The 720,185-nt window shown below is 55.8% G+C and carries 672 protein-coding genes, 10 tRNA genes, 1 other RNA gene, 4 pseudogenes and 2 riboswitches; of the genes and pseudogenes, 376 read left to right on the top strand and 311 right to left on the bottom strand.

The features are described from left to right. The 3 genes from QEP11_RS03425 to QEP11_RS03415 form a co-directional block, all read left to right on the top strand. Positions 1-2,629, top strand: a 2,629-nt coding sequence (locus QEP11_RS03425) for a type I secretion C-terminal target domain-containing protein (protein ID WP_284335176.1), incomplete at its 5' end; no start/stop codon positions are given. Between the two features lie 107 nt (positions 2,630-2,736). Next, a complete protein-coding gene (locus QEP11_RS03420; RefSeq protein WP_284335175.1) occupies positions 2,737-3,432 on the top strand; it encodes a transglutaminase-like cysteine peptidase in 696 nt (231 codons plus the stop codon). Between the two features lie 8 nt (positions 3,433-3,440). Beyond that, positions 3,441-5,390, top strand: a complete 1,950-nt coding sequence (locus QEP11_RS03415) for a LapD/MoxY N-terminal periplasmic domain-containing protein (protein ID WP_284335174.1) — start codon at positions 3,441-3,443, stop codon at positions 5,388-5,390. Positions 5,391-5,542: 152 nt separating this feature from the next. On the opposite strand, the gene QEP11_RS03410 is transcribed toward QEP11_RS03415, so the two are convergent. From QEP11_RS03410 to QEP11_RS03365, 10 genes are all read right to left on the bottom strand, one after another. After that, complete coding sequence (locus QEP11_RS03410) at positions 5,543-6,538, bottom strand: Bug family tripartite tricarboxylate transporter substrate binding protein (protein WP_284335173.1); 996 nt, start codon at positions 6,536-6,538, stop codon at positions 5,543-5,545. A gap of 152 nt (positions 6,539-6,690) precedes the next feature. Further along, complete coding sequence (gene catC, locus QEP11_RS03405) at positions 6,691-6,975, bottom strand: muconolactone Delta-isomerase (protein WP_284335172.1); 285 nt, start codon at positions 6,973-6,975, stop codon at positions 6,691-6,693. A gap of 49 nt (positions 6,976-7,024) precedes the next feature. Then, entirely contained in the window at positions 7,025-8,365 is a 1,341-nt protein-coding gene (locus QEP11_RS03400) for a short-chain fatty acid transporter (protein WP_284335171.1), read from the bottom strand. A gap of 90 nt (positions 8,366-8,455) precedes the next feature. Then, positions 8,456-9,193, bottom strand: coding sequence for an SDR family oxidoreductase (locus tag QEP11_RS03395; RefSeq protein WP_284335169.1), 738 nt, complete (start codon positions 9,191-9,193; stop codon positions 8,456-8,458). Positions 9,194-9,214: 21 nt separating this feature from the next. Then, complete coding sequence (locus QEP11_RS03390) at positions 9,215-9,511, bottom strand: YciI family protein (protein WP_284335168.1); 297 nt, start codon at positions 9,509-9,511, stop codon at positions 9,215-9,217. A 10-nt stretch (positions 9,512-9,521) separates the two neighbouring features. Then, positions 9,522-10,583: a cyclase family protein gene (locus tag QEP11_RS03385; RefSeq protein ID WP_284335167.1), complete on the bottom strand. Its 1,062-nt coding sequence runs from the start codon at positions 10,581-10,583 to the stop codon at positions 9,522-9,524. 63 nt (positions 10,584-10,646) lie between these two features. Beyond that, on the bottom strand, positions 10,647-11,444 hold the full coding sequence (pcaD, locus tag QEP11_RS03380) for a 3-oxoadipate enol-lactonase (protein ID WP_284335166.1): 798 nt from the start codon (positions 11,442-11,444) through the stop codon (positions 10,647-10,649). Between the two features lie 20 nt (positions 11,445-11,464). After that, the gene (gene pcaF, locus QEP11_RS03375; protein ID WP_284335165.1) at positions 11,465-12,676 is read right to left on the bottom strand and encodes a 3-oxoadipyl-CoA thiolase; all 1,212 of its coding nucleotides are present in this window, start codon (positions 12,674-12,676) and stop codon (positions 11,465-11,467) included. 90 nt (positions 12,677-12,766) lie between these two features. Then, positions 12,767-13,423 carry a 3-oxoacid CoA-transferase subunit B gene (locus QEP11_RS03370; RefSeq protein WP_284335164.1) on the bottom strand — a complete coding sequence of 219 codons (657 nt, stop codon included), beginning with the start codon at positions 13,421-13,423 and terminating at the stop codon, positions 12,767-12,769. Positions 13,424-13,450: 27 nt separating this feature from the next. After that, entirely contained in the window at positions 13,451-14,152 is a 702-nt protein-coding gene (locus QEP11_RS03365) for a 3-oxoacid CoA-transferase subunit A (protein WP_284335163.1), read from the bottom strand. A gap of 91 nt (positions 14,153-14,243) precedes the next feature. Here QEP11_RS03365 and QEP11_RS03360 point away from each other — a divergent pair, with 91 nt between their 5' ends. The 4 genes from QEP11_RS03360 to QEP11_RS03345 all read left to right on the top strand — a co-directional run bounded on the left by QEP11_RS03360 (position 14,244) and on the right by QEP11_RS03345 (position 22,340). Beyond that, positions 14,244-15,101 carry an IclR family transcriptional regulator gene (locus tag QEP11_RS03360; RefSeq protein WP_284335162.1) on the top strand — a complete coding sequence of 286 codons (858 nt, stop codon included), beginning with the start codon at positions 14,244-14,246 and terminating at the stop codon, positions 15,099-15,101. Between the two features lie 30 nt (positions 15,102-15,131). Next, the gene (locus tag QEP11_RS03355) at positions 15,132-15,836 is read left to right on the top strand and encodes a transposase (RefSeq protein WP_284335161.1); all 705 of its coding nucleotides are present in this window, start codon (positions 15,132-15,134) and stop codon (positions 15,834-15,836) included. 215 nt (positions 15,837-16,051) lie between these two features. Continuing rightward, positions 16,052-20,785 (top strand): glutamate synthase-related protein, encoded by a 4,734-nt coding sequence (locus QEP11_RS03350; protein ID WP_284335160.1) that lies wholly within the window; start codon positions 16,052-16,054, stop codon positions 20,783-20,785. A 79-nt stretch (positions 20,786-20,864) separates the two neighbouring features. Continuing rightward, positions 20,865-22,340: a glutamate synthase subunit beta gene (locus QEP11_RS03345; protein ID WP_284335158.1), complete on the top strand. Its 1,476-nt coding sequence runs from the start codon at positions 20,865-20,867 to the stop codon at positions 22,338-22,340. 240 nt (positions 22,341-22,580) lie between these two features. Here QEP11_RS03345 and QEP11_RS03340 read toward each other — a convergent pair whose 3' ends face one another. Further along, entirely contained in the window at positions 22,581-23,030 is a 450-nt protein-coding gene (locus tag QEP11_RS03340; RefSeq protein ID WP_284335157.1) for a DUF3293 domain-containing protein, read from the bottom strand. A 157-nt stretch (positions 23,031-23,187) separates the two neighbouring features. Between QEP11_RS03340 and QEP11_RS03335 the strand changes: the two genes are divergently transcribed. The 32 genes from QEP11_RS03335 to tatC all read left to right on the top strand — a co-directional run bounded on the left by QEP11_RS03335 (position 23,188) and on the right by tatC (position 46,694). Continuing rightward, positions 23,188-23,991: an amino acid ABC transporter substrate-binding protein gene (locus QEP11_RS03335; protein WP_284335155.1), complete on the top strand. Its 804-nt coding sequence runs from the start codon at positions 23,188-23,190 to the stop codon at positions 23,989-23,991. Between the two features lie 142 nt (positions 23,992-24,133). Continuing rightward, positions 24,134-24,787 carry an amino acid ABC transporter permease gene (locus QEP11_RS03330; RefSeq protein WP_284335154.1) on the top strand — a complete coding sequence of 218 codons (654 nt, stop codon included), beginning with the start codon at positions 24,134-24,136 and terminating at the stop codon, positions 24,785-24,787. Beyond that, positions 24,768-25,544: an amino acid ABC transporter ATP-binding protein gene (locus tag QEP11_RS03325; protein ID WP_284335153.1), complete on the top strand. Its 777-nt coding sequence runs from the start codon at positions 24,768-24,770 to the stop codon at positions 25,542-25,544. The genes QEP11_RS03330 and QEP11_RS03325 overlap by 20 nt, the downstream gene beginning before the upstream one ends. A gap of 215 nt (positions 25,545-25,759) precedes the next feature. Then, positions 25,760-26,566 (top strand): ABC transporter ATP-binding protein, encoded by an 807-nt coding sequence (locus QEP11_RS03320; protein WP_284335152.1) that lies wholly within the window; start codon positions 25,760-25,762, stop codon positions 26,564-26,566. Next, the gene (gene mlaE / locus QEP11_RS03315; RefSeq protein ID WP_284335151.1) at positions 26,563-27,339 is read left to right on the top strand and encodes a lipid asymmetry maintenance ABC transporter permease subunit MlaE; all 777 of its coding nucleotides are present in this window, start codon (positions 26,563-26,565) and stop codon (positions 27,337-27,339) included. The genes QEP11_RS03320 and mlaE overlap by 4 nt, the downstream gene beginning before the upstream one ends. A gap of 26 nt (positions 27,340-27,365) precedes the next feature. After that, positions 27,366-27,845, top strand: coding sequence for an outer membrane lipid asymmetry maintenance protein MlaD (gene mlaD, locus QEP11_RS03310; RefSeq protein WP_284335150.1), 480 nt, complete (start codon positions 27,366-27,368; stop codon positions 27,843-27,845). A gap of 30 nt (positions 27,846-27,875) precedes the next feature. Beyond that, the gene (locus QEP11_RS03305) at positions 27,876-28,625 is read left to right on the top strand and encodes an MlaA family lipoprotein (protein ID WP_284335149.1); all 750 of its coding nucleotides are present in this window, start codon (positions 27,876-27,878) and stop codon (positions 28,623-28,625) included. 44 nt (positions 28,626-28,669) lie between these two features. Then, complete coding sequence (locus tag QEP11_RS03300) at positions 28,670-29,314, top strand: MlaC/ttg2D family ABC transporter substrate-binding protein (protein ID WP_284335148.1); 645 nt, start codon at positions 28,670-28,672, stop codon at positions 29,312-29,314. 9 nt (positions 29,315-29,323) lie between these two features. After that, complete coding sequence (locus QEP11_RS03295) at positions 29,324-29,626, top strand: STAS domain-containing protein (protein ID WP_284335147.1); 303 nt, start codon at positions 29,324-29,326, stop codon at positions 29,624-29,626. Positions 29,627-29,685: 59 nt separating this feature from the next. Continuing rightward, positions 29,686-30,591, top strand: coding sequence for an ABC transporter ATP-binding protein (locus QEP11_RS03290; protein ID WP_284335146.1), 906 nt, complete (start codon positions 29,686-29,688; stop codon positions 30,589-30,591). A gap of 11 nt (positions 30,592-30,602) precedes the next feature. Then, positions 30,603-31,358 carry an ABC transporter permease gene (locus tag QEP11_RS03285; protein WP_284335209.1) on the top strand — a complete coding sequence of 252 codons (756 nt, stop codon included), beginning with the start codon at positions 30,603-30,605 and terminating at the stop codon, positions 31,356-31,358. A gap of 67 nt (positions 31,359-31,425) precedes the next feature. Continuing rightward, the gene (locus QEP11_RS03280; protein ID WP_284335145.1) at positions 31,426-31,668 is read left to right on the top strand and encodes a BolA family protein; all 243 of its coding nucleotides are present in this window, start codon (positions 31,426-31,428) and stop codon (positions 31,666-31,668) included. An 86-nt stretch (positions 31,669-31,754) separates the two neighbouring features. After that, positions 31,755-33,023: a UDP-N-acetylglucosamine 1-carboxyvinyltransferase gene (gene murA, locus QEP11_RS03275; protein WP_284335144.1), complete on the top strand. Its 1,269-nt coding sequence runs from the start codon at positions 31,755-31,757 to the stop codon at positions 33,021-33,023. Further along, positions 33,020-33,670 carry an ATP phosphoribosyltransferase gene (gene hisG / locus QEP11_RS03270; protein ID WP_284335143.1) on the top strand — a complete coding sequence of 217 codons (651 nt, stop codon included), beginning with the start codon at positions 33,020-33,022 and terminating at the stop codon, positions 33,668-33,670. The genes murA and hisG overlap by 4 nt, the downstream gene beginning before the upstream one ends. Before the next feature lie 32 nt (positions 33,671-33,702). Next, on the top strand, positions 33,703-35,019 hold the full coding sequence (gene hisD, locus QEP11_RS03265) for a histidinol dehydrogenase (protein WP_284335142.1): 1,317 nt from the start codon (positions 33,703-33,705) through the stop codon (positions 35,017-35,019). Between the two features lie 165 nt (positions 35,020-35,184). Further along, positions 35,185-36,072: a hypothetical protein gene (locus QEP11_RS03260; protein ID WP_284335140.1), complete on the top strand. Its 888-nt coding sequence runs from the start codon at positions 35,185-35,187 to the stop codon at positions 36,070-36,072. Between the two features lie 143 nt (positions 36,073-36,215). Further along, positions 36,216-36,485 (top strand): hypothetical protein, encoded by a 270-nt coding sequence (locus tag QEP11_RS03255; protein WP_284335139.1) that lies wholly within the window; start codon positions 36,216-36,218, stop codon positions 36,483-36,485. Beyond that, positions 36,482-36,937, top strand: coding sequence for a PIN domain-containing protein (locus QEP11_RS03250; RefSeq protein WP_284335138.1), 456 nt, complete (start codon positions 36,482-36,484; stop codon positions 36,935-36,937). Before QEP11_RS03255 ends, QEP11_RS03250 begins: the two co-directional genes overlap by 4 nt. A 42-nt stretch (positions 36,938-36,979) precedes the next feature. Further along, on the top strand, positions 36,980-38,101 hold the full coding sequence (gene hisC / locus QEP11_RS03245; RefSeq protein ID WP_284335137.1) for a histidinol-phosphate transaminase: 1,122 nt from the start codon (positions 36,980-36,982) through the stop codon (positions 38,099-38,101). Further along, positions 38,098-38,733: an imidazoleglycerol-phosphate dehydratase HisB gene (gene hisB / locus QEP11_RS03240; RefSeq protein ID WP_284335136.1), complete on the top strand. Its 636-nt coding sequence runs from the start codon at positions 38,098-38,100 to the stop codon at positions 38,731-38,733. The genes hisC and hisB overlap by 4 nt, the downstream gene beginning before the upstream one ends. A gap of 81 nt (positions 38,734-38,814) precedes the next feature. Then, positions 38,815-39,483, top strand: a complete 669-nt coding sequence (gene hisH / locus QEP11_RS03235; RefSeq protein ID WP_284335135.1) for an imidazole glycerol phosphate synthase subunit HisH — start codon at positions 38,815-38,817, stop codon at positions 39,481-39,483. Between the two features lie 69 nt (positions 39,484-39,552). Then, the gene (gene hisA, locus QEP11_RS03230) at positions 39,553-40,326 is read left to right on the top strand and encodes a 1-(5-phosphoribosyl)-5-[(5-phosphoribosylamino)methylideneamino]imidazole-4-carboxamide isomerase (protein ID WP_284335134.1); all 774 of its coding nucleotides are present in this window, start codon (positions 39,553-39,555) and stop codon (positions 40,324-40,326) included. After that, on the top strand, positions 40,326-41,183 hold the full coding sequence (locus tag QEP11_RS03225; protein ID WP_284335133.1) for a D-hexose-6-phosphate mutarotase: 858 nt from the start codon (positions 40,326-40,328) through the stop codon (positions 41,181-41,183). Before hisA ends, QEP11_RS03225 begins: the two co-directional genes overlap by 1 nt. 49 nt (positions 41,184-41,232) lie before the next feature. Beyond that, on the top strand, positions 41,233-42,033 hold the full coding sequence (hisF, locus tag QEP11_RS03220; protein WP_284335132.1) for an imidazole glycerol phosphate synthase subunit HisF: 801 nt from the start codon (positions 41,233-41,235) through the stop codon (positions 42,031-42,033). A 227-nt stretch (positions 42,034-42,260) separates the two neighbouring features. Beyond that, complete coding sequence (hisI, locus tag QEP11_RS03215) at positions 42,261-42,650, top strand: phosphoribosyl-AMP cyclohydrolase (protein ID WP_284335131.1); 390 nt, start codon at positions 42,261-42,263, stop codon at positions 42,648-42,650. 5 nt (positions 42,651-42,655) lie between these two features. Beyond that, complete coding sequence (locus tag QEP11_RS03210; RefSeq protein ID WP_284335130.1) at positions 42,656-43,051, top strand: phosphoribosyl-ATP diphosphatase; 396 nt, start codon at positions 42,656-42,658, stop codon at positions 43,049-43,051. Next, a complete protein-coding gene (locus QEP11_RS03205) occupies positions 43,048-43,440 on the top strand; it encodes a DUF4870 family protein (RefSeq protein WP_284335129.1) in 393 nt (130 codons plus the stop codon). Before QEP11_RS03210 ends, QEP11_RS03205 begins: the two co-directional genes overlap by 4 nt. A gap of 21 nt (positions 43,441-43,461) precedes the next feature. Beyond that, positions 43,462-44,502, top strand: a complete 1,041-nt coding sequence (locus QEP11_RS03200) for a patatin-like phospholipase family protein (RefSeq protein WP_284335128.1) — start codon at positions 43,462-43,464, stop codon at positions 44,500-44,502. Positions 44,503-44,555: 53 nt separating this feature from the next. Continuing rightward, a complete protein-coding gene (locus tag QEP11_RS03195; protein ID WP_284335126.1) occupies positions 44,556-44,933 on the top strand; it encodes a histidine triad nucleotide-binding protein in 378 nt (125 codons plus the stop codon). A gap of 104 nt (positions 44,934-45,037) precedes the next feature. Further along, positions 45,038-45,271 (top strand): Sec-independent protein translocase subunit TatA, encoded by a 234-nt coding sequence (gene tatA / locus QEP11_RS03190; RefSeq protein WP_284335125.1) that lies wholly within the window; start codon positions 45,038-45,040, stop codon positions 45,269-45,271. A 40-nt stretch (positions 45,272-45,311) separates the two neighbouring features. Further along, positions 45,312-45,806 (top strand): Sec-independent protein translocase protein TatB, encoded by a 495-nt coding sequence (tatB, locus tag QEP11_RS03185; RefSeq protein ID WP_284335124.1) that lies wholly within the window; start codon positions 45,312-45,314, stop codon positions 45,804-45,806. 93 nt (positions 45,807-45,899) lie between these two features. After that, positions 45,900-46,694, top strand: coding sequence for a twin-arginine translocase subunit TatC (gene tatC / locus QEP11_RS03180; protein ID WP_284335123.1), 795 nt, complete (start codon positions 45,900-45,902; stop codon positions 46,692-46,694). Between the two features lie 200 nt (positions 46,695-46,894). Here the strand turns inward: tatC and QEP11_RS03175 are convergent, their stop codons facing one another. Further along, on the bottom strand, positions 46,895-48,043 hold the full coding sequence (locus QEP11_RS03175) for a trypsin-like peptidase domain-containing protein (RefSeq protein WP_284335122.1): 1,149 nt from the start codon (positions 48,041-48,043) through the stop codon (positions 46,895-46,897). A gap of 373 nt (positions 48,044-48,416) precedes the next feature. Here QEP11_RS03175 and QEP11_RS03170 point away from each other — a divergent pair, with 373 nt between their 5' ends. From QEP11_RS03170 to pdxA, 3 genes are all read left to right on the top strand, one after another. Beyond that, positions 48,417-49,745 carry an MFS transporter gene (locus tag QEP11_RS03170; protein ID WP_284335121.1) on the top strand — a complete coding sequence of 443 codons (1,329 nt, stop codon included), beginning with the start codon at positions 48,417-48,419 and terminating at the stop codon, positions 49,743-49,745. Between the two features lie 98 nt (positions 49,746-49,843). Further along, positions 49,844-50,593, top strand: coding sequence for a Nif3-like dinuclear metal center hexameric protein (locus QEP11_RS03165; RefSeq protein WP_284335120.1), 750 nt, complete (start codon positions 49,844-49,846; stop codon positions 50,591-50,593). A 46-nt stretch (positions 50,594-50,639) separates the two neighbouring features. Continuing rightward, on the top strand, positions 50,640-51,683 hold the full coding sequence (pdxA, locus tag QEP11_RS03160; RefSeq protein ID WP_284335119.1) for a 4-hydroxythreonine-4-phosphate dehydrogenase PdxA: 1,044 nt from the start codon (positions 50,640-50,642) through the stop codon (positions 51,681-51,683). Positions 51,684-51,765: 82 nt separating this feature from the next. On the opposite strand, the gene mscL is transcribed toward pdxA, so the two are convergent. Beyond that, a complete protein-coding gene (mscL, locus tag QEP11_RS03155) occupies positions 51,766-52,194 on the bottom strand; it encodes a large conductance mechanosensitive channel protein MscL (protein ID WP_284335118.1) in 429 nt (142 codons plus the stop codon). A 149-nt stretch (positions 52,195-52,343) separates the two neighbouring features. Between mscL and petA the strand changes: the two genes are divergently transcribed. The 7 genes from petA to QEP11_RS03120 all read left to right on the top strand — a co-directional run bounded on the left by petA (position 52,344) and on the right by QEP11_RS03120 (position 56,720). After that, positions 52,344-52,940, top strand: coding sequence for a ubiquinol-cytochrome c reductase iron-sulfur subunit (gene petA / locus QEP11_RS03150; protein WP_284335117.1), 597 nt, complete (start codon positions 52,344-52,346; stop codon positions 52,938-52,940). A gap of 15 nt (positions 52,941-52,955) precedes the next feature. After that, positions 52,956-54,371 (top strand): cytochrome b, encoded by a 1,416-nt coding sequence (locus QEP11_RS03145; RefSeq protein WP_284335116.1) that lies wholly within the window; start codon positions 52,956-52,958, stop codon positions 54,369-54,371. 17 nt (positions 54,372-54,388) lie between these two features. After that, the gene (locus QEP11_RS03140) at positions 54,389-55,147 is read left to right on the top strand and encodes a cytochrome c1 (RefSeq protein WP_284335115.1); all 759 of its coding nucleotides are present in this window, start codon (positions 54,389-54,391) and stop codon (positions 55,145-55,147) included. A 108-nt stretch (positions 55,148-55,255) separates the two neighbouring features. Continuing rightward, a complete protein-coding gene (locus QEP11_RS03135) occupies positions 55,256-55,867 on the top strand; it encodes a glutathione S-transferase N-terminal domain-containing protein (protein WP_054067369.1) in 612 nt (203 codons plus the stop codon). Positions 55,868-55,916: 49 nt separating this feature from the next. Continuing rightward, a complete protein-coding gene (locus tag QEP11_RS03130) occupies positions 55,917-56,456 on the top strand; it encodes a ClpXP protease specificity-enhancing factor (RefSeq protein WP_284335114.1) in 540 nt (179 codons plus the stop codon). 48 nt (positions 56,457-56,504) lie between these two features. Continuing rightward, positions 56,505-56,580, top strand: a tRNA-Thr gene (locus tag QEP11_RS03125). 64 nt (positions 56,581-56,644) lie between these two features. Beyond that, a tRNA-Thr gene (locus QEP11_RS03120) sits at positions 56,645-56,720 on the top strand. Between the two features lie 49 nt (positions 56,721-56,769). On the opposite strand, the gene QEP11_RS03115 is transcribed toward QEP11_RS03120, so the two are convergent. After that, positions 56,770-57,096: a hypothetical protein gene (locus tag QEP11_RS03115; protein ID WP_284335113.1), complete on the bottom strand. Its 327-nt coding sequence runs from the start codon at positions 57,094-57,096 to the stop codon at positions 56,770-56,772. A gap of 230 nt (positions 57,097-57,326) precedes the next feature. Here QEP11_RS03115 and secA point away from each other — a divergent pair, with 230 nt between their 5' ends. The 4 genes from secA to QEP11_RS03095 all read left to right on the top strand — a co-directional run bounded on the left by secA (position 57,327) and on the right by QEP11_RS03095 (position 63,022). Beyond that, the gene (secA, locus tag QEP11_RS03110; RefSeq protein WP_284335112.1) at positions 57,327-60,050 is read left to right on the top strand and encodes a preprotein translocase subunit SecA; all 2,724 of its coding nucleotides are present in this window, start codon (positions 57,327-57,329) and stop codon (positions 60,048-60,050) included. A gap of 116 nt (positions 60,051-60,166) precedes the next feature. Further along, complete coding sequence (argJ, locus tag QEP11_RS03105; protein ID WP_284335111.1) at positions 60,167-61,396, top strand: bifunctional glutamate N-acetyltransferase/amino-acid acetyltransferase ArgJ; 1,230 nt, start codon at positions 60,167-60,169, stop codon at positions 61,394-61,396. A gap of 217 nt (positions 61,397-61,613) precedes the next feature. Beyond that, on the top strand, positions 61,614-62,546 hold the full coding sequence (locus QEP11_RS03100; protein WP_284335208.1) for an ATP-binding protein: 933 nt from the start codon (positions 61,614-61,616) through the stop codon (positions 62,544-62,546). A 17-nt stretch (positions 62,547-62,563) separates the two neighbouring features. Then, positions 62,564-63,022, top strand: coding sequence for a (deoxy)nucleoside triphosphate pyrophosphohydrolase (locus QEP11_RS03095; protein WP_413788665.1), 459 nt, complete (start codon positions 62,564-62,566; stop codon positions 63,020-63,022). Between the two features lie 92 nt (positions 63,023-63,114). Here QEP11_RS03095 and QEP11_RS03090 read toward each other — a convergent pair whose 3' ends face one another. The 7 genes from QEP11_RS03090 to QEP11_RS03060 all read right to left on the bottom strand — a co-directional run bounded on the left by QEP11_RS03090 (position 63,115) and on the right by QEP11_RS03060 (position 69,814). Further along, the gene (locus tag QEP11_RS03090) at positions 63,115-63,324 is read right to left on the bottom strand and encodes a DNA gyrase inhibitor YacG (RefSeq protein ID WP_284335109.1); all 210 of its coding nucleotides are present in this window, start codon (positions 63,322-63,324) and stop codon (positions 63,115-63,117) included. A 26-nt stretch (positions 63,325-63,350) separates the two neighbouring features. Next, entirely contained in the window at positions 63,351-64,106 is a 756-nt protein-coding gene (gene zapD, locus QEP11_RS03085) for a cell division protein ZapD (RefSeq protein ID WP_284335108.1), read from the bottom strand. Positions 64,107-64,200: 94 nt separating this feature from the next. Further along, the gene (gene coaE / locus QEP11_RS03080; protein ID WP_284335107.1) at positions 64,201-64,809 is read right to left on the bottom strand and encodes a dephospho-CoA kinase; all 609 of its coding nucleotides are present in this window, start codon (positions 64,807-64,809) and stop codon (positions 64,201-64,203) included. A 2-nt stretch (positions 64,810-64,811) separates the two neighbouring features. After that, on the bottom strand, positions 64,812-65,681 hold the full coding sequence (locus QEP11_RS03075; protein ID WP_284335106.1) for a prepilin peptidase: 870 nt from the start codon (positions 65,679-65,681) through the stop codon (positions 64,812-64,814). After that, positions 65,681-66,904: a type II secretion system F family protein gene (locus QEP11_RS03070; protein ID WP_284335105.1), complete on the bottom strand. Its 1,224-nt coding sequence runs from the start codon at positions 66,902-66,904 to the stop codon at positions 65,681-65,683. Before QEP11_RS03070 ends, QEP11_RS03075 begins: the two co-directional genes overlap by 1 nt. An 81-nt stretch (positions 66,905-66,985) precedes the next feature. Beyond that, on the bottom strand, positions 66,986-68,728 hold the full coding sequence (gene pilB / locus QEP11_RS03065) for a type IV-A pilus assembly ATPase PilB (RefSeq protein WP_284335104.1): 1,743 nt from the start codon (positions 68,726-68,728) through the stop codon (positions 66,986-66,988). Positions 68,729-68,884: 156 nt separating this feature from the next. Then, on the bottom strand, positions 68,885-69,814 hold the full coding sequence (locus QEP11_RS03060; protein WP_284335206.1) for a polyprenyl synthetase family protein: 930 nt from the start codon (positions 69,812-69,814) through the stop codon (positions 68,885-68,887). 209 nt (positions 69,815-70,023) lie between these two features. On the opposite strand from QEP11_RS03060, the gene rplU reads away from it, so the two are divergent. The 4 genes from rplU to proB all read left to right on the top strand — a co-directional run bounded on the left by rplU (position 70,024) and on the right by proB (position 73,071). Then, entirely contained in the window at positions 70,024-70,335 is a 312-nt protein-coding gene (rplU, locus tag QEP11_RS03055; protein WP_284335103.1) for a 50S ribosomal protein L21, read from the top strand. An 18-nt stretch (positions 70,336-70,353) separates the two neighbouring features. Next, positions 70,354-70,614, top strand: a complete 261-nt coding sequence (gene rpmA / locus QEP11_RS03050) for a 50S ribosomal protein L27 (RefSeq protein WP_284335102.1) — start codon at positions 70,354-70,356, stop codon at positions 70,612-70,614. A gap of 164 nt (positions 70,615-70,778) precedes the next feature. Then, positions 70,779-71,852, top strand: a complete 1,074-nt coding sequence (cgtA, locus tag QEP11_RS03045) for an Obg family GTPase CgtA (RefSeq protein ID WP_284335101.1) — start codon at positions 70,779-70,781, stop codon at positions 71,850-71,852. A gap of 82 nt (positions 71,853-71,934) precedes the next feature. Further along, complete coding sequence (gene proB / locus QEP11_RS03040; RefSeq protein ID WP_284335100.1) at positions 71,935-73,071, top strand: glutamate 5-kinase; 1,137 nt, start codon at positions 71,935-71,937, stop codon at positions 73,069-73,071. 77 nt (positions 73,072-73,148) lie between these two features. On the opposite strand, the gene QEP11_RS03035 is transcribed toward proB, so the two are convergent. Continuing rightward, complete coding sequence (locus tag QEP11_RS03035; RefSeq protein WP_284335099.1) at positions 73,149-73,811, bottom strand: RNA pyrophosphohydrolase; 663 nt, start codon at positions 73,809-73,811, stop codon at positions 73,149-73,151. A gap of 92 nt (positions 73,812-73,903) precedes the next feature. On the opposite strand from QEP11_RS03035, the gene QEP11_RS03030 reads away from it, so the two are divergent. Both QEP11_RS03030 and QEP11_RS03025 read left to right on the top strand, forming a co-directional pair. After that, positions 73,904-75,649 (top strand): proline--tRNA ligase, encoded by a 1,746-nt coding sequence (locus QEP11_RS03030; RefSeq protein WP_284335098.1) that lies wholly within the window; start codon positions 73,904-73,906, stop codon positions 75,647-75,649. A gap of 110 nt (positions 75,650-75,759) precedes the next feature. Next, the gene (locus QEP11_RS03025; protein ID WP_413788664.1) at positions 75,760-76,404 is read left to right on the top strand and encodes a lytic transglycosylase domain-containing protein; all 645 of its coding nucleotides are present in this window, start codon (positions 75,760-75,762) and stop codon (positions 76,402-76,404) included. Positions 76,405-76,496: 92 nt separating this feature from the next. Here the strand turns inward: QEP11_RS03025 and QEP11_RS03020 are convergent, their stop codons facing one another. The 6 genes from QEP11_RS03020 to hemA form a co-directional block, all read right to left on the bottom strand. Next, positions 76,497-78,089 (bottom strand): WD40/YVTN/BNR-like repeat-containing protein, encoded by a 1,593-nt coding sequence (locus tag QEP11_RS03020; protein WP_284335097.1) that lies wholly within the window; start codon positions 78,087-78,089, stop codon positions 76,497-76,499. Between the two features lie 209 nt (positions 78,090-78,298). Then, a complete protein-coding gene (paeA, locus tag QEP11_RS03015) occupies positions 78,299-79,741 on the bottom strand; it encodes a polyamine export protein PaeA (protein ID WP_284335096.1) in 1,443 nt (480 codons plus the stop codon). A 202-nt stretch (positions 79,742-79,943) separates the two neighbouring features. Further along, the gene (gene grxD / locus QEP11_RS03010) at positions 79,944-80,267 is read right to left on the bottom strand and encodes a Grx4 family monothiol glutaredoxin (RefSeq protein WP_284335095.1); all 324 of its coding nucleotides are present in this window, start codon (positions 80,265-80,267) and stop codon (positions 79,944-79,946) included. A gap of 52 nt (positions 80,268-80,319) precedes the next feature. Beyond that, a complete protein-coding gene (gene prmC / locus QEP11_RS03005; protein ID WP_284335094.1) occupies positions 80,320-81,177 on the bottom strand; it encodes a peptide chain release factor N(5)-glutamine methyltransferase in 858 nt (285 codons plus the stop codon). A 37-nt stretch (positions 81,178-81,214) separates the two neighbouring features. Further along, positions 81,215-82,297, bottom strand: a complete 1,083-nt coding sequence (gene prfA, locus QEP11_RS03000) for a peptide chain release factor 1 (RefSeq protein WP_284335093.1) — start codon at positions 82,295-82,297, stop codon at positions 81,215-81,217. Between the two features lie 102 nt (positions 82,298-82,399). Then, positions 82,400-83,692 (bottom strand): glutamyl-tRNA reductase, encoded by a 1,293-nt coding sequence (gene hemA / locus QEP11_RS02995; RefSeq protein ID WP_284335092.1) that lies wholly within the window; start codon positions 83,690-83,692, stop codon positions 82,400-82,402. Positions 83,693-83,763: 71 nt separating this feature from the next. On the opposite strand from hemA, the gene QEP11_RS02990 reads away from it, so the two are divergent. Further along, positions 83,764-84,042 carry a hypothetical protein gene (locus tag QEP11_RS02990; RefSeq protein WP_284335091.1) on the top strand — a complete coding sequence of 93 codons (279 nt, stop codon included), beginning with the start codon at positions 83,764-83,766 and terminating at the stop codon, positions 84,040-84,042. Positions 84,043-84,052: 10 nt separating this feature from the next. Here the strand turns inward: QEP11_RS02990 and QEP11_RS02985 are convergent, their stop codons facing one another. After that, on the bottom strand, positions 84,053-84,961 hold the full coding sequence (locus tag QEP11_RS02985) for a LysR substrate-binding domain-containing protein (RefSeq protein ID WP_284335090.1): 909 nt from the start codon (positions 84,959-84,961) through the stop codon (positions 84,053-84,055). Between the two features lie 118 nt (positions 84,962-85,079). On the opposite strand from QEP11_RS02985, the gene QEP11_RS02980 reads away from it, so the two are divergent. Together QEP11_RS02980 and QEP11_RS02975 are read left to right on the top strand one after the other, a co-directional pair. After that, positions 85,080-86,063 carry a tripartite tricarboxylate transporter substrate binding protein BugE gene (locus QEP11_RS02980; RefSeq protein ID WP_284335089.1) on the top strand — a complete coding sequence of 328 codons (984 nt, stop codon included), beginning with the start codon at positions 85,080-85,082 and terminating at the stop codon, positions 86,061-86,063. Next, complete coding sequence (locus tag QEP11_RS02975; protein ID WP_284335088.1) at positions 86,063-86,965, top strand: N-formylglutamate amidohydrolase; 903 nt, start codon at positions 86,063-86,065, stop codon at positions 86,963-86,965. Before QEP11_RS02980 ends, QEP11_RS02975 begins: the two co-directional genes overlap by 1 nt. A 297-nt stretch (positions 86,966-87,262) precedes the next feature. On the opposite strand, the gene ugpQ is transcribed toward QEP11_RS02975, so the two are convergent. The 5 genes from ugpQ to ugpB all read right to left on the bottom strand — a co-directional run bounded on the left by ugpQ (position 87,263) and on the right by ugpB (position 92,498). Continuing rightward, a complete protein-coding gene (gene ugpQ, locus QEP11_RS02970; RefSeq protein WP_284335087.1) occupies positions 87,263-88,039 on the bottom strand; it encodes a glycerophosphodiester phosphodiesterase in 777 nt (258 codons plus the stop codon). A 111-nt stretch (positions 88,040-88,150) separates the two neighbouring features. Next, a complete protein-coding gene (locus QEP11_RS02965) occupies positions 88,151-89,158 on the bottom strand; it encodes a sn-glycerol-3-phosphate import ATP-binding protein UgpC (protein ID WP_284335086.1) in 1,008 nt (335 codons plus the stop codon). A 65-nt stretch (positions 89,159-89,223) separates the two neighbouring features. Then, positions 89,224-90,072 (bottom strand): sn-glycerol-3-phosphate ABC transporter permease UgpE, encoded by an 849-nt coding sequence (gene ugpE / locus QEP11_RS02960; RefSeq protein WP_284335085.1) that lies wholly within the window; start codon positions 90,070-90,072, stop codon positions 89,224-89,226. Between the two features lie 2 nt (positions 90,073-90,074). Beyond that, positions 90,075-90,956: a sn-glycerol-3-phosphate ABC transporter permease UgpA gene (gene ugpA / locus QEP11_RS02955; RefSeq protein ID WP_284335084.1), complete on the bottom strand. Its 882-nt coding sequence runs from the start codon at positions 90,954-90,956 to the stop codon at positions 90,075-90,077. 222 nt (positions 90,957-91,178) lie between these two features. After that, entirely contained in the window at positions 91,179-92,498 is a 1,320-nt protein-coding gene (gene ugpB, locus QEP11_RS02950; protein WP_284335083.1) for a sn-glycerol-3-phosphate ABC transporter substrate-binding protein UgpB, read from the bottom strand. A gap of 407 nt (positions 92,499-92,905) precedes the next feature. Between ugpB and QEP11_RS02945 the strand changes: the two genes are divergently transcribed. From QEP11_RS02945 to QEP11_RS02860, 18 genes are all read left to right on the top strand, one after another. Next, on the top strand, positions 92,906-96,805 hold the full coding sequence (locus QEP11_RS02945; RefSeq protein ID WP_284335082.1) for an FAD/FMN-binding oxidoreductase: 3,900 nt from the start codon (positions 92,906-92,908) through the stop codon (positions 96,803-96,805). Then, the gene (locus QEP11_RS02940; RefSeq protein ID WP_284335081.1) at positions 96,805-97,239 is read left to right on the top strand and encodes an HIT family protein; all 435 of its coding nucleotides are present in this window, start codon (positions 96,805-96,807) and stop codon (positions 97,237-97,239) included. The genes QEP11_RS02945 and QEP11_RS02940 overlap by 1 nt, the downstream gene beginning before the upstream one ends. A gap of 103 nt (positions 97,240-97,342) precedes the next feature. Beyond that, on the top strand, positions 97,343-97,822 hold the full coding sequence (locus tag QEP11_RS02935) for a gamma-butyrobetaine hydroxylase family protein (RefSeq protein WP_284335080.1): 480 nt from the start codon (positions 97,343-97,345) through the stop codon (positions 97,820-97,822). Positions 97,823-98,096: 274 nt separating this feature from the next. Next, entirely contained in the window at positions 98,097-98,828 is a 732-nt protein-coding gene (gene ubiE, locus QEP11_RS02930) for a bifunctional demethylmenaquinone methyltransferase/2-methoxy-6-polyprenyl-1,4-benzoquinol methylase UbiE (protein WP_284335079.1), read from the top strand. Positions 98,829-98,915: 87 nt separating this feature from the next. Further along, entirely contained in the window at positions 98,916-99,902 is a 987-nt protein-coding gene (locus tag QEP11_RS02925; protein ID WP_284335078.1) for a Tim44 domain-containing protein, read from the top strand. Between the two features lie 33 nt (positions 99,903-99,935). Next, the gene (locus QEP11_RS02920) at positions 99,936-100,478 is read left to right on the top strand and encodes an SCP2 sterol-binding domain-containing protein (protein WP_284335077.1); all 543 of its coding nucleotides are present in this window, start codon (positions 99,936-99,938) and stop codon (positions 100,476-100,478) included. Then, positions 100,475-102,040: a ubiquinone biosynthesis regulatory protein kinase UbiB gene (gene ubiB, locus QEP11_RS02915; protein ID WP_284335076.1), complete on the top strand. Its 1,566-nt coding sequence runs from the start codon at positions 100,475-100,477 to the stop codon at positions 102,038-102,040. Before QEP11_RS02920 ends, ubiB begins: the two co-directional genes overlap by 4 nt. Before the next feature lie 22 nt (positions 102,041-102,062). Then, positions 102,063-102,191: a hypothetical protein gene (locus QEP11_RS02910; protein ID WP_284335075.1), complete on the top strand. Its 129-nt coding sequence runs from the start codon at positions 102,063-102,065 to the stop codon at positions 102,189-102,191. A 108-nt stretch (positions 102,192-102,299) separates the two neighbouring features. Then, positions 102,300-103,757 carry a high affinity choline transporter 1 gene (locus QEP11_RS02905; protein WP_284335074.1) on the top strand — a complete coding sequence of 486 codons (1,458 nt, stop codon included), beginning with the start codon at positions 102,300-102,302 and terminating at the stop codon, positions 103,755-103,757. A gap of 161 nt (positions 103,758-103,918) precedes the next feature. After that, a complete protein-coding gene (locus QEP11_RS02900; protein WP_284335073.1) occupies positions 103,919-104,200 on the top strand; it encodes an FmdB family zinc ribbon protein in 282 nt (93 codons plus the stop codon). Between the two features lie 8 nt (positions 104,201-104,208). Continuing rightward, positions 104,209-104,832, top strand: coding sequence for a DUF502 domain-containing protein (locus QEP11_RS02895; protein WP_284335204.1), 624 nt, complete (start codon positions 104,209-104,211; stop codon positions 104,830-104,832). Positions 104,833-104,876: 44 nt separating this feature from the next. Continuing rightward, entirely contained in the window at positions 104,877-106,679 is a 1,803-nt protein-coding gene (gene aspS / locus QEP11_RS02890) for an aspartate--tRNA ligase (protein ID WP_284335072.1), read from the top strand. Between the two features lie 133 nt (positions 106,680-106,812). Continuing rightward, positions 106,813-107,286: a dihydroneopterin triphosphate diphosphatase gene (nudB, locus tag QEP11_RS02885; RefSeq protein ID WP_284335071.1), complete on the top strand. Its 474-nt coding sequence runs from the start codon at positions 106,813-106,815 to the stop codon at positions 107,284-107,286. Beyond that, positions 107,283-108,086 (top strand): endonuclease/exonuclease/phosphatase family protein, encoded by an 804-nt coding sequence (locus tag QEP11_RS02880; protein ID WP_284335070.1) that lies wholly within the window; start codon positions 107,283-107,285, stop codon positions 108,084-108,086. Before nudB ends, QEP11_RS02880 begins: the two co-directional genes overlap by 4 nt. 59 nt (positions 108,087-108,145) lie before the next feature. Continuing rightward, positions 108,146-108,886 carry a GTP cyclohydrolase I gene (folE, locus tag QEP11_RS02875; RefSeq protein ID WP_284335069.1) on the top strand — a complete coding sequence of 247 codons (741 nt, stop codon included), beginning with the start codon at positions 108,146-108,148 and terminating at the stop codon, positions 108,884-108,886. 61 nt (positions 108,887-108,947) lie between these two features. Then, complete coding sequence (locus QEP11_RS02870; protein ID WP_284335068.1) at positions 108,948-109,829, top strand: EamA family transporter; 882 nt, start codon at positions 108,948-108,950, stop codon at positions 109,827-109,829. 9 nt (positions 109,830-109,838) lie between these two features. Further along, on the top strand, positions 109,839-110,063 hold the full coding sequence (locus QEP11_RS02865) for a hypothetical protein (RefSeq protein WP_284335067.1): 225 nt from the start codon (positions 109,839-109,841) through the stop codon (positions 110,061-110,063). 125 nt (positions 110,064-110,188) lie between these two features. Then, positions 110,189-110,848, top strand: coding sequence for a LysE family translocator (locus tag QEP11_RS02860; protein WP_413788663.1), 660 nt, complete (start codon positions 110,189-110,191; stop codon positions 110,846-110,848). 95 nt (positions 110,849-110,943) lie between these two features. Here QEP11_RS02860 and QEP11_RS02855 read toward each other — a convergent pair whose 3' ends face one another. From QEP11_RS02855 to QEP11_RS02835, 5 genes are all read right to left on the bottom strand, one after another. Then, a complete protein-coding gene (locus QEP11_RS02855; RefSeq protein WP_284335066.1) occupies positions 110,944-112,446 on the bottom strand; it encodes an ABC transporter substrate-binding protein in 1,503 nt (500 codons plus the stop codon). Between the two features lie 78 nt (positions 112,447-112,524). Beyond that, complete coding sequence (locus tag QEP11_RS02850; protein ID WP_284335065.1) at positions 112,525-113,388, bottom strand: ATP-binding cassette domain-containing protein; 864 nt, start codon at positions 113,386-113,388, stop codon at positions 112,525-112,527. Continuing rightward, the gene (locus QEP11_RS02845; protein WP_284335064.1) at positions 113,385-114,428 is read right to left on the bottom strand and encodes an ABC transporter ATP-binding protein; all 1,044 of its coding nucleotides are present in this window, start codon (positions 114,426-114,428) and stop codon (positions 113,385-113,387) included. The genes QEP11_RS02850 and QEP11_RS02845 overlap by 4 nt, the downstream gene beginning before the upstream one ends. Positions 114,429-114,446: 18 nt before the next feature. Further along, complete coding sequence (locus QEP11_RS02840; RefSeq protein WP_284335063.1) at positions 114,447-115,292, bottom strand: ABC transporter permease; 846 nt, start codon at positions 115,290-115,292, stop codon at positions 114,447-114,449. Then, positions 115,289-116,251, bottom strand: a complete 963-nt coding sequence (locus QEP11_RS02835) for an ABC transporter permease (RefSeq protein ID WP_284335062.1) — start codon at positions 116,249-116,251, stop codon at positions 115,289-115,291. The genes QEP11_RS02840 and QEP11_RS02835 overlap by 4 nt, the downstream gene beginning before the upstream one ends. 192 nt (positions 116,252-116,443) lie before the next feature. On the opposite strand from QEP11_RS02835, the gene QEP11_RS02830 reads away from it, so the two are divergent. Further along, the gene (locus QEP11_RS02830) at positions 116,444-116,704 is read left to right on the top strand and encodes a YfhL family 4Fe-4S dicluster ferredoxin (protein WP_284335061.1); all 261 of its coding nucleotides are present in this window, start codon (positions 116,444-116,446) and stop codon (positions 116,702-116,704) included. A 59-nt stretch (positions 116,705-116,763) separates the two neighbouring features. Here the strand turns inward: QEP11_RS02830 and pth are convergent, their stop codons facing one another. From pth to QEP11_RS02795, 7 genes are all read right to left on the bottom strand, one after another. After that, entirely contained in the window at positions 116,764-117,414 is a 651-nt protein-coding gene (gene pth / locus QEP11_RS02825) for an aminoacyl-tRNA hydrolase (RefSeq protein ID WP_284335060.1), read from the bottom strand. 121 nt (positions 117,415-117,535) lie between these two features. Then, positions 117,536-118,153 (bottom strand): 50S ribosomal protein L25/general stress protein Ctc, encoded by a 618-nt coding sequence (locus QEP11_RS02820; protein ID WP_284335058.1) that lies wholly within the window; start codon positions 118,151-118,153, stop codon positions 117,536-117,538. Positions 118,154-118,283: 130 nt separating this feature from the next. After that, positions 118,284-119,243: a ribose-phosphate pyrophosphokinase gene (locus tag QEP11_RS02815; RefSeq protein ID WP_284335057.1), complete on the bottom strand. Its 960-nt coding sequence runs from the start codon at positions 119,241-119,243 to the stop codon at positions 118,284-118,286. Positions 119,244-119,284: 41 nt separating this feature from the next. Continuing rightward, positions 119,285-119,361 (bottom strand) — tRNA-Gln (locus QEP11_RS02810). Positions 119,362-119,403: 42 nt separating this feature from the next. Continuing rightward, positions 119,404-120,264 carry a 4-(cytidine 5'-diphospho)-2-C-methyl-D-erythritol kinase gene (gene ispE, locus QEP11_RS02805; protein ID WP_284335056.1) on the bottom strand — a complete coding sequence of 287 codons (861 nt, stop codon included), beginning with the start codon at positions 120,262-120,264 and terminating at the stop codon, positions 119,404-119,406. 41 nt (positions 120,265-120,305) lie between these two features. Next, entirely contained in the window at positions 120,306-120,824 is a 519-nt protein-coding gene (locus QEP11_RS02800; RefSeq protein ID WP_284335055.1) for a lipoprotein insertase outer membrane protein LolB, read from the bottom strand. A 3-nt stretch (positions 120,825-120,827) separates the two neighbouring features. After that, entirely contained in the window at positions 120,828-122,594 is a 1,767-nt protein-coding gene (locus tag QEP11_RS02795) for a tetratricopeptide repeat protein (RefSeq protein WP_284335054.1), read from the bottom strand. Positions 122,595-122,642: 48 nt separating this feature from the next. Here QEP11_RS02795 and mutM point away from each other — a divergent pair, with 48 nt between their 5' ends. The 3 genes from mutM to mutY all read left to right on the top strand — a co-directional run bounded on the left by mutM (position 122,643) and on the right by mutY (position 126,641). Further along, positions 122,643-123,461: a bifunctional DNA-formamidopyrimidine glycosylase/DNA-(apurinic or apyrimidinic site) lyase gene (gene mutM, locus QEP11_RS02790; RefSeq protein WP_284335053.1), complete on the top strand. Its 819-nt coding sequence runs from the start codon at positions 122,643-122,645 to the stop codon at positions 123,459-123,461. 96 nt (positions 123,462-123,557) lie between these two features. Then, positions 123,558-125,519: a dynamin family protein gene (locus tag QEP11_RS02785; RefSeq protein ID WP_284335052.1), complete on the top strand. Its 1,962-nt coding sequence runs from the start codon at positions 123,558-123,560 to the stop codon at positions 125,517-125,519. Positions 125,520-125,561: 42 nt separating this feature from the next. Continuing rightward, positions 125,562-126,641 carry an A/G-specific adenine glycosylase gene (mutY, locus tag QEP11_RS02780; protein ID WP_284335051.1) on the top strand — a complete coding sequence of 360 codons (1,080 nt, stop codon included), beginning with the start codon at positions 125,562-125,564 and terminating at the stop codon, positions 126,639-126,641. 58 nt (positions 126,642-126,699) lie between these two features. Here mutY and rapZ read toward each other — a convergent pair whose 3' ends face one another. The 3 genes from rapZ to QEP11_RS02765 are packed head-to-tail and all read right to left on the bottom strand — an operon-like array spanning position 126,700 to position 130,177. Beyond that, positions 126,700-127,599 (bottom strand): RNase adapter RapZ, encoded by a 900-nt coding sequence (gene rapZ, locus QEP11_RS02775; RefSeq protein WP_284335050.1) that lies wholly within the window; start codon positions 127,597-127,599, stop codon positions 126,700-126,702. A gap of 17 nt (positions 127,600-127,616) precedes the next feature. After that, positions 127,617-129,272, bottom strand: a complete 1,656-nt coding sequence (gene recN, locus QEP11_RS02770) for a DNA repair protein RecN (RefSeq protein WP_284335049.1) — start codon at positions 129,270-129,272, stop codon at positions 127,617-127,619. Between the two features lie 2 nt (positions 129,273-129,274). Then, a complete protein-coding gene (locus QEP11_RS02765; protein ID WP_284335048.1) occupies positions 129,275-130,177 on the bottom strand; it encodes an NAD kinase in 903 nt (300 codons plus the stop codon). Positions 130,178-130,206: 29 nt separating this feature from the next. Between QEP11_RS02765 and hrcA the strand changes: the two genes are divergently transcribed. The 3 genes from hrcA to QEP11_RS02750 all read left to right on the top strand — a co-directional run bounded on the left by hrcA (position 130,207) and on the right by QEP11_RS02750 (position 131,900). Then, complete coding sequence (hrcA, locus tag QEP11_RS02760; RefSeq protein WP_284335047.1) at positions 130,207-131,214, top strand: heat-inducible transcriptional repressor HrcA; 1,008 nt, start codon at positions 130,207-130,209, stop codon at positions 131,212-131,214. A 51-nt stretch (positions 131,215-131,265) separates the two neighbouring features. Beyond that, positions 131,266-131,342 (top strand) — tRNA-Ile (locus QEP11_RS02755). Between the two features lie 192 nt (positions 131,343-131,534). After that, positions 131,535-131,900, top strand: a complete 366-nt coding sequence (locus tag QEP11_RS02750) for a hypothetical protein (protein ID WP_284335046.1) — start codon at positions 131,535-131,537, stop codon at positions 131,898-131,900. Here the strand turns inward: QEP11_RS02750 and QEP11_RS02745 are convergent. After that, positions 131,895-132,902, bottom strand: coding sequence for a phage integrase (locus QEP11_RS02745; protein WP_284335045.1), 1,008 nt, complete (start codon positions 132,900-132,902; stop codon positions 131,895-131,897). The two genes, QEP11_RS02750 and QEP11_RS02745, sit on opposite strands and share 6 nt — an antisense overlap. Further along, a complete protein-coding gene (locus QEP11_RS02740) occupies positions 132,892-133,632 on the bottom strand; it encodes a hypothetical protein (protein WP_284335044.1) in 741 nt (246 codons plus the stop codon). Before QEP11_RS02740 ends, QEP11_RS02745 begins: the two co-directional genes overlap by 11 nt. A 449-nt stretch (positions 133,633-134,081) precedes the next feature. Here QEP11_RS02740 and QEP11_RS02735 point away from each other — a divergent pair, with 449 nt between their 5' ends. The 16 genes from QEP11_RS02735 (at position 134,082) to QEP11_RS02660 (ending at position 149,797) form a co-directional block, all read left to right on the top strand. After that, positions 134,082-134,567 (top strand): hypothetical protein, encoded by a 486-nt coding sequence (locus tag QEP11_RS02735; RefSeq protein WP_284335043.1) that lies wholly within the window; start codon positions 134,082-134,084, stop codon positions 134,565-134,567. Further along, positions 134,564-134,890 (top strand): hypothetical protein, encoded by a 327-nt coding sequence (locus QEP11_RS02730; protein WP_284335042.1) that lies wholly within the window; start codon positions 134,564-134,566, stop codon positions 134,888-134,890. The genes QEP11_RS02735 and QEP11_RS02730 overlap by 4 nt, the downstream gene beginning before the upstream one ends. Next, positions 134,880-136,067 (top strand): phage/plasmid replication protein, II/X family, encoded by a 1,188-nt coding sequence (locus QEP11_RS02725; RefSeq protein WP_284335041.1) that lies wholly within the window; start codon positions 134,880-134,882, stop codon positions 136,065-136,067. The genes QEP11_RS02730 and QEP11_RS02725 overlap by 11 nt, the downstream gene beginning before the upstream one ends. 13 nt (positions 136,068-136,080) lie before the next feature. Next, positions 136,081-136,407 (top strand): single-stranded DNA-binding protein, encoded by a 327-nt coding sequence (locus QEP11_RS02720; protein ID WP_284335040.1) that lies wholly within the window; start codon positions 136,081-136,083, stop codon positions 136,405-136,407. A gap of 17 nt (positions 136,408-136,424) precedes the next feature. Then, on the top strand, positions 136,425-136,679 hold the full coding sequence (locus QEP11_RS02715; RefSeq protein WP_284335039.1) for a hypothetical protein: 255 nt from the start codon (positions 136,425-136,427) through the stop codon (positions 136,677-136,679). 53 nt (positions 136,680-136,732) lie between these two features. Beyond that, the gene (locus QEP11_RS02710; RefSeq protein WP_284335038.1) at positions 136,733-136,969 is read left to right on the top strand and encodes a hypothetical protein; all 237 of its coding nucleotides are present in this window, start codon (positions 136,733-136,735) and stop codon (positions 136,967-136,969) included. A gap of 150 nt (positions 136,970-137,119) precedes the next feature. Next, positions 137,120-138,481 (top strand): hypothetical protein, encoded by a 1,362-nt coding sequence (locus tag QEP11_RS02705; RefSeq protein ID WP_284335037.1) that lies wholly within the window; start codon positions 137,120-137,122, stop codon positions 138,479-138,481. A gap of 11 nt (positions 138,482-138,492) precedes the next feature. Next, positions 138,493-138,780 (top strand): DUF2523 family protein, encoded by a 288-nt coding sequence (locus QEP11_RS02700; protein ID WP_284335036.1) that lies wholly within the window; start codon positions 138,493-138,495, stop codon positions 138,778-138,780. Between the two features lie 3 nt (positions 138,781-138,783). After that, positions 138,784-139,845 carry a zonular occludens toxin domain-containing protein gene (locus tag QEP11_RS02695; RefSeq protein ID WP_284335034.1) on the top strand — a complete coding sequence of 354 codons (1,062 nt, stop codon included), beginning with the start codon at positions 138,784-138,786 and terminating at the stop codon, positions 139,843-139,845. Beyond that, the gene (locus tag QEP11_RS02690) at positions 139,842-141,134 is read left to right on the top strand and encodes a type II secretion system protein GspD (RefSeq protein ID WP_284335033.1); all 1,293 of its coding nucleotides are present in this window, start codon (positions 139,842-139,844) and stop codon (positions 141,132-141,134) included. The genes QEP11_RS02695 and QEP11_RS02690 overlap by 4 nt, the downstream gene beginning before the upstream one ends. A 714-nt stretch (positions 141,135-141,848) precedes the next feature. Continuing rightward, positions 141,849-142,529: a histidine phosphatase family protein gene (locus QEP11_RS02685; protein ID WP_284335032.1), complete on the top strand. Its 681-nt coding sequence runs from the start codon at positions 141,849-141,851 to the stop codon at positions 142,527-142,529. 62 nt (positions 142,530-142,591) lie between these two features. Next, positions 142,592-143,245, top strand: a complete 654-nt coding sequence (locus QEP11_RS02680) for a DUF1780 domain-containing protein (RefSeq protein ID WP_284335031.1) — start codon at positions 142,592-142,594, stop codon at positions 143,243-143,245. Between the two features lie 345 nt (positions 143,246-143,590). Further along, positions 143,591-146,449 carry a hypothetical protein gene (locus QEP11_RS02675; protein WP_284335030.1) on the top strand — a complete coding sequence of 953 codons (2,859 nt, stop codon included), beginning with the start codon at positions 143,591-143,593 and terminating at the stop codon, positions 146,447-146,449. 19 nt (positions 146,450-146,468) lie between these two features. Continuing rightward, positions 146,469-146,903, top strand: a complete 435-nt coding sequence (locus QEP11_RS02670) for a hypothetical protein (protein WP_284335029.1) — start codon at positions 146,469-146,471, stop codon at positions 146,901-146,903. After that, complete coding sequence (locus tag QEP11_RS02665; protein WP_284335028.1) at positions 146,900-148,087, top strand: phosphorylase family protein; 1,188 nt, start codon at positions 146,900-146,902, stop codon at positions 148,085-148,087. The genes QEP11_RS02670 and QEP11_RS02665 overlap by 4 nt, the downstream gene beginning before the upstream one ends. A 981-nt stretch (positions 148,088-149,068) precedes the next feature. Next, positions 149,069-149,797, top strand: a complete 729-nt coding sequence (locus tag QEP11_RS02660) for a hypothetical protein (protein ID WP_284335027.1) — start codon at positions 149,069-149,071, stop codon at positions 149,795-149,797. 173 nt (positions 149,798-149,970) lie between these two features. On the opposite strand, the gene miaB is transcribed toward QEP11_RS02660, so the two are convergent. The 6 genes from miaB to modA form a co-directional block, all read right to left on the bottom strand. Next, positions 149,971-151,299, bottom strand: a complete 1,329-nt coding sequence (miaB, locus tag QEP11_RS02655) for a tRNA (N6-isopentenyl adenosine(37)-C2)-methylthiotransferase MiaB (protein WP_284335026.1) — start codon at positions 151,297-151,299, stop codon at positions 149,971-149,973. Between the two features lie 123 nt (positions 151,300-151,422). Beyond that, on the bottom strand, positions 151,423-151,821 hold the full coding sequence (locus tag QEP11_RS02650; RefSeq protein ID WP_284335025.1) for a hypothetical protein: 399 nt from the start codon (positions 151,819-151,821) through the stop codon (positions 151,423-151,425). Positions 151,822-151,901: 80 nt separating this feature from the next. Next, a complete protein-coding gene (gene fdhD, locus QEP11_RS02645) occupies positions 151,902-152,780 on the bottom strand; it encodes a formate dehydrogenase accessory sulfurtransferase FdhD (protein WP_284335024.1) in 879 nt (292 codons plus the stop codon). Between the two features lie 116 nt (positions 152,781-152,896). After that, positions 152,897-153,967, bottom strand: a complete 1,071-nt coding sequence (gene modC / locus QEP11_RS02640) for a molybdenum ABC transporter ATP-binding protein (protein WP_284335023.1) — start codon at positions 153,965-153,967, stop codon at positions 152,897-152,899. Beyond that, positions 153,964-154,638: a molybdate ABC transporter permease subunit gene (gene modB, locus QEP11_RS02635; protein ID WP_284335202.1), complete on the bottom strand. Its 675-nt coding sequence runs from the start codon at positions 154,636-154,638 to the stop codon at positions 153,964-153,966. The genes modC and modB overlap by 4 nt, the downstream gene beginning before the upstream one ends. A 103-nt stretch (positions 154,639-154,741) precedes the next feature. After that, positions 154,742-155,497 carry a molybdate ABC transporter substrate-binding protein gene (gene modA / locus QEP11_RS02630; RefSeq protein ID WP_284335022.1) on the bottom strand — a complete coding sequence of 252 codons (756 nt, stop codon included), beginning with the start codon at positions 155,495-155,497 and terminating at the stop codon, positions 154,742-154,744. Positions 155,498-155,577: 80 nt separating this feature from the next. On the opposite strand from modA, the gene QEP11_RS02625 reads away from it, so the two are divergent. Further along, positions 155,578-156,375: a TOBE domain-containing protein gene (locus QEP11_RS02625; RefSeq protein WP_284335021.1), complete on the top strand. Its 798-nt coding sequence runs from the start codon at positions 155,578-155,580 to the stop codon at positions 156,373-156,375. Positions 156,376-156,568: 193 nt separating this feature from the next. After that, entirely contained in the window at positions 156,569-157,093 is a 525-nt protein-coding gene (locus QEP11_RS02620) for a hypothetical protein (RefSeq protein WP_284335020.1), read from the top strand. 55 nt (positions 157,094-157,148) lie between these two features. Here the strand turns inward: QEP11_RS02620 and QEP11_RS02615 are convergent, their stop codons facing one another. After that, the gene (locus QEP11_RS02615) at positions 157,149-158,183 is read right to left on the bottom strand and encodes a DNA/RNA non-specific endonuclease (protein ID WP_284335019.1); all 1,035 of its coding nucleotides are present in this window, start codon (positions 158,181-158,183) and stop codon (positions 157,149-157,151) included. A 189-nt stretch (positions 158,184-158,372) separates the two neighbouring features. Here QEP11_RS02615 and QEP11_RS02610 point away from each other — a divergent pair. Further along, positions 158,373-158,449, top strand: a tRNA-Arg gene (locus QEP11_RS02610). 99 nt (positions 158,450-158,548) lie between these two features. Here the strand turns inward: QEP11_RS02610 and QEP11_RS02605 are convergent. The 7 genes from QEP11_RS02605 to QEP11_RS02575 all read right to left on the bottom strand — a co-directional run bounded on the left by QEP11_RS02605 (position 158,549) and on the right by QEP11_RS02575 (position 167,103). After that, the gene (locus tag QEP11_RS02605; RefSeq protein ID WP_284335018.1) at positions 158,549-160,846 is read right to left on the bottom strand and encodes a CHASE2 domain-containing protein; all 2,298 of its coding nucleotides are present in this window, start codon (positions 160,844-160,846) and stop codon (positions 158,549-158,551) included. A 120-nt stretch (positions 160,847-160,966) separates the two neighbouring features. Further along, positions 160,967-162,667, bottom strand: coding sequence for a FecR family protein (locus QEP11_RS02600; RefSeq protein ID WP_284335017.1), 1,701 nt, complete (start codon positions 162,665-162,667; stop codon positions 160,967-160,969). Positions 162,668-162,715: 48 nt separating this feature from the next. After that, positions 162,716-163,402, bottom strand: a complete 687-nt coding sequence (locus tag QEP11_RS02595) for a response regulator transcription factor (protein WP_284335016.1) — start codon at positions 163,400-163,402, stop codon at positions 162,716-162,718. 53 nt (positions 163,403-163,455) lie between these two features. After that, positions 163,456-164,763: a tryptophan--tRNA ligase gene (locus QEP11_RS02590; RefSeq protein ID WP_284335015.1), complete on the bottom strand. Its 1,308-nt coding sequence runs from the start codon at positions 164,761-164,763 to the stop codon at positions 163,456-163,458. A gap of 65 nt (positions 164,764-164,828) precedes the next feature. Then, positions 164,829-165,491 carry a site-2 protease family protein gene (locus QEP11_RS02585; RefSeq protein WP_284335014.1) on the bottom strand — a complete coding sequence of 221 codons (663 nt, stop codon included), beginning with the start codon at positions 165,489-165,491 and terminating at the stop codon, positions 164,829-164,831. 51 nt (positions 165,492-165,542) lie between these two features. Beyond that, positions 165,543-166,178 (bottom strand): L-threonylcarbamoyladenylate synthase, encoded by a 636-nt coding sequence (locus QEP11_RS02580; RefSeq protein WP_284335013.1) that lies wholly within the window; start codon positions 166,176-166,178, stop codon positions 165,543-165,545. A 55-nt stretch (positions 166,179-166,233) separates the two neighbouring features. After that, positions 166,234-167,103 (bottom strand): PHP domain-containing protein, encoded by an 870-nt coding sequence (locus tag QEP11_RS02575; RefSeq protein ID WP_284335012.1) that lies wholly within the window; start codon positions 167,101-167,103, stop codon positions 166,234-166,236. A gap of 216 nt (positions 167,104-167,319) precedes the next feature. Here QEP11_RS02575 and QEP11_RS02570 point away from each other — a divergent pair, with 216 nt between their 5' ends. Beyond that, entirely contained in the window at positions 167,320-169,056 is a 1,737-nt protein-coding gene (locus tag QEP11_RS02570; protein ID WP_284335011.1) for a methyl-accepting chemotaxis protein, read from the top strand. Between the two features lie 163 nt (positions 169,057-169,219). Here the strand turns inward: QEP11_RS02570 and recJ are convergent, their stop codons facing one another. Both recJ and QEP11_RS02560 read right to left on the bottom strand, forming a co-directional pair. Further along, a complete protein-coding gene (gene recJ / locus QEP11_RS02565; RefSeq protein WP_284335010.1) occupies positions 169,220-170,935 on the bottom strand; it encodes a single-stranded-DNA-specific exonuclease RecJ in 1,716 nt (571 codons plus the stop codon). After that, the gene (locus QEP11_RS02560; protein WP_284335009.1) at positions 170,932-171,936 is read right to left on the bottom strand and encodes a phosphoglycerate mutase; all 1,005 of its coding nucleotides are present in this window, start codon (positions 171,934-171,936) and stop codon (positions 170,932-170,934) included. Before QEP11_RS02560 ends, recJ begins: the two co-directional genes overlap by 4 nt. An 87-nt stretch (positions 171,937-172,023) precedes the next feature. On the opposite strand from QEP11_RS02560, the gene QEP11_RS02555 reads away from it, so the two are divergent. The 6 genes from QEP11_RS02555 to QEP11_RS02530 all read left to right on the top strand — a co-directional run bounded on the left by QEP11_RS02555 (position 172,024) and on the right by QEP11_RS02530 (position 178,137). After that, positions 172,024-173,277, top strand: a complete 1,254-nt coding sequence (locus QEP11_RS02555) for a lipoprotein-releasing ABC transporter permease subunit (protein WP_284335008.1) — start codon at positions 172,024-172,026, stop codon at positions 173,275-173,277. After that, the gene (gene lolD, locus QEP11_RS02550; protein WP_284335007.1) at positions 173,270-173,950 is read left to right on the top strand and encodes a lipoprotein-releasing ABC transporter ATP-binding protein LolD; all 681 of its coding nucleotides are present in this window, start codon (positions 173,270-173,272) and stop codon (positions 173,948-173,950) included. The genes QEP11_RS02555 and lolD overlap by 8 nt, the downstream gene beginning before the upstream one ends. A gap of 72 nt (positions 173,951-174,022) precedes the next feature. Further along, positions 174,023-174,850 carry a TatD family hydrolase gene (locus tag QEP11_RS02545; protein ID WP_284335006.1) on the top strand — a complete coding sequence of 276 codons (828 nt, stop codon included), beginning with the start codon at positions 174,023-174,025 and terminating at the stop codon, positions 174,848-174,850. A 98-nt stretch (positions 174,851-174,948) separates the two neighbouring features. Further along, on the top strand, positions 174,949-175,470 hold the full coding sequence (locus QEP11_RS02540; protein WP_284335005.1) for a DNA-deoxyinosine glycosylase: 522 nt from the start codon (positions 174,949-174,951) through the stop codon (positions 175,468-175,470). 64 nt (positions 175,471-175,534) lie between these two features. Continuing rightward, entirely contained in the window at positions 175,535-176,281 is a 747-nt protein-coding gene (locus tag QEP11_RS02535) for a class I SAM-dependent methyltransferase (RefSeq protein WP_284335201.1), read from the top strand. 47 nt (positions 176,282-176,328) lie between these two features. Then, positions 176,329-178,137, top strand: a complete 1,809-nt coding sequence (locus QEP11_RS02530; protein WP_284335004.1) for a type IV pilus assembly ATPase TfpB — start codon at positions 176,329-176,331, stop codon at positions 178,135-178,137. Here QEP11_RS02530 and QEP11_RS02525 read toward each other — a convergent pair. Continuing rightward, complete coding sequence (locus QEP11_RS02525) at positions 178,109-178,387, bottom strand: hypothetical protein (protein ID WP_284335003.1); 279 nt, start codon at positions 178,385-178,387, stop codon at positions 178,109-178,111. The two genes, QEP11_RS02530 and QEP11_RS02525, sit on opposite strands and share 29 nt — an antisense overlap. A gap of 64 nt (positions 178,388-178,451) precedes the next feature. Here QEP11_RS02525 and QEP11_RS02520 point away from each other — a divergent pair, with 64 nt between their 5' ends. The 5 genes from QEP11_RS02520 (at position 178,452) to QEP11_RS02500 (ending at position 183,933) form a co-directional block, all read left to right on the top strand. Then, positions 178,452-178,940 (top strand): tripartite tricarboxylate transporter TctB family protein, encoded by a 489-nt coding sequence (locus tag QEP11_RS02520; protein ID WP_284335002.1) that lies wholly within the window; start codon positions 178,452-178,454, stop codon positions 178,938-178,940. A gap of 22 nt (positions 178,941-178,962) precedes the next feature. After that, entirely contained in the window at positions 178,963-180,474 is a 1,512-nt protein-coding gene (locus tag QEP11_RS02515) for a tripartite tricarboxylate transporter permease (protein ID WP_284335001.1), read from the top strand. 351 nt (positions 180,475-180,825) lie between these two features. Further along, complete coding sequence (locus QEP11_RS02510) at positions 180,826-182,139, top strand: DUF3422 family protein (protein WP_284334999.1); 1,314 nt, start codon at positions 180,826-180,828, stop codon at positions 182,137-182,139. A 43-nt stretch (positions 182,140-182,182) separates the two neighbouring features. Then, positions 182,183-183,121, top strand: a complete 939-nt coding sequence (locus QEP11_RS02505) for a DMT family transporter (RefSeq protein ID WP_284334998.1) — start codon at positions 182,183-182,185, stop codon at positions 183,119-183,121. Positions 183,122-183,135: 14 nt separating this feature from the next. Beyond that, the gene (locus QEP11_RS02500; protein ID WP_284334996.1) at positions 183,136-183,933 is read left to right on the top strand and encodes an SDR family oxidoreductase; all 798 of its coding nucleotides are present in this window, start codon (positions 183,136-183,138) and stop codon (positions 183,931-183,933) included. A gap of 59 nt (positions 183,934-183,992) precedes the next feature. On the opposite strand, the gene QEP11_RS02495 is transcribed toward QEP11_RS02500, so the two are convergent. Further along, positions 183,993-184,904 carry a DMT family transporter gene (locus tag QEP11_RS02495; protein ID WP_284334995.1) on the bottom strand — a complete coding sequence of 304 codons (912 nt, stop codon included), beginning with the start codon at positions 184,902-184,904 and terminating at the stop codon, positions 183,993-183,995. A gap of 99 nt (positions 184,905-185,003) precedes the next feature. On the opposite strand from QEP11_RS02495, the gene QEP11_RS02490 reads away from it, so the two are divergent. Both QEP11_RS02490 and QEP11_RS02485 read left to right on the top strand, forming a co-directional pair. Further along, positions 185,004-185,996 (top strand): quinone oxidoreductase family protein, encoded by a 993-nt coding sequence (locus tag QEP11_RS02490; RefSeq protein ID WP_284334994.1) that lies wholly within the window; start codon positions 185,004-185,006, stop codon positions 185,994-185,996. A gap of 18 nt (positions 185,997-186,014) precedes the next feature. After that, entirely contained in the window at positions 186,015-186,818 is an 804-nt protein-coding gene (locus QEP11_RS02485) for an NUDIX hydrolase (protein ID WP_284334993.1), read from the top strand. Positions 186,819-186,886: 68 nt separating this feature from the next. On the opposite strand, the gene QEP11_RS02480 is transcribed toward QEP11_RS02485, so the two are convergent. From QEP11_RS02480 to QEP11_RS02465, 4 genes are all read right to left on the bottom strand, one after another. After that, a complete protein-coding gene (locus QEP11_RS02480) occupies positions 186,887-188,539 on the bottom strand; it encodes a Na/Pi cotransporter family protein (RefSeq protein WP_284334992.1) in 1,653 nt (550 codons plus the stop codon). Positions 188,540-188,840: 301 nt separating this feature from the next. Further along, complete coding sequence (gene lspA / locus QEP11_RS02475; protein ID WP_284334991.1) at positions 188,841-189,362, bottom strand: signal peptidase II; 522 nt, start codon at positions 189,360-189,362, stop codon at positions 188,841-188,843. A gap of 138 nt (positions 189,363-189,500) precedes the next feature. Then, on the bottom strand, positions 189,501-192,356 hold the full coding sequence (gene ileS, locus QEP11_RS02470) for an isoleucine--tRNA ligase (RefSeq protein ID WP_284334990.1): 2,856 nt from the start codon (positions 192,354-192,356) through the stop codon (positions 189,501-189,503). A 102-nt stretch (positions 192,357-192,458) separates the two neighbouring features. Further along, positions 192,459-193,493: a bifunctional riboflavin kinase/FAD synthetase gene (locus tag QEP11_RS02465; protein WP_284334989.1), complete on the bottom strand. Its 1,035-nt coding sequence runs from the start codon at positions 193,491-193,493 to the stop codon at positions 192,459-192,461. 158 nt (positions 193,494-193,651) lie between these two features. On the opposite strand from QEP11_RS02465, the gene QEP11_RS02460 reads away from it, so the two are divergent. Both QEP11_RS02460 and QEP11_RS02455 read left to right on the top strand, forming a co-directional pair. Further along, positions 193,652-194,251 (top strand): HNH endonuclease, encoded by a 600-nt coding sequence (locus tag QEP11_RS02460; protein ID WP_284334988.1) that lies wholly within the window; start codon positions 193,652-193,654, stop codon positions 194,249-194,251. Positions 194,252-194,306: 55 nt separating this feature from the next. Further along, positions 194,307-195,254, top strand: coding sequence for a bestrophin family protein (locus tag QEP11_RS02455; protein ID WP_284334987.1), 948 nt, complete (start codon positions 194,307-194,309; stop codon positions 195,252-195,254). A 78-nt stretch (positions 195,255-195,332) separates the two neighbouring features. On the opposite strand, the gene QEP11_RS02450 is transcribed toward QEP11_RS02455, so the two are convergent. The 3 genes from QEP11_RS02450 to QEP11_RS02440 all read right to left on the bottom strand — a co-directional run bounded on the left by QEP11_RS02450 (position 195,333) and on the right by QEP11_RS02440 (position 198,560). Next, positions 195,333-196,451, bottom strand: a complete 1,119-nt coding sequence (locus tag QEP11_RS02450) for an acyl-CoA dehydrogenase family protein (RefSeq protein ID WP_284334986.1) — start codon at positions 196,449-196,451, stop codon at positions 195,333-195,335. Between the two features lie 131 nt (positions 196,452-196,582). After that, positions 196,583-197,764: an acyl-CoA dehydrogenase family protein gene (locus tag QEP11_RS02445; RefSeq protein WP_284334985.1), complete on the bottom strand. Its 1,182-nt coding sequence runs from the start codon at positions 197,762-197,764 to the stop codon at positions 196,583-196,585. Positions 197,765-197,900: 136 nt separating this feature from the next. Beyond that, entirely contained in the window at positions 197,901-198,560 is a 660-nt protein-coding gene (locus QEP11_RS02440) for a YceH family protein (RefSeq protein WP_284334984.1), read from the bottom strand. A gap of 21 nt (positions 198,561-198,581) precedes the next feature. Between QEP11_RS02440 and purN the strand changes: the two genes are divergently transcribed. Then, positions 198,582-199,166 (top strand): phosphoribosylglycinamide formyltransferase, encoded by a 585-nt coding sequence (purN, locus tag QEP11_RS02435; RefSeq protein ID WP_284335199.1) that lies wholly within the window; start codon positions 198,582-198,584, stop codon positions 199,164-199,166. A gap of 43 nt (positions 199,167-199,209) precedes the next feature. Here the strand turns inward: purN and QEP11_RS02430 are convergent, their stop codons facing one another. Beyond that, positions 199,210-199,863 (bottom strand): FMN-binding negative transcriptional regulator, encoded by a 654-nt coding sequence (locus QEP11_RS02430; RefSeq protein WP_284334983.1) that lies wholly within the window; start codon positions 199,861-199,863, stop codon positions 199,210-199,212. Between the two features lie 96 nt (positions 199,864-199,959). After that, positions 199,960-200,205 (bottom strand): DUF1653 domain-containing protein, encoded by a 246-nt coding sequence (locus QEP11_RS02425; RefSeq protein ID WP_284334981.1) that lies wholly within the window; start codon positions 200,203-200,205, stop codon positions 199,960-199,962. Between the two features lie 151 nt (positions 200,206-200,356). Between QEP11_RS02425 and QEP11_RS02420 the strand changes: the two genes are divergently transcribed. Then, positions 200,357-201,628 (top strand): RsmB/NOP family class I SAM-dependent RNA methyltransferase, encoded by a 1,272-nt coding sequence (locus QEP11_RS02420; RefSeq protein WP_284334980.1) that lies wholly within the window; start codon positions 200,357-200,359, stop codon positions 201,626-201,628. A gap of 249 nt (positions 201,629-201,877) precedes the next feature. Beyond that, positions 201,878-202,372, top strand: coding sequence for a hypothetical protein (locus QEP11_RS02415; protein ID WP_284334979.1), 495 nt, complete (start codon positions 201,878-201,880; stop codon positions 202,370-202,372). Between the two features lie 141 nt (positions 202,373-202,513). Here QEP11_RS02415 and QEP11_RS02410 read toward each other — a convergent pair whose 3' ends face one another. Continuing rightward, positions 202,514-202,981 (bottom strand): helix-turn-helix domain-containing protein, encoded by a 468-nt coding sequence (locus tag QEP11_RS02410; protein ID WP_284334978.1) that lies wholly within the window; start codon positions 202,979-202,981, stop codon positions 202,514-202,516. 182 nt (positions 202,982-203,163) lie between these two features. On the opposite strand from QEP11_RS02410, the gene QEP11_RS02405 reads away from it, so the two are divergent. Continuing rightward, complete coding sequence (locus QEP11_RS02405; protein ID WP_284334977.1) at positions 203,164-203,940, top strand: SOS response-associated peptidase; 777 nt, start codon at positions 203,164-203,166, stop codon at positions 203,938-203,940. 106 nt (positions 203,941-204,046) lie between these two features. Here QEP11_RS02405 and QEP11_RS02400 read toward each other — a convergent pair whose 3' ends face one another. From QEP11_RS02400 to trxB, 6 genes are all read right to left on the bottom strand, one after another. Then, entirely contained in the window at positions 204,047-204,610 is a 564-nt protein-coding gene (locus tag QEP11_RS02400) for a hypothetical protein (protein ID WP_284334976.1), read from the bottom strand. 162 nt (positions 204,611-204,772) lie between these two features. After that, on the bottom strand, positions 204,773-205,297 hold the full coding sequence (locus QEP11_RS02395; protein ID WP_284334975.1) for a 6,7-dimethyl-8-ribityllumazine synthase: 525 nt from the start codon (positions 205,295-205,297) through the stop codon (positions 204,773-204,775). A 113-nt stretch (positions 205,298-205,410) separates the two neighbouring features. Beyond that, positions 205,411-205,562: riboswitch (FMN riboswitch) on the bottom strand. A 139-nt stretch (positions 205,563-205,701) separates the two neighbouring features. Continuing rightward, on the bottom strand, positions 205,702-206,217 hold the full coding sequence (locus QEP11_RS02390; RefSeq protein WP_284334974.1) for a class IV adenylate cyclase: 516 nt from the start codon (positions 206,215-206,217) through the stop codon (positions 205,702-205,704). A 280-nt stretch (positions 206,218-206,497) separates the two neighbouring features. Then, the gene (rpmG, locus tag QEP11_RS02385; protein WP_027014627.1) at positions 206,498-206,668 is read right to left on the bottom strand and encodes a 50S ribosomal protein L33; all 171 of its coding nucleotides are present in this window, start codon (positions 206,666-206,668) and stop codon (positions 206,498-206,500) included. Positions 206,669-206,688: 20 nt separating this feature from the next. Then, entirely contained in the window at positions 206,689-206,922 is a 234-nt protein-coding gene (gene rpmB, locus QEP11_RS02380) for a 50S ribosomal protein L28 (protein WP_003058229.1), read from the bottom strand. Between the two features lie 228 nt (positions 206,923-207,150). Continuing rightward, the gene (trxB, locus tag QEP11_RS02375; protein WP_284334970.1) at positions 207,151-208,098 is read right to left on the bottom strand and encodes a thioredoxin-disulfide reductase; all 948 of its coding nucleotides are present in this window, start codon (positions 208,096-208,098) and stop codon (positions 207,151-207,153) included. 395 nt (positions 208,099-208,493) lie between these two features. Here trxB and QEP11_RS02370 point away from each other — a divergent pair, with 395 nt between their 5' ends. Together QEP11_RS02370 and lolA are read left to right on the top strand one after the other, a co-directional pair. After that, complete coding sequence (locus QEP11_RS02370; RefSeq protein WP_284334969.1) at positions 208,494-210,815, top strand: DNA translocase FtsK; 2,322 nt, start codon at positions 208,494-208,496, stop codon at positions 210,813-210,815. Positions 210,816-210,854: 39 nt separating this feature from the next. Next, positions 210,855-211,490: an outer membrane lipoprotein periplasmic chaperone LolA gene (gene lolA / locus QEP11_RS02365; protein WP_284334968.1), complete on the top strand. Its 636-nt coding sequence runs from the start codon at positions 210,855-210,857 to the stop codon at positions 211,488-211,490. 70 nt (positions 211,491-211,560) lie between these two features. On the opposite strand, the gene brnQ is transcribed toward lolA, so the two are convergent. Further along, positions 211,561-212,874: a branched-chain amino acid transport system II carrier protein gene (gene brnQ / locus QEP11_RS02360; protein ID WP_284334967.1), complete on the bottom strand. Its 1,314-nt coding sequence runs from the start codon at positions 212,872-212,874 to the stop codon at positions 211,561-211,563. 344 nt (positions 212,875-213,218) lie between these two features. On the opposite strand from brnQ, the gene QEP11_RS02355 reads away from it, so the two are divergent. From QEP11_RS02355 to QEP11_RS02345, 3 genes are all read left to right on the top strand, one after another. Next, positions 213,219-214,544 carry a replication-associated recombination protein A gene (locus tag QEP11_RS02355; protein WP_284334966.1) on the top strand — a complete coding sequence of 442 codons (1,326 nt, stop codon included), beginning with the start codon at positions 213,219-213,221 and terminating at the stop codon, positions 214,542-214,544. A gap of 395 nt (positions 214,545-214,939) precedes the next feature. Then, entirely contained in the window at positions 214,940-215,587 is a 648-nt protein-coding gene (locus tag QEP11_RS02350) for a DUF47 domain-containing protein (protein ID WP_284334965.1), read from the top strand. A gap of 25 nt (positions 215,588-215,612) precedes the next feature. Then, positions 215,613-216,623 carry an inorganic phosphate transporter gene (locus QEP11_RS02345; protein WP_284334964.1) on the top strand — a complete coding sequence of 337 codons (1,011 nt, stop codon included), beginning with the start codon at positions 215,613-215,615 and terminating at the stop codon, positions 216,621-216,623. Positions 216,624-216,733: 110 nt separating this feature from the next. On the opposite strand, the gene QEP11_RS02340 is transcribed toward QEP11_RS02345, so the two are convergent. Then, positions 216,734-217,180: a TM2 domain-containing protein gene (locus tag QEP11_RS02340; protein ID WP_284334963.1), complete on the bottom strand. Its 447-nt coding sequence runs from the start codon at positions 217,178-217,180 to the stop codon at positions 216,734-216,736. A gap of 7 nt (positions 217,181-217,187) precedes the next feature. Then, complete coding sequence (locus QEP11_RS02335) at positions 217,188-217,712, bottom strand: GNAT family N-acetyltransferase (protein ID WP_284334962.1); 525 nt, start codon at positions 217,710-217,712, stop codon at positions 217,188-217,190. Between the two features lie 125 nt (positions 217,713-217,837). Here QEP11_RS02335 and rpsP point away from each other — a divergent pair, with 125 nt between their 5' ends. From rpsP to QEP11_RS02305, 6 genes are all read left to right on the top strand, one after another. Continuing rightward, positions 217,838-218,092, top strand: a complete 255-nt coding sequence (gene rpsP / locus QEP11_RS02330; RefSeq protein ID WP_284334961.1) for a 30S ribosomal protein S16 — start codon at positions 217,838-217,840, stop codon at positions 218,090-218,092. Positions 218,093-218,174: 82 nt separating this feature from the next. Beyond that, positions 218,175-218,744 carry a ribosome maturation factor RimM gene (gene rimM / locus QEP11_RS02325; RefSeq protein ID WP_284334960.1) on the top strand — a complete coding sequence of 190 codons (570 nt, stop codon included), beginning with the start codon at positions 218,175-218,177 and terminating at the stop codon, positions 218,742-218,744. 26 nt (positions 218,745-218,770) lie between these two features. Further along, positions 218,771-219,541 carry a tRNA (guanosine(37)-N1)-methyltransferase TrmD gene (gene trmD, locus QEP11_RS02320; RefSeq protein ID WP_284334959.1) on the top strand — a complete coding sequence of 257 codons (771 nt, stop codon included), beginning with the start codon at positions 218,771-218,773 and terminating at the stop codon, positions 219,539-219,541. Positions 219,542-219,653: 112 nt separating this feature from the next. Beyond that, the gene (gene rplS / locus QEP11_RS02315) at positions 219,654-220,043 is read left to right on the top strand and encodes a 50S ribosomal protein L19 (protein WP_284334957.1); all 390 of its coding nucleotides are present in this window, start codon (positions 219,654-219,656) and stop codon (positions 220,041-220,043) included. Between the two features lie 76 nt (positions 220,044-220,119). Then, on the top strand, positions 220,120-220,833 hold the full coding sequence (locus QEP11_RS02310; RefSeq protein ID WP_284334956.1) for a CoA pyrophosphatase: 714 nt from the start codon (positions 220,120-220,122) through the stop codon (positions 220,831-220,833). Between the two features lie 55 nt (positions 220,834-220,888). After that, positions 220,889-221,875: a CobD/CbiB family protein gene (locus tag QEP11_RS02305; protein ID WP_284334955.1), complete on the top strand. Its 987-nt coding sequence runs from the start codon at positions 220,889-220,891 to the stop codon at positions 221,873-221,875. 103 nt (positions 221,876-221,978) lie between these two features. Here the strand turns inward: QEP11_RS02305 and rsgA are convergent, their stop codons facing one another. Further along, positions 221,979-222,962 (bottom strand): ribosome small subunit-dependent GTPase A, encoded by a 984-nt coding sequence (gene rsgA, locus QEP11_RS02300; protein ID WP_284334954.1) that lies wholly within the window; start codon positions 222,960-222,962, stop codon positions 221,979-221,981. Then, positions 222,959-224,278, bottom strand: a complete 1,320-nt coding sequence (locus tag QEP11_RS02295) for a M48 family metallopeptidase (protein WP_284334953.1) — start codon at positions 224,276-224,278, stop codon at positions 222,959-222,961. The genes rsgA and QEP11_RS02295 overlap by 4 nt, the downstream gene beginning before the upstream one ends. Positions 224,279-224,307: 29 nt before the next feature. On the opposite strand from QEP11_RS02295, the gene orn reads away from it, so the two are divergent. Both orn and QEP11_RS02285 read left to right on the top strand, forming a co-directional pair. Beyond that, positions 224,308-224,922, top strand: coding sequence for an oligoribonuclease (gene orn, locus QEP11_RS02290; protein WP_284334952.1), 615 nt, complete (start codon positions 224,308-224,310; stop codon positions 224,920-224,922). Positions 224,923-225,194: 272 nt separating this feature from the next. Next, a complete protein-coding gene (locus QEP11_RS02285) occupies positions 225,195-227,189 on the top strand; it encodes a DEAD/DEAH box helicase (RefSeq protein ID WP_284334951.1) in 1,995 nt (664 codons plus the stop codon). A 188-nt stretch (positions 227,190-227,377) separates the two neighbouring features. Here the strand turns inward: QEP11_RS02285 and QEP11_RS02280 are convergent. From QEP11_RS02280 to QEP11_RS02250, 7 genes are all read right to left on the bottom strand, one after another. Continuing rightward, positions 227,378-227,453: transfer RNA gene (locus tag QEP11_RS02280), tRNA-Lys, on the bottom strand. Positions 227,454-227,494: 41 nt separating this feature from the next. Then, positions 227,495-227,570, bottom strand: a tRNA-Lys gene (locus QEP11_RS02275). A 54-nt stretch (positions 227,571-227,624) separates the two neighbouring features. Beyond that, positions 227,625-227,700 (bottom strand) — tRNA-Lys (locus QEP11_RS02270). 117 nt (positions 227,701-227,817) lie between these two features. Next, on the bottom strand, positions 227,818-228,747 hold the full coding sequence (locus QEP11_RS02265) for an NAD(P)-dependent oxidoreductase (protein ID WP_284335198.1): 930 nt from the start codon (positions 228,745-228,747) through the stop codon (positions 227,818-227,820). A gap of 179 nt (positions 228,748-228,926) precedes the next feature. Then, positions 228,927-229,358, bottom strand: coding sequence for a hypothetical protein (locus QEP11_RS02260; RefSeq protein WP_284334950.1), 432 nt, complete (start codon positions 229,356-229,358; stop codon positions 228,927-228,929). Positions 229,359-229,469: 111 nt separating this feature from the next. Further along, positions 229,470-230,021 carry a VUT family protein gene (locus tag QEP11_RS02255; RefSeq protein WP_284334949.1) on the bottom strand — a complete coding sequence of 184 codons (552 nt, stop codon included), beginning with the start codon at positions 230,019-230,021 and terminating at the stop codon, positions 229,470-229,472. 20 nt (positions 230,022-230,041) lie between these two features. After that, complete coding sequence (locus tag QEP11_RS02250) at positions 230,042-231,826, bottom strand: NAD(P)/FAD-dependent oxidoreductase (RefSeq protein WP_284334948.1); 1,785 nt, start codon at positions 231,824-231,826, stop codon at positions 230,042-230,044. Between the two features lie 103 nt (positions 231,827-231,929). Here QEP11_RS02250 and QEP11_RS02245 point away from each other — a divergent pair, with 103 nt between their 5' ends. After that, on the top strand, positions 231,930-233,012 hold the full coding sequence (locus QEP11_RS02245; protein WP_284334947.1) for a J domain-containing protein: 1,083 nt from the start codon (positions 231,930-231,932) through the stop codon (positions 233,010-233,012). Here QEP11_RS02245 and QEP11_RS02240 read toward each other — a convergent pair. Together QEP11_RS02240 and sbcD are read right to left on the bottom strand one after the other, a co-directional pair. Beyond that, positions 233,009-236,458 carry an AAA family ATPase gene (locus QEP11_RS02240; protein WP_284334946.1) on the bottom strand — a complete coding sequence of 1,150 codons (3,450 nt, stop codon included), beginning with the start codon at positions 236,456-236,458 and terminating at the stop codon, positions 233,009-233,011. The two genes, QEP11_RS02245 and QEP11_RS02240, sit on opposite strands and share 4 nt — an antisense overlap. Next, positions 236,455-237,690 (bottom strand): exonuclease subunit SbcD, encoded by a 1,236-nt coding sequence (sbcD, locus tag QEP11_RS02235; protein ID WP_284334945.1) that lies wholly within the window; start codon positions 237,688-237,690, stop codon positions 236,455-236,457. Before sbcD ends, QEP11_RS02240 begins: the two co-directional genes overlap by 4 nt. A 326-nt stretch (positions 237,691-238,016) precedes the next feature. Here sbcD and QEP11_RS02230 point away from each other — a divergent pair, with 326 nt between their 5' ends. Further along, positions 238,017-238,979, top strand: a complete 963-nt coding sequence (locus QEP11_RS02230; RefSeq protein ID WP_284334944.1) for a tripartite tricarboxylate transporter substrate binding protein — start codon at positions 238,017-238,019, stop codon at positions 238,977-238,979. Positions 238,980-238,986: 7 nt separating this feature from the next. Here the strand turns inward: QEP11_RS02230 and QEP11_RS02225 are convergent, their stop codons facing one another. Together QEP11_RS02225 and QEP11_RS02220 are read right to left on the bottom strand one after the other, a co-directional pair. Continuing rightward, on the bottom strand, positions 238,987-239,280 hold the full coding sequence (locus tag QEP11_RS02225; protein WP_284334943.1) for a hypothetical protein: 294 nt from the start codon (positions 239,278-239,280) through the stop codon (positions 238,987-238,989). A 194-nt stretch (positions 239,281-239,474) separates the two neighbouring features. Further along, the gene (locus QEP11_RS02220) at positions 239,475-241,319 is read right to left on the bottom strand and encodes an ABC transporter ATP-binding protein (protein WP_284334942.1); all 1,845 of its coding nucleotides are present in this window, start codon (positions 241,317-241,319) and stop codon (positions 239,475-239,477) included. Positions 241,320-241,700: 381 nt separating this feature from the next. Here QEP11_RS02220 and QEP11_RS02215 point away from each other — a divergent pair, with 381 nt between their 5' ends. Next, positions 241,701-242,225 carry a DUF3617 domain-containing protein gene (locus QEP11_RS02215; protein WP_284334941.1) on the top strand — a complete coding sequence of 175 codons (525 nt, stop codon included), beginning with the start codon at positions 241,701-241,703 and terminating at the stop codon, positions 242,223-242,225. A gap of 176 nt (positions 242,226-242,401) precedes the next feature. Here the strand turns inward: QEP11_RS02215 and cysK are convergent, their stop codons facing one another. Beyond that, complete coding sequence (gene cysK / locus QEP11_RS02210; protein ID WP_284334940.1) at positions 242,402-243,322, bottom strand: cysteine synthase A; 921 nt, start codon at positions 243,320-243,322, stop codon at positions 242,402-242,404. A gap of 258 nt (positions 243,323-243,580) precedes the next feature. Between cysK and QEP11_RS02205 the strand changes: the two genes are divergently transcribed. Together QEP11_RS02205 and rnpB are read left to right on the top strand one after the other, a co-directional pair. Next, positions 243,581-243,751: a hypothetical protein gene (locus QEP11_RS02205; RefSeq protein WP_284334939.1), complete on the top strand. Its 171-nt coding sequence runs from the start codon at positions 243,581-243,583 to the stop codon at positions 243,749-243,751. 34 nt (positions 243,752-243,785) lie between these two features. After that, positions 243,786-244,125: RNase P RNA component class A (rnpB, locus tag QEP11_RS02200), an RNA gene on the top strand. Positions 244,126-244,187: 62 nt separating this feature from the next. On the opposite strand, the gene QEP11_RS02195 is transcribed toward rnpB, so the two are convergent. After that, the gene (locus QEP11_RS02195) at positions 244,188-245,198 is read right to left on the bottom strand and encodes a Bug family tripartite tricarboxylate transporter substrate binding protein (protein WP_284334938.1); all 1,011 of its coding nucleotides are present in this window, start codon (positions 245,196-245,198) and stop codon (positions 244,188-244,190) included. 156 nt (positions 245,199-245,354) lie between these two features. Between QEP11_RS02195 and QEP11_RS02190 the strand changes: the two genes are divergently transcribed. Both QEP11_RS02190 and QEP11_RS02185 read left to right on the top strand, forming a co-directional pair. Continuing rightward, positions 245,355-247,028, top strand: a complete 1,674-nt coding sequence (locus QEP11_RS02190; RefSeq protein ID WP_284334937.1) for an MBL fold metallo-hydrolase — start codon at positions 245,355-245,357, stop codon at positions 247,026-247,028. Beyond that, positions 247,021-247,773 (top strand): RNA pseudouridine synthase, encoded by a 753-nt coding sequence (locus tag QEP11_RS02185; RefSeq protein WP_284334936.1) that lies wholly within the window; start codon positions 247,021-247,023, stop codon positions 247,771-247,773. Before QEP11_RS02190 ends, QEP11_RS02185 begins: the two co-directional genes overlap by 8 nt. Positions 247,774-247,846: 73 nt before the next feature. Here QEP11_RS02185 and QEP11_RS02180 read toward each other — a convergent pair whose 3' ends face one another. Then, the gene (locus QEP11_RS02180) at positions 247,847-248,236 is read right to left on the bottom strand and encodes a DoxX family protein (protein WP_284334935.1); all 390 of its coding nucleotides are present in this window, start codon (positions 248,234-248,236) and stop codon (positions 247,847-247,849) included. 255 nt (positions 248,237-248,491) lie between these two features. Here QEP11_RS02180 and QEP11_RS02175 point away from each other — a divergent pair, with 255 nt between their 5' ends. Further along, the gene (locus QEP11_RS02175; RefSeq protein ID WP_284334934.1) at positions 248,492-249,082 is read left to right on the top strand and encodes a BPSL1445 family SYLF domain-containing lipoprotein; all 591 of its coding nucleotides are present in this window, start codon (positions 248,492-248,494) and stop codon (positions 249,080-249,082) included. Between the two features lie 97 nt (positions 249,083-249,179). Here QEP11_RS02175 and QEP11_RS02170 read toward each other — a convergent pair whose 3' ends face one another. After that, positions 249,180-250,709, bottom strand: coding sequence for an FAD/NAD(P)-binding protein (locus QEP11_RS02170; protein ID WP_284334933.1), 1,530 nt, complete (start codon positions 250,707-250,709; stop codon positions 249,180-249,182). A gap of 33 nt (positions 250,710-250,742) precedes the next feature. Here QEP11_RS02170 and QEP11_RS02165 point away from each other — a divergent pair, with 33 nt between their 5' ends. From QEP11_RS02165 to QEP11_RS02035, 27 genes are all read left to right on the top strand, one after another. Then, positions 250,743-251,375, top strand: coding sequence for a 2-hydroxychromene-2-carboxylate isomerase (locus tag QEP11_RS02165; protein WP_284334931.1), 633 nt, complete (start codon positions 250,743-250,745; stop codon positions 251,373-251,375). A 29-nt stretch (positions 251,376-251,404) separates the two neighbouring features. After that, positions 251,405-252,283 (top strand): diaminopimelate epimerase, encoded by an 879-nt coding sequence (dapF, locus tag QEP11_RS02160; RefSeq protein ID WP_284334929.1) that lies wholly within the window; start codon positions 251,405-251,407, stop codon positions 252,281-252,283. Next, on the top strand, positions 252,280-252,984 hold the full coding sequence (locus QEP11_RS02155; RefSeq protein WP_284334928.1) for a DUF484 family protein: 705 nt from the start codon (positions 252,280-252,282) through the stop codon (positions 252,982-252,984). The genes dapF and QEP11_RS02155 overlap by 4 nt, the downstream gene beginning before the upstream one ends. Positions 252,985-252,991: 7 nt before the next feature. Further along, positions 252,992-253,933, top strand: coding sequence for a tyrosine recombinase XerC (locus QEP11_RS02150; protein ID WP_284334926.1), 942 nt, complete (start codon positions 252,992-252,994; stop codon positions 253,931-253,933). Between the two features lie 471 nt (positions 253,934-254,404). Beyond that, on the top strand, positions 254,405-255,505 hold the full coding sequence (locus QEP11_RS02145) for a CobW family GTP-binding protein (RefSeq protein ID WP_284334925.1): 1,101 nt from the start codon (positions 254,405-254,407) through the stop codon (positions 255,503-255,505). Between the two features lie 186 nt (positions 255,506-255,691). After that, the gene (gene dksA / locus QEP11_RS02140) at positions 255,692-256,402 is read left to right on the top strand and encodes an RNA polymerase-binding protein DksA (protein WP_349816738.1); all 711 of its coding nucleotides are present in this window, start codon (positions 255,692-255,694) and stop codon (positions 256,400-256,402) included. A 36-nt stretch (positions 256,403-256,438) separates the two neighbouring features. After that, positions 256,439-258,118, top strand: coding sequence for an STAS domain-containing protein (locus QEP11_RS02135; protein WP_284334924.1), 1,680 nt, complete (start codon positions 256,439-256,441; stop codon positions 258,116-258,118). Positions 258,119-258,181: 63 nt separating this feature from the next. Next, positions 258,182-258,727 (top strand): ATP-dependent protease subunit HslV, encoded by a 546-nt coding sequence (hslV, locus tag QEP11_RS02130; protein WP_284334923.1) that lies wholly within the window; start codon positions 258,182-258,184, stop codon positions 258,725-258,727. A 75-nt stretch (positions 258,728-258,802) separates the two neighbouring features. Then, positions 258,803-260,119 (top strand): ATP-dependent protease ATPase subunit HslU, encoded by a 1,317-nt coding sequence (hslU, locus tag QEP11_RS02125; protein WP_284334922.1) that lies wholly within the window; start codon positions 258,803-258,805, stop codon positions 260,117-260,119. 321 nt (positions 260,120-260,440) lie between these two features. Further along, positions 260,441-260,869 (top strand): division/cell wall cluster transcriptional repressor MraZ, encoded by a 429-nt coding sequence (gene mraZ, locus QEP11_RS02120; protein ID WP_284334921.1) that lies wholly within the window; start codon positions 260,441-260,443, stop codon positions 260,867-260,869. 12 nt (positions 260,870-260,881) lie between these two features. Next, a complete protein-coding gene (gene rsmH, locus QEP11_RS02115) occupies positions 260,882-261,811 on the top strand; it encodes a 16S rRNA (cytosine(1402)-N(4))-methyltransferase RsmH (RefSeq protein WP_284334920.1) in 930 nt (309 codons plus the stop codon). Positions 261,812-261,851: 40 nt separating this feature from the next. Beyond that, positions 261,852-262,133 carry a cell division protein FtsL gene (ftsL, locus tag QEP11_RS02110; RefSeq protein WP_284334919.1) on the top strand — a complete coding sequence of 94 codons (282 nt, stop codon included), beginning with the start codon at positions 261,852-261,854 and terminating at the stop codon, positions 262,131-262,133. Continuing rightward, positions 262,130-263,872, top strand: a complete 1,743-nt coding sequence (locus QEP11_RS02105; RefSeq protein ID WP_284334918.1) for a peptidoglycan D,D-transpeptidase FtsI family protein — start codon at positions 262,130-262,132, stop codon at positions 263,870-263,872. The genes ftsL and QEP11_RS02105 overlap by 4 nt, the downstream gene beginning before the upstream one ends. A 17-nt stretch (positions 263,873-263,889) precedes the next feature. Further along, positions 263,890-265,368, top strand: coding sequence for a UDP-N-acetylmuramoyl-L-alanyl-D-glutamate--2,6-diaminopimelate ligase (locus QEP11_RS02100; RefSeq protein WP_284335195.1), 1,479 nt, complete (start codon positions 263,890-263,892; stop codon positions 265,366-265,368). Further along, entirely contained in the window at positions 265,368-266,765 is a 1,398-nt protein-coding gene (locus tag QEP11_RS02095; RefSeq protein ID WP_284334917.1) for a UDP-N-acetylmuramoyl-tripeptide--D-alanyl-D-alanine ligase, read from the top strand. The genes QEP11_RS02100 and QEP11_RS02095 overlap by 1 nt, the downstream gene beginning before the upstream one ends. Continuing rightward, positions 266,756-267,934, top strand: coding sequence for a phospho-N-acetylmuramoyl-pentapeptide-transferase (gene mraY / locus QEP11_RS02090; protein WP_284334916.1), 1,179 nt, complete (start codon positions 266,756-266,758; stop codon positions 267,932-267,934). Before QEP11_RS02095 ends, mraY begins: the two co-directional genes overlap by 10 nt. Positions 267,935-267,938: 4 nt before the next feature. After that, on the top strand, positions 267,939-269,861 hold the full coding sequence (murD, locus tag QEP11_RS02085; RefSeq protein WP_284334915.1) for a UDP-N-acetylmuramoyl-L-alanine--D-glutamate ligase: 1,923 nt from the start codon (positions 267,939-267,941) through the stop codon (positions 269,859-269,861). Then, on the top strand, positions 269,858-271,123 hold the full coding sequence (gene ftsW / locus QEP11_RS02080) for a putative lipid II flippase FtsW (protein ID WP_284334914.1): 1,266 nt from the start codon (positions 269,858-269,860) through the stop codon (positions 271,121-271,123). Before murD ends, ftsW begins: the two co-directional genes overlap by 4 nt. Further along, complete coding sequence (murG, locus tag QEP11_RS02075) at positions 271,123-272,187, top strand: undecaprenyldiphospho-muramoylpentapeptide beta-N-acetylglucosaminyltransferase (protein ID WP_284334913.1); 1,065 nt, start codon at positions 271,123-271,125, stop codon at positions 272,185-272,187. The genes ftsW and murG overlap by 1 nt, the downstream gene beginning before the upstream one ends. Then, positions 272,184-273,617 (top strand): UDP-N-acetylmuramate--L-alanine ligase, encoded by a 1,434-nt coding sequence (gene murC, locus QEP11_RS02070; RefSeq protein WP_284334912.1) that lies wholly within the window; start codon positions 272,184-272,186, stop codon positions 273,615-273,617. Before murG ends, murC begins: the two co-directional genes overlap by 4 nt. Beyond that, positions 273,614-274,594 carry a D-alanine--D-alanine ligase gene (locus QEP11_RS02065; RefSeq protein WP_284334911.1) on the top strand — a complete coding sequence of 327 codons (981 nt, stop codon included), beginning with the start codon at positions 273,614-273,616 and terminating at the stop codon, positions 274,592-274,594. The genes murC and QEP11_RS02065 overlap by 4 nt, the downstream gene beginning before the upstream one ends. Beyond that, on the top strand, positions 274,594-275,448 hold the full coding sequence (locus QEP11_RS02060) for a cell division protein FtsQ/DivIB (RefSeq protein ID WP_284334909.1): 855 nt from the start codon (positions 274,594-274,596) through the stop codon (positions 275,446-275,448). Before QEP11_RS02065 ends, QEP11_RS02060 begins: the two co-directional genes overlap by 1 nt. 1 nt (position 275,449) lies before the next feature. Then, positions 275,450-276,679, top strand: coding sequence for a cell division protein FtsA (gene ftsA / locus QEP11_RS02055; protein ID WP_284334908.1), 1,230 nt, complete (start codon positions 275,450-275,452; stop codon positions 276,677-276,679). 121 nt (positions 276,680-276,800) lie between these two features. Further along, complete coding sequence (ftsZ, locus tag QEP11_RS02050) at positions 276,801-278,039, top strand: cell division protein FtsZ (RefSeq protein WP_284334907.1); 1,239 nt, start codon at positions 276,801-276,803, stop codon at positions 278,037-278,039. Between the two features lie 189 nt (positions 278,040-278,228). After that, on the top strand, positions 278,229-279,152 hold the full coding sequence (lpxC, locus tag QEP11_RS02045) for a UDP-3-O-acyl-N-acetylglucosamine deacetylase (protein WP_284334906.1): 924 nt from the start codon (positions 278,229-278,231) through the stop codon (positions 279,150-279,152). A gap of 32 nt (positions 279,153-279,184) precedes the next feature. Next, a complete protein-coding gene (locus QEP11_RS02040) occupies positions 279,185-279,367 on the top strand; it encodes a hypothetical protein (protein WP_284334905.1) in 183 nt (60 codons plus the stop codon). Between the two features lie 186 nt (positions 279,368-279,553). Further along, positions 279,554-280,003, top strand: coding sequence for an RcnB family protein (locus QEP11_RS02035; protein ID WP_284334904.1), 450 nt, complete (start codon positions 279,554-279,556; stop codon positions 280,001-280,003). A 133-nt stretch (positions 280,004-280,136) separates the two neighbouring features. Here QEP11_RS02035 and ruvC read toward each other — a convergent pair whose 3' ends face one another. From ruvC to QEP11_RS02005, 6 genes are all read right to left on the bottom strand, one after another. Continuing rightward, a complete protein-coding gene (gene ruvC / locus QEP11_RS02030; protein WP_284334903.1) occupies positions 280,137-280,694 on the bottom strand; it encodes a crossover junction endodeoxyribonuclease RuvC in 558 nt (185 codons plus the stop codon). Between the two features lie 92 nt (positions 280,695-280,786). Beyond that, the gene (gene mtgA, locus QEP11_RS02025; protein WP_284334902.1) at positions 280,787-281,506 is read right to left on the bottom strand and encodes a monofunctional biosynthetic peptidoglycan transglycosylase; all 720 of its coding nucleotides are present in this window, start codon (positions 281,504-281,506) and stop codon (positions 280,787-280,789) included. Further along, positions 281,503-282,360: a shikimate dehydrogenase gene (gene aroE / locus QEP11_RS02020; RefSeq protein ID WP_284334901.1), complete on the bottom strand. Its 858-nt coding sequence runs from the start codon at positions 282,358-282,360 to the stop codon at positions 281,503-281,505. The genes mtgA and aroE overlap by 4 nt, the downstream gene beginning before the upstream one ends. 48 nt (positions 282,361-282,408) lie before the next feature. Further along, entirely contained in the window at positions 282,409-283,269 is an 861-nt protein-coding gene (locus tag QEP11_RS02015; protein ID WP_284334900.1) for an energy transducer TonB, read from the bottom strand. After that, a complete protein-coding gene (locus QEP11_RS02010; RefSeq protein WP_284334899.1) occupies positions 283,266-285,341 on the bottom strand; it encodes an RNB domain-containing ribonuclease in 2,076 nt (691 codons plus the stop codon). Before QEP11_RS02010 ends, QEP11_RS02015 begins: the two co-directional genes overlap by 4 nt. Before the next feature lie 180 nt (positions 285,342-285,521). After that, on the bottom strand, positions 285,522-286,106 hold the full coding sequence (locus QEP11_RS02005) for a YqiA/YcfP family alpha/beta fold hydrolase (RefSeq protein WP_284334898.1): 585 nt from the start codon (positions 286,104-286,106) through the stop codon (positions 285,522-285,524). An 83-nt stretch (positions 286,107-286,189) separates the two neighbouring features. On the opposite strand from QEP11_RS02005, the gene rodA reads away from it, so the two are divergent. The 3 genes from rodA (at position 286,190) to tldD (ending at position 289,348) form a co-directional block, all read left to right on the top strand. Then, positions 286,190-287,362: a rod shape-determining protein RodA gene (gene rodA / locus QEP11_RS02000; RefSeq protein WP_284334897.1), complete on the top strand. Its 1,173-nt coding sequence runs from the start codon at positions 286,190-286,192 to the stop codon at positions 287,360-287,362. Positions 287,363-287,487: 125 nt separating this feature from the next. Further along, complete coding sequence (locus QEP11_RS01995) at positions 287,488-287,832, top strand: YegP family protein (protein ID WP_284334896.1); 345 nt, start codon at positions 287,488-287,490, stop codon at positions 287,830-287,832. A 55-nt stretch (positions 287,833-287,887) separates the two neighbouring features. Next, the gene (gene tldD, locus QEP11_RS01990) at positions 287,888-289,348 is read left to right on the top strand and encodes a metalloprotease TldD (RefSeq protein ID WP_284334895.1); all 1,461 of its coding nucleotides are present in this window, start codon (positions 287,888-287,890) and stop codon (positions 289,346-289,348) included. Here tldD and QEP11_RS01985 read toward each other — a convergent pair. Continuing rightward, positions 289,345-289,578 carry a hypothetical protein gene (locus QEP11_RS01985; protein WP_284334894.1) on the bottom strand — a complete coding sequence of 78 codons (234 nt, stop codon included), beginning with the start codon at positions 289,576-289,578 and terminating at the stop codon, positions 289,345-289,347. The two genes, tldD and QEP11_RS01985, sit on opposite strands and share 4 nt — an antisense overlap. 87 nt (positions 289,579-289,665) lie before the next feature. Between QEP11_RS01985 and QEP11_RS01980 the strand changes: the two genes are divergently transcribed. Then, on the top strand, positions 289,666-290,820 hold the full coding sequence (locus tag QEP11_RS01980; protein WP_284334893.1) for a 3-deoxy-7-phosphoheptulonate synthase: 1,155 nt from the start codon (positions 289,666-289,668) through the stop codon (positions 290,818-290,820). A 214-nt stretch (positions 290,821-291,034) separates the two neighbouring features. Beyond that, positions 291,035-291,346, top strand: coding sequence for a hypothetical protein (locus QEP11_RS01975; protein ID WP_284334892.1), 312 nt, complete (start codon positions 291,035-291,037; stop codon positions 291,344-291,346). Positions 291,347-291,427: 81 nt separating this feature from the next. On the opposite strand, the gene mpl is transcribed toward QEP11_RS01975, so the two are convergent. After that, complete coding sequence (gene mpl, locus QEP11_RS01970) at positions 291,428-292,831, bottom strand: UDP-N-acetylmuramate:L-alanyl-gamma-D-glutamyl-meso-diaminopimelate ligase (RefSeq protein WP_284334891.1); 1,404 nt, start codon at positions 292,829-292,831, stop codon at positions 291,428-291,430. A 249-nt stretch (positions 292,832-293,080) separates the two neighbouring features. Here mpl and QEP11_RS01965 point away from each other — a divergent pair, with 249 nt between their 5' ends. The 8 genes from QEP11_RS01965 (at position 293,081) to QEP11_RS01930 (ending at position 299,932) form a co-directional block, all read left to right on the top strand. Then, on the top strand, positions 293,081-293,686 hold the full coding sequence (locus tag QEP11_RS01965; protein ID WP_284334890.1) for a hypothetical protein: 606 nt from the start codon (positions 293,081-293,083) through the stop codon (positions 293,684-293,686). Continuing rightward, the gene (locus QEP11_RS01960) at positions 293,683-294,237 is read left to right on the top strand and encodes a TlpA family protein disulfide reductase (RefSeq protein WP_284334889.1); all 555 of its coding nucleotides are present in this window, start codon (positions 293,683-293,685) and stop codon (positions 294,235-294,237) included. The genes QEP11_RS01965 and QEP11_RS01960 overlap by 4 nt, the downstream gene beginning before the upstream one ends. A gap of 135 nt (positions 294,238-294,372) precedes the next feature. Continuing rightward, a complete protein-coding gene (accB, locus tag QEP11_RS01955; RefSeq protein WP_284334888.1) occupies positions 294,373-294,840 on the top strand; it encodes an acetyl-CoA carboxylase biotin carboxyl carrier protein in 468 nt (155 codons plus the stop codon). A gap of 84 nt (positions 294,841-294,924) precedes the next feature. Continuing rightward, positions 294,925-296,283: an acetyl-CoA carboxylase biotin carboxylase subunit gene (gene accC, locus QEP11_RS01950; RefSeq protein WP_284334887.1), complete on the top strand. Its 1,359-nt coding sequence runs from the start codon at positions 294,925-294,927 to the stop codon at positions 296,281-296,283. 84 nt (positions 296,284-296,367) lie between these two features. After that, complete coding sequence (gene prmA / locus QEP11_RS01945) at positions 296,368-297,255, top strand: 50S ribosomal protein L11 methyltransferase (RefSeq protein WP_284334885.1); 888 nt, start codon at positions 296,368-296,370, stop codon at positions 297,253-297,255. 81 nt (positions 297,256-297,336) lie between these two features. Further along, positions 297,337-298,530, top strand: coding sequence for a zinc-ribbon and DUF3426 domain-containing protein (locus QEP11_RS01940; RefSeq protein ID WP_284334884.1), 1,194 nt, complete (start codon positions 297,337-297,339; stop codon positions 298,528-298,530). A 28-nt stretch (positions 298,531-298,558) separates the two neighbouring features. After that, complete coding sequence (locus QEP11_RS01935) at positions 298,559-299,467, top strand: carbohydrate kinase family protein (RefSeq protein WP_284334883.1); 909 nt, start codon at positions 298,559-298,561, stop codon at positions 299,465-299,467. 69 nt (positions 299,468-299,536) lie between these two features. Further along, entirely contained in the window at positions 299,537-299,932 is a 396-nt protein-coding gene (locus QEP11_RS01930) for a hypothetical protein (RefSeq protein WP_284334882.1), read from the top strand. A 49-nt stretch (positions 299,933-299,981) separates the two neighbouring features. Here QEP11_RS01930 and queF read toward each other — a convergent pair whose 3' ends face one another. After that, complete coding sequence (gene queF, locus QEP11_RS01925) at positions 299,982-300,830, bottom strand: NADPH-dependent 7-cyano-7-deazaguanine reductase QueF (RefSeq protein ID WP_284334881.1); 849 nt, start codon at positions 300,828-300,830, stop codon at positions 299,982-299,984. Positions 300,831-302,045: 1,215 nt separating this feature from the next. Here queF and QEP11_RS01920 point away from each other — a divergent pair. Further along, positions 302,046-302,645, top strand: coding sequence for a LysE family translocator (locus tag QEP11_RS01920; RefSeq protein WP_284334880.1), 600 nt, complete (start codon positions 302,046-302,048; stop codon positions 302,643-302,645). A gap of 105 nt (positions 302,646-302,750) precedes the next feature. On the opposite strand, the gene QEP11_RS01915 is transcribed toward QEP11_RS01920, so the two are convergent. The 3 genes from QEP11_RS01915 to QEP11_RS01905 form a co-directional block, all read right to left on the bottom strand. Beyond that, positions 302,751-303,608 (bottom strand): 2OG-Fe(II) oxygenase, encoded by an 858-nt coding sequence (locus QEP11_RS01915; protein WP_284334879.1) that lies wholly within the window; start codon positions 303,606-303,608, stop codon positions 302,751-302,753. 41 nt (positions 303,609-303,649) lie between these two features. Then, entirely contained in the window at positions 303,650-304,426 is a 777-nt protein-coding gene (yaaA, locus tag QEP11_RS01910; protein ID WP_284334878.1) for a peroxide stress protein YaaA, read from the bottom strand. 74 nt (positions 304,427-304,500) lie between these two features. Then, entirely contained in the window at positions 304,501-307,440 is a 2,940-nt protein-coding gene (locus QEP11_RS01905) for an Rne/Rng family ribonuclease (RefSeq protein ID WP_284334877.1), read from the bottom strand. A 599-nt stretch (positions 307,441-308,039) separates the two neighbouring features. Here QEP11_RS01905 and QEP11_RS01900 point away from each other — a divergent pair. The 3 genes from QEP11_RS01900 (at position 308,040) to QEP11_RS01890 (ending at position 310,851) form a co-directional block, all read left to right on the top strand. Then, positions 308,040-309,044 carry an RluA family pseudouridine synthase gene (locus QEP11_RS01900; protein ID WP_284334876.1) on the top strand — a complete coding sequence of 335 codons (1,005 nt, stop codon included), beginning with the start codon at positions 308,040-308,042 and terminating at the stop codon, positions 309,042-309,044. Positions 309,045-309,071: 27 nt separating this feature from the next. Next, positions 309,072-309,731, top strand: a complete 660-nt coding sequence (locus QEP11_RS01895) for an HAD family hydrolase (protein ID WP_284334875.1) — start codon at positions 309,072-309,074, stop codon at positions 309,729-309,731. A 79-nt stretch (positions 309,732-309,810) separates the two neighbouring features. Further along, the gene (locus QEP11_RS01890) at positions 309,811-310,851 is read left to right on the top strand and encodes a S49 family peptidase (protein ID WP_284334874.1); all 1,041 of its coding nucleotides are present in this window, start codon (positions 309,811-309,813) and stop codon (positions 310,849-310,851) included. Between the two features lie 108 nt (positions 310,852-310,959). On the opposite strand, the gene QEP11_RS01885 is transcribed toward QEP11_RS01890, so the two are convergent. Both QEP11_RS01885 and QEP11_RS01880 read right to left on the bottom strand, forming a co-directional pair. Further along, entirely contained in the window at positions 310,960-311,745 is a 786-nt protein-coding gene (locus tag QEP11_RS01885; protein WP_284334873.1) for an SAM-dependent methyltransferase, read from the bottom strand. Next, positions 311,742-312,341, bottom strand: coding sequence for a Maf family nucleotide pyrophosphatase (locus tag QEP11_RS01880; RefSeq protein ID WP_284334872.1), 600 nt, complete (start codon positions 312,339-312,341; stop codon positions 311,742-311,744). The genes QEP11_RS01885 and QEP11_RS01880 overlap by 4 nt, the downstream gene beginning before the upstream one ends. A gap of 25 nt (positions 312,342-312,366) precedes the next feature. Between QEP11_RS01880 and QEP11_RS01875 the strand changes: the two genes are divergently transcribed. From QEP11_RS01875 to QEP11_RS01745, 27 genes are all read left to right on the top strand, one after another. Further along, positions 312,367-312,918 (top strand): YceD family protein, encoded by a 552-nt coding sequence (locus QEP11_RS01875; RefSeq protein ID WP_284334871.1) that lies wholly within the window; start codon positions 312,367-312,369, stop codon positions 312,916-312,918. Between the two features lie 252 nt (positions 312,919-313,170). Then, on the top strand, positions 313,171-313,353 hold the full coding sequence (gene rpmF / locus QEP11_RS01870) for a 50S ribosomal protein L32 (RefSeq protein WP_284334870.1): 183 nt from the start codon (positions 313,171-313,173) through the stop codon (positions 313,351-313,353). Between the two features lie 106 nt (positions 313,354-313,459). Continuing rightward, positions 313,460-314,512, top strand: coding sequence for a phosphate acyltransferase PlsX (plsX, locus tag QEP11_RS01865; RefSeq protein ID WP_284334869.1), 1,053 nt, complete (start codon positions 313,460-313,462; stop codon positions 314,510-314,512). 6 nt (positions 314,513-314,518) lie between these two features. Next, positions 314,519-315,496 carry a beta-ketoacyl-ACP synthase III gene (locus QEP11_RS01860; RefSeq protein WP_284334868.1) on the top strand — a complete coding sequence of 326 codons (978 nt, stop codon included), beginning with the start codon at positions 314,519-314,521 and terminating at the stop codon, positions 315,494-315,496. Between the two features lie 74 nt (positions 315,497-315,570). Then, the gene (gene fabD, locus QEP11_RS01855) at positions 315,571-316,515 is read left to right on the top strand and encodes an ACP S-malonyltransferase (protein WP_284334867.1); all 945 of its coding nucleotides are present in this window, start codon (positions 315,571-315,573) and stop codon (positions 316,513-316,515) included. Further along, positions 316,512-317,249, top strand: a complete 738-nt coding sequence (gene fabG / locus QEP11_RS01850; RefSeq protein WP_284334866.1) for a 3-oxoacyl-ACP reductase FabG — start codon at positions 316,512-316,514, stop codon at positions 317,247-317,249. Before fabD ends, fabG begins: the two co-directional genes overlap by 4 nt. 105 nt (positions 317,250-317,354) lie before the next feature. Continuing rightward, entirely contained in the window at positions 317,355-317,594 is a 240-nt protein-coding gene (acpP, locus tag QEP11_RS01845; RefSeq protein ID WP_019575021.1) for an acyl carrier protein, read from the top strand. Positions 317,595-317,636: 42 nt separating this feature from the next. After that, positions 317,637-318,881, top strand: coding sequence for a beta-ketoacyl-ACP synthase II (fabF, locus tag QEP11_RS01840; RefSeq protein WP_284334865.1), 1,245 nt, complete (start codon positions 317,637-317,639; stop codon positions 318,879-318,881). Between the two features lie 97 nt (positions 318,882-318,978). Next, the gene (locus QEP11_RS01835; RefSeq protein ID WP_284334864.1) at positions 318,979-319,455 is read left to right on the top strand and encodes a phosphatase PAP2 family protein; all 477 of its coding nucleotides are present in this window, start codon (positions 318,979-318,981) and stop codon (positions 319,453-319,455) included. Between the two features lie 45 nt (positions 319,456-319,500). After that, complete coding sequence (rpoE, locus tag QEP11_RS01830) at positions 319,501-320,130, top strand: RNA polymerase sigma factor RpoE (protein WP_284334863.1); 630 nt, start codon at positions 319,501-319,503, stop codon at positions 320,128-320,130. A gap of 28 nt (positions 320,131-320,158) precedes the next feature. Next, positions 320,159-320,785: a sigma-E factor negative regulatory protein gene (locus tag QEP11_RS01825; RefSeq protein ID WP_284334862.1), complete on the top strand. Its 627-nt coding sequence runs from the start codon at positions 320,159-320,161 to the stop codon at positions 320,783-320,785. A gap of 241 nt (positions 320,786-321,026) precedes the next feature. Then, positions 321,027-322,538, top strand: coding sequence for a DegQ family serine endoprotease (locus QEP11_RS01820; RefSeq protein WP_284334861.1), 1,512 nt, complete (start codon positions 321,027-321,029; stop codon positions 322,536-322,538). Between the two features lie 415 nt (positions 322,539-322,953). Next, positions 322,954-324,762: a translation elongation factor 4 gene (lepA, locus tag QEP11_RS01815; RefSeq protein WP_284334860.1), complete on the top strand. Its 1,809-nt coding sequence runs from the start codon at positions 322,954-322,956 to the stop codon at positions 324,760-324,762. Between the two features lie 14 nt (positions 324,763-324,776). Next, complete coding sequence (gene lepB / locus QEP11_RS01810) at positions 324,777-325,751, top strand: signal peptidase I (protein ID WP_284334859.1); 975 nt, start codon at positions 324,777-324,779, stop codon at positions 325,749-325,751. A gap of 65 nt (positions 325,752-325,816) precedes the next feature. Then, a complete protein-coding gene (locus tag QEP11_RS01805) occupies positions 325,817-326,173 on the top strand; it encodes a DUF4845 domain-containing protein (protein ID WP_284334858.1) in 357 nt (118 codons plus the stop codon). Then, a complete protein-coding gene (gene rnc / locus QEP11_RS01800; RefSeq protein ID WP_284334857.1) occupies positions 326,174-326,857 on the top strand; it encodes a ribonuclease III in 684 nt (227 codons plus the stop codon). Further along, the gene (era, locus tag QEP11_RS01795; protein WP_284334856.1) at positions 326,854-327,996 is read left to right on the top strand and encodes a GTPase Era; all 1,143 of its coding nucleotides are present in this window, start codon (positions 326,854-326,856) and stop codon (positions 327,994-327,996) included. Before rnc ends, era begins: the two co-directional genes overlap by 4 nt. A 158-nt stretch (positions 327,997-328,154) precedes the next feature. Next, on the top strand, positions 328,155-328,919 hold the full coding sequence (gene recO / locus QEP11_RS01790; protein ID WP_284334855.1) for a DNA repair protein RecO: 765 nt from the start codon (positions 328,155-328,157) through the stop codon (positions 328,917-328,919). Beyond that, positions 328,916-329,698, top strand: a complete 783-nt coding sequence (locus QEP11_RS01785) for a pyridoxine 5'-phosphate synthase (RefSeq protein ID WP_284334854.1) — start codon at positions 328,916-328,918, stop codon at positions 329,696-329,698. The genes recO and QEP11_RS01785 overlap by 4 nt, the downstream gene beginning before the upstream one ends. 64 nt (positions 329,699-329,762) lie before the next feature. Continuing rightward, on the top strand, positions 329,763-330,161 hold the full coding sequence (acpS, locus tag QEP11_RS01780; protein WP_284334853.1) for a holo-ACP synthase: 399 nt from the start codon (positions 329,763-329,765) through the stop codon (positions 330,159-330,161). A gap of 142 nt (positions 330,162-330,303) precedes the next feature. Further along, positions 330,304-331,398: a beta-N-acetylhexosaminidase gene (gene nagZ, locus QEP11_RS01775; protein WP_284334852.1), complete on the top strand. Its 1,095-nt coding sequence runs from the start codon at positions 330,304-330,306 to the stop codon at positions 331,396-331,398. 533 nt (positions 331,399-331,931) lie between these two features. Then, the gene (locus tag QEP11_RS01770) at positions 331,932-332,630 is read left to right on the top strand and encodes a gluconate 2-dehydrogenase subunit 3 family protein (RefSeq protein ID WP_284334851.1); all 699 of its coding nucleotides are present in this window, start codon (positions 331,932-331,934) and stop codon (positions 332,628-332,630) included. Positions 332,631-332,632: 2 nt separating this feature from the next. Further along, positions 332,633-334,402, top strand: a complete 1,770-nt coding sequence (locus tag QEP11_RS01765; protein WP_284334849.1) for a GMC family oxidoreductase — start codon at positions 332,633-332,635, stop codon at positions 334,400-334,402. Positions 334,403-334,415: 13 nt separating this feature from the next. Next, the gene (locus tag QEP11_RS01760) at positions 334,416-335,777 is read left to right on the top strand and encodes a cytochrome c (protein ID WP_284334848.1); all 1,362 of its coding nucleotides are present in this window, start codon (positions 334,416-334,418) and stop codon (positions 335,775-335,777) included. 359 nt (positions 335,778-336,136) lie between these two features. Next, entirely contained in the window at positions 336,137-337,198 is a 1,062-nt protein-coding gene (locus QEP11_RS01755) for a 6-phosphofructokinase (protein WP_284334847.1), read from the top strand. A 194-nt stretch (positions 337,199-337,392) separates the two neighbouring features. Then, positions 337,393-339,153 (top strand): methyl-accepting chemotaxis protein, encoded by a 1,761-nt coding sequence (locus QEP11_RS01750; protein ID WP_284334846.1) that lies wholly within the window; start codon positions 337,393-337,395, stop codon positions 339,151-339,153. A 241-nt stretch (positions 339,154-339,394) separates the two neighbouring features. Continuing rightward, positions 339,395-339,871: a hypothetical protein gene (locus QEP11_RS01745; RefSeq protein ID WP_284334845.1), complete on the top strand. Its 477-nt coding sequence runs from the start codon at positions 339,395-339,397 to the stop codon at positions 339,869-339,871. A 37-nt stretch (positions 339,872-339,908) separates the two neighbouring features. On the opposite strand, the gene QEP11_RS01740 is transcribed toward QEP11_RS01745, so the two are convergent. Continuing rightward, a complete protein-coding gene (locus tag QEP11_RS01740) occupies positions 339,909-340,154 on the bottom strand; it encodes a hypothetical protein (protein WP_284334844.1) in 246 nt (81 codons plus the stop codon). A 209-nt stretch (positions 340,155-340,363) separates the two neighbouring features. On the opposite strand from QEP11_RS01740, the gene QEP11_RS01735 reads away from it, so the two are divergent. From QEP11_RS01735 to purT, 4 genes are all read left to right on the top strand, one after another. Continuing rightward, complete coding sequence (locus tag QEP11_RS01735) at positions 340,364-341,065, top strand: TenA family protein (protein WP_284334843.1); 702 nt, start codon at positions 340,364-340,366, stop codon at positions 341,063-341,065. After that, positions 341,058-341,420, top strand: coding sequence for a hypothetical protein (locus QEP11_RS01730; protein ID WP_284334842.1), 363 nt, complete (start codon positions 341,058-341,060; stop codon positions 341,418-341,420). The genes QEP11_RS01735 and QEP11_RS01730 overlap by 8 nt, the downstream gene beginning before the upstream one ends. Positions 341,421-341,629: 209 nt before the next feature. Next, positions 341,630-342,754 carry a hypothetical protein gene (locus tag QEP11_RS01725; RefSeq protein ID WP_284334841.1) on the top strand — a complete coding sequence of 375 codons (1,125 nt, stop codon included), beginning with the start codon at positions 341,630-341,632 and terminating at the stop codon, positions 342,752-342,754. A gap of 159 nt (positions 342,755-342,913) precedes the next feature. Beyond that, on the top strand, positions 342,914-344,131 hold the full coding sequence (gene purT / locus QEP11_RS01720) for a formate-dependent phosphoribosylglycinamide formyltransferase (protein ID WP_284334840.1): 1,218 nt from the start codon (positions 342,914-342,916) through the stop codon (positions 344,129-344,131). A gap of 93 nt (positions 344,132-344,224) precedes the next feature. Here purT and QEP11_RS01715 read toward each other — a convergent pair whose 3' ends face one another. The 3 genes from QEP11_RS01715 to QEP11_RS01705 form a co-directional block, all read right to left on the bottom strand. Then, positions 344,225-344,860 carry a mechanosensitive ion channel family protein gene (locus QEP11_RS01715; protein ID WP_284335194.1) on the bottom strand — a complete coding sequence of 212 codons (636 nt, stop codon included), beginning with the start codon at positions 344,858-344,860 and terminating at the stop codon, positions 344,225-344,227. 185 nt (positions 344,861-345,045) lie between these two features. Beyond that, positions 345,046-346,593, bottom strand: a complete 1,548-nt coding sequence (gene lysS / locus QEP11_RS01710) for a lysine--tRNA ligase (RefSeq protein ID WP_284334839.1) — start codon at positions 346,591-346,593, stop codon at positions 345,046-345,048. 208 nt (positions 346,594-346,801) lie between these two features. Beyond that, a complete protein-coding gene (locus QEP11_RS01705; protein WP_284334838.1) occupies positions 346,802-347,440 on the bottom strand; it encodes an LON peptidase substrate-binding domain-containing protein in 639 nt (212 codons plus the stop codon). A gap of 125 nt (positions 347,441-347,565) precedes the next feature. Between QEP11_RS01705 and QEP11_RS01700 the strand changes: the two genes are divergently transcribed. Further along, positions 347,566-348,144 carry a YggT family protein gene (locus tag QEP11_RS01700; RefSeq protein WP_284334837.1) on the top strand — a complete coding sequence of 193 codons (579 nt, stop codon included), beginning with the start codon at positions 347,566-347,568 and terminating at the stop codon, positions 348,142-348,144. Positions 348,145-348,224: 80 nt separating this feature from the next. Here the strand turns inward: QEP11_RS01700 and accD are convergent, their stop codons facing one another. The 18 genes from accD to grpE form a co-directional block, all read right to left on the bottom strand. Further along, positions 348,225-349,106, bottom strand: a complete 882-nt coding sequence (gene accD, locus QEP11_RS01695) for an acetyl-CoA carboxylase, carboxyltransferase subunit beta (RefSeq protein WP_284334836.1) — start codon at positions 349,104-349,106, stop codon at positions 348,225-348,227. Between the two features lie 59 nt (positions 349,107-349,165). Beyond that, entirely contained in the window at positions 349,166-349,987 is an 822-nt protein-coding gene (gene trpA / locus QEP11_RS01690; protein WP_284334835.1) for a tryptophan synthase subunit alpha, read from the bottom strand. Next, a complete protein-coding gene (trpB, locus tag QEP11_RS01685) occupies positions 349,984-351,252 on the bottom strand; it encodes a tryptophan synthase subunit beta (protein WP_284334834.1) in 1,269 nt (422 codons plus the stop codon). Before trpB ends, trpA begins: the two co-directional genes overlap by 4 nt. A gap of 5 nt (positions 351,253-351,257) precedes the next feature. Then, positions 351,258-351,977 carry a phosphoribosylanthranilate isomerase gene (locus tag QEP11_RS01680; RefSeq protein ID WP_284334833.1) on the bottom strand — a complete coding sequence of 240 codons (720 nt, stop codon included), beginning with the start codon at positions 351,975-351,977 and terminating at the stop codon, positions 351,258-351,260. 24 nt (positions 351,978-352,001) lie between these two features. Continuing rightward, positions 352,002-352,817 (bottom strand): tRNA pseudouridine(38-40) synthase TruA, encoded by an 816-nt coding sequence (gene truA / locus QEP11_RS01675; RefSeq protein ID WP_284334832.1) that lies wholly within the window; start codon positions 352,815-352,817, stop codon positions 352,002-352,004. Between the two features lie 49 nt (positions 352,818-352,866). Continuing rightward, positions 352,867-355,530, bottom strand: a complete 2,664-nt coding sequence (locus QEP11_RS01670; RefSeq protein ID WP_284334831.1) for a FimV/HubP family polar landmark protein — start codon at positions 355,528-355,530, stop codon at positions 352,867-352,869. 394 nt (positions 355,531-355,924) lie between these two features. Continuing rightward, positions 355,925-357,037: an aspartate-semialdehyde dehydrogenase gene (gene asd / locus QEP11_RS01665; RefSeq protein ID WP_284334830.1), complete on the bottom strand. Its 1,113-nt coding sequence runs from the start codon at positions 357,035-357,037 to the stop codon at positions 355,925-355,927. 392 nt (positions 357,038-357,429) lie between these two features. Then, a complete protein-coding gene (gene leuB, locus QEP11_RS01660; protein WP_284334829.1) occupies positions 357,430-358,506 on the bottom strand; it encodes a 3-isopropylmalate dehydrogenase in 1,077 nt (358 codons plus the stop codon). A 116-nt stretch (positions 358,507-358,622) separates the two neighbouring features. Continuing rightward, positions 358,623-359,279 carry a 3-isopropylmalate dehydratase small subunit gene (gene leuD, locus QEP11_RS01655; RefSeq protein ID WP_284334827.1) on the bottom strand — a complete coding sequence of 219 codons (657 nt, stop codon included), beginning with the start codon at positions 359,277-359,279 and terminating at the stop codon, positions 358,623-358,625. 27 nt (positions 359,280-359,306) lie between these two features. Then, positions 359,307-359,432, bottom strand: coding sequence for an entericidin A/B family lipoprotein (locus QEP11_RS01650; RefSeq protein WP_284334826.1), 126 nt, complete (start codon positions 359,430-359,432; stop codon positions 359,307-359,309). A 99-nt stretch (positions 359,433-359,531) separates the two neighbouring features. Beyond that, positions 359,532-359,882 carry a hypothetical protein gene (locus tag QEP11_RS01645; protein ID WP_284334825.1) on the bottom strand — a complete coding sequence of 117 codons (351 nt, stop codon included), beginning with the start codon at positions 359,880-359,882 and terminating at the stop codon, positions 359,532-359,534. Positions 359,883-359,902: 20 nt separating this feature from the next. Further along, positions 359,903-361,324 (bottom strand): 3-isopropylmalate dehydratase large subunit, encoded by a 1,422-nt coding sequence (leuC, locus tag QEP11_RS01640; protein ID WP_284334824.1) that lies wholly within the window; start codon positions 361,322-361,324, stop codon positions 359,903-359,905. A gap of 42 nt (positions 361,325-361,366) precedes the next feature. Next, entirely contained in the window at positions 361,367-362,308 is a 942-nt protein-coding gene (locus tag QEP11_RS01635; protein WP_284334823.1) for a LysR family transcriptional regulator, read from the bottom strand. A gap of 307 nt (positions 362,309-362,615) precedes the next feature. Next, on the bottom strand, positions 362,616-364,685 hold the full coding sequence (locus tag QEP11_RS01630) for a TonB-dependent receptor family protein (protein ID WP_413788668.1): 2,070 nt from the start codon (positions 364,683-364,685) through the stop codon (positions 362,616-362,618). Between the two features lie 234 nt (positions 364,686-364,919). Continuing rightward, a complete protein-coding gene (locus tag QEP11_RS01625; protein ID WP_284334821.1) occupies positions 364,920-367,334 on the bottom strand; it encodes a membrane-bound PQQ-dependent dehydrogenase, glucose/quinate/shikimate family in 2,415 nt (804 codons plus the stop codon). A gap of 319 nt (positions 367,335-367,653) precedes the next feature. Next, positions 367,654-368,793 (bottom strand): molecular chaperone DnaJ, encoded by a 1,140-nt coding sequence (gene dnaJ, locus QEP11_RS01620; protein WP_284334819.1) that lies wholly within the window; start codon positions 368,791-368,793, stop codon positions 367,654-367,656. A 97-nt stretch (positions 368,794-368,890) separates the two neighbouring features. Further along, positions 368,891-370,831 carry a molecular chaperone DnaK gene (gene dnaK, locus QEP11_RS01615; protein ID WP_284334818.1) on the bottom strand — a complete coding sequence of 647 codons (1,941 nt, stop codon included), beginning with the start codon at positions 370,829-370,831 and terminating at the stop codon, positions 368,891-368,893. Between the two features lie 109 nt (positions 370,832-370,940). Beyond that, positions 370,941-371,495, bottom strand: a complete 555-nt coding sequence (gene grpE, locus QEP11_RS01610; RefSeq protein WP_284334816.1) for a nucleotide exchange factor GrpE — start codon at positions 371,493-371,495, stop codon at positions 370,941-370,943. 194 nt (positions 371,496-371,689) lie between these two features. Here grpE and rpsF point away from each other — a divergent pair, with 194 nt between their 5' ends. The 5 genes from rpsF (at position 371,690) to dnaB (ending at position 374,802) form a co-directional block, all read left to right on the top strand. Beyond that, positions 371,690-372,052 (top strand): 30S ribosomal protein S6, encoded by a 363-nt coding sequence (rpsF, locus tag QEP11_RS01605; protein ID WP_284334815.1) that lies wholly within the window; start codon positions 371,690-371,692, stop codon positions 372,050-372,052. A 16-nt stretch (positions 372,053-372,068) separates the two neighbouring features. After that, entirely contained in the window at positions 372,069-372,359 is a 291-nt protein-coding gene (priB, locus tag QEP11_RS01600; protein ID WP_284334814.1) for a primosomal replication protein N, read from the top strand. Positions 372,360-372,377: 18 nt separating this feature from the next. Further along, complete coding sequence (gene rpsR / locus QEP11_RS01595) at positions 372,378-372,659, top strand: 30S ribosomal protein S18 (RefSeq protein WP_042411225.1); 282 nt, start codon at positions 372,378-372,380, stop codon at positions 372,657-372,659. 12 nt (positions 372,660-372,671) lie between these two features. Then, entirely contained in the window at positions 372,672-373,127 is a 456-nt protein-coding gene (gene rplI, locus QEP11_RS01590) for a 50S ribosomal protein L9 (protein WP_284334812.1), read from the top strand. Between the two features lie 250 nt (positions 373,128-373,377). Next, a complete protein-coding gene (gene dnaB, locus QEP11_RS01585) occupies positions 373,378-374,802 on the top strand; it encodes a replicative DNA helicase (protein WP_284334811.1) in 1,425 nt (474 codons plus the stop codon). Between the two features lie 177 nt (positions 374,803-374,979). On the opposite strand, the gene QEP11_RS01580 is transcribed toward dnaB, so the two are convergent. The 4 genes from QEP11_RS01580 to QEP11_RS01565 form a co-directional block, all read right to left on the bottom strand. Then, positions 374,980-375,387 (bottom strand): hypothetical protein, encoded by a 408-nt coding sequence (locus QEP11_RS01580; protein ID WP_284334810.1) that lies wholly within the window; start codon positions 375,385-375,387, stop codon positions 374,980-374,982. Continuing rightward, positions 375,388-377,199 carry a PhoH family protein gene (locus QEP11_RS01575; protein ID WP_284334809.1) on the bottom strand — a complete coding sequence of 604 codons (1,812 nt, stop codon included), beginning with the start codon at positions 377,197-377,199 and terminating at the stop codon, positions 375,388-375,390. Positions 377,200-377,372: 173 nt separating this feature from the next. Beyond that, positions 377,373-377,861, bottom strand: coding sequence for a peroxiredoxin (locus QEP11_RS01570; protein WP_284334808.1), 489 nt, complete (start codon positions 377,859-377,861; stop codon positions 377,373-377,375). 137 nt (positions 377,862-377,998) lie between these two features. After that, positions 377,999-378,367 (bottom strand): Mth938-like domain-containing protein, encoded by a 369-nt coding sequence (locus QEP11_RS01565; protein ID WP_284334807.1) that lies wholly within the window; start codon positions 378,365-378,367, stop codon positions 377,999-378,001. 176 nt (positions 378,368-378,543) lie between these two features. Here QEP11_RS01565 and QEP11_RS01560 point away from each other — a divergent pair, with 176 nt between their 5' ends. From QEP11_RS01560 to QEP11_RS01530, 7 genes are all read left to right on the top strand, one after another. Then, positions 378,544-379,830, top strand: a complete 1,287-nt coding sequence (locus QEP11_RS01560) for a pyridoxal phosphate-dependent aminotransferase (RefSeq protein ID WP_284334806.1) — start codon at positions 378,544-378,546, stop codon at positions 379,828-379,830. Positions 379,831-379,904: 74 nt separating this feature from the next. Beyond that, a complete protein-coding gene (locus tag QEP11_RS01555) occupies positions 379,905-381,239 on the top strand; it encodes a homoserine dehydrogenase (protein WP_284334805.1) in 1,335 nt (444 codons plus the stop codon). After that, positions 381,239-382,663: a threonine synthase gene (gene thrC / locus QEP11_RS01550; protein WP_284334804.1), complete on the top strand. Its 1,425-nt coding sequence runs from the start codon at positions 381,239-381,241 to the stop codon at positions 382,661-382,663. The genes QEP11_RS01555 and thrC overlap by 1 nt, the downstream gene beginning before the upstream one ends. A gap of 57 nt (positions 382,664-382,720) precedes the next feature. Continuing rightward, positions 382,721-383,296, top strand: coding sequence for a molybdopterin-guanine dinucleotide biosynthesis protein B (mobB, locus tag QEP11_RS01545; RefSeq protein ID WP_284335193.1), 576 nt, complete (start codon positions 382,721-382,723; stop codon positions 383,294-383,296). Continuing rightward, complete coding sequence (locus QEP11_RS01540) at positions 383,296-384,534, top strand: molybdopterin molybdotransferase MoeA (protein WP_284334802.1); 1,239 nt, start codon at positions 383,296-383,298, stop codon at positions 384,532-384,534. The genes mobB and QEP11_RS01540 overlap by 1 nt, the downstream gene beginning before the upstream one ends. A gap of 19 nt (positions 384,535-384,553) precedes the next feature. Then, positions 384,554-384,805, top strand: coding sequence for a molybdopterin converting factor subunit 1 (gene moaD, locus QEP11_RS01535; RefSeq protein WP_284334801.1), 252 nt, complete (start codon positions 384,554-384,556; stop codon positions 384,803-384,805). Positions 384,806-384,814: 9 nt separating this feature from the next. Next, on the top strand, positions 384,815-385,147 hold the full coding sequence (locus QEP11_RS01530; RefSeq protein ID WP_284334800.1) for a recombinase family protein: 333 nt from the start codon (positions 384,815-384,817) through the stop codon (positions 385,145-385,147). A 63-nt stretch (positions 385,148-385,210) separates the two neighbouring features. On the opposite strand, the gene QEP11_RS01525 is transcribed toward QEP11_RS01530, so the two are convergent. Next, a complete protein-coding gene (locus QEP11_RS01525; RefSeq protein WP_284334799.1) occupies positions 385,211-386,203 on the bottom strand; it encodes a Bug family tripartite tricarboxylate transporter substrate binding protein in 993 nt (330 codons plus the stop codon). A 30-nt stretch (positions 386,204-386,233) separates the two neighbouring features. Beyond that, positions 386,234-387,448 (bottom strand): CaiB/BaiF CoA transferase family protein, encoded by a 1,215-nt coding sequence (locus tag QEP11_RS01520; protein WP_284334798.1) that lies wholly within the window; start codon positions 387,446-387,448, stop codon positions 386,234-386,236. 119 nt (positions 387,449-387,567) lie between these two features. On the opposite strand from QEP11_RS01520, the gene QEP11_RS01515 reads away from it, so the two are divergent. Continuing rightward, positions 387,568-388,485 carry a LysR family transcriptional regulator gene (locus tag QEP11_RS01515; RefSeq protein ID WP_284334797.1) on the top strand — a complete coding sequence of 306 codons (918 nt, stop codon included), beginning with the start codon at positions 387,568-387,570 and terminating at the stop codon, positions 388,483-388,485. Here QEP11_RS01515 and QEP11_RS01510 read toward each other — a convergent pair. Together QEP11_RS01510 and QEP11_RS01505 are read right to left on the bottom strand one after the other, a co-directional pair. Then, a complete protein-coding gene (locus QEP11_RS01510) occupies positions 388,472-388,792 on the bottom strand; it encodes a hypothetical protein (protein WP_284334796.1) in 321 nt (106 codons plus the stop codon). The genes QEP11_RS01515 and QEP11_RS01510 overlap by 14 nt on opposite strands. Before the next feature lie 12 nt (positions 388,793-388,804). Continuing rightward, a complete protein-coding gene (locus tag QEP11_RS01505; RefSeq protein WP_284334795.1) occupies positions 388,805-389,059 on the bottom strand; it encodes a hypothetical protein in 255 nt (84 codons plus the stop codon). Between the two features lie 113 nt (positions 389,060-389,172). Here QEP11_RS01505 and moaE point away from each other — a divergent pair, with 113 nt between their 5' ends. Then, complete coding sequence (moaE, locus tag QEP11_RS01500; RefSeq protein WP_284335192.1) at positions 389,173-389,634, top strand: molybdopterin synthase catalytic subunit MoaE; 462 nt, start codon at positions 389,173-389,175, stop codon at positions 389,632-389,634. Positions 389,635-389,810: 176 nt separating this feature from the next. Here moaE and QEP11_RS01495 read toward each other — a convergent pair whose 3' ends face one another. The 3 genes from QEP11_RS01495 to QEP11_RS01485 form a co-directional block, all read right to left on the bottom strand. Then, entirely contained in the window at positions 389,811-390,383 is a 573-nt protein-coding gene (locus QEP11_RS01495) for a YceI family protein (protein WP_284334794.1), read from the bottom strand. Positions 390,384-390,513: 130 nt separating this feature from the next. After that, positions 390,514-391,086 carry a YceI family protein gene (locus QEP11_RS01490; RefSeq protein WP_284334793.1) on the bottom strand — a complete coding sequence of 191 codons (573 nt, stop codon included), beginning with the start codon at positions 391,084-391,086 and terminating at the stop codon, positions 390,514-390,516. 34 nt (positions 391,087-391,120) lie between these two features. After that, the gene (locus QEP11_RS01485) at positions 391,121-391,681 is read right to left on the bottom strand and encodes a cytochrome b (RefSeq protein ID WP_284334792.1); all 561 of its coding nucleotides are present in this window, start codon (positions 391,679-391,681) and stop codon (positions 391,121-391,123) included. Positions 391,682-391,920: 239 nt separating this feature from the next. Here QEP11_RS01485 and clpB point away from each other — a divergent pair, with 239 nt between their 5' ends. The 6 genes from clpB (at position 391,921) to QEP11_RS01455 (ending at position 399,620) form a co-directional block, all read left to right on the top strand. Then, positions 391,921-394,530, top strand: coding sequence for an ATP-dependent chaperone ClpB (gene clpB / locus QEP11_RS01480; protein ID WP_284334791.1), 2,610 nt, complete (start codon positions 391,921-391,923; stop codon positions 394,528-394,530). Further along, positions 394,520-394,963 carry a hypothetical protein gene (locus tag QEP11_RS01475; RefSeq protein WP_284334790.1) on the top strand — a complete coding sequence of 148 codons (444 nt, stop codon included), beginning with the start codon at positions 394,520-394,522 and terminating at the stop codon, positions 394,961-394,963. The genes clpB and QEP11_RS01475 overlap by 11 nt, the downstream gene beginning before the upstream one ends. 69 nt (positions 394,964-395,032) lie before the next feature. Further along, positions 395,033-396,472, top strand: coding sequence for a coniferyl aldehyde dehydrogenase (locus QEP11_RS01470; protein WP_284334789.1), 1,440 nt, complete (start codon positions 395,033-395,035; stop codon positions 396,470-396,472). Positions 396,473-396,680: 208 nt separating this feature from the next. Next, positions 396,681-397,202 carry a GNAT family N-acetyltransferase gene (locus tag QEP11_RS01465; RefSeq protein ID WP_284334788.1) on the top strand — a complete coding sequence of 174 codons (522 nt, stop codon included), beginning with the start codon at positions 396,681-396,683 and terminating at the stop codon, positions 397,200-397,202. A 65-nt stretch (positions 397,203-397,267) separates the two neighbouring features. Beyond that, on the top strand, positions 397,268-398,449 hold the full coding sequence (locus tag QEP11_RS01460) for a methyltransferase (protein WP_284334787.1): 1,182 nt from the start codon (positions 397,268-397,270) through the stop codon (positions 398,447-398,449). 106 nt (positions 398,450-398,555) lie between these two features. Continuing rightward, a complete protein-coding gene (locus QEP11_RS01455; protein WP_284334786.1) occupies positions 398,556-399,620 on the top strand; it encodes a tRNA dihydrouridine synthase in 1,065 nt (354 codons plus the stop codon). Between the two features lie 60 nt (positions 399,621-399,680). On the opposite strand, the gene QEP11_RS01450 is transcribed toward QEP11_RS01455, so the two are convergent. The 10 genes and pseudogenes from QEP11_RS01450 to QEP11_RS01410 form a co-directional block, all read right to left on the bottom strand. Beyond that, entirely contained in the window at positions 399,681-401,468 is a 1,788-nt protein-coding gene (locus QEP11_RS01450) for a phospholipase D family protein (RefSeq protein WP_284334785.1), read from the bottom strand. A gap of 71 nt (positions 401,469-401,539) precedes the next feature. Next, complete coding sequence (ribD, locus tag QEP11_RS01445) at positions 401,540-402,664, bottom strand: bifunctional diaminohydroxyphosphoribosylaminopyrimidine deaminase/5-amino-6-(5-phosphoribosylamino)uracil reductase RibD (protein WP_284334784.1); 1,125 nt, start codon at positions 402,662-402,664, stop codon at positions 401,540-401,542. A gap of 30 nt (positions 402,665-402,694) precedes the next feature. Beyond that, positions 402,695-403,126, bottom strand: coding sequence for a type IV pilin protein (locus tag QEP11_RS01440; protein WP_284334783.1), 432 nt, complete (start codon positions 403,124-403,126; stop codon positions 402,695-402,697). Positions 403,127-403,140: 14 nt separating this feature from the next. Further along, positions 403,141-406,740: a pilus assembly protein gene (locus QEP11_RS01435; protein ID WP_284334782.1), complete on the bottom strand. Its 3,600-nt coding sequence runs from the start codon at positions 406,738-406,740 to the stop codon at positions 403,141-403,143. A gap of 55 nt (positions 406,741-406,795) precedes the next feature. After that, entirely contained in the window at positions 406,796-407,554 is a 759-nt protein-coding gene (locus tag QEP11_RS01430) for a pilus assembly PilX family protein (protein WP_284334781.1), read from the bottom strand. A gap of 20 nt (positions 407,555-407,574) precedes the next feature. Then, entirely contained in the window at positions 407,575-408,468 is an 894-nt protein-coding gene (locus QEP11_RS01425) for a PilW family protein (protein WP_284334780.1), read from the bottom strand. 30 nt (positions 408,469-408,498) lie between these two features. Further along, positions 408,499-409,152: a type IV pilus modification protein PilV gene (pilV, locus tag QEP11_RS01420; RefSeq protein WP_284334779.1), complete on the bottom strand. Its 654-nt coding sequence runs from the start codon at positions 409,150-409,152 to the stop codon at positions 408,499-408,501. Next, positions 409,149-409,550, bottom strand: a complete 402-nt coding sequence (locus QEP11_RS01415) for a GspH/FimT family protein (protein WP_284334778.1) — start codon at positions 409,548-409,550, stop codon at positions 409,149-409,151. The genes pilV and QEP11_RS01415 overlap by 4 nt, the downstream gene beginning before the upstream one ends. 60 nt (positions 409,551-409,610) lie before the next feature. Continuing rightward, positions 409,611-409,700, bottom strand: a pseudogene (locus tag QEP11_RS18980) (prepilin-type N-terminal cleavage/methylation domain-containing protein); the annotation flags it as partial. A gap of 77 nt (positions 409,701-409,777) precedes the next feature. Next, positions 409,778-410,356, bottom strand: coding sequence for a GspH/FimT family pseudopilin (locus tag QEP11_RS01410; protein WP_284334777.1), 579 nt, complete (start codon positions 410,354-410,356; stop codon positions 409,778-409,780). Positions 410,357-410,682: 326 nt separating this feature from the next. Between QEP11_RS01410 and rpsO the strand changes: the two genes are divergently transcribed. The 27 genes from rpsO (at position 410,683) to QEP11_RS01275 (ending at position 436,782) form a co-directional block, all read left to right on the top strand. Beyond that, a complete protein-coding gene (gene rpsO, locus QEP11_RS01405; protein WP_284334776.1) occupies positions 410,683-410,949 on the top strand; it encodes a 30S ribosomal protein S15 in 267 nt (88 codons plus the stop codon). A gap of 218 nt (positions 410,950-411,167) precedes the next feature. Continuing rightward, positions 411,168-413,402 carry a polyribonucleotide nucleotidyltransferase gene (gene pnp / locus QEP11_RS01400; RefSeq protein ID WP_284334775.1) on the top strand — a complete coding sequence of 745 codons (2,235 nt, stop codon included), beginning with the start codon at positions 411,168-411,170 and terminating at the stop codon, positions 413,400-413,402. A gap of 181 nt (positions 413,403-413,583) precedes the next feature. Further along, positions 413,584-414,330, top strand: coding sequence for a triose-phosphate isomerase (gene tpiA / locus QEP11_RS01395; protein WP_284334774.1), 747 nt, complete (start codon positions 413,584-413,586; stop codon positions 414,328-414,330). Positions 414,331-414,362: 32 nt separating this feature from the next. Further along, positions 414,363-414,722, top strand: coding sequence for a preprotein translocase subunit SecG (gene secG / locus QEP11_RS01390; protein WP_284334773.1), 360 nt, complete (start codon positions 414,363-414,365; stop codon positions 414,720-414,722). 129 nt (positions 414,723-414,851) lie between these two features. Further along, positions 414,852-414,936 (top strand) — tRNA-Leu (locus QEP11_RS01385). Positions 414,937-415,008: 72 nt separating this feature from the next. Further along, positions 415,009-415,368, top strand: coding sequence for an NADH-quinone oxidoreductase subunit A (locus QEP11_RS01380; RefSeq protein ID WP_284334772.1), 360 nt, complete (start codon positions 415,009-415,011; stop codon positions 415,366-415,368). A 30-nt stretch (positions 415,369-415,398) separates the two neighbouring features. Further along, a complete protein-coding gene (locus tag QEP11_RS01375) occupies positions 415,399-415,878 on the top strand; it encodes a NuoB/complex I 20 kDa subunit family protein (protein WP_042418791.1) in 480 nt (159 codons plus the stop codon). Between the two features lie 12 nt (positions 415,879-415,890). Beyond that, entirely contained in the window at positions 415,891-416,499 is a 609-nt protein-coding gene (locus QEP11_RS01370) for an NADH-quinone oxidoreductase subunit C (protein ID WP_284334771.1), read from the top strand. A gap of 30 nt (positions 416,500-416,529) precedes the next feature. Then, on the top strand, positions 416,530-417,783 hold the full coding sequence (locus QEP11_RS01365) for an NADH-quinone oxidoreductase subunit D (RefSeq protein ID WP_284334770.1): 1,254 nt from the start codon (positions 416,530-416,532) through the stop codon (positions 417,781-417,783). After that, the gene (gene nuoE, locus QEP11_RS01360) at positions 417,780-418,271 is read left to right on the top strand and encodes an NADH-quinone oxidoreductase subunit NuoE (RefSeq protein ID WP_284334769.1); all 492 of its coding nucleotides are present in this window, start codon (positions 417,780-417,782) and stop codon (positions 418,269-418,271) included. The genes QEP11_RS01365 and nuoE overlap by 4 nt, the downstream gene beginning before the upstream one ends. Continuing rightward, positions 418,268-419,641, top strand: a complete 1,374-nt coding sequence (gene nuoF, locus QEP11_RS01355) for an NADH-quinone oxidoreductase subunit NuoF (RefSeq protein WP_284334767.1) — start codon at positions 418,268-418,270, stop codon at positions 419,639-419,641. Before nuoE ends, nuoF begins: the two co-directional genes overlap by 4 nt. 20 nt (positions 419,642-419,661) lie before the next feature. Beyond that, positions 419,662-421,782, top strand: a complete 2,121-nt coding sequence (gene nuoG, locus QEP11_RS01350) for an NADH-quinone oxidoreductase subunit NuoG (RefSeq protein WP_284334766.1) — start codon at positions 419,662-419,664, stop codon at positions 421,780-421,782. Further along, complete coding sequence (nuoH, locus tag QEP11_RS01345; protein ID WP_284334764.1) at positions 421,779-422,855, top strand: NADH-quinone oxidoreductase subunit NuoH; 1,077 nt, start codon at positions 421,779-421,781, stop codon at positions 422,853-422,855. The genes nuoG and nuoH overlap by 4 nt, the downstream gene beginning before the upstream one ends. An 11-nt stretch (positions 422,856-422,866) precedes the next feature. Beyond that, positions 422,867-423,376: an NADH-quinone oxidoreductase subunit NuoI gene (nuoI, locus tag QEP11_RS01340; RefSeq protein WP_284334763.1), complete on the top strand. Its 510-nt coding sequence runs from the start codon at positions 422,867-422,869 to the stop codon at positions 423,374-423,376. 30 nt (positions 423,377-423,406) lie between these two features. Next, positions 423,407-424,081: an NADH-quinone oxidoreductase subunit J gene (locus QEP11_RS01335; RefSeq protein WP_284334762.1), complete on the top strand. Its 675-nt coding sequence runs from the start codon at positions 423,407-423,409 to the stop codon at positions 424,079-424,081. Further along, positions 424,078-424,386: an NADH-quinone oxidoreductase subunit NuoK gene (nuoK, locus tag QEP11_RS01330; protein WP_042418761.1), complete on the top strand. Its 309-nt coding sequence runs from the start codon at positions 424,078-424,080 to the stop codon at positions 424,384-424,386. Before QEP11_RS01335 ends, nuoK begins: the two co-directional genes overlap by 4 nt. Before the next feature lie 28 nt (positions 424,387-424,414). Further along, positions 424,415-426,451 (top strand): NADH-quinone oxidoreductase subunit L, encoded by a 2,037-nt coding sequence (nuoL, locus tag QEP11_RS01325; protein ID WP_284334761.1) that lies wholly within the window; start codon positions 424,415-424,417, stop codon positions 426,449-426,451. Positions 426,452-426,460: 9 nt separating this feature from the next. Further along, positions 426,461-427,936: an NADH-quinone oxidoreductase subunit M gene (locus tag QEP11_RS01320; protein WP_284334760.1), complete on the top strand. Its 1,476-nt coding sequence runs from the start codon at positions 426,461-426,463 to the stop codon at positions 427,934-427,936. Between the two features lie 23 nt (positions 427,937-427,959). Beyond that, positions 427,960-429,453 (top strand): NADH-quinone oxidoreductase subunit NuoN, encoded by a 1,494-nt coding sequence (gene nuoN / locus QEP11_RS01315; protein WP_284334759.1) that lies wholly within the window; start codon positions 427,960-427,962, stop codon positions 429,451-429,453. A gap of 15 nt (positions 429,454-429,468) precedes the next feature. Then, the gene (locus tag QEP11_RS01310; protein ID WP_284334758.1) at positions 429,469-429,780 is read left to right on the top strand and encodes a DUF2818 family protein; all 312 of its coding nucleotides are present in this window, start codon (positions 429,469-429,471) and stop codon (positions 429,778-429,780) included. A gap of 70 nt (positions 429,781-429,850) precedes the next feature. Continuing rightward, on the top strand, positions 429,851-430,318 hold the full coding sequence (locus QEP11_RS01305) for a DUF1178 family protein (protein WP_284334756.1): 468 nt from the start codon (positions 429,851-429,853) through the stop codon (positions 430,316-430,318). A gap of 413 nt (positions 430,319-430,731) precedes the next feature. Then, the gene (locus tag QEP11_RS01300) at positions 430,732-431,502 is read left to right on the top strand and encodes an ABC transporter ATP-binding protein (protein WP_284335191.1); all 771 of its coding nucleotides are present in this window, start codon (positions 430,732-430,734) and stop codon (positions 431,500-431,502) included. 1 nt (position 431,503) lies between these two features. Further along, positions 431,504-432,214 (top strand): ABC transporter ATP-binding protein, encoded by a 711-nt coding sequence (locus QEP11_RS01295; RefSeq protein WP_284334755.1) that lies wholly within the window; start codon positions 431,504-431,506, stop codon positions 432,212-432,214. A gap of 45 nt (positions 432,215-432,259) precedes the next feature. After that, positions 432,260-433,459: an ABC transporter substrate-binding protein gene (locus QEP11_RS01290; RefSeq protein ID WP_284334754.1), complete on the top strand. Its 1,200-nt coding sequence runs from the start codon at positions 432,260-432,262 to the stop codon at positions 433,457-433,459. Positions 433,460-433,595: 136 nt separating this feature from the next. After that, complete coding sequence (locus QEP11_RS01285; protein ID WP_413788662.1) at positions 433,596-434,804, top strand: ABC transporter substrate-binding protein; 1,209 nt, start codon at positions 433,596-433,598, stop codon at positions 434,802-434,804. 83 nt (positions 434,805-434,887) lie between these two features. Then, complete coding sequence (locus tag QEP11_RS01280) at positions 434,888-435,772, top strand: branched-chain amino acid ABC transporter permease (protein WP_284334753.1); 885 nt, start codon at positions 434,888-434,890, stop codon at positions 435,770-435,772. Between the two features lie 14 nt (positions 435,773-435,786). Next, on the top strand, positions 435,787-436,782 hold the full coding sequence (locus QEP11_RS01275; protein ID WP_284334752.1) for a branched-chain amino acid ABC transporter permease: 996 nt from the start codon (positions 435,787-435,789) through the stop codon (positions 436,780-436,782). 80 nt (positions 436,783-436,862) lie between these two features. Here the strand turns inward: QEP11_RS01275 and QEP11_RS01270 are convergent, their stop codons facing one another. Together QEP11_RS01270 and QEP11_RS01265 are read right to left on the bottom strand one after the other, a co-directional pair. Next, on the bottom strand, positions 436,863-437,783 hold the full coding sequence (locus tag QEP11_RS01270; protein ID WP_284334751.1) for a transporter substrate-binding domain-containing protein: 921 nt from the start codon (positions 437,781-437,783) through the stop codon (positions 436,863-436,865). A gap of 120 nt (positions 437,784-437,903) precedes the next feature. Then, positions 437,904-438,701, bottom strand: a complete 798-nt coding sequence (locus QEP11_RS01265) for a tRNA-uridine aminocarboxypropyltransferase (protein WP_284334750.1) — start codon at positions 438,699-438,701, stop codon at positions 437,904-437,906. 187 nt (positions 438,702-438,888) lie between these two features. Here QEP11_RS01265 and QEP11_RS01260 point away from each other — a divergent pair, with 187 nt between their 5' ends. Next, positions 438,889-439,977 (top strand): NAD(P)-dependent alcohol dehydrogenase, encoded by a 1,089-nt coding sequence (locus tag QEP11_RS01260; protein WP_284334748.1) that lies wholly within the window; start codon positions 438,889-438,891, stop codon positions 439,975-439,977. Between the two features lie 60 nt (positions 439,978-440,037). Here the strand turns inward: QEP11_RS01260 and QEP11_RS01255 are convergent, their stop codons facing one another. Next, on the bottom strand, positions 440,038-440,649 hold the full coding sequence (locus QEP11_RS01255) for a class I SAM-dependent methyltransferase (protein WP_284334747.1): 612 nt from the start codon (positions 440,647-440,649) through the stop codon (positions 440,038-440,040). Between the two features lie 636 nt (positions 440,650-441,285). Here QEP11_RS01255 and QEP11_RS01250 point away from each other — a divergent pair. Further along, positions 441,286-442,260, top strand: a complete 975-nt coding sequence (locus QEP11_RS01250; RefSeq protein ID WP_284334746.1) for a Bug family tripartite tricarboxylate transporter substrate binding protein — start codon at positions 441,286-441,288, stop codon at positions 442,258-442,260. 796 nt (positions 442,261-443,056) lie between these two features. Here the strand turns inward: QEP11_RS01250 and QEP11_RS01245 are convergent. The 4 genes from QEP11_RS01245 to QEP11_RS01230 all read right to left on the bottom strand — a co-directional run bounded on the left by QEP11_RS01245 (position 443,057) and on the right by QEP11_RS01230 (position 446,577). After that, positions 443,057-443,443 carry a VOC family protein gene (locus QEP11_RS01245; protein ID WP_284334744.1) on the bottom strand — a complete coding sequence of 129 codons (387 nt, stop codon included), beginning with the start codon at positions 443,441-443,443 and terminating at the stop codon, positions 443,057-443,059. A 313-nt stretch (positions 443,444-443,756) separates the two neighbouring features. Continuing rightward, positions 443,757-443,978: a DUF3079 domain-containing protein gene (locus tag QEP11_RS01240; protein ID WP_284334743.1), complete on the bottom strand. Its 222-nt coding sequence runs from the start codon at positions 443,976-443,978 to the stop codon at positions 443,757-443,759. Between the two features lie 341 nt (positions 443,979-444,319). Further along, on the bottom strand, positions 444,320-444,736 hold the full coding sequence (locus QEP11_RS01235) for a VOC family protein (RefSeq protein ID WP_284334742.1): 417 nt from the start codon (positions 444,734-444,736) through the stop codon (positions 444,320-444,322). Between the two features lie 20 nt (positions 444,737-444,756). After that, a complete protein-coding gene (locus QEP11_RS01230; protein WP_284334741.1) occupies positions 444,757-446,577 on the bottom strand; it encodes a 3'-5' exonuclease in 1,821 nt (606 codons plus the stop codon). 392 nt (positions 446,578-446,969) lie between these two features. On the opposite strand from QEP11_RS01230, the gene QEP11_RS01225 reads away from it, so the two are divergent. Further along, positions 446,970-447,626, top strand: a complete 657-nt coding sequence (locus QEP11_RS01225) for a DUF924 family protein (RefSeq protein ID WP_284334740.1) — start codon at positions 446,970-446,972, stop codon at positions 447,624-447,626. A gap of 128 nt (positions 447,627-447,754) precedes the next feature. Here the strand turns inward: QEP11_RS01225 and QEP11_RS01220 are convergent, their stop codons facing one another. Continuing rightward, on the bottom strand, positions 447,755-448,021 hold the full coding sequence (locus QEP11_RS01220; protein WP_284334738.1) for a hypothetical protein: 267 nt from the start codon (positions 448,019-448,021) through the stop codon (positions 447,755-447,757). Positions 448,022-448,514: 493 nt separating this feature from the next. Here QEP11_RS01220 and putP point away from each other — a divergent pair, with 493 nt between their 5' ends. The 3 genes from putP to QEP11_RS01205 all read left to right on the top strand — a co-directional run bounded on the left by putP (position 448,515) and on the right by QEP11_RS01205 (position 453,011). After that, a complete protein-coding gene (putP, locus tag QEP11_RS01215) occupies positions 448,515-450,029 on the top strand; it encodes a sodium/proline symporter PutP (RefSeq protein WP_284334737.1) in 1,515 nt (504 codons plus the stop codon). 148 nt (positions 450,030-450,177) lie between these two features. Beyond that, positions 450,178-450,411, top strand: a riboswitch (cobalamin riboswitch). 70 nt (positions 450,412-450,481) lie between these two features. Continuing rightward, positions 450,482-452,404: a TonB-dependent receptor domain-containing protein gene (locus QEP11_RS01210; RefSeq protein WP_284334736.1), complete on the top strand. Its 1,923-nt coding sequence runs from the start codon at positions 450,482-450,484 to the stop codon at positions 452,402-452,404. A 118-nt stretch (positions 452,405-452,522) separates the two neighbouring features. Then, complete coding sequence (locus QEP11_RS01205; protein WP_284334735.1) at positions 452,523-453,011, top strand: hypothetical protein; 489 nt, start codon at positions 452,523-452,525, stop codon at positions 453,009-453,011. Positions 453,012-453,068: 57 nt separating this feature from the next. Here the strand turns inward: QEP11_RS01205 and QEP11_RS01200 are convergent, their stop codons facing one another. From QEP11_RS01200 to QEP11_RS01185, 4 genes are all read right to left on the bottom strand, one after another. Then, on the bottom strand, positions 453,069-453,215 hold the full coding sequence (locus QEP11_RS01200) for a hypothetical protein (RefSeq protein ID WP_284334734.1): 147 nt from the start codon (positions 453,213-453,215) through the stop codon (positions 453,069-453,071). Positions 453,216-453,351: 136 nt separating this feature from the next. Continuing rightward, positions 453,352-454,347, bottom strand: a complete 996-nt coding sequence (gene miaA / locus QEP11_RS01195; RefSeq protein WP_284334733.1) for a tRNA (adenosine(37)-N6)-dimethylallyltransferase MiaA — start codon at positions 454,345-454,347, stop codon at positions 453,352-453,354. 39 nt (positions 454,348-454,386) lie between these two features. Beyond that, complete coding sequence (locus tag QEP11_RS01190; protein ID WP_284334732.1) at positions 454,387-455,577, bottom strand: multidrug effflux MFS transporter; 1,191 nt, start codon at positions 455,575-455,577, stop codon at positions 454,387-454,389. Between the two features lie 158 nt (positions 455,578-455,735). Then, positions 455,736-456,596: an alpha/beta hydrolase gene (locus QEP11_RS01185; protein WP_284334731.1), complete on the bottom strand. Its 861-nt coding sequence runs from the start codon at positions 456,594-456,596 to the stop codon at positions 455,736-455,738. An 85-nt stretch (positions 456,597-456,681) separates the two neighbouring features. Here QEP11_RS01185 and QEP11_RS01180 point away from each other — a divergent pair, with 85 nt between their 5' ends. Next, positions 456,682-457,557, top strand: coding sequence for a methylglyoxal synthase (locus QEP11_RS01180; RefSeq protein ID WP_284334730.1), 876 nt, complete (start codon positions 456,682-456,684; stop codon positions 457,555-457,557). Between the two features lie 83 nt (positions 457,558-457,640). On the opposite strand, the gene QEP11_RS01175 is transcribed toward QEP11_RS01180, so the two are convergent. The 6 genes from QEP11_RS01175 to QEP11_RS01150 form a co-directional block, all read right to left on the bottom strand. Next, positions 457,641-459,242, bottom strand: coding sequence for an alkaline phosphatase D family protein (locus QEP11_RS01175; protein WP_284334729.1), 1,602 nt, complete (start codon positions 459,240-459,242; stop codon positions 457,641-457,643). 157 nt (positions 459,243-459,399) lie between these two features. Further along, positions 459,400-460,380: a porin gene (locus tag QEP11_RS01170; protein WP_284334728.1), complete on the bottom strand. Its 981-nt coding sequence runs from the start codon at positions 460,378-460,380 to the stop codon at positions 459,400-459,402. 233 nt (positions 460,381-460,613) lie between these two features. After that, a complete protein-coding gene (gene gdhA, locus QEP11_RS01165) occupies positions 460,614-461,960 on the bottom strand; it encodes an NADP-specific glutamate dehydrogenase (RefSeq protein ID WP_284334727.1) in 1,347 nt (448 codons plus the stop codon). 419 nt (positions 461,961-462,379) lie between these two features. Next, positions 462,380-463,186 (bottom strand): MurR/RpiR family transcriptional regulator, encoded by an 807-nt coding sequence (locus QEP11_RS01160; protein ID WP_284334726.1) that lies wholly within the window; start codon positions 463,184-463,186, stop codon positions 462,380-462,382. A 30-nt stretch (positions 463,187-463,216) separates the two neighbouring features. Further along, complete coding sequence (gene mutL / locus QEP11_RS01155; RefSeq protein ID WP_413788661.1) at positions 463,217-465,226, bottom strand: DNA mismatch repair endonuclease MutL; 2,010 nt, start codon at positions 465,224-465,226, stop codon at positions 463,217-463,219. Between the two features lie 48 nt (positions 465,227-465,274). Continuing rightward, on the bottom strand, positions 465,275-465,535 hold the full coding sequence (locus QEP11_RS01150; protein ID WP_284334724.1) for a glycine zipper domain-containing protein: 261 nt from the start codon (positions 465,533-465,535) through the stop codon (positions 465,275-465,277). Between the two features lie 268 nt (positions 465,536-465,803). Here QEP11_RS01150 and QEP11_RS01145 point away from each other — a divergent pair, with 268 nt between their 5' ends. Further along, positions 465,804-466,457, top strand: a complete 654-nt coding sequence (locus tag QEP11_RS01145; RefSeq protein WP_284334723.1) for a DedA family protein — start codon at positions 465,804-465,806, stop codon at positions 466,455-466,457. A 64-nt stretch (positions 466,458-466,521) separates the two neighbouring features. Here the strand turns inward: QEP11_RS01145 and QEP11_RS01140 are convergent, their stop codons facing one another. From QEP11_RS01140 to tsaE, 7 genes are all read right to left on the bottom strand, one after another. Further along, positions 466,522-466,692, bottom strand: a complete 171-nt coding sequence (locus QEP11_RS01140) for a glycine zipper domain-containing protein (protein ID WP_413788667.1) — start codon at positions 466,690-466,692, stop codon at positions 466,522-466,524. A 173-nt stretch (positions 466,693-466,865) separates the two neighbouring features. Further along, on the bottom strand, positions 466,866-467,381 hold the full coding sequence (gene pgaD, locus QEP11_RS01135; RefSeq protein ID WP_284334721.1) for a poly-beta-1,6-N-acetyl-D-glucosamine biosynthesis protein PgaD: 516 nt from the start codon (positions 467,379-467,381) through the stop codon (positions 466,866-466,868). Then, positions 467,378-468,727, bottom strand: coding sequence for a poly-beta-1,6-N-acetyl-D-glucosamine synthase (gene pgaC, locus QEP11_RS01130; RefSeq protein ID WP_284334720.1), 1,350 nt, complete (start codon positions 468,725-468,727; stop codon positions 467,378-467,380). Before pgaC ends, pgaD begins: the two co-directional genes overlap by 4 nt. Continuing rightward, positions 468,724-470,754, bottom strand: coding sequence for a poly-beta-1,6-N-acetyl-D-glucosamine N-deacetylase PgaB (gene pgaB, locus QEP11_RS01125; RefSeq protein ID WP_284334719.1), 2,031 nt, complete (start codon positions 470,752-470,754; stop codon positions 468,724-468,726). Before pgaB ends, pgaC begins: the two co-directional genes overlap by 4 nt. 8 nt (positions 470,755-470,762) lie before the next feature. After that, complete coding sequence (gene pgaA / locus QEP11_RS01120; RefSeq protein WP_284334718.1) at positions 470,763-473,063, bottom strand: poly-beta-1,6 N-acetyl-D-glucosamine export porin PgaA; 2,301 nt, start codon at positions 473,061-473,063, stop codon at positions 470,763-470,765. A gap of 357 nt (positions 473,064-473,420) precedes the next feature. Next, the gene (locus QEP11_RS01115; protein ID WP_284334717.1) at positions 473,421-474,896 is read right to left on the bottom strand and encodes an N-acetylmuramoyl-L-alanine amidase; all 1,476 of its coding nucleotides are present in this window, start codon (positions 474,894-474,896) and stop codon (positions 473,421-473,423) included. Further along, positions 474,893-475,405 carry a tRNA (adenosine(37)-N6)-threonylcarbamoyltransferase complex ATPase subunit type 1 TsaE gene (gene tsaE, locus QEP11_RS01110; protein ID WP_284334716.1) on the bottom strand — a complete coding sequence of 171 codons (513 nt, stop codon included), beginning with the start codon at positions 475,403-475,405 and terminating at the stop codon, positions 474,893-474,895. Before tsaE ends, QEP11_RS01115 begins: the two co-directional genes overlap by 4 nt. A gap of 12 nt (positions 475,406-475,417) precedes the next feature. Between tsaE and queG the strand changes: the two genes are divergently transcribed. Beyond that, entirely contained in the window at positions 475,418-476,491 is a 1,074-nt protein-coding gene (queG, locus tag QEP11_RS01105) for a tRNA epoxyqueuosine(34) reductase QueG (RefSeq protein WP_284334715.1), read from the top strand. Between the two features lie 104 nt (positions 476,492-476,595). Here queG and QEP11_RS01100 read toward each other — a convergent pair whose 3' ends face one another. Then, positions 476,596-477,504, bottom strand: coding sequence for an AEC family transporter (locus QEP11_RS01100; RefSeq protein WP_284334713.1), 909 nt, complete (start codon positions 477,502-477,504; stop codon positions 476,596-476,598). Between the two features lie 210 nt (positions 477,505-477,714). Between QEP11_RS01100 and QEP11_RS01095 the strand changes: the two genes are divergently transcribed. From QEP11_RS01095 to QEP11_RS01085, 3 genes are all read left to right on the top strand, one after another. Further along, on the top strand, positions 477,715-478,677 hold the full coding sequence (locus QEP11_RS01095; RefSeq protein WP_284334711.1) for a tripartite tricarboxylate transporter substrate binding protein BugE: 963 nt from the start codon (positions 477,715-477,717) through the stop codon (positions 478,675-478,677). A gap of 71 nt (positions 478,678-478,748) precedes the next feature. Continuing rightward, on the top strand, positions 478,749-479,663 hold the full coding sequence (xerD, locus tag QEP11_RS01090; RefSeq protein WP_284334710.1) for a site-specific tyrosine recombinase XerD: 915 nt from the start codon (positions 478,749-478,751) through the stop codon (positions 479,661-479,663). Between the two features lie 77 nt (positions 479,664-479,740). Further along, positions 479,741-480,721 (top strand): Bug family tripartite tricarboxylate transporter substrate binding protein, encoded by a 981-nt coding sequence (locus tag QEP11_RS01085; RefSeq protein WP_284334709.1) that lies wholly within the window; start codon positions 479,741-479,743, stop codon positions 480,719-480,721. Between the two features lie 328 nt (positions 480,722-481,049). On the opposite strand, the gene QEP11_RS01080 is transcribed toward QEP11_RS01085, so the two are convergent. Continuing rightward, complete coding sequence (locus tag QEP11_RS01080; RefSeq protein WP_284334708.1) at positions 481,050-482,327, bottom strand: EAL and HDOD domain-containing protein; 1,278 nt, start codon at positions 482,325-482,327, stop codon at positions 481,050-481,052. A gap of 47 nt (positions 482,328-482,374) precedes the next feature. After that, the gene (locus QEP11_RS01075; protein ID WP_284334707.1) at positions 482,375-483,175 is read right to left on the bottom strand and encodes a ferritin-like domain-containing protein; all 801 of its coding nucleotides are present in this window, start codon (positions 483,173-483,175) and stop codon (positions 482,375-482,377) included. Between the two features lie 45 nt (positions 483,176-483,220). Here QEP11_RS01075 and QEP11_RS01070 point away from each other — a divergent pair, with 45 nt between their 5' ends. Both QEP11_RS01070 and hslO read left to right on the top strand, forming a co-directional pair. Next, positions 483,221-483,745: a gamma carbonic anhydrase family protein gene (locus tag QEP11_RS01070; protein ID WP_284335188.1), complete on the top strand. Its 525-nt coding sequence runs from the start codon at positions 483,221-483,223 to the stop codon at positions 483,743-483,745. 40 nt (positions 483,746-483,785) lie between these two features. Next, the gene (gene hslO, locus QEP11_RS01065; RefSeq protein ID WP_284334706.1) at positions 483,786-484,778 is read left to right on the top strand and encodes an Hsp33 family molecular chaperone HslO; all 993 of its coding nucleotides are present in this window, start codon (positions 483,786-483,788) and stop codon (positions 484,776-484,778) included. A 67-nt stretch (positions 484,779-484,845) separates the two neighbouring features. Here hslO and QEP11_RS01060 read toward each other — a convergent pair whose 3' ends face one another. The 5 genes from QEP11_RS01060 to QEP11_RS01040 form a co-directional block, all read right to left on the bottom strand. Next, the gene (locus QEP11_RS01060) at positions 484,846-485,271 is read right to left on the bottom strand and encodes a hypothetical protein (RefSeq protein WP_284334705.1); all 426 of its coding nucleotides are present in this window, start codon (positions 485,269-485,271) and stop codon (positions 484,846-484,848) included. 54 nt (positions 485,272-485,325) lie between these two features. After that, positions 485,326-485,601 carry an FtsB family cell division protein gene (locus QEP11_RS01055; protein WP_284334704.1) on the bottom strand — a complete coding sequence of 92 codons (276 nt, stop codon included), beginning with the start codon at positions 485,599-485,601 and terminating at the stop codon, positions 485,326-485,328. Between the two features lie 64 nt (positions 485,602-485,665). After that, positions 485,666-486,952 (bottom strand): phosphopyruvate hydratase, encoded by a 1,287-nt coding sequence (gene eno / locus QEP11_RS01050; protein ID WP_284334703.1) that lies wholly within the window; start codon positions 486,950-486,952, stop codon positions 485,666-485,668. A 178-nt stretch (positions 486,953-487,130) separates the two neighbouring features. Then, on the bottom strand, positions 487,131-487,988 hold the full coding sequence (gene kdsA / locus QEP11_RS01045; protein WP_284334702.1) for a 3-deoxy-8-phosphooctulonate synthase: 858 nt from the start codon (positions 487,986-487,988) through the stop codon (positions 487,131-487,133). A 152-nt stretch (positions 487,989-488,140) separates the two neighbouring features. Next, positions 488,141-489,802 carry a CTP synthase gene (locus tag QEP11_RS01040; RefSeq protein WP_284334701.1) on the bottom strand — a complete coding sequence of 554 codons (1,662 nt, stop codon included), beginning with the start codon at positions 489,800-489,802 and terminating at the stop codon, positions 488,141-488,143. Positions 489,803-489,910: 108 nt separating this feature from the next. On the opposite strand from QEP11_RS01040, the gene coaBC reads away from it, so the two are divergent. From coaBC to QEP11_RS01020, 4 genes are read left to right on the top strand one after another with little or no spacing between them, the layout of a single operon-like run. Next, complete coding sequence (coaBC, locus tag QEP11_RS01035; RefSeq protein WP_284334700.1) at positions 489,911-491,140, top strand: bifunctional phosphopantothenoylcysteine decarboxylase/phosphopantothenate--cysteine ligase CoaBC; 1,230 nt, start codon at positions 489,911-489,913, stop codon at positions 491,138-491,140. Positions 491,141-491,176: 36 nt separating this feature from the next. Further along, a complete protein-coding gene (locus QEP11_RS01030; protein WP_284334699.1) occupies positions 491,177-491,728 on the top strand; it encodes a hypothetical protein in 552 nt (183 codons plus the stop codon). 31 nt (positions 491,729-491,759) lie between these two features. Further along, the gene (gene dut, locus QEP11_RS01025) at positions 491,760-492,209 is read left to right on the top strand and encodes a dUTP diphosphatase (RefSeq protein ID WP_284334698.1); all 450 of its coding nucleotides are present in this window, start codon (positions 491,760-491,762) and stop codon (positions 492,207-492,209) included. A gap of 60 nt (positions 492,210-492,269) precedes the next feature. Then, the gene (locus QEP11_RS01020; protein ID WP_349816733.1) at positions 492,270-493,094 is read left to right on the top strand and encodes a hypothetical protein; all 825 of its coding nucleotides are present in this window, start codon (positions 492,270-492,272) and stop codon (positions 493,092-493,094) included. 4 nt (positions 493,095-493,098) lie between these two features. Here the strand turns inward: QEP11_RS01020 and QEP11_RS01015 are convergent, their stop codons facing one another. From QEP11_RS01015 to QEP11_RS01005, 3 genes are read right to left on the bottom strand one after another with little or no spacing between them, the layout of a single operon-like run. Next, positions 493,099-494,520 (bottom strand): sensor histidine kinase, encoded by a 1,422-nt coding sequence (locus QEP11_RS01015; RefSeq protein ID WP_284334696.1) that lies wholly within the window; start codon positions 494,518-494,520, stop codon positions 493,099-493,101. After that, a complete protein-coding gene (locus QEP11_RS01010) occupies positions 494,517-495,188 on the bottom strand; it encodes a response regulator transcription factor (protein WP_284334695.1) in 672 nt (223 codons plus the stop codon). The genes QEP11_RS01015 and QEP11_RS01010 overlap by 4 nt, the downstream gene beginning before the upstream one ends. Next, positions 495,188-495,460 carry a PepSY domain-containing protein gene (locus QEP11_RS01005; RefSeq protein ID WP_284334694.1) on the bottom strand — a complete coding sequence of 91 codons (273 nt, stop codon included), beginning with the start codon at positions 495,458-495,460 and terminating at the stop codon, positions 495,188-495,190. Before QEP11_RS01005 ends, QEP11_RS01010 begins: the two co-directional genes overlap by 1 nt. Before the next feature lie 260 nt (positions 495,461-495,720). On the opposite strand from QEP11_RS01005, the gene QEP11_RS01000 reads away from it, so the two are divergent. Both QEP11_RS01000 and QEP11_RS00995 read left to right on the top strand, forming a co-directional pair. Next, positions 495,721-496,068, top strand: coding sequence for a PepSY domain-containing protein (locus QEP11_RS01000; RefSeq protein WP_284334693.1), 348 nt, complete (start codon positions 495,721-495,723; stop codon positions 496,066-496,068). A gap of 65 nt (positions 496,069-496,133) precedes the next feature. Next, positions 496,134-497,504 (top strand): ferredoxin reductase family protein, encoded by a 1,371-nt coding sequence (locus QEP11_RS00995; RefSeq protein WP_284334692.1) that lies wholly within the window; start codon positions 496,134-496,136, stop codon positions 497,502-497,504. A 39-nt stretch (positions 497,505-497,543) separates the two neighbouring features. Here the strand turns inward: QEP11_RS00995 and QEP11_RS00990 are convergent, their stop codons facing one another. The 5 genes from QEP11_RS00990 to QEP11_RS00970 all read right to left on the bottom strand — a co-directional run bounded on the left by QEP11_RS00990 (position 497,544) and on the right by QEP11_RS00970 (position 502,271). After that, positions 497,544-498,071: an FKBP-type peptidyl-prolyl cis-trans isomerase gene (locus QEP11_RS00990; RefSeq protein WP_284334691.1), complete on the bottom strand. Its 528-nt coding sequence runs from the start codon at positions 498,069-498,071 to the stop codon at positions 497,544-497,546. A gap of 242 nt (positions 498,072-498,313) precedes the next feature. After that, positions 498,314-499,864, bottom strand: a complete 1,551-nt coding sequence (locus QEP11_RS00985; protein ID WP_284334689.1) for an FAD-binding oxidoreductase — start codon at positions 499,862-499,864, stop codon at positions 498,314-498,316. Between the two features lie 17 nt (positions 499,865-499,881). Next, positions 499,882-500,385, bottom strand: coding sequence for a twin-arginine translocation signal domain-containing protein (locus QEP11_RS00980; RefSeq protein ID WP_284334688.1), 504 nt, complete (start codon positions 500,383-500,385; stop codon positions 499,882-499,884). Between the two features lie 13 nt (positions 500,386-500,398). Beyond that, complete coding sequence (locus QEP11_RS00975; protein ID WP_284334687.1) at positions 500,399-500,722, bottom strand: c-type cytochrome; 324 nt, start codon at positions 500,720-500,722, stop codon at positions 500,399-500,401. Positions 500,723-500,819: 97 nt separating this feature from the next. After that, a complete protein-coding gene (locus QEP11_RS00970) occupies positions 500,820-502,271 on the bottom strand; it encodes an aldehyde dehydrogenase (RefSeq protein WP_284334686.1) in 1,452 nt (483 codons plus the stop codon). A 305-nt stretch (positions 502,272-502,576) separates the two neighbouring features. Here QEP11_RS00970 and QEP11_RS00965 point away from each other — a divergent pair, with 305 nt between their 5' ends. From QEP11_RS00965 to QEP11_RS00955, 3 genes are all read left to right on the top strand, one after another. After that, complete coding sequence (locus tag QEP11_RS00965; protein WP_284334685.1) at positions 502,577-503,533, top strand: helix-turn-helix domain-containing protein; 957 nt, start codon at positions 502,577-502,579, stop codon at positions 503,531-503,533. Positions 503,534-503,667: 134 nt separating this feature from the next. Further along, positions 503,668-504,795, top strand: a complete 1,128-nt coding sequence (locus tag QEP11_RS00960) for a cupin domain-containing protein (RefSeq protein WP_284334684.1) — start codon at positions 503,668-503,670, stop codon at positions 504,793-504,795. A gap of 178 nt (positions 504,796-504,973) precedes the next feature. Then, a complete protein-coding gene (locus QEP11_RS00955) occupies positions 504,974-505,327 on the top strand; it encodes a hypothetical protein (protein ID WP_284334683.1) in 354 nt (117 codons plus the stop codon). A gap of 233 nt (positions 505,328-505,560) precedes the next feature. Here the strand turns inward: QEP11_RS00955 and bamC are convergent, their stop codons facing one another. The 7 genes from bamC to QEP11_RS00920 form a co-directional block, all read right to left on the bottom strand. Then, entirely contained in the window at positions 505,561-506,670 is a 1,110-nt protein-coding gene (bamC, locus tag QEP11_RS00950) for an outer membrane protein assembly factor BamC (protein ID WP_284335187.1), read from the bottom strand. Between the two features lie 50 nt (positions 506,671-506,720). Next, complete coding sequence (dapA, locus tag QEP11_RS00945) at positions 506,721-507,617, bottom strand: 4-hydroxy-tetrahydrodipicolinate synthase (RefSeq protein WP_284334682.1); 897 nt, start codon at positions 507,615-507,617, stop codon at positions 506,721-506,723. Between the two features lie 262 nt (positions 507,618-507,879). After that, positions 507,880-510,027, bottom strand: a complete 2,148-nt coding sequence (locus tag QEP11_RS00940) for a DUF6630 family protein (RefSeq protein WP_284334681.1) — start codon at positions 510,025-510,027, stop codon at positions 507,880-507,882. A 192-nt stretch (positions 510,028-510,219) separates the two neighbouring features. Continuing rightward, positions 510,220-510,789, bottom strand: coding sequence for a class I SAM-dependent methyltransferase (locus tag QEP11_RS00935; RefSeq protein WP_284334680.1), 570 nt, complete (start codon positions 510,787-510,789; stop codon positions 510,220-510,222). 74 nt (positions 510,790-510,863) lie between these two features. Then, positions 510,864-511,676: an SDR family oxidoreductase gene (locus QEP11_RS00930; protein ID WP_284334679.1), complete on the bottom strand. Its 813-nt coding sequence runs from the start codon at positions 511,674-511,676 to the stop codon at positions 510,864-510,866. 41 nt (positions 511,677-511,717) lie between these two features. After that, positions 511,718-511,873 carry a hypothetical protein gene (locus tag QEP11_RS00925; RefSeq protein WP_284334678.1) on the bottom strand — a complete coding sequence of 52 codons (156 nt, stop codon included), beginning with the start codon at positions 511,871-511,873 and terminating at the stop codon, positions 511,718-511,720. Positions 511,874-511,885: 12 nt separating this feature from the next. Further along, positions 511,886-513,124 carry an MFS transporter gene (locus tag QEP11_RS00920; RefSeq protein WP_284334677.1) on the bottom strand — a complete coding sequence of 413 codons (1,239 nt, stop codon included), beginning with the start codon at positions 513,122-513,124 and terminating at the stop codon, positions 511,886-511,888. A 176-nt stretch (positions 513,125-513,300) separates the two neighbouring features. Between QEP11_RS00920 and QEP11_RS00915 the strand changes: the two genes are divergently transcribed. The 4 genes from QEP11_RS00915 to QEP11_RS00900 all read left to right on the top strand — a co-directional run bounded on the left by QEP11_RS00915 (position 513,301) and on the right by QEP11_RS00900 (position 519,680). After that, positions 513,301-515,280, top strand: a complete 1,980-nt coding sequence (locus QEP11_RS00915; protein ID WP_284334676.1) for a DNA topoisomerase IV subunit B — start codon at positions 513,301-513,303, stop codon at positions 515,278-515,280. A 137-nt stretch (positions 515,281-515,417) separates the two neighbouring features. Next, positions 515,418-516,284, top strand: coding sequence for a lytic transglycosylase domain-containing protein (locus tag QEP11_RS00910; protein WP_284334675.1), 867 nt, complete (start codon positions 515,418-515,420; stop codon positions 516,282-516,284). Between the two features lie 83 nt (positions 516,285-516,367). Continuing rightward, entirely contained in the window at positions 516,368-518,719 is a 2,352-nt protein-coding gene (parC, locus tag QEP11_RS00905) for a DNA topoisomerase IV subunit A (RefSeq protein WP_284334674.1), read from the top strand. A gap of 487 nt (positions 518,720-519,206) precedes the next feature. Then, positions 519,207-519,680, top strand: a complete 474-nt coding sequence (locus tag QEP11_RS00900; RefSeq protein WP_284334673.1) for a Fur family transcriptional regulator — start codon at positions 519,207-519,209, stop codon at positions 519,678-519,680. On the opposite strand, the gene QEP11_RS00895 is transcribed toward QEP11_RS00900, so the two are convergent. Beyond that, positions 519,654-521,963, bottom strand: coding sequence for a TonB-dependent hemoglobin/transferrin/lactoferrin family receptor (locus QEP11_RS00895; RefSeq protein ID WP_284334672.1), 2,310 nt, complete (start codon positions 521,961-521,963; stop codon positions 519,654-519,656). The two genes, QEP11_RS00900 and QEP11_RS00895, sit on opposite strands and share 27 nt — an antisense overlap. Positions 521,964-522,104: 141 nt before the next feature. On the opposite strand from QEP11_RS00895, the gene QEP11_RS00890 reads away from it, so the two are divergent. The 5 genes from QEP11_RS00890 to QEP11_RS00870 all read left to right on the top strand — a co-directional run bounded on the left by QEP11_RS00890 (position 522,105) and on the right by QEP11_RS00870 (position 529,250). Next, positions 522,105-526,820, top strand: coding sequence for a cobaltochelatase subunit CobN (locus tag QEP11_RS00890; protein WP_284334671.1), 4,716 nt, complete (start codon positions 522,105-522,107; stop codon positions 526,818-526,820). Next, a complete protein-coding gene (locus QEP11_RS00885; protein WP_284334670.1) occupies positions 526,817-527,482 on the top strand; it encodes a hypothetical protein in 666 nt (221 codons plus the stop codon). Before QEP11_RS00890 ends, QEP11_RS00885 begins: the two co-directional genes overlap by 4 nt. A 25-nt stretch (positions 527,483-527,507) precedes the next feature. Continuing rightward, positions 527,508-528,125, top strand: a complete 618-nt coding sequence (locus tag QEP11_RS00880; protein ID WP_284334669.1) for a MotA/TolQ/ExbB proton channel family protein — start codon at positions 527,508-527,510, stop codon at positions 528,123-528,125. After that, positions 528,122-528,505: a DUF2149 domain-containing protein gene (locus tag QEP11_RS00875; RefSeq protein WP_284334668.1), complete on the top strand. Its 384-nt coding sequence runs from the start codon at positions 528,122-528,124 to the stop codon at positions 528,503-528,505. The genes QEP11_RS00880 and QEP11_RS00875 overlap by 4 nt, the downstream gene beginning before the upstream one ends. A 364-nt stretch (positions 528,506-528,869) precedes the next feature. Next, complete coding sequence (locus QEP11_RS00870; protein ID WP_284334666.1) at positions 528,870-529,250, top strand: RidA family protein; 381 nt, start codon at positions 528,870-528,872, stop codon at positions 529,248-529,250. Positions 529,251-529,383: 133 nt separating this feature from the next. Here the strand turns inward: QEP11_RS00870 and lhpI are convergent, their stop codons facing one another. The 4 genes from lhpI to QEP11_RS00850 form a co-directional block, all read right to left on the bottom strand. Continuing rightward, positions 529,384-530,343: a bifunctional Delta(1)-pyrroline-2-carboxylate/Delta(1)-piperideine-2-carboxylate reductase gene (lhpI, locus tag QEP11_RS00865; protein WP_284334665.1), complete on the bottom strand. Its 960-nt coding sequence runs from the start codon at positions 530,341-530,343 to the stop codon at positions 529,384-529,386. Positions 530,344-530,525: 182 nt separating this feature from the next. Beyond that, complete coding sequence (locus QEP11_RS00860; protein WP_284334664.1) at positions 530,526-531,452, bottom strand: dioxygenase family protein; 927 nt, start codon at positions 531,450-531,452, stop codon at positions 530,526-530,528. A gap of 196 nt (positions 531,453-531,648) precedes the next feature. Continuing rightward, a complete protein-coding gene (locus QEP11_RS00855; RefSeq protein WP_284334663.1) occupies positions 531,649-532,401 on the bottom strand; it encodes an SDR family NAD(P)-dependent oxidoreductase in 753 nt (250 codons plus the stop codon). 529 nt (positions 532,402-532,930) lie between these two features. Then, positions 532,931-533,110 carry a hypothetical protein gene (locus QEP11_RS00850; RefSeq protein WP_284334662.1) on the bottom strand — a complete coding sequence of 60 codons (180 nt, stop codon included), beginning with the start codon at positions 533,108-533,110 and terminating at the stop codon, positions 532,931-532,933. Positions 533,111-533,287: 177 nt separating this feature from the next. Here QEP11_RS00850 and QEP11_RS00845 point away from each other — a divergent pair, with 177 nt between their 5' ends. Beyond that, positions 533,288-533,968 carry a P-loop NTPase family protein gene (locus QEP11_RS00845; RefSeq protein WP_284334660.1) on the top strand — a complete coding sequence of 227 codons (681 nt, stop codon included), beginning with the start codon at positions 533,288-533,290 and terminating at the stop codon, positions 533,966-533,968. Positions 533,969-534,000: 32 nt separating this feature from the next. On the opposite strand, the gene trhA is transcribed toward QEP11_RS00845, so the two are convergent. The 8 genes from trhA to QEP11_RS00805 form a co-directional block, all read right to left on the bottom strand. Continuing rightward, positions 534,001-534,633 (bottom strand): PAQR family membrane homeostasis protein TrhA, encoded by a 633-nt coding sequence (gene trhA / locus QEP11_RS00840; protein ID WP_284334659.1) that lies wholly within the window; start codon positions 534,631-534,633, stop codon positions 534,001-534,003. A 117-nt stretch (positions 534,634-534,750) separates the two neighbouring features. After that, entirely contained in the window at positions 534,751-535,464 is a 714-nt protein-coding gene (locus QEP11_RS00835) for a hypothetical protein (RefSeq protein WP_284334658.1), read from the bottom strand. A gap of 126 nt (positions 535,465-535,590) precedes the next feature. Next, positions 535,591-535,944 (bottom strand): hypothetical protein, encoded by a 354-nt coding sequence (locus QEP11_RS00830; protein ID WP_284334657.1) that lies wholly within the window; start codon positions 535,942-535,944, stop codon positions 535,591-535,593. Between the two features lie 137 nt (positions 535,945-536,081). Further along, on the bottom strand, positions 536,082-536,453 hold the full coding sequence (locus QEP11_RS00825) for a nuclear transport factor 2 family protein (protein WP_284334656.1): 372 nt from the start codon (positions 536,451-536,453) through the stop codon (positions 536,082-536,084). Between the two features lie 176 nt (positions 536,454-536,629). After that, positions 536,630-537,085, bottom strand: coding sequence for an azurin (gene azu / locus QEP11_RS00820; protein ID WP_284334655.1), 456 nt, complete (start codon positions 537,083-537,085; stop codon positions 536,630-536,632). A gap of 344 nt (positions 537,086-537,429) precedes the next feature. Further along, on the bottom strand, positions 537,430-538,044 hold the full coding sequence (locus QEP11_RS00815; RefSeq protein ID WP_284334653.1) for a plasmid pRiA4b ORF-3 family protein: 615 nt from the start codon (positions 538,042-538,044) through the stop codon (positions 537,430-537,432). A gap of 220 nt (positions 538,045-538,264) precedes the next feature. Beyond that, entirely contained in the window at positions 538,265-539,236 is a 972-nt protein-coding gene (locus QEP11_RS00810; protein ID WP_284334652.1) for a Bug family tripartite tricarboxylate transporter substrate binding protein, read from the bottom strand. 224 nt (positions 539,237-539,460) lie between these two features. Then, positions 539,461-540,498, bottom strand: a complete 1,038-nt coding sequence (locus tag QEP11_RS00805) for a CDP-6-deoxy-delta-3,4-glucoseen reductase (protein WP_284334651.1) — start codon at positions 540,496-540,498, stop codon at positions 539,461-539,463. A 111-nt stretch (positions 540,499-540,609) separates the two neighbouring features. Between QEP11_RS00805 and QEP11_RS00800 the strand changes: the two genes are divergently transcribed. Next, entirely contained in the window at positions 540,610-541,548 is a 939-nt protein-coding gene (locus QEP11_RS00800) for an SDR family oxidoreductase (protein ID WP_413788660.1), read from the top strand. A 21-nt stretch (positions 541,549-541,569) separates the two neighbouring features. Here the strand turns inward: QEP11_RS00800 and QEP11_RS00795 are convergent, their stop codons facing one another. Further along, positions 541,570-542,139, bottom strand: a complete 570-nt coding sequence (locus QEP11_RS00795) for a DUF4124 domain-containing protein (RefSeq protein WP_284334649.1) — start codon at positions 542,137-542,139, stop codon at positions 541,570-541,572. Between the two features lie 161 nt (positions 542,140-542,300). Here QEP11_RS00795 and ppk2 point away from each other — a divergent pair, with 161 nt between their 5' ends. Next, positions 542,301-543,449: a polyphosphate kinase 2 gene (gene ppk2, locus QEP11_RS00790; RefSeq protein WP_284334648.1), complete on the top strand. Its 1,149-nt coding sequence runs from the start codon at positions 542,301-542,303 to the stop codon at positions 543,447-543,449. A 106-nt stretch (positions 543,450-543,555) separates the two neighbouring features. Here the strand turns inward: ppk2 and QEP11_RS00785 are convergent, their stop codons facing one another. Then, positions 543,556-544,467, bottom strand: a complete 912-nt coding sequence (locus QEP11_RS00785) for a LysR family transcriptional regulator (RefSeq protein ID WP_284335186.1) — start codon at positions 544,465-544,467, stop codon at positions 543,556-543,558. A 110-nt stretch (positions 544,468-544,577) separates the two neighbouring features. On the opposite strand from QEP11_RS00785, the gene QEP11_RS00780 reads away from it, so the two are divergent. The 8 genes from QEP11_RS00780 (at position 544,578) to QEP11_RS00745 (ending at position 553,928) form a co-directional block, all read left to right on the top strand. After that, positions 544,578-545,240 carry an NAD(P)-dependent oxidoreductase gene (locus QEP11_RS00780; protein WP_284334647.1) on the top strand — a complete coding sequence of 221 codons (663 nt, stop codon included), beginning with the start codon at positions 544,578-544,580 and terminating at the stop codon, positions 545,238-545,240. A 174-nt stretch (positions 545,241-545,414) separates the two neighbouring features. Beyond that, positions 545,415-546,287, top strand: coding sequence for an MBL fold metallo-hydrolase (locus QEP11_RS00775; RefSeq protein WP_349816732.1), 873 nt, complete (start codon positions 545,415-545,417; stop codon positions 546,285-546,287). Between the two features lie 119 nt (positions 546,288-546,406). Then, positions 546,407-547,594, top strand: a complete 1,188-nt coding sequence (locus QEP11_RS00770) for a sugar transporter (protein WP_284334645.1) — start codon at positions 546,407-546,409, stop codon at positions 547,592-547,594. Between the two features lie 170 nt (positions 547,595-547,764). After that, positions 547,765-549,954, top strand: coding sequence for a TonB-dependent hemoglobin/transferrin/lactoferrin family receptor (locus QEP11_RS00765; RefSeq protein ID WP_284334644.1), 2,190 nt, complete (start codon positions 547,765-547,767; stop codon positions 549,952-549,954). Between the two features lie 97 nt (positions 549,955-550,051). After that, on the top strand, positions 550,052-551,134 hold the full coding sequence (locus tag QEP11_RS00760) for a hemin-degrading factor (protein ID WP_284334643.1): 1,083 nt from the start codon (positions 550,052-550,054) through the stop codon (positions 551,132-551,134). Between the two features lie 36 nt (positions 551,135-551,170). Beyond that, entirely contained in the window at positions 551,171-552,022 is an 852-nt protein-coding gene (locus QEP11_RS00755) for a heme/hemin ABC transporter substrate-binding protein (RefSeq protein WP_284334642.1), read from the top strand. Then, on the top strand, positions 552,019-553,080 hold the full coding sequence (locus QEP11_RS00750) for a FecCD family ABC transporter permease (protein ID WP_284334641.1): 1,062 nt from the start codon (positions 552,019-552,021) through the stop codon (positions 553,078-553,080). Before QEP11_RS00755 ends, QEP11_RS00750 begins: the two co-directional genes overlap by 4 nt. Then, positions 553,077-553,928, top strand: coding sequence for a heme ABC transporter ATP-binding protein (locus QEP11_RS00745; protein WP_284334640.1), 852 nt, complete (start codon positions 553,077-553,079; stop codon positions 553,926-553,928). The genes QEP11_RS00750 and QEP11_RS00745 overlap by 4 nt, the downstream gene beginning before the upstream one ends. A gap of 33 nt (positions 553,929-553,961) precedes the next feature. Here QEP11_RS00745 and QEP11_RS00740 read toward each other — a convergent pair whose 3' ends face one another. From QEP11_RS00740 to ppsR, 3 genes are all read right to left on the bottom strand, one after another. Continuing rightward, the gene (locus QEP11_RS00740; RefSeq protein WP_284334639.1) at positions 553,962-555,350 is read right to left on the bottom strand and encodes a DUF3999 domain-containing protein; all 1,389 of its coding nucleotides are present in this window, start codon (positions 555,348-555,350) and stop codon (positions 553,962-553,964) included. Next, the gene (locus QEP11_RS00735) at positions 555,347-559,051 is read right to left on the bottom strand and encodes a DUF2339 domain-containing protein (RefSeq protein ID WP_284334638.1); all 3,705 of its coding nucleotides are present in this window, start codon (positions 559,049-559,051) and stop codon (positions 555,347-555,349) included. The genes QEP11_RS00740 and QEP11_RS00735 overlap by 4 nt, the downstream gene beginning before the upstream one ends. A 179-nt stretch (positions 559,052-559,230) precedes the next feature. Further along, entirely contained in the window at positions 559,231-560,061 is an 831-nt protein-coding gene (ppsR, locus tag QEP11_RS00730; protein ID WP_284334637.1) for a posphoenolpyruvate synthetase regulatory kinase/phosphorylase PpsR, read from the bottom strand. A 224-nt stretch (positions 560,062-560,285) separates the two neighbouring features. On the opposite strand from ppsR, the gene ppsA reads away from it, so the two are divergent. From ppsA to QEP11_RS00715, 3 genes are read left to right on the top strand one after another with little or no spacing between them, the layout of a single operon-like run. Continuing rightward, positions 560,286-562,676, top strand: coding sequence for a phosphoenolpyruvate synthase (gene ppsA, locus QEP11_RS00725; protein ID WP_284334636.1), 2,391 nt, complete (start codon positions 560,286-560,288; stop codon positions 562,674-562,676). Between the two features lie 18 nt (positions 562,677-562,694). Next, positions 562,695-562,985, top strand: coding sequence for a DUF4212 domain-containing protein (locus QEP11_RS00720; RefSeq protein ID WP_413788659.1), 291 nt, complete (start codon positions 562,695-562,697; stop codon positions 562,983-562,985). Between the two features lie 27 nt (positions 562,986-563,012). After that, on the top strand, positions 563,013-565,103 hold the full coding sequence (locus QEP11_RS00715) for a VC_2705 family sodium/solute symporter (protein WP_284334635.1): 2,091 nt from the start codon (positions 563,013-563,015) through the stop codon (positions 565,101-565,103). Between the two features lie 79 nt (positions 565,104-565,182). On the opposite strand, the gene QEP11_RS00710 is transcribed toward QEP11_RS00715, so the two are convergent. The 3 genes and pseudogenes from QEP11_RS00710 to QEP11_RS00700 all read right to left on the bottom strand — a co-directional run bounded on the left by QEP11_RS00710 (position 565,183) and on the right by QEP11_RS00700 (position 566,280). Next, entirely contained in the window at positions 565,183-565,536 is a 354-nt protein-coding gene (locus tag QEP11_RS00710; RefSeq protein WP_284335184.1) for an FKBP-type peptidyl-prolyl cis-trans isomerase, read from the bottom strand. Continuing rightward, a pseudogene (locus QEP11_RS00705) lies at positions 565,528-565,875 on the bottom strand (FKBP-type peptidyl-prolyl cis-trans isomerase); the annotation flags it as partial. The gene QEP11_RS00710 and the pseudogene QEP11_RS00705, both read right to left, overlap by 9 nt. A gap of 99 nt (positions 565,876-565,974) precedes the next feature. Beyond that, positions 565,975-566,280: a winged helix-turn-helix transcriptional regulator gene (locus QEP11_RS00700; RefSeq protein WP_284334634.1), complete on the bottom strand. Its 306-nt coding sequence runs from the start codon at positions 566,278-566,280 to the stop codon at positions 565,975-565,977. A gap of 329 nt (positions 566,281-566,609) precedes the next feature. On the opposite strand from QEP11_RS00700, the gene QEP11_RS00695 reads away from it, so the two are divergent. Continuing rightward, complete coding sequence (locus QEP11_RS00695; protein WP_284334633.1) at positions 566,610-567,851, top strand: CaiB/BaiF CoA transferase family protein; 1,242 nt, start codon at positions 566,610-566,612, stop codon at positions 567,849-567,851. A gap of 141 nt (positions 567,852-567,992) precedes the next feature. Here QEP11_RS00695 and rpoD read toward each other — a convergent pair whose 3' ends face one another. From rpoD to QEP11_RS00660, 7 genes are all read right to left on the bottom strand, one after another. Next, the gene (rpoD, locus tag QEP11_RS00690) at positions 567,993-570,446 is read right to left on the bottom strand and encodes an RNA polymerase sigma factor RpoD (RefSeq protein ID WP_284334632.1); all 2,454 of its coding nucleotides are present in this window, start codon (positions 570,444-570,446) and stop codon (positions 567,993-567,995) included. A 443-nt stretch (positions 570,447-570,889) separates the two neighbouring features. Beyond that, positions 570,890-572,884 (bottom strand): DNA primase, encoded by a 1,995-nt coding sequence (dnaG, locus tag QEP11_RS00685; RefSeq protein WP_284334631.1) that lies wholly within the window; start codon positions 572,882-572,884, stop codon positions 570,890-570,892. 122 nt (positions 572,885-573,006) lie between these two features. Beyond that, positions 573,007-573,552, bottom strand: a complete 546-nt coding sequence (gene flhC, locus QEP11_RS00680) for a flagellar transcriptional regulator FlhC (protein WP_284334630.1) — start codon at positions 573,550-573,552, stop codon at positions 573,007-573,009. Between the two features lie 36 nt (positions 573,553-573,588). Next, complete coding sequence (gene flhD, locus QEP11_RS00675) at positions 573,589-573,915, bottom strand: flagellar transcriptional regulator FlhD (RefSeq protein ID WP_284334629.1); 327 nt, start codon at positions 573,913-573,915, stop codon at positions 573,589-573,591. Between the two features lie 412 nt (positions 573,916-574,327). Further along, on the bottom strand, positions 574,328-575,230 hold the full coding sequence (locus QEP11_RS00670; RefSeq protein WP_284334628.1) for a sulfurtransferase: 903 nt from the start codon (positions 575,228-575,230) through the stop codon (positions 574,328-574,330). Positions 575,231-575,268: 38 nt separating this feature from the next. Beyond that, a complete protein-coding gene (locus QEP11_RS00665) occupies positions 575,269-576,183 on the bottom strand; it encodes a DMT family transporter (protein WP_284334627.1) in 915 nt (304 codons plus the stop codon). Positions 576,184-576,285: 102 nt separating this feature from the next. Then, entirely contained in the window at positions 576,286-577,425 is a 1,140-nt protein-coding gene (locus QEP11_RS00660; RefSeq protein ID WP_284334626.1) for an aromatic ring-hydroxylating oxygenase subunit alpha, read from the bottom strand. 317 nt (positions 577,426-577,742) lie between these two features. Between QEP11_RS00660 and xseB the strand changes: the two genes are divergently transcribed. The 5 genes from xseB (at position 577,743) to QEP11_RS00635 (ending at position 583,435) form a co-directional block, all read left to right on the top strand. Then, positions 577,743-577,991 carry an exodeoxyribonuclease VII small subunit gene (xseB, locus tag QEP11_RS00655; protein WP_284334625.1) on the top strand — a complete coding sequence of 83 codons (249 nt, stop codon included), beginning with the start codon at positions 577,743-577,745 and terminating at the stop codon, positions 577,989-577,991. Between the two features lie 82 nt (positions 577,992-578,073). Further along, positions 578,074-578,937, top strand: coding sequence for a polyprenyl synthetase family protein (locus QEP11_RS00650; protein WP_284335182.1), 864 nt, complete (start codon positions 578,074-578,076; stop codon positions 578,935-578,937). 97 nt (positions 578,938-579,034) lie between these two features. Continuing rightward, entirely contained in the window at positions 579,035-580,939 is a 1,905-nt protein-coding gene (gene dxs, locus QEP11_RS00645) for a 1-deoxy-D-xylulose-5-phosphate synthase (RefSeq protein ID WP_284334624.1), read from the top strand. A 173-nt stretch (positions 580,940-581,112) separates the two neighbouring features. Then, complete coding sequence (locus QEP11_RS00640) at positions 581,113-582,195, top strand: TRAP transporter substrate-binding protein (RefSeq protein WP_284334623.1); 1,083 nt, start codon at positions 581,113-581,115, stop codon at positions 582,193-582,195. 160 nt (positions 582,196-582,355) lie between these two features. Further along, complete coding sequence (locus QEP11_RS00635) at positions 582,356-583,435, top strand: TRAP transporter substrate-binding protein (RefSeq protein ID WP_284334622.1); 1,080 nt, start codon at positions 582,356-582,358, stop codon at positions 583,433-583,435. Positions 583,436-583,557: 122 nt separating this feature from the next. Here QEP11_RS00635 and QEP11_RS00630 read toward each other — a convergent pair whose 3' ends face one another. The 3 genes from QEP11_RS00630 to yjgA all read right to left on the bottom strand — a co-directional run bounded on the left by QEP11_RS00630 (position 583,558) and on the right by yjgA (position 586,124). Then, a complete protein-coding gene (locus QEP11_RS00630; protein WP_284334621.1) occupies positions 583,558-584,757 on the bottom strand; it encodes a multidrug effflux MFS transporter in 1,200 nt (399 codons plus the stop codon). An 87-nt stretch (positions 584,758-584,844) separates the two neighbouring features. Then, on the bottom strand, positions 584,845-585,438 hold the full coding sequence (gene mog, locus QEP11_RS00625) for a molybdopterin adenylyltransferase (protein ID WP_284334620.1): 594 nt from the start codon (positions 585,436-585,438) through the stop codon (positions 584,845-584,847). Further along, a complete protein-coding gene (yjgA, locus tag QEP11_RS00620) occupies positions 585,435-586,124 on the bottom strand; it encodes a ribosome biogenesis factor YjgA (RefSeq protein ID WP_284334619.1) in 690 nt (229 codons plus the stop codon). Before yjgA ends, mog begins: the two co-directional genes overlap by 4 nt. A 66-nt stretch (positions 586,125-586,190) precedes the next feature. On the opposite strand from yjgA, the gene pmbA reads away from it, so the two are divergent. Both pmbA and QEP11_RS00610 read left to right on the top strand, forming a co-directional pair. Then, the gene (gene pmbA, locus QEP11_RS00615; RefSeq protein ID WP_284334618.1) at positions 586,191-587,600 is read left to right on the top strand and encodes a metalloprotease PmbA; all 1,410 of its coding nucleotides are present in this window, start codon (positions 586,191-586,193) and stop codon (positions 587,598-587,600) included. Between the two features lie 114 nt (positions 587,601-587,714). After that, entirely contained in the window at positions 587,715-588,629 is a 915-nt protein-coding gene (locus tag QEP11_RS00610; RefSeq protein ID WP_284334617.1) for an EamA family transporter, read from the top strand. A 127-nt stretch (positions 588,630-588,756) separates the two neighbouring features. Here the strand turns inward: QEP11_RS00610 and QEP11_RS00605 are convergent, their stop codons facing one another. Beyond that, a complete protein-coding gene (locus QEP11_RS00605; protein ID WP_284334616.1) occupies positions 588,757-589,515 on the bottom strand; it encodes an IclR family transcriptional regulator in 759 nt (252 codons plus the stop codon). 99 nt (positions 589,516-589,614) lie between these two features. On the opposite strand from QEP11_RS00605, the gene QEP11_RS00600 reads away from it, so the two are divergent. The 5 genes from QEP11_RS00600 (at position 589,615) to QEP11_RS00580 (ending at position 595,700) form a co-directional block, all read left to right on the top strand. Next, the gene (locus QEP11_RS00600) at positions 589,615-590,373 is read left to right on the top strand and encodes an SDR family NAD(P)-dependent oxidoreductase (protein WP_284334615.1); all 759 of its coding nucleotides are present in this window, start codon (positions 589,615-589,617) and stop codon (positions 590,371-590,373) included. 168 nt (positions 590,374-590,541) lie between these two features. Continuing rightward, a complete protein-coding gene (locus tag QEP11_RS00595) occupies positions 590,542-591,906 on the top strand; it encodes a flavin-containing monooxygenase (RefSeq protein WP_284334614.1) in 1,365 nt (454 codons plus the stop codon). A 15-nt stretch (positions 591,907-591,921) separates the two neighbouring features. Then, positions 591,922-592,851 (top strand): bile acid:sodium symporter family protein, encoded by a 930-nt coding sequence (locus QEP11_RS00590; RefSeq protein WP_284334613.1) that lies wholly within the window; start codon positions 591,922-591,924, stop codon positions 592,849-592,851. After that, positions 592,848-593,858 (top strand): SDR family oxidoreductase, encoded by a 1,011-nt coding sequence (locus tag QEP11_RS00585; protein ID WP_284334612.1) that lies wholly within the window; start codon positions 592,848-592,850, stop codon positions 593,856-593,858. The genes QEP11_RS00590 and QEP11_RS00585 overlap by 4 nt, the downstream gene beginning before the upstream one ends. Before the next feature lie 402 nt (positions 593,859-594,260). Further along, complete coding sequence (locus tag QEP11_RS00580) at positions 594,261-595,700, top strand: ferredoxin reductase family protein (RefSeq protein ID WP_461782046.1); 1,440 nt, start codon at positions 594,261-594,263, stop codon at positions 595,698-595,700. Positions 595,701-595,850: 150 nt separating this feature from the next. Here the strand turns inward: QEP11_RS00580 and QEP11_RS00575 are convergent, their stop codons facing one another. Next, positions 595,851-596,936 carry a tartrate dehydrogenase gene (locus QEP11_RS00575; protein ID WP_284334611.1) on the bottom strand — a complete coding sequence of 362 codons (1,086 nt, stop codon included), beginning with the start codon at positions 596,934-596,936 and terminating at the stop codon, positions 595,851-595,853. A gap of 149 nt (positions 596,937-597,085) precedes the next feature. Further along, positions 597,086-598,039, bottom strand: a complete 954-nt coding sequence (locus QEP11_RS00570) for an MBL fold metallo-hydrolase (protein ID WP_284334610.1) — start codon at positions 598,037-598,039, stop codon at positions 597,086-597,088. 162 nt (positions 598,040-598,201) lie between these two features. Here QEP11_RS00570 and QEP11_RS00565 point away from each other — a divergent pair, with 162 nt between their 5' ends. Further along, a complete protein-coding gene (locus QEP11_RS00565) occupies positions 598,202-599,218 on the top strand; it encodes a Bug family tripartite tricarboxylate transporter substrate binding protein (protein ID WP_284334609.1) in 1,017 nt (338 codons plus the stop codon). 101 nt (positions 599,219-599,319) lie between these two features. Further along, positions 599,320-600,258 (top strand): LysR family transcriptional regulator, encoded by a 939-nt coding sequence (locus tag QEP11_RS00560; protein WP_413788666.1) that lies wholly within the window; start codon positions 599,320-599,322, stop codon positions 600,256-600,258. 52 nt (positions 600,259-600,310) lie between these two features. Here QEP11_RS00560 and QEP11_RS00555 read toward each other — a convergent pair whose 3' ends face one another. From QEP11_RS00555 to QEP11_RS00545, 3 genes are all read right to left on the bottom strand, one after another. Further along, positions 600,311-600,757: a GatB/YqeY domain-containing protein gene (locus QEP11_RS00555; RefSeq protein WP_284334607.1), complete on the bottom strand. Its 447-nt coding sequence runs from the start codon at positions 600,755-600,757 to the stop codon at positions 600,311-600,313. A 204-nt stretch (positions 600,758-600,961) separates the two neighbouring features. Further along, positions 600,962-601,174 (bottom strand): 30S ribosomal protein S21, encoded by a 213-nt coding sequence (rpsU, locus tag QEP11_RS00550; protein WP_003052999.1) that lies wholly within the window; start codon positions 601,172-601,174, stop codon positions 600,962-600,964. Between the two features lie 202 nt (positions 601,175-601,376). Further along, entirely contained in the window at positions 601,377-602,666 is a 1,290-nt protein-coding gene (locus QEP11_RS00545) for a BaiN/RdsA family NAD(P)/FAD-dependent oxidoreductase (RefSeq protein ID WP_284334606.1), read from the bottom strand. Between the two features lie 155 nt (positions 602,667-602,821). Here QEP11_RS00545 and QEP11_RS00540 point away from each other — a divergent pair, with 155 nt between their 5' ends. Continuing rightward, positions 602,822-603,313 carry an acyl-CoA thioesterase gene (locus tag QEP11_RS00540; protein WP_284334605.1) on the top strand — a complete coding sequence of 164 codons (492 nt, stop codon included), beginning with the start codon at positions 602,822-602,824 and terminating at the stop codon, positions 603,311-603,313. A gap of 4 nt (positions 603,314-603,317) precedes the next feature. Here QEP11_RS00540 and QEP11_RS00535 read toward each other — a convergent pair whose 3' ends face one another. Continuing rightward, the gene (locus tag QEP11_RS00535) at positions 603,318-605,096 is read right to left on the bottom strand and encodes a methyl-accepting chemotaxis protein (protein ID WP_284334604.1); all 1,779 of its coding nucleotides are present in this window, start codon (positions 605,094-605,096) and stop codon (positions 603,318-603,320) included. A gap of 236 nt (positions 605,097-605,332) precedes the next feature. On the opposite strand from QEP11_RS00535, the gene QEP11_RS00530 reads away from it, so the two are divergent. Further along, positions 605,333-607,294, top strand: coding sequence for a PhoX family protein (locus tag QEP11_RS00530; RefSeq protein ID WP_284334603.1), 1,962 nt, complete (start codon positions 605,333-605,335; stop codon positions 607,292-607,294). Positions 607,295-607,452: 158 nt separating this feature from the next. On the opposite strand, the gene cobA is transcribed toward QEP11_RS00530, so the two are convergent. Both cobA and ybiB read right to left on the bottom strand, forming a co-directional pair. After that, a complete protein-coding gene (gene cobA, locus QEP11_RS00525; RefSeq protein ID WP_284334602.1) occupies positions 607,453-608,253 on the bottom strand; it encodes a uroporphyrinogen-III C-methyltransferase in 801 nt (266 codons plus the stop codon). Beyond that, positions 608,250-609,197, bottom strand: coding sequence for a DNA-binding protein YbiB (ybiB, locus tag QEP11_RS00520; protein ID WP_284334601.1), 948 nt, complete (start codon positions 609,195-609,197; stop codon positions 608,250-608,252). The genes cobA and ybiB overlap by 4 nt, the downstream gene beginning before the upstream one ends. 198 nt (positions 609,198-609,395) lie before the next feature. Here ybiB and QEP11_RS00515 point away from each other — a divergent pair, with 198 nt between their 5' ends. The 6 genes from QEP11_RS00515 to QEP11_RS00490 all read left to right on the top strand — a co-directional run bounded on the left by QEP11_RS00515 (position 609,396) and on the right by QEP11_RS00490 (position 616,258). Continuing rightward, entirely contained in the window at positions 609,396-610,043 is a 648-nt protein-coding gene (locus QEP11_RS00515; RefSeq protein ID WP_284334600.1) for a DUF937 domain-containing protein, read from the top strand. A 116-nt stretch (positions 610,044-610,159) separates the two neighbouring features. Continuing rightward, positions 610,160-611,209 carry a tRNA (adenosine(37)-N6)-threonylcarbamoyltransferase complex transferase subunit TsaD gene (gene tsaD / locus QEP11_RS00510; RefSeq protein WP_284334599.1) on the top strand — a complete coding sequence of 350 codons (1,050 nt, stop codon included), beginning with the start codon at positions 610,160-610,162 and terminating at the stop codon, positions 611,207-611,209. 186 nt (positions 611,210-611,395) lie between these two features. Then, complete coding sequence (locus tag QEP11_RS00505) at positions 611,396-612,865, top strand: efflux transporter outer membrane subunit (RefSeq protein WP_284334598.1); 1,470 nt, start codon at positions 611,396-611,398, stop codon at positions 612,863-612,865. Positions 612,866-612,891: 26 nt separating this feature from the next. Next, positions 612,892-614,286 (top strand): efflux RND transporter periplasmic adaptor subunit, encoded by a 1,395-nt coding sequence (locus QEP11_RS00500; RefSeq protein ID WP_284334597.1) that lies wholly within the window; start codon positions 612,892-612,894, stop codon positions 614,284-614,286. Further along, positions 614,283-615,053, top strand: coding sequence for an ABC transporter ATP-binding protein (locus tag QEP11_RS00495; protein WP_284334596.1), 771 nt, complete (start codon positions 614,283-614,285; stop codon positions 615,051-615,053). The genes QEP11_RS00500 and QEP11_RS00495 overlap by 4 nt, the downstream gene beginning before the upstream one ends. Then, entirely contained in the window at positions 615,053-616,258 is a 1,206-nt protein-coding gene (locus QEP11_RS00490; RefSeq protein ID WP_284334595.1) for an ABC transporter permease, read from the top strand. Before QEP11_RS00495 ends, QEP11_RS00490 begins: the two co-directional genes overlap by 1 nt. A 72-nt stretch (positions 616,259-616,330) precedes the next feature. Here the strand turns inward: QEP11_RS00490 and nhaA are convergent, their stop codons facing one another. From nhaA to QEP11_RS00465, 5 genes are all read right to left on the bottom strand, one after another. Then, positions 616,331-617,713 carry a Na+/H+ antiporter NhaA gene (gene nhaA, locus QEP11_RS00485; RefSeq protein WP_284334594.1) on the bottom strand — a complete coding sequence of 461 codons (1,383 nt, stop codon included), beginning with the start codon at positions 617,711-617,713 and terminating at the stop codon, positions 616,331-616,333. 345 nt (positions 617,714-618,058) lie between these two features. Further along, entirely contained in the window at positions 618,059-619,810 is a 1,752-nt protein-coding gene (locus QEP11_RS00480; protein WP_284334593.1) for a TRAP transporter large permease, read from the bottom strand. Positions 619,811-619,830: 20 nt separating this feature from the next. Further along, positions 619,831-620,442 (bottom strand): TRAP transporter small permease subunit, encoded by a 612-nt coding sequence (locus QEP11_RS00475; RefSeq protein ID WP_284334592.1) that lies wholly within the window; start codon positions 620,440-620,442, stop codon positions 619,831-619,833. A 191-nt stretch (positions 620,443-620,633) separates the two neighbouring features. Then, positions 620,634-621,716 (bottom strand): substrate-binding domain-containing protein, encoded by a 1,083-nt coding sequence (locus QEP11_RS00470; protein WP_284334591.1) that lies wholly within the window; start codon positions 621,714-621,716, stop codon positions 620,634-620,636. A 258-nt stretch (positions 621,717-621,974) separates the two neighbouring features. Continuing rightward, positions 621,975-622,478, bottom strand: a complete 504-nt coding sequence (locus QEP11_RS00465; protein WP_284334590.1) for a low molecular weight protein-tyrosine-phosphatase — start codon at positions 622,476-622,478, stop codon at positions 621,975-621,977. A 117-nt stretch (positions 622,479-622,595) separates the two neighbouring features. Here QEP11_RS00465 and QEP11_RS00460 point away from each other — a divergent pair. Then, positions 622,596-622,669 (top strand) — tRNA-Gly (locus QEP11_RS00460). A gap of 260 nt (positions 622,670-622,929) precedes the next feature. Here the strand turns inward: QEP11_RS00460 and QEP11_RS00455 are convergent. From QEP11_RS00455 to QEP11_RS00440, 5 genes and pseudogenes are all read right to left on the bottom strand, one after another. Continuing rightward, complete coding sequence (locus QEP11_RS00455) at positions 622,930-623,241, bottom strand: hypothetical protein (protein WP_284334589.1); 312 nt, start codon at positions 623,239-623,241, stop codon at positions 622,930-622,932. A 210-nt stretch (positions 623,242-623,451) separates the two neighbouring features. Beyond that, positions 623,452-623,559, bottom strand: a pseudogene (locus QEP11_RS18975) (helix-turn-helix domain-containing protein); the annotation flags it as partial. A gap of 351 nt (positions 623,560-623,910) precedes the next feature. Beyond that, positions 623,911-624,858, bottom strand: a complete 948-nt coding sequence (locus tag QEP11_RS00450; RefSeq protein WP_284334588.1) for a polysaccharide deacetylase family protein — start codon at positions 624,856-624,858, stop codon at positions 623,911-623,913. Positions 624,859-624,860: 2 nt separating this feature from the next. Then, positions 624,861-625,859 carry a Bug family tripartite tricarboxylate transporter substrate binding protein gene (locus tag QEP11_RS00445; protein ID WP_284334587.1) on the bottom strand — a complete coding sequence of 333 codons (999 nt, stop codon included), beginning with the start codon at positions 625,857-625,859 and terminating at the stop codon, positions 624,861-624,863. 87 nt (positions 625,860-625,946) lie between these two features. Continuing rightward, positions 625,947-627,329 (bottom strand): amidohydrolase family protein, encoded by a 1,383-nt coding sequence (locus tag QEP11_RS00440; protein ID WP_284334586.1) that lies wholly within the window; start codon positions 627,327-627,329, stop codon positions 625,947-625,949. A 106-nt stretch (positions 627,330-627,435) separates the two neighbouring features. On the opposite strand from QEP11_RS00440, the gene QEP11_RS00435 reads away from it, so the two are divergent. Both QEP11_RS00435 and QEP11_RS00430 read left to right on the top strand, forming a co-directional pair. Beyond that, complete coding sequence (locus tag QEP11_RS00435; protein ID WP_284334585.1) at positions 627,436-628,155, top strand: GntR family transcriptional regulator; 720 nt, start codon at positions 627,436-627,438, stop codon at positions 628,153-628,155. Then, positions 628,152-628,904 carry an aspartate/glutamate racemase family protein gene (locus QEP11_RS00430; protein WP_284334584.1) on the top strand — a complete coding sequence of 251 codons (753 nt, stop codon included), beginning with the start codon at positions 628,152-628,154 and terminating at the stop codon, positions 628,902-628,904. Before QEP11_RS00435 ends, QEP11_RS00430 begins: the two co-directional genes overlap by 4 nt. A 35-nt stretch (positions 628,905-628,939) precedes the next feature. On the opposite strand, the gene QEP11_RS00425 is transcribed toward QEP11_RS00430, so the two are convergent. Beyond that, a complete protein-coding gene (locus QEP11_RS00425; protein ID WP_284334583.1) occupies positions 628,940-630,373 on the bottom strand; it encodes an amidase in 1,434 nt (477 codons plus the stop codon). Between the two features lie 227 nt (positions 630,374-630,600). Here QEP11_RS00425 and QEP11_RS00420 point away from each other — a divergent pair, with 227 nt between their 5' ends. The 7 genes from QEP11_RS00420 to QEP11_RS00390 are packed head-to-tail and all read left to right on the top strand — an operon-like array spanning position 630,601 to position 637,636. Then, a complete protein-coding gene (locus tag QEP11_RS00420) occupies positions 630,601-631,692 on the top strand; it encodes an ABC transporter ATP-binding protein (protein ID WP_284334581.1) in 1,092 nt (363 codons plus the stop codon). A gap of 46 nt (positions 631,693-631,738) precedes the next feature. Next, positions 631,739-632,776 carry an ABC transporter substrate-binding protein gene (locus tag QEP11_RS00415; RefSeq protein ID WP_284334580.1) on the top strand — a complete coding sequence of 346 codons (1,038 nt, stop codon included), beginning with the start codon at positions 631,739-631,741 and terminating at the stop codon, positions 632,774-632,776. Between the two features lie 34 nt (positions 632,777-632,810). Continuing rightward, a complete protein-coding gene (locus QEP11_RS00410) occupies positions 632,811-633,683 on the top strand; it encodes an ABC transporter permease (RefSeq protein WP_284334579.1) in 873 nt (290 codons plus the stop codon). Positions 633,684-633,694: 11 nt separating this feature from the next. Next, on the top strand, positions 633,695-634,510 hold the full coding sequence (locus QEP11_RS00405; RefSeq protein ID WP_284334578.1) for an ABC transporter permease: 816 nt from the start codon (positions 633,695-633,697) through the stop codon (positions 634,508-634,510). A 26-nt stretch (positions 634,511-634,536) separates the two neighbouring features. Beyond that, positions 634,537-636,042, top strand: coding sequence for a dihydropyrimidinase (hydA, locus tag QEP11_RS00400; protein ID WP_284334577.1), 1,506 nt, complete (start codon positions 634,537-634,539; stop codon positions 636,040-636,042). Positions 636,043-636,067: 25 nt separating this feature from the next. Next, positions 636,068-636,808: an aspartate/glutamate racemase family protein gene (locus QEP11_RS00395; protein ID WP_284334576.1), complete on the top strand. Its 741-nt coding sequence runs from the start codon at positions 636,068-636,070 to the stop codon at positions 636,806-636,808. 33 nt (positions 636,809-636,841) lie between these two features. After that, positions 636,842-637,636 (top strand): maleate cis-trans isomerase family protein, encoded by a 795-nt coding sequence (locus QEP11_RS00390; RefSeq protein ID WP_284334575.1) that lies wholly within the window; start codon positions 636,842-636,844, stop codon positions 637,634-637,636. Between the two features lie 86 nt (positions 637,637-637,722). Here the strand turns inward: QEP11_RS00390 and QEP11_RS00385 are convergent, their stop codons facing one another. From QEP11_RS00385 to QEP11_RS00375, 3 genes are read right to left on the bottom strand one after another with little or no spacing between them, the layout of a single operon-like run. Continuing rightward, positions 637,723-638,490, bottom strand: a complete 768-nt coding sequence (locus QEP11_RS00385; protein ID WP_284334574.1) for an ABC transporter ATP-binding protein — start codon at positions 638,488-638,490, stop codon at positions 637,723-637,725. Positions 638,491-638,494: 4 nt separating this feature from the next. After that, entirely contained in the window at positions 638,495-639,337 is an 843-nt protein-coding gene (locus QEP11_RS00380; protein WP_284334573.1) for an ABC transporter permease, read from the bottom strand. Between the two features lie 15 nt (positions 639,338-639,352). After that, the gene (locus QEP11_RS00375) at positions 639,353-640,366 is read right to left on the bottom strand and encodes an ABC transporter substrate-binding protein (protein WP_284334572.1); all 1,014 of its coding nucleotides are present in this window, start codon (positions 640,364-640,366) and stop codon (positions 639,353-639,355) included. A gap of 264 nt (positions 640,367-640,630) precedes the next feature. Here QEP11_RS00375 and QEP11_RS00370 point away from each other — a divergent pair, with 264 nt between their 5' ends. Then, complete coding sequence (locus QEP11_RS00370) at positions 640,631-641,425, top strand: fumarylacetoacetate hydrolase family protein (protein WP_284334571.1); 795 nt, start codon at positions 640,631-640,633, stop codon at positions 641,423-641,425. A 56-nt stretch (positions 641,426-641,481) separates the two neighbouring features. Next, positions 641,482-642,183: a GntR family transcriptional regulator gene (locus QEP11_RS00365; RefSeq protein ID WP_284334570.1), complete on the top strand. Its 702-nt coding sequence runs from the start codon at positions 641,482-641,484 to the stop codon at positions 642,181-642,183. 96 nt (positions 642,184-642,279) lie between these two features. Here QEP11_RS00365 and QEP11_RS00360 read toward each other — a convergent pair whose 3' ends face one another. From QEP11_RS00360 to QEP11_RS00330, 7 genes are all read right to left on the bottom strand, one after another. Further along, complete coding sequence (locus QEP11_RS00360; protein ID WP_284334569.1) at positions 642,280-642,663, bottom strand: hypothetical protein; 384 nt, start codon at positions 642,661-642,663, stop codon at positions 642,280-642,282. A gap of 98 nt (positions 642,664-642,761) precedes the next feature. Beyond that, positions 642,762-643,592, bottom strand: a complete 831-nt coding sequence (locus QEP11_RS00355; RefSeq protein ID WP_284334568.1) for an alpha/beta fold hydrolase — start codon at positions 643,590-643,592, stop codon at positions 642,762-642,764. Positions 643,593-643,624: 32 nt separating this feature from the next. Continuing rightward, entirely contained in the window at positions 643,625-644,446 is an 822-nt protein-coding gene (locus QEP11_RS00350; RefSeq protein ID WP_284334567.1) for a proteasome-type protease, read from the bottom strand. Between the two features lie 73 nt (positions 644,447-644,519). After that, positions 644,520-647,114, bottom strand: a complete 2,595-nt coding sequence (gene mutS / locus QEP11_RS00345; RefSeq protein WP_284335180.1) for a DNA mismatch repair protein MutS — start codon at positions 647,112-647,114, stop codon at positions 644,520-644,522. Between the two features lie 250 nt (positions 647,115-647,364). Further along, positions 647,365-647,679: a chaperone modulator CbpM gene (locus QEP11_RS00340; RefSeq protein WP_284334565.1), complete on the bottom strand. Its 315-nt coding sequence runs from the start codon at positions 647,677-647,679 to the stop codon at positions 647,365-647,367. Beyond that, positions 647,676-648,632: a DnaJ C-terminal domain-containing protein gene (locus QEP11_RS00335; protein WP_284335179.1), complete on the bottom strand. Its 957-nt coding sequence runs from the start codon at positions 648,630-648,632 to the stop codon at positions 647,676-647,678. Before QEP11_RS00335 ends, QEP11_RS00340 begins: the two co-directional genes overlap by 4 nt. Before the next feature lie 138 nt (positions 648,633-648,770). Next, positions 648,771-649,661 carry an inositol monophosphatase family protein gene (locus tag QEP11_RS00330; protein ID WP_284334564.1) on the bottom strand — a complete coding sequence of 297 codons (891 nt, stop codon included), beginning with the start codon at positions 649,659-649,661 and terminating at the stop codon, positions 648,771-648,773. Positions 649,662-649,863: 202 nt separating this feature from the next. Between QEP11_RS00330 and QEP11_RS00325 the strand changes: the two genes are divergently transcribed. The 3 genes from QEP11_RS00325 to QEP11_RS00315 all read left to right on the top strand — a co-directional run bounded on the left by QEP11_RS00325 (position 649,864) and on the right by QEP11_RS00315 (position 652,405). After that, the gene (locus QEP11_RS00325; protein ID WP_284334563.1) at positions 649,864-650,658 is read left to right on the top strand and encodes an RNA methyltransferase; all 795 of its coding nucleotides are present in this window, start codon (positions 649,864-649,866) and stop codon (positions 650,656-650,658) included. A 38-nt stretch (positions 650,659-650,696) separates the two neighbouring features. Then, positions 650,697-651,578: a serine O-acetyltransferase gene (cysE, locus tag QEP11_RS00320; RefSeq protein ID WP_284334562.1), complete on the top strand. Its 882-nt coding sequence runs from the start codon at positions 650,697-650,699 to the stop codon at positions 651,576-651,578. Between the two features lie 167 nt (positions 651,579-651,745). Further along, positions 651,746-652,405, top strand: a complete 660-nt coding sequence (locus QEP11_RS00315) for a nitroreductase (RefSeq protein WP_284334561.1) — start codon at positions 651,746-651,748, stop codon at positions 652,403-652,405. A gap of 61 nt (positions 652,406-652,466) precedes the next feature. Here QEP11_RS00315 and QEP11_RS00310 read toward each other — a convergent pair whose 3' ends face one another. The 9 genes from QEP11_RS00310 to QEP11_RS00270 form a co-directional block, all read right to left on the bottom strand. After that, complete coding sequence (locus tag QEP11_RS00310; RefSeq protein ID WP_284334560.1) at positions 652,467-652,802, bottom strand: SMR family transporter; 336 nt, start codon at positions 652,800-652,802, stop codon at positions 652,467-652,469. A gap of 15 nt (positions 652,803-652,817) precedes the next feature. Continuing rightward, positions 652,818-653,624 (bottom strand): type I methionyl aminopeptidase, encoded by an 807-nt coding sequence (gene map / locus QEP11_RS00305; RefSeq protein ID WP_284334559.1) that lies wholly within the window; start codon positions 653,622-653,624, stop codon positions 652,818-652,820. A 393-nt stretch (positions 653,625-654,017) separates the two neighbouring features. Continuing rightward, complete coding sequence (locus QEP11_RS00300) at positions 654,018-655,328, bottom strand: citrate synthase (protein ID WP_284334558.1); 1,311 nt, start codon at positions 655,326-655,328, stop codon at positions 654,018-654,020. Positions 655,329-655,394: 66 nt separating this feature from the next. Then, positions 655,395-655,670, bottom strand: a complete 276-nt coding sequence (locus tag QEP11_RS00295; protein ID WP_284334557.1) for an FAD assembly factor SdhE — start codon at positions 655,668-655,670, stop codon at positions 655,395-655,397. A gap of 3 nt (positions 655,671-655,673) precedes the next feature. Then, the gene (locus tag QEP11_RS00290; RefSeq protein ID WP_284334556.1) at positions 655,674-656,378 is read right to left on the bottom strand and encodes a succinate dehydrogenase iron-sulfur subunit; all 705 of its coding nucleotides are present in this window, start codon (positions 656,376-656,378) and stop codon (positions 655,674-655,676) included. A gap of 30 nt (positions 656,379-656,408) precedes the next feature. Further along, a complete protein-coding gene (sdhA, locus tag QEP11_RS00285) occupies positions 656,409-658,214 on the bottom strand; it encodes a succinate dehydrogenase flavoprotein subunit (RefSeq protein WP_284334555.1) in 1,806 nt (601 codons plus the stop codon). A 36-nt stretch (positions 658,215-658,250) separates the two neighbouring features. Next, positions 658,251-658,616 (bottom strand): succinate dehydrogenase, hydrophobic membrane anchor protein, encoded by a 366-nt coding sequence (sdhD, locus tag QEP11_RS00280; RefSeq protein WP_284334554.1) that lies wholly within the window; start codon positions 658,614-658,616, stop codon positions 658,251-658,253. Positions 658,617-658,634: 18 nt separating this feature from the next. Continuing rightward, positions 658,635-659,069 carry a succinate dehydrogenase, cytochrome b556 subunit gene (sdhC, locus tag QEP11_RS00275; protein WP_284334553.1) on the bottom strand — a complete coding sequence of 145 codons (435 nt, stop codon included), beginning with the start codon at positions 659,067-659,069 and terminating at the stop codon, positions 658,635-658,637. Positions 659,070-659,203: 134 nt separating this feature from the next. Then, a complete protein-coding gene (locus QEP11_RS00270; RefSeq protein WP_284334551.1) occupies positions 659,204-659,998 on the bottom strand; it encodes a GntR family transcriptional regulator in 795 nt (264 codons plus the stop codon). A 224-nt stretch (positions 659,999-660,222) separates the two neighbouring features. Here QEP11_RS00270 and QEP11_RS00265 point away from each other — a divergent pair, with 224 nt between their 5' ends. The 4 genes from QEP11_RS00265 to acnB all read left to right on the top strand — a co-directional run bounded on the left by QEP11_RS00265 (position 660,223) and on the right by acnB (position 665,682). Beyond that, positions 660,223-661,209, top strand: coding sequence for a malate dehydrogenase (locus tag QEP11_RS00265; RefSeq protein ID WP_284334550.1), 987 nt, complete (start codon positions 660,223-660,225; stop codon positions 661,207-661,209). 196 nt (positions 661,210-661,405) lie between these two features. Then, entirely contained in the window at positions 661,406-662,404 is a 999-nt protein-coding gene (locus tag QEP11_RS00260) for an HpcH/HpaI aldolase/citrate lyase family protein (protein ID WP_284334548.1), read from the top strand. A gap of 49 nt (positions 662,405-662,453) precedes the next feature. Next, positions 662,454-663,026 carry a hypothetical protein gene (locus tag QEP11_RS00255; RefSeq protein ID WP_284334547.1) on the top strand — a complete coding sequence of 191 codons (573 nt, stop codon included), beginning with the start codon at positions 662,454-662,456 and terminating at the stop codon, positions 663,024-663,026. Between the two features lie 64 nt (positions 663,027-663,090). Beyond that, positions 663,091-665,682 (top strand): bifunctional aconitate hydratase 2/2-methylisocitrate dehydratase, encoded by a 2,592-nt coding sequence (acnB, locus tag QEP11_RS00250; RefSeq protein ID WP_284334546.1) that lies wholly within the window; start codon positions 663,091-663,093, stop codon positions 665,680-665,682. A gap of 62 nt (positions 665,683-665,744) precedes the next feature. Here acnB and QEP11_RS00245 read toward each other — a convergent pair whose 3' ends face one another. Then, positions 665,745-666,659, bottom strand: a complete 915-nt coding sequence (locus QEP11_RS00245; protein WP_284334545.1) for a LysR family transcriptional regulator — start codon at positions 666,657-666,659, stop codon at positions 665,745-665,747. A 147-nt stretch (positions 666,660-666,806) separates the two neighbouring features. Here QEP11_RS00245 and QEP11_RS00240 point away from each other — a divergent pair, with 147 nt between their 5' ends. The 4 genes from QEP11_RS00240 to QEP11_RS00225 all read left to right on the top strand — a co-directional run bounded on the left by QEP11_RS00240 (position 666,807) and on the right by QEP11_RS00225 (position 671,941). Next, the gene (locus tag QEP11_RS00240; protein ID WP_284335178.1) at positions 666,807-668,504 is read left to right on the top strand and encodes an acyl-CoA dehydrogenase family protein; all 1,698 of its coding nucleotides are present in this window, start codon (positions 666,807-666,809) and stop codon (positions 668,502-668,504) included. A 144-nt stretch (positions 668,505-668,648) separates the two neighbouring features. Next, the gene (locus tag QEP11_RS00235) at positions 668,649-669,629 is read left to right on the top strand and encodes a tripartite tricarboxylate transporter substrate binding protein (protein ID WP_284334543.1); all 981 of its coding nucleotides are present in this window, start codon (positions 668,649-668,651) and stop codon (positions 669,627-669,629) included. A 127-nt stretch (positions 669,630-669,756) separates the two neighbouring features. Then, entirely contained in the window at positions 669,757-670,752 is a 996-nt protein-coding gene (locus QEP11_RS00230; RefSeq protein WP_284334542.1) for a Bug family tripartite tricarboxylate transporter substrate binding protein, read from the top strand. Between the two features lie 22 nt (positions 670,753-670,774). Then, positions 670,775-671,941: a CaiB/BaiF CoA transferase family protein gene (locus tag QEP11_RS00225; RefSeq protein ID WP_284334541.1), complete on the top strand. Its 1,167-nt coding sequence runs from the start codon at positions 670,775-670,777 to the stop codon at positions 671,939-671,941. A gap of 108 nt (positions 671,942-672,049) precedes the next feature. On the opposite strand, the gene QEP11_RS00220 is transcribed toward QEP11_RS00225, so the two are convergent. From QEP11_RS00220 to QEP11_RS00165, 12 genes are all read right to left on the bottom strand, one after another. Further along, positions 672,050-673,156 (bottom strand): NADH:flavin oxidoreductase/NADH oxidase, encoded by a 1,107-nt coding sequence (locus QEP11_RS00220; RefSeq protein WP_284334540.1) that lies wholly within the window; start codon positions 673,154-673,156, stop codon positions 672,050-672,052. 111 nt (positions 673,157-673,267) lie between these two features. Continuing rightward, positions 673,268-674,140 carry a ParB N-terminal domain-containing protein gene (locus tag QEP11_RS00215; protein WP_284334539.1) on the bottom strand — a complete coding sequence of 291 codons (873 nt, stop codon included), beginning with the start codon at positions 674,138-674,140 and terminating at the stop codon, positions 673,268-673,270. 173 nt (positions 674,141-674,313) lie between these two features. Next, positions 674,314-675,690, bottom strand: a complete 1,377-nt coding sequence (trhP, locus tag QEP11_RS00210) for a prephenate-dependent tRNA uridine(34) hydroxylase TrhP (RefSeq protein ID WP_413788657.1) — start codon at positions 675,688-675,690, stop codon at positions 674,314-674,316. 183 nt (positions 675,691-675,873) lie between these two features. Next, positions 675,874-677,016 carry a cell envelope integrity protein TolA gene (gene tolA, locus QEP11_RS00205; RefSeq protein WP_284334537.1) on the bottom strand — a complete coding sequence of 381 codons (1,143 nt, stop codon included), beginning with the start codon at positions 677,014-677,016 and terminating at the stop codon, positions 675,874-675,876. A 39-nt stretch (positions 677,017-677,055) separates the two neighbouring features. Continuing rightward, on the bottom strand, positions 677,056-677,484 hold the full coding sequence (locus QEP11_RS00200; protein WP_284334536.1) for an ExbD/TolR family protein: 429 nt from the start codon (positions 677,482-677,484) through the stop codon (positions 677,056-677,058). Between the two features lie 14 nt (positions 677,485-677,498). Then, the gene (gene tolQ / locus QEP11_RS00195) at positions 677,499-678,209 is read right to left on the bottom strand and encodes a protein TolQ (protein ID WP_284334535.1); all 711 of its coding nucleotides are present in this window, start codon (positions 678,207-678,209) and stop codon (positions 677,499-677,501) included. Further along, on the bottom strand, positions 678,206-678,619 hold the full coding sequence (ybgC, locus tag QEP11_RS00190) for a tol-pal system-associated acyl-CoA thioesterase (protein WP_284334534.1): 414 nt from the start codon (positions 678,617-678,619) through the stop codon (positions 678,206-678,208). Before ybgC ends, tolQ begins: the two co-directional genes overlap by 4 nt. Positions 678,620-678,630: 11 nt before the next feature. Next, entirely contained in the window at positions 678,631-679,815 is a 1,185-nt protein-coding gene (locus QEP11_RS00185; protein WP_284334533.1) for a pyridoxal phosphate-dependent aminotransferase, read from the bottom strand. A gap of 93 nt (positions 679,816-679,908) precedes the next feature. Beyond that, a complete protein-coding gene (nusB, locus tag QEP11_RS00180) occupies positions 679,909-680,451 on the bottom strand; it encodes a transcription antitermination factor NusB (RefSeq protein ID WP_284334532.1) in 543 nt (180 codons plus the stop codon). A gap of 2 nt (positions 680,452-680,453) precedes the next feature. Beyond that, a complete protein-coding gene (gene ribH, locus QEP11_RS00175) occupies positions 680,454-680,918 on the bottom strand; it encodes a 6,7-dimethyl-8-ribityllumazine synthase (protein WP_284334531.1) in 465 nt (154 codons plus the stop codon). 5 nt (positions 680,919-680,923) lie between these two features. Next, positions 680,924-682,045, bottom strand: a complete 1,122-nt coding sequence (ribBA, locus tag QEP11_RS00170; protein ID WP_284334530.1) for a bifunctional 3,4-dihydroxy-2-butanone-4-phosphate synthase/GTP cyclohydrolase II — start codon at positions 682,043-682,045, stop codon at positions 680,924-680,926. A gap of 215 nt (positions 682,046-682,260) precedes the next feature. After that, positions 682,261-682,557, bottom strand: a complete 297-nt coding sequence (locus tag QEP11_RS00165) for a 2Fe-2S iron-sulfur cluster-binding protein (protein ID WP_284334529.1) — start codon at positions 682,555-682,557, stop codon at positions 682,261-682,263. Between the two features lie 611 nt (positions 682,558-683,168). Between QEP11_RS00165 and QEP11_RS00160 the strand changes: the two genes are divergently transcribed. The 3 genes from QEP11_RS00160 (at position 683,169) to QEP11_RS00150 (ending at position 687,629) form a co-directional block, all read left to right on the top strand. After that, entirely contained in the window at positions 683,169-684,104 is a 936-nt protein-coding gene (locus tag QEP11_RS00160; RefSeq protein ID WP_284334528.1) for an SDR family oxidoreductase, read from the top strand. A 162-nt stretch (positions 684,105-684,266) separates the two neighbouring features. Beyond that, complete coding sequence (gene gshA / locus QEP11_RS00155; protein WP_284334527.1) at positions 684,267-685,796, top strand: glutamate--cysteine ligase; 1,530 nt, start codon at positions 684,267-684,269, stop codon at positions 685,794-685,796. A 219-nt stretch (positions 685,797-686,015) separates the two neighbouring features. After that, on the top strand, positions 686,016-687,629 hold the full coding sequence (locus tag QEP11_RS00150) for a methyl-accepting chemotaxis protein (protein WP_284334525.1): 1,614 nt from the start codon (positions 686,016-686,018) through the stop codon (positions 687,627-687,629). 16 nt (positions 687,630-687,645) lie between these two features. Here QEP11_RS00150 and QEP11_RS00145 read toward each other — a convergent pair whose 3' ends face one another. Next, on the bottom strand, positions 687,646-687,888 hold the full coding sequence (locus QEP11_RS00145) for a hypothetical protein (protein ID WP_284334524.1): 243 nt from the start codon (positions 687,886-687,888) through the stop codon (positions 687,646-687,648). A gap of 81 nt (positions 687,889-687,969) precedes the next feature. Here QEP11_RS00145 and ylqF point away from each other — a divergent pair, with 81 nt between their 5' ends. Further along, positions 687,970-688,914: a ribosome biogenesis GTPase YlqF gene (ylqF, locus tag QEP11_RS00140; protein WP_284334523.1), complete on the top strand. Its 945-nt coding sequence runs from the start codon at positions 687,970-687,972 to the stop codon at positions 688,912-688,914. A 72-nt stretch (positions 688,915-688,986) separates the two neighbouring features. After that, positions 688,987-690,957 carry a putative bifunctional diguanylate cyclase/phosphodiesterase gene (locus QEP11_RS00135; RefSeq protein ID WP_284334522.1) on the top strand — a complete coding sequence of 657 codons (1,971 nt, stop codon included), beginning with the start codon at positions 688,987-688,989 and terminating at the stop codon, positions 690,955-690,957. On the opposite strand, the gene QEP11_RS00130 is transcribed toward QEP11_RS00135, so the two are convergent. The 3 genes from QEP11_RS00130 to QEP11_RS00120 all read right to left on the bottom strand — a co-directional run bounded on the left by QEP11_RS00130 (position 690,944) and on the right by QEP11_RS00120 (position 693,948). Beyond that, positions 690,944-691,942 carry a Bug family tripartite tricarboxylate transporter substrate binding protein gene (locus QEP11_RS00130; RefSeq protein WP_284334521.1) on the bottom strand — a complete coding sequence of 333 codons (999 nt, stop codon included), beginning with the start codon at positions 691,940-691,942 and terminating at the stop codon, positions 690,944-690,946. The two genes, QEP11_RS00135 and QEP11_RS00130, sit on opposite strands and share 14 nt — an antisense overlap. Positions 691,943-692,002: 60 nt before the next feature. Continuing rightward, positions 692,003-693,193, bottom strand: coding sequence for a M20 aminoacylase family protein (locus tag QEP11_RS00125; protein ID WP_284334520.1), 1,191 nt, complete (start codon positions 693,191-693,193; stop codon positions 692,003-692,005). A 230-nt stretch (positions 693,194-693,423) separates the two neighbouring features. Beyond that, positions 693,424-693,948, bottom strand: coding sequence for an MgtC/SapB family protein (locus QEP11_RS00120; protein WP_284334519.1), 525 nt, complete (start codon positions 693,946-693,948; stop codon positions 693,424-693,426). A gap of 141 nt (positions 693,949-694,089) precedes the next feature. Between QEP11_RS00120 and QEP11_RS00115 the strand changes: the two genes are divergently transcribed. Continuing rightward, the gene (locus QEP11_RS00115; RefSeq protein ID WP_284334518.1) at positions 694,090-695,088 is read left to right on the top strand and encodes a DHH family phosphoesterase; all 999 of its coding nucleotides are present in this window, start codon (positions 694,090-694,092) and stop codon (positions 695,086-695,088) included. A 112-nt stretch (positions 695,089-695,200) separates the two neighbouring features. On the opposite strand, the gene QEP11_RS00110 is transcribed toward QEP11_RS00115, so the two are convergent. Further along, positions 695,201-696,013, bottom strand: a complete 813-nt coding sequence (locus QEP11_RS00110) for a pseudouridine synthase (RefSeq protein WP_284334516.1) — start codon at positions 696,011-696,013, stop codon at positions 695,201-695,203. Positions 696,014-696,417: 404 nt separating this feature from the next. Between QEP11_RS00110 and rarD the strand changes: the two genes are divergently transcribed. Together rarD and QEP11_RS00100 are read left to right on the top strand one after the other, a co-directional pair. Continuing rightward, positions 696,418-697,332 carry an EamA family transporter RarD gene (gene rarD / locus QEP11_RS00105; protein WP_284334515.1) on the top strand — a complete coding sequence of 305 codons (915 nt, stop codon included), beginning with the start codon at positions 696,418-696,420 and terminating at the stop codon, positions 697,330-697,332. Between the two features lie 64 nt (positions 697,333-697,396). Beyond that, the gene (locus tag QEP11_RS00100) at positions 697,397-698,395 is read left to right on the top strand and encodes a diaminopimelate dehydrogenase (RefSeq protein ID WP_284334514.1); all 999 of its coding nucleotides are present in this window, start codon (positions 697,397-697,399) and stop codon (positions 698,393-698,395) included. A gap of 109 nt (positions 698,396-698,504) precedes the next feature. Here the strand turns inward: QEP11_RS00100 and QEP11_RS00095 are convergent, their stop codons facing one another. From QEP11_RS00095 to QEP11_RS00070, 6 genes are all read right to left on the bottom strand, one after another. Then, on the bottom strand, positions 698,505-698,942 hold the full coding sequence (locus QEP11_RS00095; RefSeq protein ID WP_284334513.1) for a hypothetical protein: 438 nt from the start codon (positions 698,940-698,942) through the stop codon (positions 698,505-698,507). A 90-nt stretch (positions 698,943-699,032) separates the two neighbouring features. After that, entirely contained in the window at positions 699,033-700,283 is a 1,251-nt protein-coding gene (locus QEP11_RS00090; RefSeq protein ID WP_284334512.1) for an MFS transporter, read from the bottom strand. 63 nt (positions 700,284-700,346) lie between these two features. After that, positions 700,347-701,123 (bottom strand): exodeoxyribonuclease III, encoded by a 777-nt coding sequence (gene xth, locus QEP11_RS00085; RefSeq protein ID WP_284334511.1) that lies wholly within the window; start codon positions 701,121-701,123, stop codon positions 700,347-700,349. 558 nt (positions 701,124-701,681) lie between these two features. Then, positions 701,682-702,752 (bottom strand): metallophosphoesterase, encoded by a 1,071-nt coding sequence (locus tag QEP11_RS00080; RefSeq protein ID WP_284334510.1) that lies wholly within the window; start codon positions 702,750-702,752, stop codon positions 701,682-701,684. Positions 702,753-702,876: 124 nt separating this feature from the next. Then, positions 702,877-703,374, bottom strand: a complete 498-nt coding sequence (locus QEP11_RS00075; protein WP_284334509.1) for a dihydrofolate reductase — start codon at positions 703,372-703,374, stop codon at positions 702,877-702,879. A 269-nt stretch (positions 703,375-703,643) separates the two neighbouring features. Beyond that, a complete protein-coding gene (locus tag QEP11_RS00070; protein ID WP_284334508.1) occupies positions 703,644-704,309 on the bottom strand; it encodes a hypothetical protein in 666 nt (221 codons plus the stop codon). A 177-nt stretch (positions 704,310-704,486) separates the two neighbouring features. Here QEP11_RS00070 and QEP11_RS00065 point away from each other — a divergent pair, with 177 nt between their 5' ends. The 6 genes from QEP11_RS00065 to QEP11_RS00040 all read left to right on the top strand — a co-directional run bounded on the left by QEP11_RS00065 (position 704,487) and on the right by QEP11_RS00040 (position 713,155). Further along, positions 704,487-705,329 (top strand): M15 family metallopeptidase, encoded by an 843-nt coding sequence (locus tag QEP11_RS00065; protein ID WP_284334507.1) that lies wholly within the window; start codon positions 704,487-704,489, stop codon positions 705,327-705,329. Positions 705,330-705,691: 362 nt separating this feature from the next. Beyond that, positions 705,692-705,961: a PAAR domain-containing protein gene (locus tag QEP11_RS00060; protein ID WP_284334506.1), complete on the top strand. Its 270-nt coding sequence runs from the start codon at positions 705,692-705,694 to the stop codon at positions 705,959-705,961. A gap of 54 nt (positions 705,962-706,015) precedes the next feature. Next, entirely contained in the window at positions 706,016-707,494 is a 1,479-nt protein-coding gene (locus QEP11_RS00055; protein WP_284334505.1) for a hypothetical protein, read from the top strand. A 53-nt stretch (positions 707,495-707,547) separates the two neighbouring features. Beyond that, entirely contained in the window at positions 707,548-711,327 is a 3,780-nt protein-coding gene (gene tssM / locus QEP11_RS00050; protein WP_284334504.1) for a type VI secretion system membrane subunit TssM, read from the top strand. Continuing rightward, complete coding sequence (tagF, locus tag QEP11_RS00045; protein ID WP_284334503.1) at positions 711,324-712,337, top strand: type VI secretion system-associated protein TagF; 1,014 nt, start codon at positions 711,324-711,326, stop codon at positions 712,335-712,337. Before tssM ends, tagF begins: the two co-directional genes overlap by 4 nt. Further along, entirely contained in the window at positions 712,334-713,155 is an 822-nt protein-coding gene (locus QEP11_RS00040) for an OmpA family protein (protein WP_284334502.1), read from the top strand. The genes tagF and QEP11_RS00040 overlap by 4 nt, the downstream gene beginning before the upstream one ends. 77 nt (positions 713,156-713,232) lie before the next feature. Here QEP11_RS00040 and tssA read toward each other — a convergent pair whose 3' ends face one another. From tssA to QEP11_RS00005, 7 genes and pseudogenes are all read right to left on the bottom strand, one after another. Continuing rightward, entirely contained in the window at positions 713,233-714,321 is a 1,089-nt protein-coding gene (tssA, locus tag QEP11_RS00035) for a type VI secretion system protein TssA (protein WP_284334501.1), read from the bottom strand. A gap of 289 nt (positions 714,322-714,610) precedes the next feature. Next, positions 714,611-715,447: a hypothetical protein gene (locus QEP11_RS00030; protein ID WP_284334500.1), complete on the bottom strand. Its 837-nt coding sequence runs from the start codon at positions 715,445-715,447 to the stop codon at positions 714,611-714,613. Between the two features lie 170 nt (positions 715,448-715,617). Further along, a complete protein-coding gene (locus tag QEP11_RS00025) occupies positions 715,618-716,913 on the bottom strand; it encodes a type VI immunity family protein (protein ID WP_284334499.1) in 1,296 nt (431 codons plus the stop codon). An 11-nt stretch (positions 716,914-716,924) separates the two neighbouring features. Then, entirely contained in the window at positions 716,925-717,209 is a 285-nt protein-coding gene (locus QEP11_RS00020; RefSeq protein WP_284334498.1) for a hypothetical protein, read from the bottom strand. A 164-nt stretch (positions 717,210-717,373) separates the two neighbouring features. Beyond that, positions 717,374-718,321, bottom strand: a complete 948-nt coding sequence (locus QEP11_RS00015) for a hypothetical protein (protein WP_284334497.1) — start codon at positions 718,319-718,321, stop codon at positions 717,374-717,376. A 7-nt stretch (positions 718,322-718,328) separates the two neighbouring features. Next, positions 718,329-719,792: a hypothetical protein gene (locus QEP11_RS00010; RefSeq protein ID WP_284334496.1), complete on the bottom strand. Its 1,464-nt coding sequence runs from the start codon at positions 719,790-719,792 to the stop codon at positions 718,329-718,331. 5 nt (positions 719,793-719,797) lie between these two features. Continuing rightward, a pseudogene (locus tag QEP11_RS00005) lies at positions 719,798-720,185 on the bottom strand (hypothetical protein); the annotation flags it as partial.

Genomic DNA, 720,185 nt, shown 5'->3' with positions numbered 1-720,185 from the left:
AGAAGGCAAGGCGGCGGTGTTTGACATGGCGCTGAGCAAGGCCGTGGACAAGGACACCACCATGACGTTCAAGCTCGGTGGCCAAGTTGATGCCGCAAATGATTTGGGCGCTGTGAGTGTCAGCATCAATGGCAGTCCTGCAACTTTGTCTGGCCCAGATGCCAACGGTAACTACAGCTTCACGGTGCCCGCAGGCACCACGGGTGGTATCCAGGTGCATGTGCCGACCAAGGTGGACTTCATCTATGAGGGCTCGGAGACAATCACGCTGTCTGCAACCTTGTCTGGCTCCACAGCGAATGGCGAGAGCTTGCCTGCAGGGATCAGTGACAGTGGTGATGGTGTGGTGAAAGACACCAACAAGCTGCCAGTGCTGGAGAGTGACTCTGCGACGGGGCTGGAGGATCAGGCGACACCGATTGCCGGCAATGTGCTGACGAATGACACGGAGGCAGATAGCAACCAAGCCTTGACAGTGAAGACTTTTACGGTAGGTGGCAATACGTACAACGCGGGTCAGTCAGCAACGCTGCCGAGTGGTGTATTGACGATTGCTGCAGATGGAGCCTTCAGATTTGTTCCTAGCGCGAACTGGAATGGTACTGTTCCAACCGTCACCTATGAAGCCACGGATGGTATTGCGACGGAGTCTTCCACTCTGGTGATCGATGTAAAGCCAGTCAACGATGCTCCAACCTCGGCAGATGCTTCTGCCAACGTCACAACGGGCAAGGTCTATACGTTCAAGGCCACAGATTTTGCCTATCAGGACCCTGTGGAAGGTGATGCGCAAAAGAGCGTGATCATTTCCAAACTGCCAACCAACGGGACGCTGACATTAGATGGCAACAGCGTAACCGCGGGAGCTTCTATCAGCGTGGCCGATATTGCAGCAGGCAAACTGAAGTTCACACCCTCCACCAACGGTCAGGAGGGAACGTTCAACTTCAAGGTGCAAGACGTAGGCGGTACTGCTGACGGTGGAGTGGATACGTCCGCAGAGTACAAATTCGTCATGAAGACCAACAATATGATTTCCGGCGACAACAAGGGGTCGACCCTGACCGGGGGATCTGGCAATGATGTGATCTTGGGCGATACAGGCGGGACTGTTACGAACGTACAGCCAGGGAAGAACTACAACATTGCACTGGTAGTTGATGTTTCAGGCAGCATGAAGGATCCTTCAGGGACGCCAGGCTTGAATCGCTTCCAATTGGCTGTGCAAGCGCTGGAAAGTTTTGTCAATGGCATCAAAAACCATGATGGCGTGGTCAATGTGCAATTGATAGCGTTCAGTGACACAGTCAAAAAGACTTATGAAGTAAAGGGCTTGAATGCGTCAAAAGCACAGCTTTTGATTGACGCGATCAAGTCCATGCCGGCGCCAAATGAGGGCACAAATTATGAAGCCGCTTTCAATCGTGCTGTTTCTTGGTTCAATGGCTTGCAAACCCAGCCCAACGCCTCCAGCTTTGAAAACTTGACATATTTTCTGACTGATGGAAATCCGACTTACTACCTCAATAACCAGAATAATGTGGCCGGTACTGGATCATCGACCACATACGAAACAATGCGTGACTCAGTGTCCTCTTTTGCACCTCTGAGCAAGATCAGCAAGGTGAATGCGATTGGTATGGGATCATCCGTTTCGGAAGCTTACTTGAGGTTCTTTGATAATTCGGATACCACGGGCCAAGGGTCAGCGGCTTTCTCTGGGCAGTGGCCGTGGAGTCCTACACAGTACGTCACAGGCTCTGTTGGAGAGCCCCAAATTGTGAATACTGCTGAAGAACTGGCAGCAGCCTTACAAGGGGGAAGCTCCATCACCGATCCATTGCCGGTGGGCAATGACATCATAGACGGCGGTGATGGCAATGACATCTTGTTTGGCGACACGATCAATACAGATGGAACGGTCTTGCCATGGAATGAAATTGCTGGTGGCAGGCCTGCCAACTTGCCAAATGGTTCAGGTTTGCTGGCCTTGCAATACTTCCTGGCTGCCAAGCATGGTCATGCTGCAACCAATGCAGAGCTGTATGACTATATCCAGGCGAACCATGAGAGATTCAATGTCGCGAATGATCCCCGTGGGGGTAATGAAACCTTGCTAGGTGGCAAGGGGGATGACATCCTCTATGGTCAAGGTGGCAATGACATTCTGGATGGTGGTGAAGGTGCAGACATCCTGTACGGCGGCACCGGCAATGACACCTTGATTGGCGGCAAGGGATTTGATACCTTGGTGGGAGGAGCCGGGGACGACATTTTCTTGTGGAAAGCCGGGGATGCAGGCACCGTTGCAGCCCCTGCGAAGGACGTCGTCAAAGACTTCGGCATGGCAACTGGTTCTGCCAACGGAAAAGATGTCTTGGATTTGAGCGATCTTTTGCAAGGGGAGACTGGAGCAGATCTCACCAAGTTCCTGCATTTCAGCACCGAAACCAGTGGATCGCAGACCCATACTGTGATCAAGGTTTCAACCACTGGCGTCCTGGGTGCCGGGGGGAGCAACTTTGACCAGCAAATTACCCTGGAGAACGTCAACTTGGTAACTGGCAATGACCAGAATCAGCTGATCAATGACTTGATTCAGCAAGGCAAATTGCGAGTGGATCAATAAAGAGTCGTCGTTTGTGATGGTAAAAGGGCGCTTGCAGCTGCAAGCGCTCTTTGTTCTCGCAAGGCCGTTGGTCAGCTATCACATCTCCGTCATCTACTTTGGGAACCATGCACCGATTGCAGCTCCAGCCAAGGCATCAAAAGCTCAGTCGCCGTGCGTTGCTGTCCGGCGCGGCGACGATGATTTGTGCAGCGCTGGCACCGGTGTCCATAGCCTGGAATGCGCAGAGCCTGCAATCGAGCATGCAGCAGCGCTTTGGTCAGCCAGGGCTAAAGCGTTTGCAGGCATGGATGCAAATTCTGCAACTTCAGCAGGGGCGCGAAATTGGTCAGCAGCTTGCAGCCATCAATGATTTTTGGAATATCCATGTCTTAGCTGGCGTTGATCAGCAAATCTGGAATGAGGCGGATTACTGGGCCACACCCATTGAGAGCCTGGGCAAAGGCACTGGCGACTGCGAAGACTTTGTCATTGGCAAATATTTTTCACTGATTCGACTAGGGGTACCCGCACAGCAAATGCGCTTGATCTACGTTCGTGCGAGGGTTGGAGGGATAGGGAGCCAGCGCAGTGTGGCGCACATGGTGCTGGGCTTTTATGCCAGTCCCCAAGTAGATCCTCTGGTGTTGGATAACCTGGTGGGCAGCATACAAGTTGCGAGCCAACGTACCGATCTCACACCTGTATTTAGTTTTGATGCCGAAGCGGTGTACGTTGGCGGAGCGCGGTCCGCGTCATCAGATCGCATCAACCGTTGGAAAAATCTGCTGGTGCGTATGCGCCAAGAAGGGTTCGATGTATGAAGAAACCCATGTCCTTGCTGCGACAACTTTTGCTGAGTCTCTCCATTGCGCTATTGGGCATATTGGCTGGGACTTTGCTCTTCAGCCTGGATGGCGCACGTAGTTATCTGGGGGATCAGCTACATAGCCAAAGTGAAAATGCGGTGACAGCTTTGGCTCTTTCCTTGTCACAGCCGGCCAATCAGGATCCGGTGACACAGGAGCTGTTGATGTCTGCATTGTTTGATACCGGACAGTTCGATGCAGTGCGAATGGTTGCACCGGACGGAGAGACCTTGTTTGAACGCCAGCAATTGGAGGACTTGCGCCAAGAGCGTGCGCCTCGGTGGTTTCAGTGGTTGATGCCTTTGCCCAGCGCACAAGCGGAGCGCGCTGTGAGTAATGGATGGAAGCAGCTGGGCTTTGTGTCTGTGACGGTAGATAACCAGGTGGCGCAAGAAGCCTTGTGGATCAGCAGCGTCAAAATGACCGCCTTGATTGTGGCTGCAGGTTTTGCTTGGGCCATTTTTGTAGGCTATCTGTTGCGCTGGTTCCGGCGTGTCCTGGCAGATGAGGTGGCTGGGCAGGTCATGCGCATTGGTATGGAGCAAGAAGAAAGGCATGTTCAGTCGGCACAGCTGCAAGAGTTGCAAGCGGTGACAAGCGCTATTCAAACCACCCATGAGCGTGTGCAGCACACCGAAAAGCTGCAGCAAGAACGCATTGAGAGTCTGGAGCTGGAAACGAATTGTGATCCGGTCACGCAGTTGCCCAACCGCAAGTATTTTGTGAATGAGCTCAAGAAGCGTTTGCAGGGCGGCTCCGAGACACATGGATATGTGCTGCTGGTGCGACAGCGTGATTTGCAAGGGCTCAACAGCATGTACAAACGCCAGGATGTGGATGACTGGCTGAAAGGTATTGCACAGCAAGTACGCAATGTGTTGATGCACAAGAATTTGGAGCATGCATTGCTGGCTCGCATCAACGGTAGTGACTTTGCGGTACTTTTACCGGGGATGCCCAGTATGTCTGCCATGAAAGTTGTGCAGCAGCTGCGTCAGATGTTGCAGCCCTTGCGCTTGCGTCTGGAGGCTGACCAATGGTCGCGTTGGGCATTCGCACTGACAGCGTATGCAGATGGTGACCAGATCAGCAACGTCCTGGTGCGTCTGGATCAGGCTTTGATGCGTGCGGAGAGTGCAGGGCATGGAGAGGTGGAATATACGGAGCTCGCAGCTACCAGTGTTGTAACGCATCACGCAGGCGAAGGGCAATGGCAAGATGTGTTGCACAGCGCATTGCGGCATCCACAGCAACTGAGCTTGACGGTGCAGTCACAAACTTACACTTCGCAGGTGGATACGCAGAAGTGGCAAGAGGCAGCTTTGCAGTTGCATGAAGCCGACGGCAATGTGCTCGAAGCTGCTTTGTTTCTGCCTGCAGTAGTTCGGTTGGGCCTGTCTGCAGAATTTGATTTGAAGGCGGTGCAACTGGCCATACGGTGGCTGGCATTGAATCCACATAACACGATGGTGCTGCGGATTTCTCTGCCCTCGTTGGAGCAGTCGAATTTTGCAGAGCACATGGGCACACAGCTACTGGAAGAAGGCTGGCGGGATGTACTTCCGAAGTTGATTTTTGAGATTGACGCGTTTGCTTTGGAAGCTACGCCAAGCAAGGCGGTGGCTTTTTGCAATGCAATGGTTAAAGCTGGTGCAAAAGTGGGATTACGTCGTTTGGACCAGTCACCGATGGCATTGCCTCAGTTGCCGCAAATACAACCGAGCTATGTGAAGCTTGGTGCTCAGTTTGCCGACCAGGCCATGCAGAACATGGGGACAAGGAGCCTGCTGGAGGCCATGCTGGAAACTGCACAGGCACAAGGTGCTGCTATTTACATCACGGACCTGGTGTCGGGAAATACTGCAGATTGGTTACGTGCCAAAGGGGCGAGCCTTCCAGTTGCGGGCAACTAGAACCGTGGTGTTAGTGGCACGCCAAGCGCGCCGGTCTCATGAGGCGCCGGGCTTTCAATGATCGGAAATAAAAAAAACGCCGAGTGCGCAATGCAACCCGGCGTGTCAAAGGAGGAGACAACGGCAGCGGAGATCAGCTGCCTGTCGGACGCTTAAACCTCTGCGCCAGACTCTTTCACGACCTTGCCCCACTTGGTGGCTTCGGTCTTGATGAAGGCATCAAACTGGGCGGGAGTGTCGATGGTCACTTCGCCACCCTGGTCTGCAATCTTTTTGATGACGGCAGGGTCTTTGAGCACCTTGCTCAGCGATGCATGCAATTTGTCCATCACAGGTTGCGGAGTACCTGCGACAGCCCACAAACCAAACCATGAAGTGGCTTCATATCCAGGAACACCTGCTTCTGCCACGGTAGGTACATCGGGCAACTCGGGCGAGCGTTTGGCGGTCGTGACGGCGATGGGGCGCAGCTTGCCGGAACGCACGTGCTGAATGGCCGAGGGCATGTTGTCAAACATGATCGCAATCTGGTTGCCCAGCAAATCGGTCACGGCGGGGGCACTGCCCTTGTAGGGGACGTGCACCATATCGACCTTAGCCATGGTCTTGAACAATTCGCCGGAAAGATGGATGGAGCTGCCGCTGCCCGAGGAGCCAAAGTTCACAACACCAGGGTTGGCCTTGGCATAACTGATCAGTTCCTGGACCGTCTTGTAGGGTTGGCTGGGGTGAGCCACCAGCAAGTTGGGAACATTGGCCACGCGGCTCAAGGGGGCAAAGTCCTTGATGGGGTCGAAAGGCATCTTCTTGTAAAGCGCTGCATTGATGGCATGCGTTCCTACGGTGCCCATGAAGAGGGTGTAGCCATCGGCAGCTGCACGTGCAGCTGCCTGACCACCAATGTTGCCGCCAGCACCTGGGCGGTTGTCGATGATGACGCTTTGGCCGAGGTCGTTGCCCAGTGCCTGGCCGACAATGCGCGCCAGGATGTCGGTGGTACCGCCAGCAGAGAAGGGAACAATGATGTTGATGGGTTTGTTGGGGTAGTTCTGTGCAGCAGCGGGAGCAATACCGGCGACAGACAGTGCGGCAACAGCGAGTGCCTTCAGACCATGACGGCGCGTAAAAATGAGGGAGGAATCAAACACCAAAGTCTCCTTGAACAGGTATCAAAACAAGCATCCCTTGCACCACATCAGTTGGCTCAGTGAGTGGGCTTGGGTGAAAGGTGGCTGCGCATGCGTGGCACAGCCATCCGGTTTAAAAAGTGTGGAAGCAGCGTGCTCCACGGACAAACGCGTTATTCCTGAACGATGGCAGATGGGTGGTTGGCCAGAGGCTTCACCTTGATCTGCATGTATGGGAACAGGGGAAGATTGCTCAGCATGGTGTGCAGCTCGTCATTGCTGGCTGCATCAAAAATGCTGACGTTGGCGTACTCGCCCACCACGCGCCACAGGTGGCGCCACTTGCCTTCACGCTGCAGTTTTTGCGAGTATTCCTTTTCTTCCTGCTTGATCTTTGCGACGACAGCAGGGTCCAAGGAGTGGGGAATCTGAACCAGCATTTCGACCATATACAACATGGAAGGAGTTCCTTATCGTGAGAGTGTGGGAAGAGAACCTGGCGATGGCTTACAGCAAAGGCCAAATGAGCATGGTGGAGGCGTAAATCACGCCAACCAGCATCATGGAAACTACGGTGTATCCCATGATGTCTTTGAGCTTGAGCTTGGACAGGGCCAGCGCTGGCAGGATCCAGAAGGGCTGCACCAGATCGTTCCAGCCATTGCCTAGCATCACCGACATGGCAGTCTGTGCCTGGGAAGCCCCCAGGGTTGTGGCTGCATCAATCATGAAAGGCCCCTGCAGTACCCAGTGACCGCCGCCGGAAGGTGCAAAGAAGTTGATGAAGAAAGAGCTCACCAGACCCCACAGCGGCAAGGTGTCTACCGTGGAGATGTTGACGAACACTTCTGCAATTGACTCCACCAGCCCTGATCCGTGCATGATGGCCATGATGCCGGCATAGAACGGGAACTGAAGAATGATGCCGCCGATGGTCTTGACGCCTTCATTGACCTTCTCCACGTATTGCATCGGGGTCTTGAGCAGCAAGATGCCCAGAAACAAGATGAAGAAATTGATCATGTTCAGGTCGAGGTTGCCACCTTTGAAAAAGTGCAGACCCACATAAGCCATACCGCACAAGCCAATGAGCAAGCTCAGCAGGCGGCTGTTGTTGAGGCGGTAAGCCAGAGTCTTTTCGTCGCCCAGCAACTCGCTGGACGCAGAGCCTGACTTGTTTTCCTGTGCGATGACCGAGGGGTCCAGCTCAACCACTTTTTCGCCTTGTTTGGGGTGCATGGCTGCGTTGAGCAATGGCAGTGCAATCAGAACCACCAAACTGGTGATCAGGATAGGTGCAGAGAAGATGGTTTCCGTCAGCGGAATCAATCCCATGGTGCTTTCAAAGGTGTGCCCTTTGGTGGAAATCAGCACAGGAATGGTCGCGGAGAAGCCCAGGCTATACATCGTGAAACCGGTATAAGCCGACGCAATGATGAGTGGGTAGTGCACGCCCTTTACGCGCAAGGCCAGTTTGCGCGCCATGATGCCGCCAATCACCAAGCCAAAACCCCAGTTCAGGTAGCTACCCACGCAGCCCACGATGGTGGCGACGATGATGGCTTGGCGAGGTGTGTCTACATAGCTGGCAATTTTGTCCAGGAACCGGTTCACCACGGGAGCCGCAGCCAAGACATAACCCATGACCAAAATCACGGCCATCTGGGTGGTGAAGGCCAGCAAACTCCAGAAACCCTTGCCCCAGTCTGCAACTACCAAATCAATCGGACGACTTTCTACCGCAAAGGCCAGCGCCATGGTCAGCAAGGTGAGCAAGATGGCGAAGACGAATGGGTCGGGCAGATACTTGCGCATCAGCTCCGTGAAGAAGGCTGTGATTTTGGACATTGGTATCTCCCTTGTCTGTTAATTGCTATGTGTGTGTAGAGGGGGAAGCGATTGGCTGCAGAAACGTGAAGCCTGCTAGGAGCGTCCTATTCAGACGCTGGCGACACCGACAGTCATGCCACCGCAGACATACAGAATCTGGCCGGTCACGAAGCCGCTGCGCTCGTCGAGCATGTAAGAGACAGCGTGTGCGACATCTTCTGGTGTGCCTACGCGTTTGACAGGCACGGACTGGATGATCTTCTGGGTACGTGGTGCGTCCGGGGGGTTGGCCTTGTCGAACAAGGCGGTGCGGATCGGGCCTGGACCAATGGCGTTGGCCGTGATGCCGTATTGGCCAAGCTCCAGAGCCCAAACACGGGTCATGCCGATCAGCCCCGCCTTGCTGGCGGCGTAGGCGGTGCGCAGATCCTTGCCCAGCGCAGCGCGCGAAGACATGTTGACTATGCGGCCAAAGCCTTCGGCCTTCATGCCTGGCAGCAGAGCCTGCATGCATTGCAAAGCACAGCGCAAATTCAATGAAATGGCCAGGTCGAACTCAGCCAGGGTTTGCGATTCGGCATCGTTGGGAACCACAACCCCCACGTTGTTGATGAGCCGCGTAATGGGACCGCCTTGCAGAGCCTGCTCCAGCGCGCGGGCTGTATCTTGGACATTGCTGAGGTCTGCTTGAATCGCGCCAGGAATGTGGCTGACTTCGCGGTCAATGATGATGGGCTCATAGCCATCTTCGCGGCAGCGCTGTGCTGCTGCGGCACCAATACCGGCACCGCCACCAGTGATCAGGACACGAGGACGGCCATTGTTGGAAGCATGAATAGAAGACATATGCAAGCAGAGGAGGTTGGGTTACAGACAGCACTTGCCAGCCAGATAGGCTTTGCGCCAGCGCGTGATAGAGACGTGGGCAAAAAGCTCAGCCTGAAAGAATGGATCCGCTTCGATAAAGGCCTGTGCGGCCTCTCGGGTGTCGAGATCCAGCAAATACAAGCCTCCGCCCAGGTCTTCCTGTTCGTCATTCAATTTGGCGCCACAAGCCAGTAGCAGATGCTTGTGGGCCTCCAGGAATTGCAGGTGAGCCGGACGGTGCTGCTGGCGTACAGCCTGGTGGTCAGGCTTGTCAAAGGTCTCGACGATGTATGGCATGGCGGCTCCCTTAGACCGTTGCAACAGGCGTGACAGGAGAAGCCACCGCGCCTGGCAAAAACAGCGGTGGGGCCGTCAACAAGAAGTGGTGGCGCTGATGATCGCGCAGCCACTGTGCCAAGGGTGTCAATTGCCAAAGCTCGCCCAGATGCACGCCCAGCTTGAACAGGCAGTGCTCATGCAATGGAAGCGCGGAGCAGCATGCGGGGCCGGGCTTTGCGGGGTGCGCTTCGACGGCATAGTTGTCCGCAGCAATGGCCGCAATATTGCTGTCAGTGATCCACTGCTGCAGCCTTGCGTCTCTGCCGTCCAAAACGGCGCAGATGTTGTTGAGCACGGCGGGATCTGGCTGCTTGTTCATCTCCAGCACACGCTGCGCAAACCCTGTGTGCAGGCAGACAATGTCTCCAGCCGCAATCTCAACCTTGTCGCGTTCAATCACGCGCATAAGTTCGTCATAGCCCACCAAGGTACGGCTGTCGCCAAAGTGCGCGCGCAAATCAAGCATCACGCCGCGGCCTTGCACGCCATTGCGCGCCATGCCTTCAATGCCCAGGGCCTTGGCGCAACTGGTGCTGGAGGTGTCATCCAACTGTGCAGGAATTCCAGTACCACTCACATCGGAGGGGCCCACGACATCAATGCCTGCAGCAAATCCGTTGTAGTACAACGCTTCGGGGATACCGTCCCCGTTGGCATCGAACAGTGCACCCACATGTGCAAGTCCATCCCACTGCGTAGAGTACTGCAGCGACAAAATGGCCATGTCATCGGAGAGCACGTCGGTGCGGCCTGGCTCCAGCTCCTGGAGCAAACAGTTGAAATTGACCAGCCCTTTGCGCTGTAAGGGACGCAGCACAGGCGGTTTGCGGTTGGGGTTGAGCGCGCTGCCGCCGGGATAGTCCAATGGAAGGCTCAGGGAAAAACGCAGTCCTTCACGCACCTCGGCAACACCCTGGCGAACCTTTTCTGCAGTCAGCAGGTTGAGACGGCCCAACTGGTCGTTCTCACCAAAGTCACCCCAGGTTGACCCTTCGGGGCGCTGTTTCCAACGCGGGTTTTGGGTTGTCATACGTTCTCCAGTCTTCCAATGAACACCGCTGGTTTCAGTCGGTGTGGTTGCCAGATTTGCCGCTCAGCCTCGATGGATGAAGCTTGTGAGTGCTTGAGCGAAAGTCTCGGGAGCTTCCAGGTTTGAGAGGTGGGATGCTGGTAGCTGGACCAAGCGGGCGTGGGGGATGGCGCTTTGCATGGCTTGCGCATCCGCGACCGTCGTGACCGGGTCGAACTCACCCGCAATGAGCAAGGTCGGTGTTGCAATCGTGTGCAGCTTGCTGCGCAGATCTTCTTGGGCCAATGCTTCACAGCAGCTGGCATAACCTTCAGGGCTGATGCCTGCGACCCAGCTCTGGGCTGTTTTCACCAGCTCAGGATGGGTGTGACAAAAGGTCTCGGTGAACCAGCGGCTGGGTGCGCTGCTGGCCAGCGTTTGCATGCCTGCCACGCCCTGGCTGCGCACCATGGTTGCCCGCTCCTGCCACGCCGACGCGGTGCCGATCTTTGCGGCACTGTTGGCTACCGTAATGCTGTGCAGGCGTGCAGCTGCATTTACGCCCAGCCAAAGCCCGGTCAGTCCGCCCATTGAAATGCCGCAGAAGTGCGCCTTTTCAATGTGCAGTGCATCCAGAATGGACAGCACATCCTGGCCCAACAGCGAGAAGCTATAAGGTCCAGGCGTGCAGACACTCTCTCCATGTCCGCGGGTGTCATAGCGCAAGACCCGGAAACTGCCCGACAGTGCTTTGGCCAGACCGTCCCACATTTCAAATGTGGTGCCCAAAGAATTGGACAACACGACAACAGGTGCATCGGCGGGGCCCTGCAGGTCAATGCGGGAAGTGCCCGTGGCGGTAGAGAGAGTGGAGGTGCTCATGGTGGAGTGTCTGCAGTCGTTCAAACTTTTTCCAGAATCACGGCAATGCCCTGGCCCACGCCAATGCACATGGTGCACAGCGCATACCGGCCACCCAGCGTGTGCAACTGGTTCACTGCAGTCGTGGCCAGACGTGCGCCCGAGGCGCCCAGCGGGTGTCCCAGCGCAATTGCGCCGCCCCATTGGTTCACGCGGGCATCGTCATCCGCAATACCCAGGTCGCGCAGCACCGCCAGACCTTGGGCGGCAAAGGCTTCATTGAGCTCAATCACGTCCATGTCGGCCAGCGTCAAACCCGTCTGGGCCAGCACCTTGCGCACCGCAGGCGCGGGGCCAAAACCCATGATGCGTGGCGCAACGCCTGCCGTAGCCATGCCCACCACGCGGGCACGGGGTGTCAGGCCGTATTGCTGGGCGGCTTCTTCGTTGGCCAGCAGCAGCGCGCAAGCTCCATCGTTCACGCCCGAGGCGTTGCCGGCAGACACGGTGCCGTCGGGACGCACCACACCCTTGAGTTTGGCCAGCGCTTCCAGTGTGGTGGCGCGTGGATGCTCGTCTTGGCTGAAGATCAGCGGGTCGCCCTTCTTCTGGGCAATGGATACAGGAACGATTTCCCTGGCCAGATAGCCAGCCGCAATCGCAGCTGCGGCCTTTTGCTGCGAAGCCAGCGCCATGCGGTCTTGTGCTTCGCGCTCGATCCTGAAGTCGTCGGCCACGTTCTCGGCCGTCTCGGGCATGGAATCCACGCCATACTGCGCCTTCATCAGCTTGTTCACAAAGCGCCAGCCGATGGTGGTGTCGTACACGGCGTTGTTACGGCTGAAGGCTGTTTCGGCCTTGGGCATGACAAAGGGTGCGCGGCTCATGGACTCCACCCCGCCGGCAATCATCAGGCGTGCTTCGCCGGACTTGATGGCGCGGGCGGCTGAACCCACCGCATCCAGGCCCGAGCCGCACAGGCGGTTGATGGTGGCACCGGGTACATCAATGGGCAGGCCCGCCAGCAGGGCCGACATGCGGGCCACGTTGCGGTTGTCTTCGCCTGCCTGGTTGGCGCAGCCGTAGAGCACATCGTCCACGGCTTTCCAGTCCACATTGGGATTGCGCTGCATCAGTGCCTTGATGGGCAAGGCACCCAGGTCGTCGGTGCGCACGCTGGACAGCGTGCCGCCGTAGCGGCCAAAGGGAGTGCGGATGGCGTCGCAGATGAATGCTTGAGGGGCTGTGCTCATGGTATGTCTCCGGCTCACGGGTGGCGTTGTGCCAAGTTGTTGAAAGTAGGAACAGCCAGCACTTGGAGGACAAGGCTGGCGTCGGGGGTCTCAGGCGTTTTGTGCAGCAGCGATGGGCAGGCCGACGATGCTTTCCAGTTCTGCGTGGCTCATGCCATCCACGATGTCGATCAGGCGCAGACCTTCAGGGGTGCACTCCAGCGTGCACAGATCGGTATAGATGCGTTTGACGCAAGCCAGCCCGGTCAATGGATAGGTGCAGGCTTTGACCACCTTGCATTCGCCGGTCTTGGTGAGCAAGTCCATCATCACCCAGGTGCTCTTGGCACCCACGGCCAGATCCATCGCGCCACCGACAGCGGGGATGGCTCCCGCTTCACCAGTGCTCCAGTTGGCGAGGTCTCCGGTGGCGGAAACCTGGAAAGCTCCCAGCACACAAATGTCCAGATGGCCGCCGCGCATCATGGCAAAGCTGTCTGCATGGTGAAAATAGCTGCCGCCGGGCAGCAAGGTGACGGGCTGCTTGCCCGCATTGGTCAGATCGTAGTCTTCCAATCCTTCGGCTGGTGCTGGGCCCATGCCCAGAATGCCGTTCTCTGACTGCAGCACGATTTCGCGGTCCGCAGGGATGTGGTTGGCCACCTTGGTGGGCATGCCAATGCCGAGGTTCACATAGGAACCATCCGGAATGTCCAGGGCAATGCGCTTTGCCAGTTCGTCTTTGCTGCGTTTTTGATAGTTGCTCACGCTGTTACTCCTGCTCTAGATATGCTGTTAGGCAGATTTCTTAAAGCCGCCAGCTTGCGTGGCAACACGTTCAATAGGAACCACCTTGCTCACGAAGATGCCAGGGGTGACGATGGCTTCAGGGTCCAGAGCACCGAGCTCGACCACTTCGTGCACGGTGGCTACGGTGAACTTGGCAGCGGTTGCCATCACTGGCCCAAAGTTTCGCGCTGACATGCGGTAAGTGAGGTTGCCCCAGCGGTCACCTTTTTCGGCCTTGATCAGAGCCACATCGCCGTAGATGGGGTACTCCAGCACATAGTGCTTGCCGTTGATTTCGCGGGTTTCCTTGCCTTCAGCCAGCTGTGTGCCGTAAGCCGTTGGGCAGAAGAAGGCTCCAATACCAGCGCCGGCGGCGCGCATGCGCTCGGCCAGATTGCCTTGGGGGACGAGTTCCAGTTCGATCTTGCCGCTGCGGTACAAGTCATCGAATACCCAGCTGTCGACCTGGCGTGGGAAGCTGCAAATGATCTTGCGCACCTGGCCGCTCTTGAGCAGTGCAGCCAGACCTGTGTCGCCGTTGCCAGCATTGTTGTTGACGACGGTCAGATTGCGGGCACCGTGAGCGATCAGACCGTTGATCAGTTCAATAGGATTGCCCGATGTGCCAAAGCCACCGATCAATACGGTGGCACCATCTTGAATTCCGGACAGCGCTTCGGCGATGCTGTCAGTAACTTTGTTGATCATGAGTTGTTTCCCGGCAGAGCTGATCACACAGAGCAGAAAGTGCCCTGCTAAAATGTTCGATATAAGAACATTTGTTCGCTGAGAGAATTATATGAACGAGAAATTAAAAAAAGCAGCTGTAGAAACCACACTAGGGAAAACCCTGACTTCAAAAAGAGGTGAGCAGTTATCGGCTGAGAACAAGCCTGGAGATAGCTATGTGCAGTCATTTGCACGTGGTTTGGAAGTGATTCGATCGTTCAGCGCTGAGGCGCCATCTCAGACACTCAGCGAAGTCGCCAGCAAAACGGGGCTGACACGTGCGGGGGCACGGCGCATTCTGCTCACGCTGCAAACCTTGGGTTATGTCGAAAGTGATGGCAAATACTTCGAGCTGACGCCGCGCATCCTGGATCTGGGGTTTGCTTATCTCAGTTCACAGCCGCTGTGGAATCTTGCAACCCCATTGATGGAAACTCTTGCAGAAACGGTGCAGGAGTCCTGCTCGGCAGGTGTGCTGGATGGCCTGGATGTTGTATATGTAGCGCGTGTGCACACCCACAAAATCATGAGCACAAACTTGGGAGTCGGATCTCGTCTGCCAGCGTTCTGGACGTCTCTGGGGCGGGTGTTGTTGTCAGGTCTGCCATCTGACAAGCTGCAGGATTTGATGGCCAAGCGCTCTCGTGAAGCTTTCACACGCTACACCTTGGTGGAAGATGAAGATTTGCTAAATGCCCTCGATCAAGTGCGGCGACAAGGCTGGGCACTGATCAACCAGGAACTGGAAGAGGGGTTGATATCGGTGGCGGCGCCTCTGTTCAATGCGCAAGGGCAGGTGGTGGCAGCTATCAATGTATCTGGTCAAGCCAACCGTACGAATGCGCAAGAGATGCAGGCACGCATACTGCCTTCGTTACTGCGCACTGCGCAGGAGGTATCGCAACTGCTGCGAACGTCACGCCGATAATTGTCAACAGCGCATTTCTACAAATCCATCATGGCCCGATTGTCTCGTTTAACCTTGCCTGGTCAGCCGCACTACGTGGTGCAACGGGGCAACAATCTGCAAGCCATCTTTATGGATGACCAAGACTATGCCTGCATGAAAGACTTGCTGCGTGAGATGGGACGACGTTTTGGGGTGGATATCCATGCCTTTATCTTGTTGCCCAACCAGCTGCATTTGCTGGTGACTCCCGAAGAGGCACAAAGCTTGCCGAAGTTCATGCAGTCGGTAGGACGTAGTTATGTGCGCAACTTCAACAACAGGCATGGTCGCACTGGCACCTTGTGGGAAGGGCGTTATCGCACTACGGTGTTGGAGCCTCAGGCCTGGATGTTGCCTGCCATGGTGGTGCTGGAGAGCCAGTGCGTCGCCCACGGGCTTGTAGGGCGGGCTGTGGAATATGGCTGGAGCAGCGCGCGCCATAGTGCAGGTGCGCAATCGGACGGCATGCTGCGGTTGCATCCAGCATATTGGAGTTTGGGGGACACACCGTTTGCGCGCGAGGCTGCTTACGCTCTTTTGCTGGATCGGGGGACGACAGAAGAAGTGCAGGAGGTGGTTCTTGAGGCTGCGCTGAAGGGGTGGGTGCTGGGTAGCGAGAGTTTTGTTCAAAGCTTGCAGCAGCATACTGAACGCCGTTTGACCCGCCAAAAAGCAGGCAGACCTGCATCACGTGGGTGCATTAATTCCGAATAAGTCTCGTGGTTTAAGGCACTGATTTGGTGCTGCATTCCTGGATGTTCTTCGATGGGTGTTGTTTTTGTTGATATTTTTAATATGTCCCTAATTATCAATCTGTCTTTTTTTGGTGCTATTAAATTAGTATCTGACCCTAATTAAATTTTCTTGCATAAGTTGATGCTTGGTCGTAATCTCGCCTTCCCTGCGATTGAAACAAGAGGAAGAGCCCCATGACTACGGCTGCAGAAATTGCACACCTCCAAGAAAACGGCTTGTACGCCAAAAGCAATGAACACGACGCCTGTGGTTTGGGCTTTGTTGCCCATATCAAGGGCGTGAAGCGCCATGACATTGTTCTGGGTGCACTGAAGATCCTCGAGAACATTGACCACCGCGGCGCGGTGGGGGCTGATCCGTTGATGGGTGACGGTGCGGGCATCCTGATTCAGATACCAGACCAGCTCTACCGCGAAGAGATGAGCAAGCAGGGCGTGGAGCTGCCGCCAGCTGGTGAATACGGTGTGGGCATGGTGTTCCTGCCCAAGGAGCATGCTTCTCGTCTGGCGTGTGAGCAAGAGATGGAGCGTGCCATCAAGGCAGAAGGTCAGGTGCTGCTGGGCTGGCGCGATGTGCCAGTGAACCGAGACATGCCCATGTCGCCTACCGTGCGTGAAAAGGAGCCTATCCTGCGCCAGGTGTTCATTGGGCGTGGCAACGACGTGATCGTGCAGGACGCGCTGGAGCGCAAGCTGTATGTGATCCGCAAGACTGCCAGTGCGGCGATCCAGTCTCTGGGTCTGAAGCACAGCAAGGAATATTACGTGCCCAGCATGAGCAGCCGTACCGTGGTGTACAAAGGCTTGCTGCTGGCAGATCAGGTGGGTGTCTACTATCTGGATCTGGCGGATGAGCGCTGCGTTTCGGCCATCGGCCTGGTGCACCAGCGCTTCTCGACCAATACCTTTCCAGAATGGCCGCTGGCCCACCCCTACCGCTATGTGGCGCACAACGGTGAAATCAACACCGTGCGCGGCAACTACAACTGGATGGTGGCGCGCGAAGGCGTGATGGCCTCGCCCGTGTTGGCTGATGATCTGCAAAAGCTCTATCCCATCAGCTTTGCAGGTCAGTCTGACACTGCCACGTTCGACAACTGTCTGGAACTGCTGACCATGGCAGGCTACCCCATCAGCCAGGCGGTGATGATGATGATCCCTGAGCCCTGGGAGCAGCACGAAGGCATGGATGAGCGCCGTCGCGCGTTCTACGAATACCACGCAGCCATGATGGAGCCATGGGATGGCCCTGCATCCCTGGTGTTCACCGATGGTCGTCAGATTGGTGCCACCCTGGACCGCAATGGCCTGCGCCCTTCGCGCTATGTGGTCACCGAAGATGATCTGGTGATTCTGGCTTCGGAAGCTGGCGTGCTGCCCGTGCCGGACAGCAAGATCGTTCGCAAGTGGCGTCTGCAGCCGGGCAAGATGCTGCTGATCGATCTGGAACAAGGCCGCATGATTGAAGACGATGAGCTCAAGGCCAACATCGTCAACACCAAGCCTTACAAACAATGGATTGAAAACCTCCGCATCAAGCTGGACCAGGTCGAAGTGCCAGCCGACTTTGTGGCACCTGCCAAGCCAGAGCTGAGCCTGCTGCAGCGTCAGCAAGCTTTTGGCTTCACGCAGGAAGACATCAAGTTTCTGCTGGCCCCGATGGCCAAGAACGGCGAAGAGGGCGTGGGATCCATGGGCAATGACAGCCCTCTGGCCGTGCTGTCAGGCAAGAACAAGCCGCTGTACAACTACTTCCGCCAGATGTTCGCGCAGGTGACCAACCCGCCGATCGACCCCATCCGCGAAGCCATTGTGATGTCGCTGGTGTCGTTTGTTGGGCCCAAGCCCAACTTGCTGGACATCAACCAGGTCAATCCGCCGATGCGACTGGAGCTGCAGCAGCCCATCCTTGACTTTGAGGGTATGGCCAAGCTGCGCGAGATTGAAAAGCACACCCACGGCAAGTTCAAGAGCGCAACCATCGACATCACCTACCCGCTGAGCTGGGGACGCGAAGGCGTGGAAGCCAAGCTGGCTTCGCTGTGCGCCCATGCGGTGGATGAAATCAAGGGTGGCGCCAACATCCTGATTATCAGCGACCGCAATGTGAGCGCCACACAGGTGGCTATCCCCGCGTTGCTGGCCTTGTCCGCCATCCACCAGCATCTGGTGCGTGAAGGTCTGCGTACCACCACTGGCTTGGTGGTGGAAACCGGTACCGCCCGTGAAATTCATCACTTTGCGGTGCTGGCAGGTTATGGTGCCGAGGCTGTGCATCCTTATCTGGCCATGGAAACATTGGGTGAGTTGCACCAGGAGCTGGGCGCAGACCTGTCTGCCGATAAAGCCATCTACAACTATGTGAAGGCGATTGGCAAGGGTCTGTCCAAGATCATGTCCAAGATGGGCGTGTCCACCTACATGTCGTATTGCGGTGCGCAACTGTTCGAGGCCGTGGGCCTGAACACTGCCACCGTCGACAAGTACTTCACCGGAACGGCCAGCCGTGTCGAAGGTATTGGTGTGTTTGAAATTGCGGAAGAAACCATCCGCAATCACGTAGCGGCATTCAGTGACGATCCGCTGCTGGAAACCATGCTGGAGACCGGTGGTGAATATGCATGGCGCACCCGTGGTGAAGACCACATGTGGACGCCCGATGCCATTGCCAAGCTGCAGCACTCCACGCGTGCCAACAACTTCAGCACCTACAAGGAATACGCGCAGCTGATCAACGACCAGAGCAAGCGTCACATGACACTGCGCGGTTTGTTTGAGTTCAAGTGTGATCCCAGCACAGCGATTGCTGTGGATGAGGTGGAACCTGCTGCTGAAATCGTCAAACGCTTTGCCACTGGTGCGATGTCCTTGGGTTCGATCTCGACGGAAGCGCACGCCACTCTGGCCGTGGCCATGAACCGTATTGGCGGCAAGAGCAACACCGGTGAAGGCGGCGAAGATCCCAAGCGCTATCGCAATGAGCTCAAGGGGATTCCGATCAAGCAGGGTGAAACCCTGGCGTCGGTGATTGGCAAAGCCCAGGTCGAGTCGGACATTGAGCTGCGTGACGGTGACAGTCTGCGCTCCAGGATCAAGCAAGTCGCTTCTGGCCGCTTTGGTGTGACTGCCGAATATCTGGTGTCATCCGATCAGATTCAGATCAAGATGGCACAAGGTGCCAAGCCTGGTGAAGGTGGTCAGTTGCCGGGCGGCAAGGTGTCCGAGTACATCGGTATGCAGCGTTACTCGGTGCCCGGTGTGGGCCTGATTTCGCCACCTCCACACCACGACATCTACTCCATTGAGGATTTGGCGCAACTGATCCACGACCTGAAGAACGTGGCGCCGCACGCCGACATTTCGGTCAAGCTGGTGTCCGAAGTGGGTGTGGGCACGATTGCCGCAGGTGTGGCCAAGTGCAAGAGCGACCACGTGGTGATTGCAGGTCACGACGGTGGTACCGGTGCTTCGCCGCTGTCCTCCATCAAGCACGCCGGTGGCCCTTGGGAAATCGGTCTGGCTGAAACCCAGCAAACCCTGGTGTTGAACCGCCTGCGTGGGCGTATCCGTGTGCAGGCCGACGGTCAGATGAAGACCGGTCGTGACGTGGTGATTGGCGCGCTTCTGGGGGCGGACGAATTTGGCTTCGCCACTGCACCGCTGGTGGTGGAAGGCTGCATCATGATGCGCAAGTGCCACCTGAACACCTGCCCTGTGGGTGTGGCAACGCAAGATCCTGTGCTGCGCAAGAAGTTCACGGGCAAGCCTGAGCACGTGGTGAACTACTTCTTCTTCATCGCGGAAGAGGTGCGCCAGATCATGGCCCAGCTGGGTATTCGTAAGTTCGACGACCTGATTGGTCGCACCGATCTGCTCGACACCCGCAAGGGCATCGAACACTGGAAGGCGCAAGGGCTGGACTTCAGTCGCCTGTTTGCTCAGCCTGCCGTGCCTGCCGATGTGGCCCGCTACCACGTGGACACGCAAGACCATCTGCTGGACAAGGCGCTGGACGTGAAGCTGATTGAGCGTTGCCAGCCCGCCATCCAAAACGGCGAGAAGGTGCGCATCATGGAAGTGGCCAAGAACGTGAACCGCTCCGTTGGCGCCATGCTCTCGGGTGCGGTCACCAAGGTGCACCCTGAAGGCTTGCCCGATGACTCCATCCGCATTCACTTTGAAGGTACGGGCGGCCAGTCGTTTGGTGCCTTCCTGTGCAAGGGCATCACGCTGAACATCACTGGCGAAGCCAATGATTACACCGGCAAGGGCTTGTCAGGTGGCCGTGTGATCGTGCGCCCCAGCCATGAGTTCCGGGGACAGTCGACCGCCAACACCATCGTGGGCAATACCGTGATGTTTGGTGCGACCCGTGGCGAGGCGTTCTTTTCCGGCGTGGCAGGCGAGCGCTTTGCGGTGCGTCTGTCGGGTGCAACGGCCGTGATCGAAGGCGTGGGTGACCATGGTTGCGAATACATGACCGGTGGCACCGTGGTGGTGCTGGGCAAGACCGGCCGCAACTTTGCGGCAGGCATGAGCGGCGGAGTGGCTTATGTGTATGACGAAGACGGCAAGTTTGCCGAGCGTTGCAACACTGCCAGCGTGAAGCTGGAAAAAGTGCTGCCCCATGAAGAGTTCATCGCCAGCGTGTCGCGTGGCATCTGGCACAACGAGCAAAGCGACGACCAGCAACTGCGCAATCTGGTGGAGGCCCATAGCCGCTGGACTGGCTCCAAGCGTGCCCGTGATCTGCTGGACAACTGGGGCGCAGCCCGTGCCAAGTTTGTGAAGGTATTCCCGACCGAGTACCAACGTGCACTCGGAGAAATCTATGAACGCAAGCAAAAGGAAAAGCAAGCAGTGAAAGCGCCAGCAGCTCCTCAAGAAGAAGCAGTAGCCGCGAAGTAATCACAGCCTGAAGTGGTGGGGCGGCACGACTGCCCCCACCGCACTGCTCTGAGCGAACAAGATTGAAGGAATAGACATCATGGGAAAGACCACCGGTTTTCTGGAATACGAGCGCATTGAAGAAGGCTATCTGCCTGTCGCCGAGCGCGTGAAGAACTACAAAGAGTTCGTGATTGCCCTGACCCCCGAGCAAGCCAAGGTTCAGGGTGCGCGCTGCATGGATTGCGGCACGCCTTTTTGCAACAACGGTTGCCCCATCAACAACGTGATCCCGGATTTCAATGATCTGGTGTATCGAGGTGATTGGGCCAACGCCATCAAGGTGCTGCACAGCACCAACAACTTCCCCGAGTTCACGGGACGTATCTGCCCTGCGCCATGCGAAGCCGCGTGCGTGGTGAATATCAACAATGCACCCATCGGCATCAAGTCGATCGAGCACGCCATCATTGATCGCGCCTGGGACGAAGGCTGGGTCAAGCCGCAGTTGCCCAAGCTCAAGACGGGCAAGAAGGTGGCGGTGGTGGGTGCAGGCCCGGCAGGCTTGGCCGCATCGCAACAACTGGTACGAGCCGGCCACGACGTGACCTTGTTTGAAAAGAACGATCAGGTCGGCGGTTTGCTGCGTTACGGTATCCCGGACTTCAAGCTGGACAAGGCCAATATTGATCGCCGCGTGGAGCAACTGGTGGCCGAAGGCCTGAAGATCCGCACCGGTGTGCTGGTGGCTGGCAAGGATGGGCTGGGTAAAGACAGCAAGGTGACAAACTGGGCGAGCGAAACCATCGCGCCTGAGACACTGATGGCCGAGTTTGATGCGGTGCTGCTGACGGGCGGTGCTGAACAGTCGCGTGACTTGCCTGTGCCCGGTCGTGAGCTTAAGGGCGTGCACTTTGCCATGGAGTTCCTGCCCCAGCAAAACAAGGTGACCCGTGACGGCAAGCTCAAAGGCCAGATCCGCGCCGACGGCAAGCACGTGGTGGTGATTGGCGGTGGCGACACGGGCTCGGACTGCGTGGGTACATCCAACCGCCACGGAGCCGTGAAAGTGACCCAGCTGGAGTTGATGCCCATGCCTCCAGAGCAAGAGAACAAACCGCTGGTGTGGCCTTACTGGCCGCTGAAGCTGCGCACCAGCTCCAGCCACCAGGAAGGCTGCGAGCGTGAGTTCGCTATCGGCACCAAGGAGTTCATTGGCGAAAAAGGCCAGTTGACTGCGGTGAAGACCGTGCGTCTGGAGTGGAAGGACGGCAAGATGACCGAAATCCCTGGCTCTGAAGAGATCATCAAGGCCGATCTGGTTTTCCTGGCCATGGGTTTCGTCTCTCCCGTGCAAACCGTGCTGGACGCCTTCGGTGTCGAAAAGGATGCGCGTGGCAATGCCAAGGCCAGCACCGAAGTGGCTGGCGGATACGCTACCAATGTCAGCAAGCTGTTTGCCGCAGGCGACATGCGCCGTGGTCAGAGCCTGGTGGTGTGGGCGATTCGAGAAGGCCGTCAGGCGGCCCGCGCAGTGGATGAGTTCCTGATGGGGGCGACCACTTTGCCGCGCTAAGGGCGAGATGTGGTCTTCGCTAGCCTGGATCTGGCCGGTGAGGACCGCATGCGATGCAGCAGGGGGATATGTTCAAGCGCAAGACGTTGTCAGCTTTAAAGCGTCTTCCGAGCCTGATCGGTCACATGCTTGGCACTCCAAAAGGCTAAATTGCTTGTTGTCTGGCGCTTTCGGGCGCTTTTTTTTATGCGTGCCATTGGCTTGCGTATTGACTCAGCTGGGGGCGTTTGGGGCTGCGTCTTAACGCAGTAAAAGCAGCTTGGGCACCATGTCCGATCCGCAATGCACCACGGCATTCTGATTCCATTGCTGCCCCCAGGCGCGGGCGGTGCTTTCAGTCATGCCCCAGACCAGCACACTGTCTTCTGCAGGCCAGTGGCCTTCGGGATCATGACCGTGTCCGTCCAGCCACGCCCAGCCTGCGCGTTGCAGTGCTTGTCGCAATTGCACCATGCGCCGTGCGTTGAGGCGGTCAGGCAGCAGCTCGCCCAACGGATTGCAGGCCGTGAGATAAGTGGCACATTGCACGGCATGGCGCTGGTAGCAGGGTGCCAGGGCAGGCTGTGTTTCGCCCAGCTGTAAATACCAATCGCAGTTGTCAATGCGGTATTGGGCGGCTTGGTAAGCGCGAAGAAGTGGCTCGGGGAGGGCGGTATCGGCCATGGCTAACGTATCGAAATTGCGCTGCATGTGGTTTGCATGCGTGGTTATGGCCCAGACAGGTAGCAACCAGGGCTTGTCTGAGTGACAATAACGGATTCGGCCATTGCAGCATACAGTTACTAGGGTTTTTACGTACTCTGTGTTTTGCTGGCCAGACCGGTTCTTTCACCTCACCCTTGAAGCCATGAAAAAACGTACCCTTCTTGCATCGTTGGCCATCACTGCCATCCTCGCTGCCTGCGGCAAGTCTGAACCAGCTGCGACCACCGCAGCACCAGCAACCCCTGCACCTGCTGCCGTGACCAAGATCGTGGTGGGTCTGGATGACAACTTCCCACCCATGGGTTTCCGCGATGAGAAGAATGAGCTGGTCGGCTTTGACATCGACATGGCTCGAGAAGCCACCAAGCGCCTGGGCATGGAAGTGGAGTTCAAGCCCATCGACTGGAGCGCCAAAGAAGCCGAATTGAACGGCAAGCGTATCGACGTGCTGTGGAACGGGCTGACTATTCTGGAATCGCGCAAGCAACACATTGCGTTCACAGATCCCTACATGGCCAACCGTCAGATCATCATCGTCAAGGCCGGCTCCGACATCACCAACAAGGCTGGCCTGGCTGGCAAGGTAGTGGGCGTACAGGAAGCTTCTTCTGCAGTCGATGCGATGAAGAAGGAAGAAGAAGTGTTTAGCTCCTTCAAGGAGTTCAAACAGTTTGGTGACAACATCACTGCACTGATGGATCTGGAAACAGGCCGTCTGGACGCCGTGGTGGTGGACGAGGTGGTAGGCCGCTTCCACGTTGCCAAAAAGGCAGATGCTTACACTGTGCTGGAAGACAACTTCGGCACCGAAGACTACGGTGTGGGCTTCCGCAAGGAAGACACCGAGTTGCTGGGCAAGGTCAACCAGGCCTTGAAGGACATGAAGGCTGATGGTGCAGCTGCCGAAATTTCCAAGAAATGGTTCGGTGAAAACATTGTCAAGTAAGCTTCGCGCTTGACCATACACCGGCGTGGCCCGCCTTGGCCACGCCGGTGTTTTTTGTTGGCACAGCTTTGCTGCTGTGTAACGGGGCACTCTCCCTGTGCCTGCGACACCCGTTCAAGTGGTCGCGCTGAAGGCTTGTTTCATGGATTACGTTATTTCCTTATTGGGGCCACTGTCGCAGGGCGCGATAGTGACGCTCAAGCTGTTCGCCATTACGCTGGTGCTCTCCATACCGCTGGGTCTGTTGTTGGCACTCGTGCGTCTGTCCCGATTTGCTGGTCTGCGTGCTTTGGTGGGCGGTTATATCTGGTTGATGCGCGGCACGCCGCTGATGCTGCAGATGCTGTTCATCTACTTTGCTCTGCCGTTTGTCCCGGTCATCGGTATTCGTTTTGATGACTACCCAGCGGCTATCGTGGCGTTTACTCTGAATTACGCCGCTTACTTTGCTGAAATTTTCCGTGCGGGCATCCAGTCTATCGACCGTGGCCAGTACGAGGGTGCCAAGGTGCTGGGGCTGTCTTATGCCCAAACGATGCGCCGGATTGTGATTCCTCAAGTCTGGCCGCGCATTTTGCCGCCGCTGTCCAATGAGACCATCACACTGGTCAAGGACACTTCTTTGATTTACGTGCTGGCCCTCAATGATCTGCTTCGCGCTGCGCGCGGTATTGTCCAGCGCGACTTTACGACCACACCTTTCATTGTGGCCGCTGCTTTCTATCTTGTGATGACCTTGGTGTTGACCTGGGGCTTCCAGTACCTGGAGAAGCGTTATGCCAAGTACGACGCCTGATGTGATGATTTCTGCGCAGGCCATTCACAAGGCCTTTGGCGGAAATGAAGTGCTGCGCGGGGTATCGCTGGATTTGAAGCGTGGAGAAGTGGTCGCTGTGATTGGTCCTTCGGGCTCAGGTAAAAGCACTTTTCTGCGGTGTTTGAATCATCTGGAGACGATTGATCGCGGCACCATCCTGATTGAAGGTGAGGCGCTGGCCCGCTCCGAAGGCGAAGGCAAGGCGCATTACGTGGCGGAGTCTGAAATTCGTCGCATTGGCCGAAAGATGGGCATGGTGTTCCAAAGCTTCAACCTGTTTCCGCATCTGACAGTGCTGGAAAACATCATTGAAGCGCCCATGCTGGTCAAAAAGCTCAAGCGCGAAGAGATCATTCCCAAAGCCGAAGCCCTGCTCAAGAAGGTCGGCTTGCTGGAAAAGCGCGACGCATATCCCAACCGTCTGTCGGGTGGCCAAAAGCAGCGTGTGGCGATTGCCCGCGCCCTGGCCATGGATCCGGACATCATGCTGTTTGATGAGCCGACATCGGCATTGGACCCTGAGCTGACTGGTGAAGTGCTGCGCACCATGCGTGAACTGGCTGAAGATCGCATGACCATGCTGGTGGTGACCCATGAAATGGGTTTTGCCAGGGAAGTGGCCAATCGCGTGATCTTCATGGATGGGGGGTATATCGTCGAGCAGGCGCCAGCGGAAGCTTTTTTTGCCCAGCCCAGGCATGAACGGACCAAGGCATTCTTACAGAATATGTTGTGAAAAAGCTGCAGCTTGGGCTGCAGTCTTTTTATCCGTAATTTCCTTAATGCTTCGCAGTTTCACAGTATCAAGCGGTTTTTCTTGATGGTTTAGCCTTGTCTGTGTACATTTAGAAACATACATTCATGTATGTTTGTCTGTGTCGCAAGCGGACACCTCGGGCGGCTTGTCTGCACAATATCGACCTTCAACCACATTATTGAGATCAGCATCGAATGAGCCATCCAGCACCTTTAGTGGAGTTGCGCAACGTCACCTTTGGCTATGGTGAACGCATCGTCCTGCGCGACCTCTCTGTGCAGGTGCCGCGGGGCAAAGTCACAGCACTGATGGGTGCGTCCGGCGGTGGCAAAACCACGGTGCTGCGTCTGATTGGTGGACAGGAGCGTGCTCAGCAGGGACAGGTGCTGTTTGGTGGCCAAGACGTTGGGCAGATGGATAGCCGACAGCTGTATGCCATGCGTCGTCGCATGGGCATGTTGTTCCAGTTCGGCGCACTGTTTACCGATATGAGCGTGCTGGACAATGTAGCTTTCCCGCTGCGTGAGCACACCCGCCTGCCAGAAGACATGGTGCGCGACATTGTGCTGATGAAATTGCACGCAGTGGGCCTGCGTGGTGCGCGTGACCTCATGCCCAGTCAGATTTCCGGTGGCATGGCGCGCCGTGTGGCGCTGGCGCGTGCGATTGCCCTTGATCCAGAGCTCATCATGTATGACGAGCCATTTGCGGGGCTGGATCCGATTTCCTTGGGAACTGCTGCACGCCTGATTCGAACGCTCAATGATGCGCTGGGTCTGACCAGCATTCTGGTCTCGCACGATCTGGAAGAAACCTTCCATGTCGCTGACCATGTGGTGATTCTTGGCGCTGGCGGGATTGCCGCCCAAGGTACGCCAGATGAGGTGCGTGCCAACCCGGATCCGCTGGTACAGCAATTCATTCATGCGCAGCCACAGGGGCCGGTCCCGTTTCACTATCCAGCCCCGAGTCTGGAACAGGACTTTGGAGGCCAAGCATGAAGGCCATTGCAGCATTGGGTTTATGGACGCGCCAGCAATTGGCCGGGCTGGGCCGGGCCACGGCACTGTTTGTACGCCTTTTTGGATTGTTGCCAGCGACCTTGTCGCGCTTTCGCCTGCTGAGTGATCAGATTCATTTTTTGGGCAACTATTCGTTGGTCATCATTGCAGTGTCCGGCCTGTTTGTGGGATTCGTGCTGGGCTTGCAGGGCTACTACACGTTGCAGCGTTATGGCTCCGCTGAGGCGCTAGGCTTGCTGGTAGCGCTTTCACTGTTGCGTGAATTGGGACCAGTGGTGACGGCCTTGCTGTTTGCGGGGCGGGCTGGAACGGCATTGACAGCGGAAATTGGCCTGATGAAGGCGGGCGAACAACTGTCTGCCATGGAAATGATGGCGGTAGATCCTGTCAAACGTATTCTGGCTCCCCGTTTTTGGGCTGGATTTGTGACCATGCCACTGTTGGCCGCGGTGTTTAGTGCTGTCGGCATCATTGGCGGCTGGCTGGTCGGGGTAGTGATGATTGGTGTCGACAGCGGTGCCTTCTGGGGACAAATGCAGTCAGGTGTGGACTGGTGGTACGACCTGGGCAATGGCGTCATCAAGAGCATCGTCTTTGGTGTTGCCGTGACTTTTGTGGCCCTGTATCAAGGCTTTATGGCCAAACCGACGCCGGAAGGCGTCTCTCGAGCCACAACACGGACGGTCGTGGTTGCGTCCCTGGCTGTATTGGCGCTGGATTTCTTGCTCACGGCTTCGATGTTCAGCATCTGAAGCGTGAAGATTCTTAAGGACTATGTATGCAGGCTTCTAAAAACGACGTATGGGTCGGCCTCTTTGTGCTGGTGGGTGCTTTGGCGCTGGTGTTCTTGGCATTGCAGTCAGCCAACCTGCTGAGCCTGAGCTTCCAGGAAACCTATAAAGTTACAGCGCGCTTTGACAACATCGGCGGCCTGAAGCCCAAGGCTGCAGTAAAGAGCGCGGGCGTGGTAGTAGGACGTGTAGAAGACATCACGTTTGATGACACAACTTTCCAAGCCACCGTACATCTGGCGATGGAAAAGCGCTACGCTTTCCCTAAGGACAGTTCTCTGAAAATTTTGACCAGTGGCTTGCTGGGAGACCAGTATGTGGGGATTGAGGCCGGGGCTGACGATGCCAACCTGGAAGCAGGAGACCGGGTGACCGCCACGCAGTCTGCCGTGGTGCTGGAGAACCTGATTGGGCAATTCATCTATAGCAAGGCCGAAGATGGTGGCAATGCTGAGGCATCGAAGTAACTAGGCAAGAAAGAAGAAGAAAGGTTTGTGATGGATAAGAAGGCATTGGCTTTAGCTATTCGCATGCGTCAGGCAGGTGCAGCCAGTCTGATTGTCGCTGGTGTGGTGTTGTCTGGCTGTGCTTCCACGCAAGCTGCCAACCCTCAGGATCCTTACGAGGGCTATAACCGTTCCATGACCAGGTTCAACGATGCCGTTGACGATGCTGTATTCAAGCCGGTGGCAACCGCTTATCAGACCATCACCCCCACGCCGGTGCGCACCGCAGTGACCAACTTCTTTGGCAACCTGGGGGATTTGTGGTCGCTGGTGAACCATGCTTTGCAGGGCAACGGCGAGCAGGCTTACAACCACGTCGTTCGCTTCACCACCAATACAGTGCTGGGTTTCGGTGGCTTGCTTGATATTGCTACTGAAATGCAAGTGGACCGTAACAAGCAAGACTTTGGGTTGACGCTGGGTAGCTGGGGTATCAAGCCAGGGCCGTATCTGGTGTTGCCATTTTTAGGCCCTTCCACGGTGCGTGATACCGTGGCATTGCCTGTGGATTGGCAGGGATATGTGCTGGCTGACCTGCGGCCTGTCTCGCACCGAAACAGCCTGACAGGCTTGAATCTGATCAACAAACGCGCCAACTTGCTCAATGCCAGCGACACGCTGGATGCAGCCTCTCTGGATCGTTACGCGCTGATGCGGGATTTCTATTTGAAACAACGTGACCGCTCCAGCAGCCAGGACAATGATGACAACGCGGGTCGTGTCGAAAGCTACGACGACTAAACCGCACAACCAGGCGCATTTGCTCCTGGCGAGAAAGGAAAACGATGATGCAACGCCGTACCTTGACAGCCATGCTGGCTGTTACCGCTGCTCTGTGGGCCACCGCAGCTCCAGCCGCTCTGGCACAAAACGGGGTCGAGGCGCCTGACGCCCTGGTCAAGCGCCTGTCGGTTGATATCTTGGAAACCATCAAGGCTGACCCTGAGCTGCGCAGCGGCAATATTGCCCGCATTTCCCAGGTGGTGGACACCACCGTGATGCCCCATGTGAACTTTCGCCGCATGACTTCGGCGGCAGTTGGTCCTCAGTGGCGCCAGGCTTCCCCCGAGCAGCGCGAACGCCTGCAGCAGGAGTTCAAGCTCATGCTTATTCGTACCTATGCGGGTGCTTTGAAGCAAGTGAGCGATCAGCGCGTGGTGGTCAAGCCTTTGCGTGCAGCTGCTGACGACAAGGACGTGCTGGTACGCACCGAAGTGCATGGCAAGGGCGAGCCTGTGCAGCTGGACTTCCGTCTGGAGAACGCCGATGGCAAGGCATGGAAGATTTACAACCTCAATGTGCTGGGCGTTTGGATGGTGGAAACCTACCGTACCCAGTTTGCGCAGGAGCTCAACAAAGGCGGTATTGATGGCCTGATCAATGCGCTGTCCAGCCGAACCATGGCTGCCGATACCAGCTCTGGTAAATAAAGACACGCCATGCAGCAGACGATTGCACTCCCTTCTGTTTTGACGACGCAAGCCGTCGTCACTGCGCGGGCTGACATGATGGTCCGCATGCAAGGCATACCGTCGGGTGCAACAATTGCACTGGATGCATCTGCAGTGCAGTCGTTTGATTCGGCTGGCCTGGCGTTGTTGCTGGCGTGTCGCCGTGCAGCGCAAGCCCGGCAGCAGAGCCTGCATGTGCAAGGCTGGACGCCGAGTCTGCAGTCTTTGGCACAAGTCTATGGTGTGTTGCCTTTGCTGGACCCGGAACAGGCAGCAACGCAGACTGCGTAGGTGCTTCAAAACCGCGGGACAGGCTGGGTGGCCTGGGGGCCTTAGAATGTCACACTCTCATGCCAGCTGTTTCTATCCAATCTGTCTCCAAGACCTACGCAACCTCCAAAGGTGGTTTTCAGGCACTCAACGCAGTGAGCCTGGATATTGCCGAGGGTGAATTCTTTGGCCTGCTCGGCCCCAATGGCGCGGGTAAGACCACGCTCATCAGTATTTTGGCAGGCTTGGCCAAAGCCACCAGCGGCCGTATCACTGTGATGGGCCAGGATGTGCAGGCAGACTTCGCTGCAGCGCGCAAACAGTTGGGCGTGGTGCCGCAAGAGCTGGTGTTTGACCCATTTTTCAATGTGCGCGAGACATTGCGTCTTCAATCCGGATATTTTGGTGTCAAGAACAACGATGCCTGGATTGATGAGCTGTTGGAAAGCCTGGGCCTGTCCGACAAGGCCAACGCCAATATGCGCCAGCTCTCAGGTGGAATGAAGCGACGTGTGTTGGTTGCACAGGCACTGGTGCACAAGCCGCCCATCATTGTCTTGGATGAGCCCACGGCGGGTGTGGATGTGGAGTTGCGTCAAACGCTGTGGCATTTCATCTCCAAGCTCAACAAGCAAGGCCATACGGTATTGCTGACAACACACTATCTGGAAGAAGCGGAAGCCTTGTGCAACCGCATCGCCATGCTCAAGAACGGCAATGTGGTGGCGCTGGATGAGACGTCCAATCTGCTGAAGACTGCGTCATCCAATGTGCTGCAATTCAAAACTGATAGCGTTTTGCCTGCATCGCTGGCGCCAGTGGCGCGCGTGACCGGGCGCGTGGTGCAATTGCCCGCTCAGGGTCCGCACGATATCGAACGCTTCTTGGCCACGCTGCGTGAGGCCCAGGTGGTGATGGAAGACATGGAAATTCGTCGTGCCGATTTGGAAGATGTATTTCTTCAAGTCATGAAGGGGGCTGCCTGATGTTCCCCCAGATGCAAGGCTGGACCTCGCTGTTCTACAAGGAAATTCTGCGTTTTTGGAAGGTGAGTTTCCAGACAGTCGCAGCACCTGTGATGACAGCAGTGCTGTATCTGCTGATATTTGGTCATGTGCTGGAAGATCATGTGCAGGTATTTGATGGCGTGGGCTATACCGCCTTTTTGGTGCCGGGACTTGTGATGATGAGCGTGTTGCAAAACGCATTCGCCAATAGCTCGTCCAGCCTGGTGCAAAGCAAGATCATGGGCAGCGTGGTGTTTATCTTGTTGACACCACTGTCGCACTGGGCTTGGTTTGCGGCCTATGTCGGTTCTTCCATCGTTCGGGGTCTGGCCGTTGGTTTGGGCGTATACATCGTCACCTTGTTCTTCACGCCTGCGGTCGCTGTAGCGCCGTTATGGATAGTGATATTTGCCTTTCTGGGTGCTGCCTTGCTGGGTACGTTGGGACTGATTGCCGGTTTGTGGGCCGATAAATTCGATCAGATGGCAGCCTTTCAGAACTTTCTGATCATGCCCATGACATTTCTTTCGGGTGTGTTTTATTCGATTCAATCGCTGCCACCTTTTTGGCAGCAGGTTAGCCATTTGAATCCGTTTTTCTACATGATTGACGGCTTTCGCTATGGTTTCTTCGGCCAGAGCGATGTCTCTCCCTGGATGAGTCTGGGCATCGTGGGTGTAGCGTGGTTGGCCGTGAGTGCTGTGGCCATCCATTTGCTGCGTATTGGCTACAAAATTCGCCATTGATTGTGCGTGCCTTTGGGTGCGCTGCCACTTCGACTGCAGCGCACGCGCTGCATGCATTGAGAACACTATGACAGCTGATCAACTCCAATCCATCATCCGCGCAGGCTTGAGCTGTGAGCATTTGGCCGTGGAAGGTGATGGACGCCATTGGTACGCCACCATTGTCTCGGCAGAGTTTGAGGGCAAGCGCCTGCTGGCGCGTCAGCGTCTGGTGTATGCAACGCTGGGTGAGCGTATCAAGACCGATGAAGTCCATGCTTTGTCGATGAAGACCTTCACTCCGGCAGAATGGGCAAGCAAGGCTGACTAAGCAGCCCCTTCACACATTTCTGTTTGCGCTGAACCCGGGGGGCTTGGCGTGATTTCATTTCAATTTCGATTCAAGGCTCCAACGCCATGGACAAACTTCTCATTCGCGGTGGCCGTGCTTTGCACGGTGAAGTGCTGATTTCTGGTGCCAAAAACGCTGCATTACCCGAGCTGTGCGCGGCTCTGCTGACGGCACAGCCCGTAACCTTGCATAACGTGCCCCGTCTGCAGGATGTGGCCACCATGCTCAAGCTCATCCGCAACATGGGTGTGGCTGCCGAGCGCGATGACAATGGCACGGTCTCGCTGAATGCGGGCGCGCTGAACAACCCAGAGGCACCGTACGAGCTGGTCAAAACCATGCGTGCTTCCGTGCTGGCGCTGGGGCCTTTGCTGGCACGTTTTGGTCATGCCAAGGTTTCGCTGCCGGGAGGCTGTGCCATTGGCTCGCGTCCTGTGGATCAGCACATCAAGGGCTTGCAAGCCATGGGCGCGGTCATTACCGTGGAAAACGGGTACATGAACGCCAGCTTGCCTGCGGGCTGGAAGCGTTTGAAAGGTGCACGCATTACCACTGACATGGTGACGGTGACGGGCACGGAGAATTTTCTGATGGCAGCGGCGCTTGCAGAAGGCGAGACAGTGCTGGAAAACGCCGCCATGGAGCCCGAAATCACGGATCTGGCTGAAATGCTCATCAAGATGGGGGCCAGGATTGAAGGCCATGGCACCAGCCGTATCACCATTCAAGGCGTGGAGTCACTCCATGGCTGTGAGCATGCCGTGGTGGCTGACCGCATTGAGGCAGGAACCTTTCTGTGCGCTGTGGCCGCCACGGGGGGGAATGCTTTCCTGCGCAATGGTCGTGCCGACCATCTGGGGGCTGTGATCGACAAACTGGTGGAAGCCGGGGCCGAGGTGCAGCAAGAGGAGGGCGGGTTGCGGGTGCGCAGCAATGGTCACTTGAAGGCGCAGAGCTTCCGCACCACTGAATACCCAGGGTTCCCTACCGACATGCAGGCGCAATTCATGGCGCTGAATCTGGTGGCCGAAGGCACCAGCACGGTGACGGAGACCATCTTTGAAAACCGCTTCATGCATGTCAACGAGATGATGCGTCTAGGGGCACAGATCACCACCGAAGGCCGTCTGGCAACCGTGGTGGGTGGCGCTCCATTGTCAGGGGCTACCGTGATGGCGACGGACTTGCGCGCTTCGGCCAGCTTGGTGATTGCCGGTCTGGTGGCCAAGGGTGAGACCCTGGTGGACCGCATTTATCACCTGGATCGGGGCTATGACCGCATGGAAGCCAAGCTGCGCGGCTTGGGCGCTGATATTGAAAGAGTGTCGCAATGAGCATCACCATTGCCCTGTCCAAGGGCCGTATCTATGAGGAAACCGTGCCTTTGCTGGCAGCAGCTGGCATTGAGGTGACGGAAGACATCGAGAAATCACGCAAGCTGATTTTTGAAACCACCAACCCCGACGTGCGTGTGGTGCTGGTGCGCGCCTCGGATGTACCGGTGTATGTGCAGTACGGTGGTGCAGACCTTGGGGTCTCAGGCTCCGACTCCCTGATTGAGCATGGTGGACAGGGACTGTACCAGCCACTGGATTTGCAGATTGCCAAGTGCCGTGTCAGCGTGGCCGTGCGCAATGGTTTTGACTATGCACATGCCGTCAAACAGGGTGCGCGTCTGAAGGTTGCGACCAAGTACACCACGATCGCGCGTGAGTTTTTCGCCAAAAAGGGTGTTCACGTCGACATGATCAAGCTCTACGGCTCGATGGAGCTGGCTCCGCTGACTGGCATGGCAGATGCCATCGTGGATCTTGTTTCCACTGGCAACACCTTGCGTGCCAATGATCTGGTGGAGGTGGAGCCCATCATCGATATCAGTTCGCGTCTGGTGGTCAATCAGGCATCGCTCAAGCTCAAACAAAAGCCGCTGCGCCACATCATTGATGCATTCGCGCAGGCGGTTGCCGCCAAGAACAACTAATTCTCTTCCCCACTGTTGAAGCAGTAAGTACTATGGAAATCGCAGCTAACCCCCTTCGTCTGTCCACCGCGGATGCCAATTTCGAGCATGATTTTGCGCAACGTCTGCATTGGTCAGCCGACACGGATGCAGCGATCGAGCAGCGTGTGGCGGACATTCTGGCAGATGTGCAAGCACGCGGCGATGCGGCCGTGCTGGAGTACACCGCGCGCTTTGATGGTCTGGATGTCTCAAGCATGCAAGCGCTTGAGCTGACGCAGACGGAACTCAAAGCTGCTTTTGACAGCCTGGGCGATGCGCAAAAGCATGCGCTTCAAGCGGCTGCCAAGCGAGTACGTACCTATCACGAAGCCCAGAAAAAGGCCAATGGCGAGAGCTGGAGCTACCGTGACGAAGATGGCACACTGCTGGGGCAAAAAGTCACGCCTCTGGACCGCGTGGGCATTTATGTGCCCGGTGGCAAAGCGGCTTACCCTTCCAGCGTGTTGATGAACGCCATTCCTGCGCATGTGGCGGGTGTGCCTGAAATCATCATGGTTGTGCCGACCCCCAAGGGGGAGAAGAATCCTCTGGTGCTGGCAGCGGCCTATGTGGCTGGTGTGCACCGCGCCTTCACTGTTGGTGGCGCGCAAGCGGTGGCAGCCCTGGCCTATGGCACGGCCACTGTGCCCAAGGTGGACAAGATCACGGGACCCGGCAATGCGTACGTGGCCAGCGCCAAAAAGCGCGTATTTGGCCTGGTGGGTATCGACATGATTGCTGGTCCCTCGGAAATTCTGGTGCTGGCCGATGGCACGACGCCCCCGGACTGGGTGGCCATGGACCTGTTCAGCCAGGCCGAGCACGACGAGCTGGCGCAATCCATCTTGCTGTGCCCTGATGCTGCTTATATTGATGCGGTCCAGGCATCGATTGACCGCCTGCTGCCTGAAATGCCGCGCAAGGAAATCATCGCCAAGAGCCTGAATGGCCGTGGCGCACTGATTCTGACCCGCAACATGGAAGAAGCCTGCGCCATCTCCAACCGCATTGCGCCTGAGCACCTGGAGGTTTCCAGCAACGATCCGCACAAGTGGGAGCCTTTGCTCAAGCATGCCGGAGCCATCTTTCTGGGTGCCTACACCAGTGAATCGCTGGGCGACTATTGCGCAGGCCCTAACCACGTGTTGCCTACCAGCGGTACGGCACGTTTCTCGTCGCCCCTGGGTGTCTATGATTTCCAGAAGCGCTCCAGCCTGATTGAAGTCAGCGAAGCCGGTGCGCAAGTGCTGGGCAAGATTGCCGCAGAGCTGGCGTATGGCGAAGGTCTGCAAGGCCACGCCCGTGCCGCAGAAATGCGTTTGAAGTAAAGCGTGCAGTCGTTCACCCAAGCCGTGCAGTTGCTGTACGGCTTTTTTGTTTCTGGCTTGGGCGGAGGTGCAGCCAATTGGTTTCAAGAAGTTTTATCGCTCGCTGCATTTTGATTTTGCAGAGACACTGGTGTGTTCATTCGAAACATTCCAAGGAGCCAGTCCATGTCCTCTCGCCAAGCACCTTGCTGCCTACGTTGGCTACAGCGCTTCCTCGGCTTGCTGCTTGTGTCCGGTCTGGCTGCTTGCAGTGCGCCTGCCCCCAGTGTTGAACAGGTGGCGCAGCAGCGCACGCTGGAGGAGCGGACACCGCAACTACAAGCCACAGCTTCCTCTGGTCTGAGTGCCCGAGCGGCAGCACCCCACGCGGCATCCACCCTGGGGACGCAGTGGGGTGAAGGGCGAGAGTCCTTCACACAGCTTATCCAGGCTTCACGTGTGACGCCAGATCGGCCCAATGCCGTCGGGCAACTGCGTTACTCCGATGAGCGCAGCATCCTGCAGGCGCTGGGGAAATATGGGCAGCGACAGCTCAATGTGTTGCTGGCCCAGGGTGAAGTGGAGTTACGGGTGGTCAATGGCTATGGTCAGGTTCTGCGCATCTTCAGCACTTCAGGGGCGGGCGATTACTACGTCGCAGGCAGCGAAGGGGATCACTATGAACTGGTCTATACGAACCGCAGTCAGCGCAATTACGAAGTAGTCACCACGGTCGACGGTCTGGATGTGCTGTCGGGGCAACCGGGCAGCATGCGCAACGCCGGGTATCTCTTGCGCCCGGGCGAGCGTTTGGTGATTGACGGCTTTAGAAAAAATGACCGCGAGGTGGCTGCTTTCAGGTTTTCAGGCAAAGCAAGGGCCTATGCGAGCAATACGCCCGCCGGAGATGCGCGCAATATCGGTGTGATCGGCACAGCACTGTTCGAAGTTCGGCTGCTTGCGCGTGATCCAGTTCGTCAACCGCGCGCGACACCTCAGGGCAACTCGCAAGAGCCACAGGCTTTCCCTGCAGACCGCGGCAATTACGCTCCACCCCCGCTGTATGGTCGTTAAGGCCGAGAGGACCGCAGCACAAGCCGGGCACTGCAGAGCTTTTGCTATATGTGGACTGCCCGCAAGTCTCAAAGATATTGGTTGATGGAAGTTTCTTGTTACACGATTTTCGTGTCACACGAAAATCGTGTAGACTCGTGCGCATGAAGAACGTCACCATTACCGTAGAAGACAGCGTGCTGGAGTGGGCACGCATCGAGGCTGCACGTCGAGGCACCAGTGTCTCGCGCATGCTGGGTGACTTCATGGCTGAAATGCAGCGCAGAGAAGATACTTACGAGCGTGCTTATCTGGCGTGGCGCACCGACGAGCGCACCTGGAAAGCGCAAGCTCCATCCTCCAGTGCCCTGCGTCGTGCCAGTGGCAAGCGTTCGAATGCTTTGCAAGATGGGCAAGCCGGGGATGCTGCATGAACACGGTATTTGTAGATACTTCGGTGCTGATTGCAGCTGAAGATACAGGAAATGTCGCCCTTTATGAGGCGGTTCTGAGCTGGCTGGATGTGCTTTGGCACAGTCGCGCAGGGCGCACGGGCAATCAGGCGCTGGTGGAGTTTTACGAGCAGGTCACCACTGCCGAAATACCTCTGCCGCAGGGTGACGCGCGTGCGGCCATCCGCCGTTACCAGACCTGGAATCCATGGAAAACCGATGCTGCAACGCTGGAAACCGCGTGGGCTGTGCAGGCACGCCATGAGCTGCCCTTTGCCGATTGTCTGGCGGTGGCTTGTGCCCAGCACAGCGGCTGCGAGTGGATGCTGACGCTGCACCTGCCCCACGGTGCGCAATATGGCGGTGTCACCATGGTGAATCCGCAGCAGCAGGCACCGCAAAATGAATTGAAAGCGTCTGAGTCACCACGTTGACCTGCGTTGGATTTTGTGAAGAAATTGGAAAGTGTGAACCCCATGTCTGCAGCCTCAATCTCTACCAAGGCCCTGGAACGTATTCGCTCCGATGTGCGCGCCATGCATGCCTACCATGTGCAACCTGCGCAAGGTTTGCTGAAGATGGACACCATGGAGAACCCATTCCGTCTTCCGCTGGAATTGCAAAAGGCTCTGGGTGAGCGATTGGGAGTCCTGGAAATCAACCGCTACCCAGGTGAGCGTCTGGAAGTCCTGAAACAAATGCTCATGGACTACGCCGGTGCGCCTGAGGGCAGTGCGGTGTTGCTGGGCAATGGCTCGGACGAAGTGATTTCCATGCTGGCGCTGGCAACCGCACAGCCGGGTGCGCAAGGCCGCCGGGCTACCATGCTGGCACCCATGCCGGGTTTTGTGATGTATCCGCTGTCAGCGCAGTTGCAAGGCCTGGATTTTGTGGGTGTTCAGCTGACGCAAGACTTTGACCTGGATGTGCCCGCCATGCTTGCGGCGATTGGCGAGAAAAAGCCTGCCATCACCTACATTGCCTATCCCAATAACCCCACGGCCACGCTGTGGGCCGAGGACAAGGTACAGGCAGTGATTGATGCCGTGGGCGCAATCGGTGGTTTGGTGGTGATGGATGAGGCTTACCAGCCATTTGCCAGCCGCAGCTGGATTGACCAGATGCGCGCCTTCCCTGAGCGCAACACCCATGTGCTGCTGATGCGCACTCTCTCCAAGTTTGGTCTGGCTGGCGCGCGTCTGGGTTATCTGATTGGGCCTGCTGCCATCGTCAACGAACTGGATAAAGTGCGTCCTCCTTACAACATCAGTGTGCTCAATTGCGAGACGGCAATTTTTGCGCTGGAGCACGCACCGCTGTACGCAGAGCAAGCTGCGGCCATTCGTGCTGAGCGCAAACCCTTGATGGATGCGTTGGGCGCTCTGGAAGGCATAGACAAAGTCTGGCCTTCCGAGGCGAATATGGTCTTGGTTCGGGTGCGCGATGCAGGTGCAGCGCAAGCCGCCATGAAGCAGCGCGGCGTGTTGGTGAAAAATGTCGCGGCCATGCACTCCTTGCTGGCCAATTGCCTGCGACTGACCGTAGGCACCCGTGAAGAAAATGCCCAAATGCTGGCAGCCCTGAAGGAATCGCTATGAGCAATGCACTCGTCCCCTCCACCGCTACCACTGTCGATTGCACCGCCCGCGTGGCTGAGGTGCAGCGCAATACTGCCGAAACCCGCGTACATGTGCGCGTGGACCTGGACGGTACAGGCAAGGCACGTTTGGCATCTGGCATTGGTTTTCTGGACCATATGCTGGACCAGATTTCCCGACATGGGTTGATTGATCTGAATGTGGACTGCGAAGGTGATCTGCACATTGATGGACACCATACGGTGGAAGACATCGGCATCACTATTGGCCAGGCTTTTGCCAAAGCCGTAGGCGATAAAAAGGGTATTCGTCGCTATGGACATGCCTATGTTCCGCTGGACGAGGCTTTGTCGAGGGTGGTGATCGATTTCTCGGGCCGTCCGGGTTTGCACATGGATTGCAAGTTCACTGCTGGTCGCATTGGTGAACTGGATACCCAGTTGGTGTACGAGTTTTTCCAAGGCTTTGTGAACCATGCCGGCGTCACACTGCACATCGATAATTTGAAGGGTTTCAACGCGCACCACCAGTGCGAAACCATTTTCAAGGCGTTTGCCCGGGCTTTGCGTTTTGCGCTGGAGCGTGATGAACGCATGGCCGGCGTGATTCCTTCTACCAAGGGTAGCCTGTAAAAGAGCGCAATCAGTGCATGCCCGTGAGCGGATGTTGTGTGCTGGTGCATTAAAACTCAGCAATAAATTGCGCGAAGTGTTATGAGTTCCATGAACAACATCGTGGCCGTGGTTGATTACGAGATGGGCAATTTGCGCTCGGTCTCGCAGGCCGTCAAAACCGCTGCTTTGGGCACCGATGTACAAGTCATCGTTACCCAGGATCCTGCCGAAGTGCGTGCGGCCAGCCGGATTGTGTTGCCCGGTCAAGGAGCCATGCGCGATTGCATGGCCGCATTGAAAGCGTCGGGCCTGCAAGAGGCTGTGCTGGAGGCCGCGGCCAGCAAGCCTTTGTTTGGCGTGTGCGTGGGCATGCAAATGCTGCTGGAGCACAGCGAAGAAGGTGATACGCCATCCCTGGGGCTGATTCCGGGCTGCGTCAAACGCTTTGATCTGGCGGGGCGGCTTCAGCCGGATGGCAGCCGCTTCAAGGTGCCGCAAATGGGGTGGAATCAAGTGTTCCCCACTGAGCCTGGCGGCGTGCGTCACCCCATCTGGGAGGGGATTCCTGACGGGGCCTACTTCTACTTTGTACACAGCTTCTATGCGGTTCCAGCTGATGCTGCATATTGCGCCGCAGAGACAGATTACGGTGGAAGGTTTGCATCTGCCGTTGCACGCGATAAGATTTTTGCTACGCAGTTCCATCCCGAGAAAAGTGCGGATCACGGCATTCAGCTGTACCGCAATTTCCTCCACTGGAACCCGTAAGCTCACACTCTCCTCAACCCTGGCCACATTTTCGTTAGGCCAACTCTAAGGCAAAGCCTCTCGCACATCATGCTGCTGATTCCCGCCATCGACCTCAAAGACGGCCAATGCGTCCGACTCAAACAAGGTGACATGGAGCAATCCACCACATTTGGTGATCCCGCCGAAATGGCGCGCAAATGGCTGGACGCTGGTGCTCGCCGCCTGCATCTTGTGGACTTGAATGGCGCGTTTGCGGGCCAGCCCAAGAACTTGTCCGCTATCAAGGCTATCCTGAAGGAAGTCGATGGTGAGATCCCCGTGCAACTCGGTGGTGGCATCCGCGATCTGGACACCATTGAGCGTTATATCGACGCAGGCATGGAATACATCATCATCGGCACCGCCGCAGTGAAGAACCCCGGTTTTCTGCAAGACGCATGCAGTGCGTTTGCGGGCCACATCATCGTGGGCTTGGACGCCAAAGATGGCAAGGTGGCGGTCGATGGCTGGAGCAAGCTGACCGGCCAGGACGTGATTTCCACTGCCAAGCGTTTTGAAGACTGGGGCGTGGATTCCATCATCTACACCGATATTGGCCGCGACGGCATGCTGTCGGGCATCAACATAGAGGCCACTGTGAAGCTGGCGCAGGCGGTGCGCATTCCAATCATCGCTTCTGGCGGTCTGGCCAGCATCAAAGACATCGAGCAACTGTGCGCGGTGGAAGAAGAGGGCGTAGAAGGCGTGATCTGCGGTCGTGCAATTTACACCGGTGATCTGGACTTTGCTGCAGGCCAGAAGCTGGCGGACAAGCTCAGTGGTTACGACGACGAAGACCTAGACCTAGAAGACGACGCGTAATGACCCAACCAAAAGCCACGCGAGAAGTCTGGCGTGGCCTTGCTTGCACGCTGTTCGTCTTACCCAATGGGGATAGCGTGCGGGTCTCTGATTTTGGAGCCCAGGTGCTGTCCTGGTCAGCACGGGGCTGCGAGCGCATGTTTCTCTCCGAGCGCGCAGTGCTGGATGGGACCGCGGCCATTCGTGGCGGTGTGCCAGTCTGCTTTCCGCAGTTCAATGCGCGTGGTCCTCTGCCCAAACACGGTTTGGCGCGGCGAGCCACCTGGCAGTGGATGGACGCGCAAACGGATGCGGATGGCGCTGCCATGTCAGCGCGTTGGTGCTGGGATGCGCAGCAGCCCTTGCATGCAGACTTTCCGCACGGCCTGCGTGCCGAGCTGGAGGTGATGCTCTCGCCAGATACTTTGCGGGTGCAACTGTCTGTGACCAACACCGGCAGCACAGCCTTGGCCTTTACGGGGGCGCTGCACACCTATCTGGCGGTGCAGGGGGCAGATATTGCAGCTTTGCATGGTCTGGACGGGGCTGCCTTCTGGGATGCTGCAAAAAACTTTGCACCCGCGGTACAAGAAGGTGCAGTCGCGCTGGGGCAAGAGCTTGATCGTGTCTATACCCGTGCAGTGCAGCCTTTGCAACTGCGTGATGCTGCAGGCACTTTGCAGATCAGCCAGGACGTGGCCTGGTCAGAAACTGTGGTCTGGAACCCCGGCCCTACGCTTGGCGCCAGTTTGCAGGACATGCAGCCTGCTGACTGGATGCGTATGCTGTGTGTGGAGGCGGCAGCCATCAACCAGCCCATTGCCTTGCATCCAGGCCAGCATTGGCAAGCCGCCCAAACCATGCAGGTACAGGATTAAGCGCCTGCAATCCGCCCCAGATTTTCAACCGTTAGAAAAAGTTTTTTTCATGCTCGCCAAACGCATCATTCCTTGCCTCGACGTGACCGGTGGCCGTGTGGTCAAAGGGGTCAACTTTCTGGAGCTGCGCGATGCCGGAGATCCCGTGGAAATTGCTGCGCGCTACAACGCACAAGGGGCAGATGAACTGACCTTTCTGGACATCACTGCCACCAGTGATGGTCGCGATCTGATCTTGCCCATCATCGAGGCGGTGGCGTCGCAGGTGTTCATTCCACTAACTGTGGGTGGTGGCGTGCGCACTGTGGAAGATGTGCGCCGCCTGCTCAACGCAGGTGCGGACAAGACCAGCTTCAACTCGGCGGCCATCGCCAATCCTTCCACCATCAATGCCTGCTCCGATAAATACGGTGCGCAGTGCATTGTGGTGGCCATTGACGCCAAGCGCCGCACCCCTGAGGATGAGCAGCGCATTGGTCCGAATGGCACGCCCATGGGGCCAGGTTGGGATGTGTACAGCCACGGTGGACGCAAGAATGTAGGACTGGATGTGATTCGCTGGGCCGAAGAAATGGCGCAGCGTGGTGCAGGTGAGATCTTGCTTACCAGCATGGACAAAGATGGCACCAAGAGCGGTTTTGACTTGGCGCTGACTCGTGCGGTCTCGGACGCGGTGGGCGTGCCGGTGATTGCATCGGGTGGCGTTGGCAACCTTGATCACTTGGCTGACGGGGTGCAACAAGGTGGTGCCGATGCGGTGCTGGCCGCCAGCATCTTCCACTACGGTGAATACACCGTGCAGCAGGCGAAAGAGCGCATGCGTGAGCGCGGCATACCCGTGCGTCTTTGAGTTGAGTCGCAAAACAGACTTTGATACTTCTTTGCCTGCGATTGTCGAAACGCAGCGAGGGTCTTCGTTCGGGAGCTTCGTTTTAAGCGCGCCTTTGCAAGGTGGTAGTTTGTCTTTTAACCCATGAAAACGAGTAGCTTGCGCTTGCAAATAAGGTGCTTGCTAGTGTCTTGATATGAAAGATGGCTATTGGCTGGTACCAGTAGCTATTTAAAACAGGAATTCCGATGAGCTGGCTTGATCAAGTGAAATGGGATGCGCAGGGTCTGGTACCCGTGATTGCGCAGGAACACAGCACCGGTGATGTGGTGATGTTTGCGTGGATGAACCGTGAAGCGCTGCAAAAAACGGCTGAACTGGGCCGCGCCGTGTACTTCAGCCGCTCACGCAACAGGCTGTGGTTCAAGGGCGAAGAGTCCGGCCATGTGCAGACTGTGCACGAGATGCGTATTGATTGCGATAACGATGTCATTCTGCTCAAAATTACCCAGCAGGGGCATGAGCCAGGTATTGCCTGTCATACCGGTCGCCACTCTTGTTTTTACAGTGTGTTCAAGGACGGACAGTGGGTCGCCATTGATCCAGTCTTGAAAGATCCCGCATCCATCTATAAATAACAATCATGTCTGAAGAAAATACTGTCTCGGTCGAAGGTGGCTTGGCTCGTCTTGCTTCCGTCATCGAAAGTCGTAAAGCTATCAATGGCGGAGATCCCGAAAAAAGCTATGTGGCCCGTTTGTTGCATAAAGGCCCTGATGCTTTCTTGAAGAAGATTGGAGAGGAAGCCACTGAAGTGGTGATGGCTGCCAAGGATGTGGATGCCGGTGCTGACAAGGGGAAAATCCTTTATGAAGTAGCGGATTTATGGTTTCACTCCATGATTGCACTGTCGCACTATGGGCTCACTCCCGCTGACGTCGTGGCTGAACTGGAGCGCCGTGAAGGTACCAGTGGCCTGGAAGAAAAAGCTTTGCGCAAAGCCAAAGAGCGTGCTGCGCAGGAAGGAAAACCTGAGTGAACGAAGATATTGTTGAAGTCCGCGCAGTAGACAAAGCCACGCTGGATGGGCTGAAGGCCTGGGGCTGGATCAGCTACATCCTTCATCTGGTTGTGGCGGTGACAGCAGTGGTTCCGGGGGCGCAGATCAGCGTCTTGGTGCTAGTAGTGGCCTTGGTGATTGACTTGGTCAAACGCTCCGATGCACAAGGCACCTGGCATGAATCGCACTTTTCATGGCGTCTGCGTAGCGTGATCTGGGCGGGTATCTTGTACGTCGTGACGGCGCCACTGTGGTTATTGTTCCTGCTGCCCGGCTGGATTGCCTGGTGCATCATATCCATCTGGTTCCTGTATCGCATCGTGCGCGGCATGGTGGCGATGAACAAGCAACAACCCTTGCCGGTTTAACCAGTCTTTGGAAGTCCGCCGATGCAAGCGTCCCATGCTCCCTCTGCGCAATGCCTCAATCTGGCGCTTCAAGGAGGCGGTTCTCATGGGGCTTTTACATGGGGCGTTCTGGATGCGTTGTTGGAAGACGGGGGGTTCTGCTTTCCAGGGATCAGTGGCACCAGTGCTGGAGCAATGAACGCTGTGGCGTTGGCACAAGGGTTTGCAGCGGCTGCTTTGGAGCATCCTGATGACCCTGTGGTACGCCAAGCTAAAGCCTGTCATCTGGCTCGCGCTGCACTGAAAAAGCTCTGGGAAGGTGTGGGCACCATGGGAGCCTTCACGCTGGGAGTGCCTGTGGCGAGCAACCCGCTCATGAGCATGATGAGCCAATTTCTCTCGCCCTATCAGACCAATCCGCTGGATATCAATCCGTTGCGCAAGTTGCTTGAGCGTGTGGTCGACTTTGACATGCTGGGGCGGGCTTGGGAGTTGGATGGTATGCCCAGGCTCTTTGTCTGTGCCACGAATGTACGCACGGGCAAGGGAGAGATTTTCACTGGAAAGCGCTTGAGTGCCGATGCTGTCATGGCCAGCGCCTGTCTGCCGCAGCTTTACCAGGCAGTGGAAATTGAAGGTGAGCGCTATTGGGATGGAGGGTTTTCCGGTAACCCAGCGCTATATCCGCTCATTTATCGCACGACTTGCAGCGACATGTTGCTGGTACAGATCAATCCCATTGAGTCGCCGGATCTGCCTGACACCGCAGGCGACATCATGGAGCGCACCAATGAGATCATGTTCAACGCCGGGCTGCTTGGTGAGCTGCGCGCCATTGACTTCGTGCGCCGTTTGCTCGCCGAAGGTCGTCTGGATGCTGCCAAGTACAAAAGTGTGCTGATGCACCGGATTGATGGCGGCGCAGCCTTAAGCCGCTTTGGAGCCGCCAGCAAATCGCGGGTCGATATGGTGTTCCTGTTGCGATTGTTCGAGCTGGGTCGCAAACAGGGGCTGCAATGGGTGCATGATCATCGCCAAGACGTTGGTGTGCGGCAGACCTTGCAGATTGTGGACAATGCTTAGCACAAGCGGCCATGGTGCCGCATTTCACCTGACAACGAGAGAATGAGTTTTTGATGACTGATCACGCACACATTGCGCATGACCCCAATTGCATATTTTGCAAGATCATTTCCGGTCAAATTCCCAGCCGCAAGGTGTTTGAGGACGATGAAGTTTTTGCCTTTCACGATATCAACCCTGCAGCTCCGGTCCACTTTTTGATTGTGCCGAAAAAGCATATTGTCTCAATGGCTCACGTCACACCAACTGACGAGGCATTGCTGGGCAAGATCATGGCCATGGCTCCCAGGCTTGCGCTGGAGCAGGGATGCAACCCGTATCCTGATGGAGGGTTTCGCATCGTGGTGAATACTGGTAGCGAAGGTGGGCAGGAAGTTCATCACCTGCACGCTCACGTGTTGGGTGGACCTCGTCCTTGGAAGCGCGGTTAAAAGTTTGCTGACATACCGGGTGTGCTGCATAAACATAAGGCCATCTCGGGCGCTATGTTGCGGTCTCCCGTCTAAAATGACCTGTATTCGTTAGGAGAAATCTCATGGGAACGTTTTCCGTCTGGCACTGGCTGATTGTGCTGTTGATCGTGGTTTTGGTGTTCGGTACCAAGAAGCTCAAAAACTTGGGCGGCGATCTGGGTAGTGCAGTGAAGGGCTTCAAGGATGGCATGAAGGATGGCACGGCAGATGACGCCGCCACCGAAAAGACTGCTGTTGCGGACCAGACCAAGGCCGACAAGACCACCATTGACGTTGACGCCAAGCAAAAGAGCTGATGGTTGAGCATGGCAGCAAGCACCTGCAAGGGGCGTTGGCATGATTGATATCGGAATCTCGAAACTGGCGCTCATTGGCGCGGTAGCTCTGGTGGTCATCGGGCCAGAGAAGCTGCCACGCGTGGCACGTACCGTAGGTACGCTGATTGGCAAGGCGCAGCGTTATGTGTCTGATGTCAAGGCTGAGGTGAACCGCTCCATGGAGCTCGATGAGCTCAAGAAGATGAAGGAGTCGGTGGAAACTGCAGCGCGTGACGTGGAGAAGTCGGTGCACTCGGCTTCTAGCGACTTTCAAAAAGACTGGCGCGAAGCCACCGATTTTGAGTCGGCTTACAACAGCAGCTCCAGTACCCTGGCCAGTGATTACGACAGCTTTGACAGCTACAGCGCTGTCACGCCTGCCTATAAAAATCCCGGTAAGAACTTCCGCCTCAAGCGGGGGGCTGTGCCACGCTGGTACAAGGCACGTGCAGGGGTGCGCACCCATGTGCAATCGGGCGCTGCGCGTGTCGCTCGGTTTAGACCCAAGCGCTGAGTTGCGATGCCAGTGCCAAGCTTTGTATTAAAGGCTGCGCTGGTGTTTTTCTCTTGATCCGCAGGGCCGCAAGGCCCGGTTCTTTTTTCGACCATGTCCGACAAATCCACCAAAGACGACGAGCTGGCCGGCTCTGAGCAGCCCTTTGTGCAGCATCTCATGGAGCTGCGTGACCGGCTGCTGTATTGCATTTACGGCATTGCTGTGGCGGTGGCTGTGCTGGCCATCTGGCCCGGCCCCAATGGCTTGATCGACTTTATTGCGCAGCCCATCAAGGCGCATATGCCGCCTGACGCCAAGCTGATTGCGGTTGGCGTGTTCTCGCCATTTTTTGTGCCACTCAAGGTGCTGATGATGGTGGGCATCTTGGCGGTGCTGCCATGGATCATGTATCAGCTCTGGGCCTTCGTGGCGCCAGGCCTTTACTCGCATGAAAAGAAGTTTGCTCTGCCATTGATCATTTTTGGCAGCGTGCTGGCTTACATCGGTATTGCCTTTGTGCAGTTCTTTGTGTTGGACAAGATGTTTGGCTTTATCCAGGGCTTTACGCCAGAGAGCGTGGCTGCGACACCTGATATTGCCTCGTATGTAGAAGCTATTTTGTCGTTGTATCTGGCTTTTGGCTTGGCATTTCAGGTGCCGATCGTGGTGATGCTGCTGGTCCGCTTTGGCATTGTGGAGGTGGAAAAGCTTAAAAGCTTCCGTGGTTACTTCGTGGTGCTGGCCTTCATCGTGGCTGCCGTTGTCACGCCTCCAGATGTGATCTCCCAGTTGGCGCTGGCGATTCCCATGTGCTTGCTTTATGAAGTGGGCATCATTGGCGCGGGCTGGTTTGCCAAGGCTTCCAAAAAAACTGAAGATCAGGAAGCTGAGCCTGACCAAGTCTAAGTCTTCATCAACCAGTCTCCCAGGGACATAAAAAAATCCCGCCGATCCACATGTGGTCTGCGGGATTTTTTATGCTCTGCCTGCTTCCAGGATGGCCATGGACAATGCATCAGGAGTTGTTTGGTGTTTGGCCAGGCCATGAAGAAACGGTTGATGGCATGGCCTGGCCAAGCATTAGAGCACGCAAACGTGCCAATGAATTAACGTGGCTGGCGCATGCGCTGGGGCGCAGGACGAGCGGATGGGGTGATGTTGAGGGTCAGATTCTCTGCTCCCCGCTGCACACTGAAGGTTGCGCTGGTTCCGGGCTGCAAGGATGCAACGGCTGTCATCATTTCAGCAACATTGCGGACCTGGCGACTATCAACCTCCACAATCACATCTCCAGGCAACATGCCCGCCTTGGCAGCAGGGCCGGCTTGCAGCACGCCAGTGATGATGACGCCCTGCTTGGCTTGCACGCCAAAGGTTTCAGCCAACTCAGGAGACAGCTCATTGGGTTCCACGCCAATCCAGCCGCGCGTGACCTTGCCGTCTTTGACCAGACCATCCATGACGATCTTGGCGGTGGAGACTGGAATGGCAAAGCCAATGCCCATGCTGCCGCCAGAGCGGGAGTAGATGGCGGTATTGATGCCCAGCAGATTGCCTTCCACATCAATCAACGCACCGCCCGAGTTGCCGGGATTGATGGCTGCATCGGTCTGAATAAAGTTCTCAAAGGTGTTGATGCCCAACTCACTGCGGCCGAGAGCACTCACAATGCCGCTCGTCACTGTCTGGCCAACACCAAAAGGATTGCCAATTGCCAGTACCGTATCGCCCACCAAGGCGTGATCGGAGTTGCCCAGCACGATGACCGGCAGATTGTCCATCTCAATTTTCAGGACCGCCAAATCGGTTTCAGGGTCGGTGCCAATGATGCGGGCAACTGCGACACGGCTGTCTGCCAGTGTGACTTCAATCTGGTCCGCTCCTTCAACCACGTGGTTGTTGGTGAGAATGTAGCCGTCCGGGCTGACAATCACGCCGCTGCCCAGTCCGGTTTGTTGTTGCGGGCCAATATCCCCAAAGAAGAACTGAAACCAAGGGTCGTTGCTGCGTGGGCTGCGAACTTCCTTGCTGGTGTTGATGCTGACCACCGCTGGCATGGCTTTCTGTGCGGCGCCAGACAGGCTCCCTGGGGCAAATTCGGTGCGAGGCTCGGAGGGGGCCTCAAGCAGTGAGATTCCTGCGCGGCTATAGGTGGCTCCACGCTTGATCCAGTTGGGCTGCAATGTGGCCACGATGAAGTAAGCAGCCAGCAACACAGTGACTGCCTGGGAAAACAAAAGCCAGTAACGCTTCATAGCAAAAGAAGTAGAAGAGGGCAGGAAAAGGGAGAGCGTACGCGCAAATGCGCTGTCTTGACAGGTGTCGGGATATGCATTGTGCGCCTGTGATTAAGTCATCGCGTAACGAGATGGGATGCATCTATTTCACGAAACCATATCGTGGATTGCGATGTTTAGCTTAAACCCTATAAGTGTTAACCCTAGAATCAAGGAACGACTGCGCCACACTGTGTTCGCTCTTGTCCAAGCTCACCCGCCAGGAACAAGAAATACAAAAGCCCCATTACCGTGGAAGCCAGAAGAACAGTCCAGTCTTGCCTTTAAGCATCTCTATCCGTTGCCGCGGCTCAAGCGCTGTCTGACCTCTTGTAACTGGAAAGACAACCCAATGAGTAAGCATCCCAATGCACAAGCCCACCAAGTGGCGGGCGGAGCACACCATCGTCCCTTGAATCGGGATGATTACAAAACTCTCAGCCTGTCTGCTTTGGGCGGCACGCTGGAGTTCTACGACTTCGTCGTTTTCGTATTCTTTGCCAATGTGATTGGCACCTTGTTTTTCCCTGCAGACATGCCGGACTGGCTGCGCCAGCTGCAAACCTTGGGGATTTTCGCTGCAGGTTATCTGGCGCGTCCATTGGGCGGCATCATCATCGCCCACTATGGCGACAAAATTGGCCGCAAGAAGATGTTTACGCTGTCCATCTTCCTGATGGCAGTGCCTACTTTGGTCATCGGTCTGCTGCCGACCTATGCCACCATTGGTATTGCCGCCCCAATTTTGTTGTTGCTCATGCGTGTGTTGCAAGGCGCTGCAATCGGTGGAGAAATGCCGGGAGCATGGGTGTTTGTGGCCGAGCACTCGCCAGCAAAGAACTATGGGCTGGCCATTGGTACGCTGACTTCAGGCATCACCGGAGGGATTTTCCTGGGCTCCATTTTTGGCGTGTGGCTCAATAGCAATTACACCCAGGCGGAGATTCATGACTGGGCTTGGCGCATGCCTTTCATCGTTGGTGGTGTGCTGGGTCTGGTGTCGGTCTACCTGCGTCGCTTTCTGCATGAAACTCCCTTGTTCCAAGACCTGCAAAAACGCAAAGCTGCAGACGCGGAGTTGCCCATCAAGACCATCTTGCGTGAACACAAACAGGCTTGCTGGCTGGTTGCGTTGATGACCTGGGTTCTCTCCACAGCTGTGGTGGTGGTGGTTTTGTTCACCCCATCCTATTTGCAGAAGGTTTTCCAGATCGCACCGGCAGAAGCTATGACGGCCAACGCTGTAGCGACGGTGACGCTGACCCTGGGTTGCGTGTTCTGGGGGTGGCTGAATGACAAGATCGGCACGAAGTGGACCATGGTGCTGGGCTGGGGAGGGATGACGGTGACGGCCTATATCTTCTACCTCGGTTTGCCCGGTCAAGAAACTCTGGTCGCTCGCTATGCGCTGGTAGGATTTTTTGTAGGGTCCATTTCGCTGCTGCCCATCGTGGGTGTACGCGCATTCCCGGTTGCCGTTCGTTTTACCGGTCTGTCTTTTGCGTACAACATGGCTTACGCGGTATTCGGCGGTCTGACTCCCATGCTGGTTTCTGTATGGCAGCAAGTGGATGTAATGGCTCCTGCGCATTACGTGGCCGCCATGGGTGTGCTGGGGGCAGCCATCGGCTTCTTCTGGCCCATGGCATCTCGTGGCTGGACACCGAAAATCCAAGGCTGATCATTGTTTGATTGCGCCGACAAAGGGGAGCTGCAGCTTCCCTTTTTTGTGCCTGCATACTTTATGGATGTGACCTGCTTGGCACAATCACAAACTATATGATTCAGCGACAAGATCTTCTCTCTCATTTCGATGGCCTGCTGCAGCCCGAGCGTTTCAAAGACTACGGACCTAATGGTCTGCAAGTAGAGGGTAAGGCCGAAATTCGCCACATTGTCAGCGGTGTCACGGCAAGCCGTGCCTTGATCGAGGCGGCCATTGCTGACAAGGCGGATGCCATTTTTGTGCACCACGGTCTTTTTTGGCGGGGTATGGATGGCCGTATCACCGGCTGGATGAAAGAGCGCATTCGCTTGTTGCTGGCGTATGACATCAATTTGTTTGCCTATCACCTGCCACTGGATGCGCACCAAGAGTTGGGCAACAACGCGCAACTGGGTGCCCGATTGGGGCTGCAATTTGATGCCACTTTCGGTGAGCAAGCACTGGGCATGATAGGGAGCGGTGAGTTTGCGAATGCAGATGCACTTGCAGCCTATGTGCAGCAGGTTTTGGGCCGCAGTGTCACCTGTGTGAGTGGCGCTGAGGATCGATCCATCCGTCGTGTAGCCTGGTGCACGGGAGGCGCTCAGGGGTTCTTTGAAAGCGCCTTGGCCGCAGGGGCGGACGCCTATATCACCGGGGAGATTTCAGAGCCTCAAGCACATTTGGCACGGGAGACAGGGAGCACATTCATTGCGGCAGGTCATCACGCGACGGAGCGTTATGGTGCACCAGCAGTAGTTGAACATGTGGCGCAGCAATTGGGGCTGACGCACCGCTTCATTGAAATCGATAATCCGGCATAAGTTAAGCCTTGTGGGTGCTAGCTGTATCCGCATAAAAGGAATGGGTATGCAACCACAAAAAGCCATTGCAATCACCCAGGGTGACAGTGCAGGCATTGGGCCTGAAATCATTGCCAAGGCGTTCCGCTCAGAAGCTGCTCTGATGCGAGGCTGCTTCGTGGCCGGAGATCTGGCTGTCATGCGCCGTGCAGCGCAGGCTATCTTGAAGGAGGGTAGTGCCCATCTTCCCGTGGCTGTCATCGCGTCGCCCGAAGAGGCTTGGAAAGTGCCACTTCGCTGCATACCGGTGCTGCAATTAGCAGATATGCCTGCCCCATCGCCCTGGGGACGCATCAGCGCAGATGCAGGACGTGGCGCCGCCTTGAGTGTGCAATGGGCTGCACGTGCAGCGTTGCGCGGAGAAATCGCTGCGTTGGTGACTGCGCCGCTGCACAAGGAAGCGTTGCATGCGGCGGGCGTGACCTTTCCTGGTCATACTGAACTGCTGCAGGCGGAGGCGGCGCAGCATGCGGGAGTCGCCCTGTCAGACATGCCGGTGCGCATGATGCTCGCAAACAACCAGCTGCGCACGGTATTGGTGAGCATTCATGTGCCATTGCGCAGGGCCATTGAGTTGGTGACGCAGGAGAATATTCTCCAAACTTTGCGCATTACACATGAAGCCTTGCAGCGCATGCTTGGGCGCTCGCCCTGTATTGGTGTGGCTGGATTGAATCCCCATGCGGGAGAAGGTGGGTTGTTCGGTTGGGAAGAGCAGGAAATCATCGCACCTGCTGTAGCGGCAGCGCAGGCGCAAGGTATTCATGCAAAAGGTCCATTTCCGCCCGACACTATCTTTATGCGCGCAAGAGATGTTGATGATCATGCAGGGGAATTCGACGTGGTGTTGGCGATGTACCACGACCAAGGGTTGATACCGATCAAATATTTGGGTGTTGAGCAAGGGGTGAATGTGACCTTGGGTTTACCGCTGGTACGAACCAGTCCAGATCACGGTACAGCTTTTGATGTCGCGGGGCAGGGTATAGCCGATGCGTCGAGTTTTATTGAAGCGGTGCGGATGGCTCGGCAGCTATCACTGCCGTATTGAACACAAAGGCCGCACCATGTGGTGCGGCCTCAAAAAAAATCTGGCGGCCTGATGCTGCGTCGCTCCTGCAGAGCAGACTGAATCAACGGCGCAATTGATCGCGAATTTCACGCAATAGCAGCACTTCTTCTGGTGTGACTTCTGGCGCAGGAGCTGCAGGGGGAGCTTCGCGCTTCAAACGATTGATTTGCTTGATCATTATGAAAATGATGAAGGCCAGGATGATGAAATTCACTGCGACGGTAATAAAGTTACCATAGGCAAAAACCGGCACCCCGGCTTCCTGGAGGGCAGCCAAAGTACGTGGTGTGCCAGCAGGAATCTCACCCAAAACTACAAACAGGTTCGAGAAATCGAGCTTGCCAAACACCATGCCTACAACCGGCATGATCAGGTCTTTCACGACCGAATCGACGATCTTGCCGAAGGCTCCGCCAATGATGACACCGACCGCCAAGTCGATGACATTGCCCTTGACCGCGAACTCGCGGAATTCCTGCATCATTCCCATAAACCCACTCCAAACTTTCATTGAGATACGGCATATTGCGTGATCTAACGCAAGAAGCGTGTCAGACGCGTGCTTGGATTACTGAATTACGCTCCGCTACAATTTCTCGATTGTCCTTATACCTAGCGATGTTTTTGTCGAGGATCCCCATGAGTGAAACACCTGTCGACTCCAGCAAACGGACGTGGATCATCACGTCTGCGTGTGCTGGCGCGGTAGGCGGCGTGGCTGCCGCTGTCCCTTTTGTCAGCACCTTCCAGCCTTCTGAAAAGGCCAAGGCAGCGGGTGCTGCGGTGGAAGTTGATATCTCTGCCCTTGAACCAGGCCAAAAACTTACCGTCGAGTGGCGCGGCAAGCCTGTTTGGATCATCAAACGCACCAAAGAGCAACTTGATGATCTGTCCAGCTTGGATGGTCAGTTGGCCGATCCAAATTCGGAGCGTAACCCTGCGGAATTCACACCTGAATACGCGCGCAATACGTGGCGTTCCATCAAGCCAGAAGTGTTGGTCTGTGTTGGCATCTGCACGCACTTGGGCTGCTCTCCTTCCGACAAGTTCCAGACAGGCGCTCAGCCTTCCCTGCCGGCCGACTGGAAAGGTGGTTTCTTTTGCCCATGCCACGGCTCCACCTTCGATATGGCTGGCCGTGTCTTCAAAAACAAGCCTGCTCCAGACAATCTGGAGGTCCCACCGCATATGTACCTGACGGAGACGAAACTCCTGATTGGTGAAGATAAGGCTTGAGGGAGTTAAAACGACATGGCCCACGAATTCAAAGACATCGACCCGAACGCACCGACTGGTGCCAAGGTGACGAACTGGTTCGAGAACCGCTTTCCTACGGCATTCTCGGCATACAAGGTTCACATGTCGGAGTACTACGCTCCGAAGAACTTTAACTTCTGGTACATCTTCGGCTCACTGGCGCTATTGGTGCTGGTGATCCAGATCGTGACCGGCATTTTTCTGGTCATGCACTACAAACCTGATGCGGAAAAAGCATTCGCCTCGGTGGAATACATCATGCGTGATGTGCCGTGGGGCTGGCTGATCCGCTATATGCACTCCACAGGCGCATCAGCGTTCTTTGTGGTGGTGTATTTGCACATGTTCCGAGGTCTTCTGTATGGTTCCTACCGCAAACCGCGTGAACTTGTCTGGATCTTCGGTTGTGCAATTTTCCTGGCGCTGATGGCGGAAGCTTTCATGGGCTATTTGCTGCCTTGGGGGCAGATGTCTTACTGGGGCGCGCAGGTGATCGTGAACCTGTTTGCTGCGGTACCTTTCGTTGGGCCTGATCTGGCGCTGCTGATTCGCGGTGACTATGTGGTGGGTGATGCGACGCTGAACCGCTTCTTCAGCTTCCACGTGATCGCTGTGCCTCTGGTGCTGCTAGGCCTGGTGGTCGCGCACTTGCTGGCTTTGCACGATGTGGGCTCCAACAATCCCGATGGTGTGGAAATCAAGGCGCCTAACGCTCCCAAGGATGCAAACGGCAATCCTCTGGACGGAATTCCCTTCCATCCCTACTACACCGTGCACGATATCTTTGGTGTGGCCGTGTTCCTGTTTCTGTTCTCGGCTGTTGTGTTCTTTGCGCCTGAGTTCGGCGGCTACTTCCTGGAATACAACAACTTCATTCCTGCCGATCCGCTGAAGACGCCTTTGCACATTGCGCCTGTGTGGTACTTCACGCCGTTTTACTCCATGCTGCGTGCAATCACCAGTGAGATGATGTACGCGCTGATTGCCTGTGTGGTGTTGGCTGCACTGTTTGGGGTTTTCAAGTCCAAGCTGGCTGGCTTGTTCAAGCTGGTGATTGTGGGTGCTGCAGCTGTTGTTGTGGCGCTGATGATGGCCATTGACGCCAAATTCTGGGGCGTTGTGGTGATGGGCGGTGCGGTGGTGATTTTGTTTGCGCTGCCATGGCTGGATATGAGCCCTGTGAAGTCCATCCGCTACCGCCCAAGCTGGCACAAGTATATGTACGCGGTGTTTGTGGTGAATTTCCTGATCCTGGGTTATCTGGGTGTTCAACCTCCATCGCCGATTGGTGAGCGCGTCTCGCAAGTGGGCACCTTGTTTTACTTTGGCTTCTTCTTGCTGATGCCTTGGTGGAGCCAGTTGGGTACGCCCAAGGCTGTGCCTGATCGTGTGACTTTCAAGCCTCACTGAGCTAGGAGCGAAGAACAATGAAAAAACTGATCCTCACGCTGGTCGCGGCGCTTGGTATTGTTGGAGGTGCCTATGCCGCAGAGGGCGGCTTGGTGCACCTTGACAAGGCGCCGGTGGATACGACCAACCAAGCTTCACTGCAAAATGGCGCCAAACTGTTTGTGAATTACTGTCTGGGCTGCCACTCTGCTGCATTCATGCGCTACAACCGTTTGCAAGACATCGGTTTGAGCGAGCAGGAAATCAAAGACAACCTGCTCTTCACCACTGACAAGGTGGGTGAAACCATGATCTCCGCGATTGACCCCAAGCAGGCGAAAAACTGGTTTGGTGCCAACCCGCCCGACTTGACCGTGATTGCTCGTTCGCGCGCAGGAATGGGTGGTACGGGGGCTGACTATCTGTACACTTTCCTGCGTACGTTCTATCGCGACGATGAAAAGGCCACTGGCTGGAACAACCTGGTGTTCCCTTCTGTAGGCATGCCGCATGCGTTGTGGCAATTGCAAGGTGAACGCCGTGCGATCATCGAGGATGTCGAGGTAAATGGACAAAACACCCAAGTGTTCAAGGGCTGGGAAACCATCTCTCAGGGCACAATGAGCGCACAAGAGTACGATCAGCAAGTTGGAGATTTGGTCAACTTCCTGCAATGGATGGGTGAACCAGCCCAAAATACCCGTATTCGCGTCGGTGTTGGCGTCTTGATCTTCCTGGGCATCTTTATTCTGATTACCTGGAGATTGAACGCTGCATTCTGGAAAGACGTCAAATAAATAGACAGTCTGTTGTCGCTTTGTGTTTCGGCGCAGAGCGGTTCGGCCTTAGTGGAGTGGGCGCTTTTTGGGGCGTCCCACTCTTTTTGATTTTTAGGAGCTTCCGCCATGATGGTGCTTTATTCGGGAACGACTTGCCCATATTCCCACCGCTGCCGCTTTGTGCTGTTCGAAAAGGGAATGGACTTCGAAATTCGTGATGTGGACTTGTACAACAAGCCTGAAGAAATCGCGGCGATGAACCCCTATGGGCAAGTTCCAATCTTGGTCGAGCGTGACTTGATCCTGTACGAGTCGAACATCATCAACGAGTACATTGATGAGCGCTTCCCTCATCCCCAACTGATGCCCGGTGACCCGGTTGACAGGGCTCGCGTGCGCCTGTTCCTGCTGAACTTCGAAAAAGAGCTGTTCGTGCACGTGAACACGCTGGAGCAACGCAACGTTAAGGGCAATGAAAAGGAAGTGGAGAAGGCGCGTCAACACATTCGCGACCGCCTGACACAACTGGCCCCCGTGTTCCTGAAAAACAAGTACATGTTGGGTGAAGGCTTCTCCATGCTGGACGTTGCAATCGCTCCGTTGCTGTGGCGCCTGGATTACTACGGTATCGAGCTGAGCAAGAATGCAGCTCCTTTGCTGAAGTATGCCGAGCGCATCTTCTCGCGCCCAGCCTATATTGAGGCACTGACACCTTCCGAGAAGGTGATGCGTAAGTAATTGCGCCTATGCTGCGCTCTCCTTTTTTGCTGTTTGCCGGAATTTGTACATGAACGAGCCAACCACCACATCCACACGGCCGTACCTGATTCGTGCCCTCCATGAGTGGTGCACCGACAACGGTTTGACTCCCTATTTGGCGGTCAAGGTGGATCGTTCTGTGCAAGTGCCCCGTGAGTTTGTGAAGGATGGAGAGATTGTGCTCAACGTCAGCTATGACGCGACAGGCAATCTCCAGCTGGGCAATGAATACATTGAGTTCAAAGCCCGGTTCGGAGGAAAGCCGCGCGAGATCATGGTGCCGGTGGAGCGTGTCCAGGCAATTTATGCGCGTGAATCGGGCCAGGGTATGTCTTTCCCCGTGATTGATGACCTGCTGTCCGAAGTGCCGGATGATGCCTCTGCGCTCAGTATGGGTGATGTGTCTGATGATGATGCTGCGCATGAGTCAGAGGTCATTGACGCTACGCCCGCTCAGGTGATGCAACTGGTTCCGTCCAGTGGCAAGTCTGCAGAGCCTGGTGATGATGACGAGCCCCGTCCGCCAGTCGGTGGCGCAGGTCGCCCTGCGCTAAAGCGTGTGAAATAAGCGGAATTTCTTTAAGGGCGCGAAATTTGTATTAGAATCGCGGTCTTCGCCGGTTTAGCTCAGTTGGTAGAGCACCCGCCTTGTAAGCGGTAGGTCGTCAGTTCGAATCCGACAACCGGCACCATTTCAGGTGCTTTTTGCGAAGTACCTTGTCCCATCGGCAGCCTTACGGCATTGTGATGTGGACCGCCGGTTTAGCTCAGTTGGTAGAGCACCCGCCTTGTAAGCGGTAGGTCGTCAGTTCGAATCCGACAACCGGCACCATTTCTGATTGAAGATGTAGACCCTACGGGTCTTTTTTTTCGCCTGCAGCTTACACAGGGCTTTGCCAGGGCGTCGCGCTGAGGACTTTGAGCTGAATGCTTTGAACATTCCAACCCTTGGTACGCAGGTGTGCTTCAAGACTGGGTAGCAGGTAGCGTATCTTGGTGGCTGCAGCGTTGTTCTTAATGATCAGGCACCAAACGCTGCCTTCGATAGGGCCCGCTTTGACGCTGTTGCGCAGGCTTGGCGGCAGCAGCGGCTCAATGGCTTTCATGCGCGCATTGGCCTCGCGTGCCTGGCTCACCAATTGAGACAGGGCTGGCGAAGACTGGGCGGCTTGCTCCAGTGTGATGGCGAAATGGCGGCGCGAAGACATGGCGATATGTGGTCGGATAGTTTGCGCATTATCAGTCTGCTGTGTTACTTGTGGGCTTGCAGGGATTCGCAGTTGGTGCCAAAGCGCAAGCGGCAGTTAGAATCAATTTTTGGCTTTCAGTGGCAACAACTCTTGTTTTTGCGCTGAGTGAGCCCATCTGCATGGCAACTCTATTAGGGATTTGGCCGCTTCCAGGGTCCAAGAGGCACTGGTGAGCGGCTTCCGTTCGCATGGTCAATATTCTCACCAAACTTTTCGGCAGCCGTAACGACCGGCTTCTCAAGCAGTACCGCAAGACGGTGGCACGCATCAATGCGATGGAGCCTGAGCTGGAAAAGCTCGATGACCAAACCTTGAAGGCCAAGACGCAGGAATTCAAAGATCGTCTGACCAAAGGAGAATCCCTGGACGACTTACTGCCCGAAGCATTTGCCGTGGTGCGTGAAGCATCCAAGCGTGTCATGAAGATGCGCCATTTCGATGTGCAACTGATGGGGGGTATGGCGTTGCACCAGGGCAAGATCTCCGAAATGCGCACTGGTGAGGGCAAGACCCTGACCTCTACGCTGCCCGTGTACCTCAATGCGCTGACAGGCGACGGTGTGCACGTCGTGACGGTCAATGACTATCTGGCCAGCCGTGATGCAGAAACCATGCGTCCGCTCTACAACTATCTGGGCTTGTCGGTGGGTGTGAACCTGCCTCAAGCAGCCCGCGAAGACAAGCAGCTGGCATATCTGGCGGACATCACCTACGGTACCAACAACGAATACGGGTTTGACTACCTGCGCGACAACATGGTCTATGACAAGGCCGATCGGGTGCAGCGTGGGCTGAACTTTGCCATCGTTGACGAGGTGGACTCCATCCTGATTGATGAGGCGCGCACCCCATTGATCATTTCGGGGCAGGCCGACGACAACACGGCCATGTATCAGGCGATCAACCAGTTGGCCCCTCAACTGGTGCGTCAAGAAGGCGAAGCAGATCCTCGCACTGGTGAAGGTGTTACCAAGCCTGGTGATTTCACAGTGGATGAGAAAAGCCACCAAGTGTTCCTGACCGAAGATGGTCACGAAAAAGCGGAAGGCATCTTGTCGGCAGCAGGCCTGCTGCCTGAGGGAGCGTCGCTCTATGACCCTTCGAACATTGCCCTGGTGCACCATCTTTATGCGGCACTGCGTGCACACCACATTTACCACCGTGACCAGCACTACGTGGTGCAAAACGGGGAGGTGGTGATCGTGGACGAGTTCACGGGACGTTTGATGTCGGGGCGCCGCTGGAGCGATGGCTTGCATCAAGCAGTCGAAGCCAAGGAAGGTGTGGCGATTCAGGCTGAAAACCAGACCATGGCTTCCATCACATTCCAGAACTACTTCCGCCTTTACAACAAGCTGTCAGGCATGACGGGTACGGCGGATACGGAAGCTTTTGAATTCCAGAGTATTTATGGCCTGGAAACCGTGGTGATTCCACCCAACAAGCCCAGCAAGCGAGAGGATCAGCTGGACCGCGTCTACAAGACGACCAACGAAAAGTACAACGCGGCCATTGAAGACATTCGCGAATGCCATGGCCGTGGCCAGCCCGTGTTGGTGGGAACCACCTCGATTGAAAACTCGGAAATCATTGACGAGTTGCTGACCAAGGCTGGTTTGCCGCACCAGGTGCTGAATGCCAAGCAGCACGCCAAGGAGGCGGACATCATCGCCCAGGCAGGCCGCAAGGGCATGATCACCATTGCAACGAATATGGCTGGCCGTGGTACCGACATTGTGCTGGGTGGCAATATCAGCAAGCAAGAGGCGCTGATTAATAGCAACGCAGAACTGGACGAGGCGACCAAGCAAGCTCAGATTGCGGAACTGCGTGCCCAATGGCAAAAGGATCACGATGAGGTGAAGGCGCTTGGAGGCTTGCGCATCATCGCGACCGAGCGCCATGAATCACGCCGTATCGACAACCAGCTGCGTGGCCGCTCTGGCCGCCAGGGGGATCCCGGTTCTTCTCGTTTCTATCTGAGTCTGGATGACCAGTTGATGCGCATTTTTGCCGGCGATCGCGTGCGTGCCATCATGGATCGCCTGAAGATGCCTGAGGGTGAGGCGATTGAAGCGGGTATCGTGACGCGTTCCATCGAGTCCGCACAACGCAAGGTGGAGGCGCGCAACTTCGACATGCGCAAGCAGTTGCTCGAATATGACGACGTGTCTAACGACCAGCGCAAGGTCATCTACCAGCAGCGCAATGAGATTCTGGACACCTCCGACCTGGGAGAGATGATCAACGTGATGCGCGAAGACTGCATTGCGGACATGGTGCGCATGTACGTGCCTGCTGAGTCCATGGAGGAGCAATGGGATCTGCCAGCTCTGGAGAAGGCGCTGGCTGACTGGCAGGTGCATGTGGATCTGCAATCCATGGTCAAGGCATCTGACTCCATCACGGACGAAGAAGTCCTGGAGGCATGCCAGAAGGCAGCGAACGATGTTTATCAAGGCAAGCTGGATTTGGTGGGCTCCGAGCAGTTCATGAACTTCCAGCGCGCTGTGTTGCTCCAAAGCTTTGACACCAACTGGCGTGACCACCTGGCTGCGTTGGACTATCTACGTCAAGGCATCCATTTGCGTGGTTTCGCGCAAAAGCAGCCCAAGCAGGAATACAAACGCGAGGCGTTCGAGTTGTTCCGACAGCTCATCGATCAGGTCAAGAATGAAGTGACACGTGTTTTGCTCACCGTGCGTATCCAGCAGCCTGAGCAGCTGGATCAAGTGGCGCAAAGTATTGAAGATCACGCTGAAAGCGTGCAGGGTGGTATGAAGTATGCGAGTGCTGATGGTGACAAGACGGATCGTTTCGAATTGCCGCCGGGCGTGCGCGTAGGCCGAAATGACCCTTGTCCATGTGGTAGCGGCGAGAAGTTCAAGAACTGCCACGGCAAGCTGAACTGATCTAAGCAAGACACTTTTGCTCAAACGACACGGGCTGTTGCCCGTGTTTTTCTTCGTATTGCGTGCAGAGGCTCCATAATTGCCCTCTCACTGTTTTTTTGGTAGGAAGACCTGCAATGTCTGTGAATTTGCCTGTTCCCGTCGCCGCTGACCTGCATCCAGTTGCCGGTGTGCGTATTGGTGTTACTGAAGCCGGTGTGCGCAAAGCCAATCGCAAAGACCTGAGTGTGTTCTTGCTCGACGAAGGTTCCAGCGTGGCAGGTGTATTCACGCAGAACCGTTACTGCGCAGCTCCAGTGCAGGTCAGCCGTGAGCATTTGGCAGTGGGCAAGGGTATTCGTGCGATGGTGATTAACACCGGCAATGCCAATGCAGGCACCGGTGCAGCAGGTCTAGCGAATGCACGTGCGACCTGCGCGGCTCTGGCCAAGGAGCTGGGCGTTCAGCCTGAGCAGGTTCTGCCATTTTCAACCGGTGTAATTATGGAAGAGTTGCCGGTGGAGCGTATCGTGGCGGGGTTGCCTGCAGCAATTGCCGCAGCCAAGGCGGATAACTGGGAGGTGGCTGCACAGGGCATCATGACCACCGATACCCAGCCCAAGGCCTATAGTCGTCAGGTGCAAGTGGATGGCAAGACGGTCAGCATTACCGGTATCAGCAAGGGCGCGGGCATGATCCGTCCCAATATGGCAACCATGCTGGGCTATCTGGCCACTGACGCGGCTATTGCCCCTGAGCTGCTGCAAGATTTGGTCAAAGAGCTGGCGGATGGCTCGTTCAACCGCGTGACCATTGATGGTGACACCTCGACCAATGACTCATTCGTGTTGATTGCCACGCACCAAGCAGGCAATGCACCAGTCAGTAGCTGGGACAGCTCCGATGCGAAGGCGTTGAAAGCAGCGCTGCAAGAGGTTGCTCGCCTGCTGGCACAAGCTATTGTGCGCGATGGCGAAGGTGCAACCAAGTTCATCACTGTGCAAATCGATGGAGGCAAGACCGAAGAAGAATGTCGCCTTGCTGCTTACGCCATTGCGCATTCGCCGCTGGTCAAGACAGCATTCTTTGCGTCAGACCCTAATTTGGGCCGCATCTTGGCTGCGGTGGGCTATGCAGGCATCACCGATCTGGATCAGACAAAGATTGATCTGTATCTGGACGACGTGCATGTCGTGGTCAATGGAGGCCGCAATCCTTCCTACCAAGAGGCAGATGGTCAGCGCGTGATGAAGCAGCAGGAAATCACCGTGCGTGTAAACCTGGGGCGTGGCAACGCGTCGCAGACAGTGTGGACGTGTGACTTTAGCCATGAGTACGTGACCATCAATGCCGACTATCGCTCCTGATGAAGGCGGCGTTGCACGATGCCCAGATGGGTTGGATGCTGTACAACGCTGGATGTGATCTGAAGGAGCCTGTGGCTCCTTTTGCTTTTAGGACCTGCTAGGTGTGGCAATCGTTTGGTGTGCAAGGATTTCGACGGGAAATGATTTGAATTCCTTGTTCTTGAATCTTAGGCAGCTATCAAAAATTAATGATGGAGACAAAGCAGTGCAAGATGTGATGAACCCTTTGGAGCGTTTGGTAGAGCGGGCAGAGCAGTTGATGCAGCGCATCGAGTCGGTGCTGCCCCAGCCTTTGCAAGCCCCTGCAGATTGGAGTGCAGCCATCGCCTGGCGCTACCGCAAGCGCGCCAATGGTTGCGGAGCGCTGGAGCCGGTGCGCCATGTGGGTGCCATGCAGCTGTCAGATCTGCAAAACATTGACACGCAAAAAGAAAAGATCGCACGCAATACCGAGCAGTTTGTGCAGGGGCGCACTGCCAACAATGTGTTGCTGACTGGAGCCCGGGGCACGGGTAAGTCGTCGTTGATTCGCGCCTGTCTGCATGCTTATGCGCCTCAAGGCCTGCGACTTATTGAGGTCGATAAGGCAGACTTGACAGACCTCCCCGATATAGTGGACGTGGTGGCAGGCCGTGCGGAGAAGTTCATCATCTATTGCGATGACTTGAGTTTTGAAGAAGGCGAGCCTGGTTACAAGGCCATGAAATCAATTCTGGATGGCTCGGTGTCGGCGGCGACGCCCAATGTGCTGGTCTATGCCACCAGCAATCGTCGGCATTTGCTGCCCGAATACATGACGGACAACCTGTCACAGTCCAAGGGAGAGAATGGAGAAATCCATCCCGGCGAGGTGGTCGAAGAGAAAATCTCGTTGTCCGAGCGTTTTGGTCTGTGGGTGAGTTTTTATCCATTCAGCCAAGATGAATACCTGCGCGTGGTGGCGCAATGGTTGCGTTCCATGGGGTTGGGAGAGTCCGCCATCAAAGCGGCGGAACCCGAAGCTTTGGTCTGGGCACTGGAGCGCGGCTCGCGCAGTGGCCGTGTCGCGCAACAGTTCGCGCGCGACTATGCGGGCCGTAGCGTGCGCGATGAGGTGTTGCGCGAGCGTATTGCGGATGTTGATGGCCTGACCGACGGTGCTGAAATTTGAGAAAGCCAGTTTTGACTGTGACTGATTCCACTTCTTCTGAACGCAAACACACCGAAGTTGCCGTGGGCGTGCTGATTCGTGAAAGTGATGGAGCTTTGCTGATCACTAGTCGCCCTGCGGGAAAACCGCGTGCGGGTTGGTGGGAGTTCCCTGGGGGAAAGCTTGAAGCAGACGAAACCGTGGAGCAGGCTCTGCGCCGTGAGTTGCAGGAGGAAATTGGTATCACCATCACCAATTGCCTGCCTTGGAAGGTGACGGAGCATGCGTACAGCCATGCCTTGGTGCGGCTGCACTGGTGCAAGATCACGCAGTGGGAGGGCGACTTTGCCATGCTGGAAGGACAGCAGATGGCATGGCAGCAGTTGCCGCTGCAGGTGCGACCAGTGCTGGAGGGATCTCTGCCCGTGTTGCAGTGGCTGAGCGAAGAGAGAGGGCTTCCTTTTGATGCCAGTGTATATGCAGCACAAGCTGTGTAAAAACGAAGTGTTCATCGTTTAGAAAAAGAAAAAGGGTTTCAGATAACTGCTATCTGAAACCCTTTTTCATGGGTATTGGTGATGGCTGTGAATTAATCGTTTTCAGTGCGTGGATCACCGTATGTATTGTCTTGAGGCGGTTGTGCTGGAACGCGAAACTCTTCCGCCGCCCAGGCGCCCAAATCTATGTCTTTGCAGCGTATGCTGCAAAAGGGGCGCGATGCATTCGATGGCGCAAACAGACTTGGGCCTCCACATGTGGGGCACTTCACGGTGGTTGAGTTCGCAGTGTTGTTGCTCATGCTCACAGTCTGACACAGGCAGGCGCTTAGGCGCACAGTGTGAGTTCGAAAACCGCGTTTTCCGTGGTCGATTGCAGGCTGCCACTTTCGTTGGGTCGTACCAGACGCACAGACACCATCAAGCGATTGGCGCTGATTTCCGGAATCAGTCCAGAATCAGAGTCAATACGTAGGCGCAGCAGCTGGTAAGCCTTGCCTGCTGGGAGGGACTGCATGAATTGACCATTCGTGGCAGCGACCTTTTGTGGCGTGCCTGTTTCGCGAAGCAAGCCTAGCAGCAAGACAAGTGAATCGGACAGGGGCCGCAGGCATTGTGTCCACTGCTGCAAGTCGTCCTGGCGCTCATGAGCGGGCTTGCTTTGCCAGCGGTGATAGGCCGGAAGATCGAAACTGCTTGTTCCGCCAGGAATTCCAATACGGCTGCGGATGGCCATTAGCCAATCTATTTCAGTCAACGGCTGGCCGGTTTTACCAGTTTGGGCATGCAAGGCTGTATAGCAATGATCCAGCTGCGCAATGATGTCATCAAGCATGTCTTGCGCAATTGCAGGGTTGTCACGCAATCCTTCAAAAAGACTTTTGTGTCGATCCAGATCACGCAAAAGGTCCAGCTTCAGGTCGGCGCGGGCTGCCACGTCCATAATCTCGAAGATGGTTGCCAACGCGAAGTGGTGATCCACTGGCGATTCGCGTGTGACGAGTTCAAACAAACGCCGAAACAGTTGTTCCAGTCGCAAATAGGTGCGTAACCGTTCGTTGAAAGGGTACTCGTAAAGAATCACGCTGGCAGTATCCCCATAGGCACAGGCGGAAAAGTGGGAGTTTGCAGCGTCAGCACACCCAGCAGTTCAAGTGTTGCGGACGCATTGGCTACCATCATAGCTGTAACTGCGCTGAAATTGATAGCACTTCTTGACGCAATTGGGTGAAATCTATTGCGTCGTTATAGATTACATAATCGGCTGCAGACCGGCGTTGCTGTCTAGAGGCTTGAGCTGCCATGATTTTTTCTATGGCTGGGCGTTCTAGGCCATTGCGTGCGATGACGCGCTGGATCTGGGTGCTTTCCTCACAATCAACCACAAGCACAGCATCAACTTGTTGACGCCAGCGGGCAGACTCGACCAGCAACGGCACATCAAAAACCAGCAGCGGTGCACCGCAGGCTTCCGCTTGCAGGGCTTGTCGTTCTGTCAAATGGGCGATCAGAGGGTGAATGATGGCTTCCAGGCGCTGCCGTGCGCCGGGATCCTGGAACACCAAATTACGCATGAAAGCTCGGTCCAGTGCTCCGCTTTCATCGATTGCTTCTGAACCAAACGCGGCCTCGATTTGGGGAATGGCGAGACCTCCCGCTGCAGTGAGGCTGCGCGATAAGGCGTCAGCATCAATGATCACGGCACCATTTTCGCCAAGCAACTGCGCAACAGTGCTTTTACCACTGCCAATTCCACCAGTCAGTCCAATACGTTTGGCTCGTTGCATGTCTATCCGCTCAAGGCATTCAAGAAAGGGGGCAAGATGTTTTCTGAGCCAAAGAGCATGGCGGCAAAACCAGCGCCTGCCAAGAAAGGACCGAAAGGAATGTAACCGCCTTCACGCAATTTGCTGTTGAATTTCATCACAATGCCAATGATGGCGCCAATCACAGAAGCCATCAAAATCATAGGGATCAAAGCTTGCCAGCCAAACCATGCACCCAGTGCGGCAAAAAGCTTGAAATCACCGTAGCCCATGCCTTCTTTGCCTGTCAGCATCTTGAAGACCCAGTAAATGCTCCATAACGAGAGGTAAGCAACTGCAGCGCCCCAAAGGCTGCTGCTCAGGGTAATGCCGGTCCAGCCTAAGCTGGTGGCCAGCAAACCAGCCCAAAGAAGAGGTAGTGTGAGGGAATCAGGCAGGTAGGTGGTATCCCAGTCAATCATCGCCAGAGTGAGCAGGGTCGCACTGAATCCACACCATACCCAAGCTGATGCAGACCAGCCCCAGTGATGCACGCACCACGCAAACAGGAGTGAACAAACAATTTCCACCAGCGGGTAACGCACGCTGATGCCTTGTTTGCAAGCTTTACATTTGCCACGCAAAAGCAACCAACTGATGACAGGAATATTTTCATACCATGCAATCGGATGGCTGCAATGGGGGCAGCGTGAGCGAGGGGAGCTCAAGGTGATGGTAGGTGCCGCTGAACTGTGCTCCAGTCCAGCTTTGTGGGCTTGATGTTGAGCACATTCATCATCCCATTGCTGCTCCATCATTTGTGGCAAGCGATGGATGACGACGTTCAAAAAGCTACCTATAAGCAAGCCCAGCAAAGCTGCCAGAGCAATATATCCCACTACAAAAGAATGCATCAAACCACCTGTCCCAGCTTGAAGATGGGCAGGTACATTGCCACTACGATGCCGCCAATAATGCCGCCCAGGAAAACGATGATGATGGGTTCCATCAGGCTGGAGAGCCCCGAAACCATTTCATCGACTTCTTGTTCATAAAAGTCAGCAGCTTTGCTCAGCATGTGATCGATTGAGCCTGATTCTTCGCCAATCGCACACATCTGCAGCACCATGGAAGGGAATACATTGCTGTTGCTCATGGCAATGTTCAAACTGGTGCCGGTTGATACCTCGTTTTGAATGCGGTCCGTGGCTTCTTTGTACACACTGTTGCCGGAAGCGCCACCCACTGAATCCAATGCTTCAACCAAGGGAACGCCTGCAGCGAACATCGTGGAGAGTGTTCGTGTCCAGCGTGCAACGCAGGATTTGTCGATCAGTACGCCGAAGATCGGCATCTTCAAGAGTAAACGGTCCATGACGCGCTGAACCTTGGGACTGCGCTTCCAGGCTTGCATGAAAAAGTAGATGCTGCCGCCAATCACTCCGAAAATCAGCCACCAGTATTCGACAAAGAATTCGCTGATTCCCATTACCAGCAACGTTGGTGCAGGAAGGTCCGCGCCAAAGGAAGTGAAAACTTCCTTGAAAGCTGGAATCACAAAAATCATGATCACAGTCACCACGATAAAGGCTACGATGATCACCGAGATCGGGTACATCAGCGCAGACTTGATTTTACCTTTGATGGCCTCGGTCTTTTCCATGTAAGTAGCCAAACGATCCATCAACGTTTCCAAAATACCAGCGGCTTCACCTGCCTCAATCAGGTTGCAATACAACGCATCGAAATACATGGGGTGTTTGCGAAATGCCATGCTCAAAGCGGTACCGGTCTCCACATCTTGGCGAATATCGTTAAGTAGTTTGGTTACGCTGGCATTGGCGTTGCCGCGTCCCACGATGTCAAAGGACTGCAGCAGAGGCACCCCTGCCTTCATCATGGTGGCCATTTGCCGGGTGAACAGCGCAATGTCTTTGGGTTTGATCCTCTTGCCAGCTCGCATGCTGCGTTTTTTCAGCTTGGTCATGAAGATACCCTGGCGGCGTAGCGAGGCCTGGACTTGTGCTTCGCCAGAGGCTCTCATTTCTCCGTGAATTTCCTTGCCTTGTCGGTCTTTGCCAGTCCACTCAAAGATAAATTCTTTGGCATTGGCTTTGCCCGTTGCTGCGTATGCCATAGCGCTGTTCCCTCTGCGATCAATATTGTTGTGCTAGCAGTTGCTTGCAACTGGTAGTGCTGCTGCGTGAATGTGTCGGCGTTAGAGATTGGTGACGGCTAAAACCTCCTCCAATGAAGTCACACCTGCTTTCACTTTGTCCAGACCGGACTCACGCAATGACTTCACGCCCTCCAGCTTGGCTTGGGCTGCAATATCCAAAGCGCTGCCATCGCGCAAAATGATTTGCTGTATCTCTTCGGAAATGGGCATGACCTGATAGATGCCTACTCGACCTTTGTAGCCGTTATTGCAAGCGCTGCAGCCCACTGCTTTGTAGGGCACCCAAGATCTGTCAAGGTCTTCTTCTGTAAAACCTGCTTCCAGCAAGGTTTCATCAGGCACATCGCTGGGCTGTTTGCACTGCGCGCACAGACGCCGAGCCAGACGCTGGGCAGTAATCAAGATCACGCTGGAGGCAATGTTGAATGGCGCAATTCCCATGTTGCGCATGCGGGTCAGCGTGGTGGGAGCGTCGTTGGTATGCAGTGTTGAAAGCACCAAGTGACCGGTTTGCGCAGCTTTGATGGAAATGTCTGCTGTTTCCAGATCGCGGATTTCCCCGACCATGATGATGTCCGGATCCTGGCGCAGAAAGGATTTGAGCGCGGCAGCAAAGGTCAGCCCTGCTTTCTCGTTGACATTGACCTGATTCACGCCAGGCATATTGATTTCAGACGGATCTTCGGCCGTTGAAATATTGACACCGGGCTTGTTGAGCAAGTTCAAGCAACTGTAGAGAGAGACTGTCTTACCAGAGCCTGTTGGACCAGTTACCAAAATCATGCCGTAGGGACGCTGAATGGCATCCAGCAAACGTTTCTTTTCTTCGGCCTCATAACCCAATGCATCGATACCCATCTTGGCGCTACTTGGGTCCAGAATGCGGATCACGATTTTTTCGCCAAACAGCGTAGGCAGTGTGGAGACACGAAAGTCAATGACGCGGTCCGCTCCTATTTTGAGCTTCATGCGTCCGTCTTGGGGGACCCGCTTTTCGGAAATGTCCAGGCGCGAGATAACCTTGATGCGTGAGGCCAGCTTTTCCTTGATGGCAATGGGCGGTGTTGCAATTTCACGCAACTCACCATCAATGCGAAACCGCACGCGGTAAGTGTGTTCGTAAGGTTCGAAGTGCAAGTCCGATGCCCGCATGTTGAAGGCATCAATAAGCATTTTGTGCAGAAACTTCACTATGGGTGCATCTTCGACTTCTGCTGCACCCAGGTCTTTATCGTCTGTCTCAGGGATATCTTTGATGTCGTCAAACTGGAATTCACTATCACTGCTATAGGAATCCAGTGCTTCGGTCACATTTTTGCTGGCAGCCTCCACTAGGTGTGACAGCTTGTCATACTCCACAATGATCCAGTTCACCCCCATTTGTGCCGTGAACTTGATTTTTTCAGCAGCTTCTTGGTCGGATGGGTCTGCGGTTGCAACGTACAGTCGGTTGTCACGTTTTAGTAATGGCAATACCTTGTGGCTTGCGCACATCTTCGTGTCGAGCAAATCCTTAGGCAAGCGCACCGGATCGACGGCGTCTAAATCCAGCAAAGGGGTACTGAAAATGCGTGATATGCAATGCGCTAGCTCCTTTGCCGAAAGTTGACCCCCTGAGATTAGTTGGGAGACAAAGCTTTGCTTGTTGGCATTGGCCTTGCGTGACACTTCCTCTGCCACCGCTTCAGACAGATGTCCCGCGTTGACCAAGGCGCGGGCTAAACCAGTAAGTGCGGATGGTGAGGTTGAAGTGAGAGAGGTAGATGGTGTTACGGTTGTCATTGCCCAGATTCAAGGGCCCCCGGATTCAAGGGGCATGACCTAGAATCATCACCCATCACCGTGCAGCTGTATAGATGCAAAAAGCCTGCGTCAGCAGGCTTTTTGCATATGTTTTGATGCGCTCGGGATAAAGTGCGCATTTCGTTGCTTACATGACTATGTGCGGCGTAGCAAAAGCTGAGATGCGAGCTGTTCCATGGCTTGTGTGTAAGCGTTCACAGGTAGCTTCTTGAGAGCATCAATAGCGCGAGTGGCTTCATTGTGTGCAGCTTGGCGAGTTGCCTCCAGTGCTCCTGTCGCTTTGACAATGCGCAAAATGTTTTGCAACTGATCCGTCGAACCTTGTTCGATAGCATTGCGCACGGTTTGAGCATCTTCTGTGTTTGCACGTTGCATGGCAATGATCAGTGGCAATGTGCATTTACCTTCGCGCAAATCATCACCCAGATTCTTGCCCATTTCTTGTGCATCGCCATCGTAGTCCAGCACATCATCAATGATCTGAAAAGCGGTGCCCAATGCTTGCCCGAAGGTGGCACAAGCTGTTTCAACCTCCGCGTTGGCACCGGCCAGGATTGCTGCAATCTGTGTGCTGGCTTCAAACAGTTTTGCGGTCTTGGAGCGAATCACATGCAGATAACCGGCTTCATCGAGTGAGGCATCGTGCGTGTTGATCAATTGCTGGACCTCTCCTTCGGCAATGATATTGGTCGCCTCGGACAATACTCGCAGAATGCGCATATTGCCCGCTTCGACCATCATCTGGAACGAGCGCGTATGCAGAAAGTCGCCCACCAAGACACTTGCTGGATTGCCAAAAGATTCGTTTGCAGTCGGACGTCCTCGGCGCATGGTGGACTCGTCGACCACGTCGTCATGCAGCAAGGTTGCGGTGTGGATCAACTCCACCACGGTTGCCAGTGAATATTTGATGGGGTTGCTGTCGCCCAAAGCGTTACTCACCATCAAAAGCAAAGCGGGACGCAGACGCTTGCCGCCCGCTGCAATGATGTAGTGGGAAATCTGGCCGATCAGGGGGACGCTGCTGGTCAATCGCTGGGCGATGACGCGATCCAGAGCCTGCATGTCTTCGGCAATCAGAGCGAGTGGATTGGAGGTGTGAGTTGCTGTTTTCAAGGTAATGCCACCGTGAGAGGGCCTGATTATAGGAAGAGCTGCCGAATGTCCTAGCGGGAATGGGGGTGAGGCTTAGACGTGAAAAGGTGTTTGTGCGTACAATAGTCGGCTTCCGTGGAAATTCGTCTACGGAGACTCAAGAATCGAAAGAGGTTTACATGTACGCGGTCATAAAAACCGGTGGCAAGCAGTATCGCGTTGCCGCTGGCGAAAAAATCAAGGTAGAACAGATTGCTGCGGACGTAGGCCAGGAAATCGTGATCGACCAAGTTTTGGCAGTCGGCAACGGCGCAGAACTGAAGGTTGGCACACCCCTGGTGTCCGGCGCATCTGTGAAGGCAACTGTGGTTGCTCACGGCAAGCACGACAAGGTACGCATCTTCAAGCTGCGTCGTCGTAAGCACTACGCCAAGCACCAAGGCCATCGCCAGCAGTTCACAGAACTGCAAATTGTGGCGATTGCCGCTTAATTCCCAAGGAGCTAAGTCATGGCACAGAAAAAAGGCGGCGGCTCTACGCGCAACGGACGTGATTCCAAGCCAAAAATGCTTGGTGTGAAGGCCTTTGGTGGCGAACTGATCAGCGCAGGCTCGATCATTGTGCGTCAACGTGGTACCAAGTTCCATCCCGGCACCAATGTTGGCATGGGCAAGGATCACACTTTGTTTGCTTTGGTTGATGGCCACGTGTCTTTTGACACCAAGGGTGCTCTGTCCAAGCACACTGTCAGCATCACGCCTGCTGCTTAAAGCAACAAGCGTCATCTGACACAACAAAGCCCCGACGCGTCGGGGCTTTGTTGTTTTCACAAGGGCGTAATGTCCTTGCTCAGCAAAGCTGCCAGGTGCATGGCTTATGCTTTTGGATTGGCACAACGTGTGCTGGTCACTCTAATGAATCACGGGAAAGCCTCATGAAGTTCGTCGATGAAGCCTATATTGAAATTGCCGCGGGCGATGGTGGTAATGGTGCAGCCACGTTCCGACACGAAAAATACAAGGAATTCGGCGGACCTGACGGTGGTGACGGAGGCCGCGGGGGCCACGTCTATGCCGTGGCCGATGTAAATTTGAATACGTTGATTGACTACCGTTATTCCCGCCGCCACGAAGCGCAACGCGGCGAAAACGGCATGGGCAATGACATGTTTGGCGCAGCCGGTAAAGACATTACCTTGCGTCTGCCTGTAGGCACCATCATCAGCGATGAGGCCACGGGTGAAGTGCTTCACGAGCTGCTAACACCAGGTGAAAAAATTGTGCTGGCCCGGGGTGGAGATGGTGGTTTTGGCAATCTGCGTTTCAAAAGCGCGGTGAACCGTGCACCACGCCAAAAAACGCCCGGACGTGCGGGCGAGCGTTTCAGCCTGAAGCTGGAGCTGAAGGTTCTGGCCGATGTGGGGCTGCTGGGCATGCCCAATGCAGGCAAGTCCACATTTATCTCGTCAGTGTCGAATGCACGCCCGAAGATTGCAGATTACCCTTTCACCACATTGCATCCTAATTTGGGCGTGGTGCGTGTGGGGCCTGAACAAAGCTTCGTGATTGCGGATATTCCTGGCTTGATTGAGGGTGCTTCAGACGGGGCAGGTCTGGGGCACCAGTTCTTGCGCCATCTGCAGCGTACACGTTTGCTGCTGCACATTGTGGATCTGGCGCCGTTTGATGAGGGCGTGGACCCTGTTGAGCAAGCCAAGGCCATTGTGCAGGAGTTGAAAAAGTACGACGAAGAGCTCTACAGCAAGCCGCGGTGGCTGGTGCTCAACAAGCTGGACATGATTCCGCAGGAAGAGCGTGCTGCCAGGGTCAAGGATTTTGTGAAGCGTTTGAAGTGGAAGGGGCCGGTATTCGAGATCTCCGCGTTGGCTCGAGAAGGCACGGAGCGTCTGGTGCAAGAGATCTTCAAGCATGTGCATGTCGTACAACAAGCGGAGCAACCATCAGAAGCAGAGTACGATCCACGTTTTGCGGGTGATGCACCCGAATAAAGCGCAGGCTTATTGCTTCTTGATTAATAGCGGCAAGTACTTGTTGTTTGATAAGTGCTTGTCGCCATAAAAACTCACAATCATGTCTTCCCGTGTTTTGCAGGATGCGCGTCGCATCGTAGTCAAGGTCGGCTCCAGTCTGGTGACCAATGAGGGGCGTGGCCTCGATGAAGCAGCCATTGAAGAGTGGTCGCGCCAATTGGCGGCCCTTGTACATGGTGATGATGGTATTCGCCGTGAGGTGATCATGGTCTCCAGCGGTGCGGTGGCGGAAGGCATGAAGCGCCTGGGATGGGCTGCGCGTCCCAAGGAAATTCACGAGTTGCAGGCAGCGGCAGCCGTGGGGCAGATGGGGTTGGTTCAGATGTATGAAACCAAGCTGCGCACTCACAACGTCGGCAGTGCGCAAGTGCTGCTCACTCATGCAGACCTGGCCGATAGAGAGCGTTATCTGAATGCGCGCTCAACCTTGCTGACTTTGTTGCGATTGGGTGTGGTGCCGGTTATCAATGAAAACGATACCGTTGTGAATGATGAAATCAAGTTTGGCGACAACGACACCTTGGGAGCGTTGGTGGCCAATTTGGTAGATGCCGATGCCTATGTGATCCTGACTGATCAAAAGGGCTTGTATACCGCGGACCCCCGCAGCAACCCCGATGCCAAGTTTGTGCACGAGGCGCAGGCTGGTGACTCGGCGCTGGAGGCCATGGCAGGTGGTGCAGGCTCAAGCATTGGTAAAGGGGGCATGTTGACCAAAATTCTGGCCGCCAAACGGGCTGCGGGTTCCGGAACGTCCACAGTCATTGCCTGGGGTCGTGAGCCAGATGTTCTTTTACGTCTGATTCGTGGCGAGGTGATTGGTACATTGCTGGTGGCTCCTACGCACAAAAATCAGGCACGCAAACAATGGATGATGGACCATTTGCAATTGCATGGATCGGTCTTCATTGATGCCGGAGCGGTGCAAAAGTTGCAAGCAGCGGGCAAGAGCTTGCTACCTGTGGGTATGGTCGCAGTAGAAGGCGATTTTTCTCGGGGCGATGTGATTGCAGTGCGCGATGCAGCAGGCAAGGAGATTGCACGGGGTTTGGCCAATTACTCCAGCTCTGAAGCGCGTCTGCTGTGCAAGCACGCTTCGTCGGAAGTGGAGCAATTGCTGGGTTATCGTGGTGAGCCAGAAATGGTGCACCGTGACAATATGGTGGTGCTGCATTGATGCGGGCCGGAGCATGCTGCAACCAGCAGTCATAATAAAAAATCCCGCTGTGCCATGGGGCAAGCGGGATTTTTTATTTAGCGATTGTTGGCTTCATTTTGTGGGTCAGGGTCAAAGCTGGCTCCAGGGGGCAGTTCCATGCCAGGGTTTTGAACCAGACCATGGTTGCGAAGCACTGCCGTAAAGCGAGGCTGTGTAGCAATGGGCTCGGGCTGACCGTCACGTGGTCGCATGCCACTGCGCAGATAACGATTACGCTGTTGCTCACTGCGAGGGACAAAGCGGGCCAGCTCTGTCAGCGCCATCTCGTAAACGCCACGCTTGAACTCCACCACTACATCCAGTGGTACCCAGTAATCATTCCATCGCCAAGCGTCGAACTCAGGGTGGTCTGTGGCGCGAAGGTTCAAATCCCAATCTTGGCCGAGCAGCTGGAGCAAGAACCAGATTTGCTTTTGGCCTTTGTAATGACCTCGCGCATCACGGCGTATGTAACGATCCGGCACCTCGTAGCGCAACCAGTCCCTTGTTCTTGCGACCACGCGAACGTGGTTGGGCTTCAACCCCACTTCTTCATGCAGCTCTCGAAACATGGCTTGTTCAGGACTTTCTCCCCGGTCAATGCCACCTTGCGGAAACTGCCAGCTGTGGGTGCGAATGCGTTTGCCCCAGAACACCTGGTTCTTCTGGTTGAGCAGGATGATGCCGACGTTCGGGCGAAATCCGTCCCGGTCAAGCATAATCGAACCCCAATTCTCTATATTGCGATCATTATGCACGGCAGTCTGTGCCCAGCCAAACTGCCATAGCTTTATCCCGCTCTGTCTCCCTCATGAAAGCCTCCCAATTTCTTATCTCCACCCTGAAAGAAGCTCCGGCTGATGCCGAAGTGGTCAGCCACAAGCTCATGATGCGGGCTGGCATGATCAAAAAGCTGGGTGCCGGCATCTACAACTACATGCCTATGGGCCTGCGTGTGATTCGCAAGGTCGAAGCCATCGTGCGCGAAGAAATGAACCGTGCAGGTGCCATTGAAGTGACCATGCCCGTGGTGCAGCCTGCAGAGCTATGGCAGGAAACAGGCCGTTTTGAAAAAATGGGGCCTGAGTTGCTGCGCATTCAGGATCGTCATGGCCGTGACTTTGTGATTCAACCTACCTCTGAAGAAGTGGTGACTGACATTGCCCGCCAAGAGTTCAAGAGCTACAAGCAGCTGCCCAAGAACCTTTACCAGATTCAGACAAAGTTCCGCGACGAGCGTCGTCCACGCTTTGGTTTGATGCGTGGGCGTGAATTCATCATGAAGGATGCTTACTCCTTCGACAAGGACCGCGATGCTGCTCAAATCAGCTATCAAACCATGCGTGAAGCCTACAAACGCATCTTTGATCGCTTCGGTTTGCAGTACCGTGCAGTACGTGCCGATTCGGGTGCGATTGGTGGTGACCTGAGCGAGGAGTTTCAGGTGATTGCATCCACCGGTGAGGATGCCATCGTCTACTGCCCTCACAGCGATTACGCTGCCAATATTGAAAAAGCGGAAGCCTTGGCACCTACTGCTACACGTCCTGCAGCGAGCAAGGTCATGGAGAAGGTGGCGACACCTGGCAACAGTACCTGCGAGGCCGTGGCAGCGCAACTGGGCCTGCCTTTGAGCCAAACCGTCAAGTCTCTGGTGTTGGCCACCGATGAGACCAATGAGCAAGGCGAAATTGTGAAAACCCAGGTCTGGCTGCTGCTTCTGCGCGGAGACCATGATATGAATGAAATCAAGGTGGGCAAGGTGGAGGGTCTGGCCAACTTCCGGTTTGCTTCCGTGTCTGAAATCGAAGCGCACTTTGGTTGCCAGCCCGGTTACTTGGGTCCCGTCAACGTGAAGAAGCCTGTGAAGCTGGTGGTGGATCGTGAAGTTGCCATCATGGCGGACTGGGTGTGCGGTGCCAACGAAGTGGATTTCCACATCACAGGCGTAAACTTTGGCCGCGATTTGCCTGAGCCTGAAGTGATCGCAGACCTGCGCAATGTGGTGGCCGGCGACAAGTCACCCGACGGCGCTGGTGAACTGGCCATTGAGCGCGGCATTGAAATTGGCCATGTCTTTTATCTGGGCACCAAGTACTCCAAGGCCATGGATGCCACCTTCCTGGGTGACAACGGGAAGCCCCAGCACTTTGAAATGGGTTGCTATGGCATCGGTGTGACGCGTTTGCCAGCGGCTGCTGTGGAGCAGAACCATGATGAGCGCGGCATGATCTGGCCTGATGCGATTGCACCTTTCACGGTGGTGATCTGCCCGATTGGCATGGGGCGAAGCGAAGCTGTGAAGGAAGAGGCATTCAAACTGTATGACGCTTTGCTGGCTCTGGGTGTGGATGTGATCTTGGACGACCGTGACGAACGTCCAGGCGCTATGCTGGCTGACTGGGAGTTGATCGGTGTGCCACACCGCGTGGTTCTGGGTGACCGTGGCCTCAAGGAAGGTGTAGTGGAGTACCAGGCCCGCCGTGATACGGAGGCTACCAAGCTGGCAGTGAGCGATGTGCTGGCACACCTCAAAGCGAAGCTGGGTTTGAACTGATTTGCATCAAGCATTCCAGGTAAAGGCAGCTTTGGCTGCCTTTTTCGCTTGCTGGAGGCATGCTTTGTCAGGAAACTTCGCCTGTAGCAATAAAAAGATACAAGTACGGGATGAGGGAGTTGCACGCATTGATCACACGGCGCGCCTGCTTGGGTATGGGCTTGGCGTGCGCTGCAGTGGGGACTGTACCGGCCTATGCAGGCGCGCAGCTGGAAGAGCCCCTGGCAGATGCGGTGCGCAGTGCCCTGAGTGCCGCAGTGCGCGACTTGGCTCCTCCTGAGCCGTTGTTCGCCTCAACGGATGCGAGGGTGGAATACCTGCGCTGGCTGACCACCATGAGCGACCGTTTGCGCCGCCGCATGTCCGGCTGGGAAGAGCGACGTGACTTTCTCCAGACCGTGTGGTACGAAGCCAAGCGGGCGGGCCTGGATGTCTCGCTGGTACTCGGCCTGATTCAGGTGGAGAGCGGGTTTCGGAAATTCGCAGTGTCGGTTGCAGGGGCTCGTGGCTTCATGCAAATCATGCCGTTCTGGACGCGTGTGATTGGCGATGGTGACCCTGGCAAACTGTTTCACATGCAAACCAATCTGCGTTTTGGCTGCGTCATATTGCGCCATTATCTTGTGCGTGAAAAAGGCGATTTGTTTATGGCGCTAGGGCGATATAACGGCAGTCGCGGCAAAGACAAATACCCCAATCTTGTGCTTGGCGCACAGCGTCAATGGCAGTTCAATCCGGATTCCGTGCGGGTGTAGCGGAGCATCTTGCTGCATCGCAGGGGAGATAGGGTATGCGGCAGGTAGCGGCAATGTAGCGTGCAGGGGCTGCCACTGCAGTTCAAAGTACTTCAGGGAACGAGACGATAGTGCAGCAGTTGCAATGGCTGTGCGTCTTGCAGTTGCTGGGCAACCAGTAGCTGTTGCGCTTGAGCATCCCAGCCCACAATATGGCTGTGCATGGCATTGGGTAGCTGGAAATGCTGCCAGCTGCGGCCCTGATCGCGACTGAAGGCATAGGCTCTGGCGCGCTCTTCATTGCAGCGTGCTTGCAAGGGCATGGTCTCTGGTAGCAGGCAGGCAAACATGTCCAGCAGCGCAGGCGCTTGGCTCTGGCTGATCCAGATATCTGGTGTGGCCCAAAACTTGTTGTGTCCCACTCCACGATGCAGCAAGGGCAGGGGGAGTGCAACCGGTAGCTGCCAGTGCTCAGTTTCTGGGTCAAAGTACTGCACGGATGCCTCTCGCCACAAAGTCATGCTGCCATCAGGGTTGCGCGTGACAGGCCAACGGGTGGTGTTGTCGATGGGTTGGAGCTCTTTCTCAGGCTTCAGACCGAGCACCTTCACCGTGTTGTTTGCAGGGTCTATCTCCAACGAAAAGCGACGGGTCAGAGTGGCCTTCCATTCACCAGTTGGGGTGTTGTTGGCATCAAGCCGGCGTTCCCATCGGCTGGACCAGCCAAGGACGCGGCCCGCAGGCAGGGTTTGAAACAAAAACTCAAACCGTGTTTGTGTGGGCTGTGGAGGTTGTATGTCGGACCAAATGGCTGGAGCAAAAGAGGGTAAACGGTATTGGCTGGCTGACAAGGAAGCAGGAAGGTCTTCGGCGTCATCAACAGCCGCTGCGGCTGAAGGCAAGGGTGTGATGACATGTGGCGTGGCCCAGGTGCTGCCACCGTCTGTGGTGATGAGCAGTGCTTGCTCAAGGCTATGCCAGATAAAGCCTGTCCGTGCGTTCACCCAGCCCTGTTGGTCTATTTCACTGGGCTGTTCGCGCTGGGGGGCGAACTGCCAGCTTGCTCCATCGTCGGTGCTGCTGAAGGCGCCGTCACTCCAGACGTATTTGCCGCGAACATCCACATTCAGCAGAAGTTGGCCGGAGCTGTCCACGGAACGCACGGTCAGGGGTTTTTGTCCAAGACTGGCACGAATGTCAAAGCCGTGCTGTGGTGTGAGCTGGGCTATGAACTGCCGGTCACGAAAGCTCAGCCAATGCAGAGCTTGGGCCTGCTCGTCTGTCAACTCAGTCTTGCTAGGGGGCTGTGCCGCATCAATGGCATTTTGCAGAGCCTCGCGCACCATATGCTCTTGGAGTGTTTGGGCAATGGGCAGGGCTTTTGTCAGCGTTTGCTGAACACTGCGTTCGCGCCATTGCGGCAGTTGTAATTCGAGCAGTTCGCCGGGCGGTAGAGTGTCTTCGGAAGCTTCCAATTTGCGCGACAGGCTGCCAGTTACCAGTGTGGACTGCGCACTGGGCAGCAGGCGCAGACTGGCAGGGTCAAGGACAAAGGCGTCGTCGTCCAGCTGCCACTGCTGTGTGGACGCTGGCAACTGTGTGCCTCCAGGGTGCCGCTGTAGCTGATCGACGGTGATGGTGCTGCTCAACAGCAAAAGGGTGATGACTACCGTCCAGCGGCTGCGTCGAGAAAGTTCAAATGGCATGGTCAATGCAATCCGATGATGGCCACGCATGAAAATACGCGATGAAAAAAAGAGCGCATGGCGCTCTTTCTTGAAGTGTCCAGTATGCAAAGCACCAAACATTATCAGGGCACGCTAACTCCGTGCGGGGCTGGCATATGCAGGAGGTGCTTCCAGATGTACGCGGACACTGACAATCAGCAGGGGGCTTGCGGCCCCTGCGAGAGCGGCTAGTGCGGGCCAGGGGTTTCTCCCTGGGCGCTTGAATTCGCAGGAGTCGCTCTGGGTGCTGGCGTTGTGGCTGGTGGGACAGCCGCCTCGGTTGCCGCCACGGCTGCAACGGCGGACAAGGCGGACGCAGGATGTTGCAGCACCTGCCCCTCACTGTCTTGCATGCGGGTGACCAGCACCTGGTCAATGCGGTAGCTGTCCACGTCCATCACTTCAAAGCGGAATGGTCCCCAGTCCACGGTGTCGGTGCGGCGTGGCACACGGCGGAGCATGACCATGAGGAAGCCTGCCAAGGTCTCGTATTCATCTTCGTTGGGCAGCGCTTCGAGATCCAGAACGCGCATTACATCGTCAATGGGGGTAATGCCGTCAATCAGCCAGGAGTTTTCGTCCCGGCGGATGATCTGCTCTTCATCATCTGGAGAGACCAGGTCCCCCATCACGGTGCTCATCACATCGTTCAATGTCACCACGCCAACTACGAGGCTGTATTCGTTCACGATCACCGCAAAGTCTTCGTGGGCCTGCTGGAACTGGTCCAGCACTTCGGCCAGCGTCAGCTTGTCGGGAACCAGCAGGATTTTGCGGATCAGGCTGTCATCCTGCAAGGAAATGGGTTGGTTGTTGAGAACACGCTGGAACAGGTCTTTGGCATCCACATAGCCCACGATGTGGTCGATATCGCCTTCACACACGGGATAGGTGGAGAAGGGCTCTTCGGCAATGCGTGCGCGGATCACATGGTCTGGGTCGTCACGCAAAAAGTAGGCGATGCGATCACGTTGTGTCATGGACGAAGCCACGGTGCGTGTATCGAGTTCAAAGATGTTGGCAATCGCTTGCTGCTCACGCTCAGCCAGAACCCCGGCACGGGCACCATCTTCGGTCATGGCCAGGATGTCGTCGGAAGTGATCTGCTCGTTGCGCTTGTCGGGCAGGCCAAGCATGCGGATCACGGAGCTCGTGATCTGACTGTAGAACCAGACAATGGGTTTGAATACCGTCATGCAAAACTGCATGGGGCGCAGCACACGCAGCAGCAGTCGCTCGGGCTCCACCATGCTCAGACGACGTGGCAGCAAGTCCGCAAACAAAATGAACAGCGATGTGATGATGAAGAACGAGAGCAAAGAGCCCAGACTCTGGGCAGTGCTCTCGGGCATCCACCAGATCAAAGCTCCAGCCAGCGTGGTACTGAGCGCACCCTCACCCACGATACCACCCAAAATGGCGATCGCATTCTGGCCTACCTGCACCACGGTGAAGTAGTCACCGGGTTGCTCTTGCAACTGGATGGCTTTTTCTGCACGGGGGTCGCCTTCGTCCGCCATCTGGCGCAAGCGCAGACGACGAGAGGCAGCCAAGGAAATCTCGGCCACGGCTACGAAGGCACTGGCAGCGATCAGCAGTGCAATGATGAGCAGGCTTTGGGTGAGTGTCATAAGTCAGTGGGTTGGCTGGTGACGGCCTAGTGCCACCATTGCGCATGCCTCCTTCGCATGCAGGCCTTTGTGCAAACTCTGTGCCGCTGCCCTGCGGCCGAGAACGAAAAACCGCCCATGAGGGCGGTTTTAGATAAAGCAGGGGCCATGCCAGTCAAACTGGTGATTGGTGTAGGCATAGGTCCCAAAAGCTGCATGGCAATCAGGCTTCGCCATTGATGACTTGTTGCAGCTCACCAGATTCGTACATTTCCATCATGATGTCCGAGCCGCCGATGAATTCGCCTTTGATGTACAGCTGAGGAATGGTGGGCCAGTTGCTGTAGTCCTTGATGCCTTGGCGAATTTCCTGGTCTTCCAGCACATTCACAGTGGCGATGGCCTTGGGCTCCACACCACAGGCTTTCAGAATCTGAACGGCACGGCCAGAAAAGCCACACATGGGGAAGCTGGCACTGCCCTTCATGAACAGCAGGATGTCGTTGTTTTTGACCAGTTGGTCGATGCGTTGTTGTACGTCGCTCATGGGGTTCTCCTTGTAGGGGAGCCGGTGTCTTGTCACCTGGCAATGCTGCTGATTATTTCACTGTCTCGCCAATATTGGTGCCATCCGGGATTTGACCGCCGGTGCAGCGTTCAATGCCAGCAAGGTCCTGGCGACTGTGCACACCGACAAAACCGGCTTGGCGCAGGAGTGTCTGCACACTTTGTGCCTGGTCCCAGCCATGTTCCAGCAAGAGCCAGCCTTCTGGTTTGAGGTGATCCGGGGCTTGCGAAATAATGCTGCGAATGTCGTCCAGCCCGTCAGCGCCGCTGGTCAGCGCGTGGCGCGGCTCGTGGTGCAAGGCCTGCATATGCGCATCATCTTCACGGATGTAAGGCGGGTTGCTGGCGATGACATCAAAGCGTCCTTGCACCTTCTCCAGCCATGAAGACTGCACAAAGCTCACTGGCAGTTGCAATCGCTGTGCATTGGCTTGAGCCACATCCAGGGCATCCTGGCTGAAATCGACAGCGGTGACGCTGGCGTCAGGACGCTGGCTTTGCAGAGCCAGGGCGATGGCGCCACTGCCGGTTCCCAAATCGATCAATGCAGGTGAAACGATTTTTTCAACCACATCCAGCACCCACTCTACCAGTGTCTCTGTATCAGGGCGAGGGTCGAGCACGCGCGCATCAACATGCAGCGGCAGTCCGAAAAATTCTTTGCAACCCGTTAGGTAGGCCACCGGCATGCCGTCCAGGCGCTGTGCACACAGGTGTGCAAAAGCTGCTTGTTGTGTGGAGGTCAGCACATCTGAGTCGTGTGTCAGCAGCCAGGCCCGGTCAGCATCGGGCTGTCCCAGCACATGCAACAGCAAGATTTGCGCATCAATGCGCTCCATGTCCTGGTGGTGGGCTTGGAGGAGGGCTTGTTGCAGGGTTTGGCGTGGCATCACAGCGTAAGGGGGTAGGTGTGGACAGAATCCAGGTTCAAGCGTTGACTTCCAGCTCAGCCAACAACTCGGCTTCACGGGCTTGTTTCAGAGCTTCAATCACGTCGCCCAGGTCACCTTCCATAATGTTGAGCAATTTGTACAGCGTCAGGTTGATGCGGTGATCGGTCAGGCGACCTTGGGGGAAGTTGTAGGTGCGAATGCGGTCACTGCGGTCACCCGAGCCAATCAGTCCTTTGCGCAGCGCTGCTTCCTTGGCCTCGCGCTCCTTGCGTTCCTTTTCCTGGATACGTGCCTGCAGCACTTGCAGTGCCTTGGCCTTGTTGCTGTGCTGGCTGCGTCCGTCCTGGCACTCTGCAACAATCCCTGTGGGCAAGTGCACCACACGCACGGCAGAGTCGGTTTTGTTGATGTGCTGGCCACCGGCGCCACTGGCGCGGAAAGTATCGATGCGAAGATCGGCAGGATTGAGCGTGATGGCTGCGGTTTCATCGGGCTCGGGCATCACAGCAACTGTGCAGGCACTGGTGTGAATGCGGCCCTGGGTCTCGGTTGCGGGTACGCGTTGCACACGATGACCACCCGATTCGAATTTCAGCGCGCCATACACATTGTCACCGTCAATGCGCAAAACAATTTCTTTGTAGCCTCCGATTTCGCTTTCATTGGCGCTCATGATTTCCACTTTCCAGCCCACATTGGCTGCGTAGCGGGTGTACATGCGGGCGATGTCAGCGGCAAACAGGGCTGACTCATCGCCACCTGTTCCGGCGCGGATTTCCACATAAGCTGGCCTTGCATCGTCTGGATCCTTGGGGAGCAACAGGCGCTGCAGCTCATCTTCCAGTTTGAGCAGATCAGCCTCGCCACTGGCGATTTCTTCCTGTGCCATCTCTGCCATATCGGGGTCATCAAGCATTTCTCGTGCAGTGGCAATATCTGCCTCCGTCTGCAAATAGCGCTGGTAGCGACCGGCCACGGCGGTTACGTCGGCGTGTTCGCGAGAAATGGAGCGGTATTTTTGCATATCGCCCATGATGTCTTCACGCGAGAGCAAGAAGTCCAGTTCTTCAAGGCGCTGGGCATAGCGCTCCAACTGGGTGCGCAGAAATGGTTTCATGTTTTTTTTGAGAGGAGTGCGCTACGCAGGCGGTAGCGGTGAGCGCTCTGAATCAAGCGCTAAAGACATGGGCGGCAGAGAACGCCGCAGCGCACAAGGGCGCTAACGCTGTCCTGATTTGGCGTGCAAAAAGAGTTTGGAGACGGTTTCCACCGTCTGGGCACGCTCTTGTTCGGTGCCTTTGTGCAGGGCAGCGAGTGCGCCATGCATCATTTTTTGAGTGAGGCCACGCGAGAGCGCTTCCAGCACTGCATCAATGTCTTCGCCTTTGGCAATACGCTTTTTGGCGCGGTTGATTTCTGCTTCACGCCATGCATTGGTCTGGGCGTTGAGTTGCTGGATGAGAGGCACCACACCACCTTGGGCACGTTGATTCATCCATTGCATGAAGTTCATGACACCAGCATCGATGATGACTTCAGCCTCGGCAACGGTAGCCTGACGCTGGGCTTGAGCGGTGCGCACCACGCTGGCCAGATCGTCCACGGTGTACAGATAGGCGTCGCGCAGGTCTTTCACCTCGGGTTCAATATCGCGTGGAACGGCGAGATCCACCATGAACATAGGACGATTTTTGCGCTTTTTCAGCGCGCTTTCAATGGCTCCCAAGCCGATGATGGGCAGGCTGGACGCTGTGCAGCTGATGATGGCGTCGTACTCGTGCAGGTGTTCTGGAATCTCAGCCAAAGGCATCACGCTGGCACCGAAGCGACTTGCCAGCTTTTCACCGCGTTCCATGGTGCGGTTGGCAATCGTGATGTGGGCGGGATTCTTGGCGGCAAAGTGGGTGGTTGCCAGCTCGATCATCTCGCCAGCACCGACAAACAAGATGCGAATCTTGCTCAGGTCTTCAAACAGCTGACCGGCTAAACGTACCGCAGCGGCCGCCATGGAAATCGAGTGCTCGCCAATTTCTGTGGAGGAGCGCACTTCTTTGGCCACGGCAAAACTGCGTTGAAACAGTTGGTTCAGGGTGGAGCCCAGTGCTCCGGCTTCTTCCGCAGCACGTACCGCATTTTTCATCTGGCCCAGGATCTGGGTTTCACCCAGTACCATGGAGTCAAGGCCGGAGGCCACACGGAATGCGTGGCGTGCGACGGAGACATCTTCCAGCAAATACGAGTGTGAGCGCAGTACATCGGCACTGACACCGCCTGACTGCGCCAGCCAGCCCAGCGTGTGATCCAACGCGGGAGCACCAGCCGCACAATAAATTTCAGTGCGGTTGCAGGTGGAGAGAATGGCAGTTTCCACCTCGGGGTGACGCGTAGCGCTGGACAGCGCCGAGCGCAGCCCGTGTAAAGTAGGGGCGATTTGGTCGATCGCAAATGCAAAACGGCCCCGTAGATCCAACGGTGCCGTATTGTGGTTAATGCCAAGAGCCCAGACTGCCATGCGCTCGATTATAAAATTTGTGCAGCTTTTGCGCTGCCCTACAGTTCAAAGACTTGATCTGTGTCATTTTCATGCCCGCTCTTGACTTCTTGATTCATCTTTTCAGCTTTATGGCTCCGGCGATTTTTCTGTCGGTGATACTGGCGGCTGGCGCCCGCCTGGTGTGGCATAAGAAAGCTCATTTGCTTCCTTGGTATCACATGGCCAGCGTGAATGCCTTGCTGGGTATTTTGGTCCTGGCGCTAGGCTTGGTATTGCTGGGACAAGATGGGCGCATGGGCACTTACTCGGTGCTCGTACTTGCCATGGGTAGCTGCCAGTGGCTCATGTCAGGCGGGTGGAAGTCTTAGTCCTTTTGATTCAATACGCTGCTGCGTAGCGTGCCCGATCGGCCTGTGCCTGCTCAAGCAGCCAGGTGCGAAAGTCCTGCAGCGCATGCGATGCAGGGCGCGATGCGGGCTGGCACAAGAAATATCCCCGTTCAATTTGAAAAGGGCGGTGTAGAGGGATGGAAACACGGCCTGCCGCGAGATCATCCTCAATCAGGCAACGCTGAACCACGGCCACTCCCATGCCTGCAATGACTGCTTGTACCAGCATGCCTACCAGCTCGAAATCTGCTGCTGGAGCGGGGTAGGGGCCATCACATCCCATTTTTTCGAACCATCGGGCCCAGTTGTCGGGGTAATTGGTGTGAGCCAGCAAAGGACGACGCAGCAGATCTTGAGGGCGACAAATGCTCAATGCGTCGTGTGGCAGGCAGATGGGAACCAGATCACGTCCCACCAAGTAGTCTGCCAGCAGGGTTTCTGGGAAAGGCATGGCGCCAATGCGGACCCAGGCATCAATGTCGGGAGATGTCAACGGGTCATCTCTGCGGTAAGGGGCAAAAGAGAGCACGGTGCCCGGGTGGCGTGCAGAGAAATCTGGTATCCGTGGAATCAGCCAGTTGCTGAATAGGGTTGGCGGCATGGAAATGCGCAGATGCCGCCCTTCCCGCTTGCGTCGCATGGCCTGGGTGGCTGATTCAATGGTGAACAGCGCGGGCCCCACCGCATCCAGATACTGCCGGCCTGCCGTGGTGAGTACGCTGCGGCGGCCCTGGCGCTCAAACACAGAAAATCCCAGATGTTCTTCCAGGCGCGCAATCGAGCGGCTGATGGCTCCTTGTGTGACCTGCAGGGCATCCGCGGCCTGGGTATAGCTGCCCAGACGCGCGGCCTGCACAAAAGCATGAAGTTCCGAGATGGATGGAGATTGCAGACGCATGATGGAATTATTACCTTTGGTAATGCATTCTTGTTTTTTTGTCGCTTTTCTTGTGTGGCTCTCTCGAAAAGAATGCGTGCACATTTCTCATAAACACCAAAGACCCTGGAGAACCCCCATGTTTCTGCGCCGAACTCTGCTCTCTTCTGTGGCTGCTGCCGCTGCCATGGCTGCTTTGTCTCCTGCTGCCTGGGCTGCAGACAATTACCCCAGTCGCCCGATCAAGCTGGTCGTGCCGTTTGGCGCCGGAGGCTCAACCGACATCGTGGCGCGCTTGCTGGCTGACAAGATGGGGCCCATCCTGGGGCAGGCCGTGGTGATTGAAAACAAGGGTGGTGCTGGTGGCTCGATTGGAGCGGCAGAAATCGCCAAAGCTGCGCCCGATGGTTACACCATCGGTATGGCTACCGTGTCGACCCACGGTGCCAATCCTGCCATCATGAGCAAGCTGCCCTATGACGCCAAGAAAGACTTCGCACCCATCACCAACGTGATGGCAGTGCCCAGCGTGTTTGTGGTGCACCCGAGCGTGCCAGCCAAGACCATGCAGGAGTTCATTGCTCTGGCCAAGAAAGAGCCAGGCAAATATAGCTTTGCTTCACCTGGCACCGGCTCGCTGGGGCATGCCAATATTGAGAACTTCATGAATCTGGCAGGCATCGACTTGCTGCACATCCCTTACAAGGGAGCAGGCCAGGCACTCAATGATGCGCTGGGGGGCCAGGTCAATGCCATGACAGACAACCTGTCCTCCTCGCTGACCAACATCAAGGCAGGCAAGTTGCGTCCTCTCGCGGTGCTGGCGTTCAAGCGTGCGGAAGTGTTGCCAGATGTGCCCACCTACACCGAACTGGGCTTCCCTGAAATGGGGGACGGTGGCTGGTTTGGTCTGGTTGCACCAGCAGGAACTCCGAAAGCCATCATCGACAAGCTGAATGCTGCCGCGCACAAGGCCATGCAAGATCCTGGGTATCTGCAAAAGCAAAAGGACATCGCGGGGGAAGGCATGGCCAACTCTCCAGAAGAGTTCAGCAAGCAAATTGATGCAGCGATTGCCCGCTATACCGCAGTGGCCAAGCGTGCCAACATCAAGATTGATTGATGCAAGCATTGCCTGACTTTTTGAAGCCACGGCCAGATGCGCCCGTACTGGTGCATCCGCCGCAGGGCGAGGTGCTGGCGCTGGTGTGTGATTCACCGCACAGTGGCACGGCCTATCCTGCCGATTTCGGTGTGAGTGTGCCGATGTCATTGCTGCGCCGTGGCGAAGACACGCATGTGCAGACGCTGTGGGAGCAATTTCCCAGCTATGGGGCCACCCTGATTGAGGCGACTTTCCCGCGTACCTACATTGACCCCAATCGAGAGCAAGAGGATATCAATCCGGCCATGCTGGATGGGCAGTGGTCTGAGCCGTTGACGCCCAGCGTGAAAACGCAGCAAGGGCTGGGGCTGATCTGGGAGAAGATCAATCAGGCTGGCCAGTCTACCCCGATGTATGCGCGCAAACTCACGGTGCAAGAAGTGCAGCAGCGCATTGCCAACTACTGGCAACCCTATCATGCAGCGCTGCAGCAGGCCATTCGCTGGAGCGTAGACCGCTTTGGTGGGGTTTGGCACATCAATCTGCACTCCATGCCCAGCGATGTGTATCAGCGACTGGGTACGCCGGACAAGCATCTGGCGGATTTTGTGCTGGGCGATCGTGATGGCACAACCTGTGATCCCGCCTTTATTCATTTGATCGGGGATACGCTGCAAGCCCAAGGCTACAGCGTGGCCTATAACGAGCCCTATAAGGGCGTGGCGCTGATAGGCCGCATTGGTCAACCAGCCTTCCATCGGCATAGCCTGCAGATTGAGATCAATCGTCGTATCTATCTGGATGAAGACACGCGTGAGCCCAGTGCCGGTTTTTCAGAGCTGCAGCAGCACCTGCAAGCGGTGATGCGCGAAGTGGCGCAGTATGTGCGCAGCGAGATGGTGTATCTGCCGCGAGGCTGAACAGGCTTGCGTGTTTGAAATAGCTTGTATTTGAGCCCCACTTTCCAGCAAAGTGATGGAAACGCAGGGCTGGGTGAACGCGTGATCAGCCAGGAGGCAGTCCTGAGTTCATGGGAGCGGATGAATTTGCCTCTGCCAGCGGAAATGCCGCGCTTGGCCGATGCTGTCAAAGCGTCAGGAAGCAAAATGGCCGGACTGAAGTCATTCCGTCATCCACGTAAAAGGCCTTCCTTTATTGGAAGGCCTTTTTTGGTTGAACGCGGTCTTTTAAAAAAAGGACCGCTGTGGGTATCCGCCTTAAAGCGGAGCGCCGGTTTGGGCAGGGCTGAACATGTCGACACGGTCGGTGATGATGCCGTCGGTGCCTAAGTCAATCAGGCGTTGCGCAGCCCATTCGTCATTGACGGTATAACTGCTGCAACGCAGGCCGGCGCCGTGTACCTTGGCAACCAGGGCCTCGTTCCACAGCGCGTGGTTGAGCACCATGGCGCTGCAGTCCAGGTCGGTGGCGATCTGTAAATCGGCATCACCCGTGCCATCGGCGAATTTATCCACCAAGAGACCGCGGGGAATATGGGGCGCAGTGTCTTTTGCGCCTTTCAGGGCATCTGGCTTGAAAGATGTGAACAGCGGCTGGATGATGTCTTTGGGCCAGATTTTGTTCATCAGGTCTCCGCAGGCACGGCCTGTTTCCAGCTCTTGCCCTGGGGTAGGCTTGATTTCCACATTCAGGTGCAGGTGGTTGGCCAGGCACCAGCGAGCCAGAGCTTCCAGTGTGGGTATGGCTTCTCCGGCAAAGGCACGGGAGTGCCAGCTGCCAGCATCCAACTGGGCAATTTCACCCATGGTCAGTGCACCGCCAACACCGCGGCCGTTGGTGGTGCGTTCCAGCGTTGCGTCGTGCAGCAAAAACAGCACACCGTCTTTGCTGAGCTTGGCGTCACATTCGAAAAAACGGTAGCCATGCAAAGCGCCCAGGCGGAAAGCGCTCATGGTGTTTTCTGGTGCCAGCTTGCCGGCACCGCGATGGGCTACCCAACGGGGGTAAGGCCAGGGTTTCAAAGCAGTAGTCATGATTAAAGCCTTGTGCAAAAAAGCAAAAAAGCGCCTCAGTGCAAATCTGAGGCGCTTTGGTTATCCATGTTCTTGAGTCATGAACAAAAGAGGCGACGCTCGCGCTCCTGTTTAAACGCGTTTGCCAGTTTCGGCGTTGAACCAGTGCAAACGATCTTCGCGTGCGGTGATGCGAGCGGATTCACCGGGCTTGGGATAGGGTTTGCCTTCCTCCACGCGCACGGTCACGTCTTCGTCCCCCACCTTGCCGTACAGCAGACGCTCCGCACCCAGCAGTTCGACGGTATGCACCTTGAACTCCACGCCGCCGGTCTCAACCAGGTCAATGTGCTCGGGGCGGATGCCCAGAATCAGGCCAGGCTTGCCGTTGGGGGAGTGCTTGAGCAGGTTCATGGGAGGCGAGCCAATGAAGCTGGCCACAAAGGTCGAGGCAGGAGTGTGGTAGACCTCTTCGGGGGTGCCGAACTGTTCCACATGACCGCCATTCATGACTACCATGCGTTGGGCCAAAGTCATGGCTTCCACTTGGTCGTGCGTCACGAACAAGGAGGTAATCCCCAGTTCGGCGTGCAGTTTCTGGATTTCCAGACGGGTCTGGCCGCGCAGCTTGGCATCCAGGTTCGACAGCGGTTCGTCAAACAGGAAAACCTGAGGCTGGCGCACAATGGCACGTCCCATGGCCACACGCTGGCGCTGGCCGCCGGACAGCTGGCGAGGCTTGCGATCCAGCAGGTGGCTCAGCTCCAAAATCTTGGCAGCCTTGTCCACGCGTCGCTTGATCTCGTCCGCAGGCACCTTGGCGAGCTTCAGCCCGTAGGCCATGTTCTCGTAGTTGCTCATGTGCGGATACAGCGCATAGTTCTGGAACACCATGGCGATGTTGCGCTTGGCGGGCTCTAGGTCGTTGACCTTTTTGTCGCCAATGATCAGATCACCTTCAGTGATTTCTTCCAGGCCGGCGATCATGCGCAGCAAAGTGGACTTGCCACAGCCCGAAGGGCCGACCAGCACGATGAATTCGCCGTCTTTGATTTCGACGTTGATGCCGTGAATAACGGGCACGGCAGCCTTGCCTGTACCGTAGCGCTTGACGATGTTCTTTAAAGAGATGGATGCCATGACAGGTCTTCCAAGTATTCGTTCAATGGGTCAAAAGAAGGTGGATGAGGGCCGTGGTCTGAGAATCACTTCTCGGTATCCACCAAGCCTTTGACAAACCACTTTTGCATCAGCATGACCACCAGAGTGGGTGGCAGCATAGCCAGGATGGCGGTGGCCATCACAATGTTCCAGTCGACAGCGGCTTCGCCGCCTGCCAGCATGCGTTTGATACCGATCACCACAGGGTACATATCTTCCGAAGTCGTCATCAGCAGTGGCCACAGGTATTGGTTCCAGCCATAGATGAACTGAATCACGAACAGCGCTGCAATCGAAGTCTTCGACAGGGGAACCAGAATGTCCTTGAAGAAGCGCATGGCCCCAGCGCCGTCAATGCGGGCTGCTTCCACCAGCTCATCAGGCACGGTGAGGAAAAACTGGCGGAACAGGAACGTTGCGGTGGCCGACGCAATCAAGGGCAGCGACAAACCTGCATAGCTGTTGAGCAAGCCCAGATCCGCCACCACTTTGTAAGTGGGCAGAATGCGCACTTCCACGGGAAGCATCAGGGTCAAGAAGATGGCCCAGAAGCACAGCATCTTGAAGGGGAAGCGGAAGTACACAATGGCGAACGCCGACAGCAGCGAAATAGCAATCTTGCCGACGGTGATGATCATTGCGACGACGAAGCTCACCCACATCATGTGCACGACGTTGGTGTTGGAGCCCAGCTTGCCGGAGCCCAGCAGCGCTTCCTTGTAGTTTTCCCACATGTGGGCGCCGGGCAGCAGCGGCATGGGCGACTGCACGATCTCACCCGCAGTGTGGGTCGAGGCGACCAGCGCGAGATACAGCGGGAAGGCCACGATGGCCACGCCGAAAATCAGAACAGCGTGGGACAGGATATTGAGCCAAGGGTTGCGGTCAACCATGATCAGTACTGCACTTTCTTTTCAACATAGCGGAACTGGATCACGGTCAGCACGACCACGATACACATCAGGATCACGGACTGCGCGGCAGAGCCGCCGAGGTCCAATGCCTTGAAGCCGTCCTGGTAGACCTTGTAAACCAGAATCGAAGTCGATTGGCCGGGGCCGCCCTGGGTTGCTGCATCAATGATGCCGAAGGTGTCAAAGAAGGCGTAGACGATGTTGATCACCAACAAGAAGAAGGTGGTGGGTGACAACAGGGGCAGCTGAATATTCCAGAAGCGGCGCCATGGGCCAGCACCGTCAATCGAAGCGGCTTCAATCAGAGCTTTGGGGATGGACTGCAAGCCTGCGAGGAAGAACAGAAAGTTGTAGGAAATCTGTTTCCACACCGAGGCAATGACGACCAGGGTCATGGCCTGGTTGTCGTTCATCAGGTGATTCCACTCGATGCCGATCTTGCCCAGGTAATAAGTGACCACCCCAATGGATGGCGAGAACATGAAGACCCACAGTACGCCGGCAATGACGGGAGCCACGGCGTAAGGCACGATCAGCAAGGTCTTGTAAACCATGGCAAACCGGATGATGCGGTCCGCAAAAATGGCCAGCACCAGGGAAATGGCGATACCAATACCGGCAACCAGCACCGAGAACATGGCGGTGCGCTGGAACGAGTTCAGGTAGGTAGGGTCATCCAGCAGATTGCGGAAGTTATCCAGCCCGACCCATTCGGTGGACAGGCCGAATGCATCTTCCATTTGGAAGGACTGGAGCACGGCTTGGCCGGCCGGCCAGAAAAAGAAGATGCCGATGATGAGCAACTGAGGCGCGATCAGCGCCCAAGGAAGCCACCCGGAGCGGAAAAGTACGCGTTTTTCCATGATGGGTCACAAAATAAAAAACCGCCGGAGCCTGATAAGCCGCGGAGGAAAGTGAGAGTCATCGAGTGGTGTTCGACTGAAATCGCGTCAAAACGAATCAAGACGAATCACTACGTGTAATCGAATGTGCGCGTATTGTGCCTAGCTGAAAGCCGCTGCGCCAAATACGCAGCGGCTGTACCGTGTAAGTCAGAAGGGTATTAGCCCTTCTGCAGGGGCGGATTACTTGCCGCCAACAGAGCGCTCAAAGCGCGCCAGCAGTTCGTCACCGCGCTTGACGATGCTGTCCAGCGCTTGCTTGCCGGTCTTCTTGCCAGCCCAGACCTGCTCGAGTTCTTCATCCTCGATGGTGCGGATCTGCACATAGTTACCCAGACGGATACCGCGCGAGTTGTCGGTAACCTTGCGGATCATCTGATTCACAGCCACGTCGGTGCCAGGGTTCTTCTTGTAGAAGCCCGAAGATTCGGTCAGCTTGAAGGACTCCATGGTCACAGGCAGGTAGCCGGTGCGCTGGTGCGAAGCGGCTTGCACTTCAGGCTGCGAAAGGAATTCGAAGAACTTGGCCACGCCCTTGTATTCTTCGGACTTCTTGCCTGCCATCACCCACAGCGATGCGCCACCGATCACGGTGTTTTGTGGAGCGCCAGCCACGTCGTCGTAGTAAGGCAGAGGAGCCAGACCGTAGGCGAACTTGGCGTTCTTGGCCACGTCACCGTAGAAACCGGACGAAGTCTGGATCATGGCGCACTCACCAGCTGTAAAAGCAGCCTGGGAAGTGGATGCGCGGCCCTTGTAGACAAACTCACCGGCCTTGGCGGCAGCAGCCAGGTTGTCAATGTGCTTGACGTGCAGGGGGGAGTTCACCTTCAGACGTGCCTTGTGACCGTCCTTGCCCAGACCGTTTTGGTGAGTAGCCATTTCCACGTTATGCCAGGTGGAGAAGGACTCCAGCTGGGTCCAGCCTTGCCAAGCCAGTGTCATGGGGCAGCTGTGGCCCGATTCCTTGAGCTTTTTGGCTGCGGCAAACACTTCAGGCCAGGTCTTGGGGGCCTGATCTGGGTTCAGGCCAGCCTTCTTGAAGGCGTCCTTGTTGTAATAGAAGATGGTGGTCGAGCTGTTGAAGGGGAAGCTCATCATCTGGCCGTTGGGGGCAGTGTAGTAACCGGCCACAGCTGGGATGTACGCTGCAGGGTCGAACTTGGCGCCAGCGTCAGCCATGATCTTGCCCACGGGAACTGTCGCGCCCTTGGACGCCATCATGGTGGCGGTGCCCACTTCAAATACTTGCAGGATGTGAGGAGCGTTGCCTGAGCGGAATGCGGCAATCGCTGCTGTCATGGACTCGTCATACACACCTTTGAAGGTGGGAACGATCTTGTAGTCACTTTGGCTTTCATTGAATTGCTTGGCCAGATCGTTGACCCATTCGTTGTTCACGGCAGTCATGGAGTGCCACCACTGGATTTCAGTGGCAGCATTGGCGGCGCCGATGGTGGTCGCGGCGAGTACCGCAGACAGGGCGATTTGCTTGTATTGCATGGAGAACTCCTCTACGTGTAGAAATTTGTGCCTTCATCCTAAGAATCTGTGTGGCACTTTAATGACAGCCATATGACCTATGCGGTGCAAGAAGATAGCCGCTGTGCACTGTCATGCCAATATGCTAGGCATGCAATGGTCATAAGCGCTGGCAGTGGTGCCATTCTAGAAGCCAGGAAAAAATCAGAAACGTTTTGTTTGCGCGATTTTGGTTCTTTTTTGGTGGATTTCTTTCGCAATTGTGGGTTTTGCGTAGTGGTTTAAAAATCACAAAACGATAGCTGTCTCTTTTGACAATATTGGAGCGAGGTCTCTTTCTGAGGGGTGAGCAGAGTTCATAGGCTGGCATAAAATTGTCTTCCCCATGACTTAAGGTGCGCTACCAGCGCCCAACCCGGTCTATATCCATGAATGCACCGATTGCGCAGGCAGCGTTGGTCCACCACGCCGCCGAACCCGCCCGTCTCCGTGAGATCCCCTACAACTACACCTCGTTTTCTGACAAGGAAATCGTGATCCGTCTGTTGGGCACCTCAGCATGGAGTGTGCTCAACCAGTTGCGTCAAGAGCGCCAGACGGGCAGATCTGCTCGCATGCTCTACGAAGTGTTGGGCGATATGTGGGTGGTGCAGCGCAATCCCTATCTGCAAGACGACCTCCTGCACAACCCAGGTCGCCGCAAGCTGCTGGTTGAAGCTTTGCAGCACCGCATGGGCGAGGTGCAAAAGCGCCGTGTCCCCGAGCAGGATGCACATCGCGACGCCCTGGTCGGCGAGTTGATCGAGGCAGCCAATCGTGCGGTACGCGAGTTCGACAAGATGTTCGAGGCAGCGGCTGGCTTGCGCCAGCGTGTGCGCAAGACACTGGGCAAACTCACGCACAAGGACAACATCAAGTTCGATGGCCTCTCGCGTGTCAGCCATGTCACCGACGCAACCGACTGGCGTGTGGAGTACCCCTTTGTGGTGCTGACTCCAGACACCGAAGAGGAAATGGCCTTGCTGGTCAAGGGCTGTATTGAGCTGGAGCTGACCATCATTCCGCGTGGAGGCGGAACAGGCTACACGGGCGGAGCGATTCCCCTGACCTGGCGCTCGGTGGTGATCAACACCGAGAAGCTGCAGGCCATCACCGAAGTTGAAAAAGTCATGCTGCCTGGAGTGGAGCATCCTGTGCCTACGGTATGGACCGAGGCAGGTGTGGTGACGCAGCGCGTGGCCGAAGCAGCGGAGCGCGCAGGCTTTGTGTTTGCCGTGGACCCGACGTCGATTGAAGCGTCGTGTATCGGCGGCAATATCGCCATGAATGCGGGTGGCAAAAAAGCCGTGCTGTGGGGGACGGCCCTGGACAACCTGGCAAGCTGGCGCATGGTGACACCCGATGCCGAATGGCTGGAGGTGGTGCGTATTGGGCACAACCTGGGCAAGATTCATGATGCCGAAATGGCCAGCTTTGAGCTGCGCTACTTCGCGGCTGACGGTAAAACGCCTTTGCGTACAGAGCGTCTGGACATTCCGGGGCAGAAGTTCCGCAAGGAAGGCCTGGGCAAGGACGTGACCGACAAGTTCCTGTCGGGTCTGCCTGGTGTGCAAAAAGAAGGTACGGATGGCTTGATCACCAGCGCACGCTGGATCGTGCATCGCATGCCCGAGCACACCCGCACCGTGTGCATGGAGTTTTTTGGCAATGCCAAGGATGCCGTGCCTTCGATCGTCGAGATCAAGGACTATATGTTCGAGGAGCAAAAGCGCAGCGGTGTGCTGCTGGCAGGCCTTGAACATCTGGACGACCGTTATCTGAAAGCTGTGGGCTATACCACCAAGTCCAAAAAAGGTAATGGTGGTCTGCCCAAGATGGTGCTGATTGGCGACATCGTTGGTGATGATGCCGATGAGGTCGCTCGTGTGACCAGCGAGGTGGTGCGCATTGCCAACTCGCGCAATGGTGAAGGTTTCGTGGCTATCAGCGCTGAAGCCCGCAAGAAATTCTGGCTGGATCGCAAGCGCACAGCAGCGATTTCCAAGCACACCAACGCCTTCAAGATCAACGAGGACGTGGTGATTCCGCTGCCACGCATGGCGGAGTACACCGACGGCATTGAGCGCATCAATATCGAGCTGTCGCTGCGCAACAAGCTCAAGTTCTGCGATGCCTTGTTGGAGTTCTTTGAAAAGGGCAATTTGCCTTTGGGCAAGCAAGATGGCGCCGCAGAAATTCCTTCGGCAGAACTGCTGGAAGACCGCGTGCATCAGGCAATTGCGTTGGTGCAGGAAGTGCGTGACCAGTGGGCTGGCTGGCTGGCGGATGTGAATGCCTTGTTCCCGCAGTTGCAGGACCATAGCCTGCGTGCCAGCTGGAAGACACAGATCAAGGTGCCTCTGGCACAGATATTCAGTGGTGAGGCTTTCAAGGCCATCTTGGCAGAGGTGACGCAGATCCACCAGCGCGTGCTCAAGGGCCGCGTGTGGGTGGCGCTGCACATGCACGCCGGTGACGGCAATGTGCACACCAACATCCCCGTCAACTCCGATGACTACGAGATGCTGCAAACCGCCCACGAAGCCGTGGCGCGCATCATGCATCTGGCCCGCAGTCTGGACGGTGTGATCTCGGGCGAGCACGGAATCGGCATCACCAAACTCGAATTCCTGAGCGACGAAGAGCTGCAGCCTTTCGCCGAGTACAAGAAGCGTGTGGACCCACAGGGGCGCTTCAACCGTGGCAAGCTCATCCGCGAAAAGAATGGGCTGGTGCCTGCAGAGTCTCCGCGCGAAGCGCTGATGTATGCCGACCTGACAAATGCCTATACGCCATCGTTTGGCCTGATGGGGCATGAGTCGCTGATCATGCAGCAGTCTGACATTGGTGCAATTGCCGACTCGGTCAAGGATTGCCTGCGCTGCGGCAAGTGCAAGCCCGTGTGCAACACACACGTGCCTGGCGCAAACATGCTGTATTCGCCGCGCAACAAGATTTTGGCGACTTCGCTGCTGGTCGAGGCCTTCCTGTACGAAGAGCAAACCCGCCGAGGGGTGTCCATCAAACACTGGCAAGAGTTTGAAGATGTGGCAGACCACTGCACTGTCTGCCATAAGTGCTTCACGCCGTGCCCTGTCAAGATCGACTTTGGTGACGTGACCATGAATATGCGCAACTTGTTGCGCAAGATGGGCAAGAAGAGCTTCAACCCAGGCAACAAGATGGCCATGGCCATGCTCAATGCCACCAATCCTGACACCATCAACTTGCTGCGCAAGGGTATGGTGGGTATTGGTTTCAAGGCGCAGCGTCTGGCTTCAGACTTGCTGCACGCTGTGGCCAAGCCGCAGATGAAGCACCCACCAGCCACTGTGGGCAAGCCGCCTATCAAGGAGCAGGTGATTCACTTTGTGAACAAGAAGCTGCCCGGTGGGCTGCCTACCAAGACAGCGCGCGCGTTGCTGGACATCGAAAACAAGGACTACGTGCCCATCATTCGCAATCCGCAAACCACGCATGCGGATACCGAGGCGGTGTTCTACTTCCCGGGTTGCGGCTCCGAGCGTTTGTATAGCCAGGTGGGGCTGGCCACGCAGGCGATGCTCTGGCACGCCGGTGTGCAAACCGTGCTGCCTCCCGGTTACCTGTGCTGCGGCTATCCACAGCGTGGATCGGGCCAGTACGATGTGGCTGACAAGATGATTACGGACAACCGTGTCTTGTTCCACCGCGTCTCCAACACGCTGAACTATCTGGACATCAAGACTGTGGTGGTGAGCTGTGGCACTTGCTATGACCAGTTGCAAGGCTACAGCTTCGACAAGATCTTCCCGGGTTGCCGCATCATCGACATTCACGAGTTCTTGCTGGAAAAGGGCATCACATTGCCGCAAGGTCAGGGGGGCTATCTATATCACGACCCGTGTCACAGCCCCATGAAGCTGCAAGACCCCATGAAGACCGTCAAGGCATTGGTGGGCGATGGCGTGATCAAGAGCGACCGTTGCTGCGGTGAGTCGGGCACGCTGGGTGTGACACGTCCTGACATCTCCACGCAAATTCGCTTCCGCAAGGAAGGTGAATTGCGCCAGGGTGAAGCCGAACTGCGTGCCAATGGTTCGGTGGGAGAGAAGGACAACATCAAGATTCTCACCAGCTGCCCCAGCTGCTTGCAAGGCCTGAGCCGCTACGGCAACGATTTGCAAAATGGCTTGCTGGAAGCCGACTACATCGTGGTCGAGATGGCCAGGCAGATCCTGGGTGAGAACTGGATGCCTGAGTACGTGAACCGTGCCAATGCCGGTGGCATCGAGCGGGTGCTGCTGTAATGGCCGCCGATTGCGTCTTGTGCCGCGAGGCGGGTGGTTTGCCCGTCTGGCAAGGTGCGCAGTTGCGTGTGATTCGCGCAGAGGAGGCGGGCTTTCCCGCTTTCTACCGCGTGGTCTGGACAGCGCATGTTGCTGAGATGTCGGACTTGTCTGAACAAGAACGCAACACCTGCATGGCTGCAGTGGTGGAGGTGGAGCGCGTGGTGCGGGCTCAACTCCAGCCTTCCAAGATCAATCTGGCGGCGTTGGGCAATATGGTTGCGCACCTGCATTGGCACGTAATTGCACGCTACGACTGGGACAGCCACTTCCCTGCATCCGTCTGGGCAAACCCCTTGCGTGAACGAGATTTGGCGCGCGAAGCACAATTGCAGCAAAAACTCGCAGCCTGTGATGCGGCCATTGCGCAAGCGATGGAACGTTGGGCTTCATAAATGTGAGCGGCTTGCGCAAGGAATACAAGCATTTTGGATAGTTGCAAGGTTGAAATTGACTATCTGAGCGCGCAAGCAGCATTTGTTAGATAGGTCGTATTTCATGGCAGACATGCCTTTCCCACAATCGCTGACCGTGCACGAAGCCTCACGTGTGCTGGAGGTCGGCTATTCCGACGGCAAAACATTCCGCCTGCCTTTTGAGCTGATGCGTGTGTATTCACCATCTGCGGAGGTGCAAGGTCATGGCCCTGGTCAGGAAGTGCTACAGACGGGCAAGCGCAACGTCACCATTGACAACATTGAGCAGGTGGGCAACTACGCCATTAAGCCTTTCTTCAGTGATGGTCATGAAAGCGGTTTGTTCACCTGGAACTATTTGTATGAACTGGGCGACCAACAAGACAAGCTGTGGGCGGAGTATCTGGATCGTTTAAAAGCCGCCGGGGTGGATCGGGATACGCCGATGCCTGAAAAGGCTGGCGGCAGTTGTGGCACTGGAGGTGGTTGTGGCTCCAGCAGCACGGTAGCTCCTGCGACCGGAGGCGGTTGCGGCAGCGGCTCTTGCGGCTGTGGTAGCTAGGCGCAGCAGGAATGAATGGTCATGCTTGGTGTGCAAAACCTTGATTTCACAAGATTTTTCCAGACTGTAACCACCGGGTTGATGCGTCGCAGTCACAGGGGAAATCCTCGGGTTTTCAGCAGTGTGGCATGGTGGTGCTATATTTACAGTAGCTGAAACGCTAGGTTTTAAACCACGTATCGGCGTAGACTTTTGAATGCAGGTGCTGTAAGCCCTGCGAACATGCGGGGTTGTCGCTATCGCAAGCGCAGCAGCCTGCTTACATTTAAAGCTTATGAGCAGCACACACTTTGGATTTCAAACAGTTGACGAGAAAGACAAAGCCAGCAAGGTACGTGGCGTGTTTGACTCGGTGGCCTCCAAGTACGACGTCATGAATGACCTGATGTCGGGCGGTTTGCACCGCGCATGGAAGGCTTACACCGTCATGGTTGCCAACCTCAAAGAAGGCGACAAGGTGCTTGACATCGCTGGCGGTACGGGCGATTTGTCCATGGCTTTCTCCAAAAAGGTGGGTGCCAGCGGCACGGTGGTGCATACCGACATCAACGAAGCCATGTTGCGTGTGGGCCGCGATCGGCTGACAGACAAAGGTATTTTGTTGCCTACGCTGGTGTGCGATGCGGAAAAGCTGCCCTTCCCGGATGGTCACTTCAATCTGGTTAGCGTGGCATTTGGTTTGCGCAATATGACGCACAAGGACGTCGCGCTCAAGGAAATGAATCGCGTACTCAAGCCAGGCGGCAAGCTGCTGGTGCTGGAGTTCTCCAAGGTCGCCAAGCCGCTGGAGAAAGTGTATGACTGGTATTCCTTCAACATCCTGCCCAAGATGGGGTCAATGGTGGCTGGTGACCCTGATAGTTATCGCTATCTGGCAGAGTCGATTCGCATGCACCCTGGTCAGGAAGAACTCAAGTCGCTGATGCAAGCGGCGGGATTTGGTCACGTGGACTATCACAACATGTCAGCGGGTATTGTTGCGCTGCACGTGGGTATCAAGTGCTAAGAGGGAGTGTTTCCCATGCAGATCTTTTGGGCTGGTTTTAGCTAGACAACGGTTACTTTGAACTTTAAAAAAAGCGGAGATTGAACGATGAAAAAGGTGTGGGCAGTGACTTTGGCGACAGCATTGGTCGTCATGCATCCCTTGGCCGAAGCCAAACGTATGGGTGGCGGCGGTTCTTTCGGGAAACAGTCCAGCGGTGTGACTCAACGTCAGGCCACACCTCCTGCAACTCCGCCTGCACGTCCTGCGCAACAGCAAAACGCGCAACAGAACACAGCAGCGGCAAAACCGGCAACTCCTGCTGCAGCACCTGCCAAGAAACCTTGGGGGGCGATGCTGGGTGGTTTGGCTGCTGGCCTGGGGCTGGCATGGCTGGCCAATTCATTGGGCTTGGGCGAAGCCTTCGCCAACATGCTGATGTTCGGTCTGCTGGCTTTGCTGGTCATGGTGGTGATTGGCGCCATCATGCGTGCGCGCGCCAATAAAAAGGCAGTGCCTGCAGCAGTTTCACCGTTCGCTTTTCAGGGTGCTGGAGCGCCTGCCTCTCCCGACGCTGTGGCAACGCCACCACAGTACAAGCCACAGAATGTAGGCAATGATGCGTCCGCTCGCCCCTGGGAGCAAATCCCTGGTGGTCATGGCTCCATCATTGGATCTGGTTTGGGTGCTGCTGCATCTGGCTGGGATGTTCCTGCTGACTTTGATGCCAATGGTTTCCTGGATGCTGCTAAGCGCAACTTCGTAACGTTGCAGGCAGCTTGGGACAAGGGTGACATTGCCACCTTGCGCTCCATGATGACGGATGAAATGCTGGCTGAAATCAAGCATCAGCTTGAAGAGCGTGAGGCACAAAGCGGTGGTGAGCCCAATCAGACCGATGTGGTCATGATTGATGGTCAGTTGCTGGGCATTGAGGATCTGGGAGATTCCTATATGGCTAGTGTGGAATTCTCCGGGCTGATCCGCGAAGAACCCTCTGCAGGCCCCAGCCCCTTCAGGGAAGTGTGGAATATGGCCAAGCCCAAGGACAACTCCAGCGGATGGTTGGTTGCGGGTTTACAAGCTTTGGGTTAAAAATTTTCCCACTTCAGGAATAATCAGGGGACTATGGCAACACAGTCCCCTTTTTCATTCCTGAACGGTTTAGTGGAGCGCGCGGTGGAAGCCGTGCAGCCACCAAGCTGGCTCGTCCACGAAACCCAGCAGCGCACTGTACTGTTTCTCAACCATGTGTTGATGCAGGAGCGCGAAGCCATGGAGCGCCTGATGCGCCAGAAGGGGCGCGTCGCCCGTGTGCAATGGCGCAACTTCAGCATGGCACTGGTTGTCACACCTGCAGGCTTGCTGAATCTAGCGGCTGAAGGTGCGGCACCCGATCTGCAACTTGAGATCACGGACAGCAACCCCCTGGCACTGGCGCAAGCGGCTTTGTCTGGCGGCAAGCCCAATTTGCGTATAGAGGGTGATGTGCAACTGGCTGCCGATATCAACTGGCTGGTCGACAATGTCCAATGGGACGTCGAAGAAGACATGGCCCGCATCATGGGTGATGTGCCAGCGCATACATTGGCCAACATCGGTCGCACTGTGGCTGGCGCTGTGCGTCAATTTGTTGGTGGTCGTTCACCTGCAGGCGGCGCGCAGCAATGAGCCGCTTTTTCCGAGGCTTCACCATCGTCTGGGTGGTGCTGCGCTATGGGCTCGATGAACTGGTGCTCTCCAGTTTCAAGCATCCCACCTTGCATGCGCTGCGGCGCGTGTTGACCATAGGGCGAAAGCTGGATGCCCCGCGCGGTCAACGGTTGCGGGAGGCTTTGGAGCAGCTGGGGCCTATCTTCGTCAAATTTGGTCAAGTGCTTTCCACGCGCAGCGATTTGATGCCGCCTGATGTGGCCGAAGAGCTGGCCAAACTGCAAGACCGCGTTCCGCCGTTTGATAGCCAGATTGCGGTGGATACCATCGAGCGCAATTTCCGCAAGCCACTGGACCAGATCTTCGTGCAGTTTGATCGCACTCCTGTGGCCAGTGCATCGATTGCGCAGGTGCACTTTGCTGTCATCCGTGATCGGGATGGTACTGAACGCGAGGTGGCGGTGAAGGTGCTGCGTCCGGGCATGAAGGCGGTGATCGACAAGGATCTGGCCCTGATGCACATGATGGCAGGCTGGGTTGAAAAGCTTTCACATGACGGCAAGCGACTCAAACCTCGCCAAGTGGTGGCGGAGTTTGACAACTATCTGCACGATGAGCTGGATCTGATCCGCGAAGCTTCCAATGCCGCTCAATTGCGCCGCAATATGGAAGGGCTCGACCTGGTGCTGATTCCAGAAATTTTCTGGGATTACTGCCATGCCGAGGTCATGGTGATGGAGCGCATGAAAGGCGTGCCCATCAGTCAGGTGGAGCGTCTGCGCGATGCCGGCGTGGACATTCCGAAGCTGGCGCGTGATGGTGTGACCTTGTTCTTCACCCAGGTATTTCGCGATGGTTTCTTCCACGCCGACATGCACCCGGGCAACATCATGGTGAGCTTGGAGCCTGAGACTTTTGGGCGCTATATCTCGCTGGACTTTGGCATCGTGGGAACGCTGATCGAGTTCGACAAGGAGTATCTGGCACAGAACTTCCTGGCGTTCTTCCGCCGAGATTACAAGCGTGTGGCGGCCTTGCACGTGGAGAGCGGCTGGGTGCCTGCCACCACGCGTGTGGAGGAGCTGGAGGCCGCCATTCGCGCGGTGTGCGAGCCTTATTTTGATCGCCCGCTGGCCGAGATTTCTCTGGGAATGGTGCTGATGCGCCTGTTCCAGACTTCGCGCCGGTTCCAGGTCGAGATCCAGCCTCAGCTGGTGCTGCTGCAAAAGACGTTGCTCAACATTGAAGGTTTGGGACGCCAGCTGGACCCGAATCTCGATCTGTGGAGCACGGCAAAACCATTCCTTGAGAAGTGGATGCTGGAGCAGATGGGACCACAGCGCTTTTGGCGCGAATTGCAGGCCGAGGCTCCACGCTACGCCAAGCTTATCCCTGAGCTGCCTCGTTTGGTGTATGGCTATCTACAGCAAAAAAATGGAGACGATCAGCAATTGGTACGAGAGTTGCTTCGTGAGCAGCGGCGCACGAACCGGCTGCTGCAAGGCTTGGTTTACGGAGGACTTGGCTTTGTACTAGGCATGTTGGCCATGCAAATCCTTACAAGAATTCGGTTTTTCTAAGCTGGCTGAATAAGTGCCTGCGATGAAAGCAGGTACTTGTTTGCTTTCAAAAGAAGAGCGTCTGGCACTTGCCCTTAAAGGCTTTGAAGGTTGTTTGACCTTGTGGCAAAAAGGGGTGGTGAAAGACGCTCTTTTTATGTTTGTGGCTTGAAGCAGACAGTGCGCAATTTTTCCAAAAAGACAGCGCTGCTAGTGCCCATAATCGCGCCTCAAATTTTTCTCGCAACCCACTTACCTCTTAATCCAGGGAGCAGCAAACATGCTGATTACCTTTATCGCCGCGTACCTGTTGGTGTCGATCGGCATTGGCTTGTACGCAGCGCGGCGCGTGAACAATACGGCCGACTATGCGGTGGCAGGGCGCAACTTGCCTCTGTACATCGTAGTGGCAACCACTTTTGCTACCTGGTTTGGCTCGGAGCTCGTGCTGGGGGTGTCCGCAGTATTTGTGCAAGATGGATTGGGTGGTGTGGTTGAAGACCCCTTTGGAGCCGGTTTTTGTCTGATCCTGGTTGGTTTGTTCTTTGCTTACAAGCTCTACAAAAAAAACCTCATCACCATTGGCGATTACTACCGCCTGCGCTATGGCAAGACCATCGAGCTGCTGTGCTCTGTGATCATCATCTTCAGCTATCTGGGCTGGGTGGCTGCCCAGGTTACCGCTTTGGGGCTGGTGTTCAATCTGTTGACTGGTGGAGCCATGTCGCTGGTGACCGGCATGGTGCTTGGTACGCTCATTGTGCTGGTCTATACCCTGTTTGGAGGTATGTGGTCGGTTGCCATCACCGACTTGGTGCAGATGATCGTGATTTGCCTGGGTCTGGCAGCCATAGCCTGGTTTGCAGGTGATCTGGCGGGCGGTGCGGACAAGGTCATCAATTACGCCGTGGCGGAAGGCAAGATGCAGTTCTTTCCAGTGGATGCAGATGCAACGACCTGGCTGTTCTTTTTTGCAGCAGCAATCACCATGATGCTGGGCTCGATTCCACAGCAGGACGTGTTCCAGCGCGTGATGTCGTCCAAGGATGAGAACGTGGCACGTCTGGGGCCTATCATTGGCGGGGCGCTGTACATCTGCTTTGCCTTTATCCCCATGTTCGTGGTGACGGCAGCGGTGCTGATCATGCCCGAAGCCACACAAGCGCTGATGGACGATGATCCTCAGAAGATTTTGCCAACGCTGGTGATGGAGCACATGCCCGTAGCATTGCAGATTGCTTTCTTTGGTGCGTTGCTGTCTGCCATCATGTCGACTGCTTCAGCCACGATGCTGGCGCCATCCACTTCATTTGTGGAAAACGTGCTGCGCAACATCAAGCCCGGAATGAGCGATGCGCAGACACTGAAAGCCATGCGTGTGACGGTGGTGGTGTTCACCATCTGTGTGCTCGTGTATGCCATCAGCATGCAAGACAGCTCCATCTATGAGATGGTGGCTGGTGCTTACCAAGTGCCGTTGGTGGGTGCATTTGTTCCGCTTGTCTGCGGTTTGTACTGGAAGCGTGCAACCACGCAAGGTGCATTGCTGGCCGTGACACTGGGCTTGGGTGTGTGGCTGGCCTTCATCTTCATGCCGGGTTGGGCGGATGCATTCCCGCAGCAACTGGCTGGCCTGATTGCTGCGTTTGCAGGGATGATCTTTGGATCGCTGGCGCCCCAGTTCATACCGAATCAGCAGGGCCATGTCATGCACTATCAAGGCACCAAAGCCGAGTAATCTGGCGCTAATTGGCTGACCAACTTCAAAAGGGCGCGTTTGCGCCCTTTTTGTTATCAGGTGCAAGCGCAGTTGTTGCGGCAAAAAAAGTATAGCCGCCTATAATTGAAGGTTTTGCGAATTCTCTGAAACCAGCCTTGATGCTGAACTGATCTGAAGCTATGCCGATTTATGCGTACAAGTGTGGCGCCTGTGGCCACGCCAAGGATGTTCTCCAAAAAATGTCTGACGCTCCGCTGAGCGAATGCCCAGCCTGCGGTGCTGCGGCATTTTCCAAGCAGTTGACTGCACCGGGCTTTCAGCTCAAGGGCACCGGCTGGTATGCCACCGATTTCAAGGGTGGCTCTTCAAGCACAGCCGCGTCCGCGGCACCTGCTGCGGCATGTGACAGCGGTGGCAGTGCATGTGCTGCTGCGGGCTGTCCTGCCGCAACCGAGGCATGAAACACCCCATGGCTGCATTGCGTAAATGGTTGTTCACCGGCTTGCTGGTGATCGTGCCCGGTGTAATTACCGTTTGGGTGTTGCACTGGATCATCAGCACCCTGGATCAAACCCTGTATCTTTTGCCCACGGACTGGCAGCCTGATCGCTTGCTGGGCATGCACATCCCGGGTTTTGGCGTGATCCTCACCTTGCTGGTGCTGCTGGTCATCGGTGCTGTAGCTAGCAATTTTGTAGGTCGCAAGTTGGTGTCTTGGGGGGATGCCGTCATCACGCGCATACCGGTGGTACGCTCGATTTATTCCAGCGTCAAGCAGGTGTCGGATACGGTGTTCTCTGATAACGGCAATGCATTTCGCACGGCGGTGCTGGTGCAGTGGCCGCGTGAAGGTGTATGGACAGTGGCATTCATCACCGGCAACCCTGCTGGTGAGGTGGCGAGCTACTTGCGTGATGAATTCGTGAGCGTGTTCGTGCCGACCACGCCCAATCCGACTGGTGGTTATTTTGTGCTGATGCGCAAGAGTGACTGTGTGGAACTTGAAATGAGCGTGGACGCTGCGCTCAAGTACATCGTCTCGATGGGTGTGGTGGTGCCTCCGCCGCTGCCTGTGCCTGACGAAGAACGATAAACAACCCAAACAAGCGCGTCCCCTGAGGCGCAGGAAGATAGACCATGGCCATGCGCTCTGAATATTGCGGTCTTGTGACCGAAGCCCGAATGGGCGAAACCGTTACCCTGTGCGGTTGGGTGAATCGTCGTCGTGACCACGGTGGCGTGATTTTTATTGACCTGCGTGACCGCGAAGGTTATGTGCAGGTGGTGTGCGATCCTGACCGCCCTGAAATGTTCAAGGTGGCAGAAGAGATTCGCAACGAGTACTGTGTGCAGATCAAGGGCGTGGTGCGTGCGCGTCCTGCTGGCACTACCAATGACAAGCTCAAGAGCGGTCAGATCGAAGTGCTGTGCCACGAGCTGAATGTGCTCAATGCCGCCGTGACGCCTCCCTTTCAGGCCGATGACGAGAATCTCTCGGAAAACGTGCGTCTTACCAACCGCGTGATGGACCTGCGTCGCCCTGTGATGCAGCGCAACCTGATGCTGCGCTACAAGACTTCGATCCAGGTGCGTAACTTCCTGGACAAGCTGGGCTTCATCGACATCGAGACGCCCATGCTGGGCAAGTCCACCCCGGAGGGGGCCCGCGATTACCTCGTGCCTTCGCGTGTGCATGATGGCCAGTTCTTCGCGCTGCCCCAGTCGCCCCAGCTGTACAAGCAGATGCTGATGGTGTCGGGCTTTGACCGTTACTACCAGATCACCAAGTGCTTCCGTGACGAAGACCTGCGCGCTGACCGCCAGCCTGAGTTCACTCAGATTGACTGCGAAACCTCGTTCCTGAATGAAGAGGAGATCCGCGCAATCTTCCAGCAGATGATCACGGAAGTGTTCAAGACTCAGCTGAATGTGGATCTGGGTGAGTTCCCGATCATGACCTACCAGGACGCCGCTTTCCGCTTTGGTTCGGACAAGCCAGACCTGCGTGTGAAGCTGGAGTTCACCGAGCTGACCGACGTGATGGCCGACGTGGACTTCAAGGTGTTCTCCACGCCAGCAACCACCAAGGGCGGCCGTGTCGTGGCATTGCGTGTTCCAGGTGGCGCACAGATCTCACGTGGTGAGATTGACAGCTACACCGACTTCGTGAAGATTTACGGTGCCAAGGGCCTGGCATGGATCAAGGTCAACGAAGTGGCCAAGGGGCGTGACGGTTTGCAGTCGCCCATCGTGAAGAATTTGCACGACGCCGCTATCGCCGAAATTCTGAAGCGCACCGGTGCGCAAGACGGTGACCTGATTTTCTTTGGCGCAGACAAGGAAAAGGTTGTCAACGACGCGATTGGCGCATTGCGTTTGAAGATTGGCCACAGCGAATTCGGCAAGAAGAATGGTCTGTTTGAAGACAAGTGGGCACCGCTGTGGGTGGTGGACTTTCCCATGTTCGAGCACGACGAGGAAGAAGACCGCTGGGTGGCTGTACACCATCCCTTCACATCGCCCAAGGATGGCCACGAAGAGTTCATGGCCACAGATCCTTCCAAGTGCATTGCCAAGGCCTATGACATGGTGCTAAACGGCTGGGAACTGGGTGGTGGCTCGGTACGTATCCACCGTGCTGACGTGCAAGCCAAGGTGTTTGAAGCTTTGCACATCACCCCCGAGCAGCAACGTGCCAAGTTCGGCTACCTGCTGGACGCGTTGCAATACGGTGCGCCTCCCCACGGTGGTCTGGCTTTTGGTCTGGATCGCCTGATCACGCTGATGACCGGCTCTGAGTCGATCCGTGACGTGATCGCTTTCCCCAAGACCCAACGTGCCCAGGACCTGCTGACCCAGGCTCCTTCGCCAGTTGATGAAAAGCAATTGCGCGAGTTGCACATTCGCTTGCGTAATCCTGATGCGGTGAAGGCATCGTAAATTACTTGCTCATAAAAGAGTAGCTCTTTGTGCAAGTTGAATAAGCGCTAGAGCCGACAAGAAAAAAGCCTTTGTGGAGACACAAAGGCTTTTTTCATGCGTATGTCATGCTTTTGGTGTGAAGATGGCGTTTATGCCTGCGGCCTCTTACAAAATCGCACAGTCTGTGCTGGTGGTGATCCATACCGTTCAAGGGCAGGTACTGCTCATCAAGCGTATGCATGGTGATGGACAGGGTGGGGACTTCTGGCAATCGGTCACGGGGAGCAAAGATGCAGAAACAGAGTCCTGGGAGCAAGTGGCCGTACGTGAAGTCTGGGAAGAAACGGGGATTGACGCACGTGCGCCAGGTTGCCTGCTGCAGGATTGGGAACTTGAGAACATTTATCCCATCTATCCACAATGGTTGCATCGCTATGCACCGGGTGTATTTATGAACACCGAGCGTGTGTTTGGGCTCAAGGTGCCGTCCTACGTGCATGTCACCTTGAATCCGCGCGAGCACACAGCGTTTGCTTGGCATGCTTGGCGCGAGGCAGCGGATCGTTGTTATGCGCCTTCAAACGCCGAAGCCATTCTCCATTTGCCAGCTTACCTATCTGCATGACGACTGAGCCACTGATCCCACTTGCCGCCACTGAGACCACAGAGTCCGGCATCATCGTGCCCGCAGACACCGGCTTGTTGCGTGTTGCAACCTACAACATCCACAAAGGGGTGCAAGGGCTGGGGCCGACACGGCGGCTGGAAATTCACAATCTGGGGCTGGCGGTCGAACAACTGGATGCAGACATTGTATGTTTGCAAGAAGTGCGCAAAATGAACCGCCGCGAAGAGAATTATTTCGACAACTGGCCCAAGGTTTCACAGGCTGAATTCCTGGCTCCGGATGGCTACGAGGCGGTCTATCACACCAATGCCTATACCAAGGATGGCGAGCACGGTAATGCATTGCTTACGCGCTGGCCTGTGCGTGACATCAAGCATCTGGACGTTTCGGATCACCGTTTCGAGCAGCGTGGCCTGCTGCACGCTGAAGTCATGTTCCAGGGCCGCTCCGTGCACACGGTGGTGGTGCACCTGGGCTTGATTTCAGGTAGCCGAGTACGTCAGATTCATCAACTGCACCAATTCATCGAGCGAGAGGTACCTCCGGGTGCCCCTGTGGTGGTGGCCGGCGACTTCAACGATTGGGGTCATCACATCAAACGCATGCTGGCGGGGTTTGGCATGTATGAGTTTGATGGCGACAGCAGCACTTTCACTTATCCGGCGCGCTTGCCACTGGCGCAACTGGACCATGTCTATGTGCGAGGACTGGAGCCCATGAGCCTGCAGGTGCCGCAGGGGCGTATCTGGTGGCGCATGTCGGACCACTTGCCCTTGATTGCCGAGTTCAAACTCTAAGTCGCACGTGAAACCCTTGGCGCCTGTCCGCGCGTTGATTCGCTGTTACTATCCCGCCCATGTTTCAAGATTTGGTTGCCGCATCCAATAAACAGCCCGTCGGTTCTGATCCGCAAGGTACCCCCGTTTCTGTGAAGATTCGTGAGCGGGTGCAGGCGGCTGGGCGCAGTTTCCATGCCAATGACAACATCGCCGACTTCATCGAACCGGGTGAACTGGAGTTGTTGCTGGATGAGGTGGAATCCAAGATGCAGGGCGTGCTGGACAGCATGGTGATTGACACCGTCAATGACCACAACAGCCAGGCTACGGCTCGCCGCGTGGCCAAGATGTACCTCAAGGAAGTTTTTGCGGGCCGCTATCTCAAGCAGCCTTCGATCACAGAGTTCCCGAATGGCAAGCATCTCAATGAATTGATGATTGTGGGGCCCATCACCGTGCGCAGTGCATGCAGCCACCACCTGTGTCCCGTCATGGGCAAGGTGTGGATTGGTGTGATGCCCAATAAAAATACCAATGTGATTGGTCTGTCCAAGTACGCGCGTCTGGTGGATTGGGTACTGGGACGACCCCAGATTCAGGAAGAGGCGATCATCCAGCTGGCAGACCTGATCATGGAAAAAACCCGTCCGGACGGGCTGGCCGTGGTGATGGAATGTTCACACTTTTGCATGTCATGGCGTGGTGTGCGCGAGAAAGACAGCAAAATGCTCAACTCCGTCATGCGTGGTGCATTCCTCAAAGACCCGACATTGCGTCGAGAGTTCCTGGCCTTGATTCCGGGGCGCAAACTCGATTAATGTGAGCCAATCCAATATTTAAGGGCTGCGCAACGCGCAGCCTTTTTCATTTTTACATCTGATGTCCTGGCAAGCATTTGCACTCATTTTGTTGGCTGGCCTGATTCATGCGGGCTGGAATATTGCGGCCAAGAAGGCAGGGGGGGATTCGCGCTTTGCGTTTTTTTCTTCCATCTTGCTGGTCATTGTCTGGGCTCCCTTGGCTTGGTTTGTAGGACACGATGTGGTGCCTCACTGGGGCTGGGAGTCCTGGACTTTGGTGGCCGTCAGTGGCTTGTTGCACCTGTTTTATTACGTCATCTTGTTGCGGGGTTACCGCAATGCCGATCTGACGGTGGTATATCCGCTGGCGCGTGGCAGCGGACCGCTGATCAGCTCGCTGTTTGCCATCACAGTACTGGGTGAAGAAATATCGCGACTGGGCTTGCTGGGCATTGTGGGGGTGGTACTGGGAGTATTTTTCATTGCTGGCGGCCCCAGCCTTTTTCGTCGACGTCATGATCCTGCCGCTCAGCAGCGCTTGTATCAGGGCCTGTTTTACGGGGTGCTTACGGGTGTCTTCATCGCGGGATATACGGTGGTGGATGGCTATGGCGTCAAAGTCTTGCTGCTATCCCCTATCTTGATTGACTATCTGGGCAGCTGTTTCCGCGTGGTATTGCTCTCGCCTGTGGTTTTGCGCAACGTGGCCGAGGCCAGGGTGTTGTGGCTGCAGCAGTGGCGCTGGGCCTTGCTGGTGGCCGTGGTGAGTCCGATTGCTTATGTGCTGGTATTGTTTGCCATGCAAAGCGCACCGATTTCGCACGTTGCGCCAGCGCGGGAGGTTTCCATGCTGTTTGCTGCATTGATCGGCGGGCACTTGTTGCGTGAGGGAGACCGCTGGGTGCGTATTGGCGGCGCTATCTTGATTGCGTTGGGCGTCACGGCGCTGGGCCTGGGCTAAGCTTTGTGTATGACTACCCGCTTCAAATTGCAGGCCATTGGCCTGGCTGGCATTTACCTGCTGTGTGCCGTGTTGTGGGCCAAGCCCGCTCCTTGGTTCTGGTGGATCAGCAAGCACGATGGTCGGCGCGTATGTGCGCAGTCCATGCCCAGTCAAGGCTGGGAGAAGGCGGGCGGACCTTTTGATAATCCGCGCTGCCAAGTACGAGCCACAGTGGGCACGCCAGGGCGTTGAATTTCTTAAGCTGCTTGCCCCAGGGGCAGAGCAGTGAGCACAAAGTTGTGGCCGTCTCCTGCGCACTTGGCAGCGCAGCACTTGCAAGCGCACAATCAAAAGTTTTTGTGACCACCTGAAAATCTATGACCTTGCCCGCTGCTGATGTGTTGCTGACGTTCTTTGGGATTGTGGTTTTGCTGGCATTGAGTCCAGGTCCAGACAATCTGTTTGTGCTGACGCAGTCGGTCCAACGTGGCTCAGCGGTCGGCATGGCTGTGGTGCGGGGACTTTGCCTGGGGATTGGTGTGCACACCCTGGCGGTGGCTGCCGGTCTGGCTGCTGTATTGGCCGCATCGCCTGTGGCCTTCGATATCATGAAGTGGTGCGGTGCGGCTTACCTGGTGTATCTAGCATGGGGCGCATGGCGGGCGCCCGTTGACGTCGTAGCGCCCCAGGAAGCCAGACCGAAGGAACAATATGCACGGCTGGGGCTGCGCGAGAACATGCAGTTGATGGGGCGTGGAATGCTGATGAACCTGACCAACCCCAAGGTTCTGATTTTTTTTCTGGCTCTGCTTCCGCAATTCGCAGATCCAGCACGCGGCTCGGTATCTCAGCAGATTGTGGTGCTAGGCCTGGTCTGTATGCTGGGTACGTTCCTGGTGTTTGGCGCAGTGGCTTTTTTCAGTGGCGTGTTTGGCAGTGTCCTGCAGCGTTCTGCAAAAGCGCAGCGCTGGCTCAACCGCCTGGCCGCGACGGTGTTTGTGGGCCTTGCATTGCGCTTGGCGATGACGCAAAAATAAGCACGGTTGCAACCCATACAACAAGGGCTCCGGATACACGGAGCCCTTTGACTTTTAGCAAGAACGGTTCTGTACCGTACAGATGAGACAGCGCATCAGCGTTTGTCAGATGACCAGTACATGGTGGACAGGTCATTCACGAAAATGGGCATGTCTTTCCACAAACCGCGCAGGTTCTTGTTGGCAATGGTCACCCACTGAGGTTGATACAAGAATCCGTGGACCGCATCGTTGGCGAGCAGACGCTGGGCTTCGCCCAGCAGGCGAGCGCGGTCGGTGGGCTTGGGGGAGTTCTTGATTTTCTCGAACACATCGCGGAACTCCTGCGAGTCGTAATTCCAGTAGTAATCGCTTTTGGCAAAGTTGCCCAGATCAAACGGCTCAACGTGGCTGATCATGGTCAGGTCATATTGCTTGTTGCCATAAGTGCCAGACAGCCACTGCGCCCACTCCACGTTTTGCAGCTTCAGCTCGATGCCTACTTTGGCCAGCTGCGCAGCAATGATCTCTCCGCCCTGGCGTGCATATGGTGCCGGTGGCAAGGTCATATTGAGTTTGAGCGGCAGCTTGACACCTGCTTCTGCCAGCAAGGCCTTGGCCTTGTCGATGTTGTGCGGATTGATGCCCGTAGTGTCTACATAGCCAAAGGCGCCGGGCACGTAATGGCTACCAATGGGCACGCCATAGCCTTCGGCGGCCCCCTCGATGATGGCGTTGCGGTCAATGGCTGCAGCAATGGCTTTGCGTACGCGCACATCATCAAGTGGTTTTTTGCCATTGTTGATGGCCAGAATGGTCTTGGCGCGCGAGCCACTGACCAGGACCTGAAAGCGAGGATCCTTCTGGAACTGGGGCACGCTCCGTGGCGTGACTCGCGGGAACGCATCGATATCGCCTGCCATCATGGCAGCTACCTGAGCAGCAGCATCTGGAATAAAACGGAAGGTGGCGCGTTTGATGCGGATTTTTCCTGCATCGCGATGCTCAGGCCATGCCAGCAAAGTGATGGATGCCCCTTTTTGCCACATACCCAGACGATAGGGGCCAGTGCCTATGGGCTTGCTGCTGTTGGTGGCAGCACTCTTGGGCTCCACGATGATGGAGGTTCCCTGCCCCAGGACAAACAGGAAATCCGGGTCAATCTCTTCGGTGATCAACTCCACGGTGTATGTATCAACCACGCGAACCTTGAGGTTGGCAAAGTTTCGCTTGTCTTTGTTGGTGCTCTTTTCTCCACCTGCACGCTCGAATGAGAACTTGACGGATTCGGCGTTGAAAGGCTCTCCATTTTGAAACTTGACCCCTTGGCGCAGGCGCAGCGTGTAGGTCTTCAAGTCGTTGGAAACCTCCCAGCTCTCAGCAAGCATGGGGGAGACACTGCCGTCGGGGTTGATCTTGGTGAGCGTCTCGAAGATGTTGTACTGTGTGATTTCTGCAATCGAAGACGCAGCGCTGGCTGTGGGATCCAGCACCGGAGGCTCCAGGGTCAGTGCCAGTGTCAGCGAATCTTTTTTAGCTTGGGCCATGCCATGCAGGGGCATGAGCGTGGCTAAGCCGGCTAAAGCGCCAGACGCAAGCAGGCTGCGGCGAGGGATCATGGTCAAAGGTCTCCGGTGGTCTCGTGGATCAAAAAATGCGTGCAGCACTGTCTCGTGCTGTCGACGGCAGACCGCTTTTTACACCAAGTTGGCGCTGGTCTTCATGCGCAGTTCCCGTTGTGACCTTGCGCGCCCAGGTGCAATCTGCGGAACCGCGTTGAGCAGTGTCTGGGTATAGGGGTGACGGGCATGCGCAAACAACTGTTGGGGTGTGCCGCGCTCAACAATAGCGCCATGCTGCATGACTACCACTTCATCACACAAATGATTGACCACGGCCAGATCATGGCTGATGAGCAAAAAGGTCATGCCAAAGCGCTGTTGCAGCTCCAGCAGCAGATTGATCACCTGTGCCTGGATGGAGACATCCAGAGCGCTTACGGGTTCATCAGCAACGATCAGTTGAGGGCGTGTGATCAGCGCACGGGCAATGGCAATACGCTGTCGCTGGCCTCCGGAGAACTCATGGGGGTATTTGTCCAGGTCAGCGGTATGTAGCCCGACTTGGTCAAGCACCTCGGCCGCTTGTTCACGCTTTTCGGCGCGGCTGTAGCGACTTAGCGCCTCCAGGGGCTCAGCCACGATACGAGCCACCGTCATCCGTGGGTCCAAAGAGCCGTAGGGGTCTTGAAACACCATTTGGTAATTGCGCCGGGCTGCCCGCAAATCGGCTGCAGATAGTGTGTGGATCGGCTGGCCTTCCCAGAGCACCTGGCCCTTTGTGGGCGTGTCCAGACCCATCGCCAGTCGAGCCAGCGTAGATTTGCCAGAGCCAGATTCACCCACAATGCCTACATTGCGACCGCTGTACACGGACAGATCAATGTCTTGCAGGGCTTGTACCTGCTGGGGAGGCCGCCATAGCTGGCGACGTGGAAGCCGGTAGGTTTTTCCCAGACCCTGCACTTCCAGCAGTGCTGGGCGGATGTTCTCTGGAGTCATTGCCAGGCCTCCGTGTTACCGGGGCGCATGGCTTCAGGGCGTAAGCAACGCACCTGGTGCACGCCAAGGCTGCTGTAGCTGACCTCATGGGGTTGAAAGCTGGGAATGCCGACACGTTGTGGCGTTTCTTCATGGCAGCGTGCTTCGGTGAAGCTGCAGCGGCCAGCAAAAGTGCATCCACGAGGCAGGTCGGCCAGGGCAGGCACAGTGCCAGGGATGGTGAACAAACTATGGTGCTTGCCACTGGGCTGGCGCGGTGCATCCAATCGCGGACGTGCTGCCATCAGCCCTCGTGTGTAGGGGTGGGCCATGTGGCGGAAGATGGCGCTAGTGGGGCCACTTTCCACAATTTGTCCTCCATACATGACCAGCATGTCATCTACATTCTGCGAGATCACGCCCAGATCGTGAGAGATCAGGATAAGTGCCATATTGCGCTCTGCTACCAGATCGTTGATCAGATCCAGGATTTGCTGCTGCACGGTGACGTCCAGTGCCGTGGTGGGCTCATCGGCAATCAGCAGATCGGGCTCACAGGCCAGAGCTATGGCGATGGTGATGCGCTGGCGCTGGCCGCCGGAGAACTGGTGGGGGTAATCGTTCATGCGAGCAGGGGCATTGGGGATGCCCACGCGCTCCAACAAGGCGGTGGCTGCTTGCAGTGCAGCTTTCCGGTTCAAACCTTTGTGGCGCAGCAACGGTTCGGCAACCTGGCGGCCAATGGTGTGCAAGGGATTGAGCGCCGTCATCGGCTCTTGAAAGACCATGGCCATACGGTTGCCACGCAGGGCTTGCCATTGCTGTTCACTTTGGCCGAGCAGCTCCTTGTCTTCCCAGCGAATGCTGCCTGTTGCGCTGGCATTGTCAGGTTGCAAGCCCATCAAGGTCTGAACTGTCAGAGATTTACCGCTGCCGGATTCACCAATGATGCCGAGTGAGTGACCACGTTCCAGCTTGAAGGACAAGTGGCGCAGTGCTTGCACACTGCCGCTTGGGCTGCGCAAGAAGAGGTTCAGGCCGGTGACTTCAAGCAAGGGCATGGTGGTGTGTTTCCGGAATCAGCGTTGGCGGCTCAGGCGTGGGTCCATCACATCGCGCAGGCCATCACCCAACAAATTCAGTCCCAGCACAGACAAGGCAATCGCCACGCCAGGGAAGACTGCCAGCAGCGGAGCCTGGAACATCAGGGTCTGGGCATCGCTGAGCATGCGTCCCCAGGATGGCTGGGGTGGCTGGGTTCCCAGGCCCAGATACGACAGTGCAGCCTCGGCCAGAATTGCCAGCGCAAACTGAATGGTGGCCTGCACAGTGAGTACGCCGAGTATGTTGGGCAGCACATGCTGCAGCGTGATGCTGAAGCGGCTTTTCCCGCAGGCCCGGGCGGCCAGCACAAACTCGCGCGACCAGATAACGTTGGCAGAAGCGCGGGTGATACGTGCGAACGTGGGGATGTTGAAGATGCCAATGGCGATGATGGCATTCACCATGCTGGGGCCAAACACCGCAGTCATCATGATGGCTGACAAAATGGCCGGAAAGGCAAAAGTAAAGTCTGACAGGCGCATGATGACTTCTTCCACCCATCCGCGCCGTGCGGCTGCCAGCAGGCCCAGAGCAACGCCGAACAACATGCCAATGCCCACGGCAATCAGCCCAACTGCAATTGAGCTGCGCGCACCGACCATGATTTGCGAGAGCACATCGCGCCCAAAGGCGTCAGTGCCCATCCAGAACTGGATATCGGGTGGCAGCAGCTTGGCATCCATGTTTATTTCGTAGGGACTCCAGGGCGTCCATACGAATGACAGCAGTGCACAGAAAATCAGAGCCAGCGTCAGCACTGTACCAATTACAAAGCTTGGGTGACGCATGCCGCGTTGCAATACATCGCGTGCCTGGCTCATAAGTCGCTGGCTTTCACGCGTGGGTCAATGGCAGCATAGAGCACATCCACTACAAAGTTCACAAAAATTACCATGGTCGCCAGCAGCATCACGCAGTTGCGCACCACGATCAGGTCACGGTTGGCGATGGACTGAAATATCAAACGCCCCAAACCGGGCAGATAGAACACGTTCTCCACCACGATAGTGCCTGCCAGCAGGTTGGCAAATTGCAGCCCCATGACAGTCACCACAGGAATCATTGCATTGCGCAGCACATGACCCCACAGCACGGCGCGCTGGCTCAAGCCCTTGGCGCGAGCAGTGCGCACAAAGTCTTCACGCATCACCTCCAGCACGGCTGAGCGGGTGATACGCGCCAAAATGGCTGCCTGTACCACAGCCAGTGCAATGGCTGGCAGCAACAGTGATTGCAATGCTGGCCAGAAGCCGCCACCCATGTCTGCATTCCAGCCTGGAAAGCCGCCAGCCGAAAACCATTGCAGCTTTACGGAAAACAGCAATATCAGCAGGATGGCAAACCAGAAGTTGGGAATGGCAATGCCTAGTTGTGCCAAGCCCATGATGCCGGCATCACCCAGTTTGTTGTGGCGCGATGCGGCATACACACCTGCCAGCAAAGCCAGCACGGTGGTGATCAGCATGGCCAAGATGGCCAGCGGCAATGTCAGCGCCAAGCGCTCCTGGACCAATTCCCATACCGGAGAGCCGTAGGCATAGCTGTTGCCCAGATCGCCGCTAAAGAAGCCTGCGATCCAATCCAGATAGCGTTGCAAGGCTGGCTGGTTCAGGCCCAGTTGTTCGGCCATGGCGGCCACGGCTTCTGGGTCTGCATCCGGGCCCATGAGGACTTGCGCTGCATTGCCAGGCAGGATTTCCAGCACAGCAAACACCACCACCGATGCACCCAGCAGGGTGGCAATCAGCGTCAGCAGGCGTTTGAGGAGAAAAACACTCATAGAGGCAAAGTAGTCGGGAGGAGCGGCGGGCTCCGAGCATAGCGGTAAATCCCACAGCGCCAAGCATGGAAGTGTGCGCAAAAGAGCAAGACTTTGCTGCAGGGGCACGATAATTGTGACTATGTCCCCTGTGTTGAACACTTATGACCGTGCCATTGCCTGCCGGACGGCCCTGTGCCGAGGAGATGAACGATGGCTTTGATGATCACGGATGAATGCATCAATTGTGATGTATGTGAGCCTGAGTGCCCCAATGATGCGATTTATATGGGGGAGGTGATCTATGAGATTGACCCGCTCAAGTGCACGGAATGTGTGGGGCATTTTGATGAGCCGCAGTGCATGCAGGTCTGCCCGGTGTCATGCATTCCTGTGAACCCAGATTTTGTGGAAAGTCGGGAAACCTTGTTGCAAAAGTTTGAGCGCTTGCAAGCCATGGCCAGCAAAGCTTGAACTGCAGCAGATATGAAAAACAGCTGCTAACGTATTTTTTGAATCGTTAGCAGCTATTTTTATACAGGTTTGGAGTCAGTTGCTGGTGCCGTTGTGCAGGCGTCAGGTGCTGGCTTGCGCGGAGGCTTGGGGCGTGGGGGCTTGTTGGTGTTGATCTCCACCGTGGCTTTTTCCATTTCTCCCGCGACCAACAAAGGCCATGCTTTCAAGCTGCGATCAATCTGCTCCTGAATGGCGTTCCATTGTTCCTGTGGTGGTTTTTTGAGCACCCAGCTTGAGACTTCGCCTTTTTGGCCAGGGTGGCCAATGCCTACTCGCAAACGCCAGTACTCGGGGCTGCCTAACTGAGCATGGATGTCACGCAAGCCATTATGGCCGCCGTGGCTGCCGCCTTTCTTGAGCTTGATTTGGCCTGGCTCGAAATCCAGCTCATCGTGCACCACCAGAACCTCTTCAGGCTTGATCTTGAAGAAGCGTGCCAAGGCTCCCACAGATTTGCCAGACAGATTCATGAAGGTTTGTGGTTGAAGCAGCCATACCGTGTTGCCCTGAACGTTGGCACGGGCGACCATGCCCCAGTAGCTTCGCTCAGGCTGCAGGTGAACTTTGAGTTCTCGGGCCAAGCCGTCAATCCACCAAAAGCCAGCGTTGTGGCGGGTGTCCTCGTATTCCGGGCCGGGGTTGCCCAGGCCCACAAACAGTTTGATCATGTGCGGATTATCCAATTGGTGCCGGTATCAGTGCGGTATCCAGCAAAACAAATGGCCCACGCAAGGTGGGCCATTTGTTTTGCTCACAGCCCCAAAGGGCTGTGGTGGCAAAGCGCAAGAATTACTTCTTGCCCTTCTTCGCAGGAGCTGCAGTAGCCACAGGAGCGGCAACAGCAGTTTCAGGCAGCTTCACAGCAACCAGCGAAGGGTTCTTGTTGGCGCCGCGAGCGATGATCTTCACGCCAGCAGGTGTCTTCACGGACTGCAGACCAGGGATGATCTTGGAAGTCAGCTTGGACAGGTCCACAGCGATGAACTCAGGAGTCTTGGCAGGTGTAGCCAGCACGGACACTTCGGTGATCAGAGGTGTCACGGTACCGTTTTCGGTGGCTACAGCAGGAGACTGCTCGGTGTTTTCGTAGCGCAGAGCAACCTTGGATTCCACCTTGGTGTTCTCGTCCACGCGTTGGAAGTCAACGTGCAGAACCAGGGGCTTGAAGGGGTGGAACTGCACGTCGCGCAGCACAACCTTGGAGGACTTGCCGTCCAGTTCCAGGTCCAGGATCGAAGTGTGGAATTCTTCCTTCTTCAGAGCGTGGAACAGGTTGTTGTGATCGACTTCGATCTTGACAGCGTCTTGGCCGGCGCCAAACACGATGCCGGGGGTCTTGCCAGTAATACGCAGGCGGCGGCTCGCACCCGTACCTTGCAGATTGCGCGATGTTGCGACGATTTGCATAACTAACTCCATGATGAGTGGACCGCGACCAGTCCCACTCGGTTGATATCCAAGGCAGTCGCCTTGGGAGAAACTCCGGAAAACGCAAGCCTCCCGAAGGAGGCGGAGAACGTTTCCCGAAGGAAATTTTTTAGTCTTGGAACAGGCTGCTCACCGAATCACCGGTGGAGATGCGCTGCATGGTTTCTGCGAACAGAGGTGCCACAGACAGTTGGCGAATCTTGCTGCAAGCTTGCGCAGCAGGGCTCAAAGGAATGGTGTTGGTCACAACGACCTCGTCCAGCGCGGAGCCTTCGGAAATACGCTGGATCGCGGGGCCCGAGAAGATGGGGTGTGTGCAATAGGCATACACGTTCTTCGCGCCACGCTGCTTCAGCACTTCAGCGGCTTTGACCAGAGTACCGGCAGTGTCAATCATGTCATCCATGATCACGCAGTTGCGGCCGTCAATGTCACCAATCACGTGCATCACTTCAGACACGTTGGCCTTGGGGCGACGCTTGTCGATGATGGCCAGATCGCAACCCAGTTGCTTGGCCAGAGCACGCGCACGCACCACACCACCCACGTCAGGAGAGACGACGATCAGATCCTCGTACTTCTTCTGATTCAGGTCGCCCAGCAAAACGGGCGAAGCGTAGATGTTGTCAACGGGAATGTCGAAGAAGCCCTGGATCTGGTCAGCGTGCAAGTCCATGGTCAGCACGCGGCTCACACCTGCGGCTTGCAACATGTTTGCAACCACCTTTGCGGTAATGGCCACACGGGTAGAGCGCACGCGGCGATCTTGGCGGGCATAACCGAAATAGGGGATCACTGCGCAGATGCTTTGTGCGGAAGCACGCTTCAAAGCGTCAACCATCACCAACAGCTCCATCAGGTTGTCATTGGTGGGGGCGCAAGTAGGTTGCACCACGAACACATCACGTGTACGTACGTTTTGCTTGATTTCTACGGTGACTTCACCGTCAGAGAAACGACCAACGTCAGCGGCGCCCAAAGAGGCGCCGAGGTGTTTGGCGATTTCTTCGGCCATGCCGCGATTGGCATTGCCCGTAAAAACCACGAATTCAGAATTGTTGGAGTGCATGAGCGTCCCAGTATTGGGTTTGCTTAAACGCAAAAGATATTTGGCAGGGGAGGAAGGACTCGAACCCTCGCATGCCGGAATCAAAATCCGGTGCCTTAACCAACTTGGCGACTCCCCTACACTGGTCGATTGTCATCGATAACAATCAACCTGTAGCTTGTTACTCTGGGATCCAATGAAACAAAGGATGTTTATCCAGATTCTTGCAAAGTTTGATTTGCCAGCTACCAGGGGCTGCTTTTAAATCAATGTCTCTGCGCTCTTGTGCAAACACTGCACTTCCTGAGCCCGTCATTGTAGCATGCATTCCTTGTGATTCCAGCCAGTTTCTGACTTTAGTTACATCGGGGCAGAGTGCTTCAGCGACAGGCTGCAAGTCGTTATGGCCAAAACCATAGTGATCTGCAGCAAAGTCTTCAATTGTAGCACGCTTTGTATTGCGTTGCAGATCGGGAGAGGTGAAGATGTGCTGGGTGTTCAGGCCAGTCTCTGGTTTGATGACCCAGAAACTGCGTTCCGGCAGGGTGGCGGTGCCGCTCAATGGTGTGATTTTTTCACCAATGCCTTCGACCCAGGCGTTTTCGCCATAAATGAAAAAAGGCACATCAGCTCCAAGCCGGATGCCGATTTGAGCGAGTTCGCAACGGCTGAGGTTGAGGTTCCACAGTCTGTTGAGTGCAAGTAATGTGGATGCAGCGTCGGACGATCCTCCCCCCATGCCCGCCTGTGAAGGGATGTGCTTGTCAATGCTGATGCGCACACCTTGCTTGCAGCCTGTTGCATCTTGCAATGCTTTGGCAGCGAGGACACAAAGGTCATTTGCGGGTAGCTGTGGCGCATGGGGGTTAATGTCTTGGCGAGAGACTTCGGCGCTTTGTACTTTTTCAAAGTGCAGCCGGTCTTGCCAGTCAATCAGCATGAAAACAGATTGCAGCAGGTGGTAACCATCTGCACGGCGGCCTGTGATGTGCAGGAACAGATTGAGTTTGGCTGGAGCAGGAACGTCGTAAAGACTGAACATGGACAAAGCGGTACGCAGCGCGACAGCGATGCGGTCTGTATTTATTCGGGTTGCTGAAGTACGACGCGCAAAGTCGCTTGTGGGGGCGGGCTGAGGCGTTGGGCTGTGATGCGGCCTTCTGAGTGGCGGCTGAGGTCCACCTGCCAGCCTTCGGCACTGGCGGCTTGGCCTTTTAGCCAGCTAAAAAGAGCTTGCACAGGCAGTGCTGTGCCCAGGCTCAGGCGCAGCAACTCTTGTAGAGAGTCTGAGGGCGTCAGCTGGTTGCCTTGCTGTAGTAATGCGCTGCCTGGTTGCCATTGCAGTTTGGCAATCTGTGAACCCAGTGGATTAAAGATATCCAGACTGCCTTGCTCAGGACTGCCTTGAAGGTGGAAGGACGCACTGAAAGATTGCTCTTGCGCCAGCGGATCATGCACTTGCAAGCCCATGCGGCCACTCCAGGCCTGCCCTTGGAGAGACTGAAGTGCTGGCGGTGCGCTGCAGCCGGACAAAGCCAGTGCCGCGATCATCACCCAAGCACCGAGGCTGCACCGATGAGGAAAAACAAAACGGGGAATCATGGATTAAGGCTTGACTTGCAAACGTTCCAAAGTGGTGCGCAGTGTTTCATTGTCCGCATCACGGTCTAGAGCCTGGCGCCAAACATTGCGTGCACGCTCTTGGTTGCCCATGCTCCAAAGCACCTCACCAAGGTGAGCGGCAATTTCCACATCGTTGCGTTGTGCGAAGGCCGCTTCCAGCAATTCCAGGGCTTTTTGCTTGTTGCCCATGCGGAATTCGACCCATGCCAGACTGTCGGTAATGAATGGATCGTTGGGCGCATGCCGCAGTGCTGTTTCAATCAGCTCTTTGGCTTCTGCAAGACGGATACCTCGGTCGGCATAAGAGTAGCCCAGTGCATTGAACGCATGGAAGTGGTCGGGGTGTTTGGCAATGACATTGCGCAAAATGCTCTCCATGGTGTCAATCTTGCCGGCACGTTCAGCCAAAAGCGCTGTTTCATAGGCAATGTTTGCATCGTTGGGCAATTGCTCAAACAAGGTGCGCTGGAGCAGATAGGCTTCTTGAGGAGCTCCATTGTCCCGTAGCAAAGCCACTTCTGCCTGACGCTTTTGCACCATCTCCGCGTCGTTGTTGGTTGGGACAGCACGAATCAGGGCGCGACCATGGGCAAGTTTGCCCTGTTTGGCGAGCGCCATGGCTTTGAGGCTTTGTACGTTCAGCTGTTCAGAGGCATTCGGAATTTTCTCCAGCCAGGTCAGTGCTTGCGCGTAGTCTTTTTGATGCAAAGATATGCGGCCACCCTGTAGGTAGGCTTGCGACAGTGCGTGTTTACGTTGCTCTTCATTGGGGAATGCCTGGGCGAGGCTTTCCACGCGCTGTATGGCTTGTTGGGCCTTTTTCCACTGTTTGAGCTGTGCGTGCACACTGGCCTGGGTCATCCATGCATCGGCCATGTCGGGGTGTGCTTTGAGCAATGGCGTCAATTGGCTTTGTGCGTCTTCCCAGCGATCTTGACCTATGAGTACCCGCGCATAAGCCAGTTGGATGGCAGGTGCAGGCTCGTTGTGCATATAGTCTTGCGCCATGGCCTCCGCAGCAGCGTTGCCTGCTTCCATCAGCTCCAGAGCCAATAGGGCAGTGGCACCACTGAGAGGCCCTTGTGCATGGGCGTGGACCAAGGCTTGCATGGCCAGATCTTTTTGGCTGGCTGCCAGACGCATATGACCAATGGTGGCCCAGGCCGCCGGTGCGAGATCCGAGTTTTGCAAATCAGCCTGCAAGGCTTGCTCTACCACGGCTGCCGCTAGCACCCTGTCTGTTGCCCGGCTGTAGATTTGGGCAATCGCCAGGTAAGTAGCTGGTTTGGCTGCTGTGTTGGTCCATGCAATTTCGCGATTCAAAGCTTCTTGCGATTCTGAGACGCGGTTGAGCATCAGCAAAATTTGTAGCAAGTAACGGTTGGCATCACGCGATTGAGGGAAATTGGTTTGCCATTCATTGGCAACCATCAATGCCTGCGGGCCAGAGCGAGCCTGCAGTGCAATTTCTGCTGCGCGCTGATAGAGCTGCTGGGATTGACTCTGCCTGGCGGCCTCCATCAGCAGGGCAATGGCGTTGACTGCATCACCTTGCGATGCGGCCATTTCACCGACCAAAAGATCGTAGAACAGCTCCGCATTCAGTGCTGCGGATTCATCATCCAAGGGCTGCAGGGCCCGATGCGTTGCATCCTGTGGAGGTGGCGCTTCTTGCGCCCAAGCAGGCAGTGTTCCGAAAGCAAATGCGGAAATCAGGGCCAAGCGCCAATTGCGGAGTGTGGAAAGCATCGACCCATAATAATCTAAGCATTTCCTTGTTGTGGATGAAATCATCAGATGCCAGAACTTCCAGAGGTTGAAGTCACCCGTCGAAGCTTTGCTCAGCACATTGAAGGTGCACAGATTTTGCTCATCAGCATGGGGAAACCCTTGCGCTGGCCTCTGGGGTGTGACCCTGAAAAATTGCAGGGCGCCCGGGTGCAGCGGGTACGTCGTCGTGGCAAATACCTGTTGATTGATTTGGATCGCGGCATGCTCATGGTGCATCTGGGTATGTCGGGCAGTTTGCGCTTTGCCAATGATTTGCCAGCCTTGGGTAAGCATGACCATTTTGAGATGCAAACGGATAAAGGCGTGCTCCGCTTGCACGATCCACGCCGCTTTGGCGCGGTGATAGCCACGCAGGGGGAAAGCGATCCCGTCGCTCGCAAGCTGCTCGATAGCTTGGGAATGGAACCTTTGGACGAAGCGCACTTTAGCTGGCCGCGTTTTCGCGCGGGGCTTCAAGCCAGTCGCTCACCCATCAAACCGTTATTGCTCAGTGGGAAGCTGGTGGTCGGTGTTGGAAATATCTATGCATCGGAGGTCTTGTTTGCCAGTCGAATTGCACCGACGGCGGTAGCCAATACGATCAGCACGCTCAAGGCCAAGCGTTTGTATCAAGCAATTCGAGAGATTCTGGCCTTGGCCGTGGAGCGAGGAGGCACCACGCTGCGAGATTTCTCCAGTGCCGATGGAATGCCCGGGCATTTTCAATTGCAAGCAAAGGTGTATGGACGTGACGGGCTGCCTTGCGTGCACTGTGGCAGGCCGATAGAAGTGTTGCGCCAAGGTCAGCGAAGCACTTACTACTGTGCGCATTGTCAAAAAGCCTAGCTTTCTCCACGAGTTACACGCTTTGTTGCTTGGGCGCTAAGGGTATATTGGTGAGATAGATCCAATAACACTGAACACTGCATCTAGGGAGAGATCGTGGGTCCTTCTTTTAGCGAGCAATTTGACCGCTTTGGTCACTGGCGCAAAGGCTTTGCAAGCCAGATGGCAGGCTTTCGAGACTGGCTTGCATCGCAAGACTTGCTGGATGCAGCCGTGCAAGATCACCTGCAGCGTCTGGAGAATCTTTTGCGTGGAGACAAGGTTTGCGTAGCCTTTGTGGCGGAGTTTTCGCGCGGCAAGTCAGAGCTGATCAATGCGGTGTTTTTTGCCCATTATGGCCGCCGTATCATGCCGGCAGCGCCTGGTCGAACCACCATGTGTCCAACGGAGTTGGGGTACGACGCCGCACTTCCTGCATGCCTGCGTCTTTTGTCCTCTGAAACTCGTGCGCAGCCGTACAGCTTGGCCGAGTGGCGAAACCGACCGTCGACCTGGGTGAATGTGCCTTTGGATGTGAATGACCCCGATCAGTTGGCACAGGCTATGGCGCATGTGGCTCAGGTGCGTAAAGTGCCGCAGCAGGAAGCACAGCTCTTGGGCTTTTGGAGCGATGCGCCGGGTGCAGACAACCCTGTTTGTGATGAGCATGGCATGGTGGAAATTCCCAAATGGCGCCACGCATTGATCAATATGGCGCACCCCCTGCTCAAGCAAGGGTTGGTGATTGTCGATACCCCAGGCTTGAATGCCGTAGGTACCGAGCCAGAGTTGACGGTGAACCTGATTGCCCAGGCGCATGCCGTGGTGTTCCTGCTGGCAGCGGATGCCGGGGTCACCAAATCAGATCTGGCCATCTGGAAAGAACATCTGCTGCCATCACACCGCTCGGGGGATGCACACTTGGTGGTGCTCAATAAAATTGACACCTTGTGGGGCAGTCTGGATTCGGGCACGGAAGTGCAAGGCCAGCTCAGTCGCCAACGTGCGCAAAGCGCACAGATTCTGGGGATAGACCCGGCGCGGATTGTTCCCCTGTCGGCGCAAAAAGGCCTGATGGCAAAGATTGAAAGCAATGCTGCACTGTTGAAAAGCAGTGGTTTGCCGTTATTTGAGGACTTGCTGGCCCAAGGTATCTTGGCGCACCGTCAGGGTATTTTGCGCAATGTGGTGGGTGAGGGGGTGGAGCAGTTGCAGTCACAAGTGCTACGTTCCATCCACATTCGCCATCGTGACCTGGACGAGCAGGCACTGGAGCTTCGCAGCTTGCGCGGCAAGAATGCGACGGTGATTGAAAGCATGCGACAGCGCATTCAGCAAGAGCAGCAGACGTTCGAGGCCAGTACCGCCAAAATTTTGGCAATTCGCTCTGTGCACCTGAAGCTGATGAATCAGGCATTTCACCTACTGGGTGCGACCTCTTTGCGCAAGGAACTGGAGCAGCTGGCCAGCGCGCTGGAACACTCGGGCTTGAAGATTGGTGTACGAAAAGTATATGCATCAACCTTTGAGCGCTTGCGGGGACTGGGTGAGCAAGCCAAGCGCACTGCTGCAGAAATCCAAACCATGTTGGGCAGTACGTTCAAGGATCTGAATGCCGAGTTCGGTTTTTCGCTGCAGCCTCCTGGGATCTTGCAACTGCATGACTTTGATCGTGAGTTGGCGCAGATCGAAGAAAGCTATTTGCAATACCTGGGGTTTGGACACTCGTTGAAGTTGGCCAATCCGTTGTTCGGGCAACGAATGGTGAAAGCATTGGGCATGCGCTTGCGCACGGTCTTTGAGTCTGCGGCGAATGACCTTGATTTATGGAGTAAAAGCGCTACTGCGCAGCTGGATGCACAATTGAAGGAACGCAAACGCAGCTTTGCGCGACGCCTTGAGGCTGTCGACCGTATCAACGAAGCTGCCAGTGGTTTGATGGAGCGCATTGCCGAGATTGAATCGGCAGAGCAACAGCTCAACGCACTGGAGCAGCGCTTGGCGCAATGGATGCAGCAGCTGTTGCAGCCTGCGCAAGACCAAACCTTGGTGCAGGAGGCGTCGGCTGAAGAGGTCTAAGGGCTGCGTTTTTTAATGCTCTACTAGATTTTCTTTTGTCCCTTGAGTCTTCCTAATTCATCGATTGCCTGCGATGTTGTTCGCTGGCAGGCCTTGCATGGCCGCAACCATTTGCCTTGGCAACAAACCCGTGATCCCTATCGCGTGTGGCTGTCTGAAATCATGCTGCAGCAAACCCAGGTCAGCACGGTCCTGGGCTACTACGAGCGCTTTCTGCAGCAGTTCCCTGATGTAGCAAGTTTGGCGGCTGCCCCCGAAGACGATGTGATGGCGTTGTGGAGTGGTTTGGGCTACTACAGCCGTGCGCGCAATCTGCACAAATGTGCCAAAGCGGTGATGGAGCTGCATGGTGGCGCTTTTCCGCGCAACGCACAGGTTCTGGCCACCTTGCCAGGCATTGGGCGCTCCACTGCGGCAGCCATTGCCTCTTTTTGCTTTGCCGAGCGTGTTGCGATCCTGGATGCCAATGTCAAACGTGTGCTGTCTCGGGTGTTGGCTTACGGGGAAGATCTCTCCAGTAGCCGTAATGAAAAAGCACTCTGGATGCTGGCTGAGGACTTGCTGCCTGCAGAAGACCTGCCCAATACCATGCCACGTTACACGCAGGGCTTGATGGATTTGGGTGCCACCATCTGTTTGCCGCGTAACCCTTCGTGCTTGGTGTGTCCTTTGCAAACGCAATGTCAGGCAACCAGGCAAGGCAATCCACAAGACTATCCGGTGAAAACTCGAAAAACCAAGCGAAGCTCACAAGCTTGGTGGTTGTTGGTGTTGCGCGATGCCGCTGGCAATGTGTGTTTGCAACGTCGCCCTTCGTCGGGGGGAGACACTGGAATTTGGGCCGGGCTTTTCAGCCCGCCAGTGTTTGCGAGTGCACAAGCACTGGAGAGCAGCTTGGCAGGTTGCAATATCGCACTCAGTCAGCGCAATGACTGGCCTGCACAGTTGCATGTGCTTACCCATCGCGACTTGTTTTTGCACCCGGTCGTGGTGGATGTGGCGGGTATCCAGCCCGCGTTACATCCCGAGGGTTTGCTTGCGGGTTGGGGCTGGCAGGCCGCCGATGCATGGCCACAACTGGGGTTGCCAGCGCCGGTGCGGAAACTGCTTGAGTCTCTGTAAGTAAACAGTTGCTGCTTATGGCGCAGACAATCCGCATGTGAAGATAGCCGGATCTTACCTAGTGAGGCGTAGCGCTGGCCAATGCACGACTATCCATTTCGCGGTGGCGTCGCAGTGTTGACCACTGTGCTTGATAGCGGCTGGCCAGTTGCTCTACCAAGTACACGGAGCGGTGCTGCCCCCCTGTGCAGCCAATGGCTACCGTTACATAGCTGCGGTGGTTGGCATTGAGTACGGGAAGCCAATGGTCTAAAAACTGTGCAATATGGGTTTGCATGGCGGTTACATCCGCTTGCTGGCTGAGAAATGCCTGAACGGGGGCATCCATGCCGCTGAAGGGGCGCAGCTCCAAGTCATAGTACGGATTGGGCAGCATGCGTACATCAAATACATAGTCTGCATCAACAGGGATGCCGTGCTTGAAGCCAAAGGACTGAAACACCAGGGTCATCTGGTTAGTAGGTGCTTTAAGTAGCGCTTTTACATAGCTTTGAAGTTGCGCTCCGCGAATGTTGCTGGTATCGATCACGTGGGCATGTTCACGAATGTCACCCAGCAATTCCCGTTCATGCTCGATGATCTGGACCAGGTCTTGACGGCCACCGGGTGTTTCAGACTGCGACAACGGGTGGCGACGGCGTGTTTCGGAAAAGCGGCGTACCAAAGTTCCAGTTGATGCGTCCAGGAACAACACATGCAAATGCAGACCTGAGGCTTTGAGACGCTGAAGCTTTTCCAGTTCACGTGGCAAATTGGGCAGACTGGCTGCGCTGCGAGCATCAATCGCAATTGCTACGCGGTTGCCGTGATGCAAGTGCTTTAAACGGATAAAGGCTTGCAGCAATTCGGGAGGAAGGTTGTCGACACAGTAATAGCCGGCATCCTCCAGTGCATGTAGCGCCACGGATTTCCCAGACCCGGACATACCTGTGATCAGCACAATTTCCAAATTCGTCATAGCCTCTTTTTGCTCCATCACGTTACAGTGGCTGCCTGTAGCATCTCACGGGCGTGTGCCATGGTTGTGTCAGAAATTTTTTCGCCACCCAGCATCCGCGCAATTTCATGCTCGCGTTGTGCGCTCGTGGTCGGGCTCACCGTACTGCTGGTGCCCGTCTTATCACGCTTTTTGGCCACAACGTAGTGATGGTCAGCGCAGGCAGCAACTTGTGGCAGGTGAGTGACAGCAAGCACTTGCCGATCTTTGCCCAAGGCACGCATCAGCTTGCCCACGGTTTCAGCCACTGCCCCTCCTACGCCGGAATCTACTTCGTCAAAAATCAAGGTGCCGGCATGGCCGAGTTCGCTGGTGGTCACAGCGATAGCCAGCGATAGGCGTGAAAGCTCACCACCCGAAGCGACCTTACCAATGGGCTTGGGCGTGGCTCCCGGATGGCCTGCGACCAGGAACTGAACGCTGTCTATGCCGTTTGGGCTGGGCTCGGACAGCTTGTCCAGCTGAACTTCAAACTTACCGCCTTGCATGCCCAGGCCTTGCATGGCTTCGGTGATGGCGCGAGAAAGCTTTGGCGCCGCTTTGACACGCTGCTGCGAAAGCTCACGCGCAGCTGCATGATAGCTTTCGTGAGCCTGCTGCTCAGCTCTGCGCAAACGACCAATATCCACAACCGCATCAAGCTCGCGCAACTCATCGCGCCACGATTGCAGCAGCGCAGGTAGTTCTTCAGGGGTGCGCTTGTAGCGGCGAGCCAATTGCATCCACAGCGACAATCGCTCGTCCAGCTCAGCCAGCTTTTCAGGGTCAAGCTCCGTGCGGCGCAGATAAATCTGCAGCGAATGCTGGGCATCGCTGATCTGCGCCAGGCTTGAGGCGAGTACATCAGCGATGGCCTGAAACTCCGGCTCCAGGTGTTCTTTGTCTTGCAGCATCTCTTGGGCACGGCCCAATGGGCCGCTGATGCCGCTTTCGTCATCTTCCAGCAGCAGCAATGCGCCCTGTGCTGTTTCCAGCAACGCTTGGGCGTGTGACAGGCGGGTGTGCTGGGTGTTGAGTTCATCCCATTCGTCCATGCCTGGATTGAGCTTTTCCAGCTCGCCAATCTGCCACTGCAGGCGTTCGCGCTCACGCTGCAAAGTGTCTTGTGCAGCAATCGCATGTTCCAGGTCTTTGGCTGCAGCGCGCCACACCGTCCAATGTTGGCGCAGAGTTTGCGTGCTGACGCCTGCATAGGCATCCAGCAGTTCGCGCACCGCGTCAGCCCGGGTCAGACTTTGCCAGGCATGCTGGCCGTGGATGTCAAGCAGCTCATCGCCCAGTCGCCGCAACTGGGTTGCCGTGGCAGGAGCGCCATTGATCCAGGCACGACTGCGCCCTTGCACGTCAATCACACGGCGCAGCAGCAGGCTTTCTTCCAGCGCAAAGCCGCCTTCTTCTAGCCAGTTGTGCAGGTGGTCTGGGCAGTCGAACTCGGCGCTGATATCTGCCTGGCTGGTTCCTTCACGCACCACACCTGCATCTGCTCGGCTGCCCAAAACCAGTTGCAGCGCATCAATCAGAATCGATTTACCTGCACCGGTTTCGCCCGTCAGCACGGTAAACCCGGTGTGCAGGTCCAAATCCAACTGTTGCACGATGACAAAGTTGCGCAGTGCAATTCGCTTGAGTGCCATGTCTAGTAGCCCCCTTCGTTCCAGCCCAATTTTTTACGCAGTGTGGCAAAGTAGTTCCAGCCCACAGGGTGCAGAAAGCGTACACTGAACTCTGAACGGCGCACATAGATACGGTCGCCGTGCAGCAAGGACGCCAGCGACTGCATGTCAAAGTTGGCGCTGATGTCGCGCCCGCTGACTACTTCCATCATGACTTCGGTCTGGTCGGACAACACAATTGGCCGATTGGATAGCGTGTGCGGAGCAATCGGAGCCATGACCCAGGCTGGAATGGAAGGGTGCATCAATGGGCCGCCAACCGATAAGGTGTAGGCGGTGGCCCCTGTTGGGGTAGCCACAATCAAGCCGTCCGCACGTTGATTGGAGACAAAGCGTCCGTCGACTTCCACGCGCAACTCCACCATGCCAGAAGTGCTGCCTCGGTTGACCACCACATCGTTCATGGCCAGAGCTTCGAACACAGTTTCATCGTTGCGCACTACCCGTGCATGCATCAAGGGACGAGACTCTTGCTCATACTCGCCGTGTAGCATGGGCAGCAAAGCCTGCTGATAATTATCAAGAGGGATATCCGTCACAAAGCCAAGGCGACCCTGATTGATACCAATCAGTGGTGTTCCGTACTTGGCCAATTGGCGGGCAATACCAAGCATGGTGCCGTCGCCTCCGACGACAATGCCCAGGTCGCAGTGCTGGCCCAACTCATCTACATCCATGGATGGAAAGAGTTTTTGCAAGCCGGTATGGGCCGCAGTCTCTGCCTCAATCACCACCTCGCATCCTTGTGCACGCAGAAAATCTGCAATGTCTTGAAGGACTTGACGAGATTGCTCGGAAGCAGAGCCGGGTGCAGGGGAGGTCTGGTATTTACCAACCAGCGCTACGTGGCGAAACTTGGACGTCATAAACGAAATTACATCATTAAAATCAAAGCATGCTCGATGAACGTGCCAAGTTATTGTTGAAAGCGCTGGTCGAGCGCTATATCTCAGACGGGCAGCCTGTAGGGTCCCGGACCTTATCGCGCGCCTCTGGGCTGGAATTGTCGCCTGCGACCATACGCAATGTCATGTCAGATCTTGAAGAGTTGGGGTTGATAGCCAGCCCCCACACTTCGGCTGGACGTATCCCGACCGCACGCGGCTATCGGCTGTTTGTAGACACCATGTTGACTGTGCAAAGCAGTGGTCTGGTTGCGCCAGAGTTGCCTGCGGAGCAGCCTCAGAAGGTCATTGCGAATGCGGCACAGCTGCTATCCAATATGTCGCAGTTTGTGGGTGTGGTCATGGCACCACGCAGCAGTTCGGTATTCAAGCACATTGAATTCGTCAAGCTTTCGGAGCGCCGGGTGCTGGTCATCATCGTCTCCCCTCAGGGTGATGTGCAAAACCGCGTCATATTCACCGATGTGGAGTTTTCCGCCTCTCAACTGATCGAGGCTACCAATTTCATCAATGCGCATTACGCCGGATTGGACATTGAGCAGGTGCGCGAACGCATCAAGCAAGAGGTCGAGCAGTTGCGCGGTGAGGTAGCGAATCTGATGCAAGCTGCTGTGAACGTGAGTGCAGAAGCTATGTCTCCACAACCTCAAGAGCAGGTCATCATTTCAGGAGAGCGCAATCTGCTGTCGGTCAGCGACTTCTCCAGTGACATGGGGAACCTGAGGCGAGCGTTTGATCTGTTCGAACAAAAAACCCAGATACTGCGTTTACTGGATTTTTCCAGCAAAGCCGAAGGTGTGCGCATCTATATCGGTGGTGAAAGCCAAGTGGTGCCGTTTGAAGAGCTGTCCGTGGTCAGTGCGCCGTACGAGGTGGATGGACAGGTTGTAGGTACTCTTGGCGTAATTGGCCCAACGCGCATGCACTACGACAAGATGATTCAAATAGTCGACATTACCTCTAAGTTGGTGAGCAATGCGCTGAGTCACCAGCGCTAGCCGTTACAATGCACGAGTTTTGCAGTTCTTTGGAGCTGACAGAACCCGGTTGGGGCGTTAGCTCAGTTGGTTAGAGCAGAGGACTCATAATCCTTTGGTCGTCGGTTCAAGTCCGCCACGCCCTACCAATAAATTCAACGGGTTACGAGAAATCGTAGCCCGTTTTTCTTTTCTGCTGTCAACGAAGTGTCAACGTCAAAGAACTTCAGTTCACGATGACCCCTTGAGCAGGACGTAAGAAGTCTCTCCGGCGGATCTTGCGTTTAATCAAGAAAAAAATTGTTTCTCCAGAAATAATAAGAAATATTAAGGAGATACAAATGAAAATTTTATTAAAAATTACAGCTTTTATTCTTGTTTTAAATTTAAATTATTCCAACGCAGAAAATAAAAGCGTTAATTATTTTCTACATAATGTAGAAGAGGCCATTTCTTTAGTTGCTGCTGGGAAAAAATCTTACGAAGCAGAGGTTGCTAGGTTGTCTGCAATAGATATTAATAAAATGATAGCATTTGTTAATGCTGATACACCTATAAATAATGCTTCAAAAGCAATGAGTAAATTAAATGAAGCATTTGAGTTTCATAAGCCGTTGTCTAAATGCTATTCAAATAAAAATTATTTAAAAATTAGAAATAACGAAATCAATAAAAAATGCTTGGAAGAATTAGGTGTTAAGTTATAGTAATTTAATTTTTGCAAGTGGATTTAGTAATTCAACTTCTTTTAAATGATCTGGAGATAAGTGCGCATACCGCATTGTCATCGTTAAATTTGCATGTCCTAGGCTGCGTTGTAATACCAAAATATTTCCGCCATTCATCATGAAATGAGATGCGAATGTATGACGTAGAACGTGTGTCATTTGACCTTCCTGCAGCTTAATTCCTGATCTATCTAAAGACTCCCTAAATGCAGAATAGCAATATGCAAAGAAACGCAGACCGGTTTCTTTTGGGTCATGGTGTTTTTTCAGCTCATTAGCTAGCTTTTGTGCGATGGGCAGCACTCGTACCTTGCCTGATTTGGTGCCAGAAAATTGAAGCTGGTTGTTCTGAAGGTGGTGAAGCTGTAAGTTCTCAGCCTCACTCCAGCGTGCGCCAGTCGATAAGCATACTTTTGCGACCATGACTGCGTGACGGTTTCGCCCTTCCTTTAAAGCATTTAATAATATAGGAATTTGTTCACTTGTCAGAAATGATAATTCACGTTCTTCAATTTTTAATTGGCGTAGTTCACCAAGAGGATTAGGTTTTTTCCAAATACCTAATCTGCGTAGTTCGTTAAACACAGAGCGTAGGTAGGCATGCTCACGATTGACGCTATTAGGAGCGATACCTTCGGCGAGGCGGGCAGTTCGATAAGCAGCGAATATGTTGACCGTAAATTTGTCTGCGACTGGATTTCCCATGGCAGCACACGCGAGCTTTAGCCGGCCATATGTGTTCGTACCAGCTTTCAGTCCAGAGCCGTGATGTGTGTGCCAAAGATCAATAAGTTCTCGGAGCCTACGTGTGTCCTTTTTTTTCGGTTGCCATTCTTCATTTTGATTGACTTGATTTTTCAGCCAAACTTCCCATGACTTTGCTTCAGCTTGCGTTTTGAAGGTCTTTCGGAAGCGCTTACTGCCTCTTCCTCCCGGCTGGATGTCAACAGTCCAGCCAGAGGTATTTTTGTTAATTGCCATCTGATTGGGACTTGAGTTCTTTTAGCCACTCGGTCACTCGTTTAGATCTTTCCAGATTCTCCTTTTCAGCTTTAAGTATTTGTTCGAGTTCAGTCACGGTAGCGGTGCTTAACGCTTTTGAGCTTTTTAACTTAAACATGCTTTTGGGTAGCCATTTTTCGACTTCTTCCCATGTGTTCATTGGGCTCGGATGCCTGATCTCATGTTCGACCTCTCTGGCCTCGTGGAGTGCACGAACTTCACGACGCAGGTTGAGTAGAGGTTCGATTTTTTCGGGTGGCAGCTCTAACTGATGAGCACTGCGGTGTGTTCCGGTCAAAAGTAGCCGCAACAGTATCCGGGGGTCATCTCCGAAATCTGGGTACTCATTGAGCATGTCGATGCATAGATCACTTAGCTCAATAGCTTTGCGAAAGAAGTCCGCAGGGACGTCACTTCTTTCGTAGTCATACGGAAAGTTGCCCTCCAGTGGAGCAATGTGTCCGTTTTTGGCATCGCTGATACCTGTCACTAGCCAAAAGGCGTACTGGGGCCACAGCCTAGCGGCAGATTCGATCATCTCAGAGGTTGGGCGTTGCTTACCCGCAGCAAAGTCTCTCCAGTGTGAGGCTTTGATGGATGTGAGCTCTTCTAGTTTCTTGTACAGACCCTTATCTCCAACCTGTATCTCAACTAACGCAAGCAAGCGATTTCTGATTGTCCAGACGTTGTCACTTCTCAAAATTGGCATAGCTCCTCCTTGACGATTATTTCTTTTGAAGAAATAATCGCAAAAGTGATGTTCTCAGGAGATTATTTTGCCTCAAGTTCAGGTTCCGAGACAATTTTTGGCACATGAGCCAGCAGTAATTCAGCAGTGTCCCTTGATGACGCGGGAGGCATTCGCGCATGCAATTGGGCTTCCTGTTGGAGTTCTAACTGCTCAAGCGGAGCGTGGTTATTGGCCACAGATCACGGTCGGTAGACGTGTCTTCATCAACGTTGAAGCAGTCCGCATTCGTGCAGCAGAGCGTGCAGAACACTTTGTGCTGAGCGGGGCTTGAGATGCAGGACAAGCCACAGATGCAGAACCAGCCACCCAAGATTGCAAGTGCCTGCCCGCAGCGGAGCGAGGACAGCCGCTTGCAAGCTTCGGGTGCTAATTCAGAAAGACTTGGGCAGCAAGATCAGCGCGAGTCTTTGACTGAACCTGAAGAGTCACCCTTTAGCGATCAGCAGCTTTGCGATTGGTACGAGTCTCAGCCTGAGACGTACCTCAACTATCTACACGAAAACTTTGGTGCGAATACCCCGCGTGAAGCATGGGCAGCGCACATGAATGGCAAGCGCACTTTGCGCTGCGCATGCTGCGATAGCACAAATCTGGAGCAGCTCTGTCATCAGGCACCAGACCCGATTTTCATGTGTTTGAAATGCGGAACGTCGCTGAACGTTGATGGTTCTGTGTGCTTCGCGCACAGCCACTCACATGGCGCAGCTTCTTTGGAGCAATACCAACGCTGGTTGGCAGATCGCACCAACGCGGCTTTTGAGACGTTTGAGAACTTACCTGAAATTACGAGCGAAGACCTCGCATTACAGCGTGAAGGCTGCAGTGTCGAAATCTCCCAATTGGCTGTAGCTGCAGGGATCCTCATGCAGTTCGTGGCAGAGCAGGACGCATGAACACCAGCTTTTCTGCCCAGAGGATCAATGCCGCTCACGACCAAGTCACGGCCATGATGCGCCGCCCAGACCGAGCAAATGATTTGCACCTCTATGAGCTCTCCAACCGAATTCGCTTGGAGGGCCTCCTGCTTTTGTCCACGAGCACGCTAGACCTTGATTTTTTGGCCTTCCTGAGCAAGGAGAAAGCCGCAGGTCGCACGTACTCGTCCGAAGCACTCGCAAAGCAGGTTTTTTCTCAGGCGGGCGTGGTAGCACCGCCTGAGAGTCCTACGGATAGGATTTCGCTAGCTTCGGGAGAAGAGTCAAAAGATGGCTTATGACACCCTCAAGCTGAAAAGCCCATCCATGGATGAATCTTTCGTCCGTGCGATTGAGCAGCAGTGCGTTTTGCGCTCTGGCATCGATTTGGCCACGGGCGCGATGCTGTATGAACTGCACACCGGAGAATTGCTGGGCTCTTGGGATTCGCGTATTAGCGTGCGCCCCATGTATGAGGATTGGGTCACGGACAAGAACGGTCGTCCACGCCTTTCACCCTGCGAGCCTTACATCCTGGTCGAAGGCTCAGTCCACAAGGCCATGATGGGGCACAACGTATATGGAGGACCCAGCGACTTCAAAAAGGCGTGTTCGTTCTTTATCTGCTTGGTTGAAAAGCTGCTGCAGGTTGACCTCCCACCCTCCGGGAGCTGGACAGTACACCGTGCGGACGTAGCCCATGTCTACGCATTGACCAAACCCGCTTGCAAAGAGTTCTTCGACAGCATTCAGCTGCGCAACTTCCCCAGGCGCCAGAAGAAAGCAGCTAAGTACGACATGGCGGTGTACTTTCCGGGCAAGACCACCACAGTCAAGTTCTATCACAAGGGTTCCGAGTTCGGCCTGCATGACAAGGCGCGACTGCGGAACTACTTTCGACAAGCCTACGCACTCATGTACGGCAAAAACGACCTGCGCAATTTTGAGCGCGCAGAAAAAAAGCTTAAGGCACTGCAACGCTTGGCCGACAGCCGCTTACGGGTTGAGGTCGAAGTGCACTCCGACAAATTCCAGTACGACTTTGGGCGTAACCCGCTGGTGAGCGAGGTGAATGATGCCTACCTGGAAGCGATTCATGACAAAGAAGTAGAGCGCCTGCTGCGCGAAGGAAAGCAGTCCATGGAAACAGTACGCACAACCCAGGCAGTTATGACTCGTTTGGAAAACGTTTATGGCAGCACCAGAGGTTTACAGCTGTATGGCTTCTGGTCGGCCATGTGTACCCAAAACGAAAACGTTATGCGAACGAAATTCACGCGTTCGACATTTTTCCGTAATCGTAAACAGCTTGAGGACGCTGGTGTGTCTTGGCGCTCTTCTGACATCCATGTCACTGCGAATGACAGCCTCATTCATGACTTCACGCCGCAACGCGTGGACAGACGTTTCTGCAATGCCCCGGCCAGAAATCGTCCTGAACTCAACTACAGCCGGGACGAATTGCGTTTAGCCGCTTGATGGAGATTTGACTATGAGCAACACCGTGGCTGCAGAGCCTAAAACAGCCCCAAAAAATTCTTTCAATACAGTCGTTGTGCGCGGTCGTATCGAAGAGACACGCCGTCATGGAAGCACAAGCTATACGCGGGTGCTTTGCCCTGCAGCTGATGAGTACAGCCGTCCTCAGACCCTTGAGATTCGTAGTAAGACTCGATTGGGGCAGAAGGGGGACACGATCACACAGGCCTGTTTACTTGGTGGTTTTACGCGCAAGCCATTTCGAGCCGTAGACAAGGACACAGGTGAAACAACGATGGTTGTTCCTGTGGACCACACCCTGGACGCAGTTGAAGACTAAGTTTGGAGAACATCTGAATGCAGGCATACGTTCTTTATTGCGAGGGACCACATGGATATTGGGGGAGTGCTGTAGCTGCTCAATGTCCAGATGCCTACCGCAAAGAGATTGCAATTGACCTGCACATGCTTCAACAAAGCGGCAATTCGCTCCCTCTGCTAGACCCCAATGAAGTGGCCCAAGCGTTTGGCTTGGGATTCGGTGTCGTTGTTCTGTTCTTCCTGGTCGGGCGAGGTGTCGGTGAAGTTTTGCGGCTTATCCGTAACGGGTGAAGCCCACCGTCGAGCGGGCGGTTCCCGCTCAACAACCCAAGAAAGGACTTCGTATGAAGAAGCAATTCAATGCTAAGACCGCCATTACGGTGGCAGCCACAACGGCACTGGCACTTGCCAGCGGCACAGCCGCAGCCCAAAGCACGGGCATTGACCTCACGCCCATCACCGGTGCGTTCAAGGCCGATGACGTAATCACGGCCGTGCTGGCTGTGGCCGGTGTGCTGGCGGCTATCTACGCAACCATGACGGCTGCCAAGATGGCCCTGCGCTGGATTCGTGGTGGATAAGTCACCTAATTGAATTGAGCGATCCGGGCGGGCCTGATCACCCCGCTCGTTTCATTTAAAGGAATGAGGCTGGCCAATGTCATCGCTTTGGTATCTGTTCATTTTTGCTTGGGGCATTGCGTGTGCCTGGGCGTTGATCAAAGGTTTGGAATGAAGCTCTTCAAAGTCTGCTTGATTGCTTTTTTCATTACGCTGGCAGTGATGCCTTTAACGAATGCGCTCGCACAAGCACTTCCAGTCGCACAGCCAGATAACGTAAATAGAGCTGTCTCAGGTGCAGTACAGGAAGCTATGAAGCGAAGAGGCTTTGCTGCTAACGATCCACGTTTTTTGAATACTTTGGCGCGAATGTCTCCCAAACTTTCCTTGCTTGCTGTCGGTGCTGCTACGGTCACTGTAGGTGCTGTAACTGCTCCTGCATGGGCATCATTTGCGTTGGCCGTTGGTATTGGGACAGTGGTGACTTACGCTGTTTCGTTAGGCATTGATTCTTTGGTTGAGTGGTATTTTCGTGATGATGGAAATATTGATCTCTTAACGGATGGTCAAAGTGGGCTTGATACATCAAATGGCGTGCAGGCTGGAATGCCGGCGTGGAAAGGTTATGTATCGACGATTAGCCAAAGTATTTGGGGTGGTGATGGTATAGCGGTAGCAAGCCAAGTAAGCGCGATGGAGAGAAAGAACTTAGGGCTTCCAGAGCGCTTTGAAAGCTGTAAGTTGATTGCAGAAGGAAAAACTTGGTCCTGTGGTGCATGGGGCAAGGCGCACTTGTATGCAGATGGCCCTGAGCATTCCTGTGGGCAGGGAACATATCTTTCAAACGGAAGTTGTTTGGCTTATGAGTTCCCTACTGAAACAAGCATCTCCAACACAACTGATTTGACGGTTGAAGAGGCGATAGCGTTAATTCCTGACTCCGACCTTGATACCCAGCTAAATCCAGTGATCATTGCTGGGCTGGCAAACAAAGCCTGGGAGCAGGCAGCATCTCAGCCGGACTACGATGGGCTGCCATACCCACAGTCCAATCCAATTACCAAAGCCGACGTTGAGCCGTGGCTGCAAGCCCATCCTGAATACGTCCCCACAGTACGTGACTTCGTTGCGCCAAACCCTGTTGACTCCTCAGTTCCACATCCCTGGGGAATACCAGCAAATCCTGCAGCTCCAGGTGTTACACCAGCAAACCCAAATTCAGGAACGACAAATCCTGCACAAGAGAGCTCTCAAGTCAATTTAGGCCCTGATCCAGCGATAGGGGCTCCTAGTTTGGAGAACATCCCCACAGCACAGCAAATTGCCAATCCCATCTTGCAACTAGCTCCCGATCTGCGGTCTTTCCAAGTAAATGGTTATGCAGGGGTTTGTCCAAGACCCACGGTAGAGCTGTACGGCACCCACGTCATGGATGCTCATTGCAAGCTGATCGAGGACAACAAGCAAGTTCTGCAATTAGCAATGGCCTTTGCTTGGGCCGCAATGGCTTTGTTCATTGTGCTGTCGGCGTGAGGGTATGAACCATGTTTGGGATCCTGCTTTCTGCCCTTAACTCCGTTCTAGCCTGGGTTTTCCGTTCGCTGCTGATCAAGTTCGCACTGTTCTTCGCGTTGTACTTCATCACCAGCGAGTTCGTGGGGTTCATCGCTGCTTTGCTACCGAATGCCAGTTTGCTCAATAGCACGTTGTCGGGCATCACGGCAGGTACTTGGTTTTTTCTGGATGCGTTCCAGTTGCCAATGGGCATATCAGCGTTGGTATCGGCGTATGCCACACGCTTCATCATCCGCCGTATGCCTGTAATTGGATAAGCCATGCCCATCAACACCTACACCGGCCTGATGGGGTCGGGCAAATCCTATGAATGCGTATCCTCGGTGATCGTGCCGGCTGTTCGAGCTGGCCGTCGTGTGGTTACCAATGTGGACGGCATCGATAGCGATGCCATTCGGGCCTACTGCCAAGACAAATTCAGCGTGCCGCTGGAGCAATTGGGCAAAGTTGTGCATTGCACCAACGATGATGTGCCCAAAGCCAGTTTTTTGCCGCATGGCAAGGATGTGGAAACCTTTTGCTTGCCCGGAGACATCATCTGTATTGATGAGGCTTGGCGCTTCTGGGGCACGGACTGCAAGCTATTGCCAGAGCACAAGGTTTTTTTTCGTGAACACCGGCACTTCGTGCATCCCGAGACCAAAGTGTGTTGCGACTTAGTGCTGATGGTGCAAGACATTACTGACCTGCATCGCACGCTGCGCGTGGTGGTCGAGGTCACGTTCCGAACCACCAAGATCAAAACCCTGGGTTGGCAAAAAACCTACCGGGTAGAAATGTGGGAAGGCTACAAGCTCACTGCCAAAGGGCGGGTGTCGGTGCAAAACAAACGCTACGACGTTGAGATATTTCCGCTGTACAGCAGCTACTCTGGCGGCACGGGCAAGGAGTTGCAGGTAGACAGCCGTCAGAACGTGCTGCGCAATCCAAAGCTGTGGATCATGGTTCTGGTCGTGATTGCACTGTTTGGATGGAGTCTTCACACGATCCTGGGATTTTTCAATGGCACACGCACTCAGCTAAACAGTAACGGTGAAGTTGACAAGATAGTCTCAGCACCAGTTCAGATCCACTCTAGCAGTGTTGGCCAGTCTATTTCTGCGCAATCTGAGCGTAACCATGTCTCGAATATCTGGCGCTTGGCGGGCACTTTTCAGGCGCAAGGAAAGCATTTTGTGGTGGTCGAGAACCAAGAAAAGCGCATTCGCTTGGAGCATCCCTCGGCCTTCTTGAATGCGGGTGCAGTGATGGTTGGTGAAGTCGATGGTCAGCGGGTCACTCATTGGAGCGGTTCACAACCAAGCGCAAGAGGCAAGCCATGAAGTCGGTTCGTTCTTACGCAGTAGCTGCGTGCCTTGCAATGCACCTTGTCCTGGGCCTGCTACAGCCTGCCTACGCAGCTCCAGTAGCAAGCTTTGACATGCGGGCAGCCAACGTAGCCGAAGTGTTGCAGCTCATCTATGGCGAAGCCTTGAACACGCCTTATGTACTCGACCCGGAAGTGCTTGCCGATGAACGTCTTGTGTCATTCCGCTACAAAAATGGACAAGGAAATCTGCAAGCATTTCTGGGTGGGTTCTTGGAGAGTCTGGGCTACGTTGTAGAACGCAAAGGCGGAGTTGATTTCGTGCGTAAGCGCAAAGTCGAAGAAGCACCGCCGCCAGAAACTCGTTTACATCTTTATCGGCCACATTACCGAGATGTGTCCTACTTGGCCCGTGTGCTGGCCCCATTATTCAAAGGCTCGTTCTCGGTCAATCGCAGTGTTCGGGCAACTGGGCACTCCATGCCAGAAGGTGATGTTCCCAGTGGATCAGCTGCAGCGTTGATTGACCAGGATGCTGATGTGCTGCTGTTTTCAGGTACTGAGCCGGAAATTAGGAAGCTGCAAGAACTGTTACCCCAGGTTGATGTGGCCACGGGTGAGGTGCTGGTGCGTGGTGTGGTCTACGAGGTCAGCAACACCGATAAGTCTGGGTCGGCCTTCGGATTGCTGGCAAACCTGCTGAGTGGCAAGCTCAACCTCGGGATTGGCACTGCGGTGGGCAACATGGGTAACTTCATCCAGCTCAAAAACACGGCCTTGGATGCAATGTATTCCATGCTGGAGACAGATAGCCGCTTCAAGATAGTTTCATCGCCGTCCTTGCGAATCCAGTCGGGTTCGCGTGGCGTGTTCAGTGTGGGACAGGAAGTACCGGTGCTAGGAGCCTTGTCATTTCCGCAAGGCGCTGGCCAAGCTGTGCAGTCGGTTGAGTATCGTAGCTCGGGCGTTATCTTTGACATCCGACCCACGGTGCGTGATACGGTGATTGAGTTGGAGATCAGTCAGCAGATTTCAGACTTCATCAAGACCACTACTGGGGTGGACAACAGTCCAACGCTGACCAAGAGAGAGCTGCAGACGACGGTAGGTCTGCAAGATGGTGATGTGATTGTTTTGGGCGGTCTTGCAGAAAACAAGTCGAGCCGCAGCCGCGATGGGTTGTCTTTCATGCCCAGCTTCTTGCATACAAAAGGATATGAAAAGTCAGGGACAGAGATACTTTTGGTGCTACAGGTGGAGCGCACTGGTTCAGGGCTTTCAAACACTATGAATGGGCATGAATAGGCTGTTCAGCACAATCAGAGTCTCACTCCCCACCGACATTTTGAGAACGTGAGCACCATAGACAAACCTTCACATGCCACGTCCAGAATAAGTTGAACATGGCGTTTGACGCAAAAAATCTCTTAGCGGAAACCTGAAGGTTTGGTTTCCCTGTGCAAAACAAAGCTCAACGCCGATGATGATGATGGGAGAAATAGGCAATGCGAATAGAAGATGTTAGGCCTGAATCTTTTGTTTCTCAGTTGCAGTGTGATCGCTGCGGCGCTGAGGCAGTGCATAACGAGGGCGATGGGTTCAACAATTTCATTCAAATTAGTTTTGATACGAGTTGGGGTTCTGCGATCGGTGATGGGACGCGAGTAGATATAGACCTTTGCCACAACTGCTTGAACGACACTCTTGGTCCATGGTTGAGGCTATCTCCATCTGAATGGAATAAATAGAGCAATTGCGATGAGCGGGGCTAGCTTCTGCTAGTTTGATTTGGTTGCGGCCCCATTTCCCCACTGGAAAAACGGACGAAGGGGGGAATGTGCTTTCTGTGCTTCGCCTGTTTCGCGTCAAGTCCCATGAACACGCACTGATGGCTTTTTTGTTATGTGTTTTGCATACTCAAGACAAAGAACGCTGCAGTACAGGAGCCTTCCTGAAACTGCGTGCCCAACGTTTGTAGCTCGAACTTTTTGACAGCTTGTTCTACCTAGCTCTTTTTCAATGCCTGATATCTATATCGTCCGACACGGACAAAGTGCTGCCAACGCAGGTGAAGTGACACATGATCCGGCTCAGATACCTCTGACTCCAATGGGGCGACAACAAGCAGTTGATCTATCTACCCTGCTGGACATTCGCCCGTCAGCCATCATTACCTCCCATTACGAGCGGGCTAAAGACACAGCTCATCCATTCAGCCAACGCTGGGAGGTGGAGCCTAGCGAGTTGCCGCTGTTGCATGAATTTGTGACGCTCTCGCCGGGTGTTGTGAATGGAACGTCCGTGGACTTTCGTAAGCCTATGGTCGATGCCTATTGGGAAGCCGCCGATCCGGTTGTGCAGCACGGAAGCGATTCAGAGTCGTTTACGCAGTTTTCCGGGCGCGTAAGCGAGTTTCGTGGCCAGCTCGATACCCTGCAGCACGAAACGGTCATCTTTGGTCATGGCATGTGGTTCGCCATGCTCATTTGGCAACTACAAGGCTTTGGTTGGCAAGATAGCTTGTCAATGGATGCCTTTCGACGCTATCAGTTGGCATTGCCTATGCCGAATTGCGGCGTCTATGTGCTTCGTTCGCAAGGCCAAGGTGCGTGGGCAGTCAGTTTTCTAGAGCATATTTATCGCAATCTATTGAAAGACTCTTCTTCAGATGCTCGAGGAAAGTTGATGGCAGGAGGCTAAGCTTTCTCTAAAGGGCATGAAGAGTCCGGAGCAGAGATTTGCGTAGCACATCGTAAACTGCCATGATGGCCCGCACCAAAGTACAAAAGCGTTCGGTACCTACTGAGCCTTTCACACCAGACCCGCCCTGCGAAGAACAGGGCGATGATTTGTTCTCAAGAAAGTTCAAACCTTGGCGCGAATGGCATAACGCAGTCCATTTCTTGACCAACCTGCACATTGGTATGGATGACGCTCAGGTCTTTTGCAGCCCTCAGGACCCGCCAGATGTGATCTACCAGGACGCAGCATTCGAGATCAAGGAAATCATGGACGAAGGACGCCGTAGGCATGATGAGATCAAGCAGGCTCGCCAAAAGTCACTGCAGAAGACCAGATCGCAGAACTTCACACTCAAACCTGTGATTAATTTGTTGCCCGTCGATGCTGGGCGACTTGTCTTGGAGCAATTGGATGCCTTCGTTGAACGCTACCAGGCTGATGTGAAAGCCTGTACGGACATGCTTTTTTACGTCAACAAGCTAGACCATTGGTTTGAAGATGGCCCAATGCCAGAACCTGAGCAATTTGCCAAGTATGGTTGGCGCTCTGTTTCTGCGGTGGTTGCTAGCAACGTGAGCTTGGTTTTCTATGCATCCGCCGACGCGCCAAAATTCCTGCAAGACAACTGCGGCCAAGTTCGGAAGCGGCACGAGCGACTGACCATCGACGCATAGCCTATGACTGCTTTCAGAGGAGCGTGTGAAATGGCGCTTTCGGCCATAAGCAGTCCTTGATTGCTAATGAGTCAGTAACTGCTCGGCTGGCTGCAGCCGACTTTCGTCGGTAGACTGAATGCTATCCACTACTGCAAGCGGTCATTTATCGATTGTTTGCACTAACGGAAATCTTATCTCGGAAGCCTGCACGAGGTGGACTAGCAAACTACGCAAATAATTCCATTTATCAGCCCAAGGAGAATACTAAATGGCAGGTGTTGGATCGTCCATAATCCTATGCAGTAACATTCTGATGCAGATATAAAAAGACAAATCAGAGCTAGAAACAAGTGCAGAAAAAATATGGCTAGATTTAAAGAGCTAAAGAGACTAAACAAAAAGGCCAGAAATAAGCTTCGCGCTATCCTGAACAAGGATCAAATGAATGCATTGGGAAGCCTTGCAACGCTGCGAGGTACGCTCGGAAAGGATCAAGCAGAAGCGCTGGATGCAATCCTCAATGGATTGAAGTATGAGAAGGTGATTCAGGCTCCAAATCCGTTCCCCAAGAATCCGTCTTTTGCCGACACAGTAAGGGCACAGCCCGAAGCCGACCTTGAAGCAGTTTTGCACAACATTGAAGTGGGTGCGTTAGCGCACAAAGCTCGTTTACTTCAAATCGGCCGGTCGCTGCACTTGATCGACCGGGCGTATGGTGATCGCGATATCGACTCCTGTTGCCGGCTCATTGCAGAGGCAATCGAAAGCAATGGTTGGAGCCATGCACTTCTGAGGCGAATCGTACTGATTCGGGAAAACCTTCCTGAAGGGGAAGAGGACGATAGGATTGAGGCATTGATTCAGCAGGCTGACCTCGGCTTAGTGGCTGTGACCTCGCTGGTGCATTCGTATTCCCTAGATCAGAGCTTCTTGACGATCAAGCGTTCGATCCTAAATCTAGCAGACCGTGGTGCAATCAACCGCTTCAGTAGGGCGATTGCTAGGTTGCCAGTTCAGCCGTTTGCCCGTTCAAAAGATGATTTGTCCACATTTCTTGCCGAGGTTGAGAGATGCTCACTGATCGATGCCGTGATCGTAGCAAAGTTCAACGCGCACTTGTTCTCAATCGATAACTATCCGGGCATCGTTGAGGTTGCCGGAGGGCTCGGTTGTCCTGAGCTTTTTGAACGTCTGGTTGCGACATATGACCCCACCGACACCGAGAGCGAATACACTTTTTTCAAGCAGAGTAGTGCATGGCTCGAATACGAGCCAGTGCGACAATATCGAATACTTCTTGATAACTACTTTGATGCGTCGCGCGATAAAATAGATGATGTGCCAGATGCCTTGGCACAAACGTTGACCGCTTGGGTGGGTGAGCCGACGTTGAAGGATTTAGTCGGTAAAACACCTTTCACAAAACATGTCCATGCTGCTCTAGCGTCTTTAGAGCTCACTGGATTTGCGACCCGATCCGCAGTCTTCAATTATTGGCTGCACAAAACTGAAGGCCAGATTGGATTCGACAAAGAAGATCTTCTGACCTTGATGGGACTTACGCGTGATTTGGCTCGTACTGTGCCGATTAATGCTACGCGAACGGCTGCAAAGCTTGCTAGAGATCAGCTGGTTAGGTTAATTTTGCTCTTACTCTTAGCGAAACGTAGCAAGAACGAGTTGGACGGGTTCCTTCTCAAGCGGCTTTTAGAAGAGATCGCCATTAAGGATCACAACGGATCGCTTGTGAAGCTCGTGAGTTCCTACGAGATGTCACACCCTTACGTGGCCGAGTATATCTACGATATTGCAACTGAGGACTTCTTGGCGAAGCTGAACTCTCTTGCCCCCCATCGAGCAGACATTCCCGAGATTCGAGCGTCGCTTCATGAATGGATGGCTGAATTCCGCAAAGACGAGCACTATCAACAGCGCGCTCGTGCAGTTCGAATTGACCACCAACTCAATCGCGTTCGCAATGAAATTGACGACCATCGGATATATGTTGATCCATCTCGATTCTTGTCGTGGCTTGAAGACGAGATGATGATCGAGCTCAACGGAGCCTTGACGTCGACTGGGGCAGGGAAGAAGGGGGTGTCCGTCAACTGCGATGAAACGCTACTGACATACATTATGACGCAGTCTTACAACGCATTCTGCTCAAACGCAGTGTTTGGTATAGCGTCGTACATTGGTCGCCGAATCCGTCACGGTACTTTCCATGGACATCTTTACTCGAGCGTTATCAAACCTCTGGAGCAGAATCCGAAGTTTGATTCTCTGCTCAACACTCCTCAGTTCATGGAGAAATGGAACGCTTGGAAGAGCAGGTATAACCGGGCGGTCGAGGAAATCATCAGCGCACGGTTGCATGTTAACTCCAAGGCAAAGCCACTGGGTCTGCTACAACCTGAAGCATACGGTCCGGGAAAGCAAGAAATCCTCAGTGCTGCGGTTAAAAACATCAGCACGCACTATATAGAGACGAAGTCCGTTGCTGGCATTGATCAGACAATCATCGACTACTGCTGGCGGCTTGCAGAAAGCGATTTGGTTGTTGTAACCCGCTACCTGCGAGCGCAGCAGGGGCCCTTGAAGGATCTCCAATTTTTCGAGTCTGAAGTGTTACCAGCAGCACTACCAGCAGACACTAAATTAGCCGAAGCTTTTCAGAGAGAGTTAGTCCTTTCGATTGATCGGAAGCTCACTGCGATGTTTGGGTGGTTCAAGCGTCCTTCGATAGTTGCGCCCAAGGCATCAGTCTCACTGCTGTTCGATGCCATCGCTGCAGAAGTTCGGGATACTATCCCCGAATTTAAGTTGCAGGCGGATGATGGCGGTAGCGGAAATGATGAGCTCGTTGGAGGCGTGTATCACCTTGTTTACGACTCCTTGGCCGTTGTCGTGACAAATGCTGCAAAGCATGGTGATCGCAGTAAGCCGGCGCACCGAAGTTTCCAGATAGTGACGGGCAAAGACAAACGCTTGATTGTTGAAATCTCGTCCTCGATTCCTCACTTCCAGGATCCGAATACGGTGGCTGCAGTTATTGAACGGCGTAAGAAGGCTGACTTCCTTGATGCCAACCTTTATCAAGGTAAAAGTGGCATATCAAAGCTGAACCTTTTACAGCATACGCGAAACGACTTTTGGCTCGAGCAGTACGAAGTTGTAGGAAACGAGGTCAAAGTGAGGCTTGCCTATGCTCTCGAACATTGAGCTGATTAGATGTCTAATCGTGGAGGACGATCCTTTTAAGATGGAAGGCATCCGTACTCACCTCAAGGATATTTTTGGAGAACGGATCGAGACAAGTGAATGCCAAGCGTTGAACTCTGCCAAGTCGCTGATCGCTTCTAAGCACTTTGATTTAGCAATCGTGGATATGTCTATTCATAGCCACGAGCCCGAAGCTGGTGCGGGTTCGCCGTTTCCTTTGTCTTCGGGGGGGCTAGATGTGTTGTTTCAGATCGTTTTCTCGGGCAATAACACTCCATGCATCATTCTTACGCAGTATCCCGATATTGAAATCGAGGGCGCTCCGGTACCCGTGGAAATGGCCGAGTTGGAGATAAAAGAAAAATTCGATATCGAAGTGGCGGGGTGCGTCCGATATATCGAGAATGACAACAAATGGAAGGTCGAAGTGACCTCCATCCTGGAGAGGCTATGAGGATTCTTGTATTAGAAGATGAGGACGCTAAGTTCTCACAAATTGAGGGTTTTATTGGTCAAATCATTGCTGATGCCGAAATCGTAAGACACAAGAACTGGTTTGATTACGCTCAGGCAATTGCAAAAACAAAGTTTGACTTGATCCTTCTTGATCTTTTGGTTCCTCGCTCACCGAGAGATGATACTGTTGAGGATCACCATGCGTCGCTGGTGTCTACAACACGCGACTATGACAGCAAGTCATTCCGAACGCCCGCGATCGTGCTAACGAGGCACAATCTCGAAGCAGGCGATTTTGTGCACGATTTGAATGCTGTGGATATCAACGTTATCTCTTTCAATGATCACGGCGATTGGAAGGAAGCACTCAAGATAAAGTTATTGGCCGCTCAGCCAGAAAAGAGCTTCGCGTTTGTGATTGTCTGTGCTCTGGATAAGGAGGTTGATGGGTTTAAGAACGAAGTCGACTCGTGGGGGCCAGTCAAGACAATCGCAGGCCTAGTCTGCAGGGAAATTCAGATTGGGGAAGACAAAGGAGTGATCGTGCGAGCACACCGAATGGGTCTCGTGGCGGGAGCTGTCGTCGCTTCGATGGCACTGGAGCGCTTCAAACCGCGGCTTGTATGCATGAGCGGGATCTGCGGTGGCGTCAAAGGCGAGTCCGAGATGTATGACCTGCTGGTGACCCAAAACAGCCATCAGCATGATGCAGGCAAATGGAGCAGCACAGGCTTTAAGTCCGAACACTTTGATATTCAACTTGATGTCGACGTTCACAGCAAGCTAGTCGAAATCTGCTCGGAAGCAGGACTAATCCCCAGGTTGCTGCTGAACTTGGACCACACTGTCAAAGAAGTACCGAAAGGTAAGGATCGAGTCGAAACCAGGGTTCGATCAGATGCCGTGACAAGTAGCGGTAGCGCAGTAATCGCAGAAGAGGGTAAGACGTCAACATTGGCCGTAGGTCAGCGTAAATTAACTGGTTTCGATATGGAGGTGTACTCCGTCTACGAAGCTGCTCGGTTTGCGACCAGTAAGCCGGCATTTTTTGCTGTGAAAACTGTCGTAGATGACGGTGGCCGAAACAAAGGTGATCAGTTTCACAGAATCGGATGCTTGCTTTCAGCGCGATTCATCGTAGAAGCGATTCGCGCTGGGATCATTAACTTTAAGACAGACTAAAGAAATCGAGAGTGTTGGCGGTTGCACGCAGCAACATCTGATAGCAGCGAGAGCTCGGCGCAAGATTGCGAGCAGCGGCAACTCGTTGTAAAGCAGGTATAAAGCGGCCAAGTTTAAATGGCAGCAATGGGTCGGTAGCATCACCACTTGCCCGCACGTGATAGCAGACACTCAGCAGCAACTTGACTACTCTGTCTCTCGCTGACTGCTACTTACCCCAAAGCTGCCGGTGAGGGTTCACAGCCGCACTCCGTTGAGCGACCGGTATTTGACTTAAACCGACACTTCGACTTGCTGACATGCCCGGCAGCAACCGCGGCAAAGCAGTCCTATTTCAGGTGAGTCTGAACGGCTGTAATGGGGGGGCGTGACGGTGCCGCTTTGGAGGGGATGGGGAGGCTTCCCCATGTTCGAGCTTTGTCGTGCGACGTGCCCAACGCTTAGGGCAGAGCATTACCAGCACGCCTGTCAGTGATACTGTCTTGGCGGTTGATTAGTCATTGTCGCTCCTCTGCCGTGGTGATAGAGCAAGAGGTTGCCGCGTCGCTTGTTTCACGAAAGGCAAAGCTCATGTTGCGCGCCCTGAAAGACAAGCCCGCCGCAGGCGCTCTGATTCATATTTTGGGCGTCAACTAACTGTCAACGATACAGTGATGTATTGCGTAGATAGAGCGGTCTTATTGTTTTTAAGTTATTGTTTTTGCAGGATAAAGAGAGGCAATGCGCAGTCATTGCACTGACTCATAATCCTTTGGTCGACAGTTCAAGTCTGTCACGCCCTACCAGTTGGATAAGGAAAGCCTGCTATGCATTGCATAGCAGGCTTTTTGCTTTCTTGGCAATGAGGCGGGCATGTATGTCTATAGATATGCCTTAGAGGCTTGAGCAAAAGCAGGTCTCATTAGTCGCCGTGTCTTCACTTCTCAGCTTTTGGCAGAATCTGCCGCTGGCGTTTTGTGAAGACGATGGGTGCTGTTGAACATGAGGAAGTTATTTTGGGCCGCAGTGTCGGTGATGGTGGGGGGATTGCTTCCAGCTTGTGCAAGCTTGCCTGAGGAGCATCTGTATACGCGGCGTGTAGAGGGTGCGTTCCTGGCTGCAGATAATCATTTGTATCTTCTTTCCCTTGGTAAAACGCTGCGTTTTGACGGTGCCCCTTTTCGGCGTTATCGCGCTTTGGTGGAAAGTCCGCTGAAGCAGGCGGTGGCTTGCAGCCGTATGTATTTGCGCGAAGATATGCGCATCGATGCCGATAAGCTGAAGGTGTACGGCAGCTATGCCATGCTGCTGCATGCCGATCAAGTGAGGCCAGAGCAGGCGGAGCAGTTTGGATTGGTGCTGCTGCAGGTCAGTGCGAAAGATGCTGCCAAAGCTGCGAGTGCGGGACAAGGGCTGAGCGCGAAGCCATTGCGCCAGCGTTATGAATTGGCTGCAGATCCAGCCTGTGACCTGCCAGCTACTGGTGGGCGCTATTACAGCGCACTGTTTGAGAGTGTAGGGCAGTGGGTGCAATTGCCAGATTACGAGAAGCTTTTGGACAAGAGTCGGCTACCGCAGCCCATTCAGGCCCGCGCAGAGTTGGTACGGCCCCCTCGCGCTCCCTCTGGATCTGGTGTTGTGGGTACTGCGTTAGGCGTAGCAGCGCTGCCCATTACGCTGCCTGTCTTTGTGCTTTCCATCCCGTTCCTCGGCTCTGAGCACTGGAAGTAAATTGCAAGCAACCTTGCTTGCATGTTCGTAGCACATGGTTCACCTTTTGCTCTTAATTTGCGCGGCCTAGGTGAATCTGCCGACAGGCCAAGTTGTAGAAAATCCTGTCTGTACGAGCCATAAAAAAGCCCACGGCATGCGCCATGGGCTCCAGAGGAAAAAGGCGATGACGCTTAATCCTTGATGGCAACTTCGCCGCGCAGGGTGTAGGTCATGGCTTCGGTGATTTTGACATCCACCAACTGACCAATCAGACGTTCATTGCCTGGAAAGTTCACCACGCGGTTGCATTCGGTGCGGCCCATGAGTTCACCGTTGTCGCGTTTGCTGAGCCCTTCGACCAGCAGCTTTTGTACTGTGCCGACGCGCTCCAGGCTGATGTCCTTGATGTTCTGGTTGATCACCGCTTGCAGTTCTTGCAAGCGGCGCAACTTGACGTCGTGAGGCGTGTCGTCGTGCAGATTGGCGGCGGGGGTACCGGGGCGGGGGCTGAAGATGAAGCTGAAGGAGTTGTCAAAGCGCACGTCGTGAATCAGCTTCATCATCTTCTGAAAGTCTTCCTCGGTCTCGCCAGGAAAGCCAACGATGAAGTCCGAACTCATGGCCATATCCGGGCGAATGGCGCGCAGCTTGCGAATGGTGCTCTTGTATTCCATGGCTGTATAGCCGCGCTTCATGGCCATCAGAATTTTGTCCGAGCCGTGCTGCACAGGCAGGTGCAGGTGCGACACAAGCTTGGGGATCTTGGCATAGGCCTCGATCAAGCGCGGGGTGAACTCATTGGGGTGGCTGGTGGTGTAGCGGATGCGCTCAATGCCCGGAATCTCGGCCACATATTCCAGCAGCAAGGCAAAGTCGCAGATCTCGGCGGTTTCCCCCATCTTGCCTTGGTAGGCATTCACGTTCTGGCCCAACAGCGTCACTTCCTTGACGCCTTGGTCTGCCAAGCCCGCCACTTCCACCAGCACGTCTTCGAAGGGACGACTGACTTCTTCACCACGGGTGTATGGCACCACACAGTAGCTGCAATACTTGGAGCAACCTTCCATGATAGATACAAAGGCCGAGGCACCTTCGACACGTGCAGGGGGCAGGTGATCGAACTTTTCAATTTCAGGGAAAGAGATGTCCACCTGTGGCTTGGCCTTGGCTGCGCGGGCGTTCAGCAGTTCGGGCAGTCGATGCAGGGTCTGAGGGCCAAACACCACATCCACAAATGGGGCACGTTTGATGATTTCGTCGCCTTCTTGGCTGGCCACGCAGCCACCAACGCCAATCAGCACACCTTTTTCTTTGAGGTGTTTGACGCGGCCCAGGTCCGAGAACACTTTCTCTTGCGCTTTTTCACGCACGGAGCAGGTGTTGAAGAGAATCAGGTCAGCCTCTTCCATGTCCTGCGTGGGTTCGTAGCCTTGGGCTGCGCCCAGCACGTCGGCCATCTTGTCCGAGTCGTACTCGTTCATCTGGCAGCCGAAGGTTTTGATAAATACTTTTTTGCTCATCGTGGATGCAGCGCAGCTGTTGGAGCACGGCTGCGCATTCAAGTTGAACGACCGCAAGCTAAATCGGCGGTCGTGATGGGGGTAAATTTTGCGTTCTGCAACGCAGTTGCGAATGGCTAGTGCTTAGCGCTTTTTGAGGTGACTTGCCATTTCCTCGGGTGTGAGGATCCATGCAGTCAGCAGCCATTTGGTATTGGCTTCGATGACGTAGGCCACACCGAGGTCTTTGTTTTTGACCGTATCGGCAAAAATCAGCTTGTTGTCTGGGCTGAACAGGCGAAATCCGGGAGCGGTGCGGATGGCTTGCTTGTTGATTTGTGCGTGCGGAATTTGATCCACGCGCAAGATGCCTATTTCTGCATTGCTGGGGAAGGTGCGATTTCCAGCTTTGGCCGCAGACGTGCCGACTCGGCCCTCGGGGAGGGTGATGGCGGGCAAGGTTTGCGCCGTTTGCGCGGCAGCGGGAAGGGCGATGCCCAATAAAGGGGCGGCAATCAAAGATGCAAGCAAGCAGCGATTCATGGTGTTCATCCAGGGGCTGACAGACGCTGCATTCTACGAAAGTGTGGGAGGTGTAGCGTGTGGCTCAAGTTACGGCGGTATCAGTCCAGCGTTAAGCCGCTGCCCGCCGCATACAGTGTGGCTTTAGGCGCCCGGCACAGACCCCAAAAGCGCAGGCCGGTGAGTTCTGCCATTTGCACGCCCATGGCTGTAGGCGCAGAAATGGTTGCCAGAGCGCCAATGCCCAGCCTGGCACATTTGCGCACCAGCTCATGGCTGCCTCGGCTGGAGAGCACCACAAAGCCGGGTTGCCCCAGGCGGCTGGTGCGTGCCAGTCGGCCCAGCAGTTTGTCCAGTGCGTTATGCCGACCTACGTCTTCGATCACATCATGCACCTGGCCGTCCAGAGTGGCCCAGCCTGCTGCGTGGATGGCGCCAGCTTGGGCGTTGAGTGTTTGCAGCGCAGGCAGATGCGATATGGCGGTCAGCACTGTTGGAAGGTTGACTTTGGCAACCCAGTCGCGCGCAGGCAAGGCCTGGAAGGACAGATCCAGGGCTGCAAAGCTTTCCACCCCGCAAACGCCGCAGCCGGTGCGTCCGCTCATGCTGCGGCGATGGTCTTTGAGGCGCACAAAGCAGCGCGAGGAAATTTCCAACTGGACTTCCATGCCATCCATGCCGGCAGGCAGGCCCGCGGCACTGGCCGCCACAGAGCGTACTTCCACGCCATAGCAGTCGCTGGCGCTGTCAATAATGCCCTCGCTCAAGGCAAAGCCTATGGCAAAGTCTTCCAAATCCAGCGGCGTGCCCATCATCACAGCATGAGAAATACCATTGAAGACCAGTGCAATCGGCACTTCATTGGCTAGCACACGTCTTTCTTCCATCACCCCGTGTTCGAGGTGGTGAAAGCGCACTGCACGTGTTGTCAGAGCAGGTACGTCAGGGATGTCAATGGAGCAGACGCTGGCTTCAGTCATAACTGCGCATGATAGGCCTGTGGCTTTGGGCATGCTGAAACAAGTTGGATAAAGACGGTGTATGGCCTTGTTGCCAGTGGTGCACTTCAGTTGATGGCAGGTCTTGGGCACCGGGCTTAATCGAGCAGGGCTACACTTTTGATCTGTGCAATCACGGACAGGCCTTGCTGCAGGCCCAGCTCGCGCACAGAGCGGGCCGAAACGCGTGCCAGCAATGTCGTGGCGCCGCTTTGCAGTGTGAGCATGGCGTGGCCAGGGATGTCTTCACATATCGCGGTAATGGTTGAGGGCACGCGGTTCAAGATGCTGCTGCCTGAAGAGGCTTGCAGCGCAATGCTGACATCACGCGCCATGACACGCAGGCGTACCGCATCACCAATCTGGCGATCCGCAGAGCCGGTGATGAACAGCGTGCCGCCGGAAAAAGTGACGGTACTCAGATGGTCTTGCTTGTCAAAGGCGGTGATGTGACCTTGCACCAGGCTGGCAGCTTCGTTCGCAGGTGCCATGGGATGATCGCGCTGGGTCATGATCTGGGCGGTCTCTCCTTGGCCCGCCACACGGCCCGCTTGCAGCAGCACCACATGGTGGGCCAGTCGTGCGACCTCGTCCTGTGCATGGCTGACATAGAGCACCGGAATCTCCAGACTGCGCTGCAGACGCTCCAGATACGGCAGTACCTCGGCTTTGCGCTGAGCGTCTAGGGCCGACAGCGGCTCATCCATCAGCAGCAGTTGTGGGCTGGTGGCCAAGGCGCGCGCAATGGCCACACGTTGGCGCTCTCCACCGGAAAGCGTATGTACGCTGCGCTCCATCAGCTGGCTCAGGCCCAGCAATTCCACCGCCTGCTCCAGAAGCACCTTGCGGCGCTGGACGGGGGTGCGCCTGAGGCCATATTCCACATTGGCACGCACACCCAAATGAGGAAACAGACTGGCTTCCTGAAATACATAACCCAGAGCGCGCTGGTACGTGGGTATCCACTGTTTTCGGGCATCGTCTTGCCAGATCTGACCGTTCACCACCACGCTGCCCAGGGCGCGATCCAGACCGGCGATGGCGCGCAAACAGGTGGTTTTGCCGCAGCCAGAAGGACCAAACAGTGCGGTAATGCCGCGGCCTGAAAGTTGCAGGCCCACATCCAGCGTGAAGTCGGTACGCTGCAGTTTGAGTTGGACCTGCATCATGCGCGTGGCTCCTTGGGTTGCAGCCAGTGCAAGAGCATGAGCACGATAAAACTGAACACCACCATACCGCCTGCCAGCCAGTGTGCGTTGGCGTATTCCATGGCTTCCACATGGTCGTAAATTTGTACCGATACCACGCGCGTGACACCCGGGATGTTGCCGCCAATCATCAGCACGACACCAAACTCTCCCACGGTATGGGCGAAGCTGAGTATTGCAGCCGTGACAAAGCCGGGGCGTGCCATGGGTAGCACGACGCTGAAGAAGGTATCCATCTTGCTGGCCCCCAGGGTGGCAGCGACTTCCAGCGGGCGGCGCCCCAGCCCTTCAAATGCGCGTTGCAGAGGCTGCACGGCAAAAGGAAGTGAATAAATCAGGGAGCCAACAACCAGTCCGGGAAAGGTGAAGGGCAAGCGGCCCAGGCCCAGCCACTGCGTAAATTGACCGATAGGGCCATTTGGCCCCATGGTGACCAGCAAATAAAAGCCGATCACCGTGGGCGGGAGCACCAAGGGTAGGGCAACCACTGCGCCAACCGGTCCCTTCCAGCGGGACGATGTATGTGCCAGCCACCATGCCAAAGGCGTGCACAGCACCAGCAGCAGCACGGTGCTGACCGTGGCCAGCTCTAGCGTGAGGGCAATGGCTGCCCAGTCTTCGGAAGAAAGAATGCCCAAGGTGTTAACGACAGTAAAAAAGCGCTTGTGGCGCGAATAAGACCAGCGCTTCAAATCAGTTGGGTTGAAGTGCTGGGGCGGCTCGAGAGAGAGCTTTTTAGAGCGCGTATCCGTAAGAGGTGATGATGGCGCGTGCCTTCTTGCCCTTCAAGTAGTCCATCAGCGCTTGCGCAGCGACATTGTCCTTGGCACTGTTCAGCATGATGGCGTCCTGGCGGATGGGTTCGTGCATCTGCGAAGGAACCACCCAGGCCGAACCTGATCTGATTTTGCCGTCTTCCATGATTTGCGATAAGGCCACAAAGCCTAGCTGTGCATTGCCGGTGGCAGCAAACTGATAGGTTTGCCCGATATTCTCGCCCTGCACAAATTTGGGCTTGACCTGCTCCAGAAGGCCTAGCTTGGTCAGAGTCTGCTCTGCGGCCAAACCGTAAGGTGCAAGTCTGGGGTTGGCGATAGCGATGTGCCGAAAGTCATTTCTGCGCAACACATCACCTTTTTCATCCACATAGCCGTCTTTCTGGCTCCATAGCACCAGCTTTCCAATCGCGTAGGTGAAGCGGGTTGCTGCAACACCTTGGCCTTCGTTGGCAATCTTGACTGGAGTGGATTCGTCGGCGGCCAGCAGTACGCCAAACGGAGCGCCATTGTTGATCTGCGCGTAGAACTTGCCGGTGGCCCCAAACGACAGCTCGGCTTTGTGGCCGGTGTCTTTGGCGAACTCTGCAGCAATCTTTTGCATGGGGGCAGTGAAGTTGGAAGCAACAGCCACGGAGATCGTCTCTCCGTGGGCGATGCTCGCAAAAAACGCCGATGCCAGCAAGCCGACGCGCAAAACGAGTGATGTAAACATAGTCGCTATTCCTTTTTTGAATAGCGAAAGTATAACCATGACCAATAAACCCGTGTCGTGTTTGGCGGCATCATTGGGGGATGGCCAAATCTCATCATGAATTAGTGGCGTCCTCGCAGGCAGGCGATATTCCTGCTCCAACGGCCTTGCTGCAGGCTTTGGGGCACCCGTTGTCAGACCGGCGCTTGCAGGTCTTGCGTGCTTTGGAAACCTGTGGCTCCATTTCGCAGGCTGCAAGAGAGGTTGGAGTGAGTTACAAAGCCGCGTGGCAAGCCATTGATACCTTGAGCAACCTGGCTGGCGTGCCTGTGGTTGCGAAGTCGGTAGGCGGTGCAGGGGGGGGCGGAGCCAGATTGACGCAAGCTGGGCAAGACCTGCTGCGCGCTGCACAAGCCATGGCCCAAGCGCGGGGTGCCGTGATGCAGCAACTGCAAACAGCAGTGCCTGTGCAACGACTGGGAATTCAAACCAGTATGCGCAACCAATGGCCGTGTGTGGTGCAAAAAGTGGAGCTTGCCGGGCCGCTGGCGTTGGTCCACGTGCAAAGCACACACGGCGATTTGTTTGTGACAGCACGTATCACGGCTGAAAGTGCTCAGCTTCTGGGCTTGCAAGCAGGTATGTCGGTACTTGCAATGTGCAAGGCTACGGCGGTGGAGGTCAGCGATGCTGCAGCAATGCAGGCAACAACCAGCAATACATGGCAGGGAAAGGCCACGCACGTGACCCAAGGCGAAATAGGTGATGAAATTTCCTTGCAGATGGCCCCTGGTGTCCAATGGGTGGGTTTTTCGCCTGCAGGCAGTGGGCTGCGTGCTGGGCGCAATGTCTATGTACATATGCCGGCTTCTGCCGTGGTGTTGGCGTTGGAAAGCTAAGGCTGGTGATATGGATCGGAGGGTACAGGTATTCCGCATGGCCTGTTCAGGTGCGCTAGGTACAAAGACTTGGGCTCTTGCAGGGAGGAATCAGTGCCTTAATGCAGTGGCATTCGGCGGCTTTTTGTCACAATAGGCCCTTTGATGGCGTAGCGAATGTCTGTTTGCCGTAGACAGACTTGAAAGAGCAGCAGTGAGTATTTTTGATCGGTTGATTTCGACATTGACAGGTGGTGAGCAGACAACGGCCCCTGCCAAAACGCCAAGCTCTCGGGCAGAGGGGAAAGGCAAGCGCCAGCGCTTTATGGGGCGTGAGGGCGGGGTGTCGACATCCACGCCCGCTGTAGTTGAAAAGGGGCTGGAAGGCCCTGCCATGATTTGGTTGCATGTACAGCCAGCAACGCAGCGTCTGTTGCTCGTGCCAGATTTGGGTGCAGATGCTGGGCAAGAGCTCACAGCCAGAATGCAGGCAGACTTGCGTCGCGCGGGTATCTGCGAACAAGTGGCCTACCACGCAGGTTATGACCAGTATTGGAAGATGCCGACACAGGACGCAATTTTGCGTACCCCCTCACTGTATGAAATTCCGACACTGCCCCTTAACCGACTGAAAGTGGAAACTCGTTTGGTGAAACAGGGCGAAGCACGTGGCTGCTGGATGCATGTGCGCATCCGTGATGCTCAAGAGCTTGAGGCTGCCGAAGATACAGAGGTTTGAGTGGTATCGATTGGTACTCGAATTAAAAGCGTCTTGTTGAATGCGCTTTCTTCAATTAGCGCAAACTCCCGGTGATGGGCAGCCCGTCCAGCAAAGCCCAGTGTGTGCGTTGTACAAAGCTGGCGTAGTCCATGGGGCGTGTGATTTGTACATCGCTGCGATTGGGCAATATATAAGCCCAGGCACGTTGTCCTGCCTCGTCATACACCAGCTTGAACAGGTGGCTAGGAATCCACACGGCATTACGTCCCAGGGTCTTGGTATTGCCCTCATGCAAGGTGCCAGAGAAAACAAACACATTACCTGCAGCACGTAAGGCGTATTTGCGGGTGTCGGATTCCAGCTTAGACCACAGTTTGCGGTTGTGTGTGGGATCTTGCGGCACCATGTTGCTCAGTGCAAATGACTGGAGCATGGCTTGGGCTGTAGGTTGGTTGGCTGCAGCAGCCAGGTGGCCACGGTCAAAACCACTACCTTGATAGTCAGCCAAGTCTGCGCGCCATTTTTCGGGCACACGAGTGTCGGCATAGAACTGGTCAGTTCGCTCCAAGCCTGCTGCGCTTTGCAGACGTACACGATTGAGCTTTTCCACTACCACCATGGGCGTTTTGGTCAATCCTGAATACAGCACGGCAAATGCATCTGAACACAGTGCCAGGGGAGTCCATTGGGCGCTCACAGCACTCACCTGCAAAGCGCGTTGCTGTGGGAACTGGTCGCTGCACGCTCCAAAAGCGTTGCTCGATGACGGTGTGCTGGACGATGGCGCGACCGGTGTCGGGTGGGGCGCTGGTGTGTGCGAAATCCAGCCGGTTGCTTGCTCGATCAGTGCATCCACTGCATCGCCAGTAAAAGCTGCACTGATGCGGCGAACTGTGTTGCGGAAATCCTCCAGCCACTGTCTGGATGACTCGCTGAGCATCTGCTCAGGCGGCTGCAAAAGTAAGTTGAGCGGGTTGATAGGCTGGCTCAGAATGGCATTGCCAAAAATTGCTCCCCATACAAAGCAAGCCATGCGACTGGTAAGCCTTTGGCGCAATTGGCGCATCCAAGTCACAGGTGGGGAGGTTTTTTTCTTACGCGTAGCCATAGAACGTACTGCCTACCGTTATCTGCTATTGAGCTGATAGCGTGAAGCGAGCGTATTCTAATGGCCTCAACTATTTCTGATGTTAAAAACTGTATAAAAATACAGTCATTCCGATGGGTGCTAAAAAAAATGGAAATTCTTCGTAATGAGCTAAAACGTCGTTCAAACATGCATATAATCATGGCTTCGGCGGCTGTAGCTCAGCTGGATAGAGTACTTGGCTACGAACCAAGGGGTCGTGGGTTCGATTCCTGCCAGCCGCACCAAAACGACAAGCCTCAGAACTTTTCAGTTCTGAGGCTTTTTCGTTTTCACAATCCGAATTGTTTGCTGCGCAACGGCTTTGCTTTTGCTTTTGCTTTTGCTTAAGCGTTGATTTGCGCTTGGGGGATTAGAAGCTTGAAGCTGGCACCTTCACCGACTTGGCTCTGGACCTCTACCCGGCCGCCATGCTGCTGCGCTACCGTATGCACGTAGGCCAGGCCCAGCCCAATGCCTTGGATGCTGCTGGCTACATGCTGCGCCTGACGGGTGAAAGGCGCAAACAGACGCTCTTGCTCCTTGTCACTGATGCCCTCCCCTTCATCGCGTACCGTAATGCACCACTGCTTCCCCTGCAACGTCAGGCTGCAATAGACAGTCCCTTCCACAGGGCCGTATTTGATGGCGTTACTGATCAGATTGACGCAAGCGCGCCGCAGCATGCTGGCATCACCCAGCACCCATGCTTCTTCTTCTTGAGGCATCCAGTCCAGCTCCACAAAACGCTCGCGCGCCGAAGCCCAGGTGTCATCCAGTGCCTGGTCGATAACCGCTCCCAACTCCACAGGCACACGTTGGGCCGAAGTGTTCTGCGCACGCGCCAGATGCACAAAGTCATCGGCCAGCGCCAGTCCATTGCGGGCATACCGCTGGATGCGTTCAATCAACAGCGGGGAGATCGCTTCGCTGCTGTTCGAGCCAAAGTGCTGTTCCATTTCGATCACAGTGAGAATGGCGCCGATGGGGGCTCGAATGTCGTGGGAGATGAAGTGCATGGCCTGATCACGCTGTGCCATGGCCTGGCGCAGGTCACTGATGTCCACCAAGCTCACCAGCCAGCCTGTTTCCCCTGCAACGGTGAATGGCTCGCACAGCATGAGCAGGCTATTTTTATTGATATCAATGCCCTCGCGATGCACGGCTTGCGTGAGCGATGGCGGGTTGCTGCTGTCCCACAAGGGCTGTAGGGTGCCTCGCTCCATGGTGCCTTCCAGCAGATCAGCCAAGGCTTGGTGTTCTTTAAGGTTTCGGCCCAAGCTTTGCGCATAGCGGTGTGCCGCACTGTTGGCCAGCAAAATCTGTCCTTTGCTGTTGCAAGCAAGAGTAGGCGATGGAAGTTGCAGCAAGGTCTCTGTCACAAACTGGTGCAACTGGCGCAACTGCTGCGATGCCTGTTCCACCGCCGCAATGCGGTGTTGCAAGAAATCACCTTTTATGCGTGGTGTTGGGCTGCTGGAGCTCAAACCTTGAATCCGCAAGCCTTGCATTTCCTGGTTCAAAAAGCGTGCGGCTGCGTTCAAGCGCCGCCAGCTCCACAGTGGATAGGCCGATGCCAATGCAAGCAAGGCCGCCGCGGAACTGAAGGTGGTATTCCAAAGCGCGGGAGCCAGCACTTGTATGAGGATGGTGAGTACTGCCAGGCCTATGCAGGTCAGTAGCGCTGCCGAGGGGCCCAGGATGGACAATGCTGCAAGCCCAAGTGCAACAGGTACCAGGTTGTATAAGCGATTTGCCCACGGGCTTGCACCGGATGCATGCTGGTGCTGCAGTGCTCCGCTCAGAATATGACCCACGAGTTCTGTGCTGTGGGTTACTCCCTGGTTTTTGCCGCTCGGGGTAGCCAAGGTATCTCCTAGCCCGGTGGCAGCGGTGCCGATCACCACATGCTTGTTGCGAAAGGAAGATGCAGGAATGCGCCCCTGCAACACATCCAAATAGGAATACATGGCAAAAGGCGGATTGCCTTGAGCAAAGGAAATGTGTGTTAGCCCATGGCGTTCCCATTGGCCGGTGGGAATTGCAGTTTTCCCTGCGTTAGAGCTGCTGCATTCAGGGCGCTGAGCCTGGCTGATGCACAGCATGGACAGCCCAAGGTGCAACCAAGGCTGGGAAGCGATACCTTCAAGGGCATAAAAACTGCGAACACCTCCGTCCTCATCGAGGGGAAGATGTACATGACCCAGTCGGGCTGCCGCTTCTGTAAAGATGGGTAGCGGCAAAGTAATGGTCTGATCACTGAAACCGCGCACAACAGGAAGTACGACACGCCCGCTGCGCGCAATACTTTGTGCAAGCGCGAGATCGTCCTCGGGGTAGTCTAGATCTGCTTCGGATAAGAGAAAGTCCAAACCAATGGATTGCGGATGTCCGGCACTTATCTGTTGAATAACATGGGCGTGCAAGGCTCGCCGCCAGGGCCAGCGACCAATGCTGGCCAGACTGTACTCATCGGCAAGAACCAGCACTACATCAGGAGACGCCTGGTGTTTTTGCAGGCGCAGCGAAACATCTTGCAACCAAAGATTGGCACGCTGCAAATGCTGTGGGCCGGAGAGCCAAAACACCAGAGCCAGCAAGCCCAATGACATCAGCAGCCATTCCAGTGAAAGAGAGCGTTTCATGGAAAGACTGTTTCCACACAAAGCAGTCGAGAGGCTTGCGCATGGGGCTGAGGTTTGGTGTGCAAGCAGTGTGCCTTGCCGCAGGGCTCCAATGCCAGGTGTCGAGGGCTGAACATGGCATCAGCGGTGTTCAACGCCCAGGCCAGTGGATGTGCTTATGGGATTGCCAAATCCGTCTTGCACCAATTCAAGCACCTGCACACTACGCGCAGGTGAAAATGCACTGCTCAAGCCCGAGGGGGCTTGTACCTGAATGCGGATGAACCAGGTGCCCGCTGGTAGTCCAGTTGCGGTCCAGCGGGGCTCTGCCAACATGGTATCGAGTGCGGGCTCAGTGCTGTCAGCACTGGGGAAAGCTTGCAAGCGAAAGCGCTGTCCAGCTTCACCTTGCCAGTGAATGACGGATCGACCCATCAGTGTTTGCACTTGCAAGTCGTCCGGGCTCAGCGCCGAGGGTTTGGGCGCAATGCGAAAAATATGGGCGGCTCCAAATGGTCCTTGGTCTGGCTGGTTATCCGGCATGCGCACACTGGCAGCTCGCCATGCATAGGTACCTGCAGGCAATGTGCTTAAGTCCAGGTGGCATTGTTCCGAACTGCTGTGTTGCAAGAAAGGGTGCGCAAAATCGGAGGGCGCAGCGGGGCTGTCCAAGCGCTCCAGCGCAATCACTTGGTGGCGGTAATTGTGCACACCGGCTACAGGGGTGCATTGCAGTTGCGCTTCGCCTTGAGCAAGCACACCGGAAGGGGCTGGGCTCTGAGGTAGTGGAGGGACAGGGTGAGCTTTCACTCGCAAAGGAACGGTAGCCGGCATGCCACTGATCCCTTGTGTGTCCACTGCGCGGACATGCAAGAAATAATCACCATCTTCAATGGCTGCAAATCGAGCAGTGTTGCCTGCAAACTGACCATTGCGCAGCACTTGCTTGCCCAGTGCATCTTTGCTGACAAAGGCGCGCCAGCCCTGGGCCTCTTTCCAGGCTGGCATTGTCAGGGTGAGCCATTGTGCATCTTCATTCAAAGAGGGTAGTTCTCTTGCTGGGGGGGCAGGGAGCAAATCTGTGATTGCTAGAACCTGGCCGTTCGCATTCACCCTGACACCGGTCTGAGGACTCAGCAGTGCTGCAGGGCGAGAGCCTTCCGTATCAAGCAGCGATTGCAGTGCAACACGGCCTTTGAGTACGGCAGTGGTGGAGCTGCCGTCTTTTGCGAGTTGGACATCAAACTCCGTGCCGCGGACGCTGGTGGCGGCCACAGGGGTCAATACGTCCAGGCGCCGATATGCATCGGGCTTGCCTGGTACTTTCACTTCGATACCACCTTGCTCAACTTCGAGCACAGACTGCAAGCTGCCTGCACGGCCTCGTCGGCGTAGTTGGCTGAGCTGAACTTGCGAGGCCGCTTGAACACGCACAGTGCTGCCATCAGCAAGCTTGACAGCTACAAAGGCATCTGGATCGAGCTTGAGTCGATCACCTTCCTGCAAAGGCATGCCACGTGTAGCAGCGGTTGAAGCACCGCTGCGCTGAATATGAGCGGTGCCTTGCACGTAGTCCACAGATGCAGTGGCAGCACGCATGAGCTGCAAAGGGATTTCCAGCAGGGAACCTGGTTTGAGCCGGTAGGGGCTGCTCACACCGTTGTGACTTTGCAGTGCCGGCCATAGCGAACCGTCTCCCAAGTAACGGCGGGACAATTGCTCCAAGGTGTCGCCCGCAAGAACCTGGTGCGTGATGGTCCTCTCGCTCGTGAGCTTGTTCTGGGCTGAAGCCGAAACAACCGTTACCAATCCCGCCAGCAGAATCAGGCGTTTGTGGGGCAAAAAAGCTGCTGCTGTGTGTGGCATAGGGCGGTTGATGTTCAGGGAAGATTAGCTGCTGTGCTCATCCATGCGATAACCCAAGCCATATACGGCGGCAATCGAATAGGTATTGCCAGGGCGCAGTTGCAGCACTTGGCGCAAACGCGAAACGTGCGTGTCGAGGGAACGTGACAGCACTTCCGAGTTTTGGCCCCAGACGGCTTCGCGCAAGTGATCACGCGACATCAGGCGACCTGCATTCTGAAATAGCAAAATAGCCAATGCGAATTCACGGTAGGTCAGCACGACCTCTTTGCTGCCAAAAGTCACGGTCAACGCAGAGCGCTTGAAGGTGTAAGGTCCGAAGCTCTGCACATCGTCAGTGCATTGCGGGTAAGCTCGACGCAGCAGCGCTTGCATGCGGGCCTTGAGCTCAGGCACGCGCAGGGGCTTGGTCATGAAATCATCGGCCCCACACTGCAGACCTTGCACAATGTCACTTTCCTCGCTGCGGTGTGTGACGAACAAAATAGGCAGAGAAGGCGCTAAATGCTCACGGGCCCAGCGTATAACTTCTGGGCCATTGGTGTCGGGCAGCTCCCAGTCCACAATCAGCATATCGAAAGTTTCACGACGCAAATCTTGTAGACAGCTTTGGCCGTTTTCATGCAGACGGCAGGTGTGGCCAAGTTCAGTGGCCACACGCTCCATCATTTCGAGCTGCAAGCGGTCATCATCCAGAACGGCAATGCGCATTCAGATGGCTCCTTCTCTATCGTTGGGGCTGGTTGCTTATGTATATACGTATCTTAGGCTTTGACTGCCTCTTGCAAGGAATCCAGTGCTTGTGTCACATCAGCTTCAGAGATACCGTCTGCAAATTGCAACACCTCAGCCAATGTGCTCAGTGCTGCAGAGCCTTGTTGTTGGAGCTGAGCAATGCTTTGGCCAGCCAGTTTGGGTTGATCAAATCCTGTGCTTTGCAGCAGCAACCGGCCATCGGCCGCCAAGAATTTGAAATAGAACTTGCCATCAGACTCCCGGTACTGCTTGAAGCTGGGCAAGGCCACCTTGGTGGCCGGCTTGGCCTTCTTGGTGCCACCATCCTGGCTGGCGAGACTGCGTAAACCCACTGCAGCGCGCAGTTTTGCGATGAATGGGCGAGCCAGCGCCCGGGCGCGTTCAGCACCAATTTGCAAGGCCGCTTCAACCTTTTCAGGGTGGGCCATCAAATCTTCATAGCGCTCACGCTTGGGGGCCAGCTCGGCATCAACGCATTCAAACAGCATTTGTTTGGCTTCACTCCATGCAATACCGTTGGCAAAAGCCTGGCGCATGGCTTCGGTCTGAGCTTCTGTGGCAAAGGCTTGGTAGAGCTGGAACAGCGCGGAGCCTTCTGTGTCCTTGGGCTCTCCTGGTGCGCGAGAGTCGGTAACAATGCTCCCAATCAGTTTCTTGAGCTGTTCGCGCGAAGCAAACAGTGGGATGGTGTTGTCGTAGCTTTTGCTCATCTTGCGACCATCCAGGCCTGGCAAGGTGGCAACGCTTTCCTCAATAACCACTTCGGGCAAAGTGAAGTGCTCGCCATACAAGTGGTTGAAGCTGGACGCCATGTCGCGCGCCATTTCAATGTGCTGAATCTGGTCGCGGCCAACAGGGACCTTGTGTGCGTTGAACATCAGAATGTCTGCAGCCATCAGCACCGGGTACATGAACAAGCCTGCAGTAACGCCATCATCCAGGTCTTTGCCTGCCTCTGCGTTTTTGTCTTGAGAGGCCTTGTAGGCGTGGGCACGGTTGAGTACGCCTTTGCCCGTGACACAGGTCAGAAACCAGTTGAGCTCGGGAATCTCGGGCACATCAGACTGGCGGTAGAAAACGACTTTTTCTGGATCGAGGCCGCAAGCGAGCCAACTGGCAGCAATCTCTAAAGTGGAACGGTTTACGCGCGCAGGATCCTGGCATTTGATCAGGGCGTGATAGTCGGCCAAAAAGTAAAAGCTCTCCATGCCAGGTGTCTGGCTGGCAGCAATAGCAGGGCGGATAGCACCCGCGTAATTGCCCAGGTGCGGGGTGCCGGAAGGCGTGATGCCTGTAAGAAAGCGGGTAGTAGTCATATTTCTCAAATCAATTCTGAAATGCAGGAAACAGCTTCGGTGCATGCCTGCAGATATTTTTGTTTTTAGCGCAGCGCACTCAGCAGGGGCTGGATGATGAAATCAATGACGCTGTAACCAATATTCATTAAAGGAAGCAGCCAGATGCTACTCACAATGCCCAAAAGCACCAGCGCCAAGACGATGAAGAATCCGTAAGGTTCGATGCGCGAGAACGTGATGGCAGCACGTGTGGGAAGCAGTCCAGCCACAATGCGGCCACCATCGAGCGGTGGAAGCGGAAACAGGTTGAAGGCCCACATAACGAGGTTCACCAGGATGCCGGCGCGCGCCATTTCCAGAAAGAAGCGCTCACCAGTATCAACGATCATCAAAAGTAACAAGGCGATGGCCCAGGCAATAGCTTGCAAAAAGTTGGAGGCCGGGCCTGCCAAAGCCACCCAGATCATGTCGCGTTTGGGGTGGCGCAGATTGGCAAAATTCACGGGAACAGGCTTGGCGTAACCAAACAAGAAAGCGCCTGAAGTCGAAAAATACAGCAGCAACGGCATCAGGATAGTGCCGATAGGGTCAATGTGCTTGATGGGGTTGAGGGTGATGCGTCCCAGCATGGATGCTGTGTGATCACCAAAGTGGCGGGCCGCATAGCCGTGGGCAGCCTCATGCACCGTGATGGCAAACAACACGGGCAAGGCATAGATCAGGACGGTTTGAATTAATTCGTTCACCGTGCAATTGTCGCAAACATCACTGAGACTGTCCTGAAACCCGCTTTGGGATTACAGACCCACTGCTTGCAAGCTGCCAGCGCCCTCGCGTAGCACCTTGGGTTCGCTGCCATTTGCCATAGGAGTGAGGTCAATCACGGTGGTGGGCTGCAGAGGGCAGGCACCCGCGTCGACCACAGCATCGAGATCGTGCTCAAAACGTTCGCGAATCGCTTGCGGATCGTTCATCGGATCTTCCTCTCCGGGGGCGATCAAGGTAGTGGCCAGCAGCGGTGCACCGAGCAGTTCCAGCAACATTTGCGTGCCTTTGCGGTCTGGAACGCGCAAGCCAATGGTTTTGCGAGAGGGGTGGCTGACGCGGCGTGGAACTTCCTTGGTGGCATCCAGGATAAAAGTGTAGGGACCAGGCGTGCCAAGCTTCATCAGGCGGAACTGTTTGTTGTCGACCACGGCGTAGTTCGCCAGTTCAGACAAATCACGGCATAGCAAGGTGAGATGGTGTTTGTCGTTGACCTGACGAATGCGGCGCAGGCGATCCACGGCATTTTTATCGTCCAGCTGGCAGACCAAGGCGTAGCTGGAGTCAGTGGGAATGGCCAATACGCCGCCTTTTTGCAAGAGGGCAGCTGCCTGTTTCAGCAATCGTGGCTGCGGATTGTCGGGGTGGATCTCAAAGTATTGGGCCATGGAGCTTGTCCTTGTTTATTTTTTATCTGGGCTGCATTGTGCGCGCTTGCTCAGCTTATGCGCTAACGGCTTTTTGAATGCGTGCTTGCAGCAGTTCCCACACGCCCGTGGTGCCTGGTGGGTCAGCGGGCAAGCCTCCGATGTCAATGTGGGACTCTTGTGGGCTGTGAAAGTCACTACCGCGGGAGATGGTCAATCCCATTTCCTTGGCCAAATCTGCGTAATGGGAATACTCATGGGGCTTATGACTACCGGTCACAGCTTCGATAGCTTGTCCTCCATACGACTTGAAGCTGCTGAAAAAAGCGAATTCCTCAGTTGGACTAAATCCGTAACGTGCGGGATGGGCAATCACAGCAACACCCCTGGCGCCGGTAATCCATCGCACAGCATCTTCGAGAGTTGCCCAGCGCTGGGGGGTGTAGCCAGGTTTGCCTTCCACCAGGTAGTTTTTGAAGACTTCATGGGTGTCTTTGCAAATGCCTGCTTCCACCAGATAACGAGCAAAGTGGGTGCGTGAAATCAACGCAGGATTGCCCACAAACTTCAAGGCACCTTCATAAGCATCGGGAATGCCAACGGCGGCCAGCTGGCGCCCCATTTCCTGCGCGCGCGGGCCACGATTGTTGCGCAAGTCCTGCAAGCCCTGTCGCAGTTGCGTGTTGTCGGTATCAAAACCCAGGCCGACGATATGTACGGTGGTATTGGCAAAACTGGCGGAGATTTCAACGCCTGTCAAAAAGTCCAGATTTTGCGCAAAGGCCGCATCCCGAGCTTCTGGCAAGCCTGCAATTTCATCGTGATCGGTCAAGGCCCACAGAGTGACTCCGTTGCGCTTGGAACGCTGCGCCAAGGCTGTGGGAGAGAGTGTGCCGTCAGAGAACGTGGAGTGGCAATGCAGATCAGCGTGAAAAGAAATTGGCATAGAAATCAAAGAAATGATAGTTTTTTCAAAGCGGCTGCATTCGACACAAAGCATCAAAGTGGTGCACTTGATTTTCAACGGTGTTTGAGTTCATGCAAGGCGGTGTAGTCATGCTCCTCACATTTGCTTACACTTGCCAATTCCTCGGAGAATGCGTGAACGATGCGGTAGGCGATCGCTCGTGAGGTAAGTCTATGAAAGGTGGAGGGAGGAGGGATGCAATTGAAAAATGTGTCGGTTACTAAAAAAATTTGGGGGCTGCTTCTCAGCGTACTTTCACTGGTGCTGCTTACTAATTTTTTGATGAGCAACTATGTCAGCCAGCTGGAGGAGACGGAGCGTCTTCAAATGCGGGACTATGAAAACCGCATTCGATTGGCTTTGGAGTGGCGTGGAGTCACAGATTCTGCTGTGGCTCATGTGGTGCTGGGCACCATGTCGTCCGAAGATGAAGTGAACCTTTATGCGCAGAGCAAAATCAAAGAAGGTATTGCTCAGGCTACGGCATTGCAGGAGCAGCTGGAGCGACTGCTTGCAAGTCCAGAGGGACACCAACAGCTGAAAAAAATTGCACAAGCGCGGTCCAAGGTGCTTGAGCTGATAGCCAAAACTCATCAAACCCGAGAGTCGGGGGACTGGTCTCAAGCGCGTGCCATGCTGGATGGACAGGTGTTGCCTGCAGTCACGGTTTACAACCAGGCACAAACTGAGATGGTGAGCTTGCAGGAGCGCCTGCGGGAAAGCCTGCACGCTGAAGGCCAGAAAGCACGCGATACGGCCTTGCTGCTGGGCAGGCTGGTGCTTGCAGCGGTAGTGATGGTCGGTCTGCTGCTGACCATGCTGATGGTGCGGCAGATCACCAATCCTCTGGATAAAGCGGTGAAGCTGGCAGAAAGCATTGCCGCAGGAGACCTGACCGTGGAAATCAGCGATGACCGCCGTGATGAGCTTGGTGCTTTGCTGCGCAGCTTGAATGCCATGACTGCGCGCTTGCGTGCAGTAGTGTCGGAGGTTCGCCATGGAGTGGAATCCGTGTCTTCAGCGGCAAGTCAGATCGCAGGAGGTAACCAGGATCTGTCGGGGCGTACCGAACAAACAGCGGCCAACCTAGAAGAGACTGCGGCCAGCATTGAAGAGCTGACTGCCACTGTGTCACAGGCAGCTGATACTGCACGTCAGGCAAATCAGCTGTCGAATACGGCAGTACAGGCGGCAGAGCGTGGAGGTGCTGTGGTTGAACAGGTGGTCAGCAGCATGCAGCAGATCACGAGCAGTAGCCACAAGATTGCCGACATCATCGGCGTGATTGATGGCATCGCCTTTCAGACCAATATTCTTGCGCTGAATGCGGGCGTCGAAGCTGCGCGGGCAGGTGAGCAAGGCCGGGGATTTGCCGTGGTGGCGGGCGAGGTACGATCATTGGCGCAACGCAGTGCAGAGGCAGCCAAGGAAATCAAGGCATTGATTTCGGACAGCGTCAGCAATGTGGATGCCGGTTCTGCGCAAGTGGCTCAAGCTGGTGAGAGCATGCAAGAGATTGTCTACAGCGTGCGTCGTGTAACGGATTTGATCGGAGAGCTCAGTGCTGCAGCCAGCGAACAACATGATGGTTTTGCCCAAGTCAATCAGGCGGTCAGCAATCTCGATCAGATGACGCAGCAAAACGCGGCTTTGGTGGAGCAGTCCAGCGCAGCGGCTGTGGCCATGAATGAGCAGGCGAAACGGTTGTCGGAGGTGGTGTCGATCTTCAACGTGGGCGGCGTTGGGTCGCCGCTTCCTGCAAGCAAATCTGTGATTGCGCGTAGTGTGAGCAAGTCGCTGCCTGCCAGGTCCCCCAAAATGCAGCTCGCAAAAGAGGCTGGCGTGCCTGCCAGCAAGATGGCTATACCCAAGCTGGCACCTGCGTCTAAGCCTGCGCCAGCGAGCACTGACGACGATTGGGAAAGCTTTTAGCAGCCAAAAGCTCTGATGCTCTGCTCAAAAGGCCTGCATTGCAGGCCTTTTTTAATGATGAATGCAAGTTGAAGAGTATGGCTTATCTGAAGCAGATGTCTCTTTGCTGTTGATAGATCGCAGCGGGGGTGTTTGGTGCAGATGGCAACTTCTCACACTGTGCTCAGGATTTGCCTTCCGCTCCCTCGATCAAGAACTGAACTTTGCGCTCACCTCGAAATTCATTGATGTCCAGACGAAACGCCATGTGCACCCAGTCGGGCAAGGGCTCGGTGCGACCAAACCATATGCCATCCACCACATCGCCACGGTGGCGTACCTGCAGTTTCAAATGCTTTTCTGCCACGAGGCGTTGGGAAAGAATTTCCACGTCCTCGCTGAAAGTGGGGTAGGCAAAGCCTTGGCCCCACACTTCAAGGTTGAGTTGTTCCACCATTGCGGCATGGCGGAAGCTTGGGTCGAGTGGGCCATCCGTTTCCACGCAACGGGTGAGTGTTTTGGCATCCAGCCATTCTTGGGCGACCTGGGCGAAAGCGCGTTCAAATTCGTGAAAGCGCGTTTCATCAATCGTGCAGCCTGCGGCCATGGCGTGTCCACCAAAGCGCAGCAGCACGCCAGGGTGGCGCTTTGCCACCAGATCCAGCGCATCACGCAAGTGAAATCCGGGGATGGAGCGGCCAGAGCCCTTGAGTTCGTGTGCCTTGCCCTCAGCCTGGCTGGCAGCGAAAACAAAGGTAGGCCGGTGCAAGCGGTCTTTGACGCGTGAGGCAACAATGCCCACTACACCTTCATGAAAGTCCGGGTCAAACACGCTGATGGCCGCAGGTGGCGTTGTGCCGTCCTCAAACAGCTCATCGGCCAGAGCAAAGGCCTGCATGCGCATGCCGCTTTCCATTTCCTGGCGTTCTCGGTTGATGCTGTTGAGCGTACGGGCCAGTTCCAGCGCCTGAGCATCGTTGTCGGTGAGCAGGCACTCAATGCCAATCGTCATATCAGCCAGACGGCCTGCGGCATTGATGCGTGGACCCAGGGCAAAGCCAAAGTCAGATGTAGAGGCCTGCTGGTAGGAGCGGCCAGAAGCTTCATACAGGCCCCGAATGCCTGCTTGCATATGGCCTTTGCGAATGCGCTGCAGGCCTTGCGCCACGAGGCGGCGATTGTTGGCATCCAGTTTGACCACATCGGCGACGGTGCCCAACGCTACAAGCGGCAGCAAAGTATCCAGCTTGGGCTGGTTCTGCGCGTTGAACACACCGCGTGCTCGCAGTTCGGCTCGCAGCATCAGCAGCACATAGAACATCACGCCGCAGCCAGCCATGGCTTTGCTCTCGAAGGTACAGCCTGGCTGATTGGGGTTGACCATGGCGTGTGGTGTGGGCAGGACTTCGCCTGGCAAGTGGTGGTCGGTTACCACCACCGTGAGGCCCAGTTTCATAGCTTCAGCCACACCGTCCACACTGCCAATGCCATTGTCTACAGTCAGCAACAGCTCATGACCAGCAGCATGCACGCGGCGAGCAATGGGCGCGGACAGGCCATAACCATCGGTGATGCGATCAGGCACCTCGTAGGTGACATGGTGCGCGCCCAGCATGCGCAGCCCGCGCACTCCGACTGCGCAGGCGGTGGCTCCGTCGCAGTCGTAGTCGGCCACGATGCAAATGCGTTTTTGCGCTGCGATGGCATCGGCCAGCACGCAGGCTGCTTCCTGGATACCTTTAAGACCAGAAGGGGGCAGCAGCTTGCCCAGGCCGGTATCCAGCTCATCACAGGATTGCACGCCGCGTGCCACATACAGGCGGGCCAACAAAGGGGAGATGCCTGATTGCACCAGGTTTTGTACGGTGCTCTCCGGTATCACTCTCTCGATAATCTTCATAGCGCTTGGTGCAATCCAGCAAAGCGCTGGGGGCTGAAATAGTTCTTGATTTTGTCGGCAAAACCGCGACGTTTGGTGGTGAAGCTGCGGACATGGTTTTCACCACAGAAGGTTACTGTGGCTGTACCGCCCAGTTGCACGTGCGCCAGTACCTGACCAATCGGGCCGGCGTCGGCGGCCATCCAGGCCGCTTTCCATGCAGGCCAATCCTGGCGTAAGGCCGCTTGACGCAGGCTGTCCACGATTTTTACGGGGGCCACTTTTTGCAGTGTACGTGCTGCCTGCCAGGCATCGACACTTAGCTGACCTGCGCCATGCAGCCAAAACGCATTGATGGGAGGCTGGCCGCGTTCGCTGCGCTGGGCATTGAATGCATGGTTGTAGAGCAGCATCTGCACTTCGCTGTGCAGACGTTGCAGTTTGCGTGCCGCTGCAACCTGGGGCAACCAGGGGGTCACATCACGCAGCAGTACGCGGTCCAGCGAGGCGGTGTCCAGTCCTTGCAGCGGCTCACCGTGGATGCACCAGCGTCCAGGCGCCACAATTTCCAGCCGCAGACCATCTTCTGCAAACCAGGGCTGAAGCACGTCGTGCAGGGCCTGTGCCTGTTCCATGTCCAGTGGTAGCGTGGCGGGGTCATCCATGCGTACCTGATCAGCACCGGCAGTCCAGTGGCACAGTGTCATCCATGCACAGGCTTGTGCTGGCGCCTCCGTCTGCGCCAAGGCTGCCCAAGCGGGGGCTCGGGGATTCAGCCCCCATAAATGGGCCACAGCACGTTCGTGCGGAGGAATGGGGTCACTCGAGGTTCCTTCATCCACATGGCTGGAGGTGAGCAAAGGAAACAATTGTTCCAGCTGCGGCAATGCCAGGTTCTTGAGCACATGCTGGCAGCTGTCATCCTGCAAAGCCGCATACGGCAAGATGAGGTGCTGGTGGTGGGCTTTGCCATTGGCTACGGCAAATGGCAGAGGTAAAACGGGCAGGGCAGAGGACGGCATAGACCTGTATTGTCCCTAAACCGCTACATCTCGTCAGCCTTGTATGACAAGCCTGCCCTGCTGCCAATGCCACAATGGCGCTTACGTATGAAAATTCCCTACGAACTAGTTTTGGGCTGGCGCTACACGCGCGCTGGCCGCGCCACACGACGCAATGGTTTTATTTCCTTCATCTCCGGGGTCTCCATGCTCTGCATGTCTCTGGGGGTTGCCGCTTTGATCATCGTGATCAGCGTGATGAATGGATTCCAGAAAGAAGTGCGTGATCGCATGCTCAGTGTGGTGTCGCACATTGAGATTTTCGCGCCCAATGGCCAGGCCATGATGGATGTGAACACCACCATGATGCAGGCCAAGCAACACCCTGACGTGGTGGGTGCAGCGCCTTTTGTGGCTGCTCAAGGGCTGATTGCACGCGGCGAAGATATGAAAGGCGCACTGGTGCGCGGCATTGATCCGGCGCGTGAAGGCGAGGTGACCGATCTGGCGGCCACCAATGCCGAAGTGCTCAAGCAACTGGTGCCCGGCAGCTTCAACATTGTGTTGGGCAAGGAACTGGCGCGACAGATGGGGGTGGTTGAAGGTGACACGGTGACGCTGATCGCGCCCAGTGGGCAGGTGACGCCCGCCGGTGTGGTGCCACGCCTCAAGCAGATGACAGTGGCAGGCACTTTTGACTCTGGGCACTACGAGTACGACTCTTCCATGGCCATGCTGCACTACGAAGATGCACAGCGCATCTTCCGCCTAGAAGGTCCCACAGGTATACGCCTGAAGCTCAAAGACCTGCATGAAGCGCCACGTGTGACGCAGGAGCTGACGGGCATGATCACGGAGTTTTTGTATCTGCGTGACTGGACGCAGCAAAACAAGACATGGTTTGCTGCCGTGCAGGTGGAAAAACGCATGATGTTCATCATCTTGACCTTGATCGTGGCGGTGGCTGCGTTCAATCTGGTGTCGATGCTGGTGATGACGGTGACAGACAAGCGTGCTGATATTGCCATTTTGCGCACGCTGGGCGCTTCGCCAGCCTCCATCATGGGCATCTTCATGGTGCAAGGTGCGATGGTCGGGGTGATCGGGACGGTGGCCGGCGTGGCACTAGGCCTCTTGGTGGCGCTGAATATCGATGTCATCGTGCCTGCTATTGAGCAGATGCTGGGGGCCAGTTTCTTGCCCAAAGATATTTATCTGATCAGCAAAATGCCGAGTGAGCCGCAAAGCAGCGATATCGTGCCCATTGCCATCATCTCCTTGGTGATGGCGTTTTTGGCAACCCTTTACCCCAGCTGGCGTGCCAGCCGTGTCAATCCTGCGGAGGCGTTGCGCTATGAGTGATCAAGTAGTTCTGGAAGCGCGCCATCTCTCCAAGCGCTTCGAAGATGGGCACCTGAATGTGCACGTGCTCCAGGACGTGGACTTGAAGGTCCATGCCGGAGAAACGCTGGCCATTGTGGGAGCCTCTGGCTCCGGTAAAAGCACGCTGCTGCATTTGCTGGGTGGCCTGGACGGGCCCACGCAAGGCAGTGTGCACTTGATGGGGGCGCCCATTCACACGCTCAGTCCCAAGAATCAGGGCGTGTTGCGTAACCTGCACCTGGGTTTTATCTACCAGTTTCACCATTTGTTGCCGGAGTTCAGTGCCCAAGACAATGTGGCCATGCCGCTGCGTATCCGTCGAGAAAGCAAGGAGCAGGCGAGTGAACAAGCAGCGCGCATACTGGCCGCAGTGGGCTTGAGCGCACGCATGGCGCACCGCCCGGCGGAGTTGTCCGGGGGCGAGCGACAGCGGGTGGCAATTGCGCGGGCGCTGGTCACACAGCCGGCCTGCGTGCTGGCTGATGAGCCGACCGGAAACCTGGATCGCAGCACCGCAGATGGTGTGTTTGCGTTGATGCTGGAGCTGGCGCGCACACAGGGTACGGCTTTTGTCATGGTCACGCACGACGAAAGCCTGGCCGCCAAATGTGACCGCGTGGTGCGTCTGGTCAAAGGGCGCTTGTCAGAGTAAGCAGGCGATCGTGGACTGGTGTTGGCGCACTGTCAGCCGCGTTGCCAAGCCAGCAAGCTAAGGGGTCTGAACATGACTGTCTGGATTGACACCCACTGCCACCTGGATGCTGCAGAGTTCAGTGCAGATCGCGCGCAAGTGCGAGCCGATGCGCGTGCGGCGGGTGTGGACCATATCGTCATTCCGGCTGTGCAGCGCACACACTGGCGCGAAGTCATTGCGCTGGCACATCGTCACAAAGACAGCTACGCGCTGGGCATCCACCCCTTGTACACACCGCATGCGCAAGAGGCAGATATCACGGCATTGCGGGAGTTGCTGGCCGAGGTCAAGGATGACCCCCATCTGGTGGCGGTGGGGGAGATCGGGCTGGACTTTTTTGTGCCGGGGCTGGATGCAGACAAGCAGATCTGGTTTTACGAGCAGCAAATTCAGGTGGCCCAGGAGTTTCAGCTGCCTGTGATTTTGCATGTGCGCAAAAGCAGTGATCGTTTGCTGAAAACCTTGCGGGCCGCACCGGTGGTAGGCGGTATTGCCCACGCTTTCAACGGCAGCTTGCAGCAGGCCAAAACCTTTATCGACCTGGGTTTCAAACTCGGTTTTGGTGGCGCTGTGACTTACGAGCGTGCGCGAAAACTGCGAGAGATGGCCGCCACGCTGCCGTTGGAAAGCATGGTCATGGAGACTGACGCTCCAGACATTCAGCCACACTGGATTTACACCACTGCGCAGGAGCGTGCAGCAGGGAAGCAGCAGGGGCGAAACAGCCCGGCGCAGCTGCCGCGTATTGCACAGGAAGTAGCGGCGCTGCGAGGCATTAGCGCCGATGCGCTGGCCGACGCGACTGGGCGCAACGCTCGTGCTGCCTTGCGCGGTTTGCCCGCACTGGCGAAGCATTAAGACTGGGTGGGTTGCTGCCTGGCGCAGTGCGTCGAGCTGGACTGATGAAAACTCCACCCAGGGCAAGCGGCATGGATTTGACCGCACAATGCCCAGTCATGACTGAGGCATTTGCAGAAAAGATGATGCGGTTGCAAGGACTGCCTCCGGTGGCCGACGCACGCACACGTTTGGTGATTTTGGGCAGCTTCCCCGGTGTGGCTTCGCTGCAGGCGCAGCAGTATTACGCACATCCGCAAAACAAGCTGTGGCCTATTTTGGCGGCCCTGTGGCCAGAACATGCGCAGCCTGATCGAAGTGATTATGCGGCGCGCTGCGAGTGGTTGCTGGAACGTGGCCTGGGTTTGTGGGATGTCTATGACAGCTGTGAGCGCCAGGGCAGCCTGGATAGTGCGATTCGAACGCCGCAGGTGAATGACTTTCCGTCCTTGCAACGGCGTTGTCCGCAACTGCATGCTGTGGCCCATAACGGCGGGGAAAGCTTCAAGCACGCGGCCAAACTGCAGGGCTTGGGGCTGAAGGTCTACAAACTGCCATCGACCAGCCCGGCCAATGCAGCCATGAGTTTCGAGCGCAAGCTCCAGGCATGGCGAGAAGTAATGCAGGCGGCAGGCCTGTAACGTAAAGAAAGAGGGAGTTGTGGCAGCACGCAAGAAAATTTCAAGCAAGCAACTGGAAGAGGAAATGCCTCAGGTGAGCGTGTCGGACGACGGTGTCTCGCGCTATTTGCACCTGGGTACGCCGTGGGTGCAGGGTTCCATGAAGCTCAAGGCTCCCTTCGAGATTGATCTCGAATATGTGCAGCGCATGATGGCCTGGCTGCTGTTTGTGGAACCAGAAAGCCTGACAAAGCGCAAAGCGGTACAGCTGGGTCTGGGCGCTGCGGCACTGACCAAGTTTCACTACAAAAAACTCAAGATGCACACCACGGCGATTGAGATCAACCCATTGGTGGTCAACATCTGCCGCAGCTGGTTCAAACTACCACCGGATAACGAAATGCTGGAGGTGGTGCTGGGCGACGCTTCCATGGAAATCTTGAAGCCACGCTGGCAGGGTGCGGTGGACGCCTTGCAGGTGGATTTGTATGACCACAATGCTGCAGCCCCGGTGCTTGACAGCGTGGAGTTCTATGCAGACTGCCGAAACATGCTGACGCCTGAAGGTTGCATGACGGTGAATCTGTTTGGTCGTGCTTCCAGCTATCAGCGAAGTCTCGACAAGATCAGCGAGGCCTTTGGTGCTGAGAACGTTTGGGCGTTCAAGCCTACGCGGGAAGGCAATACCATTGTGTTGGCACAGCGTGTGGCGACACCACTTTCCCGGGATGAACTGAAGTTGCGGTCGGAAGCTGTGCAGGCGCGCTGGGATTTGCCAGCAACCAAATGGCTCAAGGTTTTCAAGCGCGTGGCTGATTCGGCGCAGAAGTAGGAGCAGGAGAAGCTCGTAAAGTAGAGGGAGCTTTTTTTCTTGCTGCCATGACTGATTTCATCAAACCCTCCTCCTCTCGATCCCTGCGCGCCGTAGACGGACCCCACAGTGGATGTGCGCTGGAGTGGCGCCTGGTGCTGCAATGGTTGCGTGAAGATGGCGTGATCGATGCCGCCGAGGCGGAACGGGTGTCAGCGCGTTGTGCCACTGCGGAAAGCAGCCAGCACCCATTGCTGCGGCTGGCTAGCGTGGGGGTCGTGCGAGCAAGAGATGGCGCGCCATTGGACATAGAGGCGCTGACAGAGTTTGTGGCTGCCAGCACCGGCATGGATTACCAGCGCATTGATCCGCTCAAGGTGGATGTGGGTCGTGTAGGCGAAGCCATGAGTGCGCCTTATGCGCAGCGACACAAGGTGCTCCCTTTGCAGGTCGGTACCACGGAAATCGTGGTGGCAACTTCGGAGCCATTTGTCGTGCACTGGGTGGCTGAGGTTGAGCGTCAGACCCGCAAATCCGTACGCCGCGTGATGGCTAATCCAGCGGAAATTCTGCGCTGCACCGCAGAGTTCTACGCCTTGGCGAACTCGGTACGTTCTGCACAGAAAAACGGTGGGGCATCTTCGGCGGCCAGTTTCGAACAACTCGTGGAGTTGGGGCGTACCAACAAGCAGCTTGATGCCAATGACACCGGCGTTATACGCGTGGTCGATTGGCTGTGGCAATACGCTTTTGACCAGCGGGCCAGCGATATCCACCTGGAGCCACGCCGTGAGCAAGGCGTGATCCGGTTTCGCATAGACGGCGTATTGCATGCGGTGTATCGCATGCCCATGGGGGTGCTCAATGCCATGATTGCGCGTATCAAGCTGCTGGGGCGCATGGATGTGGTGGAAAAGCGCCGCCCACTGGACGGACGTATCAAGACCCGCAATCCGCGTGGTGAAGAAATTGAAATGCGTCTTTCTACCTTGCCTACGGCGTTTGGCGAGAAGATGGTGATGCGTATCTTTGATCCTGATAACACCATCAAGCAGCTCGATCAGCTAGGTTTCATGGCCCACGATGCCCAGCGCTGGGAAGCTTTGGTGCAACGCCCGCACGGCATCATTTTGGTTACCGGCCCCACAGGCTCGGGCAAGACCACCACGCTGTACTCCACGCTCAAGCGTGTGGCCACTGAAGAAGTCAACGTCAGCACGGTGGAAGACCCCATCGAGATGATTGAGCCGGCATTCAATCAAACCCAGGTGCAACCGCTGCTGGACTTCGGCTTTACCGAGGGCTTGCGGGCATTGATGCGTCAGGACCCGGACATCATCATGGTGGGTGAAATCCGGGATACCGCCACAGCGGAGATGGCAGTGCAAGCGGCGCTGACCGGGCACCTGGTGTTTTCAACCTTGCATACCAATGATGCGCCCAGCGCAGTGAGCCGTTTGATGGAACTGGGCGTGCCTCCATATCTGCTCAACGCAACTTTGTTGGGTATCTTGGCGCAGCGTCTGGTTCGCGTGCTGTGCCCACTGTGCAAACAGCCAGATGAGCAGACAACTGCACAGGCGCTTGCCGAGGTGATGCGTCCTTGGAAGTTCAACGGCAATTACAAACCCTATCAAGCCGTAGGCTGTGAAGCATGCCGTATGACTGGATTCAAGGGGCGTATGGGTTTGTATGAGCTGCTGATCAGCAGCGATGCCTTGCAGCAGCATATCAACGCAAGCCCTTCCATGGATGTATTACGTCGCCAAGCTGTACAGGACGGCATGCGGCCATTGCGTGTTTCCGGCGCTTTGCGTGTGGCTGAAGGGGTGACTACTTTGGCTGAAGTCATGGCTGCCACACCACCACTGCGCTGAATATCGCGTTGTTGGTGTTGTTGGTGTTGTTGGTGTTGGTGGTGTTGGTGGTGTTGGTGGTGTTGGTGGTGTTGGTGGTGTTGGTGGTGTTGGTGGTGTTGGTGGTGTTGGTGGTGTTGGTGGTGCGCCGATATTCAACATCTTGCTGCAGCCAGTGCGCTTGCTTACACAGATGATTGCCTAGGGTTAACACTTGGATATCGGCTGTTTCGGAGGGGACTAGCGGTTTATCCGTAGGTGGTACCCACATAAATTCACCTTAAGTTTGCTTACAGAATTCGAACCGTCGTAAATCCTCTCATGGGAGACGTTTCGTGAAAATCAAGAGTCAAAAAGACTTTTTTGCCGGTTTGATGTATTTGGTGGTCGGTGGCGCTTTTGCCATTGGCGCAACTGAATACAGCATCGGCACAGGTGCTCGCATGGGCCCTGGCTACTTTCCAATGATTTTGGGTGTGCTCCTGGCTTTGATCGGCTCGGTGATTGCTTTCAAAGCCACTCTGAATGGTCCCAGCGATGGTGATCCAGTAGGCAAGTGGGCCTGGCGCCAAGTTTTCTTCATCTTGGCTGCCAACTTTGCTTTCGGCATTTTGCTGGTGGGTGTGCCTGCTTTGGGAATCCCAGGCTTTGGCTTGATCGTTGCAATCTACGCACTGGTGCTGATTGCCAGCTATGCCCGCAAAGAAGCCAACATCAAAGAAACATTGATCCTGGCGACTGTGCTGGCCATTGGTAGCTATGCGGTGTTCGTTTGGGCGCTGAGCTTGCAGTTCCCTGTGTGGCCTTCCTTCATCGTCGGTTAAACGCCTGCAGGAGATCTGAATCGTGGAATTGATTGAACACTTGTCGATGGGTTTTGGCGTTGCCTTTACAGCGCAAAACCTGATTTACTGCTTGATCGGCTGTATCTTGGGTACGCTGATCGGTATCTTGCCGGGTCTGGGTCCTGTCGCGACGATCGCGATGTTGCTGCCCGCCACTTATTCGCTGCCACCTGTGGCTGCGCTGATCATGCTGGCCGGTATCTACTACGGTGCCCAGTACGGCGGCTCCACCACTGCCATTTTGGTGAACTTGCCAGGTGAGTCTTCGTCGGTGGTGACGATGATTGACGGCTACCAGATGGCCCGCAAGGGTCGTGCAGGCCCCGCCTTGGCGGCTGCGGGTATTGGCTCCTTCTTCGCTGGCTGTGTGGGTACCATCATCTTGGCTGCCTTTGCGCCTCCGTTGACCGAAGTGGCCTTTATGTTCGGTCCTGCAGAGTACTTCTCGCTGATGGTTCTGGGCCTGATCGGTGCTGTGGTGCTGGCTTCGGGTTCGTTGCTGAAGGCGATTGGCATGATTGTGCTGGGTCTGCTGTTCGGCATGATCGGCACCGACGTGAACTCTGGTGTGGCACGCTATAGCTTTGACATTCCTGAAATGACCGATGGTATCGACTTCGTCGTGATCGCCATGGGTGTGTTCGGTTATGGTGAAATCATTGCCAATCTGTCCAAGCCTGAAGACGAGCGTGAAATCTTCACTGCCAAGGTCAAGGGTCTGATGCCTACAGGTCAGGATTTGAAGCGCATGTTCCCCGCCATGGTGCGTGGTACGGCGTTGGGTTCTGCGCTGGGTATCTTGCCCGGTGGTGGTGCCATGCTGTCGGCTTTTGCGGCTTACACCATCGAAAAGAAAACCAAGCTGCAGCCTGGTGAAGTGCCCTTTGGTCAAGGCAATATCCGCGGCGTGACAGCGCCTGAGTCGGCCAACAACGCAGGCTCTCAGACATCGTTCATTCCGCTGCTGACACTGGGCATTCCTCCGAACGCTGTGATGGCTCTGATGGTGGGCGCGATGACCATCCACAACATTCAGCCAGGTCCTCAAGTGATGACCAGCAATCCCGAGCTGTTCTGGGGTTTGATCGCCTCGATGTGGATTGGTAATGCCATGCTGATCATTTTGAACCTGCCCATGATTGGGATGTGGATCAAGCTGCTGTCTGTGCCTTATCGCTGGTTGTTCCCTGCCATCGTGCTGTTCTGTGCAGTGGGCGTATATGGCACCAAGAACTCCGAGTTCGACGTGTGGCTGGTTGGTATCTTCGGTTTTGTGGGCTATGTGTTCTACAAGCTGGGTACAGAACCCGCTCCGCTGCTGCTGGGCTTCATTCTGGGCCCAATGATGGAAGAAAACCTGCGTCGTGCACTGCTGCTGTCGCGCGGTGACTGGTCGGTGTTTGTGACACGTCCTATCTCCGCAGTGATGCTGGCCTTGGCTGTGATCCTGTTGATCATCGTGTGCTTGCCTGCAGTGAAGAACAAACGCGAAGAAGCCTTTGTGGAAGAGTAAAAGCCTTCTGGCTAAACTGAATTGAAAGCGCCCTTCGGGGCGCTTTTTTTATGCTTTTCTGAAGGAGGACTACTGAGCGAACCCTTTTAGAGCCTGCGGGAGCGGGGGCTGTATCGGGATTGTCTGCTGTGTTTGGTGTGGTAGTGCGTGCACTTCAACCAGAATGGCTGTACGACGGTAGGCAGCAGGCGTGTGGATTGGCACGAAGGCTGCCTTCCATGGAATGTCTAGTGCGTGCTTTTGACGCTGTTGTGTAGTTTTGCGATACGGGGCTACTTTGTTTGTGCGGTCGCATGACTTGGGGAAAGCCCCACAATACGTGATTGTTTGCCTTTGTCTTGCGCTTTTTCTATGCCAGTCCTGCCTCAGCCTAACCAGCATCCTCTACGCGCCGTATTGCACAACGAGGTGCATGCTCGACCTGCGGAGCCCGTCAACGGACCGGCTGCGATCACGCATGTGGTGATGCTGACCGATCCGGCACAGCGCGAAGCCAGTCGTGCACATCTGGCGGCCTTGATGCACGATCATCACCGCACAGGGCCAGACGAAGATTGCACGCATCTGCGCATGGATTTCGGGGCTTTCCGCCTGCGTTGGGAGTTGCACACAGAGTTTGTCACCTGGACGTTCATGGTGCCTTTGGCTGTTGATGCTCCGCTGGATGTGCGTTCGCCCGTGACCGCCATCGAAGAAGTCCCACAGCAATGGCTGGAAGACTTGCCGGGCCAGTGTCTGAGCAGCGTGCATTTGTGGATTGTCAAAGATGCACAATGCGAAGGGCGTGGCATCAAGCACCTGGTTCAGCAAATGCTCAACGACGAGACTTTGGCTGGTTCGGCCGTGCATGTGGGGCATACCGAAGTTTGTACCGACTTCGCCATCCATGCTGACGGATATTCACGCATGCTGGTCAAGCCTTCTGACAATATCAGTGCGCGCCGGCTGGGTCGTTTGGTGCAGCGTGTGCTGGAGATAGAGACCTACCGAATGGCAGCACTGCTGGGTTTACCCGCTGCACGCAAAGCGGCGGTAGTGCTGGGGACTGCGGAAAAGGAACTGGCTGAGTTGGCGCAGGCCATCCGTGAAGCAGGGCGCGACGATGAGCCTGTGTTGCTGGATCGGCTGACGCGCTTGGCCGGACAGGTGGAGAGCGAATACGCAGCCACGCATTCCCGCTTTTCGGCCAGCAAGGCGTATTTTGAGCTGGTGGATAAACGCATCCATGATTTGCGCGAAGAGCGGCTGTCGGGGTTGCTGACCATGCAGGAGTTCATGGAGCGACGCTTGTCACCTGCACGCAGTACCTGCGAATGGGCAGTGCACCGGCAAAACGCTTTGTCGCAACGGGTCTCACGCGTCAGCAATTTGCTGCGCACCCGTGTCGAGATTGAACAGCAGCAAAGCAATCAGGAGATTCTGGCCACGATGAATGACCGGCAAGGCATGCAGTTGAAGCTGCAGTCCACAGTGGAAGGCTTGTCGGTGGCGGCCATCACCTACTACATCACCGGCTTGATTACTTACCTGACCAAGGGCGCACAGAAAATGGGCTGGCCTTTGTCACCTGAGATCACTGCGGCGATTGCCATCCCCTTGGTGGCATTCAGCGTGTGGTGGTCGCTGCGCCGTTTGCACCATCGTTTGTTTGGTAACAAGCATTGAATGTGCGAATGCTTTGGATATGGGGCCAGGTTGGAATTGAAAAGTGGCAGTAGTTAAGCATTTGTCCGTACGGCAGTCTCAGAAAGGAATTGCGCTGGGGTTGACGCTGGCCGTACTGGGCGCGATTGCATTCAGCGGCAAAGCCATCATTGTGAAGCTGGCTTACCGCTATGGTGTGGATGCGGTCACACTGCTGATGTACCGCATGCTGTTTGCATTACCCGTGTTCTTGTTGATGGCGTGGTGGGCAGGGCGCGGAAAAGCAGCGCTTGCCCGCAAGGATTGGCTGGGCGTCATGGGCCTTGGTTTTTCAGGTTACTACCTAGCCAGTTATCTCGACTTTGCCGGGCTGGCCTATATTTCGGCGGCTCTGGAGCGCCTGATCCTCTACCTCAACCCCACTTTGGTGGTGATCTTTGGGTGGATCGTCTACAAACGTGGCATTACCTGGGGGCAGTTTGTCGGCATGCTGCTGAGCTATTGTGGTGTGCTGCTGGTGTTTGGTCATGAGGCAGGTGCGCAGGGTGCTGGCGCTGTGTGGGGCGCTTTGCTGGTGCTGGCCAGCGCCATCAGCTATGCCATCTACATGGTATACAGCGGAGAAATGGTCAAGCGCCTGGGATCCTTGCGTCTGGTGGGCCTGGCATCCAGTGCAGCGTGCTTTTTTTGTATTGCGCAGTTTCTCATCACGCAGCCTTTGTCGGCCATGCAGGTGGCTCCGCAGGTGTTGTGGCTTTCAGTGCTCAACGCCACGGTATGCACGGTGGCTCCTGTGCTGATGGTCATGATGGCCATTGAGCGTATAGGCGCTGACATGACTGCGCAAACCGGCATGATTGGCCCCCTTTCCACCATTCTGATGGGCGTGTGGTTGCTTGATGAGCAGCTCAATGCTTATATGGTGGCCGGGACCAGTCTGGTGGTGCTGGGTATTTTTGTATTTACGCGCTGGGCGCGAAAGCCTCGCGCGGTGCAACCATAAAGAAGGAGACAAATATGGATTTGGGAATTGCAGGCAAGTGGGCTTTGGTGTGCGGTGCCAGCAAGGGCCTGGGCTTTGGCTGCGCCAAAGCGCTGGTGCAAGAGGGGGTGAACGTGGTGATCAACGCGCGCGGAGAGGTCGCACTGCAAGCAGCTGCCGTGCAGTTGCAGGCGCTTAATCCGCAGGTCAAGGTGTTGGCCGTTGCGAGCGACATCACCAGTTCGCAGGGGCGCGAAGCAGTGTTCAATGTGCCATCTGGCCCAGGTAAAAACTTTGACATTGTGGTCACCAATGCCGGCGGCCCTCCGACTGGAGATTTTCGTGAATGGGATCGTGAGGCCTGGATCAAGGCAGTGGATGGCAATATGCTCACTCCCATTGAACTGATGAAGGCCACGGTGGATGGCATGGCAGCGCGTGGTTTTGGCCGCATTGTCAACATCACGTCCAGCGCGGTGAAAGCTCCGATTGATATCCTGGGTTTGTCCAATGGCGCACGTAGCGGACTCACGGGGTTTGTGGCGGGGCTTGCGCGTTCGAGCATCGCAGCGCAAGGAGTCACCATCAACAACTTGTTGCCAGGCAAGTTCGATACTGACCGATTGGCCGCAACCCACCAGGCTGCGGCTGTCAAGAGTGGAAAAGACGTAGCGGATATCCGCCGCGTTCAAGCGGCCCAGATTCCTGCCAAACGCTTTGGCAATTCCGACGAGTTTGGCGCAATCTGTGCGTTTTTGTGCAGCCAGCAAGCAGGCTATATGACAGGGCAGAATATTTTGCCTGATGGCGGCTTGTTCGGAGGCACCTTCTGAGGTATGCAGCTATAAAAAAGGCAGCTTAAGCTGCCTTTTTCATGAAGGATCAGTGCCGATCAGCGGCGTGAAGATACCACGATACCTCCCACGATCAGTGCAAATGCCAGCGCATGGTAAAGCTGCGGAATCTGGCCCAGGAAAGGGATGGACAGCAGTGCTGTGAACAAGGGAATCAGGTTGCCAAAAAAGCCTGCGGTAGCCGGGCCTGCACGGCGAACGCCTTCTCCCCAGAAGCGGTAGGCAAGAATGGCAGGTCCCATCACGATGAACAGCATGGCTGCAGCCAGTGTCCAACTGGGCCGCAGGATGAAGTCTCCAGCAGCCACTTCACCACCGGCCAGGAGAGCAGACCACGCAATGCCAAACACCATCTGAGCCATGAGAAAAGCCGCCCAGTTACCCCGAATTTCGGACTGACTGGACATGGTTTGTGCACTGCGTGCTAGCAGCCAGCTGTAGAGTGACCAGACAATTGTGGCCAGCAAAATAAACCAGTCACCTGGGACCAACTGCAATCCCAAAAGTTGCTGTGCATTGCCGCGGCTCAGTACAACGGCCACGCCGAGTACTGACAGCACGGCGCCTAAGGCTTGTCGAGGGCTGATGGTATTGCCAAACCAGATACGGCCAATTACCAGCATCCAAATGGGCATGCTGGAGCCCACCAGTGTCACGTTCAGTGGTGACGAGGTTTTAAGGGCCAGATATAGCAGGGCGTTATAGCTGCCGATACCAAGAACGCCGAGTACGGCGTACTGCTTCCAGCATAGCCAAATGGCACTGTTTTTGCGTAGTACATACCCAGCCAGCGGTAGCAGTACTATGAATGCAATGCACCAGCGCACCAGGTTCAAGGTGAAGGGGGAAATGAGGTCGTGTACCAGTCGTCCAACGATGGCATTACCCGCCCAAAGCAGGGGTGCCAATGTCAGCATGGCAACCGTGCTGAATGTCAATGGGGAACTCATCCTCGGAATGGTAGCGCGCATGTGTCATTGTGGTGCGATACGAACATGGCACGATAGAAAGCTTGTCGTCGAATAACGCAACAAAGGAGACATACGAACATGAGTATCCGCACTAGCAAAGCTATTCAAATCACAAGCAATGGTGATGCAGATGTTTTGACTGTGGTGACGCGAGAAGTGGGGCAACCCGCCAGAGGCGAAATCTTGTTGCGCCACCATGCTGTGGGCTTGAACTTTATTGATATTTATCAGCGTTCTGGGCTGTATGCCTTACCGTTGCCCTTGCAGCTAGGTATGGAAGGTGCTGGGGTGGTTGAGGCCGTAGGTGACGGTGTTAGTCATCTCCAAATTGGTGATCGTGTGGCGTATGCATGCAACCCTCCCGGCAGTTATTGTGAGCGTCGGGTCATGCCTGCCACACACGTATGCAAGTTGCCAGACAGCATCGACTTCGATACCGCAGCAGGCATGATGCTCAAAGGCCTGACAGCGCAATACCTGCTCAAGCAATGCGTACCTGCAGAAGGTTTGCACGCGGGCGACCATGTGCTGTTCCATGCGGCTGCAGGTGGTGTGGGACTCATTGCATGCCAGTGGGCCAAAGCACTGGGCTTGAAGTTGATTGCCACGGCAGGCACGGACGAAAAATGCCAATTGGCGTTGGCCAATGGCGCTGCGCATGCTATCAATTACCGCACCGAAGACTTTGCCGCCAAGGTGCAGGAAATCACTGCTGGGCAAGGTGTGAAGGTGGTCTATGACAGCGTGGGTAAAGATACCTGGGAGGGATCGCTCACCTGCTTGCGCCGTTTTGGCTTGATGGTGTCTTTTGGCAACGCTTCAGGACCCGTGCCTCCCATCACACTTGCTGCCTTGGCCTCCAAGGGGCTATATCTGACACGTCCGAGTTTATTTGTCTATGCCCATAGTCGCTCGGCGACACAGGCTATGGCAGATGATTTGTTTGAAGTGGTGTCCAGCGGTAAGGTCGGTATCCATATTACCCAGCGTTTTGCATTGGAAGATGTACGTGCAGCGCACGAAGCTTTGGAAGCACGGCAAACCACGGGGTCGACGATTCTGACCGTGTAAGGCTTTTTAGGAGAGACGATGAATTGGCTGGAAAAACTACGCGATGACGCACAGCGCGCACCCATACAGCCCCGTATGCCACTGCTGTGGAACGGGCAGGTCATTGGCACAGTGGCGCAGGGATTTTTAGAAAGCGTGGACGTAGATTTTCTGCGTGGGCAGCGAATTACCTTTACGCACAAGAAGACGCCTGGGTTGGGTGAAGCCTGGAGCTTTGTGGCTCCTGATGCGACGTTTGGCCTCAATGCCTTGGCGCAGTTGCTGAAGGAAAAAGGGCGCAGCGGCCCTTGGCGTGATGAACAGATTGCAGTCTGTACCCCGCAAGGTCAGCGTGTGGCCACGGTGGAGCGTGGTGCGGTGCGTGTGCTGGGCGTGACCACGCATGCAGTGCACCTGATTGGCCTGTCTCCGGATGGCCGGATATGGGTGCAGCAGCGAAGCAAGAAAAAGCCGAATCATCCCAATAAATGGGACACATTGATGGGAGGGATGGTAGCTGCTACTGACACGCTGGAAAGTGCGCTGGCGCGCGAAACCCAGGAAGAAGCTGGGCTGGACGTACGCCAGCTACAGCAGTTGCAGCATGGTGGGCAGGTCAGCTTTGCCTGTCCAAGCGATGAGGTCAAAGGTGGTGTGGCCTATATGCGTGAGCGTATCGACTGGTTCAGTGCCACGGTGCCAGAAGGGGTGGAGCCCAATAACCGGGATGGTGAGGTGCAGCAGTTCCAGTGCATTGACCAGGTCACATTGCTGCAGTGGTTGGAGCAGGGCCAGTTCACCCCCGAAGCTTCCTTGGTGCTGGCCGATTACCTGGCACTCTAGAGCGTTTGAGGGCATGGAAAAAAAGCCGCTGATTCAGCGGCTTTTTTCATACGTGATGGAGCGCGTACTTAGCGGTGTTCCAGAGGTTCACGCAAACGGCTTGGAGCCAAAGCACCTGCCGACTCCAGGATCGGGTAAGCCACCGAGCACAGCAGAGAGTTGATGCGCTTGAGGTCGCTGATCAGGTCAATGTGCAACGAGCTGGTCTCGATGCTCTGGACGGTGTTGTCAGAGAGGCGATCCAGGTGGGTGGCAGCGTAAGCCAGCTCCAGATCACGAAAGCGTGCCTTCTCCTCCAGCAGCTTTTGTGCATCACGCACATTGCCGTTCAGGAACACACTCATGGCCAGACGCAGATTGGCAACCAAATGCGCGTGCATGCTGTTGATTTCTTCCAGGCCCGCTTCCGAGAACTGACGTCCCTTTTTGATCTTTTTATTCTCCACGTCCTCCAGCACGCGTTCAATCAGGTCGCCTACCTGCTCCATATTGATGGTGAAGCTGATGATGTCGGTCCAGCGGCGACCTTCGGCTTCGTCCAGCTCGGCACGTGAAATCTTGGTCATGTAGTACTTGATGGCCGAGTACAGATCGTCCACTTCATCATCGAGCTTGCGCAAATCTTCGGCCAGACGCTGGTCATCGGTTTGCCAGACGCGTTGCAGGCCGATCAGCATGGACTCCACCACATCAGCCTGATGCAGTGCTTCGCGTGCCGCGCAGGAGATAGCCAGGGAGGGGGTGCTCAGTGCCGATACATCCAGGTGGTGTGGGCGTGTGGTGGAGGGCGAGGCCACTTGTACAGGCAGAATTTTTTCTACCAATGCAGCAATTCTTCCGGTCAGCAAAATACATACGATGGCGACCACTGTGTTGAACGCCAGATGGAAAAGCACCACCAAGGACCCCACATCGCTGGTCAAAGCTCGCATGTGCTCATTCCAGGGATCGATCAATGGAATCATCAACACCACACCAACCATCTTGAACATCAGATTGCCCAGAGGCACTTGGCGTGTCTGTACGTTGGCCTTCAAGGTGGTGAGTACCGCCAGCAAGCCACTGCCCAGGTTGGCTCCGATGACCAGACCCAAGGCCACGTCCACGGGAATGCCTCCTGAGGCAGCCAATGTGGCCACCAGCAACACGGTGGCAAGGCTGGAGTAGGAAATGATGGAAATGATGGCGCCGGTCAGCACCTCCATGGTGATGTCGCTGGTCAAAGCCTCCAGGAGTGTCAGCATGATGGGGCTTTGCGTCAGCACGGTGGTGGACTCGGTGATCAAACGAAGTGCAAGCAGCATCAAGCCCAGACCGATGAAGACACGGCCCACACGGCCAACCGTGGTGTCCTGGCGGGAAATGAAGAGCACCACGCCGACAAAGATAAACAGTGGCGAGAGCCAAGAAAGGTCCAGCGAAAAGACGACCGCCATCACACTCGTGCCCACATCAGCACCCAGCATCACTGCCAGTGCGGCGGTCAGCGAGACCATGCCCTGACCCACGAAGGATGAAACAATCAGTGCTGTTGCTGTGCTGGACTGCACGATGGACGTAACACCAATGCCAGAGAGCACTGCTTTGAGCCGGTTGCTAACCCCATGCGAGATGAATTGACGCAGGTTGGCGCCGAATACGCGTAAAACGCCGGTTCGGACCAGTTGGGTGCCCCAGACCAAAAGGGCGATAGCGGCTAAAAGATTCAGTAAATGCTTCATGGATGCTCGACAAAGGAGCTAAGGAATATACGCTGCACTGCTGTTGCATGGCGTCAGCCACATTCAATAACGTACGACAGGGTGCGTTTAGTAGACAGCAGATGAGCACGGAGATAAAAAAAGCAGGCTTTGTGCCTGCTTTTTCCCTTTGTTTCCGAACGCGGCGAGTGTGCCTGAAGCTGAACATCGAAAAATCGACCGGGTCGCCGAGCTTGGTTGATGCGGCCAGCGCAGCAGCCGTATGCACAAGTTGTGTGCAGAAGCCGCCGGAAATTGCGGTGGCAGAAGCAAAAACAAAGAGTCAGCCGGCTTTTTTGCTGCGTCTGGCGCGCAATATTTCGTCCAGGATCAAGCTGGCTGCGCCCACGCAGATGGCAATGTCGGCAATGTTGAATGCCGGATAGTGCCAGCTGCCCCAGTAAAAATCCAGAAAATCCACCACATAGCCGTGCTGGAGGCGGTCAATCACATTGCCCAGAGCGCCACCCAGAATGCAAGAGATGGCAAAGCAAAAGAACTTCTGCTGCGGATGCTTGCGCAACTGCCACACGATCAGCACCGTAGCCACAATGCCGATGCCGACAAACAGCCAGCGTTGCCAGCCACCGTGGTTAGCCAGAAACGAGAAGGCTGCACCGGTATTGTGTGCGCGCACCAAGTTGAAGAAGTTGGTGACGGGCAGCCAGTCTCCATGCTCGAAGAAGCTCAAAATCCATTGTTTGGAGAGCTGATCGACCACGATCAGCACCAAAGCCCATGCCAGCCATGGCCAATAAGCGGGCTTGCGGGAGGTATCACTGGGATGAGGAACCGAAGAACTCATTGCTTGTGTGGCCGGTTAAGTGGAAAAAAATGAAGGCGTGACCGCCTTGCTTGGAGCCAATTGCCAGCATGGGCCAAAGCTCCAGCCTGGCAATTTCGGCGCTCCTTGAAAGAAGCGCCGAAAGATTGGCTGCGGTGTTTAAGCCTTGCTGCGTACTTCACCATCGCCGTGCAGGTTGCTATCGCAGCGACCACACAGTGTCGGATGCGCAGGATTGATGCCCACATCCTCACGGTAATGCCAGCAGCGCTCGCACTTGGCATGTTCGCTGGCTTTCACGGAAGTTGTCAGCGCATCGCCGGCTACCACCGTTGCCGAAGAGGTGATGAAGACAAACTTCAGGTCGTCCTTCAGGCTTTGCAGCAAGGCCAGGTCTTCAGGTTCGGCGGTGAGGGTGACCTCAGCTTGCAGGGATGAGCCTACTGCACCGGTGCCACGCACCACCTCGATGTCCTTGTTGACCACGTTGCGGATCTCGCACAGGCGCTTCCACTTGGTCAGCAGGGCTGGGCTGCCTTCGGGCAGATCGGAGAAGGTTTCGAGGAAGATGGAATCACTGTCACCAAAAATCTTCCAGGCTTCTTCAGCGGTGAAGGACAGGAATGGTGCCATCCAGCGTAGCAGCGCATGGGTGATCCGGTGCAGCGCAGTCTGTGCCGAGCGGCGAGCCTGGCTCTTGGGGGCGCTGGTGTACAGACGGTCTTTCAATACATCCAGATAGAAACCGCCCAGGTCTTCCGAGCAAAAGAGCTGGATCTTGGCGACCACGGGGTGGAATTCATAGACTTCGTAATGGCCCAGAATGTCCTTTTGCAGCTCGGCCGCACGCGCAAGCGCGTATTGGTCGATCTCCAGCAGCTCGTCATAAGCGACGGCATCGGTGGTTACGTCGAAGTCGCTGGTGTTGGCCAGCAGGAAACGCAGTGTGTTGCGGATACGGCGGTAGCTGTCCACCACGCGGGCCAGGATCTTGTCGTCAATGCCCAGATCGCCGGAGTAATCGGTCGAAGCCACCCACAGACGGATGATTTCAGCGCCCATCTTGTTGGACACGTCTTGAGGCGCCACGGTGTTGCCGACCGACTTGGACATCTTCTTGCCCTGTCCGTCCACGGTAAAACCGTGGGTCAGCAGGCCGCGGTACGGTGCACGGCCAAAGATGGCGCTGGCCAGCAGCAGCGAAGAGTGGAACCAGCCGCGGTGTTGGTCGTGACCTTCCAGATACAGATCAGCTTCAGGACCTTGATCGTGGTGGTGATCAGGATGGGTGCCTCGCAGCACGTGCCAGAAAGTGGAGCCCGAGTCGAACCATACTTCCAGAATGTCGGTGCTCTTGGTGTAGCTCTTGGCTTCCTCAGCCCCCAGGATTTCCTCGGCAGTCACCCGGCTCCAGGCCTCGATGCCGCCTTCTTCGATCATGGCGGCTGCCTGATCGATGATCTCCATGGTGCGAGGGTGCAAAGCACCCGTGTCCACATGCAGGAAGAAAGGAATCGGCACACCCCATGAACGCTGGCGAGAGATACACCAGTCTGGGCGACCGGCAATCATGGCGCGCAGGCGATCCTGACCATTTTCCGGGTAGAAGCTGGTTTGCTCGATGGCTTCCAGTGCAATCTGGCGCAGCGTCTTTTCAGGCTTTTGGGCGGGGTCTGTGAAAACGCCTTCGCCTTCGTCCATGCGGATAAACCACTGTGCGGCAGCGCGATAGATGACAGGCGTCTTGTGGCGCCAGCAATGGGGGTAGCTGTGTTCCATGCTGGTGGTGTCCATCAGGCGGTTCGCCACCTTCAAGGCATCCAGAATCACGGGCACAGCCTTCCAGATATGCTGGCCGCCAAACATGGGCAGATCGGCTGCATACACACCGTTGCCTTGCACAGGGTTCAGGATGTCCTTGTACTCCATGCCATTGCTGACGCAGGAGTTGAAGTCATCCACACCATAAGCTGGTGCAGAGTGCACGATACCGGTACCGTCTTCGGCAGTGGCGTATTCGGCCAGGTAGATGGGCGAAATACGGTCGAAACCCTTGTCCACATGGGCCAGAGGGTGCTTGAAAGGCATGTGGTCAAGCTTCTCGCCCTTGGCAGTGGCCACCACGGTACCTTCGATCTTCCAGCGTGCCAGGCACTTTTCAACCAGTGCAGAAGCCAGAACCAGCAAGCCACGCTCGGTATCGACCAGGCTGTAGTCCAGATCAGGGTTGACGTTCAGTGCCTGGTTGGCAGGGATGGTCCAAGCGGTGGTGGTCCAGATGACCACAAAGGCTTCCTTGTCCAGCCTGGGCAGGCCGAATGCTGCCGCCAGCTTCGCCGGATCGGCGGCGGGGAACATCACGTCGAGTGTCTGGCTCTTCTTGTCGGCGTATTCGATTTCGAACTCTGCCAGCGAGGAAGCGCAGTCAAAGCACCAGTACACAGGTTTCAAGCCACGGTACACAAAACCGCGCTCCATCACCTTCTTCAAGGCGCGCAGCTCGGCGGCCTCGTTGGCGTAGTTCATGGTCTTGTAGGGATGGTCCCAATCACCCAGCACACCCAGGCGCTTGAAGTCCACCATTTGCTGCGCAATTTGCTCGGTGGCAAAGGCGCGGCTCTTGGCCTGCATTTCGTCGCGGGGCAGGTTACGGCCATGCAGCTTTTCGATGGCATTCTCGATGGGCAGGCCGTGGCAGTCCCAGCCCGGTGCGTACAGCGCGTCATAGCCTTCGAGCTGGCGGCTCTTGACGATCATGTCCTTGAGCACTTTGTTCACGGCATGGCCGATGTGGATCTTGCCGTTGGCGTAGGGAGGGCCATCGTGCAAGATGAACTTGGGTGCACCCGCGCGCGCCACGCGCAGCTTTTTGTACACACCTTGCTCATCCCATTCCTTGGCCCAGGCGGGTTCACGCTTGGGCAGATCGCCGCGCATCGGGAAAGGGGTGTCAGGCATGTTCAGCGTCGCACGGTAGGCGGACGCTTCGGGTTTGTTCGATTTCTGTTCAGACATGAGGGAACCTTGAAGGCGTGCCAAGCTGATTGCAGCCTGGCGAATAAAGCAGGGGTGGAGCACCGAGCGCAATGTCGGCGCCCGAGCTGACGAAGGCGAGCGTCAAATTCGGTCGCGCGTGGTTTGGCGACGGGTTTCGGTATACGAAGCGAAGAACGCGCGCGCGTCATCGCAGTCTTTGGCGATACCCTGGGTCAAGGCAGCCAGACTGTCGTATTTCAGCTCGTCATGCAGTTTGTGCAAAAGTTCCACGCGGATGATTTTACCGTAGGCACCTTCGCCACCCAGGTGAGCCGGCCAATCCAGACAATGGGTCTCCAGCAAGACCCGCCCGCCATTGACATCATTGGGGTCCAGTGAGGGACGTACCCCCAGGTTGGCCACACCGCGCAGTGGTGTTGCATCCAAGCCATGCACCAGAACGGCAAAGATGCCACTGGCAGCGGGTTTCCAGTGGTTGAAGCGCAAATTCAGGGTGCGAAAGCCATCCAGGGCACCGGGAGTGGTCTCTGCCAACTGGCGACCCAGTTTGCGGCCATGCACCACGTGACCAGAGATGGTGTAGGGGTGGCCCAGCATCTGGGCAGCCAATTCCATATTGCCTTCTGCCAGGGCCGCACGCACGGTGGTGCTGGAGACACGCTCGCCATGCACCTCGTAGCTGTTCATGCGAGCCACGTCAAAGCCTAGCTTCTGACCAGCAGTGTCCAGCATGGCATAGTCGCCAGCGCGTTTGGCACCGAATTTAAAATCATCGCCCACAAGCACATATTTGGCACCCAGACCTTCGAGCAGCACCTCTTGGATGAATGTTTCTGGCGGTTGACTCGCCAGCTGTTCGTTAAAGGGAAGCACGACCACCTGATCCACGCCGCAGAGCTTGAGTTGCGAGAGCTTGTCGCGCAATGTGCCTACGCGGGCCGGGGCTAATTCGGGCTTTTTGAACTTCTCGGCAAAGTAGTCTCGTGGATGTGGTTCAAACGTCAGCACGCAGGTCGGGATGCTGCGCTGCGCTGCTTCAGCGGACAGTAGAGCCAGCATGGCTTGGTGTCCACGGTGTACGCCATCAAAGTTGCCAATCGTGACAGCGCATTTGGGAGCCAATCCCGGGTGCTTGAATCCGCGAAAAATCTTCATCTCTATTGCTTAAGTTTTTATAGCTTGCAAAACCTGCCCCATGACATCGTGGTGGCAGTTTGTCACCGAAAGCAAGTATATTGCGCTAAGACCACGTGCTTGGCTCGATGCACAGGGCAGGCCGTCGGGCGTCCACCTGTTGTGCAAGGAGGCTGAACGTGAGAGTTTTGAAGCTGTCCGCCCATGGCTTGCCCCAGTCATGGATCACGCTGGAAGAGGCGGTGTTGCACTATGCCGCTGATGATGTGCGCTGGACCATGGGGTCTTCTGTCGCCATCTTTCGCGGCGGACACAATGCAGTGACGGGTTTGCAGTCCTGCATTGAGGTGCACAGCATCATCGGCACCAGGGGCGTACCACGCGTCAATCCCCATGAACTCAAACCCTGTCTGACCAACTCCAAGCTTTTCGCCCGAGATCGCAATATGTGCGCCTATTGCGGAAAAACTTTTGATGTGGACTATCTGACGCGTGAACACATCGTGCCTGTGTGTCAGAGCGGACAAAACACTTGGATGAATCTGGTGACGGCTTGCAAGAGCTGCAACCATCGCAAAGGCCCACGCACACCGGAGCAAGCGCGTATGCCGCTGTTGTATGCGCCTTATGTGCCCAGCATCTGGGAAGACTTCATCTTGCGCAACCGTCGCATCCTGGCAGATCAGATGGAGTTTCTACGCATGCATGTGCCTAAGACTTCTCGGCTGGTGCTGGATAAAGACCATGCTCAAGAGTTTGAATATTTCAGCAATGCCTGAAATCTTGATTTAGAGCATGGTGAAATCTAGGGTTTTCCCCTGGATTTGCGTCACCATGATTGTTCACGACCGCCCCAATGGGCTCACCCTCTTTGTCATGATGAGGGGGTCAATCTTGCAGCGCATCCGCTGGAAGCTTTGCCTGAACATCTTGCTGGCGCTGCTGGTGACGTTGGCCCATGGGTATCTGTTCGACATCAAGATCACGGTTACACCTATTCCATTCACCTTGATTGGCCTGCCGCTGGCCATCTTTTTGGGCTTTCGCAATAACACAGCGTATGACCGTTATTGGGAAGGACGCAAGCTCTGGGGGGATCTCAACATTCGTGCCCGAGTCATGGCACGCCAGTGTCTGAGCCTGATTCATATGGACCAGCCGCTGGATCCACGCAATCGTGCAGGCGATGTGCGGGTGCGCGTGGTGCATCGCACCCTGGCCCATGCGCATGCCTTGCGTGCGCAACTGCGCGGCCATATGGACGACAGGGCCGTGCAGCGTTGGCTGACCCAGGAAGACTGGGACAAGGTGCGTGACCTGCCGCTCAATTACCGTGGTGATGCCATTGTTCAAGCCAATGCCAATGATTTGACGCAAAGCATGCGGGAAGGGCGTATTGATGCCATCAACTACAACAAGATGGACGAAACCCTGACCTTCATGACATTTGCTGCCGCATCGTGCGAGCGCTTGCGCCACACGCCGATGCCGTTTTCGTACACCTTGCTGCTGCACCGTACGGCGCACCTGTATTGCTTTTTGTTGCCGTTTGGTCTGGTGGATGTCACAGGCTTTATGACTCCGTTTGTGGTGGCCATCGTGGCCTATACCTTCTTTGGCCTGGATGCCTTGGGGGATGAACTGGAAGAGCCTTTTGGCACAGACAACAACGATTTGCCGCTGGATGCCATGTGCCGCAGCATGGAAATGAATTTGCTGCATTTGCTTGGCGATCCGGAAATTCCTGCTCCCATGCAGCCCGTGCACAGCAAACTCACTTGATTGCTGCTTTGCGGCCATACAAAAAAAGCCACCTTTGGGTGGCTTTTTTTGTATGGAAAGGTAGGGTTGAAACCGTGTTTAGACTTCGCCAACCCCAGCGGTTTCCTGCATGCGGGCTGAGACTTCACCCAGATGATGCAGCGTGTCACCGTAGGTCATTTCCAGCTGCGTCAACTTCTTGAATTGGTGTGAAACGATGTACTCATCGGTGACGCCAATGCCACCATGCAGTTGCACTGCTTGCTGGCCTACAAAGCGCATGGATTGGCCCAGTTGCACACGTGCACGAGCAATGGCCCGGCGGCGTTGTGTGGCAGGCTGATCCAGCTGCAAGCTGGCGTAATAGCTCATGGAGCGAGCCAGCTCCAGTTGCATCTTCATGTCCGCCAGACGATGGCGCAGGGCCTGGAAGCTGGCAATGGCCACACCAAACTGCTTGCGCTGATTCAGGTAATCAGCCGTGATGCTCAGCACCTGATCCATCACACCCACTGCTTCTGCACAGACGGCTGCGCCGCCGGTGTCAACAGCCAATTCCAGCGCAGCCAGGCCTTCACTGCTGACCAGGGTGGCAGGACTTTGAACCGTTTCTACTTCAGCCGCACGACTGCCGTCCTGAGTGATATAGCCCTGGGTGCTGACGCCTGTCGCTGTGCGCTCCACCAAGAATAGCGCCTGTTGGCCGTTGAGCATGGCCGGAACCAAGAATGCATCGGCTTGGTCGCCGGCAGGGACCAGGCTTTTTCGCGCAGTCAGCACATAACCATCGCCGTTTTGTGTGGCCTGTGCTTCGCACTGATCCAGGCGGTAGCGGGCGCGGCGCTCTTGATGGGCGATTACCACCACTGCTTCACCACTGGCAATGCGCGGCAACCATTCGGCCTGAAGCGCTTCAGGTGCATATTGATTCAGTACTTTGGCTGCAATCAGACTTTGTGCCACCGGCTCCAGCACCATGCCGCGCCCCATCTCCTCCATGACCACCATGGCCTCTACGGCACCCATGTCCATGCCGCCCTGTTCTGCAGGCACGTTGAGCGCTGTCAGTCCCAACTCGGCGAGTGCATTCCAGGTATCGCGGCTGAATCCGCCTGCATTGACGGCTGCACGGCGGTGCTCAAAAGTGTAGGCTTTGTCCACCCAGCGGCGGGCTGCATCACGCAGTTGTTGCTGGTCATCAGAAAAATCGAAATCCATACATTTCTCCTGTTGCTGGGTGTTCGTTGGGCAATGGCACTTTGTGCCTGACAACCCAGCAAAGATTTAAGCGGAGTCTCCTCTCGGAGGGGAGCAGTCAGGGCGCACGTGGCGCGGACTGCCACGAGCTATTAACCGAGCAAGGTCTGCGCCACGATATTGCGTTGCACCTCATTGCTGCCACCGTAGATGGTGGTTTTGCGGAAGTTGAAGTAAGCCCCTGCCAGAGGAGCATTGCCTACGGCTCCGCCGGGGAAGTTGCCTTGCCATCCAGCTTCCATGGCCTCTTCAATGAAGGGCAGGCTGTAGGGGCCTGCGGCCAGCATCATCAGCTCGGTGTAGCGCTGCTGGATCTCGCTGCCCTTGATCTTGAGCAGTCCCGCAATATCCAGCGAATTCTTGCCACTCTTCTCTGCAGACAGCACGCGCAGCACAAGCATCTCCAACGCAATGATGTCCACCTCCAGCAAGGCGATCTGATCGCGGAAGCGGCTGTCTTCCCACACGCCTTCTTGTCTCGCAATGCGTTTGAGGCGTTCCAGTTCGCGTTTAGAGCGGTTCACGTCGGCAATATTGGTGCGCTCGTGTGCCAGCAGGTGTTTGGCATACGTCCAGCCTTTGTTTTCCTCACCGATCAGGTTCTCAACTGGAACCTTCACATTGTCGAAAAATACCTCGTTGACTTCACTCTCTCCATTGAGCAGCTTGATGGGGCGCACAGTCACACCTGGGCTTTTCATGTCCAGCAGCAAGAAGCTGATACCGGTCTGCGGTTTGCCTTCATTGCTGGTGCGTACCAGGTTGAACATCCAGTCGCCGTGCTGGCCCAGGGTGGTCCAGGTTTTTTGACCATTGACGATGTAGTGATCGCCCTGTCGCTCGGCCCGGGTTTTCAGGCTTGCCAAGTCAGAGCCCGATCCAGGCTCCGAGTAGCCCTGGCTCCACCAGACTTCACCACTGGCAATGCCGGGTAGAAAGCGCTTTTGCTGTTCGGGTGTGCCGTAGGCCATGATGACTGGGGCGACCATGACGGGGCCAAAAGGCAAGATGGTGGGAGCTCCTGCCAGTGCCAGTTCTTCCGCAAACAAATGTTTTTGCACGGCCCCCCAGCCCGGGCCGCCAAACTCTTTGGGCCAACCGTAGGCCAGCCAGCCTCTTTTGCCAAGCACCTTGGCCCAGCCCTGGATGTCATCACGGCTGAGGCGCAGGCCATCGCGCACTTTGGTGGCCAGTGCGGGGTCAAGGTTGTCATTGAGCCAAGCGCGTACTTCTGCGCGGAAGGCCTGTTCTTCGGGCGTGTATGCCAGGTCCATGCAAGTGCTCTCCTAGTTAGCTGTCCGGGCAGCAAGCCCGTCATGACTGAGAGATTGCCGCTGTATACCACTGCGTAACAACAGGGGGAACGCGCAGAACTTGTCGCCTAGGTGCCTTGCACGCTAGAGAATTCCGTTAGTCGGAATCTCCAAGCGCCGCGCAAAGCCGCTGTACCTGGGCTTCCAGTGCAGCCAGGCGGGTTTCCAATGCCTCGATACGACCTTCATCGGCGGGGGGGCAGTTTGTGGCGCCGGCGCCACTGGAGGCAGGGAGCACAGGCGTGCCGCACAGCAATTGGGCCCAGCGTGCCTCGCGTGCTCCCGGGGCTTTGGGTAAAAGGCGCACCAAGGCACCACCTTTTTCTTCGCTGCGCTCCTGCAACTCCTCCAGAAAGGCTTCAACCGAGCCTGTGTCCGCAAAACGATGCCAGCGCTCGGCGTTCGTGCGCAGCTCTGCCGCAGTTTGTGGGCCGCGCAGCATCAGCAGTCCGAGCAGAGCGCTGGATTGGCTGGGCACACCGAGCACGCGCTCAAAGTTGTGTTCCCAGCGCATGGCTCGCTGGCCGCTCACCTCAATCACCAAGTGGCGCTCACGCAAGCTGTCCAGCGCAGCCAGAATTTCTGCGTCACTCAGCGTCATGACTGGATCTCGGCTGGTTTTTTGGTTGCAGCCACTTGCCAGGCTATTGAGAGTCATGGGGTAGCTGTCGGGCACCGTGCGTGCTTTCTCCATGAGGGTGGCAAGCACACGTGCTTCAGTCGGAGACAAGGGAAAGTTCTGATGATCGAAGGTCATGGCAGGGATAATTGCGGCGCAATGAAAAACATCGTGATTTTGATCTCGGGCGGCGGATCCAATATGGCTGCCATTGTGAACGCAGCCAAACAGCAGGACTGGGCGCGCCGTTATGGCGCGCGCGTGGCTGCCGTGGTCAGCAACAAGGCTGATGCCAAAGGGCTGATTTTCGCCAAGGAGCAAGGGATTGCCACCGAGGTTCTGGATCACAAGCAGTTTGACAGTCGAGAGGCCTTTGACGCGCAATTGGCACAGGTTATTGATCGGTACGACCCCGCCGTGGTGGTGCTGGCAGGCTTTATGCGCATTTTGACGCCGGGTTTTGTGCAGCACTTCGAAGGCCGTATGGTCAATATTCATCCTTCTTTGCTACCTGCGTTTACCGGTTTGCATACACATCAGCGCGCCATTGACGCGGGCTGCAAGTTTGCTGGGTGTACCGTGCATGGCGTCACAGCCGAGCTTGATGTGGGGCCCATTCTGGAGCAAGCGGTGGTGCCCATCCTGCCCGAAGACACGGCGCAGACGCTGGCTGCGCGCATTCTCACGCAAGAGCACATCATTTATCCGCGTGCGATTGCAGCATTGCTGCAAAAACAGTCCTGAGCATCTTTGGACTGCAGTCTGCGCGCTGTTATGGCCAGCATGACTAGCTTTTGCAGTCTTTCATGGCTGCAGCAAGCGCGGGTTGACCTGTTGCACATAGCTTGTCAGTTGCGGCAGTGCGGTCCGCATCGCTGCGATTCTGACTGAGCTTGAACTTGGCCTCCACGCGCTCCACTGCTACTTCCAGGCCGACAATGTGTTCCAGCCTTTCAAGCAACGCATCGTGTGGCATGTCTTTAGGCCCCCATGGGCCTGCAGGGTCGGGCAGCAGTGCATGGATGTGGTTTTCATGTGTGCGTGTGAGCTTGCCAAGCACTCGCAACAAAAAGCGCGGATCAGTATGCAGGCGCACGCGACCGTGGATATGCACCACACGGTAGTTCCAGGTTGGAACCAGGAGGTGCGTGGCTTTTTTGCTTGGATACCAATTCGGTGAAATATAGGCTTGCTCAGCTCTGAAGATCACCAATACCTGATCACCATCGTGCAGCCGCTGTGCCAGCGGATTGGCCTTGGCGACATGGCCAATCAGGCGTATGCCACCAGCTTCAGGCTCCAGGGTTTCCAGCTCCCAAGGAATATGGTCGGCATCGAGCCCTCCCGTGTGCATGTGCACCAATGCGCCCAAGGGGTGGGCGCGTACCAGATTCAGAGCGTCTTGCGCATCGGCAGGTTCAAAGTGCGTAGGGATGTACATGGCTGAAGATGGCGGTAAGGCTTCAAACAATTCAGGTCATCATGCTGGAGAATGAGCTGGCCGGGGGAGGGGGGGCATCCAGCTAGGTCCCGGCGATCAATCTGGAGCCTGGACTTTGGAAAAGCGCGCTTGCGTGATGCCGTCAACCTCCACCGTTTCATTGAACATCGCAGCAGGGCGTACCCATAAGCCGTGCTCTCCATACAGAGCGCGGTACAGCGTCATGGGCTCCAGTGTTTCGCTGTGCCGCACGGTGTCGATCACCTCATACATCATGCCCTTGTAGTGGCGGTACAAGCCGGGCGGGGTTGTGATCATCGGGGGTAAGTTGTCAGAATCCATGCTGGAAACCCATAAATAGTGAGCGCCAGATGTTAATTGGGCACCTCTTGGATGCAAAGTCCCGGTTGCACGCATCAAGTGCCCTTCACTGTGCGCAGCATCAGCATCCAGTGTTGTGTCGGGAATTGTGGGCAGTGGGACAATAGCGGCTATGCATCCCAAAGCCCTTCTCGACGCTTGCGCTGAACTGGTCAAGCTGACCCTCCAATTCCAGCACCCCGCTGACGCCGTGGTGTCCCGTTATTTTCGCGATCACCGCAATCTTGGCCCCCGTGAGCGGGCGACGTTGGCCGAAACCACCTATACCGTGCTGCGCAAGAAAACCTTGTTTGAAGCACTGGCACGCTCTGGCTCGGGCCCCAAAGAGCGTCGTCTGGCCATTTTGGGCTTTCACGCGCCGCGCAATTTTCTGAAGGCTGCATTGAGCGAGCAGGAAGCCAAGTGGCTTGATGACTGCGACGCCGTCAAGCCAGAAGAGTTGCTGCCGCAGCACCGCCACAATCTGCCGCAATGGATGGCAGATGCTCTGCAAGCGCAGGTGGGCGACCAGTTTGAAGCCTTGGCTGCAAGCATGCTGGAGCCAGCTCCGTTGGATTTGCGCGTGAACGCCTTGAGCGCCAAGCGTGATGCTGTGCAAAAAGAGCTGGCAGCAGAAGGCGTGAAGCTGCAGCCCACACCGTTTTCCCCTTGGGGACTGCGTACGGATGAAAAGCCTGCGCTGACCAAACTGGCTGCCTTCAAGGATGGCCGTATTGAAGTGCAAGATGAAGGCTCGCAACTGCTGGCCTTGCTGCTGGACGCCAAACGCGGCGAAATGGTGGTGGACTTTTGTGCTGGTGCGGGTGGAAAAACGCTGGCCATCGGCGCACAAATGCGTAATACAGGACGTCTGTATGCATTTGACGTGTCGGCCCACCGCCTGGAGGCTCTCAAACCCCGTTTGGCGCGCAGCGGTTTGTCCAACGTGCACCCTGCGGCCTTGGCGCATGAGCGGGATGAGCGCGTCAAGCGTCTGGCGGGCAAGATTGACCGTGTGCTGGTGGATGCGCCTTGCTCGGGCTTGGGGACTTTGCGCCGCAACCCTGATTTGAAGTGGCGTCAGGACGAAAAGGCTGTGGCCGAGTTGAATGAAAAACAACGCTCCATTCTGAGCAGCGCGGCACGCATGGTGAAGTCTGGTGGTCGTCTGGTGTATGCCACTTGCTCGGTTTTGCCTGAAGAAAACGAGCGCATTGCGGAGGCTTTTCAAAAGGCTCACCCTGACTTCGTGCCACTTGATGCTGGAGAAGTGCTGACCCAGTTGAAGGTGGAGAACGCCAATGGACTTTGTGCGGGCGGTGAAACAGGTACGCAATATGTGCGTCTGTGGCCCCATACCCATCAGACCGATGGTTTCTTTGCCGCCGTGTGGCAGCGTAAGTAAAGCGCGTATTTCCCTGTCTATAGCAGCCCTGCAGCGCCATGTTGCAGGGCTTTTTTTTATAGCGTTGATTGCAGCAGCTGTACGCATTTGCTGTATTTGTGAGTGAATGTTCCCATTGGCTTTTCTTGTGTGCAGCGGTAACCATGGAGGTCTCCTACCCCTTCATGGTTATTGCCTGGGCACCATGTTGGGACACCCCAGCCAGTGCCTTGTACTGCAGATGGGTGGAACCAAACCAAGGAGTGCATCATGACCCATCCAAGTGATTCCAGAGACCCAGCTTATGTGCCGCCGCTTGAGGGCGAGCTGGGTGAACACCCTGTAGGCACGAGTGTGGGGGCTGCAGGTGGTGCTCTAACCGGCGCAGCGATTGGTAGTGTGGGCGGCCCTATCGGCGTGGCCGTGGGTGCCGTGGTCGGTGCGGTGGTAGGTGGCTTGGCTGGCAATGGCGCGGCGGAGTTGATCAACCCTACAGAAGAAGATGCGTACTGGCGCGACGCTTATGCGAAAGAGCCATACTACTCCAGCAACTATAGCTATGACGACTACGCCCCAGCCTATCGGGCCGGCTATACCAGCCGCATGGAGGGTAAGGAAAACTGGAACGATGCCCGTAGCGAATGGGAGCGGCGCTGGGATGAAGAGCACGCCAATGGCCGCTTGAAGTGGCAGGACGCCGAACCTGCCGTCAAATCAGCCTGGGAGCGAGCGAACAAGGCCTACGTGACCCAGAATCAAGGGTGACTTGCCGCGCACCGCCGATGCGAAGCGAGGCTACGGTTTCCCTAGGGCTGGGCAGCAGCTTCAATCTAGCCAGCGTTCCCCCGCAAGTTAACTATTCGCGGGGGCGCTGAAATGGGTATGTGCTTTAGTTTGTGCTTGTTTCTAGAGGAGGCGCCCCAGGCGCTTTTCGAGCTGTTTCTTTTCCCACGCTGCATCAAAGAACGGCATCCATTGGAGTGTCGCGGCTGCATGGAATGCGATCCCAATTCCCCAGCCCAAAGCTGGCCAGTAAAACCAGAGAATGTGGGGTGTGACCAAAAGATTGATGGCGGCAAGCAAAGTGATGACGATGAGGTACTTGACCAAGTGCAGGCAAAACCTCTTGAGCTGACGTACTTGGCGTAACGCAATCCGCTCATCTTGGGTGCGGGTAGATGCTGAAGGCATGGCAGTTTCACTCGATAAGATGGAGAAATCGATCTCTAAGACCGAAGCGAGTGACTTCAGGGATTCTGTGCTGGGCATGCTGCCGTTTTCAATACGCTGGATGGTGCGCACACTGAGCCCGCTGAGTTCGGCCAGTTGTTGCTGCGACCAGCCTCGCTGCAGCCTAAGTTTCTGGAGGTGCATAGAGATTCCTTTCGTCACACCGCAGACTGCCATCTGAACGCAAAACTCACCACGACATGCAGGCGACACGGAGGTGACATCTGCATGACTTCAGAGGAGTAACTGATAGCGGCGGCCAATGAACAGGCTGTGTACGAAACCTTGAGTCTTCCCGGGCAAGCACTTCCTCGTACCATCCGCAGATGACTGCACAGTACGAAAACCTTCCCGCACTGGATATGTGGAGGGATTTTTTCAAAGTTACCCCTTCGGAGCATCCTGCTGAGCGCCAGATGCGTGCTCGACGTATGGCCGGTTTTATATGGGCCAAGGCCCAGCCAGACACTGCAACAGCCGATCTTGCTGCACCAGTACCTGCGCCTGCAGTCTTCAGCGAAAGCTCCTCCGGACTGGCATCGGCGGGTAAAAAAGCGATCCAGGCTGAACGGGAGTGGGTTCGTGCTCAGTGGGGCTTTGTGCCAAGCTGGGTGAAGTCAGCCAAAGATGCCAAACTGCGTGCCCCAAAATTATTGGTGGCGCTCAATGAAACCGTGAGCACGGCCCAGGCTTTTCGGGATGCGTGGCTGGCAGGACAACGCTGCATCATTCCCATGCAGGCGTTTTATGTCGACGATTTGCGTACTGGCAAGCCTGTGCCCACACGCATTGCTCGTGTCGATGGACAGCCTATGGGGATCGCTGGTGTTTGGGGCAGCTGGAAAGATCCAGAAACTGGTGCTGAGTTGTTGAGCTATGCCGTTTTGACCGTCAACGCCAACAGCCATGCATTGATGCGCCGTTATGGCCCACAAGGTGCGGATCGGCGCATGCCCGCTGTTTTGGGCGAGGGAACATATGACGCTTGGTTGACCGCTCGACCTGAAAAAGCACGTGAATTCTTGAGAGCCTATCCGGCCAACTGGCTGCTGGCCAACCCTGTGGAAAACAAACAGGGCAAAAAGCCCAAAGGTATTTTTTGACCAAGGGCATGTCTGCAGGCTGCATATTGCTGCAGCAGGAGTGCAGAGCATGTCGGTTGAGCCGTCCCTTTGCAAGGGATGCTGTCAGACCATTTATTAGCTGCACCTAAGGACTTTCTGGTGCTTCGGATGGGGCAGACAGTGGGCGCTTGAGTGGCCAGTCCAGATGGATTTCAGCCAGCATGCGAGGCTCGGCATTTGATGCATCAGGTGTGCGGATCTCCAATGCTTCAATACGAATACCCTGCACATGCTTTGGCAGCGAGAGCGTGTGCGATTGCTGGTAGTTATACCCACGGATCAAGGCTGCTTCTTTGCCAGGAATGCGGCGTACCTGTACCCAGTGCTTCACGGTAAGTTGCGTGCCTTGAATCTCTTGCTCGGTACGAATGCGTTGCAGTCGGTTGATGCTCAATCCGCCGGATGCAATATTGCCCTGCAGCGTGTAGCCCAAGCTGTTGTGGGTGGCGTGTTCAAGCCTAATGGCGGGCTCCAGGCGCTCATTGACAACAACAAATCGGGTGCGGAAATGCCTGGTTTTCGTATCCGGATCAATGAGTTCTACCCTTTGTGGCTTGACCAGAAGGGTGGTCACTACCGGTTCCGTGCTGGATGCGTGCACCTTCAAAACGATGACACCTGCGCAGAGCGTCAATAACAGCTTGTTCATGGCAAGGCTTGAAAGGGAGAGTTGTCACTCCTGCTGAGAAAAGTACTGCGCAGCGTGACGAGTGCACCATCGTAGCGCACCTGACTGGGTATGGGCTTGGTAGATAAAGGAGTAACGATTGGTGCCTGATGAACAGGCACCATGTATCAGGAGAGGCGATTTTTAAGCGCTGGCGGACTCTTCCAAGAGTGCATCAACTGAGGCGTGTGCGGCCAAAGTCTGGGCACAGGCGTTGGCTGCCTCTTCTCCCTTTTTCACAAAGTGGCTGCGGAAAAAGTCGAGCAAATCTTCGGAGGGCTGGAAGTTGTAGGGTGTCAGTGCCACCGAGAACACGGGCACGCCGGTATCGAGTTGCACGCGCATGAGGCCGTCCACGACGGCGGCGGAGACAAACTCGTGGTGGTAAATACCTCCGTTGACGATGACGGCGCAGCCAATCACGGCATCAAATTTGCCTGAGTCAGCGAGTTTTTTCGCCATGAGCGGAATTTCAAAGGCTCCAGGCACTTCTACCTGGTGAATGCGTGCAGGCGCAGCACCAAGGATTTGCAGTTGCCGGGCACAGGCATTGCGTGCGTTGTGCACCACATCGCTGTGCCAGTTGGCACTGATGATGGCGATACGGGCCTGTGCCAACGCTGCCTGGGTTTCAGCTGGTGTGGCGGAAGGGGTCAAGGTCTGATTCATGGTTTGAGTCTTTCTAAGACGTAGAACAAATGAATCAGGGCGCGCGAAGGCAGACGCAGCCAAGAACAGGCGCGCAGACAAGCGCACTGTCCAAAAGCTGGATAGGACTAGCTTCACGTTTCTCTTTCATCCGGACTGTTACCGTCGGCCCAAGAATCTCACTTGGTCTGCTGACCTTGCACAATTGCTTCTGCAAGCGCTCGCGGGCTTGCAACCAAGGTTGCTCACCGCCGGTGGGGAATTTCACCCCGCCCTGAGAACGTATGTCGCTACTTTCAATAAGCGGCGACAAAGTTGATTCTATGCCTAGCCGGAGATCGTTCCAAGTTGCGCATGCAATAAAAAAGCCCTCCAAAGAGGGCGCTTCACATGCAAAAAATGCATGCAAGGAGTGTTGAAAATGTTTACCGCTTTTTGGTGATGAGATCCAAATAGGACTCGTGAAGCAGCGAGTCCAGCGGAACCCCGAGCTTCTCCATGAGCATTTCGGTAATCATTGCACCATTGGATGAGGGCTCGTTATCTGCGAGTTCAGTCTGGATCTCAATGAAGTGGCCAAGGTCCTGAATCCAGTCAACATGCACGCGTGTGCGGTCAACAAAGAACAAAGTGCGCATTTTCTTCACACGCCCAATCTGACCATAAGCATGGCTGAGCAGGGCCCGCAGCGAGTCAGGCTGGGTGGTGGGTGATTTGGAAAAAATGGATTCGTCCGGGCCGCTCTTGGCGCTGCGCTGATAAAAGATCAGCTCTCCGTTGCCGTCACTGAACTGGCGCAGCGTGAGTCGTCCGTTGTTACATTGGAAGTAGGTGTCATCCTGGCTGATGAGCGCGGGGCCGGCTGTGGCGAGCTGGCTGATCCTTCCTCGGAGCATGTCAAGGTCATCAATGCGTGCTTTGATCTCGATGCTTCGTGCCATATGCTCTCCCTCTAGAAAATTATCAATCCATCGTATGCGATCAGCATAAACCGCAACCTTTTAGTGCGTTAAAAGCTTGCTGCATGGGTGTGATGCATCTCGACTGAACTGTTGCAGAACAGCCAGTGCAATCATGATGTGATCAAAGTCCTTGAACTGGATTGCCTTGCTCTGGCTGAAGCGCTTGAAGTGCGTGAAGTGCAGCCCAAGTATTGGCCTGGGAATAAAAAAACCGCCTCCAGCTTGCGCTGTGGCGGTTTTTTTCCGAGAGCCGGCTGAATTACTTCAGCTTGGCTTCCTTGTACTCGACGTGCTTGCGAGCCTTGGGGTCGAACTTGATGATCGACATCTTTTCAGGCATCGTCTTCTTGTTCTTGGTTGTGGTGTAGAAGTGACCTGTGCCAGCAGTCGAAGCCAGCTTGATCTTTTCGCGTCCGCCTTTAGCAGCCATTTTTATGCTCCTTGAGGAAATTAAGCCTGGCCACGAGCACGCATGTCTGCGAGCACGGAGTCGATGCCGTTCTTGTCGATCAGACGCAGGGCAGCGCTGGAAACACGCAGGCGCACCCAGCGGTTTTCGCTCTCAACCCAGAAACGACGGTACTGCAGGTTGGGCAGGAAACGACGCTTGGTCTTGTTGTTTGCGTGGGAAACGTTGTTGCCCACCATGGGCTTCTTGCCCGTAACTTCACATACGCGTGCCATTTGGACACTCCGATATTTGAAACGGTCGCCGACTCCGGAACCTTGCAGGAGCAAAGATGTGTCGACAACCTCACCTCGCCAGATAAAGGGTGGCGGTAACCCAAATTTGTTGCAGCAGGTGCCGTGCAAGCACAGTCCAATTGCAGCAAAGCCAGCGATTATACGGGCTTTCTGAAAAAAGGCGTGAGACGACAGGGTTTTAGCATGCCGTCCCGCGTCGTTTAAAGCTTATTGGTCCAGGAAGCGTTGGGCATCCAGTGCTGCCATGCAGCCTGTGCCAGCGCTGGTGATGGCCTGACGGTACACATCATCTTGCACGTCGCCAGCAGCGAACACGCCAGGGACACTGGTTTGGGTGGCAAAGCCCTTGCGGCCACCCTGGGTGACGATGTAGCCGTTTTCCATCTCCAACTGCCCCTTGAAAATATCGGTGTTGGGTGAATGCCCAATGGCGATGAAGCAGCCTTGCAGGGCGATATCTTCGGTCGAACCGTCTTGGGTGCTCTTGATGCGGATGCCCGTGACGCCAGATGTGTCTCCGAGCACTTCATCCAGAGTGAAGTGAGTTTTGAGTTCAATCTTGCCTTCTCTGACCTTCTCCATCATCTTGTCAACCAGGATGGGTTCAGCTGTGAACTTGTCGCGGCGGTGCACCACAGTCACCTTGGATGCAATGTTGGACAGGTACAACGCTTCTTCGACAGCAGTGTTGCCGCCACCAACCACACATACGGGTTGTTCACGGTAGAAGAAACCATCGCAAGTGGCGCAGCCGGAAACACCGCGGCCCATGAACGCTTCTTCCGAAGGCAGGCCGAGATATTTGGCCGAGGCACCAGTGGCAATGATCAGGCTGTCGCAGGTGTAGGTGCCGCTGTCACCGGTCAAGGTGAAGGGGCGCTGAGAGAGATCCACGCTGTGAATGTGGTCAAACACCAGCTGAGCCTTGAAGCGTTCGGCGTGCTCCATGAAGCGCTGCATCAGCTCAGGGCCCTGCACACCATTGACATCTGCGGGCCAGTTGTCGACTTCGGTGGTGGTCATCAATTGACCGCCTTGGGCCATGCCCGTCACCAACATCGGGTTGAGGTTGGCGCGCGCGGCATAGATGGCAGCGGTATAGCCGGCAGGGCCGGAGCCCAGAATCAAAACTTTGGCGTGTTGGTTGTTGGACATGTTGCTTTTCAAAGAGGGCGCTGTGCACGGATGCAGCGCAGTTGAACACTCGAATTGGCACCATTGCAGGCATGGAAAGCTTGCTGTGGTCAGTCTTGCATTGTAGAAAGCTGGCGGTGTCCTTGGGATGCGTATCCATAAACTGGCTCATAGCCGCAGGCTACTAGGATCTGCGTGCCTCAAGATATGCGGTACACGATGGTTCTGTGGTTCTTGTTGCCGTGCATGGAAACAGAAGAAGCGGTGTGACTGAAAGGCTGGAAACTGCAGGGGGCAACTGGCGTGACGTGTTGCTTGAATGCACCGCCAATATGGGCGTTGTTGCAAGTGCTTGCACTGGCGTTGCAACCGTTTGTGTAGTCTGTCACGCGCCTAAGGTAAGCTTCCGTCTGCGTATGACTTATTCCTCCAATGCACTGAACGCAAATTCTTCCAAATCCGCGCCCCGAAATGGTCTGGCGCGCTTTGGTCATGAGATTTGTTTGATCGCAGGGTCGCTGGGCCTGTTTTTCTGGTTGCTGGCGATGTTGAGCTATTCCATTGTCGATCCGGCGTGGTCCACCTCGGGCAGCGGCGATGGCGGCATGGTGCACAACTGGATGGGGCGCCTGGGTGCCATGGTGTCGGATGCCTGTTACTTCGGCTTCGGCATGTCGGTGTGGTGGCTTTTTTTGATTGCTGCATATACCTTGGCACGTTCCGCTTTGCGCTGGGTACGCGGTTTGAGCATGCCGGATATCTCGGTGGCCGAGCGCCTGAAATGGTGGTTTGGCGTGTTTTTGCTGGTCGGTGTGAGTTGTGCCCTGGAATGGTCGCGTTTGTACCGCTTTGAATCGCTATTGCCCGGCCATGCAGGTGGTGTGGTGGGTTACTCCTTGGGGCTTACGGGGGTGCGCTGGTTGGGCTTTACCGGCTCGGGTCTGATTGGCATTTTGCTGATGGTGGTGGCGCTGTCTCTGGTGTTCCGGTTTTCCTGGGGGCGCTCTGCAGAAAAGCTGGGTGGTTGCATCGAAGCTTTGGTGCGCCTGAATCAGCAAAAGCGTGAAAAGGTCAAGGATCTGGCAGAGGGCCGCAAGGCTGCGCAAGCGCGTGCCAAGGTGCTGGAAGAAGAGCGCATCGAAATAGAGGAGACACACCACGAGCCGGTGCTGATCATTACGCCGACTGCGCCTGCGGCGGCTCCCAGCGAGCGGGTGCTCAAAGAGCGCCAAAAACCGCTGTTTCAAGATACGCAGATGCATGAAGGGGGCTTGCCGCAAGTGGACTTGCTGGATGCGCCGCCGGTCAAGCAAGAAACAGTGTCTGCAGATACGCTGGAGATGACCAGCCGTCTGATAGAGAAAAAGCTCAAGGACTTCGGGGTCGAGGTGCGCGTGGTGCAGGCTACGCCGGGCCCGGTGGTGACGCGCTACGAAATCGAGCCTGCCACTGGGGTGAAGGGTTCGCAGGTCGTGAATCTGGCCAAAGACCTGGCACGTTCGCTGTCACTGGTGTCGATTCGTGTGATCGAGACGATCCCTGGGAAAAACTATATGGCGCTGGAATTGCCCAACGCCAAGCGCCAGTCGATTCGCCTGTCCGAAGTGCTGGGCTCTCAGGTCTACCATGAGGCCAAGAGCCTGCTGACCATGGGACTGGGCAAGGACATTGAAGGCAAGCCGGTGGTTGCTGACTTGGCCAAAATGCCCCACGTGCTGGTGGCGGGTACCACGGGTTCCGGTAAATCTGTGGGTATCAATGCCATGATCTTGTCGCTGCTGTACAAGGCAGAGGCCAAGGATGTGCGCTTGCTGATGATTGACCCCAAGATGCTGGAAATGTCGGTGTATGAAGGTATTCCACATCTGCTTGCGCCTGTGGTGACGGATATGAAGCAGGCTGCCAATGGCCTGAACTGGTGCGTGGCAGAAATGGAGCGCCGCTACAAGCTGATGTCCAAGCTGGGTGTGCGCAATCTGGCTGGCTACAACACAAAGATTGGTGAAGCCAAGGCAAAGGGCGAAATCATTGGTAACCCTTTCAGCCTGACGCCTGAGTCACCGGAGCCGCTGGATCGTCTGCCACACATTGTCATCATCATTGATGAGCTGGCCGATCTGATGATGGTGGTGGGCAAGAAGATTGAAGAGCTGATTGCCCGTCTGGCGCAAAAGGCCCGCGCTGCAGGCATTCACCTGATTTTGGCCACCCAGCGTCCCAGCGTGGATGTGATTACAGGCTTGATCAAGGCAAACATTCCGACACGTATTGCCTTCCAGGTGTCATCCAAGATTGATAGCCGGACCGTTCTAGATCAGATGGGCGCTGAAAGCCTGCTGGGCATGGGTGACATGCTTTATATGGCCAGCGGCACAGGTTTGCCTATTCGCGTGCACGGCGCTTTTGTGTCAGACGATGAAGTACATCGGGTCGTGAGTTATTTGAAGGAACAAGGCGAGCCCGATTACATCGAAGGAGTATTGGAAGCCGCTGTTTCGGAAGACGGCGGCGTCGATGGTGATGGTGGTGAAGGTGGTGAGAAAGACCCCATGTACGACCAAGCCGTGGAGATTGTTTTGAAAGACCGCAAGGCCAGTATCTCGTACGTACAGCGCAAGCTGCGTATTGGTTACAACCGCTCGGCCAATTTGCTGGAGCAAATGGAAAGTGCGGGCTTGGTGAGTTCTCTCACCAGCAGCGGTCAACGTGAAGTTTTGGTGCCTGCGCGTCCTGAATAAATAGTGGCCGCAGGTGCGGCACTAGGAAGGAACTGAAGAATGAAGAAAAGCTTAGGCGTGTTGGCTGTACTGGGTGTCTTGCCCCTGGCATCGTGGGCTGATGGCCTGCAAAGCCTGGAGCACTTTATGCGCACGGCCAAGGCGGGACAGGCGCAATTCACACAGACAGTGACATCGCCTGCAAAAGAAGGGCAGCCTGCGCGCAGCAAAACCAGTAGTGGAAATTTTGAGTTTCACCGCCCAGGGCAGTTCAAGTTCGTCTATACCAAACCGTTTGAGCAAACCATCGTCGCTGATGGCAATACGGTGTGGTTGTATGACGTGGATTTGAATCAGGTCACACAGCGCAAGCAGGCCGATGCCTTGGGGAGTACACCTGCTGCCATTTTGGCCTCTGCCAATGACCTTTCAGGCCTGCAAAAGGATTTCACCTTGAAGGCGGTGCCGGACGAAGACGGGCTGCAATGGGTAGAGGCTACGCCAAAGGCGGCCGAAGGCCAGTTGAAAAATGTGCGCGTGGGCTTTCAGGGGGAAACCTTGGCGGCCATGGACATTCTGGATGGCTTTGGTCAACGCTCGGTGATCCGTTTCAACAATCTGCAAGTTCTGCCATCGCTGCCAGCGGGGCACTTCAAGTTTGAAGTACCTGCGGGCGCGGACATCATGCAGCAGTAAACAGCTTGTATCGGCTATAAAAAAGCCCCGCTGGTTATGCCAGCGGGGCTTTTTTGGGGGGGGGAGATCTTTATGAGGTGCTGGCTCTAGACCGTATGCGATCGAGCATGACTGCAGCCAGCAAGACCAATGCCACAGGAATCAGCCAGCCCAGGCCGATGCTGCTGCCTGGAAGGTTGGTGAGCGCAGAGGGGAGAATGCTCTCAAAACCTGCAGCTTTGATGCCATCGATCAAACCGAAAATCAAGGCCACGGACATGACGGGGATGAACACGCGGCGATGGTTGCGCCACAGTTTGGATAGCAGCCCCAGGGCAATCAGTGCAATGGCTACAGGGTAGATGGTGTAGAGCACCGGGACGGCCACGGCAATCAGTTGCGCAAGACCTTGGTTGGCCACGGCTGCGCTGAAGACAGACATGACAATCACGACGGTGCGGTAGCTCACGCCCAGCAATTGGCTGAAATAGGCTGAGCAGGCGCTTACCAGGCCTACGCCAGTGGTCAGGCATGCCAGCAAAATGACAGCAGCCAGCAGCACGATGCCGCTGGTGCCAAAAGTGCGCTCCACGTAGGAAGTCAGAATCTGCACACCGCTGGCGTCTGCGGCGACGACCGTACCGCTCATGGCACCCAGATAGATCAGTGAAACATAGACCAAGCCCAGGCCGGTGGCTGCAATCAGGCCTGCCAGGATGGTGTAGCGTGTGTGCAGTCTCGAGTCGGTAACGCCAGCGGCCTTGATGGACGCGACAATCACAATGCCAAAGACCAGAGATGCCAGTGCATCCATGGTCTGGTAGCCCTGTACAAAACCCTGAGCCAGAGCAGCGCCCGAGGATGCATAAGCTGCTGCAGGGGTGGTGATGTCTCCGGCGGGGAATAGAGCGGCGGCTCCTCCCAGAATGGCCAGCACCAAAATCAGTGCTGGAGTGATGATCTTGCCGATGTTGTCCATCAATTTTCCAGGAAACAGCGAGAGAATCATCACCAGCAGGAAGTAGCCGATGGTGAAGGCCAGCAAGGCGCCGGGCGTGTTGCCGGTAAATGGAGCCATGCCGACCTCAAATGACACGGTGGCTGTGCGCGGTGTCGCAAAGAACGGGCCAATTGTCAGATAGATGGACAGGCCCATCAACGAGCCTGCCAGTTTGCCAATCGGGCTGGTCAGGGTGTCAAGGCCACCACCAACGCGCGCCAGTGCTACCACGCCTAGCAAGGGGAGCCCTACGCCGGTCAGCAAAAAGCCCAAAGCGGCAGACCACTGGAATTCACCAGCCGCCAAGCCGACGCTCGGTGGAAAAATAATGTTGCCTGCGCCCAGGAACAGCGCAAATGTCATGAAGCCGAGGGCGACGATGTCCCGCGTCTTGAGTATTTTCATGGGAAAGACCGAAATGCCTATTCACCGCTGCAGTGTTCGTGCAAGCGGGAAATTTGTTGTGATTCAAGAAACTTGCGGATCAAGGAGAGTGCTTGCTGGTTGCAAAATGGGGTGTAACCAGTAGGTTGGGAGTGTTGCCGAACGTGGATCGCAGCGCAGGCAGACGAGGCGGGCATCGGTACCATTTAAGCTTGTGGCTTGCTGGTGGAGTGACGCAATCTTCAGAGCTGGTGGTGGTAGCCATCGCGCAAGAAGTGCATAGATCCGCTGAACTACGTATTTTGCCGCATCTGAATTTCTGATATTCGGAAAACTCTCAAACAACCCTGAAAGGTGAAGTCGATTTGTCCAACGTCAAAACAGGTGGCGATACGGCCCTGCATCAGCCGTTGCCAGAACGATTACGCCCGCGCACGCTGGCAGAGGTGGTAGGTCAGCAGCATGTGCTGGGTGAGGGCATGCCATTGCGCTTGGCTTTTGAGTCCGGGCGCCCTCACAGTTGCATTCTTTGGGGGCCTCCGGGTGTGGGCAAGACCACCATTGCCCGTTTGATGGCTGATGCATTTGATGCACAGTTCATCTCCATCAGTGCAGTGCTGGGAGGGGTGAAAGATATCCGTGAGGCGGTGGAAAGGGCGGAGGCAGCGCGCAATGGGTTGATGCCGCAGCGCACAATTGTTTTTGTCGACGAAGTACACCGCTTCAACAAAAGCCAGCAAGATGCCTTTCTGCCACATGTGGAGAGCGGGCTTTTTACCTTCATTGGCGCCACCACGGAGAACCCATCGTTCGAGGTGAACTCTGCATTGCTCAGTCGTGCTGCAGTCTATGTGCTGCAAAGCCTCACACCCGCAGACTTGGCTCAAATAGTGGCCAAAGCGCAGGCGTTACAGGCTGTCCCTGCGATTGACGAAGATGCGCTGGAGCGCCTGATTGCCTATGCCGATGGTGATGCGCGCCGCCTGCTCAATACGCTGGAGACACTGTCCATTACAGCAGAGCAGGCCCAGGTGGAATCCATCACCGATGCCTGGTTGCTGCAAGTGCTGGGCGAGCGCATGCGCCGTTACGACAAAGGCGGCGAACAGTTCTACGACACCATCAGTGCCTTGCACAAATCGGTGCGCGGTTCAGACCCAGACGCTGCCTTGTATTGGCTGGTGCGCATGCTCGATGGTGGCGCAGACCCGCGTTACATGGCAAGGCGTATTGTGCGCATGGCGTGGGAGGACATTGGTTTGGCTGACCCGCGAGCCATGCAAATTGCCAACGATGCCGCAACCACTTATGAGCGTTTGGGCAGTCCGGAAGGTGAGCTGGCATTAGCGCAGGCAGTGCTGTATTTGGCGGTCGCGCCGAAGAGCAACGCGGGTTACAAGGCCTATAACCAGATGAAAGCCCTGGTTAAAACCGAAAGTACCCGCCCGATTCCGATGCATTTGCGCAACGCGCCCACCAAGATGATGAAAGACATGGATTGGGGTAAGGGTTACCGATACGCCCACGACGAAGAAGGTGGCTTTGCAGCCGGAGAGGACTACTTTCCAGAGGGGATGGAGAATCCCCGCTTTTACCAACCGGTTCCCAGAGGAATGGAAATCAAAATTGGTGAAAAACTGGAGCATTTGCGGCAATTGAATGCGGCTTCGCCTCAGCAGCGCAAGCCATGATTGCAGTCGTATGAGCAGTTCTTGTTGTTGCATTGCAACAAAAAGCTTGGGTGTTTGAGTTGGCGATTTTCTCGCTTCATATCGGCACTGAGAAGCGATACATGAGAAGAGTTGGTGCTCACGTCTTGAGAGTCTGTTACAGGGTCTGTCATGAGACTGTCATAAAAATTTAATTAAATCTTCATGGCTTTGTCATGGAAAATCCCGGCAGATGCATGCGGGCTGAGTGTTTGGCTAGCATGCAGCCTATTCATTGTTGATGGCTTGCATGAAAGGCGTCGGCTGCGGGCGACGTCGGTGTGTTTGCCGGATACGCAAAGATTTTTTTGCTGCCTGCACGTTGATTGCGTGTGGGTTGTCCACTTTTATTCGCATTATTCCTTTAAGGAGCGTTCATGCTGTTTGGCAAGCTCTTGCCGCGCGAAGGCAATTTTTTCGTAATGTTTGATCAACATGCCGAGCGCATTGTTGAGGCAGCACGTGCTTTTTCTCAACTGGTGGCGAACTACAACGATCCCCATTTGCGTGAAAAGTACATCAATGATGTGGATAGCGCCGAGCTTGCTGCTGATCGCGTGACCACCGAAGTGAGCAGAACGCTGCACCAGACATTCATCACGCCCATCGATCGTGAACACATCCATAGCCTGATCAACAGCATGGATGATGTGGCGGACCTGATTCAGGACTCGGCGGAGGCCATGGCGCTGTATGACATTCGCACCATGACCGAGGAAATCCACCGTCTGGCGGACTTGAGTCTCAAATGCTGTGAGCGCCTGCGTGACGCCGTCAAGCTGCTCAACCACCTGGCAGACCAGTCTACAGTGGATGCTGCACTCAAGACGTGCGAGGAAATTGACCGTCTGGAATCGGATGCCGACCGTGTGCTGCGTGCTGCAATAAGCAAGCTGTTCCGCGAAGAAGAGGATGTGCGTGAGCTCATCAAGCTCAAAGCCGTGTATGAGTTGATGGAAACCATCACCGACAAGTGCGAATTCGTGGCCAACATCATCGAGGGCATCGTCCTCGAGAACTCCTGATTGAACGGCACAGGGAATCCTGAACATGGAAACCGTACAAGCCGCTCTGTGGGTGGTCATTTTGTTGGTGGCGATGGCGCTGGTGTTCGACTTCATGAATGGTTTTCATGATGCGGCTAACTCCATCGCAACCGTGGTCTCAACCGGTGTGCTCAAGCCCACGCAAGCCGTGGTCTTTGCAGCATTTTTTAACTTTATCGCTATCTTCGTCTTTCACCTGAGTGTGGCTGCGACAGTGGGTAAAGGAATCGTGAATCCGGATATTGTGGACACCCATGTGGTGTTTGGTGCTCTGGCTGGCGCCATCGTCTGGAACCTGATCACTTGGTATTACGGCATTCCCTCTAGCTCCTCACACGCTTTGATTGGCGGCATTGTGGGTGCTGTGATTGCCAAGGCAGGCACAGGATCGCTGATTGCCAGCGGTATCTTCAAGGTGGTAGCGTTTATCTTCATCTCGCCGATGTTGGGCTTCTTGTTCGGATCGCTGTTGATGGTGGCGGTGGCTTGGATTTGTCGCCGCTCCCGCCCCAGCAAGGTAGACAAATGGTTCCGCCGCTTGCAACTGGTGTCTGCGGGTGCGTATTCTTTGGGGCATGGCGGTAACGATGCCCAGAAAACCATCGGTATTGTTTGGCTCTTGCTGCTGGCAACCGGCTATATGAGCAGTGGCGAAACATCGCCGCCCCTGTGGGTGATCGTGAGCTGTTACGCTGCGATTGGCATGGGTACGATGTTTGGTGGCTGGCGTATCGTGAAGACCATGGGTCAGAAAATCACCAAGCTCAAGCCAGTTGGAGGTTTCTGTGCGGAAACCGGTGGTGCCATCACCTTGTTCACTGCCACCATGATGGGTGTGCCTGTCTCGACCACGCACACCATTACAGGCGCGATTGTGGGTGTGGGCTCCACGCAGCGCATGAGCGCGGTACGCTGGGGCGTCGCAGGCAATATCGTCTGGGCCTGGATCCTGACCATTCCTGCCAGCGCGTTTGTGGCTGCAATTGCTTACTGGATAAGCCTGCAGTTGTACTAAGCAGTTTTCCCATGGGGCTGACAGCTTCCACACAAAGGACTTCGATGCGAAAAGGCTTCGAAGTCCTTTTGCTTTTGGGGCTTGTTTGGAGACTGGGTGTAGAGCCGCATCTACTGTGAAATTTTGCGTGCTTCTTCGATCTGGTATTCAAAGTAATGCTGGAAGCTATAGGCCAAGCTGGCCATAAGCACCGCTGCACCAATCATCAAGGCCAGGGCGATAGCGCCAATGGTGAACCAGTTGGTGGCGCCTGGCTGTGCATCTTGCTTGGCCTGGGGATTGAAGCAGCTGTTCCATTGTTCCGGGCTGCGCAGGCCATACACAATCGCCACCAGTGCACACGCAGCAATCGTGAAGCCCAATAGTGGAATCAGCAACCAACTGAGCTGATCATCCTGACCGAACTGCTGCATGCGCTGTATACCGTAAAGGCCAAGCGCAGTAGGAACAGGAAGTAGCCAGCCTAAAGTGTCGCCCAGTCCGTACAGATAGAAGCGATGCAGACCCAACGGCCCTCCGATGAAGGCCAGCCATGCAGCGGTCGTCTTGTTTTTCATGCGCCCATTATTCGGGAGAGCTGCGGTCTCCCGCACCTAGGGACTTCTCCATCATTACGACATCCAGCCAGCGGTCAAATTTCCAGCCGACGCTGCTCAAAGTGCCTGCATGGGAGAAGCCAGCGCCGTGATGCAGGGCAATGGAGCCGGTGTTGGCACTGTCGCCAATCACGGCGATCAGCTTGCGCACACCAACTGCTTCGCACTCATTGCACAAGGCGTGGAGTAAGGCTTTGCCAATGCCTTGTCCTCGGGCGGCATCAGCAATGTAGATGGAGTCTTCAGCGGAAAAGCGAAATGCCGGGCGGGGTTTGAACCAGTTGGCGTAGGCGTAGCCCAGGATCGAGCCGTCAGCACTTTCTGCCACCAGCCAAGGCAGGTTTTTGCTCAAAACGTCTTGGCGCCGGGCTGACATATCCGCCAGTGTGGGTGGTTCGATCTCAAAAGTCCCCGTTCCATGCAGAACGTGATGGCGATAAATAGCGGTAATAGCCGGCAGGTCCAAAGGCTCGCTTGCACGAACAGTAGGCATAGAAATAAGAAACCTATATAATCTACGTTTTCGGCGTGTCGCTGGCCGGGTGGCCATGTCGCGTGTCTCAAACGTCGTGAAAAACTCTTGCAGCAAATTTGCTGCGACCACCCGAAGGATAAATCATGGTCGTTATTCGACTCTCCCGTGGCGGCTCCAAGGCACGTCCATTTTTCAATCTTATCGCTGTTGACAAGCGCGTTCGTCGTGACGGCGAGTGCATCGAACGTCTGGGTTTCTACAACCCTAACGCTCGCGGCGCTGAAGAAGGCCTGCGCGTTGCGCTGGACCGCGTTGCTTACTGGAAGAGCGTTGGTGCTCAAGCTTCCGACACTGCTGAGCGTCTGATCAAGCAAGCTGCTGCTAAGGCTGCTGCTTAATTAGCACTCTCATAGAAAACGGGTTCCGTTGGCTAGTCTGACGGAACCCGTTTTTTCTTTTCTCTGCTTTTTGTAGATTTCCATGAGCCACATGCCTGAACTTGAATCCGCTGCGCTGCCTGAAGATGCCGTGGAGGTAGGACGGATTGCGGATGCTTGGGGGGTGAAGGGATGGTTCAAGGTCATTGCGTACAGCGCCGACCCTGAGGCATTGTTCACTGCCAAGCAATGGTTTTTGCTGCCTGCTGAAAAAGGTGCAAAGAATTTTGTAGGTACGGTGCTGCTGCCAGTCAAGCAAGCTCGCCCTCATTCGGACACCATTGTTGCGACATCTCCCGCTGTGCCAGATCGCAACGCGGCCGAAGCATTGAGGGGGGCACGCATTTTTGTAGCACGTGAACATTTTCCCAAAACGGATGATGGTGAGTACTACTGGGTCGATCTGATGGGCTTGCAAGTACGAAACCGTGAAGGCCTGGATCTGGGAGTAGTCAAAGATTTGCTGGCGACCGGCCCGCAGACAACCTTGGTGCTGGGCTACGAAGAAGATGGCAAGGAGCGTGAGCGCTTGATTCCATTTGTGGATGCTTACATCGACAATGTGGATCTGCAGGCCAAGACCATCATTGCTGACTGGCAAACCGACTACTAAATCTTGCCTTGGCAGGCTGTGCTTCCATGCGTTTTGACATCATTACCCTGTTTCCCGAAATGTTTGCTCCATTCCTTGAGAGTGGAGTAACACGCCGCGCTTATGGTTCGGGGCAGGTCGCGGTGCATTTGTGGAATCCTCGTGAGTATGCTGAGGGAAATTACCGCCGAGTGGATGACCGTCCCTTCGGAGGAGGCCCTGGCATGGTGATGATGGCGGAGCCGTTGCAGCATTGCATGGAGGCCATCTGTGCTGCACGCGCCGAGGTCGGGGTACTTGAGCCGACGCCTGTTGTGCTGTTTTCGCCGATTGGTACCACGCTAAAGCATGAGGTGGTGGCGCAATGGGCAGACAGCCAGGGGGCCATCTTGCTGTGTGGTCGCTACGAAGGTATTGACCAGCGCTTCATTGATAAGCATGTCACACATCAGCTGAGTCTGGGTGACTTTGTTTTGTCGGGGGGAGAACTGGCTGCGATGGTGATGCTGGATGCCATCACGCGTTTGCAGCCTGGTGTGCTCAATGATGAAGGCAGTTTTCAGCAGGACAGCTTCAACCCGGCGCTGGATGGCTTGCTCGACTGCCCGCATTACACACGTCCCGAAGTCTGGGAAGGGCAAGAAGTGCCACCAGCATTGCTATCGGGGCACCACGCGAATATCGAGCGCTGGCGCCGCGACCATCGCTTGCGTATTACCAGCCAGTACCGCCCTGAGCTGCTGGAGCAAGCGCGCGCCAAGGGGCTGCTGGATGCCAAAGACGAAGGGTTTTTGGCAAAAAACGCAGGCAAGCTATAATTACCGGTTCTTCGATCCTATATCCGGCCGCTGCATCGGTTTGAATGCAGCCTACGCCTCAATCCCGAGGCTTGCCAATCCTGGCGCGGACACGATCGATTTGGATGAAATCATGAATCTGATCCAGACTCTTGAGCAAGAAGAAATTGCTCGCCTGAACAAGACCATTCCTTCTTTCGCGCCTGGCGACACCGTGATCGTGTCCGTGAACGTGGTTGAAGGTTCGCGCAAGCGTGTACAGGCCTATGAAGGCGTGGTGATCGCTAAGCGTAACCGTGGTCTGAACAGCGCGTTCACCGTGCGTAAGATCTCTTCCGGCGAAGGCGTGGAGCGTACATTCCAGACTTACTCTCCTTTGATCGCCAAGGTCGAAGTGAAGCGTCGTGGTGACGTGCGTCGTGCCAAGCTGTACTTCCTGCGTGAGCGCAGCGGCAAGTCGGCACGTATCAAGGAAAAGCTGCCACAACGCGTTAACAAGACTGTTGCTGCAGCAGCCGAGTAATACGCGTCTGCCTTTTCAGGCAAAAGCCGCTACAGTTCGCTGTGGCGGCTTTTTTTATGCCGACGGAGATGCTTTCTTGTCTTCCCCTTCAGTCCCTCTGCGGTCCGCTTCATTGACCGCCAGTATTCCCAACTTTGACCCCCGCAAAGTACCCATTGTGGGGACAGATCAGCATTTGCCGGACGTGCCTTTGCAGGGGCAAACACCGCAAGCTTTGCGCGCACGTTTTGCACGACCGCCTGTATGGCAACCGGAGGTGCGCAAGGAAGGACAGTTCGTTGAGCGTATGCCCGTGCAGGCAGCTGTTTTGGTGCCTTTGGTGTTGCGCCAGGAGTTGACGGTTTTGCTGACACAGCGCACGCAGCAGCTGTCCACGCATTCGGGGCAGGTGGCCTTTCCTGGCGGCAAGAAAGATCCTGAAGACAAAGATGTAATCGCCACCGCTTTGCGCGAGGCTGAAGAAGAGGTCGGGCTTGAAGCGGCGCAGGTGGAGGTGTTAGGCAGCTTGCCGGTTTATGAAACTGGCACTGCCTTTAGCGTTACCCCTGTAGTGGCTTTGGTGCAGCCAGATGTAGCGCTCAGACCTAATCCCTATGAAGTGGCCGATGTGTTTGAGGTGCCGCTGCGATTTTTGCTCAATCCAGCCAATCACCAACGCCACCGCTTGCAGTGGCAGGGCTGGGAGCGGGAGTGGTTTTCCATGCCTTATGACGATGCAGGGCGTGAGCGTTATATCTGGGGAGCCACTGCTGGAATGCTGCGTAATTTCTACCATTTCATGGCCGCCTGAACAAACTCCAAGGCTTTGCGGTGGCCTTGCGAATGCTTGCAAGTATCATCAAGGTATGAGTTTCTTTGCCATCTTGCTTGCCTTGTTGTTGGAGCAAGCCCGACCGCTGTCACGAGATAATCTTGTGCATGCTGGTGTGCGGGCCTGGTCCGTGTCTGTGCGTCGCAACTTTGATGCAGGTCGAGAACACCATGGCTGGGTAGCCTGGGGGCTGGCCATCATTCCTCCCATGCTGCTGGTGCTTGGTTTGTACTGGTTGCTGATGCGCTGGGTAGGCTGGCCGGTGGCCATGCTCTGGAATGTGGGTGTGCTGTACGTCACGCTGGGATTTCGCCAGTTCAGTCACCATTTCACACGCATTCGTGATGCGCTTGACAATGGTGATGAGCAGGCCGCTCGCGAAGCTTTGGCCGATTGGCGCCAGGTGGAAACTACGGAAATTCCGCGCAGTGAAGTGGTGCGCCATGTGATCGAGTATTCGGTGCTGAGCGCACACCGTCATGTGTTTGGTGTGCTGTTCTGGTTTGCGTTGCTGGCCGCTTTGGGGCTGGGGCCTGCCGGGGCTGTGCTTTACCGCCTGGCAGAGTATCTTTCGCGCTACTGGTCGCGCACATCCATTGGAGGTGCTGCGCCTGTGAGTGAGCGCTTGCAGCAATCGGCCAAACAAGCATGGGTGGTGATTGACTGGTTGCCAGCCCGCATGACGGCACTGAGTTTTGCCGTTGTGGGCAGCTTTGAAGATGCGATTGATGGCTGGCGTTTCCACACCAAGCATTTCCCGAATGACAACGATGGTGTGATTCTGGCTGCCACGGCAGGCGCCATTGATGTGCGTCTGGGTGGAGAGGGTCTGAAGATGCGTGACAACGTCGAAATTGCGCCGATTTACGACGATGAAGACACTTGGCAAGAACCCGGCGTAACCCCTGGCCGAGAAGCGGAGATTGGTCACTTGCGTTCGGTTGTGGGCTTGGTCTGGCGCAGTGTGGTGGTATGGATGCTGTTGCTGGCGCTGCTGAGTTTGGCGCGTCTTCTGGGTTAATTGCCTGATTGCCTGCTAATTTGTCTCCTGCAAAAAAGCCTGCTGTTTGTTCAGCAGGCTTTTTTGCTGCTTTGATGATGGGTGAACGGCTTGAGCTTCGCTATCAATATTTGTATCCAGCGTTGAGCTCTTCAAACAACTCGGTGTAAATGCGGTAACGGTTGGGATGAATGTAGTGTGGGCTGCCCTCGTTATCGACCTGTGCCATCACCGCGCAGCCAGGCTCGTGCAGATGCGTGCAGTTGTAGAACTTGCACTGGTCAGCCAGGGCGCCAATATCTGGCATGCATTTAGGCAGGTCAGTCGCCGAAATATGGTAGAGGCCAAACTCCTGGAAACCGGGGGAGTCAATGATGGCGGTCATGCGCTCAGCGTCCATCCAGTACCAACTGGTGGTGGTTGTGGTGTGTTTACCTGTGTTCAGGACGCGGGAGATCTCGTTGGTAGCGGCTTGTGCGCCTGGCACCAGCAGATTGATCAACGTGCTTTTGCCCACCCCAGAGGGGCCGAGAACAAAGGTGCGTTTGCCATCAAGCAGAGCCATCAGTGCTTCTTTTTGTTCGGGGTCGTCGCTCGTGAGATTCAGCGGAATGATGGGGTAGTGCTCACTGCCGTCGTCGTTGAGGATGCTGCGGTAAGCCTCCAGACGCTGCCAAGCCATGGCAAATGGCTCTTCCAGGTCGTACTTATTCAGTGCAATGATTGGGGTGATGCCTGCATCTTCGGCGGCAATCAGGGCTCGGGCCAACTGGCTTTCCGAGAACACAGGTTCGGCTGCAATCACGATCAGCACCTGATCCAGATTTGCGGCAAAGGTCTTGGTGCGGATTTCGTCCTGACGGTACAGCAAATTGCTGCGCTCCAAAACTTTTTCAATCGTGCCTTCCTCGCCCTGACCGGGGGGCGGTGCTTGCCAGAGCACGCGGTCACCCACGACCGCCTGGCTTTTCTTGCCGCGAGGGTGGCAGATGCGGCGTTCACCATCGGCGGTCTCGATGATGCAGTGGCGACCATGGCTGCCGACAACCAAACCTTCCGTGGAGGCTTGTTCCGAGACGATGGCGGCTTTGCTATGTCTGCGGCTCATGCAGCGCTTTCTGAGGTTGGGTGGGGCAGTGGCATCCTTGCGAGTCGTTCCACGGCAGGGGGATGTGAATAGTAATAGCGGGCATACACCGGATCAGGGGTAAGGGTGGATGCATTGTCTTCATAAAGCTTGAGCAATGCACTAGCCAAGGCGCCACCATTGGCTTGCTCTAAGGCATAGGCATCAGCCTCGAATTCGTCGCGGCGAGAAAAGTGCGCCATCAGGGGCGCAATCCAGAAGGTAAAAACTGGCATGGCAAGCATGAACAGCAGCAAGGCCAGCGCGTTATCGTGCGCAGGCATGCCAAAAGCCTTAGCGGTGCTCGGGGTCACGCCCAGGCCGGTGTAGAACCATACTTGCTGTGACAGCCAACCCAAAATGGCAAAGCCCAGCAGACTCAGTAGCAACATGCCAATCATGCGCTTGGTGATGTGTTTGTGTTTGAAGTGCCCCAGTTCGTGGGCCAGCACGGCCTCCACTTCATCAGCGCTCAATTGTTTGAGCAGCGTGTCGTAGAAGACTACACGTTTTGAAGCACCAAAACCCGTGAAATAGGCGTTGGCATGGGCAGAGCGGCGACTGCCATCCATCACAAACAGGCCTTTGGCTGCAAATCCGCAGCGCTGCATCAAAGCGGTGACCCGGTTTTTGAGGCTTTCGTCGGCCAGCGGTTCAAACTTGTTGAACAGCGGAGCAATGAAGGTGGGGAATATCCACATCAGCAGCAGCTGAAAACCGGTCCAGATACCCCAGGCCCATAGCCACCACAAACTGCCAGTAGCACCCATGAACCACAGAATGGCCCAGGCAATGGGCAGGCCAATCATGCTGGCAAGCAGGGTGGATTTGAGTAAATCTCCCAGCCAGATGGAGAGTGTGCTTTTGTTAAAGCCAAAGCGTGCTTCGAGAACAAAGGTCTGATAGCGCGAAAAAGGCAGCTCCAGCAGACCAGAGATCAGTGCAAATGTAGCCAGCAGGAGCAGTTGCTGGGACATCCCCGGATCGATCCAGTGCAGCAGCAAGTGGTTGAGCGTGCTGAGGCCGCCCAGCAAGGTCCAGCCCAGCAAAATGACGGTACCCCATGCCATGTGCACCAGCCCAAAGCGCGCCTTGGCCAGGGTATAGTCTGCCGCCTTTTGATGGGCTGCCAGTGAGATATGGCTGGCAAAAGCGGTGGGAACTTGCGAGCGATGCTGTGCGACATGGCGCACCTGGCGTGTGTTGAGCCAAAGTTGCACCAGCAAGTGCAGAGCCAATGCAAGTGCAAAGGCTAGAGTCAGCACCATCGAGGGGGAAAGAACATTTGTTGTCGGCATTGGCGGCGAGTGTAGGCGACAATTTACGGATGTCTCCAGCCTCCTTCTCTGAAACCCCTGTGTTGCCCAAGTCTGATTTCAATCTGGTGTGGCTAGATTGTGAGATGACCGGCTTGAATCCTGAGCGTGAGCGCATTATCGAAATTGCCGTGGTGATCACCAACGCCAATTTGGATATTCGCATCGAAGGCCCAGTGTTCGCCATTCACCAAAGTGATGAATTGTTGAATGGCATGGATGCCTGGAACAAGGGGACGCATGGGCGCAGTGGCTTGATTGACCGTGTGAAAGCATCTCAAGTGGATGAAGCCCAGGCGGAAGCTGCACTGATCGCCTTTTTGGGCAAATACATTCCCAAAGGGAAAGTGCCACTGTGCGGCAACAGCATTGGTCAGGATCGACGCTTCCTTGCGCGTTACATGCCCAAGCTGGAAGCCTATTTCCACTATCGCAATGTGGATGTCAGCACGCTTAAAGAGTTGGCCAAGCGCTGGAAGCCTGAGGTGGTGAGCAGTTTCAAGAAAGCGCAGCGCCATACGGCATTGGCAGATGTGATGGAATCCATTGATGAGTTGCAGCATTACCGGCAACACTTTTTGGTGGAGCCAGCAGCGCAAGTAGCAGAACAAGTCCCTAATATTTGAATAAAAATCACGGGCATGCGATAATAATCGTCTTGCCATGAGAGAGCGGTCCACATTACAGCGACTGCTTGGCAATTTGCGCATCTCCCATCACTCACCGGGCACCGACACCCGCACGCCGGGCTGCTTTTTACAGTAGCCAGCGCTGCCGAATACGACAGCCCACCGTTTCCACCATTGTGGAACGCATTGTTTGACGGTTGATGTTTCCCTAACCGTCATGAAAGCAGCACAGCCGCTGGGCATGGTGCAGCTTTCCGCGTGAGAACTACATGAACTACATTCTGAATGAGCAGGGCCAAGTGGCCGCTGCAGACGTTGCTTTGGACGCAACTTTGGACACCATGCTGGCCGATATGGACGCGGCCGACGCCGTGGTTGAAGAGCCTCAAGGCCCCAATCCTTTTGAAGCACTGGGCTTGGCACCCGAGCTGGTGCGTGCGGTGTCTGACCTGGGTTATACCAACCCCACACCTGTTCAATCCCAAGCCATTCCATTGGCCATGGGTGAAGGTGCCGATGCCGATGGTTACATCGACCTGATGGTTTCCAGCCAGACGGGCTCGGGCAAAACCGCAGCTTTCCTGCTGCCTGTGCTCAATACCCTGATCCAGCAACGTGCTGAAGAAGACGCTGCAGCCAAGGCTGAATATGACCGCCAAGTTGCGGAAGCTGCTGCCCGTGGTGAGCCGGCCCCCAAGCGCAACAAGCGCAAGGACCCTACCAATCCACGCAATTTCAAGGCTGCCGTGCCCGGTGCTTTGGTACTGTGCCCAACACGTGAACTGGCGCAACAAGTGGCGCATGACGCCATTGAGCTGGTCAAGCACTGCCGTGGCCTGCGCGTAGCCAATGTGGTGGGCGGCATGCCTTACCAGGTGCAAATTGCCAAGCTGCAAAATGCCAATCTGGTAGTGGCAACCCCTGGCCGTTTGCTGGACCTGCAGCGCTCGCTTCAAATCAAGCTGGACAAGGTTCAGTTCCTGGTGGTGGATGAGGCTGACCGCATGTTGGATCTGGGTTTTGCCGATGATCTGGCAGAAGTCAATCAAATGACTGCTGAACGCAAGCAGACCATGATGTTCTCAGCCACGTTTGCCCCTCGCGTGCAGCAGTTGGCCATGCGTGTGATGCATGACAATGGCGCCAACGTGAAGAAGGTGACCATCTCCACGGCGCAGGAGAAGCACACCAACATCAAGCAGGTGTTGTTCTGGGCTGACAATGCTCAACACAAGCGCAAGATGCTGGATCACTGGCTGCGTGATGAATCCATCAACCAGGCCATCGTGTTTGCTTCCACCCAGGTGGAGTGCGATGGTCTGGCGACCGACCTGCAAGAAGCTGGTTTCTCCGCCGCTGCGCTGCACGGTGCTTTGAGCCAAGGTTTGCGTAACCGTCGTCTGATGGCGCTGCGCAATGGGCAGATTCAAGTGCTGGTGGCCACCGACGTGGCAGCCCGTGGTATTGACGTGCCCACCATCACGCACGTATTCAACTATGGTCTGCCCATGAAGGCAGAAGACTACACCCACCGTATTGGCCGTACAGGCCGTGCGGGTCGTGAAGGTGTGGCTGTGACTTTTGCGGAGTTCCGTGACCGTCGTCGTGTGTTTGACATCGAAGGCTACACGCGTCAGCAATTCAAGGCTGAAGTGATTCCTGGCCTGGAGCCTCAGCAGCGCTTCCCATCCGCTGGTGAGCGCGATGGTCGCCGCGGTGGCGGTGGTCGAGGTGGCTTCGGTGGTCGTCGCGATGGAGATGGCTATGGCCGCAAGCAAGGTTTTGGTGACCGTGGCGGTTTTGGCGGTGGTCGTCGTGAAGGTGGCTTTGGTGGCGATCGCGAACGCAGCTTTGGCGGTGACCGTGGTGGCTTTGGTGGTGAGCGTCCCCGCTTTGGTGGTGACCGCGATCAGCGTGGTTTTGGCGGTGATCGACCACGTTTTGAAGACCGTGGTGGCGATCGCGGTGGCTTTGGTGGTCAGCGCCGTGAAGGTGGTTTTGGCGATCGCAAGCCTGCATTCGGTGGTGATCGTCCACGTTTTGAAGACCGTGGTGATCGCGGCGGCTTTGGTGGTCAGCGCCGTGAAGGTGGTTTTGGCGATCGCAAGCCTGCGTTTGCGGGTGATCGTCCTCGCTTTGAAGATCGTAGTGGTTTCGGTGGTGCACCTCGTCGTGAAGGCAAGTCATTTGGTGGCCGTGAAGAGCGTGGCGACCGTGGCAGCTTTGGCGGTGAACGCCGCAAGAGTTTCTCGCGCGATCGTTGATTCATGGCATAAGGCTGCTCTCACGGATGCCTTTGCGTTTAAAAAAACCGGCCTTTGGCCGGTTTTTTTATGCCTGCTTAGTCCCTGATCCGGAGTCAGCAGTTGGTGAGCGCTTTTTGCAATGTAGATGACAGTCTGGTTGCTGCAAACAAAAAACCCATCTTGGATGCCAAGATGGGTTTTTTGTTTGGTGGGCCCTGAGTGATTCGAACACTCGACCAACGGATTAAGAGTCCGCTGCTCTACCAGCTGAGCTAAGAGCCCTTCAACTGAAGGAGATGCTGCGCTACGCAGCGTCTGAAATTTGGTGGGCCCTGAGTGATTCGAACACTCGACCAACGGATTAAGAGTCCGCTGCTCTACCAGCTGAGCTAAGAGCCCTTCGGAGTTCAACCGAAGTGCCAATTTGTTTGAAGTTTCAAATTGGCAAAAAAGTGGTGGGCCCTGAGTGATTCGAACACTCGACCAACGGATTAAGAGTCCGCTGCTCTACCAGCTGAGCTAAGAGCCCACTTTGTTATCGCCTTGCAATTAAGCGAAGCCGCAATTATGCACCAATTTTTTTCACTCTACGGGAAAGTACGCGCATTTTCCTGTGTGGCGTGCAAGGATTTTGCTGGATGCACTTTTACTGCATGGCGTTGCGGCTGGCTAGCTCCACGAACAGGCCGCTGTGGTCCAGCTCACCCAGTCCATGTGCCACGCCATCGGCATAGAGCTGTTCAAACAAAGCGGTAATGGGGGCATCAAATCCAATCTCCTGCGCGGTGGCCAAGGCGTTGCGCATGTCCTTGAGCTGCACGGTCATCTTTCCGCGTGCGGCGAAATCGCGTTCAACCATGCGCTGGCCGTGTAGTTGCAGGATGCGGCTGTCTGCAAATCCGCCCGTGATGGCTTCGCGCACCTTGGCAGGATCAGCGCCCCCTTTGGCACAGAGAAGCAAGGCTTCAGCCACTGCGCCAATGCTGATGCCAACTATCATCTGGTTGGCCAGTTTTGCCAGTTGACCCGCTCCGTGTGGCCCCACATGCGTGGCCCGGCCCAGGGCTGCAAAAACTGGCAAAGCGGCTTCGAAGTCTTCCGGCTTTCCGCCAACCATGATGGCCAGGGTACCGGCCTCTGCGCCCACGGTTCCTCCAGAGACGGGCGCATCCAGATGCCGCATCCCGCGCTCGGACAGGCGGGCCGCATGATCACGCGCTTCGCGCGGCTGAATAGAAGCCATATCAATCACCAGGCTGCCCTCACGCATGCCGTGGATGGCACCATCTTGTCCCGCGCCAAACAGCACCTCTCCAACGACTTTGCCATTTTCAAGCATGCTGATGACAAAGTCAGCGCTGCTGCAAGCCTGCCGAGGGGAGTCATGCACCAAGGCTCCTTCTGCGGCCAGGGGCTCGGCTTTGCTGCGTGTCCGGTTCCATGCATGGACTTCATGGCCGGCAGCAAGCAGGCGGCGCGCCATGGGCTGGCCCATGAGGCCGCAGCCCAAGATTGCAATGCGCAAACGCGGGTTGAATGAGGCGGTCAACGGTTGTCTCCAGTTGTTTTCAGACAGTGCTGCACCATAGCGGATGCGCACAGATTGTTGTAGACAGGGATGATGGTGGTTTTTTAGCGCACAGGCTTGCAAATGGCTTGCAAGCTGGGCAATGTCTGCCACTAAATGTTAATCATCGTGGTCTGGATAAGACCCAATCACGGGAGCGCGTTTAGCTGCTCCGCGGGTTTAAAGCATCAACCCTGGCTTGAATGCGTGACCGTGGAGCCTGCAGGTTCGTTGGCAGATGGCGCGTTTTGGGCTTGCACAAGCTGTTCCTGAGCCTGTGCTGCAAATATGCTCAATTGCCCAATCTTTTTGCGCATCCAAGCTTCCAGCCAACGCGAAGCTATGGCATAGCCAATGACCAGCAGCGCACACAGCGGCAGCAAATAGTAGCGCAGCCAGGCGGAGCCTTCCAGCCACCAGGCGGTTGCTGTACATAGTGTCGCCATTGCCAGCGCTATGGCATGGGCTTTGGGAGCCTTGCGCATGGCTTTCTGAAAGGCTGCATGGTCTTGCTGCAGGCGCTGAATTTGCGCATGCAACGCATTCAGATCAGCCTGAACTTGGGCGATGTGTGCGAGATGGCCATCGTCTGTGGAAGAGGTCGGTGCAGGATCATTCATGCGACTGCATTGTCTGGGGTCGGGCCGGGCGAGGCGCTCATTGCACAGGTATCTTTTTGTCACAGAAAGATGGTCATTCACACATCCGCTGATGGCAGCGCTGTCGGGTATTTATTTGGATTGCTGCAAGGCGTTGGTGGTGACGCGCTGGCCAATCAGCAATCGGAAGGGCAGCAGCAGACACACTGCCATGCACAGCTTGACACCGAGGTCGCCCAGAGCCCAGGTCACCCATGGCAGGTCTTCACCTGCAAAGCCAACGCCCCAGAACACACAGGTATCCAGCACGGCAGCGAGCATGGTGGCAATCAGTGGGGCGCGCCACCAGCGGCTTTGGCGCAAGCGGTCAAATACCGAAATGTCCAGCATCTGAGACAGCAAAAAGGCCAGGCCCGAAGCCGCTGCAATGCGAGCCGGAGCCAGCACTGCAGAGGCGGCCACTGCAACTGCAAAGCCTACCCAGGCGACGCGCCGGGCTTGCGCTGGCCCAAAGGCGCGGTTGACCAGTTCGGTGACCAAAAAAGCAAAGGGATAGGTGATGGCTCCCCAGGTCAACCAGTCGTTGATGGCGTATTGCACCAGGATGTTGGATGACAGCACCACGAGGCCCATGGCCAAGACGGCTAGAGTCAGTTGCTGTTGTGTAGGGTGGGGGTAGCGCATCACAGGTCTACAGGCCAGGTTCAGTACGCGCCGGAGTTACGCACGCCAGAGGATGGTACTTCCACACCGAGTACAGCGCAGGCCAGCGCTTCGCCCACTTTGATGCCATCCACACCGGCCGACAAAATGCCCCCGGCGTAGCTGGCACCTTCCCCGGCTGGGTACAGGCCGCGTGTGTTCACACTTTGAAAGTCAGCACCGCGTGCAATCTTCACGGGAGACGAAGTGCGCGTTTCCACGCCGGTCAGCACAGCATCGTGCATGTCGTAGCCCTTGATTTTCTTGCCAAAGGCGGGCAGGGCTTCACGCATGGCCTCAATCGCAAATGCGGGCAGCGCATGGTGCAGATTGCCCCAGGTGATGCCTGGCTTGTAAGAGGGGGGGACGCTGCCAACATCACTTGATGCCTTGCCTGCCACGAAATCACCCACCAGCTGGCCTGGGGCGTTGTAGCTGCGGCCCCCAAGCAGGAAGGCCTTGGATTCAAGCTGACGTTGGAACACCACGCCAGACAGCGGGTGGCACTGGCCTGCAGGCTGGTTTTCCACACCGTAAGTCTTGCCTCCAAATGCCCAGGCAAACGACTTGACGTCTTGGGGGTAGTCGCTGGGCTCAATTGCGCAGACCATGCCGGCATTCGCATTGCGCTCGGCACGCGAGTACTGGCTCATGCCGTTGGTGACTACGCGCTCGGGCTCGCTGGTGGCAGCCACCACAGTGCCGCCAGGGCACATGCAGAAGCTGTAAACAGCACGGCCATTTTTGGCGTGATGCACCAGCTTGTAGTCGGCAGCACCCAGCAGAGGGTGGCCTGCGTGCTTGCCCCAGCGGGCCTTGTCGATCACACTTTGTGGGTGCTCGATGCGGAAACCCACGGAGAAAGGCTTGGCTTCCATGTACACACCACGTTCGTAGAACATGGTGAAGGTGTCGCGTGCACTGTGGCCCAGAGCCATGACGACCTGGTCGGTCTCCAGCATGTAGCTCTCGCCAGTCTTCTGGTTGAGTACATGCAGCGCTGTGACCTTGCGTGAATTTCCCTCGCCTTCGATCGAGATGTCGGTCACGCGCTGCTCAAAGCGAATTTCCCCCCCCAAGCGGCAGATTTCTTCGCGAATGCCTTCCACCAGCTTCACCAGTTTGAACGTGCCGATGTGGGGGTGGGCTGCATACAGAATTTCTGGAGGGGCGCCGTAGGTGACAAACTCCTGCAGTACCTTGCGGCCCAGGTGGCGCGGGTCTTTGATCTGGCTGTAGAGCTTGCCGTCAGAGAAAGTGCCTGCACCGCCTTCGCCAAACTGCACATTCGATTCGGGCGTCAGCTCACGCTTGCGCCACAGGCGCCAGGTGTCTTTGGTGCGCTCGCGCACGGTCTTGCCGCGCTCCAGCACGATGGGCTTGAAGCCCATTTGCGCCAGCACCAGCGCTGCAAACATGCCACAAGGGCCAAAGCCCACCACCACAGGGCGGTGCCTGAGGTCTGCAGGCGCGTGACCAACCGGCTTCCACGTCATGTCTGGCGTGGGGTTCACGTGTGAGTGGTCGGCAAATCGGGCCAGCAGCGCGGCTTCCTGGCTTTCGTCTGCCAAGCGGATGTCAACGATGTAGACAGCCAGTAATTCGGCCTTCTGGCGTGCATCAAAACTGCGTTTGTGCACGACCAGATCAGCAATGGCTGCAGCGGGAATGCCCAGGCGTTCTGCGGCCAGAGTACGCAGCTGTGCTTCAGGGTGGTATTCGGTGTGGTTCTCGGGATGGTATTTCAGGGCCGAGAGCGGGAGTTTGAGTTCTGCGAGGCGAATCATGGGCTTGTAGTGATCAAGCAAAAACAGAAGGCCTTGATCGTAGCGCCAAGTGTTTGGCCTTGTTTGCTGCGCTGGTAGGGCGCTTGCACCACAATCTGCTGCCATGGCTTCCTTTTTTGCGCCCGTACTTTCCACTCAGTTGCTGCACATCCAGCCCAGTTCCGGGCAACAGCCTTTGAGCGAGGCACAGCAAGCTTTCAATCGTTTGCTGACGCAATTGGAGGCAGCGCGCAAACAGTGGCATTCCTGGCAGGAGGCGACGCAGACCGTGCACACGCGTTACGCGCAGCAGGTGCGCCCCTTGTGGATTCAACTGTGGACTGCGCAGGTGGCATTGGCACAGCAACTCGATCAGATGTCCCACCAGCGTCTGAACAAGCTGGATCGACAAACACTTGAGTCTGTGATCGTGCAACTGAGTGAAAGTGGAGCGGAGCAAGCACCTGAAGGGACTGTGCGCACGGTGCTGGCAGAACTGCATGCACGCTATGCACCCGAGATGCAGGCGCAGGATGCACAGGCGCCAGGCACGCACCACACGCTGCCCGACAGTGCCACGGTGGCTGATGTTGTGGACTGGGACGATCCTGAAGCCGTTGCCGCCTATGTTGAAGCGCAGACCCAGGCGGCACAAGCCCAGGCAAGCCAGGCGCGTGCGGCCCACCAAAAGCAGCGCCGAAGCCGGCAGGCACAGCGTAAGGCGCAGGCAGCGGCGCAAGCGGCCAAGCCGTCGGTGCGGGCGGTCTATCGCAAGCTGGCCAGCAGCTTGCACCCTGACCGTGAGCAGGATGCGCAGGAGCACGCACGTAAAACTGCACTGATGCAGCGTGTCAACAAAGCCTACGAAGCTGATGACTTGCTGGCTTTGCTGGAGTTGCAGTGGGAGGTTGAGCAACTGGATGCCAGCCGCCTGGCACAGCTGCAAGATGTCCATCTGCTGCGCTACAACCAAGTGCTGGCCGAGCAGTTGCAGCAACTGCAGCAAGCTGCACGAGACAGCGAGGCGACCTTGGCAGAGATGCTCGGGCTGAACCCTCGACAGCGACATGCCCCACACAAAATGCCCGGTTTGCTGCGGCAGTATGCGCAAGGCCTGCAGCAGCAAGTGACGCTGTTGCAGCAAGCCACCTTGCATCTGTTGCACCAGCCAGAGTCCCTGGTGGACTGGCTGCGTGCGCAGCGTTAAAAACTCAGGGTGGAGTGGCCCACACCGCCTACCTTGTCCACGTGGATCTGCACTGGAATACGTTCTTTCAGGGTTTCCACATGACTGATGATGCCGATCATCTTGCCGCTGGCATTCAGGGTGTCCAGAGCCGCCAGTGCGGTCTCCAGGGTGTCGCCGTCCAGCGTGCCAAATCCCTCGTCCAGGAACAGTGAATCGATCGAGGTTTTATGGCTCACCAGGTCTGACAGCGCCAGCGCCAGCGCGAGGCTGACCAGGAAAGACTCTCCTCCAGACAGCGTGCGGGTGTCGCGACGCACGTCGCCCTGCCAACTGTCCACAATGTCCATTTCCAGCTCACCGCTGGTTTTGCGCTGCAGCATGTAGCGCCCATGCAGGCGTGCCAGATGCTGGTTGGCCAGATGCAGCAGATGGTCCAACGTCAGTCCCTGCGCGAACTTGCGGAACTTGTCGCCTCGGGCTGAACCGATCAGGCCGTCGAGACGTTGCCACATATCGCTGTCCATCTTGGCTTGTTCGATGTGTTGCAGCAATGTTTGATGGGCTTCACGGTGCCGGGCATCATCGTGCAGCCGCGCACGATGTGCGCCCAGTTGCTCGGCGTGTTGTGCGCGCATGGCTTCGATTTGTGCAATGTCTGCTGCCACAGACTCTGCAGGAGCGTCGCTCAAGGTTTGCGTCTGCAGTGATTCCAGCCGCTGGCGGGCATCGGTGAGCACAGTGCTGGCGCGTTGGGCCTGGCTGTGCAAGTCATCGTGCAGCGCTTGCAGACGCGCATGTTCGGCGTCAGTCAGCAAGGCTGCGCTGTAGTGCTGTTCATCGTGGAAGGGGCTGCTGACCAGTGCTTGCTGCCACCTTTGCAGTGCAGCTTGCACGGCCTGCTGCTGCTGTGACAACGCGGTTTGGGCTTGCACCATTTGGCCTTGCAGGCGCGCCAACTGATGGGCGCATGTGTCAATCCGGGTGATGCAGTGGCTCAGGTCGTGACAGCTTGGTGCGCTGGCCGATGCTGCCGTATCGGGTGGCACCGGCAGCGACTGGCTACGCTGCTGCCAATGTTCGGCAGTTTGCAGCGCTTGCGCACATTGGCCTTGCAGCGGTGCGATCTGTTGCTCAATGGTCTGCAAGGACTGCTGTTGCTGCCGCCACTGCTGCCAGTCTTGCTGGCGGCTTTGCAGCCAGGCTGCGCTGTCGGCCTGTGCAGGCAGAACATAGCCCAAGGCTTGCAGACTGTTTAGCAAGCTCTCTTGTAACGCCTGAGCCTGCTGTTGCACAGACTGCATGGCGGTGTGGGTTTGTTGTTCTTGCTCCGCCAACTCTTGCAGCGCTTGCTGACTGCTGGCGTGCGCATGCTCAGCCTGTTGGTGCTTAAGCAAAGCTGCTTGGTAGGTTGCCTGGCTGGCTTGCAGCACTTGCTCGCCGTCTTCGGCATGGTGCAGCATTTGTTGCAACGTCTGCCACTGCAGCTCGAATTGCTGCCGGGCGGCTGCCAATTCGTCGGGTTGCTGCCATGCATTAGGCGCAACAGGGTGTGAGGCAGCTTCCAGCAGGGCATCCCAGCGTAGCTGCCATTGTGCGATCTCCTCAGTCATGGTGGCTGCCTGGTTTTGCAGCGCGCGTTGCTCGGCTTGTGCGGCAGACAGTGCCGCGTTGGTTGCCTCACCCTGGCGCTGCACCGCATCGCGCTCTTGTACGGCGTGCTGCAGGGCATGCTGCGTGCTGGAAAGGTCCAGGGCGGCGTAGGCACTGATGGCTGGATGTTCATGAGAACCGCACAGTGGGCAGGCTTCTCCGGGCTGCAGGGCGTGGCGGTGTGCTTGCAGGCTTTGAATGCGTTGTTCCTGCGTCAGCAAGGTTTGCTTGTCGGAGACCCTTTCCTGGAGTGTTTTGTACTGGGCTCGCAGCTGGGCAAGCTGTGCCTGATACTGGGCAAGCTGGATGTTGCAAGCTTGCAAGGCCTGTGCATTGCGTTGCTGCTGCACTTGCAGCGGTGCACGTCGCATCGCATGTTCCTGCAGCTGCTGCCATTGAAGCAGAGCCTGCTGCGCAGCTTGCCATTGGGAGCGCAACTGCTGCAGGGTGCCTCCATGCGCATCCAGTCGCTGTTGCTGGGCATGTGCGGCTGCTTGTTGCTGTTGCATGGCAGCCTGCACCTGTGTCTGTGCAGCTTGCAGGGCCTGCGACTGTTGCTGCAGCTGTTGCTGTAGCAACTGCGTTTTGCGTTGCAGTTGCAGTACTTGTTGCTCGGTGGCGTGGCGCTGTGCTTGCAAGTACTGGCGTTGCTGAAATTGCTCGCGCCAGCCGCTCAGGGCTTCGCCAAGTTCTGCGTGCTGGGCGTGGGTGTGCAGCCAGTCCTTAAGCAGGGTTTGCTTGTCGATGGCCGCTTGCAGTTGCTCTTGCGCCGCTTCCTGGTTGCGCGCGCTGAGTTGCTGCGCCTGTTGGTACAGTTGCCATTGCAGGCGTTGGTCGTGCTGCAGTGCAGTGTGCAGCTGCTGCAATTGTGTCGTGGATAGCGCCAGTTGTTGCTCAAGCCCTTTCCAGGCTGCATGCAGTGGTGCGATGTCTTGGGCTGGGCCATGGGCTTTCAGGCGCTGCAGCTCTGTACTGGCATCGTGCAATGCTTGTTGCGCAAGCTGTTCTGCGGTCTGTGCCTGGGTGACTTCTTCTGTAGTCCGAGTGACCAGAGTCTGCCAGTGGTGAATGTTTTGAAGCTGGCTTTGCTGCTGCTGCAGAGCGTGCAGCGCATTTTGCAGTTCCTGGGCGCGTGTTTCCAGTTGGGTGCGTGTGTCCGCATCCAGCAACTGCATCCCATCCGCTTGCGCCAGTTGCTTTTCCAAGGCCTGGCGCACTTCTCGGGCACGTTCAAAAACAGCTTGTGAGATCTGGCCATACACCTCGGTGCCCGTCAGTTCCTCCAGTAGCTCGGCGCGGTCGTTGGCACTGGCGTTCAGAAAAGCAGCAAAGCCGCCTTGAGCCAGAAGCATGGATTTGGTGAAACGGCCAAAGTCCAGACCCGTGATGGCTGCGATGCGTTTGATCTTCTCTCCACTGTGCGTGGTGAGAATATCTCCCATCCCTGTGTTGGCATCAATGCGTGCCAACTCCACCTTGGGGGACTGCAAAGCACCGTCGATCTTGTCGCGTGCACGGCGCTGGCTCCAGAAAGCGCGATAGGTGGTGCCTTGCACCTCAAACTCCACCTCGGCCAGGCAGTCGGCGGTGTGGCGCGTCATCAAATCGTTGTTGCAGCCCCCAACGCTGCTCAGGCGGGGTGTCTGGTGGTACAGCGCCAGACAGATGGCATCCAGCAGCGTGGATTTGCCCGCTCCCGTAGGCCCGGTAATGGCAAATAGCCCGCTTTCGGAAAAGGGTGCTTGCCGGAAATCGATTGACCACTCGCCTTTGAGTGCGTTGAGGTTTTTCAGGCGCAGGCTCAGAATCTTCATGCCGCATCTCCAGTGCGAAGATGCGAGAGCACTGCCTGATAGCGGCTTTGCAGTGCGGCTTCGACATCAGGTGCCAATGTTTCTTGCGCCAGCCGGCGCAAAAACACCTCGTGGGGCGTGAGCTCGTCCAGCGCCTCGCCTGCATCGGTGAAAAGTTGCGGCGTGGCGTTGCCACGTTGTCGTTTGACGCGCAGCACCAGCAGCGGCAGGCTTTGCACCATGGCTTCAATGCGGGGCGCCAAGTCCGGCAGGTAATCATCTTCCTGCACAGTCACTTCCAGCCATACAGGGTGTTCTGCAGAGCCACGTTCTGCCACGGCAGCCAGACTGGTGGGCAGACTGGCGAGATTGCCCGCTACCGTAGCCAGTGTCTGGCATACCGGGGTTGGCAGTGCAGTGACGGATTGCAGACCTTGCGCGTTCAGCTCGACCAGCAAAACTTCCTTGGTTTGCCTGGCTTCATCAAATCCCAGGGCAATGGGGGAGCCGCAGTAGCGGATGTGTTCCAGTCCGCCGACTTTTTGCGGCTTGTGGATGTGCCCCAGGGCAATGTAGTCTGCTGGCGGAAAGGCGGAGGTCGGGAAGGCTTCCAGCGTGCCAACATAGATTTCACGTACCGACTCATTGCTGCTGGCGCCGACTGTGGTCAGGTGCCCGGTTGCGATGATTGGGACATGCACTCCATGCTGTGCGTGAAGCGCAGCTTGCTGGATTTGGGCGGCAGCGAATACCTGAGCATATGTCCCCTGGATGGCTGTTTGCAGGCTGCGCTGCTTGTCTTCAGCACTTTGGCCTGCCTGACTGGAGAGCACATCGCGTGGCCGAATAAACGGCAGTGCACAAACAATGCAGCCTGGCACTGTATGGCCGCGCGGATGCAGGGTGAGCACATGCTGGGCAGCTGGGCCAGTGGCTGCAATCACTGTCGTGTTGAGGTGGTGCATCAGCGGCAGGCTTTCGCTGAGCACGCTGACGGAGTCGTGGTTGCCGCCCAGCAGCAGCAAGGCCACATCCAGGCGGTGCAGCTCGGCAATCAGGCGATAGTACAGCGTACGGGCATAACTGGGCGGAGTGCCCGTATCAAAAATGTCCCCGGCAATCAGCACCGCATCCACCGCATGGGCTTGCACCTGCTCCAGCAACCAGTCGATCAAGGCTGCATGCTCTCGCTCGCGGCTGTGGTTCATGAAGTTCTGGCCCAGGTGCCAGTCGGAGGTGTGGAGGATACGCATACGGAAACGGTTGGGGCTGCAGACAAAGCCAAACAGGCATCTTAGTCACTCAAGGCTGCTGTTTCGGAGTGATTGCAAGGACTGCACCGCAATCTGAACGCCAGGATGACCAGCTTGTGAGTGTCACCTGCATGACGCAAAGGCAAGAGTTGCACCACGCGACGCAGACATGGAAAACCAATTCCCTAGCGACGCCATGCGTGGTGCTGCAGTGCACGATGTGGTTTGCCCTAGGTCAAGCGTATTTGAGGGCAGACCCGCACAGCGGTATTGCAAAGGTCTTTTAGATTGGGTGCATGTTCAACGGCATTCATCAGGAGATCAACATGCAACGACGTTTCTGGACTTTGGGGGCTGTGGCTTTGGCAGCCAGCTGGAGCATGGGGACAGCGCATGCGCAGGCCGAGAGTTTTCCCAATAAACCCATCACGCTGATTGTGCCCTACGGCCCCGGTGGAGTGACTGATGTGATTGCACGTGCTTTGGGCATGGGGATGGGCAAGGCACTGGGGCAGACCGTGGTGGTGGAAAACAAGGCCGGGGCGGCTGGCGCCATGGGAGTTGTGGACATGTTGACTGCGAAGCCGGACGGTTATCGCCTGACACTGGCTCCTGTGGGCATTTTCCGCCAGCCCTATATCCAGAAAGTGGCCTATGACCCGGTTCAGGATTTGAGCTACATCGCCTCATTCATGACATATGACTTCATTCTGACCGTACCTGCCAATTCGCCTATTCAAACGGTTCAGGACTATGTGGCCTGGGCCAGACAGCATCCAGGGCAGATGGATTACGGCACGCCCGGGAAGTTCACGGCCAACCATGTGGCCATGGCCTTGCTGGAAAAAAAGACCGGAATCCAACTCAACCACGCCCCGTTCAAAGGAGATGCTGACGCCATCAATGCCTTATCAGGCGGGCACATCAAATCTGCGATTTTTGCCAACAGCATCTTGCCGCAAGTCCAGGCAGGTAAAGTGCGTGCGCTGGCTACAGCGTCGGACCGCCGTCCCGAGGCGTTTGCCAATGTGCCAACGTTCCGCGAAGCTGGTTATGACTTTGATGTGCCTTCCCCATTGGGCATTGCCGGACCCAAGGGATTGCCACAGGATGTGGTACGCAAGCTGGATCAAGCAGTCAAAGCTGCCATGGATGACCCTGCGTTCAAACAGGTGGTTGCCAACTACGGTATTCGCACGGATTACCGTGATCACAAGGCCTATGCTGCATTCGCCAGACAGGCTTTTGCCCAGGAAAAGGAGATTGTCCAGGGTATTGGTCTGGAGTGAGTGCGCTTTACAAAACAAACAGGTTGATGCATTGCAGCGTGGGGTTTAGCTCACAGCGCTGCAATTGCATGACTTCGCCTGCAAAACTCATCTCTGTGCGCAGCAATTGACCGTCAGGACTAACCAGCCAGGCAATATCTTCAGCGCTGATTGCGCGAGCAGGCAGTGGCAGCAGTCCGGCAGGGCCATAAACCAGAATGGATACAGGACCGTCTTCGCCAAAAATATGCAGGTACTCAGGCAGGGTGGAGGAGGTGTTCATGACGGTGCCAATAAAGCGCAGAGTTGTGAGATTGAACACGATATGAAGTCCGACATCACACTGTCCAGCATGAAGATCAAACACAGGCCATGTTCATGGCTGGCTCACGCAGTGCTGTTGCATCCGCATTGAATGCCTGTGCTTCAATGTGCGCATATGTCGGGTGAAGTTGCACCTTGCTAGCGATGGGTGTCGCGTGCAAGCGGGCAAGAAAGACCTGATCAGACTGTGAATTACAGCTGACCTTCGGTTGGTTCGCTCAAAAAACCGCCGCTTTGGTGAGCCCAGAGTTTGGCGTAAATGCCTCCCAGTTGCAGCAATTGCTGATGAGTGCCTTCTTCCACGATCTGTCCCTTGTCCATGATGATGAGGCGATCCATGGCGGCAATTGTGGAAAGACGGTGCGCAATGGCGATGACCGTTTTGCCCTGCATCAGGCTGTCCAGACTTTGCTGGATGGCCGCCTCCACTTCGCTGTCCAGGGCACTGGTGGCTTCGTCGAGCAGCAGGATGGGCGCATCCTTGAGCATGACGCGTGCAATCGCAACGCGCTGACGCTGGCCACCCGAGAGCTTGACACCGCGCTCCCCTACCTGGGCGTCATAGCCGCTGCGGCCATGGCGGTCGGTCAGGGTGTCAATAAATTCAGCGGCTTCAGCGCGTTCCGCGGCAGCGAGCATTTGTGCCTCAGTGGCATCTGGTCGGCCATAGAGAATGTTCTCGCGCATGGAACGGTGCAACAGCGAGGTGTCCTGTGTGACCATGCCAATGGCACTGCGCAAACTGTCTTGCGTGACCTGGGTGATGTCTTGTCCATCAATGGTGATGCGCCCACTTTGCGCTTCATGAAAGCGAAGCAGCAAATTCACCAATGTGGACTTGCCCGCGCCAGAGCGCCCAATCAGGCCAATGCGCTCGCCGGGGCGGATGTGCAAATTCAGCCCATCAATGACCTTTTTGCCACCGTCCTTGTAGCCAAAACTCACGTTCTCAAATGCAATGGCGCCTTGCGTAACGTGCAGCGGCTGTGCATTGGGCGCATCGACAATGGTGCGCGGCTTGGACAGCGTGGTGATGCCATCCTGGATGGTGCCCACATTTTCAAACAAGCCCGTCATTTGCCACATGACCCAGTGCGAGTAGCCAGACACGCGCAGTGCCATGGCAATCACGGCAGCCACCACACCGGCCCCCGCTTGACCATTGCCCCACAACCACAGTGCTGTGCCTGCGCTGCTCAGAATCAGCAAGGTGATGAGCGTGTGGTTGGTCAGTTCAAACAGGCTGACCAGACGCATCTGTGCATAGCCCGTCTTCTTGAAGTCATCCATGGCGCTGCGTGCGTATTCCGCTTCACGGCGGGTATGGGCAAATAGCTTGACGGTGGCGATGTTGGTATAGGCATCGGTCACACGGCCCGTCATGAGGGAACGCGCGTCGGCCTGCTCTTTGCCGATCTGGCCCAGGCGTGGCACAAAGTACCAGCAGGCCAGCATGTAGCACAGCAGCCAGATGCCAAAAGGCAGTAGCAAATACGCATCAAAACTGCCTGCCAGCAGCAAGATGCTGATGAAGTACACCGCCACACCGACCAGCACGTCAACGACAATGAACACCACCTCGCGCACAGCCAGCGCGGTTTGCATGATCTTGGTGGTGATGCGGCCCGCAAATTCATCGGCGTAGAACGACATGCTCTGGCCGAGCATCAGCCGGTGGAACACCCAGCGCATGCGCATTGGAAAATTGATGGCCAGCACCTGGTGCATGACCATGGTGTGCAGGGCCAAAAGTGCAATAGAGCCCAGCAAGATGGCCGCGATGCCCATCAGGCTGCCGCGCTGCACTTCAAAGAACTGCGCTGCAGGGGTTGTTGACATCCAGTTCACCACCCGGCTCATGACGGCGAACAAAAACGCCTCGTACATGGATAGCATGGCGCTCGTGACTGTGAGCAGCACAAGCCAGCCGCGCATGCTGCGTGTACAAGCCCACAGAAAGGCAATAAAACCTGTGGGGGGCAACTGCGGCTCGGCAGTTGGGTAAGGGGGAATGCGCTTTTCAAAAAAACCGAACACAGGGCGGGTCTCCAAGTCTCCGAAGCCACCATCGTAGGTGGATCTTGTCCATGCTGGTCAGCATTGTCGGATGCCCAGCATCCCATGAGGCTTTAGAGCCACTTTCGGCAGGTGTGCACGACTTTTTCGAACCACTGTACGAGTTCGAGTTGCGGTTGTTTGCGCCGGCATCACTGTCCATCCTCAGTAGGACTTTGCGATGAGCACGACGATTGCCTTGGTTGTACATACGTGCAGGGCGTGAACAGATCCTCGATGTGTCGCGTGGCTGGGGGCGGCAAAAACATGTTTTCTGGTGCTGCATCAGTCAAAACACAGCATGGGGGCAATGGATGCTTGCGCAAGACTGTCTGTGTGGAAGGGGGCTTTAAGATCGCCCGGATGATATGGACTGGTATTGGGCGCAATAACGCCTCATCGGAGGCGCAGGATCAAGCGGGCGCGGACCTGGCTTGCAAGCTGCGCAAGCACTTTGTGGCGTGGGGTGTTGCCGTGTGGGCCTGTCTGGGGATGTGGGAGGCTGCGGCACAGCCGCAAGCGCACAGTAGCTTGCGGGTAATGGAGGCCATGGAAGATGGTTTGTGGCGTGAAACCCTGGAGTCCAGTTGGCAGGAGTCGGTCAGGACTGATGTTTGTACCAGCTCCAAGGACATGGATGATTATTTGCTGAGCTTGCAGTTGCAAGACGGTCACTGCAGCAGTGGGTTGGTGAGCAACGAAGCCACCCGGGCTGAACTGCATATGCATTGTGCGCCACTGGGCTCGGTTGAGGCATTGGGGGTACTGGAGGTGACATCGGTATCGCCACAGGCTTACCGTGTCAGTTTGCGCATGCACAATCCAACGAATGACAGCAAAGCACACATGACTCAATATTTTGAGCGTTTGGGATCTTGCGAAAAATAGGCAATGTCATGCCTGCAGCATGCTGCAGGCATACGTTATCTGGGTGGACAGGAGTGAATCCGGTCCATTGATATGGAAACATGGGTGGGTACAGCTCCATCGCAATGGACTGGATGCGCAAGGCATAAAAAAAACCGCCGCGAAGTATGCGGCGGCTGTGTCAGCACTGTCGGGGTTTATGCGTTGGGCAAAAAGCCTTCAACTGACAGATAGCGTTCTCCCGTGTCATAAGCAAAGCCCAAAACTTTGGCGTTGGCAGGCAACTCTGGCAGTTTCTGGGCAATTGCTGCCAGCGTCGCACCGGAAGAAATGCCGACCAGCAGACCTTCCAGAGCGGCCGCGCGGCGGGCATATTCACGCGCAGGCTCTCCTTCCACCTGAATGACGCCATCCAGCAAATTGACATCCAGGTTTTTCGGAATGAAGCCTGCACCAATGCCTTGAATAGGGTGAGGGGCTGGGCTGCCACCAGAAATCACGGGTGAGGCAGCAGGTTCTACGGCAAATACCTTGAGGTTGGGGAATTTGGCTTTGAGGACTTTGGCTACCCCCGAGAGATGGCCGCCAGTGCCGACGCCAGTGATCAAGACGTCCAGACCATCGGGGAAATCAGCAAGGATTTCCTGGGCAGTAGTGGCTTCGTGCACCGCCACATTGGCGGGGTTTTCAAACTGTTGGGGCACCCAGGCTCCCGGCGTTTGGGCAGCCAACTCTTCGGCGCGTGCAATGGCGCCTTTCATGCCTTTTTCCTTCGGCGTCAGGTCAAAGGTGGCCCCATAGGCCAGCATCAGGCGGCGGCGCTCCAGAGACATGCTCTCAGGCATCACCAGGATCAGCTTGTAGCCTTTGACCGCGGCTACCAGCGCCAATCCAACACCGGTGTTGCCGCTGGTGGGTTCAATGATCACGCCACCCGGTTTGAGTGCACCTGACTTTTCAGCTGCCTCCACCATGGACAGCGCAATACGGTCTTTGATGGAGCCTCCTGGGTTGCCGCGCTCCGACTTGATCCACACATTGGCGCCAGCGCCAAATACGCGGTTGATTCGAACCACGGGGGTGTTGCCAATGGTTTGGAGGATGTTGTCGAATTTCATTGCGTCTCCTAGAAAGGGTTAGGGCTGAAGTATTCATTTTGACTGACTCGTTCCTACCCGTGGCGATATGAATATGCCGTGATGCTCTGTTGAATGCAACATGCGATTGCAAAGCTTCAGTCACGACAGCGGCTGCCGGTGCCCGGTTTTTTTGCTGGCATAAGCCGACGGTTTGATTGAGGCAATACCGAGGGATATAGGTATTTGTAAGACCTTGGTCGATACTGGGTGTAACAGCCAGTCAATGAAAGTATTTCAATGAGTCTTCTCCATATCAACATGATTCTTATGACCGTGACCTGTGTTGCATTGCTGGCGGGTTTTTCAATGCGTGAGCACAAAGTCTGGGCACCTGCACTCATGTTTTTGGGTGTGACCGGATTGATGGCATTAATCGTCTACAACATTTACGTACTTTCGAATCACTGAAAGACGCAGTCATATAGGCGATAATGGAAGGCGTGAAGTTCGCCAGACTGTCGCTGGTGCAATCGTGGAAACACGGCACTGGAGGAACGTCCGGACTGCATAGGGCAGCGTAGCAGCTAACGGCTGTCCACCGTGAGGTGAGGATCAGAGCAACAGAGACGTAGTCGGGCAGGCGTACCGCAAGGTAAACCGGCCCGGGTGAAACGGGCAATCTCTACGCGCAGCAATACCAAGTAGGCACACGTTGACGGGGCCCCCGGAGTGTGCGGGTAGGTAGCATCGAGCTGGTGGGGCGACTCCCAGCCCAGAGTAATGACAGTCACGCAGCGGGTCACCGCTGTGCACAGAATCCGGCTTATCGGCGAACTTCACAATTTTGGAATCCCCATAAAAAAACCGCCCGAAAGGCGGTTTTTTTATGACTCTGAATCAGTGATCACTGGATCACGATCTTGGCAGCCTTTACGATTTCTGCCTGGCTCTTGCGGTTGTCGTGCACGGTCTTTTTGAATTGTTCAGGACTTTCCAGTCGCAGGCTATTCCCGGTGCTCTCCAGACGCTGGCGAATTTCGGGTTGTTGCAAGGCTTGCTGCACAGCTGCGTTGAATTTGGCAACGATCGGTGCAGGTGTGCCCTTGGGGGCAAAAATACCAAACCAGATGGCGCTGTCAAAGCCCTTGGTTCCTGGCAAGTCGCTTTCTGCTACGGGGGGGACATCCGGGACTGCGGCAATGCGCTCGGCGGTGCTGGCTGCCAGCAGTTTGAGCTTGCCGGACTTCACATGGGGTAGTACGGTTTGTACTTGGTTCATGATGCAGCAAGCCTCACCACGCAACACGCCGGTGATAGCGTCAGGACCGCCTTTGTAGGGCACATGCACCATGTCCAGGCCCAGGCGCCAGTTCAGCTCTGCAAATGCCATATGGGTGCCGGTGCCATTGCCGGTGGAGGCAAAGTTGTATTTCCCCGGATTGGCTTTGATTTCGTCGACAAATTCTTTGAGGTTGTTGGCCTTGATGATTTCAGGATTGATCGTCAGCACATTGGAGACCGTCACCACGGGCGAGACAGGAGTGAAATCGGCTTCCACATCAAAAGGCAGCTTGGCATAGAGCGCTGCATTGGTGCCGTGCGTGGCTGCAGTGCCAAATACCATGGTGTAGCCATCGGGCCTGGCGCGGGATACGTATTCGCTGGCGATATTGCCTGCAGCGCCGGGCTTGTAGTCGATGATGACCGGTTGGCCCAATATTTTGGAGACGGGCTCCTGGATCAAGCGCGCCACCACATCCACGCCAGAGCCTGCGTTGAAGGTCATGATCATGGTGATGGGCTGAGCAGGCCAATTGGAAGCATCTGTGGCTGCAAAGCTGACAGGCAGGGTGACCAGTGCCAAAGCGGTGGCAGCAGCAGTGCGGAACAGGGCGCGACGGGCAGTAGATGGCATGGAGGAAAAGTCTCTGATATGAATCAATTGATGGCATTGTGCAGTGCTCTTCATTAGTTTTATGTATGTCTATATGCCCGCTTATGCGAATGACGGTATGAGGCATCGTTAAACCGGTGACAAGCACTGCAAGCAACGCGCTTAATAATGCTGACCATGAAGCGCACCGACCAATTGCTCTACCCCCAACGCGTGCCAGCCACGCCTTTGCATGCCTCTACTTTGCTGTTGTTGCGCGACCGCGCCAATGGAGGGTGGGAGGTGCTGATGACAAGGCGCTCTGAGCGCGCCAGTTTCGCGCCCGGCATGTATGTTTTCCCTGGCGGAGGCATTGAGGAGCAAGACGGGCAAGCCCATGGACACAGCATGTGTCGAGCAGACATGTCCTCTGCAACCCTGACTGAGGCCATTGCTGCATTGCGCGAAAGTTGGGAAGAGATGGGGGTGCTGCTGGCCACCTGTGCGGATGGACGTGCTGCGACGCAGGCTGATGTGGATGCCATGGTGCGCACTCTACCGCTATGGCCGCAGCTGGAGAGTAGAGGATTGCAACTTGACGTGCGCGAGGTATGGCAGTTGGCTCACTGGACGGCCGACCGTAATTTGCCCAAACGTTTTGCCGTGCCATTTTTTGTGGCACGCATGCCAGAGGGGCAAACACCCGTGGCGGATGAATCTGAGCAATTCGAGCCTGTATGGGTGAACCCCCAGGAAGCCTTGGAGCGACACCGAGCGGGGAATATGCCGATGATTTTTCCCACTTTGCGAACTCTGGAGCGCTTGGCTGGCTACCCATCTGCCCAAGCGCTGCTGGATGCGATCAAGTTAAAGCCATTGTGGGTCAGCTCTCCGAGGGCAGGTCGCATGCAGGGCAAGGAATTTCGGTGCATGGAAAGTGATGCCGCCTATGGCGAACTGGCCATGGTCTGTCCTGATGGCCAAATCCTGCATGAGCTGTTTTGGCAAAGTGAACGTGCGGTGCCACTGCGCAAAAACATCCTGAGACTGACGGCTGCAAACGCTAATGTCATGACGGGCCCAGGTACCAACAGCTATCTAGTCGGTACGCCTTCTTCTGGCTATATCGCGATCGACCCGGGGCCGGAGGATGCCGTGCATGTTGCGCGCTTGCTGGATGCGGCCGAGGGCAATGTGCATCACATTGTGTGCACACACTCGCATATAGACCATTCACCAGGTGCTTTTTTATTGCAGTCGCTTTGCGTGCAACGCGGTTTGAACAAGCCTTTGATCTATGGTTTGCCATCTGCTCCAACGGCACATCCCCGCAGCAGTTTTTCTCCGGATGTTGTGTTTAGGGATGGAGATCGTTTGTCTGTTTCTGCCTCAGGTGCTGATGATCAACCCACAGTCACGCACACACTGCGCGCAGTACATACGCCGGGCCATGCGGCCAACCATCTGTGCTTGTTGCTGGAAGAAGATGCCTTGATCTTCAGTGGTGATCACATACTCAATGGCAGCACATCCATCATCAATACGCCCGATGGCAACATGCGCGATTACATCGACAGCCTGGATAAATTGGCTGCATTGTGCAGGCAAGATTCCGTGGAGTTCTTGTTACCTGCTCACGGCTATGTTCTGGGTAATGCCCTGGATGTGATTGCCAAGCTCAAAGCCCATAGGCTGGCCCGTGAGGCCAAGGTGCTGGCTGCCATGCGGCAAAAACCGGACGGCAGTACGCGGGATTGGGTGGCGCTGGCCTATACAGATACCCCTCAGGACTTGTGGACGTTGGCCGAAAGAAGCCTGATTGCGCACGTGGAACGCATTCGTGCTTTAGGCTTGCAGCATGTCAATGACTGAACAACCCAAGAACAACGATAGCAGTGTTCGCCTGTCCAAGCGGCTGGCTGAGCAACTGGATTGCTCGCGCACTGAGGCCGAGCTGTATATTGAAAATGGCACCGTGCAGGTCGACGGTGTCGTCGTTGAGCACCCGGGTGCACGCGTGCTTCCGCAACAAGTCATCACCCTGGCGGATGGCGCAAAGGCTGAGCATGTGCCGCCGGTCACCATCTTGTTGCACAAGCCTGCAGGCTGCTCTGTGCAACCTGGCGGCAAGCCCAGTGCGCTGGCTTTGCTCACAGCAGAAAACTGGCAGCAAGGCGATACGCCAGCGCCGATCCGCATGCTGCACAAGCATTTTCAGAATCTGGAGTGCCTGGAGCCCATTCCTGTGCCTGCCAGTGGTTTGACGGTGTTTACGCAAGATCGCCGTGTGGCTCGCAAGCTGACGGAAGATGTGCTGTATCTTGAGCAGGAGTGCATTGCCCATGTCCAAGGTAGCCTGGATGAAGAGGGGCTGGAGCGCTTGCGCAACGGAAGCTCTGTTGCAGGCAAACGCTTGCCCAAAATCAAGGTGAGTTGGCAAAGTGACAATCACTTGCGTTTTGCGCTGAAGGGGATCTTTCCGGAGGAAATTGATGCCATGTGCCGTGGCGTTGGCCTTCAGCTGATTGGGCTCAAGCGCTTGCGCATGGGGCGTATTTCGATGGCAAAACTGGCGGAAGGGCAATGGCGCTATGTCATGCCCTGGGAGCGCTTTTGAGCGTCCGTGGTCCTTCATCGTCAAAAAAGGCGCGAATCTCGCGCCTTTTCTTTTTCACTGGGGGGTGAATCTCCTACCTGTTCTTGCTGTACCCCATGGCAATGACCAGGGCACTGATCAGGAAGAATGCTTGTAATTCCAAAGCCCAGCCACCGGACTGATTCAGCTGCATCCAATGGTTGGTATGAACCAGCAGCAAAGCCACAATCATGTGAATGACCACAATCAAGGCTGCAGGTACCACATAAAGGCCTAGCAGCAGAAATAGCGGAGCTATGACCTCGCCAATGAACACGGCGTAAGCGAGAAAACTGGGTAATCCAGTTTTGGCCACCAAGGCTTCAATGCCGCCGATCCCGTGAGTGATTTTGGCCCAGCCGTGAAACAGCATGAGTACTGCCAAAGTAACGCGCAGCAGCACCATGGCGGCTTGCGGATGGTGAAAGTATTTCCAAAGGCTCATAGAGGTACAGGGTAAAACAAAAAAAGGCTTTTAGCTGAAGTGAATCAATCGAATTGGCATTTGCTGTGTGTGAGGAACGCGCCCGTGCATGCGACGGGGAGGGCTGACGTTGTCTGTAGGTCTGGGGCGGGTTATGACCAAACAGTGTTTCATGTGGTTTTCAAGCCTTCTACGATAGCTGCAGCCACATGGAAAAACATCTGCTGTTGTAGCTGTTGCATGTGTTCTTAACGCTTTATGACGGGGGTATTAAATATGCAAAAGTCTTTCTCTCTGCGTTCTGTCGTTTTGGTGACGGGGATGGCTGCGGCAACCATCGCCATGGTCGGTTGCTCCACCACTGGAACCACTCAAGGCAAAGGCTCGGCTCCGGCCAATCGTGCGGAGTTGGAGTCGCAAGCGACGGCAGCACTGGATCGACTGTACACGGCCATGCCCGGTACCCGTGAACTGGTGGCCAAGTCCAAGGGCGTGCTGATATGCCCCGCCGTGATTGGTGGCAGCTTTGTGATTGGTGCAGAGCATGGCAAGTGCGTGCTGCGCTCAGCAGGAACCTCTCGCGGCTACTACAGCACCACGGCTGCATCAATTGGCTGGCAAGCCGGAGGTCAGTCCAAGGCTGTGATTTATGTGTTCAGCACGCAAGACGCTTACAACAACTTCGTTAACAGCGATGGTTGGTCTGTGGGGGCGGATGCCAAGGTGGCCGTGGGTAAGGCTGGTGCGAATGGCAGTATCGATACGTCTACTGCGACTGCGCCAGTCAGCAGCTATGTGCTCACCAATACGGGTTTGGAAGCAGGCGTCTCTGTAGAGGGTGCAAAGATCACCAAGATTTCCATGTGATCTGCAGCGTCATAAAAAAAGACCAGCTAAGGCTGGTCTTTTTTATGTGTCCCAGGTCGGGCAGGCTGTTGTGTTGAGTCGGGCAACAGCCGCAATGTCAGACGCTTGGTGCCTGATACCAGCGGGTCTCCAGCAGTTCAGGCTCGTCGTGTGCCAGCAGGCGTTGCCAATGCAGATCTGCGTCCTGCACAAACAAGTCTGCGACGATGGCGTGGGCCAGTCGTGTAGCACCGATACCCAAACCCGGTATGTCACTGCCCAAGGCAGCGTGGGTCATGGTGGCTCCCCAGTTGAAGAGGTGAATGCGGCCCATGGCTTCAGCATGTGAGGCGCTGGTGCTTTGCAGTGCAAAGCTGGGCGCCAGATAAGGAAAGCGTGCGGCTTCAGTGTTGCTTGCGGCTTGTTCAGGTGTGACATGCCGGCCCCAGGTGTCAATGTGCGCGCTGTAGTGTTGCAGCTCCGGGCGGTCGAGCAAATCCACGTCGAAACCGGTGCCAAAGATCACTGCATCAAAGCGCTGCACGCTGCCGTCGGCCAGGGTGACTTCTACTGCATCGGCCAGGGGGCTGACGTCCTTCCAGCCACAGCCCATATGCAGGTGAAAGTTGTCATGGGCATCACAGCGCCGTACGGTTTCCCAAGGTGGAGGAACCTGCTCATCAAAAATATACGTGTAAAAACGCCATTTGCGTTGGTCGTCAAGCTGTGAATAACCTCGCAAAAAGCCGGGGAAGGATGCAGCCTTGCTCTTGTTGATCTGAGGCATGACCTTGCGGCGTGCAAATTGCTGCACCGTGACCCCGGCTTCCAGTGCACAGGCAGCATTGTCAAACGCAGAGGCTCCAGCGCCGAGCACGGCCATGGTTTTTCCGCGCCAAGACTCAAAATCGATGTCGTTCATGGTGTGGAAAACGCGGCCTTGTGCCAGCGGGTCTTGCATGGACAGGCTGGGGTAGCTGGGCCAGCGTGGTGCGCCGCTGCCATCACGTCCCAGCGCCAAAATTATTTTTCGTGCACGTACGGTCTCGGTACCTTTGGGGCCGGTGATCTGTGCAATAGCAACACCGTCCTCGTCTGTCAGACTGTCCAGACGGGTGAGGTTTTCGACGGGTATTTGTGCTGCATCTCGGACCCACAGCAGGTAGTCGCGCCAGTCCACACGGCCGATTTTGTGCAGGCTTGCCCAACCGGGTGTGGCGGCGTCGAAACTTGAGATGTCGCCCGTGCCGTGCTGGGCTTCATACCAGGCACGGAAGGTCAGACTGGGCACACCCAGATCGGGTCCTGTGAGTTGTTTCGGGCTGCGCAAAGTCAGCATGCGGGCAAAGGTGGCCCAGGGGCCTTCGCTGCCTCGCGCCGCTGCGTCAATTACGCGAATATTGCGTAAACCCTCGCGTAGCAAGGCAAAAGCAGCAGTTTGGCCGCACATGCCTGCGCCAACGACAAGCACATCCAGCACCTTGTCAGCATTGGGTGCTACCACCCAATTCGCAGTGGGGTAGTTCAGACGTTGCAGGTCGCGCTGCGCCTCAAGCGCCAGTGTCTCAAGAGCCGCATGGTTGCGCGGGCTGGAGATTGTTTGCAGGGGGACCGGTGCCAGCACACGGTCAGTAGATGGGGAATGCATTTCAGTGGTCACAGCCGCGAAGATAATCCATTCATGACCCAACTTGACTGTTTCTATAGCCTTTCTTCACCCTGGGCGTATTTTGCCGGGCCACAGTTGCAAGACATCGTGCGCCGCCATCAGGTGAAGCTGGTTTTCAAACCATATGACTTTCAACTGGTGGTGCCTCAAACTGGAGGCATTCCCTTGAAGACCCGCCCCGAAGCACGCCGCAGCTACCATGCGCTGGAACTGGCGCGCTGGCGTGATTATTTGGGCATGCCACTGAACCTGGAGCCCAGCTACTACCCAAAGGGCGTGCCTGCCGATGCCAACTGGAACAAAAAGCCCGGCTGGATGGTGATTGCGGCTCAACTGCAAGGCCTGGATGCATTTGCTCTGTCACATGCGTTGTTGCGTGCCCTTTGGGCCGAGGAGCGTGATACCTCGGATGCAGACGTGCGCATTGCCATCGCCAATGCTGCAGGTTATGACGGCCAGGCATTGCACGCGCTGGAGATGTCCCCAGAGGTGCAGGCCGCCTACACGCAGTACACCCAGGAGGCAGTGGATCAGGGAATCTTTGGCTCGCCCATTTTTGTGCTCAATGGTGAACGCTTCTGGGGGCAGGATCGTTTGATGTTTGTTGAGCGGGCGCTGGATAAATTGCGCACTGCAAAGCGCTAGGCTTTTCTCACTCCCATTTCTGCACTGTTATGCATATTCGATTTACCAAAATGCAAGGCGCGGGCAACGATTTTGTCGTGCTTGATGAGACGCAGGGGCGCCTGGGGCTGACCCCGGCGCACTATCGCTTCCTGGCCGACCGTCACTTCGGTGTAGGTGCCGACCAGATTCTGTCCGTGCGCCCCTCGCCCGCAGAAGGCGTGGATTTCGAGTATGTGATACACAACGCTGATGGTGGCGAGGTGGAGCAGTGCGGCAATGGGGCGCGCTGCTTTGCGCGCTATGTGCATGACAAGGGTTTGACCCCAAAAACAGAAATTCGGGTACATACCCAAGCGGGGGTGATTGCCCCCAAGATTACTGCGGATGGTCGTGTGACTGTGAACATGGGCGCTCCGGTGCTGGAGCCTGCGCGAGTGCCTTTTGACGTCACGGGCCTGTCTGCACAACGTCAGGCGCATGCCTGCCTGTGGCCTTTGCAGCTGCAAATGGCCGCGTCCGTTGAGCAGGTGCAGGTGGTTGCAGTGTCCATGGGCAATCCTCACGCGGTGCAACTGGTAGACGATGTGCAAACAGCGCCAGTGGCACTGATGGGCCCGCTGATTGAGCAGCATGTGCGTTTCCCGCAACGTGTGAATGCCGGATTCATGCAGCTGCTGTCACGCACGGAAGTGAGGTTGCGCGTGTATGAACGTGGAGCGGGAGAAACCCTGGCGTGTGGCACGGGCGCGTGTGCAGCGGTGGTTGCCGGTATTCTCTTGGGAGAACTTGACCACCGCGTAGACGTGCATACTCGAGGAGGTCTGCTGACCATTGAATGGGCGGGTGGAGAACAAGACGCTGTCATGATGACAGGGCCTGCCACTACCGTGTTTGAAGGTCAGATTCACATTCCTGAAGCATTATGAACAGCATTGAAACATCCGCCATGAATGACGCCAGCATTGCCGAGTACCTGCTGCAAAACCCTGATTTTTTTGAACGTCATGCCGAGATGCTGACCCGTGTGCAACTCAGCAGCGGCCACGGTCATCGTGCGGTGAGCCTGCAGGAACGTCAGGCAGAAATGTTGCGAGACAAAATCAAGGGGCTGGAAGCTCGCATCATGGAGATCGTGCGCAACAGCAGCGAGAACTCTGCGATTGCACAAAAGATTCACCGCTGGAGCTGTGGTCTGGCGGGCGTGCAAGACGCACGTCAATTGCCCCGAGAGATTGCAGAAGGCATCGAAAAAGAATTTGATGTTCCGCAAGTCGCAATCCGCGTCTGGGATGTTGCGGCTCCTTATCTGGGTCAACTGTTCACCATGGGTGTGAGCGACGATGCCAAGTCGTTTGCGACTTCATTGACCATGCCATTTTGCGGTCCGAATCTGGGCTTTGAGCCCACTGCATGGCTGTCCAACCCCAGCGAAGTGCAGTCGATCGCTTTGTTGCCTTTGCGTGAAGGGATCAATGACAGCCAAAGCCCCGCCTTTGGTTTGCTGGTGCTGGGTTCGCCTGACCCCTTGCGCTTTGACGCCACCATGGGAACGGAATTCCTCTCGCGCATCAGCGAGCAAGCCAGTGCTGCGCTAAGCCGATTGCGCATACTGCCCTCGGGCAACTGATAGGGCCATGGCAGAGACGGCCACGCTTGCTGCACCGCTGCAAGCTTATTTGCAGCATGTGGCTGGCGAGCGACGGCTGGCGCCGCGCACAGTGGCTATTTACACCGACGGCTTGCAGCAGTTGCAAGCCATGGCTACGCAAGCTGGGCAGGATGTACTGGCTTTGCAACCACTGCATATCCGGCGATTTGCAGGCGCTTTGCATGCCCAAGGAAGGCATGGGCGCAGCATTGCGCTGTGTCTGTCGTGCTGGCGTGGCTTTTTTAAATGGGCGGCCTGGCAAGGCTGGGTGGAACGCAATCCGGTAGAAGGCATTCGTGCTCCGACGACGTCCAAGCCCTTGCCCAAGGCTCTGGGGGTGGACGAGGCAGTCCAACTAGCCAGCTATACCAGCAAAAACACGGACCCGTGGGAAGAAGCGCGCGATGCCGCCATGACGGAGCTGCTCTATAGCAGCGGTTTGCGGGTGAGCGAACTATCAGGTCTGGATGTGCAGCCAGGTGCAGGTCTTGGTTGGCTGGATTTGCAAGCTGGGCTGGTGCATGTGACCGGAAAAGGCGGAAAACGACGTAGCGTACCTGTGGGTGCACCGGCCAAAGCCGCGTTGCTGCGCTGGCTGGAATTGCGGGCGAGTCGTTTTGCAGCGCATTGGTCGGAACCTGCTTTGTTTGTGGGTGCACGCGGGGGGCGTATTACGCCACAAACCATTTGGTTGCGCTTGCGCCAGCGGAGCCAGCAAGCTGGATTGCCTGCTGCTGTCCACCCACATGTGCTGCGTCACTCTTTTGCCAGCCATGTCTTGCAGTCCAGTGGGGACTTGCGTGCCGTGCAGGAGCTGCTGGGACACGCCAATATCAGTACCACACAAATCTATACGCGTCTGGATTTTCAGCATCTGGCGCAGGCTTACGAGCAAGCTCACCCTCGAGCGCGCAAAAAGCATGATTGATCACGGTGCTGGCCTTGAGGGGCAAAGCAAGATTTAGAAGCCAACGTGCACGTTTCGCTATTCCGAGCGCCGGCAGAGCATATTCTGCTGCGAGAGTGCAGCCCGCAGTAGTGACTTGCTGATTATCTGTCGTTGTCAGCATTGATGACTTTGTTTCCCATGAGTAAGCACAGAGCTTTTCTGTGTTTATGGCTGCAGGGAAAAAAAAGTTGCTGTGATTTGCTATCCAGGGTTCGTATTTTTGTATCTATAGGGATAGTTTATGAATATTGATAGCTTATGGCGTAGTCTCCATATATGCTCCCATGCAAAACCGTTCGAAATCTGTACACCCTGATATCTCCATGTGCTTGTCGGGATGGATACACTTTCGGCCTCTGGCGTACAGGCATTTACAACTGTGCGCCGCTGTTTGACAGATCAGCGAGCTGTTTTTCAGCAGCTCGCGCATAGCGACAAGGTTGTATTCCTATGGCACTCATTCCCGTCAGCATCCTCACCGGTTTTTTGGGCTCGGGCAAGACCACGCTGCTCAAGCGCGTGCTCAGCGAGTCGCACGGCATGAAGATCGCTGTGATTGAAAACGAGTTTGGTGAAGAGAACATCGATACCGACATCCTGAAGACCGAATCCAAAGAGCAAATTTTGCAGATGAGCAACGGCTGCATTTGCTGCACCATTCGTGAAGATCTGCGAGAAGCGCTGCAATTGTTAGCCGCCAAGCGCCGTCAGGGACTCGTGGAGTTCGATCGTATTGTGATTGAAACCACTGGCCTGGCCGACCCTGGCCCTGTGGCGCAGACCTTTTTTATGGATGATGAGATTGCGGAAACTTATCTGATCGATTCCATCCTGACATTGGTAGACGCCAAACATGCCAATCAGCAGCTCGACGACCGCCAGGAGGCGCGTCGCCAGGTGGGGTTTGCCGATCAGATTTTCCTTTCCAAAACCGATCTGGTGACTGAGGACGAGAAAGAGGCGCTGATCCATCGTCTCAAGCACATGAATCCCCGTGCGCCGATCAAGGCTGTGCATTTTGGAGATGTGCCGCTGAGTGAGGTTTTTGATCTGCGCGGCTTCAACTTGAATGCCAAGCTGGACATAGACCCAGATTTCCTCAAGGAAGATGATCACGATCACAGCCATTGTGACCACGACCATGGTCACTGTGAGCATGACCACGATCATGCTCACCATGAACATGATGTGCATTGCGGACATGATCATGCCCATGGAGAACACTGCAACCATCCACACCATCACCATCATGACGATGATGTGAAGAGCTTTGTATATCGTGCAGATAAAGCCTTTGATCCAGCAAAACTGGAAGACTTCCTGGGTGCCATCGTGAATATCTATGGCCCCAAAATGCTGCGTTACAAAGGTGTGCTGCACATGAAGGGCACCAACCGCAAGGTTATTTTCCAGGGCGTACATCAGTTGATGGGCAGTGACCTGGGGCCGGACTGGGCCGAAGACGAAAAACGTCAAAGCAAGATGGTCTTCATTGGTATTGACTTGCCGCAAGATATATTGAGGCAAGGACTGGACCAGTGCTTGGTATAAAGCCGTAAGGTCTTTTCAAAGCTTGTGGTTGAGCACAGCTTAACCAGACAAGTCTGTGCGTTATGTGCAACTTTAAGTGCCAAGCACGATCTGACCGATACAATCGCGCCCCTGATGAGAACCCGGTAGCTTCATGCCTGATGGGTGAACCGACTGGGCCGTGCTAGTACTGTGAGGAGACAGGAAGTGACAGCAGCCGAGACGAGTAAGAAAAAAGCCACCTCCCAAGTGGCTGCCTCCGCTACCGAGCAAAAGGGCAAGTCTGCAGTCAAGAAAGCTGCAGCCAAATCTAACGCTGCTGCCAAATCCAGCGCGGGGGGTAAATCCCGCACGGTCCCCTCCGAATCAACCAAGGCCGCTGCTGCACCCGCATCAGTTATCAAGGCCGTTTCACATATAACTATGCCAACGACTACTTCTGCGCCTACTCCCTTCGTGACCAAACGCGATCCCAAGCTTGCCAATAACTGGAAGACCAAGCCTGTGGAAGAGCTGACCGACGCTGAAATCGTAGCCATGCATGACAGCGATTACATGAACGATGTCCAGATGGCGTATTTCCGTGCCAAGCTGGTCAAGCTCAAGCAAGACATGCATAACAACGCCGGTGAAACCGCAGAAAACCTGCGTGAAGACACCGTGGTGGTTCCTGATCCAGCTGATCGTGCAACGATCGAAGAAGAGCATGCGCTGGAGTTGCGTACACGCGACCGTGAGCGCAAACTGCTCAAGAAGATTGAACAGGCTATTGCCCGAATCGACGCGGGAGACTATGGTTACTGCGATGAAACCGGGGAACCCATCGGTGTTCCTCGCCTGCTGGCTCGCCCCACTGCCACGCTGTCTTTGGAAGCGCAGCAGCGTCGCGAGCTTAAACAGAAAATGTTCGGAGATTGAGGGAGCGCCGTGCCTTGTGCACGGCTGAGAAAACACATGCACTCAGACAGTGGAAAATCAGGTGGTTTTTTCAACAAGGTAATGCATTTGGTGCGTGGCAATGCAGCAGCTGCCAGCGAATCGTCTGCAGACTTTGAGGGTTTGGGTGCAGCAAGTGATGACCTTAAAGAGGTCTGGGTGCGCAAGCGCCGCAATGAGGCTATCCGGCGGCATGAGTTTGCCCAATTGCGTTTGCTGCGCAATCGCAATGAAGTTGGTGGGCAGTCTCCGCTGGATGACGCAGGCAAAGACGACGAGTTGCTGTCGATGCTCGGGCAGGAAACCCGCAGCACGGAAACGCTGCAAAAAATTGATGCCATTGAGGCGCAGATGTCTGGCCAATGGTGGCGAAATCCGGCACAGGCGGCTGTTAAAGGCGACAAGCCTCCCCTGACACGCAAACTCAATGCCCGCCAACTCAGCGATTTACCTGTTTTGGGAGAAGACAGCGTCGTACAGCCAGCTCCTCCACCAATGGCGCCCGCCAATATGTTGTCCGCTGCCTCTGACGTTGTCTGCCCAGTTAAAGTGGCGCCGGAGCCTGTCGAGGTAGAGCCTTCAGCGGAAGCTTCAGAGCCTGCTGAGCTTTGCTTTCTGCCTTCCCCCGATCTGGAGGAAGCGGCCATTCTGTTTGCTCACGGAGATATCGATGGGGCACGTGCGCGCTTGCTGGAGCAATTGCTTCAGGCGCTGAGTACTGAGCCAGTCAACGACACAAAGGCAGCGGTGTTGTGGCATGCCGCGCTGGATTTGTGCAGGGCGCTGGGTGATGAAGAGGCATTTGAGCCCTTGGCAATTGACTATGCAGAGCATTTCGGGCGTTCTGCCCCGCTGTGGTCTTCCATGCCAGAGCGCTTGGGCTTGCCGCCCCTAACGGGTGATGCGCCAGCAGCGGGAAAAAAGCGACAGTTTCAATGGTCTTGCCCCTCAGTGCTGACTGCTGGTGCTGTGGCGGCGTTGCGTGTGTCACAAGAAGAGGCGCCGCAGCCATGGAGCATGTCATGGTTGCGTCTGACCTCGATAGAGGAGGCTGCACTGCAGCCCTTGGCTCAATTGTTTGATGCATGGGCCAGCAGCCAAGGGCAGTTTCTGTGGTCTGACGTGGGTAAGTTGCTCCAACTGCTGGAGCAGCAGACACCTGTCGGAGAGGGCGCACAACCCGAGCAATGGTGGTCATTGCGCATGAGCGTGCTGCGCTTGCTGAACCGCATGGATGAATACGAGCAGGTGGCCCTGGATTACTGCATCACCTATGAGGTATCGCCCCCTTCATGGGGGGAGCCTGACTGTCTGTGTGTAGCGCAGGAGGAAGGGGCGGCAGACGTTTCCATTTTGCAAGAAGCTTCACTGCACTCAGCGCATCCCGCAACCCCAGGCACTGTGGCAGCCCCAACGCCTGTTGCCAAGCAAGGCTTGGCAGGGGTGCTGGAAGGCGATTCTCAGCCATGGCTGGATGCATTGACGGCACAGGCCAAGTCGGGACAAGTGCTCGAAGTCGCTTGTGACAACTTGATTCGTCTGGATTTTGTGGCAGCTGGTGGAATTTTGAACTGGGCGGCAGACATGCAAAGCCAAGGCTATGTGGTGAGATTTACGAATTTGCACCAGCTGGTGGCCGTGTTTTTCTGTGTCATCGGGATCCACGAGCACGCACAGGTACAGGCCACAATCAACTGAGTAGCGTAAAAAATGCAGAATGAACGCTTGTATTTGCACGCGTAGTCCTCATCTGCAGTCGCTATGGAACAGTATCACGGCACCACTATCATCAGCATTCGTCGAGAGACACCCCAGGGCGTACAAGTGGCCATTGGCGGCGACGGACAAGTCACCTTGGGTCATATCGTGGTCAAAGGCTCCGCGCGTAAGGTGCGCAAGCTCTACCACGGCAAGGTACTGGCAGGCTTTGCTGGTGCCACGGCCGATGCATTCACTTTGTTTGAACGTTTTGAAGCCAAGCTTGAAAAGCACCAGGGTCATTTGACGCGCGCAGCCATAGAGCTGACCAAGGAATGGCGTACCGACCGGGTTTTGCGCAAACTGGAGGCCATGCTGGCCGTGGCAGACCACAGCGCGTCGCTGATCATCACAGGCAATGGTGATGTTCTTGAACCTGAGCAAGGCATTGTGGCGATTGGCTCGGGTGGTGCCTATGCGCACTCTGCGGCCAAGGCATTGCTGAACAATACCGACTTGTCAGCCGAGCAGATTGTCAAGAAGTCGCTGGAGATTGCCGGCGAGCTGTGCATTTACACCAATATGAACCACACCATCGAGACCTTGTAAGTCTGGGTGATTCAGTATTCATGACTGCCAGCACTTGTGTTGCGCAAACTGGCAGCTTATCTAATTGAAATAAATATGTCCTCCATGACCCCCCAGGAAATCGTTTCCGAGCTGGACAACCATATCGTCGGTCAGGCTGCTGCCAAGCGAGCGGTGGCAATTGCGCTGCGTAATCGCTGGCGCCGCCAGCAGGTGGCAGAAAGCCTGCGCCAGGAGATTACGCCCAAGAACATTTTGATGATTGGCCCCACAGGCGTGGGCAAGACCGAGATTGCACGTCGGCTTGCGCGACTGGCCGATGCGCCCTTTATCAAGGTCGAAGCTACCAAGTTCACCGAGGTGGGCTATGTGGGCAAGGACGTGGACTCCATCATCCGTGATCTGGCAGAAATTGCAGTCAAACAAGCACGCGAGGCGGAAATGAAGAAACAGCGCATGCGTGCGGAAGATGCTGCTGAAGACCGCATTCTGGATGTGTTGTTACCAACTGCGCGTACAGATGGGCCGGTGGAGGACAGCAGCACGCGCCAGATTTTCCGCAAGAAGCTGCGTGAAGGGCAACTGGACGATAAGGAAATTGAGATCGAAGTGGCAGATGCCAAGCCTCAGCTGGAGATTCTCGGCCCTCAAGGCATGGAAGAGATGGCAGAGCAATTGCGTGGCATGTTCAGTCAAATGGGGCAGGAGCGGCGCAAGACGCGCAAGCTCAAAATCAAGGATGCTTTGAAACAGTTGGTGGATGAAGAAGCTGCCAAACTGGTCAATGAAGAAGAAGCGAAAACCCGTGCGCTGAGCAACCTTGAGCAAAATGGAATTGTCTTTCTGGATGAAATCGACAAGGTTGCAACCCGACAGGAAAGCAGTGGCTCTGATGTGTCGCGTCAAGGGGTACAGCGTGATTTGTTGCCCTTGGTTGAAGGCACCACGGTATCTACCAAGTACGGCATGGTGAAGACCGATCACATCTTGTTCATTGCTTCGGGTGCATTTCACTTGTCCAAACCCAGCGACTTGATCCCTGAGTTGCAAGGGCGCTTCCCGATCCGGGTGGAGCTGGAGTCTTTGTCGGTTCAAGACTTTGAAGCCATCCTCACGCAAACTCATGCTTCGCTGGTCAAGCAGTACCAGGCGCTGCTTGAGACAGAAGGCGTCAAGCTGGTGTTTACGGCAGAAGGCATTACCAGACTCGCGCATACTGCATTCACTGTCAATGAGCGTACGGAGAACATCGGAGCACGCCGCCTGTCGACCGTTATGGAGCGTTTGCTCGATGAGGTCAGCTTTGATGCAGTCAAGCTGTCAGGTCAAACCGTCACCATTGACGCTGCATATGTAGATGCACGCTTGCAGATGCTGAGTCAGGACGAAGATCTGTCAAGATACATCCTGTAACAGCTTGACTCTTTCCTGTTCCCCCTGGGTGATCGTTGATCACCCAGGGGGATTTGTTTTGCTAAAGATCGTAAATGGCATGTAGGACGGGATTGCACCTCCGACGAACGGCTAAGTGCTTGAATTGAAAAGAATTTTTGTCATTCTTTAGGTATTTTTTGCTTTCTAAGTTATTGATTTCATTGCAAATGTTTGTTCTGCCCCTGATGGCTTTCCCTGAATTTGCTGCTACAGTGCAAAAAAGTGCAATTAAGTGGTGAAAGTTGCCTTAATCGCCTAAGTCAGGCGCTCAAGGCCCAAGCAAACGGGGTGTGACAAATCGTGTTTCAAGGGGCTTCTTCGCTGAATCTCGATGGAAAGGGACGGTTATCCATACCGACCAGGCATCGTGACGCCCTGATTTCGCAAGCACAAGGTCAGATAACCATCACCAAGCACCCGCATGGTTGCCTGATGCTCTTTCCACGCTCTGAGTGGTTGCTGTTCCGTGAACGGATTGGTCAATTACCCATGCAGGCGCAATGGTGGAAGCGCATTTTTCTGGGCAATGCCATGGATGTAGACATGGATGGCACGGGTCGCGTGCTGGTCTCTCCGGAATTGCGCCAAGCGGTAGGCCTTGAAAGAGAGGTGATCCTGCTTGGTATGGGAAATCACTTTGAGCTCTGGGACAAAGCCACTTATGAAGCCCATGAGGCGCAAGCCATGCAAGCGCCCATGCCCGATGTATTCCAAGATTTTGCTTTCTGAAAAGGGCGAGCGTTGAACCAGCCCCTCCAACACATCACAGTTTTGCTCAATGAAGCGGTAGACGCTTTGTTGGGGGATGATGCGTCTGCCGTGGACGGCAGCTATGTAGATGGAACCTTTGGTCGTGGAGGCCATTCCCGATTGATTCTCACCAAGCTTAGCCCGCAGGGGCGGTTGATTGCCTTCGATAAAGACCCATTGGCGATTGCAGAAGCCGGGCGTATACAAGACGCCCGTTTTTCTATTCGGCACGAAGGTTTTCGCCATATGAGCGAGTTGCCAGAGGCCAGTGCCGACGGCATCTTGATGGATCTGGGTGTGAGTTCCCCCCAGATTGATCAGGCCGACCGTGGCTTCAGCTTCCGTTTCGATGGTCCTTTGGACATGCGCATGGACACCACGCGTGGTCAGAGCGTGGCAGAGTGGTTGGCAGATGCCGAAGTGCAGCAAATCACGGATGTGATTCGCGACTATGGCGAAGAGCGGTTTGCGTTTCCGATCGCCAAAGCGATTGTGGCGCATCGTGAAGCCCATGGTCCGCTGCAAACAACGACCGAGCTGTCCAATCTGGTTGCGAAGGTGGTGAAGACCCGTGAAGCTGGTCAGAACCCTGCAACACGTACTTTCCAGGCCTTGCGCATTTTCATCAATGCCGAACTGGTGGAGCTGGAGGAGGCGCTGGCGGCCAGCCTGCGGGTGCTCAAGCCTGGTGGACGTCTGGCCGTGATCAGCTTTCACTCCTTGGAAGACCGCATCGTCAAGCAATTCATTGCGGAGCACTCCAAAGAGGTTTATGACCGCCGCACACCCTTTGCTGCACCCAAACCCATGCGCCTGAAGGCCCTGGAGCGTATTAAACCTAGTAAAGCGGAAGTGGAGGCGAACCCTCGATCTCGCAGTGCGGTAATGCGTGTGGCTCAACGTACCGAGGTGCCTGCATGAGATGCCTCGCACGGTTTCACCCGACAGGGAGGTGGTGCCTATGCTGCGCCTGAACTTTTTGTTGCTGGTGGCCGTTATGTTGAGTGGTTTGTATTTGGTGCAAACCCAGTACGACTCACGTCGACTTTTTACCGAATTGCATCGCGCCACCAATGAAGCGCGCAATCTGGAGACTGAGTACCAGCGCTTGCAGGTGGAACTGCGTGCGCAGTCTTCACCATCTCGTATCGAGGCTTTGGCTGTTGCTCAAGGCTTGCAGGGTGTATCGCCTGCTATTACCCACTATGTACGTGACACACAGCCTGCGGGAGGTGTGCAATGAGGCGCGGTCTCAATTACACCTCCAGCCCTTTGCTGGCAAGTAAAACGCCAGCATGGCGCAGCAAGTTTGTCATGGCTTGTGTGGTGTTTGGATTCCTGGGGTTGGCTGCACGCGCTGCATGGGTGCAGGTGATCGACAACGACTTTTTCCTGCGCCAGGGTGAAGTGCGTTTTGCACGTACGCTGGAGTTGTCTGCCAATCGTGGCCGCATTCTGGACCGTAACGGGCTGATCCTGGCATCCAGTGTTCCTGCTGCCAGCATCTGGGCGATTCCAGAAGACGTGGAAAAGAACACGCCTGAAGATCTGGCCAAGTTGCCCCAATTGGCAAAGCTGATGGAGATGCCACTGGATCAGCTCAAGAAAAAGCTCTCGGAAGACAAGAGCTTTGTCTGGGTCAAGCGGCAGCTGGATTGGGAAGTGGGACAGGAAATCAAGGCACTGGGCATCAAGGGCGTCTATCAAAGTCGTGAATACAAGCGCCAGTACCCCGAAGGGGAGGCTGCAGCCCATATCGTCGGCTTTACCAATGTGGAAGACAAGGGCCAGGAAGGCATGGAGCTGGCCTTTGAAAAGGATTTGGCAGGCAAGGTGGGCTCACGTCGCGTCATCAAAGACCGCATGGGGCGTGTGGTGGAAGGAGTGGGCGAGGAGATCCCGCCCATAGATGGACGGGATATTCAACTTTCCATTGACAGCAAGATCCAGTTTTTTGCCTATCAGAAGCTCAAAGAGCAGGTCATTGAACACAAAGCGGTGGGCGGTACTGTTGTGGTGATGGATGCCAAGACTGGCGAGTTGCTGGCGCTGGCCAATTACCCCAGCTTCAATCCTTCCAACCGCAAGCGTTTGACTGGTGAGCAGTTGCGCAACCGGGCGATCACGGACGTGTTCGAGCCAGGCTCAACCATGAAGCCGATCACGGTGGGCGTTGCTCTGGAGAGTGGCAAGTTCAAGCCTTCGACGGTTGTGGATACCACGCCGGGCCGCATCAATGTGACGGGTTCTACCATTTCGGACACGCGCAACTATGGCCTGCTAACGGTCGAAGGAGTGATCCAAAAATCCTCCAACGTGGGTACGACCAAAATTTCCCAGCAACTGACCGCTCAGGAGATGTGGGAAACCTTCTCAGCTGTCGGTTTTGGTCAAAAACCGCAAATTGCCTTTCCTGGTGCTGCCAGCGGACGGCTACGCCCTTATAAGACATGGCGTCCTGTCGAGCAGGCCACGATGTCTTATGGCTATGGCTTGTCGGCCAGCTTGTTGCAGATGGCGCGTTCTTACACGGTGTTCTCCAATGGCGGCAAGGTGATTCCTGCCACCATGCTCAAGCTGGATAAGCCGCCAGTCGGGGTGCCCGTGTTCTCAGAGCGGACCGCTGAGCAGGTACGCAAGATGCTGGCACTGGCGACAGGCCCAGGAGGAACAGGTCAGCGCGCTCAGACCGTTGGCTATTCCGTGGGTGGCAAGTCGGGCACTGCGCGCAAGCAAGTCGGGAAAAACTATGCCGCAGGAAAATACCGCGCTTGGTTTACCGGTATGGCGCCGATTGAGAATCCGCGCGTGATTGTGGCCGTGATGGTTGATGAGCCGAGCAATGGCACCTACTACGGAGGGGCGGTTGCTGCACCTGTCTTCAGCACGGTGGTACAGCAGAGTTTGCGTCTCTTGGGAGTGGCTCCTGACATGGCGGTACAGCCGCAAATTGTCGCCAACCCAGTGGAGGAGTCGCTGTGAATCGCGCACCCGAATTCATGAATGATCTGCAGCAAGCATTCGCTTGGCTGCGTGCCCGTGTCACGGGCCAATTGCGTACCGACAGTCGCTTGGTAGAACCGGGCGATGGTTTTATTGCATGGCCTGGTGGTGTCACCGATGGTCGCAAGCACGTTGCATCTGCCTTGGATCGTGGAGCTGTTGCTTGTTTGGTCGAACACGAAGGCCTGGAGGCCTTTGCTCTGCAAGGTCCTGTTGCCAGTTTCCAGGGATTGAAGGCGGCGACAGCAGATATTGCTGCGCAATGGTGCGGATTTCCATCGCAGCAACTGCAAGTGTTGGCAGTGACCGGAACGAATGGCAAGACTTCAACGGCATGGTGGCTGGCGCATGCATTGGCCCATTACCAGGACGGCCTGCGCAAGGGCTGTGCCATGGTGGGAACGTTGGGTATTGGCGTGCCGCCGCATGTTGTGACAACGGGGCTTACCACGCCTGACCCCGTGTGTCTGCAGTACGCGTTTGCCGACTACGTGCAGCAAGGCATTGCGGCTTGCGCCATTGAAGCTTCATCGATTGGCATTGAAGAGCATCGTTTGGGTGGCACAAGCATCCATACCGCTGTCTTTACCAACTTCACCCAGGATCATCTGGACTACCACGGCAGCATGCAGGCTTACTGGCAGGCCAAGGCCAAACTGTTTGCCTGGCAAGGCTTAAAAGCCGCGGTGATCAACACGGACGATGCATATGGCGCGACGCTGGCTAACGAACTGTTGGCGCGTGGCGAGCTGGATGTGTGGACGGTGGCGGTGGATGCTCCCGCGCGTTTGCTAGCCCGTGATGTGCGGCATGGTGTACGAGGTCTGCGCTTTGAAGTGCAGGAAGGTACACAGATGCTGACCATGGAAACCGGGCTCATCGGTCAGTACAACGTGAGCAACATGCTGGGTGTGTTGGCCACGCTGCGCACACTGGGTATCAGTTTGGCGGATGCCGTGCAGGCATGCGCAGATTTGGAACCCGTGCCTGGTCGCATGCAGCAAATTGCGCAACACAACCAGCCTTTGGTGGTGGTGGACTATGCCCATACCCCCGACGCCCTGGAGCAAGCGCTTCGAGGTCTGCAACCCGTGGCCCAGGCGCGTGGCGGCAAGTTGCATTGTGTGTTTGGCTGTGGTGGCAATCGAGACGCCACCAAGCGCCCATTGATGGGGCAGGCCGCGCAGCGTCAGGCAGACGTGCTTTGGGTGACCAGTGACAACCCTCGTGGCGAACAGCCAGACGCCATCGTGGCGCAAATTGTGGCGGGCATGCAAATGCAAGGCGTGCATGTGCAAGTGGATCGCACCCAGGCCATCAATCAGGCGATTGTGCAAGCCGATGACCGCGATGTGGTGCTGCTGGCAGGCAAGGGACACGAGGACTATCAGGAAATCATGGGTGTGAAGCACCCATTTTTGGACATGGACAAAGCTTTGGCAGCTTTGCGCCAGCGAGAAGGACAGAGCAAGTGATGATGACTTTGCAACAGGCACTGGCGTGGATCAGCATCTTCCAACCGCAAGCTCGGTTGGTGGGTGATGCTGCGACGCCCCTGCAGCGCGTGCACACTGACAGCCGCACGTTGCAAGCAGGCGACCTGTTTGTGGCGCTCAAAGGTGAGCGCATGGATGCGCATGAGTTTTTGCCGCAGGTGAAAGCGCAGGGCTTGGCTGCGGCCGTGATTGCACATGGCGGACTTGACGCTTTGGGGTTGACAGGCATCGAGGTGCCAGATACCACGCAGGCTCTGGGCGCGCTGGCTGCGGGCTGGCGCAGCCAGTTCAATGTGCCGCTGATTGCAGTGACCGGCAGCAATGGCAAGACCACGGTCACGCAGATGATTGCCAGCATTTTGGCAGCGCACGCGGCAGAGGCTGCTTTGGCGACCCAGGGCAACTTCAACAACGCCATCGGTGTGCCACTGACGCTGTTCCGCATGACGGCGGCACACAGTATCGGCGTCGTTGAGCTGGGCATGAACCATCCCGGAGAAATCACGGAGCTGGCACGCATTGCGCAGCCTACCGTGGCACTGGTGAACAACGCGCAGCGTGAGCACCAGGAGTTCATGCACACCGTGCAGGCGGTGGCCGAAGAAAACGCCAGCGTGTTTGCGCACGTGCCTGCGGATGGCTCGGTGGTTTTTCCGTCAGATGACACCTATACCCCCCTGTGGCGAGAGTTGGCTGGTGAGCGCAAGGTGCTGACCTTTGGTGAGGCGCTTGCCGATGTCACCGCCGTATCTGCCACTTGGGCGGAAAGCGCTTGGCAAGTTCGGGTTCAAACCCCGCAAGGCAATTTTGACTGTGCACTGCATATTGCTGGCCGCCACAACGTGCGCAATGCGCTGGCGGCCACTGCCTGCGCATTGGCAGCAGGTGTGCCTGTGATCGCGATTGCGCAGGGTTTGAGTACTTTCCTGCCTGTCAAAGGACGTTCACGCTCCGGTGCGGTGGTCTGCGATGGCCGCCGCATTGACGTGGTGGACGACACCTACAACGCCAATCCTGACTCGGTGCAAGCGGCGATTGCCGTTCTGGCAGAGCTGCCAGCGCCACGCATGCTGGTGCTGGGGGATATGGGTGAGGTTGGTGACCAAGGTCCGGCATTCCATGCCGAAGTGGGCTGCAGTGCCAAGGAAGCAGGGATTGAGACTTTTTTTGCACTGGGCGCATTGATGCAGCACGCAGTGGCTGCTTATGGCCCGGGAGCACAACATTTTGATGATATGGCCGCGCTGATTGCTGCGGTTCAAGGGCGTATGGCCCAGACCGGCAGTGTGCTGGTCAAAGGTTCGAGAAGTATGAAGATGGAACAAGTGGTGCAGGCGCTGGAAAACGCCTGCAGTGAGGGGGCAACATGCTGCTGATCTTGGCTGAATGGCTGCAGAGTTTGTCGCCCGACTTTAGTTTTTTGCGCGTGGTGCAGTACATCACGTTCCGTGCAGTGATGGCTGCAGTCACCGCTTTGGCCATTGGCTTGTACGTTGGTCCCAAGGCCATCCGCATGCTGACAGCATTGAAGATGGGGCAACCTGTGCGTGGCTACGCCATGCAGACCCATTTGGTGAAAAATGGCACGCCCACCATGGGCGGGGTATTGATTCTGTTCGCCATTGCGGTGTCCACACTGTTGTGGTTTGACCTGAGCAACCGCTTTGTCTGGATCGTGCTGCTTGTGACCCTGGGCTTTGGCGCCATTGGCTGGGTGGATGACTGGCGCAAGGTGGTCAACAAAGACCCGGAAGGCATGCGCTCGCGAGAGAAATACTTCTGGCAGTCTGTGATCGGCCTGATCGCTTCTGTGGCGCTGGTCTTCAGCATCTCCGAGAACTCCAACAGCCGGGCTTTCGAGTTGTTCGTGACATGGGTGCAGTCCGGCTTTTCGATGGAGCTTCCTCCGCAAGCGGGCTTGATGGTGCCTTTCTTCAAGGAAATCAGTTATCCGCTGGGCGTGCTGGGGTTTGTGGTTCTGACCTATCTGGTGATAGTCGGCGCGAGCAATGCGGTCAACCTGACCGATGGCCTGGATGGCCTGGCCATCATGCCGGTGATCATGGTGGGAACGGCACTGGGTATTTTTGCTTATGTGACGGGGAATGCCAATTACGCCAAATATCTGCACTTCCCAAGCATTCCGGGTACGGGCGAGTTGATGATCTTCTGCGGCGCCATGGCAGGTGCAGGCTTGGCGTTTCTGTGGTTCAACGCTCATCCGGCACAAATCTTCATGGGCGACGTAGGCGCGCTGGCGCTGGGGGGCGCGTTGGGCACGATTGCTGTGATCGTGCGCCAGGAAATTGTGCTGGCCATCATGGGCGGCATTTTTGTGGCGGAAGCTGTGTCGGTGATGCTGCAGGTAGTGTGGTTCAAGTACACCAAAAAACGCTACGGCGAAGGCCGCCGTCTGCTCAAGATGGCTCCTTTGCACCACCACTTTGAAAAGAGCGGCTGGAAGGAAACGCAAGTGGTGATCCGTTTCTGGATCATCACCATGTTGCTGTGTCTGATCGGTCTGTCCACCCTGAAGCTGAGGTAAGCCTATGCATACTGAAGACTTTCCCAAGGACTTGCACGATCTGAAGCCCACCGCACTATCAGATGCGGTGGCGCCACAGCCTGCGCAGCAAGATGTGGTGCCGTCTGCACCCGCCGAAGTGGCGTTGGACGCGCAGACCAGCGTAGCAGAAGCACCAGCGCAGGATATGCCGGAGCAGGCATCTATTGAAGCCGTCAAGACACAAGTTGCACCTGCATGGACAGCTCCCGTGCCTGATGTGGCCTCGCTCAGTGCTGCAAAAGATGCCGCTGCGTTTGTGGCGCAAATCTTTGCCGACCCAAGCATCTCCGATTCGGCGGATGTGGAGGTCACTGCGGCTCAGCCGTTGGAAGCAGAGCCTGTGGTGAAGCTGCCTCCAGTGCCGCAGCAGTGGCCGTTGGGCCAGGCGCAGCATCTGCAAGGCCAGCGTGTGCTGATCTTGGGACTGGGTGCTTCGGGCATGGCCATGGCACGCTGGTGTACGCGCGCAGGGGCGCATGTAACCGTGGCGGACACGCGTGAAGCACCGCCACAACTGGCGTTGTTGCGCAGCGACTTGCCCGATGCCAATTTTGTAGGTGGGGCACTGAGTAGTGCTCTGGTGGATGGGCAGAACCTGACATCGGTTTACCGTTCTCCCGGTTTGAGTCCGGATTCCATTGCTCCGGTCACTGAAGCTGCACGCGCTATCGGTTTGCCGGTTGGCGGCGAATTGGATTTGTTTGCAGCAGCTTTGCAGGGCTTGAAGACAGCCCATGGCTATCAGCCCAAGGTGCTGGCCATCACCGGTACCAACGGCAAAACCACAGTCACATCGCTGACAGGCAAGTTGCTGGAACAGGCGGGTATCAGTGTCGGGGTGGCCGGCAATATCGGGCCTACATTGCTCGATACGCTGAGCGCACGCATTGATGCACAAGATTTGCCTCAAGCATGGGTGCTGGAGTTGTCCAGCTTTCAGCTCGATGGCGTGCAAGGTTTCGAGCCCACGGCTGCCGTGGTGCTCAACATCACTCAGGATCATCTGGATTGGCATGGCAGCTTGCAGGCCTATGCTGCGGCCAAGGCTCGCATCTTTGGCGATACCGCACTGATGATTCTCAACCGGGATGACCGTGTGGTGATGGACATGCTGCCACCGCCTGTCAAGGTGAAGCTGCAAAAGCCGCAACTGCGTGCACACATCACCTTTGGTGCCGACATGCCTCGCAATCCTGGTGACTTCGGCATTGAAATGGTGTCGGGCATGGCATGGCTGGTACGCGCCATGGACGTGGATACCGCAGGACGTAAATCCCGTGATCCGCAAGAAGACCTGGTCATCCAGCGTTTGCTGCCTGCGGATGCACTGCGCATCCGTGGTCGCCACAACGCCACCAATGCCCTGGCTGCCTTGGCCTTGGCGCAAGCTGCAGGCGCTGCACTGGCACCCATGCTGTATGGCCTGCGTGAATACCGTGGTGAGCCTCACCGCGTGGAGCCCATTGGCATGGTCAACGGCATAGAGTACTTTGACGACAGCAAGGGCACCAATGTAGGGGCGACGGCTGCTGCCCTGACAGGGTTGGGCGCTGATCGTCGCATCGTGTTGATTCTGGGTGGCCTGGGCAAGGGGCAGGACTTTGCGCCGTTGGCAACGCCTGTTTCGCGCTATGTACGTGCCGTGGTGTTGATTGGCCGTGATGCGCCAGTGATCAAACAAGCGCTCCAAGGTGAAGGAGTTCCTCTGCTGGATGCAATGGACATGGAGCAGGCTGTGCAGCTGGCGACTGCGCAGGCCAAGGAAGGTGACGCGGTGCTCATGTCTCCCGCCTGCGCCAGCATGGATATGTACCGTGACTACGCCCACCGCGCGCAAGCGTTTGTGGCCGCAGTTCAGGCCTTGGCTGACGAGGCAGGTCAAGTGCTGGAGGGCTACGCAGGATGAGCAAGCTGACCCATGTGCGCGATCGTTTGCAAGGCTGGTTCGGCGGTGCGGCGGACAAGCCTGTGGACGTGCTGCCTGTGCGCGTGGGCGGCACCGAGTATCGCAAGACCCGTGCGTTGCCGCCTACCGCTCTGGGCCTTGATCAGGCCTTGATCTGGGTGGTGATTGGCTTGATGGCCTGGGGCCTGGTGATGGTGTACTCGGCATCTATTGCCATGCCCGACAACCCTCGTTTCGGCAAGATTGAGCACTATCACTTCTTGCTGCGTCACGCTTTGGCCATGGGCGTAGGCTTTGTTGCTGCGCTGCTGGCATTTCAGGTTTCGATGAAAACCTGGGAGCGGCTGGCCATACCGATGTTCCTGTTTGCACTGTTCCTGCTGGTCATGGTGCTGGTGCCAGGGGTGGGGCTGGTCGTCAATGGTGCGCGGCGCTGGTTGCCTCTGGGGGTCATGAACTTCCAGCCATCTGAGCTGGCCAAATTTGCAGTACTGGTCTATGCGGCGGACTACATGGTGCGTCGCATGGATGTGAAGGAACGCTTCTTCCGCGCCGTATTGCCCATGGCAGCCGCTGTGTTCTTTGTGGGCGTGCTGTTGTTGGCAGAGCCTGACATGGGCGCTTTCATGGTGATCGTGGTGATCTCCATGGGCATCTTGTTCCTGGGCGGTGTCAACGCGCGCATGTTCTTCTTGATGGCCGCCCTGGTGGTGGGGGCGTTCGTGCTGATGATTGCATTGTCACCTTGGCGGCGCGAGCGCATCTTTGCATATCTGGACCCGTTTTCCGTGGATCACGCTCTGGGCAAGGGCTATCAGCTGTCGCACGCGCTGATTGCCATTGGACGCGGAGAAATGTTCGGTGTCGGACTGGGCCGCAGTGTGGAGAAACTGCACTGGCTCCCAGAGGCGCATACCGACTTCCTGCTTTCGGTGATCGGGGAGGAGTTCGGTTTTGTAGGCATCCTCGTCCTGATCATTGCGTTTGTCTGGCTGACACGTCGCATCACTGAAATCGGCCGCGAAGCCATTGCGCTGGATCGCGTGTTTGCTGGTCTGGTGGCGCAGGGTGTGGCCCTGTGGTTTGGTTTCCAGGCCTTTATCAACATGGGGGTGAACCTGGGGGCTTTGCCTACCAAGGGTTTGACGCTGCCGTTGATGAGCTTCGGGGGATCGGCCATTTTGATGAATTTGGTAGCCATTGCGGTTGTTTTGCGCATTGACTATGAGAACAAGCTCCTCAGTCCGAGGATGAGAAAGTAATGAAAGAAAAAGTCGCTTTGATCATGGCTGGCGGTACGGGAGGTCATATCTTCCCGGGCTTGGCCGTGGCCCAGGCATTGCGTGAGCAAGGTTGGCGTGTGCATTGGTTGGGTGCTCCCAACAGCATGGAAGCACGGCTGGTGCCTGCTCAAGGTTTCACGCTGGAGACGATCGATTTCGGTGGCGTTCGCGGCAAAGGCTTGAAAACATTGGCCTTGTTGCCATTGCGCTTGCTCAAGGCTTTCTGGCAGGCCCTGGCGGTTGTGCGGCGTGTACAGCCAGATGTGCTGGTGGGATTTGGGGGATACATCACTTTCCCGGGTGGAATGATGGGGGTGCTTGCAGGCAAGAAGCTGGTGCTGCACGAGCAGAACTCTGTGGCTGGCGCTGCCAACAAGGTATTGGCAGGTGTGGCGGATCGAGTTTTTGAAGCTTTCCCCAATGCCTTGAAGAAGGCCCAGTGGGTCGGCAATCCCTTGCGCGCTGCTTTCCTGAATCAGCCTGAACCTGCCGAACGCTTTGAAGGCAGAACTGGCCCGCTGAAGGTTTTGGTCGTAGGAGGGAGTCTGGGAGCCAAAGCGCTCAATGACATCGTGCCCCAGGCTTTGGCGCTGATCCCGCAAGCGCAGCGTCCTGTGGTGCTACACCAAAGTGGTGCCAAGCAAATTGATGCACTGCGTGCCAATTATCAGGCAGCCGGCGTGGATGCAGAGTTGACGCCTTTTATTGAAGACACGGCGCAAGCGTTCGCACAGGCCGATGTGGTGATTTGCCGCGCCGGAGCCAGCACGGTCACAGAGATCGCAGCGATTGGGGCTGCGGCCATTTATGTGCCTTTCCCACATGCGGTGGATGACCATCAGACTGCGAATGCCCGCTTCCTGGTGGATGCAGGTGGTGGGTGGTTAATGCAACAAGATGCATTGAATGCACAAAAACTAGCTGAAATGCTACAGAATATGCAGCGTTCAACACTCTTGAACGTTGCCCTTAAAGCGAAAACGATGCAGAAAATATACGCAACCCGCGAGGTGGTTGCTGCGTGCGAGGAGCTCGCCGCATGAAACACGCCATTCAAAACATCCACTTTGTGGGACTAGGTGGCTCAGGAATGAGCGGTATTGCAGAGGTTTTACACAACCTCGGCTACAGCGTCTCCGGCTCCGATTTGGCACAAAGCGCCACGTTGCAGCGTCTGCAATCGCTGGGCATTCATACCTTTGTGGGGCACGATGCTGCTCACGTTCAGGCAGCCGATGTGGTGGTGACGTCTACCGCGGTGCAAGCTGATAACCCGGAAGTGGTAGAGGCTCGGGCGCGCAAGATTCCCGTTGTCCCTCGCGCGTTGATGTTGGCTGAGCTGATGCGCTTCAAGCAGGGTATTGCCATTGCCGGAGCACATGGCAAAACCACGACCACGAGTTTGGTCACCAGTGTGCTGGCTGAGGCTGGTCTGGATCCGACATTTGTGATCGGAGGCAAACTCAACAGCGCCGGTGCCAATGCGAAGCTGGGACACGGTGACTACATCGTGGTGGAAGCGGATGAGTCCGATGCCTCGTTCCTGAATCTGTTGCCGGTCATGGCCGTGGTCACGAACATCGACGCCGACCACATGGAAACCTACGGGCACAACTTCGGCAATCTCAAGCAAGCGTTTGTCGATTTTCTGCATCGCATGCCTTTTTATGGCCGAGCCATTGTTTGCGCGGAAAGCCCAGCGGTGCGAGAGATTCTGCCCATGCTGGCGCGTCCCGTGACCACCTATGGCTTTGCCGAAGATGTGCAGGTGCGCGCGGTGGATGTGCGCGCAGAACACGGCCAGATGTGCTTTACGGTGTTGCGTCAGAACGGGCAGTCCTATCCTCCGTTGCAAGTGCGCCTGAGCCTGGCGGGTGAGCACAATGTACTCAACGCGCTGGCTGCAGTTGCTGTGGCGATGGAGCTGGAGATTGCTGATGCAGCGTTGCTGCGTGCTCTGGAAGGCTTTAAGGGAGTGGGACGTCGTTTCCAAAGCTACGGCAACTTGCCATGCACACAAGGTGGCACTTTCACCGTGATTGATGACTATGGTCACCACCCCGTAGAAATGGCCGCCACCTTGGCCGCTGCACGTGGTGCATTCCCAGGCCGTCGTCTGGTGCTGGCGTTTCAGCCGCACCGCTACACGCGGACTCGCGATTGCTTTGAAGACTTCGTGAGAGTCCTGGGTGAAGCCGATGTGGTGCTGCTCAATGAAGTCTATGCAGCCGGAGAGGCTCCGATTGTGGCAGCAGATGGTCGCGCGCTGGCGCGTGCTGTGCGTGTGGCAGGTCGCGTTGAGCCTATTTTTATTGAGAAAATAAGCGATTTGCCCCAAGTGATCGCGGACAATGCGAAGTCAGGTGATGTTGTGCTGTGCATGGGGGCCGGATCGATCGGTGCAGTGCCGGGACAACTGGTTGAAATGCTAGAGAAAAAAGAGCCTCAAACGCAGAAGGAGTCTGCGTTATGAGCAAACGTATGACAAATATTGATGTGCGTGCCCTGGGTAAGGTGGCTGTACTCATGGGCGGGCGCTCGTCCGAGCGTGAGGTTTCTCTCATGTCTGGACAAGGTGTGCTGGATGCGCTGCGTTCTCAAGGCGTAGATGCCCATGCATTTGACCCTGCAGAACAAACGCTGGATGCGCTGAAGACACAGGGATTTGATCGCTGCTTCATCGCGTTGCATGGCCGGTTTGGTGAAGATGGCACCGTTCAAGGTGCCTTGGAGTTGCTGGGTATTCCCTATACCGGCTCTGGTGTGATGGCTTCGAGCATGGCCATGGACAAGACCATGACTAAGCGTATCTGGCGCTTCGAAGGCTTGCCAACGCCTGACTGGCGCTTGGTAGGCAGTGCGCAAGCAACGCGCGAGGCGTTTGCTGCATTGGGTGCCCCCATGATTGTCAAGCCTGCGCGCGATGGCTCCAGCATGGGCTTGAGCAAAGTGATGAATGCCAGTGAATGCGAGGCAGCCTACGCATTGGCCGCCAAGTACGACGATGAAGTGTTGTGCGAGCAGTTCATTGCCGGCGAAGAAACTACGTGTGCTGTGGTGGATGAGGGGGCTGGCCCCGTGGCTTTGCCCGTGATTCGCATTGTTGCCCCAGGCGGCAACTACGACTATCAGAACAAATACTTCACCGATGTCACGCAGTACCACTGCCCCAGCGGGCTGCCCGCCGAGGAAGAAGCGCGTATCCAGCAAATTGTTGTGCAAGCTTTCCGCACGCTGGGCTGCCGGGGCTGGGGCCGTGCTGACGTGATGATTCGCCAAAGCGATCGCAAGCCCTTCCTTCTGGAGATCAACACCTCGCCAGGCATGACCAGCCATTCGCTGGTGCCCATGGGCGCGCGCGTGCATGGCCTGAGCTACGAACAACTGTGCCTGACCATCTTGGCTGCAGCATCGCTGGACAGCGCAACGCATGAGGAGCAAGCAGTCTGATGAGCTACTCCATGTCAGCACCTTTTGACGTCAAACTCATGAACGTGACCGCAACGGCCATGTTTGCGGGCGTGGCTGTCTTGCTGCTGGCCGTGGTCAGTTGGTGGGCTTTGCGCCACCCGGCTTTTTCGATTGCTCGCATTGTGGTGGAAGGTGAGCTGGTGCATAACAACGCTGTCACCTTGCGGGCCAATGTGGCGCCTCACTTGGTAGGGAATTTCTTCACCATCAATCTCAAAGATGCGCGTCAGGCGTTTGAGCAAGTGCCTTGGGTACGTCAGGCCGAAGTGCGTCGCGAGTACCCCAACAGCCTGCGCGTGCTTTTGCATGAGCACGAGGCCCAGGCCTATTGGGGGCCGGAGACAGGCACGGCCATGGTCAACACCATGGGCGAAGTTTTTGAAGCGAATGTTGGCGAGGTGGAGCGTGAAGGCTTGCCTCGCCTTTCTGGCCCGGATGGTTCCGCAGTTGATGTGCTGCGCATGTTCCATGCATTGGCCCCCGCATTCACCAACATAAAGGCTCCCATCGATGCGCTGACGCTGCGCAATGGCGGCACCTGGTGGGTGCAGCTGGAAAACGGGGCCAGCATTGAATTGGGCGGTGGTACTGAACAAGAAGTGCTGCAACGCATTCAACGCTTCTTGCGCACCCTGCCTCAAATTACCCAGCAGTACCAACGCACAGCTGAAATGCTGGAGTACGCCGACTTGCGCTATCCAGACGGCTATGCCTTGCGACTGCGTGGCGTGACCACGGTGTCACGCGAAAAGGCGCTGGAGTTGGCCAAACGCCAAGCCGCGCAGCAAAAACAAGACAGCAAAAAAACACGACCTACTGAGGGCAGGCACTGATATGGCAAGAGAGTACAAAGACGTCGTTGTCGGTTTGGACATTGGCACCGCCAAGGTCATGGCCGTGGTTGCCGAAGTGATGCCAGGCGGCGAGCTCAAGCTTGCCGGTCTGGGCGTGGCACCCAGCAATGGTTTGAAGCGCGGTGTGGTGGTGAACATTGAAGCCACGGTACAGAGCATTCAGCAAGCGCTCAAAGAAGCCGAGCTGATGGCAGACTGCAAGATTCAGCGCGTATATACGGGCATCACCGGCAGCCATATCCGTGGTCTGAACCAAAGCGGCATGGTGGCCATCAAGGACAAGGAGGTCACGCCCACCGATGTGGCGCGTGTGATCGAAACCGCCAAGGCCGTGAGCATTTCTTCCGACCAGCGATTGCTGTTGGTTGAGCCGCAGGAATTTGTCATCGATGGTCAGGACGTGCGCGAGCCTGTGGGCATGAGCGGCATTCGCCTGGAAGCCAAGGTGCACATCGTCACCGGTGCGCAAAGCGCGGCAGAAAACATCATCAAGTGCGTGCGTCGCTGTGGATTGGAAGTGGAGCAACTGTTACTCAATCCTCTGGCTGCCAGTCAGGCAGTGCTGACTGATGACGAGCGTGACCTGGGCGTGGCGCTGGTAGACATCGGCGCTGGAACGACAGATGTAGCCATTTTCACGGGTGGTGCGATCCGCCATACGGCGGTGATCCCGATTGCGGGAGACTTGATCACCAGCGATATCGCCATGGCACTGCGCACACCCACCAAGGACGCCGAAGATATCAAGGTGGAAAGTGGCTATGCCAAGCAGATGCTGGCCGACCCTGACAGCCAGGTTGAAGTTCCCGGCCTGGGTGACCGCGGTCCTCGCATGATCAGCAAGCAAGCGCTGGCAGGTGTGATCGAGCCACGCGTCGAAGAAATTTTCTCTCTGGTGCAACAAGTCATCCGTGAATCCGGCTACGAAGAGGTGTTGTCTTCGGGCATTGTGCTTACCGGCGGAAGCGCCGTGATGCCGGGCATGGTGGAACTGGGTGAGGACATTTTCCTCAAACCCGTGCGCCGAGGTGTACCAAAGTATTCCAGCGCATTGGCCGATATGGTGGCGCAACCTCGCTCCTCTACGGTCATGGGCTTGCTGGAAGAAGCGCGACAAGCAAGATTGCGCGGTTTCAAGGTGGCACAAAAGAGTGGGTCGGTGAAGACCGCTTTTGGTCGATTTAAAGACTTCATTGTGGGAAACTTCTAACTATGTGCTCAAGACGAATGCGCATCACGGGTCCTCCCACCGATTTCCGATACCGACGCCGAAGACCCCGCACCCATACAGATATAGCGAATCCAGTTCAAAAATTTCCAGGAGCACCAACATGACCATCGAAATGATCGAAGCCGAAACATTCAATCAGGGCACACAGATCAAGGTGATCGGTGTCGGCGGCGGCGGCAGCAACGCCGTCGAACACATGATTGCTTGCAATGTGCAAGGCGTTGAATTTGTCAGCGCCAATACCGACGCACAAGCGCTGATCCGCAGCAATGCTCACCGCACGATTCAGTTGGGTCAAAGCGGCCTGGGCGCTGGCAGCAAGCCTGACAAGGGCCGTGAAGCTGCAGAAGCTGCAGTGGATGACATCCGCGCTGCCATTGAAGGCGCACATATGTTGTTCATCACAGCAGGTATGGGCGGCGGTACCGGCACGGGTGCAGCACCTGTGATTGCACGCGTGGCCAAGGAAATGGGCATCCTGACCGTAGGTGTGGTGACCAAGCCTTTCGAATGGGAAGGTGGTCGCCGTATGTCCAACGCCGACGGTGGTCTGACTGAGCTGGAAGCCAATGTGGATTCTCTGATCGTTGTGCTCAACGAGAAGTTGCTGGAAGTCCTTGGTGATGACATCACCCAGGAAGAGGCTTTCGCGCAGGCCAACGACGTGCTCAAGAACGCCGTGGGTGGTATTGCCGAAATCATCAACGAATACGGTCACGTGAACGTCGACTTTGAAGACGTGCGTACTGTGATGGGCGAGCCGGGCAAGGCCATGATGGGCACTGCCCGAGCTTCCGGTCCGGACCGTGCCCGCATCGCTGCAGAACAAGCCGTGGCCTGCCCATTGCTGGAAGGCATTGACCTGTCTGGCGCCAAGGGTGTGCTGGTGCTGGTGACGGCCGCCAAGGGTAGCCTGAAACTGGCGGAATCGCGCTTGGCCATGTCGACCATCAATGCCTACGCTTCGCCGGAAGCGCATGTCATCTATGGTGCGGCCTACGATGACTCCTTGGGTGACGATATTCGCGTTACCGTTGTGGCCACAGGTTTGTCGCGCCCGGTCGCACGTCGCCAGGCTATGTCGGTCGTGCAAGGTGGTCTGCGTACGGGTACTGATGGTGACTTCGCTTATGCTGGTACGACCACGGCTATGGGCGGTCTGAGCGTGGGTGCTACAGGAGCCGGTACCACCATGGGCAGTGCAGGTTACGGTGACGTCAGCGTCCCTAGCGTATGGCGCACCAATCGTACCCAGGCGGCGGCCCGTGTGGATGCACTGTCTTCTGGAGGTATGGATGACCTGGAGATTCCTGCTTTCCTGCGCAAGCAAGCAGACTAAGGCCATGCCTGCTTCCAGCTAGAAACCGAGCCTCAGGGCTCGGTTTTTTTATGTCACGTTTATTTATCTGGGTGCGTGCGAGAGACAGTGGGTCAGCCATGGGGTCAACGGTCATTCATTAATGGGCGTTATAGATATTTCCATGCCCTTAAAAGGGAAGAAAAGTGCCCTGACCGGTAAAATTGCCACATGCTCCAGCAACGTACCATTAAGACCATCACCCGTGCCGTTGGCATGGGTCTGCACAGCGGCCAACGTGTCGAGATGACGCTGCGCCCAGCGCAGCCTGACACCGGCATTGTGTTCCGTCGTGTGGACTTGCCTGAGCCAGTGGATATCCCCATCAATGCCCAGGCTGTGGTGGATACACGCATGGCTTCCACCATTGGTGTGGGCAGTGCCAAGGTGCATACCATTGAGCATCTGATGTCGGCTCTGTGTGGCTTGGGGATTGATAATCTCTACGTTGATATCACTGCGGAAGAAGTGCCGATTTTGGATGGATCGTCTTCGTCCTTCGTGTTTCTGCTGCAAAGCGCAGGCATCGAGCTGCAGAATGCAGCCAAAAAGTTCATCCGCATCAGGCAAACCGTTGAGGTACGTGAAGGTGAAGGCAAGAACCTGAAATGGGCGCGCTTCGACCCTTATCACGGCTATAAGCTGAAGTTCGACATCGATTTCTCACACCCCGCCGTGGACTCCACTGGCCAGTCGTTTGAGTTCGACATGGGTGAAGGCAATTACATGCGTGATATTGCCCGTGCCCGTACCTTTGGTTTTACGCGCGACGTGGAAATGCTGCGCACCAATGGCTTGGCATTGGGCGGTGGTTTGGACAACGCCATCGTTATGGACGACTATAAGGTGCTCAACAGTGATGGCCTGCGTTACGACGATGAGTTCGTGAAGCACAAAATTCTGGATGCAATTGGCGACCTGTATGTGATCGGTCATCCCGTACTGGGTGCATACAGCGCATTTCGCTCTGGTCATGGCATGAACAACCAGTTGATTCGTGCGGTGCTTGCTGACGATGCAAACTGGGAATTTGTCACTTTTGACAACGAGCGCAAGGCGCCAGCCGGTTTCGCACAGACTGCACTGGCTTGGTAGCAGGCCAAGCCAACACCCTGTATAAAGCAGCCATGTTGATTTTTCGCTGGCTGCTTTTTCTTTTGCTGATCGCTTCAGCGCTGTCCTTTGTCTTTTATCTTGGAACAGGGCGGCCTCATTACCGCCGCTGGGGATTGCTAATTTTGAAGTGGGCCGTGATTGCAGGCTTGGCATTCTTTGCAGTACTGGGCTTGTCGCGCTTCATGCTGATTTGACTTGCTGAGGTCAAGGGCAAAGCTGTTCAGTTGCTTGCATCTGTAAAGCGCAGGCAAAGTCTGCATAGCGTTGAGCAAAGTTCGGTAAACCCTTGAAGCATTAGATTTTTTCGTGTGTGTTTAGGGGCATGATCAGGGCATAGCAGCCACTGGAGCTGCACCACTCTTCGTGAGAAAGGACACACCATGCCACTGCAACGCTTTACGACTTCGATAGCCATTGCTGCTGTTCTGGCCTTGGGTGCCACTTCATTGGCGCAAGCACAACCCAATGGGCATGGCGGGCCGCGCCACCATGGGCATGCTCCGCATGCCAAAGGTCCCAAGCACGGGCCACAGCATCCCGGCTGGCAGCATGGGCCGCGTTCAGGCCCCCGTGTGCACCATGGTCATCGTCCGCCGCCGCCTCCGGCAGTGCGTCACTATCGAGGGGCGGGGCCGCAGCACAACTGGGTGCGTGGCTCTTACCTGCCACACCAATATCGCGGGGCACGTTATGTGGTGCATGACTGGCGAGGGCACCGCCTGCATCAACCGCCACGTGGCTACCATTGGGTGCAATATGGTGGCGACTACATGCTGGTGGCGATTGCCTCGGGGGTGATTACACAGCTCATCATCAACGGTATGCGTTGAGCGCGGCGTATAGCGCAACTGTATGGCTGCTGTCGTGCGTCGTTTCATGTAAATGTAACCATGTACCATGTAAACAAAAAAGCGACCGGAATGGCCGTTTTTTGTTGGCAGCACAACAAGTCGATGCAGTGTTTCAGTAAGCACGTCCTGCCTTGAGCATGGCGTGCTGTCTGCGGTTGAGGGTGTTTTCTTGTCCCAGCTTGTGCAGCATGGCTCCAGCGTGTGCGTGCGTGATGGCCAACCCCAGGGCATCCGCCGCATCGGTACCGGGAAGACCCGGCAAACTTAGCATGCGCTTGACCATTTCCTGTATTTGCGACTTGGCAGCACGTCCATGGCCGGTGATGGCTTTTTTCATCTGCAAGGCAGTGTATTCGGCCACGGGTAAATCATTGGTGACCAAGGCTGTGAGCGCAGCGCCACGTGCCTGGCCCAGCAGCAAAGTGGACTGCGGGTTCACATTCACAAAGACAATTTCGATGGCTGCTATTTCAGGCTCGTAGCGTGCTACGACTTCGTTGATGCCTTCATACAGAATCTTCAGACGTGCAGGCAGATTGCCCAGCTCCACCCCTCCCGTGCGAGTGGTGCGAATGGTGCCGCTGGCGATGTAACGCAGCTGCTGACCATCGCGTTCAATCACGCCAAAGCCGGTGGTTTGCAAGCCGGGGTCAATACCAAGAATTCGCATGAAAACAATGTGTGAGCACAGGCGCTGTCAGCGCCGGGTTGTGTACGCAGCCAAGAAATCAGGCTGTGCTACTGGAGCATGATACGCGCCCCTCAAGGCAGCGCAGTGGCTGCCATACGGCGCAAGATGGCATTGCTGCGCGATTGCAGATAGCGAGATTGTGGGTTGAGCTCGTAATATCGTGGACGAGGCAGCATGACAGCAAGGCGGGCTGCCTCTGCAGCGCTCAATTGGGCAGCGCTTTTGCGGAAGTAATGGCGTGCGGCTGCTTCTGCACCAAAAATGCCTTGTCCCCACTCAACATTGTTGAGATAGATCTCCAGAATGCGCTGCTTGCTCAGCAGCAGCTCCAGTGTATGGGCCAGCAAGAACTCCTGGCCTTTACGCAAAAAGCTGCGCTCACCGGAGAGCAAAAGATTTTTTGCCAATTGCTGGGTGATGGTGGAGCCACCATAAATTTTGGCGGGCTTGGCATTGGGTTTGGCCTGAGCTTTTTCCAGTGCTTTCTGGTTGCGCTCCCAGGCACGCTCGATAGCATCCCACTGGACGCCATCGTGTTCCACAAACCCATCGTCTTCTGCTGTGAGAACAGCGCGTTTGAGATGTGCGGAAATCCGGTCGTAGTCCACCCACTGCTGTTTCCAGGGGCGTTGCTGTGCACTTTGGTGCCAGATGCGCCACATCTCAGAGCGCTGCAAGCTGGTGGATTGCGGGTCCCACCAAGCTGCTGCAGCAATGCGCAGGACAAAAAACAGCTGCAAGACCAGAGCCGCACACAATACAAACACCAGCCATTGGCGCAAGACTTTCATGCCTGAGCTTCTTGGGCAAGCAATGTGCGCAGCTCTTGCAACACCTGCTGCGACGCGGGGCGCACACCACGCCATAAAGCGAAAGACTCAGCGGCCTGCTCCACCAACATGCCCAGACCGTCGCGGCCGATGGCCCCGTGTTGGGCTGCCCAGTCGAGGAAAGGCTGTGCTGATACGCCGTACATCATGTCGTAGGCCAAGCTGCTTGGACGCAGTACGGTGGCAGGCACGGGGATACCTGCTCCTTGCAGGCTGGCTGCTGTGCCGTTGATGACGATGTCAAAGCTATCCGTCAAAGCATTCAGAGGGCGTGCTTGCAAGTGCACCTGGTGCTGCTGGGCCAAGGTCGTGTGTTGATCAACCAAGCTCTGTGCTTTGGAGAAGGTGCGGTTGCAGACAGTGATGCTGCGCGGGTTCTGCTCCAGCAGCGGCCCCAGCACACCAGCGGCCGCACCGCCAGCACCAATCAGCAGCACATCGGCTCCTGCAATGGTGACGCCGGCATTGCGCGAAATGTCAGCCACCAGGCCAAGACCATCGGTATTGTCAGCGTGGATGTGACCATCCGCACCAATCACCAAGGTGTTTGCGGCTGCGGCCAAAGCCACGCGAGGGCTTTGGCTGTGGGCAGCCTTGGCAGCGTCAAGCTTGAAAGGAACTGTCACATTGCAGCCCTTGCCACCTGCCGCGATGTAGCGCTCCAAATCTTCGGCAAAACCCTCCAGCGGCACCAGGCGGCGCTCGTATCGCAGCATTTGTTGAGTCAGCTGGGCAAAGCGCGAGTGAATCCAGGGGGAGCGGCTGTGTACGACAGGGTTGCCCATGACGCAGTACGTGTCGATATTTGATGGCATGAGTAGCGATGTTAGGCGTGGGCGCAAAGCAGGGGCAAGCCTGCCGTTTTAACGAACGTTGGTCTCCAGCGTTTGCTCACGGGTGAAATTAAAGCGAGACACCACGGCAATCTGATCGGCCTTGGCGCGCATGGCTGGACCGAAGTGGCCAAACGGACCGGCAGCGCGGGCAATGGCCTGGGCGCGTGTGTCCAGTTGGCGGTTACCGGAGCCTTGCACAATCTCGGTTTCCAGCACGCGTCCATCGTGATTCACCGTGAGTACCATGACCAGCTCGCCATAGAGCTTTTTGCCGTTGTGCTCGGGAAAGTTTTCCGTGCCTTTGTCCTCGACTTTACGGCGCAGTCCATCGTAGTACACGGCATACACCTCTTCGCGGGTGGCGGGGCTGATGTAGCGCTTTTTGGGGCGGGCGTTTTCTTCGTTAATGCGCTTTTCAATTTCAGCCAGCAGCTTGATGAGCTGCTTGCGTTTTTGCTCCTGTTGCTCGCGGTCTTGCTGGGCAGATTGCTGGCGCGGGTCAAATTGCGGCATGGAAGACAGCTGTTTGCGCAACTGCGTCAGCATGACAGCTTGCTGCTCCTGCATGGCATCCAGCCTTTTCTGGCGCTCTTCAAAATCATCGCCAATGGTTGTGAGTGCAGAGTAGGGGAGCGGGCTACTTGCTCGCCCCTGCGCAGCATCGCCGCCCCCTGCCAATGCGGCCTGGGCGATGGCCTGGGCTTTTTCCGGTCGCTCCTGGGTGTGCGCGTTGACCAGTATCACCTCTAGCGGGGTGTCTTGGAAGACGCGGTTGAATTGCTCTGGCGCAACAAAGCGCACAGTGAGCAAAGCAGCGTGAATGGCAATCGACACCCCCAAGGTGAGGGTGAGAGTAGACATTGAGTGGAACGCGGCAGGAAGTTTCACGAATTGGAATTATCAGCGCTGGTGTTGTCAGCTTCATTGACATCCACCGCAATGGCGATGGGACCTGCTTCGGTCTCATCGTCTTCGGCAACGTCATCAAGCGGAGCATCATCGCTGTCATCGTTGGGGTCGTCCAGCCGTTCTGTCACGGTGCCGTGAATATCCAACGTAATTTCGTCAATTTCGCCCAGTTTGACACGTACACGTGCGCCGCGTGGCAGTCCTTGGGCTCCTGCGATGCTGATAACCAATGGCAGAGTGTCTGCGCGAACCAGGATACCGTTGGGGCCGTTGTCCTTGATGACTGCGGCATCCACTTCTGTGATCTGGTTTTGTTCCAGATACTTCAATGTCCAAAAGCGCTCCATGCCTGCTTGGTAGCCGTTGTAGGCACTGTAAGCGCCGTCAAAGCTGCTGATGATGCCAAACAGTTCGGCGTCCTTGGGCTTGAACGGGGCTGCCAGGGCTGCTGTAGCACCATGGCGGGCACATGCAATGATTTGCCACTGATTGACCAGATCAACATAACGGCGCAGTGGAGAGGTAGCCCATGAATAGCTTTTGACACCAATGCCTGCATGTGGCAAAGCCTTGGTGGACATACGTACCTTCACGCCAGGGGCCATGCTGGCCTGGCTGCGGTAGATGCCGGGCACGCCGATGTCCGCCATCCACGAGCCCCAGGTGCTATTGGCAACGATGGCGGCCTCAGCCACGATCAGGTCCAGCGGAGCACCTCGCTTACGCACGGTGATGCTCACGGTTTCATTGCCTTGGGGTTCGTTGCCGTCATTGCCTTCCAGGCGGAAGGTATAGTCAGGGCGGGAGAAGTTCTCTGGTTTGCCACGCACTTCTTCGCGGCCTGCTTTCAGGTGCAGGGCCAGACGGTGCAAGAACATCAATTCCTGGCGGCGCTCGGCAAGATTGGCCGGAGTGCCTTCCACTTCGAGTTGTGGGTCTGCCAGCCATTGTTCAGTGACGATATGGTCCAGCTTGTCATGGCGGAAGTTGACCACAACAGGCACACGCTCAAGCTTGGTGACTTTTTCTTTCACCTCCAAAGTGGTTTCGTCATAGGTCACGTACAGCGAGACAGCCGGGTTGGCGCGGCCTTCGTCCAGTGTATAGATCTGCACAACTTCATCGGGCAGCATGGTGATTTTGTAGCCTGGCATGTAGACCGTGGACAGGCGCGAGCGGCCCAGCTTGTCGAGGTCGGAGCCGGGCTCGATAGCCAGACCAGGTGCAGCAATGTGAATGCCCAGCGTGACAGAGCCTGTCCCCAGGCCTTGTACCGACAGCGCATCATCGATTTCCGTGGTCATCGAATCGTCGATGGAGTAGGCCTGCACATTGGCCAGCGGCAAATCAGACGGAGGCTGTGGCGCTGTGATTTCCGGGAAACGTGTGCCTTTGGGGAAGTTTTCAAACAGAAAACGCTTCCAGTGAAACTGGTAGGCTGAGTCGATCGCTCCTGCAGCCTGGAGCAACTCCAGCGGCGCTTTTTGCGCGCTGCGGCTGGCTTCGACCACTGCCTTGTACTCAGGCGCGTTTTTGTCAGGCTTGAACAGAATTTTGTAGAGCTGCTCGCGTATGGCTTGCGGGGTGACGCCAGAGACCAGTTCTTGTGCCCAGGCTTCAATTTGCGCCTGGATTTGCTTTTTCTTCTCGATGGCAGCCAAGGCCTGCTGAAGGATTTCTGCAGGCGCTTTCTTGAAGCGACCTTTGCCTGCGCGGCGGAAATAGTGTGGAGCGCCGTAAAGCGCAAACAACATGCCCGCCTGCTCGGCCAGAGGGGCATTCTCTGAGAAATAGTCGCGCGCAATGTCTGCAAAACCAAATTCTTCTTCAGGTGCGAACTCCCACGCCAGATCCAGCTCCACGGTGCTGGCAATGGCTTCTGCCTTGGCAATCAGATCGGCAGGCTCAGGCTTGTCGAACTTGAGCAAGATGTTGGCGGCCTTGACTTTGACACGTTTACCCGTGCCAAGCTCAATTTGGGACGAGGCATCGGCCTCAGACAGGATACGGCCGGCCAAAAATTTACCGGCATCTTCAAACAATGCGTGCATAAGGTGAATTGTCCCATGTCACATATTTCCCCCTGAGGCTGCTTGCCTCGCAGTTTGTGCATGGGTAGGGTGTTGGTGATGAGAGACTGCAGTCCGTGCGGGTATGTATGAGGAGCACGCCAGAGAAAAGGGCGTAGCACCGCACATGGCAGTACCGTCGATGCATGAACTGGGGTGCAGTCAGGCTAGGTCGAGAAAATCGAGTATGCGGGAGAGGTGGATCTCAAAGTCGCTGATGGCATGGTCACCGCCTTCGAGGACAAGCTGTTCTGCTTCCGGATAGCGGGCCACCATTTGACGCCAGTCCAGTACTTCATCGCCTTTGGCAAAGATACCGAGCTGTGCGGCTGTGGCAGGCTGGTCTCGCAAGCTCAGATCGCGCAATTGCTGGATGTATTCGGGTTTGAAAAAAAATGCCTCTTCTGGATTGTGCCAATGGGTTTGCTGGCCAATGTGCTGCGCCAAAGTGTGTTCGGGATACACGGCAGGGTTGAGGAGCACGGATTTGCAGTGTTTCTGGTGTGCCACCCAGGTGGCGTAAAAGCCCCCCAGTGATGATCCCACCACGGCCATTTGTTCTGATGGCCAGTCTTGCACCTCAGCCATGACCATGCTCATGGCTTCTTTGGGGGATGGGGGTAGCTGAGGGCAAAACCACTGCACTTTTGGGTGCTGTGTTTGCACATATTGCGCCATGGTGCGTGCCTTGGTCGACTGCGGCGACGAGCGGAAGCCGTGCAAATACAACAGGTGAGTGGTAGTCATGGTGGCGTTGTTTCTCACAAATTATGGGTGCAGTATGCCGACAGAGAATGGTGGATAGAGTGCTCAGCAGATAATTGCAAGCTATGCCCGCCGAATTCGATAAGCCCAATATTCTTCAACGTATCTTGCCGATGTTTCGCGGCTTTGATCCTATTTTGCTGCTCGTCATTGGCTGGTTGGCAGGCATAGGCCTGCTGGCGATGTACTCGGCAGGATATGACCATGGCACACGTTTTGTCGATCATGGACGCAATATGTTGCTGGCAGCAGCTATTTTGTTTGTGGTGGCCCAGATTCCGCCGCAAAAGTTCATGGCGCTTGCATTGCCTTTATATGCTGTAGGGGTGGCACTGCTAGTGGCAGTGCTGCTGTTTGGCATCACCAAAAAAGGAGCACAGCGCTGGGTCAATATCGGGGTGGTGATTCAGCCTTCTGAAATCATGAAAATTGCTGCTCCGTTTGTGCTGGCGTGGTGGTTTCACCGACGTGAAAGTGCGTTGAGGGCGGCTGATTTCGTGATTGCCTTTGTGCTGTTGGCGTTGCCAGTGGCACTGATCATGAAGCAACCGGATCTGGGAACTTCATTGCTGGTGCTGGCGGCTGGCCTGTCGGTGATCTTTTTCGCGGGATTGCCATGGAAGCTGGTTGTACCTCCTGTAGTGCTGGCAGTGGCAGGTATCACGTGGCTGATCTGGAATGAGCCATGGCTTTGTGTCGATGGTCAAAGCTGGTATTTTTTGCATGACTACCAGCGAACACGCGTCTGTACCCTGCTGGACCCCATGCGCGATCCTTTGGGGCGTGGCTTTCACATCATTCAGGGCATGATTGCTATTGGCTCCGGGGGAGTATGGGGTAAAGGCTTTATGGCTGGTACGCAGACGCACCTGGAATTCATACCGGAGCGCACCACCGATTTCATCTTTGCCGCTTATTCTGAGGAATTTGGCCTGCTGGGCAATCTGGCTTTGATCATTGGCTTCTTGTTGCTGGTCTGGCGAGGCTTGGCAATTGCTGCGAAATCGCAAAACCTGTTTGGACGCCTGATGGCATGCGCGGTGGCGATGATTTTCTTTACCTATGCCTTTGTGAACATGGGCATGGTTAGCGGCATTTTGCCTGTGGTGGGCGTGCCATTGCCCTTCATCAGCTATGGCGGTACAGCCATGGTGACGCTGGGGCTGGCTTTGGGGGTGTTGATGTCCGTGGCACGGTCTCAGCGCTTGTCGCTCGCTGAGCCCAAACATACTTTGTAAAAGTTGGTCAGGATCCGGCGGTCGCTGTTTGAGCCTGCAGTCAGTTGGCGTACAAATGAGGCCTAGGTGCTGCCAATTAATCCCGGCAGTGCCACTTGCATCCCAATTCACACGAGGAGTGTCCCATGGCCGCTAAGTTTGCCCTGAAGAAATCCAAGAACGGCAAATTCTTTTTCAATCTACTGGCTACGAATGGTCAAGCGATTTTGGCCAGCGAAATGTACGAAGCCAAGCCCAGCGCGCTCAACGGTATCGAGTCTGTTCGCAAAAACGGTATCGTTGAAGCACGTTTTGAAAAGCTCAATGCCAAGGATGGCTCACCTTACTTCACACTCAAGGCCACCAATGGTCAAGTGATTGGTCAAAGCGAGATGTACACCACAACTGCGGCGCGTGACAACGGTATCGCATCGGTCATGAAGAACGCTGCTGAGGCGGTGCTGGACGATCAAACCACGGCATCGGCATAACTCGCCACAAGCCATCTCATGGCGGGGTCATGGCAGGCTGCCTAAAATGCTTGTCATGATCTCTCGCGAACCCACCATCGAGCGCCTGGCCACAGCCCGGCAACTGCTGCTTGAGCCTTTTGGCTTGGATGAGTCCCACCTGTCGCGTGCGCTGGCGGAAATCCGCGCCAATCAGGTGGATGATGCAGACCTTTACTTTCAATACACCCGCTCAGAGGGCTGGAGCCTGGAAGAGGGCATCGTGAAAACGGGCTCATTCTCTATCGACCAGGGCGTAGGCGTGCGCGCTGTCAGCGGTGAGAAAACGGCTTTTGCATACTCTGACGACATCTCTGAAGCCTCGCTGCTGGATGCTGCCCGGACGGTGCGTGCTATCTCGGGTAGCCATCAGCAACGCAAGGTGCGCCTTCCCAAGACATCAATTGCTCTCTCGCGTACGCTGTATCCTGGCATTGACCCGATTGCAACGCTTGACAGCACGCAGAAGGTGGAACTGTTGGGCAAAGTGGAGCAACTGGCCCGCGCCAAAGATCCTCGCATTGTGCAAGTGATGGCAGGATTGGCCAGTGAATATGACGTGGTCATGGTGGCGCGTGCAGGCGGTACGTTGGCTGCAGATGTGCGCCCCCTGGTTCGTCTTTCTGTCACAGTGATTGCAGAGCAAGGTGATCGTCGTGAGGTGGGATCATCCGGTGGCGGAGGACGCTTTGGGCTGGCGTACTTCAGTGATGAACAAATCACCACCTATGTGAACGAGGCCGTTGAACAGGCGCTGATTAACCTGGATTCGCGCCCTGCTCCCGCAGGTGAAATGACCGTAGTACTGGGCCCCGGCTGGCCGGGTGTCCTGTTGCATGAAGCCGTGGGCCATGGTCTGGAAGGCGATTTCAACCGCAAGGGGTCGAGTGCTTTCAGTGGCCGAATCGGTGAGCGTGTCGCGGCCAAGGGCGTCACGATTCTCGACGATGGCACATTGGCGGATCGCCGTGGGTCACTGAATGTTGATGATGAAGGCTGCCCCACACAGGCCAATGTGCTGATTGAAGACGGTATCTTGAAAGGCTACATCCAGGACTCGCTCAACGCTCGCTTAATGGGCGTGAAACCCACTGGCAATGGCCGTCGCGAAAGCTATGCGAGCCTGCCCATGCCACGCATGACCAATACCTACATGCTGGGTGGCGACAAGGATCCGCAGGAAATTATTGCGTCCATCAAAAAGGGCCTTTATGCCACCAACTTTGGCGGTGGTCAGGTGGACATTACCAGCGGTAAGTTTGTGTTCTCAGCCAGCCAGGCTTTCTGGGTGGAGAACGGCAAGATTCAATATCCCGTCAAGGGAGCCACTTTGGTGGGCAATGGGCCAGAGTGTATGAAGAAGGTCAGCCTGATCGGCAATGACATGCGTCTGGACAGCGGTGTGGGGACCTGTGGCAAGGAGGGTCAAAGCGTGCCAGTGGGTGTTGGACAACCCACCATGCGCATTGATGGACTGACGGTAGGTGGAACTGCTTAATTTGATTTGTTTTGCAGTTTTGTTGCGATAATTTTTAAAAAGGCTGATTTGTTATTGTGAATCAGCCTTTTTTTGTTGGGTAAATGGAATTTTCCTGAATTTGGTGTGCTTGGTATGTTGCGGCGCACTATTTGAGGTGTTAAAGTCATCCGCCATGCAAGTTCACAGCGCTTTCTATTTTTACTTTTGGTTCTCGGTCCATGGCGGATGAGAGGCAAGCGCTCGAACACACGTACACCCTCCCAAGAAAACCGCCGAAGCTGAATAGCTCGGCGGTTTTTTTATACCCACGTTTTATTTAGGTCGAAGAGGCAGACATGACAAATCAGAACTATGGCGACGCTTGGTATCGCAGCTCGGTCAATCACAAAACAGGACATACCGACGACGAACGTATCAAGGACACCACCGTGCTGCCCCCTCCAGAACATCTGATCCGCTTTTTCCCTATCCATGGCACAGCCATTGAATCGTTGGTTGGAGAGACCCGCCAGACCATTCGCAACATCTTGCATGCCCGTGGAGATGACCGTTTGCTGGTGATTGTTGGTCCATGCTCCATTCATGATCCTGCCGCTGCTTTGGACTATGCACGCCGCCTCGCGGATGTGCGCGAGCAATACAAGGACACATTGGAAGTGGTGATGCGCGTGTACTTCGAAAAGCCTCGCACCACAGTCGGCTGGAAGGGTTTGATCAATGACCCCTACCTCGATGGCAGCTACCGCATCGATGAGGGTTTGCGCATTGCGCGCCAGCTGCTCATTGATATCAATCGTCTGGGCGTGCCCGCCGCCAGTGAGTTTCTGGATGTGATCTCGCCCCAATACATTGGTGATTTGATCAGTTGGGGAGCCATCGGCGCTCGCACAACCGAGAGCCAGATTCACCGTGAACTGGCATCCGGTATCTCGGCTCCCATTGGTTTCAAGAATGGCACGGACGGCAATATCCGTATTGCAACCGACGCCATTCAGTCGGCCAGCCATGGGCACCACTTCCTGTCGGTGCATAAAAATGGCCAGGTAGCTATCGTACATACCGCAGGTAATCCAGACTGCCACGTGATTTTGCGCGGGGGCAAGACACCCAACTACGACGCAGCCAGTGTGGAGGCCGCGTGCGCGGATCTGGAAAAAGCAGGTTTGCCAGCGAGCTTGATGGTGGACTGCAGCCATGCCAACAGCCTCAAGCAGCATGAGCGCCAAAAAGATGTGGTGGCTGATATTGCCGCGCAAATGGCGGCTGGCTCCAGGCGCATCTTTGGCGTGATGCTGGAGAGCCACCTGGTATCAGGGGCGCAGAAATTCACTCCTGGCAAGGATGATGTCCGCGGGCTGAGCTATGGCCAAAGCATCACTGATGCCTGCATTGGATGGGGAGATACTTTGGAAGTGATGGAACAGCTGTCAGGCGCAGTGCAAACGCGCCGGGTTTTGATGGAGCAGGCGCAGGCCGAGTTGACCGTTTAAGGCGAAGTGCCGGGAGCGTTTCTTGAATGCTTTCGGCCAGCAAATGTCTTTGGAGTGACTTTTGCAATCAATGCTTGCTGGTGTTGAATAGTTAGCTCTTATTTTTTACCTTTTTTTGTGGCAATTCAGGGACATCACCGCTTAACTTTTAAACAGCCTGTCGCTAAGCTGTGACCATATTTTTTGGCATTGCTCGCTACCCAGAAAGGCTCCCATGATCAGTGAAGTCATTGTGCAATTGAGTGCAGATCAGCAGTTTCGCACCAATGTGGATCGTCTGCCTCCAATGGGAAATGAGGAAGCGCGGCGTTGGCTGGATTCCCAATTCACGGAGTTGGAATGTGAGCCTTTGCGCCCCAGTGGCAAAGTTCTGCTGGCTGACAAAGTGCTGGTGGTTGCACGTGAAGCTGGGGCACGGCGTTTGGGAGATGAAATGTGGTTTCAGACGTATGCGCGTGCAACGCACGCTGTGCTGGGACGACCCGTGATTAAAGTCGATGTGTCTGCCATGACTGTAACTTACTGATCGCGGTCTGCCCACAGACCCATGGCAATAAAAAAACCGGCTGCATGCAGCCGGTTTTTTTATATCTGAGAGCTACTATTTTCAGGCAGTGCCGAACTTGGCCTGCAGCTGTGCAAGCAATTTGCCATGGATGCCGCCAAAGCCTCCGTTGCTCATGCATACGATCTGATCGCCGGGGCGCACATGGGCCATGACTTGCTCAACCAAAGTGTCTACATTGTCTGCCGTAAAGCCCGCTTCGCCCAAGGGCTCCAAGGCCTCTGCAGCGTTCCAGTCCAGGCCAGCGGTATGGCAGAACGCTAGGTCTGCCTCTTTCAGAGACCAGGGTAGCTGGGCTTTCATGGTGCCCAGCTTCATGGTGTTGCTGCGAGGCTCAAACACGGCCAGGATACGCTGAGTCTGATCCAGTCGCAGTCGCAGACCATCGAGAGTGGTGCGAATGGCGGTAGGGTGGTGGGCAAAGTCATCGTAAACGGTGATGCTGGCCACTGTGCCGCGTAGCTCCATGCGGCGCTTGACGTTGTGAAAGCGTCCCAATGCCTCAGCAGCCACGGTAGGACTGACCCCCACATGCTCTGCTGCTGCAATGGCTGCCAGTGCATTGAGCTGGTTGTGCTCACCCGTCAGCGCCCATTCCACACGGCCCACTTTGCGGTCTTGTTGCAACACGTCAAAAGCGTGGTGTTCACCTTGGGCGGTGAAGTCGCTCACTGTCGCGCCAAAGCTGCGTTGTTCGCTCCAGCAACCTTGGTGCAGCACGCGCACCAAAGCTTCTTCCAGTCCATTGAATACCACGCGACCTGATTGCGGCACGGTGCGCACCAAATGGTGAAACTGGCGCTCAATCGCAGCAAGATCCGGGAAGATATCTGCGTGATCGAATTCGAGGTTGTTGAGTACCGCTGTGCGTGGACGGTAATGCACAAACTTGCTGCGCTTGTCGAAAAAGGCCGTGTCATATTCGTCGGCTTCGATCACAAACAGCGGACGCTCCTGTTCGGGCGCTTTTTGTCCCAGGCGTGCAGACACGCCAAAGTCAAGCGGCACACCTCCGACCAGGAAGCCTGGCGTCAACCCGGCACACTCCAGAATCCACGCCAGCATGGAGGTGGTGGTGGTTTTGCCGTGGGTGCCAGCCACAGCCAGTACATGACGGCCTTGCAAGACATGCTCACTGAGCCACTGAGGTCCACTGGTGTAGGGTAGACCCTGGTCCAGAATGGCTTCCATCAGCGGGAACTTTGGGGAACCATCTTCCAGATGCTTGCGGCTGACCACATTGCCCACCACAAACATGTCGGGTTTGAGAGCCAATTGCTCGGCGCCAAAGCCTTCAATCAGCTCGATGCCCAATGCCCGCAATTGGTCGCTCATGGGAGGGTAGACACCTGCGTCACAGCCGGTAACTGTATGGCCCGCCTCGCGCGCCAGTGCGGCCACACCACCCATGAAAGTGCCGCAAATGCCCAAGATATGAATATGCATGGCTGGGCATTCTAAGGTGCCGGATTGGTGGCTGGAATGCCCTTGCACGCAAGCATTTGCAAATACGAGCCAAGCATGTCAGGACACAAAGAAGGCCAACCTCGTGGGCAGGGCTGCTCTTGAAGTGATCGGGCAGTGTTTGTGAAGCTGATATTGAATAGACCTTGGCGGCTTAGGAATTGGTTCGAGGACTGTTGGCTGCAACTTTTCCATAATGGTGGTTTGATAGCTTTTGCAAGAACATCAGGTATGTATTTATCTACCGCAGCCCAAGAGATTGCCCATACCGCTGCCCGCATGGTCGTGGAGGAAGGGCTGGAGTGGGGGGCAGCCAAGCGCCGGGCTGTCAAGCAGCTTGGGCTTGCCGCGCGTACCGCTTTGCCGGACAACGACACGCTGGAAGCGGCGGTGCGCGAATACATAGAGATTTTTTGTGCAGATACGCAGCCCAAAGAGCTTCGTGCATTGCGTGAACTGGCTTTGGTCTGGATGGAGCGTCTGCAGGAGTTTCGTCCCCATTTGTCGGGCGCGGTCTGGCGTGGTACTGCTACACGCATGTCCGATATTTATATTGGGCTGTTTTGCGATGACTCCAAGTCAGCAGAAATTGCCCTGATCAACCACAACGTTCAGTACGATGTGACGGAGGTGACAGGCTTTAATGGTGAAGCAGTGGATGCGCTCAGCATAAGCAGTCTGTGCCAGCCACTGGGTGAAACCGTGGGTGTGCACCTCATGGTGTATGACTATGACGATTTGCGTGGCGCACTCAAGGCCGATGCACAAGGGCGCCCCCAGCGTGGCGATGTGTCTGCATTGCGTCAATTGCTGATGCAGATGGAGGATGAACAATGAATGGGGAGCAGTCATTTTCTGCACAGCGACGCCGCTGTTTGACGGTGGGCGTGGCATTGGCCGCTGTAGCTGCAGGTGCGACGGTCGCTTGGCAGCAGACCAAGGATATGTCTGGCAATGACGAAGCGGTTCGCGCTTTCTGGGATTTGCAATTGCTGCAAGCAGACGGCACGCAGATGACCTTGTCGTCTCTACGTGGCAAGCCGTTATTGGTGAATTTTTGGGCGACCTGGTGCCCGCCTTGCGTGCGTGAATTGCCAATGATTAATGCCTTTTCAAAGGCGCAGGCGATGCGGGGTCAACATTCGATCCAGGTGTTGGGTATTGCAGTGGATCAGGCAGCTTCGGTCAACAAGTGGCTGGCACGTCAGCCTCTGGACTTTCCGGTGGTTCTGGCGGGATCGGGCGGAGTGGGGCTGACGCGAAGTTTGGGTAATATCAATGGTGGTTTGCCGTTCACCATTCTGTTCGACGCTCAAGGAAAAGTGCAACAGCGTAAAATTGGCGAAATTTCCGAAAAAGACCTTGCACAATGGGCATCAGTTGCTTAGCCAAAAGATCCCGAAGCTTGGTTTTGGATCAAAAAACCGCTTTGTCGATAGCGAAAATTATCATGTGAAGCACGCAGAAGGGCGAATTTAGGGTAAATTCGCGCCCTTATTTAGTTTTTAGCCGTTGGAGCTTCCATGGATCTGCGTAAACTCAAGACCCTTATCGACTTGGTGTCTGAATCGAATGTTTCGGAATTGGAAATCACCGAGGCAGAGGGCAAAGTCCGCATCGTCAAGAGCGGTGGTAACGTAGTGCAGCAATTTGTTGCAGCACCCGTACAAGCTGCTCCCGTGCAAGCCGCCGCTGCTCCCGCTGTCGCTGCAGCACCTGCCGCTGAAGCTGCCGCTCCAGCCGTCGCTGCAGTGACTGGCCACCAAGTGAAGTCGCCAATGGTGGGTAGCTTCTATCGTGCTGCCAGCCCTGGAGCCAAGCCTTTCGTTGAAGTGGGTGACACTGTCAAGGAAGGCGATACCTTGTGCATTATCGAAGCCATGAAGATCTTGAATGAGATCGAGGCTGACAAGTCGGGTACTGTGACCCGCATCCTGGCCGACAACGGCCAAGCTGTGGAATACGGCCAACCGCTGTTCGTGATCGAGTGATATCTGCCTGTGCCCGCAGCCTTGCTCGGGCTGGACGGATTGAACGATTCGCCTCACAAGAGGCGGTGAACAACGAGGACTTCCATGTTTAAGAAAATTTTGGTTGCCAACCGGGGCGAAATTGCTCTGCGCATCCAGCGCGCTTGTCGCGAGATGGGCATCAAGGCCGTAATGGTCTACTCCGAGGCTGACCGTGACGCAAAGTACGTCAAATTGGCCGATGAGGCCGTGTGTATCGGCCCAGCTGCTTCTCCTCTGAGCTACCTGAACATGCCTGCCATCATTTCGGCGGCAGAGGTGACGGACGCAGAGGCAATCCACCCTGGTTATGGCTTTCTGTCCGAGAACGCCGATTTTGCCGAGCGTGTGGAGCAAAGCGGTTTCAAGTTCATTGGTCCAACTGCTGAATCCATCCGCATCATGGGTGACAAGGTTTCGGCCAAGCAGGCAATGATCAAGGCCGGTGTGCCATGTGTGCCCGGTTCGGATGGCGAGCTGCCCGATGATCCCGCGCAAATCAAGCGCATTGCCAAGGCCATTGGTTACCCTGTGATCATCAAGGCCGCAGGCGGCGGCGGTGGACGCGGTATGCGTGTGGTGCACACCGAAGCTGCTTTGGTGAATGCTGTGCAGATGACCAAGGCAGAAGCCGGCGCTGCGTTCGGCAATCCTGCGGTGTACATGGAGAAATTTCTCCAGAACCCCCGCCACGTTGAAATTCAGGTGCTGGCAGATACTCACAGGAATGCCGTGTATTTGGGCGAACGTGATTGCTCCATGCAGCGTCGCCACCAGAAGGTCATTGAAGAAGCTCCTGCGCCTGGCATTCCTCGCCGTTTGGTGGAGAAGGTCGGTGAGCGCTGTGTAGCCGCTTGCAAGAAGATCGGTTATCGCGGTGCGGGTACATTCGAGTTCCTCTACGAAAACGGGGAGTTCTACTTCATCGAGATGAATACTCGCGTGCAGGTTGAGCACCCAGTGACCGAAATGATCACCGGTGTGGACATCGTGCGTACGCAGATCATGGTTGCGGCTGGCGAAAAGCTGCCTTTCACTCAGCGTGAAATCAACAACCAGATGCGTGGTCACGCAATCGAGTGCCGTATCAATGCGGAAGATCCGTATAACTTCATGCCTTCGCCTGGCCGTGTGAACATGTGGCACATGCCTGGCGGCCCTGGTGTGCGTGTGGACTCGCACGTGTATAACAACTACTTCGTGCCACCAAACTACGACTCCATGATCGGCAAGCTGATTGTGTTTGGCGATACCCGCGAGCAGGCCTTGGCCCGCATGCGTACCGCCCTGTCGGAAGTGGTTGTTGAAGGTATCAAGACCAATGTGCCTTTGCACCAGGACTTGATGGTGGACGCCAAGTTTGCAGAAGGCGGCACCAATATTCACTATCTGGAGCACTGGCTGGAGCAGCGCCAGAAGCGCTAATTTCCAGTCATTGATGACCAGCCATGCTGGCCCCTGGAAACGGGGGCCAGCATTTCGTTTTTAAAAGCTTGAAGGAGCTGCCTCATGCATGAGCTCAGCCTAATGTGCCCGGAACAGCGGGTGGAAGATGTGAGCGACGCGCTCGATGCACTGGATGCGCTGAGCGTATCGGTCGAGGATATGGACGCGCAAACTGAGTCCGAGCAGCCGTTGTTCGGCGAACCAGGCATGCCTGCGCCCAAGGAAGGCTGGAATCGCAGTCGGATCGTGGCACTGTTTCCCAATGAAGAGGCTGCAGTGCAAGCGCAGGCCTTGCTGCAACTGCAAGACTTTTTCGAGGGTTGTGAGGTGCTGGGCATCCAGGAAGTAGAGCAGCAAGACTGGGTGCGATTGACACAATCACAGTTCCAGCCTGTAGATATCACTCCGGAGTTCTGGATTGTGCCGACCTGGCATGAGCTGCCAGAAGGCGCCAAGATCAGTATCCGTTTGGACCCGGGACTGGCTTTTGGTACCGGCACGCACCCCACAACGCGTATGTGCCTGCGCTGGATTGCCAAGCAGCCTAAAGGTTCGCTGGGACGTACGCTGGACTATGGTTGTGGCTCCGGCATTTTGGCCATTGGTGCAGCCAAGTTTGGTGCTCAAGACATTGATGCCGTGGACATTGATGAAGATGCGGTCACATCGTGCGAACTCAATGCCCAGGCCAATCAAGTGACGCTGAATGCTGGCCTGCCAGACAAGGTCCGGGGTGAATACCAGACCGTGCTGGCCAATATTCTGGCCACCCCGCTGAAGATGCTGGCTCCTTTGCTGGTGAGCCATGTGCAGGCAGGTGGTCATCTTGTGCTGGCAGGTATCCTGGAGCGTCAGGCTGACGAACTCAAGCAAGCTTACGCGCCGTATATCCAGCTGGATGTCTCGGACAGTGAGGATGGCTGGATTTTGATGACTGCACGTAAGGCCTAATTGCTGTTCGGCACGCCAGAGGCGCTCAGGTCACTGACGCTCTGGCGCGTTGCTTGCATCACCTCCTACAATTGACGCTCAATGAGGCTCATTACCTGCTGTCCCGCTTGTGGCACCAAATTTCGTGTGGTTGCCGATCAACTGCGCATCTCCGATGGCTGGGTGCGCTGTGGGCGCTGCCAGGAAATTTTTGATGCAAGCCAGGCGTTGGAAGAGATACCGTCAGAGGCATCTGCTGCTGTAGCTGCAAGAGCAGATGTTCCAACATCTGATCCTGATGTCGATGCTGCTGAGAGTGTCTCTCAATCCGCAGAGACAGCGGAGCTTGCCCATGGTGATAGAGCTTTGCCGGACCCGGAGCCCATCTCTTCGACGGGTTATGAATTGCCTGCGCCACCCGAGGACCCAGAGGAAACATGGCTGGATGCGCCTGTCGATGTGGACGATGAAATCTGGAAGTCAGGTTCAATTGCTCAGCGCATGGAGAGCGTGAGGGAGTCCAATGAACCTGATCCTGAAGAGGCGCTGACGGCAAAAGAACCTGCTGTGGAGTCGCCATTGGGCGCTGCTTCAGCATTGCCTGAGGACGAAGAGTCAGTTTGGGAGGCTGAGGCACAACGGAGTAAAGATCCTGCTCTCGACGAATCTGGGCACCCTGAGGCGGATGCTGCGGAGGATGCGCTTCGCCATGCGGATCTGGTGGTTGATGAGCAAGAAGGTGTAGAGCCGCCCTCAGGTGAGATGGTGCAAGGCATACCTCTTCCCAGCTTTGTCAAACAAGCGCAGCGCAAGGCATGGTGGAGCAAACCTGCAGTGCGCTTTGTGACGGCGGTGGGAGTGATTGTGCTGTTCATGGCTTTGCTGCTGCAAATTGCTTTGCATGAGCGCAACACCCTGGTGGCCTGGAAGCCGCAGTGGCGCGCTTCATTTGAAAGCTTGTGCGCAGTGATGCGCTGCGAGTTGGCTCCGCGTAAACACATCGCTTCGGTACTAGTGACGGGTTCATCATTTACCCATGATGCGCGACCCAATCACTACCGCCTGGATATCAGCATCCACAATCAGTCAGCTCTGTCGGTGGCGACTCCTGCTGTGGAGCTGACCCTGACCGATGGGCAAAACCAGGTTCTGGTGCGCAAGGTGCTTGATTTGACAGAAATTGGCGCGCCTGCGGAGCTTGCTGCACGTAGTGAGTGGAATGGCACCTTGCCAGTGATGACTCAAGGCCTGAATTTGCCGGTATCTGGATACCGGGTAACGGCCTTCTATCCCTGATTTTTATTGTGAGAACGGAAGTTTGACTATGGCAGCCCTGATCTGTGGCTCTTTGGCTTTTGACACCATCATGAGCTTTGAAGGCAAGTTTGCAAGCCAGATATTGCCCGAGCAACTGCACATTCTGAATGTGTCGTTTTTGGTGCCATCGCTGCGCCGCGACTTTGGAGGTTGTGCCGGCAATATTGCCTACAGCTTGAAGCTGCTGGGTGGCGACCCGTTGCCCATGGCAACTGTAGGTGAGGATGGTGCTTCCTACATCGGTCGCATGAAAGCGCAAGGGATTCAGACGCGCTATGTGCAGCAGCTTGATGACAGCTACACCGCGCAAGCCATGATCATGACCGACAAGGACAACAACCAGATCACGGCCTTTCACCCCGGAGCCATGACCGAGGCCCATGTGAATGTGATTGATGGCAGCGAGGGCGCGGCACTGGGCATTGTTTCGCCAGATGGCCGTGATGCCATGCTCCAGCACAGCGCGCAGCTCAAAGCTTGCGGCATTCCCTTTGTGTTCGATCCGGGCCAAGGCCTGCCCATGTTCAATGGGGAGGAACTGCTGGCCTTTGTAGAGCAAGCCACCTGGATCACGGTCAATGACTATGAGGCCAAGATGCTGTGCGACCGCACAGGTCTGGATTTGGCTGCGCTGTCGCACAAGGTCAAGGGTTTGGTGGTCACGCTGGGTGAGCAAGGCTGTGAAGTTTGGGAGCAGGGCAGCAAGACTTTGGTGGCTCCGGTAAAGGCGCAGCAAGTGGTAGACCCCACGGGTTGTGGTGATGCATGGCGTGGCGCTTTGCTGTATGGACTGGAAAAGGGCTGGCCATTGAGCAAGTGCGCGGCTTTGGGTAACCGCGTCGGTGCTATCAAGGTAGCCACCAAGGGGCCACAAAATTATGTGCTGGACTTTGATCCAGCCACATTCGAGGCGTGAGAGCTGAGCGATATTGAATAAGAGGAGCGCTGTGGTGCTCCTTTTTTATATGGATCTACCAATGTACGTATGAGAAAGCAATACCACTTTCGCCCTGGCGCGCACGGGCTTCAGGCATGGGACGTGCACAAGCTGATAGCAGCAACTGCGGAACTGCAGCCCGAGATATTGCCATTGGCAGGGGTACAGGAGCTGGACGAGACGTATTGGTACGAAACGGATGGCTCAATGCCAACATGCCGCTCGCTGGCTGAGCATATGCGCCTGGTTCAGGATGCGGACCTGTCTTATCCCATCATCATTGGCCCAGAAGGTAGAGTCATGGACGGCATGCACCGTGTAGTGAAGGCGCTTTTGGAAGGGCGACAGCAAATCCTCGCATACCGTTTGCGTGTATTGCCAGCTCCGGATTACGTAGGAGTTGCTCCTGATGATTTGCCTTACGAACATGAGGCTTCAGCATAAAAAAGCAGCACCATGGGCGCTGCTTGTGCATGGCTTGTGAAGGTTGCGCTTACTGCCGTGCAGAGCGCACATTGCTGGGTAATGCCATCGGATGGCTGGTGCGCAGTGGGTTGATGTCCAAGCCGCCGCGCCTTGTGTAGCGTGCGTAGACGCTGAGTCTCATCGGTCGGCATTGGCGGCTGATGTCCATGAAAATGCGCTCCACGCATTGTTCGTGGAATTCGTTGTGGTTGCGAAAGCTCACGATATAGCGCAGCAGGCTTTCCTGGTCGATGGCGGCACCGGTGTAGCTGATCTGCACGCTACCCCAGTCGGGCTGGCCTGTGACAAGACAATTGCTTTTGAGCAAGTGGCTGACCAGAGTTTCTGTAACCGGTGGATTTTCGTGATCGGCCTTAAGCAGTTCAGGACGTGGCGTGTAGTCGCTGCATTCAATGTCCAGACGGTCAAGGTTCAGGCCTTCGAGCTCCTGGACTTTCTGGAATTCAAAGCTCTCTTGTGCAATCACGCGCACACTGGCAGAAGATTGGCGCGCAGGCGCACCACGCCACAGGGCTTCGTTAATGTCGTCGCGCAGGATCGCCTGCACAGCTTCCAGATTGTCAAAACGGCTGTTGTTAAAGCTGTTCAGATAGAGCTTGAAGGATTTGCTCTCAATGATGTTCGGCGTCTCACAAGGAATCGTGAAATGCGCCAGCGCCACCTGAGGCTTGCCGCGTTGATTGAGCCACGACAGCTCAAAAGCGGTCCAGAGATCGGCGCCAAAAAAAGGCAAGGCACTGTGAATGCCAATTTCTTCGCGCTTGCTGCTGCGTGGAATGGGGAAGAGCAGGCTTGGATCGTACTGATCGGCATAGGCAGAGCTTTTGCCCAGCTGGGAGAGTTCGGGAGTATTCATAGATTTGGTCACGACAGGAGCTTGCACGGCAGCGCTGATCGCTGATTGTGCAGCGGAACCGATTTGGTGTTGCTGAATAGGCGATTGCAAGTGATCGTCTTGCTTGTTCTGGGCTTGTCCATGCGGGGATGGGCGAGCAGGGGTTGTCCGGCGGCAATCAACGGGCAGTTGATGACTATCTACAGAGCAGTCTCAGAAGCACATTTATCCGTCCAGCATAGCAAAGTACTCATCAGGCGCTCAGCCTTGCCTGTCTGCAGTGGCGCAAGAACACCATGCCTATTCCTTGACCTGACGCCGCTTCTGAGGGTTTCTCCTTGGACCACATCCATCTATGGGCGGTGCAATCCACATTGTGGCAATGCCCCCACCATTATCTTGAAACGAAATAGCCTGCATTGGCAACCTAACCAAGTGCCTTTATGAAGGCGCTGCACAAATACCAACTATTCCATTGCTCTGGCACCTTGGCGCAGCGAGCTTTTAATTGCATTGCAGCCTGCAAAATGGGATGTTCCCAGTCATGTCACTGCGGAGTGTTTTTGCTGCGAGGCTGGGCTTTGTATTGCCCACACAAATGGAGATTTGATCGTGACGTGACTCGCAGAAGATGGTACACGCGCACCTTGCCTATTTGGCGTTGTCTTATCTAGGTGTGCTTAAAGCTTGGCTGTGTTGCAAGTCAATGTACAGCGCTGCTGCCGCGTGAGGAGGTGGAGGATCAGCTCTATTCAAGCGACGTTCAGATACGATGTCTGAGCCCGGCCCTCATGTGCCCGATGTCTGTAGCACATCGTTTCCAACCGGATCTCAATTCGGCTGTGGCTGTACGCAGCGTATTGAAGTTAATCACAGTTTTCGGGAATGAGCTGCAGGCCTGAGAAAAGCCTCGAATTGATTTTGCCAGGATGTGTTTATCAGCTGAGCTGCTGATTGAGTATATCTAGCAGTTGATGTCACAAATCGAGCCAAAGTAGTCCATCGCATATTTTCACCAGCGCCCCAGCCTTAGTTCAAGACCTGCTTCCGATGGCAAAGAGTAGATTGTTGTAGGAATACTTCTTTGACGATGTGTTATGCCAGCATGATGCATAATTTAATATCGATGAATTAATATTTTATTGACAATTAAATGCAGTTGGCGGATTTTATATGCTCGGAACTTATCTGGCCGTAACTGCGTATCGTTGTGCAGGCTCTTGCTGAAGCTATCGCATGTACATCAACGACTGGTCTTTCCTTTTTGTCGTATCGACGATTCTTCTAACTCCTGGTCCAACCAACACACTTCTCGCATCCTCTGGAATCAGTACAGGATTACGCAAGTCCTTGATGCTCTTGCCCTGTGAGTGTCTCGGGTACTTAGCCGCGACAAGCCTATGGGGCGTAGTGTTCAACACTGTTGCAGGAAACTATTCATTTGTTATTAATCTCATCAAGATTGCAAGCGGGCTATACATAGCCAGGCTTGGCCGGAAGCTTTGGCTACATAGTGCTTTTGAACCGCAAGATACATCACAGCCTGCAATTCGTGGCCCGCAGCTATTTTTAGCTACCTTGCTCAATCCGAAAGCAGCCATCTTTGCCATGGCGCTCTTCCCTGCCCAAACTTGGAGTTCTGTCAACAATTACGCTCGTGTCATGGCCAGTTTCCTAGCTTTAGTTGCTGCGATAGGCGTTATCTGGATTGGGTTTGGCTCTGCACTTATGAGTGGGAGAATCCAATGGCTTGACCCCAGGGTATTTCAACGGCTTGCTACTCTGACACTCTTTGGATTCTCTGGATGGCTGATCTTGAGCGGTCTATTCGGCTAGAGATTGATGACTCTTTATGTACGGCTCAAGACGGTCAGAGTTAATAGGTCGGTTCAGCTAGAGTTGGCACAGGCAGCCACCAAGCCTACCGGACTATGCAGACAATCACTGAAACTCACGCTCGCGCAGCCACTTGGTGGCAATCCATTTTTCGCCTGCAATGACGGGGTCTCCTCCGTGCAGGGTCAAGGTGTTCACTTCTGGCTGCGGGTAGGCAAAAAATACGGCATGGCCTTTGCGCGGGTGCACACGCAGCAAGGATTCCGGGAAAAAGGTACATCCTCCTGACGGTAGGTCGTTGAGGTAGATGACGAGCGTTCCAACACGTTGTCCGCCGCGTTGCAGTATGGCTTGGCTACTGGGCTCCTTGGGGTTGAAGTAATCGTGATGCGGCTTGTATTGCGCTCCGGGCTGGTAGCGCAATAGCTGCAAGCCTTCACCATTTTCAATCGGCCAACGCAGCAGGGTGGCAATGCGTGCTTCCAGGCGAGCAACCACGGTGGTTTGCCCACGGCTGAAGAACATGCCACTGCTGGTGCGGTCAGGGTTGATTTCCTCCTGACTGGACAGAGTGGCAACTGTTCTGGAACGCGCCATGTGGGGTTGGGCGTCGGCAATCAGCTGATCGCATTCAGCGTCTGAGAGCAGATTGCCAAACAGCACAATGTCAGGTTTTTGCATGGATAGCAGCACATGGACCTGCCGATCGCCTACATCAATCACATTGGGGGATTTGTCCAAATTCGGTCCAGGCATGCGTTGGGTAGCCGTTGATCGTGGCGCAGGCTGTGTGCAGACAGTGATGGCAGATTGCGCAATATGTGCTGCCCAGCCTGTGTCCAGGAGGCTTTTGTGCAAAACCGTGGGGGCATGGCCTGCGGCCAGCTGGGTCGTCAGCCACAGCATGAGGGCGGGGGTGCTGCCAGGGACTTGGGCAGACAACTGTTCCAAAGACTGTGACAAGGCAATCTCCTCACGCAATGGGGACTGGCTAGGGCAGGACTTTAAGCAGCATTGCGCCTAAAGACCAGGCGGTTGGGATTTGAGACTTCTGGGGCGTAAGCGTAACCTGCCACGTCAAAAGCCATCAACTGTTCTGGCTGAGTCAGCTGGTGCTGAATGGCGTAACGAGCCATCAATCCACGTGCATGCTTGGCGTGGAAGCTGATGATTTTGTACTTGCCGCCTTTGTAGTCTTCAAACACACATTCCACCACGCGTGCCTTGAGGTGTTTGAGATCCACCGACTTGAAGTACTCCTGCGAGGCCAGGTTGATGACCGCAGATGGCTTGTCATTTGCCTGACGTTCGTTGATCAGCTGGGCAATGCGAGAGCCCCAGAACTGGTAGAGGTTGCTGCCTTTCGCATTAGACAGTCGCGTTCCCATTTCCAGGCGGTAAGGTTGCATCCAGTCCAACGGGCGCAGTGCACCATACAGGCCGCTCAACATGAGGATGTGTTCTTGTGCCCAGGCAATTTCTTTGGCGCTGAGCGAGTAGGCGTCCAGACCCTCATACACATCACCATTGAAGGCGAACAGGGCTTGTCGTGAGTTATCGGCAGTGAACTCGGGTTGCCAGGCTGCATAACGCGCAACATTCAACTGAGCCAGCTTGTCGCTGATGGACATCAGTGCACCGACATCTTGTGGTGCCAGTTTGCGCAGAATTTCAATCAATTCGGACGACTGTTCAATGAACGGAGGCAAGGTGTGCGCCAGTCCTTGAGGTAGAGCGCGTTCGTAATCCAAAGATTTGGCGGGGGAGAGCAAAAAAAGCATGGGCTCGATCCGTCAGAAAAATACAGGGCTGAAGATGCAACCGGGGGCTCAAGGCCCCCGGTCATTCTCACGCTTTAAGCGTTGTTGGCTGGCTGCTCAAAGGGCAGCACCATGTCGCGGAGGTCCTTGCGGGTCTCCACCAAAACCAGTGGGCCTTCGTCAATGATGACCACCGGCGGACGCTCGCGCGGGATGTGTACAGGCTTGGGCTCTGCAGCGATGGCGGCTTGGACGGCAGCAATCTTGTCCGCATCGGAGTTCACCCACTCCAGACCAGCATCACGGGCCAGTTGCACCAGATCGGCAAGAGGCAGTGTGTACGACTGGATGCGGGGCATGGAAGACTCCGCGACAACAGGTGCAGCCTCTTGTGCAGGGGCTGCTTCAACAGGAGCGTCAGGCACCGCTGTTGCAGGAGCCACAGGCGCTGGAGATTCTTCGGCAGTAACCACTGGGGGCTCAGGCTGGGCGGGCGCTTGCGCAGCCACGACTTCTTCCGAGGGCGCAGCTGCAGCTTGGCTGAAGTAGCTGCGGCGTGGGGCTTCTTGCGTCACTTCTTCTGCCGCTACAACTGCCTCTACGGAAGTGTTTGCAGTGCCTTCGATAGCGACTGCTGCTTCAGTCGCCACGCTCTCTGCAGCATCCTGAGGCACTGCATTGCGTTCACGACCATTGCGGCGATCACGACCATAACGGTCACGCGAGCGGCGACCATTGCGTGGTGCATCTTCACCAGTCGTAGCAGGCACTGTTTCACCCAGAGCCGTTTCATTGCTTGCATCTTGCGCGACAGGGGTGTTTGCTTCCTCTACCGGTGCCAAGGCCTGTACTTCAGCGCTGCGTGGCTGGCGTTCGCGGCGTTCACCACGCTCACGGCGAGGTTGACGCTGCTCGGTGCGCTCGGCTTCGGACGTGAACGACACAGTCTCTGCTGCAGCCTGGGTCGTGGCTGTCTGCAGGTTGCGCTGTTCCACAGTTTCCGCGTTGCGCGGCTGGCGTTCACGCTGGTTGCGTGGCTCGCGTTGGGTGCGATTGCCTTCGCCATTGCGCTCGTTACGCTCAACGCGTTCGTTGCGCTCACGGCGGTTGCGGTTTTCGCCATTTTCGCGGTTGGCGCGCTCGCTGCCTTCGCTTCGCTCACCATTGCGGCCATTGCGGCTCCGCCCATTGCGCTCGCCATTGCGGCCATTGCGCTCACCACGTTCGCTACGGCCTTCGCGGGAAGTTTCGGGTTTTGCGGGAGCAATAGGCTCTGCGGCAGGCTTGGTGCCAAAGCCGAACAAGCTCTTGAGCCACGCAAAGAAGCCCTGCTCGCGCACTTCGGTGCGTGGTGTTGCTGCCTGCTGCTGGCTGTTGGTGCGACCCTTTGCAGGGCGTTGAGCAGCTTGTGGGCGGGCCTCAGGTGCGGGAGGTGTATCGGGCAGCACACCCTTGATGACAGGGGTTTGCTTGTTGGTCGGCTCTTGCGAGCGGCGTGTGACCTTGGTTACATCTTCCACTTCCTCAGCTAGTTTGTAGCTGGCATCCAGGTTTTCCAAGCGAGGATCGTCGTGCTTGAGGCGTTCCAGCTTGTAGTGTGGAGTTTCCAGCGACTTGTTGGGCACCATGAGCACAGAAACACGCTGCTTGAGCTCGATCTTGGCGATTTCGGTACGCTTTTCGTTGAGCAGGAAGGAGGCAACTTCCACAGGCACCTGGCAGTGCACAGCGGAAGTGTTGTCCTTCATGGACTCTTCCTGGATGATGCGCAAGATCTGCAGTGCCGAAGATTCTGTGTCGCGAATGTGGCCCGAGCCACCGCAGCGTGGGCAGTTGATGTGCGCACCTTCGCTCAACGCGGGTTTGAGGCGCTGGCGACTCATTTCCATCAGGCCAAATTTGCTGATGGTGCCAAACTGCACGCGGGCACGATCTTGGCGCAGGGCATCGCGCAGTCGGTTTTCCACTTCCTTGCGATTGCGCGACTCTTCCATGTCGATGAAGTCGATCACGATCAGTCCACCCAAGTCGCGCAGGCGCATCTGGCGGGCCACTTCGTCGGCAGCTTCAAGGTTGGTGCGGGTGGCTGTCTCCTCGATGTCGCCGCCCTTGATGGCTCGGGCCGAGTTCACATCCACCGATACCAGGGCTTCGGTGTGGTCAATCACGATGGCGCCGCCGGAAGGCAGTTGCACGGTGCGCGAGTAGGCAGATTCGATCTGGTGCTCGATCTGGAAACGGCTGAACAATGGCGCATCGTCACGGTAGCGCTTAACTCGTGCAGCGTGCTCTGGCATCACGTGGGCCATGAACTGCTGGGCCTGTTCAAAAATGTCGTCGGTGTCGATCAGAATGTCACCGATGTCATTGTTGAAGTAGTCACGGATGGCTCGGATTACCAGGCTGGACTCCTGGTAAATCAGGAAAGCACCTTTGCCGGCCTTGGCAGCCCCGTCAATGGCGTTCCACAGTTGCAGCAAATAGTTCAAGTCCCATTGCAGCTCAGGTGCGGTGCGACCAATACCAGCTGTGCGAGCGATGATGGACATTCCCTTGGGATATTCCAACTGGTCCATGGCTTCTTTGAGTTCGGCACGCTCTTCGCCCTCAATGCGGCGCGAGACACCACCGCCACGGGGGTTGTTAGGCATCAGCACCACATAGCGGCCAGCCAGCGAGATAAATGTGGTCAGGGCTGCGCCCTTGTTGCCGCGCTCCTCTTTTTCGACCTGAACAATCAGTTCCTGGCCTTCTTTGATGACATCGTTAATGCGGGCCTGGCTGGGAGAGATGCCATCGGCGAAATATTGCTTGGAGATTTCCTTGAAAGGCAGGAAGCCGTGGCGGTCTTCTCCATAGTCCACAAAGCAAGCCTCCAAAGAAGGCTCCACACGGGTGACCACGGCCTTGTAAATATTGCCCTTGCGTTGTTCGCGACCTTCGATTTCGATCTCGTAGTCCAGCAGCTTTTGACCATCGACAATGGCCAAACGGCGTTCTTCAGACTGCGTCGCGTTAATCAGCATCCGTTTCATGATGCATATCCTTTTCGTTATGCGGCAGCCGGCTGACAGCGACAGCGCTGCCTAGCCGACATGCCTTTGACTCTTGATCAAAGACAGGCTCTATCGGAGCCGTTGATGCCGGATTGCCGCGCTGAAACGAAAAGAAAGGGAATCGACCTGGGTCTGATTGCGTCAGTGCTGGTTTAAGTCAGCAAAGGAGGCAAGGGCAGGGGGCAGGGGGCGAGCGACGCTGTAGTCAGGCGCCGCACCGTGCGGTGATGGCCTGAGACAGCTGTGACAACAGGGTGGGCATTTGACGCAGGCGTACGCAGCAAGGGCTTTTGCCTTTGCGTCATACCTAGCAGCCAAGAAAGAAGTACCCACATGCTCGCTGATTATTCATATACGTGGATGGCATGGAGCAACTGGCTCCAAACACCACCATCCACGTGAAGATTCCGTTCAGTGTTTCAATGCGTCAACCAGACAAATTCCGCCCCGCCAGCACCGACAATTGGGTAGCTTTTACACGGGCACGGCATCTGTGGCATCGACCTGCCTGCGCTGGGGAAATGGCTGGGTGGACTAAAATCCAGACGAATCAACCACTTACACATAAGTTCGCGCAGGTGAAACACATTATAGAGGGCAAACAGCCTCAAGAGCGTACCCAGAACCCCGTATCGGCTGCAGTGCGGCTCATCCAAGTCGATGAAGATGGGGCAGGGCAGCGCGTGGATAACTTTCTTATGCGTCACCTCAAAGGGGTGCCCAAAACCCATGTTTACCGCATTATTCGCAGCGGAGAGGTGCGTATCAATAAAGGGCGTTGCCAGGCAGATTCCCGTGTGCAGGTCGGCGACGTGGTGCGCGTGCCGCCTGTGCGCATTTCGGACAGGGTGCAAGAAAAGGCAGAACGCCCTGCGCCTGCACGTGAATTTCCCATATTGTTTGAGGATGATCATCTGATTGCACTGGACAAGCCGGCAGGCGTGGCTGTGCACGGGGGCTCTGGCGTGAGCTTTGGTGTGATTGAGCAATTGCGTCAGTCACGGCCAGAAGCCAAGTTTTTGGAGTTGGTGCACCGTCTGGATCGAGAGACCTCGGGCATTTTGCTTGTGGCCAAAAAGCGTTCTGCGTTGATCAAGTTGCAGGATCAATTCCGAGACCGCGAAACTGGCAAGACCTATCTGGCGCTGGTCAGTGGCACTTGGCCTGCTAACAAAAAGGTGATCGACACACCGCTGCACAAATACCTGCTGCCTGATGGGGAGCGCCGGGTGCGTGTGACCACCGTGGATGATCCTGACGGGATGAAGTCTCTGACGCTGGTTAAAGTGCGTTCGCAACACGCGCCACGTGCCATGCAGGGGCTGCCAGCCATGAGCTTGCTGGAGGTCACCATCAAAACTGGGCGTACGCACCAGATTCGCGTGCACTTGTCATCTCAAGGGCATGGAATAGTGGGAGATGACAAGTATGGTGACTTTGATTTGAACAAGCGTCTGCCCAAGCAGGGGCTCAAGCGCATGTTTTTGCATGCTTGGCGCTTGCAGTTCAATCATCCAGTCACGCAAGAGCGCATCGAACTGCGTGCCGAGCTGCCGCAAGAGCTGTCTGAATTTGTCGGCTGAATGTCGTAGTCATAGAACATTGCTTTCATGAATGCTCGTAAATTTGATTTGATTGCCTTCGACTGGGATGGCACTTTGTTTGATTCCACGGCTGCGATCACGCGCAGTATTCAGTTGGCGGTGGCTGACGTGGGGGGAACGGTTCCCACAGATGAGCGTGCGTCCTATGTGATTGGCATGGCCTTGCTGCCTGCGTTGGCGCATGCCGCTCCCGATGTGCCCAAGGAAAAATACAACGACCTGGCCAATCGCTATCGCTATCACTATCTCAAGCAGCAGGAAATGGTCACGCTGTTTAACGGAGTCCTGCCCATGCTGGATGGGCTGCGGTCACGAGGGCACTGGCTGGCGGTGGCAACGGGCAAAAGTCGCCGAGGGTTGAACGAGGCACTGCAGCATGCCGATTTGCGCGGAGTGTTTGACAGCTCTCGGACAGCCGATGAGACTGCTGGCAAGCCGCATCCTCTGATGCTGCAAGAGTTGATGGCTGAGTTGGGCGTAGAGCCAGAGCGTCTGCTGATGATTGGTGATACCACCCACGACTTGCAGATGGCGCAAAACGCCGGATGTGCCAGTGTGGGGGTCGCTTATGGTGCGCATGCGGCTAAGGATTTGGCGGCCTGTGCCCCGTTGCATATTGCGCAGGATGTGACTGATTTGTATCAGTGGCTGCGTACCAACGGCTAAGTGCTTTGTCGCAGAGATTGTGCAAGCGCGCTGGCATACTGCGCGCATTGGCTTGATTTTGAGAGAGTAGAGCTTGTCCATGAATCCCCATTCCACGTCTGAAAACGAGGGCGCTGCCTCGTCCGAACCGCTGCCAGGCCAAGACCTGTGGGCTCGCGCTGCCTCGGGCGCGCAGCCCCATGCCAAGCCGGGAGTGGCTGGTTGGGAGCGCGACGTTCTGGAGCGCCTGGTTTTTGCCACTGTGAATGAGCAACGTGCGGCACGCCGCTGGCGCATTTTTTGGCGCTTTCTCTGGGTGATCTTGTTTGTGCTGGGCTTTTGGTGGATGGGGCGCGACACGACCGCAACTTCCATGAGCGGCCCGCACACGGCAGTGGTGAATATCAAGGGGCCAATCGCCAGTGATGCCAATGCCAGTGCTGAGTTTGTGATTGCTGCCATGCGCAGCGCCATGGAAGACCCTGGCTCGCGCGCCTTGGTGTTGCTGATCAACTCGCCCGGAGGCAGCCCGGTGCAGGCTGGCATGATCAATGATGAAATCGTGCGATTGAAAGCGCAGCACAGCAAGCCGATTTATGCTGTTGTTGAGGAAACTTGTGCCTCTGCGGCCTACTATATTGCAGCGGCAGCGGATGAGATTTTTGTCGACAAGGCCAGCATTGTGGGCAGCATTGGTGTGCTCATGGATGGTTTTGGCTTTACCGAGGCGATGGACAAGGTGGGGGTGGAGCGCCGCTTGCTCACAGCCGGCAGCAACAAGGGGATGTTGGATCCCTTTAGTCCACTTGAAGAGAGCCAGCGTGCTCATGCGCAAACCATGCTTGATCAGATTCACACGCAATTTATTGAGGTGGTACGTGCAGGGCGGGGTGATCGTTTGAAAGAAAACGAAGATACCTTCAGCGGCCTGTTTTGGACAGGCCAGCAAGCGGTCGAGCTGGGTTTGGCCGATAAGCTGGGTACTTTGGATTATGTGGCGCGGGACATCGTGAAGGCCGAAGAGCTGATTGATTACACCCGCAGCGAGAATATTGCAGAGCGTTTTGCCAAGCGTTTCGGTGCTGCCATCGGTGGTGGCGCTGTGGATGCGATGCGCGGCATGATGCCAGCGATCCGATAAGCTTTACGTTTTCGCAAAAAAAAGCGCTTTGCGCTGATCGCCACTGCTGGCAAACATTGTTTGATGGAAGGGAGGCGGTCTGGCGTAAAGCGCTTTTTACATGGCAGCTCATTGGCCGATGGCAAACACGACGGGAGTGCGATTGTCAGGTTCGGAGCCCAACTTTTTCCACTCTTTGGCGCTACGGCTTTGGATGTTGGCGGTTTCCAGGGTGAGGCCGCTGGCCATGGCGATGCGTGTGCTGGCTTGCACGGTGGCAAGTAAAGCCTGCCATAGCGCCTGGTTGCGGTAAGGCGTCTCTATAAACAGCTGTGCCTGATTGTGGCGCAGGGCCAATTGCTCGAGCTCTTTGATGCGTTGCACGCGTTGGCCAGCATCCTGCGGTAAATAGCCTACAAAGGCAAAGTTCTGACCATTGAGGCCGCTGGCAGCCAATGTCATGAGTAGTGATGCGGGCCCAACCAGGGGAATGACGGTGATGCCTGCATCGTGGGCTGCACGCACAATAGAACTTCCGGGATCCGCCACCGCGGGCATGCCAGCCTCGCTGACCAGCCCCATGTCGTGGCCTGCCAGCGCTGGTGCGAGCAAGGCCTTGGCATCAAACACGGCGCCGCCTTTGCCGCCATGGTCGCCTTTTTTATGGGCTTCTCGCGGCAGCTCCTGGAGGTTTTGTTGCTGCATGGGTACAGCCAAAGGGAAATGCTCGCTGATACGTTTGAGGTAAGCGCGGGCGCTTTTGGCGTTCTCGCAGACCCAGTGTTGCAAACCAGCTGCAGTGCGTAGTGTCAGTTCGGGTAGTACATCGGTGATGGGTGACTGGGTAGCGCAGCCAAAGTCCAGTGGTGCGGGTACCAGATACAGCTTACCCTTTGGAGAGGTGAGGGGAGTCATGGCAGTTGAATCCCGGCAGCGCGCACCATGCGGCAGGTGCGAATCATGGGCAGGCCAATCAGGGCTGTAGGGTCGTCGCTGTGGATGGCATCCAGCAAGCTGATGCCCAGTCCTTCGCTTTTTGCACTACCTGCGCAGTCATAAGGCTGCTCGGCGCGCAGATAGCGTTCGATTTCATCGTTGCTGAGGTCGCGGAACACGGTTTGGATGACGGCGACGTCACTTTGCTCAAAACCAGATTCCAAGCAGACTACAGCGACTGCGGTGTGAAACATCACGGTTTGGCCGCGCATGGAGCGCAGCATTTCTACGGCACGCTCATGCACAAGGGGTTTGCCCATGGGCTGGCCATTCAAATCCGAAACCTGGTCCGAGCCAATCACAATGGCGTGAGGGTGTAGCTTGGCAACGGCATGGGCTTTGGCTAATGCCAGGCGCAGTGCCAGCGCACCAGGCGCCTCTCCAGCCAAAGGTGTTTCGTCCACGTCGGGAGCTACGCAGGCGAATGGGATATTCAGTCGCTCCACCAATTCGCGGCGGTAGCGGGAGGTAGACCCCAAAATCAAGGGGCGCTGTGGGGTGTGAGATTCAGACATGCTTGGATTCTCTTACACTGCCAGCATGAGCAAGGAATATTCACTGGATCACCTTGATGTGGCTGCATTTGCCAAGGCAAGCGCGGTGCTGGAAGGTCGCGATCCACTATCTGCATTTGAACGTTTGGCCCAGGAAGCACAGGCAATGGTGGAGGGGCTGGAAGTGTCTTGGTATGCAGAAGGCGAACATGTGGCTGAAACTGCTGGCCCCGGTCATTTGTGGTTGCATCTGGAGGCAGATGCGCAGGTGCCCATGATCTGTCAGCGTTGTCTGGGCGTGGCGCATGTGAGCCTGCAGGTGGATCGCTCTTTTCGCTTTGTGAAAGATGAGGCAACAGCCGAAGCCTTGGATGATGAGGCGGAAGAGGATTTGTTGGCTCTGAGCAAGGATTTCAACCTGCGGCAGTTGCTGGAGGACGAGTTGCTGATGGAGCTGCCGTTGGTGCCGATGCACGACGAATGCCCGGAAGTGATGCCTATGGCTTCGAGCGATGAAGACTTTGAGCAGGCAAATACGGATAAAACCAATCCGTTTGCAGTGTTGGCCGGGCTGCGTAAAAATGCAGGTCAAGACTGATATCCACTTTGTGGTCAGCGCTAGCCGCCTTAGGGCGGTTCTTGAATGGTGCATGTAGTGCGAGCTGCTGTGCGCCAACCCTAAAAGATGCGTTTTTCCTTGGGAAATTTATCCATTCCTTCGAACTGTGGGGGTGCTTGACGATGGTCCTGAGGGTTTGAGTTATAATCGGGGGCTTCGCGCGAAACCCCCTCGTGTCTTTAATGGGCTGATCGCGTTTTTCACCAACCCTTTTCAGACTCAGGAGCCATCATGGCTGTTCAGCAAAACAAAAAGTCCCCTTCCAAGCGCGGCATGCACCGTTCGCACAATGCACTGAATGTGCCTGGTATCGCTGTGGAAGCTACCACTGGTGAAGTGCACCTGCGCCACCACATCAGCCCTAACGGCGTGTACCGTGGCCGCCAAGTGCTGAAGAACAAGTCTGAAGCTTAATAAGGCTTCAACTTGTTTAAAGGCCCGAAGCTACTTGTAGCTCGGGCTTTTGTTTTTTAATGCTGCGTATCCTCCACTTGGTCTGCAGCGGACCGGTAAGTCATTCATGATCACACTGGCAGTCGATTGCATGGGGGGCGACCATGGCCCCAGCGTCACGTTTCCTGCGTGCCGCCAATTTCTTTCCACCCATCCAGATGCCCGTTTGTTGCTGGTAGGTCTTCCCGAGGCTTTCACAACATGGCAGGCCCACGAGCGCGCTGAAATCGTGCAGTGCTCGGAAGTGGTAACCATGGATGATCCTGTTGAAGTCGCGTTGCGCCGCAAGAAGGACTCTTCCATGCGCGTGGCCATTCAGCAGGTCAAGGACGGAAAGGCTCATGTGGCGGTCTCAGCAGGTAATACCGGTGCCTTGATGGCGGTCTCGCGCTATTTGCTCAAAACGATGGATGGCATTGATCGTCCTGCAATTGCCACCCAGATGCCCAATGACCAAGGTGGTGCAACCACGGTGTTGGATCTTGGGGCCAATGTGGATTGCCTGCCTGAGCACTTGCTGCAATTTGCAGTGATGGGCTCTGCATTGGTAACCTCTTTGGATGCCAAAAATACTGAGCCATCAGTAGGTTTGCTCAATATTGGTGAAGAAGCCATCAAAGGCAATGAAGTGATCAAGCGCACAGGAGAATTGCTGCGTCAGGCAGCAGACTCCAATGCCATTCATTTCATCGGCAATGTAGAAGGTAATGATATTTTCAAGGGCGGCGTGGACATCGTGGTCTGCGATGGTTTTGTCGGCAATGTTGCTTTGAAAGCTTCAGAAGGCGTGGCTGCAATGATTGTCGGCGGCTTGAAAAAAGAGTTCAAACGCAATATCTTCACCAAACTTGCTGCCATCATGGCGTATCCAGTGCTCAAAGCACTGATGAAACGAATGGACCATCGTCGCTACAACGGCGCTGCCCTGCTGGGTCTGCGTGGTTTGGTTTTCAAGAGCCACGGATCGGCAGACCGGTCTGGTTATGAACATGCGCTCAACCGCGCTTATGATGCAGCCCGAAACAACCTTCTTGACCGTGTGCAGGGGCGGGTCACTCAGGCATCCACTATTTTGGAAGCCGCTGACAGTGATTCAACCAGCGGCACTGCGGCAGCCTGAGACTACATGACACGCTATGCACGCATTACCGGCACGGGCAGCTATCTGCCTGAGCGCCGACTGACTAATCAAGATCTGGCAGCGCAACTGGCAGAGCGCGGCATTGAAACTTCGCATGAATGGATTGTGGAGCGCACTGGCATTGAGGCGCGCCACTTTGCAGATGCCGATACGTCCAGCAGTGACTTGGCGCTGGAAGCCTCGCGTCAAGCGATTGAAGCTGCCGGCCTGACCGCCCAGGACATCGATTTGATCATCGTGGCGACATCGACGCCCGATATGGTGTTTCCCTCTACAGCCTGCATTCTGCAGAACAAGCTCGGTGCCAATGGCTGCCCTGCGTTTGATGTGCAGGCGGTGTGCAGCGGTTTTGTCTATGCATTGACGGTGGCAGACTCCATGATCCGCTCTGGCGCTGCGAGCCGTGCTTTGGTGGTGGGCGCGGAAGTATTTAGCCGCATTCTCGACTTCAACGATCGCACGACCTGCGTGCTGTTTGGTGATGGTGCGGGTGCTGTGGTGCTGGAGGCCTCGGAAGAGCCCGGTATTTTGGCCTCCGATCTGCATGCAGATGGCAAGCATGTCGATATCTTGTGCGTCCCGGGCAACGTTTCTGGTGGTCAGGTCTTGGGTAGTCCTTTGCTGACCATGGATGGGCAAGCGGTGTTCAAGCTGGCTGTGGGCGTGCTGGAGAAAGCAGCCCATGCTGCGTTGGAGAAGGCTGGGAAAACGGAAGCCAATATCGACTGGCTGATTCCCCATCAGGCCAATATCCGCATCATGCAAAGCACAGCCAGAAAGCTGAAACTGTCCATGGATAAGGTCATTGTGACGGTGGACCAGCACGGCAATACCTCGGCTGCCTCCATTCCGTTGGCGCTGGATCATGGCGTACGCAGCGGTCAGATTCAAAAGGGGCAGACCCTCATGCTTGAAGGCGTGGGTGGCGGCTTTACCTGGGGCGCAGTACTGCTGACTTTATAAAGTTGTTGTTGCTGATGCTTTCTTCATAGTTCATAGCATCAGAGAGCTTTTGACTAATAACGAGTGACCGTCATATGAAAAAATTCGCATTCGTCTTTCCAGGGCAGGGTTCCCAGTCTGTTGGGATGTTGGACGCTTGGGGTGATTACCCCGTAGTGAAGCAGACGCTTCAAGAAGCTTCTGATGCTTTGGGGGAAGACATCGGTGCGCTGATCAAGAACGGCCCCAAGGAAGATTTGGCGCTGACCACCAACACTCAGCCCGTCATGCTCGTGGCTGGTGTTGCTGCTTGGCGTGTGTGGCAGGCCGAAGGTGGTGCTGCACCTGAAGCCTTGGCCGGTCATTCCTTGGGCGAATACTCTGCGCTGGTTGCCGCTGGTGTGTTGACTCTGGCGCAAGCCGCTCCCTTGGTGCGTCTGCGTGCAGCAGCCATGCAAGAGGCTGTGCCCGTGGGCGTTGGTGCCATGGCCGCCGTATTGGGTTTGTCCTCTGAAAAGGTCAAGGAAGTTTGTGCTGCAGTGACTGCTCAGATGGGTGGCGCCGAAGTGGTGGAAGCGGTGAACTTTAATGATCCAGGTCAAACAGTGATTGCTGGCTCCAAAGCTGCTGTAGAGGCTGCCAGTGTCGCGGTCAAGGAAGCTGGTGCCAAGCGTGCGTTGCCATTGCCTGTGTCGGCGCCTTTTCATTCCAGCTTGATGAAGCCTGCGGCAGAAAAGCTCAAGCTGGCTTTGGACGCTCTGGAGTTGGGGGTGCCTCAGATTCCTGTCATCAATAACATCGATGTGGCGGTTAAAACCGAGGCTGCTGCTATCCGCGATGCACTGTATCGTCAAGCATTTGGCCCCGTACGCTGGGTGGAATGTGTGCAGGCCATGAAGGCGCGTGGCATCACGCATTTGGTAGAGTGCGGCCCTGGCAAGGTTCTGGCTGGTATGACCAAGCGCATAGATGCGGACTTGGTGGGGGCTCCACTGTATGACCCAGCCACCCTGGCTGAAGTGAAAGAATTGCTCGCATGACCGAACAAAACAAACAAGTAGCGCTGGTGACTGGCGCATCGCGTGGCATTGGTGCTGCTATTGCGCTGGAACTGGCTCAGCGTGGTTACACCGTGATTGGTACCGCTACTACGGACGCAGGTGCTGCACGCATTGGTGAAACTCTGGCTGCCCATGGTGGGCGTGGTGTGAACCTGAATGTGAACGATGCAGCAGGTGTTGACGCATTGCTGGACGACATTCTCAAGACCAACGGCGCATTGCATGTGCTTGTGAACAATGCAGGCATCACCCGCGACACGCTGGCCATGCGCATGAAGGACGATGATTGGTCTGCCGTCATTGACACGAATTTGCAGGCCGTTTTCCGACTCAGTCGTGCGGCTATTCGTCCGATGATGAAGCAGCGCTTTGGCCGCATCATCAGCGTCACCAGCGTTGTGGGCGCCATGGGTAATCCTGGTCAGGCCAACTATGCTGCTGCCAAGGCAGGTGTGGCAGGTATGAGCCGTGCACTGGCACGTGAATTGGGGAGCCGGGGTATTACCGTAAACTGTGTGGCTCCAGGCTTTATTGCTACAGATATGACAGCAGAGCTGCCGGAAGAACAGAAAAAAGCTTTGGCCTCGCAGATCCCTTTGGGGCACCTGGGCAAGCCCGCCGACATTGCCAACGCCGTGGCTTTTCTGGCTTCGGAAGGAGCTGGTTACATTACCGGTCACGAGTTGCATGTCAATGGCGGCATGTACATGTAAATTAAAGAAAGTTATGCCGTTTCCTCGCGACGGCAGGCCGACTGAAGGGAAATTCTCTGAAGCGGCTAGAATCGCGGGTTCATTCACAACCCCCTGAGGGAAACCATGAGCGATATCGAAGCACGTGTCAAAAAAATCATTGCTGAACAACTCGGCGTTGAAGAGTCTCAAGTAACCAACGAAAAGGCCTTCGTGGCTGACCTGGGCGCAGACTCCCTGGACACGGTCGAACTGGTGATGGCCCTGGAAGATGAATTCGGCATCGAAATCCCCGATGAAGATGCTGAAAAGATCACGACGGTGCAAAACGCCATCGACTACGCCAATACCCACCACAAGGCCTAATAGGTCTTTACGCACCGAGCGATAAGAATAAGGTTTGAACGCATGAGCCGTCGTCGCGTTGTCGTGACCGGCCTGGGATGTATTAGCCCCGTGGGTAACACGGTTGCTGATGCCTGGGCCAATCTTTTGGCCGGCCAGTCCGGCATTGACCGCATCACCAAGTTTGATGCCTCGAACTTTTCCTGCCAGATTGCAGGTGAAGTCAAGGGATTCAACGTGGAGGACTATATGAGCGCCAAAGATGCGCGCACTATGGATACCTTCATTCACTATGGCATTGCGGCAGCGGAACAAGCGGTCAAGGACGCAGGCTTGCCTACGGGTGAAGCCTTGTCCGATGACCTTGCTACCCGCATCGGTTGCGTGATCGGGTCTGGTATCGGGGGCTTGCCCCTGATCGAGAACACCCAGATCGAGCTGTCCAACCGCGGTCCACGCCGCATTACTCCATTTTTCGTGCCCGCTTCCATCATCAATATGGTGGCTGGTCACGTTTCCATGCGCCATGGCTTCAAGGGTCCGAACCTCTCGGTTGTGACTGCTTGTACCACCGGTTTGCACTGCATCGGTGAAGCAGGGCGCATGATCGAATACGGTGACGCCGACATCGTCGTCGCCGGGGGCGCTGAGTCAACCGTTTCCCCATTGGGCATCGGAGGTTTTGCAGCCATGCGTGCTTTGTCCACGCGCAACGATGACCCCAAGGCTGCTTCGCGCCCCTGGGACAAAGACCGTGATGGTTTTGTGCTGGGCGAAGGTGCCGGTGTGTTGGTGCTGGAAGAGTACGAGCATGCCAAGGCGCGTGGAGCCAAGATTTATGCAGAGCTGGGTGGTTACGGCATGAGCGCTGACGCTGGTCATATGACCGCACCCAATATGGACGGCCCACGCCGCGCCATGTTGAATGCAATGCGTAATGCGGGCGTGAACCCAGACCAGATCAATTATCTGAATGCACACGGCACTTCCACCCCGCTGGGTGACAAGAACGAAAGCAATGCGATCAAGGCTGCGCTGGGCGATGCTGCATACAAAACAGTCGTGAGCTCGACCAAGTCCATGACCGGGCACTTGCTGGGAGGTGCTGGCGGTATTGAGAGTATTTTCACGATCATGGCAATCCATGACCAGAAAATTCCTCCGACCATCAACCTGTTGAATCAGGATCCTGATTGCGATCTGGACTACTGTGCCAATGTTGCACGTGACGCCAAGATTGATGTGGCCTTGAAAAATAACTTCGGCTTTGGTGGTACCAACGGCTCGCTGATTTTCAAGCGAATCTAAGCCATGCTTGAAGAAGGGCTTGGCTTTTCTTCAGTGCCGCGACTACCCGCTTCCTGTGTCTGCAGAGAGCGGGTTTTGTTTTTTGCGGGTGATGCGTATGCAGCGACGTCATAGCCTGCCTGTGGCCTATCCCTTGCAGCACATACCTAGCTTGCAACGGTTGTGGCGGCTGTTTATGGGCTTCAATGCCGTTGTGCTGATGCTGTGGTGGTGGCAAGGCGCCGGCTTTGGTACGGCGTTGTGGCTGCGTGTGGCTTTGTCAGTGGCGATGTGGCTGCTGTGCGGATTATGGAGTTGGCGGGCGCTGCGCAGCATGCCGCTAGGCTCTTTACGCTGGAATGGGCAGTGCTGGGCATGGGAGAACGGTATGCAGCAATGTGTACTGCATGGCGGCCCAGTGATTGTTCTGGACATGCAGTGGTTGCTGGTGATTACTCTGGAAGATCAGCAACTGCGCCGTCAGCGGTTTGTGCTGCAACGGGATTCGGCACCGCATCAATGGCAGGATATGCGGCGTGCGGTATATTCATCAGTCTATCCAACACAAGTTGGTGCAGTTTCTAAAACTTCTTGAGTGTGAAGCTGTCCTTGGTTGGTGCCACCGCGTTACTTCGCATTCATGACATCTGCCCCTGCGCTACCTTCTTCCTCCGACAGCGATCTGCAATTGGTCGAACGCACCGTCGCCGGTGATCAGCGGGCTTATGAGTTGCTGGTTATCAAATACCAGCGTCGTATTGAGCGGCTCATTGCTCGGATGGTGCGTGACCCGGACTTGGTGCAAGACATTGCGCAAGAGACATTCTTGCGTGCGTACAGGGCATTGCATCAGTTTCGTGGGGAGGCTCAGTTCTATACGTGGCTCTACCGCATTGCGGTGAATACGGCGAAGAAATCCTTGGTCGAAATGCGACGTGATCCTGTGGTGTTTGAGAGTGCGTTACACATTTCCGATGACGAGGATGAAACTTTCCGTCCTCGCAACGAACCAATCAGTGACGAAACACCCGAGACGGTGCTGGCAGCCCAAGAAATTGCCGCAGCCGTGAATGCAGCCATGGAAGCTTTGCCGGAAGATTTGCGCCAAGCAGTCACGCTGCGTGAAATCGAAGGTTTGAGTTACGAAGAGATTGCGTTGGCGATGAATTGTCCGATTGGTACAGTACGTTCTCGCATTTTCCGCGCCCGAGAAGCGATATCGACGCGCGTTAAGCCCCTGCTAGAACGTCAAGGTGGTAAGCGTTGGTGATGGAAACAGGACACGAGTAGGTGACACCATGATGGAACAACAGATGAACAAGGAATTGCTGTCCGCTTTGGTGGATGGTGAGCTGCATGGCCAAGAGCTGGAGCAGGCCTTGGCGTGTGCCGAAAGTGCGGAAGGCTGCGCCAGTTGGGAGCTTTACCATTTGGTGGGTGATGTGCTGCGCTCGCCTGATCTGGCGCATCACAGTCAGCACAATTTGCTCTCGGGTTTGCGTGAACAACTGGCCAAAGAGCCACCTTTGCAACTGCAGTCTTCGCAACTGCAGCAAGTGGCTGCTGGTATGGCGCAGTCGCCAGTTGTGGCATTGCGTGATCCTGCCGCCAATAGTTCTGTATTTCGCTGGAAGGTCGCTGCAAGCTTTGCAACCGTGGCAGCTGTTGCTGCTCTGGGCTGGAATCTGATGGCAACCACACCTGTGGGAGGGCAAGGCGCACAGTTGGCCCGCAACGAAGGTGCAATGGGTGTGCCAGTGTTGGTAGCCACCGAAAATGGTGATGTGTTGCGCGATCCACGCTTGGATGCATTGTTGGCGAACCACCAGCAGTATGCCAGCCGTGCCTCGCTGCAGACTCCCGCAGATTTTTTGCGCAACGCCAGCTTTGAAGAGGCGCGTAGCAGTGCACGAGCGGTGAAGTAGCTTGTTCTCAGTTGATTTCTCCATTCAAAGGCAAACGCTTTTGGGGTAAATGGTTGAAGGGATCAGCGCAGAAATATGCCAAAGAGAAGAAAGAGCGCACAGAATGCGCTCTTTTTTTGTTTGCGTTGTACAGTCATTCGCTCGCAAGTCATACATAAACTGGGGAACCAAATCGCGGTTCGTTTTTCTGAAGATGTAGCTGCGCATGGCGCAGACTGTGATTTTGGAAAGGATGAAAAAAATGCCTTCAATGCAATTCAAACCCCTGCACGCCACAGTGCTGGCAATAGGGGTTGCGGTAGGAGCTGCAGCAACAGTGGGTTGGAGTGATGCCGCACAGCGTTGGCTGCCAGTTGCACATGCCCAAGCGACGGCGGTCCCCACAGCTCCTATGGTGACAGGGTTGCCCGACTTCACGCAGTTGGTGGATGCGGTGGGACCTGCGGTGGTGAACATCAGGACCACCGAGAAAATATCCCGTCAATCCTCACCTATGGCTGGGATGGACGAGGATATGCTGGAGTTCTTCAGGCGCTTTGGCTTGCCTGTTCCAAATATCCCGAGACAAGGCAATCCACAGCAGCCTGATGATGAAGGTGAAGAGCGTCCCAGTGGCGTGGGCTCTGGTTTCATTTTGAGCACTGACGGCTACGTGATGACGAATGCGCATGTGGTGGAAGGTGCTAGCGAAGTCATCGTGACACTGACCGACAAGCGTGAGTTCAAGGCCAAGATCATTGGCTCGGACAAGCGCACCGATGTGGCCGTGGTGAAGATTGATGGAAAGGGCCTGCCAGCTGTAAAGATTGGGGATGTGAACAATCTCAAGGTTGGTGAGTGGGTCATGGCAATCGGCTCTCCGTTTGGACTGGAAAACTCGGTGACGGCAGGTATCGTCTCGGCCAAGCAGCGTGATACGGGGGACTATCTGCCTTTCATCCAGACAGATGTGGCAATCAATCCAGGCAATTCTGGTGGCCCTTTGCTGAATATGCGTGGCGAGGTGGTAGGTATCAACAGCCAGATTTACTCGCGCTCCGGCGGTTTCATGGGCATTTCTTTTGCGATTCCCATTGATGAGGCGGTGCGGGTGAGTGACCAGTTGCGCGCGACTGGCAAGGTCACGCGAGGCCGCATTGGCGTGCAAATTGGTCAGGTGACCAAGGAAGTTGCTGAGTCCATTGGATTGGGAGCCGCGAAGGGTGCGCTGGTTTCTGCGGTGGAACCCGACTCTCCAGCCGCCAAGGCAGGGATTGAGGCAGGCGATATCATCGTGAAATACGATGGCAAAGCCATCGACAAGGTCGCCGATCTGCCACGTCTGGTTGGCAATACCAAACCCGGTACCAAGAGCGCAATCACGGTTTTCCGCCGTGGTCAGAACCGTGATTTGAGCATTGTGGTTGCTGAGGTGGAGCCTGATGAGGTGGTAGCTAAGGCAGATGCCAAATCAGGCTCTTCTGCCACGGCTACAGCCAAACAGCTTGGTTTGGTTGTGGGTGAACTGACTGAAGCGCAGAAGAAGTCCTTGGGGATCAAAGGCGGTGTTCGTGTGCTTTCGGCAACGGATGCTGCTGCGCGTGCGGGCCTGCGAGAGGGGGATGTCGTGCTCGCAGTAGCCAACAACGAAGTCCCTAACGTCAAGGGCTTTGAGTCAGCTTGGTCCAAGGCAGACAAGAGCAAACCAGTGAATTTGCTGGTGCGCAGAGGGGAATGGACGCAGTACGTTCTCATCCGTCCCAATACCAAGTAAAGCTTGAGATTGGTCTTCCTACGCAAGTGTTAATCCTTGTGTAGGAATGACCTACTGCGATGACCGCTCGTTTTGCGGAGGTGCTTGGGTAGAATGCCCGCTTAATGAGCGCAGTCACGGGCTGACACCAGCGGGGGATGTGCTGTGCAAACACAGTACGGTTCGGCGCTGAGTTGGATGACTGTGAACCTACAGTTGATTGTGGATAACTTGTTGTTAAGTGATTTTGTGGCTGCAAACAATGCCCGAGTCATAGCAAATGGATGCTTGGTTTTTGGGCGGTTTTGCCTACAATCGGTCGTCCAAGCAATCGCAGTTGCCAGAGATTGTTGGTTCAGGGCGCGTCACTGTAGGACGCGCCCTTTTTTCTTGCCTCTAACACGCTTTCCCCTTTAATTACAAACGCTTATCGTTGATGAAGCACATTCGAAATTTTTCCATCATTGCGCATATTGACCATGGCAAGTCGACCCTGGCGGACCGACTGATCCAGCGTTGCGGAGGCCTCGCCGAGCGTGAGATGGAGGCGCAGGTGCTGGACTCGATGGATATCGAGAAAGAGCGTGGCATCACCATCAAGGCGCAGACGGCAGCGCTGCAATACAAGGCCAAGGATGGCAATGTCTATAACCTCAATTTGATCGATACCCCTGGTCACGTTGACTTTTCCTATGAAGTCTCACGCTCGTTGTCTGCCTGCGAAGGCGGCCTGCTGGTGGTGGATGCTTCCCAAGGCGTGGAAGCCCAGACAGTGGCTAACTGCTACACCGCGCTGGATTTAGGCGTGGAAGTGTTTGCTGTCTTGAACAAGATGGATTTGCCCCAGGCCGATCCTGACAATGCCAAGGCAGAGATTGAGGATGTGATCGGTATTGATGCCAGCGATGCCATTCCTTGCTCGGCCAAAACCGGCATGGGCATTGATGACATTTTGGAGGCGATTGTGGCCAAGGTGCCGCCACCCAAGGGTAAGCCTGATGCACCGCTGCGCGCCATGATCGTGGACAGCTGGTTTGACCCCTATGTAGGGGTGGTGATGCTGGTGCGTGTGGTGGATGGCGAGCTCAAGAAAAACGAGCGTTTCAAGATGATGGCCACCGGCGCAGCCTACGAAGCTAATCAGGTTGGGGTGTTCACCCCTGCGAACTCGCCTCGTGACTCGCTGAAGGCGGGTGAGGTGGGTTACATCATTGCCGGTATCAAGGAGCTCAAGGCTGCCAAGGTCGGCGACACCATCACTCTGGAAAAGAAGCTGCCTAACAACCTGGGACCTGCTTCGGCACCGTTGCCTGGTTTCAAGGAAGTCAAGCCCCAGGTGTTTGCTGGCCTGTATCCGACCGAAGCATCGGAGTATGACCAGCTGCGGGATGCGCTGGAAAAGCTCCAACTCAACGATGCAGCTTTGCAGTTCGAGCCGGAAGTGTCGCAAGCGCTGGGCTTTGGCTTCCGCTGCGGCTTCCTGGGCCTGCTGCACATGGAAATCGTGCAAGAGCGCTTGGAGCGTGAGTTTGATCAGGACCTGATCACGACTGCGCCAAGCGTGGTGTACAAGGTGGTCAAGGGTGATGGTGAAGTCATTGACGTGGAGAACCCCTCGAAGATGCCCGATATCGGCCGCATAGAGGAGATTCGCGAGCCCATCGTCACGGTGCATCTGTACATGCCGCAAGACTACGTGGGGCCGGTGATGACACTGGCCAACCAAAAGCGCGGCGTGCAGATGAATATGCAGTACCACGGTCGTCAGGTCATGCTGACCTATGAGATGCCACTGGGTGAAATCGTGCTGGACTTCTTTGACAAGCTCAAGTCGGTCTCGCGCGGCTATGCCTCCATGGACTATGAGTTTCTGGAGTACCGTGCCTCTGACGTGGTCAAGGTCGATATCTTGCTCAATGGTGAAAAGGTCGATGCCTTGTCCATCATCGTGCACCGCTCACAAGCTACGTACCGTGGCCGTGCCGTGGTGGCAAAGATGCGCGAAATCATCAGCCGACAGATGTTTGACGTGGCTATTCAGGCTGCCATTGGTGCCAACATCATTGCGCGTGAAACCGTCAAAGCCTTGCGTAAAAACGTGCTGGCCAAATGCTACGGCGGTGATATCACCCGTAAGCGCAAATTGCTGGAAAAGCAAAAGGCGGGCAAGAAGCGCATGAAGCAGATCGGCTCGGTGGAAGTGCCGCAAGAAGCGTTCCTGGCCATCCTGCAAGTCGAAGACTAATAACGAGGGTTACCATGCAAGCCATGCAATGGATCACTGCGGTCATCTTGGCCGCTTTTGTAGGCTACATCGGTGCCTGGTATACCGGCGCCATTGAAGGCAATTTTGCCTTGTTGATGTTTCTGGCAACTTTTGTCACTGGCATCTATTGGCTGGCTGAGCGCTTTTACTTCTGGCCCAAGCGCAAGAAGGAGGCCGCACGCTTGAATGCGGAGGCCGCAGCCCGACGTGAGCAGCTGGAGCGCCAAGGTCTGAGTCACGACATGGTGAACACCAGCGAAGGTGAGACCCGGATCCTCAAGCAGCCCTGGTGGCTGGATTGGACTGCGGGCCTGTTCCCAGTGCTGTTCGTGGTGTTTGTGCTGCGTTCGTTTTTGTTTGAACCCTTCAAGATTCCTTCGGGCTCAATGATTCCAACGTTGATGGTGGGGGACCTGATCCTGGTGAACAAGTTCACCTATGGCGTGCGTCTACCTGTGCTCAATACCAAGGTGACGCAGGGTAATGCGCCGCAGCGCGGCGACGTCATGGTGTTCCGCTACCCACCACAGCCTACGCTGGACTACATCAAGCGCGTGGTGGGTGTGCCTGGCGATACCGTGGCCTATTTGAACAAGCGATTGACAATCAACGGCCAGGAGGTGCCTACCACCGACTTGCCTGATTTCTTCGACACCGATGCCATGCGCTATTTCTCTCAGTTTGAAGAGAAACTGGGCGATAAGCCGCACAAGCTGCTCAACACCCAAGGCATGCCTGCATTTGTGCAGGGGGCCTCTGAATTTCCATTCCGTGAAAACTGCACATACACCGTGGAAGGTGTGACATGCAAGGTACCTGAGGGGCATTACTTTGCGATGGGCGATAACCGTGACAATTCGCTGGATTCGCGCTATTGGGGGTTTGTTCCAGAAGAAAACATTGTCGGAAAGGCCTTTTTCGTTTGGATGAATTTCGGTAATCTCAAACGCATCGGTAGCTTCAACTAAAGGCGTTACGCCTAGATCGAATGGCCGCTTTCAGCGGCCATTTTTCATATGAGGAGAGGGAAATCATGCGTTGCACATCTCGCAGCAGCCAAAGGGGCTTGTCTTTCATTGGATTTGTCGTGATTGCTGTGTTGGCCGTCGCGGTTTTTGCGATTGGCGGACAATCAGTCCCCATCCTCTTGGAGTATCAAGCTGCTGTGAAGGCCGCGCATAAAGCGGCCAATGAAGGCTCCACGGTGTCTGAGGTGCGCACAGCGTTTGACCGGGCTGCGCAAATTGACGACATCAAGACCATTACCGGCAGCGATTTGGATGTCACCAAAGTCAATGAGAAAGTGGTGGTGTCCTTTGAGTATGAGCGTTCCATTCCGCTGGTAGGCCCAGCCTACCTTGTTTATCGTTTTACACATCAGACCAACTAGGTGCCAATCACCCTGCATGATCTGCAGCATACGCTGCAGTACCAATTTCAAAATCCTGCTTTGCTCCAACGTGCGCTGACGCACCGCAGCTTTTCGGCAGACAACAATGAGCGCCTGGAGTTCCTGGGTGACTCTGTGCTCAGCCTGGCTATCTCCAGCCTGCTGTATCAGCGCCTGCGAGATTTGCCCGAAGGTGATCTCTCACGCGTACGCTCCAATCTGGTTAAAGAAGGCACGCTCCATCAAATTGCGCTCAAGCTGCAGTTGCCAGAGTTGCTGCGGCTGGGGGAAGGGGAAGCCAAATCGGGTGGAAAAAACCGTCCCTCCATTCTGGCTGACGCCGTCGAAGCGATTTTGGGTGCTGTATACCTGGATGCTGGCTTTGCGGCTGGCGAAAAATTGGTGCACCATCTGTTTGACGGGGTGGACATCAACCCTCATATGCGTGCGGCAGAAAAAGATCCCAAGACTGCGCTGCAGGAGTGGCTGCAAGGCAAGCGCATGCATTTGCCACAATACAGCGTGGTGGCGATTACGGGCGCAGCCCACAAGCAGACCTTTGAAGTGGCCTGCATGATTACCGAACTCAAGCTGGGCGCAAAAGGTAAGGGCGCATCGCGCCGTGCCGGCGAACAAGCTGCTGCCAGCGCCATGCTGGCTCTTTTGAAAGAGAAACACCCATGACCGATGCTGCGAAGAAAAAAGTAGCTAGCACCGAAGGCGCTGCAAGCGCTAAAGGCCAAAAAAGTAGCAAAGCTGTTGCTTCCTTCCCTGAAGTAACTCCTGCAGGCCAGACAATGGCCGAGCTCGATGCCATGCTGGCTGCCGCCAAACCTGGCGCAACACCTTCGCTGGTCGCGCGTGCAGCAGAAATTGAAGCTCAAAAGGCTGCTGAGGCAGCGGAGCCCGTGCGTGTGTATGCGCCTGAGGAACAGCGTTGTGGTCTGATTGCGATTGTTGGAAAGCCCAATGTGGGCAAGTCCACACTGATGAATGCGCTGGTGGGCCAGAAAGTCTCCATCACTTCACGCAAGTCTCAAACCACTCGCCACCGCATCACCGGCATTCGCACCAAGGAAGAGACGCAGTTCATCTTTGTGGATACCCCAGGGTTCCAGACCAAGCACTCCACAGCGTTGAACAAGTCGCTGAACAAAACAGTGATGGGCGCTATCACCGATGTGGATTTGATCTTGTATGTGGTGGAGGCGGGTAGCTTCACTCTGGCCGATGCCAAGGTGCTGAGCCTGTTCAAACCCGGTATCCCCACGTTGCTGATTGCCAACAAGCTGGACATGGTGGGCCGTCGCCATGAAATTGCGCCTTGGCTCAAGAGCATGCAGGAGCGCCATCCTTTTGCCGAGTTTGTGCCCATGTCGGCCAAGAAGCGTGATGATATTGAGCGTCTTTTTGGTATCTGTGCCAAGTACCTGCCCGAGCAGCCCTGGTTCTACGCAGAAGACGAGTTGACCGACCGCAGTGAAAACTTCATGGCTGCCGAAATCGTGCGCGAAAAGCTGTTCCGATTTACGGGCGATGAACTGCCTTACACCTCGACCGTGGTGATCGACAAGTTTGTGGAAGAGTCCAGCAAGGTACACAAGCGTTTCATGCGTGTGGCAGCGACAATTGTGGTGGAGCGCGATGGTCACAAGGCCATGGTGATTGGCCAAGGTGGTGAGCGGCTCAAGCGCATCTCCATGGAAGCGCGCCAGGAGATGGAAAAACTGTTTGACGCCAAGGTGTTTCTGGAAGTGTGGGTGAAGGTCAAGTCTGGTTGGGCAGATGATGAAGCGCGTGTCAAATCTTTCGGCTACGAATAAAGGTGCCGCCTAGCGTTGCCGATACTTTGTTGCAAGGTCTTGGCGTGGCGCTGCCTGTCTGTGACCTTACGCCGCGTCTCGTAGCCGCTGTGCGACACTTCCAACCTCGTGATTTTTTTGAAAGCTCTCACTGAGGCCTTTTTGTCTTTTTCAAACCTATGGCCGCCAAACGTGTGGGTGAAGAGCCCGCCTTTATCCTGCACCGCTACGACTGGAGTGAATCCAGTCTGATTCTGGAGGTGTTCACGCGCCATCGTGGGCGTGTGGCGCTGGTGGCCAAGGGCGCGAAAAAGCACACTTCCAATTTCAGGCCGGTGCTGCTGGCTTTGCAGCCGCTGAAAGTGAGCTACACGCTTTCGGGCGACGGTAATGCCGACATTCATGTGCTCAAAGGGGCTGAGTGGGCAGGCGGACACATCATGCCCATGGGCAACAATTTGCTCACTGGCATGTATCTCAATGAGTTGTTGATGCGCCTGCTGGCGCGCGATGACCCTTACGCCTATCTGTTCGATGTATATGGGGCCGTGGTGAAGCTGCTGGCTACGCAACAGGAAGAGGTGATTGAGCCCGTGTTGCGTGCTTTTGAGCTGATTTTGCTGCGTGAGCTGGGGCTGTTGCCTAGCCTGGGGGAAGAAACACTGACGTTGCAACCTTTGCAGCCTGAGACTCTCTATGTGCTGGTTGCTGAAATGGGCTTGCGCCCGGCCTTGTCCAGTGATCGTGCGGCGCTGAGCGGCCAGCAATGGAGTCAGCTGCAGCATGCCTTGTCTCAAGGCGAAGGCGCTTATCCAGCCAGCGTGCGTGCCTGTGCTGTCGTTGCATCGGCCTTGAAGCCCCAGTTGAGACATTTGCTGCAATACCATTGCGGCAGCCCAGTGCTGCGCACGCGGCAACTGATGATGGATTTGCAAACGCTATGACTGCTTTAACTTCTTCCTGCTCGGCTCTGCGTACGGCGTTGTCCGTGAACGTCAACAAAGTGGCGCTGCTGCGCAATACGCGTCACCTTGGCATCCCCTCGGTCACGCGTGCGGCGCAGCTGTGCCTGGACGCTGGCGCACAGGGCATCACCATTCATCCTCGACCGGATGAGCGTCATATCCGTTCCACTGATGTGTACGAGCTGGCAGAGTTGATGAAGGCTTGGCCGAACGCCGAGTTCAACATCGAAGGCAATCCCACGCAGAATCTGATGCAGTTCATCCGTGATGTGCGTCCGCACCAGGCCACATTTGTGCCAGACAGCGAAGACCAGTTCACCAGTGACCATGGCTGGAACTTTCCCCAGGACGCTGAGCGCCTGCAGCCATTGATTGCCGAGTGCAAAGCCTTGGGCGTACGCGTGAGCTTGTTCATGGATCCCGTACCTGAGCAGATGGAGGCTGCGAAAGCTGCGGGTGCTGACCGAGTGGAGCTGTATACCGAGCCTTACGCAGCCGCATGGGGCACACCAGAGCAAGCGCTGCAACTGAGCAGCTATGCCAAGGCAGCGCAAGCTGCATTGGATGCAGGCCTGCAAGTGAATGCGGGGCACGATCTGAATCGTGACAATCTGGCTGCTTTTGTGGCGCAGGTGCCAGGTGTTGCAGAGGTTTCTATTGGACACGCCTTGATTGCCGACGCGCTGGAGCTTGGTTATGTAGCGACTGTCCGGGCTTACCAAGTGTGTATCGATCAAGGCATGTTGCAGCGCTCATGAGGCGAGTTGCGGTAGCGATTTCAGGCGTCTGAGCATCAACGTTGACGTACAGAGGGCGATGACCATGATCTACGGCATTGGGACGGATATCTGCGACATCCGACGCATTCGGGAAAGCCTGGACCGGCACGGCGACCGTTTTGCAGAAAAGGTGCTGACCGAGCATGAGCTTCAGGTTTGGCGTGCTCGCAGTGCGCGATGGCCCGATCGTGGAATCAAATATCTGGCAACCCGTTTTTCTGCAAAAGAGGCTTTCAGCAAAGCCGTGGGTTTGGGCATGAGAATGCCTATGACGTGGCGCAACTGCGAGATAGCAAATCTGAGCAGTGGCCAGCCTACCATCTTGTTGCATGGCGCCATGAAGGAATGGTTCGAGGCCAAGAACTTGCGGGTGCATATCACCATGACAGACGAAAGCGAATACGCTGCCAGCTTTTGTGTGGTGGAACGCTCGGACAGCTAAAGTAGCCAAGATAGGCCACAGATACCAAATTCTGTGATTTGTGCGCAACTCATGCGGTTGTGCGTCATGTGCAGACCTCATACTTCAACTTTTGCAGCATTGCGGGAGGTGCTTCGCATCCCGCAAAAAGGAACACTCCATCATGACCGTATCCCATGCGCCTCTCATCATCGACATCGCTGGCAAATCACTGACCGATACGGATCGTGATCGTCTTGCGCACCCAATGGTAGGGGGCATCATTTTGTTCGCACGTAACTGGGAAAGCCGCGATCAATTGGTGCAACTGTGTGCAGACATCAAGGCTGTGAAAGATGATTTGCTGATTTGTGTGGACCACGAAGGCGGGCGTGTTCAGCGCTTCAAAACCGATGGTTTCACGCACATTCCACCCATGCGCGCCTTTGGTGAAATGTGGATGGATGACGGCAAAGGTAAAAAGCGCCGCAAAGGCAGCGGAGCCATGCGAGCCATGAATGCAGCCACCGCTGCGGGTTATGTGCTGGGCTCTGAGCTGCGTGCCTGTGGTGTGGATTTCAGCTTCACGCCCGTGCTGGATCTGGACTATGGCGAAAGTTCGGTGATTGGAGACCGCAGCTTCCACCGTGACCCGCGTGTGGTTGCAACACTTGCCAAGAGCCTGATGCATGGGCTGTTGCAAGCGGGTATAGGTAATTGTGGCAAGCATTTTCCCGGACACGGTCATGTGAAAGCCGATTCGCACGTGGACATGCCTGTGGACAAACGCAAGCTCAAGAAAATCCTGTCCGAAGATGCTGCACCATACCCTTGGCTCTCCAGCGTGCTGACAGCAGTGATGCCTGCGCATGTCATCTATCCGAAGGTAGATGCGCTGCCTGCTGGTTTTTCCAGAGTCTGGCTTCAAGACATTTTGCGTGGCCAACTGCGTTATGACGGAGCAATCTTCAGCGATGACCTGAGCATGGAAGCAGCGCGCCGAGTGGATGGCAAGATCATCAGCTACACCGAAGCGGCATTGCGTGCGTTGCAAGCAGGTTGTGACATGGTGCTGCTGTGCAACCAAAGTCTGGGCTTGGGTGAGCATGTGGATGAACTTCTGGACGGCATGGACGACGCATTGCGCACGGGCCGCTGGGCACCAGATGCGGACAGCGAATCTCGCCGCGTTTCACTGCTGCCAGAGACTGTCCCTCAACCTTGGGATGAGTTGATGCTGCAACCTGCATATCTGCAAGCGCTGAATTTATTGCCATAGCCCAATGCATGGCCCGGGGCTTAGATTTCCGCCAACCTACCTGCGCGGTGGGTTGGCGTTTTTTTTGTTGTAGCCAAGTGCTGGCGCCGTGAATGGCTGGCGGGTGTTTTGGGCTGTCCTCACTGCCTGTTCGCGGTGATCTTGTAATGCACATTGTCTTTGAGGCTTGGTCGATAGCTTTAGATGGGTATCGAGGTGCCTGAGTGAGCAGTTGCGCATCGTGTGATGCCAAATGTGCATGGAGCAAATCGACGCAACTGTCTCTGTCGTACTTGGACAAATGACTGGGGAGGAGTAGAGTTTTCTTAATACCTTCCGCTTGGTGTTAGGGAAATGCTATTCATCAACTCAAGGTATGTGCTCCCTGAAAGGCCACAACTTGTTGGCTGCAGTTGCTGCACGCAACCTGCTTGTGCGGATGCGCAAAGCAACCCAGGCCACAACAGTGTCATCACACATGAGAGGGCTCGACGCATGTGCACATGCGTTCGTCAGGGGAGTGTCTGGATCACTTGACACGATGAAGGAAAAAAATGACAAATTCTTCCCCTCCAAGCCGCAGAGCATTTCTGCTGGCTTCAGGTGCTGGCGTGGCACTAACAGGTGTGGCGATGGCGTTCCATGCCAACGGCAGGGAAACGCCGGTACAGCTGGCGCAGTATCAGCCTGAATACTTCAACCCCGAGGAGTGGGCTTTCGTGATGGCTGCTGTGGCACGCCTCATTCCTTCGGAAGGGGATGGGCCCGGCGCGCTCGAGGCGCATGTTCCGGTGTTCATTGATCGCCAGCTCAAGGGTTACTACGGCAGCGCCGAGATTTGGTATATGGCAGGGCCGCATGCGCCGGAGGCGGCAGCCGATAGAGGCTGGCAAACCCCGCTCAATCCCGCGCAGTTGTACCGCAAAGCCATTCCCGCGTTCAACGCTGCGTGCCAGTCACGTTGGAGCAAGAACTTTGTAGACCTTGCGCCCGAGGAACAAGATACCGCGTTGACCGCTTTGCAAAAAGGTGAAATCAAGCTTGATGCGGAGCTGAGCATATTTTTTACCACCTTGCTGACCAATACCAAGGAGGGCTACTTTGCAGACCCACAGCATGGTGGCAATTTGGGTATGCAGTCTTGGACGTACATCGGTTTCCCTGGCGCACGCGCAAGCTATATGGAATGGGTGGATCAGCACAACAGGAAGTACCCGCTGGGCCCTGTATCCATCAAAGGTGAAAGGGCGTAACCATGGCACGCATAGCAAAGAAAAAAGATGTGGTGATTGTTGGTCTGGGCTGGACAGGCTCGATTGCAGGGATGGAGCTGGCCGCAGAGGGACTGGAGATTGTTGCACTGGAGCGCGGCGGTGATCAGAACACCGTACCTGAGTTCAAGTATCCCAATCAGATTGACGAGCTGACCTATGCAGTGCGCTTGAAGAACATGCAGCACCCGCGCCAGCAGACCGTGACGGTGCGCCGCAACGACAGCGAAATTGCTTTGCCCTATCGCGCAATGGGCTCCTTTTTGCCTGCCAATGGGGTGGGTGGTGCAGGGACGCACTGGAATGGTTTGCTTTGGCGGCCACAACCCGAGGAAATTCAATTGCGCTCGTATGTGAAGGAGCGATGGGGTGAGTCCATCATTCCTGAGGGCATGAACCTCATGGACTACCCGGTGACTTATGACGAACTGGAGCCCTTTTTTACCCGGTTTGACGAGGTCGCTGGCGTCTCTGGCAAGGCCGGCAATATCAAAGGGCAAATCCAAGCTGGTGGCAATCCCTTTGAGGGCTGGCGCTCCAAAGATTACCCCATGCCGCCATTGCCTGTGACGTATGACTCGACCAAGTTTGATGCCGTGGCCAAGTCGATGGGCTATCACACTTTTCCTGCACCGGCGGCTATAGCTTCCACGTCCTACGTGAATCCCTATGGCATGCAGATGGCTCCTTGCAATTTCTGTGGATTCTGTGAGCGCTTTGGCTGTTACCAGTACTCCAAGTCATCCCCCCAGACCGCAGTGCTGGATGCCCTCAGGCGCAAGCCGAACTTTGAATACCGCACCAATGCTGAAGTGCTGCGTGTGGAAAGTTCGCCAGATGGCAAGACTGCCACCGGAGTGACTTATTTCGATGCCATCAAGCAAGAAGAGGTTTTTCAGCCTGCTGATCTGGTGATTTTGTCGTCCTATCAGCTGAACAATGTGCACTTGCTGCTGATCTCGGGCATTGGCGAGCCCTACGATCCCAAGACCAACAAGGGTGTCACGGGCAAAAACTACGCCTACCAGATGAATGGCGGCGTGACCTTGTTCTACAAGGGCGAGAACTTCAACCCCTTCATTGGTCACGGCTCCAACGGTATTTGCATTGACGACTTCGGTATCAACCAGAACGACTTTGGCAAGTTGGGCTTTATTGGTGGTGCGTATTGGCGTGTCGGTACCACGAATGGTCAGCCCATCCGCTCCATGCCTCTGCCCCAGGGCACACCAAGCTGGGGTGCAGGGTGGAAGAAGGCAGTGGGTGAATGGTATGGCCATGCCATGTCGATCGGTACGCATGGCTCGCACATGTCCTATCGCGTCAATCACTTGGACCTAGACCCCACCTACAAAGATCCTCATGGTCGTCCATTGATGCGCATGACCTTCAACTGGCAGGAAAACGACCTGAAGATGACCCAGTACCAGAAACTCAAGGCAGAAGAGGTGGGGGCGGCCATGAAGCCCGATCTGATGCAGTCAGGCTTCAAAAACCAAGGGGCACAGTTTGATGTGCGTCCTTATCAAACCACGCACAACACAGGAGGACACATCATGTCTGCTACGCCGCATGAAGGCGTAGTGAACCGTTACTGTCAGACATGGGACAGACACAACGTGTTTGTCTTTGGAGCGGGCAACTTTGTGCAGAACACCCAGTACAACCCGACCGGCATGGTTGGAGGACTGGCGTACTGGACGCTGCACGCCATCCGCACCATGTATCTGAAAAATCCGCGCCCACTGGCCTGAGGAGCTGTCAACCATGAAGAAAATCCTCCGCATTGTGATTGCGTTGATCGTCCTGGCAGTACTGGTGGTGCTGGCCTTGATTTATGTACCTTTCAGTCCTACGCCAGCGAACGAGGTTTTGCCCGCAGCTTGGAAGGCCGAGCCAGGTCGTGGCGAATATGTCATGCGTGCCGGCGATTGCATGGCCTGCCACACGGCCAAGGGCGGCGAGCCTTTGGCAGGTGGTCATGGCATTGAGAGCCCTCTGGGCACCATCTGGGTGACCAACATCACCCCGGACAAGGAGACGGGAATTGGTGATTGGACACTAGACCAGTTTCGTGCAGCGATGATTGATGGGGTGGGCAGGCATGGCCAGTGGCTGTATCCGGCCATGCCCTATGAGAACTATCGGTTCATGAGCGAAAGCGACATTCGAGCTCTCTATGACTACATCCAGACAGAGGTCAAACCGGTTAAGAACGAAGTGCAGCAGACGCAGCTGATGTTCCCATTCAGCATGCGTGCTGGCATGAGGGTGTGGAACTGGTTTGTGCTGGGCGACAGTGGTTTCAAGGCCATGAAGGGTGATGGGCAGCAAATCCGTGGCCAGTATCTGGTCGAGGGTGCGGGCCACTGCGCGGCCTGTCACAGTCCTCGCACGTTTTACATGGCACAAAATGGCAAGCGTCTGGGCGACGCGTACTTCTTGCTGGGTGGTGCGTTGGATGGCTGGAATGTGCCTGCCTTACGTGGCAAGGACTCCGCGATCAAGGACTGGACCGTGGAGGAGCTTGCTGCCTATCTGGGAACGGGACGCAATATTCATGCCGCGGCCAATGGCGAAATGGCTCTGGCCGTCGAGCATTCGCTACAGTACATGAGTGATGCAGACCTGAACGCCATGGCGATCTTTCTGAAAGGTGTGGACGGCCAGGCTGTCGGGACCGTACCTGGAGCTGTTGCTGCTGCAGGCCCTCGCAGCACGCCCGTTGTACAGGCCAATGAGGCAGGAGTGTCCACAGCGCAACTGCTGACTGCGGCTTCGCCAGAAATGCCATTGGGTGCGCGCTTGTATCTCGACAATTGTGCTGCTTGCCATTTTGTGAGCGGCAAGGGGGCGCCAGAGATATTCCCTGCACTACAGGGCAATGCGATAGTCCTGGGTAAAGACTCCAGTCCATTGGTGTCGGTCATTTTGCAAGGTACTTCCTCGCCGGGCACAGATCGCCGTCCCATGCGGCTGGTGATGCAAGGCTATGCCGATCGCCTGGATGATGAAGAGGTGGCTCAACTGGCTACTTTCGTGCGAAATGGGTGGGGCAACCAAGCGGCGCAAGTGAGCGCAAGCGATGTGGCGAAAGTTCGGCAAAAGGTGGAGGCTGCAGTGTACTGAGCGCCCGCGCAGAGGCACCCTGAGAGTGTCATGTTCAAAAGTGGCCGAGCTTAAGTTCGGCTACTTTTTTGTTCACAGCATCCTTTGGCGATGCAAGTGCCTTTTTAGGTCCTAGCTACGATATGTTTGGCTGTATCTGGCGCATAGCGGTCTCAAGCTTGTTCGGGGCTACTGGTCTCAAGACCTCGCCTGGGGGCAGTTCTTGTCATAGAGAATACGGGGCAACTGCTGGGCCATGCCTGTGACTATGCCGGGTGGATGGAGGAGTCTCAGAAGTTCCATGGCTGTCATGGGATGATCTGACCCTTGGGCGATGAATTGCTGCCCAGTCCGAGCCGATACCAAGAAAGAGAGATTGCATGCGCGTAGGTGTTTTGACAGGTGGTGGCGATTGCCCCGGCTTGAATGCTGTGATCCGTGCGGTGACCAAGTCGTTGATCAGCCATGGGCAGTGCGAAGTCATCGGCATTCAAGATGGTTTCGAGGGGCTGATGGAGCCGGTGCCGCGCGTCAAGCCTTTGGGGTGGGATGAGGTCTCTGGGATTTTGCACATTGGAGGCACTATCTTGGGCACCAGCAACAGTGCCAATCCGCTTGAAAGTGAAGCCACACTGGCCCTGGTGAAGCACAACGTTCAGGCTCTGGGCCTGGATGTGGTGGTGTCAATTGGCGGTGATGGCACGCAGAGCCTGGCCTATGGGCTGGCCCAAGCCGTCGGCATGCAGTGTGTGGGCGTGCCTAAAACGATTGACAATGACATTGCCAATTGTGAACGCAGCTTTGGTTTTGATACGGCTGTTGCCACTGCCACCGAGGCGCTGCGCCGCATTGAAAGCACAGCCAATAGCCATCACCGTGTGATGATTGTGGAGACCATGGGGCGCAATGCTGGTTGGTTGGCGCTGGAGGCTGGAATTGCAGGCGCGGCTGACGTCATCTTGCTGCCAGAGATGGATTACGACCTGCAAACCATTGTGGATGTCTGCAAGGCGCGCGAACAACGTCAGCGCTACACCATCATCTGCATTGGTGAAGGCGCCAAGGAAAGCGGCTATAGCCTGACGGTGAGAGAGACGATTGCGCACAGCCCTGATCCTGTACGCCTGGGCGGTGTGGGACATGTGTTGCGTGAGCGTTTGCAGCCGCATTTGAAAAGCGAGGTGCGTACGACCGTGTTGGGTCATGTGCAGCGCGGTGGTGATCCAACGCCTTTTGACAGGGTGCTGGCCACTCAATTTGGTCACCACGCAGCCCAGTTGGTGCTTTCAGGTAACTTTGGCCGTATGGTGACCTTGCAAAACGGCGCGATCGGCAGTGTGGAGATTTCCACGGTGGCGAATACGCAACGCAAGATCAATGCCAATCATCCGCTGCTGACCATGGCGCATGATATTGGAATATGCCTTGGCCAAGCGCGCTAAGCGGATGTGATTACAAATAGGCAGCCTTAGAGCTGCCTTTTTGATGCATTGTCTCTAGGTGGCACACATGCTTTGATGTAATTGATTGTTAAAATTGTTTGCTAGCTAATGATTCACCCTGTGCGATTGTTGCTATCTGTGAAAGTTTTGAGCCATTGCTGATGCGTGATGGCTTTTTTTGTTTTGGGGCGGTAATGCAATTCAAGAATTTGTCGGTGGCCAAGAAAGTCTGGCTGCTTTTGTTGCTGGTCATTGGCGCCATGCTTGCTGCGAACTTGGCGATGACAAGCTATCTCACCAAAATGGAAGGCAAATTGCGCATTGATGCGCAAGAGATGCAAGAGCGCATTCGCATGGTGGAGCAATTACGCGGCAATGTAGAAACGTCAGCTAGCTATCTCATTGCAGCCAACTTGGCGCAAGACGCTGCATCCATGGAGTTGTTTGAGCAAAAGTTCAAGGCGTCAGCACAAAGCTCGGAAAACCTGCTGAAAGAGGCTGAAAAGCGGCTCCACGCCCCCGAAGCATTGGCGGAGCTGAGTGCAGTTAAACAGGTGAGAGAAAAGTTATTTGGAATTTCTGAGCAAGTTCGCATGGAGCGGCGCAATGATGGTGACGTTGCTGCTTTGGTGAGGTCAGACATGCTTCCGGCGGTGGATGAATACGCTGCACACTTGAAAAAGTTGGTGGAAATAGAGGAAAAGCTGCACCAATCCACCTTGGATATGGGAGATGTTCAGCGCAGCACAGCCATGGGTATTGGCTTTTTGGTGTTGGTCGTTGTGGTGCTGACTGGATTGCTGCTGTCCGCATGGCTGGTCAAGCAATTGACGCAGCCATTGAGCAAGGCGGTTGAACTGGCCAACGAAATCGCGAAGGGTGATCTGACGCGAGATGTGCATGATGACCGCAAGGATGAGCTGGGCCAGTTGCTGCGCAGTCTCAATGCGATGACGCAAAAACTGCGCACTGTAGTGGGCGAGGTGCGCAACGGTGTGGATTCTGTGTCGTCTGCATCCAGCCAGATCGCCTCAGGAAACCAGGATTTGTCGGCACGCACTGAGCAAACGGCGGCCAATCTGGAGGAGACTGCAGCCAGCATTGAAGAGCTGACAGCTACAGTGACGCAATCAGCAGATACGGCGCGCCAGGCCAATCAGCTGGCTGCCACTGCTGCCCAAGCGGCGGAGCGTGGCGGTGAAGTGGTGAACCAGGTGGTGATGAGCATGGACCAGATCAACACTTCAAGCCGCAAGATCAGCGACATCATTGGCGTGATTGATGGCATTGCCTTCCAGACCAATATCCTGGCCTTGAATGCCGCTGTGGAAGCCGCGCGTGCAGGTGAACAAGGTCGAGGTTTTGCTGTGGTGGCTGGTGAAGTGCGTAGCCTGGCAGGTCGCAGCGCAGAGGCCGCCAAAGAAATAAAGGCATTGATCACCGCCAGTGTGAATAACGTTGATCAGGGTGCCGAACAAGTAGCTCAGGCAGGTGAAAGCATGCAGGAGATTGTTGCGAGTGTGCGCCGTGTGACGGACTTGATCGGCGAGATCACGGCCTCAGCCAATGAGCAACGCGATGGCATTGCGCAGGTGAACCAAGCGGTGAGCAATCTGGATCAGATGACCCAGCAAAACGCTGCGTTGGTCGAGGAGTCCAGCGCTGCGGCAACCTCCATGAATGAGCAAGCCAAACGCTTGGCAGAAGTGGTTGCCGTGTTCAATGTTGGCCAGACCCAGGCTGCGTCGGCCGGGCCAATGGTTGCACAGACAGCGCGTTTGGCACCAGCAGCGAGCGAAGTGCGTAAAGTCCCCGTCAAGCCAGTGGCAGTACGCCAGCCCAGTGTCAGTCATGCAAGCGTCAAAAAAGAAAAAGATGCTTCCAAGCTGCTGCGTCCTGCGCCTTTGAATACCAATGCTGCATCGAATGCAGACGATGATTGGGAAACTTTTTAAAACCCTCTACATCACCTCTGATGCGTTGTTGCTTCACCTTGCTGTGACTTTTGTACCGCCTGTGGCTTCGTACCTCGTATTGCTCGCAAACGTTCGGTTGACTGAGGGGGCTAGCAATACGAAGTCTTTGTGACGCAACGATACAAGGAGCCATTGCGGCTCCTTTTTTTATCCGCAAAATAAGAGGATGACGCTTGTTCCAGATGCGTCAGTAGCTATCAAGTTTTTTAAGAGGGCCAGCATGGATCGACACGAAGAGGCGGTGATGCAGTTTTTGACTGCCAACGGAGACACATTTCTTTCACCGCAGTACGACGTGGTTGCAGGCTGGATGCGGCCCAGCTTTGTGGCGCTGCGCCCAGCCAAGAAGCAGGTATGGGTTGCAGAAGTGTCAGCTTCAGGCTACCCGCTGGGATTGGTGGACAAGATCAATCAGCGCATCGAGAAATGGTATGCGCCTTTGCTGGAGCAGTTACAGCGTTTGCAAGTGACAGGAAGTGACTGGAGTATTGGCTTGATGGTGTTTGTGCGCGATGACCAGATCGACTGGTTGAAAGGCCGCATCAAGGATATGGCTGGCGTGCATGTGCTGAGCCTGGAGACTGCCAGCAGCCCCTGGACATGGCATGACAGCGTCTGGACGGAAGAGCTGGAATTTGCAAGCGCCGAAATCCCTCGCAAGACCAGTCCAACAAGGACAGGTGGGCTCACGCACTGACTGTGTTAATGCTTCACTGTTGCCCATGATGCCTGCCCTAGTCATTTGAGCGCAGAGAGTTTCTTTGAATGCCACTGCCCTTGGGTGATTCGTGCACACTTGCCAGGCTCACAGTAAGCTGCCATGCCAGCAAGGCGTTGGGCCGATACAGATAAGTGGCATACCATTCGGCACCACGAATTGGCGCCAGATCACGGTAACGCTGCACCATGGTGATACCGGAATAGCCTGATGGGGCACTTGCCAGTTTGGTAGCAATCGCGTGCGTATGGTGGATCAGCACAGCGCTGGTTACCAGACAGACCCCTGGTGTTTCAAGGGCACATATATAGCTTGTGCACACGAATGAGCAATCAGGGGGTGATCGGGCCGAAGCGCATTGTTTCTCGGCGGTGCAGGGCGCGCACCTGCTTATCGTGTTTGAAATGGCCGCTAGGTGTGCCTAACGCCGCACCTCGAGTTTTTGTATATTGGAATAGGTTTTTATTGGTGATGTCTGAATCTGTTGTGAAAAACCTCGAAGAGCTGCCATCGGAAATCCCCGGCTTTGCGCAAACCTTGCGTCTGTCTTGTGCCGACGACTGGAATGCTTGTGTGCAGCATCGCTTTGTGCATGAAATTTTTGATGGCACTTTGAGCGATGCGGTGTTGCGCCGTTATCTGGTGCAGGACTACCAGTTCATCAACCGTTTTGTGGCCTTGCTGGGGGCAGCCATTGCCAGTGCCGATGTGTTTGAGCCACGGGTGACTTTGTCACAGTTCGCGGCCATGATTACGAGCGACGAGAACACCTATTTCTTGCGGAGTTTTGATGCGCTGGGTGTACCGCAGTCAGAGCGTCTGCAGCCTGTATTGTCTGCGCAGACACAGGCATTCCAGCAGTTGATGCAAGAGGCTGCGCAAAGCCAGCAATACGCCAATTGCATCGCGGTGCTGGCGGTGGCTGAAGGTCTGTATCTGGATTGGGCCGATCAGCCTGCCAAGAAGCATTTACCACTGCCCCAGCGTTTTGAACATGCGGAATGGATCACTCTGCATGCCAACGATTTCTTCCGCGGCTTTGTGGCTTGGCTGCGTGCAGAGCTGGACCGTATTGCCCCCGGTTTAGATGCTGTGCAAAAAGCGCAGGCTACAAGCTACTTCCAACGCGCCGTGCAACTGGAGCGTGCGTTTTTTGACCATATCTATGCATAAGCTCTTTGAAATAGTTGGTGCAGCCATGGCGGTCGCATTGGCTGCACCGGCGGCGGCTGCGCAGTGGCAAATCTGTGACTACAAGGTCAGGGTACAGGATACGCAGCCCAGCAGGCAGGCGCTGTATGTGGATGTGCTGTCAGTGCAATCCAAGGGAGGTGCTGAATGTCGGCAACCCGGTACTTTTTTGGCGTTCAAGCCCGAAACCTGGGACTATCAAAGTGAGTTGCCGCGCAGGCAATGGCCCAAGCCCGGGCAGACTGTAACTGTGCGCCACCGCTATCTGGACGGCATATGCAAAAACATTGGGGCGTGCCGCATACAGCACTACTCACCGCAGTTGCCAAAGCGCTAAAGCCGTGCAACGGTGGCAGCGTGGCACTTGATCGCGTGTACACCGCTTGCATGTTGCGCATGTCGGCGTGGCTTGCACGAGATTTCAGTTGAGCAAAGCAATGCGCAGGACAAAGGGGTGTGATCGCTCAGCCTGAAACTGGCTGAGGTGATGGCTGGGGTGATGTCGCGCAGCCCTGTTTCGTCACACCACACGGAGGAGTTTTTTACATGCATGAACAGCCCCGAATTCGCACTTGGACATGGGCCGATCAGGTCAGCAGTTATCGTTTCTGGGCCTTGCTCGGGGCCTGGCTGTGCGTAGCTTGCAACAGCCATCTGCTGCGCAGCGGAGTTTTGCAGGCTGCACGTGAGCAGATGGGGTTTGTCGGGATCGGACAGCTGATGGGTTTGGCAATGCCGCTGGGTGTGGTGACCGGCGTCATCTGGGGGATGTTGGTGGTGCGCTCTCACGCTGTGCGCGGGCTGATCGTTGTCGCTTTGCTGGCGGGTGTGGCACTGCCTTTCGTGACAGCAGGCGTCAGTGATGTGTCGCTGCCTATCCTGGCCTTGAATTTGGTGGCTGCAGAGTCGCTGAGCTATGGCTTCATGGTGGCAGTGATTGCAATACTGGCAGGCAGTCGCAGCGGTAGCGTGGCATTTGCCGCTGTGCTGGCGCTGGTGTTCCTGCTAAAAGCCGTAGTGGATATGCCAGCTGCCTTGGCGTTGATGCACCTGAACCAGCAATGGCCGAATATTGGTGCGCATATCTGGGGCATCGCTGTCGTCAGCGCGGGGGTGTTGTTGCTTGCTCCGCTGCTGAACCCGGCTGTGCGCCCCCTTTTTTCAGAATCGCCTGCAGCACGCCACCGCCCGTTGCAGCCACGCTACCGGCACCCTTGGGCTGCCGCCGTATGGGGATTGCTGCTGTGGCTAGGGGGGCTGACTGTGTTTGGCTTGCTCTTGTATGCACAGCTGTGGTTCTTTGGCGCTGAAGAGGCAATGCGTCCTGGATGGATACGCGCAGCACTGGTGATTGCCTTGGTCGGGCTTGCTGGGGTGGTGTACTGGAATTACCGCATTCACGGCGAGATTGCGGCCTTGGCACCATCGCCTGAGCTTCTGACTCCGCGCGCTGCGGCCATCTCTTGCTTGTTGCTCCCTTTGGGGGCACTGTTGCTGCCGTTGCAGCTGGCTACCGTGCTAAACCAGACACAGCGGGTACACATTTCTGTCGCATGGCTGGTGTGCTGGAGCTTGCTGATGCCCGCTATTGCCATGGCGCAGATTCAGCGTGCGGTGAACCGTTTGGCGGATGCGGCAAGTGTGCCCTCGGTGCTGCAAGGTGTGCATTGACGGCGATATCTGCGATGTGTCCGGGCCACGGCACCCGTGTGTGATCAAGTCTTGCCTGGCCGGTGGCTGCCAGCCTCTATGATCGGGGCAGCAGGCAGCGCAGACTGCGCTAAGACAAACCAGTGCGGGCAGTGCTCGCGGGATGGACAGGAAGCACCAATGACGACCCTCGGAACCCCTTTGACTCCGCATGCCACCAAAGTCATGCTGCTTGGTAGCGGTGAGCTGGGCAAAGAAGTATTGATTGCGTTGCAGCGCTTGGGCGTTGAAACCATTGCTGTTGACCGCTATGACAATGCACCCGGTCAGCAAGTGGCCCACCATGCACGCACCATCACCATGAGTGATCCCGCTCAGCTCAAGGCTCTGATTGAGGAAATGCAGCCAGACTTGGTGGTGCCAGAAATCGAGGCCATTGCCACCCCCATGCTGCAAGAGCTGGAAGCCGCAGGCGTGGTGACCGTGGTGCCAACGGCGCGCGCCACGCGTTTAACGATGGACCGTGAGGGCATTCGCCGTCTGGCCGCTGAAACCTTGGCGTTGCCTACCAGTCCCTATCGTTTTTGCGATTCACTGGACGAGCTGCAAGCTGCAATTGATGGCAGCGACGGGCTGCCTGCCATTGGCTATCCCTGCGTGGTCAAGCCTGTGATGAGCAGCTCGGGCAAGGGCCAAAGCAAAATTGATGGAGCAGCAGATGTGTCGTCGGCCTGGGATTACGCCATGGCCGGCGGTCGGGTGGCCAAGGGGCGCGTGATTGTTGAAGGCTTTATCGACTTCGACTACGAGATCACACAGTTGACCGTGCGTGCCAAGGGCAAGGAAGGAGAGGTTGAAACCCATTTCTGCGATCCTGTCGGTCACATTCAGCAGGCTGGCGACTATGTGGAAAGTTGGCAGCCTCACCCCATGCATCCAGTTGCGCTGGAAAAATCACGTCAGATCGCCAAAGCGGTGACTGATAACCTGGGCGGTTTAGGTCTGTTTGGCGTGGAACTGTTCGTTAAAGGCGAGCAAGTCTGGTTCAGCGAGGTGTCGCCACGGCCGCACGATACCGGCTTGGTGACTTTGACAACGCAGTGGCAAAGTGAATTTGAGCTGCATGTCCGAGCCATTCTGGGCTTACCTGTGGACGCAAGCTTGCGTAACCCGGGCGCCAGTGCAGTGATCTACGGCGGTCAAGATGCTGAGGGCTTGGTGTTTGACGGTGTGGATGAGGCTTTGGCGGTGGAAGGTGCAGATCTTCGCCTGTTTGGCAAGCCTGAAAGCTTTGTGAAACGTCGTATGGGAGTGGCGCTGGCGCGTGCTGCGGATGTTGAGACGGCGCGTGCCAACGCCAAGCTGGCGGCCAGCAAGGTGCTTGTGCGCAAGCCCTGATGATTGCTTGCCTTTGAGGGCTTCAGGCTAAGGTGGTGCATCTGCCAGGTATAAAAAAACGCTGCGATTCAAGCAGCGTTTTTTTGTTGTGCCTCAAGGGAATGTGGCCGACTTGGGAGCAGGCGCAGGCTCTGACGCTGCTGGAGGTTGGGGAGTGTCATTGCCTGGTTCTGCTGCTTGGTAGAGCTTGTCGGCGGGCACAGGTGTGCCGACGCGCCAGCGGCGCACCAGGCGCTGGAAAATCAATGCGTTGGGGATTTGAATCAAAGTCCCCGGTGCAGGCGCTGTCGCATCTTCCAGCGTCGTGTAGAGCAGGTTGATATCCACCACGCGGCCCAGGGCGCCGGGCTTTTCCGCAGTATCTAGCACTTCAATGTGATCGCCCACCCGGAACGGTCCCACAGTGAAGATCAGGAAGGCGCAGAACAGGTTGGACAGTACGCTCCATGCCGCGAAGAAGGCCACAGCGCCCACGGTGGCAAAGCCTGTGAAGGCCGACCACAACACGCTGGCAGATACTCCCAGACGTTCCAGAATCAGCAACAGAGCACCGGCGCAGATGAGCCAACGCACGACAGTGTTGATGGGCATGAGCAATTCATGCGGGAAATCATAATGAGCGCTGGCCCGCTTGATCACACGCTTGAACAAGCGCAGCAGCAGCCATGCTACAAAAACTATCAGCAAGATTTGTAGCATGGGGATGGCAATATCCAGCCAGTCCTGCATCCATGTAGGCAAACGTGTGCGCAGGCCAGTAATGCGGTCAATTACAGTCACGGTCGATAGATTCAAGTCAGTTTCTTCCTGGCAATACTAACCAAGCTTGCAGCGCAATGGGCTGCTTCAGGTTGTTACAGCAACATCCAAAGCAAAAGGGACCCGCAGGTCCCTTGGCTGATGCTTGCTGGTAATCAAACCTGCTCGCGGCGCAGGGCAGGGAACAGGATCACGTCACGGATGCTGGCGCTGTCGGTCAGCAGCATCAGCAGTCGGTCGATACCAATGCCGCAGCCGCCGGTGGGTGGCATGCCGTATTCCAGCGCACGCACAAAGTCATGGTCGAAATACATGGCTTCATCGTCACCGCCGTCCTTGGCTTCCACCTGCGCGTTAAAGCGAGCAGCCTGGTCTTCTGCGTCGTTCAGCTCCGAGAAGCCGTTGCCAAACTCGCGGCCTGTGATGTACAGCTCAAAGCGCTCGGTCACTTCGGGGCGCTCATCATTGGCACGCGCCAGTGGCGAAATTTCGGTAGGGTGCTCCATGATGAAGGTAGGGTTCCAAAGCTTTTCTTCCACCACTTCTTCGAAGTACAGCACTTGCAGGCTGGCCAGCGAGCGGGTGGACAGCTTGTCCTTTTCCTCGTTCATGCCCAGCTTCTTGAGTGCATTGATCAGCCAGTCGCGGTTGGTCACGTTGTCACCAGCTTCGGTGTACTTGACGATGGCTTCAGGGATGGTCAGGCGCTCGAAAGGCTTGGCCAGATCCACGGGCTTGCCACCGTAGGTGCACTCCAGTGTGCCCACGGCCTTCATTGCGGCGTCGCGAATCAACTGCTCGGTGTAGTTCATCAGGTCCTGGTAGTCCCAGTACGTGGCGTAGAACTCCATCATGGTGAACTCGGGGTTGTGACGCACCGAGACACCTTCGTTGCGGAAGTTGCGGTTGATTTCAAACACGCGCTCAAAGCCTCCAACGATCAGGCGTTTGAGATACAGCTCTGGTGCAATGCGCAGGTACATTTCCTGGTCCAGCGCATTGTGGTGGGTGATGAAGGGCTTGGCATTGGCACCACCGGGGATAGGGTGCAACATGGGTGTTTCGACTTCCAGGAAGCCATGGCTCACCATGAAGTCACGGATACCGGCTACAGCCTTGGAGCGAGCCACGAAACGCTTGCGTGCGTCTTCGTTCATCATCAGGTCCACGTAGCGCTGGCGCACCTTTTGCTCAGCGTCGGCCATGCCGTGGAACTTATCGGGCATGGGACGCAGGCTCTTGGTCAGCAGACGGATCTTGGTGGCCTTGATCGACAGCTCGCCGGTCTTGGTTTTCATCAGCGTGCCTTCGACAGCAATGATGTCGCCCAGATCCCACTTCTTGAAGTCAGCGTAAACGTCTTCACCCACGGCGTCGCGGGTGACATAAGCCTGGATACGTCCGGTGGCGTCTTGCACGGTGGCAAAGCTGGCCTTGCCCATCACGCGCTTGAGCATCATGCGGCCGCCTACGGACACGGTGATGGCTTCAGCTTCCAGCGCTTCGGCCTCCTTCTCGCCGTGCATTTCGACCAAAGGCAGAGCGCGGTCAGCAGGCTTGAAGTCGTTGGGGAACGCGGCAGTGCCTGCGGCCTTGGAGGCTTCGCGCAAGGCTTTCAGTTTTTCGCGGCGCTCAGCGATGAGTTTGTTTTCGTCTTGGGGGGCAGCAACTTCTGCCTCGGGGGTATTTTGATGTTCAGACATTGAATGAGCGCAGCGCAAAAGGCTGGGAAGACTTGCCAAAACCAGCGATTTTAGTTTTTTTAGGCTGTTTCAGCTTGCAGTACACGCAATCACGGATCTTTCCGTGTGAAAGAAACCATGGTCAGCCAAGTTTTGCACTTGGTTTTTTGTTCTAAGTGTATGTATTCAAATTGTTTTTTTGAGTGTTGGCTTTGCTTGATGCGTGCTCTCAGGAAGCGATGTGTTGCTGAGGCACGATGCCAGCACGTTCCAGTACATCAGTCACCAGGTCCAGGCGCAGCAGTGGGCTGCTCATTTCCAGCAATTGCAGTTGCAGTTGCTCACCCATGGGAAACAGTTCACACCAGCGGTTGGCCACCCAGCCCGCATCTGCAAACTGTGCTTCGCTGGCCGTGTCCAGATGGCGCTGCGGAAGTCGTTGCAGCACTTGACGCAAGGCGGTAACGGTGGGTTGAAGATCCGGTGGAATAGGGGTGCTGATGTCCGAGGGCAGCAGTTCAACATCAGCTACCCACAAGCCACCTGTGAGTTTGCGTGCATGTGTGATGCGAAAGCGGTCCTTGCCGCTGCACTGCAGCAGTTCCAGGCCGGTTCGCAAAGGAGTGACCGAATCAATGCTGGCAATGGTGCCTATGGAGTGGAAACTTTCCAGAGGCTCATCGGGCTGTTGCACTTCACGTCCACTGAGCAGGGTGACGACACCAAATGGGGCTCCCTGCTCACGGCAGCAACGTACCATGGTGCGATAACGTTGCTCGAATACTCGTAGAGGCAGAAAGCCACCCGGAAAAAGCACCGTGTGCAGTGGAAAAAGGGGCAAGGAGACCAGGGTCAGCGCAGGAGTCATGATAGATGGCGGCAATACGGTGGCTATGATGGCCTACTGTGCATGCTGCAATACGTAGGCTGATACCGCACTGCTTTGCATGTGCTGCGTTTTAATGGGCGTAGTGATTCAACCTTTTGATCTCGATGATTGTTCAAATTCTTCAATTTTTGCTGGAAGTGGCATGTGGTTTGGTGGCAGGAGCATCCCTGCTGCGTCTTTATATGCAGGTTCAGCGGATTCCGTTTAACAATCCCATTGGCAAGCTGGTGTTCGCGCTGTCCGATTGGCTGGTCATGCCGCTGCGTAAAGTCATTCCCAATCGCAGCCGCTACGATCTCTCCAGCCTGGCGGCTGCGTTGTTGGTCGTTTTTGTGCAGTATGTGCTGATGTGGCTGTTGCGCGGTGCTGTGGGATCGTTCCTGCTGATCCCTTTGGTGGCCGTGTTCGGATTGCTGCGCATGGCGCTCACCGGAATGATGGGTATTTTGATTGTCTATGCCATTTTGACCTGGGTGCAGCCACACTCTCCGTTGGTCAGCATCTTGCATCGCTTGAGCGAGCCCGTGCTACGTCCGCTGCGCAAGGTCATTCCTTTGGTTGGAGGCATTGATTTGTCGGCGCTGGCGGCGATTGTGCTGATTCAAGTCTTGATGATGGTGCTGGCCAATGTGCAATTCGGTTTGCTGGCAGGTGCCACGGGTATTCCGGTGGTGTTACGCTGAACAGTGCGCAGTGATGGCTGATGATTCGCACACAAAAAAGGCTCCTGTCAGGAGCCTTTTTTGCAAGGGCATTCGCAGAGTCAGTCTTGGACGACGGCATCTGCAGGCATGCGTTGCAGCATGGCCAGTGTTGAAGCCACGGTGTCACGCAGTTCACGGCGGTCCACAATCATGTCTACCGCACCTTTGTCCTGCAGGAATTCAGAGCGCTGGAAGCCTTCGGGCAGCTTTACACGTACCGTGGTCTCGATGACGCGGGGGCCTGCGAAGCCGACCAGCGCCTTGGGCTCGGCCATCACAATGTCACCCACAAAGGCAAAACCTGCAGACACACCACCCATGGTCGGGTCGGTCAGCACGGAGATATAAGGCAGGCCCTTCTTGGCCAGGCGCGTCAAAGCGGCATTGGTCTTGGCCATTTGCATCAGGCTGAGCAGACCTTCCTGCATGCGTGCGCCACCGGTGGCTGTAAAGCACAAAAATGGCACTTTTTGTTCGATAGCGGTTTCCACGCCGCGCACAAAGCGTTCGCCCACCACAGAGCCCATGGAGCCGCCCATAAAGTCAAACTCGAAGCAAGCAACCACCAATTCAATACCCTTGACGGTGCCTCCCATGACGATCAAGGCATCGGTTTCGCCTGTGTTTTCAAGGGCCTCTTTCAAGCGCTGTGGATATTTGCGGCTGTCCTGAAACTTCAGGGGGTCGACAGGAATGACTTCCTGGCCGATTTCGTAACGGCCTTCGCCATCCAGGAAATGATTCAGACGCGCGCGTGCGCCAATGCGGTGGTGGTGTCCGCAAGTGGGACATACGTTCTGATTGCTTTCCAGATCCGTCTTGTAGAGCACCGACTCGCAGCTGGGGCACTTGACCCACAGGCCCTCAGGGATCTGCTGTTGGCGATCCTTGGGTTCGGTTTGCTGGATTTTGGCAGGCAGAAGTTTTTCAAGCCAGGACATAAGTTTTCCTCTTCAGGGCGGTCGGGCTGCGGGGCAATACCTTGCAGCCAAGCTCCGCATTATGCGTCCATCGATTTGCGCACACCGCGCAAGAAATCAATAGCCAGTGGAACAATTTTTTCGTGGGGTTGATCTTCCAGCAACTGAATGATCTTGCTGCCGATGATGGCAGCGTCGGCAACCTGGGTCACGGCATGCGCGGTTTGGCCATCACGAATGCCAAAGCCCACGCCTACAGGCAAGGCGATGTGTTGCTTGATGCGCGGCATCATTTGCGCCACGGCATTCACATCCAGAGCGTTGGATCCGGTTACGCCCTTGAGCGAGACATAGTAAACGTAGCCGCTGGCAATCCGCGCCACTTGCTGGATGCGCTCATCGGTGCTGGTGGGGGCCAGCAGGAAAATTTGATCCATGCCCCTGGTGCGTAGCTTGGCTGCAAAAGCCTCGCTTTCCTCTGGTGGGTAGTCCACCACCAAGATGCCGTCCACTCCGGCTTCGGCGGCATCGTTGATGAATGCTTCCTCACCATGAATCTGATCGTAGCGCTCTACAGGGTTGGCGTAACCCATGAGTACCACCGGAGTGGTGTGATTCTTTTGGCGGAACTCGCGCACATAGCCCAGCACCTGCTTGAGGCCGACGCCATTGGCAATGGCGCGGTCACCAGCTTTCTGGATGACGGGGCCATCTGCCATGGGATCGGAGAAAGGCACGCCCAGCTCAATGATGTCCGAGCCTGCTTCCACCATGCCGTGCATGAGTGACGGTGTAATGGCTGCAAACGGAAAGCCTGCTGTCACATAAGGAATCAATGCCTTGCGGCCTTCGGCACTCAGTTTCTCAAAGGTGGCGGCAATACGAGACTGATTCGGGCTCATGCGACAGGCCCTCCCTTCACTGTCAAACCGCGCATGGATGGGCGGTCATAGAAATCTTCACCTGACAAGTCGGCCACGGTGCCGATGTCTTTGTCACCGCGACCAGACAGGCTGACCAGGATGGATTGCTCGGGCTGCATGGTCTTGGCCAGCTTCATGGCATAGGCCACGGCATGGCTGGATTCCAGTGCAGGAATGATGCCTTCAGCACGGCACAGGTAGTGGAAGGCTTGCAGCGCTTCCTTGTCGGTAATGCCAACGTATTGCGCACGCCCGATTTCTTGCAGCCATGCATGCTCTGGACCCACACCTGGGTAGTCCAGACCTGCGCTGATGGAGTGTGTCTCCAGGATCTGGCCGTTGTCATCCTGCATGATGAAGGTGCGGTTGCCGTGCAGCACACCAGAGCTGCCTTTTTGCAGCGATGCCGAGTGTTTGCCTGTGTCAAGGCCTTCACCAGCGGCTTCCACTCCGATCAGTTGGGTGTTTTCGTAGGGGATGTAGGGATAGAAGATACCCATGGCATTGGAGCCTCCACCCACGCAGGCCACAACCGCATCAGGCTGTTCATTGGCCATCTTCAATTCCTTGAAGATTTCAGGCATTTGTGTCAGGCACTCCTCGCCAATCACGCTCTGGAAGTCACGCACCATGGCAGGGTAGGGGGCAGGCCCAGCCACGGTGCCAATGATGTAGAAAGTGTTGTCTACATTGGCGACCCAGTCGCGCATGGCTTCATTGAGCGCATCCTTAAGAGTCTTGGAGCCTGACTCCACCGGAATCACCGTGGCGCCCAGCAGCTTCATGCGATAGACATTGGGGCTTTGGCGCTTGACATCTTCAGCGCCCATGTACACCACGCATTCCAGACCGTAGCGTGCGCAGATGGTGGCAGTAGCCACGCCGTGCTGACCGGCTCCGGTCTCGGCAATGATGCGTGGCTTGCCCATGCGCTTGGCAAGCATGGCTTGACCAATCACATTGTTGATCTTGTGTGCGCCAGTGTGGTTGAGGTCTTCACGCTTCAGATAGATCTGCGCGCCGCCCATTTCCTGGGACATGCGGGCTGCGTGATAGACGGGCGAGGGGCGGCCAACAAAGTGTGCCAGTTCTGACTTGAATTCAGCGATGAACTCAGGGTCATTCTGGTATTTGGAGTAGGCATCGCGCAGTTCCGAGAGCGCGTGCGTGAGTGTCTCGCTGGCAAAACTGCCACCGTAGGGGCCGAAGTGGCCTTGAGCATCGGGATAGGAGTATTCGAACATCAGGATTAGGGGGCAATTTGGGCATCGGCAACGCGTACTGCGTCTACGAAGCGTTGAATCTTTTCAGCATCCTTGATGCCCTTGAGCGGCTTGCCGTCAGGGCTGTTGGCTTCTACGCCGGAGCTGACATCAACTGCCAAAGACTGGCAGCGGGGTCTGACTTGGCGAATGCCATCGGTCACGTTTGCAGGCGTAAGCCCACCAGACAAAACGAGGTGAGCGTTGACGCTTGTTGGAAGGAGTGACCAATTGAATGCTTTGCCTGCACCACCGTAGCCGTCCACATGGGCGTCTAACAAAATGGCCTGGGCCTGAGAGTATTGTTTTGCGTATTTTACGAGGTCAAAGTCCTTGGCGTCTTCGCCGAGGGGAATACGTGCTGCGCGCAGAAAGCGATGGCGCCCGTTTCCGGTCACTTGTGCGCACATTTCCGGTGTTTCATCACCGTGAAATTGCAGCAAAGCATGAGGAATCGCATGCACGGCAGCGGCGATGTGTTGCGCCTGTGCGTTGACAAACAAAAGCACAGGAGTGATGAAAGGCGGCAAACGCCGGGCCAGTTGGGCCGCACGCTCAAGGGTGACAGCCCGTGGACTTGGCGCATAGAGCACAAAACCCAAAGCGTCCACCCCAGCCGCGACCGCGGCATCCACATCGCATTCACGGGTCAGGCCGCAGACTTTGATTCGTGTGCGTGAAATAGAAGCTGTCGACACAGTATTCATAAGCGTTGGAGGCCAAGGCTGGGCCTAAGGTAGCCAGTCAAAGCCGGGCACATGATCGGGCAAACCCCACTTGGTATCGTAGCGTGGTCCCATGAAATACAAACCGTCAGGAGAAAAAGTGGGAGCAGCAACATCGCGAGAGCGTGCTCGTAACACTTGCTGAATCCAGGATGGTGGATGCTTGCCCTGGCCCACGTAGATCAGGCAGCCCATGATATTGCGAATCATATGATGCAAAAATGCATTGCCCTCAAACTCAAAGCGCCAGTAGCAACACTCCATGCCATGCACGCTTGCATCAATGAGCGTGCGACGAGCAATGTCGATGCGGTGCAGGTGCTTGACGGGGGTCAGTGCTTGGCAAGCTGATGCGCGGAACGACGTGAAATCGTGTTCGCCCACCAAATAGGAGGCTGCTTGCCGCATTGCATCGCCATCCAGGGTGTTGAATACCCAGCCCACACGACCATTCTCCACACTGGGGCGCACGGGGGACTGCAGCAGTACATAGGCATAGCGGCGTGACGTGGCGCAGGCGCGGCTGTGAAAGCTGTCAGGCACGGCTCGCGCCCATTGCACTGCAATGTCTGGCGGCAAGAAAGTATTGGTGCCACGCACCCATGAGCTGTCGGGACGGACGATGGGGGTGTCAAAGTGCACGACCTGCATCAGCCCATGCACGCCGGAGTCTGTCCGACCCGCGCACAGAGTGGACACGTCCTGAGTAGCAAAGCGGCCCAGGGCCGCTTCAAGTTTGTCTTGGATGGTGTTGCCATCCTTTTGGCTCTGCCAACCGTTGTACGTTTGGCCGTTGTAGCTCACCCCAAGGGCTAAGCGCATGTGGGCTCCTGCGCAAGCGGCAGCGCCGCTTCAGAAAAAATGCGGTGTATCAATCAATTTCAGACAGCATCTTTTGTGCTCGCTGCTTGAGTGGGCCGCTGGCTTCTGCCAGTACTTCTTCAATCAAGGCGCGGGCACCTTCGCTGTCGCCGATAGCGTTGAATTCCTGTGCCAAGTCCAGCTTGGTAGACAGGGGGTCATTGGGCAGATTGTGCACTGGCTCGGCAGGCGCTGCAGGCTCGGTATCAGCACCCAAGTCCAAATCAAGGGAACCCAGGTCAAAGTCCAGTCCATCTTGGGGCTCGGAGTCGTCTGGCGTCAAGAAAGGGTCGCTGGTCTGCGCAGTTTCTGAAGGCAACGGGCTTTCCAGGTCGATGTCCAGGCCTGAATCCAGTGTGAGATCGGGCTCTGGTGCGGCAGGGGCTGCTGCGGAGGCTTTGACGGAGGCATCAAAGCCCGATAGGTCCAAATCCAGATCATTTAGGTCGTGTGCGCTATGGCCCTCTTCCATTTGCGTGTCCTGCACCAAGGTGGGAGGGGCTTGCAAGGATTGGTCGGCAGTGACGTCCAGCCCACTGTCTAAGGTGCTGCTCAACTCCAGTCCAACATCATCAATGTCTTGCGTTTCGGTACTTGGACGTGAGGAGCTGGTCTGCTTCTCTAGATTGAAGTCGATTTCAGGGGGAGCCTGCACTGCCGCCGCTGCTGCGACAGCAGCGGGAGCTGCTGAGGAGCCCTTCTTGAGATTGGTGGGATCGACTGAAGTTGCGTCAATTGCAGATGCAAAAGCCGAAGAAGGCTTCTTACCTGTGTCGGCCGATTCTGCCGATGCGAAGAAAGGATGGGTGGGGTCCATTTGGCGCCCCATTTCGATCACGCGCAGCCACTCGGGGTCTTGATTGCCGCTGGTCGCTTGCATGCTGCGTGCAATGCTCTCAAGCGCCTTGATGTCATGGCGCTTGACGTAGATTTCCGCCAGCTTGACGTAGATGGACAGTCGATCAGGCTGACTGAGCAGCGCCTCCTTTAGAATTTCCTCTGCCTGTACATCTCTGCCATAAGCCAGATACACATCTGCTTCGGCAACCGGATCAACATCGCCCCCACCGTCAAGCTGGCTGGGCGAGTAAGCCATGGTGGTGGCACCCTCTTCTGAAGCACTCGTGTCTACCTGCTGCCCGCCGCTGCCACCAAAAAAGGAGTCAGGCTGCAACTGGCTATCCCCCATACTGGGATCGTGAGCGACCTGGGCAGCACGGCGACGCTTCCACGCGGTGTAACCCAACAACCCCAGGAGCAGTGCGACAAGACCAGCTCCCGCAGGAACCAGTGGGTTGCTCAGCAAAGACGGTTCAGGTTCAGGGGGGGGGGGAGGAACGACAGCCTTTGGTTTGGGTGCAGGCTTTGCAGGGGCTGGTTCAGCTGCTTTGGATGCACTGTCATCCACTGCTGCACTGGCAGTTTCAGCGGCTGCCGCTGCTGTGGCATTGGGTACTTCAACGGTAGGCGCAGCAGTGCCTGCTGTTTCGTTAGAAGACGCGGTTTGCGTTGCTTCTACGGCTGCCGGAGTTGCAGCAGATGCTGGTGCTGCGTCGGTGGCTGCAGGTGCAGTGGTCACAGAAGCCGTGGGTGTCGTGGAGCTTTGCGCCAGCTCATTGAGCTCTGCCAGATTGCGCTGTAATTCATTGAGGCGGCTGTCTTGGTCCTGAGCCTGTTTTTGTTCTGCGAGCTGGGCTTCAGCGACAGCATTCTGTACAGCGCCTTTGGAAAGTGTCAGCTTGTCAGGAGTCTCTGCGGAAGGACGTGTTTCTGCCACGTTGGCTTGCACCTGGCCGCTGGAGCTGCGGTCAGCAGCTTGCACTTCTGCTTGAGGTGCCTTGGCGGCCAAGCTGCGACGGTAGGCATTGAAGTCACGACTTTGGGCTGCCACGATCTGACGGGCTTCACTGGCGGAGGTCTCAAGCGCCTGGTCACGGCTAGGCATTTGCACGACGGCGCCTGCGCGGATACGGTTGACGTTGCCGTTGATGAATGCCTTGGGATTGCTGCGCAACATGGCTACCAGCATTTGATCCAGCGAAACTCCTGATGGACGGTTGGCATTGGCAATGCGTCCGGCTGTATCGCCTGCACGAACCTGGACATTGCTAGCCACATCACTCGAGTCAGTGTTCGAAGACTCAGGGGGGGGGATTGGCGTGCTGCGCTGGCGTGGGGCACTGGCAGCACGGTTATTAGGAGGAGTGACAGATACAGAGGGCGCCGCTACTTGTGGCGCAGTGGTGATCACTGGGCTTGTGCGTTGTGAAGCAGGAGGATCCAGCAGCATGGTGTAGCTGCGAACCAGGTGCCCTGTGCTCCATTGCGTCTCCAGAACCAAGTCCACAAAAGGCTCTTGAATGGGGGAACTGCTGGTCAGGTGCAGACTGGTAGTCCCATCAGCGTTGCGTTGAAGCTGCACCTGGATAGACCGCGCAGCTGCACTGAAATCCATGCCTTGGGCATGAAACACTTCTGCAGAAGCGATTCGCGCCACCAAGCTGTCAATCTCTGCAGTCGTTGCTTGCGGAATGGTAATTTCGGCGTTCAGCTTTTCGCCCAGAGCAGAACGGACATTGAGTGGGCCCAACGCTAGTGCGGACGCATCGGTGGTTGTCAGTGCAGCAGATACAAAGGCGGCTGCGGCCAAGGCTGAAAGTTTCCAACGATGCATGTTTTGGGTCACGTCCAAATGTTGTGCCGAAGTGAGGACGGCGGTTGTTCTTATCGAAGTACCGCACTCAGGCTCTCCTGCGGATGGTGGTACTGACAAAGACATTAGCAGTATTGCCAGGGGGTGACAAGCAAAGCCAAAGTGCGAAAAAACATGGCCTCCCACGAGAAAGCCTTGTCAGGCTGTGATTATGACAAGCTGTACCGCTTGCGATTGACAAGGATGCGGTCATCCTGCTTCACAGCAAAGAATTGAAGCCTTGTATTGCTTTAAGTCCGGGGACGGTTCGTGTTATGAATGGTTATTGTTGTGTGATGACGACAAGGCAGCAGCGCCCTGAACATGAAAAAAGGAAGCCAGAGCTTCCTTTTTTCATGTTCAGGCAAAGCCTTGTTCACTTGGCCAGCAAGATGCGCAACATGCGGCGCAGGGGCTCCGCAGCGCCCCACAGCAGTTGGTCACCAATGACGAAAGCAGACAGATATTCACCGCCCATGTTCAGCTTGCGCACGCGACCCACAGCGACTTCAAGGCCACCAGTCGTGGCGGCTGGTGTCAGCTCCTTGACGGTTTCAGCGCGGTCGTTAGCCACGAACTTGACCCAAGGATTACCACCCTTGATCAGTGCTTCGATCTCTTCCAAAGGCAAATCCTTCTTCAGCTTCAATGTCAGCGCCAAAGAGTGGCAGCGCATGGCGCCGATGCGTACGCACAGGCCATCGACCGGAATTGTCGCTTCTGTGCCGAGGATCTTGTTGACTTCGGCCTGACCTTTCCATTCTTCCTTGGATTGGCCGTTGGGCAGTTGTACGTCGATCCAGGGAATCAGACCACCAGCCAAAGGGGCCCCGAAGAACTCGGTAGGCACGTCGGTGCGGATGGTTTGTGCCACCTTACGGTCGATATCCAAAATGGCGGATGCTGGTGTGGCCAGTTCATCGGCCACAGCGGCGTGCACCACACCCATGCCTTTGAGCAGTTCGCGCATGTGGTTCGCACCGCCACCCGAAGCTGCTTGGTAGGTCATGGAGGACACCCATTCCACCAGGCCAGCCTTGAACAGGCCTCCCAGGCCCATGAGCAAAATGGAGTTGGTGCAGTTGCCGCCAATCCAGTTCTTGCCTCCGGCAGCCAGCTTCTTCTGAATCAGGTCGTCGTTGACCGGGTCCAGCACGATGACAGCATCGTCTTCCATACGCAGCGAAGATGCTGCGTCAATCCAGTGACCATTCCACCCTGCAGCGCGGATTTTGGGGAAGACTTCCTTGGTGTAGTCGCCGCCCTGACAGGTGATGATGATGTCGCACTTGGACAGTTCGGAGATGTCATTAGCGTCCTTCAGCTCGGTATGCACCGTAGCCATGGCAGGAGCCTTGCCGCCAGCGTTGGAGGTGGAGAAGAACACGGGCTCGATCAGCGCGAAGTCACCTTCGGCCTGCATGCGGTCCATCAAAACGGAACCGACCATGCCACGCCAGCCCACCAAACCTACCAATTGCTTGCTCATTTTGAAACGCCCTTAAAAGAAGTTGCGAAGACAGATGTATTAGCTCAATCTGGCTTTCTGCAGCCGGCTCGTCTGGCCGGTAAAAGGGCGCGCGACGAACCGGGCTGTGTCAGCCTTTAATCGTCGTAATGGTTGCCGCGCACGCAGTCACGCCTGCCAGCAAGGCAGTTGTCATTGAGACGGCGGTGATGGACATGGCAAACATGATTTTGAAATTGTAGCTTAACTAATGCGGCTTTAGAGAAACTAATCTCTGCACACTGCGCGCCGCCGTTCGTTGTAGTGGCATTGTGGCGGCAAAAGCCTGTCACAACACCTGAAATTTGCTTTGCAGGGATTAGCTGCGCGAAAAAGGCCGCGTGCATGGATGAGAAACACGCGGCTTGGGATGCTTACAGGGCAGCCAATGCTGCAACGACCGCATCGCCCATTTCGCGGGTGGAGACTTTGGTCGTACCTTCGCTGTAGATATCAGCGGTGCGCAGTCCATCGGCCAACACTTTTTGCACGGCAGCTTCGATCTTCTGCGCAGCAGCTTCCTGGTTCAACGAGAAGCGCAGCATCATGGCAGCCGACAAGATGGTTGCCAGGGGGTTGGCGATGCCTTTGCCAGCAATGTCCGGAGCAGAACCGTGGCTGGGCTCGTACAGGCCTTGCTTTTTATCGTTCAGCGATGCCGAGGGCAGCATGCCAATGGAGCCAGTCAGCATGGAGGCTTCGTCGGAAAGGATGTCTCCAAACATATTGCCAGTGACGACCACGTCAAAGCGCTTGGGTTCCTTGACCAGTTGCATGGCGGCATTGTCGACATACATGTGATCCAACGTGACGTCGGGGTACTGCTGGGCAACTTCGGAGACTACGTCTTTCCACAGTTGGAAGGTTTCCAGCACATTCGACTTGTCAACGCTGGTCACGCGCTTGTTGCGCTTTTGTGCAGCCTGGAAGGCAACGTGCGCGATGCGCTCGATTTCGGGGCGAGAGTAGCGCATGGTATCGAACGCTTCTTCGCTGCCAGGAAAGTGCCCATCGGGGGCGCTGCGGCGACCGCGTGGCTGACCAAAATAGATGTCCCCTGTCAGCTCTCGGATGATGAGAATGTCCAGGCCAGCGACCAGTTCAGGCTTGAGGCTGGAAGCGTGGGTCAACTCTTTGTAGCAGATTGCCGGACGGAAGTTCGCAAACAGACCCAAAGCCTTGCGCAGGCCCAGAATGGCTTGCTCGGGGCGCAGGGGGCGATCCAGTGTGTCGTACTTCCAGTCACCCACTGCGCCAAACAAGATGGCATCGGCTTCCTGCGCCAGCTTCAGGGTCGCAGGTGGCAGGGGATGGCCCGCTGCTTCATAGCCAGCGCCGCCCACGGGCGCAGTTTCCATCTGCAGATCCAAGTCCAGCGCGTTGAGCACCTTCACGGCTTCTGCAACGATTTCCGGGCCGATGCCATCTCCTGGCAAAACTGCAATTTTCATGTTGTTCCTCGACGTTAGAAAACTGCCGGTGCTGTGTGTTGAGCAGGGACAGAGGGGATCCGCAAGCTCAGCGCACCGCACGGGCAGCGTATTTATTTATAGATGTTGTAGTTGTTTCAAGCCTGTACCAAGCTGCGCGACAGCCAGGGCTTTTGAGCCAGGCGTTCAGCTTCAAAGGCCTTGATCTTGTCAGCGTGACGCATGGTCAGGCCAATGTCGTCAAAGCCGTTAAGCAAGCAGTACTTGCGGAAAGGAATGACATCAAAGGCAATTTCTTCGCCTTGAGGGCGCACGATGACCTGGCGCTCCAGATCAATCGTCAGTTCGTAGCCTGGGAAGGCTTTGACTTCGTTGAACAGCAGGTCAATCGTGGCTTCTGGCAATACGATGGGCAGCAAGCCATTCTTGAAGCTGTTATTGAAGAAAATGTCGGCAAAGCTGGGTGCCAGAATGGCGCGGAAACCATATTGGTCAAGCGCCCAGGGCGCATGTTCACGGCTGGAGCCGCAGCCAAAATTTTTGCGTGTCAGCAAGATGCTGGCACCTTTGTAGCGAGGCTGGTTCAGCACAAAGTCCGGATTGGGCTTGCGCTGCTCTTCTGGCACACCGGGCTCACCAGGCTGGTCCAGATAGCGCCATTCATCGAATGCGTTCACGCCAAAGCCGGTCTTCTTGATCGACTTCAGAAACTGCTTGGGAATGATGGCGTCGGTGTCGACGTTCTCGCGATCCATGGGGGCGACAAGGCCCTTGTGTACGGTGAATTTTTGCATGACGTTCGAAGGTGTTCGGTTGCCAGATTAGCGGGCTGCGCGCTCAATGGCGCTACCGGCTTGCTGCACGTCCTGACCAATGCCCTGGACAGTGTTGCAAGCGCCCAAAGTAAAGGCCAAGCCGATCAAAAGAATCGTGAAGGAAGGCTTCATGGTGTGGCTCGCGAAGTCAGAGTAGAAAACAAGATTATGTGAACTTGCGGATGTTGTCGACGTGAGTGGGGCAGCTGCGCATATCGGTTCATTAAGGGTCTAGCCCATCCAGGCTCTGACGAGATGATTGGGAGTGAGCCAACTTGACAGCTGGACGAGTGAGGGAAACAAGGCCAAGGTCATAAAAAAACCGAGTGCCATAACGGCAATGCATGTTGTTCTGGCTTGGCAGATGGTTCCGAGTTCAAAGACAAGGCTGATGATGCACAACACAGCCAAAGGCACAGAGAAGATGAAAAGGTAGATGAGAATCGGATAAATGTTTCCCGCAGCTAAAAAAGCGATGGTCCCAATAAAAGGAGAGAAAAACGACATCAGAATGCAAAAGAGCTTAGGCATTTGTGGCACGTTGAGCTCGATATCTGCTTGCTCTAATTTGGGGCGTTTCATCTCTCGGCCTTGATGCTTTCTCAGCTAAAGCGTCGGATGTCCACAAAGTGACCGTGAATGGCAGCAGCAGCAGCCATGGCAGGGCTGACTAGGTGGGTGCGGCCACCAGCGCCTTGTCGGCCTTCGAAATTGCGGTTGGAGGTCGATGCGCAGCGCTCACCGGGCTCCAGGCGGTCTGCATTCATGGCCAGGCACATGGAGCAACCGGGTTCGCGCCACTCAAAACCTGCGGCCTTGAAAATCTGGTCCAGGCCTTCGCGCTCAGCCTGTTCTTTCACCAGACCAGAGCCAGGCACCACCATGGCCAGCTTGATGTTCTTGGCCACTTTCTGCCCCAGTTTCTTCACCACAGCTGCAGCTTCGCGCATGTCTTCGATACGGCTGTTGGTGCAGGAGCCAATGAATACCTTGTCGACAAAAATGTCGTTCAAAGGCTTGCCGGGCTCCAGCGCCATATAGGTCAGCGCACGCTCAATCGCGCCGCGCTTGTTCGGGTCCTGTTCCTTGTCTGGATCGGGCACGATGGCGTCAATGCCCAGCACCATTTCAGGAGAAGTACCCCAGGTGACTTGTGGCACGATTTCAGCAGCATTGAGTTCGACCACACGGTCGAATTGCGCATCGTCATCGGAGTGCAGTGTCTTCCAGTACGCCACAGCGGCATCCCATTCGGCGCCGGTTGGGGCCAAAGGCCGACCTTTGACATAGTTGATGGTTTTGTCATCCACAGCCACCAAGCCGGCGCGTGCACCGCCTTCAATGGCCATGTTGCACACAGTCATGCGGCCCTCAATGCTGAGATCACGAATGGCTTCGCCTGCAAACTCGATGGTGTAGCCGGTACCGCCTGCCGTACCAATCTTGCCGATGATGGCCAGCACGATATCTTTGGCAGTCACACCAGGTGCGACCTTGCCGTTCACTTTGACCAGCATGTTCTTGGCCTTTTTGGCCAAGAGAGTCTGGGTAGCCATCACATGCTCGACCTCGGATGTGCCAATGCCATGCGCCAGCGCACCGAATGCTCCGTGGGTGGAGGTGTGGCTGTCACCGCACACCACAGTCATGCCGGGCAGAGTAGCGCCTTGCTCAGGGCCCATCACGTGAACAATGCCCTGGCCTTTATCCATGAAGGGGAAGAAGGCTGCTGCGCCAAACTCGGCAATATTGCTGTTGAGTGTGGTGATCTGTTCCTTGCTGATAGGGTCTTCAATACCGTCATAACCACGCTCCCAGCCATTGGTAGGCGTGTTGTGATCGGCCGTGGCTACCACGGAGCTGATGCGCCACAGCTTGCGACCCGCCATGCGCAGGCCTTCAAAAGCCTGCGGACTGGTCACTTCGTGCACGAGGTGACGGTCAATGTACAGAATGGATGTGCCGTCTTCCTCGGTGTGGATGACGTGCTCATCAAAAATCTTGTCGTAAAGGGTGCGTCCCATAATTTGTTCTCTTCGTGGGTTGGGAAGTTGTCTCTTGAAATTTTAGGCAACAGCCTTGGATGTAGGCACCCAGCCTTTGCCGAGGTGTTCCACCAGCAAACGCGATGTCACAGGCAGCGCATCAAAGTCACGAGCCACCAGACTCAAGGTGCGTTGCGCCCAGCTGTCAGTCAAAGGCACACTCTTCAAATTGCCCACGCCGTGCATGAGCTCAAACGCACGATCGGGGATCAGGCCAACACCCAGTCCGTTGTCAATCATGCGGCACATTGCATCCAGGCTTGTGACCTGAATACGCTGATGCAAGGGATGGCCAGAGCGTGCGGCCGCACCGCGCATGGCCAGGCTGATGGAGCTGCCACCGTGCAGGCCTACGATGTCCCACTCCAGCACTTCCTCAAAAGAAATGGCGTCGCGCTGAGCAAGCTCATGATCTTGAGGTACGACGAGCACCAGGTTATCTGTGCGGTAAGGGCGGGTTTGCAGGCCGTTGGTATTGGCTTGGCCCATGTTGCAGATGCCGATATCAGCCGTGCCTTCCTGCACGGCTTGCAGCACGTCGGCAGAAAGATGTTCCTGCAAGTCAATCTTGATCTGTGGATGCTCCTTGCTGAAGGCGCCCAAGTCCTCTGGCAGGAACTGCACAATCGCCGAGATGGTGGCATGCACGCGGACATGTCCGCGTACACCATCAGCATATTCCGAGAGCTCGCCTTGCATGCGTTCCAGTCCGTACAGCACATTGCGAGCGTGATGTAACAGGCTTTCGCCGGCGGGTGTCAAAGTCACGCCGCGGCTGTGGCGATACAGGAGTGCCGTGTCTACGGCGGCTTCCAGATCTGACAGGCGTTTGCTGACTGCGGAAGCGGCAATGTATTCACGCTCGGCAGCGCGACCAATACTGCCAAGCTCACACACAGCGACAAACAGCTGCAGCGAGGTTAGGTCGATTCGGCGTGCAAAACTGCGTTCGGAATTTTTCATGGCGGGGAACTCTTTTTCAGTCTTCTCGTTTTGAGAAGTTAAAAGTATTTTCTCACCATATTTATGCCTTTGTCATCGCGCAATGCGAAGTCTGGAGGCATGAAAGCACCATTAAAGCCTTCGTGATCTGCGATGGCTTGCTTGGGTTATATGGGTTTATCAACAAGGAAGTCCAAACCTGTCTACTCCAGACAGCAGCAGTGATAGGCATGCGGAGTGTCTGGGCCATCAAAAAACGCCAGTCCTGTTTGAGGAGCTGGCGCTGTGGCTTGCAAGCTGCCTGCGTACGCAGGCAGAGTGGCTTCGTTTAGAAGTTGTAGCGCAGATTCACGCCGGTGCTCCAATTGCGTCCTGGCGCGGATTCATAAAAACGTCCGTTGCCATCATTGACGATGGCCGAACCTATATACTGGCGATCGAACAGGTTGTCAACACGAGCAAAGGCGTTGAGCGTCCAGGCTCCCAGGTCTTTGGTGTAGCCCACACTCGCTGATGCAATCGTGAAGCCGGGGGCTGCGGCAGTGTTGTCATCATTGACAAAGACTTTGCTGGCGTGCTGCGCCGAAAGGCCCATGCGCCATTGCGCTGCGGGGCGAAAGTTCACGCCCACAAATGCGTTGTGTTTGGACAGGCCGGGCAGCATATTGTCTGCAGTATCACCCTCGCGGAATTTGGCGTTCAAGTATGTGTAGGCAGCTTGCACGTCCCATTGGCGCGAGAGCTGGATGTCGGCTTGCAGCTCTGCTCCGAAGCGGTGTGTCTTGCCTGCATTACGGTAGGCGGTGCGGCCACCCAGTGAGGCATCGCTGACGATTTCGTCCTTGGTGCTCGAATAGAACACCGCAGTGCTCCACATGCCTTTGATGTCGCCTGTGAGGCGTTGGCGATAGCCCAACTCGTACTGGGTGCTGACGCTGGGTTGCAGCGCAAGATTCAAGCCGCCGGTGAAGTCCGGGCGGTATGAAAGCTCGGCAAATGTAGGGGTCTCGAAGCCTCGACCTGCACTGGCGTACACCGTATCGTTGGGTGTGAGCTGGTGCGACAGCGCAACCACGGGCAGGGCCTTGCTGTGGGTGACATTGCCGGAGTCATCAGGGTTGCCTGCTCGGATATAGCTGTCATCGGATTCGAATTTGACACGGCTATAGCGCATGCCGGTATCCAGCGTCCAGGTAGGGCTCAGCTTCCACGTGGCCTGGATATAGGGGTCTACATTGCGGATGGTGTTTTTTTCATCGCGCTTCAACTCACCTTTGACTCCGGTGGCGGTAGGTGCATTCACGTCACCGACATAGTTCTTATAGCCTTGGCGGTCTTCCCGCACATAGTCCAGAGCCAGGCCTGCAGTCACTGTCACGGGGATGGGGGCATCTTCAAACTTGCCGGTCCAGCGAGCATCCAGGCCTGCATAGTCACGCGACATGTCGATCACACCGCCTGCATGCTTGGCATTTTCTTGAATAGCGTAGCCTGTAGCAGGATTCTTCAATGGAATCGATTGGTACTGCTCCATGGAGCGATGACCAGCATAAGCTGTCAATGCCATGCTGTGATTGGCGTTCAGGCGACGTTCGTAAGTGGCACCAATTTGTGTCTGCTCCAGCGACTTGCGGGTGTTGAATGTTTCTGCCACGCCGGAGGATTGACGAGGTCTGGCGCGGTACTGTTCCCATGTCAGGCCCTGGGGATCCTGCGCATCCGACTTCATCGTGTTGGCGGTGACAGTCAGGCGCGCGTCATCACCAATGGCGGTGCTGAGCTTGGCGTTGGCCGTATTACGATCGGCAGCACTATGGTCGCGGTAGCCATCGGCCAGGAAACGGCTGGCACTGACCACATAGCTCAGGCCCTGAGCAGTTTGTCCGCCTGCCTTGGCTGCAAAGCGTTTTTGACCATCGCTGCCAAAGTTCACGCCACTTTCTACAAATGGGCGGCCTTCCGGTGCTTCGGTAAACACGCTGAGCACGCCGCCTGCCGAGTTGCCATACAACGCCGAGTAGGGGCCGCGCAGCACTTCAACGCGCTCCATGCTGGCAATGTCGATATGCGAGAGTGAACCCTGGCCATCAGGCATGGTGGCGGGAATACCGTCCACATACAGGCGTACACCACGCACACCAAAGGTGGAGCGAGCGCCATAGCCGCGTATGGACAATTGCAGGTCTTGTGCATAGTTCTGGCGGTTTTTGACTTGCAAGCCTGGCACGCCCGCCAAACCTTCGGAGAGGTTGACCTGCATTTGTTGATCACGCACCTGCTCACCGTCCAGCACAGTTGCGGAGGTGGGCAGCGTCTGCAGGCTGTAGTTGCCTGCGGCTGAGCGTACCTCGATTGCGTCCAAGGTGGGTGGTGTGGTTTGTGCGTGGGCCGTCAGCATCAGGCCACCAAGCAGTGCAGTGACAGCGTGGCTTAGAACGGACGGGGTGAAAGCAGGCATGGTGTGAACTTCCATGAAAACAGCAGAAAAATTCAATGTTGGTTGGCAGAGTGTGTGGCTAGCTCAGCAATCTGTCCCCAAGCCATCGGGCACGCATGTGGTGGGGGTGGTTTTGGGACAGTGCACAGGGCTTGTGAAAAAGGGTGGCCTTTGGCCACCCTTTGTGCGTTTGCTTTACTTCTTCGGCAAAGCGTAGGCGATCACATAGTCCCCCTTTTCCGTAGTCATGCGTGCGCCACCTGCAGAGATCACTACAAACTGGCGCCCCGATTCGGGTGACAGGTAAGACATGGGAGCAGCTTGGGCGCCCACAGGCATGCGGTGTTTCCACACTTCCTGGCCTGTCTTGTTGTCGAAGGCTCGGAAATAGCGGTCCATGGAGCCGGCAAAGAAGGTCAGACCACCGGCCGTGGCAATCGGGCCAGCCAGTGAAGGCATGCCTATGGGCATGGGTACATCCACTGTGACGCCGCCCATCTTTGAGCCAGCAACGGTTCCCAGCGGAACTTGCCAGGCGATTTGCCTGGTGTTCATATCAATCGCGGTCAGGTTGCCCCACGAAGGCTGATGGCAAGGCAAGCCCAGGAAGGAGTTGAAGGCACCACGGATGGACTGGTAAGGTGTGCCCACTTGCAAGTGCGTCGCCCAGCCAGACTTGTGGCCGCCATCTCCGGCCTTCAGCTTCGCCAGCTGGTCAGCTGCGGTGTCCTGGGGTGCCAAGAAGCCAATCTGCGGCATGCGCATGTCGTTGACGATGTACATATTGGTACGTGGGTCAAACGCATGACCACCCCAGTTGAAGCCGCCGTAGTAACCGGGGTAGATCAAAGTGGGTTCGGTGGTCAGCTTGGTGTAGGGGCCGTCGTAACGCAGCTTCTTATACTGAATGCGGCAGTACAGCTGGTCAAACATGGTGGCGCCCCACATGTCTTTTTCCTGCATGTCCATCGGTGCCACCTGGGGCATGCCGACCGACCAAGGCTGAACGTCAGACGTGGCATCGCCTTCCTGGAATTCCTTGGGTGCGGGGAGGTCCTTGACTTCAGCCAACGGCTTGCCGTTGGTACGGTCCAGCAGGAACAACTGGTGGGTCTTGGTGGCTGCCACCAACGCCTTGTTCACACCGCCGTTGCCGTCAGGCAAATCCATCAGTGTGGGAGGCGTGCCGTTGTCGTAGTCCCAGGTGTCCATGTACAGGGTCTGGAACTTCCAGGCTTCTTTGCCGGACTTGCCCTGGATGGCCACGATGGTGGTGGCGTACTCGTTCATCTTGGGCGTACGGTGTGCGCCCCAGAAGTCCGGCGTGGCGTTGCCCAAGGGCAGATAGATCAAGTCCAGTTCAGGGTCATAGGAACCGTTGGACCAGAAATTGGGGGTACCACGGGTGTAGGTCTGGCCTTCAGGGGGCAGCTTGGTGATTTCGGCATTGCCCAAATCCCATGCCCAGTCGAGCGAACCGTCAACCAGGCTATAGGCTCGCACGACACCGGATGGCTGGTCGGTTTGGCGACCATCCCAGACCCATCCACCGATGATCACGCGGTCACCAGCCACCAGGGGTTGTGAAGTGGGCATGTAGTAGAACTGCTGGTACTCGCCCATGCCCACGCTTAGGTCGGTATAGCCCTTGCCAGTGTCGCCAAAGTTTTGGCACACCGCGCCAGTTTGTGCATCCAGCGCCCACAGGCGGCCATCCTTGTCGGTGGTGATGATGCGTGCTTCGCACTGTGCAGGCTTGGCTGCAGTGTTGGTCTTCTTAGCGGTCTGGAACGCAGGCACTTCATAGTAGGCCACGCCACGGCAGCGGCTCCACCACTTGTTTTCGTTGGTCTTGGGGTCAAACACCCACTTTTCTTCGCCGGTTTCGGCGTTCAATGCAATCACCTTGTTCTGGGGGGTGCACAGGTACAAGGAATCGCCCACCTGGATGGGCGTGTTCTGGTCTTCGTTGCCGCCGCCAGTCTGTGCGCCGGTACGATAGGTCCAGGCTACTTCCAGTTCATTGACGTTGTTGGTATTGATCTGGTCAAACGCTGCAAAGCGCTGGTTGCCGGCATCGCCGCCGTAGTATTTCCAGCTGTTGTGTTCGCTTTTGGCATCGGTCACGGCGCCGAGGTCATTGACGATATCCACGCCCTTTCTGGCCGTGTTTTCAATGACATTGTGCGGTGTTGTCAGGGAAGCCGCACCCGCGGCTAACACCACAGCCTGTATGGCCACCGCAGGAAGTGCGATGTTCTTTGCATTAGGGCGCAAAGCGCGCATGGCCAGAGCCGCGATCACGCCCAGAACCAGTACGGGAGCCAAGCGGGGTACCAAGCCCCAGAATGTGGTGCCCACTTCCGCCAGTGACCAAATGGCCGTGCCAATCACGACGACCAAATACAGCAGGCCGCCTTCTGCTTTGGCACGGACCAGCAAGACACCGGAAATGAGAGTGGCAGCACCGGCGAACACGTAGTACCAGGATCCGCCGAGGGACATGAGGCGGATGCCGCCAATCAACAGTACCAGGCCAATCAGGGTGAGTACTGCGCCAAAAATGCGCGGCCACACAGGGCCGCTTGCATTCGGGCTAAGGTTTGACATAGAAAAAAATCCACTTGAGGTAATAAGTGGCGGGATTCTAGGAAGTACAGCGCATATCTGCTGAGCATGTCTTCTATAAGAGCGGCAGGATTTTCTTGCGCGATGAAAATTTGTATTTCTCTCAGCGATCAAGGGTAAACCCTGTGCTTCAAGTGTCTGATGTTGTTTGTTTTTATTGTTTTTCAGTAAAGAATGAAGCATCAGTAATATTTGCAAAACCTTGCTCGTACATTGGTCTTAACTGTCGTGAAGAGCTTTGTCTCGCATAAAAAAACCCTGCCTAAGCAGGGTCGGTATGCAAATATTGCTTTTAAGAAAATTAGCTGAAAAAGCGCTTGAGCTTGTCTGTCCAGCTTTCACCATTGGGGGAATGCTTGGCACCGCCTTTTTTCAGTGACTCTTCCAGTTCACGCAGCAACTTGCGTTGGTATTCGGTGAGTTTCACCGGTGTTTCCACCACGATGTGACAGTACAGGTCGCCGGGATAGCTGGAGCGCACACCCTTGATACCCTTGCCGCGCAGGCGGAACTGTTTTCCGGCCTGTGTACCTTCGGGAATATCGATCGCAGCTTTGCCCTGCAGTGTCGGCACCTCGATCTCGCCCCCCAAAGCTGCAGTGATGAAGCTCACCGGCACCTGGCAGTGCAGGTCATCGCCTTCACGCTCGAAGATGTCGTGTTCCTTGATGCGAATTTCGATGTACAGGTCACCCGGAGGGCCTCCATTCATGCCTGGCTCACCGTTGCCGGTGGAGCGAATGCGCATGCCGTCATCAATGCCTGCTGGAATCTTCACCTCCAGCGTCTTTTGGCGCTTGATCTTGCCTTGTCCGCTGCAGGCTGTGCAGGGCTCAGGAATGATCTTGCCAGTGCCGCGGCAATGCGGGCAGGTTTGCTGCACGCTGAAAAAGCCCTGGCGCATCTGAACCGATCCCTGACCACCGCAGGTAGTACAAGTCTTGGGGCTGGTGCCAGGCTTGGCGCCGCTGCCGTGACAGGTGTCGCATGCCTCCCAGCTGGGAATGCGAATCTGCGCATCCTTGCCCTTGGCGGCTTCCTCCAGCGTGATTTCCATGGAGTAGCTCAGGTCGTTGCCACGGTAGACCTGACGGCCTCCTCGTGCACCACCAGCACGGCCACCGCCGAACATGTCGCCAAAGATATCGCCAAAGGCTTCTGCAAAACCGCCACCGCCAAAGCCTGCGCCGCCGCCCATGCCATTGTTCGGGTCCACACCAGCGTGGCCATATTGGTCATAGGCCGCGCGTTTTTGGCTGTCCGAGAGCATCTCGTAGGCCTCTTTGACCTCCTTGAAACGCTCTTCGGCTTCCTTGGATTTCTCACCCTGATTTCGGTCAGGGTGGTATTTCATTGCCAACTTGCGGTAGGCTTTTTTCAATTCTTCGTCCGAGGCGTTCTTTGTCACGCCGAGGACTTCGTAAAAGTCGCGTTTGGACATTGGTATTTACTGCCGGTAAAAAACAGGAACGCCGCGCAAGTCGCCTTGAGAGGCGGCAGCGCGGCGGCAAGCGGTCAGGAATGCCGCTGCGTCCAAATTACTTCTTCACTTCCTTGACTTCGGCATCCACGATGTCGTCGTCGCTCGCACCAGCGGGCTTGGCCTGCGCTGCGTCTGCTGCAGCCTCGGCACCAGCACCGCCTGCAGCAGCTGCTTGAGATTCGGCATACACCTTCTCGCCCAGCTTTTGGCTGGCAGTCATCAAGGCAGTGGTCTTGGCTTCGATGGCGTCCTTGTCTTCGGTCTTCAAAGCTTCTTCCAACTCCTTCACGGCAGCTTCAATAGCCTCCTTTTCGGCTGCTTCCAGCTTGTCACCGTGCTCACCCAGGCTCTTCTTGATGCTGTGAACAGCGGCTTCGCCCTGGTTCTTGGCCTGCACCAGCTCCAGCTTCTTCTTGTCGTCGGCTGCGTTCAGTTCCGCATCCTTGACCATTTGCTGGATTTCCTCTTCCGACAAACCGGAGTTGGCCTTGATGGTGATCTTGTTTTCCTTGCCAGTACCCTTGTCCTTGGCAGAAACGTTCAAGATGCCGTTGGCGTCAATGTCAAAGGTCACTTCGATCTGAGGCACGCCACGTGGAGCGGCTGGAATGCCTTCCAGATTGAATTCACCCAGTGCCTTGTTGCCCGAAGCCATTTCACGTTCGCCCTGGAACACCTTGATAGTCACGGCAGGCTGGTTGTCGTCTGCAGTGGAGAAGGTCTGTGCGAACTTCGTGGGAATCGTGGTGTTCTTGGTGATCATCTTGGTCATGACGCCGCCCAGGGTTTCGATACCCAGAGACAGAGGTGTCACGTCCAGCAGCAGCACGTCAGAGCGGTCGCCTGCCAGAACCTGGCCTTGCACGGCAGCACCGACGGCCACGGCTTCGTCAGGGTTCACGTCCTTGCGAGGATCCTTGCCGAAGAATTCCTTGACCTTCTCTTGCACCTTGGGCATGCGGCTCATACCACCCACCAGGATCACGTCCTGAATGTCAGATACAGAGATGCCTGCGTCCTTGATGGCAGTGCGGCATGGAGCGATGGTGCGCTCGATCAGGTCTTCCACCAGGCTTTCCAGCTTGGCGCGGGTCAGCTTGATGTTCAGGTGCTTGGGGCCAGTTGCATCAGCGGTGATGTAAGGCAGGTTGACGTCGGTCTGTGCTGAGTTGGACAGCTCGATCTTGGCCTTTTCCGCCGCTTCCTTCAGGCGTTGCAGAGCCAGCACGTCCTTGGACAGATCCACGCCTTGTTCTTTCTTGAACTCGGCAATGATGTAGTCAATGATGCGCTGGTCGAAGTCTTCGCCGCCCAGGAACGTGTCGCCGTTGGTTGACAGCACTTCAAACTGCTTTTCGCCATCCACATCAGCAATTTCGATGATGGACACGTCAAAGGTGCCGCCACCCAGGTCATACACGGCAATCTTGCGGTCGCCCTTGCCCACCTTGTCCAGGCCAAAAGCCAGAGCAGCAGCAGTAGGCTCGTTGATGATGCGCTTGACTTCCAGCCCAGCGATGCGGCCCGCGTCCTTGGTGGCTTGGCGCTGTGCGTCGTTGAAGTATGCAGGCACGGTGATCACGGCTTCAGTCACAGCCTCGCCCAGGAAGTCCTCGGCGGTCTTCTTCATCTTGCGCAGTACCTCGGCAGAGATTTGGGGAGGCGCCAGCTTTTGACCACGCACTTCAACCCAGGCGTCACCGTTGTCAGCCTTGGTGATGGTAAAAGGCATCAGGTCGATGTCCTTTTGCACTTCCTTCTCATCAAACTTGCGGCCGATCAGACGCTTGGCTGCGTAGATGGTGTTCTTGGGGTTGGTGACTGCCTGGCGCTTGGCCGATGCACCAACCAAGATTTCGCCGTCTTCCTGGTAGGCAATGATCGAAGGCGTGGTGCGTGCACCTTCGCTGTTTTCGATCACGCGAGTTGTGTTGCCTTCCATAATGGCAACGCAGCTGTTGGTTGTGCCCAGGTCAATACCGATGATTTTGCCCATTTGAATGCTCCGAATACTGAAATGTTGGTTTGATTGGCTTGTAACTAGGGGTGAACACTAGGTTTTCAAGCCATATCGTTGAATTAATTTGCGCTGTGTGCTTATGCACTTACTTTGGGGCCGCCACGGTGACCAGGGCGGGGCGCAGTACGCGATCTGCAATCAGATAGCCCTTTTGCAGCACGGTCACAATGGTGTTGGCTTCTTGTTCGGCTGGCACCACCGAAATGGCTTGGTGCTGGTGCGGATCAAACTTGCTGCCCGCCTCAGGCGCCACGATCACCACCTTGTTACGCTCCAGAGCATGTTGCAGTTGGCGCAAGGTGGCGTCCGTGCCTTCGCGCAATTGCTCCGAGGTTGCATTCTGGATGGCCAGTGCTGCGTCCAGGCTGTCACACACAGGCAGCAGGCTTTCTGCAAAGCTCTCGATGCCGAATTTTCGGGCTTTGCTGACTTCTTCGTCTGCGCGGCGGCGCATGTTTTCAGCATCAGCCTTGGCACGCAGGTACTGGTCTGCCATTTCGGCGTTTTTCGCCTTCAACTCGTTCACCTCGGCTTGCAGTCGAGAGATTTCGTCGGCCACATTAGCGGCCATCGCAGCTTCGACTTCCTCGGGGGATGCGTCTACAGGGGCTACGTGGGACGTGTTTGTTTGTTCTGACATGTGGATAGCGTCTCTAAAGAGTGAACCTTGCCAGTTCACATGGGGGCGGCTTTCAGTCTTTCAAGAGCTGTGTCGCCAAAGGGTATTTCGAAGCGCCGAGTGTACAAGGCTAGAGGGAGTGTCTATAATCTTGCGTTTTGCCTTGCCCCACCGCTACAGGCGCAGCGGGGGGCTTAACCCAAAAGGGAGTTTTCATGCGTCATTACGAAATCATTTTGTTGATCCATCCGGATCAAAGCGAGCAAGTTCCAGCCATGCTGGAGCGCTACAAGGGCATGATCACCGCTGGCGGTGGTGCTGTGCACCGTGAAGAAGACTGGGGCCGTCGTCAGCTGGCTTACATGATCAACAAGCTCGCCAAGGCTCACTACATCTGCCTGAACATCGAAGCTGACCAGGCTGTGATGGCTGAACTGGAACACGCGTTCAAGTTCAACGATGCTGTGCTGCGTCACCTGACAGTTCAGAAGAAGAAGGCCGATACATCGGCTTCTTCCATGATGAAGACTGTCGAGCGCGAAGAAGCTCGTAAGGCCAACCAAGCTGCTGAAGCCTAATTAGGTTTCGCTTGGAGTGGAAAACTACGTTGTCCTGACCGCCTGTATCGACGAGCTTCAAGCTCTGCGTTACACGCCTGCTGGATTGCCTGCCTTGGATTTGCGCCTGATGCACGAATCCACCCAAGTGGAGGCAGGTGGCTCGCGAAAAGTCTCGACAGTTGTGAAAGCGGTGGCATTTGGTGCGTTGGCTGAGCGACTTGCTCGACAAGCACCGGGAAGCATCTGGAAGTTTCAGGGTTTCTTGGCCACACCGCGAAACAGCAAAACCGTGGTGCTGCACATCCAGGATGTTCAACAAAATTAATTTTCAAGAGGTCCAGTAATGGCCACGTTCAAGAAATTCAACAAAGACAAGCGCCCAAAGCGCAACACCCAGTCGCTGCTGTTCAAGCGCAAGCGTTTCTGCCGCTTCACAGTTGCTGGTGTTGAAGAGATCGATTACAAGGATGTAGACACACTGCGTGACTTCATCGCCGAAAACGGCAAGATCATCCCCGCACGCCTGACCGGCACACGCGCTATTTACCAGCGTCAGCTGAACACTGCCATCAAGCGCGCTCGCTTCCTGGCTCTGCTGCCCTACACTGACCAGCACAAGATCTAAGGAGTCACAACCATGCAAATCATCCTGCTCGAAAAGGTTGTGAACCTGGGTAACCTGGGCGATATCGTCAAGGTGAAAGACGGCTACGCACGTAACTTCCTGATCCCTTCGGGTCAAGCACGCCGCGCTACTGCTGCTGCCAAGGCCGAGTTCGAAGCCAAGCGCGCTGAACTGGAAAAGGCTGCTGCCGAGAAGCTGGCTGCTGCTCAAGCTGAAGGCGAAAAGCTGAACGGCTTCACCGTGAAGCTGTCGCAAAAGGCTGGTGTGGACGGTCGTCTGTTTGGTTCCGTAACCAACTACGACATTGCCGACGCTCTGAAGGCTCAAGGCTTTACTTCCGTGCACAAGGCTCAAGTGCGTATGCCTAATGGTCCTATCAAGACTGTTTCTGCTTCCACCGTGGAAGTGGCACTGCACACCGATGTGGTTGTGGAAGTGAACGTGGAAGTGGCTGGCGAAGCTGCTTAAGCTTTTCCCGTACTTTCTCGGAAGTCTTTCCGACACCACAAAAGCCGCCTTTGGGCGGCTTTTGTGTTTTATGCCAAAAAGCATACTTGTGACGTAGGTTGAATATGCGTTGCAAGTTCTTATTTCAAAAGCATTCTTCGCTTGCAAGATGTGCTTGCCATGCCGTGGTTTCACGTTGTTGCTGTGATTGCTGGTGACGCAATGGCTGCGCAGCGCTACGATCATGAGCTTGTATTTTTTAGGTTGATAGATGTCCTCCGTAATGCCTCCGTTGGAAGATGATGTGTTTGGTGTGCCAATGACTGATGAAGATCAGCAGGTGGCAAAGCTGCGCCTGCCGCAGTACTCCATGGAGTCGGAGTCCAGTGTGCTGGGTGGGTTGTTGATGGACAACAATGCGTGGGATCGCGTTGGGGACTTGCTCACAGACAAGGATTTCTATCGCCACGAGCATCAACTGATTTATGCGGCCATCGGCAAGCTGATCAATGACAGCAAGCCTGCGGACGTAATTACCGTGTTTGAGCACCTGCAGGGCATGGGCAAGGCCGAAGAGGTGGGGGGCATCCTCTATCTGAATCAGCTGGCCCAGTATGTGCCCAGTGCGACGAACATTCGCCGCTATGCGGAAATCGTGCGAGAGAAGGGTATCTTGCGCAAGTTGCTCACGGTGAGCGATGAAATTGCCACCAATGCGCTGAATCCCCAGGGTAAGCCGGTGGAGCGCATTCTGGATGAGGCTGAGCAGAAAATCTTCGCCATTGGTGAAGAGGGATCCCGCATGAAGCAGGGTTTCCAGAGTATGGATTCTCTGGTTGGAGACCTGCTGGACCGCGTGCAGGAAATGGCCGATAACCCCATGGATGTGACCGGTGTGCCTACCGGATTTGCAGATCTGGACCGCATGACATCCGGCTTGCAAGCGGGTGACCTGGTGGTGCTGGCGGCGCGACCATCTATGGGTAAGACCTCGTTTGCGGTGAATATTGCCGAGCACGTCGCACTGAACGAAGGCTTGCCGGTTGCCATCTTCTCCATGGAAATGGGCGCCGCTCAATTGGCGGTGCGTATCGTCGGCTCTATCGGTCGTGTCAATCAGGGGAATTTGCGTACCGGCAAGCTGGAGCATGATGAATGGGCGCGCCTGACCGAGGCAGTGGAAAAGCTCAGCCAGATTTCTCTGCACATTGATGAAACACCAGGTCTGACTCCTTCCGAGCTGCGGGCCAATGCCCGACGGTTGTCGCGCACCTGCGGCAAGCTTGGCCTGATCGTGGTCGACTACTTGCAGCTGATGAGTGGCTCCAGCGGCGGCGGTGGAGATAACCGCGCCACCGAGCTGGGTGAAATCTCCCGTGGCTTGAAGATGTTGGCCAAAGAGTTGCAATGTCCGGTGATTGCCCTGTCGCAGTTGAATCGTTCGGTGGAACAACGCACAGACAAACGTCCCATGATGTCTGACTTGCGTGAATCCGGTGCTATTGAGCAGGACGCGGACATCATCATGTTTATTTACCGTGACGATTACTACAACAAAGACTCCAAGGAGCCCAATGTGGCAGAGGTCATTATTGGCAAACAGCGTAACGGCCCCACAGGAACGGTGAAGCTGTACTTCCAGAAGAACCAGACACGTTTTGAAAACCTTGCCATGGGGGCTGGAGACGACTACTGAAATGGTTGCCCTGGTGTTGCTGAAATAAAAAGGCCTTGTCGCAAAGACAAGGCCTTTTTTGTTGGTCAATTTAGAGAGTTGCTGCAAACGGCTGCATTCATAGACTTTGGGTGGGTGATGTACCCGCCAAGCCTATGAGGGCAGAGCGCAACCCCCAACCCGCAACCAGCGCCTTTTTTACATGCGGATTACCGCAATCAGCAAGCCTATGACTGCTACTCCGAGAATCCCACATGCCCATGCCAAGCGTGTGGCGCCAGTGCGTAGCAATCCCACGGTTTTGACGATCTGGGCTTGTTGCTCCGCCATTTTCTCCAGCACCTGATTGGATGCACGCTGGGCGGATTCCAGGTGCTGAATGCGTGCTTCAAGTATCGCTACTTGTTGCAGCGCAAGCTCGCCGGGATTGCTGGCCAGTGCAGGTTGAGATTGATCGGAGTGCGCAGCAGCCTGTGCAGCTTCTTCAAGCTCTTGTTCAGGGCTTTTTTTCATCAGGCCTTTTGCGGCTTTGAGCACGCTGGGAGCTGCTTGAATGACATCTGCCCAGGGCACCATCTTGAGTGCTGCAACCCAACTGATCGCCATTTACAGCACCTCACTGGCAAAGTCAGCCAGACGCGAACGTTCGCCACGCGCCAGTTGAATGTGACCGCTGTGGGGCCAGCCCTTGAAGCGATCCACGGCAAATGTCAGACCCGAGGAGCCTTCGGTCAGGTACGGGGTGTCAATTTGCGCCAGGTTGCCCATGCAGATGATCTTGGTGCCGGGGCCGGCGCGGGTGATCAAGGTCTTCATCTGCTTGGGCGTCAGGTTTTGTGCTTCATCAATGATGACGTACTTGTTCAGGAAGGTGCGTCCACGCATGAAGTTCATGCTCTTGATCTTGATGCGGCTGCGAATCAGCTCATTGGTCGCTGCGCGGCCCCATTCACCAGGGTTTCCTCCATCTCCCTTGGCTAAAAATTCCAGATTGTCATCCAGTGCGCCCATCCAGGGGCCCATTTTCTCTTCCTCGGTGCCTGGTAAGAAGCCAATGTCTTCGCCTACGCTGACGGTTGCGCGGGTCATGATGATCTCGGTGTAACGGCGGTCGTCCAGAACTTGGCTCAAACCGGCAGCCAGGGCCATCAAAGTCTTGCCGGTGCCTGCTGTTCCGGTCAGTGAGACAAAGTCTACGTTCGGATCCATCAGCAAATTGAGTGCAAAGTTCTGCTCGCGATTGCGTGCATTCACGCCCCAGACATTGTGTTTGGTGCTGCTGTAATCACGCAGCGTCTCAAGCACCACAGTTTTGTCGCGGATCTCTGCAACACGTGCGTGCAAACTGGATTCGCCTGGCGCATCAAAGTACACATACTGGTTGATGAGCATCTGTCCGGACAGCGGGCTGGTGAAGCTGTAGTAGGTCTTGCCGCGATCCTGCCAGCTCTCGACGTTTTTGGCTTTCTTCCAGAAATCTGCAGGAAGTGCCAAGCTGCCTGTGTAGAGCAGATCGCCATCATCCAGGGTCTTGTCGTTGCGGTAATCCTCGGCAGGCAGGCCCAGAGCACGGGCTTTGACGCGCATATTGATGTCTTTGGACACCAGAACCACTTCTTGCTGGCCTTGCTTGGCAGTGCGCAATGCCTGTACCACGCCCAAGATTTGGTTGTCTGCCTTGCCTTGTGGGAGGCTGGAGGGGAGCTTGTAGTCCAGAGGTGCGGTCTGGAAGAACAGGTGGCCTGTGGCTCCTTTGTGACCGCTGGCACCCAGGCGCAGGCCGATAGCCAGGTCTGCATCTTGTTGAGCATCCACAAGGGCGTCCAGTGTGCGGCTAACCTGGCGACCGTTGCGCGCCACTTCGGTCATGCCTTTTTTGTGACCATCCAACTCTTCCAGAACCACCATAGGCAGGAAGATGTCGTGTTCTTCAAAGCGGAAGATACTGGTGGGATCGTGCAGCAACACATTGGTGTCAAGCACGAACAGGCAAGTTTGACCAGTGCGCTTTTTGCTCACCGGGGTGGTCTTGGGTTTGGGTTTGCTGATTTGGGGTGCAATATTTGCTGAGGTTGCTGGCAATTTGGCTTGCGGGCTGGTTGGGGATTTGGCAACTGGCCTGTTCGTCGGGCTGGCAGCGGCAGCGGCCTGCTGTACGGCTGTTCGTTGCTGAGCCAGGCTTTGTGCTGCAGCAGTTGTGGCTGCACTGGCGGTGCTGTCTGCCTTGACTTTCCTGGTGCTGCGTGGGCTCGGGTGCAAATCAGCGGAAGTCTCCGTAACGGAGGGTAGCAAATCATCATCCAACTCAATCACTGCTGGCTTGATTGCGGTGCTGCGCTTGGTGGTGCGAGCTGTGACGCTAAAGGCTTCCTTGGCAACGCGTGCAGCGCGTTTGGCTGGGGCTGGAGGCAGGGGCATAAGTGATTCAGTCCTCGTTTTCAGGGCTGTAAAAAACACAAAGCCGCTGGGCATAGGCCCGAGCGGCTTTGGAGGGAAGTGGCTTGCAATGCTGAGTCGTTACGCGCAAAGGCATGAGGCCCATTATGCATGTCTTGACGCCTGCCAATATGGCAGTGTCATGAATGTGGTGTTTAGGCTGCCTTTTTGGCGGCTGTCTTCAGGGCTTTGACGGCTTTGAGGACTTCGTCCACGTGGCCAGGTACCTTCAAGCCGCGCCATTCTTGCGCCAAAATTCCGTTGGCATCGACCAGGAAAGTCGAGCGCTCAATGCCCTTGACCTTCTTGCCGTACATGATCTTGTTTTTGACCACGCCAAACATGTGGCACATTTTCTCTTCAGTGTCCGCAATCAGCTCGAAAGGCAACTCCAGCTTTTCCTTGAAGTCATCGTGCGATTTCATGTTGTCACGCGAAACGCCAAACACCACTGCACCAGCCTTTTCGAAGTCCTTGAACTTGTCGCGGAACTGCATGGCTTCGGTGGTGCAACCAGGCGTGTTGTCCTTCGGGTAGAAGTACAGAATCAGAATCTGGCCTGTGTGCGAGGTGTTGGTGACCTTCACGCCACCTGTCGCGTTAGCTTCAAATTCCGGAAGGGGTTTATTGACAACGATCGCCATGCGCTTTTTCTCTCGGGAGTAGTCGTTGGAATGCCGAGGGGTGTAGGGTAAGTATTGCTTTTATGGATAAGTACGCCCCCGACCGCAACCTGCGATTTTACCCTGAAACGCTAATTTTGACGAGCCCCCAGCGGATATTACTCCAACAACAGTGCGGCTATCACATTTCGGCCTTCTGCAGCCAAAACGTTGTAAGTACGACAAGCCGCATGGGTGTCCATGGTCTCGATGCCAATACGCTTTTGCATCAGGGCTTGCAGCCATGACGGATGTACGAAGCGTATCTTCGATCCTGAGCCGAAGATGATCAATTCAGCGTTGAGTTCGGCCAGTTCGTTGAAATGCTCGGAGGTGAGGGACTCAAAGTTGCTGCAGTTCCAAGGGCGCAAGAAACCACTGGCGCCCAGCAGGATATTGCCCGAATGCTTTTGCTTGTTCACGGCAATCCAGCCGAAGCCATAGCCAGTGACCATTTGCACATCGGTTTGATCGGCGTGGAGTTGCATGTGGATTCCTTGTTGGATGAAGCGCTGCAATGTGCTGGCTGGCGCCCTCTGCGCGCAAGGTGCATGGGCACCTCGGTTTAAGGGGAGGCAATTGCCCCGAACTGTGTTCAAATTATAGGTTTCACCGGGGCGCGGTCGCGCTTCGGGGCCACTTCGAGCAATCTGGAACCACTGCCATGAAGACCGTCCAAAAATCCGCCAAATTAGCCAACGTCTGTTATGACATCCGCGGGCCGATCATGGACGCGGCGAAACAGATGGAAGAAGATGGTCACAAGATCATCAAGCTCAATATCGGCAACTTGGCCGTATTTGGCTTTGATGCACCGGAAGAAGTGCAGCAGGACATGATTCGCAATCTGCCCAACTCGGCAGGCTATTCCGACAGCAAGGGAATTTTTGCTGCGCGCAAGGCGGTCATGCACGAAACCCAGCACCAGGGCATCAAGGGTGTGACGCTGGATGACATTTATCTGGGCAACGGCGCCTCGGAGCTGATCAATCTGGCAACCAATGCCTTGCTGGACAACGGCGACGAGTTGCTGGTGCCTGCGCCGGATTATCCGCTGTGGACAGCGGCGACCAGTCTGTCGGGTGGCACGCCGGTGCACTACATCTGTGACGAAGACAACGGCTGGATGCCCAATCTGGACGATATCCGTGCCAAGGTCTCGCCCCGCACCAAAGGCATTGTGGTCATCAACCCGAACAATCCCACCGGCGCGCTGTACTCCAATGAGCTGTTGCTGGGCATTATCGAGATCGCGCGTGAACACGGCCTGGTGATTTTTGCAGACGAGGTGTACGACAAGGTGTTGTATGACGATGTCAAGCATGTGCCGATGGCCAGCCTGTCCCAGGACGTGCTGACGTTGACTTTCAATTCCTTGTCCAAGGCTTACCGCTCCTGTGGCTATCGTGCCGGCTGGATGGTGATCTCGGGTGACAAGAAATGCGCAAAAGATTACATCGAGGGCCTGAACATGCTCTCGAACATGCGTTTGTGTGCCAACGTGCCCGGTCAGTGGGCCGTACAGACAGCACTGGGTGGCTACCAGTCCATCAAGGATTTGGTGTGTGAAGGCGGACGTCTGCGCGTGCAGCGTGATCTGGCCTGGGAAATGATCAATGCGATTCCTGGTGTGAGCTGCGTTAAACCGCAGGGTGCTTTGTACATGTTCCCCCGACTGGATCCCGAGGTTTATCCGATCCAGAACGACCAGGAATTTTTCCTGGAAGTGCTGCAAGAGACCAAGGTGATGCTGGTGCAAGGCACGGGCTTTAACTGGCCACATCCAGATCACTTCCGCATTGTGTTCCTGCCGCACGAGGCAGACCTGCGTGAAGCCATCAACCGCTTGGCAGCTTTTCTGGCGAAGTATCGCTTGCGTCATGGCACTGACAAGGTGGTGAGCGCCAAGGCTGCAGGTAAAGGCAAGGCCAAGCTGCAAGTGGCAGCATGATTTTTTTGATAGCTGTCAGCGCAGACCCCGTAAGCGTGGCAGTACTTTAATTGAAGTAAAAGCGTAAGAGACTTATGAAACCGATCCAAGTAGGCCTGTTGGGCATTGGCACCGTTGGCAGCGGCACTTTCAACGTGCTGCAGCGCAATCAAGAAGAGATCCGCCGCCGTGCGGGTCGTGGCATTGAGATTGCCATGGTGGCCGACTTGGACACAACGCGCGCGAAGCAGGTGGTGGGTGATGCCGCCAAGGTGGTGGGTGATGCACGTGAGGTCATTGCCAATCCCGACATCGATGTGGTGGTGGAATTGATTGGTGGCTATGGCATTGCCAAGGCGCTGGTACTGGAAGCCATTGCAGCAGGCAAGCACGTTGTGACGGCTAACAAGGCCTTGCTGGCAGTACATGGCACCGAAATCTTCAAGGCTGCAGCGGAAAAGGGCGTGATTGTGGCCTATGAAGCGGCTGTGGCTGGCGGTATCCCGATCATCAAGGCATTGCGCGAAGGTCTGACGGCTAACTCCATCCAGTGGGTGGCAGGCATTATCAACGGCACCACCAACTTCATCCTGTCCGAAATGCGTGACAAGGGGCTGGACTTTGACGTGGTGCTCAAGGAGGCTCAGCGTCTGGGCTACGCTGAAGCAGATCCCACTTTCGACATTGAAGGTGTGGATGCGGCGCACAAGGCCACCTTGATGAGTGCCATCGCTTTTGGTATCCCTGTGCAGTTTGACAAGGCCTATGTGGAAGGCATCACCAAGCTGGCTGGTGCGGATATCAAGTATGCCGAGCAACTGGGCTACCGTATCAAGCTCCTGGGCATCACCAAGCGCACGGACAAGGGCGTGGAGTTGCGCGTGCACCCCTCGCTGATCCCTGCCAAGCGCTTGATCGCAAATGTTGAAGGAGCGATGAACGCAGTCGTGGTGCATGGCGATGCGGTGGGCACTACGCTGTACTACGGCAAGGGTGCTGGTTCCGAGCCCACTGCTTCGGCCGTGATTGCGGATCTGGTTGATATTGCCCGTTTGCACGGTGCAGATCCTGCGCACAGCGTGCCTGCGCTGGCGTTCCAGGCCCATACCCTGGCCGCAGCGGGCAACGAGCTGCCTGTGCTGCCCATGGCTGAAATCGTCACCAGCTATTACTTGCGCATCCGTGTGGCGGATGAGGCAGGTGTGCTGGCCAAGATCACTTCGCTGCTGGCCAGTGCAGGCATCAGCATCGATGCCGTATTGCAGCGCGAAGCCGATGAAGTCGGTGGTGAAGGTTCGACCCAGACCGACTTGATCATCCTGACGCATGACACCCGCGAAGGTGAAATGGACAAGGCATTGGCCGAGATCCAGGGGCTGCCAACCGTGCTGGCACCGATTACTCGCATCCGCAAAGAAGAGTTGAACTGATGCTGTATCTGTCTACCCGCGGTCACGCTGATCGCAAACGCTTTTGCGACATCCTGCTGGAAGGCCTCGCTCCCGATGGCGGCCTGTACCTTCCTGTTGAATATCCCCAGATCAGTGACAGCAAGCTGTCCGAGCTGCGCAAGGTGCTGGCTGAGCAAGGCTACGCAGCGCTGGCATTTGAGATTCTGTCGTTGTACATCGACGATATTCCTGCCGACGACCTGCGCGTCCTGTGCGCCAAAACGTACACCAAGGACGTTTTTGGCACCGACGCCATCGTGCCCGTACGCACGCTGGAAGGCAATTTGCTGATTGAAGCGCTGTCCAACGGCCCCACGCTGGCCTTCAAGGACATGGCCATGCAATTGCTGGGCAACCTGTTTGAATACGAACTGGCGCGTCGTGGCGAAGAGTTGAATATTCTGGGCGCGACATCAGGAGATACCGGCAGTGCCGCTGAATACGCCATGCGTGGCAAAAAAGGTGTGCGCGTGTTCATGACCAGTCCGCATGGCCGCATGAGCCCCTTCCAGCAGGCGCAAATGTTCAGCCTGCAGGATGAGAACATTCACAACATCGCCATTGAAGGTGTGTTCGACGATTGCCAGGACATTGTCAAGGCTGTGTCTAACGACCACGTGTTCAAGGCCAAGTACAAAATCGGTACTGTCAACTCCATCAACTGGGCGCGTTTGCTGGCTCAGGTGGTGTACTACTTTGCAGGTTATCTGCAAGCGACAACGCGCAACGAAGAAAAGGTGAGCTTCACCGTGCCATCGGGCAACTTCGGCAATATCTGCGCAGGCCATGTCGCGCGCCAGATGGGGTTGCCGATTGCACAGCTGGTGGTAGCGACTAACGAAAACGATGTGCTGGATGAGTTCTTCCGCACAGGCGTGTACCAGGTGCGTGGCTCTGCCAATACCTATGAGACATCGAGCCCCTCGATGGATATCTCCAAGGCCAGCAACTTTGAGCGTTTCATCTTTGATCTGGTGGGCCGCGATGGCGTACGTACCAAAGCGCTTTTTGCAGATGGTGTGGGCAAGCAAGGCAAGTTCGATTTGAGCCAGGATGCCTGTTTCCAGGATGCTGCTGCCAAGTATGGCTTTGTCAGTGGCAAGAGCACGCACGCTGACCGTTTGGCTACCATCAAGGACTGCTACGAGCGTCTGGGCCAAATGATTGACACCCACACCGCCGACGGTGTGAAAGTGGGGCGTGAGCATTTGCGCGCTGAACCCATGATTGTTCTGGAGACTGCACTGCCTATCAAGTTTGCGGCCACTATTGAAGAGGCCTTGGGTCGGCAGCCCGAGCGTCCAGCCAAGTTTGAAGGCATTGAAGATTTGCCCAAGCGCGTGGTAGTGATGGAATCGGATGTCGAGAACGTGAAAGCCTATATCCAGCAGCATTGTGATTAATGCTTAGGCTTGATATTTGAAACAGTCACCGGCGCTTGCATTCCAAGCGCCGGTTGCATTTGGAAGAGAGCAAAACGCATGAAAGCATTGGGCTTTGCGGCATTTTCGGGAATGGGAAAGACGACCTTGGTAGAGCAGTTGATTGCTTCGCTGCGGGCACGGGGGCAGCGAGTCTCTTCGGTCAAGCATGCCCATCATGATGTAGACATTGACATTCCGGGTAAAGACAGCTGGCGCCACCGCCAAGCAGGTGCATCGGAGGTATTGCTGGTGTGTGACAAGCGCTTGGCGCTGGTGCGTGAGTTCGAGTCAGAGCAAGACCTGGATGTGCACGCCATGTTGGCGGAGTTGGATCATTCCGTGGATTGGGTGCTGATTGAAGGCTTTAAGCACGGTGACTTGCCTAAAGTGGAAATCTGGCGTGCCCCCGATGCTGCCAGTGACAAGCCAGCCAAGCCGCTGCGCTTTCCTGATGATCCGTACGTGGTGGCACTGGCTACCGATGATGTTGCGGCACTTCCCGTGCAGCCGCCTGCACACATTGCGGTCTTAAATTTGAACCAGCCTGCGCACATTGCCGACTGGATGCTGGCCAATGCCAGCCGTTTTGCATACAGAGGAGGAAACGCCTGATGGCTGCGATGACAACTTTGGATGATGCACTGGCCCATGTGCTTGCGCAGGCCCAGTTCCTGGGTGTGGAGCACGTTGATCTGTTCAGCGCGGACGGTCGCGTGCTGGTGCAGGACTGCATCTCGGCCTTGCAAGTGCCGCCCCAGGATAATTCTGCAATGGACGGCTATGCGGTGTGCACGGCCGAAGTCACAGCAGCCGGTGTTGCGTTGCCAGTAAGCCAGCGCATTCCTGCTGGTCATGTGGGCACGCAGCTGCAGCCCAGTACAGTGGGGCGCATCTTCACTGGCGCACCTGTGCCACCCGGCGCTGATGCGGTGGTGATGCAGGAAGACACGACGGTGCTGGAGGATGGCCGTGTGCAATTCAACGCAGTTCCTAAGCCAGGGCAGAACATCCGCCGTGCAGGTGAAGACATTGCGCTCAACAGCACGGTGCTGTCCCAAGGCATGCGCCTGACACCTGCTGCCGTGGGTCTGGCTGCAAGCATTGGTCTGGCTGAGCTGCCCGTGGGACGCAAGCCACGTGTGGCGCTGTTCTCTACTGGAGACGAACTGGTGTTGCCCGGTACGGTTGCTCCGCAAGACATGCGCCCTGGCAGCATCTACAACAGCAACCGCTACTTCTTGCGTGCGCTGTTGCAGCGTCTGGGGTGTGAAGTAGTGGATGGAGGCATTCTGCCGGACAACCGAGAGCTAACCGTACAGGCTATTCATAGAGTTGCGCAAGATTGTGACTTGGTACTCTCCAGTGCGGGGGTATCGGTCGGCGAAGAGGATCACGTCAAGCCTGCTGTGGAGCAGCAAGGTGAGCTGAACCTGTGGATGATTTCCATGAAGCCCGGCAAGCCATTTGCCTATGGCAAGGTGTTTCGCAATGGCAAGGATGCATCACAAGGTGTGGCCCACTTTATGGGTCTGCCGGGTAACCCGGTCTCCAGCTTCATCACTTTTTTGTTGCTGGTACGCCCATTCGTGCTGCGATTGCAAGGCCTACAGGATGTAGAGCCTCAAGCGATCCAGGTTACCGCTCAGTTTGAATGGGCTAAGAAGGAAAAACGCCGTGAATTTCTGCGCGCGCGCCATGCTGTACATGGCGGTCTGGAGCTGTTTGGCAATCAGGGTTCAGGTGTGCTGACTTCGACGGTGTGGGGGGATGGCTTGATTGACAACCCACCGCTGACGCAAATCCAGCCAGGTGATACCGTGCGCTTTATCCCGTTTACCGCGCTGATGTAAACGGCCAAGGAGTAACTCTATGAATATCACCGTGCGCTACTTTGCCTCCATCCGTGAGGCCATGGGCACAGGCAGTGAAGAACTGCACACTGACGCAGCCACAGTAGGTATGCTGCGCGAGGAACTGATGGCGCGCAGCGAGGCCGCGGCGGCTGCATTGGCACATGGCAAAGCGGTGCGCATGGCCCTGAATCAAGACATGTGCCAAGGCAACGCTCCCTTGAAAGCAGGCGATGAAGTCGCCTTCTTTCCTCCTGTGACCGGTGGTTGAGCGGAGCGTATGACAGAAGCTAAAACCGATATTGACGCTGCCATCAGCAGCCGGACTCGCAAGGCGCTCAGTGAAGCCAAAGCGCGTGGCGTGCAATTAGGTAAAGCGGGCGCAGACAATATTCGTGCCACGGTGCAAAAGCGGAAAAGCGCAGCCGATGCTTTTGCCAGGCAGCATGAAGCTGTGTTTGCCGAGTTCGTTGCGCAGGGACTCACACACCGAAAAATGGCTGAAGTGCTTAACCAGCGGGGAATTGCTGCAGCCAAGGGTGGCGCTTGGACCCATGGTCAGGTGCAGCGGATTTTGAATCGCTACGCCGACAGTGCGAAGTCAAAGGCGTAAATCCATCCCAAGATGCCCTCTGGTCTAAAGAGGGCATCTTTTCAGCGAGGCTTGCAGCTTCGCCTAGTTCGCACTGATGCCTTTGGTGTTGACGATATGGCTCCAGCGCGCGTAGTCAGCAACCAAGCGTGCATGCATTTGCTTGCCATCCTGGAAGGCAGCGATTGCACCTGCATTGAGCAGTTTTTGTTGTAGCTCTTTGTCGCTGGAGATGATGGACTTGGTTTCTTGCGCGAGGCGATCCACGATAGCTTGAGGTGTGTTCAGTGGTGCAATCAATCCACCCCATGAGTCAAAGTCAAAATTTGGAAAACCTTGCTCAGAGATGGTGGGTACGTTAGGCAGCATGGCTTTGGCTTTGGGGGAACTCAGAGCAAGGGCTTTGAGCTTTCCGGCCTGAATATGGGGCAGTGCAGCCACCACGTCTGCAAACATAATCCCGATCTGGCCACCCAGCAGGTCTGCCACGGCGGGAGAACTGCCACGATATGGGACGTGCATCAGATCAAATTTGCCCAGATCTTTGAGCTGTTCCATGGCCAAATGACCAAAGCTTCCAGTGCCGGAGCTGGTGAAGTCCATGGGCAGTTTGCTGTTTTGAATATGACGAATCAGCTCTGGCAGCGTGTTGATGCCTGGCAGCACCTGTGGGTTGATCACTATAGCCATGGGCAAGTCATACACGGTGGCCACAGGTATGAAGTCTTTGGTGACGTTGTACAAATTGTTTTTGTACATCAACGGTGCCAACAATGAAGGCATGCCAAACATGGAAAGGTTGTAACCGTCTGCAGGGCTCTTGATAAAGCTGGCGGTGGCGATAGATCCAGATGCACCGGGCTTGTTTTCTATGATCACTTGCTGGCCCAAACGCTCTGACAGTTTTTGCCCCACAATGCGGGCCGCCGTATCGGTGGGGCCACCAGCGGGGAAGGCCACCATCAGCTTGATGATCTTGTTAGGCCATGCAGCCTGTGCCTGTGCCAGGCTGCCTATTCCTAAGACTGGGGCGCTGATACCAAATGCCAGCAATTGACGGCGGTTGAGTGTGCTCATGAAAGTCTCCTTCTTGTTCGGTGATATGGCTTAAATCACGCCACCTGCGTGTAATTCATCGAGAGCTTGAGGGCTGAGCTGTAAAAGCTCGCTCAATACGTCCTTGGTGTGTTCGCCCAAGTGAGGCGGTGGGCGACGCACTGGCAAGCGCTGGTCATCCATCGCATATGGCGGAGCCAGTACCGCTTGAGGTCCCGCCTCGCTGTCTTCAAAGTGGTGTAACAAGCCTGCTTGCTGAGTTCGCGGCGATTGCAGGGCATCCAACATACCCAGCACTTCACCGCAGGGAATTTGGGCTTGCGTCAGGCGTTTCAGCAGTTGCGCGCGGGTAAAGCCTTGCAATGTTTCGCGGATTTGTGGCAGCAAAAGATCGCGGTGGGCCGAGCGTGCAGTATTGGTGGCAAAGCGCTCGTCGCTGCTCCATTCGGGGCGCTCAATGACTTCATTGCAAAAGCGCTGGAATTGGCCGTTGTTGCCCACTGTAATGACCAAGGGGCCGTCTGCTGCCTCAAATACGCCATAGGGAACAATGGAAGGGTGCGCATTGCCGAACTTTGGTGGATCGCCTGCCTTGAGCATTGCTTCCATGCCGTAATACGAGCTAATCATGAGCCCGCAGTCATATAGCGCCATCTGTACATGGCGGCCCTGGCCTGTCGTCTGACGCGCAAACAGCGCAGCCAAGATGGCTTGGGCAGAGTACATGCCAGTGAACATGTCCACGGCGGCTACACCAAACTTCAGTGGCCCTTGTCCATATTCACCATTGGTGGCCATCACTCCTGACTCACCTTGCACCACCAGGTCGTAACCTGGGCGCTGTGCTTCAGGCGTAAAGCGTGCATAGCCAGAAATGGAGCAATACACCAGACCTGGATTGGCTGGCTTGAGATCTTCATAGCCCAGGCCGAGCTTTTCTGCACCGCCGACCTTGAAGTTCTGGATGACCACATCGCACTGAGCGGCCAGTTGCTTGGCAATGGCTACGCCTTCGGGGTGCTGCAGATCTAAGGTGACAGAGCGTTTGTTGCGGTTGGCGCTGTTGAAATAAGAGGTGTTTCGGCTGCCTACCCGCACACCCCAGTCACGGGTGTCATCACCGCGTGCGGGGTGTTCCACTTTGATGACATCAGCACCTAAATCAGCCAAGGCCATGGCGCACATCGGGCCTGCAAGAACGCGGGATAAGTCTAGAACACGAACCCCTGCTAAGGGGAGCATTGGAATGGTGGTTTGGTTTGGCATGTTCCGGTTTCTGCTGCACCTTGTTCATCACGGTTGTGCAGTGTTTGCATTGTGTTTTTGTTATTTAGTTTTGACAATTGCAATTAATATTCAACATATATGCAAACTAAAGGTTGACAATGGATGTGAATGCTTTGTCCTTGTTAGTGGATATCGTGGATGCGGGCAATCTCAGCAGAGCAGCAGCCAAACTCGGCATGACACGCGCCAACGTGAGCAAACGCTTAAATCAGTTTGAGCGAAGTCTGGGGGCAGAACTGCTCAAACGGAGTACGCGTCATTTGGAGCCCACCGAGTTAGGGCGGCAGCTCTATGCGCATGGAAAAAATATCCGTCACGAGGTGATGGCTGCGCAGGAGTCGCTAGAAAACCAGGGGTGCGGTTTACGTGGCACAGTGCGCTTTAGCGTACCCAGTGGCTATGGGCAACACGCGATGGCACCGTGGTTCATCGAGTTTATGGAGCTCTACCCAGGTATCACTCTGGATGTGATCTTTGACAACGACATCGAAGACTTGATGCAAGGTGCGGTGAATTTTGCTGTCCGCGTGATGAACGAAGTGCCTAACCATCTGGTGAGTCAGCATTGCGGCGTGGTTGACTATGTGGCCTGTGCTGCACCTCAATGGGTGCAGCAGCATGGAGATGTGCACACTTTGTCAGCGTTGAAGCATCGTCCTTTGATCACCTCTGGTATGACGGCTGAAAAGCTGCGCTTTGCTGCGCAAACAGAGGCTGACAAGCGCCACATCCATGTGCAGCCACGCTTGATGTCTGCCAACTTCTTTTTCTTGCGAGATGCCATCTTGCAGGGAATGGGCGCAGGGCTGGTGCCACAGTACATGGTGGACGCGGAGATAGCCAGTGGTCAGTTGGTGCGTTTGTCTTTGCCTTTGCAAGACTTGGCATTTTTGCGGGCTGACATCTATTTGCTGTTTGTGCCAGCGCGCTACCAAACGCAAGCCCAAATTTTGCTCATGGAGTTCTTGCGCGATAAAGTCTCGCAGGGCTTTAGTTCTCGGCTCACGCAGGACTGATGGGGAGTTGTGGTGTCTTCCATTCAAGCAATTCAGCCAAGCGCTGAATGATCCACCGCGCTTCCTGGCAGCTGACGGCACTACCTTCCGCGGTAACGGCACTGTAAAAGCCCAGCAGCACGCCCTCTTCGGAGGTGTTGCCAGAGTGGTAAACAGTCTGCGCTTGCTCAACCAGGTGGCAGGCCAGGTCCTCGCACAGCTCATAGCGGGAGATCACATCTGCAATTGGTGTCTTTAGAACTCCCGCACGGCTGCGAAATAGTTCGGCAAAGCTTTCTGGTGGCTGAATCTGGCTGGTGTCATCCATCTGCTTTGCCTCTTATTCAGGGTCGAACAGTCGTTCAAAGCGCAGGATGTCGATTTCCAGCTCGCAGGTGACCAACTGACCATTCTTGTCATCGGCCTTGCGGCGTGCGGAAAACAGAGTGGAACGGCCTTCGAAGTCAAAGTCTGGCAGGTGGATGATGGCGTACGGATAGGGCACAAAGCACTGGTGCTCAAAAACCACGCGATGTTCGTTGCGTGGGGAGGGGTAGAGCATGTACTCAGGGGTGTCGATGGTTTGGGTGGCCATACTGGGTGTGTGTCTCAATACAGATACGAGCGGGGCGCAATGCTACCGCGATGATGCCGGCTTTGGTACGCGTGTGGACATGCTTGGCGTTGCGTGCTGCGACAATCATGGATATGAATGCACCTCGTGTTTTGATCCAAAGCGAAGATTTTGATGTTTCCACGGAGCTGGCTGCATTGCGCCATGCGGATGCGCGAGTGGGGGCGGTGTGCAGTTTTGTGGGTACCGTACGCGATCGCAATGAGGGCAGCGATGTTTCAGCCATGGAGTTGGAACATTACCCTGGGATGACTGAAAAAAGCATAGAACTCATTATTGATCGCGCTACGCAGCGCTTTGGTATTTACGCGGCCAAGGTGATTCACCGTGTGGGGCCGCTATTGCCCATGGATCAGATTGTGTTTGTGGGCGTTACCTCTGCGCACCGCGGCATGAGTTTTCAAGCTTGCGAGTTCATCATGGACTATTTGAAGTCTGAAGCACCTTTTTGGAAGAAAGAACAAACCTCTGAAGGTGCGCGTTGGGTGGATGCGCGGGTGAGCGACGAGCAAGCGCTGGCACGCTGGGAAGCATAATTTTTCAATGCGGGCTTTGCCTTGTCTCTGGGCGATTGGCAGCCCCTTGCTTCAGTCTCTTGAACGCACCGCCTGTAGAGGGCGCTTTGTTTTAGGCTTATGTGTCGGCACAATCGAGATAACGGGCCTGCGCAGGCCCGTTATGCATGGTGCAGCACTACGGCCTGACAAGAGAATTACTGTTTGACAGCTTCCATTTGCAACACCAGGCGTACGTCCTTGGCGAAGCCCCAGTCAACACCGTAATTGACACCCCATTGGGTACGGTCAATGGTGGCTTCAAAATCGCCACCGCACACCTCTCGCTTGAGCATCGGGCTGTCATAGCATGTGAACTTGTTGGCCTTGATGGTCATGGGCTTGGTTACACCCAGTAGCGTCAGTTGGCCGGTAACTTCCTTGAGTTTGTCGCCGTCAAATACAAACTTGTCGGATACAAACTTGGCTTCTGGAAATTTTTCAGTGTTGAAAATGTCGGCGCTCTTCAAATGCTTGTCGAACGCGGCGGTGCCGGAGTTCAAGCCGTTCATGTCCAGAATCACTTCCACTTTGCCACTCTTACCGGCCTTGTCAAACTGAACGGTGCCGCTTTTTTTGTCAAAGCGCACGCGGTTGGTGGATGCGCCAAAGTGGTCAATTTCGAAGGTGGCAAAGGTGTGTGTCGGGTCGATGGCGTAAGTGGAAGGTGCGGCGTGGGCAGCGGTAGCCAGCAGACCGGCGGTGGCCAAGGCAAACAGGGTAGAACGCATGGAAATCTCCTTGATAAGTGAAAAGGAAAGGGCGCGGTTTGGAAACATGGTCTGCTGGTTGGTGAACACACCTGCGTTGTTGAACGGCAAAGTATGAACGCTGTCCAGCAGTTAAAGAGTTCGAGCGGCTTTACAGCTTGCCCATGCCGGTGAGCGTCAGCTTGAACTGCACGGTGACCTCATCGGCCACCATGGATGTATCAGCCCAGTCACCGTCACCAATCTTGAAGGTCAAACGCTTGAGCGGCAAGGTGCCTGTAGCCACTGTGTTGGAGCCTGACTGTGTCAGTTGTACGGGGACCGAGACTTTTTCCGTATTGCCTTTGATGGTCAGCGTGCCATCGACTTGGTATTTGCCACCACCGAGTGCTTTGACTGCACTGGAATCGAATGTGGCCTTGGGGAATTTGGCAATGTTGAACCAGTCTGCGCTCAGCAGGTTGCTATCTGTTTCTTTGCTGCCCATGGTGGCGCTACCTGTATCCACTGTGAAATGGATCTTGCTGGTTTCTGGCTTGGCCGTATCAAACTGCACCTGTGCATCAAACTGCTTGAAGTGTCCGTTCATAGGAACACCCAGCTGCTTGGCGGTGAAGTGGATGCTGCTTTGTGCGGGAACCAGTGCCTGTTGAGCCATGGCTGCTGTGGCGAACAGGGCTGCAGTAGCCAGTACGCTGGCACGCAAAGTGGTGGTGAAAGTCATGGTGAAATCCTTGTGACATTCGGGCAAAGAAAAATCAATGGCGGTCAGGCAGCATGCGCAGCAGCAGACCATCGCGGTCTATGAACTGGTGTTTCAGTGCTGCGGCGATGTGCATTGCAATCAATGCCGCCAGGGTGTACGCAGTGATCATGTGCCAAGGCTTGATGGCTTCGGCCAGATCTGGATTGGGGTGTACAAAGTCAGGCAGCTGCCACACGCCAAACCATACGATAGGGAATCCTGCTGCTGAACTGTAGGCCCAGCCGATTAACGGGACAGCAAAAAAGAGCACATACATCAGGTGGTGCACGCCGTGATGTGCCACCTGCTGCCATTGGGGCATGCTAGAAGCCATGCGTTCAGACAGCGCTGGCGGGCGGTGCGTTAGGCGCCAAAGCAAGCGCAGCATGCTCAATGCCAAGAGTGTGACACCTGCCCATTTGTGCCAGTTGTAGTATTTCAGCTTGGTCGGTGAAAACGGCAGTCCCACCATATACCAGCCCAGGACCAGCAAACCCAACAGGCCGATAGCCAGCAGCCAGTGCAATCCGATGGCGGTCAGGGTGTAGCGGTTGCGGGGAGTTGTGGAGGACATAAAGGCAAGGTGAGTGCAGGAAAGTCAGTCAGTCTAGGAGCCATCTTCTGACAGATCATTCAATGCGCTTGAATGCAAGATTCAAAAGATTGCAAGGAACTTGTAGACTGAAATTGCATCGCGAAGCAGAGTTTTTTGCCCTGAAAGTTGCATCTTTCAGTGTGTAAATACTCTTGAAAAAGCCGAAAAAGCCCTTAGTTGGGAAGCAGTTATAGATTTGCTGTTGAAGGAAGCCATTCATGCGCATCGACAAGCTCACCACTAAATTCCAAGAAGCCCTGGCAGACGCCCAATCTCTGGCATTGGGCAATGACCACGCATATATCGACCCGCTGCACGTGCTGGCAGCAATGCTGCGCCAAAACGACGGCCCCAAGGCACTGTTGCAGCGTGCGGGAGCCAATGTGGCAGCCATGGCCACGGCTGCCGAGAATGCCGTCAAACAGCTGCCCCAGGTGACGGGGCAGGATCAGGTGACCATCGGCTCCGATCTGGCCAAGCTGATGCAGGCTACGGAGAAAGAAGCCATCAAGCGTGGCGATCAGTTCATTGCCAGCGAACTTTTTCTGTTGGCACTGGCCGACAGCGAGAGCAAGGCTGCAAAAATTGCCAAGGAAAATGGTCTGACCCGTAAAGCCATGGAATCGGCCATCAACGCTGTGCGTGGTGGACAAACCATGGACAGCGCAGAAGGTGAAAGCCAGCGAGAAGCTCTGAAGAAATACACGCTTGACCTGACCGAGCGCGCTCGTATGGGAAAGCTGGACCCTGTGATTGGCCGGGATGATGAAATTCGACGTGCCATCCAGGTGCTGCAACGCCGCAGCAAGAACAATCCCGTACTTATTGGCGAGCCTGGTGTTGGTAAAACTGCCATCGTGGAAGGCCTGGCACAACGCATCGTGGCAGGTGAAGTGCCAGAGACTCTCAAGGACAAGCGCGTGCTGGTGCTGGATATGGCTGGGCTGCTGGCCGGAGCCAAGTACCGCGGCGAGTTTGAGGAGCGGCTGAAGGCCGTGCTCAATGATGTGGCCAAGGAAGAAGGCCGCATCATTTTGTTCATCGACGAAATCCACACCATGGTGGGCGCAGGTAAGGCCGAAGGAGCCATGGATGCCGGCAATATGCTCAAGCCCGCCTTGGCGCGTGGCGAGCTGCACTGCATTGGTGCAACAACACTCGACGAATACCGCAAGTACATCGAGAAAGACGCTGCGCTGGAGCGCCGCTTCCAGAAGGTGCTGGTGGAAGAGCCTTCGGTGGAGGACACCATTGCCATCTTGCGTGGCTTGCAGGTGCGTTATGAAGCGCACCATGGTGTGGACATTACCGACCCGGCTATCGTGGCTGCTGCAGAACTGAGTCATCGATATATCACGGATCGCTTTTTGCCTGACAAGGCCATTGACCTGATCGACGAAGCTGCGGCCAAGATCAAGATCGAGATCGACTCCAAGCCCGAGTCCATGGACAAGCTCGAGCGTCGCATGATCCAGCTGAAGATCGAGCGAGAGGCCATGAAGAAGGAAAAGGACGAGGCTTCGCAAAAGCGCCTGCAGTTGATTGAAGATGAACTCGGTGAGCTGGAGCGCGAGTACGCGGATCTGGAAGAAATCTGGAAGGCGGAAAAGGCCAGTGCACAGGGCTCGGAGCAAATCCGCAAGGAAGTGGATGCCATCCGCACGCAGATTGAAGACTTGAAGCGCAAAGGTGATTTCAACAAGGTGGCGGAGCTGCAATACGGCAAGCTGCCTGCGCTGGAAAAGCAATTGAAAGAAGCCCAGGCCAGCGAGGCCGATGGCGAAGCACCAAAGCACAAGCTGTTGCGCACCCATGTGGGCGCAGAAGAAATTGCAGAAGTCGTCAGCCGTGCCACAGGTATTCCCGTGGCCAAGATGATGCAGGGTGAAAAAGACAAGTTGCTGCACATGGAAGACAAATTGCACCAGCGTGTGGTGGGGCAGGACGAGGCGATCTCTGCAGTGTCCAACGCCATTCGCCGTTCACGCTCCGGTTTGTCTGATCCGAACAGGCCGTTGGGAAGTTTCCTGTTCCTGGGCCCTACGGGTGTGGGCAAGACCGAGCTGTGCAAGGCGCTCGCAGGCTTCTTGTTCGACGGCGAAGACCATCTGGTTCGTATCGACATGTCCGAATTCATGGAAAAGCACAGTGTGGCCCGTCTGATTGGTGCGCCTCCAGGCTATGTCGGCTATGAAGAGGGGGGCTACCTGACGGAAGCCGTGCGCCGCAAACCCTACTCGGTGCTGCTGCTCGACGAGGTGGAAAAAGCTCATCCGGACGTGTTCAACGTGTTGCTGCAGGTGCTGGATGATGGGCGCCTGACGGATGGCCAGGGGCGCACCGTGGACTTCAAGAACACTGTGATCGTGATGACAAGCAATATTGGCTCTCACCTCATTCAGGCGATGGTGGGCCAAGACAGCGAAGACATCAAAGAAGCGGTGTGGGGGGAACTAAAAACACATTTCCGACCCGAATTCTTGAACCGTATTGATGAGACCGTGGTGTTCCATGCTCTGGGCGCAGCCCATATCGAGTCGATTGCCAAGATTCAGTTGCAATTGTTGCAGCATCGCCTCGAAAAGATGGATTTGGAAATGCACGTAAGCGAGTCTGCCTTGGCAGAGTTGGCTAAAGTAGGGTTTGACCCGGTCTTTGGTGCCCGTCCGCTCAAGCGGGCAATCCAGCAGCGCATTGAGAACCCGCTGTCTCGCGCATTGTTGGAGGGTAAATTCCCTCCAAAGAGTGTGATTGAGGTTTCAGTGGATCCTGTGCAGGCCCCTGGAGTCTTTAACTTTGGTTTGGCAGACGCCTCTGGTGCCAGCTAAGCCCACCAACAGCCAGCGCTTTGTGCGCTGGCTGCGATTGAAAGGCATTGCTTTGAATGATTTTTTGAACTGGGCGGTTCGCTGGACGGTACGCCTTGTCATGTTGGCAGTGGGCGTTGTGTTTTTCCTGAGCCTGCTTTCTGTGGCCTGCGTATTGGCCGCTGTCTGGGGAATTCGTGCAGTGTGGGCCAAGCTTACAGGGCAAGCGGTCACGCCGTGGGCTATGCCGATGCGTGCAGGCAGTAGCTGGACCAGCATGTACCAGCGTGCAGGCGGCTTTGGTGGCATGGCAGGTGGCGCTGCGACAGGTGAATCCCCGCAAGAAAGCGCTGCACCTTTTACCCCTGCTGCGGGTAGCAAGCGCGGCGGCATCTTGTCGAAAGTGGCTGGCGATGTGAGTGACGTGCAACCCCGCGAAGTGCACGAACGCTAAAGCGCATGCAGATCAGCCCGGTTGGGCTAAACGGCGAGACGATAGAAAAACCCCTTGGAGAGACCGCGCATGCACCAACCCTCGCCTCTGCATCAAGCCTTTGAGCTTCAGCATCAGGCCAGCCGTCTGCACGTTGAGGTGCCTGTGCTGGTGCGCAAAGAGCGCTTGCTGCGCATCCAGAAAATCCTGAATGAACACGGCACGACCTTGGCTGCCGCCGTGCAGGCCGATTTTGGCGTGCGCTCGCCCCAGCTCACAGAGATGGCGGATCTCATGGTGCTACGCACCACGCTCACCCACACGCTGCGCAATCTGGGCAAGTGGATGCGCCATCAGCGTGTATGGACGCCGTTGCATTTGCTACCTGGAATAGGGCGGATTGAACGCCAGCCTTTAGGGGTAGTGGGCATTATTTCGCCATGGAACTACCCTCTGCAGCTGGCGCTTGGCCCGGCGATTGCCGCGATTGCCGCAGGAAATCGTGTCATGCTCAAGCCCAGTGAGCTCACGCCGCACACCAGTGCGCAGCTGGCGCATGTAATAGGTCAGTTTTTTGCACCTGATGAGTTTTGCGTGGTGCAGGGTGATGCGCAGGTCGCCAGCCACTTTGCGGGTTTACCTTTTGATCATCTGGTATTCACTGGGTCCACTGCTGTAGGGCGTAAGGTTGCCATGGCTGCTGCGCAGCACCTGACGCCAACCACGCTGGAGTTGGGAGGCAAATCGCCCTGCATCATCAGCAATGACTGCGATATGGAGCAAGCAGCACTGCGTATTGCGCACGGCAAATTGCTCAATGCTGGACAGACTTGTATTGCGCCGGACTATTTGCTGTTGCCCCGAGGCCAAGAGCAGTCTTTTGAGCAGGCTTATCGCAAGGCGGTGTCTCAGTTGTTTCCCACGTTATCCGGTAATCCTGATTACGCAGCCATCATCAACCAAAAGCATTTCAACCGATTGCGCAATCTTGCACAGCAGGCCGAAGCCCAAGGGGCGCATGTTCAGTGGCTGGAGCCTGCAGTGGCATCTGCTGCGACGTCAGCACCAGGCTGGGGAGATGCCGTGCAACGACAGATGACGCCAGCCTTGGTGTGGAATGTGCATTCGGGCATGGACATCATGCGGGAGGAAATTTTTGGACCATTGCTGCCCGTCATCAGCTATGACCGGCTGGATGACGTGATTCATGCCATCAATGCCGGTGAGCGCCCCTTGGCGCTGTACTGGTTTGGCAGTGACGACAAGCTGCGCGACAGCATTTTGCGGCGCACAGTCAGCGGTGGCGTCACCGTCAACGATACTTTGATGCATGTTGCGCATGAGGGCCTGCCTTTTGGGGGTGTTGGCCCAAGTGGCTGGGGGGCGTATCACGGCATCCATGGTTTTTTACGCTTTTCTCATCAAAAGGGTGTCTTTTTGCAAGCAAAATGGAGTCCTGCAACTTGGCTGTACCCTCCTTACGGTGCCAAGTTTGAGCGCATCATGGCGCTGATCAAACGCTGGGGATGAGCGTTTGCCACTCTTAAGCCGCTTGCAACAGGCGGTTTGCTGAAGGCCGTTTTAACGGCCTAGCACATCCTTTTTCGATGGGCAAGAAACCTTTGACAGCCGTACTTGTCCAAATGGCTACATCGAATAGGCATAAGCGAAATTCGCGTTTTCACTGACAATTGCCGACTTTCGTTTTCAACACCTAGTTTTCCGTTTCGGTTTTTCCATGTCCAATTACCAGGTTCGTCCTGCAACCCTTCGTGATGCGAAGGCGATTGCACAAATCCACACTGCTTCTGCTTTGGAAGCCTACCGTGGCATCGTGCCTGACGACCAATTGAAAGCCATGTCTTCCGTTGAGAAGCGTCAAGCTTACTGGCGTGAGGCCATTGAATACTGCGAGCCTCAAGTGCAGGTGGCCATTGACGGCGACAAGATCGTGGGCTTTGTTGGTTTTGACCGTTCCCGTGACGAAAAATCTCGCCAGACAACTGGCGAGGTGTGGGCTATTTACGCAGCCCCTTCGCACTGGAACAAAGGTGTCGGCGTGACGCTGTGGGATGCGGCCCGTGAAGGTCTGCAAGAAGAAGGCTGTACCAATGTGACCGTTTGGGTGCCGCTGCGTAATGAACGCGCTTTGCGCTTCCATGAGCTGGCGGGGTTCAAACGTGAAATGTCAACGGCCAAGACAGCCGTCATTGGTGGTATCAAGATTGAGGAAGTGCGTTTAAAGCGTCCCTTAAACTAACTACTGCCCAACGGCCCGCTTCGGCGGGCCGATTTTTTTCTACTTCGACCTTTCAGGAATTCCACATGCTGCAATGGCAACACAACGGCATTGACCACCAAGCGCAATGGCGCAGCGAAAGCGGCCTGCCTGCGCCACGCCGTGTGGTGGTGGCGGATGACACCATGTCGGCTGATACTGCCTACCTTCTGGCCTGTGAAGGTACGGCCCTGCTTTGGCAGGGAGATTTTCACAATGCACGTTTGTTGCTGGATGCGCTCAAGCGTCGCCTGGACAAACCCGCAGGCAAAAGTACGGCCAAAGCGCGCAAGCAACAACGTGCATTGAGTAACAGGCCTGAGTCCACGCCTGCCGAAGTCTTTCACAAACACCGCATGGCACAGGGGCAGCGTGCTCGCGTGTTGGGCTGCGTGCTGATTGTTTTGCAAGCCGACTATTCGATCAAATTGCGCAGGGCACCTAACTGGGTAAAAGCCTGTACCGAAGCTTGGGGGGCACCCGCGAGTGACGCAGCAGCGCAAGTGCTGACGCTGCGTGAACTGCTGGGTGTAGTAGGTGCGCACGAATGGCGCAAAAAAGGGGTGGATATGCCGCTGCTGGGTAAGAATGCGCGCATTCACCCACACTACGGTGTGTTTTCTCCAGTACGTGGTGAATATGTGGCCATGGTTAACGAAGCACCTTTGGCCCTGGGCATGCGTGAGTTGGCATTCGATATCGGTACTGGCACCGGCGTGCTGGCAGCCTTGCTGGCCAAGCGCGGTGTTCAGCGTGTGATTGCCACAGATATGTCGCCACGCGCTCTGGCCTGTGCGCAAGAGAATATGGAGCGTCTGGGTTTGAGCGAGAAGGTCGAGCTGCAGCAAACCCATCTATTTCCTGAAGGTCGCGCCGCTTTGATTGTTTGCAACCCGCCTTGGGTTCCCGCCCGTGCAGTGACCACACTGGAGCAAGCGGTCTACGATGAAAATAGCACCATGCTGCGCGGCTTCTTGAGCGGCTTGCGCAATCACCTGCTGCCTGATGGTGAGGGCTGGCTGATTTTGTCGGATCTGGCTGAGCACCTGGGTTTGCGTAGCCGCGAAGAGTTGATGCAATGGATCGACGATGCGGGCTTGTATGTGGTCTACCGCATGGATGCTTCGCCGACGCACGGTAAGGTACAAGACAGCACAGATGCGTTGCATGTTGCGCGTGCTGCCGAAGTCACTTCACTGTGGCGCTTGAAACAAAAGGCCGCAGCCTGAATGCCGTGGTGCTGACAGCCTTATAAGTGACAGCTGGCAGCGCCTGAAGTATCTGTTTGACAACTTGTTTCATGCATAACGCATCTTGGTTGTCGCTGGAATTGTCATGAGACTGTTGTTGGCCCCGATGGAGGGCTTGCTCGATTTTGTGTTGCGCGATGTGCTCACCAGTGTGGGGGGCGTGGATCGCTGCGTTTCCGAGTTCATTCGCGTCAGTGGCTCGGTGCTGCCAGACCGTGTGTTTCTGAGCTATATGCCTGAGTTACGCAATGGAAGCAAAACCTTGTCAGGCGTGCCTGTACGTGCGCAACTGCTGGGTTCTGATCCAGGGTGGATGGCCGAGAATGCTGCCAATTTGGCGCGTTTGAATCCGGAAGGCATTGATCTGAACTTTGGCTGCCCGGCCAAAACAGTGAACCGTCATGGTGGCGGGGCATCCATGCTGCAAGATCCGGAATCAATTGCCAGGCTGGTAGCTGCTGTACGGCAGGCTGTCCCCGCACATCTGCCTGTGTCCGCCAAGATGCGTATGGGTTTCAACGACAAAACCCTGATGCGTGAATGTGCGCTGGCCATGGTGGAGAACGGTGCATGTGAGTTGGTGGTGCATGCGCGGACCAAGGTGGAAGGCTACCGGCCGCCTGCATATTGGGAGCTGATTCCAGACATCAAAGCGGTGGTTCAGGTGCCAGTGGTGGCCAACGGAGAGATCTGGACCGTGCAGGATGCCTTGCGCTGCCGCGAACAATCAGGTTGCGACGACTTGATGTTGGGGCGTGGCAGTGTTGCAGACCCTGGTTTGGCTTTGGCGCTGCGACAGGCCATGATGCAAGGTATTCGTCATTGCGACGATGTACCTGCCGACGCCCCCCCTGTGGTGCGGTGGGCAGACCTCTTGCCGCGTCTGCAGCGTTTTTGGTGGCTGGTATGCCGTGACTTGACGCCCAATCAGCGTGCCGGACGCTTGAAGCAATGGCTGAACTTGATGCGACGCTGCTACCCCGAAGCGGAGACCGCTTTTCAGAGTGTTCGCGTGCTGACACAGCAAAGCCTGGTGGCCGATTGGCTGGAGCAGGAATGTGCACGTTTTGACGTTGCGTTCACTTTGCAAAAAGACGAGCTGGCAGCGTATGCACAGCGCATGCCTGATTCAGTGCCAGTACTGGGTTGACGCGCTCGGGTTTGAAGGACGGTGCTCAACGCCGGATTGCCATCAAGTCTTCCGTGAGCTTCAAAGCAAATGGTCAGGAGCCAGAGGGCCGATGATGCGAATCATCATGCGCAGTGGCAGGCTGGCATCAGGTTCACTGGTTTGATCTCCCCAGTCGCTGCCTTCAGGCGCACGCCATACCAGTCCTTCGGGGGTGTCCTCTACCAGCCACGCCGCTTTGTTCAGACTGGCCTCGATGTTTTCGGTAGCCTCTTGCGCCAGCTGTCTTGAGGCAATCAATAGCGCAATTTCAGTGTTTTGCAACTGTGAGCGCAGATCCAGATTCATGGAGCCGACTACGGTGAGCTTGTGATCAAGCACCAGCATCTTGGAATGCAGCATAGCCCGCGAACCACCTTGTGAGCCTGAGATGTGCCCGGCAGTATTACGCAGGGTTCCCGTGTCAGCCTTGCCGTCTTGCAAGCTGCGTAATTCATACAGTTCAATGCCTTGCGCCAGCAAATCCTTGCGGTGGCGTGCGTAGCCTGCATGTGCCAACGGTGCATCGTTGGAGGCCAGGGAATTGGTCAGAATGCGCAGGCGAATCCCGCGCTCGCGGGCGCGTGCAAAAGCTTCTTTCATATCGTCGCCTGGAACAAAGTAGGGCGATACGATGAGTACTTCGGTGCTGGCCTGATCAATCAAAGCCAGCAAGCCGCTAACTACGTTTTCTTGGCCAGAGACCGGATGTATCACTTCACGCAGGGTTTGGCGGTTGGCTGATGGCTTCCTTTTTGCGGCGTTGCTCAAGCCAGAAGAGAGGCTGGGAGCCAGCGTTAGTACTTCAGGTGCAGAGGGCTGCTCTGCTATTGCCTCAGTCATTTCATTGGATGTCGCAACGCTCTGTGTGTCCTCGGGCGGTGCGGGAATTTTTTCTGGTGCGTCGGCCAATACCAAGGCTGGGGCCCAAATCCATTCAACCGCTTGTAAATCCATCGGTTCCAAATGTGCTGTCTTGCTGCCGTTCATGGCAGTCTGAATTTGCTGCGATTCTGTCTGTGTTGCCAGCTTGTTGGCAGTACTGCGCATCTCGAGCAAGGCTTGCTCTGATACGAGTGCGCTGACAGGGTAGGCGCGCGCGTCATTCCAGTAGCGGTCAAAGCTGGAGGAAAGCTGGCGCACCACATGGCCTGCGGCCATGATGTCAAGGTCGATAAAGTTGTCGCTATCAAGTGCGTCAAAGTAGGCATCGCCCAGATTGCGCCCACCCGTTATGCCGATCGTGTTGTCTGCAATAAAAAGCTTGTTGTGCATGCGCTGCTGGGCGCGCTGGAAATCGGTCAACGTCGACAAGGCTCGCATGATGGTTGAGCTGCGTGGCCCAGTCAGAGGGTTGAACATGCGCATCTCAATGCCAGGCACAAAAGCCAGGCACATGACTTGCGCATTTTTGCCTGCACCATGAAAGTCATCCAACAGGACACGTACTCGTACACCACGCTGTGCCGCATGCGCCACGGCTTCAAGCAACCGTGCGGTACTGGGATCGGCGTGGATGGCGTAGTACTGCAGATCCAAAGTCTGCGTTGCCGCTTGCACCAGTGCGAGGCGGCTGGAGAATGCAGAATCAGCGCCACCGAGCAAAGTAAACCCGGAGTTGTAAGCAGTGCCCGCGGCTAGACGCTGGGCTTGCACCATTTGGCCCAAGGCCGTACTTTGCGGAGACGCAAGTGCTGTACTGGCAGTGCGCGGAGGCATGGGTGGCAAGCTGCCGCAAGCGCTCAGGAGCAGGGCAGCAGCACACAGGCATGCGAACAGCCAATGGTGGCGCGCCAAAATGCGATGAGGTTGCTGCGGATGTTGTGACATGGCTTAGAGATATAGCGATGCAATGATGGCCCCCGTGTCAGACGCCAGAGGGTTTGCTTCGCGGCATGCGGCTAAAACTGATCGCGCCCAGCAATGCGGGCCAGCACACGCAGATCATCGCCTATGCGCTGGATATCTTGCCATTGCAAGGGAGTGGCTTGAGACAGTGCATTCAAGGGGCCAAAGTTGGCCATTCCCATGGCGCCCGCACCTAGCAGCTTGGGGGCCAGATACAGAAGCAGCTCATCCACCAAACCCTCACGCAGGAAAGATCCATTGAGTTTGAAGCCTGCCTCCACATGCAGCTCGTTGGTGCCACGCTGGCCTAAATCGCGCAGCATGGCCGCGAGATCGACTTTGCCCTGCGCGTTAGGCAGTACAACGACGGTGGCTCCCAAGGCTTGCAGCGCTGCGGCTTTAGAGGTGCTGGTGCTGCTGGTATAGATGATGCAGCCGTTGACAGCTTGAAGCACATGGGCATCCAGTGGCATGTCCAGCTTGCTATCGACCACCACAATCTTGGGTTGGCGTGGAGTGTCTATCTCACGCACATTCAAGCGCGGGTTATCTTCCAAAATCGTGCCAATACCGGTCAGAATGGCGCACGCACGTGCCCGCCAGGCATGACCGTCTGCACGCGCTGCTGCGCCCGTGATCCACTGGCTCTGGCCATTGTGCAAAGCCGTCACTCCATCCAGCGAAGTTGCGGCCTTCATGCGCACCCATGGTGTGCCGCGCACCATGCGGCTGAAAAAACCAATATTCAACTCGCGCGAAGCCACTCCAGCTGCATCGTCCATTGCAACTTCAACACCTGCGGCGCGCAATTTGGCAAAACCTTGTCCCGCCACCTGCGGGTTCGGATCTGTAATCGCTCCCACAACTTTCGCAATTCCGGCGTCTATCAACGCGTTGCAACAGGGGCCGGTACGGCCAGTGTGGGAACAAGGCTCAAGCGTGACATAAGCTGTCGCCCCACGCGTGTCATGACCGCGAGCCTGTGCATCACGCAGCGCCATGACTTCGGCATGAGGCCCACCAGCCTGCTGGGTGAAACCCTGACCAATGACAACGCCTGTAGAAGACACCAGCACGCAGCCGACGCGTGGATTGGGGTTGGATAGAAAAAGCGCCTGACGGGCAAAGTCAAGCGCTTGTTGCATATGGGGCGATGGAATGTGCGTAGCTTCAGTCATTGCGTCTGAATGGTAACGCACAGCCAATGCCTAGCGGTTCCAGCAATCTGCAGCGCTCATGGTGGACCTTCCTGTGGGTTGATCTTCTACGCCACGTGCCCCTGTATGCGTCAACGTCAGCGTTCCGCAGCGGTCTTCGCTTTGAGGGCCTTCTTTAGGAATAGCTGTCAGTGTGAAAGCTGCATTGGTATTATCGGCCGCAAATCCAATGGTGTAGCGTTTGCTGTTGTCATTGGCCCAAGTCAGCTCTGCAGGCAATACTGTGGGGTACACGCCTGTCGCCGTTGCCGCACGCTCCATCCACAGCTGTGTTTGTAGCAAGCCAGCACGTGCATCTGCGCGGTGCCCACGCATCACATATTCTGTGTAGCTGGGATAGGCGAATGCACTGATGCTTCCAATGATTGCCACCACAATCAGCAGCTCAATCAGCGTAAAACCTTGGCTTTTTCTCATGGTCATAAATGCTGCTTTACTTATTTGAGTTGGCGCCAGCTAGGACGCAGCGACTGTTCGGGCATTCGTGCAAGGGTGAAAGAGGCACCCTTGCCAAAGTCTGTTGAGTCCGTTGCATGGTTGATAATGCGGTGGGCCCCTTTGACGATTGTCATGCGAGAAACACCGTTATCAGCTACCAGATCAAAGGTGCCATCACCATTTCTATCCATGAGTTGTACGGATGGGCGCATGCCATCCATGATGTTGATTAGTGTGAGGTATTGGCGTTCCTCATCCACTGCGGAGGACTCACAGCTTTCTCGTTCATTCAGCTTGTCTGAGCCTTTCGCTGGTACTTGAGAATAAACAGCCAGAATATTGCTGCCGTCATACAAGCTCATGGGTTTGAGCAAACGCTCTCCTGTTTCCGGTAGGTCAAGATACCAGCCACTGTGTTTATTCCAATCTACGGAGAGGGCATCGCCGTCGCTGGTCTTGTCTATTTGCCAGTAATCGTGGTTTTCGCTTGTTCCTTCACCCTCATAATGTTGACCTACTTTTTGCTGAGCCAGCTTAGATTGATTTGATTTTGTATCAAGCCCGTCACCCAAAGGAGTGGGTACAGGAATGTTTTTGCTGCTATCACCGGGGTGTACAGCTAGAAAGCTTTGTTTGGTACTGGTGTCGTAGGTGGTCGTATACCGCGTATTGTCGAGTACAGAGTACAGAGTCTGAATGTCAGTATTGTCGGGGTCTGAAGTGGTGACATTGCGCCCTGTGCCAAAGGCTACCATCATGCCTCCTACGGATAATATTTTTTTGTCGTTCCCAGTGCCTGTAACTTTGGTGCGATCATTGGCGCGAACAGTAGGAGCTGCAGTAATAGATTGCACCAATGTACGCTTTTCAGGAGTGCCAGCAGTGCCACCAAGTGCAGTAAAAAGAGGTTCTCGATCAAACGCCACGCCCCAGTCATCTGGATTTTTTGCTGCAATGACAAATTTCCACATATTGCCATGCAGATCTCCTGCGTAGACGACGTCAGGGCGTCCATCATTGTTGATGTCTACCAAGCGGGGCGCAGACAACCCATTGTCTTGATGATTCTCTTCATTGTTCACTGTGCTGGTGGCAGGCAAACGTAGTAGTTCTTTGCCACCATCCAGATATTGAATCAGTAAAACAGGACGTCCATTTTTGCTGTTGTAGCCATTGCCCATAACTACTGCCCAGCGGTCGTTGTTGAGTCGGGCGATTTGGTTCGCATGTAATGGATTGCTATCGTCGGTAGTGGGGATGGCAAAAATATGGCCTATATCAGCATCATCGTGGTTGGCGCATGTTGTTTCTCCAGCTTTTGGGGGGGTTGCAACGCAGTTGATGGTCTCGTCGCTGTGCATGGTTTTGTCCATCACCACGAGGGATGCCGCGTTGGCGTTAGAGAAGTCTGCAGGGTCGGTAACATTCAACACGAAATAGCCTTTACCGCCTGCCCCAAGTGTTCCAACCAGCATGGTATGCCATTCAGGGGTGTATTGCGCACTGTTCTTATCACCTGTACCGAGGTCTACATCTCCTGTCATGGGGGAACCATCGACAAAGTAGCGATGGTTGTCGTCAAACGATGGCCAGGTCAAGCGTGTCAGGTTGGGTAACACACCTCGAGGGATATAAGCAATTTTTTCGCTACCATCATCTGCCGAAAATCCATGTAGCATGCCATCATTGGCGCCCACATAAATCATGGGTAAGCGGCTTTTGTTGTCGTAGGTGAATTTCGAATAACCCTTGAATGAATAATTGCTAACTGGAGCGCCGGTATACCAAACATTGGAGTTCACGATATCGCCAAGCCGGGTTTGGCGATTGCGGAAAACGCCTTTTTCTGCACTAAGCTCTTGGCTGCGATCTCCGCGGATGTAATTCAGCCGATCTTCGCCTCGGGCATCTAAAGAATTATTTGTTTCACAATCAGACGGTGTTGTGCTATCTGCTTGTATGCTTAAGCATGCTTTTTGTGCAGCGCTCAGGTTTGACCAGAGAAATGGTTTGCCAGGGGCACTGTCATTGTCACTCCAAGTCAATATTGTTCGATCTTCTGGCGATTTCGCGTCCAGAATACTCGCTGCGCTTTTTCCGCCCCACAAAGATGAGGTGTTAACTTCGCGTTTTGATGGGTCGTTTTCATTGGATAATTCGATTTTTGATCCCCATATATCTCCTCGCCATGCCTCTTTGGGGTTGTTGCTGGTAATAAACATGCCGACAGGTTTGTCGTTGATGGACATTCCAGTGGCGGCGGCGGAGCTGCGGTCTGGCTCAGCCTGTGTCTTAATGACCCCAATAATTTCTCTAAATGCTTTTTCTAAATCTTCACCTTTGCTGACTGCGTAAAAACGCCCTCGTCCATTAATTGCTGCATGCCATAGGTCTAGGGCTCTCACGTTTTCACCATCGTTCGTATTTGGCCAAGACAGACTTCCGTTAACTAAGTTTGGAAAGCTTCCATCATAGCCAAAAGGAGTAGTTTCAGTGGGACGGATAATGCTTGATGCACCTGGCCATGTAATGGCCTCTTCACTGAATCCAATGGTATAGGTAACCAAGTGCGGCCAGTTTGCAGGGTTATATTTTGGGTTCCAATACTTATTAATTGGGACTCCTCCAATAACTTCGCTATTGGGGGCTGAACGATATTCGCCAGAAAGTGATATTTGCTTCTTTGAGTCTGTCGAGCTATAGATAGAGGGCTGTAGGTTATTCGACCAGCTATAAAAAGCCCAGTCGGCCAACGTGTTGGCATATTTGTCGTAGAAAACCTTTGTTTGATCGCCGTTGGCGGTGTAATAGGTGCCGTCCGGTAGATAGAAAGATGTACTTTCTCTATTTCCTCCAGAGGCTGTGCTGTTCCAACGCCCGTCTGTCATCATGATGTGATAATTACGTCTACAGCCTAAAAACTCTTTGCTAAGTGCATCATTGCCACCAGGATTAGTTGCCCATGGTCCTCCGTTGACAGGGTTGCTTCCATTTTTTTTGCGCAAGTAATCATCTGCTTGTTGGAACATGGTGTGAGAAGGCGTGCCTCCTTGTGGAAGAAGATAATCAACAAACTCAATGAAATTTGTACGATGGGTATTGTCGAGAACCTTGATGCTATTTTTATTTCCACTGCCTACATTATTGGCACCAGGTGTTCTCCCTAGCCCTGGATTTAACCCTGTACCATACCAATAACTCAGATTGTTGTAATAACTTACAGAATTTCCATTGTTCCACATTGATTGCCAGCCCAAACGAATTTTTCCATCTGGTAGCAGGTCTCTATCATTAAATACTTGCTTCAGGGCATATTTCAGCACGTTCATTCTACGGCTACGGGTGTCCCAGCTTCCGTCAGCATTGGGTACTGTAGTGTTAATTGCATTGGTTGCATTACCAGCATCCAAGCGAAAACCCATGCTGCCAGAGTCATCAATTGAAATAATGACGTTCGGTGCTACATAAGGATCTGTGGTGCCTGGCGGCGATTGCGCCAAATCTAGTGCATGAGCGCCGTGCGGTGCCAGCGCAGCGCCCACAGCAAGTGCCAGCAAGGTTTTGCGACTGCGTGGTTGGTCAACGGTCAGACGGCGCATGGTGAACTCCTGTGTGAACATACAAAAAAGTGGGGGCGTGAAGCCAGCTTTCGCATCAGTCTTTTTGTCGTTGGCGCGCATAGGTTTGCTGCAAGACAACCTGAGTATTGGGCTTGAGTCCCTGCGCTAGCGCAGTGATGCGATAAACCACATATGCGTCAAGACTGATGTCCAAAAGATTGGTGGCACTGTTGCTGATTAGCGCAGAGTTGCCAGCACCTTTGGCATAGGGCAGAACTTCTATCCAGTACCAACCTCCCCGACCAAGGGTGCGTTCAGCAAGAATGGGGTTGCTGGTTGCGCCGGTTTTAGCGCCGGTGTAATCACCATAGCGCGCAGCGGGTGCTTTATCGCTGCCGACTCCTTGCATCTGCGCTAGCGTTATGCCTTTTTTGGGATCTGAGTTGTTCCAGAAATCTTGCTGAGCAGTGAACTTGGCGCATATTGCATCGTGACATTTGACGCCTTCTAAACTGTCAAGTTCAGCCAGTAAGATGCCGATGTCTTGGTCTTCAATAGGGAATTTTTTAATGTTTTCTCCTTTTCGGCATATCTTTGGATCCTTATCGTCACTGATGCATGCCGCACCGCTTGCCTGTTCTCTGCGTATATCAAGTTCTGCATCTTGTATCAGCGCTTGCGCGGCTTCAAAAGCGCGTTGATAGTCGGCATCGTTGCCCACAACCATTTCGTTGAACCACGCTGTTCGCGAAGCCCACAGAGCCAGCAACATGGAGAGCATGACAAAAATAATCACCACAAATAGGGCTACACCGCGTTGGCGGTAAATAAATTGGATGGACTTTTTTTGCATGATGCAGGGGATTAATTTTTTTACAGAAGGCCTTGGCTGCGCAGTTGAAAAACGGAGCGAAATGTTTTGTGTGCACGGTTTTTGCGAGGATCTGCCAAAGCTGTCATATCAATCTGAGTAATAAAGCCGTCCGCGTCCGGGCAGTCTGCATAGCTGCTGCCAGCAGGCATATCAATAACTTCGTTGCCAAACAGCGTTAAACAAACCTCGACTGCAAAAACTTTGTTCCACTGGCCTTTTACGCCAGTCGCCGTCACATATTGGATTTTTGGATTGCCATGAGGAGTTTCTTGCAGCAAATATCGCGTCTGAAAATTTGCAACATTGTTTAAAATGGGTTGGGCATTGCCTTCGCCAGCACACAGTAGAGTATTGTTTCGCAAAACAAAATGACTCTGAACAATATCATCTCCGCCTGCCTGTCCCAGACAATTACGCATCAAAGAGGCGCGATTATTATCTGTTGTTGCTATATGTAGCATTTCTTCGTAGTTTCGGTAGCCGATGCTGAGTTGGAATTCATTGTCTCCTGGGTTATCTAATCCGTTTAAAATGTCTTTTTTGGGATTAAAGCCTTCTGCCGAGGTTTCGAAAGCTACAGGATCGTTGATATCAATAGTCGCTCCCTCGGATTTATCAGGCGCAAGATTTAATCGCATAGAACCTGCTTGCCTTAATTGTTGGGCAAAAATTCTGTATGCATATGAGGACTGTTGCTGAAACTGGCTTGAATCACCTACGGTGGCAGTGACACTGCGCGAACTCATTAGTGCTCCCATGGCAACGGCAACGGTAAGCAGACCTATTGCAATACCAACTAAGAGCTCAATTAATGAAACTCCTTGTTGATGATGCTTGGGTGAGGGTGGTTTTCTGCTAGAAACCCCTGAATGTTCAGGAAATAATAAATGCATACACTGAGCTCTTTAGGTGACGGTGAGAGATCAACTGCCTGGGCAGAAAAACTGAACACTGCTGCCAGAGAAGTATGGGGCGCAACGGGCAACGATGGGGATAAACTGCAAATGGCAGGTTTGATTGGCGGGGCAAGTTTTTTCTTCTCCATCTCCGCTACCCTTACTGGTGTTTAAAGGGTTGAGGTAATCATTCGTTGTAGAGCTTTCGTTTTCTCTCCAACTGACCATGACGCCTAGCTGCCGTCGGTTAGTATCGATAGTCTCATCGTCCGCAAAGAAGATACTGGCGTTGCCACTGGGTAGAGTATTCGCCACTTTGGCCTTCCATTGGCTTATGTCAAATTGAGCGAGTTCAGTGTTGTCACAAGCTTGGGTGTAGCAATCAGCTATCTCTTCCTCATTTTTTTCTTTGCCGTCTTTTGGCGCTGCTTCCCAGGGGGATTTATAGGTGTCGGCATTGCGTAGAGCATTGGGTGTGGTCATTAAACGCTCGCTAAGATCCTCTATAAGTCTTATTGCCTGGGCACGATGAAAGCTGGTCTGTGTGTTGCTGAGGGTGCGCATCTGCGCTCCCAAGATACCCAGAATTCCGAGAGCCATTACCAATATGGCGATTAAGGACTCGAGCAGGGTAATGCCACGCTGTTTGGAATGATGAAACATTGCTTTTTTCATTTTCATTGACAGCTTGTTGCTTGAATGGTTCGCATCCGTCCGCCAGAACTAATGCATAGCGTTTGAGCGTTTTGCGTAGTACTGTCGGAAGGCAAGAGGGAAAAAGTAAAGCCAATGGCGTTGAGGTGGGTCATGCCATATCGGTTGAAGTTGAGGCTACTTCCATTGGCTGAGCGCCGAACATTGACTTTGGCGTCTGGACGAAATTCTTGAAGCAGTGTGTCGTGCTGTGCGTCCCATGAGCCATTGCTGTTTTGGTCTGCATATACAAGCCAGCCACATCCCCACTCTCGGCTGGTCGTTGCGTTTTGGCAGCCATTGATTTCGTTTTCGATTTTTCGAATGCCGACGCGGCCACCTCGTTTGATCGATTCTGAGCGTGCGAGCCTGAAAGATGATTCCATGGCACGTATGGCTTGTGTCACTTGCCAGCGCTCATGAATGACCCGGAAACCGGCAAGCCCAAAGCCAAGCAAGATGGACATGATGGCAAGGCTAATCAGTAGCTCAACCAGTGTCATCCCGCTGGATGAGGATGTGTAGGCACTATGCATGACGAAGTAGGTATTCATCGGAAATCCTTCATCTATAGCAAATGTCTTGGATGGATAGGCGGTTCAGGGATGAGTGGCTAGCAAGCGTTCAGAACACTTGTCTTTCGTATGAGGCCTCCAGCTTGGATGCACAATTTGTTGGTATTTGCACTGGGCTGGTCAGTCGGACTTGCGCTTAGTACAAAAATATTGCCAGCATCAAGAAGAGAGAGGGTGCCCCAGCGGTCAATGAGAATGGCGTCGCTGTTGGCTGAGGCGGAGATGACTAAGTTGTTGTAACTACTGCTGGACTGGCGCAATGTAGCTTGATCGTTGTCAGCAGAGCCATCTTGGTCGACATCGATAGCTAGTGTCCAGCCGCATTGCCATTCGTTATCTGCAGCTTTGCAGGCTCCTCTTTGGGCTATGCGCAATAGAGATAGGCCACCACCTCGTCGAATGCTTTCGGAGCGTGCAAAAGCGAGTACGGATTCCAGTTCGTCGACAGCTTGGTTGGCTTGCCAGCGTTCCATCATTGGAGTGAAACTGGGTGCGGCAATGGCCATCAAAATTGCTAGCACTGCTAGTGTTAGCATGAGTTCAATCAGCGTCAAGCCGCGTTGCAAAGCTGAGCGCACACGCAAACTTTTAGGCAAAAGTATGTAGGAAAGAGCCATGTTCAGACGATAGTGGCTCAAGCTTTGTTGAGGCAGTGTTCGCAGACTGGAGGTTGTGAACAGGCAGACAAACGGTTGGAGAGTAGCAGCTAGATGGCTCGCCTGAGGTTGGCTTTGATGGAATGAGCGTGCTGGACACAGACACTGATCTGTGGCTGATACTTGCAGCTGATCTTGACGGGCAGGAGTGAAAAGCTGGAATCGGCTACAATGATTAGGTTTTGCATGGTGCAAGACGCACGCCGCCGGCCATTCCAGCCCACGGCGCAAGTAACTCAGGTGATCTCGGAGGTTCCTCCAGATTCACCGCTGATAAGGAAAACAAAATGATCGCTGCCGATAAGAAGGCTGAAGTAGTTAAGGCTAACGCTCGCTCCGAAAACGATACTGGTAGCCCAGAAGTGCAAGTTGCACTGCTGACTGCTCGCATCAACGAGTTGACTCCCCACTTCAAGGCGAACGCGAAGGACCACCATGGTCGTCGTGGCCTGCTGCGCATGGTGAGCCGTCGTCGTAAGCTGCTGGACTACCTGAAGGGTAAGGACGCTGACCGTTACACTGCTTTGATCGCCAAGCTGGGCCTGCGTAAGTAAGCACAGTGCAAGATCAAAACGCCTGAGTTAGATTGCCTAGCTCAGGCGTTTTTTACTTTGGAGTTGCTGAAAACAGAGCGAAGCTGTGTCATTCCAAAAGCTTGCTTGCTTGATTTTTGATAGTGGCAAGCAATCTTCTGGAATGGCATCGTGTTCTGTTCTGACTCCAAAACAACGCTGGGTGCATGCGCCCGACAATTTCAATAGGAGTAAAACACATGACCATGTTCAATAAAGTGACCAAGACTTTCCAATGGGGTCAACACACTGTCACCATGGAAACTGGTGAAATCGCTCGCCAGGCTTCTGGTGCTGTGTTGGTGAATATCGATGACACCGTGGTGCTGGCCACTGTGGTGGGTTCCAAGATTGCCAAGGCTGGTCAGGATTTCTTTCCTTTGACCGTTGACTACATTGAGAAGACTTACGCAGCGGGCAAGATTCCAGGCAGCTTCTTCAAGCGCGAAGCCAAACCATCGGAGCTGGAGACGCTGACCTCGCGTCTGATTGACCGCCCTATCCGCCCTCTGTTCCCAGAGGGGTTCTACAACGATGTGCATGTGGTCATTCACACCATTTCGTTGAACCCTGAAGTGGATGCCGATATCGCAGCCATGATTGCGACTTCTGCCGCTTTGGCTGTGTCGGGCATTCCATTCAGCGGCCCCATCGGTGCTGCGCGCGTGGGATACATCAATGGTGAGTACGTGCTCAATCCTGGTCAGACGCAGCGCAAGGACTCGCTGATGGATCTGGTGGTTGCGGGTACGGAAGCAGCTGTGCTGATGGTGGAATCTGAAGCACAGCAACTGCCTGAAGAAGTGATGCTGGGCGCTGTGGTGTTTGGTCACGAACAAGGCAAGATCGCCATTGAGGCCATTCATGACTTGGTGCGCGAAGGTGGTAAGCCTGCGTGGGATTGGACGGCTCCCGCCAAAGACGAGGCGCTGATTGCCAAGGTGGCTGAATTGGGTGAAGCCAAACTGCGTGCAGCGTACCAAGAGCGTAACAAACAAGTGCGTACCTTGGCGTGCCGCACTGCTTATGCTGATGTGAAGGCTGCTTTGTCTGAGCAGGGCGTGGAATTTGACGCTGTGAAGGTCGAAGGCATGCTGTTCGACATCGAGGCGCGCATTGTTCGTTCGCAGATTCTGGCGGGTGAGCCCCGTATTGACGGTCGCGACACACGTACCGTACGTCCCATCGAAATTCGCAACTCCGTGCTGCCTCGCACGCATGGCTCGGCCCTGTTCACCCGTGGTGAAACACAGGCGCTGGTTGTGACTACGCTGGGTACCGAGCGTGATGCGCAAAAGATTGATGCATTGGCTGGTGAGTTTGAAGACACCTTCCTGTTCCACTACAACATGCCTCCCTTTGCGACGGGTGAGGTGGGGCGCATGGGTTCGACCAAGCGCCGCGAAATCGGCCACGGCCGTCTGGCCAAACGTGCACTGGCAGCTTGCCTGCCAAGCAAGGAAGAGTTCCCTTACACGATCCGTGTGGTGTCGGAAATCACCGAGTCCAACGGCTCTTCGTCGATGGCTTCCGTGTGTGGTGGTTGCTTGTCCATGATGGATGCAGGCGTTCCCATGAAGGCGCACGTGGCAGGTATTGCCATGGGTTTGATCAAGGAAGACAACCGCTTTGCCGTGCTGACTGACATCTTGGGTGATGAAGATCACCTGGGTGACATGGACTTCAAGGTGGCGGGTACTACCAACGGTATTACCGCGCTGCAGATGGATATCAAGATCCAGGGCATCACCAAGGAAATCATGCAAGTGGCTCTGGCGCAAGCCAAGGAAGCGCGCATGCACATTCTGGGCAAGATGCAAGAAGCCATGGGTGAGGCCAAGACTGAGGTGTCTTCATTTGCGCCCAAGCTGTTCACCATGAAGATCAACCCCGAAAAGATTCGTGATGTGATTGGCAAGGGTGGCGCAACTATCCGTGCGCTGACCGAAGAGACTGGCACCCAGATCAATATCGAGGAAGACGGCACCATTACCATCGCTGCCACCGACGGCGAAAAGGCGGAAGCTGCCAAGAAACGTATCGAAGAGATTACGGCTGAAGTCGAGATCGGCAAGGTCTACGAAGGCCCTATCGTCAAGATTCTCGAATTCGGTGCCTTGGTAAATCTGCTGCCTGGCAAGGATGGCTTGCTGCACATCAGCCAGATTGCCCATGAGCGCGTGGAAAAAGTGACTGACTACCTGCAGGAAGGTCAAGTGGTCAAGGTCAAGGTGCTGGAGACGGACGACAAGGGTCGCGTGAAGCTGTCCATGAAGGCTTTGCTGGAGCGTCCTGCTGGTATGCCTGAGCGTGCGGAGCGTCCTGCACCTGCGGAGCGCCAGCCTCGTGAGCGTCGTGAACCGCGCGAGCGCCGTGAACCTCGTGCAGAGCAAAACGGTGCTGCGGACGTTGATCAGCAGCAGCAACAGCAGTAACAACCATTGCTTCATGGGTTGGCCGGATATCTTCAGTTGACCCATGAATGGTTGTGGGAGTGCGCTGCGAAAGTTTGCGAGGCAGGGTTTAAGTCATTTTTGGCTTAAATCCTTTTTGCATGACCAGAGCGTGCTTTTTGGATGACGCAGATCAATTCCATCTTGATGATGTACTGACCCCATGAAGAAGAAACTGATTGTTGGTAACTGGAAAATGAATGGCAGCTTGCAAGCCAATGCTGACTTGGTATCTGGTTTGGTGCAGGGTTTGCCAGCCCCGCTTAATTGTGCGGTGGGTGTGGCGGTGCCGGCTGTTTATCTGGCACAAGTTCAGGCTTTGGTCCAAGGCTCCGGTGTGGCCTTGGCTGCGCAAGATGTTTCGCAGCATGAAAAAGGTGCGTACACCGGAGAGGTGTCTGCAGCCATGCTGCAAGACTTTGGCGCGCGCTATGTCTTGGTGGGGCACTCGGAGCGTCGTCAATACCATGGTGAAAGCGATGCAGTGGTTGCTGCCAAGGCGCAAGCTGCACTGTCAAAAGGTTTGACGCCGATTGTCTGTGTCGGTGAAACACTGCAAGAGCGTGAAGCTGGTCAGACTGAGCAAGTTGTCAAGCGGCAGCTGGCTGCGGTCATTCATCAGGTTGGACACTGTGTCAGTGAGCTGGTGGTGGCTTATGAACCGGTATGGGCAATCGGTACCGGTAAAACAGCGAGCCCAGAGCAAGCGCAGGCCGTGCATGCGGTGCTGCGTGCGCAGCTCGCGGCTGCGACAGAGCATGCGCAACGTGTCCCACTGCTCTATGGTGGCAGCATGAATGCTGCAAATGCGGCGCAATTGCTGGCGCAAGCGGATATTGATGGTGGCCTGGTCGGGGGGGCATCCCTCAAGGCCGCAGACTTTTTGCAGATCATTGCAGCGGCCAATTGAGGTAGCTGTACGTGTTTAACTGAGGAGTAGTGATGAGCGCGTTTGCGACATTGATTTTGGCTGTACAGATGTTGTCGGCCTTGGCCATGATTGGATTGATCTTGATTCAGCATGGCAAGGGTGCTGATATGGGTGCGGCTTTTGGTAGTGGCACGTCGGGCAGCTTGTTTGGTGCCAGTGGCAGTGCAAACTTTCTGTCTCGCAGCACTGCAGCGCTGGCGACAGTGTTCTTTGTGGCCACACTGGCTTTGGCATATCTGGGTAATGCACGTCCCGTCAGCACGGGTAGTGTGCTGGAGAGTGTGCCTGCCCCAGCGGTGACGGCTCCAGCAGTGGATAGCACTGTGCCGACAGCGCCTGCACAAGGTGTTGACCAGATTCCTGCTAAATAATTGAATCAAACCATGGAGGAATGCTGTGACGCAGCATTTCTCGGGTTACAATCCAAAAGTTGCTCGGAAAGCCATAGCCCTGTTAGAGGGGGCTCCTCATGCGATCCGAGTGATTTGAGACTTACAAATGCCGTCGTGGTGGAATTGGTAGACACGCTATCTTGAGGGGGTAGTGGCGAAAGCTGTGCGAGTTCGAGTCTCGCCGACGGCACCATCATAAATACAGCCTGCCCATGATCAGGCAGTGGTCGAGGGCAAGGTCAACAAGCGGAAAACGCGACCTCACATGAACCTCGAGCAGTATCTCCCGGTCCTACTTTTCATTTTGGTAGGCATCGCCGTGGGAGTCGTTCCCCTCGTTCTTGGCTATGTGCTGGGCCCGAATCGCCCGGATGATGCCAAGAATTCGCCTTACGAATGCGGCTTTGAAGCCTTTGAAGACGCGCGCATGAAGTTTGATGTGCGCTTCTATCTGATCGCCATTCTGTTCATCCTGTTTGATTTGGAAATCGCATTCCTGCTGCCTTGGGCCGTTGCGCTGCAAGACGTTGGAGCTGCCGGTTTCGTCGCTGTTCTCATCTTCCTGACCGTTCTTGTCGTGGGCTTCGCCTACGAATGGAAAAAGGGCGCCCTGGATTGGGAATAAGTACACGCACTCCTCAAAAAAGGACACACGATGATTGAAGGCGTGATGAAGGAAGGCTTCGTCACCACCAGCTATGACGCGGTGGTGAACTGGGCCAAAACAGGCTCTATCTGGCCGATGACATTTGGTTTGGCTTGTTGTGCCGTCGAGATGATGCATGCAGCAGCAGCGCGCTACGATCTGGCGCGCTTTGGTGCTGAGGTATTTCGTCCCTCGCCACGCCAGTCCGACTTGATGATTGTTGCTGGTACCCTGTGCAACAAGATGGCGCCCGCACTGCGCAAGGTCTATGACCAGATGTCCGAGCCCCGCTGGGTGCTGTCGATGGGCTCTTGTGCCAATGGTGGTGGCTACTACCATTACAGCTACTCGGTGGTGCGCGGTTGTGACCGCATTGTTCCAGTGGATGTGTACGTGCCGGGCTGCCCGCCCACAGCCGAAGCGCTGATTTACGGCATCATTCAGCTGCAGCAAAAAATCCGCCGCACGAACACCATCGCCCGCGTTTAAGGAGCCGAGAGGATGTCCGCATTTGCAATTCAGCCCGAAGCGCTTCGGGATCTGGTGGCTGCTGCATTGGGAGACCAAGCGCGCAGCGTCGCCGTCAAGCTCGGTGAGGTAATCGTTGAGGTTGCTGCACCTAACTATCTGGAAGTTATGCGCAAGCTGCGCGACACCCCAGGTTGCCAGTTTGAACAGTTGATTGATCTGTGTGGCGTGGATTACTCCACGTACCAGGAAGTTGGCCGTGATGGTGCACGTTTTGTTGTGGTCTCGCAGCTGCTGTCGGTGAGTTTGAATCAGCGTGTCCGCGTGCGCGTGTCGTGCCCGGATGATGACTTCCCTGTGGTGGCATCCGTGTGCGAGCTGTGGAGCAGTGCCAATTGGTTCGAACGCGAAGCTTTTGACCTGTTCGGCATTATTTTTGAAGGTCACACAGACTTGCGCCGGATCTTGACCGACTACGGCTTCATTGGTCACCCCTTCCGCAAGGATTTCCCGCTGTCCGGCCACGTTGAAATGACCTATGACACGGAGCAACGCCGTGTGGTCTACCAACCTGTCACGATTGAGCCGCGTGAGATTACGCCTCGCATCATCCGTGAAGAAAACTACGGAGGACTGCACTAACAGGCGCTTGGCGCTTGTTGGTTGAAGAACATGGCTGAAATCAAAAACTATTCCATCAACTTTGGTCCTCAGCACCCGGCAGCGCACGGTGTGCTGCGTTTGGTGTTGGAGCTGGACGGTGAAGTGGTGCAACGTGCCGACCCGCACGTGGGGTTGTTGCACCGTGCCACTGAAAAGCTGGCTGAGCACAAGACCTATATCCAGTCGCTGCCTTATATGGACCGACTGGACTATGTGTCCATGATGTGCAACGAGCACGCTTACTGCTTGGCCATTGAAAAATTGCTGGGCATTGAAGTGCCCAAGCGCGCTCAGTACATCCGCGTGATGTTCAGCGAAATCACCCGTTTGCTGAATCACCTGATGTGGCTGGGCTCCAACGGCATGGACTGCGGAGCCTCTACCGTGCTGATGTGGACCTTCCGTGAGCGTGAAGATCTGTTCGACATGTATGAGGCTGTCTCTGGCGCACGCATGCACGCAGCGTACTTCCGCCCAGGTGGCGTGTACCGTGATCTGCCGGACAGCATGCCCCAGTTCAAGGCCAATAAGGTGCGCAATGCCAAGGGTATTGAAAAACTCAATGCCAACCGTCAAGGCTCGCTGCTGGACTTCATTGAAGACTTCACCAACCGTTTCCCCAAGTGCGTGGACGAGTACGAGCATCTGCTCACCGACAACCGCATCTGGAAGCAGCGTATGGTGGGCATCGGAGTGGTCACGCCTGAGCGTGCATTGAACATGGGCTTTACAGGCCCGATGTTGCGTGGCTCCGGCATCGCTTGGGATCTGCGCAAAAAGCAGCCCTATGAGGTCTACAGCGAACTGGACTTTGATGTGCCTGTTGGCAAGGTTGGCGATTGCTATGACCGTTATCTGGTGCGTGTCGCAGAAATGCGCCAGTCCAACCACCTGATCAAACAATGTATCAAGTGGTTGCGTGCCAACCCAGGTCCGGTGATTACAGAAAATCACAAGGTGGCACCTCCCGCGCGTGAGGACATGAAGTCCAACATGGAGTCGTTGATCCACCACTTCAAGCTGTTTACCGAAGGCTTCCGCGTGCCCGAAGGTGAAACCTATGCGGCGGTGGAGCACCCCAAGGGTGAGTTTGGTATTTACATGGTGAGCGATGGTGCCAACAAGCCATATCGCTTGAAGATTCGTGCACCCGGGTTCGCCCATTTGGCGATGATGGACGAAGTGGTCAGTGGCCACATGCTGTCTGACGTGGTGGCGGTGATCGGCACCATGGATATCGTGTTCGGAGAGATTGACCGATGATTACTGAAGCGACCAAAGCGCGTTTTGCGCGTGAAGTGGCCAAGTACCCCGCTGACCAGAAGCAGTCTGCAGTGATGGCATGTTTGGCCATTGCGCAGCAAGAGCTGGGCTGGGTGAGCCCCGAGAGCGAGGCGGTGATCGCCGAGGTGCTGGACATGCCCCAGATCGCTGTGCATGAAGTCACAACGTTCTACAACATGTACAATCAAAAGCCGGTTGGCAAATACAAGCTGAACGTTTGCACCAACCTGCCTTGCCAGCTGCGTGACGGTTACAAGGCTCTGCACCATTTGGAAGCCAAGCTGGGCATCAAGATGGGTGAGACAACGCCAGACGGTATGTTCACCTTGCAGCAGTCTGAATGTCTGGGTGCGTGCGCCGATTCTCCAGTGATGCTGGTCAATGACCGCTGCATGTGCAGCTTCATGAGCAATGAAAAGCTCGATGAGCTGGTGGATGGCCTGCGCGCGGCGGAGGGCAAGGCATGAGCACCATCTTGAACAACGCTGCGGTCAACGATGTGTTGGCCAAGTTTGTTTCGTCGGGCAATGAAACCTGCTTTCATGATCGCCATATTGAGCCGCAAATTTACGCAGGTCTGAACGGCAGCAACTGGTCCATCAAGGACTATGAAGCGCGTGGCGGCTACCAGGCGCTGAAGAAGTTGCTGGGTAAAGATGGTGGCAACGGCCTTACACAGGACGAAGTCATTGCCAGTCTCAAGGAATCCGGTCTGCGCGGCCGTGGTGGTGCAGGTTTCCCCACTGGCTTGAAGTGGAGCTTCATGCCTCGTCAGTTTCCGGGCCAGAAGTATCTGGTTTGCAACTCCGATGAGGGCGAGCCTGGTACCTGCAAGGACCGTGAAATCCTGATGCACAACCCGCATATCGTGATTGAAGGCATGGCGATTGCCGCTTTCGCGATGGGCATCAGCGTGGGCTACAACTACATCCATGGCGAAATTTTCCAAGCCTACGAGCGCTTTGAAGCAGCCTTGGAAGAAGCCCGTGCTGCAGGCTATCTGGGTGACAACATCTTGGGTAGTGAATTCAGCTTCCAGCTGCATGCTCACCATGGTTTTGGTGCCTATATCTGCGGCGAGGAAACCGCGTTGCTGGAATCGCTGGAAGGCAAGAAGGGGCAGCCGCGCTTCAAACCGCCATTCCCAGCCAGCTTCGGTCTGTATGGCAAGCCAACAACCATCAACAACACCGAGACATTCGCAGCAGTGCCCTGGATCATCCGCAATGGTGGTGCAGCCTATCTGGCATGCGGCAAGCCTAACAACGGTGGTACCAAGATTTTCTCGGTCAGCGGTGATGTTAATCTGCCGGGCAACTACGAAGTGCCCATGGGCACACCATTCAGCAAATTGCTGGAGCTGGCTGGCGGCGTACGCACTGGCCGCAAGCTCAAGGCGGTAATTCCTGGGGGCTCCTCCTCGCCTGTGCTGCCCGCGGACATCATCATGGAATGCACGATGGATTATGACTCCATCTCCAAGGCTGGCTCCATGCTGGGTTCGGGGGCCGTGATCGTGATGGATGATTCACGTGACATGGTTGAAAGCCTGTTGCGACTGTCGTACTTTTACTCCCACGAGTCCTGCGGTCAATGCACGCCTTGCCGGGAGGGTACCGGCTGGTTGTGGCGTGTGGTCAAGCGTATTCAAGAAGGCGAAGGCCGTCCTGAAGACATCGAGTTGCTGGACTCTGTGTCCGTCAACATTATGGGGCGCACCATCTGTGCGCTGGGCGACGCGGCAGCCATGCCCGTGCGCGCCATGATCAAGCATTTCCGCCACGAATTTGAAGCCAAGATTGCCGCGGCTGCGAAATCGGGCTCCACGGTTGCCTGATCGCGAGAGGCGAGAGACATATGGTTGAAATTGAACTAGACGGCAAAAAGGTAGAGGTCGCTCCTGGCAGCATGGTCATGCATGCGGCCGAGAAGGCCGGAACCTACATTCCGCACTTCTGCTACCACAAGAAACTTTCCATTGCCGCCAACTGCCGCATGTGCCTGGTGGAAGTGGAAAAAGCACCCAAACCACTGCCTGCCTGTGCCACGCCAGTGACACAAGGCATGATTGTTCGCACCAAGAGCGAGAAGGCCATCAAGGCCCAGCAGTCGGTGATGGAGTTCTTGCTGATTAACCACCCCCTGGATTGCCCTATCTGCGACCAGGGCGGTGAATGCCAGTTGCAAGACCTGGCAGTGGGATATGGCGGCACCGGTTCGCGCTACGACGAAGAAAAGCGTGTAGTGCCTCACAAAGATGTCGGTCCGCTCATCTCCATGGAGGAGATGAGTCGCTGCATCCATTGCACCCGTTGCGTGCGCTTTGGCCAGGAAGTGGCGGGCGTGATGGAACTGGGTATGGTCAACCGCGGCGAGCATTCCGAGATCACGACCGTGATTGGGGATACTGTCGACTCCGAGCTGTCTGGCAACATGATTGATTTGTGCCCTGTGGGTGCGTTGACCAGCAAGCCTTTCCGTTACAGCGCACGTACCTGGGAGCTGTCACGTCGCAAGTCAGTCGCACCGCACGACTCCACAGGTTCCAACCTGATTGTGCAGGTCAAGAACCACAAGGTGATGCGCGTCGTGCCTTTTGAGAATGAAGCCGTCAACGAGTGCTGGATCGCCGACCGTGACCGCTTCTCCTATGAAGCGCTGAACAGTGACGAACGTCTGACCCAGCCCATGATCAAGCAGGGCGGGGAGTGGAAGACAGTTGACTGGCAAACCGCTTTGGAATACGTGGCCAATGGTCTCAAGCAGATCAAGGATCAGCACGGCGCACAAAGCATTGGTGCTCTGGTCAGCCCGCATAGCACGCTGGAGGAGTTGTTCCTGACAGGGCAACTGCTGCGTGGCATTGGCAGTGACAATATCGACTGGCGCTTGCGCCATGCCCAATTCAACGCGGCTGAAGGCGTGCGTTGGCTGGGTACATCGATTGCCTCTTTGTCCGAATTGCAAGCTGCCTTGGTGGTTGGCTCCAACCTGCGCAAGGATCATCCCTTGTTCGCACAGCGTATTCGCCAGGCGGCCAAGAAGGGGGCACAGGTCTTTGCACTGAATGCCAAGGTTTATGACTGGGCCATGCCTGTCAACGCTTCCGTCGTGGCAGCGCAGGACTGGGTGCAGGCACTGGCGGACATTGCTGCCTCTGTGGCGCAAGCCAAGGGCGTGCAAGCGCCTGTGGCTGCCCAGGCTAATGTGGAAGCCGATGCCATCGCGCAGGCGCTGATTGCTGGTGAGCGCAAGGCCGTGCTGCTGGGCAATGCTGCAGCGCACCATGCACAAGCAGCCGAACTGCTGGCACTGGCCAACTGGATTGCTGCGCAAACGGGTGCAACTGTGGGCTATCTGACCGAAGCTGCGAACACCGTGGGTGCACAGTGGGTCAAGGCACAGCCTCAGTCCAATGGATTGAATGCTGCACAGATGATCAACGGTGGTTTGAAGGCAGCGATTTTGCTGAACAATGAGCCCGCGTTCGATACAGCCGCTGGTCAGCAAGCATTGCAAGGGCTGAACAAGTCCGAGATGGTGGTCACCTTGAGTCCATTCAAGGCCAATCTGGAAATCAGCGATGTTCTGCTGCCTATCGCGCCTTTTACGGAAACCTCGGGCACGTTTGTGAATGCCGAAGGCCGTGTGCAAAGCTTCCACGCTGTGGTCAAGCCGCTGGGCGAGACCCGTCCTGCCTGGAAGGTGCTGCGCGTGCTGGCCAATTTGCTGGGTGTGCAAGGCGTGGATTACGAGTCCTCGCAAGATGTGCTGGCAACTGCGGTGGGTGCGGGTACGGCTGAAGTGCCAGCCCAGGCATTGAGCAATGCCACCCAGGCAGCGGCTCAGGTACAAGCTGGCGCCTTCGCAGAGCCCGCGGTCGCAAGCATCTATCAATTGGACAGCATTGTCCGCCGCGCGACATCGCTGCAACTGACAGCTGATGCGCGCCAGGCACAAGTGGGAGGTGCCGCATGATTGACGAACTCAAGATTGCAGGCGCTGGCCTGATCGATGCGACCTGGTGGACCGATGCGGCCTGGCCCGTGATCTGGATCCTGCTGGGCATCATCGCCATCGTGGCCCCGCTGATGATTGCCGTGGCCTACCTGACACTGTGGGAGCGCAAGTTCCTGGGCTGGATCCAGGTCCGACCCGGTCCCAACCGTGTGGGTCCATGGGGCTTGCTGCAACCTATGGCTGACGGCTTGAAGCTGCTGACCAAAGAGTTGATCATGCCCACAGTGGCTGCCAAAGGCCTGTTCTATGTGGGGCCGGTGATGGCCATCATGCCTGCGCTGGCCGCGTGGGTGGCAGTGCCGTTTGGGCCTGAAGTGGCGTTGGCCAACGTGAATGCAGGCATCTTGTTGGTCATGGCGATCACTTCGATCGAAGTGTATGGCGTGATCATTGCGGGCTGGGCTTCCAACTCCAAATATGCCTTCCTTGGTGCTTTGCGCGCCTCGGCACAGATGATCAGCTATGAAATTGCCATGGGCTTTTGCTTCTTGGTCGTGATCATGGTGACCGGCAGCATGAATCTGACGCAGATTGTGCTCAGCCAGGGTCAAGGCCAATTTGCGGATATGGGTCTGAGCTTCCTGTCGTGGAACTGGTTGCCTTTGCTGCCTATCTTCTTCGTTTACCTGATTTCTGGCGTGGCTGAAACCAACCGCGCACCCTTTGACGTGGTGGAAGGTGAGTCGGAAATCGTGGCAGGTCACATGGTCGAGTACTCGGGCATGGGCTTCGCGATTTTCTTCCTGGCCGAATACGCCAGCATGTGGCTCGTGTCCATCCTGGCCGTGACCATGTTCTTGGGCGGGTGGCTGCCTCCGGTGGAAGCGCTGTCGTTCATTCCTGGCTGGATCTGGCTGGCTGCCAAGACTGCTTTTGTGGTGAGCTGCTTCATCTGGATTCGTGCCACATTCCCGCGCTTCCGCTATGACCAGATCATGCGTCTGGGCTGGAAGATCTTCATCCCTGTCACCCTGGTGTGGCTGGTCATTGTGGGTGCATGGTTGCACTCGCCTTGGAATATTTGGAATTAAGCGGGGACACCATGGCTGCTGTTGCTGCTACACCTTTCTCTATCAAGGATTTCTTCAAGAGCTTCATGCTCTGGGAATTGTTCAAGGGCATGGCTCTGACCGGGCGCAAGGCTTTTTCGCCACGCGTCACGATTCAGTTCCCTGAAGAAAAGACTCCTTTGTCACCACGCTTCCGTGGTTTGCACGCGCTGCGCCGTTATGAAAATGGCGAAGAGCGTTGCATTGCTTGCAAGCTGTGCGAGGCCGTGTGCCCTGCCATGGCGATCACGATTGAGTCGGACGTGCGGGATGATGGCTCACGCCGTACCACACGTTACGACATCGACCTGACCAAGTGCATCTTCTGTGGTTTCTGCGAAGAAAGTTGCCCCGTCGACTCGATTGTGGAAACGCAAATCCTGGAATACCACGGCGAAAAGCGTGGCGACCTGTACTTCACCAAGGACATGTTGCTGGCTGTGGGTGATCGTTATGAAGCCGACATCGCTGCTGCCAAGGCAGCCGATGCCAAGTACCGCTAAAGCGGCTCCTGATCCTGAAAGACTCGAATCATGGATGCCAAAACTGGTTTCTTCTATCTCTTCTCGGCGGTGATGCTGTTTGCAGCCTTCCGAGTCATCACATCGCGTAACCCCGTGCACGCGGTGCTGAACCTGATCCTTGCGTTCTCGCAGGCTGCAGCCATCTGGCTGATGCTCAAGGCGGAGTTCCTGGGCATCGCCCTGGTGGTGGTGTACCTGGGCGCGGTGATGGTGCTGTTTATGTTCGTGGTGATGATGCTGGATATCCGCATTGATCGCGTACGACAAGGCTTCTGGAAGCACTTCCCTGTAGCTGCCTTTGTGGGTGCTGTTGTGGCATTGGAAATGGCTTTGGTGCTGATGGCGGGCTTTGGCACCGTGGACGAAGCCAAGCCGGTTGCTGAACTGCTCAACAAACAAGGTGAAGTGCTGCCGTACTCCAATACTCAGGCTTTGGGTCGCCTGCTGTACACCGATTACTTGTACCCTGTGGAGATTGCCGCCGTGCTGTTGCTGGTAGCAATGATCACAGCTATTGCCCTGACATTGCGCCAGCGCAAGGACACCAATAAAGCGATCAACCCTGCGATCCAGGTGCGCGTGCGTGCACAGGACCGTGTGAGCCTGGTGAAGATGGAAGCCACCAAGGCGCCTGTCCCACCCGTGGCACCAGAGGGTGAGACCGCTGTGGAGGAGAAAAAATGACGCTCACATTAGGGCACTTTTTGACGCTGGGGGCGATGCTGTTTGCCATCTCGGTGATCGGTATCTTTCTGAACCGAAAGAATCTGATCGTCTTGCTGATGTGCATTGAGCTGATGCTGCTGGCCGTCAACACCAACTTTGTGGCCTTCTCTCATTACCTGGGAGACATGCATGGCCAAGTGTTTGTGTTCTTCATCCTGACGGTTGCGGCTGCGGAATCTGCGATTGGCCTGGCCATCCTGGTGCTGCTGTTCCGTAACAAGTCCAGTATCAATGCGGAAGATCTCGACACCCTCAAGGGTTGAGTCGCCGGTATTTGCAAGGTTCTGAAGAATGAGTCAAACACTTTCTGCATCCATGCTCCTGGCAGTACCGCTGGCTCCGCTGGCGGGCTCTGTTCTGGCAGGCATATTCGGCACCGCTTTTGGTGGCAACAAGTTCGGTCGTGGCGTGAGCCATTCGCTGACCATCTTGGGCGTGCTGATCTCTTTCATTTTGTCGGCTCTGACATTCAAGGCCGTGGTGTTTGAAGGTGCCACCTTCAATGCCACGATCTATGAGTGGATGACCGTAGGCAATCTGAAGATGGAGATCGGCTTCCTGATCGATTCCATCACCGCCATGATGATGTGCGTGGTGACCTTTGTGTCCCTGATGGTGCACATCTACACCATGGGCTATATGGAAGAAGATGACGGCTATAACCGTTTCTTCTCTTACATCTCGCTGTTCACCTTCTCCATGCTGATGCTGGTGATGGCCAACAACCTGCTGCAGCTGTTCTTCGGCTGGGAAGCTGTGGGTCTGGTGTCATATCTGCTGATCGGTTTCTATTACAAGAAGCCAACCGCCATCTTCGCCAACATGAAGGCTTTCCTGGTCAACCGCGTGGGCGACTTTGGCTTCATCTTGGGCATTGGTCTGATTGCCGCCTACACCGGCACATTGAACTACAGCGAAATTTTTGCCAAGTTGCCTGAGTTTGCCACCCTGACCTTGCCCGGTACGGACTGGTCTTTGGTGACGGTGACGGCCATCTGTCTGTTCATCGGTGCCATGGGCAAGTCGGCGCAGTTCCCGCTGCACGCGTGGCTGCCAGACTCCATGGAAGGTCCTACGCCCATCTCGGCGCTGATTCACGCGGCGACCATGGTGACGGCCGGTATCTTCATGGTGTCGCGCATGTCGCCGCTGTATGAGTTGTCGGATGTGGCGCTGAACTTCATCTTGGTGATCGGCTCCATCACCGCACTGTTCATGGGTATCCTGGGCATCATCCAGAACGACATCAAGCGCGTGATTGCGTACTCCACGCTCTCGCAGCTGGGGTATATGACCATCGCTCTGGGTGTTTCGGCTTACTCGGTGGCGACCTTCCACCTGATGACACACGCTTTCTTCAAGGCGCTGCTGTTCCTTGGAGCTGGCTCCGTCATCATGGGCATGCACCACAACCAGGACATCCGCTGGATGGGTGGCGTGCGCAAGTACATGCCCATTACCTGGATCACCTTCCTGCTGGGTAATCTGGCGCTAATCGGTACGCCGTTCTTCTCCGGTTTTTACTCCAAGGACGCCATCATCGAGGCGGTACACGCTTCGAACCTGCCTGCTTCCGGCTTTGCCAACTTTGCAGTTCTGGCGGGGGTCTTCATCACGGCGTTCTATTCGTTCCGTCTGTACTTCATCGTGTTCCATGGTAAAGAGCGTTACGACCAGAATCCTGATGCCCACCACGACGATCATCATGGTCATGACGATCACGGCCATGGTCACGATGCCAAGCCGCACGAGTCGCCTTGGGTGGTGACAGCGCCTCTGGTGTTGCTGGCTATTCCTTCGGTGGTGATTGGTGCCATTGCGCTGATGCCCATGCTGTTTGGTAGCTTCTTTGACGGTGTGATCTTTGTTGACCACGCCAAGCACCCTGCTATGACGGAGCTGGCCGAGAAGATTCACGGCTGGCTGCCCATGGCACTGCACGGTTTCCAGACGGCACCTTTCTGGCTGGCGCTGGCAGGTGTGGTGGTGTCTTATGTCTTCTACATGGTCAAGCCTGAGATTCCTGCCGCCATCATGGCGTTCAGCAAGAAGGTCGGCCTGTACCAAGTGCTGGAAGGCAAGTACGGTGTGGACTGGGTCTACGAAAACATCTTTGCCCGTGGCGCGCGTGTTTTCGGTACCGTGTTCTGGAAGGCTGGCGACCAGGCTGTCATCGATGGCGCACTGGTGAACGGCTCTTGGAAGATTGTGGGCAAGATCGCTTCGGTGGTCCGCTGGTTCCAGTCTGGTTACATCTACCACTACGCGTTGGTCATGATTTTGGGCATCTTCTTGCTCATGACCTACTTCGTGTGGCTCAACAAGTAAGGAAGAAAAATGGGTTTGTTGAGTCTTGCCATTTGGACACCTATCGTCTTTGGTGTCCTGCTGCTGGCCTTCGGTAAAGACAGTTGTGCACGCGGTGTACGCTGGGTGGCACTGATTGGCTCCATCGTGGGTCTGCTGGTGACACTGCCGCTGTACACCGGCTTTGATACCTCTTCAGCGGACATGCAGTTCGTTGAAAAGCTGTTGTGGATTGAACGTTTCAACATCCACTACCACCTGGGCCTGGACGGTCTGTCGTTCTGGTTTGTGCCGCTGACGGCTTTCATCACGGTGATCGTGGTGCTGGCTTCGTGGGAAAGCATCACTGAGCGTGTGAACCAGTACATGGGCGCATTCCTGGTGTTGTCCGGTCTGATGATTGGTGTGTTCTCGGCGCTGGATGGCCTGCTGTTCTACGTGTTCTTTGAAGCCACACTGATCCCCATGTACCTCATCATTGGTATCTGGGGTGGCCCGAACAAGATCTACGCCGCGTTCAAGTTCTTTCTGTACACCTTGCTGGGCTCCTTGCTCACCCTGGTGGCCATCATCTATTTGTACAACGTCTCGGGCGGCAGCTTCGACATCCAGACATGGCACAAACTGCCTTTGGGTTCGCTGCCACAGACCCTGGTGTTCTTTGCCTTCTTCGCTGCGTTTGCAGTGAAGGTGCCCATGTTCCCCGTGCACACTTGGTTGCCTGACGTGCACGTGGAAGCGCCTACTGGTGGTTCTGCCGTGCTGGCTGCCATCATGTTGAAGCTGGGTGCCTATGGTTTCCTGCGCTTCTCGCTGCCCATTGCTCCAGACGCATCGCGCGAATGGGCGTGGCTGATGATTGCCCTGTCCCTGATCGCCGTGGTTTACGTGGGTATGGTGGCGCTGGTGCAAAAGGACATGAAGAAGCTGGTGGCTTACTCGTCCGTGGCACACATGGGTTTTGTGACGCTGGGCTTCTTCATCTTCAACGACATTGGTGTTTCTGGCGGTATCGTGCAGATGATTGCCCACGGCTTTGTATCGGGCGCAATGTTCCTGTGTATCGGTGTGCTGTATGACCGAGTTCACTCGCGTGAAATTGCTGCTTACGGTGGTGTGGTCAACACCATGCCCAAGTTTGCTGCATTTGCGCTGCTGTTTGCCATGGCCAACTGCGGCCTGCCTGCAACCGCAGGTTTTGTCGGCGAATGGATGGTGATTCTGGGCGCCGTGCAATTCAACTTCTGGGTGGGCTTGCTGGCTGCCACTGCGCTGATCTTCGGCGCAGCCTACACCCTGTGGATGTACAAGCGTGTATACCTGGGTCCTGTAGGCAATGACAACGTCAAGAATCTGCAAGACATTGGCTGCCGTGAGTTCCTGGTGCTGTCGATTCTGGCAATTGCGGTCCTGTACATGGGCCTGTATCCCAAGCCCTTCACGGATGTGATGGATCCTTCGGTGGCTGAGCTGCTCAAGCACGTTGCCCAATCCAAACTTCCTTGACCAGACTGAACTGAGAGATTGAGATGATTGACAACATCAGCTGGCTTTCGATCTACCCTGAGATCGTGCTCTTCGTCATGGGGTGCGTGATTACTCTGGTGGATCTGGGCGTGAAAAGCCCCCGCCGCACAGGCACGTATGTGCTGACCATGCTGACGCTGGCCGTGGTGGCCATCATGCAGGCCAACTATGCGCTCAGCGGCAACACCTTCTATGGCTGGGGCAATATGGTGGTCTCTGACGCCATGGGCAACTGGCTCAAGTTCTTTGCCACCGTGGCCATGATGGTTACCTTGGTGTATGCCCGTCCTTACGCGGGAGACCGCGACATGCTGCGTGGCGGTGAACTGTTCACCTTGTCGACGTTTGCATTGCTGGGCATGTTCATCATGATCAGCGCTAACAACCTGCTGCTGATCTATCTGGGTCTGGAGCTGCTGACGCTGGCCAGCTATGCGCTGGTTGCATTGCGCCGAGATCACACGGTGGCAACCGAAGCCGCCATGAAGTACTTTGTGCTGGGTTCCATGGCATCGGGCTTCCTGCTGTATGGCCTGTCCATGGTGTATGGCGCGACCGGATCGCTGGACATCGGTGAAGTGTTCAAGGCCATCAGTTCGGGTGAACTCAAGCACCAGGTGCTGGTGTTCGGTCTGGTGTTCGTGGTGGCGGGTCTAGCATTCAAGCTGGGTGTTGCGCCTTTCCACATGTGGGTACCAGACGTGTACCACGGTGCACCCACGGCCATCACTGCTTTGATCGGTGGTGCACCCAAGCTGGCGGCTTTTGCGATTGTGATTCGCCTGCTGGTGGACGGCATGCTGCCTTTGGCGTTCGACTGGCAGCAAATGCTGGCCGTGCTGGCGATCGCCTCGCTGCTGATTGGTAACCTGGCTGCGATTGCGCAAACCAACCTCAAGCGTATGTTGGCGTACTCCACCATCTCGCAAATGGGCTTTGTGCTGCTGGGTCTGCTGTCGGGCGTGATTGGCTCGGAAATTGATCCCACTCGCGCTGCCAACGCATACAGCTCCTCTATGTTCTACGTGGTGACCTATGTGCTGACCACGCTGGCGACTTTTGGTGTGATTCTGCTGTTGTCGCGTGAAGGTTTCGAGAGCGAAGAGATCTCCGATCTGGCTGGCCTGAACCAGCGCAGTCCGCTGTACGCAGGCATCATGGCTGCCTGCCTGTTCTCCATGGCTGGTATTCCTCCGCTGGTGGGTTTTTATGCCAAGCTTTCGGTGCTGCAGGCGCTGGTGGCTTCGGGTGAAAGCTTCTACATCGGTCTGGCTGTGTTTGCTGTGATCATGTCCTTGATTGGCGCCTTCTACTACTTGCGTGTAGTCAAGGTCATGTACTTTGACAAGCCTTTGACCGCGACATCCGTCTCTGCGCCTTGGGATGTGCGTGCTGTGCTGACCGTTAATGGTGCCCTGGTTTTGATCTTGGGCATTGTTCCTGGTGGTTTGATGTCCCTGTGTGCGGATGCCATCGTCCGAGCCCTGGCATCCTGACCCATAATGTGAAGCGTGACTCAAACTGCTTCTATTTGGTTGGTAATCTTGGCGGCCCTGGTGGCCGCCAATTTGCCTTTTATGAACGAACGCTGGCTCATTGCTGGCCCCATTGCGGCATCGAACAAGAAGCCCATGTGGGGGCGCTTGGCTGAGTTGGTGCTGATGTACTTTGTGGTCGGGCTTCTGGCTTTGCTGCTGGAGCGCCGCACGGGGCAGATCTACCCTCAGGGCTGGGAGTTCTATGCCGTTACCGCAACGCTGTTTTTGACATTGGCCTTTCCGGGCTTTGTATGGCGTTACCTCGCGCAAAGGCGCAAGCGCTAAACTCAGCACATTCCTGTAAAGCAGAGCCTAGGCTCTGCTTTTTTCATAGTCACTTTGTTTCGTCTCCGTCATGAAGGTGTTTGATCTGCACTGTCCTCAAGACCATGTGTTTGAAGGTTGGTTTGGCTCGGAAGCAGATTTCCGCAGCCAGCTTGAGCGCGGTCTGGTCGAGTGTCCAATGTGTGGCAGTACAGATCTTCGCAAAGGGTTGAGTGCTCCGCGTCTGAATCTGGGGGCTCAGCCGCAAGACAAGTCAGCACCGGCTGTCTCCACCGGGCCGAATCCAGCCATGCAAACTCACGCAAAGCTGCATGCTTTGCAAGCCGCCTGGCTTGAGGCATCACGAAAGATTGCGGAAAAGACCGAAGACGTTGGTGACAAATTTGCGGATGAGGCATTGCGCATGCATAAAGGCGAGCAGCCGGAACGGCCCATTCGAGGGCAGGCAACTCCTGAGCAAACCATGGAATTGCTGGAGGAGGGAGTGCCCGTACTTCCGTTGGCTTTGCCGAAAATCAGTAAGGAAACGCTCCAGTAAAGTGGCTTGCGAGTCTTTGAAACTGGTGCTTCAGCTTCGTGTTCATCAGCCATGACTGCAAGATCCTGGCAGCTATGGGCTGCACCTCTTTTGGCGAGTTGATTTCAGCAGCGACCTTCCGTGGCTGCACAGCCCAAGCTGACAAAAAGCCGCCGAAATGGCACTTGGGCGACAGGCATTGGTTTTTGCGTGTGAGTGCTTGCTTTTATTTTATTCATTGAGCTTAAAGAAATTTTCCCCATTTTTTGCATGAATAGGGTAAGTGCCTAGGTTGTAAATCTTAGGCATAACTCCTAGTGCGAAGACAGAAACCTCACACATACGATGCACCGCAACATTCGATACGGTGCATGCGTGAAAAGTGGTCAAAAACCGCCGGGCGCAGCACCTCCAACACGGAGCAGCCTGCGCGCATGAGTGACGTCATTCTTCAAACCACCAATCTCACCAAAGAGTTCAGAGGGTTCACTGCAGTCAGTAAAGTGAACCTGTCGGTGCAACGCGGCAGCATCCATGCGCTGATTGGCCCCAATGGTGCAGGCAAGACCACATGCTTTAACTTGCTCACCAAATTCCTGGAGCCCACTTCAGGTGAAATTCGTTTCAATGGTCATGACATCACACGCGAAGCACCTGCGCAAATTGCACGTCGCGGTGTGATTCGTTCATTCCAGATTTCGGCAGTGTTCCCGCACCTGAGTCTGCTGGAGAACGTGCGCGTGGGATTGCAGCGCCAGCTGGGCACAGCATTTCATTTCTGGAAAAGCGAAAAAACCCTGAATCAGCTCAATGCCCGCGCTTTGGAGCTGCTCGATGAAGTGGGGTTGGCGGACATGGCTGATGAGATCACGGTGAACCTGCCTTATGGCCGCAAGCGGGCCCTGGAAATTGCCACAACGCTGTCCATGGAACCTGAGTTGATGCTGCTTGATGAGCCCACCCAAGGCATGGGCCATGAAGATGTGGACCGGGTCACGCAACTGATCAAGAAAGTCTCGGCTGGGCGCACCATTTTGATGGTCGAGCACAACATGAAGGTGATATCGACCATTGCAGACCGCATTACCGTGTTGCAGCGCGGCGCAGTGCTGGCAGAAGGCAACTACGCCGAAGTGTCGAGCAATGCCCAGGTGATGGAGGCCTATATGGGCACCACCGATGGCCAGTTGCAGGGGGCGCACTGAGATGAGCACACCGGCACTTGAAATACGTAATCTTGAAGCCTGGTACGGTGAATCTCATGTGCTGCATGGCGTGGACATGGTGGTGCATCCAGGAGAAGTTGTCACCTTGCTGGGGCGCAATGGCGCAGGCCGCACTTCCACCATGCGCGCAGTGATGGGCTTGACGGGCGCACGCAAGGGCTCCGTCAAGATCAATGGACAAGAAACCATTCATTTGCCCACTCACAAGATTGCCCATTTCGGCGTGGGCTACTGCCCGGAAGAGCGAGGCATTTTTTCCAGTCTTTCCTGTGAAGAAAACCTGTTGCTGCCGCCGCAGCTGAAAACTGGGCACGAAGGCATGAGTGTGGAGGAGATCTATGCCATGTTCCCCAATCTGGCCGAGCGGCGGCATAGCCAGGGCACTCGGTTGTCTGGGGGCGAGCAGCAAATGCTGGCCGTAGCACGTATTTTGCGCACCGGCGCACGCTTGTTGCTGCTTGATGAAATCTCCGAAGGTCTGGCACCGGTGATCGTGCAAGCACTGGCGCGCATGATCAATACCTTGCGTCAAAAGGGTTACACCATTGTCATGGTGGAGCAGAACTTCCGCTTTGCCGCGCCGCTGGCGGATCGCTTCTATGTCATGGAGCACGGCCGCATTGTGGAGACATTTGATGCTGCACAGCTGGACGCCAAGATGCCTGTGCTCAATGAATTGCTGGGTGTTTAAGCCAGCCGCCAATACGCATTTATCCAAAACAACGAGGAGACTCATATGACAGCATTTCGTACACCTTTGACGGCTTTGGCTCTGTCTTTGGCCGTGGCTGGTCTGGCGCATGCCCAGGAGCCGGATAAGGTCAGGATTGGTTTTATCACCGATATGTCCAGCAACTACGCGGACGTTGATGGCAAAAACGGTGCGCTCGCCATCCAGATGGCGATTGATGACTTTGGTGGCAAGGTACTGGGCAAGCCCATCGAGCTGCTGACGCAAGATCACCAGCACAAGCCTGATATTGCTGCCACCAAAGCCCGTGAGTGGATTGATACGCAGAACCTGACGATGTTGTTCGGTGGTACCAACTCGGGTGTTGCTCTGGCGCTGGCCAAGGTGGCTCAAGAGAAAAAACGTGTCTACTTCAACAGCGGTGCCGGTGCTTCAGCGCTGACCAATGAGCAGTGCTCACCCTACACGATTCATTACACCTATGACACCGTGGCGCTGGCCAAAGGCACGGGCGGTGCCGTGGTGGATAACGGCGGTAAGGAGTGGTACTTCCTGACAGCGGATTACGCATTTGGACACTCTCTGGAAAATGACACCACCAAGGTGATCAAGGCCAAGGGGGGAACCGTGAAGGGTAGCGTGCGTCACCCGCTGAATGCCTCTGACTTCTCCAGCTTTCTGCTGCAGGCACAAAACTCCAAGGCGCAGATTCTGGGGCTGGCCAACGCCGGTGGTGACACCATCAACACCATCAAGGCTGCGCGTGAATTTGGCATCAACAAATCCATGAAGATGGCGGGTTTGCTGGTGTTTCTGACGGACGTGCATTCGTTGGGGCTGAAGAACACGGAAGGCCTGCTGCTGACCACCAGTTGGGACTGGAACCTGAACGATGAAACACGCGCTTTCGGCAAAAAGTTCCAGGCAAAGGCCAAACGCATGCCTACCGATGTACAGGCCGCCAACTACTCCGCCACCATGAATTATTTGAAGGCGGTTGAAAAGGCGGGCACCACAGATGCCGACAAGGTGATGGCAGTGCTCAAGAGCACGCCGCTCAAAGACTTCTACGCAGAAGGTGTGATTCGCCCGGATGGCCGCTATGCCCACGATATGTACCTGATGCAGGTGAAGTCGCCTGCCGAGTCCAAAGAGGCGTGGGATTACTACAAGGTGGTGAGCAAGTTGCCAGCAGATCAAGTCTGGACCACCAAGCAAGAGAGCAAGTGCGCGCTTTGGAAGTGATGTCAAAGCTCTGATCGGGGGAGCGCAGCGGTGTTCTGCGCTCTCAGGCCTTTCATCGCGTTATCTAGTGTTTGCCGCCCATTCAGGGCATTGGTTTCACAAGGCGTAAGCCGCCCCCACTCAAGGAGACAAGGCAATGTACAAGCAACGCAAACTGACCCAGTTGACCCTGATGCTGGGGGTGGCAGGTCTGATGGCTGCCACGGCGCATGCACAGTCACAAGACAAGGTACGCATCGGTTTTGTCACCGATATGTCCAGTCTGTATGCGGACGTGGAGGGTAAAAATGGTGTGATCGCCATGCAGATGGCGATTGATGATTTTGGCGGCAAGGTGTTGGGTAAACCCATTGAGTTGCTGTCTGCCGATCACCAGAACAAAGCAGATATTGCTGCGAGCAAAGCTCGTGAGTGGATTGATACCCAGGGCATCAGTCTGATCTTCAGTGGCACGAACTCGGGCACGGCCTTGGCCGTTTCCCAGGTGGCCAATGAGAAAAAACGGGTCCACATCAACAATGGCGCGGGCACTTCGGCACTGACCAATGAGCAGTGCAACCCTTACACCATTCACTATGCCTATGACACTGTGGCGCTGGCCAAAGGTACAGGCGGAGCTGTGGTGGATCGCGGTGGTAAAGAGTGGTTCTTTCTGACGGCGGACTATGCTTTCGGGCAGGCACTGGAGGCAGACACCACGGCGGTCATCAAAGCCAAGGGCGGCAGTATCAAAGGCAGTGTCAAACATCCATTGAATGCATCCGACTTCTCCAGTTTCTTGTTGCAGGCACAAAACTCCAAGGCGCAGATTCTGGGTTTGGCCAATGCTGGCGGTGACACCATCAATTCCATCAAGGCTGCCAAGGAATTCGGTATCGACAAAAACATGAAGACAGCGGGGCTGCTGGTCTTTCTCACCGATATACATTCATTGGGCCTGAAAAATACCGCGGGTTTGCTGCACACGACCAGTTGGTACTGGGATATGAATGACGAGTCGCGCAAATTTGCCGACAAGTTTTTTGCCAAAACCAAGCGCATGCCTACCGATGTGCAGGCCGCGGATTACTCTGCCGTGATGCAGTACCTCAAGGCGGTCGAGGCGGTGAAGAGCACAGATGCCGACAAGGTCATGGCGCATCTCAAGAGCACGCCACTTTCTGACTTCTATGCCAAGGGCTCAATTCGCCCTGACGGCACTTACGCGCATGACATGTACCTTGTGGAGGCCAAGTCACCTGCGGAATCCAAAAAGCCTTGGGATTACCTGAAGGTGCTGCAGACCTTGCCTGCTGACACCGTCTGGACCACCAAGGCAGAAACCAAATGCGCACTCTGGAAGTGATGTGACATGGCCACGCCTGCCACCAGCGGGCGTGCCTTGCACATGCGCCAGGGCTACCTAGTCCAAACAAAAGCGTCTCTCTCATGGAAATCTTCGGTGTTTCACTGCCGGGCCTGCTCAGTCAGCTGTTGCTGGGGCTGGTCAACGGCTCGTTTTATGCGATCTTGAGCCTGGGGCTGGCTGTGATTTTCGGCTTGCTCAACGTCATCAACTTTGCGCATGGCGCATTGTTCATGCTGGGGGCCATGGTCACCTGGATGGCCATGAATTACCTTGGTATCAACTACTGGGCCATGCTGATTCTGGCGCCCATTGTGGTTGGCATTTTCGGGGTGCTGATTGAACGGCTTTTGCTACGCTGGATTTACAAGCTCGATCATCTTTACGGCCTGTTGCTCACTTTGGGTTTGTCGCTGCTGATTGAAGGGGTGTTTCGTTCCATCTATGGGGTATCGGGTCTTGGCTATGACACGCCGGAGCTGCTGGAAGGTGCAACCAATCTGGGCTTCATGATCTTGCCCAACTACCGCGCCTGGGTGGTCGTGGCCTCGCTGGTGGTATGCATTGCAACCTGGTATGTGATTGAGAAAACGCGTTTGGGAGCCTACCTGCGTGCAGGCACGGAAAACCCACGGCTGGTTGAGGCCTTCGGTATCAATGTGCCCGTCATGGTGACGCTCACCTATGCATTCGGCGTGGGGCTGGCCGCATTTGCCGGTGTATTGGCAGCGCCTGTCTATCAGGTCACACCTCTCATGGGGCAAAACCTCATCATCGTGGTGTTTGCGGTGGTGGTGATCGGGGGCATGGGCTCCATCATGGGCTCCATCCTCACTGGTCTTGGTCTGGGCGTGATTGAAGGCCTGACCAAGGTGTTCTATCCCGAGGCATCTTCCACGGTGGTGTTTGTCATCATGGTCATCGTTTTGCTGATTCGCCCCGCCGGCTTGTTCGGCAAAGAGAAATAAGAGGGGCACACACCATGAACTTCAAGAAACTTGCATTCTTTGGCTACGGTTTGTTGCTGCTGGCCCTGATCGTGGCGCCTTTCCTTGGCGCGTATCCTGTGTTTGTGATGAAGCTGATGTGCTTTGCACTGTTCGCTTCCGCCTTCAATCTGCTGCTGGGTTATACCGGCTTGCTGTCTTTCGGCCATGCGGCCTTTTTGGGCGGTGCAGCTTACGTGGCGGGCCATGCCATCAAGGTCTGGAGTGTGACCCCCGAGGTGGGCATCATTCTGGGCACCTTGGGCGGTGCGGCGCTGGGCCTGATTGCCGGTTGGCTGGCCATTCGTCGCCAGGGTATCTATTTCTCGATGATCACACTGGCGCTGGCGCAAATGCTGTTCTTTGTGGCGCTGCAAGCACCGTTCACCGGTGGCGAAGATGGCTTGCAGGGTGTGCCACGCGGCAAGCTGTTTGGAGTGATTGATTTGAGTAGTGATCTGACCATGTACTACGTGGCCCTTGTCATCTGCGTGCTAGGTTTTATGGTGATTGTGCGTACCGTGCATTCACCGTTTGGACAGGTGCTCAAAGCCATCAAGGAAAACGAGCCTCGTGCCATTTCGCTGGGCTATGACGTGAACCGTTTCAAGCTGCTGGTGTTTGTGCTGTCTGCTGCACTGACAGGGTTGGCGGGCTCGCTCAAAACCGTGGTGCTGGGTTTTGCCACTTTGTCGGACGTGCACTGGACCGCTTCTGGTCACGTGGTGTTGATGACGCTGATGGGGGGCATGGGCACTTTGTCTGGCCCGATTGTGGGATCGGCCATTGTGGTGGCTCTGGAGAACAAGATTGGTGATCTGGGGTCCTGGCTGGCCAAGCTGACAGGCTTTGAGTGGTTCGCCACCTTGGGTGAATCGGTCACCATCGTTACAGGCTTCATCTTTGTGGTGTGCGTGCTGGCTTTCCGCCGTGGAGTGATGGGGGAGCTGATTGCCTGGATTGCACGGCGCAGAGGCAATAGATCGCTGTAACCCGTGTTTCATTCAAACCATAAAAGAACCGCCTCAAGAGGCGGTTCTTTTATGGCGCATTGTTGTTGTGCTTGGGCAGATCAGCGCATGCTGTCAAATTGCTCCACTGGCACATCATTGGGATTGGCCAGCATCTTCCTGAGCGTATCGCCCATGGGCAGGTTCAAGTTCATCTGCTTGGGAGGAATAGGCTGGTTATACCACTTGGCGTACAGGCGTTCCAGCTCTCCGTTGGAGATCATCTGGCGGATCACGTCATCCACGGCTTTTTTGATTGCAGGGTCGGCCTTGCTGAACTGGATGGCGATAGGTTCGGCACCAATCACTTCGCCCACAATCTTGTAGCCCTCCGGGTTGCGGCTTTGTGCAATCACGCCCGCAAGCATGTTGTCGTCCAGCACAAAGGCGTCCACACGGCCTGATTCCAACAGCAAGAAAGCTTCGTATTGGTCTTTGGCCATCACGGTCTGGAACTTGATGCCATGCTCTGCAGCAAAGCGGCGCAGAATTTGCACTGCGGTGGTGCCAGTCAACGCACTTACCTTTTTGCCGTTCAACTGCTTGAAACTGGTGATGGCTTGGTCTTTGGCGACGGCCATGCGCACTTCGCTCACATAGGTTGTCAATCCAAAGGCGACTTGATCCTGGCGCTTGAGGCTGTTGGTCATGCTCGCGCAGTTGAAGTCTGCTGTGCCGTTCTGAATCAACGGCATGGTGTTCTGTGGTGTGAGCACCATGTATTTGAGCTGAGCCTTGGGCGCAATCGTATGCACGACTTTCTCACACAGCTCGGTGTGATAGCCCACAAATTTCTCATTGGCTCCCAAGGCGTACGACATGGGCGTAGCGCTCTCACGCACTCCCAGCACCACTGTGCCTCCGGCCTGCCAGCGCTGCAGCGTGGGCGATTCGGTAACGGGTGTCGCAGCGTGCGATGCAGAAGCAAAAACGGCTGCAGTCAGTGCAGCCGAGGCAAGGGAAAACTTCACAACAGACTTCATGGGAACTTCGCAATAACTTTCGCTGTCGACGGTGTGCGGCAGCTGTCATTGCAAATTGTCCCACCGCCTTAAGACATTCCCGTGTTATGCAAATTCCAGGTGCGACCGAGGTGGTCGCAACTATGGCGAAGCTGCCAACAATTGCTGCAAGCCCTGGTGTGTCTCACTGTTCAGTTGCGGTGGCAATTGGTGTTTGGCGTGCAGGTAATGGTGGGTGTAGACATCCAAGTAACGTTCCAACACCTTGCCTGCATGTGTGTCACGGGGATGAGCGCTCAATTCCAGGCACAGGGCTGCGACTTCACTGGTGCAAAAATGGTCATCCCTGTTGGTTCGGCGCAATTGGTAGTGCGAGATTTGCTCAGGTTGCAAACCCAGTACTGGAAAACAATCCAGATACGGGCTTTTGCGGAACATTTTGCGTGCTTCAGACCAAGTGGCATCAAGCAAGATGAACAAAGGGCGCTTTCCTGATGCGCTGGCGCTGTCTGGCAAGGCATGGATCGCTCGTTCAGGTGGCTGCACGTATTCGCTGGGGAAGACCACATAGGGCTGCCACTGCGGGTCATTCAGCAGTGCCAGCAAAGCCTGATCAACTTCAGTGCGGCTCCAGCCGAAGGCAAATGTGTCTTGAACGACATCAGCGACCAGCCATCCCGTGTTGCTGGGTTTCATCGGCTCGGCATCATGCATCAGCAAACATATGCCCGCATAGGTTGGCAGCATGGGGCGCAGCGCACATATGCAGTGGGACGGGCGCAAGCGGCATCCTTCACAGCGCTCTCCTTTGGGGCCTCCGCGGGCAAGAAATGGGCGAGTGCTGCGTGCAAGTCGGGCTGCACGCAAGCGTGCTACGGCATGGGGAAAAGTTGAGCGGGAGGAGGGCATGGGCAGGTGACTGATTGTCGCTGTTTGCATGGTTCTTTGCTGTGCTCAGGCATGTACCACATCAAGCCTGCATGCAGTAAATCAGTATGTATGGTGTCTGTGCTTGACCTGCTCGCACGAAGTTCTATGCTGGTCCTTGCAAAACATGGTCAGGAATTGCTGTCAGCTGGAGCAGCCCTGCCGTGTTTACACAGCATTTCCAGCGAGAGGAAAAACCATGAAAATTACTGCTGCCGTTACGCCCGGCCAAGGGCAAGGCTTTGTGTTGCAAGAGGTGGAACTAGACCAGCCACAAGCGGATGAAGTGCTGGTTCAGATGGTGGCCACAGGGGTATGCCATACCGATGCAGTGGCGCGAGACCTGGCGATTGCGCCGCTGCCTGCCGTATTGGGCCATGAAGGGGCAGGTGTCATTGCGGCGGTAGGCAATGCCGTGAAAGATGTGGCTGTGGGAGACCACGTGGTCATGTCGTTTGCCCACTGTGGCTGTTGCAGCCATTGCCTTACAGGCCACCCCACTGTTTGCAAGACTTTCAATCCACTGAATTTTGGCGGCGTACAAGACGACTACACCACGCGTTTGTCGCTGGATGGCAAGCCTCTGTCGACGTTTTTTGGCCAGTCCTCATTCGGTACATATGCCGTGGCGCATGCTCGCAATGTGATCAAGGTAGACAAAGATGTAGATCTTGCATTGCTGGGCCCGCTGGGCTGTGGCATTCAGACTGGGGCAGGTACGGTGCTCAATCGCTTGCGTCCGGGCTTTGGCTCAACCATCGTGGTCTACGGCTGCGGGGCGGTAGGCATGTCTGCGGTCATGGCAGCCAAGATTGCAGGCTGTGCCCAGATCATTGCCGTGGATGTGCATGAGTCACGCCTGGATCTGGCCTTGGCCTTGGGTGCCACCCACGCGCTGAACGGCAGCAAGGTGGATGTGGTGCAGGAAATCAAAAAGATCACGGACGGTGGCTCACACTACGCAGTTGAAACCACCGGAGCACCAAAGGTTGTCAGACAGTCGCTGCAGGCGCTGCGACCCTTGGGCACTTGTGCCATTGTTGGCGTAACGCCCGAGATGCCGATTGACGTGCACAACGACATCATGGCGGAGGGCAAGAGCATGGTGGGAGTGATTGAGGGTGACTCCGTTCCGCGGGTCTTCATTCCCCAATTGGTGAGTTATTTCAAGGCGGGGCGCTTCCCGTTTGACCGGCTGGTGAAGTTCTACGCATTCGAAGACATCAACCAGGCTTTTGAGGACTCCAAAAACGGGAGCACTATCAAGCCCATTTTGAAATTTGCCTGACGCATTGGCGCGCACGCAAAAAAAGGGGGTATCTGACGCCCCTTTTTTATACAAGCAGCTTCAATGTCCGCCGCCTGCACACTCCAGCTCAAAGACTGGCACCGCAGATTTGCGGCTCAGCCAAAGACCGCCTCCAAGCTCACTGAAGTTCTGTGACAAGCCTTGGCGATACAGTGCCGCCCGGTGGCGGAAAAGACGCGGGTCAGTCAGTTCTTCGTCAATGATGTCGCGCTCATAGTCTTCGCGCGCGACAGCTTCCAGATAGAGTGCTCCGCGTGTGAGTTTGCCCAGATTGCCCAAAGCTGTCTTGAGATCGGCAGGGCTCAAATAGGGCAATACACCCTGGCAAATCACCAGATCAAAAGGCTGGCAGGAAGCATAGTCCACCACAGAGCCGCGTTCCCAGCCAAAACGGCCACAGAGGTATTCGCTGAACTCCACGCCGTGGTAGGTGCAGCCTGGAAACTGCTTTTGCACCACGTCTTTCCACAGGCCGATACCGCAGCCCACATCGAGCACACGAGCTACTGGCACGCGCAAGTATTTCAGGTAACTGCACACAAAAGTGCCCAGCCGCTCAATGTGCTCCGGGTCCACCACGCTGGTCTTTTTGTCAAAGTAAAAGCGCTGGTAGTACGCCTCGTCAAACCATTGATCACTTGCTGATTGCACGCATTCTCCTGAGTGAGGTGCCTGCACGCACGGGCAGGCGGATGACTAGTAAGTGCGGCCAAGTATCCGGCACTCTCTTTTTCGGCATGGTGCAGTGCGGTATAGCGAGAGTGCACACCATGCAAGCACTTTAGTCAGCCTTGCATCATTCTTGAAATGCTTCTTGTTCTGCTGATGCATGGGCCATGGCATGGCTCAAGTCAGCGCTTGCCCGTGACGGCCAGATCGTTTGATTCAAAACCATGCATGCACAAACTGTTGTATTTTTGACAATAAATTGCAGTTTGCTGGAGTTGGCTGTTCTTTGGTGCAGCACTAAATGTCCAGCTTCTCTCTTCCGTACGCAGCTTTTTGGCGGTCTTTAAATATTGCTTGCAAAAAATGATTGTCTCCATCAAGAAGAAAGCATCCGCGATAAAGTTTTTTTGCGAGCAAAGCTTTTTGGCATTCTTTAGATTTGTAAAAAACGTTTTCTAGAATCTGATGGAAATGATGTGAGAGGGTCAAGGGGGCGGCGGTTGCCGTGGTGAATTCCAAGCATCTACGGGCGCAGGATGGTAATCCGGCTGTGCATGCGTCCTTCACTGAATTCAATCTCACCGTGGATAGTCGATATTCAACGAGAAAGCGTTGCACATGATTTCGCGCCGCCTTTTTTTGGCAACTTCTGCCGCAACTGCTTTGTGGCCTTTGAAGGATGCGCTTGCCATTAAGCAAACTGTCCGACTGGTTGTTGGTTTTGATGCTGGAGGTCCCAGCGACTTTGTGGCGCAACTGCTGGCACAGAACCTGGCGAAAGAGTTGAACGTTCCTGTGATTGTGGAAAATCGGCCCGGTGCTGATGGCCGTATCGCAGTGGATTTGGTCAAAAAGGCAAAGCCTGACGGGCGGACGTTGCTGGTTACAGCTTCGGCCATGCTTGCCGTTTATCCGCATATCTACAGCAATCTCACTTATGACCCTGTCGTGGATCTGGCACCAGTAGCGTCGCTATGCACATTGCCTTATTGCATCAGTGTTGGAAATGGTGTGCCGGATAGCGTACGCACACTTCAAGAATTTTGTGAGTGGCTTAAGCACAAGCCCGCTGCGGCTGTATATGGGACCCCGGGAGCATGCACACCTCCACACTTTCTAGGAGCCATGTTTGCTCAAGGCTGTGGGGCTAAATATTCACATGTGCCCTACAGAGCGGGCCTGTCTGCCGTGCAAGATGCAATGGAAGGGCAGATATCTTCAAGCTTCAATCTGGTGTGCGATTCTGTCCCCTTTGTCCATAGCGGAAAACTGCGTGCTTTGGCTGTCTCCAGCGCTCAGCGCATACCTCTGCTACCTGAGGTTCCAACCTTTGCCGAGCAAGGAAGGTCGGATTTGACATCCGAAGAGTGGTTTGGCCTGTTTGCGCCCGTGGGGACTGATCCTGCATGGATCCAAACCTTGTACAAAGCTTCGCGCAAAATTTTTAACACCGGTCCTGTGCAAAAACAGCTGTATGAGATGGCTTGCAGTCCTGCTGTTTCAACGCCGAAAGAGCTGGCAATCACTTTGCGCAAAGATATAGCCAGGTGGGTTCCTGTTGTGGCGCGTACGGGTCTCAAGGTGGAGGCTTAAGAGCAGAGTCAGCACTTGCTTATAGATGCAGCAGGTAATTAGCAGCGTAGCAATGGGAGAGTTTTTACTTTTGCTGGGTCAATGCGCTGGAAAATTTGCTTATTAGAATGATCGCGTGCAGTAATTGGTAGAACTCTTTATAATTCGTCCGTTGTTTGCGCAAACAATGCTGATCTCACGCCAGTACGTCGAGCACTTCGACGAGAAAAAGAAAAGTGACAGCTGCAGAGACGTTCTGCCGTAACACGGTGATCGCGTAAGAGTCGCCGTCCAATACCTTCAACAAAGCCCGCTGAATGCGGGCTTTGTTGTTTCTCTCAAATGAGCTTCGCCAAGAGCGTGAGTTTCGGCGGGCGGGAGTGATGGGTGCTTCCCAAGCCGCCGCTTGTCTAAATGCAACGTATTCATGGCGCTCCAAGAACTATTCGGAATCAATGTGAGCGTTTGCATTCACTATTTCCTCACGGAGATTGGCTTGCTCGACAGCGCAGGAATTTGTATGTCACAGACCATGCTCATGCTGCCCCGGAGGATGTCGCAGAGATGCTGGTGCAGTGCCTGGCGCATACGTTCCCGCTACCAAGGAGCAGACAAGCAGCGCGGTTGTATGGCATGGATTCCGAGTGAGTGACTGAGCTATGCTGTGGCTAAGGCAAGTGCAATCGACACTGATGTGCAGCACTGTCCTTGCTCCAGATAAAAAGCCACCGAGAGGTGGCTTTGCTGTAGAAGTCGCCGAAGATCCGGGTGTTCAATACCTGCTTGCATCCCTGCGGCGTTTGCGGATGTGTCGTGTTCAAGCCGTTTTGGGAGGGCGGTGCATTACGCACACCTTGTTGCCTGATGGATCACGCAGATACGCCAGGTACAGCTTCATGCGTTCATCACCGCGCCAGCCTGGCGCATCTTCAATGGCGGTTCCGCCAGCTGCCAGGGCTGCTTCATAGGCTTGCAATGCCTGCTCCACCGATTCGGCAGCAAAGCCCAGCGTAAAACCATTGGCTGCTGTAGCAGGCTCACCATTGATGGGCGTGGTCACACTGAAAGTATTGCCTGCATGGCGCCAGAAATAGCGATGGCGATCCTGGGAGCCGGGCTTGGCTCCGAGTGCTCCCAACAGGGCGTTGTAAAACTTCACTGAAGCATCAAGGTCATTAGCGCCGAGCATGACGTGGCTGAACATGGTTGTTGTCTCCTCTGTGGACGGGGTTGTGGACCAAGGACAAACAAGTATGGATGTTGATCGCTTGTTCTCAAGCATGCTAACGGTGACGCATTACTTGGCGCGTCACCGAGGCGATGGAGGGAATTATTTTTGATAGCGATTGAACGCTGCCGTATCAACACTTAAGTCGGATTAGGATGCATATTCCTAAGCTTGCTAACCACACCCGGGAAGATAGAGACTTGTGGCTGAGATGAGGCATGAATCCGAAGCTAGGGCGGAAGCAAGACAAGCCCAAGCAGTGACGCATCGGTACGGACGCCCACCGGTCTTAATGTTCAGCTTTGGTGGCAAGCTCTGTGTGGCAAAGTTTGGTGTCATTGGTCGCCGTGCCTTCAAGAATCTGTTCCCAATCGTCGCCCCAGAACTCACAAGGATGTGGCGTGCGGTCTGCGCCATTGCCGCAGCGCATGTCGTCGGCTGGACAATACAAGTCGCATCCCCAGCATAGACGTTCAGGGTGGGCTGGGGTAATCGGGAATTTTTTTGCCATCGTTGGGGGCGTTTGCGGGCGTTGCTTCAGTCACACAAGGAGCTTGCAATCTACGCCCAAACGGCGTGTGCAAAGTTTGCGAGAGATCACAGACCAGTGGTTCAGTGGTGGCTGCCAAGCGCTTTGGCGCGAAGGAACCGGTTTGTCGTGCTGCCGGGCGAGGTACTTCCATTTGCATCGCAAAATAAAAGTATCCAAGACATAGGTGACGCTGCCGAGGAGTTCCGGCAAAACGCGCTGCGCATCTGCGTTGTCCCAAGCAAACAGCCTGCCAGCAGTCAGGGAAGTCGGCTTGCTACCTGTGCGGCGATTAGGCGCACAGGTGTTGAACCCGTGCGAACTTAGGTGTCTGCTGATTCAGGCTGAACCCAGATTTCACGAAACATCAAACATAGCTTATGTCCAGACGGGTCCCGCACATAGGCCAGGTAGCGCTCATTGCCAGGCGCTTTGCGCCAGCCCGGAGGGTCTTCAATCATCACGCCGCCGTGGGACAAAGCAGTCTCCAAAGCCTGGTGCAGTTGCGTGATGGAGTGGGTTTTAAAACCGAGCGTAAAACCGTTGTAGTGCGTGGCAAGTTGCCCATCACGTGGCAGCGCCACCATCAAGCGCGTGCCATCGTGATCCCACACATAGCGCTCAAAGCCATTCACATTGATATAGGTACTGGGTGCAGCCCCCAAAACGGCCAGCACGGCGTCGTAAAACTGGCGGCTGGCTGCGAGGTCGTTGGTGCCTAAGACGAGGTGGGAGAGCATTTTGTAAAACCTATCCTCATTTATATGGCCAATAAAACTTTTGTTGATCTTGTTGCAGCCACATAAGCCAGCTTGGATTCCATTTCCAAATCTTCTTGGCTCATCTTGTCTTTAGGCTCTGACGTCAAAACCGCCACCACCGGCCATTCCAGCCCCTTGCTCGCGTGCATGGTCATGACTTTGATGGTGTTGTCTTGCGGATGAAAGTCGCCAGATCTGCGGCGTACCTGGTGCGGCAAACCTTTGCGAGAGAGGGCCCGACTGCAGATGTCCATGCTATCCCAGTCGCGGCAGAGAACGGCCATTTCGCCCCAGGCGTTTCCTTGGGAGTGTTGGTCGGCCAGCAGTTCTGCAATCTTGGCAGCGCGTTCTGGCAGGGTGGGGAGCTTGATGACGATGGGCTCAGGTCCTTCGCGCCCGCAACCCATGGGAGCAAGCAGGGGGATGCTGTCTTCATCTTTGGCATCTTCAGCGTTCAACATGCTGCCTGCCACTTGATGCGCCAGTTTCAAAATCTGTTTGGTGTTGCGGTAGTTGATTTTGAGAATGGTGGTTCGCCCGCTGGCCTGGATGCCTACGCTTTTCAAGCTAAACCCCATCTTGCCGCTTCGGCGGTAGATGCTTTGCGCGTCGTCATACAGCAAGAGCAGGCTGTTGGTGTGTGGATCCACCATTTGGGTGACGAGCTTGAGCCATTCGGGTGCAAAGTCATGTCCTTCGTCAATCAAAATGGCGTGGTACTGGCCTGCGGGGATATGGCCTTTGTCCACACCTGCTATGACACGCTCGGTGAACTCCGCAAACAGCCGGCTGCGCGGAGTGTCGGGAGGTGGCAGTGTCTGGTTGTACGCAATCAGTTGAGCGCGTGTCCATCTGTCCCAGTGGACGCAGTGCACACGGTCTTGCAGGCCTTTGCTTTCCATGTGAGCGGCGAGTTTGACGGCCAGCGGTTCGTTGTAGCACAGCACAAGAATAGGCTTGCTTCCAGGGCCCTGGCTCTGGGCCAAATGCTCGGCACGATAGCCCAAAATCATGGTTTTGCCAGAGCCAGCAACGCCGTGGATGACGCGGTGCCCATCGCCCAGGCTGCGGGCGAGCTGCTCTTGCTGCAAGTCCATGACGCGCATGATGTCAGGCAGACGTTCTTCAGCGGCATTTTCTGCAGCAGCTTCAGCGTTTGGAGTATCAAAAAGATTTTGCTGCTGGGGTACCCGCACTTGGGGAAAGAGTATCCAGCGCACGCGATCAAGCTGTGGCAAGGTGATGGCACTCTTGCCAAAGCTGTGTGGAAACATATTCCACAAGCGTTCCTGGAAGGCCTCGGCCTCCACGTTTTCAAACATTTCGTCTTGACAAATCACTAGGCGTGAGGGAATGGCCATATCCAGCCCTGCAGCTTCAAACTGTGCACGCGTGATACGGGTGAAGACGACTCCGTAGCCCCAGGGGAATATGAGCTTGCCCCTGTGCGCTCCATCGGGTTGCTGCAGTTGCGGGTCCCTCTGCAGTGCATTGATGACCTGGATGGCGCAGTGACGCGCCTGCATCAAGGGGCTGATGACGACTTTGAGCTGATTGGTGCTGTTGGCCAGAATTTCAAAGCGCTCGCGTGTAGCGCTGCGAATGGTGCTGGGATGCCAGTCTTTGGTTTCCAGAATCAGCGCACCACGCAGAGGATGAAGTACAACAAAGTCTGGATGGGTTTGTTTGGGGCCGATGGGTACGTCGTACCAGAGCAGGTAGTCTTCTTCCAGTTTCTGCTCCAGCCGCTCTGCTAAACGCTTCTCGCCAGAGGTCATGCGGCTCAAGCATGTGCTTAAGGCAGGGATAAGGGTGGCCATGTCTCGCTGATGTGTACTGTTTGCCTTGGGTTGGTGCTGTGGTTCGGTATCAAACAGTTTGGGTTTATCTGATAAATGAAAAGCACTCAGTCATGCGTACAGAACCAAGAACGCTGTTTAGGATGAAGAACTCTAGGTAATGTTTCTAGCATTTTGGGGCTGTAGCTTTGTTGAAGCGGCAAGGCTATTGTTTGGGATGCGGCGTTGTTCTTTGTTGACCAAGCGCATCAGTTGCATACTCCAGCGCCTGAGTTCGTGGATGAGGCAAAAACTTCATGCGCAGGGCAGGCTTGATCTTTAAGGCGGTGGCATGCACCATGCAGAAGAAACGCTTGCTAGGACTTGCAGCCTTGAATGCGTTGTGTTTTTTCGAGTTTCATAAAGGATTGCCCATGTCTGAGCCAAGCAAACATCTGTCTTTACCCGTGGCACATGTATTGGACCCCCGTCTGTCGCAAGTTCTGGAGTATTGGTTGGGTGCGGAGCTACCCAGCAATGAGACTGCGTTGACGCGTCAGCCACTATGGTTTACCAAATCTGAAGACACGGATGAGGAAATTCGCCACCTGTTCGGTGCAGTGCTGCAGGAGGCACTGGCGGGCAAGCTCAATGGCGAGGCCTTGGAGTCGCCGCTAGGCATGCTGTCGGTGTTGATTGTGCTGGATCAGTTCACGCGCAATGCTTACCGGGGGACACCCAAGAGTTTTGCGGGTGATGCCCGAGCGCGCGAATTGGCGCTCAAGGCGATTGATCTGGGCTGGGATGTAGATGACAGCATCCCTACGGTGGCTCGCATCTTTATGTATTTACCGCTGGAACACACCGAAGATATGGGCATGCAGGAGCACAGTGTGGTGGCGTTTGAGCAACTGCATCAGGAAGCACCGCCTGATTTGCGAGAGTTCTTTGCCAACACGCTGGATTACGCCATCAAGCATCGAGAGGTGATTGAGCAGTTCGGCCGGTTCCCTCATCGCAACGCTATCCTCGGGAGAGAGAGCACTCCAGCTGAAAAAGCGTACTTGAGTCAGCCGGGCGCAGGGTTTTAAGCGGTACTGACTGGTCGGGACAATTTAAAAAGCTGTCCTGAATATGCAGGGCAGCTTTTTCTATGCTTCTTTTTTGGGGGGCTTGAGATGCAAGCCTGTGGATTGGGGGGGAGTGGCCCCAAGCAAGATCAGTATTTGCTTGGACGGCGGCCTGTGAGTGACCAACCGGCATGCATATTGTTCTTGTCGTTTTCGTATTCCCAATTGGTACCACAACGCTCGCATACATAGCGCGTGATCGTTACGGTGCCGGTTTCTCGCTCGCGCTTGTAGTTGTCGCCTTGAGTGAGTTCTACGTGGCCTGGAGCCTTGCGCCAGTTGCGCTGGATGCCAGCACAGGAGTCGCACATTTCAATTTTCTTGAGTTCGCTGGCGCGGTCGTTATCTTGGGTCATGGTTGAATTCTTGGTAGATCTTGCAGATTAGTAATGAATTTTGCCCTTGCTGACCGTTAAAGCTGGGCGCACGGTCTTTCAAGAGGCCTGAGAGGGTGCAAAGTCAGATCTGCTGCGCAGCGATCTGGAGTCAGCGCACGTGGCGTTGGCTTGAGGGAAATCGTCTGTCGGGGGATATGTGCTGCTATTCCTCTTGATGGTCAAGCGAGCCTGGAGACTGAATGCGAGCAGGCGTTGGGCGTCATAGGTGAATAGCTGCTCTCAATCCCTATGAGCGCTAGGCGGCATAGGCCGTGACTCACGTCGCATATTGAAACACCTGTTCAAATCGAGGGCTGGCATGGGTGTGATTACTCCATGCATGGGCGGCTTTCGCTCTCGTTCGGATTCCTTGTGTCGGTTGGCTGTAGCTGAGGTGGGGGCCGGGTTCGTGCGAGTGAACGCGTAGGTGAGGCCGCTAAGCAATAGACAAGACATTGGAGGAAAGTTACGAATGACTGCCAACATACCCACGCTGGTAACGTTTGCTGTGTACCTGATAGGCATGCTGATGATCGGGTGGCTGGGCTATCGGGCCACCAGCAATCTGTCTGACTACATTCTGGGGGGACGTAGCTTGGGCAGTGTGGTCACGGCGCTGTCAGCAGGGGCTTCGGATATGAGTGGCTGGTTGCTGATGGGTTTGCCGGGTGCTGTGTTTTTGTCCGGATTGTCGGAAGCCTGGATTGCCATCGGTCTATGCATTGGTGCCTGGCTGAACTGGCGCTTTGTAGCCGCTCGTCTGCGTGTCTATACCGAAAAAGTAGGCAATGCATTGACCTTGCCTGACTATTTCACCAACCGCTTTGAAGACAAAAGCAGCCTGCTGCGCATCGTCACGGCGGTGGTGATTCTGGTGTTCTTCACCATTTACTGTGCCTCCGGCGTGGTGGCCGGGGCGCGCTTGTTTGAGTCCATGTTTGGCATGAACTACCAGACAGCGCTGTGGGTGGGTGCAATAGCAACCATGGCTTATGTTTTTATTGGTGGCTTCCTGGCGGTGAGCTGGACGGACACCATTCAGGCGGCGCTGATGATTACGGCACTGATTCTGGCTCCGTTGATGGTGATCTATGCCGACGGTGGGATTGCCGCATCTGCTTCGGTGATCGAGTCTGTGCGTCCCGGTGCTTTTGACATGATCGGCAAACTGGATGTGATAGCTGTTGTGTCGCTGCTGGCCTGGGGCCTGGGCTACTTTGGTCAGCCGCACATTCTGGTGCGTTTTATGGCTGCGGAATCGCTGCAAACCATTCCCAAAGCTCGCCGCATTGGCATGAGCTGGATGGTGCTGTGCCTGGGTGGTGCGGTTGCCGTCGGATTTTTTGGCATTGCCTTCTTCGGTCAGCGCCCAGACGTGTCTGGCATGGTGAATGCCAATGAAGAAACTGTGTTTCTGGAAGCCGTCAAGTTGCTGTTCAATCCCTGGATTGCGGGTGTGTTGCTGGCGGCAGTGCTGGCTGCGGTGATGTCAACGCTGTCGTGCCAACTGCTGGTGTGCTCAAGCGCATTGACACAAGATATCTACAAGACCTTTTTGCACAAGGACGCCAGCGAAAAGCAACTGGTCTGGTTTGGCCGTGCCATGGTCTTTGCGATTGCGGTAATTGCGATTGTGATTGCGCAAGACCCCAAGTCCATGGTGCTGGGCATGGTTAGCTACGCATGGGCAGGTTTTGGGGCTGCATTTGGTCCCATCGTGCTGCTTTCACTGCTGTGGAAACGCATGACACGCAATGGTGCTTTGGCTGGCATGGTGGTGGGAGCTGTGACGGTATTGCTGTGGAAGACTTACGGCGTGCCCGTCAAGGAGATCTATCCCCTGTTCCGCCTCTATGAGATCGTTCCTGGTTTCTTGCTCTCTTCCATCGCCATTGTCGTGGTGAGTTTGCTGGGGAAATCTCCATCGACGCAGATGCTGCAATTGCACGCCGAAGTGGAAAAAGAGATAGCCACCCATGGGCAATGAGCAGCGGAGCTTGCTTTGAAAATTTGAAAACCCCGCACAGGCTTGCCTGTACGGGTTTTTTGTTTGAAGGAAGCCACGATGGCATGGAGCGCCGTGTGCGTGGAATCAGGGTTGTCGAAACAGCGCAACGATTGAGCGACTGCAGGCAGCATAAAATCAGTGTTTTGGTGCTCGCAAAGTCATTCTGACTTTGCAGTTAAACGGGAAACGTGGGTGTCTTGGTGTCTGAATACCAATACGCTGCACGTACTGCCCCCGCAACAGTGTGTGCATGGGTTCTGCGGAACCAGCCTGTCTGCTTTGCCACTGGAGCTTGCTGCTCTGGGAAGGCTATGACAGTCGGTGCATCAGTCTGGATACCGGCCAAATAAAGCCCCAGCATGTAGATTTTTGACGCAGGCTGGAATGTGTGAAGCACAGGCGGGGACGCCGGTGTTAACGTTTTTACATCCATGCAAACGATAAATTTTTCCTTGCCTGAGGGTGAGGGGCTGCGCGCACTTGCCCGTTTCCCTATGGCAGCAATTGCGCTGACCGCAACATTCACCACTTTGACTGCATCTGCACAAGACATCGCCCAGCCCACCATGGTGGTGACAGCGACCCGCTCTGAAGCCAGGCTGGACGAAACCCTGGCAGATGTGCGTGTGATTACGCAGCAGCAGATGGAGAGTGTGGCAGGCCGATCTTTGGCAGAAGTGCTGCAGCGCTTTGCCGATGTACGCATGGCCAGCAATGGCGGGCGTGGCAATACACAAAGTGTCTACATTCGCGGCAGCAACAAAGTGATTGTGCTCATTGATGGGGTGCGTTATGGATCGGCCACCATGGGCACGCCGACCCTGGAAGCCTTGCCACTGGAGGCCATTGAACGTATCGAGGTGGTGCATGGTCCCGCTTCTGCCTTGTATGGCAGCGATGCGCTTGGCGGTGTGATTCAGATTTTCACGAAGCAGGGCAAGGGTGAGCGCAGGGCATTTGCACCGCATGCTTCAGCCACCTGGGGGAGCGCAGGATACAAAGCGGCGGACGCAGGCTTTGCTGGCGCACAAAATGGCTGGAATTACAGCGTGGATGTGGCGCGTGTGATTGATCCCGGCTTTTCTGTGACCAATTCCAACTCCAGTGATTTCGACCCGGATCGTGACAAGTTCAACCAGTCTTCGGTCACAGCGGCTCTGGGTTATGCCTTTAACCGCGATTGGCATCTGGGTCTGAACTTCATGCGCTCCAACGGATATTCGGAGTTCGATCAGCACTATGTCTACCTGCCCGACAATAGCTCGGCTTTGGTGGGTCACTCCTTCAATGAGCTGGAAGCGCAAACCCAGCAGATCAAGCTGCAGGGTCAGATCACAGCTGCATGGAAAAGCACCTGGAGTGTGGGGCAGTCGCGTGACCACCAGTCCGCCCGCCACACGCTGCGCGCAAGCGCAGCCAGCTATCGAGATCTGTTTGAGACCAAGCAGACCGAGTACAAGTGGAGCAACGAGATCAAGACGGCATATGGCCCTGTAATTGCAGGCTATGAGCGCCTGGACCAGCGCGTGAATTCCACGGAGGTTTACACCGAGCGAAAGCGTACCACCGACGCTTTTTACTTGGGCTGGAACGGCGCTGTTGACAAGCACAGCTGGCAGGCCAATGTGCGCCATGACGACAACTCTCAATTTGGCAGTTTCAACACCTGGGGCGTGGCCTATGGCTATGAACTGGTGCCCGGTTTGCGTGCCCATGCTTCGCGTGCGCGTAGCATGAAGGCTCCTACGTTTAACGATTTGTACTATCCCATCTCTGGCAATCCTTTGCTGGAGCCAGAGCGCGGGCTGAACAATGAGTTGGGCTTGACCTGGAACATTGGTGCGCACACCGTCAAGCTGCTGCGCTTTGATAACAAGGTGAGCAATCTGATTGCGTGGGCACCGGTGGATGTGAGTAATCCCTTTAGCTTGTGGCAGCCTGCGAATGTGAACCGTGCCCATTTGAAGGGCTGGTCGCTGGGCTACAGCGGACAGTGGCAATCCTGGACAGGATCTGCCAGCTATCAGCATCTGGATGCTTACGACGAGAGTACGGGCACGCGCATGACCGACCGTATGGCAGAGCACCAGGTGACACTGAACCTGGAGCAAGCCGTTGGCGCATGGAAGTGGGGCACCGCCGCAGTGTATGTGGGCAAGCGCACAGACAGCAAGGGCAGTGTGGCGCTGCCTAGCTACACCACCTGGGATGCGCATGTGCAATACCAGTTGAACCCGGAATGGAGCTTGCAAGCGCGTGTAGCCAACCTTACGGACAAGCAATATGAGACTGCTTATGGCTATCAGCAGCGTGGCCGTATGGGCTATATCACGCTGAAGTGGGCACCACGCTAAGACAAGGCACGGCGACAGTCATGACACAGCGCGCAGGGCTTGCTCTGCGCGCTTTTTGGGTGAAATGGCAGAAACGATGAAACCAAGCAAAAACTGGGATGAGGTGTGTTATCCCTTTATGCATGAGACCTCATGTCTGTGTGATTTTGAGGTTGTGACCGATGAGTGGTGCACGCTGATCGGGATGGCGCTGTCTGCGACGCCTGCTGATTTTGCAGATATTGCAGCAGATCTGGATCGGATTCAGCCACTGGCATTTCATGTCAATGGCTCGATACGCGGCAAGTTGGCCATTGAAGAAGCCGATGTGCAGTTTGTGCTGGAGCGTATTGGGCATTACCGCCAAATATTGGGCGAGCGTGCGCATGCTTTTGTGCTGCCGCGTGGAGCCGCTCCCGTGCCGCAGCTGCATCAAGCACGCTCAGCGGCCAAAAAGGCACTGCGTGCCATGGTGCGTGTTGAGCAGGAAGGGCGCGCAGTGCCAGATGTGCTGCCTCGCATTTGCAATGCCCTGTGCAATCTGTTTTTCTTGATGACGCTGGTGGTGAATGCCCGCCGTGGTGTGCAAGAGGTGCCGTTTGTGAGCAAGAGCTATAAGGCGCGCTGAGTCACAGCTGCTACAGCTGCCAAAGCTTTCATAGCTGCGCAAAGGCAGCTTGGGGTGTCAGCGATGGTGCTCCACGCTGGCGTCAATTTCACCGAAAACCGTAATCCCGCTGGCGGTGGTGTCAGAGGCGGGGTAGTAGTGGTTCTGTGCACAGCCACTCAAGGCTGCGGCGATGGCAAAAATTACAAAACACGTTTTCGGCATAACAATCTCCTTCGCTAAAGCCTAATGCAGAGGCTGTACGCACCGCGTAAGCAGGCGTAATTCAAGCGCAGCCCTCATCGCATTAAAACGGAATGCGTATCCCCGACAGCGATGCTGGTGTAGTGGTAACAGCTATTTACGAGTGTTTGATACAGTTCAGGGCTGCCTGTACCAAGTGCATGGTGGCCATGGGATCGTCACAGGCAATGGTGTGGCGCTGGGGCATGCTGCGCAGCCAGGTGATTTGCCGCTTGGCCAGTTGGCGCGTTGCGGCAATGCCTTTTTCACGCACCAGGTGCCAGTTGAGGTCTGGCGCTTCTTTGCGTGCCTGCCAGTCCAGCTCTTCCCACACTTGGCGATAGCCCACGCAACGCATGCTGGGCAAGTCGGCATGCAGGTCGCCGCGTGCACGCAGGGCTTTGACTTCCTCCACAAATCCACCTTGGAGCATGGCCTCAAAACGTTGGGCAATACGCTCGTGCAGCCAGGCGCGGTTGTTGGGCTCCAAAGAGAACAAGGTGCAGTCAAATGCGGGTTGCGTGTTCTGCGCTCTTTTCTTTGCTTGGTGAAAGCTGGACAGCGGCTGGCCCGAGACGTGCCAGACCTCCAGGGCACGCTGGATGCGCTGACTGTCACCGGGTGCCAGGCGGGCAGCAGTTTCTGGATCCACCTTGGCCAATTCGGCGTGCATGGCCGGCCAACCGATTTCTGCAGCCTGTGCATCGAGTTTGGCGCGCACTTCAGGGTCTGCGGCGGGCATTTCATCAATGCCGTCAAACAGCGCCTTGAAGTACAGCATGGTGCCCCCTACCAACAAGGGAATTGCACCACGGCTGCGAATCTCAGCCACCAGGCGCTGTGCGTCTTGCACAAACTCTGCTGCGCTGTACGACTGCAACGGGTCCAGGATATTGATCAGGTGATGAGGCACTGCAGCCAGCTCTTGGGGCGTGGGTTTGGCGGTACCAATGTCCATTTCACGATAGACCAGAGCAGAGTCCACACTGATGATTTCACAGGCTTGGCCGCGTTGTGCGAGCACTGCAGCCAGTGCCAGAGCACCGTTGGTTTTGCCGGAAGCAGTCGGGCCTGCAATCGCAATGCAGGGGAGGGGGTGGGTGGAGTCAGTCAAGATCGAAAACGGAAAACAGGTTCAAACCAGGCAGCGACTTTAATGCGCGCTGGGCGCGCCGTGGCGGCGCACCAGTGTCCATGATGCCAAGGCCGCAGCCAAACACCAGAACGTGAGCCCGAAAACCAAGGGATAAACAGTGCCATTGAAGCTGCCGCCCAGGATTCGTCCTGAGGCAAAGGCGAACAGTGTCATGACAAAGCCATTGAGTGCAGAGGCCATTCCCGCGGCTTGAGGAAAAGCGCTGACCGAGCCACTTTGGCCACAGGGTTGCTGAATGCCGTGGGCCAGGGGGAACAGCATGCACACTGCTGCGTAGCTGAGGCCACTTTGCACCCCTGCACAGGCCAATGTCAGCAGCAGCGTTGCGCACAGCACGGCAATGCCTCCAGCAATTGCCACGGTATTGCGCACACCAAGGCGCAGCAGCAACCTGCGGCACAGCATGGTGCCAAGGATATAGACTGCGCCGTTGCAGGCCAGCATCCAGCCTACCTGTGCTGCCGTCCAGTCAAGCGCTTGTGTAAAGACGAATGGCGCAGCCGTTAAAAACACCACCAGGCCGCTGTATGAGCACGTGGTGGTGGCGGTATAGGCCAGAAATGTACGATGGCGTCCGATGTCTCTCCAGCTGGCGAGCAAGCGCCGGGGATGCAGTGCATGCGGATTGCGATGCTGCAGGCTTTCGTGAAAGTGCTGCCACACCAGCCACCACGCAGCCATGCCGATCAGCGTCAGTGCCACCATGGTTGCACGCCAACCCATGTGTATGGCCAGCCAGCTGCCAATCAATGGGCTGCAGCAGGCCAGGGCGCCCAAACCTGACAGTGCTTTGGACATGACATGAGCGCCTTCCACGGGCTGGTACAAATCGCGCACGATGGCGCGTGCGGCCATCACCACGGCCCCCATTGCCACGCCTTGAAAGGTACGAAAGGCTATCAAGGCATCCATGTGAGGGGCCACGGCGCAGCCGAGGGCTGCGAGCGCATACAAGCCAATACCGGCAAGCAGGATGGGGCGGCGACCCCAGCGGTCGGACATCGGCCCCCACACCAGTTGAGAGCATCCAAAGGCCAGAATCAATGCGTAAAACGTGGTTTGCGTTTGAGCGACGGTGGCTTGCAATTGCTGCGCCAGCAAGGGCATGGCGGGCAGGTACAAGTCGGTGGTCAAAGGTTGAAAACCCAGCAGCAAAGCGAGCAGGCCAATGACAAACAGTGGGGACATGGCCGCAGTTGAGGGTGCAGGAGAGGAAGAAGCAGACACGGGCACGCAATCGCAATCGAAAAAATCAGCAAGACACCGCCTTGCAGCGGCGCGTGCAGACTAACAGAGGGGCATGTGTGTGGTGTCGCTTAGTTCGCACACTTGGTAAATATGCAGCATCAGGGCTTTGAGGGCGCTTCCAAACGCCGTAGTGCCATGCGGTACTGTGGCAGTGCTTTGGCGTTGGTATTGTGGTGCGTGCCACCATCAATCAAAACCCACTGCTTGGGGCCTTGTGCGGCTTCATACAGTTGCTTGCCCTGGGTTGGTGGTATCAAGGCATCTGCGCTGCCATGCACTACGACCAAAGGACTGCCGATGGTAGAAATTTTCGACAGTGAATCGAACTTCTGCGTAATGAAGGGGCCGACGGGCAGCCAGCCCCATTTGAAGCTACGCGCCATATCGCGAATGTTGGTGAAAGTGCCTTCCACCATCAGCGCTTTTTCATCATCGACCCGGGAGGCCAGATCAATTGCTATGGCGCCTCCCAAGGAGTGGCCAAAGATATAGCGCGCAGTGTGGGGGTGCTGCTTGCGGAGCCATTGCCATGCGGCCATTGCGTCTTCGCGCGCACTGGCCTCAGACGGCAAGTCTTTGGGCAGGGTTTTGCCAAAGCCCCGGTAATCCATTGCCAGCACGGCAAAGCCAAGCTGTTGCATATTGCGCATACGCGCTGTGGAGCCAGTAACGTTCCAGCGGGCGCCGTGCAGATACAGCAATACCGGCGCATTCGCTTTGGGATGCGGTAGCCACAAACCATGCATGCGAACGTCTTGCTGGGAGGATGTGCTGTAAAAATCTATCCACACATCCTGCATGTCCTGGGTGCTGGCGCGCTGCCAGGTGCGGTCGCTGGGCTGGAAAATCATCTCGCGTTGTTTATGGTCGAGGGCTGAGCAACTGGCTGTGGCCAATACAACGGTCAGTGCGGTTATCCACCACAGCCTGCGCGCTTGAAAAAACGATGCGAAGGTCATCACAGAGAGTGCAAAATTTGGGTCGTTTGGAACTATGCTAGCCGGCAAGTGTGCACGACGCGGTGCGCTGTTGTTAAGGACGAATGTGACCATGCTCTTAGGTCTTGCTGCCAACCGACTCCATCACCAAACTGAAGATGCGGCCTTGTTTGCACTATTGCGTGCCTGTGAATCCGGAATGCGAGAGCTGCATCTGGGCTTGCATGCTGTAGGCCGCACTTACGACGCCATTGCTGCGGCGGACATGATGCACCGCTACCCAGGCTTGGTGCGCTACCCGTATGGCCGTGAAGGAGGGCTGATGAAGCTGGTGGCCGAGGTCGTGGGGATGGGAGAGGGCCGCACGCTCGATGGTGCTATCTATCTGACAGACCCGGTCGATCCTTCATCCATCTTCCCGGAGGCGCTGGCCCTCAAGCGCCAGTGCGTCATTCATGGCAAACCCTTTCTTTCTACCGTGGCCAGTGCACGCGACTGGGTGGAAATGGAACGCATACACGCTGGCTTGGCGCGCGAACGTAGTGCAGACCGTTTTCATGATTATGAAAATCAAACGGTGGCGCTGATTGCCCACGATGCGATGAAACCCGCCATGCTGGAATTTGTGGCCAATAATTTTGCATTGCTCTCGCGTTTCAAGCGTCGCATAGGCACGGGTACGACGGGGCAGCGTCTGAATGAGCTGGCCTGGAGCAAGGGCTGGCCTGCAGACAAGCCATGGGTGGACCGCTTTAACAGTGGCCCGTTGGGCGGCGATGCGCAGATTGCCGATCTGGTGCTGGAGCGCCGTTGCCAGCGCGCCATCTTCTTTGAAGACCCGCATGTGGCGCGTCAGCATGAGGCGGATATTCAACTGCTGGAGCGTGCCGTGACGACCGTGACGCACGAGGCCGTGTGCATCACAACACCCAAGGTGGCGCAGCGCTGGTGCGATGCAGCGGTGTTGCGCGCTGCACGTTAAGTTGGACAGAGGTCACAAAAAAAGCAGCCGTAAAGGCTGCTTTTTTATTTCCATTTCCAGGGGGCGTGTTCTGAACCGCGCTGTCAGCCCAGCTGTGGCTCCAGGGTATTGGTGAACAGAGACTGCCCATTGAGGTCCTTGAGCACCACGGTCAATGCCTGGCTGCGGTGGTCAATATCGAGCTGACCAAAGAATTGGTAGCCTTCGCTGGGCGCAGCGTTGGGGTGGGGTGATGCCTTGCTGTAGACCACTTCCAGGCCAAAAGTCTTGTCCGCCTCATTGGGGCCGAAGGTGCCCGCATTCAGAGGTCCGGAGACAAATTCCCAGAAGGGATCGAAGTCCTGAAACTGCGCGCGTTCAGGGCTGTAGTGGTGGGCTGCGGTGTAGTGCACGTCAGCAGTGAGCCACACCACATTCTTGATGCCTGCATCCTTGATGCCTTTGAGCAGTCGCGCCATTTCCAGCTCTCTGCCTTTTGCGGGCCCATGTTCACCGTTGGCCACGGCCTCCCACATGGAGACGCCTTGTGCGTCCTTGCCATCCGGCACGAACAGGCCGATGGGCATATCGCAGGCAATCAGCTTCCAGGTGGCCTTGCTGTTTTTCAGGCCCTGGATCAGCCACTCTATCTGTGGGCGGCCCAAAAGATCAGTTGCAGCACTTTCCGAGGTTTGCAAATTGGTGCTGTTGGGGCCGCGGTAGCTGCGCATGTCCAGCACAAAAATGTCGGCCAACTGGCCTTGCGGCAAGACGCGGTAGATGCGTTGCTGTTCAGCCGTTCCGTAGGGGCGTAGCGGGGCGTATTCCATAAAGGCCTGTTGCCCGCGTGCCGTCAGCAGTTGCACATTTTTTTCGGTATAGGCATTGTTGTGCAGCAGGCTTTTGCTATCCGAGTAGTTGTTGGTGACTTCGTGGTCATCCCATTGCCAGATTTGCGCCACTTCGTTGCTGAAAGCGCGCACATTCTGGTCCATCAAGTTGTAGCGGTAGCGGCCTCGGTACTCATCCAGGGTTTCGGCAACTTTGGCAACTTCGGGTGTGACCAGATTTTTCCAGATGCTGCCGTCACGCAGCGTGACTTCAGGCTGGATGGGGCCATCGGCGTAAATGGTATCGCCGCTGTGCAGGAATACATCGGGGTTGGTCTGGCGCATGGCTTCGTAAATGCGCATGCCGCCAAAATCAGGGTTGATGCCCCAGCCCTGGCCAGCGGTATCACCACTCCATACCAGGCGCAGAGATTTTTGCGCGGGCCGATGTGCCGGCTGCGGGGTGCGAAAGTGCCCTTGCACAACAGGTGAGCGCACGTTGGCACTGGCAAAGTCTTCCAGAACCACGCGGTAGAAAATATCCTGCCCGGCAGGCAAGCCCTGCAAGTCGATGCGTCCTGTGCCATCACTGCTGCTCAGCATGTCCGGTCCACGAAGCTTGGTGCTTTGGGCAAAGTTGGAGGTGGTGGACCATTCGAGCCACATACGTGCCTCGCGGCTGGAGCGTGCCCAGACAATAGCGCTGTTTGCCAGTACATCGCCACTTTGAACACCTGATGGCAGCAAAGGTCGGGCTGCATCACGGGTGATGGCTGAGGGGGCAGTTTGTGCCTTTAGAACCTGTGGCAAAAGGCTGCTGCCTGTTAGCAATGCGCTGGATGTGAGTCCCAGGCCCATGAAGCGGCGTCGTTCCATCTTGGGTTGTCCTTGTATGTATGAATAACGCGTCACAGCATAGAAATGACATGTGACCAAACAATGAAATCAACAGGTTCAGGAACGACGTAACACCTGTGAACATACACAAAAAAGCAGCCCTAAGGCTGCTTGATAGTGCGTCAAGATGCACGGTTTAGAAGTGGTGGCGAATGCCTGCAGAGACCGATTTCTGATCTTGGTTAGCCATTAAGTCATCACCGAAAGCTGCACCATGCTTGTTCTGAATCTGGCTATAAAAAGCGTAGATCTTGGTGCGCTTGCTCAGGTGGTGGTTGTAGCCCACGGTCCACTGGTTGGCCTCAGACTTGCCTTGCGCATTGGCATGGCCGAAGTTGGCATGGATTTCTCCTGCGCCAATTGCGTAGGCCACGGCAGCGCGGGTCACATTGATCTTGGCCTTCGCACCGGTGAAGCTGTCCGCTTCTTCGGCGCGCTGGTGGTAGGCGGACACCGTCCACGCATCTTGTGACCATGTGGCACGCAGTGCGTACTGCTTGTCATCACCATGCTCACCGTAACCAGCACCGAATGACCAGTTGCCACGGTCATAGTTGGCCGCCAGGTCATAGGCATTCTTGTCGCTGGCATCGCCGTTGGCACGTTCATGCAAGCTCACCGATGACTCCAGTGTCAGGCCGTGCATTTGTGGCGATGTGTAGGCCAAGCGGTTGGCGTCGCTGCCCTGGTAGACGTATAACTGATCGTAGGTGATGCCGTAGTCTTCATTGTGCAGGCTGACGCGGTCAGCCACTGCATAGTACGAAGGGTTCAGGAAACGGCCCATGCGCACCGTACCGAAGTTGCCAGACAGGAACAGCTCGCTGCGGTTGTTGAAAAAGCTGTCAGTGTTGCTGTTGGAGCCGGTGTCCGACTCGAAGCCGCTTTCCAGAATGAAGCCTGCTTTCAGCCCATTGCCCAGAGCTTCTTCGCCCTTGAAACCAAAGTAGGAACCGCCGTTGTTTACTGCGTTGACGCGGTCGTTGCCAGTCTTGACCGAGGCAATGGAGCTGTCGATCCGGCCATACACATTCACGCTGGAGTCAGCAGCGACGGAAGCGGTAGAAATAGTGATCAGGCCTACAGCGGCCACGATTTTGTTCAGAGAAAAAGTCACGTTCAAAGCGCAATCACAGCGCGTACAGAGAAACAAGCACGCCCACGTCTGTTCTGTGGGTAACCAGGGCCTGCATAGTCAGGCCGGGGCGCATTTATAACGTTACTGCAGCCACCTTGTATGCCTTAGGACATTGCAAGCTCTCACCACATGCCTGCTGCAATCCAGCAATTCGTCCACAAAAAAAGGAACCCGAAGGTTCCTCTTTTTGTGTACTTTTGAAGCGCTCGGGCTTAGACCACGCCTTGTGCCTGCATGGCTTCAGCAACCTTCACAAAGCCTGCGATGTTGGCGCCGTCGATGTAGCTGACAGTGCCATCTTCACGCTTGCCGTACTTGACGCAGGCTGCGTGAATACCTTGCATGATTTGCAGCAGACGTGCATCCACTTCCTCGGCAGGCCAGCTCAGTCGGGCCGCATTTTGCGACATTTCCAGGCCCGAAGTGGCCACACCGCCAGCGTTCGATGCCTTGCCTGGTGCATACAGCACGCCTGCGGCTTCGAAGGCCTTGGCGGCTTCAATGGTGGAAGGCATGTTGGCACCTTCTGCCACGCAAAGCACACCGTTGGCGATCAGTGTCTTGGCATCTGCTTCGTCCAGTTCGTTTTGTGTGGCGCAAGGCAGGGCCACGTCCACCTTGATGTTCCAGGGACGCTGGCCTGCAAAAAACTCCACACCAGACACTTGTGCAGCGTAGTCGCTCACGCGGCCGTACTTGTTGTTCTTGATGTCCATCAGGATAGCCAGCTTCTCGGTGGTGAAGCCGTCCTTGTCATACACAGTACCCGAAGAGTCGGACACGGTCACGACCTTGGCACCCAGTTGCATGGCCTTTTCGACAGCGTATTGCGCCACGTTACCCGAGCCGGACACGGACACTGTCTTGCCGGCAAAAGTCTGACCGCGTGTGGCCAGCATTTCCTGAGCAAAGTAGACCGTGCCGTAACCCGTGGCTTCAGGGCGGATCAGCGAACCACCAAAGGTCAGGCCCTTACCTGTGAACACGCAAGCTGCGCTGTTGGACAGCTTTTTGTACATGCCGGCCATAAAGCCCACTTCACGGCCACCCACGCCGATGTCGCCAGCTGGTACATCGGTGTCAGGACCCACGTGACGGAACAGCTCTGTCACGAAAGCCTGGCAGAAACGCATGACTTCAGCAGGGCTCTTGCCCTTGGGGTCGAAGTCGGAGCCGCCTTTACCACCGCCCATGGGCAGTGTGGTCAGCGCGTTCTTGAAAGTTTGCTCAAAGGCCAGGAACTTCAGCACCGACTGGTTCACCGAGGGGTGGAAGCGGATGCCGCCCTTGAAAGGGCCAATGGCCATGCTGTGCTGGATGCGGAAACCGCGGTTGACTTGTACCTGGCCCTTGTCGTCCATCCAGCTGACGCGGAACTGGATGATGCGCTCTGGCTCGACCAGACGCTCCAGCAGCGCGTTGTCAGCGTACTTGGGGTTCTTTTCAATGAAGGGCCACAGCGACTCCATCACTTCGGTGACGGCTTGCAGGAATTCGGGTTGACCAGGGTTGCGATTGGCAACATCTTGCAGAAATTGGTCGAGGTTGGCGTACTTCATGGAGGCTTATCTTTCAAAGGCACAAAACAAAAGCGCCGCAGCGCATGCACAAGATTATGCCAAAAACGTATGTATTTATGCACCACATTGAGCATGACTTGTAGAAGATTGGTGCATAACTGCATCAGCTTGGTGCTTTGGTGCACCAAAATAAATACAAGGGTTTTCTGATTCAACCTATTGATAAATAGGTATTTGTTGCTTGCTTATTCATAGCATTTGGAAAGCTTTGTCAATCAGGCTTCTTATGCGGCGATGGCGCTCTTGCTGTGCAGCGAATGTGTATTGGAGCAACAGTTTGTGCAGGCGCAGCCGTTGCTGTTGCGGGTGAACAATGCATGTAGGACATGAAAAAAGCGCCGGAAGTGCTAAGACTTCTGGCGCTTTAACGGCTGATGTATCAGGGGTATGTGCAGTGATCAGATCAACTCAAACGGAATCGCACCCCATTGGATGGTGTGGGCAGCCAGACCGTAGGCCAGGGCCTGAGCGGCACTGGTATCGGTGAGGTGGCGTACCTCCGGGGCATGGGCCGTGGTGTGACAACGCAGCAGCCAGTCTGATGGAGGCGCATGGCTGGCAGTGTCTGTGATGCAAATCAGCTTGGCTCCTAGTTTGCGCGCACGTTCGCCAAGCTCGGCCATATCGGCGCGGATGCCGCCCAGCGCAAACAGCACCACCATGTCGCGCGGCGCAATGCGGGCCAGCACGTCTTCAATGGTTTCGCCAGCGGCAGGTGCGCCGTAGATGGGCTTGTCCAGGCCGCTCATCAAGTGGCCGCGCAGAGAGCGGGCCAGCATGTGATTGTGCTGCAAGCCCACACAGAAAATGGCCGGAGCCTGGTGTAGTGCAGAGGCCATGGCATCCATGGTGCTGGCTGGAATTTGTGCCAGGGTTGCCGTCAGATTGTCTTGCAACTGCTGCCACAACAAGGCGCAATTGGGCGTGCTGGGTGAAATATTGATGTCGGCCATGGGCAGGGGGAGCCCATTGGTGGACGCTTCCAGACGTGCAGTACGGCGTGCTTCTTCGTAGCTGTCGTATCCCAGACGACGGATGAAGCGAGTGACGGTGGCATTGGAGACGCCGGTGAGCTGCGCCAGTTCGCTGGCACTATAGCCCGCGAGGTTGATCGGGTAGTCCAGCACCACTTGGGCGAGCTTGCGCTCAGTGGGCGAAAAACTATCCAGTGCGGCGCGCACGCGGGCAAAAAAAGGTACGGACATGGTAGTGGATCGTACGGTAGGAACTGGGCTTTAACGGCCACGTAAGAACAAAGCATCCAACTCTTTCATGGAGAGTTGGCGCCATGTGGGGCGGCCATGGTTGCACTGGTCGGAGCGCTCGGTGGTTTCCATCTGACGCAACAAGGCATTCATTTCATCCAGCGTGAGCTTGCGGTTGGCGCGCACGGCACCGTGGCAGGCCATGGTGGCCAGAATTTCATTGCGCGCACGCTGAATGACACCGCTGGCCTCTTGCTGTTCCAGCTCTGCCAGCACGCTTCGCGCCAGTTCCACGGCATCGCCTTGTACCAAGGTTGCGGGTACTGCGCGTACTGCCAGTGTCTTGGGCGAAAACGGCGCAATTTCCAGGCCCAACAGCTGCAAGGTTTCGGTATGTGACTCGGCGGTTGCCACTTCTTGCGCAGTGGCGGCAAAGGTGGCCGGAATGAGCAGCGGCTGGCTGGCGATAGGCTGGTCGTTGCCCAGCTGCTCTTTGAGGCGCTCATACACAATGCGCTCATGTGCGGCATGCATATCCACAATCACCATGCCTTGCGCATTTTCAGCAAGGATGTAGACACCATGAACTTGGGCCACCGCTCTGCCCAGCGGCCATGCGCTGGCCGCCTCTGGGGTGGGTGTCTGCGCAGCCGTTGGAGCTGGCTGGGGTGGCGCTTCGCTGGCAGTGATATCTGTAGGCGTCGTGGTTGATGCAACAGAGGCTTTCAGCGCTTGATCTGAAGGAACGCTCTCGCGCATGGGGGCCCACAGCGCTTGCATGTCGTTGACTTTGTGCCCTGCTGTCTCTTGCAAAGGCATGGCAAATTGCACCTGTGGCTTTAAGGGAGCACGCGGCGTGCTCACTTTAGGTTGCCACGTGGCTGCACCGGTTGCTGGCGGCGAGGCCAGGGGTTGCGAGAGTCCACGTTCAGGCTCTGGCGTGCTGGAAGCGGGAGGCACTTGCTCCTCTGTTTGTGCCAGCAGGGCTGCTCGCGGTGCTGCCAATGCATCCTCCACCGCATGTTTGACTGCCTGGTGTACTTCCCGGCTGTCTCGAAAGCGCACTTCAATCTTGGTGGGGTGCACGTTCACATCCACACGAGCCGGGTCCATCTCTATGTACAGCGCATAGATGGGCTGCTTATGGCCGTGCAGCACATCTTCATAGGCACTTTTGGCTGCGTGGGTGAGCACTTTGTCGCGGACAAAACGACCGTTGACGTAGCAATACTGCTGATCTGGGCGGCTGCGTGCGGCATCGGGCAGTCCCGCGCGGCCATACACGGTAATGCCGCTGCTGGCAGAGGTGCGCATAACGGGGATAGAACTGCTCACAAAGTCGTCGCCCAGCACATCGCTGAGGCGGCGGGCCAGAGCATCGTTGCGCTCCACGCCATCGCCCATGGGTACAGCACGCCACTGCTCGACCAGTTTGCCGTCATGCCAGATGGCAAAGCCGACGTCAGGTCGAGCCAATGCATGGCGTCGCACAGACTCAATGCAGTGCGCCAACTCGGTGGCATCTGTCTTCAGAAACTTGCGCCGTGCCGGAGTGCTGAAAAACAGCTCTTTCACTTCCAGCGAGGTGCCGCGATTGCGTGCGGCCGGGCGTAGCTCGCCGCTGCGTGCTTCAAGCAACCAGGCTTTGTCCTCGCCTTCCAGGCGCGAGAGGATAGAGGTTTCGGAGACCGAGGCAATTGCTGCCAGTGCCTCTCCACGAAAGCCCATGGTGCCCACATGTTCAAGCTCATGGAGATCGCGAATCTTGCTGGTGGCATGACGACGCAGGGCCACGGGCAACTCTTCACGCGGAATGCCGCAGCCGTCGTCCTCGACGCTGATGAGGCGCACACCGCCAGCCAGCAGCCGCACCGTGATCTGGGTGGCACCAGCGTCCAAAGCGTTATCCACCAACTCCCGCACGACAGAGGCCGGACGCTCCACCACCTCACCAGCAGCAATCTGGCTGATGAGTTCGTCAGGTAGGTCCTGGATGGTGCGGCGCTGTGGCGTAGAAGAAATTGAGGTCATTGACCTCATTGTATGCAGCCTCCCTAGACCCTGGGAAAGGCTGCACAAGAAACAAAATTAACGATGGCGACGGTGACCGCGACGGTGACCATATCCATCGCTGTTTTGACCGACTTGATTACCAATCAATGCGCCAGCAGCCGCACCGCCAACAGTCCCGAGCGTAGAGCCGAAGACAGCATCACCAAGCAGGCCGCCAGCCACGGCGCCAACGCCTGTACCTATCTGGGCATTGCTCGGATGATGCGCGCAGCCACCCAGTGTCAAAGCGCCACCCAACACTGTGGCAACCAAAAGCGTGCTTCTAAATTTAATCATTTGCACCTCCTTGCATGTTGCAAATCAAATGTGGGTGAACTGTGCCAGTTCTACGCAGCGGCTTTGATGAATGCATTGCAAAGTTATGGCCGGCATTGCAAGTATTTGTTGCAGCGCTTTGCAGCCTGTTGCGTGCGATCACCGAATGTGTGAGACAGACGAAGTAGATGGCTATCGAATTTGAGAAGTGGTGTGGCTAGGCGCTACATTAGCGTTTTGCTGCCGTAAGAGCGTTGGTGCTTGGTGGAAAGACTTTGAGGGCGCTGTTTTGGAAATCGTTTCGTTTTTGATCGACTTCATCGTGAATATTGATAAACACCTTGAGGCGTTCGTGGTGGCGTATGGTCCATGGGTCTACGCCTTGTTATTCCTCATTGTTTTTGTGGAAACGGGTGTGGTGGTGATGCCGTTCCTGCCCGGGGATTCACTGTTGTTCATTGTGGGTGCTATGTGTGGTGCGGGCATGATGGATTTTTCCTTGGCTTGTGCCGTATTGCTGGTGGCGGCCATTCTGGGAGATCAGTGCAACTACTCCATTGGCCGTTTTATCGGGCCCAAGGTCTTTCAGTGGGAGGACTCTCGCTGGTTTAACCGCAAAGCTTTTGATAAAGCCCACAACTTCTACGAGCGCTATGGCGGTGTGACCATCATCCTGGCGCGTTTCATGCCTTTTATTCGCACTTTCGCTCCCTTTGTGGCAGGTGTGGCCCATATGTCGCGCAGCAAGTTCACACTCTTTAATGTGGGGGGGGCCTTGCTGTGGGTGCTCGGTATCGTGTCTGCAGGGTATTTCTTCGGGAATATGCAGTGGGTCAAGGACAACCTGGAGAAAATCATCTGGGGGTTGATTCTTGTGCCAGGTCTGGTTGCGATCTATGGCGGCTGGAAGGCCGGCCGAGAAGGAAAGCAGGCAGCTGTCTGATTGCTTGAGTTTTGAACATAAAAAATGCCGACAGATGTCGGCATTTTTTATGGGGTAAATCGATTTACTTCCGGTCCTGCCTCTTGCCGATCTGGTTACCGATCACAGCACCAGCAGCAGCTCCGCCAACGGTGCCCAGTGTGCCACCCACGACCGCATCTCCGATTACACCACCGGCAACAGCACCTACGCCTGTACCCAGTTGTTGATTGTTGGCACAAGCTGAAAGGGTCATAGTGGCTGCAACGGCGAGGCTTGCGCTCAGAATTTTGAAATGGGACATGATCAACTCCATGGAATCACCAATGGTTCCAGTGTCACAGGAGAGCGCAGCAAGATCTGTCGGGTAAATAGGCCGATGGCTGTAGGTTGATCATTGCCCAGACTTGCAAGAGCTTGTCAGTGCTTTCACACCATCGCTGGGGCATATGAATGGTTGATCGGGGTATGACCGCTCAAATCCGTTGCTTTGATGATGCTGCCATCGGGTGCGTGATGGATCACAGAAATGGGCAGAGTGCGTAATTCATTCAAGGTTTGCAGCGTAATGCTATAGTCGGCCATCAGCTTCAACTGCGCCAAGGGAGCTGTGGATGGCGAGCGTCGTTGTTTGCCGCGGAAGCGCAAGTAGTTATACCGAGCCCACAAGATGAGCAATCCACCGTGCAACAACATGGCCAGGATATAGATACCCAGGTCAGAGACAGTAGGTGCGATCTCAGACAGGAAAGGCATCTCGATGCCGTCTCTGTTCTTGGTGGCGATGGACCAGATTCCCCGCGCAAATAACAGCGCGAAGGCAAGCCAAGCCAGGACGGTCAAAACGCAGTCAAGCAGGAAGCGCCATTGCCCACGTTGTGAGCGAATGACCATGGTGGATGCATTGATGGCTTCAGGAAGATGGTGTTGTGGCTCTTGCGTCATGGGGTGGGATCCAGTTGGTTAATGCCGCGATCCGGACTGACCCAGCGTGCGCGCTGGCGCTTTTTGCTGAGCATGATTTGTGGAATGCTCACGAGGGTGGTGAAAAGACTCAGCATCCAGAAAACCAGGGGATACCAGATGATCCAGACCAGGTTTCGGGCGTAGCCTTTTTCATAGCGACGCTCAATCAACATGCTGATCAAAAATTGGATCAAGCAAAAAGCGCACAGCACCAGACCTGTGAATGACGGAGGCATCAATGTCTCCACATGCAGATGAGGCGGCAAGTCAATGACCAAGCCAATCAAGTACAGGATGATGGAAAGGGCAAAAGAGAATGCCCACAATGCTGACAAAGTGAACTCAAGCAGCAAAATCCACATGCGGCGGTTGCGCCAGTGATAGATCACGCCCAGGTTCTTGAGCAGAATTTCTGCACCACCCTGGGCCCAGCGCAGGCGTTGCTTCCACAGACCTTTGATCGTTTCAGGCATCAGGATCCAGCACAGCGCACGAGGCTCGTAAAAGATGGACCAGTGATCACGCTGAAGCTTCCAGCTGATGTCAATGTCTTCGGTGACCATGTCCACACTCCAGTAGCCCACGCGGGCCAGGGCAGTGCGGTGAAAGGCTGCAATGACGCCGGAGACGGTAAATACCTGACCGTAAACACGCTGGGTGCGCTTGATCAGGCCAATGATGGAAGAGAACTCTCCCACTTGTATGGCACCAGTCAGCGTAGAGCGTGTGCGCACGCGAGGATTGCCTGTAACGGCTCCCACACGTGGGTTTTGGATCAACGGAGCTACAAGGAAAGCCACGGCATCTGGGTCTAGGATGGAGTCACCATCAATGCACACCAGGTAATCGCTGTTGGCCGCCAAGGCGCCCATGCGCAGTGCCATGGCCTTGCCTTGGTTTTCTGCCAAATGGATCACGCGCAGACGTTCGTGTGCCGAAGCCAACTGGTTCAGCATGGCTGCAGTGTTATCGCTGGAGCCGTCGTTGATGGCGATCACTTCAATGTTCTGATAATTCTGCTTCAAAGCCGCGATGATGGTGTCAGCACCGTTTTTTTCTTCGTTGAAGCACGGGATGAGGACGCTCACCAACGGATTGCCTTGCAATTCGGGCACGGCGCGCTCTGCAGAGCTTTCACCCCAGGGCCAATGGCGCTCACGGTGTAGGTAAAAGGTCAAGCCACCAATCATCCAGAGGCCGGACATGTGCAGTGGGTAGAAGAAAACAAATGCGAGAATGATTTTCCCGGTCAGAAAAATGGCAACTGCAAATGGCAATGCAATGAGCAGCACCATGAGGGTGAAGGAGAGGATGCGGTGCTTCATGGCGCGGGAAACCAGGATGTGGAGATTTCAGGACGAATGGCTTGCAAGCTGGGATGACCTTGGGAAAAGTCATCCGGGTAGTAGCCAAAATTGCGCGCCCCACTGATTTGCAACTGGCGCATCCACTGGGCGATGCGTGAGGAGTCGATAGGTACGGCTTGCCCTCCAGACTTGGTGGCACGCCAATCCTTGGTTTGTAGCTCAAAGACCGTGCGGTCCAAGGCGCCGGGCCGCTTGCGCATGGCTTGAACCAGACGGTCAAGCCATCGCGCTGAATCGGAGTAATCCACGCCCTCCATCAGAGGCATTGCCATGGGTGCAGTCCAGTCGTAGGCTGCCAAAAAATCATCGGGATTTTGTGCGAACCACTCCTGCGCATGCGGGTTGAGGATAGGCTCCGCAAAGATATTGCGAGCGGTCTTGATGTGTACGCCGCGTATGGCACGCACCTTGGCGGTTAACTCGTGCGTGAAGTCGACCAGGGCTTTGGTCTTGAAGCGCGTCCAGGCTTGCAGGTGTTCGGGGTTGCTGCGCAGACTGGCAATGTCGCCAGGCAGGCCGGCTGCGGCATAGGCGCGCAGCGCATCGGCACCTGCATCTTCAAAGTCTGACAGCAGGGCATCGTCATGAAAGAGCAGTCCATCAAAGGCTGCATGCGACGCCAGGTCTTCGTACAACTGAGCAATCGCCTGCCGGTTGCCCTCATGAAAAGGGCTCAGGCGCTGGTATTGCTGGGGATCAACCGCAACGCTGCCAGTAGCAGGATTCCACTTTTGCACGCGTGGGTGGCTGCTGTCCAGATTCAGGCTCAGTACCGGCATCCAGGCGTAGACCTTGACTCCAAGCCGGCTTTTGAGTTGCCAGGCAACACGATTGAACAAATCGGCTCGCATCGGCAGCAAGCGGTTGGGGAAGTAGACCGATTCGACCAGTCCATGCCCATCAGGGTCTGAAAATGCCTGCAAAAACACGGTGTTGACGCCGAGATCTTGCATGCGCTGTACCAGCACGTCCAAGTTCTTGTTTTGTTGTGCAAGATCAGGGTCGTATACATAGTCCAGATCGACATGGGCTACACGCATTAATCCCGGCTCTTGGAAGCTGCTGATGCGTTGAGCAACGGAGCGGATGTCATCGCGCCCAGACATCAGCATGCGCGGAACTTGATCGGGATTGTTGACGTCCGCCAGTCCCTCTTCCAAGGTCAGAAAAAGCTGGTATCCCGCTTCGCGGATGATGCGTTGTGCCACGCCATTAACTGCGCCATAAGGCCATACCCACACGCGCGGCTGCTTGCCCGTGGTTTCTTTCAGAACCCGGGTGATGGCGGCGACGTCCTTGCGCAGCCGTTGCTCGAACTCGGCCATGGTTTCATAGCGCTGCTGCTCGGCCAGATACATGCGGTTGGCCATGGCGGGCAGGGTGTTGCCCTGCGGGTTGGCCAGAACGCCTTTATGGTGGTTAAAAGTGTGCGCGCCGATCTCCACCAGCGGAGAACGTGCGGTCTGCGCCAAGTCTTTGCGGTTGAGAAACATGGAGCGCGGAGCCTGAATATCTCCAAATTGGACTGCCTGGTCAGCGGGCGTATCCAGCCATGCGCCAACAGGGGCGAGAACAGCTGGCCAGTTAAAGGCGCGCAGCAAAGGGATGACGCGGGTGTAGAAGTCCTGGTAACCATCGTCAAAACTCAGCAGCACAGCCTTGGCTGGCAGGGCCGGGCCGCCATTTTTCGCATTCAGAATCTGCTCAACGGAGACAGCCTGGTAGCCATTGGCCTGCAGCCAGGTCAGGTGTGCCAGCAGCTGGTCGGTTCGAACTGCAAGATAGGTCTGATCGGCCTGGTTGTCCTGGATGGCGTGATAACCCAGTGCCAAGTACTTATTGGCTGGCCACGCATGCTCTTGATGGGCCAAGGTGCGCTGTTCGGGCGGGACAAAATGGGGAATATCCTTTGCGCAGGCAGCGAGCATTGCCATTGCCACGACGCAAGCGAAAAGACGCGCAGTGAAGTGTTTGAAAAAATGCATGGCTACCCTCAAAAACGATAAGTCATATCGAAGACAAAGCGCCATTCACGCTCGCGGACACCGTCGTAGGGGCGTGAGACAGCAGAGAGCGTGCCTCCGATTTCAAAAACATCATTGGCCTTGTAGCGCTGGCCGTAGCTGATCATTCCAACTGAGCCTGTGCCGTAGCTGTGCTGGTTCACACCGCCCAGTCCAGCGCTCAACTGCTGGGTCCAAGCCGTTTGATAGCGTTGGTAGATGGTGTGGTTCCAGCTCAGGGTCGGGAGAATGCTGTATTCGCGCTGCGGGCTGTAGTACGGCACATCGGTGCGGCTATTGCGTGAAGCAAAAAGCTCCAGACCGGCGTCGAGGAACCAGGTCGGGCGCGTCCACAGGCGCTGTTGAGCACTCAACAGAACCTCCAAGCGGTTGTTGCCGTCGCTGAAATCGCTGGGCGTAATGGTCAGTCCCCAGGAGCGGCGCTCGCTTTCACGCCACTGAACGCCGAAGTCAAAGCGGTTGCTGGTGATGTTGTTGCGCAGTGCATCCAGATTGGTATCGCGTGACTTCCATTGAGCCCCTGCGTGAATCGACCAGTAATCATTGAGCGCGTAATCCACAGACAGTGCAGAACCCAGGCGACTGCCATGCCCGTAGTGGCTGTCTGAGACTTCTGCCGTGACGTTCCAGTCACGGCTTCGCCACTCGAGGCCCACGCGGCCATAGTTGTGGGTGGCTTTGGCATCGTCATAAGTGGCGCTGCGATGCCCCATGCCGGCGAAGATGCGCCAGTTGTATGCAAGAGGCTGCGAATACAGTGTGGTGTCAAGGCCAAAGTCTCGTCCGCCAGCGACGGGGTTGTTGTTGCCAAGTCCCTTATAGCCCTCCACGCGCAATTCATGCATGTTGTGCACGCGCCAAAGGCGCTGCAAGCGCTGACTGCTGCGGTTTTCCGGAAAGCGCGCCTGCATATCGCCGCTCAAGGCTTCCACCTGGCGCCATTCCTGAAGGTCAAGGGCCGTCAATCCCTGGCCGATCTCCACGCTCATGGCGCGGGGATCGTAGCTTTCGGCAATCTTGAGTTCTTCTTCGGCTTTACGGGGCCATCCACGTGAGCGATAGATGGATGAGAGATCTGTGCGCAAGCTGTTGTTATTGGGAGCTGCATGAAGCATTTGCTCCAGCGACACTTGCGCCTGCGGGGTATCGTTGGCGTAAAAATCCATCATGCTTGCCGTATGCCGAGCATCCAAATAGGCTGCGTTCGGAATACGCGCTGCATCGCCTCCCACAAAGCGCCATTGCGAATATTCCTCGCGCAGAGGGTGTGCCGCTTCTTGAGAAGCCGCAACATCACCCTGGTCCGAATAGGAGTACAGCAAGCCAAAGTCCTGGTTTTGGCGGCTGACTGCGTCTTCGCGCATATAGCCACTGGCAATCAGTTGCTCATAGATCTGGGTTGAGCGCTCTGGCATGCGCTCATAGAGGTAGGCGGAGGCAACTGTTGCCAGCGCATAGTTGGGCACCTCAACACCCTGCGCGAGCAATGCTTCGTACTCTTGAACCACCTTGGCCATGTAAAAACGGGCATGGAGCGCCTGCAAGCGATCGATGCGCGCACGTTGCAGCAGCGGTTGCACTTCACTGCCTATCTGTGCCCACTGTCCAAACAATGTGTCGTACTTCGCCAGAGCCGCATCTGCGACCTGAAAGCGCTCTGCTTCGCTGCGAGCAGGCAAGTCTGCGTAACGAACACTCTCGGCCACCGCATCCGCTTGCAGCTCGCGCATTTGTGCGGGGCTCAGCAAATCTGGATGGCGTTCAGCCACGGCCAAGGCTGCACTGGGCATGTGCGCACGCTGCAATGCCATCACATAGTCTCGTACCACATAGGCTTTGTTGCTGCCTATTTGCATCGCCCGGTCGATGTACTCCAGTGAAGCAAAGACGCCGTGATGACGCAGTTGAGCGTAGCCCATGACCAGCAGGGCATCCACGTCATTCGGGGTTGCATCGAGCAATCGCTGGGCGAGTACAGTGGCTTGTTCCGGCTGCCCACCATCAGCGAGGGCATAAATCTCGCCATGCACAAATGCCGTATCTTGAGGGAACCGTTGCTTGCCTTGGCGGTAGGCTTCCAAAGCTTTGCCCCATTCCTGGGTATCCCGGTAATTTTGAGCAGTGCCAAGCAATGCATGGCGTGCCTGCTCTCCCGCTGTCGATGCAAGAAGGCTGAGAGGCGAGAGTACAAGCAGGGTGGCTACGGCGGTGAATTTGATCTTCCTGCGCAAGCAGTGCTCATGGGGCAGAGTGCAGTGTGAGAAGCTCATACTGAATAATTCATTGATTTTTGTTATCGATAGTATTTTTTTATTTTCTTCGTTTGTTACTTGTTTGCATATGAGCTAAGTTGATGATTTGGAAGCTCAAATGTTATTTTTTGTGGAATGGGAAAATGTTCCCAAAAGTGTCGAAACATGCGGTTTCTAATTGTTTTTTGCTTCAACTTCCCTTGGCGCAGGGCGGCTTTGTTGAGGGTTGCCTATGTGCAAATCCATATCTTTGTGAATAGTTGGATTGCAAAAAGTAAGTTTTTCAACTGCGTGTATCTGATTGAATTCGGCTGAAGAATTTGCTGCAATAAAAAAGCCCGCTAAAGCGGGCTTGTCAGTCAGGAGGGGCCAGGTTCACACAGAGCGTGAGCGGGCCAGTGGCGGATTCTTGGTGAAGTATTGGCGAATGCCTGCCATCATGGCATCGGCCAATTTGTTTTGGTAAGCCGAGCTGCGCAAGCGCTGTTCTTCTTCTGGATTGCTGATGAAAGCAGTCTCCACCAGAACGCTGGGAATATCCGGAGCCTTCAATACTGCAAAGCCAGCTTGTTCCACGCGCGGTTTGTGCAATTTGGCAAAGCTGCCTATTTGAGAAAGCACAGAAGTACCCAGTTTCAGGCTGTCATTGATTTGCGCGGTGGTGCTCATATCCAGCAGCATGCGCTGGACGTGGGCATCTTGGCTGCGTACATTGATGCCGCCGACCAGATCGGCCTGATTTTCCTTGTCTGCCAACCAGCGAGCGGCCGTACTGGTTGCACCTTTTTGGCTCAAAGCAAATACGCTGGCTCCCTTGGCTGAAGGCCGGGTGAAGGCATCTGCGTGAATGCTGATGAAAAGGTCGGCCTGAACCCGGCGTGCTTTTTGTACACGCACGCCCAGCGGAACGAAAAAGTCTCCATCACGTGTCATATAGGCACGCATGGGGTTGCCATTGATAGTGCTGCCATTGATGCGGTCGCGCAGCAGTTTCGCAATCTTGAGGACCACATCTTTTTCACGCGTGCCTTTGGGGCCAATGGCTCCTGGGTCTTCACCGCCATGACCAGGGTCCAGCGCCACGATGATGATGCGGTCAGTTCTCCTTGCGGTAGGTGCTGGGCCAGCAGTCACCTCAGGCTCAGTGCTCGGCTTTGGCGGTGTGCTGACGGGGGGGGTGGCCTGTGCAACGGGTTTGTCTGGCACAGTCGGTACAGTAGGAGCAATGGGCGCTGGTGTACTGCTGGGCGGTTGACTGTGTTGGGCAATCAGGTCGCCCAAAGGGTCGTGGGCGGGGGCTTGTGAGACAGGTGGTGTCAGTGCTGGCGGCAGGGCGGCAGAGCTGGTGGCGTCACGCAAACGTTCTTGAATCAACGCTTCCAGTGGATCAACCGGCTTGGACGGATACAGGTCAAAAACCAGGCGGTGCTGGTATGCAGCGACAGGCTTGAGTGAGAAAACCTGGGGCACAGCATCTTGCTTGAGGTCGATAACCAAGCGAACTACGGAAGGTGTGTTCTGTCCGACCCTGATCGCAGCAATGTTGGGATCATCGGGGCGAACTTTGGCGACAAGCTCTTTGAGAGCATCGTTGAGTTGCAGGCCCTCAATGTCCACGGCCAAACGTGGTGGGGATTCAATCAAGGTTTGCTTGGCCACCAGCGGCACATCGGACTCAAGCGTGACGCGCGAGTAATCCTCGGCAGGCCATACACGCACGGCCACGATACTGGCACCAAAGGCAATCTGGTGTTTGCCAGCTAACAGCAAAGCCAAGCTGCCTGCTTGAATCAGGGTGCGGCGGTTGGGGCGGTAGGCAGTAAAAATAGGTTGCGCGGCGTCGTCGCTCATTGTGGCCAGTGCTGCAGCATGCGCCGACCACGCTCTGTGCTGGTGCGCAGAGTGACGCGGCGCTGGGTTTCGTCAATTGCTTCAATATAAATAGCTAGATCCGCTAGCGGTGTCAGCGAAGCGGCCTTTTCAGGCCATTCTGCCAGTTTCAGGCCCTGGCTGGCAAAAATATCGCGAAAACCGGCATCCTCCCACTCGCGTGGATCGTCGAATCGATAAAAGTCAAAGTGCCAGATGGTCAAACCCTGCGCTTCATGAGGTTCCACCACGGCGTAAGTAGGGCTTTTTATGCGCCCTTGAACGCCCAGGCTGCGCAGCAAATGCCGAACCAAGGTGGTTTTGCCTGCGCCCAGATCTCCGTGCAAGGTGATGTAGGCATCACGCATTTCAGGCAGAGTGGCCAATTGCTTGGCAAAAGCCTCAGTGTCTGCCTCGTCTTGCCATGACAGTATCCGCTGCTCTGGGGCCGGGCTTTTTACAATCGAAGAGTTATGGTTTGCAGCAGTCAATTGGTTCCTTTGATGCAGGACTGGGCCCGCGAACTGGGATTTTCCCAAATTGGCGTATCCGGTGTTGATTTGTCGTCTTGTGAAGATGGGCTGCTGCAATGGTTGAGTGCCGGCTTTCATGGCAGCATGGACTATATGGCTGCCCATGGGCTCAAGCGTGCCCGTCCAGCTGAGTTGGTGCCTGGCACCGTGAGCGTGATCACTGTGCGCATGGATTATCTGCCGCGTCATACGCCTGAGGACTGGCAGGACGTGGAGTGGGCGCGGCTGCAGCGCCCTCAGGAAGCGATTGTTTCGGTGTATGCGCGTGGTCGCGACTATCACAAGGTGTTGCGTGGCCGCTTGCAAAAGCTTGCAGAGCGCATAGCGCAGGAAGTGGGCCCACTCGGACATCGCGCCTTCACCGACTCAGCGCCGGTGATGGAGGCGGAGCTGGCGCGCCGCAGTGGTCAGGGCTGGCGTGGCAAGCACACCTTGGTGCTCAGTCGTGATGCGGGATCCATGTTTTTCCTTGGTGAAATCTATGTGGATATGCTTTTGCCCGAAACGCAGCCCGTCACAGCGCACTGCGGCAGTTGTAGCAGTTGCATGGATGCCTGTCCTACGAGGGCCATTGTGGCGCCCCATCGCGTGGATGCGCGGCGCTGCATCTCTTATCTGACCATTGAGCACGATGGCGCAATTCCCGTGGAAATGCGCCCTTTGCTGGCCAATCGTATCTATGGTTGTGATGACTGCCAGCTGGCCTGTCCATGGAACAAGTTTGCCAATCGCAGCGGGTTGCCTGATTTTGATCCGCGTGGCGGTATGACTGGCAGCACCTTGGTGCAGCTTTTCAGTTGGGATGAAGCTACGTTTTTGCGCTGCACCGAAGGCAGTCCGATTCGCCGCATTGGTCATGTGCGCTGGCTGCGCAATATTGCGGTGGCCTTGGGCAATGCTCTAAATCGCACGCACGATTGTGCGCAGGCGCATGCAATGCGCATGGCCTTGCAGTTGCACGCAGCGCACGACAGCGCGGTGGTGCGAGAGCATGTGCAGTGGGCTTTGGCACAGGGCGTGACTATGGATAGTGTTGGCGTTTAGCGTGTGCTCGGTCATGCTGGAGTCAGCACTTTGACAGTGCGCATGCTCTCGCAAGAACACGGCAGTAAGACCAAGCAATCAAATCAAGGCCGGACGAAAAATGCCTACCCGGGAATTAACGAGAGAGCGTAGGGGAGGCTGATGATGCCCAATACGGTGGAGAGGGTGACCAAGCCGGCCACATAGGGTCCGTTATAGCCCATGCGGGCCGCAAGCACATAGCAGGTGGAGGCCGTAGGAAGCGCTGAAAACAGCAGCAAAATCAATGCTTGATTGCCAGTCAGGGCAAAAACGTGGATGGCAGCCAAGGCCAGCAAAGGCTGGATGAAATGGCGAATGCTGAGCACACCCACAGTCAAACGCTTGGCATGCGTGAGCAGCCCCAGTTGCATGCCTGCACCCGCCGACATCAGGCCCAGCGCGATGGAGGCTGCGCCAATTCGTGTGACGGGGGGCTCCAGCCATGCAGGCATGCGAAAGCCCAGCAAGTTGGCGCACAAGCCGCAAACGGTTGCAACAATCAGGGGATTGCGTACCAGTTGTCTCCAGAAGCTTTGTTGGCTTTCTCGGGCCATGGGCCAGACGGCTGCAATATTGAAAACAGGCACACAAAAACCGATCAGCACGGAGATGAAAAACAGCCCTTGCGCGCCTGCCAGACGATCTGCCAGGGCCAGACCAATAAAAGAGTTGAAGCGGAATGCGACCTGGGCGGCGCTGGCATGGTCTCGCGGTTGCACATGTTTGCGCAGACCAGGCCACCACGGCAGGCTGTACGCCAGCGCAATGCCTATCAGCCCGGCGGTGAGGCCTGCAGCGATCAAGCTGGATGTGGCTGCCCAGTCCAAGGGGCTTTTGACGATGGAGTGAAACAGCAGGACCGGGAACAGTAGGTAATACACCAAAGCTTCCGCTCCTTGCCAGACCTGACGGTTGAGTGGGCTGAACCGGCACAAAAGGTAGCCTAGAAGAATCAAGGCGAAGTCGGGGAAAAGAAGCTGGGCGTAGTTCACGAGCGCAAAGGTTACTCTTTTCTCCTGTGTGCATTAGGGGAAGCGTGTCGCAAATCTGGCACCAACGTGACAGCTTGTGCACTCTTTCGGAGCTAGGGGAATTTCCGGAGAAAAAAGTGTCAATGAGCCCTGCTGCAATTGAAGCCGCTCCACTAGCATTGCCCATCAACGCTTTTTTACAAAGTCGCAAAGCGAAGGAGACAAGTTCCTATGCATCGTCGCACCTGTATCGGATTCGTACTGGCAATCGCTGGTACCACCGCCATGGCTCAGACCTATCCTTCCAAGCCCATCAAGCTGCTGGTGCCTTTTGCGCCAGGCGGAACCACAGACATCGTGGCACGCGTGATTGCAGACCCATTGGGACGCGAGCTGGGACAGACAGTGATTGTTGAAAACAAGGGGGGCGGTGGTGGCATTGTGGGGGCGCTGGAAACTTCGCGTGCAGCGCCAGATGGCTACAACCTGGGTATTGCCACGGTGTCTTCCACAGCCACCAATCCAGCCATTAATCCCAAAATTCCGTACAACACCTTGACGGACTTCACGCCCATCATCAACGTGGCTGCCACGCCGAACGTGTTGGCGATCAATCCCAAATTCAGCGCTCCAGACCACAAGACGTTTCTGGCCACGCTCAAAGCAGGACAGGGTAAATATTCCTATGCATCCTCTGGTACCGGAGGCATTCAGCACATGTTGATGGAGTTGTACAAAAACCTGACGGGCACCTTCATCACCCATATCCCTTATCGGGGAGCAGGCCCCGCATTGAACGACACGGTGGCAGGCCAGGTGCCGATGATCCTGGACAACCTGCCTTCGGCTCTGCCGTTCATCAAGGACAAGCGCTTGCTGGCTGTTGCAGTCGCTGCTCCTCAGCGTCTGGAGGTTTTGCCGGATGTGCCGACTTTCAAGGAGGTGGGCCTGGAGCCTGTCAATCGCATGGCGTTCTATGGCATCCTGGGTCCCAAAGGGATGGACAAGGCCGTGGTTGACAAGATCAATACCGCTGTGAGAAAGGTGCTGCAGGATCCTGCGGTGCGCAAGCGTATTGAGGACACGGGCTCCATCGTGCTGGGTAACTCGCCGGAAGAATTTGCGCAGCAAATCAAGGCGGAGTACGAGGTTTACCGCAAGGTGGTGTTGGAGCAAAAGTTGACGCTGGAGTAAACAAGCCGTAATGGGGTGCCGGGGCGCTGCACTTGCATGATGCAGCGCCTTTTTTTGCGCACAATGTGTGCATGAATAATGCTGCACTGCAGGCCAGTGTCACGGTTGTCGATGACTTTATTGAGGCCCTGTTTTTGGAAGATGGTCTGTCTGCGAACACCTTGCAGGCGTACCGGCGCGATGCCATGGCTTGCGCCCAGTTTTTGGCGACTTCTGGCAGTGTTTGTTCATTGCTGCAAGCGCAAGAACTTGATTTACAGGCCTTTATTCAGCAGCGGCATGCGCTCGGTGTCAAAGCAGTCTCCAGCAATCGCAGCTTGAGTGTGTTGCGGCGTTTTTATCACTGGGCACTGCGTGAGAATCGGGTGCAAAGTGATCCCACCGTGCGTTTGCTCGCGGCCAAACGTCCACTGCGGGTCCCGCATACGCTAAGTCAAGAACAAGTCGAGGCGCTGTTGCAAGCTCCTGATGATCGAACCCTGCTGGGGTTGCGGGATCGGGCCATGCTGGAGTTGATGTATGCCAGTGGTTTGCGGGTCAGTGAGCTGGTTGGATTGCAAGTGCATCAACTCGATATCAAATCGGGCGTTTTGCGCACAGAAGGTAAAGGCCGCAAAGAGCGTCTGGTTCCCTTTGGTGAGGAAGCGCAGACCTGGTTGCTGCGGTATTTGCAGGATGCTCGCCCGCTCATTTTGGGGGGGCAAGTGAGCCGCGATTTGTTTGTGACACAACGCGGCAGTGGCATGACGCGCGTCATGTTCTGGGTGCTGGTGAAAAAATATGCGCTGCTCGCAGGTATTTCGGCACCGTTGTCTCCACATACTTTGCGTCATGCCTTTGCCACGCATTTGCTCAATCACGGCGCTGATTTGCGGGTGGTGCAAATGTTGCTGGGACATGCGGATATTTCAACCACCACCATCTACACACATGTGGCGCGCGAGCGATTGCAGCAACTGCATGCACAACACCATCCTCGAGGCTAAGAAATTCTGATGTTGATTAAGGTAAATTAATTTTTAATGCAAAATGTATTTATCTTTGTCAATCAGTACTAACGATCATGAATACCTTGCGACGAGGTTTGGTTGCTGCGGCAATGTTGTCAGCGGCAGTACCTTCGCTTTCTTGGGCTGAAGCTGCACAGTGGCCAAGCAAGCCTATCCGCATCGTGGTGGCCTATCCTGGAGGTGGCGTCAGCGACGTGGTTGCACGTGCGCTGGGAGAAAAGCTCAGTGTTCAACTGGCAACCCCCATTGTGGTGGAGAACAAGGCTGGTGCAGGAGGTGCCATTGGTCTGGACGCTGTGGCGAAGTCTGTACCAGATGGCTATACCATTGGTTTTTCTGCCATCAGCCCTGTAGCGCTCAATCCGCACCTGGGGGCCGTGCCTTTCGATCCACAAAAGGATCTGGCACCGGTAGTGAGTGTGATGTATTCGCCCGTATTGATCTTGGCGACAACTGCAGAGCGTTCCAAGACCTTCAAGGAGTTGCTGGAGGAAGCGCAGCGCAGTCCTGGGACGGTACGCTGGGCTACAGCAGGCTTGGCCTCTCTGGGCCATATCGTGTTGGAGCAGATCAAGTACAAAGGAAATGTGGATATCACACACATTCCCTACAAAGGCGGTGGTCAACAGTTGAATGATGCATTGGGTGCTCAGTACGAGGTGCTGTCAACCAATGCAGGCCCAACGGTCATGCAGCATATCCAGGCCGGCAAATTCAAACCTCTTGCCGTGGGTGCACCACAGCGGCTGGAGTCGCTGCCAAATGTGCCCACACTGGCTGAACTGGGTTTTGCGGAAGCCAACTCCACATCATTGTTCGGCATTTTTGCACCCGCCAAAACGCCGAAGGCTGTGTTGCAGCGTTTGAATCATGAGTTCAACAAAGCATTGGCGATGCCGGATATCCAGGAAAAACTGAAGAAATCTGACAACGTGCCTACAGGTGGCGATGCCCAGTCATTTGCGCACCAGATTGTCCAGGAATCGGCCAATAACGCACGCATCATCAAAGCTGCGAATCTGTCGACCAAGTAAGGTATGAACTGATTAAAGGGCCACCGTAAGGTGGCTCTTTTCATGTTTCCATATCGTGCAGGCCGTTTCTAAGATCCATGGCACGGAACCAGGCCTTGCCACAATGCGCTGACTTCAGCACCCACCTGGTAGGTGGTCTGATATTGCAATGCATTGGCATTTTGTGCGTGAAAGCCGCTTCATCACCATTCCCATAGCGCAACATCATCACTGGCAGCGGCGCATCCAGACCTGTGTTTGAAGCAAGGTTTTGGGGCCGGTCGTTTGGTGTTCCTGTCATGTGCTCGGGTGTGAGTCCATGACAAAGGCTGGCTATGACGAGTGTGCGCTAGGCTTGGTGGAACTCTTCGGTGACTTGATCACACCAGGCGAGTGCCTGCAAGTGTGCCCAGTTGACTTGCTGGTTACTCAGTTGCAGCGCTGTTGCTGCCAGGTCAAAGGCTTCGTCGTTGCTGCTTTCACAAGCTTGAGCCAGTTGCAGCAACTGACCGAAAACGCCTTTGCGTTCCAGCAAGGCTTGGCGCACAGTATCAGGCAGATTGATCAATTGCAACGCATCTCGCATGGGGATGCTGAGCATGACATCAAGCAAGGAGAAAATTCCCACCACAAAAGCTTGCTCTGCCTCATCTTCGCTCAGAAATTCCAGGGCCAGGAGTTCCATCAAACGGCCGCGAATCACGGCAGTGTGGCCAATGGTGGGGCTGGTGTTGCCGTATCTGGAGGCCGTGAGCAGCAGAGCAGCCCAGCGAAAGAGCTTCTTCAAGCCCATGATCATGACGGCTTGGCGAAAGGAGGTTATCTCCCTGGCATGTGTGAATCCTGCGGAGTTGATCAGGCGCATCAGGTTGAAAGCCAACCCTGCATCCTTTTTGAGAACCTCTTCGATTTCATCAGTGCTGGCTTGGCGGCGCAGCAAGTTGATGAGCTGGATGATGCTGACTTGATTGGGGGCAAGAAGTTTGGCCTCCACGACTGAGGGGCGTGAAAACCAGTACCCCTGAAACAGCGAAACACCAATGCTTTTAAGCAGATCGAATTGCTCCTGGGTTTCAATTTTGGTTGCAATGAGCTGCGCTTTGCTATGGCGGGTTGCATAGCTGACCAAGACGGCCAATTGCTCAGGTCGCAGCACGTTCAAGTCCAGCTTGATGTAGTCGGCCAGCGGTAACCATGTGGAGTAGGCTGATTCCAGCACCGTGTGGTTGAACGAAAGCTTGAATCCACGCTCACGCAATGCACGCAGGATGGGCAGGCGTGCAACGGCTTCCGAAGCTGCAACATGGCCCAGAGGCTCCACTTCCAGAACAACTTTTTCTGGATTGAGCAGCTCCAAATGTCCTCCAGCCAAGCTTTCGTGCGTGCTGTTTACAAACAGCAGCTTGGTGCCCACCAAGTCTTCCCGGCCTGCATGCGAGAGTGCAGTAAACATGAGAAGAACATCGGTCGCAGCAGTGTGCTCTGCGGGTGCGCGTGAACGATTGAACAGCTCATACCCAATCACCGTCTTGTCGACATTCACAATGGCCTGACGTGCAATCATGGAAGAGCCCGAGTTGCTGGCGCTGGCAGTGGTGGAGGTCGAAGAGGATGTGAGAGCGGACATGTCTGCAAAAGTGGTGGCGGAGGGGCGGTTGTGTGGTCAGGCTGCTGCTAATGTTGCTCCAGCCAGGCTATTTCTTCTTCGGTAAATCCCGCTGCTTGGCGGGCCTGAGTGTTGAAAGGAGGACGCGGGCGCGGTGCCTCATAGTGTCGGACTAACGCAGTGTAGTGTGAATGAGGGTCCAAACTATTGCGCTGGCATAAGAAACGATACCAGTGGTTACCTATCGCCACGTGCCCGACTTCCTCACGCAAGATGATGTCCAGAATATCCGTTGCTGCCAGGGCATCGGGTGTGCCCACCTGGCGTAGCTTGGCTTGAATCTGTGGTGTGGCATCGAGACCGCGTGCCTCTAAAGTGCGCGGTACCAGCGCCATGCGCGCCGTTGCGTCTGCAGCGGTTTTTTCACACATTGTCCACAGTCCCTGGTGGGCAGGGAAGTCGCCGTAGTCGTGGCCCTGTGCTTGCAGCCAATCACGGATGAGCAAGAAATGCTTGCCTTCCTCTCCAGCCACTTGCAGCCAGTCCAGGTAATACTGCTGTGGCATTTGGTCAAAGCGCCAGATGGCATCCAAGGCCAGGTTGATGGCATTGAACTCAATGTGCGCGATTGCGTGCATCAGGATGATGCGTCCTTCTGCTGTGGCAGGAGAGCGGCGTGCTACTTCCGTGTGGCGCAGCAGTGGAGGGCGCTCTGGATGTCCGGGCAGGGTGGCTGTAGAGGGCAGCAGCGGTGCCTGCTCGGCAATCGTCCACTGTGACGCCTGGGCATGCATTTGCATGGCAGCGACAGCTTTTGCAATAGGGTCGCAGAGGCACAAAACCTCAAGGGCGCGTTGTCGAAGCTCCATACCTACAATTGTATTTTCCTGAAAGCACAAAAATGAGGAGACATGATGGCTGTATATGAATTGGATGGAGTAGCTCCGCAGATTGCAGACAGTGCCTGGGTGGCAGACAGTGCCCAGGTGATGGGAGAGGTCAGCGTCGCTGCTGATGCCAGTATCTGGTTTGGCACCGTGGTACGCGGAGATACATCCACCATCACCATTGGCGAAGGATCGAATGTGCAAGATGCCAGCGTTTTACATGCTGATCTGGGCATGCCTTTGGTCATTGGCCGACATGTCACTGTTGGTCATCAAGTCATGCTGCATGGGTGCACGATTGGGGACGAAACATTGATCGGCATCGGTGCCATTGTGCTGAACGGGGCGAAAATTGGCAAAAACTGCTTGGTGGGCGCAGGCGCGCTGGTGACTGAAGGCAAGGAGTTCCCGGATGGATCCATGATCCTCGGTAGTCCGGCTCGTGCGGTCAAGCAACTGTCTGCTGAGCAAATGCAAAGCTTGCGCACCAGTGCGCAGCACTATATCGATAACGCGCGCCGCTTCAGAGCGGGTCTGCGCAAGCTGGCTTAATACGCCTGCCATTAGCAATCACTGATTGGGATACACACGCGTGTCTGAACTTCACAAATTTCTCTTTGATGGCCTGCCCGTGCGCGGCATGATTGTTCGCTTGACGGATGCCTGGAAAGATATTCTTCAGCGTCGAGCTAGCAACACTGACACTGGCGCTTACCCGCTGGCAGTGCGCGAGTTATTGGGAGAGATGACTGCTGCCAGTGTGCTGATGCAGTCCAACATCAAGTTCAATGGCGCGTTGGTATTTCAGATTTTTGGAGAAGGCCCCGTGAAAGTGGCCGTCGCTGAGGTGCAGTCTGACCTGGCCCTGCGTGCTACTGCCTCGGTCAACGGTGATGTGGCAGATAGCGCCTCGTTGGCGGATCTTGTGAATGTGAATGGTGCAGGTCGCTGTGCCATCACTCTGGATCCCAAAGACCGTTTGCCTGGTCAACAGCCGTACCAAGGTGTGGTGCCGTTGAACAATGAAGAGGGCGAGCCGCTGGGGAAAATCTCTGAAGTTCTTCAGCACTATATGCGCCAATCCGAGCAACTCGACACATGCATCGTGCTGGCTGCCAATGATGAAGTGGCTGCGGGGTTGATGATCCAGCGCATGCCACTCAAAGGCCAGGATAACTTGGCGGGTGCCACAGAAAGCGCGCTGGATGAAAGCGACCGCATCGGTGAAAACGAAGAGTACAACCGCATTGCCACACTGGCTGCCAGCTTGAAACGTGATGAGCTGCTGACGCTGGATGTGGACACCATCTTGCGTCGTCTTTTCTGGGAGGAGAAACTGCTGCGTTTTGTCCCTCAAGATGGAGATAATGGCCCGCACTTTGCCTGCACTTGCAGCCGTGATCGGGTCGAAGGCATGCTGCGTAACCTGGGGCAGCAAGAAGTCGAGCATGTGGTGCAAGAGCAGGGTTGCGTGGAGGTGGGTTGTGACTACTGCGGTGCGCAATATCGTTTCGATGCCGTAGATGCAGGCCAGCTGTTTGCTGATATGCCCAGCCAGGCGCCAGGCTCTTCTTCGGTTCAATAAGCAATTGCGGGTTCGTTGCGAATTTTTTCAAAAGAGGGCTTCTACTGCCTCGTTGACGGATGCTTTGTCAGCGGCGCGTAAGCAAATGTTGGAAAAGCTTTAGTTCACTGGCGGCATCCAGGCACTCCCAGCAGCTGGCATCTGCATTTCGTGCCACTTCACTGGAGGAACTCCGTGCAATCCACGGCGCCAGCTGTGTGGCTTGCTGGGTTGCGCTGCCGTAGAGCATCTGGACGGTGAAATGGTGACTGCCTTGTTGCACCAAGCTGCGCCACTGCGTCTCCAGGGCATGGGTTGCTGTGGTGTGGCTACCTTCGGGTAGCAAGGCCCATAACAGCAAGATATCGCTGTCTGTAGCCGCAGGCCATCGCGTGCAGGGCTGCAGCTCATGCAGGTGCACTCGCGTTGCTGCTGCGGCTTGCAAGACCTGCGCACAATGTGCGGCACTGGCGCAGAGAAGCAAGCGGGAGCGTGAAGCGATGGTGTTGCGCATGGGCGCAGAAGGTGGGTGGCGTTGAGTGTTGGCGCTGTAGCCAGTCGCTACGGCTTAGCGCATGATCTGCACATAAATCTCATTGGGCTTGACCATGCCCAGTTCACTGCGTGCTTTTTCCTGCACCGTGTCTTTGCCTTCACGCAAATCATTGACCTCGGAGGCCAAGCGTTCATTTTCCTTGCGCGCAGCGTCGTTGGCGGCGTGCAACTCATTGATCTGTCCGCGCAATTCGGCCACACGATCCATGCTGCCCGCGCCCAGCCACAGTTGAGCGTGGGTAATGGCCAGCAGGCAGAGCAAAACGACGGTGACGATGCGAGAAACCATGGCAGAGATTTGAAAAAACCGGGGTGATGAGATCCCGGTTTTTGTGAAGGCCGCAGCCTAGAGATTAGCGCAGGTTGTAGAACGCGTCACGGCCGGGGTATACCGCAACGTCGCCCAGATCCTCTTCGATACGCAGCAGTTGGTTGTATTTTGCGATGCGGTCGGAGCGGCTCATGGAGCCAGTCTTGATTTGACCAGCATTCAGGCCCACTGAAATGTCAGCAATTGTGCTGTCTTCGGTTTCACCGGAGCGATGGGAAATCACAGCGGTGTAACCAGCACGTTTCGCCATCTCAATGGCAGCAAAGGTTTCGGTCAAGGTACCAATCTGGTTGATCTTGATCAGAATGGAGTTGGCGATGCGCTTTTCGATGCCTTCCTTCAGGATCTTGGTGTTGGTCACGAACAGGTCGTCACCCACCAGTTGCACCTTGCCACCCAGACGCTCGGTCAGGATCTTCCAGCCATCCCAGTCACCCTCGTGCATGCCGTCTTCGATGGAGATGATGGGGTATTTGTCGCACCAGCCGGCCAGCATGTCTGTCCATTGGGTGGCGTTAAGGGTCATATTGCCTTCGCCCTTCAGCACATACATGCCGTCTTCGTAGAACTCGGAAGCTGCACAGTCCAGACCCAAAGCGATTTGCTCGCCAGCTTTGTAGCCAGCCTTCTCGATGGCTTCAATAATCAGCTGGATTGCTGCTTCATGGTTTTCCACGGAAGGTGCAAAGCCACCTTCATCGCCCACAGCGGTGGACATGCCCTTGTCATTGATGATCTTCTTCAGGGCATGGAACACTTCGGCACCCCAGCGCACGGCCTCGCGGAAAGTAGGAGCGCCGACGGGGATGATCATGAATTCTTGCAGATCCAGCGAATTGTTCGCGTGGGCACCACCGTTGATCACATTCATCATGGGCACAGGCAGTTGCACGCCGCCCATGCCACCGAAGTAGCGATACAGAGGCAGGCCAGCTTCTTCAGCAGCAGCGCGTGCCACTGCCATGGATACGGCCAACATGGCGTTGGCACCCAGGCGGCTCTTGTTTTCGGTGCCGTCCAGATCAATCATGGTTTTGTCCAGGAAGGCTTGTTCGGCAGCATCGAGGCCGATCACGGCTTGTGCGATTTCGCCGTTGATGTTGTCCACAGCCTTCAGGACGCCCTTGCCCAGATAGCGGCTCTTGTCGCCGTCGCGCAGTTCAATGGCTTCACGCGATCCGGTCGATGCGCCGCTAGGCACAGCAGCGCGGCCCATCACGCCCGACTCCAACAACACATCACATTCGACCGTGGGGTTGCCACGGCTGTCCAGAACTTCACGTCCTACGATGTCAACGATTGCACTCATGGTGTTTTCCTATGAAGGTTTTTTGAAACTGGGGGGCAGCGTCAGCAGAGTTGCTGTGATTGTGGGCTGAATCTGCCAGACATTCTTGTCGAACATGTGAAAAAGCACGCCCCACGGAGCGTGCTTATCGTGCATGAAAGCGGATTCACAGTTCGCGCGGTGCGCATCTTACGCAAACTTAGGCTGAAAAGTTGTTTTCAAGGAAACCGTTGCGCTTGGTCACATCGTCCAGCGCCACCAAAGTCTCCAGCAAAGCCTTCATGTGCTTGAGGGGAACAGCGTTGGGACCGTCGCTCAAGGCGTTGCATGGATCGGGGTGAGTTTCCATGAACAAGCCGGCCACACCGACGGCCACGGCCGCGCGGGAGAGCACCGGCACCATTTCACGCATACCTCCACTGGAGGTGCCATTGCCACCGGGCAACTGCACGCTGTGCGTGGCATCAAACACCACGGGTGCGCCCGTTTCGCGCATGATGGCCAGCGAACGCATGTCGCTCACCAAGTTGTTGTAGCCAAAGCTGGCACCGCGTTCGCAAGCGGTGAACATGTCGGGATCCTGGCCCACTTCAATGGCCGCGGCGCGTGCCTTGTCGATGACATTCTTCATGTCATGCGGTGCCAGGAATTGCCCCTTCTTGATGTTCACGGGCTTGCCGCACTGGGCGACGGCGCGAATGAAATCCGTTTGACGGCACAGAAATGCTGGGGTCTGCAGCATGTCTACTACAGCGGCTACATGCGGGATTTCTTCAACAGTGTGCACATCGGTCAGCACAGGTACGCCAATTTCCTTGCGCACCTTGGCCAGAATTTCCAGACCCTTTTCCATGCCAGGGCCACGGAAGCTGGTGCCGGAGGAGCGGTTGGCCTTGTCAAAGCTGCTCTTGAACAGAAAGTTGATGCCAAGTTCGGAAGTGATTTCCTTGAGCTGGCCTGCCACATCCATCTGCAGTTGCTCAGACTCGACGACGCAGGGGCCTGCAATCAGGAAAAAGCGCTTGTCCAGACCAACGTCAAAGCCGCAGAGTTTCATGGTGTTTCCTTTATGGCATGCCCGGCATGCTTCAAAAACTGAAGCTGCAGCGCCTATATTTCAAAGACTTCGGCTTTAGCTGGTGCCGAAAACCTTGATTATCAAGCGCTGGCAGCTCCTTTTTTCAAGGCTTGTTTCCGTGAGTTGGAAAATCAAGCCTTCTTGACCGACTTGCTTTGGCCGTCCTGCGCCGCCTTGATGAAGGCGTTGAACAGAGGGTGGCCATTCCAAGGCGTGGACTTGAACTCGGGGTGAAACTGCACGCCGATGTACCAGGGGTGGACTTCCTTGGGCAACTCGACGATTTCAGTCAATTGCTCACGCTGAGTCAATGCAGAGATCACCAGACCGGCTTCGCGCAGCTTGTCCAGGTACTGCACGTTGGCTTCGTAGCGGTGGCGGTGACGCTCGGTCACCACGTCGCCATAGATGCTGTGGGCCAGGGTGCCGGGTTGCACGTCCGAAGACTGTGCGCCCAGACGCATGGTGCCACCAAGGTCGGAGTTGGCATCACGTGTCTTGATCGTGCCATCCTCATCTTTCCACTCTGTAATCAAGGCGATCACGGGGTTGGGGGTATGAGGGTCAAACTCGGTCGAGTTGGCGCCGGTCAAGCCAGCCTTGTGGCGGGCGTATTCGATGGTGGCCACTTGCATGCCCAGGCAGATACCCAGGTAGGGAACCTTGTTTTCACGGGCAAACTTGGCAGTCGAAATCTTGCCCTCAACACCGCGAGAGCCAAAGCCGCCGGGCACCAGAATAGCGTCGTACTTGGACAACTGCTCTTTGGCGTTGGCGTCGGTGATGGTTTCCGAGTCGATGTGGGTGATCTTCACGCAGGTATGGTTGCGCAGACCGGCGTGCTTGAGCGCCTCGTTGACCGACTTGTAAGCGTCAGACAGTTCCACGTATTTGCCCACCATGGCCACTTGCACTTCGCCTTGAGGGTGCTCGGTTTCGTAGACCAGATCGTCCCAGCGCTTGAGGTTGGCAGGAGCCGTGTTCAGGCGCAGCTTGTCGCAGATCAGACCATCCAGACCTTGCTCGTGCAACATGCGGGGCACCTTGTAGATGGTGTCCACGTCCCACATGGAGATCACGCCCCATTCCTGCACATTGGTGAACAGCGAAATCTTTTCGCGCTCTTCTGCAGGCACGGCGTATTGCGCTCGGCACAGCAACGCATCTGGCTGAATGCCGATTTCGCGCAGCTTCTGCACAGTGTGCTGGGTGGGCTTGGTTTTGAGTTCACCTGCTGCTGCGATATAGGGCAGGTAACTCAGGTGTACAAAGGCCGAATTGTTCTGACCCAGCTTCAGGGACAGCTGGCGAACGGCTTCCAGAAACGGCAGGGATTCGATGTCACCCACGGTGCCACCGATTTCGCAAATCGCCACATCCACGGCGTCATCCGTGCCGATGCCGGCACCACGCTTGACGTATTCCTGGATCTCGTTGGTGATGTGGGGGATGACCTGCACAGTCTTGCCCAGATAGTCGCCACGACGCTCTTTTTCCAACACCGACTGATAGATACGACCGGTAGTGAAGTTGTTGGACTGGCGCATACGCGTTTCAATGAAACGCTCGTAGTGGCCCAGGTCCAAGTCGGTTTCGGCGCCGTCATCCGTCACAAATACTTCGCCGTGTTGGAAGGGGGACATCGTGCCGGGGTCCACATTGATATAGGGATCCAGCTTGATGAGGGTGACTTTGAGGCCGCGCGACTCGAGCAGCGCAGCAAGGGAGGCTGAGGCGATTCCCTTGCCCAGGGAAGACACCACACCGCCTGTGACGAAGACGAATTTGGTCATGTCTTGTTCGTTTTTATGGTGGTGGTAAAGCGAGATTATAGGTGCCTGCCGCAAATCGCCGCTTGCAAGTCGGGGCATTTGACCTTGTTGCTCTGCTACATTCGCGCAATGCAAGAACTCGCTGGCAAACACATTGTTTTGGGCCTCTCAGGAGGCGTTGCTTGTTACAAAACGGCGCATTTATGCCGTTTGCTGACCAAGGCGGGGGCTACCGTTCAGGTGGTGATGACCGAGGCAGCAGAGCAGTTCATCACGCCTGTCACCATGCAGGCGCTGTCTGGACGTACCGTCTATACCTCGCAATGGGACAGTCGTGAGGGGAACAACATGCCCCACATCAATCTCAGCCGCGAGGCAGACGCCATCGTTATCGCTCCGTGCAGTGCTGATTTTGTAGCCAAATTGGCACAGGGACGAGCGGATGAGCTGCTCAGTCTGATGTGCATTGCGCGCCCGATGGAGCGTGTGCCGTTGTTGTTGGCGCCTGCCATGAACCGTGAAATGTGGGCACACCCGGCCACGCAGCGCAATTTTTCCCAGGTGGCAGCCGACGGAGCGCATGTGCTTGGAGTTGGTGTGGGGGAGCAAGCCTGTGGGGAAACGGGCGACGGCCGCATGCTTGAGCCAGAAGAGTTGATCGAAGACATTGCAGCCTTCTTTGCACCCAAGGTGTTGGCAGGACAACGTCTGCTTATCACCGCAGGCCCTACCTTTGAAGCCATTGACCCGGTGCGCGGCATCACGAACTTGTCCAGCGGCAAGATGGGCTTTGCGATTGCCTCGGCTGCTAAAGCGGCTGGTGCTGACGTGACGCTGGTGGCTGGGCCTGTGCATTTGCCGACACCGCGTGGTGTAAAGCGCATCAATGTGCAGTCGGCACGCCAGATGCTGGATGCTGTGCAAAGTCAGGTCGTTCAGGCGAGCATTTTTGTGGCCACAGCGGCCGTGGCCGATTGGCGACCTGCGAATGCAGCGGACCAAAAGCTCAAAAAGGATGGCTCGGGCGATGTGCCTGCTTTGAGCTTTGTGGAAAATCCCGATATTTTGGCTACCGTAGCCCGGTCCGAGCGCGCGCAAAGTGGCTCACTTTATTGCGTGGGCTTTGCGGCAGAAAGTCATGATCTGCTGCGCCATGCCACAGCCAAGCGTGTGCGCAAAGGTGTTCCATTGCTCGTGGGCAATATTGGACCTGCAACCTTCGGCCAAGATGACAACGCATTGCTGCTGGTGGATGCCCAAGGCCACCGTGAGCTACCCCGCGCAAGCAAGGCTGAACTGGGTCGGCAACTGGTCGCAGAGTTGGCGCGTCGCTTGCCAGGCGCTCAGACAAAGACTTGATAGCACGAAAGACACAACTGGAAAGCGGAGGGAGCGATGGCATTTGCACCGTTGAAACAGTCCAACAAGCTGCGTATGTTCTCAGCTCCGAGGCCCAATTACAAAGACTTCAGTGGCCCCCCCAATGGGGACTATGTCCGCTATGTGGAAGGGTTGATGCTCTGGGCGGAGCAGGAGCAAGAACGCCTGCGCCTGAAGGCTTTGGGTGATAAGGCGCGCAGTTCAAACGACAGCCAATGGGGACGTGGCAGCAGTGCGTCGCCAGCTGCATCAGTGAATGTGCCCATGGCACAGCCCGGTAGCGTCGACACTCCCATGGAGCGCTGGAAGCGCAAGGCCAAAGCCCAGGCAGCGAAAGTGCAGCAGCAGGCACAAAAAACGGCTAATCAAAAAAGTCGCATCGAGCAAGGCACTGGCGGTGCGAAAAAGAAGGCCAAGTCCAATGCCTTGCCGGCCTTGTTCCTGGTCGCTGGTTTTGCCTTGGCTGGCTTTTTTGCGCCAGCTTGGATGCCGGCAGTCATCATTGGCTGGGTGGTATTCAATCTGATCCGAGTAGTGCGTGCGGCTTCTGGTGCCGGAAAATCTTGAAGGAGCTTCTCTCCCCTTACCATCCCCGTCCATGCAAGTAGATATCAAGATTTTGGACGCGCGTTTGCGCGAGAACATGCCCGCTTACGCCACGCCCGGTAGTGCAGGCCTGGATTTGCGTGCCTGTATTGAGGCACCAGTCACGCTGGAGCCTGGTCAGTGGCAGCTGATTCCAACCGGGATGGCCATGTATTTGAAAGATCCTGGCTACGCAGCCATGATCCTGCCGCGCTCGGGCATGGGCCACAAGCACGGTATCGTGCTGGGCAATCTGGTCGGCCTGATCGACTCGGACTATCAGGGCCAGCTCATGGTGAGTGCCTGGAACCGTTCACAAACAGCTTTCACCCTGCAGCCAATGGATCGTCTGGCGCAGCTGGTGATCGTGCCTGTGGTGCAGCCCGCCTTCAACGTGGTAGATGAGTTTGAAGCCGTGTCGGAGCGCGGCGAGGGCGGCTACGGATCCACAGGCAAGCAATAAGCTTCAATCCTGCGCTGTTGCAACAGGGCTGGCAGCGCAGCACGTTTCCAGAAAGTCTGTATGGCCAGAAAGCCCCGGCGCTCACATCAGCGCCACCGCGCATCATGGGCGCACGTGATACTCAGGCAGGAAGACCGTATGCGTCGCCGCTTGCAGCAACGCCATTGGCTGCGCCTGCATGCGGCGCTGACGGGGGGACTCAGCCTGGCTGGGATGTCGTTGCTAAGTCTGGGCTTGCTCCAAGCCGGGATGCACAGCATGGCGGTGCGCTATGGTTTGGCTCTGGCAGGTGGCTATCTGCTTTATCTGCTGTTGGTGCGTTTATGGGCTGGGTGCATGCTGCGCCGAGACTGGGAAATACCGGATGTTTTATCTGGCAACAGCGGTGGTTCCAGCACCTACTCGCACAAATCTGCGGGCTTTGAGAGTGGCCAGGGTGGTTCGTATGGCGGTGGCGGTGCCAATGGAGCATGGGAGGACACGCTGGCTGAGGCTGCGCCTTCTTCACCGTCAGGCATTGATTTGCCAGATATGGATTTACCAGACATGGATGGACTGGACGAAGGGGCGGTGGTTCTGGTCCCGGTGCTGCTGGTGTTTACAGCGCTGCTGGTGGCCGTCACGGGTGTGGGCTCTTTGTTGTGGCTGGTGTTCGGGGCGGACCTGTTCCTTGCCGTGGCCGTCGAAGTGGCTTTTGCGCTGCTGATGGCACGCACGCTGTATGTGGTGGAGCGTGAAGGCTGGCTGCTGGTGGCCTTGCGGTTGAGCTGGAAGCCCGTGCTGGGGGCGCTGATCGTCGCTGTAGCGCTAGGCGCATTGGGCGATTGGCTGTTTCCCGAGGCGGATACTTTGGTGCAGGTACTGCGCTCGTTGCAAGAGCGATAAGCGTTCACTCCATTCTTTTTGTGCCAGGCAGCTGCAGTTGCATGCGTAGCCCTCCTCGTGGTGAACGACTGCCCGTAATGCGGCCACCGTAGGTTCGAACCAGATCGCGGACGATGTCCAGTCCTAACCCTGTGCCAGGTCTGCGTTCGTCCAGGCGCTCACCGCGCTCAAAAATGCGGTCGAGGTCCGCGTCTTCAATGCCGGGTCCATCGTCGTCAATGGTGAGCAGCAATTGCTGACCTGCTTGCTCGCTCTCCTGACCCTGCACGCTCAGATGCACTTCGTGATTGGCCCATTTCCCTGCGTTGTCCAGCAAGTTGCCAAGTATTTCCATCAGGTCCTGCTCGTCGCCCAGGAAGTCCCAACACTGCGCAGCGCCATTCAGTGTGAAGTGGATGCCATGCACGGCATGCAGTCGATCCATGGTGCGGACCAATGACTCCAGCGGTGGCTGCAAAGGGGTGCGCAGGCCCGTAGCTTGACGGGCAGCTGCGCGCGCGCGGGCCAGCTGATGGTTTATCTGGCGTTGTGCGATGGCCACTTGTTCTTCAACCAGTCGTGCCAGAGCGGTGTCGTCCTGAGTTGCGGCATTGCTCAAAATAGTCAATGGTGTGTGCATGGCATGGGCCAGATTGCCTGCCTGGGTGCGGGCGCGTTGCACGATGTCGGCATTCGCGCCAAGCACATGGTTGAATTCATTGACCAAGGGCTGCAGTTCGTCAGGAAACTGTCCTTCCAGTTGCGTGGCTTTGCCGGTGCGCACTGCCGTCAAGCTCTGATGCAGCAGGTTCAACGGACGCAAGGCAAGTTGCAGTTGCACGGCAACGGCCAGCACCAATCCGACCGCCAGAGTTCCCAGCGCAGCCAGCAGCATGGTAGTAAAGCGTTGCACAGGCTCTGCCAGCAAGGCATGGTCTGCTGCCACGGTCAACCGCAACAAAGGTGCCTGCACCTCAGGTAGCAGCAAAGACCGGCTGACTGCGAGCAACGTATGGCCTTGCGGATCTTGCAACTGCAGCACCGCATAGCCTTGCCGCGAGGTGCCTGGCAAGGCAGTGTCTGCGGACAGTGGCAGCACCAAGTCCCAAAGTGAGCGTGAGCGAGCGATGCCCAGTTCTGCTGGGCCTTGAGCAGGCAATACATCGACCTGCCAGTACAGACCAGACAACGGCGTGGAGAGTCTGGCGTCACCAGCCATTGGGAGAACCTCGATGCGTTGTTCCGAGGTGAAATTTACAGCTGCGCTAAGCTGATCGAGCTGGCGTACCAGTTGGTCTTGCAGCTGCTGATTGATGTGTTCTTCAAAGAGCCCTCGCAGGCCCCAGCCTGCTATGGCGATGGCCAGGGCAATCCACGCCAAAGTTCCTAGCAGCAAACGAATGCGAAGTGAGCCCTGGTGCAGCGAGAGTGACAGACGTTGCGTCAAGCCATTTCTCCTGTGGGGTGTAGACGGTAGCCCAGACCTCTCACGGTTTCTATGCTGCCAGGAGGTAGTTTTTTGCGCAGACGACCCACAAAAACTTCAATCGTATTGGAGTCACGTTCGCTATCTTGAGGGTAGAGGTGCTCGGACAGTTCCGTGCGAGAGAGCACTTCACCGGCACGCTGCATCAAAAGCGACAAGATCTTGAACTCATGGCTGGTCAGTGTCAGCGGCAGACCATCCACAGAGACGGTGGCCTGCCGGGTGTCCAGGCGAATGCTGCCGCATTGCCACAGCGCGCTGCTATGAGGAGAGAGTCTTCGAAGCAAGGCTCTCAACCGAGCCAGCAGCTCTTCCATGTGAAATGGTTTGGTGAGGTAGTCGTCGGCGCCAGCATCCATGCCTGTGACTTTTTCGTGCCAGGCATTGCGCGCAGTCAAAATCAGTACAGGCATATTGCGACCTTGTGAGCGCCAGTGGCGCAGCACGCTCAGGCCGTCTACCACTGGCAAGCCCAGGTCGAGTACGACTGCATCGAAATTTTCCACTTCTCCCATATAGCGTGCCGTTGCACCGTCGGCAGCGATTTCCACCGTATGTCCAGCGGCAGTGATGGCTTGCGACAACTGGGCGCACAGCGTGGGCTCATCTTCCACAACAAGAATACGCATCAGTGTTGTCCCCTGCGACGCACGGCGAGGGTGCGGCCATTTACGGCATCCACTTTGAGCTTGCTCATCTGGCCATCTGGGTGCAGCAGCCGCATTTCGTAGATGAAGCGGCCATCATCGTGCTCAAACTCCACTTTGACCACTTGTCCCTGGTGCTCACGCTCCACCATGTCCAGCACGGTACGCAATGGAAGCACCTTGCCTTGTTGCAGTGCTTGGCGAGCCAGTTCGTGATCGCTGTCGCCGGAGTGAGCCTGTGTGGTCAAGGGCATGTAACTTGTCCACAGCAGGCATGCCACTGCCAGGGCACCACACCAAATCCTTGGTCGTGCAATGGAAAGCTTGGACTGCAAATGAGTGGGCATGGCAGCAGGGCTCCTAAAGATGTCGGTCTGGATGTGCTTATAGCCAAACCTGCATGAATGTCGCATGAACAGTGGTTTCAGTTTGGATTCACCAAGTGTTTTGAAAAATTCATGGAACCAGCAATGTTGCTGGCAATACATGGATTGCATGACCAGGAGATCTAGACATGAAAGCAAACAAAACCTTCCCTTTCCCTCAGTTTCGGTCACTGATGTCGGTGGCCATATTGGCTGGCATGACATGCAGTGTCCTTGCCCAGACCTCTCAACCTGACGCAGCCAAGGCGCCAGCGCGTGTCAGCACACCTGTTGCCGCCATTGCTGCACAGGGACCCAAACTGACGATAGGTCAGGTATATGAGCTTATGGATGCAGCAGGTTGGCGCGAGATACGAGAGATCGAGTGGTCCGATGACCGTTATGAAGTCAAAGCACGTGATGCGCAAGGTGCTCAGGTCAAGCTGGATGTTGATGGGCACACGGGTGCTGTACTGCGCACGCGTGTCAAACGCTGATCGAGACCGTCTTCTTGCAGGACTGTCGTGTCCTGCAACTTCCAATAAAAGAACAGGGGGAACACATGCGCGTACGGGTTGCTTTTGGAGCGTGGTGGCTGCTACTGACTGTGGCTTGGGCTGCTGCGGCCATGCCTTGGCAAGTTTTAGGCGAGCCAACGTCTGCGGGGCTATGGTGGCAGCTGCGTCAGCATGCGCTGTATCTCAGCGGCATCTGGAGTATTGGCATGATGTCTCTCGTCATGCTGCTGGCGCTGCGTCAGCCCTGGATGGAGCGGCCACTGGGCGGTATGGACCAGGTTTACCGCCTGCATAAATGGGCAGGGATTGCAGCTGCGTCTGCGGCAGTGCTGCACTGGGGCGCGAAGGAATCCAGTGACTGGATCAAACAGATCTGGGGAACAGTCGGGCGCCCGGCTAAAGAGCCTGTGCTGGCCTGGGTTGCGGATTGGCGTGGCGTGTCCAAGGATGTGGGTGAGTGGGCCTTTTATGCGTTGCTCGTTATGGTGGCGCTTACGCTGTTGCAACGTTTGCTAGCCTACCGTCCATGGAGCCGTTTGCACCGCATCATGCCCGTGTTGTATCTGCTGCTGGCTTTTCATACGCTGGCTCTGATGCCTATGTCATTGTGGCGATTGCCCATGGGGGCTTTGGTGGTCGTGCTGCTGGCTCTGGGCAGCGGTGCTGCAATTTATTCCCTGTTGGGTGGAATCGGACACGGTGGCAACAGTCACAAGGCGCAAGTGCATGCTGTCCAAGTGATGGGAGCACATCCAGGTCTTGATCCTCTGGAAGTGCTGTGTGCCATGCCTGCCAGCTGGCAGGGACATACGCCGGGACAGTTTGTATTTGCCAGCTTTGATGGCTTGGAAGGCCCGCACCCCTTCACGATTGCCAGCGCACCGGGCAGCTGCGGACACCTGCCTGATGGACGCATGCTGTTGCGTTTGGTGATCAAGCCTTTGGGCGACTACACCAATAATCTGCATGCCGTGCTCAAGCAGGGACAGCCGGTAAGTATCGAAGGGCCTTACGGTTGTTTCGATGCGCTGGGCCAAGCACAGCGCGAACAAGTCTGGATTGCGGGTGGTGTAGGAATCACTCCATTTCTGGCATTGCTGGAGGCTCGCCAACCCGGCGCGGAGGGTGGGCAGCAACTACAAAGCGCGCATTTGCATTACTGCACCCGGAATGCATCTGAAGATGTGCTCCTGCCTCGCTTGAAGGCCTTGTGCGAGGCTGCTGAGCCATCTGTCACCCTGCAGGTGCATGATGCGGCACATGGGCAACTTCTCAAGCCACAGCATTTGGCGGCTTATGGCGCAGCTCTCGATATCTGGCTGTGTGGCCCGGCCGGCTTGGGACGCGCCATGCGCCAGGCGGCGCAGCAGCAGCGTGGATGGTCTGTGCACCAGGAAGCCTTCCAGATGCGTTGACATCTTTAGAACGTAAACACGTTCTAAGGCACGAGGCTCTTAGTGCAGCGTGGTGTTGCCGGGCACAGCAGGTGGTTGAATGCGGAAAAAGCCCGTGCCCGCGCTGCCACGGCCAATCTCTTCTTCGGTGGCTTCGCGCACGGCTTCCACCTTCAGCTCGATGCGCAGGGCAATACCTGCCAGAGGGTGGTTGCCGTCCAGCACCACATGCTCGGGGTAGATATCGGTCACGGTGTAGAGCGCATCCTTGGGGGCTTCAGGGTTGCAGCCCTTGGGCAGGCTGGAGCCTTCATAGGTCATGCCTTCTTCCAGCTCTTTGGGGAACAGCTCGCGCTTTTCCAAAAAGATCAGGCTGTCCACATAGTCGCCAAAAGCCTCTTCGGGCTCAAGGTGCAGCTGCAGCTTGTCGCCCAAGACATGGCCTTGCAAGGCTTCTTCAATGCGCTTGAGCAAGTCGTCACCACCGACGAGAAACTCTACAGGTTCGCTCAGCACATCCAGATCATCGCCCAGTGTGTCTTTGAGGGTCCAGGTCAGCGCGACCACGCATTGAGGGGTGATTTCCATGAATTGCAGTCTTTGCGGCTCATGCCGCGAAAAAGGGAAAGAAAAGACCGTACATCCAGCGGAATGCAGCCAGATGCACAGTGCGACTGCCATGAATTTTCCCACGACTGCTGAAACGAGGCTGTGGCTTGGGACATTGCATGGCCTGCAACGCTGACTGGCCGGCTAAGCAGCAAGAGAAAAGCTGCCTGAAGGGCATGACCCGTCAGGCAGCTTTTGTGTGAGCCAGAGAGGCGTAAGCCTTAAATGTCAATACCGCACTTGCCGGGAGCCAGGATGCCGTTGGGGTCGAGCGCACGCTTGATCTTGCGCTCAATATCCCGCTTGACCGGACCGTAGCTTTGGGCCACGCGTTCCTGGAAGGCCGTGTTCACGCGATACACGGCGTAGCCTTCTTTCTCGAATTCGTCCAGCAGTTCTGCAAAGCAGGCATTGGCACGTTGGGTTTCCTCTTCGTTGCTGCGGTCGTAGAGCACGTCGATGACGTGGTGCATATCGCGCCAGCCGACGATGAATTCGCCCACGTAGTCCAGACCGTGTTTGTTGAGAATCTTCTTGGCCAGCGACTTTTGCTTGTCGCATTCGCTGCCACGCGCTTGCGACACAGGTGCAAACCACATGGAGCCACCGCCTCCACGCCAGTTGTACAGGCCAAACTCCTGAAGGTTGGGCACGCCTGACATGAGTTGGGCACGGTATTTGAAAGGCTGGGTGTCGCCAGCCATCTCTTCCGTGATCAGGCGGCCCTTGCCAAGCTTCTTGAGTGCTTCTTGCACAATGTTGAAGTTGACTTCGACTTGCTCCTTGGTGCCGTACAGCGCGGCATACACATTCCAGGCCCCCAGGTGCTTGTCTTTCTGGATTTGCTTGAGGATGGCATCGCTGGTGTAGCCAGGCTCGGTGGTGTAATCGGTGCGGCGAGTGTTGCAGGTGGACGCCTCCCACAGAATGCCTGCGATCACCACGGAGTTGGGGATGACCTGGGCAATGCGCAAGGGGCGGATGAACTCCACGATGTCAGAGATATCGCTGTCGTCGTCAAACTGAATTTCCAATGGTTTGAAGACAGGGGGCTTGGGCATCAACCAGAAGCCCATCTTGGTACAAATGCCGTAGTTGGATTGGGTGAACATGCCGTCCAGCGTTGGGCCATAGCCCCACTTGAACACTTGCCAGGCTTTGTCTCCCTTCACGCCGCCCATACCGGTTCGGTAGACATCGCCGTTGGCCATCACCACTTCCATGCCGCATTGCATCATGAAGTGTTCGCCATAAGGGGTGTAACCCACGCCGCGGTCCATGGTGTTGCCTAGGGGGCCGGCAATCGCCGAAGGTGCTGAAAAGGACAGCATCAGCGGAATCTTGTTTTCTTCCAGATAGTCGTAGAGCATCTGGTAGGTCACGCCGGGTTCGACCAAGGCGGTGCACAGCTCGGGGTCCACGTGGATGATCTTGTTCATCTTGCGCAGATCCAGAATCACCTGACCGCGCTCGACGGGTGCCGCAGAGCCGTAGCCGAAGTTACGGCCTGTCGAGATCGTCCACACGGGCACTTTGTGCTCGTTGCAGATCTTGACGACGGCTTGCACCTGTTCGACGGTTGTGGCTGTGACCACAGCAGATGGAGTGTGCGCTTCGGTAGGCACGGCCATCATCACCTTGGTGTAAGGGCGAACCAGCTCGTCCTGAATCATCACATTGTCTTCGCCCAGGGCTTGTTTGAACTTGGCGATGGCGGCATCAAAACTGCTCTCGCTCATGCCCTTGGGAAGGGCCATGTATTTGCTTGTCATGGTCTGTTCCTTATTGCTTAAATCACGCAGCGGAAAGAAACGCGGGCTTCGCTGCCAGCGGCTATCCTGGAAGGGGTGAAGGTCTGGCCGGAGGCCAGCGACTGACCCAGATGCTGGGCCCAGTCGGTGGCGGTGCGGTCAATACGGTGGTTGTCCATGGCAAGCACACGGCCGCCAGCGGAGCGCACCAGGTCCAGCACCAAGGTGGCGCAGGCATCATCCAGCAGGCCCACCAGCAGCGTCTCCTGGCCGTCGGCCAGCAAATTGCCAAGCCGTGTGAACGCAGCGCTGTCCAGGCCTTGCAGTCCGGTGTGAGAGACATTGCAGGCAGCATTCTGTACACCTGCGACAAACGCGGCATCCAGTGCGCTGGCTTGCAGGCTGGAAGTCACCGCCAGCACTTCTGTGCTGTCAGCTGTTGTGCGGGCATTGCTGTTTGAAGCTCGAGCCCAGCCAATGCCGGAGACGGCCAGTCCTGCTGCGGCCAAGCCCTTGAGAAGGGTGCGACGATCGGTTTGCATCACGTACTCCCGCTCATGGTTGGATGGCTGGAGTGGCGGCTGTCGGCACAGGTGTTTGCGACAGGTATTTACCCACTTCCAGCAAGGTGGTGTCGTCAATGTCGGTGATGCGGAACGCGGGCATGGCGTTCAGGCCATTGCGGGCGATGGCGACAAAATATTCAGGGGGCAACTGGCGGCCACGCAGCTCGGGGCCGATATCAGCGGTGTGGCACTTTGCGCAGGTTTTTTCAAAAAAGCGCTGACCAGCGCCAATGCTTTGCGGGTCGGAGGCTGAAGCCGCAAAATTGAAGGCCGACAGCAGGGCTGCCAGCGTCAGCTTGGTGGCGTGTTTCAACGAGGTTCTCCTGTCGTATGTTTTTTGATGAGATGGCTAGCGCCAGCCTGCATGTGAGGCAGGCGGCGGAAGTGCGCGGCGATGGCGGGTGGCTAGATCAGAAGGGGTAGTGGCGCTCGGTTGTCTGAATGGTGATCCAGCGGGTGTCGGTGAAGGCGTCAATGCCGGCTTGTCCACCGAAATGGCCATAGCCAGAGCTCTTTACGCCACCAAATGGCATTTGCGCTTCGTCGTGCACGGTGGGACCGTTGATGTGGCAGATACCAGACTCGATGCGTGCAGCCACTTGCCATGCTCGGGCGGTGTCTTTTCCGTAGATGGCAGAGGACAGGCCAAACTCGTTGTCGTTGGCTACCAAAATGGCTTGCTCGACATCGTTGACGCGCACGATGGCTTTGACGGGGGCAAAGGTTTCTTCGTAGAAGATGTTCATTTCTGCCGTGACATGGTCCAGCAAGGTCGCGGGCATCAGGGTGTCGGTGGCCTTGCCGCCGCACAGCAGCTTTGCGCCTTTGCTCAGTGCGTCGTCAATCAGCGCGTTGACTCTGTTTACAGTGTTCATGTCCACCACAGAGCCCAGTACCACAGGGCCATGGCGTGGATCGCCAAGGGGCAGCGACTGGGCGCGTGCGACTAGCTTGGTGATGAACTCATCGGCCACTTTGTTGTCTACAATGATGCGCTCGGTCGACATGCAGATTTGGCCCGAGTTGGCAAAGGCACCAAATGTGCAGCCCGCCACGGCTGCGTCGATGTCAGCATCGTCCAGCACGATGAACGGGGCTTTGCCGCCCAGCTCCAAAATTGCAGGCTTGAGGTGTTTGGCCGCTGTCTGGCCGATGATGCGACCTACGCGGGTGGAGCCGGTGAAGTTCACGCGGCGCACAGCCGGGTGGGCAATCATGGCCTCCACCACAGCGCCTGCATCGGCAGGGGCATTGGTCACAAAGTTCACCACGCCTGCGGGCAGCCCGCATTCCTGCAAGGCTTCAATGATCAGGCCATGGGTGGCAGGGCACAGCTCAGAGCCCTTGAGCACCACGGTGTTGCCGCAAGCAAGTGGTGTGGCAATTGCCCGCACAGCCAGGATGACGGGCGCATTCCATGGCGCGATGCCGACCACCACGCCTGCGGGCTGGCGTACTGCCATGGCCACGCTGCCGGGAATGTTGGAAGGGATCAGCTGTCCATTGATCTGTGTGGTCAGCGACGCAGCCTCAAGAAACATATCGGCTGCCAGGTGCACGTTAAAGCCTGCCCAGATGCCGGAAGCCCCGGTTTCAGCCGCCATGGCGGCTGCGAACGCATCGCCCTTGGCGGCCAAAGCTTGAGAGGCTTTCATCAACATGGCGCGCCGCTCGGCAGGGCCCATGGCTGCCCATGCCGGAAACGCCTTGGCTGCTGCATCGACTGCAGCGCGGGCATCGTCTGGTGTGGCCGCTGGGGCGCGTGTTGCCACTTGCCCATCCAGCGGGTTTAGTCGATCAAATGTGGCGTTGCCGGTGGCAGTGACGGCCTGGCCGCCAATCAGCATTTTTTGTTCAATCACGGTGTCTCCTGGGAATCCAGAAAGGGTGCTCGAGAGATTTGGCAAGCGATCTCTTGCAGCACAGTCTCATATTCCTGTTGTAGATAAGAAGTAGCACAAAGCTTGCTGCAAGCGTAAAAGTGATGCGTTGCAAGTGCACGACCTAATGTGCACTTTTGATTTGACTCAATGTGCACTCGGTCTAGAGTTTTCCCTTTTTCTCCTTGAGAAAGCGCAAAAAGATGATGCGGTTGCTGGAAAAGGTGCGATCGACATAATCCAGCGCAAACACTTGTCAATAATTTTGGGCTGGCAGGAGAGATGGTATGAGCAATGGACTGGCACTCACTACAGATGGGTTGAGCGGACAAGAGGCCGCTCAGGCATGGAGTGACTGGATGGCAGGCCTGTTCTCAGGGTTGAGTAGCGATCTCTATGGCGACACCAACTTTGAAGGACATTTGCGTGTGCAACATGCTGGCAGCGTGGTGATGACCAAACTGGAGGCAAGTCGCCACCGTGTGATGCGCAGTGTGCAGGGTGATCACACCAATGAAGTGGGCTATCTGAAGATCGTGGCTCCCTGGGAAGGAGAGGCGTCGGTACTGCAAAGTGGGCATCAGGCCAGCGCACGCAATGGCAGTTGGGTGATTTATGACACCACAGTTTCGTACGAGGTGGCCAACCCTGGCTGGTCGGAGTTGCTCATTGTCATGCTGCCCAAGCAAGCCATCTTGAATCGAGGCATTCGCCTGGAAGGCTTGATGGGGCGTAATGTAGGGGGCAGTACGGGTATGGCACGCATTGCACTGGAGACCATGCGCAGCGTCTACCAAGAGCTGACCGCAATGTCTCCTCAAATGGCTTTGCGCGCAGGTGAGCTGCTGATAGACATGGTGCATTTGTCGCTGCAGGAACTGGCGGAACAAAGCTATGTGAATACGCATCAACTGGCGCTCAAAGAACGTATTCGCAGCTATGTGGTGAGCCACTTGCGAGATTCTTCGCTATCTGTTGAAGGGGTGGCTCAAGCACTCAATTGCAGCAAGCGCCATTTGCACAATACTTTTGCTGACGAGCCCCAAAGCCTGGGCAACTTTATTCAGCAAAGTCGCCTGGAGCTATGTATGCGTGAATTGTTGCTGCCTGAGTTGAGGGAGCGCACCATTACCGATATTGCGATGGGTTGTGGTTTTGGCAGCAGCGCGCATTTCAGCCGCGCTTTCAAGGCGTACACAGGCATGTCACCCAGAGAGTTTCGTGCCATTCGCATTCCACACTAAGCCCAAAGGCGCAAAACATGCACGCTGCATGCGTCAAAGTGCATGTCTTTTGTGGTTGTGATGAGGTACTGCAAACTGTGGACAGCCTGAAATAAGACAATAGAGGCTGTTTTCAGATTAAGGCTTCTTCATCCATGGACACCAAAGCACCTTTGACGCTGCTCGGCGGCATTTCGCCTGAGAAATTCATGCGTACGTACTGGCACAAAAAGCCGCTGCTGATTCGACAGGCTATCCCAGGTTTCAAGCCTGTCTTGAACCGCGCTGAATTGCTGGCGATGGCTGGCGAAGATGGCGTGGAGTCGCGCCTGATCCAGCAGCTTGGTGGTGGTGAATGGAAGCTCTCGCATGGGCCTTTCTCACGTCGCAGCTTCCCTTCGCTGTCCAAGCAAGGCTGGACAGCACTGGTGCAGGGCGTGGACTTGCACAATGAGAAAGCGCATGCCTTGCTGCAGCAGTTTCGCTTTGTGCCTGATGCGCGCATGGACGATCTGATGATCAGCTTTGCGACCGATCAAGGCGGCGTAGGTCCGCACTTTGACAACTACGACGTGTTTTTGCTCCAGGCCCATGGCAAGCGCCGCTGGCGCATTGGTCGTCAAAAGGATTTCACTTTGCAGCAAGGGGTACCGCTGAAAATCCTGACCAACTTCGAACCTGAAGAAGAATTTGTACTGGAGCCCGGTGACATGCTGTATCTGCCGCCCAAGTGGGCGCATGATGGCATTGCTGAAGGCGAGTGCATGACGTACTCGGTGGGCTTCCGTTCGCCCAAGCAAGATGAGATGGCTCGTGAGATTTTCTTGCGCATGTCGGATGCGCCGGACGAGTGCCCCAAGGAAGTCGTCTACAAAGACCCCAGGCAAGCTGCAGTGGCAACACCTGGATTGATTCCGGAAGGCATGTACGAGTTCGCGCGTGAGGCCTTGAAGAAGGCACTGGCTGAACCCCTGGCTCTGGAGCGTGCTTTGGGCGAATACATGACCGACCCCAAGCCCAACGTCTGGTTTGAGCCCGCTGAAGGCTATGCAATGATTGAAGGCGTGCGCCTGAATCGGCGCACGCGCATGATGTATGACGCCAAGCACATTTTTATCAATGGCGAGAGCTATCTGGCCGGTGGTAAAGACGCCAGGCTGATGCAGCAGCTGGCTGATGCACGCGTGCTGAGCCGTCGTGAAGTACAGCAGTTCAGTGACGATGCCCTGGAGCTGCTGTCCGAGTGGGTGGATGCTGGCTGGGCCGAGAGCGTGAACGAATAAATCATCTTGTTACAATTTGGTTCTCGGCAACTTGTAAACCGTCCTGCCCATGCAGACGTTAAGAGTGGGAGATCAGCGCATGTACATGAGATGCCTATTCGGGCATCAGCGCTGGTGGCGGATTCATCACGCATGGGCGTGGTACTGCAACCATTTTTCAACCCTTTGAGGTATTGATATGAAGAACGCTTTCATCTTGGCTTCCGTTATCGCTTCTGCCGCTCTGGTCGCTTGCGGCGACAAGCAAGATGCGCCTGTGGCTCCTGCAGCTCCTGCTGTTGAGACACCTGCAGCTCCTGCTGTTGAGACTCCCGCAGCTCCTGCTGCTGAGACTCCAGCAGCCCCTGCTGCTGAAGTCCCTGCTGCTCCCGTAGCTGAGCAAGCTGCTGAAGCTGTGAACCAGGCTGCCGAGAAGGTGGAGCAAGCTGTTGATACAGCCAAGGAAGAAGCTGACAAGGCTGCTGAAGCTGCCAAGGCTGAAGCTGACAAGGCTGCCGAAGAAGCGAAGTCTGCTATCGAAGCTGCCAAGTAATTCGAATCGCTCTTTTCAGCCTAGGCTGGAAAGGATGCAAAGAAAAACCCGCTGTGTGTATGCGCAGCGGGTTTTTCTTTGTCTGAGTCTTTGTGCTGACGTACTTTCTTGCATGACATCAAGCTCTGCGTTTTGGCATTTCGCAGCATTTGATTGTTGCTTACAGCAGGAATTACATATAAAAAACCGCTCGCTGAATGAGCAGAGCGGTTTTCATGAAGAGGTCTGAAGGATTACTTCAGATCATCCGCAATGACGCGCACGATACGCTGTGCTGCTTGCGTAGCTTCAGGCTGGCCCTTGGCATCTAGTACGGAGACCTGGGTTTGGTTGCCTTCACTGCGAACAGCGATCTGGTACTGGCCGGGCTTGTTTTCTGGCTTGGAACTGAACCAGCCGCTGAACCAGCCCTTTTTCTTGGTTTCCATTTCAGGGTTGGGAGCTACGTAACGTACGTAGTACACACCCTTGGAGCGGTCACGGTCTTCGACAGTAAAGCCTGTGCGGTCCAGTGCAACGCCGACACGGCGCCATGCGCGGTCAAAGGGCTCATCCAGCTGCACAACGGGCTGGCCGTTCACTGTGGCAACCTTGGCTGCTGCAAGAGTGGGCGCGGTGGTGGCTTTGTCTGCCGCAACCAAAGCGCGTGACTGCTCTTCGGTGGTGCCAAGCTTGATCATCAGGCGGCGCAGGAATTCAGTTTCCAGCTCAGGATCTGCAGCGCGAGGTTGCCAGATGGTAGAGTCCTTTTCGCTGTTGCTGTAGACCTCTTGCATGCCGCGGTGTGTCACGTAGATTTCGGTCTTGCCATCAGCGCGGCGCTCAAGGCGCGTGCGGAAGCGGTCACGCTCACTGGTGGAGTACAGCGAGTCAAAGACCTTGCCCAGGGCAGAGCGGATGAAGTCTTGCGGCAGCTTGGCACGGTTTTCAGCCCAATCGGTCTCGATGATGCCCAGGTCAGGCTTTTCTTGAGACAGGTTGAAGCCGTGATCCAGCCAGAATTCGCGCGTAGGCTCCCACAGTTGATCCACGGGGCGGTTGACCACCAACCAGCGTTTGTCGCCATCGCGCATGATTTCGACATCACCCACTTGCAAGGGGGCTGCACGTTCCACCGTCGGCACTTGGGCTTGCCCGGCTTGCAGGGCCACTGCCGATACTGAGCGGTCGGGTGCGGCGGAGTAACGGGTGTCTTTGGTCAGCTGTGTCAGGTCTGGAGGGACTTCCAGCGTGCTGGCCTTCTTGGCGCTCTTGTAGTCGATCTTGCTCTCTTCAATCACAGAGCAGGCAGACAGTGCAACAGCCAAGCCGATCAGGCTTAAGCGGGCAGTAGTATGGGTCACTTTCACTCGGAAATTCCTCGGGTGATGCAAAGACAAATAATGCAGTGCGATTAGATCAGGCCCGCATTGCGCAGCGCGGTTTCTACCACAGGCTGGTGAGCGGCTGACAATTCGGTCATGGGCAGACGCAAGGTGCCACCACAGTGGCCCATGCGCGAAACGGCCCATTTCACAGGGATAGGGTTGGCTTCAACAAACAGTTGCTTGTGCAGGGGCATCAGCTTGAACTGGATTTCCATGGCGCGCTTGGTGTCGCCAGCCAGTGCTGCTGCGCAAAGCTCGCTCATCAGGCGGGGGGCAACGTTGGCAGTCACCGATACATTGCCGTGGCCGCCGCACAGCATCAGAGCCACTGCGGTTGGGTCATCGCCAGAGTACACGCCAAAATCCTTGGGGACTTCACGAATCAGCCACTGGGCTCGTTCGATGTTGCCGGTGGCTTCCTTGATGCCAAAAATGCTGTCAATCTGAGCCAGACGCAACACGGTGTCGTGCTGCATATCTGCCACCGAGCGGCCGGGCACGTTGTAGAGCATCATGGGCAGATCGCCCACGGCTTCTGCAATCGCCTTGAAGTGTTGGTATTGGCCTTCTTGTGTTGGCTTGTTGTAGTAAGGCACAACTTGCAGCTGGCTATCAGCGCCGACACTCTTGGCGTACTTGGCCAGCTCAATGGCTTCGTGGGTGCTGTTGGCACCGCATCCAGCCATCACAGGCACACGGCCTGCTGCCTGTTCCACCGACACTCGGATGATTTCGCAGTGTTCTTGCACGTTCACGGTGGGCGATTCGCCCGTAGTGCCCACAACGCCGATGCAGTTGGTGCCTTCGGCAACATGCCAGTCAATCAGTTTGCGCAGGCTGGGGTAGTCGACGCTACCGTCCTCATGCATGGGAGTAACAAGGGCAACGATGCTGCCTTTCAAGGCGACTGTAGATGTGGTCATGACCGCAAGAGAAAACGGGAAAAGTGCATTCTAACGACTGTACTTGCGCCTGCCACCTGTGATTTGTACAGGGTGCGACCAAAGCCAGCGTAATCCAGCATCCTGTTTACACAGATGCTATCCAAATAAAAGCACAGTGGATCGTGCTTTTCCATTATCCGTTCCAGGTAGATTGTTACAGCGCAGAGCAAGTTCCGTGAGAAGAGAGTTTGTGGCCTCGTTTTTTGTGTCAACGCGCAACCAAGTGCCTGGCTGCGCAGAGTCAATGGACAGCTTGCTCCAGCCATGCACGGCACACAGCCTGATCAAGCAGCTCCAGCAACTCTTGCGCATCTTCGGTGCGTACCACGCCAAAACGGCGTGAATCATCATCGGTGGCCAGGTGCAGCAGGCTCAATCCCTGTGGCTCCAGATGTGCTGCCAGGCTGGCGAAGCCATCGCTGATGCCATCACCTTCATCAGCGCGGTCCCAGCACCAATCCTGCGCACCTGGCAGCCAGGTGCTGTCACGCAGCGCGTCGCTGTTCTTCCAGTCGATATGGGCAAAGTGCGTGGCAATGGCCTGCAGGTGCACCCAGTACAGCGTGAGCAGGTTTTCGTCGGCAGGCAGCTCCATGTGTTCCGGGGCAAACTCGTCTTCGTCGCTGTCCCAGCCCAGATCATCGGGGTCAGGGTTGGCCACGCATTCACGCCATTGCTCCAGCAGCTGTGCTGCTTCAGTCTCATCGCCAAGCGACAGAATGCGGGTGATGGCCTGCATCCACTGCGCATCCTCACCCTCGATCAGTGCCGTGCGGGTGACCGTGGTGGTCTCGCTGGGCTCGATCAAGCGCTTGAAGGCACCTTGCAGTGCATCGGAATAGTCCTGCCAGGTTTCACCACTGGGCGAGAAGCTGAAGTCCTTGAGCGAGAACATGCCCATCTCTGCATCCGGGCGCTCACCCATGAATGCCAGCAACTCGTTTTTCTTCACATTGCGGTGTAGTGGCGCGCACCAAATGTCTGGTGCGGCCAGCAGTTTCCCTTGGGTGTTGTAGACGCGTGGATTTCCCTCGTGCGTGAATGCCAGCAGCTTGCCGCCGGGGAAGACTTTGGGTGGGGAGTTGTTGAACCCGCGCTCTATCAACTCAAACTCGCAGGGCACAATTTCTTTGCCGCTGATGTGCAGCACACCTTCATAGATGTGCGAATTTTCCTCTCCATGCGCATCCGTGTAGGGTCTGCGTATGAGGGCCACGGCCAGACCGGTCTTGGCGTTGAAGGGGTTCACACGTTCATAGCGGCTGCTGTCGAACAGCGGCTGGCCGTGGGTGTTGAGCATCAGCGCCTGCGGTGCCAGGTCGTCGCCAGCTGCGGCACGCAGCACGCCATCACCTTCTTCATCGTACTCTACGTGGGAGACAGCTTCGTGCAGCAACTGTAACCCCGGCAGGCTGCGCAGGTCTTCGCGGGCAGGGTCGGCAGTGCTCTTGCAGGCCATCACATGGGGCGTGATGGCGTAGGCGTCCCGGTAGCCCGCGCTGGGCGGCACGGTCCACACGCCGTTGAGGTCTTTGAGGCCAGACTTGCAGCCTTCGCCGGGCGTGGTTTCAGGGTAGCGCACGCTGATGGCGTCGCCACTGGCAAAGGCCATGCTGGCACCCTCAATGGGGCGTAGCAGCCAGCGGCCATAGGGCGTGACCAGCCCCATCGGCCAGTCGTCGCGCTCGGATTTGTTTTGGGGAGGCCGACCAGTGCGTGGGTGCAGCTTGGGCATGACCATATAGGCATCCAAAGCCTCTTCCCAGGCATTGTGGTAGCGGGGCTCGTAGTGGTTGGCAAGCCATGCGGGCCAGTTCTCTTCGCTATCAGGCTCTACCACCTCGGTGCGCGCAATCACCGACGGGCTCCACCATCCTAGTTGTGATACGGGGTCTTGCTTGAGTTTTTGAAGCACTTCGGGGAAGTCATTGCTGCTGCAGTCCCATGCAAGGCATTGATCACGAAGCGCTTGTAAAAACAGCAAAAACTCAGGTTCGTCGAAGTCATGCGGGCATAGCGTGGCGCAATCCAGCAGCAGCCACTGGCGTGTGCTTTGGGTAATGGTGGCGTCAATCTCTTGCCACAGTTTGTGCAATGAGTTCGGCCAGTGGGCCGGTAAGGGCTCCATCTGCGCTTTCAGCCACTGCCAGCGTGTCTTGACTGCGTCCATAGGGGCAGCCAGAGCTGAAAGGTTTTCCTTGTCCTGGTAGGCGCTGCAGGGCGTCAACTCCGGCAACTGGTGCGCATCGCCAAGCAATACGCTAAAAAGCAGTGGCGTGGCGCTGAACCATTCGGCCCAGCCGTCACAGTTGCTGCCTGCTTGTGAGGGCCATACGGTGGTTGGGCTGGGGCGTTCGTCGTGGGCAAGCAGCAGGGCGTAGCGAGGCATGAGGAAAGAATGCAGGGTTGAACTCTAAACGTGTCAGCGGCATTGCGGCTGGCAGTACAAGACAGAGGTGGTGCAGACGGTGACAAAGTTTGCCGCCGCATAGATTAGCGCGGGCGCAGCAGTGCAAATCGCAAGTGCACGCAGCTCAACGTAAAGAAAAGCAACAACGAGTCTGTAGCCGTCGAATACTGCTCAAGCCTGGATAGGGAAGGCAGCTATCGAAGCTGAGTCAGGATGAATCGCTGCGATACGCTGCACCACGCGCTCCGGCTGGCTGCGCATACCATGTTCATAAGCCACGATGTGCCAGCCAGCGCAAACCTGCAGGAGTTCGCCGGGGGCCAGCAGAAAGTCTGGACGCGAGGGTTTGCCGTAGACCTCATTGCCTTGGGCAAAGGTTTCATAAAGCAAAACACCCCCCTCACGCACGCTGGACAGCAGTCGCGGCCATAAAGCGCGCCACAGGTAGTTGGTGACGATGACCGCATCAAACTGTTGGCCCGCCAATGGCCATGGGCCGTTTTCGATGTCGGCTTCAATTGATGTCACTTCTGAGGGCAACTGTGCCAGCGCTTCAGTGTTGCGATCCAGACCTGTCACCTGGTGACCTAGCTGTGTCAGATAGACCGCATGGCGACCGCTGCCACAGGCAACGTCCAGTACCCGAGCCTGTGCTGGAAGCAGGTGAGCAAAGCGTTGAATCCATTCAGAAGGGGGCGCTGCAGTAGCAGTGGCAAGCGAAGTAGTCGAAGCGCAGATCATGCAATCAACTATAGGGCAAGCGATGGTCCCTGCCATGCAGACGAGGGTATGTATGGCCTGTCTCGTAGTACAGGCTAGTGTGGTCGGTTTTCGTCTTTGACCGCTGCCAAAGCCATGTTTTCGACCAGACCTGGAGCGATCAGTTTCATGAAGCGGCCCACTTTGGCCTTGCCCGTCATCACGACCTCGCGCTGGCGGGCGTTCATGCCGTTGATGATCAGGCGTGCGCACTCGGCCACGGGCATGGCACCTTCTTCTTTGAGTGCGCTCACACCTGCTGCCTGTCCTTGCGCATTGAAACCATGGTAGCGAATGCGTGTGTCCACTACGCCGGGATATGCAGTCGTGACACTAACGCCTGTGGGTTTGAGTTCTGCGCGCAAGGCTTCCAGAAAACCGGCCATGGCAAATTTGCTGGCACTGTAGGCGGTGCGTCCGGGCACGCCAACCAGACCGGCCAGTGACGACACACCAACCAGACGCCCCCGCGATGCCTGCAAGTGGGGTAAAGCGGCATGGCTGCACCAGATGGTGCCCCACAGGTTTACACGCATCAGGTCTTCATACCATTTCAGGTTCTGGGCACTTACTTCTGCAAACATGGCGTGTGCTGAAACACCGGCATTGTTCACCAGCACATCAATGCCGCCGAAGGCGTCCACAGCCTGAACCATCAAGGCCCTGCATTGGGCTTGCACGGAAACATCGGTTGGCACCACCAGTACCTGCGCCTGAGCGGCGCGGCACTCCAGAGCCACTGTTTGCAAGTTGGCCGCATTGCGTGCTGCCAGCACCAGTTGGGCTTGATTTTTGTGTGTATGTGCCAGTTGGCGGGCCATTTCAGCGCCAATGCCATCCGAGGCGCCGGTGATGATGATGCGAGGCAAAACATCTCTCCCAGCCATGCCGCCGGGGAGAATCCCTCAGCTTAAAAGCAGGCCCAAACCTGATCTGCCAGTGTGCGCATGAATTCGGGCTGTGTGTACAGGGCAAATACCGCCAGCAGGGCAGCCAGAACGACCGCCCAGACCAAAAGTCGCAGCCACAGGGGCAACATGGGGGATGGGGTGTTGGTGGAGGCCATGGGACACATATATTACGCAGCCGCTGCAGGTTTGCGCTGCAAAGGGGCTTCACGCACTGGCAGATTCACCAATGCTGCAAACACGCCCAGTGCAATCGACAGGTACCAGACCATATCGTAGTTGCCACTCAGGTCATACAGGTAACCGCCCAGCCACACTCCCATGAAGCTGCCGAGCTGGTGGCTGCAAAAGACAAAACCACCCAGCATGGACAGGTGTTGCACGCCAAAGATTTGTGCAATCGTGGCATTGGTCAGCGGCACGGTGGATAGCCACAGAAAGCCCATGGCTGCTGTGTACAGATACACCGACCAGTTCGACAACGGAGCCAGCAAGAACAGCACCGTCACCACCGAGCGCATGCCATAAATGCCTGAGAGCACATAGCGTTTGTGCTGAGGGTATTTCTGGCCCAGATTGCCCGCCAGATAAGTGCCGAAAATATTGAACAAGCCCACCAGTGCCAGTCCGATGCTCGCCACGTGGGGGGCCATGCCAAAGTCTTTCAGGTAACTGGGCATATGTACGCCGATGAACATTACCTGAAAGCCACAGACAAAGTAGCCCGCAGTCAGCAGCACGAAGCTGGGGTTGGTCCAGGCTTCTTTCAGCGCCTGCACAATGGTTTGTTCCCGCTTGGGAGCGGTGCCACTCGTAAAGCCGGGCTCGCGCAGGCCAAAGGCCAGCACGCAGATAAGCAATACCAGCACTGCCAGAATCAGCAGCGCATTGCTCCAGCCAAAGGCGCTGATCAGGGTGCCCTCCACAGGAACCATGAAAAACTGACCAAATGATCCGGCAGCCGCTGTCACTCCCATGGCCCAGCTGCGTCGCTCTGTCGGGATCTGTCTTCCCAGCACACCGTAGACCACGGCATAGGTGGTGCCGGCCTGTGCTGCGCCAATGACCAAGCCCGCAAAAATGGCAAACCACAGCGTGCTGGGCGCCAGTGCCATACCAGCCAGCCCCAGGGCATACAGGATGGAACCACCAATCAGCACCTTGAAGGCACCAATGCGGTCGGCAATCATGCCCACAAAAATGCCGAAAATGCCCCAGGAGAGGTTTTGTATGGCGATGGCCAGCGAAAAGCTCTCGCGTGTCCAGCCCATGTCCTGGGTGATGGGTTGCAGCCACAGTCCAAAACCGTGGCGAATACCCATGGCCAGCGTCACCACCATGCCTCCGCACAACAGCACTTGCAAAGTGGGCAAGCGCAGTGTCGGTGTCTGTTGTGTGTTGTTTTGCATGGCAAGCAATGTAGCCAAATGATTTCGTAATAGGTGCAACTTGCGGGATACGCATTGCGCAAAGCTGCCATCGAATGGCACGATGTCAGCTTTGCCTTCTTTCTTCACGGAGTCCGCGATTGGTTACTGTGAATTTATCCAGCACCGAGCTGTGGCCGGAACTACAATCCGCCCCCATGGCAGCTAAAACCTCTACTTCTGCATCCGCTTATTCGGAAGGCTCGATTCGCGTGCTCAAGGGCCTGGAGCCCGTCAAGCAACGCCCGGGCATGTACACCCGCACCGACAATCCCTTGCATATTCTGCAAGAGGTGATTGACAACGCTGCGGACGAAGCCCTTGCCGGATATGGCAAGAAAATCAAGGTCAATTTGCACACCGACGGTTCTGTCAGTGTGGAAGACGACGGGCGTGGCATTCCCTTTGGACTGCACCCCGAAGAAAAAGCCCCAGTGGTGGAGCTGGTCTTCACACGGCTGCATGCCGGTGGCAAGTTCGACAAAGGCAGCGGGGGCGCATACAGCTTCTCCGGTGGCCTGCATGGTGTGGGCGTTTCGGTGACCAATGCGCTGTCCACACGTCTGGAAGTCAGTGTCCACCGTGATGGCAAGGTAGCCACGCTGGCATTTTCGGGTGGTGATGTGGTCGAACCTTTGCGCACCCGTGCCATGGTTGCTGGCGACCGCAAACAAGGCACTACGGTGCGCGTATGGCCCGATGTCAAATACTTTGACAGCGCCAACCTGCCCATGCATGAGCTGGTGCACCTGCTGCGCTCCAAGGCAGTGCTGATGCCGGGCGTCAGCGTCACGCTGACCAATGAAAAGAACAAAGAGGTTCAGCAATGGCAGTACAAGGGCGGCTTGAAAGACTATTTGTCGCAAACGCTCAATGCCGATCCTGTCATTCCCTTGCTCGAAGGCGAAGGTTTTGCCGACAAGCACAATGACACTTTCAGTGAAGGTGAGGGCGCAGCTTGGTGCCTGGCCTTTACCGAGCTGGGCGCACCGATGCGCGAGAGCTATGTCAACCTGATTCCCACCACCGCAGGTGGCACGCACGAGAGTGGTCTGCGTGATGGCCTGTTTCAGGCAGTCAAAGGCTTTATCGAGCTGCACGCGCTGTTGCCCAAGGGCGTCAAGCTCATGCCGGATGACGTGTTTGCCCGCGCCAGCTTTGTGCTCTCGGCCAAGGTGCTGGATCCGCAGTTTCAGGGACAGGTCAAGGAAAAGCTCAACAGTCGTGATGCGGTGCGCCTGGTCTCCGGCTTTGTCAAACCTGCCATGGAGCTATGGCTCAACGCGCATGTGGAGCACGGCAAAAAGCTGGCGGAGCTGGCCATCAAGGCTGCGCAAATTCGCCAGAAAGCAGGGCAGAAGGTAGAGAAGCGCAAGGGCTCGGGCGTGGCTGTGCTGCCCGGCAAGCTCACCGACTGCGAAAGCCGCGATCTGGCTGTCAACGAAGTGTTTCTGGTGGAGGGTGACTCTGCGGGCGGCTCCGCCAAAATGGGCCGCAACAAGGAAACCCAGGCCGTGCTGCCCTTGCGCGGCAAGGTTCTGAACACCTGGGAAGTGGACCGCGACCGCTTATTTGCCAACAACGAGGTGCATGACATCTCTGTAGCAATTGGTGTGGATCCGCACGGCCCCAATGACAATCCTGATCTGTCTGGCCTGCGCTACGGAAAGATTTGCATCTTGTCGGATGCGGACGTGGACGGCTCCCACATCCAGGTGCTGCTGCTGACGCTGTTCTTCAAACACTTTCCCAAGTTGATCGAGGCGGGCCACGTCTGCATTGCCTTGCCACCGCTGTTCCGCGTGGATGTGCCTGCGCGTGGCAAAAAGCCTGCGGCCAAGGTTTACGCGCTGGACGAGGGGGAGCTCAATTCCATATTGGACAAAGCCGCCAAGGAAGGTGTGGCGCGTGAGAAGTGCCAGATCAGCCGCTTCAAGGGCTTGGGCGAGATGAATGCCGAGCAGTTGTGGGAGACCACGCTCAACCCGGACACCCGTCGCCTGCTGCCTGTGCAGGTGGACGCCTTGGACATTGCCACGTCAGAACACATCTTCAGTCAACTCATGGGCAAGGGCGAAGCCGCTGCGCGTCGTGAGTTGATGGAGCTGCATGGCGACGAAGTCGAGGTGGATGTCTAAGCCGGGCAGCCTCATACAAGCGACAAGCGCACTCGTCTTACGGCATCTTTGGCATTTGGGGATGATGGGCTGTAACTCCACACGGGTTTATGGTGTGAACTTACGGTACAAGGTCTTCAAATGCTTAAATGTGAGCAATGACTAACAAAGATCCATTCCTGCCTGGTGTCCACACAGTTGCTTACCGCTCAGCTGCGCGGCGGTGGCTGCTGCGCGTTGCATGCGGCGTGCTGGCTGTAGGGGGTGCGCAGATGGTACAGGCCGAGACCTGGTTCTTTGTGGACAATGATGGGGTGCTGCACTACGCCAATGAACGTGTGGATGAGCGCTACCACCGCTTTTCCATGAACACGCTGGAGCCGGGTGACGGCCCGCTGTTCGTGGATATCCGCAAAGCGGCCAACCAGTTGGCGGTGGCTTCGGAAAAAGACCGCAGCGCTGCCACCCGTTACTTTGCCAACAGCCCAGGCTACAAGTTGCATGCCAAGCACATCCGTGCGGCAGCCAGCAAGGTTGGAGTGGACGAGCAACTGCTCAAGGCCATTGCCACGGCAGAGTCCGGATTCAACGCATCGGCAGTCTCTCCGAAAGGTGCGATTGGACTGATGCAGGTGATTCCAGATACTGCGGCGCGTTTTGGTGTTGCAGGTGATAAAAACCGCTCCATTGAACAAAAGCTCAAAGACCCAGCCATCAACGTCCCTGTGAGCGCACGTTATGTCCGTTACCTGCAAGGTTTGTTTCCGGGGCGTATCGATCTGGTGATAGCCGCCTATAACGCGGGAGAAGGTGCGGTGCAACGCTTCGGGAACAAAATTCCGCCCTACAAAGAAACGCAAAACTACGTCAAAACCGTGATGACTTTGTACGCCAGTCTGCAGCCTACCTTGGTGGCTGATGGTAGTGTGGGTCTTTATGGTGGCAGCGCACAACTGGGGCGCAGCCCGACGGACGACAGTCGCTTTCGCATGACCATACCAGCCACTGGAGACGTGAAAAACTGATCCGGTCGGCTGCAGAACATCAACCCAGCAGGGCTGTGCGTTGGAGGAGACGCTCTGCCACTGCTGTCAAAAACTAAGAAACCATGAGCGATCAACCCCAACTATTGGATTTGGCCACCCAGGCGTCTGGTGACGCTTTGGAGCTCGGTCAGTACGCCCAACGTGCCTACCTGGAATATGCGCTGAGTGTGGTCAAGGGCCGTGCGCTGCCCGATGTGGCCGATGGCATGAAGCCTGTGCAGCGCCGCATTCTGTACGCCATGGACCGCATGGGTCTGAGCTACGGTGGCCCCAACAACAACACGGCGGCCAAGCCCGTGAAGTCGGCCCGCGTGGTCGGTGATGTGCTGGGCCGCTTTCACCCGCATGGTGACCAGTCTGCCTACGATGCACTGGTGCGCATGGCTCAGGACTTCAATCAGCGTTATCCGCTGATTGATGGGCAAGGCAACTTTGGCAGCCGCGACGGCGATGGTGCCGCTGCCATGCGTTACACCGAGGCGCGTCTGTCCAGGATCACCACGCTGCTGCTCGATGAAATTGATGAAGGCACGGTGGACTTTGTGCCCAACTACGACGGCTCCACCCAGGAGCCCAGTCAGTTGCCTGCACGCCTGCCGTTTTCGCTGCTCAATGGTGCCAGCGGTATTGCCGTCGGTCTGGCCACAGAGATTCCCAGCCACAATCTGCGCGAAGTGGCTGACGCCTGCGTGGCACTGGTGAAAAGACCTGCCTTGTCGGATGACGAGCTGTATGCGCTGATTCCCGGTCCCGACTATCCCGGTGGCGGTCAGATCATCAGCAGCGCAAACGATATTCGCCATGCTTACAGCACGGGGCGCGGCAGTCTGAAGGTGCGCGCGCGCTGGACTATTGAAGAAATGGCTCGTGGCCAGTGGCAAATGGTGGTCAACGAGCTGCCGCCCAGCGTGTCGGCCCAGAAGATTCTGGAAGAGATTGAAGAGCTTTCCAATCCCAAGGTCAAGACCGGCAAGAAAGCGCTCACACAAGACCAGCAGCAGCTCAAGGCCACCATCCTCAGCGTGCTTGACGGCGTGCGTGACGAGTCCAGCAAAGATGCGCCCGTGCGTCTGGTGATTGAGCCCAAGACCGGCAAGACCCCGCAGCAAGACCTCATTACCACCTTGCTGGCACACACCAGCCTGGAGAGCAATTCCAGCATCAACCTGACCATGATCGGTCTGGATGGCAAGCCGGTGCAAAAGTCGCTACGCCGCATGCTGGAAGAATGGATTGCATTCCGCCAGACCACCATCACCCGCCGCTCGCAGCATCGCCTGGAGAAGGTGCAGGCCCGCATTCACATTCTGGAAGGCCGTCAGATTGTTCTGCTCAACATTGACGAGGTGATTGCCATCATCCGTGAGAGCGACGAACCCAAAGCCGCGCTGATAGCCCGGTTCGATCTGAGTGACCGGCAGGCTGAAGACATTCTGGAAATTCGTCTGCGGCAGCTGGCCCGGCTGGAAGCCATCAAGATCGAGAAGGAGCTCAATGAGCTGCGCGAAGAAGAAGGCAAACTGCAGGATATCTTGGCCAACCCCAAGAGCCTGCAGCGGCTGATGATCAAAGAGATCGAGTCTGATGCCAAAACCTTTGCCGACGAGCGCCGCACGCTCATCCAGGAAGAGAAAAAAGTCACTGCCGAAATCAAGGTGCCGGACGAACCAGTCACCGTCATCATCTCCGAGAAGGGCTGGGTGCGCACGCACAAGGGCCACGGTCATGAAGCGGGCAACTTCAGCTTCAAGGCGGGTGACCAGTTGTGGGGCACCTTTGAATGCCGCACGGTGGATCAGCTCATCGTATTTGGCAATAACGGTCGTGTGTACAGCGTTGCCGTAGCCACCTTGCCTGGTGGCCGTGGTGATGGTCAACCCGTCAACACCATGATTGATCTGGAGTCTGGCACCACCATCGTGAGCTACTTTGCAGGTCCTGTGACCGCGCAGCTGTTGATGAGTGGTAGTGGTGGCTATGGCTTTATTGCCAAGGTCGAGTCCATGTGCGCCCGCAACAAAGGCGGAAAGAGTTTTGTGACGATTCAGGATGGCGAAACCCTGTGCCAGCCTTCCGTCATTGGTGGCACCAATGGCAGCGTGGAACTGCCTGATGCCACGCATGTGGCCTGCCTGACCACGGGCGGCAATGTGCTGACCTACGCGCTGTCAGAGCTCAAGCTCATGTCCGGAGGCCGTGGTTTGCAACTGATGAAGATTGACGACAAGTACGCCCTGGCGGGCGCAGCGGCGTACACGCGTTCCGTGCGTATCACCGGTGTGGGCCGGGGCGGCAAGTTCAAGGAAGAATCGCTGGAGATTCGTTCGTTGAATGCGGCTGGCGGCAAGCGTGGCGGCAAAGGCAAGACCACGGGGTGGACGTTCAAGCCCAATGGTGTCTTCCGTAATGATTGAGTTTGGCTGACTGTTATGCGCTAGTTGCAGGCGTTTGTCTAGCAAGTTCTGGAACTTGAAAAAGGCTGTTGACTCTTTGGGGGCGCAGCCTTTTTGTTTGGATGCGGTGCTTCTTGCTGCTGCTGTACTGACGGGGCTTTTCTTGTCCGTAACAAGAAAGTCACCAAATAAGCGCGTCTGCTGATGGCTATCCGGCGCAACTCGTTGCGCTCAAACATCCGCTGCCGATATGAGTTTTGTGTGAAGGTGCGCCAGTCCTGCGGCTGGCGTGCGCTGGAGAAGCTTTTATCCAATCCAGTTTGGCGCAGAACACTTTGGATCCGCCGCGGCTATGGTGCGGATGCATGTCGTCGGAATTGCCCAACAGTGTGCATTTGCATAACAGCGCATGACCGCTGATGCATGCCGCAGGCCTGGGCTTGTTTGTTACTTTCACTGCCCGCTGCAAGCGCTAAACTGCCAGCGTTACAGCATAACAATTCAAGCCATGTCATCCCCTGCAAAGCTGCACACCCGTGAGCTGACCAAACACCAGTCTCTCGTGCTCCATGCGCTGGAGCGTGAGGAGAATCCTGCAAGTGCCTACACCTTGCTCGATCAGTTGCGGGCGCAAGGGCTGCGTGCACCGCAGCAGGTATATCGCGCACTGGACAAGTTGATCGAGTATGGGCTTGTGCACCGCGTGGAAACGCTGAACTCCTTTGTTGCATGTGCACACCCCCATGATCACCAGCACGGACTGGTTGTTTTTGCCATTTGTGACCAGTGCGGGCGTGTAGATGAGTTTGCGGACCAGGCGATTGAGCGCAGGCTCAAAGGCTGGTCGAAAGACAACGACTTCCGCATGGGGGCAGCCACTGTCGAGATGCATGGTATCTGCGGCCGTTGTGACCACGCCCCTACCATTGAGACGGAGCCGCAGGGGGGCACTTCGTCAGAAATCCACTCGCATGCTGATTGAGGCAGTGCGGCCCGCTGCCGTATAGGCAGGCAGTCGCGCATCATTGCCCGTCAGGCCGCTCACGGCAGACCAGTCGTAGTATTTGCGGTCAAACAGGTTGTAGACAGCCAGGTTCAAGGTAGCTTGTTTGCCGATGCGCCAGTAGGCGCTCATATCCATGGTGGCGTAGCCTGCAGTTTTGAGTGGAACGGGCGCGGTTGGCCCGGTCTGCGTCAATGCCTCGTTGACGTCGCGTTTGCCAGCCACAAAGTTGCCTGTGAGCTGCCCGCCAACATGGCCATCATGCGCATCCCAGCGCAGTCCTGCCACCAACTTAGCAGGTTGAATGCTGTTGAGTGGCTGGTCAGCTTTCTTGTCATTGCCCTTTGACCACTGCATGGCTCCGATCAGGTGCCAGCTATCAGCAGCATTGAACCAGTGGCTGATTGGCATCTGCCCTTTGGCCTCGATACCGTAGATTTCCACCTCGCCGATATTGCGCGACTGAAAACGTCTGATTGCACGCGGGCCACCACTCATTCCTGGTGGGATATAGGCCGTCATCTGCGTGTCGATGAAGTCGGTGTAGCGGTTGTAGAAGGCCGATAGCTCATAGGAGCCTATGTCTGATTTGCCACGCATACCCAGTTCCACCCCCCGGCTACGTTCGGGTTTGAGGTCGGGATTGGGGACGAAATCGTGGACGAAGGTGGCTACGGCAGTCTGTCCGGTGCGGTTGAGCTGGTCCGGTGTAGGCATGCGGAAACCCGTGACCACATTAGTGTAGACGACCTGATGAGGCTGCCATTCGTAGCTCAGCCCCAGGCGCGGTGTCCATGAATTTTTCGAAAGGTCTGCTGCACGTGTTCCTGTCACGTTGGCGTTGGCGAACAAGCTGTCTGGTTGGGCTGAAATCTTATAGGTGTCAAAACGCAAACTCGGCGTCAGGCGCAGTCTGCCGTCGCCGAAGGCAATCTCGTCCTGAATGAACAGGCCCAGACTGCGTACATCGGCTTCGGGCGCTGTGCGGCGCGGGAAGATTTCGCCATCGATGAATTGGCTAGCGCCAGCGCCTGTGTCCGGGCGCTGTACGGCATTGTTGTACTGGCTGATCGATTTGGACAACACGTCCATGCCTGCTACCCAGCGGTGGGTCGCATTGCCCTGGATGGTCTTGCCATCGAATTGCAAGTTGCCTGACCACTGAGGCTCTCGGTAGGTCATGGCGCTGTCTCGCAGCAATGCCGGGGCAAATCCAGGTGGATTGCGTCCTTCGTAGGTGCGCTCTTTGCTGTAGCTGCGCTGGTAGTCGATTTGCGCAGAGAAATGGTCGAACCAGGTGTTGCTGGGTGCATAGCGGTACGCCAGGCCTAAGCGGTCGCGGCGGCTGACGTCATCTGCTTGGCTGCTGCTGATGCGTGTGCCGCCAGCAATGGGGCCAATCAGTGAGTGCTGGCCGGTGCGGATCGACTGCTCATAGTGCTCGGCGGTCAAGGTCAGCGATTGTGCGGGGTCGATGCCCAGCACTGATTTGAACAGCAGATTGCGTATCTGCGTGTCCTGTGGATTGGGGGGCAAGCCGCTGTCGGAATGGTTCTTCAGTTGATGGCCGTTACGTGCCGTCAATGACAGCAGGTTCTGTGTGCTGCCCATGCGCAACGCCAGATTGGCATTGGCCCAGCGGCCATTGTCGCGGCCGTCGTAACCTGTGGAGGTTGAGCCTCCGAGGTTTTTGGAATCATCCAGAAAATCTTGTGGAGACAGCGTGCGAAACAGAACCACGCCTGCCAGCGCGTCGCTGCCATACAGGCCAGAAGCAGGGCCTTTGAGAATTTCAACGCGGCGCAACGACAAGGGGTCCACGCGCAGTTGACCGGTGTTGGCTCCCGCCGCCACATAGCCTCCAGGCTGGCGAACGCCATCGAGGAATATGCCCAAGCGCTGGGCGCCAATACCGCGCACCTGGATGGCTGCTTCGCCACCGCGTCCACGTGCCTCATGGCTGACTGATATTCCGGGCTCGTAGCGAAACATCTCGCTGAAGTCCGTCACCAGATTTTCCTGCAGCTGTTGCGCGTCAATCACCGTTACCGTCGCGGGCGTGGTCAGCGCAGCCGTTGGCCGACGGGTGGCGGTGGTAACTATGGCTGGTAGTTCTGCTGCGTCGCCAGATAGTTTGGCGACCTCCTCTGTTTCGGCCTGAGCCGGTGTACGCGCTGGTATTTCTTGGGCGCATACCGCGCCGGCGGCTGCCCATATCTCCAGCATGGCTGTTTGAAGCCGCGTCAATCTAAATCTAAACATGGCCTCTCCATCTTTAGCAATTTGTGAAAACGGAATGTTATAACATCACATATTATTTTTTAGAATGAGGCAGAAAAAATGGGATGTGCTCGTGGCTCAAACAAAAAAAAACAGGGCAGGCGGCGAGCACTGCTTGCTGCGGTGCTGATCCTTGCGGCTGTCATAGCGCTGTGGCTGGCTTGGCGCACCTGGTTGGCACCGACGCGTGTGGCACTGGTGCAATATCCAGAATTCCAGGTGGCACGTCTGCTGAAAGCAAGCCCTGGCGCCTTTACGCGCATTGAAGTTTTACCCCTGGAACAGCTGGCGAAGGCGCGCAGCTATGACCTTGTGCTGGTCTTTGGACGTGGCTTGAAGCTTGACGATGCACAGGCGCAGCAGTTGCGTGCTGCTGCGCAGTCGGGAACGCCCGTCTATGTGGACGGCCCCACCAATCCGCAACATGACATGCTTACCACCCTGCAAGGGGCTGATCTTGATGCCATCACAGCCTATCTGCGCGACGGCGGACCTGTGAACTATGCGCGCTTGCAGACCTACGCACGCAGCGTGCTGGATGGAAAAAAACTGTTTGTGGACCAAGTACAGCCTGTTTTTCCGATTCCGCAGGATGTGTTCTTTCATCTGGACGACGACGCTATCTTCACCAATTACGCTGACCTTAAAGCGTGGCAGAGCAAACAGCAGGGCTGGAAAGCGGAGCGTCCCCGTCTGGCACTGCTGACCAGCGTGCCCGGTCCATTCAATGCCAATCGTGACCATGTAGATGCGGTTATCCGTGAATTCGAGGGTCGTGGTTTTGAGGTGGTGCCAATTTCTGCCGTGCGCAAGCGCCTTGAATTTCTCAAGGCAGCGGATCCTGCGGCAGTGGTGTACATGCCTCACGGGCGCTTGACACTCGGGCAGGCCGATGAAGCGCGGCAGTGGCTGCTTAAGCGCAATATTCCGCTTTTTGCGCCCGTCAGCGTCTTCACGCAAGAGAGTGAGTGGCTGGCTGAGCAGCGCAGCTTCGACGGTGGTCTGCTGACCATGTCGGTCACCTTGCCGGAACTTGATGGGGCGACTACACCCATGGCGATTGCCGCGCAGTTTCGTGATCAGGATGGTCTGCGCGTGTTTCAGGCCATGCCGCAGCGGCTTGAGCGCTTTGCCGATCTGGTGCAGCGCACCGTGGCGCTCAAGAGCAAGTCCAACGCCGACAAGAAGCTGGCCATTTACTACTACAAAGGCCCAGGCCAGAGCGCGCTGACAGCTGGTGACCTGGAGGTGGTGCCATCGCTTTATGCCTTGCTCAGGCGTCTGCGCGCCGAAGGCTACCGCGTGGAGGGGCTGCCCGCTAGCGAAGCCGGATTTGCTCAGTTGCTGCAGCAGCGAGGCCCCAACATTGCTGGCTATGCAAAGGGAGATTTCGCACGTTTCATGCAGGATGCAGATCCTGCCTGGGTGCAGGCAGAGCAGTTGAAAGGCTGGTGCGGCAAGCAGATCACGCAGCTTTTGTGCGATCAGGTGACGCAGCAGTTTGGCCCCGCCCCCGGCACTTACCTGAGTGACAGCGGCCGTGTGGCTGTGGCGCGTGTCTCCTTTGGCAACGTGGTGCTGTTGCCGCAGCCGTTGCCGGGTGTGGGCGACGACAACTTCAAGCTGGTGCACGGAACGAATCTTGCGCCGCCGTGGCCTTATGTGGCTTCGTATCTGTGGACACGCGAGGTTTTCGCTGCTGACGTGGTGATGCACTTCGGCACCCACGGCAGTCTGGAGTTCACGCCTTACAAGCAGGTGGCACTGTCCGACAAGGACTGGCCGGACGCATTGATCGGCAGCGTGCCACATCTTTATCTGTACACCATGGGCAATGTGGGGGAGGCCATGATTGCCAAGCGCCGCAGCTACGCGACCATTGTCTCGCACCTCACGCCACCCTTGCGTGAGGGCGGAGCGCAGTCGGGTTACAAGCAGCTGACAGACCTACTGCTGGCCTGGGAAGGCGCTGGCAGCCCGGCAGTCAAAAGCCAGTATGCGCAGGACATTCAAAAACAGGCCGTGGCATTTGGCTTGCACCGTGATCTGTCGCTCGATGAACAAAAGCCCTGGACGGACGCACAACTTGTGCAACTCACCGACCATATGGAGACGGTGGAGAGCGCACGTATCACGGCAGGCCTCTATACCCTGGGAACGCCCTATGTGAAGCAGGCGCAGCTCGATACTGCGCGGCTGATGGGTCAGGATGCGGTAGTGCAGGCGCTGGCCGAGCTTGATGTGGCGCGTGGTACGGTGCGGCGCGAGCAGTTGGAACATGCGGCGTGGCTTGCGCGCACCTACCAGCCGCGTGCGCAGACACTGATTGCGCAGGTTGAGCGCGGCGAGGCCGCTGATCGCGTTCTTGGCCAGGTGCTGCAGCCTGGTGAGCTGCAGCGTGCGCAGGCATGGGAGCAGGCACAACGGCGCCCGGGCGACGAAGAGCTGATACGTGGCCTGATCTCTATGGGAGAGGCCCGCCCCAAGGGGGCAGCAGCGCCTGATGCCACAGCCGATGACGCAACGCTGCGCCAGCATTTGGTGCGAGCTTTGGCGGATCCGAAAAAGCGCGAGTTTCTTGAAGGGCTGCGCTCTGACCAGAAGCTCAAGCATGCTCTGCGCGCGCTGGACCCAGAGGCGTTGAAGACCGCACGCACTGTTGCCAAGGCCATTCCTGCGATGGGGCAGGCCCTGGACATTGCGACGAGTGCAGACGTCAAGCCCCTATTGGCGGCCATGCAAGCTGAGCCTGTGCGGCAAAAGATATTCGCGTGGTTGGCTGACCCACAGTTGCAGTCGCGCATAGAGGCCGAGACAGGCCGTGTCATTGCTGCGCTGCTGGAGCAGGCCCGTGCGCACGAAGGCGCACTAGCTACTGCCGAAGCCACTGCCGATGCATCATCCGCAGCCCGGCGCGTGGCGGGCATGGCTGTGGCCGAGCAGGAAAAGTTGCTGGCTGCGCTGCGCTTTTGGCAGCAAGTTGAGCAGTTGCCCGAGCCCTGGACGTCGCGCAAAGAAAAAGTAATGGGTGCTGTTGCGCATCTCACGCTGGCGCTGGAGCGCGTGGCCAGCCAGCGCGATGAGGCGGAGCGACGTTTTGCCCAGGCCGTGCTCTCGCTGCAGGAGCGGCTGGTCGCCATACCGCATTACCGTGGTCAGCTGGCCGAAAGCCCCGCCCGTGAACTGGTCGCGCTGAGCAATGCGCTAGCCGGTGGTTTCACGCCACCATCGTCGGGCGGCGATCCGTTGATCAACCCGGCCTCGCTGCCCACGGGGCGCAATCTGTTTTCCATTGATGCGGAAAAAACCCCATCCGAGCAAGCGTGGACTGTGGGGCGACAACTGGCTGAGCAGATGCTGGCGCAGCACCGCGCAGCGCACGACGGACAATGGCCCAACAAGGTGGCCTTTACGCTGTGGGCGGGTGATTTCATCCATACCGAAGGCACGAGCGTGGCGCAGATTCTGTATCTGCTGGGCGTGGCTCCAGTGAGAGACCCATTTGGGCGCGTGTCTGGTCTGCGCCTGATACCGCGTGAGGAGCTGGGGCGTCCGCGCATTGACGTGGTGGTGCAGACCTCGGGCCAGTTGAGAGACCTCGCGGCTTCGCGCCTTTACCTCATCAACCAGGCCGTGACCATGGCGGCACAGGCGCGCGAAGAGGACAACGCCGTAGCGCAAGGGGTGCAGGCCGTGGAGCGTGCGCTCAAAGAACGCGGCGCATCGCCCGCAGATGCTCGCCGCTTTTCGGCAGTGCGCGTGTTTGGTGGCGTCAACGGCAATTACGGCACAGGCATCATGGGCATGGTGGAGGCAGGCGACCGCTGGCAAGAGCGCTCTGAAGTCGCCCAAACCTATATTGCCAACATGGGGGCTGCGTTTGGTGAGGGCGACCTGTGGGGGGCGTTCCAGGAGGGGGCCTTCGAGGCCGCGCTTGCGGGAACGCAAGCCGTGGTGCATCCGCTTGAATCCAATACCTGGGGGCCGATCTCCTTGGACCACGTTTATGAATTCATGGGGGGCCTGAATCTGGCTGTGCGGCAGGTGAGCGGCGAGGAGCCAGAGGCATATCTCAGTGACTATCGCAATGCCTCGCACCCCAGCGTGCGTCAAGCCAAGGCCGCGATTGCGGTGGAGGCTCGCTCCACGCTGCTCAACCCGGCCTATATTGAAACCATGACTCAGGGCGGTGCATCGTCGGCTGAAACCTTTGCCGAGACCTTCCGCAATCTGTATGGCTGGAATGTGATGAAGCCTGACGCCATTGCGCCCGAGACATGGGATGCGCTGCATGAAACCTATGTGCGTGATGCGCATGGACTGGGCGTGCAGCAGTTCTTTGAGCGCACGCAGCCCTACGCGTTGCAGGAGATGACAGCAGTGATGCTGGAGACTGCGCGCAAGGGCTACTGGCAACCCGGCGAGCAGCGTCTCAGCGAGGTGGCCCGTGTGCATGCCGATCTGGTCACGCGCTTTGGCGCGGCTGGTACGGGCTTTGTCAATGACAACCGGGCACTGCGCAGCTTCATTGCTGACAAGCTCGTGCCTGAAGCACGCAAGAGTTATGACGATGCGCTGCAGGCAGCCAATCGGGGTGAGGTGGTAGGCAGTGACAAGGCAACGGTGTTGCGTAAGGAAGGTGAGGCTGTCGCTAGCAAGGCGCCTTCATCTCAGGCTGGCGCTGAGCAGCGCAGGCCAGCGGCTGATGCGTCCCGCGCTGAGCCTTCGCTGGCGCTGCGCCCCAGCGCAGCCGCTTTGGCGGTGCTGGCTGCGGCCTTGCTGGTGCTGGTAGCGCTTGTGTGGTGGCTGCGTCGCCGCATCCAAGGAGCTAAGGCATGAATGTCGATGGCAGCATCTTGCTGCTGCTTGTGGCCTGTTGCATTGTGCTGTTTGCGTTGCAAGCGGCAGAGTGGGGGCGTGCGCATCAGTGTGGCGTGGCATTGGCGCTGGCTGTGGCGCTGCTCGCCTCTGGCGAGCTGGCCAGCCGCACCAGCGCCGCAGAAATTTTGCGCTGGGTTTCATCGTCGCAGCGCAGGCAGGATCTGGCTGCGTTACTGCTGGCGGAGGCGTTGCTGTTCGGCAGCCATGCCGTGCGGCTTGCGCAGGCGCAGGAAGCTGCGCTTTCAGGATGGTGGCGCAGGCTAGGCTGGCTGCCGCCGCCGTCGGCGCTGCTGTCGCTGTTCTTGGCCCAGGTGGCCGTGATGCTGCTGGTTGATGGCTGGGACTACGACACGCTGGCGTGGCTGTGCGGCGCAGGCTTTGCACTCTTGCTGTGCCTGGCTGTGGCGCTGCTTGGCTGGGCGCTGCCAGAGAGGCCATTGCGCTGCACCTTGCGCGTGGGATTGCACGCAGCCCAGGCTGTAGCTGCCTTGTGGCTGGCCCGGCCTGCCATGCAAGCGCTTGTAGATCAGGTGCCGTTGTGGGGCGGGCGACTTGTCTGGGTCGCTGTGATTGTGGCGGCGCTTGCTGCCGTGGGCTTGCTGATGCAACGCCTGCGTTGATTTATCTGGAAAAAACAACACGAATATGGAATCGTTGATACACACTCTCTCATGGATTTCGACCGCGCTGCAGGTGCCGGTGGTGGTTGCCATCCTCTATTTGCTTGCGCGCTGCCTGATAGCGTTGGGCGATTTCTTTGGCCGCTGGAGTGACCGTGTGCGGCGTGCTCATGCCACGGGCCTGAGCACGGGTGCCCTGGCCAATGTGCCCGCCCACGAGTTGCTGGATTTGCTGGCCCGCGCCAGTCCGCGCAAGGCTGATACGTTGCGCCAGGCGCTGGAGGCACTGCGCCAAGCGCCAACCGATATCACCTGGCATGAGCGCGTGCTCACAGAGTTCGAGCTTGCCATTGACCGCCGCCTTGCGTTATTCCGAACCATGACACGCATTGGTCCATTGCTGGGCCTGATGGGGACGTTGATCCCGCTTGGTCCTGCGCTGGTGGCTTTGGCGGGTGGTGATATCGCAGTGCTGGCGCGCAAGATGGAAGTGGCTTTTGCAACCACGGTTGTGGGACTGGTGATTGGTGCTATCGGATTTTTGTTGCACCAGGCGGCACAGCGCTGGGCAATGGATGATTTGTCACTGCTGGAGCTGGTGAGCGCGCGACTGCAAGGGCCTGCGCAGGCGGAGGCATCATGAGAAGGCGGCGCTCCCTGCTGCGCGGTGGCTTGAGCGTTGGCGCTGACAGCGATGACATGGACCCCATGGGCTTTCTGATCAACCTGTTTGACGTGGCGCTGGTGTTTGCTTTGGCGCTGATGATTGCGCTGGTGTCCAACCTGCGCATTGCCGACATGCTCACTGCCAAGGATTTCACGGTGGTCAAAAACCCAGGCCAGCCGAACATGGAAATCATCACCCGTGAAGGAGGCAAGGTCTCACGTTATGTGGCTGATGCCACCAAGGCAGATGCAACCAACCCGCAACAAGCCCGCCAGGGCCAACGTGTGGGCACGGCCTACCGATTGGAGAGTGGCGAAATCATCTACGTTCCAGATGATGTGGCACCCGGAAAGTGACGGTAAGCGCATTGCAGAAAGTGGGCATGGGCAGTGCAGTATCTGGCTGAGGTGTACTCACTCTTGCTGGGCATCCAAGTCTAGGCGGAAGATGTCGACAACGACAACTGCGTCATGCTGATCCATTCACTGTCTTTCCTGCCTTTTGTTGCGCATAGCCACGCCGTCATGCAAATGCGGCGCGACGGGGTGCGCAGGCAGGAAGATCGTCTCAAATTCGGTTGATGTCATAAAGCCTGCGGCCGCTGTGCGCTGGTTTTGCATGCAAGCTTTTCCAATTAAAGATACAAATAACGCTCAACCGTTTTAATCTAGTAGCCTTTTTCATCACTCATCAAGCCGTTGTCGCAGCGGCACATAAGCCATGACCATCTCTCAATCTGGCCCAGTCACGCGTCACCATGTTTCCCAGCGTTTTTCAGAAGCTGCCGTGCACAACGGTGTGGTCTATCTGGCTGGGCAGGTGCCCGAATCTCATCCGCACGGCGATATGCGTACGCAAACTGCCGAGGTGTTGGAGCGTGTGGAACGTTTGCTGGTTGAATGCGGCAGCAGCAAGGCGCATATTCTGTCGTGCCAGATTTTTATCAAGAACCCGTCGGACATCACAGTGATGAACGAGGTGTGGGATGCGTGGGTTGTGCCAGGTCACACGCCACCACGCTGCACAGTGGTGGCACCTATGGTGCGAGAACATTGGCTGATTGAGGTGGTGGTGATGGGCGCGCAAATCAGAGCGGCTTGATGCGTGCGGAAAGCGCGACAAGTGCGGAGCGTAAAAAGAACGCGCTGCGCAACCGCATTCGCCACGTTGCTTGTGTTGAGGCTGCGCTTTGCCTTGTACGGTGGGTCAAGACAAGAGGCACCTTTTGGGAAGATCAGTTCTTTGAGGCAAGGGCAGCGTTGAACTGGTCATACGCCAGCGATGCGGCAGCCAGGTCTTCCAAGGCACTGCCCACAGACTTAAAGAGAGTGATTTCATCGGCATTGCGTCTGCCGGGATGCTGGCTGCGGCACAGTTGCTCCAGTGTGGCAATCAGGCGCTCTTTGGCCCATGCGCCTTCTTCGATGGCGCTCAGCAGGTCACCGGCTTTGATCAAAGCTTCCGTGGTGTCTGCGAACACAGAAGCTTTGCGCAGACACTCACCATCGCTTTCGCGCATGGCTGGGGTGAAGCTGCCAATCAGGTCCAGGTGGCAGCCGGGCTGCAGCCATTCACCGCGGATGAGCGGCGCGGTCGAGAGGGTGGCGCAGCTGACGATGTCGGCACGGCGTACGGCGGCTTCCAGGTCGGGGGTATGCTGGGCATTCATGCCTTGGGCGCGCAGGCGCTCAACCAGTGCGTGCGCGCTGGCGGGGCTGCGGTTCCAGACTTCGATGCATTGAATGTCGCGCACGCAGCCGTAGGCCTGAGGCAGCAAACTGGCTACACGGCCAGTGCCAACCACCAGCAGATTCTGAGCATCAGGTCGGCTGAGCCAACGCGCAGCCAGGGCAGATGCTGCAGCCGTGCGCCGAGAGGTGATGGTGTCACCATCGAGCACGGCCAAAGGCTGGCCAGTGTTGGCGTTGTACAAGATGTATACCGAGTGCAGCCCCGGCAATCCATGAGCATGGTTGCCAGGGAAGATGGAGACTGTCTTGACCCCGAGGCGTTGGCCGGTTTGCCAGGCTGGCATGAGCAGCAAGATGCCATTGCTGTCAGGCGTACTCCCTGGGATGGCGTGGTTGTGGCGCAGCGGTACTTCGCAGCCTTGAACAAACATTTGTTCCATGGCATTGAGCAATGCGGGGAAGGGGAGGTGGTGTTCGGTATCGGTCTGGGAAATGATTTGCATGCAGGCGAAAAGTCAGTGAAACACAAAAGCTGCCTGCATGTTAGGCCAAGCATCTGTGTATCACCAAGGGGCGCAGCAGCTCAGGGCAGGATGGCCGAGGCTGTTGCCCATCAAATCACGGATTGATACCGCGGTGTCAGACGAAAAAAGCCAGGAGGAACGAGCTTCGGATTCAAAGAGGCTCAGGTTTGAGGGGGCATAGGCGGCCGCTTGTGCCCCCCGGAGCGGCCTGGAAAGCCTTCCGCTCTTCTGCCCTGGATTTCGCAGCTGGCAGCATCCAGGTTGGTACGAATGGTCAGTGTTTTGCTTGCCACCATCACGCCATCGACGCGGTGTACGTCAAACAGATAGGGCGCTTTATTGCTCTCGCCACCCATGACATTGTCGGTGTCCGAGGTGGTGTCGGGCTGTCCTTTTTGCATGTACAGGGGCTGTCTTGCAAAGATGGCTTGGTTCAATGCGTCGGGGAACAGCAATTGCGTGACGGCCCAGGCCTGAGCGCGGTCATCGGCGTTGTACTCGCCTTTCATGATGCGCAGATGCACATGGTTGGCGCGGCCTCGATACCAGCCGGGAAAGCAGGTGTCAAAACGCACCGTGCCTTGTGTGTCCGTGCGCTGATAGCCTCGAAAAAACTGCTGGCTGATATCCGCAGCGTTGTTATTGCACATTTGCACAATGTTGCCTGAGTAGCCTCCGGTGTGGTTGGTGTGCCAGATTTCGACAATCGCATCGCGTACGGGCTGGCACTGTGTATCAAGCACACGCAAGACCATGTGCAAAGGGAGTCCATCCCAGCCGTCACTGATGTTGACCCGCTGTGGTGATGTGGTGTGGCAAGGACCTATGGTGGCTTCGCAGCTTAGCTGGCACGAGCTGGTTGCCGCGTCAAATGGTTGGAAGGCACGGGCTGCAGCATTGATGGCCCGGGCGCCTCCCGTGGCCCATTGCGCAGACGCAAACTCCTCAGTCGTCGTGAGTGCACTGGCAACAGCGGAGGTGCGTGTGGCGCAAGCGCTTAAAGTGGCGATTAAAGGAGCACAGGCTACCGCCTGCACGACGCTGCGGCGACTGATGGTGGACGTTGCTTGTGAAGGAGCGGTGGTCATACAGCACCTTTGCGTGAATGTGGGCATGCACGCATCCTAGAGGGCTTGTACGCTGGGTGGCTGTAGGCAATGTTTAAGCTCTGCTGTGATGTGAAAGACCGCAAAGCGTTGCGCTAGGTGCTCGTGTACGGTAGGTCAAATGAAATCCCCGGATTGATGCTTCAAGCACGAGTGCAATAACCGGGGACGCTGACAGTCAGGCTGCAGGCCGGCGGTGAACGCTCAGACCACCAAAGCTTTGCTGCACGGGCATGATCTCGATGCTGTTCACATTCATGTGTTTGGGGGCCTGGGCAATCCAGAGCACGGTATTGGCAATATCTTCAGGGGTGATGAACTCCACGCCTTCGTAGACCTTGGCGGCTTTGGCATCGTCGCCAAAACGTACATTGGAAAACTCTGTGCCACCGCACAAGCCTGGCTCGATATTGCTGACGCGAATGGGTGTGCCAAACAAGTCGGTGCGCAGATTGCGGCTGAACTGTTTCACAAAGGCCTTGCTTGCGCCATACACATTGCCGCCGGCATAAGGCCAGTTACCGGCGGTAGAGCCGATGTTGATGATGTGACCGCGCTGGCGTTCCACCATCCCGGGCAGGATTGCGCGACTCATGTGAATCAGCCCCTTGCAGTTGGTATCAATCATGGTGTCCCACTGGGTCAGGTCCGCTTCTTGCGCAGGGCCCAGTCCTAATGCAAGACCAGCGTTGTTCACCAGAACATCCACTTCGGCCCAGTCCGCAGGCAGTTGCTCAGGCAGGGCAGCAACAGCTGCTGCATCGGTCACATCCAGCTCCAAGGGCAGTAGCTGCTCGCCCAGTTCCTGAGCAAGCACATTCAGCTTGTCTTTACGGCGTGCGGTAGCAATGACGCGGTGGCCTGCTTGAACAAAACTACGCGCCATGGCAGCGCCAAAACCAGCCGATGCGCCGGTGATAAGAACGATCATGAAAAGCCTCTCGGTGTTTTTAGGGGTCCACACACAGCAGTGTTGCGCAGCATTGTGGCGACAGGCAGTGTTTTAGGGCAAGTGCCGAGGCTTCTTGTTTGAAAGTGGCTCTTGCTTTGAGATTAGAAGTCTCAGCTTTGCGCATGGCTTGCTGCAGCTTCATGCGACATGTTGTGCCCTTGGTGCAGTCAGTCTTGCAGAGCACGAGATGTAAAAGCTGGATGCGATGGTTTTTCCAACTACTTCGGGTGCTGCTCTGTGCAACTGGAAGTGGCGGGTTACGTTCCACACATGTGTGGACATGAATATTTGGCTTGCTGCGCCATGGCTGAAGATGCAAGTCGTGATTGGCATTCGGACAGCCTCTTGTCCACAGACCATAGCGGTGTGCAGCTGTACTGTGTGCGGTTGCTCTAGGGTCGCGATGCAGTCATCCCTAAAGGCTTGCTTGTTGCTGCTGTGCATCATTGCAAAACGTTACAAATATAGTGTTCAGCTTCTGACAGCAAGGCTGCATCAGTCGCAGTTTTTACAGCCATGTTGACAAGAGTTTTCTACCAGTCTTTGCATTCTGCGATTTTCTCACTCCTGCTCCTGCACAAACTTCTGCACCAACGCCGGGGCTGGTATTGGGGGCAAATTTGCTTGTTTTGACGACTGAAGCTAACGCAGCTCCTTGAGTTTGTGAAATGAGGGTTTTCATTTGCATGTTTCATTGCGTAACAAGATTGAAAAATCTATAGCTATTTACTTAGGTAGCGTATAGATTGATAGCGATACGGGTTGTTATATTGATCGTCAACTAATGTGATCTGCGTTAACAAAGTACGCCGAGCTTCCTAGGTTGGGCAATTTCAAAGCGGATCAAGACAACAAGGGAGATGACGTGATAAAGGCACAGGGTGAATGCTGCACACAGCCGCAGCTCATGCTTTGGGAGGGAGTTTCGCCGCATGGGGTGAGTGCAGAGGGGAATGGCTGGTCCGAACAAATACGCCCAGGCGTGAATGTGCTGCTGGATGAAACGGGGGAGATAGCATCGCAGTGGCTGGCGGTATTAACTGGTTATGCAATGCCGCGATCCGGCAGGGTGGAATGTGCGGGGCTGAACACCCAGCGTGATACCGCTGCCTATCAGGCACAGGTGTACTGGCACAACCCGCGTCTTGAATTGCAAGATAGTGAAATATCTGCGCAGCAGTGGCTGCAGCAAGTTGCGCAGCGTTGGCCAACATGGAGTGATGGCGCTTGGAGCGAGCATTGCCAGGGGTTTGAGCTTGAAGAGCATTTAGCCAAACCGTTATGGCATCTTTCAACAGGCAGCTTGCGCAAGTTGGGCATTGCAGCCGGGCTGGCAAGTGGCGCACGGTTGACAGTGATTGAGGAGCCCGTTGCTGCTCTGGATAGCTCCAGCATTCGTTACCTGAGCAAGGCTCTGGATCGTCTTGGTGAGGAGCTGGCCAGTGCTCCTGAGTCTCCGCGCTGGATTATCGTGGCGCACTGGGAGCCTTTGGCTGGTGTGACCTGGGATGAAATACTGGCCCCGCCAGAGCTGCGGCTGGCCTGAGACAGCAGTCTGCCTCCGGAGGCATTGCTGTATCAGGCGGTGTTGTTGGGCAAGACATAGCCCAGGATGGTGATGAAGTGCAGCACGCTGCCACCCAGGACAAACAGATGCCAGATACCGTGGAAATGCCGTACGCGTCCATCAAAGACAAAGAACACTATGCCAATGGTGTAGAGCAGACCACCTGCAGCCAGCCAGATAAAACCTGCTGTGCCCAAAGCTTCTAGCAAGGGGCCGGTTGCCACCAAGACCACCCAGCCCATGACGGCGTAAATGACCAAAGACAGAACACGCGCCTCGCTTCGAGGCTTGATCTCTTGCAGCATGCCAAGCACGGCCAAGCCCCAGACCACGCCGAACAGGCTCCAGCCCCAGGCCCCACGCAGGCTGATCAGGCAAAACGGGGTATAGCTGCCTGCAATCATCAGGTAGATGCTCAGGTGATCAAACTTCTGCCAGAGCTTTTTGGCCTTGCCCCGCACGCTGTGGTAGGTGGTTGAAATGGCATAGAGCAGCACCATTGCCGCACCGTAGATGCTGACGCTGGTGATGGCCTGGGCATCCGCCCGCAGGCTGGCGACGATGATCAGCCACGTCGCACCTGTCAGTGCCAGCAAGGCTCCAACCAGATGTGACCAAGCGTTGAATCTTTCACCGTAGTACATGGCTCCAATATCAGGGTGTGCAGCGCACTTGCAATACAGAACATGGCAAGAAAAGATGTCAGCTATCAACGCACATAGAACTCAGTGAGCGCAAAAGTGCCTAAGTGGTGACATAACTTAGTTGGCCGCATCCCAGCAATAGTCAATGCTGAGACCCTGTTCTGTGGTCAGTGTGAAATGGTGTGCATCCGCAATATGAAGTGTGATGCGGTTTTCTGAAGCAGGTTCCCGTCCATCGTAGTAGCACCACTGCGTGAGTGCGCTGATGTCCCCGTCAGGCAGCTCGATCATCTGCGTCAGACAGGTGATGGCCGACGGGGTTTGCAAACCAGGATCGTCAAGAATAGGCAGTAATTCCAGTTGCGCCATGTCCGCAGGTGCAGGCCCTTCGGCCCGGTAATGACCAGCTTCCAGAGGTTCAGGCCAAAAACGCTCATCTACCCACTCAGCCTCTTGCAACACATAGTGGTTGGCGTTGCCTTGCTGGTCATAAAGCGTGAAGGCCTCATCGCCATGCACATCCAGCCAGAGCGTGTCTTCATGCACTGTGCCACTGCCATCATCCCAATCCAGTTGCCAGCATTGCAGCGTGTGCTCGCCTTGCTGCACGGTTGTGGTGGAGCGTACGAAACCCGATCTGCCATCACTTGCAAAGCCGGGTTTGCCAGCCCAGCGGCACAGAGCCAGCGGGTTTAACAGTGGCATGGCACAACAATCAGAAGTACAGCAGTAAGTGCCTGCGACCAGCTCTCCTGGCCATTGCACATGTTCGGGAGGCGTCGGTTCAGAGTCCAGCAGCAACCGCATGGCCGCAAAGTATTCAGGTGTCATGGCTACAGTTTAAGCAGGAGGCCTTCAACGGCCAGGCAACAAAAAGCCTGCGCAGGGCAGGCTAAATAGATCGCACTAATTATCAGGCTGGGTGGCTGTTTGGATAGCCGTAGTCGCTGGAATGGACTACATCGCAATCGCTATCAAATCACTTTCCACGCAGACGCCATTATCCAGGCTTGCTCGCACAACAAAGCCTTCGTCCAGAGCCACCAATTGTGCGCTTTCCACATTAAAGCCTTCGCTGTCTTGGCCATTTTTGAATGTGAAATAGCCGCGTACGGGCAGCTCTGCTGCGCATTCCATGTCAATGTCTGCATGTTGCTCGTTGAGCCATTGGCGCGCTGATTGCAGGGTGGCTGCAACGGGCAGACACTCGGTGCAGATATCGATGTGGGCGGTACGGACAATATCGTCACCGCTCAGGCCATCGAACTCACCGATGGTAAAGAATGCAACTTCAAAGCTTTGCTGGCTCATGGTTCAGTAGGTTTGCTATCAAAAAGATTGCATTGTGCGTACTTGTAAAAACGCTTTCATCTCGTGGGTTATCTTGGCATCAGCAGCAGCAACGAAGCCCAGCAAGGCTGGGCCTCAAGGTAAAGTGATTGCTACGGTTATTGCGGCTGCGCGTGGAAAGCCTTGTTGGCAATCTTCCAGCCTTGCTCGGTTTTGAGCAGTACAAAGTAGTCGGTGAACGTGACGTTGCCGTGCATCAGCGTAACTTTGGCCATGGCCGATGTCCCGGTGATGTCGATCCAGTCGATGCTGCGACGGCGTGTTGATTCATCGGGGGCTGGGGTGTTTTTGAAGCGTTGGCAGTAAAAGTCCAAATCCCAGGAGGTGAGTGGACCTTCGCGCACGCTTTCCAGGCGCGCACTGGGCAAGAAGGCTGCACGCATGTGTTCGGCACTGTCTTCTGCATGGCCGCGCATATAAAGTTCAAGGGGAATGCGGACGGCGCTTTCTTCGGGGTGGTTGGTCAGCAAGTGATGGCTCCTGTGGTTAGAGTGCAATTGGCAGTCGCATGCTAGCGGTGACTGCTACCTGGATTGCACGTGCTGAGGTCACAGGTGTTTCACAAGTCGGGAGCACCAAAACAAAAGCCCCGGGACAAGGCACGGGGCTTGACAGGAACCGGTGCTGCCACCGGTATTTTGGTGAATTAAGCGCCCAGCTTCAGTGTGCCCTTCATGATGAAGGAGTGGCCAGGGAAAGAACAGAAGTAGGTGTAGTCAGTACCAGCCTTGAGCTTGGCTACGTCAATTGCCACGCTGGTGGACTCACCACCACCGATCACCTTGGTGTGCGCCAGTACGCGGCTATCGCCGGCCTTCACGTAATCAGCAGCAGCGCCAGCTTTCATACCGTCTGCAGCAGTGGCAGTGGCATCAGCTGCTGTGGTCAGCACAAAGTTGTGGCCCATGGAGGACTTGGGCATCTTGCCCACGTGCTTCAGAGTCACGGTGTAGCTCTTGCAAGACTTGGGCACTTCAATGCTCTTCACATTGAATTGCATTTGGTCGTTACCTTCCACGGTAATCGCGCAATCGGCAGCCATAGCAGGGGCGGCAAAGCCACCAGCAGCCAGCAGAGCGAGCGTCATCAGAGTCTTTTTCATAGCGCAAATCCTTCCGAATGAATCAATTTTGTGAAGTGTGAGGTGCTTGGTATTGAAGTTGTAGCCAAGCTTAGAACCGGTCTAAATGTCCAGTTGGACGATATTGTGATCCTGAAATTTCAGAATTCTGTGAAATTTGAGGGTTCCTGCGGTGGTTGAAGCGCTTTTTGCATGAATGCATGATGCGGATCAATAAATCTACCTGCTAAGGGCAGAATCAAGCCATCAGATTACCGAAAAAAGTAGCAGAAAAGTATTATTTTTATGGGATTTTGTAATCATTTTCTAATGAAAACTATTCCTGATAAAGATAATTTGCTCTTCTTTTTGAAGGGTTATCAGACCTATACGGTTTCTGATTTGATGGCCATCGGTGCTGTTGCCCGCAACAGAGCCAAAGAGCGGATACGAGCTTGCGCACGCTGCAGGTCAAAATGCTTGGCATCAAAGTCTGCAGGAAGATGTTGGTAGGCGGTGCGAAGCCCTTCTGGCTGATCTGGGTTTTGCAAAGCCGTCACCCATTCGGTAAATGCAGTAACGCCAGCGCAGTCTTCGGGTGGGCAGGCATTGCGGCCACCTATGCACATGGGCAGGCTGTGCAGTGCTTCTGCGCTGCCAATGCGTGCAATGGCTTCGAGCTTGATGCGGTGTGCCCAGTTGGTATTCATGTTGTAGACATAACGCACAGCCAGCGTTTGCCCCTGCAGCAATTGACCCAGGCTGTAGCGGCGAGCATCCATGGTGGGATCTTCTGGCATATCTGCGTTGGGTTGTCCGTATTGCTGGCCAGCAATTTCAAAAATGTAGCTGTGGCGGTTTTGCCAGCCCATTACAGCTTGAATGGCCCGGTGCAATTGCGCGAGAGTCATGGAGTCTGCAACGATCAGGCGGCGCCACACGGCAGGCTTTGTTTCACACAGTTGAATATGCAACTGGTAGCTGTTGCGGGTTTTGGTCATGGATGAGTCTCCTCCCAGGTGCAATCACAAATCTGCGGTGTTCGCAGTTATTCATGGGCTTTGTAGCGCAGGTGCATTCAACATGTGGTGCATGCGGGTAAGTACTGGCATATGCATTGCAGGGTTTTTCGTGCATAGACTGGTCACATTCGCAATTTGTGCTTGCCACAAAAAAGGCACCCAAAGGTGCCTTGACAATGATGTGTGTCTCCGCGTGACGTTAGTCCACGCTGGCGCCAGACGCTTTCACCACAGATTCGTACTTGGCACGTTCGGCAGCCATGAAGTCGTCGAACTGCTTGGATGTAGTGGGGAAGGGCTCCGCCTGTAAAGTCGCAAAGCGTTTTTGCGTTTCAGGATCTCGCAGCGCATCTGCAAAAGCATTGCTCAATTTCTCGACAACCTCGGCAGGTGTACCAGCAGGTGCGACCAAGCCCCACCATGTATCAATGGAGAAGCCCTTGATGTGCTGGGAGAGTGGGGGGACACCGGGCAGCAAGCTGCTTTCATTCAGGCTGGTGACAGCCAGAGCCTTGAGCTTGCCTGATCTGATGTTGGCAGAAGCTGCCGCCAGGTTGTCGATATTGAAATCCACCTCACCAGACAGCAGTGCAAGTTGTGCAGGGTTGGCGCCACGATAGGGGATGTGTACAGCCGTGAAACTCAAGCCTTGTTTGAACATTTCACCTGCCAGGTGACCCGCGCTGCCGTTGCCGCCACTGCCATAGCTGAGCTTGCCTGGATTGGCTTTACCGTAAGCAACGAGGTCAGCGACGGAGCTGATGTGCAGTTCTTTGGCACGATCGGCATTCATGACCAATACGTTGGGCACGCGCACCATCTGGGTCAGACCCACGAAATCCTTGCCCGCGTCAAAAGGCAGTTTTTTGTACAGCCAGGGGTTGACGGCGTGGGTGGCAACGGCTGCCAAGCCGATGGTTTTGCCATCGGGAGCTGCTTTAGCAATCGCGTCGACGCCAATATTTCCACCTGCGCCGGGTTTGTTTTCAACAATCACTGTACCCAGGGTATCGCGCACACGTTCAGCCAGAGCGCGGGATGTCACATCCAGTGGGCCACCGGGTGCATAAGGCACGATTAGGCGGATAGGCTGCTCTGCAGCTTGGGCCAGTGGGGATGCCAGTGCAGCTGCAAAGGCTACGGAGGACAGCAGGATGTTTCGACGATTCATGCGGGATATTGTGCAAGATTCGTGTGTACTCACCTTTGTCGGTATCAAGCTTTGATTTTTGTTGCGCAAATGAAACCAATGTTTGTGGATTATGTTGCTTGAATCTTGCGTGTGCAGTTTTGGTGCGCTCTACACCTAAGCCCAGTTGCTGTCCAGCAGAGGGTTTTGCAAATTGGCATAAAAAAAGCCGCGCAAGGCGGCTTGGGGTTAAGAAGGCAATTGTTTTACTTGTCGGCAGCGCTGGTGAACGCATCTGCAAAAAAGGCTTCCTCAGGCAGCATGCGCTGGCTGATGTAGCTGCTACGGGCTGAATCCACCACGATGGGGGCTCCACAGGCGTAGACCTCGTGGCCCGACAGATCTGCAAAATCATCCAGCACGGCCTGGTGAACATAACCGGTACGCCCGGTCCAGTTGTCTTCGGGTTGCGCATCTGAGACCACGGGCACGTAGGTCAGTTGCGGCATGCGGGCAGCCAGCTCCTTGATCCATGCATCGCTGTAAAGGTCTTCTGGACGGCGGCCACCCCAGTAAAGACTGACCGGACGTGTAATCCCCTGGTGCTGCATGTGGGTGAGCAAGGCCTGGATCGGCGCGAAACCAGTGCCCGAAGCCAGAAACACCAGTGGCTTGTCTGAATCTTCGCGCAGGAAGAAAGAACCAAAAGGTCCTTCAGCACGCAGAATTTCTTTTTCTTTCAAGGCTCCGAATACATGGTCGGTAAACAAGCCTCCCGGCATATGGCGGATGTGCAGTTCAATGCCTGGCGCAGTTTCCTGAACATGAGGCGCGGTGGCAATGGAGTAGGCGCGACGGGAGCCATCACGCAAGATGAATTCGATGTACTGGCCAGCCAAGTACTTGAAAACATTGTTGGCGGGTAGTTGCAGTTGCACGCGCATGACGTCGTGCGAGAGTTTTTCCAACGCTCCGACGCGAACAGGCATCTTCTTGATGGGGGGGGCGCTGGCATCTGTGACCTGGCGCGACTCCAGCACCACATCGGTATGGGCGGTGGCACGGCATGTCAGCACATAACCATTTTCCAGCTCTTGAGGCGACAAGGCCTTGTCAGAATAGGAGTCATGGGTCACGTCGCCACTGATTTTTTTGCACTTGCACGAGCCACAGGCCCCGTCTTTGCAGCCATAGGGCAAACCCACACCGGCATTGATTGCGGCGGCCAGAATGGTCTCGCTTTCAGCAGCGGCAAACTGGCGTCCGCTGGGCTGAACGGTGATTTGGAAGGCGGAGGCGGTCATCTTCTAGCTATCCTTGACGTTTTGCATGGTCTGCACTGCTTGCCGGTACAAAGGCAATGGGCCGCTTGCGGCGGCCCGGTGCATGACAGTATTCAATGGGGACATTCGATTTTGCCTGTAAACCAATTCCCACATCGTGCCTTGCCAGCACGATTCCGGCGTACCCGCGTGTTGATTGTTGGCTGTGGCGATATTGGCTTGCGTGTGGCGCTGAGCTTGCGCCGAGGCGATAGCCTGACGAGGGAGCACGGCCCTCGCGTGTTGGCGCTCACATCCTCTGCAAATAGAGCACCGCTGTTACAGCAGCACGGTATTTTGCCGTTGCTCGGCAACTTGGATGATGTGCGCAGTTTGCGGCGTTTGCGTGGTGTGGCGCAGCGAGTGATTCACATGGCGCCACCTCCGCCCCAGGGAACGGAAGATCGTCGCACTGCACATTTGCTCCAGGTACTGCGTCAGGGGGCTGCGCCGCACAGCCTGGTCTATGGTTCCACGACCGGGGTGTATGGCCACTGCAATGGTGAATGGGTGGCGGAAACACGCGCGGTCCATCCCTTAACTGATCGTGCGCACCGTCGTGTGGATGCGGAGCAACGCTTGCTGCGAGCGGGAAAAGCCCGCAGCATGCGCATACACATTTTGCGAATTCCGGGCATTTATGCGCCGAACCGCGAAGGAGGAACGCCACGAGCAAGGCTGCTCAAGGGCTTGCCGGTGCTGCAAGCAGCAGACGATGTTTTCACCAACCATATCCACGCTGATGATTTGGCGCTGATCACGGTGGCTGCAATGTGGCGTGGCAAAGCGCAACGCATCTACCACGCCAGTGATGACACCCAACTGCGTATGGGAGACTACTTTGACTTGGCTGCGGACTTGTATGGACTTCCACGACCAGAGCGCATATCACTTGCCCAAGCTCAACAGCGCTTGCCGCCTGTGATGCTGAGTTTCATGAGCGAATCGCGCCGCATGCGCAATCAGCGCATCAAAAAAGAACTGAGGGTGCAGTTGCGCCAGCCCACTGTGCATGAAGGCTTGCGCGCCTGACGGCACAAGAACGCACCACACTTATGGGCGGCTCCATGTGTTGCCTTTGCCGTCATAGCAGCGGAATACATTGCAATTGAAGTTGCCGGCAGGTTGCTCAGGCTTGGGTGGTGGCTTGGTGTGTGGTGGTGGCTTGGTGTGTGGTGGTGGGCGCAAATGGGGACGGTGTGGTGGGTACAGCGGCCCATAGATGGGGATACGAGGGGTGGAAGTGTCCGGCACCTGAACAATCACCGGCGCAGGCGCTGGGCGCCTTGCGGCTTCAGCAGCAGCGCGCGCCGCATCGGCTTGCTGTTGCGCAGCCTCACGCTCTGCTTGCAACAGCTGGTCTGCCCGTTGGCGCTCCAGCGCTTGTTGGTAGCGTGCTTCTTGGGCCGCCTTTTCTTCGGCGCTCGGCGCAGGGACGACTTCCCGACCTCGCTGGTTGCTGGGGCAACTGCCATCGGTGAAAGTGATGTGTCCCTGATCATCCTCGCAGCGCAGGACTTGCGTGTAAGCACAATAGGGCGCGAGCGCCAAAGCAAGGAGCAACGCAAAGAAGTAGCGGTGGTGGCGCATTGCTGCAAATTCCGTAAAGGCAGTTTCAAGCACTTTCTACCTCCAGTGTGAACATGCATGGCACAAGGGCTGTTACCTTAGTCAATTACCTGAACCGCTGGGGTAGGGCCAATGGTATCTTTGTGCGATCAGAGAGTCGTTTTTTTATTTTTGCTGTGATGCAGCATAAGCCTACAACAGCAAGGAGTTTGCGAATGGCAGACAAACCGAGCGCCAGCAATCCTGTCCAACGTGAGTCCCGTGTCGAACACGGCAAACGGAAAGTTTCCGAAGGTGATATTGCGGCGGGTGGTGATCTGCAATCCATTGAGAAGTTTGTGGTGGGTCAAGCCACGCAGGCAGCGCAAAAACGGCGTGTTGCGGCAGTCATGGACGTGCTTGATCAGCCTGGTAGCGACAAGGACCGTGCCAAAGCGCTGCGTGCCTTGCTGGAGGGCTCGGATCCTGACGATCAGAAAGCACTGCGCCGAGCGTTGAACAAGCTTGATGGCAGCAAGCGAGAGCCAAAGCCCAATCCGGATGAGGAGTTGAGCAAGGATTGGAAGGATGGCGGCTATCCATACGCCAACTTGATGCGCCGCACGGTGTATGAAAAAGAGAAGTTCCGGCTGCAGGTGGAGTTGCTCAAGCTGCAAGCCTGGGTCAAGGAAACTGGACAGCGCGTGTGCATCATCTTCGAAGGGCGTGATGCGGCAGGCAAGGGCGGCACCATCAAACGCTTCATGGAGCACTTGAATCCACGCGGTGCGCGTGTTGTGGCGCTGGAAAAACCAAGTACCACCGAACAGGGGCAATGGTACTTTCAACGGTATGTGCAGCACCTGCCGACAGCCGGAGAGATCGTGCTGTTTGACCGCAGCTGGTACAACCGTGCCGGCGTGGAACGTGTGATGGGCTTTTGTACCGAAGCGCAGTACCGCCAGTTTATGCAGGACGCGCCACAGTTTGAGCGAATGCTGGTCAACAGTGGCGTGCATGTCATCAAATTCTGGTTCAGCGTCAGTCGCAAAGAGCAGCGCCGCCGCTTCAAGGAACGAGAAACCCACCCTCTCAAGCAGTGGAAGCTATCTCCCATTGACCAGGCATCGCTGGACAAATGGGATGAATACACGCGGGCCAAGGAGGCGATGTTCTTTGAAACCGATACGGCAGATTCCCCCTGGACTGTTGTCAAAAGCGACTGCAAGAAGCGTGCGCGCTTGAACGCAATTCGTTATGTGCTGCACAGATTGCCCTACAAAAACCGAGACATGGGGAAAATCGGGCGGCTGGACTCGCTGATCGTTGGACGGGCTGCTGCCATCTATGAGCGCGGTGAAAAGTCCGAACCCAGTACTGAGTGACGCCTTACGAATTGCTGTAACTGCGCTTAAACGCCTTAACGCTTTAACAGTTGAGCGTGCGGCACGAAAGGCAGATGCAAGCGCATCTGCCTTTTTTGCTTATCGGCTAAGTCTGGGTACCGCGAACCACGCTGAGGTAAGCCTGCAATTCCTGTATAGCTTGGCGCACTTTGGCAGGCTGCGCATCGCGCTGAGGCGTAACGGCCCAGATACTCAGCTGGCCGACATCCCATTGCGGCAGCAAACGTACCAGGGTGCCTTGCTGTACCGCGCTGGCAGCATCCAGGGCCGAGAGTAGGGCAACACCTAGCCCAGCCTCGCACAGTTGCTGCACAGCACCCTGGTGGTTGCTGACGATGTGGGCTGGGGTCTGCAAGGCATAGGTTTCGCCCGTTTCGACATGCTGTGCTTGTACATGGATATCTGCATGATCATGACGATTGAGTGTCAGCCATGCGGCCTGTGCCAATTGTGCTGGGTGCAGGGGCATCGCACTCTGTGCTTGTATCCATTGGGGGGCAGCGCATAACCAGTTCGGTGTGCTGGCCAGCTTACGTGCGACCCAGTTGGAATCGGCCAGGGGACCAAAGCGTAGTGCCAGATCCACACGGGCCTGGATCAGGTCAATGGGCGCATCATCCAGCAGCAGGCGCAGCCGCAATTGTGGAAAGCGTGCCAGCCATGCGCCCAGCGCAGGGCCTGCATGGCGGGCAAACCCAACTGGAGCGGCAAGGCGAAGCTCACCACTGGGGTCTTGCTGTTCAGCCGCCAACTCGGCACGTGCCCGATCAGCTGCGGCTGTCAGGGTGGCGCATTGCGCATAAAAGCGCTGGCCTGCATCGGTCAGTGCAATTTGCCGAGTTGATCGGTGCAGCAGCGTGACCTGGCTTTCGCGCTCCAGCTGGCGGATATGCTGGCTTACAGCCGATGGACTCATGCCCAATATTCGGGCAGCGGCAGTCATTGAGCCATGCTGCACCACGGCAGCAAATACTGCCATACGTTTGAGATCATCCATCATTCGATTATGAAGTGTAGCTTCAAAGTGTTGGTGGAAATCGCATGTTTCATGAGGAGGTGAAACACTTAAGCTCAATGCATTGATTTCAAACACACAAGGAGTTCGCTATGCAAGTCGCTTTGATTGGTGCCACAGGTTTTGTCGGTGCAGCCCTGCTGCAGGAGTTGCTGCAACGCGGCCACACGGTGGTGGCTTTGGTGCGTGATTCGTCCAAGCTGCCTGCTCAGCCCGGATTGACCGTGGTGCAGGCGGATGTCATGGATGCAACTGCGGTTGAGCGAGGCGTGCGCGGCAGCCAGGCGGTGATCAGTGCCTATAACGCGGGCTGGAGCAATCCGAATATTTATGATGACTTCATGCGTGGTTCCCGGGCGATTGTGCAAGGCACGAAAGCAGCAGGCGTGCAGCGTTACTTGGTGGTGGGCGGTGCAGGCAGCTTGTACGCAGAGCCTGGTGTACAGATTGTGGATACCCCATCCTTCCCCAAAGCGATTTATGCAGGTGCTTCGGCAGCGCGAGACATGCTCGCGGAGTTGCAGCAGGAAAGCGCTTTGGATTGGACATTGCTCAGTCCTGCTGTAGGTTTTCATGCGGGATCTGCGGCGCAAGCCAAAGGCCGCACAGGCCACTATCGCACGGGCAGCGATATGCCTTTGATGCAGGTTGATGGTCAGCCGGGAGATATTTCTGTACAGGATCTGGCGGTGGCTATGGTGGATGCCTTGGAGCAGCAGCTACATCTGCGCAAGCGTTTTACTGTCGCTTATTGAGAGCCATGAGTCTGCAGCGGTTGGGCTTTGAAGACCTTGTCTTTGAAATGCTGGTGATGGAGCAACTATTGCGACCAGTACAGGCCATCCCAGCAGGCTGCAGACTGGCGTCATTTCCTTAAAAGTTTTTTTATGCTGAATCGTCGTAATTTTCTTCAAATAAGTTCCCTTGCTATGGCGGCAACGACCACAGGATGGCAGGTAGCGCTTGCGGCTGAAAGTGGCAACATTGCGGCCTACGGTTTGCAATGGACCCATTTTCCTGCCGATGAGAGCGGTTTTTCCCGCGCACCAGTGTTGCTCAGTGCCGGTCATGAAGCGGTATTGGTTGATGGTGGCTTTACCTTGTCGGATGGCAGAGTTGTGGCCCAGGCAATTGCAGCTACGGGAAAGACACTTAAAGCGATCTATATCAGTCAAAGCGATCCCGACTATTACTTTGGTCTGGCGCCCATCCGTGAAGATTTTCCACAGGCGCGTATTCTTGCTGCACCTGAGACGGTGGCTGCAATCAATGCCAATGTGGACAAAAAACTCGCTGTCTGGGGGCCTCAGCTCAAGGCCAACGGGCCGCAAAAGCGTTCGGATGTGGTGTTTGCACAGCCTTACATCGAACCTGAGCTGACGTTACAAGGGCACCGTATCGAGATCGTGCCTGCACAAGGCATGCAAAACCGACGTTATCTGTGGGTGCCTTCGCTTCGGGCCATTGTGGGCGGAGTGCTGGTGTTCTCGGATCTGCACGTCTGGATAGCAGACACCCCCAGTGCCGATGCACGCAAGGCCTGGCGCGAGAATCTGGATGCCATGCTGGCCCGCAATCCTGCTTTGGTGGTACCCGGTCATATGGGGCCAAAGGCGACCATGGATGCCTCGGCCATCCGATTTACACGCGATTATCTGCAGGCCTTTGAAGAGGAGCTGAATCAGTCAAAGGACAGTGCTCAATTGATTGCGCGGATGTTGCAACGTTATCCGGATCTGCCAAGCCAGACATCGCTGGAGCTTGGCGCCAAAGTGGCGTTAGGGGAAATGGCCTGGGGCTGAACATGGAAGCGCGCGCCAGTGCTCCAACATTTTTGCGCAAGGGCTAGACTTTGCGGCTGCTTTGTCACCGCAATCCATGCACGCAGCGATGGCGTGCATTTTCTTTTCTGGTCACTTGAATGTCTTCCCCTGATTCTTCTGCTTCCGATTTTCGCGCCTGGTTGAGTGTCTTTGCGCTGGCCATGGGGGCCTTTATCTTCAATACCAGTGAATTTGTTCCAGTGGGCATGCTCAGTGATATTGGTGCCAGTTTTGCCATGCCGGCCGAGCATGTGGGCCTGATGTTGACCATTTACGCCTGGGTGGTTGCGCTGGCATCGTTGCCGTTCATGCTGCTCACGCGCAAGATCGAACGCCGCAAGCTGTTGATGGTGGTGTTTGCGCTGTTCATCGTCAGTCATGTCGCTTCGGGTCTGGCCACGAGCTTTGAACTTCTGGTGGCAAGCCGCATGGGGGTGGCGCTGTCACATGCGGTGTTTTGGTCCATCACGGCAGCACTGGCTGTGCGTCTGGCACCAGCAGGCAAGAAGGCGCAAGCGTTGGGCCTGCTGGCGACCGGAACAACTCTGGCCATGGTGATGGGGATTCCTTTGGGGCGTGTTGTGGGTGACTGGCTCGGCTGGCGCACGACGTTTTGGGCCATTGGCGCGATTGCTGTGGTTGTGATGCTGGCTTTGGCACGATTACTGCCCTTGCTGCCCAGCGCCAATGCAGGTTCAGCCTCCAGCATTCCCGTGTTGTTGCGTCGTCCTGCATTGATGGCAATTTATGCCTTGCTGGTGGTGGTGGTGACCGCGCAGTTCACCGTCTACAGCTATATCGAGCCTTTTGTGCAAGTGGTGGCAGGTTTGGATGCTCATGTCACCACTGTGGTGCTGCTGCTGTTTGGCGGCATGGGCATTGTCGGCAGTGTTTTGTTCGGCACCTACAGTGCTCGCTATCCTCAAAGTTTTTTGCTTTTATCGAATGCTGCGTTGGCAAGTAGCCTGCTGATGTTGCTGCCCGCCAGTCAAAGTGCCTGGTTGCTGTATGGCGTGTGTGTGGTCTGGGGCACGGCCTTGATGTGCATGGTACTGACCATGCAAGCCAAGGTGCTGTCGCTGGCCCACGATGCCACGGATGTGGCCATGTCACTTTTCTCGGGAATTTTCAATATTGGTATTGGTGCGGGGGCCCTGCTGGGCAGCCAGGTGAGTTTGCACAGCGGCATGGCCAACATTGGTTGGGTGGGGGGCGCGTTGGCAATGCTGGCTTTGGGTTGGTGCGCCTTTGCGCAACGCAGATGGGGCGCAGTATTGAAACCTTGATGGATACAGGCAAAACACAGGCAAAGTCTTGGCACACTCAAATACAATATGGAATGCGAATAATTCTCATATAATTTAAAAAAGCAGCCAGCTACCCCAGATCCTCTCTCAGGACCAGGTTCGCCAGCCCAAAGCACTTTGAGCGAACTTTGAATGAGAGAGAGCAAGACATGACGTATTTGTGGGGGAGGTTGTGCCCGGTTGCACAGGCGACTTTATGGAGCAGTTTGTGCGCGGTGTCTGCTTATGCTGCAGAGCCGCAACTGCCGCTGACAACGGTGTCCGAGCAGGCAGTTGAGGAGGGTTTGAAACCCGAGCAGGCTAGCTATGCCACCGAGGTTGTGAATCGTGCACAGCTGGAGCGGCAGCAAGTGCTGGACATACGCGATGCCACGCACGACATGATCAATGTGGAGGTGCCACGTACGGCCCGGCGTGGCACTGGAATAGGAGGTACGGCAGGGCGCGAGGCTAATACCGGGTTTGAAATACGTGGTCTGGGTGGCAATCGGGTGCTGACCTTGATTGATGGTATTGCACAGCCAGAGGCCGACAGCTTCATGAACAGTCACAGTTTTGGGCGTGACTACGTGGATCCGCTCACATTGGCTGCAATTGAAGTGCACAAAGGTGCCAGCGGCGTTGAAATGCCGGCCGGCGGTATAGCGGGCGCGGTCAATCTGCGTACCTTGTCCCCGGCAGATTTGCTGGTGGATGGCAAAACTTTGGCTGGCCGTGCGTTGCTGGGCTGGCGCAGTGAAAGCCAGGGCAAAACGGTAGGGCTGGCACTGGCAGGCAAAGCGGCGCAGCAATGGCAATGGCTGCTGTCACTCAACGGTGACTGGAGCGATGAGGTCGAAACCATGGGCCATGTAGGGGGCACAGGTTTACGCAGAACCCGAGCGAATCCGGAAGACAACCGACGCCATTCGGCACTGGCCAAACTGGTGTTCAAACCCGATGCGCAGCAAACCCATGTGCTGACGGTGGAGCACCGCCGTCAAAGCACAGACGTGAACAATCTGCATGACTTCGACAATGGCAGCACGCGTAGCCACACTGAGGACAACAGCAATCGACGCTCACGCATTTCGCTGCGTTCGGACTTTGTAGTGGGCAGCGCGTTAGCTGACGCGCTGCGCAGTTATCTGGCTTGGCAGGACAGCAGCAACGAGCAGACGTTGGCACTGGATACCACAACGGTCAACGGCTGGCGCCTGCGTGATCACAGCTATGACGAGCGCTTGTGGCAAGCAGGTGTGCAAGCGCGCAAGCAACTGGGGCTGCACCATCTGCTGTACGGTGCAGATGTGACGCGTACCGAGAGCGAGACAAGCAGTCTGTCTACTGACAGAGGGATCACGACGCCGGTACCCAAAGGCCCGGACTCGCGCACCACACGCTGGGGTGTTTATGTGCAAGACAGCATGGAAGTTGGCGCATGGACCATCCTGCCAGGCTTGCGCTATGAGTCGGTCAAGATCCGCCCCGATACAGGCAGTATTGACATGGGGGCTTCAGGAGCAAGCCCTGTGCGCAAAAGCTTTGACGCTTGGCTGCCACAGCTGGGAGCGCAGTGGCAGTTACAGCCCCAGTTACAGGTGTTTGCGCATTACCAGCGCGGCTTTCGAGCGCCCACCTCGGGGGAGCTCAACAACTTCTTCGGCAACATCACCCCGTATTACGGTTACTACATCCTGCCCAATCCCGATTTGAAGGCCGAAACCAGCCACAACTTTGAGCTAGGGCTGCGTGATACGCATGGTGCGACGCAATGGGAAGTTACCGCTTTTCATGCACGTTACCGCAACTTCATTGAACGCTATGCCACAGCTGGGAGCATGGGGACACGTCCTGTAGTGAGCTTGCAGCAGTCGCGCAATCAGGCCAAGGCCAAGATTCACGGTATTGAACTGCGAGGCAAGACGGAGCTGGGCCAATCCTGGGGTGGAACATGGCAAGTTCGTGGAGGCTATGGCTACACCAAGGGCACAGGAGAAAACGGCGAAGGGCTGGAGAGCATTTCGCCGCACCAGTTCAAGCTGGGTCTGGGGCAAAGCGCAGCGCGCTGGAACTGGGAGTTGGCCGCCACTTATAGCGCAGCCAAGCAACGCGGTGATTTGCCCAAAGACAGCAGCAGCGTGTTTGTCAGTCCATCGCACACAGTGCTGGATTTGAGTGCTCAGCTGCAGTTGCGCAAAGGTATGCGCCTGAATGTCGGATTGTTCAACCTGACGGACAAAAAGTACTGGAACTGGTCGGACGTAAGTGGCGTGACAGCGGCAAGCGAGTTGGCAGCCATCGACGCTTACAGCCAGCCAGGGCGCAACCTGCGCATTTCGCTGGTTGCGGATTTCTGAACGTGATCATCAAGCCGCCCGCAAGTGCCAATGGGATTTTTGGGCAATTGGGGGGGCTTGTGCTTTTCTGCTCACACCTATGAATAGGAGCTATGCAATGAATGCCGTGGTTGATTCTTTCCTGGCTGATCAGGCAGCCATCCGCACTGCTTTTGCGGAAGCCCGTGCCAAAGGGTTGCGAGCCAAGGATGCCGCTGAATCCATTGGTTTTTCAGAGGGTGCGGTTGTCGCAGCGCATGCTGCCGCAGCGCACAGCTTACCCATGCAGGCACAGACCTTGAGTGCGCAGTGGTTTGACATCCTGAGTGCTTTGAAACCCTGTGGCAGGGTGATGGCTCTGACACGCAACGAAGCCGTGGTGCACGAGAAAGACGGCATTTACCAGGGTTTTAGCAAAGAGGGACCAGTTGCACTGTGCAACAACGAGGATATTGATTTGCGTATCTTCATGATGCACTGGCATGCGGGCTTTGCGGTCATGGAGCCAGGCCGTGATGGAAAAGTCATGCGCAGCCTGCAGTTCTACGATCGCCATGGTATGGCACAGCACAAAATTTATGCGCGAGCAGATACAGATGTTGGGGCATGGGATGCTGTTGTGCAGCGCTTTGCCGATACCGGTGTGCAACCGCAGTTTGTACAGCCTGCTGGGTCCGCGGTAATTGCCAGTGATGAAAGCATTGATGCACAAGGCCTGCGCGCCGCATGGGCTGCCATGAAGGACACCCATGAATTCTTTGGAATGCTCAAGCGCTTTGCTTGCGAGCGCCAGCAGAGCTTTCGCCTGACGCAGGGCATCTTTTGTGATCAGTTGGCCTTGAATGCCGTCACACCGTTGCTCAATCAGGCTGCCGCTCAGCAGGTCCCCATCATGGTGTTTGTGGGAAGCAAAAGCTGTATCCAGATCCATTCTGGTCCGGTGCACAACATCAGGGCTTTGGTAGGTGGAAGTACAGACTGGATCAATGTGCTGGACCCTGGCTTCAATTTACACCTGCGCAGGGATCTGATCACTGCCGCCTGGTTGGTGCGCAAGCCCACCACAGATGGCGTGGTGACGTCGGTCGAGTTGTTTGACACTACCGGGCAGGTGGTGGCGATGTTTTTTGGAGTACGCAAACCCGGTCGTCCCGAATTAGCGAGTTGGCGCACCTTGGCAGAAAACTTGCCACGTTTTTGAGGGGATCGCATGTTGTATGTCGATATGTGCAAATGCATGTCTCGCCGCCAGTACCTGGCATGGCTGGCTGCAACCGGTGCAAGCAGCGCTTGGTCGCGGACAACCGCCTCTGCCCGTCGTCTGATTGCTGTCGGCGGAGCGATGACCGAAGTGGTGTATGCCTTGGGTGCGGAATCACTGCTGGTGGCTACAGATACCACCAGCCTTTATCCGGAAGCCGCGACGCGCACACCCAAGGTGGGTTATCTGAGGCAGCTTTCAGCGGAAGGACTGTTGTCGCTGCAACCGGATGTGATTGTCGGATCGGGAGAAGCGGGCCCAGCGGTAGTGCTGGAGCAAGTGCGATCTGCAGGCGTGCGCGTGGAGCTGGTGCCGACCACCCACAACTTCGAAGAGGTGCTGCGCAAAGTGGCCTTGGTTGGCACCGTCACCGGCAAGCAAACCCAAGCAGATGCGCTGGCCAAACAGCTGCGCAGCGAGTGGGAACAAGTCGCGCAAGCAGTTTCCCTGACAAAGCGAAAGCCACGCGCTTTGTTCATTCTGTCGCACAGTGGCTCTCCGATGGTGGCAGGCCAAAAAACGGCAGCGGATGCCTTGCTGCAGTTTGCGGGAGCACACAATGCAGTTCAGCAATTTGAAGGCTACCGGCCTTTGACGGCAGAGGCCATGGCTGCCATAGCACCGGAGGTCATTGTCAACAGCACGCAAGGGATTGAAGCCCTGGGCGGTGTGGAAAAATTCTGGCAGCGCCCCGAACTGGCACTCACCCCTGCTTTCCGGCACAAAGCCCTGGTCACCATGGAAGCCAGCCATTTGTTGGGCTTTGGCCCGCGATTGCCTACGGCCGTTCGGGAGCTGCATATCCGCTTGTTGCAGGCTGTGGCATGAACGCACTGGGACAGTGGTTTGTGGCAGGGCGTTTGAAACCGCAAGCCGCATTGATTGCAGGCGTGCTTTTGCTGGCACTGGCTTTGCTGTGGGGGAGCGCTCGTGGTGCTTACGCCATCAGTCCTGGTCAGCTGTGGCGAGTGCTTTGCGATTCTCTGCTGGGCAGTGCGCAGCCTGGGGCTGAGCATCTGGTCTTTATGAATATTCGGTTGCCAAGGTTGTTGCTGGGCGCTGTGGCAGGAGCGGGGCTGGGACTGGCCGGGGCGCTGATGCAAGGGCTGTTTCGCAATCCGCTGGCAGATCCGGGCTTGATTGGCGTGAGCAGTGGTGCTGCATTGGCTGCTGCATCTGCCATTGTGCTGGGGCCGGTAGTCTTCCCGGCGCTGGCTTTCACACTGGGTAGCTGGACTCTGGCAGCCAGCGCGTTTGCAGGCGGAGTCCTGGTCACCGTGCTGATCTACAGCTTGGGCCAAAGCCAGGGTGGCACCCGCATTGGGTTGATGCTGCTGGCAGGAATTGCCGTAAATGCCTTGGCGGGAGCCGGTCTGGGATTTTTAAGCCATGTCTCCAGCGACGAGCAGTTACGCAATGTGCAGCTGTGGCTGATGGGCAGCTTGGGGCACGCCCGTTGGGCCACGGTGTATTTGGTCGCGGCGGTGGTCCTGCTGTGCATGGGGTTGGCACAGGCTCTGGCACGGCCATTGAACGCGCTGGCTCTGGGTGAATCGCAAGCGCAATTGCTGGGGGTTGCGGTGGAGCGCAGCAAACGCCAGGCCGTGGTACTGACCGCACTGGTCGTGGGGACGGTGACCTCGGCCACGGGAGTTATCGGTTTTATCGGACTGGTGGCACCGCACTGGGTGCGTCTGGTGGCCGGGCCGGACCACCGCGTGGTGCTGCCATGTTCTGCCTTGCTGGGCGCTGCGCTGGTGCTGGCTGCAGATGCGGTGTCGCGAACGATCGTGCAACCGGCGGAAATGCCGCTGGGGGTGCTGACAGCATTGATTGGGGTGCCCTTGTTTTTGCTGATGCTGCGCCAGTTCAGGAGCAAGTTATGACGGGCGATCTCACGCAACTACCAGTGCATGGTTTGGTCTGCGAGCAGCTGCAGCTCGCAGCCTACACCCATGGCCCTGTCTTGGCGCACGTGCATGCCACATTGCAACGGGGGCGAATCACTGCCATCGTGGGGCCCAACGGTGTGGGTAAGAGTACGTTGATGGCGCATCTGGTGGGGCTGCAGTTCCCACGCGGTGGCTGTGTGCTGCTGGAGGGGCAAGCGGTTCATCGCTGGAGTGCTGCGCAGCGTGCGCTGCGCATGGCTTTTGTGGCCCAGGAAACGCAGGTGGCATTTGCTTTCCAGGTGCAAGAAGTGGTGACCATGGGGCGCTATCCGCACCGGCTCCAGCCCGATGCGCAGGAAGCGCAGATTGCGCCTGCGGCCATGGCGTTGATGGGCATCGCTCACCTGCGGCAACGTGAGCTACATACCTTGTCAGGCGGTGAGCGTGCCCGCGTGCACATTGCAAGAGCCTTGGCGCAAATCTGGAACTCATCGTCAGAGAAGGTCGCATGCTGGATGTTGCTGGACGAGCCAACAGCGGCACTGGATTTGCATCATCAGCATGCGGTCATGGATTTGCTGCGCCAACGTGCCCACGGGCAACACTTCGGTGTGGTGGTGGTGCTGCATGATCTGAATTTGGCGCTGCGCTACGCAGACGATGTACTTTTGCTTCCCGGTGATGGGCAGAACGCCCTGCATGGTGACGCGCATGCCGTATTGACACCTGAACGTATTGCGCAGGTCTGGGGCATTCAGGGGGAAATGGTGCGCATGCGTGATGGCACTGTGCAATATCTGTTTGCGCAAAGCGCGGAATCACACACGGTTGTCTGCGGGTGATGACACACACCCTAGCGGCTGTATCGGAGCTGATTACTCCGCACTCATTTTTTCGAGGCTGCGACGAATCAGACTCCACGCCATCAGTGCAAGCAGCGCCACACCAAATACCAGAACACCCCACAGCGACCAGCGCTTCCAGTCACTTTTGTCGGCAGAGATAGATGGACTGCCCTTATCACGCATGTCTCGCGCGGGATTGATGGCGATGGGGTTTTGCACCTGAGCTTGAGGCAGGGAATCCAGACGGTCAGAGGTATAGCCTGGAATCAAGGTGCTGATGGGCAGCGCAGCGGACTGGGCAGAAGCATTGCCCAAGGCCAATTGATAGGGAGGTGCCTCGCGGGCAAGAAAAACCACCTGCGCAGCCCTGACCGCCACATGCAGTTGGGGCAAGTCTTGTCCAATGCCTCCGCCGCGTTGGTCAACCTGAATACGCAGTTGACGAACAGCATTCCCAGGCAGCGTCAGTTCTTCCGCCAGCATGTCAGTGCCATCCATGGGGAGTCGATAGAGAAGTCCCCTTGTGAGTGTTTGCCAAGGCCGTTGATCGCTGTTGCGCGCTTGTACCGTGATAGGCGCCAATGTGTTGGCTTGAGCAAGTGGCAGGCGTAAGCGTTCCAAAGGTAATGCGGTCGGCAGTGACCAGAGGTAATAGCCTTCAGGGCTGCGTTGCGCGGTGATTGGCTCTGACCAGACCAGCGGAGCGGGGCTGTGGCTTTGCTGTCTGCTGCTGATGGTGGCCGCTTCCAGAAGAGGCGCCTCCTTCGGAGAAGTCCAGAGCAAACGCAGGTAGCGTGCAGTTTTGGCTGGGAGTTCAATGTGCTGCTGTCTGATTTGCTCGTTGCCCAAGCTCAGGTGCGCGATTTGCCCATCCCCCCAGTTGCGCCACCGCTGCAAATCATCGCTGGCTTCAATCGTAAAGCGCTGAAAACCGTCCACCCCTGCGGTCCATTCGAGCTGTAGCTGTTCCAAAGGAGCCTGGATCGTACTGGTGTCCAGCAACCAGCCGCGCCGTATGTTTCCAGGTGCTGCTGGTGTGGCGTTATCGATTTCAAGGATGGTTGTTGCTGCTCCTGATGCAGCAACACGAAATCGTGGAGCAGGCGTTGCATGTCGTGGGCCGCTCAAAGGAAACATGCGCACTGTGTGCAACTGTTGTTCAGAGCGGGTTGCGCTGCGTTCGTGAAGGAGGGCATAGGCTTGCGGCTGTCCTAGCGCATTGAAGATGCGCAGGTCCCGCAAATCCCCATGCTGTGCTGAAAAGTAGGCGGCCATGGGGAGCTCCACCCGGTACCATGCACTCTCGCCGTTCAAGGACAGTGGCAACCTGTAGGCATAGTCTTGGAGACTGTCCTGGGCATTGGAAATGTTGGTGCCAGCAAGTAGTGACAGCGCAAGCCATCCTGCAATGCGTCTCACAGTTGTGTGTCCTTGATCATGGATGTCGCCGTCTCACTGGACCTGCGCGGAGGCAGCGGGGCAAAGTAGCCAACCACCAGGAGCAGCACACCGACGGCGATAAAGGAAATGATGCGCTCCAGGCCACCGCTGTTGCTCAGTTCAATCAAGAAGAGCTTGATTACCACCAAGGCAATCAAAGCGCTGCCCACGAGCCACAGATTGCGTAGCATGCGTTTATGTCCGACCAGCATGCATGCGATGGCAATGAGGGTCCAGATGATGGACAGTCCTGCTTGTACCAGCATTGATTGGAAGAGCGTAGCGGTTTCCCATGGCACACCACCCCAGTGGTGGGCTGCGCGCAGCATGGCCGCCGTGAGCAGCGCAAATGCAGACAAACCAGCCACAATGTACTGCAGGTACAAGCTTTGGTCTGGGTGCACGTTGATCCGTGTAAAAGCGAAGCGCATCCATACAAACAAGGCACAGAGGCTCAGGAGCAGGCCCAACTCCAATGGGTTGAGCAGAGGAATGTATGGAATTGGGGCACTGTTGCCCGCGCTGATGGCATTAGCCAGCCAGAACCAGATGAGCAAGGCAATGGCCAATGGTGCTGGAGCGATCAACCGATATTCATGCTCATATGCGGCAATCGGCCATATCCATTTGCGTGGCGTTGCCATCAGCCATAGATACAGAGCAGGCAAAACTGCCCATCCCAGCCAGCGCCAAGCGTTGTATTGCTCCGTGAGATGGAGCATGAAATAGCGAACGGTCAGCCCAAGTATGGCAAGTACGAGCCAGCACCCGAGGATGTGCCCAGCTCGGGCGATTTTGCTTGGTAGCTCTGGTGCCAGCTTGCGCAATGCCAAGTAATGCGCACTGACCAACGCGAGCCATCCAATCCAGGCCCAATTGGCTAGCGGGTTGTACTGGGGCAACCATGTCAGCACGACAATGCCTCCCCCGTAGGGGGCAAGCAGTGTGCAGAGTGTGGCCAGTGCTTTCCAATGGCTGCGCAGAGCCAGCCATGTCCATGGCAGAGCGGACGCAGCACCCAGCACCAGGAAGGCCATCGTATGAAAACGCGCATCCACAAAGCGCCATATCTCACTGGCGAACGCCAATCCCCACCAAGCGACGCCCCACAGCAACAGGAAGGTACTCAAAGGTTGCCACTGGATGCCTCGCATGTTGATTGCGCTGCCATTGAGTGTGACGGTGTGTAGTCGCCAGGCCCCAATTTGGGCTGCTATCCCTAAGATACAAGGTGTCCAGAACCCGATATGTGCCAGTGGAGAGAGGCCGTCGCGCTGAAGCTCTCCCCACAAGCTTGGAGAGGTGAGCAAAGCCAAAAGAAAAACGGCTCCTGCAAAGCCTTGCAGCGCAAGGCTGAAGAACAATGCCGAGCGTTGCTTTAGCTGGAGGCTGAACCAGAGGATCAGCAGACCACTACATCCCCACACTGCAGCAGATATCATCCAAGGAAGCACAAACTTGATTGACAAGTTCATGAAAACCAAACCGATGATCAGTACCACCGCCAGCGAGCGCAGCAGTGTCTGACTGGTTTGTACCAACGGGTTGCGCACTGCTAAAAGCATGTTGACGACCAGCCCCAGACCGACCAAGGACGCGGCGATCAAGCTGTTCCAGCCTGACGTCAGGCTGGTTTCCAAATGCCATATGCCCAACAGGTTTTCTGCCAGAAACAGCAAACCGCCGAGCAACTGGATGCCGAATGCCATCCATAGGAAAGAGGTCGCTTGAATACGTAGCCCGATGAGCAGGGTGACCACTCCGGAAAGCGCCCACGCAATGGTGGTTGCCGGGATGGCAAATAGCAAGGGTGCCATGAGGTAAACAAAGGAAAGCCCTGCACCGCATAGCCAAGGTTGCAGTAGGTGCTCCCATGCGCTGGCCGCTGCAGGCATGCTTCGCAGCTGCCAATAGCTAAACAGCAAGGCTACGCCAAGCATGAGTGAGCCCAAGACGGAGCCGTTGAGAATGCTGGTGTTGCCTATCTCAAGTTGCGAGAGAAAAGCCAGCGCAGCACCAAGCTGGAGCAACAGCGCAAAAGACCGTGCCAGTGGCCGGGCTTGCCGTAAACCTATCCAGAAAATACCTGCTCCTTCGATGGCCCAGGCTGCCGATGTCCAGCGCGCATCCAAGCCTAGCGGTATGGCAAGGCTGGTGAAGACAACACCCAATGCAAGGCAGGTTTCTGTCAGCAGCAGTGCGCGCACACCAGTACGTGCGCGCACTGCATAAGCAAGGCAAAGGTAAAAGAGACCCAGCCCGAGTGCGCTGAAAGTTGCTGCAAATTCAATGTGCCTCACGATGGCAACTTGCAGGCCGAACCCTATCAGCGGAGGGCCGAACAAAGTGGTGGCATCGATGTAGTCGCCGCGTTGTCGCGTCCAGTCGTACAACTTGTCGCGTGCTTCGGGCCGGGATGCATCGTCGCGTAGCTTGCGCCAAGTAAACAGCAGCCCTATGGCCACATACATAAGAAAGAAAATCAGCAAAAATGGTTGCGTGCTTGCCAGTTTCCCAGGGGTGTATGCACGTAGTCCCCAGGCAAATCCAATACCGAAAGTGCCTATGAAACCGACCAGATTCAGCAAGCGCCAGGCTTTGAACCAGGCAATGGCGAAAATACCGGTGTTTAGCAAGGCGAAGTAGGAAAATAGTCCCACATGGTTGCCACTGCCAGTAGAGGTTAGTATGGGGGCTGCGAAGCCTCCAAGCACCGCCGCAGTCGCCATGGACAAAGAGTTTTGCAGGACGGCCAAAACCGTAAGACATGCGGTAATCCCAACGAGCAGACTGAACGCCTGTACGGGCGACAGTAGGGGATGTAAACGCAGTGCCGCAAAAATCGTCAAATACAGCACGGCAATACCTGTTCCCTGCATGATCAAGGCATAGCTGTTGTTGCGTGCTCTCAGCCACCAGCCAAGGCTGAGTAAAACCAAGGCACTGAGTGCAACGCCTATGTAGCGTCCTTCCACTGGGAAAGTGAATTTTTCTGCGGTGAATCGCAGCAAAAAGGTAAAGCCTAAAAACAAGATCAGCGCGCCGACTTTCAGCACGGTGTTGCCACCCAAGAGCCACGCTTTGGCGGCTGCAATGCTTTTCCCAATCCAAAGCTCAAAAGGGGTGGGCGTTTGCTTGTGAGGTGGGAAAGGTGTGGCTGAAGGCCTGGGCTGAGGAACGGGTTGTGGTCTTGTCTGCGGGGGAGCCTTCACATCCAGTGGAGATTCAGGCGGATCAATCGCTGCCCTGGTCGTTGCAGCGATTGAAGAGCGCGCTGGTATTGGGGGTGTAGCTGAACTGGGGGATGGGGGCAGCTGGGCCGCCGCCAATGCTGCGGAGGGTATGGCTTGTGCTGTTTCCGTATGTACAGGGTGGGCGTCCTTGGGGGGCACTGGCCCTGGAGATATGCTGGATGGAGCTTTGGTAGCTTGCGCTTGTGAAGGCGTGATTTGAGGTTTTTCTGCTTGCGATGAGGCACCCGCATTCGTCGAGTTGCGCTCGAGCTGCTCCAGTCGTTGGGATATGGCTTGGAGCCGTGTGTTCAGCTGTTCGTTGATCTGCTGAAAGTTCTTGGCCTGCCAAGTGTAAAAACCGGCCAAAGCCCCGAGAAGGAGGCCAGTTGCTGTGTCCAGAATTCCTGCAAGCCACCCGACAACAATAAAGATAAGGACCCACAGCATGTACATTGCTCCAGCAAGATAAAGGGAAGCCGCACTCTGGACAGTGTGCGGGACCCGAGGTCTGGGGCAGTATAGGAGGAGGAGGCTTTGGGCAGCGTTGTACTTGCTGGGGTAGATTTGATGATTGCTTGATATTGATCGAAGAATGTAGGAGTGCTGGCTTTGCTCTGCGGTCTCAATTAGCCGATTCCCACACCCAGGCGGTGCGGCAGCACTTCTTGCAGGATGGTGGTGGAGATCTCTTCGATGGATTTGGTGGTGGTGGATAGCCAACTGACGCCAGCGCGTCGCATCATGGCCTCGGCTTCATGCACTTCTGCGCGGCAGTTTTCGAGGCTGGCGTAACGCGAGTTGGGGCGGCGTTCATTGCGAATGCTCGACAGTCGGACGGGATCAATCGTCAGACCAAACATCTTTTTACGCACAGGCTCAAGTGCAGGTGGAAGTTTCCTGCGCTCAAAATCTTCAGGAATCAAGGGGTAATTTGCCACTTTCAGGCCAAATTGCATGGCCAGATAAAGGCTGGTGGGTGTCTTGCCAGAGCGGCTCACACCGACCAGCACGACATCGGCACCCGTCAGATCATGGTTGGTTTGGCCATCGTCATGGGCCAATGTGTAATTGATGGCTTCCATGCGATCCAGGTATTCCTTGCTCTGGCTGATATCGCTGAAGCGCCCCACCCGGTGCTGGCTCTTGAGCCCCAACTCGTCTTCCAGGGGCTGCACAAAAGTGCTGAACATATCCATGAGCAAGCCTTTGCATTGCTCATTGATCACCTTCACCACCTCTTGATTGACCAATGTGCTGAAAATAATGGGTTTCTTGCCTTCAACTTCCCCTGTGTGGTTGATTTGACGTACGGCTTGGTGGGCCTTGTCCACCGTATCCACGAAGGGGATGCGCACGATGCGGGGTTTGATATCGAACTGCCTCATCAATGCTGTACCAAAGGTCTCAGCAGTGATACCAGTGCCATCAGAAATAACGTATACGGTGCGCGAGTGCATGGGCAATAAAATTCTATTCAAGTCAAACACCCGAGCTTGCAACCAGATTGCCAAGCCGGGACTAGAATGGCGCCCATTATTCCCAATTTCTCTCGCGTGCAGGGTGATGACCGACAACCAGAACATCCAAGTTGTTGTTGCCAAGCATGTGGGAACTACCAGTGGGCTTGCTGATTGAGCAGGCGACTGGGACATGACCGGTTATTTAACTTTGGAGCCTTCCCATGTCTAACCGTTTCGAAGCGACCGCTTTGGTCGTGCCTTTCGAAAACTTGCGTATGAGCGACGTTGAGGTCGTTGGCGGTAAAAACGCCTCCCTCGGCGAAATGATTTCCCAGCTGCCACAAGGTGTGCGCGTGCCTACGGGCTTTGCCACTACCGCCCACGCTTTCCGCGAATTCCTGGCCTTTGAAGGCCTGGCCGACAAGATTTCTGCCAAGCTCAAGGCTTTGGATGTGGACGATGTGCGTGCATTGGCCACTGTTGGTGCTGAAATTCGTGCCATGGTGGAAGCACAACCTTTTCCTGCAGATCTGGAAAAAGCCATCCGCGAAGCCTTTGTGACTTTGCAAGGCGGCAACGAAGCCGCCTCTTTTGCTGTGCGCTCGTCGGCAACTGCCGAAGATCTGCCTGATGCATCGTTCGCGGGTCAGCAAGAAACCTTCCTGAACGTGGTCGGTATTGAAGACGTGCTGCACAAGATGAAGGAAGTGTTCGCTTCCTTGTACAACGACCGTGCCATTTCCTACCGCGTGCACAAGGGTTTTGAGCATGACGTGGTGGCGCTGTCCGCTGGTGTGCAGCGCATGGTGCGCTCCGATCTGGGCGCAGCCGGTGTGATGTTCACCATTGATACAGAGTCTGGTTTTGAAGATGTGGTGTTCATCACTTCCAGCTACGGCCTCGGTGAAACTGTGGTGCAAGGCGCTGTGAACCCTGACGAGTTCTACGTGCACAAGCCCATGCTGAAGGCAGGCAAGAGTGCGCTGATTCGCCGCAACCTGGGCTCCAAGCTGATCCAGATGGTGTTTTCCACGCCTGAAGAGAAGGCTGCGTCGGGCAAGCTGGTCAAGACTACCGATGTGGCACCTGAGCTGCGCAATCGTTACTCCCTGACCGATGCCGACGTGCAAGAACTGGCCAAGTATGCGCTGGTGATCGAGCAACACTATGGTCGTCCCATGGACATCGAGTGGGGCAAGGACGGCACCGATGGTCATCTGTACATCCTGCAAGCGCGTCCTGAAACAGTGAAGAGCCAGTCCAAGGGACAGGCCGAGCTGCGCTACAAGCTCAAGGGCACAGGCAATGTGCTGGCCGAAGGCCGCGCGATTGGTCAGAAGATTGGTACCGGCCCTGTGCGTCTGGTATCCGATATCTCGCAGATGGACCAGGTGCAAGCCGGTGATGTGTTGGTGACCGACATGACTGACCCCAATTGGGAACCCGTCATGAAAAAGGCCTCTGCCATTGTGACCAACCGAGGTGGCCGCACCTGCCACGCTGCGATCATCGCGCGTGAGCTGGGTATTCCTGCCGTGGTGGGCTGCGGTGACGCGACAGCACGCCTGAAGGATGGCACTTTGGTGACCGTGTCCTGCGCTGAAGGCGATACCGGCAAGATCTATGACGGCATGATTGAAACCGAAGTGACAGAAGTCACCCGCGGTGAAATGCCCGAGATCAAGACCAAGATCATGATGAACGTGGGTAACCCCCAGCTGGCGTTTGACTTTGCCCAGTTGCCCAATGAAGGCGTGGGTCTGGCGCGTCTGGAATTCATCATCAACAACAACATCGGCGTTCACCCCAAGGCCATCCTGGACTACCCCGCTGTTGATCCTGACCTGAAGAAGGCTGTGGAATCTGTGGCCCGCGGCCATGCTTCCCCACGTGCTTTCTACGTGGACAAGGTGGCGGAAGGTGTGGCAACAATTGCCGCTGCTTTCTGGCCCAAGCCCGTGATCGTGCGTATGTCGGACTTCAAGTCCAACGAATACCGCAAGCTGATTGGTGGCAGCCGCTACGAACCCGAGGAAGAGAACCCCATGCTGGGCTTCCGCGGTGCCGCGCGCTATATCTCCGAAGACTTCGGTGAAGCCTTCAAGATGGAATGCGAAGCCCTGCGCCGCGTGCGTGAAGACATGGGTCTGACCAACGTGCAGATCATGATTCCTTTCGTGCGTACCCTGAAGCAGGCCGAGCGCGTGACCACCATGCTGGGCGAAAATGGTCTCAAGCGCGGCGAGAACGAGTTGAAGCTGATCATGATGTGTGAAGTTCCTTCCAACGCCATCCTGGCCGAAGAGTTCCTGGAGTACTTCGATGGCTTCTCCATCGGCTCCAATGACTTGACACAGCTGACGCTGGGTCTTGACCGTGACTCCGGTCTGGAGTTGCTGGCTGCCGACTTCGACGAGCGCGACCCTGCCGTGAAGAAGATGCTGGAGCGCGCCATCGAGGCGTGCCTGAAGCAAGGCAAGTACGTTGGTATCTGTGGCCAAGGCCCTTCCGACCACCCTGACTTTGCCAAGTGGTTGTCAGACAAGGGCATTGTGTCGATCTCGCTGAACCCTGACACTGTGATTGATACTTGGCAGAATCTGGCCAGCTAATCTGATGAAAGGCCTGTGATGCAGTTTTCTGAAAACGATGTGCATGACGGGCCTCAGTCCAATGTGCCAAGCGGGAGGCAGATGCCACCTGACTGGCACGATACGCACCACCTTTGGCTCAAGGCAGTATTGCTGGCGGTCTGGGTGGTGTTTTCTTTTGGTGTATGTTTTTTTGCACGCGATTTGCAAGCCTGGGTGCAAGGCTGGCAACTGGGCTATTGGATGGCTGCCCAAGGGGCAGTCCTGATGTTCATGCTGATCGTGCTGGTTTACTGTGTGGTGATGGATATGTTTGAGCGCTCCGCCTAGTGTGAGCGCGTTTACTTCCCGCCACCCATGCCCATTCCTTCTGGCGCAAGCAGCGCTTCCCATACACGCATGCGCGCCTATCACTGGCGCATCCACCGCATGGTGGGTTTGTACTGCCTGTGCGTGCTGGGTTTCCTGTTGTTGATGACCTGGGCAGAGCGGCAGGGCCTTTCACGCCACTGGATTGGCCCCATTTTCTTGTTTGTGCCAGTGATGCTTTATGCCGTCATCGGAGTGTGGGGTCGCACCAGTGATGCTGACGAGTATTACGTGGCTGGTCGGCGTATTCCGTCCATGTACAACGGCATGGCTGCAGCAGCAGACTGGATGAGTGCTGCTTCCTTCATCAGTCTGTCTGGGGCTTTGTATTTACAGGGTTTTGGTGGCAGCAGCGGTCAGCCAGGCGGCTTGGCGTATTTACTTGGCTGGACGGGCGGCTTTTGCCTGGTGGCCATGTTGGTTGCGCCGCATTTGCGCGCCATGAATCTGTACACCTTGCCAGATTTTTTCCAGGCGCGATTTGGTGGGCACTGGCCGCGGATCATTGCGGCTTTGGCTTCGGTGGTGTGTTCGTTTACCTATGTGGTGGCACAGATCTATGGAGTGGGGCTGATTGCCTCCCGTCTGACGGGGGTGCAGTTCGAGATTGGCATCATGCTCGGGCTGGGGGGCGTGTTGCTGTGCTCCTTTTTGGGGGGGATGCGTGCGGTGACCTGGACACAGGTAGCGCAGTATGTGGTCATCTTGCTGGCATTCCTGATTCCAGTTTCCTGGTTGGCCTACAAGCAGCTGGGTAATCCTGTAGCTGCTGTGGCCTACGCCAGTCAGCTGCAAAAAATTGCAGAGCTGGAAGAGCAACTGCTTGCGTCACCGCAGGAGCTGTCAGTGCGGCAGACTTATAGCGAGCGTGCAGATGTGCTGGAAGCGAAACTGCAGGATGTGCCTTTGGCTCTGGAGCGTGATCGTTTGGCGCTTCACGAGCGTTTGCGCTATCTGCGCTCCAGCAATGGGGATGTGGGCCAGATTGCTGCCATCAGCCGTGAATATGCCAACTTGCCACGCAGCCCTGTAGTGGCAGAGCAGCAGTGGCGTCAACAATTGCAGGATTTCCGTGAGCGGGCACGTCCTTTATCAGGCTTGCCAAGGCATAGCCAGCCATTTGGTGGAGAACCGGACGGTTCAGAGTCGGAGCGTCAGCAGTTCAATGATGAGCGCAACAACTTTCTGGCATTGATGTTCTGTCTGATGGTGGGCACAGCGGGGTTGCCGCATTTACTCACCCGCTACTACACGGTGCCTTCGGTATCTGGTGCGCGTACTTCGGTGGCCTGGACTTTGTTTTTCATCTCTGTGCTCTATCTCACTGCTCCTGCGTTGGCTGCGCTGATCAAGCTGGAAGTCATGAACAATCTGGTGGGAGTGCGCTTTGACGAACTACCAACCTGGATTGCCCAGTGGGCGCGGGTGGATGCGTCTTTGCTGTCTGTGGAAGATGTGAACCGTGACGGCATTTTGCAGTTTGGCGAGCTGCGGCTTGGCGCAGACTTAATCATGCTGGCAACACCTGAAATTGGTGGTTTGCCTTATGTGATTGCGGGTCTGGTGGCTGCCGGTGGGTTGGCGGCAGCATTGTCAACAGCCGATGGTTTGCTGCTCACCATCAGCAATGCCTTGGTGCGTGATTTGTATTTCCAAAAATGGCCAGGCAAAGCTTCTCCCGAGCAGCGCGTAATTTTGTCCAAGTTTGTGCTGATGGCGGTGGCATTGGGCGCGGCGTGGGTTGCGGGACAGCGTCCGTCAGACATTCTGCCCATGGTGGCTGCATCGTTCTCATTGGCTGCATCCGCCTTTGTGCCCGCCATGGTGCTGGGTATTTTCTGGCGTGGTGTGACGCGTACAGGCGCTGTTGCAGGCATGCTGGCAGGCTTGGGTATTACTGCGTATTACATGCTCTCGCATAGCCAATGGGTGCAGCACTGGTCACCCCAGTGGTTGCTTGCAGATGGATTGTGGTGGGGGCTGCAACCAATTTCTGCGGGTGTGTTTGGTGTATTGCTGGGGCTGTTGGTGACCGTATCAGTGAGTGTGATGAGCTCGCATGCGCATCCTGATAAATAGCCAATCGCTGTTGCATGTGCAATAAAAAACGGCCTGTCTCAGACAGGCCGTTCAGATTGAAAAGAGGGAAGACAGGCGATCAGACTGCCAGCAACTCCACATCGAACTTCAGCGTTGCGTTTGGTGGAATCACTCCCCCGGCGCCACGTGCGCCATAGCCCATTTCTGGGGGAATGATCAGGGTGCGCTTGCCGCCCACCTTCATGCCTTGCACGCCCTGGTCCCAGCCGCGGATCACCATGCCGGCGCCCAGTTGGAAGACGAAAGGATCGTTGCGGTCCTTGCTGGAGTCAAACTTGGCACCTTGCTCGCCATCTTTGTACAGCCAGCCGGTGTAGTGCACAGTGACGCGCTTGCCACGGGTGGCTTCAGCGCCATCACCCACTACAGTGTCTTCGATTTGCAAAACCGGAGCAGCCTTGGTCGACAGCAGCTCAACTTCAAACTTCAGTGTGGCATGAGGAGGAATCACGCCACCAGCGCCATTGGCACCGTAGCCCAGCTCTGCGGGGATGATCAGGATGCGCTTGCCGCCCACCTTCATGCCTTGCACGCCTTCATCCCAGCCACGGATGACCATGCCTTGGTCCAGCGAGAATTCAAAGGGGTCGCGACGGTCTTTGCTGGAGTCGAACTTGTCACCTTGCTGGCCGTTCTGGTAGAGCCAGCCGGTGTAGTGCACCTTGACGTCAGCGCCACTGTTTGCTTCGGCGCCTGTGCCGACAACAACATCTTCGTATTGCAGGCCAGAGGCAGTGGTGGTCAGTGCCATGGAAAAAATCCTTGTAGGGAAAATGCAGGAAAAACAAAAGGCACCGGCGAAGCCAAGCTCGGGTGCCTGTTACGTGTGCCGCAGCGGGCAGGGTGTAGATTACTTCTTCGGGCGGGCTGCTGCCCAACGTGTGGCAAAAGCCTGTAGATCGCTTAGGCGCTTGAGCAGGTCCTGCCCCGAAGGAGTGACGGTGTAGCCATCATTGCCATGCTCCATCAAACCTTCCTCGCGCAGTTCTTTGATGCGGGTGTTGAGCGTGTTGGGGGTGATGCCTCCCACGCTGTCTTGCAGCAATCGGAAGGTTTGAGGGTGTCCATCACGCAGTGCCCACAGCACGCGCAGTGCATAGCGGCGCTCAAGTTTTTCGAGCAACTGATTAATAGCAGCATTTTCCTTAGAACTCATGGACGCTTCTCCTTGCGCTGAGATGGGGTATGGATGCAGAGCAATGCAATGCACACCGTTCCAAGTCGGTTTGACTATAGCTTTGAATCTTGTCTGCTACAAGTTTAGTAGCTCGTCTTGAAGAATCGCTAGGCTTCAAAGCGCAAAAAACGTTAAAAATCGGCTTTTGTTGTAGCGCTGCCACGATCCATGGTGCGCGCACTCACCTTCGGGGATGGCCGGATTGCCGAAAACCTCGGGAAGCATGCTCTGATGACTTTCTAGAATCCTTGCATTACAGGGGAAACCCTTGGCTGCACTGAAATGCAGCCGTTTGCAAATTTTTTACCATGACCGACAACGCTTTGCCCGACCTACCTATCTCAAGTTCTCCAACCAGCTCCACCAAGCGACTCCCTCTGCAGGGCATCCGGGTGGTGGAATTCAGCCATATGGTGATGGGGCCTGCATGTGGCATGGTGCTGGCTGACTTGGGGGCGGAAGTGATCAAGGTGGAACCTGTTGCAGGGGATCTCACGCGCAACTTGCTGGGGGCAGGCGCAGGCTTTTTCCCCATGTTCAACCGCAACAAGAAAAGTGTGGCGATGGATCTGCGTCAGGCTGAAGGCTTGCAGGCGGCAATTCGCTTGGCATCCACTGCTGATGTGGTGCTGCAGAACTTCAAACCCGGGGTGATGAAAAAGTACGGCCTGGACTATGCGAACCTTTCCAGGCTCAATCCCGGTCTAATCTACGTGAATCATTCCGGCTTTCTGCCCGGCCCTTATGAGCATCGCACAGCCTTGGATGAGGTGGTGCAGATGATGGGGGGGCTGGCGTATATGACTGGACGTCCGGGTGATCCGTTACGTGCAGGCAGCAGTGTGAATGACATCATGGGCGGTATGTTTGGTGCAATCGGTGCGTTGGCCGCACTGATGCAGCGCAATCAGACGGGCCTGGGCCAAGAGATTGATTCCGCACTCTTCGAGAACAATGTGTTTCTTGTGGGGCAGCACATGATGCAGTATGCGGTGACGGGGCAGGCTGCAGCCCCGATGCCCGAGCGGATTTCCTCCTGGGGTCTGTACGACGTGTTCAACGTCAAGGATGAGGAGCAAATATTCCTGGCAGCCGTGAGCGATGCGCAGTGGCGCACCTTCTGTACGGCGATGGGGTTTGACGATATGGCCGCAGACCCTGCGCTGCAAACCAATAATGATCGGGTGCGTGCCCGCGGCACCATGTTGCCAGAGCTGCGCCGTCGTTTGGCGAACTTCAGTGCAGCCCATCTTGCTCAGGTGTTTGAAGCGCACCAGCTTCCTTTTGCACCCATTTCGCGGCCAGAGCAGCTTTTTGATGATCCTCACCTGCAAGCCACAGGAGGCTTGGTGGATGTGGTGCTGAGTGATGGAGAGCGTGCCGGTGAAACCGCGAAAACCACGCTGTTGCCAATTCGAATGGGTGGTGAGCGCCTGGGAGTTCGCAGCAATCCTCCGAAAGCTGGTGAGCACACCCGGGAGTTGTTGCAGTCGCTGGGTTATGAGCAGGCTGAGATTGATGCGTTGCTGCAAACGAAGGCTATTGCTTGAATTGCTGCGTGCATTTGGCTGAGATCCAAAGCCGCTTTCGCTCAACCTACAAGTAAACAAAAGACTGCATAAAAAAAGGAGACCTTCAGGTCTCCTTTTTTATGGCTGTCGATGCCTGCTGCAGTGAACAGGCCGTAGACGTTACAGCGAATCAATAAAGCTGCGCAGCTTGTCCGAGCGACTGGGGTGCTTGAGCTTGCGCAGCGCCTTGGCTTCTATTTGGCGAATGCGTTCACGTGTCACGTCAAACTGCTTGCCCACTTCTTCCAGAGTGTGGTCGGTGGACATTTCGATACCAAAGCGCATGCGCAGTACCTTGGCTTCGCGTGGAGTCAGGCCATCCAGGATGTCCTTGACCACATCGCGCAGACCAGCCTGCATCGCGGCCTCGATAGGCGCTGTGTTGGCCGAGTCTTCGATGAAGTCGCCCAGGTGGCTGTCGTCATCATCACCGATGGGTGTTTCCATCGAGATGGGTTCCTTGGCGATCTTCATGATCTTGCGGATCTTGTCCTCCGGAATCTCCATCTTCTCGGCCAGGATGGATGCATCAGGCTCAAAACCAAACTCCTGCAAGTGCTGGCGCGAGATGCGATTCATCTTGTTGATGGTTTCGATCATGTGCACAGGGATGCGGATTGTGCGGGCCTGATCCGCAATAGAGCGGGTAATGGCCTGACGGATCCACCATGTGGCATAGGTCGAGAATTTGTAGCCACGACGGTATTCAAACTTGTCCACGGCCTTCATCAAGCCGATGTTGCCTTCCTGGATCAAGTCCAGGAACTGTAGGCCACGATTGGTGTACTTTTTGGCAATCGAGATCACCAGACGCAAGTTTGCCTCGATCATCTCCTTCTTGGCGAAGCGGCTGTTGCGTTCGCCTTCGTTCATGCGCTTGTTGATGCTCTTGAGCTCTTCCAGCGGCACAACCACGCGGGCTTGCAGATCGATCAGGTTTTGCTGCAGCTCTTGCACGGGAGGGATATTGCGCGACAGCACATTGCTCCAGGGATGGCCACCGGCAGCTTGCTCTTCCACCCACTTCAAATTCAGCAGATTGGGAGGGAAGCTGGCGATGAACTTCTCTTGAGGCATGCGGCACTTGTCCACGATGATCTTGCGCAGCTCTCGTTCTTTCTTGCGTACATCGTCCACTTGCGCACGGACCAGATCGCACAGCTTTTCAATGGTCTTGGCGGTAAAGCGGATGGTCATCAACTCTTCGGTGATGGCCTTTTGTACCTTGTTGTAGTTGGCAGAGCCCCAGCCTTCCTTGTCGTAGGCTTTGCGCAGTTTGTCGAAGTTGTCGGCAATCTTGTCAAAACGTGCCAACGCTTCGTTCTTGAGCTCTTCCAGGCGACGTGTCATGGCTTTGGAGCCACCCTTGCCGTCGTCATCATCTTCTTCGTCGTACTCGTCGAAGTCTTCCTCGGCCACGTAGTCATCGTTTTCATCGGCATTCACAAAGCCGTCCACGATGGTGGAGATGACCACTTTGCCTTCACGAATTTCGGCGGCCATACCCAGCACTTCAGCGATCGTGGCTGGGGAAGCCGAGATGGCTTCCATCATGTCCATCAAGCCGCCTTCGATGCGCTTGGCAATTTCAATTTCGCCTTCACGGGTCAACAGTTCGACCGTGCCCATTTCGCGCATGTACATGCGCACGGGATCGGTGGTGCGACCGAATTCCGAATCCACGGTCGACAGAGCTGCTTCAGCTTCTTCTTCGGCTTCTTCTTCAGTGGTGGCAGATTGACCGGTATTGTTCAGCAGCAGGGTTTCTGCATCCGGGGTCTGTTCATACACTGCCACGCCCATGTCGTTCAACATGGAAACAACGACTTCCAGTGTTTCAGCGTCTACCAGCTTATCGGGCAGGTGGTCGTTGATTTCCGCATGGGTCAGGTAGCCACGAGTCTTGCCCAGCTTGATCAGCATCTTCAGACGCTGGCGTCGGGTGTTCAACTCGTCTTCAGTCAGAACAGTTTCATCCAGACCAAATTCTTTCATCAAGGCGCGCTCTTTCGCCTTGCTGATCTTCATGCGCAGAGGTTTGGCCTTTTCGGTCGTTGTGGTCTCAGACGCTTCAGCTTCTGGTTCCGCTTCGGCTTCCAGTTCCAAGTCGGCATCAAAATCGCCCAGATCCTCATCGTCACCAGACTCTTCCTTGGCCTTGGGCTTGCGGCCACGCTTGGCAGGAGCCTTGGCAGTGTCTGCAGCCTTTGCGGCTTTGGCAGGGGCCTTTTTGGCGGCAGGAGCCTTGGCTTCCGCAGCGTCTTTCTTGGGCGCGGCGGCCTTCTTGGCTGCGGGCTTTTTGGCTACCGGAGCATCATCAGCGTCGGCCTTCTTTTTGCCGCGTTTTGGGGCGGATTCAGCCAGCAGCGCATCGGCCATGGCTTTGAGTTCAGCTTGGGACAAAGTCGCCATATCAGAATCTTTCTTGGAAGCGGCTGCCTTTTTGGCAGCGGTCTTCTTCACGGCTGTTGCCGACGCAGCTTTGGCGCTGGCAGCAGCAGTGGGTTTGGAAGTTTTGGGCTTCGCGGTAGCGTCGGGCGCCTGCTTAGACTTCGCGGACTTTGAAACGGGCATGGAAACCTCTTGGTCAAAAGCGAACACACAAAGGGGAAAACGCAAGCGCCGCCTAACCCGGCGCGTCAACGTGCCATAGGCACGTGCGGGAGCGAACAGCTCCCTGGGCAAGATGTCTGGGCGATCATTTGGTGTGCAGTCCTTGCGGATATTGGGCTAGCAATTGCTGCTAAACACGTGATTCCATCACGGTGCCCGGGCCGGAGGTGCTGCTGTCGCTCTTGCCGAAGAGTTCTTTAATTATATCCTTTGTTGGAAATTGCAAGAGGTAAACGTGTTTTTTTCGTAAATATTTTCAGACCTCTATAAGTCATTGATATGTCGGTACTTTTTTGATTTTGCTACTAAAAAAATAGCTTGAATTCAATAATATTCCTAAGTATTCAGCATATCTGTGTTCGAAAGCATTGAGTTCACTGAAGTTGTAGCTCTTCTTTCAATGATCAGTTGCCGGGGCCGGAAGAGGCTGAAAGCAGTCGGTTGCGCCGCTTGATCAAGGCCTGATACTGCACTTTGGCACCACTATCGAGCGGATTGGCCATATAGGCCTTGAGCGCCTCGGTGGCTAATGCACCAATGCGTTCGGCCAGCATGGGGGCCAGGATGTTGCGAAGCTCCTGGAACTGCTCTTCCTCTTCACCTTCAAGATGGCCGTGCGGGCCACTCATGAGTTGCAAGGCAAGAGCACCATGGGGTGTATCGGCAATGCGATCCTTCAGCACAGCCCAGGCCTGGGGGCCGTGCTCCTGAAACTGGCTCTCAATCCAGGCAAACAGTGGACCGTGAGGGGCTGGCTGATGTACCAGGGTGTCCAGGTCATCGTTATCCAAACGCTCCATGAACTTCATCTGCGACAGCAGAATTCGTGTAGCCTGATCGGGCGCCGTAGAAGGTGCAACGCGTGGGCCGCCAGGCATCGGAGTGCGTTGCTCTTTGTTGCGGCTGAATTTGTTGCCGCCACGCTTCCACTCGCCTCGGGGGCTGTTATTGCTCCAGCGTTCCGAATACGGTGCGTGACTGCCGCTGGGCGCGAACTCATGCACCCAATCAGGGGCAACTGGCTCGTTGCTGGTTGGCCCCTTGTCGTAGCTGGATGTCTGCGCTGGCTTGTTGCCACCGCGTTGAAAACGCTTTTCCTGTGCTTCAGCTTGCGCCCAGAGATCGGACAACTCGCGTGTGTCAATCTGGATTTTTTGCGCCAGTTCACCCAGGACAAGGCGCTTGAAGGCACCGTCGGGCAATAAATTCCACAGTGGACGGGCCTGGCTGGACAGCTTGGCGCGACCTTGTGCCTGGCCCAGATCGCATTCGGCGCTGGCGGCTTCAATCAGGAATTGGTTGAGCGGCAAGGCGTTGGAGACCTGGCGAGCAAAAGCATCGCTGCCATGTTCGCGGATGAAGCTGTCTGGATCGTGCTCAGCAGGCAAGAACAGAAATTTGATGCTGCGTGTGTCACTGGCGTAAGGCAAAGCTGCTTCCAGGGCCTTGTGAGCAGCACGGCGGCCCGCGCTGTCACCGTCAAAACTGAAAACCACAGAATCAGTGAATCGGAACAGTTTTTGCACGTGGTCACTGGTGCATGCAGTCCCTAAAGTGGCCACGGCGTTGGGAAAACCTAGCTGTGCCAAGGCCACCACATCCATATAGCCTTCTGTGACCAGCGCATAGCCCATGCTGCGCAGGGCGTCACGGGCTTCGAACAGGCCGTAGAGTTCCCGCCCTTTGTGGAACAAAGGTGTCTCGGGAGAATTCAGGTATTTGGGCTTTTCATCACCCAGTACGCGTCCACCAAAACCGATGCACAGGCCCTTGACGTCGCGGATTGGAAACATGATGCGATCGCGAAACCGGTCATATCGCTTGTCGTCCTCTCCAACGATGACCAAACCTGACTCGTGCAATTGCGGGTCATCGTATTCGGGAAAAACGCTGGCCAGACTTCGCCAGCCTGCAGACGCATAGCCGAGACCATATTTGCTGGAGATGGCCCCCGATACACCACGTTGTTTGAGGTACTGAACCGCGTGCGGTGTGTCCTTGAGATGCTTGCGGTAGGCGTCGCCTGCACGTTCCAGTACATCATTGAGCGTGGCCTGCTTGAGCTTGGCGGCGGCCTGGCGCTCACGTTCATGTGGGCTGATGTCTTCCTGAGGGACGACCATGCCAACCTGACCAGCCAGATCATTAACGGCCTCCACAAAACCCATGCCAGCGTGCTCCATCAGAAAGCTGATGGCATTGCCATTCTTGCCACAGCCAAAGCAGTGATAGAACTGTTTGGCAGGACTGACGCTGAAGGACGGGGATTTCTCGCCGTGGAAGGGGCACAGGCCCATGAAGTTGGCGCCGCCCTTTTTGAGCTGGACATAGCGGCCTACCACGTCAACGACATCAACGCGGGCGAGCAGCTCTTGGATAAAGGATTGAGGAATGGACACGGCTGTTATTTTCTTCGCTTTCGCAAGCCCGTGAAGTGCGTCATTTAAACCGCATAGTGAAAAGTAAAAAAGCCTGCAAGCGAAGCTGGCAGGCTGTAAGAGGGAAAGGAAAGTCTAACGGCTTAGTGCAGCATCAACGCGCCAGCACTCTTGCTCTTGCCGGCACGGGCAGGCGGGGTGCACAGGCCGCACTCGTAATGGCGTGCGTTCTCATAGAGCTCTGTGACGAACATGCCGCCACACTTGCTGCACTTGGTGCGCGTCAGCATATTTGCGTCCACAAACTTTACCAAGCGCCAGGCACGGGTGAATGACAGCAGGCAATCGAGCTGTGAGGCTGTGACCTGCTCTGTGTAGAGACGGTAGGCTTTGGTCAGAATCTCGACGGAATCGGCATCAACGCCCTTGGACAGGTATTCATAGATGTTCAGAAACAGCGAGCTGTGGATGTTCTCTTGCCAGGTAAGAAACCAGTCTGTTGAGAAAGGCAACTGACCCTTGGAAGGAGATTTGCCAGCAATTTCTTTGTACAGGCGAATCAATCGTTCGTAAGAGAGGGTGGTCTCCGACTCCAGAACTTGCATGCGTGCGCCCATTTCGATGAGCATGGCGGCACGTTCGATTTGCTTGGATTCGTTCAGAACGCTCTTGGTTGCAGCGGTAGCCATGAAGAACTCCGTGTAGTGACTAAAGTCGTTGTGGGCTTAGAGGACTTCGGATACGCGGCTGGCCATCAAAATGTTGGCGTGCAGCGTGTTGGTGGCTTCGTTGCCGATCTTGTTGCTGCTGTGATTGGTCAGCAGGTTCCAGACCAAGTCATCATCCACACGGAAGCTGCACAGCATGGTGTTGCGTGAGGCGATTTTCAACACTTGTGCTGCGGAAAGAGTGCCCAGAATGTCGCACGCTTCTTCACTCAGACCCAGACGAAAAATGGCTTCGGCCTTGTCTTTGCGAATCAGTGTTTGTGCCAGCATCAAGTAGGTGAGGTTGGCTTCACGGATCTCGGCTAGCAATTGTTCGTCATTCATGATTCATCCTTTCCAAATTGACGCTTGGAGCGATGGCTCCTGAGCGTGTCGCTATTGCTTGAAATCAAACTGCGATCTGATGTGATGGGATGAATTGTGAAATAGTGAAAAAAGAAAGTTGAGTCGGGGCACGCCGGTGCAGCATGTCTCGTCAGCAAGCCTTAGGTGTCAGCCTGACATGGGGGATTTGTAGGTGAAATTCCTACAATGAAGGCTCGCTGTCTGTTAGGTAATTGCAATGGTTGACCATGAGATCACCCACTCTGCGTCTGCCGCGAGCATCACAGTCTGCGCCAGGTTGGGAGTGTTAACTGCTTGGTATTGCTGCAAGCCCAGATAATGCATGAACTCAAGGCGTTCAATGCGTTTGAAAAAGCCGTAAACAGCCCTCTGTTTGGCATGGAAACGATTTTTAACCTTTGGCGACAGGACGTTCCGTTTTGCTGCACCATTCGCTCCAGCTGCCTGCAAACAGCTTGGTAGGTGCATAGCCTGCAATTTCCATTGCAATCAAATTGGGCAAAGCGCTGACGCCACTTCCGCACTGGTGCACCACGGTGCTGGGGTCTCGGCCTTGCAGTAAAGCATCGAATTCAGCGCGCAGCAATTCTTTGGGCTTGAAGCGGCCGTCCAGTGCAATGTTTTCTGCGAATGGGCGATTAAGCGCGCCAGGAATGTGACCAGCTACGGGGTCCAGTGGCTCGACTTCACCTCGGTAGCGCGCAGGCGCACGTGCATCAATCAAAATCTGTTGGTCTGATTCGCTCAGGCGTTGCTCCACTTCAGCGGCAGTGACCAGTTGACGCAGGCTTTCACGGAGTTCGAAATTGGATTGAAAGTGTGAGGGCTCATCACCTTGACTGGTGCTGCCACCGTGGGCTACCCAGGCTTGCAGCCCGCCATCCAAGACGGCTACAGCATCGTGCCCGACCCACTTGAGCATCCACCACAACCGACCGCAAAAGTTGCAGCCTTGGCGGTCGTAAACCACGGCCTGCATGTCATTTCGAAACCCTACAGAAGATAACCATTGTGCAAAGCGCTCACGGCTGGGCAGTGGGTGGCGTCCGCCAGATGCGGGCTTATCGGTCTGTGAGGTGTGCACCTGGCCGTCCTTTCCAGGTGCGCCGTGGCGCGCGCTCAAATGCTGATCAAGGTCAGCGTACACAGCGGCAGGGATATGGGTTTCAGTGAACTGCTGGCGTCCAGCGGCCGGGTTGCTAAGATCAAAACTGCAGTCGAAAACCATAAGGGGCTGCCCACGGCTTTGAAGTGCTTGCAACTGCGCGGGCGAAATCAGTGTGGTGTAGTTCATGTCCATGCAAAAAGAGTTCAATTTGCATGCATTGTGAACTAGGACTTCGTGGGCGCGGGTGCGGAAATGCCGCGTGCCCGGAAGATGGTGGCTGCAATGCCGCTGACCACGATCAGCGTCATTCCCAGCCAGCCTTCCCAGCCTAATGTGTCATTGAAGAGGAACAGGCTGTACATGCCTGCAAACACAATGCCGGAGTACTGCAGATTGGCCACCACCAGCGTGCCACGTGCTGTCTTCGCATTGGCGTAGGCTTTGGTCATACATAATTGTCCGCCTGCGGCAAGCAAGCCAATCGGGATTAGCCAAGCTGCTGCCTGCCATCCGGGCCACTGCGAAAATCCTGTGACAAAGCAAGCCAGCAGACCAGCCAGCGTGCAGCCAAGACCAAAGAAAAAAACGGTGCGTGATTCTGGCTCGCCAATGCGTGACAACGACACGACCTGCATATAGGCCAGCGCTGACAACAAGCCCGATGCCAGTCCAATCAGGGCTGCCTGGGTCTGCTCCTGGGCAAAGCTTGGCTGCAGCATCAGCAGCACGCCAACAAAGCCCATGATGATGGTGAGCAGCAAAGGAATGTTGAGGACTTGTCTGGGGCGTCCGCTTTTAGGGTGTAGCGACCAAAGGGCCGCCGCCAGCAAAAAAGCCGCAATCCAAATGCTGCTCATGTAGTTCAGCGTCATGGCACTGGCCAGTGGCATTTGCGTTATGGCATAGAACCAGCAACCCATGGCGGTGACACCGACCAGGCTGCGCCATGCATGCATCCAGGGATGTTTGGTTTTCAGGGAGATGCCTTGTGACGCAGTCAGCATCCAAAGAACCAGCATGCCAATCAAGCCACGGTAGAAAACTATTTCTGCGGTGTTGAAATAGGATGCTGCATATTTGATGCACACCCCCATGGTGGCAAACAAAAAAGCACCTACCACCATCCATAGCACTTGCATGGTCAGTCGTCCCTGATTGGAATTTTGTTGTCGTTGTAAATAAAAAGAGCTGCCAGTGACGACATGTCGTCACTGGCAGCTCTTGGAGCGTAGCAAAAAAGCTTAGCGCTGGGGTAGATGAAGTCCCATTGTCTGGCGATACCACTCGTGGAAATGTTGCATGCCATCTTCCATCGGACTCTGGTAGGGCCCAACTTCGTTGTCGCCTCGCTCGAAAAGCGCGCGTCGCCCCGCATCCATGCGTTCACCAATTTCGTCGTCTTCGATGGCTGTTTCCATATAGGCAGCTTTTTGCGCAGCAATGAACTCAGGCTCGAAAGCGGCAATTTCTTCAGGGTAGTAGAACTCGACCACATTCATGGTCTTGCTGGGGCTCAGAGGATGGAGGGTGGAAACCGTCAGCACATGGGGATACCACTCCACCATGATGTGGGGATAGTAGGTCAGCCAGATGGCACCGCGTTCGGGCAGTTCGCCATTGCGGTAGTTCAGCAGTACTTCGTGCCACTTTTTGTAAATATCCGAGCCAGGTTTGGCAAAGGTCGGTGCAACTCCCACAGTCTGCACCGAGTACTCTTTGGAAAACTCCCATTGCAAGTCATCGCAGGTGACAAAGTTGCCCAGCCCCGGGTGGAAGGGGCCGACGTGGTAGTCCTCCAGATAAACCTCGATAAAGGTTTTCCAGTTGTAGTTGCACTCGTGCATTTCAACGTGGTGCAGCACCATGCCCTCGAAACTGAGCTGTTCGCGTGGCCCCATGCCGGCCAGATCAGCGGCAATGTCACGGCCGTTGTCTTCGAACAGCATGCCATTCCACTCACGCAATTTGTAATTGTTCAGGTGCAGACAAGGGTCGTGGCTGAAGTGGGGGGCTCCCAGCAATTCACCACTGCTGTTGTAGGTCCAGCGGTGCAGTGGGCAGACGATGTTGCCTCCCGCGTGGCCTTGTCCCTGTGACAGGAGGTTGCCGCGGCCTTTGAGCATGATGGCCTGCCTGTGTCGACAGACGTTGGAGATCAACTCGATTTGCCCCTGGTTGTTGCGAACCAGAGCGCGGCCTTCTTGTTCATGTGGCAGCGCGTAGTAGTCACCAATCTCTGGGACACAGACACTGCTGCCCACATAGCGCGGGCCGTTACGAAAGATGGTTTCCATCTCGCGCTCAAACAGCGCACGATCGAAATAGCTTGAAACTGGTAGTTGGCTTGCGGCCTGCTGCAGCTGAAGACTTAAATCAGACATGGAGGACCTGACCTAAAGACTCCCCACAGGGAGGTGCGGTTTGCACGGTAACAAAGAAAAAACCGGCCATGCCAGCGCATCGAGGACAGGAGCAGATAAAGCTTGTGTCCGTCAATGCAAGAGCGTGTGCCGGTTCGACGGGAATGGGATTGTAAGCGGTGGGGTTATTTCCGCTAGCCACTTATGTGTATTTAATCCAATGCTTGATGGTCGAAAACTGTAAATTTTGCGGCTTCTTGCAAAGTCAAGGCCCCGCGGCTGAGGTCAATGTCTGCACAGCCTAAAATCATCGGTTCCCCAACCCCACGAGCTTCCCCATGCCAAAGGCGAAAACCAAAACAGTCTCAGACATTTCCACACCTCCAGAAAGTTATGAACTGGCTTTGGCGGAGTTGGAAGAGTTGGCTGCAGCTATGGAGTCTGGTCAGTTGCCTCTGGGCGACATGATGAATGGTTACCGTCGTGCTTCTTTCCTTCTGGAGTTCTGCCGCAAGCAGCTAGATACTGTGGAGACACAAATCAAGGCGCTGGACGAAGGTCAGGTCAAGCCATGGTCGCAAGACTGAGTGGGTCGATATGGAATCTCAGATTTTGACTAAGCCACATACTTCTACGTCTTCTACTTCACCGTTTGATTTCAATGCCTGGATGCATGCGCAACTGCAGCATACCGAAGAGGCGCTGTCGCAGTGGGTAGGCGTGAACACGCCAGAAAATCTGGGTGAAGCCATGCGCTATGCAGTTTTGGATGGCGGCAAGCGCCTGCGTCCTTTGCTGGTTCTGGCAGCCGCAGAGTCTGTGCAAGGATTGCCGCATGCGGCATTGCGTGCAGCTTGTGCTGTAGAGCTGATCCATGCGTACTCGCTGGTGCACGACGATATGCCGTGCATGGACAACGATGTGCTCCGCCGTGGCAAGCCCACCGTTCACGTGCAGTTTGGCGAGGCCGGTGCTTTGCTTGGTGGAGATGCTTTGCAGGCGCTTGCGTTTGAGTTGCTGACGCCTTCTGAAGTGGAGGTGCCTGCTTCAGTGCAAGCCAAGCTGTGTCGCATATTGGCTCAGGCGGCAGGCGCGAAGGGCATGGCGGGTGGTCAAGCGATTGATCTGGCCAGTGTTGGCAAAGCCTTGAGCGAAAAAGAGCTGCGTCGCATGCACAGCCTCAAGACAGGGGCCTTGCTGGAAGCAAGTGTCGCCATGGGGGTTGCCTGCGCGTCTGTGCCTGCTGAAATACAGCAAGCTCTGAGTCGTTATGCCGCAGCGCTGGGAATTGCTTTTCAGGTGGTGGATGATGTGTTGGATGTGGTGGCTGATGCTGCAACATTGGGCAAGACACCGGGCAAGGATGCTGCCAACGACAAGCCAACTTTTGTGTCTTTGATGGGGTTGGACGGGGCACGTAGTTATGCCAATGAATTGCTGCAACAGGCTTTGAAGGCGTTGGATGACAGCGGTTTGCCAGATGTGCGTGCTTTGGCTGCGTTGGCTCAGATGGTAGTTTTGCGTTCGCATTGAACGTTCACCACCAATCATCGATTTTTTCCTATTGCTAGGCTTGCCATGGTGAACGCACACTGTTGGCTTTGTGCAAGCTGCAAACACTAATTAGCTAATGACCACGAACGCTTACCCCTTGCTGCAGAAAGTGAACGCGCCCGCTGATCTGCGCACCATGTCGCGCAGTGACCTAAAGGCTCTGTCAGATGAGTTGCGAGCCTATGTGCTGGACAGCGTGTCCAAAACAGGTGGTCACCTGAGCTCCAATCTGGGTACGGTGGAGCTGACAATTGCTTTGCACCATGTTTTCAATACACCCTATGACCGCGTGGTGTGGGATGTGGGCCACCAAACCTATCCGCACAAGATCTTGACTGGGCGCCGTGAGCGCATGCCCACATTGCGCCAGCTTGATGGTATTTCGGGCTTCCCGCTGCGCACGGAAAGTGAATTTGACGCGTTTGGTGCAGGTCACTCTTCCACCAGCATCTCTGCAGCACTGGGGATGGCCATGGCAGCTAAGCGCAAGGGCGAAGAGCGCCGTGCGATTGCCGTGATTGGTGATGGTGCCATGACTGCAGGCATGGCCTTTGAAGCTATGAACAATGCTGGCGTGCTGGACGGTAATTTGCTTGTGATCTTGAACGACAACGACATGAGCATCAGCCCGCCAGTAGGGGCGCTGAACCGCTATTTGGCGCAGCTCATGAGTGGCCAGTTCTACGCTGCAGCGCGCAATGTGGGCAAGAACGTGCTCAAGCAGGTGCCACCGTTGCTGGAGTTGGCCAAGCGCCTGGAGCAGCATGCCAAGGGCATGGTGGTGCCAGCCACCATGTTTGAGAATTTTGGCTTCAACTACATCGGCCCGATTGATGGCCATGATCTGGATTCTCTGATTCCCACGCTGGAGAACATCCGCAGCCTGGAAGGGCCGCAGTTTCTGCACGTGGTTACCAAGAAAGGTCACGGCTACAAGCTCGCGGAGGTAGATCCTGTGACCTATCACGGGCCTGGGAAATTCGATCCTGCCGTGGGTATCGTCAAGTCCAGCAGCCCTTCCAAGCCCACATTCACGCAGGTGTTCGGCAACTGGTTGTGCGATATGGCGGCCCAGGACAAGCGCGTCGTCGGCATTACGCCGGCCATGCGTGAAGGCTCTGGTCTGGTGCAGTTTGAAAAACTCTTCCCGGATCGTTATTACGACGTAGGGATTGCCGAGCAGCATGCGGTGACTTTTGCTGCCGGGATGGCGTGCGAAGGCGTCAAGCCTGTGGTGGCGATTTACTCCACCTTTTTGCAGCGTGCCTATGACCAGTTGATTCACGATGTGGCTTTGCAAAAGCTGCCCATGGTGTTCGCGCTGGATCGTGCCGGCTTGGTGGGTGCTGATGGGGCCACACACGCAGGCGCTTATGACATTGCGTTCGTGCGCTGCATTCCGAATATGAGCATGGCCACACCCGCAGATGAGCGTGAATGTCGTCAATTGCTGACCACTGCCTATGAACAAGATCACCCTGTGTGCGTGCGTTATCCGCGGGGCGCAGGAGTGGGGGTGGAGCCACTGAAGGATCTGTCTACGCTGCCCTTTGGCAAGGGCGAAGTGCGTCGCCAAAGCACGGCTGTTCGGGCCGAAGGCAATGTCGATGCAAGGCCCCGCATTGCTATTTTGGCCTTCGGTACCTTGCTCTATCCGGCTTTGCAAGCTGGTGAAGCGCTGGATGCCACTGTAGCCAATATGCGTTGGGCGAAGCCTTTGGATACCGCGTTGGTGCGCGAACTGGCGGACAGCCATGATGTGTTCGTCACGGTGGAAGAAGGCTGTATTGCTGGGGGGGCAGGTGCGGCAGTCTCTGAGGCGCTGTCGGCAGCAGGCATCACGATACCCGTGCTGCATCTGGGCCTGCCTGACCAGTTCATCGAGCATGGCGACCCAGCCAAGTTGCTTGCTATGCAAGGCCTGGACGCTGCAGGCATGGAGCACTCCATACGACAGCGTTTTCTGAATTCATCGCGTTAAGTCGAAAATGTCAGACAGTGTGGCGCTGTCTGACATTTGGCTGAAGACGGGTAAATCTCAGGGGTTTACCCCCAACAGTTTTTACATTTTCCATTCCTAAAATTTTGCACACCCCGATGGGTTTTCGGCTGTTTGCCCTGCGGCAGCCGCATGTGCAAATTCAAGGAGAAAAAATGGACCGTCGTTCCCTGATCAAAAACGCTGGCATTGCTGGTGTCCTGGCTGCTGCAGCCGCTCCAGCCGTGCACGCGCAAGCGGCTGTTCGTTGGCGCCTGGCATCGAGCTTCCCCAAATCGCTCGATACCATTTTTGGCAGCGCTGAGAAGTTTTCCCAAGTCGTCAAAGCATTGTCTGGAGGCAAGTTTGAAGTGTCGCTGCATGCTGCTGGCGAACTGATGCCTGCATTTGGCGTTGTGGATGCCATTGAGAACAGCACGATTGAAATGGCGCAAACAGCGCCTTACTACTTCACTGGCAAGAACTCGATTTTTGCCTTTGGCTGCGCAGTGCCATTTGGCTTGACTGCACGCCAGATGGATGCCTGGATGGAGCATGGCAACGGCCGCAAGCTGTTTGACAAGTTCTGCGCCAACTACAACATCAAGAGCTATAGCGCGGGCAATACCGGCACCCAGATGGGGGGGTGGTATCGCAAGGAAATCAAGTCAGTGGCTGACCTGAAGGGGTTGAAAATGCGCTTGGGTGGTGGCTTGTTTGGTGAAGCCATGGCCAAGTTGGGCGTGGTGTCGCAAAACATGCCTGCTGGCGATGTGTATCAGGCGCTGGAAAAAGGCACGCTGGATTCCACCGAGTTTGTTGGCCCTTACGATGACCAGAAGCTGGGCTTCAACAAGGTTGCGCCTTTCTATTACTACCCAGGCTGGTGGGAAGGTGGCGCAGAGCTGGAGTTCTTTGTAAACGCAAAGGCTTATGCAGCTTTGTCGACGGAGTACAAGCAGATTGTGGACACCGCCACCCGTGTGGCAGCGCGTGACATGACCGCGAAGTACGACGCCTTCAACCCCATCGCCCTGAAGAAATTGGTGGCTGACAAAACGCAGCTCAAGGCTTTCCCAAAGGATGTGATGGATGCAGGCTTCAAGGCTTCCATGGAAGTGTTTGCCGAGCATGAAGCCAAGTCGCCTGAATTCAAGGAAATCCATCAGGATATGCGCGCATTCCAGCGAGATCAACTGCTGTGGGAGCGTTTCTCTGAGTTGCGCTACAACCAATACATGACTTCTGTAAAGCTGTAATCAGCAATGATGAACGGAGCTTGCATGTGCAGCATGCCAGTTCCTCTGCAGATAAAACCGGTGCTTGCATTCATGCTTTAGGCACCGGTTTTTTTGTGCCTGCATGCCGTCGTAGAAGCGGTACTGGCAGAGGTTTTTTGATAACCCAAAGGAGACAATAATGGATCGTCGTTCCATGCTTAAAAATGCCGGTATCGCCGGTGTTCTGGCTGCCGGTGCAGCCCCCGCGGTGCATGCGCAGGCAGCCATCCGCTGGCGTATCGCGTCCAGTTTCCCCAAGTCACTGGATACCATTTATGGTTCCGCAGATGTGTTTGCACAGGCGGTCAAATCCATGACTGGTGGCAAGTTTGATGTCACGGTGCACCAGGCGGGTGAGCTGATGCCCGCTTTCAATGTGGTCGATGGTGTGCAAAACGGCAGTGTGGAAATGGCCCACACCGCACCGTACTACTTCTTCGGCAAGAACGAGGTATTCGCCATTGGCGGTGCTATTCCTTTTGGCATGAACTCGCGCCAATTGACCTCGTGGATGGTCGATGGCAATGGCTCGAAACTGATGACGGAGTTCTATGCCAAATACAACATCGTGCCTATGCTGGGGGGCAATACCGGGGCGCAAATGGGAGGCTGGTTCCGCAAAGAGGTCAAGAGCACCGAAGACATCAAGGGCTTGAAGTTCCGTGTCGGTGGTTTTGCTGGCAAGGTGCTGGAAAAACTGGGCGCTGTGCCGCAGAACATTCCTGCGGGCGAAATTTATCAGTCGCTGGAAAAGGGCACAATTGACGCTGCGGAATGGATTGGTCCCTACGACGATTTGAAGCTGGGCCTGAACAAGGTGGCGCCCTTTTATTACTACCCTGGCTGGTGGGAGGGGTCGCTGAACCTGTCCTTCTATATCAACGACAAGGCTTACAACAGCTTGAGCAACGAGTACAAGGCCATCGTCAAGGCTGCAGCACATGAAGCGCATGTGACCTGTCAAGGTCGCTATGACGCACGCAATCCTGTTGCGCTCAAGCAGCTGGTGGCCGCCAAGGCCAAGGTATTGCCATTCCCTCAACAAGTCATGGATGCATCGTTCAAAGCTGCAATGGAAGTCTATGCAGGCCTGGATACCAGCAACCCCGACTGGAAGAAGATCTATGCTGACTACCGCAACTTTCAGCGCGATCAGGTGTTGTGGTTCCGCTTTGCAGAAGGGCGCTATGACAGTTTTATGTCCTCGCAAAAGCTATAAGAATGTGTCATTACCCACAAAAAAGCAGCCATCGGGCTGCTTTTTTGTGCATGGTCGAGTAATGCTGCAGTTGTCCGCCTGTGCAGGCTTACACATGGCACATGGCGAGCTGCCAGCCGTGCTTAGTGGGGAGGTGTAAGCGATGCTGCATGGCGCGTAGACCACCACCAGATGGACATGCCGAGCAGCACCGTGATGAACTGGCCAATGGCCAGCGCCAAGCCGCTGTGAAACAAATGTGGCACTACAGCTCCTGCCATGAACGCAAACACTCCCATCTGGGTGAAGCCCTGCAGCGAAGAAGCCAGGCCGCGCATGTGAGGGAACAGTGCCATCACTTGCAGTGACAAGATAGGCATCAGAAGGGCTATGCCCAGTGTGTAGCAAGTAATGGGTAGTACGGCCCAGGGCACCACGGGCACTTGTGTGAACATGTGGTAGAGCACATTGCTGCTGCAACCCAGGATCAGGCAGCTATAGCCAATCATTTTTTGCACACTCTGTGGAATGCGCTTGGCCAAGGTGCCAGAGATGGCCGAACCTGCCATTGAGCCTGCGATCAGCGGGATGAAGAGCCAGCCAAACGAGGTTTCATCAAGCTTCAATATCCCCATCACGAACTCTGCTGCGGCGCTGATATAGATAGCACTGGAGCCTGCCATCAATGCCAGTCCCACGACCATCCATCGAAACTGCGGGTTAGAGAGTGCTGTCAGGTAATTGTGCGTGATGACTCCGAGCTTGAGCGGAGTGCGCTTGTCTGCAGGCAAGGTTTCGGGCAGTACGCGCCAACACAAAATGGCCAGAACAGCACCAAATGCTGCCAAGAAAAAAAATGCCGCACGCCAGCCTCCATGCGCTTGCAGCCAGCCACCAAATACGGGCGCAATGGCTGGTGCAAGGCCAAAGCAGAACATGACCATGCTCATCATGCGCTGCGCATCAGCACCTTGAAACCGATCCTGCACCACTGCACGGGCAATCACCATGCCTGCACCGGCCATGGCGCCCTGGGCAAAGCGCACGACCACCAGACCTTCAATGCTGGTGACAAAGGCGGCGGCTGCGGAGGTGAATGCGTAGCCCACAGCCGCAAAGATCAGTACCCGTCGGCGGCCAAAGGTATCGCTGAGCGTGCCGTAAAACAGCATGGTGATGGCCATGGCCAGTACATAGACGCTGAGCGTTTGTTGCACCGCAGTAGGGCCTACGCCAAACTCTTGGGCAATGGCGTGAAAAGAAGGAAGATAGGTATCAATACCCAAGGCACCGAGCATGGTGCACAAGGCCAAAACAAAGGTGAGTGACAGATTTTTTTTCATTGAGCCCAGGTGTCACGGCGGGAGAGAAGTGCTGCCGCATTAAAAAAGGCACATGCGCGGCATGTACCTTTGCAGGAATTGGCCTGTTTAGGGCTGTGGCGTGCGGATGGCACTTTTGGGACGAAAGGCTTTGCACACGGTGTCATTGGTTTCCAGGTAAGGGCCACCAATCAAATCGATGCAATAGGGTACAGCGGAAAAAATACCATTGATAAGCTGATTGCCCTCGGCATCTTTCAATCCTTCCAGCGTTTCAGCAATGGCTTTGGGTTGCCCGGGGAGGTTGATGATCAGGCTTTGGCCTCGAACCACTGCCACCTGGCGCGACAAGATAGCAGTAGGCACAAACTTCAGGCTGATTTGGCGCATTTGCTCACCGAAGCCAGGCATTTCCTTGTCGGCAACGGCCAAAGTGGCTTCGGGCGTCACATCGCGCAGCGCTGGGCCTGTACCACCGGTGGTAAGCACCAGAGAACAACCAGCATTGACCAACTCAATCAGCGTTTGGCTGATGGTGGCTTGTTCGTCGGGAATCAAGCGCGCTTCAAACGTGACCGGGTTGCACAGCGCACGGCTGAGCCAGTCTTTCAGTGCTGGCAGCCCTTTGTCTTCATAAACGCCGGAGCTGGCACGGTCGCTGATGGAGACAATACCAATCTTGACAGCGTCATGGTTGCTCATTGCGTGTCCTCATCTTCAGGCAAGTTGTCCGCGTCATCCGCAGTCTGGCTGGCGGTGCCATTGATGTGCGAGAGCAGCATCTGGAACAGATCGCGGTATGCGCGTCCTTTTTTGGCATGAGGAAGGATCTGGCCCTTGGCCTCCGCTTCCTTGGCTTTGGCAATGGCAGTGGCCTCATCCTTGCGTACCTGACGCATCAGGGTGCGTACCTGCTGAACATCTGTAGCAGGGAATTGATCCAGCCAGATACCCAGGTTGTCATCACTGTCAATCAGACGATCGCGCCATTGCTCCGCAACCAGAATATTGGTTTGCTCCAGGCTGACGCCTGTGCGTTGTTCTTCAAGCGCTGCCTTGGCCGCTTCAATTTGCTCGTCTTCCAGCTTGCGCATCAGCTTTCCGATGAACTGCATCTGACGGCGTTTGGCTTCAAAGTTGGTCAGGCGTTTTTGCTCTGCCAAAGCTTCCATGAGCTTCTCGGGCAGTTGCAGGCGCTCCAGCAGCTTGGGGCGCAGGCCAAGCAGGGCTTCGCCCAAGTCTTGCAGGGCATCGCTTTCCACTTTGCGATCGGTACGGGTCAGATCCCAAGTGCCTTTGAGTTCTGCCTTCAGTTCCAGGTCGCGTTCGCTGCCTTCAGCAACGAAAACGCCCTTCACGTAGTAGCCTTTTTTGGGTTTGCGTGACATGTTTTATATGGAGAAATAGGGTGGCAGCACATAAGGGCTGCAGTGCTGGGTATCATATCCGCCGCTATGAATAAACCTCGTTCACGCTCTACAAGCACCACTACAGCACAGGCTGATTCCGGCTTCAGCTACAGCCGTTCGTTTTTTGAAGGGCTGGTGGATCAAGCCCTGTCCCATGCCAAGAAGTTGGGCGCCACCGATGCCGGAGCTGATGCCTCCGAGGGCTGCGGCCTGAGCGTGAGCGTGCGCAAGGGCGAACTGGAGACCGTCGAGCGCAACCGTGATAAGTCGCTGGGCGTGACGGTCTACATTGGCCAGCGCAGAGGCAATGCCAGCACTTCGGACTTCTCTGAAGCCGCCATCCAGCAAACGGTGCAAGCAGCATATGACATTGCGCGCTTTACGGCCGAAGACCCCACGGCGGGACTGCCCGATGCGGACGACATTGCCCCTGAATCCACGCACAAGGATCTGGATCTTTTCCACGCCTGGAATGTGAGCAGTGAAGAAGCTGCGCGCATTGCGATTGCCTGCGAAGCCGCGGCCATGAAAACCGACAAGCGCATCACCAACAGTGAAGGCGCCAGTGTCTCGGCACAGCAAAGTCATTTCTACAGCGCACATACACGGGGCTTTCGTGGCGGTTACGCCAGTTCGCGTCACAGCATCTCGGTAGCGCCGATTGCCTCGTTGCCAGGCAAGAATGGTGAAATGCAGCGTGATTACTGGTACAGCTCGATGCGCGATGCGATCGAGCTGGCTTCGCCTGAAGAGGTGGGGCGCTACGCAGCGCAACGTGCCTTGAGTCGCTTGGGCAGCCGCAAGATTCCTACCACCGAGTGCCCTGTGCTGTTTGAGTCGCCACTTGCTGCGGGCTTGCTGGGTGGCTTCGTACAGGCAGTCAGCGGTGGCACGCTCTATCGCAAGAGCAGCTTTCTGGTGGATTCACTGGGCAAACAGGTCTTTCCTCAGCACATCAGCATTGAAGAAGATCCATTCATTCTGCGCGGCAAAGGCAGCTCTCCATTTGATGATGAAGGTGTGCGTGTGCAACGCCGCATGGTGGTGGATGACGGACGCGTGGAAGGTTATTTCCTTTCGAGTTATTCAGCACGCAAGCTGGGAATGAAGACCACCGGCAATGCAGGTGGCTCACACAATTTGACGCTGACCTCTCGACTGACACGCCGTGGCGATGACCTGGATGCCATGTTGGAAAAGCTGGGCACGGGCCTGTTTGTGGTGGAGTTGATGGGACAGGGCGTGAACTATGTGACGGGTGACTACTCGCGCGGCGCTTCTGGCTTTTGGGTGGAAAACGGCAAGATCGCATTTCCGGTGCAGGAGATCACGATTGCGGGCAACCTCAAAGACATGTATCTGGGTATTGAAGCCGTGGGTGCAGACGCGTATAACTACGGGGCCAAAACCGTTGGATCAATTCTGATCAATCGTATGAAGGTGGCGGGCAGCTAAGGCTTTCGCTACAAGCGACCAGGCATGCTGAATCCAGCATGCCTTTTTTTTGTCCCTGAAAATTTTTAAATAGATGGCAGCTTGCGCGGGTATGGCGAGCGCTAAGAACCAAAAATGCAAAACAATATCAAAGGTTTAAGCGGAGCTGACTGGGCCTTGGCCCTGGTGGTCATTGTGGTCTGGGGCGTGAACTTTGTGGTGATGAAGTGGGGCTTGCAAGAAGTTTCGCCGCTGCTGCTGTGCGCCTTGCGTTTCATGGCGGCATCGCTACCTTTTTTGGTGTGGGTGCGCCGTCCGCAATCGCTGTCCTGGGGATTGCTGGCTGCATATGGCCTGGTGCAGGGCGTGGGGCAGTTTGGTTTGCTGTTTGTGGGCATGCAACTGGGAATGCCTGCCGGAATGGCATCTGTGGTGCTGCAAACCCAGGCATTCATCACATTGCTGATGGCTGCCGTGTTGCTCAATGAGCGCCCGCATCCTTGGCAGTGGCTGGGGCTATGCATTGCAATTGGGGGCTTGATCATCATCGGTTCGGCCCATGGCGATAGTGCCACGCAGATGACGCTGATTGGCTTTTTGTGCACCGTAGGCTCGGCAGCCATGTGGGCTGCGTCAAATTTGATCACCCGTCACGCAGCCAAACACGGTCCTTATGAGCCCGTGCCCTTCTTGGTGTGGAGCAGTGTGTTTCCCATCATTCCGTTATTGCTCATGTCGCTATGGCTGGAAGGAGGCTGGAGTGCGATGCAGTCCCAGCTTGCAGGCATGACATGGCAAGGCATCGGCGCTGTGGCTTATCTTTCGCTGCTGTCTACCCTGCTGGGCTATGGTCTGTGGACCAAATTGCTGCAGCGTTACCCTGCAAGCACGGTGGCGCCGCTGTCGCTGCTGGTGCCTGTGATTGGTCTGATTTCAGCCATATTGTTGCTGGGAGAGTTCCCTACAGCCATGCAGTGGCTGGGCACGGTAGGCGTGTTGCTGGGCATGATGGTCAATCAGTTTGGCGGGCGTTGGCGCAATGCTGTCTAAAGCCTGCAAATACCGCCGTTGATACGTCGTTGCTTGGCCTTGCCACAGCTGCATACTGCGTGTGGCTTCAAGTGATCGCGCGGAATTGGAATGTAAATGGTGACTCAGCAGGCTTTGGTAGGGTTGATCAGACCAGTGTGCGTCCCAAGGCCTTGGCGGCTTCTTGCAGGCGTGGCAGACGCTCCAGCGCCTGTGCCAGGCTCATGCGCGCTACGGGCGCTTGCAGGGCAACGGCACAGCGCACACTGCGTTCATCCTTGCCAAACACAGGTACCGCCACGCACACCAGACCGTCTACAAATTCCTCTGCGTCCACTGCATAGCCTTCTTTGCGAATGCGACGAAACTCCTCGTTCAAAGCCTCTCGTGTTGTGAGCGTGGAAGCGGTGTAGCGTGTCAGCGGCAGCGCTTGCATCAAGCTGTTGCGCTGGGCCGCGGCCATATGCGCGAGGATAAGTTTGCCGCTGGCCGAACAGTGCACCGGGACATGGGTGCCAGGACGCAAATTCAGCTGAAGTGGAAAAGCCGATTCAATGCGGTCCAAATACACCACCTCCACACCGGATAGTGCTGTGAAATTGCAGCTCTCACCAATGTCAGATACCAATTGGCGCAACACGGCGTGGCGCACGCTTTGCTGGGCACTGCCGGCCAAAGTGGCTTCTGCCAAGCGCAGCAGGCGCGGAGCGAGTGCATAGCGACGACCATCGGGCTCGCGTGACAACAGGCCACCTGCCTCCAGCTGCGCCAGTTGGCGATGCACGCTGGGTTTGGGCCAACCGCTGGTGGCTACGGCTTCGGCCAGCGTCAGCGGGCGTGCCTCTCGTACCAGGATTTCCAGCAAATCGAAAAGCTTCAACCCTGGAGATAAGGAATTTTTTGTCATAAATCTCTGAAAACGAGACGAATAAATAAAAATTTTCGGGATTTTATGCATTGAACATAGAGTGGTGGCAAGCGCTTTTTGGTCACGGATGGAAAACCAATGACACATGCCACTTTCACGAGCCCATTGACTCTGCACGGCTTTCGCAATGCCGTGCTGACCGGGGCATGTGGAGGTTTGGGGCAGGCCCTGGCCCAGCAGTTGCAGGCACAAGGCAGCAAGCTGGCATTGCTGGGCATGCAGCCAGATGTGCTGGAAAACATGGCAGCGCAAGCGCCTGCGCAATGTCGTGTCTATGTGCTGGATGTGTCAGACAGTGCAGCCATGCTGCGGATGGCGCAAGACTGGATGCAGTTTGCGGGGCTACCTGATCTGGTGATTGCCAACGCCGGCGTTGCCAGTGGCTTTGATACTGCACAAGCCGAAGATCTGCCCGTGCTGCGCCGCATGCTGGAGATCAATCTGCTAGGGCCAGTCACAACTTTTCAGCCTTTTTTGCAAGCATTGCGCTCCGTGCCTTCACACCGCTGTGCTTTGGTGGGCATGGCCAGCATTGCGGGCTGGCGTGGCTTGCAAGGCAACGGTGCCTACTGTGCCAGCAAAGGTGGCCTGATCCGTTATCTGCAGAGTTTGCGTGCCGAGCTGCGTGGCACGGGTATCAGTGTGCACACTATATGCCCAGGCTATTTGCGCACCCCATTGACGGCCCATAACGATTTCGCCATGCCGGGATTGATGGATCCTGCAGACGCTGCCCGCATCATGCTGCGGCGTATCCGAAAGGGGCATACGCATATTGTGGTGCCACGTCGCACCGGATGGCTCTCCCGTGCCTTGGCATGTCTGCCAGACGCATAGATGGATGCTTTGCTGCGGGGACAGCCACGCAAAGCCAGGCAGGGGGAGAGTGGCAGCAATGCCATTCCTGGCCTGAATACGATGATGCCGACCATGTCATCGGTATCAAACAGACAAGAAAAGTGAGCCCATAGAGTGGCAAGCAAGACAATCAAGGAGACAACAACCATGCGACACGAACACCATGTAAGCCCCGCGCCGGTGGCCGCTTCGCTGCCCATATGCAGGACAGAGGAAATGGTTGCGCTGATCGGTGCAGGCCCTTCCGGCCTGGCCGGTGCGCGTAATCTGCAAAAGCAGGGCATTCCATTCCAGGGTTTCGAGGCTTACACCGATGTGGGAGGGCTTTGGAACATTGAGAATCCACGTTCCACGGTGTATGAGTCTGCGCACCTGATTTCCAGCAAGCGCATGACTGAATTCAAAGAATTTCCCATGGCGGATTCGGTGGCCGACTACCCCAGCCATCGGGCACTATGCGCTTACTTCCGTGACTTTGCGGATCACTTTGATTTGCGCAGACACTTTCGCTTTGGCGTACGTGTGGAGAGGGTGGAGCCTGTCAACCCGGAAGACAAGGACACGCCATGGCGTGTGACGGTGCGCAATGCACAGGGCGATCTTGAGACGGCGCAGTACAAAGGCGTGGTGATTGCCAACGGCATTCTGGCGGAGCCCAATCTGCCGAAGTTTGAGGGGCAGTTTTCCGGCGAGCTGATGCACACCAGCCAATACAAGCGTGCCAGTCAGTTCACTGGAAAGCGGGTGTTGATCATCGGAGCAGGCAATTCCGGCTGCGACATTGCGGTGGATGCCGTGCACTATGCCCAGAGCGTGGACATATCGGTACGTCGTGGCTACTACTTTGTGCCCAAGTATGTGTTTGGCAAACCTGCAGACACCATTGGAGGCAAGAAACCATTGCCACGCTGGCTCAAGCAGAAGGTGGATTGCGTGGTGCTCAAGTGGTTCACCGGTGACCCAACGCGCTTTGGCTTTCCCAAGCCCAACTACAAGATGTACGAGTCGCACCCCATCGTGAACTCGCTCATCCTGCACCACCTGGGTCATGGTGATATCCATGTGAAAGCCGATATTGCACGCTTTGATGGTCATACCGTGCATTTCAAGGACGGATCGCAGCAGGACTACGACATGGTGCTGCTGGCCACGGGCTATACCCTGCATTACCCGTTTATCGATGCTGCACACCTGAACTGGCAAGGTATGGCGCCGCAGCTGTACATGAACATTTTTGCGCCGAAATACACACATCTGGCGGTGCTGGGCATGGTGGAAGCCAGTGGCTTGGGCTGGCAAGGGCGTTATGAACAGGCAGAACTGGTAGCGCGCTACTTCAAAGGCCTGGCGCTCAAGGCTCCTGCAGCACAGCGTTTGCAAACCGCCATTGCAGGGCCAGCGCCCGATTTGTCTGCAGGCTACCAGTATTTGCAGCTGGAGCGCATGGCGTTTTATGTGAACAAGGATGCTTATCGCACAGCGGTGCGTGAGGCCGTGGCCAAGCTGGGCTGAGTGACGGGAGTTGCCATGTTGCCAGTGGACGAAATACGGTTGAACTTCAACCCGGCCTCGCTGGCACTGCTCAATGCAGTGCTGGGTTTTTTAATGTTTGGTATTGCGCTGGATACGCGCATGGAAGATTTCAAGCGCGTGGCGCGCATGCCCTGGGCCATGGCCGTGGGTATTGCTGCGCAATTCTTTGTCTTGCCCGCAGTCACCTACACACTGACTTTGATGCTCAATGTGGGTCCCAGCATTGCGCTGGGGATGATTCTGGTGGCGTGCTGTCCGCCTGGCAATGTGTCCAACATCCTGACCCACCGCGCCAAAGGAAACGTAGCCTTGTCGGTGTCCATGACTGCAATCTCCAATGCCATTGCGGTGGTTGTGATGCCGCTGAACTTTGCTTTTTGGGGCGGTCTGCATCCCACGGCATCAGGCCTGTTGAAATCAATCTCACTGGATCCGCTGGAGATGGTGGGCCACATTGTGTTGATCATCGGTATTCCATTTGTGCTGGGGCTGTGGTGTGCGCATCGCTTTCCCTCGGCGACGCAGCGCTGCAAGAAAACGGTGCGTATCCTGAGCTTTGTGGCATTGATCGGCTTCATCGTGGGAGCCATTGCAGGCAATTGGCGCTTTTTTCTCGATTACATAGGCTTGGTGTTGCTGGCGGTGGTTCTGCATGATGCGCTGGCGTTCGGCACGGGTTACGTCTGCGCGCGAGTGATGGGGTTGGCTGATTACGAGCGGCGGGCAGTTGCGATCGAGGTGGGGATTCGCAATGCAGGTTTGGGGCTGGTACTGGTCTTCAGCTTTTTTGGAGGCCTGGGAGGGATGGCTGTGGTCGCAGGTGTTTGGGGGTTCTGGGACATTATTGCGGGCTTGGCTCTTGCTTCCTGGTGGGGGCGCAAAACGCCCGAAGGTGCAGTGGCACAGACCGAGGTACACGCATGAATTCAGCACACACACAAGCTGCTCAGAGGGTGCTGATTACTGGGGCAGATGGTTTTTTGGGACGTAGCGTGGTCGCTGCATTGGCGCACAGGCCGGGGACGCTGACGGTGGCACTGGATGTGCGCGATGTACCCGCCGAACGCCAGCAAAAGGGTGTGATTTATCGCAAGCAGGATGTTCGTGACCCAGCTTTGACGCAGACCTTGAATGAGTTTGCCATCGACACTGTGGTGCATCTGGCCTCAATCGTCACCCCGGGCAAGGATTCGAACAGGGCCTTTGAATACGATGTGGATGTGAACGGCACCCGCAATGTGCTGCAGGCTTGCAAGGCAGCCGGAGTGCGACACGTGGTAGTGTCTTCCAGCGGCGCAGCCTATGGCTACCATGCCGACAACCCTGCGTGGATCACGGAGACGGATGCCCTGCGCGGCAACCCCGTGTTTGCATATTCCGACCACAAGCGTCTGGTGGAAGAGATGCTGGCGCAATGGCGTGTGGAATATCCCCAGCTACAACAAACGATTTTGCGCATTGGCACCATCCTGGGCGAGCGCGTGGACAACCAGATCACTGCGCTGTTTGAAAAGCCCAGGCTGCTGGCCATCCGTGGAAGTGACAGTCCTTTTGTCTTCATCTGGGACGAAGATGTGACCGGAGCCATCTTGCATGCGCTCAGTGGAGCAGCGCCAGGCGCCTACAACCTTGCGGGAGATGGAGCGTTGACCATCCATGAGATTGCTGCACGCCTTGGCAAATCGACATGGAATCTGCCTGCTGGGTGGCTGCGCGCTGCTTTGTGGCTCGGCTCCAGGCTGGGGGTGAGCCGCTATGGCCCTGAACAATTGGACTTTCTGCGCTATCGCCCCGTATTGCTCAACACTGCGCTCAAGCAGTGGGGCTATGTGCCGCAAAAAACCAGTGCCCAGGCATTTGAGGCTTTTGCAAAGGCCCGCAGTACGCAAGGCAAGCCGGTGCGTGCTGCGACAGCGCCAAGGGTGCTCTGACTTGCATTGGACATTTCGCGCGTCCGCTCGTGTGCTGGCTACAGATGGGACGCCGGGTGACTGAACTCCTGGCTGCTGGCAAGCAGGATGCCCATTGAAGAGCTGCCGTGGCTTTGATTAAGTGTTGATTTGCTGCCAAGGCAATTGCTTCCTGCGACCGGGTAGCAGCAGGCACACTGGCGCGTACAGAAAAGCTGCCTGTCCGGGAGTATGGTTTTGTATGTGATTATTTAATTGTCCAAAAAATATTCAAATAAACATCATTATCAATATCGATATAAATATTATCCTGAGTACATCTTTATATTTGCTGATTTTAAACAATAATGAATGGCAATATTTAGTAATTTTTAATTATCCAGTCTGAGTATGATGTATGAATGCTTTTGAGTTCATTGAAGGATGATATTTTCTATTGAGATTGATTATTGGTTGAGCCTTGATTTCATACCCTTCGATGTTGAATGCATTTGGAAAGAGAGGTGTTTTCTGATGAAAAGGATTATCTGGTTTTTTTGGGTATTCCTGGTGCTATTGAGCGCCTTCTGGTTGATGGCGGATACGCTTTGGCCAGAGCAAATAGAGTACTTTGCCTTTCGCAAGGTTTGGGTTCAATATTCCGGTGTTTTGGCCTTTGGCGTCATGTCTTTGGCAATGCTGCTTGCGGTGCGGCCCGTGTGGCTTGAAAAGCCCTTGGGTGGACTGGACAAAATGTATCGGTTGCATAAATGGCTGGGTATTGCGGCATTAGTCATTGGCATAGTCCACTGGGTCTGGGCAAAAGGTACGAAATGGGCGGTGGGCTGGGGCTGGCTTGTACGTCCCACGCAAAAAATGGACGGCTCTGGAATGCAGCGAAGCGTATTGGAATCTGCTTTGCGGGATTGGCGTGGACAGGCCGAAACAATGGGAGAGTGGGCTTTTTATGCCGCGGTGATTTTGATTGTGCTGGCTTTGGTCAAACGTTTCCCGTATAGGCTATTTGCCAAAACGCACTTTGTACTGGCTGGCCTGTATTTGATTCTGGTGTTGCATGCAGTAGTGCTGGTCGAATTCGTCTATTGGAGTCAGCCTATAGGATGGGTGCTGGCAATAATGATGCTGGGTGGTACATTCTGCGCCGTTCTTGTTTTGTCAGGGCGAGTGGGGCAGGCTCGCACTGCGTATGGCGTGATTGATTTTCTACAGTCTTATCCAACATTGAATGCTTTGGAAATCAGGTTGCGCATGAAAGAAGGTACTTGGCGTGGGCATCAGCCTGGACAATTCGTATTTGCCACCTCAAATCCAAAGGAAGGCGCTCACCCCTACACCATTGCCTCTGCATGGAACGAAGCTGAGCAGTGCATGACATTTGTCACCAAGGCGCTTGGTGACCATACCGAGACGCTGGCGCAGCGCCTGTGTGTGGGTGATGGTGTGAAAGTTGAGGGTCCCTATGGCTGTTTCACGTTTGATGATGACAAGCCACGCCAGATCTGGATTGGCGGGGGAATTGGGATAACGCCGTTTATTGCGAGGATGAAATATCTGGCCCAGGCGGCGCATGAACAAAAGCAACATACTGTGGATCTTTTTCATGCCACCGCTGAGCATGATCCGCTAGCGATTGAAAAACTGTGTGCTGATGCCGAGGCTGCTGGAGTGAAGTTCCACCTCTTTATCGACCAGCGGGATGGCCGCCTGACGGGTGAGCGTTTGCGGGCTTTGGTGCCTGAATGGAAGGACGCCAGCGTGTGGTTTTGTGGCCCTGTCGGTTTTGCGAACGCGCTGCGTGCAGACCTGGTCGCGCATGGCCTGCCCGAGCAGTCCTTTCATCAAGAGCTTTTTGAAATGCGCTGACGATATTCCATCTGGGCACAGGCCAGCGAACTGTAGATGGTTTGATGTAACTGGCGTTTGGCGGGAAGGTGTGCACAGTAAAGCGTTGCAGGAAAAGCAGCGGACCTACCGCGCTTTTCCCGCAGCATTCAAGGCGTAAAACACAATACGCTATGCAACAATCTGCGCCGCAATCGCCTCGCCCATTTGGGTGGTGCTTGCGCTGCCGCCCAGATCCGGGGTCTTGGGCCCTGTGCGAATGGTGTCTTCAATGGCCTTGACCATGGCGTCGTGGGCTTCACGCCATGCACCCTGGCTATGTCCCAGAAAATCCAGCATCAACGCGCCGGACCAGATCATGGCAATCGGGTTGGCGATGTTTTTCCCGTAGATGTCAGGTGCGGAGCCGTGCACGGGCTCAAACAGGCTGGGGAAGTTGCGTTCCGGGTTGAGGTTGGCGGATGGTGCCAGGCCGATGGTGCCCGTCGTGGCCGGGCCCAGGTCACTGAGGATGTCCCCAAACAAATTGGTGGCTGCCACCACGTCAAAACGCCCAGGCTGCAAGACAAAGCGTGCCGTCAGAATGTCGATGTGCTGCTTGTCCAGCGTGATTTCGGGATAGTCCTTGTGCATGGCATCAGCCTGCTTGTCCCACCAGGGCATGCTGATGGCGATGCCGTTGGACTTGGTGGCCAGCGTCACATGCTTTTTCTGGCGGCTTTGCGCCAGATCGAAGGCGTATTTGAGCAGACGCTGTGAGCCTTTGCGGCTGTAGACCGATTCCTGGATGCAGATCTCGCGGTCTGTGCCTTCAAACATGACGCCGCCCAAGGCCGTGTACTCACCTTCCGTGTTTTCGCGCACGACATAGTAATCAATATCGCCGGGTTTGCGGCCTGCCAGCGGGCAGGGCACGCCTTCGAACAGACGTACCGGGCGCAGATTGATGTACTGGTCAAACTCGCGGCGGAATTTGAGCAGGGAGCCCCAAAGCGAAATGTGGTCGGGCACGGTGGCTGGCCAGCCAACTGCGCCGAAGAAGATGGCATCCATGTCTTGCAGTTGCTGCTTCCAGTCGTCGGGCATCATCTTGCCGTGCGCGGCATAGTAGTCGCAGTGCGCCCAGTCAAAGTGATGAAACTCAAGCGCTAAGTTGAACCGCTTGGCTGCGGTTTTGAGGGTGCGCAGGCCTTCTGGCATGACTTCTTTGCCAATACCGTCTCCGGCAATGACTGCAATTTTTTTTGTGCTGGACATGGAAATCCCTTTAATGGACATGCAGCCATTGTGCGGTGAGCAGGTTTGCGTGGTAATGATCTGAATGTGTGTAGATCATTCACACAGTGTGTGCAATGAAAAGGCTCCCCCATGTCACGCTGCGGGGCAGCCTCGTCGGATTGAATGGTTTATCTACCCGGCAGCCAGTCAAAGCCAGTGCTGGTCTTTTGGATATGGCCGATTGAGGGCAGCGGAAAGTGATAGCCGCCCACCCAGCTTTGTTCTTGCGCCAGACGGGTCAGCAAATGGTGCCGGGTTGCACGTGCTTGCTCGGGGTGCATGTCGAACTGCACCTGCCAGTCAGGATGTCTCACAAACAAGGCAGGGTAGTGCGCCACATCGCCAATATAGACAAAGCGTTCCTTGCCAGACTGCACTGCAATGGCGCTGTGGCCTGGCGAATGCCCAAAGCTGGCAATGGTGTCCAGGCCGGGCAAGATGCTGGAACCCGGCACAAACAGCTTGAGTTGATTGCCAGGGTAGTTATTGAAGACACGGCGTACCGCCATAAAGCCTGCGCGAGCACCCTCGGGAGCGGCGTGCATGCGTGCATCATCCATCCAGAAAGCCATTTCAGGCTGAGGCACGTACACCAGCGCTTTGGGGTAGATCAGGCTGCCATCCTTGCGGCGCAAACCATTGATGTGGTCACCGTGCATATGGCTGATGATGACAGCGTCAATAGTGGAAGGGTCGATTCCTGCGGCACGCATATGAGTGTGCAGCAGTCCGGTGCCAGCAGGGCCGTTGTCGCCAAAACCGGTATCAAGCAGATAGCGCTTGCCCTGATGCTCAATGACAAAGCAGGTGTAGGGCACATCAATATGGGTGGTTGGCAGGCCTGCAGCCTGCAGTGCAGCTTGCACCTGCTCCAGTGGAGCGTTCTTCACAAAGCCAGCATCCAGCGCACGTTTGCCGACACCGTCACTGACTGCAATCACACGTGCCTCTCCGACTTGCCGGGCGACGAAGCCTGCAGATGTGGCGGATCTGCTTGCGTTGGAGGTGCTGCAAGCCGTGAGCCAGCCTGCCGCTGACAGACTTGCGGCTCCAAGTATCCAGTGGCGGCGATGCATTGTCATGGTGGCTCCTTTGGACTGTTGAGTAGTGACGGGCTGACATTAGCCTGAAGCCTATTCTCAAATCCGGCCCTTTGTGCGAACAAGCACGGGTAAACACCGAAGCGAATGACTTCGTAAATGCAGACATTCAAGCCTGCTTACGTTTTTACTCTGGGAGAAACCATGAAAAATTCAAATTCCAAGACTGTTTCATTGCTTCTGCAACGCCGCCAATGGATGCGTGCGGCTGCGCTGGCCGGGCTGTCTCTGACAGGAATTACTGCAATAGCCCAAACCGCTGCAAGCTATCCAAGCAAAGCAATACGCATGGTGATTCCTTTCACGCCCGGCGGATCGGCGGACATCTTGGGCCGCGCCATGGGGCATGAGCTGACTCAAGCCTGGGGACAGTCGGTGGTGCCAGAGAATGTGGCAGGTGCTGGTGGCAGCATCGGTGCAGATCGTGTGGCCAAAGCGTCCAGTGATGGCTATACCTTGCTGATGGGGCATGTGGGGACGCTGGCCATCACGCCCAGCTTGTATCCCAAGCTGCCTTACGACCCCATCAAGAGTTTTACGCCTGTGGCCTGGGTGGCCCGTGTACCCAATGTGCTGGTTGTGCATCCTTCGCTGCCGGTGACGGATTTGAAGTCTTTCATCACATATGCGAAAGCCAATCCAGACAGGATCAACTACAGCTCAGGTGGCAATGGCAGTGCAGCACACATGACCATGTCTTATCTGGCACAGCAAACAGGCCTGAGCATGCAGCACGTTCCCTACAAGGGCACAGCGCCTGCCGTGAACGACTTGGTGGCCGGGCAGGTGCAAGCCTTGTTTACGGGCATTCCTGCCGTGCTGGCGCAACTCAAGGCAGGGCAGATCAAGGCCATCGCAGTGTCTTCTCCACAGCGCGTAGCCATCTTGCCTGATGTGCCCACAGTGGCAGAGGCAGCGCTTCCAGGTTTTGAAGCAGACCAGTGGTATGGCATTGTCGGACCCGCAGGCATGCCCAAAGAAGTAGTGAGCAAGCTCAATGCCCAGATCAATGCCTCACTCAAGAGCCAGGCAATCCTGGAGCGTTTGCAAAGCGAGGGGGCACAACCCATGCCCAGCACACCAGAGGTGTTTGGTCAGCTGATCAGCAAGGACATGGAGCGTTGGTCCAAAGTGATCAAGACTACAGGCATGTCACTGTAATCGCGGCAATTCACTGCGTCAGCCTGCAGCCGTGCTGCGGGCTTTTGCGTTCGGCTCTCTACAATGCCTGATTTGTTTTTGGGTTAACCGCCATGCAGAAGATGCCTTCGCCCGATGATTTGCGCGTGTTTCTCTCGGTGGTGCGCAAGTCCAGCTTTGCGGGCGCGGCGCAGTTGCTGGAGGCGTCACCAGCCTATGTGAGCAAACGTGTGCGCTTGCTGGAGCAGGAGCTGGGTCTGAAGCTGCTGCACCGCACTACACGGCGCGTGACAGTCACACAGGAGGGCGAGCGCATCTTCCATTGGGCGCAGCGTGTGCTCGACGACATGGAGCAATTGCTGCAAGAGGCGCAGGTTACGCAGCGTGAGCCGATGGGCTTGCTGCGTGTGAGCAGCAGCTTTGGCTTTGGTCGCAATGTGGTGGCTCCTGCGCTGTCGCAGCTGGCATTGCGTTATCCGGCACTGCAACTGCGCTTGGATGTGTTTGACCGGCTGGTGGATGTGGCGGCCGAAGGCTTTGATCTGGATGTGCGTGTGGGTGATGAAATCGCTCCCCACCTGATTGCACGGCGTTTGGCTGATAACTGCCGTGTGATGTGTGCCGCACCGGCTTATGTGCAGCGTGCGGGCTTGCCGCGTAATCTGGACGAGCTGGCGGGCCATGATTGTCTGGTGATCAAAGAGCGCGACCATCCGTTTGGAGTCTGGACTTTGCGCAACCAGGCGCAAGAGCGGACGGTTAAAGTGCGAGGCCCTCTGTCAACCAACCATGGAGAGATGGCTGTTCAGTGGGCGCTGGATGGTCATGGCATTGTCTTGCGTTCGCTGTGGGATGTGGCTGCAGACTTGGCCGCTGGACGCTTGGTGCATGTGCTGCCGCAATGGCAGCAAGCCGCGAATATCTGGGCCGTGTACCCGACGCGACTCGAGCGTTCGGCCAATGTGCGTGTCTGTGTGGAGTTTTTGCAGGCTTTTTTTCAAAGCCGCCAGCCAGCGCTCATCAAGGATGGCATGAAAAAAGCAGCTGCCAGCATTCGCTAGCAGCTGCTGGGGTGAGGTGCGGCTTGCATGACACCTCCAGCGTGTCTGAGGCTTACTTGCTCAGCGCAGCCTTCACAGCGGCGGAGACCAAACCCATATCGGCTTTGCCAGCCAATGCGGTTTTGACTTTGCCCATCACCTTGCCCATGTCGCCGGGGCCAGAGGCACCCACTTCGGCCACGATGGCTTGTACTGCAGCGGTGATTTCGGCTTCGGACATGCGCTCTGGCAGGTAGACCTTGAGCACTTCGATCTCGGCTTTTTCCACGTCCGCCAGATCGCTGCGATTGGCGGTTTCGTAGGCGGTGATGGAGTCCTTGCGCTGTTTGATCAGCTTGTCGACGATGGCAACGATGGCAACGTCGTCAAGCTCCACGCGTTCGTCCACTTCTTTTTGCTTCATCGCTGCTTGCAGCAGGCGAATGGTGCCCAGGCGTGCACTGTCTTTGGCACGCATGGCAGTTTTCATATCTTCGGTAATCTGGGCTTTCAAGCTCATAGCTCTCTCCTTGGTTGGGCGGATGTGCGCACCTGCCGCTCACGCAGTGGCATAGCCACAGGGCTCAATGGTGCGCCTTGTCCGCAGGGAGGTCACTGCCTGCATCTGGTGTTGCCAGCAGTGGCCAGAAAACAAAAAACCCGCGCCTGGCGTCCCGAGCGCGGGTTTCGGCTTTTTTAAGGCCGGCTAGTCCCAATCAAACGATTAGTACAGCTTCTTAGGCAGTTGCATGCTGCGAACGCGCTTGTAGTGGCGCTTCACGGCAGCAGCCTTCTTGCGCTTGCGCTCAGCTGTAGGCTTTTCGTAGAACTCACGAGCGCGCAGGTCTGTCAGCAGGCCCAACTTTTCGATGGTGCGCTTGAAGCGGCGCAGGGCAACTTCATAGGGTTCGTTTTCTTTGACGCGGATGGTAGTCATTCAATTTCCAGATATATCTGTGCCGACAGCGGGTTCTCGGGAAGATCGGGCCTGAGAGCCATGAACAGCGGTTTTCCCCGTCACTTTGTAACTAGTATGGCCGACGGGGTAATGCCAGCAAAGTCGAGCATTATAACGGTTTTTCCAAATGCCTTGGCAGCTCGCATGCCCTTGGGGCAGCATGCACTGCCTTAGCGCGCCTTCAGGTAGCTTCGGTGCTTGCTTGAAAGTGCTGCTGCGCCATGGCTTGTGCGCAGGCAAAAGCACTGGCCCAGGCCCACTGAAAGTTATAGCCACCCAGCCAGCCGGTGATGTCGACCACTTCACCAATGCAATAAAGACCAGGCTGGTTTTTGGCTTCCATGGTTTGCTGTGAGAGCGCCTTGGTGTCGACGCCGCCCAGGGTCACCTCGGCTTTTTTATAACCTTCCGAGCCATTGGGCGTGATTTCCCAGCGAGACAGCTGCTCAGCCAGGCGGGTTAAGGCTTTGTCACTGGCTTCGTTGATCGGGCGTTGTAGCTCAGGCTGTTGCGCAACCCAGGCATCGGCCAGACGTGTGGGCATGTGCGTGGCCAGCTCATTGGTGACCAGCTTGCGAGAGTGCATTTTGGCCTGTTGCAGAACTTCAGCGATGTTGCATTCAGGCAGCAGATCGATATGCAAAGCAGCGCCGTCTTTCCAATAGCTGGAGATTTGCAGTACGGCGGGGCCGGAGAGACCACGATGGGTAAACAGCAAGTCTTCGTGGAAGGTGACACGCTCTTTTTTACTGCCAGTGCTGATGGCCACAGGCAGTGCCAGTCCGGCCAGTTGAGCGTAAGGCTGCCAGTCACTGCCATCAAAGGTCAGGGGCACCAAACCAGGGCGGCGCTCTATCAGAGGCAGCTTGAACTGCTGAGCCAAGCGGTAGCCAAAATCGGTCGCGCCAATCTTTGGGATGGAAAGGCCACCTGTGGCCAGCACCAGCCTGGGCGTGGTGACGGTGCCTCGGTCCGTTTGAATTTCATAGCGGTCTGCGCCATGCGTATCGTCGTTGTTGGCCAAAACAGCCACTTTTTTGACAGCACAGGGTTGCCAGCGCTGTACTCCACCTGCATCACATTCGGTCAGCAGCATGCGGATGATGTCTTCTGCACTGGTGCTGGCAAACAACTGCCCTTTGTGTTTTTCCTCGTAGGGAATACCGTGTTTGTCCAACAAAGCAATGAAGTCTGCAGGTGTGTAGCGCGACAGTGCTGAGCGGCAAAACTGCGGGTTCTGGCCCACATAGTGTTTGTGGGGCGCACGCACATCCAGATCGCGGTTGGTGAAGTTGCAGCGTCCTCCTCCAGAGATACGGATTTTCTCTGCAACTTTCTGGGCATGGTCGATCAACAGCACTTTCAGCCCAAGTTGCCCAGCCTGGGCTGCACAAAACAAACCCGCCGCACCAGCGCCGATGATCACAGCATCAAATGAAGAGGGCGCAAAGGCAGCGATGTTTTCGGTCATAGGGCAAAGTGTCTTCTTTCGGTATTACGCACAAGCGGCGCTAGCACAGAGCGCCGCTGCGGGCAGTGTAGCCAAGGGAGCAAGCCCCGTGGCTGGTGTGGGTTGCACTGCATGCCATGCGCTCTATTTGCTATCAATTCTTAGAATGCCACCCCATGAATTTGCCTGAACACCAGCTCAGCATGACCGTGCTGATGACCCCCGATATGGCCAACTTTTCCGGTAACGTCCACGGTGGCGCCATCCTGAAAAAATTGGACGAAGTGGCTTATGCCTGTGCCAGCCGCTATGCGGGGCGTTACTGCGTGACGCTTAGCGTGGATCAGGTGATGTTTTTGCAGCCCATCCATGTGGGGGAACTGGTGACTTTCCTTGCCAGCGTCAACTACACCGGCCATTCGTCCATGGAAATTGGCATCAAGGTGGTGGCCGAGCAAATCCAGGACAAGGTGGTGCGTCACGTCAATAGCTGCTTTTTCACCATGGTCGCTGTCGATGAGGATCGCAAGCCTGTCTCTGTGCCAGCTTTGCAACCAGCGACCGATGATGAAAAGCGTCGCTGGAATGCGGCGTTGATCCGTAAGGATATGCGCAAGGAAGTGGCCGTGCGCTTTGCCCAGACCCGTACACCTTCGGCCGAGCAATAGGCGGCTAGAAACTCTCCCAATCGTCTTCAGCGCAGGCTGCTGAAACTGTACTGGCCGGCAGGGTGCGGGCTGCGGTTTGCCGGCGTTGGGAATTGGCTGGCGAAGGCTGGCGCTGCGAGGTTGTGACAGCTTTTGGGGGCGTGGGCTGAGCTACGCGAGGGGCAACGTTGGCACGCGTTATCTTGGGTGCCGCAGTTGCAGTCACGGATGTTGCAGAGGTTTTGAAGTGCGCAACGGTTTGTACCAGCTCCTGGGCCTGGCGTTTGAGACTTTCTGCAGCGGCAGCACTTTGTTCGACCAGCGCTGCGTTTTGCTGGGTGGTGGTGTCCATTTGGCTGATGGCTTCGCCGATTTGAGTGACGCCCTGGCTTTGTTGCGCACTGGCTGCGCTGATTTCTCCCACAAGATCGGTGACGCGTCGGATGGAGCTAACGACTTCTTCCATGGTTTGACCTGCACGGTCCACCAATGCAGTGCCTGCAGCCACACTGTCTACGCTGTTGCTGATGAGTTGCTTGATTTCTTTGGCAGCTTGCGCACTGCGTTGGGCCAGTGAACGCACTTCGCCCGCTACGACTGCGAAACCACGGCCTTGCTCGCCAGCCCGCGCAGCTTCCACTGCAGCGTTGAGTGCCAGGATGTTGGTTTGAAAGGCTATGGAGTCAATCACACCAATGATGTCTGAAATTTTGCGGCTGCTTTCAGTGATGCCTCGCATGTTTGCCACCACTTCTCCCACCACGTCTCCGCCTTGAGCCGCAATCTGTGAAGCACCGAGCGCCAATTGGTTGGCTTGCAACGCACCGTCAGCGTTTTGTCGGACCGTGGAGGACAACTGCTCCATGGAGGCTGCAGTTTGTTGCACAGCGCTGGCCTGCTCTTCGGTGCGGGAAGACAAATCGGTAGTGCCGCTGGAGATTTCGTTGCTGGCGAGCGCCACGGATTCTGCGTTGTGGCGTACAGCTTGCACGACTTTGTCGAGGGTGCTGCGCATTTGTTCCAGCGCAGCCATCAGCAGCCCCATTTCATCTTTGCTGGGGACTTGCAACACCTGGCTCAGGTCGCCGCTGGCGATGCGAGTTGCAGCGGCCACGGCGTGAGAGGCGGGCCTAGACACAGAGCGTGTCACCAAAATGGCAAACAGCAGGGACAACAAGGCACTGATGACCATGCCTGTGATCACCCACCAAAGTGCCGAAGTGCGTATCTCTTGTCCATGCAGGCGCAGAGCTTGTGCGTCGCTTTGTGTCAGTTGCGACAGCTTGCCGACGGTTTCAGCCAGTGCCGCGAAACTGGGTTCAGCTTCTTCGGTGTACATGAGCTGTAGCGACTGAAGGTTGCTTGTATCGTGCAGGCTGTCTCGGTGCATGGCGACTGTTTGAGAGACAAACTTGCGGTGTACCGTCATGTACGCGTCACGGTGCTGCAAATAAGTGCGCATGAGCAATTGCTCTTGTTCCGAGTGTGGCAGGGCTTTGTAATTATTTTCCGACTGTGTAATTGCCTCGAGCAGGCCTTGTGCTTGTTCTGCCAGCGCTTGCGCGCTGCTGGCGGACTGCGGAGGGAGCAAATGGCTTTCGATGCGGCGGAAACGGTTCCATTGCGAACGCATATTGCCTGCTTCCGCCACGCTTGGTAGCGCACTGTTGCTCATGCTTTGCATGGCCTGGTTCAGGCGTTCGAGTTGGGTCAGTGCAACTCCGCCCAGTATCAGTGTTACGGTCAACAGGAGTGCGAAAGCAAGCCCCAGTTTGGTGCCGATTTTGAAGTCTGAAAACCGCATGAAGGTGTTTCCTCAGTGTGCGTGCAGGCACGTTGCCTAGCGCTGTTCGTTCAGTTTTTTGCGTGCCAGTGACTGGTACACCAATGCGTACCAAGCCGAAACGGCCAGTACCCCCAAGGTTTGTAAGATCCAAGCAAGTAGTCACAAAACTGTCTTGAATGCTTCATAACACTGTCATTGGGTGTATCGACACTGGCGGGCAAATCTTTATCCACAACAAAGAGAGGATGCGCACGATGAATCAGCACCATGCAGGGATTGACAGCGAAGACATTCCAACCAATCTAAGTGATAACCCAGAGTTTCAGACGGTGGTGGCCAGCGCTGTTTCGCGCCGTGGGTTTTTGCGCAGTGGCACAGGCCTTACCGCAGCCATGTTTTTGGGCTTGGGCGGGGGACTGGCTGGTTGTGCGACATCGGGCATTCAAAGCCGTGGATCGGCGTTGATGGGTTTTCAAGCCATTCCTATCTCTACGGCAGACAACATTCAAATCGCTCCGGGCTATAGCGCCAATGTGCTGGCGCCCTGGGGCACGCCCTTGGTAGATGGCGCGCCAGCTTTCAAGGGCGATGGCAGCGAAGATGCCGCTGCGCAAGCATTGCAGGTAGGTGACAACCACGACGGGATTCACTTCTTTGCCTTGGAAGGCAAGAGCAGCGAAGGTCTGCTGGTGATGAATCACGAGTACTGCACCGTGAATGAAAAAACGGGTGAATATGTCTGGCTGTTTGGTGGCAAGGGTGCGGATGCCAAAAAGAAATGGGGCAAAGATCAGGTGCACAAGTCCATGAATGCGCATGGCGTTTCTGTGATGCACATTCAAAAGAACCCGAAGGGCGTTTGGGACATCGTCAAGGGCAGTGTGTACAACCGACGTATCACTGCATTTTCTGTCATGGAAATGACTGGCCCTGCCGCGGGTGATGCTTTGCTCCAAACCTCCAGTGACCCTTCTGGTCGCCGTGCGCAAGGGACATTCAACAACTGTGGCAACGGTTTCACGCCCTGGGGCACTTACCTGACTTGCGAAGAGAATTTCAACAATTACTTTGGCTCGGACTCTGGTGAAGACCGCCGTAATGCGGCGCAAAAACGCTACGGGATCTCCGCCAAGGGCAGTCTTTTCCAGTGGGAAAAGCATGAACCTCGCTTTGACTATGTGAAAGAACCCAACGAATCCAACCGTTTTGGCTGGATCGTGGAGATTGATCCTTTCAACCCCGGCAGCATTCCGCAAAAGCGCACGGCACTGGGTCGTTTCAAGCATGAAAACGCTGCATTTACGCTGAGCAAGGATGGCCGGGCAGTGGTCTATATGGGTGACGACCAGGCCAATGACTACATCTACAAATTTGTCTCGGATAACAAATACGTCAAGGGCGGTGACAATAGCAAGTTGCTGGACAAGGGCAGGCTGTACGTTGCGCGTTTCGATGCAGGCGCTGCAACCGGAGACTTTGCGGGAACCGGTGAGTGGCTGCTGCTCGACAAGAACGCGAATCCCAAGTTGAAGGCCGATGCAAGCTTTGCCAACCAAGCCGCAGTGCTGGTGCATGCGCGCATGGCGGGTGATGTGGTGGGAGCCACCAAGATGGACCGTCCGGAGTGGGTCAGCGTACATCCCAAAACTGGCGAGGTGTATGTCACCCTGACCAACAACACCAGCCGCACAGTGGCTGATGAAGCCAACCCGCGGGCCAAGAATGTGTACGGTCAGATCGTGCGCTGGCGAGAGACAGGAGCGGATGCTGCAGCCTCTACATTTGAGTGGGATATTTTTGTGCTGGCGGGAAACCCCACGGTACATACAGACCGCAAGAACTTGATGTCAGGCTCGGCCAATATCACTGCAGACAACACTTTCAACAGCCCCGATGGCCTGGCGTTTGATGCAGATGGACGCCTGTGGATCCAGACCGATGGCAAGTACAGCAACAAGGGCGATTACGCTGGCCAGGGCAATAACCAGATGTTGTGTGCCGACCCAGTGAGCAAAGAAATTCGACGATTCTTTGTGGGCCCCAAGGAGTGTGAAGTCACAGGCATCACTTTTACGCCTGATCACAAGACCATGTTCATCAACATTCAGCACCCAGGCGAAGAAGGTGACAGCCATTGGCCCGGCGGTGGAAATACCTTGCCACGCTCTGCCACGGTGGTGATCACCAAGAACGATGGTGGTGTGATCGGTAGCTAAATCGCAAGCTCGGTCAGAATCTCAAACATGTGTCCGGTGTTTGACGCGCCGGACAGATGACAAGGGCTGCAATGGTGGTGGACGTTGCAGCCCTTGTTTGTCTAAGCCCTCAACTCAAATGCTTGGAAGCTTTGCTGCAGGTGACAGGGCCGCAGTTGTCAGGCCGCGCCTTGCAACGGTTGTGGCTGGCAAGGCTGTTGGGCCCATGCGGCCACGCCTTGCACCACATCGCCAATCACCAGCACGCTGGGGCTGGAGAGGCTTTCAGCGTGCAGGGTGTGCGCCAGGTTCTGAAGCGTGGTGATGGCGTGGCGCTGCTGTGGCAGGCTGGCGTGCTGGATGATGGCAGCCGGGGTTTGAGCTGAAAGGCCGCCAGCTTGAAGCTCGGCACTGATGTACTCAATGGAGCTGACGCCCATGTAGATCACCAGCGTGAGCTTGGCAGACTGCGCGGTTGTGGCCAGTGAGCGCCAGTCGGCACCACTGTCGCCGGGTTTGGCGTGGCCGGTAATAAATACCACGCCATGGGCATGTTCGCGGTGGGTCAGAGGCGCTCCCAGGCTGCTCAAGCCCGCCAGGCCTGCGGTGATGCCGTTGATAACCTGCACTTCGATGCCCGCAGCACGCAGATGCTCCACTTCTTCCCCGCCACGGCCGAAGATGAAGGGATCGCCGCCTTTGAGGCGTACCACCTGTTCGCCCTTGCGCACTTCAGACTCCATGAGCTTTTCGATGAAAGCCTGTGGCGTGCTTTGGCACCCACCACGTTTGCCCACATACACAATGCGGGCGGTTGGAGCAGCAAAGTCCACGATGGCTTGAGAGACCAAATCATCCACCAGCAGCACGGTGGCCGACTGGATGGCTTTCAGGGCCTTGAGTGTGAGCAGCTCAGGGTCTCCAGGGCCTGCGCCAACAAGCGTGCAACTGCCCAAGGCCGGGGTGGCGCTGGTATTCATGATCGTGCTCCTGGTGTTGCCGGCAGGTCGGCCAGTTTGCGGTGTAGATCCACAATCACTTGAACCTGGGTGGCAATGGGTGCAGGGACGGGACGCTGGCCGTCCAGCACCTGCTGGATAAAGGTTGCAGTGGCGGCAACATCCAGGCCTGCAGGCAGTTCAGGCGCAATCGGTACACTGCCGCTTTCGTTGCTCAGTTCCAGCACCTTGAGACCCCGGATGATGCCGCGCATGGCTGGCTGACGCCGTGGGTCTGCCACAGGCTCGCCTTCCATGCCGCGTAGCAGCAGCGCATGGCCGCCAGCTTCAGCGTGGGTGGCTTCCATGCTGATGCTGTATTCAGGATGGGTGTAGCAGCCAACCACCAGACTGTGTGTGCCGCTGCCAGCCAAGGGGTTCATGTGTTTGACCAGACTGTGTGCGGGATTGCGTAAACCAATGGTGGCGCGCGCATCCAACAAATCCGCCAGGCCAGCGTGCAACTGGCGGGTGCCCAGGTGTACCAGCTGACCAGGATGTGGTGTCTCTAGCCGAGTTGCTGCGGGAAAGCCCAGTGCTTGCAGTACCTGTGCAGCGGTCACACGGCTGCTTTCAGTGGTGCTGCCATGCAACAGCACAGGCAGGCCTTCACGTGACAGCAGCAGTGCGAGTAAGGGGGTCAGTACTGGCAAACGGCGTGCACCGTTGTAGCTGGGAAGTACCACGACGGGTGATGCGCTCACAGCAGTGACAGGCAGGCGGGCATGTATGGCATCCATGAACCCCGCCATCTCCTGGGCTGTCTCACCTTTGATGCGCATGGCCAGACAGAAAGCGCCAACTTGCAGCGGGTGGGCCATACCATCGAGCAGCCAACCCATCAGCTCCGCCGCCTGAGGGCGAGACAGGGCACGGGCGCCGTCTTTGCCGCGTCCGATTTCTTTGAGGTATTGCTGGATGCTCATGGGTAGCTTTAAAAGATTTTTCGTTATTTTGAATGTGTTTTTATATCAATTGCTTATATTGAAATGCTGCCTCTGTACGAATGGTTGCAGCTTTCCCGTGAAAACTGTCAGGCATTGTCCTTACTTGTGCAGGCTAGCTGCGCAAAAGGCGTGGACTGACGCATACTGCGCCCCATTGTTTTTCGCAAGGAGTACGTCATGAATGAACAGCAATCTTTGGTGTCCGAACTGATGGGCCAACTGCAGGGTGCTCCCATGCAACAAATGGCCCAGCAACTGGGCACAGACAGCCAGCAAATCCAGTCAGCCGTAGGTGCAGCACTGCCGCTCTTGCTCGGTGCTTTGGGCAACAACGCCGCCCAGCCTCAAGGCGCTGCCGATTTGTTTGGAGCGCTGCAGCGCGATCACAGCAATGCCCTGCCACAAGGTCTGGGCGGGCTCGGTGGCTTGCTAGGCTCCATTTTGGGTGGCGGTCAGGCTCAAGCAGGTGGCAGCAGCCCGCTGGGCGGAGGCGCGGATATTCTGGGCCACATCTTTGGTAGCAATCAGCAAAAGGCCGAAACCGGGTTGGGTCAAGCCACAGGTTTGGGCGGACAAAATGCCGGGCAGTTGCTGGCCATGCTGGCTCCCATCGTGATGGCATTTCTGGCCAACCGTGTGAAGGCTGGAAATATGGATGCAGGAGGTCTGGGGCAGGTGCTGGGTCAGGAGCGTGCGCAGGTCCAGCAGCAAGGTGGTATCGGCGGCGGATTGCTTGGCAGCCTGCTGGATCAAAATGGGGATGGCAAGCTGGACGTCGGTGACTTGTTCAAGCTCGGCTCCACCTTTCTGGGTGGCCGCCGTTAAAGTCCTGAGATGCACTCTGAAAAAAGCACCCGAAGGTGCTTTTTTCTTGCCCTGTGCACAAGGCCATTGCACCTGCGCAGCCTGGCGATGACGCCACAGTTTTACACTTGAGGGCTATGAGTCAGCTGATCCTGGGTATTGAATCTTCGTGTGATGAAACCGGTGTGGCCTTGGTGCGCATACCGGCAGATGGCAGCGTGCCTACGCTGCTGTCGCACGCACTGCACAGCCAAATTGATATGCACCGTGCGTATGGTGGTGTTGTGCCTGAGCTGGCCAGCCGCGACCATATTCGCCGTGTGCTGCCATTGACCCAGCAGGTCATGGAGGATGCAGGTAAAACCTTGCAAGATGTGGATGTGGTGGCTTTTACGCGTGGTCCAGGTCTGGCTGGTGCGCTATTGGTGGGTGCGGGCGTGGCGTGTGCATTGGGCGCGGCGCTGGAAAAGCCCGTCCTGGGCGTGCATCACCTGGAAGGGCATCTGCTCTCACCTTTCTTGAGCGAAGACCCGCCAGAGTTTCCTTTTATTGCGCTCTTGGTTTCGGGAGGACACACCCAGCTGATGCGTGTGGATGGCGTGGGTCGTTACGAAATCCTGGGCGAAACCATTGATGATGCCGCAGGCGAGGCATTCGATAAATCTGCCAAGGTCATGGGTCTGCCTTACCCCGGAGGGCCGATCCTTTCGAAACTGGCAGAAAGTGGGGATGCGGAGGCCTTCAAGCTGCCGCGCCCCTTGCTGCACAGTGGTGATCTGGATTTTTCTTTTGCGGGTCTGAAAACTGCGGTGCTTACCCAGGCTAAAAAGCTGGGTGATACGTTGGAAGCGCGCAAGGCCGATCTGGCGGCCAGCACGCAGGCTGCGATCGTGGATGTGCTGGTCAAAAAAACCATCAACGCGCTCAAGCAAACTGGCATGAACCGTGTGGTGGTGGCCGGTGGCGTAGGCGCAAACAAACTGCTGCGCGAACAACTCAACCACGAGTGCACGAAGCGCAAGATTCGTGTGCATTACCCCGAATTGCATTTGTGTACCGACAATGGCGCGATGATTGCCATGGCAGCGGCCATGCGCATTCAGGCTGGGCAGCAGCAACCCAGCAAAGCGTATGCGTTTGATGTGAAGCCTCGCTGGCCGCTGGACTCCATTGTTGAAGCGGCTTGAATCCGCCTCAGCCGAACCAGTACCATGAATGCACAAAGCCCTCGGACGAGGGCTTTTTACATGGCATGTGCCGGTTTGCTGTCATCAGGCTTTACCAAAGCTTCACATGGCTTTTGCCATGGCCCTACACAGGGTCTGCACAATCTGCGGTTAGAAATTGGCTATTGCGCTTTTTTGCCTTTGAGCATGTACAAGAAAACACAACACTATTTATCACACACGACACCTCGGGCCAAGTCGCTTGCTGTGGCTTTCGCATGTGCCGTGCTGGTGACCGGTTGCAGTCATACCTCGCAGTTTGCGGGCCAAAATGAAACTGTGACTGTGCCTGAGCAGTGGAACAGCACTGGCGCAGCGCCTCAGCAGCAGGCACCTGCAGATCTGAGTCAATGGTGGCAACGCTTTGGTGATGCGCAGATGACGGGCTTGATTGATCAAGCCTTGCAAGCTAACCCGAGTGTGCAATCGGCACAGGCGGCTTTACGTCAGTCGAGGGCGCAGCTCGATGGGCAAGAGGCCGCACGACTGCCTAATGCAAGTGCAGGGTTTGACCGTGGCAGAAGCTGGGAAGATGGTGACAACGGCAGCAACAGCTATGCGGCACGTGTCAGCGCCAGCTGGGAGCCGGATCTGTGGGGCCGTCAGGCCAATGCAGTGAAAGCAGGAGAAGCCAACGTACAGGCTGCTGTGGCAACGCTGGAAGGCGCTCATGTGTCTTTGGCAGCAGAGGTTGCGCTGAACTATATTGAGCTGCGCAGCCTGCAAAATCGCCTTCAGATTGCCGAAGACAATTTGCGTATTCAGCGTGAAAACCAGCAGATCACGGAGTGGCGTGTGCAAGCAGGTCTGGCGACCTCTCTGGATTCCGAGCAGGCGCGTTCTTCCACTGCACAAACGGCAGCCCAAATCCCCGCTTTGCAAGCTTCTCTGGCCAAAACACGGCATGCCTTGGCAATTTTGACCGGCCAGCCACCCTCGGCCTTGAATACGGAGTTAACCACTGTCAAACCATTGCCCGTGGCTCCAGACAGTTTGGCAATGACGCTACCGGCTGATACCTTGCGCCAGCGTCCGGATGTACGTGCGCAAGAGCAAAAAGTCATTGCTGCTGTGGCAAATCTGTCCGCCCAGGAGCGTGCCAACTTTCCCACGCTGCGCCTGAACGGGTCTTTGGGCATCAGTGCATTGACACTGGGTGCGTTGAGTGGTGCCACAGTGGCGCAAAGTATTGCGGCAGCACTTTCGGCTCCTTTGTTTGATGGGGGGGCGAATCGCGCACAAATTCGTGTGCAGCAAGCCGCAGTGGAGCAGGCTCGCATCAGCTATCGATCCTCGGTACTGACAGCGTTGCAGGAGGTGGAAGATGCACTGGTGCAGTTGCAAGGCGATAAAGATCGGCTGGTGCAACTGCAAGTGGCCGAGGAGGCAGCTCGCTATGCCCAACTGCTCGCCAATCAACGCTACAGCAGCGGCTTGGTGGATTTTCAGACCGTGCTCGATACCCAGCGCACGCTGCTTGCATCGCAAGACAGTGTTGCCACCGCCAAAGCTGCGATCAGTACCGACTATGTGCGTCTGTACAAAGCCCTTGGTGGAGGATGGCAGCCTCTGGATTTGAATGGGCAGGTACGCAGCCGCATTGCTGAGCAGTCCTGATACAGAGATTCAACGGAATTCGAAAAATGAGCAAAAAAACCTCCGCAAGCACCTCCAAGGACGTGCAAGAACTTTTGGGTGATGGATTGAAGCGCCGTTGGTGGCAAAGCCCCACTGTGTGGATTGGTGCTGTGGCAGTGATGGGTGCGATTGGTGGGTATTGGCTATGGCAAAACCACAAGGCCGCCAATGCCAAACCGATTTATGTTTCTCAAGCTGTTCATCGCGGTGATCTGTCGATCACGGTTGCGGCCAACGGTACTTTGCAACCCACACGTACAGTCAACATTGGCTCGGAGCTTTCGGGTACGGTGCGCAATGTGACGGTGGACGTCAATGACACGGTGAAAAAGGGTCAGGTTCTGGTGGAGCTGGATACCGACAAGTTGCAAGCGCAGCTGAACCGTTCCAAGGCATCCGTGGTGTCTGCGCAGGCACGTTTGCAGCAATCGCAAGCCACCTTGAGAGAGGCGCGTTCCAGCTTTGCACGCTTGCAGGAGGTGCACCGCATTTCTGGGGGGAAAGTGCCTTCCGCTGCGGAGATGGATACAGGCCGTGCCACAGTCGACCGTGCGGAGGCTGACGAGGCTGCTGCACGTGCTGCGGTGGATGATGCCAAGGCAGCGCTCAAGACCGATGAAACCAATCTGTCAAAGGCAGCCATCAAATCGCCTATCGACGGTGTGATTCTGACGCGCTCCGTGGACCCGGGTAATGCTGTGGCGGCTTCATTGCAGGCGGTGACGCTGTTTACGGTTGCTGAAGACTTGCAGAAACTGCGTCTGGAAGTATCGGTCGATGAAGCCGATATCGGCCAGGTGCAGGCAGGTCAGCGAGCCAGCTTTACGGTCAGTGCGCACCCTTCGCGCACCTATCCAGCCAAGGTGACGCGCGTGGACTATGGCTCCACCAAAACGGACAATGTGGTGACGTATCTGGCGCGTCTGGATGTACGCAACGAAGACCTGTCCCTGCGTCCGGGGATGACTGCCTCAGCCACCATTCGCTCCAATGAGCGCACCGGTGTGCTGCTGGTGCCTAATGCTGCTTTGCGTTTTACCCCGGTGGGAATGAGTGCGCCAGCAGCATCTGATGCCAAGTCAGGCCAAGGTGGCTCTGCGCCAGCACCTGAAGGTGAACGCGAACCGCGTCCGCAAGGGCAGGGGGCGAGCCGTGGTGGCAACAGCGGCATCATGGGGCAGTTGATGCCTCAGCGTCCACGCATGAGCCGTGGTGCAGGTGGGAGCCAGGCCCTGGGGGCCGGGCAGACACGATACGTCTGGGTGCTGGAAGGTGGTACCCCTGTGGCGGTGCAGGTCAAGACGGGTTTGAGCGATGGCCGTATGACGGAAGTTGAAAGCGAAGCACTCAAGGAAGGTGCGCAAGTCATTACGGATCAGCGCAGCGGAGCTGGACAATGAGCAGCAGCACCTCGCATGACCGTGCGGGCGAGCCGCTGATCCGGCTGCGCAACATCGTCAAGGTGTATGGCGAAGGGGGCTTGGCATTCAAGGCGCTCAAAGGGTTTGACCTCGATATCGAGCAAGGTGATTTTGTGGCCATCATGGGCCCCAGTGGCTCAGGCAAATCTACTGCCATGAACACGCTGGGTTGTCTGGACCGCCCAACCTCCGGTGAGTATCTGTTCAAAGGGGTGCATGTCGAAGACCTGGATCGGGATGAGCGTGCACGTTTGCGACGCCGTTATTTTGGTTTTGTTTTTCAGGGGTTTCACTTGCTGCCCCGTACCACGGCGCAGGAGAACGTTGAATTACCTTTGCTGTACCGTGGGGAAGCCAATGCCGAGCGCCGGGAAGCTGCAGCCAAGGCCTTGGAGGCAGTGGGCCTGAAAGGCTGGGAGCATCACACACCGGCCGAACTGTCCGGCGGCCAGCAGCAGCGTGTGGCGATTGCGCGAGCCATTGTCAGCAACCCCGTTGTTTTGCTTGCGGATGAACCCACCGGCAACCTGGATACACAGCGCAGCGAGGAAATCATGGAGTTGCTGTGGAAGCTCAACAGCGAGCAAGGCATTACGGTGTTGATGGTGACACACGAGCCTGAAATGGCGGCTTACGCACGCCGTATCGTGCGCTTCAAAGATGGCCTGCTGGACAGTGACACTCCGAATGAGCCGCTGATGCTGCGCCGAGCTACTGCGCAGTTGTCTCCAGGGGAGGGGGCTTAATGTTTTTCAACACCATTCTTTTGGCGCTGCGCTCCATTCGCCGCAATCTTCTGCGTTCGTTTTTGACCATCTTGGGTATTGTCATCGGTGTCAGCGCGGTGATCACGATGGTGACACTGGGCAATGGCGCGACCATGGCTGTGCAGTCACAAATTCAGGGTTTGGGTACCAACCTGCTGCAAATTCGTTCCGGCATGCGTATGGGGCCAGGTGCAGCGCCTGCACCTTCTTTCAAGGACACCGATGCACTGGTGATTGAGCAGCAAATTGGTGGTATTGCAGCTGTTGCGCCCGAAGCGCGCTCCAGCGTGACACTGGTGGCTGACGGCCGCAATTGGTCCTCCACCGTGATTGGCAGTACCAATGAGTGGCTGAAGACGGGTAACTGGAAATTGTCACAGGGCCGGGAATTCTCGGACGAAGAATTGCGCGCGGGTAGCTCGGTGTGCATCATCGGCTCCACGCTGCACCGTGAGCTGTACCAGAATTCGACCGATGTGCTAGGCCGTCAGTTGCGCGTCAAGGCGTTCTCATGTTCCATCATCGGTGTGCTCGACTCCAAGGGCCAGGGGGCCTTTGGCAATGACCAGGATGACCAGGTCTTGATCCCGCTGAAAACATTGCAGCGCCGGGTGACAGGCAATACCCGTGTGAGCACTTTGCTGGTATCCATGGCCGATGACAGCGACCCTGAACGCGTGAAAAGCAGCCTGCGTGACTTGTTGCGTGAGCTGCGCAAGCTGGCGCCAGCAGATGAAGATAACTTCAATGTGCTCGATACCAAGCAGCTGGCAGACACCATGGCTGGCACTACCAAGGTGATGACCACTTTGCTGGGCGCCGTGGCGGCAGTGAGTTTGCTGGTGGGGGGGATCGGCATCATGAACATCATGCTGGTCAGCGTGACCGAGCGCACCCGTGAAATTGGTTTGCGCTTGGCGATTGGTGCGCTGGAGCGAGAGGTGCTTTTGCAGTTCTTGATCGAAGCGGTGGTCCTGGCGGCGCTGGGGGGGCTGATCGGCATTGCAATTGCAGCAGTGGCCTCGGTGGGACTGGCCCAGGTGATGCAGGTGCCTTTCATTTTCAACCCGGTGGTAAATGTGCTGTCATTTGTGTTTTCGGCAGCCATTGGAGTGCTGTTCGGGTATTTCCCTGCGCGCCGCGCCGCGCAGCTCGATCCCATTGAGGCCTTGCGCCACGAATAAGGCGGCAGTCTCTTTGATGAAAAAAGCCGCGCGCCAGTATCAGGCACGCGGCTTTTTTGTGGGTTGGTGCGATCACTGTGCCAGCTTGTGGCGGACCGTGAAGCCGAAGAGCAACCCCAGCACTGCTGCACACGCGGAGGCCCCCAAAATTCCCATCTTGGCAGCACCCAGCAAAGCTGCATCGGTAAATGCCAAGCCTCCCACAAAAATGGCCATGGTGAAGCCGATGCCTGCAAGCAAGCCTACGAGCAGCACGCCAAGCCAGGTCACACCCTGAGGCAAACGGCTGATGCCTGTTTTGACTGCCAGGAAAGTAGCCAGCAACACGCCCACAGGTTTGCCAAGCACCAGTGCGACGAGTACGCCCAGTGCCACGGTCTGTGGCCCTGCGGCGGACAGGTCCACACCGCCAAACTGCACACCGGCATTGGCCAAGGCAAAGATGGGCATGACCCCGAATGCCACCCAGGGATGCAGCATCATGGGCAGCCGGAACACGGGGGGCAGCAAATCTCGCTGCGCGCTACTGGCAATGCGCAGTTCCTGATACAGTACATCGGCTTGGAATTCACCTTGCTGTGCGTGCAGATGGATGCGTGTGAGCGCTTGCTGGGCTTGTTCCAGATAGTGCTGCTTGGCTGGGCGCATCGCCACAGGCGTCATCAAGCCCAGTACAACACCAGCCAATGTGGGGTGAGCGCCCGTCTGCAGCAACCCGATCCACAAGATGGCGCCGGGCAGCACATAGGCCCAGGCGGATGCCAGGCCCATGCGGTTGAACAGCAACACCAGAATCAAACCGATGAAGGCCACGCCAAAGCCGCTGTAGTCAAGGCCTCCCGAGTAAAAGAAGGCAATGATGAGTACGGCCACGATGTCGTCAATGATGGCCAGCGCGAGCAGAAAAATGCGCAGCGGCCCAGGGATGGATTTGCCCAGCAACGCCAGCACGCCCACGGCAAAAGCAATGTCCGTGGCGGTGGGGATGGCCCAGCCTTGCAGCAATTCGGTATCACTGCCCGCAAAAGCCACATAGATCAGCGCCGGGACGACTACGCCACCAATGGCTGCGATGACAGGCAGGGTGGCCTGACGCATATTGGCCAGTGCGCCATTGTGCATCTCGCGGCGAATTTCCATACCTACGACCAAGAAGAAGATGGTCATCAGCACATCGTTGACGAAGAAGTGCAAATCGGTACTGAAGCTCCATGGGCCAAGCGTTAAGGCTAGCGGAGCATGCCAGGTGGCAAAGTAGCTGTCTGCCCATGGCGAGTTGGCCCACAGCAGGGCTACAGCTGCCGCTATCAGCAGCACGATGCCGCTCATGGACTCGATATGCAACATGCGGGCAAAGCCCGCCGAAGCCTGTGAGGTCGCTGCCTGCAGCACCGGAATGCGATTGCTTGGCGCTGGAAAATGTGGATGTAAGGGAGTGGGGTCTTGTGGGGGCATAGCGCTCCTGATCATCAAAGACAACACAGCGCGCAGCCAATCCGCTGCCTTGCGCGCAGCAAGGCAAGGTGCACCACGCGTGATGGAAAAAGCGCGGAACAAGGGCAGGTACGCACATGTGCTGTGCGGCACAGGCGGCCCGACCTGTGCACTTCAATACCTGCCATCACCACCTTGTGTAGTGGGCACCCGGCAAGCAGTGTAGCGAAATCATGTAAGTCAGCGCAGGCCTAAGGGTGCGAAGTACAGGGGATATTCACTGCTATGCGAATACAGAGCGCAAAGGCATCTGTAAAAAAGCCCCTGATGCTTTCGCATGCAGGGGCCTGTTGTGCAGTAGCGGGTTTATTGGCCCATGGACTCTTGAAGGGCCTTCAAGGGGTCTTCATCGGCAGTGCTGTCGCTGCCCGGCGTTTGCTCCATATAGGGGTTGTCAAAGTCAATCGGTGCTGGCATGGACGACTCCATTTGTTCACGAATGGCATCCAGATCGTATTCCACCTTTTCATCCAAGCCGCTGGAGACAATGCCTGGGAAAGCAATGATCAGGCCGACCATCAACAGCTGAATACACAGGAACGGAATGGCGCCCATGTAGATCTGAGTCGTGGTGACTGGGGCGATGCGCTGCTTGGTGATCTTGTCTGTGTATTCCTTATCGGGGGCTACAGAGCGCAGGAAGAACAGTGCAAAGCCGAATGGTGGATGCATGAATGATGTCTGCATATTTACCGCCAGCAACACACCAAACCAGATCAGGTCAATGCCCAGTTTGTCTGCCACAGGTGCCAGCAAAGGCACCACGATGAAGGACAGCTCAAAGAAGTCCAGGAAGAACGCGAGGAAGAACACCATCACGTTCACCAGGATCAGAAAGCCCAATTGACCGCCTGGAAGGTCTGCCAGCAGATGCTCCACCCACAGAGGACCATCCACGCCCTGGAAGGTCAGGCCAAACACGGTGGCGCCGATCAGGATGAACATCACAAAGCACGACAGTTTGGTGGTGCCCACCAGTGCCTGACGTAGCAGTTGGTAGTTCAAACGCTTGCGACTGAAGGCCAGGATCATGGCGCCCAGCGCACCCATGGCGCCACCTTCGGTGGGAGTGGCAATGCCCAGGAAAATCGTGCCCAGCACCAGGAAGATCAGCAGCAGCGGGGGAATCAGTACAAAAGTGACTCTTTCGGCCACTTGTGACAGCAGGCCCATACCGGTGATTCGGTTGATGGAAGCTGCCACAAAGGCCAGCGCGACACCGAAGCACATGGCAAAGACGATGGTCTCATCCTTGGCCACTTTTTCCACCACTTCACCAGTGAACCATGTATGGATGGTGGCCATGTTTTCAGCAGCATAGAGAGAGACACCCACGCACAGCACGGTCAGCATCAGCAACGATGTCAGGCCGTTGGAGCCGTCTTTTTCCTTCAGGCTGCGTGCCTCCGGAGGCAGGGCTGGAACCATCGATGGCTTGAAAATGGCGATGGCGAAAATCATCAACATGTACAAGCCCACCAGCATGAAGCCGGGGATGAATGCGCCCTTGTACAAGTCACCCACGCTGCGGCCTAACTGGTCAGCCAGGATGATCAGAACCAGCGATGGCGGAATGATCTGTGCCAGCGTGCCAGAAGCTGCAATCACCCCAGAGGCAATTCGGCGGTCATAGCCGTAGCGCAGCATGATGGGCAACGAGATCAAACCCATGGAGATCACGGATGCTGCAACCACGCCGGTCGTGGCAGCCAGCATGGCACCGACCAAGATCACAGCAATGGCCACGCCACCACGGATGGGACCAAAAAGCTGCCCCACGGTGTCGAGCAAGTCTTCTGCCATGCCGCTGCGCTCAAGGATCAAGCCCATGAGCGTGAAGAACGGGATGGCCAGCATTGTCTCGTTTTGCATGATGCCGTAGATGCGCAAGGGCAGCGCCTGCATCAAGGCTTCGGGCAGAACGCCGAGCTCAATCCCCACAACGGCAAAGAACAAGCCACAAGCACCGAGGCTGAAAGCTACCGGGAAGCCCAGAAGCAAAAAGCAGATCAGGCCCGCGAACATGATCGGTGCCATATTGTTTGCGATGAATTCCATCTTGTTGTCTCCCCTGCCGTTTATGCGCGCTTGGCGCCTGTGCGCTCGGCTTCTTCTTCGGCTTTGAGGATGGCTTCAGCCAACTCTTCCTCAGCAGTCTTTTCCACGATCTTGACCATGGGGTCGCTGATCATTCCCATCAGGAACGCAATGCGCTTGATGAGTTCAGACAGTCCTTGCAACAGCAGCAAGCCAAAGCCCAGAGGCATCATCAGGTAAACCGGCCAGCGAATCAGACCGCCCGAATTGCTCGACATTTCCCCTGTGTTGTAGGCCTGAAGAAAAAACGGAATGCCGTAATAGAGCACGATGAGGCACATGGGGGTCAGGAACATGGCAAACCCCAGGATGTCGATCCATACCCGCGTGCGCAGCGACAGCTTGGCATTGATCACGTCCACTTTGACGTGCTCTTTTTCCAGGAGGGTATAGCCTGCTGCCAGAAGGAACGAAGCAGCGAAGAAGTACCACTGCACTTCCAGAAAAGCGTTGGAGCTGGTGTGAAAAACCTTGCGCACCACAGCGTTCGCGCCGCTGATGACAGTGGCCGCAAGAATGAGCCAGATGACGTATTTGCCGACCCAGGCATTGAGCCGGTCGATCCCCCGAGAGAGCCGTAGAAGTGCTTGCATGGTGTCTCCAAAAAGCGCGGTTTGCCACAGTTACAGCACATAGCGTGTGGCCGTGGCTGCACTGCAGACTTATAGGAATGCACAGTCGCGCGATTCTACGGAGGCGTCTTGGTACTTGCTGACGGGTTTGTGACGGTGCGTCACAAATTGGGATTTTTAACCGTGTTTTTGGCGTAAATCCAGGGTAATCACTAGGTGAAAAGAACAGGATGCTCCATGGCGTGGGCATTGCGCAGGCAGCTGCCCGACCACCATGCCAAGCAGTCCTGCAGTCGCGCAATCTGGCCGCTTTGGCTGCAATCGTGTCCTCCCAGTGCATGCAGTCGCTGATGCCATTGGGGCGAACGCAGCATGTGGCACAAGGCTTGAATGGCGGGGTGCTGAACCAGGCTTGCGTGGCACACGAGCAGGTCCTGCTCCTGACAGAGGGGCACAAAATCCAAACCTTTGGCCTGTGCTGCTGATGCAATGCCAAGGCCCACATCAGCCTGGCCCTGTGCAACAGCTTGCGCTACTGCGTTATGGCTTGGCTCTTCATCGTCAAAGCCGATGATTTCTTCAGGGTGAATCTGTGCTTGCGCCATCAGATCTGCAAGTACCACACGTGTACCAGTCCCAACAGGACGGTTCACAAACTTTGCCTTGCGGTCTGCCACATCTTGCAAGCTGCGCAGCTGTAAGGGGTTGCCGGCTGCCACCATCAAGCCTTGTGCGCGGCGGCCCAGACTGATGCAGCGGTGTTGCACCATATCCAGCAAAGGTTTGTAGATGTGTGCGGCCATAGAATGTTTACCCGCTGCCTCCAGGACATGGAAGCCCGCTAGTGCTGCACGCCCTTCGTTCAGTGCACGCAAGGCATCCACGCTCACGCAAGGTGTCAGATCCAAGTGGACCGAAGATTCCCCTTGTGCGCTGGCAAATTGGCGCAACAAGCTATAGGCGCTGTCAAAACTGGCGTGTAGAGAAAGGACTGGCGTGTGCTCGTCATAGCTCAGGGCAAAGCTGCGCTCTAGCTCAGCTTGAATAGCCTCAATATGCGGCGCCAAGCGCGCCTGTGCCTGGCGCTCGTATTGCAAAAGGCGCAATCCAAAAGGGCTCAATTGAGCGGTATGGCCTTTGCCCCAGAGAATCACTTCCTGACCTAACTGCGTTTCCCATTTTTTGAGCGCTCCCCATACATTGCGATAGGACAGCCCCAGGGCACGTGCAGCTCCGGAGATGGAGCCCTTTTGCACAATCGCTTCCAGCATATCCAGTAAAGGGTGCTGAATCATGCTGTTCGACGGGGTGTCTTGCAAGGTGTAATGAAGTTGGATGCTGTGCACGAAGAAAAAGAGCGCTTGAAACGGAAAAGGAGCGCCACGATAGCGGCATCAAGCTATTAAAAAGGTAGAGCCCTCATGCGAAGGCCGAGATTGAAAGTGCACTACGGAATGCACTCTACTGCGCAAATGCACAACGATAAGCCGAAAAATATTTATCAGATCAATGCATAAACATGATCTATATACGAGAGCAGGGTGATGCGGCGGTCAAAGTGTCAGGTGCTCTTCTTTTACATGCGTCAGCACACCTTGGCACGCATCCTCAATCAGATCAAGCACATGTTCAAAGCCTTGATCACCTCCGTAATAAGGATCGGGTATCACGGCGCTGCGTAGACTGGTGCAAAACTCTGTCAAACGGTGCAATTTGTGACGTTCCTCAGGAGGGCACAGAGCCTGTGCGCGAGCCATGTTCTCATGATCCATCACAAGCACCAAGTCAAAACGCGAAAAGTCTTCGCGTGTGAGCTGGCGGGCACGCAGGTCACTCAGATCGTAGCCACGCTGCAAAGCATGCTTTTGACTGCGCCTGTCAGGAGCCTCACCTACATGGTAAGCATGCGTGCCACACGAATCCACGGTGAACCAGCTGCTCCAGCCTTTGGCATGCACCATGTCACGCAACACGCCATGTGCGCTGGGGCTGCGACAAATGTTCCCCATGCAGACCATCAATACGGCAAAAGGCTTGGGGGCGTGAGCGAAGTTCATGGAAAGTTTTTTTGAGATTTCAGTGGGCAGCCGTGAAGTGTGAGGCGCTGTCTGTGATAGATTTACGTCCTGTCAGTGTGCAGAGCAGGCGCAGCATGTACGTGACAGATCATAAAAGCGGGTGTAGTTCAATGGTAGAACTTTTGCTTCCCAAGCAAATAGCGTGGGTTCGATTCCCATCACCCGCTCCATCCTTTGCCCATTCGCGGCTCTTTTCCTGTTGTGTCGTTAAGCAGAAGTGGCCGCACCGGACAGGTTATGCTTGATTTTCCTTTGGGACACATTTTCTTTATCGTGACTTGTTGGTAGGCTTCTAAGAATTCGGTACAGGCTCGTTTGAATCTTTCAGGCGGGCTTTTTTTGTATCTGAACTAGTCAGGTCGATACGCAAAAAGGCTGCCTCCCTCAGTACTGAGAGAGGCAGCCTTTGGCTTTGGAGGTATTGGGCGGATTAGTCTATGACTAATTTTCGAGGGTGAGTGTTGTCACAGGTTCCCGCAGTTGCTTGCTCGCTACTTTCTATGTATTGGCGAACTTCTCGAATTGCATCCCATGTGTTTGAGATAGGGCCCAAGATTTCTGCGGGCACCAGCTTTTCAACCTCACGCATGTTTGGTGCGATACCGTCATCCAGAAGCCAGTGGCAAGCTTGCTCCAGATGCAGCCGTGCGGCGACGACATGAGACAACAGCCTGCTTTGGAGATATTCAAGCCTGCGTTGTCCAATCTTTCTGGTCGTGGCGTTGCTGTACATGTAGAGCATGTGTGCGAGGATACGGACAACGCAGGCAGCATGTGTCACAGAAACGGGCATAGGTTGTTTCAATTTGGCCTGGAGTTGTTGTTCGATATGGGGCCAATCATGGGGTTGAACCTGACGTGTCCATTTAGGTCGCGCCGTAATGTTAAAAGGTAGCGACAGTCGGGGTCCAAACACTGGCAGCTCCAAGGTGTCAGGGATGCCTACTAGCAAGGTGGCCCAATCAACTTGTGCAAAGCGTGCAATACGCAGACTGGTATCAGCGCTTGGATCTCGCTTATCTTGTAGCCAGCCATAGATAGTGCTCTTGGCAATGCCAAGGTGTTTGGCTAGTCCAGCATACTTACCAGAGCAGGTTTTTCGATCACTTTAGCGATGCTGCCTTTTGAAGCAGAGGATGCACTCAAATTCTTGCTGGCAAAATTCGTACAGCCCGGATCGTGAAAGAGTGGACACAAGAAGAGCTTGCATAACGCTGTGACTTGTCAGCACGCACTGTGTGCAGCATTGAATCTGCTGCTGTCACAGTGCAGTTTGGGTTCGTTCTGAAGACTCTTTGGGCCCTTGATCTCATAGAAGACTTCATTCAGCAAATCAAGAATTGCGGCCATAACGACCGAGAGTTCGCGCTAACTGAAGCCGCTCTGTCAAAGCGGGTGCGAAGTAGATAGGTCAACCTGCATTTGGTTGCGATGCAGGCTGTCTCTCTAACCAATGCTTTGCAATGCCATCGCGTCGTGCAACCCAGATCTGCCCCTTGTTCTGGATATGGTCCAGAATGCGCTGTAGGGCAGCGATGCGTGCAGGACGCCCCAGCATTCGGAGATGTAATCCGATTGAGAGCATCTTGGGGTGCTGAGTCCCCTCGTGCCACAGCCAGTCAATGGCTGCAATGACATAGTCGGCAAACTCATGGGCGGTTGAAAACCGCTGGGTGTGCTGGAATTGCATGTCATTGGTGTCGAACGCATAGGGCATGACCACATAGGGGGCGCCCTGGGGTGTACGGGTCAGGATGGGCAGGTCATCACCATAGAAATCGCTGTCGTAGACAAACCCTTCCTGCATCAACAGTGCGCGCGTATTCGGTGAAGAGGCCGAGCGTGTATGCCAACCCAGTGGGCGCTTTCCGGTGGCATGCTTGATGGCTTGCACGGTGCGGCGAATATTGCGGATTTCTTCCTCGACTGCCATGCGCGCATGGCTCTCCCAGCGCCATCCGTGCGCAGAAATTTCATGCCCGCGCTGTATGGCGTCCTGAGCCAGTTCCGGCAGACGCGCAATGGCAGCGCCGCAGGCGCTGACGGTGCAGGGGGTACCAAAATCCTGCAGCACCTGCATGATGCGCCACCAGCCTGCGCGCGTGCCGTAGTCAAAATGGGATTGCAGGCAGGGATCTGGAATGTCTGGCAGGCGGTCAATGACTTCGTAGACTGCTTCGTTGTGGCTATCGCCTTCCGAGATGGCGTATTCGGCGCCTTCTTCAAAATTCAGCACCAGCGATACCGCCAGGCGGGCACTGTCTGGCCACTGGGCATGCGGTGGCCGGCCACGGTAGCCCAGGAGATCACGAGGCAATCCAAACGGCACACAGTCTGCCGGTATTGTGTGGCGCTGCATGGTTACTCCACTTTCATGCCCGATTGCTTCACCAGGGCGCCATAGCGCTGAATTTCCTGATGGATAAAGCCCTGGAGCTCGGTGGGTGTGCCGCTGCCGGCTTCGGCGCCGAGTTCGGTAAATCGCTGGCGCACAGCGCTGTCTTGCAGGACAGTTGCGACATCCTGGTTGATGCGCTGGGCCACTGTGTCGGGTACGCCACTAGGTGCCAGCATCAAGAACCAGGAGGCAAAGTCATAGCCTTTGACCCCAGCCTCCTGCATGGTAGGGATATCCGGTGCCAGCTGGGAGCGCTGACTGGTGGTGATTGCCAGCGCCTTGAGCTTTCCTGCTTTCACATGAGGTAGTGCAGTGGCCAGCGGATCAATCATCCAGTCCACATGTCCACTGAGCAGATCGGTCATGGCAGGAGCCGAGCCCTTGTAAGGCACGTGTGTCGGGGCAATGTCCGTGTAGGTGTTCAGAAGGGCGGCTGCCACGTGGCTGGTGCTGGCGTTACCGGAGCTGGCAAAGGTTTGAAGTGTAGTCTCCTGTTTGGCCTGCGCTACAAGCTCCTGCACGGTACTGGCTGCAGTATGGCGCGGGTTAACGACCAGCAAGCTGGGCATGGTGGCCAGTTTGGCCAGGGGCATCAGGTCCTTGCTGGTGTCATAGGGCAGCTTGCTGTACAGATGGGGATTGATGGCATGCCCCACGGTTACCACCATCAGGTTGTAGCCATCATTGGGCAGTCGAGCGACTGCTTGGGTGGCCAGCACACCGCCGGCGCCGGGTTTGTTGTCCACGATCACAGGCTGCCTCCATTTGCGTGACAGACCTTCGCCCACGATGCGGGCAAACAGGTCGGCCGAACCGCCTGGGGGGAAGGGCACCGTGATTTTGACGGGTTGTGTAGGGTAGTCGCTGGCAGCCATGCCAGGCCCTGCAATGGCCAATACACTCACGCCGAGTGCTGCTGCGAACAAAGTGCGGCGAACTGAGAATTGAGGGGTTTTAAGCATGTTCAGGCTCCTGCGAAAAGATAGGAGCCTTTATGCAAATGGTGTGCCAAATCAATTCATTTTGTTAACCAAATTGATTGCAGGTGATTAACTCTGTAGCCAGTACCGCTTGCCATGGCCCTCCCACAGTTGCTGACATGCCATTTCGGCTTCCCGGCACACGGTTTCCATGTCGACGCGTGTGGGGCGGCCGTTCTCCACGACGATGTCACCGTCAATGATCACCATGCCGACATCCCGGCCCTGGCCGGTATGCACCAGATTGCCCAATGGATTGACATGGGGCACCAAGTGGGGGCGGTTGGCATCAATCAGCACCAGGTCTGCGCGTTTGCCCAGCGTGATGGAGCCAATCTGCTGCTCCATGCCCAAAGCTTTGGCGCCGCCCATGGTGGCCATGTGGAAGACGTGGTGGGGCTGGAATTCCTGTGAGATGCCACCTTCCTGAATACGTGCGGTGTTGAGCGCCCAGCGCATGAGTTCAATCATGTCGCCATGCTGTGTGTCCGTGGCCAGCGCCATATTCACCCCTGCTCGCAGGATTGCTGGTGTGTTAGCCATGCGCCCGGAGGTAATGTTGCACTTGGGAATATGGACGGCATGCGCTCCGGTGCGGGCCATGCGCTGCAGGTCATCTGACGTGACGTAGATGCAGTGGCCTCCCATGAGCCGGTGATTCAGCAAGCCAACTTCCTCCAGCACCTGCACCGAGGTTTTCCCGGTGCGCTCATGCACCCGCTGCACTTCCACCTGGCTTTGCCCCAGATGTGTGGATACCACCAGGTCACGTTGCTGAGCCTCCTGGGCAATGGTCTTCAGAAAAGTGTTGGAGCAGGTATCTACTGCGTGCGCTGCCAGATTGACGGAGACGCGGGGGTGATCTTTCCAGGCCTCATACAGTTCCAGACCTGCTTGCAGCGTCTTCTCGCCAATGCGCGGGTCATAGTGCCACTGACCTTGTGCCACCTGAGCAAAATCCACGTCGTGAATGCGCCAACTCGGTGCCAGGCGCAGGCCTAGATCTGCCATGGCCTGTGTGCTGACATCGGCATGCACAAAGTTGTCACCCACGAGCGTGGAGCCAAAGAGCATGGCTTCCAGCGCACCCAGTCGGGCGAGTGCACGGGCCTGTTCAGGATTGACTTCGGTGCCTTTGGGAATGCCCGGTGTGTAGGACGGCGCAAAACCGATATCCACGGCCACGCCACGCACCATGCTCAAGATGGAATGCACATGCGGATTCACAAAACCCGGGGTGACAAAGTGACCTGGCAGGCTCAATTCTCGCTTGGCGGTATAGCTGCTGGGCGGTGCGCGATCCAGCCATGTAATGACGCCATGATGGATACCCAGACACCAGGAGCGGCAGACAGGTTGTTCCGGATCGGCTGTCAGAAAGATGGCATCGCGCAGCAGCAAGTCAAAGACAACAGGCGCCGTCGGTTGCATGTCTGAGGTAGTGTTGGTCATGATGAAGCTTTCAGGGTTGTATTGATTTGGTTGATTGAAATATTAAAGATGGTTAACCAAAAATATTTTTAAGGTTTGTAATTACGATGCAAAATTCGTGCTGACTATGAAAAAAAGTACAGAAACACCAGCGCAGGAGGCTGGAATTACCGAGTCGCAGCTTTACGCCAGCATTGAAAGTGCTTTGCTGGAAGGCAGATTGCCTGCAGGCACAGCACTGCGAGAGCGGCATCTGGCGGAGGCGTTTGCGGTCACGCGTGGCATGGTGCGCAAAGTGCTGATCCGCCTAGGGCAGGCGGGCAAGCTGGAGATGCATCCTCATCGCGGTGCATTTGTGCCCACACCCACTCCAGCGCAGGTGATTGATGCCTATCAGGCGCGCATTGCCCTGGAAGGTGGGGCATTGCTGGAACTGGCTCCCCGCATTACTGCTACCCAGTTGAAGCGGCTCAAGCGTCTTGTGCACCAGGAAAAGCAGGGCGCCATGACGGGACAGGCACGTCAGCATTCGGTGCGCATGGCCGGGAACTTTCACGCTGAGGTGGTGGGGCTGCTGGATTCCCCCACTTTGCAGACCATGTGCGAACAACTGATTGCACGCACGCAGATGTATGTGGCCTTGTATGAACCACAAAGTGCTAGCGAATGTGCGCCCACCGAGCACCTGCAGGTGCTGGAGGCGCTGGAACAGCGTGATGCAGCGGCTGCGGTCCATGCCATGAAAGCACATTTGCTGCTGGTGCAAAACCGTGTTCTGCAGCGCATGCAGCCGCGTGCCAGTGAGCCAGTGGCCGATATTCTGAAATCCTTTTTGCCTGCGCCATGACCAAGTTGCTACTGATCAATCCCAACACCAGCGTTCATGTCACACAGCGCATGGTCGATACCGCGCAGCACAGTGTAGGCAGCATGGCCAGTATTGCCGGAGTTACAGCCCCCGAGGGCCCCCGGATTGTGGGCAGTCGTGCTGAAAACGTGCTGGCTGCGCAGCAGGCGCTGCAACTGGGCGTTGAGCATGCGGCAGGTGCTGATGCTGTCATCCTGGCCATATCTACCGATGCGGGTCTGTGGAGTTTGCGAGAAGTGCTGGATATCCCGGTGATTGGCATGTTGCAAGCTTCAGTCTTGGTCGCTGCGCAACTGGGGCAGCGCATTGGTCTGATGACTTTAGGCGCGCACATGCTGCCGGTGTATCAAGAGCAACTACGCCTGTACCAGATGGATGGTTTGATGCAGGCATGGGCTGCGCCCCACTTGCCCCAAGCATTTCTGCCTGGAGCGCTGGCAGTAGAGCCACTGGTCCTGGAGCAATTGCAGCAGCAGGCACAGCAGATGATTACGGCACATGATCTGGATGTCATCATCCTCAGTGGCGCGGTACTTTCGGGCTATCGTGCTGCCCTGCAGGCTTTGCTGCCCGTGCCGGTGGTCGACGGAATTGAGGCGGCAGCCTGGCAGGCACTATTGATGGTGCATATACAAGCCACTAAGGCCACGACGGGGGGATTTTCTCGCGTGCATCAGCGTGAAGTCACAGGTGTAGCACCGAGCCTAGTGCGCCATATGGCCGAATAGATGCAAGCAACCCCTGAACAGGAGGGGCGCTCGCATCAGGCGTTCGCGCGCATGAGCGGGCTGCGCATATCCAGTTGCCAAGTCTTTTCTGCTTGCCAGGCCAGTTGCAGGACGCGCGCATCTTCAAAACGTGCTGAGGCGATCTGCAGCCCTACAGGCAGTCCCTGACGGCCAAATCCGCAAGGCACGGAGATGGCAGGCACCCCTCCATAGTTGAAAATCGGCGTGAAAGCCGCATGTCCACGAGGGCCGGCAGGCTGTCCGCCAATGGTTGCTGGGCCTATGAGTTCATGGGGCCAGGCCTCTACGGGTGCGGTGGGGCACAGTAGCGCATCGTATTGTTTGAAGAACTGGGCAAAGCTGGCGTGGAAATGTTCCCGCAGCTTGAGCAGTTCTGTGATACGTGGGCCTGTAATGCTCTGTCCCAAGGCAATCTGCTCGCCCAGGTTGGGCATGATCCGGGCTGGATCTTCCTGCCATTGCGCACCAAAGCGTTGTGCCAGACCGGCTTGCTGTAGTCCGATTAGCGGGTACTCGCGAGCGCCCTCGGGCCAGATCGGATCTGCGTCTTCAATGTGCCAGCCCGCCTCACGCAGCGCATTTACGGCAGCCTGCATGGTGGACAGCACATCGGCATCAATTGACAGTCCACATCCCAAAGTGGGCGACCAGGCAAGGCGCAACATTTTCACATCGTCTTGCAGCACCGCTATCGCATTGGAATGCGCAAAGCTGGGGCAGGACAGCGGGTCTGCGGGTTCCCAAGCACTTAGCAGGTCCAGCACCCATGCACTGTCATGGACATTGCGGGTCAAGGGGCCAATGACGGACAGCAAATGGTTGGGGTCATCAAAGCCTTCCGGGTTAGGAATACGACCTAGCGTGGGTTTCATGCCCACCAGGCCGGTATGGGCTGCTGGTCGGCGGGTTGAACCACCTGCATCGGTGGCCAGGGCTACATGGCCGATCCCGGCAGCCAATGCTGCAACAGCACCTCCGGACGAGCCTCCAGGCGTCAGGGCGGTGTTCCAGGGGTTGGTGGTGGTGCCGTGCAGCAATGTCGTGGTAATGCCCATACAGGCGAATTCAGAGCAGTTGGTAACCCCCAGTGGGATAGCGCCCAGACTGCGCATCCGTGCGACACACCAGCTATCAGCCGGCGCTAAGAAGTCTTCAAACAGCAATGACCCAAACGTGCAGGGAACGTCTTGAAGCCAGAGGTTGTCTTTGACGGTAAAGCACACCCCTGCCATGGGCAGGTACTCACCGACAGCCAGTCGCGCATCGACTTGCGCTGCCGCCTTCAGGGGAATAGCCGGATCCCAGAAAGCGAAAGCGTTCAGTGAAGGATTGAAGCGCTCAATCCGATCGAGCATGTGCTGGGTGATGGTCTGTGCAGAGATGTTGCCTGCATTCACTCGCTGTGCGGTCTCATAAGCTGACCACTGATGTAAATCTTCATTCGACATGGAAATCCTTGTTAACCAAATTGAATCCAAATTTGTGCGGTATTTGCACCAAAGAAGTTCTTGTGTTGCACTAATTGAATGCCTTGCTTGGCACTGTCAATCTGGATTTCTATGTATGCAAAAGTAGTTCCATGTAGAAATCAATTTGAATTGATGTTGTGTACATAAAAAATAAATTTGGTATTCAATAAGAAATAAGTTGGCACACGATTTGCAGATGCATTGGCATGATGCAAAACACTGCCGCACACAGCCTGACCCTTGACGATATCGTGCATCGCTATGGCGATGCCTTGGCCGTTGATCACGTAACCCTCGAAGTGAATGCCGGTGAGCTGGTGGCATTGCTCGGCCCCAGTGGATGTGGCAAGACCACATTGCTGCGCATCATTGCGGGCTTCATCGGGCAGACCAGTGGCAAGGTCTCTATCGGTAATCGGCGTGTGGATGAGCTAGCCCCGGCGCAAAGAAACATCGGCATCGTTTTCCAGAATTACGCCTTGTTTCCACATATGACCGTGGCGCAGAACGTAGGCTATGGCTTGGCCGCGCGCAAGGTCGATAAACCGGCTATCCAGAAGCGAGTCAAGGAGATGCTGGACCTGGTGCAACTGGGGCACCTTGCAGAACGTCAGACCCGTCAGCTTTCCGGAGGCCAGCAGCAGCGTGTGGCGCTGGCGCGTGCTTTAGCCATTGAGCCCAAAGTGCTTCTGCTGGATGAGCCTTTTTCAGCACTCGACAAGAGCCTGCGTCTGGACATGCAGATGGAGATCAAACGTATCCAGCGCAGTGCAGGAACCACGGCATTGATCGTGACCCACGATCAGGAAGAAGCCCTGGGCATGGCCGACCGTGTAGCTGTGTTCAGTCAGGGGAGGCTGGAGCAGTTTGCGCCCGCTGCTCAGGTGTATGACCAGCCCGCATCCTTGTTTGTCAACCAGTTTGTCGGTACGGCGAATGTGCTGCCGGGTGTGCTCATGGAACGTGAAGGTTCTCAGGTTCAGGTACAGCTGGACGAAGGCGTGATCTGGAGCGGGGTGTGCCGCGATCCTTCACTGGCTCTCGGTGCGCGCGTGGTGGCATGTGTGCGGCCTGAGAACCTGCATGCCATCGCTCCTTCAATCGATGCACTACCGGGTCAGGTGGAATTGGGCATGCCTTTGGGGGCCAGTTCTGTTCATGAAATTTGTACAACAAACGGGCTGCGTCTGAAGTTATCTGGAGCCCGCTTGCTCGGCGCCAGCCTGCATCCGGTAGATGCATCGCTGTCTGTGAAGCCTGCATCTGCTGCCTGCGTCAATGTATTTGCTCACCCTTGAAGGTTCCCCGAACTTTTCTCTCTTCTGAAGGAGTCTTATCTTGTCCATGAACCGCCGTTCTTTGCTGGGTAGTGCCTTGACACTCAGCGCCATGCAGCTCTTTCCAAATTTGTCGCATGCGCAAGCGAGAAAGCTGGTGTTTGCCACCTTTACGGGAAGCTTTGAGGAAGCGCATCGGGATATCCTGTTGCCCGCTTTCAAGAAGGCGTCGGGCCAGAGTATGTTGCTTGATCCGATGCTGTCGGTCGACCAGATCGCCAAGGTCACCGCTGCTCGCAACAACCCGCCGATTGACTTGATGCTGCACGATCCAGGCCCGGCCCTGACAGCGATTGGGCAGGACCTGGTGGAACCTTTCCCCGTGGCATCGAGTGCGCATTACAACGATTTGATTCCTGAAGCTCAAGATGGCAATGGGCCATCGATCTTTTTCCAGGTGGTTGGTCTGACCTACAACCCCGAGAAGATCAAGACGCCACCGACCTCGTGGAAAGACTTGTGGAACCCCGCCTATAAAAATCGCGTGGGCATTACCAACCTGAACTCCACGTTGGGAACCGGCTTCCTGGTGGAAGTAGCACGCATGTATGGTGGCAACGAAAGCAATGTGGAGCCAGGCTTTGATGCGCTGAAGAAGCTGCGCCCGAACCTGGCTGCTGTGGTTGCTAATCCGGGAGCCTTGGCCACTCTGTTTGCCCAGGGTGAGATCGATATCAGCCCCGGCAACTTCAATCAGATCCAGTTGCTCAAGGCGCGGGGTGTACCTGTGGAGTTTGTGATTCCCAAGGAAGGTGCGATTGCGTTCAAGACATCTATTCATATCGTCAAGAACTCGCCCAATAAAGAGCTGGCGGCCAAGCTGATTGACACCGCCCTGTCGCCTGAAGTGCAGGCCAAGCTGATGCAAGCCCCTTATCTGGTGATCCCCACCAATGCCAAGGTGGCCATGGAGGGGGCCATCGACAAGGAACTCGTGAAGAGCACGGAAGAGATGAAGCAGAAGTTCATCTTCCAAGACTGGAAAAAGATCAACGAGCAACGCGCGCAGTGGGTTGATCGCTTTAACCGCGAAATCAAGCTCTGACGTTTTATTGCTTTAGCTAACGGAGATCGCACGAATGCGTGTTGCCTTTTCATCCTCCGGTCACTCACCGGTAGGGTACAGCCTGGCTTTTTCGCTGCCGCTGGCAGCATGCTTCGTGCTGTTCTTCCTCATGCCGCTGGTTACATTGCTGGCGGTCAGTTTTTTCAATGAGCCGGAACTCCAGAGCATGGGATTGGCGCAGTACGGTCAGATCATCTCCGATGGATTCTCGCTGCTGGTACTGGCTGACACACTGTGGCTGGGGCTGCAGACGACCCTGCTGTGTTTGCTGTTTGGTTATGCGCTGGCATGGTGCTATGTGCGCTGTCCAGGTTCTTGGCAAAAGCTGTTGATGCTGATCATCGTGATGCCTTTGCTCACGAGTGTGGTGGTTCGCACCTTTGCCTGGATCGTCATTTTGGGGCGCCAGGGCATTGTCAACACGGCACTGATGGAGTGGGGTGTCATCGATTCAAGCATTGGCCTGCTGTATTCACGGGGTGGCTTGATTGCCGCACTGGTGAATGTGCAGTTGCCCCTGATGACACTGCCACTGATTACGGCCATGCAAAAGCTCGATCCCAATCTGCATGATGCTTCAGCGGCGCTGGGCGCCGGTGCATGGCGCACGTTCTGGAAAGTGACGGTACCGCTGACGCTGCCAGGTGTGATCGCAGGTAGCTTACTGACCTTTGCCGCCAGTATTACCGCCTTCATTACACAGTCACTGATTGGTGGTGGGCAGATGCTTTTCATGCCCATGTACATCTACCAGCAGGCTTCTGCGCTGCAGAACTGGCCTTTTGCGGCAGCGTTGTCCATCGTCTTCACAGCAGCGGTCATGTTGTGCATGAGCTTGCTCAATTGGCTGGGACGTGCCGTGTCACGCCACAGTGCCCAGATTTGAAAGGAATCAGCATGCCTATGCGTCAACGTAAAAAGGTGGCGGATCTCACGCTGTACATACTGCTGGTGCTGCTGGCCAGCATTGCATTGTTGTTACTCGTGGCGCCCACAGCGATTGTGGTGATCCTGTCCTTCACGGATGGCTACTCGCTGAAATTTCCTCCGCGGGGTTTTTCCCTGCGCTGGTATGAAAAGCTGCTCGACAACGAGCAACTGCTTGAAGCCGCTTGGAACAGCGTACGTGTGGGACTGCTGTGCACGGTGTTCAGTGTCGTCTTGGGCAGTGCTGCGGCATTGGGCATCTCGCGCTCAACCAGCCACTGGGCCAAGATGCTGGACACCTTCTTCATGTCACCCCTGGTGCTGCCTGCGCTGGCCTTCGGACTGGCTGCACTGATGTATTTCTCCACGCTGGGCGTGCCGCTGTCTTTTTCCACGCTGGTGATCGGGCATACGGTGCTGGGCGTGCCCTATGTCATCCGTACTACCACGGCTGCTCTAACGCAGTTGTCCACTGTGCTGCTGGAAAGCTCTGCCAGCCTGGGGGCCAGCAAGTGGTACACGCTGCGCAAGGTAACGTTGCCATTGATTGCGCCCGGCATTGCTGCAGGTGCCTTTATCTGCTTCATGAGCTCTTTCGACAACATTCCGGTCTCGCTGTTCTTGCGTGATGCAAGTACCGACATGCTGCCTATCCGCATGTGGCAAGACTTGGAAAACCGCATGGATGTGAGCATCGCGGCCATTTCCAGTGTGATGGTTTTCTTCACTGTGGCGCTGATGGTGTGCATGGAGAAACTCACAGGCATTAGCCGCCGCATGCGCTAAGCACCTGCGCATGACAAGTTCTAGCAATGAAAGTTTGGGATATGAATAACAACACAGGAGCCACAATTGTGGCCGCGCTGGATTTGGTGGTGCGCAATGCACGTGTCATTACCGCAGCCGATGAGATGTTCTGCGACATTGGCATTCGTGGCGGGCAGATTGTCCAGATGGGCTGCGGTTTGCCTGCTGGCCTGAAAGAAATCGATGCCCAGGGGCGTGCTGTAACGCCAGGTGGCGTGGATGCCCATTGCCACCTGGAAGAAATTACCAGCGGACCTGTGCGCATGGCCGATGACTTCGATACAGGGACACGCGCTGCCGCATGCGGCGGAACGACGACGGTGATTCCTTTTGCCGCGCAGCAAAAAGGACACTCACTGCGCGCAGCGGTGGAAGAGTACAAGCGGCGGGTAGACGGGCGAGCCCATGTGGACTATGCCTTCCACATGATCGTGACAGATCCAACCCCTGAGGTGCTGGAGAACGAGCTGCCAGAACTGATTGCGCAAGGCTTTACGTCATTCAAGATCTATATGACGTATGACGCCATGAAGCTCAATGATGGACAGATTCTGGACGTGCTGTCAGTTGCCAAAGCACATGGTGCGATGGCCATGCTGCATGCAGAAAATGCCGACTGTATTGCCTGGCTGACACGCAAGCTGGAAGCTGCGGGGCGCACCGCTCCGCGATTCCATGCAGTCGCGCGCCCAATGCTGGTGGAGCGTGAAGCAACGCACCGTGCCATTGCACTGTCAGAGCTGGTGGATGTCCCCATCCTGATCGTGCATGTCTCTGGCAAAGAAGCTGTCGAGCAGATTCGCTGGGCCCGTTCACATGGTTTGAAAATTTTTGCGGAAACCTGCCCGCAGTATCTGTTCTTGACGCGTGAAGATCTGGGTCTGGACGACAGCTATGAAGGCGCTAAATGTGTCTGCAGTCCCCCGCCGCGCGACCGTGCCAACCAGGAAATCATCTGGGATGGGCTGAACGATGGATTGTTCTCGGTTTTTTCCTCAGACCATGCTCCATTCCGTTTTGACGGTGAGCACGGCAAGAAACCGCAAGGCCAGGAAGTGGCATTTGGCAAGATCCCCAACGGTATTCCCGGTATCGAAACGCGCATGCCTTTGCTGTGGTCTGAAGGCGTTCTGAGCGGGCGCATGACCCCCCAGCGCTTTGTTGAGCTGACCTCTACAGGTCCCGCAAAAGCCTATGGTCTGCACCCCCGCAAAGGTTGTATTGCGATTGGTGCAGATGCCGATCTGGTGATCTGGAAAGAAGTCGATTTCAAACTCACCAACAGCATGCTCCACCACAACGTGGACTACACACCTTACGAAGGCATGCAACTCAAGGCCTGGCCAGCAATGACCTTGTCACGCGGGCGTGTGGTGTGGGATGGTTCTGACTTCCATGTCCAGCTGGGGCATGGGCAGTTACTGGCTTGTGGCGAGCCCAGTCTTCTGGCCGAAGGTACGCGCTTTAGTCATCGCTATCAGACCGTGTGCCGTGATGGCAGCTGCTGCTGATAGGAGCGCTTGAAAGCAAAAACTTATGCGTCTACTGATCCTCAATCCCAATATATCCACCAGTGTGACCGAGCTGATTGCTGCTGAAGCACGTCTGGCAGCAGCGCCAGAGACACAGATCACTATGCAAACTGCCCCGTTCGGGGTGGCCTATATAGAAACGCGCTTTGAAGCGCTGATTGGTGCCTATGCCGTGGCGCAAATGGCGTCAGAACATGTTGCCGGCCACGATGCCGTGATCGTTGCGGCATTCGGCGATCCAGGGCTGGCCGCACTGCGTGAAGTGATGCCAGTTCCAGTACTTGGCATGACGGAATCGGCCTTGGCGAGTGCGTGTCTGCTGGGGCATCGTTTTTCCATTATTGCCATCAGCCAGCGTATTCAGGCCTGGTATCGCGAAGAAGTGCAGCGTCACCAGTTGCAGGGCCGCCTGGCAAGCATTCGCGCGCTTGACGAGCAGCTGGCCGATATCGGTCAGGTGCAGCAAGATCACGAGACAGCATTGCTGGCACTGTGCGAGCGTGCCGTGCGGGAAGATGGTGCGGAGGTACTGATCATTGCGGGCGCACCGCTGGCAGGGCTGGCACGAAAGATCAAAGATCGCATCGGGGTGCCTGTGGTGGATGGCGTGTCGAGTGCCGTGCAGCATGCCCAGAGCTTGCATGCCTTGCAGCCTGCCAAGGCTAGCATCGGAAGCTTTGCACGTCCTCCGCGGAAATTGCACCAGGGGCTGCCAACCAGCCTGGGAGCGCTATTGGATGCGTGACTCCCGCTCATTGTTTATTACGCCACCATTTTTATGACCGAGACCACCTCTGCCCATCTGCGCATGGGCGTACTGACCCCTTCCTCCAATACAGCTCTGGAGCCTTTGACAAGTGCTTTGGTGGGGAGTTATCACGCGGCGGATAAGCCTCTGAACTCCCTGAAAAACAGCTTGGTGAGTGCGCATTTTTCGCGTTTCAAAGTGACGGAAATTGCCCTCAGCGATCAGGCTCTGGGGCAATTTCAAGATGAAAATATTTTGTCGGCGGCTGCATTGCTTGCAGATGCCAAGGTCGATGTCATTGGCTGGAGTGGCACCGCCGCTGGTTGGATGGGCTTTGACAAAGATGAGCGACTGGTCGAGCGTATTCAGCAGAGGACAGGCATTCCTGCTACGACGGCGATTTTGGCGCTCAATGAAGCGCTGCGATTGCGCGGTATAGAACGCATTGGAATTGTTTCACCCTATACCAGCGATGTGCAGCAGCGTATTGCGGCTAACTATGAGCGCATGGGCATTGAAGTGGTGGCGGAAACACACGAGAACATACGTGACAACCATGCGTTTGGCATGCTGGCCCCGGAGCTGATATTGCAGCGTTTGCGCTCTGTGGCGCAGCATCCCCGAGCGCCTCAGGCATTGATCACTTATTGCACCAATCTGCGCGCAGCCCATCTGGCACCTGCCATTGAAGCTGAATTCGGTATTCCGCTGTATGACACGGTCAGCACCACGGTCTGGGGCATGCTGCGTCAGGCTCAATGGCCCACCCAACCTCTGGCAGCCTGGGGGCAGCTATTCCAAATGGATGGTTTTGTACGGCGATAGCTGCATAAGTTATCCACGCAACAAAAAGGCCGCATCTCGAAAGATGCGGCCTTTTTTATGGGCTGCGCCCGGTTCAGTTCTATCTTTTAGGCAGTAACCGCAGCAGTGGGGCGCAGCAACTGCAAAATCGTGCGCTTGTAGTCATTGAACATGGGAGATGTGGGATCGCGAGGGCGGTCCATATCGATGGTCATCATCTCTGTCAGGCGGCCAGGGCGTGCAGACATCACTGCAACATGGGTGCCGAGGGTCAGCGCTTCATCAATACCGTGGGTCACAAACACAATGGTGGTATTGCTTTCACGCCAGATGTGGATGATTTCGGCATGCATGTCCATCTTGGTCTGTTCGTCCAGAGCACCAAAGGGCTCATCCATCAGAATGACTTCGGGGTTCATCAGCAGAGCACGTGCAATGCCTACGCGCTGATTCATGCCGCCGGATAACTCGCTGGGGTAGTGATTCTCAAAGCCTCGCAGCCCCACCATATCAATGAATTTCTGTGCCTTCTGGCGGCGCTCTTCTGCGCTGCGCCCCTGCATCTTCAAATAGAAAGATACGTTCTCCCAGACTGGCAACCAGGGCATCAGATTCGCTTGCTGGAACACGAAGCCCCGGTCGATGCCCGGTTGTGTAACCACATGCCCTCCCACTGTGACACTGCCTGAGGAGGGCGTGTCAAAGCCAGCAATCATGTTCAGCAGTGTGGATTTGCCGCAGCCGCTGGGTCCGAGCAGGCATAGGAAATCATTGCGCTTGACCCGAATGCTGACTTCCTGCAGTGCCGTCACAGGGGTTTTGCGCTGAGGGTCTTCAAAAATGCGGGAGACCTTGTCGATGCTGATCAGCGTCATGGGATTAATCTTTCTTGGATTGCAAAGTGGTAGCGTGCTGCCAGCGCAGCAGACGGGCAAAGAGCTTTTTGATCAATGCATCACTGAAGAAGCCCATCAGGCCAATGCTGCACATGGCTGCAATCACGATGTCGTAGCGCAGGAAGTAATAGGAGTCCCACAGGACATAACCCACACCGCTTTTCACCGCCACCATTTCAGCTGTCACGCTGAGCATCCAGGCCGAGCCAATCGCAATGCGCAGGCCCGAAAAAATGCTGGGCAACGCTGCAGGAAACACAATATGACGCAGCAACATACGGCTGCTCCCACCGCACATGGCACCTGCACGCAGCAGGTTGCGATCACATGTTTTCACCCCATGGATGGTGGAAAGCAGGATGGGAAAAAACGACCCCATGAACACCAGAAAGATGGCGGGTTTGTTGGCAATGCCAAACCAGATGATGGCAAGTGGAATCCATGCCACAGGCGGGATCGGACGCAGCGTCTGGAGAGTAGGTTCAAACAATTTCTCCACCGTCTTGGACCAGCCAATGGCAATACCGGCTGCAATACCGATGAGGGCCGCGATCAGGAAGCCGGAGAACACGCGCGTCGCACTGGCCAAGATGTCGCTTAGCCATTTGCCGCTGTACATCTGGGAGTTGCCGTCGGTTTCAAAGACCCAGTCGGCCCAGGCTACCAGCACCTGGCTGGGTGCTGGCAGCAAGGCCTGAGGCAAAACACCGGAGCGAGAAAAGATTTCCCAGCCTCCCAGAACTAAAAAAGGAACAATCCATTTTTCGATGCGTGCGTACAGACTGCACCATAGAGGCGTGTGCGACGCTGCGTGTGCTGCTTGCATAAAAACCTCGCTGTATTAGTAACCCAGGCTGCTCTTAGGCTGGCCAGAGATTTTTTCGAGGAAGCTGTAATCCATCGCCTTGTCCACCAGCGGTGACACATCGGTGCGCACGTATTTCAGGTCATACATCATCTTGGCAATGGCCTTTGTCGACGCACGGTACATCTGATGGTCTGGGTAGAGATTGCTCACCGAACCCTTGGCAATCTCTGGCGACAGTCCGGTTGCCTTCTGAATGGTGTCCACAAACAGGGGCTGTTCTTTTTCCAGGACCTTGTTCACCTTCACCACGCCGCGTACGGCTTCCAGCACTGCTTCGGGCTTGCTCTTGAGTACGTCCGAGCGCGTCACGATCAGGTTGGAGAGCTTGCCTGCAGCCTGGTCATAGGGGTAACTGAACAGCTTGGCGGCATCGGTCAGAACAATCTGTGCTGCAAAAGGATCCACAGAACTGACCATTTCCACTTCGCCACGGCGCAGTGCCTGCAGGTGATCGGCGGGGTTGGGAATGTTGATGAACTGAACATCCTTGTTGACGTCAATGCCGTGCTTGGCAAAGGTGCCGCGCATGTGCAAGTCCTGTGCATTGCCACGCGAAGCACCGACGCGGAATGGTTTGCCCTGGGCCTTGAATTCGGCAATTTTCTTTTTCAGTCCGTCCCAGTCTTCCGCAGCCAACCCCAGGCTGCTGGCCATCAGCATGCGCGAGCCACCATTGATCTGGCCCGAAATGGCGACCACGTCAAAGCCCTTGTCCAGTGCCGTCACGAAGTGCAGGTAAGTGACCTGTGCCACATCGAGGTTTTTGGAAACCAGGGCAGTCAGCACGTCATTGCCCGTATTGAAGTTGATTCCCTCAATCTGCACGCCATTTTCAGCTTGCGCAGGCACCAGAGAGACAGCCGAGCAATGTGCGCACTTGGCATAGCCGAGCTTGATGCTTTCAGCCGCCATGGCACAGGTGTTCATGGCCCATACACTGCTCAGGGTGGCAACCAGGGCTAAGGATTTGACGGTACGTTTCAACATGGAAGTGTCCTTATGAAAAAGCTGTAGGCACGGCTTCCATGCAATCGTTATGCCAATTTAGGATTCAATGTGAATAGACATTGGATACGATCTGTTAATTGATTTTGCACGATCAAGGTGATTGTTTCGCACAAAATCGTGCCTACTGAGATTGCTGATTGATATTGGTGCATTCTGCGAAACCAATGTATGGGTCTGCCTTTGATGCATAGGCACAAAAAATGCATTTCTATGTATTCAATTAGTAAAGGTATTGAATACAAGATGACAATTGCTAGTCGCCCAGCCTCTGAAACAATCACCGCCTTGCGCCATGCTCGCGCTCATGGATTGACGGTGGATGTCTCAGACTTTCCGCACAATGTTGATGTGCTGACCCATCTTCAAACTGCGGCGGCCATGGATGGGTGGCGCAGGGGACAAGCTCCCAAATTCTGGAAGTCGGGCGGGCCTTCTCTGGATCGTCCCTTGTTTCATGCACCTCTACCAGCAGAAGGTGTCTGGCTGCATACACCTCAGCAGCCTCCGGTACGGATGGCACAACCTGTGTGCTCGCTCCATGGCGTGGAAGCCGAAATTGCATTGCGCATTGACCAAACGCTTGATCAGCAGCAGGTACTGGCACTGGATTCTGACAGCGTGCATTCCGTTGTGGGTGCGATGACGGTGTCGATTGAATGGGTCGATTCGCGGTGGACACAGCAATTGCAATCGCCGTTGGCCATGCTTCAGATCGATCGTTTGAGTCATGGCGGATTGGTGGTTGCTGATATGTGGCAACCTTATGCTCCTCGCGACTGGTCTTCACAAATCTGCCGGGTGGAACTGGGAGGAGGGGAAGCTCACGTTTTCCAAGGCTCCCATCCTCTGGGCGATCCAAGCCATGTGTTGCTCCCATGGCTGCTGCATGCCACGCAGCACTGGGGCGTGGTGGAAGCTGGCACCATCGTTACCACAGGCAGCTGGTGCCAGATCTTGCATGCCTTGCCGGGACAGACTGTGCGCGTTGCATTTGATGCGATAGGAGAGGTCAACATGCAATTTGCAGAAGCTAGCTGATGCTTTGCAATGAGTTTCTAGTCAGCAGAATATGTTTAGGTAGGAGACATAAAAATATGGCCTCAAAAAAAGCAGTGGGTTCAGCCGATATCTATCAAAATGTTTACAACGCCATCGTAGAGCATCGGTTAATGCCAGGTACCAAATTGTCAGAAGAGCGTGTAGCAGAGCTTTTCAATGTGAGTCGTACGCAAGTGCGGAGCGTGCTACAGCGTTTGGCCGTTCAACAACTGGTGACTTTGTTTCCTAATCGTGGTGCATTTGTCTCGCAACCCTCGGCACAAGAAGCCAAAGACGTGCTCTGGATCCGCCGCACACTGGAAGCTGCCGCGGTGGAGCGCGTGATTAAACGAATGCAAGCGGAGGGTGCCAAGGAAGTGTTGCAAAGGCTGAAAGCCTGCCTGCTTGCGGAGCAGCAAGCGCGTAAGGTCGGGGACCGACGCCAAGCTGTGAGGCTCTCGGGTGAGTTTCACGTCTTGCTAGCTGAGCTATCTGGCAGCAGCCTATTGCTTCGACTGGTAAAAGAGTTAACCCCACTGACCTGTTTGGCCATTCTGACATTTGAGACGCCGACCAAGTCAGCTTGCCCTCACGATGAACATGCACAGTTGTTGGAATGCATTGAGGCAGGTGATGTTGCGGCGGCCAGAGAATGCATGGAACAGCATTTATTGCATATTGAACATGCTATGAATTTGGACGACATCCAAGAGCCGGAGGTCGATCTTGCAGCTATCTTATTGGGTAGCAGTGAGTAGTCGGGTAAGTTCTGAACCTTGAAAGCAAAAAAGCACCTATAGATGCGGACAGGTTATGCTTTATTTTGCGACAGGATTTGGTAACGGCACTTCCTCTCAGTCCAAAGCAAATGCCTGGCGCAGTGCGTTGCCAAAGGCCGCATTGCCGGTAAGCGTCAGCGTGAGTGTGGTGTAACTGCCGGCTTGTGGCATTTCCGCATGGACTGCATCCTTGTTTTTGTCCCAGCGGATGTCCAGCGTACGGCCGCTGTCATCCTCTTGGGCGCTCAAGTCGTAATCCCAGTCACCGCCATCATCCAGCGAAGCGCGTCGCCCAGGGAAGTCGTGGACGGCCCATTGCAACACCTGGGATACTTCCTCGAGTAGCGCGGTCCAGCGGTTGTCGGTGACACTGGCCATTGCGTCCCAGCTGCCGTTGCCGTCTTCATCTTCGCTGTATTCAAAATCAAGGTAATCAAGGGCCATTTCTTGTGCTTTCATCAACGAATGCAAAGAATAGCCAGTGGAAATTTTTGAGTTAACTGAGCGTGGGCAAAGCACATGGTACCCAGGGTTTTATTGAGGGCTGTCGCACAGCGTTAGGGCTTGTTGTGCCAATCAATGGCAGCTTGCAGATTCAGCAAGCTGGCCTCAATGGCGGCGGCCGTCATATGTGGCTGCTCCATGGGGAAAAGGTGGCTGCCATCGACCATCATGGTGCGTCCATGTGTGATGCGCTGGGTCAGGTCCATGCCCACTTGCTTCATTTCTTTGGAGTGCATGCCGCCAATGAATGCTGCAGGGCAACGCAAGGGATGGCGGCGTAGCATGGCATTGAGGTTATGGGGCAAGGTGTTGTAGATGGCGGTCTCTTCTTCCCGTGTGAAGTGCAGAGTCATGCGGCCATCATTGGTGGGGCTCAAGCCGTGCTCGACATAGTCTTGCAGCATTTGCGGATGCCAGCGGGCGAAGGATTTCTTGGCTTGAAACATGGTCAAGGCCTCTTCGCGACTGTTCCATAGATTGCGGCGTTTACGGCTGACCTTGCCGGGAGATATATTGGCTACCAGTTGCGTGCGTTTGGCCATTTCAAGCGAGGTGGCGCGCCAGCCGCTGATCAAGGGAGAGTCGAGCAGCAGCACGCCTTTGGCCAACTGCGGATACTGCGCCGCCACCATGATGCTCAGAAAACCGCCCAGCGAGTGCCCCACCAGAAAGGCTGGTTGGCCCCAGCGTTGAATCAGCGGATCCGCAAAATCCTTGAGTTGCTGCACCAAATGGGGCCAGTTGTTGGTGACAGGGTAGTGTGTGTCGTGACCGAATCGATCAATCGCATGGACGTCAAAACCACGCTCGCGCAACAGCGTGAACAGCAGTTGATAGGTGCTGGCCGGAAAACTGTTGGCGTGAGAAAAGATCAGCGGTTGCATGCATTGGTGGAAGCACGCAGGCGCTGAGTGCTTCAGACGAGTTTCTCTTCAGGAGTAGTGATTTTCTTGATGGGGTTTGGTTTGTCCGTCACCAGCGGGACGGTGCTGTTGCCCCCGAACCACTGGGGATCCTCAATGCTGTCAAACACGGCGCGCAAGCGCGCTCCCCAGTTGCTGCGCAGCATTTGAAAGTAGGGGTTGTGCTCATCAATGCACACCAGTTTGGAGCAGGTGTAGCTGTTGGCGTCATAGACCGCCAAGTCCAGCGGCAGACCGACGGAGAGGTTGGATTTGAGCGTGCTGTCCATGGAAACCAGCGCGCATTTTGCTGCTTCATCCAAAGGCAGTTCGGGGGTGAGCACCCGGTCCAGCACCGGCTTGCCGTACTTGGCTTCACCAATCTGAAAGTAAGGCGTCTCTGCCGTGGCCTCAATGAAATTGCCGGCTGAGTACACCTGAAACAGGCGCATGCCTTCGCCCTGAATCTGGCCTCCAAACAGCATGGAGACATTGAAGTCGACGCCTGCACGCTTAAGTGCGGCACCATCGCGGTCGTACACGTGACGCACCGCCGCACCGAGCACTCGGGCTGCATCAAACATGCTGGTGGCATTCCAGATGTTCAAAACTTCACCGGTGGCATCGTCGCGGATTGACATGCTTTGCAGCAGTTCGCGCACGGATTGAGAAATCGACAGATTGCCTGCGGACAGCAGCGCCATAAAGCGATCACCAGTCTTCTCGTAAATCATCATCTTGCGAAAGGAGTTGATCTGGTCGAGACCTGCGTTGGTGCGCGAATCGGACAGAAAGACAAGGCCAGCGTCCAGCTTGATGGCGATACAGTAGGTCATGATGTGTCAGTCAGAAAGCTGCTTTAGCAAGCAAGTGTAGTGCTCGCTTGCCTTGGCTGGTGTCAGAGAAGGCTTAGTTGCGCTGGGCCAGTTTTTTGAGTTGATACAAGGCTTCCAGCGCTTCGCGCGGGCTCAGTGCATCAGGATTGATTTGGGAGAGCGCATCTTCCACTGGAGTCGCTTGCAGCGCGGATGCGGGCATGGGCGGAGCGGCAAAAAGGTCCACCTGTTCTTTGCTTGCATCGTCACGAGCTTCCAGGGCTTCGAGAGTGTGGCGCGCATGGTTGAGCACGGCAGCGGGCATGCCGGCCAGCTTGGCCACTTGCACACCATAGCTGCGGCTGGCAGGGCCTGGCTGGATTTCGTGCAGAAACACAATATCGCTGCCAGACTCTGCGGCACCTACATGCACATTCACCGCAGACTTGGCTTTGGCAGGCAGTTCAGTCAGTTCAAAGTAATGGGTCGCAAACAAGGTGAATGCCTTGGTGCGGTCATGCAGTTGCGCGGCAATGCCGCTGGCCAGGGCCAGGCCATCAAATGTGCTGGTACCACGACCAATCTCATCCATCAAAACCAGACTGTGCGGAGTGGCTGCGTGCAGGATCTGTGCGGCCTCGGTCATCTCCATCATGAAGGTGGACTGGGCGTTGGCCAGATCATCTGCCGCGCCAATGCGGGTGTGAATGGCATCGATTGGCCCCAGTCTGCAGGCTGCGGCTGGTACATAGCTGCCCATGCTGGCCAGCAGCACAATCAAAGCCACTTGGCGCATGTAAGTCGATTTACCACCCATGTTGGGGCCGGTAATGATCTGCATGCGCGTGTTCACATTCATGCGGGTGTGGTTGGCGATAAAGCTGCCGCTGGAGGTTTCCGCCATGCGCGCTTCCACCACGGGATGGCGACCGGCGTCAATCTCGATGCAGGGTACGGAGCTGAATTCGGGTTTGCTCCAGTTCAGCGTGAGCGAGCGCTCGGCCAGCGTACACAGCACGTCCAGCGCAGCAATGGCTTGCGCGACACGCGTGAGGTCCGGAACATGGGGCTGAAGCTGATCCAGAACTTGTTCGTACAGCAGTTTTTCGCGTTGCAGGCCGCGCTCCTGGGCAGACAGTGCCTTGTCTTCAAAGGCTTTGAGCTCAGGGGTGATGTAGCGCTCGGCGTTCTTGAGCGTCTGGCGGCGCTGGTAGTGCGCGGGCACCATGTCTTTGTAGCTGTTGGTGATTTCAATGTAGAAACCATGCACCTTGTTGAACTGCACGCGCAGGTTCGGAATATTGGTGAACAGCTTTTCCTTGGCTTCCAGCTCCAGCAGAAACTCGTCGCAGTTCTCCTGGATGCTGCGCAACTCGTCCAGTTCAGCATCAAAGCCTTGGGCAATCACACCACCGTCGCGCACCAGTGCAGAGGGTTCTTCCATGATGGCCGCGGTGAGCAACTCAGCGCAACCTTGCGGTGGCACCAGGTCCTGGAAGATCTGGTTCAGATAGGCCGATGGAGAGGACTGGGTCTGCGCAAGCAGTTGTGCTTTTTGCAGCGTCTTACCCAAAGCCACCAGTTCACGCGGGCGGACCTGACGCAGCGCAGTGCGCGCGGTGATGCGTTCCACATCGCTGACACCTTTGAGTTCGGCACGCAGCGCTTGCCAGGGCATGAGGCCGCCTAGCGCATCGCTGCCGCGCAGCACTTCCGTGGCACCCAGGCGTGCAATGGCATCAGCGCGGTCACGCTTGGGCTCCAAAAGCCAGCTTTTGAGCAAACGGCTGCCCATGCCGGTCATGCAGCTGTCGAGCAGTGAAAACAGCGTCGGGCTGTCTTCTCCACGCAAGGTTTTCACCAGCTCCAGATTGCGGCGGGTGGTGGGTGGCAGATTGATGAGCTGGTCATCACGCTGCACCTGCACGCTATGGATATGCGTCAGGTTGCGCCCTTGTGTATGTTCTGCATAGCTCAGCAGGGCAGCACTGGCAGCATGAGCCAGAGGAAGATCCTGGGCCTCCCACGCTTTGAGGCTGGCAGCGCCCAGTAACTCCAGCAGCTTGCGTTCGCCCAGGCCTGTGTCGAATTGCCAGTCAGGGCGCGGAGAGAGTGGACAGGCAATGGAGCCATTGTGCTTGAGCGCAAACAAGCCTTGTTCAAAACGCTCGGTCACGCCTGCGCTGTAAATCACTTCGCTGGGGGCAATGCGTGCCAGCCATTCACCGAGTTCGTCCTGTTCACACTCGGCCAAATGGATACGGCCTTGGGTGACACTCATCCAGGCCAGACCGCAGCGCTGGCGCCCGGCTGTGTGCAATGCAATCAGCACGGCTTCTTGCTTGTCGCTGAGCAGCTCACTATCGGTCAATGTGCCGGGCGTGACCACACGCACGACCTTGCGCTCCACAGGACCTTTGCTGGCTCCAACCTCTCCGACTTGCTCGCAGATAGCGACGGACTCTCCCATTTTGATCAGGCGTGCCAGATAGCCTTCCAGCGCATGGAAGGGAACGCCAGCCATGGCCACCGGAAAGCCCGCAGACTGACCGCGTGTGGTCAAGGTGATGTCCAGCAGGCGTGCAGCCTTTTCGGCATCTTCCCAAAAGACCTCGTAGAAGTCGCCCATACGGTAGAGCACCAGGGTATCGGGATAGTCTTTTTTTAGGCGAATGTATTGCGCCATCATGGGAGTGTGACTCTCCAATGGGGCGTCAAAAGGCGAGGCTGGGGTCTGCACGCTGTTGTTGTTCGGCTTGTGCGTGGAAACGTCGGAGGTGGACAAAACTCAAATTCCTTGTGGTGAACGGGCACTGTAGCGGCAGGCCTGTCGAGATCAAGAACGAATTATCCGGGATGCGGCAGGACGTGGCGCAATGCACACAAAACAGCCGCAAGTCATCAGGCGCTTGCGGCTGTTTGAAAGGGTATGCCTGAAGTCAGATTTTGAGTCTGCGCCGCAGTTGCCGTACCTCTTCCATCAGGTCAGCCGTCAAGGCTGCCAGTTCAGGGTCTGCGTCAAAAGTCCGCTCCAGTTGTGCGATTCTGCGGGCACGAATCACGGTGTGGGTGCTGAATCGCCATGCGTGTGTGGCATTGGGCGGCATGCTGTCGGTCTCATCACACTGCAGCACGCCGGTGCTCACGCGTTCAACCACCCATTGCGGCTCCATGCTGCAGGCATGAGCCAGTTGCTCCAGGCTGAGCGCTTCGGAATCCAGGATGTCGGGTGGGGTGTAGAAGACGGGATTCATGCGGTGTCTCCTGTACGAGGGTTACGGCCTTCAAAGGCCTTGGACAGGGTTTCGTAGGCTTGGCGTTGCGCATCGTTAAACACCGGAGGCACTATGATCTGGACAACCAGATACAAATCGCCAGGGGTGCGGCTGGGCAGGCCCTTGCCTTTGACGCGCAGTTTGCGTCCTGTTTGTGTACTCGCAGGTATGTTGATCTCAAGCGGGCCTGCCAGCGTGTCAAATTCCACAGGCCCACCCAAGGCTGCTTCCCATGGTGCCAGTGGCAGCTGCTGATACACATCCTTGCCTTGCACATGCCAGCGCTTGTCATCTTTGAAGCGCACCTCCAGCAGAAGATCTCCGGGCTCTGCTTGTCCATAGCCTGGCATCCCTTGACCAGCTAGGCGAATCATCTGGCCTTCGTAAACACCCTTGGGAATGGTGACTTGCAGCTCTCTTTCGTCCTCCACCGCATGGCCTTGGGCATCCAGGCGCACGCCACGCAAACGCAGCACGCGCATACCTCCGTTGTAGCTGTCAGGCAAGTCCAGCTCAATGCTTGCGTGTTGATCCTGGCCGCGCATATCGGGTGGTGGGCCTCGGCGGCGAGCATTTTGCGCGCGGCCAAACAACTCTTCAAAAAAGCTGCTGTAGTCGGTGTGATTGGGGGCGCCTTCGCTGCTTTGGCGGAAGTGAAAGTTCTGGCTGTCCCAGCCTGGCGGTGGCTGAAAACCTGCATCTGACTGACGGTACTGGCTGGCATCGCCTAGCTGGTCATAGGCTTTGCGCTTTTCCGGGTCAGAGAGCACGGCATTGGCTTCGTTGACCTCTGCCATTTTTTCGGCTGCGTCGGGCTCTTTGCTGATATCGGGGTGGTATTTGCGGGCCAGTTTGCGAAAGGCCTTTTTGATGTCCTCGGCACTGGCGTCTTTGGCAACACCGAGGATTTGGTAGTAATCCTTGTACTCCACCGCGATCTCCTGCTCACAACATGTATTCATGGTGGCGCAGTTGCTCGGCCTTGTCCATAGGCAAGAGGCTGCTTGAAGCAGGCGTAAAAAAAACCGCAAGCGCGTAGGCCTTGCGGTTTTGGGAAATCGAGCTACAACTTAGTCGTTGCTTTCAGCTTCGTCCTCAGCTTTTTTGTCAGCGGCAATGCCAGCGTCCACGCCCAGTTTGTCCTCGACGCCTGCGAACTTGCTGTACTTGCCCAGAATGCCCACCAGTTGGCCATAGGCGCGGGGATTGCCTGCCAGGCATTCGCCTTGCTCCAGGAAGTCAGCTTCGCCGGTGAAGTTGCCCACCAAGCCGCCTGCCTCGGTAACGATCAGGCTGCCAGCAGCCACGTCCCAGATTTGCAAGCCTGTTTCAAAGAAGCCGTCGGTAAAGCCAGCTGCCACATAGGCCAGATCCAGCGCTGCGGCACCGGGGCGACGCAGGCCAGCAGTGCGCTGGGTCACCTCGGCGAACATGCGCATATAGGCACGCAGATTGTCACCAGGGCGGAAGGGGAAACCGGTGGAGATCAGGCAGTCCTTGAGCTGGCTGCGCTTGGACACGCGGATGCGGCGCTCGTTCAAGAATGCGCCACGGCCACGGGTGGCTGTGAACAGGTCGTTTCGGCTGGGATCATAGACCACGGCGTGTTCGATTTTGCCCTTGACGGCCAGCGCAATGCTGACGCAGTAAACTGGGAAGCCGTGGATAAAGTTGGTGGTGCCGTCCAGGGGATCGATGATCCAGACGTAATCCGAGTTCTTGTTGCCAAACTCGTTGCCGCTTTCCTCACCCAGAATGCCGTGGTCTGGGTAAGCGCCCAGTAGGGTTTCAATGATGGTGCGCTCGGCAGCCTGGTCCACTTCGGTGACGAAGTCATTGACTTGCTTTTGGGCTACGCGGACCGACTCAACGTCCAAAGCAGCGCGGTTGATGATGGCGCCAGCGGCGCGTGCAGCCTTGATGGCCACGTTGAGCATGGGGTGCAGGGAGGAAGACGACATAAATTGTGCAGTAGGCGCCAGCGCAGGCCATCCCCAAATTTCAATTCTTTACTCACACAACCTGGGATGGTGCACCGCTGAACGCGGATGATGAACGGGTTCACGCACGTCCGGCGATGCGGACAGCGACAATAGGGCGCAAATTCTAACCGGCTTGACCGATTTCTGCTGCCTGCATCTGCAATGTGGGCCAAATGTTCGAATGAAAACCCGTTTTATCCTGATTGAGACCAGCCATGCTGGCAACGTGGGTGCTGCTGCCCGCGCCATGAAAACCATGGGCTTTGATGACTTGGTGCTGGTGCGTCCGCGCTGGCCCAATGTGTTGCGCAAGGAAGAAACCATTCAACGTGCCAGTGGGGCGCTGGATGTGTTGAATAATGCCCGTATTGTGGAAACACTGGACGAAGCGGTTGACGGGCTGACGCATCTGTGTGCCACGGCGATGACGCCACGCGACTTTGGTCCTCCCACACGTGCACCGCGTCAGCATTTTGAAATGCTCATGCAAGGGATGCTGAAAACCAGGCCTGCGCTTGTGGAGGATGGAGTTGATGCCCAGCCAGATACCGACAGTGTGCATGGAGAGCGTGGCATCGGCCTGATGTTTGGTTGCGAGCGCTTTGGCATGGCCAATGAAGATGTGTACCGCTGTGACGTGGCCTTGTCGATTCCTTCGAATCCTCAATTCGGCTCACTCAATCTGGGCGCTGCGATTCAACTGATCGCTTATGAGTGGCGCCAGGCGCTCGGCGGCTTCCCAGTGGTGGAGCACACGCCCCGTCCCGAGCGGGCCGACATGCAGCAGGTAGCAGGCATGCTGGGGCATTGGGAGCAGGCGCTGGCGCACCTTGGTTTCCTGGATCCGGCAGCGCCGAAGAAACTGATGCCCCGCTTGAACCAGATGTTTAACCGAGCGCAATTGACGCAAGAGGAAATCCACATCCTGCGCGGTGTTGCGAAAGCGATGCTGCAAAGTACCCCAGCAAAGCACTAAACTGTGCAGCCCTTCATATAACAAGTAATGGCTCATTGATGCTTTCCCGACTGCGTTCTGACATCCAGTGCATTCTTGACCGCGACCCTGCGGCGCGTAGCACCTGGGAGGTCATTACCTGTTACCCCGGGCTGCATGCAATCTGGTGGCATATTCCTGCGCATTGGTGCTGGACACACAATCTCAAGTGGCTGGGGCGCTTTACTTCTCACATCGGACGTTGGCTGACAGGTATTGAGATTCACCCCGGTGCCACGATTGGCGAACGTGTGTTTATCGACCATGGCATGGGCGTGGTGATTGGCGAGACCGCGGTTGTGGGCGATGGCTGCACGATCTACCACGGGGTCACTTTGGGCGGCACGTCTCTATACAAAGGAGCCAAGCGTCACCCCACCTTGGGCAAGAACGTGGTGGTGTCGGCAGGTGCCAAAGTGCTCGGTGGTTTTGAGGTTGGAGACGATGCCAAGATTGGCTCCAACGCGGTGGTTATCAAGCCCGTGCCAGCTGGCGCGACGGCGGTCGGGATTCCGGCGCGCATCATTCCCTCCAAAAAGGGGGAGAGCGCAGACGTAACCGATCTGGCAGGTCAGTCTTCAACTGCGCCAGCAGGCACCGCTCGTTCTCTGGAGGCGGCCAATGCAGCTGCAGTGGCAGCATCGGCTGCTGCAAAGCCTGTAGATCCTTGTGTCGATCAAGCCAAGGGCTTTACTGCATATGGCGTGACGGAAGATGACCCAATCAGTCAGGCGATGAAAGGCTTGGCAGAAGGGGCCGCGACCCACGAGCAACAACTACAAATGCTATGGGCTGCGGTGGAGAAACTCTCCGCGCAACTTCAGGCAGATTGTGTGCCCTGCGAGAGCGAGCGTGGGGGGCATTTTGAGAAAGAAAAAATCGACCAAATTTTGGGGAAATAACCCCTGTAATGCAAAAAACGAAACTTATGAGGCCATCAAGGCCTCTTTCTTTTTTGCGGAGCAAATTCTTGGGAAGTCACCAATGTAGCGCGTTAATGGCTGCTGATCTTGTACGCTTGAGGGATCTTATTTTGTCCACCCACACGATAGAGACAGGAAGAATTTTCATGGATGTGTCCCAAGCCTTGCGTGAGCGCCGTTCTGTGCGCGCGTTTACCTCTCAAGTGCCTTCCGCTGATTTGGTGCAGCAACTGATGCAGGATGCCGCATTGGCGGCTTCCGGTGGCAATATGCAGCCATGGCGCGTAGCAGCCATTACGGGAGACGCACTGCAGGCAATGTTGAACGATGTGGCAAAGACACCAGGGGAAGAGAAACCGGCGCATCTGTCCTATCCTCCAAACCTCTGGGAGCCTTACCGTACACGCCGTTTTGCCAATGGTGAGGATCTGTACAAAAGCATTGGTGTGCCGCGTGAAGACAAAGCCGGCCGTTTGAAGCAGCTGGCCAAAAACGCCACTTTCTTTGGCGCACCTGTGGGCATCATCATGTTCACGGAAGAGCGTATGGGCCCTGTGCAATGGATTGATTTGGGTATCTATCTGCAGTCTTTCATGCTGCGGGCCACCGAAGAAGGGCTGGCCACGTGTGCCCAGGGTTTCTGGCGCCGTTATGACGCAGTAGTCAAGCAACATATCAAGGTGCCAGATGGCTATCTGGTGACCTTTGGTATTGCATTGGGCTATGAAGATAAAACAGCGCCTATCAACACCATGCGTGCCACCCGCGCAGAGTTTGCGGAGTGGGGGCAGCTGCAAGGTTTCTGAAGAAGGGTTGAGCCCATAAAAAAGCGCTTCCTATGAGGCGCTTTTTTACACATGACCGCAATCAATGCCCGGCAGTCCTGGAAAACAGGTTGATGACCAGCACGCCAGCAATGATGAGACCCATGCCGATCAATGCCGCCGCATCGAGCTTCTGCCCCATAAAGATCCAGGCAATCGCTGATACCAGCACAATGCCTGCACCAGACCAGATGGCATAAGCCACACCAGTGGGAATGGTGCGTAGGGTCAGGGATAAGCACACAAAGGCGATGGCGTAACCAATGACCACGATCACGCTGGGCCACAGGCGAGTGAAGCCTTCAGCGCTTTTCAAAAAAGAGGTTGCCACAACCTCTGCCGCAATGGCGATGCCCAGAAAAAGGTAGCTGCTGCTCACATGCACCTTTCTTGATCAGGGCTTGGCGTATGCGCCCGTGCCTTCTGGCCAGGGTGTCAGAACTTCATAGCCATCCGCAGTCACCACCACCATATGCTCCCATTGGGCTGACAGCGACTTGTCTTTGGTGATGACCGTCCAGCCATCGTCCAGCTCCTTGGTGTCATGCTTGCCGGCGTTGAGCATGGGCTCGATCGTGAAGATCATTCCTTCATGCAATTTCATGCCTTGGCCGGGATAGCCGTAGTGCAGCACCTGAGGCTCGTCGTGGTAAGTCTGTCCAATACCGTGCCCGCAGTAATCTCTCACGATCGAGAAGCCGTCGCGCTGGGCGACAGTTTGAATCGCATGACCGATGTCACCTAAGGTTGCACCTGGTTTGACTGCACGAATACCTGCCACCATGGCTTCGTAGGTGGTGTCGATCAGCTTTTGTGCTTTGGCTGAGACATTGCCTGCGGTGTACATGCGTGAGGTGTCACCAAACCAGCCATCTTTGATCAAGGCCACATCCACGTTCACGATGTCTCCGTCCTTGAGAATTTCCTTGGAAGAAGGAATGCCGTGACAGACCACGTGGTTCACGGAAGTGCATACGGTTTTGGGGTAGCCGTAATAACCAATATTGGCAGGAATGCACTTGAGCTCGTTGACGATGAAATCATGGCAGAGCTTGTCCAGATGTTCTGTGCTCACACCGGGTTGCACATGGGGTGTGAGCATTTCCAGCACGCGTGCGGCCAGCATGCCCGCCTCGCGGGACTTTGCAATATTGGCAGCGTCATGGATGGGAGGAATGCGGCGAGGAGGGCGTTTGGCCATGTTGGTTGTACGAGCAGCCTGCAGGCTGTGGATGGTGAAACAAGATGCTGCACTTTAGCGCGTTGCTGCTGAAGTGGTGTTGCGAGCTGCTGCAATTGATTTGGGCAACACGGGATTGCTGCTGCAACGCAGCTTTCCGAGCGGAGCAGCTTAAGGTTTGTGGAGATTTTTTGAAAAGTCTATGAATAAGTAAATAGGAGATAGCGTTTCGATTGTGGAAGGGGAGTGCGTGGATCGTGGCTGAAATGATTGTTGTGGGTGCCGCGCCCATTCAATGGCAGCATATTTCGCTGCCCTTTGGCTGTGGGCCGGGGACTAAAAAAGCCTGCGAGCTTTGCAGCTTGCAGGCTTTTTTCGAACTAGCGATAAGCTGCTGTAAAGCGGCTTATTCGATCAACGCTGGTTGATGGGCTTGACGTCACGAGCCACGGAACCGGTGAACAGCTGGCGTGGACGACCGATCTTGTATTCGGGGTCAGCCATTTGTTCGTTCAGCTGAGCGATCCAGCCTACGGTACGGGCCAGGGCGAAGATGCCGGTGAACAGGTTTACTGGGATGCCAATGGCGCGTTGAACGATGCCGGAGTAGAAGTCCACATTGGGGTAGAGCTTGCGCTGAACGAAATAGTCGTCTTCCAGTGCAATCTTTTCCACTTGCTTGGCCAGAGCAAACAATGGATCGTTTTCCAGACCCAGCTCTGCCAGGATTTCATTGCAAGTTTCTTGCATGAGCTTGGCGCGTGGATCGTAGTTCTTGTAGACGCGGTGGCCAAAACCCATCAGCTTGACGCCGCTGGTCTTGTCTTTGGCTTTCTCCATGAACTCGCCTACCTTGGCGATGCCGCCGTTGGCTTGGATTTCTTCCAGCATGTTCAGGCAGGCTTCGTTGGCGCCACCGTGGGCAGGGCCCCACAGGCAGGCCACACCAGCGGAAATCGCTGCGAAGGGGTTGGTGCCCGAAGAGCCGCACAGACGTACGGTCGAAGTCGAAGCGTTTTGCTCGTGGTCTGCGTGGAGGATGAAGATGCGATCCAGAGCCTTTTCGACCACAGGATTGACCTTGTACTCTTCGCAAGGATTGCCGAACATCATGCGCATGAAGTTACCTGCATACGACAGATCGTTCTTGGGATACATGTAAGGCTGGCCGATGCCGTACTTGTAGGCCATGGACACCAGAGTAGGCATCTTCGCGATCAGACGGATCGCAGCGATTTCGCGGTGCTCGGGGTTGTTGATGTCAGTGCTGTCATGGTAGAAGGCCGACATGCCGCCCACCAGGCCAGTCAGCACGGCCATAGGGTGAGCATCACGGCGGAAACCACGCAGGAAGAACTGCATTTGCTCGTTGACCATGGTGTGCTGGGTCACGCGGTTTTCGAAATCAGCCTTTTGTGCTTCGTTGGGCAGTTCACCGTACAGCAGCAGATAGCAAGTTTCCAGGAAGTTGCAGCTCTTGGCCAGTTGTTCGATGGGGTAGCCGCGGTACAGCAACTCACCCTTGTCACCGTCAATGTAGGTGATGGCAGACTGGCAAGATGCCGTAGAGAGGAAGCCTGGGTCATACGTGAACATGCCCGACTGGCCATACAGCTTGCGAATGTCGATGACATCTGGGCCGATATTGCCTTGGTAAACCGGCAACTCAACGCTAGGGGCGCCGTTGCTGAATGAAAGGGTTGCTTTGTTGTCAGCGAGTTTCATTTCCAACTTCCTTCTCTGATCGGCCTGCCAGCCTGTCTGGTAGGCCTTTTTTTTGAATGCGTGCAATCAAACAGGCTTGCGCACCATTTGCAGCACTTCTCTAACTTCTGGAGTGTCCAATTCGCCTTCCGGCTCCTTGCGGCGCAGGAAAAGGTCCATCAGATCGTTGTCTGCCAAGTCCATCAGGGCAGACAAACCAATTGCGTGTCTCCGCGTCAATTGGTTGCCATAGCTGGCGAAAAACTTCTCGATGTAGAGATCGTTTTCGACCAAGCCGCGGCGGCTTCGCCACCGCAGCAAGTCGCGTTCCCGTTCTTCGAGGATTGCGTCCATCTCGTTCATGGGTTAGACGGCGCGACGCACCATCAGTTCCTTGATCTTGCCAATTGCCTTGGTGGGGTTGAGGTGCTTGGGGCACACGTCCACGCAGTTCATGATGGTGTGGCAACGGAATAGACGATAGGGGTCTTGCAGGTTGTCCAGACGCTCACCGGTGGCGGTGTCGCGGCTGTCCGCGATGAAGCGATAGGCCTGCAGCAGACCTGCGGGACCCACGAACTTGTCGGGGTTCCACCAGAACGATGGGCAGCTGGTCGAGCAACTGGCGCACAAGATGCACTCGTACAGGCCATTGAGCTCTTCACGCTCTTCAGGAGACTGCAGGCGCTCTTTGTTGGTAGTGGCGTAGATGTCGCTTTGCAGGTAAGGCTTGATGGAGTGGTACTGCTTGAAGAACTGTGTCATGTCCACGATCAAGTCGCGAATCACTGGCAGACCTGGCAGAGGCTTCAGGATGATGTCGCCCTTCAAGGTGTTCATATTGGTCAAACAGGCCAGACCGTTCTTGCCGTTGATGTTCATGGCATCGGAGCCACACACACCTTCGCGGCAGGAGCGACGGAAAGAGATCGAAGGATCCTGGGCCTTGAGCTTCACCAATGCGTCCAGCAGCATGCGCTCGTGGCCGTCGAGTTCGACTTCAACCGTTTGCATGTAAGGCTTGGCATCCACATCGGGGTCGTAGCGGTAAATCTTAAAAGTACGCTTCATTTTGAAATTCTCTCGTGGGCTACTGCTGGATTAGAACGTGCGGACCTTGGGTGGCACGCTGTCCACTGTCAGGGGCTTGAGGTTCACAGGCTTGTACGACAGGCTGTTGGTGGCGCTATCCCACAGGGTGTGCTTCAGCCATTCCTTGTCGTTGCGGCCCAGCGGGAAGTCTGGGTGATCGGCAGGGTGCTCGTAGTCGTACACAGTGTGTGCGCCACGGCATTCCTTGCGTGCAGCTGCGGAAGTCATGGTGGCCTGAGCCACTTCGATCAGGTTGTCCACTTCCAGCGCTTCCATGCGGGCAGTGTTCCAGACCTTGGACTTGTCCTTCAAGGTGACAGCGCCGACCTTGTCGCGGATGGCGTTGACCTTGAGCACACCTTCGTCCATGCTCTTTTGGGTGCGGAACACGCCTGCGTGTGTTTGCATCGAAGTACGGATTTCGCCTGCAATGTCTTGGGCATAGATGCCGTCCTTGGACTCATCCAGCTGATTCAAGCGTGCCAGTGTGCGGTCAGCGCCATCAGCAGGCACTTCATGGTGGTCGCCAAAGCCCTTGACGAACTCCACGATGTGCTTGCCTGCTGACTTGCCGAATACCAGCAGGTCCAGCAGCGAGTTGGTACCCAGGCGGTTGGCACCGTGGACCGATACGCAAGAGCATTCGCCCACAGCATACAAACCGTTTACAACACGGTTCTGTGTGCCGTCGTAAGTCACCACTTGACCGTTGATGTTGGTTGGGATACCGCCCATCTGGTAGTGGATGGTTGGCACCACAGGAATCGGTTCCTTGGTGATGTCGACGTTGGCGAAGTTGTGACCAATTTCTTCCACGGAAGGCAGACGTTTGCGGATAGTTTCAGCACCCAGGTGGTCCAGCTTCATCAGGATGTAGTCCTTGTTGGGACCGCAGCCGCGACCTTCCTTGATTTCCTGGTCCATCGAGCGTGAAACGAAGTCACGGGGGGCCAGGTCTTTCAGCGTAGGTGCGTAGCGCTCCATGAAGCGTTCACCTTCGCTGTTGAGCAAAATAGCGCCTTCACCGCGGCAGCCTTCGGTGAGCAGCACGCCCGCGCCGGCCACGCCGGTGGGGTGGAACTGCCAGAACTCCATGTCTTGCAATGGAATGCCTGCACGTGCAGCCATGCCCAGACCGTCGCCGGTGTTGATGAAGGCATTGGTCGAAGCCTGGAAGATACGGCCAGCGCCGCCAGTGGCCAGCAGCACTGCCTTGGCGTGCAGTTCGTACAGGTCGCCAGTTTCCAGTTCCAGAGCGGTTACACCGACAACATCGCCTTGGGTGTTGCGAATCAGGTCCAGCGCCATCCACTCCACGAAGAAGTTGGTCTTGGACGCCACGTTTTGCTGGTACAGCGTGTGCAGCATGGCGTGGCCGGTACGGTCGGCGGCTGCGCAAGCGCGTTGCACAGGCTTTTCACCGTAGTTGGCTGTGTGACCGCCGAAAGGACGCTGATAGATGGTGCCATCAGGGTTGCGGTCAAAAGGCATGCCAAAGTGTTCCAACTCGATCACGACGTTGGGAGCTTCGCGGCACATGAACTCGATGGCATCCTGGTCACCCAGCCAGTCAGAGCCCTTGATGGTGTCGTAGAAGTGGTAGTGCCAGTTGTCGTCCGACATATTGCCCAAAGAGGCAGAAACGCCACCTTGCGCTGCCACAGTGTGCGAGCGTGTAGGGAAAACCTTGGACAGGGAGGCCACGCTCAAACCAGCGCGGGACAATTCCAGAGCGGCGCGCAGACCGGAGCCGCCAGCGCCAACGATGACAACGTCAAACTTGCGCTTGGTGATATTTGCTTTGGAGTAGCTCATTCTTTACTTTCAATCGTGGAAGCGGTCTTGCGCCAATCACAGACGCCACAGAACCTGGAAAGCCCAGCCTGCGCAGCCGATCAACCAAATCAGGGACAAAACGTGCAAGGTCAGACGCAAAGCGACCGACTTGGCGTAGTCCATCCAGACATTACGTGCGCCTACCCAGACGTGCCAGATCATTGCAACAATCACGGCAAAGGTAAGGAACTTCATCCATTGGGCTGCAAAGATGCCTGCCCACAGCTCATAGCCAATCTCGCCTTGCGAGAAGATCAGCTGAGCCAACACAACGACAGTGAAGATCACCATCAAAACAGCAGTCACACGCTGTACCAACCAGTCGCGCAGACCGTAATGGCCGCCGACAACGGTGCGCTTAGAACCGTAATTCACAGACATGATTTATTCCCTCTCAACTTAGTACAGGCCGAACAGCTTGGCGCCCAGCACAACGGTCAGACCAATGCTCAGCACCAGAACGGTGATGGCGGAAGACTTTGCGTAGGACTTGCTTACCAAGTTGTGGTTCACGTCCATGAAAAGGTGGCGTAAACCCGCCATCAGGTGGTGCAGATATGCCCAGATAATGGCCAGAGCCACCAGGGTGATGAACCACCCGGGCACGAAACCACAGCCTTCGTTAAACACGGCCTTGAACTTCGCGAAGGAGAACTCGGAAGACAAAGAGGTGTCCAGCATCCAGATAACGAATGGCAGCAGGACAAACATCAGCATCCCGCTGATACGGTGAAGAATGGACACATAGCCTCCAACTGGGAGGCGGTGTGGCAAACCTTCTAAAACATTGATGTTGCGGAACTCGGGCCGCTTCTTTTTTTCAAGCTCTGTCATGGCGGGGGTGCTTTCGTGGATGTAACTGCGTTGTAATCGCGCGGAGCAAAAGATTCAAAATTCTATTGCACTCGCACTACCGTTGGTCGGTGGTTGCGCGATTGTTGCCTTTTATCGCCGTGTAACTGGGTAATTTAGTTCAAGGCGTTCTTGTAATGGTGTGTGTCAGTTCTGTAGATACCGCGTCGTAACTCCATAGGAATATCGTTGTAGGTATAAGCAAGACGTTCGACGCTAAGTAACGGCGTCTGGGTAGGTACGTCCAGCAATTTGGCTTGCGCTTCGTCAGGTAGCACAGCGCGCAGCTTCTCATCGGCGCGCACCATGCGCACGCCAAAGTCTCCTTCAAACATAGCGTAGGTGGGCCCCTTATAGGATGCCATCTGCTCGGCAGTCAGGCCTTTGAAGGCATGTCCAGGCAGCCAAATGTCTTCCAAAATAGTCGGAATACCGCTAAAAGCCAAGACGCGTCGTACTTGCACGACAGTGTCACCGCTGCGTAAAGACAGCAGGCGCGCAATTTCGGCGGGGGCGCGCACGCGCTTGCATTCCAGGATGGTGCGCTGGGCGCGGCCTTCGCCTTCAAGGTCGCCAATGTCTGGGTGAAGCTTTAGAAAACGGTACTGCACCTGCTGTGCAGAGTGTGTAGCGACAAATGTGCCTTTGCCTTGGCGGCGCATGACCAAATTCTCTGCGGCCAGCTCGTCAATGGCTTTGCGTACGGTGCCTTGACTGACTTTGAAGCGTGCCGCCAGTTCCATTTCGCTGGGGATCAACTCTCCCGGGCGCCATTCACCAGCCTGTAGGCTTTGCAGGATCAAGCCTTTGATTTGTTGGTACAGCGGGCTGAAAGCCGGGGTGAGTGCAGAGGCGTTATTCGCATTGGCGCCAATAGCACTGTCGGAAGAGGGTGGTTGCGATGAGGACATAAGGGTGTTCGAAAGTTCTAGGCCTCCGGATGCGAATTTGAGCCTATGGGTTTTGTAGATGCTCAGACGAGATCATATCTTATATAAGACATAAGACAAGTTGACCGAGGGACAAAATCAAGAGTACACTTATTGCCTGTTTACGGAGCACGGGCTACTGGTTACAGATGCTGGAGCGACAGTGCGCCGACAACTGTTTATTTCCGAAATCTGGAGTTCTCACCATGAGCAAGAAGCCCGTCCGAGTTGCCGTCACCGGCGCCGCAGGTCAAATTGGTTACGCCCTGTTGTTCCGTATCGCATCCGGCGAAATGCTGGGCAAGGATCAGCCCGTTATTCTGCAACTGCTCGAAATTCCTGACGAGAAGGCTCAGAATGCGCTGAAGGGCGTCATTATGGAGCTGGAAGACTGCGCTTTCCCTCTGCTGGCAGGTATCGAGGCACACAGCGATCCTTTGCAAGCCTTCAAGGACACTGACTATGCGCTGCTGGTTGGCGCCCGTCCCCGTGGCCCGGGCATGGAGCGCGCAGACCTGCTGGCTGCCAACGCACAGATCTTCACTGCGCAAGGCAAGGCACTGAATGCCGTTGCTTCGCGCAATGTGAAGGTATTGGTGGTGGGTAATCCTGCAAACACCAATGCTTACATTGCCATGAAGTCTGCGCCCGATCTGCCAGCAAAGAACTTCACCGCCATGCTGCGCCTGGACCACAACCGCGCTGCCTCTCAACTGGCTGCCAAAGGCGGCTTCAAGGTTGGCGACATCAAGAGCCTGACCGTGTGGGGCAACCATTCGCCCACCATGTACGCCGACTACCGCTTTGCGACAGTTGATGGCAAGTCTGTCAAGGACGCTATCAACGATCAGGAATGGAACGCCAATGTGTTCCTGCCCACGGTGGGCAAGCGTGGTGCTGCCATCATCAACGCGCGTGGTCTGTCTTCCGCTGCCTCGGCTGCCAACGCCGCTATCGATCACATGCGTGATTGGGCATTGGGGTCCAACGGTGAATGGGTGACGATGGGGGTGCCATCGAATGGCGAGTACGGCATTCCCGCTGGCATCGTGTTCGGTTTCCCCGTGACTACAGAGAACGGTGAGTACAAGATCGTGGAAGGCCTGGAAATTGACGCTTTCTCGCAAGAGTGCATCAACAAGACACTGGCTGAGCTGCAAGGCGAGCAAGATGGTGTCAAGCACCTGCTGTAAAGCAAGCTTGCACTGAATCCGTGTGATTCACGACCCTGCAGTGCTCACTGGGCGCTGCAGGGGCTTTGGAGAGAGATCTTTTGCACAACATGCATAGCTGCTGGTTGAGCAAAAGGTGTTTTTCAGATGGTTGTGATGGGTGTGATTGAAATCCAGAACAACTGCGCTGAACGCGCTTTGTTCCCTTAGGTTATACATGCGTACCACTACCCATCCCCGCGAGATTTTGTTGGGCGCTCAAGCAGCTGCCAATGTGCTGCCCGTTTGTGATCATTACAGCGGCGTGGAAGTGCGCATGCGCAAAAGCCTGGAGCTGCAAGCGCAGATGCTCCAAGAGTTCGGCACCTGCGTTTTTGACGTAACGCTGGACTGCGAGGATGGCGCAGCAGTTGGTCAGGAAAAAGCACATGCGCAGCTTGTAGCAAGCTTGGTCAAGGTGGCGCAAGATGGCTGCCGTGTTGCTGCGCGTGTGCATGCGGTGGAGCACCCTGCGTTTGAGGAAGACATTGCCACCATTGTGGGTGAAGCTGGACACAAGCTCTCGCACATCATGCTTCCCAAGGTCGAGTCAGTGGGTGACATCTTGCGTGCGCAACGCACACTGGAACGTGCATCGGGTTCGCATATACCCTTGCATGCCTTGATTGAATCTCCTGCTGCTGTGCATCGCTGCTTTGATATTGCAGCACACCCATCTGTGCAGAGTTTGTCCTTTGGCCTGATGGATTTCGTCTCTGCGCATGGTGGGGCTATTCCTGGCAGCGCAATGGGTGTGCAGGGGCAGTTTGTTCATCCTTTGGTGGTACGCGCCAAGCTGGAAATTGCCTCGGCATGCCACGCTCATGGCAAAGTGCCTTCGCATTGTGTGGTGACAGAGTTCAAGGATGCGCAGGCGCTGCAGGCAGCCGCCTCGCATGCGAGTACAGAGTTCGGGTATACCCGAATGTGGAGTATCCACCCGGCACAAATTCGTCCGATCCTGGCTGCATTTGCACCTGCCATGAAGGATGTACAGGAGGCCACTGACATTTTGCAGGCTGCGGTCAACGCAGACTGGGGGCCAATTAGTTATAACGGCGTGTTGCATGACCGCGCCAGTTACCGTTATTACTGGCAGTTGCTGGAGCGTGCGCAACGTACTGCCATGGAGTTGCCACAACAAGCGCGACAATGGCTGGATGGGAGTGTGGCATGAAGGTGCCATGCATGTTCAACGATTTAACTTTTTCCCCGCTGGAGTTCGCATGAAACAACTGATTGCCTCCGTTTTGCTCATTGCACCTGCATTGGCTTTTGTTACTACTGCACAAGCAGCTACTACTAAGCCTGCTGCGACTAAAACCGCCACTGCTGCCAAGAAGACCACGGCATCTGTGAAAAAGAAAACCACAACGACTCGCAAGAAAGCTGCTGTAGCAGCCACTGGTGCAGCCGCGGCGGCTGCCGTGATTGCACCCCGTGCATTGAGTGCCGATGAGCTGGCACTTGCGGATCGTGTGCACACAGGTCGTATCGCTTGCGAACTGGGCCAGCATGTGAACGTCACCAAGGACAGTAACAACGCAGGCCACTTCCTGGTAAGCGGCAACGGCTTCAATTTCCATATGACGCCTGTAGGTACCAGTACCGGTGTTGTGCGTCTTGAAGATGCAAAAGCGGGTGCGGTCTGGCTGCAGATCGCCAACAAATCCATGCTCATGAACCAAAAGCAGGGCAAGCGCCTGGCTGATGAATGCATGAGCCCCGAACAACTTCAGGTGGCAGAAGCCATCAAGAAAGCCCCACCCCAGAGTCTGCTGGACGCGCCTGCTAAGTGATTAGCGGGTGCCAAAGCGCGTAAGAACGCTGCCCCACTCTTAGAAAACCAATGGAGAGAGAACCATGTTGAAAGCCTACCGTGACCATGTAGCCGAGCGTGCTGCACTGGGCATCCCGCCCCTGCCACTCGACGCCAAGCAAACGGCTGAATTGATCGAACTGATCAAGAACCCTCCTGCTGGTGAAGATGCATTTTTGCTGGACTTGCTGACCCATCGTGTGCCACCAGGCGTGGATGATGCGGCCAAGGTCAAGGCGTCTTTCCTGGCGGCCGTGGCACACGGTGACTTGCAAGTGGCTCTCATCTCCAAGGCCAAGGCCACAGAGTTGCTGGGCACCATGGTCGGCGGCTACAACGTGCACCCTCTGATCGAGTTGCTCGATGACGCTGAAGTGGCCGACGTGGCCGCTGCAGCGCTGAAGAAGACATTGTTGATGTTTGACTTTTTCAACGATGTGGCAACCAAGGCCAAGGCTGGCAATGCAAAGGCCAAGGAAGTGATGCAAAGCTGGGCGGATGCCGAGTGGTTCACCTCGCGTCCCAAGGTGGAGCAAAAGATCACCGTGACCGTGTTCAAGGTGCCTGGTGAGACCAATACTGACGACTTGTCGCCTGCACCTGATGCCTGGAGCCGTCCGGACATTCCTCTGCACTATCTGGCGATGCTCAAGAACACTCGTCCTGACGCAGCGTTCAAGCCTGAAGAAGACGGCAAGCGCGGCCCCATCCAGTTCATTGAGGATCTGAAGAAAAAGGGCCATGTGGTCGCTTATGTGGGTGATGTGGTCGGTACTGGCTCTTCGCGTAAGTCAGCTACCAACTCGGTGATCTGGGCGACAGGTCAAGACATTCCCTTTGTGCCTAACAAGCGCTTTGGTGGTGTGACCCTGGGCGGCAAGATTGCCCCTATTTTCTTCAACACCCAGGAAGACTCGGGCTCGTTGCCCATCGAAGTGGATGTTTCCAAGCTGGAAATGGGCGACGTCATCGACGTGCTGCCCTACGAAGGCAAGCTGGTCAAGAACGGTGAGACCGTGGCCGAGTTCGCTTTGAAGAGTGACGTACTGCTGGACGAAGTGCAGGCCGGTGGCCGTATCAACCTGATCATTGGCCGTTCACTGACTGCGAAGGCGCGCGAGTTCCTGGGTCTGCCAGCCTCTACTGCTTTCCGTCTGCCCCAGGCTCCTGCAGAATCCAAGGCCGGTTTCACCTTGGCGCAAAAGATGGTGGGTCGTGCTGTCGGCCTGCCAGAAGGTCAAGGCGTGCGTCCCGGTACCTACTGCGAACCTCGTATGACGACAGTGGGTTCTCAGGACACCACAGGTCCAATGACCCGCGACGAGTTGAAGGACCTGGCTTGCCTGGGCTTTTCCGCAGATCTGGTGATGCAGTCTTTCTGCCATACGGCCGCTTATCCCAAGCCTGTGGACGTGAAGACCCATCGCGAACTGCCTGCCTTTATTTCCAACCGTGGTGGCGTGGCCCTGCGTCCTGGTGACGGTGTGATTCACAGCTGGCTGAACCGTCTGCTGTTGCCTGATACCGTGGGTACAGGTGGTGACTCGCACACCCGCTTCCCTATCGGCATCTCGTTCCCTGCAGGTTCCGGTCTGGTGGCTTTTGGCGCTGCGACTGGCGTGATGCCTCTGGACATGCCCGAGTCCGTGCTGGTGCGCTTCAAGGGTGAACTGCAGCCCGGTGTGACCCTGCGTGATCTGGTGCATGCCATCCCGCTGTATGCCATCAAGCAAGGTCTGCTGACTGTGGCCAAGGCAGGCAAGGTCAATGTGTTCTCTGGCAAGATTCTGGAGATTGAGGGTCTGCCAGACCTGAAGGTGGAGCAGGCATTTGAGTTGTCTGATGCATCGGCTGAGCGTTCTGCAGCAGGTTGCACTATCAAGCTGAACCCTGAGCCTATCAAGGAATACCTGACTTCGAACATCGTTCTGATGAAGAACATGATCGCTGACGGTTACCAAGATGCGAAGACCTTGCAGCGCCGCATTGAGAAGGTGGAAGCCTGGTTGGCCAAGCCTGATTTGCTGGAAGCCGACAAGGATGCCGAGTACGCAGCTGTGATCGAAATCGACATGAACGAGATCACCGAGCCTATCGTTTGCTGCCCTAACGATCCTGATGATGCCAAGTTCCTGTCTGATGTGGCTGGAACCAAGATTGATGAAGCGTTCATTGGTTCATGCATGACCAATATTGGCCACTTCCGCGCAGCAGCCAAGCTGCTGGGTGGCAAGCGTGACATCCCCGTCAAGCTGTGGGTGGCACCTCCTACCAAGATGGACCAGGATGAGCTGATCAAGGAAGGTCATTACGCAGCATTCGGCACAGCTGGTGCGCGTACCGAAATGCCCGGCTGCTCGCTGTGCATGGGTAACCAGGCACAAGTGCGTGAGGGCGCGACCGTGATCTCGACATCGACCCGCAACTTCCCGAATCGTCTGGGCAAGAACACCAATGTGTTCCTGGGCTCGGCCGAGTTGTCCGCGATTGCATCGCGCCTGGGTTATCTGCCCACCAAGGAAGAGTACCTCAAGGAAATGGGCGTGATCGATGCTGACAAGGCATCCGTTTACCGCTATATGAACTTCGACCAGATCGAAGAGTACGCAGAAGTGGCCAAGGGTGTGAACGCCTAAGCAGCAGTTCTGCAAAATGACAAAACCCGCCTCCCGGCGGGTTTTGTTTTTTGACGGGCATCCTATTTCGCAGCGATCTGCAAAGAAAGCTCGGACAGTGCAATCTGTTCCTTGAGGCATGCAAGTAGAGCCATGACCAGAGGATGCTGGGGGGCAGCCCTCCACATTGCCTGCATTTCCGAGTAATCGGAGCTTGGACTAATAGGGAGAAATGCCAAGCCAGGCATGCCCACGCGCTGCAAGCAAGCAGGCACGATTGAAACCCCTTGATCCTTGCTGACGAGTGTAAGTACAGAAAGCCAATGACGCACCTCGTGTCGCAACTCAGGGTCAAAGCCTGCACGTAGGCAAAGACTGTGGATGCTGCGAAAGTATTCTGGCGAGATGACGCCAGAAAAGAGGACCAACCGTTCTTTTGCGAGGCTGGAAATGCTGAGCTTGGTTTGCGAAGCCAGTGGGTGCTGGGCAGGCATGCATACCATGAAGGGTTCGCGCAGCAGGGTGCATGTCTTCAATCCTGATGGTGTTGCCGACGTATGCATCAAACCCAAATCAATCTTGCCTTGCTGCAGTGCTGCAACCTGCTCGGCACTATTGAGTTCATGCAGGTCAATGCGAACCTGCCCGTGTAGCGCCTTCAATTGGGCCAAGGCTTCTGGCAGGCCTCTGTACATGCTGGAGCCTACAAAACCGAGGCGCAAGCATCCGGCCATGCCTTGTGCCACTGCCCGGGTGTCCAGCTCAGCGCGGCGACTGCGTTCCAAGATATCCCGAGCCTGTTCCAGAAGAAATTTCCCTGCTGCAGTTAAGCGAACTTCTTTGCTGCTCCGCTCAAATAGCAGGGCATTGAGCTGCCCCTCTAGCTGCTTGATGGCTACGCTTAACGGGGGTTGAGAAATATGCAGTCGTTGGGCTGCGCGACTGAAATGCAACTCTTCTGCCAGAACAACGAAATACTGCAATTGACGCAATTCCATAGCGAATTCTCTCTTTAGTAATTGCTGGTCTATTGTTTATTTATATAGATCAATACCTCAATAATATTCGACACAAATTGATTGTGTTTGCATGATTTGATGCATGTCATAACTAGGCAGTCAAGCCTGAGAGGAGCAATCGTGAACATGCGCCTTCCGATGCAAACCCAACAGCAAGCAGCAATCTCACTGGCACACCCTGTACCAGATCGCCATGGCAGCAATTTGTACAGCACGGATTCGCAGTTGGAGCCACTGTTAAAGCTCTACCTGCCTTCTCCAGTGCATGCGCATCTGCAGCCTTATTTGCATCGTATGGGACACTTGGCCGGGGGGAGGCTGGATGAGCTGGCATTGGAAGCAGATAAGAATCCGCCCACGTTAGACCATCGCACTCGCACAGGACAAGATGCGCAGCGCATTCACAAGCACCCCGCTTATGTGGAGCTGGAACGTGTGGCCTATGGCGAATTTGCGCTGGCCACCATGTCACACCGTGAAGGAGTCTTGGGGTGGGAAGGAAAGTTGCCACCTCTGGCCAAATATGCGTTGACATATTTGTTTGTCCAGGCGGAGTTTGGTTTGTGCTGCCCGTTGTCCATGACGGATTCGCTCACCCGTACATTGCGCAAGTATGGCGCCCCGGCGCTGGTCGAAAAGTACTGGAGCCAACTGACCGCCACGGATTTTGAGGACATGGCACAGGGTGCAATGTTTATGACAGAGCAGGCGGCTGGTTCGGATATCGCCAACACACAGACCATGGCACGCCCGAATGTGGATGGCAGTTGGAGCCTGACAGGCGAAAAATGGTTTTGCTCCAACCCGGATGCAGCATTTGCCATGGTACTGGCGCGTGTCGAAGGCGCGCCTGCTGGCATGAAAGGCATTTCCCTGTTTCTGTTGCCGCGGAAATTAGACGATGGCAGTGCCAATCACTATCGCATCGTTCGGCTGAAAGAAAAACTGGGAACACGCTCCATGGCAAGCGGAGAGATTCGCATGGATGGTGCTGTTGCCTATCTTGTGGGGGAGCAAGGACGAGGTTTTGTGCAGATAGCAGATATGGTCAACAACTCTCGCCTGTCCAATGGAGTGCGAGCTGCAGGCCTGATGCGCCGTGCTGTGGCAGAAGCAGAGTTCATTGCTCGAGAGCGGCAAGCTTTTGGTAAGGCTCTGCAAGATATGCCACTGATGCAGCGGCAGCTGGATAAGCTACGCATTCGTGCAGAGCAAGCACGAACCATGGTGCTGCAGACCGCTCAAGCATTGCAACGCTCCGATGCAGGCGAAGAGGGGGGCTACGCTTTGCTACGTATTTTGACGCCCATGATTAAGTTTCGAGCCTGCCGTGATGCGCGTATGGTCACTGGTGATGCCATGGAAGTGCGCGGCGGCTGCGGCTATATCGAGGAGTGGAGCGATCCACGCTTGGTACGTGATGCCCATCTGGGGAGCATCTGGGAAGGCACAAGCAATATTGTGGCGCTTGATGTGCTGCGTGCCGTGCGCCGCGAAGGCTCATTGCCGGTGCTGCAAGCCCATGCTTCTCAACTGTTGGGGCAAACACAAGCAGCCCCAGCATTTAAAACTGCGCTAGAGCACGCTATGCAACGTGCTTGTGAACTGGCGCAAGCAGCTACCGATGCAGCTTCTGATGGAGAGCACCTAGCGCGTGCTGCCGCTTCTGGCCTCTATCACTGTTTTACGGCCATTGCCATGGCTTGGGAAGCGTCTCAAATCCAATGCCAGCAGCGTATGCGTTGGGCACAGCTGGTGCTATTGCACCGAGCGTTGCCACGAGATCCGCTAAGCATGAGCGCTCTGCCAGCTGATTGGGCCTAAAGCTTAGCTTCTGTACACAGGTACAGCATATGCAGCACGGGGCAGAGATCCGTGGCTGCACTGGGCGGTGGCTGGTGCTCCCAGCACGGCCCGCTTCCCCAAGCCTTGATACAGAGGCAGGGACTACTTCCTAGGAGACAAACCATGGATAAACGCGTTTTTCTGCAAAGCGCTGCAGCGCTTGCTGCCGCACCTTGGGTGGCCGGTTGGGCCCGAAACAGCAGTTCAGACTTTCCTCAGAAACCGATTACCTTGATTCAGCCCTACGCTCCGGGAGGCCCGACGGACCAGCACCTGCGCGTAGTAGCTGAGGAGGCCGGAAAAATCCTGGGACAACCCGTTGTGCTGGACAGCCGTCCCGGCGCGAATGGAGTGACAGCTGCAGCAACACTGACTCGTGCGGCACCCGACGGGTACACACTGGGCGTGCTGCCTGCATCGGTCTATCGTGAGCCTTATATCAACAAGGTGTCGTTTGACCCCACCAGCAGCTTTAGCTATATCGCGTTGCTCTCTGATTACAGCTTCGGTTTGGCGGTGCGTGAAGATGCGCCGTGGAAAACGTGGGCAGATTTGGTGGCGGATGCCAAAAAACGTCCAGGAGCCATCAATATTGGCGCGACAGGCGGGGCCACGGGCACACCTCGAATTGGCATGGAAGAAGCCATGGATGCTGCGGGTATTGCTGCAAACATGGTCCCGTACAAAGGCGATGCCGATGTGGTGACCGCGATTTTGGGCGGACACATTGATGCTTCCCCGTTGTCAGGCGTGGCAGTGCCCCATATTAGAGCGGGAAAGATGCGCTATCTGGTCATGCTGACAGCTGAACGCGTGCCGCAGTTCCCTGACCTTCCAACGTTGCGAGAGGCTGGCATCAACGTCCATATCGACTCCCCTTACGGGGTCGCCGGTCCCAAAGGTATGGACCCAGCACGGGTCGCACAAATCAATGCCGCTTTTCACCAAGCACTGCTTTCACCAGCCGGGCAGCGTGTGCTGCAGCAACTCAATCAGCAACCGAACTACAAAGCCCCTGCTGACTACCAGTCGTATGCCAAGGCAACCTTCGCACGTGAAAAAACGCGCGTGGCATGGATGCGAGACAGAGGGCTGCTGAGGTAAATGAAGAGAAAAATGCGTCAAACGCCCGCAGGCTAAGAGTTTGATGCTCATGAATAAGAAAGCTTGTGTGCACAGACCGTGACAGTGGTCTGGCGCGTGTGAGCAATATTGGAGACACAAGATGACAATGAATTTGAAAAAAACATCACGCTGGGCTGTGGCCGCCGCTTGGGCTGTAACCATACTGGGCAGCGCCACACCAGCGATGGCACTGGCCGAGCCTTTTCCAGAAAAACCAGTGACATTTGTGGTGCCCTTCCCGCCGGGTGGTCCTACGGATGCAATGGCACGCACCTTGGGAGTGGCCTTGACACAGGCGCTGGGCCAAAGCGTGATTGTGGAAAACCGTGCAGGCGCAGGTGGCAACATTGGTGCCGACGCGGTGGCGCGCGCCAAGCCTGATGGCTACACCATCATGTTTGGAACTTCTGGTCCGTTGGCCATCAACAAGAGCATTTACAGCAAGATTGGCTATGACCCTGCCAAGAGCTTTGCTCCAATTATTCGCGTGGGCTATCTGCCCAATGTGCTGGTGGTACATCCCAACGTAAAAGCCAACACTGTGCAAGAGTTGATTGCACTGGACAAGGCCAGGCCCGGTAGCTTGAATTACGCATCGTCAGGCAATGGTGCATCTTCGCATTTGGCGGGAGTGCTGTTTAACCAAGAGGCTCAAACAACATTTCAGCATGTGCCCTATAAAGGTACGGGGCCAGCCCTCAACGATTTGCTGGCAGGCCAGGTGGACATGAGTTTTACCGACATCCTGACCGCCATGCCCTATGTGCAAAGTGGCAAGCTCAAGATGGTGGGGGTGGCGACGGCAAAACGCTCGCAAGCCATGCCTGATGTACCCACGATTGCAGAACAGGGCCTGCCTGGTTACGACGTGAGCGTGTTTTTTGGCGTGGTGGCTCCTGCTGGTACCCCAACCGAGCGTATCAACGTGCTGAATCAGGCATTCCGCAAAGCTTTGAGCAGTGAAAAAGTACGCAGCACATTTGCTAGCCAAGGGCTGGAACCAGCTCCTGACCTGACGCCCGAAGGCCTGGGGCGCTTCATTCCTGAAGAAGTCGCCAAGTGGCAAGCCGTGGTGCATGCCTCGGGTGCCCGGCTGGATTAACAGGGAGTAGCGAGATTTTTGTATGACTGAAACTTTCTCTACCCCCCACACACAAGTCAACGGCTTGGTTGACGCGTCAGCTGGAGCTTTGCAAGGGCTCAAAGTTCTGGATCTTTCTCGCATTCTGGGAGGTCCGTTGTGCGGTCAAATCCTGGGAGATCATGGCGCGGATGTGCTGAAAGTGGAGCCACCACAGGGCGATGACACGCGCACGTGGGGACCGCCATTCCAGGAGGGGGTTGCCTCTTACTACAGGGGGCTGAACCGGAACAAGCGCACGCAATTTCTTGACCTCAGCCAGTCTGAAGGGCAAACCAGGGTGCTGGAGTTGATGGCGCAGGCCGATGTCGTCGTGGAGAACTTCAAAATCGGCACGCTGGAGAAGTGGGGGATTGGCTGGGAGCAGGTGCAAGCACGTTTCCCAGGGCTGATCTGGTGTCGTGTCAGCGGCTTTGGCGCAGATGGGCCACTGGGTGCATGGCCGGGCTATGACGCAGCCATTCAAGCCATGAGCGGCATCATGAGCATCAATGGTGAGGCCGGTAGCGATCCGCTGCGCGTGGGGTTACCGGTGGTCGACATGGTGACGGGGATGAATGCCGTTATCGGTGTGCTACTGGCCTTGCAAGAGCGACAACGCAGCGGGCTGGGGCAGTTGGTGGATGCGTCACTTTACGACAGCGGTATTTCCTTGCTGCACCCCCATGCACCCAACTGGTTTATGGATGGCAAGCAGCCACAACGCACGGGCAATGCCCATCCCAATATCTATCCGTATGATGTGCTGCAGACAGGCTCCATCCCCGTGTTTTTTGCGGTGGGCAATGACCGGCAGTTCCGTCTTCTGTGCGCGCATATCGGCTGCCCGCAACTGGCGGAAGATGAGCGCTTTGCCAGTGCAGGTCAGCGCTCGGTTTACCGCAGCACACTCAAGCCCTTGCTGGAAAAGTTTTTGGCCTCGTTTGAGGGGGAGCAGCTTGCGACCGATTTGATGGCCATTGGCGTCCCGGCAGCACCTGTGCAATCGGTAGATGGAGCTTTGCAGCATCCACATACCTTGCACAGGGAAATGGTGGTGGAAATGCCCTGTGGCTACCGAGGGCTGGGCGCGCCGGTCAAGCTCAGCCGTACACCTGCTACATATCGTGTGCCGCCCTTGACGCCAGGAGATACATTTTTACAGACATAAGAATCACGGTAGCACCTGCGACTACAGCTACTTGCATGTTCCGACAAAACTGCAGGTGAAATCGTGTGTAGAAAGGAGTTCAAGCACTCCTTTTTTATGGCTCCGTGTTTATGGCGCGTCAAACAAATCCTTGGCCCCATGGGGCTGGCAGCGCAGGTATTGCGGTGCCGCATGTACACGTGCACCCAGCTGACGTGCTGCCTCCCATGGCCAGCGTGGGTTGTAGAGCATGGCACGGGCGATACCGATGGCATCGGCTTGGCCAGCTTGCAAGATGTCCTCAGCCTGCTGAGCATCTGTGATCAGCCCCACGGCAATCACAGGCATGGCTTCATGCAAGCTTTCGCGTAATGCTGCTGCCAGTGGGACCTGGTATCCGGGCCCCACAGGAATTTGTTGGGCGGGGCTCAAGGCTGCGCTCGAGACATGCAGGAAAGCGCAGCCGCGCTGCGCCAGCGCTTGCGCAAGCACCTTGCTCTGGTCAACATCCCAGCCGCCATCCACCCAGTCGGTGGCGGAGATACGCACTCCCACAGGATAGTCAGCAGGCAGTGCTGCACGCATGGCGTCAAATACCTCCAGCGTCAGCCGCATGCGGTTGTCCAGACTCCCGCCATAGCTGTCGGTACGCAGGTTGGACAGGGGGGAGAGAAACTGGTGCAGCAAGTAGCCGTGTGCCGCGTGCAGCTCAATGGCATCCAGCCCGAGTTGCTGGCTACGCACAGCGGCATCGACAAAGGCTTGCTTGATATGGCTGATGTCCTCCAGCGTGGCGCTGGTCGGCGTGGGGTCAGTCGGCAAAAAAGCCTGGGCACTGGCGCTGATGGTAGGCCATGCCTGCGGATGCGTTGCCGCCATTGCGCCGCCGCCCTCCCAGGGTCGCAAGCTGCTGGCTTTGCGTCCGGCATGGGCCAGTTGAATGCAAATGGGCATGGAGCTGTATCGACGGATAGGTGCCAGCACAGCTTGAAGCGCCTGGGCTTGTGTATCGTTCCACAAACCCAGGTCGTAAGCGCTGATGCGACCGCGTGCCTCTACGGCGGTGGCTTCCAGAATCAGCAAGCCCGCACCGGATTGCGCCAGATTGCCATAGTGCATGATGTGCCAGTTGCTGGCGCAACCTTCTTCGGCTGAATACATGCACATAGGCGGAATGACGATGCGGTTGGCCAGTTCCAATTTGCCCAGATGGAGGGGGGAAAACAAAGCAGACATTGCGCGAAAGCTCTCAGTGGATTGCAGATCAAAGATCCAGTCAGCATGGCATAAAAAAACGGGGCCATCGATCAAACCGGGGACCCCGTGCCGAGCTATATGGCGCTGGCTTCAGCCTTGCTCGGCCAGCAGCTCTTGCAGAGTTTTGACCTGCATGCGCAGGCGTTCGTTCTCGGCTTCAAGTTCAGTCACGCGTGCTTGAAGTTCTTCTGCAGAGGCCGCAGGTGCAGCTTCCACGTTCTCGTCTGCGTTCACGATTTTTTCAGCTTTGGGCCTTTTCTTGGCGTCACGTACACGCTTGGCCGCCTGCTTGAGGCTATCCGCACCCTCAGCAGCTACTGCCTGCTGTTCTTCAACAGGCAGGGTGGCAACCACGGCCGCGGCATTGAGCGACAGCTCTCCGGCTTTGACCGCAGCGACCACTTCCGGCGCGGCTTTTTCCTGGATGGTCTCAATCATCTTGACCTGGCCTGCTGACAGTCGGGCTGCGCGTGCCAGGGCTTCTCGGGTGTCCAGCGCCTCGTCAGGCACCTTGGGCACATTGGCCAGGGCTTTGGCCACGACGGGGTCGGTATCACCTTCCCAGGGGGCCTCTGCGGCATCGCCTGCTTCGGCCTTGGCTGCATTAACGGCAGCAGCAGCTGCAGCACGCCGTTCGGCAATGATTTCGCGCTTGCGCAGGGCGAGCACTCCGCGTTGAAAGTCAGACACGGAGCGGCGGCCCAGATGCTGGTCAATCATCCACAGGTGGATGTCCTCCATGTTCTGGAAGCGTTCGTTCTGAATGGTTTTGAATGGCAGGCCGTGTTTTTGGCAGATGCCATAGCGGTTGTGACCATCCACCAAAATATTGCCCCACAGCACCAGCGCATCGCGACAACCTTCTTCAAGGATGCTGCGCTCCAGTGCTTCGTGCTCATCAGGGGTGAGGGGGTCGATATAGGCCTTGAGTTCAGGCAGGACAACAATCTCTTCGGTACTCATGGAATTCCAGTTTCTGCGGCCCATGGACTGTAGCCATCTGGCCGTGAATGTCAAAGATCAAAATCAAAAGGCACCCGTAGGTGCCTTTGTTGCAGGTGCTGCTCAATGGGCTTGAAATACAGAAACGTGAATGTCTCTAAGACTTCACCAACCCATCTTGGCAGCCTCGCCAATCAAGCGTTCTCGGGTTGCAACAAGCGCGAGATCAGTCCGCCTTCAATCGGGCCTTCCACTGGAATGCGTACGCGCACGGGATTGCCAGGCGCTACTTGTACGGGTTCACCATCCAGGTTGAACATTTGCTCCAGCTTCATGGTGCGATTGCCCGTAGGGTGGATGATCTCAATCATGTCACCTACGGCAAACCGGTTCATGGTTTCGATTTCGGCCAAGCCATTTTCGTAACCACGTACCTGACCCACAAAGTGACTACGTTGCAGCACAGAGGTACCAGTTTCGTAGTTTTGATAGTCGTTGGCAGGACGGCGCTCAAGCAGACCCCCTGTGTAACCACGGTTGGCCAGGCCTTCCAGTTCGGTGATGAGGTGGGGGTTAAAGGGGCGACCGGCCACGGCATCATCAATTGCACGGCGATAGGTTTGTGCGGTACGAGCAACGTAGTACAGGCTCTTGGTGCGGCCTTCGATCTTGAGCGAGTCCACGCCAATCTTGGTGAGGCGCTCAACGTGCTCCACGGCGCGCAGATCCTTGGAGTTCATGATGTAGGTGCCGTGCTCATCTTCCATGATGGGCATCATTTCGCCAGGGCGGCCTTTTTCTTCCAGCAGGTAGATGGCGTCGGCCTTTGGGTGACGTTTCTGGTCACCACAGGTGCTGGTGAACTGGTTGTCCAGGTCATTCTTGGCATCTTCAAAGTTGAAGCCTTTTTCCATGGCCTGACCCAGCGCTTCACCAGTGTTGGGGTCTACATCGGCGCCGTGTGTTTTGTATTCCCAACGGCAGGCGTTGGTGCATGTGCCCTGGTTGGGGTCGCGGCGGTTGAAGTAACCCGACAGCAGGCAGCGGCCCGAGTAAGCAATGCACAGCGCACCATGGACGAAGACTTCAAGCTCCATGTCCGGGCATTCCTGGCGGATTTTCTCAATCTCGTCCAGGCTCAACTCGCGTGACAAAATAATGCGCTCAACGCCCATCTTCTGCCAGAACTTGACGGTGGCGTAGTTGGTGGTGTTGGCTTGCACCGAGAGATGGATCACGGCCTCAGGCCATTTTTCCTTGACCATCATGATCAGCCCTGGGTCGGCCATGATCAATGCATCGGGCTTCATGTTGATGATGGGCTCGATGTCACGCAGATAGGTGCGTATCTTGTCGTTGTGGGCAATGACGTTGGAGGTCAGGAAGAATTTTTTGCCACGCTGGTGGGCTTCCTGAATGCCTTGGGCAATCTGTTCCATGCGGAACTCGTTATTGCGCGCACGCAGGGAGTAGCGCGGCTGGCCAGCGTATACAGCGTCAGCGCCAAAGTCATAGGCGGCGCGCATCTTGTCGAGCGAGCCGGCGGGAAGCAACAGTTCAGGGGCTTTCATAGGGGGCGTATTTTCCTTGATTGGCGTCAGTTCGTCACGACCGTGTGAACATGCACCCGTCAGCAACGTGGAACAGCGCTAGTTGCTATGGGAGCAAAAGCACGTGAAACATAAGTAAGAAGGACTTCAGTTAGTTATCTATCTGAAGTCCTTTGTGTAGGGCACTAGGTGCTATGTAAATAATCAATCCTGTGGACGGAAACCAAACGTGAACTCTGCAGGCACCTTGCCATTCGTGTCTTTGGGCAAGGTGTCTGTTTTGTGCAGCGCACGTACCACTGCATCATCCCAGGCCTTGTTTCCACTGGATTTGACCAGTTGCACACCAGTGATCGTGCCATCCGGTGCAGCGCGCACGCGCACTTCGGCGCGCGGATTGCCACTGATCATATCGGGGTAGACAATATTGGGTTTGACCTTGGCTGCCACGCGTGCACCATAGCCTGCAGAGTGTCCTGCAGTGCCACCGCCCGTTCCTTTGCCGCCGTTGGGGCCGCTGCTACGTTCGGCTGAACCGGAACCTCCAGATCCACCGGCCATGCCGGCCATGGCTTTGAGGTTTTCCTGGCGCATGCGCTCCAGTTCCTTGGCGACCTTGGCATCTTTGGCCGCTTGTTCTTTCTTGCGTTTGTCCTCAGCAGCCTTTTTCGCAGCTTCGGCTTTTTCTTTCTCCGCCTTTTCTTTGGCGGCTTTCTCCTTTTCAGCCTTTTCGCGTTTTTCTTTTTCTAGACGCTCTTTCTTTTCCTGCTCTGCTTTCTCGCGCTTTTGTTGCTCGGCTTTTTCTGCCTTGTCACGTTTTTCTTGCTCGAGCTTGTCCTTACGCGCTTGTTCCGCCTTCTCTTTTTCGAGCTTGGCTTTTTCCTGCTTGGCTTTTTCTGCTTTTTCAGCCTTCTCTTGCTCGGCTTTTTCCCTGGCCTTTTGCGCTTCCAGTTCTCGTTGCTTCTTCAGTTCGGCTTCTTTTTGCTTGCGCTCTTGCAGCGCCAGCTCTGCATCGCGCTGAGCTTGCAACTCCTGCTGGCTAGGCTGAGGAGGGGGAGGTGGTGGTGGAGGTAGCGCAGGTGCTGGCTCGGGCTCGGGCTCGGGCTCGGGTGTAGGCTCTGGTTCAGGTGCTGGAGGCGGGTTGGGTGCACGTGGTGCAGCCTGCTCAAAGTTGTCGGCCCACAGTTCTGCCTCCACGGCCGCTTCTTCAACGGCCTCGGGAGGGTTCACTTTCCATACGAAGGCCCCTACCAAAATGGCATGTGCCAGCAATGCCATCACCCAGTTGCGCAGTCGCTTGGACTGTCGGGGCGGGGCAAATGGATCGTGATCGAGACGAGAAGACATGGACAATAAAAACGCTGGGACGCGAACGGGATAAGAGGTTTATTTGGCGGCAGACTTCACGCCGAGTGCTACACGCTTGACACCTGCGGCTTGCAGCGCACCCATGGCAGCAACCACGGTTTCATAGGTCAGACCTTTGTCTGCCTGAATCATGACCGCACTGTCTTCGGGCTGGTTGGACTGCCATGTGGCTGCCAGTGTGCCCAGCTCTTGCAACGATACCGCCTGCTCTCCATTGGAGGTTTTGATACGGATGCTGCCATCCGCCTCCATCAGCACATGGGCAACGTTTTTAACGGCAGGTTTGCTGGACTTGCCAGCACTGGGCACATTGATGGCGCCGGGCGTGAGCATGGGGGCTGTCACCATGAAGATGATGAGCAGCACCAGCATCACGTCAATGAACGGCACCATATTGATTTCATTGACGGTGCGGCGACCGCGACCTCGGGAGCTGGCTGCAGGCATGGGCGGCTCCAGTTTTAGTGGCCCGAAGCCGTCGCAGTGGCTGCGGGGCTGCTGACATTGCGCTGCAAGATGTTGGTGAACTCTTCCATGAAGGTCTCTTGGCTGTTGGCAATGCGGTCAATGCTGTTGGCATAACGGTTGTAGGCTGCCACAGCGGGAATCGCCGCGAACAGACCCATCGCAGTCGCCACCAAAGCTTCTGCAATACCTGGTGCCACCGTAGCCAGGGTGACCTGCTCCATATTGGCAAAGCCGGTGAAAGCGTGCATCACCCCCCACACCGTACCAAACAAGCCGATGTAAGGCGTGATGGAGCCCACGGTGCCCAAAAAGGACAGGCCAGACTCCACTTCATCCATTTCGCGCTGAAAACTTGCGCGCATGGCACGACGAGTGCCGTCCATCAAAGTGCCGCTGTCGCTGATACGGCGTTCGCGCAGTTTTTTGTACTCGCGCATGCCACTGGCAAAAATGCGTTCCATGGGACCACCATGCTTGGCGTTTTGTGTGGCGCTGTTGTAGAGGTCATTGAGGCTTTGGCCGGACCAGAAGTCTTGCTCAAACGCTTCGTTGAATTGACGCACTTGCTTGAGTGCCTGGGACTTGCGAAAAATGGTGGCCCAGCTTGCAACGGAAGCGACGACCAAAATCAACATGACCAATTGCACCACCCAGCTGGCCTGAAGAATGAGGCTGAAGATGGACATGTCTTGGGCTGCGTTCATGAGAGTTTTTCCACGATGGAGTTCGGAATACGGGCAGGGCGCATGGTGGTCGAATCGACCCAGCCGATGCGGATACTGCCTTCACATAACAGTTGCGGTGCTTGATTGGATGACACGGGCTTCAAAAAAGCTTGCTGTCTGATTGTGATCGAGGCACGGCCTGCTGATTGCAACACAGCGGTAACTTCCACCACGTCATCAAGACGCGCAGGTATGAGGTAGTTGATTTCTGCCTGAGTGACCACAAACATACCACCAACTTCATCACGCAGCTTTTGCTGCTCAACGCCCAAGTTTCGCAGCCATTCCGTACGCGCACGCTCAAAGAACTTGAGGTAGTTGGCGTAAAAGACGATGCCACCGGCATCCGTGTCCTCCCAATACACCCGGATGGGAAAGGTGAAGGCCATCAAAGTTCCCCTTATTTGAAGAGCAGTTGCATGCGGCGCACAGCTTCTTGCAACTGTTCCATGGAGTTGGCGGTGGAAAAACGCACATAGCGGGCGGTGTCCGCAGTGCCAAAGTCGCGCCCTGGTGTAATGGCGAGGTGGGCTTTCTCCATCAGTGCATAGGCAAACTCCCAGCTGTCTTTGACCCCCAGTTTCTTGCACAGAGGTGTGCAATCTGCCCATGCGTAGAAAGCACCATCAGGCATCACATCAATGCCAAAGCCCAGTTCACGCAAGGCGGGCAGAAAGTAATCTCGACGGGCTTTGAATTCCGCGCGGCGAGCCTCGTAGATCGCAATGCTCTCGGGTGTGAAACATGCCAGGGCAGCATGCTGCGAGATGGTGGAGGCGCAGATAAACAGGTTTTGCGCCATGCGCTCAACCACGGAAACCATGGCGTCGGGCACCACCATCCAGCCCAGACGCCAGCCCGTCATATTGAAGTATTTGCTGAAGCTGTTGATGGAGATGATGTCATCGCTGATGGCAAGAGCACTGTGCCCGAAGGCTTCTTCATATGACAGGCCCAGATAGATTTCATCAACGATGGTGATGCCACCCTTGGCCTTGACCACTGCATGAATGCGGCGCAGCTCGCTGGGGTCAATCGAGGTGCCTGTGGGGTTGGAGGGCGATGCCAGCAGCACGCCACGAGTCTTGCTCCCCCAGTGGGCTTGTACCTGCTGCGCGCTGAGCTGGTAGCGCTCTGCAGCGCCAGTGGGTATGAGTCTGGCCACACCTTCAGCCGCTCTCACAAAATGGCGGTTGCAGGGGTAGCTGGGATCGGGCATGAGAATCTCATCCCCAGCTTCAATCAGTGCCAAGCAAGCCAGTTGCAAAGCAGCGGAGGCACCTGCAGTGATCACGATGCGCCGTGCAGGCACATCCACATTGAAGCGGCTTTGGTACCAGGCGCTGATGGCTTCACGCAGTGGCTCCAGGCCCAGGGCGTTGGTGTATTGCGTGGCGCCTTCGGCAATGCACTGATTGGCCGCAGCCTGGACCTGTGCAGGAGCGGTGTAGTCAGGCTCGCCAATGTTCAAAAAAATCATGGGCTCAGCGCTGCTGGCCACTTGTTTTGCCATTTGCTGGGCGGCCTTGGCCACTTCCATGACATAAAAGGGTTCAATCTTTTCGGCGCGCGTAGAAAACTTCATGGGCTTGGCAGTCGCAATGCGCTGTCACTGAGGAATAACTAAAAGCATGAAAAAAGGCAGCGGCCTGGAGCGCGCTGCCTTGTGCGGAGTGGCTTAGGCGTTTTTCTCTGCCTTTGCCTTGTCTGCTTGCACTTCGGTTGCGCGCAACTCAGGGGCCAAGGCATTGAGTACGCCATTGACATATTTGTGTCCGTCGGTGCCGCCAAACTCCTTGGCCAGCTCAATCACCTCGTTGAGCACCACGCGCCATGGAACGTCCATGCAGTGCATCAGTTCATAGGCTCCAATCCACATGCAGGCATGCTCGATGGGCGAGAGCTCTTCCAACTTGCGATCCAGCTTGGGCAGGATCAGGGCGTTCAGATCTTCTTCGATCTCGATGCATCCGTGCAGCAGAGCGTCATAGTGCGCGGCGTCACACTTGTGGAAACCTGCAAGATCACGCGTGAACATGTCAATGGAGCTGGCGCTGTTGCGACCTACCAGGTGTTGGTAGAGTGCCTGCAGCGCAAATTCACGTGAGCGTGTACGAGCAGATTTGGAGGCAGCCTTGCGTACACCGGTACTGGTCAGGCCGGTGCGTTTCTGGCGGGGTGGACGGCTGTTGCCAGCCGATGGGGATTGTTCGTCGCTCATGGTTATTTCAGTTTTTTAAGCAGTGTGGCCATCTCAACGGCCACACGCGCTGCGTCCAGGCCTTTTTCGGTCTGGCGAGCAATCGCTTGCTCTAGGTTTTCAGTGGTGATGATTGCGTTGGCAATCGGCAGCTTGTAGTCCAGGCTCAAGCGTGTGACTCCTGCGCCCGATTCATTGGCTACCAGCTCGAAGTGGTATGTCTCCCCACGGATGATGCAGCCTAGTGCGATCAGCGCATCGTAGCCGCCACGCTCAGCCATGGCTTGTAGGGCCACAGGCACTTCGAGTGCACCGGGAACCATGACATGGTCGATGGCATCAGTGTGTACACCAGTTGCCAGCAGCTCTTGGTGGCATGCCTCGGCCAAAGCATTGGTAATGCCTTCGTTCCAGCGGGCTTGAACGATGCCAATACGCAGTCCTTGTCCGTTCAGATTGGTGGCGGAGCCTTTTTCAGCGTTCAGCATCTTTTTTATTCCTTGGTGATATAGCCAGTGATTTCAAGACCATAGCCGGCCATGCTGGGCATGCGACGAGGCTGGCCCATCAATTTCATTTTGTGCACGCCACATTCACGCAGGATCTGTGCACCAATTCCATAGGTGCGCAAGTCCATGCGGCCACGCTCGGGGGCTTGGGCTGAGCGGGCGCTTCCGTCAAACTGCGCCAGCAATTGGCTTGTACTTTCATTGCAGTTGAGCAGCACGGCCACGCCCTGGCCCTGGGCATTCAGGTATTGCAAGCTGGTGTCCAGGCCCCACGAGTGCATGGCGCGGTTGACTTCCAGAGCGTCCAGTACAGACAGAGGCTCGTGCACGCGCACGGCAACCTCATCAGATTCGCTCCAAGTGCCTTTGACCAGTGCCATATGAACGGATTGGCTGGGCTTGTCGAGGAAAAGGTGTGCAGTGAACTCACCCCAGGCTGTATTTAGTGGGCGTGTGCCCACTTTCTCAAGCAGTGATTCATTGCGGCTACGGTATTGGATCAGGTCGGCAATGGTGCCAATTTTCAGTCCATGCTCTGCGGCAAACAATTGCAGATCGGGCAGGCGAGCCATGGTGCCGTCATCTTTCATGATCTCGCAGATCACAGCCGATGGGCTGCAGCCGGCCATGCCAGCCAGATCACAACCAGCTTCCGTGTGACCAGCGCGAATCAGAACGCCTCCTTCCATGGCTTGCAGTGGGAAGATGTGTCCGGGCTGAACCAAGTCTGTGGGCTTTGCATCTTTGGCGACGGCGGTACGCACTGTGTGCGCGCGGTCTGCGGCGGAGATGCCGGTGGTTACCCCTTCCGCGGCTTCAATCGAGACAGTGAAGGCAGTGCTGTAGACGGTGCCGTTGCGTGCCGCCATGGGAGGGAGCTTCAAGTATTCGCAACGTTCACGGGTCAGCGTCAGGCAGATCAGGCCACGGCCAAACTTGGCCATGAAGTTAATGGCTTCTGCAGTGACATGGTCGGCTGCAAGTACCAGATCCCCCTCGTTTTCACGATCTTCTTCATCAACCAAGATGACCATGCGGCCTGCGCGCATGTCAGCAACGATATCTTCCACCGGCGAAATTTGCACGGGTGTGAGGGGGGCGTTCATGGTGTCTCGTTCCTTGGATTAACCTGTCGGGTAGCCGGCAGCACTGCCTTTGTGTGGGCACCCGCCCAGCGTGCATGTGTACATGCAGTCCAAAGAACATATGTGCAGACGGTCACCGTCGCATTGTGCCGGCGCCGGATGGTGCGCGGTCCTATTGAAAGCAGCCATTTTAGTGCTTTGCAGCATGCCTGCAGGAAATGTACTGTTGCTCTGCTTCAGTTTGCAGGGTCTTGCAAGCTGACATCGCCATTGGGATAGGCCACACATGGCAGCACGCAACCCTCGGCTTTCTCTTCGGGTGTCAGTCCTGGCCAATCAATTTCGTAACGTACGGATCCTGAAGTGATTGTTCCCAAACAAGTGCGACAGGTGCCATTGCGGCAGGAGCTGGGCCATTGCAATCCACCCATTTCGATGGAGTCCAGCAATGTGTCTGTAGCCCAAGCGTCACATTGCTGCCCGCTGGGTTCAAGTTTGATGGTGAATAGCTCAGGTGTTTGGGGAGTGGTCATGGGTGAAAAGATCGAAAAAATGCGCAATGTCACTGCAGATTGTGACGGTATCGGACATGTCTGACAGGAGTGTCACAATTGCTTAAAAAATAAGCAATGAACTTTCAGCCCTTGCAGATCAAGCAGTTGTGCGACGGGGATGTGCTTGGAAGGATGTTATCCACAAAGTTGTCCAGCCAATTTGGGGGCAACTGTCTGTTTTTTCTTGTCCATTATTGCAGTGGGCTTGAGCTTGTTCAGTGTCTTTTTGACTGGTTAAAAAATAATCAAGTAAATTTATTTTTAATAAAAACAACAAGTTGATTTAGTTGTTGCTGATCTTTTGGTGATTTATCCACAGAATTGTCCAAGTTTTCTGGGGCCAAAAAAATCATGGCTCATCTGCGGTGATTAAAAAATGTGCAATCGTGGTGTGTGCTTGTAAAACAAGGGCTTAGCGTAGTTGTTGGCGACCATGCAAAGCTTGTCCACATGCTTGTGCCGTGCGGCGGGGGATAAATTGGGTGGCGGCTTGAGCGTGCGCTGCAGTCACCTGTGAGAAAGCATTTGGATTGGCAGGTGCGTACAGTGCCAACGTCAGGAGCAAGCAAATATTGAGCAAGGAGATTTTGATGCAAGCGTTGACGTTTGAAGGGCAAGTGGCCATTGTGACCGGAGCTGGTGGTGGGCTAGGGCGTGAGCACGCACTCGCACTGGCACGACGAGGAGCCAAGGTTTTGGTCAATGACTTGGGTGGAGCCGTTGATGGCTCAGGCGGCTCCGTATCTGCTGCCCAGACTGTGGTGGACGAGATCAAGGCCCTGGGAGGCGAGGCAATTGCCAACAGTGCATCTGTAACGGATCTTGCTGCCGTGCAGGCCATGGTGCAGCAAGCCATTGATGCTTGGGGGCGTGTGGATATCCTCGTCAACAATGCAGGCATCTTGCGTGACAAGAGCTTTGCGAAGATGGATATGGATGACTTTCGTCTGGTGGTCGAGGTGCACCTGATGGGAGCGGCCAACTGCTGCAAGGCTGTGTGGCCGCATATGCAGGCACAAAACTATGGCCGCATTGTGATGACCACCTCGTCCTCCGGTCTGTACGGCAACTTCGGACAGAGCAACTATGGCGCTGCCAAGATGGCACAGGTGGGCCTGATGCAGACCTTGTCCATTGAAGGTGCCAAGTACAACATCCATGTGAATGCTTTGGCACCCACAGCCGCGACGCGCATGACGGAGGGCCTGATGCCGGATGCCGTATTGGCTGCATTGAAGCCTGAGGCCGTGGTGCCCGCCATGCTGGTGCTGGCCCATGCAACAGCGCCCAATCGCACCATTCTGTGCGCAGGTGCAGGCAGCTTTGAGGCTGCACATATCACGCTGACGCAAGGTGTTTATGTGGGCATGGGAGAGGATGCGCCAGAGTTGCTTGCCCAGCAGCTGACTGCGGTCAGCAACCGGCAGGGCGAGCAAGTACCGCAAAGTGGGGCCGCGCAAGGGCAGATCGAGGTGGGGAAGGCGATGGCCGAGCGTTCAGCCTGTCTGATAGACGAGCATCTCTAGCTGTTACAAAGTCAGTGTGCAATCACGTGAGCGGGCGACACAGCCTGTACGTGGTTATGCACGGGGCTGGCACCAGATTTGCAAGCATGTCTCTATCATCACCTCGAATGAAAGAGGCATGCTAAGGTTGCCCCCGTTTTCTGACCGTAACACCCGACAAGAATGAATCCATCGCCCAAATCGTTCTCCCTTCCCGCTGCAGAGCGCCTGGCAGGCATACGCCGCGGTATAGAAAAAGAAGGTTTGCGCGTCTTGCCCAACGGTTATCTTGCGCTCACGCCGCACCCTGCAGCGCTGGGCTCGGCGCTGACTCATCCCTTCATCACCACCGATTACAGTGAGTCTCAGCTGGAATTGATCACCGGGGCGCGCTTAGGTGTTGAGGAGTGTTTGCAAGAGTTGCAAGAGGTGCACCAGTACACCTTGCGCAGCATGGCAGCCCTGGGTGAGGAGGCCATGTGGAACTGCAGCATGCCCTGCGGTTTGCCAACGGATGAAACCATTCCCCTTGGGCGCTACGGGGCCTCGCATTCTGGACGCTCCAAGAGTGTCTATCGCATGGGGCTGGGGCATCGCTATGGCCGCCGCATGCAAACCATCTCGGGCATTCACTACAACTGGTCACTGCCAGGAGTGACCAGCGAAGAATACTTTGCACTGATTCGCAACTTCCGTCGCCATGCCTTTGTGCTGCTGTATTTGTTCGGTGCTTCGCCTGCATTGAGCCCGTGCTTTGTGCAAGGACGCGAGCATCGTCTGCAACCATTGGGAGACAGGCAAAAGGCTTTGTACCTTCCCTATGCCACTTCGTTGCGCATGGGGCGTTTGGGTTATCAAAGTGATGCACAGTCATCCATCAATGTCAGCTATAACGGCCTGGAAGGTTATGCCAACTCGCTGCATCAGGCGCTGACACAGCCGTATCCCGCCTATGAACAACTCGGCATTCGAAATCCCGGCGGTGATTACAACCAGCTGGGCACCAGCTTGCTGCAGATTGAAAACGAGTTCTACGGCACTATTCGTCCCAAGCGCACAACCTACAGTGGCGAGCGTCCGCTGCATGCGCTGCGTGAACGGGGTGTGGAATACGTGGAAGTGCGGTTGATGGATATTGATCCTTTCGAGCCCCTGGGTATCAATGCAGCCACCATGCGCATGCTGGATGTATTTTTGCTGCACTGCCTGTTTCACGACAGCCCCAATGACTCGCCCGAAGAAATTGCACAGCTCAAGAACAATCAGCACTTGGTGGCGGAACGTGGCCGTGAGCCAGGGCTGAAACTGCAGCGCGGCTCTGAAGAACTGCTGCTCAGTGATTGGGCAAAGCAGGTTCTGAATGAGTGTGCGCCGTTTGCTGCTGCGCTTGATGCCACCCATGGCACACAGGACTACAGTGCTGCTTTGGCGCAGGCGCAAACCCGTGTGGCGCAGCCAGAAAGTACCCCTTCTGCGCGGGTGCTGGCGCAAATGCAAAGCATGCATGGCAACAGTTTCGCGCAGTTCGGTCTGGCGCAGTCGGATTGGGCACGCGAGCACTTGCTCAGCCTGCCATGGACCGATGCGCAGCAGACCCGATTTGCAGACATGGCAGACATTTCGGTGCAAAAGCAGCGAGAGATCGAAGCTGCCGATACAGGCACTTTTGAGGAATGGCGACTGCGCTATATGGATCCAGCAGCCTTGGGTTGACAGAGGCTTTCCGTTAACAGAGATCGTGATCGCGTCGGCTTTGTTCGCCCCGATATCGGTTGCTGCAGTTTACAGATAGAGATAGGGCCCGCTTGTGTGCAGCGTCTGATGCTTCAGCCATGTTTTGCAGCATGGCTGCAGAATGTCTTGGATTTGTCATTGTTCTGACATTTTGTAACATTAAATTGCAAACACCTTGAACGAAGTGGTTTGCTGTTTATGTCGCTACCTGTTCCTTTTCTTGCGCCAACGGTTGCAGTGGACGCGCCGTCATCATCTTCATCTGGCTTGCTGCGCAATTGGCCTGTAGCGGCCAAGATCGCAGTGGTGTTTGGTGGTTTGTTGCTGTGTGGCGTATTGGTGGCTGGAGGCTTGATTGCTTACCTGCAAAAAGTCGAGCGAGATGCAGTTGCCAGCTTGCAGTGGCACGACAGCGGTATCGGCCAGGTACGGCAATGGCAGGCGTTGACACAAAAAGGCGTAGAGACGGCCTTGGCCAGCGTTTTGTCATCCGAAGAGTCTGTGATTGCCGCATTTGCAAGTAAAGCCCGTGACTATCTTGAGCAAGCTCGCAACCTGGGCCAAGCCATGACACTGGATGGTGCACAAGGAGCTCAACTGCATGAGCTGGAAGCTGCGCTGGCCAAAAGCTACGCCGAGAGCTTTCGTGCGCGTGACCTGGGCATGGCATGGGAGGCTGAGCGGCTGGTCAAGGAATCGCTGCAGCCTGCCGCGCAGAGCTATCTGAATGCCCAGGATCTATGGCTGCAACAGCTGCAGCAAGATAGGCTGAATGCTCAGGAGACGGCAGCGCAGACGCGTCAGCAGGCGCAAATATGGGCCTTGGGCATTTATGCAGTGCTGCTTGTTGTGGGCGTGTGGATTTCTGTAGCGATTACACGTTCCATCACACAACCGCTGGCCCAGGCGGTGGCGCTGGCTGAGGCCATTGCACATGGCGATCTGACGGAGCAGGCAGCAGAGAGTCGCAAAGATGAGATGGGAAGTTTGCTGCGCGCCTTTGATCGCATGGGGCAACAGCTACATGGCGTAGTGGCACAGGTGCGCAGTGGCGTCGGTCATGTCACTCAAACGGCAAGTCGCTTGGCAAAAGGCAATACCGAACTGGCCGAGCGCACCCAGCACACCGATGCACAGCTGCAATTGGCAGTGACGGGGATAGAGCAAATCAGCCAGCAACTGGCTGATTCAGTGGCCAGCGCCGATCAGGCGCACCAGCTCTCGGCTTCCGCGGCACAATCTGCCAGAGATGGGGGGGCTGTGGTGCAGCACATGGTGCACAGCATGGACAGCTTGCGCTCCCAAAGTGCAGAAATTGCAGCCATCACCGGTGTGATTGATGGCATCGCTTTTCAAACGAATATTCTGGCACTCAATGCTGCCGTAGAAGCTGCGCGTGCCGGTGAGCAGGGGAGGGGATTTGCGGTAGTGGCAGCCGAGGTGCGTGCCTTGGCATTGCGCAGTGCTGAGGCAGCCCGTCAGATCAAGACATTGATAGGCAGCTCACTGGAGCAGATGGAAGCTGGCGCGGGGTTGGCGCAGGAGGCGGGCCAGCGCATGCAACGCATCGTGCAGGACGTCCAAAACGTGAGCAGTCTGGTGGGGACAATTACCCAAACAGCCCAGGAACAAAGCCTTGGCATAGCGCAATTGCACCACGCGATGGTGGCGCTTGATGGCATGACGCAAGATAACGCCCGTCTGGTGCAGGCCAGCAGTCATGCTGCTGAAAGTCTGCATGCTCAGGCGGGACACCTGGCGCAGCAAGTAGCGGTGTTCAAGCTGCAAGCCCTGCAAACCGAGATGGTTTAGCAGCCTTTTAAGAGGCTTATTGCCTGGTCTGCCGCTCTTTGTGGCGGCGCAGCGCATACTGGCCCATGAACGCCAGGCCCAACACCAGCGAGAACCAGGCCGGGATGCGCGCATGTTGAAACAGCTCACGGGTTTCACTGGCAGACATGAAGTGCGGGGCGATGATCAGGACCAGGCCAATCAGCACCAAAATCACGCCTCGTACCAGCATGTCGTTGTTCAAAGGATGTGGAGATGGTTTGGAGCGTTGCGAGGACATGACAGGACCGTTGTGACGAGATAACAGCTTGCGATTATCCTTGCGGCCCCAAGCTCCTGTTGAAAATAAGAAAGCACGCCCATGGCAATCCAATGGTTCCCCGGCCACATGAACTCCACACGCAAGCTCATTGAAGAGCGCGTGAAAGACATTGATGTGGTCATTGAGGTGCTGGATGCGCGTATTCCGGGCTCCAGTTTCAACCCCTTGTTGCAAGAGTTGACGGGGCACAAGCCGCGCATGAAATTGTTGAACAAGCAAGACGTGGCCGACCCGGAAAAAACCCAGCAATGGCTGGATTGGTACAACTCCCAGCCCGACACCCGCGCCATCGCGATGGATGCGGAAGAGATCGCCCCGGCACGACGCCTGGTGGAGACCTGCCGTCAGCTGGCGCCCAACCGCGGTGGTATGGCCAAACCCATGCGGGTGCTGATTTGTGGAGTGCCCAATGTAGGTAAATCCACATTGATCAACACGATGAGTGGCAAGAAGCAGGCCAAAGCAGCCGATGAGGCGGGTGTGACCAAGGATGAGCAGCGCATTGTGCTGGACCATGACTTCTATCTCTGGGATACCCCAGGCATGCTGTGGCCACGCATCTCGATTGAGCAAAGCGGCTTCAACCTTGCGGCTTCCGGCTCGGTTGGGCGCAATGCCTATGACGAAGAGTTGGTGGCCCTGGAGTTGCTGCTGATTCTGCAAAAGCACTATCCCCAGAATCTGGAGGATCGCTTCAAACTGGGCCTGGGTGTGGCAAAGATTCAGGCGTTGCACGATGATGAGTTGCTCGATGCCATTGGCCGCAAACGTGGCTGCGTGATGAGCGGTGGAAGGGTAAACACACAAAAGGCTGCTGAAATTGTGATTACCGACTACCGTACACATATGCTGGGACGTATCACGCTGGAAACACCTGAAGAGTTTGAGCAATGGGCTGCCGCAGCGGCCATAGCCGATGCAGAGCGCCTGGCGCGCAAAGAGGCAATCGCAGCAGCCAAAAAAAAGGGTGTGAAGCGCTGGTAATTGCGCTTTCAGCCTACGTGAAAAGGCATTGCGCCGTGACACGCTGGCGGGAACATTTTTTTGCACCCTGCTATGGCTGCCTCACCTATTGCTGCTCCTCTTGTGAAAGGGACGTTTTTCAGCGGCCCTTTTTTGACCAATAAAAGTGCCATCTGGGCGCTTTTGCTGATGTCAGCGATGTTGCTTGCCGCTGTATGGGTGCGTGGCACGGCGGGAATGGCTTTGATGATGCTGGTATTGACAGCATTGCTGGCAGGGGTGGTTTGTTTATGGCGAGGATCCATGCTGCATGTACGCCATTCGGATCAGGCCGCGTTGGCAGGAACAGAATTGGTGTTCTCAGCCATAGAGCAAAGCCCTGAGAGCATGGTGGTCGTGGATTTTGATGGCCACTTGCTCTATGCCAATCGCACATTTTTGGAGCGTACCGGCTATAGCTTGCCTGAAGTGCTGGGCAAGCCTGCGCGTCAGATATCTTCCACAGGCATGAGCGAAGAGCAACGTCTGCAAATGCGTGCAGTAGCCATGGGCGGCGGGGTGTGGCGCAGTGTGATGGTCAATCGTCGCAAAGATGGCTCAGAGATGCAGGAAGGCGTAAGCATTTCTTCGTTGATGGGGGCTGATGGCTCCATACAAGGCTTTGTGGAGCTCAAACAGGACATTACAGAGCTGTTGCAATCCCGGGGCCGTTTGAGTCAGATGCTCAATTTTGATGCGCTGACATTGCTTCCCAATCGCTGGGCGTTGTCGCAGCACCTCGATGAGATGATCAAGTCTGAACAAGGCTTTCCGCATGAACCTGAGCACTGGCATGCGCTGCTGTTGTTTGATATGGACAAGTTCTCCAAATTCAACGCGGGCAGAGGCCTGGAGTGGGGTGATGCACTGTTGCGTGCAGTGGGCAAAAGGCTGCAAAGCCTGGTCCCGAAAACTGCTTGGGTAGCACGTACTTCGGGCAACGAGTTTGCGGTGGTCTTGCAAGATGCTGCGAGAAGCCGCGTGGATGCACGCATGATGGCCTATGCACTGGCTACAGAGTTACAGCGTGGCTTGCGCCATGTGGTATTGGCCCGCGAGGAAATGGAGGCAGTGCAACTGGCGTTCAGTGTTGGAATCACTGTGTTTCCTTTCACCGAGCCAGCGCGTAAAAGGGATTCAGAAGATCATATCTACCGTAGAGCCACGTTAGCGTTGTACCAGGCCAAAGCGCAGGGCGTTGGGCAGGTGCATATGTTTTATGAAGCCCTGGAGCAAAGCAGCCAGCGTAAGCTGGCAATTGAAAAAGGTCTGTACGAAGCGCTTGCACACGACCATTTACGCATTTTTGTACAAAAACAGGTTGATATTGCAGGCAAGGTGCGGGGCGTTGAGGCCTTGTTGCGCTGGCAGCCTCCTGGGGAGGCCATGGTCTCGCCGGGCACATTCATTCCCATAGCGGAAGATTCTCAGTTGATAGTGCAACTGGGCGACTGGATGCTGCGTCAGGCAGTCGAGTTGCTGACACATCCTCTGGTGAGAGGGGCACAGATGTCTGTGGCCGTCAATATCAGTGCAAGGCAGTTTGTCCAGGCAGATTTTGTCGACAAAGTTACCAACTTACTCCGAGGTAAATATCTGGGTCAGGGGCGGCTGGTTCTGGAGGTGACGGAGAGTATGGTGTTCACCAATGTGAATGAGGCGGTTCAGAAAATGACGCGTCTCAATGGCCTGGGAGTGCAGTGTGCACTGGATGATTTTGGTACAGGATACTCATCGCTTTCGTATCTCAACCGCTTGCCTATCCAGGAGATCAAGATCGATCAATCGTTCATTCACAACCTTGAGCCCGACGCCAACAGCGGCACCTTGGTGCAGGCACTGTTGATGGTGGCCAAGAGCATGCATTTGCGGGTTGTGGCTGAAGGTGTGGAGACGGAAGATCAGGCGGCCATCTTGCGTGCCTGGTACCCTGCGATTCTGTGTCAGGGATATTTGTACAGTCGCCCCATGCCGGTCCAGGAGTGGCTGGAGCAACTGTCCCATGAATCGCTTACTCCGCCTTGATGCCTGCTTGCTCGATCACCACGCCATTGAGTGCATAGTCCTTGCGCACTGCTGCCGCAAAGTCTGATTGAGAAGTGGCTCTTGGCACATTGTCCAGCTTGCGCAGGCGCTGCTGCATGTCCTGACCTAACAAGATGCGGTTGACTTCTGTGTGAAAGCGCTTCACTACAGCGGCATCCGTGGTGTGCGGTGCATAAAACCCAAACAAAGAAGTCTGATTGGCTTTGTCAAAGCCCAGCTCACCCAGTGTGGGAATGTCTTTGAAACTGGCTACGCGCTGTGGCCCGGTGGTGGCCAGCACGCGCAGCTTGCCCTGATCAATCAGCGCATTGATCGGGGCAAAAGGGTTGGCCAGCAACACGTCAAATTGAGCACCTGCGGCATCGGTGATCAGTTGGCTGCCGCCTTTATATGGCACATGTACAAACTTGCCGCCTGTGGCTCGTATGAGTTGTTCCACCATGATGTGAGCCAGCGTGCCGTAGCCTGATGTGGCTACGCTCACCCCTTTGCTGGTTCTGGCCTGGGTCAATAGATCGGCAAAGTTGCGGCCCTGAAAGGCGGCGGTGGCGAGCACATAGACAGGCGCATACATCACGCTGGCCACCGGAATGATGTCTTGCAAGGGGTCGTAGGCCACTTTCATCAGGTAGGGGTTGAGCGTCAGGGGGCTGATGGCTGCAAATGCAAAGGTATGCTGATCATCGGCCTTGGCAAGTTCGGCCATGCCGATGGTGGCACCCGCTCCAGGCTTGTTTTCCACAATCAAAGGCTGGCCCAGACTTTGGCCCATGATGCCGCCAAACATGCGTGCCACCACATCATTCACACCACCTGCAGGATAGGGCACGATCATGCGAATGGGTTTGCTGGGCCAAGGCTTGTCAGCGGCTGCGCCTATGCTGGGCAAGCCTGCAGCAGCCAAGCCAGCGCTTACTAGCAACACGCTGCGACGGCTGAGTTGGTGGCGGTTTGCGATGCTCATGATGTCTATTCCCAATAAAAAACCGCGCCAGGGCGCGGTTCGTTCTGATGCAACAAGTGTTTAACGCGGTTGCTCGAACCAGCGGCGAGCCAGTCGATCCCAGAAGCGTGAACCCAGGTCGATATTGTCGTCGTTGAAATCGTAGCCTGGGTTGTGCAGGCCAATGCCTGGCTGGCCATTGGGGCCGTTGCCAATCCAGCCATAAGCACCGGGTACTTCTTCCAGCATGAAGCCAAAGTCTTCTGCTGTCATGGCTGGATCAATGTCCGGGAAGGCATTGTCTTTACCGACCATTTCCTGCATGACTTCACCCATGAAGCGTGCTTCATTTGCCGTGTTGGTGGTGTTGGGATAACCGGGCTTGTGGATATAGGTGGCTTCACACAGGTGAGCCGCAGCCACATTGCTGGAGACCCGCTTGAGACCCTCAATCATGTATTCCTGTGTGGACTTCTTGAGCGTGCGCACAGTGCCGTAAATGGAGCATTCATCAGGGATGATGTTTTCCACGGTGCCGCCTTCAATCTTGCCGATAGTCAACACGGCGCAGTCAAGAGGGTCAACGCCCCGCGAAACCAGGGTCTGCAGCTGGCTGACAATGGCGCAGGCAACGGGGATGGGGTCCAGCGTCTTGTGGGGCATGGCCGCATGGCCGCCCTTGCCGCGCACCTTGATCTCGAAGCGCATGGTGGATGCCATGATGGGGCCCACGCGCACGGCCATCTGGCCTTGGGGCAGCGAGGGCCAGTTATGCAGCGCAAATACTGCGTCACACGGGAAGAGCTTGAACAGGCCGTCATCCATCATGGCCTTGGCACCAGCGCCACCTTCTTCAGCTGGCTGAAAAATCAGGTGAACCGTGCCACCGAAAGCAGGGTTTCTGGCCAGCAATGTGGCTGCACCCAGCAGCATGGTGGTGTGTCCATCGTGGCCGCAAGCGTGCATCTTGCCGGGGACGCAGCTGGCATGGGGCACGCCGGTCATCTCGGTCACAGGCAGTGCATCCATGTCGGCACGGATACCGATGGTGCGGCCAGGATTGTCTTTGGAGCGGCCTTGGCCGTAGATGGTGGCAACAACGCCGGTTTTGCCTAGACCACGGTGCACAGGAAGGCCCAGTGCTTGCAAAAACGCCGCAACCTTGTCGGCAGTACGATGTTCTTCATAGCGCAGCTCAGGGTTCGCATGCATGTCATGACGGAAGCTGAGCAGTTGTCCCAAATAAGGGGTGATGTCGTTGACGGTATTCATCAGTTTGGGTGGCTGGCACAGCTTCGTGCACCAGTCACTGATATATGGATGAAACCATTATGTGACGAGCCTGCGAAACTGTCTGCGGGTTGGGAATGTAATCATCAAGGAGGGAGGTATTGTTTAATTGGTGATTTTTTAAATTAAGTCATTGATTTATTTGAAATTTTCAAATATTTTTGTGTCTTGTTTCGCATGAGGTGGTGAAATCGAATCATTCCAAACTTGCATTAATCGCCTTGTTGGTTTTTTTCTTCATTGCCTTTCGCATCACTTCGTCCTAGCAGGACAGGAACCAAGCGCAGGATGCCAAATGCCAGCAAGGCACTGAGCACGGCGGTTGCCTCTTCTCCCAGACCGGCTGCCACTCCAATGGCTGCCGTCAGCCAGATGCCTGCGGCTGTAGTCAGACCTTTGACTTGCGGCAGTGCCCCAACATCGGAGTTTTCTTTCAAAATTGTGCCGGCACCCAGAAAGCCGACACCTGCAATCACTCCCTGCATGACGCGGCTGGCCTCATTAGCCTGAGCGCCTGTCTGAAGTGCAATCATCACAAACATGGCTGAGCCCATGCACACCAGCATATGCGTGCGAACGCCTGCCGCTTTGCCCGTGGCCTCCCGCTCCCAGCCCAGCAAGCCGCCGAGCAGGGCCGCCAGAGTCAGGCGCATGACGATGCGCGTGGCCTGCCCAGGGTCTGGAACATCGGAAAATTCTGCCATGGCGACTGCCGCCACCTCTTGCCACCATTGCATGGGTGCTGCTCCTGCGTGTGGAATATGTCCATCATGGTGCGCTGCTGAGGCTCTAGATGCTGTTTTTGTCTGCCGCAAATGCGTGTCATCTTGCACCTACGTCGTGTGAGTTGGACGCTACGCGGTGAAAATAGGGGCAACATGAAAAATACCATCCTCCCATTGCAATTGTTTGTGCAAGCTTCTTTGGAAGACGTTCGCCCCTTGATCCTCTACCACGGACGCCGCTGCCCGGACGGTTTTGGCGCTGCCTTGGCCGCCTGGCTGTTCTACGGTGACAAGGCAGAGTACCGTGGCTTGGATCACGGAGAAATTCAGACTGCTGCTGATCTGGGCGAGGACTTGCAAGGCCGTGCCGTATACGTGGTGGACTTTGCGTTTGAGCCTGTGCTGATGGCGGAGATTGAGTCCAAGGTCAGCAAGTTGGTGGTTTTGGACCATCACAAGAGTGCGGCGGAAAAGCTGACGGGTTACCAATGCCAGTGCGGTGTGGTGCACTTTGACATGAACAAGTCAGGTGCCAGGCTGGCTTGGGAATTCTTTCATCCCGAAAAACCCGTGCCGGGTCTGATCAAGTACATCGAAGACCGCGATATCTGGAAGTGGGAGTTTGCAGAAAGTGCTCCGTTTTTGGCAGCTCTGGACATGGAGGTGCGCAGCTTTGAGCGTTGGGCAGAAATTGCTGCCTTTACGCCGGAGCAAGAGGCTGCTTTCATGGCGCGTGGTGGTGCCATGGATGAAAAGTTCAAAAGCTTGTGTGAAGACATCGCCTCAGGCGCGCAGGTGCTGACCTTCAATGGCTTCCAGGGGCTGATGGTCAACTGCCCGGGTGTATTCCACAGCCAGGTGGGTGATCTGCTTTCGCGCCAAAGCGGCAGCTTTGCGTTGATGTGGCACGCCAACCCCAAAGGCACCAAGGTGGGGCTGCGTTCGCGCTCGGAGTTCAACTGTATTCCGTTGGCAGAAAGCTTTGGCGGTGGTGGCCATGCGCAGGCATGTGGTTTCAGGATGGACAATGATCGCCTGCTGGACCTGCTCAAGGGAGAGCTGAAAGCTGACCGTGAAGCTGATTACGTTCTCGTGCCTGCGCCGTTGCTCGAGTTCGATGAAGAAGGCAAGTGGGTCAAGCCCAAGAAGTGATCGGCCAGTGCTGCCCTCATGCAGTCATGGATTGCTGCATGGATGGTGGAACAAGAGGACTTCAGCTACTTGGTATCTGAAGTCCTTTTTTCTTTCAACGCAGGAAATCCTGTCAGACCGGCTTGGGGGGCAAGGTGATGCCACAGCTTTCGGGCAAGCCGCGTAGCAATGCCTGCCAGCCGTTGATACGAAGCAACTGCTGCCACTGTTGAACCTCTGGGACATGGTTCAATTGGCGCCAGTCTGCGCAAAAGTGCATGCGCTCGCCAGTGCGTGGGTGGGGCAATTGCAGCGCATGCGCGTGTAGCCACAGGCGGTGCAGCCCGATCCGCTCGGCCCACCAGCGGTTCAACGGGCCTTTGCCATGTGTGGCATCGCCAATGATGGGGTGCGACTCGTGCTTGAGGTGACGTCGGATCTGGTGGCGACGGCCTGTTTTGGGGAAGGCCTCCACCAGCGATAAACGGGTGCTTGCATGGCGCTTGTCATAGGCTTCAGGCCATTCCAGGTGTGCCAGGCAGCGCAGCGTGGTTTGCGCAGGCTGGGCGGGGGCGTCCTCGGGCGCATCGTCGGGCTTGAGTGCGTAGTCCACCTCCACCTCATCGGGCAGCCACCCACGCGCCAGGGCCAGATAGTGCTTATGGGCGGTGTGTTCCACAAAGCATGCGGCCAGCTTTTGGCAGCTTTCCTTGTTCAGCGCAAATACCAGCACCCCGCAGGTGCCTTGATCGAGGCGGTGCACCGGCCAGACATGGCGGCCAATTTGATCGCGCAAGGTTTGCAGCACAAAGCGTGTTTCATGGCGCGCTATGGCGGTGCGGTGCACCAGCCAGCCCGCAGGCTTGTAGACCACCACCATGTCTTCGTCTTGCCAAAGAATCTCCAGCGGATGTGTGTAGCAGGGGCGTTCGGCGGCGTCGGTCATGGTTGGGAAGAAATGCGCAAAGCGGGCAAGTGTAGGCGTTTAGGATAAAGCTTGTGATTGTGTGCAGACATGTACAGGGGTGGAGCCAGCGGCGCTGCGCAATTAAGCGGGTGTGTTGCAGTAGATCTGCAAATGCTTGTCTTTGCTTCAGACGGCGGGTGGATAAAAGAAGATAGCCAGGTGGGGCCAACTGATGTGTCAGCAAGACTTGGCTGGGTCAGCTTATAACTTGCTGCTTGCGGGGCAAGTTCAAGGGCGGCGTTGCTGGCGTGCATGTGGATAAGCAAATACGTGCACGAAGTAATGAGGATTTCACCGAGAATCACCTGTTTGGTGCATGCTTGCATCTTTTTGGCGCAGTGTGGGGTCAAGGCGCACAGATAAATCTAGAAAGTTGGGATGGGATGTTTCAGGGCGTAGCAGCTTCAATCGTGGCCTCATGCATTTTTGGAGCCATCTACTATTTGGCGCCGCTGCTGCAACCGCTGACTGGAGAGCAAATCTTTGGCTGGCGCATGCTGATGACCATCCCTTTCACTACGGCATGGCTGCTTTACAGCGGCCAAGGTGCGGCGGTATGGACCTTGTTGCAGCGTGTATCCAGAAACTGGCCTTTGGCGTTGATGCTGCTGCTGTCTTCTTCTCTGGCGGGTGTTCAGTTGTGGCTGTTTATGTGGGCACCCTTGCACGGACATGCTTTGCCGGTATCACTGGGTTATTTCCTGTTGCCCTTGGCCATGGTGTTGGCGGGGCGCTTGGTGTTCAAAGAGCGTTTGACACTGTGGCAAACCGGCGCAACAGCCTTGGCTGCATGTGGCATGGTGTGGGAGATCTGGCGCGCAGGGGGATTGGCTTGGTCGACCTGGGTTGTGGTGATCGGCTATCCCGCGTACTTTGTACTGCGCCGTGTATTGAAAACCAATAGTTTGGCAGGCCATTGGCTGGATGTGGTGTTGATGTTGCCGGTGTGCGCATGGTTTGCCTGGGGCGATGCCTCTGCAGCCTTTACGGGCTGGCAGGCGGTGCAAAGCACTTCAGTGCTGCAGTGGATGGTGCCTTTGCTTGGTGTAATCAGTGCGGTGGCGTTGGCTTTGTATATGACGGCCAGTCGTTTGCTGCCGCTGGGCTTGTTTGGCTTGCTGTCTTATGTAGAGCCCATGCTGCTGGTGCTGGCTGCATTGTTGATGGGCGAGCGAATTCAAGTAGGCCAGGAGCCCATGTACGTCTTGATTGGCGCAGCAGTGGCCTTGCTGGCGCTGGAGGGCGCTTTGCAACTGCGCCGCTCCGCTGATGCCAGCAGCACCAGCAAGACCAAATAAAGAAATGAGTGGCAACGGTATTTCATCGGTTGCCTAGATGTTTGATTTGAAAGGAAGTTTGCTCATGGAAACAACAGCAGCCAACCCTATCCGCATTGGCGTGGTGGGCTATGGAAATTTGGGTCGTGGCGTGGAGAACGCAGTTGCCAAGAACCCTGACATGATGGTCGCAGGCATTTACACCCGCCGCGATCCCAGTCAACTCAAACCTGTGTTTGAAGGCACTCCCGTGTTCTCAATGGCAGATCTGGAGCAACACGCAGACCGTGTGGATGTGCTGGTGCTGTGTGGTGGCTCCAAGGATGACTTGCCTCTTCAGTCGCCCGCGTTGGCGGCAAAGTTCTGCATTGTGGACAGCTTTGATACCCACGCCCGAGTGCCTGAGCACTTTGCTGCCGTTGATGCAGCGGCCATGGGGGGCAAAACCACGGCCTTGATTTCTGCAGGCTGGGATCCCGGCATGTTCTCCATCAACCGTGTCATGGGCGAAGCTTTGCTGCCTGATGGTGCCACCTATACCTTCTGGGGCAAGGGTTTGAGCCAGGGGCACTCCGACGCGATTCGCCGCATTCCAGGCGTGGCTGGTGGCGTGCAGTACACCATCCCCGTAGAAGCTGCTGTGGACGCTGTGCGCAGTGGCACACGTCCTGCTCTGAGCACACGCCAAAAGCACGAGCGCCACTGCTATGTGGTATTGACCGAAGGTGCAGATGCCGAAGCCGTGCGCCAAGCCATTGTGACCATGCCGCACTACTTTGATGAGTACGACACCACGGTCAACTTCATCTCGGCACAGGAGCTGCAACAAAACCACAGCGCCATGCCCCACGGCGGTTTTGTGATCCGCAGCGGCAACACTTCGGGTGAGAACAAGCAGGTGATCGAGTACCGCTTGCAACTCGACAGCAACCCTGAGTTCACTTCCAGCGTGCTGGTAGCTTATGCGCGTGCCGTGCATCGCATGCAGCAATGGGGTATGACCGGTGCGAAGACGGTGTTCGATGTGGCGCCAGGCTGGTTGTCTGCCAAGAGCCCTGAACAATTGCGCAAGGAAGCACTGTAAAAACGCTGACTGTTGCAGTGGATGGAAAAAGCCCCGCGGATGAACGTCAGCGGGGCTTTTTCATGCCGATGTGGCACGGATTGGGAACTGGGCCTCAGGTGTGCTGGAACTAGTGAGCACGCAGACCTTGCTGGCATTTTTTTGCCAGAGCCAGCAAGTAGCCCTCGGCAAAAAATACATCGTGGTAGCTGTCCGTTTCAAACAAACGCAGTGGCTTCTGGTCATGTCCGTACACCAGCTGGCCGCCGCGATGCATGAGGGCGTAATAGTTTTTGCTTGCTTTGTCATGCTGCAAGGTGAACGTGGCACCTTGCAGGTGCAGGGGGTAACTTTCATCGGCACTTTTATCGATGACGTGGACCGTGCAAGCATCGTTGGGATCTAGGAACTCCCAGTCATCACCAATCACTGCAATATGCGCCAATTGACTCAAGGCATCGGCAATTTCGTTGGGCGTCGCAGTTTCTACATTGATTGAAGTGTCAGTTTCAGGATAGCCATTCAGACGCGTAAGAAAGTCTCCGCACCCGGCAAGTGCGAAGACCAAGGTAAGGAGTGGCAGATAACGTATCACGGTATGAAGCAAACAGTTGCAATGTGCACAGGTGTTGGTGCTGAGCTGTGTGCAAAGGTTGCATCAATTTTGAAGTGCGCCAGCATCTTCCAGACGATCCACGTCGCGCAAGGGCTTGAACAGTTGCATCCACACGCCGACGACGCCCAATGTGCAAACGCTGCCCACAATCGCGGCAGGCACTGTGCTCAACGCCGCGGCCATGGCACCGGCCCGGAATTCACCGAGCTCGTTGCTGGAGCTGATGAACAGCATGTTCACGGCATTCACACGTCCGCGCATGGAGTCGGGCGTTGAAAATTGCACCAGGGCCGAGCGAATGTAGACGCTCACCATATCGGCGGCACCGGCAATGGCTAGCATGGTCATAGACAGCCAGAACCAGTGCGACAGCGCAAATACCAGATTGGCCAAGCCAAAAACCGCGACAGCTCCAAACATCACTTTGCCAACGTGCCGCTGGATAGGTCTGACGCTGAGCCACAAGCCCATCGCCACCTCACCACCTGCCATGGCCGAGCGCAGCAAACCCAGTCCTTCAGGGCCGGTGTGCAGCACCTCTTTGGCATAAACAGGCAACAAGGCAACGACGCCTCCAAGCAGCACTGCAAACAAATCCAGCGAGATGGTTCCCAGCACAATCGGGCGGCTGCCGATAAAGCGAAAGCCATCGGCAGCGCGTTGCCACATTGTGCCTTGCAGCTCCTGGCGGGGCGCTGCGTATTTCACCGGCACTTGCCACAGCAGGAGCACGGCCAGGCTCAATGCCACGGCACAAACCGCGTATGTGAGTTCTCCACCACCGAGGCCAAACAGCACGCCACCAAGTACAGGCGAGGCAATAGCAGCACTGCGCATCAACATGCTGTTCGTGGCCAAAGCCTGCGCCAGCTGCTCACGCGGCACAATTTGTGGCAGCAGGCTCTGCATGGCCGGTCCTGTGAAAGCACGGCTGCAACCAAACAGCACCAGCACTGCATAGATGCCACCCACACCGTGTTCACCCAAGGTGCTCAGCCACCACAGCAGCGCAGCGCATGCAGCAGCCACACTCCAGCTTGAGGCCAGAATGTGCTTGCGGCTGATGCGGTCTGCCAGATCTCCTGCCGGGATCAGCAGCAGCAACATCGGCAGAAACTGTGCCAGCCCCACGTATGCCAAAGAGATAGGGGTGCGAGTGATTTCATAGACCTGCCATGCGACCACCACTGCCTGCATTTGCTGGGCAAAAACACCCAGCATGCGGGCGGTCAGGAAGGAGGCAAAAGCAGGGTCACGCCACACTGCGTTGCGAACGGGAAGGGAACTCGACACAGCAAACTGTTGAAAAAGAAAATCTACGCAAAAAAGCCGCTGTGATAGCGGCTTCTTATTGGCTTAGCCCAAGGTCACGACGACGGGGGCGTGGTCGCTGGGCTGCTTGTTTTTGCGTGGAGCACGGTCCACCACGCAAGCGGTGGTTTGTGCTTTCAGTGCAGTACTGACCAGAATGTGGTCGATGCGCAGTCCACGGTTCTTCTGAAAACCCAACATACGGTAGTCCCACCAAGAGTAGCTTTTTTCGGGTTGTTCAAACATGCGGAAGGCATCAGTCAGACCCAAATCCAGTAATTGCTGGAAGTGTGCGCGTTCTTCGGGCGTGTGATGGATGGTGCCGCGCAACCCCTCTGGGTCGTACGAGTCGCGATCTTCTGGCGCAACATTGAAATCACCCACCAAAACCAATTGGGGGTACTGCTGCAACTGTGCCTTCACAAACGCTTCCAGCGCAGCCAGCCAACGCAGTTTGTAGACAAATTTGTCAGATTCAGGTGCTTGACCGTTCACAAAATAGCAGTTGATCAAGCGCACTTCACCCAGGGGCGTATCTAGGGTAGCCGCAATGACACGGGCCTGCTCGTCTTGCAGTCCAGGAATATTGCGCACCACATCACGCATGGGGTAGCGACTCAGAATTGCGACGCCGTTGTATGTTTTTTGACCGTGGCAAACGGCTTGATAGCCTGCTGCCTCCAGCTCCATGAAGGGAAATTTGTCGTCGGTGAGCTTGAGTTCTTGCAGGCCAATGGCATCAACGGGGTTGGCTTGCAACCAGTCCAGCAACTGAGGCAGGCGTACGTTCAGAGAGTTGATGTTCCAGGTGGCAATTTGCATGTCTAAAAATTCACTAGGTTTTATATGGGCAGCAGGCTGCGCATGTCGGAGTTTCTGCGCCTGCTGCTTGCCGGGGTAACCAATTTCAATTTGGTCGAGTCACCTACTTGGCACACAAGGCGTTGGGATGTGTTTTGCGCACGATGACATCTGTTAAGCGCAGCGCGTGTGCTGATCTTGACAAACGCCATCTTGCCAGCTTTTGTGACTCGTGACGTGCTCCACTGGAGATGCCTAATGTCTGTCAGGATTTCTGAAAGTGTGTGCTTATGACTTGTTGATCAAGCGTGCAGGACACGCTTTTAGTCTTTTTGCATAAGGCACCAAGCTAGCTAATAGATGTGGAGCTGATTGTCTGCTTGGGGAGATGTACTGAGTATGTGAGTGTCATCAGACCGCAGGAGGGCTTGGAGGATACACGCAGCGTAGAAGTACAAATATATTGAATTTTTAATTTTCAGTAATTACTGAAATATGTGTATAGTTCGTTGCTCGGGTGGGGTTTGCCCGAAACGCTTGTAACTGATAGCCACCTCATTGCCGTGGGGTGGCTTTTTTTCAGGCTGCATTGGCAATATGTGTCTGCATGAAACCCGTTGTGGCGTGGGTGCTTCCATCATCAAATACCAGGGTGCGTTCAGGCCAGCGCAAGGCTGCCAGCTTCATATGTTCGTTCGGTCGATTGAACGTACGTGCCTGGGCACGGGCACCGACTGAGTAGTCCACACAAAACACATTGCTGTGCAGGCCATGCCATGCGTAAGGGCTAATGTTTCGAAACAGCCCTTCGTGGGTGGTTTGCGCAGGCAGAGTAGAGCGCCAATAGTGTCCGATCACCACAGGAGTAGCGTCTGGATAGCTGTTCCACCATGGCATGCGTTCAACAAAGCGCCATTTGTTTCCTGCAAAAAATGGCTCCGGTGTTTGTCGCTCCAGCCCGCAAGTGAGTACTTTGAGTGGGTTGATCAGTGCTTTGTTGAGTTCGTTGTCGCAATGTGCTTTCAAGAACGGAGGGCAGCGCTCACCATCTTCAAGGCTGTGTGGCCAGATGGCTTTCTCTTCGGCCATGCGATCGGCAATACACAACTCGCGAGCCACTTGGGCAGCCTGACTTTCCCAATGGTCATATTGGGTGCGTGCACTACCTAGAGACATGGTTCGAGCCTTGGCAATGTCGGGGGCATGCCATGCGGCGTGAATGACTCGCAAGTCTTCTCGCTCGAGGCCCAGAGGAAGACTGTTCAAAAAAGTCTCTATGCGTGCACGTTGCAGCATATTGGTCGCACGTACGAAGTGGCTGTATTTGGTAGTGTCGCTGGCAACACGCTCTTCAAAGAACCAGCCGGCACCGTCTTTGGCATCGTGGCGTAACAAATTTATTTCATGATTGCCCGCTATAGCGCAAGCGTTACCGCTTTCAACCAAGCGCTGTACCAGACCCACTACACCGGGGCTATCTGGGCCGCGGTCGACAAAGTCGCCAACAAACACCAATGTGCGCGCTTGCCCATGGCGACCAGTTTCGTCATAGCCAAGATGGTGCAACAACGCCTGCAAGGCATGCAGTTCACCGTGGATGTCTCCTACGATGTCAAGCGGTCCGGAAGGCAGAGGTTGAATCAGGCTCATGGCGATAGGGGCTTTCAACTAAAACGCCCGTCAAATAGCGCACGGGCGTTCAATATTGTTGCAATGCAGCAAAAACGTCAACCCGTCTTCACCCGAAGGAGCTAACAGTTCCAAAGGGCAGAAATCACGATGAGCGTTGGCGCTCGTAGCGCACAAAACTAAAAGGCAAACCCTTGACGCTCACGTGGTCCTCGCGCGCAATTTCATTCCACTCAGGACCAAGTACAGGAGCATAGGCATCACCTGCAAAGTCTTTGTTGATGATGGTGACTTCCACCGTGTCGGCCAAAGGTAGGGCCTGAGCGTAAATTTGCGCACCACCCATCACCCAGACGTTGTCACCGTGTTGCGCACCTATGTGCAAGGCTTTTTCCAAGCTGCCGGCGCAAAGCACACCATCAGCTTGCCAGTCAGGATTGCGTGTGACAACGATGTTGGTGCGACCAGGCAACGGGCGAAAACGCTCGGGCAGCGAGTCCCAGGTTTTACGTCCCATGATGACAGGGCTGCCGCTGGTCAGCTGTTTGAAGTGAGCCAGATCCTCGGGCAGGTGCCATGGCATGGTGTTGTTCAAGCCGATCACGCCATTGGCTGCGCGGGCATAGATGAGATGGATCGCCATGATCAATGTAGTAGGGCAATGTAAATAGGTTAGATGTGTAATTTATAGACTTGTGACAACTCTGTATCGCGAGGGAAGAACAACCGCGTGCAAGTAACGCTTATTCGTTCTCGTTATGCGTTAGATACAGACTTGGCACCAATGCCGGCATCCCGGCGCACAGATTCCAACCCGGCAGTCGGAGAAGCCGGGTATTGAGCCAGCGTGGGTTCGATGTGCAGCGCTGGATGCTGAATATGCAAAAGTGTTCTGGGAATGCCGTGGTAGAACTATTCTTTAGGTACTGCGGCAATGTCCTGTGGATCTCGACGTTCGAGCAATGTGGCAAGAACTTCAGCGTCTGAGTTGGAGGTCGCTTTGGGATTCGGTACTCGTCGCTTAGATGCTGAAGCGCGTTGGGTGCTTGCTGCTCTCTCAGCCTTTGCATGCACTTTGGGACTTGCTGCAGACTTTTTCGCTTTGGCTGCCGAGGAGCCAATTTCAACTGGGGCGGCTGAAGCAAGCGCTGCTGAAGTGATATGGCTTGCAGGGTTCGAGATGCTGTGACCCCCCTCATTCATGGCGTCCGTATCACTAATACTTGCTTCAATGCTGCTGTCCTGCAATATCCGGGCAGGCTCTATTAATGGCGCAGAGGCTGGAGTCTGGGCAGGTTGCTGTTCGCTTTGGGCGGGTACAGCTATGGTGGAATTTTTTGCAAGATCGCTACGCTCGTATTTGCTTGATGGTTTCCATGCAAATACAGCAACGCCTCCGATAAGCAGTGCTGCAGCAAGTGCTTTCACTATGGTTTTGCTTTTTAGGCGCGAATGTGGCTGCCCTTCCAGGTGAGCAAGTACCCGGGTATTTTCTTGTGCAGCAGTGGTGTCTGTCTGTTCAGCACTGAAAAAGCTAGGTTTGCCACTGTGTTGGAGGCCATCATTGTGTGTTGACATAGTTCATCCACTGAAGCTGCCAAGCAGCAAGAAATTACGTGTTTATGAAAATAAAAAGAATATCAGCAAAGTTTGCAAATATAGAATTGGTATTTTCATGCCTGCAACAAGCTGTTGCATGAATAACTATTTCATTCCTTGCGAAAGATCAACTTTCTGAGTTTCTGTGAATACCAGATGTTAATTGTTGTAACTATTTTCTATTTTTTACTGATGGTAATAATTGCTGCGTGCATTTTCTTGCCTGAAGTGCGTAATCGTGTAACTAGCCTGGGAAAACATGCGTGGCATCTGGCGTCCTTAGCGGTTAAAAAGTTATTTAATGCAATCGGACGATCTTCCAATGCAGCAAGCCATGGAGTCACGCAATCACTTTGGAAGACGTTGAGGCATATGTCTTTGAACCGCTGGCTTTGGCTGGGGGGGGTATTTTTAATTGCTGTTCCAGCAGTACTAGGGGTGTGGTTGGGGAAGCATAATCTGGCATTTTTTGAAGATGCATCAAGAGATCCAGATTCTAGAGTTGCGCTTCTACTACAGGGGGAGCAGTTGGTTCCTCCTCCTGCCTTGCCCCCAGAGATATTTGAAGCGCCAGAAATCGAAATGGCGATACCGTTGGTGCGTGAGGCCAGTAGAAATTGGGAGGCTTTGGATGGTGAGTTCACGCGTCGGCTACTTTTGGTCTACAAGATCATGCGTGAGCAACATGGCTATGAAATGGCCTTGCTTGAAGGCTATCGAAGTCCAGAACGCCAAGCCAAGCTGGCTGCATTAGGTGGGCATGTCACGCAAGCAGGCGCTAACAGGAGTTATCACCAATATGGCTTGGCTGCTGATAGCGCATTTTTACGGAATGGACGCATTGTGATTTCTGAAAAAGACCCTTGGGCAATGGAAGGCTATCGCCTTTATGGAGAGGTGGCTCAGTCTGTGGGTCTTGTTTGGGGCGGAAATTGGTCGTTCAAAGACTACGGGCATGTCGAATATCGAAAGCCAGGTTTCAGGCTCCCAGCACGGTAGGTGCGTAAAAAATAAAAAAGATGAGATATGACAAGGATGGTTGCTCCATAAAAAGATAGAAGCGATCTGGCTGGGGGCTTGAAATTTAGTTGCTCTACGATGTTTGATAGGTTAAATAGCAATCAGCAAGCGAATCTATAAATTGATATCTGTCAAAAATCTCTTGATGACTATCAATTATTTTTAAGAAAAATAGGTGAAGGCTTGAGGGATGGCAGAATTTGCTGAATAAAGTGGCGGAGCTTTGGGAATTTCAATAACAAACGTTAAAAATGCGGTTTTGATTTGTATATGTAAAAGAATCTTTTTAAGATTCTCGGTCATTAAAAGTTCTTGGAATTAATTCGAAAGAGTAGAGATGCATGACTAAGCCATTCATTGTTGTAGGAGACAAAACCAGCCACGGAGGGGTGGTGCTGAAGGGGTCCTCTGTAACGTTGATCGATGGCAAGCCAGTAGCCTGTGTCGGCGATACCGTGACTTGTCCCCGCAAAGGTCACGGTGGCACGACAACGATTGCGACCGGATCTTCAAGCATGGTTATTGATGGTCGCATGGTGGCCCGACATGGTGATCTGACGGCTTGTGGTGCAACCTTGCTGTCTTCGCAAGTTGATGCTTCAAATGCTTGAGCTTTGGCGAGAAATGCTCGCCAGCATGGATCCAACAATGAAAAGGAGTGGTTCGTGCGAAGTCGCTTGAAGACCTTTGCTAGCTGGTCAGTCTTGGTATTGGTGATCTGGGGAGTTGTTGGGGCCGTTTGGTATTGGCGCTCGCATGAGCCTTCCACTGGTGATCTAGCACTGGGTTTGTTGGGCGTTCCCCTCATGCTCATTGCAGGCTACGTTGTGCTCAAGCATGTACTGGGACATGTTCTGCAAGCACCGGCTCTTGCTCAATCGGGAGAAGCTTCTGGCGCGGGATCTGTCACTCCACGGGAGGTGGAAGATAGGCAAAAACACTCCACGCCGATGCAACTCTTTGTCATGGGATCAAGCGTCAAAATGCCTGCAGGGCAAACCCAGGAGTTGCTCCAGGCGTGCATGGAAGAGGTGCGCCCTGATCTGGATGGAGAATTATGTAACGACCAGGGATTCCCTGTCATGGCAGCCCGGGTTGCAGAGCTTGACGATATTGACGCTTTGCAATGGTGGGATGGATTGGAACTGGATGCAGAGCTTCCATCAGGACGCGCATGGGTTGCTCAGCTGACTGCATCCAAAGCTCGTGAGATGCGTCTGCTTGCCAGTGTGCTTGCAGAGTGCGCTGAAGCAGTTGAGCGTGACATCCTGCTGCATGCACGGCAAAACAGCTCATCAAAGGCTAAAGCAGTTTTCCCTGCTCTACAAGTTCGTCTGGCAACAGCTGCTGGTTGGGATGCAGGTGATTTGCAGCATTTGCAAAGCTGGGCTCAACATTGGCTGAAGCGAAGTGCTCCAGCACTGCGTTTTGATGTTCGGCATTATTCACCGCAGTCAGATGTGAACTTCCCTTGGCCCTCCGCGTTGCTTGAGGCCAAAGATGCTGTGTTTCAACCCTCCGAAAGCGATGTGTTTGGTGGTGGTGAGATTTGGTTGCTAGCAGCTGCACATTCTGAAATTGACCAATCTGAAGTAGATAGATTGGCGGTCAGTGGCCAGCTTTATGGGCCCAAGTACCGTAATGGAAGGATAGTGGGAGAAGGAGCAGCAGCGGTGACATTTCTGCGCCATCAGGTTGCCAAAGGCGTCCCGGCGGCGTCACCTAAGCACCGGGAGCTGGCGGTGGTTGCTGATGCCAAGCTGGCCTCCATTGCTGCAAACAGTAGTCAAGCAATTGAAACAATGACCGTCCCGATGCTTGAAGGCTGCGGGGTGATCTCTGCAGATATTGGCAGGCTCTTTTGTGACGCCGATCACCGGGAAGCTCCCTTGAAGGGTATTGCCCTGCTGCTGGGGCAGCATTTCCCAGACCTGTCGCTGGAGAGCGACTGCTTCCCTGTAGGTATTGCTAATGGAAATACAGGCGCAGTGGGTGCGCTGACTAGCCTGATTTTGGCGGCCGAATACGCAGTTCAGGAACAGCGCGCCGCGCTAGCGCTAGCGCTCGCTTCAGAACCATGGCGTGCAGCAGCCTTGCTGATGCCGCCAGGCTGGGGTTCAGATACGGGCACAGAAGCAGCCTGAGGCAAAGGCCTGCAGGAATTCATTAAAAAGATAATGTGTAAGAAAAGAACGATATGCGTCGACTTCTCCGCTTCCTGATTAATCCGCGTACGCTGTCGGTTATTGGCGTCGTGGCTTTGGCCGCTTTTTTACTGTTGGGAGCACACACACTTGAGGTCGGGCTGCTCTACGCTTTGCTAGTTCTCGGGGGGATTCTGGCTCTGTGGGGCGTTGTGTGGCTAGTGCGCAGGCTACGCGCACGAACCGCGGAAAAGAAGCTCAGTGGAGCCTTGGAGACGCAAGCTGAAAACAATAGCTTTATCAGCAGCGGCGATCCTGCTCGCAAGGCTGAATTGGACGAATTGCGTGGCAGATTGTCACAGGCCATAAAGACCATCAAGACTTCCAAGTTGGGACATCTGAGCGGCAGCCGTGCGCTGTATGAGCTGCCTTGGTACATGATCATCGGCAATCCGGCTGCGGGCAAGAGCTCTGCTGTACTCCACTCGGGCTTGCAGTTTCCATTCGCTGATAAAGGTGGTGCCGTAATTCAAGGCGTGGGTGGAACACGTAACTGTGACTGGTTCTTCACCACTGAAGGCATCTTGCTGGATACGGCGGGTCGATATTCTGTACATGAGGAAGATCGCAGCGAGTGGTTTGGTTTTTTGGACTTGCTCAAGCGACATCGTCCCAAAGCGCCAATTAACGGCATCGTGGTGACGGTGAGTATTCCGGAGTTGATGAACTCCCGTCCCGATGTGACGATCAATCTGGCAAAAAATTTGCGACAACGGGTCCAGGAGCTGACGGAACGTTTGGAAATTTTTGCGCCGGTCTATGTCATGTTTACGAAAGCAGACCTGATCACCGGTTTCACGCGATTTTTCGGGGGCAGTGAGAAAGTAGAGCGCGACCGTGTGTGGGGTGCAACCTTGCCCTATGACCCGCAAGAAAAGTCAGATCCGCTGGCTGATTTCGATGCTCGCTTCGATGAGCTTTACTCCGGCTTGAAAGAGCTGAGCGTTGCACAAGTTTCGATGCAACGTGGTGGCAAAGGCTCACCGGAAGTACTGGCCTTTCCATTGGAATTCGCAGCCATAAAGCCTGCTATCAGAGCTTTTCTGAGTACCTTGTTTGAGGTCAATCCCTTTCAGTACAGGCCTGTTTTGCGTGGCTTCTACTTCACCAGTGCATTGCAAGAGGGGGCGGTAAAAAGCATTTCGACGGAGCGTATTGCTAAGCGTTTTGGTCTGCAGCTGCAAAGCCTGGACACAGCAGACCAAGGTGTGCAATCGCAAAATGGTTTTTTCTTGCGAGACCTGTTTTCCAAAGTGATCTTTGCTGACAAAGGCACTGTGCGTCAGTTTGCGCATCCAGGAAAAACACGTTTGCGCTATGCAGCATTTTTCAGTTTTGTACTGGTGCTGGGCTTGCTATTGGGCGGCTGGACTTGGTCTTATATGGGCAATCAGCAACTACTTGCGAACGTTCAGGCTGATCTGGAGCAAGCTGTAAAAGTGCAGCAGGCCAATCCGGGTTTACAAGCCAGGTTTGAAGCGTTGGGTATTTTGCAGGATCGCATAGAACAGCTCGCCAAGTTTCGTGAAGATCGGCCGATCTCACTGTCGCTGGGCTTGTACCAGGGCAACTATATGGAAGATCGTCTGCTCACAGAGTATTACGCGGGCTTGCAGCAGATCCTTTTGACCCCAGTGGCAGCCAATCTTGAGGAGTTTTTGCGGCAGGCAAATGCCCATCCCGAAAATCTGCAGGCGCAAAACAAGGAAGCAAACTCTCAGGAGAAGACGCCGATAGCAGATCAATCTGCTCAAGCTGGACAACTCTATGCAGGCTCATCAGTGAGCAGCAGCCAGGATGTGTACAACGCGCTTAAGACTTATTTGATGCTTGGAGACAAGCGCCGTGTTGAAACTGCACATCTGACCGATCAGCTATCGCGTTTCTGGCGTGTCTGGTTAGAGGGCAACCGCGGCGAAATGTCGAGAGACCAGATGATTCGCGATGCAGAGCGCACACTTTCTTTCTACCTATCCCGGGTTAAAGACAATACCTGGCCCATGCTGAAAGACAGCAATCTTTTGCTGGTTGATCAGACTCGCGAAAACCTGAGAAAGGTTGTGCGTGGGATGCCAGCACGTGAACGGGTTTATGGTGAGATCAAGGCACGTGCTGCAACGCGCTATGCGCCAATGACGGTTTCGCGTATTTTGGGCAAGGATTCCGGGGGAGACCTGATTGCAGGAAGCCATGTGATATCAGGCGCTTTCACCCGTGAAGCGTGGGAGGGCTATGTAGACAAGGCAATTCGGGATGCCGCGACCCAGGAAAGCAGCAGCACGGACTGGGTGCTTAATGTCGCTGCGAATGACGATCTCACACTTGAAGGCAGTCCAGAGCAGATACGCAAGCTTTTGGTAGGCATGTACAAGCAGGAGTACAGCAAGGAGTGGCAGCAGTTCTTGCAAGGTGTGGCGATTCAGCAGATGACGGGGTTTGATCAGGCGGTAACAGCCATGAATAACCTTGGAGATTCTCAAAATTCAGCGCTGCGCAAACTGCTTGAAACCGTTTATGAGCAGACCTCCTGGGATAATCCAGCCTTGGTGAATGCTGGACTGAAAGCAGTCAGCCCGGGCATTCTTGACCGTATCAAGGGCTTTTGGAATCGAACCACTCCAGTAGCGGTCGATATGCCTGTAGGTGCTGATGGTATGACGGCGCAATTGCCGGTGGGGCCTATCGGTCGTGAGTTCGCGGGGGTTGCCCGCATCATGATGAATCGTGATGGAACCACACTGCTCAATGGCTATCTGGAAACCTTGTCCAAACTGCGCACACGATTTAATCAGATTAAAAATGAAGGAGATCCGGGCCCAGGTTCGCGCCAGCTCTTGCAACAGACAATTGAAGGCAATGGATCAGAATTGGCAGCCTCGCTTAAATTCGTGGACGAACAGATGTTCACCGGTATGGATGCATCGCAACGCCAAGTACTGCGTCCTTTGCTGGTTCGTCCGCTCCTGCAGGCATACGCAGTCATTATCAAGCCTGCTTCTGTTGAGCTGAACAAGGTCTGGGATGCCCAGGTCTATCAGCTTTTCCAGCGGAATTTGGCTACCAAGTATCCATTCAATGCGAATGCGAAGGTGGAAGCCTCCGCTGCTGAAATTGCCCAGGTCTTCGGGCCTGAAGGTGCGATCAGCCAGTATGTCACCACTGCTCTGGGGCCGCTGGTTGTTCGACGTGGCGACCTGCTTTCCCCTCGGGTGTGGGGAGAGGAAGGCTTGCGTCTGAAGCAAGAGCTGGTCACTGGATTCGGTGGTTGGGTTGCCGCCTTGTCTGGTGGCGCATCAAGCGCGGCTGCACAGCAGCAAACCATGTTCCAGATACAGCCGCGCCCATCGCCGGGCGTAACTGAATACACCATTGATATTGACGGACAGCAACTGCGTTATCGCAATACGCCTGCGCGCTGGTCCGACTTCGTATGGCCTCATCCCCAAGGAACACCAGGGGCTCGAGTGGTTGCTACCGCCTTCGATGGGCGAACGATTGAACTGGTGAACGAGCCGGGTAACTTCGGTTTGGAGCGGCTTGTGAATACCGCAAGCAAGAATCGTCAACCGGACGGAAGTTTCGAGATGACTTGGAGTCGTGATGGCGTCGCAGTCTCTGTTTTGCTGCGCATCGTGCAAAGCCCTCAAGCCACGGCCCAAAACAACGATGCACCTCAAGGCAATCGCTTGCGCAGCCTCGTACTGCCACAAGCAGTTGTAGAGGTACCTGGTGAGCGTATGGTCTCGGAGGCTGCTATGGGAGAACGATCATGAGTACATCGGCGCTGCAGGTACGGCAATTGTCGTACTTCGGAAAAATCCCGGCTCGTGGAGACTTTGTCAAAGGTAGTTACAACCCGCAGATTCTCAAGCTTCTGGACAACTGGCTGTCCAAGTCCATGGAATTGCTGGCTGAGGATGCGCAGTGGAAAGCTATCTACGACCGTGTTGAACCGCTGCAATTTATTTGCATGGGCTCGAGAAACAAGCTGGCAATAGCAGGCTTCTTGGCCGCAAGTCATGACTTGGCGAAAAGACGCTATCCCTTGGTGCTTGCTGCTCCGCTTGAAGTCGAGCAAGCACTGGACTTCATGATTGATGCCCCCATGTTGCTGCAACCGTTCTGGCAAACATGCCATGGCGCCTGCAATCGCCTGATTCAAGCCGATTCAGAAGAAGCAGCAGAGCTGCAGCTCAGGGAGCTTGATAGCTTGCAGGTTCCAGATGAAGCTGAGTTATTGGTCAGTACAGAAAAAAGTAGCTACGGCACTTTTGTTCGCGAGCGAAACTTGCTCCACCTTGAGCAGATGCTTAATGTGGTTGGTCAGCCTGAGGATCAGAGCGTATCTGTACGCCGTTTGATTCTCGCCTTAGGACTGCTGTTGCAGCCTGTAATGGCCAGTGCGGTATCGCGATTGGACAAAGGCTTAACACTTCCACTGCCTCAGGATAGGAGCAACGAATCACTTGTTGCCAGTTTGTGGCTGGACTTTATTTCTCGCTTTTTGCAACGTGCTGATTTTGAGCTCGTGGTTTTTATTGGAGAAATACAGGGACGGCGGCGCTTGGTAATCGGCTTCAATGGCCTATCAGCGCAGAGCCTGCAAAGCGTCCTGAACCAGCAAGTTTATGCAGAGCACAACATCAATATTGATAACGCTGAATGGGTGGAAGACAGCATTCATAGCAGCCATGCACTCTACAAACTGGTGAGCTATCTGGAACAGCCTCAGTTGCCATTGGATGTGGTGCTAGATGCATTTAAAGAGGTGTTTATCGGATGAAACAGTTAGCTTTTTTGAAGATGGGCATTGGCTGTGCGGTGCTGGCTGGGTCTGCCGTACTCGGGGTGGCTCAGGCACAGGAGTCTGGCGCGCAGATACACAATGCAGTGACAGGCACAGGCTCTCAAGTGGTTGTTGGGGGGCAGGTGGCTGATGAGGCGACACGGGTGTCAATTCTGAATGCGCTTGGAAAAGTCTATGGCGCATCCAATGTGGTGGACCGCATCGAGGTGGTGGGGTCTATCTCCACTCCGCCAAACTGGTCCAGTAATGTGAGCAAGTTGCTGACATCGGAATTGCGCCAAATACATAAGGGTCAGCTAACGGTTGATGGCACGCAACTCGTGATCAATGGCGAAGTTGCCAATGAAGCAGTTCGTCAAAAGCTGTTGAGTGATATGGCAAACAGCCTTAACCCAACATATAGCATTCGCAATAATCTACAGATACCTGCGGTTGACAGCGGGCAGCTGGTTTCGCAGGCGTTGGCAGATCGTACGATTGGGTTTGAGACTGGAAGTGCAACACTTACCGCAGGTGGTCGTCAGGTACTGGATGCAGTGGTGCCTGTACTGTTGGAAATTGGCAAACGCAAACTTTCGCTGGTTGGCCACACTGACAACAGTGGAGATCGGCGATTGAATTTGACGTTGAGTCAAGCAAGGGCAGATGCAGTAAAGGGCTACCTGGTCGATCAAGGTATTGATCCCGGCAGGATCTCCACATCAGGCGTTGGCCCGGATCAACCCATCGCAAGCAACGACACTGCAGAAGGTCGCGCTAAAAACCGAAGGATTGAGTTTCGTGTAGGCGATTGATTGAAGCGCATCTCATGTTTTTTGCAGGGCGGTTTACCGCCCTGCTGTGCATCAAGGCTAGACGTTGTGTGAGCTATTCATTCTCCCGCGACGCGTGCGTGTCGACTAACGCCAAGCATCTCCTCCAGTTGGGCCAATTCCTCATCGCTTTTTACTACATGCTTGAGCCATTCATGCAGGGGGAGTTGGGCCCAGCGCGCAGCTTTTTGTGCCATGTATGCTGCCGGGCTTGAAGGCTCTGTGCGTTCAAAAAAAGCAGAGACCTGCTGAAGCATGTGAATGGCATCGGCCCGCGTATGAATAGGGCCTGCCATTACATGTGTGGCAGTTACGGCAGGGCTGCCAGGCTGCTGGGGATTGGATACCGATGCCTCAGCTGTTTCCTGGGGGACGCTATCTGAAGTGGTACTGTCATCGTGTGCCCCCCACCGACGGGCCAAATGCTGAAGTTGATCCAAAGTTTCTCGAACTGCAGTAAAGCTTGGTGCTTCATCTCCCAACTGCGCATCAAGCGTACTTTCGAGAGCCTCTACCTCTGTTCTGCACTGTGACAGCTGATTGCCTAGGGCCTGTAAACGCTGACTGGGCACTTGAGCCCTTATGCGCTCCAGCTCTTCAAGTGTAGTTTTGCCATGCAGGATATCGCTGGCTTCTGATGGATTACGTCGAACAGCCTGGTCAAGCGCAACCGCAGTTTGCCAATTGATCATGCTGATTTTTGCGCTGTCTGTCTGCAAAAGAGGGGCGCGCTCCAATTGTTCAATGGTTCTTTTGAGCAGCCAGCTGATGTTGCCGACACGGGCACTCATATCCCCGTCCTCAGGCTCCGGGTGCACGCTATCCCAGTAGCGCGTGAGTAATGCATTGAGCAGCGCATATCCTTGAGTAAGCCCTTGCAGCCCTACCTGGCTAGCGGCAGCATCTGTCAGCCAGATAGCCAACCGCAAGTCCTTCGTGCTTTCACGCAATAATTGCGTGCATCGCTGCACCACAAAAGGTAAATCAGCCTCTTTGCGGTCAGTGACCCACTCACCTTGATCCAAGGACATGTCCTCCTGCTGCCGTGCGGACTGGATTTCATCAAAATCAGTGGTCAGCAGCATGTCTGGCCCGCTTGGTTGCGCATCAGTAATAGGGTGAAGAAGCTCAGAGATATCAAAAAGCATAAGAAAAAATGTGTTGGTCTGCAGCACTTTTCAGCTACAGGGAAATGGCGTTGCAAGACGGCAATCGCAGCCCAGCTGACTGCTCTGTCAAATGCGCTATGGCGATGCCGACTCCTGCAGGTAGCCTCTCGAAAAGAGAAGCAACTGTCCTTTCTAGCAGTCTGAGAAAAAGAGCCCATGCGCTAGCGCAATGGATGGAGAGTTGCGCTTGGCAATATTCGTTGGCGCTTACAGCGCTGTTGATCCACAAAAGTCTCCAGCGCATCTTCCCGGCTTTGAAGTGACGTGGCTATGGTCTTGCGCAGGGTGTACCACCCATCGCGTTTCCGGGCTGCCCACCTTCTCGGCGCAGGCGTGTGTGTGCAGATGCGCTGAGGTCTTCTTGCCCTGGAGTGCCGCCGCCTTCGTTGGCAATGCGTTCCACCAAGGTCCAGGTGGTGGGCTCGGTTCTCAGGCGCTGCGTGGTGACAGGGTTGCGCCCCACATTGGCCTCGGGTGCGTCATAGCCTTTGACCAGTGCCTGGGCAGAGCAGTCGTCCGCATCAGGCAGATAAATACCGTTTTGTGGCACGGCTTGGTCGGTGCGTACGCGGACATGGGGGTTGAGATGGTAGACCGGCCATGAGGCAGGTGGGTTCAGTGGGCCTCGGGTCGGTGCATGGTAGTCATGAGACAGAGCGCCAAGTAGCCAGCCGCTCAAGATGGTGAAGTTGATATTGCCTGCATTTCTATCAGCGATGCTTTCCTGCACGTTAAAAATTTTTGCGAAAGGCTGGGGCATCCATTCTGCGCTGTGGTCACGCCACATACCGGCTCGAGCCGCCTCAATATTTCCCGCGTATTGCAGCGCACGCCATTCTCCATGGGACAGATGAATCACGCCGTTATCCAGGCCAATGAGGGTGTTGCGCAAATTGGGCAACACGCGCTCGCCCCAGACAATATCGGGCTGGTTCCAAAGCGGGCGGCTGCGGTAGTCGGGCGGCAACTGGCGCATAAAGGCGTCCAGCGCATCTTCACCGGCTTGCACCATGGCGGCCCAGGCATCGCGCATCTCGGCAAAGTATTCCACAGAGGTATAGCGCTCGAGCAAGTAGATTTCTTGGGGAATCAAAGGCGTGGGCATGGCGGTCTCAAGGTCTCCAGTGGTGTTGCAAGATGGGTACGCCAATCAGGTCAAACTCCTGACCAAACTCGCCGCAGCCCACTGTCAACCGATGCATACGGCTGAGCCTACAAACATGCAGCCATTGCCTTGTGCAGATGGCCGCACCCTGCCACTGAACAAGACAGTCCTTACAGCTTGGGCGCATCCTGTTTGGGGTCCCAAATCCAATAGGTTTCGCCATAGCTGCTGCCTTCAACCACCGGCATGAGCTCGCCAGCTTTGAAGTAACGGCGGCTGTGGTTTTGCGCAGGTGTGTACCACCAGCCCGTTTGCGGGCAGGGCTGGCCGCTGGGTATTCGGTCCGGTGCTAAAGGATTGCCACCATGCCGAATCTGTGCATTGGGCCAATCACTGTCTTCATCAAAACGACGCATCCAGCGTATGGAGTCTTCATATTCGAAGCGTGGGTTGGGGTCGTCAGCCCAGGAAGCCAGTGTGGAGAGGGACAGCTCATCGCATCGGATGGGGCGTATCAAACGGTTGGCTTTGACCAGCAAATCAGGTACGCCATCTTCCACAGGGTAGAGATTCAAGTCCCCCAGTTCAATCCACAAACCATTGGCGCCTTCTGGATTGAGCGCGTTGGCTGCATAGGGAACTGGCGTAATGCGTATGCGCGGGTCATCTAGCTCCGCACGAATTTGCTGTTCATCTTTACCCAGCTTGCGTTGCCAAAAGGGAGAAAGCATAAAACACCAAGTGGGGGTACGGATACCTGCACCCAGTCGACTCGGGTCGAAATAATCTTGTCCATGACCGTGGTAAGTCATATTCCATGGATGGTCGATATCCATTCCATAAAAATAATCTGCGCAGATGCGTTCAAGTACATTGGCCTCATAGCCAGTCATGACACTAAGCCCACCATTACCGACCTCATAACCCATATAACAATGCTCAGGCTGCAGGCTTGTAACACATTCCCTGATAAACTGCTTCCAAATATTCTGATTGCCCGCTGCATACCATTTATAGCGAAATCCTAGTTTGAGAAAACTATACCTTTGGTAATGATTGCTGGTGATGCTAGCGGCATATGACCAACGCGGTGATTCATCGGGTGAATCCATATCCGTGGCCATAAGGTAAAAGTCTTCAAACCCTCTCTTGCTTGCTTGCTCTGCTTCGGCCATCAGATCAGTAGGTAAACGTTTATCATTGGCATTCAACCAAACTTCGGTTTTGTTTTTGAATATTTTTTTAAAAGGTAAATCCATTAGCTCTTGAAAGCGTTTCCAGACAAGCAAAAATTCTTTGGCGATAGGTGTAAAGTCCTCATCAGGGTGATAGACATAAAAAGTTATATAAGGACAGATACCTAGCTCTTGTCCTTCATAGCCGTAGAACCATTGAGGATGTTTTTTGGTTTCTCGGATGAATTCTTCAATCTCATCAGGGTCTAAAAACAGTTCGGATGTACTCATGGTAATTTCCTTTAATGGCCCTTTGAACCTTTTTTGCCTTTATTTTCTGGGGCTTGTTTATTATTTTCTTTCCCATGCACAGCAATATCTTCAGGGTATCTAAAGAGTGAGAGCATATCTTCCGCCTTTACGGGTCTTGCTTTAAATCGTATGGGGGATTCTGTGGTTTTAACGCTTGCTGCATGCTTTAATAAGTCAATGTATTTGTTGAATTGGCGATCATCCTGGAATTTTATTTCGACAATAGCAAAAACGTTTGCTTTGTCTGGGCGTTGATGCTGGTACTCTGGAATCATCAAGTCTGCTGCAATACTTCCTTTTTTATTCGGTAGGGTGGACAGTAGGTTTAGGCAATGGCCTGTGCAAATAAGAAAGCAGATAAAAGAACTGCGAACAACAAGTGCAAGTCTCACAATGGTTCACCCTGCACCTGTTGCGAACGTTAAAAATAAGACAGTCCTTACAGCTTGGGCGCTTCCTGGTTGGGATCCCAAATCCAATAGGTTTCTCCGTAGCTGCTGCCTTCAACCACCGGCATGAGCTCGCCAGCTTTGAAATAACGGCGGCTGTGATTTTGCGCAGGGGTGTACCACCAGCCCGCTTGCGGGCAGGGCTGCCCACCTTCGCGGCGCAGGCGTGTGTGTGCTGATGCGCTGAGGTCTTCTTGCCCAGGAGTGCCGCCGCCTTCGTCGGCAATGCGTTCCACCAAGGTCCAGGTGGTGGGCTCGGTTCTCAGGCGCTGCGTGGTGACGGGGTTGCGCCCCACATTGGCCTCGGGTGCGTCATAGCCTTTGACCAGGGCCTGGGCAGAGCAGTCGTCCGCGTCAGGCAGATAAATACCGTTTTGCGGCACGGCTTGGTCGGTGCGTACGCGGACATGGGGGTTGAGACGGTAGACCGGCCATGAGGCAGGCGGATTCAGTGGACCTCGGGTGGGTGCATGGTAGCCATGTGACAGTGCGCCAAATAGCCAACCGCTCAAGACGGTGAAGCTAATGTTGCGAGCAGCTTGGCCAGCAATGGTCTCTTGCTCGTCAAAAGTTTTTGCAAAAGACTCGGGCATCCATTCTGCGCTGTAGTCACGGTTCATACCAGCGCAGGCGGTATTTACATTGCCAGCAAACTGCAGGGCATCCCATTCACCATGAGTGAGCTGGATAAAGCCGTTATTTAGCCCTGTGAGCGTCCAACGCAAATTGGGCAGCACGCGCTCGCCCCAGACAATATCGGGCTGGTTCCAAAGCGGGCGGCTGCGGTAGTCGGGCGGCAACTGGCGCATAAAGGCCTCCAGCGCATCTTCACCGGCTTGCACCATGGCGGCCCAGGCATCGCGCATCTCGGCAAAGTAATCCAGAGAGGTATAGCGCTCGAGCAAGTAGATTTCTTGGGGAATCAAAGGCGTGGGCATGGTGCTCTTATGGTCTCCAGTAGTGTTGCAGGATGGGCACGCCAATCAGGCCAGCTTCCTGGCCAAACTCGTCATACCCCCAGCCGGTAAATTCACGCGGGCCCAGATGTTGCTGGCTGAGGTGCTTGGGGTCTAGCACCAATTGCTCGGCGCCACCTTCGAGCCAGAAACTATTGCCTTTGTTATCAGCTTGCACAATTTGGCCTGCGGTATTGCGCAATTGCTGTGAAGCGGTTTTGCCACGCCATACAGGTAGGCCTGGGCCGGGCGGCACGGTATAGGTCACAAACTCGCCATTGCTGTTCCAGTTGCCCCATACGGCAAAGCGGCGGCGCCATTCTGCCTTGCTGCGCAGCTGCTTGAATTCTTGCGCAGACATCCAGCAAATGCTGTTGTCGTAGGATTGGGGATCAAGCACGCGGTAGATAACGGTGCCGGGCGGCAGCGTATCTGGCTGAATATCGTTAAAAGTGTTGAATGCAGATTTCATTGGCTTTGCAGCCGCATCGCTAATGTCTGAATGTGTAGCGGTGGGGGGCGGCGCTATATCCAGCCCAGGGTGCCGCCCGGCTTTTGCCATATCCACCCATTCCGGTTTTTTGCGGGTCAGTGCCTGGACTTCAGCGTTCAGGGATGGCCTGCTGAAGTGATGCGGGTTGACGGCATTGGTACTGGCTCTGTAGCCCAGCCGGTGCTCCACCTCAAGGCGCTGGGCCAGTCGGTTGAGCCAGTCCTGCACGGGGGCCAGGGCCTGGCGCAGGCCCTGGTTGGCCTTGTTGCGCACATTGCCCACCATTTGCACCAACTGGCCCGCGCGGGTAGAGAGGGCGGCTGTGCCAAAGCGCTGCATCAGGTCGGTGAGTTGGCGCAACACGGCAATGACTTCGTCCATGACACGCAAAAGTGCAGCGACGTTCAGTGCCGAAGACAAGGAACGCACTTGCTTGGCCAACTCCAGATATACGTTGTCCCATTTGAGCGCCGCAAGACTGCGTCGCACAGCGGGGCGGGCTAAAAACTCGTTGAGTTTGACAATGCCCGATTCCACAAAGGGCTGGGTGGCTTGCCACATATTGCTGTCCAGCGCACGCGTGCCTGCTTGCAACACGCCTTTGCGGCCATAGGCGAACACAATTTTCAAGCAACCTTTGACCAGGCTGCCCAGCGTGGGGAACAGACCAATGAGCGTGAGCACCAAGGCCACCCACGTCCATTTGTTGCTGCTGTCATCATTGATTTTTTTGCAGTTGGCAACCAGATCACGCACGTCGCAGATCTGATCGACAAAAGGGATCATGCTGATGGCCGTTGATGTGATGGTCTGCGCGGTGGTCTGCTCTTCCGAAAAGTCGCCTTGCAGCACAACCCAGATCCATTCGGCTGCCGCACTCAGGTCTTGCTTTGCACTATTGATCCAGCGTGACGGAGCAGAGGCATACCATGCCAGAGCGTTTTCAAGTTCTTCCCACATTACGGCTACCCAAGTTTGTTTTTGGCTGCAGTGACAAGTTTTTCCAGGGCATCCCAGGGCTTGTCTTTCAGCGGTTGGCGGGGGCTGTATTCAACGCGCTGTGCTTTTTCTGGAACGTTGTCATGTCGTGCTTGGCCTTGTGCATCCAATTGGCCTGAAATAACTTGTCCGCTTGCAAAAAAGATCTTGTAGGCCTGTCCTGCCATGGGCAAACCTTCGGGGTCTCGGTGATTGATGGCTATCCAATTGGTGAGCGTGGCGGATTGGGTTGGCAAGTTGGGCAACTGCGCCGCAGAGCTGCCCGGCCCCACAAAGCTCTTGGTGGAGCCCTTGATGTCCAGCGTGGCGGGCATGTTCAGCGTGATGTTGTTGCCATCAAGCTCAATGCTCACT

The organism is Comamonas halotolerans, assembly GCF_030162935.1.
Taxonomy (GTDB): domain Bacteria; phylum Pseudomonadota; class Gammaproteobacteria; order Burkholderiales; family Burkholderiaceae_C; genus Comamonas; species Comamonas halotolerans.
This window is presented reverse-complemented; position numbering and strand designations above follow the sequence as displayed.

What these genes read in the sequence shown, in the direction of transcription:
- pcaD (WP_284335166.1), bottom strand. Translation starts at nt 11,444, where the DNA reads ATGAGCACCTCCACTCTCTCTACCGCCACGGGCACTTCCCGCATTGAC.
- sbcD (WP_284334945.1), bottom strand. Translation starts at nt 237,690, where the DNA reads ATGCGTATCCTCCACACCTCCGACTGGCACCTGGGCCAGAACTTCATG.
- QEP11_RS02710 (WP_284335038.1), top strand. Translation starts at nt 136,733, where the DNA reads ATGAAGAAGCAATTCAATGCTAAGACCGCCATTACGGTGGCAGCCACA.
- QEP11_RS00540 (WP_284334605.1), top strand. Translation starts at nt 602,822, where the DNA reads ATGAATTTGCCTGAACACCAGCTCAGCATGACCGTGCTGATGACCCCC.
- sdhA (WP_284334555.1), bottom strand. Translation starts at nt 658,214, where the DNA reads ATGAGCTACTCCAAAGCAAATATCACCAAGCGCAAGTTTGACGTTGTC.
- QEP11_RS00500 (WP_284334597.1), top strand. Translation starts at nt 612,892, where the DNA reads ATGAGCAAAAAAACCTCCGCAAGCACCTCCAAGGACGTGCAAGAACTT.
- QEP11_RS03385 (WP_284335167.1), bottom strand. Translation starts at nt 10,583, where the DNA reads ATGACAACCCAAAACCCGCGTTGGAAACAGCGCCCCGAAGGGTCAACC.
- ftsA (WP_284334908.1), top strand. Translation starts at nt 275,450, where the DNA reads ATGGCAAGAGAGTACAAAGACGTCGTTGTCGGTTTGGACATTGGCACC.
- QEP11_RS00065 (WP_284334507.1), top strand. Translation starts at nt 704,487, where the DNA reads ATGTTAATTGTTGTAACTATTTTCTATTTTTTACTGATGGTAATAATT.
- QEP11_RS02910 (WP_284335075.1), top strand. Translation starts at nt 102,063, where the DNA reads ATGAAAGCAGGTACTTGTTTGCTTTCAAAAGAAGAGCGTCTGGCACTT.
- ppsR (WP_284334637.1), bottom strand. Translation starts at nt 560,061, where the DNA reads ATGCACTCGCGCACCGTATACGTTATTTCTGATGGCACTGGTATCACT.
- rpmG (WP_027014627.1), bottom strand. Translation starts at nt 206,668, where the DNA reads ATGGCTGCTAAAGGCGGACGCGAAAAGATCAAGCTGGCTTCGACTGCT.
- QEP11_RS00020 (WP_284334498.1), bottom strand. Translation starts at nt 717,209, where the DNA reads ATGATTCCAGAGTACCAGCATCAACGCCCAGACAAAGCAAACGTTTTT.
- ruvC (WP_284334903.1), bottom strand. Translation starts at nt 280,694, where the DNA reads ATGCGAATTCTTGGTATTGACCCCGGCTTGCAAACCACCGGCTTTGGC.
- QEP11_RS02560 (WP_284335009.1), bottom strand. Translation starts at nt 171,936, where the DNA reads ATGCCGTCCTCTGCCCTGCCCGTTTTACCTCTGCCATTTGCCGTAGCC.
- pgaC (WP_284334720.1), bottom strand. Translation starts at nt 468,727, where the DNA reads ATGAAGCACCGCATCCTCTCCTTCACCCTCATGGTGCTGCTCATTGCA.
- QEP11_RS00955 (WP_284334683.1), top strand. Translation starts at nt 504,974, where the DNA reads ATGAAGAACGCTTTCATCTTGGCTTCCGTTATCGCTTCTGCCGCTCTG.
- QEP11_RS00850 (WP_284334662.1), bottom strand. Translation starts at nt 533,110, where the DNA reads ATGCAAATGAAAACCCTCATTTCACAAACTCAAGGAGCTGCGTTAGCT.
- tpiA (WP_284334774.1), top strand. Translation starts at nt 413,584, where the DNA reads ATGAAGAAGAAACTGATTGTTGGTAACTGGAAAATGAATGGCAGCTTG.
- QEP11_RS03345 (WP_284335158.1), top strand. Translation starts at nt 20,865, where the DNA reads ATGGGAAAGACCACCGGTTTTCTGGAATACGAGCGCATTGAAGAAGGC.
- QEP11_RS00355 (WP_284334568.1), bottom strand. Translation starts at nt 643,592, where the DNA reads ATGCAACCGCTGATCTTTTCTCACGCCAACAGTTTTCCGGCCAGCACC.
- accB (WP_284334888.1), top strand. Translation starts at nt 294,373, where the DNA reads ATGGATCTGCGTAAACTCAAGACCCTTATCGACTTGGTGTCTGAATCG.
- ugpE (WP_284335085.1), bottom strand. Translation starts at nt 90,072, where the DNA reads ATGGTTGACCGCAACCCTTGGCTCAATATCCTGTCCCACGCTGTTCTG.
- dapA (WP_284334682.1), bottom strand. Translation starts at nt 507,617, where the DNA reads ATGACCACATCTACAGTCGCCTTGAAAGGCAGCATCGTTGCCCTTGTT.
- thrC (WP_284334804.1), top strand. Translation starts at nt 381,239, where the DNA reads ATGCTGTATCTGTCTACCCGCGGTCACGCTGATCGCAAACGCTTTTGC.
- tolQ (WP_284334535.1), bottom strand. Translation starts at nt 678,209, where the DNA reads ATGAACGCAGCCCAAGACATGTCCATCTTCAGCCTCATTCTTCAGGCC.
- QEP11_RS02095 (WP_284334917.1), top strand. Translation starts at nt 265,368, where the DNA reads ATGATGACTTTGCAACAGGCACTGGCGTGGATCAGCATCTTCCAACCG.
- QEP11_RS00940 (WP_284334681.1), bottom strand. Translation starts at nt 510,027, where the DNA reads ATGCCTCGCTACGCCCTGCTGCTTGCCCACGACGAACGCCCCAGCCCA.
- QEP11_RS00295 (WP_284334557.1), bottom strand. Translation starts at nt 655,670, where the DNA reads ATGAACGAGATGGACGCAATCCTCGAAGAACGGGAACGCGACTTGCTG.
- moaE (WP_284335192.1), top strand. Translation starts at nt 389,173, where the DNA reads ATGAATGCACCTCGTGTTTTGATCCAAAGCGAAGATTTTGATGTTTCC.
- QEP11_RS01580 (WP_284334810.1), bottom strand. Translation starts at nt 375,387, where the DNA reads ATGGCGATCAGTTGGGTTGCAGCACTCAAGATGGTGCCCTGGGCAGAT.
- QEP11_RS00015 (WP_284334497.1), bottom strand. Translation starts at nt 718,321, where the DNA reads ATGCCCACGCCTTTGATTCCCCAAGAAATCTACTTGCTCGAGCGCTAT.
- QEP11_RS01975 (WP_284334892.1), top strand. Translation starts at nt 291,035, where the DNA reads ATGATCAGTGAAGTCATTGTGCAATTGAGTGCAGATCAGCAGTTTCGC.
- QEP11_RS00125 (WP_284334520.1), bottom strand. Translation starts at nt 693,193, where the DNA reads ATGAATACCGTCAACGACATCACCCCTTATTTGGGACAACTGCTCAGC.
- QEP11_RS02715 (WP_284335039.1), top strand. Translation starts at nt 136,425, where the DNA reads ATGCAGGCATACGTTCTTTATTGCGAGGGACCACATGGATATTGGGGG.
- mpl (WP_284334891.1), bottom strand. Translation starts at nt 292,831, where the DNA reads ATGCATATTCATATCTTGGGCATTTGCGGCACTTTCATGGGTGGTGTG.
- hydA (WP_284334577.1), top strand. Translation starts at nt 634,537, where the DNA reads ATGAAAGTTTGGGATATGAATAACAACACAGGAGCCACAATTGTGGCC.
- QEP11_RS00785 (WP_284335186.1), bottom strand. Translation starts at nt 544,467, where the DNA reads ATGGATGATCTCAAACGTATGGCAGTATTTGCTGCCGTGGTGCAGCAT.
- pcaF (WP_284335165.1), bottom strand. Translation starts at nt 12,676, where the DNA reads ATGAGCACAGCCCCTCAAGCATTCATCTGCGACGCCATCCGCACTCCC.
- coaE (WP_284335107.1), bottom strand. Translation starts at nt 64,809, where the DNA reads ATGCAACGAGCCAAACGTATTGGACTGACTGGTGGAATTGGCAGTGGT.
- QEP11_RS02840 (WP_284335063.1), bottom strand. Translation starts at nt 115,292, where the DNA reads ATGAGCCAGGCACGCGATGTATTGCAACGCGGCATGCGTCACCCAAGC.
- QEP11_RS02880 (WP_284335070.1), top strand. Translation starts at nt 107,283, where the DNA reads ATGACGACTGAGCCACTGATCCCACTTGCCGCCACTGAGACCACAGAG.
- QEP11_RS03100 (WP_284335208.1), top strand. Translation starts at nt 61,614, where the DNA reads ATGAACCCTTTGGAGCGTTTGGTAGAGCGGGCAGAGCAGTTGATGCAG.
- QEP11_RS01555 (WP_284334805.1), top strand. Translation starts at nt 379,905, where the DNA reads ATGAAACCGATCCAAGTAGGCCTGTTGGGCATTGGCACCGTTGGCAGC.
- QEP11_RS01525 (WP_284334799.1), bottom strand. Translation starts at nt 386,203, where the DNA reads ATGAGCACACTCAACCGCCGTCAATTGCTGGCATTTGGTATCAGCGCC.
- moaD (WP_284334801.1), top strand. Translation starts at nt 384,554, where the DNA reads ATGAATATCACCGTGCGCTACTTTGCCTCCATCCGTGAGGCCATGGGC.
- QEP11_RS00560 (WP_413788666.1), top strand. Translation starts at nt 599,320, where the DNA reads ATGCCTTCGCCCGATGATTTGCGCGTGTTTCTCTCGGTGGTGCGCAAG.
- QEP11_RS00290 (WP_284334556.1), bottom strand. Translation starts at nt 656,378, where the DNA reads ATGAAGCGTACTTTTAAGATTTACCGCTACGACCCCGATGTGGATGCC.
- QEP11_RS00425 (WP_284334583.1), bottom strand. Translation starts at nt 630,373, where the DNA reads ATGTCGAATGAAGATTTACATCAGTGGTCAGCTTATGAGACCGCACAG.
- QEP11_RS02745 (WP_284335045.1), bottom strand. Translation starts at nt 132,902, where the DNA reads ATGGCAATTAACAAAAATACCTCTGGCTGGACTGTTGACATCCAGCCG.
- ftsL (WP_284334919.1), top strand. Translation starts at nt 261,852, where the DNA reads ATGCTGCGCCTGAACTTTTTGTTGCTGGTGGCCGTTATGTTGAGTGGT.
- QEP11_RS00775 (WP_349816732.1), top strand. Translation starts at nt 545,415, where the DNA reads ATGGCGGCAACGACCACAGGATGGCAGGTAGCGCTTGCGGCTGAAAGT.
- QEP11_RS02335 (WP_284334962.1), bottom strand. Translation starts at nt 217,712, where the DNA reads ATGCCTACTGTTCGTGCAAGCGAGCCTTTGGACCTGCCGGCTATTACC.
- QEP11_RS02185 (WP_284334936.1), top strand. Translation starts at nt 247,021, where the DNA reads ATGACTGAACAACCCAAGAACAACGATAGCAGTGTTCGCCTGTCCAAG.
- QEP11_RS01115 (WP_284334717.1), bottom strand. Translation starts at nt 474,896, where the DNA reads ATGAGCGACGACGCCGCGCAACCTATTTTTACTGCCTACCGCCCCAAC.
- QEP11_RS03340 (WP_284335157.1), bottom strand. Translation starts at nt 23,030, where the DNA reads ATGCAGCGCAATTTCGATACGTTAGCCATGGCCGATACCGCCCTCCCC.
- QEP11_RS01150 (WP_284334724.1), bottom strand. Translation starts at nt 465,535, where the DNA reads ATGATTAAATTTAGAAGCACGCTTTTGGTTGCCACAGTGTTGGGTGGC.
- hisH (WP_284335135.1), top strand. Translation starts at nt 38,815, where the DNA reads ATGAGTTCCATGAACAACATCGTGGCCGTGGTTGATTACGAGATGGGC.
- queF (WP_284334881.1), bottom strand. Translation starts at nt 300,830, where the DNA reads ATGAATACTCCCGAACTCTCCCAGCTGGGCAAAAGCTCTGCCTATGCC.
- QEP11_RS00570 (WP_284334610.1), bottom strand. Translation starts at nt 598,039, where the DNA reads ATGACAATGCATCGCCGCCACTGGATACTTGGAGCCGCAAGTCTGTCA.
- QEP11_RS00610 (WP_284334617.1), top strand. Translation starts at nt 587,715, where the DNA reads ATGCAAAACAATATCAAAGGTTTAAGCGGAGCTGACTGGGCCTTGGCC.
- QEP11_RS01835 (WP_284334864.1), top strand. Translation starts at nt 318,979, where the DNA reads ATGCAGCGACGTCATAGCCTGCCTGTGGCCTATCCCTTGCAGCACATA.
- QEP11_RS00470 (WP_284334591.1), bottom strand. Translation starts at nt 621,716, where the DNA reads ATGATTCAGCACCCTTTACTGGATATGCTGGAAGCGATTGTGCAAAAG.
- QEP11_RS00450 (WP_284334588.1), bottom strand. Translation starts at nt 624,858, where the DNA reads ATGCAGCGCCACACAATACCGGCAGACTGTGTGCCGTTTGGATTGCCT.
- miaB (WP_284335026.1), bottom strand. Translation starts at nt 151,299, where the DNA reads ATGAGCAAAAAAGTATTTATCAAAACCTTCGGCTGCCAGATGAACGAG.
- leuB (WP_284334829.1), bottom strand. Translation starts at nt 358,506, where the DNA reads ATGAAAATTGCAGTTTTGCCAGGAGATGGCATCGGCCCGGAAATCGTT.
- QEP11_RS00635 (WP_284334622.1), top strand. Translation starts at nt 582,356, where the DNA reads ATGGATCGTCGTTCCATGCTTAAAAATGCCGGTATCGCCGGTGTTCTG.
- azu (WP_284334655.1), bottom strand. Translation starts at nt 537,085, where the DNA reads ATGAAAAAGACTCTGATGACGCTCGCTCTGCTGGCTGCTGGTGGCTTT.
- QEP11_RS00365 (WP_284334570.1), top strand. Translation starts at nt 641,482, where the DNA reads ATGGCCTCAAAAAAAGCAGTGGGTTCAGCCGATATCTATCAAAATGTT.
- QEP11_RS02800 (WP_284335055.1), bottom strand. Translation starts at nt 120,824, where the DNA reads ATGATTCCCCGTTTTGTTTTTCCTCATCGGTGCAGCCTCGGTGCTTGG.
- ybgC (WP_284334534.1), bottom strand. Translation starts at nt 678,619, where the DNA reads ATGGCCTTCACCTTTCCCATCCGGGTGTATTGGGAGGACACGGATGCC.
- tssM (WP_284334504.1), top strand. Translation starts at nt 707,548, where the DNA reads ATGCGTCGACTTCTCCGCTTCCTGATTAATCCGCGTACGCTGTCGGTT.
- QEP11_RS03200 (WP_284335128.1), top strand. Translation starts at nt 43,462, where the DNA reads ATGCAAGCGTCCCATGCTCCCTCTGCGCAATGCCTCAATCTGGCGCTT.
- QEP11_RS01505 (WP_284334795.1), bottom strand. Translation starts at nt 389,059, where the DNA reads ATGGCCACCCAAACCATCGACACCCCTGAGTACATGCTCTACCCCTCC.
- QEP11_RS01290 (WP_284334754.1), top strand. Translation starts at nt 432,260, where the DNA reads ATGACAGCATTTCGTACACCTTTGACGGCTTTGGCTCTGTCTTTGGCC.
- QEP11_RS02135 (WP_284334924.1), top strand. Translation starts at nt 256,439, where the DNA reads ATGCACTCAGACAGTGGAAAATCAGGTGGTTTTTTCAACAAGGTAATG.
- QEP11_RS03365 (WP_284335163.1), bottom strand. Translation starts at nt 14,152, where the DNA reads ATGATCAACAAAGTTACTGACAGCATCGCCGAAGCGCTGTCCGGAATT.
- QEP11_RS01435 (WP_284334782.1), bottom strand. Translation starts at nt 406,740, where the DNA reads ATGCGCCGTCTGACCGTTGACCAACCACGCAGTCGCAAAACCTTGCTG.
- QEP11_RS01470 (WP_284334789.1), top strand. Translation starts at nt 395,033, where the DNA reads ATGCACCAACCCTCGCCTCTGCATCAAGCCTTTGAGCTTCAGCATCAG.
- petA (WP_284335117.1), top strand. Translation starts at nt 52,344, where the DNA reads ATGAGTGAAACACCTGTCGACTCCAGCAAACGGACGTGGATCATCACG.
- clpB (WP_284334791.1), top strand. Translation starts at nt 391,921, where the DNA reads ATGCGCATCGACAAGCTCACCACTAAATTCCAAGAAGCCCTGGCAGAC.
- QEP11_RS02695 (WP_284335034.1), top strand. Translation starts at nt 138,784, where the DNA reads ATGCCCATCAACACCTACACCGGCCTGATGGGGTCGGGCAAATCCTAT.
- QEP11_RS02400 (WP_284334976.1), bottom strand. Translation starts at nt 204,610, where the DNA reads ATGAACAAGCTGTTATTGACGCTCTGCGCAGGTGTCATCGTTTTGAAG.
- asd (WP_284334830.1), bottom strand. Translation starts at nt 357,037, where the DNA reads ATGAGCAAGCAATTGGTAGGTTTGGTGGGCTGGCGTGGCATGGTCGGT.
- QEP11_RS01825 (WP_284334862.1), top strand. Translation starts at nt 320,159, where the DNA reads ATGATGGAACAACAGATGAACAAGGAATTGCTGTCCGCTTTGGTGGAT.
- QEP11_RS00770 (WP_284334645.1), top strand. Translation starts at nt 546,407, where the DNA reads ATGTCTTCCCCTGATTCTTCTGCTTCCGATTTTCGCGCCTGGTTGAGT.
- QEP11_RS02980 (WP_284335089.1), top strand. Translation starts at nt 85,080, where the DNA reads ATGTTTCTGCGCCGAACTCTGCTCTCTTCTGTGGCTGCTGCCGCTGCC.
- QEP11_RS01095 (WP_284334711.1), top strand. Translation starts at nt 477,715, where the DNA reads ATGCATCGTCGCACCTGTATCGGATTCGTACTGGCAATCGCTGGTACC.
- QEP11_RS00300 (WP_284334558.1), bottom strand. Translation starts at nt 655,328, where the DNA reads ATGAAACTCGCTGACAACAAAGCAACCCTTTCATTCAGCAACGGCGCC.
- QEP11_RS00530 (WP_284334603.1), top strand. Translation starts at nt 605,333, where the DNA reads ATGAATCAGCACCATGCAGGGATTGACAGCGAAGACATTCCAACCAAT.
- QEP11_RS00960 (WP_284334684.1), top strand. Translation starts at nt 503,668, where the DNA reads ATGGACACCAAAGCACCTTTGACGCTGCTCGGCGGCATTTCGCCTGAG.
- folE (WP_284335069.1), top strand. Translation starts at nt 108,146, where the DNA reads ATGTTTCAAGATTTGGTTGCCGCATCCAATAAACAGCCCGTCGGTTCT.
- QEP11_RS00030 (WP_284334500.1), bottom strand. Translation starts at nt 715,447, where the DNA reads ATGCCCACGCCTTTGATTCCCCAAGAAATCTACTTGCTCGAGCGCTAT.
- QEP11_RS01935 (WP_284334883.1), top strand. Translation starts at nt 298,559, where the DNA reads ATGGCAGCCCTGATCTGTGGCTCTTTGGCTTTTGACACCATCATGAGC.
- ribH (WP_284334531.1), bottom strand. Translation starts at nt 680,918, where the DNA reads ATGCTGAACGCTGAAAAAGGCTCCGCCACCAATCTGAACGGACAAGGA.
- QEP11_RS00980 (WP_284334688.1), bottom strand. Translation starts at nt 500,385, where the DNA reads ATGCAAACCGATCGTCGCACCCTTCTCAAGGGCTTGGCCGCAGCAGGA.
- QEP11_RS02675 (WP_284335030.1), top strand. Translation starts at nt 143,591, where the DNA reads ATGGCTAGATTTAAAGAGCTAAAGAGACTAAACAAAAAGGCCAGAAAT.
- ubiE (WP_284335079.1), top strand. Translation starts at nt 98,097, where the DNA reads ATGAGCAGCACACACTTTGGATTTCAAACAGTTGACGAGAAAGACAAA.
- QEP11_RS03145 (WP_284335116.1), top strand. Translation starts at nt 52,956, where the DNA reads ATGGCCCACGAATTCAAAGACATCGACCCGAACGCACCGACTGGTGCC.
- QEP11_RS03135 (WP_054067369.1), top strand. Translation starts at nt 55,256, where the DNA reads ATGATGGTGCTTTATTCGGGAACGACTTGCCCATATTCCCACCGCTGC.
- QEP11_RS02765 (WP_284335048.1), bottom strand. Translation starts at nt 130,177, where the DNA reads ATGACGTCCAAGTTTCGCCACGTAGCGCTGGTTGGTAAATACCAGACC.
- pilV (WP_284334779.1), bottom strand. Translation starts at nt 409,152, where the DNA reads ATGAAAATGAAAAAAGCAATGTTTCATCATTCCAAACAGCGTGGCATT.
- QEP11_RS01010 (WP_284334695.1), bottom strand. Translation starts at nt 495,188, where the DNA reads ATGCGTATTCTTGTTGTGGAAGATGAGCCCACGCTGTGCGCCCAGTTG.
- QEP11_RS02700 (WP_284335036.1), top strand. Translation starts at nt 138,493, where the DNA reads ATGTTTGGGATCCTGCTTTCTGCCCTTAACTCCGTTCTAGCCTGGGTT.
- ylqF (WP_284334523.1), top strand. Translation starts at nt 687,970, where the DNA reads ATGGCAATCCAATGGTTCCCCGGCCACATGAACTCCACACGCAAGCTC.
- QEP11_RS00565 (WP_284334609.1), top strand. Translation starts at nt 598,202, where the DNA reads ATGAAAAATTCAAATTCCAAGACTGTTTCATTGCTTCTGCAACGCCGC.
- QEP11_RS01495 (WP_284334794.1), bottom strand. Translation starts at nt 390,383, where the DNA reads ATGCGTTCTACCCTGTTTGCCTTGGCCACCGCCGGTCTGCTGGCTACC.
- QEP11_RS02935 (WP_284335080.1), top strand. Translation starts at nt 97,343, where the DNA reads ATGGCAGACATGCCTTTCCCACAATCGCTGACCGTGCACGAAGCCTCA.
- trxB (WP_284334970.1), bottom strand. Translation starts at nt 208,098, where the DNA reads ATGTCCAACAACCAACACGCCAAAGTTTTGATTCTGGGCTCCGGCCCT.
- QEP11_RS00330 (WP_284334564.1), bottom strand. Translation starts at nt 649,661, where the DNA reads ATGTCGTCTTCCTCCCTGCACCCCATGCTCAACGTGGCCATCAAGGCT.
- QEP11_RS03395 (WP_284335169.1), bottom strand. Translation starts at nt 9,193, where the DNA reads ATGTCTTCTATTCATGCTTCCAACAATGGCCGTCCTCGTGTCCTGATC.
- hisA (WP_284335134.1), top strand. Translation starts at nt 39,553, where the DNA reads ATGCTGCTGATTCCCGCCATCGACCTCAAAGACGGCCAATGCGTCCGA.
- mutS (WP_284335180.1), bottom strand. Translation starts at nt 647,114, where the DNA reads ATGATGGCGCAATACATTCGCCTAAAAAAAGACTATCCCGATACCCTG.
- aroE (WP_284334901.1), bottom strand. Translation starts at nt 282,360, where the DNA reads ATGCCATCAAATATCGACACGTACTGCGTCATGGGCAACCCTGTCGTA.
- QEP11_RS02285 (WP_284334951.1), top strand. Translation starts at nt 225,195, where the DNA reads ATGAACTACATTCTGAATGAGCAGGGCCAAGTGGCCGCTGCAGACGTT.
- rpmA (WP_284335102.1), top strand. Translation starts at nt 70,354, where the DNA reads ATGGCACAGAAAAAAGGCGGCGGCTCTACGCGCAACGGACGTGATTCC.
- QEP11_RS02295 (WP_284334953.1), bottom strand. Translation starts at nt 224,278, where the DNA reads ATGCCGACAACAAATGTTCTTTCCCCCTCGATGGTGCTGACTCTAGCC.
- tssA (WP_284334501.1), bottom strand. Translation starts at nt 714,321, where the DNA reads ATGCTTTTTGATATCTCTGAGCTTCTTCACCCTATTACTGATGCGCAA.
- QEP11_RS03210 (WP_284335130.1), top strand. Translation starts at nt 42,656, where the DNA reads ATGTCTGAAGAAAATACTGTCTCGGTCGAAGGTGGCTTGGCTCGTCTT.
- QEP11_RS02395 (WP_284334975.1), bottom strand. Translation starts at nt 205,297, where the DNA reads ATGAATCAGACCTTGACCCCTTCCGCCACACCAGCTGAAACCCAGGCA.
- QEP11_RS03070 (WP_284335105.1), bottom strand. Translation starts at nt 66,904, where the DNA reads ATGGCATACGCAGCAACGGGCAAAGCCAATGCCAAAGAATTTATCTTT.
- QEP11_RS00040 (WP_284334502.1), top strand. Translation starts at nt 712,334, where the DNA reads ATGAAACAGTTAGCTTTTTTGAAGATGGGCATTGGCTGTGCGGTGCTG.
- QEP11_RS00120 (WP_284334519.1), bottom strand. Translation starts at nt 693,948, where the DNA reads ATGCAATGGTGGCAAGAGGTGGCGGCAGTCGCCATGGCAGAATTTTCC.
- QEP11_RS02830 (WP_284335061.1), top strand. Translation starts at nt 116,444, where the DNA reads ATGGCTTTGATGATCACGGATGAATGCATCAATTGTGATGTATGTGAG.
- QEP11_RS03025 (WP_413788664.1), top strand. Translation starts at nt 75,760, where the DNA reads ATGAGGGAGTTGCACGCATTGATCACACGGCGCGCCTGCTTGGGTATG.
- QEP11_RS00900 (WP_284334673.1), top strand. Translation starts at nt 519,207, where the DNA reads ATGTCATCCCCTGCAAAGCTGCACACCCGTGAGCTGACCAAACACCAG.
- hisB (WP_284335136.1), top strand. Translation starts at nt 38,098, where the DNA reads ATGAGCAATGCACTCGTCCCCTCCACCGCTACCACTGTCGATTGCACC.
- QEP11_RS01265 (WP_284334750.1), bottom strand. Translation starts at nt 438,701, where the DNA reads ATGCAAACAGCGACAATCAGTCACCTGCCCATGCCCTCCTCCCGCTCA.
- QEP11_RS00010 (WP_284334496.1), bottom strand. Translation starts at nt 719,792, where the DNA reads ATGTGGGAAGAACTTGAAAACGCTCTGGCATGGTATGCCTCTGCTCCG.
- QEP11_RS02845 (WP_284335064.1), bottom strand. Translation starts at nt 114,428, where the DNA reads ATGCCCTTGCTTGAAGTCACCGGCCTGAACCTCTTCTTGCGCAGCCCA.
- QEP11_RS02370 (WP_284334969.1), top strand. Translation starts at nt 208,494, where the DNA reads ATGACTTATTCCTCCAATGCACTGAACGCAAATTCTTCCAAATCCGCG.
- QEP11_RS02490 (WP_284334994.1), top strand. Translation starts at nt 185,004, where the DNA reads ATGAGTATCCGCACTAGCAAAGCTATTCAAATCACAAGCAATGGTGAT.
- rarD (WP_284334515.1), top strand. Translation starts at nt 696,418, where the DNA reads ATGTTTCAGGGCGTAGCAGCTTCAATCGTGGCCTCATGCATTTTTGGA.
- QEP11_RS01305 (WP_284334756.1), top strand. Translation starts at nt 429,851, where the DNA reads ATGAAGGTGTTTGATCTGCACTGTCCTCAAGACCATGTGTTTGAAGGT.
- QEP11_RS02450 (WP_284334986.1), bottom strand. Translation starts at nt 196,451, where the DNA reads ATGGATTTCGATTTTTCTGATGACCAGCAACAACTGCGTGATGCAGCC.
- QEP11_RS02420 (WP_284334980.1), top strand. Translation starts at nt 200,357, where the DNA reads ATGCATCCCAAAGCCCTTCTCGACGCTTGCGCTGAACTGGTCAAGCTG.
- QEP11_RS01465 (WP_284334788.1), top strand. Translation starts at nt 396,681, where the DNA reads ATGTCCAATTACCAGGTTCGTCCTGCAACCCTTCGTGATGCGAAGGCG.
- QEP11_RS00515 (WP_284334600.1), top strand. Translation starts at nt 609,396, where the DNA reads ATGAATGAACAGCAATCTTTGGTGTCCGAACTGATGGGCCAACTGCAG.
- lspA (WP_284334991.1), bottom strand. Translation starts at nt 189,362, where the DNA reads ATGAGTTCTTCGGTTCCTCATCCCAGTGATACCTCCCGCAAGCCCGCT.
- QEP11_RS03250 (WP_284335138.1), top strand. Translation starts at nt 36,482, where the DNA reads ATGAACACGGTATTTGTAGATACTTCGGTGCTGATTGCAGCTGAAGAT.
- QEP11_RS03165 (WP_284335120.1), top strand. Translation starts at nt 49,844, where the DNA reads ATGATTCAGCGACAAGATCTTCTCTCTCATTTCGATGGCCTGCTGCAG.
- tldD (WP_284334895.1), top strand. Translation starts at nt 287,888, where the DNA reads ATGATCTCTCGCGAACCCACCATCGAGCGCCTGGCCACAGCCCGGCAA.
- hisF (WP_284335132.1), top strand. Translation starts at nt 41,233, where the DNA reads ATGCTCGCCAAACGCATCATTCCTTGCCTCGACGTGACCGGTGGCCGT.
- QEP11_RS00410 (WP_284334579.1), top strand. Translation starts at nt 632,811, where the DNA reads ATGCGTGTTGCCTTTTCATCCTCCGGTCACTCACCGGTAGGGTACAGC.
- rapZ (WP_284335050.1), bottom strand. Translation starts at nt 127,599, where the DNA reads ATGACGAATTTGGAAATTGTGCTGATCACAGGTATGTCCGGGTCTGGG.
- nudB (WP_284335071.1), top strand. Translation starts at nt 106,813, where the DNA reads ATGCCTGCGGCCTCTTACAAAATCGCACAGTCTGTGCTGGTGGTGATC.
- acpP (WP_019575021.1), top strand. Translation starts at nt 317,355, where the DNA reads ATGAGCGATATCGAAGCACGTGTCAAAAAAATCATTGCTGAACAACTC.
- QEP11_RS00860 (WP_284334664.1), bottom strand. Translation starts at nt 531,452, where the DNA reads ATGACCACCGCTCCTTCACAAGCAACGTCCACCATCAGTCGCCGCAGC.
- nuoI (WP_284334763.1), top strand. Translation starts at nt 422,867, where the DNA reads ATGGCTGCTGTTGCTGCTACACCTTTCTCTATCAAGGATTTCTTCAAG.
- QEP11_RS01785 (WP_284334854.1), top strand. Translation starts at nt 328,916, where the DNA reads ATGACTGCTTTAACTTCTTCCTGCTCGGCTCTGCGTACGGCGTTGTCC.
- QEP11_RS03285 (WP_284335209.1), top strand. Translation starts at nt 30,603, where the DNA reads ATGCAAGGCTGGACCTCGCTGTTCTACAAGGAAATTCTGCGTTTTTGG.
- QEP11_RS02105 (WP_284334918.1), top strand. Translation starts at nt 262,130, where the DNA reads ATGAGGCGCGGTCTCAATTACACCTCCAGCCCTTTGCTGGCAAGTAAA.
- QEP11_RS00215 (WP_284334539.1), bottom strand. Translation starts at nt 674,140, where the DNA reads ATGAGTACCGAAGAGATTGTTGTCCTGCCTGAACTCAAGGCCTATATC.
- QEP11_RS01530 (WP_284334800.1), top strand. Translation starts at nt 384,815, where the DNA reads ATGACAGAAGCTAAAACCGATATTGACGCTGCCATCAGCAGCCGGACT.
- ugpA (WP_284335084.1), bottom strand. Translation starts at nt 90,956, where the DNA reads ATGGAAAAACGCGTACTTTTCCGCTCCGGGTGGCTTCCTTGGGCGCTG.
- dnaB (WP_284334811.1), top strand. Translation starts at nt 373,378, where the DNA reads ATGTCCTCCGTAATGCCTCCGTTGGAAGATGATGTGTTTGGTGTGCCA.
- accD (WP_284334836.1), bottom strand. Translation starts at nt 349,106, where the DNA reads ATGTCCTGGCTTGAAAAACTTCTGCCTGCCAAAATCCAGCAAACCGAA.
- QEP11_RS00580 (WP_461782046.1), top strand. Translation starts at nt 594,261, where the DNA reads ATGATATTTTCTATTGAGATTGATTATTGGTTGAGCCTTGATTTCATA.
- QEP11_RS00370 (WP_284334571.1), top strand. Translation starts at nt 640,631, where the DNA reads ATGACAATTGCTAGTCGCCCAGCCTCTGAAACAATCACCGCCTTGCGC.
- rplS (WP_284334957.1), top strand. Translation starts at nt 219,654, where the DNA reads ATGAATCTGATCCAGACTCTTGAGCAAGAAGAAATTGCTCGCCTGAAC.
- QEP11_RS00605 (WP_284334616.1), bottom strand. Translation starts at nt 589,515, where the DNA reads ATGACAAAAAATTCCTTATCTCCAGGGTTGAAGCTTTTCGATTTGCTG.
- QEP11_RS03035 (WP_284335099.1), bottom strand. Translation starts at nt 73,811, where the DNA reads ATGCTTGACCGGGACGGATTTCGCCCGAACGTCGGCATCATCCTGCTC.
- QEP11_RS01460 (WP_284334787.1), top strand. Translation starts at nt 397,268, where the DNA reads ATGCTGCAATGGCAACACAACGGCATTGACCACCAAGCGCAATGGCGC.
- QEP11_RS02985 (WP_284335090.1), bottom strand. Translation starts at nt 84,961, where the DNA reads ATGCGTCTGCAATCTCCATCCATCTCGGAACTTCATGCTTTTGTGCAG.
- QEP11_RS01205 (WP_284334735.1), top strand. Translation starts at nt 452,523, where the DNA reads ATGCATGAGACCTCATGTCTGTGTGATTTTGAGGTTGTGACCGATGAG.
- QEP11_RS00340 (WP_284334565.1), bottom strand. Translation starts at nt 647,679, where the DNA reads ATGAATCCCGTCTTCTACACCCCACCCGACATCCTGGATTCCGAAGCG.
- QEP11_RS03115 (WP_284335113.1), bottom strand. Translation starts at nt 57,096, where the DNA reads ATGTCTTCGCGCCGCCATTTCGCCATCACACTGGAGCAAGCCGCCCAG.
- QEP11_RS00420 (WP_284334581.1), top strand. Translation starts at nt 630,601, where the DNA reads ATGATGCAAAACACTGCCGCACACAGCCTGACCCTTGACGATATCGTG.
- QEP11_RS01930 (WP_284334882.1), top strand. Translation starts at nt 299,537, where the DNA reads ATGAGAAAGCAATACCACTTTCGCCCTGGCGCGCACGGGCTTCAGGCA.
- nuoL (WP_284334761.1), top strand. Translation starts at nt 424,415, where the DNA reads ATGAGTCAAACACTTTCTGCATCCATGCTCCTGGCAGTACCGCTGGCT.
- hisG (WP_284335143.1), top strand. Translation starts at nt 33,020, where the DNA reads ATGAGCATCACCATTGCCCTGTCCAAGGGCCGTATCTATGAGGAAACC.
- catC (WP_284335172.1), bottom strand. Translation starts at nt 6,975, where the DNA reads ATGTTGTATATGGTCGAAATGCTGGTTCAGATTCCCCACTCCTTGGAC.
- QEP11_RS02195 (WP_284334938.1), bottom strand. Translation starts at nt 245,198, where the DNA reads ATGCCATCTACTGCCCGTCGCGCCCTGTTCCGCACTGCTGCTGCCACC.
- QEP11_RS00810 (WP_284334652.1), bottom strand. Translation starts at nt 539,236, where the DNA reads ATGAATCGTCGAAACATCCTGCTGTCCTCCGTAGCCTTTGCAGCTGCA.
- QEP11_RS01240 (WP_284334743.1), bottom strand. Translation starts at nt 443,978, where the DNA reads ATGGCAAAAAAATTCCCGATTACCCCAGCCCACCCTGAACGTCTATGC.
- QEP11_RS01820 (WP_284334861.1), top strand. Translation starts at nt 321,027, where the DNA reads ATGCCTTCAATGCAATTCAAACCCCTGCACGCCACAGTGCTGGCAATA.
- QEP11_RS01730 (WP_284334842.1), top strand. Translation starts at nt 341,058, where the DNA reads ATGCATAAGCTCTTTGAAATAGTTGGTGCAGCCATGGCGGTCGCATTG.
- ribBA (WP_284334530.1), bottom strand. Translation starts at nt 682,045, where the DNA reads ATGAACGCCCCCCTCACACCCGTGCAAATTTCGCCGGTGGAAGATATC.
- yjgA (WP_284334619.1), bottom strand. Translation starts at nt 586,124, where the DNA reads ATGTCACGCAAACCCAAAAAAGGCTACTACGTGAAGGGCGTTTTCGTT.
- modC (WP_284335023.1), bottom strand. Translation starts at nt 153,967, where the DNA reads ATGATGCAGGTCCAACTCAAACTGCAGCGTACCGACTTCACGCTGGAT.
- pgaB (WP_284334719.1), bottom strand. Translation starts at nt 470,754, where the DNA reads ATGCATTTTTTCAAACACTTCACTGCGCGTCTTTTCGCTTGCGTCGTG.
- QEP11_RS02495 (WP_284334995.1), bottom strand. Translation starts at nt 184,904, where the DNA reads ATGAGTTCCCCATTGACATTCAGCACGGTTGCCATGCTGACATTGGCA.
- QEP11_RS01230 (WP_284334741.1), bottom strand. Translation starts at nt 446,577, where the DNA reads ATGGCCACCCTTATCCCTGCCTTAAGCACATGCTTGAGCCGCATGACC.
- putP (WP_284334737.1), top strand. Translation starts at nt 448,515, where the DNA reads ATGACTGCCAACATACCCACGCTGGTAACGTTTGCTGTGTACCTGATA.
- QEP11_RS02415 (WP_284334979.1), top strand. Translation starts at nt 201,878, where the DNA reads ATGACCCATCCAAGTGATTCCAGAGACCCAGCTTATGTGCCGCCGCTT.
- murD (WP_284334915.1), top strand. Translation starts at nt 267,939, where the DNA reads ATGCATACTGAAGACTTTCCCAAGGACTTGCACGATCTGAAGCCCACC.
- lpxC (WP_284334906.1), top strand. Translation starts at nt 278,229, where the DNA reads ATGCTCCAGCAACGTACCATTAAGACCATCACCCGTGCCGTTGGCATG.
- QEP11_RS02250 (WP_284334948.1), bottom strand. Translation starts at nt 231,826, where the DNA reads ATGATTCGCCTCGCAGAACTCAAACTCCCGCTCTCGGCCCTGAAATAC.
- QEP11_RS00585 (WP_284334612.1), top strand. Translation starts at nt 592,848, where the DNA reads ATGAATTCAGCACACACACAAGCTGCTCAGAGGGTGCTGATTACTGGG.
- QEP11_RS01715 (WP_284335194.1), bottom strand. Translation starts at nt 344,860, where the DNA reads ATGCAGGACTGGCTGGATATTGCCATCCCCATGCTACAAATCTTGCTG.
- QEP11_RS01905 (WP_284334877.1), bottom strand. Translation starts at nt 307,440, where the DNA reads ATGAAACGGATGCTGATTAACGCGACGCAGTCTGAAGAACGCCGTTTG.
- QEP11_RS01995 (WP_284334896.1), top strand. Translation starts at nt 287,488, where the DNA reads ATGGCCGCTAAGTTTGCCCTGAAGAAATCCAAGAACGGCAAATTCTTT.
- QEP11_RS00145 (WP_284334524.1), bottom strand. Translation starts at nt 687,888, where the DNA reads ATGTCCTCGCAACGCTCCAAACCATCTCCACATCCTTTGAACAACGAC.
- ugpB (WP_284335083.1), bottom strand. Translation starts at nt 92,498, where the DNA reads ATGCAATACAAGCAAATCGCCCTGTCTGCGGTACTCGCCGCGACCACC.
- QEP11_RS00270 (WP_284334551.1), bottom strand. Translation starts at nt 659,998, where the DNA reads ATGTCCTCATCGCAACCACCCTCTTCCGACAGTGCTATTGGCGCCAAT.
- aspS (WP_284335072.1), top strand. Translation starts at nt 104,877, where the DNA reads ATGGCCATGCGCTCTGAATATTGCGGTCTTGTGACCGAAGCCCGAATG.
- QEP11_RS01575 (WP_284334809.1), bottom strand. Translation starts at nt 377,199, where the DNA reads ATGCCCCTGCCTCCAGCCCCAGCCAAACGCGCTGCACGCGTTGCCAAG.
- sdhC (WP_284334553.1), bottom strand. Translation starts at nt 659,069, where the DNA reads ATGACAGAGCTTGAAAAAAAGAAGCGGCCCGAGTTCCGCAACATCAAT.
- QEP11_RS02575 (WP_284335012.1), bottom strand. Translation starts at nt 167,103, where the DNA reads ATGCCAATTTCTTTTCACGCTGATCTGCATTGCCACTCCACGTTCTCT.
- QEP11_RS02165 (WP_284334931.1), top strand. Translation starts at nt 250,743, where the DNA reads ATGACCCAACTTGACTGTTTCTATAGCCTTTCTTCACCCTGGGCGTAT.
- QEP11_RS02005 (WP_284334898.1), bottom strand. Translation starts at nt 286,106, where the DNA reads ATGACTACCACTCACCTGTTGTATTTGCACGGCTTCCGCTCGTCGCCG.
- QEP11_RS00755 (WP_284334642.1), top strand. Translation starts at nt 551,171, where the DNA reads ATGTCTCGCCGCCAGTACCTGGCATGGCTGGCTGCAACCGGTGCAAGC.
- QEP11_RS02260 (WP_284334950.1), bottom strand. Translation starts at nt 229,358, where the DNA reads ATGAATGATCCTGCACCGACCTCTTCCACAGACGATGGCCATCTCGCA.
- QEP11_RS00360 (WP_284334569.1), bottom strand. Translation starts at nt 642,663, where the DNA reads ATGAAAGCACAAGAAATGGCCCTTGATTACCTTGATTTTGAATACAGC.
- QEP11_RS02060 (WP_284334909.1), top strand. Translation starts at nt 274,594, where the DNA reads ATGAGCTACTCCATGTCAGCACCTTTTGACGTCAAACTCATGAACGTG.
- QEP11_RS01940 (WP_284334884.1), top strand. Translation starts at nt 297,337, where the DNA reads ATGAGGCTCATTACCTGCTGTCCCGCTTGTGGCACCAAATTTCGTGTG.
- tatA (WP_284335125.1), top strand. Translation starts at nt 45,038, where the DNA reads ATGGGAACGTTTTCCGTCTGGCACTGGCTGATTGTGCTGTTGATCGTG.
- queG (WP_284334715.1), top strand. Translation starts at nt 475,418, where the DNA reads ATGCAGGACTGGGCCCGCGAACTGGGATTTTCCCAAATTGGCGTATCC.
- leuD (WP_284334827.1), bottom strand. Translation starts at nt 359,279, where the DNA reads ATGCAAAAATTCACCGTACACAAGGGCCTTGTCGCCCCCATGGATCGC.
- QEP11_RS00245 (WP_284334545.1), bottom strand. Translation starts at nt 666,659, where the DNA reads ATGGAATTGCGTCAATTGCAGTATTTCGTTGTTCTGGCAGAAGAGTTG.
- QEP11_RS03170 (WP_284335121.1), top strand. Translation starts at nt 48,417, where the DNA reads ATGAGTAAGCATCCCAATGCACAAGCCCACCAAGTGGCGGGCGGAGCA.
- era (WP_284334856.1), top strand. Translation starts at nt 326,854, where the DNA reads ATGACCGATGCTGCGAAGAAAAAAGTAGCTAGCACCGAAGGCGCTGCA.
- QEP11_RS01365 (WP_284334770.1), top strand. Translation starts at nt 416,530, where the DNA reads ATGGCTGAAATCAAAAACTATTCCATCAACTTTGGTCCTCAGCACCCG.
- QEP11_RS01895 (WP_284334875.1), top strand. Translation starts at nt 309,072, where the DNA reads ATGAATGCTCGTAAATTTGATTTGATTGCCTTCGACTGGGATGGCACT.
- QEP11_RS00925 (WP_284334678.1), bottom strand. Translation starts at nt 511,873, where the DNA reads ATGGCCTCCACCAACACCCCATCCCCCATGTTGCCCCTGTGGCTGCGA.
- QEP11_RS02850 (WP_284335065.1), bottom strand. Translation starts at nt 113,388, where the DNA reads ATGACTCCAGAGAACATCCGCCCAGCACTGCTGGAAGTGCAGGGTCTG.
- tagF (WP_284334503.1), top strand. Translation starts at nt 711,324, where the DNA reads ATGAGTACATCGGCGCTGCAGGTACGGCAATTGTCGTACTTCGGAAAA.
- QEP11_RS00325 (WP_284334563.1), top strand. Translation starts at nt 649,864, where the DNA reads ATGAAAACCCGTTTTATCCTGATTGAGACCAGCCATGCTGGCAACGTG.
- QEP11_RS01565 (WP_284334807.1), bottom strand. Translation starts at nt 378,367, where the DNA reads ATGCAACTCCACGCCGATCAAACCGATGTGCAAATGGTCACTGGCTAT.
- QEP11_RS00495 (WP_284334596.1), top strand. Translation starts at nt 614,283, where the DNA reads ATGAGCAGCAGCACCTCGCATGACCGTGCGGGCGAGCCGCTGATCCGG.
- xerD (WP_284334710.1), top strand. Translation starts at nt 478,749, where the DNA reads ATGAATAATGCTGCACTGCAGGCCAGTGTCACGGTTGTCGATGACTTT.
- ubiB (WP_284335076.1), top strand. Translation starts at nt 100,475, where the DNA reads ATGAGCCGCTTTTTCCGAGGCTTCACCATCGTCTGGGTGGTGCTGCGC.
- dnaJ (WP_284334819.1), bottom strand. Translation starts at nt 368,793, where the DNA reads ATGTCCAAACGCGACTTTTACGAAGTCCTCGGCGTGACAAAGAACGCC.
- prmC (WP_284335094.1), bottom strand. Translation starts at nt 81,177, where the DNA reads ATGCCACGCCAAACCCTGCAACAAGCCCTCCTCCAAGCCCACCACCAG.
- QEP11_RS02865 (WP_284335067.1), top strand. Translation starts at nt 109,839, where the DNA reads ATGACTACCCGCTTCAAATTGCAGGCCATTGGCCTGGCTGGCATTTAC.
- pgaA (WP_284334718.1), bottom strand. Translation starts at nt 473,063, where the DNA reads ATGAGCTTCTCACACTGCACTCTGCCCCATGAGCACTGCTTGCGCAGG.
- mutM (WP_284335053.1), top strand. Translation starts at nt 122,643, where the DNA reads ATGCCAGAACTTCCAGAGGTTGAAGTCACCCGTCGAAGCTTTGCTCAG.
- coaBC (WP_284334700.1), top strand. Translation starts at nt 489,911, where the DNA reads ATGCAAGAACTCGCTGGCAAACACATTGTTTTGGGCCTCTCAGGAGGC.
- plsX (WP_284334869.1), top strand. Translation starts at nt 313,460, where the DNA reads ATGATCACACTGGCAGTCGATTGCATGGGGGGCGACCATGGCCCCAGC.
- QEP11_RS00230 (WP_284334542.1), top strand. Translation starts at nt 669,757, where the DNA reads ATGAATTTGAAAAAAACATCACGCTGGGCTGTGGCCGCCGCTTGGGCT.
- QEP11_RS00135 (WP_284334522.1), top strand. Translation starts at nt 688,987, where the DNA reads ATGGCTGCCTCACCTATTGCTGCTCCTCTTGTGAAAGGGACGTTTTTC.
- QEP11_RS00640 (WP_284334623.1), top strand. Translation starts at nt 581,113, where the DNA reads ATGGACCGTCGTTCCCTGATCAAAAACGCTGGCATTGCTGGTGTCCTG.
- QEP11_RS01410 (WP_284334777.1), bottom strand. Translation starts at nt 410,356, where the DNA reads ATGGCTCTTTCCTACATACTTTTGCCTAAAAGTTTGCGTGTGCGCTCA.
- QEP11_RS00835 (WP_284334658.1), bottom strand. Translation starts at nt 535,464, where the DNA reads ATGACACCTGAATACTTTGCGGCCATGCGGTTGCTGCTGGACTCTGAA.
- QEP11_RS01415 (WP_284334778.1), bottom strand. Translation starts at nt 409,550, where the DNA reads ATGGAATCATCTTTCAGGCTCGCACGCTCAGAATCGATCAAACGAGGT.
- QEP11_RS02660 (WP_284335027.1), top strand. Translation starts at nt 149,069, where the DNA reads ATGAGGAAGTTATTTTGGGCCGCAGTGTCGGTGATGGTGGGGGGATTG.
- QEP11_RS03075 (WP_284335106.1), bottom strand. Translation starts at nt 65,681, where the DNA reads ATGCATTCTTTTGTAGTGGGATATATTGCTCTGGCAGCTTTGCTGGGC.
- QEP11_RS02440 (WP_284334984.1), bottom strand. Translation starts at nt 198,560, where the DNA reads ATGACCTTCGATCATCAGAACTTTCCCTTGTCTCCGACTGAAGCACGT.
- QEP11_RS01005 (WP_284334694.1), bottom strand. Translation starts at nt 495,460, where the DNA reads ATGCCCTTGACCACACAGGCTCACTCCGGCGACAGCGATCACGAACTG.
- QEP11_RS01520 (WP_284334798.1), bottom strand. Translation starts at nt 387,448, where the DNA reads ATGCCAAACCAAACCACCATTCCAATGCTCCCCTTAGCAGGGGTTCGT.
- QEP11_RS03225 (WP_284335133.1), top strand. Translation starts at nt 40,326, where the DNA reads ATGACCCAACCAAAAGCCACGCGAGAAGTCTGGCGTGGCCTTGCTTGC.
- QEP11_RS01300 (WP_284335191.1), top strand. Translation starts at nt 430,732, where the DNA reads ATGAGTGACGTCATTCTTCAAACCACCAATCTCACCAAAGAGTTCAGA.
- eno (WP_284334703.1), bottom strand. Translation starts at nt 486,952, where the DNA reads ATGAGTGCAATCGTTGACATCGTAGGACGTGAAGTTCTGGACAGCCGT.
- QEP11_RS00815 (WP_284334653.1), bottom strand. Translation starts at nt 538,044, where the DNA reads ATGACCAAAACCCGCAACAGCTACCAGTTGCATATTCAACTGTGTGAA.
- QEP11_RS01075 (WP_284334707.1), bottom strand. Translation starts at nt 483,175, where the DNA reads ATGGAGCTTCGACAACGCGCCCTTGAGGTTTTGTGCCTCTGCGACCCT.
- QEP11_RS01260 (WP_284334748.1), top strand. Translation starts at nt 438,889, where the DNA reads ATGAAAATTACTGCTGCCGTTACGCCCGGCCAAGGGCAAGGCTTTGTG.
- sdhD (WP_284334554.1), bottom strand. Translation starts at nt 658,616, where the DNA reads ATGTCTGTGAATTACGGTTCTAAGCGCACCGTTGTCGGCGGCCATTAC.
- QEP11_RS01295 (WP_284334755.1), top strand. Translation starts at nt 431,504, where the DNA reads ATGAGCACACCGGCACTTGAAATACGTAATCTTGAAGCCTGGTACGGT.
- recJ (WP_284335010.1), bottom strand. Translation starts at nt 170,935, where the DNA reads ATGAAGATTATCGAGAGAGTGATACCGGAGAGCACCGTACAAAACCTG.
- QEP11_RS02905 (WP_284335074.1), top strand. Translation starts at nt 102,300, where the DNA reads ATGCTGATTACCTTTATCGCCGCGTACCTGTTGGTGTCGATCGGCATT.
- QEP11_RS02685 (WP_284335032.1), top strand. Translation starts at nt 141,849, where the DNA reads ATGCCTGATATCTATATCGTCCGACACGGACAAAGTGCTGCCAACGCA.
- rplU (WP_284335103.1), top strand. Translation starts at nt 70,024, where the DNA reads ATGTACGCGGTCATAAAAACCGGTGGCAAGCAGTATCGCGTTGCCGCT.
- QEP11_RS02720 (WP_284335040.1), top strand. Translation starts at nt 136,081, where the DNA reads ATGAGCAACACCGTGGCTGCAGAGCCTAAAACAGCCCCAAAAAATTCT.
- QEP11_RS00535 (WP_284334604.1), bottom strand. Translation starts at nt 605,096, where the DNA reads ATGCGGTTTTCAGACTTCAAAATCGGCACCAAACTGGGGCTTGCTTTC.
- QEP11_RS02480 (WP_284334992.1), bottom strand. Translation starts at nt 188,539, where the DNA reads ATGAAGCATTTACTGAATCTTTTAGCCGCTATCGCCCTTTTGGTCTGG.
- QEP11_RS01960 (WP_284334889.1), top strand. Translation starts at nt 293,683, where the DNA reads ATGAATGGGGAGCAGTCATTTTCTGCACAGCGACGCCGCTGTTTGACG.
- QEP11_RS02570 (WP_284335011.1), top strand. Translation starts at nt 167,320, where the DNA reads ATGCAATTGAAAAATGTGTCGGTTACTAAAAAAATTTGGGGGCTGCTT.
- QEP11_RS00235 (WP_284334543.1), top strand. Translation starts at nt 668,649, where the DNA reads ATGGATAAACGCGTTTTTCTGCAAAGCGCTGCAGCGCTTGCTGCCGCA.
- QEP11_RS02895 (WP_284335204.1), top strand. Translation starts at nt 104,209, where the DNA reads ATGGCTGCATTGCGTAAATGGTTGTTCACCGGCTTGCTGGTGATCGTG.
- QEP11_RS01055 (WP_284334704.1), bottom strand. Translation starts at nt 485,601, where the DNA reads ATGGTTTCTCGCATCGTCACCGTCGTTTTGCTCTGCCTGCTGGCCATT.
- QEP11_RS02215 (WP_284334941.1), top strand. Translation starts at nt 241,701, where the DNA reads ATGATATGGACTGGTATTGGGCGCAATAACGCCTCATCGGAGGCGCAG.
- QEP11_RS01735 (WP_284334843.1), top strand. Translation starts at nt 340,364, where the DNA reads ATGTCTGAATCTGTTGTGAAAAACCTCGAAGAGCTGCCATCGGAAATC.
- trmD (WP_284334959.1), top strand. Translation starts at nt 218,771, where the DNA reads ATGCGTTTTGACATCATTACCCTGTTTCCCGAAATGTTTGCTCCATTC.
- QEP11_RS00915 (WP_284334676.1), top strand. Translation starts at nt 513,301, where the DNA reads ATGGCAGCTAAAACCTCTACTTCTGCATCCGCTTATTCGGAAGGCTCG.
- QEP11_RS03320 (WP_284335152.1), top strand. Translation starts at nt 25,760, where the DNA reads ATGAGCCATCCAGCACCTTTAGTGGAGTTGCGCAACGTCACCTTTGGC.
- QEP11_RS02730 (WP_284335042.1), top strand. Translation starts at nt 134,564, where the DNA reads ATGAACACCAGCTTTTCTGCCCAGAGGATCAATGCCGCTCACGACCAA.
- QEP11_RS00595 (WP_284334614.1), top strand. Translation starts at nt 590,542, where the DNA reads ATGCGACACGAACACCATGTAAGCCCCGCGCCGGTGGCCGCTTCGCTG.
- yaaA (WP_284334878.1), bottom strand. Translation starts at nt 304,426, where the DNA reads ATGCTTTTTTTGCTCTCCCCCGCCAAATCTTTGGATTACGAACGCGCT.
- QEP11_RS02155 (WP_284334928.1), top strand. Translation starts at nt 252,280, where the DNA reads ATGAACAGCATTGAAACATCCGCCATGAATGACGCCAGCATTGCCGAG.
- QEP11_RS03420 (WP_284335175.1), top strand. Translation starts at nt 2,737, where the DNA reads ATGCACCGATTGCAGCTCCAGCCAAGGCATCAAAAGCTCAGTCGCCGT.
- QEP11_RS00760 (WP_284334643.1), top strand. Translation starts at nt 550,052, where the DNA reads ATGAATGCCGTGGTTGATTCTTTCCTGGCTGATCAGGCAGCCATCCGC.
- QEP11_RS00660 (WP_284334626.1), bottom strand. Translation starts at nt 577,425, where the DNA reads ATGTCTGATTTAAGTCTTCAGCTGCAGCAGGCCGCAAGCCAACTACCA.
- QEP11_RS00395 (WP_284334576.1), top strand. Translation starts at nt 636,068, where the DNA reads ATGCGTCTACTGATCCTCAATCCCAATATATCCACCAGTGTGACCGAG.
- QEP11_RS02035 (WP_284334904.1), top strand. Translation starts at nt 279,554, where the DNA reads ATGCCACTGCAACGCTTTACGACTTCGATAGCCATTGCTGCTGTTCTG.
- QEP11_RS01275 (WP_284334752.1), top strand. Translation starts at nt 435,787, where the DNA reads ATGAACTTCAAGAAACTTGCATTCTTTGGCTACGGTTTGTTGCTGCTG.
- QEP11_RS01190 (WP_284334732.1), bottom strand. Translation starts at nt 455,577, where the DNA reads ATGTCCCCACTGTTTGTCATTGGCCTGCTCGCTTTGCTGCTGGGTTTT.
- QEP11_RS01625 (WP_284334821.1), bottom strand. Translation starts at nt 367,334, where the DNA reads ATGTCAAACCTTAGCCCGAATGCAAGCGGCCCTGTGTGGCCGCGCATT.
- nhaA (WP_284334594.1), bottom strand. Translation starts at nt 617,713, where the DNA reads ATGCCCCCACAAGACCCCACTCCCTTACATCCACATTTTCCAGCGCCA.
- hisI (WP_284335131.1), top strand. Translation starts at nt 42,261, where the DNA reads ATGAGCTGGCTTGATCAAGTGAAATGGGATGCGCAGGGTCTGGTACCC.
- QEP11_RS02245 (WP_284334947.1), top strand. Translation starts at nt 231,930, where the DNA reads ATGGCTTCCTTTTTTGCGCCCGTACTTTCCACTCAGTTGCTGCACATC.
- QEP11_RS03390 (WP_284335168.1), bottom strand. Translation starts at nt 9,511, where the DNA reads ATGCCATACATCGTCGAGACCTTTGACAAGCCTGACCACCAGGCTGTA.
- QEP11_RS02835 (WP_284335062.1), bottom strand. Translation starts at nt 116,251, where the DNA reads ATGAGTGTTTTTCTCCTCAAACGCCTGCTGACGCTGATTGCCACCCTG.
- QEP11_RS01000 (WP_284334693.1), top strand. Translation starts at nt 495,721, where the DNA reads ATGAAAGCAAACAAAACCTTCCCTTTCCCTCAGTTTCGGTCACTGATG.
- QEP11_RS03020 (WP_284335097.1), bottom strand. Translation starts at nt 78,089, where the DNA reads ATGCCATTTGAACTTTCTCGACGCAGCCGCTGGACGGTAGTCATCACC.
- QEP11_RS00405 (WP_284334578.1), top strand. Translation starts at nt 633,695, where the DNA reads ATGCCTATGCGTCAACGTAAAAAGGTGGCGGATCTCACGCTGTACATA.
- QEP11_RS02445 (WP_284334985.1), bottom strand. Translation starts at nt 197,764, where the DNA reads ATGGACCTGGCATACACGCCCGAAGAACAGGCCTTCCGCGCAGAAGTA.
- QEP11_RS00505 (WP_284334598.1), top strand. Translation starts at nt 611,396, where the DNA reads ATGTACAAGAAAACACAACACTATTTATCACACACGACACCTCGGGCC.
- nuoN (WP_284334759.1), top strand. Translation starts at nt 427,960, where the DNA reads ATGATTGACAACATCAGCTGGCTTTCGATCTACCCTGAGATCGTGCTC.
- QEP11_RS03415 (WP_284335174.1), top strand. Translation starts at nt 3,441, where the DNA reads ATGTCCTTGCTGCGACAACTTTTGCTGAGTCTCTCCATTGCGCTATTG.
- QEP11_RS00875 (WP_284334668.1), top strand. Translation starts at nt 528,122, where the DNA reads ATGAGAAGGCGGCGCTCCCTGCTGCGCGGTGGCTTGAGCGTTGGCGCT.
- recO (WP_284334855.1), top strand. Translation starts at nt 328,155, where the DNA reads ATGGCCGCCAAACGTGTGGGTGAAGAGCCCGCCTTTATCCTGCACCGC.
- QEP11_RS02510 (WP_284334999.1), top strand. Translation starts at nt 180,826, where the DNA reads ATGCCAGTCCTGCCTCAGCCTAACCAGCATCCTCTACGCGCCGTATTG.
- QEP11_RS02405 (WP_284334977.1), top strand. Translation starts at nt 203,164, where the DNA reads ATGACTGCACAGTACGAAAACCTTCCCGCACTGGATATGTGGAGGGAT.
- ybiB (WP_284334601.1), bottom strand. Translation starts at nt 609,197, where the DNA reads ATGAGCATCCAGCAATACCTCAAAGAAATCGGACGCGGCAAAGACGGC.
- QEP11_RS00920 (WP_284334677.1), bottom strand. Translation starts at nt 513,124, where the DNA reads ATGCAAAACAACACACAACAGACACCGACACTGCGCTTGCCCACTTTG.
- nuoH (WP_284334764.1), top strand. Translation starts at nt 421,779, where the DNA reads ATGATTGACGAACTCAAGATTGCAGGCGCTGGCCTGATCGATGCGACC.
- QEP11_RS00965 (WP_284334685.1), top strand. Translation starts at nt 502,577, where the DNA reads ATGAGCAATGGACTGGCACTCACTACAGATGGGTTGAGCGGACAAGAG.
- mlaD (WP_284335150.1), top strand. Translation starts at nt 27,366, where the DNA reads ATGCAGGCTTCTAAAAACGACGTATGGGTCGGCCTCTTTGTGCTGGTG.
- QEP11_RS02990 (WP_284335091.1), top strand. Translation starts at nt 83,764, where the DNA reads ATGCCCGCTCTTGACTTCTTGATTCATCTTTTCAGCTTTATGGCTCCG.
- recN (WP_284335049.1), bottom strand. Translation starts at nt 129,272, where the DNA reads ATGGCACTCAAGCGAATTGCACTGCGCAACTTTGTCATCGTGCAACAG.
- QEP11_RS01765 (WP_284334849.1), top strand. Translation starts at nt 332,633, where the DNA reads ATGGCACGCATAGCAAAGAAAAAAGATGTGGTGATTGTTGGTCTGGGC.
- QEP11_RS01140 (WP_413788667.1), bottom strand. Translation starts at nt 466,692, where the DNA reads ATGACCCTTTCAGCTTGTGCCAACAATCAACAACTGGGTACAGGCGTA.
- QEP11_RS02485 (WP_284334993.1), top strand. Translation starts at nt 186,015, where the DNA reads ATGAATTGGCTGGAAAAACTACGCGATGACGCACAGCGCGCACCCATA.
- QEP11_RS00375 (WP_284334572.1), bottom strand. Translation starts at nt 640,366, where the DNA reads ATGTTGAAACGTACCGTCAAATCCTTAGCCCTGGTTGCCACCCTGAGC.
- QEP11_RS02815 (WP_284335057.1), bottom strand. Translation starts at nt 119,243, where the DNA reads ATGCACTCCAACAATTCTGAATTCGTGGTTTTTACGGGCAATGCCAAT.
- QEP11_RS02665 (WP_284335028.1), top strand. Translation starts at nt 146,900, where the DNA reads ATGAGGATTCTTGTATTAGAAGATGAGGACGCTAAGTTCTCACAAATT.
- QEP11_RS00435 (WP_284334585.1), top strand. Translation starts at nt 627,436, where the DNA reads ATGAAAAAAAGTACAGAAACACCAGCGCAGGAGGCTGGAATTACCGAG.
- QEP11_RS02100 (WP_284335195.1), top strand. Translation starts at nt 263,890, where the DNA reads ATGAATGATCTGCAGCAAGCATTCGCTTGGCTGCGTGCCCGTGTCACG.
- ileS (WP_284334990.1), bottom strand. Translation starts at nt 192,356, where the DNA reads ATGTCTGAACAGAAATCGAACAAACCCGAAGCGTCCGCCTACCGTGCG.
- QEP11_RS01515 (WP_284334797.1), top strand. Translation starts at nt 387,568, where the DNA reads ATGGATGTGAATGCTTTGTCCTTGTTAGTGGATATCGTGGATGCGGGC.
- QEP11_RS00115 (WP_284334518.1), top strand. Translation starts at nt 694,090, where the DNA reads ATGAAAAATACCATCCTCCCATTGCAATTGTTTGTGCAAGCTTCTTTG.
- QEP11_RS02530 (WP_284335004.1), top strand. Translation starts at nt 176,329, where the DNA reads ATGACTGATTTCATCAAACCCTCCTCCTCTCGATCCCTGCGCGCCGTA.
- QEP11_RS00200 (WP_284334536.1), bottom strand. Translation starts at nt 677,484, where the DNA reads ATGCCTGCAGCCAGCTCCCGAGGTCGCGGTCGCCGCACCGTCAATGAA.
- rsgA (WP_284334954.1), bottom strand. Translation starts at nt 222,962, where the DNA reads ATGAGCCGCAGACATAGCAAAGCCGCCATCGTCTCGGAACAAGCCTCC.
- QEP11_RS00670 (WP_284334628.1), bottom strand. Translation starts at nt 575,230, where the DNA reads ATGAACTACACCACACTGATTTCGCCCGCGCAGTTGCAAGCACTTCAA.
- QEP11_RS02175 (WP_284334934.1), top strand. Translation starts at nt 248,492, where the DNA reads ATGCAAAAGTCTTTCTCTCTGCGTTCTGTCGTTTTGGTGACGGGGATG.
- QEP11_RS01805 (WP_284334858.1), top strand. Translation starts at nt 325,817, where the DNA reads ATGCGTTGCACATCTCGCAGCAGCCAAAGGGGCTTGTCTTTCATTGGA.
- QEP11_RS00160 (WP_284334528.1), top strand. Translation starts at nt 683,169, where the DNA reads ATGCAAGCGTTGACGTTTGAAGGGCAAGTGGCCATTGTGACCGGAGCT.
- QEP11_RS01570 (WP_284334808.1), bottom strand. Translation starts at nt 377,861, where the DNA reads ATGGCGATCGTTGTCAATAAACCCCTTCCGGAATTTGAAGCTAACGCG.
- QEP11_RS00555 (WP_284334607.1), bottom strand. Translation starts at nt 600,757, where the DNA reads ATGAGCTTGAAAGCCCAGATTACCGAAGATATGAAAACTGCCATGCGT.
- QEP11_RS00885 (WP_284334670.1), top strand. Translation starts at nt 526,817, where the DNA reads ATGAATGTCGATGGCAGCATCTTGCTGCTGCTTGTGGCCTGTTGCATT.
- QEP11_RS01235 (WP_284334742.1), bottom strand. Translation starts at nt 444,736, where the DNA reads ATGCTCTCCCACCTCGTCTTAGGCACCAACGACCTCGCAGCCAGCCGC.
- trpB (WP_284334834.1), bottom strand. Translation starts at nt 351,252, where the DNA reads ATGTTCGAATACTCCTATCCCGATGCTCAAGGCCACTTCGGCCCCTAC.
- QEP11_RS00665 (WP_284334627.1), bottom strand. Translation starts at nt 576,183, where the DNA reads ATGCAAGTGCTATGGATGGTGGTAGGTGCTTTTTTGTTTGCCACCATG.
- QEP11_RS01280 (WP_284334753.1), top strand. Translation starts at nt 434,888, where the DNA reads ATGGAAATCTTCGGTGTTTCACTGCCGGGCCTGCTCAGTCAGCTGTTG.
- QEP11_RS00225 (WP_284334541.1), top strand. Translation starts at nt 670,775, where the DNA reads ATGACTGAAACTTTCTCTACCCCCCACACACAAGTCAACGGCTTGGTT.
- kdsA (WP_284334702.1), bottom strand. Translation starts at nt 487,988, where the DNA reads ATGAAACTCTGCGGCTTTGACGTTGGTCTGGACAAGCGCTTTTTCCTG.
- QEP11_RS01440 (WP_284334783.1), bottom strand. Translation starts at nt 403,126, where the DNA reads ATGACCATGAGAAAAAGCCAAGGTTTTACGCTGATTGAGCTGCTGATT.
- hslV (WP_284334923.1), top strand. Translation starts at nt 258,182, where the DNA reads ATGGAACAGTATCACGGCACCACTATCATCAGCATTCGTCGAGAGACA.
- QEP11_RS01225 (WP_284334740.1), top strand. Translation starts at nt 446,970, where the DNA reads ATGTCTGAGCCAAGCAAACATCTGTCTTTACCCGTGGCACATGTATTG.
- QEP11_RS00255 (WP_284334547.1), top strand. Translation starts at nt 662,454, where the DNA reads ATGAAACAACTGATTGCCTCCGTTTTGCTCATTGCACCTGCATTGGCT.
- lolA (WP_284334968.1), top strand. Translation starts at nt 210,855, where the DNA reads ATGAAGAAAAGCTTAGGCGTGTTGGCTGTACTGGGTGTCTTGCCCCTG.
- mtgA (WP_284334902.1), bottom strand. Translation starts at nt 281,506, where the DNA reads ATGAAAGTCTTGCGCCAATGGCTGGTGTTTGTATTGTGTGCGGCTCTG.
- QEP11_RS01560 (WP_284334806.1), top strand. Translation starts at nt 378,544, where the DNA reads ATGAAGACCGTCCAAAAATCCGCCAAATTAGCCAACGTCTGTTATGAC.
- dut (WP_284334698.1), top strand. Translation starts at nt 491,760, where the DNA reads ATGCAAGTAGATATCAAGATTTTGGACGCGCGTTTGCGCGAGAACATG.
- trhA (WP_284334659.1), bottom strand. Translation starts at nt 534,633, where the DNA reads ATGTACTACGGTGAAAGATTCAACGCTTGGTCACATCTGGTTGGAGCC.
- QEP11_RS01755 (WP_284334847.1), top strand. Translation starts at nt 336,137, where the DNA reads ATGCGCGTAGGTGTTTTGACAGGTGGTGGCGATTGCCCCGGCTTGAAT.
- QEP11_RS02590 (WP_284335015.1), bottom strand. Translation starts at nt 164,763, where the DNA reads ATGACTACTACCCGCTTTCTTACAGGCATCACGCCTTCCGGCACCCCG.
- hisD (WP_284335142.1), top strand. Translation starts at nt 33,703, where the DNA reads ATGGAAATCGCAGCTAACCCCCTTCGTCTGTCCACCGCGGATGCCAAT.
- QEP11_RS00070 (WP_284334508.1), bottom strand. Translation starts at nt 704,309, where the DNA reads ATGTCAACACACAATGATGGCCTCCAACACAGTGGCAAACCTAGCTTT.
- QEP11_RS00100 (WP_284334514.1), top strand. Translation starts at nt 697,397, where the DNA reads ATGGAAACAACAGCAGCCAACCCTATCCGCATTGGCGTGGTGGGCTAT.
- QEP11_RS02305 (WP_284334955.1), top strand. Translation starts at nt 220,889, where the DNA reads ATGAGTTTCTTTGCCATCTTGCTTGCCTTGTTGTTGGAGCAAGCCCGA.
- QEP11_RS00110 (WP_284334516.1), bottom strand. Translation starts at nt 696,013, where the DNA reads ATGACCGACGCCGCCGAACGCCCCTGCTACACACATCCGCTGGAGATT.
- QEP11_RS02940 (WP_284335081.1), top strand. Translation starts at nt 96,805, where the DNA reads ATGGCCGCCGATTGCGTCTTGTGCCGCGAGGCGGGTGGTTTGCCCGTC.
- lysS (WP_284334839.1), bottom strand. Translation starts at nt 346,593, where the DNA reads ATGTCTGAACATCAAAATACCCCCGAGGCAGAAGTTGCTGCCCCCCAA.
- QEP11_RS02465 (WP_284334989.1), bottom strand. Translation starts at nt 193,493, where the DNA reads ATGAAGATTTTTCGCGGATTCAAGCACCCGGGATTGGCTCCCAAATGC.
- QEP11_RS00720 (WP_413788659.1), top strand. Translation starts at nt 562,695, where the DNA reads ATGCAGTTTTCTGAAAACGATGTGCATGACGGGCCTCAGTCCAATGTG.
- rpmF (WP_284334870.1), top strand. Translation starts at nt 313,171, where the DNA reads ATGGCTGTTCAGCAAAACAAAAAGTCCCCTTCCAAGCGCGGCATGCAC.
- QEP11_RS00415 (WP_284334580.1), top strand. Translation starts at nt 631,739, where the DNA reads ATGAACCGCCGTTCTTTGCTGGGTAGTGCCTTGACACTCAGCGCCATG.
- QEP11_RS00150 (WP_284334525.1), top strand. Translation starts at nt 686,016, where the DNA reads ATGTCGCTACCTGTTCCTTTTCTTGCGCCAACGGTTGCAGTGGACGCG.
- QEP11_RS00315 (WP_284334561.1), top strand. Translation starts at nt 651,746, where the DNA reads ATGGATGTGTCCCAAGCCTTGCGTGAGCGCCGTTCTGTGCGCGCGTTT.
- QEP11_RS00780 (WP_284334647.1), top strand. Translation starts at nt 544,578, where the DNA reads ATGCAAGTCGCTTTGATTGGTGCCACAGGTTTTGTCGGTGCAGCCCTG.
- QEP11_RS00870 (WP_284334666.1), top strand. Translation starts at nt 528,870, where the DNA reads ATGACCATCTCTCAATCTGGCCCAGTCACGCGTCACCATGTTTCCCAG.
- QEP11_RS00880 (WP_284334669.1), top strand. Translation starts at nt 527,508, where the DNA reads ATGGAATCGTTGATACACACTCTCTCATGGATTTCGACCGCGCTGCAG.
- QEP11_RS01980 (WP_284334893.1), top strand. Translation starts at nt 289,666, where the DNA reads ATGACAAATCAGAACTATGGCGACGCTTGGTATCGCAGCTCGGTCAAT.
- QEP11_RS00490 (WP_284334595.1), top strand. Translation starts at nt 615,053, where the DNA reads ATGTTTTTCAACACCATTCTTTTGGCGCTGCGCTCCATTCGCCGCAAT.
- QEP11_RS01725 (WP_284334841.1), top strand. Translation starts at nt 341,630, where the DNA reads ATGCATGAACAGCCCCGAATTCGCACTTGGACATGGGCCGATCAGGTC.
- QEP11_RS03350 (WP_284335160.1), top strand. Translation starts at nt 16,052, where the DNA reads ATGACTACGGCTGCAGAAATTGCACACCTCCAAGAAAACGGCTTGTAC.
- QEP11_RS00440 (WP_284334586.1), bottom strand. Translation starts at nt 627,329, where the DNA reads ATGACCAACACTACCTCAGACATGCAACCGACGGCGCCTGTTGTCTTT.
- secA (WP_284335112.1), top strand. Translation starts at nt 57,327, where the DNA reads ATGGTCAATATTCTCACCAAACTTTTCGGCAGCCGTAACGACCGGCTT.
- QEP11_RS02975 (WP_284335088.1), top strand. Translation starts at nt 86,063, where the DNA reads ATGCAAGCATTGCCTGACTTTTTGAAGCCACGGCCAGATGCGCCCGTA.
- QEP11_RS03360 (WP_284335162.1), top strand. Translation starts at nt 14,244, where the DNA reads ATGAACGAGAAATTAAAAAAAGCAGCTGTAGAAACCACACTAGGGAAA.
- QEP11_RS00735 (WP_284334638.1), bottom strand. Translation starts at nt 559,051, where the DNA reads ATGCTGTGGGTCCTTATCTTTATTGTTGTCGGGTGGCTTGCAGGAATT.
- flhC (WP_284334630.1), bottom strand. Translation starts at nt 573,552, where the DNA reads ATGGCTACCGCTGCAACCAAGAGCGTTCTGAACGAATCCAAGCAAATC.
- QEP11_RS03300 (WP_284335148.1), top strand. Translation starts at nt 28,670, where the DNA reads ATGATGCAACGCCGTACCTTGACAGCCATGCTGGCTGTTACCGCTGCT.
- ppk2 (WP_284334648.1), top strand. Translation starts at nt 542,301, where the DNA reads ATGGCAGACAAACCGAGCGCCAGCAATCCTGTCCAACGTGAGTCCCGT.
- QEP11_RS01380 (WP_284334772.1), top strand. Translation starts at nt 415,009, where the DNA reads ATGAACCTCGAGCAGTATCTCCCGGTCCTACTTTTCATTTTGGTAGGC.
- QEP11_RS01770 (WP_284334851.1), top strand. Translation starts at nt 331,932, where the DNA reads ATGACAAATTCTTCCCCTCCAAGCCGCAGAGCATTTCTGCTGGCTTCA.
- trhP (WP_413788657.1), bottom strand. Translation starts at nt 675,690, where the DNA reads ATGAAAGCCCCTGAACTGTTGCTTCCCGCCGGCTCGCTCGACAAGATG.
- QEP11_RS01455 (WP_284334786.1), top strand. Translation starts at nt 398,556, where the DNA reads ATGAGACTGTTGTTGGCCCCGATGGAGGGCTTGCTCGATTTTGTGTTG.
- fabF (WP_284334865.1), top strand. Translation starts at nt 317,637, where the DNA reads ATGAGCCGTCGTCGCGTTGTCGTGACCGGCCTGGGATGTATTAGCCCC.
- QEP11_RS01020 (WP_349816733.1), top strand. Translation starts at nt 492,270, where the DNA reads ATGGCCAGAAAGCCCCGGCGCTCACATCAGCGCCACCGCGCATCATGG.
- lhpI (WP_284334665.1), bottom strand. Translation starts at nt 530,343, where the DNA reads ATGCAAATCATTTCCCAGACCGATACCGAACACCACCTCCCCTTCCCC.
- accC (WP_284334887.1), top strand. Translation starts at nt 294,925, where the DNA reads ATGTTTAAGAAAATTTTGGTTGCCAACCGGGGCGAAATTGCTCTGCGC.
- QEP11_RS00380 (WP_284334573.1), bottom strand. Translation starts at nt 639,337, where the DNA reads ATGCAAGCAGCACACGCAGCGTCGCACACGCCTCTATGGTGCAGTCTG.
- trpA (WP_284334835.1), bottom strand. Translation starts at nt 349,987, where the DNA reads ATGAGCCCGAATCAGTCTCGTATTGCCGCCACCTTTGAGAAACTGAGT.
- QEP11_RS02145 (WP_284334925.1), top strand. Translation starts at nt 254,405, where the DNA reads ATGGCACTCATTCCCGTCAGCATCCTCACCGGTTTTTTGGGCTCGGGC.
- QEP11_RS01490 (WP_284334793.1), bottom strand. Translation starts at nt 391,086, where the DNA reads ATGACTTTCACCACCACTTTGCGTGCCAGCGTACTGGCTACTGCAGCC.
- tolA (WP_284334537.1), bottom strand. Translation starts at nt 677,016, where the DNA reads ATGTCTTCTCGTCTCGATCACGATCCATTTGCCCCGCCCCGACAGTCC.
- QEP11_RS01030 (WP_284334699.1), top strand. Translation starts at nt 491,177, where the DNA reads ATGGCATTTGCACCGTTGAAACAGTCCAACAAGCTGCGTATGTTCTCA.
- QEP11_RS03295 (WP_284335147.1), top strand. Translation starts at nt 29,324, where the DNA reads ATGCAGCAGACGATTGCACTCCCTTCTGTTTTGACGACGCAAGCCGTC.
- QEP11_RS03255 (WP_284335139.1), top strand. Translation starts at nt 36,216, where the DNA reads ATGAAGAACGTCACCATTACCGTAGAAGACAGCGTGCTGGAGTGGGCA.
- rpsP (WP_284334961.1), top strand. Translation starts at nt 217,838, where the DNA reads ATGGTCGTTATTCGACTCTCCCGTGGCGGCTCCAAGGCACGTCCATTT.
- QEP11_RS00700 (WP_284334634.1), bottom strand. Translation starts at nt 566,280, where the DNA reads ATGAGTTCTAAGGAAAATGCTGCTATTAATCAGTTGCTCGAAAAACTT.
- gshA (WP_284334527.1), top strand. Translation starts at nt 684,267, where the DNA reads ATGAATCCATCGCCCAAATCGTTCTCCCTTCCCGCTGCAGAGCGCCTG.
- QEP11_RS00995 (WP_284334692.1), top strand. Translation starts at nt 496,134, where the DNA reads ATGCGCGTACGGGTTGCTTTTGGAGCGTGGTGGCTGCTACTGACTGTG.
- QEP11_RS00465 (WP_284334590.1), bottom strand. Translation starts at nt 622,478, where the DNA reads ATGAACTTCGCTCACGCCCCCAAGCCTTTTGCCGTATTGATGGTCTGC.
- murA (WP_284335144.1), top strand. Translation starts at nt 31,755, where the DNA reads ATGGACAAACTTCTCATTCGCGGTGGCCGTGCTTTGCACGGTGAAGTG.
- lolD (WP_284335007.1), top strand. Translation starts at nt 173,270, where the DNA reads ATGAGTGATCAAGTAGTTCTGGAAGCGCGCCATCTCTCCAAGCGCTTC.
- QEP11_RS01670 (WP_284334831.1), bottom strand. Translation starts at nt 355,530, where the DNA reads ATGCATCGTTGGAAACTTTCAGCCTTGGCCGCAGCCGCCTTTGTATCT.
- cobA (WP_284334602.1), bottom strand. Translation starts at nt 608,253, where the DNA reads ATGAATACCAGCGCCACCCCGGCCTTGGGCAGTTGCACGCTTGTTGGC.
- QEP11_RS00990 (WP_284334691.1), bottom strand. Translation starts at nt 498,071, where the DNA reads ATGGAAATCACCCCTCAATGCGTGGTCGCGCTGACCTGGACCCTCAAA.
- nusB (WP_284334532.1), bottom strand. Translation starts at nt 680,451, where the DNA reads ATGAGCGACGAACAATCCCCATCGGCTGGCAACAGCCGTCCACCCCGC.
- QEP11_RS00350 (WP_284334567.1), bottom strand. Translation starts at nt 644,446, where the DNA reads ATGACCTACTGTATCGCCATCAAGCTGGACGCTGGCCTTGTCTTTCTG.
- hrcA (WP_284335047.1), top strand. Translation starts at nt 130,207, where the DNA reads ATGCTCGATGAACGTGCCAAGTTATTGTTGAAAGCGCTGGTCGAGCGC.
- QEP11_RS02945 (WP_284335082.1), top strand. Translation starts at nt 92,906, where the DNA reads ATGAATGCACCGATTGCGCAGGCAGCGTTGGTCCACCACGCCGCCGAA.
- QEP11_RS00025 (WP_284334499.1), bottom strand. Translation starts at nt 716,913, where the DNA reads ATGAGTACATCCGAACTGTTTTTAGACCCTGATGAGATTGAAGAATTC.
- QEP11_RS02795 (WP_284335054.1), bottom strand. Translation starts at nt 122,594, where the DNA reads ATGCTTTCCACACTCCGCAATTGGCGCTTGGCCCTGATTTCCGCATTT.
- flhD (WP_284334629.1), bottom strand. Translation starts at nt 573,915, where the DNA reads ATGAATGACGAACAATTGCTAGCCGAGATCCGTGAAGCCAACCTCACC.
- mscL (WP_284335118.1), bottom strand. Translation starts at nt 52,194, where the DNA reads ATGGGAATGATGCAGGAATTCCGCGAGTTCGCGGTCAAGGGCAATGTC.
- QEP11_RS02580 (WP_284335013.1), bottom strand. Translation starts at nt 166,178, where the DNA reads ATGGCCCAATACTTTGAGATCCACCCCGACAATCCGCAGCCACGATTG.
- QEP11_RS02500 (WP_284334996.1), top strand. Translation starts at nt 183,136, where the DNA reads ATGGATTTGGGAATTGCAGGCAAGTGGGCTTTGGTGTGCGGTGCCAGC.
- QEP11_RS02255 (WP_284334949.1), bottom strand. Translation starts at nt 230,021, where the DNA reads ATGCGCTACCCCCACCCTACACAACAGCAACTGACTCTAGCCGTCTTG.
- QEP11_RS00185 (WP_284334533.1), bottom strand. Translation starts at nt 679,815, where the DNA reads ATGAAGTTTTCTACGCGCGCCGAAAAGATTGAACCCTTTTATGTCATG.
- pgaD (WP_284334721.1), bottom strand. Translation starts at nt 467,381, where the DNA reads ATGACGCAAGAGCCACAACACCATCTTCCTGAAGCCATCAATGCATCC.
- QEP11_RS03335 (WP_284335155.1), top strand. Translation starts at nt 23,188, where the DNA reads ATGAAAAAACGTACCCTTCTTGCATCGTTGGCCATCACTGCCATCCTC.
- QEP11_RS02855 (WP_284335066.1), bottom strand. Translation starts at nt 112,446, where the DNA reads ATGATCCCTCGCCGCAGCCTGCTTGCGTCTGGCGCTTTAGCCGGCTTA.
- QEP11_RS03260 (WP_284335140.1), top strand. Translation starts at nt 35,185, where the DNA reads ATGTCCTCTCGCCAAGCACCTTGCTGCCTACGTTGGCTACAGCGCTTC.
- acpS (WP_284334853.1), top strand. Translation starts at nt 329,763, where the DNA reads ATGATCTACGGCATTGGGACGGATATCTGCGACATCCGACGCATTCGG.
- rpsF (WP_284334815.1), top strand. Translation starts at nt 371,690, where the DNA reads ATGCGTCATTACGAAATCATTTTGTTGATCCATCCGGATCAAAGCGAG.
- QEP11_RS01650 (WP_284334826.1), bottom strand. Translation starts at nt 359,432, where the DNA reads ATGAAGCCTTCCTTCACGATTCTTTTGATCGGCTTGGCCTTTACTTTG.
- QEP11_RS02615 (WP_284335019.1), bottom strand. Translation starts at nt 158,183, where the DNA reads ATGGCTACGCGTAAGAAAAAAACCTCCCCACCTGTGACTTGGATGCGC.
- QEP11_RS00895 (WP_284334672.1), bottom strand. Translation starts at nt 521,963, where the DNA reads ATGTTTAGATTTAGATTGACGCGGCTTCAAACAGCCATGCTGGAGATA.
- QEP11_RS01210 (WP_284334736.1), top strand. Translation starts at nt 450,482, where the DNA reads ATGCAAACGATAAATTTTTCCTTGCCTGAGGGTGAGGGGCTGCGCGCA.
- QEP11_RS00455 (WP_284334589.1), bottom strand. Translation starts at nt 623,241, where the DNA reads ATGCTCTACATGTACAGCAACGCCACGACCAGAAAGATTGGACAACGC.
- QEP11_RS00430 (WP_284334584.1), top strand. Translation starts at nt 628,152, where the DNA reads ATGACCAAGTTGCTACTGATCAATCCCAACACCAGCGTTCATGTCACA.
- QEP11_RS00575 (WP_284334611.1), bottom strand. Translation starts at nt 596,936, where the DNA reads ATGTCCAGCACAAAAAAAATTGCAGTCATTGCCGGAGACGGTATTGGC.
- QEP11_RS02205 (WP_284334939.1), top strand. Translation starts at nt 243,581, where the DNA reads ATGAGTCTTCTCCATATCAACATGATTCTTATGACCGTGACCTGTGTT.
- QEP11_RS01200 (WP_284334734.1), bottom strand. Translation starts at nt 453,215, where the DNA reads ATGCCGAAAACGTGTTTTGTAATTTTTGCCATCGCCGCAGCCTTGAGT.
- QEP11_RS01160 (WP_284334726.1), bottom strand. Translation starts at nt 463,186, where the DNA reads ATGTCCGTACCTTTTTTTGCCCGCGTGCGCGCCGCACTGGATAGTTTT.
- QEP11_RS03175 (WP_284335122.1), bottom strand. Translation starts at nt 48,043, where the DNA reads ATGAAGCGTTACTGGCTTTTGTTTTCCCAGGCAGTCACTGTGTTGCTG.
- QEP11_RS01060 (WP_284334705.1), bottom strand. Translation starts at nt 485,271, where the DNA reads ATGCGCAACACCATCGCTTCACGCTCCCGCTTGCTTCTCTGCGCCAGT.
- QEP11_RS00260 (WP_284334548.1), top strand. Translation starts at nt 661,406, where the DNA reads ATGCGTACCACTACCCATCCCCGCGAGATTTTGTTGGGCGCTCAAGCA.
- fabD (WP_284334867.1), top strand. Translation starts at nt 315,571, where the DNA reads ATGAAAAAATTCGCATTCGTCTTTCCAGGGCAGGGTTCCCAGTCTGTT.
- parC (WP_284334674.1), top strand. Translation starts at nt 516,368, where the DNA reads ATGAGCGATCAACCCCAACTATTGGATTTGGCCACCCAGGCGTCTGGT.
- QEP11_RS01680 (WP_284334833.1), bottom strand. Translation starts at nt 351,977, where the DNA reads ATGAATACTGTGTCGACAGCTTCTATTTCACGCACACGAATCAAAGTC.
- QEP11_RS00130 (WP_284334521.1), bottom strand. Translation starts at nt 691,942, where the DNA reads ATGAGCATCGCAAACCGCCACCAACTCAGCCGTCGCAGCGTGTTGCTA.
- QEP11_RS01965 (WP_284334890.1), top strand. Translation starts at nt 293,081, where the DNA reads ATGTATTTATCTACCGCAGCCCAAGAGATTGCCCATACCGCTGCCCGC.
- QEP11_RS02065 (WP_284334911.1), top strand. Translation starts at nt 273,614, where the DNA reads ATGAGCAAACGTATGACAAATATTGATGTGCGTGCCCTGGGTAAGGTG.
- QEP11_RS01890 (WP_284334874.1), top strand. Translation starts at nt 309,811, where the DNA reads ATGAATCCCCATTCCACGTCTGAAAACGAGGGCGCTGCCTCGTCCGAA.
- pdxA (WP_284335119.1), top strand. Translation starts at nt 50,640, where the DNA reads ATGCAACCACAAAAAGCCATTGCAATCACCCAGGGTGACAGTGCAGGC.
- mutL (WP_413788661.1), bottom strand. Translation starts at nt 465,226, where the DNA reads ATGAGGTCAATGACCTCAATTTCTTCTACGCCACAGCGCCGCACCATC.
- map (WP_284334559.1), bottom strand. Translation starts at nt 653,624, where the DNA reads ATGGCCAAACGCCCTCCTCGCCGCATTCCTCCCATCCATGACGCTGCC.
- QEP11_RS01220 (WP_284334738.1), bottom strand. Translation starts at nt 448,021, where the DNA reads ATGACCCAAGATAACGACCGCGCCAGCGAACTCAAGAAAATTGAAATG.
- QEP11_RS02595 (WP_284335016.1), bottom strand. Translation starts at nt 163,402, where the DNA reads ATGCGCATTGCCGTTCTGGATGATGACCGCTTGCAGCTCGAAATGATG.
- QEP11_RS01540 (WP_284334802.1), top strand. Translation starts at nt 383,296, where the DNA reads ATGGCTGCGATGACAACTTTGGATGATGCACTGGCCCATGTGCTTGCG.
- QEP11_RS00765 (WP_284334644.1), top strand. Translation starts at nt 547,765, where the DNA reads ATGACGTATTTGTGGGGGAGGTTGTGCCCGGTTGCACAGGCGACTTTA.
- QEP11_RS01450 (WP_284334785.1), bottom strand. Translation starts at nt 401,468, where the DNA reads ATGTCACAACATCCGCAGCAACCTCATCGCATTTTGGCGCGCCACCAT.
- murC (WP_284334912.1), top strand. Translation starts at nt 272,184, where the DNA reads ATGAAACACGCCATTCAAAACATCCACTTTGTGGGACTAGGTGGCTCA.
- QEP11_RS02525 (WP_284335003.1), bottom strand. Translation starts at nt 178,387, where the DNA reads ATGTGGGTACCACCTACGGATAAACCGCTAGTCCCCTCCGAAACAGCC.
- xth (WP_284334511.1), bottom strand. Translation starts at nt 701,123, where the DNA reads ATGCAAATTGCCACCTGGAACATCAACTCTCTGAACGTACGCCTGCCT.
- QEP11_RS02820 (WP_284335058.1), bottom strand. Translation starts at nt 118,153, where the DNA reads ATGCAAATCGTCGCAACATCGCGCAATCTGCAAGGTACGGGTGCGAGC.
- QEP11_RS02535 (WP_284335201.1), top strand. Translation starts at nt 175,535, where the DNA reads ATGCCTCAGGTGAGCGTGTCGGACGACGGTGTCTCGCGCTATTTGCAC.
- ispE (WP_284335056.1), bottom strand. Translation starts at nt 120,264, where the DNA reads ATGTTCAGTCTTTACGACGTTCCTGCTCCAGCCAAACTCAATCTGTTC.
- QEP11_RS00630 (WP_284334621.1), bottom strand. Translation starts at nt 584,757, where the DNA reads ATGAAAAAAAATCTGTCACTCACCTTTGTTTTGGCCTTGTGCACCATG.
- brnQ (WP_284334967.1), bottom strand. Translation starts at nt 212,874, where the DNA reads ATGAAAATACTCAAGACGCGGGACATCGTCGCCCTCGGCTTCATGACA.
- fabG (WP_284334866.1), top strand. Translation starts at nt 316,512, where the DNA reads ATGACCGAACAAAACAAACAAGTAGCGCTGGTGACTGGCGCATCGCGT.
- QEP11_RS01040 (WP_284334701.1), bottom strand. Translation starts at nt 489,802, where the DNA reads ATGACCAAATTCGTCTTCGTCACAGGCGGTGTGGTGTCTTCCCTGGGC.
- QEP11_RS01085 (WP_284334709.1), top strand. Translation starts at nt 479,741, where the DNA reads ATGAATACCTTGCGACGAGGTTTGGTTGCTGCGGCAATGTTGTCAGCG.
- QEP11_RS01245 (WP_284334744.1), bottom strand. Translation starts at nt 443,443, where the DNA reads ATGTTCAGCCACGTCATGCTCGGCGCTAATGACCTTGATGCTTCAGTG.
- QEP11_RS01635 (WP_284334823.1), bottom strand. Translation starts at nt 362,308, where the DNA reads ATGAAAAATTCCGAACGCAGTTTTGCACGCCGAATCGACCTAACCTCG.
- QEP11_RS01175 (WP_284334729.1), bottom strand. Translation starts at nt 459,242, where the DNA reads ATGGAACGACGCCGCTTCATGGGCCTGGGACTCACATCCAGCGCATTG.
- murG (WP_284334913.1), top strand. Translation starts at nt 271,123, where the DNA reads ATGAAAGAAAAAGTCGCTTTGATCATGGCTGGCGGTACGGGAGGTCAT.
- lepB (WP_284334859.1), top strand. Translation starts at nt 324,777, where the DNA reads ATGCAAGCCATGCAATGGATCACTGCGGTCATCTTGGCCGCTTTTGTA.
- QEP11_RS00240 (WP_284335178.1), top strand. Translation starts at nt 666,807, where the DNA reads ATGCGCCTTCCGATGCAAACCCAACAGCAAGCAGCAATCTCACTGGCA.
- ftsW (WP_284334914.1), top strand. Translation starts at nt 269,858, where the DNA reads ATGAGCAAGCTGACCCATGTGCGCGATCGTTTGCAAGGCTGGTTCGGC.
- hisC (WP_284335137.1), top strand. Translation starts at nt 36,980, where the DNA reads ATGTCTGCAGCCTCAATCTCTACCAAGGCCCTGGAACGTATTCGCTCC.
- QEP11_RS00805 (WP_284334651.1), bottom strand. Translation starts at nt 540,498, where the DNA reads ATGACCGCCTCCGCCTTCCAAATCACCGTTCAGCCCAGCGGACGCCAG.
- QEP11_RS00545 (WP_284334606.1), bottom strand. Translation starts at nt 602,666, where the DNA reads ATGACCGAAAACATCGCTGCCTTTGCGCCCTCTTCATTTGATGCTGTG.
- QEP11_RS02230 (WP_284334944.1), top strand. Translation starts at nt 238,017, where the DNA reads ATGCAACGACGTTTCTGGACTTTGGGGGCTGTGGCTTTGGCAGCCAGC.
- QEP11_RS01885 (WP_284334873.1), bottom strand. Translation starts at nt 311,745, where the DNA reads ATGACTCCCCTCACCTCTCCAAAGGGTAAGCTGTATCTGGTACCCGCA.
- QEP11_RS02350 (WP_284334965.1), top strand. Translation starts at nt 214,940, where the DNA reads ATGCTGTTTGGCAAGCTCTTGCCGCGCGAAGGCAATTTTTTCGTAATG.
- QEP11_RS01320 (WP_284334760.1), top strand. Translation starts at nt 426,461, where the DNA reads ATGGGTTTGTTGAGTCTTGCCATTTGGACACCTATCGTCTTTGGTGTC.
- grpE (WP_284334816.1), bottom strand. Translation starts at nt 371,495, where the DNA reads ATGTCAGAACAAACAAACACGTCCCACGTAGCCCCTGTAGACGCATCC.
- acnB (WP_284334546.1), top strand. Translation starts at nt 663,091, where the DNA reads ATGTTGAAAGCCTACCGTGACCATGTAGCCGAGCGTGCTGCACTGGGC.
- tatC (WP_284335123.1), top strand. Translation starts at nt 45,900, where the DNA reads ATGTCCGACAAATCCACCAAAGACGACGAGCTGGCCGGCTCTGAGCAG.
- nuoE (WP_284334769.1), top strand. Translation starts at nt 417,780, where the DNA reads ATGATTACTGAAGCGACCAAAGCGCGTTTTGCGCGTGAAGTGGCCAAG.
- QEP11_RS01645 (WP_284334825.1), bottom strand. Translation starts at nt 359,882, where the DNA reads ATGAAACGCCCCAAATTAGAGCAAGCAGATATCGAGCTCAACGTGCCA.
- QEP11_RS03355 (WP_284335161.1), top strand. Translation starts at nt 15,132, where the DNA reads ATGGCCCGATTGTCTCGTTTAACCTTGCCTGGTCAGCCGCACTACGTG.
- QEP11_RS02625 (WP_284335021.1), top strand. Translation starts at nt 155,578, where the DNA reads ATGGCCAAATCTCATCATGAATTAGTGGCGTCCTCGCAGGCAGGCGAT.
- QEP11_RS01250 (WP_284334746.1), top strand. Translation starts at nt 441,286, where the DNA reads ATGATTTCGCGCCGCCTTTTTTTGGCAACTTCTGCCGCAACTGCTTTG.
- rpsO (WP_284334776.1), top strand. Translation starts at nt 410,683, where the DNA reads ATGATCGCTGCCGATAAGAAGGCTGAAGTAGTTAAGGCTAACGCTCGC.
- cysE (WP_284334562.1), top strand. Translation starts at nt 650,697, where the DNA reads ATGCTTTCCCGACTGCGTTCTGACATCCAGTGCATTCTTGACCGCGAC.
- hemA (WP_284335092.1), bottom strand. Translation starts at nt 83,692, where the DNA reads ATGGCAGTCTGGGCTCTTGGCATTAACCACAATACGGCACCGTTGGAT.
- QEP11_RS03290 (WP_284335146.1), top strand. Translation starts at nt 29,686, where the DNA reads ATGCCAGCTGTTTCTATCCAATCTGTCTCCAAGACCTACGCAACCTCC.
- ftsZ (WP_284334907.1), top strand. Translation starts at nt 276,801, where the DNA reads ATGACCATCGAAATGATCGAAGCCGAAACATTCAATCAGGGCACACAG.
- QEP11_RS02725 (WP_284335041.1), top strand. Translation starts at nt 134,880, where the DNA reads ATGGCTTATGACACCCTCAAGCTGAAAAGCCCATCCATGGATGAATCT.
- rplI (WP_284334812.1), top strand. Translation starts at nt 372,672, where the DNA reads ATGCAAATCATCCTGCTCGAAAAGGTTGTGAACCTGGGTAACCTGGGC.
- QEP11_RS00715 (WP_284334635.1), top strand. Translation starts at nt 563,013, where the DNA reads ATGCCCATTCCTTCTGGCGCAAGCAGCGCTTCCCATACACGCATGCGC.
- QEP11_RS03030 (WP_284335098.1), top strand. Translation starts at nt 73,904, where the DNA reads ATGAAAGCCTCCCAATTTCTTATCTCCACCCTGAAAGAAGCTCCGGCT.
- QEP11_RS01080 (WP_284334708.1), bottom strand. Translation starts at nt 482,327, where the DNA reads ATGTCCGCTCTCACATCCTCTTCGACCTCCACCACTGCCAGCGCCAGC.
- rimM (WP_284334960.1), top strand. Translation starts at nt 218,175, where the DNA reads ATGAGCCACATGCCTGAACTTGAATCCGCTGCGCTGCCTGAAGATGCC.
- QEP11_RS01375 (WP_042418791.1), top strand. Translation starts at nt 415,399, where the DNA reads ATGATTGAAGGCGTGATGAAGGAAGGCTTCGTCACCACCAGCTATGAC.
- QEP11_RS02430 (WP_284334983.1), bottom strand. Translation starts at nt 199,863, where the DNA reads ATGTACATCCCTACGCACTTTGAACCTGCCGATGCGCAAGACGCTCTG.
- QEP11_RS01485 (WP_284334792.1), bottom strand. Translation starts at nt 391,681, where the DNA reads ATGTCCTCCACAACTCCCCGCAACCGCTACACCCTGACCGCCATCGGA.
- QEP11_RS02650 (WP_284335025.1), bottom strand. Translation starts at nt 151,821, where the DNA reads ATGAATCGCTGCTTGCTTGCATCTTTGATTGCCGCCCCTTTATTGGGC.
- QEP11_RS00985 (WP_284334689.1), bottom strand. Translation starts at nt 499,864, where the DNA reads ATGACAAGCAAATACATGGCCCTTCCCAAGGGCATGAGCGAGAGCAGT.
- nuoG (WP_284334766.1), top strand. Translation starts at nt 419,662, where the DNA reads ATGGTTGAAATTGAACTAGACGGCAAAAAGGTAGAGGTCGCTCCTGGC.
- QEP11_RS00745 (WP_284334640.1), top strand. Translation starts at nt 553,077, where the DNA reads ATGACGGGCGATCTCACGCAACTACCAGTGCATGGTTTGGTCTGCGAG.
- QEP11_RS01270 (WP_284334751.1), bottom strand. Translation starts at nt 437,783, where the DNA reads ATGAAGTCTGTTGTGAAGTTTTCCCTTGCCTCGGCTGCACTGACTGCA.
- QEP11_RS00475 (WP_284334592.1), bottom strand. Translation starts at nt 620,442, where the DNA reads ATGCAAGCACTTCTACGGCTCTCTCGGGGGATCGACCGGCTCAATGCC.
- QEP11_RS01920 (WP_284334880.1), top strand. Translation starts at nt 302,046, where the DNA reads ATGTACATCAACGACTGGTCTTTCCTTTTTGTCGTATCGACGATTCTT.
- QEP11_RS03400 (WP_284335171.1), bottom strand. Translation starts at nt 8,365, where the DNA reads ATGTCCAAAATCACAGCCTTCTTCACGGAGCTGATGCGCAAGTATCTG.
- leuC (WP_284334824.1), bottom strand. Translation starts at nt 361,324, where the DNA reads ATGGGACGCACCCTTTACGACAAGATTTTTGATGAGCACGTCATCCAC.
- hslU (WP_284334922.1), top strand. Translation starts at nt 258,803, where the DNA reads ATGTCCTCCATGACCCCCCAGGAAATCGTTTCCGAGCTGGACAACCAT.
- QEP11_RS02540 (WP_284335005.1), top strand. Translation starts at nt 174,949, where the DNA reads ATGACTGAGGCATTTGCAGAAAAGATGATGCGGTTGCAAGGACTGCCT.
- rpoE (WP_284334863.1), top strand. Translation starts at nt 319,501, where the DNA reads ATGACATCTGCCCCTGCGCTACCTTCTTCCTCCGACAGCGATCTGCAA.
- QEP11_RS02425 (WP_284334981.1), bottom strand. Translation starts at nt 200,205, where the DNA reads ATGGATTCTGACAACTTACCCCCGATGATCACAACCCCGCCCGGCTTG.
- QEP11_RS02150 (WP_284334926.1), top strand. Translation starts at nt 252,992, where the DNA reads ATGGCAGAGACGGCCACGCTTGCTGCACCGCTGCAAGCTTATTTGCAG.
- QEP11_RS02545 (WP_284335006.1), top strand. Translation starts at nt 174,023, where the DNA reads ATGACTGTCTGGATTGACACCCACTGCCACCTGGATGCTGCAGAGTTC.
- QEP11_RS02240 (WP_284334946.1), bottom strand. Translation starts at nt 236,458, where the DNA reads ATGAAGATTCTGAGCCTGCGCCTGAAAAACCTCAACGCACTCAAAGGC.
- prmA (WP_284334885.1), top strand. Translation starts at nt 296,368, where the DNA reads ATGCATGAGCTCAGCCTAATGTGCCCGGAACAGCGGGTGGAAGATGTG.
- QEP11_RS00165 (WP_284334529.1), bottom strand. Translation starts at nt 682,557, where the DNA reads ATGACCACTCCCCAAACACCTGAGCTATTCACCATCAAACTTGAACCC.
- pmbA (WP_284334618.1), top strand. Translation starts at nt 586,191, where the DNA reads ATGAATAAACCTCGTTCACGCTCTACAAGCACCACTACAGCACAGGCT.
- QEP11_RS03195 (WP_284335126.1), top strand. Translation starts at nt 44,556, where the DNA reads ATGACTGATCACGCACACATTGCGCATGACCCCAATTGCATATTTTGC.
- truA (WP_284334832.1), bottom strand. Translation starts at nt 352,817, where the DNA reads ATGCGCTTAGCCCTTGGGGTGAGCTACAACGGCCAAACGTACAACGGT.
- secG (WP_284334773.1), top strand. Translation starts at nt 414,363, where the DNA reads ATGAGCGCGTTTGCGACATTGATTTTGGCTGTACAGATGTTGTCGGCC.
- QEP11_RS02965 (WP_284335086.1), bottom strand. Translation starts at nt 89,158, where the DNA reads ATGGCATCCATCTCTTTAAAGAACATCGTCAAGCGCTACGGTACAGGC.
- rodA (WP_284334897.1), top strand. Translation starts at nt 286,190, where the DNA reads ATGCCCGCCGAATTCGATAAGCCCAATATTCTTCAACGTATCTTGCCG.
- QEP11_RS02920 (WP_284335077.1), top strand. Translation starts at nt 99,936, where the DNA reads ATGGCAACACAGTCCCCTTTTTCATTCCTGAACGGTTTAGTGGAGCGC.
- rpsU (WP_003052999.1), bottom strand. Translation starts at nt 601,174, where the DNA reads ATGACTACCATCCGCGTCAAAGAAAACGAACCCTATGAAGTTGCCCTG.
- QEP11_RS02605 (WP_284335018.1), bottom strand. Translation starts at nt 160,846, where the DNA reads ATGAAACGCTCTCTTTCACTGGAATGGCTGCTGATGTCATTGGGCTTG.
- QEP11_RS01760 (WP_284334848.1), top strand. Translation starts at nt 334,416, where the DNA reads ATGAAGAAAATCCTCCGCATTGTGATTGCGTTGATCGTCCTGGCAGTA.
- QEP11_RS00060 (WP_284334506.1), top strand. Translation starts at nt 705,692, where the DNA reads ATGACTAAGCCATTCATTGTTGTAGGAGACAAAACCAGCCACGGAGGG.
- QEP11_RS00855 (WP_284334663.1), bottom strand. Translation starts at nt 532,401, where the DNA reads ATGATCGTTCTTATCACCGGCGCATCGGCTGGTTTTGGCGCTGCCATG.
- QEP11_RS01860 (WP_284334868.1), top strand. Translation starts at nt 314,519, where the DNA reads ATGACACGCTATGCACGCATTACCGGCACGGGCAGCTATCTGCCTGAG.
- QEP11_RS01875 (WP_284334871.1), top strand. Translation starts at nt 312,367, where the DNA reads ATGAGCAAGGAATATTCACTGGATCACCTTGATGTGGCTGCATTTGCC.
- modA (WP_284335022.1), bottom strand. Translation starts at nt 155,497, where the DNA reads ATGTTTACATCACTCGTTTTGCGCGTCGGCTTGCTGGCATCGGCGTTT.
- QEP11_RS01430 (WP_284334781.1), bottom strand. Translation starts at nt 407,554, where the DNA reads ATGCAAAAAAAGTCCATCCAATTTATTTACCGCCAACGCGGTGTAGCC.
- mraY (WP_284334916.1), top strand. Translation starts at nt 266,756, where the DNA reads ATGCTGCTGATCTTGGCTGAATGGCTGCAGAGTTTGTCGCCCGACTTT.
- purT (WP_284334840.1), top strand. Translation starts at nt 342,914, where the DNA reads ATGACGACCCTCGGAACCCCTTTGACTCCGCATGCCACCAAAGTCATG.
- QEP11_RS00695 (WP_284334633.1), top strand. Translation starts at nt 566,610, where the DNA reads ATGACCGACAACGCTTTGCCCGACCTACCTATCTCAAGTTCTCCAACC.
- tsaD (WP_284334599.1), top strand. Translation starts at nt 610,160, where the DNA reads ATGAGTCAGCTGATCCTGGGTATTGAATCTTCGTGTGATGAAACCGGT.
- QEP11_RS00075 (WP_284334509.1), bottom strand. Translation starts at nt 703,374, where the DNA reads ATGGCGATCCATCTCATCTATGCCCGCGCAGCCAATGGCGTGATCGGC.
- QEP11_RS01510 (WP_284334796.1), bottom strand. Translation starts at nt 388,792, where the DNA reads ATGGATGACACCAGCCAGATTCAGCCACCAGAAAGCTTTGCCGAACTA.
- QEP11_RS02740 (WP_284335044.1), bottom strand. Translation starts at nt 133,632, where the DNA reads ATGCCAATTTTGAGAAGTGACAACGTCTGGACAATCAGAAATCGCTTG.
- QEP11_RS00590 (WP_284334613.1), top strand. Translation starts at nt 591,922, where the DNA reads ATGTTGCCAGTGGACGAAATACGGTTGAACTTCAACCCGGCCTCGCTG.
- dapF (WP_284334929.1), top strand. Translation starts at nt 251,405, where the DNA reads ATGCATATTCGATTTACCAAAATGCAAGGCGCGGGCAACGATTTTGTC.
- QEP11_RS00935 (WP_284334680.1), bottom strand. Translation starts at nt 510,789, where the DNA reads ATGATCTGCGCTTCGACTACTTCGCTTGCCACTGCTACTGCAGCGCCC.
- xseB (WP_284334625.1), top strand. Translation starts at nt 577,743, where the DNA reads ATGCCAAAGGCGAAAACCAAAACAGTCTCAGACATTTCCACACCTCCA.
- nagZ (WP_284334852.1), top strand. Translation starts at nt 330,304, where the DNA reads ATGACCGTATCCCATGCGCCTCTCATCATCGACATCGCTGGCAAATCA.
- cgtA (WP_284335101.1), top strand. Translation starts at nt 70,779, where the DNA reads ATGAAGTTCGTCGATGAAGCCTATATTGAAATTGCCGCGGGCGATGGT.
- QEP11_RS01745 (WP_284334845.1), top strand. Translation starts at nt 339,395, where the DNA reads ATGGATCGACACGAAGAGGCGGTGATGCAGTTTTTGACTGCCAACGGA.
- QEP11_RS00910 (WP_284334675.1), top strand. Translation starts at nt 515,418, where the DNA reads ATGACTAACAAAGATCCATTCCTGCCTGGTGTCCACACAGTTGCTTAC.
- paeA (WP_284335096.1), bottom strand. Translation starts at nt 79,741, where the DNA reads ATGACACTCACCCAAAGCCTGCTCATCATTGCACTGCTGATCGCTGCC.
- QEP11_RS01705 (WP_284334838.1), bottom strand. Translation starts at nt 347,440, where the DNA reads ATGACTCCTGCGCTGACCCTGGTCTCCTTGCCCCTTTTTCCACTGCAC.
- QEP11_RS00220 (WP_284334540.1), bottom strand. Translation starts at nt 673,156, where the DNA reads ATGTCTGCTTTGTTTTCCCCCCTCCATCTGGGCAAATTGGAACTGGCC.
- rpmB (WP_003058229.1), bottom strand. Translation starts at nt 206,922, where the DNA reads ATGGCACGCGTATGTGAAGTTACGGGCAAGAAGCCCATGGTGGGCAAC.
- ppsA (WP_284334636.1), top strand. Translation starts at nt 560,286, where the DNA reads ATGTCTAACCGTTTCGAAGCGACCGCTTTGGTCGTGCCTTTCGAAAAC.
- QEP11_RS00830 (WP_284334657.1), bottom strand. Translation starts at nt 535,944, where the DNA reads ATGAGCCAGCAAAGCTTTGAAGTTGCATTCTTTACCATCGGTGAGTTC.
- QEP11_RS03280 (WP_284335145.1), top strand. Translation starts at nt 31,426, where the DNA reads ATGACAGCTGATCAACTCCAATCCATCATCCGCGCAGGCTTGAGCTGT.
- QEP11_RS00445 (WP_284334587.1), bottom strand. Translation starts at nt 625,859, where the DNA reads ATGCTTAAAACCCCTCAATTCTCAGTTCGCCGCACTTTGTTCGCAGCA.
- pnp (WP_284334775.1), top strand. Translation starts at nt 411,168, where the DNA reads ATGACCATGTTCAATAAAGTGACCAAGACTTTCCAATGGGGTCAACAC.
- QEP11_RS03305 (WP_284335149.1), top strand. Translation starts at nt 27,876, where the DNA reads ATGGATAAGAAGGCATTGGCTTTAGCTATTCGCATGCGTCAGGCAGGT.
- QEP11_RS02705 (WP_284335037.1), top strand. Translation starts at nt 137,120, where the DNA reads ATGAAGCTCTTCAAAGTCTGCTTGATTGCTTTTTTCATTACGCTGGCA.
- ribD (WP_284334784.1), bottom strand. Translation starts at nt 402,664, where the DNA reads ATGACTGAAGCTACGCACATTCCATCGCCCCATATGCAACAAGCGCTT.
- QEP11_RS02180 (WP_284334935.1), bottom strand. Translation starts at nt 248,236, where the DNA reads ATGAGCCTTTGGAAATACTTTCACCATCCGCAAGCCGCCATGGTGCTG.
- ugpQ (WP_284335087.1), bottom strand. Translation starts at nt 88,039, where the DNA reads ATGACTACTGCTTTGAAACCCTGGCCTTACCCCCGTTGGGTAGCCCAT.
- QEP11_RS02410 (WP_284334978.1), bottom strand. Translation starts at nt 202,981, where the DNA reads ATGCACCTCCAGAAACTTAGGCTGCAGCGAGGCTGGTCGCAGCAACAA.
- gdhA (WP_284334727.1), bottom strand. Translation starts at nt 461,960, where the DNA reads ATGAAGTACGCCAACCTCGACCAATTTCTGCAAGATGTTGCCAATCGC.
- dnaK (WP_284334818.1), bottom strand. Translation starts at nt 370,831, where the DNA reads ATGGGCAAAATCATCGGTATTGACCTGGGCACAACCAACAGCTGCGTT.
- QEP11_RS01335 (WP_284334762.1), top strand. Translation starts at nt 423,407, where the DNA reads ATGGATGCCAAAACTGGTTTCTTCTATCTCTTCTCGGCGGTGATGCTG.
- prfA (WP_284335093.1), bottom strand. Translation starts at nt 82,297, where the DNA reads ATGAAACCATTTCTGCGCACCCAGTTGGAGCGCTATGCCCAGCGCCTT.
- rpoD (WP_284334632.1), bottom strand. Translation starts at nt 570,446, where the DNA reads ATGCCCGTTTCAAAGTCCGCGAAGTCTAAGCAGGCGCCCGACGCTACC.
- QEP11_RS03330 (WP_284335154.1), top strand. Translation starts at nt 24,134, where the DNA reads ATGGATTACGTTATTTCCTTATTGGGGCCACTGTCGCAGGGCGCGATA.
- QEP11_RS00650 (WP_284335182.1), top strand. Translation starts at nt 578,074, where the DNA reads ATGCATGCGCAACTGCAGCATACCGAAGAGGCGCTGTCGCAGTGGGTA.
- QEP11_RS00265 (WP_284334550.1), top strand. Translation starts at nt 660,223, where the DNA reads ATGAGCAAGAAGCCCGTCCGAGTTGCCGTCACCGGCGCCGCAGGTCAA.
- QEP11_RS02345 (WP_284334964.1), top strand. Translation starts at nt 215,613, where the DNA reads ATGGAAACCGTACAAGCCGCTCTGTGGGTGGTCATTTTGTTGGTGGCG.
- QEP11_RS03140 (WP_284335115.1), top strand. Translation starts at nt 54,389, where the DNA reads ATGAAAAAACTGATCCTCACGCTGGTCGCGGCGCTTGGTATTGTTGGA.
- grxD (WP_284335095.1), bottom strand. Translation starts at nt 80,267, where the DNA reads ATGAGCGACGTACAACAACGCATCGACCAACTGGTCAAAAACAACGAC.
- cysK (WP_284334940.1), bottom strand. Translation starts at nt 243,322, where the DNA reads ATGAAATTCGACAACATCCTCCAAACCATTGGCAACACCCCCGTGGTT.
- QEP11_RS03325 (WP_284335153.1), top strand. Translation starts at nt 24,768, where the DNA reads ATGCCAAGTACGACGCCTGATGTGATGATTTCTGCGCAGGCCATTCAC.
- QEP11_RS01750 (WP_284334846.1), top strand. Translation starts at nt 337,393, where the DNA reads ATGCAATTCAAGAATTTGTCGGTGGCCAAGAAAGTCTGGCTGCTTTTG.
- QEP11_RS00480 (WP_284334593.1), bottom strand. Translation starts at nt 619,810, where the DNA reads ATGGAATTCATCGCAAACAATATGGCACCGATCATGTTCGCGGGCCTG.
- pth (WP_284335060.1), bottom strand. Translation starts at nt 117,414, where the DNA reads ATGATCAAACTGTTTGTGGGCCTGGGCAACCCCGGCCCGGAATACGAG.
- QEP11_RS02680 (WP_284335031.1), top strand. Translation starts at nt 142,592, where the DNA reads ATGATGGCCCGCACCAAAGTACAAAAGCGTTCGGTACCTACTGAGCCT.
- QEP11_RS01370 (WP_284334771.1), top strand. Translation starts at nt 415,891, where the DNA reads ATGTCCGCATTTGCAATTCAGCCCGAAGCGCTTCGGGATCTGGTGGCT.
- QEP11_RS01425 (WP_284334780.1), bottom strand. Translation starts at nt 408,468, where the DNA reads ATGCATTTATTATTTCCTGAACATTCAGGGGTTTCTAGCAGAAAACCA.
- proB (WP_284335100.1), top strand. Translation starts at nt 71,935, where the DNA reads ATGTCTTCCCGTGTTTTGCAGGATGCGCGTCGCATCGTAGTCAAGGTC.
- QEP11_RS00080 (WP_284334510.1), bottom strand. Translation starts at nt 702,752, where the DNA reads ATGAGCCTGATTCAACCTCTGCCTTCCGGACCGCTTGACATCGTAGGA.
- orn (WP_284334952.1), top strand. Translation starts at nt 224,308, where the DNA reads ATGTCTCCAGCCTCCTTCTCTGAAACCCCTGTGTTGCCCAAGTCTGAT.
- QEP11_RS00390 (WP_284334575.1), top strand. Translation starts at nt 636,842, where the DNA reads ATGACCGAGACCACCTCTGCCCATCTGCGCATGGGCGTACTGACCCCT.
- QEP11_RS01185 (WP_284334731.1), bottom strand. Translation starts at nt 456,596, where the DNA reads ATGACCTTCGCATCGTTTTTTCAAGCGCGCAGGCTGTGGTGGATAACC.
- QEP11_RS02555 (WP_284335008.1), top strand. Translation starts at nt 172,024, where the DNA reads ATGAAAATTCCCTACGAACTAGTTTTGGGCTGGCGCTACACGCGCGCT.
- nuoK (WP_042418761.1), top strand. Translation starts at nt 424,078, where the DNA reads ATGACGCTCACATTAGGGCACTTTTTGACGCTGGGGGCGATGCTGTTT.
- lepA (WP_284334860.1), top strand. Translation starts at nt 322,954, where the DNA reads ATGAAGCACATTCGAAATTTTTCCATCATTGCGCATATTGACCATGGC.
- QEP11_RS01285 (WP_413788662.1), top strand. Translation starts at nt 433,596, where the DNA reads ATGTACAAGCAACGCAAACTGACCCAGTTGACCCTGATGCTGGGGGTG.
- QEP11_RS01630 (WP_413788668.1), bottom strand. Translation starts at nt 364,685, where the DNA reads ATGCTGACGGCCCACGCACAAACCACACCACCCACCTTGGACGCAATC.
- QEP11_RS00600 (WP_284334615.1), top strand. Translation starts at nt 589,615, where the DNA reads ATGACACATGCCACTTTCACGAGCCCATTGACTCTGCACGGCTTTCGC.
- QEP11_RS02390 (WP_284334974.1), bottom strand. Translation starts at nt 206,217, where the DNA reads ATGGCACGAAGCATCGAGATCAAAGCACGCATTGATGACCTTGACATG.
- dxs (WP_284334624.1), top strand. Translation starts at nt 579,035, where the DNA reads ATGACCACGAACGCTTACCCCTTGCTGCAGAAAGTGAACGCGCCCGCT.
- nuoF (WP_284334767.1), top strand. Translation starts at nt 418,268, where the DNA reads ATGAGCACCATCTTGAACAACGCTGCGGTCAACGATGTGTTGGCCAAG.
- QEP11_RS01880 (WP_284334872.1), bottom strand. Translation starts at nt 312,341, where the DNA reads ATGTCTGAATCTCACACCCCACAGCGCCCCTTGATTTTGGGGTCTACC.
- QEP11_RS02900 (WP_284335073.1), top strand. Translation starts at nt 103,919, where the DNA reads ATGCCGATTTATGCGTACAAGTGTGGCGCCTGTGGCCACGCCAAGGAT.
- QEP11_RS02870 (WP_284335068.1), top strand. Translation starts at nt 108,948, where the DNA reads ATGTCCTGGCAAGCATTTGCACTCATTTTGTTGGCTGGCCTGATTCAT.
- QEP11_RS02340 (WP_284334963.1), bottom strand. Translation starts at nt 217,180, where the DNA reads ATGAAAAACAAGACGACCGCTGCATGGCTGGCCTTCATCGGAGGGCCG.
- tatB (WP_284335124.1), top strand. Translation starts at nt 45,312, where the DNA reads ATGATTGATATCGGAATCTCGAAACTGGCGCTCATTGGCGCGGTAGCT.
- QEP11_RS01700 (WP_284334837.1), top strand. Translation starts at nt 347,566, where the DNA reads ATGATTGTTCAAATTCTTCAATTTTTGCTGGAAGTGGCATGTGGTTTG.
- mog (WP_284334620.1), bottom strand. Translation starts at nt 585,438, where the DNA reads ATGAGCAACCATGACGCTGTCAAGATTGGTATTGTCTCCATCAGCGAC.
- QEP11_RS02860 (WP_413788663.1), top strand. Translation starts at nt 110,189, where the DNA reads ATGACCTTGCCCGCTGCTGATGTGTTGCTGACGTTCTTTGGGATTGTG.
- pilB (WP_284335104.1), bottom strand. Translation starts at nt 68,728, where the DNA reads ATGACAACCGTAACACCATCTACCTCTCTCACTTCAACCTCACCATCC.
- mlaE (WP_284335151.1), top strand. Translation starts at nt 26,563, where the DNA reads ATGAAGGCCATTGCAGCATTGGGTTTATGGACGCGCCAGCAATTGGCC.
- QEP11_RS02040 (WP_284334905.1), top strand. Translation starts at nt 279,185, where the DNA reads ATGTTGATTTTTCGCTGGCTGCTTTTTCTTTTGCTGATCGCTTCAGCG.
- QEP11_RS02455 (WP_284334987.1), top strand. Translation starts at nt 194,307, where the DNA reads ATGATTGTTCACGACCGCCCCAATGGGCTCACCCTCTTTGTCATGATG.
- QEP11_RS02010 (WP_284334899.1), bottom strand. Translation starts at nt 285,341, where the DNA reads ATGCACGCATTGTTTGAAGATGCCGGTAAATTTTTGGCCGGCCGTATC.
- argJ (WP_284335111.1), top strand. Translation starts at nt 60,167, where the DNA reads ATGTCTGTGAATTTGCCTGTTCCCGTCGCCGCTGACCTGCATCCAGTT.
- QEP11_RS00385 (WP_284334574.1), bottom strand. Translation starts at nt 638,490, where the DNA reads ATGACGCTGATCAGCATCGACAAGGTCTCCCGCATTTTTGAAGACCCT.
- QEP11_RS00750 (WP_284334641.1), top strand. Translation starts at nt 552,019, where the DNA reads ATGAACGCACTGGGACAGTGGTTTGTGGCAGGGCGTTTGAAACCGCAA.
- QEP11_RS03060 (WP_284335206.1), bottom strand. Translation starts at nt 69,814, where the DNA reads ATGCAGGCTCTGGATCGCGTCATCGCCCAGCGATTGACCAGCAGCGTC.
- QEP11_RS02690 (WP_284335033.1), top strand. Translation starts at nt 139,842, where the DNA reads ATGAAGTCGGTTCGTTCTTACGCAGTAGCTGCGTGCCTTGCAATGCAC.
- QEP11_RS01070 (WP_284335188.1), top strand. Translation starts at nt 483,221, where the DNA reads ATGGCTGTATATGAATTGGATGGAGTAGCTCCGCAGATTGCAGACAGT.
- QEP11_RS02170 (WP_284334933.1), bottom strand. Translation starts at nt 250,709, where the DNA reads ATGCATTCCCCATCTACTGACCGTGTGCTGGCACCGGTCCCCCTGCAA.
- QEP11_RS03130 (WP_284335114.1), top strand. Translation starts at nt 55,917, where the DNA reads ATGAACGAGCCAACCACCACATCCACACGGCCGTACCTGATTCGTGCC.
- QEP11_RS02750 (WP_284335046.1), top strand. Translation starts at nt 131,535, where the DNA reads ATGAAAATTTTATTAAAAATTACAGCTTTTATTCTTGTTTTAAATTTA.
- QEP11_RS02190 (WP_284334937.1), top strand. Translation starts at nt 245,355, where the DNA reads ATGAAGCGCACCGACCAATTGCTCTACCCCCAACGCGTGCCAGCCACG.
- rpsR (WP_042411225.1), top strand. Translation starts at nt 372,378, where the DNA reads ATGGCCACGTTCAAGAAATTCAACAAAGACAAGCGCCCAAAGCGCAAC.
- fdhD (WP_284335024.1), bottom strand. Translation starts at nt 152,780, where the DNA reads ATGACTGAAGCCAGCGTCTGCTCCATTGACATCCCTGACGTACCTGCT.
- purN (WP_284335199.1), top strand. Translation starts at nt 198,582, where the DNA reads ATGAAAAACATCGTGATTTTGATCTCGGGCGGCGGATCCAATATGGCT.
- QEP11_RS02925 (WP_284335078.1), top strand. Translation starts at nt 98,916, where the DNA reads ATGAAAAAGGTGTGGGCAGTGACTTTGGCGACAGCATTGGTCGTCATG.
- QEP11_RS03090 (WP_284335109.1), bottom strand. Translation starts at nt 63,324, where the DNA reads ATGAGCAACAACACTGCGAACTCAACCACCGTGAAGTGCCCCACATGT.